Below are 922746 nucleotides of genomic sequence, written 5' to 3' on the forward strand. Positions count from 1 at the left end.
CGCTTGACGGGACGCTGGTCGGCCGTTCAGAGGGTGCGCCGGGCGTACCGCTCACGGAGAACAGGGAGGGCTTTTCGGAGAGCGAGGTCGATGGCGAGACCTGGCGGGTCTATGCGGTCGCCAACGAGGGGCTCGGCATGCGGGTGCTCGTCGGTGACAATCTCAGGGTTCGCGACAGGCTGGTTACGGACGTGATCCGCGGGCTCGCGCTGCCGGCCTTGCTGAGCCTTCCACTCCTGGCGGGACTGCTCTGGCTCAGCGTGCGCAAGGGGCTCGCGCCACTCAACGCCATGGCGATGGCCCTCGAGACGCGGCCGGCCTCGGACCTGAGCGCGTTGCCCGATATTGGTAGCCCGTCGGAAATTCGGCCCGTCATCCGCTCGCTCAACGGACTTTTCGCGCGGGTCAATGCGGCGCGGGAGCATGAGCGCGATTTCACCGCCTTTGCAGCTCACGAGCTGCGAACGCCGATCGCGGGGCTGAAGACCCAGGCCCAGGTCGCGCTTGGCGCGGGCGATGCGACCGTACGGGACAACGCTCTCAGCCAGATCGTCCTGGGTGTCGACCGGACAGCCCGTCTGGTGCGGCAGCTCACCGATCTCACGAACGCGGAAAGCGGCGGCATCGGCGGGGATCGGCACAGTGTGGCTCTCGGCAGGGTCTTGCGCCTCATCGCCGATGACATCCACCAGCATCATCCGCGTGCCGCCGCGATTAGGTTCGATTCCGCGCTGGACGGATCCGTCCTTCCGGTGCATCCGGCCTTGTTCATGCTTGCGGCGCGCAATCTCCTGGAGAACGCGGTCCTGCATTCGCCGGCCGAAGACGCGGTTTTTTGCGGGGTCAGGGATGATGGAGGCACGATCGCCGTGGTGATCGAGGATCGCGGCCCAGGTATCGCGGAAGACGAATTGTCCAAGGTTCGGGACAGGTTCTTTCGCGGGCGGAACAAGACGCCCACGGGAAGCGGCCTCGGCCTCCCCATTGCGGATCTTGCCCTCAAACGCATGGGCGGCACCCTCCATCTCGAAAACCGCAGGGAAGGCGGGCTACGCGCCGAAATGCATTTCCCCTAATGGAGCCGCCCCCCCCCCCCGTGGGCTCCATCCATTACTCCAGACTTGCCGCACGCCGTTATCACTGCGGCTGCAGGAAGCGCCGTCCACGTTCGGCGGGCCTCGGACAGAACTCGAACAGAATGCGGCAGCCCGCAAGGTCGTCCCCTCCTTCCATGCTCTAGAGTTCTGAAAGCAGCGCCGTTGCTGCCTCTGTGGTCGGGAGAGATCTGCAACGTGGGGCATGCGGATCCGCAAGGTGGTCGCGGGTCATTTCTCAACACCGAAGCTGACCTTGAACCAGCGATCATTGGTTGCCGCCGCGCGTATGCGCACCGTTCCGGCACAGATTGCGGTTGATATGGCGGCAAGGCTGGCAGCTTCGCAGCTTACCAACGCCCCACGGTAGAAGGTCTTATGTTGGATGCGTTCTGACACTATAGCGATCAAATTGGCCGATGCCGCGCGTCGCAAAGCACAAAATGAAATGCTGTATCCATGGTATATATTTGGAAAATACTCCATGGATATTTCCTTTGCAACGGAGTGAATTCACATGGAACGCGGAACATCTACCGATTTTACAAGCGCTGTCCGCCAGTACCAATCATCCAACGATTACGATGCCGTTGATGCTTCAAACCGGCTGGGTGCCTTTGCACTCGATGAGGTTTCACTCCGCTACATCGGAATGGTCAAGTCGGACGCTGATCCTCTCGACAACGATTACAGCGGTGGCTGGACGGGAATGCACGGCATCACCAGCAAAGACGAATTTCTCGCGTCGCCTGGGGCACAGGACATGGCCTTTCGCGATATACTGCATGCAAAGGCTCAGATTCTTCGAGATCTCCTGTTCCATTATGACGGCCAGACCATCAACGGCCAGCCGATTTCACTGGGAGGGATGCTGGGCGCTGCATGCCTCACGGATCCCTATTCGGTCGAGCGATACGTAACGTCAGGAGTGGATCTGTATGCAGGCAAATCCGGGCAACTCTCGGTCAGCGAAAGCCTCGCCCGCTTCCACGGCTATGACGTGCCATACCGCGTCGAACAGAGGCGTAACTACCACTTCCAGGGTAGCGATGGCCCTGACATCATTCGGGGGTACAACGGCAGGGACGTCTTCTGGGCAAAGGGCGGTGACGATCAATTTGACGGCGGTGCTGGCGAGGATTGCATCGTCCTTGAGCACAAATTGACTGACTACTCGGTTACCCAGGGCAGGGCCCCCGCGACGTGGCATATCAAGCGTCAGCCGGGTGATGGGCGCACAGAGCACAAGGAGATCAAGAACGTGGAGCTGCTTCAATTTGAGGACGGCCAGATCGTTGATCTTCGCGAGTTGACGCCCGACTTGCTGAGCGTGTTGCCCCAAATCAGCGTCGTAACAAACCGGATAATCCGGTCGGCATCCGGGCAGGTTCAGGAGACGGAAGAGATCCTTCCCGATTCCGATGCCGCTATCGACAAGCAACTCGGCGAAATGATCGATCTTCGCGGATCGGAGGCCGCCATGCCGGAAACTGCCCCACGGGAAAGCTTAGAAGCCGATCGGACCTTTCACCGAGCCCCAGCGCCGATGCCGGTCTCACAGAACCCGCCAGCAGCCAATCCGAACTTACAAGACTTAAGAGTGGCGCCCGTCGGCACCCCGGAGGATCAGCCCCAAGGCGACGTTCTCAGCATCTGAATTCTTCATCTAGTCGCGTTCGATATGAGGCCATAACTCAAGCTGCCCGGAAGCATCGCAGGAACTTCCGGGCGAGCATACGCGCAGACGCATGAAGCACTAAGGGCCCTCACAGCTTGAGCCGGTGGGTGCACGCCCACTCCGCAGGAGCATAGCGCCACGGGCGCTCAATTGCTCATGCACGTTGATCTCAGGCGGGGATAACCGTGCCGTCAGCAAAGTTGCCGCGGCGGACGAACCTCCCAACAACGGAAGCTCTATCGGCCGAATAGAGCGTTTCCGTCAGCACACGTGATGCGCTGAACCTCCGCCCCCTGCTCGCTTGGCTTACCGCGCAGGCTTTGTCGCAAATGTGCTGCAGTCATCAAAATCAGCGCGCCGCAAGGTCGAGCAATCGTGGACATTGCGCGACCGCTAGCATGACTGTACGCAACGGTAATCGCTCTTTGCGATGAGAGGCTTGATTTGGCAGAGACGTCAGGGTCCCGGCTTCCCTCGTTCATCTTGATCGGGGCAGCTCTCGGCCTCACACTCGGGCTGTTTATCGGCGAGCGGGCCGCCGTGCTCGAACCCCTTGGCATTGCCTACGCCAAGATGCTTGAGATCGCCGTCTTTCCCTACCTCGTCTGCTCGTTGCTGGTTGGCCTCGGCGGATTGGCGCGGGAGCGTGCCGGGCGCCTATTGCGTGCCAGCTGGGGGGTCTACGCGGTTGGTTGGGCGCTGACCTTCCTGACCATCCTGCTTCTTGGCGCGTTCATCCCGCCAACGCCGCCGCCGAGCGTTCTCGCGCCCGATACGGCGGGCGCGGCCGCCGATATCCTCGATCTGCTCATTCCTGCTAATATCGCCGTCGCTCTCGATCGTAATTTTGTGCCGGCGATCGTCGTGTTCGCCATTCTCTACAGCGTCGCCATCCAGACCATTCCGCAGAAGGCTACCCTGCTCGAAAGCATGGAGGTGCTACGCAAGGCAAGCGTCACCCTCTGGATGTGGATCGTCTATTTCGCACCGATCGGCGTCTTCGCTCTTTTCGCCAGCACAGCCGGCACGGTCGATGCTGCGGCGGCCAGCGGCCTTGTGGTCTATTCCGTGCTCTTCCTCGCCGGCACCTTCATCCTGGGCTTCCTTGTGCTGCCACTGTTGCTCAGCCGTCTGGTACCGCTGCGCTATGGTGAAATCCTCGGCGCGTTGCGCCCGGCGCTCACCCTCGCCCTCGTGACAACCCTCTCCGTCGCAGCGTTGCCGTTCATCCAGAAGGCGGCTGAGGATATCTGCCGGCGCGAGAAGATCGACGGCGGAGAGGCCAACGACGTTATTCGCGCGACCCTGTCCATCGCTTACGTGCTGAGCCAGCTCGGCAACTATTTCATCGCCCTTTTCCTCATCTATGCGAGCTACTCCAACCGCATCGCGCTCACCCTGTCGGAATGGCTGATGTTGCCATTTATGACACTCCTGTCGGGGATTGGCTCACCAAGCGCTTCCGTTGACGCCGTTGCCTTTCTTGCCGCCTGGCTCAACTTGCCGGCGACGACGCTCAATCTCTACGTGGAGACGATGACGGTCACGCGCTACGGTCAGGTGGCGATTTCGGTGATGGGCTTTGCCTTCGTCACCCTGGCCGTGACGATGATCTATTTCGGTCGGGCGCGTCTGCGTTTGCAACCGATCGCGGCGGCGTTCTGCGCGGTGTTCATTCTGTTCGGAGGGCTCGCACTCCTCGGGCGTCACCTTTCGGAAAGGCTGTTTCCGCCACCCACCGATGCAGCGATCATGGCCCGCACGCTTGATCCACAACTGGTGGCGGCCGTCGATGCCGTCGTCCATCGTGCGCGTCCGGCTGATCTGACCTCACTTTCCGGAGCGGGGACGTTCGACGCGATCCGGTCCCGAGGCCGGATTCGTGTGGGCTATGGCGCCGATATCATTCCCTTCAGCTACTTTAACGGCGCCGGCGACCTTGTCGGCTATGACGTTGCCGCCGCTTACCGCTTCGCGCGGGACCTGCACGTCGGCATTGAATTCGTACCGATCGACTGGCGCAGCCTGGAGGCTGATCTCGCTGCGGGCATGTTCGACATCGTGATGGCGGGTGCCTACGCGACACCGGATCGACTGCGGCAACTGAGCGTGTCGGAGTTCTACCTCATTAATCCGCTGGCCTTGATCGTGCGGGCTGACCGCGCCGGACAATTTCGATCCTATGACACGGTCGCGGCGCGCTCCGGATTGAAGATCGCGGTCTTTCAAGATCCGGTACTCGAGCCACTGGTCAAAGGCCTGTTTCCGAAAGCCGAGATCGTCGTGCTTGGCTCCTACGACGAACTTCCTGCCAGGCCGGACATCGATGCGGCGATCTGGACGCGCGACCAGGCGGCCGCATGGACTGAGGCACGCTCGGGCTATACGGCCGTCGTGCCTGCCAATATAGGCGCACCGCTGCCGTTCTCCTACCTCATGCCGCCACGGTCAGACGACATGCAGCGCTACGTCGACCTCTGGCTGCGGCTCGAACAGACCAGCGGCATACGGGAGCGCTCGATCGATTACTGGATGAGAGGGGCTGAGCGCGCAGACCGGAACAGACGCTGGAACATCGTGGACAACGTCATCATGCCCGCTCTCGGGCGCTGACCGGCTCTGGACCGGCGAAAGAGCCCCCCCACAGGAGGATGGGCCATTGATGCTCGACCCCACCAACTCGTGGGCCGCGGAAATTTGTTACCAACGATAAGAACCTGCCCTCAGGCCCGTCGACGACGGAACGGATCTGGCGATCGCCTTCGATCTGCAGTGCGGACCTCCGGGTGATCCCGGCGACCAGCCCGCTTAAGCTTCGTTTCGAGAAGCCGGTACCACGGTCGGCGCAATCGCGAGCCGGCCACCACGCCTTTAGCCGCGTCCGGCATCCGGCGGCGGCAATCAAATCCGGGACAATCGAGCTCCATCTCACGCAATGGTGAGGTGGAGATGAAACTTCAAAACCGATCGTGACCTTGAGGTTGATGGCGGCAAGCCGCCGAGAATTTTTTTGAGACCCCGGTCAGATGCTTAATCCTCGACGTATCCGGCTCCGGCTTCTATATCTCACCACTGCCGGGGGCTGCGAACCGCCTTCCCCCACCTGTCTTTGTCCTATCGAAGCACTTGGCGAGATTGATGAGTCGCACGCTCCAGTCGAAATTGAGCAGAGGAAGGCTTGGCCTCGACGCTGGCGTCGCACTAGGTCTTGCCAGCGCTTTTATCTTTTTCATCGTAAGTGGCCTTGTGGGCCACCTCAATCTCCAAGCCCTCCGCGAAGGCAATGAGCGGATCGTCCAGACCCATGTCGCCATCGTCGCGCTGGATGAGCTGCTTTCAAACGTCCAAGACGCGGAGACGGGGCAGCGGGGCTTCCTGCTCACCAACAATGAGAGCTATCTCGCCCCCTATCACACCGCGCTTCAGAAAATTCCATCGAAGCTCGATGAGATCGGCCAACGAACAGGCGCTAACGCGGGGCAGGGGCAGCGACTAGCGACCTTGCGGCAGCGCGTCGCATCCAAATTGGCCGAGCTCAGCGACACGATCGAGCTGCGCCGCACGCAGGGGTTGGACGCGGCCGTCGCCCGGATGAATTCCGACCGGGGCAAGATCGAAATGGACGCAATCCGCGCCCAGATCGCAGCCATGGCTGCAGCTGAGGCAGAGATACGCGTGCAAAGGCTCGCCGAGATGTCGAGCGCACAGCGCACAGCCTTCCTGGGCACGCTGTTGTCAAGCTTGCTCGGCATCGCACTGACGGGAATGATCGGCTTCCTCATCAGACGCGCAACCTTGGCACGTCGCAGGGATGAGTGGCTCCAGGCGGGAGAGGTGGGACTGGCTTCGGCCATGATGGGCGATCAGTCCCTCGAACAACTCGGCAACAGCGTTCTGGATTTTCTGGCCCGTTATGCGGGAGCGATCGCCGGGGCCGTCTTCGTCGGACATGGCGATTATTTCCAGCGTGCCTCGGTCTATGGTGTGCCGGGGAACGCAAGCGTTCTGGAGCGTTTCAAGCGCAGGGAAGGTCTGCTCGGCCAGGCAGCTGCTGAAGGTAAACCCATCGTTGTGCAGGACATTCCTGACGGCTATCTCACCTTCGGCTCGGCCTTGGGCCGCCACAAACCGAAACACCTCGTCATCTTGCCCGGCCGTGTGGACGACAGGGTCAATTCCGTGGTCGAGCTCGGCTTTCTTCAGGCGGTTGATGAACAGGTCATCGCTCTCCTGGATCGGGCGTCTGAAGCAATTGCCATCGCGGTGCGATCCGCAACGTACCGCAACGAACTCCAGAATCTCTTGGAAGAAACGCAGCGACAATCGGAGGAGCTGCAGACCCAGAGTGAGGAACTTCGCGTCTCGAACGAGGAGCTGGAAGAGCAAGGCAGAGCGCTGAGGGAACAGCAGGCACGCCTCGAACAGCAACAGGTGGAGCTCGAACAGACGAATTCCCAGCTGGAAGAGCAGACTCATCAGCTGGAGCGTCAACGCGATGACCTGGAGCGTGCCAACGCGTCAGTCGAGCTCAAGGCCCGGGAATTGGAACAGGCAAGTCAGTACAAATCCGACTTCCTTGCCAATATGTCACATGAGCTGCGCACGCCGCTCAATTCTTCGCTGATCCTGGCCAAACTTCTCGCCGACAACCCTGATGAAAATCTCACAGAAGAACAGGTCAAATACGCGAAAACCATACAGTCGTCGGGTAACGACCTGCTGAATCTCATCAATGATATCCTCGACCTTTCCAAAATCGAAGCCGGACACGTCGAGATACAGCCGGAACCCCTGTCGATCGAGCGCCTTGCCAGCAATCTGCGCCAGACCTTTCAACCTCTGGCCGCCACAAAGGATCTCCAGTTCTCGGTCGAGGTGGCTCCAGATTGCGTCTCCAGGATTGAAACTGATCCGCAGCGGCTGGAACAGGTGCTGAAAAACCTGCTCTCGAACGCAATCAAGTTCACGGAGCGGGGAGAGGTCAAACTTTCGATACGACGCGCCGGGACAGGCCAAATCGGGTTTGCCGTCACCGACACGGGCATCGGCATTGCGAAGGATCAACAGCAGAGTATCTTTGACGCCTTCCACCAAGCTGACAACAGCATCAGCCGCCGATTTGGCGGAACGGGCCTTGGTCTTTCAATCTCGCGGCAACTCGTGCGTCTTCTTGGCGGCACCATCCGCCTCCAGAGCCAGACGGGACAAGGCAGCACATTCACGGTCACCATCCCGGAACGTTACGATCCGGCCCAGGTGCCCCCCAGAGAAGCGCAGGCGAACACGCCGAGCGCTACGCTAAAACCCTCGGCCGATCCGGCGCGCCCGGTCCCACCGCCTCCCGCACGAAAAATCACGGACGATCGTGAGGCTCTGGCGGATGCGAAACGCATTCTGCTCGTGATCGAAGACGACGAAACCTTCGCTACCATCGTCCGCGATCTGTCGCGAGAGATGGGTTTTCGTACCATTGTAGCCGGGACGGCTGAAGAAGCGCTCACCCTCGCCAAAGAATACACACCAAGTGCCATCGTGCTCGACATCGGCTTGCCGGACGCGTCCGGGCTCGCGGTGCTCGACAGGCTGAAACACGACGTCCAGACCCGACACATTCCGATACACGTTGTTTCTGCCAGCGAGCACACCGAAACGGCTTATTCCCTGGGAGCCGCGGGCTATGCCATCAAGCCGGTCGACCGAGAGCAGTTGGTCGAAGTCCTCCAAGGGCTGGAAGCCCGCCTCACCCAACGTGTTCAACGCGTTCTGATCGTAGAAGACGATCCTGTGCAGCGTGAAGCCATGACGAAGCTCTTGGGCACGCCGGATGTCGAGACTGTCACGGCAAGCACGGCTGCCGAGTGCCTTGCCTTGCTCAAGGAGAACACGTTCGATTGCATGGTGCTTGACCTGTCCTTGCCCGACGCTTCCGGCTATTCGTTACTCGAAACACTCAGTCAGGAAAGCAGCTACGCCTTCCCCCCGGTTATCGTGTATACGGGCCGGGAACTCTCGCCCGATGACGAGCGGAAACTTCGCCGTTATTCAAAGTCGATCATCATCAAAGGAGCGAAGTCACCGGAGCGGCTCCTCGATGAGGTGAGCCTCTTTCTGCATCAAGTCATCTCGGAATTGCCTGCCGAGCAGCAGAAAATGATCCGTAAAGCGCGGAACAGGGATGCGCTGCTCGAAGGACGGCGTGTCCTTGTGGTCGAAGATGACGTGCGCAATGTCTACGCTCTCACGAACATCCTCGAGCCGCGCGGAGCGGTCGTGGAGATAGCGCGCAACGGGCAAGAAGCCCTCGATGCCCTCGAGCGCTCTTCAAACGACCCACGCGCGTCGGTCGATCTCGTGCTTATGGATGTCATGATGCCGGTGATGGATGGTCTGACCGCAACCCGGGAGATCCGCAAGAATCCGCGGTGGAAGAAGCTGCCGATCATCGCCCTCACCGCCAAGGCGATGCCCGACGATCAGCGGCGCTGCATAGAAGCGGGCGCCAACGACTACATGGCCAAACCGCTCGATGTCGACAAGCTCCTGTCTCTCGTACGGGTGTGGATGCCGAAGTGACAGACAGGCCCGCCTATCAAAAGAACGAGGACATTGAGATCCGGCTCCTTCTGGAGGCTCTGTTTCTCAAGTATCATTACGACTTTCGCAACTACGCAATGGCGTCCATCAAACGCCGTCTGAAGCAAGCTCGAGAACAGCTGGGCTTCGCAACCTTCTCATCGATGCAGGAAAGCCTGCTTCACGACGAGGCTTTATTGCCCCGTTTGTTACAATATCTCACCGTTCAGGTGAGCGAGATGTTCCGCGATCCAAGTTACTTCAGAGCCATCCGTGAGTCCGTAGTCCCGCATCTGCGAACCTACCCCTCGCTTAAGGTCTGGGTCGCGGGCTGCAGCAGCGGTGAAGAGCTATATTCGCTCGTGATCCTGTTTCGCGAGGAAGGATTGGAAGATCGGACGATCTTCTATGCCACCGACATCAATCACGATGCCCTCGAGGCCGCCGAGGCCGGCATATACGCCCTCGATCGCGTCCAGCTCTTCACCGAGAACCACAGAAAGTCTGGGAGCAAGGGCTCGTTGTCTGATTACTACCAGGCCGCATACGGCAGGGTAACCTTCGACAAGACGCTGCGGAAGAATGTCCTTTTCTCGGACCATAGCCTCGTGACCGATGCCGTTTTCGGCGAGATGCACCTCATATCCTGTCGCAACGTGTTGATCTATTTCGATCGTGGCTTGCAGGATCGTGCTCTGGGTCTCTTCAAGGACTCGCTCGCTCGTAAAGGATTTCTTGGCCTCGGCGCGAAGGAGAGCTTACGCTTCTCCAAACACTCGAATGCGTTCTCCGACTTCGTGCGCGAAGAAAAGATCTACCAGAGGCGGACGATATGATGCCAGATCGTCCAGAAGCCGTGGTGATCGGTGCCTCGGCAGGTGCTCTTGAAGCTCTGTCGGTCATTCTGCCTTCGCTCCCCGGAAGTTTCCGTATTCCGATCCTCGTTGTGGTGCACATGCCCCCCGATAGACGCAGCGTCATGGCCGAGTTGTTCCGCGCCAAGTGTCGCCTTTTCGTAGAGGAGGCCGAGGACAAGGAGCCGATTAGCGGTGGCACGATCTATTTCGCCCCACCCGACTATCATTTGCTGGTGGAAGTGGATCGGACGATTTGCCTTTCGAGCGATGAGCCTGTTCTTTTTTCCCGTCCCTCAATCGACGTGCTGTTTGAAAGCGCTGCCGACGCCTATGGGCCCGGGTTGATTGCGATCGTGCTCACAGGAGCCAATCACGACGGGACCCGGGGGCTGAGGGCTGTCCTCGATGCGGGGGGTACAGGGCTCGTGCAGGACCCTCGTGAGGCGTTCGCATCCGCCATGCCGGAATCAGCTATCAGAACGTGTCCCGATGCTCGTGTCATGTCGCTCCAGGCGATCGCGCAGTATCTAGAAGAGGTGTAACCACATGGAGCCCGTCCCACTTCTTCTTGTTGATGATCTTGAAGAAAATCTACTTGCCTTGGAGGCGCTTATTCGCCGCGACGACATTCGCGTCCTCAAGGCTCTATCGGGCGACCAGGCACTTGAGCTCTTACTACGGCATGAAGTCGCGCTCGCTCTCGTCGATGTGCAGATGCCGGGGCTAAACGGCTTCGAGCTGGCTGAGCTCATGCGCGGCAATGAGCGTACCCGCAGGGTGCCAATCATCTTCGTAACGGCCGGGACGAGCGAACGCCGGTTCCGCGGTTACGAAGCCGGCGCGGTCGATTTCATCCAGAAGCCTATCGAGCCGAACATCTTACGCAGCAAAGTCGATGTTTTCTTTGAGCTCTATCGGCAGCGTCAACAACTCGCCCAGCAGAAGGACGAACTGGAAGCCCAGGCTTACGCGCTGAAGGAGGCCGCGCGACACAAGGACATCCTCTTGCAGGAAATCAACCACCGGATCAAAAACCTCTTCAGCCTGTCGGCCGGGTTGATATCGCTCACCGCCCGTCGCGCTAACAGCGTAGCGGAGCTCGAAGCCGATCTCAGATCCCGCATGCAGGCCCTCGCAAGAGCGCATGAGCTTACGCTTCCGGAGCTCAGCAGGGATCGTGCCGCAAACCCGGTGGGGACAACGGTGATGGCCCTCATCAAGGCTGTCGTTGCGCCGCACGAGCATGAGCAAGGCTCGCGGATATTAGTTTCGGGTGCGGATACCCCCGTCACCGGACATGCTCTTACGTCCCTCGCACTCCTTCTCCACGAGCTCACCACCAACGCCGCAAAATACGGCGCCCTGTCGACACCCGGAGGCAAATTGGCTGTCGATGTCCTGACGGACGACGAGTGGCTTCATCTCACATGGCGCGAGGATGGCCTGTCCGCGGCTCCCGAGCCCGGTACCTCGAAAGGATTCGGCACAAAGCTCGAAGAGGCGGCCCTGCGCGGCCTGGATGGCACGATGACAAAGGATTGGGGAAGCGATGGGCTCGTGCTGTCGCTCAAAATACCAACGGAGAAGCTTGTCAGCTGACCCCTTCCCTGTCGCGTCCCCTCACTCGCGAATCGTGAGCACATTGTCCCCCGGTTTTGACAAACCGGGGGCTCCGTCCGTGGCCCTTCACCACTCAGGCGAGATATCGCTTGAACCAGGCAATAGTTCGCTCCCACGCCAGCTTGGCTGCCGCTTCGTCGTAGCGCGGCGTGGAGTCGTTATGGAAACCGTGATTGGTGCCGGGATAGATGTGCGCCTCGTAAGTCTTGCCGTGCTCCTGCAAGGCCTGCTCGTACGCGGGCCAGCCGGCGTTGACGTTGGCGTCGTTTCCAGCGTAGTGCAGCAGGAGTGGAGCTTTGATGCGCGCCACCTGATCTGCGGGGACTTGCCGACCATAGAAAGGCACCGCTGCAGCGAGCTCCGGATAGGCGACTGCCGCAGCATTTGATACGCCGCCGCCATAGCAGAAGCCGGTGATGCCAACCTTGCCGGTCGACGCCTCGTGGCCCTTCAGATATTCCACTGCCGCGAAGAAATCGTTCATCAGTTTGGTCGGGTCGACCTTCTGCTGGAGCTCGCGACCTTTCTCATCGTTGCCGGGATAGCCGCCGACCGAGGTGAGCCCATCGGGCGCCAATGCAATGAAGCCTGCTTTGGCTAAGCGCCGTGCGACATCCTCGATATAGGGGTTGAGGCCTCTATTCTCGTGGACGACCACAATCGCCGGTAGCTTGCCCTCAGCTTTGGCAGGTCGCACCAGATAGCCGCGAACCTCGCCATGGCCATTGGGCGAGGGGTAGGTAATGTAAGTGGCGACGATATCGGGATCGGTGAACGACACCTGCTGAGCGAGCGCGTAGTTCGGGCTCAATGTGGCCAGCAGGGCGGCGGCCGTCATGCCGCCGACCGTAAAGCGAGCGGCCCTGTCGAGGAACTCGCGCTTGCTGATCTTGCCGTGGGCATAGAAATCATAAAGCTCGAGGATTTCCGGGGGGAAATCCCTGGCCGTCAGGCGCCGCGTTCCTTCCTGCAAAACGTTCTCCCCACCCGTTGTCTGGTGCATGTTGTTCACTCCCACAGTCCCCGGAACATCCTACGCGACGCCCGTTGCTCCACAGATCAAATTTGTGAGAGTCCGCTGAAAGCGCCAGCTCAGGTGTCGCTTCCTTCGCTACTGACTTTCCGCGGCACCGCCCTCCTGCAGTCTGCCCGCCAGCAGCGCATGGATCGGTCGGCTGCGCCTTCGTTCCGGCTCAACCGGCCCGTCCCCTCAGCGTCCGGCGACGTGCCCTTTACCCGATAGACGGTCTGCGGCAGCGCGCGCCTCGATCACCGTCAGTGAAGCTGAAATTCCTCACCAATCGGCCTCAGGTCGGCTGGGCCGATCAGGTCCTTGTGGGTCACCGTAACCCGGAAGAGCTGACCTTCAAGTTCGGCCTGCCAGAATGCGAGGAACTTGTTGAGCTCCGGGAAGCGAGGCGCGAGGTCGTACTCCTGCCAGATATATTCCTGGAGGATCGCGGGGTGGTCGGGCAGGCGGTAGAGGATACCCGCGGTGGTCAGTCCGTAGCCCGCGATCTGGCGGGCAAAGTCCATTGAAGCCATTCCTTTTCAGCTCCGTGTTCTCACCATTGCTATGGCCGTGCATGTCCCAACGCGGCGATCGCGAAGAAGGTTCAATTTCTCTGCGTTTTCATAGCTTTAGCACTCACCTGAAAAAAGTGCTGCCAACCCCTTGAAGGCGAAAATGCGGCAAACCAAATCATCTCGCGGCAGGTGCCTCGGCCCGCGGACCTCACCGCGATCGCCTCAAAGGGCCTGCCGGCTTTGACATGTGACATCGAAACTGGAGGAACTTATGAAGTTTCGGCCACTGCATGACCGCGTCGTGGTGAAGCGTATCAACGCCGAGGAGAAGACCAGGGGTGGCATCATCATTCCCGATACCGCAAAGGAGAAGCCGCAGGAGGGCGAGGTAGTCGCTGTTGGACCAGGCGCACGCGACGAGCAAGGCAAGCTTGTGCCGCTCGGCATCAAGCCCGGCGATCGCGTGCTCTTCGGCAAATGGAGCGGCACCGAGGTCAAGATCGACGGTGATGAACTCCTGATCATGAAGGAAAGCGACATCATGGGCGTCGTCGAAGTAACCGCCGCTCATAAACGGGCTGCCTGAGGGGGCCTCGTTGATCCATCAACCTGAAACCTCAAGTCTGAAGGAGTGAGGAATCATGGCTGCGAAGGACGTCAAGTTTTCGCAGGACGCGCGCGAGCGGATGCTGCGCGGCGTTGACACTTTGGCGAATGCCGTGAAGGTCACGCTGGGCCCCAAAGGCCGCAACGTCGTTATCGAGAAGTCGTTCGGTGCGCCTCGCGTCACCAAGGACGGTGTCACTGTCGCCAAGGAGATCGAACTCGCCGACCGCTTCGAGAACATGGGCGCCCAGATGGTGCGCGAGGTGGCCTCGAAGCAGAACGACGCGGCCGGCGACGGCACCACAACTGCCACGGTCCTTGCCCAAGCGATCGTTCGAGAGGGCGCCAAGGCGGTGGCGGCCGGAATGAATCCGATGGACCTGAAGCGCGGCATCGATCTTGCGGTCGAGGCGGTCACAGGCTCGCTCGGCAGGCACTCGAAGACCATTACCGGATCGGAGGAGATTGCGCAGGTCGGCACCATCTCCGCGAATGGTGACCGCACCATCGGCGAGATGATCGCGGAGGCGATGAGAAAAGTCGGCAATCAAGGCGTCATCACCATCGAGGAGGGAAAGACGGCCGAGACGGAACTTGACGTGGTCGAGGGCATGCAGTTCGACCGCGGGTACCTCTCGCCCTATTTCGTCACCAATTCCGAAAAGATGATCGCGGAGCTCGAGGATCCGTACATCTTGATCCACGAGAAGAAACTCTCGAGCCTCCAGGTGATGCTGCCCCTCCTGGAGGCGGTCGTGCAGACCGGCAAGCCATTGCTGATCGTCGCCGAGGATGTCGAGGGCGAGGCACTCGCCACGCTCGTCGTCAACAAGCTGCGCGGGGGGCTCAAGATTGCGGCCGTCAAGGCGCCGGGCTTCGGCGACCGCCGCAAGGCCATGCTGGAGGACATCGCCATTCTGACCGGCGGAACCGCGGTCAGCGAAGACCTCGGCATCAAGCTTGAAAACGTCACGCTCGACATGCTCGGCCGGGCCAAGAAGGTCCGGATCGAGAAGGAGAACACCACGATCGTCGACGGCGCCGGCAGGACGGAAGAGATCGAGGCCCGCGTCGCGCAGATCAAGGCGCAGATCGAGGAGACCACCTCAGACTACGACCGTGAGAAGCTCCAGGAGCGTCTTGCCAAGCTCGCGGGCGGCGTGGCCGTGATCCGCGTCGGCGGCGCGACCGAGGTCGAGGTCAAGGAGAAGAAGGATCGCGTCGACGACGCCCTCAACGCCACCCGCGCTGCGGTGCAGGAAGGCATTCTGCCAGGCGGCGGCGTCGCCTTACTGCGTGCTGTTAAGGCTCTGGACGGTCTTGCGCCGGCCAATGATGACCAGCGTACGGGCATCGAGATCGTTCGCAAAGCCATCACCGCCCCTGCCCGCCAGATCGTCGACAATGCCGGCGAGGATGGCTCGGTCGTGATCGGCAAACTGCTGGAATCGAACGATTATGCTTGGGGCTACAATGCCCAGACCAGCCAGTATGGCGACTTGGTCAAAGCCGGCATCATCGATCCGACCAAGGTCGTTCGCACGGCGATCCAGGATGCCGCCTCGGTCGCAGGCCTCTTGATCACCACCGAGGCGATGGTTGCCGAACTTCCGAAGAAGGAAGCGGCTCCGGCGCTACCTGCCGGCGGCATGGACTACTGATCGCTCATCGACCGGACGCCGCCTTGCCGCGGCGCCCGTGTCGTTCGATGGCAATGAAAACGCCCGATCCGACAAGAGCCAGGAGGTATTGCTCCCATCATTTGCTTCCTCAGCGGGCGGGCGGCAGGGCGTCCCGAGGCACGGGACGGCCTTTCCCCTCTCGTCGCCGCGCGTGCGCTTTGCCCCCCAGCGTCTCGCCAATGATTAAAATTACACTGGCGCGCCGGGTGTCATAAGGCTATCGCTCCAGACTTTCGCGCATCGTCATCCTTCCTCGGCCGCACAGATCGTTGAGCAATTCGAACAATGACCCAGACCACAGAGCACCGCAGCTTCGAAGCCGACGTCTCCCGCCTCCTGCATATGATGGTCCATTCGGTCTATTCCGACCGGGATGTGTTCCTGCGCGAGCTGATCTCCAATGCGGCCGACGCTTGCGAGAAGCTGCGGTACGAGGCGATCGCCCGGCCGGAGCTCCTTGGTGAGGAGCCGAAGCTCGCGATCGCCCTAGCGGCTGATCCGGAGGGCGGCACGCTCGTCATATCCGATAATGGCATCGGCATGAGCCGTGACGAGATGATCGAAGCGCTTGGGACCATCGCCCGCTCCGGAACGCGCAGCTTCATGGAGCGTGTCGAAGCGGGAGAGGGCAAGGAGGAGGCGAAGCTCATCGGTCAGTTCGGTGTCGGCTTCTATTCGGCCTTCATGGTCGCCTCCGCCGTCGAGGTGGTCAGCCGCCGCGCCGGCAGCGACGAGGCCTGGTCATGGTCCTCGGACGGCAAGGGTGAGTTCACGGTCGCCCCGGTTGCGCTGGAGGACGCGCCCGCGCGTGGCACGCGCGTGAAGCTCCAGCTCATGGAGGACGCGAAAACCTATGCCGAGCGCTGGACGCTGGAACGCATCGTGCGTGAGCAGTCCGGGCATGTACCGGTCCCGATCGCGCTGATCGAAAAGCCGGGTGCGGAGGAGACCGCACTCGTAGACGGCGCAGCACTCTGGACACGGCCGAAGAGCGAGATCACCAAGGACGAATACGCCGATTTCTATCGCAGCGTCGCCAGCCAGTATGACGAGCCGGCTGCGACAATCCACATGCACGCCGAGGGACGACACGAATACACGGCCCTCGTCTTCGTGCCGGGCGCCCGCCCCTTCGACCTCTTTGACGCCGACCGCAAGGGCCGCATCAAACTCTATGTGAAGCGCGTGTTCATCACGGATGAAGCCGAATTGATGCCACGCTATCTGCGCTTCGTGCGGGGCATTGTCGATACGGCCGATTTGCCGCTCAACATCTCCCGCGAGATGATCCAGGACAGCCCGCTGCTCGGCGCGATCAAGAAGGGCGTCACCAAACGCGTATTGTCGGACCTGACCAAGCTCGCCGAGCAGGACGCCGACGCCTTTGCGAAAATCTGGGAAAATTTCGGCGCCGTCATCAAGGAAGGGCTCTACGAGGATTTCGAGCGGCGCGCGCAGCTTCTCGATCTCGCCCGCTTCCGGACCACGGCCTCGGGCGAGGGTTGGCGGAGCCTCAAGGACTATGCCGCCGCGCTGAAGGAAAACCAGACGGCGATTTACTACATCGCCGGCGACGACGCCGCGCGGATTGCGGCTTCACCCCAGCTCGAAGGCTTCCGCGCACGCGGCATCGAGGTCCTGCTGCTCTCCGATCCCGTTGACAGCTTCTGGGTCTCGGCCGCGCCGGACTACGAGGGCAAGCCCTTCAAGTCAGTAACCCAAGGAGCGGCTGATCTCGGTCTGATTCCGCTGCTTGATGGCAAGGCGCCTGCGGCTGCGGAGGCGAGCGAGGAGGTGAGCGCCCTACTCGGCGCGATGAAGGCTGCTCTCGGCAACGAGGTTGCGGATGTCCGCCCCTCCGAGAGGCTGACCGAGAGCGCGGTGTGTCTCGTTGCTCCCGATGGCGGCCCCGATCGCCAGTTCGAACGCCTGCTGAGCGCCGCCGGACGGGGCGATAGCGCGGCAAAACCCGTCCTTGAGGTCAATCCGCGGCACGCCACGATTACCGCGCTCGCGGGCGTGCGGGATGAGGCCATCCGAACGGATATCGCCCATCTGCTGCTCGACTCCGCCCGCGCGCTTGACGGCGAGCGCCCGAGCGACGCGAGCGCATTTGCGGATCGCCTGAACCGCTTGATCACGCGCAGCATCGCTGCTCCGGAGTGACTTGTTTGGCAAGCGACGGTGCCACACCGCTCGAGTCGTCAGTTTTCGACTGCGAGGCGCCTGAGCTTGCCGCGCGGCTGATCGGTGTCTTCCTCTTCGTGGACGGCGTCGGAGGTAGGATCGTCGAGACCGAGGCCTATACCCGCGACGATCCCGCATCCCACAGCTTCCGCGGCCTGACGCCGCGGAATGCAGCGATGTTTGGACCACCCGGCACAGCGTATGTCTACAGGTCCTACGGCCTGCACTGGTGCCTGAACATCGTGGCCCGATCCGGCGGCGCGGTGCTGTTGCGGGCTCTCGAACCGACAGCCGGTCTGGACAAGATGATGCAGCGGCGCGGAACGGCCCGGGCGTTGTGCAGCGGTCCCGGCCGCCTGGCTCAGGCTTTGGCAATCGATGCGCACCATAACGCCATGCGCGTGGACAAAGATCCGTTCTCGGTCAACGATCGCGTACGGGCACCAGAGATCGCCGTTGGCCCTCGCATCGGGATCAGTCGGGCACGCGAGCAACCATGGCGTTTTGGCTGGCGCAACTCGCCTTATCTGAGCAGACCGTTCCCACAGGTACCCGCCAGCGGCGAGCCGGCCGCATAGGAGCTCAAATTAACCTCCTCCTCGAGCGAGCGTCTCGGCGAATGCCGGGGTAGCCCTCCCTCCGACAAGCACGTGAGCGCTGGCGGCGACGCCCGAGTTCGACGGTTTTGACCTGCCTCGATCACGCCGCCGCTCTTTCTCCGCAGCCGCACTTCAGAACAATTTGAACTTCGCGGGTGCGCGCGCGTTGCAGCCTTACGGAGGCGGAGAGCGCGATGAATGTCATAAACGAACGCAGCGTGTCGGTCTGGATGGACGTGGCGGTCGCGCCTGACGCTCTACCTCTCGCGGCTAATACGAAGGCGGATGTTGCCATCATCGGTTCGGGCATCGCTGGTCTTTCGGTCGCGTATGAGCTTTCGCGGCGTGGACACTCCGTCGTCGTCCTGGATCGTGGTGCCATCGCTGGCGGAATGACGGCCCGCACGACGGCGCATCTCGCACCCATCTGCGATGATTCCCTCGCGGAACTGTTGTCCATGCGCGGCCAAGAGCTGGCACGCGGGTTTCAGGCGAGCCAGAGCGACGCGGTCGATCGGATCGAGCAGATCCAACGGGAACTTGGCATTGACTGCGAGTTCCGCAGGCTCGACGGCCTGCTCTTCCTCGATCCAAATAGTGAGGAAAGCGTCCTCGAGGACGAGATCGCAGCCGCGGTTGAGATCGGTGTGACGGTGGAGCGCGGGGAAGGCCTGCCGCTCCAAACGCTCGAGGACCGGCCCTTCTTACGCTACCCGGACCAGGCGACCTTTCACCCTCTCAAGTATCTGCGCGGCCTGGCCGAGGCGATCGTGAAGGCGGGCGGGGCCCTGCACCCCTTCTCGCCAGTCACCGAGGTGTCAGAAGAAGAAGGCCTTGTCCGTGTCAGACTTGAGTCCGGGCATGAGGTCGAAGCGGCGCACGCCGTCGTCGCGACCAATTCCCCCATCCACGATCTGGTCTCGCTGCATACCAAACAAGCCCCCTACCGCACCTATGCCATGGGGTTCGAAATAGAGCGCGGCGCGGTCGCCGACGCGCTCTATTGGGACACAGCAGAGCCCTACCATTACGTACGCCTGACCTCCGGTAGAGATGGCAAGGAGGTCCTCATCGTCGGCGGCGAGGACCACAAGACCGGCGAGGCCGACGATGCGCCGGCCCGCTTCGGCGCCTTGGAAAGCTGGATCAGGACCCTCTTGCCCTCGCTCGGGCCGGAACTCTACCGATGGTCAGGGCAGGTCATGGATACACTCGATTATTGCGGCTTTATCGGACGAGAATCCGGCACCGAGCGGATTTTCGTGAGCACGGGGGATTCCGGCCAGGGCATCACTCATGGGGTGGTTGCCAGCCTCGTCATTCCCGATCTTATCGCTGGCCAAGACAACCCCTTCGCTGCAGTGTACGATCCAAACCGCAAGCCCCTGAAGGCCGCCAGCACCTTCGTGAGCGAGAATATGACCGCGATCGCCAACGTCGCGCAATATCTCGCGCCTGGCGAGCTCGCTTCCGTGCACGAACTGAGACCTGGCCAGGGGGCGATTATACGCGACGGGCTTCGCAAGATCGCGGCGTACCGCGCCGAGGACGGCACCGTCCATCAACACTCGGCAGTCTGCACTCATCTCGGCTGCCATCTGCAGTGGAATTCGTTTGAACATTGCTGGGATTGCCCCTGCCACGGCTCCCAATTCGCACCGGACGGCTGCGTGCTCAATGGTCCGGCAATAGCCGCGCTGGCCAAGATCTGCGGGGGCGAGTGAAGGAAGCGCCAAGGGAAGGCTGCCATGATCCACCATGTTTCCGTCGGGACAAGCGACGTCAGACGAAGCCGGCTCTTCTATGATCCAGTGCTGGAGACCCTTGGTCTTCGGCTGCTCAAAGCCTCGGACGAGTCGGCCGATTACGGTGTTTCATCAATACTCTTCAGCCTTGAGACGCCGGTCAACGGCCGACCGGCCTCGGCTGGAAACGGCGTGCATATCGCCTTCGCCGCCGGAAGCCGGGCGATGGTCGACGAATTCCACGCGACTGCCTTGCGCCATGGTGGAGCCGACGCTGGTGCGCCGGGCTTGAGGCCCGAGTACGATGCCCACTACTACGGCGCCTTCGTCACGGATCCGGACGGCAACAAGATCGAGGCGGTGACGCATCATGCCACCTAGAGATAGCGCTGAAGTCGGACGAAAGCCCAGCCTGAGCCGACCGGGCATTGATCGAGAGGGGAACACCAGCTCTTCGCTTTTGGCCAACGCCCTGGTTTCGGGAACTGCAGTTGGCATCGCCACGACAGCGGTCCTCGCATTGCTGGCCCGGATAGAAGGGCGCGACGCGGTCGAACCGGTCAATTCCACCAGCCACTGGTATCACGGCGAGACAGCGGGCTCTGTTCGAAGGCTTGACACATCGCACACACTCCTCGGTTTTGTGACGCATCACAGCGCTTCTGTGTTCTGGGCATCGATCTTCCAGCTGTGGAGGCGCTTTCGGCCGGGCCGCCCAGCTCTGATTGACGCCGCCGGCGTGTCTGCGCTCGCTGCCCTGGTTGATTATGGGATCGTACCCAAGCGGCTGACACCTGGCTGGGAGAAGGTGGTCTCGCCGACGTCGATCATCCTCGCATATGGCGTGATGGCACTCGCTCTCGTCGCGACCTCACCCGCGCAAGCGCAAGAGAACGACGAACCATGAACGCACTCGCAGAAAAAATGCTGCTCGGCGCCTTGGCCGGCTTTGCCGCAACGCTGCCCATGACATCTGCAATGAGCCGGATGCACCGGCGTCTCCCGCCTCAGGAGCGGTATCCCCTGCCACCCCGGGAACTCAGCGAAAATCTGCCGAACTTCGGCATGCGCATCTCGACCACGACGCTCCTCCACCATTTCCTCTACGGCGCGGCAAGCGGCGCGCTCTTCGCCGTCGTGTCGCGCCGCCGCAATGCCGCGGCGGGAGGGATCTATGGGGCCGCCGTCTGGACGGCGAGTTATCTCGGCTGGATCCCGGCCTCCGGCATTCTGCGCATAGCCACTCGCCATCCGAGCCGCCGCAATCGCCTGATGCTCGCCGCCCATCTTGTGTGGGGCGCAAGCCTCGCCATCGGTCTCCGTGAACTGGAACGGGCAGAGCTGGCGAGTTTCTCCCGCACGACGGCCCCGAATGGCCATCTGGAAGACCGGAAGGATGAGGCGCAACGAGCGCCATCCATCGGCTGACGCGGAATGGCGCCGGCATCGCGGGCCCGCCAAACCGGCCTTGCCCGCGGCTGACCTCCCGATCGTCATTGTAATGTCGCGCGATACCGGCTATCTAGAGATCAGCGGACCGGGCCCCTCTGGCGAGAGCATTTGCCTCGTGATGTCGGCCGCATCGGAATGATCCGATGCCGCGACGGTCGGTTACTCAGGCTGCCCAGGTTCGTTCGTTCCGATCGATTCATTCATCGAGAGGAGCGTTTCGTTGGATTTCCTTTTTACTGACTGGCTTGGGACCCCCGCTTGGTTCTGGCTGACGTTCGTCGTGCTTGTAGTCGCCCTCACCGCCTTCGATCTCGGCTTCCTCAATAAGGAGGATCGGGAGATGGGAATAGGTGAGAGCCTGAAGCTCTCGACGTTCTATATCGGCGTTGCCATGGTTTTCGGCCTATGGCTCTGGTACGCTCGGGGCCCCGAACCCGGGCTGCAGTATTTTACGGGCTTCTTCATTGAGAAAGCGCTGTCCATCGACAATGTATTCGTGATCAGCCTGATCTTCTCCTACTTCGCTATTCCAGCAAAATTCCAGTATCGCGCGCTCCTGTGGGGCATTATCGCGGTCATTGTCCTTCGCGGCGTCATGATCGCGGGCGGAGCGGCACTCGTCCAGGAGGCCTACTGGGTCCTCTATATCTTCGCTGCCTTCTTGATCTTTACGGGTGTGAAGATGTTCTTCGCGGGCGATGAGCCCATGGATATTGCGAACAATACAGCGGTCAAGTTTATCTCGAACCGAATGCGTGTCACGCGCGAACACCACGGGCAGCAATTCTTCGTCAAGGTGGCGGACCCGAAAACAGGACGGATCGTGACGGCAGCAACCCCGTTGTTCCTGGCCCTCGTTGTCATTAATCTTGCCGATCTTGTTTTCGCCGTCGACAGCGTGCCGGCTATCTTTGCGATCACGACGGACACCTTCATCGTGTACACTTCCAACATCATGGCTATCCTCGGCCTTCGTGCACTCTATTTCGCATTGGCCGCCATGGTTCATCGATTCCACTATCTGAAATACGCTCTCGCAGCCGTGCTCGTCTTCATCGGCCTGAAGATTTTCGTGGCCGACTTCGTCATGGACGGTGGCAAGTTCCCGCCTGCCGTCAGCTTGGGCGTCACGCTTGCCCTTATTTCCGCGGGCGTCGGCTATTCTCTCTGGAGGACGCGCGGCGAGGTCGACAGCACAGGCTCCGGCGCGTAAGAACAACACGTCTCCTGGTCACCAGCGAGCGCAGAATGCGCGCTCGTTGGTGCCTCGGCCTTTTGAGCGCACAGTGGATCAAAGCGGTTCGCGTCGCATTCGACAGTCCCGACTTCAAGCACAACAGCGTTAACCCTCTCAATCTCATCACGCCATCTCCTAACAACTTTTTCCCGGTTCTGATCGAACAACGGCAACTGACCTTCAGCTCAGGCCGGCTGATCTGTTTCATTCATGAGAGATTCGTCCGGCACGCTGGCTCAGGGCTCGCTAGAAGCTCCGCGTTCTCTGCTCGGGCCGCATAAGGACGGGCCTTGGTCACCAGCCTCACGATCACCCGCCCACCCCGGACCGGTCTAATAACTGCAACGGCAGGCGGGCGTCGCTCCTCGCCGCGTCGGCCTCGACGAAAGCGCGCATGCGCACCTGGTCTCAAAGCGCGCTGATGTGGACATGAAGCTTCCCAGTGTATCTCGTCGGCACGTACGCCTTGTTCAGGCGCCCAGGAGACTCGCGTGTTCTCGCGCTATCGCCCAACGCAACCGAGAGACACTGCAGGCGCTCTCGGGCTGAGCTTATTACTTTCACTCGACCTCTAGCCGCACCGAATTTTCATCGGCGGCCGCCAGGCATGTCCGAGAACCTCGCCAAACCATTTCTCGTCGTGTTCATAGGCTGGCCAGCGGCTGCATGTCGCTGACATGCAGTTCGCTGCCTCATGGGCGTTTTGCGAAACTCCATTTCCGGCAGGCGCCTTCAGCTGGACAACGGACCACTTCGCTCTGCGGGCCGCGTATGAATGGGATTTTTCATATTGAACATTCAATAATAATCCAATACATTGCGCCACAAGATAAGCCTTCCAGCAAGGGGAACATGATGGGAAAGTTTCTGGCAGCCATGGCTATTTCGCTGGCCGCGACCCTGTCCGCGCAGGCGCAGACGAGAGAGCTCGTGGTGGGTGCCTTTGGGGGCGCCTATACCGAGGCACTCAAGAAGAACATTGCTCAGTTCGAGAAGGACAATGACGTCAAAGTGACTTTCATTCCGGCGTCCGGTGCTGATGGGCTTGCCAAGGCAATGGCGAAAGAAATTGATGTTGTCCACGCCGATATGGCCTGGGCTTACCGTGGCGAAGCTCAGGGAGCATTCGAGAAAATCGATCCGAAGATTGTTACCAATCTCGATAAGCTCTATCCGCGCGCCCGCTTTTCTGACTACGGCGTCATTACGAATTTCGGAGAATATGGGATCGCCTATAATCCGAAAGAGGTCACTCCCGCGCCCTCATCCTGGCTCGATCTGTGGGATGCCAAATACGACGGCGCCGTTAGCACCACAGGTTTTGATGCCGCCAATATCGAGCTTCTCGTGCTGATGGCCAAGCTCAATGGAGGCAATGAGGATAATATCGATCCGGGCTTCAAGAAGATGGCCGAACTCGGCAAGCATATCCCGGTCTTCTACAGCCAGCACCCTCAGTTGCTGGACCTCTTCCGCAATAATGAGATTATCATCTCACGCTGGCTGCGTGGCCGGGTTGACTGGGCCAACAAACAAGGCGTCAGTCTTGGCTTCGCGGTGCCAAAAGAAGGCGCGATCGCGCTCGTCTCAACGGTGCATGTTGTGAAGGGCCGCCCGAACACGGAACTCGCCCAGAAATTCGTCAATCATCTTCTGAGCGTGGACGGCCAGACGACCTATGCGTCTGATCTCGGCTATACCCCGGCGCGCGCCGGCCTCGACCTCAAGGGCATCAACGTCCCTTATGGAGAGGATGTCGTCGGCTCCCTTCTCATCGCGGACTGGAAGAAGATCGTTCCCAAGATGGATGCCTGGAAAGAGCGTTGGGAAAAGGAAGTCGTCGCGCGCTGACGACTGGATCAACACGCCCGGCATAAGCGCCCATGCCGGGCCTGGTTGAGTAGCGAGGAACAGTCGCCGATGGGGCAGATTAGCGTCAACCGGATCTCGAAACGCTGGGGTGGCTTCGTTGCCCTCGACAGCGTCAATCTAGACGTGCGTGAAGGAGAGTTTCTCTCCGTTCTTGGGCCGAGCGGCTGTGGCAAGAGCACGCTTTTGCGGATTATTGCCGGCCTTGAGGAGCCAAGTGGTGGAGAGATCCACATCGCAGGGCGCGACGTCACGCGTGATCCTGTATGGAAACGCCGGATTGGCTTCGTTTTCCAAAATTTCGCGCTATGGCCCCATCTCAGCGTCTTCCGCAATGTCTCGATGGGCCTCGAGTTGCGTGGCACGCCTGCCGCTGAGCTGCGCGCGCGCGTCAGCAAGGCTCTCGCCATGGTGCAGCTCGAAGCGCTTGCCGATCGGCTGCCGTCCCAGCTCTCCGGGGGGCAGCAACAGCGCGTGGCGTTGGCGCGCGCCATCGTGCTGCAGCCCGATGTGCTTCTGCTCGACGAGCCGCTCAGCGCGCTCGACAAAAACTTGCGCCAAGATATGCAGGTAGAACTCAAAACGCTGCAACAGACACTAGGGCTCACAACGGTCTTCGTCACGCACGATCAGGAAGAGGCGTTGTCGCTTTCGGATCGCGTCGTGGTCATGAACAGGGGCATCATCGAGCAACTTGATACGCCCGATGCCATCTACAACCGCCCGGTCTCTGAATATGTGGCACGTTTTGTGGGCGAAGCTTTTTTCTTCCGTGGACAGGTCGAAAGTCGCGGGACGATCCACGGCCTGCGCGTCGCCGACGATGCGGTTATCCCGGTGGAGGACGCTGAGCGGCATGTGGGGCGGGGCGTCGTCGCCTTCGTGCGCCCGGAATGGGTAACGCTCGGCACACCTGACACAGAAAGCGAGCGGGAGCTGCCGCGGGGTATCGTGGACCGCCTCATGTTCTTCGGCCAGTCGAGCGACTATCTCATACGGCTGGGTGATCGCCAGATGCGTGTGAAACGACGCCCTGACGCGCCGGTGTTTCGGGCGGGCGACACGGTGACCCTGCGCTGCCAGGCTCGCTTGCTGCCGAACGAGGCACCTGCGCGATGAAGACCTCCGCCGTCCTTGTTCTTCCGGCTGTTGTTATTCTTGGCGCCTTCTTCGTGGTGCCATTGATCTGGGTCGTTATCCTGAGCTTTCTCAGCTCCGGACCGACCGGTGAAGTTCAACAGACCTTTACGCTCGGGAACTACGCCCGGTTTCTCACAGACAGCTATTATGTGAATGATCTTCTATTGCGCACCATCAGGCTCGCGGCGATTGCGACATTATTCTCCGTGGTGATCGGCTATCTCGGAGCCTTTGTGATTGCACGCGCCGCGCCGACCACACAGACCTGGCTGATCCTGCTCGTCATGCTGCCCCTCTGGGTCAATCTGGTGGTGCGCACGCTAAGCCTGATGGTGGTTCTCGGCCGCAACGGCCTGGTCAATCAGATCCTGGTCGGCCTCGGCATCAGCGCTCGCCCGCTCCCGCTCCTCTACAATGAGACGGCTGTCCTCATCGGGATGGTGCAGGTGGCGGTGCCTTTCGTCGTGATGTCCGTCTTCGGCGTTCTCCAGGCAATCCCGCGCCAGCTCGAACAGGCGGCAATGACCGTGGGCGCCACTCCACTCTCCGCTTTCCGCAGGGTGACGCTGCCACTCAGCGTACCGGGGATCCTGGCCGGCAGCGTGCTGGCCTTCGGCATCAATGTGGAATCCTTCGTCGTGCCGATCCTCCTCGGTGGAGGGCGGGTGCGCTTCATGAGCGTGGCGGCTTACGAAACGGCGACTGTGTCGAACAATCTGCCGTTCGCCGCCACCATCGGCGTCATCCTCCTGATCGTCACCATGGTGATGCTGGGGGTCTATCAATGGGCGGTGCGATCCGCCGGCCGGCCGGTAGCGGCCGTTCAAGCGGCGTGAGGTGAGCCCTATGCAGAGAACGCTCGTCGGCAGCACCCTGTGGTATGTTGGGACCGTGCTGTTCTTCGCCTTCCTTCTGGCGCCTCTCGCCATACTGATCGCGGTCTCCTTCAATCCCGTAGCGATGGTCTTTCCGCCGCAGGGCTTCACGCTGAAGTGGTATGTCACGATTCTGGATAAGCCGGACTTCCTGTACGCCGCCTGGGCCAGCACCATCCTCGGCGTTGCCACGGCGCTTCTCAGCACCGGCCTCGGCGTTCTCGCCGCCATAGGCCTGCAGCGTCAGCGCGGCGCAGCAAGAGCATTCGCGTCATCGCTCCTGATGTCGCCCTTGTTCATTCCCGCTGTGATTGTGGCCCTAGCCTTGTTTCAGATCATCTTCATGATGGGATTGGTGAACAATATCTATACGCTTCTCGCTGCCCACGTTGTCGTTACCCTGCCTTATCCGTTGCGCAACGTGATGGCGCAGATGGAAGGCTTTGACGTGCGGCTCGAGGAAGCGGCGCTCAGCGTCGGCGCTACGCCCCGGCAGGCGCTCTGGCGCGTGACGTTGCCCCTGCTCAAGGCAAGCATTATTCCATCGCTGATCATTGTTTTTGTTCTATCCTGGAACAACTATACGGTTTCGGTCTTCCTAGCGAACAAGAACTGGACGACGCTGCCATTGCAGTTGCGTGCCTATCTGCAATATGAATACGAGCCTTTTGTCGCAGCAATGTCGACCGTGTTGATCGTGGCCTCGGTCATCCTGCTGGTCATCGTCGACAGAACGGTAGGGTTAGGTGCCGTGCGCCGACGCAACTGATCAACCAACCGCTGGGTGCTGCGAGACCCCTCTGCTGCGCCGTGCAGCAGAGGGGCTTCGCAAAGGGCTTCATGGCAGACGCTTCGTCAGCTCACAAAGACCTTCCGCCTCTTCGAGGAGCGGTCGACTGCCTCAAGCCGCTTCTGGGCATCACCCTTCATGCTGGTGCAAAGTGCGTCGAGTAGTACAGAGACGAGCATCGCCGAGCCTACATAGGAATCGAAGAGCAGGCGATTGCTGACCCGTGATGTCAGCAGAAGATCGGCGACGCCTTCATGGTTGTTGAAGCTCGCGTCGGTGACGAGTGCGATACTCATGCCGGCCTGACGGGCGCATTCAATAGCCCGCATCGTCTCCCTGGGATGGAGCGGCATCATGAAGACCAGCATAGTGCGGCCACCGGCTGCGGCACATTGCTCGACCTGGTCCTCGATGAACGATCCCCCGCCGGTCAGAAGCCGGACGTCAGGATGCACTTTGGCGGCGAAATAGGCGAATTGGGTGGCAAGCCCGGCCGAGGCGCGCAAACCGAGCACGGCGAGTGGCCGTGACTTTGCAAGCGCCTCGCCAAAGCTTTCGATAACGCGGGTGTCGGACAAGGATTGTCCGAGCTCTCCCAGATTGTTGGCCTCGGCAAGCACGGCCGTCTGGTAACGGTTGGTCTCGCATTGTTCCTGGGCGGCGCCTTCTCCGGAATGATTGGCGCGCAGAAACCGCCGCATTTCCAGGTAGCCGTCGAAGCCGAGGGCAACGGCAAAGCGCGTGACCGAGGGCTGGCTGACATCGGCGAGTTCCGCCAGCTCCATGCTGGAGAGAAATCCCAGTTGCGCGCTGTTCTCGATCATGCACTGGGCGATGCGGCGCTGGCCGGGCGTCAGCCTTTGGCCCGCCGCCCGGCGATCGAGCTCTGCCCGCAATGACTGTCGATCCGCCGGGTGAGCGTTCGCCCCCAACGCCGCGCTGTCTTCCGTTGTCTTGCTTGCCGCCACGTCTGCTATCCCAATGCGCATCAGCCACTCACAGATCTGTATTATTATATTCATTCGGTGGGCGCGCGCATAATTTTGTGCGCATGGAAAAGGCCAGGGCCGCGATGCGGCCCTGGCCTGCGCTTTTTTGGGACTGCCCCTGTCTCAGGCCGCCGCGACGAGCCTTGAGAAGGCCTGCACTTCTGCTGGTTTGCGGTGCGGAAAGGCGACGCCGAGGTTCCACGGGAAGATAAAATGGATCCAGCGATGCATGCGGATGACGTAGGTCATCATGGCGCCAGTCAGTTCGACATATTCGTCCTTGGTGGTCAGCGTCTCCAGTGTATCTGAATACATCTGCCCCACTTTATGCATATTCGTGAGCCCGAGGTCGGTCATGAATTCAAATACATTGAACGTGCCTGTCAGGAACTCGCGCGTCATGCGGTTCAGCGTTGCGAGCTCCATATCCTCATATTGGGAAATCTTCAGCAAACGGTACATCACGTCGGCACCGACCAGCATCATATAGGCTTCAAGATGAACCAGCACGGAGAAGGACTGCTCGCCGCTCCCCGCACCACTGTCGATCACACCCCAGCGAATCTTCTGGATCTCCTCGGGCTCTTCAAACCAGACCCGATCAATCTCCTTCTCGATGATTGCCTTGGCTTCCCGCCAGTCACCGGTGAACTTCGCAAGTGCGGACATCAGGCTGCCCTCCGGACATTGATTTCGACGATATTGCGCCGCGGCTGCGTGACGGTCTGCTCATAGACCTCTGTGCCGAGCTGCTGGAGTTTCGCGAGATCCTCTTCGAACACCTCAGCGAATTTATTCACATTCGCGCTCTCCGTGATCTTGCCATAGGTCAGGCAGATCGACTGGCCAGGCGCATAAAGGTAGACGGCGCCGGGATGGCGCTGAACCATATTGTTGCGGCCGAGATGGACAATGCGCGTCGGCATCCAGATCGCTTCGCCGGAGATGACGACGTGGCCGAGCACACTCTTCAGGGGCAATTGGGTGAGCACCTGCGCGACGACATCGGGATTCTCTTCGACAAGAAGTCTAGCCCGGAAGGATAGACCGACGCTGGGTGCGTCGAACTCCAGGATTTCGGATGACGACATGGGGCCTCCTTGGGTGGTCAGAATGAAAATATCAGCGCTGTCTGTTTATGTATAAAACCATTCATATTGTCAACGAATGAAAAGAAACATTCTCCGAAAGTGCCCAGTTCTGGAGTTGGCGCGGCCCGGCAGGCAATGGTTTGCTTTCAAGCTGAGGATGAGCAGCGCCTGTCGGCAGGACCGCGGAGGTCATGCAACCATAACCCGCGGTCGTCTTCGAACGTGAGCGAAGAGAGGACGGCGGCGCAGTGCGGAGGACGGTGAGCTCATGCAGCTCGCCCGAGCGATCCTTGAACCCCCAGGTGTTCGATATCCAGCGTCATCACTGTCCATAGAGCATGGCGCCTCACCTTCCAGATGACGGTAGAGCCCACGTCGCGTTCATCGCGACCAACATTCGAAGACTTGAAGGCATTGCTGACTGGAATACTGTGTGCGCTCCGTCATCCACGAGAAGGCGGGATGAAAGGAGCTGGCACCTCACGCCGGCGCGAAGTGAGGGTTAGGTGCGGAGCTCAGAGCGCCGGGCTCATTCCCACCGCGGATGCGTGCCTGCGCCCAAGCCTGCCTGCGAGGTGGGCACGGCTTTGCAAGGTTCCAGCGAGCTAGTAAGCGGTCGCAACGACTTCGGTGCGATCTGCCGACCGGTCAACGCACGCGGCGGCATCAGCGCAACGGGCGTCGACAAGTTCAGTTCCTCTGTCGGCCGCGCCAGGGTGGTGGAAGGGCACGACTGCAAGGCCGACATAGCTGGCATCCCGTCCCATCACGCGGTATGGAAGCATTGGCCTGTTGACACCTTTCGGCGCCGAGCCTCAATGGCTCAAGATCCGTGACAGGAATTCTCGCGTCCGGGGGCTGCGCGCATCACTGAAGAACCGTTCCGGCGGCGCGACCTCGACGATGCGGCCGGCATCCATGAACACGACCCTGTCGGCTACCGCGCGCGCGAAGCCCATTTCGTGAGTGACACAGATCATGGTCATGCCGTCACGCGCCAGATCGATCATGGTGTCCAGCACTTCCTTGACCATCTCGGGATCGAGCGCGGAGGTCGGTTCGTCGAAGAGCATCACCTTGGGACTCATGGACAAGGCACGCGCGATCGCGACGCGCTGCTGTTGGCCGCCGGACAGTTGCGCAGGATACTTGTCCGCTTGATCACGGATGCGGACACGCTCCAGCAAGGTGATCGCTGTCGCGCGGGCATCGCTACGGCTCGCCCTCCCGGTTTTAACCGGCGCTAGCATGCAATTTTCAAGGACGGTCAGATGCGGGAAAAGATTGAATTGTTGAAAAACCATTCCGATATCGCGGCGAATATTTTCGATATTCGCCATGCCATCGGATACCTCAGCCCCGTCGAAGCGGATTTCGCCGCTCTGATGGCTCTCAAGCTGGTTGATGCAGCGGATGAGTGTGGATTTTCCGGACCCGGATGGGCCACAGACAACTATCTTCTCACCGCGCCGCACCGTGAGGTCGACATCGTTCAACGCCTGAAATTTGCCGAACCACTTGCTCACGCTCTTCAGCGTGATCAGCGCGGCGTCTGCGAGAGATGAGCTGTCCGCGGCAACAAACATGGCAAGTTGCTCCGTTAAAGGTCGCTCGTCAGCTTCGGGAGATCGCTATGCAACCACTTGCGATTGACTTGGTTCAATTCGCCCGAAGCCAGCATATCGCCGATGTGGCTGTTGACCTCGGCAGCCAACGCGTCACTGCCCTTGCGCATCGCAACGCCTTGCACCTGCTGATAAAGCACGAATTTCGTCTCATAGGTCGCCGCAAGTTGCTTTGCCAATTCGAGCGCCACAAGCGAACTGACAACCGCCGCATCGACCTGCCCCGCGAGAACAGCTTGATAGACAGCCGTGATCTCATCAAAGCGTTGGATCTTGGTGTTGGAAGGCGCATTCTTGGTAACCTGCGTGTCTTGCGGACTACCGCGTGCCACGCCCACGGACAAGCCGCCGAGATCCGCGTAGCTTTTGATGGGAAGATCTTTGCGCGCATAAAGGACGCCCTGGATCGCTGCGTAAGGTTGCGAAAACAGCACCTGCTCAGCGCGTTCCTTGGTGATAGCCAGGGACGCAACCAGCATATCGACCTTACCGGTCTGCAGAAAGGGAATACGGTTGGGGCCGGTTATCGGCACGAGCTTGACCTTGAGCCCCATTCGCTTCGCGAGGGCTTTAGCGACATCGATGTCAAAGCCATCAGGCTCATTCTTTTCGTTCATGATTCCGAAGGGCGGAAAATCGACGAGGACGCCGACCTTGAGCTCGCCCGCGGCCTTGAGCTCCTGCAAATTGCTTGGTTGCTGCGCCACCGCCGTGGTCGCCAGCGAGAGCCCGAAAACCACTGTCGCAAAGCGCGCGAATCTCTTCACAAGATCGACCATCCTATCCTCCTCCTTGAAATACATCGTGTTCTTATGGCTGAGCTTTCAACGAACGGCCGGAGACAGCTTCCGCTCGAGGCGAGCGCTCAGCAGTGAAAGCGGCCAACAGAGCGTGAAGTAGATGCAAGACACAATGCCAAAGACCAGGAACGGCCTGAATGTGGCATTGTTTATGATTTGCCCAGTTCTCGTGAGCTCAACAAACCCGATCAGCGCCGTGACTGAAGTCGATTTGATCAACTGCACGATAAAGCCAACTGTAGGTGGCAACGCAATCTTGAAAGCTTGTGGAAGCACGACATAAGTCATCGCTGTCACATACGTGAGGCCCAGCGCCTTCGATGCCTCCACCTGACCTCTGGGGACCGCCTCGATGCTACCCCGCCAAATGCCGCCGAGATAAGCGCTCGCGTGCAGGGTCAAGCCGAGCGCCGCCGCGAGCCAGACATTGATGTCGTATCCGACTACATTCGCCCCGAAGAACACGAGCGCAAGCTGCATCAGCAGAGGCGTTCCCTGAAACACCACGATATAGCTTGCGGCGAGGCGCCGGCCCATGCCCCAGCTTCCTGTGCGAAGCAACGCAACCGCCATTCCACCAATTCCGCCGCCGATCAGGGCGATCAGCGACAAAAGCAGGGTAAATTGGGTGGCAAGAAGGATGGTTGTGAATTCAGCAAAGCCAAAAGGACGTATCATTGCCGAGCCTACTTTTCAGGATAGGCGAACATGACCCTTGACGCCACGTGAAAAACCCACGCAAAGCCGATGCCCATGATAAAATATATCGCCGTAACGATGAGATAGACCTCGAAATTCGAGAAAGTCTGCGACGCAATATCGTTCGCCACCGAGGTCAACTCCTCAGCCGATATGGCGGAGATAACGCTCGATTGCAGGATGAGAAGAACATACTGGCTGGTGAGCGCCGGGTACACAGCCCGAATGGCAGGTCGAAGCACGACATAGACGAAGATTTGTGCCTTGCCGAGACCCAACGCCTTGCCCGCCTCGACCTGTCCCCGTGGAACAGCCTCGATCCCGGACCGCAGGATTTCGGTAACATAAGCGCCTACATTCAACGCCATGGCAATGAGTGCCGCGACGTCGGGAGAAAACCGAACGCCAAGTGAAGGCAGACCAAAGAAGACAATAAATATCTGCACCAAAAATGGCGTATTGCGAACGGTCTCTACATAGCCGGAAACGATGAGCGCCGGCAACCTCGGCCCTGACGTGCGAATAATGGCGCAGGGCACAGCCAGAGCCAACCCGATCGCCATCGCGGTTGCCGACAGCTGGATCGTCATCCAGGCTCCGGCAAGAAGTTCGGGCAGCCTGTCAAGTATCGGCTCGAAGCGAAAATTGTAATTCATGGCACCCTTGTGCACCCGAGCGCACGGGCTTTGAGGTGAGCCGTCGTGACCACGCGGCGACTGCGGTTCAGCGCGTCCGCATCGGCGCGGACGACAAGGCGTTGACGGCCAACTAATTTGACCGCGCTCGCAGACATCGTTCTCGGCATATCCCCTCCCCGCCTACTCGCCGTTGCCGCGAGGAGACATGGCAACATAGCAAATAGGCACAACTTCAGTCAACTTAGATAAATTACGCAAAATCAATGGGATAGAAACTTTCCGCGATTGACAGGCTCGTAACTTATCAAATAAGTTCGGCCAGAAAGGAGCCGCAGTTGGCCTCAGACGGAAACTATCTCTCGAGCCGGGTTGCGGATCGCCTCATCGAGCTCATCGCGCTGAAGGAATTTGGCGTTGGCGATCCACTGCCTGCTGAATCCGAGCTTGCCGAACGGTTCGGCGTGAGCAAGCCTGTGGTTCGCGAAGCGCTTAAGCAGCTCGCGGTTTTCGGTGTCGTTGAGCTCCGGCAGGGCCGCGTCGCGCGGATCCGCGCTCTGGATTCCTCAGCCCTCGAAGGCTTCTATCGTCTCGCTATACGCTCCAGTGACAATGGGTTTCGCGAGGCCGTCGAGCTGCGCCGCGCAGTCGAAGTCGATCTGGCCGAGCTCGCGGCCAAGCGCGGCACGACAGAAACATTGGCGCCCTTGCACGCCGCATTCTTGAAGATGCAGCGGAACGTCGATTCACTCGAGCCGTGGCTTGAAGGCGATTTCGCGTTCCATATGGCGCTAGCCGATGCATCAGGCAATTCAATCATGCGTCATACGCTCCACGGGTTGAGCGGCGTGCTTCGCTACACCATGCGTGTTCTGGGCCTGCAGAGTGATCTGCGCGACGCACGGGTGACGTTGCGTCGCCACCAGCTGGTGCTGGACGCCGTGATGGCCGGTGACGGCCCTGCGGCGGCAATCGCCATGCGTCAGCATTTCGATGTTCTGTGGCCGTTCGTCGATATCATCAGCAACGACCGCAGCCGCCTGGCGCGCATCTAGAAAGGTGCTCAAGGACATGCCCGTTCAAGACCGCGTTGTTCTGCAGATGACCGATTTGCCCGACCGGGTCGTGGCGGCGCTTCGCGAGACGTTCGATGTGGTGCGGTATCCTTCTTCGCCTCACGAGCAGGCCCGCTTTCTGCAACTCCATGGCGAGCAGATCAAAGCGGTCGCGGGAACCGGAAAGAGTGCTGTCACCGCCACGCTTCTCGACAAGCTCCCTAATCTTGAGATTATTTCGGTTACATCTGCAGGACTGGATGGTCTTGATGTGATGGCCGCCGAAGCACGCGGTATAAAAATTGCTAACACATCCACCATACTGGCCAATGAAGTCGCAGATCTTGCTTTATGGCTGCTCGTGTCCGTGGCCCGCAACCTGGTTCCGGCTGACAACTTTGTAAGAACTGGCCTCTGGCTGAAAGGCAGTTATCCGCTCGGCCGCTCCGTAGCGGGAATGAAGGTTGGCATCCTCGGCCTCGGCCATATCGGGAAGGCGATCGCAAGTCGCCTCGCCATCATGGGCGCATCGATCGCCTATTGCGGCCGACAGCAGCAAGCCGGTACCACCCTTCCCTACTTCAAGACTCCTATCGAACTCGCGGCTTGGGGCGACTGCCTTGTCGTCAGTTGCCCCGGCAATGTGGAAACGCGAAATTTGGTCAGCGCGGCGGTTCTCCGCGCCCTCGGCCCTTCAGGCATTCTGATCAATGTCGCGCGCGGCACCGTGGTCGATGAAGATGCGCTGGTTACCGCCCTCAGCGAGGGCACAATCTCTGGCGCGGGCCTGGATGTATTCGCTCATGAACCCGACGTCCATCCGGGACTGTTGCAGAGCAACCGTACGACCCTCTTGCCCCATGTCGGAAGTGCCACCCACGAGACGCGCGCCAGAATGGGTCAGGCCATGGTCGACGCCCTTCTGAACTACTTCCGATAGGTCTATCGCCATGCGACGAGAAGGCTCGTTGGGCTGCTGCATCGCTGCCGGGTATCGGAAGCGATGAGGGTGAGATCGCCGCTCTCGCAACAACCGGCTCCAACACCGCAAGCCCGGCGAGCCGGCACGAAAAGAACGAAACGAGCCTAGTAGATCGCGCCCCAATCAAAGTTCGAATTGGGCTTCAACAGAATCGGAGAGGAAATGATACCGGTGCCGCACATCAGCCGCCCGCCCCGCGCTCTCGTCGAGGGGCTCGCAAGTATCGGGGCCGCGACCGCGAGTAGCGAATTGTACAAGCTGGGAATTCGCAATCCCTTCATGCGTGGTCCTGCGCCTCATACCAGGGGCAAGAGGATCGCTGGCCCAGCCATCACTCTCCAATTCATGCCGAAGCGCGAGGACCTATACGGCGAGAGCGAGTATACTGACCGGGAAAAGCAGCTCCACCGCCATGCGCTCTACCATTCTGAGCCTGGCGATATCGTTGTCGTGGACGCCCGGGGAGACATGGACAGCGGCATCTTCGGCGAGATGATGCTGACGTATTTCGCCGGAAAAGGCGGCGCGGGCATGGTAATCGACGGCTGCATCCGCGATTCTGCCAAAGCATTCAATCTCGACCTGGGCCTTTGGCTGCGCGGCACTACGCCGAACTTTCACACCCAGACCGTGCTTATGCCGCATGCCGTGAACGTCCCAATCGCCTGTGGAGGCGCCTTTGTGGTCCCCGGCGACATCATCATCGCTGACGACGACGGCGCAGTCGTCGTTCCAATTGCTCTCGCGGAGGAAGTGCTCAAGCACGGAAGCCAACACGCGGATTGGGAGGACTTCTCACGCGAACAACTGGCGCGCGGCGGAGATCTTCGCCGCTATTACCCGCTTGCTCCCGAAGCAGAGGAGGAATTCGCCCTTTGGCAGGCGAGACAATCATCCGGGTCCGGGCACGAGTGAGGCAGCCATGAAGATCACGGACGTCAAATGCGCCGTTATCGCCAATAGTCCGGTGATTCGCATCACGACAGACGAGGGCATCACGGGCTGGTCGCAAATAGAGACGCCGAAACCTTATATGAAGCCTGCTGTTCTGCAGCTTAAAGACTACGTTGTCGGTGAGGATCCGGTCAACGTTGAACGCGTCGTCCGACGGATCAGGGCGCGTGGGGCGTTCAAACCGTGGGGGGCGGCCGTCAGCGCCATCGAGACTGCGCTCTGGGATATCGCCGGTAAGGCGCTGGGCGTTCCTGCCTATCGACTGCTCGGCGGAAAGGTGCGCGATCGCGTGCGCACTTATCGCACGCTTTATCATCGCGAAATGGCAGCCGAGCACTCCCCGGCTGGTTACGCGAGATGGGCGGATGCCGGCCTAGGCTTACCGGGCGGCTTTACCATGTTCAAGTTGCCAACGGCCTTCCACTCCACGTTGGTGCAGGACGTCGAGAACTTCCATTATGGGGAGGTGCAGCGGAACTCGCCTCTCCCCTACCCCCATAAGGGTCTCATGAGCGAGCGGGGCTTCCGCTACCTGATCGACTGCGTCACGGCGGCGAGAGAGCGGCTGGGCACCGGCGTTGGACTGGCCATTGATGCGGGTCCCGGCTTTCTGCCACATGATGCCCTGCGCTTCGCGAAAGCTCTCGAGCCGCTCCATCTGCTATGGCTGGAGGATATGATCTCCGGCGACTACACCCCCTATGTGAATGCCGATGTCTATCGCGATGTGACGCACAACACCACGACGCCCATCCATACCGGCGAGCAAATTTATCTTCGCCAGAACTTCAAAGCTCTCATCGAAACTCATGCGGTCAATATCATCGGCCCTGATCCGGCCGATGTCGGGGGTCTCGCTGAACTCAAATGGGTTGCAGAGTACGCCGATCTCCATGGCATCGCCATCGCTCCGCATGGCACGGGTAATGGCATTTTCGGGCTGGCCGCCTTGATCCAGGTCTGCGCCACCCTGCCGGATAACCTCATCGCATTTGAGTACCCAGCGCGGTTCGAGGAATTCTGGTACGAGATCACAGAAGGTTTCGATGGTATCCCAGTCAAGGACGGCCTGATCACGGTTCCCGATCGCCCCGGCTTGGGGGTAGAATTCATTCCGGAGGCAGCTCGTCGCTATCTCGCCCCTGAGGACGCCGAGTTTTTCGATTGATGGTTGTATCCGCTGAAGTGGCATCGGGCGGGATCGATCGCCCGTGCCGAGCTCCGGACGGAGCCCTATTGGGCCGGCTGCATCTCCGCAAGGAGGGTCGGGATGAGTTCCGAAACCGTCGGGTGAATTGGGACAGCGCGCTGGAAGACTGTGTAGGGCACGTCGGCATTGACGATGTCGAGTAGACCGTGAATTGCCTCGTCCCCCCCTGTGCCGAGTATAGCGGCACCTAAGATTCGCTTGGTCTCGGCGTCGACGATGACCTTCATAAACCCCCAGGTTTCGCCCTTCTCCACCGCGCGTCCCACGCGCGACATGGGTCGCTTTCCAATCAGAAGCGGTCGGCCGGAAGCACGCGCCTGGGCCTCGGTCATGCCTACGCGACCCAGCGGTGGATCGACATAGAGCGCATAGGCCGGCACGCGTTCGCCCACTTTCCAGTTCTGGCCATCGAGCAGGTTGGCGGCGACAATCTCGAAGTCGTTGTAGGACGTGTGAGTGAAGGCACCGCGGCCATTGCAGTCGCCCAGCGCATAAACGCCCGGCACGCTGGTTTCGAGATAGTCGTCCACCACGATATAGCCGCGGGAATCCGTCTTGATATTGGCCTTATCAAGGGCGAGATCTTCGGTGTTGGGCTGTCGTCCGACAGCGATCAGCACATGCGAGCCAATAATCTCGGGAGCGCCATTCTTGCAGTCGACAGTCACGGCCACCCCGCGCTCATGGCGAGCAAAACGAATACATTCGGCACCGTTCCGGATCTCAACGCCTTCAGCCACGAGGATCTCACCAATCGTAGCGGAGACGTCCTCGTCTTCCCGCCCAACGAGCCTCGGTCCCTTTTCAATCACCGTGACGTCAGCGCCGAAACGCCGGAACATCTGTGCGAATTCGAGCCCGATATAGGAGCCGCCGACGATCACCAGGTGCTCCGGCACAGCCTTCAGGCCGACCATATCGCTGTTGGTGAGGACGGGCACTTGGTCGATGCCAGGCATATCAGGTATTGCGGCGCGCCCGCCCACATTGATGAAGATGCGCGGAGCGTTCAGGATTTCGCCGTTAACCTCGACCGCGTGCGGGCCGGTGAAGCGCGCATGGCCGCGAAAAAGAGTGCAGCCATCCATGCCGTCGAGCCAACCCTCGACGCCGGCGCGCCCGTCCTGGATGATCTTTTCAGCGCGCGCTTGTACGGTGATCATGTCGATGCCGGGCGGGCCGTTCAGCACCACGCCATATTCGGCAGCACGTTGTGCCATGCGCGCGGCATAAGCGCTGGCCACCAGTGTCTTGGTCGGCTTGCAGCCGGTGTTCACGCAAGTGCCACCGAAATGCAACCGCTCGATCACCGCGACTTGCATGCCGGTGGCGGTGAGCCGCCCGGCCATGGGCGGACCAGCCTGACCGGCGCCGATGATGATGGCATCGAAAGCGCGGGTCATCTGAGCACCACCACGATGAGGACCGCGCCGATGATCGCGACAGCGTCCTCGATGAAGGCGGCGGGCGGGTCCTTTCCAAAAGAGGCGGCGAGACTGCGGCGCACCGATCGGCCGCCGAGCGTGCCGACCACAGCGCCGAGCGCACCGCAGGCCGCGCCTACCGCGAGATTACCCCCTGCCGCGCCGACACAAGCACCACAAAGGGCTCCGACGACGACCCGCGTGCCGAACTGCACCGGCACAGTGCGACTTGGGGTGGAGGGCAACTGGTCAGCGATCAGCTCGACGAGAGCGAGCACCGTGAAGATCCAGGGCGTCCAGGCGTAGCCCATGAAAGCAAGGGGCGTGGCAGAGAGATCAAGCCAGCCGAGATAGACGGCCCAGGCAATCGCCGCGGGCGCTGTCATGGCTCGAAGGCCCGCGATGACACCGATGAGCAGAGCAAGCAGATAGAGCATGCGTACTCCTAGACGCTCGTCATCAGCGCTACGGTGGCAAGGTACCAATGCCCCCCTGCATGCGCGCGTCGTCTTGCTGCGTCACTCAAGATCTGACTCTCGGGATCATGACCTATGTTGACGAACCGCGCTAGCGGAAGCGGCGAGCGAAACCGTCAAGGCTGAGCTCGGCCGCCTATGCCATCACCATCCCTCCGTTCGCCTGCTCGTCGTTTCGTGTGGGAGGGCAGGTCTTTCCGGGCAACTCGGCGGCACATCCAGGGCGACGACGCCGGAGGCCGGCGAGCCGCCCCGCTCTTCGACCCGCTCGCACCCATCTGGGGGCTGCTGGAAAAGATGGCGTCTGCCGCAGTGAGACAAGCCGGCTTAGGGAAGCTGTATCTCAGTTCGTTCCCGAACGTACGACCGCCACCGTCCGCCGCCCCGTCTGCACATGGCGGCGGAACTATTCCGGTGATGCAGCATTATCGTGGGATGCGCATCACTGGACCTCAACCCGCCCCGCTCGTCGGGGCGGGCTTTTTATTGGTTCGTGTTAGAGCTTCGAGGCGCTTGAGGATCGCCGCCAGCCCGTTTGGGGAACCTTTAAAAGGAGGAACTCAAGCCGCCGTCAACGTAGATGACTTGCCCGTTGACATAGTCGGACGCCCGAGAGGCCAGGAAAACGGCGGTGCCGCCGAGTTCTTCCGGGTCGCCCCACCGTCGGGCGGGGACACGTGAGACCCGGCTCTGATAAAGCGGCGCATCATCCATGATGGGACGATTCATATCCGTGACGAAGTAGCCCGGGCCTATGCCGTTCACCTGCACATTGTGCTCAGCCACCTCGGTCGCCAAAGCACGTGTCATCATGCGCAAGCCGCCTTTGGAGGTGGAATAGGGCACAATGAAAGGACGGCCCAGCTCGCCGACAACAGAGACGATGTTGATGATCTTTCCAGCACGGCGCTCGATCATCCCAGGCAACACGGCGCGCGTTGCCAGGAATGGGCCTTTGAGGTTCACCGCCATGAGCTCGTCCCAGGCCGCTTCGCTCACCTCAGAGAATTCTGCCCGGTGCGAGATGCCCGCATTATTCACCAGGATATCAATGCGGCCGTAGCGGAGAGTGATCGTCTTCATCGTTGAAGCGATCGCATCCGCGTCGGTCACATCGCAGACTTCAACCGATGTCTCGCCACCAGCGCCAGAGATCGCCGCACTGACCTCCTCCAGTGGTTCACGCTTACGCCCGATCAAGACAACCCGCGCTCCGGCATCTGAAAGCGCAGTGGCAATCGCGGCGCCAAGGCCACGCCCGGCGCCAGTAACGACCGCCGTTCTTCCCTTCAGACTGAACAGATCGTTCATGAAGCCCTCAGTGGAATGTCCGGCCGCCATCGATGGCAAGCGTGGCGCCGGTTACATAAGACGCATCCTTGGACAGGAGATAAACGATCGACGCGGCGATCTCCTCGGCCTTCCCCCAGCGCCGCAGCGCATAACGGTCGAGTGGAACGGGTGGCCCGTCTTCGGGTGCCTTCTTCAAGCCGGCGTTCATCGGAGTGTCGATGAGCCCGGGGCAAATGCAATTCACACGAATGTCGGGGGCCAGTTCCGCCGCGAGAGCCTTGCTCAGACTTTGCACCCCGCCCTTCGACGCCGCATAAGCGGACGCTCCTGCGATCGGCATCAACGCCTGGGCTGAAGCGATATTGACGATCGCCGCCTCCCGCGTGTCGCGCAGATGCGGAATCGTCGCCTGGCTGACGATGAACGTACCCGTGAGATTGACGTCGATAACCTTGCGCCAAGTCTCGATGGTCATCTCGCTGACCGGGCCTAGCGCAACCACGCCGGCCGAGTTCACGAGACCATCGATCGCACCCAGCGCCTTCGCAGCCGCATCTATCGCGCGCTTCACCGCATCCGGATCGGTCACATCGACCTGCTCCGAGTGACCGGCCAAGGGCAGGCTCGCCGCGAGTGTCGCAGCTCCTGCTCCATCCCGGTCCAAACAGGCAACCCTTGCCCCCTCCGCTGACGCGAGCCGGGCGACGGCGGCTCCGATCCCGGAAGCCGCGCCGGTTATGACAATCCGCCGTCCTTCAAGCCGCACGCTCATCATCAAGCCTGCCTATTTGCTGCGACGACTTGCTTCCAGTCGTCAAGGAGAGGTACCGCGACGTCCTGCATGGCGATCGTATCGACAAAGATGTGCTGCGTGGCAGCGGACATGTCGCGCATGCACCGTCCGAGGTCGCTCGGATTACGCAAGGACTCTGAACCGCCCATCGTGTAGCAGAAGCGGACGACCTCGGCCGCGACCTTGTGCACATAAATGACGTTCTGCCGAAATCTAGCGGACATCGCCCTGGTCAGTTCGTTGCCGGCTTCAATATAGCGCTCCGTCTCGTCGTAGAGCTCCATCGTAAAGGCCCTCGCAGCCCGGTAACTTGCCTCATGATAGGCAAATTCATGCCGGAAGACCGGCTGCTCCCCGAGGACCGTCTGGTAAGCAGGACGCTTCTTTGCGAACGCAATGCGCGTAATCTCCTCGAGCGCTCGCTTCATCAAGCCCAACGCCACGCCGGTATGGCCGGCACATGCGAGGCCCGGAATGCCGATGTCGTAGAGGCGCCAGTCACGCAGACCACGGCTGATGGTGCGTTCGTGATGGAAACCATTCGGCACGACGACATCCGTCAGGCTGTAGTCGACACTGCCCGTGCCCTGCAGTCCCATGACATCCCAATTCTCGTCGAATTGCGCCTTGTCACGCGGCAGCCAGCAGACGCGCACCTGCGGGTTGCCGTCCGGCAGCTTGCGGATGAGCTTGTCATCCATCACCAGCATCCCCGAACCGAGCCACGTTGCATGCAGTGAACCGCTTCCGAACCGGTATTTTCCGGATCCTCTCAAGCCTTCCGGCGTCTCGACGCTCGTCCCGCCGGGCCCGAGCATACCCGCCATAATCGGCAATTCGGGACCGCTGTACATCTGTGCGACGGCTTCGTCGCTGCAAAACGCCGTCGCGGCAGCCGTGCCCGTGGAGTTGGCCATAAGAGACCAGCCGGCCGATGCATCGGCTGCGGAAATCTCCTCCCAGGCCTCCATGCATTCCACCATCCTGGCTTGGGAGCCGCCGAGTTCGCGCGGGACGAGCATCCAAAACAGGCCCGCTTCCTTCATGGCTGCCAGCACCTTGGGCGTCATGGTGCCAATGCGCTCGGACTCAGCGGCCTCCGCACGCACAAGAGGTGCAATCTGTCTTGCCCGTTCGGGGATCGTATCGGTTGCGGCCTTCCAGCCCGGATTTTGCACGTTCATGGCTCTTCCCTAGTCGGCATCTCGCGATTGTCGCCGTTGGCGCGTCGCTTATTGTCTATCGTCCGCAGGATATGGGGCTGCTCGACTCTCAGCCAATGCTGTCTCCGTCCGCAAGCGATACCTTGAGGGTATCGACTAGCCCATTCCGGTTTCGAGGAGATGTTCGATCTGGTCGAGATCACCGGACAGTTGATCAACGAGCGCTACGAAGCGAGGCAGCGCAGGATTCAAATTGGACGGAAGCCAGGTCAGTTCGAGGGCGACAGGTAACGTCAGATCGGCGATTGGGCGTAACGTGACGCTCTGCGCATGGGGCACACGACAGGACGAATTCACAAACGCGAGGCCCATGCCCGCGGCCACAAGGTTGATCAAGGTGTTCTCGTTATCGGCGAATTGCGCAACGAGGGGCATGTATCCCGCCGCCTCCATGGCTCCCACCAGCTTCTCGTGCGTAATTCCGTTGTTTCGCGGATTGGGCATGATGAGCGGCTGGCCCGCAAGATCAGCTAGCAGGAGCGAGGGCTTACGCGCCAGCGCGTGCTCACGGGGGAGCGCGAGGACGAAATTGTCCTGGCCGACGATCAATGAATCAAAGTCATTGCGTTCCCCGGCGTGGCGAAACAGAAAGCCGGCGTCGATCTCGTGATTGCGCAGCGCCTCGATCTGCCGCTGTGACATCATCACGTGGAGCTGGAGATTGATGCCGGGATAGATCTCCCGAAATTCCTTGAGGAAACGCGGCAGTTCGCGCCTGCGTCCCGCTATCTCATTGAAGCCGATATTGAGGGTTCCAACCTGGCCGAGAGCGACCCGCTGCGCCTGCAGCCGAGCCGCCTCCATCCGCTCCAGAATATCGCGACAGTCTTCCAGGAAGGAGCGACCTGCCTCGGTGAGCGCAATGCCCCGCACCTGACGATCGAGCAGAGCGACCCCGACGTCGCGCTCGAGATCCCGAATTTGGCGCCAAAGCGCCGGCTGGGAAATATGGAGCCGGTGACTTGCCCGATGAAAGTTCAGCTCCTCCGCCACGGCAACGAAATAGCGCATCTGACGCGTTTGCAGCATCACAATACCCAGTAAGCATCGATCAGCTTCAATAAAGGTATTCGCGCGTCGCGTCTCCACCGGGCGATAGTTGTCCAACCGAGAATTGCATCGACAGGAGGAAACATGGCCGGGCGATTGGCAGGCAGGAGGATTGTGATCACCGGAGCGGGATCCGGTCTAGGCCGCGCTTCCGCGCAGGTGTTCGCGCGCGAGGGCGCCATGCTCGCGCTTCTGGACCAGAATGAAGAAGCCGCCAAGGCGACTGCTGCGGAAACAGGAGGTACGGTCGTGCGCGTCGATGTCACCGACGCCGCGGACGTGGAAAAGGCCATGGCGCGCGCCTCTGAGAGCATGGGAGGCATCGACGGGTTGCTGAACTCGGCGGGCATACTCTCTTCCCGATCGTTTGGATCAATCGACCCGGAACATTGGCGCAGGGTCCTCGACGTCAATCTCACCGGGACGTTTCTCGTGTGCCAGGCTGCGCTGCCCTACCTTCGCGAGGCGCCGGGCGCCGCCATTGTTAACATCGCGTCGGGCCAGGCCCTGCTGCCCTCTCTCACCGGTTCAGCCTATGCGGCCTCGAAGGCTGGCGTGATGATGTTCACCAAATGCCTCGCCATGGAACTCGCCCCCAATATCCGGGCAAACACGATCTGTCCGGGTGCGACGGAGACACCGATGACCGACAACGAGATTCCTCCAGCCGATACCGCCCGCCGCCAGAAACTCGCGGACGCCTACGCCATGAAGAGGCTCTGCGTCCCCGAAGACATCGCCAACGGTATTCTCTACCTCATGTCGAACGAAGCATCGGCCGTGACCGGTATCGCCCTGGCGGTCGACAACGGTCGCACGTACCACTGACGTCAGTTGCGCGGCCTAGCCGCGCACCTTCCGCAACCAGTCAACCATGATACGGTTGAAGTCTTCGTCAAACTCGATGTTCGGAAAGTGATAGCCGTCCTTCATCTCGACATAGCGCGCGCCCTTGATCTTCGAAGCAATCAGCTTGTTGTCGCTCGGTGGCGTCGACAGATCGGCTGAACCTGCAACGACCAGCGTCGGGATGTCGATGTTCTGCAGCCGGTCCTCCACATTGTGCGTGAGGCAGGCGTGCATGCAGCCAAAGTACCCATCGAGCGATGTGCCAAGGAACGTTTCCCGCAACGCTTCCCACCGCTTCGGCCGCCTTTCCCGATAGCCCGCACCGTAACGGCGCTCCATATTCGCGGATACGATGCTCTCGAGCGTCCCCGATGCCTTGACGGCCGCGAGACGGCCGAGCATGAGTTCGGTATCGCCCGCCCATTTTGCCGCCGTGCAGCACGCCATGAGCGAAGCAAGACGGCCCGGATAATCCGCGGCGATCACCTGACCGATCATGCCGCCCATGGACAGGCCGATCAGATGCACGCCCTTGTCGAAGCCGAGCGCGTCCAGCACCGATATGACATCCGCCGCCAGCCCTTCGATCGTATACTCGCCCTTGGTCGGCGTGCTTCCGCCGTGACCACGCATGTCGACGCGCAAGACCTGGAAGCCTTCGGCGAGGATCGACGGAACCTGCTCGGCCCACATCCCGTAGTCGGATGTGAGCGAATGGGTCATGCAGACGACCGGTGCCTCAGGTGGGCCGATAAGATCGTAGTTGATCAGGGATTGGCCGGTATTATGGAGCAACTGTGCCTCCTAGTAGAAGATGCGGCCGCCGTTGACGACCAGTAATTGACCGGTGATGCAGCGGGCTTCCTGGCTTGCGAGGAACGTGATGGCGTTGGCAATATCCTCTGGCTCCGCGAAATGGCCGATGGGAATCTCCTTGAGCGCCTGCTCGTAGGTTTCCTTGGGGAGTTGCTTTGGACCACGCGTATTGGTAACGCCCGGAGCGATCGCATTGACGTTGATGCCGAAGGGCGCGAGCTCTCGGGCAAGGCCGCGCGTGAACCCCGTCACACCGTTTTTGGCCGCGGCATAGTCCACGATGTTCTTGTCGCCGATCAGCGTCGAATCCGACGAGAGGCTGACGATCTTGCCGAACTTGCGGTCGCGCATCCCTGGAGCGACAAGCCATGTGACATACATCGTCACCATGAGATTGAGATCCACGACGAACTCCCAGGTCTCCGGGACGGAGGCGAGGAACTCCGACGCGTTCTTGCGCGCGGTCTGCCCAACATTATTGAGCAGGATATCGACCGGGCCAAGATCAGCCGCGGCCTTGTCTGTCGCTGACTTCACCGCTTCCCGATCACGCATATTAGTGACGATCGGCAGCGCCGTGCCGCCAGCCGCCTTGATCAGCTCCGCAGTCTCGTGGAGCGGGCCATCCTCGATGTCGAGGATTGCGACCTTGGCGCCCTGTTCGGCGAATTTGATGGCGCTCGCGCGCCCAATGCCGTTCGCGCCCCCTGTCACGAGCGCGACTCTGCCCGAGAAACGGTCAGTCATGTGAGATCCTTCTCGAATTAAAATATCAAGCAATCGCCAGATGACGATTGCGAATGGATTCATCCCGGTCGAAATCTTCCCAGGTTCCCGAAAAAACGACCGCCCCGGTCCCAAGCACATACACGTTCGATGTCGTCTGCCGGCCAAACCAGATATTCTGCTCAACCAGCAGCAAGGTGATGCCGAGGTCAGCGCAGATCTTGCTCACTATTCTTGCAAGATCTTCCACGATTACCGGCGCCAGCCCTTCGGTCGGCTCGTCAAGCAACAGAATCTTCGGGCGCGAGGCAACGGCACGGGCAACACTCAGCATCTGCTGCTGGCCGCCGCTCAACTGTCCCCCAAGGCGGGCGCGCAGGGGTCCGAGCATCGGAAACCACTCGTAGATCTGCTCTGGCGGGATCGCAGGGCGATCGGCGGATGCGCCGAAGCGACCGAGCTCGATATTTTCCTCTACGGTGATATGCGTGAAGATCCGCCGATCTTCCGGGACGAAGGCTAGTCCGCTTTTCGCGCGGCGGAACCAGGCTTGCTTGCCCAGCGTGTGGCCTTCAAATTTGACCTTCCCATCCACGCGGGGACCGGAATTCGCGATGGACTTCAGCAGTGTCGACTTGCCCGCGCCGTTGCGTCCGAGCACTGTCGTCCGCTGTCCAGCAGGAACGGCAAGGTTGATATCCTGCAGGATGTGGCTTTGCCCATAGTAGGCGTTGAGGTTTTCAACCCGCAGCATGATACATGTCCTTGCCGAGATAGACCTCACGCACCGTGGGGTCGTTGCGGACCTCCTCGACGCTGCCAGCTGCGATGACCTCGCCGTAGTTCATTACCATGACGGAGTCGGCCAGGGAGAAGATCACGTCCATGTCGTGTTCGGTCATGACCACGGCTACGCCTTTTTCGCGCCTGATCCGAAGGATGACTTCGACGATCCGCATGCGGTCGGCGGGCGCCATGCCTGCGGTCGGCTCGTCCAGCATCAGGATTCTGGGCTCAAGGGCGAGCGCAAGCGCCAGCTCCAGCCGCTTCTTGTCACCATGGGAGAGGGTCGCCGCCGTCTCGCCATGCAAAGACGCGATGCCGAGTTGCTCCAGCAACAGGCAAGCTTCCGCGACGAGATCGCTCGAGGGCGCCGTTTGCCACCAGGCGCCGGTGCGTTCGCCCCGGCTCCTGCGGCGAGACTCAAGCGCGACGATGACGTTTTCGAGCGCCGTCAGCTCCAGGAATACGCGTGAAACCTGGAACGTGCGGCCCATGCCCTCGATCGTGCGTTCGTGCGCCGGCATGCTCGTAACGTCCTTGCCGCCGAAATTCACCTTCCCCGACCGGCAGTTGACTTCACCTGTCAAAGCCTTGAACAACGTCGTCTTGCCGGCACCGTTGGGGCCGATGATGGCAAGCGACTCTCCCTCCCTGACCGACAGGCTGACGCCCTTGATAACCTCGAAGGCGCCGTAACTGACGCGCAGATCGGCCGCCTGGAGCAATAGGTTGTGTGCATTCACGCCCGGCCTCCTCTTGTAAGGCGCGTGCGAAGCTTGCCGAGAATCCCGAGAACGCCCGTTGGCGCGACGAGGATGATGACAACGAGCACACCGCCCACCAGCATCTCCGACAAGCCGGGATAGTTGCGTGTCCAGTAGTTGATCGACGTGAAGACCACCGAGCCCACAACCGGCCCCCAAAAGGAGGTGAAGCCGCCGAGCAGCGAGTTCAGCATCGGCTGGGTGGAGGCCAGCCAGTTGACCTGGTCGAGCGTCACGATGCGGGTCCAGGGTGCTGACAGCGCACCTGCAAGGGCGGCGGTCGCTCCCGAAATCATGAAGGAAATGACCCGATAGCGCGCGACATCGATACCGATGAATCTCGCCCTGTCGGCATCTTCGCGTATGGCGCGGAAGGTCCGGCCAAGACGTGAGTGAATGACCCACCATAACCCGCCAATGACGAGCAGGCAGGCGATCAGAAGGAAGCGGTAATAGGCATTGCTATGGGTCAGATCGAGCGACGTGATGCCGAGGTTAATCACCGGCCGCGGAATATTCCCCAACCCATCCTGCTCGCCGAGCGCCGGAGTAAAACCGATGATCTTGCCGAGCGCTTCTGTCAGCGCCACTGTCAGCACCGCAAGGAATATTCCTGTCAGCCGCTTCAACGCCACGATGCCGATCACATAGGCGACCAAAGCACCCAGGATACCTGCAACCAGCAAAGTCACCACGAAAGGCAGCGGAAAGCCGTAGCGCAGCGACGCACCCGTGAAATAGGCGCCTATTGCATAAAAGCCCGCGTGCCCGAACGAGGCGAGCCCCGTGTAACCGAACAGAAGATTCCACGAGAGCGCAAAGACCGACTGGATGAGCGTCATTCCGATGATGAACAGAAGTCCCGGATTCACCAGTTCCGGCGCAAAGAACAGCAAAACGACGAGTACTGCGCCGAATGCCGAGAGCAGATACTGATCCGTCAACGAGGGCGCTTCCCCGGACCGGGTCCAAGATGCGTCGGTCATGTCACAATGCTCCTTGCGGAGGGAACAGGCCTTGCGGACGCGCGACCAGGAAGACGGCCAGGAGGATGTAGACGGCGATGCCGCCATATTCCGGGAGGAACGTCGCGTTTGCGCTTTCGACCAGGCCAAGAAGGATACAGGCGATGAATGTTCCGCGAATGCTTCCCAGCCCTCCGATGACCACCGCCAGAAATGCGTAGAGGATAAAGGAACTCCCGACGTGAACCGAAAGTGTCTGGTTGGGAACGAGTATTCCGCCCGCGAAACCCGCGAGAGCGAAGCTCGCCACGACGCTGAGCATCAACACCATGGGTACGTTGATGCCGATCGTACCGGCCATCCAAGGATCGTTGGCGACGGCGCGCATGATCTTGCCGGCCCACATGCGGTTCATGATCAGTTCCAGAACCGCAAAGGCCGCCAGACCAATGGCAATTACAAGGATCGTGTAAAGCGATATGTAGGATGATCCGATTTTGACTGCGGTATCGACCTCCGGCGGCGGCATGACGGAATAATAATCCGAACCCCAGATGGCCTTGGCGACCCCTTCGCAGAAAAGCATCAGGCCGAAGGTGGCGATGAGAACATAGTGGTAGTCGACGTTCCGCAACCGGCCGAGCACGAATTTGTCCGTCACCAGCCCCATCATTCCGATGGCGATGGCCGCGAGAAGTGCCACGCCGATGAACGCCCAGAGGGACCCCGGAGAGGCGCCGCCGATCGTATAGGCGATGTACGCGCCCAACATGAAAAAGGCGCCGTGGGCGAGGTTCAGGATCTTGAGGATCCCGAACACCCAGGTCAGACCGGCTGCCACCAGGAAGAATGCCATTCCCGACGCCAGACCGTTGAACAATACAAAAACGGATTGGTTGATCATTGCGGAAGATCTTTGATGTCGAATTTCACCCCAGGAGCGGCGGGTTCCATCATCTGAGACGAATCGATCTGCGCCATCTGCATGATCTTGTAGAAGGGGTCTTTGTCCGACGGGCCCATCTGGGAATAATAGCTGGTTGCTATCAACTGGTGATCTTCCTTGCGGAAGCTGCATGGTCCGCCGGGCGTCTGGAATGTCAGGTCTTCCATGGCAGCGATTACGGCGTCGGTTTCACTCGATTTAGCTTTCCTGACACCTTCGAACAGTGCCATCGCGCTGCGCTGGCCCGCCATGACGAGTGCCGGCGGAAATTTGTTCCCTGTGGACTCGACATAGTCCTTGTAGAGCTGCTGGCTGAGGGGATTGCTCTTGAAGGGCTCAAGGTCGTTATTCCAGTAGGAGATCGACCACAGGTTCGGATAAGTGTTTCGGCCCATGGCCTTGCCGGTGACTTCGCCGTTGCCGACCTCACCAATCACCTTGAACTTGTCGTAAAGACCGACGCCACGGGCCTGCTGGAAGAAGCTGATCTGGGCGGCACCGGCGATGCCGACATATAATCCCTCCGCCTTCGAACTCATGAGGGCGTTGATCTGGGTGCGGAAATCAGTCGCCGTGCCCTGGGTGAAGATCGTGTCGAGGACGGTCGCGTCCTTGCCGGGCGCATATTTTTTGACTGCATTGCCAAAGAACAGAGCTGAATCGCGTCCGAAATCGCCATCGGGAGCAATCGATATCCAGGTCTTCACCTCGGGATGGGTCTCGATCAATGACCGTCCGAACGAGCTATATTGGGTGTAATTGTTCGCGACGGTCCGGAAGATGTTGCGGTTGAAGAGCTCGTGGGTGACCGGCATGCCGGCCGCGCCGGCGATGATCACCACCGCATTGAGCTCAGGCGCGAGCGGGGCGAGCCCCAGTGCCGTTACCGTCTGCGAACCGCCGATCAGCAGATTGATACCTGCTCCCGCGAGCTCTCGCGCGACCGCCACAGACTCCGCACTGTTGTACTTGTCGTCACGCACGACCAGTTCGATTTGCCGGCCGAGGAGGCCGCCGTCGCGGTTCACCTGCATGGCCGCGATCTCAGTTCCCTTCATGAACTGAGTTCCGACTGGGGCACCAACGCCGCTCAGCGCGTAGGAGACGCCAATTTTCAACGGGCCAGACTGCGCACGCAGGTAGGTGGCTTTCATGCCGAGCGACAGACCAGCGCCGGCGGCAAGGCCCTTGAGCAACGTTCTTCTTTTCATTGTTCATTCCCTCCAACCATGGCCCGACTTCCGGTCAGGTCCGTCTCGCATTGTTCACATCACAGACTGACGCCGCCTGATCAAAATGCGACGTCCGCCCCTCCCTTGAGGTGTAGGATCTCGCGCGCCTCTTCGGGCGTCGCAATGCGCAGGCCGAGCCCCTCGATGATCATACGCGCAAGTCTCACCTGCTCGCCACTCGACTGAGCCTTGCGTCCCGGTCCGGCCCACAGCGAGTCCTCCAATCCGACGCGCACGTTCGCCCCCATCGCGGCGGCCTGCGCCACAATGCGCAACTGGCTGGCACCGGCACCAAGCACGGACCATCGATAGTCGGATCCGAACAGCCGATCCGCGGTGCGCTTCATATGCGCGACGTCTTCCGGATGGGTTCCTATTCCCCCCAGGATGCCGAACACGGACTGAACGAAAAATGGCGGTTTGACGAGACCACGCTCCGCGAAGTGGGAGAGGTTGTAGAGATGAGATATGTCGTAGCACTCAAACTCGAAGCGCGTGCCATTCTCGCTGCAGGTTTCGAGAATGTACTCGATGTCCTTGAATGTATTGCGGAAGACGACGTCGCGTGTTGCCTCGAGATGCTGGCGCTCCCACTCAAACTTGAACTCCGGATATTTCCCGAGCAACGGGAACAGGCCGAAATTCATTGAACCCATGTTGAGCGAGGCGACCTCTGGCTTCAACGTGGCGGCTGGAAGGACACGCTCTTCCAGCTTCATATGCGGGCTGCCACCGGAGGTGATATTGATGACAGCATTGGTCGACTGCTTCAGCCGCGGCAGGAAGCGCATGAACGCTCCGACCGTCTGGTCAGGCCGTCCATCCTCCGGGTTGCGCGCATGCAAGTGCAGGATCGAAGCGCCGGCCTCCACTGCTCCCAGCGAATCCGCGATGATTTCTTCCGGCGTGATCGGCAGGAACGGTGACATCGTGGGGGTATGTATGCCGCCGGTCACGGCGCAAGTAATGATGACAGGAGATCTTTCGGTCATTTTACGTTTGCATCCTGTTCGTCGAGCATATCTCTGCGGAATTTCGCAACTTCGATCAGATTGCGATCACGCCAGATCTGGCGATCCTTGAGATGAGCAAAAGGCAGGGCTTCACGTCGCTCAGCTTCAATCGTCTCCAACGCCCTGCCAGCCCAATCAGCGGAGCTGCGCATCGTATCCGTCATCCGGCGAAACATGGCTTGGTAACGTTCGACGTAATCGCGGACCCCTGCAGGGGCGTTGAGATCGATCGTCTCGAAGGGCCCCATGAATATCCAGCGGGAGGCCAGTCCGTCACGAATACAAGCATCGATGTCTTCCGCGCTCGCATATCCGCCGTCGACAAGGCGAAAGCACTCATCCAGGATCGCCGCTTGCAACCGGTTCAACAGGAAACCGTCGATCTCGCGCTTGACGAGCACCGGCTGCTGACCGAGCGACTGCATGAGCCCGACCGTCCTGGTGACGGTCTCTTCCGACGTCCATGGCGCAGGAACGACCTCGACCAGCCGGATCAAATGGGGCGGGTTCACCGGATGGGCCACGACGCAGCGCGCCCTGCCCTCCAGGGATGCTGTGAATGCCGAAGGAAGCAAGGACGAGGTCGATGACGCGATCACCGCATCTGAGGGCGTAGATCGATCAAGCTTCGTGAAAAGCTCGCTCTTCAGGTCGAGAATTTCCGGCGCGTTTTCTTGCACGTGGACGACACCGTCCACGGCCTCCTCCAAGGTCGGAACCGCCGCAATGCGCGCCAGTATCTCGTCGACGCCACGACCATTGAGCAAATCGGCCTGAGCAAGATCAGGCAGGATTGCCGCGATATAGTCTCTTGCCGTGACTAACGCGTCGGCTCGCGGGTCCCAGAGCCTCACATCAAAGCCGCGACGCGCGAAGGCGATTGCCCAGCCGCGACCGATGAATCCCGATCCGATAATGGCGACAGCCGAAGCCACGCGCGCCTCCCAAGTTTTTTGACGATGTGCCGGCACAGCGTCGACGTTTGCAAAAGCATCCTCGGCAAAAGCGCGCTTGTCAATATCTCTGATCTGTGATCACAATTTGAGCGAGGCGCTTTCCATGCTAAGCCACATTTCGTTGGCGGCACACCAGCGTCCGGGAGCAAGAATAGATGGATGTCAATCTTGGACAGATCGAATCGGCAACGATCCAAGTCCAAGTCTACCGGCGGCTCAGGGAAGCCTTGTTCACCGGCATGTTTGCACCCGGAGAGGCGCTGACCATTCGTCGGCTCGCTGATATTCTGGGTACGAGCCCGATGCCGGTCCGTGAAGCCTTGCAGCGACTAGTGGCCGAACATGTTCTCGTGCAGATGCCGAATCGCACATTCAGGGTCACGCCTTTTTCCGCGGACATGTTCCGTGAGCTGGTCCGTGTGCGCATGACCGTGGAGGGGTTCGCCGCGGCCGAGGCAGCACGGCGCGCGACCCCGGCTCAACTGAGGCGGTTGGCCGCGATCAATGAAAAGATGGCGAAAGCTCTCGATGTCTATGCGCCGGCGGATGTGATGACCGCCAACCGCGAATTCCACTTCGCGCTCTACGAGATGACCGAGATGCCGCAGCTTCTGGACATCATCAATGGGCTCTGGCTTCGGGCAGGCCCTTATTTGATGAATGCCCACAAGAGCCTGGAGGACCCGCGAGCCTTTTTTGCCTCCGGTGTGAAATTCCATAGCCGCGTCGTCGACTGCTGTGTTGCCCGGGAACCCAGGCGAGCGGCCCGCGCATTGGCCTGCGATATCTGGCACTCCGCCCGGAATTTTCGCGTGGACGTCGGCAGGATCAACGATCCCGGGCAGGTCGACCCGGAGAAACGTCGCCGCACCGAGACGGCACGGAAACTAAAGGTTTCATAGAAGAGGGATCGCAAGCGATGAACCTTACCGGAAAGACAGCGATCATCACAGCGGGCGGGGCCGGGATCGGCTTCGCGATCGCCAAGCGGTTCGTCGAATATGGCGCGTCGATCTGCATTTGCGATATCGACGAACAGAGCCTCGCGGCCGCGGCTTCCGCGATCCCCGACGCTCTCGTCATTCGTGCTGACGTGTCCAGGGCCACTGACGTCCAACAGCTCTTCGACGCATTTCGAAAGCGCTTCGACCGCCTGGATATTCTCGTGAACAATGCCGGCGTGTCTGGTCCGACCAAACCAGTCGACGAAATCACGGACACAGAATGGCAGTCGACCCTCGACGTCAATATCACCGGCATGTTCTACATGGTTCGCGCAGCGGTGCCGCTCTTCCGAGCACAGCATTCGGGCGCCATCATCAACATGTCCTCGGTGGCGGGACGGCTCGGAATGCCTCTGCGCACGCCTTACTCTGTTTCAAAATATGCTGTTCGAGGTTTGACGGATGTGCTCGCGATCGAGCTCGGCGAGATTGGGGTGAGGGTCAATACCCTGTTGCCCGGCCTCGTAGACGGCCCACGCGGGCAACGCATCATAGCAGAGCAGGCCCACGCACGCGGAATGAACGTCGAGACGTACGAAAAACTTTTCCTGCATAATATTTCCATGCACACAAAGGTACAGATGGAAGAAATTGCCGATATGGCGGCTTTCCTCGGGTCTGATCTGGCTCCCCATATCAGCGGACAATCCATCAGTGTCTGCGGGAATTTCGAGAGCTATCGCGCGCCAATGGTTCTCGATACATAGAGATCGAACGATCTGATCCAAACTCGCCCGGGTCCCCCGGCTAGCACAATCGGATATCCAACGACGCCCCTTATCAACGAACGGGCGAGCTTTGAACATGCCGGGTGAGCAGCCAGGTCTATCGGCTGCGGCAGATTGCCAAGACAACGGTCGTCGCTGCCTGCAAGCGTTTGACACGATTTCCGAAGTGCGACACTCGCGGGTTGCGATGGGTTAGCTCATGGTGTGACCCCACTTTCATCTCGTCAACGCAAACTCAGTGGATCTCTGCAGCCGCTTGGAAGGCATCGATCGGCGCGCTGTGCCACGCCGACTGTTGCGGCGCCAGACGCCCCACTATATGATTTGCATATGAATCATATAGTAGGTTTAATCCATGGGTATCGTCAACATCGAGGATGAGCTGCACGAGCAGCTGCGGCGGGCGAGCAAGGCATCTTACCGGTCGATCAATGCCCAGGCCGCTTTCTGGATCAAGATCGGCATGCTCTGCGAGCTGAACCCGGGCATCACCTTCCAGGAGCTGGTCGCGCGCGAGCTGAAGGAGGCGGGGGTCAGCGTCGTCGATCTTGCGGCAACAGCCACATGACGAAAACGCCGGCCGAGGTTGAAATGCTGGCGGCCTCCGGAAGGCTGCTCGCCTCCGTCTTCGCGCATCTGGACGAACAGCCCCTTGCCGGGTTGAGCACCCTGGAGGTCAACGACCTTGTCGAGACCTTCATCGTCGACAGGCTCGGCGCGCGGCCTGCCAGCAAGGGCCAGTATGACTACGGCTTCGTGCTGAACAGTTCCAGAAACGCGGTCGTTTGTCACGGCGTGCCGTCGCGCGACGACGTTCTTGAGAACGGAGATATCGTCAATTTCGACATCACGCTCGAGAAGAACGGCTACATCGCGGATTCGAGCAAGACCTTTCTCATCGGCGATGTGGCGCCTGCGGCCAAGCGGCTCGTGCACACGACCTATGAGGCGATGTGGAAGGGAATTCGCGCCGTGCGCCCCGGGCGCAAAACTTGGCGACATCGGCTACGCCATCGAGCGTCATGCCAAGCGGAACGGCTATTCGATCGTGCGGGAATATTGTGGTCATGGCATCGGGCGCGAGATGCACGAGGCGCCGCAGGTGCTGCATTTCGGAAAGCCGGGATCAGGCGCGACCTTGCGGGAGGGTATGGTTTTCACGATAGAACCCATGCTCAATCAGGGGCGCAGGACAGTGCGCACCGAAGAAGACGGATGGACCGTGGTCACAGCGGACGGGAAGTTATCGGCCCAGTTCGAACACACAGTCGCGGTCACGCGTGAAGGCGTCAAAGTATTGACGTTGCGCCCGGACGAAACGCAGCCTCCCCAGTGAGGCGAGAACCCCTGCGCCAACTACGATCGCTCTTATGAGCCTGCCCAATCTGTGCAAGGCCCGCGCCGGGTTGCAATCTCTTGAGCCGCTGATGCGACTTCGGCAGAGCGCTATTCAAGCAGCCCGGCACATTTGCCGCTCGAGAAGCGCGTGCCGCCGGGTTGCGGTTCGTAGAGCGCAATGTGCAGTGGCGAGATCAGTACGGCGGCTTCTGCTGTTCGTGCCTGCTGTTCGTGCTCTGCAGGTCTGCTCGGATGACGTGCGGCGATGTCGAGCCGGCAACAACCCTGCGCTAACCTTTGCTGCCAGCCCCGCATGCCTGATCGCCTACGCAAAGCGATGCGGGATCGTGCATCGCTTGTGCTGGCATGCGCTCACGCAAATTTTGAAATCTCCTATCCTGATGCCCTATAGACTAGGTAGAAGTTGATTCGAGGATCCGGTGGGGGCGTGCGGATGAGGTCGAAGCCCATGGCCGGGGCGGAAGCCAAACGTAAGGCGCCCGGTGAGCGAAGAGAATGAACGAGCGACAGATTCGGGCTTTCAAGCTTGTCATGCAGCACGGCTCCGTCACCGCTGCATCGCAGGCCCTCAATATCTCCCAGCCAGCCGTCAGCCGTCTCATCTCGGAGTTGGAACACAGCGTCGGTTTTCCCGTCTTCCTGCGCAAGGGCGGCAAGATCGAGCCGACGGTCGAAGGGCGCCAGTTCATGCAGGAAGTGGCGCGCATGTTCTATGGGCTCGACCGGCTCGAGCAGGTGGCGCGCGAAATCAGGGACCTGAGACGCGCGGTGCTGAACATGGCGGCCATGCCGATGATCAGCCTAGAGATCATGCCCAAGGCGATCGCGCGCCTCTTGGCCGATGTCGGCAGCATGACGATCGCGCACGATGTTTACGGGTCACCGCAAATCCTCGATCTCATATCCAGCCGGCAGATCGATCTTGGCATAGGGCAGTTTCTCGGCCTGCAGCATAATATCGATGTGATCGCCTCGTACCGGACCTGCTGCGTCTGCGCGATGCTGCCGGAGCATCCTCTCCGCGGACACGAGGTCCTTACCCCGCGTGACCTCAAGGGCCACCCACTGGTAGCCTTGTCCCACCATACGGCCGTCGCGAGCTACATCACGCAGAGCTTCGCGGAAGCCAATGTCCAGCCGCAGATCGCAGTGGAAAGCCAACCGTCATACACGGCATGCGGGCTGGCTGCCGCGGGTGTCGGCATCGCGATCGTCGACCCGCTGACCCCGCGCGCATTTCGCACCAACCTGCGCTTGGTCCCGTTCAAGCCCGAGATTCCGTTCGATTTCCACATCTTCAAGCCGACTGATACCCCGCTCAGCCGCCCGGCAGAGACCTTTTGCCGGCACCTGTCCGACGTGCTCGCCGAGTTCAGCGAAGTGACGCGACTGGGGCCATGACTATTGCACATAGCACCGTCACAAAATTGTATTTGATCTTTCGCCGGCAGCCGACACCATGGACTGCAGATCGGGATGATGAGACGTGGGGTTGTGTCCGGCCTGAATGTCAGCTGGTCGCCGTGTCCGGGTCAACGAGAGCTTTGATCGGCTGCGCCACGTTTCCTTCCTCGGCTTTGTCCTAAGCGAGGTAAAGGGATGGCACATATCAAACCAAAGGGCTCATTCGTGGCCCTTATTACGCCGATGAACGCCGATGGTTCGATCGACTATCAAGGCTTTGAGACGCTGCTTTCCTGGCATGAGAGCAACGGCACGGAAGCCGTCCTCATCATGGGGTCGACCGGCGAGGTCTCGATGCTTTCGCCGGACGAGCGCCGTGAAATCATCTCCCGCACCGCGAAGATGAAGACCGGCAAAATGCTGTTCTATTACGGCTGCACCGGCAACAACACGCAGACCACCATCGATTATGTACGCTACGCCAAGGCCGAGGGCGGCGACGGCGCGATCATTGCGGCTCCCGCCTACATCTGCGCGGACAATGCGGCAATCACGGACTATGCCTGGGAAGTCTGCGACGCAGTCGATTTCCCTATCGGCTTCTACAACAATCCGCCTCGCGTAAAGACGGATCTGCACTGGACCGACATTCTCAAGCTCGCCAAGCACCCGAACATGGTGGTTCTGAAGGAATCCACCACCCGCGTCGGTCAGGTGGCACAGGTATGCGCCGCAAAGCCCGACATGGCGATCATGTGCTGCTGCTCGCCGAACCTTGGCCTGGTCATTCCAACAATGGCGCTCGGCGGTGACGGAACCGCCAACATGACCGGCAATATCATCCCGCAAGAGATGGCCGTCATCTCGAAGAAGTGGGAGAACGGCGATGACGCCTTCGCATGCCGAGAGGCATGGCTGCGCAACCTGCCGATGCTGCATTTCGCTTATTCCGCGATCAATCCGGTGGCGATCAAGTCCCTGATGCGCGCCATCGGTCTACCGGCCGGCCCCCTGCGCAAGCCACTGCAGGCGGTGCCCGCCGATCATCTGCAGATCGGCCTGAACGCTGTCCGCGACCTCGGTCTGGAAGAGCGTTACGGCTTCCGGATCAAACCGACCGCCATCGCGGCCGAGTAGCTGGATGAAGGGGTCGACCGCCATAAGCCTGTGCCATTGGGGCGCGTTCGAAGCCGAGGTGACCGGTGGATGCCTCGTTTCGGCGCGGCCCTGGGCGAATGGGCTGGCCGATCCCGACATGATCGGCGCACTGCCAGCCCTGGTTCATTCGCCCCTGCGGATCGATCGCCCTCATGTGCGCGAGGGTTTCCTGCGCCATCGTCACGCTGCGGGCGGGAGCGGGCGCGGCGTCGATCGCATGGTTCCCGTCGACTGGGATACGGCGCTCGACATCGTGTCCTCAGAGGTCGCGCGGATCCGGGACCTGTACGGTCCGGCTTCGATTCTCGGGGGCTCCTACGGCTGGTCCAGCGCCGGGCGCCTGCACCATGCGCGCAGCCTCGTGCGGCGCTTTCTCGCGGCAGCGGGAGGTTTCACCGATCAGCTGGGCAACTACAGCTGGGGCGCCGCGAATGCGATCCTGCCGTATGTGCTTGGTACCCCGGACGCGGTGGCATTCGCGGCGACAGAATGGAGAACGATCGCCGAAGAGACTGAGGTGCTGGTAGCGTTTGGGGGCCTCAATGCCAAGAACTGGCGTGTGACGTCGGGGGGTGCGGGTCAGCACCACATGGCCCGCTATGTTGACGCCGCAGCCCGGCGTGGCACCAAATTCGTGATTGTTTCGCCGCTTCGCGAAGATATCCCCCCCGGCATCGACGCGCTGCACATCGCGCCCAGGCCGAACACCGATACGGCATTGATCCTGGCGCTCGCTCACCGCGCCTTCGTGGAGAAGCGTGCTGACTTGCCATTCCTGGAACGGTACGCCGTGGGTCACGGCGAACTGGCCGCCTATCTGCGTGGCGACACGGACGGCATCGAGAAAACCTTCGCCTGGGCCGCGGGCATCGCCGGCATCACCACCGCTGAACTCGAGACCCTGTGGGGATTGCTCCGCCGTGGTCGCGTGATGCTGACGGCCTCGTGGTCTCTCCAGCGCGCCGATCACGGCGAGCAGCCCTTCTGGGCACTGATCGCACTCGCTGCCATTCTTGGCCAGATCGGGCTGCCGGGGGGAGGCTTCTGTTTCGGCTACGGGTCGATGAACGGCGTCGGAGCCGCGGCGCGACGCGGGTATATACCGACTCAGGACGGACTCGAAAATCCTGCGCGCAGCGCGGTCCCGGTGGCGACGCTAGTCGATGCCTTGTCCCGCCCCGGCGAAACGATCGATTTCAACGGCCGCAGGATCACCTTTCCCGACATCCGCATGGTGTATTGGGCCGGCGGCAACCCGTTCCACCACGCCCAAGACCTATTTGCGCTGGAGCAGGCATGGCAGCGGCCGGAAACGATTGTCGTGCACGAGCCGTGGTGGACGCCGACCGCCCGCCGCGCGGATATCGTCCTGCCCGCAACAACGACCGTCGAACGTAACGATCTCGGCGGCTCCTCACGCGATCCCTTCGTCTTCGCGATGCCCAAGCTGATTGATCCGCTTGCGGAGGCACGCGACGACTTTATGATTTTTGGAGAGCTGGCGGAGCGTCTCGGTTGTGGCGAAGCGTTCTCGGAAGGTCTCGACGAGTTCGGGTGGCTGCGCCGGCTGTGGCAGAAGACCGAAGCAAGGGGTCGGCGTGAGACGGTATCGGTGCCGGACTTCGACACCTTTTGGGCCGACGGCTTCTTCGCCGTTCCTGCGCCTGAAAGGCCGGAAGTGCTTCTGGAAGAATTCCGTAGCGATCCTATCTCAAGCCCTCTTCCGACGCCGTCGGGGCGAATCGAACTTTATTCAGAGCGCATAGAAGCCTTCGGCTATCAGGATTGCCCGGCGCATCCAGCCTGGCTCGAGCCGCATGAATGGCTCGGCAATGCCGAGCCGGATCAACTGCACCTCGTCACCAACCAGCCCGCCAAGCGACTGCATAGCCAGCTTTTCCAAGTGCAGTCTGATGGCGACCTCGAGCCAATCGCCATCCACCCCGCCGATGCGCGCCGCCGCGGCATCAGCGACGGCGATCGGGTACGCGTCGAGAATGGGCGAGGAACTTGCCTCGCCCGCGCTGAGCTGACCGGGAGCGTGCGCGAAGGCGTTGCGGTCATGGCGACAGGGGCATGGTTTGCACCCGCCGAAACAGAGCCGCGGCTCGAATGCAACGGCAACCCCAACGCGGTCACCGCAAACCGCCGCACCTCGGCGCTGGGACAGGCCTGCGCCGCTCTCAGTACCCTCGTGCGGCTGCGCCGGTTTGACGACGACCGAGACAGAAGTCCGGCCGTTGAATGACCGTGAAAGACTATTTGCCCCGACGCGGCACAGCAAGGATAGCTCGATGACCGACCCGGTTCTCCTGTCACTCGCCATAGGCGAATACGACCATGTTCAGGCGCTGTGCAGCGGTGCGGTGACGGTCAAAGGGGCCCGGCTGAACATCCAGAACCTGCCGGTTCCTGATATCTTCGCCCGTTTCACCCGTTTCCGCGAGTGGGATATCTCCGAGATGTCGCTGGCGATGTATGTCTCGCTGCTGTCGCAGGGGGACAAATCGCTGACCGCCATCCCCGTGTTTCCCTCGCGCATGTTCCGTCAGTCGGCCTTCTTCGTGCGGAAAGATGGATCGATCAAGTCCGCCCGGGACCTCAAGGGCGGCCGCATCGGCTTTCCTGACTGGTCCCATACGGCAGGGGTCTACGCGCGGGGTTTTCTCGCGCACGAATGCGGCGTTGCGCTCGATTCTGTCGAATGGGTGGAGGGCAGCGTCAACGCGACCGGCCATGCGCCCCATATCGCGATCGCCTGGCCGGCCGGTTTCAAAGTGACGAAGGCAAAGAACAAGTCGCTCAATGACATGCTGATCGCGGGTGAGCTCGACGCGATCATTTCATCCCATACGCCCGATGGAGCTCTCGGCGCGGATCCAGCGCTCGTTCGCCTCTTTTCCGGCGGGATGGCCGACGAGGCCGACTACTACCGGCAGACCGGCATCTTCCCGATCATGCATGTGGTCGCCATTCGCTCCGAGATCTATGAAGCGAGTCGCTGGCTCGCGGCGAACCTGTGCCATGCGTTCGAGGCGGCCAAGCAGGACAGCCTGCGCCGCATGGCAGACAGCATGGTCTCCCGCTATCCGTTCCCATGGATGTATGAGCAGGCCGCTGCGGCGCGCGCCCTCTTCGGCCAGGACTTCTGGCCCTACGGTGTGGCGCGCAACACGGTCACCCTCACGAAATTCCTCACCTATTGCCAGGAGCAGGGCGTTTCGCATCGCCCGGTTGCTCTCGACGAACTCTTCGCGCCAGAAACCGTTGGCCTCTTCGGCCACACAGCACAATAACGACGATTGTATCGATGCAAAAAAACAGAGGGCCTGGAAATGACGCCGTTTGACCTCCTGAAGTCCAAGTTGACCCGGCGCGCCTTCGCGCGCAGCGCGCTCATTCCGCTGGCCGCCGTGGCGCTCGCGCCGATGATGACACCGGCGGTGAGCCAGCCCAAACAGGGCGGGGTCATGACGATGAGCCTTGATCCGGAGCCGTCAATCCTCGTCTCAGCGCTGAACAGCGCCTCGCCGGTCTATGTCGTGTCGTCGAAGCTCTTCGACGGTCTTGTGAGCTATGACAAGAACTTTAACCTCATCCCCCGCCTGGCCACCGAATGGAAGGCGTCAGACGACGGTCTGACCATCACATTCAAGCTTCGTGACGGCGTGACCTGGCACGACGGAAAGCCCTTCACGTCCGAAGATGTCCAGTTCACCTTCATGGAGATTCTCAAGAAACTGCACCCGCGCGGCAAGGGAACTTTCGCCAATCTGCAGTCCGTCGAGACGCCGGACGCGCAAACGGCTGTCTTCAAGCTGTCCGCTCCGACGCCTTACCTGATGCGCGCACTTGCCGGCGCTGAATCGCCGATCATGCCGAAGCACATCTACCAAAACGGCGATCCGATGCGAAACCCGGCCAATACCAAGCCAATCGGGACGGGTCCATTCAAGTTCGGCGAGTTTGTCCGGGGAAGCCACTTGCTGCTGCAGCGCAATGAGAACTATTGGGACAAGGGCAAACCCTACCTCGACCAGTTGATCATCCGCTTCATCTCGGACAGCGCCTCGCGCGCGGCAGCGCTTGAAAGCGGCGAGGTACAATATGGGGCGCAATACGTGGTGCCCCTGTCCGACGTCGCGCGGCTCGGCAAAAACCCGACGCTTGAGGTCAGCACCGACGGCTGGGAGTACAACACCTCGGTGAACTACTTCGAGTTCAACCTGCGCAAGCCGCAATGGCAGGATGTCCGCGTGCGTCAGGCTATCGCCCATGCCATCGACAAGGACTTCATCGTCAAGAATATCTGGCATGACTTCGCCACGGCGGCGAAGGGCGGCCCAATCACGATCAAGCAGTCCGATTTCTACACCGACGACGTGCCGCAATACGAGTTCGACCTCAAGAAGGCGGCTCAGCTTCTCGACGAGGCGGGCTACAAGGCCGGTCCCGACGGCAAGCGCTTCTCCGCCACGATCGACTACTCGCCGAGCGGCGACACCTTCCGACAGACCGCCGAAATCCTGCGCCAGAACCTCGCCAAGATCGGGATCACGCTGACGCTTCGCGCGCAGGACGGACCGACCTATGTCCGCCGGGTCTGGACCGACAATGATTTCGACCTGAACATCTATTCGGTGTCGAACATCGCCGATCCGGTCATCGGCATTCAGCGCCTCTACTGGTCGAAAGCGATTCAGCCGGGCGTGGCCTATTCGAACGGCTCGAGCTACTCGAACCCCGAGATGGACCGCCTGCTCGAGGCCGGCATGGTCGAGAACGATCCCGAAAAGCGTCGGCAGATCTATAAGCAGATGCAACAGATCGCGATGACCGACCTGCCGACATTCCCAATCGTCTACATCGACTGGTTCTCGATCTACAACAAGAAGGTCAAGGGCTTGAACACAACCGCGCTCGGTCTTTACGAGAACTTCGCGGACGTCTCCATCGAGGAGTGATCTCAGGCGAGCCCGGCCGACAGACGGTCGGGCGCATGCCGACGAGCCACATCCGTCGCGCCGCCCGAGGGCGCGCCGGTGCGACCCCTGGACCGAGGCCGCAACAGCCCATGAAATCACTCGCCCCTTACGTGATGCGTCGGTTAGGGCACGGTGTCATAACCGTCGCCGCGATCATTGTGCTGAATTTCATCATCCTGCACTTGGCACCAGGTGACACGGTCGATCTGCTTGCCGGCGAATTCGGCGCGGCCGATCCCCAGTATCTGGCGGACCTTCGTGCGCGCTTCGGTCTCGACCAGCCGCTCTATATCCAACTCGGGCAGTACTTCTGGAACGTTCTGCAGCTCGACCTCGGTTATTCATTCCGCAACGCGACGCCGGTTTTGAACCTGATTGTGGCCCGCCTGCCGGCCACCCTGATCCTCATGCTCACGGCGATCCTTGTCGCCTTCACGGCCGGGCTTCTCCTCGGGGTCATCTCCGCCAGACGCGTGAATACACTCACGGACGATGTCATCTCCGTGCTCGCGCTGCTGTTCTATGCAACGCCGCTGTTCTGGCTCGGACTGATGGGCATTGTGTTGTTTTCGGTCAAACTCGGCTGGTTGCCAACGGGCGGCATGTACACCATCGGCGGGCGCTATAATTGGCTCCAAAGCGCGCTTGACGTCGGCCGCCACCTGATCCTGCCCGCCATGACCCTCGCCCTCTATCACATGGCGATCTATACGCGACTGATGCGCGCCTCGATGCTGGAGGTCTACAACCTCGACTATATCCGTACCGCACGGTCCAAGGGCCTGATGCCGCGCCGCATCGCGTTCCGGCACGTGCTGCCGAACGCGGTCCTGCCCATGGTCACCATGGTCGGCATTCAAATCGGCACGCTGCTCGGAGGGGCGGTGATGATCGAGACGGTCTTCAATTGGCCCGGCCTCGGCCGTTTGGCCTTCGATGCCGTCTTCCAACGCGATTACAACCTGCTCCTCGGCACGATGCTGTTCGCATCCTCACTGGTGGTGGTCATCAACATCTTCACGGACCTGATCTATGCGGTCCTCGACCCGCGTATCGGGATCAGCTGACATGAAGAGCTTCCGTGAATTCTGGCGCCTCTACAAACGACGCACCTCCGCCGTGGTCGGGTTCGTCTTGCTCGGGATCATCATCATCTTGGCGATCATAGGGCCCCTGCTGGTGCCGGGAGACCCCTGGGACACGGTCGGCGCCGCTTTCGTCTGGCCTGGACAGTCGCTGGCAAGCCCACTCGGCACGGACCCTCTCGGGCGCGACATCCTCCGCGGCGTGCTGGTCGGTGCGCGCGTCTCCCTTACGATCGGCCTCGCCGCAGCAGCGGCGGCGCTGACGATCGGAATATTCATCGGCGCCTTCGCGGGCTATTTCCGCAGCTGGGTCGATGACGTGCTGATGCGCGTCACCGACGTCTTCCAGACCATACCGAATTTCCTGTTCGCCTTCGCGCTCGTCGCGCTGTTCGGTGCGTCGCTGATCAACGTGATCCTCGCGATCGGACTGGTGACGTGGCCGCCGATCGCGCGCCTCGTTCGCGCCGAGTTCCTGTCATTGCGCGAGCGCGAATACGTTCAATCCTCCATCGTGCTCGGCATGAGCGAAACCGCGATCATCTTTCGCCAGATCCTGCCCAACGCCCTGCCCCCGATTATCGTCATGTCCTCGATCATGGTCGCTGGCGCGATCCTGACCGAGGCGGGTCTGTCATTTCTCGGCCTAGGCGATCCCAATCTGATGAGCTGGGGCACGATGATCGGTATCGGCCGGCCGGCGATCCGGACTGCGTGGTATATCGCGGCCATTCCGGGCGTACTCATCCTGCTCACCGTGCTGGCGCTCAATCTTGTCGGCGAAGGTCTCAACGACGCGCTCAATCCGCGCCTCAAGGCACAGCAGTAGACATGGTGAGCATTCTGGACATGAAAAGGCTACCCACAGCCTTCGACACAGCAATGAGTGCCATTGGGGCGCGCTATCATGGATAAGTTCGGGGGGCACGGCCACACCGGTCGCGTCGAGGACGAAAGGTTCGTGTCCGGCAAAGGTTGCTACGTCGACGATATCCACCTCGCCGGCATGCTTTCCATGGCGGTGGTGCGTTCACCCTACGGCCATGCCGACATCGTGGCGCTCGATGTCTCGGCAGCACTGGCCATGCCGGGCGTCCATGCGGTGCTGACAGGTGCTGACATGGAGGCGGACGGCATCGGCACGATCCCGTGTGTAAGCCGGCCGCGCCGCGCGGACTTCACGACGCAGGCCATTATCGAACCACCCCATCGCGCGATGGCGCTGGGGCGGGTTCGCATGGTTGGCGAGGCCGTCGCGATCGTCGTTGCTGACAGCCTCGCGCTCGCCAAGGACGCCGCAGAAGCGGTGCAGGTCGAGTACGAACCGCTGACCGCCGTCACCGATCTTCGCGCCGCCATCGCACCCGATGCCCCCCAATTGTGGGACGAGGCGCCCGGCAATGTCTCTTTTGTCTACGAGATCGGCGACAGGAAAGGTGTTGACGCGGCCATGGAGGCGGCAGCGCATATCATACGGCTGACCATCGACATCAATCGCGTCTCCGCCAACCCCATGGAACCCCGTGTCGCCATCGGTGATTACGACCGCCGGTCCGGCCGATATACGCTGCACGTCGGCCAGCAGACACCGCACCAGATCCGCCACGTGCTGGCAACCCGTATCCTCCATGTGCCCGAGCACGACGTGCGCGTCATCGCGCCCGATGTCGGCGGCGGCTTCGGCCTCAAGGCGGGCATGTTTGCCGAGGACATCCTCGTGCTTTGGGCATCGCGGCGGCTGGGGCGGCCGGTGAAGTGGCTCTGCGAACGGAGCGAAGCCTTCATCAGCGATGACCATGCGCGCGAGAACCATGTCGAGGTCGCGCTGGCCCTGTCGGCGGATGGTCGCTTCCTCGGGCTCTCCTACCGGGCGCTGGCGAATCTGGGCGCCTGCGTTGCGTTGCGCGGCGCCCATCCGCCGGTGAATAACCTCGGCTCGTTGTCTGGTCCGTATACGACCCCCGCCATTCATGCGGAGGTCAAGGGCATCTTCACCAACACGCGCGCAACGGCCTCCTATCGCGGAGCAGGGCGTCCGGAAGCGACCTATGTGCTGGAGCGGGTGATCGATGCCGCTGCGCGTGAGATGGGCATTGATCCGTTCGAGCTCAGGCGCCGGAACCTGATCCCTGCCGAAGCGATGCCTTACCGCACCAATCTGCTGTTCGAATACGACAGCGGCAACTTCGAGCGGAACATGCGGTCGGCGGCGGATATGGCCGACCTCGCCGGCTTCGCCGGGCGTCGGGAGGCGTCCCGGAAGGCCGGCAAGCTGCGTGGCATCGGCATCGCGAACGCCATTGAGCAGGCTGGGGGCCCGGCCGGATCGCCTTGGGAGGAACGGGTAGAGATTCGCTTCGATCTTTCGGGCGGTGTTCGCGTGTTCGTCGGCACGATGTCGAACGGCCAAGGGCACGAGACCATCTATCAGCGTCTCGTCAGCCAACGCCTCGGCGTCGCGCCGCAACGCGTCGTCGTCATGCAGGGCGACACTGACGTCTCGGCCTTCGGGCGCGGCTCGTTCGGCTCCCGCTCGATGATGAGCGGCGGCGGCGCACTCGATCGGGCCTGCGACAAGGTGATCGCGAAGGGCAGGCGTATCGCCGCCTTCCTGCTGCAGGCGGCGGAAGCCGATATCGTTTTCGCAGGCGGACGGTTCGCGGTCGAGGGCCGAGGCTCCCTCTCCATCGATGAGGTGATGAAGGCGGGCTTCAGCGTCGCCGCGCTGCCGCCCGAGATCGAAGGCGGCCTCGATGCGATCGCTGTGTTTGCCCCGCCGGCGCCGACCTATCCCAACGCCTGCCACATCTGCGAGCTCGAGATCGATCCTGATACCGGGTCGGTGGAATTCGACCGCTATATCGTTGTCGACGATGTCGGCAACGTGCTCGATCACCAGATGGTCGAGGGCCAGGTGCAGGGCGGTATGGCGCAGGGGCTCGGCCAGGCGCTCCTCGAAAACATCCGCTACGACGATGACGGCCAGATCCTCACGGCCTCCTTCATGGACTACGGCATGCCGCGCGCCAGCGATGTGCCCGATTGCAAATTGCTGACGCAAGGCACCCCGACCGCCAACAACCCGCTTGGCGTCAAGGGCGCCGGAGAAGCGGGCACTATTGGCGCCCTGCCCGCCATCATGAACGCCGTCCTTGACGCACTCGCGCCTCTCGGTGTGCGCCATATCGACATGCCTGCGACGCCAGAGCGTGTCTGGCGGGCCATTCGCAACGCGGAGATCTCTGCATGAACGTCACCGATAATGAGGTCGAGAAACCGGTCGGCATCAACAATCCCCGCATTGAGTGGTCAAGCGACCTGATGGCCGAGGTCGTGCGCAGGCTCGACCTCAAATATCTCGCCATGAACCCCGGTGCGAGCTACCGCGGCTTTCACGACAGCCTCGTCAACTATCTCGGCAACCGTGACCCGCAGATGCTGCTGACGCTGAATGAGGACCACGCGGTCGCCATCGCGCACGGCTATGCCCGCGTCACCGGCGAGCCGATGGGCTGCGTGTTGCACAGCAATGTGGGCCTGATGCACGGGTTGATGCAGATATTCAACGCGTGGTGCGCGCGGGTGCCGATGGTGATTGTCGGCGCGACAGGGCCCGTCGCCGCCGACAAGCGCAGACCGTGGGTCGACTGGGTTCACACCGCCAAGGACCAGGGCGCGCTCCTGCGCAACTACACGAAGTGGGACGACCAGCCGACCTCGGCTGTCGCAGCCGTGGAGTCCTTCCTGCGCGCCAACCAGATCGCGCGGACCGCGCCGCGCGGCCCCACCTATGTCTGCCTCGAGGCTGATCTTCAGGAAGAGCCTTTCGATGCCGACGGCTTCGCATTGCCGGACGTATCTCGCTACGCGCCAGGCCCCTCCCCGCATCCTTCCGCAGAAACATTGCGCGACATCGCCGACCGCCTTGTGCAGGCCGAACGGCCTATCATCCTGTCAGGTCGCGTCTCGCGCGATCCGGAAGCGTGGGAGCAGCGTATCAGACTGGCCGAGGCCGTCGGTGCCCGCGTGCTGACGGACCTGCGCACGGGCGCGTCCTTCCCCACCGAGCACCCGCTGCACGGGCCGACTCCGCGCAGCCACTACTCGCCTGAAGCCGCCGAACTTGTGCGCCAGGCCGACGTCATTCTCGTGCTCGACTCCATTGATCTCGCCGGTGCGCTGCAACTGATCGAACAGAAAGGCAAGGTCAGGGGCACCATCATCAACTGCACCGTGGATTCATACATCCATAATGGTTGGAGCATGGACTACCAGGGGCTCCCGCCGGCGGATATCCGCGTGCTGGCCGAACCCGACGCTCTCGTCGCCGGGCTTCTTCCCTATCTGACAAAGGCGCAAAAGCCGGCTTCAGCATGGAGCACACCACAGGCCCCGGCGAAGGTCGCACCGCCCGATCTGAGCGATCCGCGGCGGGCCATCGTGCAGGACGACCTCGCATGGCTCCTCAACGCGCGCCGCGAAGGCCGCAAGTTCACTATCATGCGTGTCGGCCTTGGCTTTTCGAGTGAACATTACCCGTTCCGCGACCCGCTGGATTATCTCGGCTTCGACGGCGGCGGCGGGCTTGGTGCAGGCCCGGGCATGGCCGTTGGTGTGGGGCTGGCGCTCAAGGGCACAGGCCGGATCCCGATGAGCATCGTCGGGGACGGCGATTTCCTCCAGGGCGCGACCGCGCTCTGGACCGCGGCACATTACGCTATTCCCGTCCTCGTCATCGTCGCCAACAATCGCTCGAACTACAATGACGAGGTTCATCAGGAAGCCGTTGCCCGCGAGCGCAAGCGGCCCGTCGAAAACAAGTGGATCGGCATGCGTCTTGCCGAACCCCATGTCGACATCGCGGGCTTAGCCCGCGCCCAGGGCGTGGTGGCGGAGACGGTCTCGGAGGTTGGCGAGCTCACCGAGGCGCTTGAGCGGGCGATCCGCACGGTCGAAGCCGGCAAACCCTACCTGCTCGATCTCGTGATTGAGCCCTCAGAGCGCGGCCCGCTGCTCAAGAGAGGAAACTGACCCGATGAACATGTCAGGAAGCTACCAGCCTGCTGCGTCACGCCAGGAGGTGTGCGCGGCACTTAACAATCCAGACGTCCTCAGGCACTGCATTCCAGGCCGTGAAAGCCTTGTCATGCGGTCACCGGAGATGGGGGTGGTGGTGACCCGTCAAATCGGCCCGCTATCCTTCACCGCCAGGCTCCGTCTAACCGAAACGGGCGAAGCCTGAACCATGCGGCGGATCACCTTGAACGTGAACGGCACCGAGATGACGGCGGAAGGCGATGACCGCACGCTGCTCGTCACCTTTCTGCGCGAGGGCCTGCGTCTGACCGGAACCCATGTCGGCTGTGACACGAGCCAGTGCGGCGCGTGCACAGTCCACATGGACGGGAAGTCGGTCAAATCCTGCAGCATCCTGGCCGTGCAGGCGGAAGGGTCACAAATCATCACCATCGAGGGGATCGCCACAGGAGGAGAGCTGCACCCGATGCAGCAGGCCTTCCGCGAGTATCACGGCTTGCAATGCGGCTATTGCACGCCGGGCATGATCATGGCGGCGCTCGATCTCGTGCGCCGGATACCCCATGCGGATGAACGCACCATTCGCGAAAATCTCGAGGGCAATATCTGTCGATGCACCGGCTATACCGGCATCGTGCGTGCCATTGCCTCCCAGATCCGACCGGAACAGCAATCATGAGCGAGCGGCCCCGCGTCTTTCTGGTCACGGGATCAGCCAGCGGCATCGGCGCCGCGATCTGCCGCCGACTGGCCGCACCCGGCACCGCTTTCATGGTGCATGCGCGCAAGAATGCCGAAGGCGCAGCAGCCGTCGCCGAGAACTTGCGCGCGCGGGGCGCAGTGGCGCAAACGCATCTGTGCGACTTGCGAGACCAGGGGGCGGCAGCCGGCCTGGTGGAGCGCACCGTCGAAGCCTTCGGCGGTCTCGACGTCCTGGTGTCGAACGCAGGTTCAGCCAACAAGAAGCCGCTGCTCGAGGTGTCGGACGACGACCTTTCGGCCGCGACTGATACCGTCATGGCGGCCTTCTTCCATCTGGCCCGCGCAGCCGCCCCCCATCTGAAGGAAGGCCGCGACCCGCGCATCGTCGCCGTCAGCTCCTTCGTCGCGCACATCTTCCGCAAGGATGTTACGCTTTTCCCGGTCACCGCCGCGGCCAAGGCGGGATTGGAAGCGCTGGTGCGCACGCTAGCCATCGAGCTTTCTCCCTTCGGCGTGACGAGCAACGTGGTCGTACCCGGTTACACGGAAAAGGATCCGGGTGCGCATTCCGCCTTCACCCCCGAGGGCTGGCGCAAGGTTGCCGAACAGGTGCCGCTTGGCCGCATTGCCCGGCCGGCTGACATTGCCAACGCGGTCGCCTTCTTCGCCGATTCCACCTCGGATTTCGTCACTGGCCAGACGTTGCACGTCAATGGCGGCCTTCACATCTAGGGGACCACATGGCCAACCCGACCTACCTGCGCTTCATCGAGAAGAACCCGGACAGCGCCGCCGCCTTCAAGGCGCTGGTGGCAGAGGTGACCAAGGCGGGAGCACTCGACGCCAAGACGAAGCAATTGATCTTTCTCGCCTGCACCGCCGTCAGCGGCTATGGCGACGGGCTGATCGCGCATATCGACAAGATACTGGCCGCCGGTGGCACACCCGACGAGATCAGGGAGACGCTTGCGGTCACGATTCCCGTCGCCGGCGTCATGCCGGTGCTCAAGGTCTATGACGCGGTTGAGGACCACCTCGCCAAGGTACAAGCCTAACGAAGGTGCAAGCCTGAACAATGTACCAGACCCGCTACCATCGCCCATCCTCGATCGCCGAGGCCGTCGCTATCGTGAGACGCGCTGAGGACGGCAAGTTCTTGTCGGGCGGCATGACCTTGATCCCCGCCATGAAGACGCGGCTCACCGCCCCGTCCGATCTGGTTGACCTGCGCCACGTGCCCGGGCTATCCGGCATCGCCATCTCGGGTCGCGAGGTCGTCATCGGCGCCGCGACGACCCACTCCGAGGTGGCGTCGCACGGCGAGCTTGAGGCCTTATGTCCCGCGATATGCCATCTCGCCGGCCTTATTGGCGACCCCCATGTGCGGCACATGGGAACGATCGGCGGATCGGTCGCCAACAACGATCCCGCCGCGGATTATCCGGCGGCCATGATCGCGCTCAACGCGACCATCGTGACCAGTGAGCGGGAGATCCTCGCAGAAGACTTCTTCACCGGGCTGTTTGAAACCTCGCTCAATGACGACGAAATGGTGACGGCAGTGCGGTTCACGGCTCCTTTGGACGGGGCCTACGTGAAATTTCCCAATCCGGCATCGAGATACGCCCTCGCCGGGACATTCATCGCGCGCAGCGAGCCCGGCATCAGGGTCGGCGTCACGGGCGCGGGAGCGGACGGCGTCTTCCGGTCAACCGAGATCGAACAAGCTCTTTCCGCGCGTTTCGACGTCTCCGGGCTCGACGGCGTGACAGTGCCTTCCGACGGTCTGATGAGCGATATTCATGCCAGTGCCGAGTACCGCGCTCATCTCGTCGTGGTGATGGCGAGGCGAGCGATGGCCCGTCTCCTCGATGCGCGCCGGGCGGCGTAAGCTGTATGGGCCGCACACCCCAGGGATAGGCGACACGGATCCGGCATTGCCGAGACGCCTTGCACGCCTGCGTGCATCAGCACAGCCCCTCCGCGCAAACTAACACGACGACTGCCGCAGGGAGGCCGGCAGTGTTTCCCATGCCCGGATCAGCTCACCGACTGTGGTGACCTGCATTTTCCGCATGGCATTGCTCCTGTGGAGTTTCACGGTCACTTCGCTGATGCCGAAGTCATAGGCGATTTGCTTGTTGAGACGGCCGCGCACGACCTCGCTCAGGACACTTTGCTCCCGCGGTGTGAGCAACTTCAGAAGCTCGGCATTGCGTCGCGCTACTCTCGCGGCCGCCCGCTGCTGCCGGTCTCGCTCCAGGGCAACCGTGATGGCATCGAGGAGGGCCTGATCGCGCACCGGCTTGGTCAGGAAGTCGACCGCGCCGGCCTTCATGGCCTGCACCGTCATCGGAATGTCTCCATGCCCGGTCAGGAAGATGATGGGTTTGGTGTTGCCGCTGGCGGCGAGGCGATGCTGGAGGTCAAGGCCGCTGGCCCCGGGCATCCGCACATCGAGGATGAGGCAACCGGGAACGTCCGGGTCCCAGGAGGCCAGCAGTTCCTGCGTGGACGCAAAACAGATCGCGTTCAGCCCGATCGACAGAATAAGCTCGCTCAAGGCTTCGCGTACCGCGAGGTCGTCGTCGACCACGAGAACGACGGGCTGCTCACCCCCCTCGCGTGCTGGTGACGATTGAGTCTTCCGAGATACTTGCTGCAACATGGTCAACTTCTCCCAGATTTAGTCGGCGAAGGCCTCATCCACGGCAGCCAGCAGCAGCTGGCCGTCTATCGGCTTGCGGAATAGAGCCGCCGCCAGGGGGGACTTGGCGAGCCGATCCGCGATCTCATGACGTCCCGTCACCATGAAGATGGGCAGGTCCGGCCTCATTGTCCTGACGGCATCGCGGAGCTCGAAGCCGTCCATTTCCGCCATGCCGATATCCGTGATCAAGCAATCGACGTCCACGAGCCCCGCCGCGAGCAGCGCCTTCGGCGAGGAGAAGGTCCGAACCGCATAGCCTGCGGACTCCAGGAGATTCTCCAGGGACTCGAGGAGCCGTATATCGTCATCCACAACCGCGATGGTGCGCTCGGAGCTACTCACGTTTCTTTGTCTCCGCGACGCGAATGGGTGATGGGGATATTGAGCCGCTCGGCGACCCGCACGAGATCCGCGAGAGAGGCTGCCCCCATCTTCCGCAGCACGTTCCGTCGATGCAGCTGAAGCGTGACCTCGCTGAGCTGCAGCACGGCCGCGGCTTGCTTGTTCAACAAGCCGCTCACGATAAGCGGCAGAACCTCGCGCTCCCGCGGGGTGAGTGTATCGTAGCGGGCCTCTAGGCGCTCAAGATCCGAGCGCTCGGCGCGGAGCTGCCTGTCGCGCGCGAAGGCGGCGTCTATGGCGCCCATGAGCGCGTGCTCCCCAAAGGGCTTTGTCAGGAAGTCCACCGCCCCGTGCTTGATCGCGCGGACCGACGAGGGAATGTCGCCATGGCCCGTGATGAAGACGATCGGCGGATGATCCGTTCCGGCCAGCTGCGCCTGCAGGTCGAGCCCGTTGATGTCAGGGAGCTCGATGTCGAGAAGCAGGCACGCAGGCCCTGCCGGCTTGGCTGCGCGTGCGTAATCTCCCGCGGAGGCGAAGGAGGCCACGCGGATGCCATGGGCTTCGAGAAGCTCGGCAAGGGCTTCACGCGCACTTGGATCGTCGTCCACGATCAGCACGATGGGCTCCTCCGACGTCATGAGAGCTCAGGCGGTTCGATCGGGAGCGTGAAAGCAAAAGTGGCGCCGCCGGTGGCGTTCTTATCGACCCACAATCGCCCGCCATGCGCCTCGATGATCGACCGGCAGATCGCAAGGCCCATCCCCATGCCGGTCTGCTTTGTTGTGAAGAACGCGTCGAACACCTTTTCCGGATGGACAACGCCCGGTCCGTTGTCGCTCACCTCAACCCGCACATCCTCGCCGTCGCGCATGGCACGCACGCGGAGACGCGGCTCCACCGTTGAGCCATCCATCGCCTCGATCGCATTGCGCATCAGGTTCACGAGCACCTGTTGGACCTGGATAACATCAAACGGGATCTCCGGGAGCCCGGGGGCCACGTCCGTCTCGATGTCGACCCGTACCTGCGTCGTTCCGTCAGCGAGCAATCTCCCGACCTCCGCGGTGACATCCCCGATCGGCGCGCGATGCCGGGGGGCGACGGCCTGCTTGAACAGGGCGCGGATCCGGCTGACGAAATCCGCAGCTGCATTTGCGTCGCGAATGATCCGCGCGATGGTGATCTGAGCCCGCTCGAGGTTTGGTGGGCAGGCAGTCAGCCAGCGCTGGCACGCCTCGGAATTCCACACGACCGCTGCCAGCGGTTGGTTCACCTCATGGGCAATCGAGGCCGAGAGCTCTGCGAGGCTCGCCGCCTGGCTCGCGCGGGCAAGGCGTTCCTGCGCCAAGCGGAGGTTCTCCTGAGCCCGAACCTCTGCGTCGATATCGAGGCAGATCACATTCCACTGGACGATCGCACCGTCGGTGTCGCGCATCGGTGCGGCGCGCGTCTCAACCCAGCGATACACGCCGTCATGGCGACGCAGCCGGTGCCGCCGCGCGTAGGGCTTTCCCGTCAGCAAGCAGTCCGCATAGTGCTTCTTGACTGCAGCGACGTCATCGGGATGCACCCCGGCGTCCAGCGTCTGCGTCAAACGTGATCCGCCTTTCTTGGTCAGCTCCTGGAGCTCATAGCCCAGAAACTCTCGAAGCTGCTGACTGCGGTAAACCGGTTCGCCATTTGGTGCTGCGCAATCGATCATCGCCGGCAGGGTTTCCACGAGCTGCCACAGGAAGCGCTCCCTTTCGCGCAACGCAGCCTGGGCCTGCATCTCATCCTCGATGTCAATCGAGGCGATGTACCACTGAACGATTTCGCCATTGGCATCGCGCAAGGCCTGGGCGCGCGCCTCGATCCACCGATAGACGCCGTCGCTGCAGCGTCGCCGGAACCGGTTCACGAACGGCTCGCCGGTCGCAAAACCAAGGGAGGCCCTGCGAAACATCATCGGAAAGTCTTCCGGATGAGCGACGTCGAGCGCGAGGCTTTCAAAATCCTGGATGTGGCCCGGTGAGCCCACCGTCTCAAGATAGCGCCTGCTGGCATAGGTCAATTTGCGCGCCCGATCGAAGCTCAGGATATTAATGGGCACCGCGTCGATCATCTGCTCCAGTTGCTGCTTGCTCACGCGTAGCGCCTCTTCGGCGAGCACCTGGTCATGGATATCGTGGCACAGGCCGTACCATTGCGCGATACGGCCGCCCTCGTCCTGCATCGCTTCGGCGCTCGCTTCCATCCAACGGAAGACCCCATCCGCCCGGCGCATGCGCCACTTCATCAGGAGGCGCTTACCACTCGCCAAGGAGTGCTCGAATGCCGCCATCACATTGTCCCGATCATCCGGGTGAATGATGGCGTCGGTAATTGCCGCAAGGCGGCTTTTGCCGGGCTGGTCCGCATCCGTGACGTCCAAACCCAGAAAGTCGACGAGCCGCTTGTTGAAGAACACCGGCACGCCATCGGCCGTAATCCGCCAGAGGTAACTTGGCACCATGTCGACAAGTTGCGACAGCTCCCGTTCGCGGTCGCGCACCGCCGCTTCCGCACGCTTGCGTTCTGTCAGGTCCAAGATATAGGCGACGCCCTGCCGAGACTGGCCGTCGAAACAGGCGGCGCCGATGAGGACGGGCACCCGGCTGCCATCCTTGCGGAAGTACTCCTTCTCCCGCGCCTGCATCTTGCCCGTCGTCGCAAGCTCCTCTGCCTCCTCGCGGGAATGCACTTCCTGCCATTCCGAAGGTGTCATGTCGAACCAGCGAATGCCGGCCTTCACATCCTCCCTGTCATATTGGACCATGCGCAGGAACGCGTCGTTGGCGTCGATCAGCGTGCCATCGAGGTCCCAGATCACGATGCCAATGATATCCGAATCGACGAGCCTGCGGATTCTGGCCTCGCGTTCCGCGATCTCACCATAAAGACGCATCTGCTCGTCGATATCATGGCTGAGGCCGAACCATTGGACGATCCGTCCGCGCTCGTCTCGCAGCGGTTCCGCACGGCCCGACATCCAGCGGTACTCGCCGTCGGCTCGCCGCATCCGGTATTGCATCGCGAAAGCTTCGCCACTGGCTAGACTCTGATAAAGAGCCGCTTCGAACTGCGGCGCGTCATCCGGGTGGATGGCCTGAAGTAGGGTCTGTAGCCGGCTCATGTCCGGCTCCTGGGGATGACCTACCTCCATGTTGAGAAAATCAACCATCCGCTTGTTGAAGAACATCGGCTCGCCGTCTGGCCGCAGCCGCCAGATGTGGCTCGGAACCATATCGACCAGCTGCGAGAGCTCCCGCTCGCGACCGCGCAGGTCTTCCTGTGCGCGCATGAGATCTTCAATATCGATAAGCACGCCGTACCACTGGATGATTATCCCGCTCGCATTGCGCAGAGCTTGGGCTCGCCCCTCCACCCAGCGGAACACGCCATCATGCCGGCGAACCCGATATTTCCGGAGGAAGGGATCACCCGTGAGGACACAACGCGCCAGCTCTTCATGCACCCCTGGGCTATCTTCCGGATGCACGAGGATCGCCGCAGCATGGGCGATGCGGCTCAACTCCCGAGTACCGAGATCCTCTGCCCGGGTGCCTAGCCAATGCATCAGCTGCTCGCTGTAGTAGGACGGCTGACCATCTGGCGACAGGCACCAGGTCAGGCTCGGTACGGCATCCACAAGTTGCCGCAACTGGCGCTCGCTCTCCTGTAAAGCCTCGCGCGCGACGACGCGTTCATGCACGTCGACACATACGCCATACCACCGGATGATTGCCCCGGTCTCACCGCGCATGGGTTCCGCGCGGCCCTCAGTCCAACGAAACCCGCCATCGGCCCTGCGCTGCCGATAGGTCATGCAAAACGCCTCACCCGTTGCGAACGCGTGGCCGAGCGCTTTCTCGACAGCCGCCATATCTTCCGGGTGGATATCGCCAAGGGAACGCGATCCGTCGGGGGCGATGAGATCGTCCAACGCGATCCCGACCGCGTCCGCCAGTCGCTTGTTGATGTAGGAGGGCTCGCCGTTCGGCATGACACACCAGATCATGGCGGGCACCGCGTCAACGAGACGCTTGAGCTCCTGTTCACGCAGGCGCAAAGCCTCCTCCGCCCGGGCCTGGTCATCGACGTCGTGGCACGTTCCATACCACTGCAGGATATCGCCCCTGTCGTTGCGCAACGGCTCAGCACGGCTCGACATCCAGCGGTACGCACCGTCTGCGCGACGTAGCCGGTAGCGTAGCGAGAACGGTTCGCCAGTTGCCAGGCTGCGGCCGAGCGTATCCCTGAAAGCGATCGCATCATCGGGGTGGATCGCGCCCAACAAGCCGTCCAGTCCGCCTTGCGCCTTGCTTGCCATGGCTGGTCCGAGATAGTCCGCCATCCGCTTGTTGATGAACGCCAGCTCGCCTTTGGACGTGAGCCGCCACAAGTGGGTCGGGGCCATGTCGACGAGCTCCGAGAGCGCCCGCACGCGGTCTCCCTGCACGCCTTCACCAGGCTGACGAGTATCGGTGATGGAGGTCCCGTACCAGCCGACGACGCGCGCCTCCGCATCGCGCAGCGGACGGCCCGCAGAGCGCCCCCATCGGTAGATCCCATCGGTGCCACGCATACGTTGGTTGACATCGTAAGCATGCCCGGTCTGCAGGCTCTCTCGCCAGGAGGCTGCCGCCGCCGGATAGTCGTCGGGATGCACCAGCCCTTTCCAGTCAAGCGGCTGGTCTTCGGCAAGAGTTTGATTGGTAGCGGACGCCTGATCCGGGAGGCTCTCGCGCCCGTTTCCCGCCGCGGCGGTCAGCAGGGGCAGCATGCCCGGCGTGACATAGACGAGCCGGCCTGCGGCGTCCGTCGCCCAAGCGTTGCCGACCACGCCTTCCACCATCCGAGCCGCCTGCGCGGGCGCGTCGTTTGCATAGTCCGCAATCGACAACATCAGCACGTCCTCCCGTGGAGGCCGCGTCCGCCTGGCCCGCGACCGTGGCGTCAGACTAGCACTCCTTCCGTCCAGCTGCTTCGCTCAGGGGTGAGAATAGGGCGGTGCGATTTCCGCTGCACCCTATGGAAATCCATCGGTTGTCCGCTGCCTGCGGTTCGGACGGTGGGAGCTGGCTGGGCGATCAGTCGGGTCGGCACGTCAGATCGTCGCCTGTTCTCTACCGCGGAAACGCGATGACGCGACCTATACGGTGGTATCGCTCACCCTCGCCTCCAACCCAATCGATCGCACCCATGCCTCACCGTAAGTTGCCCCTGCCGTGCGTAGAACGGCGGTCAGCTAGGAGACAAACATGAGCTTGGACACCTCCCATCTCGATACACCCCGGCCTGCTGAACTGGTTCCATCGCGCTATGCCGTGCGGATCGGTGAGATCGACGTGCTCGTGGTCAGTGACGGAGTGCTTCCGCTCCCAACCAACATGCTCGGGCACAACGCAGATCCCGCAGCGCGGAAGGCCTGGCTGAACGACATGTTTCTGCCGCCCGACGCTTTCGACTGGTCGCTGAATGTGGTGCTGGTCCGAAGCGGCAGCCAGACCATACTCATCGACGCCGGCCTGGGGCTGGATCCCGACCTGAACTTGCCGCGCGCCGGGCAATTGATCAGGAGACTGGAGTCCGCAGGCATCGATCTGGCCTCAGTGACCGACATCGTGCTCACCCACATGCATATGGACCATATCGGCGGACTTCTCGTCGACGGCGTCAAGGACCGCCTGCGGCCGGACCTGCGGATCCACGTCGCAGCAGCCGAGGTCAAGTTCTGGGAGGCCCCAGACTTCACCCATGCGGTCATGCCTGACGGATTTCCCGACGCCCTCCGCGCAACGGCCAAGCGGTTCGCGAAAGAATACCGGAGCCAGCTGCGCCTGTTCGAAGATGAGCATGAAGTAGCGCCAGGCGTAGTCGTCCGCCGCACGGGCGGCCACACGCCCGGGCACAGTGTCGTTCGGCTTGCCTCCGGTGGCGACCGGCTGACGTTTGCAGGCGACGCCATCTTCGCGGTCGGGTTCGACCATCCCGATTGGTATAACGGCTTCGAGCACGACCCCGAAGAAGCAGCCCGTGTTCGCGTCCGTCTTTTGACGGAACTGGCTGAGACCGGCGAACAACTGGTGGCCACTCACCTACCGTTTCCATCTGTCGGCCGGGTGGCGATAGCCGGAGATGCCTTTCGCTGGGTCCCGGTCTTCTGGGACTACTGAAAGCCTGGCCTGCCGGAAGCGCAAGGGGCGTTTCCTCACCAGGCGACGACACGCCTGCCCTCGGTATGCCCCAGCGCTCAGAGGCGCGAGGAACGTGATCGCGAGCCAGCGTCGGCTTCGACTGCGTCGCCGGTGAAGCCGAGCGCGGCTTGCAGCCATTCCGGCTCAGCTACAGCCGCTCGATCAGAGAGCCCGTTTGCGTCGCCTGGCTCGGCTGTGCCCATGGCGCGGCCTGTTTCCCTGAGGCTTTTCTTTGGAGCATCACAATGTGCCGGCACATCAACGGTCCCGGGCCCCGTCACGCCCTCACCCGCGACGCTCGAAACCATAGCGTCGCCTCCAAAGAAGGCGAGATCGCGGAGCCTGTCGGAACCCCGGCCCACGCCCACACAACACACGGGCATGCCTGCGCCCTTTGCCCCTTCAAGAAGGCGAACACCGCGAGCACGACCTGCGCCCAATTCGCGAGATCGAAGGACGGAAGACAACTGCTCCATCTGTCACCCGCGCGGATCTGCTGAGGATAGCCGCGATCATCTCAAATAAATCCATCCCAACGGAGCCTCCTATGTCGCAGCGTATCAACTATCCCCAGCAATCGCCCGAACTGTTCAGGAAATTCATGGAGTTCAGCACTGCCCTGAGAGACGGCGCGATCGAAGAGACGATCCACAATCTAGTCCAGATACGGGCTTCGCAGCTCAATGGCTGTGCCTTCTGCTTCGACATGCATGTCAAGCAGGCGAAAATCGCCGGCGAATCCGAGCTTCGTCTCCACCATGTTACCATCTGGCGGGAATCCAACCTCTTCGCTGCACGCGAGCGCGCGGCTCTCGCCTGGACCGAAGCACTGACCAAGCTTCCCGAGGGTGGCGTTTCCGACGAACTGTTCCAAAGGGTACGCGGCGAGTATTCCGAAAAGGAACTTTCTGATCTCACCTTCGCTGTGATGGCGATCAACGCCTGGAATCGCGTGGGAATTGCTTTCAAGACCACACCCGGCTCGGCCGATAAGGCATTTGGTCTCGATAAGGCGGGCCTGAGCTGAATAAAGCCCCGTCCCCTTTTTTCAGATCCACGTCGATACGCAGCATTCCATCGAGGCTGCGACAGGAGATCAAGTGATGAAGATCGTCGTCATCGGAGGAACCGGCCTCATCGGCTCGAAAACCGTCACACGTCTGCGCAAGCGTGGCCACGATGTGCTGGCTGCGTCGCCGAATACCGGCGTCAACACCATAACGGGCGAAGGTCTCACCGGCGCACTTGCCGGAGCGGAGGTCGTGTTGGACCTTGCAAACTCGCCCTCCTTCGACGACCAGGCGGTGCTCGATTTCTTTTCAATCTCCGGGCATAACTTGCTCGCCGCCGGAAAGGCGGCCGGCGTGCGCCACCATATAGCTCTATCCGTCGTCGGGACTGAACGTCTGCAGGAGAGCGGCTATTTCCGTGGCAAGCTGCTGCAGGAACAGCTGATCCGCGAATCCGGGCTTCCCTTCACCATCGTTCACTCGACCCAGTTCCTTGAGTTCCTGCCTGGCATCGCCCAGTCCGCAGCGAACGGCGCGACAGTTCGCTTGTCACCGGCCCTCGTACAGCCGATCGCCTCCGACGATGTCGCGGACGCGATGACGGATGTCGCTCTCTCGGCACCGGCGAACGGGATTGTCGAAATCGCCGGGCCAGAGCGCTTCGCCCTCGACGAACTCGTGCGGCGGTACCTCACCGCGATCGGTGACACCCGCTCGGTCGAGGCCGATTCCGACGCCCGCTATTTCGGGGCCCGGCTTCGCGAGACCTCTCTGGTCTCCGATGCCGATCCACGGCTCGGCACCGTCACCTTCTCCCAGTGGGTGAGCACGCTGCCGGTGCCCGCCTGATCGGCCCGGCCGCAGGTGACATCAAGAGGCCTTGATCAATGCAACGACCTCCGCGGGCCGCCTCCCCGCGAGGTCGATGACGGCCCAGGCCAGCAATACCCCCGCACCCGGGCAAAGCACTCCTGCGATCGCCCGACCGCATCAACACCGAACGCGCCCAGCGTTCAGCCATCGCCTTCATCGATACGGATCGAGAGCGACGATCCGGCGGACGATGTTGCAGCCCGTAAACGGCCTGCAATCAGGCCCAAGTCTATTGCACGTCACCGGAATTCGGAGGAGCATCACCGTGGTGCAAGTCTGGTCGCCGCTTGCGCTGATCAACCTGCTCGGCGTGGTGGGGATCATCGTCTGGCACGTGGTCCCCCGCAAGCTTGCCACGACGAGGCTGATCGCCCAGCTTGGCTTCTTCGCCGCCATGACGGGGGTGCTGCTGCACGAGCGTATCGTGCCCTACCGAATGGAGGGCTTCGGAGCCGTTGAGACGAGCGATCTCATCTTGATCCTCGCTAAGGTGCTCTGGTGGATTCATCTCGCCTGGGCCGTCATCGGCTTTGTCCGGCTGTACCTGGTGATCGAGGGGCACCCCAACCAGGCGCGACTGCTCCAGGACATTTTCGTCGCGGTGATCTATCTTGGCGTCGTTTTGGCGATCCTGTCATTCGTGTTCGGGATGAATATATCCGCCATTGTCGCGACATCGGGCGTGGTAGCGATCACGCTCGGACTGGCTCTGCAGAACACCCTCGGAGACGTCTTTTCCGGGATCGCCCTGAGCCTCGGCAGACCGTATCACCTCGGCGATTGGGTCGTTCTCGGCGACGGGACCGAAGGACGCGTCATCGAAACTAACTGGCGCTCGACCCAGATCCAGACCTCCGCCAACGCTATCGTCGTTCTGCCTAACAGCGGCTTGGCGAAGATGGCGATCACCAATCTCGAACGGCCCGATGCCTCCCAAGGACAGAGCATCACTATCCGCATCGCGCCAACCCGCATGCCGTCTATGGTGATGAACGTCATGCGCGATGCGCTTGCCAGTTGCAGCCTCCTCATGCGCGATCCCGAGCCCATCGTGGCGCTCAAGAGCATCGACGCGACCGCCATTGAACTGGAGCTCAGCTACCGGGTTGCAACGCTGGCGGACCGCGTTCCGGCGCGCAACGCACTTCTCGATCTCATCTACCGCCACTGCAAGGCCGCTGGCCTTCTGCTCGCCCTGCCCGACACTGCCTCCGCGGTTGCGCCAGGGCTAACCAGCGAGGGGAGCGCGCGCATGCTCAAGGTCGGGCCCCTGGAGTTGATCGAGGCCATTCCGCTCTTCTCCTTGCTGACTTATGACGAAAAGCAGCGTTTGGGGGACGCCATCGTGACGCGCTCGCTCGCCAGCGGCGAGACAATCGGCGGCGCCGACATCTCCCCCGGCGGATTGTTCATGGTACGCGCAGGGATCGTCACGATCCGGATGGAAAGCCGGGAGGTACGCCGGCTTGCGCCTGGCGATCTTCTTGGAATGTCTTCCCTGCTCAGAGGGTCTCAAGCTCCATACTCAATCACCGCTGTCGTGCCAACGACGCTCTATGTCGGCGATGGCGAGGTGATCACATCACTCGCGGGGAAATATCCGGCGCTCGCGCAACGGCTCGCGGAGGCGCTGGAAGCAACGAGCGATGCGCCTCCTGCACGCGGGAGCTCCTCCGATGTGCGCGCGACAATCCCCCTGGTGCTGAGATCCATGCGGGCGCGTTTTGGCCGGTAGAAGGCGCACTGGCAGGTCGCAGTTTTTCACCGGGCAGATGAAGAAAGCAAGCACGGTGAAGCCATGAGAGCGCAACCAAGCTATTTGGCGGCCGTCAGCCTAGGTAACCCAAACCTTAGGATGATCAGGATGATCCTTGAGTAGAATTGGTGATCACGCACAGATTTTTCATTCTATCAACACGGTCTCTTAAGCCGGCCATGGAATGGACAAACTATGAGACAGGAAGGACCGAGCAAGGCTTGGGATTGGACGAACCTGGCGCTTGGCGCGGGATTGGCCTACACGTCGACAATCTTCAGCGGCACGTTTGCCTCATGGAGTGCGGGTATCATCGGAACCCTGGTCATTGGCTGTTCCAACCTCGTACTGTGCCGTTCCAATCTATGGCCGGAATGTTCCAACATCATTCTTGGCTGCGCGGCTATGGCCACCCGTTCCTGTTCGGCTTCGCGGACCCGTGGGCAACGTGGACACACGCTCTTATCGGCTTCGGCATCGCAACTTTTGCCGGCAAACAACTGATGTTGCAAATGGACGCGGTGGGCGGACCGCGCTCCTATGATCTGCGGAAAAGAGGGGCGGTGGGGAGCGACCATGACCATAATCTCAACGTCACCGAAACGGCATGATCGCGATCAAGACCCGTCCTTCTCGGAACACGCCTTGACCTTTTCGGGCGCCGAGCCAACCCTCGAGGAGATGCTGGCCGATTCCATCGTCCAGATGATGATGCGCAGCGACAAAATAGATATCGCGGAAATGTGGCTGATCATCCATGAGGGGCGCAAGCTGTTGCCGCAGCGGGAAGTGCTTCGGTGAATCATTCCAAGACGCCGCCGGTGGGCATCCGCTTTAGCTCATCTTTGTTAGAAACTAGTAAGTATGAAATGACTGATCGCGTCATTCGAGCGGCCCAGGCCTGCACTTCTCAACTCAGTTGACGGACCAGATAAAGACGCAGCCTGAGACACCTAGGTCACGTCAGCCGAAAGCGGCCGCTCTGCACCGATTGGGCAATGGCGTCGCACGTCTGATCGACGGTCAGGCCCGAAACCGAAAGCGAGTGGGCTTCCAAGGCGCCGAGATTTGCAAACTGCTGGTGCAGTGCAGAAATGGGAACGGGATCTGAAAGGGTGTCGCCGCCGCGCGCGCCGCACCGCCTGATTGCCTCCTCCAGATCCGGGCGGAGGACAATATAGTGCAGAGGCACACCGAGGTTCCGGAACGGCTCGAGGAACCAGGTTCCAATAATACCATCCACGATCACGAAGTATCCGCCCTGCGCATAGCGCGCGGCAGCCCCGGCCAGCACGTCAATGACTGTTGCATTCTGGGCGTGGGCCCTCGTTTCCCACGGAAGGATCGATCCAGCCTTGATGAACCGCCAGAAATCATCCGCGTGCAGATGGACCTTCGGGCTGTCGGGCAATTGCGCGATGCGCGTTGCGGCAGTCGTTTTGCCCGCCCCCGGCGTTCCCGTCAGAATGAGGATTTCTCCGGATCTGAACATCTTGTTCTCACAGCTGATCGCCTCGCCTCGACAAGACAACGCAGAGGAACCTCGGCTGCGCAACAAGCGTCGCAACCGCCTCATTTAACAATACACCGTGATGAACGAGCAACATACCGACCTTCGGTGTCTCGTCAATCCTGGCCCGCGGCGATACACTTAAATGCATGACGCCAACGTCCCAGTGGCGTGGGGCCGTTCCGCGGTCCTTTGTTCAGCGGATGCGATTGATGGAAACGGCCACGGCGCTCACGTCAGGCTCAATCCGCCGTCGACCGAAATGACCTGTCCTGTGATCCAGCTCGAGGCGGGATCGGCAAGATTGAGTATCCACCGCGCGACATCTTCAGGAACGCCGCGGCGTTTGAGCGGGATCTGCTTCTGCTCCCCTTCCGCAATGCGAGCTGCCTCCTCTGCGGAGAGCCCCATCATACCGGTCAAGGCACCTGACTCGGTGGGTCCGGCTGCAACCGCATTGACCCGGATACCCAATGACGCGAGTTCGAGCGCCCAGCAGCGTGTCAGATGCTCCAGCGCGGCCTTACTCGCGGCGTAATGCGAGAGTCCGCCACCGGCCTTGTGTCCGAAGGTACTTGAGATATTGATGATCGTGCCCTGCGTTCCAGAAAGATACGCAAGCGCCTCCCGGGCCAGCAGACTTGGTCCGAAGACATTCACGGCGAAGATGGCCTGGATCTGTTCAGCGGTGACATCGGACAGGGGTGCGATCGCGCCGGCACCGGCGTTGTTTACCAGGATGTCCAGTCGTCCCCAGGTCTCGATCACCTTCGCGACGCTGCGCGCGGCGTCGCTCGGCGCAGCAACATCGGCGACGAACGCGACGATGTTCGCGTCAAGCGCGGCCGTACGCTCCAGCGGCTCGAAACGCCGTCCGGTTATTATCACCTTCGCGCCCTGTCTCGCGAAGGCGAGCGCAGTCTCCCGGCCGATACCGGAACTCCCGCCGGTGATCAGGGCCACCTTATCTTTCAATTGGAACATGTCGACTTTCCTGTTCTGGTGAGATCAAGTCGTAGTCGCAAGGAGCGTCCGGAGCTTTGGCTCCATCCCTTGCAGGGCTCACTTCAACGCTTCTCCGGGCATGACGTTCTCGCCCGAGCTACATCCCAGCTGAGTAAAGCTATGATTTTCACGATGGGCTTGAAGCGCGGGATGATCGTAGCGGTCGGCCCGAATACACTATTCAACGGTAACCGACGCCCGCGACATAGTTCGTGAGCATCTTCTCCTGCATTTCTTCCTGCGCATACAGCACATTCATCACATCGCGTATCTCAAGGACGCCCACCGGTCTCGCATGCGCATCGATAACGGGAATGTTCTGGAGATTTCCTGCTGTCATGATTGTCCACACGGTGCGGACATCATCATCGGGCGCGCATGACACAATCGATCGACTCATCAGATCAGCCACCGGGCTGTCCGTGAGCGCCGAACCGGCCATATGACGAACGAGATCGGACTTGCTCACCACACCCTGCAGACGGCCATCATCTGCGCATACGAGGACAAGCCCGACGCCGGGCCTGGAAAGCCACTGCACGGCGCATCGCACGTCTGCTGTGATGCCAATCACCGCAAGGCGTGTCGCCGTTGAGGCGCTTAATCGTTCGACAAGCATGAGAGCCCCCAAGCATCGGCGCCGTGCCTGCGCTAGCCTGTCATCGGCGCGCGCGCCCCTGAGCATCGTCGATCTCAATAGGCGTCGTGAGTTCCGTCTCGCTGGTGTCGACGACGAACACAGCCAGTAATCGGGCGTTTTCCGTTGTGCTTGCGTTCCGGCTGACGCCATGGCGATCGCCCGGGAACTCAGGGAAACCTTCTCCGGCGCGGTAGGTGGTCACCGGCCCGCCATTGACCTGGCTCTCGATCGCCCCTTGAAGGACCGTGGCATAGATGAAAGCGGAACGCGGATGGACATGCGCCGGCAATGTTTCGCCCGGCTCGTACTCGACGAGCACTGCGCGCATACTTTTGCCAGGCACGTTAGGGAGCGGGTGATCGTAGATCAGCTTGACATGTTCTCCGGAGGCGTCGTGAGCGAGGGCGCCGGTGGCAATGCATGCCGCCACGACGGCGGCAGAAACAACAATCTTGTACATGGTTTGCAGCTCCAGTCGGATCGGGTTGCGATCGCCGGTCCAATCGCCGGCGATCGGCGGCGCCTAAGAGCGGAAGAAGTCGAGCAGGTCCCGGTTCACCACATCCGCGTGCGTGGCACACATCCCGTGCGGGAGGTGGTCGTAGGCCTTGAGCGTTCCGTTCTTGACGAGTTTTGCCGAGAGCGGGCCGGCGTTGGCGAAGGGCACGATCTGGTCGTCGGTGCTGTGCATGACGAGCGTCGGCACAGTGATGGCCTTCAGGTCTTCGGTGAAATCGGTCTCCGAGAAGGCCTTGATGCCCTCGTAATGGGCCTTGGCGCTCCCCATCATGCCCTGGCGCCACCAGTTCTGGATGAGGCCTTCGATGGGTTTCGCGCCTGGACGGTTGAAGCCATAGAAGGGTCCGGATGGAAAATCGATGTAGAACTGGGCGCGGTTTTCAGCGAGCGATTCCCGGAGCCCGTCGAGCACCTCCATCGGTAGCCCACCGGGACTGGCCGGCGTCCTCACCATGAGCGGCGGCACAGCGCCGATGATGACGAGTTTGGCAACGCGCTTCCCCCCGTGGCGCGCCACGTAGCGAACCGCTTCTCCTCCACCCGTCGAATGGCCGACGTGAATGGTATTGGTGAGCTTGAGGTGATCAAGCACGGCCGCCACGTCGGCGGCGTAATGGTTCATGTCGTGGCCCTCGCTCACCTGAGCCGATCGGCCGTGGCCACGCCGGTCATGGGCGACAACGCGATAGCCTTTGCCGAGAAAGAAGAGCATCTGCGCGTCCCAGTCATCGGCGCTCAACGGCCATCCGTGATGGAAGACGATGGGCTGAGCATCCTTCGGTCCCCAGTCCTTGTAGAAAATCTCGGTGCCGTCTTTGGTCGTTACCGTGCTCATGGTCATTATTCCGTGACTTGGGTTGGAGCGTGGAGTGATCTGTCCGTCGCGCGGCTGCGCGGTCGCAGGAAGAGCGACCGCGACCGAAGCCGACAGCGCGCCTAGGAGGAGGTCGCGCCGTGACGTTGCGGCGCGACAATGCGGTTGGTCTTTCATCGATGGGATCCTCCGTATGGTCGAGGCGCGGGAAGCGCTTGGTCTAAGTGTGATGTCGCGTCCTGACGACAGCCCGAGCGAACCGGAGCTCAGCCTGTGTCGTGCCGAAGCCCCCTTCCCCTGCGTTCAGGGGCCGGACTATCGCGGGGTCGAGAATGGCGGGGCCAGAGCCAATTTCCTGTCGTGATGATGATGGCTCATGGCTCCGTCCCGTTGCATCAAGAACGATGCAACGAGACTGCGGCAGAGCTGCGCGGCAATCCATTCGGCGGACGTGTCGTTGAGGTAATGCCAGGGTATAGGTCCATTACGTCCATGACAGCAAAGCGCCTATGAGCCCGGTGTGACTCGTCGAACGCGCCTCGACACATTGCTGGCCGCACGTCAGCGCTTGCACGGATCTTGCAAGTCGCCTGAGAAGATCTGAGGGAGATTAGGAGGTCGTCCCCGATGTTCCCAGGGCCGTCAAGCTCGCCGGTACCGGGCGAGGTATGTGGCGGGAACTGAAGCGTTGGCTGCCAGCGCCGTCAATCGCCCAGAACGATCGCGATAATTCTGGATACAGCTAGGGCCGTTGGCGGAAAGGCATCTCGCTGCGTCCGGGATCGCGCCGGGGCGTCGCCTTTCCTGCGTGCTTAGTCGAAGAGGGGGGGAAGGTCTTTCGCGGCCGGCACCGCATCTCCGCCGGGCAGGTTATCAAGTCTGTCCTGAACGGCGGCGGGGTCCACAGCTTGGCCCGCGGACTTGTAATGTGTGACGATCTGCGGAAATGCGATGGTGATCCCTACCATCAGCAGCTGAATCAGCAGGAACGGAATAGCCCCCCAATAGATCTGCCCCGTCGTCACCGGCGCGATTGTCTTGCCGGTGAGCTTATCCAGATAGGGAACACGGGCAGCGACGGAGCGGAGGTAGAACAACGCGAAGCCAAACGGAGGATGCATGAAGCTGGTTTGGAGATTGATGGACAACAGCACACCGAACCAAACGAGATCAATGCCAAGGGTTTGCGCAGCGGGAACGAGCAGCGGAATGAGGATGAAGGCAATCTCGAAGTAATCGAGGAAGAAAGCCAGGAAGAAGACGAGCAAATTCACGACGAGCAGGAAGCCGATCTCTCCACCAGGAAGCGACACAAGCAAGTGCTCGACCCAAAGATGGCCGTTCACGCCGTAAAAAGTGAGCGAAAAGACCCGGGCTCCGAGAACAATGAAGATGGCGAATGTGGTCAGCTTCGCTGTCGATTCCGTCGCCTGCCGCAAACTCGTCAGGTTGAGCCGTGCTGGGTTCTTATCGAGAAAACGTTTGATGAGGGCCAGTATAAGGGCGCCAGCGGCTCCCATGGCGCCGCCTTCGGTTGGTGTGGCAACACCAATGAAGATTGTGCCGAGGACAAGGAAGATCAGGAGAAGCGGCGGGACGAGGACGAACGTCACTTGCTCGGCGATACCCGAGATCAGACGCAGGCCCGACGAGCGTTCCACGGCCGCGACGACAACGTTGTAGCCGACGGCCCATGCGGCGACCTCCGCATAAAGGGCAACCACGGAATAGCCGCTGTTGAGAAGCCACACGTAAGCCGCAGAGAGGACGATCGCGATCCCCGCAATGAAAATCGTGGAACGCGAGCCGAGGAGACGGTTCAGCAAGGCGATGATGAGAGCGATCACCGTGCCGAGGCAGATGGCGAGGATAACGAAGTCCGGTCCAGGCGGCACTGCCGTCTGTGACAGGGTGACCGTCGCTGCGACAGCCGAGAAAAGGACAAGGAGGCCGAGCTGCCAAAGCCCGCGTTCGCCTCCAGGCTCCCGATAGACGATGGCTTCGACCGGGAGACCCGGAAGGGCTGACGGCGAGAGCATCGCTCTGGCGAATACATAGATGCCATAACCTCCCGCCAGCATGAGCCCCGGGAGAAAGGCACCGGCATACATATTGCCAACGGATTGGCCGAGTTGATCAGCCATCACGATGAGAACCAGTGATGGGGGAATGATCTGCGCCAGCGTGCCGGAAGCGGCAATGACGCCGGACGCGATGCGCCGATCATAGCCATAACGAAGCATGATCGGCAGCGAGATGAGGCCCATCGAAATGACTGAGGCGGCAACCACGCCGGTCGTTGCGGCCAGCAAGGCGCCCACGAATATCACCGCATAGGCGATGCCGCCTCGCACCGTGCCGAAGACCTGGCCGATCGTGTCGAGCAGGTCTTCAGCCATCCCTGAGCGCTCCAGAATATAGCCCATGAACGTGAAGAACGGGATCGCCAACAGAACCTCGTTGGAGAGCACACCCAGAACACGGTCTGGCATCGCCTGGAGCAGTGGCCAGGATACAGTGATCGTCTGCGGTGCAAGCGGTGCGAGCTCAACAGCAATGAAGAAGAACAAGAGACCGTTTGCAGCGAGCGAGAACGCGACTGGCGACCCCATCAACAGCATGATGACCAGGCTCGCAAACATGATGGGCGCGAGGTTCTGGGCTATGAACTCGATCATCGAGGCAGGTCCCGCGGCGTCACGATATCTGGGAGCGAGTGTCGTCGGGCTCGCTGACGGAGATGGCATCTTCGGGATCCGGCATGAAGCCGGACATGATGGCGATCCGCTTGATGATCTCGCTCAGCCCTTGTGCGAACAAGGAAATGAACCCGGCAAAAATGATCATCTTGATCGGCCAGATTGTCAGTCCACCCGGGTTGAGAGAGACTTCCCGCGATTCGAGAGATGCGAACGCATAAGGCCCGCCGAGCCACATCATCAGTCCGGCAAAGGGACTGAGGAATGCCACAAGTCCGAACAGGTCGAGCCAGTGACGCCATCGCCGCGACAGATGGCCCGCGACCACGTCAATGCGCACATGCGCCTCTTCGCGTAACGCCCAGGCCGCACACAGCATAACGACAGCGCCGAAGAGATACCATTGCATCTCCAGCCAGGCGTTGGACGAGGTCCCAAAGAAATGGCGCAGGAGTGCGTTGCCGGCTGAGATCACGACCGCGGCAAGGATCGCCCAAGCTGCGATCTGACCTAATGCCCCGTTGATTTTGTCAATCAGGCGCGAGACGAGGAGAAGAGAGCTCATGCCATGTCTTTCCCGCTGGACTTGCCAGCCGTTCAACACCGATCAGCTGTGAGCGGAACTTTGGATATACTCGTCCCGCAGCAAGCGCTTCCTGATCTTTCCAGTTTCCTCTCGCGGCAGGTTATCGCGTATCAGGAATATTGCCGGGATCTTGTACGAGGCGAGTTGCGTGGACAGAAACGCGCGTATTTCGTCCGGCTCGAGCACGACGCCTTCACGCGGTTGCACGACAGCAATTAGTCGCTCGCCGAACTCCGCGTCTGGAACCCCGAAGATCGCTGAATCGGCGATCCCGGGACATCCGGCAAGCGCGCCTTCTATCTCGGCCGGATAGATATTGACGCCTCCCGAGATGACGAGGTCGCGCTTGCGATCGCAGAGATAGAGGAAGCCGGATGCATCGAAGTAGCCGACGTCCCCGGTCGCCACGAGTTCGCCGCGCTGCAATTCGGCACGGTCGGCGGGCCTGCGATGATAGGTAAAGTCCGGATGTGCAAAGTTGCGTGCGATGATCTCGCCCGGGACGCCAGTCGGCAAGTCGCCACCTTCTTGATCCTGGATCGCAATTTTGACACCCGGCGCAGCGCGGCCAACCGTTCCGCGGTGTGCCAGCCATTCCTCGCTCGTGCAGAATGTCAGCGGACCGTGCTCTGTCGAGCCGTAATATTCATTAATAATCGGCCCCAGCCATGCAATCATCCCCTGCTTCACCGTCTGCGGGCAAGGCCCGCCTGCGTGCAGCACGAAGCGAAGCGAAGACACATCGTACCGCGCCCGGATCTGCGGATCGAGAGCAAGAAGGCGCACAAACATCGTGGGCACGGCATAGACATGGGTGATGCGATGCCGCTCGATGGTGGCAAGAAAGTCTTCGGGATCGAAGCGCGGTAAGACCACCAGGATCTCGCCGAGCCGCATGGCGCGCAGCGCAAAGAAATTCGGCGCGGTATGGTAGAGAGGCGCAGAGACCAGAACCCGGTCGCCTTCCCCGATCCCAAAGACGGCAGCGCGCATCCGCTCGCCATCGATGGCCTGTTCCGCGGTCGGCGGCGCACGGCGCACGCCCTTGGGTCGCCCCGTCGTCCCCGAGGTGTAGATGACTGCGTCCGGCGGTCGAATGGAGGGCAGCGCAATGGGTTTCTGACGGGCAAGCCAATCCGACCAGGATAAGGCGCCTACGCCGCCGCTCGATCGGTCGGTGATCTTGAAGGCCTTGCGCAGCGCCGGCGGCACCGCCACCTCAATGGTGGAGGTGCCTGCCGCCAGGCCGGAACTGACCACGTCCAACAGATCCGCATGGGCGATCATGACCTTGGGCTCACAGTCCTGGATCACATACAGCAGTTCGTCCTTCTTGAAATGCCAATTGAGCGGGACTGCATAGGCGCCCAGCAATTGGACGGCCGCCGTGGCGACGAGGAACGGGCTATCATTGCGCATCAGGAGCGAAACGCAGTCGCCCGGCTCGACCCCCAACGCATGCAATCCCGCGGCTGCCTGCTCCACGAGGGCGAGAAATTCTGCACGCCCGAGGCTCTCGTCACTGGTGTGAAGGGTGGCGCGAAAGGGACTTGCATTCGCCATCAACGCACCTGACGGACGGTGTTGCGCAAGATACCAATCCCTGCAATTTCCGCTTCGACGACATCGCCTTCTCGCAGCCACACCTGCGGCGACATCCCCAGCCCCACGCCGGACGGGGTTCCGGTCGTGACGATGTCGCCGGGCTCGAGCGTCATGCCCGCGGATAGACTTGCGACGATAGCCGCACAGTCGAACAGCATGTCATCCGTGGATGAGGACTGCCGGGGCTCGCCATTGACGCGCAAACTGAGCGCGTGCCCTGCCGGAGGCCCGAATTCGTCAGCGGTCACGATGACCGGGCCGATCGGACAAGAGCTGTCGAGCGCCTTTCCCTTGAACCATTGGCCATGGGCGCATTGAAGATCGCGCGCCGTGACGTCGTTCAGGATCGTATAGCCGAAGATGACATCCGCCGCCTCCGCCGCAGACACGTCGCGACAGTGCTTGCCAATAATGAAGGCGAGCTCGACTTCGTAGTCGAGCTTCTTCGTTACAATGGTGTCGAGCCTGATGTCCTCTTCTGGGCCAATGACGGACGACGGAGGCTTGGTAAAAAACTCGGGCACCTCAGGGAAGACGGGCGCCGCTCCCCTCGCCCGCGCTCCCTCCTCGATGTGGAGCTTGTAGTTCCGCCCCACACAGACAACGTTCTTCCGTGGACGCGGAATAGGCGAAAGCAGCCGGACATGCGCGATGTCACGCCAGAGATTCCCATGCGACCTCTCGACGTGGCTCGCCTCAAGCACAGTATCGACATCCACCCGAGTGGCTGCGCCGCCTTCGATCAATTCAATCATGGAGGCAGGACACGGACGGTCGAGGAAGCGGGCATATCCGTCCTTAAGATCAAGGATCGTTGATCCGGACACGAGGCCAAGACGAGGCCCGTCATCCCCGATGAATGTGGCTAGTCGCATAGTGCTATCCAATATTTCCAGAAAACCTGCACGGCATCTGCGCCGACATCGCCGCGGGGGCCGCGCGCCGGAGCTCAGCCGTCAGCTTCGCCCGCGCGTACGCACCATGAATGAATCATACGCATATTCGCCGACCTGCCACCAGGGCAACACGTCACTGCGGAACGCGATGTGCGAATCGTAAAGCTTCTTGAAGGCAGGGTTTTGGGCGGAAAGCTCCGCGTAGAGCTCATTCGCCGCCTTGAGCGAGGCCTGCAACATGTCGTCGGGAAAGGCCCGGATGATCGCGCCCTCGGACACCATGCGCCGCAGGGCGGGCCCGTTGGTGCTGTCATAGCTCCACGTCATCCAGTTGTGGGCATGCTGACCGACATTGGCGAGGATAGCCTGATAGGGCTTCGGCAATGCGTCCCACTTGTCCTTGTTGAACATGAACACTGCCTGGGAGCTTCCCTCCCAGAAGCTGAACGAGTAGTAATATTTCGCGACCTTGATAAATCCGAGCTTCTGGTCGTCGGCCGGACCGGAGAACTCAACGGCATCTAGCGTGCCGCGCTCAAGAGCGGCGTAGATGTCCCCTGCGGGGATCTGCTGCGCCACGATCCCGAGCTTCGACAGAATACGCCCGCCAAGGCCGCTGATCCGGAACTTCAACCCCTTCAGATCGGCCGCGCTCTTGATCTCGCTACGGAAGAATCCGCCCATCTGAGCGCCGGAATTCCCGCCGGCGATCGCGACCGCATTATAGTTGGCCAGAACCTCGTTGAAGAGCTTGCTGCCGTCACCGAGATGCCACCAGGCATCGTGCTGGCGCGCGTTCAGGCCGAACGGAAGACCGGTCCCGAAGGCGAAGGCGATCTCTTTGCCGATGAAATAATTGCCAGACGTATGGGCGCTCTCCACGGTGCCGTTCTGTACGGCGTCGAGCGCCTGGGCGGCGCCGACGATCTCCCCGGGGGCGAGAATCTGGATCTGGAAATTGCCGTCGGTGGCTTCCGCCACTTGCTTGGCGAAGAGCTCAGCTGCCCCGTATAGATTGGGAAGTGTATTCGGGAAGCTTTCGGTCATTCGCCAGCGAATCTTCGGAGAAGATTGCGCAATGGCGGGCGCCGCTACAGTCGTTGCCGAAGCAGCGATCGCCAGGTGTTTCAGAAAATCTCTTCGCTTGGCCAACTTGGGCATATCCCGTTCCCCCTCTCGCTTTGATTGTTATGGAATTAGCCTCGGACTGCTGGCAGCTTGCCGCGCTGCACTCGATCCATGGGCCACATTCAGGCTACATGGAGCAATATGAAAGTCAATTTCATTTTAAGGTATTTCCTCTCTGGAAAGCCTCCGGTCGAAGAGCTTCCCCGGGTTCATGATGCCACGGGGATCGAGCGTTGCCTTGACCGCTTGCATGGTCGCAATCTCGATCGGCGACCGCGACAAATGCAGAAACCCTTTCTTGGTCAGCCCGATGCCATGTTCCGCCGAAACGCTTCCCCGGAAACGGGCCACGGCGTCATAGACGATCTCATTGATGAGATCCTTCGGTTGCTCGTCGAAGGCCGACGGCACCCGCACGATGATGTGAATGTTGTTGTCGCCGAGATGTCCATAGGCCAGATGAGTAGCGTCCGGCCAGCGTTTCTCGAGAGCGGCAACAGCGGTCGCGACGAAGGCGTCAGCGGATTGTGCCGGGATGCTGACATCGAAAGATATCAAGGACCCCATCAGGCTTCGCAGTTCACCCACCGCCTCTCTTATCCCCCAGAAATCGCCGGTTTCACGGCTCGTCTGGGCAACAACAACATCGGACAACAGACCGGCCTCCAGCATATCGGAGAGGGCGATCTGAAGCCTGTCCTCGTCCCGCTCGCAATCAAAGCCCGACATTTCGATTAGCGCATAAGCGCCGTGAGCCCTGGCGAACGGTGACTTTCGTCCAGCCTGCGCCACGATCACCTGCCAGAAGTCCGGCCACATGGCCTCGAACGCGGACAACGACGGCCCGATCCGGCTTCGCAAGGCCGCGAGCGACGGCACCAGCGCCTCTGCAGAAGGCAGAGCACAAAGCGCGGTGATGGTAGTGGCGGGCTGGGGGCGTAAGCTCAGAATGGCCCTTGTGATGATGCCGAGCGTTCCTTCGGACCCAATGAAAAGGTGCTTGAGATCATAGCCCGTGTTGTCCTTGATCAGCCTGTTCATGGACTGCAGGACAGAGCCATCGGCCAGCACAACTTCAAGGCCCAGCACCTGATTGCGCGTCGGGCCATAGGCAATGACCCGGTTGCCGCCGGCGTTCGTCGCGACATTGCCGCCGATCGTACAGCTCCCCCGTGCGCCGAGATCCAAGGGAAACATCAGGCCCACCGCATCGGCAGCAGCCTGCGCCTGCTCGAGCGGTGTACCGGCCAATACGGTCATGGTACCAGCCGCCGCGTCGATCTCCTCTACCCCGGACATGCGCTCCATGGAAATGGCGACGCAGCCTTCAACCGGGTGGGCGCCACCGACGAGCCCCGTCAGTCCGCCCTGTGGAACAACCGGCGTTCCCGTCTCATGGCACAGGCCGAGCAACCGTGAGACCTGCTCAGTCGTCCGCGGTCTGGCAAGTGCCAACGGAATGACGGGTGGCAGTCTCGTCCAGTCGGAGCAGTGCTTCACCGGGATGTCCGCGCCCCACCGCAACATGGCGTCATCGTCGGCGAACGCTGTCCGCAGTTTCTCCACCACCTGGCTGATGTCGCGGGTCATCATGGGGCGCCTTGATTGTCGGTGACTGGATGGGATTGGTGCGCAATCGGGGGACTGCTCAGCCAGCTCGCGGCGAGCGCATCCCCACCAGCACCGACCTGACTGGGCTTTCCGGCGATGCGGGTCCGGCTGCGTGAAAAGCGCGGCGCCGGCGCGGGCTGTAGAAGTCCGTCCTGTCGCACATATGTACCTCGTGCTGCCAAGTGCGCGTGGCTCTCGAGTTCGTCATAAGTGAGGACCGGAGCTATGCAGGCGTCCCGGCCCTCGAACAGCTCGATCCAATCGTCCCTGTCGCGTGTGAGAAACAGGGCTTCAAGCTGAGCCGACGCCTCCGGCCAGTCATCCGGCTCCTGGGAGAGCCCCGTCCCAACGCCGCTCGTCTCCAGCAAGATCCGCCAGAACGCCGGCTCGATCGCACCCACGGCCACGTAGCGCCCATCGGCACAGGCATAGCATCGGTAGTACGGTGCGGACCCATCGAGGAAATATGCGCCGCTCTCGAGGCCTGTCCCTTCCCGGCCACCCTGCTGGTGCGACAGATACATCGCCATGAGATTGGCCGTGCCATCGACCATGGCAGCATCAATGATCTGGCCGCGACCAGACTTCTCACGTTCGTAAAGCGCGGCGACGATGCCGAGCGCAGCAAACATCGAACCGCCACCGAAATCGCCGACAAGATTGAGGGGCGGGACCGGCGGCTGGCCGGCGCGGCCGATCGGCGCGAGCGCTCCGGCCACCGCGATATAGTTGATGTCGTGGCCCGCACGCTCCGCCAAGGGTCCGCCCTGGCCCCACCCCGTCATGCGCAGATAGATCAGCCTGGGATTGGCAGCGCATACGACGTCCGGTCCAAGGCCGTTGCGCTCCATCACACCGGGCCGGAAGCCCTCGATGAGCACATCGGCCACGTCGATGATGCGCCTCAACGATGCCAGCGCGTCGGGATCCTTGATATCGACGACGAGAGACGCGCGTCCACGATTGAGGATGTCGCTGTCCCGACCGGGACTGCCCGGGCGGTCGATGCGCAGCACGTCGGCCCCCATATCGGCCATCAGCATGGCCGCGAAGGGTGCAGGCCCGAGCGCGGCGAATTCCACCACCCTGATGCCGGCCAGCGGACCTGCCCCCTCAGCACGCATGACCCGCTTCCCGGAGCATGTTGCGCGCAATCACGAGCTGCTGGATCTGCGTTGTCCCCTCGTAGATGCGCAGCACGCGCACATCCCGATAGAAGCGTTCGACGCCGCTCTCCTCCATGTAACCCGCGCCGCCAAAAATCTGGATCGTCCTATCGGCCACACGCCCGACCATCTCCGTCGCGAACATCTTGCAGCAGGACGCTTCCAACGAAACGTTTTCCCCACCGTCGAGCCGGCGCGCCGCGTCGCGGACCATCGACTCGGCGGCATAGAGCTCGGCGCGGCTGTCGGCCAACATGGCCTGCACGAGCTGGAACTCGCCGATCGCTCGCCCGAACTGCTTGCGCTCGATCGCATAGGTCAGAGCCTCGTGAAGCAGTCGCCGCGCCTGCCCTATCGCCGCCGCAGCAACGCCTATGCGCCCGCGGTCGAGCACCTTCATGGCGGTCGAAAAGCCGCGGCCGACCTCGCCACCCAGGATGCTGGAGGCAGGGACGCGGACCCCATCAAGGATCACGTCGGCGGTTGCGGCGCCGCGCTGACCCATTTTCCGGTCCTTCTTGCCCACCGAGAGCCCCGGCGTTGCCGCGGGCACAAGAAAGGTCGTGACGTGCCGATTGCCAGGCAGTTTTTCGGGACTGGTCCGCGCCATCACGATGAAGAGGCCGGCGAGCGGCGCATTGCTGATGAAGCGCTTCGTGCCGGAAATGACGTAGTCATCACCGTCGCGCAGCGCAGTCGTTCTGAGAGCAGCGCTGTCGGAGCCGGAATCCGGCTCCGTCAGGCAGAACGAGGTGATCACCTCTCCCGAGGCGATACGCGGCAACCATGTCGCTTTCTGCTCCGGCGTGCCATCGGCCACAATGCCCTGCGATCCCACCCCCAGATTCATGGCGATGATCGACCGGAATGCCAGTGATGCCCAGGTCAGTTCGAAGACGAGCTCGATCTCCTCGGCCACGGGGAGACCCATCCCGCCAAATTCCTCGGGGATGGTGAGACCGAAGAGCCCCATGTCGCGCATTTCGCGGACTATCTCGTCGGGGAGGCGGTCATCCTGAGCCACCTGCGCCTCCAGGGGCACGAGGCGTTCGCGGACAAAACGGCGTAACGGCTCGCGCAACTCGCCGTGAGTTTCAGATGGCATGGTGAGGTTCCAGGGTCACGACGTTCATGGGCGCAGCTCGCGCCATCCCGTAGCCGAGGACGGGTCGGCCCCGCTCCACGGAAACCGTGTGGAAGGAACCGTCCTCAAGGATCTCCGTTCGCAGGGTCTCCCCTGGATGAACGGGGCCCGTGAATCGGGCCGACATGGAGATGAGCCGGTTTGCTTCACCCCGGCATAGCGTTTTGACTAATTTTCTTGCGACCATCCCGAAGGTGCACATGCCGTGCAGGATCGGCCCGGGAAAGCCCGCCGCCTGGGCTACGGCCGGATCGCTGTGCAAGGGATTGAAGTCGCCGTTTAGCCGATAGAGCAAGGCTTGCTCCGTGCGAATCACCGTATCGACGACAGCCGCGACGGGAGATGCCGAAGGCGTGCTCGCTGGCCGCGAAACATCCTTGTCGATCTTGCCACGGAAAAATCCCCCATAGCCGCGCAGCATATGGACTTGTCGAAGCTTGGCAAATGTCACTCCCCGCTCATCGGACACGTCTCGCCGGGAATGGACCAGCAGATCCTTTCCCACGCCCCGGTCCTGAAGGTCCGTCACCCACGTTCGTCCCACCACCCGACCCTCCACGGGCAGAGCCCCCATGATCTCAAGGGACTGCTCGACGTGAAAGATGCGCTTGATGTCGAGCTTCAGCGCAGGGTTGCCAAGCCAAAATCCGGGATAGCCAAGCACCAGCGCCATGGAAGGAAGTGCCTCCAGGTCCGGCCGCCCGGGATCGACGAATCTGAGCTCCGTCTGATCGCATGGATCGCGGCCGGCGCCGATCGACAGCGCATAAAATGCGACGTCATGCCTCGTCAGCATTTGGACTTTATCGGGTATCCGCCAAGCTTGGAGCACATCGAGATTTGCGGTCATCAGCTAGGCAGCCTTTTCAAGAATGGTGACGACGCAGGCGGCCTCCTCGACACCGTGGAAACCGCCTCCATTCTCGGCGAGCGCCATACGCGCACCCTCGACCTGTCGGTCGCCCGCCTCACCTCGCAATTGCGTCACCAGCTCGTAGAGCTGGATAGCGCCCGTCGCCCCGATCGGATGCCCCTTCGACAGGAGCCCTCCCGACACATTGATGGGAAGACGGCCTCCAAGGGTGGTTGCACCACTCTCGACCAGCGATCCACCGTCGCCGTAGGCGCAGAAACCGACATTCTCGCTGTGGAGAATTTCCGCGATGGCCGAGGCGTCGTGGAGCTCGGCGACGTGGATGTCCTGCGGACCGACACCGGCGCCGTCATAGGCGCGGTCCGCCGCGACTCGGGTGAGGTGACGATCGTAGGCTTCAGGCTTACGATCGCTGCTGCTGCTCACACCCATCCCGCGGATCGTCACAGCCCGCGCACGAGTGCCGGTCGCGGCAGCGACCCGATCAGAGGCCAGAACCAGCGCGCACGCGCCGTCACTGATCGGAGCGCACATGGCACGCGTGATCGGCCAGACGACCAGGCGGTCGGAAAGCACTTCATCCACGGTCATCGCAAAGCGGTACTGTGCCGCGGGATTGTGCTGCGAATGGGTGTGGTTCTTCGCCGCGACGGCTGCGATCTGACGCTGTGTCGTGCCGAACGTATGCATGTGGAAGCGCGCCTGCGCGGCATAGATGTCCATGAAGACCGAACGCTCAGGCGATGCTGCGTCACGGGCTTCGGATGGGATGGGAAGGTGTTCGCCCAAAGCCAGCAAGACGCCCATATGCTGTTCAGCGAGTTCACGGTCCCAGCTGCCTTTGAAGGCCTCGAACATCTCTTGCCGCTTTTGCGGAAAGAACATCTTCTCGGCACCGACGACCAAGGCGACCTCGGCAAGTCCCGCCCTGATCGCCGCAAAGGCCTGGTAGACGCCTGAGCTCGAGCTCGCGCAGGCATTGTCCGTATTGAAGATGGGGATGCCTTCAAAACCATAAGCCCGCAGCGCGGCTTGGCCGCGCACACCATGCTGCCCCTCAAGCACGCCCTGCCGCGTGTTGCAGAACCACGCGCAATCGATCCGGCCTTTATCCAGGCCGGCGTCGGCGAGGGCGAGATCGACAGCCCGCGCGGTGAGCTGTTTGACCGTCAAGTCGACATGCTTGCCAAGCGGTGTCATGCCCGCGCCGATGATGTGAACACCTGTCAAATGACATCGCCCGTTGCAGCGTTTGCGGTGGGCGCCTCCGATGAGGACATGCGCAGACCGCGCCGTCGCGTTTGATCTTTGTCGCGGTCACGATGAACCTCGCGCCAATTCGACGACGCAAGAATACGAAATTGATTTTCATTGACAAGCCCCCCGCCCCAAAAATAGGTTCATCGCAACACAAGACAGGAGTGGGAATGGAACTCGGACTGAGCAGCAAGGTGGCGATCGTCACCGGTGGCGCACAGGGCATTGGCCAGGCGATTTGCGAGCGCCTCGCCGCAGAGGGTGCTCATCTTGTCGTGGCCGACATCAACAAAGCTGCCGCGGCTATGACGGCAGGAACGATCGTCCACAACGGCGGCAAGGCGATCAGTGTGTGCTGTGACGTCACCGATGCGGCGTCCGTCGAGCAACTGATCGGAGCGGCGCATGACGCCTTCGGCACGATCGACATCTTGGTCAACAACGCCGGCTTCACACGCGACATGCGGATCGGCAAGATGTCGGAAGCCGATTGGGACAGTGTCATCGACGTAACCCTGAAGGGTGCCTTCCAATGTACCAAGGCTGTATTGCCGACGATGATTGAACGGAACGCCGGGCGTATCATCAACATGTCCTCGCGCGCCCATTTGGGAAATCCCGGCCAGGCCAATTACTCCGCGGCCAAGGCCGGACTACTGGGATTTACCCGTGCGATGTCGCTCGAAGTCGGCCGTTACTTCATCACGGTCAATGCCGTAGCGCCCGGCATTGTCGAGACGGAGGCCGTGCGCTCCCTGCCACACTTCGAGAAAATCCGCGGCAATGCAGAGAAGACGGTCGCGATCCCTCGCATGGGCCAGGTCTCAGACGTTTCCGACGCCGTCGCGTTCCTCGCATCGGATCGCGCAAGCTACATCAGCGGCGAGGTTCTTCACGTCACGGGCGGCCGCTACTGAACCCAATAACGACATAAGGGCAGGAACGAAACATTGGCACAGGATCGCCATCTTACCCCGCAGGAGCAGATCGCCTTCGCGGCTGCCCATCCCGATGCGTTCAGCGCAGCGATCGCCGAAGCCGATATCGTGCCGTTGCTCATGAGCTATGTGCAACTGACCGGTGATTATGGTCTCCTGCGCGAAGTCGCGCCACACATCCGCGGCGCCTGGGACTATATGCAGGCCATCCCGACCACCCTGCAAAATCAGATCCGAGCGAAGCTCGTCACAGCCATCATGGAACGGGCCGAGCACGGCGGCGCCATCGCTCTCGAACCGCCGGCGGCCGAGTTCAAGGCCATGGTCGATGTTGCCGTTGGCGAAACGGTGCCGGACGAATACATGGCAGTGTTCCGCGAGGAGATGATGTTGGGCGGCCAGGACGGTCGCCGCTTCACATGGCGTCACAAGCCGCCCGCCGCCCGTTTGGCCGCCTTCAAGGTTGTCGTCGTCGGCGCGGGCTTTTCCGGCCTTGCGATGGCGGTGCGCCTGCAGGAAGCCGGCATACCTTATGTGATCATCGAGAAGAACGCCGAAGTCGGCGGCACGTGGCTAGACAACCATTACCCCGATTGCGGCGTCGACACGCCATGCCATTTCTTCTCCTACTCCTTTGAACCCAATCCGGACTGGACGCATTTCTTCGCCAAACGGGACGAGATCCTCGACTATATTCTCAAATGCGCCAAGAAATACGACATTCGCCGGAACATCCGGTTTCAGGAAGAGGTTGTGCGTGCGGAATACCGCCCGGACGGCACCTGGACGGTAAGGACACGACGCTCGGATGGCGTCGAGATCGATATCGAGGCTGATGTCTTCATCACGGCGGTCGGAGCCCTCAACCGTCCGGCCATTCCTCAGATTCCCGGCCTCAAGGACTTCAAAGGCCCCTGGTTCCATACCGCCGAATGGGATCGGAAGGTGCCGCTGAAGGGACGCCGCGTCGCCATGATCGGCACCGGTGCCAGCGGCATGCAGACCGGCCCGGCGATCGCGCCGGATGTCGAGAGCCTCACGATCTTCCAGCGCTCGCCGCACTGGGCCATGAAACATCCCCTCTACCATAAGGAGGTCAGTCACGGCGCCCGCTGGGCGATGCGGTATTTGCCGTTCTACGCGAGCTGGTTCCGCCTGACCCTGTTCTGGGCCGCGTCGGAGGCCTTCCATTGGACGTTGAAAATCGATCCGAACTGGCCGCACCCCGAGCGCTCGCTCAACGCAATGAACGAGCAGTGGCGCCAGGATCTCACCGCTTATATCCTGTCCAAAGTCGGGCACAGGAAAGACCTCATCCCGAAAGTCATTCCGGACTATCCCCCTTTCGGCAAACGCATGCTGCGCGACAACAACTGGTACGACATGTTGTTACGCGACAATGTCGAGCTGGTCACGGATGGAGTCGAGCGCGTCGAGCCCGACGGTGTCATTGCCAACGGACGAAAGTACCCGACAGATGTCATCATTCTGGCCACGGGCTTTCAGACCAAGCGGATGCTCGCACCCATGCATATCGTGGGGGCCGACGGCCAGTCTATTCGCGACATTTGGGGCGACGAGGATCCACGCGCCCATCGCGGCATCACCGTCCCGGGTTTCCCAAATTTCTACGTCGTCTACGGGCCCAATACCAATCTTGCTCATGGTGGCAGCGCCATCTTCCAGACCGAATGCCAAGTCAACTACATCATGAAGGCCTTGCGCGAGCATCTTGAGAACGACTGGGACGTGATCGAAGTCCGACGCGATGCCTTCGAGCGCTACAATGACCGGGTGGACAGCATGCTCAGCAACATGGTCTGGACCCACCCCGGCGTCACCAACTGGTACAAGAATTCAGTTGGGCGCGTTGCGTTGAACTGGCCCGGCAGACTCGTCGAGTATCGCGACGTCACCGCAGAATTCGATCCGCGGGAATATCACCTGCATCGCTTTGCAGATGAAGCGACAGACAAGGCGTCCGGGCATGAACCGAAATCGGCGGCGGGGGGACGCTGATGCTTGCCCCTGTCGCCTTCGGCACGCTCCATTACGACCTCATCGGCCCTGACAACGCTCTGATCGTCTGCATGCTGCACTCCTTGACCTCCGATTGCGGCATGTGGTCGGATCAGGTCCCGGATCTCCTCGCCGCGGGCTTCCAGATCCTACGACTCGACATGCGTGGTCACGGTGGAAGCCACGCCCCCGACGGTGACTATCGGATCGAGGATCTCGCGGCCGACGTCCTTGCCGTTCTCGACCGCCTTGCAATCGATAGCGTGCATCTCGTGGGGCTTTCGATCGGTGGCATGATCGGCCAGGTCTTGGCAGCCGACCATCCGAGGCGGATCAAGTCATTGACCGCCTGCGCCACCACAAGTAGGTGGACCGGGGATACGGCGATGATGCGGCGCCGGCTGGATCTGGTGCGGGCGACCGGGACGCTGGAGGGCATCGTCGACGATGCAATGCAGCAGCGCTACTCCCCCATCGTGATGGAACGCCGTCCCGCGCGTTGGCGCGCGCTGCGCGACAGTTTCCTCGGCACGTCGCTTCACGGCTATTTGGGCTGCATGCACGCCGTGCTGAACCACGATGTCTCGCAGCGCCTCCGCCGTGTCTCGGCACCAACTCTGGTCATCTCGGGATCGGATGATCCCGTCACTCCGCCCGAAGCCGGCAGGGAGATCGCCTCGCTCGTGGAAAACGCCTCCTATGTCGAGATCGCACGCGGTCGCCATCTTCTGAACGTCGAGTTCGCGAACGAGGTCAACCCTTTGCTCCTAGACTGGTTGTCAAGCCTCACAGCCTAGCGTGACTTGCCTTTGGACTGACCGCACCATACTAGCTAGGATTTCCCCAGGGCATGACGACTGAAAGCCGCGAGACCGTGCGAACACCGAAGCAACGTACCCGTTCCGCGGGCAAGTCCATCGCGGACAGCGATATCGATGATGGCGCCGTCGAACAGCGCCCCGCGCGCTCCAAGGCACGGCAGACCGGAGACGGCAATGCGGCCCTGGATTGGGAGAACCTGGAAACCGACAATCAATTCGTCAAAGCCCTGGGCCGTGGGCTTGAAATCCTGAGCGCTTTCAAGGCCGGCGACGGGCCTCTGGGAAATACCGAGCTCGCGGAGCGAACCGGCCTGCCAACCGCGACCGTGTCCCGCATCACCTATACGCTCGCGAAATGCGGCTTCCTGACGTTCAATCGGCGGCTGCGAATGTATGAACTGGGCGGGGAAGCCTTTGCCATTGGCCGTGTCGCCCTGGCCAATTTCGACGTGCGCAGAATGGCCCGTCCATTCATGCGCGACCTCGCCGAACAATCCGGTTTCAACGTGGGCCTTGGCACGCGCGACCGCCACTCGATGATCTATACCGACGCCTGTGAAGGGGCGAGCCTGGTTGGTCTGCGTCTGTTTGCCGGCTCACGCATTCCGATCGGTACCAGCGCGATGGGCCGCGCCTATCTGGCCGGCTTGCCCGAAGACGAGCTCATCCCGCTGCTCAATGAACTGAAGCCGCGCTACCAGAACTGGGGCGAGGTATACAAGTCGATCGAACAGGCCCGCCAGGAAGTCGAGCAGTACGGATTCTGTGTCAGCCTTGGGGAATGGCAGCCTGACATCCACGGCGTCGCGGCCCCGATCCGAACTCCCGAAGGCGACAAGATGTTTGCGGTCAATCTCGGCGGTCCATCCTACGCGTTGCCCGCGGAAGCCATTTGGAGCTCGCATGGCCCAGCGATTGCCGACCTCGCGCATCAGGTCGAAAAACTGATGGCGGTTTGAGCCGAGGTTGCGTTTGAGGCTGATGGCCCTACGCAGTCCATGTCACAGGGCCAGCAACGAGCTCGATTTTCCGCACATACAAGGCGGCGCGCGACGACGGAAGAAAAGCGCAGGATCGCTGCCGCTGATGCAGTGATTGCTCATGTTATCAGTGCCTTAGTCTTCGGCTCGGCCTCTCTCGACCTGAGGCCTCCCCGGTCGCCGGCCGCCTCTCAAGGCATTTTCGTTATCTCTCGATTCTTAGATTGGCTTAAGACGCATCGAAATTCAACGGGGTGAGTATGATGCGGCGATGTCGGCGAATCGTGCGCGGCTCGCCGGACATGCGGCAAGCGGCGGCTAGGTGGTCGGACGCGCCACGCTCTGGCGCGTTTGGGAAGCTACGCCACCTTCCGCAAGGAAGCTCAGCGCGCGATCACCCCGGCCGGGCACGGAGGTCGGCGGAGCGATCTCGACGCGACGTGGAAGGCGACGCATTGCAGGCTCGCACAGCGGCTCGGGATGACGGGAAATGGCGCGACACTGATAGCGACCATCCTCACTCCCCGCTGCCCGCACCGGGAACTTGTTGACGCTGAGCCACAGCTCCGCCAAGCTAGACAGGCTAGCTAGATTGGACAGCGCTATGGAATGGTCACTACAGGATGCCAAGAATCAGTTCTCCAGAGTCGTCCAGCAGGCGCGCCATGAAGGCCCCCAATGGGTCACCTTGCGCGGGACGGCAGCGGCTGTCGTGCTTTCGACGGCGGACTATGAGGCTCTACGTGCCGGCCGTCCCACCCTTGTCGACGACTTGATCGATGGACCGCAGTGGGATGATGATCTCGCCATGGCAGTCCTAAAGGACGATGCAGACGGCCACGGAGAACGTGATGTATCTCCTTGAGACCGGGGTCATCGTCGATGCCCGACGAGGAGACCCGCGGGCGACGGCATGGCTGCGCTCGGTCGACCCATCCGCCGTTTACCTGAGCGTCCTCACCATCGGCGCGATTATGCGCGGCATCGCTTACAGGCAGACGAGCGATCCCGCGGGGGCCGCGCCACTGGCCGAATGGCTTCGCGGCCTCCGCCACCGCCACGCCGACCGCATCCTTCCTGTCACAGACCAAATCGCCATGACCTGGGGTCGGCTCGCTGGAACCGGCGTCCTGGGGAGCGTCGATGGACTGATCGCTGCGACCGCTATCGTTCACGACCTCATCCTTGTCACCCAACGTGGCTCGGCTTTCTCTGACATCGGGGCTTCGGTCGTTGATCCCCGGGACGCCAACCTCCAAGGGTGAAGGAGAGGGGATGAGACCATTCAGGACAGTGTGGCCGCCGGCGACGCTTCGGCTGGAGCACATCCCAGTCCCCTGCCCTTCCGAGATCGAGAGCAGACGTCGCGTCGCCCTAGGCGCTCTCGCGGTCCGGAGCTGCCTACCGCGTGCCGGCCCGATCAGCACCTCAAACCGTGACGCGCATCCGACGCGGCCATCCAGCCTACCGGTCCTCATCCGCGGCGTAACATCGAGGAGTTGTGGATGGCCGCAGTGCAGCGCGTCGCTATCAAGGCGGCATTCTACATCGAGCCCGGCGCTCTACCGCTATCCCGTGAGGCTCCGCAGCAGCTCCGCTGGCAGAGGTTAGCAGAACGCGCGTCACGTTTGGTCGCAGACAAGGGCGTCTCGAGCGAACGCCTCCTGGGTTTGCAGGACACTTCAGGCGTCCTTGGCAGGGAAAGGAGTGGACGGCCCGAAGAGCTGGCGTTCAGACCTGACCCATTCGCCCGCGACGCTCCCGGAAAGCTACACCCACCGCTTCGGCTCGGCGGGATGTGAGCTTTTGGGTCGCTGCCGGCGTGCCTGTGGAGATCAAGGGGAGCAGCCGGGTCCGCCTGCCGTTTGTCACCACAGGATCCGCTTGAACTTGCGGGCTGCATGGAACCGAGAGGGCGAGGGCGCCTGCATCCCCGAGCACACTGGCTCGCTCACACGCTGAGATTGCCGGTATGACCCGGGCCTACTCGGCATACCGCCGACTAAATCCCCGTCCAAGCCCAACTGTCCCACCTTCCCTTTCTTGGCGAGGGCCGCCCAGGTGTTCGACGCCGCCATTCGGAAATCCAGCCGCGGCGGCGGACTCAACCACAGACTAGTCACATCTTCGAAGGAGAACGAGCATCGCAGCACGTCGAGCGGCGGTCGGTCCCGCCGTCGGCCGACATTCGCCACCCGAGCAACGCGTGCCTGCAGCAGCCCCTCGCTGACATTCCGCGACGATCTCGACAAGAAGGTCCCCGTGGCCGCTTCGCGCCCTCTTCGTTACATGGACCTCGATACCGGGAGCCCCTCTTCACCGCGATATTGCTGAGGGTGGCGCGCAGGCCACGCACAGAAGCCGGCTGCCTCGCCGGACTAAATCTCGTCAGATGAAAGTTAGCCGCGGCTAACCGCCGGCGAATGCCGGGTCCGGCAGTTCAAACACGAGCCTCGCGGTCTCGTCGCGATCCCACCGCCGATGACGCAACCGGTACACGCGCTCGCCCCAGCGGAGCAATCCCTCTCGCCTTCACATACCTTGCCTCGTGGCCATGAGGAGGCGCCGAGACAGCACCTCGGAGCGCTGCGTTGCGCACCCCTGTACCTGGACGCAACAGAGTTAGCCGCGGCTAACTCGTACACCAGCCGCGCGCGCGATGCACTCGAAGCCGCTGGCGCGAGCACGCGCAGATGACCAGCCCAGGCAACCAGAAACGCGCCCCACCAAGATACCACCCTGCCTCGCATGATATGTTAATCGCGCAAGTGATTCGTGAAGAAGCCCGCTCTAGACCCGCATTCATCAAATGTCGACTTTCCAAATCGGAGAGCCTCGACAATGAAAACTGCGAAACCGATTGTTTTCACAGGCAGTCAACTGCCGGAGCCAAACTGGGCTTTACCTTCGATTAACCTAATATCCCTTGCGGAAAGCTCAGAATCGGTTTTACTCATGTGAACTACGGTTTTTTTCGCAATCCGCGTTCAATACCGCAGTTATGCATCGAGGCTGAAATCGCGGCAATGGCACAGATGGCACCCAAACCTGAGCGTGTTTCCCCTGAGGACCTCAAGGGGGTGATCCAACGCCACTCCAATGCACTGACCAGCCAGTTGCAGGTCCATCACGCGACTACCTTTCCGCCCCATGCGCAGAAGACAATCCGGCAGTTCAGCCCGGCGGAGACCGCCCGTCTCATCGGAATAGGAGAGGGTTACCTCCGGCAAGTTGCCGCAGAAACGCCTGGCCTATCCGGCACGGTCACGAACGGTCGCCGGACATACTCGGTCGAGGATATCCATAACCTTCGCATTCACCTCGACCGCGGCACCCGTAGCGCCCGGCGCTACCTGCCATGGCGACGTGAGGGCGAGCCCCTCCAGGTCGTCTCCGTGATGAACTTCAAGGGTGGGTCCGGAAAGACGACGACAACGGCCCATCTTGCCCAGCACCTCGCGCTGCATGGCTACCGCGTCCTCGCCATCGATCTCGATCCGCAGGCGAGCCTATCTGCGCTCTTCGGCGAGCAGCCCGAACTCGACGTCGGGCAGAATGAAACGCTCTATGGCGCGATCCGCTACGACGAGGAACAACGGCCGATCGCCGAGATCGTCCGTGCGACATACATCCCTGACCTTCATCTCATTCCCGGCAATCTCGAACTGATGGAATTCGAGCACGATACCCCTCGTGCGCTGATGAAGCGGAAGGCTGGAGATACCCTCTTCTTCGCGCGCATCGGCCAGGCCATCGCGCAGGTTCAGGACCTGTATGACGTCGTCATTATCGATTGTCCGCCTCAACTCGGCTATCTCACTCTCTCCGCCCTGACGGCAGCAACCTCCGTCTTGATCACCATTCATCCCCAGATGCTCGACGTCATGTCCATGAGCCAGTTTCTGGCGATGACGGGGGATCTTCTCGATGAAATCTCCCGCGTCGGCGCGACCTCCGAATACAACTGGCTGAGATACCTCGTCACACGGTTCGAACCCAGTGATGGTCCGCAAAACCAGATGGTCGCCTTTCTGCGCTCCATCTTCAACGAACACGTCCTGATTCATCCGATGCTCAAAAGCACCGCCGTTTCTGACGCCGGCTTGACGAACCAGACACTCTTTGAGGTCGAACGCAGCCAGTTCACACGATCGACCTATGATCGCGCCGTCGAGGCGATGCAAAACGTCAATGGTGAGATCGAAGAACTCATCAGGAAGGCCTGGGGACGCACCACATGAGCCGTAAGCGCATATTTGCAACCCTTGATTCCGCACCGACCCGTGGGCCGGATGCAGCGAGCGACGAGACACCCGCGCGTCTTGAAACTCGGCCGCGATCGCGCCCGCTGCTTGGAGTGGCCGGTCTTGGTATTGATCCCAATCGCTCGCCCGTCGGCGCAATCGGCCAGTCCTTGGGCGAAGTCTCTGAACGCACGCGCCGCGCTGACGAGATCGAGAGAAAACTCTCCGCCGGCCAGACGATCGTCGAGCTGGATCCTGCCGAGATCGACCCATCCTTCGTCACGGACCGTATGCCAGTCGATGACGATGTTCAGCGTCAATTCCTGGCTTCAATCCGCGAGCAGGGTCAACAGGTCCCGATCCTGGTCAGGCCTCATCCACAAGCGCGCGGGCGTTACCAGGTCGCATTCGGCCATCGCAGGCTCAAAGCAGCGATCGAACTCGGGCGAATGGTGCGTGCCGTGGTGCGCGACCTCAGCGACGAGGAACTGGTTGTTGCGCAAGGCCAGGAGAATAACGAGCGCCGCGACCTCACCTTCATCGAGAAGGCACGGTTTGCGCGAAACCTGCAATCGCGTTTCACGCGCGATGTGATCATGGCAGCGATGTCGATCTACAAGAGCGACCTGTCTAATATGCTCTCTGTCGTCAGCCGCATCCCGGACGAACTCGTCGACGCGATCGGACCGGCGCACGGGATCGGACGTCGCAACTGGATTGAGCTGGCGGATCTCTTCTCGCGGGCTGATGCAGTTGAGCGTGCCGCGGCTCTCGTCCATAGCGAGACCTTCCGCACACTGCCCTCTGATGCACGATTCAAAGCGGTCTTAGCCGCGTTAAAGCAGCCGGGCGCTCGACGCGAGCCGAGCATATGGACGTCCCGGCAGGGCACACCACTTGCGCGAGTGGAGCAGAGCGAGCGGAAAGTAGCTGTTACAATCGACAGACGCCAGGCGCCCGACTTCGCTGACTTCGTGCTGAACGAGCTACCAAGGCTCTACGCTGAATTTGAAAGCCGCAAATAAGCGGGCTTTCGCATGTCTGACTATGTGAGAGGAGAGCAGCAGCAAAAGAAAAAGGCCCCCGAAACACCGTCCCGGAAGCCTTCTCCTGTGTGAGAACTAGAGAATCGCATTTCCCGGAATCGCAGTCAAGAGTCCTCCGTAGGATAATTGCCGTTTCGGCGAGCAGATTTCTTTTGCCTAGCGATAGGTGAAAGAGAATGCAGACGCATATTGCAACGACGCCCTTTGGGCGGCGGACGATGTCGCTTGCCCAGCTGGCACAGCAATCCATTGGACGCAGCGCCCCGAAAGACACCGCTGTCCATAAATGGCAGGTGTTTCAACATATCCGCGAAGCGCGCGATCGCCTGGGGGCTACCGACAGGGCCCTCACCATCCTGAACGCCTTGCTCTCGTTCCATCCGGAAACCACCCTGTCAGCGCGGGGAGGTCTTGTTGTCTGGCCTTCCAACGACCAGCTCGCAGCCCGCGCCAATGGCATGCCCGCCACAACCCTGCGGCGACACCTCGCCAACCTGGTTGAATGCGGCCTCATCATCCGGCGCGACAGTCCCAACGGCAAACGCTTCGCCCGCAAGGGCAGGGGAGGGGACATCGAGCAGGTCTACGGTTTTGACCTCTCACCGATCGTCACACGCGCCGATGCCTTCAAAGACATGGCGGAAGCCGTGCAGGCCGACAAACGCGCGAGACAAGTCGCCCGGGAACAGCTGACGCTCCTGCGCCGGGATATCGCCAAGACCATCACCGCTGCCCGCGCGGAAGGCGCACCAGGCCCCTGGGAGATCGCACAGCACCGCTACGACGCGATCATCAGCCAGCTTCCGCGCCAGCCCTGCGGAGAGGTCATCGAGGCGATCTGCGCAGATCTGCGCCATCTCTGGGACGATATTCGCACATCCTTGGAAAACTTCACACAATCCCGGATTCCGGCCGCCAATGAGTCCCATTCTGGCGGGCACTTAAAAGAGTCAAACCCAGAATCTCATTCTGAATTTCAAAAAGATGACTCAAGGGATGAACAAAACGCCCCTTCCGGCGAGATCACACCCCCAGCCGCTCAGGATCGGCAAGGACCCAGCCTTTCCACTGTCATCAAAGCCTGCCCAGCTATCATCGATCTCGCCCAGGGCCGTGCCATCCAGAACTGGCGAGATCTTCTGGGATTGGCAGGTGTTGTTCGTCCGATGCTGGGGATCAGTTCCAGACTCTGGGAGGAAACGTGTGCGACGCTCGGCGCCCAGGGGGCTGCGACAGTGCTCGCCGCGATCTATGAGCGGTCGGGGGAGATCTCCAATCCAGGCGGCTATCTTCGTAATCTCACCCAGCGCGCGGTCACCGGAGAGTTCTCGACCACTCCTATGATCCTCGCCCTGTTCACCGCGAGACTCAGAAAGGACAGGGGAGGGGAGTATCTCCAGCATCCAATCCCGACAACAGAACTCCCGGGGATCGAGGGCGGTCATTCTCGACCCTCCATCACTGTGAGCGCCGCGTTGCAGCAAAAGCTCAAGAACGGGGCAACGCGGCGAGCTCGGAGCAGGAGGTGAGATGGCTTTGGCCTGCCCGTCGCGATATGTCGACGTGGCAGGCGCCAGACAAGATTTCGTGATCCGATCAAATTTTGAGAAGCGACAATGCGGGGCTGCACCGCATCGCCGACATAGGCATGTCCTTCACTGACCGGCGACTGCAGCCATAGCCGCTCGTGCCTGCTCAACCACATTCGCGCCGATCTTCTCGCTGAATTCCTTCACGACAGGTGCGACGCGCTCGCGCATGGCTGCGAGGGCTTCGGGCGTGGGTTCAGTAATCTTGAAGCCCTTCGCCACGAGCTCCTTCTCCAGATCCGCCGCCGACTTGCGAGAAATTTCCCGCTGGAAGGCTGCCGATTCCTTTGCGGCTTCCCTAACGATGGTCTTGTCCGCATCGGAGAGGCTGTCGAACCATTTCTTGCTCGCGAGAAGAACAAACGGCGTGTAGACGTGGCCCGTCTTGGCGAGATGTTTCTGCACCTCGTAGAACCTTGCCGTATAGATCAGAGCGTACGGTGTCTCCTGGCCATCGACGGCGCCATTCTCGAGCGCGCTGTAGAGTTCAGGCCAGGGAAGCGGCGTTGGATTCGTTCCCAGGGCTTTCCAGGTCGCGATGAACAACGGGTTGGGTATGACGCGGATGTTGAGCCCTGCCATATCCTCCACGGTGTTGATAGAGCGGGTCTTATTGGTCATGTGGCGGAAGCCGTTGTCCCACCAGGCCAGCCCGACCATGCCGGTCTTTTCCTTCAGCTGCGAGAACAGCTGCTCGCCGACCGCGCCGTCCATGACGGCATCGACGGCCGCGAAGTCCTTGTAGAAGAACGGAAGGTCGTAGATCATGAACTGCGGAACAACGCCGACCAGGTTGGGCGTTGGGCCGACCATGATGTCGATGAAGCCGGCTTGAACCGACGCCTGCATCTCGGGCTCGCTGCCGAGCACGCCGTTGCCGAACGTATCAATCTTGATGCGACCGCCGCTCTTCTCTTTTACTAGGTTCGCAAAGTGACGCGAAGCCTGCCCCACCGGGTGATCTTCCGTGGGCACGTAGCCAAGGCGGGCATTCTGGGCCATGGCCGGAGCGGCGGCTAGAAGGCCGCCGACAAATGCCGCCGTCAGAAGCAAGAGTTTCATTTTGTTCCCCTCCCAAGGATCGTTCACGCAACTAGGATGTGCTGATTGTCTACGGACGCGAACAAGTCCGGTACTACGTGTATTGTGGCCCTAAACTTTGAACCAGACGAGAAGGTCATTGTCCATATTATGGACAATTTGTCCAAAATGATATGATGGCAGACTACCGCCGATTGTCAACGCTCCTCGCCACGCTTCAGAGCACGGCAACGAGATGGCACGTCGGGTTGCGTCTTGACCGTCGTGGCGAATGAACTGACTGTCGATTCCGGTACGGCAGGGCACGCCATGAATTGAAGCCCGCACCTCCTGGGGCATACGAACGTGAACGTTGCAGTCAGGGATCTCGACCAGGTTAAGCCGCATGCCGAGCATGTGCCGTGCATGCTCGTGCATCCAGCCTGGGCTCAACACGGAGGTGGCGGGACTTGACAACGGCTTTCCTCCCATCGGCAAGTCACTACCGGTGCGAATTTCGACGATCGGATCAATGCAACCCAACTCACCGACAGATTGTCCATAATGTAGTCAATGCGCCCACCTTGGGCGTGGGCTATAACGTAGCTTGTCCATAGCCTTGCAATCGGCGTGCGAGTCGCAACGCTTGACATTCGCAAATTTCCGATCGATGCTTGGACAATATGTCCACAATATGGGCCATTGTTGCGGAGGCGTGACGTTCTGCACGGCTCCTCAACACGTGCCGAGTGCCACCCGGTGGCTGCGGCGGTGCATTGGGGGTGGGTACATCGAGGAGAGCGGCAGCGTGAATACTCGCAGCGTGGATACTATAACTTATCTTACAAACGTTAGTTTCGGACTTGGGGCCGCCGAGTCGCTGGCGGACATTCTGCGCGAACTCGGCGTGTTGAAACCCCTGGTCATCAGCGATCACGGCGTCCGGGCGGCAGGCCTGCTTCAGCGCCCTGTTTTCGCGTTTCTGGACAGCGCGCCGACCTTTCTGGACGTCCCCTCCAATCCGACCGAGAGCGCAGTTGCTGCCGGTCTGGAGCTCTACAGGGAAAGCGGTTGCGACGGGGTCGTGGCGATCGGCGGAGGCTCTCCGATTGATCTCGCCAAGGGGGTTGCGTTACTCGCCACGCACGACGGCGAACTTGAACGCTACGCCGCGATCCTGGGCGGTGTAGCGCGCATCACGGCCGCCGTCGCGCCGCTCGTGGCCGTCCCGACGACAGCGGGTACGGGATCCGAGGTCGGGCGCGCCGCGTTGATCACGCTGAATGACGGCCGGAAGCTGGGGTTCATCAGCCCCTATCTGATTCCTCGCAGGGCGATTTGCGACCCGGAGTTGACGATGGGGCTTCCTCCGGCTTTGACGGCCGCGACCGGGCTCGATGCGCTCTCCCATTGCGTCGAGACCTACCTTTCTCCCCGCTACAATCCTCCGGCCGAGGCAATAGCCGTCGACGGCTTCAAACGCATCTGGAAGGCCTTACCCGTCGCCTACGCGGATGGCTCCAACGCGCAGGCGCGGAGCGATCTCATGATGGGTGCCCTGGAAGGCGGTCTGACGTTCCAGAAGGGGCTTGGAGCCGTCCATGCGCTCAGCCACGCCCTGGGTGGTCTTAAGGAGGCGCGCCTCCACCATGGGACGCTCAACGCCATCCTGATGCCACCAGTCCTCCGGTGGAATGTGAAAGTCGAGGCCGCGGCTGAAAAAGTAAGTTACCTCGAGAGCCTGGCCGGACTAGAACAGAGAACCCTCGCCGATGCGCTGGACGATTTGAACCGCCGTCTGGGTATCACGCAGAGATTGTCCGAATTGGGCGTGCCCCGGCATGTCATTGATTGGGTATGCGAACGGGCCCTTGCCGATCACAGCCACCCCACCAATCCGCGCCCGTTGACCAAGGAAGATTACGCCGCGATCCTTCAGTCCGTGTTCTAGAGCAATATTGGCATCGTCGATAACCTTTAAGGCGATGAGTTTGCTCGCCAAATTTCTGACCGGCGCAAGTCCGCAACAGACGGACTTGCTCGGGACCGGGGACGCCGTCAGACGGGAAGCGCGGAGGCAAATCCATGAGACCGATTGTGATTGTCACAGGCGCAGGCCACGGCATCGGCGCCGCGACGGCGCGGCTGTTCGCCGCTGACGGCTACGATGTCTGCATAAACTATCTCTCGGACGCTGCTGCTGCATCGACAGTCGTTGAGGACTGCGAGGCCGCAGGCGCCCGCGCCATCGCGGTGCAGGGAGACGTTGGGAAAATCGAGGACGTCCAGGCCCTGTTCAGCGCATGCGACGATGCGCTGGGGCGGGTAACCTGCCTGATCAACAATGCGGGCATCATCGGCAAAGCCGGCCGAATAGAGGATCTGCAGCCTGCTACCCTGGAGCGAACCTTCGAGGTGAACGTATTCGGGGTCATGTATGGTATTCAGGAGGCCGCAAAACGCATGTCGACCCGTCGGGGCGGACAGGGCGGGACGATCGTGAACATGTCGTCCCTCGCATCCTACCTCGGTAGCCCCAACGAATACGTGCACTATGCCGCGAGCAAGGGAGCCGTCGAATCCATCACCTTCGGCGCGGGCAAAGAGTTGGCACCGGAGGGCATTCGCGTGAATGCCATACGTGTCGGCACCACCAACACGCGGATACACACCCAAGGCGGAAACCCCGAGCGGCCAGCCAGGATTGCGGCGGTAACCCCCATGGGACGCATCGCAGAGCCCGACGACATCGCGCGCGCGGCCCTGTGGCTTGCGTCTCCTGGCTCGGGGTTCGTAACAGGCACCCTGATCACGGTGTCCGGGGGACTCTGACGTCTCAGGCTTGGCTCAAAAGGAGTGCCGGGTTCCCGGCACACCTGCCGGGATCGGTCGGTGCACCCAGTCTCTGACCTATCGTCGAACTTTCCGCCAGCGGCGATTGACGCGGTTTCGCGCCAATCGCATTGCAGATTTCCGGGGCGGGCTGCTCAATCTGCCTCACAGATGGAGGAACGCTGCGCCGGCCGCATGAGACCTGAGACCTCACGCATGCCGACGCGGTCGCCCTCCACCAAATAGGGTCGATCTTTAGCTGGCTAATGGAAAACGCCTGCAAGCCCGTCTTGCCAAGCTCCCTCGCCGACCAGCACGCGCAGATGACCTGACCCAGCGGTAGCAAGTCTTATCACGTCAGGCGCCCCGACAGCCGGGCCTCGTTGAGGGCGGGTATGTCGCATGGGTGAAGAAGCCCGCCGCCGCATGTCGCGCGCAACGCCGCGACAGTTTGGGCTTAGTGCAGCCAAGAGGCTGGCACGGTCACGAGAGCCGGGAACAGAACCAGCAGCAGAATGAGTATCATCTGCGCTATGAGGTAGGGCATGGCACCCTTCGTAGCGGCTTCCATGGAAACCCCGCTGATCCCGCACACCGTGTTGAGCACCGTTCCGACAGGAGGCGTGATGAGGCCGACTGCATTCACCATCATGAAGATGACCCCGAAATAAACCGGGTCGATCCCCGCCGCCTTGACGATTGGAACGAGGATCGGCACCAGAATTGTGATGCTGGGTGCGAAATCGAGCGCCGTACCGACGACGAAGACGGCCACGACGATCATGCCCATGAGCAGGATCGGAGAGTCCAGGAAGGGCGCGAGGAGACTGACCAGCTGGGCGGGCATATTGGAGATCGTCAGCATGAAGCCGGCGATCATAGAGGCCGCGACCAAAAGCATGATCACCGCGGTCAGGCGCCCGGCGCCCAGCAGCGCGTCATAGAGTAGCCGCGGTGTCAGTTCTCGATAAATAAACACCCCCACGAACAATGCATAGAAGGCAGCTACGACGCCGGCCTCCGTGGGCGTGAAGATGCCGAACCGCAATCCGCCGAGGATAATCGCTGGCATCATCAGCGCCCAACCGGCGGTCCTGATGGTTTTCGGGATATCCCTGCGCGGAAGTTTGAGGTGGACCGACGCAGTTTCCTTTTTCGAGAGGAACCACCAGGCGATCATGAGGCTCACCCCCATCAAAATCCCTGGTATGATTCCGGCGAAGAACAGGCCGACGATGGAGATGTTTGCGGTGACGCCCAGGAGGATGAACCCAACAGACGGCGGGATGACAGGAGCGATAATGCCCGTCGCCGCCATCAAGCCCGAGGCGCGCCCCATGTGATAGCCGGCATCCCTCATCAGGGGGACCAACATGACGGCGAGCGTCGCCGTATCCGCGATCGCCGACCCGGAGACGCTGGCAAGCACCAGGCCCGTGCCGATGACGACGTAACCGAGGCCGCCTCGTATATGACCGACGAGCGCCAAGGCAACGTTTACGATCCGGCGGGAGAGGCCGCCTGCGTTCATGAGCTCGCCCGCAATCAGAAAGAACGGGATCGCCATCAGCGGATAACTGTCTGCCCCATTGACCAGCCGTTGTGCCAGGATCTGCGCATCCAGATTGCCCATCAGCAGCATCATCGCAATGCCCGACAGCATCAGGGCGAAGGCAACGGGGACCCCGATGCCCATCGCACCGAGGAGAGACGCCATAAAGACCAATCCGCTCACGGTGCTTTCTCCGAATTGAGCGCCGGAGAGAGGACCGGTGGCGGCTCGACGTGTTGTGCGCCCGACCAAGGGGCAGGCAGGATGCCGCGCAGCGAGCGCCACAGATCGATAAGGAGCACTAGAGCCATCAGGATGGCGGCGGCAAGCCCCGCGGCGTAGATGGCGCCGACGGGAATTCCCGACAGTGCCTGGACGTTGCCCCACTCGATGAGGGTGAGCGACCAGCTGCCCTTTGCCAGGAGCCAGCAGCACCACAGCATCAGGCCGTATGAAGCGATAAAGCAGACGAAGCGCGCCCCGCGCGGCAACCTGACGACGAGCGAGTCGACGCCGAGATGCGCGCCTTTGGCCAGGGCCACCACAGATCCCAAAAAGATGACCCAGACGAGGACCACACGAGAGACTTCGACGGCAAACGGAACGCCTGAGCTGAAACCGTAGCGCAGCACGACATTTGTGAAGATCAAAAGGCTTATGACGGCCATGCCGACGACGACGAGAACGTCAAAGACCTTAAAAAGCCAACGCAACGGTTCGGGCATAGTTGCTCCCAGAAGGTTGTGCGCTCATGCGACGTCCTTGCCGCATGCTGACGGGGCTACGAAGGAGGCGAGCATGACGCTCCAGCATCCCTGGCGCGCGAGAAACGCCTTCGCGCGTGATCAAGACTTGGGCTGCTACGCCGGTCGAACAGCGCGCCGGCGCAAAGGCGGCGCTCCCTCCAACCACCACGACAGCAGGTTTGAAGTCTTACTTCCGGTGTCAGACGCCTTCCACCACGGTCAGATGTGCCTTGGCATACTTGACGCGTGCCTCGATGGCCTTCCGATACTCAGGAGAGTTGTAGCAGGCGAGGGCAGTCTCGTAGTCCTTGAACTCTATTACAACCACGCGGTTCGCGTCCGGCCCTTCCATGACCTGGTGTTTTCCGGCGCGAACGACAAAATTCGCGCCGTATTTGTCGAAAGCGGCCTTGTTCAAGGCGATGTATTCTTTGTAGCCTTCCTGGTCAGCAATATCGACCATTGCAACCCAGTACCCTTTTTTTGTCATTGCTTATCCTCCCAGCAGCAATTCCCGCGCCTCTCGCCGAAGGGCGGATTGCCCGATGCGTTCAATTTTGGTGCAGGTGAGCTTGTCGTTGACCCTCCCCGATCATACGACTAGAACCGGAATCCCGGAATACTGACTACAATATGGACAGTTTGCCCACAAATCTCTAGTACCGCCATGTACCGTTGTCAAGCTTGCAGGGAGTTATGCCATGAGCCTGAGTGACCTCCAGGATGAAGCAGATGTCAGGACTCCCAATCCCGTGCAGGGAGCGGCTTCGTTCTCAAAATTCATGACGGTGCTCCAGATTATCGCGGATTCTCCCGGGGCACTGGACATTGCCCAACTGACCAAGCGTGCGCGTTTCCCGCGGGGGACGGTCTACCGGCTCGTTTCGGCGCTGATTGCCGAGGGACTCATCACGCAGTCCGGGGAGAGCGGAACGTTTCGCCTTGGACCGCGCCTTCTCCAGCTCGCTGCCAAGACCTGGGAGGATTCCGACCTGCGGACGATCGCAAGAGATTTTCTGGTATCGCTCCGGGATGCAACGGATGAGGCCGTGCACCTCGCGGTGCCCAGCAACAACCGGATGGTCTACATAGACAAGTTGGTCGGCTCCAGCACAGTTCAGATGAAGACAAGCATTGGCGGCCAGGTTGAACTTCACTCCACATCCGTGGGTAAGGCGTGGCTGTCTGGCCTGCCGGACGAGCGGTTGCTCGAAGTTATCAAGGAGTTGGAGTTAAAGCGCCACACCGCCAAGACGCTAACGACGCCCGAGGCGCTGCTCGCGGAACTGAAGCGGACGCGCGAGCAGGAGTTTGCCTTCGACGACGAGGAGAACGAGCCGGATATTCGTTGTCTCGGCAGCCCCATCTTCAATCGTCAGCGGGAACCGGTCGGAGCGATAAGCGTCAGTATGCCCGTATACCGGCACGATGCGCGGCGTCATGAACTTTGCGCCAGGCTGGTGCGTCAAACGGCGAAACGGATCACTGCCGAATTATCCAGGATTTTATAGCGCCGTCGTTCGGGGGAGGCATCGAAAGTCAGTTGCGCTGGTGCTCCATCATCTTGCGACGATCCTGGTCGCTGCCGCCCTCAGCCTGTCGCTTGCTGTGATCAGCCCCTATGCTTGGGCTCCTTGCGCTGGCTTGCGGCGCTTTATGGGCTTGTGATCCGCGGAGTTCCGCTGCTGGTCCTCCTCGTCGGCAGCTATGTCAGCTTGCCCGACCTGCCTCTGCACTTCGATCGACGCGCGCGGCTTTCGAGCCGGCGCCCTACTACGCCAGGCGGCCGTGGTGGCCCCGTGCGATCGTCGCGAGCCGTCACCTCGCGTTGGCAGGTGTCTATGGTCCCCCGATGATGACGAGCTATGGCTTCGCCCCCCACGCCGTTCATGCGCCTGAAGCCGGATATGCGGTTGGGCCCGATCCCTTTCGGTTGGCGCGCCGGTATCCCAGGCGGGATGCCGAACGATGCGGTGGCTCTGATCAGAAGGTGTTGGGGACCTCTCATCGCTCCGACGCATTCCGAGCTTATACGTGTCGGTCTGACGGACATCCCGGAAGCCGAAGTCGGCGACGAGGTGGTTCTGCTCCGACGGTCAGGCGGCGTCGACGTCAGCCTTGCCGAACTGGCGGAGCAGTGGGGCGTATCGACGTATGACGAATTCAGAAATATTCTCTCCTGAAGCTATCTCTGACAATATTCAGATACTTGAGTGCCTTCTCATTTCCATGCCGTGAGAATACAACATATCGATAAGCGGCCCCCGGGCGAAATGGGACAAATGCAAGATCCAGTCCTAGCGTCGCGTACTGCTTTGCCGTGAATTCGTTATCGACCGATACGCAAAGGCCATTCGCGATATACATCGCGCCTAACCCCACCGAATCGACATAAATATTGGCTGAAGAGGCATTTCGCCGCCGATTTGAGACGCTTGACCCTAGAGGGTTGGCTGCATATTCGCGCTCAATCGAAAGTAATTTTTGGCAGACGAGATCCTCCTCGGTAATGAAATCTTTCCTGGAGAGCGGGTGGCCTGCGCTCATGATGCAGACACTCTTGATTTCGGCAATCACCAGCCAATGGAAAAACCGCTCATCCAGCGGCAGGCGCGAGATGCCCAGATCGGCCTCACCGGTCAGCAGGCTATGGGCGATTTGGTCATATCGCTGCGCTTTGACGTGAAGCTCCAAAGTTCGGTCGGCACGATCCAGTTCCAGCGCAAGCTTCGGAATGAAGCTCAGGCAAGTGATATGCGGGGCGCTTATCGTCAACGTGTTGCGCGTCGCCGAGAACGAGTCGAGGATTTCGTTCTCGATGTGCTGCAATGTTTCAAAGTACCTGTCGATGCGATTGTAGATTTCAATCGCATTTGTCGTCGGAATCAGGCCGCGGCCGTCGCGCACGAACAGCTTCTCGCCGACCGCATCCTCAAACTGTTTGAGATGCTGGCTGACCGCGGACTGGGTAACGTCCAGCGCCCTCGCGGCACGCCTTGTCGAACCGGCCCGAATGATCTCGCGAAAGATCTGCGCCGGCCTCAGTCCGATCGAACCAGCCAGCCGGGAGATATCCTTCATCTTTCTCTCCCGGAACCGAGGATGCAGCACGAAGTGGGATATTAGCAGAACTAATCTGCTTTGCAGAAACTTAATAAATTGACCCGTGCGGCCAGCTCTTCGATTGTTCGCCACAGAGAGTTCCACAGGACCTCTGCGGCATAGCATCCCGCCTCGTTCGCCTTCGGCAACGACGTAGGAGCGCCAAGAAAAATGAGGGGTATCATCTTGAAATTCGTTCCCTTTAGCAGCCTTCGGTTCGCCCTGACTCTAGGCACCCTTGCAGGACTCGTCATTGCTACGCAGCCCGCGACAGCTCAGGCTCTGCGGGTTGCAACTTCCTATAAGCTGATGACGCTCGATCCTCATTTCGCGGATCTTGGCGAGACGAACTCGCTCCTGTCGCATGTCTACGAGCGCCTGGTGAACCAGGACGCTCAACTCGATCCACAGCCAGGCCTTGCTACCTCCTGGAAACGCCTTTCGGAGACCCAATGGGAATTCAAGTTGCGCGAAGGAGTCCGCTTTCACGACGGCTCGCCCTTCACCGCCCAGGACGTGATTTATTCACTCACGCGAATCCGCGATTTCCTTACGCCGCCAAGTGGCGGTTATCGGTCTTATGCGAAGGCGATCAAATCCGTCACGGCGCCGGACCCGCTGACCGTCGCTATCGAAACGCACACGGACACCCCGACGCTGCCGCTGTCGCTTGCCGCGATCTTCATCATGCCTCACAAGGCGGACGGGTTCGCCTCGACCGATGAATTGAATGCCGCCGCGCGTCCGATCGGGACCGGCCCCTACAAATTCCAGAACTGGCAATCCGGCGAGATCTTCCGTTTGACGCGGAATGACAGCTACTGGGGTGGGACACCCGCCTGGGCCGAGGTGGCCTTCAGGGTGATCGAGAGCCCCGCCGCGCGCGTCGCCGCGCTGACGACAGCCGACGTCGACGTTGCCGACCAGATCCCGGCGCGGGACGTTTCCGGCCTCAAGCAGCGCGGACTCAAGGTCGAAAGCACCAGCGCAGCGCGCTCGAATTTCCTCCAGTTCGACGTCGGGCGCGAGACTGCTCCAGGCGTCACCGACAAGTCCGGCAAGCCGATCAGCAACCCCTTCCGCGACAAGCGCGTGCGCCAAGCGCTGACCATGGCGACTGACCGCCCCTTCATCGCGGAGAAGATTCTGCTCGGATACGGCACTGCGGCCTCCCAGCTGTTTCCGGGCGGTCTCTCCGGAACCTCTCCCAACCTCAAGGTCACCGCACCGGACTACAGCGCCGCGAAAGCACTTCTGGCGGAGGCGGGTTACCCGGATGGCTTCAACGTCGTGCTCGCGGGCCCGGCAGGGCGCTATCCCGGCGATGGCGAGACGCTGCAGTCCATCGCGCAGAACTGGGCGCGGATCGGCGTGCGCGCTCAACCGGTCGTCGCGCCATTCTCGGTCTTCGCCACGCAGCGTGCCAAGGGCGACTATCCCGTCTGGTATGGCGGCTGCTCCGGCGAGGCTGTGTCATTCTGCCTGGAGGCGCTTCTCGCGTCCCCGAACGTTGAGCAGGGCGCGGGCTCGCTGAACTACGGCAAGTACACCAACCCGCAATTCGACGCGATGCTCGCGAAGGCTAAGGCGATCGCTGAAGGCCCCGAGCGCAGCGCGGCGCTCGCAGCCGCGACGGAGTTCGTCATGGCCGACTACCCCATGCTGCCGCTCTATCATTTCCACTTGATCGTCGGTCACGGGCAGAAGGTAGGCTCCTATGCCGTGCACCCACGGGGATGGACCACCGCCATGCAGGCCATTCCCGCCGGGCAGTGAGGGAACGATCATGATGACCGTCGTCGCAGGAAGGCTTTCACAAGCCCTCCTCGTCCTCCTCGCCCTGTCGGTGATCGGTTTCGTCGGCATCCACAGCGTCGGCAACCCTGTCTACAACGTCGTTAACATCGAAACCGCCACGGCAGAAGATATCCGCAACGCAACCATTGCCCTCGGCCTGGATCAACCGCTGTGGTGGCAATACCACCGCTTCATAAGCAGCGTCCTCGCCGGCGATTTCGGGACGTCCTATATCTATCACCAGCCGGCTTTCGAGCTGGTCATGAGCAAGCTGCCCGCCACGCTCGAACTGGCGACGATCGCCATGCTGATCGCCGCCCCATGCGGCACGCTGCTGGGCTTGCTGGCAGGTAGCAGACAGGGGGGATGGATCGACCGCGCCGTCCTAAAGACAAGCGTGTTCGCGCTGAGCATCCCGTCCTTCTGGCTGAGCATGATGCTCATCCTTCTCGGCGCGGTCGCGATGGGTTGGTTTCCGGCGAGCGGGCGCGGATCGACCGTTTTGCTGCTGGGCCAGGAATGGAGCTTCCCGACGCTGGACGGCTTGCATCACCTGACGCTCCCCGCCCTGACGCTTGCGATTCCCAATGTCGCGTTGATCGCGCGGCTGGCGCGGTCGGGAACGGTCGAGGTCGAGAACCAGGATTTCGTACGATTCTGCCGGGCCAAAGGTATTTCGTCACGGCGCATCCTGTTCCGGCACACCTTGCCGAACATCAGCATACCGATCGTTACGATGATCGGCATGCAGTTCGGCGGGATGCTGGCCTTCGCTGTGGTCGTGGAGACCATCTTTGCCTGGCCGGGCATCGGCAAGCTCCTGATCGACTCCATTCAGCTGCTCGACCGCCCGGTCGTGATGGCGACCCTGACCTTCGTCTCCGTCGTCTTCATCGGCCTGAACGCTCTGGTCGACCTGTTCTATGCCGTGCTCGACCCGCGCGTGCGCGTGTCATGATGAGAGGATCCCCATGAAGGCTGCCATCATGCGCGCTCTTCGGAAGCGCCCGGAAGGACGGCGCGCCGGCTTCGCCTGGCTCGTGCTAGCCGCCTATATCCTGCTAGCGGTCGCAGCGCCAATCATCGTTCCGCAGAACCCCTACGACCCCCTGCAGATCTTCGGATGGGAGGCCTCATCGCCACCCGGCACCGAGAGCGGCGGGGGCTATCCCTACCTTCTTGGAACGGACGGCCTCGGACGCGACATCGTCAGCACCATCCTCTACGGCCTGCGCATCAGCCTCGTCGTCGCCCTCACCAGCACCGCGATCGCGGCCCTGATCGGCATCACGGTCGGCGTCAGCGCGGCCTATTTCGGGAAGTGGGTCGACGCCGTGATGATGCGTATCGTCGACCTCCAGCTCAGCCTTCCGACCATCCTCGTGGCCCTGATCGCCATCGTCACGCTCGGACCGGGCATCGATCGCATCATCCTCGCGATCATCATCGTGCAATGGGCGACCTATGCGCGGATCGCGCGCGGCGTAGCCCTCAGCGAGATCGGCAAGCCTTATCTCGATGCGACGCGGCTGCTGCGTCTGCCCGCCCGGCGGACCATCTTCCGGCATCTTCTGCCCAACAGCATCGCGCCGGCCATCACGCTGATCCCGATCGAACTCGGGCATGCGGTTGCCCTCGAAGCGACCCTGTCCTTCCTCGGTCTGGGCGTGCCGATCGACAAGCCCTCGCTTGGCTCGACCGTGGCAAACGGCTTTCAGTACCTACTAACCGGCCAGTACTGGATCAGCCTGTTCCCCGGCCTGGCGCTGTTCGGCCTCATAGCAAGCATCAACTTCGTAGGCGAAGACATCCGGCGCAGCTTGGATCCGAGGAGCCGTTCCCATGACGCATGATCGGACACATGCCCCGCTGCTCGCCGTCCGCAATCTCACCCTGAAGCATCGCGGCGCCACGATGATCCTGCAGGACGTGAGCCTCGACCTTCACCACGGTGAAGTTCTCGGTCTCATCGGCGAGTCCGGAGCGGGCAAGTCGACCCTCGGCAATGCCATCCTCGGCCTGATTCCGGCCGAGTTCGAGCGGACAGGCGGCACCATCCTGTTCGAGGACGAAGCGCTCCACACGTCGGACGTGCACCAGTGGGAGCGGATCAGGGGGCGCAGGATATCCGCGATCTTCCAGGATCACACCGCGTCGCTCGATCCTTTGATGGCTATCGGGCCCCAGCTCCTGGAGACGATCCTTGCCACTAACGACGGGATCTCGCGTGAGGACGCGCGCATTCGCGCCATCGACCTGCTGACCCGCGTTGGAATTCCAGAAGCGAACGAGCGCTATCACAGCTACCCGCATCAGTTCTCCGGTGGGCAACGTCAGCGCGTCGTCATCGCGATCGCGCTCGCCGGATCTCCTGACATCATTATCGCCGACGAGCCAACCTCGGCCCTCGATGCAACAGTCCAGAAGCAGATCCTGAATCTCCTGCGCGAACTAGTCGATGAGACCGGGGTGGCCATCATCCTCATCACGCACGACATGGGCGTCGTCTCGCACATCACGGACCGTGTCGTTGTAATGCGCTATGGTAAGGTCGTGGAGCATGGAGCGACGCCCTCGCTCTTGGATGAGCCCAGAGAGGCGTACACGCGGAGCCTGCTCGCAGCGGTGCCGCGATTGCGGCTGTCCGATCCCGGAACACGCGAGGAAAGACCCGAGGGTTCGGGAAGTCCGCCGATCCACAATGCGCAGGGAGCCTCGCGCGCGAGGCCGCTCCTCGTCGCGAGCGGAATTGGGAAAACTTTTTCCAGGCGCTCACTTGCATGGTTTCGCGGGGGAAGTGCGAAGCCGGCACTGCAGGACGTCACGGTTCGCCTGGAGCATGGTGCGATCACCGGGATTGTCGGGGAAAGCGGCAGCGGGAAGAGCACGATGGGCCGAATCATCGCGGGCCTGGAAACCGCGGGCGACGGCACATTGGAAATCGACGGCAGTGTCTTCGACATAGCGCGCTCCGGCTCGCACAGCGGATTGCTGGGCAAGGTCCAGATGATTTTCCAGGATCCTGCGGTCTCGCTGAACCCGCGCATGTCGGTCGGCGAGACACTGCGAGAAAGCGTCCGCTTCGGAACCGACCGGCCCGGACGTGAGCGGCCGGACGTGGCCGCGATGATGGACCGGCTCGGACTGGCACGCAGCCTCCTTGGCCGATACCCGCATCAGCTGTCGGGCGGGCAGAAGCAGCGCATTTGCATCGCGCGTGCGCTCCTCGCCAGCCCGCGGATCATCGTCGCCGACGAGCCGACTTCTGCGCTCGACGTCTCCGTGCAGGCCGAGATCGTCAAGCTCCTAAGGGAGAACGTGGCCGAGCAGGGCATCGCGATGCTCTTCATCTCGCACGATCTGGCGCTTGTGCAGGAGCTCTGCAGTGAGATCTACATCTTCAAGGACGGAAAGGTGGAGGACGCGGGCCCTGCGGATTTCATCTTCGCGCAGTCCAGAAATCCCTACACCCGAAGTTTGATCGCCGCGCGACCCGGGCGTTTCACGCAATGACGCGGCAATAGCTCCCCGGAACCGCCGGCGACCGCCTCGGTACCCCTTCAACCCCCACCCTGTTTCACGCTGCGGCGCACCGCGGCGCAGGAGAGATACTGTCATGACCAACACGTTCACGATCGCTGTTACGGGGCAGTCGCTCATCAAACGCGACATCCGCGGCGTCGATAAGCCGGGGTTTCAAGGCGTCCGCGAGGTTCTCGGCCGCGCCGACCTGCGCTTTACCAATTTCGAGAGCACTATCCTCGGAGCCCAGGGCGGCTGGCCGCTCAAAGGACGGTTCTTCGGATGCAGCCAGCCGGTCGTTCTCGATGCGCTCCAGGACCTGGGTTTCCAGGCCCTCTCGCTGTCCAACAATCATGCCTTCGACCTTGGACCGGCCGGCATTCTGTCGACGCTGGAGGAGGTCGATAGGCGTGGCTTCCTTCATGCCGGCATCGGACGCAATCATACGCTGGCCGGCAGGGCTGCCAAGGGAGCGTTCGCTGGCCGCAAGGTGGCACTCGTGGCCATGGATGGCGGTCCGGGCCCGGATTTCATGTATGCCGCGGATTCCGTAGATGGACGTCCCGAACGTCCGGGCGTCAACCGTCTGAAGCTGAGCAAGGTCGTTGACGTCGATGCCGAAGCTTACGAGCACCTACGCATAATCCGCGACAAGATCGGCTATACGATGGTGGATCTCGGCAACGACAACCAGCCCGACGACCGGCCGGAGGTCGATCCCGAAGCCGAAATCAGCATCGCCCGGGCGATATTCAGGCGGTCGGACCGGTTCGGCCGGCACGTCAAGATCGATGCCGCCTCCATCTCTCGAAACACGGCGACCATCGCTGCGGCCGCCGAAGAGGGATACCTAGTCATCGCCTATCTGCATCATCACCACTGGGCATCGGACTGGTACCAGGTGCCCGATTGGGTCGGAGCCGTCGCGAAGACGTGCATCGATGCCGGCGCGGCCATGTTCGTCAGCCATGGCGCGCCCGTTCTCCAGCCCGTCGAGATCTACCGAAGCCGGCCGATCTTCTACAGCCTCGGCAACTTCATCTTCCACGTCCGATCGGAGAAGTCGCCGTGGATGGCGCGGGAGGTATGGGAGAGCGTCATCGGGCTCTGCTCCTTCGGCGAGGACGGCGGGCTCGCCGGCCTGTCCTTCCATCCGGTCGTGGTCGGCGGGAGTGAAAGTGCGAGCAGCGATATTCTGGAGCAGCGGCTGGTGCCCGAGCTCGCCGACGAGGCCGATGCGCAGCGGATCCTGAGCCGCTTCAAGGATCATTCCGCGAAGCTCGGCATGCGGATCGACATCGAGAACGGCGTCGGCATGCTTCGTCTCTGAGCGGCGCGCATCCCACCGTGGTTAGCAGCCTCAATATCCTTTCATAAGGGAGATCCGCCTTGATTTTCAACCACTTGCTGCTCATCCAGGTGGGCACGCCTCCCGATGATATTCGCGACCCGCTAGGCGACTTTCCACTCTGGTTCCATCGCGTCCTGCGACATCCCGGCGAAGCGCTGCACGTCGTCCGTGTTTTCGAGGGTGAGCATTTGCCTGCCCCCAAAGCTGTTCGCGGCGCAATCATCACCGGATCGTGGCACATGGTGACGGAGCGCCTGCCATGGAGCGAGGCGACCGCGCATTGGATACGCGACGCCATGGCGATCGAGCTGCCGCTCTTCGGCATCTGCTACGGCCATCAGCTCATCGCTCATGCTCTCGGCGGACGCGTGGATTACCACCCTCAGGGGCGTGAAATCGGCACACAGACGATCCGACTGCTGGCAGGAGCGGAGGATGACCCCTTACTTCAGGCGATGCCTGTTCGGTTCTCGGCGCATCTGACACACATGCAGACGATCATCGACCTGCCGATCGGTGCGCGGGCGCTCGCAGCTTCCGATCACGATCGACATCAGATTGTTCGCTACGGGCCAAACGCCATCTCGACGCAGTTCCATCCTGAGTTCACACCGGAGATCTGCGCAGCGATCATTCGACTGCGCACCGAAACGCTGTGCCACGAGGGCCGAGATCCGACCTCATTGCTTGCTGCTGTTGAGGATGCACCGGAGCCAGCCGGACTACTCCGCCGGTTTGCCACGCTGACGTTGCACATGCAGCCGACAGCCGCGTCTGTGAGCGCGTAGCGTCATCGATCAATATTGCTCCTTTGCGGTCCATAGCCGGCCGTTAGGGCAAACTTTGCCTCACCCAAAAGCGGACCTTCGCCCTCGTTTCGATGAACGGCAGCAATGCGCCCTTTCGGTCGTTCCGGCAAATTTTTGCCTTCACCCAGAAGCGGACGTTTGGGCTATTCGCGACCCCTTAGGGTCCGGACTTATAACGAGAAAGCGACCGTCGCTGCGATCCTGAATGGCGGCGAGGAAGTTTTGGGCGTTTCGGTCGTAGCGTGTTGCGATGCGCCTAAAATCCTTGATGCGGCAAAACATGCGCTCGATGGCGTTGCGGTCGCGGTAGCGGACGGGCGAGAAGCAGTTCTTCCAGATGCGGTTGGCCTTGGGCGGGGTGTTGGCGAAAGCGCCTCGTCCGGCGATCTGATGGCGCACGGCGTTGCTGTCATAGCCCTTGACGAGGCCAGTGTCCGGCAGTTCTTCGAGCAGAACTGCGCCGGCCGCGCGATCGGCGACATTGCCGCCTGTAAGAAGGCGACAGGCCGCCACGGCCATCAGTCAAAGCGTGGATCTTGGTGGTGCGGTCGCCGCGTGAGCGGCCTATGGCCTGGCTGAGCTTCCCCCTTTGCCGCCCGCGGCACAGCGATGCGCCCGAACGGCCGAGGGGTCGATCAGCATCTGTGCGGGCGGTCTTCCAGCGCTGGCGAGCACATGGAAGATGTTGCTCCATACGCCCTTGGCAGCCCAGCGCTGGAAGCGGTTGTAGAGCGTCTTTCTCGCAGCTTCGTACGAGCGGTCTTTATTTCAAGCACCGCAATATTGTCGGTCAGCGCGTTGGCCAAGAGGAAATCGGTGATGGTCTCCCCGGCGCCGTTCACCTTCTTCCCGCCGACATGGGCCTGGCCCTGCAGCAGCAGCACCGCCACGTTGAACGCCAGATCGAGAATGAACGGATTGGCCTCGAACAGCTTCTGCCACTGCGACTCCGTCGCCTTCGACGTGAGCTTCGCCTCCATCGGCGAGATAAGCGTATCGAGCGATGCGAGTTCGATCTCCTCGTGAAGCCGGATGCTCGCCTCGCGCTGGGTCTTCAGCAACGTGCGTACCGTCGCCCTCGCCATGCTGACCACCGCTGTACGGTCCTTTCCGAGAGCTTCGTGTCCACAATGATGGGGCCGATCGCGTCCGCCACGTCATCGGGGCCAGGTTCGAAAAGCTTTACGGAAAGGATCCCCGGTCCAGTCGGGTGAGTAGATTGGTGTAGGCCGCCTGCTGCTTTTCTTCCGGCTGGAGGCGCGCGCCTTGTCATCGAAGCGATTGGCGTTCAGCCGCAGCTCGTCGAACAGGCGATAGCCCATCTCGAATGTCTTGCCGTCGGCTGAGCGCGACACCTCCAGCGTTTTCTCGTCCGTCAAACACAGATGTCCGATGCCTTCTACCTAGGAGATTACCTGGATGATGAAAGACAGCGTCCGGTCAAGGCCAAGCCCGAAATTCGGATCCTTCGAGAAGCGTGCCGTCGCTTTCCGAGGCGATTGGCAATTTGCCCGGCTGAAGGCTCATGACGGTCCGAGCTGCATCGCGGCCCATGCCCGGCGGGAGCGATGTCCGATAGGTCACCACGCCCGGCGCCAGCGTCGGCGGCGTCGTCATGGCACGCCGGGCCACATCGATGCCTGCTGACACTGACCGGGGGAGAAAGTACATAAGGAAACCGATGATGCCGCGCGGCGAGGGGCTTCCACCCGGCGGCCAAAGAGCCATGCTGGCCCAGGTTGCGACTAATACCGCGAGGAGACCGATGGGCAGGTCTTTTAAACCCGGTCCGATCAGGATCATCCAAAGTGCGAGAAAGGAGAAGCACCGTCCAAAAAGTCTCTGGGGGGTTAGGCGCTCGTGAGTGCGCGAGGCCCGTGTCATGCGCCGAAGTTTCCGAGACGACGCGGTCGATCGACTATTTCGGTAAGCTGCCGCGCGCCGATGACCGTAGAAATTTCTACTAAAGATACGCGAAGATCGACGCTTCCAAATCGTTTGGTTGTTGAGGTGTTTGATTTTGCCGCTAGGGCTTCATTTGCGAAAGATGAATTCGATCCCTCTTTGATGAAAATACGGCGGTCGAATGGATCATATCTGCGCAGATGCGCCATACTGTAGAGAAAGAAGCGATGCGGGCACACCGCATGCCAGTGCTCGTTTGAATTTGGGTAAGATTACGCTCATTCTCGACGAGACAATTGGCGTCAACATAGCATTCCCCTGTTTTCGGTCATCGGCTTCCTGTCCCGCGGCTGTGCCAGGCGTCCCATTCTCGAGCTTCCCGCGCTACTATCCCCATAGGCCAGACCGACCCGCAGCTTCGCTTCATCTGGCTTGCAACGAGGCCGACGATCAACCGGCTCGCTCCGTCGAGCATACGGACCTCAGAGGAGCCTCCAGATCACCGACGGTAGCCATCTTCAGAGAGTTCAACATGATCCGCTTCATTGGACAATTTCTCCGAATTATAAGCGCGTGAGACGGCCGGTCAGACAACTGGAGCGCTCGGACGTGCCGCCGCAATGTCGCGGGCCATCCATGCCAGGATCGGCGCCGGACCACGCGCCGCTTGGCCGCGAACAATCGAATTTCCTATTGGCCGCTTTCGGATTTCAGATGTACCCGCTCGGCTGCGCGTCCGATACGGATGTCGTGGGTCGCCGGCGTTCAGCTCGACGGATGATGTCATGGCGAGTTCCTTGGCCTTGGCCCGGATATCACTGAGCTGGATATCACCGAGCTGGATATCGCTTGGCGGCGGAGAAGAGTGGCAAGGATCGGTCCATTGAGCACTATCATTCTAGACGGTAACAGCCTGACGATCGAAGATGTCGTCCAGATTGCCCGCCAAGGGGCGAAAGTCGCGATTGCGGATCGCGCGCGTCATGAGATCGTGCGCGTACGGGCCTACATCGAGGAAAACTGGCTGACCGAGAATGCCCCGCCAACCTATGGTTTCAATACCGGCGTCGGCAAGCTGAAGGACTATGCCATCAGCCAGGCTGACAATGACAAGTTCCAGCGCAACATTGTTCTCTCCCACTGCTCGGGCATCGGCGAGCCGGCTTCCGAGGAGATCGTCCGCGCCATGATCGCGGTGCGCATCAATGCGTTCTGCCTTGGTGTCTCGGGTCTGAGGATCGAGGTCGTGGACCGGCTGGTCGAGATGCTCAATCGCGGCGTGCATCCTGTCGTGCCGATCCAGGGCTCTGTCGGCGCGTCCGGCGACCTCGCGCCGCTCGCGCATATGGTCTCCGTGCTCATCGGCTACGAAGAGGCCGAGGCGATCTTCGAGGGCGAGCGTATGCCGGCCCCCGCGGCGCTGGAGAAGGCCGGCATCGCGCCCGTGACTTTCGACCTGCGCGCCAAGGATTGCCTCGCGCTTATCAACGGCAACAGCCTGTGCGCTGGCATGGCTTCCCTGAACCTCTGGGATGCCGAGCGCCTCATGAAGCTCGCCGACGCCACCGGCGCCCTGAGCCTGGAGGCCATCCGCGGCGAGCAGGCGGCCTTCGATCCACGCATCCATGCGGTGCGCAAGCAGCCGGGCCAGATCGCCACGGCCGAGAATATTCGCCGGATCATCGCCGGTAGCCGACGCACCACGGAAGCCTGCCGCGCGGTGCATCTGGAGGACGACATCCTCCACCCGAAACATTCCGCCCGCGTGCAGGACCAGTATTCCTTCCGTTGTCTGCCGCAGGTGCACGGCAGCTGCCGTGACCAGCTCGAGCACTGCAAGGCCATCGTGACGCGGGAATTGAACGCTGCGACCGACAACCCGCTGGTGTTCTGGAACGACCGTGGCGCTCTCGAATTCCTCTCTGGCGGCAATTTCCATTGCGAGCCGCTGGGTTTCGCCATGGACATCCTGGCAATTGCCCTTGTCGAGATCGGCAATATTTCCGAGCGTCGTCTGTTCGCCTTGTGTGACACCACCTTGAACTATGGTCTGCCGCCGAACCTGGCCGGCAAGCCCATCGGCCTCAACTATGGCTATGGCATCATCTCCACGGCGGCAGCCGCCGTTGCTTCAGAAAACAAGACGCTCGCCTTCCCGTCGACCGCCGATACCATTCCCACCAAGAGCAGCCAGGAGGACCACGTCTCCATGGCCACGTGGGCCTGCCGGAAGACGCGCCAGGTGCTGGACAATGTGCCGAAGATTCTCGGCATCGAGGCCATGCTCGCCGCGAAGGCCATCTTCCTCACCCAGGAAGCGCTGGGCGGCTTCCAGCTCGGCGGCGGCAGCCAGGCGCTGTACGACCTCATCAAGAGCCGCCTGCCGCTGCAGCAGGAGGATGCCTACATGCAGCGCCAGTCCGTGCCTGCGATCAAGATGGCGCAGAGCGGTGAACTGCTGGCGGCGGTCGAGGCCAGGGTTGGCGCATTAAAGTGAGCCCAGGCCTCCAGTCGACGGGCTGGTCCGTCCGGGCTCGCCCCGCTGGCCAGACGATGACACGAAGAGGCGCGCGCTTGCGCCGCCCTCGACCGATAACGCTCTTCAGGGAAATCACGATGTCTGATTTCGATCTCGTGCTGGCTGGCACACTCGTCTTGCCCCATCGCGTTGTTCCGGGTGGCTTCGTGGCGGTACGTGATGGCCGCGTCGCTTTGGTGGGGCAGGGTGCTCCCCCGGCGGCGCGCGAGCGGCACAGCCTTGGCGAAGCGCTCATCCTGCCTGGCGCGATCGACGCGCAGGTGCATTCGCTTTCGCAGAAGGGCGCTGAGGATTTCATCTGGTCGACGCGATCAGCGGCGGCTGGTGGCGTTACCACGATTGTCGACATGCCCTATGACGACGGCAATCTCATCTGCTCCGCCGAGGCTTTGAAGAGCAAGGTCGCACACGCCGCGCCCCAGGCGCGGGTTGATTTCGCGCTGCATGGCACGGTCAATCCCGAGGAAGGCGCGGCGCGCATACCCGAGATGGTCTCGGCGGGGGCCTGCGCCTTCAAGTTCTCCACTTTCGGCACTCATCCCGTGCGTTTTCCGCGCATCCCGCCTCAGCTTCTCCTTGAATGTTTCACGGCAATAGCCCGCGAGGGACTGGCGGCCGGTGTCCATAATGAGAACCATGAGGCGGTCGAGACCTATGTGACGAAGGTCAGGGCCTCGGGCATCACCGATTGGCGCGCCCATGGCCTCTCGCGCCCCCCGATCACCGAGCTGCTTGCCATGCACGAGATCTACGAGATCGGGGCTATGGCGGGCTGTGATGCCCATGTGGTGCATTGCTCGCTTTCGCGCGGCTACGACATCGCCGCCGCGTATCGCACGCAAGGCTTCACCGCCACAGTGGAATGCTGCATCCATTACCTCGTGCTCGACGAGGAGAACGACGTGCGTCGCCTCGGCGGTAAGGCCAAGATCAATCCACCGGTGCGTCCCCGCGCGGAGGTCGAAGGACTTTGGCGGCAGGTGGCGGCCGGCAATGTCTGGCTCGTCTCGACGGATCACGTGTCGTGGACCGCGGATCGCAAGACCGCCCCGAACATGCTGGCCAATGCATCCGGCGTGCCGGGGCTCGAGGCCATGGTGCCGCTGTTCGTCAAGGGCGCGCTGGAGCGCGGCGTGCCACTGACCTGGGCGGCGCGGCTCATGAGCGCCAATCCCGCCCGGCATTTCCGTATCGATGACCGCAAGGGCAATCTTGCCGCCGGCTTCGACGCCGACATCATCGTCATGACGCCTGAGCCCTACGTCTATGAGGCGGCCGCCAGTGGTCACAACGTGGTCGACTGGAGCCCCTATGACGGGATGACGATGCCCTGGCGCATTACCGCCACCTACCTGCGTGGCGAGCAGGTTTATGACGGCCGGGCTGTGCTCGCCGAGCCCGGCAACGGCCGGTTCGTTCGCCCGCCACTCACCCGTGCGATCGCGAGCACGGCATGAGCGGACAGAACTGGCCGGTCAAGGCGGACCGGATCGCCGAGGATATCGAGGCGCTGGCGCGGATCACCGATCCGGACAAGCCCTGGACGCGGCGCGCGTTCACGCCGCGTTTCCTGGAGGGGCGTGCCTATATCGAAGCGCGGATGCGCGCCGCCGGTCTCGAGACGCGGATAGATGCGGCCGGCAATCTGATCGGCCGGCGCGCCGGCAGCAGGCCCGGCACTGGCACTCTCCTGATCGGCTCACATTCTGACACTGTGCCCGATGGGGGCCGTTTCGACGGGGTGGCGGGGGTGGTCACGGCCCTCGAAGTCGCGCGCTCGTTGGCGAATGCGGGCATCGTGCTTGAACATGATCTCGAGGTGATCGACTTTCTCGCCGAGGAAGTCAGCATATTCGGCGTGTCCTGCGTCGGCAGCCGGGCCATGGCTGGCCGTCTTGATCCAGCATGGCTCGGGCGTGTCAGCGGCGATCTCACGTTGACGGAGGGCATCCGGCAGGTGGGTGGGGATCCCGACCGTCTGGCCGACGCGGCGCGCGGCGACATCAAGGCCTTTATCGAACTGCACATCGAACAGGGGCCGATCCTTGAAGACAGCGGCGATGATATCGGTGTGGTCTCGGCCATCGTCGGGATCACCCGGATCGAGTTCATCATACAGGGGCGGCCTGATCACGCCGGCACTACGCCGATGCACGCCCGCCGCGACGCATTGGTAACGGCGGCGGATCTCGTGCGCGCCGTCAGAGCACTCGCCATGGCGCATCCGGCGGGCGAGGGTCATTTCACGGCGACCGTCGGCGAGTTTCGCGTCCTCCCGAACGCCGCCAATGTCGTTCCCTCCAAGGTGGAGCTGTTGATTGACGCACGCGCCGAATGTCGTCCTGCGATGGAGGCCTTCATCACGGCGCTGGCAGCGGAGGCAGCGATTCTAGAGCGGCTGCACGGTGCCGCCGTGACCGGCCCCCGCATCATCTCGGACAACGACGCGGTAGCCTGCGACACGACGCTCCAGCAGACATTGGCAGAGGCCGCCGACACGCTTGGTCTGTCGCGTCGGGCGCTCGCTTCCGGCGCCGGGCATGACGCGGCCTGGATCGCGCGGATCGCGCCGGCGGCGATGGTGTTCATACCGTGCCGGGAGGGCCGCAGCCACACACCGGAGGAATGGACAGAGAATGATGCAATCGCCAAGGGCGCGGCCGTGATCCATCAGGCGATCCGACGTCTCGATGCGGGAGGGGCCGGCACGGCGTCGTGACCCATCACGGCACGGTTCGGCCGCCCTTATCGGCAGTTTCGACATCACTATCATTGGCAAGCGCGATCCGCGCCGGTTTGCTTCAGGAAGACGATTGCTGTTTCGGCGACTCGCACGTCGGGGCGGCCAAACGTAAAACGTTCTAAAAATGAGGGGTACATCAATATGTTGGATCGCCGGAGCCTCCTGAAGCTGACTGCCGCAGGCGCAATCGCGGCCGCGGCGCTCGTGCCCGCGTTGGCCGGGGCGGCTGAGCCGCCGAAGCCCGCCAAGTTGACGATGAATGTCTATGCCGGTCCTTTCGAAGCCAATATGCGCAAGGCGGTCATCGCGCCATTCGAAGCCGATACGGGCATAAAGGTGGAACTCGTTCCGAGCGCTCCGCCGCTCGCGAAACTGCAGGCGCAGGGCGCCTCGCCGGAGCTCGATATCCTCATCGCCGGCATCGTCGAGAATTTGATCGCCGGCCAGCAGGGACTGATCGTCAAGCTTGATCCGGACAACATCCCGGAGCTCAAGGATATCTACGACATCGCCAAGACCCCGGACGGTGTCGCGGTCAACTTCTCGGCTCTGGGCCTTGCCTATGACAAGAGGCAGTGGCCGACCCCGCCGACCTCCTGGTTCGATCTCGCCTCGGACAAGACGCCGGGCAAGATCGTGGTGCGCCAGCCGGACGCCCAGAACACCGTCGCCTGGATGGCTATCATGGCCAAGGAGCTGAACGGCGCCTGGCCGGAGAAGCCGGAAGACTACAAGAAGGTTGGCGAACTTCTGACGAAGAATCTCAAATCGCGTCTCGCCGCCATCACCACCAACACCGCCACCACCCGCGCCGGCTTCACCAATGCCGGCGCCGGTCTTGCGGTATGGACCGACAGCCAGGTCGCGGCCTTCGCCGAGGAGAGCAAACTGCCCCTTGCCTTCGTCATTCCGAAGGAAGGCGGCGTCATGATCGCCACCACCGCGATGGTAACCCGCACGCCGAACAAATACTGGGCGGAAAAGCTGATCGGCTACATGCTGCGGCCGGAAGCGCAGAAGATCTTCGCGCTCAACGGCTACTACGCGCCGTCAAACAAGACCGTCGTCGTTCCCGATGACGTCGCGGCCAAGATGGTCTATGGCCAAGCCAAGATCGATACGCTGCTGCGGATGCCGTGGGACAAAATAACGCCCATCAACCAGCAGATCTCGGAAACCTTCTACGAAGCCGTCAACTGACCGGCAAAGCCTCTCTCGATGCCTCCCGGCCGGGCCCTTCATTGGCCGGGAGGCACGGCCCAGCCCAAACCGTGTATTCGCCATTTGGGTATGATGCGGCCATCCCCATGCCAGGAGTTTGGAACAAACGATGACCGCCGCGAGCCTGACTGCGGAGTCGCTAGCCCATGCCTATGGGGCGGCGCCTCCCACGCTGAAGGGCATTTCCTTCACCATCGAGCCGGGCGAGTTCTTCACGCTGCTTGGACCCTCCGGCTGCGGCAAGACGACGACCCTCAGGCTCGTTGCGGGATTGCTGTCGCCGACCGCCGGGCGGATCCTGATCGGCACGCGCGACATCACGACCGTGCCGACTCACGAGCGCGATGTCAGCGTGGTTTTCCAGAACTACGCGCTATTCCCTCACATGACGGTTGCCGACAATGTGGGCTATGGCTTGAAGATCCGCGGCAAGCCGCGGCGTGAGATCGCCGCTGCCGTCGAGGAAGCGCTCGCCACTGTGGGCTTGCCGGGCATGGACAAGCGTTATCCGACCGAACTCTCCGGCGGCCAGCAGCAGCGCGTGGGGCTCGCACGCGCCATCGCCGTCAAGCCGCGTGTGATGCTGCTCGACGAGCCCCTATCCAACCTCGACGCGAAGCTGCGCGAGCAGATGTGCCTGGAGATCGCGGCCCTGCAACGCCGTATGGCCATGACGGTGCTCTACGTGACCCACGACCAGGCCGAGGCGCTCGCCATCTCGGACCGTATCGCCATAATGAGCGGTGGCGAGATCCGCGAGATCGGCACACCCACCGAGATCTATCGCCGGCCACGCTCGCTGACGGCCGCAACATTTCTCGGCGATACCAATCTGGTGCGCCTGCGGGCCGGTCGAGACGGCGTGACCCTGCCTTCCGGCAAGGCGTTGGCGATGGCGACGAACCCGGTCGCGGTCGGCGGCGAGGTCACTGTTGCCATCCGCCCTGAGGCCATTGATTTCGTGGGGCTTGACCCAGCTGGGGCGCTGCCTTCCAACCATTTTCGCGCGCTGATCGAGAGCCGCGTCTATCGCGGCGCGACCAGCCAGATCGTGCTCAAAGCCGAGGATTTCCCTCAGCCGGTGCAGGTGCTGGTCCTGGGCGAAGCCGGCGGCCAGCCAGGCGAGACGGTGGTCTTTCGTATCGACCCCAACGAGGTCCATCAGGTTGCGGGAGCGGCCTCATGAGCGCTGTCCCCGTCCGTGGGAGCCGTCGGCCTGATCTACCCTTCGCGGCCTCACCCGCCTTTGCGCTCGCAAGCCTGCCGGTGCTGGCTTTCTTCGCGGTTTTCATCGGCTGGCTCGCGGTCATCAGCGTGTTCAAGCCGTCGGTGTTTGCGGTCTACACAGCCAACTTCACGCTGGAGAACTATATCAAGGTCTTCACCTCGCGGATCTATTACGAGGCGTTGCTGCGCTCCATCTGGCTGTCCGCACTCTCCACCGTCTTCACCGTGCTGATTGCCTATCCCATCGCCTACCATATCTGCCGGCGGGCGGGCCACCTGAAAGGCGCTTATATCGCGATCGTGGCCTCGGTGTTCCTGGTGACCTTCGTCATCAAGATCTACGCTTGGCAGATCCTGCTCGAGCGCGCGGGCCTCGTCGACCGGCTGTTGCAGCTCCTTGGTCTCACCCAGGGCCCGACGCGTCTCATCGGCACCGAGACGGGCATTCTCATCGGGTTGGTCTATGCGAGCCTGCCCTACATGATCCTCTCGCTCATCACGGCCGTCGAGAAGGTGCCACGGGATGTGGAACATGCGGCCGCCGTGTCCGGCGCGCCGCCGCTGACCGTCTTCCGCACCGTGACGCTGCCGCTGAGCATGCCGGGTATCGTCACCGGCGCGCTTTTCACCTTCGCGCTCAATGTGGCCGCCTTCATCGTGCCGGCATTGCTCGGCGGCGGCACGATCACCATGGCTGGCCTGCTTATTCAGCGGGTGTCGGTGGGAGTGGGCACGGCCGGCGGCAACTGGCCGCTGGCGGCTGCGCTTTCCGTAGTGCTGCTTGCCATCAGCGCCCTGTTCAGTCTGGGGCTGGTGCGCGTGTTCTCGTCGCGGCGATGGAGGCTGGCGGCATGATGGTTCTCAGTCGCTCTCCCGCGGCCCGCGCGGCGCGCATTCTGGCCCGTTGCGCGTTCTATGTCGGCATGATCTTCCTTATTCTGCCGGTCGCTGTCGTGGTGATGTCGTCGTTCACCGCCGGCGACGTCGTGAGCTTCCCGCCTCAGGGCTGGAGCACGCGCTGGTACGGCATTGCCGCGGGACGCCAGGACTTCCTGTCGTCGTTGTGGCTGACGCTGGTCCTCGCTATCGTCGTCACATTCATCAGCCTTGTCCTTGGGCTCATCACCGCGCTGACGATTGTGCGCGGCCGCTATCGCGGACGCGGCGCTCTCAGCGTCGCGGCGCTGGCACCGCTGTTCGTGCCGAATGTGGTGATCGGCTTTGCGGCTTTGCCGGTGATGGCGGCGATCGGGCTGCTCGGCAGCATCTGGGCGGTGCTGATCGCCTATGTGATCATCGTTTTTCCCATGATCGTGCGCGCTCTGATCGGCACCATCGAAAGCCTCAACAGTTCGACGGAGGAAGCTGCCCGGGTCTTCGGCGCGACCCCGCTGCGCGCCTTCATCACGGTCACCTTGCCGCTCGCGGGGCGCGGCATTTTCGCGGCCGCCATCTTCTCCTTTGTCGCCGTGCTCGACGAAGCAGTGATCATCGCCTTCATCGGCGGCACCAATACGGTGACCTTCCCGATGCGGCTCTTTTCCTACATCGCCGAGACCTACGATCCGGTCGCTTCGGTCTTCGCCACGCTCATGATCGTCGCCACGACGGCCCTGATGCTGGTGCTCGACAGGTTGATCGGGTTCGAACGTCTCGGCAGCAACCGGTGATCCCCAACAGAAGGACGTTGCCTGCATGGCCGTATCAGCCAGCCCAACCCCGCAGCCGCGGCTCGAGCTCAATGTTCCCGATCTTGATCTCACGATCGGCATGAGGCTCGATGTCGAAGGCAATCCCGAACTCTGCGCGGCCATCCGCGCCATGCTGCCCCTGAAGAGCTTATTCGGCCATGTCGTCATCTCCGGCGACGGCATCTGGTTGCCGAGCCGGCTCGTTTACATGGGCAAGCCCGTGATGGTGACCCGCACCGTCGGGTCGGTCTATCTGAACGCCCCCGGCCAGTCGATCTGCCTGACCTACGGCGCCATCACCGAGACGGCGGTGGTCAACGAATTCGCCCATGTGGAGGACGACAGTCTCGCCGCCCTCAAAAGCGTCGGCGATGCCGTCTGGCGCCGCACGGTCACCGATCCTGTCCGCCGTAGCGTGCTCGGCATCCTGCGTGAAGCGAAGGACTGAAACAAATGAGCACCACGCTCCCAGCAACCAAAACCTGGCAGGCCGTGCAGGCCGAACTCGAGGCAGAGATCGACCGCATCTGGCTCGATGAGCCCCTGGAGATCCAGAAGATCCGCCTTGGAGTCATCGACACCGGCGCCGGCTCAGGCGGGCAATCTTTCTCGATCATGGTTCATCTGGAAGCATTCCTGATGATCTTCGGCGCCAATGTGTTCTATCGCTTCGTCCGTCTGGCCAAGGATCAGGATGACCTGACGCTTGATCAGCTCCGCGTCATGACACGCGCGTTCCTGCATAAGCCCTTCAATGTCTTCGAGTTCATGGGCGATCTGGCGCTGCATGATCTGCACCGGCTCGGCAATGACTATCTCGCAGCGCTCGATGATTTGAAAACGAAGGATGATTACATAGCGTTGACAGGCTCCATGATGACGTACGTCATCCGCCTGCATCGCTGGATCCACTTCCACTTCCCGTGGAATCTCGGCGTCGCGTTCCCCCATCGCACAGTCGAGGAACTGAGCGCATTCGCGGCCGCGGCCAAGACGGGCGCCTGATAGCGTCTCCCCCCGCTTCAGCACTCGTCCCAAGCGGCAAAGCCCGCGTGAGGTCACCCACGCGGGCTTTGTTTTGGGATTTCTGCGGCTCCGGGAGCCCGCGTTGCGGCGAGAGCTTCGCCACCCCTTACCTTCTTCCCACAAGGGGCCGGGGGTAAGGGGCGGGGGCGTATCTCATCGGGGGCCGCCTCAGAGAATGCCGAGCATCCTGAGCTTCACGCGCGCCGCGTCCAGAAACTCAGCCGGAGGCAGGGCTTGCGTGATCCCTTCCGGCCGATCACCGTCCTTCGCGGTGGCGTCATAGCCGATCTTGGTGATCAACCCGCCGCGTTCCAGTGGCTCGGACCGATCCGCGGAAACGGCCGGCACGATGACGATATCACGGTCGCCTTTCATCCGCGCGCAGCGCGCGCGGTCGACAGCGGCCAGGTCCCACGGGTCGATATCCTCATCAACCACCGTCACCGACTTGACGATATTGACAGCGCCCCAGCACACGAAAATGGCGCGCTTGCCCTGGCCGGGTTTCGGCTTGACCATCTGCACCACGGCGTCGTTGCGCCCGGCGCCCGACGCGGTGACGGCGACCTCACCGACATTGGGGAAGACGCGTGCCAGAGCGATGCGCAAGGATGCGGCGATCGGCAGGGCTCCGAGGTAGATATGCTCGCCGTGATATCCGGGCTCGATGACCTGGAACAGGGCGTCCCGGCGATGCGTCCGGCAGCGGAACTCGGTGAGGAAGCCGGCGCCGTAGTCCTCGTACATGCCATGGTATTCGGAGATTAGCCCCTCCTTGATGGGCGTGTTGACATCGATAGTGCCCTCCAGCACCATCTCCGCGTGGGCCGGTACCATCAGGTCAACAGTCCGGCAACGCACGAGCTCCACCGGCTGGCCAAGCAGCTTGCCGGCGCAATGCATCTCGTCGTCGCCCAGCCCGAGATAGAGACACCCCGCGAGCTGGATCGCGGGATGTGCGCCAAGCACGACCGCGATCTCCAGCTTTTGCCCGAGGCTGGCGGCTTTGCGGGCGAGATGGGCGAGATGGTGGTTGGGCGCGATACCGATCATGCCGGTCGCCGGACCGGTCACCAGGATGCGGGCGTAGGAAGCGTTGCCCCGTCCGGTCTGCGGGTCCTTGGCGACGATCAGCCCCGCCGTGATATAGGGCCCGGCCTCAGCGGCGAAGAAGGTGGGTACCGGCAGGCCGGCCAGCGGATCGGCCGTGGTGATAACCTCCTGAACCGGCCCCCCGGTGATTTCGACAGGCGGGATTGCGCCATCGATCGCCTCGATAAGTCGGCGTTGGATCTGATCCTTGTCGATCTTCAGCGCACGGGCGATCCGGTCGCGGTTCGACAACAAATTACCGACGGCCCGAAAGCTGCTGCCCGCGACCTTGTCGAAAATCAACGCCTTGCCGCCGTCGGCAACGGACAGGCAGGCGGAGAGTTCGAAATGCGGCGAGACCTCGTCGGGAACATGGGCAAGTTCACCGCTCGCATCGAGTTCAGCCAGATAGGCGCGCAGCGATTGGAGTGACGACATGAACGCATCCTGTACCGGGCGGCGCGCGACCTGCCCGCAACTGATGGGGCTGGTCGGGCCCCTGTTCGACGAAGCGGCCGCCATAGCGCCGCCTCGGTGAGATGGACGGACGGCGGACGTGCCGCCCGGAGGGGCGGCACCCGTGACGGGGCGCCGCGCCAATATGGTCACAGCCGTTCGACGGTCAGCCAGACGACGTCCTTGGTGGTGTAGTTGCTCTCCCAGATGGCGGCGCCGAGGCGCTCGATCTGGCCGAGATCTTCCACGGCGATCTGACCGAGGACGGGAGCGAGAAGATCCTCGGTGGTCGGGCCATACTGCACGATGATCTTTTGACCGGTGTTCTGTGAGAAACGCACGCGCCCGAAAGGCGCCTCGCGGATCACCTCGCGCCAGGCGACCGGTGCCGTGGAGAGGATCGGTGTCCAGGCATAGATCGACTTGCCGGTGACCATGGCGTGCGACTGGGGCACGCGGAATGGCGCCGCTTCCAGGACATCGCGGCAGAGCTCGGGATTGCGGAAGGTCGCCAGCTGTACCTTCACCGAAATGCCGAGTGGTTCCCAGGACAGCCTGATCCAGGCATCGCCAATCGCTTCGGAAGGGATGCGTGACACGTCGAAATAGGAGCGATCCTCGGGCGGCACGCTGTCGTAGCGGAACTGATCGCCGAGGTCCCAGGGAAAGTAATGATGGTTCCAGGCGTTGAGGCGGTTTGCGTAGCGGTTGAGCGCCGCGAGGCCCGTGGCGATGTCCTCGATATCGGCGGTGGGGAAGGTCTCGCGCAGGCGCTCCGCGAAGTCGCCGAGCTTCCTGAGGCCGCTGTAGCCGAGATAATGCGAATAGGCCGGGTCGAACTCGGTGAACAGCTGCGCCATCTCGGCCGCCGTATACTTGCCGGACCGCGCCATGCGTACCAGCGGGTACAGCGTATAACCCGTGTAGTCGCGGAGCATGCCGGCCGCGATATCGTAGGTCCCGAAATATTGGCCGTACGAGCCGGCATTGTCGCCATGGCGGCCAGTGCGGACAAGACGCCACTCCTCCGGCTCGACACTGGTGATGGCGGCGCTCTCGGCGTCGAGCGCGGCGGCGATTGTCTTGACATCGGTCATGGTCAGCTTCCGGTTTAGATGCAAGGGGCCCGGCACATCGTGGACGGCTGGGCGGGATCAGAGAATTTTCGAGAGAAAAGCTTGCGTTCGCGGGCTCTTCGGCTGGTCGAACACCTCCGCCGGCGGGCCTTGTTCGACGATCCGTCCGGCATCAAGCATGATCACCCTATCGGCGACCTCGCGGACGAAACCCATCTCGTGGCTGACGATCAGCATCGTCATGCCCTGCGCGGCAAGGTCGCGCATGACGGCGAGGACTTCGCCCACCATTTCAGGGTCAAGGGCGCTGGTCGGTTCATCGAAAAGGATCAGCTCGGGATCCATCGCGAGCGCGCGGGCGATAGCCACCCGCTGCTGCTGGCCCCCCGAGAGCTGGCGTGGGTAGGCGTGGGCCTTGTCGGCAAGCCCGACACGGGCGAGATGTTTCTCGGCCACGGCGCGCGCGTCGGTTTTCGACCTGCCAAGCACATGCATCGGAGCCTCCATGACATTCTGGAGGGTGGTGAGATGCGGAAACAGGTTAAAGCGCTGAAACACGAAGCCGATGGAGCGGCGCTGGGCGGCGACCTTGCGCGCCGACAGCTTGATCAGCCTGCCGTTCGCCCCCACCCGCACGCCGAGCGTCTCGCCGGCGATGCGTACTGTGCCGGCCGACGGCGCAAGCAGATGATTGATGCAACGTATCAATGTGGTCTTGCCCGATCCCGAGGGCCCGATGATGGCAACGACCTCGCCCCTGGAAACGGAGAAGGAGACCCCCTGGATGACTGGCAGGGCACCGAAGTGCACCTCCACGCCTTCGCATTCCACAAAGGCCGGTTCACGCGCAGCCGACTTCATCACGCTGCCCTCGCGTTGGCCGTGACGGTGCGGCGCGAACCCGACAGGCTCCGCTCGATCAGCATCTGGATGATCGTCCAGGCACCGGTGAGCGCGAGATAGTAGACGGAGACACCGAGATAGACCTCGAAGGACTTGTAGGTCGCCGATTGCACCTCTTCCGCGACGCGGAAAAGCTCCGGCACCGCGATCACGCTGAGCAGGGAGGTCGTTTTCAGCATCTGGTTGAACTGGTTGCCGAGCGGCGGCACGATGACGCGAGCGGCCTGCGGCAGGATGATCCGGCGCATGGCGAGCGCGGGCGTCATGCCAAGAGCTTGCGCGGCCTCAGACTGGCCCTCATCGATAGACTGGATGCCGGCGCGAATGATCTCGCTCATATAGGCTGCTTCATGCAGTCCGAAGGTGACGATGCCGGCGACCAGCGCGCCCTGCACCCACAGCGGCCCGATGAAGACGCGCGGCGGGAACAGGTCGGCCCCACCCAGGAGATAGGGCAGGCCATAATAAATCAGCACAAGCTGCACAAGTACCGGCGTGCCCCGGAAGAAGAAGAGATAGCTTTGATTGAAACCGCGCAGTAGCCCGAACCGACTGAGACCGGAAAGCGCCAGCAGACAACCCAGAATGACGCCGAGAACCTGCGAGGTGATCGCGGCCATCACTGTCAGACCCAGCCCCTTCAATAGTGCAGGGCTCGGCGAGAACACGAAGCGAAGGAAAAAGCTCGTGTCGAAGACGAAGCTCACGTCGCCATCGAAATAGGCGAGAATTGAATTCAACATGGCGCTAAGCCGCCTGGCTCAAGGTCTCGGCGATCCCGATGGGTCATGGGCAGCGTCATGGGCAGGGCTTGGCACTGGTGCACATGGTCATGCCGGCAGCGACCCCCCATTTGTCGGCCATGGCCTGCAGCTTGCCGCTTGCTTGCAAATCGTCGAGCGCCTTGCGGAATGCGGCGGCGACGTCCTCGCGCGGCTTCGTGACGATGATCCCGAGCGTTGAGGGGGCAACTGGCGCGCCGCCAATTTCGAACTTGCCGTTCGATCGTGTCTGGAAATAGGACAACACCAGGGTATCGCCGACCATGGCGTCGACGCGGCCCAGATCAAGTTCCTGGAATGCGATCGTATTGCCGGGGAACGCGGCGATCTCCATGGGCGGCTTGCCGAGCTTGGTCAATTCCTCGTTCGCGGTCTCCAGGCGGCGCTGGTTGGCGCTGCCAAGGAGCACCGCGACGCGCTTGCCGGACAGGTCGAGATAGGTCTTCAGATTTTGCGGGTTGCCCTTCTTGACGAGCAGACCCGAGGCCACCGCCCAGTAATCGACGAAATTGTACTTTTTAAGACGCTCTGGGCTCTTGGAGGTGCTGGCCATGATGGCGTCGCACTGGCCGGTATCGAGAGCGGGAAAGATGCCGGAGAACTTCACGTTCATGATCTCGATCGGCAGCTTGAGCTCGTCACCAATGCCCTTCAGCATGTCGATAGCGACACCGGTCGGGGTCGAGCCATCCTCTGCCATATACTGGTTGGGAGGGCTGTTGAGGTCCGAGCAGAAGACAATCTTGCCCGCCTTGGTGAGGGAATCGGGTGCGGCTTCGGCCATGCCGATACCGGCCACCAGCGAAGCTGCCAGGATAAATGCGCGACCGGCTATGGACATGGAATGCCCCTCATTCAGCGTATGAAGAATTCCACGGAGTGTCGGGGAGGTTGCCTTCATTTTGGACGCGAGAAATGCCGAAGCTGACAATCATGAAAATCGAACGTCACCTGCGCTTGGCCTTCACGCCGTGATTATGTTCACTCCCATGCTCAGATTTGTGGCTTCCATCATGCGGCGGTCTGTGCTGCTCTTGGACGCCAGAAGGACGTTTCCACGGCTGAAGGGGCCGCGATGAACACATCGGGGATGGAACTGAGACAGCTCGGTTACTTTGCTGTCGCTTGCCAGAATCCCAACTTGGTGGCTGCCGCGGCGGAACTTGGCATCGCACAGTCGACCCTGAGCGCTGGTCTGCAGGCTCTGGGGGAACAGTTTGGCGTTGCCTTGTTCCAGCATGCGGGTAAGCGTGTCTATCCTCAGCCGGCGGCGCTCTGGCTGTTCAGGAATGCCGTCACGCTGCTGCACGCGGAGAGCTTCGCACGCGCCTATATTCAGTCAGGCGCGGAGGGCGGCATTCGGCGCGTCGCCATTGATCTCAATCTAAGCTTTGCCATCGGGCGGTTGTCGAAGGCCCTCGGGCGTTGCGTCGAGCTGCTGCATCCTCTGAATCCCGATGTTTTCTTCGACTACAGATTTCTTTTTGGTCCCGAGGGGCCCGCGAGCGAGCCGAGTGGGGTGGGGCCACTGATCGCCGCAGATCCATGCGGGGTGATCGAGATCGACATGATCGATCCCAGCCATTCCGGAAGCCGGGATATGATCCCGCTGATCGACGATCCCTGGGTGGCGGTATCGCTGGCGAAGCCACTAGGGGAGGTCGAGAGCACACCGCTTGTGCTGCTCCGGATGTCGCGAGACCTGCAGAACAGCTTGATGCAGGCGGCAGAGGTAGGCGGTTTCGCTCATCGAATTCAGATTGTCGACGAGGACCCGACCCGGCTGCCGCGGCTGATGATCGAGCAACCGCAGGCCGCCTTTGTCATGCCGCGCAGCATGCTGTCGAACCGGTTGGGTCTTATCGACGTTCATATCGAGCCGCTGCGGCTGGGCGCGTCGCGGTGGATAGGCGCACGCATCCGCGTTGACCATCCTGCCGCGCGTGTATTCGTGGATGCGCTCAGAAATATTCTGCAGAGCCGCGAGCAGAATGTTGTCTTTCAGCCGAAGATTACGCTGCGGCAGATGCGCTACTTCCAGCTTTTGCATCGCAGCGGTGGCATCGCCGCCGCGGCGCGGGCCGCGAATGTGACGCAACCCGCCGTGACGGCGCAACTGCGCAAGCTGGAACAGACCCTCGATACTCCCCTCTACCGTATCACCGGTGGTAGTCTGGCCATCAATGCCGCTGGCGAGAGGCTACGGACGGTGGTCGATGCCATCGACACCGGGCTGAAGAAGATTGCAACGGGGCGGGACGCCGCTGTTGCCGGTCATAGCCAGCTTGTTCGCATCGGCATGCTTCCTGTCGCGGACAGCGGGAGCGCGGTTGCCCAAGCGATGGCATCCTCAATTAAGGAGCTGCGTCATTCATGGCCCGGATACACATTCAAGATTGTCGAAGCGCGGACGAAGGCGCTTCATGACCTTGTCAGCAACGGTTCTGTGGCGTTCGCTGTAGTGGAGACCGTAAATGCCCAGGCGACCCGTATATCGCTTGGTCTGTATGAGCCTCTCGCACTCGTTGCCAACAAGGCACTTGGTCTCGAAGATGGCGGGGTTGTTCCTTTCGCTCGCCTGAAGGACCTTCCATTGGTACTCGGAGGGGCTTCCTTCGGGATCCGCTCTCTACTTGACCAGGCAGCGAGGGCCACCGGGATACGGCTTCGGCCCTGTATAGAAGTTGAATCTTTTCCCTTAAGTCTTGCCATGGTGCAATTGGATGAGCTTTGCACCGTCCTTCCACCCCAAGCCGTGCGCGATAGCGCGCTCCGTGAGCACGTGACAGTTTGCAAGTTGGTCGATCCCGTCGTGCGGCAACCGCTCAATGTCATTTTTTCCGGGCAGCGAGCCTTGAGTGACGTTGAGCGCTCCTTTATTGCGCTGCTCAAGCGGCAGCTGTCGGTGGTCATGCAGGCAAACGCGGAAAATGCGAGCGATGGCGCACGGCACTAGTACTCGCGACTGGGACGCGTTTCATCGGCGAAGAGTTAGGCGAGGCTTTCAGCTTCTCCAGCAATCGCTCTTGGACAGGATGCAGGTGCCAAGCAGCACGTCCTGCCACGTCGGCCAGCGTCGAGCGATCCTTGCCAGGCGTTGATCTGTGCCTGCCGATAGCGGCAGGTGATTGGCATCTTTGATTGTCGGCTTTGGTAAAGCATCAGCTGCCCCCTTCAGACGTAAATTCAGCTGTGGATAACGCCTTGCTCTGAAAGTTGGCCTATGTGGCTCTCAGCTGCCTCGACCTGATGATCGAATCGCGATCGAAGCCGCCGCCAAGAAACGTCAGAGGTGACCAAAACCGGACTGAAACAACGGGATCGTGACGCCCACCATGCGGCGGCGCCTATGACAAGGTACCAGCGTTTATATAGGCCATGCGTGCCAGCGACAGCAGCTTATCAGCCAAGCTCGCGTTCCAGTTTTTGATTCTGCTGCGACCGGACCAGTGAAGTTTTCGATGCTCAGTGGGACGAGATGATGCCAATCAGGCAGTCTAGGTCATTCCAAATGGCCCGCATGAAGGCCGCCCTCAAGCATCGCATCCCCCTCTCCCATCGGTGCGCGGACATTCTCAAACCGCGAAGACCCTGAACGGCAATCCTTTCATCTTTCCGGGCAACACGTTGACCGGCCGCTATCGAGCATGGCCTTGCTCATGATGCTGCGCCGAATGGAGGTCGATGTGACGGCTCATGGTTTGAGAGCGTCCTTTCGGGACTGGGCTGCCGAGACCACACATTTGCCCCGCGATGTGCGAGACGGCGCTCGCCCACACGATAGAGCAAAGTGGAAGCCGCCTACCGCCGTGGTGACCTCTTCGACAAGCGCCGCGAGTTGATGGTGGCGTGGACGACGTTTGCGACGACAGAAGTGAGGCAGATGTAGTGGAGATCCGCCTTACCAGGAGATTGTCGCAGCGAGAATGTGACGACTCGATGGATGCTAGCTGCCCACTCTAACTGAGGGCGACATGGCAGCGCCGCAGGCCTGGTCATATAGTATATGACCAGATTCCGGTAAATCTGAATAGGCCCGAAACTACTAAATTGTATTATGACTCACCAATTTACAATATTTCTTCTCATCGAGATTAATCGATACCAGCAAGCACCAACTGATGCGCCCACTTCGAAGAGCTTCGAAGGGGCAAAACAACATCTGGGACAACTCACATGTTCATCAAGTGGCGCAGTGTTCCTTTCAGATCGCCGTTAAAGCCAAGGCGCGGCTTCGCAACCAGGGCAGCTTCCAAGAGAACAGAGAGTTAGGACGCTCCGCTAAGTGGGATCTCGCATTCGCCATGTCCGCTGCTGGAATACGAGGAGGCGGCCTTCAGCCGCAGACCGCCATGGCGGTCTGCGACATCATGTGCTTAACCCGGCTTACAGCTTGCCTTCGCATGAACTGCTGAGTCAAAGTTGCGATGGATTTTGGTGAGGAGGATTGTTGTGGCTCATCAAGATACTCGTGAGGCGCCGCAGGACCAAGTCAGCACGGCGACAAAGCCCTATCGCTTCTCGACACGAGACCTGTTGCCTCAGCACCAGTTCGATGCCTGGCGCAGCTTCATGGCCTCGTCGATTGAGCTGTCGCAGCCGGATGGCCAGAACGTCGGCTTCGCCGCAGACCTTCATGCGTGGGATCTTGGCAGCTTGGTCTTCACGGAAATGGTCATGCCCGGTGATGGTGCCGCCCGCTCTTTCCGGCACCGCAAAGCACCGCCGACCGATCACTGGTGCCTTGTGCTGCCGCTTTCCCAAACCGAGCACGCCGCGACACTCCTGCAACCGGGGCGCAGGCTGGCGCCACGCCGCCTGAGCTTTCGCTCGCTCGCCCGGCCCTATGCCGCCAGTGGCACCGACAGCCACGTCATCAGTTTGTTCATTCCGCGCGACCATTTCGGCGAGATCGCCCACCTGCTCGACGCTTTGCCGTGTGCACTCCCAGACGAAGGTTTGGGTAGCATCCTCGCCGATTTCATGCAGAGCGTGGAACGCCAGCTGCCGCATATTTCGGCGGACAACGTGCCGCAGTTGGTGGTCGCCATCCTCGCTATGGTTCGTGGCTGTCTCGTTCCGACCCCGGACAACCTTGAAATGGCGGATGTCCCGCTTTCGGCCACGCTGCTGGAACGAGCGCGACGGCTGATCCGTCGTAATGTCCATGCGCCTGATTTCAGCCCTGACCAACTCTGCCGGCAGCTGGGTGTATCGCGGTCACGCCTCTATCGGTTGTTCGAGAACTTGGGCGGCATATCAAGCTATGTCCGCCGGCAGCGCCTGCTGCAGGCGCATGCGGCACTCTCCGATGTCAGCCAGAACCGACAGGTCCGGCAAATCGCCGAAAGCGTCGGCTTCACCAATGCGTCAGCCTTCACCCGCGCATTCAATGCCGAATTCGGCTGTAGCCCAGGCGAGGTGCGAGCTGCAGCGCTGGCTGGCCATAGGCTATTGCCCTTCGCGTCTCCCCGCCTTCCGAGCACCCAGGCGGATTTCAACAGGCTGCTCGCCCGGCTGCATGCTTGAACACGGTGTTTTTGGAATATCCCTCGACTCCTCGAGCAGACATTTGGAAGAAACAAGCGAAACCCAAATAGCCATCGGCATCCTCTTGCAGGCCGTGCAGCTATCTTGCGCTGCAAGATCCCTCATCAACGCCCTTGCGGCTAGACGCCTCGCGAAGGCAATGTAACGGAATTACTCAAGAGCATCGGGTGCAACGCGATTTGAGGCCAGGATGCGCTTGGCTGCGCTCTTTCGCCAGGAGGATGCGACACCTCTAATTCGCTCCGATCGCAATTACTTTGGCTTCCGTCGGTATTTACCCCTGAGGAACTCCCTTGCATACTGCTTCCCATCCGCAACTCTCAGCATCGCCGCGCCAAAACCAAACCCTCGGAATTGCGCTGCTGATGGCCTCAGAGGCTTGTTTCGCAGTCTCTGGCGGAGTCTCTAAATATCTAACTGGCGCGCTACCGCCGTTGCAGATTGCCTGGATCCGGTTCGTTGTCTTTGCGGCTGTCGTCATCGGGACGATCGTCTGGCGTCGAGATTGGTCGGCGCTTAAGTCGCAATGTCTCGGCCCGCAATTCCTCCGCTGCCTGGGGATCGTCGGCGCGACCGTCTTTTTCATTCTCTCCCTAAAGAGACTGCCGCTAGCGGAGACATCTGCTCTCTTCTTTGTCTCACCGCTGCTCATCATCCTCGCTGCGCGAATGGTCCTCGGTGAAGCAATGAATACTACGCGCTATATCGCAGTGGGCTCTGGTTTCGCGGGAGCGCTGCTGGTCATCAAGCCGGGTTCCCACGGCCTCGGCTTGGACGCCATGCTCCCACTTTCGGCGGCCCTCTCATGGGCTGTCGCGATCGTCGCAACACGCTGGACCGGCAGCCGCGAGCGCCCGTTGACGGGGTGCTTTATGCTGCCGTGGTCGGCTTGGCAGTGACGACTGCTTTCCTGCCCATCTTTTGGGAACCGCCGACCACACCGCAGCTGATATTCGGCGTTGCAACAGGACTGGCAGCCGCCGCAGGACAATGGTTCGTCGTTCTTGCCTACCAGGGCGCCAGCGCCTCGTCACTCGCGCCCCTCAACTATGTGCAGTTGCTGTGGTCGTCGCTTGTCGGCTATGTGTTTTTCGCCAGCGTGCCCGACAACTGGGCTATTGTGGGAGCCGTGGTGATAATCCTCAGCGGTTATTTTGCCGTCTGCGAGCGAGATCCATAGACCTCGATCGAACTATTTATTGCCAATTATCGGAAAGCATCTACACTTAAGCTCAGGCATTCGAAGCTTGGGGAGAAGCAGATGTTGTCTGGCAACGGCACCGATGCGTCCGCGTTTTGCTGGAACTTGCTTAGCCCACTTAAAGATTTCACCCGGCGCGCTGCGATCAGTATTCTCGCGGTGAGCGTCGCGCTCGGCACGATGCCGGTGCAGGCCCAGACGGCAGGCCCGTCCCCCACCGTGCCAGCGCCCACGGCACCCGCCACCAGTTCGTCCCCGCCGCAGGCAGCGCCCGGCGTGCCTCCAATGGGTCCGCAGATCCGGCCGCCGCGCCCTCTGGGACCGCCGGTTTTGCCGAGCCCCGCGCAGTCGTCCGCGCAGCCGGTGACGGCACAGCCCGCGCCACAACCCTCGCCCGCGGAGATGGCGACCGGTCAGAAGGCGCCGGGGACAGCGGGTCGCGCGGGACCTGGTGCGGTGACACCCGATCCTGTGAAGACCGAGCCGCCGGCGATGGCGACGCCAAAGCCTGAGGCGAAGCCTGATGCGGCCAAGGCTGAGACGGATAAGGCCGAAGGCGACAAGGCTGACGCGGAAAAGAAGGACGCGGAGAATGCCGACGCATACAAGGTGGATCAGCCGACCGTGCTCGCGGAAGGTGGTCCAGCCCTGGCGCCCGGCGACTTCGACAAGCAGGCGCCAACCGAGCCCGAAGCCCCCTTCAATGGCAGCTTCACCCAGCGCATTCCGCTCGAGGTGCCCAATTATCGGGGGCTCGAGCCGAAGCTGAGCCTCGTCTATGATTCCAGCCAGGGCCTGCGCGCCGGCGGTATGAATGCCGGCCTTCTTGGTGTTGGCTGGGATCTCGGCGGTCTCTCCGACATCGTGCGGGTGTCGCGCATCAATGGCGCCCCGCGCTTCGACAATGCCGACACCTGGCTGCTCGATGGCGCCGAGCTCGTACCCTGCAGCGAAGTCTCATCCAGCCCGAGCTGCAGCTATGGCGGCACGCATACGACGCGGGTTGAGAGCTACAAGCATATCCGGTTCAATGGCGGGGAGAACTCCTGGACCGTCACGGCCAAGGACGGCACCCGCTATATCTATCGCTCGACGCAGTACTTCCGGGGGGCGACGACAGCGGCAATGAGGGCCACTACCGCTACATGCTCTGGCGGGTTCTCGACTGGCGCAACGACAACAACATCGTCCATTACTCCTACAGCTGTCCGTCCTTCTCGGTCTGCTATCCCACGCAGATCCAATACAACGGCTCCTCCGTCGACTTCTATTGGCAGGAGCGCGGCGCCGATCAGAAGACGCGGCTCGCCAACGGCATCGATCTGAGCTGGGTCTCGGATCAGCTCAGGAGCATCTTCATCACGACCGGCCCGGGGATCGTGCGGGCCTATGCCTTCACCTATGAGGCGAGCCCGGCCACCGGCCTGTCGCGGCTGATCCGCGTCCAGCAATACGGCAAGGACGCGGTCTGGGATAACGGCAATGTCACGGGCGGCACCGCGCTGCCGCCGATCGACATCAGCTACACCAACACCGGCGCCTCTTTCAACGACCCAATTTCTCAGCCATTCGGCCTCGACTTCTCGTCCTACCCCCGCCAGAAAACCGTGATTGGCGACCTAAACGGGGACGGACGCAGCGACCTCTTCCTGCCGCCGGTCATCACGCCGCCCCAGCCCCCACCGCTCTGCACGCCTTCCGCCGCCACGTTCTACCTCGCCAAGAACGACGACACGGGCTATGGCGACGCGCAGACGCTCAGCATCAATAGCGGGCCCAATGCCTGCTACGTGAACTATGCCGAAGACCGCTGGATTGTGGCGGATTTCGAGGGCAATGGCCGTTCTGATCTGGTGCGTGTCTACACCGCCAGGGACGTCCCGGATCCGAGCGATCCCAACATAACCCATACCTATACCTATGCGACGCTGTATCGCTTCACCGAGTCCGGCTTCGTCGCTTCGGAGATTCCCGACCCGACCCCCGTTGGTAATGACCTCAGCGTGCTCTATGACGCCGCCGCTGGCGACTTCGATGGGGATGGACGCAGTGAACTCCTGGTGCTCGGTAGCCTCCCGCAATCCGGGCTCTATGTCTGGAACGGCACAACACTGGTCCGGGATACGTCCAAATTCTACCCCTACCTGCTGCGTGTCGGCCTGCTAACGCCGACCGGCTACCGGGTTGGCGATTTCAACGGGGATGGTAAAAGCGATATCCTTGCCATCAATCAGATTGCCGGCGGTTTCCATACCTTCTACGAGATCCACCTCTCGAATGGCACGACCTTCGTTCCCCAGGGCGTCAACACCTGGGAATGGGTCCCGACCGGTCCGCGCTCTACACCAGCGACTTCAATGGTGACGGCAAGACGGACGTTGCGACCTTCATCGACCTCCTGAATGGCACTTCGAAGGTCGACGTCGCCCTGTCGAACGGGCGCTCGTCCGAGCTCCAGAACTGGTTCGGCTCGATCGCCGTCAGCACCACGCTCGATGGCTATATTGCGGTCGGGGATTACGATGGCGATGGACGTAGCGACCTTGCGATCGGCGCCCTGTGGACACCCGGTGCGCTTCTTCTCGCGCGCGGATCACGGTTCGTGCAAATCACGTCACCCGCGCAGGGGCTTATTCTCGGAGCCGGTGATGTCAATGGTGACGGCAAGGCCGATCTCCTCGGAACCGGCAATGTCACGACCTCCCTCCTCTATCTCTCGAAGCGGGACCCTGCCAGTTCCATTCCCGACCTGATTTACGAGTTCAAGAACGTCTTTGGCGGCTACACCGGCGTCGTCTATCGGCCCTCAACGCGCTGGGCCAACGGGCGGATGTACAGCACGCCGCTGCAGACGGTGACGAATGTGACGCGGCTTGACGGCCGCGGCGTCGTAGCCGAGACCAAGTATGAATATGGGGGCGGCCTTTGGGACGGCATGGAGCGCCGCTTCCTCGGCTTCCGCTGGGCCAAGATGACCCCGCCCTGCGTCGCGGTCGGCAACTGCCCCTGGACCGACTACGAGTTCTCGCAGGCCTATGCGGCGGTCGGCAAGGCGCTGTACAGCTATGTCCGCAATGCCGGCACACTTCTGCGCCAGGTCGACCAGACCTATGTGGTCAACAACACGGCGCTGCCCTATACGGCGCTCAACACCGCGAGCCGTGTCACCGAAAAACTGCCCGGCGGGGATCGCACATCCCGGGTCACGCGGACCTTCGACACCTTCGCCAATATCGCCAGCGTCACTGAACATGGCAATCTGGCAGCCGTCGGAGACGAACGCTACGCGTACCGCGACTTCTCCTACAACTTCGACCGCTACATCGTCGACAAGCCCTTTGCCCAACGGCTTTATGGGGCGGCAGGGCCGAGCTCCACGCCCCTTCTCGACACCCGCTATCTCTGGGACAACCAGCCCTATACCACCGCGCCTTCCACCGGCAACCTGACCCAGGTCGACCGCTGGCGGAACACCGACGATACGCTCGCCGTCACGGCCATGACGTATGACGGCAAGGGCAATATGACGGCCCAGGTCGATCCGGTCGGCAATCGCTTTGAATACGACTACGACCCCACCTACCACATCTTTCCCATCAAAACGCGGAACCCGCTCTACTTTGCGCCGGTCATTGACACCCGACAGGAAACAACCGCGACCTATGATGTCCTCTGCGGCCTGCCGGAAACAACCACCGATATCGACAGCCTCGTCACCCACTACGGCTATGACCCGCTCTGCCGGCCGACGTCAGTGGTCAAGCCAGGTGGCGACTACACGCTGACGACCTATTCGAATATCGGCGATGCGCAGACCCAGTACGTCACGACCCTGACGCCACCGGCCGCCGGCACCCAGCAGGTCTGGACCTCCCGCTTCTTCGATGGCATGGGCCGCACCTATGCAACCGTCATGGAAGGGCTGACGCTGGAAAGGCTCGCCTTCAATCCGCGCGGCCTCGTCCAGTCTCGCACCTCGCCCTATTACGGGGTCGGGCCAGGCTATGACACGAACTACACCTATGACGCGCTCGACCGCCTGGTTTTGACCACCAATCCCGACAACACCACGGTCACCACGAGCTACCAGGCCTCGCCGGATGCCTTCGACCAGACGACGGTCGTCGACGAGCTCGGCCGCACGACCATCACGCACAAGGATGCCTACGGCAACACCGTCTTCCTCGACCGCTTCAATGCTGGTGTCCGCAACCGCATGTCGATGCAGTATGACGCGGTCGACCGGCTGTGCCGTGTCACCGACCAGCCCGGCAATCTCTGGATCTATGGCTACAACTCCCTGTCGAACCGGGTGTCGGCGCTCGATCCCAATCTCGGCCAGTGGTGGTATAACTATGACCTCGCCGGCAATCTCGTCTGGGTCAGCCCGCATACACCCACCCAGGTCGGGGCCTCCGCCTACAGCTACGACGCCAACGGCAACCTCTTGGCCGGCTCCAACCGCACCTACACCTGGGACGGGGACAATCGCCCGGCGACGGTAACAATGGTCACCGGCATCACGACAGCCATGACCTATGGGCCGGACGACTCACGCCTGAAGAAGGTCGCCAACACCGGTCCCAACCGCACGCCGCAGACGACGCTCTATCTCGGGCCGGAGATCGAGCGGGGGCCGGACGGTGTCTGGCAGAAATACCCCTATCCCGACATCAACAAGCGCGGCACGGCGGCGACCTTCCTGCATCGCGACCACCTGAACACGGTGCGCTCGATCACCGACGCCGCCGGTGCCGAGGTGCTGCACCGCTACTACCGGCCCTACGGCCAGATCCCGATCACCACCTCGACCTTCAAGGAAGCCAAGGCCTTCATCGGCGAGCGCCAGGACAGCGAGACCGGGCTCCTCTATCTCAACGCCCGCTTCTATGATCCGGCCCTGGGGCGGTTCATCTCGCCGGATTGGTGGGATCCGACCATTCCAGGCGTCGGCACCAACCGCTATGCTTACTCACAGAACGATCCGATCAACAAGTCCGACCCCAACGGGCATGTCGATGACGCAGGCGTCCATGAGTTCAACAACGATCCTGCGAACCAGCCTGGGGGCGGTGAGAACTACGCGGGTGAAGAGAACGACGACGCGACCGAAGACACGACGCAGGCTCTGCCCTTCGCTCCAATTGTGTTTGCGGGGGTTTTATGTGAGGCGATGTGCCCGGCGGCCCTACTTGCTTTAGGTGTATATGGGGTTCAGCAGAGCATCCTGAACAACAAGCCGTCTCCCAGCGCGACCCCACCGGCTAGTCCGCCTGCGACCACCACAAACGCTACACCGCCTGATCCAAATGATCCGGAAGATCCTAACCGCTGGCAAGACATCATAAGCCCCGATCGAGTAAAGCACATACTTGATGGAGATGAAGGGGGACCAGGCGGAGGGCATCGCGGCGGTACCGGTAGATCTGGAAAATCTGAGTTCCCATCGAGCTGGTCGGACAATAAGACATTAAACTCAATTGCCGATATCGCCCGAGATCCCAACGTGCCATCAACATCAAGCGGCTCACGCGCAGTAAAGGAAGGCGTACGTGATGGAATCGAGATCAGAACAGTGGTCGACAAAAACGGAAACGTAGTGACCGGATATCCGACAAACGTCCCTCAGAATCCATAAAGGTTTAGAAATGAAGGATTTCGAAAACTCAGATCAAGCGATAGATCGGCTTCGCGGAACCTTGATCAACAAGATTCCGGAGCAATCAATTCGAGAATCGCAGCATTATTCAGATCACGATGAATATGCGCTTGCTCTAGAAATGCTGCTCTGGGGCGCACATCAATCCAAACTAATCATGGACGACGAGCAAAAATATATATTAAAATACCTATCTTCTGTAATTAATATTGTAGAATACATAGATCCAGAGTACTGGCATTATTTCAAAGAGCTTAGATAGAAGTTGGGGACAATACGTATGCCCGCCCAATCCTTCACCGCGCAGATGTACAATGCCTTCCTCGGGCGGGCGCCGGAGCCGAACGACTATGCCTGGTGGGTCTACCTCTATCCCACCATGACCGAGACCGCCTTCATCAATGCCTGGGCGGCCACGCCCGAGGCCAAGGCTCTCAACCCCTGGATCGATAGCCCGACCCTCACCAACGCCCATATCTTCATCGCCTCGCTCTATGTCCACCTCTACGACCGCATTCCCGATGCGGCCGGCCAGACCTTCTGGGCCAATGAGCTGCAGGCCAATGGCATCGCCCCTGTGCTGCTCGCGCTCCTTGCGGTCGGGGGTACGGACGGCGCCGTGCTCGCCAACCGCACCGAGGTCGGCGTCTATTTCGCGGAGAAGTTCCTGGCGGCCGGCGCCGCGCCTGCCTTCTCCTGGCAGCAGTCGATCCTGAACAGCGTCGATGCCACGCCAGCTTCGGTCACTGCAGCCAAGGCCCAGATCGACGCCTGGGTGCCGCCGCGCCGCTCGATGCGACGCTCGGCACCTATGCTGACGTCCTCGCCCGCGCCAAGACCTACAACATCACCGGTCTCCCCAGCTTCATGACCTTTGAGCTCGCCAGCGAGATGCTGGCGGCCTCCAACCCGACCGGCAATGTGGTCGGCTTCGTCCACAATGGCGCCAAGCTCAGCCTCGTGCCGCTTTATCTCACCGCCACCGCCATCACCGAACTCGGCCCCGCCTCCGCCCAGACGGTGGCCAGCGTCTTCGCCGACGGCCCGATCGCCCGCGTTACCCTCGACGGCCAACCGGTCATCTGCGTCAGCGTCAACGGCGACACCACCTTCTCCGTCACCACCGATTTCGTCCTCACCGGCCTAGGCGCCGCCACCATCACCGATTTCGTGCTGGCGTGAGGCTGGCTGCTCGGCCCATTGCATAGGCTGGCGGTAAGCGAACGTGTCAGTCGATGGAGCGATAACGTACAGACAAGCGCGGGGATAAATCATCGGGGAACATGCCCACTTGGCGCTTGTTAACCCTGCACTCTGGATCGCAGCACCATCCGGAGCTTCCCCGGCCCGCCTGTTCTCCCACTTGGCGAGCCTGGAGCATGGCTACTTTTATCTATACTCGCTAACTCTCTCGGCGCAGAGGGGGCGCCCAGCAACCCTCGCCGCCGTGGACCCCGGTTTCCTCCTGAGCCGGGGTTTCTTATTCGAAGGCGCGCCGTGGAAACTCTCCGTTCTGCGCAGGTTAAGTCTGTGCTGAAGATAGTTTTGCAGCGTCTGAAGCATCCCCCGGCCACCAGCCGCTTGCAAAAGCGGGCCGGGGACCTCCAATTTCTAGCGCGTGTTCTCAGCGAAGGAATGGTCCCAAGTCATCCCAACGCTGAGATTGGGAACCGGCTTCAGTAGGAGCCGGGGTTTTCTTATGGAGGTCCTCTGCCGAGGAACTTCTCTGTCCGGCGTAGGTTAAGCCTTTGCTGCTGAGCAAGGCCGCGCTCGAGGAGGCGAGGCACGAGGCTCTCGAGCACCGCTTCGGTTCTTCCGATCCGCGCGATTTTGCCAAGATGCTCGAGCAACATCCGGAACTCGCAAAGCGAGCGACGGGGATCGTCGCCGTCGCACGCACCATCAACCACGCCCGCGTGGCCGAACTCAGTCGTGACCACACCCTGCAGCAGGAGCTATCCAGGCGGCGGGAGATCGGATTGGGGCGGTAGCGGAGACATTAGGGGTGTCCGCGGAGAACCTTCGCCATTTACCGAAAGTCTCTGCCGACACTCTCCGCAGCCTCAAGCGTAGCCTTGGCTTTTCCGCCGCCTAAGGGCTTTGCCGGAACTGATCTTCACATGGTTGAAGTGCCCCATCGGAGAGCAATTTGGCCGGATTCACGCGGGCGTCTACCCCGACCGCTCGGCTTCGGCAAGACGCCAAGCCGCTTCAGTGATCCGAGGCGTCGCCCTCGATCCAAACGTTTCGGTTTTCTCTATCTTGGGGAGAGCCTGAAGGTCTGCTTCCTGGAAGCGGTGCTACGCGATCAGCGCGATCACCAGCCAATCTTTGGAATGAGCGTGAATGAGAAGATACCGTTGAGCGTACAACGAGACCGTCGCCGCCCGGCGGCCTACGACACGATGAACGTGATCTTGAGCTTGTCGAGGAGATGTACGGATCCCGTCCGCGCCTTGCATGGAACATGGTGAACGCTGGGATCCGGTCGCCGGGTTCGATCCCGGGTGACCGACCTGGCACCCTATTCCCGCCAGATGGCGCGCTCCTAGCGTGCATACCCACCAGGGGAGTAATTGATCTACACGGATCGCTGGTTACTTCTCGGGCGGTCTATAACCACGTTGTCTCTTCTGCCGCAGAAGAGAGAGAAACGCTACGACCGCATCATCTTCACACGCGAAGCTATGCTGGGTGGCGTGGCCGCGCGAGCCGATGCGGCCCCAACGCCGCGTGAGTGAGACCTCACCTAGCAGGGTCGGTTCGATCGCCATCCCATAGAAACGAGCCACATTTTGGGAAGGATCGTGGCGCTCGACGCAGAGACGGTAGGGCTGTGTGATCATGCAGCCAGATTGGCGCGGGAGTTCTTTCTCGTCCAACCACAGTTGGGGAATCGACTGAGTCTCAAGGATTCACATTTGTGATGGAAGTATCACTTATGAGTTTGCGCGCCTCCTACTTCTTACCGCAGGCGGCGATGGCGCGCTCAGGTTGCATTCGCGCGCCCTGGCGGGCCAAGGAGCTGCCTCATATTTGATTACTTGCCGTACCAACGCTTTTAGTCAAATTTTCCAGATACTTCTGTCACACGTGCAGGACGCAGCAATATGACGACGCGTTATGGTCGATACGATGAATGCGGGCGCCTTTCGAGACCTGTCAGGATTGGTGCGCGGTCTCCGCCCCGGCCGTCACAGGTCAGGCTCGATGATGCCGACCTTCAGGACAATTGCCAACGTTGGCGCCTCGATCAGCTTCATCGTTCGGACAACCTGCAATTTATTGATCGCACGATCGAATACGGCCAAGTTGGTGTGCCCATGCACTGCTGCATCAACGCAAGTAGCGAGGTGCCGCTGGCCTCCATGCCGAGCAGGACCGCAAGCATGATGAAGACGCCAACGAACGCACCCCGCTCACCCTGTCTCTTAGGTCTTAATCGCCCATGAAGTTTGGCTGGCGCTTCTCGAGAATGGCTGCGACAGCTTCGCGTTGATCGGCACTCGATTGCACGATGGCCTGGAATGCGGCGGCCAGCTCCAGGCTCTCAGGTAGGCCCAATTCGGAGGACTGGCGAATCAAGCGCTTGTTGAGGCGGACACTTTTCGGCGGAAAAGCTGTAATCTGCCTCGCGACTGCAACGGCTTCCTCTACGAGGCGATCAGCGGGAACGACCCGGCTTGCAATCCCCCAGTCCACCGCCTCATCCGCGGTCAGCATGCGACAGGTGAGTGCCAGTTCTATCGCGCGCGCAAAGCCAACGAGGCGCGGCAGGTACCAAGCGCCACCGTCGCCGGAAACCAATCCAACACGCAGGAAACTTTCGGCGAAGCTCGCCTCGGGTGAAACCAGGCGGATGTCACACATGCAGGCGAGATCCATGCCCGCGCCGATGGCGGCACCGTTGACGGCGGCGACAATCGGGACATCAAGCGCATGGAATGCTTTCGGGATGCGCTGGATGTGACGGCGATATGCTTCCTGCATCTGATGCGGCTTGCCGGCAAACATTGGGTGGCTGCCGTCGCGCATCTCCTTCACATTGCCGCCCGAACAGAACCCTTCTCCGGTGGCGGTCAATACGATGCAGCCAAGGCTTTCGTCAGTATTGGCGCTTTCAAGAAAAGCCAGCAGCGCCGTGACAACCGGGCCGGACAGCGCGTTGCGTGATCTTGGCTCATTTAGCGTGACGATCGCGATGGGACCGTCGCGTTCGACTAGAAGAGGTTCATCCGTCATGGCTATCTTTCCGACTAGTCGTCGACGAGGTGTGACCATAGCCCGCTTGCGTCTTCGGCCGCGGCCTGGCCTACGGCCGCAGCTAATGTAGCCTGGCGGCCCCAGTCATCGCGCCAGAGCCAGAGCCGGCGGGTGTAGTGATGCAACACATGTTCTTCGGTGAAGCCAATGGCACCCAGGACCTGATGTCCAGCGGCCGCGACCACGGTCGCGGCCCGTCCCGCCTGAACTTTGGCTGATTGCCATAGGATGGATCGCAGCCATCCCCCATCGGCAGCTTGCACGGCGCCGCCAAGTGCAGCCTGTGCGACGACATAGTCCGAAGCGGCCTCGGCAATCATGTGCTGAAGCGCTTGGAACTTGCTGAGCGGCTTGCCAAACTGCTTGCGGGTATTGGCGTATTCGATCGTGATTTCCATCACGCGCGCCATCGCCCCCAACATCGTGGCTGCGGTTAAACAAGCGCCTTGCACCGCCAGCCGCTGCCCGACGCCAGGGAGCAAAATGCGCTCAATTTCCGCACCGGTTGCGCTCACCCAGGGGCTGCCATCAAGCCCTTCGGAACCGGGCGCCGCGCGAAAGATGGTGAGGTGATCGGCTTCTGGCGTGATCAAGAGGCTAGCCGGGCCAGGGGCCTCTCGCTGCCCCGGCGCCGCGAGCGTCGCTTCGGGCGCAGCGCCGCTCAGAGTCGGCAACAGCAGCATCGGCACAATCGGGAGGGGTGCGGCGTGATAGCCCGCTCGCCAGGCGATCACGCAGGTTTCCTCCAGCGTACCGCCCATGCCACCGTCCGCTTCCGCCACGAGCGCAAGCGGCAACCCGGCCCCCTCCGCCTCGGCGCGGAGTCGCGCCGCCAGCTTCGTATCGTGGCGCGCGGCCGGATCCGCCAGCGCGCGGGAAAACAGTCGGTCTGCCAGATCTTCCAGCAGCCGTGCGGTTTCTGTCATCTCAGCCCGAGCTCCCGTGCGATGATGCCCTTGAGGATCTCCCGTGTTCCTCCGCGCAGTGAGAAGCACGGCGCATTAAGGATGGCGGTCGCCAAAGCACCGGCCGCACGGTCACCCGTCATGGAGGGGCGTAGGTCGAGAACGCGGCGCGCGATCTCGGGAATGTCCTGCTCCAGTGCCGTGCCAAGGTCTTTCATAATCATGGCGAGCGCGCCCGTGCCTTCGCCGCGGCCAAGAAGTGCGTTGATCTGCAACGACAGTTGCCGTATCGCCGTGAGGCGGGAAACCACGACACCGAGTTCGAAGAGACCATGGCGATCAGACGTGTCGCGCAGTGCCTCGGCCAAGGTGCTCAGGACGGTAAATGTTGAAAGAAATCTGTCCGGACCGGACCGCTCAAAAGCAAGCTCTTCGGTAACCAGCTTCCAGCCATCCCCCCCGGAACCCAGGAGATGGTCTTCCGGGACAAAGGCGCCATCGAACGTGATCTCGTTCAGCTCATGTTCGCCCGCAAGGTTGATCAGGGGCCGCACCGTGATCGCGGGTTGCTTCATCGGCACGACGAGCTGGGAAAGCCCGGCATAGCGGTCATCGCCGCGGGGCTCCGTGCGGCAGAGGCAAATAATAAATTCGGCATGTTGAGCGTTGGTGGTCCATACCTTGCGTCCCTCGACACGAAAACCTCCTGCCACACGGTCGGCCCGCGTGCGGATGGAGGAGAGGTCCGAGCCGCTGTCGGGCTCACTCATGCCGATACCGAAAGTGATGCGCCCTGCTGCAATCTCCGGCAGGATCGCGCGTTTCACCTCATCCGAACCGTGACGAAGGATCTGGGGCCCGGACTGACGGTCTGCGATCCAATGGGAACCTAGTGGCGCTCCGGCGGCCAGCATTTCCTCGCAGACGACATAACGCTCTAAGGCGCTGCGGCCGCCGCCGCCGTAGGCGACTGGCAATGTCATCCCGACATAGCCCCGTGCGGCAGCACGTTCGGAAAAGCTGCGGTCCCAGGTCGTCCAACTTTGACGGCCGGGCCTGATAGCGCCCCGCGCCCGTTCTTCGTCCAGAAAGGCACGCACTTCCGCGCGCAACGCCGAGGCGGCATCGTGGATCGGTGCAGGGGACGCGGGATCGGGAAAGAGACGAAAAGCGGTCATCAGCTGCTCCGATGCTCGCGAAAAGGATACTCCTGATCACCTAGCCCGGCGCGCGAGGACGATCAAGGAGAAAATTCTAGATAGCGAAAATCATTCTCATCTTGAAATTTTCCGTGGCAATCAAGAAAATTGTGACATGATTGTTCTCCATAGAAAAAGATCGATATGATCACGATAGCGCAAGAGCGGCAGGAGATGATCACGTGAAGGAGGGGGCTGCAATGATCCAAAAGTCCGCGCAGACCGTGCGCAAGCGTCGTGCAAAGGCAGACCCTGAATTGGCCGAAGCTATCGGCTCCGGCAAAGTGGTCGGCGCGGTTGTAGGGGCAATCAAGATCTTGCGCTTCCTTGCCAAGACGCGCGAGCCCATGGGCGTGTCGCGGATTGCCAAGGAAACTGATCTCAATACCTCGACGACGTTCAATACGTTGCGAACACTGATGCTTTATGACTTCGTGCAATTCGATCGGTTATCCAAGACCTACGTGCTCAGTCTTGGCCTTATGGAAATTGCTTATTCCGCGACGGCGATCGCCGGTGATTTCGGGGTGATCCGGCCGGCAATGGAGCGCATCGCTCAGGAGCACGGCGTGACGGTTACACTCTGGCAACCCGTCCGCGCGGATCGCAAGGTGCTGATCATGTCGGCCCAGCCACACAACGCGATTCGGATCCAGATGGCTGTCGGCCAGCGCCTGCCGCTCCTCGTTGGCGCGACGGGAAGGCTCTTTGCGGCATTTTCCGCCTTATCGGACACCGAAGTGCGACGGCAATTCGACGCGATTCGTTGGGATCAGTCGCTGAGTTTCGCGGAGTTCCGAAAACAGATCGAGGAGGCGAGGGAGCTTGGGTGGGCGCTCGATGATGGCAATTTCGCGCAAGGCACTGTGCTGGTTTCCACACCGGTGCTAGACCGCAATGGCCATGCTGCTATGGCCGTCACCGCCAATATGTTCGCGGGGCAATACAATCCCGCGCGCGCTGAGGGCATCGTGCGTGATCTGAAGGCTTTTTCCAAGCAGGCGGCGCGCATCTTGCCGCTCTGACATTTCTTCGGTTGTTGGCTGCGAATACTCTTAACAAAAGGCTGCCCTCAGATGAGGGTTATCTGAGGGCAGTCAAGTCTTCGGGGAGGAGCGGTTAACGGCAGGTCGCGTCGGCGGCGGGCGCCTTCCAGTCGCGTGATCCCGCTATGCCTTCGGAAGACAAGATGTTGCTGATTGAAGCAGCCTCTTCGGTGGTCAGATGGAGCGAAATGGCGCCGACATTTTCTTCCAGATATTTGATCCGCTTCGTGCCGGGAATAGGCACGATGTCGTCTCCTTGCGCGAACAGCCAGGCCAGCGCGACTTGCCCAAGCGTACAAGTCTTTGCGGAAGCTATAGCTTTCACCTGCTCAAGCAATGCCAAGTTTTTCTCAATGTTGCCATCCTGAAAGCGCGGCGCATTGATGCGTAGATCGTTGCCGGCTAACGATGACGTGGATGTGATCGCGCCTGTCAGAAATCCGCGGCCGAGCGGGCTATAGGGCACGAACGCAATGCCCAGTTCCCGGCAGGCGGGCAGGACCTCTGTCTCGACATCGCGGTGGAACAGCGAATATTCCGATTGGAGCGCGGCGACCGGGTGGATCGACGCGGCGCGGCGCAGAATATCGACGCCGACTTCAGATAGGCCGATTGCGCGGATCTTGCCTTCCCTGACCAGATCGGCGAGGTCACTCATCGTCTCCTCGATGGGGCGTCGCGGATCCATGCGGTGGACGTAGTAAAGGTCGAGATGGTCGGTTCTAAGTCGCTGCAGGGAAGCCTCTACGCAGCGGCGCATGTAACCCCGCGAATTATCGAGCTCGCGGTCGTAAAGGCTGCCTGACGGACCGTTTGGATCCCGTATGATTCCGAACTTTGATGCGATTACGATGCGATCACGGCGTCCCTTTGCGAAGCGACCCACTAGCTCTTCGTTATGGCCGCGCCCGTACATGTCGGATGTATCGTAGAGTGTGATACCGAGTTCCAAAGCGCGGTCGAGGGTTTTGAGCGATTGGGCATCATCCTGCTCCCCGTAGAACTCGGACATGCCCATACAGCCAAGGCCTAGTGCTCCACAGGTGACGCCGGAGGCGCCGAGTGTAACCTGTCTCATCGATGTTCCCTCCTCACAGCCGTTCAACAACTGTGGCTGTGCCGAGCCCGCCGGCGCAGCACATGCTCTGCAGGCCATAGCGCGCGCCCCGACGCTCCATCTCGTGCAGAAGCGTAGTCATTAGGCGTGCACCGCTCCCGCCGAGGGGATGGCCGAGGGCGATCGCGCCGCCGTTCACGTTCAGCCGCGCCGGATCAGCCCCCGTTTCCGCCAGCCACATCAGCGGTACGGGCGCAAAAGCTTCGTTAACCTCATACAGATCGATATCGTCTAGTGCCAGGCCGGTCTTCTGCAGGACTTTGGCGGTGGCAGCTAGAGGGCCAGTCAGCATCAGTTCCGGATCAGAACCCACGGTTGTCGCTGCGACGATACGGGCTCGCGGCTTGAGGCTGAGGCGTGTGGCAACACCCTCCTCCATCAGCAACAAGGCTGCTGCACCATCGGAGATTTGCGAGGCATTGCCGGCTGTCACGCGCCCATCTGGCCGAAAACTCGTCTTCAACGTCGCGAGCTTCTCGGGCGAGGTGTCACGACGGATGGTTTCGTCCGCGGCCAGGGTGATTGGCGCAGTGCCCGGTTCGCCCCAAAGCCCGACGTCGATCGGTACGATCTCGCGGTCAAACCGGCAGCTGTCAGCGGCTTTGGCGGCGCGGCGATGACTGCTGATCGCATAGTCATCGAGAGTGTCGCGCGTGAAGCCCCAGCGGTCACAGATGCGTTCTGCTCCTTCGCCCTGCGCTGTCAGCTCGAAGCGCTCGAGCCAGTGATGACCAAAAGGTTCGCCATGGATGTCGCGGTTGGAGCCCATAGGCACGCGGCTCATCGCCTCCGCGCCACCAGCGATAACGATGTCAGCCTGCCCGGCAGCGATCATCGCATGGGCCATATGGGTCGCAACTTCCGACGAGCCGCATTTACGATCGACCGTGAGGCCGGGCACCTCCTCCGGCCAGCCTGCGGATAAGAGGGCGGTGCGCGCAATATTGGCGCTCTGTTCGCCGATCTGCGTGACGCAGCCGAAGATCACATCGTCGACCCGCGCGGGTTCCAACCCGTTGCGCGCTGCCAGCGCTTGCAGCAGCGCGGCTCCGAGATGGTCCGCTCGGACAGACGCGAGCGTGCCGCGAAAGCGCCCGATGGGGGTGCGGGCAGCGTCTACGATCACAACGTTGCGCATCAATAGGGCCTCAAACCAGAGCCGGCGACTTTCTCACCCTGTTCGTATTTGTAGACGCCATGACCCACCTTGCGGCCGTAACGGCCAGCCTGCACCATTTTCGTGATGAGCGGGCAGGGGCGGAATTTTTCGCCGAGCGTCTGATGCAGATATTTCAGCACCGACAGCCGGGTATCCCATCCAGTCAGGTCGCCGAGTTCGAGCGGCCCCATCGGGTGGTTGAAGGCCATGCGCAGCGAGGTGTCGATATCCTCCGCGCTGGCGACGCCTTCTGACAGCATCCACATCGCCTCATTGCCGAGCATCGCGGAGATGCGGCTGGTGGTGAAGCCCGGCGCCTCGTTGACGAGGATGTGCGTCTTGCCGACCCGCCCCGCCCAGTGGCGCGTACGCGCCACTGTTTCGTCGGAACTTTGCAGCCCACGGATGATCTCACAGAGCTTCATCTTGTGGACGGGATTGAAGAAATGCATCCCGATAACACGCTCAGGGCGGCCCACCGATGCGGCAAGCTCGGTGATCGACAAAGCCGAAGTATTGGTCGCGATAACCGTATTATCACCGACATTGGCAGATACGCTCTGCAGAATGTCGATTTTGATCTTGATATCCTCGGTCGCGGTCTCCACGACGAGATCTGAGTTCATGCAAGCCGATGTGAGATCCGTCGTGCAACGTAACCCGGCTTCCACAGTCGCGCGCACGGCGGGCGTGACTTTCCCGCGAGAAATACCTTCTTCAACGATGCGAAGGATTGCCTCGCGCGCCCGCTTTAACTGATCCTCGCTGATGTCGACGAGAGTCGTCGTATAGCCCGCCGATACGAAGGCATGGGCAACGCCCAAGCCCATCTGTCCCGCACCGACGACGGTTATCTTATCATTTGATGGCACCGGCAATCCTCTCGGTACTGAGCCTTATTCGCCGACGAAGCGGGGCGGGCGCTTTTCGCTGAACGCACGAGCAGCCTCGGCCCGGTCTTCAGTTCCTGTGAGCAGAGCGAAGAGGCTGCGCTCTAACGCCATGCCTGCAGAGATATGGAGATCCGCGCCGGCGCGCGCGGCTTCCTTGACATAGAGCGTCGCTGCCGGCGCGCGGGCGGCGATTTGCCCGGCAAGCGCGAGCGCGTCGTCCAAAAGGGCTTTGGGATCGGCCGACAGGCGGGTGACAAGTCCGATGCGGTGTGCCTCGGCTGCGTCCACCTTGCTGCCGGTCAGCAAGAGATCCAGCGCGCGCCCCAATCCGAGAATGCGCCCGAGCCGCTGCGTGCCGCCGGCACCAGGGATCAGCCCTAATCCCGTTTCGGGTAGGGAGAAAACCGCGTCGGAGGAAGCGATACGAATGTCGCTGGCGAGCGCGATTTCCAGCCCGCCACCCATGCAAAAGCCATGAATGGCCGCAATGACCGGCGTAGCGCAGCGGTCGAAAGCATCGATCCAGGCGCTGGACATCAGCCATCGTCGTGTCGCGACAGGTGTCATGGGCGCGCGCCGTTCGGTGATATCGGCGCCTGCGCAGAAACCGCGTCCGCGGCCCCCATGAATAACAATCGCGCGGACGTCTGGGTCGTTGTCGAGCTCTCCCAATACCGCGGGCAGGCCTTCGCGGATTTCTTCATTGATCGCGTTGATCCGCTGCGGACGGTTCAAGGTGATGATCCCAACCGCATCCTGGCGATGCAAGGTCAGGGCGCTCTCGGAGACGGGATTCGGTGCATCAAGCACGGCGGGATACCCTTCCTTCCGAGGCAAGGCTCACACCAGCTTTGGTGCGGTCCCAGGTTTCGGGCGTGATCCCGCGTTCACGCAGTTCTTTCTTTTTGACCTTCTCCGAGGGGGTCTGCGGCAGACTATCCATCACCTCGATATAGCGGGGCACCATATGCGCGGCCATGCGCTCGTCGCACCACGCAATCAGTGCGGCGTGATCGAGTGTCGCGCCGGCGCGCAGGACAATGCAGGCCTTGACCTCATCCTCGCCGGCTTTCTCATCGGCCTTCACGCCGATCACGGCGACCTCGGCCACGCCGTTGAAAGTGCGGATAACGCTTTCCACCTCGAAGGACGAGATATTCTCGCCCCTTCTCCTCAGTGCGTCTTTCACGCGATCGACGAAATAGTACCAGCCCTCGGCATCCCGGCGTAGCGCGTCACCGGTATGGAACCACAGGTTGCGCCAGGTCTCGACAGTCTTGTCGGGCTGGCCGAGATAGCCGTTCGAGATAATGCCCGGCACCTTATGGCGGATCAGCAACTCGCCGATCTCTCCCTCGGGGACGGGCTCGTCGGTTTCGGGGTCCGCGATCCGAACCTCGTACCACTGATCCATGAGCACGCCAGAAGCGCCCTCAGGCCGCTTGGCACCGCGAGGTGTCTGAAAGACGTTCGAGATCTCGGTTTGACCAAAACCGTCGACGAATTCGATTGGACCGAAACGGTCGGTGAATTGCTCGGCGAGATCAAAGGCCAACGGCGCGGCATAGATAGTGCGCAGCCGATGGTTGCGCTCTTCAGGCTGCGGGGGCGTCGCGCAGATAAACGCCATCGTGGCCCCGAGCAGGTTCGCCACGGTCGCGCCGCACCGCCGCGCGCGGCCAAAGTAATCGGAGGCCGAGAATTTCGGATAGAGCACGCAATGCGCGCCAGCGATCAGGCAGGGATAGATAGTTAGAAATTGGGCGTTCCCATGAAAAAAAGGAAAGCCGGTCATGTATACGTCCTGATCGGTCAGGCCTACCAGCTGTACATCTTCTTCAGCGAAGAAGTAGAACTGGGAATGCGGCATCTCCACGCCCTTGGACATGCCGGTCGTGCCCGAAGTGTAGAGGATGGCGGCAAGATCCCTTGGATCAACATAAATTCCGGGATTGGATGTATTATCGGTCTTCAGCTCGGCCGCAGAACGGATCTCCACACGCCGCAGGCGGACGTCTGTGGTGTTCTCGTCGAGAAGATAGCAGCGCTTGAGATGGGGTACGCTCTCCTCGACTTCCGCCAAACGCTGGAGCAGCGGTGCTGTCGTGATGATGGTCGCGGCTTTTGACAGGTTGAGTTGATGGGCAAGGAAGGTGCCCTTTTGGATGTCGCCGACAGGGACTTCCACGGCGCCGAGCTTTTGTAGCGCCCACCACAGCAACACGAATTCGAGGCTGTTCGGCATATAGAGCACGACCATATCGCCTTTACCGATTCCGGCAGCGGCGAGGCCGTGGGCGAGCCTATTCACTTCTGCATTGGCTTCAGCGAAGCTGAGCGGTTCGCCGGCGTCCGTCCATGAAAGACACGGCCTGTCGGCACGGATCTCGGCCTGATGCTCGAGAATGCGAGGCAGCACCCACATGTCGCGCGGGAAAGCCGGATTGTAATGCGGATAAGTCAGCACGGACATCAACGATGTTCCCTTGGGCGGCAAGCCCTTGCGCGCGCAGGCCGCAAGTTGGCATCTGGCCAGCAATGGCGACGGCCGCGTTTCCTCCGACGTAATGTCTAGCAAGGACCCTTAGGGGCGGCAAGAAGAATTCTTCATATAGAATGATTTTCTTTATTGCGATAGACCGATGGTCTGATAGACGAGTCTAACGGGTGCATGCCATTTCCGGACCGGACCGATGGCAGGCGCACCGCAGAAGCGCCCAGCGCAGCATTTGGCGGGAGGAGGCAACGTGCAGATCTGGACCCCTTGGGCCTTGCCTTTTTTTGAGGCGCATCACGATGCGATAGCGTCCCGTGCCTCCAGCTGGACGTCACCTGTCGATGACCACGCGGTAACTGAGGTGGATTTGCCTGAAGCCTGCCGTGCGATCGCTGCCTCGCTCGGAGAGGCAGGTCTTCTCGATCTGGTGGTCCCGGAGCCGGGCGGAAAGATCGACCTGCGCGCGGTGTGCATTGCGCGAGAGGCGATCAGCTACCGCTCAGCCTTGGCCGATTGCGTGATCGCCATGCAGGGTATCGGTACAGGCGCGATCTGGCAGGCGGGAACACCGGCGCAGATGCGATATCTGGCGCCCGCGCGCGCCGGCCGCTCAATCGCGGCCTTCGCCTTGACTGAGCCAGGCTCGGGCTCGGACGTGGCCAGTATCACCACCACGGCGACGCGTGATGGCAATGCTTATGTGCTCAACGGGGAAAAGGTCTATATTTCCAACGCACCCTTCGCGGATCATTATGTCGTACTGGCGCGAACGGGCGAAGCGCCCGGCGCCAAAGGGTTGTCTGCCTTTCTGGTGGATGCCGGCACCCCTGGCCTCAGCGCCGGCGAAGCGACGGAGTTGATGGCAGTCCATCCTGCGGGCCCGCTCAGCTTCCGCGACTGCAAGGTGCCTGCCTCAGCGCTGCTCGGTGAAGCGGGCAGGGGCTTTGCCTTGGCGATGTCAGTTTTCGACATCTTTCGGACATCCGTGGGCGCAGCCGCTATCGGCATGGCGCGGCGCGCGTTTGACGAAACCGTCGCGCGGGTGCGTGAGCGGCACCTGTTCGGCGGGGCTATGGCTGAACTGCCCGGCGTGCAGAATGAGATTGCCGCTATGGGCGTGGACATTGAGCTCGGCGCGCTTGCCGTCTATCGGGCCGCCTGGGCCAAGGACACTACGGGCGGGCGTTGTACCCATGAGGCCTCGATGGCCAAACTCGTCGGCACCGAGCATGCCGGACGCGCCATCGACCGGGCCGTGCAGATCTGGGGTGGAATGGGCGTTACGCGGGGCTCGATCGTCGAGCAACTTTACCGCGAGGTGCGTGCGTCACGCGTCTATGAGGGCGCTTCTGAAGTTCAGAAAATGGTCATTGGACGTGGCTATCTGAGGAAATCAGGATGATCGCGCGTCGAACAGCTATCGTGGGCCTGGGGGCGACGCCCTATTGGCGACGCGGTCAATCCGCGCCGCGCTCCATGATCGAGCTTGTCGGCCAGGCGGTGCTTGCCGCATGCGACGATGCGGGCCTGCCGGTCGCGGAGATCGACGGACTAAGCTACTATTCCGGCGGCTTCGACAGCTCGCTCCTCATGGAGACGCTCGGCATTCCCGAACTGCGCTTCTCTGCCATGCTGACGGGCTCGGGTGGCGGATCTGCAGGGGCCGTTGGTCTGGCTGCCGCCGCGGTCGTCTCCGGCTTAGCGCGCACCGTCGTGGTGGTCGGCGGCAACCAGCAGGGTGAGACGCGTTTTGGCTCCATTACCAAATCTTATGATGCGACACCGGAAAATGCCTTTTTCGAAGCCGCGGGGCTGATCGGTCCAGGGCATATGTTTGCGCTTCTGGCGCAGCGCCAAATGCATGACTATGGTTATACACGCGAGATGTTTGCCGAAGTGGCTCTGTCAGCGCGCGACAACGCGATGGACCATCCGCTTGCGCTGATGAAGAAGCCGCTCACGCTTGATGACTACATCGCTGCGTCACCGCTTGCCGATCCCTTGTGCCTCTATGATTTCTGCCTGGAATCGGACGGCGCGATCGCCGTTGTCGTCACCAGCGCCGAGCGCGCGCGCGACCTTGCCCGCAAGCCCGTTATCGTCCAAGGCTGCACGCATGGCGGCGAACGCAGCTGGGGCCGCTCGCTTTATTGGATGAACATGCCGGAGCGCGCGTTTCTATCCTCGGGTCATCAGAGCGTGGCGCGCGATCTCTACGCGCAGGCGGGGGTCGCCCCCAGCGATATAGATGTTGCGCAAATCTATGACCATTTCACCCCGATGGTTATCGCGCAGCTCGAGGACTACGGCTTTTGCAAGCCGGGGGAGGGGGGCGAGTTTGTCGCTTCAGGCGCGATCCGCCGCAACGGATCTCTGCCGGTCAACACCGATGGCGGGCAGCTGTCATGCGCCTATGTCTGGGGTATGACCCATATACGGGAAGCAGTGGAACAGATGCGAGGCACCGCTTTTCATCAGATTGCCGGCGCGGAACTCGCCCTCGTGACCGGCGGCCCGTCAAACGTGCCGATGAGTGGCCTGATTCTCGCTGGAGCCTGAGATGTCCGAGATCGCTGTCGCCCCTCCGGAGGCCTTGTTCACGCTGACCGCCGATCGCTGGACCCTCCCGTTCTGGGACGCTGCGACCGGGGGCTGGCTCACCGCCTGCCGTTGTGGGCGATGCGGGGCCTTTCGCATGCCGCCGACACCATTCTGTCCAGAATGCCGGTCGCAGGACGTGGAGTGGCCGCGCCTGCCAGGAACGGGCCGGCTATTCAGCTATACTGTGGTGCGCCGGGCCGTTGTGCCAGAAATGGAGGGCTCGCTGCCTTATGTTCCGGCCTTGATCGACCTCGATGAGGCGCCCGGCGCGCGGCTCATTTCGGCGCTCGTCGGTTGCGCGATCGATCGCATCCGTATCGGCGCGCCCGTTCGCGTGACCTTCGAGCAGCGCGTGGACCGGGTGAAGGTGCCACGCTTCCGCTTGGACGAATAGCTCAGGCAGGCTTGATACGGCGATGTCGCCTGCGCAAGTAGAGCGTGGCGTAGAGCGCCAGCCCCGACCCAGCGCAGGCAAGTAAGACGACAGCGGCCATGCGGGCAATGTCGCTGCTTGCACTGGCAATACTGACTGCTATGGCGCCTACTGTGAATTGTGCCGCGCCGAAGATACCGGTCGCTGATCCCCGCAGATGCGGTGAAAGGCTCACCGTGTGGGTCAGGGTCAAGGGCGCCATCGTGCCGGACATCAAAGTATAGAGAAAGCCGGCGCCGAGAAACACCGGCGTTGTCAATGTACCGGTAAGGACAGCAGTCAGGAAAAGGCCGGCCCCTATCGTCCCAAGACAGGAAGCGCCGATGAAAACGAGGTGCAGGCCAAAACAACGGGCGACGAAGCTCGCGCTGACATTTCCGGCAAGGAGGCCGATCACGAATACGGCGTAGAACGCCGCCGCCTCCTCAATCGGGCGGTGAAGATATTGCAGCACGACGAAGGGCGACGTCGCCAACAGCACGAACATTGTCGTGGTTGTCAGTGAGCCACCGAGAACCTGCAAGAGAAAGGGGTGTGAAACCAGTAGCGCGCGATATTTCAGCCAGATCGCACGGGCAGGCTCTGCCCGGCTTGCAGCTGTCTCCGTCAGACGAAAGGCGACCCCCGCAATAGTTGCGACGCCAAGAATGGCCAGCAGCAGGGGAATTGAGCGCCAGCCCAGGGTGTTGACCATCCATACCCCGATGATCGGCGCGAGCGTCGGTGAGATCAGCAGCACAGCATTAACGGCGGCAATAGTGCGCGCTGCATCTCCACCATGTGCGGTATCATGGACGACCGCGCGGCCCAGAACAAGCCCCGCGCATCCACCCGCCGCCTGAAAAAGGCGCGCTGTCAGCAACGCCTCGAAGCTTTGTGCGGCGGCGGCGGCGAGCCCAGCCAGCCCAAATATGGTGAGAGCCCCGAGAAGGACGGGACGGCGGCCGAAGCGGTCAGATAGTGGGCCGTAGAAGATCTGTCCACCGGCAATGACGAACATATAGAGGCTAATCGTCAGTTGGGCTTGCGCCGGTTTGATCGCGAACTCCTTAGTGATCATGGGCAGCGCAGGGACGAAGATGTGCATGCCAATCGTCGCTGAGCCGATCATCAATGCTAGCAGCCAGAAGGGGCGTGAACTCCCCTCCGCCATATCAGGCGCTCCAGCGGGCAAGGAAGGCCTTGGCCGTCTCAACGTGGGCGATGTCGATATGCTCGCCACGATACATGGTGGCGCCATCCCCTCTGGCTTCCGCTTCCGCGAAAGCGTCAATCATGCCGCGATAGAATTCGATCTCCTCATGAGAGGGCGAGAAGACTTCATTGATCACCGGGACATTCGACGGATGAAGTACGATTTCGCCCGTATAGCCGAGCGATTTGTTGAAGAGGGCCGCTTTGCGTAAGCCTTCGAGATCATGGACATCCTGCCACATGCCGCCGATTATTTCGGGCTTGCCCGCGGCGCGTGCGGCAACGACCGCTTGCGAGCGTAGATATAGTGTCTCTGTTCCCTCACGCGTCCACTGGAAGCCAAGGTTGCGCTCAAGGTCAGCTCCCTTGGCAGTGACCTGCACGAGATGGCGGACGCGCGGGTTGCTCGCGATTTCATAGACATGTTGGGCCGCCTTCGCCGTTTCGATGGCAGCGATCAGATGTATCCCTCCGACAGGCAGCCCCTTGCGGTGCTCGACCTCGGCAATCAGCCTCGACAGACATTCAACGTCGGTCGGATCTTCCGCTTTGGCGACAAAAATGCCAGCAATGCCATTCTGGACAACGGCCCGCAGGTCGTCGACATCATAGCTATAGGCGCCTCTGTTCGTCCGTACATAGAGCCGCGGCCCCTTGCCGGCCAGCTTTGGGATGGCCACTGCAACACTGGCGCGTGCATTGTCCTTCAGCGCATCGGGAACACTGTCCTCAAGATCCAATACAACGGCGTCGGCACCAAAGCTCGGGATCTTTTCTATCCACTTTTCCTTGTGGCCAGGCACGAACATCAACGTACGGATCGGCCTCATGACGCTCTCCTCAATACGACCTTGGTAGTCCGAGCATCTTCTCTGCAATGTAGGCGAGCACGAAATTTTGCGAGATCGGCGCAATCTTCCAGACGCGCGTTTCGCGGAAATAGCGCTCCACATGGTATTCGGCCGCATAGCCATAGCCACCATGGGTCTGGACCGCCCGATCGCACGCTTCAAACGCCGCCTCAGTTGCCAAATACTTGCAAATATTAGCCAGATCACCACAGGGCTGGTTGTTGTCGTAGAGCCACATGGCTTTCTGTGTCAGTGCGTCGGCCGCCTCCAGTTTGGCTACGCTATCCGCGAGCGGGAATTGTACGCCCTGATTCATGCCGATCGGCCGGTCGAAGATGACACGTTCCCGCGCGTATTGCGTCGCGCGTTCGATCGCCCGGCGTCCGACGGCGATCGATTCCGCCGCGACGAGAATGCGCTCCGCATTAAGGCCGTCAAGAAGGTAGTGGAAGCCTCTTCCTTCTTCGCCGACGCGGTCGCTCTCATGCACCCGCAAACCGTCGTAGAAGACCTCGCATGACCCGACGGCCTCCCGCCCCATCTTGGGTATGGGACGAATGGTGACTGCCGGATTCTGGATGTCCGCCAGGAACAACGTCATCCCGTCGGTCTTCTTCTTGCATTCCTCCAGCGGCGTCGTCCGCGTCAGCAGCAGGCACTTTTGCGACTGTTCTGCCTTCGAGGTCCAGACCTTGCGTCCTGTGATGATGTAGTGATCGCCGTCACGGACGGCCATAGTCTTAATCTTGGTGGTATCGGTGCCGGCGTCAGGCTCGGTCACGCCGAAGCAGACATGCAAATCTCCGGCCACAAGAGGGGGCAGGTATTTGCGCTTCATGGCCTCCGAGCCGAACTTGATGACCGGTGTCATGCCGAACAAGGAGACGTGCACGCAGGTCGCCGCCGATAGCGCCCCGCCCGAGCCGGCGACGCGCGCCAGGACCAGCGCGCCCTCGGTCAGTCCAAGGCCCGCGCCACCGTACTCTTCAGGGATCACGACGCCGAGGAAGCCCGCCCCGGCGAATGCATTATAGAATTCTATCGGAAATTCGTGGTTGCGGTCCTTCTCCATCCAGTACTCGTCGGGGAAGTCGCGCATCATCGCATCCACGGCATCAGCGAGGATACGGTGATCGTCAGGGACCGAGAATTCCATGATCGCCTCAGACGATGGCGCCTGAGCGCTTGAGCATCAGGCCGGTGCGCTTCGCGCGGACGACCACGTCATCCTTTTGATTATAACCGACGTGTTCAAACAACACGATGCCGGCATTTGGATATTTCTTGCTTTCGCGCTTGGACAGAATGGTCGTTTCGCTGCGCAATGTATCGCCAATACGCACCGGATTTGGAAAGCGGATCTCTTCATAGCCGAGATTGCCCAGCGTGGTGCCGAGCGTGAGATCACTCACGGTGGCGCCATTGACAAAGGCCAGTGTAAAAAGACTGTTGCACACGCGTGTACCATACATTGTTTTCTTGCCGAATTCTTCGTCGAGGTGCAACGGCTGATCATTGTGGGACAGAACTGTAAACATCAGGTTGTCGACTTCGGTTACCGTGCGGGTCACGGCGTGCTTGTAAACCTGGCCCGGTTCGAGGTCGTCATAGTACTTGCTCATGCTGTCCTCCCTGGCGGCGCGCGGGGGCTCCATCGCCCAGCTCTGTCATGATGCCCATACAAGTAGGACTTGATGGTCCCGCATGTCAAGCAACTTGCATCCGCCATAAATCGCCACGTCTATAGGGGATTGGACGCGACGATGCAGAGATGCGTTGACATCATCGCGTACAACTATAGAAAGAAGACCAGACAACATTGCCGCCGCACGACAAGGCGTGGCGGCGAGGAGGAACCATGGGATCTGCCGAGAGCCGGATGGCTGCAATCGACAAGCTGTTCAATGCAAAGGCCGTAGCCATCGTTGGGGCGACGCCGGATCTGACCAAGCTAGGCAGTTCAGCGATCGTCGCCATGCATAATCTGGGCTACAAGAGCGAAATCTGGGCGGTCAACCCACGATATACTGAAATCATGGGCCATCCCTGCGTCGCCTCGGTCGATGATCTGCCGCCTCAGATCGAGGCCGCGATGTTGAACGTGCCGGCCGATGCAGCCATCGAGGCACTGGAGGCCTGCGCACGCAAAGGCATCAAGGCGGTAGTCCTGGTTGCTCAGGGATTTGGCGAAGCTGGTGGCAAGGGACTCGAACGTGACGCCCGGGTGGTCGCAGCGGCGCGCCACTATGGGATGGCGATAACCGGTCCAAATACGAACGGGCTCGCAAACGCCGTCAATGGCCAGGCGTTGGCGATTGCGCCAGCCTATCAGTTCGCTGGCAGGGTCAAGCCCGGATCGGTCGCTCTCGTCTCACAGAGTGGCGCGATGGTCTCGACAATTTTGACCAAATTGACGCAGCGCGGTGTCGGCATCTCGAAAACAGTGACCTGCGGTAACGAACTCATCCTCAACGTCGCGGACTACTTGGCCTATATGGTTGAGGACCCCGAGACGTCCGTCATTGTACTCTTTTTAGAGACAATTCGTGATGGAGAGGAACTAAAGCGCTCGCTCGCTCTGGCGCGCGCTGCCGGTAAACCGGTGGTGGCGATCAAAATCGGGCAGTCGGACAGCGGGCAGAAGGCAGCGCTGTCCCATACGGGCGCGATTGCCGGCAGCTACCGGAACACGGCCGCATTTCTCGGGCGCCAGGGTGTGCTGGTCGCGGACAATATTGAGACATTGGCCGCGCTCACCGAACTCGTTCTGCGACAGAGTTGGCCTTTGGATCGTCCGGCCAAGCCCTGCGTCGTTTCCATTTCCGGCGGGTTCGCCGCGCTGGCCGCTGACGAGATGACCCGTTGCGGTCTGGTGTTGGCAGACCCCTCGCCGGCCGCCGCCGCTGAACTGAGCGCCTTGCCGACGCAGAGCCACGCGGTGAATCCATATGATATAGCGGCGCAGAATGCGCTGATTCCCGCGATCATTGATATTTTCAAGCGCGATGGTTTCAACCAGTTGATTTTTGGTCTCGCCCTGCTGAAGGATGATATTCGTCGTCCCGTCATTCAGATGATCCTGGATGCCAAGGCGGCGGGTTTTCCGCAGGTCTATATCGCATCGCCAGAAGTGGAACCGGAAGAGAAAGTCCTCTTCCATCGTCACGGAATTACGGTTTCCGAAGACCCGCGCCCCCTGTTCCAGGCCTTGGAACTCCTTGCGCGCTGGAAGGGACCACGCGCAGAGCCAACCCACGCGCAGATTAGCGCAACGGCGTTGCTCCCCGCGGGTGCGGGTTTGATGAATGAAGCCGAGAGCAAGGCGGTGCTTGCGGGTTTGGGCTTTCGCATACCTCAGGCGCGCGTGCTGGGTCCGGGACAGGGGACGGGGGATCTCGCCGATCTGCGGCGGCCGCTCGTGGTCAAGGGCCTGTCCGATCGCGTCGCGCATAAGTCCGAACATGGTCTCGTAGCACTCGGCCTCAATGGTGATGCTGATCTCGCCGCGGCGCTCGATCGGGTGCGCCGTAACCTGGCCGAGGCGGACCCCGAGGCCGGCAGCCTGCTTGTCGAGGAAATGATTGGCGGTGGTTTAGAAGCTATCCTCGGTGTGCAGCGCGATCCGATTCTTGGCCCGATGGTCGTGGTCGGCGCCGGCGGCATCCTGGTGGAATTGCTGGACGATGTGGCGGTGCTGGCGCCCCCCTTCACAGCCGAGGAATTGTCCGTAGCGCTCGATCGCACGCGGTTCGGCAGGCTGCTGCGCGGTTTCCGTGGCCAAAAGCCGGACCGGGACGCGCTGATTACGGCTTCGGTCGCCATTGGAAAGCTCGCGCTTTCGGAGCCACGTCTCGAAAGCCTTGACATTAATCCGTTGTTCGTCATGGAAACAGGTGTGTGCGCCATCGACGCCAAGATCTTCGTGGCGATGGAGAAGGCTTGACCCGGAGCAAACAGTGACGCTGAAGCGCAAACCGAAGTTCGTTGGCTATCGCCAGATCGTCGCGATACTCGTGGGCGAAATTCAATCAGGCGTGTGGACGCTCGATTCCTCGTTTCCAACTGAGATGGAACTCGTTGAGCGCTTTGGTGTCGGCCGCAACACGGTGCGCGAAGCACTGCGCGAGCTGCAGGACCTCGGCTATATCAAGCGCCGGCGTGGGGCGCGCTCGGTGCTGACAACCACCAATCCGGAAAACACCTTCATCAACTCGGTGCGGTCGGTGGAGGAATTGCTCGACTATGCCAAGAATACGAAGGCCACGGTGCTGACGACCGAAACGGTGCGTGTAGATGAAGGCTTGGCGCGCCGGCTTGACATCGCGCCGGGTGGCGAATGGGTGCGGCTCGGCTTGTTGCGCAGCCGGGATGGGCAGAGTGCCCCCTTTTCCTATTCAGAAGTCTATGTTCTCCCGAAATTCGCCGATGTCATCGAGTATTTCGGCGCAGAAAGCGAGCTATTCAGGGTTATCGAAAATCGCCACGGCCTTATTATCCGGCGCGTCGAGCAGCAAATCGAGGCAACACTTGTCGACGCGAATATCGCCTCTCGCTTGAATGTACAAATTGGCTCAGCGTCGCTTCTTGTCCGATCCAAATTCTACTCTAGCGAAGGTGAACTGGTGGAAATAGGCATAGTTAATTTTCCGGCCAGTCGTTATAAATTGCAGATCGCGCTCGACCGCAGGGGGCGCGTCAGCTAGAGCGTTACGAGGAAAGTCGATGCTCTGAGGCTGTTGGTCCCAGGCCTGCAGCCCCGCGCTGAGCAAGCGTGACCTGCATGCCGCCGTCGACCACGAGCTCTGATCCACTGATGAAACGCGCTTGCGGGCCGGCCAGATAGAAGATCGCCTCCGCTATATCCTCCGGCGCGCCGAGCAGCCCGAGCGGGTTTCGTGCGCGCGCCAGGGCTCGCCTTTCTTCCGTCGCGTAGCGTTCCGGTGACATACCCGTTGGGATAGACCCAGGCGAGACGCAGTTGGCGCGGATGCCGTCAGGTCCCCATTCGAGGGCCATCTGACGGATCAACATGATCTGCGCCGCCTTGGAAACGGAATAGGCGCCGCACATCGGTGTCGGATTGGTGCCGGCGACCGAGGTCGTGGCAATCAAGGCACCTGCGGTTTTTGCCAGGTGCGGCCGCGCCGCAACGCCCAATAGCCAAGTCGCGCGGGTGTTGACCGCCTGAACCGTATCCCAATCTTCGATTGAGCACTGGGCCAGAGAGGCCTTCAGATTGATGCCCGCGTTGGACACGACGACCTCAATTCCACCGAATCCCTCGACGGCTGCGGCGATGATGGCGGCGGGTGCGCTGGGATCCGTCAAATCGGCGGTCAGTGTGACAGCTTTCCCACCCAACGCACGGATTTCGGCGGCGGCATCCTCAAGTGCCTCGGCCGCGCGATCGGTGAGGAGAATATGGGCGCCTTCCCGCGCGAAGCGCAGAGCTGTTGCGCGCCCAATGCCGGACGCCGCGCCGGTGACGACAACACGCATTATGAAGCCTCTGCCAGCAGCAGCGCGAGCGCACGAGCTTGCCGGGTCGCGAACACCATGCGGCGCGGTGCGAAAGCATCGCCCAAAAGGTGGACATTGTCCCTTTGGGCGGACAACGTGGCATAGAGCTCTGCATCGGATGTCCCGCCACAGGCTAGCGCAACGCTGTCGAAGCCGGCCAGCCGCTCTTTCCGCTTGGAATAAATGTTCATGATTTCCGCTCCATCAGTGTGGATGGCGACCGCTCGTTCCATGCAGCGGATGCGTACACCCTGTTCGTCCAGCCGGCCCAAGGGGCCACCGTTGGAATAACGGCCGAGCAGGATCGCGGGAGAGGTCGTTGCATAGAGCATGACGACATCATGTCCGCGGGACGAGAGATAGTCAGCCAATGCCAGAGGCTGCAAATGGTCTTCTTCCGCAATCAATAGCACGCGCTTGCCGGCCGTGACGCGGCCGGCCAGAATATCGCGGGCCTCAAGCGCGGTTTCCGCGCCGGGAACGGGCGGGCGACGGGGCAAGGCGCCGGTCGCCAAGGCGACGACATCGGCGTCCGCGACGTCCGCTGTAACGGCACGGCGGTTCAGTTCGACCTCGACGCCCGCGCGGGCCAGACGGTCCTGCTGCCAACGGAGAAAATGTGCCATCCGCTCATAGTGCGGCGCCTCAATGGCGAGGCGAAGCTGCCCGCCGAGCGCGGGCGCAGCCTCCCACAGACGAACACGATGTCCGGACTCCGCGGCAAGCGCCGCGAGTTCCATTCCCGCCGGACCGCCACCTATGACAAGAAGGTTCGTCGGCCGTTTGGCGCGTGGGAAGGGCCCCTCGAGCTCCTTGGCAGCGAAGGTGTTGACCGCACAGCCAAAGGGGAGGCCGTCGACATAACGGCGGTTGATGCAATCGTTCGCGGCGATGCAAGGACGGATCAGATCTGCTCGGCCCTCGCGGGCCTTGGCAAGAAATTGCCCGTCCGCGACATGAGCGCGGGCTATCCCGACCACATCCGCGTAGCCCTCACGCAGGATCCTCTCGGCGCGATCAGGATGATCGACCATGCCGGTATAAACGACAGGCAAGGAAACGGCCTTACGAATAGCGCCGGCCCTATCGGCCCATTGCGCTGGTTCGAACTGTTGGGTCTGAATGTAGCTTGGGTTGCCCCAGTGCGAGCCAATGACAACGGAGAGATAGTCGATGCTATGGACCGTGAGCGCCTGCGCTATGCGAATGCCTTCGCCCGCATTATAGCCGCCGGGCATTTCCTCAAACGCGTTCAGCCGCACACCGATCGCTCGGTCTGGCAGTTCTTCGCGGACCGCCGCTATGATCCGGCGAGCAAAGCGGAGGCGATTATCAAAACTTCCGCCGTATTCATCAATTCGATTATTGGTCAACGGCGAGATAAACTGCTCAACCAGATCATCGTGGTTGAAGTGCAACTCAACGCCCGCCAGCGGCGTCTCAGCCACGCGGCGTGCAGAAAGGCGATATTCCGCCACCATCGCATCGATGTCGGCCGTGCTCATCACATGGGGATACGCGTTGGCGATCGGGTTCGATAGAATGTTCGAAGGTGCGTTCGGATACCCGCCGATCATGGTCATCTGGATGATGACATGGGTGCCATGGCGCGCCATGCGCTCCACCACCATGCGGCATCGGTCGGCAAATTGCGGCAGGCGAAAGAAACCCAACGTTTCGGCCGAAAGGCCGGAGGGCTCGAAGCCAGGTATGAAATGGTTTCCGACACGCCCGGTTATCGTGATCCAGGCAACCCCTGCCTCGGCCCGCTCTTCCAGATAGGCAATGGTGCGCTCCGCCTCCGCTGCCGAGCCCCAGAGGTTGCCGATGGCCGAGAAATGCGGGGGGAGCATGACGCGGGATTTGAGCGCCATGGGGCCGACAGTGAGCGGGCTGAACAGGTGCGGGTAAGGCTCCGCGGCCCTCGGAGATTGGGTCATGCGGTCCTCAATTCTTTTGGGAAAGAAGAGGCCCACGTCTACGGGCCTCATGGCGTCTTGATCGTTACTGCGGTGTACCGGCGGTTTTCCACCGAAGTGCGCGGTCTGTCACCTTCGTGATAATCCAGTCAATGACCAACGCGACGACGAGCAGACCGAATATGGCCGCGAAGCTTTGCGAGGCGGAAAACTGGCTGGCGCCGCGGGAGAGCAGATAGCCCATTCCCTGGTCCGAGGCGAGCATTTCAGCAACGACCACACCGACAAGCGCATAGGGCACGGAAATCTTGAGCCCCGCAGCCACCCAGACCAGTGCAGATGGAATGATGACCCGCAGTGCGACTTGGAACTGGTTGGCGCCCATGATGCGCACCGCGGAAATCAGCTCCGCGCTCACTTCGCGCACGCCAAAGTAAGTATTATAGTAGACAAGGAAGAAGACGATAGTTGCGGCGAACATGATGCGGAATTCCATGCCCAGTCCGAACCAGAGCAGGAACAATGGGGCCAGCGCCAGACGCGGCAACGTGTAGAAGGCCGTGACGATCGGTTGCAGCACTTCGCCCAGACGCTTCCAGGCCCCTGTGGCAAAGCCTAATGCCATGCCGCCGACAGCGCCCAGGATGAAAGCGGCTGCGGTTGCCTTAATGGTTACCCAGAGGTTCTCGGCGAAGGTGCCATCCCACAGCCATTTCCAAATTGTTGCCCAAATGTCGGTTGGCTTCGAGACCATCAGTTTCGGGATCCAGCGGTCCGAGGCATATTCCCACAGAAGCAGGAAAGCGCCGATGAGCAGGATCTGGAGCGCCAGATTCTCCAGTTTACGCCGAGCAGGGCTGATGCGGACAGGCGCCTTGCGCGGCTTGGAGGTCGTGCGCGCGGCTTTGCTGTCAAGGCTCATGGTGGACATATTCTCTCCCCGCATCAGTGTTTTTGTGCTTTGCTGGCAGCATCGGCGGCGCGAAGTAATTCGCGCAGACGCAACTCCAGCTCACTATAGGCGGGCAGGCTGCGTATCTGCGACAAGATCCGGTCTTTGCCCCAGGGAATGTTGATCTCCTCCATCACTCGAAGAGGCAAGCCTCCGAGGACAAGTACTCTGTCGGCCAAGAGAATTGCTTCGGAAATGTCATGCGTGACGAAGAGTACGCTTTGCCCTGTACGTGCAACGGTGTTGAGCAACTCCTGGTGCATGACTTCGCGCAATTGCGCGTCCAACGCGCCGAAGGGTTCATCCATCAGGAGCATTTGCGGATCGTAGACAATGCTGCGGGCAAGGAGCGCACGCCTTTTCATGCCGCCGGACAGCTCTGAGGGAAACTTGTCACGCGCGCCGGACAGATTGACGAGGCGAATAACTTTGTCGAGACGTTCTTCCCGCTCCGCCCGCGAGATCTTCCGCAGTTCGAGAGGCAAGGTAATGTTCTTGGCGACTGTTGCCCAGGGCAAGAGCGTGTCGCCCTGGGTCATGTAGCCGACTTCACGGTTGAGGCCGTTGAGCGGCTCGCTGTCGAAATCCACCTCCCCACCTAAAGGCTGCAAGAGACCGGCGGCGAGATTCATTAAGGTCGATTTGCCGCAGCCCGATGGCCCGAGCAAAGCCACAAACTCCCCGCGCGCGACATGCAGGTCGAAACCTTGCAGCAGACGCGTCTCGTTCTGGTAGCCGAATTGTACATTTCTGATGTCGAGCAACATGCCGTTGTCTCCAGCCTGCGTCAGGATGGTCCGGTTGTGTTACTGGGCGCGCGCGGCAGGGATCAGCACCGTGTCGAAATTCGCGGTCGCATAGTTCTTGCCTGTCCCTTTGGCTTGCATATCAAGCGACTGCTGCCAGCTTTGGCGGGTGGTTGCCGCGCCATCGAGATAGGCCGGCTTAAGCTGATTGAAGCCATCATCCCACAGTGCTTGATCGAGATCCGGGGCGAAGCGCTCCTTGATCTTGCGTGGTGCGTCCCGATCCGTTTTTAGGGCAACGATCGCATCGGCGTACGACTTGTGGATGCGGTTCACCAAATCGGGATTGGCGGCCACCCAATCGGCACGCGCGTAGGCAGTCACATACGGAAGGCTGCGGAACTCGTCCACGTCGCCGCGCGCCATGGAGATCCAGCGAACGCCGGACTTGTCTTGCAACAAGGGCGAGAGCGAACCGATGGTCCAAAGCGAGCCGTCGATCTGTCCATTGCGGATCGACTCGACCATCGCGGGTACATCACCCAGCGTCCGAAAACGGATATCGTTCATCGTCAGCCCTGCCTTCTCGAGCGTCGCGCCCAATGTCAGATAATGGGCGGTGCCGGGGGCAGAAGTCGTCAGTGAGAGACCCTTGAGGGCTGCTATGCGTTTCTCGATAGGCGCATCAGGCGAGATGCCTAGTTTCTCCACGGTCTTGGCTGACAGAAATATCTCATTGATCGGGCCGGTGAGCACCGCCACGGCCTTCAGATCCGCCCCCTCAACGATCGCATCCGTACCGGTCGGAGTTCCGACCTGACAGATTTCGACGGCCTTAGACAAAAGCGCTGCGATGCAGTTGGGTGACGCTCCGCGCAAGTCGGTGACCTCAATGGAGATCCCGTTTTTGCCGAAGATCGTGGGATCAACCATGCCTATAGTGAGGGGCGCATGCGCCGCTGACGTCGAAGCGGTTGCGATTCGCACCTTGTCTTCAGCGTGGGCCAAACCTGCGGTCGTTACGACCAGCGCAGAAAGGGCTAGCGCGAGCCTCACATTCTTCGCTTTCACGTTCTTTCCTCCCCAGTGATGAGCAGCGCTGGGATACTTCGTCCCAGCTACTTAGTCCGCCGACCGACCTCGACCAGCGTCCATGTTCTCATCTTCCGGATGCTACGGCTTATGCGGAGGGGGCGCAAGGAATTTTCGATATAGAGAAGAACATTCTCTATAAAAGTGAGTGGCGTGGACTCCTGATGATTCCGCCTTTGGGCCGGAGAGGCCGTCAAGGAAGGCTCACCGCCTAAATGGGGCCTGCGGAACGAGCAGCTTTTCCGCGGTGTTCACTCCGGGGAGGTCGGCACGGCCTGTATCGGCAATGTCCTGGGCCGCCACGCTGACTTCAAGATCGCCGAACAGGCACGCCGCAGACAAAAGGGCAACGGCGGCTCGCGCCGTTCGCCGCCGGCCCCGGCCGAGTTTACGGCCGGAGCTTTCGCAGTGCGGGGTACTGCCCACCCAAGATTGCGGCGCAATGCCGCAAGGTGGTTCTGCGAAGACGAAAGCGATGATTCTATCGCATTATTCGGCGCGTGCGGCGCCGATGACCACGCGATCAAAGGCAGCAGGGCCATAGTCCTTCTGGGAGGAAATCGCCTGAAGGTCCAGGAACTGCGCCCAAGCCTTTGCATTTGTTTTGGCGCCGTTGAGGAAGGCCTCGCGAGCCTGGGCGTAGCCATCGTCCCACAGCGCCTGCTCCATATCCGGAAAGAATTTATCCTTGATGAGCCGCGATGAGGTTTCCGGGTTGTCCCTCAGTCGCCGAATAGCCTCGGCATAAGCGGCCTGGATCCGGGAAACGAGTTCGGGGTTAGCCTCGGCCCAATCGCGGCGCGCAAAGACTGTAACAAAGGGGAGGCCGCTGTATTTTTCGACATCGCCACGGGCGAGGCTGATCCAGCGGACGCCCTTTCCTTCAACCAGCAGCGGGGCGAGCGAGCCGATGACCCAGACCGCGCCGTCGATTTGATTGTTCCGAATCGACTCGATCATTGCAGGCACCTCGGCCAGCGTGCGGTATTTTACGTCGGCGATCGAGAGGCCCACGGTCTGCAACATCGCATCCGTCAGCGTGTAGATGGCCGAGCCGGGGGCGGAGGTTACGAGCCTCAATCCCTTGAGTGCGCGGATACGGTCATTGATCGGCGCGTTCGCCGCAACCCCGAGTTTTGCGACAGAATCTGCCGAGAGGATAACCTCGGCATTGGGGCCGCTCACCGCAGCTATTGCAACGAGATCAGCCCCCTCGGCAATCGCATCGGTGCCGGTGGTGGTGCCGACCTGGCATAAATCGGCGGCCTTCGATAACAGCGCCGCAATGCAGTTCGGCGACTGACCATGCAGGTCGGTCAATTTAAGTGTAAGTCCCTTATCCGCAAAGATCATCGGATCCGCCGCGATCAGCGCAACGGGCCCATGGGCGATGTTGATCGCAGCCGCGGCTACGCGGATCTGGTCGGCTGCCTGGGCGAGGCCCACGCTACACATCATAAAGGCTGCCGTCAGTAAGCAGCGAACTTGTCTGGTGTTGTCGAGAACCATGGTGCTTCCCCATCCGGCGTTACCGATATGCACACGCCTCGCCGGCCCCCGGAGGCACCCCTGCATCATGTGCGGATCGTGCGAAGCATAAGCGCGTAATCTACCGTAGATTTCCAGTATTCCCCCAAAGGTTCAAGCGCTTTCTGGCATGGCCGGCGCAGGCATGGGCTGGCACGCGACGCTCAAAATCGATTGACGGGGGGCACATCACTGCTATGTTGTCCCCACAACTTCGATAATCTTGTTTTCTGGAGGGGCGGTGATGCAGGGCATGACGCTTGGCGTGACCAAGTACTGGCCTGCCGCGCATCTGGTGACGGACTGGATGTCGCGGCTCACTGACCGCGATCTCCTGGCGCAAGCGCGTGACTTGAAGGAGCGGGGCCACGGCGACCTCGTGTCGTTTTCGCCAAAAGTATTCCTGCCTCTCACCCAGCTTTGCCGGGATACCTGCGGATATTGCACCTTCGCGCATCCTCCTAGACCAGGACAACGCGCGTTCCTGTCCCCGGACGAGGTGCTCGCCATTGCCCGTGCAGGAGCCGCAGCCGGCTGCACCGAAGCGCTTTTTACCTTAGGTGAGCGCCCCGAAGATCGTTATCGTGTGGCGCGAGAGGAACTTGCGGCGCTCGGTCATGCCACGACATTGGACTATCTCGCAGACATCGCGGCTCTGGTCACTCAGGAAACCGGCTTGCTCGCGCATATCAATGCCGGGGTCATGAGCGAGGATGACTTGGCGAAGCTGCGGCGCGTCAGCGTTAGCCAAGGCCTGATGCTTGAGGGTACGGCGCCGGCACTTCTCGAACGGGGGGGCGCGCATTTCGGTTCAAAGGGCAAGCGTCCAGAAATGCGCATTGCGACCCTGGCGGCGGCGGGACGTCTCGCTATTCCTTTTACAACCGGTATCCTGATCGGCATCGGCGAAACCAGAATGGAACGGGTAGAGGCCCTGCTGGTCATCGCGGCGCTTCAAGCGGAATTTGGACATATACAAGAAGTTATCGTCCAAAACTTTCAGCCAAAGCCCGGTACGCGTATGGCCAATGTGCCAGCGCCCGGAATGGATGATTTGCTCTGGACTACAGCTGCCGCGCGGCTCATTCTTGGGCCGCAGATGAATCTGCAGGTTCCGCCTAATCTTAGCTACGATCGTTTTCCGGAAATATTGGCAGCCGGCATCAATGATTGGGGGGGCGTTTCGCCCATAACGCCAGATCACGTCAATCCGGAAGCGCGCTGGCCTGCTTTGAATGTGCTGGCCAAGGCCACGGAAGCGTCCGGGAGGACGTTGGTTGCCCGCTTGCCGATTTATCCAAAACAGGTTGCGGAACGGTCCTCCTGGGTTGACCAAACGCTTCACGGTCCTTTGTTGCGCGCCGCCGATGCGACGGGTTGGGCGCGCGCGGATCGTTGGTCGCCCGGGCTCGCGCAGGTGACGCCGGCGATGCCGGAGGCACGCTCTCGCCGGGTTCCCGCGCTGGAGGCAGTGCTGCATCGCGCCACTGCCGGGGAGCGGCTGAACGCAACGCAGATCGTCACGCTCTTCCGCGCGCGTGGGGCGGAGGCGACGCTCATCATGCAAGCGGCTGATGCATTGCGTCGGAATACGAATGGCGACACGGTGTGCTATGTCGTTAACCGTAATATCAACTATACGAATATTTGTGTTTATCGTTGCAGTTTCTGCGCCTTCTCAAAGGGCAAGGCAGCCGATCACCTGCGCGGGCGGCCTTATCTCGTGGATTTCGATGAGATCTCCCGACGTGCCGCCGAGGCGTGGGAGCGGGGAGCAACCGAAGTCTGCATGCAGGGGGGCATTCATCCCGCCTTCACCGGGCAGACCTATCTCGATCTCCTGGCCGCAGCGAAGCGCGGCGCGCCGGCGATCCATGTTCACGCCTTTTCGCCGCTAGAGGTGGCGCACGGTGCGGAAACCCTGGGGCTTGACGTGCAGCAGTTTCTCGAGCGGCTCAAGGCGGCGGGACTTGGCAGCCTGCCCGGCACGGCAGCGGAAATCCTGACGGATCGTGCCCGCGCGATCCTTTGCCCTGACAAGTTGACGGCACAAGCTTGGCTGGAGGTTATCAGGGCGGCTCACCGAACGGGACTGCCGACCACGTCGACGATCATGTTCGGGCACATCGACACGCCCGAGGATTGGGCCTCCCATCTCCTCGCTTTGCGCGATTTGCAGGAGGAGACGCGCGGCATCACGGAATTCGTGCCCCTGCCATTCGTTCACATGGAAGCGCCGCTCTTTTACAAGGGGGATGCGCGCAAGGGGCCGACCTTTCGGGAGACACTCTTGATGCACGCCGTCGCAAGGCTGGTGCTGCATCCGCTCATCCCAAATATTCAAGCATCTTGGTGCAAGCTCGGACAAGAGGGGGTGCGTCTGGCGCTCGCCGCTGGGGTCAATGATCTTGGCGGGACGTTGATGAACGAGAGCATATCGCGCGCGGCGGGTACCGAGCATGGGCAGGAGCTGCCTCCGGCCGCGATGGAGGCGCTGATCCATGCTGCGGGACGGCAGCCGGCGCAGCGCACAACGCTCTATGGCATTCCGCCCACTGCTCAGGTCACACGGAGTTTCGCGGCGGCAGCACTCGCGCCCATGGTGACGGGGGAGATCGCCGGCTCTCGCGCCCGTGCGATGCGCGTCGCATGAGGGAGAAGAGTATGACAAGCGTAAAGACTGTTGCTGTGGTCGGGGGAACCGGCGCGGAGGGCGGCGGCCTTGCCTTGCGATTGGCCAAAGCGGGTTATGGCGTCCTGATCGGGGGGCGTGATGCCGGCAAGGCGGAGGCCGCGGCCAGCGCGATCAATGGTCGGATTGGAACCAGCATGGCGCGGGGTGTCCTGGCCGCCGATGCTGCTGCTGAGGCGGATATTGTCCTGATGGCCGTGCCGTATTCCGGACAACGAGACACGGCGCTCGCGCTCCGTGACCATTTGCAGGGCAAAATACTGATTGATGCTACCGTGCCGCTGGTACCGCCCAAGGTCAGCCGGGTGCAGTTGCCCCCCGGCGGGTCTGCAGTGGCTGCGCTGCAGGCGGAACTCGGCGAAGGTGTGCGCGTGGTCGCTGCTTTTCAGAATGTCTCAGCCCATCACCTGCGCGACCTCGACCATGAAGTCGATTGCGATGTATTGGTGTGTGGCGATGATGCGGCTGCCGTCGATACGGTGATCGCGCTTGCTGGCGATATCGGATTGCGGGGCATTTATGCCGGGCCCGTCGCGAATGCTGCGGCCGCAGAGGCTTTGACCTCGCTGTTGATTGCCATCAACAGGCGGTACAAGTCCTCGGGCTCCGGCATACGTATCACCGGGATCTGAGCGATGTCGCGGTTGGAGATCACGGCTCTTCCCGGGTTGCCTGTCATCAAGTGCGGTGACGACCTAGCCGTCCTCGTGCAAGCGGGGCTGCACCGCGCGGGGATCGTGCTGCAACCGCACGATGTACTTGTATTTGCCCAGAAAGTCATCTCCAAGGCCGAAGGGCGTCGGGTCGCACTGGCCTCGGTCGTCCCTTCGCCAAGAGCCATGGAACTGGCGGATGTCGCGCAGAAGGACCCACGCGTGGTGGAGTTGATCCTTGCCGAGAGCCGCGCAGTGCTGCGTTGTCGTCCCGGCGTGATCATTGTCGAGGACCGGCGCGGCTTTGTCATGGCGAATGCGGGGATCGATGCCTCCAACGTGGAGGGCGACGATCATGTGCTGCTTCTGCCAGAGAACCCGGATCTGTCGGCCGCGCGGCTTGGGGCGGCGCTGGGTGTGGCTGTGATCATCAACGATAGCTTTGGCCGAGCGTGGCGCCTTGGAACCTGTGGGACGGCGATCGGCGTCACGGGCATGCCGGCTTTGCTCGACTTGCGCGGGCGCCCCGATCGCAACGGGCGCGCGCTGCAGACCAGTGAACTCGCGCTGGCCGACGAAGTGGCGGCCGCCGCGTCGCTCTTGATGGGGCAGGCCGACGAGGGGCGGCCGGTCGTGCATCTGCGTGGTGTCCCCGGTGTCGGTGGTGCCGGACAGGCAGCGGACCTGATCAGGCCGAAGCATATGGATCTGTTCCGATGAAAGTCGTCGCGCTTGCCGGTGGGGTTGGGGGAGCGCGTCTGGCACACGGGCTGTCCATGACCGGCGTTGATCTGACCGTTGTCGTGAATACCGGCGATGACTTCACCCATCTGGGGCTCAAGATCTGTCCCGACATCGACACGGTGACCTATACGCTGGCTGGGCTTGCGAACCGCGAACAAGGTTGGGGGGTGGCTGGCGAAACCAACGCGTTCATGGCGCAGCTGCGCAGACTTGGCGGGGAGGATTGGTTCCTCCTCGGGGACCGCGATCTTGCGTTGCATGTGTTGCGTACCAGCCGGCTAGAAAGCGGCGAGGCGCTATCGACTATCACGATGGACATCGCGAGGCGACTTGGCGTCAGCGCGCGCATTCTTCCCATGACTGATGAACCCGTGGCCACGGTGATCCTAAGCCCGCGCGGCGAATTGGCTTTTCAAGACTGGTTCGTGCGGCTGCGGACCGATGTCGATGTCAGCGGTTTTCGCTTCGAGGGCATCGAAGTGGCGCGTCCGGCGCCGGGGGTGACACAGGCACTGGCTGGCGCCGATGTCGTCGTCCTCTGCCCATCCAATCCTTATGTCTCGCTTGACCCGATCCTTTCCGTTCCCGGGCTGCGTGCGGCCCTGCCACCCGTACCGGTGATTGCCGTGTCACCGATTATCGGCGGACAGGCCGTGAAGGGGCCCGCGGCGCGTCTGATGCGCGACCTTGGCGCCGAAGTCTCGGCGCGGGGTGTAGCCGAGCATTTTCAGGGGCTCCTGACCGGCATGGTCATCGACAATGCGGATGCGGCTCTGGCGGAGCGTATGCCGCTGCCGGTCAAGGTGACCCAAACGCTCATGAAGACGGATGCGGACCGAGAGTCGTTGGCCCGTGCTTGCCTGGATCTGGCGGGATTGGGAACATGGACATCCTGATCCCCTGCAAAAGTCTTTCCCTGGGAAAGTCACGCCTCGCGACGGTGCTTGAACCAGCACAACGGCGAAGGCTGTGCCGGTGTCTGTTGGTTCATACCCTTGATCAGGCCCTGGCCAGCGGCGCCCGGGTTGCCGTTGTGACGGAAGACCCCGCTGTCGTGCGTTTTGCCCGGCGGCATGGCGCGCAGATTATCGACGACCCTGGGGCGGGGCTCAATGCTGCGCTCATCCACGGCAATGCGGTGCTCGGCTATGACGCACCACTGATCGTGATGCCGATTGATCTGCCAGGCTTGACGGCCGCTCACGTTGCACGACTAACGCTTCCAACCGGCTTGAGCTTGGTGCCCGACCGTCGCCAAGAGGGCACCAATCTTCTTCTGCTCGCACCTGCGGCGCGGCCTCATTTTACCTTCGCCTTTGGCCCCAAAAGTTTCACGCTGCATCATCAAGCGGCGGTCCGGCAGGGCTTGCCGGTCACCGTGCAGCGGGACGCCGCGCTGGAGTTCGACATCGACACACCTGAGGATCTGGCGTGCTGGCCGGGCCTCATATCATCATGATCTGCGGGAGGACCCATGAAAGCGCATGAAACCGTCAAATATGCGGTCAACGTCAACCAGTTTACGCACCTGAACGATTTCGAGGCCATGCTGGAATTTGTCAAGCAAGCCGAAAAGGAGGGTTACGATAAGGTCCGTTTTATCGATCACATCGTAGGTGTTGATGTCTCAAAGCATCCCGAAATGCCGTATACTCCTTATACGCATCATTCTAATTTCTATGAAGTCTTCACGCTGCTCGCTTACCTCTGCCATCTCACCAGCCGCGTCAAATTGTGCACCGGCGTCTTGGGGCTTCCGCAACGCCAGACGGCGCTGGTCGCAAAGCAGGCCGCGCAGATAGACGTTCTGTCGGGCGGCCGGATGCTGCTGGGCGTAGGGCTCGGGTATAATGCAGTGGAATTCGCTGCTCTGGAAACGGAAATGAAGATCCGCGCTCGCCGGTTTGAGGAACAGATTGACGTATTGCGGATGTTGTGGAGCGGGGAGGTCGTCGAATTCAAGGGTGATTTCCATGACTTGCAGCACGTCAATATAAATCCCCCACCGATTCAGAAGTCGATCCCAATCTGGATCGGCGCGGGACGCACCGAAAACCCGGTTCCGCCTGACAATGTTCTCGCCCGGATTGGCCGCAAGGGAGATGGCTGGTGTCCACTGTTTCGGATCCCCGATGGCGCCGAGACGCTTGATGCCGCGGCGCAGGAGGCGATCGCCAAGGTGAACGCAGCCGCGGTCGAGGCTGGCCGCGATCCGAAAAGCATCGATTTGGAACTCGGCCTTTTCCCGGACGGGAAATCACGAGAACAGCTTCAGGCAGAGATCGCAGCGCTGCATGAGCTCGGCTCCAACCATATTCATGTTCGTTTCACCGGTAAGACCGCCGCGGAACAGATCGCGGCCTTGAAAAGGTTTCGTGATCTAATCGCATAAACGCACATAGATCTTGCGCTTCAAGCCGAAGAGCGCCCTCACCCTTTTCAGGCTATCCGTTGCGCTAGAGCGCGCGAGAAGCTTCTATCGGAAGACTTCGGCGGGCGTCATCCGCCTCCGGCGCGCCAAAGAATCGGAGCAAGCGGTCTGCGACAATGCAGTCTCGGGGGCTATGAAAGACGCTCCGATCAATCGGGCCAAAACTGCGCGTAGCAACACACCACAACCGGGTTGCGGCACGTCCACAATCATCCCGCCTGATGCTGACGAGACTCATCCCGCCTTGCGGGCGGCGCACAAGGAGCTTGATCGCGAAATGGTCGCGAACCGGCCGAAGGAATGGACGGCGACGATGTCGAAGGCACGCGGCCCTCACTCGCCAGCCGAGCAGGGGATCACTTAAGGTAACTCAGATCACCGAGGAACCGGCGTCCGAACGCCGGTCCTTTTGGCCTATTCCCCGTCTAGCGGTTGAAAGAAATAGGCGAACTTGGGATTTTGACTGATATGCTGATTGGTCGGCATCGCCTCGGTGCCCGACCGCTCGGCGATGTCAGCGGCGACAGAGGCCAGGTCGTCGGTCTCCACCTGGTAGATCGCCAAATACTTGAACGGGGATGGAATTGACATGCGCTGCGGCCCGGCCAGTACGAAGCGCTCGGCGCTTTTCATTCCTGGCACCTTTAGGACGTCGGGAATGTGTGTGTTGGAGTAGAAGTCGTTGAACTCCTCCTCCTGTCCATCCTTGGCATTCGCCAATACTACGAAGAGATATCGCGCCATTCGTCTATTCCGAACGCGCGTCAGGCATCACGACCGCCTCGTAAGTGACGCCGGAATAGCTCTTGTTGGCGGTCGGCGCATAGAGGCCGATGTATTTATCCCAGCCCTTCCTTGATACACGCACGCCTGGGATGAACGTCTTGATGTTTTCGGCAAAGCCGTCATCCCATACAGCCTGATCCATGTCCGGGAAGTAGGCCTGCTTGATGGCCTTTCCCGAACCGTCCGGATCTGCGAGCAGCTTGGCGACGGCCGTCTCGAGCGAGGCGCGGATGTCCGCAACCGTCTGCAGGTTCTTCTCTACCCAGTCCTTGCGTGCATAGACGACGTAGTAGGGCAGGTCTGCCAGCGTCTGCATATCGGTTCGAGGGCTGATCCAGCGAATGCCCGAACCGTCAGCGATGGAAGGGCCGAGGCCGCCGATCGACCAGAGAACGGCGTCGACCGCGTCGTTCTGCAGCGATGCCATCATCGCGTTGGTGTCACCTAGGACGCGGTACTGGGTATCCGCGATTGAGAGCCCAACAGTCTTGAGCATCTCATTCAGCACCAGGTAGTGCCCGGTCCCTGGCGCGGACGAGATGACGCGTAGCCCCTTCAACGCCTTCAGCTTCTCCTCGACCGTGGCGTTTTGGGAGAGGCCAAGCCGTTTCGCGGCATGCTGGGAGATGATGAGTTCGGCGGTCATCGCGTTCGTTGCGGCGATCGCGACCAGCGGCGCACCGTCCGCGATCGCGTCCGTGCCGCTCAGGGTACCCACCTGGCAGAGGTTGACGGCCCCGGAGATAACAGCGACGACACAATTCGCAGTCTGGCCGCGAAAGTCGGTCATCTCGACGCGCAGCCCGTTCTTCCCGAAAATTGTCTTGTCCTGTGTCGACAGCAGCAGCGGCGCGGCTACCATCGCCGCGCTCGATGTGCCGTACTTCAACACCTGCTCTTGCGCGCGGGCCGGCAACTGGCCGAGGCCAAGGCCGAACGCCACGCTCGCGGCTAGGAATACACGAATGGTCAAGGTCTCCTCCCGTTTGTTTTTTGTCGTCTTGACGCCTGGCCTGCCGTCGCCGGGGGTCACCAGTGCTCCCAGCTCTTCCAAGTCGCGAGCGGCTCGGGGAAATTAGCTGGACGCCGGTCTCCATAGGCGCGCATACGCAGGGGATCGCCCAGGCCCTCTGCATACTCGGTGACGGGCATGTAGTAGAAGAAGCTGGTCGTACGGGACGCGATCCGCCACTTGCCGCCCTCGCGCCGGTAGAGATCCTCGTAACGGAGCGCAGCGACATAGGCCTTGCCAGAGCGCCAGATCTCGGCGTGACTGAGCACCAGCCCGGAAGCCTTGTCCAGATCGTCATCGACCGTGATGATGTGGTTGTGGGTCCAGTGGCAGGTCGGGCCGAGGGCCTTGAAGCGGCTCTTGTAGCGCGCCATGACGTTATCGCGGCCGATGCCCGGATCACGCCCGTCTTTGCCGACGAGTTGTCCGTCCTCCGTGAAACAGTCCGCGAGTGCCGCCATGTCGCGATCATCGACCGCAACCGAATAGCGTGTCAGCAATTCGGCGATGTCGAGCTTTGCCTCGATGACCGCAATACGCTTGTCAAGCACTGGAAACCTCCCCGTATTATCTACCGAAGGGGAGCACATACGACAGTTCGACGCAAGAACGATTCTTCATGGAGGATATGTTTCTCCATACAGAATAAGCTCAACTAGCGTGTTGATTTCATCCTGCGGAGTGTTGCCCTGTTCCACTCGATCGAGGGCCGCTATCAGGAATGTGACGCAGCCTCAATCTCGAGAAACATCAGCATGATCTGTTCCACACGTCTGTCGCATGGGTGACAGACCCCGCCTGATTTCCAGCGAAGCGGCGATGGATTTGGAGATGACGTTGGTTGTCATACTTGTACAGACTGAAAGAATCAGGCGCTCCTTGGTGCAGGGGCCCGGTCCCCAGCCGGGCCGCGCGATCCGAAAACACGTGCAAGCACATGCCGCCAGAGTAAGAAGGTTTCCGATCCAGTTCCAACTCATGATGCCGGCAGAAGAAATCTAAAAATCTTGGGATCGTGTACCGGTGCCTGCACATCCTCCTGCGGCGGGACGGCATCGCGCTGAACCCACAAGAAGCTGTTCCGGCTCTATCGAGAGGAGCGTCTGACGGTGCGCCGGCGTGGCGGGCGCAAGCGCGCGCTCGGGACACGGGCGCCGATGACCATGCCGCAGGGGCCGAACCAGCGCTGGAGCCTCGACTTTGTCGCGGACCAGCTCGTCGATGGCGACCGCTTCCGCGTCCTGGTCATCGTCGACGACTTTACGCGAGAGTGCCTGGTGCTCGGCGTCGACACCTCGCTCTCCGGCCAGCGCGTTGTCCGGGAGTTCACCGCGACGCGTCCGAACCACCGCTGGATCGCCGACTTCTCCTACGTCTGGACGGCGGAAGGCTGGCTCTATGTGGCGGCCGTGATCGACCTGTTCTCGCGCCGTGTCGTCGGCTGGTCGATGAAGGCCGAGGTGACTGTGGGACTCGTCACCGACGCGCTCATCATGGCGATCTGGCGCCGCGGCAAGCCGGACGCGTTGCTGTATCACTCCGATCAGGGCAGCCAATACACCAGCCAGCGCGTCCAGGAGTTGCTCGCCGAGAACGGCGTCACCTGTTCGATGAGCTGATCTGGCAACATCTAGGACAATGCCGCGATGGAGAGCTTCTTCTCATCCCTGAAAGCCGAGCGGATCAGGGCAAGGTCTACCGAACCCGCGACGCCGCCAGGGCGGACGTGTTCGACTACATCGAGCGGTTCTAGAACACCATCCGCAGGCGCTCGACCATCGGCTATCTCAGCTAGGTCGAGTTCGAAAAGAAGGTTGGATTAGCTTAACTGAACGTCCACGAAACCGGCAGCAGGCCAACACGCACTAGTCGATCTGATGCGCCACATCCTGCCTCACCGTTCCAGACGGTCGTTTTAAAGGGTGCCAGCGACATGTCCTGTGTAGGTGCTGGCTTAGCACAATTGCCAGGCGATGGAATTGCTATGGCCGCGCCAAGTCGCACGAGCAAAGCAGCTCATAATGCTACCTTATAGCTTCTCGCTCCAAACGCGGCTGGACGACGCTGGATAGCATAGACCATCGTGACCCTACGAGATGCGCTTATTGCATCTTTGAGCGATGAAGGGTCTCAAATGGGTTTCCGCGTTGGAGTCGATATCGGTGGTTCCTTCACAGATTTCGCGGTGTTCGATGAGCGCACCGGGCAGCTTGAAGCGCTCAAGGTATTCTCGCGTCCCGATCGTCCAGGCGAGGAGATGCTGACAGGACTGCGTGAGCTCGAGCGGCGCTATGGCATCAACGCGGACGCCATAACTTATTTCACTCATGGAACAACTGTTGGCGTCAATACCGTTATTCAGCGCAAAGGCCTTAGGCTTGCGTTGTTCACGACCGATGGCTTCGTAGACGTACTTGAACTGGCGCGTCTCAAGAGCCCCGACATGTATGACCTGTTTTCTAGCCGCCCCGCGCCGCTTGTGCCACGCAGCCAGGTCTTTGGAATCCGCGAACGCCTGAATGCGAATGGCGCTGTCGTGGAGCCGGTGGATTGTGCCTCCATTATCGAGGCTCATCGGGCGGCGCGCGCGGCCGGTTGTGAAGGTATTGTCGTCAGTTTTCTGCATAGCAACAAGAACGGAGAGAATGAGCGGAAGGCGCGGTCGTTGCTCGTGGAGGATGGGTGCACTGTGCCCATCTTCTTGTCCCACGAGGTCTGGCCGATCATCCGCGAATTCGAGCGCACGACCACCGCCGTCGTCAACGGTTATGTGCAGCCGCAGGTCGCGCGATACCTTGCCTCGATGCAGGAGGCTTTGTGGCAAGCGGGCGTGCGCCCTGAACTCCTAGTCACGAAGTCCAACGGCGGGGTGATGACCGCCGAGCAGGGCAAGTCTGAATGCGTGCAAATGATCCTGTCAGGGACCGCTTCCGGCGTCATCGGCGCGGCCTATCTCGCGAAGACGGCCGGCGTGGACAAGGTCTTGAGCCTCGACATTGGCGGGACCTCGGCTGACGTCGCGTTGATCCTCGACGGCAAAGCGCAGTACGGAGTTGGCGAGCAGATCGGAGATTTCCAGATCCACATCCCCTCCATTTCTGTAACATCGATCGGCGACGGCGGCGGCTCGATTGCCTGGATGGATGCTCAGGGCGTGTTGAAAGTGGGGCCGGAGAGTGCGGGTTCCACACCAGGGCCGGCCTGCTATGGGCGAGGCGGGTTGCGTCCTGCGATCACCGACAGCTTTGCCGCGACAGGTATGCTCGGCTTCGACGAGATTGGCTATAATGCTGTAAAACTCGACATCGAGGCCGCGCGCAATGCCATTGCGCCGCTCGCTCGCAGCTCGGGACAAAGTATCGAGGAGACGGCGGAGGCTATTCGAAATATCTGCGTTTCCGGAATGTACGTGGGAACCAGTGCTGTCATCTCCAGATTCGGGATTGATCCGAGCGAGTTTACTTTACTCGCCTTCGGTGGGGCGGGACCTATGCTTGGCGTTTTCCTCGCGCGGGATCTGGGGATGAAGGAGGTGTTGGTGCCACCGCGGCCGGGCGTTCTGAGCGCGCTCGGCGGGTTGGTCGCTGATCTCAAGAATGACTTCATCCGGACGATATACAAGACGCTTGATCAAGAATGCGTCGATCTTATGAAGGATGCCTTCGCTGATTCCCGAGAAAAAGCAACGAAATGGCTGAAGCAGGGGCAGAAACACGCCGATAACGTGATGCTCCGGTATCTGTGCGACATGCGTTACGTCGGGCAATCCTTTGAAGTGGAGACGGAAATTCATTGGTCGATGCTTGATGCTAACGACATTGGCGCCATAGCCGATTGCTTCCATCTCGCCCATGAGCGGCTCTTCGGATACTGTGACCGCTCCGGGCCGATCCAGATTGTCAACGTCCGCCTTGTCGTTTCCGGAGAAACAATAAAGCCCCAGCTAGCGAGCTGTGAACCACTCGCACATCGGCCGCAGGCTAGTGGTGAAGCCCGTATCTGGCTCGATGGGGCTTTTCGACAGGCAGTCCTTTATCGGCGGGCCGATCTGAGGCCCGGCGCGGAACTCTCTGGCCCTTCAATCATCACGCAGGAAGACACTACGACGATCGTGCCGCCAGGCTGCGACGTGAAAGTGGACTCCTTCGGAAATCTGCGGATCTCACTTTGATGTTGCAAACAGTCAAAACTGATATTTCCTCATTGCAGATATTCGCGAATTTCTGCACAGCTGCCGCTGAGGCCATGGGTTATACGTTGATGCGTACCGCCCATTCGACATTCGTCAAGGAGACCGAAGATTTTTCCTGCGGGCTTCTGACGACCGAGGGACTGACATTTGCCTCGCCGCGCGGCTTCGGAGCAACCTGGTTCATTGGGCTCGACTATGGCCCGGTCATCGGCATTCCTGAAGGTTACGAGGATGGCGACATCTGGATCACGAACGATCCCTATGCGGGAGGCGTGGCCACTCACACACCTGATTTCCACATCTGGAAACCCGTTTTCCTCCAAGGAGAACTCATCTGCTTCTCGGCAGGTCATATCCATAATACTGATGTGGGCGGCGCGGTGCCGGCCAGTCTCTCCCGCACGCTAACTGAGATACAGCAAGAAGGCATTCGCATTCCGCCGACGCGTCTAATGCGCCGCGGCGAGCTTAATCATGAATTGCTCCGCATCATTCAGAACAATGTTCGCGCGCCTCGTCAGAACCTTGGTGACCTCAATGCGCAGATCGCGTCTGTTTCGACCGGCGCCCGTAAGATCCTTGAGATTGGGAGCAGGCTCGGTCCGGCCGCCTTCAAGCGTTCCGTGACCAACATCCTTGACTACGCTCATAACCAGGCAAGGGAGGTCATTCGCTCTATTCCAAACGGTGACTACTTCCATGCGGAGTTCGCGGACGAGGATGCGCCTGATGGCTTTCCTTGCCGCGTCGCGTTGACGCTCCGTGTCCGGGATGACGAAATCGAGATGGATTTCACGGGCAGCGATCCGCAGCTTGCGTCGTCGCTCAACATGCCGACCTGCGGACATGCACGCCATGCGCTGATTATGGCGGGGCTCGGCTACGTGCTTTATTCCCTCGACAAGAATCTCCTGCTCAACGCCGGTGCGTTGCGGGTGGCGCGGGCGATCCTGCCTGAGGGGACGGTCGTGAATGCGAGCTTCCCGGCAGCGGTCGGCATGCGCAGCCTGGTCTGCAAACATACGCAGGTTGTGACGCTGGGTGCTTTCGCGCGCGCTATTCCTCAGCGGATGTGCGCCTCACCTGCAGGGAGCCAGTCGCTCGTGAATGTGCGCAGCGTCGCCGAGAACGGCCGCACTGTGATGGCCTCCGTGGGGCCTGTTGGAGGGGGCGCCGGCGGCATGCCGAATGCTGATGGCAACGATGGTTCGGGTTCTGTTTCGGGCTTTCTCAAGAATACGCCGATCGAGATATCGGAAGCGGAATTGCCGGTGCGCTTTCTCCGTTATGGGCTGGTGCCCGGAACCGGGGGGCCGGGGGAGTGGCGCGGTGGTTGTGGCATGGTGATGAAGTTCGAAGTCTTCGCACCGCAAACAATGGTGACTGCGCGCAACCGTGATCACAGCCGTTTTGCGTCCTGGGGCTTGAACGGTGGCGCGCCTGGATTGTCATCGCGCTTCACCCGCCACACGTCCGATGGTCGCGCGCTCGATCTGGCCAATGCCGATATCGTTCACCTGGAGCCGGGCGACGTCCTCGAACTCGAGGGGCCGGGCGGTGGCGGTTGGGGAGACCCCTTCAAGCGTGATCCCGCGCTTGTGGCGCGCGATGTCGCTGCCCGCCTTCTGACCCGCGATGAGGCGTGCCAGCAATACGGCGTTGTGTTCGACGAGGAGGGTTTGCTTGACGACGCGGCAACCGAAGCGCTGCGACGCGCGCCGCGGTCTTTGCGACCTGTGGTCGCTCACAATGATCAACAGGTTGAGTTTGAAAAGCTTTGGTCACCTGAACGCTATGACGCGCTGACAGATGTTCTGAGCCAAACAGCAATTCCCTGGCGGCATTGGGTGAAGAAGGAAATTTTCACGCGCATTGGCGAAACGCCAGCCGGAGCTGACGCAAAATTGGCCGTCTATGAGGCCTTTGGCGCCGTCCGCGCCCGCTTTCCGCATCTCGTCGCATCGGCGGAATGAAGGGGGATACTGCGGCCATGGTCGAAACAATCATCTCCGAAACGGTCGGCGTCGCCGGAATAGACATTCAGCTTTGCACGACGGGGCAGGGCGAGCCCTTGCTTTTCCTGCACTCCGGTCCCGGGCCCACCTATGACTCCAGGGAGTTTCTCGTAAAGCTCGGGCAGGATAATGCGGTGCTGGCGCCCTATCATCCCGGCTTCGGGCCTCTGCCGCGACCGGATGACTTCGAGACCATCGATGATCTCGCTTATTGCTATATGGGTTTACTCAACGCGCGTAGACTGCGCGGGATACCTGTCATCGGTGCGTCAATCGGCGGATGGATCGCGGCCGAGATCGCTATCCGCGACCCAGCGGCTTTCGCCGCCCTCATCTTGATCAATCCCCTCGGATTGCGCGTTGGGGCGCCGATGGACCGCCCGATCGCTGATATCTGGGCAATGTCGCGCGCCGAGCGTCGCCGCATCCAATTCCATCAGCCCCTTTTTCAGACTGACCATCTCGATCAACGCAGCGACCAGGAGCTTCTGGAACTCGCACGCTTCGAGGAAACGCTCGTCCGCTATGCCTGGAGGCCGTTTCTCCACAATCCGCGGCTGGGTCGATGGTTGAGGCGGATCCAGGCGCCGACGCTAGTGATCCGGGGTGACGAGGACAATTTCGTGTCCGGGACGATACACGATGCCTTCGTCGAGCAGTTGCCTCAAGCTCACATCGCTCGGGTAGGCAATGCTGGCCACCATCCGCATGTCGAGCAGCCTGACGAGGTGATCTCGCTAATCCGCAATTTTCTGAGGGCTCGCTGAAGCCTAGTCTCCAGCCCAGGATAATCCGATGCAGGTCTATCACTTCACGGAATGCCCCTACACGCCAGCTTGGAAGCATGCAGACAGGGTGCCGATCCGCAACGTTATGCCCAACCGCTATTTTGATCCTGCAGAAGCCTCAAAGCTTCTCAATGAGCGGCTGGATGAATGGGCACTGGCTGATGAGCTTGGTCTCAACATCATGGTCAACGAGCATCATGCGACCTCGACGAGCTTAAGTGTCTCCGGATCGCTGCCGCTTGCCATCATGGCGCGTGAGACCCGCTCGGCGCGCCTGCTCGTTCTCGGCATACCGCTTGGCATGCGTCATGATCCCGTACTTGTGGCGGAGGAGATGGCCTATGCGGACGTAATTTCCGGGGGGCGCCTGGAAATGGGGCTGGTCAAAGGAGGCGGCGTGGAACTGGGGCCGACCAACAGCAACCCGGCAACCTTGGGGGAACGCTTCTGGGAAGCACACGACATCGTTCTCGCCGCGATGACGCACCACGACGGTCCCTTCAACTACGAAGGCCGGCATTTCCAGTACAGGCAGATCAATATTTGGCCGCGCCCCTATCAGCAGCCCCATCCGCCCGTATGGATGACATGTTTCAGCCCGGCGACCGTCAGGGAAGTGGCCGATCGTGGCTATGTGGTCGCGGCGACCCTTTCGGCTGTCATCGCCAAGGCGATTTTTGATGCCTATCGCAAGCGCTGGGCCGAACTTGGCCGCTCCACACCAGCCAACGATCGCTTTTCCTACATGGCTCAGATCGCGGTGGGCCATACGGAAGAGCAGGGCTTGGCACGGTTATCGCAAGTTCGTCGCTATGCATGGGCGTCCAGCTTGTCGGCCGAGCAGTACTCCAGTCCCCCAGGCTACAAGCCCGCCCATATCGTTGCCAAGGCGCTCCGCAATCCGGCCAATGGATCGATGTTCACCAATATCCCCGGCCGTCAGGGACCCGCAGTCAATCCGGTCATCTGCGATCCTCGTGACCTCATTGATCCTGGCGTCGGCTTTGGTGGCACGCCCGATCAGGTCTATGAACAGATTGTGGATTTCTATCGCTATTGCGGCGGTTTTGGGCATCTGACCGCAATGATGCATGGCGGGCCCCTGTCGCACGCCGACACCGCGGACAGCCTGAAGCTCTTCGCCCGCGAGGTCATGCCGCGTTTGCGCGAGTTCACTGGTGAGGAAGCCAAGAAAGTCGCGGCCTGACGAGCGGCTATCCGAAAGATGGAAAGGGTTGGTCCATGAACCAGGGGACGGTGATCGCGGTGGATGCATTGGAACGGGAGCGCCTCGACCATGATTTCAACCTGCGTGCGCGGTGCCCTGACTTTCAGGAGCAGTTCGACGCCTGGCAGATGGAGAGCGAAGCCTTTCGCGCCCATTGGCCATTCGCAGCGCTCGATATCGCTTATGGGCGGCATCGTCTTGAAACACTGGATGTCTTCCGGCCCGCGCCCGCCGCAGCATTGCCGCCCGCCTGCGTCTTTTTTCATCCGGGCAGCTGGCAGCGGCTCGACAAAGCCATGTTCAGCTTCATTGCCCGCCCGTTTGTCGAGCAGGGGTGCGCGATGCTGCTAGCCAACTACCCGCTGGTTCCGGAACGAAGCCTGCCGGAAGTGGTCGACAGCGCCGGCCATTGCCTCGACTGGGTGGTCGCTCACGCGGCGGATCTTGGTGTCGACGGTGAACGCATTTGCGTTTTCGGCCACTCGGCAGGTGGTCATCTGGCTGCCATCACTTATGCTCAGCCGCATCGCTTGAACGAGGAGACGCGCCGCGCCATTCGTATGGTCGCGGCCATTGGCGGGTTCTATGATCTCGAGCCTGTCCGCCGCAGCTTCATGAACGAGGGCCTCAGTCTTAGCCCGGAGACCGCCTATGAGCTCAGCCCAATCCACAGCCAGGATCCGTTGGCCTGTGACCTGCTGCTGGCGTTGGGTGAACTGGAGACACGGGAATTCGCACAACAACAGGAAAGCATGGCTCGTCATGTTGCCGGCTTGCAGCGCGCGATAGAGATCGTGGAACTCACTGGGCAGGATCATTTTTCGCTGGTACGCAATCTGCTGACACCGGACCATCCCGTGGTATCGGCAATCCTTGGCCGGTTGAGCACGATGAGGATCGATCGGCCACTCTTGAAAGACGGCTAGCTATAAGGTCGCCTAATGGAACGAGGTGCCTTTTTAGATTGGACGCCTGACCCTCGGGGCATCGAAGATCGTGTCGGATCCGCAGAAAAACAAGCAATTGCCGAGGGGCCGAATCCAGATAAGGGAGTACTGTTCGATGCCGAAGTCTTATTTTCGCCGGCTGCTTTTAGCAGGTATGGGCGCGATGATCCTATCCAATGGCGCGGCCCTGGCGAGCAAGAAGGACGACACGCTCGTTCTCGCCTGGGAGCGCGATCTCCAATCATTGGACTACTACAACGTGTTGGAAAGCACCGGCCTCACCCTAGCCATCAATGTCTGGGACATGCTTCTCTATGTCGACATCGATTCGGGCCAATTCAAGCCGCTTTTGGCCGAGAGCTGGAGCTGGGAGAGCCCGACGGAGCTGCGCTTCAAACTGAGGCAGGGGGTCACGTTTCACAATGGTGAACCGTTCAATGCCGATGATGTCGTCTACACGATATCTATGGTGACCAACAAGGAAAGCAAGGTCATCAATCAGCAGATGGTCGCGTGGATAGATCGCGCCGAGAAAATTGATGATTATACTGTTTCTATATTTTTGAAAAAGCCTTTCGCTGCTGCGCTCGAGTATCTGGCCACGGGTGTTCCAATTTATCCCAATGAGTATCATGCCAAGGTTGGTGCGGCTGGAATGGCCAAAGCCCCCATCGGCACGGGCCCTTACAAGGTGAAGTCCTTTGAGGCGGGCAAGCAGTACACCCTGGAGAAGAACACGAATTATTTCGATGGAAGCCCGAAAGGCGAGCCGAAGGTCGGGACCGTCGTCGTACAGACCCTTAAAGACGAGCAACTTCGTATCGCGGAGCTGATGAGCGGCCGTGCCGACCTCCTTTGGCAGGTCCCGCTTGATCAGGCGCAACAGATGGGCGACATGCCCAATCTCGTCTTCAGCCCTGTGGGCACGATGCGGACCCAGTTCCTGCTTCTCGAGCCACGAGGCATGGCCGGGCCGCATCCTCTCACCGACCTGAAAGTGCGGCAGGCCGTCGCCCATGCTATCAACCGCGATGCTATCGTGAAGAACCTTCTCAGCAAGGGGTCAGAGGTCACGAATCTCGTCTGCCACCAGGGGCAGTTTGGCTGCGCTTCCGATTTCGCGGGCTACACTTACGATCCCGCTAAGGCCAAGGCTCTGCTCGCCGAAGCTGGATATCCCAACGGCTTCGACATCGACATATGGGAGACGACGGATCGGTTCCTCTCGGAAGCAATCATTGGTGATCTCAGGGCGGTTGGCATTAATGCGAAACTTCGCACCGTGGTCTGGCCGGCCATGTATGACGCCTGGACGGCGGGGCAGGCGAAAATGGCGCAAACGTCGACAACACACTGGTCGATAAAGGACGTTTCGATCACGATGAGTGCCTATTTCGGGGGGAACCCGCAAGATATCGCGAAGGACCCCGCCGTGCATGAGTTGATCGTCAAAGCGAATGCCTCGCTTGACCAGGCGGAGCGCAAGGCTCTTTACTCGCAGGCGATAGGTCGCATTGTTGAAAACCTCTACTGGGTGCCATTATGGAACAAAAGCAATAACTATGTACATAGCGCCGATCTCAAGTTCTCTGGCTCATTTGACGAAATCATCCGTTTCTATGATGTCTCTTGGAAATGAAGAAGCCATGTAATACTGGTCTATGCTCTCAGTAACCCTAGACAACGGATTGTACAATGCGGAGCTACGCGCTAAAGCGCCTGTTTTTAGCTCTTCTGGTGGCAATAGCGGTATCCATCATCAGCTTCTCTTTGCTGCGTTTGACGGGTGATGCCGCGGTTGCCATAGCCGGTGTGAGCGCCAGCCCCGAGGCGATCGAGGCGGTGCGCAGGCAATACGGCCTCGATCAGCCCTTGGTGATCCAGTACTTGGCCTGGCTCGGGCGGGCGCTGACGGGAGATCTCGGCGTGTCGTATTTCTTTAATACGCCGGTGGTGGACATTCTGGCGAAGCATTTGCCGGTAACGCTATTTCTTGGTGCCTGCGCCATTGCCCTTGCGATCGTCACGGCCGTGCCGCTCGGCATTCTCTCCGGACTGCGGCCGAACTCATGGGTTGATCGGGTTGCTCTGTTGATCGCAGTCGCTGGTCAGGCGTTACCCTCGTTTTGGCTCGCGCTCATGTTCATCCTCTACCTCGGTGTTCAGCTGCGTTGGCTGCCGATTTCAGGCGACGAGAGCTGGAAGCATTTCGTTCTGCCTTCCATTGTGCTTGCCTATTATGCGATGCCAGCGCTCATGCGGATGACAAGAGCCGGATTGATCGAGGTCATGGGGGCGGACTACGTGCGCACCGCCCGTGCGAAAGGGCTTTCGCAGACCGCTATCGTCTTCAGGCATGCCCTGCGCAACGCCATCATACCGGTTGTTGCCCTTGCCGCGGTTCAGTTCGGCTTCATGCTGGGGGGCTCTATCGTCGTGGAGACAGTCTTTGCGCTGCATGGCGTTGGATATCTGGCCTGGGAATCCATTCAGCGCGCAGATATTCCCGTTATCCAGTCGATTGTTCTTGTGATGGCTACGATCTTCGTTGGCTTGAACCTGTTGGCGGATCTCGCCAACGCCCTGCTTAATCCGCGTCTTAGGAGCGGCCGATGACTGTTCCGATTGCGCGCGATGTTGGCTCGGTCGAGGCGGCAGGCAGGCGATTGTTCAGACCGAGTCTGCAAATTCTTCCTAAGCGCTTCCGCCGCATTACAGCCAATCTCGCGTTGTTCACGGGTCTGGCGGTCCTGATCCTAATTGTCTTCATCGCAATCTTTGCCCCCTTGCTGGCGACCGCGGACCCCTACGCGCAGGATGTGTCGCGACGCATGCTACCTCCTATCTGGCATACCAAAGGCAGTTGGGAGCATGTTCTTGGCACCGATCAGCTCGGACGAGATTACTATTCCCGCTTGATCTACGGTGCGCGGATATCGCTTGCGATCGGCTTTGGAACCGCCATCGCCTCCGGCGCGATTGGTATTACGCTTGGCGCGCTCGCGGGATATTTCGGCGGCTGGTTTGATGAGATGATCTCCTTCTTCGTCTCAGTGCGGCTGGCGATACCCGTGATCCTTGTTGCGTTGTCCGTCGCCGCGCTGGCGGGCAGCTCCTTGACAATCGTGATTGCGACGCTCGGCCTCCTGCTGTGGGACCGTTTTGCGGTTGTCACACGCAGTCTATTCTTGCAATTGCGAGAGCAGGAGTACGTGGCAGCCGCCCACGCTATTGGCTTTTCCACATCCTGGATCATATTCAGGGAGATCCTGCCGAACGCCCGAAACGCGCTGATTGTGGTTGCGACGCTGGAGATGGCTCACGCCATCCTGCTTGAAGCCGCGCTCTCCTTTCTCGGCCTTGGCGTGTTACCGCCTGCCCCATCTTGGGGGTTGATGATATCGGAGGGGAAAAAGTTCATGTTCTTTAGTCCTTGGGTCATCGCGCTCCCCGGGACAGCGTTGTTTATTCTGGTTCTCGCGATCAATCTGTTTGGAGACGGATTGCGCGACATGAGCGAACTGAAGGCTCGCGCCGATTGATCATGAGCCCATGGTCACACCTTTTTTGCCGGAATGCTTGAAAGGCGATCAGCACGGTGTCAGCTTAGACCGCTGTCCGTTATGGTGTATGCGATTGTGGATGCGAGTGGTCGCATCATCGGCTGACGGTCGAAGGCTAGCAAAATCTGCGATCATGAACTCAAGGCAATTGGAAGTCTTTCGGGCCATAATGCACTATGGAACGCTGACGCGGGCGGCTCAGGAACTCAATGTGTCGCAGTCGGCCCTCAGTCAGGTGCTGCTCCGTATGGAGGACCAAATCGGCCTCCTATTCCTGCGCGAGAAAGGGCGGCTCATCCCTACGGCGCTCGCTGAGCTGCTTTATCCGGAGGTGGACAGGGTCTTCGGTGAAATACAAAACCTTCGCAATCTCACCGAGGAGATCAGGTTAGGGCGGATGGCACCCGTGCGGGTCTCGTCGTCCGCACCCCTCCTCATGTCGTTTCTTCCTCCGCTGAAGCACGCCATTCGCGAAAGCGGTCTAGGTGTCGAGCTTGTCGCGGACGTGCACGGAGTAGGCGTGATCTTCGACAAGGTCGCGGCGGGTGCGGCAGAGATTGGCCTGACCATGATTCCATCGTCCTCGCCAAAATTGCGGACAGAGGTGGTGGGCGAAACCGAGATGGTATGCTTGTTGCCAACAGACCATCGCCTGACCGGCCGAGATACGGTCGATATCACGGATCTCAGAGGCGAAGCGTTGATATCCTACCGTCGCGATAATGATTTCGGCGTTATTCTCGCGAAGGTTTACGCGGAAAGCGGGTCTACCTTTAGGCCGGATATAGAAATTGATGTGTCGATGACATCCGTCATCTTCGTGCAACAAGCGCTTGGTGTGGCGGTTGTAGAGGGGGCGTCTCCTTGGAGCGCGTTCTCCGGCGTAACTGTTAGACCGTTTCGTCCAAAAGTATATCTTCCCATATGTATAATCACTAGCGCATTTCGACTGCCAACGAGGAGTCAGGTATTGATTGAAAATAATCTGAGGCAAATAAGCCAAGCTCGATACAATTTTTAGGATAAAATTCAGAGAATTTAACAATTGCGCAGTCATTCTCATCACATAACCGCGTAATTTTTTTATATGGTAGCGCGACGGTGCGGCCAAGCCACTCATTACAGGAAGCGACGGCTGGTCCTTTTTTCTGGAAACCTTTCCCCGTCCATCTATGAGAACCTGAGAGGGCGAAGGTTTTCATGTCGAAGCTGCTCATAGAGAAGTCATTGTCATCTCCTGCCGCCGGACGTCATCCTTTCGTTCTCCCGTGTACAGCAGATGTTGCAACCGTTTGAAATGTCTCAGGCCGCAGCAATTTAGAAATGTCACAGGGCGCTACGGAGCCTCTGCCGGGGCTGTGGAGAGCCCATGTTTTGCAGCAGCGCCGGCAGAGGCGGTGCGATCGGTGGCTTTCGCCGCGAAATGACGATCGACGAAGGAGATCTGACCTCGACGTCCTTTCAGCCGAGGCGTGTAGCCGCCGGCTTCGCTGTGCGTTTTGGGTGGCGCCGGTCTGATCTCGTCCTGGCGCGCTTTGACCCAGGCCAGAGCTTCGACAGGCGCTTGTTCTCGATGATCGCCGTGTGCGTGACCCGCTGCTTCTTATCGAAGACGCGATACGGCAGCGTGACACCTTTCCAGCGCACCTCAAGCCGACCGTCAGGAAACTCGTAGGTCTCGACATATTTGCCTGCTAAACCAGCGGTCAGCGTTGTCTCGTCGAGAAAAATCCCCTTGCTGTCGTAGGATAGAGCCAGTTGCTGTGTGACATAACGCTGCTCTCGCCAAGCCAAAATCGTATCAAGCTGCGCGGGATTACGTTCCAGCGGACGATGCAGATCATTCGGGCGAAGCGGAGCTGAAGCAAAGCGCTCGTTGAAGCGCGTGATGAAGTTTGGAATATAGACGTTTGCCACCTCGATCGTCGAAATCCCTTCGAGGCGCAGCTCCTTCACGAGACGGTCCTGCAGGGTCCGATTTACCCGCTCCACCCGCCCTTTGCCCTGGCTCGAGTTCGCGCACAGGATCTTGATGCTGAAGCTCGCTCAAAGCGCGCCCGAACTGCGTCATGCCCTGACCGCCCTGAGCCTGAGACTGCGACACACGAAAGATCGAGTTCTTGTCGGAATAGAAGGCGAGGGGGCGCGCCGAAATGCAAGACCCTCCGCTGCCGGAGCCGGTAACAGCTATGTAGGCGCGGTGACGCCCCCGGAACGCCCCGGGCGCTGCCGAGGACCTGGTCAATCGGCTCGGCACGCCCCATCCGCTACGGTTCCGACCGCTATCGGGCTCATGGACTTTCAGCGTCGTGGCGCTCAGATGAGAGGCTGTGGAGGAACAGCCAACAGATCGTCGCTGGCTCGGCGGCTTCCGTAGACCGTCCCATTGGTGACTCCGCATCTGTGGTCGTAGCCCCGCGTCCTTCTCTGGTCAGCAGGTTGCCTCACCGCCGCTGGCGCATCGCGCGGGCAAGGAAGTTGCCTCTATTTCGCCCTCAACACCTACATGCAAGCCAAGGGAGTCGCCTGATTGCCGTCCAGAACTTCTTCATCATCACCGCCGATCAGCGCACGACTTGATGGCCATGAACAGCCCGAACGCGGCAATCATTCCGCGCCATCGACAACACGCCGCGGCATTGGGATCAACCTCAAACCCGATGCGACCGGCTCGGCGGCGGCGACGCCGTTGACCTTATCGGCAAGTTCGCCGGGCCAAAGCGGATTGTCGACGATGCGGACTATCAGAACTACGTGCCGGACATGATTGCCTGTCTGCTCGATCTGCCCTACGCGCTGCTCGAGGCGGAGACGATCTTCGTGCCCGTCACGGATTGAACCACCGCGCTCAACATTTAACTTCCGCCCTCTTGGCGAGCGACGGTGCAAGCATCCGAGCCGCCTATTGATATTTAAAAGCCCCCGGTCGCCTTGCTTGGGGGCGGAGAGACGACCGGGGACACCCGGAAGCGAAAGCTCGACGGGCGCGGTTAATGAGCGGTCAATTGGGGCAGAAGTGGGGAATTCCCCGAAGATTGTTTGTGGAATAACTGCCGTAGCGCGGCTCTTTGCCCGGAGACATCAATGAAAAATTTGCTGATCGTGGCGCTCATCGCCGTGGCTATCATCGGCCGGGGCCGGTTTGGCTTGTCCAGCAAGGTTGTCGGGCAAGAAATTGATTGAGATGGACCGCGGACGCGACCAACGCGTCGGTGAACGCCCCACCAAGGCTCGGATCGCTAGCGCTAAGCATAATAAAAAACCAGGGCCAGCCCAACGCAAACGACAAATATTCGCAATATCTGTGGGTTCACACGCCGCGCCAACCGCCCCCCGAGCATCCCTCCAGCAACCGCACCCAGAAAGACCACCGCCGCCGGCCCCCACGCAACAGCGCCGCTGGCAGCGAAGATGAGTATTGCAATGGAGGTGGCGAGCGTCGCCAAGCCGTTCTTCACTACGTTGAGACGGGCGATTTCTTCGCCCTCCGTGATCGTCAGCACCGCGAGCAGCATCACGCCCAGGCCAGCTCCGAAAAAGCCACCGTAAAGAGCAACCACTCCCTCGAACAGGGCTGCCGGGCCATCGGCTGTTCGGATGCCGCGCCGTGTGAGCCAGCGGTTGAGCGCGGGGCCGACCGCAAAGAGTATGGTCGCGAAAAGCAAGAGCCAAGGAACGAGGGCGCGAAACAAGGCGTCACCGGAAACCAGCAGCAAGCCCGCTCCAGCAGCCGAAGCAAAGGCGAAGATCGCAATTCTGCCCGGACGTCGGCCCAAGTCGTCCCGCAGCACTCGTCCTTCGCCTATCAGGCCAGCGGCGTGACCAGGCCAGATTGAGATCGCGCTAGTCGCCCCAGCGCTAACCGGCGGTAATCCGATGGTCAACAGCGCTGGAAAGATGAAGAACGTTCCGCCGCCGGCGATGGCGTTGCAAAGCCCACCGAGAAGTCCGGCGCTCGCCAGCAATCCAATGTCCCAAAGTTCCATCCGCCACTCTCATTACAGCTTGGCTCCATTTCGCGCGAGCAGCTGAGGTGCCTGGGTCATTTGGTCAGCGCACATCTGCTTCGTCGCGTCAGATCGATAGCTATCAAACGGGCAGCACAATCTTCAAGTCGATCGATGATATCACTCCGATCGAGAGCGCCTTTTTCGCACAACGCATCATCAGGAACCAGGCGGCTAAGAACCTCGAGGCAGATGCGCTCGAGCAGCTCGGCTATCAAGCCGGATCCGAACCTTGGCGCAATTTTTATCTGACGGGAGCTCAGGAGCTGCGCAAGGGCTTGGCCAAGCGGGCTACCCCAAAAACAGTAAGCCAAGATACAGTACGGGCGATGTCAGTCGAAATGTTCCTTGATTATCTCGGGGTGCGACTGAACGCGGAAAAGGCCGACAATGCCAAAGATCTTATAAACGTGGATCTCAGTAACGACGGCACGTATTTCCTCGAGCTTGAGAATGGGTGCTGAACCACACAAAAGGTAAGGTTGACAAGGCCGACGCGACAGTGACCCTATCGCGGGACACCCGACGCATGGTGCCAGCGCAACATGAAGGGCGTGTCCCTGCTCTGTCGGGCTGGCGTTAGCGGGTGAGTTGCGCAAGAGGCGACAATTGTTGCCCGCCCACCGTACTTAGAAGCGCTCTATCTATGGTCGACAGGATGCGCCCGTTACTCCAATTGATAGGCCACAACTAAATTTGTCGGAGGTCAGGCGGCGCGCTATCACTTCAGATGGTGTGGCTTCTCTATTTCACGGAGAGCTGTAAAAATGGCGGAAAGCGGACTGGCAGGTTTCGGGCGGCTCTGGGGCGAGAGCAGACTCCATCGGGGAACGGGATGCGTCGGAAATGCGCACGCAGCGGCAGCGCCTTGGAGACTGCATCCTCCCCAATGTGCAAAATGATGGGTTCGGCCATGATCCAGTAGGAATTGTTATCGCTAGCGATTGCGTACTATAGCCCTTTGCTGTTCACGTTTCTTTTCGATCCGAGTGCCTGCGAGATAAAATCACGATGTTCCAGATAACTACGATGCTGGCCTTATTGGTGCATCGGGCACGGGCAAGTGCTGCGTTCCATGCAGCCTGAAACCTTCGACACCGTCATCCTCGGCGCGGGCGCGGCGGGCATGATGTGCGCGATCCATGCCGCTGCGCGCGGCGGCCGCGTGCTGGTGGTGGATCATGCGAAGGCGCCCGGCGAAAAGATCCGCATTTCCGGCGGCGGCCGTTGCAATTTCACCAATATCGGGACAAGCGCGAAGAACTTCATCTCCGGCAACCTGCATTTCTCCAAGTCGGCCCTTGGTCGCTACACGCAGCACGATTTCATCGCGCTCGTCGAAAAACACGGCATCGCCTGGCACGAGAAGACGCTCGGCCAGCTCTTCTGCGACACTTCGGCGAAGCAGATTATTTCGATGCTTCTGGACGAGATGAACCAGGTCGGGTGCGAATTGCGCTTGAGAACCATGCTCGAATCAATCGAGCGCGACGTGAGCGGCTTTACCGTCACGCTCGGCGGCGACCGGGCGGCGAAAATCCGCTGCCGGCATTTCGTCGTCGCCTGCGGCGGCAAGTCGATTCCGAAAATGGGTGCGACCGGCCTTGGCTATCAGATCGCGGAAAAATTCGCACTCGCCATCACCGAGACGCGCCCTGCGCTCGTCCCGCTCACCTTCGGCGAGGACGTGCTCGCCGGTTTTAGAGATATGGCGGGGGTCGCGGCTAACGCGCGCGTGTCCTGCGGCAGAACGTCGTTCGAGGAAGCATTGCTCTTCACGCATCGCGGTCTCTCAGGGCCGGTGATCCTGCAAATCTCGTCCTATTGGCGCGAAAGGCAGCCGATCCGCATCGCTTTTTTGCCCGGCGACAACGTCAGTGCCTCGCTTGTCTCGGCCAAGCGCGAGAACGGCCGCCGCGCGATCTCGACGGTACTCAGCGACATCCTGCCCAAACGTCTTGCCACCCATCTCGCCGAGATCCATGGCTGGGCCGGACCGATCGGCGAGGCGAGCGATAGAAAACTCGCCGCCATCGCCGCGGCTCTTCAAAATTGGGAGGTGTTTCCGATCGGCTCGGAAGGCTACCGCACAGCCGAGGTGACGCTTGGTGGCGTCGACACGGACGGGCTGAATTCGCGGACGATGGAAGCCAAAGCCGTCGGGGGGCTCTATTTCATCGGCGAGGTGGTCGATGTCACCGGCTGGCTCGGCGGCTACAATTTCCAGTGGGCGTGGTCGTCCGGCTGGGCGGCAGGCACGGCGATTTCGGAACGGGCCGCATGAACGACGCGCTCACCGAACCTCTCGCCATTGCAGTCACTGCTCGGTATCTTGGCGTCGAGGTAGAGGATGCGCTGCTCTTGGGCGGAACGAACTGAAATCTGAATTCGAGCGGTTATCTGTGTCATCGCGGATGACCGCTTCGACGCACAGGATATGTTGCCTGCCTGCCGGCTTGGGGACGCGAGCGGAAAGACGCGAGGTGGCTAGGCAATATGCGTGGTTGCGGCGCGAGCGCCTGGATTGAGAGATAAGTGGGTCGGCCGGCGATCGGACGTCCTTACCCGTCTGATTTCCTTAGATTCCTTCTCAAAGGGGAATTCGCACCACCATACCCATGCTGGGTCGGGAGGGATCTCCCCGAGGCATGCCCGACCCTAGCGCAAATGCCCCTAGGAGCCGTAGTGGGGCACGGTCATCTTCCATCTGTGGGTCTGTTGGACCTATAAATAGGGCTGCTGCAAGATAGGTGAAGTTGAGAGTCATTCAGACAGCCGCCACCACCGAGGCTTCCGTATCGGTTTTGCACTCAAGCCGCCGGCCTCGTCAGCAATTCTCATAAACTCGCATCGCGCTCTCTCGCAATGCCCGATCGTAACTTCATCCTCATCGCTGCGGACCGCGATCAGGTAGTGAATCGGCGTGCCTTGCTTGACGACGAACTCCTGCACTGCCACCCGGTGATCGACCTCCGGTGGAATCTCTTCCAACACAAGCAAGGACCTGTTGTCAGGCTGGACAAGCGTCGGGGAGATTGGGTCACCGATCACCAGCCCCCCACTTCCCTCAACCCACCGGGAATCCACAGAGCTACTATCCTCATTGCTTAGACTGCAGTAATAGGCAGGGTGGATTACTCTCAGGATATAAGAGGAGATGAAAAATGCTGGAATGGATAGTTAGCGGTGGCGGGCCACTATTGTGCATACCCGTTGGATTGGCACCATTATGGAAAGGTATCTCAGGAAATTCCAGTCATGCAACTGACACGCATGAGATAAATGACTATGAAAGGGCATGCCGTATAAAAGATTTCGTCGGAGACGTGGAGGTTGATACAGGAAAAGCTTTGGTTCTTGGAGACGAGCCTTTGGAGACGGCGATTTGCAAATTAGCGTCTCAGGAGATTGTTATTATCAGGATGTACTATTGCGAGAATAATGTAGATTATTCCTGTTTGATAGAATTTATTTCGCGCATGGATTTTAGCAGCCCTCTCGAGAAATTTGAATATTCTCATCCCGGCGGGAAACTGTTGATCTTCGATTCTGCGTACGCGGGTGCAAGTAGCGACCTGAAGTTTATCGATTTTTGGCTAGGCGCGGGGCGTTTCAATATAGGAACTCAAGTGGCGCAGCCGGACGAGGAGACTAAGGCTCTCGTTCATAAGTTCACAAAATCGGTCTAGCAACTACGGATAACAACCATGCCCGCCCAACCCTTCACCGCACAGATGTACAATGCCTTCCTCGGGCGTGCGCCTGAGCCGAATGGCTATGCCTGGTGGGTCTCCCTCTATCGCACCATGACCGAGACCGCCTTCATCAATGCCTGGGCGGCAACGCCCGAGGCCAAGGCCCTCAAGGTGCCTTCTTCTCCGGCGATAAGTCTGCTGCGGCCTTTATGGCGGTAGAAGCCGGAGACTTGCTCGGGTTTGCTGAAGTAAGCTTATGCCGTGACTACGTGAACGGGTGCGACTCGTCGCCTGTTGCTTTTCTCGAAGGCATATATGTGGCTCCCGCCTTCCGCCGCCGAGGGATAGCAAGGGCACTCTGCGAAGCTGTGGAAGAATGGGTCTGGCAGCAGGCTGCTCCGAATTTGCGTCGGATACTTCAACGGAGAACGAGGCCACCCAAGAGCTTCATATGTCTCTGGGATTCGAGGAAACGGAGCGCGTCGTCTTTTTTAGGAAGCGGCTGAATGGTTAGCGGCCTCGCGGCAATCCGAGTTGTTTCCTCTGTCAGTGCCATACGTTCCTCAGCCGGGCGCTACTATCGACAGATACGGCGCACGGACCGTGCGATATGTATCCTACGTAGGTCCACCATTTGATACAGGCGGTATAGAACGAGAGTGTAAGGCATTTGGGCCTGCAAGATGTGAGGTGGTGAGCCGGGTGAAGTAAGGACAGGATATGCGGCTCCAGCCTAAGGAGGTCCCGGAGGCGCGGTCGAGTAGCGTTCTCACGGGGGCGCAGCCCACTGCCGTGATATCAACGCGCGTTCAGTTGTCTTGCTTCCTCTGAATTGTCTCGGCCGCCCTCTGGACGGCTCCAAAGATCAGATCGAGCTCGGCATCGCTCACGGTCATGGGCAGAGAAAATCCGACGCTGTCGTTGTCCTTGGCAGTCGTCGAGAGACCCGCCTCCATGAAGGCGCGGACGAGATCGGCCGCAAATTCAGGGCCCGACTGGACACCGCACATCGTCGCGTCGAATTCGAGCGCGAGCAACAGCCCCACCCCGCGAACCCCCCGAACTACGGGCATGAAGCGGGCGAGCTCGCCGACCCTCAACCTGATCCGCTGTTCCAAGTGGGCTGCCCGCTCCACCAGCCTGTCGCGTTCGATGATCTCGATCGTGGTCAGGGCGGCAAGTGTCGTCAACGGGTTCTTCTCATGCGTGTAGTGGCCGAGGTCAAGTTCTGGTGCGATGTTGAGCCGCGCATCGGCGATGACGGCGGCAATCGGCAGCACGCCGCCGCCCAGCGCCTTGCCCAGCACCACCGCATCCGGCACAGCGCCGACATGCGCGAAGGCGAAGAAGCGGCCAGTCTTGCCCAGCCCTGTGGGAATCTCATCGAAGATGAGAAGCGCGCCGTGGCGGTCGCAAAGCCCGCGAACCTCGGCCCAGAGGCCGGGCGGAGGCATGTGGCAGTTCGAGCGGATAGGCTCTGCCACGACGGCGGCGATGCCGTCTTGCGACTGTTCGAAGGCGGCGCGCATTTCCGCCAGCATGCGTCGCGCTCCATCAGGCGCCCAATACGGCGTGACATGGCGTCGTCCCGGCAGAAACGGGCCGAGACGCGGATCAGGCCTTGCCTTCGAGAGGCCGAAGCTGCCGAAGCCGTGTCCGTGGTACGAACCTTCGAGCGAGATCGTCTCATGCCGGCCGGTCGTGACGCGGGCCAGTTTCAGGGCGATCTCGATCGCATCGGAGCCGCCTGTGGCGAACAGCACTCTAGCGGGCGCTCCCGGCCAGCGCGCGAGCAGTTTCTCGGCAAGCGCAACGGCCGGCTCGTTGGTGTAGCGGCGCGGCGAGAAGGGTAGCGTGTCGAGCTGACGCTTCAACGCCGCGACGATCTCGGGATGGCGATAGCCGACATGATGGGCAGTATTGCCGTGCAGGTCGATGACGCGCCGCCCGTCGACGTCCTCGAGCCAGATGCCCTCGACGGCGCGTAGAGCCGAGAGGCAGGGGCTCGAACCCTTCTGGTGGAAGAATGCGGCGGCGTCGCGCGAGACGAGATCCAAAGACATGGGCAGCTACCGGGCAACAGAGGAGGGAAGGCTGGGCAGGACTGGCCGCTGGCGGGACCGCCCGGCCGTCTCGCGGCGACGCTCGAGCAATCGCGCCAAGCCGATGCCACCAAGGGCGAAGGCAAGCAGAACGAGGCTCTTGGCGGCGGCATAGCCGTACTCGCCAGAGTTGGCGTGGTTGAAGATCGCGACCGAGGCGAGCTTGTGGTTGCCCGAGACCAGGAAGATCACCGAGGAGAGCGTCGTCAGCGCGTCGATGAAGACGTAGAGCGTGCCGAGCAGCAACGCGGGCAGCAAGATCGGCAGGGTGACTTTGAAGAGGCGTGATACCAGCCCCGCGCCAAGGCTTTCGGCGGCCTCGTCGATGGAGCGGTCGACACGCTGGAGCGCGGCACGCGCGGCGAGCACACCGACGAAGATGTTCGAGAACAGGATGTTGATGATGAGGATCGCCGAGGTTCCGGTCAGCGACAGCGCGGGTATGCCGAAAGGGACGTTGAAGGCGACGATATAGCCGATGCCGAAGATGATGCCGGGCAGGATTGCCGGAACCAGCACCAAGAAGACGATGAGATTGGCCCCTGGGGGCCGCAGACGCTCGACGACATAGGCGATCACCACGGCGAAGAGACCGCCTATCGGACCGGCGATGATGCCGACCCCCAGGCTGTCCCAGACCAGCCCCAGCCCGCGCTCCGAGCTGCCATAGCCCGTTCCGGCGAGGCCGATCCTGACGCCTTCAGCGCTGAAGTAGCCGAGCGTCAAGCTCCAGTCGGTGCCCCAGACCTTGGTCACCGCGCCGAGCGCCATGGTGCCGTAGACCGCAAAGATCAGTGCCGAGACAACGCCTGCGATCGTCGTCAAGCCAATGCGCCAGGCGCGCGGCACGGTGAACTCGGAGCGTCCCGCGACGCTCGCGCTCGTATAGCCCTTGCGCCGCCCGATGAGTTCGAGGCCCAGATAGAGGATCAGCGAGGGAATGATCAGCCAGACGCACAGCGCCGCTGCCAGGGGCGTGTTCCGATAGGCCGTGATCTCGTCATAGATGACGCCGGCGAGCACGGGCGTATCGCGGCCGAGGATCATCGGGTTGCCGAAATCGGTCAGGCTCATGATGAAGACCAGCACGATCGCTCGCTTGGTCGCGGGCCAGGCGAGCGGCAGCGTCACATGCCGGAAGGTCGTGAAGTGGCCGGCGCCCAGGCTGGCGGCCGCCTCGTCGACACGTCCGTCCTGCCGTCGCAGGATGTTGTCGAAGATGATCAGCGCCGCCGGCATGAAGGAGAGCATCTGCGCCAGCACGACACCGAGCAGACCGTAGAGATTGGTCTCGTCAGCGTCGATCAGCCCCAGGCCTCGGTCAAGCACCGTATGCGTGACCAGCCCGCGGCGGCCGAACAGCATGACCGTGGCCGTGGCGACCAGCACGGGCGGGGCGACCAGCGGCATCAGAAAAACGCCTCGCAGCGCAGCCGGCCAAGGCACGCCGCCGCCATTGATGCCGTAGGCGAGCGCGAAGGCGAGCGGCACGGTGAACAGAACCGACAGGGCAGCGAGCGACAGGCTGTTGAGCCCGGCGCTGCGCAGATATGAATCCTGGAAGAGCTTGAGATAGTGGTCGAAACCCCAGCGCGATTCACTGCCGTTGCGCAGCGTGTCGAAGCCCTGTTGATCAATCAGGCTCTTGACCCTGAACGCTAGCGCTGTCCGCTTATGCAGCATCACATGGGCGAGGATCTGGTTTTCCGTGACCAGTTCCCGATCCTGCGCAGAGAGCGCTGCAAGCGCGCTCTCCATCGCCCGCGCTTGATCTGAATAGGGCGCTTTCCGGTCCCATGACGGCGCGATGCCGGCGAGCTGGAACGCGGCTGCGGTCGCCTCGACGCGCTCGGCCTCCGTCGCGGTTTCGCCCCAGCGCTTGACGAGCGCCGTGCTCTCCTGTGCCGGCAGCCGGTCGAGCGCGTTGGCAGTGACAGCCTTGAGGCGCTCCGGCGGCATCGGACCCGCGATCACGAAGCTCTCGACAAGGACGGCGCCGATCGGCACGCCGATGAAGACGATCAGCAGCAGCGCTACGCCGCCGCTGACGAGCGCGCGCGGGGCCGCGCGAAGAAATCGCGTCATGGCGAGATCCGGCGCGGGATCACCGTCGCTCGCTGCGGATCCGGCGCGAGCGTGATAGGCGTGCCACGCGCACCGAACGGCTCCGCCAAATGCGACGGACAATCCACGATCACGGTCCGTCCGGATTCGAGCGCGACGGTGAGGCGAACCAGCGCGCCGAGGAAGGCCGAGCTTGCGATGCGCCCGGCAAGCCCTTCGCGCTTGGCGGTGATCGCGACATGTTCGGGCCGGAAAACGGCGGTCACGAGTTCTCCCCCCTCGATGCCCGCCGGCAAAGCGGCGGGCCAGAACTCGCCATAGGCATCGATGCCGCCGCGGACGGCATGGCCCTCAACGAGATTGGAGATGCCGACGAATTGCGCGACGAAGGCAGAGGATGGCCGGTGGTAGATCTCGGTCGGCGTGCCGATCTGCTCAATGCGGCCGTTGCGCATCACGGCGACCCGATCGGAGAGAGCAAGCGCCTCCTCCTGATCATGCGTCACATAGAGCGTGGTGATGCCGAGCTTGTCGATAAGCATGCGTAGCTCATTGCGCAGCTTGACCCGGATGCGCGCATCCAGCGCCGACATCGGCTCGTCGAGCAGCAGCACCTCGGGGTCGGAGGCGAGCGCGCGCGCCAGCGCAACGCGCTGCTGCTGCCCTCCGGACAACTGGTGCGGATAGTTTTCGAGCAGCCTCTCGAGCTCGATCAGCCGCGCGAGCTCGGAAATCCGCCGGTCGCGCTCGGCTCGGCTGCGCCCGGCGATCGCAAGGGCGAAGCCGATATTCTCCGCAACGGTCTTAGTCGGGAACAATGCATAGGACTGGAACACGAAGCCCATGCGCCGTCGGGCAGGGTCCCTGTCCGTGAGGTCCTGGCCGGAGCGCATCACTCGCCCGCCATCCGGCCGCACGAAACCGGCGATGATCCTGAGCAGCGTAGTCTTGCCGCAGCCGGAATCGCCCAGCAGCGTGACGAACTCGCCCTTGCCGAGATCCAGCGAGACGCCGTCGACGGCACGCACCGGTCCGCCATAGGATTTGACGATATCGCGCACCGCCAGATGCGAGCGGTCGGTCGCGAGGACCGGCTGCCTGAGATCCGCAAGTTGGTCCGCAATGATGCTCACGGCCCGCTGGTCCGTTACTGCTTGAGGATGCGGCTGGCGAATTCACGCCGGAAGGCAGTCATGTCGACCGGACGACGCATCTGCCAGAGCGCGATCTCGTTAAGATCGACAAGGCCGTAACCCGGCACCGCCGTCGCTCCGACCACCTTGCCGAGCACGGCGGCAGCCTCGTCGCTCGCCATGAAGTCGAGGAAGATCTTGGCCTCGACCGGGTTAGGCCCCCCGGCAACCAGGCCGCCACCTTCGGTGACGTTAGGGGTGATGCGGCCATAAACGATCTCGACCGGCTTGCCGGCGGCTTTGGTCTCGAAGCATGTGGTGTCGAAGGTCAGGCCGATCGCGACCTCTCCCGCCCCCGCGAGCTGCGCGCCGCCGGAGCCGCCATCCGAGTACTGATAGACATTCTCGTTCAGGTTCTCGACGAAGGGCCAGCCGAAAGCATCGACGAAGGTCGTCAGGATTGCGCCGCCGGTCCCCGACTTCAGCGGAGAAGGCAGCGAGATCTCCTTGCGATAGACCGGCTTGATCAGGTCCTCCCAGGTAGCCGGCATGGGCAGTCCCTTCTGCGCCAGCCGCTCCTTGTTGACGACCATGCACATCGTCGTCGCGAAGTACTTGCTGTAGAAGCCGTCCTCGTCGCGGAAAGCGGGGAGGATCTTCGAGCCTTTGGGCTCGTATGGCTCGAACACCCCCGCCTGCTTGAGCTGGTCAAGCGCGACATTGTTGACGAGATAGACGATATCCGCCTGCGGCTTGCCCTTTTCGGCGATCGCGCGCTCGGCGATCGGCCCTGTCGAGCCGGAGACGAATTTCACCTCGATGTCCGGGTGCTTCTTCTTGAACGCGCCGACCAGCGCGCTGTTGACGCTGTCGGAGGCATTGTAGATCACGACCTCCTTGGCGAGCGCGGCACCGCCCGCCAGCATGAATGCAGCGGAGGCGAAGAGGCGCGCGATCATCGTGTTCGTGAGGCTGGGCATCGAATGCTCCATCGCTTCGGGCTGTTCGTTGTGATATAAGTGTCGCTAAATTGTGTGACAGCGAAATGAAGCATCACTTATTTTTGGCCTTGCGATGAATCTTGCCCAGCTCCGTGCCTTCAACGCTGTCGCGAACCACCGCACCTTTTCGGCCGCCGCACAGGCGCTCGGCGTCAGTCAGTCGGCGATCACGCAGCATGTGAAATCCCTGGAGGACTCCGTCGGAGCGCGTCTCTTCCTGCGCATGGCGGGTGGCGTCGAGCTGACTGCAGATGCGCGCGATCTTCTCCCGAAGGTGCGTCAGGCAATTCTCATGCTCGATGACATCTCTGCGCGGATGAGCGACGGCCGGAGCCTCGCGACCGGCCATCTCGCGATCGGTCTCTGCGCGCCGTATGTGGCGATGCCGATGCTGGAGCGCTTCACTGCCGAGCATCCCGGCATCCAGCTTGAGGTCCGGCTGGAGAATTCGAGCAGCCTGCTCGAACTCGTCGCGCAGCACCGCGTCGACATCGCCATTGCGACGCTCAGGGCGCCACACCCGGATTTCGCTTGCGACTTCGTGGTTGACCAGCGTGTGGAGATTCTGGTGCACGCCGACCATCCCTGGTGGAACCGCCGGCGGGTCGAGACGTGGGAACTTGTCGGCCAGCGCCTTGTCACGCGTGAGGCCGGCTCCATGACCCGCCACCTTTTCGAGGAGGCCATGGCGGCGCGTAACATCGAGCTGCCGCCGCACCTCATCCTCGGCAGCCGGGAAGCCGTCAAGGAAGCGGTTGCCGCCGGTATCGGCATCGGGATCGTGCTTGATCAGGAGCGGGGCTTAGACCCCCGGCTGAGGTCGATCACCGTGTCCGATCTCGATATCTCCGCTGGTGAGTACATCGTGACGCGGCGCGAGACTCGCGGCCTCGGCAGCGTCGCTGCCTTCCTTGCCATTGCCAATGAGATCGCCAAATTCAAGACGGGGCAGGTGTGCGGCCCTTGAGTGTTCCGAGCCTGCGCCCCGGATCGTAAGTGTGACGAAAGCAGTGAGGCCGCCGGAGCTGGTCGAGGTTCCTCGGTCGGCGGGGGCCTAGCTACGCGCCGAACAAGCGTCTATCCGAAAAACAGGCTGATGGAGGCTAACTTGTTCTTCAGGTTGGCGTCTCCCTTTTCCACGGGCGAGAGCTTCTGGCAATTGGATGCTACAGCGCTCGGCCGCAGGGACCGGCCGAATTCGTCAGGTCTGTTCAAAGCGAATTTCTTGCGCGCCTTCCCACAGCACCTTTTTGCCAAGCTCCGGGAGCTTGTCGAGGTTCGAAGTCAGCGTGATGAAATGATTGCCGGCGAGTTGGCCCATCTTGGACGAGAAGTCGACGGCGCCGTAGGCGAGCAGGATTTCGGTCTCGCTGATACCGCCCGGATAGAGCAGGATCTGCCCCGGAGCAGGGTGACTGGTGTGGTTCTCGTAACCGACGCCGAAGTTGAAATCTCCCAATGGGATCCAGACACCTTCGCCTGACCAGCGTACATGCACGATCTTGCCTTCAAACGGCATGCGCTCGAGAAACGCCTTGGAGGTTTTCGGCGCTCTTTCTGTTTCCAGCACCGCGTCGAAGACGAATGGGCCGGCGGTCACCTTCATTTTCATGCTTGCGTTTCCAATGCGGCTTGCTGCGAATGGTGTGCACGGGTGCGGGCCGAGCGGTAGTCACCGTCGCCCTTTCTGCCAACAAGTTCGCCGTCCCGGACCATCGTCTTGCCGCGCAGAATCACGGTCGTCGGCCAGCCGGTGATTTCCACTCCCTCGTAAGGCGAATAGTCGGCGCCATCGTGCAGGTCGGCATGGCGGATCGTGCGGTTGACGGACGGGTCCCAGATCGCAATGTCTGCGTCCGAGCCTACCGCAATAGTGCCCTTTTCCGGATAAAGGCCGTAGATCTTGGCGTGATTGGTCGCCGTCAGGGCCACGAAACGTGTCAGGTCGATGCGTCCTTTCATGACACCTTCCGAGAACAGAATCGGCAGACGCGTCTCGACGCCGGGAATGCCGTTCGGGATATGCCTGAAGCTTTCGCGGCCCTTCGGGAACTTCTTGCCACGTTCATCATCATATTTGAACGGGCAATGGTCCGACGAGAACAGTTGGAACACCTCCGTCTCGATGCCGCGCCAGCATTCTTCTTGCGCGCCCTTGTCTCGGGGAGGGGGGGAGCAGACGAATTTTGCGCCTTCCCAATCCATGCCATCGAGATCATCAGCCGTCAGCATAAGATATTGCGGGCAGGTCTCGCCATAAACTTTAAGGCCGCGGGAGCGGGCGCGGGAAATCTCATCCGCCGCCTGACCGTTCGAGACGTGCACGATGACAATCGGCACATCCGCGATTTCGGCGAGCGTCAGCGCGCGGTGAGTGGCTTCGCGCTCGACGGCGACAGGGCGCGTCGAGGCATGCGCGCGGGGCGCGACATCGCCGGCGGCTTCGTGACGCGCGATCAAGAAGCGGATGGCGTCCTCGTTCTCGCAGTGGATCATGACGGTTGAGCCAGTCGAGCGGGCAACATCGAGCGTCTTCAGGATCTCGGCATCGTTGAGGCGCAGTCCCTCGTAGGTCATGAAGACCTTGAAGGAGGCGTAGCCATCGGCCGCAAGCGCGGGAAGTTCCTGGCCGAGCAGCGCATCCGTCGGGTTGGAGATGATCAAGTGGAAGCTGAGATCGGTGTAGGAATTCCCCCTGGCAAGTTCATGATAGGCATTCAACGTCTCACGCATCGGCCGGTCTTTTTCCTGCAAGCAGAACGGCATGATGGTCGTATTGCCGCCAAAGACCGCCGACAGTGTTCCGCTTTCAAAGTCATCGGCCATCGAGATGCCGTCCCCTGACGGCTGCGAGATGTGCACGTGGCTGTCGATGCCGCCTGGCAGGACGTATTTGCCGATCGCGTCGATGATTTCACAGTCACCGCTGAGGCGTTCGCCAATCTGCACGATCTTGCCGCCGCGAATGCCAATGTCGGCTTTAAAGATATCCGACGCCGTCGCGATCGTTCCGCCTTTGATGATAAGGTCGAAAGGGCTCATGGTCGCTCTCAGTGATGGAGGATCTTGCCGAGGAAAGTTTCGGTGCGCGGGTTGTGGCGATTATTGAAGAACTCCTCCGTCGGACGGTCCTCGACGATTTCGCCCTGATCGATGAAGACCATGCGCGTGGCGACCCGGCGGGCAAAACCCATCTCATGAGTGACGACCATCATCGTCATGCCTTCGCGGGCGAGCGTCGTCATGACGTCCAATACCTCTGAGATCATTTCCGGGTCGAGCGCCGAGGTGGGCTCGTCAAACAGCATCGCTTTGGGGTTCATCGCGAGCGCCCGCGCGATAGCGACGCGCTGCTGCTGGCCGCCCGAAAGCTGGCTTGGAAACTTCTTGGAGTGATCACTCATGCCGACGCGGTCCAGAAGGGCAGCGGCGCTCGTCTTCGCCATGTTTTCGCTGCGGCCAAGCACGATGCGCTGCGCCAGCATGATGTTCTCATCGATGCGCAGATGCGGGAATAGCTCGAAATTCTGGAACACCATGCCAACGCGCGTGCGCAATTCTGGCAGGTTGGTCCGCGGGTCGTTGACCTCAATTCCATCGACTTTGATTGAGCCTTGATCGATAGGCTCCAGCGCATTGACGCATTTGATGAGGGTCGACTTTCCGGAGCCCGACGGTCCGCATACGACCACCACTTCGCCCTTGGCAACGTGGGTCGAGCAGTTCTTGAGAACGGTGAAATTGCCGTAAGTCTTGGTCACGTCGGTGATTTCGATCATCATCGGTCTCCACAAAACCGGCGGATGGAATAGGGGGCCAGGTCGCGGTCGGGATCGCGACCGCACACGAGATCTGCCGTGAGCTGGCCGACAATCGGACCCAGCGTAAAACCGTTGGATGTGACGGCGTTGAAGAAGCCCGGCATCGCCGGGTGCTCGCCCAGGATCGGTGCGCCGTCGATATTGATGTTCATCGCTGCCCAGCTGCGGATGAGGTGCAGCTTGCGCAAACCTGGCACGACATGCTGCGCGACCCAGAGATTGCCTTCGAGGCTGGAAAACATCGGGCGCGGATGGCTGTGCACAGGATCAAGTCCTGCTGTCCAACCGCCGCCAATCAGGAAGTTCCCATTGGCCGCCTGTTTGAGGGTCAGATGGCGATCGGCATGTGCGACGAGATGCGAGATTGCGGGGGCCGCCGCTTCGGTCACCGCCATCTGCAACGGCGCTCCGAACACTGGCACGTTGAGGCCGAGCATCGCGCCGATCCGCGCGGCGAAAGCCCCGGCGGCATTGACGATCTTGCCCGCGCGGATCTTGCCGCGCGACGTCGTCACCAGGAAACGGCCATTGTCGCTCGCGATGGACAACACCTCCGTCCGGTCGAACACGCGGGCACCGGCGGCGATCGCCCCGTCGAAGACGTGTCGCGTTGCGACCAGCGGATTGATCTTGCCTTCCTGCGGGCAATAGGCCGCGCCGATCAACGAGGGCGACAGGGAAGGCTCGAGACGCTCCAAGTCGGCCTTGCCGATCACGTTGCATTCCACGCCGCTTTCGCGCTCAACGCGGGTCTTTTCCTCCAGGAAGCGCATATGTGCTTCGGTCTCGGCGACCATCAGGCCGCCGGTGATCGTCATCTCAAAGTCACGGCCCAGTTCCTGCTCCAGTCTCTGCCAGAGAAGGATCGAATCGCGCTGCAGCGGAAGGGTGCGGGCGGCGGCGCCTCCTCCCCCTTCGGCGCGCGCGCCATGGTCGAAGGAAAGAAGCTGCGCGTGGAGGCTTCCCGCATTGCCGCCGGAGGCGAGACCGCCGGGGAAGCCGCGCTCCAGTACGATGACATCCTCCCCGTTGCGGGCCAGGAAGAGCGCCGTCGAGAGACCGGCGATCCCCGCGCCGATAATCAGGGTTGCGGTATCGTTGACAGGCAGCGGCTCGGGATTGGCGAGCGGTGGGCGCTCCGGCAGGAGGGCGCGCTTGTGGCCACCCCATTCCGGCTTCTCCACGGCAATAGCCGAGATGGGGATGGGTCGCAGGGGCATCTGCGGCGCGAGCAAGCCGTTCGTCTCGCTGGCGGGCAGTCCTACCAGCCTGGTCATCGTGCGGGCGCAATAGCGGCTCTGACACCGACCCATACCCGCGCGCGTCAGTCGCTTGAGCGTAGCGATGTCTCGGGGGCCGGCAGCGACGGTTGTCTTGAGCTGCCCTGCCAGAACGCTCTCGCAGCGGCAGGCGACAGCCGCGTCCGGCAGGTCCATTTCAGGCCTCGCAGGGGCAAACAGCCTCCAAAGCGCCGCCTGGAACGATGTTGCGCGCGCGAGCTTGCGCGACGCGGCCTCGTCTTTCTCGACCTTGAAGCCAAGCTTTGCCGCGACAGCCAATCCGGCGAGACGGCCTGCTGCCATCGCCACATGGGCACCCGCGAAACGTACCGCTTCCCCGACAATATGCACGTTCCGCAGTGAGCTCTCGCCATCGATGCGGCAAACCGCCTTCAGCGCTCCGGTCTCAGTGACGGTGTGGGCGCATCCGAGCAGCCGCGACAACTCATTAGACGGGGTGAAGTCGCCGCCGAGAAGAACGGTGTCGACATCGATGGTCGTCCTGCCCTTGGGACCGGATACGGTAACGGCGCTGACACGCCCGTCTTCGCCGTGGATTTCATTGACCTCAGATTGCCACGCGACGCGCACCCCTGCCTGCCGCAGCCAGGCAAGCTCCTTCATGCCCTTCATCGCAAGGGCCGGATCATGCCGCAGCAAGGCGGCAGCTTCGAACGGCCGGGTCCATGGCGCAGCCGCGCGCTCGACGAGCTGGATCACCGTGCCGCCTGCCCGGATGATCTCCGCTGCGATCTGGATGTTGAGCGGGCCGTTTCCGGCGACAAGCACGCGCTTGCCGGGAAGCGTGGCGTAGCTCCGCAGAAGCGTCTGCGCCGCACCCGCGGTCATGACGCCAGGAAGCGTCCAGCCGGGAACCGGGGCCGGCCGCTCGAAGGCACCTGTGCCGATCACCAGCATTCTGGGATGGCAATAGAACGCGCGCTCCGGGCCAAGGCAGGCGATAACGGGCAAGCCGTCATCATCAAGCGAGGCGCCCCAGACGGTGACGCCGCCGAGAAGCGTAACGCCCAGATCCGCGGCCTTCGCGACCAGCGCCGCGCCATCCCTGGACTGCTGGTCGCCCGACAAGGCATGGCGAGCGGCGTTGGTGTTGGGCTGCTTGTAGAACTGGCCGCCGGCAGAGTGGCGTTCATCGACGATCGTCACCGAAGCACCAGCAGAGGCAGCGGCGATGGCGGCGGAGAGGCCCGATGGGCCCGCGCCGATGACGAGCAAATCCATTGCCACCCGGTCAGGCCCTGGAGGGACGGGGCGAAGATCGGCGAGCATGTCGGATCTAAGGTCGGGGCGTGCGTGCTGGCGCTCGATCCGCATGCCTTCGGCGACAGGCGTCATGCAGGAGCGCTGGCTGGTGCGTCCGTCGATGGTGACAAGACAGTCGTGGCACACGCCCATGCCGCAGAAGAGGCCACGCCTGTTAGAGGCAACGTCGGTCGAGAAATCCGGGCGGCCAAGCGCGGTGAGGGCAGCGGCGACGGACAGGCCTGGTTCGACCTCGTGCGCCACACCATCCATGTAGACAGTTGCCCTGGCTTCTTGTCGCGTTGGAGCCGGCATCGTTCTGATCCTGATCAGATCAAAAATCGGAGGTTGAACCGCTCGACGAGCGCCTTCATGGCCGCCTCCTGCTCTGCCGCCAGCTTCAGGCGTGGTGGCAGTGGGTTTCCGGCGGCAAAGCCCATGTGACTGAGGAGTGATTTGGAACCTGCAACATACGCCTGACCGCCGACCGCCGAGATGATTGGCAACCACTCGAGATAAAGCTCACGCGCCTCGTCGTATTTCTGCTCGTCGGCGACCAGCTCGAAGATCCGCGCCATCGGGCCCGGCGCGACGTTGGAGGCGACGGCGACCCAGCCCTGAGCGCCCATGACGAAGGATTCGTAGCCGAGGATGCCGCCAAAGGGCGTCATGTTTTCACCCGCGAGGCGAACGATGTCGCGAATGCGAGTGACTTCAAGCGTTGATTCCTTGACGTAATCGCAGCCCTTGATCTCGGCGATGCGGGCCAGCAGTTCCGGCTTCATGTCGACATTCGAGGTGGCCGGATTGTTGTAGACCATGATCGGGATCGAGATCGCCTCAGCGATGGTGCGGTAATGCTGCACGAGCTCGTCATCGGTCGGGGTCGAATAAAAAGGCGGGATGATCATCACGCCATCGGCGCCGAATGCTTCCGCCTTCTTGCTCAGACGGGCGGCCTGGCGCGTATCCTCGTGACCCGTGCCGATCAGGACGGGGAGGCGTCCTGCCGCGGTATCAATGACGGTGCGGGCGACCGCATCCCAGTCTTCTTCCGAAAGGGAGAGAAACTCGCCGGTCGAGCCGAGCGGGATCAGGCCATGAATGCCCTGGTCGATCTGCCAGTTGGTGAAGTCAGCAAGAGCAGCAAGATTAGCGCGGCCATCAGCGTCGACCGGGGTGATCATCACGGTAAAGACGCCGCGAAAGTTCTTAGTCATGCATGTTTTCCTTGTCTGACGTTCAGCGCTTCTGGGACAGGGCCGCAGTGGCTGTCGATTGTCCGAAGCGCCGCTCGATCCGCCGCTGGACGAAGTCCCATGCGGTGGTGAGCAGGAGGTAGTAGAGGGCGGCAACGGCAAACAGCTCGAGCACCATGAACTTCTCCTGAATGAGGATCTGCGTCCGGCGCAGCAACTCCTCCATGGAGATGACCGAGGTCACTGAGGTGGTCTTGAGGAGCCCGTTGACCGAGTTTCCGAGCGGCGGGATGATCACCTTGAAGGCCTGTGGAATCACGATGTGACGCATGATCTTGGGTTCGGTCATGCCGAGCGCGCGGGCGGCGCGTGACTGACCTTCGGGCACCGCTTCGATGCCGGCACGGATGATTTCCGCAAGATAGGCCGCCTCGTTCAGAGCAAGGCCGATCAGGGCCGCTTCCACGACGGAGAAGCGAATACCGAGCTGGGGCAGGGCGGTATAGATCACGATCAGCTGCACCAGAAGCGGGGTACCGCGGAACAACCAGATGTAGAACCACGCGATACTGCGAAGTATGGCCACCTTCGAAAGGCGCATCAGCGCTATGACGAAGCCGATAATCAGCCCGGAAACCAGCGAAACGCAGGTCAGCCATATGGTCGTATAGACCCCGCCAAGGATGAAGGGGTTAAAGAGATAATCAAAAAAGCCGGACCAGCTCCAAATTGACATCGCGAAGCCTTTCAAGCCTTAGGGAGTTGGCGCCAGCCGGGCGCCGGCGCGGGGGGGTTACTTTACGTGAGCGACTCCAAGCGAAGCTGCTTGGGTCTCCGACCCCCACTGTGTGTTCACTTCCAGGCATCTGCGCATGTCGGGACTTCCGCTGAACACGCCGCCGGCGGCGATCACGCCCGGCGTCCCGGCCGCAAGGTCAGAAAACATCGCGGGAACTCGGCGCCGACGCATGCAGGTGTCTGATAGCGACGCTTCAACGGTTTCCTTGCCGCGCACCATCAGCGCTTCCGAACTGCTCCGACGAGAGGCGCGGGTTCGCGGTGCGGACCGGCAGGCCGGCGACGATCAGTTCGCGGATGGCGCTCGCTTTGCGATCCGCGGCGAGGAACGATGCCGTTCTGGCGAGAAGGACGACGGCGCAAAATGCAGGCTGACGGCACATCGGGGGACCTCTGGAATGATCTTCTGCGGATCGATCGGCGCATGCTTGATGCGCTCGAATTCATCTGGTATACCAATTCCATACACATCGATGAGGCGCGTTGCAAGTGCTTTTCCAACGCCAGGTCGACGAAGCGATTTGAATGGGGAGATGGAAGCGAGCGTGAAGCTGTCAGTAGGTCGCCAGAACGTTCTTACGAACGCGCTCCAGATGAAGCGCCATCGCGCTCCGCGCTGCGTCGGCGTCTCGACGGTCCAGAGCGTGGATGATGGCCTGGTGATCGGAAAGGCCGGGCTTTCTTTGCGCGAGCTTGCGCTGCCTTTCGAAAATCGTGGTGTAGCGGCGCATCTGCAGGATGGTCTCGGCCATGAACGGATTGCCGCTCGCAGTTGCAATGCCGTTGTGAAGCGCGTCGTCGAAGGCCCAGATGAAGGACGGCTCCGGGTCTGGGTCCGCGTCGATCGCCTCGAGCATTGTGGCGAGTTGCGCAACTTGCTCGGCCGCGATTTTCTCGCAGGCCTGTGCCGCGGCGCTCGGTTCAAGCAGAACGCGGATCGACATGCTGTTGAGGTAGTCGGCCAGCGAAATGACACGCACAATCAGCACGCCCTTGGCATTGCGCACCAGCAGCCCCTGACCCTCGAGCCGGCCCAGCGCATCGCGCATTGGCGAACGCGACACGCCCAGACGGTCCGCCAGACGCCGTTCCTGCACGACCGTTCCACCCGACAGCTGCGCCGACAGAATCTCGGCCAACAACGTGTCATAGGTCTCGTCGGCGAGGCTCTTGTCCATAACGGCGCTGTCGTCCATACCTTGACGCTCCGATGCAGTTTCGTCTCCTTTGCTATGAACGATGGCGCGGAGCATGAAAAGCCTTTCGAACAGCTGCAGTGGGATGGGCTGATCAGCGGGAAGGAGGCGAACCGTGACGCTGCCTGATACGAGCATCGGGGCCGGAAAGCCCGCCAAGGCTGGCGACAAGCTGGCCGCGCTCGCCTACCGCGCGATTTCCAACATGATCCGCCGTCGCCGGCTCGGTGCGGGTCATGTCATCGTGGAAGCCCGTCTTGCCGAAATGCTGGGGGTATCACGCACCCCGCTGCGCGAAGCGCTGCAGCGACTGGAGGGTGAAGGGCTTGTGCACAAGGGTGATGGGCGCAACTACGTCGTACGCAATGTCGACATCGGCGAGTACATCCAGAGCCTGAAACTGCGCCTGCTCATCGAGCCGCACGCGGCGGTGCAGGCGATGCCTGTTATTCCCGGCCGCAAGCTGATCGAAGTCCGCCGCGAGATCGACGAGCTGATGGGCGCGACGACCTATCATACCGACGCGCACTGGTTTTCCGACGATCATCTGCACAACCTCATCATCGATTACTGCGGCAACGAAGTGATGGCAGAGGTTTTGCGGAATCTGCGCGCAACAACGCGGCTGTTCGAGATTGGTCAGTTGCAGGATCGGCTCAAGCCGGACTCAACGGAGCATCTGGTGATCATCGACGCGCTGCAGCGCGGCGATGCAGAAGCCTGCTTCAAGGCTGTCGCCGCACATATCGAGAGCCTCATCGCTTTTGCCCGTATGCATATCCAGATCGGCGACTGAAGGCAGAGGTCAAGTCAGTGTGAGCAACCGCGCCGGCGTCTCGACCAGCAGCTTGCTGATCTCGCTGTCGCCGAAACCGCGATCGCGCATCAGGGGGATGACATTGCGCAGCATATGGCTGTAGCCGTGGCCCCCAAAAGACTGCAGGCGCGAACGTGTGCAGATGTCATGCGAGGCGACGACATTATCCGATAATCCTTCGTCGAAGAGCCGGCGGATGGCGTAAATGCGCATCCAGTCGGTCGGAAGGTCGGCAACGCCCATCCAGTATTGCGACTGTTCGATGCCGAAGAAGTCATACTCGACCACACAGCCGCGGCGTGCCAGCGCGACGACCTCATCGTCACGCGCGAACGTGCGTTCCATATGATCGATGATGACGCGCGAGAGATCGGCGCCGGCCTGATCGAGGATATCGATGATCTCGAACGGCGCATCGGGATGGCGGCCGGGATGAACAGTGATCGATGCTCCAGTCTTCCTCTGCGTGCGCGCAGCAGCCTGAAGCGAGCGGCGTTCGAATGGCGTGAGCGGCCATGAGCATCCGATCTCACCGATAATACCGCAACGTACGCTCGTACCCCAGGCACCCTCGGTGATCTGGGCCGTCATGATGTCCGTCAAGGCGTCCACGGATAGCGAAAGCGTTTCCGCGTCCTGATAGGCTTCCGTGTAGAAGCCACAGCCCAGAACGATATGGACACCGGTGTTGCGGCTGATCGCGCGCAACTGTTCCGGCGCGGGACTTAGTCCGCCGATCGTCATCTCCACGATCGTACCTCCACCAGAAGAGCCGAAACGCTCGATCTCGCGGGTCGCGACGGAAACGTCGTGCATGCGGTGGTTGCCTGGATAATCGTTTGGCCGCCATGAGACGTCGAAGACATTCTCCAGCGTGATCACCACCTCGTCCTCCTGCGGAACGCGACGAGACTCTGGCGTGAGGTCGAAGAGAATATGCTCGTGCATCAGCGTTTGGCCGAGATCCTCCGGGGAAACGGGGCCGCAGACCGTCTGCACCAGTCCCTTTTGTGTCATCTGATCTCCCCCTCAACACCTTCATCGTGGCCGCTTGTGCATCGCACATAATTGGTATACCGTGATAATACAATCAGAATGCAGGCGAAAAAATGGGCTTGCAAGAGTGGGAAAGAATGAAGCCATGACCAATGATTTCCGGAAACCTTCGGTGCTCACCACGGGGATCTCGCGACGGGGCGTTCTGTTAGGCGCGGCCGCTGGCGCGGGCGTTGCCCTCGGCGGCCGCGCCGCATGGGCGCAGCCAAAGCTCTCACCGCCGAACATCATCAAACAGGGCACGCTGGTGATGTCGACGAACCCGACCTTGCCGCCGCTTCAGTTCGTCGATCAGGCTGGCGAAGTGCAGGGCATGCGCATCGAGCTTGGCAAGGAACTCGCGAAAGCACTCGGCCTGACGCCGGAATATGTGAAAGTCGAATTCGCGACCATGGTTCCGGGTCTCGCCAGTCGCCGCTGGGACATGATCAATACGGGCATCTTCTGGACGGAAGAGCGTTCCAAGCTGATGTACATGATCCCGTATGAGCGGGCCGCGATCAGCTTTCTGGTGCCGTTCAACAATCCGAAGAAGATCGAGAAATGGCAAGACATGGCCGGCCTCTCCGTCGGCGTCGAACTTGGCGGGATTGAAGAGCGCCGCACCCGCGAGGTCGACAAGATGCTGAAGGATGCGGGTCTCGCAGGGATCACCATCCGCGTCTTCAACAATTTCTCCGAAGCCTTTCAGGCTTTGCGCGCAGGTCAGGTCGATGCTGCGACCTCCATCGACGCAACCGCCCAGTTCATGCAAAACCGCAAGGAGTTCCACCGGGCCGTTTCGGGCCTTTTCCCGCAGACCGCAACCTTCGCCTTTGCCAACAAGCAACTGGCGGACGCGTCTGTCGATGCGCTGAACGGCCTGCGCAAGTCCGGCTATTACGACGAGCTACTTGCTAAATACGGCGTCCTGACGATCGAGGAACCCTTGTTCGCGATCAAGAGTAGCGGCCCGGCGTAAGCGCCGGGCAGGGCCTCATCATGAAAATGAGTGGCGAGCCGCTGGGCATCATCGGGCTTGGGCCGATCGGCAGAAGGCTCGCAAGATGCTTCGCTGCATCAGGGGAAGGGCCGCGCCTAGCGGCTCTTCTTGTTCGCGACAGGCAACTGGAAGAAGCGAGGACGATCGCCCCCGATGCGGTCCTCTGCACCGACCTTGAGGCATTCATCGCTACCGGCCCAAGCGTTGCGGTCGAGTGTGCGTCGCCTGCGACCTTCGTCGCCAGCGCGCCAAGGCTGCTGGCGACGGGCTGCGACGTCATTCCTTTGTCGTTGGGGGCGTTCGCCGACGCGGAAACGGAAAAGGTTTTGGCCGCGGCCGCCGAACGCGGTCCGGGACGGATCGAGATTCCAGCCGGCGCTCTTGGCTCCATCGGCTTTCTAGCCGCCGGGCGTGCGAACGGCCTCTCCCGGGTCAAGGTTACGGTGGGCTATCCGCCGGCACGCTGGCAAGCGATGGGCGCTGAATTATTCGCTCCGATTGCTCGCCTGGAAACCGCCGTAACCTTTATGCAGGCCAGCGCACGCGACATTGCCCTGTGTTTTCCAGGTCATCTCAATGTCGTAACGGCGGCGGCTCTGGCGGGGCTCGGTCTCGATGATACGCAGGTCGAGCTTGTCGTCGATCCGGGTGCGAGCCAGGCTTGGTTTCGTATCGAAGCCCTGTCGCAGTCCGGGCCTGTGACCCTCCACGTAGGCGGGCGCGACGCGCCCGTGGAGCAGGATCCCATCGATTACACCACTTTCAGCGTCGCCCGCCTCCTGCTTCGCCGCTGCGCGCCGATCGCGATCTAGAGATTTACCATGAACAACCTGATCGAGACGATCCGCAGCCAGGCAGAACGCGACAGGGAAAAGATCCTTGCTTCGCTGCGTGTATACATCGAGCGCGGCAAGCGCGGCGAGGATGCAGTTCAGGCGCTGTTCGCTACGACCGCCGAGGCGCTCGGCTGTACCGTCACCTATCATGACTACCACCCGACGGATGTGGCGCTTGTCGAGGAATTTGCCGGCAAGGCAGCCATCGACCCTGAGCAGCGCCGCAGCGTCGTTGCCCACCGCAAGGGAACGGGTGGCGGCCGCAGCCTGATCCTGTTTGCCCATCCGGACAGCGAACCGGTCCCGGTGCCCCCCGGCTGGACGCATGATCCCTTCGCTGGCGACATCGTCGACGGGCGCATGTACGGCTGGGGAATTGCAGATGATCTCTCCGGCATCGCCGCGGGTCTCCAGGCACTTGAGCTTTTGCGCTCGCTCGATCTGTTGCCGGCAGGCGATATCTATATCGCCAATACGCCTTCCAAGCGGCACGCACGCGGCGTCGCGCGCCTCCTGCAAGAGGGACTGAGCGCCGATGCGGCGGTGTACCTGCACCCCGCCGAGTCCGGGGTCGGCTTGCGGGAGGTCAAGGCTTTTACCTCGGGGGAGGTGACCTTCAGGGTCGTTATCGAAGGCAAGCAGCCGCCGACCACTGAGCCGCTGCAAACCGCCTTCGCGCATCTTGGTGTCAACGCCATCGACAAGGCCTATGTGATCTGGAACGCACTGAAAGCGCTCGACGAGCAGCGCGCGATGCGGGTAGAGCATCCGTTGCTTCAGGCCAAGGTGCGCCGTTCGACAAATCTCATGATGTCCTACATCACGGCCGGCGATCCGAAGCGACTGTCCCGCATCGCCGACCAGTGCACGCTGGGCGCGGCGCTTGCTTTCCCGCCGCCTGAGACGCTGAGTTCAGTTTGCGCGCAGATCGAGCAGGCGATTGCCAAGGCGGCGCAAGCGGATGAATGGCTGCGTGACAACCCCCCGAAGGTGATTTGGGATGCGGGCACAACAGGTGCGGAAGTTGCGCGCGATCACCCGTTGGTCAACGCGGCGTTCATGGCAGTGTCGGGAGTTTCAGGCATTCAGCCAATGATCAATCCGATGCACACGGGCAGCGATATTCGCGTGCCGAACGTCCAGAAACAGATCCCAACGATCGGTCTTGGCCCCTTATGCGGCGATCTGACCCAGAACGGCGGCCATGACGAGTGGGTCGATGCCAACGATCACGTCCGCTTCGTCGCGGCCATCGCGGGTATCATTGCTGGCTGGTCTGGTGTCAGGCAATAGATGCGGTATCTGCGGGCCGAACGCAGTATGCCGGGGCTCCCTCGCGGAATGTGTCCGGATGATGCCGGGCCAAATCGAAAACATCGCCCGTGAAAGCCGATGCTGCCACTGGTGTGCCTCGGATGCTCTACCGTTCACCACTGCGCATGGTTCATCGCTCGAACCGGCGAAACCATTGAACACTGGAATAATCGGACACCTGGAATACTCGTACTGGCGCCACTTCCCGTTGTCGGAACACTCCACTGCGTCGGATACCCCTACTGAAGACGGCTTTGTCCCGTCAGAGCAGTCCACTGGGACAGATGATATCCAGCGGCGAAGCGAGTGAGGTGTACAATATCGGCGGACGCAAGAAAGCGGTAGCTACGTTCGCGATCTAAGCCAGGTCGGGAGATCGAGCGCCATCCACAGGTGACATCAACGCTGAGCGCCTTCCTCCGCAGCAAGTAACGGATCGCCGACCTTTTGCTGCCATGCGTCCAGCGCCCGCGCGAGCCGCTCCCGATGCGCGGCATAGGCCGGCAAGGCGGCAAGATTGATGGTCTCCCCCGGATCTGCGACGAGATCGAAGAGCTGCTCAGTGCGCGATCCCCGCGAAGGCGTATTGTCTGCCCGATAGGGGCCGCGTCCCAGCGGCGCCTGATCGATGTAGCGGATCAATTTGTAGCGGCTGTCGCGTATCATGCGCTGGCTGAAGCGATAGGCGGCCGCGAAAGTGTCCCGCCAGCCCGCTTCGGTGTCGCTCATGATCGGCACAAGGCTGCACCCCTCGGCCATCGGATCAACCGGGCAGCCGGCCAGTTCAAGCAGCGTGGCGCTGGTGTCAGCATGCCAGACGAGATGCGGCACACGTTTTCCCCGGGGCAGGTCCGGTCCGGCGATGATCAGCGGAATATGGAGGCTGTGCTCATAGAGGTTCTGCTTGCCCATCAGCCCATGTTGCCCCAGCGCCAGGCCATGGTCCGCAGTATAGACGACGATGGTGTTGGCATCGTCGCCGTTGTTTGCGAGCGCTTTCAGGATATCGCCGATCGCCGCGTCGAGATGGGCGATCATACCGTAGTAATCGGCGATATGCTGCCGCACCGCATCCGCCGGCCGGGGCAATGCCTCGAGGAGTTCATCTCGAACCAGCATTTCGCCGTTGTCGAACGGATGGATCGGGAGAAAGTTGGCGGGTAGCGAGACGGTGTCGCCGCGCCGCGCGTAAGCATCTGGCGGCGTTCGCGGATCATGGGGCGCGGTAAAGGCCACATAAAGGCAGTACGGCTGGTCGGGGGAGCGCTCTCGCAGGAAATCGAGGGCGGAATCGCGGAAGAGATCTGTCGACAGCCCGTCCTCGTAGTAAATCTCTGATGCGGGAAAGTAGCCGTCGGGGTCGTGATGGCGCAGAGGCACCCGGTCGTGGTCGCTCATCCCCCCGAACATCAGCCGGTCTCCCGAGCTGAATGAGCGCGCAAAGGCCTCCTTGTCATTGTGCCATTTGCCGATCGCATGCGTCACATACCCTTGCGCGCGCAGGCGCTGGGGGAAAGTCTCCAGGGCGGCCGGAATCGCAAAGGCGGAGGCCTCGTAGTCATCGCCGGTAGGGTCGACCGCGGAGGCGAAAATATTGCGGCCCGTCAGAAAGGAAGCGCGGCTCGGCACACAGACCGCCGGATGCATGCCACCCTGGCAGTGGGCTCCGTCAAATGTCACGCCGCGCTGTGCAAGGCCATCGAGATTAGGCGTCTCGACCTCGCTATTGCCATTGCAGCCGATGGATTCGTAGCGATGGTCGTCAGCGATGAGGACGACAATATTGGGCGGTTGGCGGTTCATGACAGAATGTCTCATCGATGCGATCGAAGTTTGACCGGACAGGCAGCGGCTATTTCACGGCACCGGCTGTCAGCCCGGCGCTGAGCCGTGCCTGCAGAGGCAGAAAGAGCAGGAGCGTCGGAATGGTGGTGATCACCGAGGCGGCCATCACGGCCCCCCAGTCGGCGCGATCATCGCCAAAGAGCTGGTAGAGCCCGATGGGCAGGGTCTGCACCGCCGGTTTGGTGAGGAACGCCAGCGCGAAAAGATATTCTGTCCAGCAGAGCATGAAGGCGTAGGTCGCCGTCGAGACGATACCCGGCATCAAAACCGGAAAGACGATCCGCCAGACGACCTGGTAGCGCGATGCGCCGTCGATGAGCGCCGCCTCGTCGAGCTCACGCGGCACCGTCGCGAGATAGCCAGTCAACATATAGACCGAAAACGGGATGCTGATCGCCGTATAGCAGAAGATCATGCCCGTATAGCTGTTCGTGAAGCCGGCCTGGGTCAGCAGGATGAACAGTGGATTGACCAGCACGATCCAGGGAAACATTTGCCCGAAAAGGACGCTGCCGAAGATCAGCCCCTTGCCCCGGAAGCGGAAGCGCGAAAATACATAGGCCGCGTTCACCGAGACCAATGTGGACAGCGCGGTTGCGGCGACGCAGATGACGAGGCTGTTGACGAGGAAGCGGCCAAACCCGCCCGAAAATAACGTGATGTAGTTGGCCCAGGTGAAGGCGGTGGCGCTTGCGAGCAACCCGCCCTGCGCCTTGAACGAGCCGACCAGGATGAAAACCATGGGGTAGACCAGGGCGAAGAGGATCGCCAGCAGGCCGGCGAGAATAAGGAGCGGCTCGAACAGGCGGCCCGGGCCCGAGACCATGCGGCGGTGCCAGTGGGATGTGGCAGCCGGCTTACCGCTTACCGGAGAAGAGGCGAGGGTCATAGCACCTCCTCGATCTGGCGGCGTCCAATCATGCGGAAATAGAAATAGCCGAAGACTGCCATGATCAGCGCCATGACGATGCCGATGGCCGCGCCATAGCCGAGCCGGAAATCAACAAAGGAGCGGATGTAGATCTCCGTCGCCAGAACATTGGTGAAGGTTCCGGGGCCGGCGCCTGTCGCGAGCCATACATAGACGAAGTTATTGAACGTCCAGAACACGGACGTGAGGCCAAGAACAACCATCGTTGGCTTCAGGAAGGGCAGGGTGATGTGCCAGAATTTCGCTGAGCGGCTGGCACCGTCGAGTTCGGCGGCTTCGTAGAGGTCAGCGGGCACGGCCTGCAGTGAGGCAAGCAGGGACAAGGCGATGAGCGGCACCGTGTTCCAGACGACAATGGCGATCACCGACGGCCACACTGTCCTGAGATCGGACAGGAACGCGATCGGCGTGTCGATGATCCCGAGGGTGACGAGCACCGTGTTCAGCGCCCCGTCGGGCGCCTCGAGCAGCCAGCGCCAGATAATGATGGCGACGACCGGAGGCGTCGCCCAAGGCACGAGGATCGCTATCCGCGCGATGGTCGCGAGCTTCAGATGGCGCACGAGCGGCGTGTTGACGATGAGTGCGATGGCGAGCCCCAGCAGCAGGCGCACCGCGACTGAGATCGCGGTGAGCCAGATGAAGGTATTCATCATCAGCCGCCCGGTTTCGGGGCTGGTGAGGAATTCCTCGTAGTTGGCAAGGCCGATCCATTGGCCGCCAACCCGCAGACGCAGCAACGTGAGGTCCGTGAAGCTCACCCGCAGATTCTCCACCATCGGCCAGAGATAGAACAAGGCCAGGATGATGAGCGCCGGGCCCAGCATCACGGTGATGAACAGGCGGTCACCCCGCATGGCGTCGCGCTCCTGCCTCGGGCCTCAGCGGCCCGCGTTCAATTTGCCGACCTGAGTGAGGAGATCGCCCGCGGCTGCATCCACCGACGTCTGCCCCGACAAGGCTGCTCCGAAGGCGCGACCCGTCAGGTTCCACATGGAGCCCATCGCATAGGGGCCGTCCGCATAGGGGCCCCAGGTCCGTGCATGGGTGAGCTGCTCGGCGAAGCCCTTCAACTCCGGCCCGAAATCGACGCTCTGCAGCAGGCTGCGTTGCGCCGGGAACTGAGACTTGTAGGCGCCGGTGAAGATCGATGCATCATTCAGGAACTGCACGAGCTTCCACGCTTCCTGCGGGTGCTTCGATGTCGCGCTGATGCCCAGCATACGGCCGCCGAGATGCGACGTGCCCACAGTCGTTCCCTTCGGCACGGGACCGGAGGTGAAAGGCGCCGCCTTGCCGGGATTCGCCGCCGTATAAGCGTTGATGGCCTCGCGGAAAGAGGCTGGCGGCATGATGCCGATCGCAATGCTGCCATCAGCGAGGCCGCGGATGATCACCGGGTCCGCCCAATCGCTCACGCCGAGCATCGATTTGGGCGTGTCGCCGTCGTCGAGATAGCTCTTGAAGTAATTCATGGTGCCGGCGACATCGGCCTTGTCGACACCGACCGAGAACTTGTTGTCCTTCTCGACGACGAGCGCCTTGCCGTTTGACCACCAGTTGTAATTGGCGAGGAACCACAGGCTGCCAGATGAGGCACTGCCGGCAGGGAAGCCGAAGCCGGTCTTGCCCGTTTTCGCATGGACGTCGCGGCTCACCTGGCGCAGTTCATCCCAGGTCGCCGGCAAGCCCTTGACGCCGGCCTGATCGAGAAGGTCCGTCCGATAGACCATCGCCCAGGTGTCGGTGGTCCAGGGCAGCGCGTAAATCTTGCCATCTTTGCCGGTCGCCAGGTCCATGGCGATGAAATCGCCGAGGCCCTTGCCGGGCGGGCTCGCCTTGATAAGCGCATCGAGGGGCGCAAGGGCGCCTGCCTCGCCCATCTCCTTGGCCCACACGAAGGCGATGTGGACGACGTCAGGCGTTTCCCCGACCGCCGCCTCGCGCAGGAACTGGTCACGGGCATCCTTCCAGGCCATGCGCTCAAGATTGATCTTAATGCCGGGATTGGCCTTCTCGAAGGCATCGAGCGCCGCGCGCATCTCCTTCTGCTCTGGGTCGTTGAAGCGGAAGGTGAGCGTTACGGGGTCCGCAGCCTGCGCAATCCCGGGCATCACGGCGGCGCCTGCCATCAATGCTGCCATGGCACTACCCAAGCTGATGCCGAGGCAGGCGGTAACATGCTTCCAAATCATGTGAACCTCCCTGTAGGGATCGCCAAGGATCCCCATTTTTGTTTGAATGCTAACGTTGTCATCGTACAGGGTCAATGCGCTTCACGAGATAACCAGGCAAGGCAGCCGCGAGGGATACACGACCGGGATGGACAAGCGAGTGAGGACGAGCGCCGACGGCCGGCGCAAGATGGAGGATGTCGCGCGTCTGACGGGCGTTTCACTGTCGACTGTCTCGCGGGTGATCCGCGAGCCCCATCGCGTGGCAGAGCCGACGCGCCTGAAGGTCGAGAGGGCGATCGCCTCAACCGGCTATGTGCCGAACCTCGTCGCCTCGAGCCTGAAGTCCGAACGGTCGCGCCTTGTTGCCTGCGTGGTTCCGAGCGTCGAGCATTCCTTCATCGCCGATGTCGTGCGTGGCGCGTCGGAAGTCCTGCGGCCGCAGGGTTTCCAGCTGATGCTTGCGACCAGCGATTTCCGGCCGGAGGAAGAGGAGGATGTTGTCCACGCCTTTCTCTCTCGCCGGCCAGACGCCATCATATTGACAGGCCTGACGCATACTGACCGGACGCGGGCCATGCTTGGCGCTGCAGGCATCCCCGTCGTCGAGGTTGGCAACCTCAGCCATCGGCCGATCGACATGGTTGTCGGTTTCTCCAATACGGACGCGCAGAAGCAGCTGACATTGGCCATGATCGATGCCGGCCGTCGCCATGTCGGCTATCTCCTGCACGACGGTTCCGCCCAGAACGAGCGCAGCCGCGATCGGTACAACGGCTACCGCGCGGCGCTCGCGGAGCGTGGCATCGCCTGCGATGATCAGCTGACGGCTGAGGTGGAGTTCAGTTATCGCGGGGGCGCTGCAGGTGTGGCCCAACTGCTGGCGCAGGGGTATCCGATCGATGCCTTGTGCTGCTCGAACGATATCATCGCGCTCGGTGCGCTCTATGAGCTGCAGCGCCGCGGCATCAAGGTGCCGGATACCATCGCCATCGCCGGTTTCGACGACCATGATGCCTCCTCCCAATGCGTTCCGCCGCTCAGCACGGTGCGCATTCCGCGGCTTGCCATGGGCCGGCAGGCCGGCAAGCTGATCGAGCAGGTGCTCGCAGGCGAGCCGCCCACCAGCAAGATCGTCGATGTCGGCTTCAGCCTGCAGATCAGGCAGACCTTCTGACCAGGCACGGCAATAGCTGATTTTGCATGATCACGGCCGTGCACAGGTTCCAGCGCCAGCCCAGCAATCAAGGGGCGCCTTCATAAAGCTGAAGGGAGCACACAATCTTCTACGGCTTCATAGTCTAACATCGTCGGGAAAATGCGATTTCCCTACGTCATGCCCCAAGATGCGTCGGATACGGCACTGGACCGATAGAGTCTCCGGTTCCGCATCGTGAAGCGCGGCGGGCGCAAGGCGATCCCGTGCCGACGGACGCGCCCGAGCACCGCGAGACGGACAACACGCTGATCAAGGCACTGGCCGCCTTCCGCTGGAAGCGGATGCTGGACTCGGGCGAGTTCGCTACAATTGCCGTACTGGCGGCGCATGAGAGGATCGCTGCTTCGTACCTCATCAGAACGACGCCGCTTTCGCAGTTATCGCTGGACGTGAGCGAGCGATCCTCAACGGACGTCAGCAGCGCCGTCTCACGCTGGAGGCGCTGAGGCAACCTCCGCCGAAAGACGACATCGGGCAGAAGCGCATGCGTGGCACAACCTACAATACTAAAGATCCGGCGTGCCTCCAGGGGGTCTCCTGAGACTTGAGCGTATTAGGTTTGAGAGTGATGAGGCGGGTACGGGCATAGTATTCACGGGGGTAAGGGAACCGATATTGACCGGTTTGTTCGGGCGCTGAACGCGGTCGGCATCAAGAGGCTCGCCGATGTCGGGGCGGTAGTGGTCTCACGCAAAGCCGAGCATGCCTCCAAGGGCCGCACGTCATTCCTCCGGGGAACAGGTCGATCACCATGGCAGATACGAGAAAGATCCAAACAATCGCCCTTGGCAGCGAGACACTGAAGGCGAACTCCTCCAAAGGGTCAGCGCTAGGTGTCGCTAGGCCTGTTTAGGGCCAACAGGGGGCGATCTAGAAAATGCTCATAACACGCCTCATTACCACTCGATCACGTCGGCGGCCCAGGCTCGCTCGAACTTGGCGCCGGCTTCCCGTTGGATATTGCAGACACTGCCCACGTCGGCCGCCTCGTATTCGCAGATCATGCGCAAATGGTCAGCAGACCAGTAATCCAACGCACATTGTAGAGGTCGAGGCAGGGTGCCATGCGAACCTCGACCGCATTGAGGTCCTCTTGAGTGAACGCGCCTCGAAGCTCCGCGCGACGATGACACGTGGAATGGTTTATCTCCTATTCCGTTCCGGCCTTCATATCTCCACCTTGGGCGCGGGCGCCGCCGTGGGAAGCGCGGGCGGCAGTTCCGGAACTCCGCACAGCGCCGATCGCGCCCAGGCGCTGAGATCGTCAGGACCGCATGCAGCGGGGTCGAAGAAGTCAGCATCTTGAGCGGTGGCTTCTGAGCCGAGTGCCGTGAGGATTGCCTGTGCAATGGCAATCTCGTTCCGTTTACGCATAATTGAGGCGATCGTCAGAGCCTCAGCGGCGCAGTGCCGGGCTTCCTCAGCGCGATCGTCTGTCGATAGAGCCCCGCGGCACGATTGAGCGCGTAAGCGAGGTAAGACTTGTCATCGACCGCTCGGAGCCGAGCTAGCGCTTTCGCCAACACCGCGTTGTCGGAATGCTCGGCCGAGGCCAACATGGCAAGCGCCTGTAGCGTCTCGACGAACGGTGTCTCATCCTCCTTCAGCCGAACCGCCACCGTGCGTAGCTCCTCACAGCGGGCCTGCATGTCCGCGTACCTGCCCATCTCCTGTTCAAAGCATAGCAAGCCAGTCAGGCGCTTGTATTCGCGCCAGCGATCTTGGTCCCGTCGCGCGAGAGCGAGCGCACGCGACAGCGAAGACCAGGCTTCGTCCTCGCGGCCATCCCATCGTTTCGGGAGCCCCCGCGCCCAATGCAGTTCGCAGAGCTCCAAACCAAGCGCCTCGGCAATGCCGGCAGCCTCGCCGATAAACTCCTGCGAACGGGCGATCTCCGTCTCGAGTTCAAGCACGCAGCGCGCCGTGTTGGCGAGCTGGCACGCGCGTTGTGTTGTCGGCCGCGCGCCCGACCGCCGTGCGATGAGCCTTCAGATGAATGCCTCAATCAATCGGTCCTGAGCCTAGCTGGAGCGCTGACCGACGAAGACATTCAGACCGACTAGTTTGTCAATTAGGTATATCACGATGACCGACCCGACCATCGTCCATACCGAGACTGCAGCGATCACTGGCCGGTACTGATAAAGAAGATATTCATAGATCTGGACCGGGAGCGGCTTGAATTCGGCGGGAGATAGAAAGATGGATATCGAAAAATCATTCCAGGACGTTATGATGGCAAAGAGAAACCCCGCCAAAATACCTGGCTTGATGAGCGGTAATGTTACATGAACGAAGGTATGAAGCGGCCCCGCCCCGACGCTGCTTGCCGCATCTTCTAACGCCGGATCGAGACCCTCGGTTACGGCGGCGATTGTGCGCAGTGGAAAGGGCATTGTGATGAGTACATGACCAATAAACAAGCTGATCAAACTGGTCGCTCCAAACAGCAGCATTATCGTCTGATAGAGTGCCAAAGCGAAGATGATAGTGGGGACGAGGAGCGGGCCCAAAAACGCTAAGCTTAGCATCCTGGCAACATTAGGATTAGCCCTCCTGAGAGCGAGCGAGATCGGCAGAGCGAAGAGCGTAGCAGATGTCGCAGAGCCCACAGCGAGCGCGAAGCTCACGGAAGCCCCTAGCTTGAAGTTGTGGTCCTGGAGAGCCTCGACGAACCACCGCAACGTAACGGTGCGTGGCGGAAACGCCATCTCGTCGGCGTTTAGCGCAGCACCAATCACGACAATCAAAGGGGCCAACACAAATAGAAATGCAAACGAAGTCGCTATCCCTAGTCCACTCGGCAGTAACGCGTGAGTGTGTCTTCTGCGCCTGCCTGGCGGTAGAATCGTGGGTTGGGCCGCGGAAATCACGATCTGAGTGCCTTGAATTTGTGGTTGACGACATACAGGTAAACAACGGTGATGATTAAGCTCATCGCAAACAGACAAATTCCCACTGTGGCAGCGAATGGAAAGTTGCCGTTGATTGACGCCTGCTGGTAGGCCAACATTCCCATCATGCGCACGCGCCCCCCACCCATCATAGCCGGGATGGCAAACGCCGCAGCATTCAATGTAAAAACGATAAGCGAGCCGGCGATTATGCCTGGGATAGACAGTGGGAAGGTGACGTTCCAAAAAGTACGCATCGGGCTGGCACCAACGCTGGCCGCCGCTTCTTTGAGAGCTGGATCTATCGCGGCGAGCACACCGATGAGCGGCAGGACCACATACGGCACGGCGATCTGCACAAGCCCGATCAGCACACCCGTCTCCGTGTACATTATACGTAACGGCCGATCGACCACACCTAGCCAGAGCAGACTGGGATTAAGCAGGCCGTTATTCATTAGAAGGACATTCAATCCGAAGATGCGGATGATGATATTGACTGCGAGCGACACCACGACCAGGCCGGTTAAAAACCCGCGTCTGTTCGCTGGCAGCTCAGCTATATAGTAAGCGATGACGTAGCCGATCCCAAGGGCGAACAATGTGGAGATCAGCGCAAGGCGCACAGTCGTCCATAGGCTGGTGACGAGATAGAAAGGGTCCCCGAGGTAGTCGACATAATTTTGGATCGTGAACGTGAGTTGTGGCACCGACCCGATCTGGTAAGTCGATAGGCTTGTGAGCACCAACCAGATCATGGGTCCGAAAAAGAATACCAGCACGAAAAGAAGAGGTGCAGCCACGACCCCGAAGGAAAGGAGGCGCCATGGCACCACTTTTTCCGGTGCTGCCAACTCAGCTTTCTGAGACGATAACAGCGTTATTGACATTGAACGAGACCTCATCGCCGGGATGGAACCCATTGGCGGCAGCCAACTCCTGTATAAAAATCAGGTTCTCGTCTGACCCGGGAACACCTATACCGTAACGAATAGAGGCGCCTTCAAAGATAACTTCGCGCACCTGTGCTTTAATCCCGCCAGTCGTTGTTTTGCGATGAATTGACAACCATTCCGGCCTTGCAGCGATGCGGACAACATCGCCCACACGCACGGGACCGTTGCATGATGCAACTGTGGTGAGTCCCGCGTCCAATGCGACGCGCGCCATCTCCTGCTCAACCATCTCGATCCGGCCGGGAAGAAAATTCGCATCGCCTAGAAAACTCGCGACGAACGCCGTGGCTGGCCGCTGATATACCGTGCGCGGATCCGCCATCTGCTGAATACGTCCGCCGTGCATCACCACGACGAGGTCAGACATCGACAAGGCCTCTTCCTGGTCGTGAGTTACGAATAGCATCGTAACGCCCAGCGAGCGCTGTAATCGCTTTAACTCGAGCCTCATCTCTTCGCGCAAGCTTCGATCAAGATTGCTGAGCGGCTCGTCAAGAATGATGACCTCAGGATCTATGGCGAGAGCTCGGGCCATGGCAACCCGCTGCTGCTGTCCGCCGGATAATTCCCGCGGATAACGATGCTCGAGCCCTTCAAGACGTACCATGCCGAGCGCTCGACTCACACGGGATGATATGTCCTCTTTGCCGAGCTTCCGGAGCCGCAGCCCGAATGCGATATTCTCAAATGCCGTCATGTGCGGCCAGAGAGCGTAATTTTGAAAGACGACTCCGATATTGCGCAGATAGGGCGGCAGGTCTGTAACGCGCCGCCCCCGTATCGTTACCTCGCCGACATCGGGGGTAACAAATCCACCGATGACGCGAAGCGTGGTCGTCTTGCCGCAACCTGACGGCCCGAGAACCGTGACAAATTCACCGGTTTTTACCTTGAGAGACACATCGTCGAGGACGCAAATGGCTCCATAGGACTTCGAGCAACCGGCGAGCTCTATGTCGATCCCGTTGCTCATCACCGCACCACTTCCCGATCCCAACGACGCTGCCATTCGTCGTAAACCGTGACAATGTACTTCCAGTCAGCGGTCTGAAGCCGAGCAATATTTTCCCTATTTATCACTAATTTGGCGGCAACTTCTTTTGGAAGTTCAGCTCTCGAGTTTGTTGGAAAGTATCCAAGCCTGGTTGCCATAATAATGCCGGACCGCGGGGACAACAGATGGTTCACTAGCTTCTGAATGAGCTCGCCGTTGGGGCGGCCAGCAACAATGCTCATTGTCGAAGACAGTGGGAAGAAGCCCTCCTTCGGCACGGCTCCGACGACTTTGACCTTTTCCGTATCATTGGCCCATGCGATGCGACCATCGGTCCAAATGCTCGCGTCAATCTCGCCATTCCGGTAAAGCTGTAGAACCTCAGCATGGCTATTGACCCAGGCATGCACATTCTCGGCAATTTTGGCCATTTGCCGAAAACCAGCGTCAGGATTACGCTCATCACCACCCGCGAGCTTGGCGAATAACGTGATGAGATCTATGGACTCGGGCCGGAAGTTCCGCAGAGCTAGGCGGCCGGCAAATTCCGGTCTGGCTAGATCAAACCATGACTGTGGTGCGTCAGAAACGCGGTCAGGACTATAGGCTATTATATAGCCACCGAAGTTGGCCGCCACCGTGAAGTCGGAGTATCTCGCCTGGGGGTAAAGATCCTTCAAGTTCGTCACCAAATCAGGATTGAGCTTGCTAAAAGCTCCCTCGCTCTCCAGGCGGAGCGCAAATAATGGATCAGAGATCAGTATATCGACTTCCTTGTTCCGTACTTTGACGATTGTATCAGCACCTTCTGCTGGTACCAGTCGAACCTTTACATCGTTTTCCGCTTCAAAAGACGACAAACTTTCGGCTAGCGCCTGATCATAAGCGCCGCCAAAGCTATTAATCACCAGTTCTGTTTGCTGAGCCACTGCCATATCCAGGGCAAGTACCGTGGTGAACACGGTCAAAGCGCCGAACAATAGGCGCCTGCACATCTTAATCATCGCAACTCCCCTCTGAAGCATGATGAGCATTGCTGTTAAGCGGCGCTGAAATAGAATGCCAATGGGGCGCGCAAAACGCTCCGGCACCTTGATCGATAGACCATGCTGGCGTTGTCTATTCAGCTTTCGTTATCGCCGATCTACTGTCGACGTTGTAAACGTCTATACATCTTGCACGAGATCTCTGGAGCCTGCAAGTGCGAATCGCGAGTCGAATAACGTTCGCGATGAATTGCAATTCCCAACGCTGCCGAGCCATTGGGGGCAAGCAGTCTCTTGACCGGGAGATCGTGATCTTGTCACGTTGGCCGGTGCGCAGCCGTTAATTGAGCCTGTGGCGCGGCTCGGGAGTGACGTCACTCACATCGCCGCCGTGTCGTGGGGCCGGCTGGCATCGGTCAGGCGCATCGACCAGGCTTTCGCCAAGATGGGCGGAGCCCTTGGCGATATTCGTCCGCGTGGCCATCAGACCGGGCAAGCCGTTTGTTTGAGCGGTTGCAGGCCAGCCTATGGTCAACGGCTGCCCCGCGGCCGCGTGCGCAGCCCAGACCATCCGGCCGACTTCCATTGTCAGCCTTCAGATCTCATCAAAGCTGCGCGCCACTGTAAGACGAAAAAACGCCAGCGCGGGATATGGGTCCAACATCTACGACCGGCCGAGTCAGAGTAGTATGTCCGGGCAATGTTGATTGCCCGGACCGCGCGCCGCAAAGGCACGTCTAGCTCGGCACCTTCCAGTTCGCGGGCTGTTCGAGTACCGATGCTGGCAGCTCTCCTTCCCGAACAAGATTTTCGACCTCACGCCGACTCCTGAGGGGGAGCTGATCGCCGAGATGCCACGGAAATACGAGAAAGAACCAGCGATAAAGTCGTTGGGTGTAATTAAACCAGCTCCAAAGGAGACTGTCGAGATCCTGCTTTGTGTCGATGCTTTCGAACGAAGCAATAACTTTTTCCCCCAAGTCGGACAGTTTGCCCAGATTGAGCCATGGCGCTGGACAGTTGGGCTCTGAGACATCTCCCATAAGCTGGTACATATGCCGGCTCATGTATATCCAAAAGCGCTTGCAGTGCTCCAGGGGAATATCGGGATCGTCAATGGCTTGCTTCATCGCGGGACCTGCGGTCCACCATCCGATGGCTTGCATATCGCCAGTTAGGAAGAAGAGATTACCTAAATTCTGTCCGTCTGTGCCCGCGCCACTCGGGAATACACCCAAGCGCGACATCTTTACCTCAAGCGGCTCTTCCCACATGATCCGGTCGAGGTCAGCTTCGATCTCGTCCTTTACAACCCGCCAGTGAATTGACATCGTATTACGCTCCCCTTCTGGAAATCATAATAGTGACGAGCTTCGCGTTTTTATGTTGCTTCCAAACATGGCGCCCGGCGCGATAAAGCACGTCGAGATCTTTCGCTCGCGCAACGATAGGGCCGGGCGCGGAGACTGGTTCGGTGTTGTCGGGTCCATAGTTTATTGCGATAAACTTGTTGCCGGCGTAAACGATTGAGCCCTGGCCGAGGTTTGAAAGATGCTTAGTCTTGCTGCCTAACGGCGAGGCTTGCGTGCCGGTCGGCTGCGGCTCCCGCTCAGGCCGACCTCTCGCCAAGATGTAGTCTCCAGTGGAGGTCGTGTGGGAACACCATACTTTGAGGGGTTCCTTGACCTCCTCCCACAGAAGCTGTGAGCATTTTGGCTCTTCATCCTCAAGCAGGGCCACTACAGCCTCCTCAGGAAAGCCCTCAAATTTAAGTACAAGCTCCTTCGGCATTTCTTATTTCCTTGTGGTGCAGCCAGGTGTCAGTGGTGGGTCTGCATAGTCGGTCTCCCCGGGAGACAACCATATTCCTGCGCCCGGACCTTCGGATGCGAATAGTATGTACATTTAACAGTTCGGTCCGCGCGGCCATAGCTGGAACCGCCACAGAAAAGTGGTTCATTTCATGCGAGTGTCACGACCGCTCGCAGACAGGAAAGGAACAATCATTTCCTAGGCACTAGATGTATACACAACTTATGAACGAAGGGAAGGGGCATTTTGTCCACTTTTTGCGGAGTGCATGTTTTTTGCTGAATCGATGTTCTGGGTTTCGCCCCCGTCTCTGCGACGGTGCGATTGTAACCTTAGCTCTTAAGAGCTTCGCTCGCTCGGCGCGTTGCGTGCCAACCTTGCGACTGAGCACGGTGGCGCATAGGGTTATCGTCTGGGGAAGGGCCCGGCCGCCGTGTGGTCGCGCGACAAAGTTGTATATAGGTTTAATCTCGTGGTCCTGTTACGGATAGGGAATTAGTGCTACTTTGGCGGCCATCGAGTTGTAGCCGGTGCGTTTCATAGCTCTCCTCGTCGTCAAACGGAGCTGATACCCGGTTGGGGCGAAACTGAGGGATGGTCACCGAGGGCAAGCGTGGGGAGTTGCGAAGATAGTCATGCAACGTGGCCCAATGGGTACACTCGACAGAAGGCGCCGGTGCTAGGTTCTTTGCTGCAGACGCACGAATGGTGATTGGAGTTAGTTTCGCATGTCAGGCATTGGGTCTCAGAACGACATAGCTGATGATGGCGACGACGAAGCGCTCCCGATCTATCAGCAGATCCGCCATGACATCGAACGCAAGATTATGTCGGGCGACTGGAGAGAAGGGTATCGGGTGCCATCTGAGAGCGAGTTGGCTACAATGTACGACTGCTCGCGCATGACAGCGAACAAGGCGATTTCCAGCCTGTCGTCTGCCGGTTTAATCGTGCGGCGGAGAGGAAGCGGTTCGTATGTCGCTCCTCCACGCTCCCAAGAGCCACTGCTCGCGATGCAGGATATCCGTTCCGAGATCCTCTCGATCGACCGAGCATATAGCTGCACAGTCTTGAACCGCACGATCAGTTCTATAGGCGACCCGGTTGAGGCGGTTCAGGTCGGAGCGCCAGTCGGCACGAAGATACTTCTTTTGGACATGGTCCATTATGCCGATAGCCTGCCGTACGCTCTCGAGACACGCCGGATCAATCTAATGGCGGTTCCCGAAGCCGAGCGAGAAGGCTTCGAGATGTCCTCACCCGGTTCGTGGCTTGTCAATAACGCTACGTGGACAAAAGGTGAGCATTCCGTTCGTGCTATTTCGGCAGATAACGCGATCGCCAAGCAGCTTCGTGTGCCACGCGGGACCGCCTGTATCTCGATCGCACGCCGAACCTGGCGAGCCGGCGATCTCATCACCTTTGCGCGCTTCATATACCCCGGCGATCGCCATCGATTTGTCGTGCAATTCACTCCCACATCATCTGGATCTCCCGCTTAGGCCCATTCAAATGGTCGATCACGATCTTTAGCGATCGGGGGCGGGATGTGTGATAGCAGCGATGGCCGGCCTTACGCGCTGCGCGTGACACGGGTTCGGAAGCCGGCGTAAGGGAGCCCGCGATGGAGCGGATTGAGATGACCGCCGCCCGCACGCGCTCGTAGAAATTGGGCTCCCGCGTCTCGGTGACAGCGGCCGCGAATTCTCGCTCCAGGCGGATCTTCAGCGATGGGCGGCGCGCCCGAGCCGCAGCCGCCGAGGCGTCAGCGCAAGGCTCGTCGAGGATTTTTCGGTGATCGTCTTGTAGGGGGCCATGGCAAAGGACGAGCCATGCTGGGTAAAGGCTGCGAGGATCGCTTGCAGGTCGGCTCCCATCGCGCGTGTGACGACAGCGACATTGTCTTGCAATTGCGTCGCCGCAATGCTGCGCCCGAAGTCCGCGACGACGGCACCGACCGCGGCCGGGCCTGCGCCGGCCGGTAGCTCCGCGCGGACAGGGCGGGGATACTCCTCGGAGGGCATGAAAAATCGGTCAGTCCTGCGAGAATCGCGCCCGACGCGCCGCAGCCTCGCCGGTCAGCGCCAGATAGGTGCCCACCTCATTCACCGGCCGTGACAGCAGCCACGTGCCGCCGATATCTGGCACGAAGCCGATCCCGGTTTCCGGCATCGCGACACGCGTGCTTTCGGCAACGATGCGGTGCACTCCATGGGCCGAGATCCCGACACCGCCGCTCTGGGGATGCCGTCCATAAGCCCGACGTAAGGTTTCGGGAAGTGGGAGATGCGCGCATCGAGGCGGTATTCCTCCCGCTAGAACGCGTGGCGGCACAGTCGTCGCCGTTGCGCACGCTCTCTGAAGGGCGCGGATGTCACCCCCGGCACAAACGCCACGTTCTCCCTCGCCGGTATCAAGCACGGCACCAACAGCTGGATCCGCCTCGAAATCGTCGAGCGCCGCCTGATCCTGCGCACCATGGGCAAGGTCAGGCTGTTCACGGTCTTCGGTCGGTTGTGTCGGATGCGGCCCAACGTCCCCTGTCGCTCGACAATGACTTTGGACGGCGCGGATTGACTGCCGGTCATGAGCGTCCACCAAGAACAGAGCGGGCAATGATGATCTGCATGATCTCGTTCGTTCCCTCAAGAATCTGGTGTACTCGCAGGTCACGCACGATTTTCTCGATGCCATACTCGGCGAGATAGCCATAGCCACCATGCAGTTGAAGCGCCTGGTTGGCGACCTCGAAAGCGGCATCGGTAACGAAACGCTTCGCCATGGCGCAGAGCGTTGTCGCGTCGGGCGACTTGGCATCGAGCGCCGATGCGGCGCGCCAGAGGAAGGTGCGGGCCACTTCCAGCTCGGTCGCCATGCCGGCCACGCGAAACTGCAGCGCCTGGAATTCGGCAAGTGCCTGGCCGAAAGCGTGGCGCTCGCGCAAGTAGAGAAGCGTCTTGTCCAACGCCGCCTGGGCACCGCCAAGGGAGGAGGCAGCAATATTGAGGCGGCCTCCGTCAAGCCCCGCCATGGCGATGCGAAAGCCGTCGCCTTCCGCGCCAAGCCGGTTGGCGACCGGCACCCGCACCCCTTCGAACACGACAGTGCGGGTGGGCTGGGCGTTCCAGCCCATCTTCCGTTCGTTGGTGCCGAAGGACAGTCCCGGCGTGTCGCCGGGCACAACGAGCGCCGAGATGCCGCGCGGTCCTTCCCCACCCGTGCGGGCCATCACCACATAGATATCGCTGACACCAGCCCCTGAAATGAACTGCTTCTGGCCGTCCAGCACGTAGTGGTCACCTTCCCGCACCGCACGTGTTCTCAACGCGGACGCATCCGAGCCGGCGCCGGGCTCCGTGAGACAATAACTCGCGAGCGTCGCCATCGACGTAAGCCCCGGCAGGAAGCGCTGACGCTGGTCCTCGTCCCCGTGAGCGTCGATCATCCAGGCGCACATGTTGTGGATGGAGATATAGGCGGCAATCGTCGGACAGCCCCTGGCGAGCGCCTCGAAGATGACAGCAGCTTCCAGCCGCGTGAGACCAGATCCACCGACGTCGTCGCGCACGTATATGCCAGCAAAGCCGAGTTCCGCAGCCTGGCGCAGGATCTCTATTGGAAAATGTTTGCGTTCGTCCCACTCGAGTGCATGGGGAGCCAATTGCTCTTTGGCGAAGCGGGCCGCCATTGCGCCGATCGCCGCCTGCTCCTCGTTCAGTCCGAAATCCATCCAGTGCCTCCCATTAGAACGCTGGCGCAGGCGGAAGCGCCGCGATCCCCCTTTGCCGCGACGTTTTCGCATTTTCAGGAGCAAATGCTGCTATTTTTCACAACCATGATGCAAGTTTGCACAACAAGGGACAAGCTGTGAATGCGCGCAAGCCGCATCCGCGCTTGAGAGCCAGTGACACGAACTCCACCGCGCGCCACTTCCAGCTGAACCGGCCCACGTGTTGGCAATTGAAAAGCGCGGCATTTCCGCAATACACGCCGGAGACCAGAGGTAGAGCCTAACTCTTCCGACGCCTTCGACGCTTGGCCAAGGCGAAGACACTATCGTTCACAAATCCTATAGCCGGCCCGATTATGATCATCGTCCACCGGTAGGGGATCGAGCACGCATTCCCAATCAACCTGTCCTGCCTGACGACTGGATAACGCGCCCCAGCAGCGCAGGTAAGTATTCTTGGGATCAAGCGGAATGAATCCGCCCCTAATGAGAAGAAGGGCGGATTCTATGTCCAGTTCTAGCCAAAGATCATTCAGTGCTGGTACCAAACCGTCAGATCTTCAGAGTGCGCCCGTATGCCACCAGATGGTCAATCAGCAATCTTACTTTCAAAGGCATATAGACCGAACGCTGGAAGACGGCATAGATGTTATGGTCGAAAGTTGTCGGCGTTATTTCAAGGCCCCGCAGGATTGCGACGAGGCGGCCTGCCCTGATGTCTTCATCGCATGTCCATTCCGGCAATAGCCCGACGCCAAGTCCGGCCAAGGCAGCCCGTCGGATCATATCATTGCTGTTCGCTTGAAAACTGCCGCTGACTCGCAGCTCCCGAACAACTCCGTTGGTCCTAACCTTCCAGATTGCGCTGCCATTTTCGAAGCGCCCGTCGAGAGGCCACGTCAGACAATTATGGTGAAGTAGATCCTCCGGCTCCCGGATAGGTGGCTGATGCGCCAGGTATTCCGGGGACGCAAAGAGTATCCGCGGGTTGCCTGCCGCTAGCTTTCGGACTGACAGTAATGGCCCGTCGAGGTTGCCAAGGCGTATCGCCACGTCGATCTTGTTCTCAATAACTTCGCGTGGCTCTTCGCTTAACCACAGTTTCACGCGAAGCGCGTGCATGAACGCATCGTAACGCTCGGAATCCAGCACGAACAGCCGTTGGTCGAGCAGCACAACAATCGCCTGCCGTCAGGCGGAGGGGAATCGGGACATCGGCGCTCCCGGTTTTGTTCCGAAGTGGCGGAGAAGTGGGAAAGAACAATGTTGCGCTGGAACTTGTCGTTGCCAGCCTGGCTGATGGGAAAGTCCTTAAGCTTGCCGACGCCTGTATTGAAACCATAGTTTGGGGGGGGGGGGGGGGGCAGTCAGCCGGTTTCCCTCGATGTAGGCCCGCACGCGCACGATCTGGTGGCGCGGGATCTGCGATCGCGACCTTCGTTCTTTACGGGCAATCTGCACGACATCTTCGATCGTCGGGCTGTTACCATCTAGAATGATAGTACTCAATTGACCGATCCTTGCGACTCTTCTCCGCCGCTAAGCGATATCCAGCTCACTGATTCCAGGCCAAGGGTGACGCGCGCTCCATGACATCATCCATCGAGTCTGAACGACGGCCATCCATGACATTTGTTCGGACGCGCAATCAAGCGGGTACATCTGAAATCCGAAAGCGGCCAATAGGAATTCGATTGTTTCGCGATGCGCATCCGGTCCGTGCCTGCCGATCCGGAAGGCGACCCGGGCCCTTCTCGCTGTTGTGGTGTTCTGGTCCGCCTTTCCGATCATCTATATGTCCTCGGCTCGTTCCGACCGCCGGCCGAGATCTGGGCTATCCCGCGGCGCTTTAGCTGGAATAAATCGGCGGACAGTTGCGCAAGAGAGATCTGACCTATAATTGCTTTAAGTGTATTTGTGGTGAAATACATTGTGACTCAGCTGAGATGCCGATTAGACATGCGGTATGGGTCGTTGCGTCTTATCGTCAATCAATAATGGATGTCTCATCGGGATGATTTCGAACGCGCTGCCCGACCATAACGCCATCTGGGGGCAATATCTTTCACAGTCTCTTCTGCCTCGCCAGCGGCTCGAGGCTTTCCTGCCCAAGAGCCCAGTGAAGGCCGGGTTTGACACGAGGATAGAGCCCTTGCAGGATCGCCGAAGTGAACCCTGAATGTCCCGCACGTGGTAAACAGCACCTGAGGCAACGAGTGAGCAAAGGAGTGGTGAAGCGAGCTTCGCACACATTGCGGCTGCCGCGCCAGCCCAGCCGTTAGTCAGGCGACTCTTCGTTAAGGCGGATCGGCGCTGCCCAACTTACTTGGGCACCTGCTGTCCCACCGTTGCGGATGACGCTGCAGATGGGGGTGTCACCCGGACTTCGTCCGCTTCACTCGGCGTTATGACGGCTGCGACATCGGCGGCCATGGTTTCTAGCAATGCGATCTCGTGGTCCTCGAGCGTACGGGGTTCGGAATCGAGAATGCACAGCGCTCCCACGATCAGACCATCGGACACGCGCAGCGGCGCGCCGGCGTAAAAGCGCACATCCCACTGCTTAATCGCCTCATTATCGGCAAAACGCGGGTCACGCTGGATATCCGGAACCACCAGAGACTCATCGTCGCCGACAACATAGTTGCAGATCGCATGTTCGCGGTCCATCGGTAGCAGCGTCCCGGCATCGTCGGTGACGGCATTCGGGAATCTCCCACTTTGTCCGACGAAATATTCGCGGTCCTTGTCGATCGTGGAGATCACGGCAAGGCGTGTGTTGAAAATGTCGGCGACGCGCTTAGCCAACGCATCCAGCGCTTCGCGCTTCTCGCCCTCCAGCACTCCGGTCGCTTCCAGCGCATCCACGCGCTCGGCGTCGTTGTGAGGTAGCGCAGCCTCCTGGGCGGCCTTTGCTTCTTCCGGATTGACAATACGGTGGATACGGAGAACCGCCTCCTGCACCGACGTCACGACTGCATCGGCTCTGAGCGCTTCAACGGACTCGTCCGTCAAGAGCTCTGGCGGCGCGTTCCACAGCGCCAGAACGATGCGCAGATCGGGCCATCGCCGCCGCAGACGCCGGCAGGCGTGGCGCGCAGGGGTGTTCGGACGCGAAGTGAAGTAGCTGAGACAGACGACATCCGCACCTTTCAGATCAAGCTTGGCGAGATAGTCAGCATTCATGCTGGCAGGGGGGTGGAAGTCGGCGGCGATCCCTTCAATGGCGAGCGCATGGGCCAGCATCTCGCCCGCGACGGCATCGATCTCCCATTTTCCTCCAATGCACAGGACCGCCGGTCTTGCCTCCGGGCTGAGGGAGGAGGGGTATTGATCTCTCAGATCGTCGAGCAATCGATCCAGTCCGTTTGCCAGACGCAAACGATGCTCCGCGCTTGCATTGCGGAGATGTTCTTGGCTTGCCAGCCGAAGGACCTCAATGCCTGCTGCGTCGTAGAATGAAACGAGCGAAGACTTTTCGATCTCGCTGTTCGCAATCTCGATAGCTTCGTCGGCGTCATCTGCGATCAGTCGTTGATAGATGCGGGTGGGAACATCCAGCGCGGGCGCAGAGCCCAGCATGGTGTCGAGGAATTGTAACTGAGGCAGATTGCGTCCGAGGACCAGGAGACAGACCGTGAGAGGGGTGGATAGGATCAGTCCCACGGGCCCCCACAGTGCCGTCCAGAACATCGCCGCGGCGATCAGCGAGATAGCCGATAGGCCAGTGCTGGTGCCGTAGAGGAGCGGCTCGACAATATTGTTACTTACCAGTTCGAGGACGACAATCAGCGCGACAGTCCACAGCAGCATGCTCCAGCCACTGTCGACTGCAAAGGCGAGAGCGATGGGAAAGACCGCAGCAAGCAGTGGGCCGATATAGGGGACAAAGCGCATGGCCGCGGCCACGGCGCCCCACAACAAAGCGCCTGGCACACCAATGACCCAGAGGCCGAGAGCGAGCGGCACACCGTAACTGACGTTTACGAGCAATTGCATCAGCAGATATTTGCTGATGCGCGCACCGGCCTCCTCGATAGCATCGGTTGAACGATGGAAGTTGCCACCCAGCAAGCGCAGGAATCGGTCGCGGAGGTCGCTGATATCAAGCAGTGCCAGAAAGACGAAGATGAAGATGATGCCGGCGGTAGCGAGCGGCTCCAATGACCGCAAAAGCCAAGTAGATGCCTGTTCAAACGGCGTTTCGGGCGTGGGGACCACTTCGACGCGCTCTGGAGGGGGGCCGTCGGCGGGCTTGTCATCCTTCGCCTCGACCTCCTTCTGCACGCGTTCGACAGTTTTCAGCACGCCATCGAGCAACCCAGGCGCTTTGAGGCTCTCCCGCAGATCCGACAGCTTCTTCAGGATCGTCGATTGATAAGCCGGCAGTTCGACCGCGATGGAACGGACCTGTGCACCGAGAATGATGCCTAGTCCTGTCAGGGTGCACAGGACGATTGCCATGACCAAGCTTGTGGCGAGCAGCCTTGGCAGGCCGCGTCGCACCAGCCACGTAACCGCCGGGTTCAGCGCGAAGGTAATCAGGAAGGCAGTTGCGATTGGAATCAGGAGGTCGCGACCATAGTAGAGGGCAGCGACGACGACGGCGGCCGCCACCAAGCCAGCCGACACATTCCGGAGATCGAGTTCGCTGGAGGGCGTCGAATCTCGCCTCTGCCCCCGGGGTGATGTAGATCCTGGCGCGGTGGACACTCCCGACATGTTGTTTCGCCCCTCCGCGATTAACGCGAAAGCTTCTAGCAAGTTCCCCTCGTGCTTCTGTCCCGTGAGGTTAAGCGCAGCGGTACTGACATTGTGCCTCCTTCTTGTCAGGTCCGGGGCGACCTTCACCTCGTCGAAGGCGTTTACTGCATCATCGAGGGCCTCTCGGGGCTTTGCTAGGCCACGCGACACCTCGTTGGACGAGTGTCGAGTGTCTTGACGCGGAGCGGCAATCAGCGCTGCGAGGTTGCCACTCTTAGCGGCATGCCCCCGCGGTACCGTCCACGCCGGTCACTGGGTAGTGGACTGATTGGACGCCCCCATGTCTCCTCTACCGCCTACAGCCGCATAGCCGGCTGAGCCGCCCGCTAGGATTGACCGCCTTCCTGCCAGCCCGTCGCACAGATGCACTTCATAGTTGCGGCGCTCGAACGAACGGCGCAGCGCCCGGGCGAAGGTTGCCTCATCCTCAAAGATCGTCAGCGACGTCTGTATCGGGGAGGAGCGGCAGTAGACATAAAGCAGTACTATGCGGCTGACTATTCATGCTAAACAGTAACGATCCGACAGCCTCACGTGGGCGTGCGCGCCACCGAGTCACCTGCGTCGCTTGGAGGGCAGTGTGAAACCGCCAGCGGTAAGAGTGATGACCGCGGCCGATGACGATCTAGCGGTCGAAATCATCGTGCTGGCGTTTGCAGCGGACCCTATGGCGCGGTGGACTTGGCCGGACGCACACCAATACGTTGCGGCTATGCCGCGACTAGCCCGCGCACTTGGGAGCAAGGCTTTCTCTAACCGAAGCGCGTTCTGCACTGACGGTCGCGGCGGGACCGCATTGTGGTTGCCCCCCGGGGTGCATCCCGAGGAGGAGGAGCTTGGCGCCATCGTCGAGAGCACGGTTGAACCTGCTCTCGCCGCTGAGACTGCTGCCATATTCGAGCAGATGGCCACGTACCATCCAACCGAACCGCATTGGTATCTGCCCTTGATCGGCGTCGACCCGGCGCATCAAGGCGAAGGTCACGGCGATGCCTTGATGGCGTACGCACTCGCGCAGTGCGACCGCGATCACGCGCCAGCCTATTTGGAATCCTCGAACCCCCGCAACATACCATTCTATCAGCGGCACGGCTTCGAACCGATTGGCGCTATTCAGGTCGGTTCTTCGCCGACGCTTGTCCCGATGCTGCGAAGATCTCGGAAAATCGGATAACTCCAACGGGTCAAAGAGCGTCGCGAGGCGAGAATTCGAGAAAAGATCCGCCAGAAGGTGGCGCACTCGTCACTTTCGCCGTGCACGTGCCTGGAGTGGTGGGTGACATTCTAAGTCTTATCGAGCGCCTGTTTCCAGGCGTAGCCTTGGTGCGATGCGCGCTGCAGAGGGCCGGTTGCATTGGAAACCAATACAAACGTTTCAAGCAAACGGCGTTCCAATGCAGAATCTGCTCCAGCAACTTCATCGTGCACGGATGAGCTGCGGACCGGCTTGGGATTGATCAATCGCTTTCATCTGAGCCGACTGGATAAAAACCCGAAGCTGAGGGGGAGAAACAGCCCGGCCGGGCCGCTTTGGTCTTTCGTCCGCGTCGTTAGGCGACCGCCGCCGCGATGGCACCGCCGCAGGTGACCGTGTCGGCGGTGCCGCCGAGGTCGCGCGTCCTGAGGCTCGGGTCGGCGAGCACCGTCTCGATAGCCGTAATAATGGCGACCGCTGCCTCGCGGTGCCCGAGGTGCTCCAGCATCATCGCACCAGCCCAGATCTGGCCGATCGGGTTGGCGATCCCCAGGCCGGCGATGTCCGGCGCCGATCCGTGGACCGGTTCGAAGAGGGAGGGAAAAAGCCGCTCGGGATTGATGTTGCCGGAGGGCGCGATTGCGATTGTACCTGTGCAGGCAGGCCCCAGGTCCGACAGGATATCGCCGAACAGATTCGAAGCCACGACCACGTCGAAGCGGTCCGGGTTCAAGACGAAATGCGCGGTCAGGATGTCGATGTGATACTTGTCCCGGTGCACCTCGGGATAATCGGCGGCAATAGTTTCAACGCGGGAATCCCAGTAGGGCATCGTGATTGAGATGCCGTTCGACTTGGTCGCCGAGGTGAGATGACGCGCCTTGCGTTGGCGGGCAAGCGAGAAGGCATAGCGCAGCACACGGTCGACACCGATGCGGGTCATGACCGTTTCCTGCACCGCGAATTCGCGGTCCGTGCCGGCGAACATGATGCCACCCAGGGACGAATACTCGCCCTCGGTGTTCTCCCGGACAACGACGAAGTCGATGTCGCCAGCCTTGCGACCGGCGAGCGGCGACGGCACCCCCGGCATCAACCGGCAGGGTCGCAGGTTGATATACTGGTCGAACTCGCGGCGGAACTTGATCAGCGATCCCCAGAGCGAGATGTGGTCCGGAACAAGGTCCGGGGCGCCGACTGCGCCGAAATAGATGGCATCGTGGCCGCCTAGTCTCGTCTTCCAGTCGTCCGGGAGCATGTCCCCGTGCTTGAGGTAGTAATCGCATGACGCGAAATCGAATTCGTTGAAATCAAGCGCGATGTTGAACCGGCGCGCAGCCGCTTCGAGCACGTGCACACCCTCCGGCACGACCTCCTTGCCGATACCGTCGCCGGGGATCAATGCAATCTTCAATCTGTTGCCCGCCATCGCGGTTCCTCCCGAAGGCCACATGCCACGCGGATCCGATCCGTGTGTTGGCGGACCTTGCCGTTCTCGATCATAAAAAAGAAAATTAACCAATCTGGCACGCTTGATAGACTTGGATGGTGTCGAATTATTCTGTCTTTTCGGGTCGGCCCTCGTCCGAGACAACGCCGCTTCCGAGCACCCCGGTCGCGCGTCCGCGCGCGATGGCGACACAATCTGGGGGAAAGGCTTGTTCGAAGGAGAAGCCGCGGTCCTTCAACGTGCCGAGGAAGCGGTCGAGATGGCGCATGGCGGCGGCGTGGACATCGTGCAGGACGACCAGCGGCCAGGCGAGCGGCTCGACCTGCGCAAGCGCGGTGGCGGGCCAGCCGTCGTAGTCCTTGAAGTCGCCCGGCACGGCATTCCAGAGGACGCAGGTGAACCCACCTTTTTCAAGATGCGCAGCCGCGTTTGAGGTGAGCGCGCCGTCGAGACGCCCCTGTCCGCCGTAAGGCCGGAAGAGCCGGTCCGGATGGGCGAGATCGCCGATGACGGCCTGCGTATCGTCGATCTCCGCGCGTACGAAAGCGTCATCGCTCCTCTCGCGGAACGGCAGGGAGTGGCTCCAGGTGTGGTTGCCGATCCAGTGCCCTTCGTCATGGGCGCGCTCGCTGACCGCGCGCGCGTCGGCGAGGCGATTGCCGACGACGAAGAATGTCGCACTTATGCCGTGCCGGCGCAGCGTATCGAGCACCCCGGGGGTGACTTCCGGATCGGGACCGTTGTCGAACGTCAGTGTTATCGGGCGCATCATGTCTGCCTAATCATCGGCATTGCTGAAGACGACCTTGCGGGTGCTCAGGAGCGAGGGCACGAAGGTGAGCAGGGCGAGCACGACGACCGACAGCATGAGCACCGCGCTGATCGGCCGTTCGAAGAACACGCCGAGGTTGCCCTCAGAGATGAGCATTGCCCGTCGGAAATGCTCCTCGACCATCGGCCCGAGCACGAAGCCGAGAAGGAAAGGCGCGGCATCGCAGCCGATGCGCGTGAAGATATAGCCGGCGAGACCCGCGGCGGCGAGAATATACAGCTCCATCGTGCTGCCATTGGCACTGAAGGTGCCGATGCATGAAAAGGCCAGGATCCCGGGGAAAAGGATGCCGTAAGGGATGCGGAGCATGCTCACCCAGGCTCCGACGAGCGGCAAATTCAACACCACCAGCATGGCGTTGCCGATCCACATGGAAGCGACCAGCCCCCAGAACAGCTCGGGCTGCGTGACGATGACGCGCGGCCCCGGCTGGATGCCCTGCACGACCATCGCACCGATCATCAGCGCCATCACGGCGTTGGAGGGGACGCCAAGGGTCAGCATGGGGATGAACGAGGTCTGCGCACCGGCGTTGTTGGCACTCTCGGGCCCCGCGACGCCTTCGATCGCGCCCTTGCCGAATTCTTCGGGATGCCGCGAGAAGCGCTTTTCCACCGCATAGGACGCGAATGACGACAGGAAAGCGCCGCCTCCCGGCAGGACGCCGAGCAGGGAGCCAAGAAACGTCCCGCGCAGGATCGGCCCGACACTGCGGCGGAAGTCCTCGCGCGTCGGCATAAGACGATTGATCTTGTGCAGGGCGCGCGGGGTGGTGGAATCCTGCTCCAGGTTACGCAGGATCTCGGCGATGCCGAACACGCCCACCGACACAGCGATAAAGCTGACACCACTGCGCAACTCGTCGAGCCCGAAGGTGAAGCGCGTATCGGAGGTGAAAACGTCGGTGCCGACCTGGCCGAGCAGGAGGCCGAAGGTGGCCATGGCAAGGCCCTTGAGGAGAGAGCCGCGGGACAGCACCACGACGAGGACGATGCCGAGCAGCGTCAGCGCGAAATACTCGGGAGCCCCGAACTTAAGCGCCACCTGGCTCAGCGCGGGCGATGCGACCGCCAGGACGACGGTGGCGATCGTGCCGGCGATGAAAGAGCCTATCGCAGAGATGGCGAGGGCTGAGCCGGCACGGCCCTGGCGCGCCATCTGATAGCCGTCGATGGCGGTCACCGCCGTCGAGGGCTCCCCCGGCAGGTTGACCAGGATCGCCGTGATCGACCCGCCGTACTGGGCACCGTAGTAGATGCCGGCCAGCATGATGAGCGCTGTCAGCGGGTCAAGCCCGAGCGTGATCGGCAGGAGCATGGCAATGGTCGCGCTCGGTCCGATACCGGGAAGGACGCCGATGAGCGTGCCGAGCAGGACACCGATGAGACAGAACAGGAGTGCTGTTGGGGTCGCGGCTTGCGTAAAGCCGAGCAGAATGCCGTCCAGAATACCCATATCGCCACGCCTTTTAGTGGAAGAGGCCGGAATTCACGAGCTCGACCGGCACGCGCAATCCGTAATAGAAGACGGCCACACAGAAGACTGTCATGCCGGCGACGATCGCAGCGCCCTTCAGGAAACCGATGGTGCGGCTCGCCGTGACGGCGAGGGACATCGCGATGACGAGCGAGGGCACGAGCCCGAGGCTGCGCAGCGTCATGCCGAAGGCGATCGGCGCCGCCATGACGAAGATCACGGCGCGCCAGTTGACTGGTGCGGCGGGCTCGGCCTCGTCGTTGCGGGCACCGAAGAGGATGCCGGCCCCGAGCACGGCGAGGATGACGCAGAGCGCGAGCGGAAAGAAGCCCGGCCCCATCGCGGCTGCCGACCCGATCTCAAGCGTCGCCAGCGCATAGACGGCCAGAACACTTCCGATCCCCAAAAAGATCAGCCCCGCGGCGACATCCGCCCTGTTCCACGTCATGGTCTCCTCCGTAACCGGCACTTGCCGTTCTTTCGTTCTTATGATGGCGCTCACGCAATCTGGGCGCATGCCATGAACCGCATTTCTCACGGATCACTCAAGGCTTGTTTCGTTCCATGTCATCGCGCGGAACGCGCCACCTTCCCCCAGGACAGGGGTCAGAACATTTCCGGTAAACTCCGGTTCACCGGAAATGCTCTAGGTCTTTGATTTTACGCATTTTCTTCACGCGAACCAGTGTCCCCTTCGCTCGAAAATGCTCTAGCAAGCCGCCTTTTTGCCATCCGCCCCGTAAAGTTCTTCGAGAATTTCGCGGGTGTGCTGACCGAGACCGGGCGGGTCGCGCTGGATGCGAGGGGCTGCGACATCCCTCCAGGGCATGCCCGGAATGACAACCCGGGTGCCCGAACCGGGCGGGTATTCGATCTCCATGAGCGAGCCCCGTTCTTTAATATGCGGGTGCGACACGACCTCCGGCAAGGTGAGGATGGGCTCTGACGGAATGCCGCGCTTGTCAAGTTCCGCAAGCCAGTATTCAGCTGGCTTCATCCTGAAGACGCGATAGATCTCTTCAAGCATCTTCACCCGATTGATATTGCGGTCGACCTGCGCCTTGAACTCCGGGACTTCGTCGAGATGCGCGAATTCCGGAATGGAGATGAAGGCCTTCCAGGCCTTCTCGTTGGTCACGGCCATCACAAATTCGCGGTCGGAGGCCGGAAAACTCTCGTAAGGCGCCATCAGCGGATGGGCATTGCCGACGCGCGCATAGGGCTTGCCAGTCGCCGTATAGGTGACGATCTGCTGGTTGAGCACCATCATCAATGCATCCAGCATCGCGATGTCGATATAGCGTCCGCGCCCGGTCTCGCGGCGCTCCATCAGCGACGCCATGATCGAGACCACCGCCGAGAACCCTCCGACGATGTCGGCGATCGGACCGCCCGCCTTCATGGCGCGCCCGTCCGGCTCGCCGGTCTGCGACATCAGTCCGCTGACGGCTTGCACCATCAGGTCGATGCCCGGGCGGTGCGACATGGGACCCGTCTGCCCGTAGGCGCTGATCGAGCAATAGATCAGATCGGGTTTGATCTTCGCGACAGTCTCGTAATCGAGCTTGAAACGCTTCATCGTGCCAGGGCGGAAGTTCTCGACAAGCACATCGGCGTTGCGAATGAGGTCGAGACAGATGTTTCGGCCCTCTTCGGTATGCAGGTCCACCTCCGCCGACCGCTTGTTGCGGTTCGATGACATATAAGTGGCGAAGGGAGGCCCCCAATAGCGCGATTCATCCCCCGTGCCGGGCATTTCGAGCTTGATGACGTCAGCCCCCAGATCGCCCATGAGCATGGTGGTGAAGGGACCGGCGAGCGCACGCGAGACATCGACCACGCGGATGCCGTTGAGCGCACCCTTCTTCAGCGCGCCTGAATTGTCGATCGTATTGGAAGAGACCATACTCACGTTCCTATGCTGTGGCAGGCAGCCGCGCGGGGCTCCCGCCCTAGACGGCCCGAACCCTGTTTGTGATATGTCCAATCCCGTCGATTCCGGCCTCGATGACGTCGCCGTCCTTCAGCCAGATCTGCGGGTCGAGGCCGAGGCCGACACCGGACGGTGTGCCCGTGGTGATGATGTCGCCGGCCTCGACGGTCATGCCGGCCGAGAGGCTCTCGAGGATGCGTGCGCAGTCGAAGATCATGTCCGATGTCACCGAGTCCTGGCGCGGCTCGCCGTTGACGGTCAGCCAGAGCCGATGGCCGGCCCGCAGGTCGAACTCGTCCGTGGTGACGATCCACGGTCCGATCGGACAGGACGTATCAAGCCCCTTGCCCTTGAACCATTGGCCGTGGCTTCGCTGCAGGTCACGCGCCGTCACGTCATTGAGGACGGTGACGCCGAAGATATGATCGAGTGCGTCCTCGGCGCGGATGTTGCGGGCCGTGCGCCCGACGACGAAGGCGAGTTCGACCTCGTAGTCGAGCTTGTTCGTTATACCAGGCAGCTCGATGTCGGCTTCCGTGCCGATGACAGCCGTTGGCGGCTTGGTGAAAAACTCGGGAACCTTGGGGTAGTCGACCGGCACGCCCCGGGCGCGCGCACCTTCCTCCACATGAAGCTTGTAGTTGCGTCCGACACAGACCACGTTCTTCGAGGGGCGGGGAATGGGCGCCAGCAGGCGGACGCTGTCGAGCGGCCGCCAGGCACGCGCCTCGGCGCCATCGATCTGTTGCTGCAGAAGCGCGAGGGACGGCCGTCCGCCAGCGATGACGTCCAGCAGGGAGTGCGGAGGCGTGCTGTCCGCGCGCCACCCCGCCGTGATATCGAGCACGCGCTCGCCGAGGACGGCGGCCGGTCGCGGGCCGGCCTCGGTTGCAATGGTTGCCAATCTCATCTGGTTTTGGATCCTTGCGGGACGCCGGTTGCCCGAAGCGGCCGATTCACGCCGGCTCGAACATGGGGAGGGTGATGTCGTCCGACGCCTTCTCGTAACGGACGCGCACGGGCATGCCGATGTGCACGTTTTCCGGCGCACTGGTAATGATATTGCTCACCATCATCGCGCCTTCGTCGAGTTCGATGAGAGCGACCACCAGCGGCCCCTCGATGTCGAAGCTCGAACGGGCCGCGACCGTGAATGTGTGGACCGTCCCCGCGCCGCTGACGCTCGTCCAGGTCAGGGCGCGCGAAGCGCATTCGGGGCAGACGTAGACGGGATAATAGGCGTAGGTGCCGCAATCGTCGCAACGCTGGAGCCGCATGCGCTCAGCTTTGCAGGAATCCCAGAAGGGCTGCGAGATCTTGGAGGGAACAGGCAGTGATCGAGACATGGCAAACCCCTCAGTCGCGGCCGAGAATGGCAATGGAATGGTTGGAAGCGACCGCGCTGACATTGGTGGCCAACGCGAGCTGCGCATTCGGTACCTGGCGCTCGCCACCTTCTCCGCGCATCTGACGCGCCGCCTCGATGATGTGATTAATGCCACCGCTCGAGCCGAAGGAAAGCAGTCCGCCGTGCGTGTTCACCGGCAGTTCCCCGCCGAGTTCGAGCCGCCCGCCGGCCGCGAAGGCGCCGCCCTCGCCCTTGGCGCAATAGCCGAGGTCCTCAAGCTGCAACAGGACCGTAATCGTGAAGGAATCGTAGAGCTCGGCGACGTCGATGTCGCTCGGCTTGACGCCGGCGCGGCCGAAAGCCTGTTCGGCAGCCACCGATTGAACGGTCCGCGTCAGACCGAAGCGCGCCTTGTCCTCGGCGCGCGCGCCGGTTGCCCGCGCGAGATGGGCGAGGTGATAGTAGGATTGCGCCTGGCCGGTGCCAAGGATGCGCACCGGCTTCGTCTTGAGGTCGCGAGCCCTTTCGAGGGAAGTGATAAGGATCGCACCCGCGCCGTCGCAGATTGGGCTGCAATCGAGAAGACGCAGCGGCGTGCTGACCATGGGCGATTCCAGCACATCCGCGATCGTGATCGGCTCGCGCTTGAACGCCTTGGGGTTCATGGATGCGTGTTTGCGGCAGGCGACCGCGATGGCGGCAAGCTGCTCTGGTGTCGTTCCGAATTCGTGCATATGGCGCTGCGCCACCATGGCGTAGACACCCGGTACGGTGATGCCAAAGGGGACTTCGAACTCCAGGGGATGCGCGCCATAATCGATATAGGCCTTGAGTCCTGTACCCTTTGGGACACCGGTGAGAATATTGTCGCCGCGCAGCAGCAGAACAGCCTTGCACTGGCCAGTCTCGACGGCCCATTTCGCGATCTGCACGCCGTTGAGATAGGATTGCCCTCCGGTCCGCAAGGTATCGCAGAACGTCTTGCAGTGAAGTCCTAGATGTTCGCCGATGATCATGTGATGACGAATATTGTCGTTCAGGAATGTTCCTGATGTCATCAATCCATCGATATCGTGCTTGTCGATGCCGGAATCCTCGATTGCAAGCATCGCTGCTTCGACATGCAGCTCGGTCGGATTGGAGCCGGTAAGACGTCCGACAGGCGGCTCGCCGAGGCCGGCAATCACGGCTTCTGCGCCGGGGTGGGGCATTGAAACGCTCCGGAAAGTGAGAGTGGCTGTATCCGCCGGCGAAAGGCCAAGGCAGACGGAGAGGCACTTGCGGGAACCTGCGCGGCATCGGCGGAGGCGGGGAATGGCGCGCGGTGGTTGGCGTCGAACTACTTCTTCGGGATGCCGGCTGCCGCGATGAGTTCGCCGTAGCGGGTCCGCTCCACATCAGTGAATTTCTGGAATTCGGCCGGCGATGCGGTCGCATAGACCTCGGTGCCGGTTTTTTCGAGCGCCTCGATCACGGCCGGCTCGGTGAGCGCCTTGTTGACGGCGGCCGCCATCTTTTCGATCGCTTCCGAGGGCGTTCCGGTCGGCGTGTACAGGCCGTACCAGGAGTTGATCACCACGTCGTAACCAAGTTCACGCAGGGTGGGCAGGTCGGACTTGAACTTGGTACGCGTCTCGCCGGCATTGCCGAGCAGGATCAGTTCGCCCGACTGCAGGCCGGGCTGGAACTGGGCGAGCGAGTAGAACATGGCGTCTGTTTCGCCCCGCATAAGGTCGAGGACCGATTGCGAACCGCCCTGATAAGGAATGTGGCGCAGCGGAATCCCCGTGCGAAGTTTGAGCAGTTCCGCGGAAAGATGAGCCGAGGTGCCGATGCCGGCCGACGCGTAGCTCATGTTCCCGGACTTCCTCGCCTTGGCGACGAATTCATCGATTGTTTTGACGCCGCTCACTTTCGGCACCGCCATCACGAGGCTCTGGCCGGCGACCCGCGCGACAGCCGTGAAGTCCTTGGACGGATCGTACGGCAACTTGTTGAAAATATTCGGGTTTGAAGCTTGTGTCGCGACCGTGCCGAACAGAAAGGTATAGCCATCGGGCTTCGCCTTGGCGGCGCGGGCCGTGCCGGGTATGGACGCCGCCCCGCCCTCGTTTTCGATGATGATCGGCTGGCCCAGCAATTTCTCGGCCGCGGGCATGACGATCCTGGCCACGCCGTCGGCCGCCGAGCCGGCGGGCAGCGGCACGATCACATGGATGGCTCTGCTGGGATAAGCCTCCTGCGCCTGGGCGGCAGATCCCAGGGCGACGGCCAGCAATAGCGACAACCCACCCTGTCTCATAAACATTCTGCGCTCCTCCGGTGTTTCCGTATAGCGAAAATCTTTCCGTTATTCGAAGACTGCTCCGGTTAGGAGAGGGTGTCAAGCATCCGGCCTGATTTTTTGGGCGGTGGCGCAGCCTGGATTGACAGGCCACTCCGACACCAGCTACGAGATGTTTCGGATATAGGAGAATTATCCGCATACCGGAGATAGAGATTGCCCATGCAAACAATGCCGAGCGACGTGCTGGCGCGATTGCTGGAGCGCCTTGACCTTCCCGTGGGTAATGCCGATAGAGACGTGGCGATCCATGGTACTGATCCCGTAGTGCCGAGCCGCTTTCGACCCGGGCTGGCCAGCGCTGTGGCGCTCGCCGCGCACGCCATCGGCATTCGCGAGATCTGGACAGAACGCGGCGGGGATCACCAGGGGATCAGCATCGATCTACGGCGTGCGGCCGTGCCCGGGCTCAGAACGCTCTCTTACGTCAAGCGCGATGGCCATAAGCTGCAACTGATGCGCCCGGCCTCGGAGGACAAGGTGTTCTTTGAGACGGCCGATGGGCGCCTCATGTATGTGCTGCGGCATGCCTTCTACCACGAGCATTTCAGCCGCCTGCTCGCCTTTCTCGATTGTTCCCCCGCAACGGCTTCTCTGGAGAAGGCGATCGGCCGCTGGAAAGCCGAGGAACTCGAGGATGCGATGGCCGACGCCAAGGTGATCGGTGCGATGGTCCGCACGCGCGACGAATGGCTCGCAAGCCCTCAAGGGCGGCACCTCGCGCCCCGCATTCCCGTCGAGATCGAACGCATCGGCGAAGGACCGCTCGTCCCTCTACTGGCCGCAGAGCGGCCGCTTTCCGGAATTCGGGTGGTGGACATGGGCCACGTGCTTGCGGGGCCGGTCACATCGCGTCAGCTCGCCGAGCAGGGCGCGGAGGTGCTGCACGTGTCGGCCCCCTTTCAGCCTGATCCCCCGCATATTCAGATCGACACCGGCTTCGGCAAGCGGTCGGCTTTCGTCGATCTCAACAGCGCGGGCGATGTCGACAGTCTCCGCGATCTCATTGCCGGCGCGGATGTGTTCGCGCATTCATGGCGGCCGGGCTCGCTCGACGCGCGGGGCCTGTCGCCGCAGGCGCTTGCGGAACTGCAGCCAGGGCTCATCTACGTCTCTGTCAGCTGCTACGGCTACGACGGGCCGTGGGCGACACGGGCTGGCTACGACCCCCTCGGCCAGGTGGTCAGCGGGCTCGTCGCAGGCGAGGGCTCGATCACAGCACCACTCATGGCGCCGACCTTCACGCTCAACGACTATCTCGCCGGCTATCTGGCCGCTGCGGGCGTGACGAGTGCACTGTTGAAGCGGGCGCGCCTTGGTGGCAGCTACCACGTCAAGGTCTCGCTCACCGCCTGCTCGATGTGGCTGCAGGACCTCGGCCGCCTGCCCGCCGTGCAGTGGCCAGATGGCCCCCAAGGCGTCACCGAGCTGCCAGTACCCCGCCCGGATGAGCTCACGGTGACCCCAACGCCCTTTGGGCTCGTGGAACACCCTCTGCCGATCGTAAGCTATTCCGGCACCCCAAGCCGTTGGGACTTGCCGCCCGAGCCGGCCGGAGCCTCGCCTTTGCGCTGGAGAACGGCGCTCGACAATGACATTCTTGATGTTGCGACGCCTCCACTTGTCTCTTGACGGGCGTTCCAGGCTTTCGGATGAAAATCGCTGTCGCGACAGAACGAGGTTGGGTGTGTCGAAGAATATGTCCGAAGGCGAAGATCCCGATTTCATCAAGTCGTTGGCGAAGGGCCTTGCCGTCATAGAGGCGTTCGGGCCCGATTCGCCGTCCATGACCTTGAGCGCTGTGGCCCAGAAGGTGGGGCTCAGTCCCGGATCGACGCGGCGCGTGCTGATGACGCTGTCGAAGCTCGGTTACATGACCTACGATGAGAAAGACCGGCGCTTCCACCTCTCGGCACGCACGCTCCAGCTTGGCTATTCCTATCTTGCCTCGCTGCCAGCCTTCAGTCTGATACAGCCGCGTCTTGCCGAACTTTCAGACAGGCTCAACGAAAGCTGCTCGGTGATGACGCGCGACGGGCGCGAGGTCGTCTGCATTGCACGGGCGACGGCAAAGCGTCTGCAGCGCGACTACATGTCCGTCGGAACGCGCTTTCCCGCGCATGCGTCTTCCTCCGGGAAGCTGCTCCTCGGCGATCTCCCGCCGGATGATTTCGAGGCGCTGTATGATGGGACGAAGCCGCTTGCGGCGGTCACCCCGTTCACGGTCGCCGATCTGCCTCGCCTCAAGAAACAGATGGAGGAGGCGCGCCGGCAGGGTTGGATCTACACCTGCCAGGAGACCGCGCTCGGCATGGCTTCGCTCGCGGTTCCGATCCGTGTCGGAGGGCGCGTGCGTTACGGGCTCTCGACCAGCGCCACCTTGACCTACGACGGTCCGACGATCGTCGACCGCTATCTGCCCGATCTCCTGAAAGCGGCGGAGGCAATGGAGCGCTTCCTGGAGACACGGAGCTAGAGCACGTCGATCTCTTGCTGCCTTGCTCCAGGTCACTCATAAAGCGCATCCCAGATCCGTGCTGCGACGAGTTTGACGGCAGCGAGGAAGTTTGCGGTGAGCTTTTCGTATCGTGTTGAAACGACGCGGTAGGGCTTGAGCTTTGAGAAGAAGCGCTCGACGAGGTTGCGCTGGCGATAGAGTCACGGGCTTGATGCCGTTCAGCACCCTCCGGTCGCAGGCACGCGGCACGCCGCGCGGCTCGCGTTCAGGCAGTTCCATGCCGATCGCTTCGGCCAGCGCGAGATTGGCGAACTCGTTCTCCGGCACGCCTGAAAAGGCCGTTAAGAGCGGTCGATTGACGGTGCCGCTCGGGGACAGGGACGGTCAGTCCATCGCCAAATTTCCTTCAGCAGCTGCATCCGACGGCATGATCATTACGGCCCGACAACCGGCTTTTTGGGCTGCGGTCGCCAAAGCATGACCGCGATTTCCGGCTGAGAAAGTGACGCTGCCGCGCGCTCGTTCTTCCTCGGTTAGCACTTGCACACGATTGAGCGCGCCGCGAACTTGAATGAACCAGTGCGTTGAAGGCACTCGGCCTTCACTAGAAGGCGCAAGCCGAGTTCCTGCCGCGGGCCCTCTATAGGGAGGTGAATACGGCTGAGCCCAACTGGCTGTTTGGATCCTCCGAGCACAAAGTCGGTGCACCGGCTGGCACCCGTGAACGGCGCGAATATTTCAACAGGTGAAAACCGGCGCCATGGCCGGCAGACCCGGGTGAGAAATCTGCTACGCACGTGACCTCAAGTGTAGCGAGCGACAGTTGCCAACTCCTAGGGTTCCCCATGATGACTTGTTCGGTGTCCTCCCAGTATCGATAGATGCTCGCAGGATAAAGTTGGACGGCCGGACTTGAGTTGGCGAGGAGACGATGCATGAGCCAAACACGCGCTGACTGGTTGGATGACTTCGCTGCGATTGTAAAAACTGGATCAATCATCGATTTGGCCAGGCCGCTAGCTTGGGACACACCGAGCCATGTGATGCATACGCCCTTTATGGGGCGGCTCGCTAGCCAGCATGGTGACGCGGCCCGGCCAGGCGATGTTTCAGTGGCCAGTGACGTCTTCACAATGGGCACGCACGTCGGCACGCATATTGATGGCCTAGGCCATATTGGTCACTGTGGATTGATCCATGGCGGGGTCGATCCTCACACAATATCGACCCGTCGAGACGGCTTTACCCAATTCGGCGCGGAAACCATCAGACCTTTCGTATGTCGCGGCGTCCTGCTTGATGTTGCTGGCTATCTAGGTGTGGAGCACCTCCCTGCTGACCGGGAAATTACACTTTCTGATATTCAGGGCACCGCTCATAGCCAAGGCATCAGCATCAAGGCCGGTGACTGCGTTTGCATCCGAACAGGCTGGACAAAAACCTGGCATGATATCCCCACCTATATCGGAGGCCGTGGTGGGGCACCCGGGCCTGGCCGAGAAAGTGCAGTGTGGCTGGGCGAGCAGAAGATATTCGCGACGGGAGCGGACACCCTGGCCTGGGACAAGATGCCCAGCAACGGCATGCCGGCCCATGTGGAGTTTTTGGTGAAGCGCGGCATCTATATCATTGAGGTCCTTGATCTCGAGGAGCTTGCAGAACGAGCCATATACGAATTCATTTTCGCAGCTGCGCCGCTCAAGATCGTAGGCGCAACGGGCGCGCCTCTACGTCCGTTTGCCATAATCTGACTCGAGATCAGTCGCTGAACGACCGCGAAGCCCTTCTACTCGGAATTAACGCCCATAGGCCCAAGATATTGATCCCGCTGCATGAAATCGGCATGATCGAAACTATCCAAATAATTGCCGACTATAAAATTTCTGTTGCGTGACACGCAACAACACGGCCTCTAACCTTCTAGACAAAATTTCCGACCCGTTGACTATAGTTGATTCGCGAGCAGTGACAGCTTGGTAAGCTGAGAAATACGTTGGTCTCCGGCATAGCGACCCGCTGCTATTCATTGGCGCGAGCATATGTTCGCACGCCTGTTCCAAAGCCCTTGTATTGAACGGTTGACCGTGTGTGATGCATTCCTATTTCGCCACGTGAAATGGGCGCGATCCACGATTGATCATCTTGCACCCTCTTACACTTTAGGAGGGCCTGGAAAAGCAGGAGAAGATGGGGGTAAACAAAAAACGTACCAGATTCATTGCTTTAGCGCAGGCCTACAAAAGTAACTTTCGGGAGGAAACATGGACACCAAGAAGTGCGTCGCAATCTTAGGCTCTAGCATTGTCGCGTTCTGTCTCGCAGAGGCCGCTTATGCTGCCCAATGCCCGGCAGGGTTCCCGAGTAAGCCCGTCCAAATGTGGGTGGGGTATACGCCGGGTGGCCTGAGTGACCAGCTTACGAGAGCGCTTTCCACGATCATCAAGAAGCAGCAGGGATGGACTGTGGTCGTGCTCAACAAGGGCGGCGCCGGTAGCGGCGTCATGTTTGCTGAACTCGCTAGAGCGCCGGCCGACGGCCATACCATAGGCGTTTCGGCGGGGCCGAGCGCGGTCACCTCAGTCCCAATTACGCAGCCCAACAACCCCTATAAGCCGGAAGATTTTACCTATTTGGGCACAGCGCAGAAGCTCGACACAGGCTTTGCGTCACTGAGCACGGCGCCGTTCACCAACTGGAAAGAGATGGTTGCTTATGCCAAGAAGAAAGGCCGGCTAACCGTGTCAACGGCAGGTGCCGATCACCAGTTCTTCGCAGATCAGATCTCGAAAGCTGAGGGCATCAATATGGTCATCGTACCAGCAACCGGGGCGGCTGATGCTGTGATGATGGTCCTGGGGGGGCACACCGACATGGCCATTTCCGGAACAACTCACATCGAGTATCTGAGATCTGGCCAAATGCGTCAGATATTCACGCTGGGTGCAACGCGAGCCGCCTTCGCCGACTATGCGCCTTCCACTACTGAGTTGGGCTACGACATTCCGGGTGCTGACTACTACGTTTACTACGCTGCACCGGCGGGCCTCAGTCCGGAGTTGACAGCCTGTCTGTCGGGCGCTCTTGATGAAGCGGTGAATACGGAGGAATTTGCCGCCGTGGCCGCCAAGTTCGAGGCCAAACCGCATAACCTCGGCCCGCAGGGGCTGACCGACTTTATCCTGAGCGACGCAGCTAAATTCAAGAAATACTACAGTAAGTAGGTATCTGCGTAGGACGTCGCCCCATGAAGTCCCTTTTCCGAGCCGTTTTGCATTAAAGCGAGTCAGGACATCGCAGAAGCGCCTTAGCAGGAAATGCCATCCGTCTACTACGGTGCAGAGACGGGCAAGTTCACGGTGACCTTTTAGTAATTTCTCGTACGCACCCCCAAGCGCAATATCGGAGCGGCAGCAACGCCGTCGATGATGGCGACTTTTTCTTCCTCAGCCACGCCAGCATCAGCGCAGTCCCGGATGAACCGGCGAAGTTCGGCGAAGTGTACGGCGCGTTGCCCATAGATCTCCTATGCGCCATTGGCAAATATCCGTCAATGGCGCAATTCACGTTGCTGCGCTTACAAGCCCAGGTGGGCTGCCCGCTCATCAGCCGTCAATACTCGGCTCAATTCCGATGCCTGCAAAACATTACGCAAAAAGGCCGGGCTGAGGGCAGAAGCAAACGCCAGATCGAGCGCGAGACGGTGGCGCCGGGTTAGCAAACTGCTTTCGCAAACGGCGAAACGGCCACAGACGATTGACCGTGATGTTAAATCGTATAATCGTATACGATATTGAACGTCGCGCGCAGGGGGTGGTCTATGAGCCGTGTCGTGGAGTGCAGTATTGATCTTGGCCGGAGTGGTCGTCAGGTGGGCCATATTCGGCTACCGGCCGATACCAGCACGGGGGGCGAGGACACGCTGGTGCCGATCGCCTCGCTCGCCAACGGCCCGGGCCCCACGGTGCTCGTCTCCGGCGGCAATCACGGCAATGAGTACGAAGGTCAGCTCGCCGCGCTCCGGCTCATCCGTGACATTGCGCCGGCGCAGGTCTCCGGCCGGATCATCGTCGTCCCGGTCATCTCGACAGCGGCTTCCCGACTGAATTCCCGGTTCTGGCCAACCGGCGAGAATTTCAACCGGTCCTTCCCCGGCAATCCGGACGGCTCGCAGATTGAGCGGCTCGCCCACTTCTTCTCTAGCGTACTTTTTCCAGCGGCTGACGTTGTCGTCGATATGCACTCTGCCGGCAGCACGGGGTGGATCACGCCATGCTCGCACATGTGCGTCCCTAAGAATCCGGCGCAACGCAAGTCGATGGTCGAGGCGATGGAGGCCTGGAACTCGGACTTCCACTTTCTCTACACCTCGCACGGGAATTACCTCCCCAATGAGGCCGAGCGCCAAGGCAAGATCGTCGTCACCACCGAGCTTGGCGGCAGCACTCGCATTCCCGTGGCCGTGCAAGATCTTGCCTGGAGCGGGCTCACGAATGTCCTCAGACATGTCGGGGCCCTCGAGGGGAAAGTAGTGACCCGTGCCTCTCTTGGCCTGCCGCCGGCGACAATTGTCGACTGTCGGTTCGACGACGGCCACGTAGGCGATGTCGGCAGCGGTCTCCATGATGCTATTGTCGCGCCAGCCTCCGGGCTGTTCGAAGTCTTGATCGATCCCGGCAACCCGGTGGTGGAAGGCGAGCCCGTGGGCCGCATCTGGTCGCCAGATGACCCGACGCTGCCGCCGGTGGATGTGACGTCACCGATGACCGGCTATCTCATGGGTCTCAAGACGCTTCCGCCTGTCGAGAAGGGGCAGAGCTTGGCGCTCATTGGCCGCCCGATAGATCGGGAGGTCCTGCTCGCGGAGCGGTGATGCGATCGGCGCGATCCACGACATGTGACGGGCGCGTTCGATGGGGAAGCAGCGTCTCAAGAAGGGTCTCCCATGCGCCCCCGGCCCGCATGGGCGCTACGCTGGCTCGACGGCGCAAGAGACGGGTTGCCCGGTGCGCTTCCGAGGCGGAAGACTGTCGCGGCGCGCGGAGGATTGTGACGTTCAAAATGCCGCCACCCTCGGGCTCTTTGAAAGCGTGCAGAACCATGCTCTGAGTTCCGCCGCGAAGCCATCCGTCCTTCCCAGATGCTGCGGCGGCGCGGGGCCTGCGCGCATGGAAGTCATGCGCTTCTGAGAATAGGCCCGGGCAGAGCGCCGTGGCGACGCCTCGGATACTTGGTAATACGACGTGCTGGCTGCAACTGCGGTGCGCTTGCGTCCCGTTTTGGGAAGCAATGGTAAAGCTGCAGCTCCCGAGGGCCGCGAAATCTATGCAACTCTCGAATGGATGCTCGGTGGACGCAGGCATGTTCTCAGCCGAGAGGGGCTCCAGCTGGCTCGCCCGTCGCGGGACGACGCTCCACATCGATCCGCAATCATCAGCGAACAAAAAACTCCACTCTCGCTTCCATTACATCCCGCTTCGCGCGAAAGTGGCGGCAACCAGATCGGCAATGTGTGTCTGATGTCGATGAAGGCCCGCAAAATGTACAGATCGAGTATCGTACAACAGTTTGCAGATCGCTCGATAAGTTTGTCGCCCCTATCCCTAGAGGTCCTGATTCCTCCACCTCCTCGTCAACGCCGAAGAGGTTTGGGCATGCCCTGCCGAAAGGTTCTTTCCTGTCGTCTTGTCCACCCTGGACCTGCCTCGTTTGTGGCCATGGTGATGCGCATTGACGACCGTTCTCACGAAACCAGCGGCGCAGGAGCTGCGATGAAACATGCCGTTTCCCGCATTCTGATCATGGCGGCGCTGTTCGGCACACCTGCCCTGGTCAATTCAGCTCATGCGGAGCCGCCGTCCGACGCCCCAATGGTCGGCGTTGCGTCAGTCCATGCCAGGGACGTCGCACCAACCACCGAACTGATCGGGCGTATCGAAGCAATCAACGCCGTTGATATCCTGTCGCGTGTCAGCGGCTTCGTGCGCGCGCGCCAATTCACGGAAGGCGGTGTCGTCACGAAGGGACAGGAACTCTACACGATCGAGGCCGACGCCTATGAGATTGCCCTCAGCGAGGCCCGGGCGGCCCTTCAGACGGCCGAAGCCGCTCGGCTCGATGCCGAACGGCAATTGCAGCGCAACCGCACGCTGATCGGCCGCCAAGCAGTCGCACAGAGCGCGTTGGAGCTCAGCGAAACGGCCTTCGACACCGCACGGGCGAACGTTATGTCTCAAGAAGCGCGGGTCAGGCAGGCTGAACTGAACCTCAGCTATACGACCATCCGGTCTCCGCTGAACGGCAGGATCGGCGTAAGCGCATTTTCGGAAGGGAGCCTTGTGGGACCGTCGTCGGGTGCGCTCGCGCGCGTCGTGCAGACGGATCCCATCCGCGTTGTCTTCTCGGTCAGCGATCGGACGCTCCTCGATCTGCGCGAGAAGACGGACGGGCTCAGCAAGGAGCAGCTCGGCAAGCGTTTTTCAGTGCGGCTTCGGTTGTCCAACGCAAGTGACTACGACCTGCCCGGGCACGTCGATTTCTTCAACAACGAGGTCGACCCGCAGACTGGCACTCTCGCCATACGCGCGCAATTCGCCAACCCACAATCCCTGCTCGTGCCTGGCCAGTTCGTGACGGTCGTCGTCAGAGAGACCGAACCCCTCCAGCGCCCGGTCGTGCCGCTCGGAGCCGTCCAGCAGGATCGGGAGGGCAAGTTCGCCCTCGTGGTCGATGACGGCAACCACGTGGCGATGCGGCGCATTCGCGTCTCCCGGCAACTCGAGGGGAAGTGGGTCGTCGATGACGGGTTGAGCGAGGGGGACAAGGTCATCGTGGAAGGGCTGCAGAACGCAGCGCCCGGCGCGATCGTCAAAGCCATACCGGTCGATCAGGAGACGACACAGAGCGGTCGCGGCGAATCCGGACCGGCGCAATGAACCTTTCAGGGCCCTTCATCGACCGGCCGCGGCTTGCCATCGTCGTTGCGCTTGTCATGACGATCGCCGGCGCTCTGGCGCTCTCGCGCATTCCGGTTGCGCAGTTCCCGCAGATCACCCCGCCGGAGGTGCAGGTCACTGCGAGCTACCCGGGTGCCAGCGCCGCGGTCATGACCGACAGCGTCGGCGCACCGATCGAGGATCAGGTCAACGGTGTCGAGGACATGATCTACATGTCCTCCTCCAGTACAGACAACGGCACCTATACGCTAACTGTCACCTTTGCTGTGGGAACCGACCCGGCGATTGCGCAGGTCAACGTGCAGAACCGCGTCGCGATGGCGGCCGCGCGGCTGCCGGCGGCCGTCACGCAGACGGGGGTGGCCGTCCGCACCCGGTCCTCCAGCATGCTCATGGGCATCTCGCTGTATTCTCCCAAGGGAAGCCGGGATAGCCTGTTCCTCAGCAACTATGCCACGATCAATGTTCGTGACGCGCTAGCCCGCATTGCCGGAGTAGGCGAGGCGAGCGTGTTCGGTCCGCTCTACAGCATGCGAATCTGGATGGATCCGGACCGTATGCAGGCGCTCAGCATAACGGCCGCAGATCTTACGGCCGCCATTCAATCGCAGAACGCTCAGGCCTCCGCCGGATCGATCGGCTCGGCCCCGTCGGTTCCTGGCCAACAGATGCAGCTCACGGTGACGGCGCTGGGCCGCCTCGCCAGCGCCGCCGAGTTTGCCAACATCGTCATCCGCACGAACCGGGACGGCGCCATTGTTCGTCTACGCGACGTCGCGCGCGTCGAGCTCGGCGCGCAATCTTTCGACACGACCTCGACTCTCAACGGCCGGCCGAGCGCCACCGTCATGATCTATCAGTCGCCCGATGCCAATGCGCTGACTGTCGCCAATGCTGTGCGCGCGCAGTTGCAGACGCTTTCCGCGCGTTTCCCCGATGACGTCGCCTACACGCTCGTCTTCGACACGACGAGCTTTCTCACCGAGACGATCCGAGAGATCCTGATTACCCTTGCGATCACCTTCGTACTCGTCGTTGCGGTCACGTATCTGTTCCTCCAGGATTGGCGCGCCACGCTCATTCCCACCTTCACGATCCCGGTCTCCCTCGTCGGCGGCTTCGCGGTGCTTTATTTGCTCGGCTATTCGGCCAACACGATTACGCTCTTCGCCATGGTGCTGGCGATCAGTCTTGTGGTGGACGATGCCATCATCGTGCTGGAGAACGTGCAACGTCTGATGCGCGACGAAGGGCTCGACGTGCGGGAGGCGACGATCCGCACGATGAGCCAGGTTACCAGCCCGATCATCGCCACTACGCTTGTGCTCGCGGCGCTGTTCGTTCCCGTCATCTTCCTGCCGGGTATCACCGGCCGCCTCTACCAGCAGTTTGCCACGACCATTCTCGTCACGATCACATTTTCGACCATCAACGCCCTGACGCTCAGTCCCGCGTTATGCGTCGCGATGCTCGGCGCTCCGAAGCCGCCCAGGACCCGCGGAGTGCTTGGCCGCTTTAATCGCGGCCTCGACCGCGCCCGCGCCCTCTATCGCGACACGGTGTCTGGATTCGCCCGAAGACTTCTATTCGTCGCGATCTTCGTCGCTGCGGTCTTCGCCGGCCTTTACGGGCTCTACCGCGTTCTGCCGACGGGCTTCGTGCCGCCGGAAGACCAAGGCTTCGTTTTCGTGAACGTCCAGCTTCCGAACGCGGCATCCTTGGAACGGACCAGCGAAACGCTCGCGCAGGTTGCCTCCGTCCTTCGGCGCACGCCGGGCGTGGCGAATGCGATCGGCATTGCCGGTAGCAGCCTTGTCGGTGGCAGCGGTTCGAATATGGGCATGTTGATCGCCGCACTTGAGCCTTGGAGCGAGCGTGGCGCGGATCAAAGCGTCGACGCTATCATGGGCCGACTGCGTGGGGAGTTTGCTCGGATTTCGACCGCCTCGATCGCCGTGTTCAACCCTCCCGCTGTGCCCGGGCTTGGCACCACCGGCGGCTTCGACATGCGCCTTCAAGCTCGCGACGGCCAAAGCCAGGAGGAACTGGCCGAGGTGATGCGCGCCCTGGTGGTAAAAGCAAACCAGACGCCGGGGCTCACAGGCGTTTTCAGCACATTCTCGGCGGATGTTCCCCGGCTCTTCCTCAACATCGACCGTAGCCGGGCGGAGCTCTTGCGGGTCTCGCCGGCAACGATCTTCGCGACGCTGCAGGCGCATCTCGGCTCAAGCTATGTCGACGACTTCAATATTTTCTCACGCATCTATCAGGTGAGGCTGCAGGACGAACCGCGATTTAGGAGCCGCGTTGAGGATATTCAAAGACTACGGGTTCGGAGTGAGAACGGAGCGATGGTTCCGCTTCAGGCCCTTCTTTCGATTTCGACAACCTATGGCCCCAGCGCCATCAACCGATACAACCTCTTCCCCTCGGCGGCCATAAACGGCCAGGCTGCGGGCGGTGCGAGCACCGGTCAGGCGCTAGACCGCATGGAGGCGCTTGCCGCCTCAGTGCTTCCATCGGGCTTCGGATTCGAATGGACCGGCTTGGCTCTACAGGAGACGGAAGCTGGCAATCAGACCGCGTTACTTTTGGCGATGGGACTGCTGTTCACCTATCTGTTCTTGGTCGGCCAATATGAAAGCTGGTCGATCCCGCTCGCGGTGATGCTGTCAGTGACGGTGGCAGCGATTGGGGCATTGGCGGCTCTTCTCATCGGGCGGATCGACCTGAACATTTACGCACAGATTGGACTCCTGCTGGTGCTCGGCCTCGCGGCCAAAAATGCCATCCTCATCGTCGAATTTGCGAAAGAGCGCCACGAGCGCGGAATGACCCACGCGGAAGCGGCGCAGGCCGCCACGTCTGAGCGGTTTCGGCCTGTTCTGATGACAGCGGCGGCTTCAATCCTTGGCGTCATCCCCCTCATTATCGCAACCGGCGCAGGCGCCGCGAGCAGACGCGCGATTGGCATGACGGTTTTCGGCGGCCTTACTTTGGGTACGATCATTGGCCTCTTGCTCATACCGGTGCTTTACGTCCTGGTCGAAGCAGTGTGGAGCAGAATTGGTCGAATTCACGCAGGCAAGACCAAAGCCAAGGATGCAAATCCCGCGAGCTGAAACGGTGGGAATAGAGCTCGATCGCATAGCTCATCATTTCAGCCGGAATGCGACGACGCACACAGCGAGGATCATTGCCCGGTTCCACATCCCGTCACGGACGGGGTAACCTGACCGCGCAGAAAACCTCATGCTCGCCTTTATCGAGACGTGAACAACCGCGCAGCGCTCGGCCGTTAACCCCGGCGCGCCCGCTCGTCGATGCCCCGCGCCGACTCAGTCGCTTCGCGCACAATTTTGGTCAGATCGACTGCGGTGTGGGCACCGCTCCGCACGAGGATGCGCCCGTCTACCATAACCGTATCCACGTTTGACGGCAGCCCGTGGAATACCATGGCGTGGTAGGGATCCTTCACAGGAGCCAGATTTATATCCGACGCACGTATCATAATCAGATCGGCGCGTTTCCCAGGCGTCAGCGAACCGATCTTGTCACCGAGCCCCATAACCCTTGCACCACCGATTGTCGCGACGCTGACGAGTTCGCGCGGCTTGACGCGCACCGGTGCGCCCGTGCGCTGCCAGTCCGACCACATCAGCGCGCGCATGACGTTGAAATAATCGGTGTTCGTCGCCGCCGACGCATCAATCGAAAGCCCGAATGGCACGTCCAGCGCCTTGACTTCGGCATATTGCGTCCTGCCACTCCGCACAAACGAATAGGACATTTCAATCACCGGCGAGGCGCTCCACGGAGACTTGGTCTCGCCAATCATTTTCAACTCGTCAGCGGTCATGCCCTGCGGGTGAACGAGCAACAGACCTGGCCCAAGCAGCTTGTTTTTGCCGAGGAGATCGATGAGATTTTTCGGCCCGCAGTGAATGGTGGCTTGCAATCCCAGTTTCGCGACGGCCTCAAGCTCTGTGCGAAACATGTCGAGCGAAATCGCGCCCCTTGTATTGTCGAACGCTGGCGTTCGCAGGCACGCCCCAACACTGAGCATGCTGTCGTCTGACGTCCACTGCCTCTGAACCCGCGCGAGATCGGGCAGATCCATCTGTTTGTCGGTCGGATAGCCTTGCGCGGCACCATAGGAGTAACGGCCGCGAATGCCGGTGTCCCGCATCGCCTGAAGCTCGGCGTCGGCGTGCTCGGGAGATACCGTATTGTGGCACCAGTTATGGACGGTCGTAATGCCGGATAAAAGGCCCTCGGCAAGTCCAAAGCGGACGTTGATGTAAGAGTCGTCCGGCGTGTAATATTTTCCGACGCGGATCGTGGTCGGGAAATAGCCGTCCCTCGGATCGTCCGCGCGCACGATCATCCGCAAAGCCGTCGACCATAGATGCCAATGGGTATCGACGAAGCCGGGCATTACGATCATCGATGTCGCGTCGACGATCTCGGCCCCAGGCGCGGAGAGCTTTTCACCGACGGCCACGATCGCTCCGTCACGGATATGGACGTCGCCGACAGAAAAGTCGCCGAGCGCATCGTCCATTGTCAGCACCTGTCCGCCCCGTAGCAGGATGTCCCCCCGCCGAGGCAGATCCGTGCCGCTCCCTAAGCGCGGCGCAGAGGATTGTGCTAGGGAAAGCAACGGAGTTGCCATTGTCGCGGCGAACGCTCCCGCCGCGGCTTTGAACAACCCGCGACGATGTATCCCACAGGCGCAAAACATGGACGCTTCCTCTCTGCGATCACGCTGCTGTGAAGTGCCGTTATCTTTTTTAATTTCTGGCCGACGCGCGGTAGTCGATATGAATTATTTTAGGTTCAAAGTAATTCCATTGTCAAGCTGGAGCCAGTGCGATCCGGCTGAAGTTCTAGGTGCCGTCGGAGGCGGATTTGTCAGCGGATTATCGGCGGTGCGTCAGCCGCATTGGGGGCCTCGGTAAGGGAAGCGGAGCGGACTCGCAGAGCTGCAAAATCGACAGCTAAACATTTTTCACTGGTCTCTTCTCACGTTTAGGACTTGGACCCCGTGACTCAAAGGAGACTAAAGAAAGGTCGACCCTCGAGGAGGGGAGTGCGACGGAGAAGGTGATAGAAGCTCCGCTAATGAGGACTCTCAGGAAGCGGAATCCGATCCCCGCAGAGAACTCGACAGACGAAAGCGATTGAGGTGAGCCATGAGATTATCATCCATTTTTAAATCATTGCTTCACTTCTATTCAATAATCTTGAAGAAATACTCAACATTTATATCTTCAGTTATAAGTTTTGCGGTCATTTCAAATATACCGGTATCGACGGACAAGATGATAGAAGCTCCGCCGAAAATAAATCTAACGACTCACGGAATGAAGGCCCAGCAGGAAATTGATGTCGGAGAAGACAACCTTCCTGCCTGCAAGCTCGCGGCGACCCTCAGGAACTCGGCGCCGCCAACGGGCCGGGCGACATCGTCTTGCCGCCCGGCCCCTTTCGCGTCATCGCGTTGAGTGAGCGTCGACCTCTCCCGACGTAAGTTCAGATTAGGTCGGTGGGGTTGACGATGACTGCCTTGCCGCTTTGCGCCGAAAGCAATGCGGCGTCGGCGACAGCCAGCGCGCGGACGCCGTCCTCGACGGACGGTGAGGGCGGGGCGCCACTGGCAATGCTGTCGATGAAAGCGGCGATCTCCGCGGCATAGGCCGCCGAATAGCGCGTCATGAAGAAGTCGTGGAGCGGCGGGCGCGTGTAGCCTTCCGCGGTGGCGATCTCGATCGAGATCGGACGTTGGTTCTCCGCGGCGGCGGAGCCGAGGGACCCGTGCACCTCGACACGCTGATCGTAGCCATAGGTCGCCCGGCGGGAATTCGAAATGATCGCCTGCTTGCCGCTTGACGTGGTCAAGATCAGGCTCGCGCTATCGTAATCACCGAGTTCGCCTATTCTTGGATCGATCAGAGCTGCGGCGGAGGCTATGACGGAATGAACGTCCTCACCGAGCAGAAATCGCGCCATGTCGAAGTCGTGGATCGTCATGTCACGGAAAATACCGCCGGATACCTTGACGTATTCAAGCGGCGGTGGGCCTGGATCACGACTGGTAATCGTAACCATCTCCACTTCTCCAATGGTGCCATCATCGATCGCTTTTCGGACGGCGCGGAAATGCGGATCGAAACGGCGGTTGAAGCCGAGCATGACCTGCGAGCCGGTACTGCGTACAGTCTCCAGGCAGGCTTTCGCCCGGTTGATATCGAGGTCGATCGGCTTTTCGCAGAAGATCGCCTTGCCGGCCTTGGCGAAGCGTTCGATCAGATCTGCATGGGTATTCGTTGGTGTGCAAATAATAACCGCGTCGATGGTCTTGTCCGCCTCGATTGCATCGATCGTGCTGACGGCGCAGCCGGTGCTGTCAGCTATGCCCCGGGCAGCGTCCGGCATGACGTCGGCAACGGCCACAAGTTGCGCGCGCTTGTCCTCGGCGATCGCGCGTGCGTGGACCTTGCCGATCCGACCTGCGCCGAGAAGCGCCAGTTTCGTGACCATGATGACCTCTCGGGATGGTGCGGCGGATCGATACTGGCTGGCTCCGTGCCCATCTGCCTTCATCCGAGAGCGGGTGGGGCGCGGAAGCGTCGGGCAGGCTCAGAAAAACACAAAATCTATTCTATTTTGCTAGACTTTGCTTATATTTGTGTCAAGCATAAATAGAGAGACCCAGGGGAACAGAGGAGTGCCCGCAAGTCTGAAGGTGTTCGGGAAAAGCTTTTGGAAGTCTCCGTCTGATTGCCGAAGAGATTGCAGCAATGCGCAGGTTACTTGATGCGCGACTTACATCATCTACATCTGAGACACCGCTGCAGGAAAGCTTCGCCGCCCTGCGCGCTTCCCGCTCGTCAAGGGATTTGCCGTTGGCCGCACGATATTTGGCAATGCGGCGTGACGCTGGTTTGCGAGCACGATCGGCGGCGATGAAGCGATCGCGGATATGGCCCGAGGGTACCGCACGTTCTGCACGATGGGGCAAAACCCGTGAGCGTGCGAAAGTTCAGGGAAGCAACGGCCAATGAACAGTGTGAGACTGACCGCCGCGCAGGCGATGGTGCGCTACCTCGCCAACCAGATGACGGAGGAGGGGGAGCGCTTCATCGCGGGCTTGTGGGCGATCTTCGGGCACGGCAATGTCGCGGGCCTTGGCGAGGCACTGGCGGATGTGCGGGAGGCGTTACCCACCTATCGCGGACAGAACGAACAGTCCATGGCGCATGCGGCGATAGCTTATGCTAAGCAACTCCGCCGCAAGCGGGCCATGGCAGTGACGTCCTCGATCGGCCCGGGCGCCACCAATATGGTGACGGCTGCGGCGCTGGCGCATGTCAACCGGCTCCCGGTCCTCCTCATTCCGGGGGACGTCTTCGCCAATCGCAGCCCGGACCCTGTTCTGCAGCAGATCGAGGATTTCGGCGACGGGCTCGCAACCGTTAACGACTGCTTCAGGCCTGTCAGCCGCTATTTCGACCGCATAAGCCGGCCCGAGCACTTGCTGACGGCCCTGCCGCGCGCCATGCGGACCTTGACCGATCCGGCCGATTGCGGTCCGGTGACGCTCGCCTTCTGCCAGGACACACAAGCCGAGGCCTACGACTACCCGCTAAGCTTCTTTGAACAGAAGACCTGGTACGGGCGTCGGCCACGACCTGACGAGAGCGAGTTGCAGAGGGCGGTCGAGGTGATCAAGGCTGCTAACAATCCCGTCATCGTCGCTGGTGGCGGCGTGCATTTCTCTGACGCCAACACGGCACTGGCGGATTTCGCGAGCCGGCACAATATTCCGGTGGTCGAGACGCAGGCCGGCAAATCGGCGCTGCCCTGGGATCACCCCGCCAATTTCGGACCTGTCGGCGTGACCGGCGCCTCAAGCGCGAATGCAATCTGCAAGACAGCGGATCTGGTGATTGGCGTGGGCACGCGCTTCCAGGATTTCACCACGGGGTCCTGGGCGCTCTTCAGCAACCGGGAACAGCGCATTCTGTCACTCAACGTGCAGCCTTACGACGGCGCCAAACACGAGGCCATCCCCCTCGTGTCCGATGCCCGGATCGGGCTCGAGCTCATCAGCGCGGCGCTCGGCGACACTCGCTTCGACATGCCCACGGAGGATCTGAAGCGGACCTGGTTCGCCGGGGCGGACGCCATTACCGCGGCGCCGCAGGACGGCAACCTCGTGCCAACTGACATGCAGGTGATCGGTGCCGTGCAGCGCGCGGCACGCGACAACACGGTGGTCATCTGCGCCGCGGGCACCATGCCCGGTGAATTGCACCAGCTGTGGAAGGCCGGCAAGCCTCTCTCCTACCACGTGGAGTACGGCTTCTCCTGCATGGGCTACGAAATTGCCGGCGGGCTTGGTATCAAGATGGCCGAGCCGGATCGTGACGTCGTCGTCATGGTCGGCGATGGCTCCTACATGATGATGAATTCTGAACTCGCGACGGCGGTCGCGATGGGCCTCAAGATCACCGTGGTCATCACCGACAACGGTGGCTTCGGTTGCATCAACCGCCTGCAAATGGCCACCGGCGGCGCCGAGTTCAACAATCTCTACGCCCATACAAACCAAGCGAACCCGATGCGCGTCGACTTCGCCGCCCATGCCGCCGCAATGGGGGCAGATGCCCGCAAGGTTTCCTCCATCGCCGATCTCGAGGCTGCGCTGAACGATGCGCGGGCGGCCATGACGACAACTGTGATCGTCATCGATACCGATCCCTACCCGACGCCGGAGATTGGCGGCGCCTGGTGGGATGTGGCGGTGCCGGAGGTGTCGACGCGGCAAGACGTCATGCAAGCCCGCGTTGCCTATGAGAAGGCGCTCAAGGAAAGGCGCTGACATGCTGCTCTACGGCACCAATCCCATCGCCTGGTCGAACGATGACGACCGCTCGCTGGGCGCGCACATCAGCCTCGACCAGTGCCTGGACGAGGCCGCGGCCATTGGCTTCGACGGCATCGAGAGAGGGCACAAGTTTCCCCGGGAACCGGGGGCCCTGAAGGCGGTGCTGGAGCCCCGCAAGCTGCGCTATGTCTCCGGCTGGCATTCGCTCAACCTGCTCACCAACGCGATCGATGCCGAAAAGGCGGCGATGCAACCTGCGCTCGATCTGCTGAAGGCGATGGGCTCGACGGTGATCATCGTCTGCGAGACCTCTAACGCCATCCACGGGGATGACGGTGAGGCCGTCAATGCCAGGCCGGAGCTGGCCGATGGGGACTGGGCAGCCTTCGGCGCCGGTGTCGAGGCGCTTGCCCACTTCGCGGCGGAACAGGGCATCACCCTCGTCTATCACCATCACATGGGCACTATCGTGGAGAGCGAGGATGAGATCGACCGGCTGATGGCCCATACGGGGCCGCACGCGAGGTTGCTGCTCGATACCGGCCATTGCCTGTTCGGCGGGGGCAATCCGGAGCGCGTTGCCAGAAAGCACATGGCACGTGTCGGCCATATCCACGCGAAGAATGTGCGGCTGGATATCGTCGCGCAGGTCCGGGAGGAGCGATTATCCTTCTTGGAGGGCGTGCGCCGGGGCGTCTTCACCGTGCCCGGCGACATGGAGGGCGGTGTCGACTTTCCGGCGGTGCTGGCGATCGCCGCGGAGCATGGCTACCAGGGTTGGCTCGTCATAGAGGCCGAGCAGGATCCGGACGTCCGCAACCCTCTATCCTACCAGCGCATGGGCCTAACGTCCCTGAAGGCGATGGCCAGGGCGGCGGGGCTCGACAAGGGAAAGATCGACGGATAACGGCGGTCCCCGACAAGCCCCGACGCGTGTCCGACAAGGTGCATGACCTTAAAGCTGAGTAAGACGCGGGATGGGAGCATGTCGACTTCGGGCCCTTATCTGAAGCGTGGGAACCTCGGGTAGATCGGGATCAGTATCCTTTACGATGCACTTGAGCCATTCGTCGCCGGGATCAAGTCAATTACTCCATGTCGGGAACATGAAAATTCTGGCGACTTATTCACATGTCTCTTTGCGCGTTGCAGGCGAAGTTCAAACCATGGGCCTTCCCAAATTCATCGGCGGCCATCGACCCTCAGAGACGCTCAAGCACAGGATAAGGAGCGGCGTGTAGTCAGTCATCCAATCTCGAGCGCTGCCATGGTGCCCTCGCGGATGGCGTCAAAGAATTTCGCGGCGCCCTTCACGTCACCCACGAAATACGTTTTCGGCGCAATGCCCTCCCATTCCTGTGTCTCAGCCATTCGGTCTTGGTAGCCGGTGCAGATGACCACAGTGCCGATGCCGGAAATGGTGCGTGTAAGGCGGCCCGCAGGGCTGACGCGGACCCATTCGGGCCCGATCTCGTCGACTCTGCAATTCTCGATGACCTCGACATTCTGAGCAAGCAGCGTGTCGTTGTAATGCACCGCGTCTACATGCACGGCCTTGGTGAGGATACGACTGCGGGCGATCAGCACAACCTTGTGACCGAGATGGGCGAGGTAGTCTGCGGTCTCCACACCGACAAGCCCACCGCCCAGCACAGCGCAGGCTCCAGCGGCATGCTGCTCCCCAGCGAGGATTTTCCAGCCGGTGCGCACATGCGGCAAGTGGATGCCGGGTATGTCGGGCATTCGGCTCCGGGCGCCGATCGAGACGATCAGCACATCAGGCTCGACATCCAAAACCTCCTCTCGGGTCGGCGAGGCGCCAAGCCGCAGCGCGATCCCAAGTCGTTGCACCTCACGGCGATAGTATTCAAGAAGTTCTCGAATAGGCTCGCGCTGCGGCGGCCGATGCGCGAGGTCGAGCTGCCCACCGATTGCGCTGGCCTGATCGAACAGTGTCACGCGGTGACCCCTACGCGCCGCAGTTATTGCGGCTGAAAGCCCGGCGGCGCCGGCGCCGATTACCGCGACGTTGCGGGAGGGCGGCGTGGCGGTGAGCATGGGCGCCAGCGAAAGTTCCTTGGTGACCAGCGGGTTCACGGTGCAGGAAACGCCCTCGTGCCGATAGATGCTCGACACACACTCGTTGCAGGCGATACAAGGGACGATCTCAGATTCGCGGCGCTCAAGCGATTTGTTGGGGAGTTCAGGATCGGCAATCAGCGCGCGGCTGAGACAGACCATGTCGGCTTGCCCGCTTTGGAGAATCTGTTCTGCAAGGCCAGGTGTCGTTATCCGTCCCGTAGCCATCACCGGAATATCGACGCTCTTGCGGATCTCCGCTACCGCCTCCCGGTTCCAGCCAGTTCCGATCATCATGCCGGGAATGATGCGGTAAGGACGCGATGCGTGGATGCCGGCGGAAATGCTCAGCGCATCGACGCCGGCCTCGCGCGCGCACGAGGCGGTGACCACCGCATCTTTCAGTTCCGTCGCGTCCTGATGGTGATCGGCGCTGTTAATCCGCAGAATAACGGGGTAGTCCCTGCCGCAGCTCTTCTTGATAGCCTCGATGATCTCGCAGGCGATGCGCGCGCGTCCCCGCTGGTCCCGTCCATACTCGTCCTGCCGGCGATTGGCGCCGGGGGAAAGGAACTGGCTGATCAGGTAGCCGTGCGCCCCATGGACCTCCACACTGTCGAAGCCCGCGATCTGGGCTCTCTTAGCCGCTTCGGCGAAACGCTGCACGATGCGTTTGATCTCGTGGATAGTGAGTTCCCGCGGCGCGGTCGCCTGTCCCCCACCGGTGAAGGGGGAAGGTATGGGTGACGGCCCGAGAGGCACGGAGCCGGAGACTGCGGTGATCGCCTCGCGCCCTCCGTGATTGAGTTGCAGCGCCGACTTTCCGCCTGCCTGGCGAATTGCGCTCGCTACGCGAGCCATACCGGGAATGAACCGGTCATGATGCATCATGGCGTTGTGGGGAAGACGTCGACCCTCCATTTCCACATAGGTAGCCTCCACCACGAGCAGGCCGCATCCGCCGTGGGCCCGCACCGCATAATACTCAGCCATGGCTTCGGTCGCGTAGCCGTCGAGATCAGCCAACTCTGAGCTCGTGGCCGCGAAACAGAAGCGGTTGGGCACAGTCAGGGTGCCAATCCGGATCTCACTGAAAAGCGTCGGATAGCCAGCCAACTTATCCCCCAGAATTGCGCACCGACATGGTCTATGCTCCACGCATCGGGATCATACTCATAATCATTTAAATGATAAATATAGTTCGTGTTCTCCGTGATCAGAGAGACGGGGCGGCCCGCGTACCTTCAGATGTCTTCTGCCTCAAAACGGAGGTGATCAGCGAGAACGTATCCGAGAGGGAGGCATCGTTCCCCCGAGATCAAAAGCTCGCAACCCCTCTGGCCAATCTTGCCGCACTCGCTCGCTGCTCAAGCTGCAGCTTTCAGTGACCGCAACTGGTCTTTGACCTCCGAGAGGGCTGCCGTGAGCGGACCGTCAGGTATCGGGTTCAGACCAAGAAGGGTTGTTCTCGAGGGCGGGCTTTCAACCATCGGATTCAGCGATGGCACACCCGGCACCGCTGAGGTCAGTCAAGCAAGAGCGGTGCATGGAATTCCACTGGCGGATCACTTTTAGTAAGAGGTGTCATCCACGGCACAGGCTGAGCAATATGCCAAGACCAAAACTTCATAGCGATGAATTCATTTTGAACACCGCTCTTGGCCTGATCCTCAAGAAGGGTCCTTCCGCTTTCACCCTCACCGATGTTGCCGAGGCGGTCGGTATTTCTCGGGCAGCTTTGATCCAGAGATTCAAAGACAAGGCGACGTTGCATCATCGGGTCATGGAACGAACCACCCAGCAAGTGCGCGAGTATTTTGTCCATATAGACCCTACGCCGGGCCTTGATCCCCTCTGGGCGATGCTCACGGACCTCATTGGGGGCATGGGTCAGGGCGATGGGATGGAGGGCTACCTGCTCCTGATGTGGGGTGACGTTCAGGAGGAGGCACTCCGCATGTTATCAGCTGAGCGGAACGGCCTTGTGAGAGCCGCAATCGAGAGCAAGCTCCCCCCCACGCCACATTGCCCCGAACGCGCTGCGAGCTTGATACAGTCCGTCATCCAAGGTTCCTGCTTGCAGTGGTTCGTTGAACCGGAAGGGGAACTGTCTACCTTCATGCTCAATCAAACCAAAGCGGTACTCGAGGTCCTTTACCCGGGGCACCACTTTTCCTGAGCGACGGCCTATTGTTTATAACGGTCGCGTCGGTTATATATCGAGCTTCCCTCGGGGCGGCTCCGGTGCTTGCTTGATGTCCCTTAGCTAACAAGCGTTCTGAGGGCGTTGCACCAGGGGCGCCGCTTCAAAGCCGAACAGACACATCCGATGACCATGTCGCTTTCTCCAGACGCTCAAGACATTCTCGATCTCGCAAGCAGAAATGGGCTCACTCTCGATCCGGGCTCCTTGTCTCTCAACGAGATGGGTCTCGACTTCCGGGTCGCCTTCGCGACCGATCTGCAGGGACAGCGCTGGGTGCTTCGCATCCCTCGTCGAGCCGATGCAATGGAGCGCGCCGCGAGCGAGGCCGCGGTGCTCACGCTATTGAGAGATCACCTTCCGGTTGCTGTCCCGGAGTGGAAAATCTTCACAGAGGATTTGATCGCCTACCCGATCCTTCCGGGCCTCCCAGGCCTCACGTTTGATCCAGGGACATATGAAGTTACCTGGCATTTCGATAAAGACGCGAAACTTTACTTGGACACGCTGAGCGCCGCCTTGGTCGCTTTGCATGCAATTCCACCATCGGCGGCAATCGACGCAGGAATGGTGGCGAATGGCATCGCCGAAGTGAGAGTGAAGCTTCGCAACGACCTTGAGCGGGTGAGAACAGAGTTCGAAGTTCCAAAAGACAAACGAGTATCCTGGCAAGACTGGCTCAATGACGATAGCTACTGGCCGCCTAGGGCAACAGTGATCCACGGCGATCTCTACGCGGGTCATGTGATGGTCGAGCCTGACGGTCGCGTCACCGGGATTATAGACTGGACCGAAGCGCGCCTGGGCGATCCCGCATTGGATCTCATTGGGCATATAAAAAGCCATGGCATGGCGGCACTCCCTGCCATGGTCGAGGCCTATCGGGTCGCGGGCGGCATTTCGTGGCCACGATGTATTGACCACTGCCGCAAGCTCAACTCCATGGCCGGTGTCAACTACGCCCTGTTCGCCATGACCCCTGGCGCTGAGGCGCATAGGAAGGCCGCCCAGGCTCTGCTTTTGGAAGCTGCGCCATGAGTCGACGGAGCTTGGCCGTGGTCTGGCGTTAGCAACATGCGGGGTCGCAGAAGCGGGCATCAAGATAGAGACGCCAGGCTTCAGTGCCATGCCAAACGCCGATGGAGGGCCGCAATGGGGGGCCGGCATTAGCAGTGCCGTACCGCGACGCGCACGGCGTCAGACATCGTGGGACGTGGCGGCTCGCTAGTGGGGAAAGCGTCTCGCGCCTCCATCGACGTGGATGACCTGACCGGTGATATAGCGCGCCAGCGGCGAGGCCAGGAAGGCGACGAGCACCGCAAGATCATCGGGCTCGCCGATGTAGCCGACGGGGCAGTTCTCCGCGACCCACTCGCGCTGTGCTTCTTCCGTCGGCAGCAACTTCTGGTCGATTTGCTCGGAATGAAGCCGGCCCGGCGGGATTGAATTTACAGTGATCCCGTCCTTGCCGACGACGCGCGAGAGCGCCTTGGCCCATATATGCGTCGCGCCGTTGGGCGGCACCCCGCCGTTGAGCGCCACCGGCTCGTCGCCGCCAGTGAGATTGATGATGCGTCCGAATGCCTGCGCCTGCATCGTTGGGATGAAGGCGTGGGCAAGGTCACGGCCGGCATGGAAGTTCAGCGCCATCGCCTCATCCCATTGCTCGCGCGTGCCGAGCCCCTCGAACGGACGCGAGCCACCGGCATTGTTGACGAGAATGTCGAGCCGGCCAAAGGCCGCCAGCACCTGGTCCCGGATCGTCTCGGCCGCGTCCCGTGCGGTGATGTCGGCGGTGATCACCAGTGGTCGCTCGCCGCTCCTGGCGGCGATGTCGTCCGCGGCCCGCTCCAGCCGCCCCGATCCGCGCGCGACGATCGCCAGCCGGGCTCCCTCTTTGGCAAGCCTCTCTGCGATCGCGCGGCCGAGCCCGACGCTGGCGCCGGTGATGAGCGCGACCTTTCCAGTGAGTTGGAGATCCATGACGTGTTCCCTCGCGTGGCTTCTGTGACGGATCGACCTCGTCAGAGGCCGAGATAGGCCTTTCTAACGCGATCATCGTCCTGAAGCGCGGGCGCCGGCCCCTGGATGGTAATTTCCGAATGCTCCAGCACATAGGCGTATTGCGCCTGTTTGAGGGCGAGCGCCACATTCTGCTCGACCAGCAGGATACCGATGCCCTGGGCCGCGATCTGCCCGATCACCGCCATCACCTGCTTGACCACGATGGGGGCGAGGCCGAGCGAGGGCTCGTCGAGGAGGAGATAGCGCGGCTTCGACATCAACCCCCGGGCAATCGCGCACATCTGCTGCTCACCGCCCGACAGGGAGCCGGCCTGCTGCGAGAGCCGCTCCTTCAGCCGCGGAAAGATATCGAGAACCCAGCCCAGCACGTCCTTTTCATGCGCCCGGGCCCGTGGCGCGTAGCCGCCGAGTTCGAGATTCTCGCGCACACTCATAAAGGCGAAGAGCTGGCGGCCCTGCGGCACATGGGCGATGCCCGCCTCGACGCGCTCATGCGCGGGCATGCGGGTGATGTCGCTGCCCTCGAGCTTGATCGAGCCGGCACTAACCGAGGCCTGCAACCCTGAAATCGCGTTAAGCGTGGTGGTCTTGCCGGCCCCGTTGGCACCGAGCAGGGCCACGACACCTTGCGGGGGCACGGAGCAGGACACCCCCCGCAGCACGGTAATGTCGCCGTAGCCCGCAATGAGGTCTGCGATCTCTAGCGCCATCAGTCATCGCTCCCGAGATAAGCCGCGACGACGGCGGGATCGCGCACGACATCCTGAGGCTGGCCCTCCGCGATCTTGCGACCATAGTCGAGCACCACGACCTTGTCGGCCAGCGTCATCACGGCGTGCAGGTTGTGCTCGATCATGATCACCGCAAGTCCGTCCTCGCGCGAGAAGCTGCGGATCAGGTGGATGCTCTCGTTGATCTCGGAGGCGTTGAGCCCGGCGAGAATTTCATCGAGCAGCAGCACCTTCGGTTCAATCGAGAGCGCGCGAGCGAGTTCGAGCCTCTTGCGTGATTCCAGCGTCAGGCTGCCAGCCTGCTGATCGAGCAGCGGCCCCATGCCGACCCGGCGGATGATCTCCGCCGCCCTCTCGCGCGCCGCCGTGAGGGGATGGTGCAGCAGCGCGCCGGCCGTGACGTTCTCATGCACCGTCAGGCTGGTCAGCGGCTTCACGATCTGGAACGTGCGGCCGATGCCGGCGCGCGCGCAGGTCGCGGCCGAGGCGCCGGTGATGTCCCTTCCGGCGAAATGGACGCTGCCGGAATCCGGCTTGAGCTGGCCGCTCAGGATGTTGAACAGCGAGGTCTTGCCCGCGCCGTTCGGCCCGATGAGACCAACGATCTCGCACTCGGCGACGCTCAGCGAAACCTCGTTGACCGCGACGAGTCCGCCAAAGCGGCGTACCAACCCGCTCGCGCGCATCAGTTCAGCACCAGGCGCGTGGGTTCGTGATGCTGTGGTCATGGGCGCCGCCATGCCTTCACCGTCCCCACGATGCCTTTGGGCGCGAGTAGAACCGCTGCGAGCAAGGCGATCCCGTAGATCAGCAGGCGGACCCCGCCACCGAAGAACTGGCTGAGCACGCCATCAAGCGGGGTCATCACCAGCGAGCCGACGATGGGGCCGAGCGGCGTGCCGAGGCCCCCGATGATGCTGAGCAGCGCGATCTGCACCGAGATGTTGATCGAGAAGACACTCGGGGGATCGAGGAACAGGATGTATTGTGCGTAGAAGAAGCCGCCCACAGCCGTCAACGCCGCGCTCATTATCGTCACGATCAGCTTCACCTTGACCGTGTTGATCCCCATGCTCTGCGCCGTCGCCTCGTCGTCGCGCACGGCGATCAGGTAGAGCCCGAGCTTGCCACGATGCATCCAGCGCGTGATGCCGTAGACGATCATCATGAGGATGAAGGCCGCGATGAGATAGGCCGAGCGCGAGGAGAAGATGAAGGTGTCGAGGCCGGGCCGGAACGGAATCGCGATGCCGCTCGGGCCGCGCGTCATGTCGCTCCAGTTGTTGGCGACGATCTCCATGGCGATGGGGAAGACCAGCGTCGCCAGCGAGAAGAACGCACCGCGCAGCCGGAAGCACGGCCAGCTGATCGCCACGGCGAGCCCGGTGGTGACGATCATCCCGGCGATCAGCCCGAACCACGGCGAGATGCCGTATTTCGTATAGACAATCGCCGTCACATAGGCGCCGATGCCGAAGAAGGCCGATTGTCCGAGCGAGACGAGGCCGCCATAACCGGCCATCAGGTTCCAGGCACCGGAGAGAGCCGCCCAGAGGCAGGTCATGACCAGGATGTTGAGATAATAGTCGTTGAACAGGACGGTCATTTCGTCCCGATCTCCTCCATGCCGGCACGGCCGAACAGGCCCTGCGGGCGGACGAGCAGGATCACGATGAAGAGGACGAGCGCGATCACGTCCTTGAGTTCGACCGAGATGAAGAAGCCGGTCAGCGTCTGCGTCACGCCGATGATCAGCCCGCCGACCATCGCGCCCGCGACGCTGCCGAGCCCGCCGAGCACCACGACGACGAAGGCGGTGATGATGAGGTCCACGCCCGCGGTGGGGAAAGTGTAGTAGATCGGCGTCAGGATGCAGCCGGCCACGGCCGCGCAGGCGACGCCGGCGCCAAAGGCGATCCGGTTCAGCCGCTCCGTATTCACCCCCATCAGCGAGGCGGCATAACGATTCTGCACCATGGCGCGCAACGCCTTGCCGTCGCGCGAGAACTGCAGGAAGCCGATCAGGATGGCCGCCATCAGAAAGGCGACGATGAAGGCGTAGAGCGAGGTCGCCGAGACTGCGACATTGCCGATGATGAAGGACTGGGAGGCGTATTCCGTCTGCACCGAGCGGTAGTCCGGTCCCCAGAAGGTCAGCGCGAGATTCTGCAGGACGACTGACAGGCCGAAGGTCGCGAAGATCTGCATGGCGTGCGGGGCATGCAGGATCGGCTTGATCACCACCCGCTCGGTCAGCAGCCCGAGACCGAACACCACCGGCGTGACGATGAAGATCGAGAGATAAGGGTCAATTCCCCAGAGCGCGTGCAGCCAGAAGGCGCCGAACATCGCGAGCATGATGAATTCGCCCTGCGCGAAATTGACGATGCGCAGTACGCCGAAGATCAGGGTCAGGCCGATCGACAGCAATCCATAGACGCCGCCGATCAGGAGACCTGAGACCAGCAATTGGGGAAGGATGTCCAGCATCACGTTTCCGGGCTAGGGCGGTGCCTGAGATGGCTCGGACACCGCAGGTGCTTCAGCGCTTGTCCCAGGTCGGAAGCGGCACGAGGATGGGCTCGGCCGTCTTCACATCATCGGGCGCGACCACGACGAGCTTGCCGTTCTGCCATTGCTGCGCGACGGGGAAAGACCGCTCGTTCTGGCCCTGCATCTCGTTGCCGGCGCCAAGGAACTTCACGCCCCAGCCGAGCGAGGTGCCGCCGGTCGGAATGTCGAGCGCCAGCGCAGCGGTCTTCAGCTTGGCCGGATCGGCTGAGCCGGCGGCGCGCAGCACCTTGTCGAGCAGAACATAGGTGCCGACGAAGCCCTGGGTGCCGACATAGGAGGGCGCCTTGCCATGGCTGGCCTGGAAGCGCTTCTGGAAATCCGCGAGCAGGGTGCGCGCCTCCTCAGAGAGCGAGGACGGGCTGATCGCCGCCGAGCCCTCCGTGTCGAAGATCCCGTTGACGGCCGAGCCAAGGCCCTCCGCGAAACTTGGCAGGCCGTAGATGCCGCCGGTGCCGATGAACGCGCTGACATTGACGCCGAGCTGTTTCATCTGGCGCTGGATCAGTAGCGCGTCGTTCGCGTAGGACGAGGCAATGACGATATCGGCGCCGCTCGCCTTCATGCGCAGTACCAGCGATGCGAGATCAGTCGTGGAGGCCTTGTAGGGCAGGCGACCAGCGACCTTGAAGCCGAGGTCCTTGGCCTTCATCTCAGCCGCGGTGGCGACCGAGGTGCCGTAATCCGAGTCCTCGTGCACGACGAGCACGGTCAGATCCGTCGGCTTTTTGCCGAGCTTCGGCGCGATGGTGCCGGCGGCGAGGTTGGCGGCGAGCTGTCCGTTGGAGGTCGCGGTGAAGACGATGCGGAAATAGCCGCTGAAGCCGCGCTTGGTCAGGCCGTCGGCGATGCCGCCCGTCTCCCAGTAGAGCCCACCGCGGCGCTCGACCACCTGGCTCGCGGCATAGGACAGACCGCTCGAATAGGTACCGGTGATGATCTGCAGATTTTCAAGCGATGACAGACGTTCGGCCTCTGACTGGGCCTTATCCGGTGTCGAGGCGTCACCCTGGACGAGTTCCACCTTCTTTCCGGCGATGCCGCCCTTTTCATTGATCATGTCGACTGCGACGCGGGCGCCGTTCAGGTTTTCGTTGCCGAGTAGCGCCAACGCGCCGGTCAGCGGGTATAAGGCGCCTATCCGCCAGGTCTCCTGCCCATGCGCGGTGAACGTCGACGCGGCGAGCGCGAGCGTCGTCAAGATCAATCTTTTCATTAGCTTCCCCTTTTTGCTCTTTTCTGCAGTTCGGCGATAACGGTCGCCGAATCCGTCACGTCGGCAAATTGCCGGTCCATGTCGAAAAGGCTGATCGCATGCGAGATCGGCAGCCGGTCGAAGACCGCATCGGCCGGAACGATGGCGCGGTAATTGTAGGAGGCGGCGTCGAAGACTGTGGCCCGGACGCAATTGCTGGTGGCACCGCCAAGCACGATCACGGTGTCGATGTTGCGTTCGATGAGGTAGCCGAGCAGGGGCGTGCCGTGGAAGCCGCTTGGCTTCTTTTTCACGAAAGCGATGTCGCCCGGCTTCGGCCCGACTTCAGGCAGCAGCTCAGCGCCCTCGGTGCCGTCGATGCACCAGTCATCGCGCTCCTTCATGAAGGCGCGCTTGCGTCCGTAGACGCCGATGTCATTGCCGCTCGCGTCAAGCGCGAAGCGGCTGAGGAAAATCGGAACGCCCGCCGCACGGCCCGCATCGAGGATCGCGGCGATGCGATCGACCGCCGCCCAGCCGATCTCGCCGCAGGACGAGGGATAGCGCTCGTTGCGAATACCGCGCTCGCCGACCATGTAACGCTGCGCGTCGATGACCACGATCGCGGGCTTCTCACCGAAACCCATGCGCTGCGCGAAGCGGCCGCGCGCGAGAACGGCGCGGTCGGCGTCGGTCAGGAACTCCTCCCACGGTTTCTTATCCGTATCATTCATTTGTCGGTCCCGGAGGGCGGATGTTGGGTGTGCCAGTGCTGCGCGACGTCGAGGCGTCGGCAGACCCAGACGCGGTCATGCTCAAGGATGTGATCGAGCACGTTCGCCAGCGCGCGAGCGCGGGCAGGCCGGCCGGTGATGCGCGGATGCAGCCCGATCGACATCAGCACCGGCTGCTCGGCCCCTTCCTGATAAAGCTGGTCAAAGGTCGCCTTGAGATAGCGCTCGAAATCGTCCGGCGAGGCAAAGCCGGACGGCGCCGCGAACTTTCCGTCGTTGCAATCCATCGTGTAAGGCACGACGAGGTGGTTCTTGCCCGAGACCTCTATCCAATAAGGAAGCTCGTCGTTGTAGGCATCGGAATCGTAGAGAAAGCCAGCTTCCTCGACGAGCAGCCGACGGGTGTTCTCGCTCGGTCCATACCGGCAATACCAGCCGAGCGGACGTTCACCCGTGGTGCGCTTGAGCGAGGCAACCGCGCGCGCGATCCGCTCCCGTTCCTCCTCCTCGCTGAGGCGGAAATGCTCTTCCCAGCGCCAGCCATGGCAGCAGAGGTCGAAACGCGAGGCCGCGAAAGCTTCAGCAACCTCGGGATTACGTTCGAGCGCGAGGGCGCAGGCGAACAGCGTTGCCGGAAGCTCGCGTTCCTGAAACAGCTGGAACAGCCGCCAGATGCCGACGCGGCTGCCATATTCATACATCGTCTCGAAGGCGAGGTCGCGTTGCCCGGCCGGCATGCGTCCGCCGGGTACTTCGGCGAGTCCGACTTCCGTGCGCCCGCTGCCGTCAGGCACGTTGTATTCCGAGCCTTCCTCGTAGTTGATCGCGAAGTTGACCGCGACGCGAGCCCCACCGGGCCAGCGTGGGTCTGGACGCGCGCGGCCATAGCCGACGAGGTCACGAGGTGTGGCTGGGGTGGGTCGCCAGACACGGCTCATTTACTTGCTCTCCGCCTTGGCGCCGCCCGTGGGCAATCTGCCAGTCACGCGCAGCTGGGCCATGATCTCGTCACGGTCCTGATCGATTCGGCCGCCGGTGCGGCGGATGGCGCCGGGCGTGCGCGACATCACAGGAAAGACATTCTGCATCCGCACCGGTCCGAGATCGTCATCCGGCACGGCGACGATTGAGTTGCGGGCGACATACTGGGCATCGCTGAAGATCTGCTCGATATCGTAGATTGGCGCGATCGCGGCCTCGACGCGTTCGAAGGTCTCGAGCACTTCGTCGAGATCGTGTTTCGCGATCCAACCCCCGACGATCGCGTCGATCTCCTCGACGTGCTTGATCCGGTCGAGATTGGTCTGGAAGCGCGGATCATCCGCCGTGCCGGGGCCGCCTGTCAGGTCGAGCACCCGCTTCACGATGCTGGGCGCCGCCGCCGACAGCGCGACCCAGCGGTTGTCGCGTGTGCGGTAGGCATTGCGTGGCGCGTTGTTGACCGAACGGTTGCCGGTTCGGTTCTGGATGATGCCGAGCTGGTCGAAGATGATTGGCTGGGGGCCGAGAAGCGCGAAGATTGGCTCGTAGATCGCAAGGTCGATGTACTGGCCTTTGCCGCTACCGCGAACATCGCGCTCGTAGATGGCGAACATCGAGGCGAAACACCCGTAATAGGCGGCGATGCCGTCGGCGAGACCGAAGGGCGGCAGCGTTGGCGGCCCGTCGGGCTGACCGGTGATATGGGCGAAGCCCGACATCGCCTCGGCCAGGGTGCCGAAGCCGGCCCGGCGATTATAGGGCCCCGTCTGGCCGAAGCCGGTGACGCGCACCATCACCAGCCGCGGGTTGATCTTCGACAACTCGTCCCAGCCGAGTCCCCAATTTTCCAGCGTGCCGGTGCGGAAATTCTCGACAAGGATGTCGGCATCGGCGACGAGCGCCTTGAAGACCGCGGCATCGGGCGCGGCCTTGAGGTCCAGCGCGATGCAGCGCTTGTTGCGCGCCGTCGTCTTCCACCACAGGCCATGCCCGTCCTTCTTCGCGCCCATGTTGCGCAGGGGATCGCCGCTCGGGTGCTCGATCTTGATGACATCGGCGCCGAAATCACCCATCAGGGTCGCGATGATCGGGCCGGCGAAGAGTGTCGCGCAGTCGATGACGCGCAGGCCTTCGAGCGGTCCGCTGGTTGTGGCCTTCGGGCTTGCAGTATTCGTGGTCTCAGACATGCTGTCCTGCTGATTGGGCGATCTTCAGGACGGCGCGGGCGCGGTCGATGAAGGGACCGTCGGCCATCACGCCGTCGACGGTGAAGGCGCCGACGCCGCGGGCCAACATCTCGTCCGCCTTGTCGATGATGCGGCGCGCGTTCTCGATCTCGGCTGCCCGTGGAAAGAACACTGCATTGGCGATTGCGATCTGGCTCGGGTGGACGCAGCTCTTGCCGGCGAGCCCCAGTGCCCGCGCCGCCTCGGCATCGGCGCGGTAGGCATCGTCATCCGACACCGCGACGAAGGCGCCGTCATAGACATCGATACCGGCCTCGGCCGCCGCGAAGCGCACGGCCAGCCGCACCGGCAGCAGCGCCGCTGCATTGCGCTCGATAGCAAGCGGCTCGAAAAGGTCGCCGAAGCCGAGCTGTAGGCCGATCACCCGTTCGTGTGCCAGCGCGATCTCCGCCGCCAGGCGTAGGCCGCGCGGCGTTTCGATATTGGCAAGGATACCGATGCGCCGGTCGATGCCGTGCTCACGTTCAAGCTGATCAAGTATCCTCGCTGTTGCAAGGATCGGCTCCGTGCTCTCGATCTTCGGCAGATTGACGATGTCGAGTCCGGGACGCACAACCGCCGCGAGGTCGTCTTCGAAAAGATCCTCGCCCCAAGGGTTGACTCGGACGATGGCGATCCTGGTATCGCCCACGTGGTTGTCTAATGACGTGGCAACGTATCCGCGCGCCTCAGCCTTGCGATCGGCGGCTACCGCATCCTCGAGATCGAAGGAGATCGCGTCGGCGGCCGAAGTCCAGGCCTTCTCGAACAGTTCGGGCCGCGAGCCCGGCACGAAGAGTTTGCTTCGCATCGAGGGGGAACGGGAAACCGGCATTGGGAAGGGGCCTATGAGAGTTGGTTATAGCATCGCCTCCTGCCACGGGCAGATGGCAGGGACTGCATCCGAAGGGATGACAGCGCTATTCCACCCCCCAATTGCTTAATCGGCAAATATCATGTTGTTTGAGGGTCATTCCTTCGAGGAATGGCTTTACTCCCGCGAACGCTTATGATGGACCTCCGCAAGCTCCGCTATTTCAGCAGCGTCGTCGAAGCCCGCAGCATCAGTAAGGCCGCGGAAAGTTTGCATGTCGCCCAGCCGGCCCTGAGCAAAAGCATCCAGGCGCTCGAGGAGGAGCTCGGCACATCGCTGTTGCGGCGCTCGGCTAAGGGCGTCGCCACTACGGAAGCCGGCGCGCGGCTCTACGAGCATTGTCAGATCGTCTTCAGACAGCTCGACCGGGCGCGGCTCGACGTCCGCAAATCAGTGGAGCGGCCTTCCGGCGTGGTCACGGTCGGTCTGCCACACAGCCTGATGACGGTACTCGCCTTGCCGATGCTACAGCTGACCAGCGCGCGTTATCCCGACGTGCGGCTTGAGCTGAAGCAGGAACATACCCATGTGCTCGGCAGCAACCTACGGGGGGGCAAACTCGATTTTTCCATCATGGCGAATCCGCGCTCGACGGCCGGATTGACCTGCCGGCCCCTGGTCGAGGAGGAGTTGCTTTTCGTCGAACCGATCGCCAGCAGGGACCGCAGGAAAGGCGGGCGCGTATCCTTCCTCGAGGCGTCCCATTGCGAATTTATTTTGCCGTCCGTCGGGAATGGTCTGCGCGAGACGGCGGAAGGACACTTTCGGGCACGATCCCTGCGCCTGAACGTAAGATACGAAGTCGACGCAATCGCTCTGATCGTTCAATGCGTCGAAGCGGGGCTAGGCGTTTCGCTGCTGCCGGGCGGATGCGTCGATACGGATATTGACCAAAGGCGCGTTGGCGCCAGGCTCTTCGCCGAGGGAGGTTGCCATCGGCAAATCGTTCTGTGTTCTGCTGCCGAGGCAACCCAGTCGCCGGCGGCCTCGGCGGTGATGGCGCTGGTCGATGAAGTCGCGCGCGAGCTCGTCATAGGCGGGCGCTGGCGCGGCGCCCGGGTGTCGTCCCTCGCCGAGGATTGCTGAGGCGCCGGTTGCCCTGTCGCGCTCACGCCTGCCGTGTGACCGAGAGACCGCGCGTGATCTCGTTCTTCGGCAGCCGGCATGCCACGCAATAAGCCGGATTGAAGACATTGGCGATGTCGTAACGCACCATTTGGCCGAGCAGATGGCTCGCCTCGACTATGTCGACAGCGAGATCCTCGACCAGCCACCGGAGCATCTCGCTGGTCGCGAACTGCAGCGCCTGATCGAGAGGGCGCCCGGCGGCCAGGGTCATGATGTCGGTCGCCGTTTCGCAGCGTGGCCATTGCGCCTTCGTGCTCTTGCGCAGCCTCAAGGTGAACTCGACCTCGAAGGTAGTCTCGACGCCGGTTCCGACGATCTCGCCATCGCCCTGGCAGGCGTGACCATCCCCCAGATAGAACAGGGCCCCCTTTTCAAAAACCGGAAAGGCGACGGTCGCTCCGGGCCCGAAGGCGCGGTAGTCCATGTTGCCGCCATACGGGCCGCTCGTTGCTGTGGAGATCGCCTGGCCGCGCTCAGGGGCCACGCCGAAGCAGCCCAGCATCGGCGCGAGCGGAAAGCGCCAGGCTTCCGTGCGCGCAGTACCGTCGAGCAGGCTCACCGTGCCCGCCTGCGTGTCGATGGTCCATTCGGAACGCGAGCTTTTGGGCATGTCGGAGATCATGCGCGGGTCGACCACCTGGGCCGAAAGAGGAGAATAGGTCCAGCCGGTCGAGCGCGTCGGGGTCATTCGGTCGATCGTCACCAGCAAGGCGTCGCCGGGCTCGGCGCCTTCTACCGCGAACGGGCCCGTCATCGGGTTGCCGCGTGGTGCGCGCGGTGCGCCCGTGTGGTCCGTTCCTGCAGCGTCCAACGTCTCGGTCACCACCGTATCCCCATCGGCGACCGTCAGCACGGCAGGCCGCCCGCCGATCACGTTTGCGTAGCTGGTGGGAGTGAAGCGGTGGAGCGCCATGAGAGTGCCTTTCGATAGGTCTGGAGGAGTATTCGGTGGTGTTGAAGCCTAAGCTGAATCGGGTCGGAGGTCGCGGAGGCAGTCTCTGCGCCATGGAGATTGACACGGTGATGTGGAAGATCAACAGCCAGGAATGACGGCGATTCACCAGCCGATCACGAGACAGGTGCCGCCGGAGCTGGCTCACGCATTGATTGAGCGAGCGGCAATTAGCCGGCCCTCGGGCCGATTGCGCCAGGATCGGGATCGCGGTTCCGCGAAGGAGTGCCGAGTAGCCGAAGTTGGCTGGCCGGGCGCGCAAACGGCAAGATGCCGCCGATTGCAAACCCCGCTCAAGACTGCGGCTACAACATGCGCGCTGGGCTCTGCATCGGCTGAGCGCGCGTTGGTACCCGCAATCCCCGCGTTCTAGAGCTCCTCCTTGTCAGTAACCGCTGGAGGTTTGCCTGCAAGCCTCCTACGGAGGGCTGCTGTCACATGAGGCGCCTGCAGCAAAATCGATGTGCATGCGACCTCTTTACGACGGAGGCCTGGGCCTCTGCTTCACTTCGGTGTCGCTCGGATTCAAAAGTCATCCGACAGGCGAGAGAGAGACGCCCGCCGTTGCAATCCTCTGGCGTCCGAGAAATCTCATGATCGGCTCCGTGGCGCATACTACCTCGGAGAATGACGTGCCTGTCGAAAGACCAAAGGATGTCGCAAAAAAGCTTGCAGACGACTCTCCCCTGATTGTCCGCTCCCTTCCGCAGGATATGTGGCCGCCTCCGATGACTATGATGAGGAACTTGGAAAGTGTTTGGCCGTCGTGTTCGGCCGCAGCCGGACACCAATGAAGAATTGGTAACCACGCAATTTCCGGCATCGCGCGCCTTTGCGGCATGCTAATAGTACCGGCGTTGGATCTTTGGATTCTTCGGGGGAAATGAAGATGGCCACTGTAGGGGGAGCGTCCTCGTCTCTCATTCCGGCACATAGCCCGTTCAGCTACAACGTCGGCATCAACTACGAGAGCTGGGACGGCGGTCGCGTCGGCCGCGTCATCGCCAACGATCTCGATGCGATCACGCAGAACTTCAAGCTGATCAGGACTTACCACGACGCCGGCGTCGGCACGGCCGATCCAACCAACCCGGTCATCGATCCAACGCAACAGGAGGTCATCTCCTACGTGCTAGCCCACGCCGGGCTGGAACTGAACATGGGCACGAATAACAATGCTCTGGCGAGCGGCGGCTTTGGCACACCCTGGTCTGCGGGGCTGATGGTCGATCCCGCGTATACGGATAAATGGGTCGCCATGATCATTGAGGCTTTCGGCAGCACCAATGCTGTCGAGGAAAACCTCAAGATGATCCTCCTTGGCAACGAGCTCGACGCGAATGGTCCGCCGCCCGGCGATCCGTTGTTTGAAACCTACTACAGCGTTTGGATCCCCAAGGCGTTCCTCAACCTGCAGACGTCGCTTGCGAATGCCGGGCTGGGCACAATCCCGATCTCAACGACGATCGCCAATTATGGCGCGAGCAATGTGGTCTCGACCTCGGTCTCATCGTTCATCGAGAGCCACTGGAACGCTGCCTGGAATGGTGGTGTGCCGATCGTCCTGTACAACCAGTACACCCCGGATAACGGCTCCTCGACTGACTATTCGTCTGTCATCCGCTATTTCGAATCGCTCGCGACCACCTTCGACGGCGCGCTTGCCCCCTTCATAGGCGAGACTGGGTTCTCGACGCTTTACGGTCAGGCCGGTCAGGTCACCGTCTACAGCCAGATCTTTGACTGGCTCAACAGCCAGTGGGACACGGGCCATAAGACGGTACCGCTGTTTGCCTTCGATGCTTTCGATCAGCCGACGCGCTGGCCGGATGTGGAGAAGTACTATGGCATCTACACCGATGCCGGCAGCCTCAAGCCCGGGCTCGCCGCGATCCTGCCAACCTGGCTGACGGCGCCGACCAGCACCTTTGTTCAAGGATCGGCCGCGGCCGAGCGCTTATTTGCCAAGCCGGGCAATGACGTCGTCGATTCCGGCCTCGGGCACGACATCCTCGCGCTGGGAGGGACCAGCGCGCGCTATACTGTCGCCCTGAGTGGCGCGGTGGCGCTGGTGACGGACCTTGCTACCAACTCCACCGATGTGGTCAGCAACGTGCAGGCGCTGGAATTCTCCGACGGCAGCCAGACGCTGTTCGCCACGGACCAGGCTCATATCGCCGCGCTCTATGAGGCCATGCTCGGCCGGGACGCGGACAGCGCTGGAATGGCCTATTGGGCTTCCCGCAGCTTCTCTGGCGTTGACTTCGACGCGATGGTTTCGGCATTCACAGACTCCGCCGAGTATGCCGCCCGATCCTCGCTCGACGCCAGCGCCTGGGTCGCGGCGCTTTACGACAATGTGTTGCACCGTGTTGCCGACAGCGAGGGACAGGCTTATTGGCTGGCGCAACTCGATGCGGGTCTCGCCCGGCACCAGATTGAGACCGCATTCGTTCTCAGTGCCGAATTCACCGAATTGGCGCATAGACCGGTTGATACGTCCCAGGGTGTGGGTGTCGTCGGAGGCGTATTGCCGGATCTTCTCACAGAGCACGGCCTATCACCCTGACGGCGCGGTGGGCGCGGCCATTTGATTTGAGGCTCGCGCCCTGCGGCTTTCGCTGATCGCCTGTCGTCCGGTCACCCTGACGCGGGCACCAGCTTACGCATGGTCTCAGAAGGGATACGAAACCTCAACGTGAGTTGCTCGGGCCTGGCGGTGTAGATCGCGCTGAGTTTGTCTGCGTGGGCAGTGGCGCTGCTTTGAATCATACGGCACGCATCCGCCTGTTCGTCGCTACGCTTCCTCGCTGGTCCGCCGCTCATTGAGCGCCACGTTCCACCGGCCAGGCATTAATGGCCGGTTCCCATTTCAGACTCCGACGTGCAGGGGCGTGGACCGGGCCGAGACCATAGCACTTCTTCGGCCCTGCGATGAAGTTGAAGAGCTGGCGTGCCAACGCGGCCGGCCTCTAGAAGAGACGTATTCGACTGTCGCAAGCGCCAGCCTACTGTCGGCCTTAGGTCATGACCGTGTCGGATTTTGAGATGTCTATGAGGGGTGCTCGAGAACGCCGCCATTGACATCGTGAATGCCATGGCGGCGCCCTTCCGGTCCTTGGCGCAGGAATTTAGCGCATGATCCTCGGCCACGACCCCCGGTGCATTTCCGAAGCGCTGAGCGGCCTCGCGTCCATGATTGACCTGTCGCGCCTCGCTATCGGACGCTTCGGCTGCCCCGGCGCTGGAGCAAAGGCTGCCGGGGAGACGAGAGCAATGACACACGAGATGGGCTAGTCATTATTCCCTACGCTTGAGGATGGTGAGACGCCGTCGAGGCGCCGACGGCCGCATCGCCGTTCGGCTCACCCGTCTCAGGACGCTGCCTCGGCTTCCACCGGGTCCGGCCGAATGACGACAGTTGTCGCCACCGGATAGAATTCCTCACCCGGCATTCCGACGCGGCGGGCATGCTCGCGGATGGCTTCACCGTTCTCGGCTTGATAGATGCAGAAGGTGCCGACGCGACCGTCCGCTTCGTTCACCACATAACTGCGGATCCAGCGAACCCGATCGGGCATCTCTTCGTTGCCGATCCTGGCTGACTTGGCGCCGGCCGCTTCGAGTTCAGCGAGTGACGCCCACGCGCTCGGACGGCGAATGACGTAGAGTTGCATTGTATTGTTCCCTTCAACATCCGGGCATACCCGGACTGAACACTGTGGCCACGCGCCATGCGTGACGAGGGGAAGGCTAGTGCCGATGAGCGCTGACCGTCCTTACCGGGAACCGATCTTCCGCTGACTATTTACTGACGGTGCCGCGGTTAGTTTTTTATGCGATCAATCGGGGCGGCTGCGGTCTGGAATGCAGTTTCGATTTCAGATCCGCCGCCAGCTCCTGAAGCCGCCGAGAGCCTATGCGGCTCGCGACGCGTTCTGCCGCGGCCATCTCGGTCTGCGCAGCGGCAGTATTGCCCGCCTCGGCCAAGCGGTGGGACAGTTCTAACCGGACGCGAGCCGCATGATACTCGATCCCAGCACTGGTCCAGAGTTGCCGGGCGAGCATCAGGAAAGGCATCGCCTCAGAGTTGCTCGCGAGCAGATAGCGCGCCTCATTGATCAACGCGTGGACCGCCGGCTGCGTCCAGCGCGCAGATTGGGCGCTAAGCTCGTCCAGGGCCATGGCAGCGGTATCCCTATAGCCAGCCATGGCGGCAATACGCGCCTTATGCGCAAGCAGAATGCCACGCCGTTGCAAGTGGTACCAGGTTGCGCCACCGAGCGCACCATCCAGGGCCGCCAAGGCCATGTCCACTTGGCCCGTCTCGGCGAGCAGCACTGCGTTTCCCGGTTCGGCATCCCAGCCCGCAGCATAAGCGGCAGCGTAGTCCTGACGCGCCGCGTCTAAATTGCCGATCATCGCGTGGACATCGCCACGCACCCGGTATCCATCGCCGATAGACCAGGATTCTTCCTCCGACAACTTCGGCAGAGCCTGGTCAATCGCCACCAGCGCGCCGTGCAGATCGCGCTGCGCCCCCAGTATCTCGGCGCGGTGCAGGTCGCAGGTTCCTGGCACAACCGCATAGCTCGCAGCGCACCAGCTGTCGAAACCTTCACTCCATTGGCGGGCTCGCGACCAGTCTGGATAAGTGCGGCAGCTCCACAGAATGTTGCAATAAACGAGGCTTCCGAGTACTGGATCCACGTTGCTCGACAGCGCGATGGCCGCAGCGTGGTTCTGCTGGCTCACGCCCTTCTCGATATCGCCAAGCGAGATATTGTAGAAGCCCATGTAGACCAAGGTAAGAGCGATCAGCCCCGAGTCGCCGCAGCCAATCGCGGCATTATGGGACTTGAGCGCCAGATCGAGTGCCTCCGCAGCATTGCCCGTGAAGATGGCCATCCGCGCTTTCATCCACAGCAGATAGGCGCTTGTGCGCGAGTCGTTGGTTTCGCCGAGAAGGGCTTCGGCCCGCGCCATCCACCCTGCGGCTGCGGCCGAAGCCGAGCGCTCCAGTTCAAGCTTGGCAATTGTCACGGCCGCCCTTGCGGCTAAGTTGGGGTTGCCTTCTGCGACATGGGCGGCGAGGCCGCGAATTAGAACCGGTATCGCCGCGGCAGGGCGGCCCTGGCATTCGACAGCCAGCGCCCAGACCTCGATATCGGCCGCGCAAAGTTGCCCCTCCGCATCTAGGCTTTCGAGGATCATCGCAGCCCCGTGCCAGTCCTTCGCGCGCGCAAGCTCGAGCGCCCGGGCCCGAGTGGCCTCGCCCGCGTCGAAACTCGGTACAGCGGGACCAAGACTGGGCTCATCAATCGCAAAGCGATAGCCGTGCCTGACGTAGCTGCGGATCGCCTGTTCCAGGCCGCCCGCCGCGAGCGCGGCGCGGGCCAGGCTGACGGCACGCTGCAGCGAGGCTTCCGTGACGGTCAGGTCTGGCCAGAGGGCATCCATCAGCTCGTCCTTCGGCACCACGCGGCCGGCGTTCCGGACGAGATACACCAAGAGGTCGAAGACGCGCGGCTGCACCTTCTGCACGGTTCCCCGCAAGGTGAGGGAGCGTGCATCTTCGTCCAGCTCAAAGAATCCGAAGCGGTGCAACATCACGGTTCGTCTCCGAACAGCGCGGACAACAACCGATGATACGGCAACGATCAGCCACTGATAAGGACGCGCATCAGCCTCTATGTTCCACGACCGCTCTACTACATCCCTGCGAGATGGCGCGGCAGCCAGAGCGCGAGATCGGGCCAGGCGAGCAGCATGGCGATCAAAACGAACGGCGCCAGCAGGAACGGCAGGACGCCGCGATACATCGCGCCGAGGCTGACCTCCGGGGCCTGGGTGCGGATAACGAACAGGTTCATGCCGACTGGTGGATGGATCAGCCCGATCTCGACCACGATGACCAGCAGAACGCCGAACCAGATCGGATCGTAGCCCGTTGAGAGCACCAGCGGGAGCAGCACCGGTACCGTCACCAGCACCATGCCGATACCTTCAAGGAAGCAGCCGAGGAAGACGTAGAAGACCACGAGCAGCAGCATGACCGCGAGTGGTGGCAGGCCGATCGCGTCGATGCTCCTGACCACGGATTGGGCCATGCCGGTCTGGACGACAAAGTAGGAGAAGATGGTCGACCCCAACACGATCAGGACGAGATTGGCAGTGATCCGCGTGGTTTCAGTGAAGGCCGTGCCGATATCGCCGGGCTTGAAGCCGCGCCGCAGCAATCCGAGCAGGAGCGCGCCGAAAGCGCCGACGGCGGCGGCCTCCGTGGGGCTGAACCAGCCGAGGTATATGCCGCCGAAAGTGACCGCGAACAGCAGAATGACATCCCAGATCGAGAGTACCAGGCGGAAGGACGCGGTGCGGCCTTCGGTGGGGACGCGGGGTGCTGCCCAAGGCCTGAGCCACACCCATATCGTGACGGTCGCTAGATACAGTACCGTCAGCACGAGCCCCGGGATGAGCGCGGCCGCGAACAGCTTGATGATCGATAGCTGTGCGATGATGCCGTAGATCATCAGGATCAGAGACGGCGGAATCAGGATGCCGAGCGTCCCGCCCGCCGCAACGGCACCGGCGGCCAAAGCAGGCGAATAGCCAGCCTTCAGCATCTGGGGGATCGAGATCCGGCTCATGGTCGCCGCTGTCGCCAGCGACGAGCCGCAGACCGCGCCGAATCCCGCTGAGGCCCCCACTGCGGCCATCGCTAGTGAGCCGCGCATACCGGCAAAAACCGCATTGCTGGCGCGGAACAGATCGCCGGAGAGCCCGGCCATGGTGGCGAGCGCCCCCATCAGCGTGAACAGCGGCAGTACGGAGAGCGCATAGGCCGAGGACAGCTCGAGCGGCACTGCGCCGAAGACGAGCTGCGCCTTGGCGAAACCGTCGATGGCGGCATAGCCGACGAAGCCGACGAGGCCGAGGGCAACCGCGACGGGAATGCGGGCCAGGATCATTGCGACCAGCGCCGCCATGCCGATCAGACCGATCGAAATCGCGCTCATGGGGTTGCCTCCTCGTGGCGTTGGGGGGAGGAAACCGGCGTCTCATCGCCGGGCTGACGCAGGACGTTCCTGATCTGGGAGCCGACCCGGCGCAGGACGACGAGTATGGACACGATAAGGGCTATCTCGATCGTCAGCAGCAAGGTCCAGATCGGCACCGGCAGATCGGGCTTCTGGTCGCCGAAGCGGTAGGCATCGGATAGGGGCTGCAGGAGCGTAGAGGCCAGCAGTGCAAGAAAAGCCAGCGTCGCGACTTCCCCGATCAGAATCAGGAGCCGGAGACGGCGCGGGCCAAGCATGGCATCAAAGACGTCGACCTTGATCTGTTCGTCGCGCCGGAAGCACTCGGGCAAAGCGAGGAACGCGACGAGAACCAGGGCGACCTCGACGAGATCGAGCGTGCCCTGGATCGGATGGCTGAAGAGAAGCCGCCCGCCGATGTCGAGCATCGTCCAAAACAGCATCACCGCGAGCGCAAGTGCGCCGCCGATGGTGAGGAGCCGTGCCGGGTCGAAGCGACGGCCCGAGCCATCGGCACTCATTGCGCCCGGCCCACGGCTGCGCGGAGCCTGTCATAGAAATCGCGCGCCTTAACGTTCTTTGCCTCGGCCTTGGCCAGGAAGCTGGCGGTGATCGGGCTTGTCTTCTCCTCGAAGGCCGCGCGCTCGGCCGGGGTCAAATCGAGGATCTCGACCTTGGCTGCGCGCAGGTAAGCTTCGCCCTCATCCTCCGCCGCGTCATAGAGCGCGCCGATACGACGCGCGGCCTCAGGGCCGGTCGTCTCGTCGATCAGTTTGCGCAAATCCTCCGGCAACGACTTATAGCGTTCCGCGTTCATTACCAGCGCGAAGGTGCCAGCTGATGCTTTGACCGGCGTCACCGATTTGATGCTCTCGGCCATCTGGAAGGATTTCGCCGCCTCGTAGTTGAACAGCATCCCGCCGATCGTGCCCTTGGCAAGTGCGTCCGCAAGCTCCGCTGGCGTCACCGCCGCGGGACTGCCGCCCCAAGCCTCGATGATCGCAGAGGCGATAGGCCCGTTGTGCCGGATGCGCATGCCGCGCATCGCGGTGGGATCGCGCACTGCGCCCTTGTTGGAGAACAGGCTCACCGTCGGGGTGGCGATGAAATAGAGCAGCTTCGTGCCCTCATGCTCCGCGGCGAGGTCGGCAGCCATTTCTGTCACGATCGCGGAGGCCTCCGCAGTGCTGATCGCCTTGGCGGCGGCCCCTTCGCCCCGGTTGAAGACGTAGGGAAGCTGGGTCAGTTCGGTCAGCGGAAAGCGACCGGGCAGCGCGCCGTGCAGGAAGAAGGCGATATCGGCGACGCCGGTCCGGGCGAGGTCGTATTGCCGCGGCATCGGCCCCATCTGCGCGGCCGGGAAGATCGTCAGCTTGAGCCGTCCGTCCGACCGCTTCGCCAGATCCTCTCCCCATTCCTCCAGTTTCTTGTGCAACTGGTGGTTTGGCGGCAGGTAATGCGTGACCTTAAGCTCGATCGGCTGCGCCAATACTGCCCCAGACAGGAAAAGGCTGAAGAGAACGCCCAACACGGCGCTCGCCGCTCCTCTTATCATCCGTTTTCTCCCCGTTCGTTTTGTCGTTGGGTCTCAAGCTGCGGTCACGGCTTCCTGCGTGACAGGTTCCTCTTCGCGTGTGCCGGTCACATGGGCGAGCAGTCTCGCGGCATCCGCCGGCAAGACATCGCCGCGCCAGGCGACATGTTGGTCGGGCCGGATCAGCGCGAAGCGCGCGCCGTAGCGTGCAGGCAGGCGCGGATCGCCCGGAACGAGAACCGTCAGTGGAATACGGAGCGCCTCGGCCGCGGCGGCGAATTCCACCGTTTGACCCGCCTCGCCAGCCGTGACGAGCAGCGTGAAGCCCTGGCCAAAATGATCATAGAGCGAGGAGCCGTCCGCCAGCCACAGATGCGGCGCGAGACAGCCGGGGTGGGCCGAAGGCACATAGAGCATAAAGTGCTCCGCGGGTGGCTCGCTGCCATCGGGGACTATGATTGGCGAATCCTTGTAGCGCGAGCCCAGCACGATGCCGAGCGTACGGAATTCACGCTGCTTTGTCGCTTCGATGATCTCGCCGACCTCGCGGCGGGTCGCCTCGCCGAGGACGCCGAGATCCTCCAGACCAGGCCGAACGAGCTGGTTGCCGAGCACCCCGTAATTGATCACCGCCTCGGCGATGGTGCGCTCGTGCACCGCGCGCCGCTCGGCCTCATAGCTCGCCAGCAATTCCCGCCCGCCCCAGCCCTGGAGCACCGCCGCGAGCTTCCAGCCGAGATCGACCGCATCGCCGATGCCCATGTTCATGCCGAAGCCGCCGAAGGGCGGATGGAGATGGCAGGCGTCGCCGGCCAGGAAGACGCGACCTTTCGCGTAGCGATCCGCGACCAGCTTGTGGGCGACCCACGGATCTTTGCCAACGATCTCGATGGCGAGGTCATGAAGGCCCGTGCCCTGACGGATTAGCACGACCGGGTCGACGCTTGCCGGATCGACATCGTTCGCGAGCTTGGTGACCATGAAGAACCACAAGCCCTCGCCGTCCATCGGGCCGAGCAGCGAGGGCAGTTCCTCGTTGACCATCCAGTACATGATGGCGTCGCCATGCTCGTGGCGGCGGTCGAGGTCAGGCGCCCGGAAAATAATATTGTAGTTGCGCGAAAAGGCTCTCTCGCCGGTCATCACCGCGCCAATCGCCTCGCGCACCAGGCTGCGCGCGCCATCGGCTCCGATCAGATAAGCGCTCCGGATCCGATCGACCTGCCCCGTCGTGAGCTGCCTGAGCTCGCTCGCCACACCGCCGGCGTCTTGTTCGAAGGCAGTGAGCTCAGTGCTGAAGCGGATCGTCACGCCCTGCAGCGAAGCGGCATGCTCGCGCAGAACCTCTTCCAGCACATATTGCGGCACCCATTGTGCCGATTCCGAATAGAGGTCGTTGCGTTCCGGGCTGCCGTTCAGTGCGTTCTCGAAGCGCGCAAGCCGCGGCCCCGTCATTCGAGTGGCGAAGACGACGTTGGACGGGTAGTCGCGTGGCATCGGCGAAGCCTCGCGCAGCCTGTCAGCGATGCCCCAGCGGCGCAGGTGTTCGCGCGTCCGAACATTCGTCGTCTTAGCGCGGGGCGCGTAGCCGACGCGGTCGTTGCGCTCGACCACGAGGCAGCTTATGCCGCGGCGCCCCAGCTCGATCGCCGCGGCGAGGCCGACCGGGCCGGCGCCAGCGATCAGCACGTCGATATCGTGGCCGGTTTCCTTCACCTCGCGTCCCTCTCGTCTTTCATCGGCGCTCAGGCGGCGGCTCGCACGTCATTTTCCTGGGCAATGGGATTGAGCAGCAGGCCGACACCCTCGACCTCCACCTCGCAGACATCCCCCGGCTTCATGAAGAGCGGCGGCTTACGCGCGACGCCGACGCCGGCCGGCGTGCCGGTGACGATGACGTCACCCGGCTCCAGCGTAATTGCCTCGCTGATGATGGCGACAAGGCTCGCGACGTCGAAGACCATGCTGTCGGTCGAGGCGCTCTGCACGGTCTTTCCGTTGAGGCGGGTCTCGAGCTTCAGCCCTGTGGCGCCCGGGGGTAATTCGTCGGCCGTGACGAGCGCCGGCCCGAAAGCACCGGTGCCGTCGAAATTCTTGCCGACGGTCCATTGCGGAGCCTTGAACTGGTATTCGCGGACCGAGCCTTCGTTGAAGACCGAATAGCCTACGATATAATCGAGCGCTCTGGCCTTCGGCACATGCTTGGCGCGCCGGCCGATTACCGCCGCGATCTCGCCCTCGTAATCGAGCTGGTCGGAGAGATTGGGGCGGATCATCGGGGCGCGATGGCCGATCAGCGTTGTCGCGAAGCGGCCGAACAGCGTCGGATAATCCGGCTGCTTGAATCCGCTTTCCGCCGAATGGTCTGCATAGTTCAGGCCAACGCAGAGGATCTTCCCCGGCCGTGGCAGCACCGGCAAAAAGGTGATGTGTTCCGGATCAACCAGCGCCGATGAAGGCGCCTTATCGAGCGCGGCGACGACGGAAGCGCGAGCCGCATCTCCACCTTCGACGAAGGCGAGCATGGACGCAGGCAGGCCGGAACCAGCTTCCGAGAGATCGATGAGGTCTTGACCGCGATAGGCCGCAAGCCGGGCCTTGCCGTCGCGAAGAATGGTGGCGAGACGCATGAAAGCTCTCCTTCAAACTGGATAAAGGGCGCCGGCCGCCGCTGTGGCCGGTCTCGATCGGTCCGGCTCAGGCTTCGCCGAAGAGCACGGAGAGGCGCCGCTCCGCGAAGCGCCAGGCTCCGTCAGGCTCCTTGCGGTACCGGTCGGCGTATTCGCAAACCAGGAAAGGCGCAGCCGAGCCCAGGCCCGGCCCGTCATGGCGATAGAGTGTCAGCACGACGCAGCCGCGAGCGGCATCCGGCGCGACCGGCTCGAGCAGGATATTGCTCTGGACATGGCGCGAACGGCGATCGCGCATCGCCGCGCGCTCCGCACCCCAGGCGGCGATCGCAGCCCGCCCGATCTTGTCCGGGCCCACCCCATAGAGCGTCGCATCCTGCGTGAAGAGCTCGCCGATGCGATCAGACTCGCCATGGTCGATCAGCCAGGCATGGCGCTGGATCAGATCCTCGATCGCCGCGCGATCTTCGAGAGTGAGTTGGGACGTCATCGCCACCGACCTCAGCTCGGCCGTCAGGCTGGGAGCCCGATATCGGGAGGTGCGCCCGTCGGCTGGAAATCGCCCCTGCGCATCCCGACATGCAGGGTTTCGAAGTCCGCCCCGCCCTCATGAGCTTGGTAGACGCGCTCGGGGTCGAAAAAGGTCCCGATCGGATTGGTCCTGAAGTCCTCGGATGTCCGCATCCACTCGCTGGACTGTTTCCAGTCGCCATAGCTGTCGCATTGCAGCTCGACGAAATTGTCTTCGGGATCGCGATAATAGATCGAGATGGTCATGCCATGGTCGAGGCAGAACGCCGGCAGGATGCCCTCGTCGCGCAGCCTCGCATAGGACGACATCAGGTCGTCGAAGCTCTCATACTCGAAGGCGCTGTGGTGCATGCCGTTATGGTTGCGCTTGTTGGGGTCGTCACCGAGCCCGGGCGCCGACAGGAAGGCTACCCTATGATTGGCCTCGTCATTCGTCGTCCAGGCGTTGTTCGCGTCCTGGAAATTCGGCGTGGCGCCAACTACTCGTCCATACCAGGCAACCATTTCCGCGAGCCGGCTGGTCTTGAACGTGACGTGATGAAAGGCGGGCTTGATGATGTCCATGCGTTCCTCCTGCGGTGCCGTTCTTCCCGAGGAGGGCGCGGCGCCTGCGTTTTCGATGGAAAAGAGCTATCGGACAGAGCTATACCTGAATAGATGATAAGAATGCCGAAGTGATACTCGTTTGATATCGCTTGAGGCTTGTCGCGGAGGAGACGCGGGGGTGAAGCTTCATCACTTCGAGGAAGTCGTCGCGATCGCCGATCGCGGCAGCGTACGGGCCGCCTCACGCCATCTGCGGGTGGCGCAGCCTGCGCTCACGCGGAGCCTCGCGCTGCTCGAGCGGGAGCTGGGCGCACCCTTGTTCGAGCGACGTGCCCGTGGCGTGGTGGCCACCCCATTCGGCCAAGCCTTCATTGCCCGTGCACGCTCGATCCTGGCGGAGATCCGACGAACGCGCGAGGAGATGGAGCAGTTGCGCGGTACCGGCACCGGCACCGTGACGGTCGGCCTGTCGATCGCCGCACATCTGGCGCTGCTGCCGTCCAGCCTGCGGCCCTTTCGGCAGCGCTACCCGAACATCAAGCTCCATATCATCGAGGGTTTCTATCCGACGCTCGAAACGCGCTTGCGGGACGGCTCGGTCGATTTTTACATTGGTCCGGAGGGTGGGGCCCAGGCGGTGCCGGAGCTCGGCCTCGAGGTGCTGTTTGAGAACCGCCGCATCGTGCTCTGTCGGACCGGACATCCGCTGGCGGGCGCGAACTCCTTGCGCGATCTCGTCGGGCAGGACTGGGTGACAACCTCGATCACCGCCGATGACAGTGCCGAGATCGATGCATTTTTCGCCCGCTACAACTTGCCGGCACCGCATCTGGCGGTGCGCAGCCAATCCGCACTCACCCTGCTGACATGCCTCGCCAACAGCGACCTCCTGGCGATGGTGCCGAGCCAATGGCAGGATTTCGAGATGACCGGGCACGCTCTGACCACTATCAAGATTAAGGAAGAACTGACCGCGCCGGCGCTCGTCGTGGTGCGCCGAGCCGACCTGCCGCTGACCCCGGCGGCGCTCCATTTCCTCGACTTGATGCGGCGGGCCGCGTCACGGCTCGAAACGGCCGAGCGACGAAGACTGCCGGCAGCGGCGGCCATATCAAGCTAGACGGTTAGCGATGAGGTACCGGAGCATCGAAACCAACACCTTTCGACAAACCCCGCTCATGTCGCCGCAGATGAAAGTGCCGCTATCGGATCATCCGGCCCAAGACCAGGCGCATCATCCAATATAACGCGGCCATGTTTCAGTTGCGGATCACAAAGCGCCTGACGAAGTGGATTAGGATTGGCGTCAAGCTCGACGAGATCCTCGCCGCCCAGCGCCGCCTGAACCTGTAGGCTTGCGGCGAGGCCAAGCCCTCCGGCAAGCCAATGCGGGCAAAAACGCAGGCCCGCGGACCGAGCTGCGCGTCCTACGACGAGGGCGCCCGAGATGCCACCCCATTTGCCGACGTCGGGCTGAACCACAGCAACCTGTGCCTCGGTGATCATCGTCATGAAGCGCTCGAGACCCCGGACGTTCTCACCACCGGCGAGGGGAATGCCGCCATGCCGCGCGATGTCGTGCCACTCATCTATAGGCCGATCGGCAGGCACTGGCTCCTCAAGCCAGTCGATGCGGGCGGGCGCGAAAGCGGCGGCCATGGCGGTGGCCTGCGCCGTGGTCCAGCTCTGGTTGGCGTCGATCATCAGGCGTGCGTCGTCTCCGAGTTCACGGCGGAGCTGTTCGACATTCGTCAGATCCCTGTCCGCCCCGAAGCCGACACGCAATTTAAACGCGGTGTGTCCGCCGCTGGCTGCGGGGCCTGCTAGTTTCATCGGCTCTTCCGGCGGGATGGAACTCGCGTAAACCGGCACCGTGATGGGACCCGTGCCCTCGCGCTTGCCGGCGATAAGGCGATGCATCGGACAGCCGGCGCGGCGCGCCAGGAGGTCCCAAAGCGCCATATCGAGACCGGAGATGATCTGCGCGAGTGGCCCGTCCTCCCCCGCCTGGAGCGCCAGAGTGTGCAGCCGGCGCGTGAGTTCGGCAGTGACATGAGCGGGATTGCGGAATACCTGTCCGGTGACCAAGGCCGGAAGCAATGCATTGGCGAGATCAAGCCGGTATTCGGCCGCCATCGGCGGAAAGTTGCACCAGATCTCGCCATAGCCAGTTTGCCCGGCCTCGTCAGTAGCGACCAGCACGAGGGCCGGCCTGCTCCGTACCTCGCCGAAAACCGTGCGCATCGGCGGCTCGACTGGGGCGCGAAACAGATGGACCGCAACGGATCGGAGGCGGATGCGGGTATCGACCGGCATGCGATCAAAATCTCCTTGGAGACTGTGCTCCAGCCTACCCGCCTCGAACGTCCGGCCATTCATCGCAGCAGCTCGCGCAAACGCGGATGGTCGAGCACCGCCGGATTGGCAATGAAATCCGGGCGCTGACCATCGCAGACCTTCACAAGGGAGCCGATGGCGTCGACCGCGTTACCCGCGATGATCTCATCGGTCCATGCAAGAGCATGCGGCGCCAGTATGACGTTATCGAGCCCGATCAAGGGGCTCGAGGTTGGGAGCGGCTCGTCCTGGAACACGTCGAGGCCGGCTCCGGCGATCCGTCCGGCCGCCAGGCAAGCAGCCAGCGCTGCCTGATCGATGATTTCTCCACGCGCCACATTCACGATGTAGGCCGAAGGCTTCATCTGAGCGAGCTTCTCCGCGGAGAGGAGACCATGGGTCGCCGGTGTCAGCGCGGCCGCGACGATCACCACGTCGGAACTTGCCAACAGCTCGTCCAGGGCAACGAGCGTGACGCCCAGATCCGAAGCCTGTTCCCGCGAGGCCCGTGGACTGTAGGCGACCGTCCTCACCGCGAACGGCGACAGCAGATGAGCGATGTCACGTCCGATATGGCCGAGGCCCACAATACCTATCGTGCGGCCCGTCAAGCCCATCCCCATATGGTCGGCACGCTGATCCCATTTCCCATCACGTACCAGCCGATCCTTTTGGAGGAGGCGGTGGGTCAGGGCCAGCATCAGCGTTATTGCGGCGGCGGCGACAGGGCGTTTGCCGCCGAACGGCGTGCTGGTGACGATGACGCCCGCCCGCGTGCAGGCGTCGAGATCGATGCGGTCAAGCCCCGCTCCCCACCGGCTGACGTGCCGCAACCGGGGCGCTGCCGCCAATAGGTCCGCGTCGATGCGTTGCCTTAGGACGAGCAGAGCGTCGAACTCCCCCAAGGCATCCGGTGTCCGCTCCGGCTGGTCTGTCGCGACCATCGCCCAGCGCATGCCGCCATGTTGCTCTATCCGGGACAGGCCGATGTCGCCCCATGCGAATTCATCGCGAACGTTGAGGAAATCACGCGTGATACCGATCGTGTACATTGGCTGTCCATTGCTCTTTTACTTTCGACACGGGTCGGAAGGGAGCTCTCGCGCTTTTGCGAGGCTTGCCATCTGGACGCGGCATGCCGGATCCATCCGTGTCGACGGCCGCAGTCGAAGAGGTCTATCGTTTGGTGCTTGCTGGATTCAGCGCGCGTTGCATGGCATCGCTGAAGAAATTCAGCCCGAGTACTAGAACCAGCAGCAGCACGCCTGGCACGATGGCATAGAGTGGCGCCGTCGCAAGGTGTTCACGGCTCTTGCTCAGCATCGAGCCCCAGGAGGCAGTCGGCGGCTGGATGCCCAACCCTATGAAGGACAGCGATGCCTCAAGCAGGATGGCATGTCCCGCCGCAGCGGAGATCTGCGTCACAACTACGCCGACGCTGTTCGGCAGGATGTGGCGCATCATGATGTGAGCGGGGCCCGCACCGCCGACGATCGCAGCTTTTACATATTCCAGCTCTCGTTCCCGCAACACCGCCCCCCGCGTCAATCGCGCAAATATGGGGATATTGACGAATGCGACCGCGATGCAGACCTGCGATAGGCCCGGACCGAGGATCGCGACGGCGATGATCCCGAGCAGAATCCCGGGATAAGCCAGCAGGATGTCGCACGCGCGCATGAGAAGGGTATCAATCCATTCTCTGGTCATCCCTGCTATGATGCCCAGCGCGATACCAATCGCTGCGCCCGCGGAGACGCTGAAAAAGCCCACGAGGAGCGAGACCCGCGTGCCATAGATCACGCGGCTGAGTATGTCGCGCGACAGTTCGTCCGTTCCAAGCCAATGCCCCGCGGTTCCAGGTGGCGAAAGCCGAAATCCTGAGAACTGCATATTGGGATCGTAGGGTGCGATCAGCGGTGCGAAGACGGCGATCAAGCTAACGATGGCGAGCAGGGCCACGCCGATCATGCCGCTTGGCGTGCGGAGGACTGCGCCGAGGAAGCCGTGCCGTCGCGCAGGGGCGCTGGCGATAGCGGGGGTTGCTGCGCTCATCGGGCGGTCTCCCGCACCAGCCGGATTCGCGGATCGACCGCACCGTAGATGAGATCGACAACGAGATTGAGCACAAGAAAGAATAGGACAAGGAGGACCAGGATGCCCTGCACGACGCCGTAGTCGCGGTTGATGATCGATTGCACGAGCAATCGTCCGACACCCGGCCAGGCGAAGACGGATTCGATCACGACCGCGCCGCCCAGCATGCGGCCGAGCATGATCCCCGTCATGGTGATGACGGGGATCAAGGAATTGCGCAGCACATGACGCACGACGACGGCTCGCCCCGCAAGGCCTTTGGCATAGGCCGTACGCACATAGTCCTCCCCCAGAATCTCGATTACAGCGTTGCGTGTGAAGCGGGTGAGCACGGCGGTGCCATGGAGAGCGAGCGTGAGGCTGGGCAGGATAAGCGCCAGCGCAAATCCGGATGGTGAATCGAACCCGCTGATGAAACCGCCGGGCGGCAGCCAGCCGAGACTGACTGAAAACACCAGGATCATGAGAATGCCGAACCAGAAATCTGGCGTCGCGATCGAGAACGCCGATGCGGCGGACGCTACCCAATCCGCCGTCTTTCCCTGGTTCAACCCGGCGGCAAGACCCGTCGGAATGCCAATGAGGAGCGCGATGACCAGTGCTGAAATCGCGATGAGCATCGAATAGGGAATACGGCTGAAGATCAGCTCGCTGTTTTCACGATGATAGATGTAAGATTCCCCAAAGTTGCCGCGAACGATCTGGCCGAGCCATGAGAAATACTGTTCAGGCAAAGAACGATCCAACCCGTATTCAAGCCGGATTTGTTCAACCACTTCCGGCAGCGCGTCGGGACCGGCGATCACATCAGCCGGATCACCAGGAAGGGCGCGTACCACGGCAAAGACGATGACGCTCGATACAAGCAGGACCGGTATCCATTGCATGATACGCCTGACCAGGTAGGTCAGCATGAGCCGTCTCCTCTACGCATTTCGACCAGATCGCCGCGGCTATTCGAACGTGGCGGTCTCGAAGATCGGCATGCCGTCAAGATTAAAGGTCACGCCCTTAAGGTTCGGCGACGACGCCCATTGCACGGGCAGTGTGGAGACCGGCAGCACCCAGTTCTCGCTCAGCAGAAACGTGTTGATCCGTTTCCATGCCGCGTCCGTTGCCTCGCCCGGCGGCGCGGTTGTCACCAACGTGACGTCATCCTGATACTGTTTGGAAGCAACACCGGCTACATTTCCTTTCGCGCGGAAGGGAACTGCAGTGAGGAGAATAGCCGCCGGATTGCGCCCGGCGCGCACATAGAAATGCGTGGTCGCCTGGAAGTTACTTCGGCGGAAGCGCGCCACGAAGGCAGCCTCCGACATTTCGACGATGTTGGTGGTGAGGCCAATCTCCCGGAATGAATTCTGCAGGATTTGCGCGGTAGCGCCGAGCGCGGGCTCAGCCTGGCTGTAGGAGAGGAGTTCGATCTCGGCGCCGCTTGCGCCAGCCTTCTCTATCAGCGCTTTCGCTTTGGCCAGATCGTAGGTGCAGCTGTCCGCGAGGCCGGTCGCCTCGCGCGTGTTGCGTGCGGCCCAAGGCAGGCATTTGACCATGGCTTCCGGGCCGACCACGTCCTTCGCGATGCGCGCGCGATCGACAGCCATGCTGATCGCCTGCCGGACCTCCGGCTTGTCCAGGACCGGCGCTTTGACATTGAGCCCGATATCGAGCACCCGCCCTTCGGGTGCGGCCACACCGGTCTTGAACTCTGATTTGGCCAGTTGCTCGACGCCCTCGCGGTTCAGGGAGGGCAGGAAGTCGACCGTTCCGGCCCGCAGTTGCGCGATCGCAGATTGCGGATCGGGAATAATCTTGATCTCGACCTTCTCGAGTGCGGGCTTGGCACGCCAGTAGGCATCGTTACGCGCGAAGACCGCATTCTGGCCGGGTTCGAAATTCGTGAGCTTGAAGGGTCCGGTTCCGTTGCCGCTCGTCTTGATCCGCTTTGGGTTTTCTGAATCGACGATGAAAGCAAGATCGAGAAGGTCGAAGACGGCATCCGTCCCACCGTTGAGGCCAAGAACGACGGTCTGGTCATCCGGTGTCTCGATCGTTTCGATCATCTGCGCCAAGGGCAGGATATTGGCACCGACCGCGGGGGTCTTGGCGTAGTTGAGACTGAACGCCACGTCCTTCGACGTCATCTGCCGGCCGTCATGGAACTTGACGTTGTCGGCCAGCTTGAGAGTGAGCTTCCGCCCGTCATCCGACCGCGCCCACGACTTGGCCAGCTCCGGTTGGGGATGGCCCTCCTTATCCAGACGGATCAGCGTATTGTAAAGCAGATGGGTTGACACATAGGTACCGAGCCGCAGCTCCGTCGGATCAAGTGAGGCAAGATCCGCGTTCTGCCCAATCGTCAACGTTGATTTCCCCGCCGCAATCGCCGGTGTCCCCAGCATCGGAACCAACGCGATAGGCGCAATGAAAGCTGACGCCTTCAGAATATTGTTGATTGAGTAGCGTGACAACTGAGTCCTCCGATTGCGTATTTTTTATTATATTTGTCGTTTTTCTTCGAGAGCAGGCTAAGAGGGTCGTAGTTCTAACCCAATACCTTGCCGCATGGCAGAAAGATGAGCGACGCCTCCGCGTATGGCGGGTATTGCGCCAAAGACCATCGTGTCGAACAACGGTGTTTCCGCGAACTGATACTCAAGCAAGTCGACCGTTGGAGCAGCCGCGCAGACCTCGAGACTGGCGGCATAGGCGACTGGCCCGCTGGGATTATGCGGCGAAAAGGTGATCCCTGCCTGTCGCAAGCGAGCGGCTGCCTCCAGCATGGTTCGGGGGCCGCCAACATATTTCACGTCGGGCATGATGACGTCATAGGCGTCTGCGGCCAGGAAAGCTTCGATCCCATCGAGGCCGATCGCATTCTCGCCACCCGCCAGCAATATGCCGTTCCGGTTGGCCTGACGCCGCAGTGCCGCGATCGCGGCCATCTGGCTGCCGTTCTCAGGAAGGGGACATTCGATCCAATACGGGTTGAAGCCCCGGCAGGCATCGATCATCATCCCAGCCGTGCGCTCATCAAACCGCCAGTGGCAGTCGATCATCAGGCGCCCGTCTTGTCCCAGGACATCACGAACTGCGGCTATACGCGCCAGTCCCTCCTTCATGCTTTGCGCAGCGGGCGCCCTTGGCTGTACCTCGTCGAAGGGCGCGATCTTGATCGCATCGAACCCAGCGGCTTTCGCCAGAGATGCGCCGGAGGCAAAGCCAGCCGGGCTGCGGTCGCGGGTGCCCCGGTTGACGTTGGCGTACAGCCCGACCTCCTGACGCAACTCCCCGCCGATGAAATCGGCGAGGGATAGGCCGGCGGCCCGCGCCAGGGCATCAGCCAAGGCCTGATCGATTGCCGCGATTGCGGCGGCCGTTGCAAGATCGCCGTCGATGGCTGGAAGAATGCCAGCGGCGTCCTCGGCAGCAACTTTCTCGCGGACAAGCGTGCTCGCAAGGGCCTCGAGACGCGCGACGACGACGCCCTCGCGATGGTCCAGGGTCGCTTCGCCGATCCCGTGCGCGCCATTCGCCAGTGCGAGCGTTACGAAGATCCACGTGGACCTGTCGGACGCGGAGATCGTGTCGACTCTGTAGGACGTTACGAACGAGCCGCTCATCACGCGCTCTTTTCCTGCTCGCGCAGAATGGCCAGGAGTTCCAGCTTCGCCTTGATGACGTGGGCCTGCATGATGGCGGCGGCTGCGGCGCCGTCGCGCGTCTCGACAGCGGCAATCAACTGCCGGTGGTCGCTGATCACGCCGGCGAAGCGCTCCTGCCGATAGCCGAAACGCTGCCAAAGGGTTGCGACAAGGAACCAGTGGCGATCCGCCAGCGACAGCGCTTCCTCATTGTCGGCCGCCTCGTGGATAATCTTGTGAAATGCGCGATTTGATTGCAGGACCGCGATGTTGTCACCTGCCGCGATAAAACCCTCAAAGCGTTCCTGCTCGGCGATCATCGCCTTGACGTCCTGGCTTGTACGCCGCTCAGCCCCACGCCTTGTGAGCATCGTCTCCAGCGAGATCCGGATATCGAACAGGTTCTCCACCAGCCGCGCGTCGATGTGCCGGACACGCGCTCCGCGATTGTGAGTGATGACGATCAGCCCCTCACCATTGAGGTGATGCAGAGCTTCCCGGATCGGCATTGGGCTGACGCCATAACGTGTCGCCAACTCGTCGATCCGCAACCGCGCGCCGGATTCGAATTCGCCGGCGACGATGTCGCTGCGCAGCTTACTGAGGACGGCGTTCTTATCGATCTGCATGGTTATGATCATGAACGGTTAATTTAATGGAGTGTCAACGACCAAAAATGGCCATTTATGATCAAATCGGGATTTGAAGGGGAGGATGGCGGAATGCGGGACGACCGCGCGGTGCAGGTGGAACGGTCGCTCCCGGAGGGTTTTGCGCCATTTGGCAACGTGGTCGTGCATGAGGGCGCTGCATGCCGCCTGGCGGTGCTGGGCGCATTCACCGCAGATGGTGGCGCCGGGACTGTAGCAGGGCGCGGATCGAGAACCGGACACCTTGCGGCGGTCGCCGCCTTGGAGCAGTACCCCGATTTGCTACGGATTATCATCCCGCGCGGCGATTTCGACCATCTGGCGGCTATCGCTTCCGGTGCAGATGGTCATACAGATGGTCGCCGGCTGCGCGCCTCTGGCTATCGGCGATGATCTATTTAAGGGGAGTCGGCGTAGTCGGGGGCTAAGCCAAATCGTTAAGTAATACGCGCCCATTCTTGGGCGTGCGGGAAAGAAGTGAAATGACACCATAAAGGGACAGATACACCCTTTAAGTGCACCGACCTCGGCGTGCAATCGAGATTTTCTGTAATCGCGCCGTCGCGCTTAGTCGTCGGCGCTCTATGCGCATGGTGTAGGACAAGTCACACGATGTGGGGCAATTTAACGTCGGATGCGGTCTCCGAACGAAGAGGAGCCTCGCCAGCCGAGGCTATGGGAAAGATCAAATCTTGCGTCTCGAAGACTGTGCCCCACTGGAGAAGTGGCGTGGCAAAGTCCAAACGCCACGCCATTAACTCAAACCCCATCTCTTCACAGGGCCCGGCTTATTTCCCTGCCATTTGAATAAAGATCTCGTCGCGGCCAAGGCTGAGCGTCACCCCAGCGCTCGCGCCGGTCAGATGCATGATCACGCCAGCTTTGTTCTCAAGCCAGAGATCGCTACCGCCCGACGTCTCTAAACCTAATTTGCCGGTGCCTTGCGCGTAGGTGCCCTCGAACATTCCGACGTCCTTGAGTTTGTAGACATCGCCCGCGACGACAATTTTGGACGCACCGCCGGGGCCTATCACGCTCCCAATTAGCCTGAACGGATACTTCTTGCCCTGAAAGGTCAAGACACCCTCGCCCCCGACAAAGCCCCCGACGACCGCTTCGGTAAGGGTTACGGTGCCGGATGGTGATAGTCCGGCAACGCTCTCAGAAGTCGGCACATTGACCGGAATTGGAGAAGATACGCAGCTGGTGAGGGACAACAGGGCCGCTATTCCCAAAGGGATTGACCATGCGGGTATGCTCCTGCGCCGAGCTTTGGCGATCATTCTTGGGTCCTCGTGAGTAGCTTACTGCGCGGAAGCGAAGGTAGCGAATGGAAAGGTTTGCATAGTTACACCGGAGCGAAAGCCAAGTCCATCGGGCTCGCCACCAAACGCGATGCGGCGATGGAAGGACTTCGACCCGCCGTGTTGGTGGGAATCTCGGTTGCTAAGCTGCGGACCTGGCGACCTGCGGACGCCCACGTAGCGCTATAAAGCTGGGCAGGCGCACCGTTACCTACCTTTCCACGCCAGCGGCACATGAACGCTCAACAAGCGAGCCTATCACTTGCTTCGGGTGCAGCCGAAGCGCCACTGAAACGTTCATGTGCGGAGGGCTCGCTCGGCGGTGAGCTCTCCTCGCGCCAGTCATGCCTGTACTCGGATCAGTCTCCGAGCCAGAACGGGTGTAAGCGATACGCCTGGGTTGAGCGACAAAGCGACACACGTGAATACGGTCCTTACAACGCACTTGCCACGCCTATCCCTGCTCGATATCCAGAAACGATCCATTTTGCGCCAAAAGAGCGTCTCGGAGAATTGTGCCATAGCCGCCGTCCCAGTCATTGCCAGCTACGTCCTGCAGGGAGTGCCCGCGTTCGTCAGAAATGAAATAGGCGAAAGGACATTGCACCGCGCTAACCGCGCGGCTGGCTTCGACTCCGAACTAATCGAGCAGTCCCGGTTTTTCGTTACGCAGCGATCAGTGGTCGATTTCATCAACGCGATCGCGCGAGCCATGGGTGAGCCTGGTCTGGGTCTCCTTTTGGTCCCGACAATGGATGTTGGCACCTACGGCAACTTCGGGCGCTACATTTTTGGCGCCCAGACGCTCGGACAGGCGATTAAGCGCAGCATCTCGGCACTTCCCTATCATAGTACTTACGATCGATTGACTGTTTCCCAACGGGGCGACGAAATCACATATAGCTACGCATTTGCACTGGCTGGGACCGATGGCTACGATATCGTGGCAAGCGCTGCGGCGGGTGAGCTCTTAAGCCTCTTCAAAAGCTACTTGCCGGATGGCTGGAGACCGCTTCGGGTCGAGCTTGACATCGCGGCACCGCGCAATAGCTCTTCTTTTGAGGACGTATTTCAATGCCCTGTCATTTTCAATGCGCCCGCGGTCGCGATTGTCGTTGAGCACCACCACATGATGGCTCAAGCGAAGCACCGTTCGCGGCAATACATGACGATCGAAGATGTCGCCAGAGAGCGAAGGGGCGCCGCGCCGGGAATCTTGCTTGACGTTGCTTCCGAACAGATCCGGACCCGCCTTGTCGGAGGTAACGTGTCGATCGACGAGATCGCGCGATCAATGGATACGAGCGTTCGCACTCTTCAGCGCGAACTCAACCGTGCCGGCACTGATTTCCGGAGCCTTACCAGCCTGGTCAGAGTCCAGCGAGCAACAGAACTGTTGCGGGACAGAGCTGTGTCGATAACCCATATCTCAGAAGACCTTGGATATTCCTCACCAGCCGGTTTCTCTCGTGCCTTTCGGAAGGTTACGGGCCTTGGCCCTCGAGAGTACCGAAAAAAAGAAGGGCTCTAGGTCAGCCTGACCAGGAGGCAACGCCGTCCCTCCCGTCGCACGCTACGTGTTGGCACGAGATCGGCGGCGCCAGCTCAGGGAAAATGAGCACAAGCCCGCCCGTTTTTGGGCAGATCGGCGAGCTTCTTGGCCCCGCACGGGGCATTCGAACAGGACAGCGCAAGTCGCGCGTGATTTTGCGCCAGTGGCGTGAAATGGATTGTTTGGATACTGGCGGCAGAGTAGCATCCCATGACCTGATCGCTCCGACCTGAGAGGCCTGTGCGCATGCTTGGACTATGACGGGGGCTGACGAGTTTGTCCCACTCAAATTGAGGCTGCAACTGGGTCGGTTCCGAGCCCTTATTGTAGACGTTTGATACCCACTGCGCGGGGTCGGCGATTTGTTGACCCGATGCGAGGCGGGCGGCGAATACTTCGGAGTTGACTTCGAAGAAGAACAACCGCCAAATCAACTGATCCGGATAAGAGATGCTGCTTGCACCAACCGGGATCGGCACTGGAATGGACCGGTTCTCCTTCGCCTATATATCCCTCCGATTGGCCGAGGAAGCTTCGGCGCGACGAATACGTGCAACCATTCAGCCAATTCCCGCACAGGCTGCAATGATGCGTTTTCCCCAGACATTCACTCGATGCGGCGCAGTCAATACGAAACCGAGAAACGACAGGAGTGACGGCCATGCCGAAAGCAAACCTTAGAGGCCGGCGGCGCGTGGCGTCCGTTGCCTGCGCGGTCGTCCCGCTCCTGGCATTCGCGAGCGCGCCCGTGGAGGCGCAGAGCACGCCGGAGCGCAACGCGTACTTCGGTGAAACACACGTCCATACCAGTTGGTCGTTCGATGCCTATATCTTCGGCAACCATATCACCGGTCCTGCGGATGCTTACAAATACGCCAAGGGAGAACCCATCAAGCATCCGCTGGGCTACGATGTGAAGATCACAACACCGCTCGACTGGATGGGCGTAACGGATCACTCGGAATATGCGGGTGTCGTGCGTCTTTCGAACGACCCGAGTTCCTCCATCAGCAAATTGCCTATTGCTGACAGGCTGAAAGTGCGTGACGCCGCCGACATTCAGCGTATCTATCTCTGGCTCGGCACCAGCATGATCAAGGAACAGCCGATCGAAGCTCTGGTGAAGCCCGAAATATCGGATACGGTCTGGAAGGCGAATAACGCAGCTGCTGATGCTGCCAATGAGCCGGGCAAATTCACGGCCTTCTGTTCGTATGAATGGACGTCGAACCCGGACTTCCGCAACATGCACCGCAATATCTTCTTTAAGGATTGCGCGAAGGTGCCGAGCCGTCCTTTCAGTTCGCTTGAGTCGCAAGCCCCGGAAGACTTGTGGAATTGGATGGACGGCCAGCGTAAGGCTGGTAACGAGCTGCTCGCCATATCGCATAATGCGAACCTGTCGGGCGGGTTGATGTATCCGACTGAGGTTGACTTCAAAGGCCGGCCGATCGATCAGGCATGGGCTGAATCGCGTGATCGCAACGAACGCTTGACCGAGATCAAGCAGATCAAGGGTGCGTCCGAGACACACCCGTTGCTATCGCCCAATGACGAATTCGCCAACTTCGAGATCCTCAACTATTTGCTCGGTGATCCCCAGGGACAGTTCATCACCCTCGGTGGCAGCTATATCCGTCAAGCTCTGAAGGACGGCATCGCGATGCAGCAAGCACGCGGGTACAACCCCTTCAAGACTGGCGTAGTCGGAGGCTCGGACTCGCACAATACAGCCGTTCCCTATCGCCAGGAGAACTTTTTCGGTGGCCATGCCCGGCTTGATGGAACCATCAAGGAGCGCATGGCCGGCCACAATTTCGCGGGCCTGGACGTCCGTTTCGAGAATCCGGCCGGCCTGACCGGCCTCTGGGCTGAGGAGAACACACGCGAGTCACTCTTCGAGGCGATGAAGCGCAAGGAGACATTTGCCACCAGTGGCCCGCGGATCACGCTGCGCTTTTTCGGCGGCTGGGATTATGCCAAGGACCGCAAGACAGAGCAGCGTCACGAACTGGCCTGGGATCTGCTGCCGGAGTGGATGAAAGATCAGTACTGGGTCAAAACGGCCTATGCGCAGGGCGTTCCGATGGGTGGGGACCTGGCGCCCCGCACCGCGGATAAGACGGCCCCCTCTTTCGCCGTCTGGGCTGTCAAAGATCCCACCTCGGGTAATCTCGATCGCATCCAAATCGTCAAGGGATGGAGCAAGAACGGCCAGAGTTTCGAAAAAGTGTTCGACGTGGTTTGGGCCGGCGAGCGCCAACCTGACCCTATAACTGGCAAGATTCCGGCAATTGGATCGACTGTCGATATCAAACAGGCTGCGTACAAGAACTCGATAGGTGCGACGGAGCTCAAGGCGGTTTGGTCCGATCCCGAATTCAATCCAGCCGACGACGCGTTCTACTATGCGCGCGCGATTGAGATCCCGACGCCGCGCTGGACGACCATCCAAGCGAAGGAACTCGGGATTTCTCCGCCGGAAATGGTGGCCTCAACAGTACAGGAGCGCGCTTGGTCCTCCCCGATCTGGTATGCGCCAACGGCAGAACAGCGCCTGGCAGCGCGAGAGGGTACGACGGAGGCAGACCTGAAAGGCCAAGGAGCCGTCTTGCTCGACGAGGCCGCGCTCAAGGCCCTGCTTGTCGGGAAATATACTTGGATACGTAACAATGTCACCGGCGGTGTCTTCAAGGTGCAATGGGCCGAGAACGGCCAGATGCTGGTCATGAACGTGGATCCACGCGTTCCACAACCGTCGGAAGTGGGCGATGTGGTGAGCGGCTCCTACCTTGGTACTCCGAGCGACTATTCCATCCGCGATGGCAAGGTCGCGACCTGGTTTGGCAATCGTGAGTATGAGTTCACGGTCTACAAGCTCGCAGGGGGCTCCAAAGACTTGCTGACGAAGGGCGATACTTATCTCGCCGCACGGAGCAATGAGTTCGGTTATGCGAACTACGAGATCGTCCCGACACCGCTTTTCTTAGGAACGGAAGTGAAGGATGTGACGGTGCCTCAATGAGGATGGCATCAAAACTTGGGGCGGCGCTGCTCGGCGCCGCACTCCTTCTGGGCAGCGGCCCCGATAAGGCCTCTGCCTGCGCGATCTGTTTGTCGGCTATCACGGTAACAACCGGGCAGAAGCTTGATGCGGCCGATCAGGTTGTCCTGGCGTCCCCGCTCGCGGGTGGCAGGCAGTTCCGGATCGTCGAGAACGTGAAGGGCGAGGCTTCCATCGGCGCGATCGTCGACGCAACTGCTGATCGCGCCAACCAAGTGGCCTCCCAGGCCGGGCAACTCTCTCTGCTCGCGCGCAATGGCGTCTCCCTTCGCTGGACCGATTTTGGCGGCGTCCACGCCGAAAGCGCCGGATGGCTGCGTGCATTCTTAAGGACCAACGACGGTCGTGCTAAAGCACCGCCGCGCGTGTGGCCGCTCGTCAGCCCCGCGCAGGCGGTCTCTGACAGCACCGACTGGTCCAAGCGCATCGATCTCATTGCGCCGTCTCTCGAAAGCGATGATCCGCTGATCGCGGAGATTGCCTTCGCGGAGCTTTCGCGAACGCCGTATGAGGCCATGCGCGCGCTCAAGACGGCCCTGAATGTCACCGAACTTCGTCGCTGGATCCAAGATCCCGCCCTGGCAAAACGGCAGGATGCCTATCTCCTGCTCCTTGGCATTGCGGGAGACACCGACGACATGGCGCTGTTGGAAGATCGCCTCCTCAAGGCCCACGCATCCAAGGACGCCACAAATGTCGCAGCTTTACTTGCGGCGGATCTCGAATTGCGCGGGCCGGAACGCGTGGCCTGGATCGAGGAGAACTATCTTCTTGACCTCGGCCGCTCCCTGCCCGAGATCGAAGCGGCCTTGCTCGCCCTCAGTGTCCACGGCGGCACGAACGGAGCCATTCCGCAGCGACGCATCGTGGAAGCGTATCGACATTTCATACGAGAGCGCAAGCCGATGGCCGGTTTCGTCGCGACCTACCTCAGCGACTGGCAAGCCTGGGAGGCTGTGCCTGACTACGTGGAAGTATTGCGGTCAAATGCGGTGAAGGACCCCGCGAGCCAGCTCGCAATCCTCGTGTATCTCCGCGACAGCCCGGGTTTCGAAGGCCGGTTGGCCGCAGAAGCGTTCGTCAAACGGGCAGACTGAGCGGGATCTAAGATGAGTCATTTCACGGAAGCCGAAAGCCCTGCCCAGCCGACTTTGGCGGACACTGGTCCCGGTGGGCTCAAGGCTCAAAAGCGTTCCTGGACGAGCCAGATCCTGCGGGAGCCGCTCTTACATTTCGCAGTGCTCGGTGTGCTGATATTCGGCGGTTACAAGCTGCTCGATAGTCAACCACAAGGCGCGGCCGCTACGGCTCAGCAGATACAGATCACCAAAGACGACTTGCGCCAGCTCGCGGTCGTATGGCTCGCCCAGGGCCGCGAGAGACCTACAGCCGCGCAATTGCAGGCTCTGATCGAGCAGAAGGCAATGTCGGAGATGCTCGTTCGGGAGGCGATCGCGCTTGGACTCGATAGGGATGATGAGGTTATCAAGCGCCGCCTAGCACAGAAGATGGACTTCCTGCTTGCCGATATCGCAGCGCTGGCTCCGCCCACGAATGAGGAATTGACGACCTGGTTTGCTGCGCATCCGGCCGAGTTCACGAAGCCACCGCGGATCCGCTTTCGCCACCTTTACTTCACGTCCGACAAGCGGCCGCGAGGCGCGCGCGAAGCGGCCGAGGCCAGCCTCCCGCTTGTTGCTGGTCGATCGCCGGGCTCGCTCGGAGCAACCGGTATCGGCGATCCTTTCATGTTCCGCGACTACTACGCGGATGTAACCCCCGAGCAAATGGCGAAGGAATTTGGAGGGGCCTTTGCCAATGCTCTTTTTACTCTCCGTCCGGGCGATTGGCGCGGCCCCATCGAATCCGGATATGGCTGGCACCTGATCTGGGTTGAATCCTACGAGGAACCTCGCGTTCCCGCGCTGGAAGAAGTGAGGGCGACTGTCGCTCAAGCTTGGCAGGCCGAGAAATATCGCGAAGTCAAGCAGCGCGCGATGGAGGAGATCCGATCACGCTACGATATTATCTCCCCGCCGCTTGATGATTTCAACATCGACGACCTGACCATCGTATCTTCCGGCCCAAGCCGAGCGGTGGCTGAATGACGATTGGCTCGCCCCGCCTTCCACACATGACGAGGCTGCTGGCGCTCATCGCCGCGGTGCTCCTCAGCCTGATCACTCCGGCGTTGTCGCACGAGGTCAGGCCCGCTTATCTGCAGATCGACCAGACGGATACCAATCGCTACACAATCCTTTGGAAGACACCGCTTCTGTCCGGCATGCCGCTCCCTGTTGTCCTGAAGCTTCCTGATAGCGTGACGCATGTGATGGAGCCTCAGGAAAGACCCTTGCCGGGTTTTATTCTCCAGAAGCGCGTTATTACCGCGCCGGATGGTCTGGCGGGCATGCGCATCGAGTTTGTCGGCCTTCAAGCGACGATCACCGATGTCTTCATCCGCATAACGTGGTTGGATGGCAGGCAGGCCAGCACTATTATACGTCCCTCTCAACCATGGTATGACGTTCCCGCCGAACAGAGCAGCTGGTCTGTCGCCTGGGAGTATCTCAAGCTCGGCATCCGTCATATCCTCTACGGTCTCGATCATCTGCTGTTTGTTGCTTCACTCATGCTGATCGTTCGCGACTGGCGTGTCCTCGTGAAGACGATAACGGCCTTTACCGTTGCTCATTCTATCACTCTTGCCCTCGCGACCTTTGGGCTCGTCACGTTGCCCGGGCCGCCAGTCGAGGCCATGGTCGCGCTCAGCATACTTCTCGTTGCCGCCGAGGCAGTGCGCATGGAGCGCGGTGAGAAGAGCCTGACGATCACATGGCCATGGGTGGTTGCCTTTGGGTTCGGGCTGCTTCACGGCTTCGGCTTCGCGGGCGCCATGATCGACCTCGGACTTCCACAGCGCGATGTTCCGCTTGCTCTGCTCTTCTTCAACGTCGGCGTTGAGATCGGACAGCTCGCGTTTATCGCCGCAATCCTTGCAGTCGGTTATTCGGCTAAGCTCATCTTCACCTTGGGGAGACCCGTCCGCATGGCTGCCGCGTATGGCGTCGGCGCTGTGGCCGCGTTCTGGACGATCGATCGGCTAGGCTCGATTTTTCTGTAATGGAAGCGCTGAAATGCCCTCTGAGAATTACCGCGCGATCGGCGCGACGCTCTGTCTCCTGGCCGCTTGTTCCGCGAGCTCCGCTCTTGCACATACCGGCGCCGATCATGGCGGCGGTGGCTTCACGAGCGGCTTTACACATCCGCTTCTAGGGCTCGATCACATCATCGCTATGGTTGCTGTCGGGCTCTGGGGCGTATTCCTTGGCGCGCCGGCAATTTGGGTGCTGCCAATCGTCTTCCCGTTGGTAATGGCTCTTGGCGGTGTCTTCGGAATCATCGAGGTGCCGCTCCCGGGCGTCGAAGCCGGCATTGCCCTGTCAGCCGTGGTTCTTGGCCTCTGCGTCGCCCTGGCGCTCAAGCCGCCGTTGTGGGCCGCAGCGCTCGTCGTCGGAGCCTTTGCAATCTTTCATGGCTACGCCCATGGAACGGAGATGCCGATAGCCTCTGATGCGGTGTCATACGCACTTGGTTTCGTCGTCGCGACGGGCCTCCTGCACCTGTGTGGCATCGCCTTCGGCAATTTGGCCCGCTGGCCCGCCGGACGGTTTGCCGTAAGGGCCGCGGGCGCCTTCATCGCCATTGCTGGCGGCGTCTTTCTGTCTGGCATTGCGTGAAATCCCATCGTCTTATCCTGCCCGCGGCCGTGCTCCTGGAGTTAGTCCCTCAAGCCGCCCAAGCGCACGGTGCACTTGAAGGTGTCGGCGACTTCTATGCGGGGCTTCTCCACCCCTTCGTGGCGCCTGCGGAGGCTCTCGCCATCGTGGCCACCGGACTGTTGATGGGCAGGTCCGGGCTGGCCGCTTGCCGGTACGGGATTGTGGCATTTGGGAGCGCCCTTGCGGCCGGCCTTGCATTCGGTTCCATGATCGACCCCGGCTCCGACAGGACGACGCTGCTCGCCCTGCTCGCTTCGATCATGGCGGCAGTGGTGATCACAGGGTTGCGCGCTCCCCTATGGATCGGAGCGACGCTTGCCGTATTGGCAGGTGTTGTCGTCGGCATCGATGCAACGCCCAGCCGGACCACGCCTTCGGGAATCTTGTTAACTGGCTTGGCCACGCTTCTGGCAGGTACTGCTTTGATCACCATGGCCGCAGGCCTCGCTTTGAGGGCAGCGCAGCATTGGCAACGTGTCGCCGTGCAAGTCGCCGGTTCGTGGATAGCAGCAAGCGCGATACTTCTCCTTGCTTATCAACTGGTGGGGTTTCATCGATGAGAAGCACTGATGCTTGCAAATGAGGCTGAGACGATTTGCGCATAGGGGCGGTGGGCTCCGGCGGCGCCGGAAACCGCTTTTGCATCGGTAGGCGTTCGCGCAGGCATATCAGCGTGAGCGGTCAGCTAGATGGCTCTGCGCTGCGAAATTGCACTCCGGAGATCTCGTCGCGCAGCTTGGCACCGCTTCACGCGCTATTGCTGGGACCGCTATCGGGTCCTAGCGGCTTCTCTGTTCAGCGGGCGGAAGTTCCGGCGCCGTCGTCACGAGCTTCGCCTCCGGCGCCTGCACGATCTGGAGATAGCGTTCAAATTGAACCAATACGTCAGAGATGATCTGATCTCTTGTCATGCCCATGAGATCGTAGCCGCGACTGCGTTGCTGAAGTAAGTGCGAACCTCGAAACGTACATCCTGTTGGGCGGCCTCCAGCACTGAGAATGCCTGGACCGCAGCAAAGATGACCTCCGCCTGCTTTGGTAACAGCACGCCAACGGCGAGGAACATGGCTGTTATTGCGACCGCCCCTATGAAGACTGGCGCATTAACGATCAGTTTTTTTTCCTAAAATCCTATACGTCTTCAAGCCATTCACCTGCTGCATTGCCTATTGCTTCGGCAGCGCATAGGCGACCACCTCATCGCCGATCGGCGTCTCCATGAAATGATGTCCGCCCGTCATGATAACCACATACTGGCGGCCGCCCGCCTCGTAGGTCATCGGCGTTGCCTGGCCTCCCGCCGGCAAGACGTCCTGCCAGAGTGTCTTGCCTGTCCTAAGATCAATGGCGCGAATTAGATTGTCAGTAGCCGCAGCGATAAAGATGAGCCCGCTTGCCGTCACGACCGCGCCGCCGTTGTTCGGCGTGCCGATGTCGATGGGCAACAAGGAGGGAATACCGAAAGGACCATTGGTTCGCGCGGTTCCGAACGGACGGTCCCAGATGGTCTGGCCAGTCTTGATGTCGATGGCCCGGATGCCGCCATAAGGCGGCTCCTTGCACAGGAGACCAGTGCCGGGCAGCCGCCAGCCGGCATTCACGTTGATGGCATAAGGCGTGCCCGCCTGGGGGTCACCAGCGCCTTCCGGACCTCCAATCTCACCGCGTGCAGAGGAGCGTGGCGCCCAGCCAAGCTTGTCCGCTTCGGCGCGGGGCACGAGGCGCAGATAGTTCGGCATGTCGTTATAGTTCGCAACGATGACGCCGTGTTGCGGATCCACCGCGATCCCGCCCCAGTCAGTACCGCCATTGTACCCTGGATACTCGATCGAATGTCGCTCCGTTTCCGGTGGCGTGAAATAGCCTTTGTATGATGCCATCCGAAACTGGATTCGGCAGACCATCTGGTCGATGGGGGACATGCCCCACATCATCTTCTCCGCAAGATCGCTCTTGCGCAGCGTATGGTACTCGGACATTGGCTGCGTCGGGGCCCGTTGTTCCGGCTCGACGCCGCCTGAAGGTGCTTTGAACTCTCCGACGCCGGTGAGGGGTTGTCCGGTTCGGCGGTCGAGAACATAGATGTCGCCTTGCTTGCTCGGGAGCAACAGCGCCGGCACCGATCCTTGAGCGCTGGGGAAGTCAATCAGGGTCGCCTGCGCGCCGAAATCGTAATCCCACACATCCTTCCGCACCGCCTGGAAATGCCAGACGGGCTTGCCTGTCCTCACGTCGATGGCAACGAGCGATGTGGCATACTGGTTTTCCAGGTCGGAGCGCATGGAGCTCCAGTAATCGACGGCCGAGTTGCCCATGGGCAGGTAGACAAGACCCAGTTCCTCGTCACCGGAAGCCGTAGTCCACATATTCGGCGTGCCGCGTGTATAGATCTCCCCTTCCGGCGGCAGCCCATTCCAATCGGGATGCGTCATGTCCCAAGCCCAGCGCAGTTGCCCTGTGACAGCGTCGTAAGCATTGATCACACCGGAAGGCGCGCTGCGTTCCTGACCGTCGAGCACCTGATGGCCCGTGACGATGACCCCGCGGACGATGGTGGGGGCAGATGTGATCGACACCATTCCGGGAAAGACATCCCCCATGCCGACCTTGATGTCCACCATCCCGTTCTTGCCAAAATTGGAGCAGAGTGTGCCTTTGTGCGCGTCGACGGCGATGAGGCGACCATCGATAGTGCCTTCAATGATGCGCTGAGCACAGTCCTGATCCGGCGGCTCATTGGGCACGGCGAAGTAGGTGACGCCGCGGCAGGCCGCAGTATAGGGAATCCATTTATCCCCGATCTGAGGGTCGTAACGCCAGCGCTCCTCGCCGGTCGCCGGGTCAAGCTCCATCATGATGTTCTTGGCCGAGCAGAGGTAGAGGCTGTTGCCGACCTTGAGAGGGGTCGTCTCGGCGCCATATTGCTTCGCGGCCTCGGGCGTTGCCGGCATGTCCTTGGTATGGGCGACCCAGGCCCGCTTCAGATTGCCGACATTCGCGGGGCTGATTTGTGTCAGCGGAGAATGGCGCCTTGCGCTATAGGTCCCACCATAAGCGGGCCAGTCCGCACCAGCTTGCAGGGGCGAGGGATCGGGCATGGCGGCACCGCTCGGAGCCGGGAACGCGCGCGCGACGCTGGGTTCGTTCATCAGACCTATGGCAACGCCTCCGGCAATCCCGAGAAGAACAACGGCGACGCCGCTCAGGCCGGCGTTGCGCCAGCGATGTGGTGCCGTGGAGTAGGTGGGCAATATGCCGATGACCACCAACAAGAGAACGGTGGGGGCGACGACGCGCGGTACGAGCGCCCATCCGTTGGTCCCCACCTCCCAAAACGCCCAGATCAGCGTGCCGACATAGACCAGAACATAGAGCCAGCCCCCGGCGGGGTTGCCCCGGACAAGAAGGATACCTGAAATCAACATCAGCAAGCCGGTGATGCAGTAGTAGAAGGAACCACCCACTGCAGCGAGCCACACGCCTCCGCCCAGCAAGATCAGACCGATGAGTGCCAGGACGATGCCGACAACCATCCCAGGCCAATTACGCCGGCCTCGCATGCGGTGGGACGAGGGGGCTGCGGCCATGGCCTTCTCCTTGCATCGTGAATGAATCGACGCGAATCGCGAAGACTTTTGCCCCTTCTCATAACGGTAGCGTGCAAGGCAGGTTCCCACGGGCGGCCGTGGGCTCGTCAAAGCCGTCCGCAGAAAACCAGCCTTCGCCACCCCGCGCTTGCACACCCATTCGCGTCGGCACTACCGATCGTGGTTGAAGCGAGCCGTCGCTCGGTATGGACGCGGCTATTCTCCACAGCAGGTTGACTGTCCTGGTGCAGGGGCGACCCTGTCCGCCGGCACCAGCGCTCGCGCTTCGTGCTAGGCGGAAGATATGAAACAAATCAGCTTTAAGACATTGATGCTTTGGAGTTGATGCTATTCAGGGGTGATCTCGCGTAGCAATTCCATGATTTGCCGAATGGAACGACGTCAGCTCCGTGCCGGTGGATGAGTTCACCTAAAATGCGGGAAGTAAGCATGTCGGCCCGATAATTCACGCGAAGTTGTATAATGCCTCCTCGCCCGGACAGGAGGTTAGACCAACCGTCCGCCTGTATTGCGGGCGCGTTTGAAGGGCGGCTGGGCCTGCCGGTGAAGGGATATCGTTCATGGAAGGAAAACTCCGGAAGAAACGACGTCAGGTGCCCGCACGCCGCACGGTCCGGGAAAGGCCGAGCACCAGGAGGCTGATGAGTAAAATCACGCTCGGGGCGATCGAATGGTCATAATCGGCATTCACCAGCGTCGTGAGGACGGCTGCCGCCATCACCAAAGCGCCGAGCCCCGCACCAAAAGGTCGTGTGGTGGCGCGTAGCAGCAGAAGTGCCGCTGCCAGTTCCAGCACGGCCGTGACGTAGTGGAACCAGTCAGGATAACCCCAGGCTGCGTAAGCGGCGGCATTCTCATCCGAGATAAACGTGTTTCCGTGGGCGCCGAACAGAAAGAAGGCTGCGAGCAGCCAAGCGAGCGTGGTTGTGATGGTGGATCGCGTACTAGGCATATGACCTCGAAGTGGGCCGCGACGCTTGCTGCCAAGATGGCTACGCTAGACAGGATCGTCGGCTCGTCATAGTTAGATCGTTCATTCTAGTTATGGTGTCCCTGGTGCTAACGTCAAGCGTTATTAGACTGAACGGTCTAGAATTGGGAAATATCAATGGTGCGCAAGGTCGACCCGGACAAGCACGAAGAGAAGCGGCTGGAGATTCTTGAAGCGGCGCATCGCTGCTTCCTGCGGCATGGCCTTCAGGGCGCATCCACGGCGGCGATCTGCAAAGAGGCGAAGATCAGTCCCGGGCACCTATATCACTACTTCCCCAGCAAGGAAGCGATCGTCGAGCAGATGGCCGAGAATTATCTGGAGCGATTGCACGCACATTTTGCCAATCACGAGGAGGGTCAAGAAACCTCGGTCGTCCTGCTTTCCGAGCTTTGGAGCATGAACGGCTGGGATGATCTCGATCACTGCCGCATCCTGTTCGAGCTTCTGGCTGAAGCCGGCCGCACCGTTCGCATCCGGGAGATCCTGCGCAAAAACACATCCGGCGTCCGAAGCCTGCTGAAGCAGGCTCTTGCGGCCGGCCAGAAACGAGGTGAGGTGGACGCCGCTCTTGATCCCGAGCAAACGAGCGCGATCCTGATCGCGGTGCTCGATGCGGTACCCATGCTCCCGCTCATGGCGCCCGATATCGATTTCAAGGAAAGCCGCCGATTGGTATCCACGATGGTCGGGCGTTTCCTGCGACCGCAGAAAAATAAGGCCGGATCAGGGGTCGATGCCCCAGACCGCAGCGCTCAGCAGCCAAGCTAGGGTCGCGCGATCTGCTGTCACTGCACCGTGCGGGAAACAGCGCCGCTCCGCGGTCGAACGGACAAATCCTCCGTCCTGGTCCGTCTCCAGCCGCTGCAGGATCGGGCAATGGGGCCGGTGGTCGCCATTGCACGCGGTCGCCAATGTCGCGAGCGTGTGAGCCATGTCTTGCAGGCTGGCGATCTTCTTTTTCAGCGCATCGATGTGGCCTTGCGCCAGACGCTTGACCTCAGCGCTTTGCCGCTTTTCATCGCGCCAGAGACCCGGAAGATCACCGATCTCAGCCACGGAAAAGCCAAGGTCGCGTGCGCGTCGAATGAAGCGCAGCATATGGACATCCGTGTCCGAATAGTCGCGGTAGCCAGAAGACTTCCGATCAACTGCCGGTATGAGGCCGGTCTGCTCGTAGTAACGGATCATCTTGGCCGATACACCAGATGCCTTAGCCGCTCGTCCGATATTCATGCATCTTCTCCGGCAAGGAGCGACAACCGCTCCCAAAATAGAGAGCGGCTATCCGTTTTCATCAGCTCTCGACCTTGAAGGTCTTGAGCCGCAGCGCGTTGCCGAGCACGAAAACACTCGACAGAGCCATTGCGCCGGCGGCGAAGGCAGGGGACAGCAGGATGCCGTAGGCTGGATAAAGCAGGCCCGCCGCGACAGGGATCAAAGCCGTGTTGTAGGCGAAGGCCCAGAACAGGTTCTGACGGATGTTGCCGATCGTTGCCTTCGACAGTGCGATGGCGTTTGACACACCTTGCAGGCTGCCCGACATCAGAACCACATCAGCCGCTTCGATCGCGATGTCTGTACCCGTGCCGATGGCCAACCCCACATCCGCTTCGGCGAGCGCCGGCGCGTCGTTGATTCCATCGCCGACGAACACGACCTTGCCGTGCTCGGCCTTGAGACGGCGAACCGCGTCGACCTTGCCATCGGGCAGCACCTCCGCCACCACCTCGTCGATGCCGAGATGACCAGCGATCGCCTTGGCAGTACGCCTGTTATCGCCGGTGATCATCGCCACCTTCAGGCCGAGATCGTGTAGTGCCCTGATCGCGGCGGGCGTGGTCTTTTTGACCGGATCAGCTACGGCGACGATCGCCGCTAGCTTGCCGCCGATCGCAACATAAAGGGGCGATTTGCCCTCATTGCCGAGCCGTTCGGCGACAATAGAGAAGGCCGTGACGTCATGGCCGAGCTCGACCATATAGCGGTCCGCGCCGATCTCGACATGTTTGCCGTCGACGGTGGCCGTGACGCCGAAGCCCGTTACAGATTTGAAGTCCGAGATGGCCGGCAGAGAAATGTTCTCCTCGGCCGCAGCGTCCACGATCGCACGGGCGATCGGATGTTCCGACTTCGCCTCGACTGCAGCGATAAGGCCGAGCACGTGCGAGCGTTCAAATCCAGCCGCTAGTTCCAGGTCGGTCAGAGCCGGCTTTCCTTCGGTGAGCGTGCCTGTCTTGTCGACCGCAACGACCTTGGCATCCTTCAGCAACTGAAGGGCTTCACCCTTGCGAAAGAGCACGCCTAGCTCGGCTCCGCGGCCGGTGCCCACCATGATCGAGGTTGGCGTCGCCAGACCCATTGCGCACGGGCAGGCGATGATAAGGACAGCGACGGCATTGACCAGCGCGAAGGTGAGCGCGGGTGACGGCCCCAAAAAGAACCACGCGACGAAGGTGAGGGTGGCTACGGCAAAGACGGCCGGCACGAACCACATCGTCACCTTGTCCACGATCGCCTGGATCGGCAGTTTTGAGCCCTGGGCCTCCTCCACCATGCGGATGATCTGCGAAAGCACTGTGTTGCCGGCGACCGCTGTCGCGCGGATAGCGAAGGCACCCTTCTGGTTCACCGTTCCGGCCACAACCTCGCTGCCGTTCGTCTTGGCAATGGGAATCGGCTCACCGGTGATCATTGATTCGTCGACATAACTCTGGCCTTCGACGACTTCGCCATCCACCGGAACACGCTCGCCGGGTCGCACCTCGACGATGTTTCCCGGCAGAACCGAGTCTATCGGCAACTCAAGCGTCTTGCCTTCACGGCGCACGCGCGCCGTCTTGGCTTGAAGGCCGACGAGGCGCTTGATGGCCTCGGATGTGCGGCCCTTCGCGCGGGCTTCGAGCAGACGGCCCAGTAGGATCAGGGTCACGATAACTGCCGCCGCCTCGAAATAGACATTCACGGTTCCTGCCGGCAGAAATCCGGGCGTGAACGTCGCCACCAGCGAATAGCCGTAAGCGGCGAGCGAACCGACGGCGACCAGCGAATTCATGTCAGGCGCAAGACGCCAGAGCGCCGGCAGGCCCTTATCGTAGAAACGCATACCCGGCACGAAAAGTACTAGCGTGGTGAGCACGAACTGGAGATACCAGCTGTTCTGCATGCCGATGGTTGAGGCAACGAGCTCATGTGCGCCCGGTATGATGTGCGATCCCATCTCCAAGACGAACACGGGTGCCGTCAGCCCTGCAGCGATAGCGAAATCGCGGGTCAATTCGCGGCGTTCGGCTTCCTTCCCCTCGGCACGGTCATTTGTCGCCGCCTGGCCGGCCCCGGCTGCCGCGACGGTCACCTTGGCCTCGTAGCCCGCGTTCTCGATTGCCGCCACCACGGCAGCAGCTGCGGCGGTTCCTTGCACGATAGCCTTCTCTGTCGCGAGGTTGACGACAGCGCTGGTCACCCCGGGCAACGCCTTGAGCGCCTTTTCAACACGTCCCACGCAGGAGGCACACGTCATGCCCTCGATCGCGACCTCAAGCGAGGCTGCTGTTTGCGGGGAAAAGCTCGCCGCAACTTTATAACCGGCCTCCACCACGGCCTTGACGAGCGTTGCAGGATCGATCGGGCCCTTGGTGGTGATGCTAGCGTTCTCGGTTGCCAGATTGACAACCGCACCGCTGACGCCGGGTACTGCCCTGAGGGCCTTCTCGACACGGCCGACGCACGACGCGCATGTCATGCCCTCAATGGGCAGGGAAATTGCTGCGTTCGTCGTCTCCGCGACTCGAACAGGGGCATTCATCGCGGCCTCCTTCTCATTCCGAAACTCAGGTTCGGACGGAAGATGGGGCTTCCAACCATGGGAAGGTCAATAGACGTCTTTCTTTTTCTTGTACCCCTTGACCGTGCCATGGTTGGAAGCGCCACCTTGAGGATAAGACCCATCAGCACAGGGAGAAATCTCATGGAACTCAAGATTGAACGCATGACGTGCGGAGGCTGCGCGAAATCGGTCACGGAGGCGATCCAATCGGTCGATTCGAATGCCACGATAAAGACCGATCTGGCCACGCGAGCGGTCAAGATCGAAACGGCCGCAACACGGGCCGCCATCTTGCAGGTTCTCGAGGAAGCCGGTTATCCGGCGACTGTGAGCTGATCAGGGGCGAGACCGTGAATAGGCTCACCCCGATTTTCATAGCGGGCGCGATTTGCCATCAGCGCAGGTCTCGCCTTCGCGCATAGCCGGCTGAATACAAGCGATCTTACGGAAGGACATACGCTACGTTGAGTCACGCGAAGCCGATCCTTCGTCGAAAGCCTACGTCGAGGCCAACGTCGCACAAGGACATGCCGGCCGAATTCACTGGGGATGCCGATATCGACTTTTAGCGCGGTATGATCCCGCACTGTCAGGGCGCAATCGACATCGCGAAAGTGTGCTTCAGGGCGGTTAGCACCCGAGGTCCGCAAGCTCGCCGAAGATGTGATCAAGGCTCAGGTGGCGAGATTCCCGTGATCACGAGTGACTTGTCGAGAACAGAAAGTAGTTCGGGGAGGCGCCAAAGCGCCCCGGAGGTCGCCGCATATCGGGTCGGACCGGCGTTGCAATATCAGATGCATTGCGGGATAGGTTTGTCGGGACCTCCGACTGAGCAGAAACGGACGCGCCGTCGGAATGCGCCATGTGCCATGGTGTCTCTGCATAAAGGCCGGCCAAGTACACCGGAACGGCGCAAGTGGCCGGCTTCCCAACTCGCACAGGAGTCGGCCACCTAAAAGGTGTTATTCAATGACCTGGATGATCCGGTGAGTCTTAGGCTCAACGATTACGGTGCGGTTATTGACGACCGTATACCGATAACCCTTGCCATATTCCGCGGGAACCTCCCGATACACCACGCCCTTCTCTGGCAGGACGGTGCCAACCCGGACCTCTTCCCGGTAGGTGTAAGAAGGAACTTGTTGGGTGGCTACATACTCGCGGAACCGGGGCGTATTGTCGCCCAAGATGCCGCCGACTACCGCACCGCCAACCCCGCCAACGACTGCGCCGACCGGGCCTCCCACTGCCGCCCCGCCCACTGCGCCGGCGGCGGCGCCTCCAGCGGCTCCGCCCCGTGCTCCTTGCGGGTTGTTCTGGGCCAGTGCCACAGCGGGAAGAACGGCGAGTAGACCTGCTAACGCTAGAGCCTTCATGATCAATACCTCCTGAGTTTCTAACGCAGCTGGAAAACGCGCCTCATGACAGCGGGTTCCGGTCTCAGAGTAAAAGCCCAATAAACGCCGCATTTGAGCTGGGGCTGCGCCAATCAACAGTTGTCAGCCTCAAGGGCCCACTTACTGTATGCTTTGACAAATGGATATATACGATTCGACGTATCGGTATATAAGGGGGCCCGTCTGCAACGAATTTGTGGTGAATTGTTGGCTCGACAGCTAGGCTCGAAGGAGCGATCCTCCGGCGGGGCGCCAGCGATTGCGAGCTCCCATGCTCTGCCCCGCCGTTTGCCGCTGCGCGGCCCCGCCGCAATTCACACCGCTAGACGATCCGCGAAGGAATTCCACAGTGCATCGCCCGGGAGATGGGAATCAGCACTTCCAACTCCCCAACGTGTCCCAGTCTCATACTAGACCCGTCCCCAAGCCCAAAATGACCCAAGGCTCGTGACTGATGTCAACCCCGGTGATATCCACGTCCACAATCTGCAGCCCATATTCTCCATGGGCATTGTGCATAGGATAGCTATTGCTTTCAAGATGATATGCCACACTCAAGCCTCGCGGGCCGCGATGACCTTCAGAAGTCGCTGGTTCGCCCGTGGGCAGAGGGTGAGATGGCACAAATTTCTTGAAGCCTGAACTCGAAAGCGCCTCGGATACTTTGTGCCTGTCGTGCAGCCAGGCCTTATGAGGGCATTCGTCCGTCCCAATAAAGTATCTTTTTGTGATTCGGTCTTGATACAGATTATAATTGTCGTCGCCGTGCTTAACTCCCCCATACCTCCAGTTCTCGCCAAGAATTCCCAACGCGTTCTCCATCCGGTTCATTCTACCTATCACATGAGATCTCCGTCGTTCTTCAATAATGTTCCCAATGCCCTGGAGACATTCCCGGAGCGCTTCATCGCTCAGAAAGGGCCATGTCGGGTCCGGCTTTTCGCGTGATTATCCAATAGTGCCGTGGAGAAACACGGCGTGGCGAATGCTGCAGATGTCGCAGCATCAATGGCTCGCGATGGAGCTTTCGGAAAGTCGGCCGTGCCGATGTCTTTACGCGCCGCCGTTCGAAGGGCAGAGGCGTGATTGATCGGCTCGCGCCGTGCAGGACGTATCTCGCGTTGCCGCCCGGCCGGAAAAGGCGGGCTACATGAGGAGGTGCGTCACGCCAAGACGATAGCGCGCCATCGACAGCGAGAATCGACGCCTCGACTGGCAGTCATTTCCGAGCGTGCCTGCGAGAAACGCACGAAAAACTCTACTGACAGCGGTCGTGATCTTCACTCTCTTCGCAGGCGTCGGCGCCGCTGTCCCATTTGGCGGCCCCGCTTTTTTGCCGCAGCTGTGGGAGCAGCTATGGCCCAAGCGGTGGCGGAGCTCCGCGGCGGTCCGCTCCGGCTTCCCGTGGCACTCGCGGCACTGGCGTATTTCCTTTCGCGCAACTGCCCGGCGGAGCGTGGACCTTCGGATCGCCTTTCCTCGGGGGAACTCTGTGGGGAGCACTCGCGGCTGCACGCATCCAACCACGTGCCGACGTAACGCCGCCCCGATATCCTGGGAACGCCGCGCCAGTGGCCTTCCCAATCGGCGCCGTATGGGCCCGCCCTAGCTTCGGTCTACCTTCTTCTCCAGTTCCTTTCGCTTCTCTGGATAATGTGCCGGGTCTTCATATTCCTGCCGGGTGGCTTCCTCGGCGATCCTGTCATTCGCGCGCTTGCGGGTTGCAGACTGGATTGTTCCCCAAACGAGTGCCGCGAGGAGGAGGACAATGCCAATTCCCCAAACGACTTCTCCGCCCACATCCATGGTCATGCTCCGCCTCTCATTTCGCCTCCAGTTGAACCAACGACGCTCGGGCGATGTTCCAGATGGTGCCTGAGCCTTCCCAATTCTGTGGTCATGACCGCACGAGCGCTCTAGCGGGTCGCCAAAGTTGTTCACGCAAGACCAGATGGGAGTGCGGGGATATCGGGGGCGGCTGCCTACGGCCGCTCGGCCTACCGGCGCTTCTAGATTCGCAGGCGGTCGCGGGCCTCGAGAAACCCGATGATCGCCGGCATGAACCATGGGTTGCCTGTATAGAACATCTGGGTAGCGTAGGGGCGATCGAACGCTTGTTCCCACGAACCGCCGAGAAGCTTTTTCGCGGTTTCGTGCCCCAGATAGCTTTGCATCGCGACGCCGCTGCCACAGCAGCCACCGATGTAATGGATGCCGTTTCGTTCGGTCATGTGGGGAAAATGATCAAAGGTGAATGCGATGAAGCCGCCCCAGCTATGGGTAATTTTGTAGGGCTCGAGCTGAGGAAAGAGCGTGCGCATGCGGCGATGGAGCGAACGGCCACTGCGGCGGAAATCATTCACTTGGGATGCTCCCGAGCGGCCGCCAAACAATATACGTGTCCCATCAGGCGAGGTTCGATAGTAATTGTGAAGTTTGCACGTATCACCGATTTGATGCCCCCGCGGGATCACGCTGCCAACCACATCAGGTGGTAGTGGTTCTGTCGCGATGATTTGACTCTGAATCGGAACAAGGCGGCGGCGAAACCAGCCGAACTCAGCACCGGTGTAGGCGTTTGTTGCGACAATGGCGCGTTTCGCGCGGATCATTCCTTGCTGTGTGTCGATGTCAAACTGCCCGAGCGTTCCGCCAATGCATTTGACCCGGCAGTTTGAAACGAGCGTCACCCCCGCTCGTCTTGCCTGATCCACGAGACCGTCGTGATAAAGGCCCGGGTGAAGATGCCCATCCTCAGGCATCAAGCGCCCCCCGAAATACTCATTCGTACCCACGTAGGCGCGCTGCTCGGCGCGAGAAACCATATGAGCGGTAGCGCCGAGGTGCTTGGTGCGCAAATCCATGTCGCGGGCAAGGCTCTCGTAGTCCTCCGGCTTGTGAGCCCCGTAGAAGCGTCCGCAGCGTTCCAATCCGCAGTCGATGCCGCGACTTTCAATCAAATCGAAAACGAACTCGCGTGACCGGACCGCCGCCTTATAAAACCGGACGGCATTCTCGAGCCCGACTTTGCCAACAAGCGTGGCGAAGGAATAGCGCAATGTGGCCCCGATCGCGCCGCCGTTACGTGTGCTCGCCCCCACGCCGAGAGCACCGGCGTCAATCACGACAACGTTTTGGCCGGCTTCGGCAAGGGTTACAGCCGCGGTTAGGCCGGAATAGCCGGATCCGACGATCACGGTATCGGCCCGCGCGGGCAGTTCCTCGCACTGCACCTCTGCGCGCGGCGCCGCCTCCCACCAGTAGGGGGTGAGCTTGAGATTATCCACGTAGATCGAATTCATGTTCATGGAGCACCCCACTGGCCCTGATGCAGATGGGCAAGGTAGCGGATAACGATATTCAAAATCGAATATACGGGAGAATGGCGAGAATCAAATGACCTTTTTACGTCGATCCGGAATTTCTATCGTTATGCGCTTTTCACAATCGGTTCCTTCGGATAACTTGAAGCTCGGAGGCGTTCAGCAATGTTCCTGACAGCAGACGCGCTCACCAACGCGACCCAGCGTAGCAAAGAAACGGAGAGGACAATGCGCGAGCATGCGATGACGGAGTACAAGAAGAGGGTGCGGGATGTGAGGGGTGGCAATAGCGCTCGCCCGCGTGATCCCAATGAGCGGAGGGCACAATTCGAGGCTTATGCGGATGTCTTCAAGGAGCCCTATCCTGCAAACCTTACCATTCTGAACTGGTTCGTTGCCGCTCCTGGACGCGAGATCCCCATTCGCATCTATCAGCATAGGTACGAGGGCCCGCAGCCAACAATTGTCTATTTCCATGGCGGCGGTTACATGTCTGGGAGCCTCTACACCCACGATACAGTCGTTGCTAATCTAGCGGTCGGATCGGGCGCGCAAGTCATTGCGGTCCACTATCGGCGCGCTCCGGAAAATCCCTATCCTGCTGCAGTCGACGACGGCTTCTTCATCCTGAACTGGGCGCGCCAGAACGCTGAGCGGTATAGCATCGATCTTGATCGCCTCGCCATTGCGGGAGATAGCGCCGGTGGCGGACTGACCGCTGCGCTGTCCATGATGGCGCGTGATCGTAACGGGCCTAAGCTTGCGATGCAGATCCTCCTGTATCCTGGCCCCATGAACACGGATATCAATACTGACAGCTATCTCCGTATCAATCATGATCCTCAGTTCAATAAATCTGATCTCGAGTTTTACCTGAACGCCTATCTGTCGGGCAATCTTGAGACCAAAGATCCCTACGCCGTTCCTTTGCAAGCAACGAATTATGCCGGTTTGCCGCCAGCCTTCATTCATGTCGCCGAGCTTGATCCCCTCTACGACGAGGGCCTACTCTATGGAGAGCGCATCAAGGCTGCCGGTGGCGAGGCCATCGTACGTGTGGCAGAGAACCTTGAACACAGTTTCCTGCGAGCCGTGACCATATCGCCAGAAGCACGAGAGGAAGCCCGCATTCTTTATCAGGCGGTTCGCTCCGGAATGCGTATACCGGCCGCTTGAGCCGTAGCGCCAACGGCTTTGATGAAAGCGGCCGCCCGGCCGCTTTTCTTTGTCAGACTTGTATAGGCGTGATCTTGTCGAGCCCTATGAAGCGACCGACGATGTGGCGCGAACCTCTTGCAGATCGCCGGTCCGGAAGATCGCCGCCCAGTGCGCCCTACCGACGCGCGTCAGTCATCACGGCTGCTGGGAGATAGTACGTCGCGCAATCCGTCACCCAGAAAGTTCATGCCAAGCACCAGGATCAGCAGCGCGATGCCGGGAATGGCGATCACCCAGGGTGTAAAGAACACGTAGTCTTTACCTTCCGAGATCATCAGGCCCCACGAAGGAACGGGCGGCTGAACGCCGAGCCCGAGAAAGGAGAGCGCGGCTTCCAGGAGCACCGCATGCGCCATTTCAAGCGTCGTGACGACAACGATTGCATTCACTGCGTTCGGCAGTACCGAGCTCAAGAGTATGCGCGGCGTCGTACAGCCGATCGATTTTGCTGCCGCGATATACTCGAGATTACGGATCTGCATCACGGTCGACCGCGTAACCACTGCGAAGCGGTCCCAGAGGAGGAAGCCGAGCACGAGAATAACCGTTGGCAGGGAATTGCCGACAAGTCCTACAACCGCGAGCGCCACGAGCACGACCGGCATGGCGAGCCGGACGGTGATGATGAAAGAGATGACGAGATCAACGCGGCCACCAAAATATCCCGCGAGGGCGCCGAGCGTGGTTCCGATGATGCCGGATATGATGGCGGTGCCGAAAGCTATCATCAGCGAGACGCGCACACCATAGATGATGCGGCTGAGATAGTCGCGCCCAAGCTGGTCCGTCCCGAGGATGTGCTCCCAGCTCCCCTGCGCGTCCCAAACGGGAGGCAGCAACCGCTCCGCGAGGTTCTGGAGATAGGGATCCGCCGGGGCGAGCCAGGAGGCTCCCAACGCCATCACAATCGCCAGCGTGAGGATCGCGGCACCAATGAGGAGGCCGCGTTGGCGAAGCCATCGCCGGATCTGGGATGGTGCACCCGCGGCCTGGCTCGCCGAAACGCTAACATGCGCCATAGCCATCACCGCATCCTCAGTCGTGGGTCGAGATAAGCGTTTAGGAGATCTGCGAGGAGAGTGAGGACCACGAAGATGAGGGAGAACAGGAGCACGATCGACTGCACAACGGGAAAATCGGCACGTTGGATCGATTCCCAGCTGAGATAGCCGATGCCGTGGAGCGCGAACACCGTTTCTATCACTGTTGATCCGCCCAGCAGAAAGCCGAATTGGACCGCTGCCAGCGCGACGACAGGGATGACCGCGTTTCTAAGCGCATGTCTTAGCAAGATCTTGCGGGGGCTGAGTCCCTTTGCCTTGGCGGTTCGGATGTAGTCCGACCGCAGAACCTCGATCATGCCCGCGCGCGTCAGGCGCATAATGGCCGGCGCAGCGTAATAGGCGAGAACAATCGACGGCAGAACAAAGCCCTCCCAGGTCTCTGAGCCTGAAAGCGGGAGCCAGCGCAATTGAATCGAGAAGAAGAAGACGAGCATCAGCGCAAGCCAGAAGCTCGGCATCGCCTGCCCGAGAACCGCGGCCGAGAGTGCAAGCCGATCAACGAGCGAATTCGGCCGCACCGCTGCGACGACGCCGAGCGGCATCGCCACGATGATGGCCAGCAGCAGTGCAGTAAAACCGAGCGTGAAGGTCACCGGCATGCGCTCAAGGATGATCCGGTTGACCGGTTCCCGGAAATAGTAAGACTGACCGAGGTCGCCGCTCAGAACCTGCCCTAGCCACTGGAAATACTGAATAACCAGCGGCTTATCCAGCCCGTAGGCGACCCTGATCTGTTCAACCTGCTCCGGAGTGGCAGACTCGCCAGCGAGTGCCTGTGCCAGATCGGTCGAGAACCTGAGCAGACAGAACGATACGATCGACACTGTGATTGCGACAAGGACGGCAAGAATTATACGATGGAGGGCATAACGCGCCATGATGAACCCTCTAGATGTTGGAAGCCGGCGGTGGGACGCACTCCCGCGATCCGCATCCAACCTATTTCCAACTGGCTGTGTAAAAGCGGTTTATCTCGTCAAAGGTCGGATCGAAGTTCAGGTTCTTGGAGAACGCAAAGTTGTTCGTAATCGTGACCAGCGGCAGCCAGTAAGCATTCTCCAGAATTATATCTTGAGCCCTTGTGTAGAGTGCCTTTCGCTCCGCCATATCATAGGTAAGGTTGGCCTTGTTGATCGCGTCGGTCACCTCGGGGTTCCGGGAGAGATCCTGTGGCATGTCGGCAAAATAGGTGCCAAACGCGATCGACGCATCACCAATGCCCCAGAACCCTGTACTTGCATGGAACAGCGGCATCTCGCCCTTCACCCACCGATCGCGGAATGTCGCCCAGACAAGAAAATCAAGCTTCGTCCGTATGCCGACTGCTTGGAGATCGCCGATGACCGCCTCTGTAATATGGCGATCACTCGTTCCGGCAATGGGCGTCTCGAAGCCGTCCGGATAGCCTGCTTTTGCAAGCATTTCCCTCGCTTTTTTCGGATCGTAGTTATACATCGGCACGGTCGTGGGACAACCGTTCTGCATGGGGTAGCAGACGGTGTCCAGGCGAGTCGCGGCGCCGCGCACGAGGTTCTTGGCGATGGCGTCGCGGTTCACCGCATGGGCGATGGCCTGACGCACCTCCGGCTTCGAGAAGGGGCTGTCCTTGTCGAGCGTGTCGAAGACGAGGAAAGCGATGCGCATGGTCGGCGAGCGGACCACGCGCACATTCGGCATGCGCTCAAGCTGATCGCTCTGGTCCGCCGTCAGCCGCCACAGGAAATCGGACCGCTCTGTCATGAGCTCGCCGATCATGATATTGTTGTCCTTCTGCGTCCGAACGGCTACGCGTTTGATGGCGGCCTTCTGCTTGGGAACCCCACTCATGTAGTCGTCATAACGCTCGAGTGTATACTCCCGGCCCGGCGTGAAGGACACGACCTTGTAGGGACCAGTGCCGATGGGATGCTTGCCCATGCCGGCCGTGCCGACTTTTGCATAATACTCATTTGGATAGATCGGAACGCCTGTCGCCAAATACTCGAGCGCCGCAGAGAACGGCTTTTTCAACCTAACGCGGACCTTGTACTTATCGATCTTTTCGGCACTATCGAGCCAGGATACCATCTGTAGAAGCAGGACTTTGTTGTCTGGATTCGTCACGTAGTTGATGGTATAGACCACGTCGTCTGCATCGAACTCTTCACCGTTGTGGAATTTGACGCCCTCGCGCAATGACATCACCAAACTGGTCGGGCTTTCCCAGTCCCATGCGGTCGCGAGGAGCGGCAAGTACTGACCGGTGGCAGGATCACGATAGATCAGGCCATCCCACACATTATGCATGACGGTGAGACCGGAGTGGTCCGTGAAGTAATACACATCTAACGTCGTCTGCTCGCGGTCCCAGACAACGTTGAGCGTGTCATTGCTTTTTCCGGCATGTGCGGTTGTGGCAGCCGCTAGAAGCATCGCAGCTGCCGCCGAATATCGTCTGAGATTTCGCAGCACAGAAGTTCCCCTTCCAAACGTTTGTTATATTGGCAGTGTGTTTGAAGTGAGCGCGCGGCCGTGGCTATCCGAGTGTCCGCCGGATGGTGCCATAGAGTGCGTCAGCCGCGGCGCGCGCTTCGGCCGATGCCGGCACCGCACGAAGAGGGCTGCGCAGCAACTTGTCCGCGACCAGCAAAGTGGACAGGCAGCCCGCGTCGCGCAAACGTTCGTGGTAGATCATACCCTCGTCGAACAACGGATCGAGTTCTGCGATATGGATGATCGCCGGCGGATACCCGTTGTCGATGGCAGCTGGACATGGATTTTCCGACGGCCGACGATAATGCACGGCGAACACGTGCACACCAGCCGCCGCGGCAAGATTTGCGACCCCCGTATCGTGGCAGGAAGGACTTTCCGGCCGGTAGCCTCCACCGTTCATATACACGAGGGTTGACATGGGACTGTCACCATCCGGCGGGTAGACAGGGATTGGTGTTTCGCGTGCCTGCGCTGCGATGAAACTGTCGACATCCGCCAGTTGTGGCGGCCTCGCTTTCTTGAACACGTCCGCCATCGCCTTGCATTGACGGCGGCGTGTCTCCGGATGGCGCGATTTGCCCGCTGATCCGCCATCGGCGTCCCGGATCATCTCCTTGTAAATCTGCATGGCGTTGTCGAACATATCGCCTCTCGCAGCGCATCTGCCGGCACTTCTGAGAATGATAGCATCCACCGGCCAAATCGCAATACGATTTTAGAAATCATCTTATGCTTTCACCCGAAGCGGATTTTGGCATCTTTGCAACACGCATCCCGATCGGTTACATCGTAGGCAGGAGCAGGGACGACGGGAGCAGGGGAAGCTCGTGAGGAAGCGCGCAGTGCCGGTCAGCAGACCGGATCTTGGCAACGACAGTGGATCAGACGACGGTGACAACCGTGAGGACGGATTGTTTGTTGCGTCCCTGGCCAAGGGATTGAAGGTGCTCGAGTGCTTCGCCGACAGCCGCGACGGCTTGAATTTGACGGAAATTGCCGCCTCGACCGATATAGGTAAGAGCGCTGTGCAGCGCGCGGTAGCGACGCTGCACAGCCTCGGCTATCTTCGCAAAGATGAACGCGGCAAGATCTATCGATTGTCACCGAAGATCCTCGGCCTGTCTCGCAATTACCTCGCCGGCTCTGACTTGGTCGAAGCGGCAATGCCGGTCCTGCGGCGCTGCAACAGTGAGACTGATGAAACGGTCAACCTGACCGAGCTCGATGGTCATGAGGTCGTTTGCGTTGCCCGCATTCCCGGTCGGCAGGTCGTCGCGATCAATATCAATGTGGGGTCGCGCTTACCCGTTTATGCTACCGCCCCAGGTCTCATGATCCTCGCTTCGAGCGATCCTCAGGAGGCGGCCCACGTCCTTGAAGCTTGTGACATCAGATCCTATACGAAGCAGACGGTGACGCATATCCCCGATTTGCAGCGGTGGCTGGTTGAAATACGTAAGGATGGCTATGTGATCGCCGATCAGCTGATGTTCGAGGGCGAGTATTCTGTCGCCGCCCCGATCTTTGGCCCACGAAAGCGCGTCGTGGCAGCCATCAACATTTCCGCGCCGACGAGTCGCTGGTCATTTCATGACCTGCGTTCGAAAATTGTGCCGATCGTGACCGAGGCAGCGCGACAGATCACAACTGCCATAGCGGGCTGATGCCATGGAAATCGTATGTCGATAATTGAAAGCGACATGCGCTTGAAGTGGATCGCTTCCTATGCTCTATAAGTGGAAGAGGCGCGACCTTCGCGCGCGCTCGCCGCGGGCACTATGGAGCCACCTTATGGACATCGAACGTATCGATAGCACCGGCCGGCTGAGTAAAGCCGTCAAGGCGAACGGCTTTGTTTTCCTGTCCGGCTTGACAGCAAGCGACAAGTCGGGAGGCGTGACTGAGCAGACCCTTGATATTCTTGCTCAGATCGACGGCTACCTAGCGAAAGCTGGCAGCAGCAAGTCGAAGCTGGTTAAAGTGAACATCTGGCTCGCTGATATCAAGGATTTTGACGCCATGAACAAAGCTTGGGAAAGCTGGGCGGATCGCGATCATCTCCCCGCTAGGGCGACGGTCGAGTCCAAGCTTGCGGGGCAGGGGAGCTTGGTAGAGATGATGGCAGAAGGGTTGGCCTGAGCCAAGCCGCAGAAGGAAACGATCACGGCACTGGCAGGATGTGTCCGGGATCGCGCGTGAACGTGTGGATAGCGCGCCGGGAGGGGGAATGCCGCTAGCGGCTCCTAAGGACATTGCCGGCGCGCATAGCGGTATTCACTGATCCCTCTCGGCTTGACGTCGGCCAAGAAGGCGAGCGGCGCGGTGTCCCTCAGCAAAATACAAAGAAGTAGGGTTGCCGCGAGAGAAGCGGGATCCAGTAACAAGAACAAGCCTCACCACGCGCAACAACGCAACCTCGCGCCACCCGTCACTTCATTCTTGCATTTTCTCTACAACTATTCCAGATAGCAGCATGACGATCGACGACGCCACAACGGCAAGGATGCTCTTGACCGATGCGGCGTGCTGCTGAGCACGATATTTGCAGCGGCTCCAGCCGTGCTGGTAGCAGAGGGTTTAACTGTTCAGGCGCAAGACACTGGTCCGGCCTTTAACGCGTCGGACCGCTGACCTTGTCCACCTCCTCGGCGACAATCTCAAGATGACCAGCTGGGTTGTAACGGTGGCGGTATTCTTCGGGCGCGGACACACGGCGCATCGAGACCTTTGCCGCGGGAAGGCATCGAGCTTTCTGAATTTTGTCTCGAATCTCCACATGGCTCTGCTCTGTCAGGTAGCCTGAACCCGGCACACAGCGCATTTCGCCAATGAATTAGTCAGAGGTGGCCTGCCCGGTTCCAGCTTCCACGGCGAGGTTGCGGGTGAGTTGCACTATTCCCAAGAGCGCGCATATCGAGCCCCCTCCGAGGACGACGATCAACGAAAGCGTTCCGGTTATGCCAATTTGCTCCATCATGAGCGCGAAGACGAACGGCGCAGCGGATCCGGCAATCAGCCGCACGGACATGAGCTGCCCCTGACGGGTGCCGTAGCCCTCTGCCCCAAATAGCGCCAGCGGCAGCGTTCCGCCGACGATGCTATAGAGTCCATTGCCCATTCCGAACAGGACCGCGAACAGCATCGCGCCGGCGAAGGACGGTGCCGTCAGGAGTAGAAGAATGAGAGCGAGGGGCAAAAGTGCTGCCGAGATAACGGCCAGGTTGAGCTGAGATAAGCCTTTGCCGAACATCATATTAATGAAACGGCTTGCAACTTGAGACGGTCCGAACAGGGCGCCGACGGCAACGCCAGAGAGGCCGAGACCCAGCGCTCCCAGCATGGGTAGCATATGCACGAGGATTGCCGAACTGACGAAGCTCTGCAATGCAAAGCCAATCGCCATCAGTAAAAAGCCTTTGCCACGAGCCTTGGGGGTGAGACTACCATGAAACTGCGATTGCGCGCGTTTGGTTTCGGTGTGGCTTGCTTCAATGGGGGCGGACACCGGACGCGCCAGCGACAGGTGGATCGGCAGGCACAGAGCGAGGTGAAACACCGCGAAAGCAAGGTAAACCTGCTGCCATGTTAGGAAACTGTGCAGCCACGTCGTCAGGGGCCAAAATATAGTCGAAGCGAAGCCCGCGATCAGTGTCAAATATACGATACTGCGTTGGGCGCTTCCTCCATGGCGCTGGACCAGCAGGGCGAATGCCGCCCCGTATTGAACGAGCGTCGCGGCGATTTCGATGGCGAATAGGGCTGGTACGAACGCCTTTCCGGAAGGTGCCGCCGCGCAGGCGACAAGCGATAGAGCCGCAAACATTGACCCAATCGCCATGACGCGGCCTGCGCCGAAACGATCGATCCAGCGGCCCACTTTCGGCGCAACCAGGCCGCCCGTCAGCAGCGCGACGGAGAGCGCCCCGAAAATCCAATCATTCGGCCATCCGAAGTCGCGCGCCATGGCCGGCGAGAGAATGCTGAAACTGTAGTAGAGTGTTCCGTAGCCGATGATTTGCGTTATGCCAAGCGCAACAACGTCTATCCAACGTCCCATGTCAGATGATCTCGAGGCTGACCTGCGCTGCCCTATTCTTCGCCATCTCCCGGCGTTCGCTATAGCGGTCGGTGAGATAGCCAGAGACATCGCGCGTCAGCAGAGTGAACTTGATCAGTTCCTCCATCACGTCGACGACCCGATCATAATACGAGGAAGACTTCATGCGGCCGCCCTCGTCGAACTCCTGATAGGCCTTCGCGACGGACGATTGGTTCGGGATGGTCACCATCCTCATCCAGCGGCCAAGCACCCGCATTTGATTGACTGCATTAAAACTTTGGGAGCCACCCGAAACCTGCATGACCGCCAATGTTCGGCCCTGTGTGGGGCGAATAGCGCCGACCGAAAGGGGAATCCAATCGATCTGCGCCTTCATCACAGCGCTCATTGCGCCGTGGCGTTCCGGGCTCGTCCAGACCTGGCCCTCTGACCAGAGGGATAGGTCCCGCAACTCCCGAACCTTTGGATGATCAACCGCGGCATCATCCGGCAATGGGAGGCCACGCGGATCGAAGATGCGTACCTCGGCCCCAAAATGAGCCAGCAGACGTGAAGCCTCGAGCGTCAAAAATCGGCTATATGAACGCTCACGTAGCGAGCCGTAGAGCAACAAGATGCGAGGCGGATGGGCGGATGGCCTTGTGCTCAGTTGGTCAGCGCGGGGTATTTCGATGCAATTGGCATCGACATTCGGAAGGTCATGTAACATCAGCGGTTCGCCTCGACGACGGTCACCGGCTTGCGGCCGCGCTCGTACCAATTCTTTGATCGGTTCACAATCCACACCACCGAAAGCATGACAGGGACTTCAATTAGCACGCCGACAACCGTTGCAAGTGCCGCTCCGGACTGGAAACCGAACAGGCTTATTGCGGCTGCGACGGCAAGCTCAAAGAAATTGGATGCGCCGATGAGGGCCGATGGCCCAGCGACGCAGTGCTGCTCACCGCTGAGCCGGTTCAGCAGATAGGCAAGCCCCGCGTTGAAATACACCTGGATGAGGATTGGCACTGCAAGGAGTGCGATGACCAAGGGCTGCGCGATGATCTGCTCACCCTGAAAGCCGAAGAGCATCACAAGCGTCGCGAGGAGCGCAACCAGCGATGCCGGTCCAAGCTTCGAGAGCACCCTCTCAAGAGCGGCTTGCCCGCCTTTCGCCAGAAGGTACCGCCGCACGGCCTGTGCGAGGACGACCGGGATGATGATATAGAGGATGACCGACAGCACGAGCGTGCCCCACGGCACCATGATTGCGGAGAGCCCCAACAGCAAACCAACAAGCGGTGCGAAGGCGATCACCATAATGGCATCGTTGAGAGCGACTTGGCTTAGTGTGAAATGCGGCTCGCCCTTCGTCAGGTTTGACCATACGAAAACCATGGCCGTGCAAGGCGCGGCGGCGAGAATGATGAGCCCCGCAATATAACTTTCGATCTGGTCTGCCGGTAACAGCGGGCGGAACAGCCAGCCGATAAACAGCCATCCCAGCAGCGCCATTGAGAAGGGCTTCACAGCCCAATTGACGAAGACTGTCACGCCAATGCCGCGCCAGTGACGACCCACCTCGCCAAGCGCGGCAAAGTCGATCTTCAGAAGCATGGGGATGATCATCAACCAGATCAGGACAGCGACCGGCAGATTGACCTTGGCGATTTCAGCCGCGCCGATCGCGTGGAATAGGCCCGGCAGCACATGGCCAAGCGCAACACCGGCGACGATGCACAAAAACACCCATACGGTAAGGTGGCGTTCAAAGGTGGACATGGGCTCTTCTCACGCCGTCGCGACACGACGGCCGTGCTCGTCAACGACGCGCTCGCCATCTTCCTTGATGAACTCGCCCCGTTGCGGCGGCAGCAGATCAAGCACCTCTTCGGAAGGGCGGCACAGCCGCACGCCCTTTGGGCTGATAACGATCGGCCGGTTGATGAGGATCGGATGGGCGGCCATCGCGTCGATGAGCTGGCTTTCTGTGAGCGTTGAGTCACCAAGGCCCAGTTCAACGTAAGGAGTTCCCTTTTCACGCAGCAGCGCGCGGGCGGAGACGCCCATACGTTCGATGAGCTGCTTCAGCAACACCGGCGACGGCGGCGTCTTCAGGTACTCAATGACATGCGGCTCGACACCGGCATTGCGGATCATTGCCAAGGCGTTATGCGACGTACCGCAATCCGGGTTGTGATAGATGATGACTTCCATCGTGGTCCTCACACTACGCCCGTGCGCGGCCTCGCCGCGCCCGGCAACTGACTGATCACAGAGAGCGTCGAGCCGCGGGTCATGCGGTCAAGACTTACAATCGGCAGTGCCGATAACGTGGGAATCCTGATCTTGAGATAGCGGAAGGAAGCGACGAACGTCGCTTCCTTCTCGATGCCCATACCCTCATCCGACATTGGTGGCTTCCTCGGTCGGATCACAGCAAGAAGACAGGGCTGCGACGGCGGGTTTGCAGACCTCAGGATGGCCCTGGCAGCAGTCGCGCATGAGAAATTCGATAAGACCGGACAGGGCCGGGTAGGCTGCGGTGTAGATGATCGACCGTCCGGCACGCCTGGACTCGACAAGGCCAGCTTGTTCAAGATGGCTCAGATGGAAGGACATTCGCGAGGAGGACGCCCCATCCATCGCTTCGCCAATGGCACCCGCGGGCAATCCATCCGGCCCGGTCGTTACCAGCAGGCGCACGATTCTCAACCGTGTCTCCTGTGACAGGGCTGCAAAGGCGTCGATGGCTTGCTTCTCGTTCATATCAATATCTCAAGACCTATTGAGACATAAATACAGGTTGATGAGCGATCGCGCTAGCCCTTTGCTCGAGCCAAGCCCGTCCTCATTGAGAGCCGGCGTAATGTTTCGATGAACGAGCCCGCTTCCACACGTCTCAACACCCGAGAGGCATGTTTTGGTGTCCGTACGCACGCGTCCATAACTTGGCTGGGGCAATATCCGGCCCAAGTTCGAGACCGATAGGCGGTAGGCACAGAACCAGGCTTCTATCGCCGTAAAGATCGGAGAGGTGAGCCGAAAGAGCTGAATGGTCTGCGACGACACGTCCGGAGTGATGTGAATGCCCGGGGTTGATAATGTGTAAATCACCGGTGCCAAATCGCGGCTCGCTTCGAGAAGGAACGTGATGGGATCCGACCCGAAGGCCATTATCATTGCTTGGTATAGTCGAAAAGACTACCAGGACGTCCGTTCTATGGGGCAGAATGGTCGCGGTTTGCCGCCAACCTTTGACGAGTGGCATCGGAAAGCGATGGATGAGATGCGTGAGCTCGTCGGACGTGGGCTGTCGGTCGAGCGTGTGCCAGTTCTGTCATGGGAATTGGCTCGCTGGCTTCGCGCGACGGGTGCTGAGAACAGCAACCAAGCGATCGGCCGCTACGTCGCTGACATCGTAGCCGCCAAGAAAAGTGTGTAGCTCCAGTTAGCGGCCGAGGGGGCAACGCGACATGCCGATAAGCTTGGCCGGCCGGTGATGTTGTCGGTCTTGGCGCGAACGAGGACCTGCGGATAGGTGCCGTAACACCCGCAGATGCTCGTGAGATGCTTTTGCTCAAGGCGACCAATAACGCAGCGTTCTGACGTAAGTCATCCACCCTGCGCCGCTTAGGAGATGACAGGTCTTATCGCTCAAAGACGGCTCGTCGTTGGGTTGCCTCCTGCCGTAGCGCGTCCAGGAATGAAGAAGCGGTCCTCGAGAGTTCGATATGCCGGGGATGCACGATGCGCGGCACGATTGTGATGCTCGGCGCGAAAGGGCGCACCGCCGCATGCGGAAAAATTTCGGTCACACCCATTGGTTCAACGATCGCGACACCGCAGCCCTTCATCGCTAGCGCGCACGCGCTGAACGTGTAGTTGCTTCCGATCATCACCTTCTGGTCTATGTCCAAGGTGGCAAAAGCCTCGCCAAGCAGTTCGTGGATAGGCGCGCTTTGGATGTTGGCGATGATTGCCTCTCCGGCGAGGTCACCAGGTTGGATCTCAGAGCGCTGTGCTAATGGATGGTCCGGTGACATGACACAGACCAATGTCGTTTCGAACAGCGGTATCGTGTTTACGCCCGCGTGATCCCCCGGTGTGAAAATAACACCCAGGTCGATACGTCCGCTGGCCGCGAGTTCGAGAATCTCTTTTGTCTTGGTGACCTGGAGCCAGACCCGCACGCGCGACCGCTCACGTCGGAACCTTGCAATAGCGTCGGCGACGAAACTGCAGGACAGCGTTGGGGTGCACGCAAGCGTCAGCACACCTGCCTTCGACTCCTTGAGATCGCGGGCATATTTTTCAACGATCCCAACCGTATGAAACACCCTTTCGACCTCACGGAACAGGTTCAACGCCTCGGCGGTCGGCTGCACCCGGCCGCGTCCTCGCTGAAACAACGGAAAGCCCACGAGATCTTCCATGCGGCGCACCGCTTTGGAAACAGCAGGCTGTGACATCCCCAACTGCCGGCTCGCAGCGGTGAGGCTATCCGCCAACATGACGGCACGGAAAACTTCAAGCTGTCTGAGGTTAAACATAACCAACCATAACCCACGGTTATGACGAGCGCATCAAATAACGCTCGACGTCGCGGCCCGCGACACCGCACTCTAGCCGTAAGTTGACGCTTTGAGCGTTAAGACTCCGCAGGTCGCTTGCCGATTGGCGATCATGCGGGGCCTGAAGGTCGGAGGAACAGTATGGCGAGATTTCAGACCCGAGCGATAGAGTTTCACAGCGGATATGTCTGGAATTTCGACTGGATACGCCAGGGGATAGAGTTTGCGCGTCGGCACGAGATGACGTCGCTCGTCCTTCATCGCAATGATATCGTAGATATGGTGGTATACCCCGGAGCGTTGTTCGGCGCCTCCAATTCGGCACGAAGCATTTTTGAACGCTACCGCGATATTTATCCTAAGCTCTATAAATACACGCCTACGCGACGCAGCGGTCCTTACCAACGCCGTGACTATCTACGGCGCGTTATCGACCTGGCGGATCGAAATGGCATCGAAGTCTGGTTTCAGAACAAGGAGCTTTCCTTTCCGGACATTTTACTGGAGCTCAACCCACAGCTCGTGAAGGATGGCACCCTTTGTCCGAACGACTCCTTCTGGTGGGATTTCGTGGATCACAAATATTCCGAGCTGTTCCAGGATTTCCCTGAGATAGCGGGCATCATCACGGCGCCCGGCACAGGAGAGAGCAGGCTCGCTATTTCTTCCAACAGGTGTACTTGTGAGGCGTGCAAAGGAAGCACGCCGCAGGGCTGGTATCGCAAGCTCATTATGGCCATGCACAAGCCGATCCGCTCCGCCGGCCGCGAGCTGGTGATCCGCGACTTCGTCTTCGACAAGAAAGCGCAGACCGAACTCGCCGAGACCATCTCCGAGCTGCCCGAGGATGTGATCGTCAGCCTTAAGAATACGCCGCACGACTATTACCCCACTTTTCCAGATAACCCCCGTCTAGGGGATGTGGGAAAGCATCGGCAGTGGGTCGAATTCGATACGATGGGCCAGTATTTCGGGTGGGGTATCGGACCTGCGATTATTATCGACGACTATCGCAAGCGGATGACGACCGCGGTTCGGCACGGCGTCGAGGGCATGATTTTGCGAACGGACTGGGAGAGCCTTGATGGGCACTCGAGCTTTCACACTCCTAACCGGCTCAATCTTCACGCAGCCGCAGCCTTGGCGGTGAACGCTGACGCCTCCGACCGAGCGATCCATCGCTCGTGGCTGATAGAGACCGGCATGGTACGATCCGAATCGAGCGAGACCGATCTTGATGCAGCCGCGGATTGGAGCGCGAGGCTTTTTGCGCGGTCCTGGGAGATAGTCGCCAAAAGTCTTTTCGTTAATGACTGTGTCTTCTCAGATTCCAGCAACTATCCTGTGAGCCTAGACCACGCGTGGTGGCTGGCGGAAAAGAAGAACAGCCTCAAAGACTGGGATCCCGCGAAAGAGAACGCGCTACAGACGTCCGAAAGCAATGTTCGCAAAATCCTGGCAGACAAGGATGAGGCCTTGAAGCTGGTCGGGATGCAGGCAAAGCTGGTACAAGAGAGGCCTGCTGCATTGACAGAGGCTGCCCACACGGACCTCATCGGGCGTATGGAAACATTCAAGCTCTATGTTGCGGGATGGCGGGCAGTGGTTCACGCCTGCATCTTGACAAAATTTCTGTCGGACCACCCTGAAAGCACAAATGACTTTGCACAAGAGGTCCGGTCTCGCGTCGTGGCCGCGTTCGATCTGCTGCAGACGCTGGCCGACGAGATGAGGGCTTATGCCGCCGCCACCGATCAGCACTTCGCCACATATAACATGCTCGGCTGGGAGCGGTTACTGACCCTCCGGAGCGATCTTGCCGGGCGGTTGGCTGACGTGCCACCCGTTACCACCCAACGGGCACTAGCGAGGTGAGCCTGTGGATCAGATAGACCGCTCGATGTCGTCGACGCGCCGCGTGCAACTGTGTGTTGCGCTGGCTCTGCTCGCAGGCTGCTCCCTTTACCTCTACGCTGCGCTCGGGTTTTCCTTCGGAACCTGGCGCAGCCCGCGGGCCGGCTTTATGCCTACGATCGTAGGTTTCCTCGGCGTGGCTTTAGCAGTGGGCAACCTCATCCGCGTCTTGCGGAGTGTGACGCTTGACGGAGTTGATCTCGGCCTGGCCCCGGTAAGGGCATTAGCCTTCCTCGCAATCCTTGCCGCCTACGCGGCCATGCTGTCCAGACTAGGATTCCTTCCCTCGACCTTTGCTGCGACGCTCGCGCTGTTGCTCGTCGGCCAGACCCGTGCGGGCAGCAAATTAATGGCACTGGTTATAGCAAGCGCCTTTTCCATCGGAGCCTGGCTTCTGTTTGGACGCATTCTGAATCTTCCCCTGCCATGACCTCACTAGACGCACTGACCCAAGGCTTTTATCTCGCCGCAACACCCACTAACCTTTTTGCGGCCGGCGTCGGGGTTCTTCTCGGCACTTTCGCCGGCATGCTGCCGGGCCTCGGGATATCGGGAACGATCGCCCTGTTGATTCCGATCAGCTTCGGACTTGATCCTTTGACAGCGCTCGTCATTTTCGGCGGCATCTATTACGGCGCATCCTTCGGTGGCTCGACCACTTCCATTCTCCTTAACGTGCCGGGCGAGGGCGCGTCAGTCGTCACCTGCGTCGAGGGCTATGCCATGGCAAAGCGTGGCCGGGCGGGGGCTGCGCTGTCGGTGGCTGCCATCGGTTCGTTCTTTGCGGGCATGATGGGTCTCGCAGGGCTGGTGATGTTCGCCCCGACCGTCGCAGGCTGGGCTCTTGCCTTTGGTCCGCAGGAATATTTCTGTATTGCTGTTTTGGCGCTGGTAGTGCTTTCGGGGATCAGTGGACAATCAATCGTGCAGTCGGGCCTGATGACCCTTATCGGCGTCATGCTTGGCTCCATCGGCATTGACCCCATGACGGGCGTCGAACGCTTCACGATGTCGAGCGACATGCTGATGGATGGTATCTCGTTCATCATCGTGGTGATGGGCGTTTATGGGTTGGCGGAGGTACTTCAGACCGCTGCAGATGGGGACGCCGCTGTATCACCGCCACGGATCGCCGTTCGCGACCTTTACCCCACGCGCGAGGAACTCGGCCGTTCGATACCGGCCATCGGCCGCGGCAGCATCATTGGTTTTCTCATCGGGTTGGTTCCGGGGCCATCGGGCACGATCTCAACCTTTCTTTCCTACGCAGTCGAGAAGCGCTTCAGCCGTGGTTATCTTCAGTTCGGCTCTGGAGCTATCGAGGGCGTGGCCGGTCCTGAATCAGCCAACAATGCTGCCGATACGTCTACCCTCATTCCACTCCTCTCACTCGGCATACCATTCAATGCTGGCGCTGCCCTGCTCCTAAGTGGGTTCTTGATCCACGGTATCACCCCCGGTCCTGATCTCGTTAACACACGTCCCGACTTATTCTGGGGTCTGGTGGCGAGTCTGCTTATCGGCAACGTCATGTTGCTGGTTATCAACCTTCCATTCGTCGGCGTATTTGCTTCGGTCCTGCGCATTCCTCTCGGTATACTGATGCCCCTGGTCGCCGTGATCGTGTTGAGTGGCACCTACTTCATCAACAACAATACCTCCGACCTCTGGCTTGCGATAACATTCGGCCTCGCCGGATGGATCCTCAAAGGCACGGGCTACAGTGTCGCGCCATTGATCATCGGGCTATTCCTCGGTCCGCTCATCGAAAAAGGCTTTATTCAATCCATGGTACTCGCGGACGGCAGCTTCTTGGCGCTGATGTCTCGGCCGTTTAGCGGAACCATGCTTGGAGCTGCGGGACTGTTCATTGCAGTCCGCATCAGTGTCGGCCTATGGCGCCATGTCAGCGGCAGATCAATCGACGTCGCATCAACCGCTCCGCGATAGCGGGTAGCAACAACGACAATAACCGTCCTTCAGGGAGAGAACCATGATCCAATCAACGACCCGTCGCCTTGCGCTGACCTTCATCTGCCTGACCCCGATGCTCAGTGCGCTTCCCGCTTTGGCCCAGAGCTATCCACAGCGCCCGATCCGACTGATTGTTCCATTTCCGGCGGGTGGTGCGACCGACCTGATGGGGCGTGTCTTGGCCAAGGCCGTGGAAACGCGTCTTGGCAGACCCCTGATCGTCGAAAACAAGCCCGGTGCCGGAACAATGACCGGCTTGAATGAGCTCGCTGGCGCTCGTCCGGACGGGTACACCATAGGGATGGTTACGAGCACCATGGTGTTGCAGCCGCTTTATGGCGGTTCTCGCCATGACTATCCCACAACCCTCCAACCAATCGCTCAGATTACGGTTACGCCCCCCGTCCTCGTGACCGGCGCGGAAACGCCCTGGAAGACAGCTAAAGACCTGATCGAGGATGCGAAGGCGCACCCCAAAAAGATCAAATACGGCATCACTGGCTTTGGAAACTCGTCTCACATCGGACCCACCTTGTTGGCGCGCGCCGCCGGCATTGAGATCGAGCCTGTATCGTTTGACGGTGGTGGCGTGCTTCTCACGGCGTTGCTTGGCGGACACATTGCCGTCTCAGCAGGAAGTACGGTGGATTATAAATCCCACATCGAAGCCGGCAAGCTCCGTGCCCTTCTCAGCTTCGGGCCGGAGAGGAGCAAAGATCCCCTTTACAAGGACGTGCCGACCGCGAAGGAGCTCGGATACGATGCCGAGATCGTGTCATGGACTGGTGTCGCTGCTCCCAAGGGGCTGCCATCGGATATTGCGAACACACTTGGCGACGCCTTCAAGGACGCGATGGCGGACGGTGAGGTCAGGGATGCTCTGCATAAGCTTGGATCTGAGCCGATCCACCTCGATGCGGCAGGATTTGGTGCGCGCTGGGCGTCTGAAACAGCGAAGTTGCGGGTGGTGTTGACAGAGACGGGAATTCTCGAGCTGGTTAAAAGTCAGCGGCGATAATGATCTGAGCGCCAGCATGGCGCGTTCCGCCGAAGAGGTGAGCAGTTCGGAGGAACTGTTCACTGAGGCTGCTGCTGGTTTCGCGGGCACCGTGAAGTGGGTGACGAAGCCGGCGGTATCGACGAACAACCTTGCCAGCTTCGGAAAGTCAGGTTGAGGACCCAGCAGGCGCCGGCGGATCACTGCGGCGAGGTCGAGTACCACGAAAGCGACCGCTGGCTCCTGTGTGTCGCCGTATCAGGACGTGCCCGTCAAAGCCATGGATTGGATCGAAATCTGGCGTCGTGACAATACAACGGCGCAAGAGGTCAGCGAACCGCAACTCGTCTGAAACGACATATCTGCGGTCTTTCCCGCCGCCACGACTTTAGGGCTGCCGTTTCCCCGGGTGCTACTCGCACCGGCTAGAGGGTGATTCCGCTCGCGTTTGCCGTCGCCAAGGCCCTCACCGAAGCCCCCCCACGTTTCTCTCACCTCGACGGGTGATTCGCTCCCATCAACGATGATGTCATTTGTACGAACGTGTTCAAGTTGTCCGAAAGAATGAGCCGCGACAGCTGTGGATTTCTTGTTCGCCTACCCTGGCTCACCTGCCGGGCGGGGCATTGATGAACATCCTGAACGTCTGCGTGTGAAGGATAAGCGACGCGCTGCTCCCGTCATTGCGTCAGCCAGCGCAAGGAGCGTTCGAGCCGTGCGGCAGCATCGCTCTCGAACCAGCGGCCGTGTGTGAAGATGACGCGGTCGGGCTTCAGCGCCAGCATGTGTCTAGCGGCAGCCTTAGCCGCCTCGCCTTTTGCCCTGACGATCGCCCTGAGATAAACGGGCGCGCGGCCGTCGGGTGCCGTGATCCCGGCCAAAGCCGCGATAGGCCGTAGCGTCAGGGGCAGCTTCGCCGGTTCGAAGTTCTGCACAAGATCAGTCAGGATAAGTGTGCTGCTCCGGCGATGGAATAAGCAGACTTCACAGAAACCACCGATTCCTGGCACGTGGATCTGCTCCAGCCCGGTCGGCCAGCGATCGGCGTTCGTATGGCGGAGGTCATGGTCAAGGCGGACGCCGGACTTCTGGACCTGTCTGCGTTCGCGCAGCCCAGGTGCTGCCCATGTGATCGCATCGGGCACCTGATGCTGCCACTCCTTCACGAAGCTCCAATGGGCGCTGTTTGGCGCGACGATGTGGGTGATCGGTCCAATCTCATCCATTTGCCGTTTCAGCGCCGCCTCAAAGCGCGTCGGCGAATGCAACAGCAAGCTGCCTCCAGCGAGCCGGATTACCGTCATCCGCACCGGCAGCGGGATGAGACCCGCGACACGCAACGGCCCGCTGTCGACAATCCAGATATCCTCTGCCGCCGGCTTCAGCGTGTCGAGCGGAGGATAGGTGACCTCGACGCTCATCTGCGGGCCCGGGCTGCCCGAACCACCAAGCCGAGAAGAAGTAGGCCCGCCACCGCGACTGTCGCATTGCGCTGGCGCGCCGACCGAAGGCCGCCATCGATGCCTCCGGGTACCGCCGGTGGTTGAAAGAGGTTGCCGCTCGACCTCGCAACCGGGGCTGCGTGCCGGAAGTAAGATGTCATGAATTTTGACATTAGCCAGGTGCTGAGTTCCGGCGCCAGGAAGTGTCCCAGCCGAACCAGCCCTGTGGCTGCGCCCAACATGGTCGTTGGCCTTGGATTTCGTGTCAGGCGAACGATGGCCGCAGCCACGGTGCGTGGGTCGAGCAGGGGCGGCGGTGCCGACAACTCCTTTCCCGCATAGTTGGCGCCGTGGGACAGTCCCGGCGTATCGACGAAGGCAGGATAGATGTCGCAGATGTGGATATTAGGGTAGTCTACCAACTCCCCGCGCAAGGCCTCAGCGAACCCCCTCAGGCCGAATTTGCTGGCGCTGTAGGCGGTGGCATAGGGTGCAGGCGCGAAACCGCCGAGTGAGATCATGTTGATGAAGACCCCTCGGCGTTGCTTGATGAAGAGTGGCAACACCGCATGCGCGTCGTTCATATGGCCGATCAGATTGGTTCGGACGACCTGCTCGTGCGCCGCGATGGGCGTCTCATGGAAGGCGCCGACCGCCCCGGTGCCAACATTGCTAACCCAGACGTCGATGCGGCCGCCGAACGCGAGCGCCTGTCCGGCAAGCCGCTTCACGGCATCCGGATCGGTTACGTCGGTGGCGATCGCAAGTGCAGGGGCCCCCATGTCTCGACAGCGTTTGGCAACCGCTTCTAGCGCCGACCCGTCCCGCGCGGCGAGGATAAGTCTCGCGCCAAAGCGCGCGAACGCCTCGGCGGTCGCTTCACCGATGCCGCTCGACGCACCCATGATGACGACAACGGGAGCGATGCGAGGCGTGGGCGAAATTGTATGGGCTGTCCTGTCCTGGTGGGCCATCGCCGCTTTCCTCATGTTCCGGGCTTGTTCGGCGCCTGCGCAAGACGCTCTTCGCCGCATGAAGGCCCAACCTGAGGCGGATGATTTGGTTCCGAAGCGGTGCCCGCCCCGCATGGTGGCTGTATAAGGGCTACCGACATAGCCTGCCGAGATATCCGCATGCGTCGACGCTGGCCGGGGCGACGTCGATCAACGCGCGGGAAAGCTCGGGATTGATAGGTCGAGTAGGGAAAGCCACATAGCTCCCGGCCCCGAGGTTGCTCCCGCGTCGCTCAAGCCTAGGTATCAGGGCGTCCGTCACGTTCACTTCCCGCCCGGTCTCCAGTTCGGAGTGTCGAGCCAGGGGGACCTCACGGGGCTGGTCCTCAAGGACTGCCAGTGATCACCGGCCCAGGTCGACATGTGCCCGAGGAAACATGGGTATAAGAGGCCGTCGTTTGAGAGACCGGCTTTTTCATGAGCGGGCGCCCTTCAAGGTCCGGAATGTTTCCGCCACCGGGTCGATGCCGGTAGATGACGCCGCCCAGACGGCACAGGTCTCGCCGCCCTGGCCGTAGACAGCGATCTCGCTGCCGGGACCGCTTCCCGTGTGGCCGACAGGATGCTTGAGCGGGTCGCTCGCTTGCAGCATGATGCCCATACCATAGGCAGGATCAGGATAAAGCGCGGATCGGAACTGCGGGAGCGGTCTCGGTTCGAACATTCTGGAGAGCGTCTGGCTATCGAGCAAGCGGCCCTGAAGAAGTCTGCGAAGAAGCCGGGCCGCGTCCATCGCCGTCCCTACAATCAGCCCATGATACACCCAGCCAGGGTGATAGTCTGTCACGTTACCCATCGCAACGTTCACGAGATCTTCCGGGGAGGTGGCGAGCCGGGCCGTCGAGAGTTCCGCCGGTGCGAAAACAAGGTTGGCAAGGGCGTCCTGCAGCGGTCGGTCCGACGCTCGCTCAATCAGCCTGGAAACCTGCCAATAGCCAACGTTGGAGTACGCCCAACCATGGCCAGGCGCATAGCGCAGGCGGTCCGCTTCTACAGCCTTTAAGAGGCTAACAACTGGCCAAGGCTGCTGCCCCGCTTCGACGGCGGCATGGTAAGCGGTGAGCGGGCCGTAGTCCGGCAATCCTGCTTCATGTCGGAGGAGATGAGCGGGCGTGAACGGATGCCCTTCGACTGCCTTGTCAAGGTCGATCCGGCCCTCTTCCCATAGACGCAGCAGCGCGACCGAGAGCGCCGTTTTTGTGAAGCTCCACCAAGGGATCGATACCGCGACACCTGATGTATCCTCCTCACCGTCAGGGCGAATGATTGCTCGTGCTTCCATGAGACCATTCCATACGGTTCGGCGAAGGCAGCGAAGTGGACCGTCTGCCGACGAGTGGCACCACAGCCGGGGGGGAATGCGGCTTGCGGTCGTTCAGCGGCGTTCCTCCTGTTCATGCCTGCCCATCTCATCCCCGAGGGAAACTGACGTCGCCGCGCGAGCGCCGCTCCCCTTGGTGGAATCGAACCTCGGACGCGCTCAGCGCAGATCACGCCATCTCGGAATGATTGCCGATCGATCGGGAAATTCTCCGAGCAGTTTCCTTCACCAAGCCAATGATCTGAGCGACGTCGAATTCTGGCGCCGACCATTCGGCGAATGCGATGCTCAGCGCCGCAACGGTTTTATCCGAGGCATCGCGGATCGGCGCACCGATCGATATGACGCCCTGGATGTTCTCGCTGTGAACCATTGCATAACCCTTGGTGCGGATATCCCTTAATTCCTCCATCAGGTCTGCAGCATTCGTTTTCGTCTTGGGCGTCACCTGCACCAAGGCTTCTTGCGTCAGAAGATGGAAAGCCTCCTCGTCGGGCAGTCCCGCAAGCAGGACTTTCCCCAGCGCCGTGCTGTGGAGATAGGTTTCTGAACCCGGGACGCTGCGGATGACAATCGGCCCTTCGCTCTGGGTGGACAGAATATAGACCGCGCGTGCGCCGCGCAGCACCCCGAGATATCCGTTCAGCAGATGGCGTGACGCGAGCTGGTCCAGTTCGGGTTTGACGACCGAGATGAGCCGATCCTTCTTGGTTAGGCTCCAGCCGAGGCCGAAGGCCCTGTACCCGATGGAGTAACGCCGGGTCTCGCCATCCTGCATCACGAAGCTGTATTGCGCGAGGGTATTGATGAGACGCTGCACGATCGTGGCGTTCAGGCCGAGCTGTCGCGCAATTTCACGCACGCCGAGAGGCGTCGTCGATTTATCGAGGATCTCCAGTATCTCCAGCCCGCGCTGGAGCGATTGGCTTCCCGCCGCCGATTTCGCCTTCTCCACCATTCACCTATCCAATGCAGGTCAGGGTCAGCTCGAATGACCTGTCAGTCTGCGACTATGCGAAGCGTTCTGTCGGTCGAGGAGAACAAGCTGAACCCCTCTTCGGTGAGAATTCCGGTGTCTTCCACCATCATCCCACCCCAACCCGGCTCGTAATACGGCGTTTCAAGGCAAAAAGTAGTGCCGGCTACAAGAATGTCCTCGCTTTCAGGGGTTATGACCGGGGTCTCATAGACCGCCATCCCGATGGCATGCCCGATATGCTGACGGCGGAACGGTCTCAAGCCGCGCGCTTCAACCGTTGCAACGCCAGCTGCAAACACGTCGCATGCGCGCGTTCCCGGCCTCATTGCATCGATGGTGACGAGGAGCCCCTCGAGCAGGGCAGCGTAGCGCTCGCTCTGTAGGCGCGAGGGTTCGCCGATGACTGCCGTACGCGCCATGTCCGACTTGTAGCCATAGTAACTGCAACCAACGTCGAACCGCAGCAGGTCGCCCCGCTGCAACGGCCGCTCAGAGCTCATTGCGTCAGCGAGGGCGCTGCGCTCCCCCCCAACCACTGTGACATTGCGCGGCAACCCACCACCGAGCGCCATCTGCGATGCCACGACCGACGCGACTTCCTTGTCTGTCATTCCGACGCGCGCGGCATTGATGCCCGCATCGATCGCTTGCTGGGTTATCTCAGTGGCATAGCGGAGCAACTCGACTTCGAAGGGCAGCTTCGTTGCCCGGATGCCGAACATCCAGGACCCGGCATCGGCGATATCCCCGGCCTGACGGACCAGGATGTCCATTGCGCCACTGGGAAGATGGGCCTTCTCAGCCACGATCCTGCGGGCGCGCACGCGCTGCACGGCTGCGTCAAAAGCCTCCGCAAACGACGCATGGCGGACGGCCGTATGTGCCGAAGGTGTCGAGCCGCTGAAGAAGAATTTTCCGAACGGGAAGATGTCGTCCGGAGTGAACCCGGCATCGATGGCCGGGGCGAAGTCGGCCGCCGGCGCGACAAGCAGAACAGCATCGCGAGTGACCAGTGCCGCGTAGTCGTACCGCCGGCTGATCGTCGCTCCCATGCTTTCATAACCGGTGGCGTAGAGCACGTTTTCAGGGCTGGCCACGACAATGAGATCGTAGCCTCCAGCTTCCATCTTGCGCCGGATCCGGGCAAGCCTTTCGCCCGCGAGGGTCTTCAGTCGGTTTACCAAAGCCGTGTCACCGAGAGACATTCCGTCATTCCTGTCATCATTCTTGTTTGGTCGCCGGCATGGACAGTGCAGACCCGCACTGCCCTCGTTCACCGGCGCACCATTGACAACAAATTTTCAGGCTGAATACAATACATAATCGAAACAGTGTTTCTATAATAGGAACAACCTAAATGAAAACCACCAGACGCGGATTTATGCATGCTGGGTTGGGGGCGGCCGGTGCAGGTGTTCTGGGCTTTCCCCGGGTGTCACTCGCCCAAACCTATCCCGTTCGTCCGACGACGATCATTGTGCCCTTTGCGGCCGGCGGCGCGGGAGATCTGTCGGGGCGTGTGATCTCGGAGTTCGCCACCAACAAGAAGGGCGATGTGACTGCCGTCGATTTTCGCCCCGGCGCAGGCGCCACGATCGGTACGGCACAGGTCGCGGATGCCAAGCCGGATGGCACAACGCTCGGGCTCTATTCCGTGAGCCCTTACGGGACGACGCCGCATCTCCAGAAGGTGCCCTATGATCCGATGTCCAGCTTCACCTATGTGACCGCACACGTCTTTGTGCCGATCGCTTTCTACGTGAAAGCCGACAGCCCCTTCGCCACCTGGGACGATGCGGTGAAGTTCGCCGTCGACAATCCCTCCAAGTTCCGGTGGGGCACGGCGGCCGTGCGCGGGGCAGCCCATCTCGCCACCGAGGCGGCCTTCCGCAAGGCAGGCGCGAAGACCACTTTCGTTCCCTTCAAAGGTGGCTCGGAGGCCATGACGGCACTGCTGGGCCGGCATATCGAGGCGTCCGTCTCGTCCGACTACGGACCTCAACTCGATGCCGGGGAGGTCAGATTGCTCGCCTTCACCGGTTCGGAGAAGGTCGACATCTATCCAGACATCCCGACCTTCGGCGAAATGCGACAGCCGATCGCCGTCGAGGCGACATACGGCCTTGTTGGGCCTGCCGGACTGCCACAGGACGCGGTGGCTTACTGGAACAACCTTGTCGTTGAATTGCAGCGGACCCCAGATTTCGAAAACTACTTAAAGGTGGTGAAAGGGGTCCGTCTCTACTGGAACAGCGAAGAGTTCACGGAGCGGGCCAAAGAGGCGTACACAACGCTCGGCCGCGCCATTAAAGAACTCGGGCTGTAGGGAATGGCAGGTCTTGTCGTCTTGATTGTCGCCTCTGCCGGCGCGATGATCTATTCTCTTTTGCGCTACGACATCTGGTCTTTCGGCATGCCCGCATCCGGGCTGATGCCGGTAGTGGGCTGCGCCATCGTGCTGGGCGCCTGCCTTTGGGTGGCGGTCGCGGAAAGTCCCCATGCCACGACGAAGGTCTCCCGCCCATCGCTCGTCTATTTCGCCGGTTTTGCCGCGCTGTTGCCGATAGCCGCTCTCATTGGTCTCCTGCCGGCGTTGTTCATCGTGGCGGTCGCGCTTTTGCGGTTCGTCGAAGGGCTGCCTCTGCCGCGAGCCGCGGCGATCGCCGCGGCGATCGGCCTCGGTAGCTGGGTTGTCTTCCAGGAATTGCTGGGAGTGCCGCTTCCCCACGGCTCGATCTGGAGCGCCCTATGGACGTCATAACCAATCTCGCTCTCGGCTTTGGGGAGGCGGTGACGCCGCTCAACCTGCTCATCGCCTTGGCCGGCTGCATCGTCGGCACGGCCGTCGGCGTGCTGCCGGGGCTCGGGCCGACGGCGACCATCAGCCTGCTCCTGCCGATCTCCGTTTATCTCGACAAGACAAGCGCCATAATCCTGCTCTCCGGCATCTATTACGGTGCGATGTACGGCGGATCGATCACGTCGATCCTCGTGAAAATACCCGGCGAGGCGGCAAGCGTCATCACCTGCATCGACGGCTACCAGATGGCGCGGAAGGGGCGTGCAGGCGCGGCGCTGACGATCGCGGCGCTGGGCAGCTTCTTTGCGGGCATCGTCGCCACGCTGGGCATCGCCCTGATCGGCCCCGTGACAGCGCAACTGGCGCTTGCTTTCGGCCCCATTGAGAAGACATCGCTGCTGATACTCGGCTTCACGCTTGTGCTCGGCGTGGGGGAGGGCTCGCGCATACGCGCGCTCGCCATGATTGGTCTCGGCCTGCTGATGGCGACGGTGGGTGTCGATCTCGTCTCGGGCGACGAAAGGTTCGTCTTCGACGTTGCCGCGCTTCGTGACGGTTTCAACATAGCCATCCTGGCCATGGGCCTGTTCGGGATCAGTGAGGTCCTGCTGATGGCAGAGGAGAAGGACGCCGACGTGAACGCGGTTCCGACGCCGCGGCGCTTGCGGGACCTGTTTCCGAACCGGCAGGAAGCGCGTGAATCCGCCGCCCCCGTCGTGCGCGGCAGCATCCTCGGCTTCTTTCTGGGACTGCTGCCGGGCGGGGGCGCGCTGATAGCCAGCTTCGCCAGCTACATGTTGGAGCGCAAGCTGTCCCGCCATCCCGAGGAGTTCGGAAAAGGCGCGGTCCCCGGAGTGGCCGGTCCGGAATCGGCGAACAATGCCGGTGCGCAGGCAAGCTTCGTTCCGCTTCTGTGCTTGGGCATTCCCGCCAACGCCACCATTGGCGTCATCATGGGCGCGCTTCTCATGGCCGGCGTCACGCCCGGTCCGCGGCTGATAACCGACCATCCCGAGATGTTTTGGGGCGTGGTTGCCAGCATGTTCGTCGGAAATGCTATTCTCGTCATTCTCAACGTGCCACTTGTCGGCCTTTTCGTGTCGCTGCTGCGGGTACCTCGGCCGGTCATGTCGGTGCTGATCCTGTTCTTCTGCGTGATCGGTGCGTATAGCCTCAACAACAACATGTTCGACGTCGGAGCCATGTTCGTATTCGGTGCGCTCGGCTACGGGTTGCGCAAGTCGGGATTCGACGTGGCGCCGCTATTATTGGCTTTCGTGCTTGGGCGCCTATTCGAGGAAAGCCTGATGCAGGGCCTCATCGTCGGACATGGGCAGGTCCTTGCCTTCATCGCGAGCCCCCTCAGCGCTTTTTTTCTCGCCGCCGCCGTGCTGATCCTCGTCCTTCCGCCCGTCGTCGCAAAACTGCGCCGCGGTCCGTCGGAGCTGTGGCAATCAGGCGCAAAAGAGTAAGATATGCAGATCATCAATACTCATCTTTCAGGCTTCAAGTGCATTCGTTGTTCGACGCAGTATCCAGTTGACGACTACCAGGAGGGTTGTCCGCGATGTCTTACGGAAGCCCACCCTGCAAGCGTGGTCCCCATCTACGGCAACGACCTGTCGCCGCCTTTTGGTGAACGGGCAGGCCGGGGATTGGCACGGTTCGGAAAGTGGCTTCCCTACACGATGTTCGCGAGCCTTGGTGAGGGCGACACCCCCCTGGTCGACCTGCCACGGCTTGCCGCCCAGTGCGGCCTTGAGGCACTTTCCATCAAGCTCGAGAGCGCCAATCCGACGGGCTCGCACAAGGATCGCATGAGCGCGCAGTTTGTCGCGCGCGCCAAAGACAGGAACGCACCATCCGTCATTGCAGCCTCGAGCGGCAACGCAGGCTGCTCGGTCGCCGCCTATGCCGCCGCTGCCGGGTTGCCCTGTACCATCGTGACGACCCCGGCCATCACCGCACCATGGCGCCGGGCAATCGAAATGACGGGTGCCAGTATCGTCTATGTCGAAGACAGTCTCGAACGCTGGGACATCGTCAAGCGCAAGGTCTACGAGGAAGGTTATCTTTCAGCGACTAATTATCTTGTGCCGCCGGTGGGCAGCGACCCCTATGGCGTCGAAGGCTACAAGACGCTCGGGTACGAACTCGCCGAAGACCCAGCTGTATCGGTTGCTGACGCGATCTTCGTTCCGACGGCGCGAGGAGACCTGCTCTGGGGCATCTATCGCGGGCTTGTGGAAGCGGTGGAGGCCAGACGGCTTGCCGTGATGCCGAAGCTTGTCGCAGTAGAGCCGTTTCCCCGCCTGGAGCGGGTCCTGGCCGGCCAGGACGTCCGTTCCCAGTTTCCGGGCAAAACGCTCCTGGCGTCGATCGGCGGCGCGACCGTCACCTACCAGTCCTGGCTGGCTGTTGCGCGCAGCGGCGGGACGGCGGTCTCGGTCGCAGAAAGCGATGTGCTTGAAGACCAGCAACTCCTCGCGCGCCACGGACACTATCTGGAGCTTTCGGCGGCAGCGGCATTGACCGGTCTGCGCAAGCTTGCGGCATCGCCAGACGTGGGTCCGCGCATTCGCAGGGCCGTGCTTATAGGCACGTCCCATGGATACAAGGAAGCGGCCGAATGACGTGCCTTGCCGCCGGACATGGGGAACCAAGGTTCGCAAAACTTAGTGGATGCCTTCGACCTCCCTGTTTTCCACCAGGCAAAGCCCGCAAGATCCATTATGGCCTCTCATATTCGAACTGCATGGCGACGATTTCAGCCGTTGACCTTCCGTAGCGCGCGGAGATCGCGTCGAGCACGTTGTCAAGTGCCACTGCCGGCTTCCGGTCCGGGTAGGTCGAGACCCAGTGCCCATCCCACCGCTCACCGCCGGACCGATCGGGGATGACGCGAACGCCGTTGGCAGTGGAGACCGCGTCTGGCTTATCGGCATCCGTCGTCACATGGGAGCGATAGGTGCGCGACCAGGCGTCGGCGATCAGCGCGAGCGTCACCTCGTCCATCCCCGCTTCGAGACGAACCCGGAGTTCTTCACGGTTCCAGAGGGCGACGCTGTTGGCCAGGACCGTCATGGCAAACGGACGGGTGAGACCGAAAGCCGCGCTCGCATGCCGCGCGTCCCAACGGTCGAGCCCGAGGTCCCGCGCGACCGCCTTTACCTTTGCCTGGCCGGCGATCGCCTCGATCAGCGTCAGCGTCAACGGTATCGAGGCGCTGATGCCGGTCGTCGTCACGACGTTGCCGTCCGATACAAAACGCCGATTGGCGACATAGGCGATCGTCGGGCTGCGCTTGAGCATTTCGCGTAAATAGTACCAGTGCGTCGTCGCGCGTTTTCCGTCCAGGAGTCCGGCGGAGCCCACGACCTTTGCGCCGGCGCAGATCCCCACAATCTTCGCGCCTTTGTCGGCCTGCCTACGGAGCCAAGCAATAACTGCCGGATCATCGTCACGGCTCATCGCCGGCACGATCACGTAGTCGGCTCCCTCGGGGTGCTTTGTGTCGAACGCCGCGATCGTCGCGTCCGGCTCGACCGTCAAAGCGTTGTAGAGCCGCACCGGTCCGAGAGCGGTTGCCAGTAAGACCACATCGGCAATATCGGCCCGCCGTAGGATGCCCGCTGGTACGAGGTAGTCGGTTGCCTCCGTCGCCTCGTTGAGCCCGAGCACGGCAACGAGGGGACGCTCAGGCTGCAGGTGGCCAAGCGAGGCTAGAGTGGCCGCTGTCTCGGTCTCCGGCACCTCCTGCGCATCTGCGCGGGGTGTGGCCGGGGGAAGGCTGAGCAGCCACCCACCGAAGCTCGCCAAACCAATGGCAAGCGCTGCCATACCGATCCGCATTATGGATTTCGCCATCGCGAAGCGCTCCTTCGACCACAGGAAACCGGGGAGATTCAGCCATTTGGGAAGATCTTCCCGAACAGACTATATATCCCGGCTACTGGCAGAAATGACAAAAACACGATAATTTCTGCCAATGCACCGTGTCGCCTTCGTCGTCTTCCCCGGCTTCGAGCTGCTCGACCTTTCCGGGCCTGCCTCTGTGTTGAACGGCGCCAATCGGGCCCTGAGCCGGACCGGGAAGCCAGCCTTCTACGAGATCGTGGTGGCCTCGGGCCAAGGCGGCGCGGTCGAAAGCAGCACCGGCATCGCCGTGAACACAGTCCCGTTGACAGCACTTCATGCGAGGGATGTGGCGACAATTCTGGTGGTCGGCGCTGAGCGGGAGCCGCTTCTGCAGGCCATGACGGATCCCGCACTGCAGGCCACGATTCCCGCTTTGAGCGGCGGAGCCGAACGTTTCGGGTCAATCTGTACGGGAGGTTTCGTGCTCGCTGCGCTTGGCCTCCTCGATGGCCGCCGCGCCGCGACCCACTGGGATTCCCGCGCGCCTTTCCGGCGGGCCTTCCCCAGTGTGAGGATGGACCCGGAGGCCCTCTATGTCGTCGACGGTCATGTCTGGACGTCGGCGGGCGTCACGACAGGCATCGACATGGCGCTTGCAATGGTGGCGCAGGACCTCGACACTGCGACCGCTGGGGAGGTCGCCAAGCGGCTCGTCCTCTATGCCCGGCGGCCCGGTTACCAGTCCCAGTTCAGCCCGGTGCTGCAAGCCCAAATGAAGGGCGCAAGCCCCTTCGCCGACCTGATCGGCTGGATCGAGGCCAATCTCGCGGCGCCGCTCGACATCGTCGGCTTGGCCGCACGCGCGGGAATGAGCGAGCGAACCTTTCACCGGAAGTTCCGCGCCGCGACCGGGGAGACGCCCGCTCGCTTCGTCGAGATCGCGCGCCTCGATGCGGCGCGAATGCTCCTCTCGCGAGGCGTCTCGTTGAAATCCGTTGCTGCCGAAGTCGGCCTCCCGTCGGCCGCGCGCCTCGCCCACGCTTTCGAGCGGCGGTTCGGCATCTCGCCTAGACTCTTTCGAGACATGCACGCGCAGATGTGAACCGCCAGGAAGTCGAGCGGGGGCTCGGAGAGAGGCGTTTAATGCCAGCGCCTGCGACATCGACCCGGGTGTTCGCTTGAAGGCCCGGGCGCGGTTTGGAGTTTCAGGACAGCGCGCCCATTACCGCGAATTGCTGCGGCCACCGGCTCGGATCATCAGCCGCTTTCACCCGCGAGACCCACAAAATCCCGCCGCATCGGGGTGAATACATCGACGAGGGTGCCGGCTTCGACATTCACCGCGCCATGGATCGCGTCGGGCGGCACGGTGAAGCTGTCGCCGGCAACAAGGCGTTCGGTGCGACCGGCAATTGTGATATCGAAAACGCCGCTTTCGACGAGCGAGCACTGGACATGCGGATGGCTGTGCGCGGGGCCGATTGCGCCGGCCTCGAACCGCACGCGCACCATCATGACCTCGTCGCGATAGGTCAGGATCTTGCGCGTCACGCCTTCGCCGGCTGGCTCCCAGGCGAGATCGGCATCGCGCGCGAAAGGCTCGTTCCTGCGATCCATGTCGGTTTCCTTCAGCGCGCGAGCCAGCCGCCGTCGACCGGCAGCACGACGCCGTGGACATAGGCGGCGGCATCGGAAGCGAGGAACACGGCAGCCCCTCCGATCTCCTTGGGTTCTCCCCAATGTCCGGCCGGAATACGCCCAAGGATCGCAGCATTCCGTTCAGGATCAGCGCGCAGCGCTTCCGTGTTGTTGGTGACGAAATAGCCGGGCGCGATCGCGTTGACATTGATGCCCTTGCCCGCCCATTCGCAGGCGAGAAGTCGCGTCAGGCCTGCCAGCCCGCTCTTCGAGGCGGTGTAGGATGGGATCCGGATGCCGCCCTGGAAGGACAGGAGCGACGCAATATTGATCACCTTGCCGCCCTTGCCGTCGGCAAGCATGCGCTTCGCAACACTTTGCGTCAGGAAGAAAGTCGACTTCAGGTTGACGTCCATCACCGCGTCCCAATCGGCCTCGGTGAAGTCGATGGCGTCCGCGCGGCGGATGATGCCGGCATTGTTGACGAGGATGTCGAGCCGCGAGCCATCGGCCCGTGCCGCGGCTTCGGCCTCTTCGACGATGCGGCCGATCGGCTCCAAAGAGGCTAGGTCGGCCGTGATCTCATGAAAAGGGCGGCCGGTCTCGGCGACGAGTGCCTTCGTCTCAGCGATGTTCGAGCGACCCACCGCGGCGATACCCGCCCCCGCCCCAGCCAGCGCGACCGCGATCGCCTGGCCGAGCCCGGTATTGGCGCCGGTGACGATGGCGGTGCGCCCAGTCAGGTCAAAAGGTGTTCGCATCAACGCAGATCTCCCGTCGCAATCATGTCCATGTCAGTATAGTCGACATTGTCGCCGCCCATGCCCCAGATGAAAGAATAGGCCTTGGTGCCGACGCCGGAATGGATCGACCAGCCGGGCGAAAGAACCGCTTGCTCATTGGCGACAATAAGATGGCGGGTCTCTTGCGGCTCGCCCATCAGGTGAAAAACGCGGGCATCGGCGGGGATGTCAAAATAGAGGTAGATCTCGCAGCGCCGGTCATGCGTGTGCGAGGGCATGGTGTTCCAGATGCTGCCATTTTCCAGCGTGGTCACGCCCATGACGAGCTGGCAGGTCTCGCAGATGCCCGGGATGATGTACTGGCGGATGGTGCGTTTGTTGGCGGTTTCCTGCTCGCCGAGTGCGAGCGTTTTAGCATCGGCTTCCCGGATCACCCTGGTCTGATGCACCGCGTGCGCAGGCGTCGATAGCAGGTAGAACTTTGCCGGGTCCGAAGCATCTTCGCTGGCGAAGGAAACCTCGCCGGCTTCCTTGCCGACATAGAGCGCGTCGCGTTTGGCGAGCACGTAATCCCGCCCGCCAACCGAAACCTTGCCGGAAGCCCCCACATTGACGATGCCGAGCTCGCGACGCTTGAGGAAGGCATCGGTCCCGACAGCCTTCGGCGTTGGCAGAACGACGGGCTTGGCCGTCGGCATGGCACCACCCACGATGACACGGTCAAGATGGCTGTAGGTCAGCCTGACTTCTCCAGGAACGAACAGCGTCTCGATCAGGAAGTGGCGCCGCAGCTCCGCCGTGTCGAAGCCCCTTACGGCCTCAGGATGCGAAACCTGGCGAATCTCGATGGTCATGATCGGTCCTTTAGTGGAACAGGCGCGGCAGCCAAAGCGACAAGCCGGGCACATAGGTGACGAGCAGGAGTACCGCGACGCTGGCGCCGTAGAATGGCCAGATCGTGCGCATCGACTCGCCGATGGAAATGCGGCCGATGGCGCAGGCGACGAACTGCACTGAGCCAACCGGCGGAGTGTTGAGGCCGATGCCGGCGTTGAGGATCAGGATCACGCCGAAGTGGATCGGGTCCACGCCGAAAGCCTTGACCACCGGCAGGAAGATCGGCGTGCAGATGATGATCATGGGTGCCATGTCCATGAAGGTGCCGAGCACCAGGAGGATCACGTTGATCATCAGCAGGACGACGAGGGGATTATCGGAGACCGCCTTCATCGCGGCTATGGTCGCCTGCGGCACCTGCAGAAAGGCCATCAGCCAACCAAAGGCACCGGCGGCGCCGATCACCAAAAGCACCATGGCCGTTGTGCGCACCGCGCCCAGCGTCGCCTCGACGAAGGCCGTCCAGGTGAGCTGGCGATAGACGAAGATGGTGACGAGCACGGCGTAGACCACAGCGACGCAGGAGGACTCTGTCGCGGTGAAGACGCCCGAGCGCACGCCGCCGAAGATGATGCCGATCAGCAGGATGCCCGGAAGCGCCACCACGACATAGCGGCCAACCGCGGCGAGGCCAGGGAACGGCTCGCGCGGATAGCCACGCTTCACCGCAACCGCCCAGGCGGCAACCATCAGCGCGGCGCAGAGCAAGAGCCCTGGCACGACGCCCGCCGTGAAAAGGTCCGCGATCGAAAGGTTGCCGCCCGCCGAGAGCGAATAGATGATCATGTTGTGCGAGGGCGGGATCAGCAGGGCAATGATCGCCGCATTCGCGGTGACGTTGACGGCGTAGTCAGCGTCGTAGCCGCGCTTCTTCATCTGGGGGATCATCAGCCCGCCGACCGCGGAGGCATCGGCCACGGCCGAGCCGGAGATACCGCCGAAGAGCGTGCAGGTCACGACATTGACCTGGCCAAGGCCCCCGCGCAGATGCCCGACAAGGCTCGCCGCCATCTGGATGAGGCGCTCGGCGATCCCGCCACGGATCATCAGGTCGCCAGCATAGATGAAGAACGGGATCGCCATCATGGCAAAAGCGTTCATGCCGGAATTCATCTGCTGAAACACGACGACCGGCGGCAGGCCCATATAGACGACGGTCGCGACCGAAGCGATGCCGAGGCAGAAGGCGACAGGGACGCCGATCAGAAGCAGAACCGAGAAGACACCGAAGAGAATCCAGAGTTCCATGGCTCAGGCCTCCTGGCTTTCGCCGAAATGGACGAAGCCGAGCGGCGCCTGCTGCTGGCTGGTGAGGAAGAGCAGGATCTTCTCAAGCGCGAACAGGGCGATCAGCCCACCGCCCGCCGCGATCGGCACATAGTCCCAGCCGCGCGAGATGCCGATGATCGGCATGCGGTCGGCCCATGTGCCGGCCGCCAGCTGCCAGCCATAGACAAGCATGGCGAGGCCGAAGACACAGACGAGCGTTTCGCCGAGCACAATCAATGCCGCGCGCACCGCTGGCGGCGACATCGCGAGCCCGACCTCGAAGCCGAGATGGTCGCTCTCGCGCACGCCCACAGCGGCGCCGAGCAGGATGAACCAGGACATCAGGAAAAGTGATCCGGCCTCGACCCAGATCGGCGTGTCGTTGAGCACATAGCGGCCGAATACGCCCCAGGCGACCATTACAGTCATCAGGACGAGGCCGGTGCCGGCGGCGATCAGCGCGAACAGGCTGAGCTTGGCGTCGAGGCGAGTAAGGAAAGCGGTGAAGGCGTGCATGAAATCTGCCCAGGCTGGCAAGAGGCCAAAGGCGTGGCGGCCGCGCGGGCCGCCTTGCCGGATCAACGGTCAGTTCACCGCCTGGATGGCGGCGACCATTTCCTTCAGCTTCGGATCGGTGACGAACTTGTCGTAGACTGGCTTCATCGCGTCGATGAAAGGCTTCTTGTCCACCTGGTTGATCTGCGCGCCGCCGGCCTTGACCTTGGCCTCGGATGCCTTCTCCCGCGCGTCCCAAAGCTCACGCATCTTGAGCACGGACTCCTTCGCTGCGGCCTTGATCAGCGCCTGGTCTGCCGCGTTGAACTTGTCGAAGCTCTTCTTCGACATCACCAGGGCTTCCGGCGAGAGAGAGTGCTCCGTAACGGAGTAGAATTTCGCGACCTCGAAATGGCGCGTGGATTCATAGGACGGCCAATTGTTCTCGGCGCCGTCGATCACGCCCGTCTGGAGGGCGGAATAGACCTCGCCGAAGGGCATGGGCGTCGCATTCGCACCGAGCGCCGAGACCAATGCGACGAACATGTCTGACTGCTGGACGCGGATCTTCATGCCCTTCATGTCAGCGGGACTGTTGATCGGACGCTTGGAATTGTAGAAGGATCGCGAGCCGGAGTCGTAGAGCGCGAGACCGATCAGGTCGTGCTTCTCGAACTCCTTCAGCAGATTGTCGCCGATCTGCCCGTCCATCGCCTTCCGCATGTGATCGACCGAACGGAAGATGAAGGGGAGGGAGGGGACGTTGGTCGCCGGGATCAGGTTGTTGAACGGCGCCATGTTGATGCGGTTGATATCGATGACCCCAAAGCGCGTCTGGTCGATCGTGTCCTTTTCCTGCCCGAGTTGGGCCGAGTGGAAGACGTTGATCTTGATGCGCCCCTGGCTTCGCTCCTCGAGCAGCTTGCCCATGTAGCGAACGGCTTCGACAGTCGGATAGTCGCTCGGGTGGATGTCGGCCGAGCGCAACGTCACGCTCTGGGCCGAGGCTGAGGTTGCGGCAGCGGCCGAGAAGGTGAGCGCTGCCGCATAAGCAAGGAATGTTCGACGTGTGGTCATGTGTGTGTCCTCCCGTGGATTGAGCGCCCAGCAGCTTCCTGGCTTGTATGTTGGCGCCTCGAACGTAAGCTTGTGTCCGCGCCCATCTCGGTTGCGGCATGGATTGTATGGTAGTATGTTGTTGTATGGTACGCAACAGGCTGTGGAGGTTTTCGACTTGAGCCTTTCGTTGGCATCTCCCGCTCTCACTCCGGGCGCTTCGGCGGCTGGGCGCGTCGAAGCCGAGCTACGCCGGGCGATCGTCGCGCTCGAGCTGCCGCCGGGCACGCGCCTCTCGGAGCAGGAGATTGCGCTGAAATATGGCGTTTCGCGCCAGCCCGTTCGGGAGGCGCTGATCGCGCTCGCGCGGACGCGGCTCGTCGACGTGCAGCCGCAGCGCGGCACGGTCGTCGTCAAGTTCTCCGTCCGCAAGATGATGGAGGCCCGCTTCGTGCGCGAGGCGGTTGAGGTCGCGATCGTGCGTGAGGCCTGCACGGCCTTTGCGCCGCAGAGCCGCCAGCGAATTTCAGATCTGCTCGACGTCCAGGAGAGCGCGGCGCAGCGTGACGACCATGCCTCCTTCCAGCGCTATGACGAGCTCTTCCATGTCGAGTTGACGGAGGGCGTCGGGATGCCACTCGCGTGGGAAGCCATCCGGGACATCAAGGCGCATATGGACCGGGTATGCCAACTCACCTTGCCCGGAGCCGAGGTGATGCTGCCGTTGGTCGAGCAGCATCGCAGAATCATGGCTGCGATCGACGCACAAGATCCGGCACAGGCCGAGAGTGCCATGCGCCACCACCTCACTGAGATCCTTCGCGCCCTGCCGAAAACGGAAGCAAACCATCCGGATCTTTTTGAGTGAGTGTGGCCGCGCGCCGTTCGGGCGCAATCGGCCTGATCAGCCCGCACAATCGACGGCACTCAGCTTCCACACGGCACCGGAGGCACTTCAATGGCGGTGAGCAATGCCTCATGCCCTCGACAGCGTCAGGGCCTAGCTACCCGATAGCGAGCGGGCATGCGACACATCCAAGCGCTTGTCCGCGGGTCAAGACGTGATGGGCGCAGATGGGAGACAGATCGTCCTGCGTCCATACTCCGCCAACTGCTCGAGGTTGGCGAGACGATCGAAGTAGTCGGTTTCCTCGGTTCAGCTGCGATCGCGATCTCCGCCCGGTCATGGTCTGGCTCGCCGACGGACAGGGCATATGGCAGCAGCTGACGGCATTTCCGAGCCGGCCGGAACCGGCGGCACGCTAACGGCTCATGGAAACGCAGCTTCCCTCCTTCTTGGTGGAGGTCCTCACCTTGCTCGAGCGAACCGATTTCGCCGAGAACGTCCGCATGATGCCGCACCTCTATCCGATCTTGATGAGCCTGCATGTATTCGGGATCGCCATCATGGTGGGGCCGGCGTTTGCGGTGGATCTCCGCCTCATTGGGATAGGCCGCAACACAGTGCCGGTGACCGTCGCGATGCGATGTTTCCTCCCAATGTCTCACGTTGGCTTTGCGATCGTCCTTGTTACCGGCCTCACCCATGCCAGTACTTGGCCCGGCGGCTTCCGCCGCGCGGCCGGGACGAAAACAGGATCGCGTCATCGGAAAATAGATATCCATAAGGCTAAGTATCTTGACGCGGCTTGCGCTAAGTTGATAGATAGCCATATGGCTAACCTTGATTCAATCTTTCACGGTCTCGCCGACTCGACGCGCCGCGCGGTTATCGCCCGCTTGGCGCTCGGGCCGGCCCCCGTCTCCGAACTGGCAGCCCCTCACGCCATGGCGCTGCCGAGCTTCCTCAAACACCTGAAGGTGCTGGAGGCGGGGGGCTGGATCGAGTCCGACAAAGCCGGACGGATCCGCACCTGCCGTCTCAAGGCCGAAACGGCGAAAGTCGCCGAAGGCTGGCTCGGTCAACAGCGGTCCGTTTGGGAAGCGCGTCTCGACCGGCTGGACGCCTTTCTCGCAACCATGAACCGCGAAGGAACACATGATGGCCCATGATCCGAAGCTCGACCTCGTGCTGGAGCGCAAGGTGAGCGCCAGCCCAGCCCAGCTATGGCGTGCCTGGACCGAGCCCGATCTGCTGAAGCAATGGTTTGCGCCCAAGCCTTGGACCGTGGCGCGCGTCGCAATCGATGTCCGCCCGGGCGGCATCTTCTCAGTCGTGATGGCGTCTCCCGAGGGTGAGGCAATGGATGAGACACCCGGGTGCATTCTCTTGGCGCAGTCTGAAAGACGGCTGGTCTGGACAGATGCCGTTGGCCCCGACTTCCGGCCGAACGCCGAAACATTCATGAGCGTCGACATCACGATTGAGGCGGTGGATGGGGGCGCGTGGTATCGTGCGGTAGTGCGTCACAAGTCCGCAGCTGACCGCCAGAAGCATGAGGAGATGGGCTTCCATGAAGGCTGGGGGACCTGCCTGAGCCAATTGGAAAGCCTGGCAGGACAGCTTTGAAGCGCGCATGAGAGGGGATCGGCCTATGCCTATTCTGGCAAACAGTCCGGCCGAGCTTTCAGATCTGATCGCCGCGCGCACGATCGCTATGACAAGGCCGTTCATCGTTGCTCTCGATGGACGCAGCGGCGCGGGCAAGTCGACGCTCGCAGCGGCGCTGGCTGACCAGCTCGACGCCGCGATCGTCGAGGGCGATGATTTCTATGCGGGCGGCATCGAGCTTCGAAGCGATAGCGCGGCATCAAGGGCAGCTGCCTGTATCGACTGGACCCGGCAACGCGCTGTGTTGGAAGCTCTTACAGCGAGCCGAAAAGCGAGCTGGCACGCTTTCGACTGGGACACTTTTGACGGGCGGCTGCGCGATGAGCAGACGGTGGTCGAACCAAGGCCTGTCGTAATCCTCGAAGGGGTCTATGCTGCGCGGCCGGAACTGGCCGGCTTCATCGATATGCGGGTGGCGCTTATCGTGCCGGATGACCAACGACTGAAGCGCCTGGCGGCTCGAGAGGGCACGATTGGACCATGGGAGCGGCAGTGGCATGAGGCGGAGGACTTCTACTTCGCGGACGTCATGCCCCTGTCCGCATTCGACGTGATCGCAGAGTTCGGCGGAGCCGAGCAATGCGCGCCTTCACCGTGATGGTGACCGTTACGAAACGGATCGGACAGCCGCGCCTCCCGCACGATTTTCCGGATCAGCTTCGGCGATTTTTGAGCGGCAGCTGGCTCAGAACCAGCTGCGGTGCTTGTCCGTCTGTCCAGCTATCAGCGCCCGTGACAACTTGTGGCGCGGACCTCAGGAGGTCTTCGCGCGCCTTCTTTTTCTCCTCCGTCTCGATGCCGAGGCGTCGATCCCGATCCTCACGCATCTCGCTCCTGAGCTGATTATCGGCGGTGAAACCCATCATGAGCTGCGGTATCCCCGTGGGCAACTTGTTATCAAGGTCGATCTGCCACGTGTGCCAAGTCTTACCGTAGGTGTTCACAAGCGTAGCGATAGCCGTGTGCTCCACGGGGCCAGGAATACGAGGCATCACGAGCTCACCTGATGTCGTTTCGTGTCTGTGGCTGTGCCACAGCTGTTTCTCGTCGTCAGGCAAGGTTTTGAAGACCCGCTCCGAGACGATGTACTCTATACCTATCAGCCGCGCGCCTTCCTTGTTGTCGTCATAGATGACGCATTGGTAAAAATCTTCCGTAACATGCGTACAATAATGATGGGCTTCAATCTGGCGACCCATGTCATCGGCGTAGAAATGGAAGCCGTTGAGATACATATTAATATCGTTGATTGGCCCTTTGCTTTGTAGAAGATCTGCGCCCATGCCGAGCATGGTACTTTTGGTCGATTTATCCGCACCCGTGACCGGTTGATCCCGGTGGACGCCCGTGTCTTGGGCGGCAGCCCTCCCACAGGCACACGCCAGAAGGGTTGCGGCTCCTCCGATCAGCTGTCCCACCCCGCGACGGCTCAGGCTTGCATCAGTCCATCCCATCGTTTCGCTCCACGGCTGAAAACCGTTTAAGCCCGAAGGGAGCCGATGGTTCCGAGCGGCACTGCACCACCGCCTGATTGACCCATAGTAGACTTTCGCCACTGCGGAGCATGAGGTCCAGACCGACGGCGTCGACAGGCAGCTTTGCAAATATTACTTCGTCCAAACAGATCTGTAGCTTGGCAGAAAATAAAGATTGCGGGCTAGGGAACATGGACCTCTAGCCGGTCGTTGACCTCGCAATCCTGACGGTTCCAGCCCGACGCGCCGGGAGTTTCCCCGGCCGAGGTATCCTTCACATGCGCAGGCCCGGGGTATTGTTTCTATACGTATACTCGCGAACTCTCAGCAAGTAGGAGCGTGTCCCACGCTCCGATAGGGCGCTGAGGCCCCGGTTCTTCCTGGACCGGGGCTCTTTTTTCTCAGTCGGTTGTCTCGAGGAGCACGGGCGCAAGGTACGATGCGCATCTGGGCGAAACCATTTACGAATCTGCGCGTCCCCAAACTCTTCAATTTGCGCGGACCCGTTTGAACGGGCAGGTATCACATCCAATACGTACTATGATTGGTGGATGTCGGACGCGGCGGGTACTTCCTTGCCGCGCCAGCGATGGTTGCGCAATTCTTTGCAACCTTCAAGGAGTCCACTAAGGCAAAGGCCGGCAAGCTTTAGCATCGACCAGATCATCGAAAAGATGCAGCGGCGCTTCGAAGCCGGAACCAAATGATCGTGGGTCCGTCTATCGAGGAAAACGTCTGGCAACGCGACATGGTCGTTTACGGCGACGAATACAGCCCGACGTTTGATGATCCTTCAGTGCCGGCTGATGTCAGCAGTTCGCCGGCACGCCGCGCCTGAATGACCCAGGAGCATACGGCCGCTCCGGTGGCCGACGCCGGCCAGCATTGGGACGAGCCGCTTCGTTGGGCGTGATGAGCCCGTCAGCGCCGGCCAGCTGTAAAGCGCAATGGCAGCTGTTGGATGGACCTGTTGGGATCGCGCACATCTGTCCGCTTGCGCGAGTGCGTCCGATTGTCGATGATAACCCATGACCGCGTTTGCCGACCATGACGCCTATATTGCTGCGGCACCCGAAACGCTCCGGCCGCTGCTGATGCTCTTGCGGGCCCGGCTCGCGCAAACCCTGCCTGACGCGGAAGAGATCATTCGATATGACATGCCGGGGTTCAGTTTAGCGAATGTGATCATCGCCGGCTATGCTGCCTTCAGCAAACAGTGCGGACTCTACGTCAGTAAGGGCGCCATCAGCGCATATTCGGAAGACCTTGCCGCAGCCGGGCTCAAGGCCACGAAGACGGGCGTCACCTTCTCCCCGGAAAAAGCCAATCTCAGGCGAACTTGTCGCTGCCCTCGCCCTTGCTTCGCGAAGAGATCTTGGGGTGTGAACGGCGAACGCCGCGGTGTCCGTCATCCGCGCCATGAGAGCTGTCGCGGCGCCCTCTCCAACCGAAGCGTCAAGATGCTGCTTGATGCGGAAAGGCCGCGAAAAATCCGCTCTCTCATCGGATAGGGCAGCGGTCGAGATCAACGAATTCACTTGAATCCGACAGCCGACGTCGGGGCGATTGCGGTCATCCCACCCCGCTCACGGAAACTCTCATACTCGACGATGCGCCAGCTCGCGCGGGGACATCGTTGCGCGCCTTTAAAGCAGGCCCGCAATGGCAGGTCACCTTATAGGTCCGGCATAGGCCGGCAAAACTTAGTGACTTGGCGAAGTTTTCTCTTGCGTGCCGTGACAGTGAGAGATAGTTAGCATTATGGCTAAGCATGATCCTAATCTCTCGCTGCTCTTCCACGCTTTGGCTGATCCAACGCGCCGATCGATGCTCACAAGACTGGCTGAAGGGCCTGCGCGGGTGACGGATCTGGCAGGCCCCACGGGACTGCGCCTGCCTACGGTGATGCGGCACCTCGCGGTGCTCGAGGACGCAGGATTGATTGCCACCTCCAAGGACGGGCGGATACGCACCTGCGCGATCGTGCCCGAAGCTCTGAATCCAGTACGGACGTGGCTCGACGAGCAGCGGGCCATCTGGGAAGCCCGGCTCGACCGGTTGGATGCTTTTGTGATGAACGTTATGAAGGAACGCACGGAATGACAGCGAAATCCGATCTCGGTGGCGAGGCTTTACCGACGACCGATGGTGGGCAAGGCCGTTTTGCGACGCTGACTTTCGAACGGGACGTCGCGGCGCCCCTGTCCGCGCTGTGGCAGGCGTGGACGGCGCCCGCCGCCCGACAAGTTTGGGCCGCTCCCGCGCCCTCGGTCACCGTGGAGTTTCTGGAGGCGGACACAAAGATTGGCGGTCGAGAAGTCTCGCTCTGCAAGGTCGCGGGCGAGCCGGACCTCCTTTGTGAATGTGGCTGGCTTGTGTTGGAAACGGCGGTCCGCAGCGTCAACTATGAGGTGGTCTCCAGTAGCGGGGCAACGCGATCAGCGGCGCTGGTTACGGCCGATTTCTCAGGCGGGGATGAGCAAAGCCGCGTCACCGTGACGGTACAGCTTTCTTCGCTGGCCGCAGACATGGAGCCGGGGTACCGGCAAGGCTTCAGCGCGGGGCTGGACAATCTCGCGGCAACGGCACGCCGGACAATGGTGCTACAACGTGTCATCCAAGCCCCGCGACGCGTCGTCTGGAGCGCCTGGATGAATCCTGTGGCGCTGCCGCAGTGGTGGGGACCAGACGGATTCTCCTGCCGCACGAAGAGGATTGATCTGCGCAAAGGCGGTGAGTGGGTATTCAACATGATTGCCGCCGATGGAACGGTCTTCCCGAACCATCACCTCTATACTGAGGTTCGGCCGGAGGAGGGGATTGGCTATACGCTCCTATGGGGAGAGAACGGCCCGAAACATGCCGACGCCTGGGCCTCGTTCGAGGACCACGACGGTGGGACGCGGGTGACGCTGGGCATGGTATTCTCCACCGAGGCCGAGTTCCAGGAAGCCAAGGGCTTCGGTGCGGTCGAACTCGGCCTGCAAACCCTTGGGAAACTGGAGCGCTTCATTCTATCACGCTGAAAGGCCGCGGCGGTCGCCCGCATTGGAGACTCAATTCCGGCGTGCGATTTGGCGCGATAGGCCATCTTGGCGACGTTTATGTCAGCCGAACGGACATTCCGCCGTCTGCTATCATCGGACTGCCCGTCATGAAGCTTGAGCGATCGGACAGGAGGAACACCGCGGCCTGGGCGATCTCCTCGGCTTTCGCCATTCGCTTCATCGGATGAAGGTTGGAGATGAACGCCATCACGTCAGGATTGTTCTCGCCGCCAGCAGGGGTGATCGTGCCCCCAGGCAATAGGGCATTCACGCGAATGTTCTCGGCAGCATGGTCGGAGGCGAGCGACTGGACCAGTCCGATCAATCCGGCCTTCGAGGCTGCATAGGCGCCCATGCCCGGCAGCCCGCCATTACTGAAACCGACGAAAGAGGAGGTGAATACGATCGAGCCGCCGCCCTGCTTTCGCATCGCCGGTATCTGTGCTTTCGCAGCCAGGAACGCAGCCGTCAGGTTGGTCGCAATGACCTCGTTCCAGTTGCCGATGTCCATATCGGTGACCGATGTCATGTCGCCCACGATGCCGGCGTTGTTGAAGGCGCCGTCCAGACGACCGAACTCTTCTGCGGCCAGTTGAACAAGAGCTTCGGTATATCCGCGGTCGCGAACGTCGCCCGCCAGGTATACGGCCTTGCCCCCGCCGATAGCCGACGCGAGCGCATCAAGTTCCGCCTCTCGCCGCGCGCCGAGGACCAAATTGGCGCCCTCCGCCGCAAACAACGTCGCTGCCGCTGCTCCTATTCCGCTGCTCGCGCCAGTTATGATGATCGATTTATTTTCGAGTTCCATGAACTATGTCCTGTTTCTCGTGATCCAGCCTTTTGGCCAATTCCGGGGAAACAGTGTCATGACCTTGGAGCGCCGGCGACCCGATTCCTGCTCTCGAATTTTTCTTCTCGATGATCACCGAACAGTGAGGTAAGGCGCGGCTTGCGCCAATCTCAATGGGGCATGGGCCGCTCCACTACGAAGCGCACAGCACTGTCCACATCAGCGCCCCAGTCACTGAGGACGGGCGGGACAAGGTGATCCGGGCGGAGTTCAGGAGCGCCTGGAAGAAATGCATAGTAGCGGGTGGAAACACCAACACGCAGGCCGGAGTTTGGAAGGTTGAACCGGCGCACCTCCTGCCAGTTGTTCGGCGCCGCTCCCGCCGGCTCGCCGATAAGGGTGGCTTCGGTCAGCGTCTTGAAGTCGATCGCGTTGGTCATCGCTGCTGAGAATGTTTTGCGGCCAATCAGAACGTAGAGCACGCCCCGCTTGTTGAGCCAGGGACGATGTCTGATCTCATCGATAAGCTTCCGCCCCGCATTGTAGTCCCCACCATCATTATCACGCAGGTCTACGATGAGCCGGTTTGGGCGCTTTGTGTTCATGTCATGCAGCAACGCTTTGGCATGATCTGTCAAATCGTCATATGAGCGCCAGTTCACATAGACGCTGCCGTCGTTAAGCCGCTCGCTCCAAAAGTCTTTCTCCACGTTTCGGCGCCATAGAGGCTTTCCGGCATCTTGTATAACTCGCCCTAAAACCTCGGTTGCGGTTAGATTTTCGCGGTTCTGCCCTTGGTCTGTCTCGAAAGTAAAAGAAAACGCTGGACCCTCGCCGATCCCTGCAGCGCGCAAAACGTTCGGACGGATGACCAGGTCGGGCATGGTGCTGCGATAGAACCAGTCCGTCTCCCCCGCAGCGACAAAGGCACGTAGCCGCGCAATCACGCCGCTAACCGGAACATCGTTGATGGCGGTCAATTTGGCTCCCATCAGCTGCGAAAATTCAGGCGCCGTGCTGACGACCCGCACCCCGTCGTCGAAGACATAGAACTCGAGCGGAAACCGCGGCAGCCCGTTCGGGAGGTCGACCGACGTATGACCATCGCCAATTAGCGCTCCCAGTCGCCGGAATTCCAATGCGACTTCTATACCGCTGAGGCGGGGAATAGCGCTGCGTGTGCGTGCGACTTCACGGTCGAACTGGTCGGTGGAAACACGACGGAAGGGCGCGCCATGCTCGCTTTTCAAGATACGAACCAGCGCGTCGAGGTCCCCCAGCCATTGATCGGTTGCAATGTCCAACCGTTGCTCCGGTGGCCGGAAGAACGTTTGCGCATCGGCCTCTGTTCGCCGCGCATCAATCACGCCTGCCTGACCTCCAAGGTCGAACTCGCCTGTGAGCCTGTCGCCATCCACCCGCAGAACGAGCGCGCCATTGCCGCCAGCGCCACGGAAACGTCCGGAGATCGTCGTGCTTCCGCTGGCGTCGAGCAGTTCGAAGCCTCCGCCTGGAATAGAGACTTTGCCCGTCACCCTCTCTCCCGACCTGTTCAGCTCAAGGTGGACCGGAAGCGGTGGTTGCGCACCCATGCGGGCTTCGCCCGCAAATCGCTCGCTTGGACCGAGAGGTGCGTCTTGGGCGGGAGCAGCCGACGCCATCATTGTCCAGCATGACGAAAGGACAATCAAAGTCTTTGCAAGACGCAGCATGCAAGGCTCCTCAGGGGGCTGCGCACCGGTTGGCTGACATGGCCTGTGGGTCGCGCGGCATCTTCCTCTCCTTAGCACGGGATCGGGCCGATGGGGACCGGACGAGTAACGGCAAGCTCAATGGCAGGCGCCTGAATTCCCCGTTGCACTGACCGTGATCCAGCCTCTCTCCCCGGTATTGCTATGGTTTACTGCTCGAGCCAGCGCCAATCCCGTCACCTGCTACAAGCTTGGTCAGAGCGGCGCGATCGGCTATGAACCGCGAGGAACTTTTCTTGCGATGGGGGTCGCATGAATCGGGAATCCGTGCGGCAGCAGTTAAGGCTCGCTGAGCGCCACATCAGAGATGGCGAGTACCGTATTGCGCGGCTGCACGAACTCGCCTCCCTGCTGACCTTTTCGGGCGTGGGCGCGACTGGGGTCATGGCACGACTGGAACAAGAGGAACGTCAGCAGGACATGCGGAAGATGGACCGCGGCCGTCTGATTGCCATGCTGGCATGGTATGAGCAATGCCGATGGAGCGCGCCACGCCCGCCTAGCGACTAAGGTCGTCGCGACATCGGTGATTCCGGCTTTCCCCGTCGCCTGAGCCCTGGAACGACGGTTAACTTTAAAGACCAATGGACGCGTTAGCCGATGGCGGACTAGCGGGAGAAGGGCAGGGGCTCTGCTTTGCCTCTCGGTCGTGCAGGAACATTCAGCGAGCACTCCGGTTCCCTACGGAGCGTGCCTTTATCTGCCCCACCGCTTTAGTTGGCTAGGAGGCTAAAATGTTTCTACGCGTCGACAAGCTCCAAGTGGAGCTTCCCGCCCCGAAAATGCAAGATGTTAATGCTGCTGCCGCGCTGCAAGAGCTGCTCGGTGGGAAATACGGTGAGATGTCCACCTTAGGCAACTATCTCTTTCAGAGCTTCAACTTCCGCAGCAAGAGCAAGTTGCGTCCGTTCTACAGCCTCGTTGCAGCTATAACGGCCGAGGAACTCGGCCATGTCGAGCTCGTCAGCAACGGTGTCGCGATGCTTGCGAACGGACCAGATAAGGAAGGAGGCGATGCTGGAGATGGCGGCGACATATCCGCAGCGCCCTATGAAATGATGAAGGATGCACGTCTTGCTGGCGCGTTCTTTTCCCATGCCGGCGGAGCTGTGCCTGTCAACAGCAACGCCCAATCCTGGAACGTGGACATGGTAACGACAACGGGCAACGTCGTTGTCGATCTCCTTCACAACTTCCACCTCGAATGCGGGGCGAGGCTCCATAAACTTCGTGTCTACGAATCCCTCACCGACCCGACCGGCCGGGAAGTATGTGGGTATCTCCTCGTCAGAGGATCTGTGCATGCTCACGCTTACGCTCTGGCGTTGAAGAAAATCACCGGCGTGGAACTCGAAAAATTCCTGCCTACGCCCAATATTCCATTGGACAAAATTCCCGAATGTCAGAAATATCTTGCTGAGGGTTCGCATCGCAGATTGTACACGTTTAGCCCGGCTGACTTCAAAGACGTCGCCGGGATCTGGGGGAACGGTGAAGTGGCCCTTCCAGATGATCCGCCAGGCGAACTCGAGGTAGTCGAGGGCGCGCCCGATGGCGGAAAAATTCACGATCTGACCGGCACGCCATCCGCCTTCACGCCGGATTACGCTCCAGAAGAAATGTTCGAGATTGCACAGAAGCTCTGGCAAAAATCTCGCTGAGCGCCTTCATCTCGTCCCGCCTTCGACGCGCCGCGCTGGGGCGTCGGAGGCGCCCCTCGGCCGATCTTGAAGACGCCTCGACGGTCTGCTCTGCAGCTTCGAATACCCAGGCCCCAACGCTTTTTAAAGTGCTCACGCTCCCGCTAAGCGCCTTCACCGCGCGAGGTTTGATGACTGCCAGAGCATGATGCCTAGGGAGCTGGGCAATATTCGAGGCCAGCCGTGGTTCTTGATGCGCGCTGCGATGAGCGTGCGCGTCAGCGTGCTAACGTGCTGCCGATATGAGAAGCATCATCGGCCTCTCGATTTCATCTCGCAGTTCCGGGTTGGCTCTGATCTGCTCCGCGGAGGGCGCGAATTCCTTCACGGCCTGAAGCGTGAAGCCAGCCTTGATGAGGGTGTTCAGTGTGGTCCCAAGGGTCCGGTGATACTTCAGCACCCCCCTGGCAAACCAGTCAGTGCGCCGTTCGCCTTCGTCGGAGTATCGGTTGACTGGCCACGTCTTACGTCCGTCCTCGTCAGTGATCCAGTGAGGATTGGACGCCGCCATGAAGATGGGATGCTCGATCGTGAACACGAGCGCTCCGCCTGGTGTCAAAGCCTGATAGAGCATTTCCACCAACCTCTGGAAGTCTCTGATGTAATGGAAAGTCAGTGCACTGTAAGCGAGATCGAAAGCGCACTTCGGCAGATCTAAGCTCTCAATATCGACAATCCGATACTCGATTTCGGCATCGTTCGTGTCGGCTTTCGCGCGGCGGATCATGTTTTCGGACAGGTCAAGGCCCAGGACCGAAGCGGCACCTTGGCCGCGCATCCACCGCGAAGCCCAGCCGAATCCGCATCCGAGATCAACCACACGTTTGCCGGCCAGATCGGGGAGCATCGCGCGGATGGCAGGCCACTCGGGGGCGCCGTCCAGACCACGCACCTGACGGGGCAACTGGCTGTAGCCAGCAAAGAATTCGGGATTGTCGTAGATATTTTGTGCCATGATAAACTCCATCCATGACGATGGACGAGGCACAGCGCTCATGCCGAAAGCCTCGTCCACGAGGGCGAGGCCAAGGTACCGTCCGCTATCGATCGTTTATTGCGGCCGATTTCCCGACATCCCGCCTACTGGGATGCCGGCCAACCGGGCGACAATATGAGTATCCTTCTCAACCATTGGTCCAAGGATATTCTGCAGGCCCGGGGGCGTCAACACGGTCTTCGGCCCCTAGTCTCCGCCACGACCATCGCGCAACAGGCGCTCCACCAGTTCGAGAAGACCCTCCAGCGCGTAGGGCTTGTCCACCACAGCATCGAAGATTTCCGGGTGGCCTCGCGCAATGCTGGCTTGAGCTCCGCTGACCAAAATGATTGGAACGTCCGAGATGCCGGCCGTCTGTCTGACGGCTGTGGCGAACTCAAGGCCGGTCCAGACGGGCATCATGAAATCTGTGATGATGAGATCGGCGTTATGTTCGATCGCCGCCGCGAGCGCTGCCTTGCCATTAGGCGCAGCAAAGACTGAGTGACCAGCATCCTCCAAAGAGATCACCAGCATGTCGGCTAGCAGGAACTCGTCCTCTGCGACCACTATCACCGCCATAGTCGGCCATCTCGTTGCAAGTTCTTCACGGCGGTCAGTGCTCCAATGGTTGAGCCATCCCCGTTGCCGCACCGCCGACTGGCTCAAGCGGAAACGCGACGCTCAAGCCCTGGTTCCCGATGAAGACCTCATGCATTACAGCTTCGAAGACGCTGTCCCGCACCTTAAGAACCGAGATGACGCGCTTGATATGCGATTTCAGCTCGACTTGGCGGAGCATGATCAAATTGTCGACGAGGCTCGACATTTCTGGGCCGGGTGCTGTGACTGTTGGTCCAAAAATATCGCGTAGCTCCCACGTGGCGACGGTTGTCACACCGAGAGCGCGGAGTTCATTGCTCAGCGCTGTGAAAAATTCAACCAGTCTCGGCCGGTAGATCGCTGCCCGTTCGAACCCTCCAATTCCATCGATAAAGAGCCGTTTGACTTTCCTGCGCCGAACCTCCGCGAGAAGCGTATGTCCAAGCTTGTCCACGAGATTCTCTTTCAGCGGATGCCACAGCACTTCAAGGTGACCAGATCTGACCGCGCTTTCCAGATCGAGCCCAAGCGCCAGGCCCTTTGCAATTAAACGTGGAGGGGGCTCGTAAAAGCCAAAATGGAGCGCGGGCTCTGATGCATTCGCTTGGGCGAGGAAGTTCAAACCGAACGTTGTCTTCCCACTGCCAGACGGGCCGAACAGAAGCGTCACTGATTGGGCGGGAACACCACCTCCCAGCAGTTGATCCAAGCCCGCGACACCTGAAGTAAGACGCCGGTGTTCTATGTCGAGCTTTTCTTCGCCGGCAACCGATTCCAGTCGAGGGAAAACCCGGACACCCCCGCTCGAAATTTCGAACTGATGATACCCGCCTAGCGCTGCGCTGCCGCGGGACTTCTTAACCTGAAGGCGCCGAACGGCTCGCACGCCGACGAGTTCGTCGTGAAGCTCGATGACTCCATCGACCATCGTGTGCTCTGGACTATCTTCGGTGACACTCGCGCTCGTCAGAAATAGCACCGTACATCCGACGAATGCTGCTTGGCTTTGTACAGCGGCTACAAAAGTTTTGACGTCGAGGTCGGTGTTCGCCCTATCGCGGGCGTTCAACAGCCCGTCGAAGACCAGCAGCGTGGCCTCTTGCCGTTTTATCTCATTGCGCAGCAGCGTCACGACGGCTGCAAGGCCCTCATCGCGGAGCGTCTGGAAAACGCTGATGTAGGATATTTCGTTGCCCAGACGCTCACGGCTGAAAAACTCCACCGTGCTCAGGCTCTGGAAGAGACGGTCGTGGGTTTCCGCCAACAAGGTCACGTAGATGACCTTTCTGCCTGCACCAATGGTGGAGAACGCGACCTGATTCGCAAAAATAGTTTTCCCGGCGCCGGGCTGCCCTTGAATGATATAGGAAGCGCCCTCGACAAAGCCGCCTCCTAGGATGTCGTCCAATCCGGGGATCCCCGTTGGAAGTCGTCGAAGCTGCGTTATCAAAGCGCTGTCCCTCAATGGCTACCGCACCTTATTGAAGCGGCGTGCCATTGCAACGTCAAAACCAAGAGGCTGCGCTTGCGCCAAGTAGGGTCTATCCGGGGGCTAGCTTCGACGACGCCGGCCTATAACACGCTGCTGCTCATCCATATCCCAGCTGTCGGCCGCTCGGGAGCACAGGCTCGGCTTGCGGTTAATCGGGTCGAGGTGATAGAGGCCGGCGACATGAATTTTTGTGGTCCGTGAACCAGTCTGCGGTAATCCTCCTCTTCCTTCTACCCCCCTCGCAGCCGCCACCGCTAGCGACGCCTCCATGCCAGGGGTAAGGATAGTGCAAACCTTACAAGTCTGACCGCGGTCGCGTGACGCACAGCTCTGAGATCACCTCGGCCAGCTGCCCTCGGTCAAAAGGTTTGGAGAGAACATGTATCTTCCCGACGGCGTCTAAGCCCTCGAGGTGGGAATGCCCGGTCGCAACGACGATCGAAAGATCTTCCCGCATCTTTCTTGCCTCTTCGACAAGCGCGATCCCGTTCATATCCGGCAGGCCGACGTCGGTCATCAAAACGTCCGCGTCATTGGCGGCCAACAGCGCCAAGGCAGTGCTGGCGTTCTCCGCTTCCAAGACACGGTGGCCGAGCTCTTCAAGCATGTCGACCAAGGATATGCGAATGAGGGCCTCGTCCTCACAGACCACAATGAGAAGAGCGCCCGGCGCAGCGTCGAGAGAGGGTCGTGCTGCAAGAGGTTGGTTTTCCCTCCCACCTTGAGTGTGGTCGACATCCCTTACGACAGGTCCGCCGAGCAGGTCACGAAGCTTCCAAGCCAACGCCTCGCGCGTGTAGGGCTTACTCAGAAGTTCGACGCCCTCATCGAGGCGTCCACCATGCACGATCGCATTCTCCGTATAGCCAGAGGTGAAGAGAACTTTCAGGTTTGGCAGTCGTTGAATGGCCCTCTTGGCAAGTTCCGTTGATTTGAGCGAGCCCGGCATAACCACGTCGGTGAAGAGCAGGTCGATATGTATGCCGCTTTCCAGGATAGCGAGTGCAGCAGCAGCGTCCGACGCCTGAAGGACTCGGTAGCCAAGCCCCGAAAGCGTCTCGACGACGGTTTGCCGAACGGCAGCGTCGTCCTCCGCCACGAGTATCGTTTCTTCTCCCCCGGTGACGGGGCCTGCGTCGCGCGCATGGATCCCATCTTCCTTCTGGGTGGAACGCGGGAGGTATAATTTTACCGTGGTGCCTTCCCCGATCTCACTGTAGATCTTAATATGACCGCCGGACTGCTTGATGAATCCATAGACCATCGAAAGTCCAAGTCCGCTTCCCTTGCCCTCCGACTTTGTCGTAAAGAATGGGTCAAAGACCTTTCCGATCACGTCAGGCGGGATGCCCGAACCAGTGTCTGTCACGGCCATCATGACATATTGGCCAGGGGTGACATCTGCGTGGTCACGGGCGTAAAGGTCGTCCAAGAACGCGTTGCCTGTTTCGATGGTCAGTTTGCCGCGACCTTCCATCGCGTCTCGCGCGTTGATGGCCAGGTTCAGCAACGCGTTCTCGACCTGCCCCGGGTCTACCAACGTATTCCACAGCCCGCCTCCAACAATTGTTTCCACCTCAATGGCTTCGCCGAGGGCGCGGCGGAGCATCTCGTCCATGTCGCGTATCAGGCGAGCGAGATTGACCACTTTGGGCGCCAAAGGTTGTCTTCGACCGAAAGCAAGCAGTTGTGAAGAAAGCCGGGAGCCACGGTTTACGCCTTCGATGGCATTGCGAACCCGTCGTCCCGCTTTCTCGTTGCCTTCAACATCCTTCGCCAAAAGTTGGAGATTGCCACCTACTACCTGAAGGAGATTGTTGAAGTCGTGCGCAATGCCACCAGTGAGTTGCCCGATCGCTTCCATCTTCTGGGCTTGGAGGAGCGCCGCCTCACTTTTGGCAAGGGCCGCGGCTGCCTCTACTTCTGCCGTGATATCACGTCCGAATCCGTAGATGGTGCCGGCGTCGAGAACGGTCGTCCAAGCGATCTGCCGCCTGGTCCCATCTTTCGCGCGAATCGGGCTTTCAGAGCGGATCATCCCGGGTGATGAACTGAGTTTTCTGAGCCTGCCGGCTGACGCGTGTCGGTTCTCCCGAGCCACGAAGCGCAGGATGTTACGGCCTACCGTCTCTTCTGCAGTCCAACCGAGCGTGCGCGTCCATGCAGGATTGACAGCCGAGATCTTCCCGGACGGGCTGGCGATGACCTTGAGAACCGGCGAAAGATTCCAGATGCGCTCAAGGTTGCGCGACGTGGCAGCTTCGGTAAGCTTTTGCTCATGGATTTCCGTATTGGTCCCAATCCATTGCGTGATTGCGCCAGCGTCGTTACGGATAGGTAAAGCGCGCGCCAAATGCCATCGATAGTCGCCATCCACTCGCCGGAGGCGATATTCAGTTTCAAAGAGATCTGCACTTGCGAGTGCATCCCGCCAGACCTGTGCTGCCTTAGCACGGTCATCTGGATGAACAATATCGATCCAGCCCTTGCCTGCGAGCTCTTCGGGTGTTCGGCCGCTATATGTGCAGACCTGGTCGTTGAACCAATCCAGAAGCCCGTCTCCTCGTGAGGTCCACACTTGATTGGGCATGGCCTGGGCGAAGGTCCGGAAGCGGGCTTCGCTCGTGCGGAGCGCCTCTTGGGCCGCTACGCTTTCCGTGACATCGATACCGTTGACGAAAATGCCGGTCACGCGGCCGCTCGTATCGGAGATCGGCTGATAGATGAAATCAACGTAGCGCCTCTCGGGAGAGGTGCCTTCGGATAACAACAGATCGAACGGCGCGCTGTGCGCGTAGTGAGGTTTGCCGGTGTGATAAACCCTATCCAGCAAGTCCCCGTATCCCTGCGCGATAGCTTCCGGCAGAGCGTCTGCGACGGTTCTGCCAATGACTTCGCGGCCCCCGACCAGTGATTGGTAGGCCGCATTGACCAAAGCAAAACGGTATTCAGGACCTTCGAGGAGGGCCATGAACGAGGCGGATTGCTCATACATCTGGCGCAGGCGTATGCGCTCGTCCTGCAACTGGCGATCCGTCAGGATTCGGTCTGTTGTCTCCACAACGATCGCGATGACGCCGAGCGAAGTTCCGTTTTCTGCGACCACCGGCGAGTAAGCGAGGTCCAGCCAAGCCGGCTGCGGACCATGGCCACGATCGAGCGTCAGCTTCTGATCCTGATAGGAGAGAGTTCTTCGGTGCCGAAAGACCGTCTTGATGATGTTGTCGTTGAAATCCGCGACTTCAGGCCATCCTTCTCGCACTTTTGACCCAAGCAGCGAAGGATGCCGAGCGCCTGCGAAGACCGAATAGGCATCGTTGTAGATCATTATGCCGTCTTCACCCCACAGCGTCACGATAGGCAGCGGCGATCGCAGCGTCATCCCGATTACAGACTTGATGGCGGGATCCCAGAGAGCGAGCGGTCCCAGCGAGGTCCGGCTCCAGGGAAAGGAGCGAATCAGATCTGCCATGGGGCTGTCGTCGAGGAAGGCAAGGGCCTCAGGTTCTTCAATCATCCAGGCTCAGTCTCGTTCAGGGGCCGCTTCGTCGGATATGTCGCTTTCGCGTGCGTCGGATTGAGATCTTAGCGTGCTTGCAGCTCTACCCAAGCACCTTTCTCATTCTTCTGTCAGGTGGATGGCGAGCAAGAACCCATAGGCTCACCTGAGAGGTTCATCAGACCGGAACATTGAGCTCCGATGGGTCGCAGTTTTATACAAGTGATCAGCAATACTGCAGGAGACTCGTCTTGATGCCTACAGCAAAGACCCTGGGTTGGGACTGATCCATCCCTCGGGCGGTATCGGCCGGCAAGATCTCCACACAAAGCCGCAGGGCAGACGGATCGCCCGGCGTTCCGCCGATTTTCGTCATTGGAGCTCATGCGCCAGACCGAAGCCTGTCCTTGCTGACGAGACCGAAGCGTCTAACGGACGTCTCGTGAAGGCTTAGCCTTGGCGGAAGAAGAAAGGTTTCCGGCCTCTACCCAACACCCCGGCCAGCTGTTCGCCACTATCCTTGACCGGTCGCGCTCACCGCCAGCCAGCCGCCTCGTTCGGTGTCGGTGTCGTCGATGCGTGAAAGCCTTTGCCGATATTCGTAGCGGTCCGGCCGATAATAGGATTCGAAATATTCGACGGGATGCCCGTCGATATCCCGGAGGGTCCGCCTGACGAAGATGAGCGCCGTGCCGATCGTGAGGCCGAGGCATCCTGCCACGATGCCATCGCAGACCCGCGCGGACAGGGACTGATCGATGGTGGCCAGCGGTACCCCGGAAGCTTCCAGCACCTCGGTGGTCGTGCGCTTGTCCATGGTCTCCGCGCTGAAGAGATGGGCGTAGTGCTCCGGAATATAGATCGTTGCGAAGATGACAGGTTCTCCGTCGACCAGGCGTGTGCGCCGGATGCGCAGCACATAGGCGCCCGGCGTGAGTTCAAGCGCCTCCGACGCCTCAACGGGCGCCTGCACCATATCAAATGAGAAGTCCTGGACGCCCGTCCCATCCGCGACGGAAACCACCGGCTCCAGCCAGCCATGCAATTGGGCTCGCGAACGCTGCGGCATGCGGGGCTTGGCCGGGAAGGTCCCCGCTCCAGGGCGGCGCACGATCAAACCTTCGCTTTCGAGCTGTTGCAGCGCGCGGCGCAGGGTGACGCGGCCGACGGCATGGTCCTTGGCCAGCTTCAGCTCGCCGGGCAGTGGTTTGCCCGGCGCGAATGCCCCATCGATCAACTGCTGGCGCAGCGCCGTGTAGACGCGGTGGTAAAGTGGCACCACCGGTGCAATCTGCGTGTGAGGGGGAAGGGACGTCTGGCTGCGATTGGCCATGCTGGCGGAGGTCTCTCCTCGATCGAGTGTCACAGGGTTCTGCGATCCTGGGCAGCCCCTCCTTCTGCCTTGTCGAAATCGCGCTTGCAAGCCGACCCTATCTGTTCCATTAATAGAACAGAAGAGAAAATCCAGAGCACTCCACGGGAACCGATGCACAATCGCGAACGGCCGGTGTACTGCATCGTCGGTGCAGCCGGGGGTATAGGGCGCGCAATCGTCGAACAGCTTGGCGAAGGGGCGGATCTCATCGTCATGGATCGTGATGCGGTCGCCATTGGTGATCTCGCCACGAATATGGGCGGGATGGCGATCTCACTCGATATCGCGGATGAGACGTCAGTCTCGGCAGCATTTGCCGAGGCGCGTTCGGCGCACCCTCGTATTACAGGGCTGATCATCGCGGCTGGTATCGTCGATACCGGAAAGCTCGCCACAATTACATTGGCGCGTTGGCAGGAAGTTCTTGCCGTCAACCTGACAGGTACATTCCTTTGCTGCCGCGCGGCGCAGGATTGGCTTGTCGACGGCGGCCGCATCGTTACGATGAGCTCGCTTGCCGCACGCTCCGGGGGCGTCATTACGGGCGGGGCCTATGCCGCTTCCAAGGCGGGGGTGGAAGCGCTGACCAAGTCGATGGCGCAGGAACTTGCGCCGCGTGATATCACCGTGAACTGCATTTCCCCCGGCGCCATCGCAACGCCGATGACTGCCGGCCACCCGGAAGATCGCAAGGCCGCGTACGACAGGATCGTGCCATTGCGGCGTCATGGCACGGCCGACGAGGTTGCTGCTGCTGCGCTGTTTCTGCTTTCGCCGGCAGCGTCTTACATCACGGGTGTCGTCTTACCGGTGAATGGCGGTATTCGCATGGATTAACGCGGCGCGGAAGAAGCCGCCAGCAGGGAGTACAAGATGAGCGTGACGGTTGATCTGGTCGAGAACGGGCGTGTGCGCAGGGAGGTCCTTGAGCTGAAACGCTGCTACAATCTCGGCTCCGCCACACGCACGGCGGATATCGCTGTTGCGCACCAAGATGAAGTCAAGAAAATCGGGGTAGCCATTGCCTTCGATATTCCAGCGCCCCGTATTTATCCGATTGGAGCCGAGAACATCTCGACGGCGGGCGAGATTACCGTTCAGGGCGAGGAAACCTCTGGTGAGGTCGAGATTGTCATCGTGGTGACCGACGAGATCTATGTCGGCGTTGGCAGCGATCACACCGACCGTGCGCTGGAGCGCACCAGCATCGTCTGGAGCAAGCAGGCCTGCGCCAACGTGCTCGCCCCCAAGCTCTGGCGCTGGTCTGATGTCAAAGACCGCTGGGACAGCTTTTCCATGCGCTCCTGGGTGGACGGACGGCTCTATCAGGAATGTCTGGCAAACGTGTTTCTCTCGCCAGAGGCCATGCTGGATACGTTGAAGGAACGGATCCTCGATCTTCCGGCGCGCGATTTCTGCGTATTCGGCGGCACGGTTGCCGCGCTCGACAAGTCCATCGGCTTCGGCCGGCGCTGGGAGTTCGAGATGGCCCAGCCCGATGGCGATGTCATTCGCCATGGCTACGATGTCGTCAACCTCATGAATGAGATCAAGCCCGGCTTCCGTGTGCCGCTGGAGAAGCGCCTGTAGCCCACCTTTTCGCTAGCTCCTTTTACCAGCCCAGTTCGCCAGCCATGTGTTTTCAGGAGTTCTCTCGATGCTGACACGTCGCTCCTTTACCAAGCTCTCAGGCGCGGCCCTGGCTGCCCCCACCGTGTTAAGGTCCGCCCATGCGCAGTCCGGCACGACGCTCGTGGTCGCGGCGACACGCACGCCCGGCGGGTTCGATGGCGATTCCCTGAAGCCAAACACGCAGAACGTCGTGGTGCAGGTCTATGAAGGATTGACCCGCTATGCCCGTGCGCCGGGCAGTGACGGGCGCGAGCGTATCATCGGCTCCAAGGTGGAGCCGCATCTGGCCGAGAGCTGGACCGTTTCGCCTGACGGAAAAGTTTATACTTTCAAGCTGCGGCAAGGTGCCAAAAGCTTTTTTGGCAATGAGATGACCGCCGAAGACGTGGTCTGGGGCTGGAACAAGTCGCTAGCACAGAACCGTACGGGCGCATTTATTGCACGTGTCTCGTCGGTAACAAAGGTCGAGGCGGTCTCACCTTACGAGGTGCGGTTCACGCTTTCTGATCCGAGCTTGCTTTTCCTGCGTGCGCTGACTCTCTACACACCGAGCATCTACGATTCGAAGGTCGCGAAAGAGCATGCCACGGCCGACGATCCGTGGGCGCTGAAGTGGCTGGACCAGAACACGGCCGGCTTTGGGCCGTATCATCTGCAGCAATTGCGGCCGGGGGCGGACGCGACATTCGTCGCCAATCCGAATTATTTCGCCGGCAAACCACACTTCCAGCGCGTCATCTATCGTGAGGTTCCCTCTGCCGCCAACCGGGTCGCTTTGATGCGTTCAGGCCAGGCGCACTGGACAGAGGAACTCACCCAGCGCCAGATCGTCGAATTGCAGCGCGACAAGAGGGTTCGCGTGGAGCGGGAGGAAGGCACTGGCCACGCCTCCGTGCGCATGAATATGAATTTCGACCCGTTCAAGGACAGGCGGGTCCGTCAGGCGCTGCTCTATGCCACGGACTATAACGCGCTCAATCAATCTGTCTTCGAGGGGCTCGGCACGCAGGCCAAATCCATCGTTCCGCCCGCGATAGAAGGGCACGACGGCAGCGCCTGGGTCTTTGACACCGATATCGAGAAGGCCAAGGCGCTCTTGGCCGAGGCCGGCCATCCCAACGGCCTCACCGTCACTGTCGAATACTCGCAGATCTTCTGGTGGGAGGAGCCGCTGGTCATCCAGCTCAGAAGCCAGTTCCAGAAAGTCGGCATCACGCTTGAACTGAAGCAGATCACAGATGCCGACATGCGGGCGCGCACCGCCCCGAACCGGCGCGATTTGCCCTGCTTCACGTTCCTCGACAATCCGATCGTGCTCGATGGCGTGTATACGCTCTATCTAAACGCCCATTCGCAGGGCGCGTCCAACCGCAACGACTATCGCAATCCGGAGTTCGACGCGCTGGTGGACAAGGCCCGCATCGAGATCGATCCCGACAAACGCAATGCGATGATCCGCGAGGCTCAGCGTATTCACACCACGGACGCGACCTGGCTGATGACGCTCTATCCGGGGTCGTTCGAGTCCATGGCGCCCAATATCCGTGGCTGGGTGTGGCAGCCGGACCTGCATGAGCGCTGGGTCGACCTGCGCATCGAAAAGAGCTGATGAGCCTCCGACAACGATGCCCCGCCAGATTGCGTTCTTCCTGTTTCGACGGCTCGCGCTGACGATCCCGATCCTATTCGGGGTCATGCTTTTCGCCTTCGTGCTGGTTCGTCTCGGCGGGCAGGAGCCCGTCGCACTTCTCGGCGGACCAACGGCGAGCGCCCAGCAACTCGAGGAAATCCGTCAAGAGCTGGGGCTCGACAAGTCGATCCCGGAGCAGTTTGCGGTCTATGCCGGGAAGGTTCTGAGCCTCGACCTCGGCACGTCATGGCTGAACAACCGGCCCGTTCTCGGGGATCTCCTCAGCCGCATCCCGGCGACGCTTGAGCTTCTGCTGCTCGGTGTCGGCCTTGGTGCGCTGATCGGCATCCCCACGGGGCTTCATGCGGCGACACATCCGAACGGCCGCTTCGATCATCTGAGCCGTTTCCTGTCCCTCCTCGGCTTTTCCATTCCGACTTACTGGCTCGGGCTATTGGTTATCTTCGTATTCTTCTATCTTCTCGGCTGGGCGCCGCCACCGATGGGGCGCATCAGCCTCATGGTCACGCCGCCGCCGGCCATCACCGGAAGCTACGTCATCGATGCCCTGCTCGCGGCGGATACGGAGGCCCTTAGCTCGGCAGCCGCCCAGCTTGCGCTTCCTGTCCTATGTCTCGCGATCGTGGCGGCGGCGCCGATCATCAAGCAGACACGCGCGATCGCGCTCGACGTGCTGAGCAGTGATTTCGTCCGGTATGCGCGCGCGTCCGGGCTGCCGCCGCGTGTCATGAAGCGCCTTGTCCTACGCAACAGCCTCGTTCCGCTCATCACCTTCATCGGCACGGAGCTCGCCGGGCTTGTCGGGACGTCGTCGTTGATAGAGCTGGTCTTTGCCTGGGGCGGTGCCGGACAATACGGGCTTTCGGCCATCATCCAAGGGGATTTCGTCGCCGTCCAGGGCTACGTGCTCTACGTCACGCTGGCCTCGCTCGTGATCTTCCTCGTGGTTGATCTCGCGGTGATCCTGCTGGAGCCGAGGGTGCAGGCCCTATGAGCAAGCAAAGCGTCATGACGGAGCCGGGCGGGCTCGAAGTTTTCGTCCTGCGCTTGCGCCGGTTCGCACGCCGGACGCCGCACGCCGCGATCGGTGTCGGGCTCGTGCTGCTGTTCCTGATCCTGGCGATCTTCGCACCGTGGATCGCCACCCATGATCCTCTTCAAGCAAATCCCTACGAGGTTCTGAAGCCGCCATCCGCGGAGTTCCTCCTCGGCACCGACAATGCCGGCATGGACGTGTTCAGCCGCATCATCTACGGCAGCCGGCTCGCCTTCGGCATCGCGGTGCCGGCTGTCTTGATCGCCATCACCATCGGTGTGCCGCTGGGCCTCGTGGCCGGCTATCGCGGCGGCTTGCTCGACGAGGCGATCCTGCGCACCACGGATGCTCTGCGGATCTTTCCCTCGATCATTCTGGCCATGGCCATCGTCGCCGCCACCGGCAATTCGCTGGGCAAGATCGTCTTTGTCATCGGCCTTGTCGATGCGCCGATTTTCGTGCGTGTGGTGCGGGCCGAGGTGCTGGCCCTCCGCTCGAGCGGGCTGGTCGAAGCGGCCGTTGCAGCAGGCAACCCGCTGCGGCGCATCCTCTTCGTGCATATCCTGCCCAATGCCATCAAAGGTGCGCTGGCGCAAAGCGCGGTCAGGCTCGCCTGGGCCATCCGGGTCAGCGCCACGCTCGCCTTCGTCGGTGTTGGTGTGCAACCCCCAACGCCGGAGTGGGGCGCGATGATCCGCCAGGGCGCGGAGCAGATGGTTACCGGAGAATGGTGGGTCGCGTTGTTCCCCGGCATCGCGCTGGTGATGCTCGTGCTCGGCTTCAACATGTGCGGTGACGCGGTGCAGGACTGGCTCGATCCGCGGCGCCGGGGCAGGGCCGCATGACCCTGCTTTCCATTCGCAACCTCGATGTGAGATTCGTTGATGACGACGCGCTCGGCCGCCCCCGCGTCGCGCGGGCTCTCAATGATGTCAGCTTCAAAGTAGAACGCGGCGAGGTCCTTGGGCTCGTCGGTGAAACCGGAGCCGGCAAATCCCTGACCGCACAGGCCGTCATGGGCCTGTTGCGGCCCCCGGCTCGGCGTCAGGCGGGCAGCATATGTCTGGACGATACGGAGCTGTCGGCACTGGGAGAGGAGGCATTCAACAGCCTGCGCGGCACGGCAATGGCGATGGTCGTGCAGAGCCCGAAGACCTCGCTCGATCCACTCTGTCGCATAGGCGATCAGATCGTCCGCATCCAGCGCGCCCATCGCCCTGTCGAGAGGGCGACGGCCCGGCGGCGGGCGGTAGAGCTTCTCGGTCTCGTTGGCATTCCCGATCCTGCCAGACGCGCCCAAGCCTGGCCCCATGAGCTCTCCGGAGGGATGGCACAGCGTGTGCTCATCGCCATGGCCCTTGCCAATGATCCGCGCCTGCTGATCGCGGACGAGCCCACGACCGGGCTGGATGTGACTGTCCAGACGCAGATCCTCGATCTGTTGCGGCAGCTCGTCCTCGACAAGGGCATGGGTCTGATGATCATCACCCATGATCTCGGGGTGGTGGCGCATTATTGTGACCGGGTCGCGGTGATGTTTGCTGGCACGATCGTCGAGAGCGGCCCGGTGCGCGACATTCTGGTCACCCCGTCGCATCCCTACACGCAGGCCCTCATGGCAGCGACCCCTGAGCGCATCGCGCAGGGTCAGCGCCCGCCGGCGGCGGGAGCTCCGCCTGACCTGTTCGCGCTGCCGGCGGGCTGCGTCTACCAGCAGCGCTGCCGCTTCGCGGACGACATCTGCCGGACCGCTCCTCCCAGCATCGCCCTGCCGCAAGGCGGTGAGGTGCGGTGCCATCATGCCGATCGGACCAAACATGGCTGACCTGCTCACCGTCGAGAATGTCTCGAAACGCTTCGGGCGGGGCGACCATGTCGTGCGGGCTGTCAACGACGTCTGCCTTACGGTCGCGCCCGGGGAGATCCTCGGCATCGTGGGGGAAAGCGGCTCGGGCAAATCAACCCTCGGCCGCCTGATCACCCGATTGATCGATGCATCGCAGGGCCGCGTCCTGTTCGCGGGCGCGGACCTCGGCACACTATCCCCACGCGCTCTGCGCCATGTCCGCAGCGATCTGCAGATGGTCTTCCAAGACCCGTGGGCAGCGCTGAACCCGCGCCTCAGCATCGGCTACCTCATCGAAGAGCCGCTCAAGCTCCACACCACACTCGATGCAGCGTCACGGCGGCGCCGCGTCAGTGAGCTTGCTGCGCGGGTGCGGCTGTCCGATGCCCTGCTGGCGCGATTGCCGGCCGATCTGTCCGGGGGCCAACTCCAGCGTGTCTGCATAGCCCGTGCGCTCGCCAGCAATCCGCGTCTGCTCGTGCTCGATGAGCCGACGAGTTCGCTCGATCTGTCGGTGAGAGCAGGGATCCTTGATCTGCTGCTCGAACTGAAGCGCGAACTCGGCCTTGCGATGATATTCATCAGCCATGATCTCGGCACGGTCCGCCTGATCTCGGATCGCGTGCTCGTGCTCTATCTCGGGCGCGTGGTCGAGGTCGGGAGCGGCCCGGCCATCTTCGCGGCCCCGCAGCACCCCTATACCCAGGCGCTGCTCTCAGCCTACCTGCCGCCAGACCCGCGCGAGAGCCGGCACCGGATCGTCCTGAAGGGCGAAATCCCCAGCCCGATAAACCTGCCCCCCGGCTGCTCCTTCGCCTCGCGCTGCCCGCTGGTGCGGGATGATTGTCGCCTTGTGCCTCCCGAGCTGCGGCCGGCGGGGCGAGGGCAACTCGCCGCCTGCAATCGTCTCGACGACAGCAGCAACATCATTGCACTGGGAACTGCACCATGAGGGATTTCAAGTATCTCTTCGAGCCGTGCCAACTCGGCCGCCATACCGCGAAGAACCGCATCTGGATGACGGCTCACGCTACCTTGCTCGTCAAGGACCATCTCTTCACCGACGAGCACATTGCTTACTACGTCGAGCGAGCCAAGGGCGGCGTAGGGGTGATCACGATGGAGGCGATGGCCGCGCATCCGACCACCCAGCCCTACAAGGGCAAGGCTTTTGCTTTTGATCCGCGCATGGTCGCGCAATACCGCAAGATCGCCGATGCAGTGCATCAGCATGGCGTCAAGATCCTGGCACAGCCCTGGCATCGCGGGCGGCAGACGAGTTCGGTCGCCAATGGTCTCCCGGTATGGGCGCCGTCGGCGATCCCTTGCGCGGTGTACCGCGAGATGCCGCATGTGATGACGCAGGACGACATCGCCGAGATCGTGGAGGGGTATAGGCTGTCCGCGCGCTATGCCCGTGAGGGTGGGCTCGACGGTGTCGAAGTCCATGGGATGGCCCATGGTTATCTGCTGGGGCAGTTTCTGTCGCCGGCGACCAACCATCGCAACGACGCCTATGGCGGCAGCCTGGAAAACCGCCTGCGCATCGTGACGGAGATCATCGACGCAACACGGGAGGAAACAGGGCCCGATCTTATCGTCGGTATCCGCATCAACTCCGACGATGGCCTGGAAGGCGGGCTCGGTCCCCACGATTGGGCGGAGATCGCCCGGCGGCTCGAGGCGACGGGGAAGCTCGACTATGTCTCCTGCAGCCATGGCACCTACGTCAACAGGATGCTGATCTATCCGACGTCGCCGGAGGAGCATGGGTTCCAGCTTCCCGCAACACGGATCGTGAAGCAGGCTGTCGGTCTGCCCGTGGTGGGCGTGGGCCGCATCGTGACGCCGGAGGAGGGCGAGGCCTTTCTCGCGGACGGGGCCTGCGATTTCATCGGCCTGTCGCGTGCGCTTATCGCGGATCCGTACTGGGCCTTGAAAGCCCAGGAGCGGCGCACGTCCGAGGTGCGGCCTTGCGTGGGAGCCAACTGGTGCATGGAATCGATTTTCGCGCAGGCGCCGATTGCCTGCATTCATAACCCTGCCGCGGGAGCGGAGCATGAGATCGGCGAGGACAAGCATGCGCCGGCCACGCAGCGCAAGAAGGTCGCGGTTGTTGGCGGTGGGCCTGGCGGCATGCGGGCTGCCGCAACGCTTGCCCGGCGCGGACACGAGGTCACTCTGTTCGAAGCACGGGATCGGCTCGGCGGCCAGGCTGCCTGGTTTACGCGTGCGGAGATCCGCAAGGAGCTAAAGGGTATCATCACCCATCTGGAAGGGGAACTCGAACGCGGCGGGGTGCTGGTCCGGCTCGATACCCGTGCCGGCCGCCATGATCTGGAGAATTTCGAGGCCGTGGTCGTCGCGACGGGCTCAACCCCGCTGCGGCATGGCTGGACGCCTTTGCGTCCGAGCCGCTGGGCAGGCGAGGCCGTGCCCGGCACAGGTCAGCCCCATGTTCTCACATTGGCCGACGTTCTCGGAAGCGACCATGGGCCAGCGATAGGCCGTCGTGTCGTCGTGTACGATTCCCTCGGCGGCCGTCAGGGTGCCGTCGTCACGGATTTTCTGGCGAGTGCCGGCCATGAGGTCACGTTCGTCACGCCCCTCGGACAGGCTTCGCCTGGGCTCTCAGCCAGCCGCGACTGGGGCAAGGTCTATGGTCGGCTGAGGCGACTTGGGGTCAGTTTTCGCTGCGATCGCGAACTCATCGCTATCGGCGAAAGTAGTATCCGAGAGCGCGATGTATATACGCGTGAGGAGCATGACAGCCCCGCGGATACCGTTGTTCTTGTATTGGGATCGTCCGCCAACGATACGCTCTTTCACGAGCTTCGGGCTGATGGCCGTATTCAAGGCCTATACATGATCGGAGACTGCATGGCGCCGCGCCGAGTCAGCGATGCCATCCGCGAAGGCGAGCGCGTCGCTCGCCTGATCTGAACCCCGCTCTTCATTTCCTGAAAGGACGAGACCTCATGACACCCGAAGGCCAGAAAGAACTCGACAAGATCCGTAACGTGCGTGGCTATACCTTGCCGCTTCACGAAGTGCTGGCTGATCTCAACCCCGAGTTCGTGCGCCGATACGGCGATCTTGCGTCCTTTGTCATCTTCGGCGACGAAGAAGGGCGGGCGCTCGATCTCAAGACTCGTTTTCTCGTCATGGTTGGAGTGACGACGGCTGCCAAGGGCGACCGCGAAGGCATCGAGTGGAGCGCCGCCCGCGCGATGAAGGCAGGTGCTACCTGGAACGAGGTTCGCGAGGCAGCATTCATGGCAGCGCTGCCATGCGGCATGCCGACCTTCGAAGCAGCATGTCGCGTCTTCCAGGATATGGAAAAGGGCCATGGCCTGGTGCCGCAAGAGGTGGAAATCACCCGCAGCGGTGTAGATGCCGAATAAGTCGATTGTTTCCGGCGCCGGTTAGCTGACATGCGTCCGGGCTCGCTGATGGTCGCGTATTTTCCAGCGCGAGCTTGACCGGACCGACGTCGGGCTCCGGCTCGGGAAGTCTGGACTTGATGTGATCCAAGACCATTTACGGGATGGCCGGGGGAGCCTCCGGCCTCGCCATTCTTATGAAAAAGCGGTCGGCGACTCCTCGGTAAAGCCTAGGAGGAAGGGCTCATGCGTTTTTAGCCTTGAACATGACGGTCGCTCTGCTCGCCGGATTTCCGCCCACCGACCGCGCGATAGCGCCAAGACCAGGCTTCGGACGTCGAGAGCTGTCTACGACAGGGCTTGGGTCCGCAACGCTAGCCTAGCTTGCCGCAGAACAGCTCCACGCTCTTCAGGCTCGCGTTCCCCGTCAAGTTTCAACACTTTCGAGCGTGGCCCTCTCTATCTGGATCTCGCAACATGCCGGGGTGAGGATCTCATTCCCCCGCGCTTGGTATGCCCGTGGCGAAATGCATCGATTTGTCATGCAATTCACTCCCACATCATCTGGATCTCCCGCTTAGGCTGATCTAATGGTGAGCCACGGAGTTTTCGCTTTGAGCGACATACATCGAGTTTGAAATGGTGAGGCGCGTTTGTCGTGCGGCGTAATCGAAAGGCTATCCCGCAAGCTTTCTTCTCTCTGCGCACTATCCGCTCGTCTTTCGGAGACCCTCCTGGGCGGATACGCTCTGCGAAATCGCGTAATCCTGGTCCGGTGATGGGCACCTCGAGCGGGGATCGCGCGGGAACGGGCAATTGCAGGCTGCGGCGTCAGCACGAGGCCAATGCGTGATCAGGGAGCCGAGCGGTTGCGAGCATCGCGCCGGCAACATCGGAGCCGATATCCGCAGCGCACGATAGGGTTATCGGTCGAACTATGGCCCTCGACTTTCCAACGCTTTATGTCCTCATTTTTCTGAATACCCTCAGCCTTGCGGTCATTTGGGCCGGGATTTCGTGGGCCTACGCGTCGTTCATTGCGGCAAGGTATTGGCTCATGTCACTGCTGCTATCCGGGGCTGGCGGAATATCGTTGGCTCTGGAAGGCTCTGGGGCGGCGGCCGTACCGACCTTTATCGGGATCTGGCTGATCGGCGCCGGATTCAACACTATGTGGCAAGGCATACGGGTTTTCTACGGCGAAGCACCGGATTGGCCGCGCTCGGCTGCTGTCTTGACTTTCACCGCAATCGCCATAGCGGCGACGGCCGGAGAACAGCGTGCCCTCCAAAACATCATTTATGTGGGTGTCCAGATCTTTCCCATTGTCCTGGCCGCTATGGCACTGCAGCGTACCCCTCTGAGGCTGGGTGTGTTGGTGGTTTTCGGTGGAATAGCGCTCGCCCTTACGGGTCATATCGCCGAGGCCAGCACAAACCTCGCCCGTCTGATCGGCGTACTAAGCTCCGAGCGATATTACGATTTCGCCGCTTGGTTCCTCGCTGCGGCGTTGGTTGGTGGGAGCGTATGCTATCTGGGGTTCCTTCTCATGGCGATCGATCGTTTGAGAGCCGATCTGGTCGCGCTTTCGATTACTGACGATCTGACGGGCCTACCTAATCGGCGGGGCTTCCACGAGAAAGCTCGAGCATTCGACAAGGCCCGGCATCGCCAGCAAAGCAGTGCCTGCGTCCTCATGATCGATCTCGACAATTTCAAGATCATCAACGACCGTCACGGGCACGCCGCCGGCGATGCATGTCTCATCCATGTCGCACGGGTTGCCGAACGCGTGCTGCGCCGCGGTGACATTCTGGCTCGGTTGAGTGGCGACGAGTTCTGCCTGCTATTTCCCGACACGGACCTCCGTGAGGCGGAGGGGATTGCAGAAAGGCTGACGACGGCCCTCTCGGCAGAACCAGTAGAATGGCGAGGATATCACATTTCATTGTCCGCCAGCTTGGGCCTTACCGAATGGAACTTCAGTTCCGATTGTTCCATTCACGATGCGCTCGAACAGGCCGACGCGGCGCTGTATCGTGCTAAACGCGAAGGCCGAGATGGGCTCGCGATCTACGCAGCGAATGGAAGTGTCCAATAACTCGGCGGGTAAAGCCCTCGGAAGCCGAGCAGTTCAACAACGCGTCCAGCCTGTTGTGCCAAGTGAGCTTTATGCAAGTCTGCCTGAAGGACGCGCGAGTTTCGTTGTCTCGGCGCTATCGCTAAAGTGCTCGCCCTCTTCACAGGCCTGTTAAGAGCCGGGAGCAGCGGCCTGATTAACCGGCCTCCCACAACTGCCCAAATCTCATCCAAGGGCCTGGTTCCTCCCAAGGCGCGGGGGGAGGGGGGACGTCGCGCGCCGGCACTCGTCAGTTCACGGCGTGTGTTGTCACCAACACCGCGGTGCCGCTGATCATCGCTGGAGCGCCTCGGTTGGCGAAGAATGTCGGGCGCGGGGGCAGGTTCGACGGGCAGACTGGGAACCCGACGGATTTTCTTCTGGGGAAAGAGCGCTAAGCTACTTGGCAAAAGGGGCGGAGCCATTCCATCTCGTGAACGATAAGATGAATGGGCAGCGCTGATGGGAGACAGCGTTCAAAGCCCTTCGCCAAAGCACCGGGAGGACATTATGAATCGATTTGCATTGCTGCTTGCCACCATGGTGGCGTGGCCAGCTGTTACTGCAACCGCAAAGGCGGCCGACACGGTGAAGCTCGGCATGGTGGCGGAGCTGTCAGGGGCAGGAGCGCCCTCCGGCACCAACTGGCGCGATGGAGCCAAGCTCGCCGTTTCCGAGGTTAATGCTGCTGGCGGCATCCTCGGCAAGAAGGTCGAGATGTCGGAGTACGATACGCAGACTGACCCACAGGTGTCGCGCGCGCTCGTCCAGAAGGCGATCGATGAAGGCGTTATCGCGATCATCGGCACGGTTTATTCCGGTTCGACGATGGTCAACATGCTGGTAGCGAAGCAGAATAGCATCCCCCAATTCGTCGGCTCAGAGGCGCCGGCTATCGTCGAAAAAGGCAACCCCTTTGTTTATCGCACCTCATCCGGTGCTCAGAAGGGCGTACCTGCGCTGACTCCTTTTTTCAAGGACACGCTGAAGGCCAAAAAGGTTGGCGTCGCGTGGGTTAATAACGAATTCGGAAAAGGCGGACGAACGGTCTTTTTAGAAGAAATGAAGAAGGCCGGCATCGAGGTCGTTGCCGACGTCGCATCGGAGCAGGCCCAGACGGACTACGCCGCCGACGTAGCCAAGCTCAAGAGCGCCAACCCTGATGCCGTCTTCGTCTACATGAACCAGGAGGAATCTGCTCGCTTCCTCATCGAGGCGAAGAAGCAGGCTTTGGCGATGCCGCTCGTAGGTGAGGTCACGTTGACCGAAGCCAAGGTCATCGAACTCGCGGGCGGCGCAGCCAACGGCGCCATCGCCCATGTCGGTGTCACGGCGACCGCGACACAAGTCCCGGGTATCGCCGCTTTCGCAAAATCCTTCGAAGAGACTTTCAAGCGCAAGCCGACCCATGATGCCATCAAGGGCTATGTCGGCGTCTGGGCGACCAAATACGTGACGGATCTGGTCGGTAAGACCGATGGTGAAGCGTTTTCCCAGAAGATGCGCGGCCTATGCCTCAAGGCGGCGGACTATCCCAAGATCCTGCTCGATACCTGCTGGGACGATCGCGGCGAAATGTCCCGCCCAAGCTTCATGGTTCAGGTCAAGGATGGCTCGCCGGTCGTGATCGGCACGGTTCCCGCCAACTGACGGCTTTCCTCGCGGCCGCGACGATCTTCGCCGCGGCCATCCAGCGAAAAGACGCGCCATGTCCCAATTCCTCCAAGTCCTGCTGTCCGGCCTCGCGACCGGAGCAGTCTATGCGCTCGTCGCGATCGGCTTTACGCTCGTTTGGCAGGCAGCGCAGACGGTCAATTTCGCGCAGGGCGAATTTGTCATGATACCGGCCTTCTTCGTGCTGATCGGCATGAACTGGCTCGGGCTATCGTTCTGGATCGCGCTGCTCTTTGGCCTCATCATATCGGTCCTGGTCCTTGGCCTGGCCTTCAAAAAGCTGATCGTCGAACCCATCCTGCCGCATGGAGGCATTACGCTGATCATCGCAACCATGGCGCTCGGCATCCTTCTGAAGGAGAGCGCGAAAGAGTTCTATGGCGCGGAAGCCCAACCCTTTCCGGCGATGTTTCCCGGCGATCCGATCAATGTGTTCGGTGCCGTCGTTTCCCTGCGCGACCTCATGAACCTTGGTATCTCCCTCGGCATTGTTGTGCTGCTCACTCTCTTCCTCAACCGCAGCCGAACCGGTCGCTGCATGCAGGCGACCGCACAGAATCCGGGTGTGGCGGAGATCCTTGGTGTCGATGTCAAGCGGATGGTGCTCTATACGTTCCTGATCAACGCCGCTCTGGCTGCACTCGCCTCTTTCCTGATCACGCCCGTATATTTGGCAAAGTTCTCCAATGGCGAGACGTTGGGGCTTATCGCTTTCATCGCGGCCATCGTCGGCGGCTTCAACCAGATTCGGGGCGCGCTCGTCGGCGGTCTGCTGATTGGCGTGCTCGACAACCTGACCGCGACATATGTCACGGCGCAGTATCGTGCCGCCCTGCCGCTGGTCCTGCTCATCGTTATAATTCTGGTGCGTCCGCAAGGCATCATGGGCACCTCCGAGGGGAGGACGGTCTGATGCGCCGTTGGCGGCTGTTCGCAATCGTTCTCTTGCTGCTGGCGGCGATCCTGCTTCCGGTAGGACAGAAGAATTACCTCGTTTACGTCTTGACCTCCTGGCTGATTTTCACCATTGCCGCCATGGGTCTCAACCTGACGCTCGGCTATGCCGGGCAGATCTCGTTGGCGCAGGCCTCTTTTATGGCAATAGGTGCCTATACGACGGCGTTGATAACGCTCGCAGGTTGGCATTGGGTGCTGGCTCTGCCGATTGGGCTTGCTCTGTGTTTCGCCGTGGGTCTCGTGCTCGGTTATCCCGCGCTGAGAGTGAAGGGCCATTTTCTCGCCTTCGTGACGCTCGCTTTCAACACGCTGGTGTTTCTCGTGTTGCGCAACGAGGAATGGTTGACGGGCGGTACCTACGGCCTTTCGGGCATGCCCCGGCCTGATTTCGGTCTATTCTCCACTGATAGGCAGCTGCCCTTCTATTATTTCACGTTAGGTATCACCGTCGTGGCCGCGCTCGCCATGTGGGGTATCGTGCGTTCTCCTTGGGGCCGTGCTTTCAAAGCGCTGCGGGAAAATCCCATCCGGGCCGAAAGCCTGGGGGTCGACACACGCCGGGTGACGCTGCTCGCTTTCGCCATCGGCTCGGCCTACGGCGGCCTTGCGGGCGCCCTCGTGACGCCGCTCGTGCAGTTCATCGAGCCGGGGTCTTTCGGCCTCGCGCATTCGCTGCGCATCCTGCTGATGGTCGTCGTCGGCGGCGCTGGCTATTTTTTCGGCCCCTTCATAGGCGCAGCGGTGGTCATCCTGCTGCCGGAGGTGCTCCGTTTCACTGAGGGCTATTACCTTATCATCTACTCGGCCTTGGTCATCGTCATGCTCGTCTTCGTGCCGTCCGGCCTGATCGGCATCTGGGGACGTGTGCGTGATAGGTTCTGGCCACGCCAGCAGGTTCGAGGCGACATGGCCGAGGGAGCACGTCTACAACAATGAGTGATCCCGTCCTTTCCATCCGCAACATTGAGAAGAGCTTCGGCGGCATTCGCGCGGTGCGCGGGGTATCCTTCGACGTCCACAAAGGCGAGATACTGGGGCTGATCGGTCCCAACGGTTCCGGCAAGTCGACGTTGTTCAACTGTATTCTGGGGCAGCTTTCGCCAGACGCTGGCCATGTTTCGGTCAATGGCCGTTCGGTTTCCGGCATGCGTGCCTCGGAGCTCAACAAACTGGGCGTTGGCCGCACCTTCCAGCAGCTTTCGGTGTTTCCGAAGATGTCGGTGCTCGACAACATCATACTCGCCGGGCAGGAGCACCATGGCACAATAATGTCGCGGCTATTTGGCCCGTCGGATGCGGGCCTGACGGAAGAGGCGGATCGGATGATTGCCTTCTTCCGGCTGCGGCATTTGCGCGACGAACTGGCAGGCTCGCTCTCTTATGGCCAGCAAAAGCTCGTGGACGCGGCGATGGCCTTCATGGCTGGTCCCAGCCTCGTGCTGCTCGACGAACCTGCCGGCGGCGTCAACTTGACGATGCTGTCGCATTTCAAGGAACGCTTGGCCACGTACAATGCGGAGCATGGCACGACTTTCGTCGTCATTGAGCACAACATGGAATTCGTGATGAGCCTCTGCACGCGCATCATCGTGCTCGCCGAGGGTCAAATCATTGCCGAAGGAACGCCTGGCGAGATCCGGTCCAACCAGACCGTGATCGATGCGTATCTCGGAGGATGAGCATGCTCGAACTCAAGGCCGTCCACGGCGGCTATGGCAAGATCACCATCTTGAATGGCATTTCGTTCTCCATTCCAAAGGCTTCGATCACGACAGTGATCGGACCCAATGGCGCTGGAAAATCGACGGTGTTCAAAGCGATTTTCGGGCTGCTCAGCATCCACTCGGGCCAGATTTTCTTGGAAGGGAAGGACGTCACGCGGCATACGCCACGGCAGATGATAAGCAGCGGGGTCACCTATGTGCCGCAGGGACGCAACGTGGTGCCGCAGCTCTCAGTCTATCACAATCTCGAGCTCGGCGGCATTACGGCGCCCGACCAGGCCAGGGTGAAGCGGCGCATCGAGGCGGTGATGGATCAGTTCCCAATGCTGCGCGAATTCCGGGACCGCAAGGCAATCGAGCTCTCCGGCGGGCAGCAGAAGCAACTCGAGGTGGCCCGCGCGCTTTTGCTTGATCCCAAGCTGATCCTGATAGACGAGCCCTCTATCGGCCTTTCGCCCAATCTGGTGCAGGAGGTTTTCCGAACCTTGACCCGCCTGCGCGATCAGGGCGTCGCGGTGCTGATGGTCGAGCAGAACGCCAAAGCTGCGCTCGCCATCTCCGATTATGGGCTCGTGCTCGAGCTCGGCCAAACGCGCATGCACGATACCGCAGACAAGCTTCTTGCCGATCCGCGTGTCGGCCAGCTTTTCCTGGGAGGGCACGTCGAATCCGACCCCGCAGGGGCAGCACCAGTCCATGCGGTTTGAAGTGCTGGATGCCCCACCCAATCGGTTGGGCGAATGTCCGCTCTGGTGCTGGCGCACCAGCCGCCTTTGGTGGGTCGACGTGCTGGCGGGAGAGCTTTGGAGCCATGATCCGCAGACGGGACATTGCATGCGCCATCCCGTCAGGGCCAAGCGTCTTGGCTCCATTGCCTTGCGGGAGCGGGGCGGGTTGATCCTCGCCTGCGACGATGGGCTCTACGCCTATGATCCTGCGAGCGGTGAGCAGAGCTTTCTGGTTGACCCGGAACCCGGGGTGACAGGCCATCGCAAGAATGACGGGCGGGCCGATCCCTTCGGAAATTTCTGGATCGGCACGCTGCGTGAAGCCGATTACGCGCCGGTCGGCGCGCTCTATCGCGTTTCTCCAGAGCTGAAAGTGGAACGCATGGCCGAAGCGCTGGCCATCCCAAACGCCCTCGCCTTTGATCCACAACGTGGCAGGATGTACTATGCAGATACCCGCGCCTATACAATCTGGGTATGTGATCTCGATCCTGCGAGCGGGACGCTCGGTGAGCGGCGTGTCTTCGCTCGAACCAATGCTCCTGCCCGGCCCGATGGAAGCTGCCTGGATGCCGAAGGTTATCTTTGGAACGCCAAGTATGCTGGCGGCCGTATCGTTCGATATACACCGGATGGCGCGATCAACGTAACGGTCAATCTTCCCACGAGCCATCCCACATGTTGCTGTTTTGGCGGGGAGAGACTTGAACGGCTGTACATCACCTCCGCGAGTGCCCCTCGGTCGGAAGCGACGCAATGGGAGGAGCCCCTGGCGGGTCGCCTTTTCACGATCGATCCCGGCGTATCAGGTAGCCCGGAATTTTGCGCCGGACTGTAAATTGGGACTGCCCTCCATCGAATTGTCACATCCCGGGAACCCACGCCACTGCCGATCGATCGTGACGTTGGGGCGCTATCGTGCGCAAGCGAGTTGGGGGCGATCTCGATTCACCGTTCGCATGCCCCGGTCACATCAGTGACGTGAGCGCGGCTGGGCGAAGGTTTTCGTTGAGCCACCGTACGGCGCGATCTATCAGCCCATTGCGAACACGAGCTGACTCAAGTTGCTGCTTCCCGGGGCATTCGTCGGCGGGCACTCGGCCTCTGCGGCGGTCGCCTTGCAGAGATCGATCACGGGCGGCGGCTTTAGCGTGAGACGGCGGGTCGATCCGTCGTCTCCACCATGCTCCTGAACCTGCCGCCTATCTTGGCTGCTTGGGTCTTTATCTTACCCTCGGCATTCGAGCTGCCCTACGTCGGCGCGTACAAGAGGTCATCGACAGGTTGTAAACGCTGCCACGGTGGATCGTAAAAGGGTATAAATTGATTACCCTGACAAAATGAAATCATTAATAAAACATGATATTCATCTAAATTTGAAGGTTAAGTGGAACCCACCCCTAGCACGTCAAGGCTGAACGCTGCCGTACATTTAGAGTAGCGCCAGTGAGCGAAGCTTCCGGAGTACTCAAAAAAGCGCTCCGGAATTGGATGCGCGCGATCCTATCCACTAGGCGATCTGCGGCGTGGGCCTTCGCCATCAACCAGGCTTTGTGCGCGCCGTCTTTTTGCTTTTCTCGACCGGGTAGCGCTGCCTGCAGCTGCTTGGCATCACCTGCACCGGCGCGCGCAATCAGCGATCGAGGGCTGAGTACCCTGATGGCGGCAACCACATGTTTTCCGCCGGTGAGGACAGTGCCCGCCACCACGATGGTGCTCGAAAAACTACGTGGCTCTTCGAATCGGATACGGGGATATTTGACAAAATCTCTGGCAGGTTGAAGTAAGGTCCTGCATCACATCGAGGCAGGCATACATGCAAAATCTGAAAGTGTGGCTTGCAAGCCGGTGGGTCGTGGCAGCTGGGTTCATGGCTGCGGCGCTCCTGGCCATCGCGCCTTTATTGCACGCGGCCTACGCGTTGCCGCTTGTGCTAATCTTCCTTCACAGCCCGGGCTACATGCTTCACCAAGTCGAGGAGCATACGGGAGATCGCTTCCGGACGTTCGTCAACCAACGGGTGTTCGCCGGTCACAACGCACTTAGCGTCGCAGCTGTCCTCGTTATCAACCTGCCCGTCGTCTGGGGGCTCAATCTGGCGGCGCTCTATGCGGCATATCTCTGGGGCGCCGGCTTTGGGTTGGTGGCGCCTTATACGATGCTCTTGAACGGCGTCACCCACATTGGCGGTGCAGCGCGCTTTCGCAGCTACAATCCCGGGCTTGTGACCTCGCTTGTTGTGTTCTTGCCCCTCAGTCTATGGACGATCATCGCAATCGGCCCAGTTGAAGCCAGCTTTCATCTGACAGCGCTTGGATTGGCGGTTATCCTTCACCTCCTCATAGTCGCTGACGTTCTCCTCCGCATCAGGCGCAACGCGGGCTGAGAGGCTGAGGCTTGTCGTTGAGCATGGGTGCCTATAGGAGCAGATCGCCGGGCGATTTGCGCCTCGCGCCGACCACGCTCCCAGCACAGCTTGGCGCGAGCGGCGACACCCGCCTTATGAGCAGCTCTTCCGCGTTGAGACTTCGATGACGTTCGACTGGATTGGCCCTCATCCAACGGAATAACAATGCCTCAGGCGCTGGTCTTCTGCAGCCCATCCATATAGCGCCTGGCCGAGTTCTTGGCGCTTTTCACGTGCTCCTCGGCGAGCGTGCGGGCTTCGTCGACATTGCCGGCGCTGATCGCCTCGAAGATGCTCCACATCTCCATGGCGCTGAAGCGCGAGCGTCCCGACATCGACATGGACTTGGATCGAAGCATGTTGATGCGCGCCAGGAGACCGTCGATGATCTGGGCGATGATCTCGTTGCCGCAGCCATTGAGGATAGTCTTGTAGAATTCGCCCGTGGCGGCGATCTGGTCGGGCAGCGAGTTCCGGCTGACCGCGGCGTCGAACGAAAGCAGCGCCGCGCGCATCTTTTCCACATCCTCCGGATTGCGGCGTTGCGCCATCAGAGCGGCCGCTTCTCCTTCAAGCAGGGCGCGTACATTGTAGATCTGCTCGGCTGCTTCCCAGGATAATTCGGTAATGACCGGCCCCTTATTGGGAATGATCGTCACCAGCCGCTCGGCCTCGAGGCTGCGCAGAGCCTCGCGTACCGACGTCCGGCTGACGCCCAGTCGCTGGCACAGCTCCGCCTCACGTATGCGCTGACCCGGCGCGAAAATGCCCGAAAGGATGGCCTCCCGGATCTTGTTGACCGCTAGGCTTTGCACCGTCCGTGCCGAAATGGTCAGGTCGCCAGCAACCGATGTGGATGCTCCCGCCTCTGCCAACGCCATCAGTGTCCTCCTTTGGCCACCGCCGCCTTCTGCACGACATCGGCAACGGCATCGATAATCTTCACATAGCCGGTACAGCGACAGATATTACCACGCAACGCGTCAATGATCTCTTCGCGGCTTGCCTGGGGGCGATCTCTCACAAGGGCATGCGCGACCATGAGGAAGCCCGGCGTGCAATAGCCGCACTGCACGGCGCCGTGACGCATGAAAGCTTCCTGAATGGGCGCAAGGCCGTTCTCGTCCTCCAGCCCCTCGACTGTGGTCACGCAGCGGCCCTCGACCTGAGCCGCCAGCGTGAGGCAGGAGGTGACTGGCTCGCCGTCCAGGAGCACCGTGCAAGCGCCGCAGATTCCCTGGGCACAGACCTTGTGCGTGCCGACCTCCGATAATTTGTTTCGCAACACGTCCACTAGCATCTCGGTGGGGGAAATGTCAGCGGTTCTATGTGTTCCGTTGACAGAAAACGAGACTTTCATACGATATTCTCCTGCCGGGGCGCCGTACCGAGCGCCTTATTAACCGCGCGTTTCAACAGAACGCCGGCAAGGTGCCGCTTGAAGTCCGCGGAATAGACCAAGTCGGTTTCCGGACTGATCTCCGCCGCGAGCGCGGCCTGCGCGGACTTCCAGTCGATCGCGTCGAGCGCGCTGCCAGTGAGCGCCTCTTCCGCGCCCCGAGCCCGCAAAGCCGTCGCGGCTGCGCCATTGACGCCGATGCGGGTGGTCTCGATCCGACCCTGCGCTTCCGTGAACACCACAGAGACCGTTAGCTGAGTCCAGTCCATGGCATTGCGCGGGCCCTCCTTGCCGAAGGCGAAGTGTGCGTTCTGCGGCACGGGCGGAACGAGCACTGTTTCAAGGATTTCATCCTCTGCCAGGTCGAGGCTGAACCCATCCTTGTAGAAGCTCTCGATAGGGATGGTGCGCTGCCCGTGGCCGCGGCTCAGCACCAGCTGGGCGCCAAGTGCGATCAGGCCGGTCGCCGGATCGCCCTGGCCGCCCATCGTGCAGATGCTCCCACCCAGCGTGCCGCGATTGCGCAGCCGCCAGGACGAGATGTCCTTGGCGATCTCGGCCATCAGGGGCAGATGACGCTGGATGTCGGCCGAACGGCGCACTTGTTCATGCGTCACCAGCGCGCCGAGCTCGACCTTGCCGTCGCCGTGCACGCGAATGGACTTCATCGTTTCGATCGGGCTGATGTCGATCAAAGTCGAAGGCTCGGCCAGATGCTGATTAATGAGCGAGGCGATGATCGTACCGCCCGCGACCAGGATGCCGCCACCCTCGGCCGCGCGCAGCGCCTCGGCGGCCTCGGCGACCGAGCGGGCACGGATGTAATCGGGAACGAGAGTCATCACATCTTTCCCTTTGGCTCTGGCTGAGCGTTCAGCGCCTTGAATACGGTTTCCTGATCCATCGGCATCGCCGAGAGCCAGATGCCTGCCGCATCGTGAAGCGCGGCAGCGATGGCTGCCGGCACCGGGATCAAGCTTGCCTCGGCCACCCCCTTGGCACCGTAGGGCCCGCTGTCGTCGATATTCTCGACGAAGACAGTCTCGATCGTGCCCGGCGCGTCCTTCGGTCCGGCCAGAAGATAGTCGCGGAAGCTGGGGTTCTGGATGTAGCCCCCGTTGCGCACGATCTTTTCGTAGAGCGCCATGCCGAGACCCATCACCACGCCCCCCTCGATCTGGCCTTCCGCTCCCATCGGATTGACGAGCCTTCCCGCGTCATGCGCGGCCCAGAAATGCGGCACCGCGATCTTGCCGGTCTCAGTGTCAACCTCGATCTCCGCGAGTTGGGTCGCATAGGTGTAGGTCGGGTACGGATTGCCGTTGAAGGTGACGAAGTCGAGCGCGCTGTCGGGATTGAAGACGCCGTAGGCCTTCAGCGTCTTCAGCTTGTCGCCGAGGGCGGCGCAGATGTCCGCGAACTCGTGCACCTCGTTCGACAGGTGGATACGATCGTCGTCGAGCCGCACCTGGTCGAGCGGCAGGGCGTAATGTTCGGCTACCATCTCGCGGAACTGGCGGGCGAAGTCACGTCCCGCCACCAGTGCCGCATTCCCGGAAAAATAGGTGGTGCGAGAAGCCGAGGTCGGCCCCGAGTCATCCGTCTTGGTGGAATCGCCGCTGACCACGCGGATGCGGGCAATCGAGATCCCCGCGGCATCCGCCGCGATCTGCGCCAGCGTCGTGTCTGAACCGGGCCCGATGTCAGGTGTGCCGCAATTGGCGATCACCGTACCATCGGCCAGAACTTCCAGCCGCGCGGTCGAAGGGTTGCGCACGCCGCTGTATCCGATGCCGTAGCCGAGCGAGGCCAGCCCCAGGCCTCGCTTGATGCCGCCGGCAAGCGTCATTTTGTCGAGCTCGGCCTTGCGCGCCTCATAGATCGGCTCGATCACGTCCAGCGTCTTCGTGAAGCCGACCGCGCTCAGCGTCTGACCGGTGAGCGTTGAGGTGCCGTTCTTGACCGCATTGATGCGGCGAATCTGGATCGGGCTCATGCCGATCTTCTCGGCCAGTTTGTTGATCTGCGATTCCGTCGCAAAGGCGAGCTTGACGATGCCGAAGCTGCGCATGGCCCCGGCCGTCATGTTGTTGGTGAAGGTGGTGCAGATATGCGCCTTGATGTTGGGAATGTCGTAGGGAAGCGCCGTGTGCACGACACATCGGCCGGCGACGATCGGACTATAGGATGTGTAAGCACCACCGTCGGCAAGGATATCCATATCGATGGCTGTTATCCGGCCGTCCTTCATGCCGCCGAGGCGGTGGCGGATGGTCATGGTGTGGCGCTTGGTCGTCGAGGAGAAGACCTCCTCCGCATCCAGCACCATCTTCACCGGCCTGCCCGTCGCCATTGTGATAAGGCAGGTCACACATTCGATCGTGTTGTCGATCTTGCCGCCGAAGGCCCCACCGACCACGGTCTGAATGACGCGGATCCTGTCGTGGGGAAGGCCGGTGACACGCTCCAGCTGCTTGTGGTGGAAATGGGGATACTGGGTGGAGACGAGCAGCGTCAGCACGCCATCCTCGTCGAAGAAGGAAATGCCGGACTGCGCTTCCAGGAAGCAGTGATCGATCGGCTCGTTGACATAGGTGCCTTCGATGACGAAGTCAGCCTCTGCCAGTGCCTTTTCGACGTCGCCGCGCTCCTTCGAGAGGTTGGCGATGATGTTGCCTTGCGGATGAAGCAGAGGCGCGCCCTCTGCCAGCGCCGCGGAAGGCGTGAGCACCGCTGGCGTCTCGTCATACACGACCTCGACCAAAGTGGCGGCGTATTCCGCCACCTCCTTGCTTTCGGCCGCGATCACTGCGATTGGCTCGCCGACATGGCGTACGATGTCCTTCGCTAGGATCGGTGTGTCCTCCACCAGCGAGCCGACATGCAAGCGGGCCGGATCGATGTCGGCCGCCGTCAGAATGTAAACGACTCCAGGCACGGCCCGTGCGGCGGTTACATCGACCGACACGAGCCTGGCGGAAGGCACGGTGCTACGCACGAAGCGGCCATGGAGCATGTTCGGCATCGTGATATTCGGTGCATAGCGCGCCTTGCCGCGCACTTTGTAGAGCACGTCGTTCCGCGGCACGCTGCGGCCGACATAGGTCGGCGTCTGGCCGTCCTCATGGGCGGGATCGGCAAAGCCTTTGTACAGCTTTTGCCACGGGCGCTGCTCGGCCACGCCGCCCAAGGCAAATTTTTCGCCGCTCTCGTCAATCATTGAAAACCACCCGAAGAAACTCGTTGATTGTCATACAATTATATGCTTGATCGAGCTTATGCAAGCCGCATCGCGATGTGGCTGCAATTGAAGAGCAGGCCACACCGGCTTGCTACGGCGGCCACGAGCAACTGCGCCATTTCAATAAGGCTCATAGAAACAGGAGCTTAGTAAGCGATGCTGAACATTTTTCCGGGCGAGCGCGATTGGGCAATCCAGACGGAGCGGCTGATTGCTCAGGCCGCCTATCGGGGCTCCGATATCTTTGAATGCGACCGTGCCGCAAAGCGCATCAAGGAAGGGGACTTCGAAAGCTTCCACCATGAATGGCACGAACTCGGCCGCGAGACCGAGGAGGCGGGACGCAAGGCGCTTGAGGCCGGCGACATCGAGACCGCGAAGTACCGGCTCTATCGCGCCTCAAATTATTATCGCCACGCCGATTTCTTCCTGCTCGGTACAGACGAGCGGAAAATCGCCAATTTTCGTAAGACAAAACGCTGCTTCGAAGATGCAATTAAGTATGATGCCGATCGGGTCGAAGCCGTTCAGGTGACCTGCGGCGCCGACATCTATGACGGTTACTATGTCTTTCCGAAGAAGGGCAAAGAAAAGTCGCCGGCCGTGCTTATGCTTGGCGGCGCGGATTCGCTGGCAGAGGAAATCTTCTTCTGGGGAACTCAGGAGTTGGCCGACCGCGGCATCGGCGTGCTGATTCTGGATACCCCCGGCCGCGGCTCGAGCCTGCGACTGCGGCACATCCATTCCCGCCCGGACTACGAAGTTCCGGTGAAGGCGGCGATTGATTACTTGGAAGCCCGGCCTGATGTGGATCCGGATCGGATCGGCTGTGTCGGCGTTTCCATGGCGGGGTATTATGCGCCGCGCGGCACTGCTTTCGAGCCGCGTATCAAGGCGTTGGTGCTTTGGTGTGCCTGCTATGACATCCTAGAAGAGCTCTACAATTTCTACCCGCCGATCCAGAAGCAGATCCAGTGGATCCTCGGCGTCGACAACGACGCGCAAGCGCGCGAAAAGCTCAAGGATTTCAACATGAAGGGCATCGCGCACCAGATCAGGTGCCCGACGCTGATCTCGCACGGCGCCGGCGATGTTGTGATGGACGTCAAGGGCGCGCGTCGCCTCTACGACGAGATCGGAAGCACTGACAAGGTTCTGAAGATCTGGGAAGGCGACGAGGGCGGCGCCGTCCATTGCAACTACGATAACTGGTCTATCTCCATCCCCTTCATGTTCGATTGGCTCGCTAAACGCCTGTGATAGCCGTTGAGGGATGGCGGGATCAGCCCGCCATCCGATTGTAAGACAATATGAAGAATGCTAAGAGGGGATATGACATGTGGCGAGTGCGCGCGAGCGCCCCTCTGGAGAGCAGGCAATGGAATTGACCATCAGACGGTCTTTCACGATCGTTGAAGACAGGATGATCGACGAGGGAAAGAAGGCCGATCTCATCCAACGCAAGGCAGCTTGTGTGCTCGTCGTGGCCAATCCCTTCGTCGGCCGCTATGTCGAGGACCTCGGTCCGCTGATCGACGCCAGCGTGTCACTTGGCGAGCGGCTTGGGCAGATGGTCGTGGCGGCCATGGGTGACTACTCCGTCCAAGGTTATGGAAAAGGCGGGCTGGTCGGGCTCGGCGGCGAGCAGGAGCATGCCAACGCCCTGTTGACGACCGTCTTTGCCAATCCGATCCGCGAGGCTGTCGGGGGCGGCAAGTCCTGGATTTCGTCGTTCCAGAAGCGAGTGCCGCCAGGCATGCAGATCGACATCCCGATGGCCTGCAAGGATGCGCTTTACGTCCGCTCGCATTACGACGGCATGACGCTCATGCTTCCCGATACGCCCGCGCCCGACGAGATCGCAGTCATCTTCTGTGTGACCAATCGCGGGCGCATCAATGCGCGCGTCGGCGGCATCAAGCACGAGGAGATGCGCGGCGTGGACGGACTGGTTTGACAGCGAGCGGGGAACAGCATGCGGGTTGCAATCACCAACATCGGCAGGATCGTGTCGGGAAACTGGCGAGCCCCCTTCGCGGCGGGCGACACGCTGATCCTCGACAACGGCCTGATCAGCCACGTGGGCACCGCTTCGCCGGAGCTCATGAAAGATTGCGACGTGACGGTGGACGCCGCCGGCACGGTCGCCATGCCAGGGCTGATCGATTCGCATGTGCACATCACCTTCGGAGACTACACGCCGCGCCAAAAGACGGTGGGCTTCCTCGAGAGCTATGTCCACGGCGGCACGACGACGTCGATTACCGCGTCGGAAGTGCATGTCCCCGGCCGGCCGAAGGACCGCGACGGGGTAAAGGCGCTGGCGGTGGCCGCTCACAAGAGCTTCAAGGATTATCGGCCGGGCGGCATGCGGGTGCACGCCGGGTCCATCATCCTCGAACCCGACCTGGTTGAAAGCGACTTCGCCGATATTGCCGCCAAGGGGGTTTGGCTCGCCAAGGCCGGCTTCGGTGCTTTTGCCACGCCCTACGGCTACATCGAACAGGTGCGTTGGGCGAAGGAGGCCGGCATGGTCACGACCGTGCACACGGGCGGCTCCTCCATTCCCGGCTCTTCCGGCATCTGGGCGGACCATGTCATCGCGATGGACGCGGATGTGTCCTTCCATGTCAACGGCGGGCCCGTCGCCATGCCCGATGCCGATTTCGCGCGACTGGTCGATGAGAGCCGCATCGCGCTGCAATGCTGCACGGCGGGCAATCTGCGCACGCTCTTGATGGTCGCCGATCTGGCCGTGAAGGCCGAGTGCTTCGACCGGCTGCTTGTGGCCACGGACACGCCGACGGGCAGTGGAATCATGCCGCTCGGCATGTTCTACACGATCACCCACCTCGCTAGCCTCGGCAAGATGCCGGTGGAATGGGCGATCGCCGCCGCCACGGGCAACAATGCTGCCGTTTACCGGCTGAACAGCGGAATCATTGCGCCGGGGCGCGATGCGGACGTGCTCCTGATCGACGCATGCGCCGGCGGCGCCAAGAATGACGCGCTCTCAGCCATCGCCAATGGGGACGTACCGGCGGTCTCGGCCGTCTTCACCGATGGTGTGCCGCGCTTCGTCGGGCGCAGCCGGAACACTCCGGCCGGGATGCGCAGCGTGCGCGTGGCCGAGAGCCGCATCATGCAGGACTTCAGCGCCGCCACGCATTGAAGTGGTCATCGCCAAGGGAGGAATCATGAGGATCGAGGCGGCCATAGCCTATCCGGAGACTGAGCGGTTCGTGCTCGCTTCGGTCGAACTGGAAGAGCCGCGCGAGACCGAAGTCATGGTGCGGCTGGTCGCCACCGGCATCTGTCACACCGACCTCAAGATGCTGCACACGCCGGGAACGGTGCCTCGCCCAATCGTGCTGGGCCACGAGGGAGCGGGCATTGTCGCGAAGGTGGGGTCAGGCGTCACCAAGGTGAAGCCCGGGGACCATGTCGTGATGAGCATCAATTCTTGTGGCCACTGCGGCAATTGCCGGCAGTCCATGCCCTCCTATTGCGAGGACCTTTTTGCGCGCAATTTCAGCGGCACGCGGCCGGATGGAACGACCGCGTTGGCACGCGAGGGTGAGCACCTCTACAGCCATTTCTTCGGTCAGTCCTCGCTTGCTACCTATTGCATCGCGACCGAGCGCAATGTCATCCCTGTGCCGCATGACCTTCCGCTGGAAACGCTCGCGCCGCTGGGGTGCGGCATCCAAACAGGGGCTGGCGCCATCCTCAACGTATTGAAGCCGCAGCCGGGGTCGTCCATCGCCATTGCCGGAACGGGGCCAGTGGGCCTCAGCGCCATCATGGCCGCGAAGCTATCCGGGGCGACCACGATCGTCGCGGTCGACACGCGCGACAGCCGGCTGGAGATGGCGCGCGAAATGGGCGCCACCCATGCGGTCAATCCGGTCGGTCAAGACCTGACGGCCGCGATCCGCGCCGCATCTGGCCCGACCGATTGGGCCCTCGACACGACTGGTAATGTCGACGTGGTCAACGGCCTTGTCGCCGCGCTCAACCCGCGCGGCACATGCGGCGTGGTGTCCAACGGCCGTTCGGCGACCCCGATCAACTTCCACCCCCTGATCTTCGGCGGCCGCTCGATAACCGGGATAGCGCAGGGTGGCGCTGACCCTGAAAGCTTTATCCCACGCATGATCGCGCTGCACCGTGAGGGAAAGTTTCCCTTCGACCGCATGATCACCCGCTATGCCTTCCGCGACCTCAACAAGGCTTGTGACGACGCCATGTCGGGTGAGGTTCTGAAGCCCGTCGTGATTTTTTAGCGGGTCCGTCGTGCGCCGCTGAGGAAGGTCGCGCGGTTTGCGCGTGGGACCACGCATGAAAGCGAGTTTCTTGGATGAGCATGCTTGGCATTGGCGACACCGCCCCTGACTTCCACGCTGAAACATCAGAGGGGCCGATCGACTTCTACGACTTTGCGGCCGACGGCTGGGTGGTGCTGTTCTCGCATCCACATTTCTTCCGGCCCGTTTGCGTGTCGGAAATGGGACAGGCATCGAGACTGGCGCCGGATTTCGTGGCGCTCGGCTGCAAGCTCCTGGCGGTCACTGTCGATCCACTCGATCGCTTCGAAGACTGGCAGGCCGATATCGTCAAGTCCGAGGCGACCGGCATACGTTTTCCGGTGGTCAGTGATCCGGAGCGACAGGTCACAGCACTCTACGGCCTGATCCACCCGGCCATGAGCCCCGAAGCGCCGACCCGCTCGGCTTATATCATCGATCCGCAGCGCAGGGTGCGCGCGCTGCTTGCTTTCCCCTCCAGCATGGGGCGCGACTTCGCCTACATCCTGACACTCGTCAATTCGCTGCAGCTGACCGACCGCGCCAAGGTAGCGTCACCCGCGGGTTGGCGTCCCGGTGACGAGATGGCGATCGTACCCGGCCTGTCCGCGGAGGAACTGTCAAGCCGTTTCCCGGCCGGCTGGCGGGAGGCCACACCCTATCTGCGCTACGTGCAGATCCCGTCGAAATAACCCCGGGAGTTGACAGCGGCGCGCTGCGTATGATTGTATGGCAATCATAAACAAGGCGGGATAGACCATGGACGCTAGGCAGTTCTACATCGACGGCGCGTGGGTCGATCCGCTCACCGCCTCCCGGCCTTTCGCGATCGTTAGCCCGCTCACCGAGCAGCAGTCCGGTGAGCTGATCCTGGGGTCGGCGGCCGATGTCGATCGTGCCGTTACCGCCGCGCGCAAGGCCCTGCCCGAATGGGCCGCGTGGTCTCGCGCGGAGCGCATGGCCATCCTCGATCGCATCGTCAGGTGCTACAACCGTCGCATCGACGAGGTCGCCCGCGTTATTGCCGAGGAGATCGGCGCGCCCCTTTGGTTCGCCCGCGACGTGCAGGCCGTCGGCGTTGCCACGCAGTTCAGCGTGATGCGCCGCATCCTCGAGACCTACGCGTTCGAGCATTACATCGGCACGACGTTGATCCGGCGTGAGCCCTTCGGCGTCTGCGGCCTGATTACCGCCTGGAACTGGCCACTGAACCTGATCGCCGGGAAGCTGGCGCCGGCACTCGCCACCGGCTGCACCGTCGTCCTGAAGCCCAGCGAATATGCGCCGCTGAGCACACTGATCCTCACCGAGGTTCTGGAGGAGGCCGGCCTTCCCAAGGGCGTCTTCAATATGGTGCAGGGAACCGGCGCCGAAGTCGGCGAGGCGATCGCGGGGCATTCGGGCATCGATATGGTGTCGATCACCGGTTCCACCCGCGCTGGCGCCCTGGTTGCCAAGGCTGCCGCGGACACGGTCAAGCGCGTGCACCAGGAACTCGGCGGCAAGTCGGCCCACATCATCACGGCGGATGCCGATCTGCAAGATGCCGTGCCCTGGGGCGTGGCGCGCTCGTTCATGAATTCCGGCCAGTCGTGCGAGGCACCGACCCGCATGCTGGTGCACCGCGACCAACTGGAGACGGTCAACGACCTCGCCAGGAAGGCGGCAGAGACCTACACGCTCGGTCACCCGTTCGATGACAACACCAAACTCGGACCACTGGTCAACGCGATCCAGTTCGAGCGCGCACAGGACCTGATCCAGTCCGGCATCGACCAGGGCGCGACGCTGGTTACCGGCGGCATCGGGCGGCCGGCCGAGCTCAACAGCGGCTACTTCGTCAAGCCGACCGTCTTTTCCGATGTGAAACCCGACATGCGGATCGCGGTGGAGGAGATCTTTGCGCCGGTGCTGTCGATCATGCCCTATGAGACGATCGACGAGGCGGTCGAGATCGCCAACAGCTCAGTCTACGGGCTGGCCGCCTATGTTCATGGCGAACACACCCACGCGACTGAACTTGCCTGCCGCCTGCAAGCCGGCAGGGTCTACATCAACGGCGCGGCCTCGCAATCCGACGTGCCGTTCGGCGGCTACAAGCAGTCCGGCAATGGACGGCAGAGTGGGATCTTCGGCTTCGAGGATTACCTCGAGATCAAGGCTGTCCTCGGCCATCGCAAATCCTGAGGGAGACCGGACCATGCACGATCGCAAGAAGATGAAGCTTGCCATGATGTGGTTCGCGCCAGGTTCGCACGGCGCGGGCTGGCGCATGCCGGGTGCCGCGCGCTCTACCGTGACGCAGTTCGAGACCTATGTCGAAGTCGCCAAGAAATGCGAACAGGCCAAGCTCGACGCCCTTTTCTTCGCCGATAGCAACGCCATCCAGCCGACGCCGCTGATCGAGAAGCGCGACAAGGCGGCGGAAAAGTTCTACCGCGCGGCAATCATCGAGGCCATGTCCGTGATCCCGGCGCTGGCCGCCGTGACCTCGAAGCTCGGTCTAATCGCCACCGGCACGACGACTTACAACGAGCCCTACACGATCGCGCGCCGCTTCGCGACGATAGATCTGATCAGCAAGGGCCGAGCCGGCTGGAATCTGGTCACCTCGCAGCACGAGAACGAGGCGCAGAATTTCGGTTTCGAAAAGCACATGGAGCACGACGAGCGCTATGTGCGGGCGGAAGAGTTCTTCGACGTGGTCACCGGGCTGTGGAACAGTTGGGACGCGGACGCCTTGGTCGAGGACAAGGAGAATGCACGCTATTTCGACGTAGAGAAGGTGCATGTCCTCAATCACAAGGGCAAGTACTTCAACGTCAAGGGGCCGCTCAACGTGCCGCGCTCACCCCAGGGGCGGCCGATCATCGTGCAGGCAGGGTCGTCCGGCCCCGGCCGCAATCTTGCCGCCAGGATTGCCGACCTTGTATTCTCCGCAAACTCCACTCTTGAAGAGAGCAAGGCCTTCACTGACGATTTGAAGGCGCGCGCAGTGGCCTGCGGCCGCTCGGCCGATGCGGTCAAACTGATGCCGGGCTTCATGCCAATCATTGGCCGAACAGAGGCGGAGGCAAAGGAACATTACCTGCAGCTGCAGTCTCTGATTACCGATGAGCAGGCGCTGATCGCGATCAGCCGCTTCGCTGGCGGCGTCGACCTGTCGCAATATCCGCTCGACGGCCCCTTGCCGGAGTTGCCCACTGTCAACGGCGCCCAGACGCGCCAGCAGATCATGATCGAGACGGCGCGGCGCGAAAATCTCAGCATCCGCCAGATAGGCCGGCGCTTTGCAGAGTCGCTCGGCCACAATTTAGTCTGGGGCACGCCGGCGCAGGTGGCCGACATCATGGAAGATTGGTTCAGCAAGGGAGCCTGTGACGGGTTCTGCATTCTGCCGCCCTATTTCCCACGTGGCGTGGACGATTTTACGGACCTCCTCGTGCCGGAATTGCAGCGCCGTGGCTTGTTCCGCACCGAATACGAGGGCTCGACGTTGCGGGAGAACCTCGGGTTGCCTGATCCGGTCCATACGAAACGGGTCATGGCTGACGCGTAGCCACGCCCGCTCCGTCCGAGAATATTGTATTATCGTATGCTAGAAGCGCTCAGCGCTACGCGTCCCTTACAAGGACCGCCGGAGGTCGCTATGTCAGAATCCGCTGTTACGTCCTGTCCCTTTAGCGGCACCCGCGAATACCCCATCAAGCGCTCCAACCCGCTCGACCCTGCGCCGGAACTCGCCGAAATGCGCGCCGCCGAACCGTTCGCAAAGGTGCGCCTGTGGACCGGCCAGGATGCCTGGCTGGTGACGCGTTACGATGACGTGCGCAAGCTTTTAACAGATCCGCGGGTCAGCGCGGATAACACCTTGCCCAACTTTCCGGGCGCAACGCCCGGTATGCTGGCGGTGCGAACCAAATATCCGAGCTTCATCACCATGGACGTGCCTGAGCACACGCAGTTCCGGCGCATGCTCACCGGCGAATTCGCGGTCAAGAAGATCGAGGCGCTGAAACCGCGCATCCAGCAGGTCGTAGACGAGCGCATCGACGCGATCCTCGCCAAGGGGCCGCCGAGCGATATCGTGCGCGACCTGACCCTTGCGCTGCCGATCACCATGATCTGCGACCTGCTCGGCGTTCCCTACGAAGACCAGGATTTCTTCCACGCAAAGGCCGACCTGATCACCGACAGTCGCACCCCGCCGGACGTCTCCTCAAAAGCGATCCAGGAATTGTGCGACGTCTATATCGCCGGATTGATCGAGAGGAAGAACCTGAGCCCGACGGACGACCTCCTGAGCCGGCTGGTGGTGAACCAGCTCAGGCCAGGGCACCTCACGCCGATTCAGCTCATCGGCATCGCGCGCCTGTTGCTGATCGCCGGCCACGACACCTCCGCGCACACCATGTCGCTCGGTATTCTGGCGCTGCTCGAGAATCCGGAGCAGAAACAGGCGCTGATCGACGATCCGACGTTGATCAACAGCACGGTCGAGGAAATTCTGCGCTACGTCGATGTCACCCATAACGGCCGCAGGCGTATAGCGACGGCAGACATCGAAATCGGCGGACATGTCATTAGGAAGGGCGAAGGCATTATCGCCCACAATGCAGCGGCCAATCGCGACGCTGACGCTTTTCCGGACGCGGACAAGTTCCGCATCCAACGCGATGCGCGCCATCACATCGCCTTCGGCTACGGCATCCACCAGTGCCTCGGCCAGCCTTTGGCCCGGGCCGAGCTGCAAATCCTGATTGGTACCCTGTTCCGCCGCATACCAAGCCTGGCGCTTGCGGCACCGATATCGAGTCTCGAATTCAAGGAAACCAGCTTCGTCTATGGCGTAGAGCGGATTCCTGTCACGTGGGAGAGCTGAAATGCGCGTGCTCATCGAACAGGCGAGATGCTGCGGCGCCGGTCAATGCGTGCTTGCGGCGCCGGATATCTTCGACCAACGCGAGGAGGACGGCATCGTCATCCTGCTGCAGGAGAACCCGCCGGAAGAGAGCCGTGCGGACGTGCTGCAGGCGATCAAGGTTTGCCCCGCGCTTGCGATCCGGCTCGAGGACTGAGCCTTGCGCACGGTCATTGTCGTCGGCGGGTCGGCCGCGGGGCTCGCCGCCGTCCAGGCGCTGCGCGCGGAAGGTTACAGGGGCCGCATTCTCGTGGTCGGGGCGGAACCCCACCTTCCCTACGACCGGCCGCCACTCTCCAAGGGTTTCATCGCCGACAACCTGCCTTTCGAGCATGTTCGGCTCAGCGAGCCGGCGCTGCTTAATGAGCTGGGGGCCGAATGGCTCATTCCTGCGCGGGCCTGCGAGCTCGATCTCGACCGCCGCATGCTCCGGTTGGAAGCGGGCGACCGGCTCGGCTTCGACGGGTTGATTCTTGCCACCGGCGTCAGCCCGCGCGTCTTTCCCGGCCCGCGACCGAACGGCGTGTACACGCTTCGCAGCTTGGATGACGCAGCCGCGCTGCGCACTGCATTGGGAAGCGCGCCCCAAGTCGCGGTTATCGGCACTGGCGTCCTCGGTATGGAATTCGCTGCCACCGCCCGCAAGCTTGGTCTCGATGTCACGGTTATCGGCAACGCGCCGCACCCGCTGGCCCGCCAGTTCCCCGCCGCGATCGGCAACCTGCTCGCCGCGCGCCACCGCGCGGCGGGCGTGATGCTGCGCTTGGAGGTCCAGGTGGCCGGCTTCGAAGAGAAGGGTGGGCATCTAAGCGGCGTGCGGCTTGCCGATGGCGATATCGTTCCGGCCGAGCTCGCGCTGGTCGCGATCGGATCGCAGCCTGATGTCGACTGGCTGCGCACGAGCGGCTTGCCGATCGGCGACGGCATTCTGTGCGATGCTTGCTGCCGCGCCGCGCCCGGCGTCTATGCGGCCGGCGACGTCGCCTCCTGGTGGCATTCCGGCTACGGCGCGCGGCTGCGCATCGAGCACCGTATGAATGCCACCGAACAGGCGGGCGCAACGGTGAAGAACCTGCTAGGCGCCGCCGAAGACTTCCGACCGATTCCTTTCATGTGGAGCGACCAGCACGACATCAAGCTGCAGAGCTATGGCATCTTCCCGGATGATGGCGAGGTGGAGATCGAGGGCGACATGGCGTCAGGCCGCTTCGTTGCGCTCTGCCACAATCAAGGCCGCGTTGTGGGCGCGCTCGGCTGGAATGCCGTCAAGGCGCTGCGGCAAAGTCGCATGCGGCTCGTCGAGGCTATGGAGGGGATCCGTCTGGATGAGCTGCAGCTGACGGTGGGCTGAGCCGTTCGCGACAAGGGGAGACGTCATGAGCCGCAAGATGCATCTCGGCGTATTCGTGCTGGGCACTGGCAACCAGGTCGATGGGTGGCGGGCGGAAGGCGCCGACCCCACCAATTTCGATATTAAGGCGCTTGCCCGCATCGCGACGACGGCTGAGCGGGCGAAGATGGATTTCGTCTTCGTTCCCGACAATGTTTCGGCCGAGGTCGACGATCACCCATCCATGGTGGCGCGGCTGGAACCGATCGCGCAACTTAGCGCGCTGGCCATGGTGACGAGTCGCATCGGGCTCGTCGGCACCGCCTCCACCATGTTCTCCCAACCTTACAACCTTGCCCGCGCCTTCCAATCGCTTGATCTGATCAGCGCCGGGCGGGCCGGCTGGAATGTGGTTACGACCTCCTCGCCCATCGCGGGGCTCAATTTCGGCACCGAGGGGCGGCGGGAGCACGATCTGCGCTACGAAATGGCCGACGAGTTCGTCGAGGTCGTGCGCGGACTCTGGAACACCTGGGACGATGGCGCGGTGCTGGTTGATCGTGCGAAGGGCCGCTACTTCGATCCCACGCGGATCCACCTCCTCAACCATAAGGGTAAATGCTATTCGGTGCGCGGACCTCTCAACGCGCCCCGCGGGCCGCAGGGCAATCCCGTGCTGGTGCAGGCGGGATCATCGCCGGCCGGCATGGGCTTCGCCGCGCGCCATGCCGACCTGATCGTGACCGTGCAGCACGCGATCGGGGAAGGGCGCGACTTTTACGACAAGGTGCGCAGCATGGCGGCCGGTCATGGCCGCGACCCGAACCAGTGCAAGATCCTGAACGGCATCTTTACCGTGGTTGGCCGTACTGACGAAGAAGCGCATGCCAAGCTGGCGCGCCTGGCGGCGTTCGTCGACGTACAAAGCTCGATTCGCACGGTGTCGGACCGGCTCGGCCATGATCTCACACAGTATTCGCTCGACGGGCCCGTCCCGGACCTGCCGATGACCGATGGTATGCAGGGCTTCGCGCGCGCGCTGATTCCCCTGGCGCGACGCGAAAATTACACGCTGCGGCAATTGTTCAACCTCATGGCAGTCGGGCGCGGCTACATCGTCGCCGTCGGCACCCCGGACAAGATCGCCGACATCATGCAGGAGTGGGTGGATGCGCGGGCGGCCGATGGCTTCGTCATCATGCCCGCCTATTTCCCTGACTATCTGGACGACTTCGCCGAATTGGTCACTCCCGAGCTGCAGCGCCGCGGCGCTTTCCGTGAGACCTACTCCGGCGTTACTCTGCGCGATCATCTCGGCCTGCCGCGCGTCTGACCGAAGCGGCAAGGGTGAGTACTCATCCCCTGGGGGGAGCGAGGAACAGATCATCGCCGTTCGTTAGCAGCCTTCTCCAACGCCATGAAATACTGCGGCAGGGCAGGGCTGTTCCATCGATCGCGCGTGTTACGCCGCAGCCGCAGGTGCCTCTCGAGCAACTGGAACACCAGCTTCATGGTCGAGCAGGCGTTGGGCCGAGTCGCTCCTCAACTCCGGACTGCGCCACGATCCAGTCGCGGAAGGCGATCAAGGGCGGGTAGTCCTTTCTGCCCTCCGGCCAGGCAAGATAATATTTGTCGCTGCTTTCATAGGTGACGTCGACCGCCGGGACGAGGTGCCCGCCCAACAGTTCCTCCTCGATGAGGAAGGTCGGCAGGAGCCCGACACCTAGGCCCGCTGCCGCGGCGCGGGCGACGGTTGAAAACTGGTCGAAGCTGCCGGCCGAGATCCGGCCGGGCTCCAGTCCCAGCGCCCGAAACCACTTCTCCCAATCGGTGGCGCGCCCCATCGAGCCCATATGGATCAGCGGCTGCCCGATGAGGTCAGCGGGCGTGCGGATACCGCGGCTCTCTCGAAAATCTCGACTGCAGGCGGGTACGAGAAACTCACGCCGCAGCTCAACCATCTCCGCGCCCGGCCAGTAAGGCACACCAGCATGGATTGCGGCATCGACGCCCTCGTCACGGAAATCAAACAGGCTGAAGCGCGTCTTTAAATTGACCGTGATGCCAGGATATAGGCGCTTGAAGTCGGACAGCCGTGGCGCCAGCCAGCGCGTCCCAAAGGACGACAGGATCGTCACGTTGAGGATGCCGCCATTTGGATTGGCATAGAGGTTTTGCGAGGCGGTCGAGAGTCGGTCGAGCGCCTCCCGCACCTCGGCCAAGAAATTCATGGCCGCGGAGTTCGGCCGAACCGTCTGGCGGTCGCGCACGAAGAGCTCGACCTGCAGCTGCTCCTCCAGCGCGCGGATCTGCCGGCTCACGGCGCTCTGCGTGAGGCTCAGCTCCTTGGCCGCCGCGCTGACGCTTCCCAGCCGCGCCGTCGCCTCGAAGGCCGCGAGCAACGAGACAGACGGTAGATAGCGCCGGGTATAACTCATCGGTTATTCCGTATTGGAATGATCTTGTTGACCAAGCATTGCTTGTTGTTGGGCAAGGGACAAGCAAAATGGCTTACAAGCAAGGGACGGATATTTGGTCCACTTGCCCATAATGCGGAGGTTATTCCGATGTGTAAAGGCTTCGCCTGCCCACTCAAAGATCGCGTACGGATGAATGCCGTCCTCGACGACCTGCCGCTCGCTGGCGAGTGCCCCCGCCGCGCCGGGCCATCGGCTCCGACCGGCCAGCGTCCGATACCTTCCGCGCCGCCTCGAACCGCGGCTGCTCGCCAGGGCGCCGCGAGTCAATTGAAAGAAGGAGAACAGCAGTCATGACCGTGCAATTCACAAGGCCGATCACAGAGGACGAAATCCGCACCTATGAGGAGGACGGCGTCGTATGCCTGCGCAACATCCTCAGCGCCGAATGGGTGAAGATGCTGCAGGACGCAGTCGAGGACGTGCTGAACCAGCCAGGCCCGTCCGGCCATGATATCGCTGCCGGCTCCGGTAGCGGCAAGTTCGGCTACGACATCTTTATGTGGACCTTCAACGAGCGTTTCCGCCAGTTCCAGGCCGAGTCGCCCATGCCGGAATGGGCCGCGACCCTCATGCGCTCCAAGGCGGTGAACCTCGCCGTCGACGCAATGTTCGTCAAGGAGCCGAATACGACAAACCACACACCGTGGCACCATGATCAGCCGTATCTTTGGATGGACGGGACGCAGGTCTGCTCGTTCTGGACGCCGCTCGATTCCGTCACCCTGGAAACCGGCGTGACCGAGTGGATCCCTGGCTCCCACCGCACGGGCAAGTGGTATCGTCCTGCTGGCTTCGACGCCAAGAAGTACAAGGACTATCCTGATGATTTGTTCGAGCCGCTGCCAGACATCGAGGCCAACCGCGGTGACTGGAACATCGTGCATTTCGACATGGATCCAGGCGACGTGCTGGCCCACCATCTGCTGACGCTGCACCATGCGCCGGGCAACACGTCGCAAGACCGGCGCCGGCGTGCCCTTGCTTTCCGCTATGCCGGGGACGACGTCACCTATGCCAAGCGCCCGATGGGGCCGCAGCCGCTACGCGATCCAGGCCTCTCGGTGGGGCAGCCGCTAAACTCGGCTATGTTCCCGCAGGTCTGGCCGCGGCGCCCGCTTGCCGCATTGGACCGTGACGCGCAGGCGATTGACGCCTTGGCAGCGGCGTAATCCGTACCGGCGGCCGAGACGTAACTCGGCTGCCGGTTTCGTTCTCGATCATGGTCAAATATTGTAATACAATATCCCATGCGTGCTCGCGTAGGAGGGATGCTCGTGCGCTCTTGAACACGGCAACCGTCTCCAACGTGCGCAGCGCCGGCCTCGGAGCAACTGGCGGCCTTCGGTACGGCGCTCAACACCTCTTTCGGGGGGAGCACTACACGGTTGGCTCGGCTTTGGCCGACGTGCGACAACCTTTTCGCTCTTGGCTGACGCCACGACAGGTTCTCCATGCCAAGAAAATCTCTGGCCGGGATCGGGCTGAAGCTCGGCTCCGTCTCATTCTTCGTTTCCATGTTCGCGCTGATCAAGCTGGCCGGCAGCGTGCCGACCGGACAGGTCGTGTTCTATCGCTCAGTCTTCGCCATGCTGCCGATCCTGGCTTTCCTCGTTCTGCGCAGGGAATTGGCGATGGCGCTGAAAACCAGCCGACCGCTCGGTCATGTCGGGCGCGGCCTCTGTGGTTCTGCTAGCATCGGCCTCACCTTTCTCGCGCTGGCCTACCTGCCGCTCTCCGACGCGATCATGTTCGGCTATGCGCAGCCGCTGTTTGCCGTCGCGCTGGGAGCTATCATGCTCGGCGAGATCGTCCGGCCCTCGCGCTGGTTGGCGGTGCTTGCAGGCCTGGCCGGGGTCGCTGTGGTTGCCTGGCCCGGCCTCACCATTTTTAGTGGTGAGGGTTTTGACGGCCACCAAGCGATCGGCGCCGGGGCGGCGATCGGCGGCGCCTTTGCAACCGCCTGTTCGGTGCTGATGCTGAAGGCGCTGGTCGAGACCGAGCGCTCCTCCACCATCGTGCTCTGGTTTTCGCTGACCTCTACGGGTTTCGCGCTGGCGACGTTCCCTTTCGGCTGGGCCGACCTTTCGGACGAACAAACGCTGCTTCTTGCGCTCGGTGGGTTCGCCGGCGGCATGGCGCACGTGCTCGTCACCGAAAGCCTGCGCCACGCCGACATGTCGATGCTGGCGCCGCTCGACTATACCTCGGTGCTCATCGGTCCGGTTCTGGGTTATCTCCTGTTTGCCGAATTGCCGACGCTGCATATGCTCGTCGGCGGCACGATGATAGCCTCCGCGGGACTTTTCCTGATCTGGACGGAACGACGGTGACGTTCGCGCCGTAGAGGGCGCCAAGAGAGCCGTCAAGGTGGCGCCAACGTCCAGAGGAGAGGTGCTGCGCGGGCGGGAAGTAGGTGCGCCGGCCACGCATGCGGCGTCGATCGCCGCTGCGACAGAGTTGCTGCCGGGCTGACTGACGCCGCGCCATGCAGCCGAAGTTTTAGCCAATCGCGCCGTCTGGCGAAGGTTCCAGTTGATGGATCGTCGCCAAACTACCACCAAGCCCCTAACCAACGAAAGTGCTGCAGCGAGCGCATCGACGCCCATCTGCGGGACCGGCTGAGCATCGAGGCGGCGGGCCGTTTCGGGAGGCCCGCCAAGGTTGGGAGGAGGTGCCGCGCGGGGCGCGGAAGGTCAGTTCTTGTAGTCGACGTACTGGCCGCCCTTGATCGTCTTCAGCTCGACCGCCTTGTCGACGTCACCATTGGCCAGGAAGGTCGTGGTCCCGGAAGCGCCCGGGAAATCCTTGACGGCGAGGATTGCCTTGCGAGCCGCCTCCGTGTCGCCGTTGGACTTCGCCATCGCGTCGGCCAGTATCAGCAACATGTCGTACATGGTAGCGCCATAGACTTCCGGCTTCTGGCCGTAGCGCTTCTCGTATTCGGCAGTGTAGTCCGTCATCGTGCCTGCCACCGGATTGTCGGTGTCGAAGACGGCCTTGGTGTAGACGCTCCCTTCGGCCGCTTCCTTTGCGATCTGCACCACTTCGGGCAGTTCGAAATCAAGCGTGCCAATAAACGGCGCTTCGATGCCGAGCTCGCGCGCCTGCTTCAACACCTGGCCCGTGGTCTTGTAGGCCAAAACCAGGATGACATCGGGCTTGGCGACGCGGATGCGGGTGAGTTGCGCGCGCATGTCGGTGGAGTCGGGCGCGAAAGACAGACTCTCGACGATCTCTCCGCCATCGGCCTTAAACTGCTTCTCGAAAGCCTTGGCACCCCAGTCGGCCCATTCGAGATTGACCCACAGGACCGCCGCCTTCTTGTACCGGGTTTTCGCGAATTCGTTGAGAGCGCGGATTTCGCTGCCGAGATTAGTAGCGTTCCGGAAGACGTAGGACTTGCCTTCAGTAATCCCCGGCAGCGTGGCCGAGGTGGTGAGAATGACCTTCTTCTCTTCTGCGATCGGGATCAGCGCCTTCGTGATGCCCGTCAGCGTGGTCATGACCGCGTTGACCCGGTCCGCCGCGATCAGCTTGTTCATCGCCGCCACGCCGTCGCGCGGATTGCTTTTGCTGTCCTCGTAGATGACGGTGAGCTTGCGCTCCGGACCCCACTTCGCGTTAATCTGGTCCACGGCGATGTTCATGCCGTTTCGCATCCAGGTGCCGTAGGACGCGGCGTCCCCGGTCATTGGCAGAACCGTGCCGATTTTGATCTCTTCGGCGGCCGAAAGGCCTCCTGTCGTCAGCCCGAGCGCGAGTGCCGCGCCCCAGGCAAGCCTCGCAAGTCGTAATCCAGTCATGATGCTCACCCGCATTCGGCACCGGGCGTCGGTGCAGTTGACTGTCATACATTAATATAATATCCGAAATGACGCAACGTGTGGCAGCGTGAACGGGGAGATGCCGCGGTTGGAGCTGGTTCTTCAGATTTTCGCGGGCGGCGTAGTGACGGCAGCGCTTTACGGCCTGTTCGGCCTAAGCTTCAGCTTCATCTATTCCTCTACACGGATCATGCATTTCGCACATGGTGCGACCTACACGCTGGCCATGTTCGCCTTTTACTGCCTGACGGCACTGGCCGGCCTGCCGCTGCTTGCGGCAGCAGCGGCAACGGTGGCTTTGGCCGCACTCGCAGGCTGGGCGATGATGGCAGGCTTCTACCAGGCCTTCCTGACCAAGGGCGCCTCGCAGGGTGCGCTGATGATCGCCTCGCTTGGCCTTTTCATTGCTGTGGAAAGCATTGCCGGCCTTCTGTTCGGCACCAGCTCACGCGTTGTGTCCACCGCGGCGGTGTCGCGCGGTCTGGATTTCGGCGGCATCTATCTCACCGGCTTGCAGCTTTGGATGTTCGGTCTTTGCGCCGCGGCGATCATTCTGGCGCTTGCGACGGTGCGGCTGTCGAGCCTCGGGCGCGCGGTCAGAGGCATGGCGGACGATCCCGATCTTGCCGAAAACCTCGGCATCGACGTGCGGCGCCTGCGGGGCATCGTTTTTGGCGTCGGCTCCGCCCTTCTGGCGCTCGGTGCGGTGCTGGTGTCGCTTGACGTTGGCGTGGTGCCGGGCTCGAGCCTGAGAATGCTCTTGATCGCCGCCACCGCCAGTATCATCGGCGGCAGTCACTCGCTCTATGGCGGGCTGGTCGGCGGCCTCGCCGTCGGTTTGCTCGAAAGCGTAGGCCTCTACGCGCTCGATGCCCGCTGGCTGAACGTCATGATCTTCTCGGCGCTGATCCTCATCCTCCTCATCCAGCCGTCCGGTCTTCTGAAGCTGGGGAGACGCTGATGGATTATCTGTTCGCCGTCCTCACCTTCTTCGCCATTTATGCGGTGCTCGCCACGTCGCTCAACATCGTGGTCGGCCACGCCGGTCTTCTGTCGATTGGCCATGCGGCGCTGTTTTGCGTCGGGGCTTACGTCTCGGCGCTGGCGAGCCTGCGCCTCGGCCTGGCAGTGCCGCTGGGGGCCGTGCTGGCGATCGTTGTCACGGCGATCGTCGGCGGGCTGGTCACGGTGCCGCTCCTCAGGCTCAGTGGTGACTATTTCATCCTCGGGTCGCTCGGCATCCAGATCATTGTGGTCGACATCATCCGCAATCTCGATGTCATCACCGAGGGTCCCCGGGGTTTGGCCAGTATTCCACGGCCCTCGCTCGGCGGACTTGCGGTCGAGAGCAATCTCTCCTTCGCGATCGTCTATGGCGTAGTGGCAGTCATTGCCTGCCTGCTGGCGCGCTATTTGATGCGCAGCCCCTATGGACGCGTGCTCGAGGCAACGCGCGATGACGAGGACGCTGCTTCCGCTCTCGGCAGGAATGTTGTCTGGACGCGGCTGCGGGCCTTCATTCTCTCAGCGGCGTTGGCCGGGCTGGCGGGCTCGATGTACGCGCATTTCGTCTCCTTCATCGACCCTACCAGCTTCGGTTTTTCCGAATCCATTTATATCCTGTCGATGGTCGTGATCGGCGGTATGGGCACGGCCCGCGGGCCCCTCCTGGGTGCGGCGCTGCTCCTGACCGCCCCCGAGATCATGCGCTTCGTCGGCGCCTCGACCGGTTCCGACGCCTACATCCGGCAGCTGCTTTATGCCGTGCTGCTGATCGCCTTCGCCTATTTCCGGCCGCAAGGCATCGGCGGAAAGAGGCTCGCATGATCGCGCCAGTTCCGCTCCGGGTCGAGGGCATTTGCAAGCGCTTCGGTGGCCTCGAGGCGTTGAAGGACGTGTCCTTCGTGGCACCTGCCGGCAAGATTACCGGCCTTGTCGGCCAGAACGGCGCCGGGAAGACGACGCTGATCAACGTGATCACGAGGCAGCTGACGCCTGACGCCGGCGAGGTCTATGCCGGTCCCCGACGCATCACGCGGCTTGCAACCCATCAGGTGGCGGGGGCGGGTTTGGCGCGGACCTTCCAGCAACTACGGCTCTTCGCCAACATGAGCTGCCTGGAAAACGTCTTGCTTGGCTTGCCGAAAGGCCGCGGTGAGAGCCTCGCGGCCTGCCTGTTCACGCCTGGTCGCGTGGCCCGGCAAGAGGCTGAAGATCGCGCGGCCGCACGCACGATCCTCGAAGCCTTTGGCCTCGGCGATCGCGCCGAGGTCAGCGCGGCCGGGCTTTCCTACGGCCTGCAAAAACTTTTGTCTCTGGCGCGGCTGGCCGCGGCGCGGGCCGAGATCGTGCTGATCGACGAGCCGACCTCCGGGCTTTCGGGCGAGGCGGTGGAGCGGGTGGCAAACGCTGTGGCCCGCTTCCGGGACCAGGGCAAGACAGTGGTTCTGGTCGAGCACGACATGGATGTGCTGTTTGCGCTCTCCGACCATGTTGTGGTGCTCGACCAAGGCCAAGTGCTGTGCCAGGGCACGCCGGCAGAAATCCGGATCAACAACGAGGTGCGCGAGATTTATCTCGGCAAGGGGCATGCGGGATGAGCCTTGCCGTCACCGATCTGCACGCAGATATCGCTGCTAAGCCGATCCTGCAGGGCCTGTCGCTCCGAATCGCGCCGGGCGAAGTGGTCGCGCTGATCGGCAGTCCCGGCTGCGGCAAGAGCACGCTGATGCGTGCGATCTTCGGCCGCCATCCGGTGATATCGGGCCGCGTGGAGTATGAGGGCAAGAGCACGCTGGAGCGCAGCCCGGCCGAGCAGATCAGGGCGGGCATCGCCTATGTGCAGCAGGGCGGCAAGGTCTTTCGCAGCTTGAGCGTTACGGAGAACCTCGCGCTCGCCGCCATGATGCTGCCGGGAACGGAGGCTTCGGGTCGGATCGGTGAGCTTTACACGCTTTTCCCGCGTCTGGCGGAGCGACGTGGCCAAGCGGCCGGCTCGCTGAGCGGCGGCGAGCGCCAGATGCTCGCGCTGTCGATGGGAATGATGACCCGGCCGAGCCTCATCCTGCTCGACGAGCCCTCGACCGGGCTCTCGCCGCTGATGACCGAGCGCATTCTGGGCGAGGTCAGATCTGCGGCGAAATCGTCCGGCGCCGCCGTGTTGGTGGTGGAGCAGAATGTCCGCAATGCCGTCTCGATTGGCGACCGCGTGCTGGTGATGAGCCGCGGCATCATCGCCCATGACCACGCCGTCTCCCCAGACGCCGACCTTGCGGAGCTGCTTGAGGCCTATTCCTTTACGTCGACCGCCCGCAACACCTGATGGTCGTCGGACCCGTGCGTTGCCGCGGTCACCTGAAAGTGGAGATCGATCATGAACATGTCCGGCAGCAACGAGATCAGCGCGCCGCGCGAGGCGGTATGGACGGCGCTGTTCAACCCTGAGGTGCTGAAGGCGTGCATCCAAGGCTGTGAGGCGCTGGAACAGGTGTCCGACAATGAATATACCGCGACCGTCACCATCAAGATCGGCCCGGTCAAGGCGCGGTTCCAGGGCAAGGTCAGCATCGCGGACGCCACTGCCGGCGAGCAGTGCCGGCTGGTCGGCGAAGGCTCGGGCGGCATCGCCGGCTTCGCCAAGGGTTCCGCGCTGGTCAAGCTCCGAGACGCACCAGGCGGCACGGTGATCGATTATGAAGTCGAGTCACAGATCGGCGGCAAGCTTGCCCAGCTCGGTGCGCGCATGATCAATTCCGCCGCCGTCCGGATGGCAAGCGACTTTTTCACCAAGTTTGCGGACGTCGCTGAAACCGCGAGCGCCGCGTCTCGATAGCGTCCCGGCGACATTCAACGTGATTACACAACCAAGCCAGTTTTTAGCATTGCCCATATCTAGAATGTATGACAATAATCCAATCATGCAGCTGAGAGCTTGATGGCCGGACAAGAAGAACGGGCCACGTGGGGAGCACGGTTGGAGTAGCGCGCCACCCCGGCAGTGGGAAACGGTTGCCTCGGGCCAACAGCTTCCTTTCGCTCAACGAGGGAACGGATCGAGGGTGCATCTTCGCGGATCAGCAAACCCTCTGCACGGGAGTATCGAGATGGCCGAATACAACTGGAGTGCGCTCGCAATGGACCGCCGCCGCTTCGTAACCGGAACGCTCACGGCATCGGCCACGCTGATGGCGCCACGGTTCGCCGACGCACAACAGCCGACCACATTGGTGGGCGTGCTTGAGGAGGATCCGCCCGGGTTCAACTCTGCCATTACCAGCACGATCTCGACCTTCGCGACCAGCTCACCCGTCCATCAGGGCCTGACGCTGATCATGGCGGACGGCACGATCGAGCCGCTGCTCGCCAAAAGCTGGGAGATCTCGCCCGATGGCCTCACTTACACGTTTCATCTGCGCGACGACGTGATGTGGCATGACGGACATCCCTTCACCTCGGCCGATGTCAAGTTCTCGATCGAGAATGCCAATGGCAAGCTGCATCCCTGGGGCAAGGTCGCCTACAAGCCGCTGAAGGCGATTGAGACGCCGGATGACCACACCGTGATCTACCGCTTGAGCGCGCCATCGGCCTCGCTGATGTCGGCGACCGACCGCGCCGTCGGCGCCATCATCCCGAAGCATCTGTGGGAGGGCAAGAATATTGCCACCGACCCTCTCAACCAGAAGCCGGTCGGTACCGGCCCCTATAAGCTGGTCGCTTACGAGCGCGGCAAGGAAGTGCGCTATGAGCGCAATCCCAACTACTTCATCAAGGGCGCGCCACTGGTCGATCAGCTGATCTTTCGCATCATGCCTGACCCCGCGACACGCATTTCCGCGCTCCAGCAAGGCGAGGTCGACATGATCTACTGGAACGCGCTGCCGCAGTCGGAAGTCGCGCGTCTATCCAGGCTGCCAAACCTGCAGATCACTAAGTCGCCGAACCGCGGCGCCGCCTATCAGGCAGTGTACAACCTGAAGAACCAGTATCTGGGCAACAAGGACGTCCGGAAGGCCTTCGCCCACGCGATCGACCGCAAGTTCATCCGCGAGAGTGTCGATGGCGGCTTGACCTCGTCGGAGCAGCTCGGCCCCGTCTCGCCGGCCTCGCCGCTCTACAACAAGGCGCTGAAGGACTACGCGTTCGATCCAGCGCTCGCCAATAAGCTCCTCGATCAGGCTGGCTTCCCCAGAGGGGCAGACGGCAACCGCTTCACCATCGAGATCGCATGGCCCTCCTTCAACGTCGCAGCCGGCAAGATCGCGGACATCATCAAGCAGAATCTCGCCGCCGTCGGTGTCGGCGTGAAGCTATTCTCCGCCGACCGCGCCGCGATGATCCAGCGGTGCTACGTCGGCGGCCAGTTCGACATAGCGATCGAGGCCCATGCCATCGGGCCGGACCCGGACATCGGCACGGAGCGCTTTTACAATTCGCGCAACATCCAGCCACTGCCCTACGTCAACAATTCGAGCTACGTCAATGCCGAGGTCGATAAACTGTTCGACGAGCAGCGCTCGCTCATCGATCTCGACAAACGCAAGGTCGTCTACGACAAGATTCAGGAGATTATCTGGGACGATCTGCCAATAATGGCGCTTTACCAGGTCGTTTTCAACAACGTATCGCGTAAGCAGTATGCCGTCGACATCTTCGAGGATAATGGCAACGGTACCTGGGAATCCTTCGATCGCGCGAAGATTGTGGGCGTCCACACCAAAGCTTGACCAGACATGGCATGGGCTGGCCTGCGAACATGTGTAGGCCAGCCCGACGGCAATACTAGACACGACGGCGTCGCCGCATGCCGCGTCGCGCTCTCGATAGCTATGGTTTTCGCGGTCCAATCGTCGGTAGCGGCCGGTGCATGCAGGTGCTGACGCCACCAACACCGCCCACGGAGTTTGCTGATGACGATGAGCTTACCGGGATTGGTACTGAACAGGGTCCTGCTGGGCATCCCGACCCTGCTCATCATCGTCACGGCTACCTTCGTGTTGATCCGGCTGGCGCCGGGTGATCCGGCGCTTATCCTGGCGGGCGATGCTCCGACCCCGGAATTCCTGGCCGCGATCAACGAGCGCTACGGGCTTGACCGGCCAATCCTCGAACAGCTCCTGATCTTCCTCGGCCAAGCAATCCGGTTCGATCTGGGCACCTCAATCTACTACCAGCAGCCCGTCGTCGACGTCGTGCTGCAGCGCGCCCCGGCTACCATCATCCTTACGGCCTCCGCGATCCTGGTGGCGGCCCTGGCAGGCGTCATCTTCGGCGTCTGGGCCGCGCGCCACAAGGGCACCAACATCGATGCCGGGGTCGGCCTGGCCTCGCTGCTCGGCTACTCGCTCCCCGCCTTCTGGCTCGGCCAACTCCTGATTTTGCTGTTTGCGGTGCAGCTTAACATTCTCCCCGCCGGCGGCATGACCACCGCGCGCATTCAACTGTCGGGTGCCGCCTACTATCTGGACGTCGCGAGGCACATGGTACTTCCGGTGCTAACGCTCGCCACCTTCGAACTCGGCCTGATCGCGCGGTTTACGCGCACCGCAATGGTCGAAGCCTTGGGGCGTGACTATGTGCTCGTCGCGCGCGCCAAGGGCGGGCGCATGAACTACGTGGTCTGGAAACACGCGTTCCCGAACGCCATCGTCACCACGATCACCATCGTCGGGCTGGAGTTCGGCGTGCTGCTCGGTGGCGCTGTGGTGACGGAGACGGTGTTCAGCTGGCCGGGCATCGGGCGCCTGTTCTACGACGCCATCCTGCGCCGCGACTTCCCGCTGTTGACCGGTTGTTTCATTTTGTCGTCGATCGCCGTCATCGTGATCAACCTGATCACCGATCTGCTCTGCGCCATCCTCGACCCGCGGACCAGGAGGTAGGACATGGCGGACGCCATCACCCCCGTTCAGACAGGTGCCAAGGCCCGCTTCCGCCTGCCGCGCGTGACCTGGTTCAAGCTGACGCCTTCTGCTGTGATCGGCTTGACCGGGCTCACCTTCATCCTTGGACTAGCGGTGCTCGGACCCTTTCTGTGGCCGATCGATCCGCTGGCGATAAGCCGCGACAGCTTCATGCCGCCGAGCCTTGCTCATCCGATGGGAACGGATGATCTTGGCCGCGACATCCTCGCCCGCGCCATTCAGGGCGCACGCATTTCACTCGTAATCGGCATGATGGGCGCCTGCGTCGCCGCGTTAACAGGAACGCTGGTCGGAGCCGTCGCAGGCTATGCCGGCGGCATGGTCGACGAGCTCCTGATGCGCATGACCGAGATCTTCCAGGTCGTGCCGCGCTTTCTGCTCGCCATCATCGTCATGGCACTCTACGGCGCCAGCCAGACGAGCATCGTGCTGGTGATCGGCTTCCTGGCCTGGCCTGGCACGGCGCGCGTGGTGCGCGCCCAGTTCATGATCCTGCGCGGCGAGGAATTCGTGCTGGCTGCACGCATGAGCGGGGCGAGCCGCAGCCGCGTCGTCCTGCGCCACATCCTGCCCAATGTCGCGCCTTACCTCATCGTCTCGGTCTTCCTCCAGATGGGCGCGGCGATCTTGGTGGAATCCTTCCTGAGCTTCATAGGCCTCGGCGATCCGTCGTCGCCGAGCTGGGGGCTGCTCCTCCAGCAATACCAGCTCTATCTGCAGTCGGCCTGGTGGATGACCACTTTCCCGGGCCTGCTTCTCGCGATCACCATCTTCAGCCTCAATCTCTTGGGCGACAGTTTCAGCACCGCACGTCATAGCGGCACCCGGCGATAAGGAGACGATCGTGTCAGATCGCACGCAACCCTCTGAGGCGGTGCTTTCCATCAACGGACTGACCACTGCCTTTCCGACACCTTATGGCGAGTTCAAGGCGGTCGACAACGTCACTCTTGAAGTACGCGCGCATGAACGCGTGGCCGTTGTGGGTGAGTCCGGCTCGGGCAAGTCGATGCTGATGCTGTCGATTCTGCGGCTTGTGCCGGAGCCCGGCAAGATTGTTGCGGGGGAAGTCTGCTTCGATGGCCGCGACATTGCCGCCATTAGTGCCCGCGACATGGCGGACCTGCGCGGAAGCGAGATCGCGCTGATCTTTCAGGATCCGATGTCGTCATGGAACCCGGTCAAGCGCATCGGCCAGCAGATCGCCGAGGCGATGAAGCTGCACCGCAAGATCGAGCGCAAGAGCATCCGCGACCGCGTCGTCGATCTCTTACGCAAGGTCGGCATTCCCTCGCCCAAGGAGCGTGCGAGGTCCTATCCGCACGAGTTCTCGGGCGGCATGCGCCAGCGCGGCATGATCGGGATGGGCCTTTCCAACAATCCCAAGCTCCTGATCGCCGACGAGCCGACCACCGCGCTCGATGTCACCGTGCAGGATCAGGTGATCCGACTGCTGCGCGACGTCAATGAGCAGTACGGCACCGCACTTATCCTGATCACGCACAATCTGGCGCTGGTCGCGAGCCTCGCAGAGCGCGTCGTGGTCATGTATGCCGGCCGCGTCATGGAAAGAGGTACGGCCGAGCAGATTTTCCGCGCACCCCAGCATCCCTATACCTGGGGCCTGCTGCAGTCAGTGCCGCGCATCGACCAGGATTCCGGGCAGGACCTGATTGGCATCCCGGGCTCGCCCCTTGACAACAGCCAGAAGATCGCCGGGTGCAAGTTCAATCCCCGCTGCCGGTTCAAGATCGACCGCTGCATGGTGGAGGAGCCGGGGCTGATCCCGGTTGGAGACGGTCAGGTCGCCCGCTGCTGGGTGATGATGAAGAACACGGCGTTTCAAAAAGATGATCATGCAACCAATCAAGCCAGCCACGCCACTGCTTGAGGCCACAGGCCTCTCCAAGCAGTTCCCGCTCGCGCGCGGCTTTGGCCGCAAAACCATCCTGCGCGCCGTCGACAACGTCACGATGCACATCAACGCCGGTGAGACGCTCGGTCTGATAGGCGAATCCGGCTGCGGCAAGTCCACGCTGGGTCGCATGATCTCGCAGCTCATGGACCCGAGCAGCGGCACCATCCGCTTCGACGGGCAAGATATCAGCCAGCTGCCGCGGCCTGAGCGACGGCGCGTGCGACAGCAGATTCAGACGATCTTCCAGGATCCCTACAGTTCGCTGAATCCGGTCATGACGGTGCGCGATATCATCGCGGAGCCCTTGCGCAATTTCGATGTGGCAAAGGGGCCGGACGCCGACCGCAAGATCCGTGAGGTGCTCGACCTCTGTGGCATCCCAGCCAGCGCGATGATCAAGTACCCGCGCGAATTCTCCGGCGGCCAGCGCCAGCGCATTGGCATCGCGCGAGCCCTCGTGCTCAAGCCCCGCTTCATCGTTGCCGACGAGCCGGTATCCGCACTTGACGTGTCGATCCAGGCGCAGATCGTCAACTTCCTTCGCGATCTGCAGCGCGAGTTCAAGCTGTCCTACCTGTTCATCGGCCATGACATGGCCGTGGTGCGGCACATCTCCCACCGCGTTTCTGTGATGTATCTCGGTCGCATCGTCGAGACCGCACCCTCCTCGCGCATCTATGCCGATCCGCGACACCCCTACACGCAGGCCTTACTAAGTTCGGTGCCGATCCCCGATCCGGCTCGTGAAGCCAAGCGCCAGGCGAAGGAACTGAAGGGCGAGATCCCGTCGCCGCTCGCCCCGCCACCCGGCTGCCATTTCAATCCGCGCTGCGCCATCGCCGACCTGGCAATCTGCACCGCATCCGTGCCGCCGCTCACTGGCCTGACGCCAGACCACCAAGCGGCCTGCCATCTCCAGGAGCGCGCCAAAGTGCTCCCGGCCGCGTAAATCGACCGGCGCTCGAGTGAGGTGTAGACCTGGGGCGGTCCAGGCGGAAGCGGTACTTCCTGATGGAACCCAACTGAGTTGGCGGAAAGTAGGTTCAGGCTAACGCCCGCGCGTTTGACGTATTCGCCCCGCCCGTAGCCTGACGCGGCCATAGACAACCGGCACTCTCGGGTCCCGTTCCTCACGCTGAAGATGGCGGGCCGCTGACCGCAGCGAAGACAAGATTGCCTTTACCGGCGCTTAGCGGCCGGTAGTCGTAGGAGGCGCGCCGCACGCATGACCAGACCGAGACCGGCCCCCCGCTGGCCGGGTATCCTCCTCACTAAAAACCAACCGGCCCATCACCGCGACGCGGAAGCTCCAGTCCTCAATGCTGTCGAGCAAGCATCGCGGCGGGCGATACGGCTCAGGATCATCTCGCTCAAAGGCAGATTTCCCTCGACAGGTCGAAGAGGCCGGCGTCGTGATGAACAAGTGTCGTTAGCCAGCGATATCTGCCGAAAAGCTCAGGCGGCGGAATGAGTTGGCGTGAGGCTCCAGCCATCACTCGATCTTCGGCCTGATCGAGATCGTAGATTGACATAGAATCATACAATATGTAGCGTTTTAACGGATTGTTATAGCGTGGCGTGGACCGCGCGTAAGCTGGGGGATGTCATATGCGGGATTGGAATCTCACGCGGCGTGGTATCCTGAGGACGTCCTTCGGCATGTCGGCAGCGATAGTCTGGAAGCCCGCTTTCGCGCAGCAAAAGACCACGCTGGTCGGCGCGCTCGAGGGGGATCCGACCGTGTTCAACGCCGCTGTCAGCTCCGCGATCTCCACCTACGTCACCAGTTCCCCGATCCATCAAGGCCTGACGCGCATCAAGCCCGACGGGTCAATCGAGCCGCTGCTTGCCAAAAGCTGGGAGATCAGCCCAGACGGCAAGACCTACGTTTTCACGCTGCGCGACGACGTTCTGTGGCAGGACGGCCGGCCGTTCACGTCGGCCGACGTCAAGTTCACCATTGAGAACGCGATCAAGACGATTCAGCCGCGGGGCAAAGCGGCCTATACGCCCGTGACAGCAGTGGACGCGCCGAATGCCAGCACCGTGGTGTACCGCTTGTCCGCCCCCTCCGCCGAGCTGATGATGGCGACCGATGCAGTCTGCGCACCCATCATCCCAAAGCATCTGTGGGAAGGAAAGAACCTCGCCACCGACCCACTCAACCAGAAGCCAGTCGGCACCGGGCCCTACAAGCTCGTCAGCTATCAGCGCGGCCGCGAGGTGCGATACGAGAAGAACGAGAACTATTTCATCAAGGGTAGGCCGATGGTGGACGAGGTCGTCCTGCGCATCATGCCCGATCCGGCATCGCGCGTTGCCGCCTTCCAGCAGGGCGAGCTCGACATGATGTACTACAATGCGCTGCCACAGTCGGAGGCGATCCGACTGTCAAAGTTGCCCGGCAACAAGCTTACGCGCTCGGTTAATCGCGGTGCGGCCTACCACATCGTGCTCAACCTGAAGAACCAGCACCTCGCCAACAAAGAGGTGCGGAAGGCTATAGCGCACGCCATCGACCGCAAGTTCATCCGCGAAAACATCGATGGCGGCATGACAGCGTCCGAGCAGCTGGGTCCGGTCTCGCCAGCAGATCCCCTCTATAATAAGAAGCTGGTCGACTATACGTTCGACGCCGCGCAGGCCAACAGGATGCTGGATGAGGCAGGCTTCAAGCGGGGTGCCGACGGCACGCGCTTCGAACTAGAGCTCGGCTGGGCCTCGTCACTGGGGTCTGCCGCCAATATCGCCGACATCATCAAGCAGAACCTGGCGGCGGTCGGGATCAAGCTCAATCTTTTTTCCGCCGACCGCGCCGCCTTTGACCAGCGCGCTTATGCCACCGGCAATTTCGCCATGACCATCGAGGCCGTCGCAATAGGACCGGGCGTCGGCGGCATCGAGCGCTTCTACAATTCCAACAACATTCGACCTGTTCCTTACACCAACAATTCTGATTATCGGAGCGAGGAGGTCGACGCGCTCTTTACCAAGCAGCGCTCCATCCTGGATCCGGTGGAGCGCAAGGCCGTCTATGACCGGATCCAGGAAGTCATCTGGGACGAGTTGCCGATCCTCCCGCTCTACCAAGTCGTGTTCTTCAGCATCACCCGCTCCAACTACGTAACCGATGTCTACGAAGAAGGTGGCAATGGCAGCTGGGCGACCTATGAGGATGCCAAGATCGTCGGCGTGCACAAATAGGATGCGAGGCGGTCGGCGGCCGCGCCGGCCCCCCGCATATGTTATTCCCGTAATAATATTTGTGAAAATAAGCACGGATTTTCTGAGTATATCATCAGCGATGACAGTTTAAGGGCACGATATTACCGTATGCGGCTGTTGCTACGCGACGCGCTGTAAGACGGGTACACGTTAACAGTGGGCCAGTGAATGCAGGCCCGGGATTGCTGACGTTCGCGGATCGTGTCTGTTGCAACGGCTGAAAGCTGCGCTTTGTTCAGACGGGTGCGTCGCGCGGCAACGTTGTGGAAGGACTGGAGTCACGAAGTCATCAAAGTATCACGCTTCCTGCCTAGGAGCGGAGGATGCGACAACATTTCCGCGTCCTGACCATTCTTGCGCTGACTCAGATCACCGGTTGGGGTGCAGTCGGCGTTCTGCCCGTGATCGCAGAACCAATCTCATTGGATTTCAGAAGTTCCCTGCCATCGGTCTTCGTCGCAACCACTGTGATGTTCGTCGCCATGGGTATCGCTGCACCTTGGGCCAGTTGGGCGTTTCGACGGTTCGGAACACGTGAGGTGATGGCCGCGGGAGCAGCTTTGATCGGCTTGGGGCTATGTTTGCTTGCGCTTTCACCGAACCTTCCGGTCTTTTGGGGTAGCTGGGCGCTGACCGGCGTGGCCGGCGCAATGTTCCTGACAACTTCGGCCTACGCGTACATCGCCGAATATGCAGGGGATCGCGCGCGCAGCTTGATCGGAACGCTGATGGTGGTGACTGGCCTCGCGGGGAGCATCTTCTGGCCCGTCACGGCCTTTCTCGAAACGCTCGTTGGCTGGCGTGGGGCGGTCCTTGTCTATGCGAGCGTCATGATTTTGATTGTTGGGCCGGTGGTTCGCTACGGCTTGGCCCCGACCAGAAGGGGGATGACGACAGACAATCATCGGGGAAACGCGCAAAAGGGGCCAGTCTTCGTCCTACTGGTCGCGGCCATAGCCTTGAACAGTTTTGTCACTTTCGGAGTCGAGGCTGTTGGAATTCAATTCCTGCAGGCGATGGGAATGGAGCTCGCCGCAGCGGTCGCGATCGCCTCGTTACTTGGGGTGTTCAAAGTTGCCGGTCGCGTTATCGATCTTCTCGGCGGGGGCGGTTGGGATGGCTTGTCCACCGGGATCGTAGCGGGCGCGATGATTCCGATGGGCCTCGCGGCGATCTGGATAGGTGGTGCGGGAACTCTGGCGATAGCTGGTTATCTCTTGCTGTTTGGGATCGGAAGCGGCGCCTTTGCCGTCGCACGGGCGACCATGCCGCTCGTCTTCTATAATAATGCCGACTATGCGGCTGCGATGGCTTCGATTGCCCTGCCGATGAACTTGATCAATGCGCTGGCGCCTCCGACTCTCGCGTTCCTGATGAGTGGTATCGGAGCACAGGGCGTTTTTGCTATGCTCGGCGGGCTCAGCCTCGCCGCCTTCGGGCTTCTGTTGCGATTGAACTTCATGCGTGTCCGAAGGACGGTTGCCGGCTAAATGCAACTGCTTTTGGCCATACGAACAAGCCGGATGTCACTTCTCAGGCGGCGCCATCGAGCACCTGAACAGTCGCGGCTGCTCAGCCTCTGAGATGCGCAAAATCGTGCGTAAATTGAATTGCGATCTCGACATTGAACTGAAATCAACCGCCCAAGCTCCGCGATATGGCATCAGCTGTCCGCAACAGTTCCGAGAGCATTTGGTCGGAGAGTTCTTCTGCATTCGCCACAAACGTGACGCTCAGGGCGGCGGTCACTCGCTGCTCCGCGTTGCGCAGAGGTACGGAAACGGCTCTCACGCCGCTAATGAATTCTCCCCGGTCTACAGCCCAGCCATTGCGACGGATGTCATCAATCTCCTTTTGAAGCATCACTGGGTCCACAATCGTAGCATCAGTATGCCGCGATAGCTCGAGTGCAAGAAGCGAGGCGACTTCCTTCTCATCTGAGAACGCGAGCAGCACCTTGCTTGCTGCCCCGGCGTGAAGTGGGAAACGACTTCCCACCTGAGCCGCGATGCTAAATGGACCGCTGCCCAATGCGACGCCGACGACAACCGCCTCTTGGCCGTCCTTGATCGTCACCTTCACCGTCTGTCCGCGACGATAGGCAAGGTCCTCCATGTATGGACGGCTCGCACTTGCAATGTCTGGCGGCGTCGACACATGCCGCGCCAGACGTACGAGAGTTGGTCCCAGCGAAAAAGCGGCGTCGCTATAGTGACGTTGTACCACGCCGTGCTCAGCAAGAGTATTGAGCATGCGATATACTGTGGTGCGGGAAATCTTTAGTTCGCGGGAGAGCTTCGCGACTGACACCCCATCGGGTGTCGCCTCAAGCGCGAATAAAACTGCCATCATCTTATCGATCACCGGAATCCGGTGGGTCGCAACAGCTCCAGCATACATCATGAACTCCTTGACACTGCACCGCTCATCCGACATGCTCAATTCAAATAAGAAGCATAGTTTCAAATATGAAACAAGAGGCCAGCTGGTCGAGGATGCTCACGGAGGAGACGAGATGAAATATCTGACCCGGCGCGTTTTGGTTGCCGCCGCCTTTGTCCTTGCGGCGGGGCCCGCCGCTGCACAGCAGAAGACAATCACGTGGATCACGCACCCGGTCATCTACGATGTGACCGGGAAAGGCGAGCTTCTGAAGAAATTCACTGAGGAGACGGGAATCAAGGTGGAGGTCACCACCTTTCCGACGGACGCGCTGGCTCAACGCATTCCAGCTGAGTTCATTGCCGGCAGTGACGCTTACGACGTCGTGACAATGGCCAATTTTTGGTCCGAGCGCTTGACCCGTTACGTCGAGCCCCTTGAGCCATACCTAGCAAAGAAGCCGGTTTCCGGCGGTATCGAGGCGTTCTCTGAAGGTTTTGTGCGCCAATTCCGCATCCCGCTAACTCCCGAAGGCAAGCTCTATGCAATCCCGTTGCGCATGTCGGTCGACATCCTGTTTTATCGCAAGGACATCCTTGAGCAGGCCGGCGTTGCGGTTCCAAAAACTCTCGATGAGTACTACGCGGCGGCCAAGAAGCTGACGAAGGACACGGACGGAGACGGTAAGACGGACATCTACGGGGCAGTATACCAGGGAATTCAATCAAACCAGGGCCTTTATGACTGGTATGATTGGGCCGCTCCCCTCGGCGTCGACATCCTGACATCGGATGGCAAGAAGGCCGCCTTCAACACACCGCAGGCGGTCAAAGCGACTGAAATGCGCCGCCGTTTCGTCGCCGAAGGATTAGTCAATCCGGGGGTGCTTTCCTACAGCTTCGACGATGCCATCAGCGCTATGGCGCAGGGCAAAGCCGCAATGTCGATCATGTTCGATGCTTACTGGTCACAGCTGGAGAACAAAGAAAAAAGCCAGGTCGCCGGGAAGATCGGATACGCGGCTGCGCCGAGGGATCCGTCTGTGAGCGACGCCTATTTCGGGCGCGGATGGGGCTTGTTCATCAACGGCAAGTCGAAGAACAAGGATGCTGCTTGGGAGTTTATAAGCTGGCTCACGGCCCCCGAGCAACAGCTCTGGATGGCGGTGAACCACGGCAATCCCATCAGCCGGCCAGCCGTTGCTGCCCACCCCGACTTTGTCGCGAAGGTACCGGTTGCGCCTGCATTGACCGAGGCTCTGCCTAGAGCACGGACTATGCCGGTCTCAGCCGAGTTTGTCCGAGTTCAGGACATCCTCGTCAAACACATCAGCGCCGCCCAGGCAGGTACCGTCTCAGCACGCGATGCCCTCGCCGCCGCTGAGCGCGAGGTGGCACCAATTCTAAAATAGTCGGCCGGATGAACGGGTCCGTGCCACTGGGATCCGTTCACTTCTCTCCAGACCTGTATCCAACCGCGAAAGACAACTCCCAGCGATGGGTCGACCGATGCCGATGCAATCCGATAGCGCCGCGCTCGTACCACCGCCGCGCGCCTCACTCCCTGAACGGAGTTCGACGGCACGGCGGCGGCCGTTCCCTGAGTCAAGACTGCTTGGTGCCGGAGCGACACCCTACTTGCTCGTGGCCCCTGCGATCCTGGCGCTCGCGGTCACTGTCGCGTATCCTATATTATACAACGTGTATATCAGTCTATTCGACTGGAACATCCTCGATTCTGATGCCCCGGAGCAGCTGGTCGGCCTGGGGAACTACCGCACAATTCTGGCCGATCCTGGCTTTTTACACTCGTTATGGATCACCGCCAGCTTCACCATCGTCGCCGTCGGCATTGAGTTTGTTCTCGGATTGTCGCTCGCCATGCTCGTCAATGAGCAGATCTACGGCCGACGCCTGGTGCGCACCCTTCTCGTTGCACCAGTGATGGCGACCCCGATCGTTGTCGGCTTGATCTTCAAAGTGCTCTGGCACGCAGAATTCGGCGTCGTGAACTATCTTCTCGCCCTCATCGGTCTCGGGCCGGTTCACTGGCTCTCGGAGCCAACCACAGCGTTCATCGCTCTTCTGATCACCGAGGTCTGGCATAACACCGCTTTTGTGTTCCTTGTCATGCTCGGTGCCCTTCAAATGCTACCTGCGGAGCCTTACGAAGCGGCAGTCGTTGACGGGGCCTCACTGATCCAACGCTTCCGCTATGTTACCTTACCTCTCCTGCGGCCCGCGATCCTCGTGGCCCTGCTCTTCCGTCTGGTGTTCACCATCCGGTTGTTCGACGAAGTTTGGGCGCTGACGCGGGGCGGACCCCAGAGTGCTACTGAGACTATCTCAATCCTGATCTACAAGTCGGCCTTCGAACAGTTCCGAATGGGGTATGCGGCGGCACTGTCGATCCTGCTCCTGATCTTGACCGCTATCCTGGCTCTCATTCTCATCCGCGTTCTCTACCGGAGTGAGCCCACATGAACCGGCGCACCCTCGTCCTGCTTTCTTTGCTCTCACTGATTGCTGTAGCGACAACGCTGTTCCCAATTCTTTGGATGGTGAACCTCTCGTTGAAGACGCAAGTTCAGGCTTTACAGATGCCGCCTGAATTCTTCTTCATGCCAACATTCGCGGCCTATCGGGCGGCCTGGAGCAAGGCGGGTTTCGGACCGGCGCTCTTCAACAGCCTTGTCGTTAGCGCTCTCGCTTTGTCAGTTGGGCTTATTCTCGGCCTGCTGGCTGCCTATGCGGTATCGCGCTTTCGCTTCGTCGGTGCCCAGACGGTGCTGTTCGCCATGTTGGTGACCCGCATCTTCCCGCCGGTCGCATTGATCCTCCCGTTCTATCTCAATCTCCGGACCATCGGCGGGCATGACACCTATTGGGGCCTCGCTCTTGCCTATGTGGCGCTCAATGTCCCGCTCGCAACGTGGATGCTGAAGGGCTACTTCGATGCGATTCCCAGAGAACTCGAGGAATGCGCCATGATAGACGGGGCATCCCGGTTCACCGCAGTTCGCAAGATCACGCTGCCTCTAATGGCGCCCGGGATCGTGGCGACGTCGATCTTCGCCTTCATCGTCTCTTGGAACGACTTCCTGTTCGCACTCATTCTGACAAGCCGCAACGCCCGAACACTGCCAGTTGTGATCGCAGAGTTCGTCGGCGATACGGGGGTCGACTGGCCAGAGGTCATGGCCGCGTCCGTGACGGCCCTTGCGCCAATCCTGGCTGCAACGTTCATTCTGCAAAAGCACATCGCCCAAGGTCTTGTTGCCGGAGCGGTCAAAGGTTGATCAGGAGCCCATATGTTCCTGGAAACCACATTAAATTGGAGAAAACGATGTCAGGACAACTTGATGCGAACGGCGTCGACACCCGTGCGTTACAGCGCGAAGCAGGGATGATGAAGCTAGAAAGGCTCATTGCCGAGCGCGAAATCATTGATACGACCCCATTCGCTATCCCTGTCAAAGACCTGCTGGCGCGTTACGAGCGGCTCTATACCGGAGCGATCAGTGATGTCATGCGGGAGTTCTGTCTCATGAACCAGGCTCTGCCAGGCTATCTTCAGCCGCTGCGGCCGGAGCGGACGGTAGCCGGGGTCGCGTTCACGGTCAAAAGCGCGCCGAACACCAAGGTCACGGGTGAGCTCACCTACCGGACACAGATGCTCGACGAGATCGGTGAGGACACGTTCGTCATCTGGGATACCTCGGGCGATACGGAGTCTACCGCGTGGGGCGGCGTGATGACAGCAACCGCTATTGGCAAAGGCATCAAGGCGGCAGCTATCGATGGTGGAATTCGTGACACCCACCAGATCCTGCAGAAGGATTTCCCGATTTTCTACAAGTATCGTAGTCCAAACGGCTCCCTCGGGCGCTGTCTGATCACGCATTACCAGATTCCGATTAAGTTCGGATCCGTCATGGTGCGGCCTGGAGACGTGATTGTCGGCGATATTGATGGCGTCATCGTGGTGCCCCACAACGTCGCGGTTGATGTGCTGCTTCGTGCTGAGGAAATCCTCAATAACGAGAAGCAGATTTTTCAATGGGTGGAGGAGGGCAACTCGATTCAGGAGATCACCCGCAAGGGAGGATACTTCTAGCACAATACCACCCCGGATGTGAGGAACTATTCCATGTCTTCGCTCGCGCAACATGGCAGGACCGCAATGGCCGCCCATGACGACTTGGCACTCACGGCGTCAACAGCGGTCGAAGTGATCTGCAGCAATCTCGCGTTCCCGGAGGGACCCGCGTTCGCGCCGGATGGCTCCCTATGGTGGGTCGAACTGCAGGGAGGATGCCTCAGTACAATCACACCAGAAGATGTTCGTAGATACCAAGTCGGCGGTCATCCGAACGGTCTTACCTTCGACTGTGCCGGTGGGGCGTGGTTCTGCGACGCGGGGATGCGTGCCATCCGGCGTTTGGATCTAGCGGCGGGTACGGCTCGGACGCTTGCGTCTCGGGGCCGGGGTGAGCCGCTCAACAAACCGAACGATCTCGCGTTCGACAGCCGTGGCACTCTGGTGTTTACATGTCCGGGGGACTCGCGGACCGAACCGACAGGCAGCATCTGGGCCTACCATGACGGCATCGAGCCAGAACCAGTCGCTGACAATCTCTACTTCCCGAACGGCTTGGCGCTTGCGGACGACGGGCGCTCGCTCGTGGTCGCCGAGACCTACCGGCATCGACTTTGGAAGGGTGAGTGGGACCCGGAAAACCTGAGGTGGATCAATCCACGGCCGTGGGCAGAGATCGGTGGCCCCACCGGGCCCGATGGTATGGCGCTCGGCGCCGACGGCCTGCTCTATGTCGCCGTCTTCGGCCAAGGCTGCATAAAGGCCGTCGATCCCACTGGAACAATCGTGGCGGTGTATGCAACACCAGGCTCCAGGCCGACCAACTGCGCCTTCGACCCCACCGGCGAACGCGGGCTCGTGGTCACTGAAGCTGAACGGGGCGAAGTCTTGTCCTATCCCGGGCTCGGCCGCGGGGCCACACTATTCGACGGGTGCCGACCATGACGGTCGCATCCAGGTTCCGGCTGGATGGGAAACGGGCCTTTGTCACCGCGTCCAGCCGTGGCATCGGCCGTGGGATTGCGCTTGCTCTGGCAGAGGCAGGCGCTTCGGTCGTGGTCCATGGCGCTACCCGCCTGTCCGAAGTGCAAGCTGTTGCTGGGGAAATAGTCGCTTCTGGCGGACGGGCCCATGCTCTCCTCGCCGACTTTGCCGAGCCGCGCGCGGTGTCAATGGTCGCAGATCGCGCGGAGGCGGCTTTTGGCGGACTGGATATCCTGGTCTCCAACGCTGCCGTCCAGGTACGCCAACCTTGGGATCGGATGACAGCAGATGCCATCGATTTCCAGATGCAGGTGAATTTCCGGGCCACTTTGACTCTGATCACCCGACTTGCTTCGGGCATGATGGAGCGAGGATGGGGACGGATTCTCACGGTCGGCTCCGTTCAGGAGCACAAGCCGCATCCGGAGATGGTGGTCTATGCCGCGACGAAGTCAGCTCAGACCAACATGGTGGAGAACCTCGCCCGCCAGCTGGCACCACGAGGGGTCACCGTGAACAATCTCGCTCCAGGAGTCATCCTGACGGAACGCAATACTCAATCTCTGAGTGATCAAGCCTATGCCGAGACTGTAAAAACGAATATCCCGGCGGGTTTCTTTGGAGAAGCGTTCGATTGTGCCGGAGCGGCCTTGCTGCTTTGCTCGGACGCGGGCCGGTACATCACCGGTACAAGTCTTATCGTTGATGGTGGCATGCATCTATGAGCGCAACATCCGACAGACAATTCCAGACAGAGGGAACAAGGACACGGTGACCATCGATTGTAGAAAGCCCTTGAACAAGATCCCAATCTTGCATTGGACTTCCGCCGACCGTCGGCAGTTCGTGATCGAGGTTGAGCCGTTAGGCTGCGGCACAGCCAAGCTGCTTCACAAGATGCAGGTTTGCAGATCGCGCACTTCGCGACGACCGATAGGGCTGCGAGCAGTCGTCCCGCTGAAACACTATGCGGTCGCGAGGCTGATCGAAATGGAGGCGGCGGAGCAGCGGATCGGAAACGCGGCTCGCCGCCAACGCGCCGAAGGTGAGACATCGACATGAAACTTTGCATGATGCTACCGCCCACTCCAGACCGGCGCTGGACACTGGCGCGGCAGATGGGCGTCAAACACGCAATCGCCAAGCTCGCCCCTGAACTGACCGGAACGTTGCCGCCATGGGATGCTGAGGCTCTGGCGGCCCATCAAGCCCGGTACCGAGAGGCTGGATTCGAGATCATCGGATTGGAAGGTGACCAGTTCGACATGAGCCGGATCAAGCAGGGTCTTCCAGGTCGTGACGAGGATATTGAACGTTACAAGTGCATGCTCCGGAACATGGGGCGAGCCGGAATCCGACTGTTATGTTACAATTTCATGGTAGGCATTGGCTGGTATCGGACGAGGACATCATTGGAGATCCGAGGTGGGGCTCGGGTATCCGGCTTCGATGCTGAAGCTGCCGCAGCGTTGGGTTTGACCGATGCTGGACAGATCTCGCGAGACCAGGTCTGGGATAACTACGAATACTTCATTCGCCGCGTCATCGGAGCAGCGGAAGACGCCGGTGTTCGCATGGCACTTCACCCCGACGATCCGCCGGTCCCCGAACTACGCGGCATCGGCCGCATCATGACCTCCTCGGACGCCATGGCCGTGGCGATAGATCTGGCCGCAAGCCCCGCTGCCGGTATTACCTTCTGCCAAGGCAGTTTCCGCACCATGGGCGAAGACGTGGCGAAGACCGTTCACCGCTTCGCCGACAAGATCGCCTTCATCCACGTTCGTGATGTCCGCGGTCGGGCCGAGCGGTTCGAAGAAACGTTCCCGGACGACGGAGACACCGACATGGCCGCCGTCTTCCGTGCGTACCACGACATCGGCTTCAATGGCCCCATCCGTCCCGATCATGCCCCCGCGCTCGACGGAGATCACGTTCATACAGGCGCCGTGTCCGGCATCAACGTCGGCTATGAAGCCAATGGGATGATCTACACGGTTGGTTACATGAAAGGTCTCATGCAGGCCAGCGGCATCTCCTGCGAATAGGAAAACGGCAATGACCGCCCTTGAAAAATATCCGCCCCGTCATGCTTGGACCGAGCTGCCGATGCGAACTGCAATGGCGACTTTCTGGCCTCCGACCGAGGATCGCCTGCGCTTCATGAAGCAGCTCGGAATTGACGACACCATTCTGTGGGCAACGACGTTCCCCACACCGGAGGCCATCAGTTTCAAAGAGCTCTTGAGTGTGCGCACGCGCTGCGAAGCTCACGGTCTGAAGGTTTTTGCCGTGGAGAGCGTGTCGGCCCATTTCTATGACAAGATCGTCCTCGGCAAAGATGGGCGGGACGAGCAGATCGAATCGTATAAGCGCATCATTCAGGCGGTCGGCCGTGCTGGAATTCCGGTTCTTGGCTACAACTGGATGATTAACGGCGTATGGCGATCGAGCTATTCGAATCCAATACGCGGAGGTGCTAAGGCAACAGCCTTTGATTACGAGATGATGCGTAATGCCCCCTTGATTGCTGACAGGGAGTACGAGGAAGAGGAGTTCTGGGATAATTACGAGTACTTCATCCGGCGTGTGTTGCCTGCGGCCGAGGCGGAGGGCGTGAAACTCGCGATCCATCCCAACGACCCGCCGGTTGAGCGGCTGGGAGGATTGCCCTGCCTGATGCGCTCGCGCGCCAACATCGATCGCGCTCTTTCGATCCAGCCGAGTGATGCGCATGGACTGACCTTCTGCCTCGGCAACTGGGGTGCGATGGGCGCCGATCTCGTTGACGCTATCCGCCATTATGGCCCGCTTGGGAAGCTGCTCTACGTGCACTTCCAAGCCACGCGCGGCACGATCCCGGCCTTTACCGAGAGCTTTGTCGACGATGCCGATTACGACCCAATCGAGCTGATTGAAGCGCTGGACGAGGTCGGATTCAATGGTGTCATGATCCCCGGCCACGTGCCGCAGATCGAGATGGACATCGAGTGGCGGACGGAGCTGTCGGTCAAGAAGACCCCTTATCACCATCCAATGGGCGGGTTCGCCGCCCGCGCGTTTACGATTGGATACCTCAAAGCAACCATTTCTGCTGTTCGTGCCAGACGGGTGGGCAGGCAATGACCCATCTGCGTGGTCTAACCTGGGCGCATACCCGAGGCTTTGCGCCGCTTGCAGGTCTCGGACGGGTTTGGGAAGATTTCCATCCAGATCAACAGATAACGTGGGACGCCCGGTCCCTGTGGTCGTTCGGCGAAGAGCCCCTCGAGCGCTATCTGGACGAATACGACTTCTTTGTCTTCGACTATCCGTTTGCCGGCGAGGCGATTGAAAAGAAATGGGTCTTGCCACTCGAAGCCGTCTTGTCTCCTGAACTCATCATCGAGCGGCAGGTTGCGACCGTTGGACCGGCGTTCTCATCGTTTCAGACGCCAGACGGGCTTGCGGCAATTCCGCTCGATGTTGCGACGCATGTCTCTGCGTTGAGGCCAGACCTCCTGGCGGAACTCGGAGTAGGGCGCCCGTCGACCTGGAATGGAGTGGTCGGCCTAGCCCGCGAGACAGGGCGTGTTGCCATGCCGATGCGACCTACAGGAGTTTGGGGCGCCTTCCTGACCTTATGCGCGAATGCCGGCGATACACCCTTCCGCCGAGCAGATGGCGCTGCTGTGGATCCGCACGTTGCGTCTGATGCCCTTGAAAAACTCCGGGCCCTTGCTCGCCATCTCGATCCATCCTGCTTCGACACATATCCAGTAGCTCTGCTCAACAGGATGGCAACGACAGACGAGATTGCCTATGTCCCCCTGACCTACGGCTACTCCAGCTATGGTCTGGCCGGTTACGGTCGCTATCGATTGCGATTTGAGGATCCGATCGTCGGGCCAAATGGCTGCAACGGAGCCATTCTGGGAGGAGCCGGAATTGGCATCTCGAGCCGGTGCCGACACATCGAAGAAGCTGCTATGCACCTGTGCTGGCTCACTTCGGAGTCAATTCAATCAACCCTTTATGTCTCCATGGGAGGGCAACCGGCACGACGCGAGGCTTGGCTTAGCCGATCGGCCAACCAGCTCACAAACGGCTTTTTTGAGAACACGCTCAGGAGCGCAGAGTCTGCATATGTTCGCCCGAACCGGCCCGGGTTCCATGACTTGCAAAATGAAGCAGCCTCTTTATTGCATCAGGTGGTGGTAAGAGATGCTAACCTCAACAACGCGCTGCGAGGAATCGAGGATCTTTGGCAACGTTTCAACCGGACGCTAGAATGAGTCATCGAGCTGCAGGGAAATAATTTTAGTCTATAAATTTCTATACTGGATAATAAATGAATTATCTGGTCTCAACTCGCGCATTTAAATGTAAGTCGGCATTTTTCTGCTGTGCGGATGGACCAGAAGGGCCGGATCACGAGCGCCAGGGTTTCCACAGCATGATCGACCCGACCAAGGCGAGGGCTTCAGCGCACGTGATGCCGAGAGCTGCCCCGGATGCATTCTTTGGCGATGCATCATGATGGCGCATCAGCGCTTGCCATCTTCTTCGCGTAATGATCACCGCTATCGCTCTCGATCATGCTGCTGCCACGAACAAGAAAGCACCTATCCTTTCACACCGGCAGGACATCTCATCGACGCCGGACTACGAAGAGGGGTTCCCGCGCATGCATTGCGCGCGTCAGCAGGAGATTCTGCACGCCGCACCTTTCTGCGGCTTAAGGAACATGCCAGAACTGCGCGAGGCGATCTGCGGAGTCAAGAAAATGGCGGGCTCGACTTTAGCTGGCACACGGGTCCTCCTCGTCGAAGACGAAGCGCTGGTCGCGATGATGCTGGAAGACAGTCTATCGGATCTCGACTGCCTGGTCGCGGGCGTCGCCTCAACGCTGAATGAGGCCGAAGCGAAGATTGTAACGGTCGATTTCGACGTCGCAATCCTCGATGTCAATCTCAATGGCAAGCAAACGGACCCCATTGCGCGGGCGCTAAAAGGCAAAGACGTCCCGTTCGTATTCTGCACTGGGTACGGATCGCTTAGTCTTCCGGCGGAGTTCGGTGGTGCACCGGTTCTCGCGAAACCGTTCCAGTTGCAGGAACTGCAGGCTGTGCTGACCGAGGTGCTCCGCGCGAGAGGCTGAACCGGCGCCGCTAGCGGGTGCGCGGGGGCAGGTCGAGCAAATCGCGAATGCGAGCCGCAAGCTGCTCGAAGGTGAAGGGCTTCGAGAGGAGTTCGACCCCTGGGTCCAGGCGGCCATGGTGCACTATGGCATTCCGGGAATAACCCGTCGTGAACAGCACCTTCAATTCCGGGCGCAGCTTGAGCGCCTCGTCAGCAAGGACCTTTCCGCTTCTTCCTGGCAGAACGACGTCTGTAAACAGGAGGTCGATGCGCTGATCTGTGCTGACGATCGCAAGGGCAGCGTCCGCGTCCTCAGCCTCAAGCACGTTGTATCCCATTTCGCTGAGGATGGAGACACTATAAGCGCGGACGTCCTGATTGTCTTCGACAACGAGTATGACTTCGCCGTCGCTGCTTTGGGGCACCACATAGTCCGCTGCCTCGTCCGCTTCGCCCGTGCCGTGATGCCGTGGGAAATACATCTTCACGCTCGTGCCCTGGCCAACCTCGCTATAGATCGTCACATGGCCGCCGGACTGCTTGACGAAGCCATAGACCATGCTGAGCCCGAGTCCCGTACCGCGTCCCACCTCTTTCGTCGTGTAAAACGGCTCGAAGACGCGCTCCAGGACATCCTTGGGCATTCCTTCCCCCGTGTCGCTTACGCAGAGGGCGACGTATTGTCCTGGGATCACCTCAGCGTCGGTCTCCACATAACGATCGTCGAGAAACGTATTGGCCGTTTCAATCGTGAGCTTACCTCCGCCCGGCATGGCGTCTCGCGCGTTGACGGCGAGATTGATGATCGCGCTTTCCAGCTGGTTCTGGTCAGCTTCGATGGTCCATAAGCGCGGGGCGAGGACGCCCTCGAGCTCGACTTGCTCGCCGAGCGTGCGATGAAGGAGCTCGGTCATGTTTCGAACGAGGTTGTTGAGATCGATCGCGCGCGGTGCGAGGGGTTGACGCCGCGAAAAGGCGAGCAGGCGACCGGTCAGGCCAGCGGCTCGCTGGGCGCCCTGAAGAGCCATATCCGCGGCGCGTCGCACACGCGCCCCATCTTCCGGCTTGGACCGCCTGATGGTGTCGAGGCCGCCAATGATGACCGTCAGCAGATTGTTGAAGTCATGGGCGATCCCACCGGTGAGCTGACCCACGGCTTCCATCTTCTGGGCCTGTCGCAAAGCATCTTCTGCTTTCGCGCGTTCTGCCACCTCAGTCGCCACGCGTGCTTCAAGGCTGGCATTAAGGGACTGGAGCTGTTCCTCGGCCCGGACCCGCTCCTGAAAGAGACGGGCGTTGTCCATCGCGACCGCGGCCTGGGCAGCAAGCCCGACGAGACGCTCTTCGGCGAGCGCGGTGAACACACCGGGTTTCGAATGTCCGAAAAACAGCCCGCCGATGACCTCGCCAGTCCGAGAGCTAACCGGCACGGCAAGGTAGCTCCGGACCGGCAGATGTCCCTTTGGCATGCCGTGGTAGGGAGCGGAATGTCCATAGCGCGGGTCTTTTAGTATGTCGTCCGAACGAACGATCCCCGTGCCCTCAAAGGTGGGAGCGAAAACCGCCGTGTTGCGGGGCATCGGGAATTTTTCGAAAGCCGAGCGCGGCGCTCCAGAGAGCGTATAGAGCATGTAGCTCTCACCCGCATCGTTGACGACGTTATAGAAGAACGCCCCGAACTCGGCACCCGAGACCTCGACGCAGGCGTCCGTCACGATCTGGACGATCTGCTCCAGATCGAGATTCCCCGAAATTGCCGCGGCGGCCCGATTAAGCGCCTTAAGGGCCTCCGTCTGCTCCCGCAGCGCGAGCTCGGTTTCTTTGCGCTCTTCGATCTCGATGACTGAACCGATATAGCCAAGAAAGCGCCCATCTTCGGCAAAGCGCGGCGATGCGGCATCGATAGCCCATCTGTAGTGTCCATCCGAGCGCCGCAGCCGATATTCCAGGCGAAACCCTTCTTGACGCGCGTTGGCAGCCAGGAATCTCTCTCCCGACCAGACACGATCATCAGGATGGACCGCATTGAGCCAGCCCTGGCCAAGCGCCTCCTGTTCCTGCTGCCCGGTGAATTCGTACCAGCGGCTGTTCAGGTAGGTGCAGTTCGCCTGGTCATCGGTGACCCACATCATGACGGGTGCATGATCGGCCATGTTGCGAAAGCGGGCCTCGCTTTCCCGTAATGCCTGCGTCAGGTCGCGGCGTAGTTCGGCCATATGGATGTTGCCGTTGACCCGGGCCACAAGCTCGCGAGCTGCGAAGGGCTTCACGAGGTAGTCGTCAGCCCCCGCCCCGAGGCCCTCGAGCTGCGCTTCTTCGCCGGCGCGTGCCGAAAGCAGAACGATGGGGATATCCGCCAATGCGGGATCGCCTCGAAGCGCAGACACAAGCCCGAAGCCATCCAGCTTCGGCATCATGACGTCGCTTAGGATAAGATCTGGCCGAGTCTGTCGGACCGCGGCTAACGCAGCCTCTCCGTCCTCGACGGCCTGTACCGTGTAGCCTTCCGAAGCGAGAAGGCGCTTCACATAACCGCGCATGTCCGCGTTGTCGTCAGCAAGGACGATGCGCTTCCCAGTGCCGGAGGCAGATGTCCCGCTCGTCGAGCCTTCGGACAAATCGACGCGACCTGCGCGCTCCAGGTCGGGATCCGGAAGCCATCTGAGTGCCTCCTCGACATATTCCAGCGCGCGGGTTGCGACGGGAGTGTCAGCGCTGCGGTTGTCCACTCGATCGGCTGGGAGATGGTCGGAGCCTAGAGGAAGCGTGATTGTGAATACCGTGCCCCGGTCGAGTTCGCTCGAGGCTCGTATTGTCCCCCCATGCAGACGCACGAGTTCCTGAACGAGCGCTAATCCGATGCCGCTTCCCTCGAAGCTTCGACCTCGTGCGCCTTCTACGCGATGGAACCTTTCGAAGAGCCTCGGCAGCTCGTGAGAAGGGATACCTGTGCCAGTATCGCGAACTTCGATAACGGCGGCGCGACCATCGGCGGCGAGTGCCACCTCAACTGCGATACGTCCCTCCAATGTGAATTTGAACGCATTGGAAAGGAGGTTCAGCAGCACCTTCTCCCACATGTCGCGATCGACAAAGACGGACTGTGGGAGAGTAGGGCAACGAAGTTCAAGCGCCAAGCCAGCCTTTTCAATCGCAGAGCGGAAGCTCGACGCGATCTCAGCGCTGAATTGACCAAGATCGGTCGGCTGATAGCGAGCCGTCACACGCCCGGCTTCAATTCGCGAAAAATCCAGAAGGCTGTTGACGAGGCGCAAGAGCCGGCCACCGTTGCGATGTACGACTTCCAACTGCTCCTTAGCGCTCGCCGGCACATCATCTCGGGCAATCGCCTCTTCCAGAGGGCCGAGCATCAAAGCGAGTGGCGTCCGGAATTCATGGCTTATGTTCGAGAAGAATGTCGTCTTGGCCCGATCGATTTCTGCCAGCGCCTCGGACCTTCGCCGCTCCTCCTCATAGGCGCGCGCGTTGCCGAGAGCAGTCGCGACGTGGAGCGCAGCGCGCTCGATAAATGCACGGTAGTCTTGATCGAGTTTTCGCCGGGCGCTCACACCGGCAACAAGGAAGCCGGCCAAGCTTTGGGGTTGCGCGCCCACGCTGAGCGCCACCACCAATGCTTTGTCGGTTGGCTCGGCCCAGGGACCGCCCGGCATCCCAGAGCCAAAGCGCGTCGAAAGATGCTCCACAAGTTCAGCCTGATCGCCGCGAGCCACGTTCGCGAACGGCCAGGGAGCATCTTCAGCATCGATGTCGACGTGTTGGGGGGAAGCTGGAGAGCCAGGCTCTAGTCCTGAGGCACCGGTGAGGCGCACCTCACCACTGTCCGCATCATACCGGTAAAGAAGACAGAACGGTACGTCCGCGGGTTTGGCAGCAAACATTTCTGCCGCTACAGCGAAGACATCATCCTCGGACCGGGCCGTCGCGATGCGCTCTGCGAGTTCCCGCAACGTACGCTCGCGGCGCTCGCCAATGACACGGAAGGTGGTCTCGACCACCGCATTGAAAATGCCTTCGACGCGCCCGTCCTCGCCACGTATGGGGCTAAAAGTGAAATTGAAGTAGCATTCTTCAGTGTAGCCGTGGCGGTGCATCGGCAGAAGCTGATCTTGCTGCCAGACTCCTTCGCCGGTGCTCTGCACCGTCTCGTAGAGCGGACCGATCGTGTCCCAGATCTCCGGCCACACTTCGCGACCCGGTCGGCCGAGAGCCGAAGGGTGCTTTTCTCCCGGAATTGAACTCCATGCATCATTGTAGAGGAGCGCCAGTTCCGCCCCCCAATAGATTGCGATCGGGAAGTTGGTACCGAGGCAGATGCTGACGGCTGAACGCAGGCTTTGCGGCCACGTGTCGATCGGCCCGAAAGGCGTTGACGACCAGTCGCGCGCCCGCATCAGTGCGCCCATTTCACCGCCGCCCGAGATGAACTCCGGCGACCGGCTTCCGTGATGTTTTTCAGGGGCTACTTCGCTGTCCGTCACGCGCGGTCCGCCTCACGAATACGGCTGACTTCCCTCGCTCTCTCGTTTGCTACCATAGGTCATTCCCCCCACTTTTCTAAAGGCTCCACCGGCCAAACCGATGACGGTGGAATCTGTTCCGACAACGCTGAGCGCATCCCGGGGCTGAGGCCTAAAATCCATTTCCATCGATGCGCATCGTAAGGCTCGGGCCTAGGAGCTGGAGCCTATCGTGAGCGCCTTGGCTCCGCCGCTGTTCCAGGCGGAGGGTCTGAAAGTTCGTAGATACACAGTATCAGGTACAGGAGCGTCGTACCTTTGGCGGGATATCCATGCGGTGCCGTTTGCCAAATTGGTTAACGTTCGGTAGAACCATACAATTCGAGGTGGAGCGTCATGTCTCATAGGGGGTCAGGCACGCGGGCGGCGCCGATCGATGACTGCGGGGGAGGTGTTTATGGGGGACTATCCGGATGTCCGGGCTGACGGGGCCAACATCGAGATCGAGCTTGAAAAAGGCTTCAAGATCACTGCCTATGTCGGTGATCCGGGTATTGCGACTTTGCTCGAGGATCTGTGGAGCCTAAGAGACTGCACCGCGGTCCGTATCGCCAAGATCCAAAGGGACCTTAAGAAAATTGGTCCGGGCCCTCTGCGGGACCGCGAACTCCAAGATCTTTTGGCTGGGCTTCGGCGGCAGATCGATGAGTTCGAGGCTTCTGTGCAGACGCACTAGGTTGAGCATCCTGTTGAACCCGGTTATCTGCCTCCCACGTTTTATGCCACGAGTTTCATGATGACGTCATTGTCCGCATATTCTCGCGGCACCCGCGCGCTCGCAAGCTTCATCGAGTAAAGCAGCGCTCATCATGTCGAAAACCCGCGTAGATCGATCGTCGACACCGGACAGGTAATCCGTGAGTGGTCTTGCTCCGCCCGTGACCATGAACGCCGGAGTGAACGGCGAGCGCCTTGAAGAACTTGCTAGCCGCGGCGGTCAGCGTCGTCACGACTTGCGTGTGTACGACCGTTGGACTTCATCCCTCTGATGACAGGGTGTCAGAAAAAATCTCGTCGCGTGCCGAGTCGTCTGTAGAGAGTGGTACGGTTGATTCCAAGCTGCATGCAGATCTCAGCCAGCGCCATCTTTTCGTTTCGGAGACGCTGAACGGCATGGCGCAGCTCATCGTCGGTGAGCTTTCTAGGCCGGCCTCCGACCTTGCCGTTGGCACGTGCGGCGTGCAGTCCCTGCTTTGTCCGGCCGGAGTTGATTGCACGCTGAAGCCGCACGAGTGCGAGGAGGGCGGTCACCAAGCCGTTCCCTTGGAGAAAATCGATGTTGGCAGCTGGGTCTGCAGCCAGTCGGAGCTCAGCGTTGCGCGTCGCGAGCCCCTCAAGAAATTGCTCGAGGTCATCCAAGCTCCCCGCCACGGCGCGCAGGTCGTACAGCACCAGAGTGTCGTTTGGCCTTAGATGAGCAAGGCAATCGTCGAGGCCCGGGTGGGAAGCCCCTGTCACGCTAAGGTCATCGCTCCAAATGCTCTCCGTCGGCACGCCGAAGGATCGAAGCGCTTGCCATTGTCTGAAGCCCGGGAAAGACCAATCGGGGTCTGAGCAGACATAGCCAACAAGAGGGGACGCGAGCGAAGCGACTTCCATGTACTATTCACGCTACCGACTGGGGTGGGCCGTTATCAGATGACGCAACGAGCAGCAATTTACGCAAAACGACAGGTGGGCGTTCCCGCGCGGTCTCAGGAAACACGCCTTCGCGAGTCGCTCCCACCGAATGCAAGACGATTCGAGATCGTTGCTATCCTTCTCGAAACCCGAGGGAAGGCTCGGCCTCTTCGCGCACGCGTCCTCGAGATGGCTGAAAGCGGTGCGATCGCTACGCTATTCATTCCAACCATCGCGGACCTTTCAGAATCGGTCGAAGAGGCCGTTCACGTGCTCGGTGATCTGCGTGACCGCGGAATCACCGTTATAAATTTTACGGGGGAATCGATTGAGGCGCCAGCATTGCCGCTGAACGCGCTTCTCCATGTGAATGACGCACTACAGCGGTTTCGGAAATCCCTGCTAAGCGATCGGGTTTCTGATGGCATGCACAAGGCCAAACGCGAGCGCAGCTCGAAAGCGTAAACCTTATCAGATCGTTAACGGCGACCTGCAGACTTCGTCATTTTTGCAACACCCAGTCCCAAACAGTGCTCCACGATAAGCGCGTGCTTGAACAGATCCAAAGTGTCTAGCATGGTAGTGATGCGTCGGGGGCACCCGTTACGCGTCACGGGCTAAACCGCTGGCACGAGCTCATCGGGCAAGTGATCAGAGGATGGCTCAGAAAACGGGGAAAAGGGCAAATAAAGCCTGCTCCCAATGGGTCTCGATTTTTTGGAGGTCAGAATGAAGCTCGTTAAGAGCCTTCTACTCGGTAGCGCTGCAGGCTTCGCCGCGGTTGCCGGGGCTCAAGCCGCAGATCTTCCCATGACGAAGGCTGCGCCGGTTGACTATGTTCGCGTTTGCTCGGTCCACGGCGCGGGCTTCTTCTACATTCCCGGCAGCGACACCTGCATCAAGATCGGTGGTCGTGTTCGTGCCGAGTTCCAGTACCAGGAGCCGCTGAACAACGGCGCCGGCGAGGGTCGTTATCGTGACGCCACCGGCTTCCGTGGCCGTGGTCAGCTCGACGTCGATGCTCGCACGTCCTCCGAGTGGGGCACGGTCCGTGCGTTCTTCCGCTTCCAGCTGACGCGTGACTCCGGTGTGTACCGCGCAACCTATGCTGGTCCGCAGAACAGCGTCACGAACTCGAACTTGGATAAGGCCTTCATCCAGTTTGCGGGCTTCACGGCCGGTGTCGCGCAGTCGTTCTTCGACTTCTATGCTGAGTCGCTGAACTGGGGCACGGCCAACGGCGTTCTGCCTGGCTCCGACCAGGGCGCTACCCAGCTTCTCGCCTACACCGCGACCTTCGGTTCAGGCTTCTCGGCGACAATCTCGATCGAAGATCGCAACCAGCGTGCGATCGCCGGGGGCGTGGCCACTCCTCGTGGCTATTATAATGTCTATGACAGCGCTGGTCAGCGCATGCCCGACGTCGTCGGCGTACTGCGTGTTGATCAGGGTTGGGGTTCTGCCCAGTTGTCGGGTGTTGTTCGTCAGTTGAACTCAGGCCTTCTTGATTACAACTACGGCAATTTCGTCGGTACCAGCCGCGTTGACAACAAGTATGGCTACGCCGTTCAGGCCGGCGTGAAGATCAACCTGCCGATGCTCGCCGCTGGCGATCAGCTCTGGTTGGAGGCTGCTTATGCTGAAGGCGCGCTGAGCTACCTCGGCGTGACTGGTTCGCCCCAAGTTGGCGGACTTGCTGGTTACCTGCCGGTCTCTGACTATGTCATTCCGACCTACGCTGCGGTGGCCAATGATCCTTATGCCACCGGTGGCATCAAGCTGACCAAGGGTTGGAACGTCCTCGGTGCTTTCCTGCACTACTGGACTCCTAGCCTGCGTTCGACCCTCTGGGGCAGCTACACGGCGGTCGACTATCCAGGTCAGGTCGTCGCTGGCGGTGTCTATCGCGACTTCAAGGTCTTCCAGGCAGCTTCGGCTTTGATCTGGTCGCCGGTGAAGGCGATGGATATCGGTGTGGAAGTGCTCTACGCCAAGTATGATGCCAAGCGTAACTGGGCGACACCCGTTGGTCTGAAGGGCTCCGAAGATCAGTGGCAGGGTCGTATCCGCTTCCAGCGCGATTTCTGATCCCGTCTGAACTCTCTGAGTTTAGGAAGCCCCGGTGCTACGCACCGGGGTTTTTGTTTTTTCTCGTCCGTGTTGACGGCTCCGCTCAGTTGGACAGGCGCTGGCGCCGGGATATCCGACCTGCGAGGAGCGCTATATCGGGGCTCGGTCCCCGGCATCTCTAAGCCCCGATGTCTGAGAATCCGCGGCAAATACTCCGGCGGGGTTCTGCGCCTATGCTCATTCGTATCGGATCTTGTGGGGACCACCTTGGAGGCATGGTTCCTGCTGCATGCCGAGCCCGGGGCGTAGAAGACTTTCACCACTGAGCGGGTGGCGATTCGGGACGTACCCACCACCCGCGTGGTGATGATGGAGCACCGGGGTAATCCGGCGACACTTGGTGCCACAATCCAGCGGTTTATCGCATGGCGCAAAGCGGCCGGCCTCCATCCCAAGACCAACCCGACATTCAATGTGTGGCGTTCCGAGCGGCGTCCCACATCCTCTACCGACTTGGCGTGGACCTCTGTATCGCGACCGACCAGCCGATCGAAGCCAGTGGAGCCCGGATCAAAGCAGGCGAAATCCCTGGTGGACGCTGTGCGGTTCTGCGGGTCGTTGGCAACACCGACAATCTGGAGCCTGCCGCGCTGTTCCTCTATCGCGACTGGCTTCCGGTCAGCGGCGAAGAAGCACGCGATTTCTCGATCTATTGCTAACGGTTGAGCTTCTTCCCGGAGGTGCCGGAGCATGAGGCGACTGCGGACCTGTTCTTGCCGCTGAAATAGTGTTCTCCGTCAGGGGGCGCCCTTTTCGATCCGAGCCGACAAGTCACGACTTGCCCTATCCTGGTCGTTCTTGCTGGGTTCGACCCGATCCCCAAGCGGATCGGCAGGCCCATAGGCCTTCCGCCAGCTCATCTGGGCCACTCGCCGGGGCCGATGGACCGGTGCAGGCACCCGAGACCAGCTCATCTGACGTTGTCCACCGAGGGACGAGCTAGATGGCCGCCGTCAGAGGCTACATAATCGGCCGCAGGTCTGGATCCGCGAGCCTTGCCGTTGCGAACCGACCCAGGCGATCAGGGTTTTGCGCCAGCTTTTCAACTTCTATCCAAAGGTTCCAGGCATCGGCGATGCTCCACCCCCCGCGCCCCACGTATGCCAAAGGCAGGCGGTAATGTAGCGCGGGACGGGGCGCAACCTTGCCATAGATGCGGCCGGCAACATCGCAGGGGAAGAGGTGAAGGAGCAGGGGCAGAAGATCAAGCGCGCGTTTCCGCGTGGGATTCGCTTCGACGTAATCGTCGCACAATGTCCGGAGGGTGGGAGCGTATTCCGGCGCGAGAACCCGCCGCACGTAGGCCGGCGGGAAGCGGGGTGGAGCGAAGGCTGCTTGCGGACATGAGTAGCCATGGGCGTGCCGCAAGTCAGGTTCAAGGGTGAGAAATGCCTGGAGCAGACTGAGGACGGACTTCGCATCTAGGCACCGCGGCACGACGTTGAAGTGAAGTCCGAGCCCGCCGAAGGGCGTGAAACCGTGACCGCCAGCACCCGCCTGGTGCAAGATACGCACGGCTCGGTCGATTTCGGGTAGCTTGGCGGTGGGCAAGGGGTCCGTGACAAGTTCCCGCGGCACGAATGGCGATAGCAGCCTTCCGAGTGACCGCGTTATCCAGGGATGTAACCAGGGCCACGGATTGTCCGCGCGCCTCGCGTGCACATGGCGGACATCCAATTCGACGCGAAGTCTCCCAAACGTCTCCGTGTGAACAGAAAAGGCGTAGGGATCTTCCTCCATGACCTCTCCGGAAAACGCCTTGGCCAAGGCAAGGGCCGCGCTTCTCGGGGAGATTCGCGTGAACTCGACCCCGACTTCTCGGGTCGCTACCTCGGGCAGCATCGCTGGAAGAGGATGAAACGCGTAACTTGCATACACTAGCAGCGATCCTTCGTCAGCAAAGCCAGCATGTGCTCCTGGTCTGGCGGGTTACATCCAACGAATTGTGCCGGTTCATAAAGCCGATGGCAGGCAGGCAGGTGTTTTTCAGCGATGAGCCGCGGCGCCGCGCGGCTCGGATGGCTGCCGTCCGACGTGGACCGGGGCGTCGGCCATCCAAGCGAGCATGGCTTGTCCTTGGCGGCCGTCTCACGCGGCGTGGTCTGGATTGACATCCGCGCTCCTGATCGGCCAGCGGCCTCCAGCTACCGGCCCGTTATCGCTCTGCCGAGGTGTCAGACCTTGCTTTGCGACGCGCGGCGCGGCGGGAAAGCATGTTCAAGCCTTCGATTAGACCTGAAAACGCCATAGCCGCGTAGATGTAGCCCTTCGGGACATGCGCACCGAAGCCCTCCGCAATCAACGTCATCCCGATCATCAGAAGGAATCCCAGCGCGAGCATGACGACGGTCGGATTATCATGGATGAATGTCGCTAGAGGATTGGCTGCCAGGAGCATGACCGTCACTGCGACGATCACCGCAATGACCATGATCATGACGATATCGGTCATTCCAACGGCTGTGATGATGCTGTCCAGCGAGAAGACAAGATCGAGCAGCAGGATCTGCACGATCGCAGATCCAAACGTCATCGTGGCTTTGGCAGTATCGAATATGTCGCCACTCGGCGTCGGATCGACATTGTGGTGAATCTCCTTCGTCGCTTTCCAGACGAGAAAGAGCCCGCCCGCGATGAGAATAATGTCGCGCCACGAAAATGCGTGCCCGAAAATTGCGAAGACAGGCTGCGTCAGGGTCACAATGATTGCGATCGTGCCGAGCAGCCCAAGCCGGAGGAACAACGCCAGGCCGATCCCGATCCGGCGGGCTCGCGACCGCTGATGCTCGGGCAGCTTATTGGTGAGAATTGAAATGAAGATGAGGTTGTCGATGCCGAGCACCACCTCCATCACAACGAGCGTCACGAGTGCCACCAAGGTCGTTGGATCCGTGATCCAAGAGAAATCCATTCAGTTCTAGTCCTTTCAATTGACGACGAGATGCAGCCCAGCGGCTGAGACATTTTGGATCGCTTGGCGGCCGAGCCTCAATATAGGTGAGCGATACGCCGACGCCAGCGACAGCCTTGACGAGATGCCCACGATCGCGAGGTGACGAGCCGGGCGCGGTGACCGCCCGAGGCCTGCTCGCCAAACATGTCGGGCGTCGAGAACCGCTGTGGCCGCCAACAGCCTCGACATATCTGTTGCACAACCGCCCCTCGATGATACGCGGCTAGCGAGGTGGGATCTCATTGACCCTTTGCGAAGCGTGGTGTAGCCAATGGCAATTGAAACGTTATCACATTACATAAATTGTGGCGGTGGCGTGTTGCGGTCATGGTGCGTCTGTACTACAAGGCATGTGTGTTGGTGCCCCGCCTCGGCGGGGTGAAACGGGAATACGGTGAGCGTCGCAACCTCTGGTTCAAACGCGAAGCCGTAGCTGCCCCCGCAACTGTGAGCGGTAGCAAAGGGCAAGACGCCACTGGCCTCGACTGGCTGGGAAGGCGCCCTAAGCAAGAACCGCAAGCCAGGAGACCGGCCAGCACGACATTGCCAATCCGTCGGTGGGACGGAGGAGGAGGTTTCGTGGCTCATCCAATAGCCATGCCCAAGGCATGGGCGCGATCACCATTGGCGCGTGCGCGGCGCAATCGTCATTCCTGCGCGAATGACTGATCCATGTCTTCGATAGATCATCCGACACACGGGTTCACGGCACGCGAGCCCATGGCTGCGCGCGAGCGTGTCCGGACCGACGCGGCAAAGCTGACGGTCACGGACCTCAATTTCTCGATCGCCCAACGCAAGCTCCTAGATGGCATCATGCTGTCGCTCGCTCCCGGCGAGCGCTTTGGCATTATTGGACCAAACGGCAGCGGCAAATCCACGCTCCTGCGTTGCCTGTATGCCTGGCATCGGCCTGACAGCGGCCAAGTATGCCTGAACGGCCAGGATCTCTTCACGCTGGATGCGACCAAGCGGGCATGCGAAGTTGCCGTACTCGCTCAGCATGCGGAGGCGAGCCTCGGGCTGACCATAGAGGAAGTGGTGGCGCTTGGGCGTCTTCCGCACCGCCGGTTGCCGAAACATGAACGCGCCGATGACGACGACGCAATCGAACGAGCGCTCACGGCCGTTGACATGCTGGCGTGGCGGCAGCGTTCCTTCGCGCCTCTCTCGGGTGGCGAGAAGCAGCGCGTGCTTTTTGCCCGCGCGCTAGCGCAGCAGCCTTCCATCCTTATTCTCGATGAGCCGACGAATCACCTCGATATTCGCCATCAACTGATGGTGCTCGAGGTGGCACGCAGCCAGAACATCACCGTCATCGCAACGTTGCATGATCTCAACATCGCGGCGCGCTGGTGTGATCGCCTGTGCCTGCTCGACCAGGGGCGCATTCGCCGGATCGGGCCTCCCGAGACGGTGCTGGATCCCGTGCTGATCGGCGCTGTCTACGGTGTAGACGTGGAGCGGGATCGTGATCCGCGTACAGGCCACCCACGATTGAGCTTTCACCTTCCGCTCCAGACGTCAGGATCCGTCCTATGATACTGTCATTCAAAACGATGCGGTGGCTTGCCGGCATGGCCGCCATCGGCGTCCTCGCCCTCTCGCACGCACCCTCCTTTGCCTATCCGGTCGAAGTCCAGTCCTGTTTTGACAAGGTGACCTTCGACGCGCCGCCGAAACGGCCAGTTGTCAACGATTTCAACATGGTTCAGACGGTGCTCGACATGGGCCTTATCGACCGTTTCGTCGGCGTTGCAGGTATCGGCGGCGTGAAGAAGGGCGTTGACGATCCTGAAGGCGCACTCGCTGCAAGGCCGCAGTTTTCCGAACGCTATCCGACGATGGAAGCCATTCTCGGCCAGGACGCCGATTTCTACTTCGCCGGCTGGCAATATGGTTTCAGCGAGGCCACGGGCGTCACTCCGCAAAAGCTGGCCGACCTCGGAGTGAAGACCTACGTGCTCTATGAGAGCTGCATTCGCATCGGACCGAGGCCTCCCGTCTCGATGGACACCATGTATGCTGATGTCCTGGCGCTCGGCCGCATCTTCAACGTCGAGGATAAAGCCGAAGCAATGGTGGCGGATTTCCGCAAGCGCGTCGCGGCGGTGACGGAGCGCACGGCCAAGGCTGAGCGGCGGCCGCGCATCATGTATTGCGGCGACTGCAACAGCGACACGCCGCCGCGCTCCATCGGAGCAGAGGGTATGCCGCGTCACCTCTTCAATCTCGCGGGTGGCGAGAATATCTTTGACGATATCAAGGACTCCTATGTTCCCGTGAGCTGGGACGCAGTGGTCGAGCGGGATCCGGAGTGGATCGTGATCTCAAATCCACGCATCCCGCCCGAGCAAAGCATCGCTTATCTGACGTCTGCTCCTGCATTGCGTAATGTCAGCGCAGTAAAAAACCGGAACTTCTTCGTTATGTCCTATCAGGAGCGCTCGCCCTCGACGCGCAACGTTCAGGCGCTCGAGCGCCTGGCCCGCGCGGTCCATCCCGAACTCTTCGACGACTGAACGATGATGGACATGTCCGCGACGGGCGCCGAGCCGGCGGCGCAGCGCACCGATCCGCTTATTCCGCTGATCGTGGGCCTCAGTGCGGCGGCTATCCTCTCCACCATATTGACGGTGGGCATCGGGTCAGTTTCCATTCCGCCGGAGAAAGCGCTCGCTATCGTGCGAGAGGCTTTGCGGCCGACTGGAGAAGCCGCAAACTGGACGCGTGGACAGGAACACATCATTCTTGATCTGCGCATTCCACGGGCGCTACTCGGCGCCATGGTCGGTGCCGGGCTCGGTATCGTTGGGGCGGTGCTACAGAGCATCACCCGCAACCCGCTCGCTGATCCCTATCTTTTCGGGGTGTCGTCGGGCGCTGCGGTCGGTGCCGTCGCCGTTATTCTTTATACAGGCGCCTTTCTCGGAGCCCTTACCTTGCCACTTGCCGCCTTCATGGGTGCGCTCGCCTCGATGGCTGCGGTATTCCTTCTGGCGCGGGAAAGCGGCGGGTTCGGCACCGAGCGTCTGGTCCTCACCGGTGTCGCCGTCCATTTCGTGCTGATGGCGGCGACCAATGTCCTCATCTTTCATGCGAGCGACCGCGGCGCCGAGGGCGCGATCTTCTGGATGATGGGCAGCTTTGGCAATGCGCGCTGGAACATTCTGGGGGGACCTTTCATCGCGCTTGTTCTTGGCGCCGTCTGGGTTATGCGCAGAGCGCGCGATCTCGACGCGCTGTCTCTCGGTGACGAAGGCGCACATACGCTCGGCATCAGCGTGAAAAGCCTCCGGCTCGAAATGTTCGCAGCTACCGCGCTCATGACGGGTGTCTTCGTCGCCGCCGCGGGCGCGGTCGGTTTCATTGGCCTCATCATTCCCCATTGCGCGCGCTGGGCGGTCGGCGCGCGGATGCGGCGTACCGTGCCGATCGCGGGGCTCATGGGGGCTATCTTCGCCGTTTGGGTCGACGCCGCGTCGCGCTGGCTCATGGCCCCGCGCGAGTTGCCGCTTGGCGTGATGACGGCGGCCATCGGCGGCGTGTTCTTCGTGATCGTCCTGAAGCGCCAGCGCCATCTGTGATCAACCAGGAGCGACTACAAGTGACCTCTCAACCGCCGCGCATCGCGGCCATCCTTCTGGCTCGTTGGCGATCGGCGCTTGCCGAGAACATTGCCACGCAGGCGGCGGTGAGCCTTAGATGAGCCCGAGGCGGCACCTGCATGTGGCGTCAGCTCGCGAGCTAGTGGACGTCAATAGCACGTCGACAATGCGAAAACCGGCGCAAACACTAAGATGACAGCAGCAGTGGCAGCCTGTGCCGACCATCTTGCGGCAGTGCGCAGCATGGAAGCCTCACTGGGGCTGTTAATCCGCAGGGCGAGGACAACACAAGCGATCAGTCCGAGAACGAAAATTGCGATGAGCTGCGCGCGTTGCAGCGTTATGCCGTATGCAAGTTCGATGTGATCCCAGCCCAAGCGGCAGCCGAGCGACAGCATGGCGTAGAGCGCAACGAAGGTCATCGCCCATAGGGTAAAGCCGGCTCCAAGCATCAGAATAGCTCGCCCGCTCATGATCCTGGCTCCATCGGTCCGATGGGCATTCCGAAGAGCCAGGCTGCCGCCAACGCAAGAAGCCCCGAAATTGCAGCGTAGGCGTGCCACGCAGTCCCAATCCGCAGGTCGAGGCTACGGGCGTGCGAAACATATCCCGCGTGCCATCGCCAAAGACCAAATGCCGCGAGAACCGCGCTCAGGCTGGCGCGTAGGCCGGCATAGACGAGCAGAACAAAGAGAAAGGCCCTCTGTGCGTGATCCGTTGGATCAGGGACGAGCGAGGCCATCCACGCGAAGGCGAGGGCACCCATAAGATCCGCCGCAAAGGCGAGGATGAGGGACGCCGCAGGGGACGCCGCTGCACGGAGGCGGCGGACAGCCACCTGCGCGCTGGCAGCGCCCGCGACCAAAGTAGCCGCAGCCGCGAGCGCGGGCATGACGTCGATGGAAGCTGCGTCGGCCGGTGGCCATCCGGGCGCAACAAGCCAGAGAAACAGCCCGCCGAAGAGGAGCGATCCGAACAGCGTCGCATCGGCTGCGATGGTGAAGATCATGGCCCACCATGATGGCGGCTGCGCCGTTTGCCAGTGGGTGGGCGCGTACTCGCCCTTGCCGATGGGGATATCCAAAGCATCGCTTCTCAGACCGATGCCCTGCGACCAAGTCAGAAAGGAAGCAACGCATAAGACGATGAAAACCAGAGAAGCGGGATAAATCTTGAAGAGGAGACACAGCACGAAGCCGCAGGTCAGAAGACCACTGATCAGCGGCCTGTAGCTTTGCCTCGGCAAAACGATGACGGATTCGATGCGACCTGAACCGAGCTCGACACCCAGCGTTTCCATCCAGCCGTTGCGTGTGGAGCCGAGATAGCCTCTGCCTCCGGCAAGTTCGGCGCCGAGGTGCCTGGGATCGAGCCTGTCGGCGCGGTCGTTGATCCGCGGGAGCGAAGCGAAAGCATAGGAAGGTGGGGGCGTCGCCATGGCCCATTCCGCCGTTCGTGCCTGCCAGGGATTGCGGCGAAACCTCGTACCGAAACGGACCTGCACGATCAGGTCGACGACGAACAGCGCGAAGCCCGCTGCCATGATGAAGCCGCCAATGGAAGAGAGGAGGTTAAGCCAATCCCAGCCGATCTCGGGTGGGTAGGCATCCAGCCTTCGCGGCATGCCGCGAAGGCCGGTCAGATGCATCAAAAAGAAGGTGAGATTGAAGCCCATGAAGATCAGCCAAAAAGCTGGCACCGAAAGCTTATGATCGCTCATGCGGCCTGTGAAATGCGGCAGCCAGTAGTATGTCGCTGCCATCATGGGGAAGACGAAGCCGCCAACCAGCACATAATGCAGATGTGCGACCACGAAATGGGTGTCATGGGCCTGCCAGTTGAATGGCACCATGGCGAGCATCACGCCTGTCAGGCCACCGATGACGAAGATGGCCAGGAAGCCGCCGAGATAAAGCACCGGAACGTCGAAGCGGATCCGGCGGCCCTCCGCGAGCGTCGCAACCCATGCAAAGATCTGTACGGCCGTCGGCACCGCGACCAACCCGCTCGCGGCGGAAAAGAAGGCAAGCGCGAGATGCGGAATACCCACTGTGAACATGTGGTGAACCCACAGACCGACGGACAAGAAAGCAACCGCGACCACCGCGACGACGATGGCGCGGTAGCCGACCAGCTCATGGCGCGCAAAGGTCGGGATCATCATCGACACCGCACCCATTGCGGGCAGAAAGATGATGTAGACTTCGGGGTGCCCGAACAGCCAGAACAGGTGCTGCCAGAGGAGGGGATCGCCACCGCGTGCCGGATCGAAGAACGGCAGGTCAAACGCACGCTCCAGTTCCAGCAGGATCGAGCCAAGGATGAGCGGTGGGAACCCGAACAGCATCATCAGCGCCGTGATGAGGAGATACCAGGCCATGATCGGCATCCGCTCGAGGCTCATCCCCGGCGCGCGCAACTTCAAAATCGAGACGATGATCTCGATCGCCGCCGATAGTGCCGAGATCTCAACGAAGGTGATGCCTAAGAGCCAGATGTCGGCGTTGATCCCAGGCGTATAGGTCGAAGAAGATAACGGCGTGTACATGAACCAGCCGCTGTCAGGAGCGACGCCTACCAGCAGCGCACAGATCAAAATCGCCCCGCCGAATATATAGCACCAGAATCCGTAAGCGGACAGGCGCGGAAAAGCGAGGTCACGCGCTCCGAGTATCTTGGGAAGCAAGTAGATTGCGAAACCCTCAAACATCGGGATCGCGAACAGAAACATCATCACCGTGCCATGCATGGTGAAGAACTGCCTATATACCTCTGGTCCGACAAATGCAGCCGCCGAGGTCGCGAGTTGCACGCGGATCAGCATCGCGAGCAGGCCACCGATGGCAAAGAACACGAAGGCCGCAATGATGAAGCGCCGTCCCAGGACCGTGTGGTTGACAGCCGAAAGGCGCCCCAAGCCCGGTGGGGTGTCCCAGATTGCTGCCAGATCCCGGTGCAGCCGAAGCGGATTGGATCTTTCTGGCACGTCTTTCATGATCCGTTTCCTGCCGATCCCGGCAACGCGTTTGGGAGCAGTTCATAGACTTCGACAGTGAAAGGCATCGCCGCGTGACCGCTGCCGCAATATTCCGCGCAAATGCCCCGAAAAATGCCAGGCCTGTCAGCTCGCAGCCGAATTATGTTCTGATGGCCGGGAATGGCGTCGATCTTGCCGCCAAGCCTTGGAATCCAGAAGGAATGGATCACGTCCTCGCTGGTTACGACGAAATCCACGTCTTGCCCGGCTGGCATACGCAACAAGCCTTCGCCCACAGTCCCATCAGGATAGCGGAACTCCCACGACCATTGGCGCGCCACAACCTCGATGCGTGCCGGCATGTCGTCCCGGGGAAGCGCGAGCAGTCGCTCGCCCAGCACAAGGGCTGCCACCACCAGGATCGTCAGGATGAACGCCGGGACGATGAGCCCGCCCCAAAGAATTGTCCGCCGCGCGCCGAAACGCCGCAAAACGCCCGGCCGCAGCAGCGCCAAGATGAGAACGAACCAAACCGCCGCGAAGATCACCGCGCTCGAACTGAGCATGATCCACCAGAGCGTCGCGGCGCCACGCGCCGAAGGCCCTTCCGGCTCGAGCGCAGAGAAAGGACCAGAGCAGCCTGAGAGACAAAGCAGCGGGGCAAGCCTGGCGAAAAATGGGAACCTGCGCGCCGCCTGCGAGCTTTGTCTTGAAATGCGAGGCTGTTCATGAGCGAGACCAACCCCGGCACTCATAACCCCGTTATCCGGAAGGTGGCGAAAGAGCCTGTCGAATCCGCCGTGGCGGTCGCTGGCCACCCACTTCACGCGATGAGCGTCCATTTCCCGATCGCTTTCGTCATAGCGACGTTGGGCTGCGATGTCCTGTACTGGTGGAGCGCCGATTCCTTCTGGTTGCGCGCCGGTCTGTGGTCGGCGGGCCTCGCCTTTATTGCAGGTGCCGGCGCAGGCCTCATCGGCACCGCCGAACTGCTCCTCGTGCGCGGCATTCGTATCCGCGTGGCAAGTTGGACCCACGCCATCGCCGGCATGATGCTGATAGCGATCGCAGGAATGAACTGGGGCCTTCGTCTCGCCGACGAAGCCGCCGTGCTGCCACATGGTCTGATGCTCTCGCTCTTGGCGAGCGTCTTCACCGGGCTGGCTGGATGGCATGGTGGCAAGCTGGTCTTCGATCACGGCGTCGGGCTCATCATTTCCGAAAAGGATTGAGGACCTCGACCATCCGGCGAAGAGCGCCGGCCTCGGCCAAAGCGTGAGGAAAGAAATCCGGGATGGCGGGCTTGGCGAGGACTATGGCAAGGATGACGGCGACCACGAGCAAGGTCAGCCCCGTTACCGCGAGGAAGCGCCAGACAGGATAGCTATTGCCCGCGTCGAACAGGCGAAGGATCACGAGACCATTGAGGATGTGGAGCACTACGAGCGCGCCGACGAAAGCGAGCTTCAACGAGAACCAGGGCTCGAACGACCGACGAAGGAAGATGAGCACCGTACCCGTGGCGATGGCGATGAAGGCGCCAGGCGAAGCAATAGTGACGTAGAGAAAGCGCACCATGGCCTGGAGCCCGTGCAGCGACGCCTTGTTAGGGACACGCGCACGCTGCATATAAAGGCTCGGCAGGCAGATCATCACGGCGCTCCAGATCGCGATTGCCGCTATATGAACCGACTTCAACCAGATCATCAGCGCCCTACCTGCGTCGACCGCTCGAAGCGAGCAAAGAGCATGAGAGCCGCGGCGAGCATGTAGGGCAGTGCGGCGGGAACCCACATGATGAGCCCTGCCAATTGCTGATCCGCGCGTGGCGACAGGCCGAAGGCGAATGTTGTCGTGAGATGTGCCGCATAGAGCGGCGCCCGCGCGAAGGTAAGCAACGCGCCGAGCATTCCCATCTGAACGACCGTCGCGAGGAGCGCGAGGATTGCCAACCCCGTGTCAACCTGCGGGGCCAGGATGCGGCGCCACATGACGAAAGCGCTGCCGAGAAGGCTCAGTTGCATCAACCAATAAGGGAGTGCGCTGCGGATCGCGACATCGTAAACGGCCGGAGCATGCCATAACCAGAGGATGCCGGCATGCAGCGTGACGAGCAAAGCCAGAGGCACGTGCCGACGCGTGCGTTCACCCGCCGGGAAACTCAGGGCAAGAAGTGGAGCAACAATACTGATCAGCACCACATGATGTGCGGTTCGAGCGGAGAAAAGCGCCACGGTCAGCGCGCAGAACGGAGACATGAACAGGATGACGAAGAGAAAAAGACCTGACCAGAACGGCAGGTTTCTCGAGGAGTGTCCGGTGCGATGAAATGTGAAAGCCAAGGAAAGCGAAAGAGCGATCGCTGTGAAGTCGAGATTCCACGCGCTTCTCAGCATATCAGGCGCAACGGCAGGCCCGCAGTATACCTCCGTCATAGATTTTCTCCGCTTGTTACATCTCTTGCAACGCGTTCATCGCGGGTTTTTCCACTCCGTCTTTCGAGGGGCTTGGTCGCGTCACCTGTGATCCGCACGCTGATGGATGTTATGCATTACCCTGCCTCCATAAGGGTTTTGCGCTTCCGATACACATAGCCGTACGCGACGGCGACCAGCGAGCCTCCAAGAATGTTTCCGAGGGTGGTCGGAAGAAGGTTCCCCGCAATTCCGGTGAGCGAGACGGAAGCCGTGGCTTCCGGGATCACGGACTGGACAAGGAAGGCGTAGGGGAGGAGATACATGTTTGCGACGGAATGCTCGAATCCGGCGGCAACGAAGGCGGCTATGGGCATGATGAGGGCAGCAATCCTGTCCGCCACCGAGTTGCCCGCATAGGCCATCCAGACCGCTAAGCACACAAGCATATTGGCGAGGATGCCGCTTGCGAATGCCGTCGTGAAGGACTTGTCGAGCTTTGCCGCGGCCAGTTCGAGCGCGGCCCTGCCGACCGCGCCATTGCCCGCCTCCTGCACGCCGGCGAGAAAGGCAGCGGCGGCAAGCACGACCGAACCGAGGAAATTCGTGATGTAAACGATGGAAAGCGCCCGCAAGACCATGGGCATGGGAAGGCGGCCAGTCGCGACCGAACCAGCCATTAGCGTATTGCCGGTGAACAGCTCGGCACCTGCGATGAGGACAAGTGCGAGGCCGAGAGAAAAGGCCACGCCCGCGATGAGTTGCGCGGCGCCATAAGGAAGGCTGTCCGCACCGGCGAGCGCGACTGTGGCGACGAGGCCGCCAAGCCCGATATAAACGCCGGCGAGCATGCCGAGCACGACCATAGATGCGGCTGGAAGCTTCGCCTTGTCCTCAAGAGCCGCGAATACGGTCTCTGTTAATTCCGGCGGTTGGGGAAATCTAGTCTCCATCGGACCGTCGCTCTGGCGTGACCCGGACCGGCACCGATTTCGCGGCGGGGGTCTTGCTCTCCTCCGCGAACTGCCAAAGAGGTATGAGGGCGTTGCACTCGGGGTAGTAAGCGGCGATCGTACCCTCGGGGATATTGTAGTCGATCACTTGCAGTCCACCGATGCTGCGTTCGATCCCGTCATCAGCAGCGGCCGTCAGACGTGCGGTGCCATCCTTAGCGATGCCGAAGCGCTCTCTGTCTTTGACATTCATCATGACGATCATGCGCGAGTGATAGATGCCTCGCAAACGGTCTGTATGCCCATAGATGGTCGTGTTGAACTGGTCGTTCGAGCGCAGTGTGATCAACCTCACCACGCTCGGATCATCGCCTGTGTCGAAGCTGGCGTGCAATGCTTTCGGAACCTTGAAATTGGCCTTGCCGGTGTCCGTGTCCCATCGGCGGTCGCGTGCCCCGATCGGTCGCGGAAACCCTCCGGGCACATTGAGCCGTTGATTGAAGTCGTGGAAATCGTCCGGGAAGACTGCTGCGATCTCGTCGCGCACCAGGGCGTAATTGCCGACCCACTCATCCCAAGGCACTTTCGGCGTGGGCGGGAGCGTCGCCCTGGCGATCTCAGCGACGATGCGCGGTTCTGAAAGCAGGTGCTCGCTTGCCGGCCTGTGGATGCCCCGGGACGCATGGATGCAGGTGGTTGAATCCTCGATCGTCACGATCTGCGGGCCGGTCGCCTGCTCGTCTATCTCCGAACGCACAAGCGTCGGCAAGATGTAGGAGGTGCGCGCCGTGATCAGATGGGAGCGGTTGAGCTTGGTCGCCACCTGTACGGATAGATCGAGGCCACGCCATTTGTTCTCCATGAGCGCGCGGTCAGGTATGGCGCGCACAAAATTGCCGCCGAGCCCAATGAAAGCACTCACCTCGCCGGCGACGATCGCCTCGCAGGCCTCCACCGTGTTCATCCCGTCTTCTCGCGGCGGCTCAAAGCCATAGCGCTCCGCCATCAGGTCGAGCGGCACCAAATCCACCTTCTCCGCGATGCCGACCGTGCGCTGACCTTGAACATTCGAGTGGCCGCGCACCGGACAGATACCCGCACCCGCGCGCCCGATGTTCCCGCGCATCAGGAGAAGGTTGATCAGCATCTGCACCGAGTCGATGCCGAGTTTGTGCTGGGTCAGGCCCATGCCATAGATGGCGATCACGGATCGAGCCTTCGCATAGGTCTGCGCGGCCGCCCGGAGTTCGTCCCGCGCCAGACCGGAGGTTTCGATGATCTCTTCCCAGCTCAGCGCACGTACGGCGGCCTCGAAAGCGGCGAAGCCGTGGGTCTGCGTCGCGATGAAGTCCGCGTCCAGAACCCGGATCTTGCCTGAGAGCCGGGCTTCATCATCCCACGCAAACAGAAACTTCGCCATTCCCAGCATGACGGCAATGTCGCTTCCGGCGCGCGGCTGGTAATACTGGGTGGCGATACGCGTGGGCTTGTTCGCAACCATCTGGCCTGGGCGCTGCGGATTGACGAACTCCTCCCAGCCGCGCTCCCGCAAGGGGTTGAAGACCACAATCGGGACCTGGCGCTCGCTCACCTCCTGCAGCGTGTGCAACAGGCGCGGCGAGTTGGTTCCGACGTTCTGGCCAAAGGAGAGAATACAGTCGGTTTGGGCGAAATCGTCGAGAAGAACGGTCCCGACCGGGGTCCCGATGCTTTGCGGAAGAGCCACCGAAGTGGTCTCGTGACACATGTTCGAGCTGTCCGGGAGATTGTTGTTGCCGTAAAACCGGGCCAGAAGCTGATACATAAAAGATGTCTCGAGAGAAGCACGCCCCGAGGCATAGAAGATGACGCTTTTGGGTGCATAAGATCGCAGCTTTTGGCCGATGTCGGTAAAAGCGTCCGCCCATGTGACCTCGACGTATTTGTCACTGTCGGGATCATAACGCATCGGCTGCGTCAATCGCCCGTGATTCTCCAAACCGTGATCTGTCCACTCAAGCAGTTGCGACACCGTATATTTCGAAAAGAAGGCCGGCGTCGTGCGCTTCGAGGTCAGGTCCCAGAACGTCGCCTTTGCACCATTCTCGCAGAACTCGGCGATGTGCGGTTCCGCTGGCTTGGCCCATGCGCAACTCGTGCACATATATCCGCCGGTCTTATTATGGTCGCGAAAGAGCCCCACCGCGCTCGGGACCGCGCCCTGGCGCGTGGAATGCTTGACCAGCGAACGGACCGACCCCCACCCGCCTGTCGGCTGCTCATACGGCTGATAGGTGGCTCGGTCAGGCATCGTGACGCTCCGGTCTTGGTCTCGCTCTTTCGCTAATGCCTCTTGGCTCCACAGGTTCCGAATAGCCGCCTCTTTCGAGCATCTATCCAAGGTCAATTGCCGCCTTGAGTTATGGTGCCGCGTTACCGGTTCAGAAGAATGCAGTAGTAATTGGATCGTATTCAATAAACGATTAGAGCTATAAAATGAATGATGCCGGCGAATGGCAGCTGTGGTGGGCGGGTCCCCGGATAACAGAAAATTGACCTTGGTTTATCTGTCGGCAGCGTGCGGTTTGGCGGCCGCATTCGCGGCCTGTGGTTCCGGCGTCACATTGATGACAAAACTCATCGTGAGGTTGTACCTCATATTTCGATTTCAAGATCGTTCCGGTCCACCCCGTTCGCCTATGAGCATGTCGTATTCTGGCGCCGCGACAGCGACAGGGTAATTCCGGTAGTCAGTCCTGATCGAGACCATCGTCGAGTTCGCCAGATGGCAACCATCCGGGGAACACAGGATTGAATGCGGCTGAGATGCAGACGGCCTTCACGGACTGCGGGGGCGTTGTCATTGGCCGCGGCTCTTCGCCCGAAAAGGTGGAAGTTGATCGATGAAGTGGGGCCGGTCACGGATCGATTTCCAGGCGACCGGTAGGGGCGGCAGAGCCGTGGGACGTTCTTACGAGCGATCTCTCCCGTGACTAGCTCGGCTGAGCTGCGCGACAGATCGGCGCGACATGTTTACCTGACGGGCGAACGGATGGCTGCATTCGCGCGCTCTCTCCTGTAGATGAAGATCATCGCCATGACGATGATCATCGCTCCAATAAGCACATTGAGTGCGGGTGGCCGCATCCAAATGAGCTGATCGAGCGCCACGGCCCAAATGAGTGATGTATACTTGAACGGAGACACCGTTGATGCGCCGGCATAGCGCAAGGCATCGATCATACAATAAAGCGCGCCGAGATAAGCCGCCGACATGATGGCCAGCAACAGCGCATCATTGACGGCGGGCATAACGAATTCACCCCCTGACCAGATTAGCCCCACCAGTGCCGTCGCGGCTGCCGAATACAGCATCGTGGCTTGGGTCGCATCGGTCTGGGCGATGCGACGAGTGACGATGTCACGAAAAGCCGCGCAGGCAGCGGATGCCAAAGGCAGCAGGGCATAGAGCGATAAAGTTCCCGATGCTGGATTGATCACGACCAGCACGCCCACAAAGCCGACGACAACAGCCATAAGGCGCGCGCCGTCGAGTTTTTCGCCGATAGTCGCTGGTGCGAGGAGCAGAACGAAAAGAGGATTGGCAAAGGAGAGTGCTATAGCGATCGACAACGGCAGATACATGAGCCCAGTCACAAAAGTGAGGAGGCTACCCACATTGAAGAGTGCCCGAAGCAACTGCCTTGGACGGCTTTGCACCTCGAGTTTCGCTCCGCGCCCGTGAATCGATATCGCCAGAACAACTGAGATTGTGATCAATGCCTGGGTGAGAACGATTTGCCCAGTCGGCAAACGCCCGAGCAGAAGCTTCGTCAGGGCATCGTTGATTGTCAAAAGCAGCGAACTTGCGAGCATCAGCGTGATGCCGACAGCAGGTCTCGTGATCATGGGCATCCATCGTCAGGGGCGGAATGGCCGCGTCCGGCAGGGCGCTGTGCAAGTAGCCGGGACTATTAGTGGGGGGAAGGCGCCACCGTCGTGCGAAGCATATTCACAGGGTGGTCCTTAAGCACCTGCTCCGACTTACATCGCCCGGCAGACTAGCTTCGGTGCTCTCGTGGAGAGGGCTCGCCTGGCACCGCCAGAAGACTGCTGCTGATGCGCGATACAGCACCGCGGCCGGCGTCGAACCATACGTTCCCCCCTTGTGTTAGGGAGGAACATATATCGGTATATGGACCCGTAACAATACTGGAGCCAAGCCTTTTGCGAGGGCATGCGATGACAAAGCCTCGTCGCTAAGCGACAGACGGGACTAAGAAGCAGACCGGTGGCAAGCGCGTCTCGAATGGCTCTGGCGCGAGCAATGCGGGGATCTGCGTGATGGTCGCGGTGAAGGCTGCCTCGCAGGCTTCGTCCAGCGCAAGCGCGGCGGCTCGCCCAAATTTAGCCCGCGCGGCCCCTAAGGGCACTCCCCGGGTTTCAGCGGCATGATGATCGGCTCAGGTCTGGGGTGAGCCCTCGCAACTCACCGGGCAACGGGCGGCGCCACGGGGAGCTCTCGCTTATGCGCTGTATTCACATAGAAGGCCAAGATCCGTGCGCGGGCGGCCTCGTCGATGAGGCGCCCCTCCAGAAAATCATCGATCTGATCGTAAGTGACGCCGTACGCCTCTTCATCGGGGCGAAGGGGAGCAAGATTCTCAAGATCGGCGGTTGGAATTTTTGCAACAAGATCGCTTGGCGCTCCAAGGTTCGATGCCAAGGCACGGACCCTGCGCTTGTTAAGCCCATAAAGCGGCACGATGTCGGCCGCACCATCCCCGAACTTGGTAAAGAAGCCCATCAACGCTTCCGCCGCCTGATCGGTGCCGATGACCAGACCGCGATGGGCGCCGGCAAGTGCAAACTGCACAATCATCCGCTGCCGAGCTTTGACGTTTCCGAGCAGAAAGTCCTCCCGCCCCGCGTCGCCTAGCTCAGCGCCGGCGTGCTTCAGACAGGCCAGCATCGCGTCGGCAGCGGGCTTGATGTCCACCCGCAGAATCTCGTCCGCACCGATCGTATCCAGAGCTCTCTGAGCGTCCTTTTCATCCGCTTGCGCCCCGTAGGGGAGGCGGACAGCGAGGAATTTCGCATCGTACCCCGCGCTTCGAAGGCCTTCGACCGCACGTTGAGCCAATAGCCCCGCTGCCAACGAATCCACACCGCCGCTGATCCCTAGCACATAGGTCCTGAGGCCTGACGCGCGCAGATATGTGGCGAGAAAATCAATGCGCCGGCGTGCTTCCAGCGCTGCGTCGAAGTTCCGGGCAACGCCCAAGGCTTCTATAATTCTCTCTTGGTCTGTCATGTGCCGGTGATTGCTCCTGATGTTACAGCATGCCGTCCAGGTGAGCGGCCAGGAGGGTGGAAGTGGTGACCATCTCAACCTGCGTGCCGAAACGGCTCTCGTAAATCTCCAGCATAGCGTCGTGGGTCGTATCCGCGCCGGAGCAGATCGCGTCGGCGACGATGATCACGCGATAGCCAAGGTCGATGGCACCCATCACCGTGGCGAGCACGCATACCTCGGTCTCTGCGCCAGACACGATCAGTGCATCGACGCCAGCGGCGCGTAACCGAGGATGCAGGGCACCGTGCCACGCGGACATGACGCGTTTGTCCTCTACGGCAGCCGGCGGTACGAACCGCGACAGGTCGGGAACGAGTTCAAGCAATTCCGGATCAAGCCGATTGCGTGTCATCGACTCCCATTTGTTGTAGTATCGCTTCCAGGAACCACCGACGTCGTCTGCGGACGGGGGTGGTATGAAACGCGTGAAGATCGTCCTCGCGGGATTGAGTTCGGTAAGGCTCACGACATTCGGCAGAACCCGGCCCATCCAAGGCGTGTGCCACTCTGTCGGCTCGGCGAACATGCGCTGCATGTCAATGCAGAGATGCACCCAGCGGTCGTGCAGCGGTCCGAACAATAGACCGTTCTCGAGTTTTCTCACTGCTGGGCCTCTCGCGATGTCATGTCCCTTGAACCTGAACCCCCGGTGCCTCGATGCCGATCCCATCCGACAGACCCCAGAACAGGACTTAAGGATCGCCACGCTCATGGGAAGATAATCCGGAGAGGGGTTCTGCGTTCCTGCCCTTCGTTCGACTTTGTCTGACCCCCCCGGCTGACGAGCTTGCGGGATTGCCAAATGTTGAGCACAAGGCTGAGACATATGCCCCGTTATCAAGACGAGTGACCCCCATGGGCACAGTGTTTCAGTGGTTGGCGCACCTGGCGACCTTTTGTGCTTGCTGGCTTATTGCCACGCTTCTGACGTTCCTGACGGTGCTCCTGCTCTCGGGCTCTGTTCCCGCCGCGACATGGTATGCTCTGATCGCTGGCGTTACGGCCGGGTTGGTGGGAGCGACTTGGGCTGCAGCCCGCAAGTGATCTGACGCGGCCGCTGCAAGGATCAAAGGCGGTGAAAATCTCGATGACCTGATTGAGTAGGATCTGACGCCTTTTCGCGATCCGCTGCCGCCACATGCATCAGCTCTCGGCCGGTGGACCATGTTCGAAACTTGCCGTCGACATGGCAATCGCCACGGGCGGCAGTTCTCGAATGCTCTTCCCGTCAGCTGAGATGTCTGGTGTTGCGATCCCGACCCGAGTCAGCGCATCAGGAAGGCGGAGCTGTCGCGGAGCAAGACGGACTGCTGGGACTTGTTCGCTAGCGGCGACAGCCTGAATCGCTAGGACTGGCGACTATTTTGCGCTCGGCCGCGTGGCATGAAGAGGGTGCGTTTTCCGCAGGCGACAGGGCACGGCATGAGATGTCGGGCAGCTTCATGGTCTGAGCCGGGCCGGGTTGCCGACAGCAACCGCACCGGGCGGTACATCGCGGGTGACGACACTGCCGGCCCCGATGATTGCGTCATCACCGATCGTCACACCTGGTAGGATAATGGCTCCGCTTCCAATCCAGACGTTTTCACCGATCACGACTGGACGACCGGACTCGAGCATCCGCCTTCGTTGGGCAGGATCTCTTGGATGGTCGGGCGTCAGAATCTGTACAGCGGTGCCGATTTGAGTCATATCACCGATCGTGACCTTGACGACATCCAGAATACAGCAGTTGAAATTGAGGAAAACGCCGCGGCCTAAACTGATGTTATAGCCGTAGTCACAAAAGAATGGCGGACGAATATTGCAGCCTTCTCCCACGCTGGCAAAAGCTTCCTCAAGAAGCGCTTGCCGCTCAGGTTGGCTTCTCGTGCTCGTGGCATTGTAGCGATCCAGCCATTCAGAAATGCGCCTGTTGTCGGCGGCGAGTTCAGGGTCGTCAGCAATGTACAGCTCACCAGCCAACATCTTCTGCTTCTGGGTCTTGAGGGTCATGGGGGCCTCTCGTTTGCGTCTATGTCCGTCGACCGCCTGCAAGAACGCGTGGGGAGGCGCTTCGATCCAGGTAGATACGGGCGGCATTGGTGACGGCAAGGTGGCCCCGCGCAGAATGTAGCGCCTGAAGAGGTTGCCGCGCTAGCGGTGGCGCTCCGTGGCGAGGCGTTGCACCCCAGCGCTGGTGCCGAGTGCGCGTGCCGGGACGAGGAGGTGAAACCTCTACCTGTGGCACGGCTCGGGCGACGGCAATGTCGAGCGTGACCCGTTCTCCGTAGGGATGAGACTGCGGTGCAGGTCAGCTCGTCCGCTCTCAAAGCAGCGGTGCTCACCAGCATTCAGCTTGCCGTCGGATTGGCTGCGTCCCAGTTCGCGCCACTCGCGCTTTCGCCTCTGGCGGAGCGTGGCGGCAAAAAAATCTGCCGCAATCGGAACACGGCGCCCCAGCCGCGGTTGACTACACAGTCTTGGAGTGACGCGAGTCGGGGCGGGCTTGTCCGTTCAGAGATGGCTATATAGCCGCTCACAGGCTGCATGTAGCGGCAGAGAATTCGGTAGAGGATAGGTTATGAGCGATGTGAATCCAGTCCGGACGTTGTGCTCCAACTTGGAAGCAGCGCGCATTGATGCGGTCGTTAAAGCTGCCTCCGCAGAAACGTTAACGACCGCCGACATCGAAAACCTTCACAAAATTCAGGTTGCGTTGATGGCTGTTCGCGAAACTCTTGATGAGCACAGTGCTCGGCTGGGGTGGGGCAGCGATGAAGGAAATCTGGAAGATGCTGCCCTTGCGCACCGAAGCAAGTCATAAACGTTCAGCCGCATCCTAGCCGCAGGCTTGCCAGACAGTAAGACCTCGTAGGTCTATTGTGTCGCAAACGACGCCAAAATTACAATTTTACATGCCTATTGGTAGCCGCTGATCGTCAACTATACGGCCAGCCCAAAATAACAAGGTCTTCTATCGATAGACGTCTAAACATGCGTAGAGAGGAACTCTAGCGCGCTTTGCGGGGTTCCTTGTGATCAGCCATTGCGACGGATGTCATGCGCCAGCCATCGAAGCTTGCCCTGCAGCTCACAATAAACGGCGACAGCAACTCACTGGAAGTATCGCCCGAAGTTACCCTGCTCGATCTGCTGCGCGAGGGGCTGCATCTTACCGGCACCAAAAAGGGGTGCGACCACGGCCAGTGCGGCGCCTGCACGGTTTTGGTCAACGGGCGCCGGATAAACTCCTGCCTTAAGCTCGCTGTCACGCTGGATGGCGCGGAAATCACCACCATCGAGGGGCTGGCGAGCGGAACACGCATGCATCCTCTTCAAAACGCTTTCGTCGAGCGTGATGCATTTCAGTGCGGCTACTGCACGCCCGGACAGATTTGCTCTGCACAAGGACTGATAAACGAGGGCAGGGCCGCGACGCAGGAGGACATCCGGGAGCTGATGAGTGGCAATCTCTGTCGCTGTGGTGCCTATACCAACATCGCCGATGCCATTGAGGATGTGCTCCACGGCGACCGCACGGTGTTCAAGGAGGCGGCGGAATGATCCCCTTTGACTACCATCGTGCGGCGACCTTGGAGGAGGCTATAAGCCTCGGTGCCGAGCCTGAGACACGTTTCCTCGCCGGTGGCACCAACATCATCGATCTGATGAAGGAGACGGTCGAGCGACCGGTCCGAGTGGTTGACATCGGACGCCTCGGCCTCGACGCAATCGAGGAATTGCCGGAGGGCGGCTTGCGGCTTGGCGCGCTCGCGCCGAACGCCGACACGGCGTATCATCCGCTCGTCGAGCGCGACTATCCTCTGCTGTCGTCGGCTATTCTGGCTGGTGCAAGCCCACAATTGCGCAATGCCGCCACGAACGGAGGCAATATCAATCAGCGCACGCGCTGTTACTACTTCTATGATGTCGCGACGCCCTGCAACAAGCGCGTTCCTGGTTCGGGCTGCAGCGCGGTGGGCGGCGTCAATCGCAACCATGCCATCCTCGGAACAAGCGAAGCCTGCATCGCAACCCACCCCTCGGACATGTGCGTTGCGTTGGCGGCGCTCAACGCTGTCGTGCAGGTCAGTGGGCCAGCGGGTAACCGCGAGATCCCGTTTGCCGAATATCATCGGCTACCTGGTGACGAACCGCAGCGGGACAACACGCTCACGCGTGGCGAGCTGGTCACCGCAATCGACCTGCCGGCGGAGCATTTCCGCGAACATTATTCCTACCTTAAGCTCCGCGATAGGTTGTCCTACGCCTTTGCGCTGGTTTCGGTCGCGGCGGTGCTCTCCCTGGACGGTGAGAAGGTCCTCGATGCGCGCGTGGCGCTTGGCGGTGTCGCACACAAGCCTTGGCGGATGCGTGAAGCGGAGGAAATGCTCATCGGTTCGCCGGTGTCCGAACGGCAGTTCGCCGCCTTCGCTGAACGCCTCGTTGAGGGCGCAGTGGGGCGCGGCGCTAACGATTTCAAGATTGAACTTGCGAAGCGCGCCATCTCGCGGGCGCTGACCCAGGCGGCTGCCGGCACGCCGCAGTCCCAGGTCGACAAGAAGATCGCGTGAGGTGTCATGACCATCGTTGCACGAGCAGAGAATGGCATCGGCAGGCCCGTCAGCCGCATCGACGGCCCTGACAAGGTTACTGGACGGGCGCGCTACGCGGCCGAGCATTCGGCCGATGAGATGGTCTATGGCTGGATCGTCTCAAGCACGATTGCCAAAGGTCGCATTGTGCGTATCGACGACGCAGCGGCGCGTACAATAGGCGGTGTCCTGGACATCCTCACCCACGAGAACCGGCCTCATATTGCGTGGTTCGACCGAAGCTATCGCGATGAGGTCGCACCTCCCGGCGAACCTTTTCGGGCTCTCTATGACGAGCAGGTTCATTTCAGCTTCCAACCCGTTGCGTTGGTGTTGGCGGAAACACTTGAAGCAGCGCGCGCCGGGGCAGTCCTTCTTCAAGTCCACTACGAGGCGACGGAGCATACCACCGACTTCATCGCTGCGCTGCCGAACGCCTATGTGCCGAAGAAGAAGCGATCCGGCATACCGATGCCGTCCGATCGTGGCGATGCGAGGCGAGCGTTCGCCGCTGCACCCATTCGTACGGTAACAGATTATACGTTCCCCGCGCATCACCACAATCCGATGGAGATGCATGGCACCACGGTCGTTTGGCCCGGCGATGGTTCCATACTCGTTTATGACAAGACGCAGGGACCGCAAAACGTCCAGTCATATCTCGCCAGCGTGTTCGGCTTGCCGAAAGGCAAGGTCACGGTGCGCAATCCGTTCGTGGGAGGCGCTTTTGGATCGGGCCTGCGGCCGCAATACCAGGTGTATCTCGCCACCATGGCGGCGCTGCACCTGAAGCGATCGGTCCGCGTTGCGATGACCCGCCAGCAGATGGTCAGCCACGTCCACCGGCCGGAGCTGTTCCAGTCCGTATCCCTCGGGGTCAATGAGGAGGGCGCGCTTCAGTCAGTCATCAACAAGGCCACAACGGCGACGTCCACGTACGAAGACTATATGGAGAACATCGTCAACTGGGGTTTGATGGCCTATCGCTGTCCGGACGCAGCGGGCGATTATACGCTGGTCGCGCTCGATACTCCCACCCCCGGTGACATGCGGGCGCCGGGCGCGGCGTCGGGCATGAACGTGTTCGAATGCGCAATCGACGAGATTGCTTACGCGGCGAAGATAGATCCGCTCGCGTTTCGAAGGCTGAACTATACCGACGTCGATCCGATGTCGGACAAACCCTTCACCTCAAAGGCACTCCGGCAGGCTTACGATCTCGGTGCAACGGCGTTCGGATGGCACGATCGCCCAATCGAACCTCGCAGCATGCAGGATGGACACGAACTCACCGGTTGGGGCATGGCGACCGGGACGTGGGACGCGCAGTTCATGAAGACCTCCGCGCGAGCCCGACTTTCTGCTAACGGCAACCTTGAGGTTGCCACTGCCGCTTCCGACATCGGGACGGGTACCTATACGATTCTGGCCCAGATCGCATCCGACGCGCTCGGGGTGAACCTCGACGATGTAACCGTTAAGATCGGCGATAGCGACCTCCCAGCTTCTCCCGTCGAAGGCGGATCTTGGATGGCCGCTTCGGCCGGTGCCGCTGTGAATCTCGCTTGCAAGACGGTCGGGCGCAAGTTGTTCGAAGCCGCGAGAGCACTCGACACCTCGCCTTTTGCCGGCCTTGATTTTGACGACGTGAGCTTGACCGGCAGGCGCATGATAGTTCGCGATCACGATGCCCTCTCCATGCCGATCGCTGAGATCATGACCCGCGCCAATCTGCCGTCTCTGGAGGCAGATGAGACCGCATCGCCTGGTATCCGCGGAATGGTCGGGCAGATGACGAAAGCGCGCGGCACGCACAGCGCTGTCTTCGCCGAGGTGAAGGTGGACGACCAACTAGGCGTAGTCCGTGTCACTCGCGTGGTGGTCGCGGTCGCTGCCGGTCGTATCCTCAACCCGAAGACGGCGCGCAGCCAAATTCTCGGTGGCGTCGTGATGGGGCTCGGGATGGCGCTGCACGAGGAAACGCTGATGGATCATCGCTTCGGCCGACCGATGAATCACAACCTCGCCGAGTACCACATCCCGGCACATGCGGATGTCGAGCACATCGACGTCATCTTCGTCGAGGAAAGAGACGAAGAGGTCTCGCCGCTCGGCGTCAAGGGCCTTGGCGAAATCGGCATCGTTGGCACCGCAGCCGCGGTTTCCAATGCCATTTTTCACGCGACGGGCAGGCGGGTGCGTCATTTTCCCATCACGCTGGACAAGTTGCTCTAGCTCGCCTGCCTCTCACCTATCCCTTGTCATCGGGTTCTCGACGGATGCCGGATACATCCTTTCCCCCGGTCTGGCAGGCGTCGGTTCGTCGAGGCGCTTGGGTGACGCTTCCGTGTCAGGATCGATCATGACGAGGACCGCAACAGTCGAGATATGACGACATGGGTCCGAGCATTGTGATGAACCGGAGACCTAGCCAACCGAGCGGACGACAATGAGAGTACTCGTGAATGGAGCTGGCGGTCTCATCGGAACTGCAATCTGCTCGCGATTGATTGCTGAAGGGCATGAGGTGGTGCGCGCTGTGAGGGCCATCCCTCACGGGCTAAACACCCCCTACTCCACCGTTATAGTGGATATGGCTGATACCTCCGGAATGGACCGATGGAGTCATATCCTCGAACACGTCGATGCATTGCTCAACTGCGCCGGCGTCTTGCAAGACGCGCCGAACGATCACACGGCGATGGTTCATGCGGCGGGGGCTGGCGCTTTGTTCCGTGCCTGCGACCGAGCCGGGGTACGGCGGGTCATCCATTTTTCCGCGATTGGCGTCGATCGGGCGCAGCCTTCGGCATTTTCCGCCAGCAAACTTTCCGGCGACGAACTCCTCATGGAGCTTGATCTGGATTGGGTGATTCTGAGACCATCCGTGGTGCTCGGACGACCCGTTTATGGTGCAAGCGCCTTGTTTCGCGGGCTCGCCGCACTCCCGATCCTCCCACTCATGCCGAATACTGGGCAGCTTCAAGTTGTTCAGCTCGATGAAGTCGTTGAAACAGTCGTCCATTTCCTCCAGCCCGATCGCCCCACGCGCATTGCCCTTGACCTCGCCGGCCCGGATGCTCTCGCTATGGAGGAGGTGGTCGCGCAGTATCGAAGATGGTTTGGATGGAAACCAGCTCGCATGATCAACCTCCCGCTTTCTGTTGCACGCTGCCTATACCGCCTTGGTGATGGTGCGAGTGCGCTGGGATGGCGCCCGCCAATGCGTACCAACGCCGCTCGCGAGATCACGCGGGGGGCAACTGGGGATCCGGGACCCTGGAAAGCTGCCACCGGTATCGAGCCGCGAAGCCTCGGCGCGGCGCTCGCCATGAGCCCTCCCACGGTCCAGGACCGGTGGTTTGCCCGGCTCTATTTTCTGAAGCCGGCGATCTTCACGGTATTGCCGTTGTTCTGGATCCTGACCGGGATCATATCGCTGACCACGGGTTGGCAGAGCGGAGTGGAGCTTCTTGTCGGGACCATCGTCGGCTCTCTGGCGTCGCCCTTGGTTGTCGCGGGCGCCCTGGCTGATATTGCGGTCGGCACACTCATCGCGTTTCGCCGGATGGCCCGCGCGGGGCTATGGGGAGCGCTCAGCATCTGCGTCTTCTACGCGGTAGCCGGCACCATCCTACGTCCGGATCTTTGGAACGAGCCGCTTGGCCCGCTGATGAAAATACTGCCGATCTTCCTCCTCCACCTCGTCGCACTTGCAATTCTGGAGGAGCGATAGTGCTTTATTTCGCTCTCAAGTATCTGCATGTGGTCGGTGCGGCTGTTCTTTTGGGGACAGGCGCCGGCATCGCCTTCTTCCTGCTGCTCGCGCATCGAACCGGAAATCCAGCAACGGTGGCAGCTGTCGCCCGCATCGTCGTTATCGCCGATTTCCTCTTCACAGCGACAGCGGTGGTGGCGCAGCCGATTACCGGCGTCGCGCTTGCCTGGCATGTCGGCTATTCCCTCTGGGAAGGTTGGATCTTACTTTCAATCCTTCTCTACATCGTTACCGGCCTGTTCTGGCTTCCGGTTGTCTGGATGCAGATTGAAATGCGCAACCTCGCCTCGGCCGCGGCAGAGGCGAGCCAGTCGCTCCCGCCTCGCTACCACCAACTTTTCAGACTATGGTTTATCTTCGGGTTCCCCGCCTTCGGTGCAGTTGCGTTGATCTTCTGGCTCATGATCACGCGCCCGGCGATCGAATGGTTCGGCACTGGTTGAATTACCGTCCGTCTCGAGATCTCTTGACCAAGCACAGCCCCTCTCGCGCGGCTAATCGCCTAGATATTTCAATGCGAGAATATTATTCCCGGCGGGTTTATCTCCGCCACCACGCTCGCAGTCGCTCCCATAGAGCGACGGCTGCGAAAGCGAAGCGAGCCATCGGCTTCTGAAGTAACGGGATATCAGCGGCAATAAGCATCAGACCCAGTGGCAGCATCCAAATTCCAAGGATTGGCAGGAACGAGAACACCCCGCCGACAACGAAGAGGAGTCCGACCGGAATGCGAACCCAGCGCGAGGCGGGATGGCGCAGCCAGCGAATTATCGACGCGAGCCGCTCAGGAACCTCTCCCTCGATCCGCTTGAAAGCTAGCCGAAGATCCTTCTCGCCGTCGTTCATGGGCGCGTGCTTTTCGGCTTGTTCGCCGTTACCACCGGAGTGCACGGAGCGTTGCCCAAGGTAGGGCTCATTCTTACATCCTCGACAAGGGTGTGTTTCAAACCGCCCTGCGGAATATCCAGCCGAGAAGCGCGCCAGCCAGTCCTGCAACGAGGAGCGGGATCAGATGAGGTCTTTCGGTGTTGTCATGCAAAGAAGCGCTTGCTCTTGAGTTGGCCCTGCGGTCATCAGGTGTTTGCCGCACCGTGGCCATATGTTTCCGCGCGCGCTTTGACGCAGCACGGCTCGTGTACAGGGCTATCTCGCTGACCGACCCGGTCAAGTCCTTCTTGAGCATCGTATGTCTCCAAGTCGCCCTCTACGAATGCCCGGTACGCGGACGGTGGTGCGCAGCGTCTATCAAGCGAGGGTACCCCGCCTCTCCACTGATAACCGGATGACTGCCCTTCCACCGGCATCACATCGGCCGATGCTGATCGAGGCGCAAGATATCCTCCAACAGCGCATGGAAATGTCCTGGTCTCGCACAAAGTTCCGAAGCCTGGGACAAGGCCGGGAGGCAACTGATACATTTTCGAGCCGCCCGCCACGCAGCAGCTTCCAGGGTGCAGCCCATTTGATGCGGAACAGGTTTCACATTTCGGCATTTCCTGGTTGGGAATGAGCGTGTTGTTTGCTTCGAGGTACCGATGGCAAAGGATAAGCTGACCGCCTACAAGGCCAAGCGTGATTTCCAGCAAACGAAGGAGCCGACCGGCCAGCGGCCGATCAAGCATTCAAGTCATCGGCGGTTTGTCATACAGAAGCATGATGCCACGCGACTTCATTATGATCTACGTCTCGAACTCGATGGCGTCTTCAAATCATGGGCCGTGACTCGCGGCCCATCGCTTGATCCGCATGACAAGCGCCTAGCCGTTGAAGTGGAAGACCACCCACTCGACTATGGTGATTTCGAGGGGACTATTCCGAAAGGGCAATATGGCGGTGGAACCGTCATGTTATGGGACCGTGGCTTCTGGCAACCGGAAGGAAAAATGAGCCCTGAACAGGCGCTGGCCAAAGGCGACTTCAAGTTTACCCTGGAGGGGCAGCGTCTGCATGGTAGCTTCGTGCTGGTCCGGATGGCGAGCGATCGGGAACGTAGCAAGCGCGCCAACTGGCTTCTCATCAAGCATCGCGATGAATTTGCTGTGGAAGCAAACGGAGCCGCGGTTCTGGAGGAGAATGAGACCTCCGTAGCCTCTGGTCGCACCATGGCAGCCATCGCCGCGGGCAAGGGCCGGAAGCCGAAACCCTTCATGTTGCAACGTGGCGACGTGCAGGCGGATGCAGTCTGGGACAGTCGCAAGGGATTGGCGGCCAACCAACGCCGATCAGATCGCTCCAGCCAACATAGATCCCCGGCATCGTCCCTCGTCCCGCTTCCCGACTTCATCGCGCCGCAGCTTTGCCAGTCCGTGGACCGCCCGCCGGGCGGGAAAGAGTGGATCCATGAGATCAAGTTCGACGGCTATCGTATTCAGATGCGAGTAGTAGACGGCGAGGTCACGCTAAAGACTCGCAAAGGGCTCGATTGGACTGGCCGATATCCAGCTATCGCGCGCGCCGCGCACAAACTCCCGGACGTGATTATCGACGGCGAGATCTGCGCCCTTGACGAGACCGGCGCTCCGGATTTCGCCATTCTGCAGGCGGCGCTATCTGAGGGCAACACCGATGCGCTCGTCTATTTCGCCTTCGACTTGCTGTTCGAGGGCGGAGAAGATCTCCGCTCTCGGCCGCTGACCCAGCGCAAGGCGCGCTTGCAACGAATCTTGGCGGACGCTGGAGATGACGCGCGTCTGCGGTTCGTGGAGCATTTCGAGAGCGGTGGCGAGGCGGTCCTGCGCTCCGCCTGCCGACTGTCTCTCGAAGGCATTGTTTCAAAGCGCATTGAGGCGCCCTACACCTCTGGCCGCACGGAAACATGGATAAAATCGAAATGCCGTGCCGGCCATGAGGTCGTGATCGGTGCCTACGCCACGACGAACGGCAAGTTTCGGTCGCTCCTGGTTGGCGTTAACCGAGGCGACCGCTTCGTCTATGTCGGCCGGGTCGGCACTGGTTATAGCGCGGCGAAGGTCAAGGACTTGTTGCCAAAACTCAAGGCAGTCGCATCCGCGCGGTCGCCATTCACGGGTATTGGCGCCCCAAAGAAGGCGCCCGGCATTGTGTGGTTGAAGCCCGAGCTCGTAGCCGAGATCGAGTTCGCCGGATGGACGTCCGACGGGCTTGTTCGTCAGGCCGCATTCAAAGGGCTGCGGGAAGACAAGCCGGCGGCGGAAGTCGAGGCTGAGAAGCCCGCCTCGCCATCCAAGGCGGGAGTGGCGGAGCCTGCCGCGCCATCCCCATCGAAGCCTGCTCGCCGCAGTGGCAAGGTCGATGTCATGGGTGTGTTGATTTCGAATTCGGACAAGCCGCTCTGGCCCGACGCCAATGATGGCGCGCCTGTGACGAAGGAGGACCTAGCCCGATATTACGAGGCTGTCGGGCCCTGGCTGATTGATCACATCCGTGGGCGGCCCTGTTCGATCATCCGCGCACCGGACGGAATCGGCGGCGAGCGCTTCTTCCAGCGCCACGCCATGCCGGGCACATCAAACCTGTTAGAACTGGTGACCGTATTTGGCGACAGAAAGCCTTACCTGCAGATCGACCGCGTTGAGGGGCTGGCCGCCGTCGCCCAGATCGGCGCGCTTGAGCTACACCCCTGGAACTGCGAGCCAGATCGTCCAGAGGTGCCCGGGCGGCTCGTCTTTGATCTCGACCCCGGTCCTGATGTCCCGTTCCCGGCGGTCGTGAAGGCTGCAAAGGAAATGCGTGCGCGTCTGGACGATCTCGGTCTCGTTAGTTTCTGCAAGACAACAGGGGGAAAGGGGCTGCATGTCGTGGTGCCGTTGGCGGTCTCGAAGCGCAGCAAGCTCACTTGGCCAGAAGCCAAAGGTTTCGCGCACGACGTCTGCTCGCAGATGGCGAGGGATAATCCGGACCTTTACCTGGTCAAGATGGCAAAGAGCCAGCGCCATGGTCGGATATTCCTTGACTACCTACGCAACGACCGTATGGCGACAGCCGTCGCGCCGCTGTCGCCGCGCGCGCGGCCGGGCGCAACCGTCTCGATGCCGCTTACTTGGAACCAAGTCAAAGCTGATCTTGATCCAAAGCGCTTCACACTCCGAACCGTCCCCGCACTGTTGGCGAAAAGCACGGCTTGGGAAGACTATCGCGAAGGCGAGCGTCCGCTGGAACCTGCGATCAAACGATTAGCCAAATCTGCCAGGCAAGCGGCCTAGCGCTCGGTTACTCCGCGAGAAGTTTAACAAGACAAGGCTTACTTGGAACGTCAAGGCGGTCTCTACTGCGAAGGCCCTGAAACTCGCTCGATCTCGCCCGCTGGATCGGGCATCGTCATCCCCGACTTTTTGCGGTCACAACATTAATTCGCCTGGGCAAGATTGGTGACGCGTCGGGTTGGTAAAGGGAATAGCCCCAAATAATAATCTGAGATGGAATAGAATTGTGGTCATTGAGGAGTTGGGTTCGCATTTGAACCGCGGTCTTCTTTGGATGGAGCATTGCGATCAATAAGGCTCGAGGCGATTTCTTTGGAAGCGGCCGTCAACTCCTTTGCGATCGCGGCCGCGCCGAGCTGGCTGATGCGGCTCATCGGTGCCACGACGCTCAGGGAGAGGATCGGCACGAGATCAGGCGAGGTAATGCCGACGCCTATTCCCGACACGCCGCGCGTCTTCAAGCCATCATTGACAGCATACCCCAGACGCCGGGCGATTTCGACGCGATGCTTGAGCTTCGCCGTCAGACTCGTTCCGTAGTAGGCCAGATAACGCGCGTGATTGGCCTTGAGCACCGCCTCCGCTTCCTTGGCATCGAGGGCCGACAGGAGCGCGAGCCCGCCTGCGCCGAGCCCGATCGCACGGCGGGTGCCGACGGACATGGTGAGTGGTTGCCGCGAATTCGGTCCTTCGATCCGCTCTATGCAGACCATATCGAGACCGCTGCGACGGTTGAGAAAAATTGTATCGCCGAGCGTCTCCGCAAGTTGTCTCAGGACGGCGAAACTGTAACCGCTGAGATCGAACCTATGGGATGCAAGCAACCCGAGATCATAGATCTTTGACCCCAAATGGTAGGTCCGTGAGATATCCTTGTGCAAAAGCCCTTCCCGGACCAAACAGTCGAGAAGGCGAAACACGGTTGATCGCGACAGCCCGGATCGCTTGACGAGCGCGGTCAATGTCGCGCCGCCGATATCCGACTGGGCCACCTCAAGCAGCAAATTCAGCCCTCTTTCGAGCGCCGCGGTTCCCGTTCTGGTCATTGTCATCGCTCCGTTGGCGCTGACTTTATGAAACGCAGCATGCGCGAGGCTTTCTGAAGTCGCAAGAGGTTTCCACTATGTGGGAAAATTGATGCGAATTTCACGTTGCGTTCCCTCGCGCCCGATCTAAAATCATTACAAACGAACAGCCGTGCAGACCAAGCTGATGTCCATGCATAGATCATGCAAGGGGCACCCTTTTGTTCGGGGCACCATGAAACAATCAAAATCAATTCCAGATGGCGTGACGTTGTGGATTCAGTGGAGTCGATTGATATCCATTATGGATGAGGTCGATATCGCGCTGGTGCGAACATCCTTTTCCACGATTGTTGGTGAAACGCGCGATTTCGCGGTTATTCTTCTGGACAAGCATGCGCGATCCATTGCCCAGTCGCAATTGTCGTCGCCCGCATTTACATGTTCGCTACCCAGCGCGACCCGTCGGTTGCTCCAGGACTTCCCACCGGAAACGCTGCGACGCGGCGATGTTCTGATCACGAATGATCCGTGGATATGCCACGGGCATCTTCCGGATTTCTATATTATCGTCCCGCTGTTTGGGGATGATGAAATCATCGGCTATATCGCGACCGCCGCGCATATCTCGGACATCGGCGGACGCCTCGATGAATTCGACGCGCGCGACGTCTTCGAGGAGGGACTTCGCATCCCGCCAAGCAAGCTTTATGTTGAGGGCAAGCCCAATCGGCAGCTGTTCGACATTCTCAGAGCCAATATTCGCTATCCGACGCAGGTCCTGGGGGACGTTGATGCTATAGTCGGAGCAGCTCACCTCGGTGGCGCGCGGCTCACCGAGTTTATCAAGGACTATGGTGAGGCGGGCCTCGACGCTGCGGCCGAGGAGATCCTGAAGCGTTCTGAAGCAGCCATGCGGAGCGCGATCCGTGCCATACCCGACGGCACCTATAAGGGAGCGACGGACTGCGATGGCTACAAGATCCCGACACATATCGCGGTCAGCATCGAAGTCTCGGGTGACACGGTGGTCTGCGATTTTGCCGGCTCGAGCCTCCAGCGTCACGACGCATCGATCAACAGCGTGATGAATGTCACCCATGCGCATTCTCTGTATGCTTTTAAATGCGCGCTTCTGCCGGATATTCCCAATAACGAGGGCTTGTTCCGGCCCATCGCGACCCGCGCGGAAGCCGGTTCCATCCTCAATGCGAGCTTTCCGGCGCCGGTGAAGGCTCGTTCGAAGACGAGCTATCATATTCACAACGCGATTTATGGCGCGCTGGCGGAGGCTCTGCCGCATGGGGTGCAGGCGGGCAGTGGCTCGTTCTGGTCCGTCAAGTGCTTCGGATCCAACGATGATGGCTCTAATTTCGCGATGCATGTCCTGCCGAACGGCGGCCGTGGAGCCGTCAATGGCGCAGATGGGCAGCCGACCATCGCCTTTCCTGGAAATGGGACCATCACGCCGGCAGAGATCATCGAAAACATCGCGCCTATCGTCGTGCTCGAGCGATCACTGCGAACCGATTCCGGAGGACCGGGGGAATTTCGCGGTGGGCTCGGGCAGACCATCCGACTTACCACGCTCGGCCGCTCCGTGCGGATGACGATCCGTCCGGACAAGATCCGCTTTCCCGCGCCGGGGCTCTCTGGCGGGCATCCAGGGGCAGCAGGTGCCCTGACGCGCGACGGCGAGGTGATGCCGCTCGAACCCTTCGAGTTGCAGCCGACGCAGGTCGTGACTCTCGACCTGCCGGGCGGCGGCGGATTTGGTGACCCGCGGAAGCGCGCCAGCGCCGCCGTCCAGGGGGATTTGGCGGAGGGTAAGATAAGCCTCGATGCGGCCACCAACGTCTATGGCCACAGCCCACAACCTCCCATGTCCGCGGCGGCAGAATGATGACAGGCAATAGCCCGCCACTCATCCATTCCGTTGATCTGGAAATCCGCTGGGCCCGGCTCGTTACCATCATGGATGAGGTGGATGCAGCCGTCGCCCGCACCTCTTTCTCGACGATCGTCGGCGAGAGCCGCGACTTCGGGGTTGTGATGATGGACGGGCAAGGCCGTTCGCTGGCTCAATCGCAGCTGTCGACGCCGGCCTTCACGATCACGCTGCCGATCACAGCCAAGCATCTGTTGCAGGCCCATCCACCGGAGACGCTGAAGCCGGGCGACGTTCTCGTCACGAATGACCCATGGCTTGGCTCCGGGCATTTACCGGATTTCGCGGTTTGCATGCCGGTCTTCCATGGCGGCGCGATCGCGGCGATCGTTGGTTGTGTAGCCCATCTCTCGGACGTTGGCGGCCGCAGCGACTACCTGGACGACAAGGATCTGTTTGAGGAGGGGCTGAGGATTCCGCCCACGTTCCTCATGCGAGAGGGCGAGCCCGTCCAGTTGCTGATGGACATCATCGCCGCGAATTCCCGCGCGCCCCGCCTGATGATCGGCGATCTGAGCGCGCTATGCGGCGCATTGGCGCTCGGCGCGAAGCGTCTCACCGAATTTCTTGACGACTATGACCTTCGTGATCTTGAGGGTCTGGGCAGCGAGATCCTCTCGCGGTCGCGCGCGGCGATGTCGCGCGCCGTGGCACGCCTGCCGGAAGGCGTCTACACGGCAAGCCTGCAGGCGGACGGGCATGTCAGACCGGTCACCCTCGCCGCGACGGTGACGATCGCAGGTGGCAAGGTGGATGTGGACTTCGCGGGAAGTTCGCCGGAACAGTTCGATTGTTCGATCAATGCCTCGGCTAATGTCACCTTTGCCGATACATATTATCCCTTCAAATGCAGTCTGCTGCCGGATCTGCCCAATAACGAAGGGCTGACCGAATTTCTGACGGTGCGCGCGCCGCTGGGCTCCGTTCTCAACGCGCGTTTTCCGCGCGCCGTGCGGGCTCGCTCGAAGACCAGCTTTCACATTTCCGCGCTCCTCTATGCCGCGCTGGCGCCTATTCTGGGCGAGCAGGCGCAGGCAGCGAGCGGCTCGTTCTGGACGCTGGTGATCAGCGGTGAACACCCCGACGGGGAGAGCTTTCGCGCGCATATGTTGCCGAACGGCGGAAAGGGCGCGGTGGCGGCACGGGATGGCCTGCCTACCATCGCTTTTCCCTATAACGGCACGATCACGCCCGTTGAAATCATGGAAAACAATGCGCCCGTCATCGTGGGCTGCCGGGAGCTTCTGACGGATAGCGGCGGCCCCGGCCGGTATCGCGGTGGCCTGGGGCAGCGCCTCACCTTCTCGCCACTTGATGACCGTGCCCTGCAGATATTTGTAAGGGCCGACAAGTTGCGTTTCCCTCCGCAGGGGTTGGCCGGTGGCGAACCGGGCGCGCTCGGGGCCCTTCTTCTCAATGGCAACACGGCGCCAAACGCGCCGATGACGCTGGCCAAGGGCGATATCGTGGAGCTCAGGCTTCCCGGTGGGGGAGGATACGGCCCGGCTGGCGAGCGTCCCCGGCCGGCAATCATCGACGATCTTGCGGCGGGCTACGTGAGCCCCGACGCCGCTGCCACACTCTACAAATTTCATCTCTCGGAGGACCAGACGTGAGCGAACCGCGTTTTCGCCTCGGTTTCGATATCGGTGGGACATTCACCGATTTCGTCCTTTTGGACAGACAATCCGGCACGACGCATTTGAATAAATGCCTGACAACGCCGGATGATCCATCGCGCGGCGTCATGGATGGCCTCACCCCCTTGTTCGAGGCCGCGGGCGTCGCGGGCCCCGATATCGAAATCGCCATCCATGCGACGACGCTGATCACCAATGCTTTGATCGAGCGCAAGGGTGCCCGCACCGCATTGTTGACCACCCGAGGCTTCCGCGACGTGCTCGAGATGGGCACTGAGGTTCGCTATGACATCTACGATCTCTTCCTGGAAAAGCCCACGCTGTTGGTGCCACGCGCGCTTCGCCTTGAGGTGACGGAACGTCTCGACAAGAATGGCACGGTCCTCACCCCTCTCGACGAGGATGCGCTGCGCACCGTCGCGCAGACGCTCAGGGCGGAAAGGGTGGAGGCGCTGGCCATCGCCTTCCTGCATTCCTTCCGTAATCCGGTTCATGAGCAGCGTGCGGCAGCCATCCTGAGGGAGGAACTGCCTGGCATCAGCATCTGCCTGTCAAGCGCGGTCGCGCCGGAGATCCGCGAATATGAACGCATGAGCACGACGGCGGCGAATGCTTACGTGCAACCGATCACCCGCGCCTATCTCGACAAGATCGAGGGGCGCCTCGCCACGATGGATTATCGCAGGCGCCTCTATCTGATGATCTCCTCCGGCGGCATCGCCGGGGCGCAGACCGCCAAGGATTTCCCCATCCGCATGCTCGAGTCAGGCCCGACCGCCGGCGTGTTGGCGGCCATTTACTACGGGCGTCAGATGGGCATCGACAGCATGGTGACCTTCGACATGGGGGGGACGACAGCGAAGATCGCCGTCGTCAAGAATTATGAGGCCGCGAAGTCGAACCTGTTCGAGGTCGGACGGGTGGCGCGTTTCAAGAAGGGCAGTGGCCTGCCGGTCAAGATCCCCATGGTGGAGCTGATCGAAATCGGCGCGGGCGGCGGCAGTATCGCGCATATCGATCAACTCGGCCTGCTCAAGGTTGGGCCCCACAGCTCCGGAGCCATGCCGGGTCCCGCGAGCTATGGGCGCGGGGGCACCAAGCCCACCGTGACAGATGCCAATCTCGCGCTTGGCTATCTCGACGCGAACTACTTCCTCGGCGGGACTATGAAACTTGACCTGGGGGCGGCCCAATCGGCCTTGGCCGAGCATATCGGTGCGCCGCTCGGCCTTGCGGCTGAGGCGGCAGCCTCCGGTCTGTTCGAGGTCGTCAATCAGAACATGCTCGCGGCCATGAAGGTGCATATCGCCGAACGCGGCGAGGACCCGCGTAAGTTCTATCTCTTCGCCTTTGGCGGCGCGGGCCCGGCTCATGCCTATGAATTGGCGCGAGCGCTCCAGATGCGCGGTGTCATCATACCGTCCGGGGCTGGTGCCACATCGGCGATGGGTCTCGTCACGGCGGCCATTTCCTTTGATTACGCCCGCTCTTACGTCGCCCGGCTCGACAAGGTGGCTTGGGAGGACCTGAGGGCAGTCTTCGAGGGGATGGCGGCAGAGGGGCTGGCGGTCCTCGCGGAGGCCGGCGTTGCTCCCAACTCACCCGGTGTCGAAGTGACACATCGCATGGATCTGCGCCACAAGGGGCAGGGCCATGAGGTCACCGTAACCCTGCCGCGCGCCGTCTATGAACGCGGATCGGTTGATGAGATCGCGCAGCTCTTCTACGTTGCGCATCAGGAGAAATATGGGCACGCCCATTTCAACCTGCCTGTTGAATTGATTACCTGCCGGACCATGGTCGGTGCGCCGCCGCCCGCCGTGCCCCTGCCGAGCGCCGGCGAGACAGCGGGAACAGAGGCCGGGAGAGCGTTGAAGGGGCACCGCCGCGCCTATTTTCCGGAACTCGGCGCCTTCGTCGAAACACCGGTCTATGATCGCTATCGCCTGAGGAGCGGCATGGAAATTCAAGGCCCGGCCATCATCGAGGAGCGGGAATGCACCGTCGTCGCCGGACCGTCCGCCACCGTCCGCATCGATCCCTTCGGCAGTGTCTTCCTGGATCTCGCCAATTCCGAAGCCGCGCGTGAAAGGGAGTTGGTCGATGTCCAACGGACTTGACGGGATCTCGCTTGAAATTCAATGGAACCGGCTGATCTCTATCATGGACGAGGTCGACATCAATCTCGTCCGTACCTCGTTCTCGACGATCGTGGGTGAAAGCCGCGACTTCGCTGTGATCATGCTCGACAAATATGGGCGCAGCATTGCCCAGTCGCAGCTGAGTTCCCCGGCCTTTACCGTCACGCTGCCGGCGACGACGAAGCACCTGCTTGCAGCCTTCCCCGCCGAGACGCTGGTGCCGGGCGACGTGCTCGTCACCAACGACCCCTGGCTCGGGGCCGGTCATTTGCCGGATGTCTGTGTCGTCATGCCGGTTTTCGCGCAGGGTGAGATGGTCGCGATCGTCGGCGCGGTGGCCCATGTGGCGGATATCGGCGGCCGGCTCGATTTCTTCGACGCACGCGACCTCTATGAAGAGGGGTTGCGCATCCCGCCGAGCAAGCTCTACGAGGCTGGCGAGGAGAACAAGCAGCTCTTCCGCCTCATCGCCGCGAATGTGCGCGTCCCCGACCTCGTCATCGGCGACATCAAGGCAATGGTGGGCGCGGAAAAGCTTGGCGCCGAGCGTCTGGCGGAGTTCATGCAGGATTATGGCGGTGGCGCGGGCTTTCATCGCCTCGCTGACGAAATTCTCGACCGCTCCGAGCAGGCGATGCGGCGCGCCATCAGCGCCCTTCCGGACGGCACCTGGGCCTACGGTCTGGAGGCGGACGGCTACCGATCGCCGTTGCACATAGAAGTAACAGTCGAGAAGAGCGGTGATGCCATCCACGTCGATTATACCGGTTCGTCGCCGCAATTCAGTGACGCATCAATCAATTGTGTGACCAATATTACCTTCGCCGATACCTACTATCCCATCAAATGTTCACTGACGCCGGATCTGCCGAACAATGAGGGACTATTCCGCCCGATCACCATGTCGGCGCCGGAGGGATCCGCCTTCAACACACGGATTCCAGCGGCGGTGAAGTCGCGCTCCAAATCCAGCTTTCATATTCATGTCGCGATCTATGGCGCCCTGTCTTCAGCCATAGGCGATCGCATCCAGGCCGGAAGCGGCTCGTTCTGGGCCATGACCCTGCATGGGACCAGTCCGGAAGACGGATCGACCTTCAACGTCCACATCCTGCCCAATGGCGGCAAGGGCGCGACCGCGACCACTGACGGTCTGCCGACGGTTGCCTTCCCCTATAACGGGACGGTCACGCCGGTCGAGATCACTGAAAATCAGGCGCCTATCCTGATTGAGCGCAAGCAGCTTGTCGCCGACAGCGGCGGAGCCGGCCGCCAACGCGGCGGGCTTGGCCAGGAGATCGCCATGCGCGTCGTTGGCGACAGGCCGATCGTCGCCTCGCTGCGTCCCGACAAGGTTCGCTTTCCCCCACCGGGTGTTCTCGGTGGTTATCCGGGCGCTGCGGGCACCTTCTCGGTTAACGGTCGTGCCGTGCCGATCGAGCCGCTGCAACTCGGTCCCGGCGATGTCTACGTCATAAGTCTTCCGGGTGGTGGGGGATACGGCGATCCCCGGACGCGAGATCCCGCCAAGCTCCTGGAGGACATTGAGGCGGGCTATGTGACGCCAGAGCGAGCCGCGCGCGATTACGGACGCGCGGACTGAGGTCGCGCCAAACAGGATGAGGGATTGACATGAGTTTTGAATGGGATGGGACTGAGGTGCCGGCAAGCTCTGCCGCGATGTTCGAGATCCCGGTCTGTACCATGGCCAGCGGCTTTCAGTTGACCCTTGCCGTCCACGCGGTCGCCGGCAAACGCAGCGGGCCGGTGACGCTGGTCGCCTGCGGATCGCATGGAGAGGAATTGTGGAGTTCGGAGTTCTGCCGCCTTCTCAAGAGCCGCCTGATACGGGACGGTTATGATTTTTCCGGCACGATCCTGCTCGCGCCCGTGCTCAACCCGCACTCCTTCGAGAGCGGCACCCGCAACACGCCGATCGACTTTCACAATCTCAACCGCGTATTTCCCGGGTCAGCGCTCGGCAAGAACTGGTTCACCGATGTCCTTGCCGGGGTCATCGCGGAAAAGATACTGCCGAGGGCCGATTTCATCTTCGATTATCACGGCGGTGGGTCTGACACTGTCATTCACTACCATTATACCGTGGATCCCGCCGCTTCGGCACGCAACGCAGTGATCCATGCCGTCGCGCGCGCAAGCGGCGCGGAAGTCCTGTGGGAGCACAACGAGCAGCGTGGCACACTCTCCAACTGTGGAGACCAACTCGGGAAAACCTGTTTCGTGGTGGAGACGGGCGGCGGTGGGCTCATTCTCGACCAAGGCTATTTCGAGAAGGCCTACAGCGATTTTCTCAACATGCTCAAGGTGATCGAAGTTGTCGAGGGTGAACCCGATCTCTCGGCCGCGCGCATTGTGGTCCGCAAGGGCACGTCGTTGCGTCCCTCCCATGGCGGCACGTTCGTGCCGGTCTGCGGCCTGGATATCATGGGCAAAAGCCTGACCAAGGGCACTGTCCTCGGCCGCGTCGTCTCACCTTATACATTCGAGATTCTTGATGAAATCAAGGCTCCGTTCGACAAGACTGAAGTCATGATGATAAGAAATAGGATATCGAAGGTACATCCAGGGGAATATGCCTATATTATAGGAGATGGTGACAGCGGCTACGATCCGCGCGCCTAACTTAACAATAATCCGGAGCAATCGAGGGGATCACAATGAGAATAAGGGAGTTGCTTATTTCGGCCATGATAGTCGCATGGCCGGTCGGCGCCTATGCCGAGACCACTCTCGTCGTGCCTCAACTCGACGACCCGCGAACGCTGAGCCCGAACCCGGCTGCCGACACCGGCGCCTATGGGCCCGGGAGCAGCATCTACAGCCACCTCGTGGTGATGGACTGGGGGGTGGTCGCCGGCACGCCGGCCTATGGCGATCTCGCCGACAGCTGGCAGATCAGCCCTGACGGCAAGGTCTACACCTTCAAGCTTCATCCCAACATCAAATGGCATGATGGCAAGACACTGACCTCGGAAGACGTCAAGTTTACTTACGACCGCATGATTGCGAAGAAATATCCCTATGCGGCCTTTCTAAGGGACGTGGAGGCCATCGAGACGCCGGATGCGAATACGGTCGTCATCAAGCTGAAGGCCCCGAACGCGGCCTTCGTGCCGATGATGGCGCAGGCGGCGGGCTGGACGGGCAAGATCTATCCAAAGCATCTCTGGGAGAAGGAGGAAGGTTTCGATACGGGCCCTTACGTCAACAAGCCCGTTGGCAGCGGTCCCTTCAAGTTTGTGCGATGGGACAAGGGAAGTGCCGTCGAACTCGTAGCCAATTCCGATTACTTCCGCGGCAAGCCGAAGATCGATCGTCTTATCTTCAGGCCTATCGCTGATGCAAATGTGGCCCGCGCGGAATTCGACGCGGAACAGTTCCCGCATCTGCCTTATGACTATGCGCCACCCCTTGCCGAGGTTCCGGCCTTGCAGGCCGACCCGAGCCTCGAAGTGGTCTTCACGCCATCCCACTACAGCCGCGATATCCAGCTCAACCTGGCGCGGGCCCCCCTTTCGGATCTCAAGGTCCGTCAGGCGATTTCCTATGCCATCGATCGGGACGCGATCAGCCGGCTAGGGTTCAACGGCTTCTGGAAGCCGGCCTTCCACGCCAATGTCGACACACAGGTTGATTGGATCAACACGGACGTCAGTTTTCCGGCCTTCGACAAGGCCAAGGCGGAGGCTCTGCTCGACGAGGCGGGCTTGCCGCGCAAAGACGGCAAATGGCGGTTTTCCGTCTCCGTGACCGGACCGTCCTATTCCGATTGTCGCGCGATCAATGAGGTGCTTGTCCAACAATTGCGAGAGGTCGGCATAGACGCCAAGCTCGAGGCCTTCGATCAGGCGACTTGGTTCCGGCGCATGCAGGAAAAGAACTTCGACATCAGCTGCTATTTCACCCGCTATGGACCGGATCCGGATGCCTATCGTGAGCATTTCGGCACGGGTGGTCCCCGCAATTTCATGGGCTATAGCAATCCGGAGTTTGACGCGCTCGGCGCGAAGGCGGCCGCGATCTCCGACAAGGCTGAGCGCAAGAAATACTACGCGCAGATGCAGGCCATGCTCGTGCGGGATGTGCCTTACATCAACCTCTTCAATGAGCAGAAGACGAGCCTCGTGCGCAAGGGCTGGTCTGGTTTTCCGCTGCAGGATTCAGGCTATGACAAGTCTGTAACGTGGTTCGGATATTATGGCGTTACGCCTCCGGTCAAGTAAATGAGGGGTGACGAATGCGACTGCAACGATATATTCTATTTCGTCTGGCGCAGGTGTTGCCTGTTGCTTTCGTCATCATCATTATCAACTTTGCGCTGATCCATCTCGCTCCCGGCGACGTCTCGATCATCCTCGCGGGCGAAGATGCAAACCCGGAATATATGGCGGCGGTGCGCGAGCGCTATGGCCTCGACCTGCCGCTGCCTCAGCAACTGCTGAATTATCTGATGCAGATTGCCTCCGGTGACCTCGGCCTGTCCTATCGCACGCGTGAGCCCGTTCTCGATGTCATCCTGGAGCGGGTTCCCGCGACCCTTCTGCTCGCGGGGACGAGCCTGGTGCTTGCCGCCATCCTCGGCACGGCAATCGGCGCCTTTGTTGCGCGACGCCCGGGATCCGCCCTCGATACCAGCGTCACGAGCCTCTCCATTTCCCTCTTCAGCATCCCGGTCTTCTGGCTGGGCCTTATGCTGATCCTGCTGTTCGCGGTGAAGCTGCGCTGGTTTCCCTCGACGGGAATGGTCACCGTGGGCGGGCCGCGCGAGGGCATCGGCCGGGTCATGGACATCCTCTGGCATATGGTGCTGCCGGTGCTGGCGCTTGCCACAGTCTGGCTCGGGCAATATGTGCGCCTCGCGCGCGCGTCTGTCGCGGACGTGCTCGCCGAGAGCTATGTGACGACGGGGCGCGCAATCGGCTTCAGCGAGCCCCAGATCCTGATGAAATTTGGCCTGCGCAATGCCTTGCTGCCGATCATCACGGTGCTCGGCCTGGAGATCGGTGTGCTGCTCACCGGTGCCGTGCTGACGGAGACCGTCTTCTCCTGGCCCGGGCTCGGGCGCCTGATTTACGAGGCGATCCTCGCCCGGGACACGCCCATCATCATGGGAGCCTTCATCATCATGTCCTTCACGGTGATGATCGCATCGCTCGTGACGGACGTTCTGTATGCGGCTCTCGACCCGCGGGTGAAGCTGTAGCATGGCTCAGTCCCTTCGCTTCCTCCGCAACCTGATGTCGAGCCCGGCGAGTGCGATCAGCCTGAGCATCGTCGTCGCGGCGGTCGGGCTTGCTTTGGTGACACCTTTTCTCGGTCTACCCGATCCGAACGCGATGAGCGGCAAGCCTTATCTCCCGCCAAGCGCCGAGCACTGGTTCGGAACCGACAATTATGGCCGCGATCTATTCTCCCGCGTCATTTGGGGAACACGGGTCGCCCTGGTGGTGGCGATCGGGTCGGCGGCCCTGTCCGTATTGCTCGGCATCATCGTCGGCTCGCTTGCCGGCTATTACGGCGGCTGGGTCGATGCGCTGCTGAGCCGCGTCTTCGACGTCTTCCTGCTGATACCGACGTTCTTCCTGATCCTGCTGATCGTTGCCCTGTTCGGGTCCAACCTTGTCCTGACGATGGTTGCGATCGCGCTCACTACATGGCCCCGCTCGGCGCGCATCATCCGGTCGCAGGTGCTCTCCGTAAAATCCCGGGTCTATGTGCAAGCGGCGCTGGCGGCGGGCGCATCCAACATGCAGGTGCTGTTCCGGCATGTCATTCCAAACGGACTTGCACCCCTGGTGACCGACGCGACCCTTCTCATGGGTCTCGCCATTCTCACCGAGGCGGGATTGAGCTTTCTCGGCCTCGGCGATCAGAACACCGTCAGTTGGGGGCGCATGATCTTCGAAGGACAGCGCCAGTTGCGGCTCGCGCCTTGGATGTCGATCGCGCCGGGCGCGGCCATGCTGATCCTGGTCGCGAGCCTCAACCTGTTGGGCGACGGCCTCAACTACGCAATGAATCCGCAATTGCGCTCGCGCGGCGGCTCGCCGGCAAAACGGCGGCTCGCCGCACCGCCGGCGGATGACGAGCCATCCGGCGGCCCGGTCATCCTCACGGTGCGGGATCTGCGCATGGCCTATCACGCCAATGGCGAACGGACGATCGCCGTCGATGGCGTATCCTTCGATCTGCCACGCGGCGGCAGCCTCGGCATCGTCGGGGAAAGCGGCTGTGGCAAGAGCAGCCTCGGCAGTGCACTGCTGCAGACCCTCCCGAACAACGCCCAGATCATTGATGGAACGGTGCGCTTCGATGGGCGCGCCATTCTGGCCCAGGGGCATCCGGTCGGCGAACGCGGCCGCGCGCGCATCCAGGCGCTACGCTGGGTGCGCCTCGCGACCATCTTCCAGAGCGCGATGAACGCGCTCAATCCGGTCACGACAGTCCGCAAGCAGATGCGCGACGCATTCCTGCTGCATCGACCTGGCGCAACCCGGGCGGAGGCCGACCGGCGCATCGCCGAGGTCTTCGACCTGATCGGCATTCCTCGCAAGCGCATGGATGCCTATCCCCATGAGCTGTCGGGTGGGATGCGTCAACGCGCCATGATCGCGCTCAGCCTGATCCACGAGCCGGATCTGGTGATCGCCGACGAGCCCACCACCGCGCTCGACATGATCATTCAAGACCAGATCCTCGCCGAGATCGACCGTCTGCGCCGCCGCATGAATCTGTCGCTCATCCTCGTCTCGCACGACATGGGCGCCGTTGCCGAGACATGCGACACGGTCGCGGTCATGTATGCGGGCCGGATCGTCGAGCTGGCGCCGACAGAGGTCATCTTCCAGAACCCGGCGCATCCCTACACCCGTGCGCTGATCGAATCCCTGCCCAGTCTCGCCGGCCCCAAGCGCCCGTTGACGAGCCTGCCCGGCGATGGATCGCAGCGCCCCGCCAACGGCAAGGGCTGCCGTTTCGCTCCACGATGTATCCACGCCGGCGAAATCTGTCGGACCGAGACGCCGCCCGATATCCGCCTGGACGCGAAGCACCGCGCCGAATGCCATTACGCCGGCCAGTTCGCGCATGAACCACGCAGGGAGTCCGTGCGATGATATCGCCTCTGCTGGAACTCGTCGATCTGCAGATGATCTACGACGGCAACGCGGGGCTGATGTCGCTCCTCACCGGCCGGCAGACCGACCGTGTGCTTGCCGTCGATCATGTCAGCCTGCGGCTTGGCGAGGGCGAAACCATTGCCGTGGTCGGCGAAAGCGGTTCCGGCAAGACCACGACTGGGCGGATCGTGACCTTGCAGGAGCGGCCGACACACGGCGCCGTCGTTTACGATGGAAAGGACGTCACTGACATCACGGGGCCTGCGCTGAAACGCTACCGCCGCGATGTCCAGATGATCTTCCAGAACCCCTATGAGGCGCTCGATCCCCGCTTCACGATCGGGCAGTCGCTGAGGGAACCTCTCGACCTGCACAACCATCTTCCGGCGCGCGTGCGTCAGGCCCGTGTCCTGGAGATGCTGTCCGCCGTGGAACTGCGGCCTGCCGAGGCCTTTGCCGATCGCTATCCGGCCGATCTGTCAGGCGGGCAGCTCCAGCGCGTCGCCATCGCCCGCGCGCTTATCCTGGAACCCCGCATCGTGGTTGCGGACGAGCCGGTGAGCATGCTCGATGTTTCCGTGCGCTCTGGGGTCATGAACCTCATGCTGGCACTGCAGCAGCGGCTCAAGGTGTCCTATCTCTACATCACGCACGATCTGGCCGTCGCCCGCTACATGTCCGACAGGATCGCCGTCATGTATCTCGGGGCCCTTGTCGAGGAGGGGCCCACGGAGGCGCTGGTGCAGGCCGCCGGTCACCCCTATACGCGGCTCCTGATCGCGGCGGTGCCCGAGCACCACGGCGGCCAGCAGCGCAAGCGTATCGCGCTCAAAGGCGATGCGCTGACGGCGGACAAAGCCGCCACGGGCTGCCGTTTTCATACGCGCTGTCCGATGGCGCGAGATCTCTGCCGGACGACGCCGCCACCGATGGTGAACCTTGCGGCGAACCATAAGGCAGCGTGCCATTTTGCCCCCGATGTCGTCGAGCGTGGCCTGACATCGCTCGTAACAACGGCCTGATAAAGCGAGGAATAGGCAATGGATGTCGCATATCCCTTCGTGGATTTCGGCCCGGTGGAAGATTTCATGACCGGCCTCAACGCATGGGTCGCCATCGAGAGCCCCACGTCTAGCGCGGAAGCGGTCAATCGCATGGTCGACAAGGCCGCGGCCGATTTCACGGCCATCGGCGTGCCGACGATCCGCTATCCGGGAAAGGGCGGTCGCGGCGACCACCTCGTGGCGCGCGCGCCCTGGGGCGATCCGGACAGTCCCGGCATCCTCCTTGTCTGCCACCTCGATACGGTCCACCCTATCGGCAGTCTCGCCGTCAATCCCATCCGCGAAGTCGAGGGGCGTGCCTTCGGCCCCGGCATCCAGGACATGAAATCCGGCGGCTACATGGCGCTCATGGCGCTGCGACGGCTGATCGAGGCCGAACGCCGGACGCCTCTTCCGATCACGATCATCTATGTGTCCGATGAGGAGGTCGGCAGCGAGACATCGCGGGCCCTGATCGAAGATCTGGCGCGGCAATCCCGCTATGCCCTGGTTCTGGAGCCGGCGCGTGACGGCGGAAAGATCGTCACCGCCCGCAAGGGCGTCGGTCGTTTTCGCATCGAAGTTAAAGGTCGCCCCTCGCACTCCGGCAACGCCCACGCCAACGGCCGCAGCGCCATCCGCGAACTCGCGGCGCAGGTGCTCGCCCTGGAGGCGATGACGGAGTACACGCGCGGCATCACCGTCAATGTCGGGCAGATCGAAGGCGGAACCGCCGGAAACGTGGTGCCGGAATTCGCCAGCGCCTCGATTGACCTGCGCGTCCCGAGCGACGACACCGCCCGCGAAATGACGGAGCGCATCCTGTCCCTCAAGCCGCAATTCCCCGATACCACGGTGCGGGTGACCGGCGGCCTTAACCGCGCGCCCTACCGCAAGATGGATCGTCAGGACATCAGCGTGCTGTTCAACAAGGCAGCCCGTCTCGCGGCCGACCTCGGCTTCACGCTTGAGGATCTGCCGGACGGCGAGGGATCGGGTGGTTCGGACGGGCAGTTCTGTGTTGCCTACGTCCCAGTTCTCGACGGCCTCGGTCCCTGTGGGGCGGGCCTGCATACCCATCACGAATACATCGAGGTGGATAGCATTCGCCCGCGCGGCAACCTGCTTCTGCGCCTTCTACAATCGCTCGAATGAAGGATCAGCGCCATGAAGGTCCATCTTGCCTGGTTTGGCCCCAACAGCCCGAACAACTGGAACAGGCCCTCGGGTGCGATCTATGACTGGCGCAAGCCGGATCTCTATCTCGATGTGGCGCGGATGTGTGAACGCGCCAAGTTCGACATGATTCTCTTTGCCGATTCAGTCGCGGTTCCGACGACCTATGGCAACAGCACCGATTGGTACGTCAAGAACGGCTTCATGATCAGCCACGATCCTGTGCCGACCATGGCGATGATGGCAGCGGTGACATCAAGGATCGGCCTGGCGGCGACCCTGTCGACGACCTTCTATCCGCCCTATCTTCTCGCGCGTCTGTTGGGGACCATTGATCACCTGAGCGGCGGACGCATCGGCTGGAATGTCGTGACCGGCGCCAGTGACGACGCAGCCCGCAATTTCGGTGAGGACCAGCTGATCGAACATGATCGCCGCTACGATATGGCGGACGAATATATGGATCTCGTGCGAAAGCTTTGGAACAGCTGGCAACCCGACGCGATCGTCGAGAACCGCAGGGAAGGTATCTTTGCCGATCCCGCCAAGGTGCACCCGGTCGATCATGCCGGCGCGTTCTACAAGTGCCGGGGCCCGTTGAACGTAACCTCGTCACCGCAAAAAGAACCCTTGGTGATCGTCGCGGGCACATCACCGCGTGGGCAACGTTTTGCTGTTGAGCAGGGCGACGTGGTCATCGCGCACAAGAACAACGTGGCGGACATGCGTAAGTATGTCGTGCGGATTCGCGAACAGCTCGTTGCGGCGGGCCGTGACCCAAAGTCCATGAAGATCTTCTTTGCCATCAAGCCGATCATTGGCGAGACAGAAGGCATCGCACGCGAGAAGCGGCGCCTGCACCACGAACGCGCCAACCTGGAGCGAGGCCTCGCCTATGTGTCGCTGACGCTTGGCCACGACATGTCACATTTCGATCTCGACAAGCCCATTTCGCCCGACCTGCCGGTGCAGGCCATCATCGGCAAGCTCCAGCAGATGCAGGGCATGGGTGAGGCGGTGACCTTGCGTCAGTTCGCTTTGCATGAAGCCTTGCAGGAAACCCATGAAATCTGCGGAAGCTATGAACAGGTCGCCGACACGATAGATGAGATAGCCGACGAGACTGGCGCAGATGGCTTCCATTTTCGCGGCATGCTGCAGGACTATGATTATCTGACCGAGGTGGCGACACGCCTGATCCCCATCATGCAGGACAAAGGTATCTCGCGCAGCGAATACGTGGGGGCAACGCTCAAGGAAAACCTCTTCTCAACGAGTACTTGAACGATTGCGATTGAGCTGGCTCTCCGCCATGTTGGATGGCGGGCCGAGCCAATGCTGAAATGGCAAGCGAATCATCTTTCCCTGGGTCGCGGGAAACGTTGTTGGTGCTGTTTTCATTTGAAATATTTGTGTCTCAGTCAGCTTGAGCGGCGACTGAGGAAATGACTTTGAGCTACCCGATCATGTTTCCCTCCACAAGTTTATCGCGCCCCGCTCCGATTGGGCCCCTCGATGAGCCACGTGCTATGCGACCGTTAACGCGCCGCACTCGCGGCGGCATCTTAGGAAAAAAGCTGAGGGTCCCGTCGAGTTGACTAGATCTGCGGCTCAAGTGTACAGGAGAAGTTTAGGGTTCACCGTATGAGGTCTAACAACCGCTGAGTGTTCATGAATAAAACCAGCCTTAGCTTCACCGCTCCAGCTGGCTGCCTGTTCTGCCGATCGCAAGCGGCGTCTTGCCATCGCGTACCATCTATCGTGACAAGCGCGTCAGCACGTTTCTCGGTAGTGGTCTGATCCGGTCCGGCCACACCCGAACCATTCCCCGCGCTCACTTTGACGATGTCGATGATCGGTCACCTGACCTTGCGGCCCACATTCTTGGCCTGAGGCAGAGTTTCGCTAAGGCTCGGTAGGCTGTCCAGAGAAGTAGGCACCTATGTCGTTTCATTCGTGGCCTCGTTAAACGCTGCCAGTTGAGCAGCGAATGCCCGCTTGTAGGCAGGCCGGGCCTCACCGCGGGCCACGTAGTCAGCCAGGCTGGGATACCCGTCGAGCAACCCGGCAGGCTTCAATCTCTGCAGGACGTGCACCATCATCAGGTCGCCGGCGCTGAACGCGCCCTCCAACCAGTCGCCGTCGCCAAGTCGGTCAGAAAGTTCGCGGAGCCGAGAGCGTACGCGATCAATCACGAGCGGCAGCCGCTCGTGGCTCCACGACCGGTCACTCTCCAGGAGCCTGGCGGCGGCGAGTTCGAGAATTGGAGGCTCCACCGTACTGAGTGCCGCGAACATCCAAGTGATGGCACGTGCCCTGCCATTGGGTTCAGCAGGAAACAGGCCTCGATGGCTCTCGGCGATGTGCAGCACAATCGATCCCGTCTCAAACAAGACGAGGTCACCTTCCTCATAGGTCGGAATTTGCCCGAAAGGATGCAGCGCCAAATGCGCGGGTCCCTTTAACGCCTTGAACGAAACAAGGCGCACCTCGTAAGGCTGTCCCACTTCCTCCAAGGCCCAGCGGACGCGAACGTCGCGCGCCAGCCCCTTGCCGCCGTCGGGCGAGCGTTCAAAGGCGGTGATGATCGGGACCATCGGAACTCTCCGCAAGACTGTGTGACGATACTAAGTAGCAAATCCCTGTGGTTTGGGGGATCGCAATTGACCTCGTGTCCGAGTGGCCGGCGAGTTCAGCACCAAGGTGCACCAGTTAACCTCAACCTTATGGGTACATGGCTGCAACTCCACGCCGCGTCCCGCAATTTCTTCTTCGCGTGCACGGGTAGAACCGCAGGCTTCAGCGTCAGCGCCGGGTTCCGCTCGGTGAGGTTGGGATGGTTGTTGTCCCGCTCGGGGAGGGTAACCAGCTGGAGAGGCCCATCATTGACGGTTCCTCTGTTTGTCGGCCGCTGGAGAGCACGTGGACTCCACCCCACCATGCTGGGGCAGTGTTGCAACAAACCCAGACGGATTGACACCGGTTCTAATTCATGACACATGAAGTGACGTGAATTCGGAGCGAGTATCGTGGCCAACCCGCGTGTCTACAACAGCCCCCTTCGTCAGGAGAAATCGCGTGAGACGCGAGAGGCTATTCTTACGGCCCTCCTTGCCCTCATGCAGGCCGGTGGAGGACCCGACGACATCAGCATGGAGGCAATTGCGCGGGAGGCCGGGGTGCAGCGGCGCACGGTGTTCCGGCATTTCGCCCACAAAGAAGAACTGCTCATGTCTTTTTGGGCCTGGCTCAATCAGCGCATTGGTGCATCGACCGAGCCTGAGACGACGCAGGATGTGCTCGATGGTCCACGCAAGGTATTTCCCCTGTTTGACGAGCATGAAGCAATTATTCGTGCTGCGCTTCATTCTCGAACCGGACGCGAGATGCGGCTGAGTACGATTCCGGCACGGCGCGCTGGCTTTTCGCGGGCTCTCGATCCTGCGCTGCGTTCGCTCTCATCTGAAAAGGCGCGGACAGTCGAAGCGCTGGCGCATCTTCTCTACTCGGCCTCTGCCTGGGAAACTCTCAAAGATTATGGCGGTCTCACCGGTCCTCAGGCTGGGGAGATCGCGTCTTGGACGCTTGAACTGGTCTTGTCCGCGATCGGTGCGAGTGATCCCCCAGCGGACACGCAAGGAAACAAGCGTTGATGATCGAGATGGTCTCCCCCAAAAACTGTAAATCTGTGTGGGTTGCTGGCGACCGCATTCGGTTCTTGGGAACTGTTCCGGAAACGCAGCTCGAGTTGATCGAGGTCGAGATTCCAGCGGGATCGGGAACGCCGCCGCACCTCCACGAGTCGCCCGAGTTATTTTTCATCGTCGCCGGTGAACTGACCGTTCGGCAATTCCGAATGACTGGAGCGCCGGACGTGATACGCGCCGAACAGGGCGCGACGATCCTCATACCCTCCCGCGTGCCTCATAACTATACCAACGAAAGTGGCAGTACCGTGCGCATGCTGGCGGTTCTGAAGTCATCCATGACTGCGTTCTTCCGCGAGATCGCCGCGGTCGAGCCCGTCCAGGGCGAACCGGACTTTGGGATGATCGGAGCGGCTATGCTGCGCCACGGAGTCGAGATATTCCAGACGTCTGCCTGAGCCCGTCTGGGGCCGTGCTGTTAACGGGACTGCACGGGCTTATGGCGGCTCCCGGCCAGCCAGGACGAGTTGCAAGCTAGCTCCTCTTCTCCTGCTCCATGGCCTTCGTCCGTTTCAGGCGATCGGGCGGCTGCCGTCGACTGAGATGTCACGCGGGCCAGTTGCAGCCCTTCGATGGCGGCGGGGAGCGGCCGAGATAACCATGTCGAAAGCCGAATTCCCAAAAACGCCTCAACGCCGCGCCGCGGGGGTACGCGGCGCCGCAGCGTTCCACCTCGAATTCGATCCGAGTCTGATTGGCGCCGGCAGCGTGAAGAGAGGCTCCCTCAGCATAACCAGCATCCACGGCTTGCTCAGCCGAGACGAGCATTTGAGTGCCCATTGTTCGTTCCTCCGTAAGTGCTGAAGAGCCCCAATAACGACGCACTTCGACGGCGCGAGATCCGCGCGCCGGAGAACCGGAGCGAGGTCGCGGCGGACAGGTAAGATGCTCGGCTGGCATTTCGTTGCCCGCAGCGAGAAATCGGAAAAACCGCTGCGTTCATCATCTCCGTCGGGTCCGATTGGCACGCCGCGACCTCGGAGAAAGAACATCTCCCTGTACAAAAGGTTCCTCGCGGTTGAGCACGTGGCGGCCCGAATACCTCCTGCCGCTCTCGGTTACCAACGCGCGAAGGGTGTTCGGCAAGCCAACGGCGACGACCGGGCAAATGACGGCGTGCCAGCACATCGTTCTGCCGGCACGTGGTATGCGCGACGACCCCGGGCCGATAAAAAAAGAACCCCGGCTGGGAGCATCCGGGGTTCTTCCTCAGCTTCGATTAAGGCGCGGCGGGTTCTTAAGTCGGCCTCATCTCAGCGGAGAGTAGTCAATATGCCCGGCCCAGAGCGGACCGAGTTGCCCTGGATATAGGCTGGCCGATCCAGGAGCGTGTAATCAACTATGAGGGGATGACCGAGTTCCGGTGCGGTGAACTTTATTGTTGCCGCGCTTTAGGTCAGAGCCGAAGCAATCTTGTTGAGATGAACCCGGGTTTCTTTAGGACGCGCTTCGGCAACATACGCGGGAAGATTTACGCCTACTTGGCGCCAACACTCTCGGCATGAAGCATGCCAAACAAACGGGTACCGAGCGCATCCGAGTCGCCGTCATCAGAACGGAGCCGCTCGCGCTTGTTTCGAAGCGTCCCTCGCTTGATGTATCCGTTAAAGCTTGATTGTAATGCCCCGGGGTAACGCCCGAAGAGCCACTTCACGGTGCAGCTCTTTGCGACGGCTCTCTAGATCAGAATAGCGTACGACAATTCTGCGCACGATGGCAGCAATGTCGATCCAAGTCTCGTGCTCGATCGCGAACTGAATCTGGTTGTGTATTTCGGCATGCACCACTTCTGATAACGCTGCCATAGCTTAGCCTCGCAGGTCGCGAGAGCGCTTTGCTGTCCCAAGGTGCTCGGTGCGAATCGGAAAACGCTGACAAGCTCAGCGCTATTCCCGCCTATCATCGAAAACCAGAAAACCGCCTTATCAGGCGAAAGGCTCTAAGCGGGAAAAGGGAAACCCGGCTCACGGTCTCCCCGGCGGGATGCCATTTGCTATCAGGATAGTCGAGCATTTTGCATGCGTGATTGCAAGCGCTCGCAGGGCGCCGCATGGCTTTGTACGATACTGCGCGATATGCGGAGGAGCCGCTTCATATCGAAGCTGCCCCGGGGCTGCGCACGACGCCTATGCTCAGCACCGGGGCTTTGCTCCAGAAACACCGGGGCTGGAGATGTCTGGAGCCTGAAATAACCGCAGAACGAGCGACGGGTTCCTCCTACGCGTATCCGGCGCAGCTGGCGAGGGCCATTCAGATCGTTCTTGCTTCGTAACGCTTGTCGGCGCGGCAGTGGACCCGAAGGTCTCGTGACAACGCGCTAGCCGATGCCTGCGACGCGGTTGCTAACAGGGCGGCGGGCAGCAAGGCCCGTTCCTCGGTGGGAGATGCTGCGCGCCGGGGCGAGCCTTTGCCTCGTCGCTCAGGCCGCTGCCACCTCGAGTGGATCAACCGCGTGTCTGGCCAGTGGATGGACTGCGATGTCATACATCCAAGGATGCGCGGGCAGGCCAGTGATGATCTCGTGCAGCTCCGTGGCATCCTTCGCGCGCCATATACCCCAGTTCTCAAAGCGGCAAGGCACGCGCCACATCCGCACCAGATGTCCTTGGCGCGCGAGTTCTGCTGCGTGCGCGCGTTCTTCACGCGTGATCCTCTCGCGCAACTCCGGGTCCATGTTGTCGGACCAGCGAAGTTTGATGTTGACGAGAAATTCCATGACTAATCCTTGTATGTGTTTGTGCGTGAGGGGACTGCTCCCCGAATGTCGGCAAGAACGGCGGTGCTGGCGTTGAATCCGGGGATCCCGGTGACATATCCGCCTGGCCAGACGCCCGAGCCGGAAAGAAAAAGTCCGTTGAGGGGGGTTCTGTAGGCATGTACGGCGGCATGCGGGCGCGCACCGAAGAGGTTGGCAGGCAGCATATCTCCATGGGTGATGTTAGAGGCGACAAGGCCGAGCTCCTCTTCGAGGTCATTCGGCGACATGAACCGGTGCGCGACGATGCGATCCTTGAGACCGGGCATAAGGCGGGCCAGGGCATCGACACAGCGCCATCCAAATGTCTCTCGCATGTCGGGCCAGGTGCCATCCGCCAAGGCGTAGGGTGCATGCCAAGCGTTGATGCTGAGGAGGTGACGCCCTGGTGGTGCGAGTTCCGGAGACGTCACCGTCGGAATGAGCCCCCACATGATGGGGTCATGTGAGGGGATGCCGCTTAATCCTTCGCCGACCGCACGTTCGATCGTATCGAGCGAGGGGGCAATACGGAATTGAACCCCAGCAACATCGGACGTACTGACGCCATCGGGCAAGTTCGCATAGCCTGGCAAAGCATCGAGCGCGAGCACGATCTTGAAGGCTGATCCGCGCATGGGAACAGCCGCAATCTGCTGACGCAGTCCATCCTCAACGGCCGCTTCGTCGAGCAGATCGGCAAATAGAGTTTTCGGGTTGATGGCTGAAATGACGCGCGGCGCGCGATATTCGTCCCCCGTCCTGGTAGCCACACCGGTAACACGCCCTCCCTCATGCAGGACGCGTCGGACGGGCGCATTCGTTCGCACAGTGACGCCTAAGCTGCGGCAGCAGGCAGCCAGCGCATCGATGACGGCGCCCATACCCCCGAGAGGCAGGCCGCTCGACCCGCGCAGGGGCACGCGTCGCGGGTCATCCGGGGAAAGCGCCGGTGTCGATGCGAGCGAGAGCGGACGCATCATCAATCCGATGGCCGTTCCCGGCGCGGATGGCGGTGCAAGCGTCGCATTGAGGGCGACGATCGCCAGTAAAGCCTTGGCTTCCTCGGACGCGAGTTCTTCGTCGAGCAGCTGGCGCAAGCTCCCCAGGAAAACCCGCTCGAACAATCGCTCGAGGCGACCCGGAACGGCTCGCGCCATCGCCGACAGGCTAGGCGAGGGTGCGAAGACTGACGCACCGAGATGGCGGCCGAGTTCCTCCAGACGCGCAAGCAGCTGAAAATAGCGGTTGGCCTCGCCGGGTGCAAAGGCGTCGAGCTGCTCTGCGATGCGGACCCTGTCGCGCCATCCAATGAAGGTTCCGCTGGCGAAGGGATGCACGACCGTCGGATTCGTCGGCAAGAAACGGAGTCCGAAATCTCCGAGCCTCAGCTCATCCACGAAGCGAGGCTCGAAGCTGCCAGCCGAATTGGTGAAGGCTGCCCTGTAGCCGGGCATGAACTCGAAGGTACCGCAGGGCCCCCCCAAGGCACCGCGGGCCTCCAGCACGGCAACCCTGAGGCCAGCTCGACCGAGATAGGCCGCCGCGACGAGACCGTTATGGCCGCCGCCCACAATCACGACATCAAATGTATCAGCGCGGTCCGCCACGTGAGCGCCTTTGCGTACCAAGAATGGGGAAGAATAGGGGACACATGCGCGCATGGATCCCCGGCATGATCAGGAAAGAGGGACGAAGCTTTCGCGGAAAAGCCGCAGCCAGTTGCCACCTGCGATCTTACGGATTTCCTCGAGCTGGAATCCCCTGCGCTCAAGCCCGTCGAGTATGTTGGGGAAGTCTGCGGAAGACTTGAACCAGGACGGCCAATCTGAGAAGCCCTTGATTGGAACAGCACTCTCTCGTGACCAGCGACCCGCACGCCACCACATGATCTCACTTTCCGGCCAGCCGTCGTAGTAATCCGTTCCGAAGCCAACGCTATCAATGCCGATAAGATCAACCGTCCACGCCACCATATCCAGGAAGGTGTCGAGCGTGCAGTTCGAGCCATCTTTCATAATCTTTGGATACATGCTGAGGCCGATGACACCGCCACGCTCCGCAAGACGGCGAATGAGCGCTGTCGATTTATTGCGACGGTTGAGCTCGATATTCGTGCCGACAAACTCTTGGGGATTTGCATGTGTGACGGCGATCGGACGTGATGAGTATTCGATGGCATCAAAACAGGTTCTCTCGGTACAGTGCGAGACGTCGACGAGCATCCCGAGTCTGTTCATCTCGGCAATGACATTGCGACCGAAAAATTTGGATACGCCATTCTCGTCCGGCTCCCAGCAGCCGGACGCCACACGGTTCTGGACATTGTAAGTGAGCTGCGCGATGCGGACGCCAAGTTTGTAGAACGTCTCGACAAGCTCGATATCATCCTCGAAAGGAGATGTATCCTGAAAACCATAGACTATTGCTGTTCGACCCGATGCCGCGATCCTTTCGATATCATCCGCAGAGGTCGCGAGGGCGATCAGGTCGGAGTTCTTCTCGAGTAGACGATTCCATTCGCCAAGTGCCGAAAGGGTCTCACGCGCCGACTCCCAGATCGCGACGGTCACATGAATGCAGCCCACGCCACCGGCCCGCCATTCCTCGAAACGAGCACGTTCGGGCTTATTATACTGCAACGCGTCGATGATGAGAGACCCGCGGGCAACCGCACCAGTCATGGTCATGTTGAATACCTCCGAATAGCCGTTTTATGTGGTTGAATTAGCTTGCGAACGGGTCCGCGGCGGTGCCGTACTCCGTTACGACAGCTTTGATCTGCGAGAACTCTTTAAGTGCCTCGATGCCGTTCTCGCGGCCAAGGCCCGATTGTTTGTATCCCCCGAAGGGGACGCGCAAATTGATCGCGCGATAGGTATTGATCCAGATCGTTCCGGCTTGCAGCTGATGTGAGACGCGCCGCATGCGTGCGGCATCCCGCGTCCAGAAGCCCGCCGCTAGGCCGTACTCCACACCATTTGCAAGAGCTATCGCCTCATCTTCGTTTGCGAAGGGCTGAACAGTGACGACCGGGCCAAAAACCTCTTCCCGGCATATGCGCATGTCACTGTTGACGTCGGTGATAATGGTGGGCGAAAGCCAGTAGCCGCCGGCAAATTCGGCGTCGACCACGGGCGTGTCCCCACCGAATGCGACCCTGCCACCGGCGGAGACTGTCTCGTGGATGAAATCACGCACCCGCTCGTACTGCCGACGAGACGCCAGCGGTCCAATATGGCTCCTCGGCGATGCTGGCGGGCCAACTCGAATTCGACGCGTGGATGCGATGTATCTCTCCAGAAAGTCGTCGTAAATGGACGCTTGCACCAGCACCCGAGAGCCCGCGACGCAGGTCTGTCCGGTCCCTGAGAAGGCACCCTGGGTGGCCGCAATGGCGGCCGCATCGAGGTCGGCGTCCTCGAAAACAATATGCGCCGACTTGCCGCCGGCCTCGCAAACGAAGCGCTTCAGCATTCCGGTGACCTTGGCGCCGAGAATGCGCGCTGTTGCGGTGCTGCCCGTGAAGGTAACCATCGCCACATCGGGATGGGTCGCCAGTTGCTCACCGAGTACGGCATCGCCGATGACCACGTTCAGAATGCCGGGGGGAAAGCCCGCCTCGATGGCAAGCTCGGCCAGCCGGATGCTGGAACCTGGACACTCCGCTGGCGGCTTCAAGATCACCGCGTTCCCCACAGCGAGGGCGGGCGCGACCTTCCACGAACCAAGCGACAGGGCTCCGTTGAAGGGCGTTATGGCCAGCACAACGCCGAGCGGTTCACAGAGGATCTTCGCGTCAACAGTATGCGAGACGGAGCGGTGGACGTCGTCGTGTACATCGATAGCGTTGGCGTAGTAGCTATACCACTGCGCTGTCGCGCGCATCTCGGCTGTGGTCGCTGCGTGACTCTTGCCATTCGCCAGACTTTCCAGGCGCCCGAGCTCCGTGGCGTTGGCGAACACGAGTTCACCGAGGCGCCGCAACAGGACGCCGCGCTCGGGGCCAGTCAGCGCTGACCACGACGGTGCCGCGAAGGCGGCTGTAGCGGAGGCAACCGCCTCATCCACTGCGGTGGCATCGAGACAGACGGAGGCCCAGCTTCGTCCGGTAGCCGGGTCGATCAGCCATTGCCGCTCGCCTGCCGGCGCAAGTGCCACGCCTCCAATGAAAGACGTGAATTGATCTCTGAGTTTGTCGGACATGGTCACAGCTTCATTTAAGGATGCACGCCGCGAGTGGGTAGCTCACGTAGTTGTGGCGACTTGATGCGTATTCCCGCTATCAGGAAAGCTCAATCTTCGGGTTGAAATACGCATAGAGAACATCGACAAAGAAGTTGATTAGGACGAAAGATATAGCAAGGACAAGTATTCCACCCTGTATTAGCGGGATATCGCGCGTGGATATCGCCTGATACATAGCAAGGCCTAGGCCGGGCCAGGAGAACACCGTTTCCGTGAGGACAGCGCCGCTCAGCAGGAAGCCCATCTGGAGCCCTATCACCGTTATCACGGCGGGCAGGGCGTTCGGCAGCGCGTGACGCAGCACGATCCGCATTTCACTGACACCGCGGCTGCGCGCCGTCCGGATAAAGTCGCTGTTGAGCACGTCCAGCATGGATGCGCGGGTCATCCGGGCGATGACCGCAAGGGACCAAGCGGCCAGTGTGACGGTCGGTAGGATCATATGCGCCGCGATGTCGAGCAGGCCGCCGTCTCCGGTAGGGTCAGCCATGCCGCCGACTGGCAAGAGCTGCAGATCGAGCCCGAAGATGATGATCAGCACCAGTCCGAGCCAAAAGGAAGGCATGCTATTGAAGAAGAGCACAACGACGGAAAGACTTTGGTCTCGCGCCGCTCCAGGTTTGAGCGCGACCCAAGTTCCGGCCAGGATTCCAACGGCGGTAGCGAGGATGATCGCGGCGAACGACAGCAAGGCGGTGTTGACGAGTCGCTCGGCGATGACTTCGCTGACAGGCTGGGCGAACGTGAATGACTGGCCGAGATTGCCTTGCAGCAGGTTGCCGAGATACTGGGCATACTGAATCCAGATCGGCCGATCGAGCCCAAGGGCGAGCCGCAGTTCCTGCCGCGCTTCCTCTGACGCCCCGCTGCCGAGCAAAACGTCGGCCGGATCTCCAGGGATGATCTGCGCCAGAAGAAAGGTCGCCAGCGTGACGCCGATGATGACCGGAACGAGCTGAAGGACGCGGTTGATGACGAAGTTGAGCATGAGCGTCACTCGCCTCGGCGCTTCGAGCGTGGATCGAAGATGTCCCGCGCTGCGTCGCCAATGAGATTGAAGCCGATTGCCAGCACGACGATTGCTAGGCCTGGGATCGTCGCAACATGGGCCGCGGTCGCGATGGCGGTACGTCCACTCGACAACATCTGGCCCCACTCCGGGGCGGGAGGTTGTGGCCCGAGGCCAAGGAAGCTCAGGCTTGCCGAGAGGATGACGTTGCGGCCGGTCTGCAGCGTGCCGTAGACGATCGCCGGCCCGAGCACGTTCGGCAGGATGTGCCGAAAGACGATACGGACATTGCCTAAACCGAGGGAGCGGGCGGCATCGACGAAGAGTTCCTGCTTGACACCGAGCACCACGCCTCGCACCAGGCGACCAAACGCCGGGATCGTCACCACGATCATTGCGATGATCATTGAATTGAGTCCAGGCCCGAGAGCCGCGCTGATGCCGAGCGCCAGGAGTACACCCGGAAATGCGAACATGACGTCGAAGATGCGCATGGCGACAGCGTCAACGAACCCGCCAAAGTAGCCCGAGAACAAGCCGATCACGGCGCCGAGGCAGAGTGCGAGAATGGTCGGAACCAGCGCCACGAGCAACGCGTACCGTGCGCCATAGATTAGACGGCTGAGAATGTCCCGCCCCAACTCATCGGTGCCGAGCACATGCAGACCCGACAGGGGCGGCAGGTAGCGCTGCAACGGATTAGCAAATAGCGGATCAAACGGTGCGATCCATTGTGCAAATACAGCCATGAAGACGATGCAGAGAACAATAGAAAGGCCGGACATGAGCGCAACGTTCTTCATCGCGCGTCGAAGCAGGGGGCTCATGCTTCTCCTGGAAGAATCTGGCGAATCCATTGTAATCATCATCGTCGTCAAGCCGTTCGGGTGATGAGAAATCTGCAAAGGGGATGGGGCAGGTCGCATATCTGCGCCATGCGCCCCCCTTGTTCGTCCAGATGCGTAATTGTCCGCGCAGAGATTGCGCTTGCTGCGCAGTATCCCGGGAGGGCTATTCTAGGCGACGGACCAGAGCTTCCCGAGGTTCGGAATGACATCCGGCAAGCCGAGCGTCCGCAACGCCCGCCACAGGGTCGCCTGGTTGCTGCTGACCACGGGAACGCCAGTGTCCATCTCCAGATAGGGCAGGATCTCGAAGGTTCGATAGGTGCCGCACGAGATGAGGATAGCGTCGGCCTTGTTAGCTGCCCGGAAAGCATCCCGGCCTAGCCGGCAGGCACTGTCGGCGTCGTGCACGCTGGCATCGAAGGGGTCGAGGATCTGCAAGCCCTTCATCGCGGCAACGTTGAAGCCACACGCCTCCATGTAGGTTGCCATTTTGGCATTCACGTCATCTGAATACACCGTCGCAACGGCGATATCCCTGGCGCCCAGGGCCTTCAGGGCATCCATTTGAGCTGCCATCATCGTGATGGCAGGAATTCCGGTGGCCTCTTTGATCTGGGCGCAGACCTCCTCGTCGTGGCCCTTGCCGCGCAGGAAAGTTCCAGGCGCGCCGCATTGGACAATGAGATCGACCTTGGCCGTGGCGAGCTGCCGCGCAGCCTCCAGGACCTGGCTCATCATCACCTTGAGGCCTTCCTCATTCACCTGCGGAACAATTGTCCGGGCATCGGCGAAGGCGACCCCGACGGGAGCGACCGAGCGCCACTCCTCTGCACCCTCAATCGCGGTTGCGGGGCGCATCTGGCCGATACGTGCGCGCCAACCTAACATCATGGCAATTCTCCATTGTAACAAGAAAAAGTGGTCTCAACGTACGGCGAGCCTTGGATAGTCAAGGAAGACAGACCGTGCAGGCACGATGCCCGTCACGCGGCTGCGAATGATGCGTGGCAAACGGTCCTGGTAGAGGAAGATCCAAGGCGCATCCTTTGCGATCAAGGCGGCCGCCTGCGCATAGAGCGCGTTGCGTTTCGTCTCGTCCGTCTCACCCCGGGCTGCATCGAATAGTTTGTCGACCTCGGCGTTGCGGTACCAGCCACGGTTGACGCCCTGGGGAGGCTGTTGCGCGCCGCTGAACATGCGCTCCAGCCAGTAGGCGCTCTCCGCGCCTGTGGCCCAGCCGTTGAAAGATCCATGGACGTCGTCCTTGTAGCCCGGTCCCTCGGTCGTGATGAGCGTGGCGAACTCGAGAAACTGCACCTGGAGATCGATATCCACCGCTTTCAGATCCTGCTGCAGCAGCGCGAGTACCTGCGGGGCTAGCGCGAACCCGGGCCCACTGTTGGGCGCCAGAAGCTTGATCGTGAGCGGTGTCTTAACGCCGGCCTCGGCGAGCAATTGGCGGGCCTTTGCCTGATCGAACCGATAACCCTGTCCGGGCGCTGCGGGTGGCAGCTCATTGCCGACGGGCACTGGACCAACCGCGGCACGTGTTTGACCATCGAACAATGCCGTCACACCTTCGCGGTTGACAGCATAGTTGAGCGCTTCGCGGACCTTTCCTTCGTTTGTGCCGGCAGCGCGCGTATTGAGCCGGACAAAATATTGGTTGGCCGGCTCCGGGTACTGAATAGTGATGCCCGGGATGGCTTTTAGCTGGGCGATCTGCTGCGGGCTGGCACTCGGAATGATATCAACCTGCCCGGTTTGGGCTGCGATGGCAAGCGCCGTCGGATCGGTGATCGGCCTGAAGATCAGCCGTGCGACTTTGGCCTTTTCGCCCCAATAGCCGTCGAACCGTGACAGTGTAATTTGTTGCCCCTGTTGAAATGAAGGCAGCGTAAATGGCCCTGTCCCGACTGGCCGCTGGCCAAGCTGGTCGCCCTTGAACTCATGGAGCGCGCCAGGACTGATCATGCCGGCCCGACGATCACTCAAGAGTCTTGGAAAACCGGAGAAGGCTTCTTTGAGCGTGATCTCGAAAGTGTTTGGATCCTTTGCCGTCGTGCTCCGGATCCAACGGGTCAGGAATGTCATGTTTCCGCTGGCGCGGCTGTCGAAGACCGGCGAATCCTTGTCCATCATCCGGGCGAAATTGAGCTGGACCGCGGCGGCATCGAACGGTTTGCCATCGTGAAAGGTAACACCCGGACGCAGATTGAAGGTGTAGGTCAGTCCATCCGGCGATACGCTCCAGGCTACGGCCAGCGCAGGTTTCAGCGGTGGGGCGGTATCACTCTCCTTGCTCAGATCTTCTCGAATGAGCGGGTCGAATATGGCGTCGATCACGCGCAAGCCGACGGTGCCCGTCGTTCGCTGCGGATCAAGCGGCGGGATCGCCCCCTCGGATCCGATAACTACTGTGGATGATCCCTGGGCTGCCGCGGGCATCGGAGCCGTTGTTGCGAACAGCCCCAGCAAACCTGCGCCGATCACGCAGTGCCAGCTATATCCCATGTCAGTTCTCCATTCCCCTCGGCGCCCGTTGACAGCGAGCTTCTTGTGCGGTGCTGGACTGTGGGACAGCACGTTTTTCTATGCAAATTTTTTTAATTGGCCTATTAATCAGAAAAGCTAATTAATGTGGGCGGCTCACATGAGCGAGCACTTCACACGATGACCCAGACGAGCCAGCAGTCACCGGCCCTGAACGCGACGATCAAACATCTGCGCGCCTTCTTGAGCGTGGCACGCAATCGAAGCTTCACGCGTGCTGCGACCGAATTGCACCTGTCGCAGCCCACCTTGACCATGATTATTCGACAGCTTGAAGATATCGTGGGCGCAAGCCTCTTTGAGCGCACCACCCGGACCATTGCGTTGACGCCTGAGGGGAGCGATTTCATGCCGACGGCCGAGCGCCTCGTCTATGATTTCGACATGGCCATACAGGATATACAGGCCGTCGCGACGCGCAGAAGCGGACGAATTGGTGTCGCCTTGGTCCATGCGGTGGCGACCAAAGTCATTCCGGACGTACTGAAGCTATTTACGGTGGATCATCCGCGCATTCATCTCCATCTCCGCGACGGAAATTCATCGGAAGTGCGGCGCCGAGTGAGGCGCAATGAGGTCGATGTCGGCTTCTGCAGCAAGGGTGATGATGATCCCGAGCTGGATTTCAAGCCTCTTTTCCGTGACCAGATGGGGCTTCTTCTGCGGCGAGATCATACAATTGCGAAAGCCCGGCCGCCACTGCGCTGGGATGATTTGGAGGGTACCGATTTCATCGGGCTGACACAGGACACGGCGACGGCGTCGTTGCTTACTCAGCTGCCTGCAATGAGTACATCGATGTCATCACCGCGCTACCAGGTATCGATGAACTCGACGCTGTGGGCGCTTCTGGAGGCGGGCATAGGCGTCACGACGGTTCCTGCGCTTGCAGTCTTCGGCGGTGCCGGGGGGCACCTCGTATTCAGGCAGATCAAAGATCCAATCGTATGGCGCACAGTGTATGTCGTAACGCGTCGTGGAAGATCACTGTCGCCGCCGATTCATGACCTTATTGCGCGCGTCCGTAATCGGATTGCGGCGATCAGTGCAACCACCCCTCTCGTAGAAGTCCTGACTTCGGCTGACCGGTGAATGGATCAGATCGCCGATCGGACGGGAGACCTGCCGGCCGCGTAGCATCCAGTATCCGCCGCCTTCTCGGCCTATAGGCTGCGTCCGATCTGAATTCCAGAAAAACGAGGAAGGCGTAAGACCAGTGAGCGGGTACGCTTATGTCCGATGAATATCGTCGGAGCTATGCGGGGGTAAACAAGCGCGCATGCGCAGCCAGGCTGCTGGATATCGGGTCGCGCTGCAGGTTCCGACCGGATGGGCCGGGTCGAGCCTACGCCATCACACCTGTGCGCATGGATGGGGAGGGGCACTCGCATGTGAGCTCGGGTTGGCACAGGCCCAGGGCGGCCGCTGCGCTGCGGGGACAGCGACCGTCAGCTTGGGGTCATCCGCGACAGGCTCGCGGAGCAATACGCCGTTCGGCATGGCGCGGTACAGGCAATCAGTTCACCAGCCGCTCAATCCGCGATTGCATAGAGGCCGCTGCGTCCTTCGGCGATTTCAGGCCGAGCACCGCAGCCTGGGATTCCTCACGGAATATCGCTGCGACTTCTATTGAGCGGTCGAAGTTGGAAGGAACAATCTGTGCAATCTTAAGCGCTTCGGCTTCCGCTTTGGTGTAAGGCAGCTTCTCCTGAAGGCGTATATCGGAGTACGCTGTCGGATCGACGGGACCATTACCATTAAGCGCGATCCGGATAGTTGCCTCCTTTCCAGACAGCGCACGCATCAGCGAGTAAGACAGGTCTTTGTTCTTCGCGTTGCGCGGTATTGCCATCGACCAGATTTCAGTGATCGCAGTACCCTCGGGGTTTACGGCTGACGGTGTGACAACCACGTCAATCTGACCAGGAAACTTGGAACTCTTCGGGTTATTGTAGACTGCATAGCGCGCGAAGGGATCGATCGCCATTGCCGCCTGTCCATTCTGAACTGCGGTGATCACGTCGTCGATAGTCATCGTGGCGTAGTTCTGCGAGAGCACGCCTTCTTTGTAGAGCTCCGCCATGGTCGTCAGCCCCTTGATCATTTCAGGGCTGTTGGCGGTGACCTTGCCTTTGTCGTCGAATAGCCGGGCACCGAACGCGGACAACAGGGTCAGCACGGCAACGTGCTCGTCGCCGGAGTTCATGACGAGCCCTGCGACGCGCGTGCCGTCTGGGCGCGTGTAGCTCATTTTTCGAGCGTATTGCAGCAGTTCGCCCAGCGTCTGCGGAGCGTGGTTCAATCCGCGCTCGGCGAACAGGGCCTTGTTCCAGTGCAGGCCGGTCGTCGCGTGGCGGAACGGGATCGCCGTCAGCTTGCCGTCATAGGTGAGCGCCTTCTTCAACTGCTCCGGGATAGCATCGATGATCTCGATCGGCGCAGCCTTCATGCGGTCATCCAACGGCTCGAGCAGGGCGGCGATGCGCGGCGTGTGAAACTTGTTGATGACGAAGGCAAGATCGACCGAGCTTTCGCGCAATGACAACTCGCGGCCGAGGCGGTCGTGGATCGGATCGATATTGCCCGTGATCCAGTTCAGGGTCGCCTTGTTGGCCGCCGCCCACTCTCCTGCGACGTCGCCCCCCGTCGTGCCCGCGACGAGGCCGCGCGCCACGTTCTCATGCACCTTGTGCGACAGGATGGACACGGGTGTTTGCGCAAGCGCCGGTAGCGCAGCGCAGAGGCTAACTGCCACGCCGGCCGCTAGTCCGGCCCGCTTCAGGAAATTCATGATCTTCTCTCCCCAGGGATTATAATTGGATCCAGTGCATTGGATCCAATCAGGAATCATAATGCGCGTCAACTGCTCGTCGATCAGGCCGCTGAGTGGGCTGCGTGGCGCGCGAGACGCTCGGACGCCGCAAGACCAGGTGGACGCAACAGGCGGGACCGCAGCGTGTCGGGGAGCTGAATCCGTGATGAGCGGGGTGGGTGATACATCAGCCGCCGCAACAGACAGGCCGCAGGTCCGCCTCACCCACGAAGCATGCTACGCCCCAGGGGAACGCCGCCAGTGAGAAGTGATGCGGTCGTGAAGAGGAGATCCCAAGCGAGAGGTGTGGCACCCAACGCGACCACCCTTGCCAAACTGCGAATAGGGTGGACGCGGGCGAAGCCCGGTATGGGACAACACTACCGCGCTTCTGGACAAATTGCGGTTCGCCACCTAGGTTTTGGATCCATAAGCCGGATGACCGTAGTCGGCGGCCAAAACCGGAGATCTTTCGTGGAACGGGCAGTTCGATTCAAGAGTACCGCGGATTATGCCACCTCTGAAATCCAGCGCATGATCCTGGCTGGCGAATTGGCGGCGGGCGAGCGGCTCGACCAGGTGCGCCTGGCCGAGCAGCTCGATGTCAGCAGGCATCCTATCAGGCAAGCTATCGAACGCTTGGCCGAGCGGGGGTTCGTGCTGCTGAGCCCGCATCGCAGCGCAGTGGTTTCTGCTCACTCGATCGGTGACTTGGTCGAGCTCTATTCGTTGCGTGAAAGCCTCGAGGACATGGCATTGCGTGCTAGCTGGCCCAGCCTGCTCGACGGCGGACGGGATCATGTGACGGCCATTTACAAACGTTTGGCCACAGAGGACCCTGAAGCCGACCTTGAGCGCTACATGCATGAGAATCGTGCGTTCCATCTCGCTTTCTATCGCGACTGTGGCAATCGCCATCTCCTGCGCACGATTACCACCCTGTTCGACCTGTCAGAGCGCTACCAAAGAACTGCGTTGACGTCAGCGCGTCGGCAGAATCAGTCCAGCGATGAGCATGCGGGAATGATGGACGCGCTGCGCGCCGGCGATCTAGACCTTCTGAGTGAGCGCTTGAAGGCGCATAACCGCGGCACGCAGGAGCAGGTGCGGACTCTGCTCTCTGCATCCGAAGCCGAGACGGGGAAGGGCTGAACGCACGTCCTGTCTCGCGCCGGCCTTCACGTCACCGGGTGCCGTCGAGGACCGCGCCCTGCTCCTGAAGGAGTTGGCGCAGGCGGCCCACGGGAATATCACGCAACCGAGCGTGGTTGCTCTGCGTGAGGGCCATCGCGGTAAGACTTCCGGCGGCCTGACCCATCGCCATACAGCTTCCCATGACGCGTGCCGACCCTTGTGCCTCTCGGCTGGCCGAGAGACAGCGCCCTGCGATCACGACATTCTCTAGACCCTTGGGCAATAGGCTCGCTAATGGAATATCGTAAGACCCGCCATCAGCCACGGGGATACGGATCTGACCCGTGCCATCCTGATGGATATCGACATGATGGCACCCCTTTGCGACCCCGTCGCTGCGCTTTCGCGCCTGCAGCACATCCTCCTCGGTAAGGATGTAGTCGCCCACGACCCGGCGCGTTTCACGAATGCCGATACGCGGTGACATGCCGGAGATGCTGGCCTCACTGAAGCCAGGCACTGACTTGCGCAGAAACTCTGCGCATTGGAAAACCTGTGCTGGAAGCACCCTCAATGCGGTCGCCATATTGTCCGGACGGGTTGGCTCGTCGAGGGTGATGCGTGTCGCGTTGATACATACCTCGCGCCGGGTCTCGGAAGTCGGCTGAATCATCACCAGCGCGGTGGCGAACATATCCCCGCGCTGGATCGCGCCGCCGAGAAGCGGACCGTCGCCTTTGAAGAACACGCAGGGCTGGCCCTGCAGGAAGATCTCCTCGGTAATCTCGCGATCGGTGCGGCCGCCTCGAATCGCGTCGCTTTCCCCCACGGCGACGCATTCGGGATGCTCCCGTACGTAGGACAGCAACGCTCCCGTGTCGACGCCGGCCATTCGGAACATCATTGACATCGGCTGCGGTTTCTCGCCGTTCTCGACGCTCAGCGTCTCGCCCCCTGCCATCGCGCACAGATCGCCATCGCCCGAGGCATCGACGAAGGCGCGCGCGGTGACCAGCTGCCGTCCGCCCTTGCCCAGCACGACGAGGCCGGTGATCCTGCCGCCATCATGCACCGCTTCCTCAGCGAATGTCTGGAGGTGGACAGTCACTCCCGCGTCGAAGACGAGGCGCGGAATGGCAATCTTCATGATCTCCGGATCATAGGCGATATAACGGATCAGCCGCCAATCGTTGAGCTTGGCGACGAATCCGCCCATGTCACGGCAGAGCTGGAGCAGGTCGGTGATCACTCCGCCGACGGTGTCTTCGCCGCGGCCATTGATTGCGCCGTCGATTGTCATGCCGGTGAGTAGCTCGCCCCCCAGCATTGGGCCTGCCTCTACCAGCGCCGTGCGCGCACCGTTGCGTGCCGCCGCGACTGCCGCCGCGATTCCGGCGCTGCCGCCTCCCAATACGATCACATCGTAGTCTTGGCTGTTCACAACCGATCTCCCTCGCTCAAGCGCTGAAACCCGTTATTGCGTTTTTGGATCCATGATGCAATATGCGAGATGCAATTTTGGTGAGGAGATCGGAATGCAGTGGGGGAGGCTCAGTCTCACCGGTGCGGCTGCGCAGGAGGAGGAAGGGACAGCGATTGCCTGGCATCGCGTGGACGATCCCGCGACGGGCGAACCGGTCGGGTATGTGCGCGCGTTCTCGGCAGATGACACCCGCGCCGCCGTCGAAGCGGCCCATGCCGCTTATCCAGGCTGGTCAGGGGAGCCGCCCCAGGTGCGTGGCGCGATCCTAAACCGCTTGGCCCAACTTATCTTGGCCCATACTGAAGATCTCGCAGGTCTGCTGACTGCGGAACAGGGCAAGCCGCTCGCCGAGTCTCGCGCTGAGGTCGCCTCAGCGGCCGGATATTTCCACTTTTTCGCCGAGGAGGGGAGACGTCTGAACGGCGAAATCGTCGCTTCTCCGCGCGCTGACAGCCGCATTCTCGTCCATCACAAGCCGATCGGCGTGGTCGCCGCGATTACCCCCTGGAACTTCCCGGTCTCGATGGTGGCACGCAAGCTCGCGCCTGCGTTGGCGGCCGGATGCACTGTCGTGCTCAAGCCGGCGCCGCAGACGCCACTTTGCGCCCTCGCGTTGGCGGCCCTATGCCGAGAGGCGGGCCTCCCCCCGGGCACGCTGGAGGTCGTGACCGGCGAAGCAACGACGATTGGCTCCGTGCTGACTCAGGATCCGCGCATCGCTTTCCTGAGCTTCACTGGCTCCACTGCAACAGGACGGCTGCTCTATGGCCAATGCGCCAGCACAATCAAGAAGCTGGGGCTTGAGCTTGGGGGACATGCCCCCTTTATAGTGCTGCCGGATGCCGACCTCGATAAGGCGGCAGCGCTGGCAGTAGCCGCAAAGTTCCGGAATGCCGGTCAGACCTGCGTCTGTCCGAACCGCTTCTTCATCCATGACCTGGTCTATGACGACTTCCTAGCCCGTTTCCTCACGCAGATCGATACGCTCATTCCCGGCCATGGCCGGGATCCCGTCAGCACACTCGCGCCGCTCATCGACGACGCGGCGCTGGCCAAGGTTGAGCGCCACGTCGCCGATGCCCTCGCCAAAGGCGCCCGCCTCACGCGTGGTGGACGGCGGTCCGCCCTGGGGCGGACGTGGTACGAGGCCACGGTCCTGGAGGATGTCAGCTCCGACATGCTGATCTCTAGCGAAGAGACCTTCGGGCCCGTGGCCGCGATCACGCGTTTCACTGACCTCGAGGCGGTCAAGATGTCGATCAACGCATCGCCCTACGGGCTTGCGGGGTATGTATTCGGGCGCGACATCTCACACGTCTTGAGAACCGCCGAATCTCTCGACCTCGGCATGGTGGGCATCAATGCAATCCATCTTGGGCTGGAGATGGCTCCTATTGGAGGTGTCAAACAATCTGGTCTCGGACGGGAGGGTGGACATGCGGGCATTCTTGAATACTGCGAGCCGCAATACCTGCTCATAGGCATGTGAGGCAGTTGTCCTTCCCGAGCAGGCGACTAACGATGAAATGGAGATGATATGCATTGTCAGCCGCGCCTGACCACCTGGCTTTATTTATCACCGCTCCACCTGTTGCTGCTCGCAATCTTGACGATCCCTTCGCTCTACGTGCTGTGGCTTAGTCTGAACCAATCGAGCTATGGCACCGGTCTCTCCTGGGTTGGGCTCCAGAACTACCACGCTGTCTTTACCGATCCCTATTTCTGGCGCGCATCCATCAACACGTTCCTCGTCGTCAGCGGCGTCGTCTGTGTCGAGCTTCTGCTCGGCCTCGCTCTAGCCATGCTTTTTGTGACGGGCGTTCCGCTTCGCGGCGTCATGTTCGCCTGCATCCTCATGCCCTACGCGATTTCGGAAGTGGTGGCTGTTCTTGTCTGGAAGATGATGATGGACCCGAATATCGGAGCCATCGCCCGCACCATCGAAGAGATGGGGCTCGGCCGTGTCAACTGGAGCGCGTCACCGACGACAGGATTGATCCTCGTCGGCGTCATCAACATCTGGACCCATCTACCTTTCACGTTCCTGATGATTTATGCGGGCCTGCTGGCTATCGACGGCTCCCTCTATGAGGCCGCGCATATCGACGGCGCGACGCGCTGGCAGCGCTTTCTTCGTATAACGCTGCCGCTTCTGGTCCCGACTCTGCTGATCACGCTGATCTTCCGACTGATATTCGCCTTCCGCATGTTTTCGGAGGTGTGGCTATTGACCAAAGGCGGGCCCGTTCGCATGTCCGAGGTTCTGGCCGTCTACTTGTATCAGCATGGCTTCCGCCACGGGGATTTCGGAATCGCCGCTGCCACAGGATGGCTGATGGTCATCGGCTCACTGCTTCTGGCGTCTGTTTTCCTGTTTGCAATGCAGCGCGGCATGAAGGGCGAATAATGCACCATTCATTTTCTCCTCTCGAGCGCCTGATGCGCGGCCTGCTGCTGGCTTTCATGTTGGTTTGGTCGGTCACGCCGATCCTCTTCATCGTCATGTCTTCGTTCAAGCGGCAAGTCGACATCTTTGTCTACCCGCCAAAGCTGATCTTCACGCCGACCATCGACAACTACTTCCAACTCGTAGTCCAATGGCAGGGCTATTTCCATGCGATTGGCAACAGCGTCATCGTCGCGCTGGGCGCGACGGTACTCGCTGGCTTCATCAGTTTCTTCGGCGGCTACGCCTATTCGCGCTATCGCAGCCGGCTCACCGCATGGACCGCCGTGTACATGATCGCGGTGCGCGTGCTGCCCCCCATCGTGGTGACGCTGCCCCTGTTCCCGGTGGCGGACGCGCTCGGTCTCAGCGATACGCACCTCCTGCTGATCCTGCTCTATGCGGCCTTCTGGGTCTCGCTCAACACGATGATCATGAAGAACTTCTTCGACCAGATCCCGTATGAGCTGGATGAAGCAGCCTACGTCGACGGTGCGTCGGAATGGCAGTTTGTCACACGCATCCTCCCACGGCTAACACTCCAAGGCATGGCCGCAGGATCGATCTTCGTTTTTGTCTACGCGTGGAACGAGTACCTTTTCGCCATGATCTTCACCACCAACCAGGCCAAGACCGCGCCGCTTATCCTGAGCGAGCTGATGGGTGCGGTCGACGGCACCGAGTGGGGCGTCCTGTTCGCCGGCGTGACCTTGCAACTCATTCCCGTGGTTCTCCTGGTCACACTAGCGCGCCGTTACCTGATCGCCGGGCTCACCGCCGGTGCGGTCAAGGGCTGAAGAGACAGGACTGGCAATGGTGAGGACGATGGGCCAACCTGAGGCATACGACTATATCGTGGTGGGCGGTGGCTCCGCCGGTTGCGTGCTTGCATCGCGTCTAAGCGAGGATCCCGCCGTGTCGGTGCTGCTGGTGGAAGCCGGGCCTGCCGACCGTAACCCATGGCTGCACGTGCCCTCTGGCTTCTTCAAGACCATCAACAACCCGCGCTATGACTGGCGTTATCAGACCGAGCCGGAGCCGGAGCTGAAAGGCCGCCGTGTGGCGTGGCCGCGTGGCCGCGTTCTTGGTGGATCAAGCGCCATCAATGGCCTGATCTATATTCGCGGGCAAGCCGATGATTTCAACGATTGGTCCCAGCGCGGCAACCCCGGCTGGAGCTGGTCCGACGTGCTCCCCGCGTTTAAGGCGGTGGAAGCGCAGTCGCGCGGCGAGAGCGAGTATCACGGAGTTAAGGGCGGCCTTAGCGTCGAGGATCCGGCTGTCGACCTCGAACTCGTCTCCCGTTTTGTGAGAGCTGGTCAGCAGGCAGGTATGCCGCTGAACCCCGACTTCAACGGCGCGACGCAGGAGGGTGTGGGTCGCTTCCAGCTTACGACACGGCGCGGGCGCCGCTCCTCCAGCGCACGCGCCTTCCTCGGTCCTGCGACACGCAGACCCAACCTGCGCATTGTGACGGGCGTCGAGGTGGATCGGCTTGAATTTGAAGGACGGCGGGTGCGCGGCATTCACGGCCGACGTGCGGGCGAGGCGCTTCATTTGCGTTGCCACCGAGAAATCGTGCTGGCCGCAGGCGCTATCGGATCGACGCAAATCCTCCAATTGTCCGGTGTCGGAGATCCGGAGCGGCTCGCGGCAGCCGGCGTAACACCGGTTCATGTCCTCCATGGCGTCGGCAGACATCTTCAGGATCATCTTCAGTCGCGACTGATGCTGCGGCTCAACCTGCCGATCAGTCTCAACGACCTGACACGCGGACCATGGCGTAAAGTTCTGATCGGGATGAACTATCTGATGCGTCGCCAGGGGGTGTTGAGTTTCGGCGCATCCCTCGCTGGAGGTTTTGCGCGCTCACCGCTCGCGTCCGATCGGCCCGACATCCAGTTCCACTTTCAGCCGCTCAGCCTCGACAGCTATGATGGCGGTCTGCACGCCTTCCCTGGCGCAACAATCTCGGCTTGCCAGCTGCGGCCCGAGAGCGAGGGTACGATCTTCATCACATCGCCTGAGCCGTCTGCGCGACCGCAGATCAGGGCGAACTATCTCGCGACCGATCTCGATCGACGCACAATGATCGAGGGCTTTCGCTATGCGCGCCGGATCGCGGCCGCTCCGGCACTGGCGGAGCTCGTCGCCGCCGAACACCGGCCAGGGGCTGCCGTGCAGAGCGACGACGAGATTCTTGACTATATACGGATGACTGGCAGCTCGATTTACCACCCTAGCGGTACATGCCGCATGGGCCCGGACCCCTCGCGCGGCGACGTCGTTGATGCCCGCCTGCGCGTGCACGGTCTCTCCGGCGTCAGGGTCGCCGATTGTTCGATCATGCCGCGCCTGATCTCGGGCAACACCAATGCCGCCGCGATCATGATCGGAGAACGCGCCGCCGCGTTCATCCGCGAGGACGCAACAAAAGGGCGGGCAGATACGCCGCGGTCTTGAGATTTTGATGCCCGGTGGAGGCCTCCAGTTGTCGGCTTGGTCTCACCGCCTAAACACCCAAGGCCTCAGCATTTGGTTTCCAGCGCAAGAGTGAACCTTGGCTCGCTCAGCAGCATGGTAGCGCGCCGCCCCAAAGCGCACGCGCGGTGCCGGTGTGCTCTTGTGGGCCTCACGGAACCAAGGTGGTTGGCAATGCTGCGGCGCGCAGGCACGAACCGCCGATGCGCCTGGGCTGCCCGAGGCGCGCGGTGATCTTTGCTGTTATACCCGCTGCGGAGGCGAAGCGGTTGGGCCTCCTGCGGCTTCCCACTCGATCGTAATCCGCGAAAGACCCGCTGGCGCGTCAGCGCTTCGTTCTCACGGGCGGTGGCGGGATCTGCCTTCGGCTGGCGGCGTCACCGACAGCAAACCGCCCGGCTTGGTCGTAGAGCCCTGTCAAAAGGCGCAATATCCGGCCGGCGTGGTTGATCTCAGCCCGATCCTCACGAAGATGGCGAAGGCTCGCGAGCAGATACTCCTCGCGGATCTTCAGGTAGCCTTGGCAAGCCGCTTCGCCCGCTTCTGTCGGTACGTAACCCTGATGCCGGCCTTCCCGCACGGGCATGACCAATCCGGCTGCCAGCAGCTTCTTGATCGAATAGGCCACCAGATGCATGTCGTCGATGTTGAGTGTCGCGGCGATTTCGTTTGGCGAGAAGCCACGCGCCCGTGAGTGCGTGGCGTGCATGACCAAGATGTCGAGCGCCTTCAGGCCCCGCACATCGGCTGAGTTCATGCACATCTCCACCCACCGGGAAAATCCATAGAAGAAGGTGATCATCGTGAACTCAAACTCACTGAGCTCGGTGCTGCTGATGTTGTCGCTTCCGCAATCAGACTCACTACCATGGCCCATTGATTGTCCCTTCAATCACTCAACTACACACAGCGGTGCCACCGCACGCCGACGTTCGCCCCCGCCCCGAAACCAAGTTCGCTCAGAGTCAGAACGGCTGTAAAGGGCCGCGATCCAGGGAGCTCGCAGGGCGTCAAGCATGAGATCGATGAGCAAATTATCGGGCAATCTGCAAGTTTGCCCCCCCGTGGGGCCGTGGCTAAGCTTTTTCCAACAACGAGGGGAGAACGACATGAGAAGTTTGGCTTTCAGCCTGCTGTGCACCGTATGCTCATTCGTCGGCGCAAGCGCCACGGCGGTGGCGCAGGACAAGGTGGAGTGGCGTTATTTCAGTTACTTCCCGGTCAACGACAATGCGGTGAAGCTGACTCGCCAGTTCGCCGAAGACGTCGGCGTAGCAACAAACGGTCGCTTGAAAATCAATGTCTTCGCCGCGGGCGAGTTGCCTTACAAGGCCCCCGACGTCCTGAGGGCGGTTGCCACCAACCAGGTCCAGATGGGAGACATGGCGGTCGGGTTCGCGTCTGGTGATGTGCCCGAACTGAACGTGTTGTCGCTGCCCTTCCTCTGCACTTCCTTCGACGGCTTCAAGAAGGCGATCGTCGATGTTGGTCCTGTCGTGGATCAGGTCATCGGCGACAGGTTCAAGGTCGACGTGGCGATGAACTGGACGATGCCGGCGCAGAATTTCTGGTTCAACCGGCCCATCACCAAATCTTCGGAAATCAAAAGCCTCAAGATCCGCACTTGGAACCCTGAGCAGGTGAATATGGTCCAGCTGCTGGGCGGCTCCCCGGTGTCGATTTCCTCGGCAGAAGTCATCCCGGCTCTCGAGCGCAAAGTCATTGATGGCGCCATTACCTCGGCGTTGTCAGCCAATGAGTGGCGCGCTTATGAGATCATCGACACAGGATTCATGGCCAACTTCGCCATGGGCCACCAGGTTACGATGATCAACAAGGCAGAGTTAGCTAAACTGCCCGAAGACTTACGTACGGTATTACTGCGGAAAGTCGCTGAGTGGGAGCCAAAGTATATGGAAATGGCTGCCAAGGGGGATGCGGAGGCGCGATCCAACCTTGCCGCACACCGTGTCAAGCTGGTCGAGCCGACCAGCGATGACTATGCGCGAGTCCGTGAAACAATGCTCCCCATGTGGAACGAATGGGCTAGTAAGCACGGCGAAACGGGCAAGAAGCTCCTAGGTCTGGCACGCGCCGGTTGTATCGCTGCGAACTGATCAGGTCAGCGACGTCCGGCATTGGCCAGAGTGTGTCGGACCCTGCTTCCAGCAACCATCCGAATTGCAAGACCGGGCCACCGCATGGACTCCCATGGGCACGCGCTATGGGACTTGCGTCGCCATTTGAAAACTTTCCCATGCTAGAGCCCAGGCCGTCTCACGCAATCATTGATCTGCGCAGCGATTTATTATCGCCGCCATCACCCGCGGTCTTCGAGGCGATGCAGGCTGCGCTCAAGGCACCGCCAGAGTTCACGCTTCGCAACGGTGATCATGAACGTGCTCTGGAGCAAAAGACCGCGGCACTTCTTGGCAAGGAAGACGCTTTGTTCTTTCCGACTTGCACAATGGCTAACCTCTGCGCGGCGGTTCTTGCAGGACAGCCGGGTGGACTGCTCCTCGTGCCTGAGGAGTGCCATGTACTGACCTCCGAAGAAGGCGGAGCGTCGTCCGTGGCGGGCCTGACGCCTGTTGTCCTGCGCGGCGCAATGACGGACCCGGAGATGTGGGCGAGGGCCCTCGCGCCGGGCAACGCGGCGCGGCCTTTTCCGGCACTGGTGTGGCTTGAGAACACGCACAATCGCCGGGGCGGTTCGCCCCTGCCGGCGGAACGAACCCGGATCATCGCTGAGATGGCGCATGATTGCGGCGCGCGCTCCCATCTTGACGGGGCGCGGCTCTTCAACGCGGCCGTTGCTCTCGGCGCGCGGCCGGCCGAGATCGCTTCCGGGTTCGACACTGTTTCCATCAGCTTGAACAAGGGACTCGGTGCGCCCGTGGGCGCGATGCTCGCGGGCAGCCGAGAGTTGATCGGGCAGGCATTCACGGTGCGGCAGCGGCTGGGCGGGGGCATGCGGCCCAGCGCTACGCTGTGCGCTCCTGCGCTGGCCGTGCTGGACGATTGGCCGACGATCGCGCGCGACCACGAACTTGCCGCTCTCCTATGGCGCGAGATTGGTCCCTGTCCCGAAATCGCTGAGCCGGCCACCAACATCGTGATGATCCGCCTGGCGACAGAAGGAGCCGCTGAGTTGCTGCGCAGGCAGCTCGCCGAAAACGGTGTACTCGCCCTATGCCTGGAGCCGCAGGTGTTGCGGCTTGTTGCCCATCGCGGCCTGACTGACGCCGAAATATGCCGGGCTGCTGCGCTGATCCGGGCGATCCTCAAATCCGTACGATAAACAGAGAAAAGACAGTGACCCAGCATTTCCGTATTGGCGTGGATATCGGTGGTACCTTCACCGATTTCACCCTGTTCGATGATGGCGATCGAATCGCCCGGACCCACAAGCAACTCACGACGCCGGACGATCCATCGCGGGCGGTCATCGAGGGCACCGGCACGATCACCGCTTCGGCTGGCCTGTCCCCGAAGGACGTTGGCACCATCGTCCATGGCACCACGCTGGTCACGAATGCGGTGATCGAGCGGCGCGGCGTGTCTACCGCCATGCTCGTCACGAAGGGATTTCGTGACTTGCTCGATATCGGCGCCGAGCGGCGCTACGATCTGTTCGACCTTACGATTGCCTTTCCCAAGCCCGTCGTGCCGCGAGCCTTGCGCATCGAGGTGCCTGGACGTCTTCGCTATGATGGCTCAGAGGTCATGGCTCTGGACCTTGGCGGGGTTGAGGATGCGTTGCGGCGGCTGATCGATGAGCATGGCGTCACGTCGGTGGCGATATGCTTCTTGCACTCCCATGTCGACGTCAGGCACGAGGCGACGGCGGCGGAATTCGTCGCCGCACGCTTTCCGCAGCTCTCCGTTTCCACCTCGTCGGACATTTTCCCCTTTGTGCGCGAACTCGGCCGTTGGACTACGACAACGCTCAATGCCTATGTCCAGCCTGTGGTCGATCGATACCTCGACCGCCTCGAGGATGGTCTGCGGCGGGTCGGCTTTGCAGGCAATCTGCTTGTCATGAGCTCGAGCGGCGGCACGCTGACGCCTGCGATGGCGCGGCGCTATCCCGTCCGTCTCCTGGAATCGGGCCCTGCCGCGGGCGCGTTGATGTCGGCGCGTCACGGCTCGGAGCTGGGGCTCGACAGCGTGCTGTCCTTCGACATGGGCGGCACGACTGCCAAAGGCTGTTTCGTGCGTAACGGGCGGCCGTTGAAGCGCTACGATCTTGAAGTCGCCAGAGTGCACGAATTCCGACAGGGAAGCGGACTTACCGTCAAGATTCCCGTGCTCGATATGATCGAGATCGGCGTCGGCGGTGGCAGTATCGCGCAAGTGGACGAGCGCGGGCTCATCGCGGTGGGGCCCGTAAGCGCCGGCGCCGACCCGGGGCCGGCCTGCTACATGCGCGGCGGCGCCAATCCAACTTTGACAGACGCCAACTTGCTGCTGGGTTATCTCGACGCCGGCTCGTTTCTGGGTGGCAGCATGAGGCTGGATCCTGGGGCCGCTCGTATCGCAATCGAGAAGAATCTCGCCGGCCCCATGGACGTGGACGTCATGCGCGCGGCCTTCGGCGTGCGGGAGGTGGGCTGCGAGAGTGTGGCGCGTGCGTTCCGCACCCACGCCGCAGAACAAGGCGTGGACCTGCGGAAATCTGTCATGGTGGCGTTCGGCGGCTCCGGTCCGCTGCATGGGGGGCGCGTGGCACGCAAGCTGGGAGTGCAACGGCTGGTATGCCCCAACGGCTCCGGCGTGATGTCCGCCTTCGGCTTGTTGTCCAGTCCGCTCGCCTATGAGGTCGTGCGTGCCCGGCGGCTGCCATTGGATGGGGCAGGGCTGGAGATCCTGCGCACAGAACTAGCCGCGATGACGGAGGACACGACTGCGGTGCTGGTCGCAGCTGGCGCCCCGATCAAATCGGTTGACCATGTCGTCCGTGTTGACATGCGCTATCGGGGGCAGGGCTACGAGGTGGAGGTCGAGATGATCGACCCCGATGCCAGCACGCCTGAAAAGCTGGAGCAGGCCTTCGCAGACGTCTATGCGCGCACGTTCGGACTGGCCTTTCCTGGACAGCCGGTGGAAATCGTCAATTGGAAGGTCGAGGCGATCGGCCCCGCCCCGGGAGATGGCACACAGTATCGTCTTTCGGTCCAGGCGGCGACGGCAGCGGCCCTAAAGGGTCATCGACCGGCCTGGTCGGCCGAGGCTGAAGCGATGGTGCCGCACAGCGTCTACGACCGGTACGCCCTCGCACCCGGCACGGCGATCGAAGGGCCTGCCCTCATAGAGGAGCGTGAATCAACCTGTGTCCTGGCTGCGGGTGACCGGCTGAGCGTCGATCCCAGCCTCAATCTCATCATCGACATCGGAGCCTGAGCGATGACCTATGACCCGATCACACTCGGCATTTTCTGGGACAGGCTCGTTTCGATCGCTGACGAGGTCGTGACTGCCCTGGTGCGTTCGTCCTTCTCCACCAATGTCCGCGAGAGCTACGACCTCTCTTGTGTGATTTTCGACGTGAAGGGCCGGGCGCTGACGCAGGGCACGTACAGCGTGCCATCCTTCACCGGAACCGCTCAGGCCACGCTTGCACATCTGTTGCGCGCTTTCCCGCCCGAGATGTTGCAGCCGGGTGATGTGATCATGACCAACGATCCCTGGATCGGTACCGGGCACATGTTCGACATCAACGTCATGCAGCCGATATTCCGGCATGGCCGGCTGATCGGCTATGTCATGAGTATCTCGCATCTGCCCGATGTCGGCGGCGTCGGCTACTCCGCTGTTGGTCGTGAAATCTACGAGGAAGGGCTGCGCTTGCCCCCTGTCCGCTTCGTGCGCGACGGTGTCGTTGATCCGGTGCTGCGAGCGATCATTGAATGCAACGTCAGGGTGCCTGAGCAGACGCTCGGCGACGTCATGGCCAATGTCGCGAGCACCACTGTCGGAGGACGGCGCATCAATGAGCTGATGGACGAATACGGGATCGAGGACATCCAGCCGCTGTCCGACGCTATCATCGATTTTTCCGACCGAAGCCTTCGCGCCCAGATCGCCCGTCTGCCGGACGGGACCTGGCGACACGCGATCATGGTCGAGGGAACCGACGAAGCTCTGCGGCTCGCCGCGGAAGTCACCATCAAAGGCGACGAAGTCTACGTCGATTTCTCCGGGACCTCACCTTCCCTCAAGGCGGCAATCAATGTGCCGCTCTGCTACACGAGGGCCATGACCTTCCACGCGATCAAGTGCCTGACAACACCGCGAATTCCCAACAATGCCGGATCGACGCTGGCCATTCAGGTATCAGCCCCTTCCGGCTGTGTGCTCAATGCGCTTCCGCCAAGCCCGACCGGCGGGCGGCATGTCATCGGCCATTTCGTTCAGCCGCTGCTGTTTGGGGCGCTTGCGGCGGCGCTGCCAGAGCAGGTGCAAGCCGACAGCGGTATGCTGAACGTCATCAATGTTCAGGGAAAGAACCGTGAGGGGGAGGGCGTATCGAGCATCTTCTTCGCGTCGGGCGGCTTCGGTGCCCTGGCGGGGATCGATGGCGCGGATACCACGCCGAGCCCGTCAAACATGACTGGTACGCCGGTTGAGGTGTGGGAGGAGATCTCTGGCACGCTGGTCGTCTCCAAAGCCCTTGCGCCGGATAGCGGTGGCGCGGGTCGCTTTCGCGGCGGTCTTGGCCAACGTATAGAACTCACCAACGACGGTAATGAGGTTTTGACCATCTCCTGCCTTGCCGGCCGGACTGAATTTCCGCCGGCGGGCGTACTCGGAGGGAGGTCCGGGCGGGCCCGGCGCATCGAAATCGACGGGGCCGCCGTCCATCCAAAAGGCCGCTATCTGCTGGAGCCCGGACAAATGCTTGTCACTCATGAGGCGGGCGGCGGCGGATATGGCGATCCCGCCGATCGGGCACCAGGCGCCTTGCTCCATGACATTGAGGAGGGCAGGGTGACGCCAGAAGGCGCATTGCGCGATTACGGCCTTGATGTCGCCGCGCTCGTGGCGGCTGTCCGGTGACCGGCGCCATGCGAAAGCTCGCGCTGGCCCTCAGCGCGGCTCTCCGGCCGATCGAGCGCATTGCAATTGCCATCGCGATCGTCGTGCTGCTGGCTCTGCTGGTACTAACGAACGTCGAGGTCGCCGGGCGCTACTTCCTCGGCTTCTCCACCTTGATTGCCGACGAATATGGTGGCTACGCCTACAGTTGGCTTGTGCTTCTCGGTGCGGTGCACCTTCTGCGCTCCGACAGCTACCTCTCGATGACGCTGTTCATCGACAGACTGCCGCGCTTGCGCAGCGTGATGGGCGTGGTTGCCAGTGTTCTAGGCCTTATTACAAGCCTCATCCTGCTGTGGTCGTGTTGGCAGACCTTCCACCTGTCCTGGCTGTTCGGAACGAGATCAATTCAGCCTTCCCAGACGCCACTCTATCTCCCGCAAGCGATCATGCCAGTTGGCTTCCTGATGCTGGTCTTCGCCTATTTGGAGGACATCCTCCGGCGCCTATCGGGCCTGCCGCCGCGCCGGCAGGACGACGATAAAGCAACCTGGGGCGAGGGGGACGTGGTATGAGCTGGGAGGCTAGCCTTCTCATTTACGTCGCCTTGCTCGGGGTGATGATCTCCATCGGCGTTCCGATGGCGTTGGCCATGGGCCTGACGGGTATTGTCGGGCTCACGCTCCTGCATGGCACGACGCTCTGGCCGAGCCTAGGTGACGTGGTCTGGAACTCCACAAACTCGTTCACGCTCGTTGCAGTGCCATTGTTCGTACTGATGGGTGAGGTACTGCTTAAGAGCGGTGCGGCCGAACGGTTTTATTCCGGCCTCAGTGTGTTGATGGGGCGTGTGCCCGGCGGGCTCGCGCAGTCCAACATTCTGGGCAGCGCCCTATTTTCGGCGATCAGCGGTTCATCCACCGCAACTACCCTGACTATCGGCACCGTCGCGATCCCGCAAATGCGGAAGCGCGGCTACAACGATCATCTCACCTTCGGCACCCTGACGGGCGGCGGCGCGTTGGGGAACCTTATTCCGCCGAGCATCTTTCTTCTTGTCTACGCCGCGGTCGTCCAGGCATCAGCGGTCGAGTTGTTCGTGGCGACCATCGTGCCCGGCCTTCTCGCTGTCGCGATGTTCATGGTCTATGTCGCGATCAAGGCGCGGGCGAATCCCGGCTGGGTTCCGCCGCGCGGCGAGCCCGCCGCCCCGCGCGATATCGGCCGCGCGCTCGTTGACTGCATACCGATCTCGGTGCTGATCCTGTCAATCATCGGAGGCATGTACGGCGGGATCATGACGCCGACGGAGGCTGCCGGGTTCGGTTGCCTCCTGGCGTTCGTCATCGCTGGCCTGTATCGGCGTCTCAACCTTGCAGCGATCCGCAGCGCCTGCGTGAACAGCATTTCAATCACCTGCGTGCTCTCGCTCATCATCATCAATGGCCAGATCCTCGGCCTAGCCGTTACTCACGCCGGCATAGGCGTCGGAGTCTCCAGGGCGCTCGTCGAGATGGGGCTGTCTCCGTTCATCTTTTTTACTTTTCTCTTCGTCCTGTATCTCGTCCTGGGCGCGATGCTCGAGGGCGTCTCGATGATGCTGCTCACGGTGCCGGTGCTCTATCCGACGCTCAAAGCAATGGGCTTTGATGACATCTGGTTCGGCGTGTTCCTGGTCATTCAGGCGGAGTTGGCGCAGCTTTCGCCGCCCATTGGCCTGAATCTCATTGCCGTGCAGTCGGTGGCGCGCGACGCGAAGCTGGGCCTCATCATGAGGGCAACGCTGCCATACGCGATCATGCTTAGCGGTTTATGTTTTCTTCTCTACATGCTGCCTGAGCTTGCGCTTTGGCTCCCTCAAATGATGCGGGGACAATAACGACAGCGCGTGATCCACAGTGAGGCCGGCATTGACTTGCCCTCGACACCGGCGGAGCCAAAGCTAATTCCCATTTGCGGCCTTCACGGTTTCGCGCGTTTTGTTGACGATATCGGCGTCGTCGACTCGGTTATTGGCCGGCCTTTCCTGTCAAAACGCAAGCGCTCGGTGGAGCCGAGCCTGCTCCATCTCGAATGAGAACAAAAAAAGAACATTATTGTCCCCCAAAGGTGACAAAGCCGGCCGACGGCTAGTCCTTCTTGAACGAACGAGTCCGACGAAAAGGTAGGGTTCGATGCCACACCTCAGCCTCGCTGAGAAACTGTCAATTCTCGCCGACGCGGCCAAGTATGATGCGTCTTGCGCCTCATCTGGCGCCAAACAGCGAAATTCGCGCGATGGCAAGGGCATCGGCTCCACCTCCGGCAATGGCATCTGCCATGCCTATGCTCCTGACGGACGGTGTATCAGCCTGCTCAAAGTTCTGCTGACGAATAGTTGCACCTTCGACTGTCATTACTGCATCAATCGGAGTTCCTCGAACGTCCGCCGCGCGCGTTTTACCGTCGACGAAATCGTTGATCTGACGCTGGATTTCTATCGTCGGAATTATATAGAAGGACTTTTCCTCTCATCCGGCATCATTAATACGCCGGATTACACAATGGAACAAATCGTCAGAGTGGCCAAGGCGCTGCGCGAAGATCACGATTTCCGCGGCTATATTCACCTCAAGACGATTCCTGACGCGGCAGCAGACTTGGTGACCCAAGCCGGGCGTTATGCCGATCGCGTCTCCATCAACGTCGAGCTTCCCACCACGGGCGGGCTTCGGCGGCTGGCACCCGACAAGTCGGAGAAGCGGATAGAGGGCGCGATGGCCAAGATGCGCTCCGCGATCGACGAGGGGCGGGATGCCCGCAAGCGTTATCGTTCCGCGCCGAATTTCGCCCCCGCTGGCCAGTCCACGCAGATGATCATCGGCGCCGATGCAGCAACCGATCGGGAGATCGTGTCGCGCGCTGCCATGCTCTACGACCGCTTCGACTTACGCCGTGTGTACTACTCGGCCTTCAGCCCTATCCCAGACGCGAGTGCCGTCTTGCCTCTCAAGCGGCCGCCCTTGATGCGGGAACACCGTCTATATCAGTCCGACTGGCTGATCCGCTTTTATCAATACTCGCCCCAGGAGGTAAAAGCGGCGGCCGATCCCGACACGGGTATGCTTCCGCTTCACATTGATCCCAAGCTTGCGTGGGCGCTGAGATTCCGGGAGAATTTTCCGGTGGACGTCAATCACGCGTCCCGAAGAATGCTGCTGCGCATCCCCGGACTTGGTGTAAAGGCGGTCGACTCAATCCTGGCAGCGCGCCGTTGTCATAAGCTGAGGCTTGACGATGTTGCGCGCCTCACAACGTCGTTGAAGAAGATTCTCCCCTTCATCATCGCTGTGGATTGGAAGCCAGTGGCGCTGGGAGATCGGGAAAACCTTCTTCCGCATCTCGTCGCAAAGCCGAACCAGCTTGAGCTTTTTGCATCTTGATGCGCGTGATCTGCCTCGATGCCGAAGACGATTTCGAGGGGTGGCGCAGGGCCGCTCGGTCTCTTGCTACGCGGCGAGTTCCTGCACACGAGGTCCTTTGGCGCGTTGGCGACCAATCTGGGGATTTGTTCGGCCGGACGGTCGACGAGGCGAACAGCACCGCACCCATTGCCGTATCGCGTGACTTCCTGGCGCTTTCGCGTCTGGCGATCTTGCACAGGGATCCCGAGCGGTTCTCTCTGCTTTACGCCCTTTTGCTGCGCATTCTAGATGAGCCGTACTCCCTCCATAATCCCGCTGATCGGCAGGTGCGCCGCGTCGAAGCACTGCATCGCTCCGTCAGGCGGGATATTCACAAGATGCGTGCCTTTCTGCGTTTTCGTGAAGCCGGCGAAGGCGAGATGAGGCGCTTCGTAGCGTGGTTCGAGCCCGAACATCATATCGTCCGCGCCAATGGCGCCTTCTTCGTCGAGCGCTTCACCAATATGCGGTGGTCGATCCTCTCTCCTAAAGGATCGATCCATTGGAGTGGCAGCACTCTGTCCGAAGGGCCGGCCGCGCAACGCAACGAGGCTATGGGCGACGACCCTGTCGAGGCGGTGTGGAAGGCCTACTATGCGGCAATCTTCAACCCCGCGAGGCTCATGCCGGATGCAATGCTGAAGGAGATGCCGAAGAAATACTGGAAGAACATGCCGGAGACGGCGCTTATTCCCTCTATGATCGCTGGCGCGCGTGAGCGCGAGCGCGGAATGCTTGAAGAGACGCGTACGGCACCGGTTGGCAAACACGGAGCCGAGACCATCGAGCGGCTGCGCGAGGAGGCGCGGTCCTGCCGACGCTGCCCGCTCTGGAGGCCGGCGACACAAACAGTTTTCGGCGAAGGACCACACGACGCAAAGATCATGATCGTGGGGGAGCAGCCGGGGGACCAGGAAGATCGAGCCGGGAAAGTCTTCGTTGGTCCGGCGGGACGGGTTTTCGACCGCGCGCTGCTCGCCGCCGGCATTGACCGCGCTGGCGTCTATGTCACGAATGCCGTCAAACATTTCAAATTCGAGCTGCGGGGAAAGCGGCGTATTCATGCACGCCCTGGTGCGGGTGAAATCGAAGCGTGTCGCTGGTGGGTTGACCAGGAACGCGCGATCGTGCGGCCGAAGCTTGTTATTGCTATGGGCGCTACGGCCGTCCGCGCGTTAACTGGGCGGACAATGCCGGTCGGCTCCGCCCGAGGTAAGTCGCTTACCCTTGGAGACGGAACGCGGGCGTGGATAACGGTGCACCCGAGCTATCTGCTGCGCCTTTCCTCTCCGGCTGAAGCCGAGGGGGCGTTCTCACAATACGTGGCCGACCTGCGCGCGGCGGTTGCGAGCATGACCGATATTGATTGAAATCATGAGGCTTGGCAGCCTAATCGAAGCACCAAGTTGCTGTGAGCCATAGCGAATGGTCGCGCGAACGCAACGGCGTGGCGCTGCGGATGGCCGCTAAGTGAAGGCTACGACTATCCCTTTTCAGCCTCGACGTACGGCGTTCAGAATGTTGCGAATCGTATGGGCCAGTTTCTCAACGTCAAAGGGTTTGACAATCATGTCCATCCCTTGAGCTAAGAAGTCTGTTCTAGTGACCGCGTTTGCGGGCTAGCCCGTCATGAAGAGTATCTTCAAGCCCGGAATTCGCTCGCGCGCGAAGTCTGCAAGTTGCAGGCCATTCATCCTGGCAAGCCCACGTCAGATATCAGCAAATCGACGTGGATGCCACTGTCCAATATTGCGAGCGCCGCATTCCGAGTGCCGATGGGCAGCAAAATCGCGCGGCTTATATTATTAATAAGAACAATAATTTCCGATATTCCTAATTCAACGATCACCCGGCGGCATATTCATGCTGTAAGCTGCCCAGAAACTGATCGACGCGGTCACACGCCCAAAGGTGGGTAATACATTCATCAGCAGCCTACAGCTCTTTTGGTGACGAAATTTGAAGGCAGAGGTCTGACCGGAGGTCTGAGGTCGGCAGGCCCAGGGCCACCATAACGGCGAAGGGCACCGCCGACACTCTGTTGCCAGTGCCAGTCTGGTCGGCCGCTCGGCCGTTGTCATGCGGCCGCCAACCAACAGGGCGGAATTCTGTGAACCAAAGTACCGCATAACACTGAGGCAACCCTCGTTCGAATGTGACTTTCGCCGATATCGCGAGGCCGTTATGGTATGCCAGATATGGGTGAGTTCACCACGTGGGGCGGCAGCGATGTCGGTGGTAAGCTGTGACGGCCAAGCGCTGCGTCTCCTGAGCAGTGATCACGCGGTGGTCCGGATCGGACGGCGCGCGTTTCTTGCTTCGCTGGTGCTCGTTTCTGCGGGGGCGGGGAATGCCCGCGCGCAACAGTCCGCGATGCCAGTGATCGGTTATCTCGGGCCGGAGACACCGGAACGCACTGCCAGTCGGCTCACTGCCTTCAGGGAAGGGCTGGCTGAGGCTGGTTATGTCGACGGGCGAAATGTCGCGATCATTTCTCGCTGGGCGGACGGGCAGTATGCCAAACTGCCCGCGCTCGCGCGCGAGCTCGTCGCCAACAATGTGACGCTTCTGGTTGCTCCCGGCGGCGCGGAGGTCGCGCTGGCTGCCAAATCGGCAGCCGGAAACATCCCGATCGTCTTTGAACTCGGTGGTGACCCTGTTGCGCTTGGTCTGGTGAGCAGCCTCGCCCGGCCGGGCGGGACGATGACAGGCGTCACCAGCCTGAGCGTCGAAGTTTCGCGCAAGCGGCTCGAGTTCATGAGTGAACTGCTGCCGACCGCCAAGCTGTTCGTAGTTGCGGCTAATCCGACCAGCCCGACGGTCAATTCCCAGTTGAAGAATCTCGACGCGGCCGCCGTTGCGCTCGGTCTGGAGCTCCGTGTCGTCAACGCAAGTCGCTCGGACGAGTTCGAGGGGATCTTCACGACGGCCCGGTCGATCGGGGCGGGAGGCGTCGTTTTTACCTCTGACCCCTACTTCGCCTACAGAAGTGCGCGGCTTGCTGAACTCGCTACGCGCCATGCCGTCCCGGCGATCACGCAGGCACTCGATTTTCCGGTGGCCGGCGGGCTGATGAGCTATGGTGGAGATTTCCGGCAGTCGCATCGGCACACCGGAATTTATACCGGACGGATCCTCAAGGGGGAGAAGCCGGCCGACCTGCCGGTCCAGCGGGTTACGAAAGTGGAGTTCTTCATCAACCTCAAGGCTGCTCAGGCGTTGGGACTGACGGTTCCCCCTTCGCTGCTGAGCAGCGCAGACGTGGTAATCGAATAAATTTCGGGGGAACGGCCCGCTGGGAAGGCGATGAACATCGATGGCGTCCGATGCACCGAAGCCTCCCCGAAAGTTGCTGTTCGCGAAATATTTCGTCGCAATGTTCGCGGCCGTGGTCGTGCCTCTCCTGGTCGCGGGGGCCAGCGAGGCATGGCTCGGCTATCGCGACCAGCGAGCCCGACTGAGCGAGCTGCTTTCTCTGGAGGCGCGCCTCGCGGCCGCCGAAATCCAGAATTTTCTCGAGGGTATTTCTGCCCAGCTGACATGGATGGTTCATTTGCCCTGGTCTTCGGGCGCCGATGAGCGGCGAAGACTGGATGGACTGCGTCTATTGCGCCAAGTGCCTTCGATCATGAGCCTCCGTTTGATCGACGGCGGCGGAAAGGAACGGCTTTTTGTCTCCCGCATCGGCCTCAACCGGGTCGAAAGCGGTGAGGATTTTGCCAGCGATCCTTCCGTCGTGGGTGCGGCAGGGCAGCGTGTCTGGTTGGGGCCCGTGACCTTTCAAGGCGGCTCGGAGCCGTTCATGACTGTTGCCGTCGCAGGCAACCGTTCTGCTGTCGGCACCGCAGTCGCAGAGGTCAATCTAAAGTTCATCTGGGAAGTCATCTCCGCCATCAGAGTCGGCCGAACCGGCGAGGCTTACGTCCTCGACCGGCCCGGAAGGCTGGTTGCGCACCCCGATATAAGTCTCGTCCTGCGCGCGGATGAAAGCGCTGTCCGGCCCCTGCAGCTTCTGCGCGCCGCCGCCGCCGCACAAGCCGGACAGGCGATTGCTGGACGTGATCTCGATGGCCAAATGGTGATGGCCGCCATGGCGACCATCCCAATGGCGGACTGGAGTGTCATTGCCAAGCAGCCGCTCGCCGAAGCGCTTGGTCCGATCTATGGGGCGCTATGGCGGACCGGCATCCTCCTCGTGGCGAGCGCTATCCTTGCTGCTTTGCTTGCCTACTGGCTGACACAGCGGATGGTCGGTCCCATCCGCTTGCTTGAGGATGGCGTCGCCCGAATTGGCGCGGGTGAGTTCGGACACCGTATTCATCTCACCACAGGTGATGAACTCGAGCGTCTAGCGGAGCGCCTCAACGACATGGCGGGCGAGCTCGCCCTTTCGCAAGAGCGTTCGGAACGGATTGGCCGTCTCAAACGCTTTTTGGCGCCTCAAGTCGCGGAGCTTGTCGACCAGGCCGGTGACGACCGCGTGCTCGATGGACGGCGCGTCGAAGTTGTTGTGGTGTTTTGCGATCTTCGCGGTTTCACTGCATTTTCGGCCCGGGCTGCGCCCGAAGTCATCATTAGCGCGCTCAGCGCATACTACGATGCGCTTGATCGGGTCATTGCGGCGCACGGCGCGACACTCATCAGCTTCCTGGGCGACGGTGTCATGGTTCTCGTGAACGCTCCTGTGGCTTGCTCGGACCCAGCTCTTCGCGCTGTAACCATGGCTTGCGAGATGCAAGCGGGGGTCCGACAGCTCTTGTCCGAATGGCGTAAGGCGGGGCATGAGCTCGGTTTCGGCGTCGGACTAGCCATGGGACCGGCCACAGTCGGCCGGATTGGGTCCGAAGGTCGCTTCGACTATACGGCAATTGGAAATGTCGTAAATCTTGCGGCGCGTCTCTGTGCAAGTGCGAAGGACGGTGAAATCCTCGTTGATCGCGAGGCGGCTCATGCTGTTGGAACAGCCGTTGTTCTGGTCGAGCAGGAGGCGAGGGCGCTCAAAGGTTTCGACCAGCGTGTCCCGGTCTTTGCGGTTGGCGCGTCGCCCTCCAACGCGCCAGCTTAAAGAATGAGCGGGTTGTAGGTGGTCATCCACGTGTTGATCGCAGCCTGCGTTCAATCCATTCTCGTCAAGAGTAAGAAATTCGGAAAGTTGTATTTTCTGATAGATGATGCAAAGGGACTTCTGGCTAGAAGCCCCGGCTTCGTTGCAGGGTGCACACCCGAATAAGACAATCGCCTGTGGTTCCCGCGGCTTTCCTTGTAGATCGCAGATCACGCGGGAACGCTGCTGGAGCGAAAGGTAGCTGGCCTCAGCACCGTTTTCCCGCAGGAGCATAGAGCTGATCGCGCAGAACGTGACACGAGATCGCGTCAGCCACGCGACGCCGCGAACCAAATGGCCTGAACGACGTTTCTAACGGTGACGAGGCAGTGGCTTTGGCCGCTCGACAAGAACGCGGAGCTTCGATTGGCCAGCTACACGTCAGGATTACAGGAGGTTTTCCCCGGCTCAAGCGAAATGAGCCGGATGATGAAGGAGCATGACTGGTCTGCGAGCGCGTTAGGTGCCCCCGAGCATTGGCCCGATGGTTTGAAGATTCCGCTTCGCATGCTGCTGACCTCGCGCTTTGAGATGTGGCTCGGTTGGGGGAGCGATCTCAACTTCTTCTACAATGACGCCTATATTCCGACCCTCGGGATCAAGCATCCCTCAATGCTGGGAAAGCCCTTCCGTGAAGTGTGGGCCGAAGTTTACGACGATGTGGCCGATCAGGTTGCGCGGGTGAAACAGGGTCAATCGACCTGGAACGATGCGCTGTTACTTCTGCTCGAGCGGCATGGTTATCCAGAGGAAACCTATCACAGCTTCTCCTATAGCCCCCTTTACGGACTCGGTGGCGGGGTCGACGGCATGCTGTGTATCGTCAGCGAGGTCACCGCACGGGTCATCAATGAGCGCCGGCTGAACACGATACGCACGTTGGGGATGGAACTGGTCAGTGCATCAACAGAGGACGCGGTATGCCAGGCCGTTTGCGACAATCTCAAAACCAATCGCCGTGATTTCCCATTTTCACTGCTTTATGTCGGCGAAGGTCATGGGCAGCGCGGGGTAGCTTCCACCGAAGACGCTGCCTCGCTGCTGCAGCGGACATGGCCGATGGAAGCTTCGCATGATCGCCCGGTGACGATCGATCTGCCGCCACACGAAAAATTTCCTCATGGAGCCTGGGCAATCCCGCCGCGGCAGGCGCTGATCGTTGCCATCCCCGGTGCGGGGGGGCGTCGGCCGGTCGGGCAATTGGTTCTTGGCCTCAATCCCTATCGCCGGAAGGACGAAGATCTTGCGGCACTCGCGCTGATGCTTGCCGGCCAGATCAGTGGCGCGCTTGCCGCCGTAGCGGCCCTGGTCGCAGAACGGCGCCGCGCTGATCAGATCTGGACTTGTTCGCGCGATCTGTTGGTGACAATCGGACCAGATGGCATCTTCCAGTCAGTCAGCCCCGCCTGGACCCGCATTCTGGGCCATGACACCAATCAGGTTGTCGGGCGTCATTTCCAAGAGTTTTTGCTCCCCGCCGACAGGCAAAGCACAAAGGTCGCCCTTAGCCGTGCCGCCTCCGGTGCCGATCTGACTTCTTTTGAAAACCGATACCAGACAGCAAGGGGAGAGATCAGGTGGATTTCGTGGCACACGGCTAGGGAAGGCGAGCTGGTTTATGGCTATGGCCGTGATATCACCGAGCAGAAGCTGAATGCGGAAGCGCTCGCGTCCGCGGAGAACGCCCTGCGACAGTCGCAAAGGATGGAGGCGGTTGGGCAGCTCACGGGCGGCGTTGCCCACGACTTCAACAATCTTCTGGTGGCAATCATCGCCAACCTAGATCTCCTGAGGCGTCACGTGCCGAAGGACGCCAAAACGACCAGGCTGATCGACGGCGCAATTCAAGGTGCCAATCGGGGCGCCTCCCTGACGCAAAGGTTACTCGCCTTCGCGCGCCGCCAGGAGTTGGCGTTGGCGTCGATAGACGTTACAGCTCTGGTCAAGGGCGTTCGCGAACTCATAACGAAGTCGGTCGGGCCGAATATCGAAGTCCGATACGAGTTGGATCCCGCCATACCCCCCGTTCTTGCCGACGTGAATCAGGTCGAGCTGGCGCTGCTGAACCTGGTAGTCAATGCGCGTGACGCGCTTCCCCACGGCGGTCGCGTGACGATCTCGACGAGCCGCGTCTCTCTCGTGAGCGATGAGGACCTAGCTGACGGCATTTATGTTTGTCTCGCGGTGACCGACAACGGGACCGGTATGGACGCTGAGACGCTTGCCAAGGCGACCGAGCCCTTTTTCTCGACCAAGGAACTGGGCAAGGGTACAGGGCTGGGGCTTTCGATGATCCTCGGCCTCGCGCTTCAGCTTGAGGGCGGATTGCGCCTCCACAGCAAGCCTGGCGAAGGAGCACGCGCGGAGCTTCTGCTGCCCCTTACCGAAATCCCGAAACAAGTGTCGTCACCACCGGTCACGGAAGGGAAAATGAACAAAGCGACATCACAACGATCGATCCTCGTGGTTGACGATGACCCCCTGATTGCGATGAGCACGGTGGACATGCTGGAAGACCTTGGTCATAGGGTCACGGAAGCGAACTCGGCGATGCAGGCAATCGAATTGGTCCAGAGCGGCGAGCGCTTCGACCTCGTCATAACGGACTACTCGATGCCGAAGATGAACGGTGGGCAACTCGCCGAAGCCCTCCGACAAATCGAGCCCGAGCTGCCGATCATGCTCGCGACAGGATATGCGGAGTTGCCCCCAGGGAGCGAGCTTGATCTCCCTCGGCTGGCGAAGCCTTATGACCAGAGCCAACTCCAGCGGGAAATCGTCAAACTTCTGGGATGTTGACGGACATGGGACGCTCGCGTCCACCCGCCAGCCCCGGCTTTACGACGTCTTGAGATTGGCAACACGAAAACCGCAAAGTTGGAGCTTCCGTTGGTTGTCACCTGGTGAGATTGATCAGAGGAGTCAGCCACCGCGCGAGCATTCGAACAAGCCCCCGACACCATCTTGTGCCGTTAGTCCTGTGCAGGGTGGAGCCGGAGGCGTCCCTCCGCCTGGAGGCGAACGCGACCTCTGCCTACCCGAACGATCTGGATCGGACTTCGCTTTTCCTCGAGCCGACGGCGGAGGAGCAACAGTCTGGTTTCGAGATTGTCCTTGATGTCCGGCATCCGCGCGCCGGCGGCGAGGCGCAGTTCGCGGTTCGTGAACTCGCTTCGCCCCTCGTCTTGGTGCCGTTCGACCATCAGACGCAGCAGGGTGCCCGCGACGCCCTTCACGATGTAGGTGCCATCAATGAAAATGCTGTCGTCGAAGCGATGATGCGCGACGCGGATCTCTCGTCCGGCAGTGGTAGCTTCGGAGCCTGCGGTCGCCCGCCTCGGTTCTGAGGCAGCCAATTCCAGTTCGTTTGCACGCAGGGCGCTTGCCGCTTGGCACGCCAGGATTTCGAGGGCGGCCTCGTCTTCATCTCGAAAGGCCAGGCGCTTGTCGCTCTCAACGAAGAGCACGCCCGTCACCGTGCCGCGGACGGCCATGGGAACGGCAATTTGGCTCATTGCGGAAGGCAAGCGAGGAAAGGCGACAGTGCGCGTGGAGTTCTCTGCGGCCTCTGTTTCACGGCCGATTGCTTCGCCGAAGCGGCGCACGCGGCTCATGTCGTTAACCTTTATTGTCTGGCCGCTAGTTGCGGCTGCGCCGATCAGCCCGTCGCCGCCTGAAATCTCCGATCCTAATCCCGATTGCTCGTAGCCGGTGCTGCCGGTGGTCATCAGGCAGCCGCGCTGGCAGTCATGCATGAGCACGAGCGCGTTGCTGTGTCCGAGTACGCTTTCGACGCCGCGGAGCAAAGCATCGATGATCTCTTCAGCCTCTGTCTGCTGCTCGATGAGCTTGATCGCCGCCGACAGGGCAGGCAGGCTGATGGAATCGCGGCCGGCTGGCGACGACGGAGTTCCGGCTGGATTGGGGACCTTCTCGATGCCGTGCACACGAAAAATATCTGCGCTTCGCAGCCGCATGACTTCCGACATGCCGATCTGCGCGCTACTCGCCTTGAGCTGGCGTGCGATCTTGTCGAAGAGCACACCGGCGTCGAGAGAACGCACAAAGCTGATCTCGAGCAGGAACTGGTCGCCCGTAAAGCCGTCAACGAGGATCAGTGTAACCTTGGGATTGGCGCGAATATTCGCCGCCGTCTTGGCAAAGAACTGGTTGGAGAGCGCGACATGGTCTTCGTCAACCCGTACCACGTGGGAGAGATAGGAGATATTGGGCGTGCCGTCGGCTGCGGCAGTGGCGATGATGGAGGGAATGACACCCTCGAAACACGCCGAAAGGTCAGAAAGGCGCAGGCTCATGGGGACCTCGCGCCCGCACGCATACCTGCAAGCGGGCCAGGCGTCTGGACGTAGGTCTCGCTGACTTCGAGCTGAATGACGCGGGCCTCACGAGCCGTTAGCCATGGTGCAATCAGATGTCGGGAAACACCGAGTGATTCAAGCTCGTTCGTCGCCGCAGCTATGAAAAGGTCGGCACGATCAAGGTCGGTCGCCTCCACATCCCTCATGATGCCGCGCCCCTTCAGTTGGAAGCTGACATAGTCCGAAGGGCTGACGAAGGTAGCGGCGATCCGCGCTGTCTGCCGGATGTTCGCTTCGAGCCGCGGCCATTGCCAGGCCGAGAAGATGATCTCGATCGCCTCTTCTTTTTCCAGAAGGCGTAGGCCAACGCCACGCCCCGCAGATGGGAGCCCCGCGGGATCAACACCCGCGATGATGCACATCAGCGGCCGCTTGAAGAATTCGAGAAGATTGTCGTCAAGGCGCACCGCTTGCCCCATCGCTGCCTCAGCCTACTTAGCAAATTTTTAGGAATTCAGGCAGGCTTTGCACATTCATTTAGGAACGGTCGTTTCTTAAGAGCGCTATAGAGGGCCAGCACGGCGGGCAAGCGCGGAGATATAAAACACGCAGTGTAGGGGATAGGGGATGCGCCCAAGCAGGCGTTCTCCTGCTGCACAGTCAAGGTCCAGCGACAAGCCAATCCGAACTTCAGCATCAAATGTGCAACGACGGTCCACTCAAAGGAGACTGAACGATGACACTTGCGCCTTCACATGAAAATGCAGCTCTTAGTGCCGATGAGCTAAATGCCTACCTCGACAAGATCGGTCTGGAGCACCCCGCCTCCATCGACATTCACAGCCTATCAAAGCTGCACCGCGCTCATCTTATGACGTTCACGTGGGAGGCGTTGGACGCGTTTATGGGATGGCCATCTTCGGTCACTCCAGCTTCCGCCTTCACCAAGATGGTCGAAGGCAAGCGCGGTGGTTGGTGCTACGAAATGAACGGCCTCTTCGGCGCCGCGCTCACCGCACTCGGTTTCCGGGTCACCCGCCTCTGCGGTGGGGTCAACCGGGAAGTCCTCGGCGACATCGCCATTGGCAACCATTTGACACTACGCGTCGATCTCGACCGTCCTTATCTTGCCGAAGTCGGTGTGGCCGATGCCATCGTCGAACCGGTCCCGCTTGGTGTCGGGCGGTTCATGCAGCGCGGTTTCGAGTTTTCGATTACCGCGGCGGGGAACGGCTGGCTGCGCTTGAACAATCATGAGCGTGGCATCGCTAAGAGCTTCGATTTTCACCCTGATTACAGCGACGAGGCAACGATGGCCGCGACACATGGCTGGCTGATGCGGGATTCCGGCTCGCCGTTCACGAACGCGCTCGCGATCCTGCGGCATACGCCGGACGGCTATATCGCTCTACAGAACGACGCCTTGAGGCAGGTGACGGCAAACAGCGTGACCGAGCAACGCATCACGAGCGCCGACCACTTCGCTGAGACGCTCGAAACCGTTTTTGATCTTGATGTTCCCCAGACCCGGGGCGTCTGGGACAAGATCCAGGCGATCGGCCGCGACAAGGCGGCTTGAGCGGCCTCGCTTTCCCACTTCGATCTGGACGACACACCATGCTGCGCATAGTTGCATTTTCTCTTGGCCTTGCATTGAGTTCAATCTTTGCCGCTGCTGCTTCCGCTGATCCGGCGCCTGGCGGCGTCTACAAGACCGATCCCTCGCATTCGAGCTTCACCTGGTCGCTCAACCACTCTGGACTGTCCCACTATACCGCGCGCTTCACCAAGGTCGATGCGCAGCTCGATTGGCATCCGGAAAAGCCCGAAGGATCCAAGCTGTCGGTCGCGATCGATCCGTTTTCCGTTCGCACCGATTACCCCTGGCCGGACCGGGTGGACTTCGACGCGAAGATCGGCGGAGATGAAGCTTTCCTGGCGGCTAAATTAATTACCTTCGTCTCGAAAGTGATCCGCGTAACGGGCGAGAAGACCGGCACCGTCGAAGGCCTTCTGACCTTTCGCGGTGAGACGCGACCCGCGACCCTCCACATCACTTTTAATGGCTCAATGGCCAAGCATCCGATAATGGGCGTCCCGAAAATCGGCTTCTCGGCGACCGGCAGCATCAGACGCAGCGATTGGGGACTGGACTTCGCGCTCCCGGAACTCGGCGACACCATCACCTTCGCCATTGAAACGCAGATGGTCCCAGCCGATTACCAGTTCGAGTGAACGCAAAGCGGGAGCTTGTTCCAGTGATTGCTCCTCTATCGCACGCGTTCCGACATATGCAACGCGGGCGCCAGACGGGAAGGATGTCCTAACGTGGTTCTCTAGGGTCCGTTGAAGACGACGGTGGCTTGAATGTCGTATGGGAGATCCGGTTTCTGCCGTCGGCCTTGCTCAGGTAAAGCTGGCCGTCCGCGATGGCAATCCATAGGTCTGGCGACATGCCTTTCTCACAGCGAGCCGTCGCGACGCCTACGCTGACCGTCACGAACGGGCTTACAAGGGAGCTTTCGTGGGGGATGTCGAGCGAAGCGATACGGGAGCGGATATCCTCGGCGACTGCGCTCGCGGTTTCGGCGTCAGCGCCAGGAAGGACACAGGCGAATTCTTCCCCGCCATAACGCGCGGGAAGGTCATTGGCACGCTTGAGCGCTCGGCGCAGGGCCGAAGCGATCATCGCGATACAGCGATCCCCTTCGAGGTGGCCATATGTGTCGTTGAACTCCTTGAAGAAATCGATGTCGAGCATGACAACCGAGAGCCAATCCCCGCTTCCCGCCAGTCGCGCTATCTCGCCCGCAAGGCTGTTCTCTATCCTCCGCCTGTTGCTGAGGCCGGTGAGCGCGTCCGTGAGAGCCATTTCGGCAAGTTGGTCGCGCATGCGCTTGAGCTCGACGTGGTTACCCACACGAGCTCGCAAAATGACAGGGTGGATCGGTTTGGTGACATAGTCGATAGCACCGAGTTCCAGGCCCCGCACCTCATGGTCCGTGTCGCCAAGGCCAGTTGTGAAGATGACAGGAACGTCAGCGAGGAGCGAATCTGCCTTGAGGCGGCTGCAGACTTCGAAGCCGTCCATGCCAGGCATGAGAACGTCGAGAAGGATCAGGTCGGGAAGGATAAGCCGCGCTGCTTCCAGGGCCTGCTCGCCGGACAAGGCAAAGCTGATCTCATAATCGTCCTCGAGTGTCGCGTTGATGATCTCGATGTTGGAGATCTCGTCGTCGACAATCAGGATCGTCGGTCTGGTCGTCATGCTTCCGTCCCTGCCTTGTCGTCCAGCAGCGCGAGGGCACGGTCATAATCAAGGCGGTTCAGCGCCTCACGGATCGGGTGCGTATGTGAAGCCTCGGGTGGCAGTCCCAATGCGTTCGCGAGAACATCAAAGCTTGAGCGGGCTTTAAGGCTCCGTCGCTCGATCTGGGCGCGAAGCGCGCTTTTGGCTGCCGCGACGTCCTCCTCATTGACTGGCCGCGGCAGGGGAGCGGTCGCCGTGGTGGAGGCGGGCGCGAGTTGGCGCGCGGCTGCAATCGCAGGCGCGATTTCATGCTGCAAGCCCTCGTAAAGGTCGGCGATGCCTTTCATATTGCCCGCCGCTAATCGGCGCTCGATCTCGGCGGCTTTTGCCTGCACGGTTGGAAGTTCCAGCGACCCGGCAACGCCTTTGAGCGTGTGAGCGTAGCGCCTTGCTTCCTCGGCCTGACCTGCGTCTGCCATCGCCCGGAGTTGCGAGCCGGCTTCAGCGTAGCTTTCGCCGAAATGCACGATGAGCTTGCGCAGGAGGCCGGCCTTTCCGTTGACACGCTTCAGGGCTTCCGCGAGCCCGAAGGGCGGCAGTTCAGCTGGAAGTTCATCGTTCGCCAGACCTTTCGCGGCCTGAGGCCGTTCCATGTGGGCGGGCCCACGCTCGGTCTTGAGCCAACGATCGAGGACGCGGACGAGATTGACCGGATCAACAGGCTTGGCGATGTGATCATTCATGCCGGCGGCAAGACAGCGCTGGCGTTCCTCCTCATAGGCATGCGCGGTCATGGCAATGATCGGAAGATCATCTGCAGCCCATTTTTGCCGTATTGCCTTTGTGGCTTCGATGCCATCCATCTCCGGCATCTGCACGTCCATGAGCACGGTCGCGTAATCGGCTCCGTTTGCCGCGATCTTTTCGCAGGCGATCCGTCCGTTCTCGGCCCAGTCGACGATCAGCCCCGCATCGGTCAGCAATGCCGTGGCGATTTCGCTGTTGATCTCATTATCCTCGACCAGCAACACCCGCGATCCGCGGGCAGGCATGGCGACCATCGGCGCGCCGCTCGGCTCGCTTGTGGCAGAGGCCGGGGCCTCCCCCTCTGGAAAGAGATCGACAATGGTGCCTAGCAAGGCGCGCGGATCGATCGGTTTAGTCAGGAAAGCGGCAACATCGGCCGCCTTCATCTCGGCCATGAACTCCTCGGTGCCATAAGCGGAGATCATCATCGTCACCGGGAGAGCAGGGAGCGCTTTGTCGGCGCGCATCGCCCTGATCGTCTCGACACCGCTCATCCCTGGCATCTTCCAGTCGAGGAGGATGAGATCGTAGGGCCTGCCGGCGCGGCTGGCGGTCTCGAGGGCTCCAATGACCTCTGCGCCGGTCGCCACCAGATCGATCGGCATCTTCCAGTCCCGGAATATCTCCTGGATGATCTGACGGGCAGCGGGATTGTCATCCGCGGCCAGAACGCGCATGCGCGAAAGATGCGCGGGCGGCGTGGCAGCCGACGAGCGGGCATTTTTGTCCACACGGGCGACGATGGAGAAAGAGAATGTGCTGCCGACGCCGGGAGCGCTTTCCACACGAATGGCGCCTCCCATCAATTCGACAATTTGCCGGCTGATAGCGAGCCCCAGGCCGGTTCCGCCGAAACGCCGGGTTGTTGAGCTGTCGGCCTGAGTAAAGGAGGTGAACAGCGCCGCCTGTTCCTCCGCCGTCATTCCTATGCCACTGTCCCGTACGGACAGTTCCACCTTGGCCGTGTCATCGTTCTGCTCCAGCACGTCCGCTGTGATTGTGACACGGCCGTGCTCGGTGAACTTGACGGCATTGCTCAGAAGGTTCAGCAGCACCTGGTTGAAGCGTAGCTCGTCCCCGACGAGGGTGGAGGGCATCGCCGCGCTGATATCGGTATCGACGATGACGTTCTTAGCGGCGGCGTCCGGCAGAACCAGCTGAACCTGGTTCTGAATGGCTGTGCGCGGATTGAACGGGCGGCTTTCAAGCGTCAGCTTGCCGGCTTCGATCTTCGAGAAGTCGAGAATGTCATTGATCAGGAGCATCAGCGAGACACCAGCTCCATTGATCTTGGTCACGTAGTCCAGCTGCTTGGGATTGAGTTCGCATCGCTGGAGCAGGTGGCAAAAGCCGAGAATGGCATTCATCGGCGTGCGGATTTCGTGGCTCATATTGGCCAGGAAGAGGCTCTTGGCGCGATTGGCGGCTTCTGCCTCGCGCGTGCGCTCCGCAAGGGCCGTGTTCTGCACGAGGATCTCGGCGCCCATCTGCTCGATCCGGCTGAAGCTCCGAACCACCATGTCGGAAACCCAGATCAGGACGATCGTCTGGAAAGCGACAATTCCTGCGTGGAGCGCCACTCGTGCCAGATTGCCCTCCGTCGGGAAGATCGCCATAGGTAGAAGATACAGAAGCAGAAGATGATGCAGCGCGATCGCGACCGCGCCGACCACAAGCGCCCCTCGGTCGAACCAACCAATGGACAGGGCGAGCATGGCGAAGAAGTACATATGCATGTCCATCTGCCACGGGTCGCCATTCAGAACGAACACCAGTAGAGCGGCCTCCCCCGCAAGCGCGACAGCGGAGACGTAGCGGGTTGGTGGGGCGATGCCGTTGCGCCGCCAAGTCAGGTGGTAGGCGGCAGCGAGCAGCCCCGCCCCAGCCATGGCACCCGCAATAGACTGGCCGCTGAGATAGGCGACCACGCCGAGCAAAGGTACGTGGCACCAGAACAACAGGACCAGAAAGCGGCCGAAACTTGTGCGAAGTCTGTCAAGTTCGCTGGTCATTGGCCTGCCCCCTCGGCCTGCGCGCTGAAGCAGCCTGCCAATCGAGGTGACGGAAAGACAAGCCAAGCACCGGCTGCACGGACTGATGCGGGGAAATCCGCGCGGGTGGAAGCCGCAATCACGATATTGCTGAGGCCTCCGATTTCGAGGAGGCCACCGTCCGCCGCTGCGATGACATTGATGGTTTGGCTTAGATCCGCCCAAGGTGCGGCGACGACGACGTATTGGCCGTTTGCGGATGACCGCGCCAGCGAGGCGACAAGCAAGCCCATCAATCCAATAGCGAGCAGCCCAGCGCACGGGGCAAAGTCCAGCAGGCGCGAGCGGCTTTTGGGAGGTGTCTTTATGGATGCAACAAATATGGCGGTCATTGCGGGCGAAACTCAAAGTTCAGGCGGTGCGAGTCGACAAGTGAAATGGCCTTGAGCGCATCCTATAGCCTGCCGGATGGCTCTGCCAAAATACCAGTCCTGGAGCATATCGCAGCCTCTATCTACAGGTGCTGCTTCCCTGCCGCTTTGAGCGTCTCGCCGATCGATCCACGCTCGACGCAGCGCAGCGGAAGCAAGGCTCTCGTGCGACATTGCCAAGGGGCTGTATGAAATTGTCGCAGGCCGCCACACGTAACGATGGCTTATCTCAGAGGTGGGATAGGGGCAGGGCGGCTGCCTGTCCATGGAGGCCCATTGTGCGATGGCGATACTAGCCGGCCAGCGAGAATGTCGAGGCGTTCGACAAAAATCCATCCCAAGCAAAGACGGAGAAGTTCGGCGGCGCATGCCTGCCTTCGGAAGCAAGGAGATTGCGAATAGCGATCTCCCGATAAGAGGCAACTTTCAAGAATGGGCCGCCACGCCGTGGGTGCAAAGTCTCAGCGCGCGCGACCACTCATGGCATCGCGCGGAGCCATACCGAATTGACGGCGAAAGGCCGTCGCGAAATTGGCCGGACTGGAATAGCCCGCCAGCAGGCTCGCGTCATGCACGGTGCACTCACCGGCAGAGAGGACCGCGAAAGCCCGCTCCAGACGCCTAGTCCGCACATATTCGAACAAGCTCTGGCCTTCTGAGCGGCGGAACAGCCGTTGCAAGCCGCCGGCATTGATTCCGGCTTCCCTGGCAATCACATCGACACTCAAGGATGCGGCGAGATTTGCGCCGATGAACTCCTTCGCCCGGGCCAAATGCAGCTTGTCCTTGCGTGTCAGAATGTCGCTATCGTCGATGCGAGTCTCGCTGTGCATGACCGCCGCCAATGTTTCTCCGACGATCTCCACGGCGCGTCCCTCAAGATAGAGGTTGCGCAGTTCGGGCAGGAACACTGACGGCGAAATGAGTTGGCGAACAAGCTCCGCCACCCGGGGCGGCGGCGACCAGCGATGGTCCGTCAAATGGTCGTTGAAAAGGCGAGCCACGTTGCGGCTGTCGCTCGTGGCCGTCAACGCGTCGAGATTGAGCCATTCAGGCGAGGCAGACACCACGACGTGGCGAAGACGTTGCGGGCTCCGTGAGTGGCGCGCGAAATTCTCGGGCCGAGTGTTCATAATGGCCGCCCCGTTGATCAAGCCCCCGGGGCCTCCCCGGAACGTGAAGGGGCGGTCACCGATGCGCAGATCAACCTCGCCATCCAGAAAGAAGATGCAAGACAGGCCCTCTCGCACCCAAGACGTCGCTGTAAATGCGTGCTCCTCGAAAACATCACTGACATGCAGAGTGAGCCCGCGCCGCAACTCCTCGTGCAGAAACTCACCCGCGAGCAGGGTGTCTTCCGGCGATAGTCCGTCGTCGGGACTGTCGAGTGTTATTTGGCCCCGCTCCAGGAAGTCGCAGACACGCAGCCGCTTGAGGCGGTCCTGTGTCTGCTGGCCGGCACAACCGCCCACGCGCGCCGTCATTGCAGGTGATCCCGCCGCGGAGGGCACAGCCATCCGGCAGGATCATACCCGGAGCCATGGGAGGCGGTGAGGACCGAGAGAGGTTTCATTGGCGCGCAAAGATATATATTTCGCAGACAAAGGCTAGGACATTGTGGTGACCGCAACCCGCAATCTAAAAATATCTCTGGTTGGCCCTTCTGGTCAATATTTGAATTCGTCTAAACAGGCTGGAGAGCGATTGTGTGGAGTTTTGGTATTTTGCAGAAGCGCTTTCTTTCTTTTGAATATTTTAAAGGTACGCTCACGCGCTCCCACCTTACAAGCCTGTTCGCTGCCAAAACCCGCTTCCTCCTGCTGACAACAACTGTTCTTGGCGCTGCGACGGTTGCTCCTCGTCAACCTGCCTGGGCGCAGGACGCGACGCCGGGCTACATTGAGCTTGATCCGCTCATCGTGGAAGGTACAAGACTTGGCTCTGACAACGGCATCGTTGCCTTGCGGAACAGAAGCGCCTCCAAGACCGACACGCCGCTTATCGAAATCCCCCAGGCGGTCAGCGTCGTTAGCCGTAAGCAGATGGACGCCCAGGGCGCCGAAACCGTATCGCAGGCGCTTCGCTATACGCCCGGCGTCCTCTCTGAATCCAACGGCTACGACATCCGCTACGACTGGATCTACATCCGCGGATTCAACACCTATGGCACGATGTGGCTCGACGGCCTGGTGCTCCCCGGTGATCCCAACAATTACGCGACGCCGAGCGTCAATCCCTATGCGCTGGAGCGCATCGAGGTGATTAAGGGGCCCGCATCGGTCCTCTATGGCAGGGCTATCCCGGGCGGGCTTGTCAATCAGGTCAGCAAGCGCCCGCAGGCCACGCCGCACCGGGAGGTCATGTTTACGGCTTCGGGCTTCGGCGGTGCGCAGGCCTCATTCGACTTCACCGGGCCGGTGACGACGGATGGCACGCTGCAGTATCGGCTTATCGGCCAGGCCCGCAACATGAACACGCAGATCGATATGGAGCGGGACAAGCAGTTCATGCTGGCTCCGAGCCTGACATGGGCGCCGACCGACGCGACATCTCTCACGCTCTACGGCTATCTCCAGCGCGACCGCCCTAATTTCAACCCGCGGTTCTATCCAGCCGTGGGCACATTGCTGCCGAACCAGTGGGGCCAGATCTCGCGCGATCTCTTTCTCGGCGATCCCGGAGCAAAGAATTTCTCGCGGGACTTTTATGCGGCCGGCTACGAATTCTCCCACGCCTTCAACGAGACGTGGACGTTTCGCCAGAACTTCCGCTACGGCCGCTCAAGCCAGGACATGTTTCTTGTCCTCGTCAATCCGGCCTTCGCCTATCAATCGGACGGGCATACGCTCAATCGCGCGTCTGCCGTATCCGATGACTGGCTGACGACGCTGAATATCGACAGCCAGCTCCAGGCGACGTTCAGGACGGGCGCGTTCCAGCATACGGCCCTCGTCGGCTTCGACTATCTTCGGAGCAAATCCAGCACGAATTTCGGCAATACGACCCAAGCCCAATATGTGCCGCCGCTCGATATCCTCAACCCGATCTATGGTGGCAGCATCATTCCGATTCCGGCGTATCAGCGTTCCGCCCTGCAGACCCAGGAGCAACTCGGCGTCTATGCGCAAGACCAGATCCGTTACGGCGGCTGGATCGGTACATTCGGGCTGCGCTATGATTTCTCCGAGATGGACAGCGTCAACCGGCTCGTCGCGGCCTCCCCCACTGTCACGACCAAGGATCAAAAGCTGACGGGGCGTGTCGGCCTCACCTATCTCTTTGACAATGGCATCGCGCCCTATGCCAGCTTCGCCACCTCGTTCCTGCCGACGCTCGGCACGGACCGCTTCGGCATGCCATTCAAGGCCCAATATGCCCAGCAATACGAGGTCGGCGTTAAATACGAGCCACCTGGCTCGAAGGGTCTCATCACGGTCTCGCTCTATAATCTCACCCTCGACAATGCGCTGACGCCGGACCCGGACAACACGTTGTTCTCGGTGCAAGGTGGCCAACAGAGGGTCCGCGGCGTCGAAGTGGAGGGCAAATATCAGCTCACGTCGGAAGTGGATGTTCTCGCGGCCTATGCCTATTCCGACTCGGAAATCGTGAAATCCACACGCGCCGTCGAACTGGGGCAGGAAATGCTAAGACTGCCGAAGCATCAGGCGAGCCTCTGGGCGCAGTACAGGCCTGGTTCCATCCCAGGCTTGGCGCTGAACGCCGGCATTCGCGGCCTTTCATCTTACCAGACGGACAGCACCTATTTGCCACAACTCAGGATTCCAGGACGCGCGCTCGTTGATCTCGGCGCGGAATATGACTTCGGGGCGCTCGGCAACCAGTTCAAAGGTACGAGCCTACGCGTCAATGTCACCAATCTGTTTGACAAGACATACCTTTCCCACTGCCTGAACGCGACAGGTGGCAGTTGCAACTACGGCGCTGGGCGCGCCATCACAGCGGCGTTGAAATATACATGGTAACGTTCTTGAGACTGAAGCCAGAGTACTCTAGGGGAACGGCTTATCGGTGGTTGCGTGCGCTCGTTTGGCTGTGTTTTGCTGCCGGTGCGCTCGCGGGCGCTGCTGATGCGAAGGCCAATTTGGTCTTGCAAGACGCCGCAGGGCGAACCGTGCGGCTGAAGGCTCCTGCACAACGTATTGTCACCAATGAAAGCCTCATCCTCCTATCGCTGGCCCTGATCGATCCAGACCCCGTGAGCAGGTTGGCAGGGTGGGCTGGCCCTCGGCGCATAGGCGAGGGAATACTTGAAACATTTCGGCAGCGCTTTCCGGCGGTCGATGCGATTCCTGTGGTGGGCGGGGTCTCCCCGTCCAACACGTCGGTTGAAGGCATCATCAGCGCCAAGCCGGATCTCTTCCTCATCAATCTATGGCAGCCGGACTGGACAGCCGTTGCCGAGCTTGTCGAGACGGCCGGCATACCGGTGCTCTTTCTCGACGGTCCCGCTAATGCCGATCGGCCGATTGGGGAGGCGACAGCGTTTTCGATTGAGCTGCTCGGCAGGGCAATAGGGCAAGAAGACAATGCCAAGGCCTATGCAGCTCTGGTGCGGTCTCGTTATGCCCGTGTCGCGGAGCGGCTTGCCGGGGTCACGAAGCGGCCCGGCGTCCTCGTCGACGCCCACGCCACCGAGGTGTGTTGTGCCACGCCTGGCGCCGGCAATCGCATGACACAAATGCTTGAGCTGGCGGGCGCACGCAACATTGGGGCGGGCCAAGTCGCGGGCTATGATGGGGTTCTTAGCCCCGAGTTCGTGCTGGCTGAGGACCCGGATGTGTATATCGCGACCGGCGGGCCTCATCTCGCGGCCCAGGGTGGATTGGTGCTCGGCAGCGGAATTGGACCCGAGGCAGCACGCGCGTCCTTCCAGAAGGTCGTCACGGGTTCAATGCGCAGCGTTCTACCGGCGGTGCGGCGGGGAAGAGCCTTCGCGATTTCGCATCAGCTTGCGATCTCGGCCCTGAACGTGGTCGTCTTTGAACTCTTCGCGAAGTGGTCGCATCCCGAGGTTTTTGGGGACGTCGATCCGCGGAAGACGCTGGACGAGATCAATCGCCGTTTCATGGCCGTGCCGTTGCAGGGGGCTTTGTGGGTTGGTCTGCTCGCCGATCCACCTACAACGCCCTAGATCATCGCCGCACCCCGTGTGTGGCTGGCGCGGTGATTGTCCCGACGACCCGACAGCCACGTTTCCCTTGCCCGCTTAAACACCGGGCAACCGGGACAGGCCGCGCTTTTCGCCCGTATCCAAAAGCACGCGTCCGCTTCGAACTTTGGCTGCCAAGACATGACTTCGCCGACATCGTTTCACGCCCAGACGCATATTGAGCTCGCCGAGGCACGCATCGTTATTGCCGAGCTCTGTGCCCACATGGTGGAACACGATGCGCAGGTCGAAGCACTAGGCGAGGAGCGCATCCTGAAGTTCCGCGGCGCTTGTGCTCGGTTCTCGCGGCAAGGTCGCGCCACCGTGGTCGACCTCTCGGCACCAAGTCTGGAAGGACTGTATTTTCTTCGGATGACGGTCGCTGCCCATCTCAAAGAGTTTGCTGGGGGAAACGTCGCACCGATCCGCTGGACCGGCGACGCTCAGGATCTCACGCGCCCTCCGAATTTCCAGATCCTGCGCCTGCGCGCTATCAGGGATCTGACGCCCCATATGCGGCGTCTCACGCTCGCTGGCGATGATGTTGCGCGCTTTGCACCCTTGGACGCGCTGCATGTCAACATTCTTTTGCAGCGTCCCGAGCTATCTGAGCCACAATGGCCAAGCGTTGGGCCGGATGGGCTGATCGCTTGGCCAGATCCTGGTCTGCGGCCGGCTCTTCGCAAATACACCATTCGCAACGTTGACTTGGCAGCAGGGACAATTGCCGTTGATTTTGTCCTGCATGCTGATGCCGGGCCAGGGGCAGCATTGGCCGAACACGCTGTGGTTGGGCAGGAGATCGGCACGATCGGTCCTGGCGGCGGTGGTCTGGTCGCAGCTGATTGGTACCTTTTTGCGGGGGACGAGACCGCGCTGCCTGCCATGGCGCGTATGCTGGCGCACTTGCCGCCGACCGCGAGAGGCTTTGCCTTCATTGAGGTTGACGATGAGCGAGAAATTCAGCCGCTGGAAAACAGGACACAGATCCATGTCTCATGGCTTTTCCGCCGTGGCGCTGTGGCGGGCACCACGTCGCTGCTGATAGATGCGGTGATGGCTGCAGAGTTTCCCTCAAACGGCAGTCGCGTCTATGTCTGGGTTGGATGCGAGTTCGACGCGTTCCGATCAATCAGGACGCATCTGCGGGGAGAGCGCGGGCTGCGCAAGGAGGATCATCTCGTGGTCGCCTACTGGCGGCGTGGCGCTACGGGACCATGAATAACCGCCTATAGTCCCCGCTTCCGGTTGCGGAGCCTTAGCTCCGCCACCCGGCGCGCTGAGCAAACTCCACAGGCAAACTGGTCTTACCGGTTGACAAGCTGTCCGGCTTGCCAGTAGAAGAGATCAACACATCTGGCAAACATAAGGAGCCGGGTGTCCGCGACGTGAACCGATCGCGAGGCTGAAGCCTGGTCGTGGGGAGGTTGAAGTGGCGAGAGGTCCATTTGAGGCTGTCAAACTCGTCAGACCGAAGCGTCTCTATGAGCAGATCGCCAGCCAGATCGAGCAGATGATCCGCACGGAGGAGTTGGCCGCAGGATCACGGTTGCCGGGGGAGCGTGAGCTGGCGGAGACACTCGGCGTCAGCCGACCGTCTCTGCGAGAGGCGCTGATTGCCCTGGAAACCGCTGGACTGATTGAAGTTCGCGGCGGTGGCGGTACTTTCGTCCGCACGGCGCAATCGTCCGTTGGAATTTTTTCCTTTACAGGCGAGATGGACCTTGGCCCCGGCACCCTTGAGCAATTTGAGGCGCGCCGGGCAATCGAGCCGGCCTGTGCCGAACTCGCCGCATCTTACGCCACTCCGGAGCAGATTAGCGCGCTCGAGGCCTCCCTACGCAGGATGGCGCGGATAATTCGCGCTGGGCGCAATCCGTCAGCTGAACATCAGGCTTTCCATCTCCTGGTTGCCGAAGCGTCACGAAACTCCATTCTGGCGAGCGCGGTTCGCGAGCTGTGGCGTTTACGTCAGGAGCCGATGTGGAGCATTCTTCGCGAGCGTGTTGAGAACAGGGAAAGCTACGAACTCGGCCTCAAGTTCCGCCGCGACCTGATCGACTGCCTGAAGCGCCATGATGCCACTGCTGCCAGACGCGCGGTCGAGGCTCATTTCACGCGGCTTGACGAGATGTACTTTGATCGGAAGGTATAATTCGCTTTATATCATAATAAAAGCCGGAGGGGCGCGAAAATGAAACGTGTAATCATCTTATCTGGGATCGCCTGCATGTACTTCGCGGGTGCTTTGTCCACCGCGGCCGCGGATACGACGCTGCGCATGTGGACATTCCTGGATCCCGGGAAGCAGGGTGGCCGGGAGCAGGCGTTGAAGACGATTATCGAGGAGTTCGAGAAAGCCAATCCGGGCATCAAGATCAAGGTCGAGCCGCAGGTCTGGACGACGCTGGCCGAAAAGTTCGTTCTCGCAAACAACTCTGGCCAGGCACCGGACATCAGCTGGGTCAATGCGGAAAATCTTGGGCTTGTCTTGAGCTCCGATGTGGCCGCCGACCTGAGTAAACGCGTGCTCGCGAAATGGTCTCCCGAGCGCAAGAACGACTTGGTCATGCCAAAAGCCTTTGACGCTGTGACGGTGGATGGACAAGTGTTGGCCGTACCCATCATGGCCACGACCTGGGTGATGATGTACCGCAAGGATCTGTTCGCCAAAGCAGGTATTGACGTCAAATCCATCGCGACCTGGGAGGGAGTAACCGAGGCCGCCAAGAAGTTGACGAAAGATACTAATGACGACGGGGTCCCGGATACATGGGGTATAGGTCTCGGGCTTGCGCAGGAGCGCTTCTCGGCGACGCCGGCTCCGCTTGCCGCCTATGAAGGCCAAGGCGGGTTCTTCGGCAAGGACTGCAAGGCCAATATCGTGGGGAAGGGCTCGGAACAGGCGGTCGCCCTTCAGGCAAGCTGGATCAACGATCACAAAGTCGTCCCGCGCGAAGCGCTCTCGATGACCTCGGACGATGCCATCGACCAATTCTCGGCGGGCCGCTATGCCATGGCTGTCGTGGCAAACAGTCGCTTCGAGCAAATTCAAAGGAACGCGGCGGGATGGGACAAGAACGATCTTGGGCAGGCACCGATTCCCGGCTGGACCAAGGACAAGCCGGGCCCCATGCTGGTCAGTGGCTGGTTCGCCGTCGTGTCCAACAAGTCGCCCCATGTGGAGATCGCGGCGAAGTTCGTTGACTTCATGACCAGCCCAGCCGCGATGGCGCTCTGGAACATCCCCGGTGGACAGGTGCCGATGATGAAGTCCGTGGCGACGCGGCCTGAGATGAATGAGGCCAGAAATGCGCCGTTGAAGGATGTGGCGAGCTTTATGGCAACCGCAGGCGAGTTCCCACCGGGCTTGTGCAATTGGGCGCGGACTTTCGCCGATTTCAACTTGGCGACCCAGCAGGTCGTGCTGGGGAAGGAAAGCGTGACGGGTGCCGTGGAACAGGCGGCCAGGGCCACGCAAGACCGCCAGTAAAGCGGCGCGGAGCACGGGCGACGACGGCTGATGTCGCGCCCGTATTATGATATTCAAGTCCAGAGGTATTTCATGCGACGCGCCGATTGGCCCGTGGCCTACCAGATGCTTGTCCCGGCGCTCCTGCTCGAGGGGGCCTTCGTCCTCGCTCCGCTGGCCATCGGGTTCTGGTATAGCCTGCATAACGTTCGTTTTTTTCGGATGCGCAGCTTCGTCTGGCTCGACAATTACTGGTCGATCATCACCTCACCGCTGGTGGTCAACAGTCTTGTGGTCACCGTGATTTTCTCGGTAGCGGCGCTGGTCCTGACCTTCGCCATCGGCTTCGGCCTGGCGGTATGGCTGCAGCGGGATACGGCCGGGCATGTCGCCATGCGCGCGATCGTGCTCGTGCCTTACATGATCGCGATGCTGGTTGGATCGATGCTGCTGAAATGGATCTTTGCGCAGGAATCGGGGCTAACGCCGTTGCTGCTCGGACCATTCGGCTACGGGAACGTAAGCATCCTGTCCGATCCGAAAACGGCAATGGCGGCGCTCGTCTACAACGCCATGTGGCGTGACAGCGCTTTTGCGATGATCATGCTTCTTGCGGGACTGAAGAGTCTGCCGGTGCAGATTTTTCAGGCCGCGCGGGTCGATGGTGCTAGTCCATTCTATATATTCCGACGTATCACACTGCCGCTTCTGCGCATCCCCATACTCATCACGCTAGTTCGGCTGTTTATTCATTTCATCAATACGTTGACCTTTCCGCTCATCTTAACAGGCGGTGGCCCCGCAAACGCAACAGAAACGGTGGTGCTACGCATGTTTCGGCTTGGCTTCCAGGACAACGTTCTCGGGCAGGCCAACGCGCTCGCTGTGCTCATCTTCGCCGGCAACATCATTCTGGTTGCCGTTCTCCTCCTCCTCTTCCGGCAGGCAAAACGCCTCTAGGGAGCTCGAGTCATGTCCTTTGTTCCTGAAGCCCCCGCGAGCACTGCCTGGCGCAGGCGTGTCATGGCGCGGCGGCTTGGCCGCCTCGCCGTGAACGGCGCAATCGCCATCATCGCGCTGTTCCCGATCCTGTGGGGGCTGTCCTCGTCTCTCAAGCCGTCCGCGCAGATTGCCGAATATCCGCCGAGCCTCCTTCCGCGCGCGGTGACTTTCGAGCATTACCTGCGCGTCTTCAACGACAACGTCGGCCATTACATCTTCAACAGCGCTCTTGTCTCGACCGGTGCGGTCGCGCTGTGCCTCATTGTCGGGGCGCTGGGCGGCTATGCCTTGGCCCGTTTCACTTTTCGCGGCCGCGGGGTGATGATGGTGATGACTGTCGCCATCATGAGCATACCGATTGCGTCGCTCCTGGTGCCGACGTTCACGACGCTCAGCACCATCGGGTTGATCGATACGCGGCTAGGCCTTATACTTCTTTACGCGGCATATCAGCTTCCAATCGTGATATGGATGCTGTATGGATACTTTTTGTCGCTTCCTGTTGAGATTGAGCAGGCTGCGCGGATTGACGGCTGCTCACCCTACCGCACGTTACGCAAGGTCGTTCTCCCGCTGTCCCGGCCGGGGCTCGTCGCCGCCGCACTCTTCGTGCTCGTGTTTTCCTGGAATGACTTCGTCGTGGCGGTGACTATGACGTCGTCCGAGCAGGCCAGGACGTTGCCGGTCGCCATCTACTTCTATCTTGGCTTTTACGGTCGCGAATGGGGACCGTTGCTGGCTGCATCGATCATTTCGATCATTCCCATCATCGGCGTCTTCATCGTACTGCAACGCTATTTCATGTCCGGCCTCACGGGCGGGGGAGTCAAGGGTTAGGCAATGGCAGAAGTCAGCTTTCGCTCTGTATCCAAACGCTACGGCGCCGTGACCGCACTCGCCGATCTCGATCTCGATATCGCACCGGGTGAATTCGTATCGCTTCTCGGTCCCTCTGGTTCCGGCAAGTCCACCACCCTCAACCTCCTGTCAGGGCTGCAGGACGTCGATGGCGGGCGCATTGTCATCGGTGGCCGCGATGTCACGCATGTGGCGCCCGACAAACGCGATATCGCCCTCGTTTTCCAGAACTACGCGCTCTATCCGCATCTCACGATCTTCGAGAATATCGCATTTCCGTTGGAAGCCCGGGGGCTTGGCTCCAAGGCTGATATCGAGAAAAAAGTCAACGCAACCGCAGCGACGCTCGGCATCGGCGACCTCCTCGGGCGTTATCCCAAGGAGATCTCCGGCGGGCAGCAGCAACGCGTTGCTCTTGGGCGAGCGATGGTGCGGGATCCCAAGGTTTTCCTCCTCGATGAACCTTTGTCTAATCTTGACGCACGCCTGCGCATTCGCATGCGGCGTGATCTCAAGGCGCTGCACGCCAAGCTCGGCTCGACGATTGTTTACGTCACCCACGACCAGTCCGAGGCGATGACGCTGTCCGATCGTATTGCGATCTTCAACCGCGGCCGCTTGCAGCAACTGGGTACGCCGGACGAGATCTACAACCGACCGGTGAACATATTCGTCGCGAATTTCGTCGGTGATCGCGAGACGAATTTCTTTGACGCTGAGCTGGTTGTAACGAGTGATGGCCAGCGACTGCTTGGCGAAGGCTTCGTTATTCCGCTGGACCGCCCCGCACCGTCATCTCCGGCACGTAACGGAGTCAAGGTCGGGATCCGGCCCGAGTGCGTGATCATTACCGGCTCCGGCAGTGAGGGAACGATCCCCGCGGAGGTGAGCGGAACGGAGCTGGCGGGGCCTGATCTTTATGTTTTCGCACGCTTGCCTGGCGGCGAGGAGCTGGGTTGCCGATGCGAGCCGCATGTCTCAGTGCGTGTGGGAGAGTTGGTGCATTTGCGTCTGGACCAGCGGCGAATTCATCTTTTCGATCCCGCGAGCGAGACCTGCATCAGCCACGGCGCGCCGATTTCATCCCATTGAACTTCAGAAAGAGTCGAACAATGGCACAACAGCTTTACCAGGAAGACTACGATGTTGTCGTGATCGGCGGCGGCTGCGCCGGTGTCGCGGCGGCGGCATCCGCGGCCAAGAACGGCGCGAAGACGCTGTTACTTGAAGCGGGCTCCATGATCGGTGGAGAGTTGATCACGGGATTGCCTGTCGATGGCGCGTTGAACGCACGCGGGGAATGGATCGTCGGGGGCATACTCAAGGAAATACTGGACGAGCACGAGCGGCTGGGCGGCTATATCGGCCCGGTCAAGGATTGGCGCCTGATCTGGTATGTCTGTATCGACCCCGAGATGATGAAGATCGCTGTGTCGAATGTCGTGCGGCGCTATGGCGTCAACACGTGGCTCTACAGTTTCGCCGAGGACGTTGTGGTCAAGGATGGGCGCGTGACCGGCGTCGTGGTCGTCAACAAGCGGCAGCGGACGCTCGTCAATGCGAAGGTCGTCATCGACTGCTCGGGTGATGGTGACGTTGCGACGCTCGCCGGGGGTGAAGCGATGATCTCCAATGACGAGGGCGAATTTCAACCCTTGACGATGCTGTTCCGGATCGGGGGAGTCGACACCGAGAAATTGCTCAAGTTCTGTGTCGATCAACCCGAGAATCTCGCGGTTGGCGAGAGTGAATGGATGGGTGCGGAACTCAGCCCGCGCGCCTGCGCCGAGCGACTTTACGAACAGGGCCAGCCCGCCGTCTTCATCAAGGGTAACGGACCGCTGATCCAGAATGGTATCGCGACCGGCGAACTCTATCCCACCGCTTTGATCGGTATAATACCGGTGTCCAATGAGCGTCGTGAAGTATCGGTGAATACCACGCGCATAGCCAATATCGATGCCACCGATACCAAGGCCCTGTCGGAGGCGTTCGGGGGGCTCGTGGACCAGGCGTGGAGTTGTATCCGGTTCATGCGCAAGCGCATTCCCGGCTTTGAACAGTCTTATTTCGCCGGCCTTGCCCACCGCATCGGTATCCGTGAGACTCGCAGGATTGTCGGAGACTACGTCCTTACACGAGACGACGTGTTCCATGCCCGTAAAAGGGACGACGGCATCGGCAAGGGCAGCCATCACATCGACATTCACCAGGACGGCATCAAGCAGGTCCGCATCCCTGTGTCCGACGGCGGTTCCTACGACATGCCCTACGACATGCTTGTGGCAAGGGGCCTGGTGAACGTCTATGTGGCGGGCCGCTGCATGTCGGCGGATCGGGAAGCCCACGGCTCGGCACGCGTGATGGGCCCCTGCATGGCGCAAGGCGAGGCCGCCGGCCTCGGTGCGGTACTCAGCCTTGGTCTCAACGATCCCGGCAATATCCGCGGTGTGCCCGTTCGTACGCTGCGCGACGGATTGCAGCGTCAGGGGGCAATTCTCGACGGCACGCACTGATGCGATGCCGTCCCTAAACGCCCCCGCTTGTTGCACTCTTACCTCACGAAGCCGCGACACTGGCCTCAATCTTCCGTCTGATGTGGCCGGCCGGACCGATGGAGTGCGATGCGGAGAACCCCGGCCCCGTGGCCAAGTGGGATAGCGCCGTCGACCGCATCGGAAATCCGATGCTGGATGCCCATCGCGGCGCCGTTGGTGCCTCGAGGCGAGCACGAGGAGGAGCGAGCATGGCTCGCTCTTTCGGGGATCGCGTCCCGCAGCAGAGTAGGGCCTTCATCGAACCTTTCAACTCACCCGCGACGCGCGTCACCGCCCATCGTACCGGAGGCTGGAGGCACCTCTGGCCCTCGGGTGTTTGTGTTCAGCCGAGCTTCACTTGGGCAACTTTATCCTGGTAATCGGCTTGCGGATCCACGCCCAGCATCGCCTTGATCCCAGCCAGCAAATTGGACGCATTTTCCCAGATCTCAGCCTCGCCTGGGTCAAACCTCAGAAGTACCAGACGCGGGTCGTCTTTGCCTCCTTCGAACCACGCGGCTATGAAACTGTTCCAGAGACGGTCTATAACAGCGCGATCCTGGTCGATCTGAATTGTACCCTCAACTGAAGCGAAGAGGTCGTGGCTTTTTGCGCTGAAGCTGAAAGACGCAGCTTGGCCCTTCGTCAGCTTTTGAACAAACTCCGTATCCCGGTCAGCAAAAAACCAGATCGGGCCGCTGTCGCCTTCCAGTTGTGCGGTCATAGGGCGCGTGTGCCCCGGCTCCGAGCCGACAAGACCCAGCATAACAGTGCGGTCTGCCTTGAGAGACTTCCAGAATTGGGTTTTCAGTTCAGCGGGTGTCGGCACGGTCTTCTCTCCCTGGTCCTTAGCCCCAAGAAGGCAATGCGTTCGCGCCCGCACTGTTCCCCTGCTCATCTGGATTCCATCGCATACCCCTCCAGCTGACCGAAAAGAGCTTCCGGCTATGCGCGGCCGCGTTCAGAGGCCGTACCGGCTTTTCTGAGAGCTCAGGCGGTATCTCCAGACCTTGATTAGGTTAGTGAGGTCTAGCCAGGATCGCGTCCGCGACCTTTTCGCCAATCATCATTGTCGATAGATTCGTATTGGCACAGGGTACGCTCGGCATGATTGAGGCGTCTGCAACGTGGAGGCCTTCGACGCCTATGACCTTGCTGGAAGGATCGACAACGGCCGCGCGATCGTCCAGCCTTCCCATGCGACAGGTCCCGCAGGCATGCCAATTGCCGAGGACCGTCGTGCGAATCCAGGTATCGAGGAGTGCGTCGTCGTGCGCCATCGCATGAATGTCATTCCCCTGCGGGAATGCTAGCCTCATAATAGCTTTGCGCGGAATTTCGCCCGCGTCGAGCGTTTGCGCTCCAATTCCAAGGATGATGTCGCTCGCCACTCCACCGGAGCGAAGAGCGCGTAGCCAACGCGTGTAAGCACCGGCGAAGACGCTGTGGCTAACGGCTTTCACGTCAGGTGTCGACAGAAGCCTGTAGACGAAGCGCACGCCCTCGCGCATGCGCAGAAGGTCACGCTCATCTGAAAGCAAGTTGAAGGCGACGAAAGGCTCCTCGGTCGGACGTGCGTCCTTCAAACGTACAAAGCCCCGCGAGAATGCCTTGTCGGGTCCGACCCTTACCGCTGCGAAGTGGCTGCCGATCGGGCTGGGATCAAAGCGGTTGGCGATCGAAATCTTCATGTCCTGGGAAGGGCAACCCTCCAGGCCTGAACTGAAACGGGCATAGACAAGAAATGGATTGCGGACCTTCGAGCTCATCCGCCCCTGCGGCTTCAGATGCACGCCTAATCCAACCAATGGATGGTCTTGCAAGTTAGCGCCAACCCCTGGTCGGTCCGCCACGACAGAAATTTCGTGGTCGCGGAGGTGTTCAGCCGGGCCAATGCCCGAACGCAGCAAGAGGGCTGGCGAGTGGATGGCGCCGGAACTGAGAATGATCTCGCGCGCTTCGATGCGAATGGGCCTGTTGGCTACGAGAGCTCTGACAGCGACAGCGCGACGGCCCTGCCACTCGATCTGCTCAACCTTCGCATGCGGCACGATATGCAGGTTAGGCCGCATCCGTGTTGTATTGTCCAGATAAGCAACGGCTGCAGATACGCGGCGGCCATAGACGTTGTTGCGTGGGAAAGGGAAACAACCATCACCCGCCACAGCATTAGCGTCGTCGTGATAGGGCAGCCCCGCCTCGGCGGCGGCAGTTCGAAAGGCCAGCGCAAAGCCGCCCCAGTCTTTAGGGAAGGTTCTGCGGATCGGAACTGGCCCCTCACGTCCATGATGATCGCCGACAAAATCCATGTCACGCTCGAGCTTGCGGAAATAGGGCAGGCAATCCTCCCATCCCCAGCCCTCGGCGCCGAGGCGCTCCCATTCGTCATAGTCAGCCGGGATGCCGCGGAGCGCGACCTGACCGTTCACGCTCGAACCTCCGCCCATGACGCGAGCCTGCTCGTAGCGTGCCGGCTTCATCTGCGCTGCGATCTCGGCCGCCGAACGGTTACCGACGGGATCGCGGTAAACCGTCAAATCGGTCCAATAACGACAATCCTGGAAGTAATCCGGAAGGTAGCCTTCATTGGCGATGGAGTCGGGGACCTCTTCCGGCGGGGTGTCGGGCCCTGCCTCAAGCAGGCAGACCTCAAGCGAGCCGCGCGCAGACAGCCGATTGGCCAGGACACATCCCGCCGAACCGCCGCCGACGATGAGATAATCGACCTGTACGGGGCAATCCAAGATACAACTCCTCCCGACGAACGGCTGACTTAATTACATCCTTGATCATTAATTTACAACATTGACATTTTTCCCGCTCCGCGCATCATGACTGTGGGGGCTTTCGCCGAGCCGATGGAGCCAATCCTGTGCCAGACCTTGCTAGTGACGAGGCAAATGGAGACGCAGCTGCTCTCAGCGGCCGTCTGGCCGTCGCCGTCTATGAGCAGATCGAGCGGCTCATTCGCCGTGGGGAGTTTCCCAAGGGGGTGAAACTACCCCCCGAGGCCGAGCTCGCACGGCGTTTTGGCGTGTCCAGACCGGTTGTCAGGGAGGCTTTAGCGCGGCTGCGTGAAGAGGGGATCGTACGATCCCAGCAGGGCTCCGGCACCTTCGTGATCCGCGGGATGCTGCCCAGCGCGGCCGCCTTGCCTGCCATTCGTACGCTCGCGGATCTCCTGCGCTATTACGAGTATCGCACGGACGTGGAGGCGGCCACCGCGGGCCTCGCGGCGGAGCGTCGGACCACTGACGACATTGCGGCGATCAGCAAAGTACTTGCCGGGGCGGAGGACATGCTGAAGCAGGGCCAGTTGCAGCTGCTAGCCGACGCGAATTTCGCGTTCCACCGCGCGGTTGCGCAGGCGACGCGGAATCCGTTTTATGTCCGCACGTTGGAGATGATGCCGAATTTCATCGGCCGGCATAAACTTGACCTCGTCGTCTCCAACGACAGCACCTCCGAGGCGCATCTGTGGCGGATACACCGCGAGCATGTGGCGATCTTCGAAGCCATAGAAGCGGCCGATCCTGCGCGGGCACGGACGGAGATGCAGCGGCATATCCTCGCGGCGCGGGACGTTGTGCTGAACCGCCAATCGCTCCTCGAATCTGTCGAGTTCGACGTCAGGGAATGACCGCTGACATTCGGCGCCGCACAGCTGGCCAATCATTCGATAAACAATCGGGAGGAGAACAATGCTCACAAGACGCGATGCCGTGCTCGGCATAGCTGGCGCTACTCTGACGGCTGCGCTGCCGGCCCGGGCGGAGGACAAGAAGCTTACGATCGTGGCGCATGCTGTGCACAGAGCGGCGGCTACGACCGGCAAAGGTGGGGACATAACCGCCCCGTGGCGGGAAAAAAACGGCGCGAGTATTGAGTGGCTGACATTCGGCGTGGACGCGACGAACGAACGCGCGTTACGCGAGGCTGGGCTTAGCCAGGGCAGCATCGACATCGCCTTCGTGCTGAATGGCTATGTCGGCCCGCAATACGCGCAGCTCTTCGAGGATCTCAGGACGTGGCAGGAGCGGGATCCCATCCCCGCTTTCGACGAGATCCCCGACGCCATGTTGGCAACGCATCGCTATGATGGACACCTCGCCGCGTTGCCCTATCGCCACGCGACCCATGGTTTGCATTACAACAGCGAGCTTCTTGCGGAACGCGGGATCGCCGGCCCTCCCAAGACAATAGCCGACCTGATCGCTATGGCGGAGAAGCTGAGCTATGAGCGGCCGGACGGAACACGCGTCTACGGCTTTGTCCTGAGCATGGAGGATCTCTCCTGCACCATGGACTGGATACGGGCGTTCGGCGGTGACTTCATAACCCCGGATCTCAAGGTCGTGGTGGACGAGGCCCCAGCAGTGAAGGCAGTCACGGCCTTGCGCGAACTGGTCCAGAAGAACGTGATGCCTCGCAACATCATGAACTTCAAGAACGAGGACGTGATCAACCATATGCAGCAGGGCAGGGCGGCCATGACGAACAGCCCCTTCGGCCGCTATGCCACGTTCAACGATTCGAAGGCGAGCAAATTTCCCGGCAAGATCCCGGTCGTAACTCTACCGGACGGCGTTGATGGAAAGCCTATCCCCGCCAAGACTTCGGTCTGGGCGATGGCGATCCCGCGCAATACCCCGAACAAAGAACTTGCCTGGAGCCTCATACGGCATCTCAGCACTCCGGAAAGCACCATTCTCGCCACGCTCAATGGCAATGGCCCTGTGCGGCCCTCAGCCTATAACGACAAACGCGTGCAGGAGCTCTTGCCCTATGCCAGCGCCGAGAAAACGGCACTCAGCACGGCCCGGCTTATCACGCCGAGCTTCGCCAACGCCCCGCGCGCCATGAACGTGCTGATGGAGGAGCTCGGCCTCGCCCTCCTAGGCCGGAAGGAGCCGCAGGCCGCGATGAGCGAGGCGAAGGCGCGGGTCGTGCCGCTGCTGACAGCTTGAAGCGAGGTCTGACTGAACTTACAGCCTGCCGGGATAGGCTCTTCCGGCAGGCTTCTGTTACATGCTGAAGTGACGGGTGATGCTGGCGAAACAGGCAGCAATCAGAGCCTCGAAGCCTTCGATTGCGGCCCCGCCGATATGCGGCGTGGCGAGAATTCCTGGCGTGTATCCAATCTGATCGGCGGGCAGTGGCTCGACCGCGAAATTGTCGAAGCTCGCCGCTGCGAGGCGGCCTTCCGCCACAGCAAGGCGAGTCGCCGCTTCGTCGACAACACCGGCCCGCGAAACTGAGATGAGGATCGCGGAACGCTTCATCAGGGCGATCTCCGGTGCTCCGATCGCGCAAAGGGTCGTGGGGGTCAGCGGGAGCTGTACACTGATGATGTCGGCGCTCCCGAGCAGCTCTTCCTTAGCGGCGTTGCGGGCTGGAAGCCCCGCCACATCCGCCGCGATGACATCGTGATAGAGAATTGCAACGTCGAAGGATTGTAGGAGTCTGGCAACATCGCGCCCAATCGCTCCGAAGCCTATGAGCCCGACGGTTTTTCCTTGGAGTCTGCGCGGCGGCGCCCCGGCCCTTCCCGTCTCCCATCTGCCGCGAGACCACGAAACGGTCACGTCGGGCAGCTGCCGCAGCAGCGCGAGCATCACCATCAGGATGAATTCCGACACGCTGCGTGCGTTGACGCCAGGGAGCTCGGCGGTAGCGATATCTTGGCTCCGGGCGTAATCCCGGTCAACATTGTCCAGTCCAGTGCCCCAGCGCTGAATGAGCCTCAGGCGAGGTGCCGCTGCAAGGAGCGTGTTCGACACCGGCTCCGTGCCGACGACGACCGCATCCAGCCGCGCCAACGCGTTGTGGTCCGTCGGAGCCGCTCCCAGAAACACGAGCTCGATCTCGCGGGGGCAACCCTGTTGAATGCGTTCGCGCTGGTGCGATGTCCATTCCATCGCGAAGCCTACGAGGAGGCGCCGCGATGGATCCGCAGAAAGCGTGTCGGCGAAGCGCGTCAGAGCTGTGCTCCCTGGTCTTTTAGTGCTTGCTGGATGACGCCGATAGGCAGGTGCCGTGCTTCGATGCGGCGATCTGCGGCCAAAGCTGCGGCGACGCCGGCCGCCTGGCCGGTGACAATGCATCCGGCCTGCTGTCGGATGGAGCCGCAGGCCACGCGGTCCGCCGAGACGCACCGTCCAGCGATCAGCAGGCCGTCGATCTCCTCGGGGACCAGAATCCGAAACGGTATCTGGTAGAGCCTGCCTCCACGAATCGCGGTCATGCGGGTGTTTTCGCTACCGTCGATATTGTGGACATCGACCGTTGCGCCGCAATAGCCGATGCTGTCAGGGAAGCTGCGCGCTTCGAGCACGTCCTCTCCGGTCAACATGTACTCGCCGATAACGCGCCTGGTCTCCCGCACGCCGATGTTGTCGGCGATCTGCAGGACGTAGGCATTTTCATAGCCGGGGACGTATTTGCGGTAGAACTCGCCGATCTTCAGCGTGAAGTCTCGCATTGAGCCTATCGCCTCGCTGAGTGTCTTGTTGTCCGTAGCGTCGACGCGATAGGCCATGTCGACATTGTGCATGGTCGTGTCGTAGACGACTTTGCCGTTGCGGAAGATCGGGCGCAAAATATTGTTGTGCGCTCGAGGGTTAAGTGTCGTCGAGCCAAAGGCCTCGGGATAGTCGCCCGCTTGGGCGGCGACCTCGCGCAGGCGCGGCAGCCCTGGTATCGTCAGCGGCTTGCCATCCTCGTAGAGCTTGCGCAGCTTTCTCAGATAGCCCTCTGAGAAGTCCTCTCGGCCGCTGCATGCATAGGCGATCGTCCTGTCGAGTTCGACGCCGCCCATCAGGAAATACATCGTGATCGGCTGGACGTAGGTCGGGTCGCCATTCTCGCCCTGTTCGTAGCGAGCGCCGGCAAGCCACGCCACATGGCCGTCGCCAGTAGCGTCAATGACGCAGTCGGCGATGATTTCGTTGCCGAAATTGGCCTTCACGCCGGCAACACGTCCGTTTTCCCGCAGCACTGCCGTAACCTTCGTGTGGTATTCGATGGCAACACCTGCCTCACGGCACATCTTGTCGATGACAACCTTCATGATCTCGGGGTCGAAGCTGACCCGGATAGTCGCCTTGCCCGGGGTACCGTAAGCGCCGCCGGCATCGATCAGCCGATCGATCATTTCCTGGGCGATCCCCTGCACCACCTGGTCCCCGGCATGGGACGTTTCCATCTCGACGAGCGTTTCCTGGTCCCGCCACGGCTGGTGCCTCAAGGAGACTATTCCTGGGACGAGGCCGCCGGTCATGGTGCCGCCGAGATAGCTTGATTGCTCGAGGAGCGAGACATTTGCTCCCGCCCGTGCTGCAGCAATAGCGGCGGCGAAGCCGCTCGTTCCTCCGCCCACCACAACCACTTTCGCCATAACTTCGCTCCCTTGAATCCTGTCGGATCGTGCCGACGGCTCTTTCCTGAAATTACAAATATGTAAATCAATGTGACATCCTTGACAAAAACGCAAGGGGGGCATAGACGTGTGATGGCTGCTGTCGCAGTTAAGACCCGGTCAAGAGGGCGAATGGGAGGGAGAATGCGCGATGCAGCACGCCCGGTGTCCTGATCCACCCAAGCGCGTGTCAGGGAAAAATAGGACATGATCGCGGAGATCGCCCGACGGATCGACATCGGGCCTCTGAGGCGCGATGCTTCGCTGCTCGATCGCCAGCGGCGGCCTCAGACACGCCACGGTTTCTACGTCCTGCTACTTCTGCCGGCGCTGCTGCTTCTCGTCGCCCTGCTGGCGACGCCAGCCGTCTATATCGTCTGGCTCAGCTTCCAGAAATCGACCCTTGGCCAAGAGCCCGCTTTCGTGGGCCTCGCCAATTACGGGGCGCTTATTGCCGATAGCGCCTTCTGGCGCGCGGTCTGGAATACGTTCGCCGTCGTCAACGTGATTGTCTATGGCGAGCTCGCATTCGGGCTCGCGGTAGCCGTTCTGTTGAGACGGGTCGAGATCGGCCGCAAGTTGATCATCGCAGCGATCATCGCGCCCTATGCGATCACCGAGAGCAGCGGCATCGTCATGTGGCGGTTCATGATGGAGCCCGATGTTGGAATAGCGTCCAGGCTCCTGGATGGGCTTGGTCTGGTCTTGCCGTGGGATTCGGAGCCCTGGGCCGGGCTCGCGCTTGCCTGCCTGATCGCGATCTGGCACCACATGCCCTTCACCTTCCTCATTCTTTACGCGGCGCTATTGAGCGTTCCGAAGGAGACGCAGGAGGCGGCGGCCATCGACGGCGCCACGGCCTGGCAACGCTTCTGGCGGGTCGAGGTGCCGATCATCATGCCCGCCATCCTGGTCGCGATCCTGTTTCGCTACATCTTCGCCATCAGGCTGTTTGGTGAGGTATGGCTGCTGACACGTGGCGGTCCTGCACGGCTGACTGAGGTTCTGGCGATTTATCTCTACCGGGAAACTTTCCAGTATCGGAACTTTGGTTTGGCATCCGCCGCTGGTGTATGCATGCTTTTGCTATCTCTTTTGATAGCTCTGCCCTATCTCTACAGGATGGCAAAAGAGGTGCGCCGTGGTGCATGACGCCCGCCTGTCGACCCGAGTACTACGCGCGGCCGGCATTCTTGCAGTGCTGACCTGGAGTTTAGCGCCGATCCTGCTTGTCGTGACGTCAGCCTTTAAGGAGCCGCGCCAGATCTTCGAGGTTCCTTTCCGGGTGTTCTTCATACCAACCGCCGAGAACTTCGAGACCCTTGCTCGTCTCAATCCCGAGTTCTTCTCCGGCCTACGAAACAGCCTCATCGTCACAGTATTTACAGTGCTCCTGACCCTCTGCGCGTCTTTTGGCGCCGGCTATGTCTACGCAAGGACAAAGGAGACTGCTTACAAAGTCTCCGCAGTCTTCATGCTGGTCGTCAGGATGTTGCCGCCGATCGTCGTAACGGTCCCGCTGTTTCCGGTCGTCAATTGGCTGGCGCTGAATGACAGTCACCTCATTCTGATCCTTCTCTATGCGGCATTCTATGTCAGCCTCGGTGCCTGGATGATGCGCTCGTTCGTGGCGCAGATCCCGATCGAGCTCGAGGAAGCCGCGGCTATCGACGGTGCGACCCTCTGGCAGGTCCTGCGGCTGGTCGTCCTGCCTCTCGCGGCGCAGGGGCTCGTGGCTCTGACGCTCTTTGTCGTCGTCTTCGCGTGGAATGAATATGTCTTCGCCATGATCTTCACCATGAACAATGCGCGCACCGCGCCTGTAGTGATCGGCGAGATGTTGAGCACCGCCGAGGGCGTGCAATGGGGTGCCGTCTTCGCGGCAGCCACAATCCAGCTTGTGCCCGTCGTGTTGATCGTGCTCGCCCTTCAGCGTTTCCTCATCGCCGGCCTTACAGCGGGTGCCGTCAAGAGCTGACAAGGGCCGTCTTTGCGTCGATTCCACGTTCCGGACCAGAAAATAAATGTTCAACCCTGCGACGCCGAGAACATTGGTCCATTACCGCCAGTCTAAACGGCCCAAGCGCGCGTCAACCGACCTCTGACGATGGATAGCGTCCGATCGGCGCGATAAAGTTTCGGCCCCGTGGTCCCGCGAAAGCATTTTCGAGGATCAACCGCCAATCGGCGGCACCGATGCCCAGCTCAGCGGGGGACCTCGGCACGCCCAGTTCGCTCAAAACATGGCGGAGCTTGACTGGCGCATCGTCCAGAGTGCCGAAAATTGCTGCCAACGCCGCGTCGCAAGATGAATCGATGCCGGCTGCGGCCATCATGACCTCCGGTAAGCAGAACGAGCATGCGATACCATGAGGAACCCCGTGACCTAGCGTGATGGGGTAGGAGATGTTGTGGGCAAGCGCGGTCTTCGTGTTGGAGAACGCAAGGCCCGCCTGGGTCGCGCCATGGGCGAGGAGCGTGCGCGCTTGGGCGTCGGTGATGTCGTTCTGGAGGCGGGGAAGCGCGGTCAGAATGGCGTGCGCGGCCTCGATGGCGAAGGTGCGTGTCACCGGATTGGCATTGACGTTCCAGATGCTTTCGAGCGCGTGCGACAGGGCGTCGAGGCCGCTCGCCAGCGTGAGCCCCCAGGGCAGAGACGCAGTGATCACCGGATCCACCAAGGCCGCTTGCGCGAATAGATCCGACCGCGCCAGCGAAAGTTTGCGATCGGCTTCTGGATCCCAGATCGTGGCCCACGGGGTGAGATCGCTTCCCGTCCCGGCGGTAGTCGGGATTGCTATGAGTGGCAAAGATGGAATCTCCATGGAGCTGCCGGTCTCCAGGTAATTGCGCACGGGGTCGAATCGCATGTGGCCAGCGGCGAGAAACTTTGCGGAGTCGATGACCGAGCCGCCACCCAGCGCCACGATGACCTCGATCGCCCCATCCAGCGGCGCGAGTCGCTGGCAAATTCCCCGCAACAGCGTCAGGGAAGGGTTCGGGGTGACTGTGTCCACGACGCCCCGGGGGTCGCCTGCCTGCTCCGCCACCCTGGCGCGCCAGGGCAATATCGGTCCGTCCGGATGGGTGACGAGGAGATAGGGCCGGCCGGCGATTTCCTTACCGATTTCGTCGATGACACCCTCGCCGAAACGCAGCCTGACCGGGTTGTGGTAGGTCCACCCTGTCATGGCTTGTCCCCGGCTAGCAGCCTTGCGTTGATGGCCGCGATCACCGGCGAAAGATCGGCGATCGTGTCGATTGTGAAATGGGCTCCCGCGCCGTTCAGCGCGATGCGGGCCGCCTCGCGTCGCGCGGCCTGTTCCGCGTCGTCGAGTGCCAGCCAGTCGGCCAGCGACAGCCCAACCTCATTGCCGCTCGCGATGATGCCGACGGCCCACATTCCGGCGGCGCGGGCCGCGACAAGCCCGGTTGGGCTGTCGTCGACCACAACGCAGGCGCGCACATCAGGTGCACCGAGCGCGAGTGCGTTGGCGAGAACCATATCGGGATAAGGGCGCCCTCGGCTGACGTCGCTGACCGTCACGCAGTGGTCGGGCTCGTAACCTTGCATACTTGCGAGCGGCATAAGTCCGTCCATGACGCTGCGCGGATAGCCTGTGGTGCTGCCGATCGCGATGTTCTGTGCTCGCAGGTGAGCGACCGCCTCAAGCGCGCCGGGAATAAGCGCGCTATAGCGGGCGCAGTTGACGGCATCTATCCTGAGAAAGGCTGCATAGAGCCGATCGATATCTGTTTCGCTGGCGATATGGCCTTTCTCCGCCCGCCAACGTCGGGAGACGTCGGGCTGCGCGAGGATCAGCGCGATATGTTCGCGTTTGGCGGCGCCCATCGGGGCGCGCGCCTCCGCTTCCGATATAGAGAGGCCTTCCTCCGCAAAGGCTTCGCGGAAGGCCGCGACGGGCGCGATGCATCCGAAGTCCAGCACTGTGCCAGCCCAGTCGAAGATCACGGCGGAAACGGGGCCTCGGAAGGCTTTTCCGAGTAATGGTTGGGGCCTCTGGCCGTCGGCGATCGCCATCATGGTTATGCTCCCGGTCAGAACCACATCGGATTGGACCAGGCGCAGCGCCCGGCGGCATCGAGCACGGCAAGGCGTCCCCAGCCTTCCGCAAATCGGGACAGGGGGAGGCGCGCCTCGGTCATGTCGCTGCCGGATGCGAAGGCCGAGCGGGCGTGGCGACCCAGGAGCATGATCTGGACGCTGGGTGAGCAACTGACCACCAGTTCGTCGCCTTCGCGCCGGATGTCGTGGATGTCTGGGCCCTGCGTGGAATAGTAGTGGCCCGCCTTAAGCGCCGCGAGCAGGGCCTCGGGTTCATTGGCAGCCGCCTTCACCATCACCCATCCGCCGAAGGCGTCGCGCTCCACGTCGCCGGGAATATTGAAATGCGCGTCGTCGCAGGCGAGCGCGTTAATCTTGCGGCCTTCGATAAGCATTTGGTCGAGGAAATAACTGCCGCCTCCGCGGGAACAGTGCACCTGACTTGTATGGTTATACACTTCGACCGCGTGGGCGTTGGCGATTGTCCGGGCGTCCTCGATCGTCAAGGCATACCATTCGGGATGGGGAATGGCGACGAAAGCGCCCGCCCGATAGGCGCGCTCCGCCAGTTGCGGCCCTGTCTCGTCCGCGCTCGGGGGCGCAAAATCCGCCGGCAGGCCGACTGCCAGAATATGCCAATGGTCGCCGCCGCTCGTTGCATTGGCGTGAAGTTCAGCGCCCAGAATGGTTGTGAAACGGTCAGTCCGATAGCCCGTCGTGTCGGTAAGGGGGAAGTCGTAGGCCTTCAGGAAGTGATCGGAGAGGCAGAGGAAATCATAGCCGCGCTCCCGATAGCGCCGGCAAACGTCTTCGGGTTCAAGCTTGCCGTCGGAGCGCGTGGAGTGGGTGTGCAGGTTGCCCTTGAAGAAGCGGCCGGGGGCAGTGAAGGTGTCAGGAGACATAGGTTTCTATCCGATGGGGTGGGAAGCGGAGACTTCATTGAGGAAGATCAAGCGTAGGCCGATCCCGTAGCAGGGCTTGCGTCACCGGGTGGCGCGGCGCGTCGAAGACAGCCTCGACCGCGCCTTCCTCCACGAGCTCGCCGCGGTGCATGATCGCGACCCGCTCACACAATTCACGCACGACGCCGAGGTCGTGTGAAATGAACACCAGGGTGAGGCCTGTCTCTGCGCGCAACGCGGCAAGCAGCTCCAAGATCTGGGCCTGGACGGACGTGTCGAGCGCCGACACGGGTTCGTCGGCGATGAGAACGGAAGGCGCCAGTGCCAGCGCCCGGGCAATGTTGACACGCTGGCGCTGGCCACCCGAGAGCGTATGGGGCAGCCGGTGCTGGTAATCCGGCGCAAGCCCGACCTTGCCGAGCAATTCGATGACTCGCGCCCTGCGCTCCGACGGCGCGCCGATGCGGTGGATGTCGAGCCCCTCGCGGATCGACGCCCCCACTGTCTGGCGTGGGTTGAGCGAGGCTCCCGAATCCTGGAACACCGCTTGGACCTTGCGGCGGAAGACCGAAAGCGCCGCCCTGTCGAGAGCAAAGGGATTCTGTTCTCCAATCCGGATCCTGCCACGTGTCGGCGCTAGCATGCGCAACAACACGCGGCCCAATGTCGATTTGCCCGAGCCGCTTTCGCCAACAATTCCCATGCTGCAACCAGCGGGAATCAAGAGCTGCACGCCGTTGAGGGCCGTTGTCGTCTGCCTACGGGCGAAGAGACCCGCAGTATAAGTGACGGAAAGGTCGTCAACCTCAATTCTCACGCGGCCGCCCTCCAGCAGCGGACATCCCGCTGATTTCCCGCGACAACCGGCGGAGCCTTGATGCAATCTGGGCCGGCGAATGGGCAACGCGGGCGGAAGGCGCAGCCCGCCGGCACGGCCTTAGGCTCTGGCGCATAACCCTTTAGGCGCGGGTAGGGGCTTCGCGCCCCCGGCACCGAGGCGAGGAGACCTGCGGTATAAGGATGTTGGGGGGATACCAGGAAATCGCGAACTGTCGCGACTTCAACGATCTCGCCGGCGTACATCACGGCGACGCGGTCCGCCACGTGGGCGACCACGCCGAGGTCGTGAGTGATGAAGATCACCGCGGCGTTCGTCTTGGCCTGCTGGGCCTTGATCAGCCGCAGGATCCGGGCTTGGACCGTCACGTCGAGAGCCGTTGTCGGTTCGTCGGCGATGATGAGGCGCGGATTGCGGGCGATCGCCATGGCGATCATCACGCGCTGGCGCTGCCCGCCGGAAAGCTGGTGCGGATAGCGGCGCGCAATCGCCGCGGGATCGGGCAAGCCCACCTCATCAAGCAAGCGGGCAATCGTCGCCCGGAACTCTGTGGCGCCGATCCTCAGCCCGGCAGCGCGCAGCGCCTCGCCGACCTGGCGCCCGACGGTGACAACAGGATTGAGGCCCGAAAGGGCGTCCTGCGCGATCATTGCAATGCCTGTTGCGCGTACCCGGCGCATTGTCGCGGCGGAAGCGGTCACCAGATCAAGTGGCCCGGTCGGCGTGGCCAGTATGGCGCGCCCTGTAATGCGTGTGCGTACCGGCGTGAACGGCGCCTGGTTCTGCCGTATCAGCGCCTTGGCGAGCGTTGACTTGCCCGAGCCGCTCTCGCCCACGATGGCGACCGTTTCACCGGCACGGAGGCTCAGCCGCGCGCCCCTGACCGCCTCGATGGGGCCGGAGGCGGCATCAAAGGTCACGCGAAGGCCGTCGATGTCCAGAAGCACATCAGCCATTGTGCAGTTCATCCATGCTGTCGCGAAGCGCGTCGCCGGCGATTTGGAAGGCGAGGGTGATGAGGACGACCACCATTGACGGCACGAGCGCGATCCACCAGGCGTTGACAAGATGATCGCGGCCATCGCCGATCATGCGCCCCAATGAGGCTGTGGGCGGCTGCACGCCGACCCCGAGGAAGGACAATCCCGCCTCCATCAGCAGCACGCCGGGAAAGCTGAGTGTGATCATCACAAGCATCGGTGAAATGAGATTCGGGAGGATGTGACGCAGGATGATCCACCCCGGGCCGCCCCCTAGAACGTGGCTTGCCTCGACATAGCCAAGCTCCCGCAGGTAGAGCACCTGTCCGCGCACCAGCCGCGCGTAAGCTTCCCAGCGCACCAGGCCGATCATCACCACCAGCACCCACGTATCCGTGCCGAGAAGGGCGATGCCGCACAGGATCAGCAGCAGGTTTGGGAGAGTGATGAAAACGTCGACCAACATCATGGCGAAGCGATCGAACCACCCGCCCATGACACCGCTGACTACCCCGAGGCCGATGCCGAGAACCGCGCTGAAGATCAAACCAAATACCGCGATGCCAAAGCTGGTGCGGATGCCCCACATGACGCGTGACAGGAGATCGCGCCCGATCTGGTCGGTGCCGAGCAGGTGCTTCCACGTGCCACCCTCGATCCAGACGGGCGGGGCCGCGCGGGCGAGCATATTGACGCGGTCAGGATCATGCGGGGCAAGAACCGGCGCGAGTAGCCCAAGAAGAATGATCACGCCGAGCATCGCCAGGGAGAGGGTCAGGCGGTTCAAGCGAGGCCAGGCGAAGCCCCAGCGAGCACGATCTGGTGCCAGCGGCGAGATTGTGCCGGGCTTCTCGTCTGCAAGCACAGCGGTGACGGGCGCAATCTTGACATCGATAGACATGATCAGGCTTCCAGCCGAACGCGCGGGTCCGCAACGGTGTAAAGGAGGTCGACGACAAGAGTGATCATCACAATGATGGCGGCATAGGCCAAAACGCCGAACTGCAGCACCGGATAGTTGCGATCGAGCACCGCATTGACCAACACTCGGCCAACGCCTGGCAGCGAAAAAACGGTCTCGACAAAAATAGATCCGTTCACGAGCCCGGCGATTTCTAGTCCTAGCACAGTAAGCAACGGTACCATGGCATTGCGCAGAATGTGCCCTTGCGCCAGGCGTCGCTCGCTGATGCCCTTAGATAAGGCCGTCATCACATGCGGTTGCGCGATGGCGTCGAGCATGGCGGCACGCATATAGCGGGCGAGCGCCGCGATCATGGGAATGGCGAGCGTCAACACGGGCAGCACAAAATGCGACGCGCTTTCAAGCCCGGATGTTGGCAATAAATGCCAGTAAAAGCCGAACAGCAGCACGAGGCCAATTCCGAGCACATAGTGCGGAATGGCATAGCCCAGAAAAGCGAACCACATGGCAAAACGCGCCGTGGCGCTCTGCCGCCACAGCGCGGCTATCGCCCCGAGTGGGATACCGAGGATAATGGCGACAAGCAGCGCCAGGCCCCCGACCAATAGGGTCGCGGGCAGGCGTTCGGCATAGATCTGCCAAACGCTTTCCTTGGTGAACAGCGACTGTCCAAATTGTCCGGAGGCGAGCGCCCCGAGATAGATCATGAACTGCTGTGTCAGGGGCTTATCGAGATTCCATTCCTGTCGTAATGCCTGTTCATGCTCGACAGTCGTGCCCTCTGGGAACATCCGCTCGAAGGGCTCACCCGAGAAGCGCACCGTGACGAAGGCGATCAACAGCACCAGCGACAATGCCACCGCAGCGCGCAACAATCGGCCAGACATAAAGCGGATCATGGAAGCTCCTGCGCTCGGAAGGAAGGGCGGATGGCGGGTACGGCAGGTCCAGCCGGTACGGAGTTAGCCTTGCTTGAGACATGGCCGAGCCATTCAGGGACCTGGATCGCGCCGGAGGTCTTGTCGTGCTCGGACTTGCTCAATCCACCATCGCCGTCTTCTGTGAGAGCGTTATTGGCTCGCCTTGACCTTATCGATCTTGATCTGGCCAGCCCGCAACGGCAGCACATAAGGGCGGTAGGCAATGGGGATCTCGAAGGAAATGCTGTCGCGCATCGCATAGATCTCGTGCGGCTCGTAAAGCAGGATCCAACCAGCCTCCTGCTGTTCGAGTTCAAGCAACTTGCGGTAGGCGTCCTTGCGGGTCTTCACATCGGTTCCAAAACGAGCGGCCTCAAAGGTCTTGGCCCATTCCGGATGGGAGGGTGCCCAGGTGCCGCGCTTGGCGTAGTTGCTGGTGGATGACCAGTGGACGTCCATCGCCCCCATGGGGTCGGGATAATACATCGGGTTGGACCAGGCCACGATATTGGACTTTTGGTAGTCGATTTGCTCGACCTGCTGAAGCTTCAGGTTGAGGCCGCATTCCTGCCATTGCTGCTGGATGACCTGTGCGGCGAGGTTCCCATAGAGATAATAGTTCTGAGTGAACTGAGCGGTGATCGGCTCACCCTTATAGCCTGCCTCCGCCAAAAGGCGTTTGGCCTTCGCCACGTCGCGACCGCTGTAGTCGATATCCGGCATATAGAACGGCTCGCCATACTCCTCGAACTGATGTGCGCGCGGAACATGGGCGAGGCCACCCCACAGCCCGTCGACGAGAGCCTTGTTGTCCGTGCACAGGCGCATGGCTTGGCGAACGCGAAGATCATTAGCCGGCTTGGCGACCTGGTTGACCACCCAAACGTGGAACATTGGCCACGTCACGCCGAGCGAGCGGATTCCGTCGCGCTTCAGGGCCGGCGCTTGGTCGGGCGGGATATTGGCGATGAGGTCGAACTCGCCGTTGACCAGGCCTGTGATACGGGACGCGACCTCGGGCACAAGGCGGAAGTCCAGCTTGTCCAATGGTGCCTTCTGATCCCAATAATCATCGAAGCGTTCCATCACGGCGCGCTCGCCTGCGGTCAACTGCACGACCTTATAGGGACCAGTTCCGATCGGATGGAGAAGGGCTTGATCGTAGCCCTTTGCCGCATAGTGTTCCTTTGACGTAATGCTCGCGGTGCTGAGCGACATCAAGGACTCAAAAAGAGGCTCCTCGCGTTTGGTATGAATACGCACCGTCAGCGGGTCCACGACTTCGACATGGTCGAAGTTGTAGTGAAATGTTCCCCAAGCGGAGGTGTATTCCGGGTCCTTACCGCTGAAAATGGGATCAAGCGAGAATTTGACATCCTCCGCGTCCATCGTGGTGCCGTCGTGCATCTTCACGTTTGGTCGCAATTTCATTTCCCAGATGGTAGGGGCCACCTGCTTCCAGGAGAGGGCAAGACCAGGCTGGAAACTGAGGGGGCGGGCGAACGGATCGCGCGTCACCAGGGTCTCATAGACCTGGTAGAGCATCGGCGCCCCATCGTTGCCCCAAAAATTGGGCGCGAACTTCGACGGAAAGGTCGGCAGCGCCACGCGCAGCCCCTCGGCTGCAGCCGGGGTGAGCAGCATGCTGCTGGCCAGCAGAGCCGATGTGAGAATGCTCTTGATTGTCATGGCGTAGGTTCCTGGTAGCGCCCATCGATGGGTCTTGAACAACACGCACAGGGATCCCCGGGCTCGACGACAGTTCCGTGACATGAGGGCGTCACCGGCCGTTCACCACACCAATCTTCAACAAAGCGTCACACCAAATCCGTTACTTGGCGGATGTGGATCGATTTGACGGAGGCCAGCGTGGGGACGCCATGATGGTGAGTGAGAACCGCAGGGAAGCGAGACGGATTGCTGACGCAATCGCAGCGCGGATTGCATCGGGAGAGCTGAGGACAGGCAACAGGCTGCCACCCCAGGTCGAGCTTGCCGCCCAGTTTTCCGTCAACCGCCACACGATCCGGCGCGCCATCGAGATGCTCGAACAACGCGGCCTTGCCCGAGGGCGGCAAGGCAGCGGGGTTTACGTAACCGGACCGCTGATCGATTACTATGTGAAGTCACGTACCCGTTACAATGATAATGTTCGCGCTCTAGCCCAGAATTCTCGCATAGAACTTCTCGATCTTCAGGACCGGAGAGCCAGTCCGGAACTCTCCAGAGACTTGGCGATCCGCCGCGGCGGGCGTGTATTCGATCTGCATATCCTGCGGTGGGCCGGCCACGATCCCTTATGTGTTGCGCGGCATCTTTTCTCCGCGGATCGTTATCCGCAGCTTCCGGAGCGCTTCGCGGAAGCCAGCGGGATCACTGATCTCATACAGCGGCTCGGGGTGGAAGATTTCCGGCGCAGCGACACCGCCATCTCGGCGCGTCAGCCGACATCCGCCGAAGCGAGGATGCTGCACATCCCCCACGATAGCCCTGTCGTGGTCTTGGAGGGGCGCAATGTCGACTTGCATGGTGTGCCCGTGGAGATCAGCACCTCGGTTTGGCCGGCGACGCGCATCAAGGTGCATGTATAAGGAGCCGGCCAATCGATTTTGCAACGTCGACGTCCGCAGCTCCGCTGACGATCATACTTCGACCCTGTCGGTTCGATTGCCCACAACCACTTTCGTCGTTTGGGTTTCGTCATCTGAGTGACGCTGTTGTGCCTGTATATTGTAATATCGAACAAAGAGTCGTCGGGCGATGTCTTGCCTAAGGGGCATGTCAGTAAGATGCTGGAAATAGCGAAGCCTACCAAAATTCATCGCGACTTTTCGATCAAGAATGCGGGACTTGTACTCGCCGATGAAGTTGTCCATGGGTCGCTTCGCGTATCTCACGGCATGATAGCCGATATCTGCGAAGGATCGACCACTTCGGTGGATGCGGTCGACGCGGAAGGTGACTTTATCATCCCGGGCCTTGTTGATGTTCATACGGATCACGCCGAAAAGCAGATGATTCCGTGACCGAACGTCCGATGGAACGCGGCCAGCGCCGTTACCATGCATGATCGGGTTGTGTCTGCGTCCGGGATCACGACGGTTTTTGACGCTCTTGTCATTGGGCATGTCGAAGACATGGACAGAAAATCGCTGCTGCCGCTCACCCTGGATGGGCTTCGTGCCGCGCGTAGGAGCTTCGTCCATCTTTGCCCATTTCGTCGTGATGCAAGGATCATAGTGAAATCCCGGCTATGCTAACAGCCCAGGATCAATCTAGCCAATGCTAGCGGCTGCTTCAGCGCACAAGCTCAAACCCAACTTGCAGAACAGAGGCTGCTTCCATCGACGGCGAATTAGTACCCATGTCAACCCCGCTCGAATTCGAGATACCGTCGCCCGCCCCTTGCAATAGCGCGAGGAGCGGTGGATCGCTTCACTCAATTCGTTTCAACAGCTCGCATTTCCTTGGGGTGATGCCGCGGCGGATGCAATAAGAGGCGCCCACGTCGAGATCTGGACATGGGCGCTAGTTTGCGACCTTGCATCCAGCAAACACTTTGTCATTGAGCGGACAAAACGGGATTTTTTCGCCTCGCTCCGGTAGCCGAGGAAAAAATTGCATGGCATGGGTGGACTGAACGGACGGAGCACCAAATCCATGTTATCCAAGCCTTCGACAGACATGGGATTGACGAGACCGACCCCAACGCCTTCGCTGACGATCGCCAGAAGGGTCATGCACATCGGCGTCTCGGCAACCACGTTTAACTTATAGCCCCCGGCGTCCATGACTTCGACCAATGCCCGTCGGAGGCGCGCGGCCGGCGTATGGGCGATATACTCGACGCCATGTAAGTCAGCCGGCGTGATGAGATCCTTTTCTGCAAGCCGGTGCCTTGAAGACATGGCGCAGACGGCGGAATGTACCGAAAAGGGCTGGTACTCAATGTCGGGAATGTCGATCTCCTTGGGTGCTACGCCGACATCGACTTGGCCGGTCGCGACGGCCGTCCATACCTCTGCGGTCGACATCAACTGAGCCGAGACTGCAACATCGGGATGGATCGCACGAAAGGCGGTAACGGCGCGCGACACGACGGGCAAGCCGATGCCCGGCATATTCGCGATGCGGATGATTCCCAATCCGCGTTCGCGGATCTGAGCCGCCGTGTGCTTCAGTACTTCCAAGCCGACGAAAGTGCGCTCTACGTCCGTGTAGAACAGGCGGCACTGCGGCGTCGGGTCCAGTCGCCCGCGGGTTCGGTCGAAAAGAGCAAACCCGATCGCTTTTTCAAGCTCCGACACCAACCGGCTCACCGCCGGTTGCGTGATGCCCAGAGCTTCGGCCGCGCGAGAGGCGGAGCCGGACTTCATTACGGCTCTGAAAGCCTCGATCTGACGGATATTCATAGTCCCCCTATAAGGTTTGGTAATAGGATCGCGTGAACTCTGAATTTGCGTTCCACCCCAACATTTATAAATTTGCCCGGCCTAGAGGATTCGTCAATCGGATCATTCGCGGCGCAACGTTGGCCGTCATTTCAAGACTTACGGTGTGAAAGACCTGTGGCCTTATTCGGGTGCGCCTCGGGCGATTGAATATTTATATCATGACGTATCGCTTGGGAAGTTAGCGTATTTGCCGGCGCATATTGTGCGAGTTTGCCGTTGTTGCGCTCGATAGACTTGGATATTCTATCATAATCTTCATGCCCAATATCGGTTATGGTGAATACTTTCAATTGTAGAGACGGGTCGGCGAATTGATGTCATCGATACAGCAAGGCGAGCCAAGTTCGTTATTGTGTTGATCTATCATTCGCTACTCAGCGCGGGAGTTCACAATGATGATAACATCTCATCAAGCACAGATCGCCATAGCGGCCGGTGAAGCGGCAGCCACCGCAAGTGGCGTACCCGTCAATATTGCCGTCCTCGACGCGGCTGCTCATCTCAAAGCATTTACGCGGATGGATGGGGCGCTTCTCGGATCGATAGAGATCGCGGTAGGCAAGGCAAGGACCGCCGCGTTTTTTCACATGAGAACCGAGGCTGTCGGCGATTTCTGCAAGCCTGGGGGGACTTCTCCTGGCCTTGAGCTGACCAACGGCGGCCTTGTCGTGTTCGCCGGTGGCATTCCCCTCAAAGGACCTGACGGCGCGGTAATCGGCGCTGTTGGCGTGTCCGGCGGCTCCGTAGCTCAGGATCTGGCGATAGCGGAAGTCGCAGCCGCTGCGTTGAACAACTGAAGAGTTTGCTGTCCGCACTATCACTTCGAGAAAGGAACGATCATGTCCAAGACAATTCTTATCACGGGCGCGGGCTCCGGTTTTGGCAAAGCTGCTGCGATCGGGATGGCCAAAAACGGCCACAACATCATCGCCACCGTTCAGGTCTCGCCGCAGGTGACGCCATTACGCGAGGAGGCTGAGCGGCTCGGTCTAAAAAACATTCGGGTGGAGCGGCTCGACCTCACAGATCCCTATGACATCAGTCAGGCGCAGTCCTGGGATATCGACGTGCTCTGGAACAATGCGGGCCAGGGCGAAGCGGGCCCAGTCTGGGAGATTCCCGTTGATCTGGTACGTCGTAACTTCGAGATCAATGTCTTCCTGCCGCTCTCCCTCACTCAAGGTGTTGTCCAGCGGTGGGTGCGCGAGGGTAAGAGCGAAGGCAAGAAGGTCGTCTTCACCTCCTCCATGGGCGGCCTATTCACGCCGGCGAACTGGGGCACTTACGTCTCCACCAAGCACGCGCTGGAATCGATCGCCGAAGCCTTACAGCAGGAGCTCGCCACTTACGGCATCAAGATCCAGACGATCAATCCGGGAGCCTACTACACGGGTTATAACGAGACTATGGCGGACAACCCGTTCCGCTGGCTGGACGACAAGAAGAACTTCACCAAGCGTGCGGACCTGCGCAAGGGCTTTGACGACTTTTTCGCGACGCCTGAAGGCAAGATGGACCCGCAGGAGATGATCGATCGCATGATCGAGATCGTTCCGGCAGACACCGGCAAGTTCCGCAATGTGGTGCCAAAAGCGATCGAGGACATGCTGAAGCAGCACCAGCTCGCGGCGTGGGACAATCAGATCTGATCCGCGCGCCGGCCGCGCAGCGGTGATGAGTACACCGCTGCGGTGGGCCCCTCAATCAACAAGGACGATCCCTATGATCAGCTATGGCATCATGACCGCTCTCGCAGCGACGGGATTGGCGCTGGCCGCCTTCACCCCTGTTGCGCTCGCGAATTCGGCTGGTAAGGAGAACAAGGCCATTGTCCAGCGCGCCTTCGACGCTTGGGCAGCCGGCACCGGCAGCCCGTACGACCTGCTTGCTGATAACGTCACCTGGACGATCGCCGGCAACTCGCTTGCCTCGAAGACGTATCCGAGCCGCGAAGCCTTCCTCAACGGGGTGATCCGGCCTTTCGTCGCGCGCATGAGCGTTGGCTTGAAACCAGCCATCAAGGACATATACACCGACGGTGACACGGTGATCATCCATTTCGACGCGGCCGGCACTGCCAAGGACGGCAAGCCTTACGTGAATACCTACGCGTGGTTCCTCGACATGGATGGCGGCAAGATCGTCAAGGCAACAGCGTTCTATGACAGCATTGCCTTCAACGACCTGTGGACCCGCGTTGAGCCTTGATCGCACGACGGGACGGATGGCTTTCCCGCGAACGGCCGGGGGGTGCGGGTCGTAATGACCCGGGCACGCCTCCCGGATTCATTGCCGCACGACACTCGAGAGCTGCGGTGCTGCGCCGTGCTAGGCAGCGCGTGTGGCCGGCTGACCAAACACAATTTGAGCCGTCGCGTTCCTATCTCTTATTCGCCGTTCATCGCCGCAAGACCGCGAACCGCCAGCCTGTGGGCCAGCGGCCCGAAGCGCCTAGCTCCGGGATCTGAGGCATTTCCGGCTGCGGCGCGATCGGCGATGCCGACGAAAATCACGGCAAAGCGAAAAAGGGCAAATCCGATATGGAAAGGCCGCAGTTCTCCAGCTTCTGTATTCAACTTTCGATAGGTTGCGACGAATTCGTCCTCGGTGGGGATCCCCAATGCGTGGTGACCGAGAATCCCACCGTATTCTTCCGGCGCAGTGTGCCAGGGCATACAGCAGAAGCCGAGGTCTGCGAGGGGGTGCCCGAGCGTGGACAATTCCCAATCGAGCACAGCGATGACGCGGGGCTCGGTCGGATGGAACAACATATTGCCCAATCTGAAATCGCCGTGAGCAATGGCGAGTCCACCATCGTCCGGCGGCATTGCAGCCGCCAACAGCGCGGCTAAGTCGTGCAGGATTGGCTCGCGCGGACCCGTCGATTGCTCAAGCTGCTGGGTCCAGCGCTTGAGCTGTCTTGCAAAGTAATTGCCGCGGGGCCCGAAATCTCCGAGGCCGACATCGTCTGGTCTGACTCGATGAAGTTTCGAGAGTGCGTCGGCCATCGAGAGATAGATCTGGCGGCGATCTGGCGGCGAGAGATCGGGTAGCGTGCATTCGGAAAAGACCCGTCCCTCGACGAACTCCATTAAATAGAAGCCCGTTCCCAGCAGCTCGGCGTCATCATGAAAAAGCAACGGCGTCGGAACGGGCACGTTCGTCTTCTTCAGCGCGCTCATGACCCGAAATTCCCGATCGATCGCATGGGCGCCGCGCAGGATTGGCCCATTCGGCTGCTTGCGGAGCACCATCCGCCGCCCGCCATGTTCCACGACATAGGTTGGATTGGATTGCCCGCCGCTGATGCGGGTCAAATTCATGTCTCCCGTTCCAAAGGTCTGGTTGAGAAAATCGTGGAGCCTGGTTGGATCGAAATCGGGAGAGGCCGGAGACACCATCAGAAGTCCTTCTCCCCTGCGACGTTCCATTTCCAGAATTGCCGCCCATCGGCCAGGAAGTTGCGGCTGAGGATCATTTGATGAACCTCATCAGCGCCATCGACCAGCCGCGCTTGCCGCGCGTAGCGATAGATCCATTCGGCGACTGTTTCCTTGGAGTATCCGCGTGCACCATTGATCTGGATCGCAGTGTCCGCGGCCCGGTGCAGCAGGTTCGCCACGTGGACCTTCGCGATGGAGACCTCCTTCTGCGCGAATTCGCCTTGATCAAGTGTCCACGCCGCTTTCATCACGAGGAGGCGTCCGATCTCAATGTCACTGCAGAGCGCGCCGATCATCATCTGGACGCTTTCGCGGTCCATCAATCTTATGCCGAAACCATGCCGCCGTTCGGCGTAGTCGGTCGCTATCTCGACGCAACGCTTGGCAAGGCCCAGCCACCGCATGCAATGCGTCAGCCGCGCGACCCCGAGGCGCGTCTGCACCACCTTCAGGCCGCGCCCTTCGGCGAGCAATACGTTCCTTTTAGGGATCCTGAGACCGTCGAACTCAAGCTCACAATGCCCGCCATGCTCTTCCGGGCCCATGATCGGGATTCTCCGGAGAATACGCCAACCCGGATCATCGCGATGAAACAGAAAGCATGTGTGGCCGCGGCGCGGGTCATCTGATGTACGGGCAAGGAGAAGGAAATGTTCGGCCTCCTCCGCTCCCGTGATGAACCACTTTCTTCCGCGTACCACGTAGTCATCGCCGTCGCGCGCTGCTGTTGTCAGCATCATGCCAGGATCTGATCCGCCACCTGGATGAGGCTCAGTCATGGCAAAGGCAGATCGCACGCGGCCATCAACAAGGGGCTTTAGCCACCATTCCTTCTGCTCATCCGATCCCAGCGCCTCGACCACCATCATGTTGCCGTCGTCGGGAGCAGCTGAATTGAAGATCACCGGCCCGAAGATCGAGCGGTTCATCTCCTCGTAGCAGACTGCCATGCCAACCCTGCTCAGTCCCCGGCCGCCGGTTTCCTGCTTCAGTTGCAGGCACCATAGACCCTCATCCCTCGCCCGGGCGCGCAGCTGTGTCAGGAGGGGAAGAGAAATGTTCTCATGGTCATCATAGGCGTCAGGGTCAGCCTCGAGCGGAAGGACATGCGTCTCGATGAACTGCGCGATTTGCGCGCGGAGCCGCTCGAGGTCGGGTGAGATGCTGAAATCCATGACGTCCTCAGAGGCTCGACACCAGATGACCACCGTCGACGGCGAGAATGGAGCCGGTCATATAAGCGGCACCATCGGAGCAGAGCAGTCTCAGGGGCGCCTCAAGATCAGCAAGCGTGCCAAGCCTGCGCTGTGGAATACGCTTCACGAGGGCCTGCCCCGCGTCGCTCGCAAAGAACTCCGCATTCAGCGGCGTTTCGATATAGCCAGGACACAGCGCGTTGACGCGAATGCCGTAACGCGCCCACTCGAGCGCGAGCGCTTTCGTCAATTGAATGACGGCGGCTTTCGACGCGGTGTAGGCGGCGACGTGTCCAGCCACGCGCAGACCAAGGATTGAACCAATATTGATGATGGCGCCACCGCCTGCGTCACGCATCCGCTGCGCGGCGGCCTGGGCCACATAGAATACGCCCTTGATATTCGTGTCGATGACAGCGTCGAAGTCAGGCACTCCAGTACTGATGGCCGGCCCTCCGCGACTCACCCCGGCATTGTTGACGACAACGTCCAGCCCCCGGGGTATGGCTGCCATACATGTGCTGACGTTGTCGGCGTTGGTCACATCGAGCTCGACAGCTTGTGCCATGCCGCCGGCCAACACGATCTCTTCGACGATCGCCTCGAGTTTGTCACGGCGGCGGGCGCCAAGGATGACGCTGTGACCGTCCTTTGCGAGACACCGCGCGAAATGCGCCCCGAGTCCGCTCGACGCGCCTGTTATCAGGATTGTCTTGGGTCTCAAATACGCCTCCTCCACCGGCCCATCCAGCCACGCTTGTCGACGAAAAAACAAACCGGTTGTCCGACAATCCGTTTATAGGATATAAATGTCAAGCAACATCGAACAACGAACGGGAGGGCTAATGGATAAGATATTCGGGTCTGCCCCAGAGGCTCTGGATGGCCTCTTGAAAGACGGCATGGTGATTGCCGCAGGCGGCTTCGGGCTGTGCGGGATACCGGAACTCCTGATACAGGCTATTCGCGTGTCCGGTGTGAAGGAGTTGACGCTGGTGTCCAACAATTGCGGCGTCGATGACTTTGGGCTGGGTATTCTTCTACAGACAAAGCAGATCAGGAAAATGATCTCCTCCTATGTAGGCGAGAACGCAGAGTTCATGCGGCAGTATCTCGCGGGAGAGCTTGAGATTGAATTCAACCCACAAGGTACACTTGCCGAACGAATGCGCGCCGGCGGCGCTGGAATCGCGGGCTTCTACACCAGAACGGGTGTTGGCACTATGATCGCCGAAGGTAAGGAGCACAAGGACTTCGACGGTGAGACTTATATTCTCGAGCGCGGTATCGTTGCTGAGCTTTCAATCATCAAGGCTTGGAAGGCCGACCCGACGGGCAATCTGATCTTTCGGAAGACCGCGCAGAACTTCAACCCCCCGGCGGCCAAATGCGGACGGACATGTGTCGCAGAAGTGGAGGAGCTTGTTGCGGTCGGCGAGCTCGATCCGGATCGGATAGACCTTCCTGGGATCTACGTGCACCGCGTCATTCAAGGAACTCACGAAAAGCGCATAGAACAGCGGACTGTAAGGCCGAATTGAAGCGGGAAAGACAATGCCCTGGGATCGTGACCAAATGGCGCGGCGAGCGGCCGCGGAGCTGCGCGACGGAATGTATGTCAACCTTGGCATCGGTATTCCGACCCGCGTATCGAACTTCATTCCCGAGGGGATGACGGTAACATTGCACTCCGAGAACGGCATGCTCGGTGCTGGCCCGTTCCCATCGGAGAATGAGGTTGATGCCGACCTGATCAATGCCGGCAAACAGACGGTGACGGCATTGCCTCATGCTGCGTTCTTCGACAGCGCAGAGAGCTTCGCCATGATCCGCGGCGGCAAGATTGCCATGGCCATCCTCGGTGCGATGGAGGTGTCGGAGACTGGAGACCTCGCCAACTGGATGGTGCCCGGAAAGCTCGTAAAGGGCATGGGAGGGGCGATGGACTTGGTGGCCGGCGTCAAGCGCGTCGTCGTTGTGATGGACCACACCAACAAGGCGGGCCAGTCAAAGGTCCTGAAGAAGTGCAGCCTTCCATTGACAGGGCAAGGTGTGGTGGATCGGATCGTCACCAATCTTGGCGTGCTGGACGTGGTCGAGGGTGGCTTGCAAATCGTGGAGCTAGCGGATGGCGTAACCAACGCTCAACTGCGCGCGGCAACGGAGGCGCAGATCGTATAGGTTGGCAAATCCGCTTGGTTGTGATGATAACGGTAGGCCCGGTCTGAATGCGTGTGCGTAAGTGGGAGTAAGTAGTCATGGTAAGAGGGCGTTTGGAAATTAAGGATTGCGGTGTTCCTTGCCGTCCGTTGAACGGAGGCAAGGGATGGGCGGTAGCCAGTACGTATCGAACGTGACGGATGAACAATGGTCGATTGTTGAGCCGCTACTGCCGAAAGCGAGCCGGCGCGGCCGACGACGACGGATCAGTCTTCGTGCCGTCCTGGACGCGATCTTCTATCTGCTGCGTACCGGCTGCCAATGGCGCCAACTGCCGAGAGATTTCCCTGCCTGGAACACGGTCTACTGGTACTTTCGGTCATGGCAGCGAACCGGCATCTGGGTTTGTCTGCAACGTGAACTCTACCGGCTTACCCGACTTCGGGCCGGTCGCGCGGAATGTCCGACCGTCGTGATCATGGATGGACAGTCGGTCAAGACCACCGAGGTCGGCGGAACCCGCGGTTTTGACGCCTTCAAGCGGGTGAAGGGCAGAAAGCGTCACATTCTGGTCGACACGCTCGGCCTGCCGATCGCCAACCGCGTCGAAGCTGCCGATGTTTCGGATCGGCGCGCCGGTGCCTTGCTGACAAACGGATTGCGCGCGCTCTTTCCGGCGATCACCACCATCATCGCCGACGCGGGTCATGAGAGCAAGAAACTCTCCCGCGCGCTGGCAGAACAGCAAGGTTGGCGGCTGCAGATCGTCAAGCGTCGTCAGCGCGCCTTCAAGATCACGGGCTTGACTTGGATCGTCGAGCGCAGCTTCGCCTGGCTCGGTCGCAATCGTCGGCTTAGCAAGGACTATGAGTACCGTGTACAGACGTCAGAGACGATGATCGACATCGCAGCAGCCCGCCTCATGCTCAACCGGCTCGCTCAAGGTTAATTTCCAAACGCCCTCTAAGCTTCCCACGGGGAAAGACCGCTGTCCTGCCCCAGCTGGATACAGCGCCGGGCTACCGCCGCGTGGCTGATCTCATTGAGGCTGAGATTGTCGAAGGGCGCCTGAAGGCCGGCGATTTTTTACCCACGGAGGGCGATCTCTCGGAGCAGCTCGGTGTTCACCGGTCCACGGTCCGCGAGGGCATAAGATCTCTGGAGAACTCAGGATTGGTTCGCCGTGCCGGTGGAAAGCGGCTGATCGTCTCCATTCCAGATGCGAATTCTGTCGCATGGGCTAACACCCGCGCACTTGGCCTAAAACAGGTCAGCTTCAATGAGCTCTGGGAAACGCAGATGGAGCTTGAGCCATTCTGCGCCAGGTTGGCTGCCCAGCGCATGACACCAGACCTCGAGCTGGCGCTGCAGCGTAACGTTGAACGGTTGAGCGATCAGATCAATGATGATGCGGCAGTCATTCAAAGCGATATCGAGTTCCATCGCCTTGTTGCGGAAGCTGCGGCTAACGGGGCTATATCCCTTGTCACGGCACCGATAAGTCTCCTGTTGTTCTCGGCAACGATAAAACTTTATCAGACTGTTCCTGCGGCACGACATAGGCTTCTCAAGGCACATCAGCAAATCCTGGCCTCGCTCGTTCAAAAGGATGTTGCTCTCGCAGAGACCTGGATGAAGCGCCATATCCTCGACTTCAAGCGCGGGTATGAGGTGGCGGGCTTTGATTGCAATGCACCGATTGCTCTCCAGCCGCAGGCTTTCAGAAACATGAAGTACGATTGAGGGCTGACTGTCGCGGAACACCTGCCGAGGAGGATCGGCGGAGGCGGCAGATCGATGCCCCCGCAGACCGTCATAGGAGGGAAGGGGCCTGCTACAAGGCATCCAGCGTCGAGCCGAGCTGCCAGGCAACCAATCTCGGTCGTCAAAACGTCGACGTCACGGAAGAAATGCAGAGTGAAGGAAAGGTTTTTTTTAACTGGGTTGCTCACACCGCCAATCTGATCTGCCCGCCATCAACGGGAATAGTGGCGCCAGTGATGTAGCCAGCGAGATCGGAGGCCAGAAAAACCACCATAGCGGCAATATCGTCAGGCTCGCCAAAATGCCCAGCGGCGATATTCGCGGCTATGTATTCTGCCCGCAACCTCTCATCGGGATGCAAAACTTTCCGGACCTGCACGCTGTCGATGCGTCCGGGGGCTACGCAATTCACAGTTACGCCGCGCGCGGCGACCTCGAAGGCCAGTGATTTGGCCCAGCTCTGTAAGGCGGCCTTCGCGGGCGACGATGCATTCATTGCCCGTGCCATCGTACCACCGGTGATGTTTATGACACGGCCCCAACCCTTTGCCAGCATGTCCGGCAGGAACTCCGTAGTGATCAGCCGCGCTTGCGCGAAGTTGAGGTAGAAGCTTTCTTCCCACACGGCAGGGCCGGCGAAAATGTCGCAGGGTCGCGACCCCCCTGCGTTGTTCACGATAATTTCTGCTGGACCGACTTCAGTGCGAAGCCACTGAATCGTCCTCTCGACGCCGGCGGATGTCGCAAGATCCGCCGAGCACGCGACGGCGCCCGTATCGCGCAAGACCGGGAGATTTAGACATTCGTTGAGAGCGGTCCTGTCTCGTCCCACGATCGCAACCCGGCAGCCAACTCCGGCGAGCGCGAGAGCGATACCTTTGCCAATGCCCTGGCTACCTCCAGTGACCAGGGCGAGCTTCCCCTCAATTCCTGTATCCATGTCAGGTCCGCTTGAATTCATCGTTGTGCTCTCACGATGTGATCGCTAACATTAACTGTCAATCGAAATCGTTTTGCGCGTTCGCACCCCTTTGGAACGGGCGACAGGAAAGACAATATGGATACTTACGACGCGCTCATCCTCGGGCTGGGTCGGATGGGCCTGCCCATGGCCGGACACATGCGCAAGGCCGGTCTTTCGGTTAAAGGGTACGATCCTCATCCCGGTCGCATGCATCTGCTGGCGCAGTCAGGCGGTGAGGTCGTCGAGGATCTTGCCACCGCTATCGCGGCCGCCGATGCGGTGCTGGTGATGGTCGGTTCGGAGAAGCAGGTCACGGATCTGTTCGATAGCCCCGATGGATTGATCGCTCATGCTCGCCCAGGAACACTCGTTCTCGTTATCTCAACGGTCTCGCCGAAATTCGTCCAGGCGCTCGGCGCGCGCGCGGCCGAAAGGGGTATAAGAGTGGTGGATGCACCGGTTTGCCGTGCCGAGATGGGAGCGATCGCCGGCACACTCCTGACGTTATTGTCGGGGCCGCCGGCGGATTGCGCGGACGCCGAGCTGTTGATGCGGCCGTTCTCTGCGGACATCGAGCATGTCGGTGAGCGCCTCGGTGCAGCCCAGGTCGCCAAGACCGTCAACAACATGATCTTGTGGGCGGCGGTCACGGCGAACTATGAAGGCTTCATGCTAGCGGAAAAATGGGGGTTGAATATTGCCGCGCTACGGCGAGCGTTGACCACGTCGAGCGCCGATAACTGGAGCCTCAGACATTGGGATAGGGTGGGTGAAATGCCATGGTCCCTCAAGGACATGGAGATTGCTCTTGCGACCGGCGAGGAACTCGGCGTCGCAATGCCTGTCAGCGAGACGGTGAGCGAGGAATTGCGGAAGCTCCCGCTGTTGAGCCACGCATGATCATCGCCCGGTTGGTTGCTTGGCTATGCTCTTCTCCGCCGAGGACGTTGGAATTCCAGCCTTCGAGGAGCGCACGAGAGGCGCCGCCAGATTTTTAAGATTTCGGCCCGATGGGATGCCGATTGCGACGCTAAGTGGGCATTTCATCATGAACATCGACTTTTCTGCGGTGTCATGCAGTTGACCGATGTTCCCTGCGACAGAAACGAGCCGCGGTTCGCCGCTGCTGCAACGAGCAAACGTCCCCCATTCGCGACTCTGCCGGGGACCGAGGGAGGTTGGATTGATCCCAAAACACGAGTACGACGTGGTCGTCGTTGGCCACGGTATAGCCGGAATGTCAGCGGCGGTTTCGGCGGCCGAGCAGGGCGCGCGTGTTTGCGTGCTCGAGCGAGCCCCGGAGGAGGAAAGCGGAGGCTGCACGCGCAACACCGAAGCCTATATGCGTCTCAAGAATGAGAACGAGCTCTCGGACGATTTCGAGGAGGAGATGGCGGCGGTGGCGAGCGCCAATCCCGATCCGCATATGATCTCCGAGATGGCCGGACCCGAGGGGCAGTGGCCGAGCGTGATACGCGCCATGAACGTTACCGATCCGAGCTACCTCGACACCTTTGCATCGCGCGCGGTGCCGACGATACAATGGCTCAAGTCGATGGGTGTGCGTTTCCTCGAGACCAACCTTCCGCAGATCACCCTGCGCAATCAGCCGATGATAGCGCCGAGCGGCGGCGGTCACGCGCTTCTCGTCGCGCTGCTCGAGAAGGCACGCGAGGCTGGTGTCACCTTTCACTACGAGACCACAGCCACCGGTCTTATCCAGGACGATGCTGGCGCGGTCGTCGGGGTCAAAGCGGTCATGCGCCAGAACCGTCGCGTCGATTTCCGAGCGAAAGCCGTTGTGCTCGCCAGCGGCGGGTTCGAGGGCAGCCCGGAGATGCTGGCCCGCTACATCGGTCCGGGGAGCATCAACATCCGGCCCGTCGCGCGCGGAGCACACTATAATCGCGGTGAAGGCATCCGGATGGCGCTTGAGATCGGTGCTGCCCCGGCAGGAGACTATGGCTCATACCACTCGACGCCAGTCGACCTTCGTTCAGGGCGTCAGGAAGCGAAGGTCCTGATCTTCGCCTATGGTGTCGTAGTCAACAAATATGGGCAGCGCTTCGCGGACGAAGGACAGGGGGCGGACTACACCAATTTCGACCGAATTTGCTGGGCGATTCAGAAGCAGCCCGATGGCGTCGGCTACGCGATCTATGACTCAAGCATAGAAGATGTCCCGAACTACAAAAACGCAATTTATTCCGACCTTCCACCAGTGAAGGCCAATACCATCGGGGAGCTTGCGGCAAAACTGGGCATTCCCGTAAAGCAGGTCGAGGAGACAATTGCGACATACAACGCGGCTTGCCCGCAGATTGTGGGATTTGATCCCTCAGTTGCCGACGGGTTATCGACCAAGGGCCTCGTGCCACCCAAGTCGAACTGGTCCCGTCCCATCGGCAAAGCTCCCTTTTTCGCTTACCCCTTGATACCGTCCGGAATTATCACCTTTGGCGGCATTAAGACGGATGCTGAAGGGCAGGTGCTGAACGCCGATGGGGATCGGATTCCAGGCCTCCTGGCGGCAGGCGCCCTGGTGGGGGTCTATCACCGGAGATATCCGGCCGCGACATCCGTACTGCGCGGCGCAACATTCGGCCGCATCGCTGGAACGAATGCCGCACGCGTGCGTCACAACGAGCCGGTGACAGCGGACTAGCAGCCGAGGCCAATCAAGAAAACATCGAGGCGGGCGCTGCATGTCGCAATACCGCGGCACTGTTCGCAAGCCTCGAACTGCTGAAGTAGCGTGCGGACTGCGGCCGTCCTGCGGGGGCGTCATCGCCCCAATAGGCGTTTGACGCGCTCGCCGCAGACGGATGGCGGTACCGTCAAGATTATTGGAAGACGGGAAGTTCCCCGGCGGCCTAAGAATGGCTGCGGGTAGTCCGTCCCTAAAGAGACGATCAGCAAACGCCGGTCAACTGGTGGTCTGACCGCAGTAAAAATTATCTTCTTCGTAGTTTTTGACTTCACAGCGCCTGCAGGCTGCGCTATTTGTTAGCGATAACATAAAAGGCGACCGAAGCGCGCCAGGATCCAGTCGGGAGGAGGTTTCAGATGGGCATGAATCAAGGAATCGCGGCGTGGTTTCGCATGGCGGTGCTCGCAGGAGCTACTGCAAGCGCAATCGGTGCGTCCCCAGCGGCGGCGGAAGAGATCAAGATCGGCGTTCCGCTCTCCCTTACAGGCCCCGTTGCCTTTGCAGGCGTCAAGATGAGAGACGCCATGGAGATCGCTTTCGAGCATGTCGAGAAAAGCGGCATGCTCGGTGACCTGAAGCTGGTGCCGATCTACATGGATGACCAGTCCAGTCAGCCGACCGGCATCAGTATCACGCAGCAGCTTGCGCTTCGTAACCGAGTCTCGGCGATCGTCGGCTACACCGCCAGCAACATCTGCCAGGCCGCGCTTCCGGTGGCCCAGGAACTAAAAGTGCCGACCCTGAACGGGGACTGCGTTGTCGATGGTCTCGGCAAAATAGGCAACTATGTCTACAATACGGTCCGCCCTTCAGATAGCTTCCTGGAACAACTTGTCGCCAAGATCGCCGCCGGCGGTAAGTTCAAGACTGGCGCAGTTCTTTACCAGCGCGAGAACCCGCTGTTCGCCAACCTCGCACCAGTCGTGACAGCGGCCTTCAAAAAGGCCGGTATCAAGGTGGTGGCGACCGAGGCCGTCACATCGGGTGCAGACGCGGATTTTTCCGCACAGCTGACCAACATCGCCGGCACGAAGCCGGACGTTCTCGCGATCCTGCTGCTCGGCGGACAGACCGGCCCGGCTTTCGTGCAGGCGCGGCAGGCGGGCCTCACGGACACAGTCTTCATCGGGGTGCAGAATTTCGACTCCGACGAGGTGCGACGTGTCGCTGGCGCGGCCGCAAAGGGCGCGCTCTACCCTTCACAGTGGATCGCCGAGTCGCCCCTCGACAGCAATAAACAGTTCGTGGCTGAGTATCGCAAGCGCTTCAATCGCGAGCCCGATACCTTTAGCGCGAACGGATACAATTCCGTTCTGATGCTCGCCCAGATCATCAAGAAGGCCGGTAGCGGTGATCGCGAGAAAATTCGCGAAGCGATAGAGACGATTGGTGAAATGGATACGATATTCGGCACCAACGGCAAGACGCATTTCGAGGATCGACTGGTCGCGCTAACACCGTTCTTCTTTGAAATGCAGGCTGACGGAAGCGTCAAGTTGCTGGATTGATCGCTCGTTTCACGCGTACGAAATCACGCCGCGTCGCGGCGTCGCGGCTTCCTGACCCCTCCTTCACTTTGAACCGAGAGACGAGTGCAAGATGCTGCTTCAGCAACTTCTCAACGGGATCGTAGCGGGGTCGGTGTATGCCCTCTTCGCACTCGGCTTCAACATGGTGCTGGGCGCGCTGAACATCCTCAACGTCGCACAAGGCGCGATCTTTGCGATGAGCGCCTTTGTCTCCTTCTATGCGATGAAGCTCTACGCGGTGCCCTTCGTGCTCGCGTTGCTGCTTGCGGTCCTCGCCGGCGGGCTGATCAACATGCTGCTGGAAGCGATCATTTTCAGGCCCCTGCGCGCCCGCGGTGGCTCGCCCATGTCAACGCTTGTGGCGAGCATCGGCGCATCGATGGTGTTGCTATCGGTGACGCAGAAGCTTTCCGGCGCACAGGTCGAGCGCTTTCCGTCGAATAGCCTGCCGGGCGCACAATGGATCATCGGTGACCTTCGCGTGACGTTCATCCAACTCCTCGTCCTGGCTACGACGGTGTGCGTGCTGATCGGTTGCTATGTCCTTCTCAACAGAACGAAGCTTGGCAAGGCCATCCGTACCATGGCGTTCAACGAGCGCATCGCACGCATGCTGGGGATCCCGACTGCGGGTGTCGCCCGCTGGACGTTCTTCATTTCCGGAGGGCTCGGAGGGCTGGCAGGCGTGCTCCTCGGGTTGATGTTCAACTCGGTGCACTTCCTGATGGGTGAACCGTATGTGCTGAAGGGGTTCGCTGCTATCGTCATCGGCGGTTTCGGCAGCGTTGTGGGCGTTGTCGTGGCAAGCATGCTCATAGGCCTATCCGAGGTCTTCAGCATCATGATTGGGATTGGCGCGTTCAGAGACGTCGTAATCTTCGGGATACTTTTCTGCTTCCTCATTCTAAGGCCCAACGGCATGTTCGGGCGCGACGAGGAGGCTCGACCATGAGTCTGGAGGAGTTCTCCTACTGGTTGATCGTTTACAACCACGCGATCGTCACAGCGCTCATCAATGCTGTCACCGCGCTCAGTATCTACTTCTCGCTACGCGCCGGTATCTTCAACCTGTCCGCAGTGGGCTTCATGGCAATTGGCGCCTACACAGCCGGCATCCTCAGCACACGCTTCGGCCTTCCGTCCGTGGTTGGTATCACCGCAGGCATCGCACTTGCGCTCGTGCTCGGAGCCGTTCTTGTCTATCCGGTCCTCAAGCTGCGCGGACACTACTTGGCCATTGCGACGCTGAGCTTTGCGGCGATCGTGCAGGCGATGGCGATGAATCTTGACAGCTTGACCAACGGCCCGTCCGGCCTATTGGGCGTCCCGGCTACTGTCAGGGCCTGGCATGTCGTTATCGTGCTCGCGGTTCTGCTCTATATTGCCTGCACGCTTCAGAAATCCCGGACCGGCCGCGCCTGGGACGCCATCCGCACGGACGTTTCTGCCGCGCGTGCAATGGGGATCGACGTTGAGGCTTACAGGCTCAAGGCGTTTCTGATCAGCACGGCAGTTGCCGCGCTCGCTGGCGGCCTGTGGGCGCATGTGAACCGCGTCGTGGTTCCCTTCGAGTTCGGTTTCGTTCAGCTTACCATGGCGCTTGTGAACACCTTGCTGGGAGGCATTTCGACACCGTTCGGCCCGGTTCTCGGGGCTCTTGTCGTCACCTCGATGCCGGACTGGCTGGCAGGCTTCGCCGAGTACCGGGAAATGATCATCGGAGCGCTCTTGGTGGTGATCGTTGTTTACCTGCCGAACGGGTTGATCGATCCCTTGGTCCTGCTTGGTCGGCGCATTGGCCTCAGTCGCGGCGCCGCAGCAGGGGGCACCCGATGAGTGCGGCGTTCAACGTGGCTCTCGAAGGCCCAGCGACCGTCGCAGCGGAACTCGAAGTGGCTGGCATCAGCAAGCACTTTGGCGGCATTCGTGCGCTTTCCGACGTCTCCTTCATGGTGCCTCGGGGCAGGGTCGTGGGGCTGATCGGGCCCAATGGCGCAGGCAAGACGACCTTGCTCAACGTCATAAGCGCCCTCTCGAAGCCAACATCCGGCCGGGTTTTCATCGCTGGCCGCGATGTCACGGATTGGCCAGCCCATCGCATCGCCGCGGACGGCCGAATCAGCCGCACATTCCAGAATATTCGCATGTTCCAGGGCATGACGGTTTTTGAGAACGTGTTGACGGGCTGCCACGCCGGTCTCCAGTTCGGGCTGGCGGCTACTTTGCTTCGTCTGCCGTTGGCGCGGAAGATGGAAGAGGAGGCACGTGATCGTACAAGCGACATCATCAGGTCCCTCCACCTCGGCCAATACGCGGACCGGGAGGGCGGTGAACTGTCCTACGGCATTCAGCGCAGAGTTGAGATCGCCCGCGCACTCGTCAGCAATCCGCGCTTGCTGCTGCTCGATGAGCCGACGGCTGGCATGACACCGCGCGAGACGAATGAGGTAAAGGAGCTCATTCAGTCTCTGCGAGAGCAAGAGCTCGCCATGATCGTGATTGAGCACAAGGCCGGCTTCATCATGAGCATCTCCGATAAGGTCGTGGTGCTCAACTTCGGCAACGTCATCGCTGACGGCGCACCTGCCGACGTGCGCCAAGATACGAAGGTTATTGAAGCCTATTTGGGGGCAGCCGATGAGCATGCTTGAGGTCGAGAACCTTTGCGTTAGCTACGGCATGATAAAGGCGGTCCAGAGCGTATCCTTTAACGTGACTGAAGGCGAGATCGTCTCGTTGATCGGCTCTAACGGGGCAGGAAAATCGAGCACGTTGCTGGCGCTGTGCGGCTTGCTGGCTTCCACGGGCTCGATCCGCTTCAATGGCAAAAACATTGGTGGCCAGCCACCGCATCGGATCGTGCGTGGCGGCATGATCCTTGTTCCCGAGGGGAGGGGCACGATCGGAACATTGACGGTCGCTGAAAACCTCGAGATGGGGGCTTATACACGTGATGGCGGCTGGCGATCCGAGATGAGCGGGATCTACGACCGCTTCCCGGTGCTTTACGAGCGCCGGGGCGTGATGGCCCAGAGCATGAGCGGCGGCGAGCAGCAGATGCTCGCGCTGGCCCGCGCGCTGTTGGCGCGGCCACGTTTGATGTTGCTGGACGAGCCGAGCATGGGGCTTGCCCCGTTGATGGTGGCGCGCGTTTTCGAGCTTATCCAGGAACTGAACAACGAGGGAACCACAATATTGCTCGTGGAGCAGAACGCCAAGGCGGCGCTGCGCATATCCAGTCGTGCCTATGTGCTCGATAGCGGACGAAAGATTGCCGAGGGCGACGCCGCCGTGCTTGCAACCGACAGGCGGATCAATGAGGCTTATCTGTCCTGATCAACGTATCGGACTGTGTGACGGCGCGGGATCGTTTCAAAATTGACGGGAGCAGGCTGTGAGCCGCTACAAACATGTGTTCGAGCCAATGATGCTGGGAACCTGTGAGGTTCCGAACCGGCTCTTCATCCCGGCGTTGACAACGAACATGGGTGACCACAATCTGCCCAGCAAGCAGCTTGCCGAATACTATGAGGCGCGGGCTAGGGGAGGCGTCGGCACGATCTTCATGGAGGGGATCCGGCCCAGCCGCTCGGCCCTCGCGCGGCCACCACAGCTCGCCGGCTTCCTCGATGACAGTGATGAGGCGTTCAGAATGTGCGCCGACGTCGTTCATCGCCACGGCGCGCGGTTGTTCGCCCAGATCGTTCACGTGGGGCGCCAGGGGGACGGCAACTGCTCGCGCACACCTGCCTGGGGCGCGTCGCCTGTTCCATGGTCAGGCACCGGAGCCGTGCCGCACGAGATGACCCATGCCGAGATCCGTTCTGTGATCGACGACCAGATAAAGGTCGTCCGCATGCTACGCGAGGCCGGCATAGATGGAGTCGAACTGCATGTCGGACACGGCCACCTGCTGCAGCAGTTCCTCTCACCTGCCTCTAATTTCCGCACTGACATCTATGGTGGAAGTGAGGAAAACCGTATGCGCTTCACGCTGGAGCTTATCGGTGCGGTGCGTGAGGAGATGGGAGCGGATTACCCAATCGGATTTCGGTATTCACTTCACGAATACATTGATGGCGGCCTCACGCCGGAGATTTCAATCCCAATCCTGGTGAAGTTCGTTGAGCGGCTAAAGGTCGATTTCGTCCATCTCAGCCAGTCAGCCTACCATGGCTCGCTTTCAGTCGCGACACTCGCGCCTGATATGAGCTTTCATGATGAGTACTTCCGTGAATTGACGGTCAAGGCGACTGCGGCGCTCCGCGCTCGCGGCTCTGCAATTCCTGTGCTGACGGTTGCGCGGTTCAGGGAGGTAGCGCAGGCGGAAGCGATGATCGCCGATGGTCATGCTGACATGGTGGGGATGGGCCGTGCTCTGCTCGCAGATCCCGAGATCGTGCGCAAGTCGCGCGAGGGTAGGGAGGAGGAAGTCGTCCCCTGTACGTCGTGCAATCAGGGGTGCCTCGGCCGTAACTGGACGGCACTCCCGATCACCTGCATGTCCAATCCGGCGGTCGGGAAAGAGGGAGTTTGGCCGGCGCCGGCCAGCCAGCCAGCTCAGCGCCGCAAGTCGGTGCTTGTGGTTGGCGGCGGCCCGGCCGGGCTTGAGGCGGCGCATGTCGCGGCCGCGCGTGGGCACAAGGTAAGCTTGTGGGAGGCGGGAAGCCAGCTTGGTGGCCAGCTTGCGATAGCTGCTCGCTTCGCCAGACGCGGTGACCACAGGCGCCTCGTGAACAGCCTGATCGCGCGCTGCGAACGCCAGGGCGTTGATATCAATCTTGATCGCCGTGCAACGCCTGATGCGATACGCCATCTCGGGGCGGATGAGATCGTCTTCGCCACCGGCTCGAATGTGCGGGCAAAGCCGTTGGCGGGTGCTGCCGGCGTGCTCTCGGTCGACGAGTTCGCAGAGAATTTCGATGCCGTCGGGCAGCGGGTGGCAGTGTTCGACACCACGGGTGGCTACACGATGATGGCGGTCGTAGAGCAACTGATGGCATCCGGCCGTGAGATTGCCCTCATCACGCCTGGCGGCGCGCCTGGTTGGGGCATCGTCCCCTACAGTCTTTACGGCCTCATGCACCGGTTCCGAGAGCATGCGGTGCGCATGCATCCGATGCGTAAGCTGGTGTCTTTCGACGCTGGTGATTTGCTGGTCGCAGATCCCATCTCCGGTCTTGTCGAGACCTGCGGCAAGTTCGACCATGTCATTGTCGTCGACAACAATGTGGCGCGCGACGAGCATCGCGCTTGGTTCGACGGCGAATCCATATCCCATCGTTCCATCGGCGACTGCCTTGCGCCGCGCTCAGCCATCGAGGCGGTCTACGAGGGCCACGAGGTGGCTCGGGCGTTGTAGGGACGTTGCCAGATCTGCGAGCAAGCCGGTCCCGCGGCTGATCATTGAATAATGTTATCGATAACTCAGACGCGCCGACTTATCGGCCATGCGGCAAACGGGGAAAAGAATGAAACAAAACCTCAAGGAAAAGCTGAGGAACGGCGAGCCGGTGTTCGGCACTTTTGCCTTCATGGCCAGTCCCGACATAGTGGAGATCATGGGATATGCTGGATTCGACTTCGTCATTATCGATCTAGAGCACTCGCCGAAGAACTGGAGCGACGTCGCCAATATGATCAGGGCTGCCGAATTGCGGGACATGGCAGCCCTCGTGCGGGTCCGTGAGAACGCGGACAAGTCGATCCTGGAAGTTCTAGAACTTGGGGCGGCAGGAATCGTGATCCCCTTCGTGCAGTCGGAAGACGATGTCCGCAAAGCGGTTAAGGCCATCAACTATGCTCCGAAAGGAGAGCGGGGAACCTGCACGTTAACTCGGGCAGCACATTACGGCGGCCTGCGCTCGGAATTTCTCGCGCATTGCATTCGCCAGAACGAGGAGCTCGTTATTGTCGGCCAGATTGAAGACCGCGCAGGTGTGGATCAGATCGACGCGATCGTGGGCTGCAATCCTGGGCTTGATGCACTGATCGTCGGGCGAGCTGATCTTGCGTCGTCCCTTGGTACTCCCGGACAAGTGGAGGCGCCGGGGGTGCTTGAGGCGACAGGCCGTATCGTGGAGGCGGCTCGACGCGGAGGCGTAGCGGCTGGGATCGGCATCTATTCGCCGCCCGAGGCAAGCCGTTGGATCGATGCCGGATGTAGCCTTTTCTTCTACTCGGCCGACACCACCCTTCTCCTGAATGCCGCGACATCGGCGAACAAGGACTTTCGGGAAACGGTCGCTCGGCGCGGCTGAGTGACCACGGACGCGGACATCCCTAGAGCAGGGCGTCCTCTACAACCATCGCCGCGAATTGGGAAGATGGTATGGACAAGCATGAGTGCGACGTACTGGTGGTCGGCTCGGGCGCGGGCGGCTTTGCCGCTGCGATCACGGCAATAAAAGCTGGCCTTGACGTCCTTGTCACAGAAAAGGCGTCGGTCTTTGGCGGTACCACCGCGACGTCAGGTGGATACCTGTGGATACCGGACAATCCGCTGGCTGCCCGTGAAAACCTGGGAGACAGCCCTGAACGGGCGACCGACTATTTGAGACAACTGTGCGGAGAGGACTTCGACCCTGTCATGGTCGCGGCCTACCTCAGCAACGGTCCCGCGATGGTGGATTTTTTCACATCGACGGTGGGCATCTCTTTCTCTGCGACGACGCGGATGATCGATTACCATCCGGAATTTCCAGGCGGCCAGAAGATGGGTCGCTCTATCCAGGCTTCCCCCGTGCATGCGTCGATATTAGGGGAGGAGTTCGCACGCTTGCGTCCCTTGCCGCGCGAGCTCGCCTTGTTCGGAATGGGGGTGAGCTCCGGGTCGGACCTGCGCCACCTTTATAAGTTCGGGCGTTCATTGCAGTCGACACTGCGTGTCAGCGCGCTGCTCACCAAATATGGTTGGGACAGGCTGATACACGGTCGCGGGCGCTCGCTGGTGAATGGCAACGCGCTTGTGGCACAACTGGCGGGCGCCTATTTCGCAAGCGGCGGAAGACTGTGGACGCTGGCTCCAGCGATGGATCTGCGGATCGAGGCCGGCCGAGTGGTTGGCGCTGTCGTCCACCGGCGCGGAAACTTGATCGAAGTGCGAGCCCGCCGCGGCGTGGTGCTCGCCAGCGGCGGGTTCTCGCATGACGTGGAGCGCCGGCGGAAGGTATTCCGCCACCCTGCGGGTCATGAGGACCATGTATCGATCGTGGCGCCAGGAAACGTGGGGGATGGGGCGCGCATGGCCGAAAGCGCTGGCGGCTATATCGATGAGGTCATGTCCAATCCAGCGGCGTGGATGCCTATTTCCAAGGTTCCACGGCCAGACGGTAGCTGGGGCGGGATCATTCATTCCGTGAACCAGGGAAAGCCGGGAACGATCGCTGTCCTGCGCAACGGAAAGCGCTTCACCGACGAGAGCCGCTCCTATCATGAATTCGTGGAGAGCCTCATCAAGCATCCGGACGCGGGTCGCCCTGCCGGCGCGTTCTTCATCTGCGATCACGATGCCTTCAGCCGCTACGGACTAGGTTACGCGAAGCCGTTCCTGCCGATCGGCCCGCTTATCCAGTCCGGTTACATCACACGCGCAGCGACGATAAGCGAGCTGGGAGTACAAGCAGGCATCGACGCCGGTCACCTGCAGGCAACGGTGGAGGCTTACAATGCATATGCCGAACGAGGGGAAGATCCTGAGTTCGGGAAAGGCCGCAACGCCTACGGCGCGTTTCTCGGTGACGAGACCAATCCTTTCAATGCCAATGTTGCCCCTCTCCGTCGTCCGCCTTTCTACGCGCTCTGGTTCTTCGCTGGTGATGTGGGTACGTTCGCAGGTATCCGCATTGATGCCAATGCAAGGGTGATGCGTAAGGACGGCTCGGCCGTCGAAGGGCTCTACGCAGCAGGCAATGACGCGGCGAATGTGTTCCGCGGACATTACCCGGGGGCGGGATCCCTCATCGGACCCGCAATGACCTTTGGTTTCGCCGCCGCGCGGCACATGTCCGGGATGAGCCATCATGGTGATGCCGCCGTCATCGATCGTACTGAGAGCGATCGTAGTACATTGACAAGTCGTGCTTGTTATCGCTAACATCCACATAAGATCATCGGCATGGCAGTCGTGCCATCCAATCGCAACCCTCAGAAACTGAACGAGAAGATAGGCTCATGGTAGCGCGAACTGCACATGCCCGAATTACCGACATCATCGTGGCTCAGCTCGATCCAGATGGCGATCTATACAACGAGATCATGGCCGTCGCTAAAGAGCACGACATCAAAACTGGCTTAGTCCTCAATATCGTCGGCGGCCTGCGTTCAGCACGGCTCAGCATGCCGCTCACAAAAGGGGCGGTCGAGGCGCAGCCCGGCGTGATTGAGCTACAAGGCCTGATGGAATGTAGCGGGGTCGGAACTCTCGGCTGGAATTGCGACACCTACGATTCTGAGGGCGCCTCGGGGATTGTCTACCGCGAGGGTGAGCCGAACATCCATGTTCACCTGACAGTCTGTCATGAGGGCCAAGCGTACATGGGCCACCTGTTGGAGGGTTGCAAAGTCCGTTCGCTGCATGAGCAATCGCATTTCACGATCATGATCGCCAAGACCGACGGTGCGCAGCTCAACTTCCGGGTCTCCAAGGAGCGCACGGACGCCTATCCCCGTGGCATCCCGATCCATGATCTCGTCTCTGCCTGAAGCGGACGAAGGAGCCATTCGATGCGAGCAATAGTAACGCCGCTCTATACGGCACAAGCCAAGGCCGTCGGAGGCCGCGCTGGCAACGTGCGCTCAAGTGATGGAATTCTTGATCTGGCGCTAACGCGGCCGAAGGCGATGGGCGGCGACGGCGCTCCCGGAACCAATCCTGAGCAGTTGTTTGCTGCGGCGTACTCGGCCTGTTTCGAGAGTGCCGTACGCTTCGTGAGCCTGCAATCTGGCGTTAAGCTGGAGGCTTGCTCGGTGAGTGCCGAGGTGACCATCGGCAAGGCTGAAGATCAAGGCTTTGCGCTCGCCGCCGCTCTTGCCGTCGACATGCCCGGTCTCGATCGTGCAAAAGCCATGGAAATCGTCGAGAAGGCCCATCACATGTGCCCCTTCTCGCACGCCACACGTGGCAATATCGAGGTCCGCCTCCAGCTGGCCTAGCCGACCAGCCCACAGGCCGCGGCGCAGGGAGGAAGGAATGCTCAAGTTGAATTTTTGCATGCGCAAGCGTCCGGACCGTTCGCTCAATGAGTTCAGCAACTACTGGCGGGAGCAGCACGGTCCTTATGCGCTGAAAGGCAGGACAGCTCGTCTCGGCATGCGGCGCTATGTTCAGAACCATCTCGTCGCGACGCCACTCTCGGAGCCGCTGGCAAGCCTCGCCGCGTCGGCAAACGCACCGTATGAGGGCATATGTCAGCTTTGGTTTGATGGTGAGGACGCGGTCCTTGCCACCCGCTCCAGCATCGATGGCGCTGCAGCAACGCAGGATTTGGTAGACGACGAGCGCAGGTTCCTTGACCTGCCGAATTGCGCCATCCGGTTCTATCGCGAAGAATCCTGCATTAGCGGAACTCCCGGCTCGGGCGCACATAAAGTGGTGCTCGCAATGTCGCTCGAGCAAGCCGGCGATGCCGCACTTCTGGAGCGGCAAGTGGCCAAGGCATTGCTACGGCAGGACAAGGCAACGGGAATTGTTCGCGCCGTGCACAACTTCGGCCTCGATACTCCGGCCAACGTCAAGCTCCGGGAACCGCGAGCCAACGATCAGGAGGGGTTCGATTACCTGCTTGAGCTCTGGTTCGCTGATTACGCATCGATGGCGGCGGGCATCGAGACGCCGGACGGCATCCTGCCGCGGCTCGTCACCATCACGCGCAGCTACTGTCCGGATGGGCAGATGAGCGCATGGATCGCGGAGGAACGGGTCATGATCGGTGGCGAGGACCTGAGAGCTACGGCTGCATGATTTCAGATCACCCAGGAAGCGCGCGCGTCATACGGAGCGGGGACAACCTGCCGTCGACGACTGGTCGCGTACAGATCGATAGCCTACATATACGGTCGGTTCTGGGGCGCAAGCTGCTTCCCGGCCCAAGGAAAGCTCGTAATGGCCGCGCCTAGAACCAGCAAGATAAGTGCCGTGCTTCCGCCGGTCGCGGAGGTCGTACCGAAAGGCTCGGTACGGATGCAGGAAATCGCCGAGCGCGCTGGCGTGACTGCCATGACGGTTTCGCGCGCGCTGCGCACGCCCAACAAGGTTTCCCCGAGTACGTTGGAACGTATCCGCAAAGCCATCGATGAGCTCGGGTTCGTACCGAACTTCGTCGCGGGCAGCTTGTCGTCTCGACAGAGCCGCATGGTAGCAGTCTCCGTACCGAGCCTTGCCAACTCGGTCTTCTCGGATTTCATCGAGGAAATGACGGCTACCCTGATCGCGAAGGGCTACACGACAATGGTGGGCTGCTCCTCCTACGATCATAAATACGAGGAAGAGATCCTATCGGAATTCCTGGGCTGGCGGCCGGCGGGTGTGGTCCTCACAGGAAGCCGGCATACCGACCGCACCAAGGAAATGTGCAAGCGCTCGGGCGTCCCGATCATCGAGACTTGGTGCAAGACGACGAGGCCGCTCGACATTGTTGTGGGCTTCTCCAACCAGCGCGCGGTCTATGAAATGACCCGCTCGCTGATGGATTGGGGGTATCGCAAGATAGGGTTCGGCTACGTCGATTCAGAGCACAACGATCGCTCGTTGGAGCGGCGGCGCGGCTGGAAGAAAGCGCTGAGCGAAGCCGGATACGAATGCCAGGACAGCCAGACACAAGGTGGCTCCTTCGCGATCCATGAGGGAGCCGTTATCCTCGACAGGTTGCTCGAGCGGCACCCTGACACGGACGCCATCGTTTTCGGGTCTGACACCCTGGCAGTTGGGGCGCTTATGGAGGCCCAGCGCAGAGGACTGCGCGTCCCGCAGGACATCGCGATTACAGGTTTCGGCGATGTCGAAATCGCGGGAGAAACAGTGCCTTCGCTCACGACTGTCCGAACGCCGCGGCGCGAGCTGGGCAAGATTTGTGCTGAAGTCCTGCTGCAGAAGATCGCCGGGACATACGAAGGGCCACGCGTGATCGATCGAGGGTTCGAGATTGTGCGTCGGCAGAGCGCCTAAGCGGAAGATACGAGGCTTGTTCGAGGTCACGGCCTCGTCTGGACACGATGTCGCGGTCGATGCTTGAACAAAAAGATTGTGATACAGAATTCGTATGTTATCGATAACATATTCGAACAGATCGAGACTCGCTGTCCGCGCAGCGCAGTGGTACTGGAAGCCGTTCTCCATCAGTTAACCAATTGCCGTCGTTGTCGATGATGTCTGGAGCCGTCGATGCTTGATACCAACTTCCTGAATATTCCAGATCTAATCTCGACACATGCGGCAAGCTTCGCGGACAAGCCTGCTATCATTATGGACAGCACGGTGGTGACCTGGCGGGAGTTCGACCAGCACACCAATCGCTTGGCGAACGCCCTTCGAGCAGCGGGTCTGCGCGCTGGTGACCGGGTCGCGGCGCTGGCGCCAAACGGCTATCAGCTTATCGAACTCATCTTCGCGACGCACAAGGCGGGTGGCTGTTTCGTGCCGGTCAGTGCATTCTTGTCGGGCGACCAGATGGGACTGCTGCTCAGGGATGCGGCAGCCACATTCTTCTTCGCAGGGCGAGACTATCTCGATCGCGTCGAGGAATTGCGCGCGACGCTGCCGAGCGTCCAGCCGGATCGCTGGGTCGCCTTTGATTTTGAGGCTCCGGCCTGGCGAACTCTGGATGATTTGCTCTCGGGCAGCGAGGACCACCGCCCGGAACGCTGGCATCAGCTCCCGGATATGGCTTGCCTCTGGTACAGCTCAGGTACAACCGGCACCCCGAAAGGCATCATCCGGTCGCATCAGTCGCTACAGGCCCTTGGAATCCTGTGCGGCCTCGACATGAACATCGACAGTCGCGCCATTGCTCTACTCGGCACGCCATTGTCGGCGTCGGGAACTTGGATCAACCTGATGTCGGCCATCATTGCTGGTGGTACTGTCGTCTCTCCGCCCCGTTGCAGTGCGCCCGATATCATTGCGCTGGTCGAGCGCCATCGTGTGACCCACACGATGCTCGTTCCCACGCAACTGAACATGATCCTGGAGGAGCCGTCGCTTGCTGGCGCGGATCTGAGCAGTATCCGTGGGCTGCTTACCCTCGGCTCGAAGCTCCACGGCTACACGAAATCGCAGACGCTGGCGCGCATAACGCCAAACCTTTTTGAGCTTTACGGCTTGACCGAAGGCTTTGGCACGCTTGCCAAGCCGAGCGAGCATTCCACGAAGCCTGGCTCGGTGGGGCGCCCGATTCTTGGCTGCGAAATCCGCATCATTGATGAGGAAGGTCGCGAGTTGCCGGCTGGGGAGGTTGGTGAAATCGTCGGCCTCGGACCGTTCACCATGGGCGGCTACTTCAACCGTCCCGATGAGACGCGCAGCCTCCTGTGGCGGGACGCCTCCGGCCGCATTTTTCTCAAGTCGGGCGATATCGGGCGCCGTGATGAAGAGGGCTTCATCTACATCATGGACCGTCGCAAGGACATGATTATCACGGGCGGGCTGAACATCTACCCGGCGGACATTGAGGCGGTCATCGGCGAGCATCAAGACGTGGTCGAGCTCGTCGTCGTCGGGGCACCGCACCGGAAGTGGGGCGAAACGCCGGTCGGTCTGGTGAAACTACGCGCGGGGTCTGCAGTCACCGAGCACGAGCTGCTTGAATGGGCCAATGCCCGGCTCGGCAAGCACCAACGTCTCAGTGATATCGTCTTTTGGGATGAGTTTCCGAGAAATGCTTTGGGAAAGCTTGTCAAACCAAAGATACGCGAAACTTTTCTCAAGTCGTTCGAGGCGAGCGAAAGCCTCAAGCAGTAGAATCTGCTCCCATGAGCTCGGCGCGCGCTGTCCGTGCCACACCGTGGCGGACTGGCTTACAAGGAGAACAAGTTGAATCCTGCCCGATTGACCGTCAAGAACGGTATTGGCGTCATCACGTTGAACCAGGCGCCAGTCAATGCGATGAACCAGCCGATGCGCGCCGCACTGGCCGCTGCCATCGCGGAGGCGGGGGACGCGCAGGTCGACGCTGTGGTCATCATTGGCGAGAATGGGTTGTTCTCCGCCGGTGCCGACCTCAATGAGGTCGAGCGCGGCCTTGGTTCAGCGAACTTCTACGAGGCAGTCGGCAAGCCGGATGCCAACGACGTCTTCAACACCATCGAGGATTTCCCCCGTCCCGTTGTCGCCGCTGTCGATGGCCTGGCGTTGGGCGGCGGGATGGAACTGGCGCTTGCCTGCCACTTCAGGGTTGCGCTCGATCGGGCTCGTTTCGGGCTAACCGAAGCCAAGCTCGGCATCATGCCCGGAGCCGGGGGGACGCAGCGACTTCCGCGTCTTACTGGTGTCGAGAAGGCCATGGAGCTGATGATGGACGGAGCGGTAATCAATGCCGCCGCCGCCCGATCGCTTGGCGTTGTCGATGCAATCGTCGAGGGCGACTTGCTCGCGTCGGCATTGGCTTTCGCACGAGCTCACGCAGACCAACCCGTGAGACCTGTCAGCCGCCGGAACGAGCTGCTGGCGAACGTTCCTGGTTCGATCTTCGAAGACGCCTACGCGCGCGCCGCGCGCAAGCCACATCTTCTCGGTCCCCGTTGCATTGTCGACGCGGTCAAGTTGGCGGCGACCGTTCCTTTCAGCGAAGCCCTGGCGCGCGAGTGGGAGTTCTTTCGGGAATGCGCCGGCTCAGAGGCGGCCTCCGGTCTGATCCACCACTTTCTGTCCGGGCGCCGCGTCTGGAAAATCCCGGGGCTCGCCAAGGACACGCTGCAGCGCCAAATCGAGCGCGCCGCCGTGATCGGCTCTGGCACCATGGGAGCTGGTATCACGATGAGCCTTCTCGATGCGGATATCCCGGTACGCCTGTTGGATGCCTCGCAAGCCTCGCTTGACAAAGGGATAGAGCGCATCCGCTCCTTCTATGCCGGCTCTGTCGCAAAAGGACGCTTAAGTCAGGCGCAAGCCGATCACCGTATCGCCCTTCTGTCGCCCGTCTCCGATTACGCAGGCATCGCCGACGTCGATCTTGTCATCGAAGCTGTCTTCGAGCGTATGGACGTGAAGCAATCGGTCTTCAGGGAGCTCGACCGCCATGTTCGGGCGGGCGCCATACTTGCGACCAATACCTCCACTCTCGACGTGGACCAGATCGCTGCGGTGACCAATCGCCCGGGGGATGTCATCGGCCTTCATTTCTTCAGCCCGGCTAACATCATGCGGCTTGTCGAGATCGTGCGCGCCGAGAAGACTGCCGATGATGTGCTGGCAACAAGCCAGGGGCTATGCCGCCGGATGCGCAAGGTCGGCGTCGTCGTCGGAATATGCGATGGGTTTGTTGGCAACCGGATGGTCGATCCCTATCTGCGCGAGGCGCAGGAGCTGCTACTTGAAGGTGCAACGCCTGCCGAGGTCGACAGCGCTCTGACCGATTTCGGCCTTGCTATGGGCGTGTTCGCCATGCTGGACATGGCCGGTCTCGATGTGCGTTGGGACGTGGAGAAGCGCCGCATCGCGGAAGGAAGCTGGCCAAAGGACGCGCCTATGCTCATCCAGGCACTCGTCGACGCTGGCAGCTACGGCCAGAAAAGCGGCGCCGGATTCTTTCGCTATGAGAAAGGAAATAGAGCACCGCTGCTGAACCCTCAGTTGCAGCCTTTGGTCGCCGCAGAGGTCGCGCGCCTTGGGATAAAGCCGCGCGATAACGGCGCCGAGGAGATCACGCGCCGTTGCCTCTATGGAATGATCAATGAGGCGGCAAAGATTCTCCAGGAAGGCATCGCGCTGCGCGCGAGCGACATCGATGTCATCTACACCGCTGGCTACGGTTTTCCGGCATGGCGGGGTGGACCGATGAAATATGCCGATACGGTGGGGCTGCGCGCACTGCTCGCCACCGTCGAGGATTATTACCGCCGTTATGGCGAACGCTGGCGCCCCGCCGATCTCCTCGTGCGGCTGGCTCGGGAGGGCAGCAGCTTTGCGGAGCACGACCGCAACGTCGCACCTTGATTACTGAAACAAATGAGCGAGACGAGCCATGAATTTGCGCTACTCCGAAGAGGATGAGGCCTTTCGTGAAGAGGTGGCTTCGTTCGTGCGCAATAACATCGACCCCGAGGTCGCCCGCAAGGTCAGGGACAATCTGCCCCTTACCAAGCAGGAGCACGTCGCTTGGGAGCGCACGATTGGCGCACGGGGCTGGGCCGCGCCGCACTGGCCGGTCGAACACGGCGGTCCCGGCTGGAACGCCCTGCGTCGCTTCATTTGCGAGGAAGCCCTGGCGTCGGAATGTGCGCCCCGCGTCAATCCCTGTGGCGTTTCGCTCATCGCACCCGTCATCATTCATTTCGGGAATGCCGAGCAGAAAGCCTATTACCTTCCCCGCATCCTGATGAGCGAAGATTGGTGGTGCCAAGGCTTCTCGGAGCCGAACGCGGGTTCGGACCTTGCTTCGCTGCGCACGCGCGCCGAGCGGCGTGGCGACCACTACCTGCTCAACGGGCAGAAGACGTGGACGACACAAGCACAGTACGCCAACCTGATGTTCTGCCTGGCGCGGACCGATAATTCCGGCCGCAAGCAGGAAGGCATCAGCGTTCTGATCGTGGATATGCAGGCGCCCGGCGTCTCCGTCCGCCCTATCATTACGATGGAAGGTACTCACGAGGTCAACGAGGTCTTCTTTGAGAACGTGCAGGTGCCCGCCGACAACCTGGTGGGCGAGGAGGGCAAAGGCTGGAGCTACGCGAAGTTCATGCTGGAATACGAACGCTTCGGCACTCCAGAGACAGGCCGTTCGAAACAACAGCTCAGGCGGTTGAAGGAAATCGCCGCGAACGCCGGGACCGGCGGCGCATCGCTGCTGGACGATCCTGATTTTTCGTCACGCATCGCCTGGGTCGAGATCGAGTTGATGGCGCTCGAGGCGACCATGCTGCGTTTCCTTGCAGAAGAGGCTGAGGGCAGGCGCAGTGCTGCAACGGACGCAGCGATCCCCATGCTCAAGGTGCGCGGCACGGATATCCAGCAGGAACTGAGCGAGCTCTTCATGCTGGCGGCCGGCATGCGTGGCATGGCGTGGCAGCACGGTCTCGACGCCAACGTCGATGCGAGCGCCAACGGCGACACCCGCTGGATGACGAGTTCGGCGTCTCACTACTTCAACTGGCGTAAGGCATCGATCTACGGGGGATCGAGTGAGATCCAGCGCCAGATCACCGCCAAGAACATTGCAGGTCTCTGATGGTCGACGTGACGCTGACGGATGAACAGCGCCTGCTGCGCGAAACGCTGGAGCGCTATCTGGCGCGTGAGCATTCGATGGAAAGTCGCGTCGCAGCGGCCGGTGCGGTGGACACGGATGAGCGCTGGGCCGGTTTCGTGGAGATGGGCCTTCCAGCCGTTCCCATCTCTATCGAAGACGGCGGTATTGGTGGGGGCGGGACCGAGATCGCCATCATCGCCGAGCAGTTGGGACGCAACCTCGTGGCAGTGCCCTATCTCGAAACAGCCGTCATGGCAGCGTCGGTGATCGAGGCCTGCGCGGAGGCCGACCGGCGTCGTTCGTTGCTCGAGGACATCGTGGCAGGCTGCGTTTTCACCGTTGCGCATTTCGAGCCGGAGTCCCGCTTCGACGTTAGCCACGTGAAGACAACAGCGCGTCGCGTGAGCGACGGCTTCGTCCTGGATGGAACGAAAGTGTCAGTCGCTTGGGCCGACCGCGCCGACAAGCTGCTGATCTCGGCGCTCCTGGACGGAGAGCTTGCGGTCTTTGCAGTCGATCCCGCGACCGCAGGCCTCAAGGTCAACGGCTACGTCACTAACGACGGACAGCGCGGTGCTGACCTGCATCTGCGCGGCGTGAAACTCGATGGCGGCGCGATGGTGGTCGCTCCGACGCGGGGGCGTGCGGCCATTGATGCAGCGATCTGCCGAGCGCGTATCTATCTCACCTGCGAGGCGGCAGCGATCATGCGGCGAATGTGCGATATGACGCGTGACTATGTCGCGACGCGCCAACAGTTCGGCGCGGCTATCGGGAGTTTCCAGGTCATCCAGCATCGGCTGGTCGACATGTATAGCCAGTCCGAGCAGTCGTTCTCTATGGCGCTGCTCGCCGCTGACAACTGGGACGCGCCGGCGCCTGAACGCGACCGGGTTACTTCGGCAGGGCGCGCGCTGGTCGCTCGGGCCTCTCGTTTCGTCGGTCAGAATGCCGTGCAACTCCATGGCGGCATCGGCATGGCATGGGAGACACCGCTCAGCCATTACTTCAAGCGCCTCACCATGAACAGCATGCAGATGGGCGATGAAAGCTACCACCTCCGGCGGTTCGCCTCATTGGTGCGCGCGAAAGAGCCCGCGCACTGACGGCGTTTCTCGGCGAAGGCGAAATTCACCAGACAGGAAGCGGAATGACAATACGCGGCAAGGCTTACATCGCCGGCATCTACGAGCATCCCACGCGCAAGGCGCCGGACAAGTCCCTCGCCCAGTTGCACGCCGAGATCGCCATCGGCGCCGTCGCTGACGCCGGTTTGACGATGGCCGACGTGGACGGCTTCTTCTGCGACAATGATGCGCCGGGTCTCGGTCCCATCTCCATGGTTGAATATCTTGGCCTTAACGTACGTCACGTCGATACCACGGAGACGGGGGGCTCCGCCCCGATCGTGCACATTTCACACGCGGCACAGGCCATCGCCTCGGGCAAATGCAGCGTCGCCCTGATCACGTTGGCAGGGCGTCCGCGCAGCGCGGGCGTAAGTGCTAATCCGCCGCCGAACTGGGACGTGCCGGAGCTTCCGTTCGAATATCCCTATCGCTCGTCCGTGCTCAATCAATACGCGATGGTGGCGATGCGCCACATGCACGAATACGGCACCACCCCAGAACAACTCGCCTGGGTCAAGGTAGCTGCCTCGCATCACGCGCAGCACAATCCGCATGCAATGCTGCGCGAAGTGGTGAGCGTTGAAAACGTGTTGCAGTCGCCGATGATCGCCGACCCGCTGCACCGCCTCGACTGCTGTGTCGTAAGCGACGGGGGCGGCGCCATCGTGGTCGTCAGTCCTGAGATCGCCAGATCGCTGTCGCGCCCGCTGATCAAGGTGCGTGGTGCCGGCGAGGCTATACGCGACCTCCGTGGCGGTAAGGCCAATATTCTCGAGAGCGGTGGCGCCAGGTCAGGGGCGATCGCTTTCGAGGAAGCCGGGGTGACGCCCGCCGATATCAAGTACGCGTCAGTCTACGACAGCTTCACCATCACAGTCATCGTCCAGCTCGAGGATCTTGGCTTCTGCGAGAAAGGCCAAGGTGGGCGCTTCGTATCCGACGGCCAGCTGATTTCCGGCATCGGCCGTCTGCCGGTGAACACGGATGGCGGGGGCCTCTGCAACAATCACCCCGGCAATCGCGGTGGCATGACCAAGGTCCTGGAAGCCGTGCGCCAGCTCCGGGGCGAAGCCCATCCAGCTGTGCAGGTGCAGGGTTGCGACCTGGCGGTGGCACATGGAACCGGGGGATGGCTTGCCAGCCGTCACGGCAGCGCGACAGTCATCCTGGAAAGGGAATAAGATGGAAGAAGCAGTCAAGATGCCGGCACCTAAGCTCAACGCCGAGAACCAGGAATACTGGGATGCAGCGCGGCGCGGCGTCCTGCTCGTCAAGCGCTGCGCTGACTGCGGCGAGGCGCATCACTACCCACGCGCCATCTGCCCTTTCTGTCACAGCGGGAGCACGGAATGGGAGGAAGTGGCCGGCACCGGCGTCATCCATACCTATACGATCATGCGACGCGAACAACCCAGCACGATCACCGCCTACGTCGCCCTCGACCAAGGGCCGATCATGCTGACGAACATCGTCGGCTGTGAGCCTGAGACCGTCCGGATCGGCATGCCGGTCCAGGTTTGCTTCGCAGACGCGGAGGATGGGCTGCGCGTACCGGTATTCAGGCCGCGCTGAAATATCTTGATTGAGGCGGGTTGCGAAACTCGCATGTTAGCGATAACAATTTCAAAACAACACCGTCCAGCGGCAGACTTGGCGGGATCGTGAGGGAGGAACAATTGACGGCTTCGCATCGTCGTATCAGGCGCGGCTTCGTTACGGTCGGCGACCGGCAGGTCCACTTCCGATATGCAGGAACCGGCCCGGCCGTGGTTCTTTTTGGGCAGTCACCAACGTCATCCCAGACGCTCGACCGCCAGACGCTCGCTTTCTCCGAGCATTTCACCGCGATCGCGATCGACTCGTGCGGCCTCGGCCGTTCGTCGCCGCTACCGACCCCCACGACTGAAATCGCCGATCAGGCAATCGCATTGGCGCAGACACTGGACGCGCTTGGCATCTCCAAGGTGGCGGCCTATGGCTCCCACACAGGGGCGAGCATTTGTGCGGAGTTTGCCATGCGCTATCCGGAGCGAACGGCGATCGCGCTACTCGACGGCTATCCCGTCTATACCGAGGATGAGCGTACGCGACGCCTCAACACATACTTCCCTTCGATGGAGAAGACCTGGGACGGCCTTCACCTAATGTGGCTCTGGTACCGCTACCGTGAGCAGAATCTGTTCTGGCCGTGGAACATCAGCGGACGCGTCACAAGGGCCAACTGCAGCGTGCCGGCGCCCGAGCACATCCATCGTGGCGTGGTGGATATCCTCGATGTTTGGACGGGATACATCGAGCCCTATGCAGCCGCTTTCCGGTATCATGCGCAGGAGCCGATTCCGCATCTTCGCGTGCCGACTGTCTTCCTCGCCTATCCCGACGATTCCTTGCTGACTGCTCTCGACCTGCTGCCACGGCCGCTGCCCGATTGCTGCCGCATCGAGCCTATGCCGCTCGATCGCGACGCAGGTGCGCAGAAGGAGATCGAGATCATGAAGAGCGTGCCTGCGTGGCCGGATGCTCCGCCAATCAAATCGCCTTCACGCCGGGCGGTCGGTGTCACCCAAGACTATGTCGGCCTCGACGAAGGACAGCTGTTCGTCCGACATTGGGGCAAAGCTGGCAGCGGCTTACCGCTTGTCATGCTGCCGCCCGCGCCAGGTTCCGCCACACAGCTCGACACACTGCCGGAGCTCATGGCCACCGACCGCGCGGTGATCGCGCTCGACCTTCCCGGCTGCGGGGATTCCGACGCGTTCGGACAGCGGCACGATGTTTCGCGCAGCGCACGGCTCGTTGCCGAAGCCCTGGCAAAACTCGGCGTTGCGAAAGCCGACTTCTACGGGCGTCATGGTGGCGCCTCAGTCGCCGTCGCGTTGGCAAGCCTCGCGCCGGAAATGGTGGGCGCGCTGGTGCTTGACAGTCCGCCTGCGCTGGGTGCTGAGGAGCGCGAGCAGATTGCCCCGCGTTACGCGGAGCCGATCGAGCTCGATTGGGATGGCTCGCATCTCATTCGGCTCTGGCACGCGACGAGGGATCAGGAGCTGTTCTGGCCCTGGTACGAACGCAAGATCGACCGCATCCGAAAGAACGACCCTGACGTACGTGCCGATCGACTGACCACCGAGGTGTTAGCCTATCTCAAGAACTATCAAGCTTATCCGAGCGTGTGGGAAGCGGTGCTTTCTTATCCCGTCGCTGATCGACTTTCTGAGCTTGGCCGCGCGTACACGATCTGCGGAAACGTCAACGATAAGTTCGCTAATCATGCCAGGGCCATTGCTGAAGACAAGTTTGTGGCCATCCCGGATTCGCGGCTTGCCGCCGCAGAGATCATCCGCAGTTGCATCGACCGGGTCAGGTGAAGCGCCGCGACATAATCTTCCGGCTTCGGCGGCGCGGCCATCGACTGACCCCAAAAAAGGGGAACTTTTGAAATGAAGCTGAACATGTTTGCATCGGCCGTTGGTCTCGCGGGTGTCCTCGCGCTGTCAATGGCAGGGGTCGCTAAGGCGCAGGTATCGGACAACGTCATCAAGATCGGCGTGCTCACGGACTTGAGTGGACCCTACAGCGCCGCCACCGGGCCCGGCGCGGTGGCGGCAGCCGAACTCGCCATCGAAGACTTCGGCGGCAAAGTGAACGGCGTCCCGATCGAGCTGATTTCGGCCGATCACCAGAACAAGCCAGACGTGGGTTTGACGATCGCGCGCGAATGGCTTGATCGCCAAAAGGTTGATGTTCTCGTTGACATCACCAATTCGGCAATCGCGCTCGCTCTTCAGGACCTCGTGCGCGACAAAGGCCGGGTTATGCTGCTGGTAGGTGCTTCTTCGTCGGTCCTCACCGGCGAGAAATGCTCGCCCAATAGCGTCCAATGGATGTCCGACACTTATTCGTCGTCCACGACGACCGCCAACGCTTTGCTGGACCAAGGCAAGAAGACGTGGTTCTTCGTACAGGCCGACTATACGTTCGGTGACGCGCTTGTGGCCGATGCAACGAAGGTCATTCAGGCCCGGGGTGGCAAGGTCGTAGGTGCTGTTCGTCATCCGTTCAATTCAAGCGACTTCTCGTCTTATCTCCTGCAAGCCCAGTCATCAGGCGCCGAGGTCGTAGCCTTCGCCAATAGCGGTTCGGACTTTACGCAGTCTGCGAAGCAGGCCAAGGAATTTGGCCTCGCCGATAGCGGCCAGACACTGGTCGGCCTCGCTGCTACTATGGCCGATATTGCCGCCCTCGGCCTCGACGCGGGGAAAGGGTTGCAAGTAACTGAAGCCTTCTATTGGAACTACAATGACGAAACGCGGCGCCTTGCTGAACGCTTCGAGAAGAAGACTGGCAAGAAGCCCGCTCAGGGCCAAGCCGCGACCTATTCCGCTGTTCGCAGCTACCTAAAAGCTATCGAGAAGGCCGGCACAGACAAGGGCGACAAGGTGCTGGAGACACTTCGCTCAATGGAAATCAAAGATGATTTCACGCCAAGCGGCAAGCTGCGCGAAGATGGACGCATGGTGCACGACATGTACTTTCTGCGTGTGAAGGAGCCATCTCAGGCGAAGTCGAAGTATGATATCTATGATATTACGTCTGTCGTTGAGGGCGAGCGCGCGGCACGTCCTCTCGCCGACGGAAAGTGCCCCTACATCATGAACAAAAAATAGAACCGGCTTCTCTCCGCGGCTGGATCGTTCCAGCCGCGGGCAAGAGCGGCGCCGCGTATGCGACCCGCCGCGGGCGGAGCTTGAGCTGTTCGTTGGAGGGGGCATTGGAAGATATCGTTTTGTCCGCATCGGGGCTGCGGAAGGAATTCATGGGGTTCGTGGCCGTGGATGGCGTGGACCTCGCCGTTCGCAAGGGTTCGGTGCACGCGCTCATCGGCCCGAACGGTGCTGGCAAGACAACGTGCTTCAACTTACTCACGAAGTTCCTGGCGCCGAGCGGTGGCACGATCCACTACAAGGGCAGGGACATCACAAAGTCGAGCCCGGCGACGGTCGCCGAAATGGGCCTTGTGCGCTCGTTTCAGATCTCCGCGGTCTTCCCGCAGTTGACGGTGCTGGAGAACGTGCGCGTCGCCCTCCAGCGCCGGCGCGGCAGTTCGTTCGACTTCTGGCGTAGCGAGAAGGTGCTCAAATCTTATGAGGACGAGGCGCGGCGTCTTATCTCGCTCGTCGGTCTCGCGGGGTTTGAAGCGGCCGCCGCGGCCACGCTGTCATATGGGCGCAAACGGGCTCTTGAAATCGCCACGACCTTGGCGCTGGACCCTGAAGTGCTGCTGCTTGACGAACCAACCGCCGGGATGGCCGTCGAAGACATCGATCGGATCGTTCTCCTCCTGGAGCAGGTTGCCGAGAAACGCACTCTGCTGATGGTGGAGCATAACCTGTCGGTCGTGTCGCGGCTCTGCAGCCGCGTATCGGTGCTATGCCGCGGCCAGGTCATCGCGGAGGGAGACTACCAAACCGTGGCAAGCGATGAACGCGTAAAGGAAGCATATCTAGGCTCCAATCATGCGTGAGGATGCTAGGGCGGATCGTGGCCAGGAAGATGTCACCCCACTGGAGGTACGTGACCTCCATGGCTGGTACGGGGAATCGCATGTGCTGCACGGCATGTCGCTGACGCTCCGCCAGGGAGAAGTTATCGCGCTCTTGGGGCGCAACGGCGCCGGCAAGACGACGACCCTCAGGGCAATCATGGGCGTGTTGGAGCGGCGCTCCGGCTCGGTGCTTGTGGATGGATGCGAGACGATCGGGTTGCCGACCCGATTGATAGCGCGGCTTGGCGTCGCCTACTGTCCAGAGGAACGCGGCATCTATTCCAGTTTGAACGTCGGGGAGAACCTGCGGCTGCCGCCAGTCATCAAACCAGGGGGGCTTCCAGACGAAGCCATATTCGATCTCTTTCCGAATCTGCGCGCCCGCCTACGCAGCCAGGGAACCAAGCTATCGGGCGGCGAACAGCAGATGCTGGCGATTGCGCGCATTCTGCGCACCGGCTCGCGAACACTACTCCTCGACGAGCCGACCGAAGGCCTTGCTCCGATCATCATTGACCAGATTGCGGTGACCGTGCGCAAGCTAAAGGACATGCAATTCAACGTCGTGCTCGTCGAACAGAATTTGCGCTTCGCAAGCGAGATCGCTGACAGGCATTTCGTCGTGGAGCAAGGGCGTGTCGTTGACCAGATCAGCGGCGGCGAATTTGCGTCCAGCCGTTCCAAACTCAACAAATATCTGGGCGTTTGATGCGCTGCGGTCTGCCGGCCCCGAGAGAAGGGGGACAATCGATACATGTTTGAAGCACTTGGTTTCTCCGCGCCGGCATTCTTTGGGCAATTGTTGCTCGGCATAATCAACGGTGCATTCTACGCATTGCTGAGCCTCGGCCTTTCCATTATCTTCGGCCTCCTTAACATCGTGAATTTCACGCATGGGGCGCTCTACATGATGGGGGCTCTCCTTGCCTGGATGCTTCTGAACTACCTCGGCATTGGCTATTGGCCGGCGCTCATCATCGCGCCGATTGCCGTTGGTCTACTAGGCATCCTGCTCGAGCGTGTGTTCATTCGCCAACTTTACAAGCTCGACCATCTTTATGGTCTCCTCCTGACCTTCGGCCTTGCAATGATCATCGAGGGCGCCTTCCGCAACATCTATGGGGTTTCCGGCCAGACCTATGCGATGCCCGCCATCTTCCAAGGTGGCGTCAATCTCGGCTTCATGTACCTGCCGTTTTATCGCGGATGGGTTGTCCTCGTTTCGATCGCCGTCTGTTTGGCGACCTGGTTCGTGATCGAGCGCACAAGCCTCGGTTCCAACCTGAGGGCGGCAACAGAAAATCCAAAGCTGACGGAAGCATTCGGCATCAACGTTCCCCGCCTGCTTACACTCACCTACGGTTTCGGGGTCGCGTTGGCGGGCTTCGCCGGCGTCTTGGCCGCTCCGATTTATTCAGTAAGCCCGACCATGGGCGCTAATCTTCTTATCGTCGTCTTCGCAGTCGTCGTGATCGGCGGCATGGGCTCAATCATGGGCTCGATCATCACGGGTTTCGGGCTTGGTATCATCGAAGGCCTGACGAAGTTCTTCTACCCTGAGGCGGCCAACATCGCAGTATTTGTCATCATGGCCATCATGCTGATGATCAAGCCCGCTGGTCTGTTCGGGAGGGTCGGCTGAGATGGCAACCACCGTCATGCAAGCACAGGTCGAGACCGCAACCGGCCTCGGCATGTCGCGCCAGCACATGATCTATTTCAGCATCCTGCTCACGTTGCTGATCGTCGCGCCGTTTGTCCTTTATCCACTCTTCGTCATGAAGATGCTGTGCTTTGCGCTGTTGGCTTGCTCGCTCAATCTTCTGCTGGGATACGGCGGTCTGCTGTCCTTTGGTCACGCTGCCTATTTCGGCGCCGCGAGCTACATCACTGCCTGGAGCGCGCGCGATCTCGGCCTGACGCCCGAGCTTGCGCTCGCGTGCGGCATCGGCGTGAGCATGCTGCTCGCGTTGGTGTTCGGATCGCTCGCGATCAGACGGCAGGGCATCTATTTCGCCATGATCACGCTCGCTTTCGCGCAGCTCGTCTACTTCGCCTCGCTCCGCGCGCCTTTCACCGGGGGTGAAGACGGCATTCAGGGTGTGCCGCGCGGCAATCTTTTCTCATTGATCCCGCTTGCAAGCGATCTAGGGATGTACTGCTTTGTGGCCATCGTGTTCTTTCTCACGCTCTTGCTGATGCATCGGATCATTCACTCGCCTTTTGGGCAGGTGATGAAGTCGATCCGCGAGAACGAACCCCGTGCCATCTCGCTTGGCTATCACGTGAACCGCTATAAGTTGAGGCTGTTCATCTTCTCGGCCGCCTTCGCTGGACTGGCGGGCGGTATGAAATCACTTGTTTTTAGCGTAGCGACCTTGAATGACGTCTATTGGGAGATGTCTGGCGAGGCGGTGCTGATGACCTTGCTCGGGGGGGCAGGGACCTTCTTTGGCCCGATCCTTGGTGCCGCGGTAATCGTCACCTTGCAGAACCAACTCGCTGCACTTGGTGCATGGATCATGATCATCCAGGGTACGCTTTTCGTTCTCTGTGTGATGCTCTTGCGCGGTGGGCTGGTGGAACTGCTGGGCAGGATTGCCCGTCTTTTCCGGTAGACCTGACCTGTTTCTTCGATGCAAGGCCGCGTGATGCCGATGCCGCCGCAACCACGAGATTCCCGCGACGGCAGTTGCTCTCACACCCGCTGGAGCAGTCCGCGACCGTCAACTGGCTCACAGGCACGCTGAGCCGCTTGTATAAGATGCGTTGTGGACTTTCCGGGCAGATTTACCAGGAAGTGCTATTCAAGAGCACTTTCGTGAACTCCGCAGGGAAGCCACTGGCCGGCGCGCTTGCCGACAGGATCGGACAGAAGTCGTCACGGGCCTTGGCTCTAACTTGTCCACCCACCCCTCCTTCCATGCGCTCAAGGTAAAAGAATATGCCCGCACTCGTCGCAGGGCGCGCTCTTGGTGTGGGCGTGTCTCATCGCCACAGCGATTCCAGCGTCTCGTCCGAAGGGCGACCATCCGTTGCGATACGCCTTGGTCACTGGTGGCGGTTAAGCAGCCCACGTGCACCGAGCGTCGCCATGAGCGCGCGAAGGCCAAACGTCCATGGTTCACAGGCGTCGGTAGTCCGCATTCTGTTGATCAAGGCGCCAAGTTTCGGCGCGGCGATGGTCACGACATCATCGAGTTTGTGCGTGAAGCCTTTGCCAGGTGCGCCGCGATCATCCACCGGCGCGAACATCGTCCCGAGAAACAGCACCGCCCCGTCAGGGTACTGGTGATGAGGGCCGATCATCTGTGCGACGAGATCCTCGGGATCGCGGCTGATCTTTGCGATGGACGATGAGCCCTCCATGCGGAAGCCGTCATCGCCTTCGACAACGAGGGTCACGACCGTGGTTCGGACATCGTCCAGGGTGAACCGATGGTCGAAGAGGCGCAGGAAGGGGCCAAGCACGCAGGCGGCATTGTTGTCCTTGGCCTTTCCCAGCAGCAGGGCGGAGCGGCCTTCGACATCTCGCAGATTGACGTCGTTGCCAAGCATCGCCCCGACGATCCGGCCCTTTGAGGATACCGCGAGCGCGACCTCAGGCTCAGGGTTGTTCCAGCTCGACTGAGGGTGCAAGCCCGCATCCATGCCAACTCCGATCGCCGACATCGGCGGTCCTTTCGTGAAGATTTCCGCATCTGGCCCGATGCCAACCTCGAGGTATTGGCTCCATGCCCCCTCCGCCACCAGTACCTCCTTTAGGGCGAAGGCCTCGGCCGACCCGGGTTTCAGATCAGCCAGATCGTCTCCGACCAAGCGTTTAACCTCCGAGCGGATGGTGGCAGCGACTGCTGGGTTTCCCCGGGCCTTTTCCTCAATGACGCGTTCCAACATGGATACGGCAAACGTAACGCCTGCAGCCTTGATCGCCTGCAGATCGATCGGTGCCAGCAACCAGGGCTTTGTTGTGTCGCGAGTATGCGGCGGCGTATTCCGCAAAACATCCGCAAGCGCAGCGATTCGCTCGCCGTCGATGCTGGCAAGGGCGTTCGCAGGCTCATCGCATTCACAAAGATGGCTAACGGTGAGCACCGAGGGCGTAACGTCGATCAGTTCGTCGCCGCGAACGGTCGCGACGCACGGCCCCTTAAGATCCGGGTTCCACACCCGGCCAACGAGAGTGGCCTCCTGCCAATCCAGCGGCATGACCCGTGCGACATCAAGTGAAATAGAGGGCATGATAGCTCCCGAGTAATGCGCAAATCTGTGTGCTGCGCAGAGGGTATGAGGTCCCTAGATGCCGGGATTGGGCAATCGGCGGCTGCCACCGGTGCGTAAAGGAGACCGGTATTTTTAAGGATATTTGTTCAATACCGGGGTCAGCATGTCGAGATCGGTGCTATAGTGCCTATAACCACGGCATTAGGAGCCACCCCGTTCCGAGCCCACATGACGATATTCTCTGTATACTTGCGACGGAGATCGATAACAGATGCTTCGGAGTACCAGGCCGCATGCGGGGTGACCACCGTGCGCTGATGGTGAAGAACGGGATGGTCCATCGGTGGCGGTTCGTTTGGCATGACGTCGAGACCTAGCCCTCTGAGGCGTCCATCTTCAAGTGCCCGCAGCGCTGCGTCAAGATCGATCAGCCCGCCACGAGAGGTATTGACGAGGTAAGTCCCTCGTTCCGGAACCGCGGCCAAAAGCGCATCATTGATGAGATGCCGGCTACCTCGTGTCAGTGGTACATGAAGGCTTATGGCATGGGCGTGGGCGAACACTTCCTGTAATGAAGCCTTAGTAACGCCTGCCGGCCAGCGAGCGTCATCGATGAACGGGTCATAGGCGATCACATCCTTGAAGAATGGCCTTGCCCGTTCCATAGCAAAGCGTCCGAGCCGACCAAGTCCTACGATTCCAAGAGAAAGATCTGCGATACGGTTTATGGGGCCAGTCGCCTGAAAATCCCAAGTGCCGCCGCGAATATTTCGGTCATAGAACGGCACGTGTCGGAGAAGAGCGAAGAGAAGTGCGAGGGCGTGGGTTGGCACTTCGTCGAAGCCATAGTCCGGCACATTGGACACCCAGACGCCGTGGCGCTCGGCCGCGGGCAGATCGATCGAGTCCACGCCGATGCCATAGCGGCTAATTGCACGCAGCGATGGCAAGGCATCGAATACATCTGCCGTGACGGGAGCGTATTGGACAAGAAGAGCGTCGGCATCGCGGCCTGCATCAATGACGTCAGCAGGTGTTCGGCAGGATGCGACCTCGACCTCGAAGCCGGCGTTGCGAAGCAGGTCGATCTCAATATCGGGATTGCGGATTTCCGTGTCAGTTATCAGAGCTTTCATGCGTTGCTGCCCTCCCGTTCGGCGTGACGATCTGGATACTGCAGGTCGTCACGCCTGAAGTCTTATTTTGGGTGAAACTGGACAACAACACGTTCTGCGAAGATGGGAGTGCAGAACTCCTCGAAGAAACGTTGATGTTCGGTGGATTCTGCATAGTCACGATAACCTTGCTGGTCATCGAACTCCAGCACGAGGCCAACGTCATAGTTACCTCGGAATCCATGACGCTTCACATGAGATTCGCCGCCCGATCCCTCATTGGCACCGATATACCAGGATTTGATGACCGGAAGGCTCTCGGCGAGTTTTGGGAAATTTGCGAAGTAACGCTCCACGGCACCGGGATCCGCGTCCGGCTTGAACTTCAGAATGGCCATATGACGAAACATACTTCACTCCCTTTCGATGATTGGTTAAAAAACGCGCTTCTGACCATAGGATTACGGACGTGAACCGCGTTTCTTAGTGAAATGCCGAGTTTCGACTAGTAGATACCGCAGTAATTACGTTTGAAAATCTTCTGGGTAGATTTCTCTCGATGGCCTATGTGGCCAGCCAGCCACCATCAACGCGGATTTCGGCCCCCGTTACGTAGTCGGAGGCGGCTGAGGCAAGGTAGATCGCCGCGCCTGCGAGATCCGCCGGATCACCAAGACGTTGCATGGGAATGCGCGACATGACCCAGTCATGCTTGGCGCTATCCGCAAACAGGTCTTCGGTGATGGCTGTGCGATAGTATCCGGGAATGATGGTATTCACACAGATACCCTCGACAGCCCATTCATTGGCCAAGACGCGCGCGAGGCCCGCGATACCGCTTTTGGCGGCGGCGTAGGCGGAGACGTTGCGGATGCCGATGTGAGAATTGAGCGATCCAACAAAGATAATCTTGCCACCTGCGCGGCGATCAACAAGATGACGGGCCGTCGCCTGCGCCAGCAAAAATGCGGCCTTCAGATGAATATCTGTGATGCGGTCCCAGTCCTCCGCCGTAAGTTCCAGGGCTGGCTTGCGGATTTGGGACCCGGCGGCATGAAGGAGCACATCCAGCCTGCCGTTCTCTGCCACGATCCTGTCCACAAGCAGCGTTGGGCCGGCGGGGTCAAGCAGATCAACGCTTACGGTGGAGGCCCGACCACCTGCTAATCGGATTGACTCGGCCGCCTCCTCCAGTTCGATTTGACCACGCCCGGCGAGCACCACCACGGCGCCGGCTTCGGCCAGGCCCTTCGCCATGGCCCGGCCAAGCCCACGTCCGCCGCCGGTTACGACGGCGACACGCTCAGAGAGATCAAACAGTTTCACGCTCGTTGCCCCTTAGAGATGCGACAATCGCCGGCTGCCGTGCCGAGGCCGAACGCCCGGATGGCCGTTCCGCCCAAAACCATTGCGCTCTCATGGGGCTTCAGGCCGGAGATGAGCGCACGTATACCTTTCCACAATGTTGTGTAATTCGCGGTCAAAGTTGAAACTGGCCAGTTGCTTGCCGCCATGATCCGGCCTGGGCCAAAATGCTCGAGCACGTGATCGACATATTGGCGCAGCTCATCAGGCGCCCAGCTCCACTCCAGAGCAATGTCTAGTCCAACCGAGAGCTTGATATAGATATTGGGCAGCTGACCTGCGCGCGCGATTTGGCTGGCCCATGGCTCCCAGCCACCGGTGACAACTGGCGGGCGCGCCAAGTGGTCAATGACCATCGTCATGTCAGGATGGCGCTCGGCCGTCGCCAGGACGGCATCGAAGCGAGCCGCATCATTCGGCACCACGTCAAATACGAGCCCCTGCGCCGCAACGACCCCGATGGCCTCCTGAACCGCGGGCTGAAGCAGCCAGCTTGGATTAGGCTCGAAATTGATGAGATGGCGAATTCCCACGAGCTTGTCGCGATGAGGGAGGGCGTGAATGGCGTTCGCGGTCGCTTCAGGCCCGGCCAAGGGAACCCAGCCGACAACGCCAGATATCCAGGGCGTCACCGCCGCGAGCCTCAGGAACTCCCTCGTCTCGTCCGGATCGTTCAAGGACTGCATCAGAATCGTTCCGTCAACCTGGGCTCGGTGCATCAACTGGTTGAGGTCAGCGGGTGTGAAATTACGCGCGAGGACGGGGAGAGCCTTGGCCGGCCAAATGTGGTCGCGCTGGCCCAATCGCCATACATGCTGATGGGCATCTATGACTGTCATGCCTCCCTCCCTAGATCCGCATCGGCGAGGGAAATCGGACCTTCTCCCAACTGACGATGGGCGATGATCGCAAGACCTGCGGCCGCAACGCCAAGCACGACCATGGTCCACCAAGCGGCGGCATAAGAAGTGGTTTGTGCAATCCAGCCGAACGCAAGAGGGCCCAGCACGGCGCCCACAAATACCCCCGCCTGCGTAACGCCGGTCGCGGCTCCGGCGGCGCCGGGACTGCCCCTTACAACCGCGAGTGTCGAGAGCCCCGACCATCCCCATCCCAAACCGAAGCCCAGCGCGGTGCCGATGGTAATCGCGAGCCAGCCCTGCCCGAGTGCCAGGCAGGCATAGCCAGCCGCGCCGCCTGAGAAGAGCAGCGAGACCGCCAACATCATGGGAAAATCCCGCCGATCGGCAACAAGTCCTGCGCTAATTCTCACGATAATCGACGCGATACTGCCCATGGCGAGTACGATACCGGCGCCGGCCTCAGCATGTCCTGCTGCCGTAATCGATGACACGAGGAATGCTGCCATCCCGTTCGCGGCGCCGGCCCCGCAACCCGACATGGCGGCGAGCGTCATTAATGTCCCGAAGGGCATCGTCGCTCTGGCCGCGCCATGTCGTGGCTGGGGAGGTGCTGTATCTCGCGGTAGCCCGAGCCATACGATCGCCGTCGCCAACGCGGCCAATCCAAAGGCCCAGCGCCAGCCCATTGTTAATCCCACGAAGGGCACAGCCAAGCCGCCGGCCATCGTTGCCAGTGGTATCGATGATTGCTTCATGCCGAAGGCAAAGCCTTGGCGCGTGCCATGGACATGACGGGATACGGCGAGGTTTGTGGATGGTTGCACCCATCCGTTGGCGAGGCCGGCGAACGCCAGGCACGTGATGATCATGCCCGCGTTCCAGCCGATGGCCGCGATGCCGAGGAGCGCGAGTGCCGTCAACACGAGGCCGGCACCCGTCGTGCGCCAAGGGCCGACACGGTCTGCTGCTCGGCCGAAGGCCCCCGCTCCTATGGCTGACAAACTGTAGAATACCGCCACGGCAAGGCCGAGCCCGAAAGCATCCAGTGTGATGTCGTCGCGAATGAGCGGCGACAAGCTGCCAATGAGAAAGACGGGTATGATTGTCAAAGTCTGGGAGGCGACCGCCATTCCCAGCGCCCGCCCACCCGAATGGAGCTGGCTCACTTCAATGGCTCCAATGCCCCAATCCATGGCAGGCTCGACAACGCCCTTAGGTTGTCCTGCGTGACCTGGCGCAATCGCACGCGGCGCGTCGAACCATCACGCCCGCTGAACATGCCAAGCCGTGCGAGCCGCTCGTTGTGGAAGCGTTCAGGCTCGAAATTCAACACGACGAGGACGTCTACAAGACCTTCCCGAACGATGGCCGGATCAACACGCGCGTCCCGGGTGATCATGCCAAAAGCTTGTTGTCCGAAGAGGATGCCGCCGATGATGACCACGCCCAGCGACAACCGCGCGATCTCCTTCAGGGGCAGCCGGCGTTTTAGCGGAGTGGGAGTGGTAATCGCTGCTGTCGCCATATCAGATCCCTTTGGTCGAAGTCACAAGGCCCCATCGTTCGACAGTGCGCCGCTCGATCGGCACCAGCAGATAGCGATCCATAAGCAGGCCGAGAATGCCGATCACCATGCAGCCCGCAATGATGATGTCCGCCCGGTGGAACTCCGCGGCGCGGAAAATCATCTGCCCCAGGCCGACCGTCGCGCCGACAAGTTCAGCCGCGATGAGCGCGCGCCAGCCGAATCCCAAGCCGGAGCGGATGCCGGAGAGAATATAGGGCAGGGCACCGGGCAGTGTGACGCTGAGGACCGTTTGCAGGCGGCTCCCACCAAGTGTGCGCACGCCGAGTTCTAGAACCGTCGGCACAAGTTGAACACCGAGAACAGTATTTTGAAACACCAGAAAGAAGACCGTATTCCAGATAAGGAAAACGACGAGCGCTGTGCCAATCCCGAGCCATCCGATGACGAGCGGGAGCCACACGATGCCAGATATAGCGTTGAAAAAAATGACAAGGGGACTGACGAAGGCCGAAACGTTCCGGTTAAGGCCGACGAAGAACCCACCAATGACGCCCGTGATGACACCGACGGTGGTTCCGAGAACGAGACGCCAGAGGCTGGCTGCGACGTTCTCCCAGAGCCTGCCATTGATCGCGAGCTCCCAGAGCGTCGTAAATACGGTCCAGGCAGCGGGCAAGGTGCCGACCGGCGGCCGAGCATAGAGCCAGTAGACCGACCAGCCGAGGAGCAGGATCAGAAACGGCACGGCAGGCAGGAATTGCCAGACGATCCGCCCAGGTGAGAAGAAGAGCCGGCGCGCGTGACTGTTCTCGTTCATCGCCTGAGCACTCCCCAGCGGGCAAAGGTGAGGTTTTCGATTGGCTGGATAATTAGGCGGTCCACCACGACATACAGGACACCGATGATGATCATGCCGCTGATGATGCGATCTATCTGGCCGAATGTGCGTGCGCCGAAGATCAGGTCGCCCAGCCCGCCCTGCCGAATAAGCATTTCAGCTGCAATCAGGGCGCGCCAGCCATAGCCCATGCCAAGCCGCAAGCCCACGACGATGCTCGGGAGGGCGCCGGGAAGATAGACGTCTCGAACGATGCGTAGCCGGCTCGCGCCAAGGGATTGCAAGGCGAGCGCGTAGCTGGGCGGTATAGCTCGGACACCGAGCATCGTATTGAAGATAACCGGGACAACGAGCGTGTACACGACGATCACGAGAACGGTCGTATCTGTAAATCCGAACCAAATGATCGCAAGGGGAAGCCACGATATGCCGGAAACCCCCTGGAAAAAACGGAGAAACAGGCTGAGCGATCGGGCTACATACTTGTTTGCTCCTACGGCGAAGCCCAACGGGATACCTAAGACAGCCGAGACGAGAACCGCGATGCCGATCATGGAGAGGCTCGAGGCCGCGTAATCAGCCAGGATGCCGCGCGAGAACAGCGTCCATAGCGAGCTGGCGACCTGCGCCGGTGAAACAAGAACGCGGTCGGACAGATCAAGAGCCGCCTTGATAGCCCACCAGAATATTATCAGCGTGGCGAATGGCAGCAGGAAGCGTGAGCTTCGCAATGCTTCGCGAAGAGTGGACGCAAAAAGATTGCTTTGAACAAGAGACGGTGCAGTCGATGAGGCGATAACCGTTGTCATGACGCCTCCTGCAGCAGTTGTTTATCCGACGATTGTAGTGCAGAATCGATACGCTCGTCGCGTACAAGCCGCAGAACCTGCTCGCAAATGGCTTGCATCTCGAGGTCGCTCGTAAACGATTCCCAGTCTCGCCCGCCGTTCTGGCGGCGGGGGACCTCGATGCTGGCCTTGATACGCCCAGGCCGGCGGCTCATCACCAGAACGCGGTCGGCCAGGAATACGGCTTCATCGACGCTGTGTGTAATGAAGAAAACGGTCTTGCGGGTACTAAAGGTAAGGCTCGCCAGTTCCTCCTGCAGCGTCAGCCGGGTCATCGCGTCGACAGCGGCGAAAGGCTCGTCCATCAGAATGATATCCGGATCCGCTGCCCAGGTTCGGGCTACGGCGACACGCTGGCGCATGCCGCCTGACAATTCATGCGGATAACGATCTTCGAAGCCCCTCAGGCCGGTCAATGCGATGAGGCGGTCGACGATGCGATCCTTCTCCGCTTTCGGTGTTCCGACGATCTCCAAGCCATGCGCGATGTTTTTCCGCACGGTCCGCCAGGGAAGAATAGCAAGTTCCTGGAACACGACACCACGGTCTCGTCCGGGGCCCGTAACAACCTTGCCGTCGCAGATGATCCGGCCTCGTGTCGGTGTAATGAAGCCTGCGATCGCCTTGAGCAAGGTCGTCTTCCCGCATCCACTCGGCCCGACGAGCGTGACGAACTGTGCGGTGGGTATCTTCAGGTCGATCAGGCCGGTTGCTTGCACGGGGCCATCGGCCGTCTCGAAGAAATGCTGGAAGCCATCAACGATGATCTTATCCGCCGTGGTTTCGGCCATTTCGCTTGCCCCTCATGCTGGTACGGGTTCTGGCTGAAGTCGCGTCCTGCCGTCTTCGCTGAGCCATACTGTTTCTGCAGCGTCAGTATTTGGAACTCCGATATAGCAAAAGACGAGTGATGCTTCTTCCGTTTCTGAGGCATTGGCAATCACATGAATTGCGCCCGCCGGCACGTAGACGAAGTCACCCCCTTCAAGAATAACTTCCTGGCGATCACTTGCATCGCTGCGCGCGTACCAGAGCTTGATCTTGCCGTAGAGAATATACCAGACCACATCATTCGCGGCGTGATAGTGCGTGGGATTAGGGCCCGCTCCCGGAACAAGAATGCTCCGGCCCATAGTCGCGTTCGGCGTGTCGACCGTTTTATCGTTGATACCGAAGCCAATACGCAGCGGCGGCTCATAGCTCACGTCGGTACCTATATTGCGCTCGCGAACAACAGTGACAACCTGCTTTTCAAAAGGAACCATCATTATCTCCTTGAGGGGGACTTCAAGCGCACTAGTTCAAGGCGCCTTTGCAGTCGGAAAGATTGGCGGGCAACGGAGGCAGGTCGGCGAACAGCTCCGGATTGCGCTCCATGACTTTGTCGAGCACACTCCGCTCCGCAAATTCGTTGGCAGACTTGAAGGCGGCCCCTTTGATCAGGCCTTGTGAGATCATATCATTGCCGGTCTTCAGCAGGCCTTCATCTGTGCAGATCGAGATGCGAGGATCCCAAGCCATGTGCTTGATGCCTTCGGTCGCGTCGGCGACGTTCAGACCGTCGAGATGGTAGGTGGCAATCTTCGCCGCCTCGGCTGCATTCTGGCGCACAAACTGAGTGCCTTCGGCAAGACCCAGCGCGAATGTCTCAAGAAGGTCTTTGTTGTCGGCGATGTATTTCTCGTTCGCGAGAACGCCGATGACATCCGCGACGAGGCCGGGTGCACCGCGGCTCACCACAAGTCCATTATCGCCAAGCTCTCGCAGGCTCTGTTGCAGGTAAGGCTCCCATGGAACCGTGGCATCAACCACACCCTGCATGAGCGAGATGGGCATATCGGGAACAGGTACGTTCACGATCTGCACTTGCTTCGGGTCGACACCGTTTCTCGCGAGATATTCAAGCAGATATACCTCTTGCGTGCTTCCGGCGAGGCTTCCGATTTTCTTGCCCACGAGTGATTTAGCGTCCGCTGTAACTCCTCGATCCTTGCGCCCGACAATGCCGCGACCACCGGCGACAGCGATGTAGGCTGCGTCGTTGTAGTAGGGAATGACACCCTTGATCATGTTGCCACTGGCTCGGGCGCTGGCCGTTGTCGTGCCCATGTTGGCACCGCCTAGTTGGGCTTCGCCGGCATTCAGGGCCTGCGTGATTTCCCGACCGCTCGCGACCAACTTGAGCCGGACATTCAGCCCGCGTTTCGCCCAGTAGCCGTTTTCGACAGCCGCAAAGGCAGGCGTCGAGAACAGATTGTTCCCGAGAACGAAGACCACCTCCTTCGCGGTGGGCTGCTCTGCGAGTGCCGTACCAGGCGAGGCCAGCATAAGGGCAGCGGCGGCAAAATATGCGTGCCTTAACAGATGAGTGCGTTTCATTGTTTCCTCCGGTTGTGCGCTTGTGGCCGACCGCCTTGCTTGTCGTTTGACCTCATGGGCTATGTGGCGGATTATCAAGCGGGTGGATGCAGGTCCGTCCTGTGCTAGCGTCCTTCCCATGATGGTTGCCGCTTGGCGACGAATGCTGAGACGCCCTCTTGGAAGTCGTGACTCCCATATGTCTCAGCGACAAGATCGTCTCCGTTCGGCATTGTCGCGTGCAGAATGCGCCGCATCGCCTCCTTGGCAGTCCGCATTGTCACCGGCGCGTTGGCGGACAGGCGTTCGCAGATCGCCGCGACACGCGCGTCGAGCATGTCGATGTTCACAATCTCTGCCAGAAAGCCGCTCTCGAGCGCTTCTTCGGCGCCAATTGGCTCGGCGAGCATCAACATCTTCTTCAGCCGCGAGGCGCCAAAGCCCGCCGATAGACGTGCGTAGTTGGCAATCGAGAGACAATTGCCGAGCGTCCGCGCGATTGGAACTCCGAAGCGCGCATCAGGAGTGGCGATCCTGAGATCACAGACCCCGGCGATCGCCAGTCCGCCGCCGATCGCCCAGCCATCGATGACAGCGAGGGTTGGAACGGGGAGTCCCTCAACGGCCGATAAGAATTTTTCCATCCGGGCCTCATAAGCCAACCCGTCTGCCGCGCTTGTGAAATGACGAAATTGGGCAATGTCGGTTCCCGCCACGAAAGCCCGGCCGCCAGCACCGCGAAACACGGCGCAGCGTAACTCCCGGTCGCCTACGACAGCCGCGCAGGCGTCAGCCAATTGTTCGTACATCCTCCAGGTCATCGCGTTATGCGCATGCGGTCTGTCAAAAGTGATATGCGCGACCGCGCCCTCCCTGCGGTACCTGACGGCTCCCTCGCTCATGACGCGGACGCTCCGTTCTTCGTATTATCCTTTAGATGATCCGGGGATAGGCCGAGCTCGCGCAGGATTTCTTCTGTATGCTGCCCCAGCATCGGCGGGGCATGACGTACCTGCTGCGGCGTTCTGCTCATCTTCACGGGAAACCCGAGTGACTTTATAGGTCCTTCAGCTGGATGCTCGATCTCGAGCACCATGTTGCGCTCTCGTGTATGATCTGCCGCAAGAGCTTGCTCGAAATCGAAAACGGGAGCCGCCGGAACTCCAACCGCGAGCAGCCGGTCCACCCACTCGGCCGCGGGTCTCGTCCTGAAGATTGGCTCGATTTCGTCGATCAGCTCCTGACGATGCTTCAAGCGTACAACATTATTGTGGAATCGTGGATCATCGACGAGATCAGGCCGGCCGATGACGCCACAAAGACTTGTCCAAAGCTTTTGGTTTGCGGCGCCCACAACGAAATATCCATCCGATGCACGGATTGCCTGATAGGGCGCGCTCATCCTGTTTGCGGTGCCCAACGGCTGCGGCGTGCGGCCGGTTCCCCAGTATTCCGTCACCTCCCAGATCGAAAGCCCGAGGGCCGTTTCGAACAAGGAGGCATCCACATGCTGGCCAAGTCCGGAAGCCTGTCGGCCGATATACGCACTGAGAATTCCGTAGAGTGCGAGCATCCCGGAGCCGAGATCTGCAATTGGGACGCCACATTTGACGGGCTCGGCGCCTGGCAGGCCGGTGGCGCTGAGCACGCCGGACATAGCCTGTGCGATGAGATCGAAACCGGGGCGCTGAGACCACGGCCCAGTTTGCCCAAACCCTGAAATGCTTGCGTAGATCAGGCGCGAATTAATCCGCGCAAGTGTATCATAGTCAATCTTCAGACGCTCTGTCACACCCGGCCTATTGTTTTCGACAAGTATATCCGCCGTTTCGACGAGCTTGTAAAATACATCCCTACCCCGGTCTGTCTTCAAGTCGATCTCAATGCTGCGCTTGTTGCGGTTGAGCGCAAAGAAACCGGGGCTGTCATCGCTCAGGAGGCGGAACCCCATCGCCTTCCGGGTTTGGTCGCCCATGCCGGGAGGCTCGACTTTTATGACATCCGCGCCCATGTCGCCGAGCAACATGCAACAGAATGGACCAGCCATCACCTGGCTGACATCGAGAACGCGAATACCCGCGAGCGGAAGCGTCATGACGAGCAACCAATCACGTCACAACGACGTGAGATGTAGGAATGCTTAGCGGAATGCTGGCAAGCATCAACGATGATGCGGACAGGCATCTCGAACTCCCTCATGTTTTACGGATCCGCAAGGATCTCAATTCTTGATATTGGGCAGCTATCGTTCCGCGATGCTACCTAGGCTCGCATAACCACAAATACGCGCAGATTAGCCCTTTCGGGGAACCAGGAACTCTGGCGTAGTCGTGCATCTTTTGATGCCGGCCAGTATGGCGATCAGAGAGATATACTGGTCTCCGGCAGTATCAAAGGCGCGTCAAACCGTATTGTTCAATGATCGAAACCATGCCGGCCGCTGCTTTTTCGCGGTGATCTTTATAAAGTTGTCTCGCGTCGTCGCTGTCTCCGCGCAGAATCGCATTGACCACTTCGCGATGCTCTCTCGTCGAGTCGACCGGTTTCGGCCGCAGGCGCAACGTGAACATCCGCGCGCGATGTGACTGTTCCCAGACGCCCATCACCATGGTTGCCAGTCGCTTATTGCCACAGAGTTCCACGAGGGAAAGATGGAAGCGTTCGTCCGCCTTCGCCCATTCGTTCAGATCATCCCGGGCCATGGCGACTTCCATGTCGTCGCAAGCGCGCACCAGAGGTTCAATCTCCCCCTGGGATGGCCGCCGGCGAGCAAGCAGTTCGGTCGCGGTCATCTCCAGGCTGATCATGATCTCATAGATTTCGCGCATATCCTGCGGTGAAAGAGGAAGCACGCGCATCCCGTGGCGTGGAACAACCTCAACAAGACCCTCCTGCGCAAGCCGAACAAGCGCCTCGCGTATCGGCGTTCTCGAAAGGCCCAGGTCGTTCGCAAGAACCTGTTCAAGAACAGCAATACCAGGCGCATAGTCGTTGTCGAGGATGCGCTGCTTGATCTTTGTGTATGCAACCTGAGCCGAGCGCTCGTTGGAACGCGTCGACAACGGCTCGGATACTGCCTCGGCTACGCCTGTCATCTTGAAACTCGTTAGCGCATCCATATGCTTGAGCGCTAACGTATACGTTAATGCGTCCGTGACAAGCTTTTTTTTTGAAGGCTGAACAAGGGGCAGATAAGCACACCTGTCTAGGCGCCTGGCCGGGAGGGTTCCGGGGCCCGTGCCGGAGGCGCTCTCGTCCCGTTCTTCGATGGGCGTCGTGGCGGCTATTCGCCATCAGGCCACGTGAGCCGCTTGTATTACCCAAATTTTCCCAAGTCGCTTTGGCCGGCGGTTGCGAAGCGTAACCGTCGGCTGCCATGTTCGGCGCACAACGATAAGATCGGGAGGATCACAATGAGCTCAAAACGATTGTCCATGCGGCTGCTGGCTGTTGCCGCCGCCGTTTCGCTTGCCTCAACCGCGGCCATGGCAGCGCCTAAGACGGTCACTTTATGGCATGTGTTCAATCTCGACACCGACATGATCCATGGCGGCATCGAAGCCTTCAACAAGGCTCAGGACGAATATCGCATTGAGGCGCGCGTGGTGCCTGCGACTTCGATGGTCACGGAACTGATCAAGGCGACGGCCACCGGCTCGGTGCCGGATCTCGCGACCCTCGACAATCCGGTCGTCGCGAGCTTCTCCGGCCAGGGAACCCTGACCGACCTGTCGCCGCTGGTCGCGAAGTCCGAGGTGGTGAAGCCTGAGATCTACTTCCAAGGGCCGTGGGCGTCGGCCCAGTGGCAAGGAAAGACCTATGGTGTGCCGCGCGACGCCAACACGCTGGCGCTCTACTACAATGCCGACATGTTCCGGGCGAAGGGCCTTGATCCGGACAAACCGCCCCGCACCTGGTCGGAACTGCGCGCTGCAGCCGAGAAGCTGAGGGACCCGGCCAAGAATGTCTATGGCTTCGGCTTCAGCGCCATTCAGGCCGAGGAGGGTGTCTTCCAGTTCTTACCGTTCCTAACCCAGGCGGGGGGATCGATCGACAAGCTCGACCAGCCCGAGGCAGCTGCTGCGCTCGATTTCCTTGTCGAGATGATGAAAGCCGGCATCATCTCCAAGGATGTCATCAACCAGCGCCAGTATGAGGTTGCCAACACATTCATGGCCGGCAATACCGCGATCGCCTTCGGCGGCCCGTGGGAATTGCCGCGCATGGAGCGGGAAGCGAAGTTCGACTGGCGGCTGACTCTGTTGCCGGTGAAGGATGACAAGAACATCGCCGCCTCGGCTCTCGGCGGCTATGTCTTCGTCGTGCCGAAGGGCGCCAAGCAACCTGAGGGCGCGTTCAAGTTCATCGAATTCATGTCGAACCCGAAGATCCTGAACGAGGGCTGGAAGACGGGGCGTCTGGCCCCACGTACCGATGTGAAGGTCGAGAACCCGCAGTGGCCGCAAGCCTACGGCATCTATCTCGAGCAGATGCAGTCGGCCAAAGCGCGTGGACCCCATCCGCAATGGCCTGACATCTCCAAGGCGCTCCAGACGGCGATCCAGGAGGCTTTAACCGGTGCCAAGCCCTCGGCGCAGGCCTTGCAGGAAGCCGCGAAGAAGATCCAACCGATTCTCGCGAAGACGCCTCTCTGACCTTCCACCCCGGGCTGTGCCTGCAGGCGCAGATCGCATCCCGCAAGAATGTGCCAGTCGGATGATCATTCCGGCTGGCAGCTTCTGGAGCTGATTGATGGCTAAGGCTCAACAGCCTCTTCTTTATGTATTCCTGGCCATACCCGTCCTCTATCTCGTCGCGCTCGTCGGTTTTCCAGTGTTCTACAACCTGGTGATGAGCGTTCAGGAGGTGAATCTGGGCAATATCTCGTCGCTTGTCCGCCCCTTCATCGGTCTTGAGAACTACCGCGCGGTTATTGCAGACCCGTCTTTCCAGAAAGTTTTCGTCAATTCCATTCTTTTCGTCGGCGTCAACGTCATCGCGCAACTCGTGATCGGGTTAGCGGTCGCCTTGTTTTTCTCAAGGGAGTTTCCGGGCGCGGGTCTTCTCCGCGGCCTACTGCTCGCGGCATGGATGCTGCCCGCCCTGGTGGTCGGCGCCTTGTGGAAATGGATTTTCGCCACAGAATATGGCCTTGCTAACGCGGCCTTGACGTCGCTCGGCATCATCGATGCTGGCATCCACTGGCTGTCGGATCCGCGTGTTGCCCTGACGTCGGTTACGATCGCCAACATCTGGTTCGGCATGCCTTTCAGCATGATCCTGATTGCCGCGGCGCTGATCGCTATTCCGCGGGAACTCTATGAAGCGGCAGCGCTCGATGGCGCCGGTGCCGTCGCACGGTTTCGCTACATCACCTTGCCGAGCCTCACCGCCACTCTCCTGGCTGTCGCGTGTCTCGTCACCATCTATACCATGCGAGCGTTCGATCTTATCTTTGCGATGACGCAGGGCGGGCCACTTGACGCGAGCAATGTGCTTCCGCTTCTCTCCTATCAATTCTCCTTCCAGCAGTTCAAATTCGGCATTGGCTCAGCCATCGGCACGTTCTCCTTCGTCATCGTCTTTGCCGTCGCGCTCCTATACGTGCGCACTCTGAAGAAGGAGGCTCTGTCGTGAGCGCTCGCGTCGCCACTGCGCCCCGTATCGGCTGGCCCTATACGTTGATCGCGATCTGCGGCGTTGCCGTCTATCTTTTCCCGATTTACTGGATGTTCACCTCGGGCCTTAAGACATCAGCGGAGATTTTTGCGAATCCTCCGACCCTTGTTCCGCAAAGACCAACACTCGACGCCTTTGCCCACGTCTTCGCGCGGGAAAATGTTGTCCGGTACCTTCGCAACAGCATCGCCATCGCGGTCCCCGTCACCGTTCTGACACTTGTGATGGGCGCGATGGGCGCCTATGCGATGAGCCGTCTCCGCAACCGGATCGTCGACGCCGCGCTGATCACTGTTCTCGTTCTGCAAGTATTTCCCGAGGCACTTCTTGCGACGCCGATGTTCATCATCTTCCGGACGCTGGACATACTCAATACATTTTCGGCCGTGATCCTGGCGACGACCTCGAAGACGCTCGCCTTCGCGCTCGTTGTGTTGCGTCCCATGTTCAGGCAGGTGCCGATCGAACTGGAGGAAGCCTCTCGCGTCGATGGTTGCAGTAATTGGCAGACGTTCTGGCGCATCGTGCTGCCTCTCATGCGCACGCCGCTTATTGTCGTTGGCACGCTGGCGTTCGTGCAGGCCTATGGCCAGTTCGTTTATGCGCTGACCCTGATGAGCGATCAGGAGCTGCAGCCCGCGACAGTCGGCATTTACAGCTTCGTCGGAGCCGAATACGCGGATTGGCATCGTGTGATGGCTTTTTCCTCCGTTTTCGTCGCCCCAATCATCATCCTTTTCCTCCTCATGCAGCGGAAAATCGTTGCCGGCCTCACCGCCGGCGCGCTGAAATGAAGGACGCCCCCATGCGTGTGACGATCTGGAACGAATTCCGCCACGAGAAAGCCAATCCGGCCGTGGCGGCCATCTATCCGCAGGGCATTCATAGCGCCCTTGAAGCCGGGCTGGCGCGGCACGACCTTGGTGCGATCCGTACCACCACTCTCGATGAGCCATCGCAAGGGCTGCCCGACGAACTGCTCGAGCAGACGGACGTGCTCGTCTGGTGGGGGCATCGCCATCATGATGAGGTGAGTGATGACACGGCGACGCGGGTCTGCGCTCGCGTTCATGCCGGCATGGGCCTCGTCGTCCTGCATTCCGGACATTTTTCTAAGGTTTTCAAGCGGCTGATGGGTACGCCTTGCACCCTCAAATGGCGGGCTGACGGGGAGCGCGAGCACATCTGGACCGTCGATCCGTCCCATCCGATCGCGACGGGAATTCCTGCCCATTTCACGCTGGAGCGGGAGGAAATGTATGGCGAGCCGTTTGCCGTGCCGACGCCGGACGAGATCGTCTTTCTCGGCTGGTTCAAAGGCGGGGAGGCGTTCCGCAGCGGCTGCTGCTATAAGCGGGGCCTCGGCCGCATCTTCTATTTCCAGCCGGGACACGAGACCTTTCCAACTTATCACGATCCGACAATTATCCATGTGATCGCCAACGGCATCCGTTGGGCCGCGCCAGTGGCCATGATGGAAAACCTCTTCGTGAACGAGCGCGTTCAACCGACGGAGGCGATCCCGTGAGCTCGCGTGTCTATGTGGCCGGCACCGCCGACACCAAGGGCGAGGAACTCGTCTATATCCGCGACCTCATCCGTGCGGAGGGCGTGGTGGCCGTCATTGCCGATCTCGCCACCCTGCCGCATGACGGTGTCGCCGATATCTCCGCCCGCGAGATCGCCAGCCATCACCCGGGCGGAGTTGACGCGGTCTTCACCGGCGATCGCGGTTCCGCGGTCGCCGCCATGACGGAGGCGTTCAGGCTTTTTCTTGCTGGACGCGATGATGTCGCCGGCACCATCGGGATCGGCGGTTCCGGGGGCACGGCTCTCGTCGCACCGGCGTTCCGGACGCTGCCGATCGGCACTCCGAAGCTGATCGTTTCGTCGGTGGCCTCCGGTCAGGTCGCCGGCTATGTCGGGCCGAGCGACATCGCGATGATGTATTCAGTGACGGACATTGCCGGCCTCAATCGCATCTCGCGGGTCGTCCTTGCCAATGCCGCCCACGCGGTTGCGGGCATGGTGCGCCATCGCCTGGATCGCGGCGACGAGGGGGACGTGAAGCCGGCCGTCGGCGTCACGATGTTCGGGGTCACCACACCCTGTGTGACTGCCGTGACGGAGCGTCTTGCCGCGCGGTACGATTGTCTTGTGTTTCACGCTACAGGCACGGGCGGGCAGTCGATGGAGAAGCTCGCCGACTCAGGGCTTCTCTCGGCCGTGGCCGATCTCACCACAACCGAGGTCTGCGATAAGCTGATGGGTGGGATTTTTCCCTGCACGAACGATCGTTTCGGTGCGATCGCGCGGTCGCGAGTGCCCTATGTCGGGTCCTGCGGCGCGCTTGACATGGTGAATTTCGGCGCACCCGAGACGGTGCCGGATCGCTATATGGGTCGGCTGTTCTATCACCATAATCCGCAAGTCACGCTGATGCGTACCACGGCAGAGGAAAACGCCCTCATGGGGCAGTGGATCGGCGAACGGCTCAACCTCTGTGAAGGCGAAGTCAGGTTCCTGCTGCCGGAGGGAGGGGTTTCCCTGCTCGATGCGCCGGGCCAGGCCTTCCATGATCCTGAAGCGGATGCTGCGCTGTTCGATGCGCTTGAGCGCACGGTGAAGCAGAGCAGGCGGCGGAGGCTGCTGCGCGTTCCCTATGCCATCAATGATGGGAAATTTGCCGACGCCGTTGTTGAACAGCTCGACGATTCAGTCCGGAGTGCCAGCTATGGCCGTTGACAGACAAGACCTCCTCGCCCGCTTTCAGGCCATGATCGCGCGGGGCGAACCCATCATCGGCGGTGGCGCGGGCACGGGTCTGTCGGCCAAATGCGAGGAAGCCGGCGGCATCGACCTCATCGTCATCTACAATTCAGGCCGCTACCGGATGGCGGGCCGTGGGTCTCTCGCCGGCGTGCTTGCCTATGGCAACGCCAACGAGATCGTCGTTGACATGGCTCGCGAGGTCCTGCCGGTCGTGCGGCACACGCCCGTTCTCGCGGGTGTGAACGGGACCGACCCGTTCTGCCATTTCGACAGTTTTCTCGACCATCTGAAAGCGATCGGCTTCGCCGGGGTGCAGAACTTCCCGACCGTCGGCCTGATCGATGGGGTGTTTCGCGCCAATCTGGAAGAGACCGGCATGAGCTACGATCTGGAGGTCGATCTCATCCGGCTCGCCCATGCCAAGAACATGCTGACGACGCCCTATGTCTTCAACGAGGATGACGCCCGTGCCATGACCGAAGCGGGCGCCGACATCATCGTCGCGCATATGGGCCTTACGACAGGAGGCGCGATCGGCGCCGAGACAGCGCTGACCCTCGACGATTGCATCCTGCGGATCGCCACAATCGCGTCCGCCGGGCGCGCCATCCGCAGCGATGTCATCGTACTCTGCCACGGCGGTCCGATTTCGACGCCCGAGGACGCGCGCTATGTGCTCGACCGGTGCCCGAGCTGCCATGGCTTTTATGGCGCCAGCAGCATGGAGCGCCTGCCATCGGAAATCGCTCTCACCGAGCAGACACGAAGCTTCAAGACGATCCGCCGCCGCGCGGCGACAGGTCCTAGAGATCCTCGGACGAACTGAACCAATTCGAACAATAGGACTGCGGGAGCAACGCCATGGCCAAAGTTTATGTGAGCGGAATCATCGACGCGCCCGTCGATCAGGTCTGGGACTATGCGCGGGACTACAACGGCCATGGCGAGTGGCACCCCTTGATCGCGAAAAGCGAGGTCGAGGACGGCAAGCCCAGCGATCAGGTCGGCTGCGTCCGCAATTTCACCACGACGACCGGCGGCCACCTGCGCGAGCGCCTTTTGTCCTTTTCCGATCTCGATCGCAGCTTCACCTACAGCATTCTCGTCTCGCCCATGCCGATCGAGAACTATGTCGCGACCTTCGCGGTGAAGCCGATCACCGAGGGCAACAAGACCTTCGTGGAATGGTACGCGACCTTCGATGTCGGCCCGGACGACGAGGCGCGCATCCGCCAGCAGGTCGGGCGGGATACCTTTGGCGCGGGCATCGTAGCCTTGGAGAAAGCCGTGAAGGCGCGGTAGGCGGAAGCGCAATTTAGAAGATACGTGCGCGCCGGTCTTTCCGGGACTTCGCGTCAGCGAAGGCCTGGAAGCCATGAACATGGCACTGGACAAGAAGATACGCCGAACCGCACGCCATGGCGGTCGGTGTCGTCTTCATGGATCCCCGGCGGGGCCTTGCGGTCCGTCCCGGGAGGACGCTGTCATCCCGCGTGAAATCCGTAAGCCTCAACCGCGCCTTCAGCGCTCACCGCCGGCAGCAAGAAGGCCGTAAGCCCTCATCTTGTTGTAGAGCGTCTTGCGCGAAATGCCGAGATAAGCGGCGGCGCGGCCTTTCCGGAACCGGTTTTCCCTAAGGCCGTGCAGGATCCAATCCATTTCCGATTTGAAACTGCCGATGGAAACGCGGTGGGCACTGAGCTGCGGAAGGTGATCTTCGGTGATCACGTCACCGGACGCAGCGAGCACCGCGTGCTCCAGAACCGCAGTGAGCTCGCGCAGATTCCCAGGCCAGGGGTGGTCCGCGAGAATCCGGAACGCGGAGGCGTCTAGGCTCTTCCGTAGGCTGGAATGTCGGCGTTCGATCGCGCGTAAAGCCTCCTCGATCAGTGTGGGAAGATCCTCAAGCCGTTCGCGCAAGGGTGGCAAGGTTATGGTGAAACAACCCAACCATTCGGCAAAGCGTCGATCAACCTCATGATCTGTCGAACTTCGGAGATCGCGCCCGGAGATACCGAGGCAGCGTACATTAAGAAGGATCGAGCTGTCCCCGCCCATGCGCCAGAAGCGCCCGCTTTCCACCGCCTCGATGATCAAGGACTGGATCTCGCGCGGGAGCGTATCGACATCGTCGAGCATGAGCGACGAGCCATGGGCTATCTCCAGCCAGCCAAGCCGGGTCTTGCTGATTGTGGGATGTGCCCCCGCCATGCAGCCGAACAAGTCGAGCTGCAAGCGCTCGGCTGGTTGATTGGCGCATTGGATGGCGACAAGATCGCGCGCCTTGCGAGGCCCGGCGTTATGCAGCGCCCGCGCCACGTCTCTACGGCCGGATCCCGGCTCCCCGACAAGAACGATGGGATGATCAGTGCCCGTGAGGTGAGCGAACATGGCACGTGCGTCCTCCGCCGCCCGGGAATGCCCCCATAGCGCGAGCGGGAAGCGCCGCTTGCTGCGGTCGTGTTCCATGCCTTTTACCGTCTGACGCAGGACGCCGATTGCCTTGAACGCCGCGGTGACGACTTCGATGGCCGCTTCGGAGGGCACACGATCAATGGTCGATCCCCCTATATAGCCATCCACCTCGGCGATTTGGCAGAACTCCTCAAGCTGTCGCGGGCTGACGATAGGTCCGCCCTCAACAACGCAGCGCGTGCCCGGTGATATCGTCCGTACGCGTTGCGCGATTCGGTTGGCGATGAGAGCGGCTTCCTCGATTTTGAGATCGGAACTCGCGCCAAGAACTCCGCCAACATTCCACCCGAGATCAATATTGACCATTTCGATCCCTGCGGAGGCCGCCTCAGCCGCTTCCGCTTCGTTCTGGATATAAGCAAGAGTCGCAAGCCCCCGCGTCTTCGCCCGGCGCAGCAGGTCCAGTTCCCGCTTGAAACCGACGCCGCTCTGTTCGAGGAGCGAACGATAGGCGCCATCGATCAGCACCGCAGTTGGAAAGTTGGCAACACCGCCGAAGCCGCTCGCCGCTATCCGCTCGATGAGGGCATCGAGGTCAAGGCGCGGGTCAAAAGATGCGGCGCCAAAGAAGACAGGGACAGTCGCCCGCGGCAGGATCTCCGTTGGTGCGAAGCTCATCACAAATTCATTGCTGTCGCGCAGAGGGAGCATGGCGGCAATGGAGGGCTCGCCGATGCAACGCATCCGCCCCGCGGACAGGGCAAGGAGAAAATCCGCTCCACCGCGCGTGGCCGATTGCGCCGCCATGCCGGTGCCTATCGCCGCGCCGACGAGAAAGCGGCGTCGCGCCCCCCGGGTCACCGCTAGTTCATTCCTCAACCGATGCAGGGCTTCCTGCAGCGCGCCCTCCTGAGGTGCCACGTCCCGGCCGGTATCGTTGGCCTTGGCCATCCCCGAATCCCGGTGGTTCTTCACCCGAATGAACGGATATACTCTTGAACGTTGATCGTCTGCCCGCGCCGCGCACTTTCGATGCCGGCAAAGATCAGCGCCGCGGCATGGAGATTGTCCGCAACATTCGTCTCCATCTCCGGGCCGCCGTCAAGCCACGTGCAGAACTTTTCGATGAGCCAGGTGTTGAGCCATTTGTTCTGAGTCATGAGCTGAATCTTCTGGCCTTGCCCTTCGCGGCAACGCTGGCGCTTGAGATCGCTGCGTGTGAAGACTTCGATCTCGCGGCTGTTCAGGATCGCGGTGCCAAGCTCCCCGTCGACGCGGATGTATTCCTTGGTCCAGTCATTGAGGCCGACGGCGGCGGACGACGATCCTTCATAGACACCGCGCACGCCGTTGGTGAAGGTCATCATCACGATACCGTCGGTGTCACCCGCATATTCCGCCCAGTCCGGTTTCCAGGTGCTGGCCGTCAACGTCTCGCACTGGGCGCCGGCGAGGTCGGCGACGAGATCGAGATGGTGCACCGCACCCTCGATCATCAGCGGATCAATCATGGTGTGCCGGAACAGGGCGCCCCAGCCCATGTGCTCGCGCATATCCGCGAAATAGCGGCAACTGATATTGTTGACTCGGCCGATCTGGCCAGACCGTACGATCTGCCGTAGCGTGGTCTTGTCCTGGTCGAAGCGATGACTCATGGTCACGGCCATCCTGCGGCCGGCCGCCTTGACCTTGCGCGCAATGCGGGCCGAGGCTTCCATGCTATCCGCAATCGGCTTTTCCGAAAGAATATCGATGCCGAATTCAATCGCGAGATCGACGACAGCCTCGTGGTGGTTCGGGGGCACGACGACGGTGCAGAAGTCCGCCTCCTTCGCATGATTAGCAAAGGCTGCATGCGGATCGGTGTAAGCCCGCTCCGGCGGCAAGTTCAGTACTCTGCGTCCGTATTCGACCGCCTTGGGGTCGATATCGACGACCGCGATTACCTCCACTGTGTCATCGGCGATGTTCGGGGCCAGCCATGTGGTGCACCAGCGGCTCCCGAAAAGGCCGACGCCAACGTGAATGACCTTCTTCGTCATTTCAAATTCTCTCCGGATGCGGCTGGGCGATGCCGTGCGTGTGGTTCCACAGATGGCCGATGCGCTTGTCGCGCTGAAGCGTCGTTTCGAAGAACACCGCCTTTATCGGTTCGGGCGCCAGCGGCATGTCGTGGTGATGGCCCATGCCGATGCTGACGCAATCGCCGGCGCTCATGTCCATGGCCTGCCCGCTGACAACCACTGTCGCGCGGCCCTCCAGAAGGATCCAGTATTCGTCGCAGTCGTGATAATGCGAATCGATCCGCGTCCTCTTGGGATAATCAACAGGGTCACCTGCATTGGTCGCAGCCGGGTCCTCCGTCACCCGGAAGATGCCGCATCCGCCGAGGTCCTCGCCCCAACTGCCGGCGAGCGTGACAATCTGGGCTGCGGGCGATCCGGGCTTGGCCTGCCAGGCCTTTTCACCGCCGATGAGATTGAGGTCGACGAATTGTCCCTCCTTCAGAATGAGGGAGCCTCCGCCTGCGAAGATCTGTGTCGTGCCGGTAGTGCAAAGCACACGTGTCTTGGCATGGCTTTGGCTGCGCGACACCGCGTCCCCGGCTCGCAGGTCAATGATCTCGAAGGCCCTGAGTTCGCACCAGTTTGGCGGGGCTTCATCATGGCGGTAGACGGGCATCTCAACCTCCGCAATCACTTCGGCTGGGCGCCTTCCGCGCCGGTCCAGCGCGATCGTGTTCCCCCGAAATGTCATTTATCGCTGATCGTCATAGCCAGCGTGGCACGCTTATCTCAGGTCCGCCGCTTGTGGTGAAGCAGGCGCCATGTGTAAGCTGGGTAAAATTGGGAAGGCGAGGAACGCCAGATCTTGGGAGGATCAGATGGGCCTGGACGGAGCGGAAGCTCTGCTGGGGCGCGGCACCGCCACGCAGTCTTGCCGCTTCCTCGACCGCTTGCCACAGAACGCAGACTTTCAGAACGAGGACATCCTCCTCATCTGCCCCTGGCTTGAAGGGCTTGACCCCGACAAGGGACCATGGCTCGCCGCCCTGCCGATCCACGATTGCAATGCGTATCTCGACGGGGAGTGGACGTTCAACGCGTCGCCGGAGGAGCGCGAACGTTGCTATTTCGGCGTCTTCGGCCTTGATCGCCTACGTTCGCAGGACGGGCTTTTCACACTGTTGCGCCGACGTGGAATTGACGCGATCACCAACCTACCCAGCATCACCGTCTTTGACGGCGCGACCGCGCAAACCTTGAGTTCTCTCGGCTTCGATGCAAACTCCGAAAGGCGGTTTCTCGATCAGGCAGAGCGACGCGGCTTTCGAACCGCGCATTGTTGTCGAGCGGAGCGGGGTTGTCCGGATCGTCCCGGAGCGCGCATTCTCCACACAGGTCCAGGACAGGCCTTCACGTTCACCCGATAATCACGCCGCGAAGCGCCCAACGTCGCCAGCGTTCGCGTGGGCTGCGGGAATAGCTCGCTCAGCTTGTCGCGAACGCTCACAGTGATCGCTTGTCGTGAAACGGGCTGCGATGGCTATTCGCTGCCGGCTTGTCCCAGCACCTCGGCTCGTTTTGCAGGGCTACGTGATGCGATTGAGAGATCGAGCAGAAGGGAGCCTAGGCATTTGCCGTGCGGATCGAGCGCGAGGGAACGCGTCACCCCGCTCGACAACGCTTCGTGAAGCACGAAGTTCAGGATGCCGAGATGCGGCAGCTCAAAGCGCTCGATCTTGCCGCGGGCGATAGGGCCGAAATGGGCGCGGACGGCATCGACCGTGATCTCGGCCCGGATCACGTCGAAGGCAGCCTCGTCGAAGGCGATGACAGAGATCTGGGAGATATCGCCCTTGTCGCCGGAGCGGGCATGCGCGAGCTGGCGGAGCCGCATGTCAGGCTACCTCGATATGGACGCGGGGCGTGACTGCGGCGCGGGGAATCAAGGTCGAGACGACGGCGACGACCTCTCGCGCGCTCTTCGTCACACCACCGCCGCCGGCGGGACCGTTGGTGTAGAGAGTCTCGACCTCATTGCCGATCCGCACAGCGTCACGCAGTGTCTCGGTCCGGGCGACCACACGTGCCCTGACCTCCCGCGGTTCGAATCCCTCCAGGCCTCCCAGGACGTCGACGGCATTCACGCCGATCAGTTCGAAGCGGCTCTCGGTCATGGCGACGCCCGTCAGCTTCAGCCTTTCCGCCACGATGTCGAGGGCAAGCCGTGCCCGCGCCTGCGCGCCGGAACCTGCGTAGGAAATCTGGCCCTCTCCCGTGAAGCTGTCGCGATAACCCACCGAGACCTTGAGCCGGTCCGGCCGGGGGCGGCCGCGCCCGCCTGAGACTGCGATGCGGTCGGTGTCGATCTCCCGCAACTGCACCTGCGTGAAATCGGCGACCACGTCCGGCTGCAGATAGGCGGCCGGGTCGAGGACCTCATAGACGAGCTGTTCCTTGCAGGTCGCGACGGTGAGACGTCCGCCTGATCCTGGAACCTTGGTGAGGATGGCGGAGCCGTCTGGCTGCACCTCGGCGATCGGAAAGCCGAGGCGCGCGAGGTCCGGCACATCCTTGAATCCCGGATCCGCGAAATAGCCGCCGGTCACCTGCCCGGCGCATTCGAGGAGATGGCCGATCACCGTGGCCTGGCCAAGAATCGTCCAGTCGATGGTGGACCAGCCGAAGCTGTGCACGAGCGGCGCGACGAACAGGGCCGGATCGCTGATCCGCCCCGTGACGATCACCTGCGCGCCCGCCGCGAGTGCATCGAGAACCCCCTCGATGCCCAGATAGGCATTGGCGGAGATGACCCTGTCGCCAAGCGAGCCCACCGTGCCCGGCCTTTCGAGGAGCTCGCTCCTTTCGCGATCCAGCGCTTCCATCACGTCATCACCGGTGACGGCCGCGATCCTGAGACCGGTCAGGCCCAGCCGGCGGGCCGCGCGGGCGACTTCGCGGGCGGCCGCGATCGGATTGGCAGCCCCCATATTGGTGATGATCCGCACGCCGCGGGCGACAGAGCCCGGCAAGACCGCCTCCATCCGCTCGGTCAGGAGCGGATCGAAGCCGGCGTTGTTGTCGCGAAGCTTCGCCTCCTGCGCGAGCGCAATCGTCCTCTCCGCAAGGCATTCGAAGACGAGATAGTCGAGCGCACCACGCTCGACGAGCTCAACGGCGGGTTCGATCCGGTCACCCGAATAACCTGCTCCGGCTCCGATCCTGATCGGTCTCATGTTCTACCCAGATGCACGTCGAGGGCGTATGCGCAGCCGTGACGTTGGACTTATCGTTGCTCGGATTTGGAGGCGGCGCGGCGCGCCTCCTCCTCACGTTCACGCAGGCGCTGCGTGACATCCACGCCCTGGCTGTTGCCGTCCCCGGAGATGGTCGACAGCATGAGGTCGGCGATCTCGCGGGCCGCGTCGTTGCCGCGGCTTTTCAGGCCCGCGGCGGCTGAACGCTTGTCCGCGTCGGCATAGGTCTGGCTCAGCTTGAACTTCGGCTCGAAGCTCGTCACCTCGAGCTCGAAGCCGATGATATGGGGCAACAGCGCCGCCCGGCGTTCCGGGCTGTAGCTCTCGAGCGGCCACTGCTGCGGCAGCTCGGCCTCGTTCACCCGCACGAGTTCGTCGATGATCGCGCTCGTGACCGCCTCACTGGGCGCCAGCCGCACCGGGCCGCTCACATGCACGACCGCGTAGTTCCAGGTCGGCGCGGCCGGATGGCCGGGCGTGTACCACTGCGCCGAGATATAGGCGTTCGGGCCATTGAACACGATCGTCGCCCGGGGATCTGCCTCGAGGGCGCGCCAATGCGGGTTTGCCCGCGAGAAATGGCCGCGGATCCGCACCAGGCGGTCATCGACCACTTCCGGCACGACCGGGATATGCGAGAATTGCAGCTCGTTCTCGAAGATCGACACGACCGTTCCGAACTTGAGCCGCTTGACCAGTTCGACGCCTGCGGCATCGGGATAGGCATGTCGGCTGGCTCTGTAGAGCATCCTGAATCCTTCTCGGGTCGGCAGTCGCGATCGAACGGCTCTTATCCGGGGCGGCCGGGATAATGCTCTGCGGCGAAGGCTCTCGTGATGATGCCGTCGGCGAGGTCTGCCGCGATCCGCTCCGGCGCGCGGCGTGCCGGATCGCCCCAGCCGGCGCCGCCGCCGACGGACAATTCGACGATGTCGCCTTTCTTCAGGGGCACCACATCGGTGGTCGGGAGGTTGATCACCTCCTCGCCGCGCCAGATGCGCAGCGAACCGGTGGCCGCGTCGCCGCCGCCGCTCTTGCCGCGCGGGGGATAGAGGAAGTGATCGGAGTAGTAGCTCAGGACAACCCCGTCCTCGAGGATCTCGATCGCCCGGGAGAAGCCGACGCCGCCCCGGAATTCGCCTGCCCCGCAGCTGTCGGGTACGAGCCTGTAATGCCGCATGCGCAGGTGGGGATGGATCTGCTCGATGGATTCGATCGGCGTGTTCCGGCTGGAGCTGAGGACGCCGGCGAGCGCGTGGGCGCCGTCATAGCCGGGCGCGCCGCCGTAGCCGCCGCCCAGCACGTCGCCATAGATCCGCATGGGCGCGTTGTCGCGGGCCTGAGTGAGATAGAGCCCCGTCGTCGAATTGTATCCTTGCGCGGGCACACGCTGCGGGATGGCCTGGGACAGCGCATCGTGGATGGCATCGAGCACGCGATAGGATGCTTCGATGCGCGCGCGGACCGGGCGGCCTGGCGACGGATTGATCAGCGAGCCCTCCGGCATCCGGATCGTGAGGGCGCGGTTGCAGCCGTCGTTGGCGGGGATCGTCTTGTCGGCCAGCACGCTGCGCACGGCCGAGATCGCGGATGCGAGCGAGGAGGAGCGCGAGGAGTTGAACATGCTGGAGACCTGCGGAGCCGTGCCCGCGAAGTCGAGCGTCATGGCGCCATCCGCCACGGTCACGGCGACGCGCACCGTGAGCGGCTCCGTGCCGCGCACGTCCGCGTCGATCGAGGCTTCACCGGTCCAGCGCCCGTCCGGGATGGTCGCGATCGCCGCCCGCATGCGTCGCTCCGCATAGAGCAGCGTCTCGGCCATCGCCTGCCGGACCGTCTGCGTCCCGACCCGGGCCGCCAGTTCCGTCACGCGCTCGACCCCGGTGCGGTTGGCGGCGAGCTGCGCATAGAAGTCGCCGCGGCCGAGTTCGGCTGTGCGGACATTGGCGAAGATCAGCCGGTCGACCGGCCCGCCGTGCAGGTCCCGCGACATCTCGATGAGAAGCGGCGGGATGATGATGCCTTCCTGGATGAGCTCGTTCGCATCGATATTGATGCCCGCGCCGCCGCCGCCGACATCGAGATGATGCGCCGTGTTGCCGGCCCAGCCGAGAAGCGCGCCGTCGATGATGATCGGCTGGAACAGGATGAAGTCGTTGAGATGCTGGCCGCCGGCATAGGGATCGTTGAGCAGGATGGCGTGATCTGGCCCGACCCCGGACAGGTCGAGCTGGGCGGCGGAAGCCCGGAAAGCCTCGCTCAGCCCGCCGTTGTGTATCGGGATCATCTCGGCCTGGGCAATGACGTTGCCCTCGGCATCCAGCAGGGCGGTCGCGCAGTCGCGGGCCTCGCGGACGATCGTGGAGAACGCCGAGCGCGTCAGGATCGCCCCCATTTCATCAGCTATCGCGTGAAACGCGTTGGCCAGGATCGCGAGCTGGGTCGCCTCGTAACTCATCTTTGACGGTCTCCTCGGGGACGCAATCGCCTCGTCCCCTCATTGAATTCGAAGACTACTTGAGCCCGACAATGCGGAGAATTCGAAAATTCCGCCCGATTGAGAGGCTAATTCGAAGGATCATGCGAGCGACGCCTCGATGAGAAAGGGTCCGCTCTGACGCAGCGCGGCCTTGAGCACGTCCGAGAAGCGGGCAGCGGACGAGACCCGCTCCGCCGGCACGCCCATGCCCTCGGCGAGCTTTGCCCAGTCGAGCGCCGGGGCATCGAGATCCAGCATGCGCCCCGCGTTTCGACCAACGTGCTGTACGCCGAGCTTGCGCATCTCGCTGTGCAGAATGGCATAGCTGCGGTTGGCGAAGATGATCGTCACCACATCGAGCCCTTCCCGCGCCTGCGTCCAGAGCCCCTGCAGCGTATACATCCCACTGCCATCCGCCTGGAGCGCTATGACCTTCCGCCCTGGACAGGCGATCGCCGCGCCGGTCGCCAGCGGGATGCCGATGCCGATCGCCCCGCCGGTGAGCTGGAGATAGTCGTGCGGCGCGGAAGAAAAGGACTGTTCGTAGAAGCCGACGGAGGAGATCACCTCGTCGCAGACGATCGCGCTTTCCGGCAGGAGGCTCGCGACCGCGCGGTTGACCGCCGCGAGCGTCAGCCGGTCGTCGGGCGGGAGCGGCGTTGGCGCGGCGGGTGGGGCGAGCGCCTGTGGCGCGCGGCCGCCGGCGCCCGTGAGGTCGGCGATGCGGCGGAGAACGCCGAAGAGATCGTGCCTTGTCTGGGCAAGATCGATGATGTCGGCGCCGGGCGGCGCCAGTCGTCCCGAGCCGGAGGGATAACCGAAGAAGGTGACGGGCTCCTGGGCGCCGATCAGGACGACCATGTCGAGGCCAGCCAGTTGCGCCCGGCCAGGCTCCCATTGGAACGACAGCCTTGCGATCGGTATCCGGCCGTGGCCGCGTTCCATGCGCCCGTTCGCCCCTTGGGCGAAGAACCGCGCGCCCGTTGCGGCGGCGATCCGGCCGGCCTCGGCGAGCCCAGCTTCCCGCAGGGCATGGCCCGACAGCACGAAGCCCACCTTGCGGCCGCTCTTCAGGGCGGAGGCCACCCGGTCGAGCGCATCCTCGTCAACCGCGAGCGGCGCTGGCTTTTCCGCAGCCGGCAAAGGATCGGCGGCGGCGGCTTCGCCCCAGGACAGGTCGGCCGGGAGGATGAGCGTGGCGACCCCGTCCGCGAGCGCCGCCTTCCATGCATCCGCCACGTCCTCCGCGATGCGGTCGGGCCGCGCCATGCGGCGGACGAAAGGCGACATTGGACGGGCCAGTGATTCGATGTCGCTTGTCAGCGGCGCATCGAGCGGCAAGTGGTCTGTCGCATGCTCGCCGACGATGTTGATGACCGGCGTTCCGGCGCGCCTCGCGTTGTGCAGGTTGGCGAGGCCGTTCGCGAGGCCGGGGCCGAGGTGCAGCAAGGTCGCCGCCGGCCGGTCGGCCATGCGTCCGTAGCCGTCCGCCGCCCCTGTCACCACGCCCTCGAAGAGCCCCAGCACGCAACGCATCTGCGGGCTCCGGTCGAGTGCTGCCACGAAGTGCATCTCGGACGTGCCGGGATTGGCGAAGCAGGTGTCCACCCCGCGCGCGAGCAAGGCTTCGCAGAGCCGGTCGGCTCCGGTCCGGGTCATATCGGCGCTCCCTCCGTGTCGCGGTTACTGCAGGCTCACGCCCCACAGGCGCGGCAGGCGGCCGGGCCAGGATGCATAGCCCTTGAGCTTGTCCTTGTAGGCTGACGTCACCTCGCCGGTCGCCCAGACGATCATCGGGGCGTCCTGAAGGTAGAGGGCGTGAAGCGCGTCATAGATCGGCTGCTGCTCGGCGATCGGCGTCTGCAGCAACTTGTCGGTGAGGGCGCGCGCTTCCGGGTTGGTCCAGAGCTTGGAAGCCTGGGTTTCCTTCGCCCCCGTGAAGCGGTCGATGACCAGGCTCGGATCCGCGGAGGGATTGTAGTTCCAGGTCATCATCTCGTATTTGCCGGTATTGTAGCGCGAGAATTGCGTGGCGAAATCGTTGACCTCAAGATCCGCGTTGATCCCGGCCGCCTGCAGATAGCCCTGCACCATCACCCCGGTCTCGAACATCATGGGATAGTTCTTGTTGCTCGTGATATGGACCGGCTCACCCTTATAGCCCGCCTCCTTGAGAAGCTCAGCGGCCTTCGCGGGATCATAGCCGAAGCCCTCCTTCACCGGGCCGCGGTAGAATTGCGAGGAAGCCGGCACGATGGTCGAGCTGGCGGTGGCCTTGCCCTCGGTCAGCGCATCGACCATGGCTTGCCGGTCGATCGCGTAGTTGATCGCGCGGCGCAGGGCGGCGTTCGTGAGCGATCCCTGTGCGGTCTGGAAGGCAAGCGTATAGATCGACGGCGTGGCCGAGCTGTCGACCTTGATGCCGGGCGTTCGCGAGAGACTTGACGTAGTTGAGATCGATCCGCGCCCAGAGGTCTATGTTTCCGGCGAGGAGGGCGGCGCTTGCGGCGGCGGGGTCGGGGATGATCACCATCGTGATCTTGTCGACGAGCGCCTCTTTCTTGCCGGCGAAGCCATCCGTCGGCTCGGTGCGCGATTTATACTTGTCGAACTTGACGAGCGTGATGTCCTGCCCCGGCCGGATGCTCTCGACCTTGAAGGGGCCGGTGCCGATCGGCACGGTCGGCCGCTGCGGGCTGTCCACCATGGATTCGGCCATGATAGCACCCTCCTGGCAGTCGGTGCGGGCCATCTGCGTCAGCAGCTGGGGCGCGGGCTGCGCGAGCTTGAACGCGATCTGGAGATCGGACACGGGCTCGACGGCGGTGATCTTCACCTTGCCGCTGCCGTCGAAATAGCTGCGGCAGACCCAGCTGTTCTTCGGATCGAGATACCAGTTCCAGGTCTTGGCCACCGACTTCGCGGTGACCGGCGTGCCGTCGTGGAAGGTGAGGCCGTCCCGCAAGGTGAAGGTGTAGGTCAGTCCGTCGTCGGACACCTCAGGCATATCGGCGGCCAGCATCGGCGCCACCGAGCCGTCCTCGCGCCACGTCAGCAGGCCCTCGTAGATCTGGACCTGCGGAACCTGCGTTCCCGGATCGGTCGCACCGGCTGGAATAGCCGACCGCATGTCGCCGACATTGGCGATCTTGATCTCGCTCGCAAATGCGCCCTGGGCTGCAAGAAGCGCCCCGGCAGCCAAACACCCCAACAATAATCGTGTGTTCATGCCCGTATCTCCCGCTCTGGCTGTTGTTCCCTTATGGCCGTTTCGGCTGCCTCGATCGCCGGAGAGGCGGCGATCAGGCGCTTCGTGTAGTCGTGCCGGGGGTTGTCGAAGATCTCCCGGCATGTCCCTTCCTCGACGATCCGGCCCTGGTCCATGACGACGATCCGGTGCGCGATCTGCCTGACCGCCGCGAGGTCATGCGAAATGAACAGGCAGGCAAAGCCATGCTCGGCCTGCAGCTTCTCGAACAGTTCCAGCACCTGCTTCTGCACGGTCATGTCGAGGGCCGAGATGGGTTCGTCGGCGACGACGAGCTCAGGTCCGCCGACGATGGCGCGCGCGATCGCCACCCGCTGGCGCTGGCCGCCCGACAATTCGTGCGGGAGGCGCTCCTCGCGTCCGGGAAGCCCGACATCTGCGAGCGTCGCTCTCACGCGTTCGGCCTTCTGGTCTGCGGTCAGGCTGGTGTCATGCCGCAAGGCTTCCCCCACCAGAGCGCCGATCCGCATGCGCGGATCCAGCGACGAGAAGGGATCCTGAAAGACGATCTGGCAGGAGCGCCGGAAATCCCGCAGCCGCCGGTCCGGCAACCGGGCAATGTCCGTGCCGTGGTAGAGCAACTGGCCCGTATCCGTGTCGGCCAGGCGGAGCATGGCGCGGCCGAGCGTCGTCTTGCCTGAGCCGCTTGCCCCGACGACGGCTACCGTCTCGCCCTTCCGCACCGCCAGCGACACGCCTCGCAGCGCCGGCTTGCGCGAGCGGCGCAGGCCAAAGCGGCCGCCGCTCGCGAAGGAAAGCGTGAGATCGCGCGCCTCTAGGATGGGGTTGCCGGTCGGAGGGATGCGCTCGATCCGCGGCGGCTGCGGCAGGGCCTCGACCAGTTGGCGCGTGTAGAGCTCAGCCGGATGTGCCAGGATGGCGGCCGGCTTCCCCCGTTCCACGACCTCGCCCTGGCGCAGCACGACCGTTTCGTCGGCGTAGTGGGCGACAAGCCCCAGATTGTGGGTGACGAGCAGGATGGCTGTGCCGACCTCGCGCGTCAGCTCGATCATGGTTTCGAGCACTTCCTTCTGGCTCAGCGTGTCAAGCGCGGTGGTCGGCTCGTCCGCGATCAGAAGATCAGGGCGCAGCAGCATCACGGAGGCCAGCATGATCCTCTGGCGCATCCCGCCGGAAAACTCGTGCGGATAGGACGACAGGCAAGCTTCCGGATCCGCGATATGGATGCGCCGGAGCATGGCTATCGAGCGCTGGCGGATTTCCGCGGCGGAAAGCTTGAAGTGCAGCCGTAGCCCCTCGGCCATCTGCTCCCCGATGCGGAGCGCCGGATTGAGCGAGACAAGCGGCTCCTGGAAGACCATGCCGATCCGCGCGCCCCGCAGCTGGCGCATCTCGCTCGCGCGGACTGCCGACAGGTTGCGGTCGTGATAGAGGATCTGCCCACCGGACTGGTGGATACCTTCGGGCAGGAGGCGCAGCACCGAGCGGCCGATCAGCGTCTTGCCGCTGCCCGACTCGCCCACCAGTGCCATGACCTGCCCCGGCGCGACATCGAAGCTGACGTCGGTGACGAGCGGCAGCCCGCTCGACAGGCTCAGGCTGAGGTTCCTGATGGAGAGGGTCGGCTGCTTCGGGAGAGGCCGTGTCATGCGCGCCGCATCCGTGGGTCGAGCCGGTCACGGAGCGTGTCCCCGAGCAGGTTGACGGAGAGAAGGGTCATCGCGATGCAGGCGCCCGGAATGATCGAAAGCCAGGGCGCCGTCGCCAGATAAGGCCGGGCCGCCGACAGCATGTTGCCCCAGGTGGCGGCCGGCGGTGGGACGCCGAGGCCAAGGAAGCTGAGCGCGCTCTCCAGCAGGATCGCCCAGCCGAACATGGAGGTCGCGAGGACGGCAATAGGCGCCAGCGCATTCGGCAGGACATGGCGGGCGAGCGTATAGAAGGGGCCGTTACCGAGCGCCCGGGAGGCCTCCACATATTCCCGCTGCCTGAGCGACAGGACAGTGCTCCTGACGACGCGAACCACCGTAGGGATGAAGGCGATGCCAAGGGCGAGGACGATGCCGTAGCGCTGCGGGCCGATGATGGTGACGAGGCCGAGCGCCAGAAGGATGCCGGGAAAGGCGAGCAGCGCGTCGTTCAGCATCATCACCACCCGGTCGATCCAGCCCCGGAAGAAGCCGGATACGAGGCCGATGACGCCGCCCACGACGATCGCCGCGAGGACCGTCAGGAAAGCGAGCGACAGGCTGGTCCAGGCGCCGGTCATGATCCGGCTGAGGACATCGCGGCCGAACTCGTCGGTTCCGAGCGGGTAGGCGCCGGCCGGCGCGGCAAGCCTTCGGATCACGTTCAGCCGGTTCGGGTCGGCGGGCGTCCATACCGTCGAGATGAAGGCCGCGGCGAGGATCACGAGCCCCAGCAGACCGCCGACCAAGCCCCGGAGCGAGGGGGTGAGGTTAAGCTCGCGCTTCATTCGAGGCTGATCCGCGGATCGAAGAGAGGGTAGAGCAGGTCGACCACGAGGTTCACCAGCACATAGGCCAGGGCGATCACGAGCAGGCAGCCCTGGATGACGGGGTAGTCCCGGCCATAGATCGCCTCGACCAGAAGGCGCCCGAGCCCCGGCAGGGTGAAGACGGTCTCCACCACCGCGATACCGCCGAGCAGCGCCCCGATGACGATGCCGATCATCGTGAGCGTCGGCGCAAAGGCGTTCGGCAGCGCGTGTTTGAACAGCACGGCGCGCTCGGGCAGACCCTTCGCGCGCGCATGGGTGATGTATTCGAGGCGCAGCACCTCGACGGCGCTCGCGCGGGCCATCCGGGTCAATACGCCGACCTCCACGATGACGAGGGTCAGCACCGGCAGAACGAGATAGCGCCAGGCCTGGCTTGGGTCCTCCGCGAAGGACACATAGCCGACGACCGGCAGCCAGCCGAGCTTGATGCCGAACACGAACAGCAGCAGCAGGCCGATCCAGAAGCTCGGAAGCGACACGCCGGTCGTCGCAAGCGCCACGATGCCGACATCGGCCAGCGAGTTCTGGCGCCAGGCCGCGAAAAGGCCGGCCGCCACGGCGAGCACGGAGGCGATACCGACGGCCAGAAGGATGATCAGGGCGGAAAGCTTCAGACGGTCGAACACCAGGGTGGAGACGGGCTGGCCGAGCAGGATGGACTGGCCGAGGTCTCCTTGCAGGACACGCTCCGCCCAGACGAAGAACTGCACCGGCAGCGGCCGATCGAGGCCGAGCTCGCTGCGAAAAGAGGCGAGGGAGGCTTCATTCGCGCCTTCCCCGAGCATCACGATCGCCGGGTCGCCGGGGATGAGCCGGACGAGCAGGAACACGGACACCGAGACGAGCAGAACAGTCGGGATGGCCACCAGGAGGCGACGGAGCAGGAAGCCGATCATGCAGGCCCTCCTCGCGGATCGTCATTGAGGGATGCCGATCGCCGCGCGGTCATTCGGCTTTTTCCAGCAAGAGGTCCCCGCTGGCGAGGCATGTGCAGGTCCATCCGGGCGGCACGAAGCTCGTGGAGGTCGCTTCCTCGAGAATGGCCGGGCCGGCGATCGTTTCGCCGCGGCCGAGCGCGCTGCGGGGAAGGAAGGCAGCTTCCCAGCGCTTGCCGCCGAGGAGGATTTCCTTGTGTTCGCGGGCGCCGGAGGCTTCTGGGATCGGGGTTTCGAGCCGGGCGCCGTTGCGCTGGATGATGCGGGCGCGCAGGTTGACCATCTGGGTCTTCAGGGCCGGACGCGCATAGCCGTAGCGGCGCTTGTGCTCGTCCTGAAAGGCCGCGTCGATCTCGCTGGCTGACGCCGGCTGCATATCCCGCCAGAGCGTCAGCTCGAAGCCCTGGCCGGCGTAGCGCAGGTCGAGCCCGGCCTGGATCTCGTAGGTGCCCGGCGCGAGGTCGAGCCGCTTGGCCTCCGCGCCGCACATATCCTTGAGCTCAGCGATGCTCGCCGCATCGAGGGAGGCGTCGGACAGCAACTCCATCTTGGAGGCCACCACATCAACGATCAGATCGGCGACGAGCAGTCCGAAGGCGCTGGCGATGCCCGGCGACCAGGGCACGAGGATGCGCCGCATCCCGACCTCATCAGCCACCATCGCCCCATGCAACGGCCCGCCGCCGCCGAAGGCCACAAGCGTATAGTCGCGCGGGTCGATGCCGCGGGCGGTGGAGACGAGGCGCACGGCCGCTGCCATGTTGCTGTTCACCATCTGCAGGACGGCGTCGGCGGTGGCCTCGGCCGTGCCGCCGAGCTTCAGGCCGGACAGGGCCGCCCCGGCGAGATCCGTGCGCAGCGCCATCTTACCGCCGAAGAAGCGCTCCGGCCTGAGAAGGCCGGCGATGACCTGCGCGTCGGTGACGGTCGGCAGTGTGCCGCCGCGATCGTAGCAGGCAGGGCCCGGCACCGCGCCGGCGCTTGCCGGCCCGACGTTGAGATAGCCGCCCGCATCGATCGAGGCGATGCTGCCGCCGCCCGCGCCGACCGTCGCCATGTCCATGGCGGTGGTGCGGATCGGCAGGCCGTCCACCACGAGCTCGGGCACGATGCGCGCGTCGAGGCCGGGCGCGATCGCGACGTCCGTGCTGGTGCCGCCCATGTCGAGCGTGAGGATGTCGGACATGCCGTTCCGGCGCGCGAACCAGATCGCCGCGCGCACACCGGCGGCGGGGCCGGACAGCAGCATCTTCACCGCGTTGGAGCCAGCGGCCGCCGCCGGCATGATGCCGCCGTTCGACTGCATTAGGCGCAGCGCGCCGCCGTAACGGCCATCCTGGAGGGACGCCTCGAGGCGGTCGACATAGCCCTTGACCACCGGGCCGACGAAGGCATTCACGACCGTGGTGACGGTGCGCTCGTATTCCCGGAACTCTGGGGAGACCTCGTGGCTCGTGAACACCTCGATCTGCGGGGCACGGCGCCGGATCAGGTCGCGCAGCGCCCGTTCGTGCTCCGGCGCGCGGTATCCGTGCAGCAGGCAAATCGCGATCGAGGTGACGCCGTCGGCGAGCAGGCCTTCGACTTCCCGCCAGGCGTGTTCTTCGTCCAGCGGCGTGAGCACACGGCCCGATGCATCGACCCGCTCGCGTACTTCACGGACGAGCCGGCGCGCGATGGGAGCCCGCGGCTTCTCGTAGAAGGCAGTGTAGATGTTGCCGGTCCGGTCATGCGTCCCGATCTCGATGATGTCGCGGAAGCCCTCGGTGGTCAGGAGCCCCGTCTTCGCGCCGGAACGCGTGAGGAGCGCATTGGTGGCGACCGTCGAGCCATGCGTGAAACGCTTCACCTCAGCCAGCGGGATATCGACCGACCTAACCGCGTCCAGCACCGCCTGCTCTACCTGCTTCGGCGTGGAGGGAACCTTGCCGGTCACGACCGTGCCATCGTTCCGCAGCCAAACCAGATCAGTGAAAGTACCGCCGATCTCGACGCCAACTTGCATGCTGCCTTGATCCCCAACCACTGGCTTATCAAACCTTCGAGGAAGATTTACACCGCTGCTAAAGATCTGTTAAATCGAAAATTCGACCCCATTAAGCGATAATTTCGATGAACATCTCGCGCCGCGACCTCGCCTTATTCCTTGCCGTTGCGGAAGAGCGCAGCTTCACGCGGGCTGCCGCGAGATGCAATTTGTCCCAGTCCGCCCTGAGTTCACGGATCAGGCAGATCGAGGAGGAGCTGAAGGCAACGCTATTCGACCGCACGACCCGGTCGGTCGAACTCACGAGTGAGGGGCGGCTCTTCGAGGAGACGGCGAGGCGCCTGTACAACGAATTCACGGAAGTATTGGAGAATTTCCGGGATTGTGCGGCACGTCGAAAGGGCTGGGTTCGTATCGCTGCGTTGCCCTCTGTCTGCGCGGTCTGGCTTCCGAGCATCATCGCGACCTTCCGTGCACGCTACCCGGGGATCCAGCTACTTCTCAATGACGCCCTGTCTGAAACCTGTCTCGATCTCGTCAGAACCGGTCAGGCTGACTTGGCGATCACGTCGGCGTTGGGTCGTGAGGATGATCTCCAGGCTCTGGTTCTCGGGACTGATTACTTTCACGTTGTCTGCCCTGTTGGACATCCTCTCCTTCTGCAGGAGGAGATTACGGCTCAAGATTTGGCGCGCTATCCCTTTATTCACGTGGCGCGCAACAGCAGTGTCCGCCAGCATGTCGATATCGCCTTGAATCCGATAACCATGGATGCTCGGCTCGAGGTTCAGTACATGGGAACGATGGCGGGGCTCGTTGAAGCCGGTGTCGGAATCACGATTGTACCCGCGCTGGCGCTCTGGCAATTTCGGCGGCCTGTTCTGGGCTCTCGCCGGCTGTCGATCCCGAAACTCGCCCGGCCGCTGCACCTCCTTAAGCGTCGCGGCCATTCTTTATCGGCCGCCGCGAAAGCGTTTTACGATCTCGTGCTGCAAGAGCGCGCGAGCTTCGAATATGTCGCTCGCGAAGGTGGCACGGACGGGAGCGAAGCGATGGGGGTGGCGCTCGGTGCCAATGGTGGAACCCATTCCCAAGACAGCTGATCGCGAATGGCGGCGCACTAGCTGAAGGCGCGGGCCTGACGTCTTGCCCCGGCCTGTGATTGGTCGCACCAGTCGGACTTGCTCAGCGTTCGGCGCCTGCCTGGTGTTTTCGGCGGCGCATCACGAATTCCACTCCCCAGCGAAGAACAGGATCGGGGGGAAGCCAGGACGGTGAATTCATCTGCCGGACGTCTCGGATATCCTCTGAATTCTGCCCCAGGATCATTTCCGCAAGGAGCTTGCCGTAAGCCGTTCCTTTCATGATGCCGACGCCGTTGCAGCCTGCCGAGGTATAGATATTGTCTGCAATCTTGCCGAAACAGGTCTCGGTATTTCCTGTCAGACCAAGCGCGCCGCCCCATACATATTCGAAGCGATGCGTTCGAAGATGGGGATAGCGATGCTTGTACAAGTCTTGCAAGGAGGCCTCGACTTCGCTGCGCGACTTTTCTGACTCATAAGAATGAAGACTGCGAACGAGAAAGCGGCGGCCAATTGTGCGGCGCAAGGTCGTTCCGGCGCGCGCGGCCGGGAGGATACGGCGTCCGTTCCATGGGCGGCAAGTGCCTCGTCGTCGAGTTCGGGGGTCATCCCGGCGTAAGTGTAAATGTTGAAGATCCTGTTCTTGATAAAGCCCAGCCTCTTGGCGAAGCCGTTGTTCGCGATCACAACGGTTCGAGCCCGGACTGTCCCCCCCACGCAGCTCAAGGAGAAAGGGCCGGCGACCGGAAACGGACAATACAGGGGCTCGCTCCACGAGCGTCACGTTGGGCGGCAGGCTGTCGGCAAGTCCGCGAACTAGCGACGCGGGCTGTACATAGATGTTGTTTCCGGTACGCAGGGCATATTTGTAGTAAGATAATCCTATCCTCGCAGAAAAGTCGGATGGCTGGATCTCTTCGCAGAGGAGGCCGCAATCTCTATATTGATCGGCCAGAGACCGGAGGCCCGCGATCCCGCTTTCGGTCACGGCCGCATGGTACTTTCCGGTTTCATTCCAGTCGCAGGACATGGAATTTTCCGTCACGAGACGTTTCAGCCAGGTAAGCCCGGCGTCGAAGATTCGGCCCTGCTTGATCGTCTTCGCGACATCGGCGGCATGCCCCGACCGATGGGGCATCAGTGGCGCGGTGAGAATGAAGCCCGAGTTGCGCGCAGAGGTTCCTTCCCCGATCTCGCTGGCCTCGATCAATAGAATAGACGCGGCCGGGGCAAGTTCCGCAAGTCTGCGGGCAGCGGCGAGCCCAGTATATCCGCCACCGATGACAGCATATTCGTAAGACGTGCCGATCTTGACCACCGTTTTGGGCGGCCGTGGCGGCAGCAGTGCGTTCCATCCGCACCGGCTCTCGGCTATCGGGTAGGTCGTTGCACGAGACACGGCGGATGACTCCATAATTTCGGCCCAAAGCAGGGGACCAGAATGGCGGCAGTGAAAATGGCTGGCTTCATTCCGGCGCCTATGCTCTTGCAGCCGCCGAGAGGGCACCATTTCCATGCCTGAGCCCGAGGTCCTGCAGGCCGGCCTCGATCGAGGCCAGAACGCCGAGGGTCATATGCATGTTCACATGGCCCATATGCCCGATGCGAAGAAAACCGTCCGCCGCGGGGTCACCTGGTGGCGCCATGCCGATGCCGATCCCCAATGTCACGCCGGCATGATCAGCCAACCATTTGGATGCCACCGGCGATCGCAACACGTAGTTCGGAGCTGCCCGCCAGCGCGGCCATTAACCCCAAGATCGTCCAGCCTCCGAGAATGCTTCGCAATAGCATCTGTCGCTTCCCTCCCGAGATTTAGTCTTTTCGTTGTGCGTTGGTCCGCGTCGGACTATGCGCTCGTGGATCCGGCACCTGTCTGTAAAGGCCGGACATGCTCGGATGGTGACATTCATGTCATGCGAGCAGAATGCTGGAAATTCAGCTCGATTGAGAGATTTTGCGGATAAGTATCGCGCAGGGCCCCTCGGGCAGCGTCCTGATCGCGCTCTACGGGATCATCGTCGCGAGCGAACGCCACTTGTGAGCGCCGCCGCTGACGAGGCTGCTGACATCAGACGTATCCCAGGCGATGAGTGACTCGACTGTGGAATGATCGACATGCGGCAGCCGATGCCCAAGCGCTGATGCGGCGTTCGTCGTGATCAAGGGCAGCCATGTGCCGACAGGCGGCTCGAGTTGCGCAGCGAGAATTCCTGAACTCAGCGCCGCTGCAGGATTGTGGATGCCAATCGGACAGAAGGCATCCTGAACGTTATCCGTGCCGAATGCCACATTGGCCCCGGCACCGATCAATTCTTTCACGGTCGTCAAGCCGCGCAGGCGTGGTGTCCCGCCCTCGCGGTCCTGCAGGTAGAGATTACTGGACGGCAGTGACACCACCGACAATCCGGCGCGCGCGGCGCAGTCGATGCGGCGCTGGCGCAAACCGGCTTCGAGAGAGCCGAGATTGCAGACATGGCCGCAGAGAACAGGGCCCGCAAATGCGCTCGCGATGACTTCCTGCGCGATGAGTTCAAAGCCATCGAGGTGAGGGGCGAGGCTCTCATCGACATGGAAATCGAGCGCTAGCTCGTGTTTCATCGCGACACGAACCATGTTGAGGATGCCGTCGCGCCGGTTCGGCTGGTCGAGGACGAAGGCGCCAAGCACGCCGCCGGCCGATGCGATCGTCCGCGCCAGGCCATTCGCATAACAAACGTCTGCCATGGCGCCGACAGGCACGAGCGCCGCTCGCTGCACCGTCATCCGATCACGCCATTCTTCACAGAGCTCGCCGATGGCCTGCCAGGCAAGCGGGATCCGGGTTGGGTCGCGCGGGTCTATGTCCCAGTCGACGTGCGTGCGGGCGAGCCGCACGCCTGCGCGCCACATCTCCTCCAGCGCGCGTGTCGCTCGCGCGCGCACATCGCGGTGCGTCCAATTCCGCTTGTCCTTCGCCTGGGCAGCGATCGCCTCGATGAGCGAGCCCCCGGAGAAGTCGAGCCTTTCGATCGTGAAACACTTATCGAGGTGGCAATGTGGCTCGACGAATGGCGGCATCACGAGCCTGTTGCCGAGATCGACATCCGCATCGCCGTCCGTAAGCCCCATGACGCGCCCGCCGCGAATGACAAGATGGCCGACCAGGCAATCGCGCTCTCGCTTGCCGCCGAAAGACTGGGGGTTTGCCACCAGCGACACGGGTACCCGGACGTTACCGAGTATGACATCGAGCTGTTTCCGTTGCGCGGGGCCCCGCATCAGGCGGACCGAATGGCGGCAGCGCCTGCAGAGGCGGCGGCCCACTGGCGGAAGGCCTCGTTCAGCCTACCGGCCAGGATGTCATGGTCCGTGGGCCGGTAGCCAGCCGCGAGCATCTTGCGACCCAGCATGTGGTCCGAAGGGCGGTTGACTGTATCGATCGCGACGAGATCGTCGCCGCGGAAGTGATAGACGGAAAAGGCATTGTCGTCCGGTTGGCCGGCAACGAGCTGGCGATCAGCACCGACAGGCAGGCCGACCATCTGCAGCTTCATATCGGCGATATCGGACCAGAACCATGGCACTGCCTTATAAGGTTTTGTCTCGCCGAGGATGACTTGCGCCACATGGCGCGCCTGATCCGTGGCATTCTGGACGGATTCAAGCCGGATGAGGCTGCCGCTCTGCCAATGGGGAAAGCGGGCGCAATCCCCGATCGCGAAGACGCGGTCTGCGGATGTCCTCAGACATTCATCAACGACAATGCCTCCGTCGACATGGATGCCGGCTCGCGCCGCCAGGGCGACATCGGGTTCGGCGCCGATGCCGATGACCACCATGTCGGCGGGAAAGCGGTCGCCCGACCGCGTCGTCACCGCCTGAACCCTGACGTCCCCCTCGAATGTGTCAACCTGCACGCCGAACCGGACATCCACGCCCCCGGCAGCAAGGCGCGTCAGGACATGGTCGGAGACGACCGGAGAGATGGCACGCGCAAGGAGCCTCTGCCCGAGCTCCAGCACCGTGACGTGTTTGCCGAGCGCTGCCAAAGTGGCGGCGATCTCAAGGCCAATGAAGCCGCCGCCGAGGATGACGGCGTGTTGCGAGGCAGCGATACGCCTCTTGATGTGCCGCGCATCGGTAGCCGTCCTCAGCGTGAATATTCCCGCGCGGTCCCATCCCTCGATGGCGAGCGAGCGCGGCCGCGCACCCGTCGCCAGTATCAGTTCGCGGAACGGCAGGTCTCCACCATCCAGGAGACAGCGTCCCCCGGTCAAATCAATGGCTCGAACTGTGACTCCGGGTCGATAGTCTATGGCATTGGCGGCGTAGATCGCCTCGCCGCGCAGAGGTTGCAGCTTGTCATCGCTGGCCTTCATGAACGCCTTGGACAAAGGTGGGCGATGATAAGGATATTCCGGCTCGTCGCCGATGAGCGTGATTGAGCCCGCGTATCCATCCTGCCGGAGCGAGACTGCGGCCTGCGATCCCCCATGTCCGGCGCCAATAATCACGGCGCCCGTGCTCGCAGCGCCTGTACTCATGATGCCTTCCTGACGGGCTGGTGCGGTGGCAGCGCTTCGATCTCGTCGGCCGTCAGGTGTTTTACGTCATTCCAAAAACGCGATTTCGCGGAGTTGAGAAGGCCATGCGGATCGAGACGCTTCTTCCATGCGAGATGGCAGAAATCGGGCTTCATTGAGCCACCTTCGACAAATGGCACATGCGGGTTGGAGGCCGGGCAGCCATGGGCATCATAGATGCGCATCAGTTCAAACAGTCGCTCGTCCGTGGTGTAGCGCACGACAGGAAGGTCGAAGGCAACGAGTTCGCCGTTGAGAAGCGCGAATTCATGATGCATGAGTACCTCATCACCGAAGACCGCCTGCAACGGCTCAATCTTTGCGCTGTCGAGCGGCGCGCGGAAGGTCACCTGCAGATAGGTCACGCCACGATCCTGCTTGAGGATCTGCAGCGTGGTATGATTGTAGGAGAAATCGGACATCTGCGGCAGCCCGGCCGCGCGCATCGCAGCATCGTCATCCACCATCTCCAGACGCCCGCCCGCGCTGCCCAGGATATCTCCAAGGCGCGCCGCGTCGTCGGCCGCCACGACTGCGAACAGCAGCGCACGACCGGTCTGACCCATTGGCCCGAGGCTGCGGATGGAGGTGGCAATCCGCGCGTCTATGGTCGTCAGCAGTTTCAACGCGAGCGCCCGCTCCGAACCGGCAGCGATGCCACCCTCGAAAGCTTCCCGATAGCTGGCAAACGACGCGATCACATTGATCCAGCGCGGCGATGGGATCGTCTTAAGCACGAGGTCGGTGATGATGCCGTTTAGCCCCCAGGCATGGTGGATCGCGCGGATGGCGTCGCCCTGGAAAACATGGCGCTGCGGCTCCTTTTCCATGGAGAGCGCGCCGATGGTTTTGATATTGCCGCCATCGCGCAACATGCCGTGGCGTATGGAGCCGATGCCGCCGGAGCCGCCGGCGATGAAGCCTCCGATTGTCGCGAGTGCTTCCGTTGAGGGGAACAGGGGCAACTCCCGGCCTTGGGCGGCCAGCGCCGCGTTGATCGCGCCGATCTTGCAGCCGGCCTCGACATGGACGGTATCGCCCTCGATCGAGAGGATGCGATTGAGACCCGTCATGTCGATGATCAATCCGCCATCAAGCGGCACGGCCTGGCCGTAGTTGCCGGTGCCGCCGCCACGCATCACGGTTGGCGCTTCAAAGGTGACTGCCTGCGTCAGGCAACGCTTGAGTTCGTCGATCGTCTTCGGCGCTGCGACGAGGTCGCCAAAGCTTGCAGCGAGCTCTCGATTGAGAATGGGGCTATACCAGAAGAAATCACGGGAACGCTTCTTGACGATCGACGGCGTATCGAACGTTTCGATGTCGCCGAGTGCATGACGAAAGACCTGCCAGTCGATCGATGTTTTTCCGGAAATGGACATTCTTCCTCCAGAGATTTCTTATCGGCTGTCCGGCAAGGGATCCGTCCGCCCATCGCAGAACCGGTCGAACTCGGCGAGGAAATCCGCAAAATTGCGCGCGGCATGAGAGAGCAACTGTTCGCCCATCGTCGCCGTCGCCGAGGCGGCGTCCCCGCAGGCACCGGCGTCATTCAGTTCATCCATCACCCAGGCCGGCCTGGCGCGCCCAGCCGATAGGCCAAGATGGCGGAACGTCGTTTGCCAGTCCTGTGCCCGATTCGGAAAGTTGGCGGCGCGTTCCATCACGACGCGCTCGGGCTTTAAAGACAGCATAGCGCTGGTCTCAACCAGTCCGGCGTGAATGCCATAGGCTTGCTCCGAGGGATCGGTGAGAGTGGCGGCCTCATTAAAATTGTACCAATGGCAGGTCGCCACCGTGAGGCCGAATTCGATCTTGATATCACGCGCCACGATATCAAGTATAGATGAGTTCCCACCGTGGGCATTCAAAATAACAAGGCGCCGAAACCCAGTTTTCGACAGGCCTTGGCCGATGTCTGTCAATATGCTCATCAAAGTCTTCGCTGAGAGCGAGAGCGTGCCCGCGATCGCGCCGTGCTCGTTGCTCTTGCCAAAGGCAAGGGTCGGCAGGGCGAGAACGGCCAGATTGTCCGGGACCAACGGCAGGGCCCGCTCGACCACGGCTTCCGCAAGGTCGCTGTCGACGGAGACCGGCAGATGGGGACCGTGCTGCTCCGTGGCTCCGATCGGGAGCACCACGATGGCTCGGGCCCGGTCGAGCTCCTCGAAATCGACGCGTGTGAGATCGGCCCAGCGGCCGCTGCGGATTGTCATGGTGGAACTCCGCGGGACAACGAACCGCGGCCGCGGCACAGGCGGCCTCCGACGTGGACTGGAGTGCCAGCCTCGGCTTTGCGGTGACGGGGAGGATATCCGGACTTCATTTCACGAGCACCACGCTTCTCCATTGATCGCAGTGCGACCATACTGAGTTGCGGCTCGTTCCTGGGCAGCCCTGTGCCATGGGGTTTGTTGAATGTCCGCGAAAGGCCCGGCAATGTCAAGCTGTCTTCGAGGTGCAAGGCGCGGTGGATAATCGGCGGTTGCCGAATTGGCAAAAGACAAGCGAGCGCATAGCCTGTCCAGAAAGAGGAAACAATTCGCATGAACACCGCTATCAATGCTTCCGATATCGCGCCGCCATTTTCCAATTACAGCCATGGCGTGCTCGTTCCAGGTCATTCTCGCCTGCTGTTCTGTTCCGGCCAGCTCGGCGTTGCCCCGGACAGGCAGGTACCCGAGGGTTGCAAAGCCCAGGCGGAGCTGTGCTTCGCCAATATCGAAGCCGTCTTGCGGCAAGCGAGTATGACGCTCGCGAATGTGGTTCGCATCAATGCCTATGTGACGGCGCGCGAACATATGGCGCCCTATATGGACGTGCGTAATGCGCTCTTTCCCGAGCCCTATCCCGCTTCGACCCTGATGATCGTCTCCGGCTTCTCCCGGCCGGAGTTTGTCGTGGAAATCGAGGCGATCGCGGCGGGGCCAGCCTGACGCGACCGCAGGCAATGTTCCAGAGGGACGATGCGCCCGGACTTGGCGGGCCGCCTACTGGTATGAGGCCCCGGGGATGAACGGATAGCGCGCAATCAAGCTCTCATCGACCTCAACGCCCAGCCCTGGCCCCTCCGGCGCCAGGATGGTCCCGTTCTCGATGGCGAAGGGTGGTCCGAGATCGTCACGGAAGGCATTGATAGCCGAGACATCCGCCTCATAGATGAAAGCGTTCGGCGCGACCGACAGCACATGCACCGAGGCGGCGGTGCTGAGCACCGAGGCGCTGGTATGCGGCGCGAACTGCAGGTGCCACGTATCCGCCAGCGCGGCGATCTTCAGGATCTCGGTAATGCCGCCGGTCTTGCAGGCGTCCGCCTGGACGAACTCTATCAGTTGCTCCGAGATCAGGGTGCGTAGTTCGTGGCGTGTGAAGTGGTTCTCGCCTGCGGCGAGCGGTGTCGATGTGACATCGCGGAGGCGCCGGTATCCCGGCAAGTTGTCGGGCGTGAAAGGCTCCTCAAGCCAGGCTAGGCGGCCCGCCTCGCAGATCTCGGCGATGCGCGCGATATCGGCGCTGCGATAGCGGGTGCCAGCATCAGCTGCGAGCGTGATTTCGGGACCGAACGCCTCGCGGATCGCGCTGACGCGTGCCAGATCCTTCGCGATGCTGTCGCCGACCCTGAGCTTCATGAAATCGTAGCCGCGGCCGATATACCCCTCGATCTCGCGCTTCAGGTCATCGACAGGTTGGAAGCCGAGGCTGATACCTCCCGCATAGGCGCGGATGGGCCGTCGCCGGCCGCCGAGCAGGCGATAGACCGGCTGGCCTAGATCCTTGCCCTTGATGTCCCACAGGGCAAGGTCGACGCCGCTGAGCCCGATCACAGCGGCTGCTCCCGGCCCATGGGTCGCGATGTAATGTCGATAGGACCTGTCCCAAATTGCTTCAGTCTCGTGGGCATCCATGCCGATCAGCGATGGCCCGAGCGCGTCGTTGATGAAGGCGGCAATCGTGCTCGGCGTCTGGGCGTGATGCGCCTCGCCGTAGCCCACGATGCCGTCGGTCGTCTCGATGCGCACGAGCACCATGTCGCGTTTGGCGGAACGGCCGACGGCGAACACGGCGCCACCGGGCGTGGGGCAGGAGAGGGCAAAGGCCTCAATCCGCTTGATTGTCGTCACTCATTGTCCTCCGCTTGACGCGTATTCATGTCCGGTCGCAACGCGACGATCATCCCTTGACGGCGCCGCCGCCAACGCCGGCTACCAGGTGTTTTTGCAGGAAGAAGAAAGCCAAAAGGATCGGCGCCGCGGTGATGACGCCGCCTGCCATCAGAACACCCCAGTCCGTGGTGTACTGGCCGATGAGCCCGCTGAGCCCGAGTGGCAGGGTGCGCTTCTTCTCGCTGAGGATGAAGGTGCTGGCATAGAGAAACTCATTCCAGGTGTGGATCATCACCCAGGTCGCGACCGCGACGATGCCCGGCTGCGCCATGGGCAGGATGACCTTCCAGAACGCCTGCCAACGTGTGCAGCCATCCATACGCGCCGCATCCTCGAGCGAATGGGGCACCTGCGAAAAGAAGCCGCGCATCAGCCAGACGCAAAGCGGCAGCATGTAGCTGAGATAGACGGGTATCAGACCATAGAGGCTGTCGAGCCAGCCAAGATAGCGCAACTGCACGTAAAAGGGGATGAGCAACAGCACCGGTGGGAACATCTGCCCGTAGAGCATGAAGAGCGGCAGCGCCACCGAGCCCTTGAAACGATGCCGCGCCATCGCATAGCCCGCTGTGACAGAGAGCGCCACGCTGATAAGTGTGACACTCAGCGTCAGGATCAGGCTGTTCAGGGCGAACTGCCAGAACTGAGCTCCGACGAGAAGGTCGATATAGTTCTGAATGGTGACGCTGTGCGGTACCAGCGCGGGAGGGCGCTGGAAAATTTCGTCTTTCGCGCGAAGCGACGTGGCGATCATCCAGTAGAAGGGGAACACCGACCAAACAAAGGCGATCCACAGTGTCGCGTAGGTCAGGACCTTGCGCAACGACTTCGGCGTCCGTGTGCGACGCAGCGCCTCGGAGCGCGGGGCGGTCGTGGCGCGGGAGACGGAGACGGTGGCGAGGCTCATGACTAATCTCCCTCGCGTGCCTGGATGAGTTTGAGATAGAGGGTCGTGGCGATCACCAGACCGACGAAGAGCATCGTCGCGACGGCGGACGCCATGCCTAGGTCAAAGCGCTGAAAGCCATATTTGTAAGCCAGCGTGAACAGGATTTCCGATGAATTCAGCGGGCCGCCTTCCGTCATCAGCCAGATGGCGTTGAAGTTGTTGACGGTCAGGATGAAGGTGAGCACCGCAGCGATGGCAAAGGACACGCGAATCTGCGGCAGGATCACGTACCAGAGCTTGCGCCACCCGGATGCGCCATCCATGGATGCCGCCTCCAGAATGGAGCGCGGCACGAGCTGCAGCGCGGCCAGAAGCAGCAGCATGACGAAGGGTGTGCCTTTCCAGATGCTCTCGACCGTGACGGCGTACAGAGACGTGGCCGTGTCGCCGAGCCAGGGATGATAGTCGCTGATAATGCCGAGCTTCAGCAGCGCCTCGTTCACGATGCCGACACTCGGATCATACATCCACCGCCATGTGAGGACGGCGACGACGCTCGGCACCACCCATGGCACCAGGATACCGGAGCGAAAAAAGCCGATCCCCGGCATGGCCCGGTGGAGGAGCAGCGCCAAGGCGAGGCCGAGGCCGAGCTGCGCGACGACGTTCAGCACCACCCATATGAGCGTGTTGACGGAGGCCTTGACGAAGACCGGGTCGGCGAAGACGCGCTGGAAATTGCGCATTCCAACGAAAGTGACGTTCCCGTTGTTCAGCGTGCGCAAGGTGACGTCATAAAACGACGAGACGACGCCCGAGATTACGGGATAGACGACAACGCCGAGAACAATGACGACGGCGGGCAAAACCATCAGATAGGGATAGATGCGCGCACCCAGCCCGGTTTCGAAAATCGATGACCAGGTTCTTTTCAGGCCCGGTGCGTTCAGGGTGCGCGCGGTCATCCTACTTCTTCTCCAGCAGGCCCTGAATAGCCGTGTTGGCCTCGGTCATCACGGCTTGTGCCGGCTTGCCCCTGATCACGGAATCCCACGCGTTGGCGAAGATGCTCGCGTGAATCTCGCTCCACGGCGCGACCACCGGTCGGGCACGGCCCGCATCGGCTTGCGCCATGAAGGGCTGGAGCTGCTTTGGCAGGGCGGCGATCGCCTCTGGTGTCGTTGCGCTGGCGGCGGCCGAGAGGCGCTCATATTTGCGCATCAGTTCCACGCTACGGGGCCCGGTGAGCCATTCGATCAGGGCGAAGCTCGCGTCAGGGGATTTGCTGCCGGCTTTGGCAGCGAGGTTGTAGCCGCCGATGACGGTAGCCGCCTTGACGCCCACGGGCAGCGGATGAACGGAAAACTTGAGATTAGGGTTGCCCTTGGCGAGTGCCGCCAGCGCCCAGTCGCCCGTTACGACCATTCCGGCGCGCTCCTGAATGAAGGGCGCGTGCACTTCATCCCAGTTGCCAGCGGTGAGAACCGATTTCGGCATGGCGTGTGACTGGGTGTAGAGCTTGGCTAGGAAGTCCACCGCCTCGACCGTCGCCGGTTCCGCGACATGCGGCACGCCCTTCTCGTCAATGATCTCGCCGCCATTCTGCCAGATGAAACTGTAGAGCTGGAAGGCACCCATGCGACTGCCGCCAAAGCTCGCCCCGTAGGTGTCCTTCTCCTTGTTTGTCAATGCGATGGCGGCGTCGCGGAACTCCTTCCAGTTGGAGGGCGCCTTGGCGATCCCGGCATCCGCCAACATGCGATCGTTGACGAAGAGGGCGACATTGTTGGTGTAGAGCGGAAGGGCGTATTGCTTTTCCTGGAACCGACCGCTCGCCAGGGGGCCCGGCTGGTACTGCGCGGCAATTGGTTTTGTCTTCTCGGTGATGTCAGCGAGGAGCCCGGCATCGGCAAGGCCGGCAACCCAGGCGATGTCGAGCGCCATCACGTCCGGGCCAGCGCCGCCGGACAGCGCAACGAACAGGTTGCGCTCCATTTCCATATGGGGCACCGCCTGCAGCTCGACCTTGTGGCCGGTCTTGGCCTCGAAGGCTTTGATCTCTTCATAGATCGGAGCGTTGGGCCCGGGCACGAGAGGGGCATTGACCCACATTACGATGTTGTCGGCGAGTGCCGGTGCCAATCCAAGTCCAAGAACGACAGCTGAGATCGCCGCGCCGAATTTGAGACTGCTTCGCATGTTCATTCGTTCCTCCGCTTTATTATTGAATTTATGCTGTATTGAGGGGCTTTAGAAATGATCAGCCAGGACCGATCTGGACCTCCGCGCTCGACGAAATCCACCGAATATCCTTGCCGAACCATCTGGCTATGTCAGAGGCCATTGCCGGCTGGTGGGTCACGCTGGCATCGGGCGCCGCACGTCCCTGGGCTCCGACGATGCCGACGTGATCGACGCGCCAATCGGGGGCAAATCCGGGCGTTGCGTCAACTGATGAATGCCTGTCCGGATTGATGATGATGAGGCCGAGCGCTGCCCTGCCTCCTTGGCCAGCGACTTCCTGGGCAAGCGTGAGCCGCGCCCCGTCGCGCAGGAAGAGAGGCATCTTGTCGAGCGGCACATCATGAACACGCCACGCTGGTCCGCTGACCCATTCTTCCGCAAGCACGTCGTACCAATCGCCATCCGGCAGATAGACCGCGCGGGTGTTGCCGTAGAACGCGACGGGCGCGACCAGAATATCCGGTCCCAGCATGAATTGCTGATCCCAGTCGTTGATCCCGCCCCAGTCGATATTCGGAAAGGCGAGCGGCATCATGCGCAGGAGAGGCAGACCGCCGTTGGCGGCTTCCCTGCCGTAGTGTCCGAAAATAGGCCGAAGGGCGAGGTGAAGCCGCGCGTAATCGGCGTAGATGACCGCAGACCCCGCATCCATGTCCCACGGCTCCCGGCAGCCGAGCCCGTGCAGCATCATCAATGGCGTGAAACAGGCAAACTGTGTCCAGCGCGCGAAAACCTGCGGCGTCGGCGTACCGAAATAGCCGCCGAGATCGCTGCCGATGAAGGACCACCCTGAGAGATTGGCGCTCTGCACAGCGCGGACCGCAGACGGCAGGCCGGTCTTGGGGCAGAAGTCCGAGGTCTGGTCACCGCTCCAGATCGGCGCGCGGACACGCGGTGAGCTGGAGCGGCTGATGATCGCCGGCGTCTTGCCGTCGAAGGCGGCGATCGTCGCCTCGAGATAATAACGCACGAAGGCGTTGTGGGCGCGTCCCCCCGTCTCGCCGGAGTGGAGCACGGCATGCTCGGGGAGCTGTTCGCCGAAATCGGCCTTGAAGCCCACGATGCCCCGCTCGATGAGGCCGCGGAGATTACCCGACCACCAGGCACTCGCCTCGGGATTGGAAAAATCGATGAGCGCAGCCACCACATTGGGATTGGCGCCGGGGCGGCGTGTGATCAGCTCACCATTGCGATCGACGATCACATATCCCTTGGAGCGGGCATAGTCGAAGGACTTGGTGCCGACGACGACCCAGGGGCAGAGCCAGAGATAGATGCCTGTTCCGTCCTTGGCCATGTCCGATACCATGCCCCAGGCGTCGGGGTACTTGACAGTATCGAAGGCGAAAGAGTGGACCTCACTCGCCCAATAGGCGTCGATGAGCTTGATTGCCATCGGGAGCTCGAGGGCGGCGTGGCCAGCGACGTCGGCCGCGACGGTCGTTGCATTTTCGTAGCGCCAGTCACCCGCCTTCCAGAGGCCGAAGAAATGGGTGTCCGGCATCAGTGGCGGACCGATCCGCGCGATCAGCGCCGCGTAGAGCTCCGCGAGGCCGCCACGATCGATGTCCAGCGTCAGGCTTTCGCCTTCGACCTGGACCCGCAGGACATGGGGGTCGAAAGGCGCGGCGATGTGGAAGACGGCCGGCGCCTCGTCTGGCAGGAAGAGCGAGTAGCCGAGCGTCGTGGCGATCCAGGGGCTCGGCAGATAGGTGCCGTTGCCGAGGCCGAAGTTCTCCAGGTAGAAACGGACCGACTGGCCGCGCAGATCGAGCGTCTCGAAACGCTCGCCGCCGCCGAAGGCCTGAAACTTGGCCGGCACGGCGAAGGCGATCTCGACGGCGGCGGCTCCCGGGCGGGTGACGACGATCCGCGTCCCGCCGCCGGGCGTCTCCGTGACGCTAACGGCGCTGCCCGCCTCGGCGAAGGGCACGGTCGTCCACGAGCCGCCGGTGGCGCGCCACCCGATGCTCACGGGCTGATGGGCGGCGCTGGCATGGGAAGCGCCAGCCTCGCTGTCTGGCCGGATGTCAGGCATGGTCCACCTTCACACCGAGCTGGCGACCGAGATGCGAGACGGCGTCGCCCCAATGGCCGTACACCGCCGTGACATGGTGCTCGTAACCCTCGTCGATGAACTGTCGGACCAACGCCTCCGCCGTGCTGTTCGACGGGCGGAAATACCCGGCGGCGCGGTTCGCGCTGGACCGCTGATCCTCGATCACGCCCTCGGTCACGAAGATCCGCAAGGCTCCGTCGGCGCGCATGGACAGGCGGAACAGGGTCATCGGGCCGGCGCGCAGCGGAAAGGTCTCCTGTTTCAGGACGGGATCTAGCGAACGCGGTCCATCAGCCAGCCGTGGGCTGACGCCGTAATGCCACAGCACGAGGCGATTGTTGGCGCGGTCGATGCCGGAGATGTCGGTGAGGAAGGGCAGGGAACCCGGATCGAAGGCGCGCGCCACGAGGGCCGATACCGCGCCCATGACGTCGCCCTCAGGCGCGATCGGTGTTGCCCGATCGGAGAGTTCGCCGAGCGCGGCCCAGGTGCCGCGGAAGTCCTCCGCGTAGAGAATTTCGGGCCAGTCCCGCAGCGCGATGGCATCCGCCTTGACGGCATCGAGCCCGGACGCGAGGCGCGCATAGGTCCGTCCCAGCGTGGCACGGCCAGCCTCGGCCTCGCCGCCGTCGAAGCTCGCTTCGGCCCAGCGCGTGGCGCCGGCCTTCTCAGCCTCGGCCGTCGCCTTGCAGCCTTCGAGGAACCGCACGAGCGTCATCTGCTCGATGGTGACGCCGAGCGCGCGCTTGAGCGCCCAGGGGTCCACAGCGAGATTCGTGAACCAGTCGGCATGGCTGCCGATCAACGCAACCCGGGCGCCCCTGACACGCGTGTGGGCACGCGCGGCGGCGGCAAAAGCCCCAAGATCCCCCGCGAGTTCATTGTCGTCCGGGTTGCCCATCAGCAAGGTGAACCGATGGCCGAAGCGCGCGAGCGTCGATGCCCAGAGCTGCGCTCCGCAGAGCGAATTGGTGATGATGGCGTCGCTTTCCTCCAGCGCCCAAAGGGCGAGCGGCAGCGCGCGACCGCCAATGGCACTCAGGACCTCATGAAGAAGGTCGGCGGTGCAAAAGGTCGAGAGCTGGATTACCAACCCGTCGAGGTTCGCGAGATCAAGGCTTTTAAGCGCCGCCGCGCAGGACGCGCGGTCCCGCGCCAGGGTGTCGGCCACCGTGAACTGCCCAGCGAGCCGTTCCTCACTGGCAAGGGTCTGTGTCCGCGCGATCAACTCTCGGGCCGCCGCTTCCGAAAAAAGCGAGGAAGCGACGAAGAGGATACCGACCCGGCACTCGCCCGTTGCCGCGGCCTGGTTTCTTGTCAGCATTTTAGGCGATCTCCTCCAGCGCGGTCTGGGAGTCGGCTCTTGCGTCCAGTCCTCCACCGCTCACGAAACAATAGGCTGCGTAATGAAGCGCCGCCTGCGGATCATTGCCGATCGACGGCGCGATGAAAGACAGGCTCAAGCGCCGCTCGTCAAAGCCGCCGAGCAGGCTCTCGTCCAGCCCGGCGATGATGGCCGCGCGATCTTCCTCCGGCATCAGGGACGGCCAGCCGCTGATCACCACCGAAGAGAGGGGGTGCAGGTTCAGCGCATTGCCGAGCCCGAGCCCCAGCATGACGAGCCGCTCCCGCAGCACGGCGCGTGCGTCGCCGTCGAGATCAAGCATGTCGATGAAGCTGTCGCCGCGATGCAGGATCTCGCCGGCGTCGAGGTTGAGGATCGACGAGATCGCCCTCAGCGACGTGTAGGCCTCGATACAGCCCCGATGCCCACAGCGACATGCGAGACCGTTGCGCTCGATCACCATGTGGCCGATCTCGAAGGGCGAGAAGGCGTCGATCGAGGCCGCTTCGTTGACGATGACACCGGCCACGCCGTGGCCCACGAAGAGGAAGAGGTGGTTGCCGGCCACCGGATAGCGCGTGCTTTGGGAATAGCGCTGGAAAGCGGCCTGCGCGACGACGGAGTTGGTGAGTTCAAGCGGCAAGCCCGGAAGGGCCTCGCCGAGAACGCCACGCAGGCGCGCGACATCCCAGGGGTAGATTGGATTGCCGGCCTCACGGCCATAGCCGGGAATGGAGAGGGCAGCCTGGCGAAGGGTGATGCCGCGCGCGTGTGCCCACGCCAGCATGGCGGCGGCGCTGCGCCGGACCAGCTGCTCGAACGCGTCCTGATCGAGCTGTGGCGAGGCCGGCATCCTGTCCACATAGTCGAGCGTGCCGGCGAGGTCGCCAATGCCGAAGGAGAGCCGGCTGTTGGACAATTCGATGCCCGCAATAGCTACGCTTTTGCTTAGTGTAACAAGAGAGGTCGGCCCGCCGCTGTAGGGTGCTGGATGGCGGGTTTCTTGAACGAGATTTTCGCTGCGTAACTCGGCGAGAATGCGTGAGACACTAGCCTCAGTCAGCTTCGTTTCACGCGCGATAGCCGAGCGAAAGGCGCCGCCAGTGCGCAATAAGTTCTCGAGCACGGTCGCCCGTGTCTCTCTCCTGCTCCTGGGGGCGGCCCGTCCCAACATTGTTTATCCGTTATATTTACACTGTGTAATTACTGTGCTTTAAAAAGAAAAATTGTCAACACGGGAGCGAGGCGAAAGTGGCAGAGTTGACACTGCGGACCGTTGAAAAGCGGTTTGGCAACGTCCAGGCCGTCAAGGCCGTCGATCTCGATGTGGAACACGGCGAGTTCATCGTTCTGGTGGGGCCATCCGGCTGTGGAAAAAGCACGCTGCTGCGTATGATCGCCGGGCTGGAGGAGATCTCTTCCGGCGAGATCCTGCTTGATGGCAGGAGCCTGAATGCCGTTGCGCCGCGCGACCGCGACATGGCCATGGTGTTTCAGGACTATGCGCTCTACCCCCATATGACCGTAGCAGAAAACCTCGGATTCGCGCTCAAGATGCGGGACATGGCGGCCTCCGAGATCGACGGCAAGGTGCATGAAGTGGCGCGCATGCTCGAGCTTGACGCCTTGCTCGATCGCAAGCCGAAGGCGCTCTCCGGCGGCCAGCGCCAGCGTGTCGCCCTTGGGCGTGCGCTGATCCGCGATCCGAAGGTCTTCCTCTTCGACGAGCCGCTATCAAACCTTGATGCCAAACTGCGGGTTGGCATGCGCATGGAAATCCGCAAGCTCCAGGTCGCTCTCGGCACCACCAGCATTTACGTCACGCATGATCAGATCGAGGCCATGACTATGGCCGACCGCATCGTCGTGCTTAAACTTGGCGAGGTACAGCAGATCGGTACGCCGATCGAGATCTATCAGAGGCCGGTCAATAGTTTCGTCGGGACCTTCATTGGCTCGCCACCGATGAGCCTGGTGCCGGCCAGGCACAAGGTGGAGGGAGGACAGGCAATCCTGACGTTCGGCAAAGGCCACGATATCCGGCTACCCGCCGCGCGCGCCGAGGCTCTGGCCCGCGCGAATATCGACCGTGTGGAGGTTGGCCTCAGGGCCGAGCATATTTCGCTCGTCACAGACGACGATGGGAATGAGACGGATTTCGTCTCCGATATCATCCTGGTTGAGGAGCATGGCGCCGATTCCATCGCCGTCGTGACGCTGGGCGAACGTGAGGTGATGGCGCGGGTGAAGCCCGGCGGCGCCCATGTGGGGGACAAGGCACGCCGTTTCCGTCTCGATGTTCACGCGCTCCATCTTTTCCATCCTGAAACGGGCAAACGACTTGGTTGAGGCCGAGGAGCCGGAGGTCTTCTGCCTCGGCCTTGCAATCCAGGATACGATTCTGACGGTTGCCTCAATTCCGAGCGCGCCGGTCAAGGTCTATGCGTCGGCGCGGCGAGAGGTAGGCGGCGGCCCGGCAGCGACCGCCAGTGTGACCATCGCGCGACTGGGTGGGAGGGCAAGCTTCGCCGGCCGCCTCGGCGATGATCCGACTGGAGCTTCACTGCGCCATGAGCTCGCGGCAGAGAATGTCGACGTGACGTGGCTGCGCAGCTTCGAGGGATTGCAATCGCCAGGCTCTGTCATCCTAGTCGACGGCGAAGGTGAGCGCCTTATCGTCGCCTATGCAGATCCGAATTTGCCGCGCGATGCCGGGTGGCTGACCCCACGCAGGCTCGGCCATGCCGTGCTGTGCGATCTATCTTGGCCGGAAGGGGCCATGAAATGCCTGCATATGGCCCGCGACAACGGCATTCCCTCCGTGCTCGACGCCGATATTTCGCGTCATGGCCATGACGAAGTCGCGGCACTGATCGCAGCCGCCGATCACGTGGTCTTCTCGCGACCTGGACTGGCGCAGTTCACAGGCGCGGAGGCGATCGAAGCCGGTCTGCGCGAAGCGGCCCGGCCCGGTCATGCGCTCATTGGGGTCACGGATGGCGCAGATGGCCTGTTCTGGCTGGACGATGGGCGCATCCGCAACGCGCGGCCGCCACAGGTCGATGTGGTCGATACCGTCGGTGCCGGTGATGCTTTCCATGGAGCCCTGGCGCTCGCGCTGGCAAGGCGCTGCCCCCTCGAGGAGGCTATCGCCTTTGCCAACGCGGTGGCAGCGCTGAAATGCACCAAGCCAGGCGGGCGGGCAGGTCTCCCCACGTGGGACGCGCTGCGCCGCTTCAGCCCTCCCCTCGATCTCACCTGCATCAGAGCGCCGCGGCGAGGGTCGAGGGATCCATCAGAGGAGTGATGCGGCGTAGAACTGCGAGAAAGCTCAGGCCGCTTAATGAGGACTAGCGGTTGGTCGAACCACAATCTCACTGACGTCGACGCCTTCCGGCTGGCTGATGGCGAAAAGAATGGCATTGGCTACGGCTTCGGGGGCAATGGTGATCGCGCGCCAGGCCTTCATCAGTTCGCGTGCTTCCGCATCGCTGATCGTGTCGGCAAGTTCTGACGCCGTGGTTCCTGGGGAGATGACGGTAACGCGAATACGATCGGTTTCTTGCCGCAACCCGTCCGAGATGGCACGGACAGCAAACTTTGTCGCGCAATAGACCGCGGCGGTAGGCGATACATAATGGCCGCCAATCGAAGATAGGTTGATGATCTGGCCTGAGCCCTGCTCCTTCATGATCGGAAGAGCGGCGGCAATTCCGTAGAGAACGCCCTTGATGTTGACGTCGATCATCTGGTCCCACTCTTCGACCTTCAACGCTTCGAGGGGTGAAAGCGGCATGACGCCCGCATTGTTGACGATGACATCCAGCCGGCCAAACTCCGATTGTGCAAAGCGCGCGAAGGACTGCGCGTCTTCGCGGTGAGTGACATCAAGCCGTCGCACCCGAACCACGCCGCCCTCGGCGTTAATGTCGGCCGCCAGCTGAGCGAGGCGATCCGTCCGTCGCGCGCCAATCACGACAGAGGCGCCGGCGGCCGCGAGCACCTTCGCCGTCGCTTCGCCAATACCGCTGCTGGCCCCGGTTATGGCGACTACCTTTCCCTTGATGTTCAGCATTCCATGCTCCAGTCCAGATTTTAAGGGGTCATTCGCTGAAAACAGGCGTGTCACTTGCGGCGGAGAACCATGCCGCCGTGGTGCAAGGTGTTCTCATCGATAAAAACGCCATCGGCCGTGAAGCCGGTATCATCCCAATAGTCGATGTGACTGCCGGTGACCTCATAGCGGCCCCGATAAGCACTCTCACGGCTGCCTCGAGCTTCGTCGTATCGGCCGTTCGGAAGAAGCGCGTGACGGACGTGACCGTCATCAGTGACCCATAGGCCAACATAGGGATGTTGTTGCACCGTTGACTCGGTTGCCCCCCGTTGCTCGGGCGAGATACGTCCCGGGCTTCCCATCGCGTTGGCTGATGCACTGAATACAAGCGCTGCAGTAATGAAGGGTAACATCGGCTTGTTCGAAGACCTCATCATCGTCACTCCGAATCTCAGCGGAACTCACCGTAGCCGTCGCTTTCCGGCGCCGGCTCTTGACGGTCTATCCAATAGCCCCCTCATTGGCCGGTATCGATCCGTCAACTGGCGACGGTCTGTTCAATGTGGCTAACCAATGACCGATGATTTTGAAGGTATTGCGGTCTTTCTCGCACTGACGGAAGCGGGGAATTTTCGTGTCGCCGGCGAGCGGCTCGGCGTCACCCGCTCGGCAGTCAGCCAAGCCCTACAACGGCTTGAGGACCGCCTGGGAGTGGCCCTGGTTCAGCGCACAACCCGAAGCATGCGCCTCACAGAGGCCGGCGAGCAGTTTTACAATGCGGTCCGTCCTGCTGTGGAACAGGTGCGGGAGGCTGCACAGAGCATACGAGAGCAGCGGTCGCAACCGAGCGGCCTTCTCAGGATCGCCGTTTCCTCGATCGCCGAGACCTTCATCTCCGGCGAGCTCCTCGCGGGTTTTCTCGAGGCCTATCCGGATGTGAAGCTCGACATCACAATCACGGATGATGAGTTCGATATCGTGGAGGCCGGTTTCGATGCGGGGGTGCGGCTAGGCGAAGTGATCGAACAGGACATGATCGCCATTCCCGCTTCCGCGCCGCAGCGGCACTGCGCGGTTGCTTCGCCGCGATACCTCGAGCGTTGGGGGCGCCCCATTCATCCCCGGGACTTGTCGAACCATGTCTGCATTGGATGGCGCCCCCGCCCAGATACCGCGCCCTATCGCTGGGAGTTCACCGAGGACGGCCGCGACTTCGACGTCGCCGTTGACCCGGCTGTTACAACGAATGACATGGGGGTAATGATCCGCATGGCCTGTGTTGGGTCCGGGATTACCTTCGGCATGGTAGAGACCTTCCGGTCGCAGATCGCCGGCGGGGATCTCGTGCCGTTGCTGGAAGATTTCTGTCCGCCATTTCAAGGCTTCTATCTCTACTATCCCAAGCGACAAAGGCAGCCACTAAAGCTCCGCGCTCTGGTCTCGCACACACGCGCGTTCGTACAGGCGCTGAAGTAGGCCCTTACTCAAGATTGTGTTCATTCAGCGAAGGTCATTTCCTTCGTGTGACGTGGTCTTGTCCGAAGTTCATCTGTGACTGTTCGTCGCGAGTATTATCCATCATGGGGTCCAGCCGGGAAGGCTGGATGCTTGCTTCACCCAATTGACCATGAGCTCTTCGTTCAGGACGTCTGCTTCATGGATATGGACATAGCGCGTATGCGGATCCTTCGAGGTAACAGGCGGCAGGGGCTTCAGCGATGCGCCGCGAAAAAATGCCACTTTGACGTATTTCGTGAAGCAATGAAGGCTGAGAAACCAGCCCTGGCCCTCCATTCCATAGAGCGGCGAATTCCACTTGACCGCCTTCCGCACTTCGGGAACCGTCCGCGTAATCAATGTGTCAAGATGACGGCCGACATCCTGCTTCCAACTCGGCATGGCTGCGATGTAGGCTTGAACGGGTGCATCGCCATCAGCCTTCGCGATTTGGGGGTTCCCGCCTGACAGGAGGACGGGCTCAGTGGTCCGCGGCCGAGGCGGGGTCCCGGTAGCCTTCGTTGACGTGACCGCGGGCTTTCTGGCCATTGCATTCATCCACAGATGCGGCAGATTCGACGGATCGACAGAGCTGCATTAGCTCCGCAGGGGTAGCATCCTCTCAGAAATGCATGCGATCGTCTATTTATGCCCACGCGTTTCTTCGGCAAGGCCCATGCGCATCGATGCTTTCACGCAAAGCTCGAGTGGCTGCGATGCACCAAGCCATCCTTTCGAACACTTGAGCAGGCTTCGTTCGTCATCTCCTTCCGCCGATTGATGCCCGTGCGTGCGCTCCGCGGCTCCCTATACTGCGCCGGGGGCGCAAGTTGTCCTTTAGCATTCGCGAGAGAAAAGGTGTCCAGGCGCGCCTTGGGCGCCTGGACATACTGGCGGATTTTTTAACGCGATGCGGATTGAAGCTTCAACCTCAAGGCGCAAGCGGATATCGCGAGGTTATGTTGCGAGGGCTGGTTCCCGCCAATGACGCGACATACGCGCGGCGATGAGCGTGAACACCGTAATGCCGCCGAGGAATATGAGATACAGCGCAATAGGCCAGGAGGCGCCGTAAATGCTCAAAAGCGCGGTTGCGATGAGCGGTGAGAGGCCGCCGCTGAACACTGAGGCAACCTCATGGCCGAGGGCGAGGCCGGAGTACCTGACCTCAGTATCAAACAGACTGCTGAATAGCTTTGGCTGAACGGCATTCATCAGAGAGAAACAGACCGTATTCGCGCCGATGAATGCAATGAAAATGCTTGGTGTGCTGGCTGCGTCAATCAGCCAAAAAAATGGAAATGCGAACAAGCACATGCCGAGAGCGCCCGCGAGATAGAGCGGCCAGACCCCGATGCGGTCCGAGAGCGCCCCGATGGCGACGAGCACCGGAAGCTGGATGAGAAAGGAGAACATCAGGGCCAGCATGACCGTGTCGCCAGGTGCGCCGACATATTTGGCATAAGCAAGCGAGAAGGCGACAAAAATATAGGAGCCACCATTCTCTGCGAAACGCAGCCCCATTGCGGTGAGTATTTCCCGGGGATGACGCTTGATGACCTCGATGAGCGGAAGTCTTTGCGTCGCCCCTTGTTTCACGGCTTTTTCGAACTCCTGGCTTTCCGGCACTCGCGAGCGGATGAAGACACCGATCGCAAAGATGAGAATGCTGACGAGGAAGGGAAGTCGCCATCCCCAACTCATAAACTGCTCCTGCGGGAGGCGCTGGGCGAGATAGAACGCGGCCGCGGCAAGAAGGAACCCCCCGCTGAGGCCGACTTGTCCAAAGGACGAATAGTAGCCCTGGCGATCTTTCGGTGCGGTTTCGGTGACGATCAGGACCGCGCCGCCCCATTCGCCTCCGGTCGCAATGCCCTGTAGCACCCGCAGCACAACGACCAAAAGAGGCGCCCAGATGCCAATTTGCGCATAGGTGGGCAGCAGCCCCATGAGAAATGTCGCTCCACCCATAAGGGTCAGCGTTGCGACCAGCGTCTTCTTCCGGCCGTACCGATCACCGAAATGAGCGAAGATGATACCGCCCAATGGCCGGGCCAGAAAACCCATTGCAAAGCCGGCGAACGCACCGAGCGTGCCGATCAACGGATCTGTGCCCGCCGGAAAGAAGAGCTGGCCGAACACCAGAGCCGCGGCGAAGCCGTAGAGGAAAAAATCGTACCACTCCAGCGCGTTGCCGGCGATGGAGGCGAGGATGACCCGCCTCAGTTCCTGAGGCGACGGTTCTCGATGCGTTTGTAAAGCCGCGTTGTGAGACATGTTCGTTCCCTTACTGATTTTGTTTCATTTTTGCTCACGCCATACGTGCACCGCCGTTGAGGTCGATGGTGGCACCGGTCAGGTATCCGGCCTCGACTGACGCAAGAAAGCGGACAGTGGCTGCGAATTCGTCTGGCCGGCCCAGCCGCCCAAGCGGTATTGCACTGATCTGACGGTGCATCTGCGCCGAATCAGTTGCGAGGTGATAAGCGTCGGTATCGAATCCGCCTGGTGCGATGACGTTGAGCGTCATGCCGAGCGCGGCCGCCTCAACAGCCGCGACGCGAGCCAGCCCCAACACGGCGGCCTTGGATGCGCAGTACGCGGCGCCCGCCGCTAGCGCCGGGCGTTGGGCCGCGGCTGATGACGTCAAAATGATGCGGCCGTTCTCAAGCGGCAGCCGGCGCCTTCGCCGTAGCATGTCCCGGATACAAAGGAAGGTTCCCCTTGCGTTCAGGGCTTCGGTCCCAATCCAGTCCGAAAGATCCGTATCGGCGATGGATGGCTGCCTGTCCCGGGTGGCCCTAGTTCCGCCGGCGCAGCAGACAAGGACCGCGATCGGGCCCAATGCCGCTTCCGCGCTGTCAAAGGCGGCGCGTACCGAGACTTCATCGGTGACATCCATGCGAACGAAGTGCCTGTCCGCCCCAGCCCACCCAGGAAGGTCGCGAATGTCGCTTGCCGCAACGCGAAAATCGCTAGCAGCGAGCATGTCTGCACAAGCCCTCCCCAGCGCTCCTGCAGAACCGGTGACCAAGGCAACGCGCTTCAAAGGACACCTTCATTTGAAAACTCATATGATATTTGAAATATAAAATACCCTCCTTGTCCATTGTCAATGTCCTTTCGTGACGTGGGTCAGCCACCACTTCTCCGAGGGGAGGCGACGAAGAGATCGGTGGACGATTGATCTGCGCTGGCGGTTTGCGGCCTTGACAGTTCATCAATTGCAATTTCATATGTTATTTCAATAGAAGCATCGGACGAATGCCGCGCCTTCCGATGGGCTCGGTGTCCGGGAACTGTCGAGGTCGCGCATCGTGTCGGAACGCGTCTTCGCAGTCATGAAGTGTTTCATTTGCGAAATCACAGCGAAGGGGAAGAAGGGATGCGGCGATGAGCACAACACGTGAGGTCAAATTCGGCTTCCAGCTTTCGGCTGTCGATGCGCACGGTGCAAGCGACGCCCAGCTTTATGAGGCGCTGCTCAGGGACGCGCGGCTGGGTTACGAACTCGGCTATGATATCGCCTGGGTTGTTGAGCACCACTTTTCCGACTATTTCCCGCAGCCTAGCCCCCTGTCGATCCTCTCGCATGTCGCTGCGCTTTGCCCGGGCATAGGGCTCGGCACGATGGTCCTCGTCACGCCTTGGCATCAACCGGTACGGCTTGCTGGCGAGATAGCGGTGCTCAGCCATCTGTCGAAGGGCCCGCTGCATCTCGGCATGGGCCGAGGTAACGCGCCGATGGAATATGAAGCATTCGGTGTGCCGATGGCTGAAGCCAAGCAAAGGTTTGAAGAGACTTGGCGCATCCTCTCGTTGGCGATGGAAGGGAAACCCTTCACATTCACCGGCAAGACTCTGAGTGTCGAGCGTGAGATTCGTATTCGTCCCTTTCCCGATACTGGCAAGATCAATTTTTACGGAGCGATCGGCAATCCGGCGAGTGCAACGAAGATCGCGGAACTGGGCCTTGCACCGATTTCCAATGGCAGCCTGCCGTTCGACGTCCAGCGCAATGTCATGAGGACCTGGACAGAGGTGGCCAAAGCGCGCAACGTCGATACGGATGTCGACAGGCCAGTGGGGGTCACCTTGGTGATGGCCGATACGGATGCCGAGGCGGATGCCCTGGCGCGGCGTTATCTCCCCCGGTGGTTTGAGCTGCAGGTTGAGCATTATGCCTATGATGCCAGCCGCCATAAGGACCTGCCGGACTACAGGCCTTTTGCCGAGACGCACGAACGTCGGATCCGGATGACTGATCCTGCCAATCTCGATCCTCTGCTCGAGGTTTCGCTCGTCGGATCGCCCGCGACCGTCGTCCACCGCCTGCAGACCTATGTTGACATCGGCTTCAACAGCTTCATCCTGCAGACGTCGTCACCCGATATCCCTCAGCCGTTACATGCCGAATGGCTGACCCGGTTTGCCCGGGAAGTCGCGCCCGCTTTCTCCACAAACTTCGCCAATGGCAGAAGGGAGGCCGCCGCATGAGCGCCAGTGTCAGCCAATCCAGTATTCCCGGATCTCCGGCGCTGATGGTCGACCAGGGCGGCAGCGGAGAGCTTCTGCTCTTTCTGCACGGCATCGGCGGCAACCGCTCTAACTGGGCGGAGCAGGTGGCGGCTTTCTCGCCGACCCATCGTACGGTCGCGTTGGACATTCGCGGTTACGGCGGAAGCGAGGACTACGCAGGGGCCGCTTCCTTCGATATTTTTGCCGATGATGTCGTGCGCGTACTGGATTTCTTTGGCGCGACGAAAGCCCATATTTGCGGACTATCGCTTGGCGGTCGTATTGCGCAACGCTTCTATTCGCGTCACCCGGCGCGGGTTGCTTCTCTGATCCTGGCAGACTCGCGTCCTGATACCGTCGACACGCGCAGCAAGGAAGATCGCGATGCTTTCTTCAATAGCCGCGCAAAGCCATTGATGGAGGGAAAAAAGCCTTCGGAGATCGCGGAGAGCGTCGCGCGATCACTGGCCGCACCGCAGGTGAGCACGGCTGCGCTGGAGCGGCTTATCGCTAGCATCAGTGCCCTGCGCAGCGAATCTTACCTAAAGGCGATCCGTGCCAATCTCGATGATGATTATGTCGGCAACGTCGGCGCGATCAGCGTGCCCACGCTGATCATCGTCGGGGAACATGACAAATTGACCCCGCCCGACTTGTCGAGGCAGATAAACCGGGACATCCCCGGATCGGAGCTGGTCGTGATCCCCGGCGCCGGCCATCTGTCGAACATCGAAAATCCAAGCGCTTTCAACGCGGCCGTGGCAGCGTTCCTCGCCCGCTTGCCCCCTAGTCGCGCGCAAAGTTAGCTGCCACTTTCTTCAGCAGGACACGTAAGTGCTCCTGCTCCTCCGGCAGGAGATTGGCCAACATCTGTTCGCTGTGAGCCATGGCAACGGGCCAAGCCGAATCCCGCAGAGCCCTGCCAGCAGGCGCAAGTGCAATTTCATTGAAGCGCCCGTCATTCGGGCGTGGCATGCGTGTTACGAGCTGCCTGTCCACGAGCTGGTCCACGATGCGGCTGAGACTTGGCTGGTCAATGGCCGTGAACTGTCCGAGGTCTGTGAGGGAAATATGGCTCCGTGCCCCCAATGCGACCAGCACGCGCCATTGCGAGACATTGAGGTCGAACTTTCGCAGCGACTTCTTGAATTTCTGATTCATCGAATTTGTTATATTGTTCAACAGATAAGGAATGAATTCAGTAATGAAGTAGTCACTCTCCAAATCTGGTAACGAATTCGACTTTCTTATATCGTCTCCTTTTTTCATTTTGCTTCCATTTGTCGGCAAGTCATCGAAATCAGGCGGCTGAGCGGATTCCAGTTCGTGAAGACACGACTAGCGTAGCCTTGCCAGCTTGATATCAAACGCATGATTTTGGGTAAAGCGTTCTGATGGGACACCAGCAGCGGTCTATCACAACAGAACATTGGACGAGGCCAAGCTTCGAGAGGAAAGTCTCTGGGAGCTGTCCTTGGCCATTGATCGGGCAATAGGGGCGCCTGGGACTGTCCCTCGCGGCTGTCCTGCAGTGGGTGAGGCAAGGTGCACAAACGGAAGTCGGTTCTCGTCACAACCGTACTTTCGGCGCACTTCCTCCGAGCCGCGAGGTGGCGAGGCGCTCGAGACCGATGAGCAGACCATCGACGAGAACGGCTAGCATCGCCACGATGAGCCCGCCTTGGAGTACGAATGCTTGGTTATTCGACTGGAGGCCGGCAATGATCACCTCACCCAGCCCTTTGGCGGCGACCGTCGAGCCAAGCGTGGCGGTGCCGAGATTGATGATCGTCGAGATCCGTATGCCTGCCAGGATTACCGGCAGTGCCAAAGGCAACTCGACGTGAACCAGGCGGTGAGTTGGGGTCATCCCCATTCCCCTGGCGGCGTCGCGGGTCAAGGGTGAGACCTGCGCCAAGCCTGTGAGTGTATTCTCGAAAATCGGCAACAGGCCATACAGGAAGAGGGCGATGAAGGTCGGCATCTCGCCGAACCCGACGAGTGGGACCGTGATCGCAAGCACGGCGACCGGCGGGAAGGTCTGGCCAATGTTCACCAAGCTGCGCGAGAGGGGCAGAAACTCCGCTCCACTCGGGCGGGTGACCAGGATCCCCAGGCTTACGGCGATAAGCGTGCTCGCGCAGGTGGCGACGAACACGATGGTCAGATGCGAGAGGGTGAGGGACAGCAACGAACCATGATTATAGATGGCCGGGGCGTTGTTCTCCGTCAGGGGCCGAAACAAGGGAGCGAAGGATTGCGGGGACAAGATGAAACCAAGGAGGAGGATGAGGACCAGGCCTCGTCCGAGAAGACCGAAATGCTTCATCGGGCGAGCCGCGTTGTAGAACGACCGTGAGCGATGATCCCCCTCACGCTGATGTGCCCGCCCGGTCGCCCCTGTTCTGGCGCGACGGGGAGGCGTTCTGCCCCGGTCCATATCAGTCGGGACAGCGCGTCCCGAAGGTTGAGGTCGGGATCTATCGGCACCCCCGGTACTTCACCCGGCTCGATCGCATCGCGAACTTTGGCGAGTGACAGAAGGCGAAAAGGTCGGTCGGGTGATCCCACGAGGCGCTCCACAAAGCCCTCCGCCGGTCGGATCAACAGCTCTGCCGGTGTGCCGTACTGCACGAGTTTTGCTTCGTGCATCACCGCTATGCGATCGCCCAGATGGTAGGCCTCTTCCATGTCATGGGTAACGAGCATGATTGTCGTGCCGAAACGGCGTTGAATGCCGAGCAGATCGTCTTGCGCTCGCCCGCGTATGACCGGGTCGAGGGCCCCGAACGGCTCATCCATCAGGAGTAGGTTGGGTTCCGCGGCAAGGGCCCGTGCCACCCCCACCCGTTGCTGTTGTCCGCCGGAGAGCTGATGTGGAAACTTGCCCGCGAATTCGCCTGGATCGAGCTGAAACAACAGCAGGAGATCGTTCACGCGTTGATCGATCCGCCGTGCATCCCATCCCAGCAGGCGCGGGACCGTCGCAATGTTGCGCGCGACCGTCCAATGGGGAAAGAGGCCGTTGCCTTGGATGACATAGCCGATCCGATGCCGCAGCGTGTCCTCCGGAATGGTCATGGTATCATGGCCATCGATGAGCACGCGGCCGCGGGTTGGCGCGATCAACCTGTTAATCATGCGCAGCAACGTCGATTTGCCTGCCCCTGAGGTCCCGACCACCACCGTGATAGTGCCCGCCTCGACGGTCATCGACACGTCGTCCACGATCGCCGTATCGCCGATGCGTTTCGTGAGATGCTCGACCTCGATCACGCTGTTCCCCTGTCTGCAAAATCGACCATTGCATCGAGGATGACCGCGGCGGCAAAGGCCATCGCGACGATGGGAATGGCACCGAGCAGAACAAGATCCATGGCGGTTTGCCCTATGCCTTGGAAGATGAATGTTCCGAGGCCGCCGCCGCCGATCAATGCGGCAACGCTTGCAAGTCCCAAATTCTGGACGAGCACAATGCGGGCTCCCGCCAGAATGATTGGTAGGGAAAGCGGCAACTCGACGTGCAAGAGCCGTTGCCGCCGCGACATGCCCATGCCCCGCGCCGCATCTATCACGGCCGCGGAAACCTGATCCAGCCCAACAACCGTATTGGCCACAATCGGCAGCAGGGAATAGAGAAATAAGGCGACAAAAGCCGGCGCAGCACCAATGCCTCGTATTCCAACGGCGTGCGCCAGCGGCACGGTCGCGGCGAGATATCCGAGCGGTACCATAAGGATTCCGAACAGAGCGATGCTCGGTATCGTCTGGACTATGCCGAGCGTCTGAAGCGCGGCGGCGCGAAGCCCCGCTCGCCTATGGCAAAGGATGCCCAGCGGCACGCCCACGGTGATCGCGCTGACGAGAGAGCCTATGGCAAGAAGGAGGTGCTGATAGATCTCACGACCGAAGCTGTCGGACCGGTTAGCATATTCCTTCATCACTGAAAGATCGTTCCAGGCACCGGAGGTGATGATGAGCGCGATCACGAGAGCTGCCGAGACAAGCGCACCAACGCGCGCCGCGGGTGAGACGTGCAAGCGCGTCATGCTGTCCGCGACGAGCAGAGCCAATCCCAGCGCGAGCAGCCAAAATCCGACGGCGGGAGAGATACGTGCAAAGCTGTTGCCTGCCGGTGTGAGCCATGTGGCGGCAAGGCCGACGGCTGGCAACAGGATGATGAGGCCCAGGGTGGCCGCTGCTAAGCGAGCCCAGGGCTGCCGGACAGACAGCGCGACTACGGCAGCCACCAGTACGGCAGATAACAGCGCTGCAATCCCGAACCACGGTAAAGCCTCGAACAGGGTGAAGGGCTGGCCGCTGGCGATCCGATTGGCGCGGACGGTGACGAAGGGAGACGGCCAGAGGGCGAACCCCAGGAAAAGCGTAATAAGGATTCCGAGCCGGTCTATCGACAGGCGCTTTCCTCCGAGCGGTAGGCGGCAATCCGTCATCCGTTGCGGGTTTCGCCGAATGGCGTGCGGGTCCTCACTTCACGAAACCTTTGGATTTCAGATAGTCTGTGGCAACAGCCTTTGCCGGCTCACCGCCTAGCTGAACCTTCGCGTTAAGCCCCTGCAGCGTCGTCAGATCGAGAGACTGGAAAATTGGCTTCAGAATGTCTGCGATTTTCGGATTGTCCTTGAGGACCGCCTCTCGGATGATCGGTGTAGGCGCATAAACAGGCTGCACATTCTTGTCGTCGGCGAGCACCACCAGGTCGGAGGCCGCGATCCCTCCGTCCGTTCCGTAGACCATCGCGGCGTTTGAGCCGTTGGTCTTGTCCGCGGCCGCCTTGATCGTCGTCGCCGTATCCCCGCCCGACAATACGATCAACTGGTCGGGTTTCATCGCGAAACCATATGCCGTCTGAAAGGCGGGCAGGGCGGCTGCCGAGTTAACGAACTCGGCTGAGGCGGCGAGCACCACCTTACCGCCACCGGCGACCCACTTGCCAAAATCGGACATGGTCGCAAGCTTGTTGGGTTCCGCGATATCCTTACGAACAGCGATTGCCCAGGTATTGTTGGCGGGCGCCGGAACGAGCCAAACGATTTTATTGGCGTCGTAGTCGAGCGTCTTGGCCGCTTCAAAGCCTTTTGCGCTGTCCTTCCAAAGCGGGTCGTCGGCCTTGTTGAAGAAGAAGCCTGCGTTCCCGGTATACTCGGGATAGATGTCGATCTCACCCGCGATGATCGCCTTCCGGACCACAGGCGTTGCGCCGAGCTGAATGCGATCCTGAGTCTTGATGCCGTTGGCATTCAGCGCGACCTGTATGATGTTGCCAAGAACCGAGCCCTCGGTGTCGATCTTGGATGAGACCACCACATCCGCTTGCGCAGGAATTGAGGCGCCCACGACAAGGCTTGCGGCGAGCATTGTCATCAACAGCTTCATCGGACGACCTCCCGTGGACATTGCTCGCATGATCTTAGAACCTTCCGACCGATATAGCATCCCCGACCCGCCTCGGACCGGCCGAGGGACAACCCCGAGCCCGGGCAGGGGTTCCACAATTCCCCGGGTATGATGAACGTCATCTCGCCGCTCAGCTCGAGATTTACCCGTGCCGGTTCCCGGCGGCTCCCGAAAACGGCCTGAGTTCTCGCCACGTCAGCGCAAGCGCACCCACCACTTCAAGGAGCCGATTTGAAGATCCAAGCCTCACCATGAGACTACAAAGCCAAGCTGTTGTGTGCAATAAGCCGCTGATCTCAGTCGCACATTGGACGGATAATGATAATTTCAGCCCCTACGGATTATCGCGAGGCCGCACGTCGGAAGCTTCCGGCCTTCCTCTTCCACTATGCCGATGGGGGCGCCTATTCCGAGCATACATTGCAGCGCAATGTCGCCGATCTCTCAGCTGTCGCTCTGAAGCAGCGCGTTCTCAAGAACATGGCTTCCTTGAGTCTGGAAACCGAACTATTCGGACGCAAGTTGATGTTGCCGGTGATCATCGCGCCAGTCGGCCTCACGGGGATGTATGCGCGGCGAGGGGAGGTCCAGGCTGCGAAGGCCGCCCATAAGAAAGGCATCCCGTTCACCCTCTCGACTGTCTCGGTCTGCCCCATTGAGGAGGTTCAGAAGCAGTCGCCTTCCCCCATATGGTTCCAGCTCTATGTGCTGAAGGACCGTGGCTTCATGCGCAATGCCCTGGAACGGGCACAGGCTGCTGGCATCGACACTCTTGTCTTCACGGTTGATATGCCGGTGCCCGGCGCGCGCTATCGCGATGCGCATTCCGGCATGTCCGGCCCGCACGCTAATATCCGCCGTATCTGGCAGGCGGTGACACATCCATCCTGGGCGCTCGACGTCGGGCTCAAGGGGAAACCCCATGATCTCGGCAATATATCAACCTATCTCGGCAAACCGACTGGCTTGGAGGACTACATCGGCTGGCTCGGGTCGAATTTTGATCCATCGATCAGCTGGAAGGATCTTGAATGGATCCGTGAATTCTGGAAGGGCCATATGGTGATCAAGGGAATCCTTGATCCCGACGATGCGCGCGACGCCATCTCCTTTGGAGCCGATGGCATCGTGGTGTCCAACCATGGAGGGCGCCAGCTGGACGGCGTTCTTTCGACGGCACGGGCCTTGCCGGTTATCGCAGATGCTGTTCAGGGCAAGATCAAGGTCCTCGCCGATTCCGGCATTCGTACCGGCCTTGACGTCGTGCGCATGATCGCCCTCGGCGCTGACGCCGTGCTGCTGGGCCGAGCCTTCGTTTATGCACTGTCCACCGCGGGCGAAGCCGGGGTGACGCATCTCCTTGACCTTTTCGAGAAGGAAATGCGCGTCGCGATGACATTGACGGGCGCTCACAGCATCGCCGAGATCACACGGGAGAGCCTTGTCAGCTGACTGGGCTAATGCCACGAGGCGCAAGCCATGCCCGTCTGGCGCTGATGAGCCGCGGTTATTGTGGCGCGCTGGCTCATCCGCCCGCGCATTGGCTTTTGAGCTGATACGCTGCTGATCACGTCTACATCACAGACGTTGCGATCATTTCCAGGCCCAGAAGCAAGAGGCAGATCAGAAACCAACGGCGGAAACTCGCGGGACCGATCCTGTTCCGCAACATCTGCCCGGCCCACATGCCGGCAAGCGCGGGACCGACGGCCACTAAGGAGAGAGCCAGATTCTCCACGCGGAACGCTCCGTGCCAGCCGAGGCCGGCGGCGAGTGCAACCGTCGATACCGTGAACGACAAGCCAAGCGCTTGCACCAGATCATCTTTGTTCAGCCCCAGCGCCTGAAGATAAGGCACGGCGGGTATCACGAACACGCCGGTGCCCCCCGTTATCAGACCTGTCACCAGCCCAGCGAGAGGCGATACCCACGGTTCCATCCCGGCGGGAACGCGCAACGGGCGCGCGATAAGTGTGTAGGCCGCGTAGACGACCAACGCGACGCCAAGCGCGGCGGTGGAGCGATGTGTATCGCCGCCGCTGAGCAACGAGGATCCCGTCAATGTGCCGATGATAATTGCAAGCATCATTGGCCAAAGCCTGCGGAGCAGAGCGCCGAAGCGCGGCCCGGCCAGAACCTGCCAGACATTGGTCACGAAGGACGGGATGAGGAGCAGGGTCGCAGCGAGCAGGGGTGACATCAGCGAACCCAGGACGCCCATAGCCATCGTCGGCAGCCCCATGCCAGTCACACCCTTGACGAGGCCAGCGGCGAGGAAGGTCGCGGCAACCGCGATGATGAATGTGATCGGATTTTCAGCCATGAGTGCTGGATAACAAAGCCGGCGGCTCGCGCAATGTGGAAGATCCGTCGACAGCCTTCGGCTGGCCCGAAGGATGAATGTGGGCTACACTGCTTCATGCGTTTTGATCTCGCAGATCTCCGTCTCTTTCTGGCAGTGGCGGAGGCGGGCAGTATTACCGGCGGCGCCGCCGAGGCCGGGCTCTCGCTGGCCGCCGCGAGCGAGCGATTGCGTGATATGGAGGCCGAAGGCGGCGTCAGACTGCTCGACCGCGGTCGCCGAGGCGTGATGCTCACCGAGGCCGGCGCTGCGCTGGCCCATCACGCCCGGATCATCCTGCGCCAGATGACCCAGATGCGCGGCGAGCTTGGCCAATATGCAACTGGTCTCCGCGAGACCGTTCGCATTCTGGCGAACACGGCTGCCCATACGGAGCTCCTGCCCCCCAGACTGGCGCCTTGGATGGCGAGGAATCCGAGGATCGATGTTGAGTTGAAGGAACGGCAAAGCGTCGAGGTTGCGAAGGCGCTGTCTCGAGGACTGGCTGATGTCGGTATTTTCTCCGATGCCGTCGATACGGCTGGGCTTGCGCTGCATCCCTTCGCGGTTGACCGATTGGCTGTGGTCGTCTCAAGGGATCACGTCCTTTCGGCACGGAAATACGTCCTCCTCAGGGACATTGTGGGCGAGCGCTGTGTCGGGTTGATCGACGGAGCTCTGCAGGAGCACATCGAAGCTCAGGCTGCGAAACTCGGTGCAAAACTCAAGATGCGGATCCGGATGCGGACCTTTGAGGGCATTTGCCAGATGGTAGCGAGTGGCGTCGGGTATGGGATCATCCCGGAAACTGCCGCGCGCCGCCACTTGCGATCTGGAAGAATTGCCATAATCAGGCTCTCTGATGATTGGGCAACCCGCCGGCTGGTGGTGGGCGTAAGCGCAGAGACGTCTCTGACCGCGCCTCTCCTGGAGTTACTTGGGCATTTGACGCATGGTGCTAATTATAAGGCACCGCGCCAGAACTTTACGGCACCCGATTGTTCGGGAGGGCAAGCCGCGGAGCGCTCATGTAACCCCACTGCGGAGCGATAGCAAAGGGGTCTGCCTATAAGGGTGATCCTCGGGCGGGGGCACCCAACAAAAGAGCCTTCTGCGCGGAAAACGCCCGATAAAGCTAAGCTGTTCACTGCGAAATGCTTGCCGGGCGTCGTGAGAGCAAAATGAAGGCTCTCCCGCCCGCAGGTTACTGTCGTGGAGTTGGTCGCAGGCTCGAATGCTGAGAGGTGAAAGTCGGCTTCCTCATTCTCGCCGTATGTAACCACCCGCAGCCCGCGCTCACGCGCACGCGTGATGACCACATCGCATTCGGCCATATCCCGATTGATGATGACTATACTACCCGGCGCCATGCCAGAAAAAATTGCGCTCTTTTTTCGGCGGGTCGGCAGCGTCGGCGAAACGAGGCACAACACCAATCTGCCGCGTGGCATGGCCGGATGCCGACGCAGATCCAGATGCGGATGCTGACGCTGACGCCGACCTCGACGCTGTCGACGATGTTGACACAGTTGGCGTGACGGCGACGACCGCCTAGACAACCAACCAGGACAGCCAGTTCTATCTTCTCGCGGTCGGTACCTTCGAGAGCACAACGCCAACATTCACTGTCGGTGTCAATTCATCCACTGACGCTGTGTTCGACGTCCAGGTGAATAGCATCGCTACCGTACTCTCGAACGTCGCTGGCGTTCTTGATCTTCTCGGAATTGATGTGATTGCAGATAGTCATGTCAGGATCACAGCGGAAGATCTGGAGCCAGGCAACTATCGCCTGGAGTATAGTGGTGGTGGCTTGCTCAGTGCTGGCCTCACGGTGACGGCAACGGGTGTTTACACCAACACCGCGGTTGAGGTGGAAACTGTCACCGGCAACGTGCTGGATGATGACTCGCTTGGAGCCGGTGGAACGGCCGAATTGCGGATCGACTCCGGGGCTGGCTTCGTTCCAGTAACGGATGGGCTGCAGGTCACCGGCCAGCATGGGACGCTGACCATCAATCAGGATGGCTCCTACAGCTACCAGCCCAATGCCGACGCGAGCGTCGTAGGCCAAGCTGATGTGTTCACTTATCAGTTGGTCCATCCGACGCAGGGGACAGTGGCAGCCACCCTGACGATCAACATCGAGGCTGGCGGCTCAACTATGGTCGCATCCTCCGCGTCGGCGCCGGCCAATACGGAGACCGATATCAATGTTTGGCTGGCCACGGAAGCCAGTCTCGATGGTACCGTGTTTGCGGATCAAGGCTCGGCGGACAGTGACAATCCGCCAGCCCCTCAGGCTGAAGACGATCCAACGGCTCTCGTCGGCGTTGTTCAGGCGCCGGAGAATGGAGCCTGGGATATAGGCTGATGTCCCTGTGCTCCCAGTTCCTCAATTGGGAGCACGCTTCTTTCGATGATCAAAGGCTTAGTTAGGCCTGCCGATCGCGGCCACACGTAGCACCCGCCTGATCCTTCAGGCGGATGCGCTCGCGTTGGCTCAAGAGGCCATTCAAGGCGTCATTGTAAAGGGCTAAATGTCCGCTGTTATGGACTTCGCGTGTTCGCGTCTATGTCGGGTATGAGAGTACATCTCGTCTGCACTTCGGCTAGCGATCAGCCTTCAGCATGTAAGATTTCACCTCGCCCGCGGGTATTGCGTCCTTTGCATAAGTAAAGGTGCCGTAGTCCTTGACCTCCCGCGCAGCGCGCATCAACCCGGCGAGGGCGGCCCTGGCAAATGAGCCGCCGACACTGATCCGCTTGACGCCGGCTTCCGCCAATTCGTCGACGGTGAAGATCTGCTCTCCAAGGCCCATCACGACATTCACGGGCCGGTTGACTGAGGAGCAGACTACGCGAATAGTTTCGAGATTTGGCAGGCCGGGCGCATACAGCACATCCGCGCCAGCTTTCTCGAAAGCCTGCAGGCGGCGTATGGTATCGTCCAGATCGGTCTTCCCGTGCAGAAAGTTCTCGGTGCGCGCGGTCAGAAGAAACGGATGCTTGCGAGCCTCCTCGGCCGCGGCAGCCACTCGCTCGACCGCCAGACCAAATGCGTAAATCGGGTCTGCGGGATTGCCGGTCGCGTCTTCGATCGAACCGCCAACGAGGCCGGCCGCGGATGCCATCGAGATCGTCTGGGAACAAGAGCCCGGATCTGCCCCAAAGCCATCCTCGAGGTCAGCGGAGACGGGAAGATTTGTGGCCTCAACGATCTCGCGCGCATTTTGCAGGACGGCCTTCCGGGAGAGCGCTGCGGCAGAATCCTGCCGCCCTATCGAGAAGGCAAATCCGGCACTCGTTGTGGCCAGCGCCTCGAAGCCTAGCGCTGTCAGGATGCGTGCGGAGCCCGCATCCCATGGGTTGGGAAGGACGAACGCGCCAGGCCGACGATGCAAATCCCGGAACACCTCAAACTTGTTCGCTTGACTGGTCATCCTTCCCTCCCGCGGTGGCAGCTCGATACTTAGCACGGGCTGAACGAAAAGAGGGGCGCCCCTGGGGTCTCCTCGGCGTTATACGTCAAAAGCGGCGATTGACCTGCGATCCGCAGTTGGTCCTGCAGCGCTCCATCCGCTCATCACCGCGAGCACGCTCTGTTAGGTACCTTTGTCGGCCAGTGCCGAATAGACAGCTATGAGCCCGGGGCTGCTTCTATCGTCCGACGATTTGCACCGGTAGTGTGTTGGCTCCGACCTTGCGGCTTCGGATTGACAATTCGGTTCTCATTGGCCGTGCCTTAGGCAACCCCCTTACTTGCACATTTTCCTCCGGGGAGGGTGCAGAGAGCACTTCCGCTGTCGAACAGCGGCTGTGCCCACTGCTTCCGTGCATTTGGGCAACGGTTTCGTGTTGCTGCCCCCGAGGGGTACGGTTAGCCGCGTCTGACGTTCCAGAATGCCGGCAAACCGTTGAGGATGCCTGTCAGATCGGCGCGGTGAGCCGTAGCGAAGAAATACTGGCCGAGCGGCGCGTAAGGCACATCCTCGAGGGCTTGGACTTGCATGTTAGCCGCGATTGTCTTGCGAGAAGCTTCGTCCGATGCTTCGAGCCAGGCATCGCGCAAGGCCTCGATCTTTGGCGCCGTCGGCCAGCCGGGGCCGGTGGGCTTGCCATTGCCGCGGATGAAGGCGTGGCCCGCCGGGGTCGACTGGTCCATGCCGCTCCAGAAGGTGCTGAAGATATTCCAGCCCCCCTGTTCAACGGGATCTTCCTTGAACCGGCGTTGTACGAGCGCACCCCAGCCCATGGCCTGATAATCGACGATGAAGCCGATCTTCGTCAGCATGTCAGCGGTCATATCCGCAAGGGCTTTCAAGTTCGGGATATCCGCGGGAGCAAGCACAACGACCTTCTCGCCCTTATATCCGGCCGCCTTGACGGCCGCCTTGCTCTTCTCGATGTCGCGCGGCCCGGTGAGCACCTCCAATCCCGCGCTGCTCGCGTAGGGGGTGCCGGGGCAGAAATAGCCGACTCCATCACGCCACAGCGTGGTGTCGTCGCCGACAATAGCCGTCATGAAGTCCCGCTGGTCGATCGCACCGAGAACAGCGCGACGGAGTGCGGGATTGTCGAACGGCGCAATCAGATGGTTGAAACGCAGCGTGCCGATCTGTCCTGTCGGGTCCGCGATGCGCACATTGACGTTCTTGTCGTCGCGAAGCGCGGCCAGGAGATCGGCGTCCGGCGTCCACCACCAGTCGATCTCACCCGACTTCAACGCCGAAAATGCCGTTGAAGGATCTGGAATGATCGTCCACTCGACACGGTCGAAATGCACGATCTTAGGACCGGAGGTCCATTGTGTGGTACCGCTCGGTCGCGGCACATAGCCATCGAAGCGCTCATAGACGAGGCGCGCGCCGGCTACCCGCTCGTTGGCGACAAAGCGGAATGGCCCGCTCCCGACCATTTCCGTGATCTGGGTGAACGCGTCCGTTTTCGCCAGGCGTTCCGGCATCATCGGACATATCCGCGGATAGGACTTGCCCAGGGCGTCGGGTAGCAGCGGAAACGGCCGCTTCAGACGGAAGACAATGGTCTTGTCATCGGCCGCGGACAGCTCATTGGTCGCCGCCATCAGCGCGCCGCCAAACGAATCACGCTTAGCCCAGCGTTGGATGCTCGCGACGCAATCGCGCGCGAGCACGGGCGATCCGTCATGGAACACGAGGCCGGGACGCAGCATGAGTCTCCAGGTGAGGCCGTCGTTCTCGGTGACCACGCCGTCAACCATCTGCGGGACGGCCTGATAACTGTCGTCCTGCGCGAACAGGGTGTCGAAGACCATCAGCGCATGGTCTCTGGCCGGATAGGTTGGGGTCCAGACGGGATCGAGGCCGGCGACATCCGTCTGCGGCACGAATTTGAGAACCCGTTGCCGCTCCGCTGCTATCACGGCCGGCGTGGCTAACGCGGCGGCCGTCAGCGCGGCCCCGCCCTTCAGGAATTCACGTCTGCGCATAACCCCACTCCTCCGGAATTCATTCTTCATCGTTATCCAGGTCTGAAACAGCCGGTACCCGTCGCTTCGGACGATTGCCGCCTGCCCCACACTTTGGCGTTGTCGCCTGAGTGGCCCCCTGCTAATGTTATATTTACAATACAAACAAACACGAACCGCAAGAGCTGTTTAAAGGCCGAGTTTGAGGGGTTTTCTTCTTTGCAGTCCGAAGAGACGAATTATTTTCACCTCGGCGGGGACATTGCGCTTGTCACCGGAGCGTCCCGCGGAATCGGGCGGGCGATCGCCATTGCGTTGGCAAAGTCTGGCGCGCATGTCATTCTTAATGCCCGTGACGCGGAACAACTCGAGGCCAGCCGGGCTGCGCTGGCTCAGGACGGCCTGTCCGTTTCCGCCATTCCGTTCGATGTCACGGATCCGGCAGCAGTGGAGGCGGCTGTTGCGATGATCGTCGAACGCCATGGCGGCCTCGACATTGCGGTCGGCAACGCAGGACAGTCGCTCCGTAAGCCGCTCGGACAGTTTGACAAAGTCGACATGGGCCGTTTGATCGATGTCAACCTCAGCGCGGCTCTGGTTCTGGCTCAAGCAGTCGCCCCCTCGATGCAGGCGCGCGGGGGAGGGCGCATTCTGTTCACAGGGTCGATGCTCGGCCAGATCGCCCGGCCGAACAATGCGCTCTATGCGGCGACCAAGGCTGGCCTTGCCGGGTTGGTGCGCGCCCTGGCAGTCGATCTCGGGCCGCGTGGTATTCGCTGCAACGTTGTTGCGCCCGGAGTCGTGCGCACGGCGATGACAGAGACCCTGGCGGTTGATCCGGCCGTGGATGCCTTTGTGAAACAGAGAACACCACTAGGGCGCTGGGCGACACCGCAGGATATTGCGGGTGCAGCGCTTTTCCTGGTTTCTCCGGCGAGTGCTTTCGTCACTGGACAGGTGTTGCTCGTCGATGGTGGCATGTCGATCCAGGCCTGATCCGTCGTTGCGGACCTGAAGGCTGTGCTCTGACCTGCCGGATTGGGAAACAAGATGCTGATTTACTGCATACGTCGCGTCTTATCGACCGTTCCGGTGATGTTATTCGTGGCATTCTTCGTTTTTAGCCTGCTTTATCTTGCGCCCGGTGACCCCGCGCTCATTATCGCCGGGGATCATGCCAGCGCGGACGATGTCGCGCGAATCCGGCAGGCCCTGGGGCTCGACCAACCATTTCTCATTCGCTTCTGGGACTGGCTGCTGCAGGTGGCGCAGGGTGATCTCGGGCAATCCATTTTCACTAACTTGCCTGTCTCCCAAATGATCGGTCAACGGGTCGGACCCACTTTCTCATTGATGGTGCTGACCATTGCCTTGTCTGTCATCATCGCGGTCCCGATCGGTGTGCTCGCCGCCTGGCGCAGGGGGTCGTGGGTTGACCATCTTGTGACTGCCGGGGCGGTTTTCAGCTTTTCGGTCCCGGTCTTTGTTGTCGGCTATCTACTCGCCTATGTTTTCGCCGTTCAGCTCGGATGGCTGCCCGTCCAAGGGTATACGCCTCTAAGCGCTGGCATTCTGCCGTTTCTCGGTAATCTCATCCTGCCTGTTCTTGCGTTATCGGGTGTCTATATTGCTCTCATTGCGCGCATTGCGCGGGCCGCTATGATTGAGGTTCTGACGCAGGACTATGTCCGGACCGCGCGCGCCAAGGGCCTTGGCCATGGGGCCGTCCTATTCGTCCACGCGTTGAAAAATGCGGCGGTCCCAATCATTACGGTTATCGGCATCGGTGTGGCGCTGCTCATTGGTGGCACGGTGGTAACTGAAAGCGTATTCGCGATCCCGGGCCTCGGGCGTCTGACCGTTGACGCGATTCTGAGGCGCGACTATCCGGTCATTCAAGGAATCGTCCTGATTTTCAGCATCACCTATGTGCTGATCAATCTCGTCGTGGATATTCTCTATACCATCTTCGATCCCAGAATTCGGTACTGAGGGCGTGTGATGACGATCGAACACGCGACCCTTTCGCTGGAAGTCTCTTCTCAACGCCGGGGACAGACGCTGCGGCTTCTAGCAAGCCATCGCCCTTTGGTCCTGGGAGCGACCATACTTCTCGTCCTCCTCATTATCGCCGTCGCGGCGCCCCTGCTTGGAACCGTCGACCCCGCGGCCCTGTCGCCGGCGCGGCGCAACCGCGCGCCATCGGAACTTTACTGGTTCGGGACGGATCAACTTGGTCGCGACATCTATTCGCGCGTGATCTATGGTACGCGTATCTCATTGATTGTTGGGCTTTCCGTCGCCGTTCTGTCCGCTGTGGCCGGGATCATCGTGGGCATGATTGCGGGCTACATCCGCTGGACTGATGGTATCATCATGCGGATGATGGACGGACTGATGTCGATACCACCGATCCTGCTTGCGATCGCGCTGATGACATTGACCCGCGGATCGCTTGGAAATGTCATCGTCGCAATCACGATATCGGAGATACCACGCGTTGCCCGTGTCGTACGCGGCGCGCTGCTAAGCCTGCGAGAGCAGCCTTTCGTTCTCGCCGCCGTCGCAACAGGTGTGCGCGTGCCGCGGATCATGCTCCGTCATATTCTTCCCAACATTATGGCGCCAGTCATCATCCAAGCGACCTATATTTGCGGGGCGGCTATGCTGACAGAGGCTATCCTTTCCTTCATCGGAGCTGGTCTGCCGCCCACCATACCATCCTGGGGGAACATCATGGCCGAAGGGCGCGCTTTATGGCAGGTCAAGCCGTATATGATCGCCTTCCCAGCGATCTTCCTGTCCATCGCCATCCTCGCCGTCAACCTCGTCGGCGATGGTTTCCGGGACGCCCTGGATCCGCGGCTGCGCGAGAGGTAAGATGCAGGCAGCTTAGATAAAGAGCAAGAAAACTCCTCAGAGCTGACCATGTGCTGGTATCTCTAAAAAGTCAGTTGGTCTCACAGTCCAAGCACATGGGGGTTGAGACGGTGCGAGGGATCGAGCATTGCTTTTATTCTTTCCAGCAGCCCCCGGGATGGCGCGTCCATGGCGTCCGCGAGATTGTAGTAGCGGCCGGATTGCAAATGGACCGCTCCATGGCGGTCCATGATATCGCGTAGCGCCGCCCGCGTCTGCGTCACGATCTCTCGCGCCGCCGGATTGGCGGGAAATTGCTTCTGTCCAGGTCGCTTGTCGATCGGGAGGTAATAGTCATGGACCGGACCGACCTCATCAGGCCAGTACATCATGGGTTCGATCAAGACATAGGCGCCTTGAGACGACAAGAACCAGTTCAGACGAATATTATGCCGGAGGAGATTGGCTGTGGCTTCCGCCGCGTAGGCTTCCATCTCATTCATGGCTTTCCTGGCGCTGGAGAGCGCCAAGAGGCCATGCACCGGAACCCAGCGCTCGCCGCCAGGGCCAAGGAAGCCGCGAAGGCTGAAGGGGCGTGCCCGGGCCGCCTTGGCGATCGACGCCGCGATTTCCGTTCCGTGCTCGTGGCATATACCGCGGGCGACCGTGGCGGAGGCCTCCGCCGCGGCCTCGCTGACACCCTCCATGATGAGATGCATGGACCATGGGGCGCTCGCGATCTCGGATTGCGCGCGCTTGAGCCCGGTGACATCGCGCAACGCTCGGCCAAACGAGCCGGCCTGAGCTGCGACCGCCCCCGCAGTCCGCACCGCCTCGCTGAAATTAACCTTGCCCGCGAGCTCACCTTTATCGCGGTCGATAACGAAGCATCGCGATGCGACGCCCGCATGCTGTACGGCGATGAGCGCACTCAACATTGCAGCGGTCGTGGGAAAGGTGAAGGAAGCAAAGCTTGAGGGGCGCTCCGGTATAAGCCGCAAGGCGACCTCAGTCTTTACGCCGAAGGCGCCGCAATCCCCAAGGAAGAGGCCTGTGAGATCAGGTCCGTTGTTGCGGTAGAACGGAACCGATCGTTCGATCGCCCAGCTGCCGGTGCGGATCGCCGAACCATCTGCCAATACCACCGTCAAGCCGATGATACCATCCATCGACCCCGGCACATTCTGTGAAACAGCGCCGCCCACGGTCGAATGACTGCCTGAAAGGGGAGCCGCAATGTGCGGTCGCAGCCCATACGGTTTCAAGACGTCCGCCAGCCGCTGCCATGTGCAACCGGCGCCGACGATAGCGTAGAGATCATCTGCCGCGACATGGACGTGGTCGATGCGCTTCGTATCGATGACAACGGATTTGCAAGCCGGGACGACGCCTGCGCTGTAAGACAGGCCCGCGCCCCGTGAGACTATTGATGTCCCACTGGCAGTTATCAGGGAAACGATCCGCGATACTTCGTCTGTTGTGGAGGGCTTTACCACAAGATCAGGTATGACCTGATCACTCCACACGAAAAGGTCAGAGCCGCCGAATTCCTGCGACACTCTTTCGAATAGGACATTGTCCCTGCCGGCAATTCGCATCAAGTTGTCAGCGAGCATGTGTGACCTCGGATCGCCAAGGGGCATGGACATCTGACAGGTGAAAAATGCGCAAGATACCGCTGCGCCATCAACCCTGACCCTGTTATTGCGCGTGATTCCTCGGGCAACCTGCCGTTGCTGTTCGCGCGCCGTGCGGTCGCCGTGTCTTCTAGACGTTGCGTACCGACCATCAGACCCGAATGCATGACTGATCTTCGGAACATAGCTTGCGCTACCGCATGGTTCCTGATCAGATTCGCTCTCTGCTGTGACCGTCTGTCCAGAAAAGCATTCCAAGAATTGTGTTACTTGCACATTTCTGTGGAATTGAGCGCGAGCTAACCGCCTCAGCAAACCGCAGCTATCCGATGCAGCAAGCTGACAGCCCGAAGGACGCCCAATCACCAGCCCTCTTTCTGCTCATTGCGAACAAAGGATGTGGGAAACAATCTCAGGCATGAAATAATAACTACCAGAGGCGCCAGCTAAACGATTCTGCTGGTGCAGCTTAGTTATATTATTATAACATTTAGATTGCCTTGGCAAGCGGGTCCCCCCATGTTGGGCGGCAGATCATCGATATGATTCCATAGGGACCATTCGCATCAACCCGGTCAGCGACATCAGACCTGTTGACGTTCGAAGAGAGGTCCTCGCCCTCCCGTTCCCCTCGTGACCGGATGTCCGAACGGTGCGACAGCATCGGTCTGAGAAGCGGGTTGAGACCGGAACGCGCTGGATGCTAGCCGTTTGCTGCTGTGAGCCTTTTTGGCTAGTTGATATTCCACTGCGGAAGCTACAATTGACCATCGTTATGTGATTTTATCGTTGCTTGATTTAGTGTTCATGGCGAATATTGCGGGACCAGTGGGGGGACAGATGACGCGGACGAGCGCCAAGGAAGGAAGTAGCGTCAACGCGAACCTCAAGGCGCCCCTTTATCACCAGATCTTTCTCATTCTAAGGGACGGGATTCTCGGCGGCACGTTCAAAGTTGGCGATATTCTGCCCGCAGAGCATGAAGTTGCCAGTCTTTATGGCGTCTCACGCATAACCGCACGGCGGGCGTTGACGGAACTCGCGCTGGCTGGGCTTGTTTCGCGCGCGCGAGGCCGTGGCACCATAGTTCAGTATCGGCCACCCACCCCGCCCTTGCGGGCGTCTGTTGCGGCGTGGCTCGAAGGCGCGACCGTGATGGGCCAAACGACGACCGTCAGAGTGACGGAGTTTGGTTACGGCCCCGCGACACAGATGGAAGCGGAAGCGCTTGAATTGCCACCTGGGACCGAGGTGCAACACTCGCAACGTGTCCGCTATTTTGGCGATTTTGCCATCTCCCTCCTCGTCACCGTAATCCCGGCGCGGATCGGCCGCACATTTGATCGTACAAGTCTTGCGCGAACGCCGATGCTGTCGCTGATCAAGCGCTCGGGCGTCACGATCGGTCATGCGCGTCAGAGCATCACCGCGACGCTCGCGGATCAAAATATAGCCATGCGTCTCTCAACCGAGATCGGAGCGCCGTTATTAAAGGTGCAGCGTGTTGTCTGTGATCATGCTGACGAGCCAATCGAATACCTGACCGCCTACTACCGGCCAGATCGATATCAACTGGAGATGGTGTTAAGTCCTTCCCAGACAGTGGAAACGATGAGCAGCACTCTCCATGAACTGACGATGCAGTCGGCCGAGGCTAAGAACGGGAGGCGATAGAGGCGCGGTCTCCATTGTTCGACAAGGCGCCACTTGGCGCTTTACCGATCCCGTGCGGATATGTATGTCTTATCGATAATACAAACGAAGTTTGCACCCTGGGACATAACCGTGCGGCAGCGAGCAAACTGTGTCCGGTGAGGCAGATGTTCAGCGCAATCACCGCCTGGGCAAAGAGTGGAACATGATGCACCTGAACACTCCATCCTTCGCTGTTCGTACCGGGTCCGCCCGCGGAATGATCGTTGCCGACGGTATCCGGGCAGCCGCCGGCAGAACACCCTCGAAGACGGCGATCATCGCAGGGGAGCGGCGTCTCACCTTCGCCGCCCTGATCGAGCGGATTGACCGGGTTGCCAATCTTGCACATGCCGGACTCGGGTTGCGCCATGGCGATCGCGCGGCGATACTCTCCCCGAACTGCCTCGAATATATGGAAATCATCGCGGGCCTGTCCTCAGCGGGTGTTGCCACAGCGGCGATCGGCCCGGTTGCATCCGAGCCGGAAATTCGCTTCATTTGCGAGGATTCCGCGGCGCGGGTCCTTTTCGTTGATCCCGCACTCGAGGAAAAGGCGAGGGCCTGTGTGCCGCCGGGTGTTGAGCGCATCATTTCGCTCGGTGCGCCTTACGAGGAGCTGCTTGCCCAATCCTCGTCGAGGCTGTGTCCTGTCGAGGTCGGCGAGACCGACATTTTCAGTATTCCTTACACATCCGGAGCGACCGGCCGCCCCAAGGGCGTGTTGCTTTCTCATCGAAGCCGTGTGCTCTCCGCCTTTTGCCTGGCCACGGAGCATGGCAGTTACACGCCGGACGATCGTGCCGTGGCCACGACCCCTATGTTCCATGGCGCGGGCCTTCTCATGGCTTTAGCGCCGATATTCTTCGGCGGCACTGTCGAAATTCTCAGTAAATTCAATATCGAAACCCTGCTTGCAACGATCACCCGTCTGCAGGCTACGTCGGCCTATATGGTTCCGACACACCTCGCCGCCCTGCGCAATCTCGGCAGCAAGGCCGACCAGTACGACACGCGCTCGCTGCGGACCGTTGCATCCGGCACGGCACCCCTGTCGCAGGCCCTGAAAGAGGAAGCGATCGCGTATTTCGGCGAGGGCAAGCTCTATGAGCGCTATGGCTCGACCGAGGCGGGTGTAACATCATGCCTGCGGCCCCAGGATCAGCTGAGAAAGATCGCCTGTGTTGGTCTGCCGCTTCCCTTGACACGCCTCAAGGTGATGACCGAAGACGGACGACCGGCCGGAATCGACGAGGTCGGCGAACTGGCGATTGCCTCGCCCTACATGTTTTCAGGCTACCTCAACCTCCCCGAACAAACAGCCCAATCGTTCCGCGATGGCTGGTTCATCAGCGGCGATCTGGCGCGCATTGATGAGGAGGGATATCTCTATTTGGTGGACCGCAAGAATGACATGATCATTTCAGGCGGTGAGAACATTTACCCGCGCGAGATCGAGGAAGTTCTACTTGCACATCCCGCCGTTGCCGAATGCGCCGTGACGAGTGTTCCCCACGCTTACTGGGGTGAGGCTGTCGCCGCTTTTGTTGGACTGCGTCAAGGGTTAACGGTCAGTGCTGAGGAACTGGCCGATGTTTGCCGGAGTAAGCTCTCGCGTTACAAGGTGCCGAAAGAGTTCATCTTTGTTGAGAAGCTGCCACGCAATAGCATGGGCAAGGTCCTGCGTCGGGAGCTGCGGGGCCTCCTGCCACCTGGATCCAGCGCTACATAAGACGGGCCTTGGGGCACCGCGAGCGACCCGTATATCGGTGCGGATCGTACTGCGTCGGAATATCTCGTTCAAGGGGCATCGCCTGAACGAGGCCGGCGGGAGATGGCGGGACGTCCGCCCGCCACCCTGCTCAGGGCTATCCCGCCGCTAGGCAGCGTTGGGACGCATTCCCATATAGAGTTGCGCGACGCGCTCGTCTTCGAGAAGCGCCTGAGCGCGGTCTTCAAGACGAACCTTGCCCAGCTCAAGAACATAGCCGCGGTCGGCTGCGGCCAGGGCTTTGCGAACATTCTGCTCGACCATCAGAACAGATTTTCCGAGCTTGGCGAGGTCGCGCAAAACCGCGAAAACCTGGTCGACGATGCGCGGCGCGAGCCCGATGGACGGTTCGTCGAGCATTAGCACCTTCGGGTCCATCATCAGGGTTCGCGCGAGTTCCAGCTGTCGTTGCTGGCCGCCGGAGAGACTTGAGGCCTGCAAGCCGCGCAGTTCCGCCAATGCCGGGAACATCGCCTCCATCTCCTCCTGCCGGCGCTTCAGAACGTTGCGATCCTTGATGAGGTACCCCCCCATCCTGATGTTCTCCGCCACGGTCAGCCGCGGAAATATGCTCCGACCCTGCGGGATATAGGCCAGACCTTCGAGCAGCAACTTCTGGGCTGGCAGGTTGGTGACATCCTCGCCATCGAGCTGCACATTGCCCTGCCGTACCTGGATCAGGTTCACGATGCCCTTGAGCAAAGTCGATTTGCCGGCGCCATTCTGACCGATGACGCAGACGATCTCGCCCGGAGCGACATGGATATCGACACCATTGACAATCATGCGGCCGCCACCATAACCGGCCTTGAGATCACGAATGGCAAGGATTGGTTGGGATGCTTGTCCGCTCATCTCGCGCCTCAGCTCAGATAGGCTTCGATAACCTGCGGACTGGCCTGAATGGCTGCCGGCGGTCCGTCCTCCAGGACCTTACCCTGGTGCAGGACGACAATGCGCTCGGCGACGGACATGATGAACTCCATGTTATGCTCGATGACCACGAGCAGGAGGCCCATCTTCGGCGCCTGATCGAGCAGAAAGTCATGCAGGATGTTCAGCAGCGTCGGGTTGACGCCCGAAGCAGGCTCGTCGAGCAGCAGCACCTTTGGAGATCCCATCAACGTCGAGGCGATCTCCACAAGGCGCTTCTGCCCGAAAGACAGGTCACTCGCCGGCCGGTTGGTGAAACGCTCCAGCCCAACCATCCGCAGAAGTTCGCGCGCTTTGTCGACGGTGGCGCGGCTATGTCCGCTGCCGCGAAAAATGCCCGCGATTTCGCTGCGCAAGGTCTTGTCCTGCGCCGAGAACAGCATGTTCTCCAGGCAAGTTGCCTCCGGCAGAACCCGGCATTCCTGGAAACTGCGAGCAAAGCCGAGGCGCGAGAGGCGGAACGGCGGCAGGCCATCGACGCGCTCACCCATGAAGCGGACCTCACCGCTGTCGGCGCTCTGGCGGCCGCAAATCACATCGAACAACGTCGTCTTGCCGGCACCGTTCGGGCCGATCAAGGCCACGATGCCCGGCTTGTCGACGCTGAAGCCCGCGCCGTCCAATGCGACAACGCCGCCGAAGCGTTTGGCGATGGCTGAGACCTCGAGAATTGGAGCCATCGGTCTATCCCTCGCTCTTCACGGTTCGGGTCGCGCCCGGCACCTCGTCCGCCATGCGATCGCGCTTCATTCGTGACCAGAAGCTATCGGCTAGGCCGAGCAGACCGCGATTGGCAAAGAGCGCGATGAAGACCAGAACGAAGCCGAAGACGATCAGACGGAATTCCGCAGCAACGCGCAAGAACTCAGGCAAGGCAATGAAGATGAACGCACCGAGAATGGGACCGGCGAGATAGCCGGGGCCGCCGACCAGGACGATGGCGACGACATTCATGCTGGCGTGCAGATCAAACATCGTCGGCGCCGCGACGCGCAGGAAGGTGACACTCAAGGCGCCACCTACGCCTGCGATCGCCGATGAGATGACAAACACCGCAAGTTTGTGCGCAAAGACGTCGACGCCCCGCGAGGCGGCCATGGTCTCGTCCTGGCGGATGGCAGCGAGCGAGAATCCGAAGGGTGATCGCGCGATGAGCCATTGCACGAACAAGGTTCCCAGCATGGTGAGCAGCGCGAGCCAGTAGAATCCCCGGGGTGTCCTGAACTCGATGGTCAAATCGCCTATCGAGAGTGGCCGCGGTCGCGGAACACCCGGTAGACCCTGCGCGCCACCGGTAATGCCATCGAGGTTATTGAAGAACGTGTAGAGGATCATCCCGACGCCCAGCGTCACGATGACGAAGAAGTGACTCCGCAGCCTGAGGCAGGGGATGCCGACGAGCAAGCCTACAAAGCCGGCGACTATTGCGGCCGCGAGCATCGCTTCCGGCAGCGCCCACCCGGCATTCTTCATGAGAAGCGCAGCCGTGTAGCCACCGACGCCGGTGAAGGCCATGTGCCCCAGTGACAATAGGCCTGCCTGACCATAGAGCAGGTTAAGGCCGATAGCCGGGATGATCGCGCACAGCGTCAACGTGAGCGTGTTCACAATATAGGGCTGGTCAGGCAGTAGAACTGGAATGAGGGCCGCAACGATGATCGTGGCAACCAGCGCGAGAAGCTTCAAAGACCTCATGGCTCACCACGCTCCCGCTTGCCGAACAGACCATAGGGGCGGAAGAGGAGAATGCCGATAAGGGCCGCAAAGACCACCGCATCGCGGTAGTCCGTCGGCAGCACAAGCGTGGCCTGCGCCTCCAAGACCCCGATCAGAAATCCACCAACGATCGCGCCCGGAACGCTACCCATCCCGCCAAGCACAATGGCAGTGAGGCCCTTTAACAGCGGTAGGTCGCCCATCGCCGGCGAGATGAGGAAGAGTGGGCCAAGGAGCGCCCCAGCCAACGCTGCGAGTGCGGTCGCCAGTGCGAAAGTCATTAGAAAGATGCTATCAGGGTTTACACCGACGACCCGCGCCGCCTCCAGGTTCTGGCTGGTCGCACGAAGGGCAGTGCCAAGCCGCGTGTGGCGCAGGAAAAGATCAAGGCCGATGACAGCGATCAGTGCCACGCCGATGATTACGAAATGCTGGGCGGTGAAGCTCAAGGGTCCCAGCCTTATCTTACTTTCGACGGTTTCAACGCGCATGTGTAGCGCGAGCGGCCCGAAGAAGTAGATGATGCTGTTCTGCACGATCATGATCAGCCCCATGGAGGCCACGATCTGCATGCTGAGACTGCCGCGCAGATGCCGGAAAATGCCTTTCTCGAGCAGGCAGCCGACCAGAGCCAGTACAAGCATGGACCCAAGTATCGCGAGGAAGTAATTCCCGGTCAATTGCACAAATATAACTTGGCAGGCATAAGCGCCTGCCATGAAGAGAACGCCATGGGAAAAATTGAGAACGTGCATGACGCCGTAGATCAGCACCATTCCAAGCGCGAACAGGGCATAAATGGCCCCCATCATCAGTCCGTTCATGCCCTGTTCGGCAAAGGCTAACATGCCTTTCACTCCAATCCGGGAAATGTTATGCGGTCAGCTGCTGCAAGCCGCAGCGAGAGCATGCGGCATGGCGATTTGGCGTGTGCCGTCTTTACACCACTGGGTGACATAGAAGAGTGGAGTAGCCTGGTTGTTCTTGTCGAACTTCAACTCCCCGGTTACGCCGTGGTGGGCGATCGTGGCAAGTGCATTGCGGATCGCTTCGCCGTCGCTAACGCTCGCAGCCTTCCTCATCGCCTCCACCGCAATCATCAGCCCGTCATAGGATTGAGCGGCGAAGGCATGGGTCTCAGCGCCGAAGCGAGCCTTATAGGCCTCCGTGAAGGTCTTGGCCTTCTCGCCGGGAGCGGTTAGCGCAAAGGCGGAGCCCTGGACCATTCCAGCGACATAATTTGCGTTCAAGCGGTGCAGGAAGCGGTCCGAGTCCATCGCGAGCGTCCCGATGATTTGCACATCAAGGCCCGCATCGCGGATCTGCTTGATAGCGAGCGCGCCTGCTTCCTCATCCATGCCCAACACGACCGCCTTGGCGCCAGAGTTGCGAATGTTCGTGATGTGACTTGAGAAGTCGACTTCGCCGACATTGTAGAAGCCGATGTAGCCGGACTTGATTGTCTCCGGCAGGATCGCGCGCCGTCCGGCAACAGCGCCTCGTCCCGTGTCATTATTGAACGTGAGCTCCGCAACTGGGCTCAAGTTCCTCGCGACGATGAAGTCAACCAGCATGCGGTTCTGCGCAGCGTTGGGAGCATTGACTCGGAACAGATAGGAATTGCCCTGGGTCGTCAGATTATCGGCGGTCGGCACCGTGAGGATGAGGGGAACCTTATATTCTTGAGCGATAGGGGCCTCCGCCGCGGCCACGGGCGTGCACAGCTCGCCGAGAGTGATAGGCACTTTGTCGACGCTGGCGAGGCGCTCCATGATCGCGGCACCCTCGGCGACATTGCAGCGGGAGTCATAGATCTTGAGGGCGACCCTGTAGGTCTTGTCCCCGATCTTCACGCCGCCTGACTTATTGATGTCTTCTTCGGCGAGCTTGAAGCCGTTGATCTGGTAAGATCCCGGCGCTGCCATAGGTCCAGTCGTCGCGCTGATGATTCCGATCGTCACCACGTCGTCGGCATAGGCGGATACTCCACCGAAACAGGCCGCCATCGAGAACGCGGCGGCGAGCGTTGATCTATACCTCGTCATCTTACGTCCCCTCAGTTATATTTTTTGGGTGTCACGGAATCCCCTCTACATATCACATCACGCTTCTGTTGTGACGCCGCCGTTACTGGCAATACCGGTGAACGGTGCCAAATACATCAATGATCGTGTCAGACAGATCGGCTGCTTCTCGACCTGCGCAGTGACGAGCCGACATGCTTGACGCCGGCAGCTGCCGGTCGCGCGCTGCTGTCCGGTCCGCTGCCGTCTTGATGGGTGGAGACACAAGGGATGTAGCGTCTTGCGGCCTGAACGCTCGTGACAACACAGACCCGTGCCCCAAAACCAATTTCGCCCCTCCCCCCGACCGTAACGGCTCCCACTAAGTCGCGCATTGGGTGCCCTCAGTTCGACGCGGGAGAAGTGTCCGCTCAGTTCTTGAGGGATTGCTTAGCTTGCTGTTCGGCCTCGTGCTTCTCGAACATCTTGCGCTGGGCGACGGCCGAGCGCGAGCCATACTCCATCCCGTGCTCGGTTGACCACTTCAGCGACTCGTCGCGATTCCGGTTTGCGCCGCTGAAATGCGGAATGACATACCGCGCGACCAGCTCCCATGACTTCTTGGTGGCCTCGAAATCTGCCCAATTATGCGCGACTTGCAAGAAAGCACCGAAGTCGCCCTGTTTTTCGTAGAGCTGCTCAATCTTCGCGATCAGATCGTCCGGCGTGCCGATGACGCCGCCGTGGTCCTTGACGACTGCCTCGACCAGCCCCTCGAAAGTCTCACCGCGTGTCTTACGTTTGATCGTCGGATTGACGGCCTCCCGGTAATCGAGCCAGTGGCGCAGGCCGAACTTGACGTTCTCAATTGCCTGTTCGCGCGTCTCCGCGATGTGGGTGAGCCCGGCGAGGCGTAAGCGCGACCGGTCCATGACGCGTCCATGCTCGGCGGCAACTTCATTCGCGATGCGCCAATTGGTGCCGAGCACATCGAAGCCCGTTGGGCTGGTCGCTGCAACGCACAACATTCCGAGTCCATACTTGCCCGCGTTGCGGCCACCGGAAGGTGTAAGCGTGCTGGCAACACAGACTTCCAGATGTGGCTTGGTATAGGGCAGCAAATGGACACGTGCGTCGACCAGATTGTACCACTCGGTCTTCTCGGTCACCGTCTGTCCATCGAGCAGACGCAGGATCACGTCGAGCGCCTCGGACATGCGATCCCGCAATTTCTCGGGCTCGATGCCCATCATTATGGCATCCGCGGTGAGGAGCCCCGGTCCAACACCCACCATGATACGGCCGCGGGTCTGATGATCGAGCTGCGTGATGCGATTGGCCACGTTCAACGGCGAATGATAGGGGAGGGATATGACACCTGTACCGAGCCGAATACGCCTGGTACGTTCCGCGACCGCCGCGATGAAGAGTTCGGGACTCGCGATGATCTCCGCACCGGATGAGTGGTGTTCACCGATCCAAGCCTCTTCGTAACCAAGTCGATCGAGATGTTCTACAAGCTCCATGTCCCGCTGGATGGCAAGAGTTGGATTCTCCTTGTTTGGGTGAATCGGTGGGAGAAACATGCCATGCCGAAGCGGAATAGAAGCCATTGAAGTCCACCCACTCTAGAAGCTGTCGTTGTTGCTCTGGCGTCAACGTCTGGAACGCAAGCCGGCAATTCTCGTCAACTGCGAAGTGCAGTCACCTTTCTTATAATTATAAATGTATAACAATACGCTTTGGGGGTGGCAAGGCGATTAGAGTGACGGGAAGTGAATTATAGCCGCAGCAATAGCTGCCGCGCAATTTGGCTCTGACTGCACGTTTGGGAAATGGGTCCACGGATCCAACGCTGTTCGCCGGGGCGCCCTGATACGCGCGGGCCGTTATCAATGCACAACGTTCCCACCTCGTTCGCTTGACAGACTCGTGATATGTATTAATGATATGACAAGTAGCGTATAGCCCTTGTCATATGGCTCCCGCTCTTGATTGGTGCAGTGGTGCCGATCTTTTTGCGGCGGCGTCGGCTGATTGATATGGGTTGGGCTGCCATTCCGGCAAAGGGGAAGTCTCTCGGCGCGGGGCGCCTGGCCTCGACGACGCGAATAAATCATGTGGGCGTTTCCGAGTATTAGGTTGGAGAATCGAAGAATTATGAACTTGCGAAACCGCCTCTCGGCAGACGCGCCCCTGGTTGCGCCCGGAATTTTCGACGCTTTGACAGCTTCGCTCGCGGCGGCGGCCGGGTTCGAGGCTCTTTACGTCTCCGGGGCGGCGATCGCTTATACGCGCCTCGGCAGCTCTGATATTGGCCTTGTATCGATGTCCGAAGTCGCTGACGTTGTTACGCAGATACGGGACCGCGTTGAAGTTCCACTCATTGTTGATGCCGACACGGGGTATGGAAATGCGCTCAATGTCCGGCGCACTGTGCGGTTGTTCGAGCGAGCGGGCGCGACTGCGATCCAGATCGAGGACCAGACCTTTCCAAAACGTTGCGGCCATTTGCGTGACAAGTCTCTGATCTCGGCCGGCGAAATGGCGGGAAAGGTAAAGGCGGCGGTGGACGCGCGCGCCAGCGAGGAGACTTTGATTATCGCGCGCACGGACGCGATTGCGGTCGAAGGCTTCGATGCTGCTTTGGATCGCGCCCATCTCTATGTCGAAATGGGTGCGGATATTCTCTTCGTCGAGGCGCCGCGCTCCCGTGAGCAGATGGCGACGATCGGGCGCCAGTTTGGAGGCCTGCGCCCGCTCATTGCCAATATGGTCGAAGGTGGCGACACACCGCTTAGCTCAGCTGCTGAACTCGGCGAGGTTGGCTTCAAGGTCGTCATCTTTGGGGGCGGGATCGTGAGAGCGCTGGCGCGCACGGCGCAGGAATATTATCAGTCTCTAGCCAAGCATGGCACGAATGCGCCGTTCAGTGAGCGGATGTTTGATTTCGCGGAGTTGAACAGCCTTATCGGCACCCCTGAACTGCTTGCGCTTGGCAAGAGCTACGATTCTGTTCAGACAACGCGTTTGGTCGAGAAAAGCACCGCCTGAATTCAATAATCATCCATGAGGGTAAGGCATTCCTCCCACCCCATCACTGGGAGGGTTCGGCCTTCCATAAGATCAGCAACTTGCCACGTCAGTTATCCGGTCGCGCAAGACCGAGATGATTGCGTAGGGTCTTTCCTGCATAGTCCTGGCGCATCAACCCACGCCGCTGAAGTTCAGGTACAACAAGTTCGCAGAAATCGCGTAAGCTGTCAGGAAAAGCCATGGCGCGTAGCATGAAGCCATCGACAGCCTCTGCAAGATGCCACGCTTCTAGCGTATCGACGATGGTCTCGGGTGTTCCCTTGAGCGTATTACCTATGCGGGATTCGGCGAAGCGCGCGCTCATCTGCCGGATGGTGAGCTTCTCCTCGATCGCCATACGTGAAATTACGCGATGATAGGTTTGGCCGCGATTGGATTCGACGGGAATAAGATCCGCCGGGATAGTCGCATCGAAGTCCATGCCACTGAGGTCCACGCCGATCGCGGTGCCGATCACGGTCTTGCCGACATCTTCGTGAATGCGGGACGATAAAGCCGCCGTTTTGGCATCGGCTTCAGCTAGAGTATTTCCGACGACGATCGTAATGCCCTGCATCAATCTGAGTTCATCGGGCCGTCGACCGAATTTGCTCATCCGTCCTTTCAGGTCACTGTAGTATTGTCGCGCGCCGTCGAGGGAACTCTCGACCATGAAGACCATGTCTGCGGTTTCCGCAGCAAGCTCCTTGCCAGGATCTGAGCCCCCCGCTTGAACCACCACCGGGTGCCCCTGCGGCGGGCGCGCGATATTGAGGGGCCCCGCGACAGAGAAGTGTTTTCCCTGATGATTGAGGGGCCGCAACTTCTGGGGATCAAAGTATCGGCTTTCTTTGACGTTGCGAATAATGGCGCCGTCGCTCCATGTATCCCAAAGACCGCGCACCACCTGGACAAACTCTCGCGCGCGTTCGTAGCGGATCGCGTGATCGAGATTCGCATCGCGGCCGAAATTGGCGGGCGCGTTCAAGCTACCGGTCGTGACAACGTTCCATGCCGCCCGCCCGCCACTGAGATGGTCCAGCGAGGCGACGGCGCGCGCGACATTGTAGGGCTCGTTGTAGGAGGAAGAAAGGGTGCCGACAAGGCCAATATGGCTGGTGTGAGCGGAGAGTACGGAGAGAAGGGTCAGCGGCTCCAAGCCATTGATATAACGGGGTGATCGGCTGAGCGCTTCGATGTCACCCTCCGGAAGGCATGGTGTGTCGGCGACGAACACGAAATCGAGCTTTGCCCGCTCGGCGAGCTTTGCCAGGCTGATATAATGGTTTGCGTCCGTGGCGCTGTCCACCGGCGATTCCGACACCAGCCAAGCCGCAGGGTGGCTGCCATAGTTCTCGAGGATGCAGCCGAAATTCATGTGTCGATTACGCGGCATCATTCAGTTCTCTAGTCATCGTCGGCGAGGGCAAGGCGGCCCTCGACTATTGCATCGGTACGATCATGCCAGTGCCTGAGAGAGAAAAAGCGTCGTCGTTCGCAGCCACCAAGCAGATACTGCCACAGAAAAATCAGGCACTCCGGCTTAGCGTATACATCGTGTCGAGAGGTTGATCACGGCGACCACACCGCAAAAAGCGCGATAACACTGGATGTTACCCGCATGGGCATGAGAGATCGCCGGGTTGTCGAAGCCGGATATTCGCTGTGATATCCACTGTGGCGAGAAAGGCGGTTTATGACCCTTCCGCGCGCTGCCAGCAGGGGCCGGCTTCTGTCGTGGCAGGCAACCGGCCACTCCGGGCACCGGGGCCCGCCGCAATCAGCGATGCGACATGGACACGACCCGCGCTTCGCCGATCAATCAGCCGCTCCCGCAGTCGGCGGCGAGAGCGGCGGGGAGTACAATCTTTCTGGTGCCATCCGCGCACCATTGCGTGACATAGACCGGTGGGTTCGCTTGTCCTTTGGCATCAAATTTCACTTCACCGATGACACCGTTGAAGGTGAGCGCAGCAAGCGCATCGCGAATCTTCGCGCCATCCGTTGTAGTTCCGGCGGCTTTCATGGCTTCGACCGCGAGGAAGACCGCGTCATAGGATTGCGCGGCAAACCCATGGGTCTCCTCACCAAACTTGGCTTTGTAGGCTGTGCTGAACGTCTTGATGCGGTCAACCGGGCTGTTTGGAGGGAAGGAGTTGTACTGTGCCATCCCATCAAGATATTTGGCATTCAGCCGCTGCAGAAAGCGGTCGGAGCCCATGGCCAAGGTTCCGATCAGCTGCACATCAACGCCAGCATCGCGAATCTGGCGGATTGCGAGGGAGCCCGGCTCCTCATCCATCAAAAGCACGACGGCCTTCGCGCCTGAATTGCGGATATTCGTCACATGGCTGGAGAAATCGACCTCTCCGACATTGAAATAGCCGACATAGCCGATCTTCGTACTATCAGGGAGCAGGCTCTTCATCGCCTCGATACCGCCACGACCTGTGTCGTTGTTCCAGGCGAGAAAGGCGAGCGGCGTCAGTTTGGCATCTGTGATATATTTGGCCAATCCCTGGTTAAGCTGGGTATCGCGGGCATTGATCCTGAAGAAGTAAGGATTTCCCTGCTCCGTGAGGTTGCCGGCGGTGGGGACCGTGATGATCAGGGGCACCTTGAAGTCCTCGGCGACGGGCGCCTCAGCGGCGGCGACAGGGCTGCAGAGCTCGCCAAGAACGACGGGCACCTTGTCGACGGTCGCCAGGCGCTCCATGGCGGAGGCCCCTTCGGCGACATTGCAGCGTGTGTCGTAGGTTTTCAGAGCGAGTTCATAGGTCTTGCCGCCAACGGTGAAACCGCCCGCCTTGTTGATCTGCTCGACGGCGAGAGTAAAGCCATTCTGCTGAAACTTTCCGGCGGGAGCGAGAGGACCTGTCTGCGCTGTGACGACGCCGAGCGTCACCGTGCCGTCGGCGGCGAAGCTCGCGGTACCGAGCATTGCCGTGATCGCGACGGAAGCCAGCAGAGCTTTCGTAGTGCTTTTCATTGGGACACCTCTGGTTTCTTGGCTGGCACGTTTTTGCGGTTTAAGGAGTGAGACCATAGACTCGCAACGCATTATCGCGCAAAAACAGCTTCTGCGCGTCGGGCCGAAGGCCAAGCGCCTCAATTTCTTCGAGGGTGCGCTTGAAAGCGAGAACTGGAAAGTCTGTTCCAAACATCACCTTATGCCGGCCATAGGTGTTGATGTAATGAATGAAGCTGGCTGGCCAGTATTTCGGACTATGCGCATCGGAAGCGATGTAGACGTTAGGATGTTTCCACGCCATCGCGATCATTTCATCGGTCCATGGAATTCCGATGTGAATTCCGATGAGCTTCAGCTCGGGAAAGTCGCAGGCGATATCGTCGAGGAGAATGGGCCTCGCGACGCTTCGTAGCGGGCGTTTGTCGTAATAAACCAGCGATTGTCCGACCTGCATCTGGATCGGAACGTTCAGTTCGCAGCATTTCGCGTAAAATGGATAATACTTGCGATGGTTGGGCTCCAGCTCGAACCAGTGCGGATAGGTATGCGCACCGATAAACCCAAGTTCCCGGACGGCCCATTCCAGGCGCCGGAGACCTTCCATCCCTTCGGTCGGATCGACACCCGCCAGGCCGTGAAACCGGGTTGGATGTGCTGCGACGGCTTCCGCGATCCATTCATAGGGCATATGCCAGGCGCCGGGGGTTCCTTCCTGGCCCAGCTTGCAGGCGATGAGGAACGCCCTTTCGATGCCGGCGGCATCCATCTGAGCGAGCATCTCCTCATGCGTGACAGACGTAACGTCTTCTTCCGCGCGACCGATTTTCTTCGTGTGGAAAGTCTTGGTCCATTTAGGACGGGCCGCTACGATCTGCGGTGTCAATGGGTTCACAACGACATCAATGACGCCTTGCACCGGAACGCCCCTCTTCTCATTCTCTCTTATTATATTGGTATATATTTAGAACATTTAGCAAGCCTGAATTCCAAGCGCACTAGTATGATGCGCATCAACCGATTGGAAGGGGCGGGGTCGTGAATGTCTCTGCGATCGGTACGACTCGCGCAAAGCCAAAGGCCATCACTGTCAGGGATGCATCGTGCCGTCCCGCATCAAAATCGGAACATGCTTCCCGTGGCACAATAACCTCGTAATCACGTTGCGCCAGATCACGGACCGTCGTCTCGACGCACATGGATGTCGTCACACCACCTACAATGACGCGTTCGATAGTCCTTGCCCGGAGAATGACCTCGAGTGGCGTGCCATAGAGTGATGAGTGTCGCGCCTTGTCGATGACAATGTCATCGGCGGCGACATTCACGAGGGGTGTCAGCTCGACATCGGCCGTGCCGGCCCGCAGTCCACCTGCACGGCACAGGTTCGGGCGCATGCGACGGACGATGCCGGCGTCCGAATAGTCCGGTCGGAACATCATCCTGGTCCACACGACGGGGATGCCGCGCGCGCGGGCGTCGCTTGCCAGGCGATCGCAGTGGTGTGCGGCCTCGGCCAGGGTGGTGATATCCCAGCCTTGCTGGGCTATGGAGCCATGAGCGTCACAGAATGCATTCTGGAGATCAACGAGAAGCAGAAGCGTGTTGATGTGCTCGGCCATGGAATCCTCGTCCTGTTAGGCCCGCTGTGGGTGAGCGAAGATCAAGAAGTGCTCGTCCGGTCCCCGACGCAGATTGAATGATTTGCTATAAGAATAGGACATTAATGGCGGGCCCTGTAAAGACCTCCGGCAGTTGGCCCTATTGTGCCGTGCCCCGCCTCAAGGCCTCTCGTGACACGCCCTACAGATCACGATTGACAGTCTCTCCAGGCCGTCGGCCAATGTCGGCCTGAGCCGTACCCGAGGGGGCTGAACAATGGCCGACCGTGTTCTCGTTGTTGGCGCGGGCCCTGTGGGCCTGTCTATGGCTATCGAGCTTGCGCGGTACAATGTTCCCATCCGCCTGATCGATAGAATGACAGCTCGCAGCGACAAGTCCAGGGCGGTCGTGCTCTGGAGCCGAACCCTGGAGCTCCTGGACAGGGCAGGTGCCACGGACGATCTGCTACGAATCGGCAATAAGGTCACCGCCGCCAATATACTCGCGGGCAGCGAACCGATCGGGCGCATCGGCTTCGAGGAGGTTCAGTCGCCTTATCCCTTCGCATTGATGGTGCCTCAGTGCGACACGGAAGCGATTCTGGAACGTCAGCTTGAACAGCGCGGCGCGAAGTCAGAACTCGGTGTCGAACTCCTTGATTTTACTCAGGATACCGACGGCGTTTTCGCCGTGATACGCTCGGCTGACGGACAAGAGCAAACCGAGCGCTTTCAATGGCTGATAGCTTGTGACGGCGCGCACAGCACGGTCCGGCATCGGCTCGGCTTCACGTTCAGCGGCGACACAATGGCCAATGACTGGACGCTAGGAGATTTCCATCTGTCAGAGGCGCCTTTTCCGCCGTCGGAACTCGCGACTTGCTGGCACGAGGACGGCGTGATCGTCTTCCTGCCGATGAGCTCCAACCGCTACCGGCTGATCGCCAGTCTGGGGCCGTCGACCAGCGAGGCCCCCGTTCCGCTGACGCGCGAAGAGTTCCAGGCGGTGGCCGATCGCCGAGGACCAGGTGGGTTTGTGCTGACGGATACGATCTGGACGACCGCCTTCCGCATCAATGAAAGGCAGGTCGCGGATTATCGTTCCGGTCGGGTCTTTCTGGCTGGCGATGCGGCTCATGTTCACAGCCCGGCCGGTGGGCAGGGCATGAACACGGGGATGCAGGATGCATTCAATCTGGCCTGGAAACTGGCTCTGGTCTGTCATGGCCTTGCGACAGCCCCAGCTTTGCTTGATAGCTACAGCATCGAGCGAAAAGCTGTTGGGGCCTCGGTGATTCAGTCATCGGGACGCCTCACGAAGGCGTCCGTTCTGCACAGCCATACCGCTCAGAGCCTTCGGAACCTGTTTGCCCACGCCATGATGGGTCTCTCGCCAGTTCGCCGAGCGATCGTGGATGCCATGGCGGAGGTTTCAATCGGCTATGCGCAAAGTCCGCTCAATGGGCCCGCTTCGGGCGGCGGCGCCGATGTCGGGGCACGGGCTCGGCCCATCGCCGGGGAACCGCCTTATGGTTCAGGTGATCGACCCCGTTTTAGCCTGCGGGCCATAACCGGCGAGGCAACGGAGATCGCCGGGCGCTATCCGCACCTCGTCGAGGCGCAGATCCGGCCGGCCGCAGCTCTTGATGGCATCGAACTCGTAAGACCGGACGGCTATGTCGCTGCATCGGCCTCTTCCAGTAACTGGGAAGACATTATTGATTATCTCGATGCGCTCGGTGCTTGCGGGGCGGACTGAATGTGAAGCGTTCTGGCTGAGCCTATCGCTCGCTTTAACGAGGGACGAGCTACCATGACCGGCGAATTCCTACCGGGCTTCGAGACCAGGGCGATCGATACCGCAGGCGCGCGCATCCACCTTGCGGTGGGCGGGAGCGGGCGGCCCTTGCTGATGCTGCACGGCCATCCTCAGACGCACCTGACGTGGCACAAGATCGCGCCCCACTTGGCAGAACAATTCACGGTCGTGTTGCCGGATCTGCGCGGCTACGGCGATTCCGGCAAGCCAGAGGGTGGGGAGCGTCATGTTAACTACAGCAAGCGCGCGATGGCGGCGGATCAGATCGAGGTCATGCGCTCTCTCGGCTTTACGGAATTCAACCTTGTCGGCCACGACCGCGGTGCACGCGTGGCACACCGAATGGCGCTCGATCATCCAGACGCCGTCCAGCGGATCGCGGTCTTCGACATAGCCCCGACTCTGACCATGTACGAGCGCACGAACCAAGAATTCGCGACGCGCTATTTCTGGTGGTTCTTCCTCATCCAACCGGCTCCGCTGCCGGAGCGCATGATCGCCGCGGACCCCGAGTTCTTCCTGCGGCGGCACATCGAGGGGCAGATCAAGGTCCAGGGCGCGACGAGCGAGGCGCTCTTCGCCGAGTACCTGCGTTGCTACCAGAACCCCGCGACCCGGCATGCCATCTGCGAAGACTACCGTGCCGCCTCTACTATCGATCTTGATCATGATCGTGCCGACGGCGAGCGCCGGATCCGGGCGCCGCTTCTCGCGCTCTGGGGTGCACGTGGTATAGTCGGAAGTCTCTATGATGTCCTGGACACCTGGCGCGAGAAGGCTGACGATGTCCGCGGGCGCGCGATCGATTGCGGCCACAGTCCGCAGGAGGAAGCGCCGGAGGAAACCCTAAACGAACTTTTGGCCTTCCTTGCATCGTAGCCTTTGCCCCGGCCCGATTGCGCCGAGATCCGCGACTGAAATTTTAGACCTCTAGGATCTGAGGGCCGTCGCTCCACGCGTCGGAGAGCACCGATTTCGAGCCGCGCTGCGGTACGGCAATGACGCCTGTGGCGCTTGCCAATCGCCGGGGCAGCGTAAGGCTCGCTAAAGGCTGCCTGACAGGCTTGCGTCAGGCCGGAACACATGGTCGAGAGAGGCGGATTTGAAGACCTCTCGTTGCGGCGCATTCCGTGCTAGCGGTTTTTATCTATTGTCTTCGCGGATCATGGCGGCCGCTTTTTCCGCTATCATCAAAGTCGGCGAATTGGTATTGCCGCTCGTGATGAACGGCATGATCGAGGCATCCGCCACGCGCAGGCCGGACAGGCCGCGAACGCGCAGTCTGTCGTCCAAGACCGCCATGGGATCGTCAGCTGGTCCCATCTTGGCTGTCCCGACCGGGTGAAAAATTGTGGTGCCGATTTGCCGGGCAGCCTCGAGTAAATCATCGTCTGTCACGGCAGCTGGCCCGGGGCGATATTCCTCGGGATGGTATCGCTGCAAGGCAGGCATCGAAACGATGTGGCGGACGATTTTGAGTGACTCGATGGCGACGCGCTCGTCCTCAGGGGTCGTCAAGGCGTTCAGGCGGATCGCAGGCTTGGCCAAGGGGTCGGGGGAGGTGGGGCGCACGCTCCCACGGCTCGTTGGGCGCAAGTTGCAGACACTCGCGGTAAACGCGGGAAATGCGTGGGGCATCTCGCCGAACTTGTCGAGTGACAATGGCTGGATATGAAACTGGATGTTGGGGGTCGAATAGCGGGGAGACGATCGTGTGAAAGCCCCGAGCTGCGACGGCGCCATCGTCAATGCCCCGCGTCGAAACAAGGCGTATTCGAGCGCCATCGCTCCTTTGCGCAGCAGGGAGCCATAGTCCTCATTCAGCGTGCGAATACCTCTGACGCGATAGATCGGCCGGAGCTGAAGATGGTCTTGCAGGTTCTCGCCGACGCCCGGCGCATTGTGGATCACGCGGATTCCGAGCGCACGCAGGCGTTCGGCCTCACCAATCCCGGACAATTGCAAGATCTGCGGTGAACCAACAGCCCCGGCACATAGAATAACTTCTGCGCGGGCGTGCACGCGCTGACGCTCGTCGCCCTGGATGAAGTCGACGCCCGTGACCCGCCCGTCCTCCACGACAAGTTGCGCGACATGCGCCTGTGTCTCAAGCTTCAGCCCGGGTCGTTTCAACACCGGCTTCAGGAACCCCCGAGCAGCCGACCAACGGCGGCCATGTTTCTGGTTGACGTGAAAATACGCGATACCCTCATTGCCGCCGGTATTGAAGTCGTTGGTCCGGGGAATGCCCGCCTCGACCGCCGCCTCCAGGAAAGCGTCGAGAAGATCCCAGCGGACGCGCGGCTCCTCGACGCGCCACTCACCGTTCACGCCGTGATGCTCGCCCTCGCCGAGGAAGTGATCGAGATGGCGTCGAAACAGAGGACGTACATCCTCCCAGCCCCAACCCTTGAGGCCGATGTCGCGCCACCGGTCGTAGTCCTGCCGCTGGCCTCGCATGTAGATCATGGCGTTGATCGCCGAACAGCCGCCAATCACCTTGCCGCGGGGATAGTTGAGGACACGGCCGTTAAGCCCGATCTCGGCTTCTGTCGTGAACATCCAGTCGGCACGCGGGTTTCCGATGGCGTAGAGATAGCCGACTGGAACGTGAAACCAGATCCAATTGTCCCGCCCACCTGCTTCCAGCAGGCAGACGCTCCGCTTAGAATCAGCCGACAACCTGTTGGCCATCAGGCATCCTGCCGTACCGGCCCCGACAACGACATAGTCGAAAGTTCCCGCATTGATCATCAGTCTCCCCCCGTGACCTCATTGTCCTTATGCCAAACACCGATTACCGAAGCATGAGAGCCTATTTTACTAGGTCTGAAAACAAGCCGATGGAATGGGTAAGGATGCCACCCGAGCGATGCAAAAAACCACATACACCGGCTTTGAACTGTCGTGGAGCGACCTGCAGTTCTTCCTGGTCGCGGCCCGATCCGGGAGCGCCGCCGAGGCCGCTCGCCGGTTGAATATCGACCAGGCCACTGTCAGCCGACGGGTCCGGCGGCTGGAAGCTCAGCTTGGCCAGCCGCTGCTCGTGCGCGGTCCGCAGGGCCATGCGCTCACGCAAGCCGGCGAAGCGCTTCTGGCCAGGGCCGAGATCATTGAGGGCGATACATTCGCGATCCTTGACCATTTTCCGACGGCGAGATCGCTCTCAACGCAACGGTGCGGATTGCCGGGCCGGAAGGCTTCCTCTGTGCTTATCTCGCCCCGCGCCTAGCACCGTTGCGCGAGAGAAATCCCGGTTTGAATGTGCAGCTCGTTACGATGCCCCATCTGATGTCGGTGTCGAAACGCGAGTTCGATATCGCCGTCACTGTCGGTCAGGTGCTGAAAGGGAGGGCAGTCACGCGCAAACTCTGCGATTATTCGCTTGGCCTGTTCGCTTCCGAGGACTACCTGCGTTCGCACCCGCCGATCCGCGGCGTTCACGAACTCGTTGACCATCCGTTGATTGGCTATGTGGATGATCTCATCGTCATGCCGGATCTGAACTATCTCGGAGAGATCGCGCCGGAACTGCGCGCGACGATTCAGGCGACAAGCCTCATGGCCCAGCGCGAGATGGCGGTGGCCGGGCTTGGCCTATGCGTGCTCCCGTTCTTCATGGCACGCGAAAACCCGGCGCTCCGGCCTGTGTTGCCTGACGCGATTCGCCGAGACCGGTCCTATTGGCTCGTGGCGCACGCGGAGACCCGGGAGCTTGCCGCACACAGGGCCGTGATAGACTTCGTTACCCAGCTTGCAACGGGGCCCGCCTGGAACTCCTTTAATGGCGGAAAAGGCAAACCTACGCCTCAGTAAGCTCAATCCTCATGGCGTTAGCCGACCACCATAGAGATCGCCGAATGGCTCGTATCTTTCGACCGTGCAGTGCGGCAGATCTCTATTCTAGTCAGTCGTGCCAAATCTCCGCCAAAGCCCGGCGGTAACGGCCGTGACGACGATGACCGCACCATAGCCTGAAGCCGTTTCGCGTAGGCTAAAATGCGACAGGAGCGTGCCAGCGACAACCGTTGGCACGCCGAAGGCGAGATAGCTCAAGGTGAAGATCGATGCGAAGAGTTCGCTTCGCTCGTCGGGCGCAGCTAGCGGAACGAGTGTTCGCATCGCGCCGTAGAAACAGGTGCCGAAGCCGGTTCCGGCAATTAGCAAAGCCACGAGATAGAGCGGCAGAGATTGCAATGCGATGCCGCCCATCGTCAGAGCCGTACCCGCCGCGAGCGCCGATGTGCCATAAAGCATCACTTGGCGGGCCGGATAGGGCTGGGCAATGAAACACGCTGCGGCACCTGTCCCGGATAGAACCGTTACGACAGACGCCTGCATTATAAAGTTTGGCATGTCGAAGATGTGAGCGACGATTGGGGCGCCCAGCGACAGATAAAGTCCGGCGGTCGCCCAGCCTGCGAAGATTGCCGGCGCGCCGCGCCAGAACGCGGCTCGTGCGGAGATCGGCAGCCCGAGGCGAGGACGCAACGCCCGCCATAGCCCCTCATGACGCGGAGCCGTCTCTGGAGGGAGCCAAACGGCGCCTGCAAATATCAGGCTTAACAGAACGAGCCCGCCGAATATCTCCGCCTTTGGCGCTGGCCCGAAGTCCATCACGATGCCAGATGCCATGGCGCCGGCCGCCAGGCCCACGAACGGCAGGATCGAATTCCAGACCGCTGCTGCACCCGGACGGTTTCGAGGCTCAAGATCGACAGCGGTCGCGGAAAGGGTCGATAGCAAAAGGCCGCAAGCCACACCTTGTATGGCTCGCGCGACAAGCAACTGAGGGACACTCTCGGCGCGCCAGAACAAAAGCGCCGCTAACGCTAGCAACAGGAATCCGACTGATAGCACCGGGCGCCGCCCGACGTGGTCCGACAAAGCGCCTGTTACCAGAAGCGTGCAAAGCAGCGCGATCGCATAAACAGCGAAAATGGCTGTCATAATGGCGTTCGAGAAGCCGAGCTCGCTTTGAAGCACCGGGTAGAACGGCGATGGAGCGCTGGCGCTGGACATCATCAGGGCAATGCCGCCGAGCATGATAGCGAAGCCTGCGTGCTGCCGGCGCATCTGCGAGTTCTTCGTGGGACGCATGTCCACCTTGCCTTGCGAGGGGGAAGCCAGGAGAGTGTGGCGGCTTCGTCGGTTCGATGATTTTCGAACGAAAGATTGCTACTCCCATTTTCCAGTCGGTTCAACTATATTCGAACTATGAACAAGGGGACGGACATTCCAAGCGACGACCTGCCACATCCCGCGCCGGAGGCGATCCTGTTGACACAGGTTCTTTTTGCGCTGAGCGATCCGGCACGACTGGATATCGTGCGCCAGCTGGATGCGGGGCCAATGGAGATGGCGCGCTGCAACCTTCAGGATCCGTCCATGCCGAAATCGACGAAGTCGCATCTCATGAAGGTGTTGCGCGAGGCGGGTGTCATCCGGAATGAGCCGATGGGCCGAGGGAGGCTTCTGACACTGCGGCGCGAGGATCTTGACAGTCGTTTTCCCGGCCTGCTCGCTGCCATTCTTCCCAGTCGGCAGAAAAACTCGATCTAGCAGGATCGCGGGAAGTGGCGATGAGGCATCAGCCGAACTGAATGATTATGACTTGGCCGAAGGAGTCTAGGAACTTGGTTGGAACCAGATGATTCCAACCAAGTTGCATTTGTTTAGCGATGGTCATCGGCCGGATTGTCCGGATCGGCGGCGGTTCGTCGGTCTGAACTACGGAGATTCTTCATGAGTATAGGCCTGATGGCCCTTCTCGACGATATTGCCGCGCTGGCCAAGGTTGCGGCAGCATCGCTCGACGATGTGGCCGGCCAGGCCGCGAAGGCGGGGTCGAAGGCTGCCGGCGTTGTCATCGATGACGCTGCGGTGACGCCACGCTACGTCACCGGGTTTTCCGCCTCGCGCGAACTGCCCATCATCGGCCGGATCACGCTGGGCTCTTTGAGGAACAAGCTTCTTTTCCTGCTGCCGGCTGCCCTCGCCTTGAGCCTTCTGGCGCCTCAGGTCATCGTTCCCCTCCTGATGCTCGGGGGGCTCTATCTTTGCTATGAGGGGGTGGAGAAGATCTACGGTCTCATCGCCCCCCATGCCGCCCGTGCCCATGAGGCTGAGGTGGAGCCGATCGCGATCGACGCTCAGACCTTTGAGGACGAGAAGGTCGCGGGGGCAATCCGGACTGACTTCATTCTTTCGGCGGAAATCATGACCATTACTTTGGGCTCTGTCCCCGACGCGGGCTTTGTGATCCAGGCGCTGGTGCTAGCTGTGGTCGGCGTAGCCATTACAATCGGCGTGTACGGCGTGGTTGCGCTGATCGTCAAGGCCGATGACCTAGGCCTCCTGCTTGCCCGCGTGTCTTCGCCTTCAGCGATCGGCGCCCTGTCGCGGGTGATCGGCCGAGTTCTTGTTCAGGGCATGCCATATTTCCTCAAGTTGCTGGGCATTGTCGGGACGGCCGCGATGATATGGGTCGGCGGCGGCATCATTCTTCACGGCTTCGAGGGCTACGGCTATGGTTGGCTGAGCCATATGCTACACGACGCCGGGGATGACGCGTCTCATCTCGTCCCTTCAGTCGGTCCCTTCGTCTCCTGGCTCGTGCAGGCAGCGGGGGCGGGTATAGTCGGTCTCGCGATCGGGGCGGCTACCATTCCGGCACTGAGCTATTGTGTGTCGCCGGCTTGGCGATGGATCAAGTCGCGGGTCCGTCCACCCCGTCCGGTCTAGCGATCGCGTTGAACGTGCCGTCGCTTTCAAAGGATGCGGGCGGAAAGGACGAAGTCGCGATGGCGCTTGCCCCGCGGTCACGCCGTTGAGGACTTGATCCGCCGGCCTAGGCGGCTACGCTTTCCCGTGCTCGGCGACGGCCTCGTCAATCCAGCGTAGAGCACGCACCACGGCGAAGAGCGGCGTGGTCGCGCCGAGCGTGACCTCAACCGCATGCTTGAGATTGGCAACGGGCGTGCCGCGGTTGAGCATCCGCGTCACGTGGATCTTGAGCGGCTCCTCGAAACCCGCCTGCGCGAAGCTCGCGATGACGATGTATTCGCAGGTCTCGTAGTCGAGCGGGCCCTTCGCGATAGCTTGGCGCATCGCCTTGAAGCTGTCGCCGACTTCCGGATGGTAGTCCTGCAGATAAGTCGAGGGAATTCTGTCGAGATCGATGGCCATCGGGTTGGTCCTTTATTGGGCTGTAGCATTCTCGAGCGAAGTGGATATTGGTTCGCGTAAGAAATTCGTGGATGTGAAGACTTAGGGCATCTCGATGAACCGGAGTTAATCCGAGATAATCTAGCGTGCTCTTCCGCGAGCGAGACGCAACGCCGCGACAACGACCACGGCATTGATCAGCGTCATGGTCATCGCGAGCGCGGCGATCTGCGGGAAGGATCCGTTCTGCCAGAAGTCGAGAATGACCTGCCCGACAACGGGATTGGTCGTGCCGGCGAGGAGAGCGGAAGCTGTGAGCTCGCCGGACATCTGCACGAACAGAATAATCCAGCCGGCGCCAAGGCTCGGCAGCATCAAGGGCAGCAGGATGCGGCGGAAGGTGCGGCCCTGGGAGGCGCGGAAGACCTGCGAGGCCTCGAGAAGCTCGCGCCCGACCTGGTCGACGGCCGCCGCGGCCGAGCGCATGGCCTGCGGCATGTTCATCACGAGATAGGCAAGGATGAGGATCAGGAAGCCGCCGCTCAGATTGAGCCAGCCGCTGGAGAAGCAGAGCACGAAGCCGACACCGATGACGACATGCGGGATGCCGGCTGGCGTCGCGGTGATGACGTCCACGGCGCGACCGAACCAGCGACGCTCGGATTTCGCGGTGACGACCAGGATCGCCGCGATGAGCATGCCGATGGTGCCGCCGACGATGCCGAGCACCACGCTGTTGAACAGCGCCCGGCGGGTGATGTCGTTCTCAACGAGAACGGTCACATAGTTCTGGAAGTCGAGCACCGAAAAGTTGATGCGCGCCGACCAGAAGGGTTGCAGCGACACGATGGCGAGGCCGACGACGGGCAGCACGGCGGCGGCCAGCAGATAGATGATCATGACGGCCCGCGCCACGAACCGCCAGGGGCCGAGCTTGGTCGTCGCCGCGCGCAAGCCCTTGCCGCCGATCGTGGCGGCGCGGTTCAGGCTCGCAACCCAGGCCTGGAGGAGCAGGGCGGATTGCACCACGAAGGTCAGGAACAGCCCCAGTAAAATCGCGAGATCCGTGCGCGGCGGATAGGTGTAGATCAGCCGGTAGATCTTGACCGACAGCAGTTCGATGTGGGCACCGGAGCCGATCACGACCGGCACGGAGAAGATTGCGAAACCCATCATGATAAGGAGCAGCACGGACGCCATCAAAGCCGGTCGGATGGCCGGCAGCGTCACGCGCCGCAGGGTCGTGAAGGCGCCGGCGCGGCACAGGCGCGAGGCTTCCTCGAGGTGCGGATCAAGGTTCTGCAGTGCCGCCGATACTGTCAGATAGACGTAGGGCACCATGTAAAGCGCCATGATCGCGACAAAGCCGCCGAAGGAATAGATATTGACCGGCCCGGTCCGCATCGGCAGGCCGATAAAAGCGAGGCCGTCCCGAAGCAGGCCATTGACGATGCCCGCCTGCGGCGCCAGCAGCATGACCCAGCCTGCCACGCCTGCGATTTGCGGCACGAGCAACGGCACCAGCGGCAGCAACCCGCCGATCCAGCCCGTGGAGGCGTCGGTTCGCTCATTCAGCCAGGCGAAGGTCGCGCCGACGACGAGCGCAAGCGTCCCGCTGAGTCCCACAACCACGAGCGTATTGACGAGCACCGGCATGAAGCCGGTATCCGCCAGCGCCTTGATGATCCCTTCGTCGCCAACGGCCGTCGGCGCGAAAAATGCGCGCAGAATCATCGTGCCGATAGGGTAGATGATCAAAGCACCCAGCAACGCGGCAATGAGCAGAGCGAGGGTGCGGAGCGAAACCAAGCGGCCAGCCAGGCCTTGCCGGGCGGCGCCGGTTTCCTTGGCACGGGCGGGAAGGGCTGCGCGTCCGTGCATCATTCGCTCCGGTACTCGGTAGCGGCGATCCGGGGGCCTGTGGCCATCATCATTCTGTCCTAAGCCGCCTGAGTGCGCGGGAAAATGCCGACATGCGCAGGCGAAATGCCGACCGCAACGGTCGCGCCGTCCGCAATCTCGCTCGGCTGCGTGCTGCGCAGCACGAAGCGCTGGTCTCCGGCGGCGAGCGCATATTCGAGATAGAGACCGAGATACATGGTGCTGTCGACCGTCATCGCAAACCGGTTGCTCTCGTTCGCCGATGGGTTGAAGACGAGCCGCTCCGGCCTCATCAGAAGGTCGACCGCCTGGCCAACCGTAAAGACGTTGCCCGTATTGGCGCTGATCGGGCCGAGGGCTGTATCGACGACGACGGTGTTTCCTGCCACGGCCTTGACCTTGCCCTCCAGCGCGTTAGTGGCGCCGGTGAAGGCTGCGACATAGCGCGAACGCGGCGCTTCATAGATGTCCCGTGGCAGGCCGACCTGCGCGATGCGGCCGACTTCCATAACGACGATGCGATGGGCGAGTGCCAAGGCCTCGGTCTGGTCATGGGTGACGTAGAGCGCGCTGAAACCGAGGCGCTTCTGCAAGGCCACGAGTTCCACACGAAGCTGCTCGCGAACTTTAGCGTCGATATTGGACAAGGGTTCGTCAAAAAGAATGGTGCCCTCGTTCCCGGCGATTGCGCGAGCAAGTGCAATGCGCTGCTGTTGCCCTCCGGAGAGTTGGCCGGGATAGCGGGCGGCAAGATGGCCGCAACCCACGATGTCGAGCACGGACGCGACGCGAATTTTGATCTCTGCCTTGGCGACACCGGTATTTACGAGCGGATACGCGACATTGTCGAACACCGTCATATGCGGCCACAGCGCGTAGGACTGAAAGACCATGCTGATCGGGCGATGTTCGGGCGCCACGGATATGCCGCGGGCCGATGAGAAGACGATCTTGCCGTCAATCTCGATCTCGCCGGCGTCCGGCGTCTCTAGGCCGGCGACACAGCGCAGCAACGTCGTCTTGCCACAACCGCTCGGCCCGAGAAGCACGAGCTTCTCACCGGCGTTCACCTCGATCGACACATTGTCCAGCGCCAGCACCGCCCCTCGGCCCGTGCCGTAGTGCTTCACCAGATTGCTCACGCGGATGCGTGGCAGGCTCGTTTGGTTCATCGCATTTCCTGTGCGCGCTGTCGGCGCCCCACCTTCTTTGCTATCAAGCGCTTGCGCCAGGCCAGCGAGAGAACTGGACATTCGTCCCTGATCACGAACCATCCCCAACACGAAGCCGGTGAGGCGGGCTGTGATCTGTGGCCGGCTGCGCTACATGCCTTCCTACGACAGCCCAAGCAAAGCGGCGAGTTCCGCACGCTTGGCGGCAGCCTGACGATAACGGCCGCGCTGATACTGCGGAGAGAGGGTCAGGGCGCCCGGAATGTCCGGTAGGGCAGATGCCGCGATATCGCGGCAATAGCGCTCCTGGCCGTCCCGGGTCAGCAGGAAGTTGGCCATGAGGCGGGCCGCATTGGGATGCGGAGCCTTGGCCACGACAGCCATCATCGTTTCCTGACCGCTGGTCATAGCCGGGGAGAAGTCGATGACCGGCGCCTTCTTCTCGATCATCAGCATAGTGGCCTGGTGCAGCGCCGGCGCCAGGATCATCGCCTCGCCGGCAGCCAGCATCTGGATGCCAGGCAGGATGGATTCCACAAAGCGCGGCTGCTGGTTCTTGAGCCCGGTGAGGAACTCCGGGCCGTACGCCTCGAACATGGTATAGGCCCAGTCGGCGACTTCCATATTGTTGCGCGGATCGCTTAGGATAACCTGCCCCTTCCAGCGCGGGTCGAGCATCGCCTTCCAGTCCTTAGGATAATCCTTCTCATCCACGAGATCGGTGTTCGACACGATGGTGTGAGGGGAGATCCCTATGAGTGCCCAATGTTCGGTGAGATAGTCCTTGGGAAAGGCCGACCATGCCGGAAGATCGCCGGGCTTGGCGAGCCAGCCGGCCTTGGCGGCATCCTCGAAGGCCAGGGGGTCGGCCATCTGGATAACGTCGGCGACAATGTTGCCCGCCTGCATCTCGCTGGCGAAGCGCTGTGCCATCTGGCCGGTCGCCAGGCGCAACACGTTGATCTTGATGCCGGGATAGAGCTCCGAGAACCGATCCGTGACGCGTTTCGTGATCGGTGCCTGGGCGGTCGCGTAATAGGTCAGCGCGCCTTCCTGCTTGGCGGCTTCGTAAAGCGCCTTTGTATCCTCCGGCGCCTGCGCGAATGCCGGGCGCACGCCCGCAAGGGCGAGGGCGCCCAATGCGGCAGTGCCTTGCAGAAGATTACGGCGGGTCATGGTCAACATCGTTGTTCCCCTGTTCTTGTGACGGTCCGTCATTGATCTGATCCGACGCGTTCTATCCGCTGGCTGGTGCTTTCGAAATTCGTCTCATGTTGATATCGAGCATTGAGCAAACTTCGAAATCAAAACGACAGCAGCCATCAAGCCTTCGCAAACTTGTTACGTGGGCGTGCGAGGCCGAGGTGGTCTCGCAGCGTGTTGCCCTCGTATGCATTGCGGTAGATGCCACGGCGCTGCAATTCGGGGACCACGAGATCGACGAAGCTGTCGATCGTTCCGGGAAGATAGGGCGGAATGACGACGAAGCCGTCGGCTGCCTCTTCCTTGATCCAGTGCTCGAGGACATCAGCGATATGAGTTGGCGTTCCCCGTAGCACCCAATGGCCGCGCGATCCCGCTGCGTGTTGGTAGAGCTGGCGGATCGACATGTTCTCGCGCTTGGCAAGCTCGGTCAGGTTCTTCAGGCGGCCCTTGCCGGCATTGGTCTCGGTGAGGTCGGGCATCGGGCCGTCGAGAGGATATTTGGACAGGTCCACGCCGCCGAGAAGTTCGCGCAGCAAGGCGAGACCGACCTCGGGGAGAATGAGGGATTGCAGCTTCTGGAAGTTTTCGTCGGCCTCCTCCTGCGTGCGGCCAACGAAGGGCACCACGCCCGGCATAATCTTGATCTCGTCGCGGTCGCGGCCGAACTTGGCCATCCGTCCCTTGAGATCGGCATAGAATTCCTTGCCGTTCTCCAGCGTGAGCTGCTGCGTGAAGACGATATCGGCAGTCTCTGCCGCGAGCTCCTTGCCCGGCTCGGAGGAACCGGCCTGCGCGATGACGGGCTGGCCCTGTGGCGGGCGGTTCACGTTGAGTGGACCGCGGACCGAGAATAGCGGCCCCTTGTGATCGAGCAGATGCAGCTTGTCCCGCTGGAAGAACTGCCCGGTTTCCTTGTCGTAAAGGAAGGCATCGTCCTCCCAGCTGTCCCACAGCCCGCGCACGATGGTGGCGACCTCCTCCGCGCGCTCGTAGCGCTGGGCGTGGTCGACATGGGCGTCGCGGCTGAAGTTGTAGGCTTCCGCCTGGTTCGCGGAGGTGATGAGATTCCAGCCCGCGCGCCCGGCGCTGAGATGGTCAAGTGTCGCCATCTTGCGCGCGATATGGAAGGGCTCGTTATACGTGGTCGTGATGCTCGCCACGAGGCCGATCTTGTCGGTGACGGCCGCGAGAGAGGACAGCAGTGTCGTTGGCTCCATTTGGTAGAAAGGAGCCATCTTCGTCATGATGTCAAAATCATGCGCGTGATGAACGGCGGCGCTGTCGGCGAGGAACACGAGGTCGAACAGCCCGCGCTCGGCGGTTTTCGTAATATTCGCGTAAGGCGCGAATGTGGAAGCGAGATCGGGGCGCGCGTCCGGGTGGCGCCAAGCGGCGATGTGGAAGCCGATGCTGTTGAGCAGGAGCCCGAGCTTCATCTGGTTTGCCTTGGCCATGGGCTTGTCCTTTCGTTCTCGCTGGGCGACAGGCCTCTCAAGAGGCTAGGAAGCGGAGGGTTTCACGGATGAACAGATCAGGCGCTGCGTCGATGGCATCATGCTGTTGGCCCTCGAGCGACACTGTCTGACTATTGGGCAATGTCTGCGCCAGGAGGGCCGTTGAGCTCTGGTAACGCGGCGGGCTATCAGCACCCACCATCACGAGTGTTGGGATAGTGAGCTGCGCGAAGCGCTGCGTGTCGAGGCGGTAGCGGCGGGTGGCCATGATCTCCCGCGGCAGAGTCGGCGCCACCGCCGTGCGCGCGGGCCAATCCGCGCGCGCGATCATCCGGCCGATCTGCGCTTCGGGCATTCCGAGCACTGCGCGGTAGAAGTAAAGAAGAGCGCCAGCGTTGTCGCCTTCTGCGATGAGGGCGGATAGGCGTTCGACATGGCTTTCGTCCTGGGACTCAGGGGCGCCTTCCGTCGGAATAGGTGGTTCGTAGACGATGAGCCGTGTGATCGCGGGCGTGAGCAGCGCAGCTTCGAGGGCGCATATGGCCCCATACGAATGGGCAATGACCGCGACGCCCGTGCCGGTCTGCTGGCTTATGGCGTCTATGGCCGCAGCTACATCCGCGAATTCTAGCGCCATGCTGTGGCTGGACTTATCGCCACTCCCGCCGCGACCGCGCCGGTCCATCAGGTAAAGCGTGAAATGCTCACTGAGAGCGGGCGCAACGGGGACCCATCGGCTTCGTGTCGATGTGGTGCCGTGGACCGCAAGGACAGGCGCGCCCTGACCGACACGCTCGAGGGCGACCGAGATGCCATCGGGAGATTGAACCTGGAGCAGATCAGCAGTCATCAGCGCTACTCACATATCGAGCTCGCGAGGTTACCCCCGCATCGGCAGCTCCTTGACGTCATACCGATGGACAATGGCGCGATCCAGCACGGGGTCGATGAGAGCAACCTCCATGCGCGGCGAGGGCCGGATGCCACCAATCGCTGCCAATGTTCCGCCGAAGATAACACCACCATCGGCGAGCGCGCCGTCGCTTTCCGCGAGTTGGGCAAGGAGGGTCTCCGGATGGAGCATCTTGGCGATGCCACCTTCTTGGTAGATCACATCCTTCCCATCCTCCCGAATGGTGGCCCGCAGCAGTAACTGGTCCCAATGTGGTGCAACCTCGTCATACGGCCAGAAGGTGCGGCCGACGGGTTTGTCGCACATCTGCTTGGAAACCGTGATCGAATACACTTCGACACGGCGATCGGTATGGTCAGAACCGATTCCCACGTAGAGCTGGCCGGCGTGACGAAGGAGCACGAACTCGACTTCGCCGCTGGAGTCGGGTCCCGACGTTTCAATGTGCGACGCTGACGTGAGGCGCGAAGCGGCCAGTCGATAGAAGATCGGCGTCGAGGCAGGCGGCGCAACACCGAGGGCTTCCAACTCGCGGATATGGTGAAGCATGGCGGCTTTGTCGCGGCCGGTCCAGCCCGCAATGATTAAGGACGACACCGGAACACGCAATGCTTCGCGCCCCTGCTGGGAATGAATCTCGATGTCGAGGGGGACGTTCACGCCCATCGTTTGCTCCGCCGGAAATGCTTTCATTTTTTATCCCTCATGTTCTCGCGGGCGGCAAGACTAAAATGCTTGTGAAACATCACAATAATTTCTACCTTTCCACCGTGGAATTTGTCTGCTGTAGTGCGAGGGCGTGAGCTGCAGGCGAGACTTGGATTTCAGCGAGCGTCTGCGCGCGAGAGTTTGCCCGCGCACCATAGGATTTGCCGCGAGCACTGACCGGTACTTGAGGAAAGCGATGTCGATGCAGGGTGATGATCGGGTTCTCATCGTCGGGGCGGGGCCGGTTGGGCTTACCGCGGCGGCCAACCTCGTGCGCCAGAACATTCCGGTGACAGTCTTCGAGGCGTCTGATGATCTCAGCCGGCAATCTCGGGCCTCGACCTTTCACCCACCAACACTCGACATGCTTGACGATCTCGGCTTTGCGAAGGCCCTCATCGCGCAGGGTTTGATAGCGCCGACGGTGCAGTATCGCACGAAGGCGGACGGCATTCTGGGAGCCTTCGATTTCGGCGCGATCGCCGACCTCACCCGGCATCCGTATCGGTTGCAGGCGGAGCAGTTCAAGCTGACGCGCATCATCTACGAAGCGCTCAAGGACAACCCGTTTTTCGCAGTCGAATTTGGCAAGCCAGTCGTTGGGCTGGCTCAGGATGAAGACGGCGTTAGCGTCGACATCGCCGGTGGCAGCCCGGAGACGAGACGCGGTCGGTGGTTGATTGGTGCAGATGGGGCACGCTCGGCCGTGAGACGCGGCCTCGACATCGATTTCGAAGGCTTTACTTGGCCGGAGCGCTTTCTGGTCGTCACTACCGCTTTTGACTTCGACGCTCTCATTCCGAACCTCGCGTCTGTCACCTATGTGGCTGATCCGGAGCGCTGGCACTTTCTCCTCCGCATCCCTGGAGCATGGCGCGTCATGGTGCCGGTGGAGGCAGACGTGGCCGACGATGTGGCTAGCGGTGAGGTCTATGCGCGGAACGCGATGATGAGCGTGCTACCGGCTGACGCTGTTTACGACATCCAGCACATCACGCTCTACCGTGTGCATCAACGCGTGGCGAAGAGCTTCCGGCAAGGGCGTGCCTTCCTGGTCGGGGATGCCGCGCATGTAAACAACCCGCTCGGAGGCATGGGCATGAATGGCGGCATTCACGATGCCATCAATCTGACCGGCCGGCTTGGGGAGGTCGTGAACAACGGCGCCCCTGAGAGCGAGCTTAACCGCTATGATCTGCAGCGGCGGTTGGTTACGCTGGAGTATGTGCAGACAGCGACCATCAAGAATAAGCGCGATCTCGAAGCACGCGACGAGCAGGATCGTCAACGCTTCCGCGATGAATTACGCGCCACGGCGGCCGATTCCGAGAAGACGCGTCAGTTCTTGACGCGTATCTCGATGATTGCGAGCTTGCGGCGCGCTGAGGAATTGGGATGAGTTCGACAGACGTTCAAATTGCGGGTTCTCTAACGTCGCATGCCCGTAAGCGCCCGCAGTCGCTCCGCGACAAGGCCTATGAGCTGATCAAATGGCGCATCCTGACTTGCGCCTATCGCCCCGGCGAACTGATCAATGAGGCGCAGGTGGCTCAGGCCACCGGTCTAGGGCGCACGCCGGTCCACCAGGCTTTTGATCGCCTGAGCGTGGAGGGGCTCGTTGACGTGATGCCCCGCAAGGGGATGGTCGTGCGCCATGTCAGCCTGGGAGAGATGATGCAGCTTGTGCCGGTGCGCACGGCGAATGAGGCCCTGTGTGCCAGACTTGCGGCGGAGCATGCCAACAGCGGTGAAATCGACCATCTCACGAAAATCCTTGAGGACGGCGAACGCGCGACCGCCGAGCGCGACACCGAGCAGCTTCTGCTGCTGGATCGGGATTTCCACGCCACGCTCGCTGCGGCGAGCCGCAATGAGGTTCTGCAGGACCTTCTTGGGAAATTGCATGAGCGGTGCCTGCGCTTCTGGTTTCTCTCGCTGACCGCACAGACCCAGCGGGAGGCGGTGCAGCGGGAACATGCCGACATCGTGGCCGCGCTACGGGCCCGCGATCCCGACCGGGCGGAGACGGCTGTGCGGGCGCATGTGGCGTCCTTTCATTCGAGCGTGTCACGGCTGATCTGAGCCGGACGCGCCAGCCCATCACTCGTTCTTTTGGAGACAGTTGGCTATGGCCGTGAACAAGCTGCACGATGAATTCAGGACAGTGGATCTCTCGACGGGTTGGGAGGTGCCGCCCGGCTATCCCAGCGGCATTCAGCAAAAGATCCTCTCAGGGGCGCTGGACGAGGAGGGCAAGCGGGGTACGCGCACCCGCATCCTGCGCTTCGATCCGGGTGTCTTCACGACAGCTCCCTTCGTGCACGAGTATTGGGAGGAGGTCTATCTCATGAGCGGTGATCTCACCGTGGGGAATGATGCCGAAGGCAAAGGCGGCGAATCCTTCCCGCCGCACACCTATGCCGTGCGTCCTCCGGGAGCCTTCCATGGCCCCTTCAAATCGGAAGGTGGTTGCATGCTGCTGGAAATCCATTACTTCGATCCGGTCTGAGACAGGGCTGTATGATGAACACCGCACCTTCCCTCATGCAGTTGAGCGCCGATCTCGCCGCGGGGCGGACGACCAGCGAGGCGCTCGTGGACGAGTGCCTGGCGAGGATCGCGGATCCTGCGGGGGAGGGCGCTAGGGCGTTCATCTCAGTCTCGCCGGCAAAGGCGCGCGCTGCGGCGCAGGCCATGGATCTGCTGCGTGGTGCGGGGGCGGCGCCATCGCCCTTCGCCGGCATTCCGATCTCGGTGAAGGATCTGTTCGACATCGCTGGCGAAGTTACGACAGCTGGCTCGCGCGTTCTTGCGGATGCACCACCTGCGTCCCATGACGCGCCGGCGATCGCGCGGTTGCGCCGGGCGGGGTTCGTCGTCGTCGGTCGCACGAACATGACTGAGTTCGCCTATTCGGGCCTCGGCCTTAATCCGCATTACGGTACGCCGCGATCGGTCTGGCGGCGTGCGGAAGGCCGCGTCCCGGGCGGATCATCCTCCGGCGCAGCTATTTCTGTCGCAGACGGCATGGCTCATGGCGCGATCGGCACGGATACAGGGGGGTCTTGCCGGATTCCGGCTGCTTTCAACGGTCTCGCCGGGTTCAAACCGACAGCGCGCCGCGTGCCGCTCGAGGGCGCGCTGCCTTTGACATCAGCCCTCGATTCTATCGGTCCCATCGCGCGCACGGTGGATTGCTGCGCGGCGCTCGATGCGGTGATGGCCGGCGAGCCGTTCGCGGCGCTGGGCCCCGTGGCGTTGAAAGGGCTCCGTTTCCTTGTGCCGACAACGGTCGCGCTCGACGACCTCGATGCCGAGGTAGCGACGGCTTTCGCTTCTGCCTTGCGTCGATTATCGGCCGCCGGAGCGCAGATTGACGAGGCTCCGTTCCCGGAATTCGCCGATGTTGCGACGATCAACGCCAAGGGCGGCTTCACGGCCGCGGATAGTTATGCCTGGCATGCAGCGCTCCTGGCAAAGAGCGAGGCCGGCTATGACCCCCGCGTCGCTGTCCGTATCCGTCGAGGCGCGAGCCAGACGGCGGCCGACTACATCGAACTCGTCGCGGCTCGCCGCTCGCTGATCGAACGTGCGGCGCGGCGTCTGGCGGCGGTCGATGCCGTGTTGATGCCGAGCGTCGCGATGGTCCCGCCGCGAATTGCCGATCTGGCGGATGACGAAGCCTTCGCGCGCGCCAATCTTCTCAGTCTGCGCAACGCGACTCTGATCAACATGATCGACGGCTGTGCCGTCTCGATTCCGGTCCGCAATGGCGGCACCGATGCCCCTGTCGGCTTGACGATCGCTGGTGCCACGGATCTTGATCGACGGATCCTGGCGATAGCGGCGGCTGCCGAAGCCGTGGTATCCCACGTGCCCGCCTGACCAAGTCAACCGTGGTCCTCCACGCGAGCCGAGAACTTGAGACCGGCTCAACTTTTTCGGGCCCAAATTGCGCCGGTCCAGTCTCTCCGTGTTGTCGTGTATTTGCCGCCAAGGACGATCTCGGCATCGTCTGACATGCCGAAGCGATTAAGCCAGCTTCAACAGGGCAGGACAGGCGTCCTGGACAATACTTCCATTTCAACCGTCACCTTGAGCGCGCAATGAACATTCTCCTCACGGTTGTAGTGAGGAGGTTATTTTGCTATTCGGAAAACGAAGTTCATGGAGACATCGGTTGCTATGGGCATGCGTTTGACGGCCGTGATTGTTTGCGCGTTGGTGCTTTCGGCATGTGCGCCGCATAGGCAGGCTTCCGTTACGGACGTGCCATCTGCCAAGCAGATAACACGTAACGGTAACATGCTCACCCTGCCCGACGGCACAGTCGTCACGCCGGACGCGAGCGGAGGCTTCGCGCTTCCGAATGGCGCATACGTCCGCCGGGAACTGAGCGGAGAACTGGTATTGCCTAATGGCGTTCGCTGCGCGCCAAATGGTGCGGGTTATGTGTGCCCTTGAGGACTGAACTGGGCGCAGATCTCTCATGACGATCGCCTCAGTGTTCCACCACCAGCCTCCAGGTAGGCGGCGTGACTGCGTCGCGCCGTCCTCTCAACGTTCGGAACCGAGACGGTCTACGAGAGCGCTGGCGCCCTTCGAAATATAGCAGTGGGATCTCCGGTGAACCGGAGTTCGCCGGAGAGGCTCTAGCGATAGCCGGCCGCCGCGGCAGAAGACTTGAGGAAGGCGAGGTCGTCGGCGAGACGTTCCTCCAGGGGCAATTCGGTCGTGAACTCCTCGAGCGTCACCCAACCGTCGTAGCCAACGGCCTTCAGAGCTCGGAAGTAGGCTTTCACATCGCCCATACCCTTGCGCAGGGTGGCCCAGGCCCATTTCCACTGGACCACGCCGTCCTCGCCAGTTCCAGCCGCCTGCCAGACCGCGTTCTTGATATGGACGTGGGCGAGATAAGGGCCGAGGATCTCCAGGCCCATCTTGAGGCTGAGAAGCCCCTCCCGCCCTTCAATGGTTGTGTTGCCCAGATCGTGCATGACGGCGACGGCCCGCGGATCGAGCCCCTCGACGAGACGACGGGCGCATGAAGCCGTCGAGACAATGTTGCCGTGGTGGATCTGGACCACAACTTGCGCTCCCAAGGGCCTAGCGATTTCCTGAAGAACCTCGAGATCGGCGCGCGCCTTGGTGAAGAGCGTGTCGAAGCTGACGTCCTCCGCAGGCTTGGGCGAGGTGAAGCGCACACGCTTGGCACCGGTCTGCGCCGCCACGCGTAATACACGCTCGGCATTCGCGTGATCCGCTAGGGGAACATAGGGGGCCAGCCCGGAAAGAGCGAGCCCGACCCTGCCCGACACATCCACCAGGCGCGCCGCATTATCCTCAAGCCCGGACAGGGGGAAGGTCGCGCGATTCCCGGCCCAGAAGCCCGGCGTCGCGCTTGGGGCCTGATCGGCGATCCGGAATTCCACCGCGTCCCAGCCCTGCGCGGCGCAGTGCGTTGCGACCTCCTCGGGCGTCCACTCCGGGCAGGAGCCGGTGAACAGGGAGAACTTCATGGCAGATCTCGCAGATCAGCGCGGTCGACGAGTTCGATCTTCACACCGTCGGGATCGCGAATGATGCCGATGCGGCCAATGCCCGTGCCGGCTGCCTTCGGTGTCCCCGGTTCTGCGGGAATGCCGTGGTCGGCAAAATACTGCAGGGCCTCGTCGACGTTATCCACGCGCAGCGCGAAATGTCCGTAGAGTTCAGCCTTCGGATCGGGGGAGGGGCGGTGAAGCAGTTCAAGGACGTCGTAGTCCCAGTTGAGATAAACGATCGACAGGGGATTGGTCGGGTGGGGGACAGTCATCTCTTTGAGCACCTTCATGCCCATCGCATCGCGATAGAGCTTCAACGCGCCATCGAGATCGTTGGCGAGCAACGAGTAATGATCGAATGCGCGAATGACAGCATGCTGGGGTGGGTCGTCGCGCATCGGCACATCGCGCTGGATGAGTTCGACACGCGCCCCGTTGGGATCGCCGAGGAAAGCGAGTCGGCCGACGCCGCTGCCCGCCACCTTAGGCGCGACATGCCCGACGTAGCCGAGCCCGGTAAGCCGCTCGTAATCGGCGTCCAGGTCGTTGCTCATGAAGGCGATGTGGGTGATGCCGAACTTGGTATCCGGCCCCGGCTCTGCCGGGTGCAGCAGTTCGATGAGACCGCCCGCGATGAGCAAGTAGATAACATCTGTCTTGGAGGGGGGGATGAAGCCCTTGTAGACGATGCGCGCGCCCAGCAGTCCCTGGTAGAAATCGAGGGATTTCTGCAGGTCGCGCACCACGATGCCGAAATGATTCAGTTCGTAGATCACCGTATGTCTCCAGTCTTTACTTTGTGTCTGGGTCAGAGCTTGATGCGCCGCCCCTCTTCCGCTGATTGGTAGGCCGCGTAGATGACGTCCACGACATCGGCCGCGAGGGTGAGGCCAGACACGGGTTGCCTGGCGGACGCGATCGCTTCCATGAAATCCTGCATTTCCTGCGGATAGCCGCGCACCCAGTCCTCGTCCGGCGCGGCCGTGATCCAGCCGGTCCGGGTTTCGATCTTCTCGTGCAGGTATTCGTTGCCGAAGCCCTGGGGATCGGGCGTATAGACGAGCAGCCCGTCATTCGGCGTCATGTTGCCGCGATAGACCGCGTTGGTGGTGTAGACCTCGAAAGTATTGCGAACACCGCCAAGCATGGCGAAGGAGGCTGATATAACCGCCTGCGATCCGTCGCTGAAGCCTATGATGAGGTTGGCCCAGGTTTCGACATCCTGCCAGTCCGAGACGATCCAGGAGTGGCCCGCGCGCCGGACGGCCTCGGTATCGTAGAGTGCGCGTGTTTCGCAGGTCACGGTCGTCGCCCGGATGGGCTCCACGCCCGCAACCTGCGCCTCGTAGTCCTTGAGGTGAAGGGCGGCGCCGATGGGATGAGAGCCGAGCATCATCAGCGCGCCGCCGCCGGCCGTCTCCCGCCGGCGTGACCGCAGGGCATGGGAGCCGCTGTGGCTTTCCTCGGCGCGAATATCGATGATGGCGCCTTTGGCTGTTTCGAGGAGGCGCTTCGTCTTGAGCATGGCGGGCGCGTAGACCCAGTTCTCCGCATAGAGGAAGAGCACGCCTGCCTTATGCACCGCCCCGCGGATGGCATCGATTGATGCTAGCGCCCGCTCGCGTTCGTCATGGGCACGCGCCGCACCGGTCAGACCGTTGGACGGTCCAAAGGCGCCGGTCATCGGCTTCTCGCAGATGACGTGCTTCCCGGCCCGCGCGGCGGCGATGGCAATCTCGGCGTGGAGGCCATTCGGCACACAGATGCACACCACGTCGATTGCTGGGGACGCGAGGAGATCCTGCCAGGTGGCGAATGTTTCCGCGACGCCGTGGGCCTTGGCGAAGGCGGTCGCGCGCTCCGGGCGCGTCGCAGTGACACCGGCCAGGCGCACGGTAACACCGTAGACTTTCTTCAAACCTTCCACATGGAGATGGGCGGAGAATCCGGCTCCGATGAAGCCGACGGACACGCTTTTCATCGATTGTCTCACTAGATGCCCGTCCACGGCGTGACGGTGATATCGGGGATATGCATGTGCCGGGGCCGATCGAGCAGCCAGACGACGATGTCGGCGATGTCGCTTGGCCGCAGCATAAGGGCTCGCCGTTCCGCAGAGGGCGGCTCGACCTTATGCGACCAGATGTTGGTGTCGATCGGCCCCGGACTGACTGACGTCACGCGGATGTTGGAGTTTCGATATTCCTCGATCAGCGCCTCGCTGAGCGCGCGCACGCCGAACTTCGACGCCGCATAGAGGCTGACGCCAGGGCTTGCCCGATAGGCTGCTGTCGACTGCACATTAAGGATGTAGCCGTCGGGGGACCTTTCCAGATGCGGCAGGCACGCGCGGCACATGAGGTAGGTGCCGGTTAGATTGGTTTCTATGATCTTGTGCCACTCATCCGATGTACTGTCGACGAGCCTGGTGCGCGCCGACATGCTGACCCCCGCGCTGTTCACCAGGACGTCGATGCGGCCGAAACGGTCTATTGCCTGTTGGCTCAGGCGTATGACGTCGCTCTCGTCACGCACATCCGCGGCGATTGGCGTGACATGATCGCGGTGCTCCGGGGCGAGCTCGCCGATCGCCGTCTCCAGCCGGCCTATGTCGCGGGCGGCAGCGATGACCTCCATGCCACGAGCCATGAGTGCCGAGATGGTGGCGCGTCCGACGCCGAGGCTCGCGCCGGTCACGACGGCCACCTGTCCGTTGCGATCGTTCATCCTTTTACGGCTCCGTCGCTGAGGCCACGCACGAGAAGCTTTTGTGCGAAGCTGAAGACAATGATGGCGGGCAGACTCATGACGACCGAAGCAGCCATCAGCTCTCCCCAGCGAATTCCATTTTCATCGATGAAGAATGCGAGTGCGATGGATAGTGGTCGCCGCTCAAGACCGTTGGTGAATACAAGAGCAAAAAGAAACTCATTCCAGGCGAGGATGAATGAATACATGGCCACCGCAATCATGGCAGGCCGCGACATGGGCAAGATCACATACCAGAGCAGTTGCGGAAGGTTGCATCCGTCGATGACGGCGGCCTCTTCGATCTCGACCGGGATCTTGTCGAAAAAGCCCTTGAGTAGCCAAATGGCAACCGGGAATGTCACCATCAGGTAGACGAGGATGAGACCCTGGTAGCTGTTCATCATCTGCAGATTGCGCAGCGTGATGAAGAACGGGACGATGACGACGACACGCGGAAAGAGTTTTGTGAACAGCACCGACCACAACAGCATGTTACGGCCGGGAAAGTGATAGCGCGCGAATCCATAGCCGCCGAGAACGCCGACAACCAGCGCGATAAAAGTCGTCCCTGATGCGATGATCAACGTATTGAGAAAAGCGCGGAGCAGATTTTTGTTTTGCACCACGAGAAAGAAGTTTTCGAAGGTCAGCGTGGTGGGAATCCAGCTCGGCGGAAAGGCGTAAACCTCCGACGGTACCTTGAGTGCGGTGCTGATACCCCAGATCAGTGGCAAGGTACTGAACAGGACGAAGGCGAGCCCCAGGCCGTAGACGAGTACGTATTTGCCGATCGTGCCGACCATCTGACGTATCGCATAGTCATGCGCCGTCTTTGGCCGTCCGATCGAAGTGATAGCGCTCATGCGGCCTCTCCCTGGCGACGCGCGATGCGGCTGTTGACGCCACCGTAGACGGAGAAGACGACGATGACGGCAGCGAACATGAGTACGCTCTGCGCGGCGGCGCCGCCGAGATTGAACTCGGTGAAGCCGGTCTTGTAGATGTCGATGCCCCAGATCCGTGTGGCGTTGGCGGGGCCGCCGCCGGTCATGATCATCAGGGTATCGAAAGAGTTCATGCCGCTGACGATTTCGAGGATCAGCGCCACGGCGAGCACACCGCTCAGCGAGGGCAGGGTGATGTAGCGAAATATTTGCCACCAGTTGGCGCCGTCGACGCGCGCGGCCTCGTTGATGTCCTCCGGTAATCCTTGAAGTCTTGCAAGAATAAGCAGCATGACGAAGGCAAAGCCGCCCCAGGAATAGGCAACGATAACGGTGAACATGGCCGTGCTCGGGTCACCAAGCCAGTTGAGCGCCCAACTCTCGAGGCCCCAGGACCGCAGCGTCTGGTTGAGGACACCCGCATCGGTCTGCACGATCCAGCGCCAGAGATTGGCACCCACAACGGACGGGATGGCCCAGGGCAGGATCACGAGCACTCGCATCCAAACCGTCCCGCGAACCTTCGCATTGAAGACGAGTGCAGCGACCAGTCCCAGCGTCATCTTCAGTGCGACACTACCGGCGATCCAGACAAGGGTGCGTCGCACTAGCGGGCCCGTCTCCGGATTGTTGAGAATCCGAACAAAATTATCAAATCCAACAAACGTCGTTCGAAGTGCGGGAAGCTGAACTTTTGAAAAACTGAAGTAAATCGTCTGAACAATCGGGTAGATCATCATCAACGCAATCAGGACAACGGCCGGCGCCACGAGCAGATAGGCACGTCGTCGGCGCTGTGCCTTGAGGCTGATGCTCTGGCTGCGCCGCGCCGCTGTCCGGTGCGTGGCGACCATCGGCCCGGCTCCTGCGTGCGAAGCGGCCACGGCTTATCCTCCCCGGCTGGCGATGAAACGGGCGAAATGGGGAATGGCGATCTCGGGTTCGGCGATCTCCGGATGCCAGCCCTTTTCCCATTCGAAGTTGACGAAGCCGTCGAAACCCTTTTGTTCGAGAAGGTCGAGGAACGAGGCCACGGGCACTTTGCCTTCGCCGGTCAGCGCGAAGTCGAATTTCTCCGGCGTCGCAATGTTGGCGTCCTTCACATGGACGAGCTTGATGCGGTGGTTGAGCTTGGCCCAGGTCTCCTCCCCGGTTTCGCCGTGGCGATAGGAATGGAGTGTGTCCCAGAGAACCCCGAGATTGCCGCTGGCTCCGCGCTTGTAAAGATCAAGGATGCTGTCCGCGCGGCAGAAGGCGTCGTGCGTTTCGATCAGGGAGTGAACGCCAGCCGCATGGGTGAGGTCAGCGATCTCTCCAAGGCCCTGCGCGACGGCATCGAGACTGCGCTCACGGTCCTGTTCGGCCGGGATGGGGCCACCGAAGAGCCTGAGGTAGCGTGCGCCGAGTCCCATCGCGATATCGAGATTGACCCTTGCGGCATCCCGTTGCTGCTCGCGGACCGCGGGGTCGAGCGAAACCATGCGAACGCCCGTACTGATCCCCACGACCTCAATGCCGGCGTCGTGGAAACGTTTGCGCGTGTCCGCAAGACCAGGAGGTGAAAATTCCGCAAGCGAAGGGAGATCTACCGTTCCATGCAGGAACCGGATTTCGACGCCCGTGAAACCATGCGCACGCGCAAGCGCGATGACTTGCGGAATATCATAGTTCGGGCAGCCTATTGTGCTAAAGCCATATCTGATCATCGAAGTTCCCGCCGTAGCGCTGTCCGCCGGTCCGCAGCGCCCTTGCGCGGCGCGCGAAGACCACCCTGGAGAGTTTGCGTCGTGCCTTGGGAGCGAATTATTTGTTTTCCGAAATAATTCGCGCAATGGTGACAGCTGCCGCATCTGCCGCTTGTTGTGGTGTCTTCTGGCCCACCAGGATTTTCTGCAACTCGACGATCGTTGCCTCCTGCATCTGGAACCAGCCGGCCACTGACGGAACGGAGCGCGCGCCCTGCTCGGCCTCCTTGAAGATGGCGATTGCTGGATTATTCCACGGTGGGAGCTCCAGCGCCTTTTTGTTGGCGGGGAAGCGGTTCAGCACCCTGGCGAGAACCTCCGGCTGGGACAGCCATACGAGGAACTGCTTGGCCCCATCCGGGTTGCTCGCGCCGACCGGCACCCCCATGGTCCAGCCCCCGCCGCGATTGACGCCATCAGGGGAGAGCACCATGTCCCATTTGAGGTTGGGGTTCTTGGAAAAGGTGTCGAAAGCATTGGAGGATGAGGTAAGAAGTCCGACCTTATTGGCTTCGAACAGTGGCTGGATATCTCGAGTCGTCGTAAAGTTGGGCGTGCCCTCGGGAGTAACCTTGTACTTGAGATAGAGATCGGACCAGAAAGTGATGGCTGCTACGGACTGCGGCGTGTTGATGGCTGGTGCCGAACCGTCCGGAGTAATGAAATCGCCGCCTTTGGCCCAAAGGATGGGGGCAAACAACGTCAATACGTTGGAGGGATCGCTGATGTCGGCCGGGACGCCGATACCATACTGTTGCCCGGGAATCGTAATCTTCCGCGCGACGTCAAGCAGGTCGGCGTACGTCCACCCGTCCTTTGGGTAAGGCACGCCAGCTTTATCGAAGACGGTCTTGTTATAGTAGTATACGCCCGGTCCGCTCCGCATGGGGATGGCGTATTGCGTTCCTTTAAACTGGCTCGCCTTCCACACCGCCGGAGCAATATCGGCAACCGGGACCTTGTCGACCAGCTTGTCCAGGGGGTCGAGCAGGCCTTGTGCTGCAACGGTCGAAACCCAGGTCGTGTCGAGATCGACGATGTCCGGTGGGGAGCCGCCCAGGGCGGCGGCGGTAAATTTGTCGAGGTATCCGTTGATCGGCAGGGCCTGAATATTCAGCCGAACGTTCGGAAAATCCTTGGACCATAGCTGCTGTGTCAGGGGTATCTGGGGCTCCCACCAGCTTCCCACCCATATCGTGATGACGTTGGACTGCGCGGACCGGGCACTGCTGGCGGCTGCTAATAGCGCCGTGGTCGCGGCAGCGGTCAAGAACTGCCGACGTGTTCCGAAAACACCCCTCATCGGTTTTCCTCCAACTTGTCATGAGCAAAGACGTTCGGTTGACCCGAAACTCGCGTTGGCAGCTAACAGTGCAATCGCTTGCCGTCTGTTGTCAACCGACTCATTTCCTTTATTTACCGTGTAAATTTGCCATTTTTGGTGCAGCATAAGGTTTGCAAAAATTGGCAGACGTTTGCCAAGGTTTGATAAAACGGCTATTTCGCGGTGGCAGGTTCTGTTCGTGCCGGCTAAGAGGCCTGGCAGCCCACGAGGATATGGAATGAAGAAGCGTGCGGAGACTGTGAGGGAGGCGGTTACGATCCTGGATGTGGCTCGTGAGGCCGGGGTGGCAACGTCAACGGTGTCTCGCGCCCTGACACAGTCCGGCCGTGTCAGCGAGACGATGCGCAAGCATGTGCTGAACGTTGCGGTGGAGCTTGGCTATCGCCCGAACCTTCAGGCTCGCTCGCTGTCGTCCGGCCGCACCCATACCCTGGCGCTACTCATTCCCGGCGCGACCAATCCCTATTTTTTCGACCTCATCCGTGGCACTCAGGCGGAAGCCAAGGTCCGCAACTATCGCCATATGCTGGTGGATACCGAAGCATCTGCGGATTTGGAGGAGCAGTATCTCCAGGAGCTTTCCGTCGCCGTCGATGGGGTTGTGCTCGCCGGATCGAGGCTGTCCGACGAGCGTCTTGTTGCCATTGCTCAGAAGCTCCCGATGGTCGTCGTGAACCGGGAAATCGACGGTGTACAAAGCGTGGTCGTGGACACGTCCACCGCCGTCACGCAGGCGCTCAATTACATCGCATCTCTCGGTCACTCGCGCGTTGCTTTTCTGGGCGGACCGCTCTCGTCCTGGTCCAGCCGGAAACGCTGGGAGGCTTTGCAGGCCGCGGCGGACAGGTTGCAGGTCGAATGTCTGAACCTTGGCCATTTTGGGGAAACGCAATCAGGTGCCGCTGCCGCCGACGCCGCGCTGCACCACAAGGTGACCGCTTGCCTCTTCTTCAACGATATGCTGGCGATCGCAGGCTTGAAGCGCTTCGCAGAGCTCGGCGTTTCGGTGCCAGGGGACATCAGCGTCGTGGGATGCGACGACATCTTTGGGGCGGACTTCTGCAACCCACCGCTCACGACCCTGACGGCTCGGATCGATCAGGTCGCACGCACGGCGACCAATATGCTGCTTACGCGTCTCCTCGGTCTGCCGATGCTGCGCGAGCGCGAGAAGGTTCCGGCCTCGTTGACTGTCCGCCAGTCGACTGGACCGGCCCCTGCCGCACGATCCATGAGATCCGTCGCCGGATAGTGTCTTCCATCGGGCTCCAAACGACGCTTCTGCGGGACAGCCCCAGAAAGTGAGAAGCGGCCTGGGTGTGTGGGAGTGCCATGGAATACGACGCGCTTCCTGTTCTCTGGGGACGTGCACGACAATATCGAATCGTGTTTGGGCGTTTGCCTCCTGTAATATGCCGCGGTCGCATGTGATGAATGGAGAGGCGGCGCGTAGCCATGAGCCCACTTGCAATCGGTGGTATTGCGTTTTGTTTCGTGTTTGGCGCTGCGTGTCTGGGAATGCTCCTGCACTCCCGCTTGCCGGACGGACATCTATCCGGCGACTCACGGGATGCGATCAAGCTGGCGACGGCCATTATCGGAACCCTTTCTGCCCTCGCCCTCGGCTTGTTGATAGCATCTTCAAAGCGGTCGCTGGACGATGCCAATACTGAGCTGAGAACTTGGTCGGCGCGCGTGGTCCTGCTCGATCGGGTCATGGCCCACTACGGCTCAGAAACGGAGGAGATGCGCGGCGAGCTTCGAACGTTGGTTCAGGAAAGGCTGCGCCAGATCAGCGGGGGCTATAACGTTGCGATTCCAGCCGGAGATGGCCTTGATGTCGAGCAAATCCAGGACGGATTAAGGAGCTTGTCCGCTGAGAACAACGCCCAGCGTTGGCTTCAGACGCGGGCGCTACAACTCAGCGGTGAAATCGCCGAGGCGCACTGGCTCAGGCCGGAAACCGAGTCTGAGGAATTTCCAAGTCTCTTCGTCGTCTTCCTAGTGGTTTGGCTGGCCTTGCTTTTCGGCTCCTTTGGCCTCTTGGCGCCCCGCAACGGAACGGTCGTCTTTACGCTGTTCGTCTGTTCGCTGTCGATAACCGGTGCATTGGCCCTGATTATTGACATGGATCACCCCTACCTCGGCTTTATCCGTGTTTCCCAAGGACCGCTCGTCTCGGCCATCGATCGTCTTGGGCAACCTTGAGGCATGTCAGCGGCACGCGTGCGCCTGATCGAGGAATGGCGGGCTTGGGCGACGGGGACATGTCCGCGGTGGTGCGTGAAACGATCGCCCTTCCGCAAACCTGCATGACATAATGGCGTCATGGTGAGGCGGCAGCTATGCTGGGTTGCGAAAAGAGTAGGAGAACCAATGAGCCCCACAGCCACGCGAGCAAATCTGCTCTCCTTCCTCAAAACGGTCCATGGATCGAAGAAGGCGGTGAATTACATCCTGAACGACCGCGAAACGAAGGCCTATGGCACCATCACAGAGCTCGCGTCCGATTACATCGTCGTTGGCGATCCTGCGAAGAAGTTCCGAACCCTCATCCCGATAGCGGCTATATCAGCGATTACATACGAAGAAGATTAGCCGCAGTTCCCCTCGACAGCACGCCCACCATTACAACAGTCGACTGAGAAGCTATGTCGCTCGGGTCGAGGCCGACAGCCGCCGTTCCGGCGCGCTTGTACGTCCGCTTGGTGCAGAACCGGCAAGGCCCTCAAGGTTCAAGTTCTGGCTCGCCGATACGGCCGCGACCACCGCCGCGAAGGCGATGACGCGGCCGAGCGGGCATGTTGCTGTTGAGCCTGGAACTGTTGCGATTGACAGATACATAACATCTGTCATTCACATGGCTTTTCGCCACGACTGAGACGACGTATGGGCACCGCCACTGACGCTCCCAACCCCATGGCATGGCGCGACTTCGTGATGTGGGCCTACGACAACGACATCATGCGTCACGCCTTCCAGAGGGAAACCGGCATCATGCTCGCCCCCCAGGACCTCGATATGCTGTCGAAGATGATCGTTGATGCGCTCGGCAAGACCTCCGACGATATCATCGCGTTCATGTCGTGGGTCTCGGTTCGCTACTACGGGCTGGAGCACGTGCCTGATCAAGCGCGCACCCGGGTTGAGGATTATCTGCGTGCGAACCCTTCGAGCGACGGATGGGCTCGAACGCATTGAGCGAGCGAAGGTCGTCTATCCTCAGACTTTCATGCTTTGAGGGCCATTGGTACGACTTTGGAGTGGGCGCTCGCGGCCATATTTAGTTTAGGCTTGAAATTTTTTAATCTGGACCTCTTGACCAAGCCCGCCCCGGTTGGCCATTGCTAAGGCACCGTCGACGGGAGGACCCCATGCTCGAGTATTCCATCGAGGACTGGGACAGTGCTTACTCGAACAGTGACAACATCGCTGGCGGTGAGCAATGGCCAGCGCGCTGGATCGATGCGGCACAACAATTTCGCGATGGTCTCTCAGCCGCTGGTCGTGCTGGAATGGATGTCGCCTACGGCAGCGCCCCACGCCAGCGGCTCGATCTTTTTCTGCCCGCAGCCAAGCCGAAGGGGCTGATGGTTTTCGTCCATGGTGGCTATTGGATGGAGTCCGATCAACTGGCTTGGTCGCATCTCGCGGCCGGGTCGGTGGATAGCGGTTGGGCTGTCGCAATGCCGGCCTATACCCTGTGCCCTCACATCAGAATTTCCGGCATTGTGCGCGAGATTGGCGAGGCGATCGCGACGGCTGCGGCCCTGATCGAGGGTCCGATCGTGCTGAGCGGACATTCGGCGGGCGGACATTTGGTCAGTCGGATGATTTCCGCGACATCACCTCTGGACAACGCCGTGCGGGATCGCATCCGAAACGTGGTCTCAATCTCAGGGCTTCATGACCTGCGTCCCTTGATGAAGACGAGCATGAACGAGGTATTGCGGATCGATGAGCCTGAGGCGACGGCCGAAAGTCCTGCGTTGCTGTGGCCGATGGTCGGAGCACGGATCCTCTGTTGGGCGGGCGGGGCGGAACGCCAGGAGTTTCTCCGCCAGAACGCGCTGCTCGCGAATATCTGGGGTGGGTTGGGAGCCGCGACGACGGTTATCGTTGAGCCAGATCGTCATCATTTCGATATCGTCGATGGGCTTGCGGATGCGAAGCATCCCCTGACGCGGGCCTTGCTCGGTTGCGATTGCAGACCAGACGCACGTGAAAAAGCCGAAATCTAAAAAATGAGGCCGTCCGCGACAGCCGCATTGTGAAACGGCTCGCGATAAGGTCACATAGTGGCTGCAAATTCTTGGAAGCGGACGCGAGACTGGAAAAATCCACAGCGTTCCAGGATGGTAAGAGGGGAACTGATGGGACAAGCAATCAAGGGGCTTCTGGTCGCGTCCATGTCGTGCTTGGCGCTGTCGAGCATGGCCAATGCCGCTGACGTGAAGATCGGCATCGAAATGGGCTTCACCGGCCCTATCGAGACGCTGACGCCGCCGATGGCGCAAGCCGCTGAACTTGCGATGAAGGAGGTCAGTGATTCCGGCATTTTTCTGGATGGGGCCAAGGTCATCCCGGTCCGGGGTGACGAGACCTGCATCGACGCTGGCGCGGCCACTGCTGCGGCGGAGCGGTTAGTCACGTCCGACAAAGTGGCCGGTATCATCGGGCCTACCTGCTCAGGCGCCGCGAGCGCAGTCCTGACGAATGTCGCCATTCCCAACGGCATGGTCCTGATCTCGCCGTCGGCCACATCGCCGGGCCTCTCGACGATCGACGGTAAGGGCCTGTTCTTTCGCACGGCGCCCTCCGACGCTCGTGAAGGCGAGATTCTCGCGAAGATCATGACGGATCGCGGCATCAAATCCGCTGCAATCAGCTACACCAACAACGACTATGGGAAAGGCATCGCTTCTTCCATCCAGTCCGCCTTCGAGAAGCTCGGCGGCAAGATTACGCTCAGCGCCCCCCATGAAGACGGCAAGAGCGATTATTCGGCGGAGATCGGCGCGCTCGCGTCCGCTGGCGGCGATGCGATTGTCGTGGCGGGCTATGCCGACCAGGGCGGTGCCGGTGTCGTTCAGACAGTGCTCGATACGGGAGCCTTCTCTAAATTCGTCTTCCCCAACGGCATGTGGGGCGAAAGTCTGATCAAGAAGTTCGGCAAGCAGCTCGACGGTGCCTTTGGCGACCGTCCCGGCTCCGATAGCCCGGGGGCTGCGAAGCTTATGGACATGACCAAGGCAGCAGGCATCAACGGCACGGCGACTTTCGTCCCCGAAACTTATGATGCCACAGCAATTATGCTGCTCGCCATGCAGGCGGCGGGATCGGCGAAGCCGGCTGACTACAAGAGCAAGATCATGAGCGTCGTGAATGCTCCGGGTGAAAAGATCTATCCCGGCGAACTTGCCAAGGCGTTGAAGATTCTCAAGGATGGCGGCGACATCGATTATGTCGGTGGCTCCGCGGTCGAGTTCATCGGCAAGGGTGAAAGTGCTGGTTCCTACCGCGAGATCGTGGTGGAGAACGGCGAAATGAAGACGGTGAAGTTCCACTGATAGCTCACGCCAGCGGTGGCCCATTGCCCGAAGGGGCAGTGGGGCAACCGCAGCCTATTGCGAACAGACCGGAATTGGCCGGCTGAGCAAAACGTTTCGCTTCAACACGATAGGGCGTCATTCGCCGTCGAGGCGCTCAGCTGCGGCGGATGATGCTCTAGCCGATCTGCCGGAAGGCGCCACGCCTGGCGGTCTCGGAATCGGCGGGGGATGGATGATCGTTTGTCATGATGTTCACAAGCATTTCGGCGGCTTTCGGGCTGTCGACGGTGTTTCGCTGACGATCCCGGACGGAGCTATCACGGGATTGATCGGGCCGAATGGCGCCGGCAAGTCGACGCTGTTCAACGTCATCGCCGGTGTTCATAAGCCGACGGCAGGCAGCATCACCATGGCGGGCGAGGACATTACCGGGTTGCCGCCGCACGTGCTCTTTGCCCGGGGCGTGCTGCGCACCTTTCAGGTCGCCCACGAATTTCCCACCATGAGCGTGCTGGAGAATTTGATGATGGTGCCAGGCAACCAGAGCGGAGAGACGCTCTGGAACACCTGGGTCCATCGACGCAGGATTGCCCGTGAGGAGAATGAGCTACGCGCCAGGGCAGAGGAGGTGCTCGCGTTCCTCGAACTCGGCCACCTACGTGACGCTCTGGCGGGGAATCTGTCCGGCGGCCAGAAGAAGCTGCTCGAGATCGGCCGCACAATGATGGTCGACGCACGCATCGTCTTTCTGGATGAGGTAGGCGCGGGCGTGAACCGGACTCTCCTTCGAACGATCGGCGACGCGATCGTGCGCTTGAATAGGGAGCGTGGCTACACCTTCTGCGTCATCGAGCACGACATGGATTTCATAGCGCGCCTTTGCGACAGGGTTATCGTCATGGCTCAGGGCAAAATGCTCGCAGAAGGGCGACCGGCGGAAATCGTGCGCATCGAGCTGGTGATAGAGGCCTATCTCGGCACTGGCTTGAAGAACAAGCTCGTTGGCAAGGACATTTCAGAGGCGATGATTGGCGGAGCCGAACCGTGACGGCAAGCCTTACTGCGGGCGCCTCGCCTTTTCTGGTCGGCGCGAGCATGACAGGTGGCTACGGCGGCGCCGACATCCTCAACGGCTGTAGCATCGCGGTCGAGAAAGGCCAAATCGCTGTCATCGTCGGTCCCAATGGCGCGGGCAAATCAACGGCCATGAAGGCCATCTTCGGCATGCTGCGATTACGTGAGGGAACCGTGCAGCTAGGCGGCGAGGATATAACCCATCTTCGGCCGCAGGAGCGCGTCGCCAGGGGCATGGCTTTCGTGCCGCAGACAGAAAATGTGTTTCCTTCCATGACGGTGGAGGAAAATCTCGAGATGGGAGCCTTCCTGCGGCGCGATGATTTCAAGGCGACAATGGAACAGGTCTATTCCCTGTTTCCCGTGCTCAGAGACAAGCGCTTCCAAGCCGCCGGCGAGCTGTCAGGCGGGCAGCGCCAGCAGGTCGCGGTCGGCCGGGCCCTGATGACCGAACCGTCCGTCCTCCTCCTCGACGAGCCGACGGCCGGCGTCAGTCCGATCGTCATGGATGAATTATTCGACCGCATCATCGATATCGCTCGGATCGGCGTCACGGTTTTGATGGTGGAGCAGAACGCCCGGCAAGCCCTCGAGATCGCCGATCGTGGCTATGTGCTGGTGCTGGGTGCGAACCGCTTCACCGGAACAGGCAAGGAATTGCTCGCCGACCCCGAGGTGCGCAGCACCTTTCTGGGGGGCTGACGGCATGGATGTGCTCAACGCGCTCGTCGCCTTCACGAATTTCGTCCTGCTGCCGGCCATGACCTATGGCTGCCAACTGGCGCTCGGCGCGCTGGGGGTGACCCTGGTCTATGGCATCCTGCGCTTCTCGAATTTCGCGCACGGCGACACCATGGCCTTCGGCACCATGGCGACCATCCTGACGACATGGGCGCTGCAGGCGGCCGGGGTGAGCGTTGCGCCGCTGCCGGTCGCGCTGCTCGCCCTGCCCGCCGGCGTCATCGCCACCATCCTGGTGGTCCTGGCGACCGACCGGCTGGTCTATCGCCCCTATCGCATGAAGCGGGTCCATTCCATCACGTTGGTGATGACCTCGCTGGGCGTCATGTTCGTCATGGGCGGGCTGGTCCGCATCTTCATCGGGGTCGATGATCGCCAGTTCGCCGACGGGGCGCGTTTCATATTCACCGCGGCGCAGTTCCGCCAGTGGACGGGGCTGGCGGAGACGATGGCGCTGCGCACGACGCAAGTCATCACGCTCGCGACCACGGTCATCGTCGTCGGCTGGCTGCACTGGTTCCTGAAATGCACCCGTACCGGCAAATCCATGCGGGCCTTTTCCGACAATGAAAACCTCGCCCTGCTTTCGGGCATCGATCCCGAGCGCGTCGTGAGGATCGTCTGGATCGTGTCGGCGGCGCTCGCCACGCTCGCCGGGGTCCTCTACGGCCTCGACAAGTCATTCCGGCCGATCACCTATTTCCAGCTCCTGCTGCCCGTTTTCGCCGCCGCCGTCGTCGGCGGGCTCGGCAATCCGCTCGGCGCCGTCGCCGGCGGCTTTGTCGTTGCCTTCTCCGAGATCGTCTTCACCTACAGCTTCAGGAAGGTCGCAGCCTACCTGCTCCCCGCCGGCTGGGAGCCGGAGGGACTGCTGCAGCTCCTGAGCACCGACTACAAGGTCGCGGTCAGCTTCACGGTTCTCGTTCTCGTCCTTCTGTTCCGGCCAACCGGCATCTTTCGCGGCAGGGCGGCATGAACCCGGCGACACGCAACCTCCTGCTTTTCCTGGCGGTCGGCGTGCTGATCGCGCTTACCGGCCTGACGCAGAGCTGGAACGCGGCGCTGACGATCGTCAACATGGGCCTGATCTCCGCGATCATGGCGCTCGGGGTCAATATCCAGTGGGGTTATGCCGGCCTGTACAACGTCGGCACGATGGGTTTCGTCGCCCTCGGCGGTCTCGCGACGGTCCTCGTGGCGCTCGATCCCGTACCCGGCGCCTGGCAGGCCGGAGGTTTCTGGATCCTGGCAGCCTTGCTGTTCGGCGCGGCCGTCATCGCCGCCGCGGCGCTGCTTCATCGCCGGCTGCCGCGAGGCCGGGCGCGGATCCTCGCCGTAGCCGTGCTGCTGATCTCCGGCCTCGTTGTCTATCGCTGGATCCTCGATCCCGCCGTCGCCGCCGTCGAGGCGATCAATCCCGCGCTGCAGGGCAATATCGGCGGTCTCGGGCTACCCGTGCTCCTGTCATGGCCGGTCGGCGGCCTGCTCGCGGCGGGTGCCGGCTGGCTCATCGGCAAGACCGCGCTCGGGTTGCGCTCGGATTATCTCGCCATCGCGACGCTCGGTATTGCCGAAATCGTCATCGCGGTGATGAAGAACGAAGACTGGCTGGATCGCGGCGTCAAAAACGTTGTCGATATTCCCCGTCCCGTTCCTTTCGAGGTGGACCTTCAGGCCAGCCAGAGCTTCCTCTCGCTGGCCTCATGGATGGGGGCCGATTCCGTCGCCGCCTCGGCCGTGGCCATCAAGCTCATCTATGCCGGCATGTTCCTCGCGGTGCTGCTGGTGCTCGTCTTGTTGTCGGAGGCAGCGCTGCATTCCCCCTGGGGTCGCATGATGCGCGCCATCCGCGACAACGAGGTGGCCGCCGCCGCGATGGGCAAGGACGTGACGCGCAGGCACCTGCAGATCTTTGTCCTCGGCTGCGCCGTGCTGGGCATTGCGGGCGCGATGCTCGCCACCCTGGAAGGGCAGCTCACCCCCGGCGCGTTCCAGCCTCTGCGCTTCACCTTCCTGATCTGGGTGATGGTCGTGGTCGGCGGCTCCGGCAGCAATCTTGGCGCGGTGCTGGGAGGCTTTCTGATCTGGTACCTGTGGGTTCAGGTCGAGCCTTGGGGCAATAGCCTGATGGCCTTCGCCACAGCCGGCATGGCCGACGGATCGGCTCTCAAACAGCATCTGATGGAAAGCGCCGCACATATGCGGCTCCTCGTGATGGGTGTGATCCTGATTGTTGTGCTGCGGTTCAGGCCTCAGGGCCTCATACCGGGAAAGTGACCGGGAAGCCCCTCAGATGTCATCAGCGGTTTCTCTCCGGTAACGACATCTGGGGGAATGCTGCATGTCCACAGACCGCTACACGCGCGTCGAGGCCGTCACCTCGATCTCTATTTTGGCACCGGGTGCGGGAAGCTGGCAGACAAGGAGCGTGTTGGTCGGGCGGATATCCCGGAAGACCTCGCCCAGGACGAGCGCCACCTCCTTGAGATAACCGGGATCTGTGATGTAGACTCGGCAGGCGACCGCGTTCTTCAGGCTGGCGCCTGCCTTGACCAGTGCCGCGTCGATGGAGGCGAGCGCATTGCGTGCCTGTTCCGTCACGCCTTCGGGCAAGGCTCCCGTGGCATCCTGCCCCATCGTGCCCGAGACATAAATCGTCGGGCCGTCGATCACCGCCTTGGCATAGCCGGCGAAGTCCTCGGACGGTGCTCCGGAGAAGATCCGGTTCTTCATAGGTGAAGCTCCTCATGTTGCTGCGGCATCGGGCCGTTTCCGGCCCGGTGCCGCAGCTCTTTGTTCGTGCATCGGCTTTGCCCAAAAAGAGGCGTTCCACTTTTCGGGCCGATGCTCTGGAGGAGACCTTAACGAAGGCCGGCGGGCGCGGAATGCCGGGCGCTTGCGCAATCGGGCGAAGCTTTTAAGCGACCGGCACAACGGATGCGCTATGTGGCGAAGCCGCGCCTGAAACGGGTCGCATCACGCCAGCCATTGGCTGAGATCGACCGCGTCCTCGCCGGGGATGGTCTTGCGCGCGAATTCTGCCTCGCGGCCGAAGGGCATGGTCGCGTCGATGCAGAGCCGACCCCAATGATCCTTGTGGGGGTCACGATAGAAACCGGGAATGTCGTTCAGGATCATGGCCCGGGTATCGGCGCGGCCGCGCGTCATATAGGCCCACATCACGTCGTCGAGATCGTAGATGTCCACGTCCTCGTCCACCACGATGACGACCTTGTTGTAGTCGAGATGGGAGCCAAGCGCCGCGAGGATGGCATGCTTGCCCTGGCCCTCGTAGGTTTTTCGGATTTTGATGATGGAAATCATCACATTGGGGCGGCAGCAGACATCGATGACGCCAGGCATCTGAGAGGCCACGTGGCGATAGATGCGGGCCGCGGTGACGGCCTCCAGGGGCCGCAGGTCCTCCGGCGAGCCGCACACCAGCCCGTGGAAGACGGCGCCGGGCCTGTAGCTCACATGGCTGACCTCGAAGACATGGTTGTCGCCGACGCCGACATAATTGCCCATGAATTCGCCGAACGGTCCTTCCGGCCGCTTGACGTTGGGCAGGAAGCGGCCTTCGACGACGATATCCACCGAAGCGGGGACGTCGAGATCGATCGTCTCACAGCGCCGCATCGCGAGCTTGCCGCCGCTGATCTTGGCGGCCATCGCCAGTTCCGACGCCTCGTAGGGCAGGGAGGCGCAGGCGGCAAGGAAGATGTCCGGCGGGCAGGACAGGAGCAGTGCTGCCTCCAGCGGCTGCCCGCGCTGTTCCGCCTTGGCCTGGTAGCGGGCGAGGTCGTGCGTTGAGCCGAGGCGGACCCGCAATTCCTCATCCGAGACCTGCATGGCGCGGTGGAAGGACAGGTTGGGCACGCCGCTGTCGGGCTCGCGTGCCAGGAAGATGGCCGATGTGAAATAGGGGCCCGCATCCCGGGCGTGGTAGGTGACAGCCGGCAGGTCCGAGAGCCGGCCCGCGACGAATTCCGCCTGGACCGAGGCGGGCGCCTGTTCCAGCACGTCGTCGTCCTGCGCGGCGATACAGGCGTCCGTGAGTTCGATCCAACGCTGGCAGAAGGTCTTGCCGTCGCCGGCGCCGATCAGCCGGCAAAGCCGGTCGTGGCTGCCGTAGAGATTGGATACGACCGGGAGGTCCGTGCCTTCGACGGTCTCGAACAGTACCGCCTGCTCGCCCGCCTTCTGCACGGCCTTGGTGACGGCCGCGAGTTGGTGGCGCGGATCGACCGGGCGGCGCACAACGCCAAGTTCGCCGCGTTGGGCCAGATCTTCGATGAATCGCCGCATGGTCGTCTCCTTCTCGGTTCCGCCAGTTAATCCGCTTGCGGCAGCCGATAACAGCTTTCGCTTTTTCTTCGCCAGCCCTAACTTTTTGGAATTCGGCAGGACGCGACACGCGCCCCTTTGCAGGAGCGGGACGCTCGGCCATCTTCTGGTCGAGACAAGAGGATGCACGATGACCCGCACGCTCGATATCCGCAATCCGCGTACCGGCGCCAATGACTATGCGATAACGCCCCTGAGCCGTGAGGCGCTGGAGGCGCGCTGCGCGGAACTGCGCGCTGGCCAGCCTGCATGGCTGGCGTTGGGCATCGATGGCCGGGCGAAGGCGATGCTGGCCCTGTGCGATGCGGTGGACCGCCACTATGACGCGATCCTTGAGGCGCTCTGCGCCGACACCGGTCGTTACGAGTGGTCGGTCAATGAAATCGAAGGCCTCAAGGGCATCACGCGCATGCGCTGCGCCACGGCAGCCGAGGCGCTCGCGGAGGCGACGGGCTCTTCCTCCGATCCGACGCTGCGCTTCCAGCAGCAGCACGTGCCCTACGAACTGGTGGGCATCATTTCGCCGTGGAACTACCCCCTTATCCTCTGCATGATCGACGCGATCACGGCGCTGCTCGCCGGCTCGGCCGTCGCCATCAAGCCGTCTGAGGTCACGCCACGCTTCATCAAGCCTTTCCGCGCGGCTATCGCAGAGGTTGAGCATCTGCGGGACGTGCTCGACGTCTTCGAGGGTGACGGGGAGACGGGTGCGATGATCGTTGATCTCACCGACACGCTGGTCTTCACGGGCTCGGTGCGTACCGGCCGTAAGGTGCAGGAGCGCGCCGCCGCCCAGTTCAAGACCGTGTTCCTCGAACTCGGCGGCAGCGACCCGGCTGTCGTGCTGGACAGTGCCGAGCCCGATTTCGCGGCGGAGATCATCGTGCGCGGGTCAGTGGAGAACGCGGGCCAGCTCTGCTGCGCCATCGAGCGCGTTTATGTACAGCGTGGCGTCTACGAGGCCGTATGCGAGCGGGTCGTCGCGCGCATGAAGGCGCTCATCATGAACACCGCCGACATCAAGCAGGGGGAACTCGGGCCGGTGATCTTCGCCCGTCAGGCGGACATACTGCGCGACCAGCTCGCCGATGCGCTCGCCAAGGGCGCCAAGGTGCTGACCGGTGGCCGCATCATCACCCATGGCGGCGGGCTCTGGTGCGAACCGACGGTTCTGGTCAACGTCACACAGGACATGGCCATCATGCGCGACGAGACCTTTGGTCCCATCATCCCGATCATGGCCTTCGACACGGAAGAGGACGCGATCAGATTGGCCAATGACACGGAATTCGGGCTGTCCGCAGCAGTCATCGGCGAGGAGGCCAAGGCCATCGCGATCGGCAGCCGCATCAATGCCGGTGGCTTGTGGATCAACGATTTCGACACGATGGGCGGTGTCGGGGCCCGCGCCGAGAAAACGGCCTTCGGCTGTTCGGGCCTCGGGGGTACGCGCTATGGTTATGGGGGCTTTCGCCGCTTTCTACGCAAGAAGGCGATCGTCATCCGTTCGGTGGCTGCTTGATCTGGACCTGGGCGCATGATCGACTTCACGAAAACCCGCGCAGCCTTCCACCTCCCTGAGGGTGTCGTCTATCTGGACGGCAATTCGCTCGGGCCTCTGCCCGTCGCGGCTGGCGAGCGCCTGGCGCGGATGTTGACGCAGGAATGGGGTGACCAGCTCATTCGCGGCTGGAACACCGCCGGATGGTATGTGCAGCCCCGCAAGGTCGGCGACCGGGTGGCACGGCTGATCGGCGCGGCGCCAGGCACCGTGGTGATGGGCGATACCTTGTCGATCAAGGTCTATCAAGCGCTGTCCGCGGCGCTCGAATTCGTGCCCGAGCGGCGCGTCGTGCTGTCCGATAGCGGCAATTTTCCGTCCGATCTCTATATCGCTCAGGGACTTTTGGCTTCTCTCGGGCGTGGCTACGAACTGAAGATCGTCAAGCCTGAGGAGATTGAAGATGCCATCGACGAGCGTGTTGCCGTCACGCTCATCACTGAAGTCGACTATCGCACCGGCCGTCTCCACGACATGAAGCGCCTCACCGCCAAGGCCCATGCGGCCGGAGCGGTGACGGTCTGGGATCTGGCGCATTCCGCCGGAGCCCTCGACGTCAATGTGACGGAAGCGGACGCGGATTTCGCGGTCGGCTGCACCTATAAATATCTAAATGGTGGGCCCGGCGCGCCTGCCTTCATCTATGTCGCGCCTCGGCACGCCGACCAGGCGCGCCCGAGCCTGTCCGGCTGGATGGGTCATGATGCGCCTTTCGCCTTCGATCTGGACTATCGCCCCGCGCCCGGAATCGAACGGATGCGCGTCGGCACCCCGCCTGTCATAGCCTTGACGGTGCTCGATACCGCTCTCGACATCTGGGAGGGCGTCGACCTGCGCGATGTACGAGCCCAGTCGATCAATCTAAGCGAGCAGTTCATCGCCGGGGTGGAAGCGAACTGCCCGGGCCTCGAACTCGGCAGTCCGCGCGACCCGGCGGCGCGAGGCAGCCAAGTGTCCTTCCGCCACCCCCACGCCTATGCCGTCATGCAGGCTTTGATCGCCAGAGGTGTGATCGGCGACTTCCGGGCACCGGATTCCATGCGTTTCGGCTTCACGCCCCTCTATCTCGGCGAGGCCGAAATCGACAAGGCGGTGACCGTGCTGGCCGAGGTTCTGGACAAGCGGCTGTGGGACACGCCTGATTACCATCACAAGGCAGCCGTGACATGACCGAGCCTTACGATCCCTCCGTCGAAGGCGCGGAAATGTCCTTCGACCGCAAAATGTCATACGGCGATTATCTCCATCTCGACGAGGTGCTGGGCGCGCAGAGGCCGCTTTCAGGAGCGCATGACGAGCTTCTGTTCATCATCCAGCATCAGACCTCGGAATTGTGGATGAAGCTTGCCATCCATGAGATGCGCTCGGCTTCGCGTGCGCTGCGGGATGACCAGTTGCAGCCGGCCTTTAAGATGCTGACGCGGGTCGCCCGCATCTTTGATCAGCTCAATTCCGCCTGGGATGTGCTCCGGACCATGACGCCGTCCGAATACAACATCATGCGGCCATCGCTCGGTCAGTCCTCCGGCTTCCAGTCATGGCAATACCGGGCCATCGAATATTTGGCGGGCAACCGCAACTTGGCGATGCTGCGGCCGCACGAGCACAGGCCGGAAACGCTCGGCCAGCTGGAGAGCATTCTGTCCGAGCCCTCCATCTACGACGAGGCGATCGCGCTTCTCCGGCGCAACGGCTTCGACGTGGGCGACGAACCGCGGACCGATATCCGCCAGACCAGAGCTATCAATCCGAAGGTGCGGGAGGCGTGGCGGCAGATTTATGCCGACCCCCAGCACCATTGGCCGTTGTACGAATTGGCTGAGAAGCTCGTCGACTTCGAGGATTATTTCCGCCGCTGGCGCTTCAACCACGTGACCACGGTGGAGCGCATCATTGGCTTCAAGCGCGGCACCGGCGGCACCGGCGGGGTTTCCTATCTGCGCCGGATGCTCGAGGTAGAGCTGTTCCCCGAACTCTGGCATGTCCGATCCGACCTTTAGGCGATGCTGTCCACCGAAGGGAGCGGGCTGCGTGCCGAATCTTCACAATCGATGATAATTTGTCCGGACCGTGCGAGCGGGCTGGAGACAAGTATGGACGATTGTGAAGACGCGGCTGGTGCAAGGGGGCTGTTCCGCGCCTATTTCGGCGGGCCGGAGGGAACGGTTGCCGCCACGTTTCGCAACCTGGCAAAATCCGAAGTGTACCTTGAGGTCGACAAACGGCTCGGCCTGTTCCACGCATGCTTTGATCTGCCTCAGGAGGAGGGGAGAGGGGGGTGGCGTTTCCTGTCCCCTTCCGAAGGCATATTCGTGGTTCTGACTGACTGCGAATACACCACGATGCGCCATGAGCGCGTGGCCGCGGAGGGCTTGCTCGAGTTTCATTTCCTGCTCGCGGGTCCGGTCGAGCTCTCACTTCCCCAGGAGCGAGACGCGACCGCCCCGACCAACGTTTCGCTGATCGTCTGTCAGCAGGCGGAAGGGATGGCTTACGACGTGGTCTGTCAGCCCGGAACCTACAAGATGGCGAGTTTCTACGTCAGGCCGGAGCTCCTCAAGGAGAGCTTTGGCATGGATGTCTCGCACAGCATGGCACGGCAGTTGCTGTCGCCCCGCGAAGGCACCATGGCCATGTCCGAGCAAAAGATCGATCCCGAATTCCTGCGTCTCCTGCGCGATTTGTTCGAGATGAAGTTTACCGGCCCGAGGGATCTTCCGCTCGCGGCCGCCCGCATCATCGAGCTCCTCGTGCTCTCCGTCGATGCCATCGACCGCGGCGGCAAGGCTGAGGAGCAATCGATTGTTTTCACCGCCCGCGAACTCGCCATGTTCGATCGCGCACGGGACGTTCTGGCGAGCGACTTCTCGGAATCGCAGACCATTCCGAGATTGGCCCGGAAGCTCGGCACGAACGCGACCAAGCTGAAAAGCGGATTTCGGCTACTGTATGGGACGACGATCTTCGCATATCGCAACCGCCATCGCATGCGTTGCGCCATGCAATTGCTGGCGGAAAGCGACACACCGATAGCCACTGTCGCCCAAGCTGTCGGCTTTCGGCATCAGGCCAGCTTCACGTCGGCATTTCGCGCGCATTTCGGGTTGACGCCGAAGCAGGCGCGCCAGCGGTTGGTGCCCACGGACCCGCCCTGAGAGCAGGGGACCGCACAGCCAAGGCGACGGCACGCGGAAGTCACGGCCAATCGGCCCTGTCCTACTCGGTGAACGCGGAACGCCCCGACCCAAGCGGCGTATCCGGATCGGGCACGGGGATGGCGTCGATCAGCGTGCGGGTGAATTCATGCTGCGGATTGCGCCAGACCTCATAGGCTGGCCCTTCCTCGACGATCTTGCCCTTGTACATCATGGCGACCCGGTCAGCGAAGTTCTCGACGAGCATCAGGTCGTGGGTGATGAACAAATAGCTCATGCCGAGATCGCGCTGGAGTTCCCAGAGCAGGTTGATGATCTGCGCCTGGACGGACACATCAAGAGCGGAGACGGGCTCGTCGCAGATGAGCACGGCGGGCCGCAGCGAGAGCGCCCGTGCGATTCCGATGCGCTGGCGCTGGCCGCCGGAGAACTCATGGGGGAAGCGCCTGCCCCAGTCCGGCCGCAGGCCGACACGCTCCATCAGCTCGCGCACCTGTCGGCGCCGCTCAGCTGCCGTTCCGATGCCCTGCACGTCGAGCGGCTCGCGGATCAAGTCCTCCACCCGCTTGCGCGGGTTGAGCGAGGCAAAAGGATCTTGAAAGACGCACTGCATGCGCGGCCTGTGCCGTCTGGCCTCGCGTCGCGACAGACCGACCAGATTGTCTCCGTCCAGCAGCACTTCGCCGGATGTCGGCTTCTGGAGACCAAGAATGCAGCGCGCCAACGTCGTCTTGCCACATCCCGATTCCCCCACGAGCGCCAACGTCTCCCCCGGATGGAGATCGAGGCTCACGCCCTGCACCGCGTGGACCGGCCCGCGTGTCGTCGCGAAACTGCAATGGAGATCGCGCACCGCCAGGATCGGGGTCATAGCGCAAGCTCCCGGGAGGCAGCTGCGTGGTGGCAGGCGACGCCATTAACAAACGGTGGATCATCCTGACTGCACTCACTAGTGGCCAGCGTGCAGCGGGGCCGGAAACGGCAGCCCGACGGCATGTCGGTGATCGCTGGAACAACGCCAGGAATCTCCGTCAGCGGAGGCTCACCGGGTCGGCGCCGCCCTGGCCGAGGTGTCGCAGCCAGAAGTCCGCGCGTGTAGGGATGCTGTGGCCGGGCGAATAGCGTGCGCGTCGTCGCTTCCTCGACCTTGCGTCCTGCATACATCACAGCGACGCGGTCTGCCGTTTGCGCCACCAGGCCGAGATTATGGGTAATCAGCAGGATCGCTATTCCCGTTGCCTGCTGCAGGTCGTGCAGCAGCCCCATGATCTGCGCCTGCACGGTGACATCGAGCGCCGTCGTGGGTTCGTCCGCAATCAGCAGGTCCGGTCGGCAGGCCAGCGCCATGGCGATCACCACGCGTTGCCTTTGCCCCCCAGAGAGGCGATGCGGATATTCGTGAATGATGCGGGCCGGCTCTGGCAAGCGTACCTGCGCGAGCAGGTCGACGACGCGCGCCATAGCCTCGGCACGGCTCACCGTCTCGTGCTCATGAATGACCTCGGCGACCTGGTCACCGATGGAAAAGACGGGATTGAGAGCGGCCATCGGCTCCTGAAAGACCATTCCGATGCGACGTCCCCGGATTTTGCGCATGGCCTCGTTGTTCGTCACCGGAAGATCAGCGCCATCGAAGCGGATAAGGCCTCCATGCTTCTCAAGGCCGTCGGGAAGAAGGCCCATGACCGAAAGTGATGTGAGGGACTTGCCGCATCCGCTCTCGCCAACCACCGCCAATGTCTCGCCGCGGTCGATGGACAGGGAAACCCCGCGCAGCAACTGTGCCTCCGGGTTGCCGCGAATGCGGACCTTAAGGTCTTCAACGCTCAGCAAGGGGGAGACCATCATCCCTTCCTTTGCTTCAGGCGTGGGTTGAGCGCGTCATTGAGGCCCTCACCAACCAGATTGAGTGCAAGTGCGGTGAGCAGCAACGCCACGCCGGGAATGGCGATGATGTACCAGGCGTCCCGCAACTGACCACGCCCCATGCCGATCATGGTGCCCCACGTCAGCACATTCGGGTCTCCGAAGCCAAGGAAGGAGATCGCCGATTCCATGAGGATCGCCGTTGCGACCAGGATTGTGGACATGACGATGATGACCGGCACGACGTTGGGCAGGATTTGGGCAAAGATGATGCGCAAGTCGCTCATGCCGGCGACGATACAGCCATGCACGAAAGCTCGGTCGCGCATGACCATGAATTCGCCGCGCACGAGCCGCGCGACAGCCGGCCAGGATACGGTGGCCAGCGAAAAGATGATGACCGTGACCGACGGCCCGAGGACGGCGACCACAGCGAGCGCCAGCATGAACTGCGGGGTCGTCTGGAACAGCTCCGTGATGCGCATCAGGACGTCATCGGTCCATCCGCCATAGTAGCCGGCAAAAGCACCGACGATGACGCCCACCGTCGCTGCCACGAAGGCGGAGGAAAAACCGACCAGCAGCGACACTCGGGCGCCGTAGAAGAGCCCGGCCGCCATGTCGCGGCCGAGACTGTCGGTTCCGAGTAGGGTTTCGGGCTCCTGCCCGGGCCAGGTGAGGGGCACGCCTACCATCTCGTAGGGATCGCTTGGAAAGACCAGATGCGCGGTCAACGCCATCATCACGACGGCAGCCAGCAGCAGGATGCCGAGCGCTGTCGTCCAGTTGCGCAGGACAAGCCAGACGTAGCGCATTACCGCAGCTCCACCGTCGGGTTGATCACAGGATAGAGCAAGTCCACCAAGAGATTAGCAAGCACAACGAAAACCGAACTAAGAACCAGGATTGACAGCAGCAGATTGAGATCGCGCTGCATCATCGCGTCAAACATCAGCCGGCCGATCCCCGGCCAGGAGAACACGGTTTCCGTCAATACCGCGCCGCCGAGAAAGCCGCCGATGTTCGTTCCAACCACAGTAATGAGGGGCAGCACCGCGTTGCGGAGCGCATGCCGGTAGGCGATGCGGCGCTCCGAGATGCCTTTGGCGCGGGCGACGCGGATGTAGTCGAGGCTCAGCACCTCCAGCATGCCCGCGCGCACCAGCCGCGTGTAGATGGCAAGATAAAAGAATGCCTGGGTCAAAGCAGGAAGGGCGAGGTGGCGGAGCACGTCGAGCACGCCAGCTATGCCGCGGTCCTGCGCGGTAATGTCACGCATGCCACCTGTCGGTGCCCACCCGAGCCACACCGAGAAGACGAGGATCATCATCAGACCGATCCAGAAAGGGGGCGTGGCATAAAAAAGAAGTGCCAACAGCGAGATCAGCCGGTCGGGTAGGCGATTGAAGTAGCGCGCGGCCGTCACGCCGAAAAGGACACCGAGCATGAGTGCAATGAGGATGCTTGCGACCATGAGCAGCAGTGAAGCCGGAAGTCTATTCAAGATCAGTGTGGAAATGGCCTCGCCATAACGAAAGGAATAGCCGAGGTTAAATGTGGCAAGCCGCATGAGAAAGGCTGCGAGTTGTTCCCACAGGGGGCGGTCAAGACCGAATTCTCGTCGGAGATTGGCCAGGTATTCCGCATCAGCGGTCCCCGCCTCGCCAGCCAGCGCGTCCGCCGCATCGCCCGGCGCCAGTTGCAGAAGAAAGAAATTGATGATCGCAATGCCGAGGATCGTCAGCAGGGCCTGGAGAAGTCTCCTGCCGATGAAACGGAGCGGCAGCTTGCGTCGCGGTGCTGACATCAGGTTCTCGTTTGATCGGGCTGGCGCATCGGGACTGCAGGGTTCGCGCAGACGAGCCCGAGTGCGCCCGTCCATGGCTACGCACTCGTTCAGCGGCCCACTGCTAACGTTGGAACGTGGCTCCGCCTCATCCCAGGCTCAGTGTTGAATAATGACTGCGAACACCCTCTGGTCCGGTGACGAAATGTTGCACTTTAGCGCTCGCGACCGTGACGTAAATCGGCCTCACCAGCGGAAGAATGGGCAGATCCTCCATGGCAATCTGTTGAAACCGTTTGAACAATTCCGCGCGCTTGCCCGGGTTGGGCTCAACGGCCGCCTTGGACAAGACATTGTCCATCTCCGCATTCTTGTAGCCGGACGCATTCACGAAGGGTGTGCCCTGCTTTGCCGCCGTGGAATGGTAGAACCGCTGCAGTCCGATGGAGGGGTCGGCAGTTACCGAGGCAGGCACCATCGAGAGATCAAAATCATACTCACCGTAGACCCGCCGGATGAATGTCGGCACATCAGCCGCCTGCAGGTCCAAGTCGATGCCGACCTTCCGGAATTGCTGGCGCAGGTACTGTCCCGCGCGATCATAGGTGTCGCCGGTGGTCGGATAGATGAGCCGGAGCTTGAAACGAGTACCTTTGCCGTCCTTCTTGTATCCCGCCGCGTCTAGCAGCGCCTCTGCCTTGGCTACATCGAACGGATAGGACGGCACGTCCGCGCTGTAGAAGTGGGGTAGCGTTTGTGGAATGGGGCCGGTCAGCGGCTGGGCCAGGCCATACCACACCGTCTTCACCATGAGGTCGCGGTTGATGGCGTGCATCAGTGCCTTGCGCACCTCGGACTTGGCAAGATGCTCGTTGCGCAGATTCGTTTCCAGCACGTCAAGGCTGTTGTTCATCTCCGTGCCGCGCGTTTCCACCTTGAACGCCGGATTGTCCTGGAATTTCTTGACCTCGTTGAGCGGGATCGGTCCGTCGCCGCCGAGGTTCAATTCGCCGGCCTCGAAAGCCGCGACGCGCGCGCTCGGCTCGGGATAGATCCGCACGATCAATTTATCGAGGAGCGGTTTGCCCTTGTCCCAATAGTCGGAGTTCTTTTCCAGGATGATATGGCTGCCGCGCTGCCATTCCACGAACTTGAAGGGGCCTGTACCGATCGGCGCGTTGTTGGCGGGGTTCTTGAGAAGCTCGCTGCCTTCGTAGACGTGTTTCGGCAGCATCGGCGATTCCCAACCCGCCAGCGCATAGATCATGGCAGGGGTTGGTTCGCTGAGCTTGATGATCGCGGTGAGGGGATCGGGCGTTTCGACGGCCGTTACCTTGGCAAAGACGCCACGGCCGCGCGGGTGGTGCTGCTTGAGAATCTCCATGATCGAATAGGCTACGTCAGCGGAACTGAACGGCTTGCCGTCGTGCCATTTGACGCCATCCCGCAGCTTGAAGGTCATGGAGAGGCCGTCCGGCGCAATCTCCCATGACGTCGCGAGCTCCGGTTGCGGATTGAGCTCGAAATCGTAGTGGACAAGCCCTTCCGTCATCTTGCCCGAGATCACGGCGACGGGCGAGGCCGTGTTGAATGCGCTCACCATCGCATTCGGTTCGGGATTGATGGTCATCACGAGCGTACCCGTCGCGGCAGATGCCGTCTTCGACAGCATGGTGCCGGAGAGCAGAGCCGCTGAACCGAATAGCAGCAATTGACGGCGGTCCATCGGGATTGCGGAATTGGCCTCGTCACTCATTTCACGTTCCACTCTCTTGTCCGCTCTCGGCGCGTACTGCGTGCGGATTTTTTCAGCATGAAGTATCGGCGGCGAGATGCGCTCTGACTAGAGCACGACTTTTTTCTTCCGGGCCTAGCTTTTTCGAAATCCGTCCATTCCCGATCCCTTCGGCTTGGCCAGTGGTTGCGGCGATGGTGGCGTCTGCGACAAATGAAGCCGTAACGAGGAGGGAAGGAGAAGCGATGCCAGAACAGGCGGGGATGACAGGAGCGGAGCTTTTCGCGCGGACGCTGAGCCATTGGGATTGCAGCCCCGTGTTCCATGTGCCCGGGGAAGGGATCCTCGAAGCGCTCGATGCCCTAGCCGATAGCGGGGCTACGCTGATCTCCTGCCGCCACGAGGCTGGTATGGCTTTCATGGCGCAGGCGGCCGGACACGCGCGGAACAAGCCGGGCATCTGCTTGGCGGGGCGCGCGCCGGGTGCGCTCAACGCTGCGCTGGCCATTCATACGGCCTTCACTGACGCCGCCCCTATGATCCTCGTCGTCGGCCAGCCGCCGGTGCGCCAGTCGGGGCGGGAGCCGTTCCTCGACAACGATTTCTCGCTGGCTTTCGCTCCGGTCGCGAAGTGGATCGGAACATGCTCCGATGCCGCCCGCCTGCCCGAAATGCTCTCGCGTGCCTGGGCAACGGCCATGACGGGACAGCGCGGACCCGTTGTTGTTGCCGTCAACGAGGACGTCTGGACCCAGACCGTTGACGCGCCGGCCCTGTCCCCTCCCGTCATCGCGCGGCCGCATGTCCCCGCGGTCGACGCTGATGCCATCGCGGTGCTGCTCGCCAGGGCCAGCAATCCCGTCCTTGTCGTCGGGGGTACCGGGTGGTCGCAGACGGGCGTCGCCGCGCTGCGAAACCTCACGCAGGCCACGGGCCTGCCGGTCGTGACGTCCTATCGCCGGCGCGATCTCATGTCCGCCGATCATCCCTGCTTCGCCGGGGAGTTGGGCATAGGGGCCGATCCTGCGGTGCTCGATGCGGTCGCGCGGGCCGATCTCGTCATCGTGGCGGGCATGCGGCTCGGGGAAATCAATACGTTCGGTGCCGGGGTCTTCGAGGGCTTCCGCCTGCTCGCGGCGCCGCAGCCGGCCCAGACGCTGGTCCATATTCACCCCGACGCCAGCGAGCTCAATCGCGTCTATCGCGCCGCGCTGCCCGTTTGCGCCGAGGCCGAGACGCTGTTCGAGCCGCTTGGCCATTCGCTGTCCGCGCATAGCCTGCCCGACTGGTCACCCTGGCGGAGCGCGCTGCGTGCGGCGCGGGAGGCGTTTACCGTCGGCCGGCCGGGGAAGGGGCCGATCGATATGCGCGAGATCTGCCGGGTCCTGCGCGAGGCGCTGCCGGCGGATGCCATGCTCACGGTGGGGGCGGGCGCCTACGCCCATTGGCCGCAACGGTATTTCCCCCATACCCTCCATGGCACGCAGCTCGGTCCCAAGAGCGGGGCAATGGGCTACGGATTGTCCGCGGCGATCGGCGTGCAGGCCTCCTGCCCGGGACGGCGCGTCGTGGCGATGGCGGGCGACGGCTGCTTCCTGATGCATGGTGAGGAACTCGCCACCGCCGTGCTGCACAAGCTCCCCGTGGTTGTCATTGTCGTCAACAACAGCAGCTACGGCGCCATCGCAGCCAGCCAGAGCAGGCATTTCGGTCGCACGGTCGGAACGGATCTGTCGCCTGTCGATCTGGCGGCCTATGCGCGGGCCTTCGGCGCGCATGGCTTCCGGGTCGAGAGCACAGAGGCCTTCGCGCCGGCCCTGGCATCGGCCTTGGCGGCGGACGGTCCCGCGCTGATCGAACTCATCACCGGGCCGGAGGCGCTGCGGCCGTGAGCGGGCAACGCATCGTCGTCGTCGGCGCGGGCATTGCCGGGCTTGTTGCGGCGCGCAGGCTCGCGCAGGCGGGGCATCACGTGCGCGTGCTGGAGGCCGGGGAGGCGCCCGGCGGTCGCGTCGGCGACCGGCAGGTCCGGGGCATTCGCTTCAATGCCGGCGCCCGGCTTCTCTACGCCTTCAGCCGGCCGTTCAATAGCCTGCTCGATGAAATCGGCCTGACGCCGGCGCTGATCCCGGTGCGGCGTCTCTCGGCCGAATGCGTGGGCGCGGACGGTCGTTGGACGGTCGAGCTGATGCCGGGGGTGAAAAGCCTCTTCACGCCGGGCCTGTCGCTGGCGGAGCGGCTGCGTTTCCTCACCTTCGGCCTGCACGCGATCGCCGCACGTGCCCATACCGATCCCGATGACGCGGCGTCGGCGCCGGCCGAGGATGACGTCACCCTCGCCGCCTACATCCGCCAGGCGCTTGGTCCGGGCGTGCTCGCGCGCATGATCGAGCCCGTCTTCCGTGGGACACGCAGCTGGAACACCGAGGATGTCTCGGCGGCCTTTTTCGCTTCGGTCACGCCGCACATGGTCGGGCGTGACACCGTCCACGTACTCGCCGGCGGCATGGGCAAGCTACCGGCAGCGCTTGCCGCGGGAATGACCGTTGACTGCAACACGCGCGTCGTGGCGATCGAGACGCCTGATGTGGGCCCTTGCCGCATCCACGCGGAGCGGCAGGGCGCGGCGATCCTGCATGAAGCCGATCTTGTTGTCTGCGCGACTGAGGGCTCGCTTGCCGGCGCGCTCTTCCACGATTTGGGGGACGAAGACCGGCGTTTCCTTGATGGAGTGCGTTATAACGCGCTTGGCATCGTCCATTACCAGCTCGGCCGCCAGGTGGGACCAGCGATGAATTTCTTCACCCGCGACGCGTCCGGTCCGCTCGCCACATGGCAGCAGGTTCCCGGCAACGATGCGACGGGACAGGCCCCGCAGCTCTATGCCCAATTATCGCCGGAAGCGGTGGAGGATGCGTCAAGCCGCGGCATGACCGAGAGGCTCGATGAGCTGGTTAAGGAGCGTGTGCTCGCGCTCTACCCGACGCTCGACCGCGACTGCGTCGACATCCACAACCAGTGGATCGCGCGCAAGCTGCCGGTCTTCTATCCCGGCTATGCCAGCACCGTCGCCCGCTTCCGCGACCGCCAGTCGGGGGCCCGGCGCCGGGTCTATTTCTGCGGCGATTATCTCGCGCAATCGCTGGTCACGGGCGCGGCCGCGAGCGGCGAGCGCGCGGCCGCGGACATCGCGCGGCATTGGTCTTGAGATGCTATTCGGTGTGGGCCGGCCTCGGCCGCAGACCCTCACCCTGTCCCTCTCCCGATTGGGGGAGGGACAGGGTGAGGGATCGCCCCTAACCTGAAATCCCGGCGATCCCCAGGCCCACGACTTCCAGGCCGCGGGTGACGACGGCGGCGCGCCATTCGGCCTCATCAGGGCAATAGGCATGGAGCATCATGGCCTTGACCGCGCCGGCGCGGGGGTTTGATGCACCGCCGTTCAGGTGGAGCCAGCCGTCGAAGCGAACGGCGTCGCGCACCACCTGTTCCGATCGTGTCCCGAATTCAAGCCCGATCGGTGTCCAGACCGGCCAAGGGGCTGCGCGCTTGTAACCGTCCAGGATAGAGGCCGCGCTGCCCGCATAGTCGGTCTTCGGGCTTTTGGTATGGGCGACATGGCCGTACCAGGCGGTGCAGCGCCTGCCCTCTTCACTATCCGGCGCCATGCCGCTGAGACATTCCCCGAAGCCAAAGGGGCCGAGCCCGGTATGGACATCGATCAAGCCGCAGATTTCGGCCGCGCGGAGATGCTCCTCCGCAATGCGCTGCACCGTGCGAGCTGACCAGGAGGGCGTCAGGCCGCCATAGTAGAGTCCCTGCGGGTGTGAATACTGGCCGAGCTTGATCGCCGAGCGCAGCGCCTGTTCGCCCTTCTCCTGGCGGTAGGCTTCGAGTTTCGCGTCCGAAGCGGCAAGCGCCTCCGCGGAGAAATCAGCGGGGATCACGATATCGGCGATATCGCGATATCCGGGATTGTCGAGGCTGCCCGGCGCGTCCCAATCGATGAAATGCCGGTTGAGGTCGATATTGTCCTCGTTGAACCGGCGGTTTGAAGCGAACCCCCAGGGGTTGATGGCGTGGACGAGCAGCAACGCCACGTCGCCCCTCGCGGGCAGCTCGATCTCGTCCAGCGCCGCGAGCTGGATGGCCGAGCCGGCGTAGCCCTCCACCCCGTGCAGCCCGGATTCGAGAACCAGCACCCGGCGTGCCGATGCGGGACCGATGCGCGCCACGTCGGTGAGCAGGGCCTCACCAGCGGGTCCTCGCGCCGGATTTTCATACGTCGCGACCGCGATATTTCTCGCTTCCGCCCCCGCAAGGAAACGCTGCCGAGCCTCGGAATAATCTTTTGAAAAATAGCGTTCCACGCTGGACTGCTCCCTTCTTGCCCCCTCCGACATTCTAAGTATAAGCAAGGGAGCGCAAGTAATGTGGCTTATGAAGGGAACAAAGGCATGAAGAATCGACTCATTCGGTCCACGCGCTTTCTGTTCCTTGCTCCACTCGTTCTGAGTGCCGCAGCGGCGTTGGCCGGTCAAGCCGACGACACGCTCCGCGTTGCCGTCTCACGCGAGACGGATTTCGTCGACTCGATCCACACCAGCAGCGCTGATTCCGACCTCTTCGGAACAATCATCTTCGACACGTTGATCTACGCCGATCGCGCCACGGGGGAATTCAAGCCACTGCTCGCGACATCCTGGACATGGACGAACGACAAGACGGTCGAGTTCAAGCTGCGCGAGGGCGTCAAGTTTCAGAATGGCGAGCCCTTCAACGCCGACGACGTCGTCTACACCTTCCGCCAGTTGATGGACATGGACAACAAGTTCCGCCAGCAGCAGCAGGATTTCGGCAATATTGCCGCTGTTCAGAAGATAGACGATTTCACGGTGAAGCTGACGCTGAAGCAGCCGGAGCCGACCTTCGAGAACGTTTTGGCCTCACGTGTCGGCATCTGGCCAATGAGTATACTGAAACCAACGGGCACATGGTCCATGCGACCAAGCCGGTCGGTACAGGCCCCTATGCGCTCAAAGCCATGCAGAAGGGCTCCTCCTACACGCTGGTCAAGAACAACGATTATTTCAGCGGCCCGCGCGCGAAGCCGACCATCGGGACGATTGAGGTCCGCGTCATTCCGGAGACCCAGACCCAGATCGCTGAACTCATGTCCGGCGGCGTTGACATGGCGCTCTCCCTGACGGCAGCGGACACGGCCGCCCTACAAGGCGCTCCAGGCCTCGTCATCGAGACGGGCCAGTCCACCCGCATGTATTTTCTCAGCATGAATGTCGCGGGCAAGGAGAACAATCCGCTTTCCAACGCCGATGTGCGGCGGGCGATCTCCTACGCGGTCAATAAGCCTGAAATGGTGCACGGCCTCGTTAGCCCCGATGCGGCCGTCCTGGCGACGAATTGCAATCCATCGCAACGCTTCTGTATCACCGATGTGAAGCCGGTTTATGATTTCGATCGCGAGAAGGCCAAGGCCCTGATGAAATCGGCCGGCTATGCCGATGGCTTCCCTGTGACCCTGATGGCGGAGGCGAGCCTGCGCCCGATCGGCGAGGCGCTGCAGGGCTATCTGTCGGCGATCGGCATCAAGGTCAATCTCGAAACCTTGCCACTCCCGGCCTGGCGCGAACGCTACATCAAGGGCGAGTCGCAGATGAGCATCGTCGGTTGGGGAAGCGGCGTGTCGTCGCTCGACGTCTCCAACTCGCTCGGCATCTTCTTCAACGGGTCGTCGACCGATTACGTCAAGGACAAAGATATCACCGCGTGGAACGCGACCGCGGCGCGCACCATGGACAAGGCGGAGCGAGAAGCGCTCTATCGCAAGACGCTGACGCGCATCAACGAGGAAGCCTATGTGCTGCCGCTCTATGGTGCGGTGGCGACCTATGTGACCTCCGATCAGGTGAAATTCCCGGTGCCGGCGATCGACTTTCCTGATATTTCGCTCGCGACCTGGGCGAAGTGACACGGCGACAGCATTGGATCGGACATCGTGTCCGCCCGATGCTATCGCTCTTTGTTTGTGCATCGGCTTTGCCTGGCAACCCGCGTTGCACTTTTCGAGCTGGTGGTCTAGCGGACGAAGGCAATGTGGGGCTTCATACGCAGCAAGGTGATCGTTTCACTGCTCGTGATGCTGACGGTGTCGCTGGTGGGATTTGCACTGCTGCATCTCTCCGGCGATCTGGCCGCCACGCTCGCCGGTGAAAATGCCACCGCCGAGCAGATCGAGGCCGTCCGCCGCCAGATGGGTCTCGATCAGCCTCTACTCACGCAATATGCGCATTGGCTGGCGGGCGCTTTCCGCGGCGATCTCGGCGAGTCGTTCTTCAGCCGGGAGGCCGTGTCGTCGCTGTTTCTGGCGCGCGTCGGCACCACGGCCATTCTCGCCGTCGGCGCGTTGATCCTGGCGATCGCGGTGAGCCTGCCGCTCGGCATGCTCGCGGCGCTTCGCCCCAATTCCTGGCTCGATCGCGTGGTCAGCGCCCTGGCGCTTGCCGGACAGGCCGTGCCCAGCTTCTTTCTGGCCCTGATGATGGTGAGCCTGTTCGGCGTCACCTTGCGCTGGCTGCCGATCTCAGGCTCTACCACACCGCTCCATTACGTCATGCCGATCGTCGTTCTGGCGATCGGTGCCATTCCTGCCCTGATGCGCATGACCCGTTCCGGGATGCTCGAGGTGCTCGACCAGGACTATATCCGCACCGCGCGTTCCAAGGGTGTCTCCGGCACGCGCATCATGGTGCGGCATGCATTGCTCAATGCCATCCTACCGCTCATCTCGCTGTCGGCGGTGCAGCTTGGCACCCTGCTCGGCGGATCGGTGATCGTCGAATCCGTCTTTGCGATCGACGGCATCGGCCTCCTCACCTACCGCTCGATCCAGCGGGGTGACTTTCCGGTCGTTCAGGCGACGCTGATGTTTGTCTCGGTGAGCTATATCGTTCTCACGCTCCTCGCCGACATCCTGAACGCCTGGCTCGATCCACGGCTGCAGCAGCGGCGGGCGGGCTGATGGCCGAAACCTACGTCCCCCCTCTGCCCGACCGGCGCCTGCGGCTACGCCGGGCGCTTCGCCACGGCGGCTTCGTCTTCGGTGCAACCATTCTTCTTCTGGCGGTTGCGGTTGCTGTCTTCGCGCCTCTGCTCGCACCCTATGACCCGGTCGCCCAGAACCTGACCGGCCGCCTGCTCCCGCCCTCCTGGATGCAGGGCGGCCGGCCCGATCACCTGCTCGGCACGGACCATCTCGGCCGCGACTATCTCAGCCGGCTCATCTATGGCAGCCGCATCTCGCTGATCGTCGGCTTTTCGACCATGCTGATCTCCGGGGTCATCGGCTCGACGCTTGGCTTCATCGGCGGCTATTTCGGCGGGCGTGTCGACGACGTCGTCACCTATATCATCAACAGCCGCCTCAGCATGCCTGGCCTTCTGGTGGCTCTCGCGGTGATCTCCCTCGTTGGTGGCTCACTGCTGACGATTGTCCTGGTGCTCGGGTTCTTGTTCTGGGATCGCTATGCCGTTGTGGTGCGGACCGCGACACAGCAGGTCCGCAGCGCGGATTTTGTCGCGGCCGCCCGGGTCTCGGGCGCGTCAGCGCCATCGATCATCTGGCGACAGATTCGGCCGAATGTATTCCACCACATCCTCGTCATCGCGACGCTCGAAATGGCGATGGCGATCCTCAGCGAAGCGAGCCTGTCCTTCCTCGGTCTCGGCATTCGCGCGCCAACGCCGTCCTGGGGGCTGATGATCGCCGAGGGACGGACCTATCTGTTCGCCAAGCCGTATCTCGTATGGATCCCCGGGATTGCGATCTTCTTACTCGTGCTTGCGACTAACCTGCTGGGCGATGGCCTGCGGGATTTGTCCCAGCCCGAGCGACGCAGATGAGGGACTAACGGATCGCCTAGGCGAGCACGCCTTGCGGTTGGTCCCGATCGGACAGCGAACCGAGAAGCCGGCCGTACTCAAGCTCAGGGGCGCCATAAGCGTCGGCCGCGAATTCCTCCAGGGCCTTGCGATCGCGGAGAATCACGCGCCCCCTATCGGAATAGATGAAACGGTTACCCTCCAGGACATGAAGCGCTGTGGTGACGCTGGCGCGCCTTACCGCGAGCATGGTTGCCATATACTCGTGAGTGAGCGCGATCTCTCCGTCATCCACCCGGTCGAGACACATGAGAAGCCAACGCGCCAGTCGCTCCTCAACCGTATGAACCGCGTTTGAGAGCGCGGTGTGTGCTGTCTGGATCCACATCGTGTGTGCGAACCGACCCATAATCTGCCGAACGTGCAGGCGGGCGGCCAGAATATCGCGGAACGCATCACTCTCGATTTGCAGCCCGTGACCCTCCACTTGCATGACAATGTCGTGGGTACTTGTCCAGACATCCAAGGCAAAGGCGACGGGTAGCACTCCCTCGCGACCGACCAGGCCGGTTTCGGCCCTCTGTCCCTCGGGGGAATGGGCAACAATGGACCCGATACCCGCCTCAAGAAAATAGGCGTGCGTCATGAGTTGCTGCGCATGGGCGATGCGGTAGCCCTTAGGCAGAACTATCGGCAGAAGATGCGGAGCAATCGCGGAAAAATCGTCGTCCTGGAGCAGTGAGAGAAGACGATTGCGTATCTCTGATTGCAGCATCGCCATTGGACATTCCTCGTTGCTCTGTTTGAAAGCACTGGTCCTTCTGCCGGCCCCACCGTCAGAGCAATTCTCGTGATGAAAGCGGCTGCGGTGGGGTCCGGTTCCGTACGGAGGCCAGCGGCGCGTACGTTTTCGCATAAGACTGGGTTCGAGCGGCGTCGCACCGCTATGCCGCATAGTGGGAACCGCTCGGGCCGTCTGTGCCGCCGCCCCGATACAGCAGGAGACGGCGATGAGTGATGATATCACCGCGGAAGCTTCCGACTGCAGCGGGGCCGAGCAATTGAACCTCGCTTTCCGTCAGCTCTTCATCAACGCCATCACTAGTCGCAATCCCATAAATGCCGGTGCCGAAGCAGCCCGAATTCTCCGCGAGCTGCCCGAGCGGGGAAGAACCGAAGAGGACATTCGGCGCGAGATCGTGGCTGCCGCTATCGCACGGGGAATTCCGATCCAGCTTTAGAGCGCGCGCCGAGCAGGACAATAGCATGGCTGCCTATGTACAGCATCTACTGGATATTCCTGATTTTGCACGCTAAGTAACCCTGATCGATATCGGGGATGGGGCGGCACTGCATGAACGAAGACGACATACGCTATTGGCGAGCTAACGCGCATTTCAACGCCCTGCTAGCCAATGCGCTCCATGCCGTTGTCGTCATCCTGATGCAGCGATCGGCCGGGGTTCCCAATTTTCCCGAACAGTTCGACGAGATAACGCGTGAGGTAATCAAAGGGATCAAGAATTTTCAGCCACTCGTGCCTCTGCCCGTTGAAGACGAAGCTGATGCGGCGCGCGAGGCCATTGAATACCTGGAACGGCGCTTCGCTGAACTGAGGCAATCTCTGGGCTGAACGTACGAGATCCTCCCGCAAGGGGTCGCCGGAGGAGGTCTGCGTCGTCACGAAGCGAAGACCTCAACAGCTACCCACGCTATCATCGCGAGCGCCAACCCAGCGGCCAACACCGCCAAAACAGGCCGATCCAGAAAGCCTTGCCGCGCCTCGACAGGGGTTTCCACGGCCGGACGCTCCGGGGAATGGTCATCCGCTTGCAGAGGAGGTATAGGCGCCCCACCTTTTAAGTCTTCGGTTTGGCTTTTCGCGCGCAGTTCAGCATCTTTTTCCATAAAATGTCTCCCATGTCCTGCGCCGATCTAGAGTTGCGGCACCGAGGTGGCAAAAGCGACCGCGCCATCCTTTCGGTGTCCTTGGCGTAATCGCCTGACGCCACGTATGACAGAAAGTTGAACCGTTAGACTAAGTTCGTTCCTTTCTTAAATCTGTCATTGAAGCTCCACGTCTGACACGCGTCCTCGCGAGCGTCCGTACATTAATACGAACACATTTGGTGAATACTCGTTCCGACATGCTATTCGATTTTATTGTCACGCTCGCGAAGAGGACATCCTCTCAACCGCTACGGCGGAGCCGATTAGGATCACATATGTTCGTTGCGGCGCCGAGCGGTAGCCCTTGCGTAGCCGGGAACATCAGGGCGGGTGGTTGGTTAAAACCTCAGAATCAGCACATCGCGATACGGCGATCCATGCGTTCCGCGTGAGGGGGCCGGGGGGCCAAGGTTTAGGCATGCTGCTGGCGTGAACGCGCGCGGCACCGTGCGCAAGCAGGCGCTTCCGTTTTCCCGCTGCCACCATCCGCGGAAGGAGTAGGTTTATGGCGACGTCCGGCTTGGTTGATCCACGAACGCTTTATCCTAAGCCTCCATTTCCCAGCCAGCCGCAACCTGTGCCTGGCTTGGCGCAGCAAATGGTTCCAGCTCCAGACCATGGCGAGCGCACCTACCGTGGCTCCGGGAAGCTGGAGGGGCGGAGAGCCCTCATTACGGGTGGTGATTCCGGCATTGGCCGCGCCGTCGCCATCGCCTTCGCGCGCGAGGGCGCGGATGTCGCGATCGCCTACTTGCCTGACGAAGAGCCAGACGCGCGGGAAGTCATCACCTTGATCGAGGCCGAAGGGCGGAAAGCCCTGTCGCTTGCTGGCGATATCAAGGACGAAGGTTGGTGCCGGAAGATCGTCGCTATGACCGCCGAACATTTCGGAGGACTGGACCTTCTCGTCATCAATGCAGGGCGTCAACAGTATCGTGAGCACGTCGAGGAACTCTCGACGGCGGATTTCGATCGAACTCTCAAGACCAATCTCTATGCCTTGCACTGGATCACTCAGGCAGCGGTTCCGTATCTCGAGCCGGGCTCCGCAATCCTGACGACCGCCTCGGTTCAGGCCTATCAGCCGTCTCCCATCCTTCTCGATTATGCGACGACCAAGGCCGGGATCGTGGCGTATACGAAAGCGTTGGCGAAGCAGTTGATCCGGAAGGGCATTCGCGTCAATGCCGTCGCGCCCGGTCCGGTCTGGACCGTCCTGCAGCCGAGCGGCGGGCAGCCCGACGAAAAAGTCCGCCACTTCGGTGAGGAGAGTGACTTCGGACGGCCGGCACAGCCCGTCGAGCTCGCCCCGGTCTATGTGCTGCTCGCGTCGCAGGACGCTAGCTTCATCAATGGCGAGGTTTACGGCGTAACCGGCGGCAAAGGGATCGCTTGAAGTCCGCAGAGGAGTGCCGGCCGCCGTAGGTTGCCTCTGCGGAGGGGTTGACCTTGCGAGCGGGAACGGGAAGGCGCCACGCGCGTTCTCCCCGGTGCCTCGTGCAGGCGGCGAATACGGACGGAGGAGCATGCCATGGCAGCGTCATCGGGTACGCGTGCGAATTGGAAAGGCGTCCTCCGGGTTGGAGAGCTGAGTTGTCGCGTCGCCCTTTACACCGCCGCCTCAAGCTCTGACCGCATCGCTTTCCATATGCTCAACAGGCGCACCGGCAACCGGTTGCAGCGTCAATTTGCCGACAGCGAAACCGGCGCCGTCGTCGAGCGGGAGGATCAGGTCAAAGGCTACGAATCAAATTCGGGGGACTACATCGTCCTCGAACCAGAAGAAGTGGCCGCGGCCGTTCCCGAGAGCGACAAGACACTCGCCGTCTCAGCCTTTATCCGCTGTAGCGACGTCGACGACATCTATTTCGACCGGCCATATTTTCTCGCGCCTGCTGACCGTGAGGCTGATGAGGCTTACGAGCTCATTCGGGCGGGGATGAGCCGGAAGAAGGTGGCCGCTCTGGCACAGACCGTTCTGTTCCGGCGTGTCCGCAGTGTCCTTATCCGTGCTGAGGGCGATGGCCTCGTGGCCACGACTTTGAATTTCAATTATGAAGTGCGCTCCGCGGAGAACGCCTTCAGTGATGTGCCTTCGCTGCGTATCGAGGGTGAGATGCTCCAGCTTGCCGAGCACATCATCAAGACGAAAGCGGGCACGTTTGATCCAGCGGCATTCGACGACCGCTATGAAGCCGCGCTCGCCGAACTCGTGAAAGCCAAACTCGAGGGCCGGAAGATCGTGGCACCCAAGCGTCCTCGTACCGGCAAGGTCGTCGATCTCATGGAAGCCTTGCGCGAAAGTGCAGGCCTGAGTGGAAGCAACCGCAAGTCTGCGCAACGCAAAAGTGCGCAACCAACGAAAGAAACCAAGTCCGCTGCGAAGGGTGGCAACACCCGCAAGACCGCTCGTCGTGCAGACAGCAAAACGGCGGCTAAGACCGCGCCAGCTCGACGGCGCGCGGGTTGATAGGGGCGGCTTGATATGGTCAATCAACTCGAGCCCTACCGCAGCAAACGTAACTTCCGGGCGACCACGGAGCCGCGCGGACGGCAGTCCCGGACGTCAGGTGACAGTTTCGTCATCCAGAAGCATGACGCGCGCCGGCTTCACTACGACTTCCGTCTCGAGATGGATGGGGTGCTCAAGAGCTGGGCCGTGACAAGAGGCCCGAGCCTCGTGCCTGGGGAAAAGCGACTGGCTGTTCATGTCGAGGATCACCCGCTCGAGTATGGTGATTTCGAAGGCACCATCCCGAAAGGGGAATATGGGGGAGGCGCCGTGATTGTATGGGATCGCGGCACGTGGTCGCCGATAGGTGATGCCCGCAAAGGTTACGCCAAGGGCGACCTCGAATTTGAGCTTCATGGAGAAAAGCTTCAAGGGCGCTGGCACCTGGTGCGCATGCACGGCAAGCCTGGGGAAAAGCGCGAGAATTGGCTGCTGATCAAGGGGGACGATGAATTTGCCCGGACGGGAGACGACGCCGATATCCTGACGGAGCAGCCCGCGTCTGTTAAGTCTGGCCGAGACGTGGGCGACGTCACTGGGGAGCCGCCTGGCTGGTCCGCAAAGACCGGACGGATCAGAAAACCGCTGAAGACGTCCGCCGAGTCGGCGCCATCGGCGAAGCGGGATGGCGAAGCGGCATCCAGAAGAAAAACCATGCAGCCCTCACTGATAAAGGGCGCGAAAAAGGCGCGAATGCCCGATTTTGTTCCGCCGATGCTTGCCACGCTTGTCGCCAAAGCACCGATCGGCGAGCAGTGGCTCCATGAGATCAAGTTCGACGGCTACCGGCTCCAAGCGCGTATCGAGGCCAATAGCGTCAAGCTACTGACCCGCAGCGGGCTGGATTGGACTGAGAAATTCGGCGAGGCAATTCCGACCTCGCTGAGGACACTTCCGGTTGATAACGCCATCATCGACGGCGAACTGGTCGTTGAAACGGATGCCGGGGCGTCTGATTTTTCGGCCCTGCAGGCGGCGCTCAGCGAGGGGCGTAGTGATCACTTCCTCTTCTATGTCTTCGATCTGCTCTATCTGGACGGCTATGATCTGCGGCCCCTCGCTCTGACCGCGCGCAAAGATCTGCTCGAACAGATCGTTGCCGGCGATCATGCCGGCCATATCCGGTATAGCAGTCATTTCATGGACAGCGGCGCCATGGTTCTGCGCCATGCTTGCAGGCTGAGCCTAGAGGGGATCGTCTCGAAGTTGCGTGACGCCCCGTATCGGGATGGCCGCAGCAAAAGCTGGGTCAAATCCAAATGCTCTGCGCGGCAGGAATTCGTGGTTGCCGGCTATGTTCCGTCGACGATTTCCCGCCATGCTATCGGTTCGCTCATACTTGGGGTTTATGAGGACGGCGAGCTCCATCACGTCGGCCGCGTCGGCACCGGGTTCACAGGGGCCGTGGCGGAGGAGCTGTTTCGCAAGCTGGAAGGTCTTCGCGTCGAAGCGAGCCCCTTTGGGCACCGCCTGACAGCAGAGGAAAGGCGCCAGGCTCGATATGTGCAACCCACCCTGGTCGCGGAAATCGAGTTCCGCGCCTGGACTGCCGACGGGCATTTGCGCCATGCTTCGTTCCGTGGGCTGCGCGAGGACAAGGATCCCCGTGAGATTGTGCGCGAGGCGCCGAAACAAGACGCCGCCAAAGCGCCGTCTCCGCCGCGCCGCACCGTCAAGCTCACCCATCCCGATCGCCTGTACTGGCCGGACGAGGGCGTCACGAAAGAGGGGCTCGCGAACTATTACACCGAGGTCTGGCGCCATATCGCCCCGCATCTCGTGGGAAGACCTCTCGCACTTTTGCGCTGCCCTAACGGCATCACAGGCGAGAAGTTCTTTCAGAAGCATGCTTGGAAGGGACTGAATCCAAAGATCACGTTGGTCAAGGATCCTACGGACGGGGATGAACAGCCGCTCATCAGCATCAGCGATCTGGACGGTCTTATCGGGCTCGTCCAGTCGGCCGTCCTCGAAATCCACCCCTGGGGATCAACTGTGACTGATTGGGAGCATCCGGACAGGATCGTGATGGATCTCGATCCCGGCGAGGGCGTGTCGTGGCAGGCGGTCATCGATGCCGCGCAGGAGGTCCGTCAGCGCTTGACGGACGTGGGACTAGCCCCCTTCGTCAAAACGTCTGGCGGCAAGGGACTGCATGTAGTTGCGCCGCTCAGACCGAAAGCGGACTGGCCAGCCGTCAAAGCCTTCACCAAGGCGCTCGCCGATGCCATGGCTTCTGACGATCCCAGCCGCTACGTCTCCACCATCACGAAATCAAAGCGGCGCGGCAAGATCTTGGTGGACTATCTGCGAAATCAACGCGGCATGACCGCAGTCGCGGCTTATTCCACGCGCGCCCGCCCCGGCGCTGCGGTCTCGGCGCCCATCACGTGGGAGGAGCTTGGGCCAGCCATTGGTCCGGATTATTTTACGGTCGAGACAATGCCGACGCGCTTGGCTGCGCTGACCCGGGACCCTTGGGACGGCTTCCATCGCGCAGCCGCGCCCTTGGAGATCGCGCCCCGCGGCCGAAGAAAGCGCGGTTGAATTCACCGGCCCTTCGTTTGCCGCTCCGCGGCGATGCTCTTCTTCAGGGCTTCCATAATGTTGATCACGTTGGAGGCGGGCTCGGGCCCGCTCTTTCGCGCCGCCGGGCGCTTGCGCCCCTTTTTCTTTGCGGCGATGATCTCCAGAAGCTTGTCCTGCACCGGGTCCTCCGCCATGGAGGGATCCCAGGGACGTGTGCGCTCCTCGATCAACTGGCTGACCAGGCGCAGCAGCTTTTGATCCGGCTTGTTCTGGGACGGATCGGGCCAATGGCCAGCGCCATCCCGCACCTCGTCGCCGTATCGCAAGGTCCAGACCACGATGCCGTTGTCATGGGGCTTCAGCAGGACGGCTCGTTCGCGCCGATACATCACCACCCTTGCGATCCCGCCCGTGTTCGTGGCCGCCATCGCGTCACGGATGACCGAATAGGCCTCTTCGCCAACTTTGTCGTCGGGCGTGAGATAGTGGGGCCGATCATACCAGATCCAATCGATGCTCTCGATCGGTACGAAGGTGTCGATATCAATTGTGCGGGTGCTTTCAAGCGCGACCGCCTCGAGCTCGTCATCCTCCAGCATGACATACTCATCGTCGCCCCGCGGGTAGCCCTTGACCGCATCGTCTTCGTCAATGGGCTTGCCGCTGCCTGAATCGATGTATCGGCTGACAACCCGGTTTCCTGTCTTGCGATTGAGCGTATGGAACCGCACCTTCTCGCTCTCGGAGAGAGCGGGGGTCATCGAGACGGCACAGGTGACGAGCGAGAGCTTCAGATAACCTTTCCAGAAGGAGCGTTGGGCCATCGCGTATACCTCCGACGGCTCAATCCTTCGCAGGCTTTACGGTTCCATGGAACGCATTCTGGCGTTCCAACATATGTCATGATCCGCTTGTTTCATCCGTTGCCCGGACGGGAGGTCCGAGGAACTCCACGTTCCAGCGCTCACCGAACGCGCTGAGGCGCGACGGGGTCGGAATGCCATCCTCCATGATCTGTCCGAGCTCGGTAAAAAATCGGCTCGCGTCGAACGCCGGCATGATCATGACCAACTGTCGCGCGGGCCGGCTCGTGACGTTGACGAAGCCATGGGCAGCACCTCCCGGGATGCTGACAATGTCCCCTTCGTCGACGAAGAAACGACGGCCGTCGATTTCATAGAGATAGCGGCCTTCAATAACGCGGAATACCTCGGCTTCGGGATGGCGATGCCTGGGTGGTCCAGCGTTCGGCGCGTTGACCGTCTCGATGATGCAGATGGCGCCAGCGCTCGCCTGAGGAGGCATACGGACGAAGAGCTCAAGCCCTATGGCCGGGATCTTGATCGGTGACTCGGTCCCGCGAGAATGGAGAAAGGCTATGCTCATGGATTGCCCTCACTTCATGCTGGCCACGCGATAGTCTCGCATTTCTGGTCCGAGAGGGGAACGCGGTCCACCTGCGCCGCGGTTGCCTTCGCCGGACTTCCACGAAATCCTATGAGACGGAAAGAATTTGTTCTGCCGTCTGTTCGTCGGTGACGAAAACCGTCGCGAGCCCACGCGCCAGCGCGGCACGCAGCGCCAGGACTTTGCCTGAGCCCGCGCCTGTCAGAATGACCTCCGGCACCGCGGCGAGATCGTCGAATCCGAGCCCGATTTGCCGATGATTGAGCTCGTGGTCGACAATCTGCCCGTCAGCGTCGATGAAGGTGCCGAGAACGGCGCCGACCGCGCCGCGTTCGCGCAGGGCCTTCGCCTCGGCAGGACTGATGTAGCCATAGCCGACAAGACCGCCGTCATCGGTGATGCGGCTCGCGGTGAGGATCGCGAGGTCGCAGGCCGAGGCGCGGCGCAGGACCGCCTGGACCATGGGCAGGCGCGCAAATAGCTCATGTTCCTGCGCCGTTCGAGCATAGCTTGGCGCCGCCAGCTGGTAGCAACTCGCCTGCAGGGTCAAGGCCAGGCGCGCCACCGTCTCGTAAGGTGCCATACGGCCTTCAGCCGATAGGCTGCCTTTCAGGGAGACCACGGCGGTGTCCGGCATAACCGCGGGCTTCAGGCCCTGGAACATGGCGTGGGGCGAGCGCCCGTGATGCACGCCCACGGTCATGCCATTGGCGAGGCGCCGATTGAGGTAGCTGCCGAGCGCATGGCCGACGACCACGTCGAACTGGTCTGGTTTCGACGGGGTCGGCGCCAATATCACTTCCCGCAGGCCGAAGGCGGCCCGCAGGCGTCCTTCGCAATCGGCGCCCGTCCGGAAGGGCGAGGTGATATCGATGCGCACCATGCCCTCCTCCCGCGCCGCAGCGAGCAGGCGATTGACGCGCATGCGGCTGATGCCCAGGGCGACCGCGATGTCCTCTTGCTTCAACCCTTCGATGAAATACATCCAGGCGACGCGGGTGGCGAGCTGGAGCCGGCTTTCCTCCCCCAACCCGAGCAGCAGCGCTTCGCCATGGGCGGGCTCCTGTTTATCTCTCTCCGGGCGTGTCATGGGGCGACTGGCTGCTCCGGGCCGGCCGCCGCCGAACCATACTCCTTCGCGTAAACGTAGGATTCGTGTCGGAACAGCATGTCGCGTCCAACGAGACGCTGCCGCAGGCCACCACTTTCACCCAGGCGAATGTCCACGAAGCCGACTTCGCGCAAGCCCCACATCTTCACCTCTGGCGGGTGATTGACGGCGCTCGTGGCGGGCGCCCAGATGTGGATGATGCCGTTGATGCCAAACGATCGATACTGGTGCTTGTGACCGCAGGCGACCAGCTTCAGCGATTTGTCGGCAAAAGGGCGCAGCAAGCGGTGGCGTGCTTCGGGATCAAGGCAGTCCGAGGTGACGCCAGCCTCCGACGGATGATCCATAAACAGGGGCTTGTGGACGAAAAGCGCGATTGGGCGTTCGCGCGGTATCTCTGCGAGCGTTCGTGTGAGCCATGCGCTCTGCTCCTCCTCCGCAGGAAACCCGCCGGAGTTCAGAATCTGTGCATTGACGCCGATCGCCGTCCACGCGCCACAGGTCTGCTGCCAATAGTCGGGTCCGAAGAGATCAAGCCAGCGCTGCCGCCGTTCCGCGTCGACCGATTTGGCCATCCCACCCGAGACCACGTTGTCTCCGATATCGTGGTTGCCTGGGATGACCCGCCAGGGCGCGCTGATGCGGTTGAGCTGACGCCGCGCGAAAACGAGGTCGTCGACTTCGTCGGGATCGGATAGGGCCACATCGCCACTGACCACGACAAGGTCGGGCTTCTCAGCGTCAATCCATTCGAGCGTGATCTCCCAATTGTCCTGGTAGCGCCCGCGTTTGCCGCTCAGGTGCAGATCTGAGACCTGCACGATGCGAAATTCTTGTGCCATGATTGTCAAAATCCGCTGTCAAAGATGGATTGCGCCGGTCAAGTCCATCACCTGCCACCCCTCATTCGTCCGGCTGAACGCCAGCGGCGCGGCATTCCGCACGAGGTCGTCGGAAATCGCCACGCCGAGCATGAGGCCGAGCACGCGCAGGACACCGCCGTGGGCCACCAGCAAGGACGAGGACGTGCCGAGATGACGGCCGAGGGCGCGCGCGAGGCGACCGGAGAAGACCTCTAGGGTCTCCATGCCCTCTGCATCCCTCGACCAGAGCCCTTGGATCGCCGGCCCACCCTCGAATGGACCAAAGCCGCGTTCGCGCAAATCCGGATCAAGCAGAAGTGGCAGTCCAAGGCGGCTCGCCACCGTCTGCGCCGTCGTGCTGGCCCGCGACAGATCACTTGAGACGATACGGTCGATCGATCCATGGCCGAAAAGAAACTCTGCGGCATAGACTGCCTGCTCGCGCCCCACCGCGTCCAGCGGGATGTCAGTATGGCCCTGAACGATACGCTGCAGATTGTAGGCGGTGCGACCGTGGCGCAGGAAAAGGAATCTTGAGATCGATGGGTCAAGGTTCAACCGGCGAACGGATTGAGGAGCCAATGCGTTCATGCGGCGAGCTCCCCGCGCGAGGCGATCCTCGTTCCTGTCGCCAGGTCGAACATGTGGGTGTGGCCGATCGGCCAATCGAACCCGATACGTTCGCCGGCGCGTGGCGCGAGATGCCGCGCGACGCGGGCCACAAGCCGCTCGGACCCGACTTCGCCGTGCACCAGGCATTCCGAACCGATCATCTCGACCTGGTCGACACGAAAGGCCGCGCCGTCGTCGCCGCGAAGTTCACGAAAGCAGATATCCTCCGGCCGAACCCCGATCTTCAGACCGTTGGCAGAGGAGTCCGCATCGATCATACGGCCGAGAGCCCAGGCCTGGCCGTTTTCGACAGACCCGCTGACGATGTTCATGGCTGGTGCGCCGATGAAGGAGGCCACGAAAATCGTCTGCGGCCGCTCGAAGAGCTCCTCCGGCGTCCCGATCTGCTGGACTTCTCCATCCCGCATCACGACGATCCGGTCCGCCATGGTCATCGCCTCGATCTGATCGTGCGTGACATAGACGGACGTCACGCCGAGCCGGCGCTGCAGGGCGCGGATCTCGCCGCGTGCCGAGGTACGTAACTGCGGATCGAGATTGGACAGGGGCTCGTCAAAGAGGAATACGCTCGGATTGCGCACGATGGCGCGGCACACCGCGACGCGCTGGCGCTGACCGCCGGACAGCTCCCGCGGGCGATGATCGAGCAGATGCGCGATCCCCATCATCTCCGCCGAAGCCCTCACGCGCTGCGCGAGGTCCGCCTTCGGCACGCCGCGCAATCCAAGGGAAAAGCCGATGTTTTCGGCGACGGTCATATGCGGATAGAGGGCGTAGTTCTGGAAGACCATGGCCATGTCACGGGCCTTCGGTGGGTCTGCGGTGACGTCTCGCGGGCCGACCCAGATATGGCCATCAGTTACGTCCTCGAGGCCCGCCAGCATGCGCAGGGAGGTCGTCTTGCCGCAGCCGGAGGGGCCGACGAAGACCACGAACTCGCCGTCAGCAACGGTGAGATCAAGCCTCTCGACGGCGACGAAATCGTCGAAGACCTTGCGGACTCCCGCAAATCTGATGGAGGCCATGGCTTATCCTTTGATGCCGACAGAGACGAAGGTGTTGATGATCTGGCGCTGGAAGAGGACGAAAACGGCGACCGCCGGCAGACTGATCAGCGTGACCGCCGCCATCAGGGGGCCGAGATCGTCGCCGCGTTCCGCGTCGAGGAAGCGGCGCACCCCGATCTGCGCGGTCATGGCGTTCTCGGTCTCCGTCACGACCAGCGGCCAGAAGTATTCATTCCAGCAATCGACGAACAGGACGATGGTCAATGCCGCCATGACCGGCTTGATGTTGGGCAGGACGATGGACCACAGGGTGCGCAATTCACCCGCGCCATCCATTGAGGCGGCGTCGTAGAGCTCGCGCGGAAATGATAAAAGGTGCTGGCGGAGCAGGAAGACGGCCAACGGCATGGCGAGGTTGGGCACGATCAGCGCCGCCCAGCTGTCGAACCAACCCAGCTTGTTGACGAGGAGATAAACCGGCAGGAAAGTGAGCTGGTGCGGGATCATCATCGCGCCAAGCACCAGAGCGAAGATGAGGCCCCGGCCGCGGAATGTATAGCGCGCGAAGGCATAGGCGGCGAGCAGCGCGATGATGAGCTGGCCGCTGACACGCAGGGTGGTGGTTGCGGCACTGTTGAAGAGATAAGCGCCGAACGGCAGCTTGTCGAACACCTCCGCATAATTGTCGAATGTCGGATTGAGCGGCCAGGGATAACCGGCATAGATCTCGTTCGCGGGCTTGAACGACGTGCCTAGCACGAGCAGCAGCGGCAGCGCGATGGACAGCCCGGTGATGAAGAGGACGATCTGCCCGGTGGCAGCCCAGGGCCGCGAGAGTTTCAGCATGGGGCGGCCTTCAGGAGTAGTGCACGCGCTTCTCGAGCACCAGCACCTTGAAGACGGTCAGCGCGCCGAGAAAGACGAACAGGATGACAGTGCCGGCGGCGGAGAAGCCGACATTGAAGCTCTGAAACATGTATTGGTAAACGACGTAAAACAGGTTGGTGGTCGCATTCAGCGGGCCGCCCTCTGTCATGACGTCGATAGGCGTGAAGACCTGCTGAATGGTGAAGACCACGGTCGAGATGAGCACGAAGAAGATGGTCGGCGAGAGGAGGGGTATGATGAGTCGCCGCAGGACAGTCCAGTCGCCCGCGCCATCGAGGCGCATGGCTTCGATATAGTCCCGCCCGATGCTCGACAGGCCGGCCAGATAGAGCAGTACATTGAAGCCGATAAGCTTCCAGGCGCCCACGCCGATGATGACGTAGATCGCCGTACCGACATCGGACAACAGCGCCGGCATCTGCAGGCCGAACGGGCGGATGAGCGACTGGAACAATCCCATCACGGGATTGAGCAGCCAGATCCACACGATGGAAACGACCACGAAACTGAGAAGTGTCGGCAGAAATAGAAGTGATTTGTAGATGTTCGCGGCGCGTTCACCGATCGTCCAGATGAAGACCGCCAAAGGAATCGGTAGAAGAACCTTCAACGGAATCGATACGAATACGTAAGTCAACGAATTGATCGCGGCGTCGTGGAACTGGCTGTTATCAAGCACGCCCCGGAAATTGTTCAGTCCGACAAAGCTCGCAGGCGCATTGGTATTGAGCTTCATGAAGCTGAGATAGACTGTATCGATCAAGGGCCAATAGGTGAACACGCCGAGCAGAACGATGAAGGGCGTGAGAAAGACGGCAGGCCGGATGTCGAGCCGTCGGCGGCGGCGTGTCGGCCGCGCGATGGCGACGGAGGCGGTGTTGATCGCTTCAGTCATGGAGGTTCGTGGGCATTCCGGCGATGGCGGGAGGGAGCCGGCGCATGTTGATTTCACACGGCCACCTGGTCATTTCGGGGCGGGCCGGAAGGCCCGAGCCCGGAACCCATGAACACGACGGTAAACCAGAGAGTGCCGGTCGGCCCGATGCATCTTCTTGTGTGGCCTCGTGTTCATGGATTCCGGGCTCCTCGCTGGCGCGAGGCGCCGGAGTGACGGCAGGCATCAGCTGCCCTGGGCGATCAGGCGGGTGATCTCGGCTTCCGCCGCCGGCACCAGTGCGGAGGCGGGAGCCTTGCCCTGCCAGAGCGCCTGGACCATGTTCTCGAGCACGATCTGGATCTCGACGACGCGGCTGCCGGGCCAGCGGGCCGTGGCGACGAGGTCGTCCATCTGCGAGACGGCGACGCCCCAGCGCGGCTCCTTGGCGACGGCTTCCTTGATGACCTCCGCCTGCTGGGCGCCAGGCGCGATCGGCAGATAGCCGGATTCGACAGCCCAGCGGTTGCTGACCTCCGGCTGCATCAGATAGGAGAGGAAGCGGAATGTCGCCTCGCGGCGCTTTTCATCCTGCGAAAACACCATCAGCGCCGCGCCGGAATTCGGGACGCGCCGCGGCTTGTCCTTCCAGGTCGGATAGTGGCCGACGCCGAGCTCGAAGACGCCTTCGGTGCTGCGCTTAGCGCCCTGAAAGCTGGCAACCGATGTCACCATCATGCCGATCTGACCGGCCATGAAGAGCGAGGTGTTCTCGCGCTCCGTGAACACTGCCAGCGACTTGTCGGTGACGGCCATGTCCTGCCAGAGCTGCATGGAGGCAATCGCGTCCGGCGTGGCGAATGTGGCGCGCGTGAAGTCGTCGGACAGCATGTCGGCGCCGGTATTGACCATCATCTGCTGCGGGCCGACGTCACGTCCACCAGTGGAAACGAACAGGCCGTGCTTACCCGTGTTCGTCTTGATCTGACGCGCGATGTCGCGCATCTCCTGCCAGGTGCGCGGCGGCTTCTCGGGGTCGAGCCCGGCGGCCCGGAACAGGTCCTTGTTATAGTAGACGATCGGCGTGCCGAAGGAATGCGGCACCGCATAGGGATGGCCCTGGTAGGTTCCGATGGCGAGGAAGTTCGGCGCGACGTTCTTGAGGAACGCGCCCTTGTCCGGGCCGCTGTCGAGGGCAGCGGGCTTCGTATTCATGACAAGGCCGATCGTGAGGCGGCTGAGCAGTTGCGCCACGTCCGGCGCGCGGCCGGCAAGAGCCGCCGCCTGCACCTCGGTCGCCAGATTGTTGTTGTCCTTGAACTGCTCGCGAACCTTCACATCAGGGTTTTTGGCCATGAAGTCATTGATGGTTCTGGTCAGATCCTCGCGATTGGAGGTCTGGTAATGCCAGAAATTGATAGTCACGGGATCGGCGGCCTGCGCCGGAGTGACGGCAAATAGGGCCAGTGCTGCCATGGGGGCGAGAAGACGGCGCATGCGAACTCCTGTCATCGACGCGACGGACGCTAGCGACGCTGCATGTCAGCCATCTTGCACATTTGTAACGGTTCTGTGATTTTGATCGGCGACCTGCCGAAGGGCCGCTCGCGGTCACGTACGGGAAGCCCGCCTCATGGTCAGGCGGGGAGGGGCCTTCTGAACTGCTTCCGCGCCACCGGCCAAAGCAAGGCGAGCAGCGTGACAGCCAGAAAGGTCATCGCGATCGGGCGATCGAGAATGACACCAATTTCTCCGCCGGACGCCATCAGGCCAGTCCGCAGATGCTGTTCTGCGAGGGGGCCGAGGACGAGCCCAACGACGAGAGGGGCTATCGGAACCTTGCAGTATTCGAGAGCATAGCCGACAACCCCGAAGGCAAGCATCACCCAGACATCAAACATCCGGCCGTTGACGGTATAGGCGCCGATCACGCAGATCACCAGAACGACCGGGAAGATCCAGACGCGTGATATTTTCATCAGTTGTGCGAAGAGAATAACGCCCGCGGTCATGAATATGAACATCAGCACATGGGCAACCAGATGAGCGGCCATGATGGCGTTTACAATTTCCGGGTTGTGGACATAGAGCATGGGCCCCGGCGCCAGATTGTGGATCATCAATGCGCCGAGCAGTACCGCATCGGCGAGGCCCCCAGGGATGCCAAGCGCCAGGAGTGGAATGAGCGTTCCGCCCGTGGTTGCATTGTTGGCAGCTTCCGCGGCAACGATCGCCTCCTCGCTGCCCTGACCGAATTGCTCCGGATGCCGTGATACATTCTTGGCAGTCGTATAGGACACCACCGAGGCGATCGTCGCGCCGACTCCCGGCAAAATGCCGATACCGATGCCGATCAACGCGGACCGTATCATGTTCCAACCGTGAGTGACGTAGTCCCGCACCGAAATCAGCACACCTTTCATCGTGACCTTCAAACGGCCCGCATTTTCCTCCTCGATGTTCACGGTATCGGACATCAACTGGCTGATCGCAAAAATCCCTAGAATGACAGGAAGAAGATCAAGGCCAGCAGTCAGTTCGATCCAGCCGAACGTCAATCTGTTCGCGCCCGATGAGGGATCGAGACCTGGCATTGCCACTAGCATGCCGAGGAGGGCCGAGATCAGGCCCTTCAGCAACGAGCCACGGCTGAGCGAGGCGATCAGCACCAGTGCCATGCAGACAACCGCGAAGATCTCCCACGGCCCGAAGACCACAGCAACACGTGCGAGGGGAGGCGTGAGGACCACCAGCGCCACCCAGGAGAGCGCCCCACCCACGATCGATGAAGCGTTTCCAAGACCGAGGGCGCGTCCGGCAAATCCCGCCTTGGCGAGCGGGTAGCCGTCCATGCAGGTCATGACGGCATTGGGTTCGCCTGGAATTCGCATCAGTGTCGCAGTCACCAGGCCACCGCTTACCCCGCCGACGAACAGGGAGATCAGCAACACCACGGCGTCAACGCTGTTCATTGAGAAGGTGAAGGGCAGCACAAGCACCATGAGCGCGCCGGTATTGATACCGGGCAGGACGCCAATGGCGATCCCCAAAAGAACTCCTCCGCACATCATCAGCAACATGGATGGCGAAAGGAGATGAACAAATGCATCGACAAGCATTCAGTACGCCCTTGGTGCCTAAGGCAGCGCCACGACAAGAATATGCCCGAAGATATAGGTGAGGATGGCGCTGGCGCTCGCGCCCACGGCAAGCGCCGCGAGCAGGGTGCGCTTGACCAGGCTGCGGCTCAGCAGCAGAGAGGCCGCCACGATATAGGCCGCGGTTGGCCAGGTGAAGTGCACCGGTGCAAATTGGAGAACACACACATAGGCGATGGTTGAGAGATAAAGCGCGACGGCGAGCCACGGATGCTGCCTGTATGGCGTCTCCTGCCCGACGCCCGTCAGCAACGACGTTTCCGCCCGCCCGAGGGAATGGCCGAGAAGCGCTTTCACGATGCCGAAGGCCGTCAGGACCAGAAGCAGGACGCAGATCCCCAGAGGAAATGCGCCAGGTCCGAGAGGATCAAATCGGGATGCCGGTAGGCGGCTGGCTTCCACCAGTACAACAGCGCTGACGGCAAAGACGATGATCATAAAGACAAGGTCAGATCGCCGTTCTCGAGCCGGGGATGCCATGGTCAATACCTCTCTCCCCGCCACATGGGAGCATCTTGTCTCAAACGATGCCTATTTCCCGCCGAGCGCCGCGCCCATGGGCTTCACAAGCGCGGTAATATTGGACAGCTTGTCGGCGAGTGGAGCCCCGCGGAGAAACACGGGATTGATTCCCTGCTTCTTGAAGGCTTCCTGGAGTTCGGCATCGCCCATTGCCTTCTCTACGGCATTGGCGAGCGTCTCCACAACGGCCGGAGGCGTATCGGACGGCGCAAACCACCAGACATCGACCGATACATCGACGGGGTAGCCCAGTTCGGCGGTCGAGGGAACATCCGGCCAATCAGGGCTCCGTTCAGATCCCAAGACCGCCAGCGCCTTGATGCCGGTGCCCGAGAAGCCCTTGTATTCCGGGGGCGAAACGACTGTATAGGCGGAGTGACCGCCCAGCACGGATTGTAGGCGCGACGGTCCGTCACCCACATGGACCACACGAGGTGTGTAGCCAGACGCTTGCGCAAGGGCCAGCGTCGCGATGTGACTGGCGCCGCCAATGCTGTTCGCCTCGGTGATCTTTGAGGGGGCCGCCTTGGCGGCTTCGACGAGAGATTTCAGGTCAGGGTAGGGGCCCTTCTCTGCAGCGACGATAAGGAAAGCGGTGCTACCCGTCTGCGCGATCGGTTTGAACGCTTCGGCGCCGAAACCGATCTTGCCAACAGCCTGCGTCCCCATCAAACCGATATGATAGACGAGCAGGTCGTGACCGTCCGGTCGAGCGTCCTTGACGCGTGTTGCTGCGATGGGGGCGCTTGTCTGGTTAACTACGACCGCGGGCTGGCCGAGAGTTCCCTGTTTCTCGATCTTATTCAGAACAAGGCGGGCATTGGTATCGGTCGATGAGCCCGGACCGGCGGGAATAACCACCGTGATAGGCTTGGCAGGAAATTTCTCCTGCGCCAGTGGCGCCGCTATAGATCCAAGTAGAGTAGCAACGAATATACTTACCGTCCACCTCATCGCGTTCCTCCATATTATAGTTTTTATAGAGCAGGATATTCTATCTTATAACGATCTGTCTTTAGACGCCCGTTGCGGTGGGCCAGTATTTCAAGAAAGCCAGCGATCGCGTTTGGAATTGTGGATCCTTACCGACATTGATGGACAGCGCTATCCATCGAAAGATGCGCCGTTGGGACCCTGAGAGATCCGAGCGGCAATATCTGATTTAGACCGCAAATGCCATGGCGAACCCGACTTGGATAACGCTATCCAGCAGGTTCGATAGCCGAGATCCCTGGGCCCGTCAAGTTTGGGTGGTGGGCGCATAGAAGCCTAAGGCCGCTCATCCCGAGGGGCTTTACATCGAGCGCAAGTCCAAGCGCGTGCGAGCCGTTTCGCGCGGGGCGCTTGGTCCTTCCATGCCTACTGAAACAGCTCTGTGTCCGGATCTGGCTTTTGGTTGATCATGGCAGGGATGATCTCTGCCGCGATCTTACTGAAGGTAAAGCCGTTGCCGCCGTAGCCCATGACAGTATAGACATTTTTCAAGCCGGGAACCTCGCCTATGATCGGCAGGCCGGTCGGTGTACTTCCGAAGTCGGCCGACCATGCATAATCGGGCGCGCCGACCCGGCAGTCGAGCAGGTCGCCGACTTTCTCGGCGATGATGCGGGCCTTGGTCTTGAGCTTGCTTTCCGACAAATAGGCGTCAGCGCTTTCTTCATCCTCACCGCCGGCGATCAATCGCCCATCCGACGTCGTCCGGAAATAGAGATATGGATCGGCACCCTCCCACACCAGCGCCTCGGACAGCCACGGCGGCAGCTTCAGTCCGGGTTTGCTCGCAATGGCCCAGGTTGAAATGATGCGATGGCGCTTGTGGGCAAGAGGCTTGAGAAATTCATAGCCGGTGCAGAAGATCACATGTTTTGCCAGGAGAAGGTGGCCGCTTGAGGTCGCAAGGACAACCTCGCCTCCGGCAGTGAGGTCCGTAATCTCCAGGGGCGTGACGATCTCGCAGCCGCGTTTGCGGGCGTGCCGCAGGAGGCCTGCGGCCATTTGGGCGGGATTGGCCGATGCGGAAATGGAGCTGATGATCGCCGCCGGGCGCTCGATGCCGAAAGTTTGCTGTAGTTCCCCGGCATCGAGATATTTGGCGTTTATTCCCGCATTGGTTCGCGCCTTGGTTTCCCTGCGGAGAGCGCGAGGGCCATAGGCTTTGCCGGCAAGGTACAGCGTGTTTTTGGCTTCGAGTTGGCAAGAAATGCCGAGGCTCTTCACCAGCTTTGTCAAACCTTCGACAGCTTGGGCCGATCGCCGCCAGACACGTTCGGCGCGAGAGTTCCCGATGGCTTGCGAGAGCTTGAAAAGCGGCGTGTCGATCTCATGCTGGATCATGGCCGTGCTGGCCAAGCTGGAGCCCTTGACGGCCCCGCGCCGATCCACCACGAGGATGGATCGCTTCCCATCAGCCAGGGCGTCGGCCATGAGGGCGCCGCTTATACCCGCGCCCACGATGATCACGTCGTAAGCGCGCTTACGCGGAGATTTCTGTGTAACCACTGAAATGTGCGGAGTATCAACCCATAGCGGGCGGTCCGCTCGAAGAACGCGCTTGGATGTAACCGACTGCTTCGTCACCAAATTCCCCACGCGGATGCTTCGAGCAAAGCTTAAACCTGGCGAGAGCCTGTTGGTTCCCGACAAGTGCCCCTTGCTCTGTTGCCCCGCGGGAGGCTGGCTTGTCGAGCGAGCGGTGACACGCGATGAGGACGCCCGGGGCGATGACAGTCAAGACGCGCTGGCTTAGCGGGTGCCGGGACATGAAGACGCCCATCAGCGTCTCAGAGAGCTCACGCTACGGATCGGCGAGGCGCTCACGCCGCCTGGCTGTTTGTGGTTGACTAGGAAACAGAAAGGCGTAGTTTCCTAGCCAACTATCGGAGGTGCCATGGCATCGAACTCACCTGTCTCCGATCTGACCTCCCATCTCGGCTATTGGCTGCGCATGGTGTCCAATCACGTCTCACATGCCTTCGCAGCCAAGCTTGTCGAGAAGGAGGTTACCGTCGCGGAGTGGAGCTTTATGCGCGCGCTCTATGGAGAGGAGCCTGCGCCGCCAACCCGTCTCGCGCGCAAGATGGGCATGACAAAGGGGGCCATCACGAAACTGGCCGATCGACTGATCGCCAAGTCGCTCGTCGAGCGCGCGGCGAATGCGGCCGACGGGCGCGCGCAAACGCTTGCCTTGACGGCGCGGGGCATTGACCTCGTTCCCACGCTGGCGGCTCTTGCTGACGACAACGATGCGGAATTCTTCGGATGTTTGACTGTCGCTGAGCGCGCACTCCTCGAAGGGCTTCTGAAGCGCATGGTCCAGCACCATCGGCTTGCGACGATGCCGTTGGAATAATCGCGATCCAACATCCAACATAGAGCGGAAATGACGGCCATGAATGATAACCAGAGAATTACAGCTCAAGCCTGCCTCGAGGGCGCAGAAGCCAACACACTGACGTTCCCCCAAATTATCGGAAAGTTGATGGGAGCAGGCTTCGAAAGTTATGCAGTTGACTTTCGACGGCAGGCCGCAACTTACTATCTTCCGGATGGTGAATCCGTTGAATTCATGATACACAAGATTACGGCGCCGGTCGCGGAGACATTCAACCCACGCAGCTTGCAAGAGGCGATCCGAGAAGCGCAGCAAATGGTCCCGGGATATACTTACAAGGGCTTCTGCAAAAAGGCGGTTGCCGCCGGATGTGCCGGCTACGTCGTTTCCTTTTCAGGGCGGCGGGCCCTTTATATCGGCCGCACAGCAGAAACCCACGTGGAATATTTCCCGGACTAGTGCGTCCCTGTGACCTCGCGTCGAGAGCTTCATCCAGGGCGGGCATTCCCCTCCACGCCGGTAAAAGCCGCGAGAGTTTCCGCCTGATGAGCGGCAACGGACGGCTTAAATCGTAGCAATCTGCGAAGAAGCTGAGTTAAGCGACTTTCCCGATGAAACTGCAGTAACGATTGGCGGCGCATGCTGCCGAGGGCGGAGGGCGGCCACGTGAGGGGCGAGGTAAGGCCCTCGCGGAGCCCGCAGAAGCAGACCGGGATATCTTGTAATAAATGTTGACTACATGTTCGGAGGGTCGCTACAAGGCTCGCGCAATCGAGTGCCCGACCAACCGCGAGCGGGACATAGAAGGCTGTGGGGAAGAAGCGCGATGGCTGCAAAACGTATCGTCACTCTTGGAAATGCCTTCCTCGATACGATCGTCTATTTGCCCCGCCTTCCGACTGAACCTTGTAAGTTTCGCGCCAACAATGTCCTGCGCACCGGCGGGGGTATCGCGGCAACGGCGGCTTACGCGACCGCTCGCCTCGGCGCGGACACCCAGTACTGGGGGCGTCTTGGCCAGGATGCCGCGGGCGACGATATTCTGGCGCGCCTGCGCGTCGCCGGCGTTCATACGGACCACGTTCGGCGGGTGGAAGGTGGCGTTAGCCCCATCGGCACTGTCCTCGTCTCCCCGAACGGGGAGCGCATGGCCTTCGGCTTCATCGGCCGGGATCTCGGCGATGATGCCGATTGGCTCCCGCTCGGCATGCTGGATGGCGTCGATGCGGTAATGGCCGACTATAGCTGGTGGCAGGGCGCTGCGGCGGTCTTTCAGGAAGCCCGCACGCGTGGCATCACCACCGTGCTCGATGCGGATGTGGGTGACATGGACGCCGTCATGCGCCTGCTATCCTTACCGGATCATATCGTCTTTTCAGCCGCATGCCTCGAGCGGCTTACGGAGACGACAGACATAGCCCTTGGACTGCGTCGCGCCGCACCGCTTTGCCGCGGCATCATCTCGGTCACGATCGGCGAGAAGGGCTTCTGGTGGTTGGACGGCGACACACCGCGTCACGTCCCGACCTTCAACGTGGCGGCGGTGGACACGAACGGGGCCGGGGACATTTTCCACGGTGCCTACGCGCTTGGCCTCGCTGAGGGGCTGGATGTCGAGGGCGCGGCGCGGCTGGCCAGTGCCACCGCGGCGCTCAAATGCGCGCGTGGCAGCGGTTGGGAAAGCATTCCCGACCGGGCGGCGGTCGATGCCTTATTGATGAAAGGTGTGCCATGAAGATTTCGCCCGGCAAGCTCTGGGGCCTTCGCCGCCTCGCTGACGACAACGGCCGCTTCAAAATGCTGGCGATGGACCAGACGGGCCCCATCGTCAATCCCATCAAGGAAAAGCGCGGTCTTAATAAAGCACCCTATACCGATGTCGCCGCGGTCAAGGCCATGCTGGCTCGCCGGCTTGCGCCCCACGCCTCGGCGGTTCTGCTCGACCCGCCTTTCGGCTATGCCGCGGCGATCAATGATATTCCCGCGCGGACGGGTCTCGTCATCGGCAGCGAATGGGCAGTTTGGGAGGTGACGGAAACCGGCCGTAAGTCACGCAATGTCCCCGGCTGGGATGCTGGCGTCATCCGGCGTATCGGCGGCGATGCGGTGAAGGTCAATCTGTGGTTTCGGTCGGACGTCAGCCCCAATGTCCGCAGCCACCAGATCGCCTATCTAGACAGCGTCAGGAAAGCTTGTGAGGCCAACGACATCGCGTTGGTTCTGGAGTTTCTTGTCTACCCGTTCCCGGACGAAAGTGCGGACGTCTTTGCCGAACGCCGCGTTGCTCTCGTTCTCGAGGCGCTGGCGGATAGCGACGTCATGAACCCAGCCGGCGTCGATCTCTACAAACTGGAGCCGCCCGTCGCGGTGCATAACGTTCCCGATCCTGACGGACCTGAGGGCACCACCGTGCAGGCGGCCTTTGACCGTATCGCGCGCGGTATCCAGCGGCCATGGGTCCTGTTGAGCGGTGGTGCCAGTACGGCCGACTTTATGCGGCTGCTGACTTATGCTTATCGTGCCGGCGCCAATGGCTATCTTGCGGGCCGCGCCATCTGGGCAGACGCTTTCAGCCATTTCCCCGATATGAAGGCCATGGAAGAGGACTTGATCCAATCCGATGTCATGGAGCAGCTCAACGCGCTCACCGATCGTCTGGCCACGCCTTGGAGCGACCATAGATGCTGGGCCGGCGTGGTGGAGATGAGCCCGAGCGGCCGTGATTTCGTCGCTTCCTACGGCGGCGACGATCTCTCGACATGTAATATTTATTGACGACAAGTTGTGCGCGCCCATAGAGTGCCCGGCAACATCAAGGAGCAAGCACCGCGCGCTTGCATCCGGGAGGACGAGGAGTGGACTATCTCGATTTCAGTGGTGTTCTGGCCAGAGGCGACCTGCTCGCCAAGGGCCTGCTGCTGACGGCGCAGATCTCGCTGATTTCGATGGCTATCGGCCTTGTCATCGGTGTCCTATCCGCTTGCCTGACCCTGAGCGGCAACCGCGTGCTTCGTCTCGTGGTGCTGGGCTATATCGAGGCGATCCGCAACACGCCCTTTATCGTGCAGGTCTTCCTGATCTATTTCGGCTTGCCGGCGCTCGGTTTGCGCCTTGATCCAATCACCGCCGCGATCACGGCGATGTCCATCTACGGCGGCGCCTATATCAGCGAGATCGTGCGGGCCGGGATCGAGGGCATCAACAAGGGTCAGATCGAAGCGGCGCGGGCACTGGGGCTCTCCGGCTACCGCACCTTCCGGCATGTCGTCCTCAAGCCGGCGCTGGCGGCCGTTTTTCCGTCGCTGTCGGCGCAATTCATCCTGCTCCTTCTGTCGTCGAGCGTCGTCTCGGCCATTTCGGTTCCAGAGCTCACGGGCGTTGGCAATGACATCCAGGGCATGACGCTGCGCAATATGGAGATCTATCTCGTCATCGCCGTCATCTATGTGGCCCTTGTTGCCCTTCTGCGCGGCCTGATGCTCGGTATCGAGCGGTGGGCCTTCGGCTACAAGTTCGTTGGTCGTTGACGATGTTTCAGCCCTACACTTGGAACCATGTGTTCTTCATGTTGGGTGGTCTCGGCACGACCATCTGGCTCGCCGCGATCGCTCTGGTAGGCGGCTCGATCGCAGGATCCGTTCTGGCACTGGTTCGGGTGGCTCACAACCCGGTGCTGAGGAACGCAGCGCGCTTCTACATTTTCGTGGTCCAAGGCACCCCGCTCCTGGTGACCCTGTTCATTGCTTATTTCGGCGCGCGGTGGCTCGGTATCGATGTCGCGCCGATCGTCGCGATCGCTGTCGCCTTTTCCTTCTACGCGGCCGCCTTCCTCGGCGAGATCTGGCGTGGCGCGATCGAATCCGTGCCGAATGGACAGCGTGAAGGTTCGCATGCGCTCGGCCTGAGCTACGCGGATTCGATGCGCTTCATCATCGTTCCGCAGGCGATCCGCATCGCTACGCCGCCGACGGTCGGGTTCTTTGTCCAGTTGATCAAGAACACCTCGCTCGCTTCCGTTGTCGGCATTGTCGAATTGACGCGTACATCGCAGATCGTGAGCAACGCCACCTTCAAGCCGTTGGACGTTTATCTGACCGCGGCGACGTTCTATTTCGTCGTTTGCTTTCCGCTCACCCTTCTCAGCCGTTATCTCGAGCGGCGTCTCGGTACCCAAACAAAGTAGTTCCAGGAGGAATGCAATGGGCATGTCTGCAATTGGTGGTTATCTCAAGAAGGCGGCTGTCGTCTGTGCTGCCGCGATGATGGTGACGGGGCTCGCGGCTGGCGCTGCGCAGGCGGCTGATGCCACCGGCAAGGCCTTTGACGATATCATCAAGCGGGGCAAGTTGATCGTCGGCATCTCGCTGTCGACGCCGCCTTACGGCATGACCGACGCCAACATGAAGCCGGCGGGCTTCGATGTGGCGATCGCCAAGCTCCTGGCGCGCGATCTCGGTGTTGAGCTTGAGATCGTGGACCAGGTGTCGCAGGCACGCATTCCCAACCTCACGAGCGGCAAGGTAGACATCCTCGTCTCGTCCTTCGGCATAACGGCCGAGCGCGCGAAGGCCGTGATGTATTCGAATGCCATTTATGTCGACGAGCAGATGGTCATCGCCCCGGCGAAGTCCAATATCACCAAGCTCGAGGACCTTGTCGGCAAGCGGGTCGGCGTGACGCGTTCGACCACGAACGACACCATCATCACCGAGAAGGCCGTCAAGGGCACCAATATCCAGCGCTTCGATGATGACGCTGCGACCAACCAGGCCCTCTTCTCCGGCCAGGTCGATGCCATCGTCTCGGGTGTCGCGGCGGCCAACGCGATCAACAAGCAGACGCAGGAATTCGAGCGCAAGTTCGCTGTCCGCCAGTCGCCGATGGGCGTTGGCGTGCGCCGTGGCGAATTCGATCTGCTGCAGTGGCTGAATACCGAAATCATGCTGCTCTGGAACTCCGGTGAGATCCAGGCTGCCCAGAAGGAATGGCTCGGCATCGTCAACGAGAACCTGCCGCGCTTCTGATTGACCTGTGCGGCGGAGATGGCTCCGCCGCTTCTCCCGAAAGGTTTGCTCCCATGTCCCGCATCACGCTCCGTCAATTGCTTGATCACGCCGCCGAACATCAATACGGCGTTCCTGCTTTCAGCGTGACCAATATGGAGCAGATGCTGGCGGTGATGTCGGCGGCCGATGCCGTTGACGCGCCCGTCATCCTGCAGGTCGGCACAAAGGCCCGCGCCTATGCGGGCGATATCATGATCGAGCATCTCTTCGAGGCGCTCATCAAGATGTATCCGCATGTGCCGCTCTGCATTCACCAGGATCACGGCAACAGCGAAGCGACCTGCGCCACCGCGCTGCAGCGCAAGTTCACATCCGTGATGATGGACGGCTCGCTGCAGGAGGACGGCAAGACCCCGTCCGATTTCGACTATAACGTGCGTGTCACCTCCTCGGTCTCGCGCTTCGCTCACTTCATGGGAGCTTCGGTGGAAGGTGAGATCGGCGTGCTCGGCAAGCTCGAACACGGCCGCGACGAACGGCTGCTGACGGACCCCGATCAGGCGGTCGAGTTCGTGAAGGCCACCAAGGTCGATGCGCTCGCCATCGCTATGGGCACTTCGCACGGCGCTTACAAGTTCTCTCGCAAGCCCGACGGCGAAGTGCTCGCCATGGATCGCCTCGAGGAAATTCACCGCCGCCTGCCCGATACGCATCTCGTCATGCACGGCTCCTCCTCGGTTCCGCAGGAACTGCAGGACATCATGAACAAGTACGGCGCGAACATCCCCCAGACCTGGGGCGTGCCGATCGAGGAGATCCAGCGCGGCATTCGCCACGGCGTGCGTAAGGTCAATATCGACACCGACAATCGCATGGCACTCATTGGCCAGATCCGCCGCGTCATGCAGGAGGACCCGGGCGAGTTCGACATCCGCAACATGATGAAGCCGGGCATGGAAGCAATCGCCAAGCTGTGCCGCCAGCGGCTTGAGGAGTTCAACACCGCGGGGCAGGGTCCGAAGATTGAGGTCATCCCGATGGGCGACATGGCGCGTCGTTACGCGTCCGGTGCGCTGGACCCGAAGATCAACTGATATCGCAGTCCTAGAGCATCGCATGACCCAAACGATGATCGAGGCCATCGGCCTCAACAAATACTTTTCCGATTTTCACGTCCTGCGGAATATCGATCTGCAGGTGAAGAGCGGTGAGCGGGTCGTGTTGTGCGGACCATCCGGATCAGGGAAGTCCACCCTGATCCGCTGCCTCAACGGTCTGGAGCCCCATCAGGGAGGCGAACTTTCGGTGTGCGGCATCGCGCTGACCGACAAGCGCAAGTCGATCGATCTCGTGCGTCGCCGGACCGGCATGGTGTTCCAGAACTTCAATCTCTTTCCGCATATGACGGCCGTCGAGAATTGCATGGTTGCGCCGATGCGGGTGAGGGGGCTGAAGCGTGAGGAGGCACGGGCCGTGGCCGAGAAATACCTGCGCCGCGTGCATGTCGAGGATCAGATCAACAAATATCCGTCGCAGCTTTCGGGCGGCCAGCAGCAGCGCGTGGCAATCGCGCGTGCTCTCGCGATGAGCCCCGACGTCATGCTGTTCGACGAGCCGACGTCCGCGCTTGATCCGGAAATGGTGGGTGAGGTCCTCGACACCATGACCGAGATTGCGAACGAAGGCACCACCATGATTTGCGTGACCCATGAGATGGGCTTTGCGCGCAAAATTGCCGACCGCATCATCTTCATGGATGCCGGCGCGATTGTGGAGACCGCGCCGCCGGAAGAGTTCTTCACGAATTCACGGACGGCCCGCGCGCGTGAGTTTCTCTCGTGGGTGATGCACTGAACTGTCGGTTGCATCGTCCAGGAGGCTGTCGGGCGTATCGAAGTGCTCGCGCTCCAGGTGGTGCACATCCGTGACAGCGGCGCGCGCCTGGTAGAGGTGGTGGCGCATATAGGCGGCCGCGCACTCACCGTCCTGCGCGACAACCGCGTCGTAGACCTTGCCATGTTCCTCGACGACGCGCAGGCGGCGGGCCGGCGAACGCTCGCGGGCGAGCTCCAGGCCGATCGCCATCGTACTGACGACCGGGCGGCGCAGATCATTGAGCAGTGACGGAAAGTAGTCGTTGCCGGTAGCCTCCGCGATGGCCTCGTGAAAGGCGATATCCTCCTCCGTCCCAAGATTGCCGGCCAGAATCGCAGCACGCAGCGCCTCGATCGTGTCGCGCATGAGCTTGAGCTGCGTGTTCGTCCGCCGGCTCGCCGCGAGCCGTGCCGCCTCAGCCTCCAGCACGATGCGCGGCTCAAACGTTCTGAGATATCCGGAGAGCTCAGTGGCGCTCACCAGTTCTGGCAGGCGGCTGGATGGGCGACGGGAGACAAATGTGCCAATGCCCCGGCGGGCTTGCACGAGCCCATCCGCCTGAAGGCGCATCAACGCCTCCCGGATCACCGGGCGCGATACCTCGAAAGCCAATGACAGCTCGGCCTCAGACGGCAACTTGTCTCCTTCGCCATAGTTGTCAGCCAGAATCTGCTCGAGAATCTGCCCGTATATGATTTCTCCCAGGCGCTCCTTGCGCGCGGGCCGAATTGTGGAAGCTTTCATAGGAACAACAGGGCCGATCGGATTGATTTCGCTCATCATACGATAACAGACGTGGGAGCTCAAAGCGCCCACGCCAACCTGTTGATCAGTTTGCGGCATGCGCGCGCTTATTTCGGCTGCAAACACGATGTGTCCTCATGGCGTCGGCCGCGGCGCCTCTGCCATGGGCTCTCTCGACCGCCCGAGTGGATCTTTATATTTGCCGGCTGTCTTGCTTAAACGGCTTACGGGAAAGGCGGACGTCTTTTCCGCGGCATGGGCGCGCGACAGTTTCGTTCGTTCGTGACAAGGTGCGTGATGCCTGGGTGGCCAACCACACTCACATGTCGCTGATGTGCGGCCCCCCTTTCCTCATCCCATGGCAACAGGGAAGCTTGATGGACTACGACCTCCCATATCCCTCGCAACGCTCCCCTGTGCTCGGGCGAAACATCGTCGCCACATCGCAACCGCTTGCGGCCCAGGCCGGCCTCCTGATGCTCGCGCGCGGCGGCAATGCGATTGATGCGGCCATCGCCGCCGCCATGGTGCTGACAGTCGTGGAGCCCACCGGCTGCGGTATCGGCAGCGACGCCTTTGCCATCTTGTGGGATGGCAAGGAACTGCATGGCCTCAACGCCTCCGGTCGAGCACCTGCGGCATGGACGCCGGAGCGCTTCGGGCATCTCAAGCAGATGCCGGAGCTCGGGTGGGACAGCGTAACCGTGCCGGGCGCGGTTTCGGCCTGGATCGCGCTCTGGGAGAGGTTCGGCAGTCTGCCGCTCGCGGAGATCGCGGCTCCTGCTATTGGCTACGCGCGCGACGGCTATCCTCTGAGCCCGATCATCGCGGTGCAATGGGAGCTTGGCGCCCGGCGGCTCGGCAAGGAACCGGGCTTCGCGGATGCATTTATTCCCGCAGGAGCTGTTCCCAAGGCTGGTGAGATCGTGCGGCTGCCCGATCACGCGCGGACCCTCGAGGCCATCGTGGCGAGCAAGGGGGAAGATTTCTACCGCGGCGACCTCGCGAAGCGCATGGTGGCACACAGTGCCGCCCACGGCGGTGTGATGAGCCTTGAGGATCTCGCGGAGCACAAGGTCGATTGGGTCGGAACAGTCTCACAGCGCTTCGCCGGTGCGACAGTGCATGAGATCCCGCCGAACGGGCAGGGGATCGCGGCCCTGATCGGACTTGGAATTCTCGATGCGCTCGGGATTGGAGACAAGCCGGTCGATGATATTGAAACGCTGCACCTATCGATCGAGGCGACCAAATCGGCGCTGGTCGACATCGCCGCCCACGTCTCCGATATCGATTCGATGCAGTTGCGGCCGGAGGAGTTGCTTGACCCCGCCTACATTGCGGCTCGTGCTGCGCTGATCGATCGCAACCAGGCGGGCGATCCAGGCCACGGAGCCCCGCGATCGGGCGGCACGGTGTATCTTGCGGCCGCGGATGCCGCCGGTCGTATGGTGTCGTTCATCCAGTCCAATTTCGCCGGCTTCGGTTCGGGCGTCGTCGTGCCCGGCACCGGTATCAGCATGCAGAACAGGGGCAAGGGTTTCAGTCTGGGGCAGGGCCATCCCAATGTGGTGGCTCCACGCAAGCGCCCCTTCCATACGATCATACCCGGCTTCGCCACGGACCATGCCGGCAACCCCCTCATGGCCTTCGGCGTGATGGGCGGCCCGATGCAGGCGCAGGGACATCTCCAGATGGCCCTGCGTATTCTGCGATATGGCCAGAACCCGCAGACGGCGGCCGACGCACCGCGCTGGCGCGTCATGCAGGGGCGCAAGGTTTCGGTGGAGGCCAACTTCAATCCCGCGCTGGTCGAGGCTTTGCGCCAGCGCGGCCATGAGGTGCTCGTCGAAACGCCGGACGCCGTGTTCGGCTTCGGTGGGGCACAGGCGATCCTGCGCGATGGCCCATTGTCCTATGTCGCCGGATCCGATCCGCGCAAGGATGGGCAGGCCGTGGCGTTCTAGTTTCCGCTGCGCGCTCTCACAATTGTCGCCGGCCGGGTATGCGCCTGTCGGCTCCAGTTCTCACGGTCAGCCCTCCGCATGGGCTGATCGGTGTCGCACGGCAGATCCTCGTCATTATCTCGGCTCACACGGTGCAAGGCGGGATTTGAAAGTCCCCGTCACCAGCGCAGGCACGCCATCGGGGAAGGCCAAGGCTGATGAGGGCTCCTGGCGTGGCCTGCTCGAGTTCCTCGAGCAAGTCCGTCCGTCGAAGGGCTCTCCTTTAGGACGATAGGGGAACCAGCGGATGTGTTCAGGGACATCGCGCACCGCCCTGAAAGGCCGCTGCCGCCCCCGGATGACGTGATGCACGAGCGCGCGTGCGCCGGTCGCGGCGGCCGTTTCTCGCGACGCCGTACGAAGCCGAGCTGCGCAGGGGATCAGGGGGGCGCCGGTTCGCCCCATCGGCGGACCGTGCCTGCGTCGATGTCGAAGAGATCGAGAGCACGCCCCACGCTGTGGGCCACCATCTCGTCGAGGCTCTGCGGGCGCGCATAGAAGGCGGGTACGGGCGGCATAACGATGGCGCCCATTTCCGTGACCTGCGACATGCTGCGCAGATGGCCCAGGTGCAGCGGCGTTTCGCGGACCATGAGGACGAGGCGCCGGCGCTCCTTGAGAACGACATCGGCCGCGCGACTGAGCAATCCCGAGGTTACGCCGCTTGCGATTTCCGACAGGCTACGGATCGAGCAGGGCGCGACCAGCATGCCCATGGTGCGGAAGGAGCCGGAGGATATCGCGGCGCCGATATCCTCCGCCTTGTACACGACGCTGGCCAGGGCATGAACGTCCGCCACTTTCAGCGACATTTCATGCGCGAGCGTGATCTGCGCCGAGCGGGTCATCACGAGATGCGTCTCGATTCCGATCTGGCGCAGAATTTCCAGCGCACGCACGCCATACACGATGCCGGAAGCACCGCTGATGCCGATGATCAGCCGGCGCGTCGCCTCACCGCCGTGCGTTGCGCGCGACATGCTGCCCTCACGCCTTCGGCAGGAAGTCGTTGGTATAAAACACGGAGACGTCGGCCTCGGTCTTCGTGAGGCCCCCGAACTCCTTCATCAGGGTCTGCGCTTCTTCCCAGCGTTTCTTGCTGGAGTAGCCAATCCCGTGGGCCTTGGTTTCCGCGGTTTCCAGCAAGGGCGCGGTTGCCTTGAGTTTCGCCACCTCGACCTCGGCCTTGAGGCTGGGCGAGCGCTTGATCAGTGCGGCGACGGCCTCCTCCGGATGCTCGATGGCATAGCGATAGGCCCGGATGCTGGCCTTGACGAAGCCAGCGACCACCTTCGGCGAGGAGGCGATCGTATCCTTGTGCGCGGCAATGCCGTCGCCCATGGTATCGATGCCAAAGTCCGAATAGGCGAAATACTGGACCTCGTTGTTGGTCGTTGCCGCGAGCCCAATGTAGGAATCGTTGGTGAAGCCGGTGATGGCCTGGGCGCGCTTGGCAAGGAACGTCTGGGTGCGGGTGCCGCCGTCCGATGCGACGATCTGCACGGCGTTGCGCTGCACGTTGTTCTTGGCGAGAAGCGCGTAAAGCATCGTCGTGGTCGTGTCGCCTTGCAGCGTCGCCACCACCTTGCCGACGAGGTCGGACGGCTTGGTGATATTCTGATCCTTCCAGCTGATCAGCGCGTTCGGGCTGATCTGATAGATCTGGGCGACCGTCCGCACCGGCATGCCTTGCGCGGCGCCGAGCATGAGCGAGGGCGGATCGACGATGGTGAAGGTGTCCTGCCCGCTGGCGACGAGCTGCATGGAGGAGGTGACGCCCTTGCCCTCCAGCACTTCGACGTCGAGGCCTTCCTCCCGGTAGAAGCCCTTGTCCACGCCCAGGAGATAGGGCGAACGATGGCCGTTGTAGTTGAAGGCGAGCCGCACCGTCGCCTTGGTCAGACCTTGCGCGCGGGCGAAGCCGCCGGTGAGCCCGCAAACGCCGGCCGCCGCTGTGCCGGCAAGTAATGAACGTCTTGAAAGCATGCTCTCTTACCCCTCTGTCAGTATTTCTTGAGAACGCCGTGGCGCTCGAAGAGATGGCGCACATGCGCCACGATCTCCACGAAACGCCGTGATTCCATGGTTTCGGGCCTGCGCGGGAAAGGCAGGTCGACCTCCACGATCTCCGCGATGCGGCCGGGACGGGGCGTCATCACCAGGACGCGCTGGGCGAGCAGGATCGCCTCCTGGATGTCGTGCGTGACGAACATCACGCTCTTGCGTTCCCTCAGCCAGAGCTGATGGAGCTCCATGACCATCTGCTCGCGCGTCAGGGCATCGAGCGCGCCGAAGGGCTCGTCCATGAGAAGGAGCGGCGGATTGTGGATGAGCGCCCGGCAGATGGACACCCGCTGGCGCATGCCGCCAGAGAGCTCGTAAGGGTATTTGTCCTCGAAACCGGCGAGGCCGACGAGCGCCAGCAAGTCGCGCGCCTTCTGCTCGTGGGCTTTCAGATCGAGCCCGCGGATCTGCGGCTGGATCATGACATTGTCGAGCACCCGCCGCCAGTCAAGCAGGACATCGCTCTGGAAGACGATGCCGATATCGGTCACCGGCCGATCGATGCGCCGGCCCGCCTGTTCGACCGTTCCGGAGGTCGGAAATTCGAGCCCCGAGGCGAGCGACAGCAACGTACTCTTGCCGCAGCCGCTCGGCCCGAGAATGGAGAGAAACTCGCCCTCGGCAATACGGAAATCGATGCCGTCCAGGGCCTGGACCGGCCCGCTCGCGGTGCGGTAGACCTTGCCGACTTCGGTCAGCGCGAGTGCGGGCGCGGTCATTGCCCGCCTCCGTGCTTCAGACGCTGCGACACGTGCCAAGGCAGCGCCCAGCGCTCGACCCGGTCGACGATCGCGAACAGGGCGACGCCCATGAGGCTCAGAACGACGAGCACGGTGAAGGACAGAGTAATGTCGAGCGAGCCGTTAGCGACGATGAGCTGGTAGCCGAGGCCGCGGTCGGCGGCCACGAATTCGCCGACGATGGCCCCGACGATGGCGAGCGTGCTCGCGACCTTGACGCCGGCGAAGATATGCGGCAGTGCCGCCGGGACCTGGAAATTCACGAAGGTCTGCCAGCGCGAGGCGCCCATGGAGCGCGCAAGCCAGCTGACTTCCTTCGGTGCCGAGCGGAAGCCGACCAGCGAATCGACGACGATCGGGAAGAAGCAGATCAGGAAGGCGATGAGAACCTTCGGCATGAGGCCGAAGCCGAACCACACCACGAGCAACGGCGCGATGGCGACCTTAGGAATGGTCTGCGAGGCCACGAGCACGGGGTAGAGCATCCGCTCCGCAATACGGATCTGGGCAAGAAGCGCCGCAAGCGGAATGCTGATGACGATCGCGAGCAGAAACCCGATCACCACCTCGATGGTCGTGGCCCCGAAGTGATAGAGGATCGAGTCCCAATCCGTGAAGAGACGCTGCGCGATCGCCGAGGGCGGCGGCAGGAGATAGGCCGGGACGCCACCAATCCGCACACCGGCTTCCCAGAGGACGAGAATAAGAACGCCAACGATGGGACCATCGAGCGAGGTAGGAATGCGAAATTGGTCCATGATGCCTCCAAGACCTCCTAAGCGATGGTCCGGATGGCCGCAACGAGTCTCTCGTTGTCCGCCCGTGCGCGTAGTGACACTCTCAGCGAGCGGTGGCGCTCCAGCCCGCGGAATGAAGTTGCGTCAGCGACGACGATACCCTGCGCGGCAAGAGCCTCGGCCGCGACAGCGGAAGTGTGATGGGCCAGATCCATCAGGATCATGTTGGCGTTGCTGCCGCGAATGGAGATGCCGGGGATCGCCTCTATGGCCGTGATGAAGAAGTCTTTCTCCGCTGCGAAAGTGGCTTTGCAGCGTGCGAGGAATTCTTCGTCCGCAAGCGCAGCCACCGCCGCATCCACGGAAGGGACGGCAAGGTTGAAAGGCGGACGCCCGACCTCGGCGACGGCGACAAGCTGGGGATCGGCCACGGCATAGCCGATGCGCAGGCCCGCCAAGCCGAAATATTTGGAGAAGGTACGCATCACCACGACGTTGCGTAGGCGCTTCGGCAGGGCCATCGCGCCGTCCTCGACCGGATTGATCAAGGCCTCGTCGACCACGAAGATCGTGTCCCCGTGGCGGGTCGCGAGATCGGCGATGGTCTCGACCGCAAAACGTTCGCCGGTCGGGTTATTCGGCGAACAGATGAAGGCAAGCGCTATGGTTTCCCGTGCAAGCGCCGCATCGAAGGCCGCGAGATCCGTCTTTTCCGGCGACGGGCTCTCGACGGCGACGACACGGCAGCCGCGCAGGTTGGCTTCCAGTTCGTAGCGCGGAAAGGTCGGCAGATGCACCAGCACCGCGCAGCCTTCGCTCGTCCAGGCATGGATCAGGAGCTTGATGACGTCGTCGAGGCCGGCGCCGAAGAAGAGCATGTCTTCCGGCACATCATGCCGCAGCGCCACAGCTTGGCGGAGCCGGCCGAACCGCAGGTCCGGATAGAGATGACACGAGCCCAGCGCGGCTTGGGCCGCAGCGATCGCCGCCTTGGGCGGGCCGAACGGATTGATGTTCAGGGAGAAGTCGAGAATCTCGGCGGGATCGAGGCCATGCCGGGCGGCGATGGTCGCGACCGATGTCTCGGCCTCGTAGAGCCTGACCGAGGCAAATTCTGCATTGCGGGGATTGAGCGTCACGCCAGGAGCCTCCCGTAACCCTGGAGTTGTGGTGCGATGTCAAGCGCCCGGAAGATGCCCCAGAGCGTGACCTGGTTGCTGGTCAGCACCGGCTTGCCGAGTTCCGCTTCCAGGGCGCCTGCCACTTCCAGCGCCCGGAAGTCCGTGCAGCTCACGAAGACTGCCTCGCTGTCAGGTGTGTTGGTGGCGCGCACGAGGGCCGCCACCTCGGCGGGGGACACCTCACGGATCGCCTTGCCGGAAAGTCCGAGCCCGCGCACGGCCGTGACTTCGATGCCATGGCTCAGGAGAAAGCGGCTCTCAGCCTCGTTGATCACGTCGAGATAGGGCGTCGCCAGTGCCACGCGCCGCAAGCCGAGAGCCGAGCAGGCCTCGATGATGGCCCGCGATGTCGCGACCACCGGGCAGCCGGTGACACTGCCGATGGTCTCGATCTGCCGCGCGAGGCCGGCCTCGCCGTCGATGAAGCTGCCGCTCGTGCAGGCGAAGGCAACGACCTCGGGAGAGACTGAGGCGATGAGTGCGGCCGCCGCGGCGACGCCTTCATTCATCGCGCGCAAACCTTCGGGAGTGGTCTCGCGCAGCATCACGCGGGTGGCGTGGAACGTCAGGCCGGGCGGGGCCACGGCGGCGCAGTCAGGCTCGATGACGGCATTGACGGAGGGGATGATGAGCCCCACCCGGCGCGCGCTATCCGGCCTTGCGGACGCAGTTTTCATCTCAGTTTCTGCCAGGAGGTCTGGTAGCCGGCAATGTTGCCGCTTTCGCGCTGGCTCAGCACGACGAGGGAGCGCAGGAGATCCACCAGCGCGGCGTTCGTGCGGGCATCGGTGCCGTCCACATAGAGGCGGAGCTGGCCGCCGACAGGGTCGATCGCGCCAGCGCGCACGCAGGCCTCGATCAGCCGGACTTCCTCGGCGCCATCATGGAAGGCGGCGTCATTGCCGGTGAGCGCGGCGAGGCAGGCGGCGATGCCATAGGCGCCCCAGTTGGAGATATTGGCAATGACGGCGACATCCGCCGGCTGGACCGCCGCGATGGTCTCGCCGAGCGGCACCTCGCGCCGCACATCATCGGCGACGATGCCCATGCCGAGCTCGTTGCCAAGATCGCCCACCCCGATGGTCGGAATACCGCGCTTGCGCGCCTCGGCGAAGAGGATGTCGGTCTTGGCCGTGAAGGACGAAATCTCGAAGCCGCCGCCACCGTGATATTCGCCGTCGCTGCCGGCGCCCGGCCGCTCCACGGCGACCAGGGCTTTCGGCTGCAGGCGATCGAGAAGCGCGATCGCCGCGGTCTCCGCCTCGGCGGCATCCACGGGAAACCCGACGAGTGCGCAACGATTGCGGCCGGAATGGAGTTCGTCGAGGGAGGCCGGGATGAGCCCGGTCGTCGCGAAACAAGCCTCCATGCAGGGCACGACCGAGTCCTCGGACACGCCGACCGGGATAGCCCCGAGGCTGACGGCGAGGGCCTTGGCGATGACCGCGGCGCCGATCGGCCCGTCGGTCTCCGGCCGGTCATAGCCGCGCATGATGAAGCCCGAGAGCACGAGCACCGCGTCGCCTTCGCCGACGTTGTCAGCGAGCAGCCGGCTCGCGGCGAGCGTCAGCGGCTGGCCTCCAGCCTTCTCACGGGCCGAGGCGTACAGCTTGAGCAGCGGAATGCCCTTGAGGATCGTCCAGTTCGACATCGGCGCCGTGACGAGGTGGTCAAGGGCCTCGCCGATCCGCTCAATACTAATGCCCGACATCGATGTAATCCTCCAGGCGGACGGTTTCCTCGCCCGGGAAACGCCTGCGCTCGAACAACCCCTTAAGATGCATAGGCACGGTGGCGTCAATGCCGACCTTGCCGCGATGGACATCGCGCACATCCTCGCGCGTGTAGCTCGGGATGCGTGGGACCATATACACCCCCGTTTCCGGCGTGCAGCGCGTCTGGATGGCCCAGAGAACGTCGGCGGCGTTGAAGGGGTCGACATCCTCGTCGACAACCACGACAACCTTCGTCCAGGAATAGCCGCCAATTGCCGCGAGCAGCGCGTTCTTCGGCTGGTCCTCATTCTGCTTCTCGATGGCGATGACGCAGCCGAAGACGTAGCCCGGGGTTGCGATGTCCTTGATCTTCGGCACGAAGGCCGAAACCTTCTTGTAGATCTCGGTCTGGATCGGCACGCCAACCAGGTTGAGATCTTCCGTGCCGCCGGCCAGGATCGCGTGATAGATGGCGTCACGCCGGCGGGTGATGGCCTTTACCTTGAAGACGTGGTTCTTCATGACGGGCACATAGCCGTCTGTGAATTCGCCGAAGGGTCCTTCGTCCTCACGCGTGCCGCAGATGACCTCGCCCTCGATGACGATCTCGGCATCGGCCGGGACATCGACCGGAATGGTCTTGCAGCGCGTGACGCGCAAAGGCTTGCCCTGCCACGCGCCGGCCACCTCGAGCTCGTCCACTTCATAGGGCACCTTCGACGCGGCCGAGAACATAAGGCCGGGAGGGGCGCCGATGACGATGGCGCATGGCAGGTTCTGGCCCTTCGCTTCGGCCTCGGCATGGTAGCGGCCAAGATGCTGCGGCGGCATCATGCGCACGCGCAGCTTGTCGTCGCCGACAAGCTGGCAGCGGTTCCAGGAGGCGTTGAACACGCCTGTCTCGGGATGAGGGGCGATGAGCACGCCGGCCGTGATATAGGCGCCGGCGTCATGCTCGGCATAGACGATCTGGGGAAGGTCGCGGGCAACGTCGATCTCGTCACCGATCTTGACGATTTCCTGGACGGGCGCGTCCGTGACCCGATCGACGGGGAGGCGGCGGTTTTCCTGCGCGGCCAGGGTGCGCAGCAGGTTGCCTTCTTCAAGACCGAGCGATGCGGCGACGGTGCTGCGGAAGCCGAAGACATTGGTGGCGACCGGTATGTCACTGCCCTTGACGTTCTTGAACAGAAGCGCCTTGTTCTCGCCCTTCTGCATGTGCCGCATCACGGCGGTCAGCTCATGCCTGGGGTCAACCTCACGTGAAACCCTGGCGACATCGCCTCTCGCATCCAACCAGTCGAGCAACTGGCGAAACGTTTCCATCGCTTGCATGCCACCGTACCGATCGATTTGCCGCATCCCGCGGATATTCTTGTGTTGGCTATTGCGCAACGACGTTGCGCAAAACTATACTTCCATGACGCCTCCGATTCAGTCAAGGTTTGGCCAGCGACGATGAGCGTAAAAGATAAGCAGCACGCCGCCCAAAAACCGAGCAAGCGTGAACCGACAGTCCATGCGGTGCGCCATGCCGTCGAACTCATTCGGTGTATTGCACAGGCTCAGCCCGAGATCAGCGTCTCCGAGATCGCCCGGCGTATCGGCTTGCACAAGAGCTCGGTTTCGCGGCTCATCGCGACGCTCGTGGCCGAGCATATCCTCGAACGGAACCCGCAGACAGACGGCGTGCGGCTCGGTTTCGGGCTTGTCGCCTTGGCCGCGCCTCTCCTTTCGGGCACAGGCCTGCCGCAGGCGGCTCAGACCCGCGTCGCCACCCTCGCGGAGCGTTCGGGGGAAACGGTCAATCTCAGCGTCTGGGACGGTGAGCAGGCCATCAGCGTCTTCCAGGCGCTCGGAACCAATGCGATCACCCATTACGCAGCGCCTGGCCAGAGCAATCCCGCCCATTGCACTGCCTCGGGGAAATTGCTGCTTGCCTTTGCGTCCGCGGCAGAGATCGAGCGCGTTCTCGCTGAGCCGCTCATGCGCTATACTGAGCACACTTGTACCGATCCCGCGGTCCTGGCGCGTGAGCTACCGCAGATCCGCGCCGAAGGGCGCGCAATCAACCGAGGGGAATTTGCAAGCGACGTCGGTGCCGTTGCCGCGCTCGTGCGCGATATGGATGGTCGAGCGCGCGCCGCGGTCACCATCACGGTGCCGATGTATCGCTTCTCGCCTGAACGCGAGGCAGATCTGCTTGCCTTGGTCGAGGCGACCGCGTCCGATATATCAGCCCAGCTTGGTTATCAGAGAGGCTCTGCGAGCAGAGCTTACGCGAGCAGTCTTAACGAGCAGCGCCATGTGCCACGCTGAGAAGTGACGGCCTACGGTGCTGGAGGTGTGGGCCTTCCCGGACCTCGTTGCTCAGCAGTATATCTTTCCACGCAACGATCATGTGGAGCGATGACTTATAAGGCACGGATGACCTAGAATATTGCGTTGTATCTTCTTAATCTTTGCAATTTCCAAATAATAAAAGGATTTTTTCCTAAAAGCGCGGCATCCCGGAGTAGGCGGGTCACTCTTTTCCGCGCGTCCGGCGCACATTGCTGCGATGGGCGGACGGCTTCAGACGTCTAACGATCCCACGCGCTTCTGAGATCGCCGTCTGCTCTCATGAATTTCATTAGCATTGAATTAATCAGGAAATTTTTTTATACAAGTTGAAACCTGTGAAAGGACGTCGGGCATGCCGCTGGTTGATAACAATCGATGCCGTTTGTTGGTGGTCGATATGCAGGAAAAGCTCCTTCCTGCGATGTATCAGCCGGAGGGCCTTATCCGGAATTCCGGGATCGTGCTGCAGGCGGCTATCACTCTCGGAATTTCAGCTCTGGTCAGTGAGCAGTATCCGGCGGGTCTCGGGCCGACCATTGATCAAATCCGGTGCTTGGCGCCGGACATCCCAAGATGGGCGAAGACGACGTTCTCCTGTATGGGCGACACCAACATGCGGGATTGGCTCGATCCGAAGTCGGCCGACCAGATCGTACTCGTCGGTGTGGAGGCCCACGTATGTGTTCTCCAAACAGCGATGGATCTGCAAGCGGCGGGCGCCGAAGTGTTCGTCGTTGCCGATGCCGTGTCGTCGAGAAAAGCATCCAGCGTAGAGGCAGCGTTATCCAGGCTCGCAGCGTCGAGACCGGCAAGTGAGCCGCCAATCTCAATTGTGACGGCCGAGATGGTGGTGTTTGAATGGATGCGGACGGCTGCCTCTCCCCACTTCAAGGTGCTGAGCAAGCTCATCCGGTGAGCTGGATCACGGGATTATTTAGTGAGCAGGTTGGCGGCGTGTTGAAACAGTTCGAGCCATTCTTGCGCGCTCCGGCCTTGCTCGGATCGCGTGCCTGAAAAGCGGAACTCGTGTAGACTTCATTGGGATTAAAAGTGGGGGAGACGTTGGCCCGTATTCGACGCAAGGAACCGGGAATGGCCGCGACCACGGCAAGTGAGGTCGCTGCCCAGCTTCTTCCCCAGATCGGGGATCGAATTCGAACCATCCGGACCACCAAACGGATGACGCTCCAGATGCTGAGCGATCGAGCGGATCTAACGCCGTCGATGTTGAGCTTGGTTGAGCGCGGCCGAACCATCCCTTCGATCGGATCGCTGATCGCCATCAGCCACGCCCTTGGAGTCACTGTCGGCGATCTGATTTCCGGGGAACAGAGAATCGCCAACGATGTGGTGGTGAGATCTAGCGACGTTGTGCCGGTCGAGACATCGCAGCGACTATTGCGGCGGGTGCTGCGGGATGACACGCTCAACGGAGCGTTGATTTCGACGACCCACTATCGGCCCAATACAAGCAGTTCACCAATCCCGCGCGCTCATGCCGGCTACGAGCATGGTTTTATCTTGAGCGGCAGTCTTACCGTGGAGCTCGAGGGTACGGCCTATATTCTAGGCGAAGGTGACCTTATTTCCTACGATTCCAACCGGCCGCATCGAATATGGAACCACACGAAGAAGGATGCGGTAGCGCTATGGATCAATTTTGGTCATGGCCACGCGGCCGTGTAAGAGCGAACTCCGCAATTTCCGTTTTGCGAACCTTGCAGGGGACACGGGCTGCGCTATCGTTCGCTAGGGTAAGCGGCGGGTCTACACAAAGTATGGCGATTGCTCCCGGCGAGCAGACACACTCGGATGACTTCGGCTTCCGCGAAGCCCCCTAAGAGATGCAGTGCGTTGTCCTCATCTTTACTCGCGAAAGACATGGATGTCCTCAGGCCGCCAGTACGCCTGGACGCTGGTGCCGACTGGCAGGTCGGCGGCTTCGGCGTGCTGTTGAAGGGCGATGATGGAGCCGCCTTCCGGCAGTTCCACCACGTAGCGTGAGGCATTGCCGTGATAGGTGACCTGTCGAACACTCCCTTCAAGGAAAGAACGATCCGCCGCAGACATCGGCCCGAGCATGACCTTCTCAGGGCGGATGGCGAGCTTTACAGACTCCCCAGGCGTGACTTTGTCTTTCACCGCCGTCGAAAATACCGCTGATCCGACGCGAACTTTGGCTGAGCCGGCATCCGCATCCAACACTTCTGCTGGCAGAAAATTGGTCATGCCCATGAAATCGGCGACGAACTGGGTCCGTGGCGAGCGGTAGATCTCCGCGGGAGAGCCGAACTGCTCAACGTGCCCCTTGTTCATGACGGCGATGGAATCGCTCAGCATCAATGCTTCTTCCTGATCATGCGTCACGAAAAGGGCTGTGATGCCAAGCTGACGGGTCAGCGCATGCAGTTCGACCTGCATCGCCTCACGGAGCTTGCGGTCCAACGCGCCGAAGGGCTCGTCCAAAATGAGGATGCTTGGGGTGATGGCGAGCGCGCGGGCGAGCGCGACCCGCTGCTGCTGTCCCCCGGACATTTGCGCCGGGTAGCGGTCGGCAAGATGATCGAGGCGGACGATCTGCAACATCCGCCGGACCTGTTTCTCAATGTCCGTCTGGGGCATTTTCTTCATGCGGAGGCCGAACGCGACGTTCTGCGAGACTGTCATGTGCGGAAAGAGCGCTAGGCTTTGAAACACCATGCCGATGTTGCGCTTGGCCGAGCTGACCGTCGTGACGTCGCGTCCGTTGAACTCAACGACGCCTTCGTCTGGCTCAAGAAGCCCCGCGACGATCCGCAAAGTGCTGCTCTTGCCGCAGCCGCTCGGCCCGAGAAGGGTCACGAACTGGCCGGAGTCGATGGTGAGCGACACGTGGTCGAGCGCTAGGAAGCTGCCGTAGCGCGCAACGATGTTCTTGAGTGCAACCTGCGCCATATCAGTGTCCCGCAAAGAGCCGTTTGAGGCCGAACATGCGTTCGAGCACAAGCGTGATTACGAAAGTCATTCCAATCATCAGCGAGGATATCGCCGCAACCGAGGGATCGAAGCTGTATTGCAGATAAGACATCACCGAGATCGGGAGCGTCGTCGTTCGCGCATCAACCAGAAAAAGTGAAACATTGACATCATCGAACGAGAGAATAAAGCCAAAGATCATTCCAGCCACGATTCCGGGGCGTATGAGCGGCAGGATGATCTGCATCAACGTCTGGCGATAACTGGCCCCCAACGTTTCCGCTGCCTCCTTGAGCGAGGGATTGATCTGGGCGAGGCTCGCCAACGTCGTCCGAATGACATAGGGAAGCACGATGAGGACATGCCCGATAAGAAGCTTGACCGGCGCTGCACGCATTTCCACCGCTGACAGGGCGACAAGCAAGGAGATGCCAGTCACGAGCCCCGGCACGATGATTGGGGCGATGAAAAGAGCTTCGAGTGCTGGCTTGAAGCGTGAGGAACTGCTCCAGAGCCCGATGGCCGCAGCCACGCCGATCGGGGTTGCGATCAACGTCGCGCCGAGGGCAACCCACGCGCTGACGAAGGCGCCACTGACGAAATTGTTGTTCCGCAGCGCCTCGCCATACCAACGTAAGGACCACGCCGAGGGTGGAAAACTCTGGACCGGCTCGTAGTTGAACGAGACGATAACCACGCAAACGAGCGGCGCGAGCAGGAAGATGTAGAGTGCCCAGGTGACGATGCGGAAGCTGTAGCCTTGAAATATATCCGTCATCTGCGCACCATCCACTTTCGCGTCCGCCGCGCGAATTCAAAAAGGATTATCGCCACGAGAATGAGCGACACGGCCAGCAGGATTGCGACCAATGTGGCGCCGAACTGCCAATTGAAGGTGACGACGAACTGTTGATAGATCAGCGTCGTGATCATGCCCGAATCCGGCCCACCCATGAGGGCGGGCGTGATGTAGGACGACATCGACAGGCTGAAGACAATCGTTATGCCGCTCACGAGACCCGGTGCTGCGAGCGGGAGCACGACTTGAGTTGCGGTGGTGAAGCGGCTGGCTCCCAGGGTATTGGCCGCCTGCGGAACATTCGGATCGATGCGGTCAAGCGCCGTGAGGATGGGCAGCACCATCAGTGGCAGGAAGACGTGCAGCAAGCCGACGATGACAGCGCCATCGGTGAACATCAGCCTCAGCGGTTCCCTGATCAGACCGAGGGCCAGAAGCGTTGAATTGATGAGCCCGTTATCGCCAAGAACGACCATCCATCCGAATGTCCGCGTCACGATGCTGACGAGGAGCGGTGAGATGACGATGATGACGATCAATCCGCGCAGATGGGGCGCGGCGCGCCAGATCGCCATGGCCAGAACAGCGCCGAACACGGTGCACGGGGCCGTGGTCATGGCAGCGATATAGACCGTCTTCCCCAGCACGCGCATATAAAAAGGTGACCAGAAAAAGCGCGTATAATTTGCGAAGGTGAAATTGCTGCTGAGTTCGATCACACCAGGTTGCGAGCGATTTAGGCTCAGTAGAAGCACGTTGGCAAGCGGTATGAGCAGCGCTGCGGCTATGACGACGCAAGCCGGCAAAGTGAGATAGGTGGAGCTTGCCACCCGACGCACCCGTCGCGGAGGGGGAGATATATTTGCCATAGGCTTGCTGGCCAGGACGGATGACATAGTTTCGGTTATCCTCTGGACTAACGCGCTCACGTCGGCGTGCGGATACTATCCTGATTGGCCTTGTTGCCCGCCCAATGGGCCATGATGATGGACGACGGCCGGACCAGTCCGAAATAAAGGCCGAGTGACTCGAGACTTGCCCGGTGAAGATCGACGAGATGATCCTTCACTGCTACGCAATCCTCTGCGACGACCAGATGGAAGTCCCGCATGACTGCTTCGCGAGCGGTTGTCTCCACGCAGCAGTTTGTGGTGACACCGCTGACGATCAGACTTGAGATGCCGCGTGATCTCAGCAGGCGGTCAAGGCCCGTGTCGGCAAAAGCGCCGAAGCGATGTTTAGTGATGACAGCCTCGCCGGGCGCGGGCTCGATCCCATCAATGAATTCCGCGCCCCAGCTGCCCGGAAGGCATACCTCGACGGAGGCATTCGAGAAGCGTTCCGTTTGCGACAGATCGGCGGCGGACGCTGTCCAGACGGCTGGCTCCCGCCCGCCGTTCGTCGGAAATCGGTAAGGCGAGCTGACAGATCGAAAGGGCATGCCATATTCAGCACGGACGTGGACGACAAAGACACCTGCATCTCTGGCGGCCGACAACAGAGCACGGCTACGTTCGACCGCAGCCTTGATCATCATTATCGGCTGACCGCCGCGGCCGGTGGCTCCTTCGTCCGCGCAGAAGTCGTTTTGCAGGTCAATCAGCACGAGCGCCGCGTGGCGGGGTGACACCCGCGTCGCCAGATCGGGGAGGATGATGGACGGCCGCTCATCCGTATCGCACCGCTCCCGTGGCGAATGATCGGGCGGCGTGGCTCGGTAGTCGATGACGTAGCCCTGCAGGCTCGCGAAGGTCTCTAATGTCTGATGTAATAGAGCGTTTGGAGATCCTATGAAAAGCAGCCGCCGCACCCCGTGCGACCGCAGGAGCAAATCGATGCAGGAGACGAGATAGAGTCCCGCGGCGTCGCCGTAGATTGTAAAGCGGCGGGCGTTCATGTCAGGTAACACCCTGCAGCCGGCGGGGCGACCTGGAGTGGCATCGCCGCGCCAGGGGCCGTCCGGCGCGGGCACATCATGCAAGTCCACGATGAGCCAGTCGCGTTCTCCCGCCGCTCGTCGCCAGCTGTCGCCCAGGGATGTATCGTCGGCGGACCCGCTGGGGATGAAGACCGCTGTATCTGCTGCCGGGGAAAAGATGGAAGACGTCATCGATGGTTCAGCCCCCACGCAGGTTGAATCACACTTCAAAATGCGACTTCTTGATTCCAGCGATCGGCGAGCTCAGACATTTGCGGAATGATTTTAGCCCAGCTGAAGAGTTGCAGGTGTTCGCGTGAAGGCACGCGTTGGCGGGTGCGTTCATTAACAACGGCATTCACGTTGGTTGGGGCTGCCACGACGCCGTTGCAGAAATTCTCCTGAACTTCCTTGCTCAACGCAAAGTTGATGAATTTCTTGCATACATCCGCATTCTTCGAGTTCTTGGCGATGTGGTATGAAACTGCGCCCGCCATGGCCCCTTCAGACGGATAGATAAACTTGACGGGCTTGCCGGCATCAATCAATCCGTAAGCTGGAATATTAGTCGTCATGCCACACACCCAAGCCTCGCCGCTGCCCAAAAGATTAGCGATATCGACGCCACTTTTGAAGAATTGTTTGATATTTGGCTTCAGGCGTTTAAGCGCGGCGAAGGCGGGTTCCATCTGGTCCTCGGTTCCCCCGTTGAGGCGGGCGGCGATCACCAGCAGCTCCCAAGAGCCCCATTGGCCGATTTCCGGAACCGTCACTTTGCCCTTATAGGCAGGGTTCCAAAGGTCCTGCCAGGATTTGGGCGGCGTGGGGACCAAGTCCTCCCGGTAGGCAATGCCGTAGCCGACATAGTCAAGACCGATCCCCGCCTTATCATACTGATCGTACCACTCCGGGGCGACTTGCCCGATGTTCGGAATATCGGCGACGCTTAGAGGCATTCCGATACCTTCCATCGTGGCTTTAATACTGTCCGGATAGGGAAGCAGAAGAAGGTCTATTTCAGGCGACTTGCGATTGACAATCGAGTTTGTGAGCCATTCGCTGGAAAGCCCAGTCTTGGTTAAGACCTTGATCCCGGTTTCTTTTTCAAAAGGTTCGATGACGTGCTTGCGGTATTCGCGCTCGTAGACGCCGCCAAAGACTGTCGAAACGAATTCCCGCGCCTGAGCGTGCGCCGGGGCGCCAAATCCGATCGTTACAGTCGCCGCTCCGGCAGCTTCAAGGAAGGAGCGACGATTCATGATGCTTGAGAACCGCGTGTTGCTCATTATGATTTCCCCTCATGTCCGTCTGGTCGGACCTTGTGCGAATTTTCCGGCTGGCATTCTGAAACTCGCCTGAGTGCCTTCAGCCTAACGCCATATTTAATAATGTTCAACATGTCCGCTCCAAAAATTTATCAAGCCAGGAGGCGAGCACGTCGCGAGCCTGAAAAAATATATAAATAACAGTCAATTAAGGATTGTCGGGAGGCCTCGGCAAGGCGCGGTGAATTTGTTAATAGGAATAAAAATTCTTGATCTGCTCTTTATGTGCGCGTTATTAAAGAGGCCTTCTCGGTATTCGCCGACGTCGTAGTACCGAGCGCCTTTCGGGAGCTGAGCCCGCATGTCCGACACACGACACATCTATTATGAACGCCAGAATGGCATCGGTTATGTTGTCCTCAACAGGCCCGACAAGCTGAACGCAATTTCTGAGCCAATGAAGACCATGCTGGTCGACGCATTCGCCGAGGCGGATCGCGACAAGCAGACGTCTGTCACGGTCCTGCGGGGCGAAGGACGCAGCTTCTGCGCGGGCCATGATATTTCCGGCGATGACGAGGACAACCACGAGGAGAACGCCATCGGCTGGCATGAGCATCTTGCGGGCAGCGTTCGCTCTGAAATGGCGCCTTTCGACGCCGCCAAGCCCGTCATCGCCTCCGTTCAGGGGCATGCGCTGGGCGGTGGTTGTCAGCTCGCGATGTTCTGCGATTTCGTGATTGCGGCCGAGAATGCCAGGTTCGGCGAGCCGGAGGTTCGTCTTGGCTACGCGGGTCCGGCTTTCATCATGCCGTGGATCGCCGGTTACAGGCGTGCGCGGGAGTTCATCTATTTCGGCGACCAGATCACCGCTGAAGTGGCCGCTGAATACGGCATCGTCAACAAGGTTGTCCAGACCGAGGAGCTTGCAGCGGCGACGCTTGCCTATGCCAAGCGGCTGTCGCTGATCGGGCCTGAGGTCTTGATGCGGACGAAGCTTGCGTTGAAGCGCGGGCTCGAAGCAGCGGGCTTCCGCAACGCCATCAATGCGGGCCATGACATCGTGACGGCTCTTTATGCGAGCGAGACCGAGAATGGCCGTGCATTCAATAGCATGGTTGAGCGAGACGGCTTCAAGGCAGCCCTCGCCTGGCGCTCCAACCAGTTCAAGACCTGAGCGCAAACCCGTCGGCTGGAGTTCCCATGACCATCGATGCATTGCTGAACGCCCGGTCGATCGCGATCGTGGGCGCCTCCGAACGCCCGTCTGCCGGCCGCAACATTCTCGTGTCCCTGCAGCGGATGGGATTTGCCGGCGAGATCTATCCGATCAATCCCAAGCGGGATGTGATCCTCGGGTACCCCGCCTATCCACGGCTGACCGATGTGCCGGGCCATATTGATACGGTGGCCTTCTGTCTCGGCAATGCGCATCTGCCACAGGCGTTCCAGGATGCGGCCGGGAAAGGCGTCGGCGCGGCCGCGATCTATGCCGGCGGCTTCTCGGAGTCCGCCGAAGCGGAGGCCCAGAGGCTCGGCGCCTTCATCACGGGACTGAGCAAAGAGGCGGGTATCGCGCTGTGCGGCCCCAACTGCATGGGCGCGCTGAGCCCCTCCACCCGATCATCCACCTATCTGCATGAGGTGCTTGATCCAATGGAGGTCAACGGGCATGTCGGCCTCATTTCCCAGAGCGGTGCGATCTGCATCGCGATGGCCTCCGATTGCCGGCGTTACGGGTTCAGCCACATCATCTCGTCAGGCAATGAGGCGGTGCTGACGACCTGCGACTTCATGGAATACATGATCGCGGATCCGCACACCCGGACGATTGCCCTTTTTCTGGAGGCGGTGCGCGAGCCGGAGCGGTTCGTGGCGCTTCTGGATCGCGCGGCCGATGCGGGCAAGCCGGTCGTCGCTCTGAAGGTGGGAAAAAGCGCGCGCGCGAAGCATTCCATCACGACCCACACCGGGGGGCTCGCTGGCGAGGCGCGCGTCTTCAGCGCCGCGCTGGCCGCGCATCGGGCGATCGAGGTCAACACGCTCGGCGAGATGACCGAGGTGCTGGCTGCAGTGCAGGGCGGGCGCTATCCCCGAGGCGAACGGCTCGCCGTGATGACGGGTTCAGGCGGACAGGCGGAACTGGTGCTCGATATCGCCGCCGAGGCCGGCTTCGATCTGCCCCCGCTCGCCGCTTCGGAGCGCGTGGAGGTCGAGCACGTCGTCGGGCGCATAACGGGTGACGGTAACCCGCTCGATGCATGGGGTTCCGGCGACCCCAACACCAATTATCCCCACGCCCTGCGGGTGCTCGGCCAGTCCGCCAACTATGATGCGGTGGCGCTTCTCTGTGACGGCATGGATGGGCATCCCCTTGATGAGCCGGCTGAGGATCTCGTTTACGCGCATATGCTGGCCGACGCGGCGCGCGAGAGCGGCAAGCCCTTCTTTCTCCTGTCGACGCGGGCCGGTGTTTTCCGGCGTGACCAGGAAGCCATCGTGCGGGCCGCAGGTGTCGGCTTCATCAGCGGCATCGTCGAAGGCCTTGGTGCCGTCAGAAAGCTTGCCCGTTGGGCGCGGCCGCAACTGCCCGAACGCCGGGTCAATGTGGAGGCGAGCGCTATTGGGACGCATCGGGCGACGATCAATGAGCGGGATGCCAAGGCGCTTCTGGCGGAGGCCGGGCTTTCGGTGACCAGGGAATGCCTCGCCCGCTCGCTGGACGAGGCGAGCGCCGCCTTCTCCGGCTTCGGTGGGGCGGTGGTGCTGAAAGTCGCCTCCGACGACATCGCCCATAAGTCCGAATATGGGCTGGTGGAGCTGGGCATTCGCGACGAGGCGGCGCTCGCCGCGGCATGGGCGCGCCTCGAGGAGAAGCTAGCGGTGGTGCCGGGCGAGCCCTCAATCCAGGGCATGCTCATGCAGGAGATGGTGCAGGGGGGCGTCGAGGTCTTTGCCGGCGTGAGCCGCGATCCGGAATTCGGCCTGGTGCTTGCCTTCGGCCTGGGCGGAACGCTTGTCGAAGTGCTGCGCGACGTGACCCTGCGGCCGTTGCCGCTCAGGCAGGGCGACGCAGAAGCCATGATCGCGGAAGCGCATGTGGCTGCCACAATCCTCCAGGGTGTACGCGGCGCGCCGCCTGCGGATATCGATGCCCTGGCGTCCAATATCTACGCCATCGCCGATTTCGCCTGGGCGAACAGGGACAGTATCGACGAGATCGATGTCAACCCTATCAAGGTTATGGAGCGCGGCAAGGGGTGTATCGCTGTGGATGCTCTCATCATCCCGCGCCGCCCCACTCTAGCGCCCTCTGCAGAGTAATGCGAAATCTTCAAAGGACTGTCTCATGAGCGAGCATAAGAGCACATTCGTGGTAACGCCCGCGATGAGCGCCGAGCAGCACGGCAATGCGGGCTTTCCGGTGCTGGCGACACCCGCACTCCTCGGCCTGTTCGAGAAGGCAGCGATCGCCGCCATGGCGGATCGGCTGTCGGCCGGCGAGGGATCCGTCGGCACCGGTGCCTCGCTGCAGCATCTGGCGGCAACGCCTCTCGGCCAAACCGTCACGATCACCGCGCGCATCACGGCCAGCGAAGGCAAGCGGGTCAGCTTCACACTCGAGGCGCATGACGAACAGGAGAAGATCGGGACGTGCACTCACGAGCGGTTTATCGTGGATATCGCCCGCTTCGTGGATCGTCTCGACAAGAAGGCCGTGGCAGCGGCGAAAGACTCGTGAAGACAGCGCTCTTGACGAGCATCGCGCGCGACAGTATCGCGGCGGCATTGTCGCCGTTCGGCGAGGTCCGTCTGGTTGCCGATCAGCCGGAGCTTCCCGCGGCGCTCGATGGTGCCGACGTCTTGGTGATGAGCAATCCTGGCCTCTATACGGCGGAATTCGCCGATGAGCTCTGCCGGCATGGTAGGGCCCTCCGGTGGATCCAGTTTCTGTCGGCAGGTTATGATGGGCCGCAGCTGCATGGCATTCCGGCGAAGGCTGTGCTCACCAATGCCGGGGAATGCTGGTCGCCGACCGTTGCCGAACATGCGGTGGCGCTGCTTCTGGCGCTCGTCCGGCAGCTGGCGGATTGCCACGCGGCACAGGACAGGCGGCAATGGGACGCCGGCATCCGTCCGCGTCTCGCCTCGCTGGAAGGCAAGACCGTCACCATACTTGGCTTTGGCAGCATCGGGCGCGACATCACGGCGCGTTTGCGCCCCTTCGGCGCGCATATCGTCGGCGTCACGCGGAGCGGCTTGCCGGTCGAGGCCGGCGCGGCACCGGATCGCATGGTGCAGGTCGGACAGCTGCCGGGGCTTCTCAGGGAGACGGATGCGCTTGTCGTGACCCTGCCGCTCTCCGCGCAGACACGGCATATCATCGACGCGGATGCGCTTGCCTGTCTGCCGCCTCATGCCGTGCTGGTCAACGTATCGCGGGGTGGGACGGTAGATGCCATCGCTGTTGCGGAAGCCCTTCAGACGGGGCGGCTTGGCGGCGCTGCCCTCGACGTCACCGAGCCGGAACCTTTGCCGGCCGATGATCCCCTCTGGGCGACGCCGAACACGATCATCACGCCGCATGTCGCAGGTTTTGGAAGTGCGGCGCTCGCCGGGCGGCTGGGCAGCCTCGTCGCTGCCAATGCCCGCCGCTTCGCAACCGGACAGGACCTTCTGCACCGCGTCGATGTCCCGGTCAGGCAGCTTCCTGACAGTTTCTAGGCTAGCACCGTGGCGGCCGGGCGCGGCAGGCCGAGATGATCGCGCAACGTTCGCCCGCTGTATTCGGTGCGAAACAGGCCGCGCTTCTGCAGGATGGGGACGACGTGATCGACGAAATCGTCGAAGGCGCCGGGAAACCACGATGGCATAATGTTGAAGCCGTCCGCAGCGCCGGCAACAAACCATTCCTCCAGGCCGTCGGCGACCATCTCCGGCGTGCCGACGAGGAGCCGGTGGCCCATCGCCGCAGCGGCATAGTCGCGCAATTCCCGCAGCGTCATGTTCTTGGACTTCGCCATCGCCGTCAGTGTCACCGCGTGGCCCTGCATGATGCTCGACGGCGGCAATTCCGGCACGGGACCATCCAGCGGATAGTCCGAGAGATCCTGCCCGAGACGTTCGGAGAGCACCTTGAGTGCCGACTTCGGATCCATCATCTCGCCGAGCATGGCAAGCTTCGCCTTGGCATCGGTTTCCGTCTCACCGATGATCGGGGAGACCCCCGGCATGATCTTCATGTGATCGGGGTTACGGCCAGCCTTGCTGGCCAGTTCCCGAAGATCCGCCCGGAACGCCTTGGCCGCGGTGAGGTCCTGCTGAACGGCGAAAACGATTTCGGCAATCGAGGCGGCAAGCGCCCGGCCAGCATCGGATGCGCCAGCCTGAATAATAACCGGATGCCCTTGCGGGGGGCGCGAGATATTCAGGGGACCTTTTACAGTATAGAACTCACCCTTGTGATCGAGGACATGCATTCGCGATGTATCGGCGAAGCGACCCTCGCGTTTGTCCATCACGATGGCGCCGTCTTCCCAGCTATCCCAGAGGCCCTTGGCGACCTTCACGAATTCCGTCGCTGAGGCATAGCGCTGGGCATGGGGAGGATGATGGTCGCGGCTGAAGTTCAAGGCCGCCTCAGGGAAGGCGCCCGTGACAACATTCCAGGCGGCGCGACCGCCGCTGATATGATCCAGCGAGGCAAAGAGGCGTGCGAGATTATAGGGCTCGCTATAGGTGGCGGAGGCTGTTGCCGCGAGCCCGATATGGCTTGTCGTCATCGCCAGCGCCGACAGCAATGTCAGGGGTTCGAGCCGCACCATCATCGAAGGATGCACGGTAGGGCCTGTATTGAGCGCGTCGGCGAAGAAGATGAGATCGAATTTGCCGCGCTCGGCCGTGCTGGCGACATGCTGCAGAAGACCGAGGTCTTCGGCATTGCCCCAAGAATCGGGAAGTTTCCAAGCGGATACATGGTGTCCCGTCCCCAGAACGAACACGCCAAGATGCATCTGGGACATTTCCCACCTCCTGTTATTCCGGGTTTGCGCTGAGCAGGCTCCGATCTTGGCTTCGCATTGTGCATAATTTGAATTCTACTTCAAATATTTTTATCTGAAATAAAAAACGGTCGAGTCCGTCGGACGTCGCGGACGGGCGCGAGGAACCGTTACCGGATTGGTTCGTCGGCATGCCAGCCGTGCAGCAATCTTAATTGCTATTAAAAATCGTCCGAAAAGCCTAGGCTTGCTTGTGACCCATCCAGCGCTCACGCTGGTCTGCACGCGGGGCGACCTGATTTGGCCAACGGTCATTTGTGACGGCAAGAACCCACCATCTCGGGCCGGGCCATTCAGGCTTGATCGATCGTCCGAACGGCGGCGGTAATGGTCGAGAGCGCCTGTTGGATCGCCTCGGCGCCCACAGCCTGATCTTGGGAAGGAGCGAGCAGATGCTGCAAGGCCTCCGGGAGCGGCAAACCTCTCTTTTCCACGCGCGTCGTGAGCCAGCCGTGCGCCATGGCAAGCTGTAGTTGCTCGGCCTTGAGCTCGGCTGCCTTGACCGCCTCGCGCAGGGCCTCCTTCTCGGCGTCGAGGGCAGGTAGCGGGGCTTTCAGGAAGCGGCGTGCTGTCCGTAGCGGCAGCACCGCACCCGCCCGCCAATCCTTCATGGCTTCGCGCGAGGTGGCGATGTCCTCGGCGTCGAGCGGCTTGCCGATGTGGTCGGCATAGGCAACGACGATCAGATGGATCACGTCTAGGCCTGCTTCGTCCTGCAACGTGAGGCAGGCGTGGGACACGCCCGGGCGGCCGTAGAGATCGAGCGCGAAATCCCAGAGCGGTGTCTTGAGGCGCGACGTCATGGCAAGGCTCCGGTCTGAAGCAAGGTCTGGAAAGTTGCTCGGTTTTTCGCAGCGGACGATGCGAAAGAACAGGGAATCAGAGCCTTGGATCTTACCGCGTCAGCTCCGTTGTGCCAGCTGCAGTAGCGAGCTCGCCAACCGTGATGGGTTTCAGCGGGCTGCGGATGCGATAGTAGCCTGTCTTCGCCGCATCGAGGCCGGTCGCATGGGCGATGACCTCCGTGACCGTCGGCCCGCATAGCCTGCCCTGGCACGGGCCCATGCCGCAGCGCAGGAAAGCTTTCGCCTGGTTCGGTCCGACGACGCCCTTGCGGGCGACATCACGGAGCGCGGCCGCGGTGATCACCTCGCAACGGCAGACGGTGACCGCATCGGGCGGATCGAGGATGGCGGCGCGCGGCTGATACAGCCGGTCGAGGAAGGAGCGGGCGGTGAGATGCGCGCGCCGCGCACGCTCTGCGCCCGCGACGCGGCGGTCGCGCTCTCCAGCCGTCAGGCGTCCGAGGTCGTGCAGGGCGGCGAGCGCCGCGATCGTGCCGTCCTCGGCGCTCGCTTCCGCGCCGATGATGCCGCCGGCGTCGCCGGCCACGAAGATGCCGGGCTTCGCGGTGCGGCCGGAGGCGTCATGCCGCGGCCTGAAGCAGCGCTGCGCCTCGTCAAAATCGTGATCGATCCCGATGGAGCGCGTCATCTGCTGGTGCGGAACGACCCCCTCGTGCAGGCCGACCGTATCGCACGGCAGACGGTGGGTGCGCCCACCTGCGGTGAAGCGGATCGCCTCCGCGCGGTCGCGCCCCTCGATGGCAATATCCCGCACATTGCGATAGATGGGGACACGCGCGAGGCGCAGAGCCGCCAGCAGCTTCACCCCCTTGGTGAGATAGCGCCAGCCTTCCCCGCCGAGTGCGCCCGGCAGGAGGGGCAGGGCACCCCACATCTGCCGGGTCGGTGCCGTGTCGAGCAGCGTGAGGCCTTTGACGCCTGCCGCCACGCATTGCCGCGCAAAGAGATAAAACAGCGGGCCGCTGCCGGCGAGCACAAGTCGGCCGGAGGGCGTGAGCTGCGCGGATTTCAGCAGGATCTGCAGGGCGCCGATCGTCATCACCCCCGGCAGGGTCCAGCCGGCGGTCGGCACCGGCCGTTCCATGGCCCCGGTGGCGATGATGATCGCCCCGGCCCTCGCCGCAGTAACCGCGCCGGCTGTCCGCGTCCAGACCGTCAGATCATCATCGATGCGCCAGGCAAGGGTCCCGAGCGCCAGTTCCGCCGGGCTCGCCCTGAGCCGGTCCACCAGTTCCCCGCCCTTCAGATAATCGGGACCAAGGATCCGGCCGAGCGCCGGATCGGCGCGGTTGCGCTCGATGGCGCGATAGATCTGGCCGCCGAGTTCCGGCTGCTCGTCCACCACGAGGGTGCGCGCGCCGCCCTCGGCCAGGGTGGCAGCAGAAGCCATGCCGGCGGGGCCGGCGCCGATGACGATCGCGTCAAAGGACTGGCTCATCCCTTCTGCTCCGGGATGAGCCGCGCGCCGGCCTGCCGGCGGATCTGCATGCCGGCCCGTGCCGGCAGAAGGCAGGCCTGCTGGTTCTGCCGGCCATCAACTTCGATAAGGCATTCAAAACACACGCCCATCATGCAGTAGGGCGCGCGCTGCGAGCCGTCGACCGGGCTGTCGCGGAGCGTGCTCACGCCGGCCGCAAGCAGAGCGGCGGCGATGCTGTCGCCCCGCCGGAAGGGAATGGCGCGTCCATCGAACGACACGAAGTCCTCCGCCGAGGTGTTTGTGCCCTCAATGCGCTTGAACATGGAACCGATCGCTTCTGAAAGTGGAAACGCCCTCGGGCACCGTGCCGGCAGCGAGAGCCGGGCCGAGGATGAGAGCATGGGCGCTGCAAAGGGTGACGCCGCTGTGGCAGGTGGCGCTGTATGCGCCGGGACAGCGCTCTGATTCCTCGTAGATCGGCATGCCGTCGGGCGTCATCACCCTGAGCGAACCCCAGGTGCGGACCACCCCCACCTCGGCGAGCTGCGGAAAGGCGCGGACGGCGGAGGCACAGAGCGACGCTGCCGTGCCAATGTCCGTTTCCTCGCTGAAGCCGGCCTCCTCATGGCTGCTGCCGATGAGGAAGGAGCCTTCCACGGTCTGCCGCACGCCGGAGCCGACAAAGGGAAAAAACGGCTTGACCCGCTCAGTGACGACGATCTGGCCGCGCTCGGGGCGCACCGGCATGGACAGGCCGACCTGGGGCGCGAGTTTGGCCGCGCCGAGGCCCGCCGCGATGACGAGGCGCTTGCCCGCGACCTGTCCACGGAGCGTCTCGACAACGAAAGTGCCCTGGTCGTGACGGATCGCGGTGGCTGCTGCCGCCGACCAGTAATGGCCGCCGCGCGACAGCAAGCCCTGTTGCAGAGCGCGCAGCAGATAAAGCGGGCTCACGTGTGCGTCGAGGGATGAATAGGATGCGCCGACGACATCCGGGCCTATGGCAGGAACAAGCGCTTTGACGGCGGCACGGTCCATCACCGTGATGGCAATGTCGCCACCCTCGGCCCGGGTCTGGGCTTCGACGCGCCGGCATTTCTCGATCTCGGCCTCGGAGAAGCAGAATTGCAGGCCGCCCGGCTGCCTCCAGCCGATATCGATCCCCGTTTCTTCCACGAGCAGGGTCGCGAATTCGCGCCAGAGATGGCCCGCCTGGAGCGACCAGCGCATGTAGGGCGGCTTGCCGACGCCTTTGCCTTGCAACCAGATCAGGCCGAAATTGCCTCGCGCTGCGCGGAAGGCGAGATCGCCCTCATCGAGAAGGATGACGCTCGCGCCGGTCCTGCTCGCGCCCCAGGCGATTGCGGAGCCGATCAGCCCCCCACCGATGACGACGAGGTCATGGGCCGATGCGGGAGGCATCAGCGGGCCCGCGCGGCATCGTCGAAGCGGCGCGGCTTGAGGCCGGCATACATCCATTCGACCAGCGAGACGATGTCATAGACCGGCAGGCCGAAGCTGCGTTGGATGGCGGCGGAAAACGGGGGCAGGTTGGCGCATTCCGACACGATGGCGCCGATCGTCGGCGTTTCCCGCAGCATGCGTTCCACGACCTCCAGCACCTCCCGTTCCTGCGCGGCGTGGTCGGCAAGCGGCGCGTTGTTGCGCATATGCGAGCGGATCGGGCCGTCGAAGGGCAGTTCGCCCATCGGAAGACCGAGCGGCGCGCCGCTATTGAGGAAATGCGCATCCTTGAGCGCGGCCTTGTCCGAAACGATGATGCCCACGGTCTGTCCCTCGGGCAGGAGGCTCAGGGCGAGCGGGATCTGCATCAGGCTCGATGTCGCGATCGGCACGGGGCTGTGGCGGCGTAGCTCCGGATGCACGGCCGCAAGAAAGCCACAACTCGTCGTGATGCCGTCCACGCCTGTGGCGACGAGATCGTCGATCGCCTCGTAAAAGCGGGCGAGCGCCTCGGCCGGGTTGCCCTCGATCACATCCTGCGGGCGCACGCCCCGGACGACGCGAAACTGGACGGGAAACGGCCACGTCCCGGCGTTTGCAATGTCGCCGGGCAGACGGTGAAAGCGCGTATCCAGCACCATGATACCGACCATCGCGCCATGCACGGGCCGCGGGCGCAGGATGCGGGAAGATGGTGTAGTCATGACGCAGAAGTCTCCAGGCAAACGTTCAGAGCGAGCCAGGGTCCGCCTTGCGAGCCGCCGCCATGCCTGCCCAGCGCCGGACTGATCCCGTCTCGATGTCGAAGAGGTCGAGGGCACGGCCGACGGAATGGTCGACCATGTCCGTCAAGGAAGCGGGCAGAGCATAGAAGGCCGGAACGGGTGGCATGATGATCGCCCCCATCTCGCTGAGCGCCGTCATGGTGTTGAGATGCCCGAGGTGGAGGGGCGTCTCGCGCACCATGAGCACGAGCTTGCGCCGTTCCTTCAAGATGACGTCGGCGGCGCGACTCATGAGGCTCGACGTGACGCCGGTCGCGATCTCCGACATCGTGCGCACCGAACAGGGCGCGATCAGCATCCCAAGGGTGCGAAAAGAGCCGCTGGAGATTGACGCGCCGATATCGGCCACGTTGTGCACGACCGTCGCCTTTTCCGCGACTGCGGCGGGCGCCAGCCCAAGTTCTTGCGATAGCGTGAGATGAGCGGAGCGCGTGACGACAAGATGCGTTTCCACCCCGGCCGCCTGCAACAGATCTAGGGCGCGGACACCATAGATGGCCCCCGATGCGCCGCTGATCCCGACGATGATGCGTTGTGGTTCTGCCCCTGTCATTTCATGTCCCATCAGGCGTTCGGAAACCAGTCCGCCAGATTGACCGTGTCGGCAAGCCTAATCTTCTTGCGCTCGAATTCCTCGCGCCGGTGGAAGGGCTTGGTGGCGTCGATCAGGAGGCGACCCCAATGGTCCTTGGCCTCGTCACGATAGAAGGAGGGGGTCTCCGGGATGATGAGCATGTCCTTGTCCGGGCGGCACCGCGTCAAGATCGCCCACATCACATCGTCCATGTCATAAATGTTCACATCCTCGTCGACGACGGTGATAACCTTGGCCCAGATCGGCTCGGCGCCGATGGTCGCGAGCATGACCTGGCGGGCATGTCCCTCGAACTGTGGATCGATCTTGATGATCGCATGCGTCACGAAGGGCTGGCAGGTGACGTCGAGGATCCCGGGCAGCGCGGCACTCAGGCGCTGGTAGATATTCGCCGAGACTGACAATTCGAGCGTCAGGACCTCCTCCGCGGATCCGCACAGGATGCTGTGGAAAACAGCATCGCGGCGCACGGTGACACCGAGCACCTCGAACACCGCGTTGGGACCCTCTGGCACATAATAGCCCATGAACTCGCCGAAGGGACCCTCGGGGCGGCGCTCGTTCGGCAGGAAACGCCCTTCGATGACGATTTCGGTCTCCGCAGGGACCTCGAGATCGATGTGCTTGCATTTGCGCATGGCGATCGGGGCGCCTTTGAGGCGCGCGGCGACCTCCAGCTCATCGACGTCATAGGGCAGGGGAGCCGCCGCCGTGAGAAAGGATGTCGCCGGCGCGCCGATGAGCATCGCCGCTTCCAGCGGCTTGCCCATCTTCTCCGCTTTCTCGTGATAGATAGTGAGGTGATGGCGCGGGGCGAGACGGCAGCGCAGCTCGTCGTCGCTGACATACATGGAGCGATGATAGGAGAGATTGCCGACGCCGGTCTCTGGATCCTTGGCGATGAACATCGCTGAGGTGAAGTAGGGCGCCGCATCCCTGTCCGAATAGGTGATCAAGGGAAGATCGGAGAGCTTGCACTCGACGAGATCGTTGTCTTCCACGGCAACAAACGGCTCGGCGCCCTGAGTTCCTTTGCCGAGATTGGCGAGATTACTCCATTGCCGACAAAAGTCTTTGGCATCGATGCCGATGACCTCAGCGAGCCGCTCGCGCGAGCCGTAGATGTTCGTGACGACCGGGAAGCGCGTTCCCTTGACCTTATTGAAAAGAATGGGCTTGCCCCAGCGCTTCTGAGCCGCGTGGGTCACGGCCGCCAGCTCATGAAACGGGTCGATTTCCTTGTCGACGACAAGTAACTCGCCGCGCTCACGCAGACGCGCAATATAATCCCTCATCGAATTCTCCGGGGCGATAGATTTGACGTTGTGGACGATGTGGATTGGGGCCGCGCGCTGCTGGAGGTCGCCTCATGGGCGCTGCGCAGGCGGTAGCGGTCGCCGGGATAGAGAAAGCGGCTGCGTGTGACGGGGATGTCACCGCGCCAGGTGCGACGATCGAGAAGCAGGCATGGCTGGCTGCCCTCGATATGCAGGGCGATGCGACTTTCCTCGTCGGGGCGGATCGCGCGAATCGTATTGTCCACATAGGTGACCTCGGTCTCGCGCAGAAGATAGGCGTGCGGCGTGATGCGTGTGAAATCCTGGTCGAGATATCCGGGGGCTTCCTCCGCGTTGACGAACCGGTCCTCGAGCTGGATCGGCGTTCCGTCTTCCTTGTGCAGGATGCGGGAGTGAAACACGACGCCCCCATGCGGCAGGGCGAGAAGGTTAGCGAGCGCGCTGTCGGCGGGAAGAGCACATAATGATATCACTTCACTTTGGTGGATCCCGCCGCCATCCTCGATCTCTTCCGACACGTCGGGCAGTTCGAAGATCGCGCATTGCATGTGTGGTCCGATGACGAAGGTGCCGCGGCCCTGCACGCGAACCAGCAAACCTTCCATCTGCAGCTCGCGAAGGGCCCGCCGCACCGTCAGCCGCGACGCCCCGAACTCTTCGGCAAGATCCTCCTCACGCGGAACCTGAAAATCCGCAGGCCATTCAGCCGCACGGATGCGCTTGGCGATCACGGTTTTGATCTGGCCGTAAAGAGGTTGCGTACCGGGCGGCTGTTCGCTCATGCGCCCTCCAGCGCGATAAAATGATATCACTATTTGCACGATAGACCGCCAATATGTGGAATGTCCACCCTACGACAGCACGAGATTTGCGCGAAACTCGGGTTGACACGATGTTTCCAATGATATCACTATCATCGAAACAGATATCAGAATGGTCGCGAAGCTATCGAATTTCAGCACGCCGGCGCTGCCGGTGAGCGGCCAGGCGCCTTTGTCGCCGCCTGTAGAGGGTAATGGGAGAGTTCAGGATGACATCGCAGACCGGTGAGCTGCCGAAGTTGAAGATGTATATCGGCGGCGAATGGGTGGAGCCGGCGTCGGGAGAGTATTTCGAGACCGTGGATCCGTTCACGGCACGCCCATGGGCGATGGTCGCCCGTGGCGGCGCCGCCGACGCGGACCGGGCCATCCGGGCTGCTCATAAGGCCTTTAAGGAAGGGCCGTGGAGCCGGATGCACCCCTCCGAGCGTGGCAAGCTGATCTATCGTCTCGGCCAGCTCATCGAGGAGCATGCGGATGCGCTCGCGGAGATCGAGGTGCGCGACAACGGTCGTCTGCTCGCCGAGATGCAGCATCAGATCCGGTATCTTCCGAAATGGTTCTACTACTATGCGGGCCTTGCCGACAAAATCGAAGGTGTGGTCCACCCCTGCGACAAGCCGGCGCTGAGCTTCTCCCGTCCCGAGCCGCTCGGCGTCTGCGTCGGCATCGTGCCCTGGAACGCGCCGCTTCTCTTGTTTTCGTTGAAAGCGGCGCCCGCGCTTGCGGCCGGGAACACCCTAGTCATGAAACCCGCCGAGTACACCTCCGCCACGGCTCTCAAGCTGATGGAGCTGGTGGAGGCTGCCGGCTTCCCGCCGGGGGTGATCAATGTGGTAACAGGCTACGGCAAGGAGGCGGGCGAGCCGCTCGTCACGCATCCACTCACACGGCATCTTGGCTTTACTGGTTCGACTGCGACCGGCGCTTATCTCTACTCGCTCGCGGCGAAGGATGTGAAGCGCGCAAGCCTTGAGCTGGGCGGCAAGTCGCCCAACATCGTCTTCAGCGACGCCGACATCGACAATGCCGTGCGGGGTGTCGTGGGCGGTATTTTCGGCGCCGTCGGGCAAACTTGCATCGCAGGTTCCAGGCTGCTCATCCAGCGCGCGATCCACGATCAGTTCGTGGAAAAGCTCGCGGCGTTCTCGAAATCCGCCCGCATTGGCAATCCGCGCGAGGTCACCACCCAGATCGGCCCGATCGCCAACCGCATGCAGTATGACAAGGTGCTCGGCTACATTGATGTTGCGCGCCAGGAGGGCGCAGAGCTGGTGCTGGGCGGCAAGCGCCCTGATATCCCCGAATGTGCAGAAGGTTTCTTCATCGAGCCGACCATCTTCACCGGCGTCAACAATCAGATGCGTATTGCCCGCGAGGAAGTTTTCGGTCCGGTTCTCTCCACCATCATCTTCGACGAGATGGAGGAGGCCGTTGAGATTGCCAATGACAGTGAATTCGGCCTCGCCGCCGGTGTCTGGACGGCCAATATGCGCCAGGCCCTTCGCATGTCGGAGATGCTCGAAGCGGGCAGCGTGTGGGTGAACACCTATCGTGACATTTCCTACACCACGCCTTTCGGTGGCTATAAGAAGAGCGGCATCGGCCGCGAGAACGGCATCGAAGGCATCAAGGAATATCTGCAGACCAAGGCGGTTTGGCTATCAACCGCTGAGGAAATAGAGAATCCCTTCGTCATCGGCTGATGAAGTCACCCCGGCGAGTGCTCTGGTGCTCGCCTCTTCCCGAGAAGTCTGGTGCAGGGACGCGTAGAGATGGTCGAGAAGCGCAAGGGCAGTGAGATCCTGGCCGATGAGCTGCAGCTTAACGGGACGGATATCGTCTATCATGTTCCGGGAGAGAGCTTCCTCTGCGCGCTCGATGCGCTCGGCGTCCGTCACCCCGACATCCGGGCCATCAGTTGTCGTCATGAAAACGGCGCGGCGCAGATGGCGGAAGCCTATGGCAAGCTGACAGGCCGACCGGGGATTGCCTTTGTCACACGCAGCCCTGGGGCGACCAATGCAGTGAACGCGGTCCACACCGCTTATCAGGATTCCTCCCCGATGATCCTCATCGTCGGGCAGGTCAAGCGGGCGTTGATGGAGCGCGAGGCCTTCATGGCCTACGATTTCCGCACGATGTTCGCGCCGATGACAAAATGGGTTGCCCAGATTGACGACCCGGCGCGCATTCCTGAGTTTATCCAGCGCGCTTACCAGACGGCGATGACGGGTCGTATGGGGCCGGTTGTGCTTGTCATTCCGGAAGATGTGCTGGAGGAAGAGGCGGCGGTGCCACCCGGCAAGGCCAGCGTGCCTGCGTCCGCCGGAAATCCATCACCTGAACAGCTCGAGACCATTTTCGGCATGCTGGCCGAGGCAGAGCGGCCCCTTCTCATCGTAGGCGGCTCGGGATGGACCGAGGAGGCCCGGGACAATATGCAGGCCTTCGCGAAACAGAACAATCTGCCGGTTGTCACCACATTCCGCCGCCGGGATATCATCGATCACCGTCTGCCAAATTACGTTGGAGAAATCGGCATCGGCGCCAATCCGGCCTTGTTGGCCCATATCAAGAACGCCGACTTCGTCATCATGTGCAACGACTCGCTGAGCGACGTGAATACGATCGGCGCCGGATATATGGAGGGATTTACTCTTTTCAACATTCCGGTTCCTAAGCAAAAGGTCGTGCATGTCACGAGCAGCTTCGCAGAGCTGAATCGTGTGTTTCAGGTCGATCTCGCCATGCTCGCCGACAACGACGGCTTCGCGGCTGCGCTCGCCGCCCATGCCCCTGTCGCCGACCGCGCTTGGGCCGGCTGGACTGCCGCGCTGCGCGAGACCTTCGAGATCGAAACCCGGCCGGGACCGTGCCCCGGTGCCATCGACCTGCCGCAGATCATGAAATGGCTGCGCCAGCGACTGCCAGATGACGCCATCGTCACCAACGGCGTGGGCGCCTATGCAACCTGGAGCCAGCGCTATTTCGCGCATTACCGGCTGCATACCCAACTCGGCCCGATCAGCGGCTCCATGGGTTACAGCCTTCCTGCGGCGATATCGGCCAAGCTGCTGTATCCCGAGCGTGTTGTCGTCGATTTCGTCGGGGACGGCTGCTATCAGATGAGTTCGGAAGAGCTGGCGACCGCAGTCCAGTATGGCGCCAATATTATCGTAGTCCTTTTCAACAATAATATGTACGGGACTATCCGTATTCATGAGGAGAATAGGCTGGAGGGGCGGGTCAATGGCACGCAGCTCGTCAATCCGGATTTCTACACGCTGGCGAAAGCCTATGGCGCGCACGCGGAACGCGTGACGACGACCGAGGATTTCGCCCCGGCGTTCGAGCGTTGCCTTGAGGCTGGCAAGCCGGCGCTTATTGAAATGTGCATCGACCAGGAGGCGATCCACTCACGGTATTCCCTCACCGATCTCAGAAATCGCCGCGCGGCAAAACACTGATCATGTGCCAGAGGGGCGGCATACCTCGGTAGATCAGTTGTCGGCCATTCAATCTCTCCGGCAGAAGAGAGGCTTACGTAACCGGGACCGAGACGGCCCATCGCAATCCAAAGGGGATTTGGACATGAAGAAATCAATGTCAGCGTTGCTCCTCGCGGGAGCTCTTGGTGTAATTGCGTCGCCGGTGTTCGCACAGGATTGCACCCTGCGCGTCACGACCTGGGGTGGCAGCTACCAGAAGACTTACGAGTCCGTCGCCAAAGCCTTCGAGGAAGCCGAGAAGTGCAAAATTGAATGGGTGGTTGGCGCGAGCCCCGACCATCTCGTCAAATCGCGTCTCGGCCAGGTTGATGTCGCAACCAACACCCTCCTGAATTCGATCGCCGGTGAGAAAGAGGGCCTGTGGATGGAGCTCGACAAGAGCAAGATCCCGAACATGGCCAATCTCTATAGCAACGCCGTATATTCTCCCTATACCGTTTTCGCCAATGTCGGTGATTATGTGCTCGCCTACAACACGGACAAGGTGAAGGCGGCGCCGACGTCTTGGGACGAGATGTGGAAGCCGGACTACAAGAACCATGTAGTCATCTACGGCTTTGAACATATACCGACGCTCAGCCTCACGGTATTACAGGCCCAGAAGAACGGCGGCAGCATAGACAACATCCAGCCTGGGCTCGACAAGATGGCTGCGTTGGTGAAAAGCGGCAATCTCATCGGCTCGCTCGATGTGGAAAGCCAGATGGTCTCGCTGTTCCAGACTGAAGACGCTTGGCTTGGCATGCTAGCGACTGGGCGCATGAAAGAACTTCTTGAGAAGGGCGCCAAAAACGTCAAGTTCGCACGACCGGAGGAGGGAACGTTCCCGCTGATCACCAGCGTGAACATCACCAAGGCGGCGAAGAATCCGGAGAAGGCACAGGCCTTTGTCAATTATATTCTGAGCCCCGAAGTGCAGCTTGCTTTCGCGACGCGTAATCTTTATGCGCCGACTGTTCAGAACGTCACTATTCCTGCGGACTTCGTCTACAAGGATCTCCTTGTTCAGAACGAGCAGTTCAAGCGTCTCTTCCTCCCGGACCAGGAGAAGATCACCGCCAACAAGGCGAAGTGGCAGAACGAACTCAACAAAATGACAAGCAAGTGAGATCCTGATGCGGGTCAGCCGGGTGGTGAACGGCCACCCGGCTGGGTCGCTTTACCCCTATGCTGAACAACCCTTGCAGCGTGGCGGCGATGCCACCGGCTGCGGTCGCGGCGCATGGTGAATGCCAGATGTATCCTGGAGAGCGTTTTGAAATGAAGAGTGTCGCCGACAAAGCCATCCAGGTTGAGAGCGTCTACAAGCGCTATGGCCAGGTCGCGGCCGTGAATAACGTGTCGTTTGACGTCCATCATGGCGAGTTTGTCTCGCTGTTGGGCCCGAGCGGCTGCGGCAAAACAACGACATTGCGCATGATCGCCGGTTTCATCATGGCGTCCGACGGCTCGATTCGGGTGAACGGCCGGGATGTTACGCATTTGCCGCCGGAGAAACGCGAGGTCGGCTTCGTCTTTCAGAACTATGCGCTCTGGCCCCATATGACGGTCGCTGAGAATGTCGCTTTTGGCCTGAAGCTACGGAAGCGCGACAAGGCTTCCATCAAGCGCAAGATCGAGGAGTCCCTTGCTGTTACGGGGCTCGCCGGCTACGAGGACCGCCTGCCGCGCCAACTCTCCGGTGGCCAGCAGCAGCGTGTCGCGCTGGCACGCGCGCTGGCACTTGAGCCACAGCTGCTTCTCATGGACGAGCCGTTGAGCAATCTCGACAGAGCTCTGCGTGTCGCCATGCGACGTGAACTCAAGCAGCTCCAGAAGCGCCTCAACATGACGACGCTATATGTGACTCATGACCAGGAGGAGGCGCTGTCCATGTCCGACCGCGTCGTCATCATGAGTGGTGGCGAAATCGCCCGTATCGCCCGCCCGTTCGAGGTCTATGAGGACCCACAGTCTGAATTCGTCGCCGACTTTGTCGGCACCACGAATTTCTTCAACGGGAAGGTGGCTGAGACCGCCGACGGCATCGCCACCGTGCGTGTGGGATCGTCGCTGGTGCTGCACGTTGGTCGTCAGATCCAGGTGGCGAAAGGCGCCGAGGTGCGCGTGCTCCTGCGTCCGGAGCGGGTTCGCATTCTGGCTGCGCCGCAGGAGGGCCCCAACGTTTTAAAGGCCCGGATCGATTTTGTGGAGTATTTCGGCCCGACGATCCGTTATACGGCTCAGCTCGAAAGTGGCGAGAGCTTGTATATCGAAACTCACAATGTCAATCGCGCTGCTGAGATCGGTGAGAATGTGTGGCTGGCGATCGAACCACACCATTTTCGGCTGATCGATGCACAGGCCCGGCAGCTGTCATGAAATCCCGCGGCGCCGTTACTCTCCTTGCTCCCGCGGTTATTGCGCTCACCATATTCGTGGTGCTCCCGCTGCTGTGGGTGGTCCGCACCAGCTTCAACCAGACGGTCGACGGCGCCTATATGGTGTCGGCGTTCACTTTCGAGAACTACACCCGCTTTCTCGGGTCAAGTTGGTATCTCATCAATACCTTGTGGTTTTCAATCCGCATCGCGGTGATCACGACCTTGATCTCCGTGCTGCTTGGCTATCCCGTCGCTCTCTATATCGCTCAGACGCGGGGCCTTCAGCGCAGCGTGCTTGTGACGATGGTGCTTTCGCCGCTCCTGATAGGACTTGTCACGCTCGTCTATGGCTGGATCGTGATCTTCCGCGGTGGTGGTCTTCTGAATTCATTGATGATCGCCCTGCGAGTCTATGACGAACCAGTGCGATATATGTGGGATCTGAAGGGTGTCATCATTCTGCTCGTCTATATCGGCATGCCGTATATCGTGCTGTCGTTGCTCGATTCTATCGAGCGCCTCAATCCGTCATTCGTCGAGGCCGCACGGAATGTCGGGGCCAATCGTTGGAAGGCGTTCTGGAGCATAACGTTTCCACTCACGCTGCCGGGGCTTTATGCCGGCCTCGTGATTGTGTTCACCCTGAATTTCTCGGCTTTCGCGGTACCTTTGATGGTCGGTGCCAACGACACGCAGATGATCGGCCTTGTGATCTATCGCGAGGCGCTGCTCAACAACGATTTGCCCTTTGCGTCCAGCCTCTCGGTGATCATGATCGCGGCCAATGCGACCATTCTCACGGGCATGGCCTTCGTATTCGGCAAGCTCATTCTCAACCGGTTGGAGGTCAAACGATGAGGGCCTCGTCGACACGCATGCCGGACATGGGGACGCTTGCCCTTCGCGTCTTCACTTATGTCGCGATGGCGTTCCTGTTCTTTCCTATCCTCATTACTCTGCTCGTCTCGGTGAATCCGAGGGAGTTCATTCTGCCACCCTCAGGCTTCACGCTGGAGTGGTTTCGGGCCGCATGGACGTCAGACACCTTCGTGCGCGCCATGGGAGTTAGCCTGTCGCTTGGTCTCGCAGCATCGGTTATTGCCAATGCTCTGGCATTTTTGGCCGTGCTCGGGATGGTGCGCTATAATTTCAGGGGTAAGGCGTTCATCAATCTCCTCATCATGTCGCCGCTGTTGATACCGACGACAATATTCAGCTTGGCGCTCTATGTATTTTTCGCGCGGCTGGGCGTCGGTGCAGGCATTCCAGCACTCGTCATAGGGCATTCCATTCATGTTCTGCCTTTCGCTGTTCGCATTCTGACGGCGAGCATGCAGAACTTTGATACGTCGCTCGAAGAAGCGGCGCGAAACGTGGGAGCCGGGCCGCTGCGCACGATGATTTCTATTACCTTGCCTGTCATCAAGACCGGTCTCATTTCTAGCTTCGTGCTATGCTTCGTGCTCTCCTGGAACGACTTTCCCATTTCGGTCTTCCTGGCGCCGCCGGGCTGGACCCCCCTTCCGGTTGAGCTGTTTTCCTATATCAAGTTTCAGTATGATGCGGTTGGGGCGGCGCTTGCCAGCTCGCTGATCCTTATTTCTGGGGTGGCCATGGTCATCATCGACCGCATGGCTGGATTGCGCCGTGTCATGCAGCGCTGATCGCTGATGCAGCGAGTCTGTGCACGGGAGGCATCGAGAAAGAATTGATGCCTCTTAATGCAAAGCGTACATCAGCCCTCCGGCCCTTTCCCGGAACAATCCAACGTGGTGTGCCGCGACGCTGCGGAAAGTATACGCGGAATCCCCACGATAATCTCTGTCGCGAATCGATTCGAAAAGATTCCCGTGGGTTATAGCCCCCGATAGCTGGGCCTCAGCGCAGCTGAAAGGCCCATTCGACTGAGCGCCATTTCCAGTACTTGCGTGCCCGCTCGCCGTCACCATGCTGACGTGATCGCGACGATCGTGCAAAATACTGAGAAATGAGCATGATTCGCGAGCGTAATGTGGCGGCTCCGTCAGAGAGCCTTATTGGTCCGCTCCTCCTGGCTGAGGATGCGGTCGCACGTCTCGACGAGCGCCTGCGTGCGAGCCCAGTCCGTGAAGCCTGGATCAGCCGCAGCCACTTCCATGAAGCCTGCGCGGCACGCTGGATCGTGGGGGATCTTGTTCATCTCGAGGATCTTGTGCTGAACGATGCGGCGATGGACATTCGCACGCCGACCCATGAGCTGACGCGCGCCTCGGCGGTGTTGAGGGCTCATCGCAGCATCGCCAGCCATCCGCCAGGCTGGGCCCTGAGTTCGGCCGGCCTCAACGCCTTGAGCGGCCGCAACGCGTCGTGGCTTGATGATGAAGCCGCCGAATCCTCGCAAAGGCTGGAGGAATTTGCCGGCGCCGAACCAGAACGTGAGACTGAGCGTGCTTTCGCGGAGATCGACGCGCTTCTGGCACGATCCAACAGGACGATAGCGAACGCACGTTTGCCCTCGCGAGGACGACTTTCCGGCCTGGCAGATCTTGGACTTTATGATTCCGAGCGGAACGATGACGAGCTGCTTGCGCGCTGGCGGGAGACTATCAATCTGGAGCAACCGGCTCTTCTTGCGGCGCTCGACGCCTGGGAAGCCTGGGTCGATCTCGCACCCTTGCAGACCATGTCTTGGCTCGGACCTCTCCTGGTGGCTGCGGTCTTGCGTGCCGGCGGCAAGACCCAGCACCATCTGGCCTGTGTCAGTTTGGGCCTGCGGGAGTCGCGTCGGGCCAAGGGCGGCTCCACATTGCACGGCTATACGATGGCGCCGCCAAAGGTCGCCATGCTCAACGCGATCAAGGCGGCAGCCGTCGCGGGTTTGGAGGAGCATGACAGGCTGATGCTTGCGCGCACGCAACTCGAGCGGTTTCTGACAAACCGGCGCTCTCATTCACGCTTGCCTGGTCTTGTCGACCTGGTGCTCGCAAAGCCGCTCGTCACGCCACAGCTCGTTGCCAAAGAGCTTAAGGTGACCGCGAGAGGAGCGCTCGACCTGATCGGTGCGTTGAGCCCCACGTTGAAAGAAGTGACGGGCCGTGGTCGCTACAGGGCGTGGGCCGTTCGCTGAGCTGCGTGGGCCACGGCCGGCTCGCCCTTATAGCGCAGCACGACCAGCGTAATGTCGTCCGAGCGGTCGCAGCCCGCCTCGAACGTTGCCACATCTTGAGCGACCGCAGACGAGAAAGCACCGGCCTCGGCCTCGGCGGGCACCTCGGCTAGAATGTCGAGAAGGCGTTGCTCACCATATTGCTCGCCGACGGCATTGAAGGCCTCGGTCACGCCATCCGTGTAGAGAACGAGCGTATCTCCTGGTGCGAGGTCAACTGAGCGTGTCGTGAACGGAACGGACTCCATGATGGCGACAGCCATGTCGTCGGTGATCGGCAACATCGAGATGGCGCCGGCGGCGCTCACGCGCACCGGCGGCCCATGTCCGGCATTGACATAGTCCAGATGGCCCGTGTCCGGATCGAGGACGCCGAAGAACAAGGTGACGAACATCATCTGATCGTTGTCGGCGGCGAGGAGCTCATTGAGCTGGCGGACGCAGACGCCGGGGTCATTTTCAAACAGCGCAATTGCCTTCAGCAAGGTCCGGGAGATCGCCATGAAGAACGCGGCGGGGATACCCTTGCCTGATACGTCCGCGATCACGAAGACAAGTTTGCCATCTGCGCGTTCGAAGAAGTCGTAAAAGTCTCCGCCGACCTCGCGTGCCGATTCCATGAATCCCGAAATCGAAAAATGCGGACGGTCGGGAAAATCGTCGGGAATGACTGACTGCTGCAGGTCATGGGCGATCGCGAGTTCCTGCTGCAAGGTTGCAAGCTGTGTCTCGCGCACCAAGGCCTCGCGGAGACGAGCGACCAGCTCGGAGAGCCGCCGGTGCTGTTCGACGACGCGCCCTGACATCTGCTGCAGCACCGCCGCCAGCGGCCCGAGCTGATCATCATGGCGGATGAGCTGCGCGATCGGGTCGGTTGATTGTCCGGCGGTGTTGCCCGTGGTGGATGTTGCGGCGACAATGCGGCCAAGATCACCGAGAACCTCCTCGCGCGCGCCAGGTTCCAGCGTGCCAGCCAGTTCTTCCATTTGCCGGCGGACAAAACGCTCCTGCCTGCGGCGTTGAAGCTCACGCTGCCGCCGGGTCTGGTCCAGCGTGACGAGGCTGCGGCGCAGTTCCGCCACCGCGCGTGCGATGCGCCCGATCTCGTCATTTCCACCGCCGCCCAGCCGAACCGAGGTATCGCCGCGGCCGAGCGCGTCAAGCACGTCGACAGCCTGTTCCAGCGGGGCGAAGCTACGGCGCAGGTAGAGATAGAAGCCAGCTAGAGTGAGCAGGAGCACGCAAGCTGCCATGACGAGACCAAGCCGTGTCAGCATGCGCACCGCGCTCAAGCTTGCAGTTGCGTCCTGGACGACCACGAGCAGTCCCGCAAAGCCGGCTGAAAGGTCCGTGAGCGGCACAGCGGTGACAGCGAACAGGCGGTCATTGAGCTCTGCTTGCGTGACGGTCGCCGTACGCTGTGGCAGTTCCAGGGCAAGGCGGCGCCAGAGGTCCACATTGGTGCCGTCGATCAGCCGTCCCCGCGTCGACAGCATGAACGCTTCGCCACCCATCGCGGTCGAAAAGCGCAGCAGTGGGCGTGTCGTGGGAGCCGCTGCGATTATGACCCAACGGTCACCCGAGGGCACGGTCAACACGGAGGTTGCGAGGACGCGAAACTGATCTGATCCAACCTGGCGAATGCCCGCTGGCCGCTGTCCATCCAGCACGGCCTCAACGGTGCTTATGTCGAGCAGCCGTGGCGGCTCCGGCACAAGGGAACTCGTCGCTACCACCCGGCCCTGACGGTCGATGATTTGCAACTCGGTCTGATCTTCGGACGTCGGATCGAGGCTCGCGAAGTTGAAGAGGAGAGAGCGAACGCGCGGCAGGTCGCCGGCGAGCAAAGCGGCTTGCAGACGCTCGTCTCCAGCAATTGTGCTTACTATGTCGGTGAGTTCATCGGTCTGCGACGCGAGAATCTCACGCCACAGCGCGTCCTGTCCCGTGATCGCAATCGTCGTATAGGGCCGCGCTGCGAGATTCTCGCGTTGCAGACCGAGCAAGACGACCGCGCCGATCGCGATGACGAGAACGATCGAGACAAGAAGCGCAACGCGGGTTCTCAGAAACATGAGCGCCACCTCATCGCGCGGAGCCTTCATCGCGCGCGAACGATGTGGCGGCAAGGTTAGCGGCCAGGTTTGCGGCAAGGACAAGCAGGCCGATGGGCAACATAACGCTCATCGTCGCGAAACCAATAGCCCCCGCCAAGGGAGCGACCGCAACGCCAAGGACCAGCCCTGCAACGACTGCCGGAACATGTTTCAGCACGGAAGATGCGCGGCTCTTCAAGAGGCTCCCGACGCCAATGCCGAGTAGCACGCAGCAAACCGGCCAAAGCCAAGCTCCCGGAAGGTGCACGCCGGCCAGTGGCAACAACCATAATGCTCCTGACAGGGCGACCAGTAAGCTGGCAGCTGTAGTGGCCATCACCGGCCCGAGTACCATGGCAAGGCCAGCGACGACAACGAGCCCCGCGCCCTCAGCGTAATTGTCGAAACCGGGGCCCGCAGGGATGATGACGAGAACGAGCGCGCTGAGCGGCACGAGCATGAGAGGGACGAGAAGCCACGCGGCCGCGGCGGAACGATTCAGCCGAGGCGCCACGGCCGATGCGGCGGCAGACGGCAGTGCTGCCGCGATTGGCACGGTGGCCAATAAAGCGAGGCCGAGCAGCAAGAATGCCCCTCTTCGACCGATCGCCTCCGCGACCAGCCCCCCCAACAGGGGGCCTACCGCGACGCAAGCAACGCCCATGAGCGCAATGAGAGCACGTGGATGTGCGCTGAGGCGTGGATCCCGTAGCAGCGGGGTAAGAGCGAGGCCGAGGCCAAGGCCGGCGCAAATCCTGAGCCCGACGAAAAGCTCATAGGACCTGCACCAGAAGACCGCGGCATAGGCGATCCCGGCGAGTGCGACGCCTGCAGCGCTGAGAATGCGGCTGACGTTGGACGAGCAGCGTTGGGCGATCAACACGGCGGCGAGGACTGCTAGGCCTTCAGCGACAAGGGGGGAAACAGGCCACCAGGGCGTGGGGATCACGTTCGAGCCACGGTCGATCGCGAAATTGGCGATCAGCGGTAGGGCTCCTGCGTAAAGAGAAATGAGAAGGAGCGCCCGGCTGCAGACGGCAGCGAGGCCAGGGACGGTCGAGCGCGCTGTTTCACCAGGGTCTATGTCGGCAAGACCGCGCGTTTCGGCTACCGACGCGAGCAGCGGCTCGAGCCGCTTGCTAAGGCTCCCATCGAAGTCGATGGCGCGAACGGTGGCCACAGCATCCGCGAGGCGTCGTGCCGCGGCATGCACAGGCTCGATTCGTTGGGCGAGCGCTCGGAAAGCTGCGCTCGTGCGGCCACGTCCGGTCGTGGCGATCGTGATCGCGAAATCCCCGCGCGCCGCGCGGGCAAGCGCGAAGCCAAGCCTCGCTCGCGCCGGTGCGAGGTGCATTTCAAGAAAGAGGCTGGCGATCAGAAACGCGATCATGCCGCCGAGAATGGCGGCTGCTCCAATAAGCATTTCCAGCCGGACCGTGGCAGCGCTCAGAAAGGGCGATTCCATGGACAGCACGAGCGTCGCACGCTGCCCGCCGCCATTGACCGCGAAGGTGAGGCCCGCCACGCCCTCTCGTGTCGCAAAAACGGGACGGCCGCTGTCGTCGAGCAATGCAACGGCGTCGACCTGCGGCGCGGAGGCGACCACCGTCTTGAGATAGTCTTCGACACGGACCAGCTTATCGAGCGGAATGCCGAGAGAGAGCGCGTGCTCGATCTGACCGCTCAGCGCGCGCCCAACGGCTTCCGCACCCAGCCGCGTTGCCTCCTCGAGCGCCGGGGCGCTTTCCGTCCACGCTGCATCCAGGACGCGCCAACCGCCCGCCGCGATGGCCGTGGCAACGGCGAGCGCAATGATGATCGCTGCCAGTCGATCGCGCAGGGACCGCGCCTCAAGCCGCAGCATCGCGCAAGCTATCCTTCATGCCATCGTCATCGAGCTTCAACACGGCGGTCGTCGTCTGATCGAGTTGCTTCACCGCTGTATCGACGGCAAGGCCGACCTGGTCCGCGAGGCGCACCAGATTTGTGTTAGCAGACGGCTCAGGCAGGGCCGGTTGCGCCTGTTCCACCAAGCGTGCGGTCACGTCCATGATCTCACGAGAACGCCATCGCAGGGTGATCCAGACGACGAGACCTACGCCGATCAGGCATAACGGCAGCACAACGGCAAGGCGCCAACCGCTGGCGACCATAATCGAGGCGATCGGAGACTGCTCCATCGGCCCCGCAACCGTCACCGCCACATAGCCCACGGGTTCACCGAAATCATTGCGGATAGCCTGGCCGACTATCAGATTGCCGAATTCTTCCACGCGCCAGCGGTCGGCGTTACCGGCGTGGCGCACCCCTTCTCGCCAGGTCGAGGTGATTTCCTCACCAATGCTCCCGCGATCCGTATTGAACAGGGAAATTCCGGCGGGTGAAAAAACCTCCACCGCAAGAAGGCCGGAGTTGCCAATGCGCGACCGCTCGAGGAGATCCTGCACGACGCGAAGATCCTGCAATGGAATACCCAAGCTAACATTGGCTTCGATGGAATCGCGCAACTGCGTCAGGACGAAGTCGATGTTGGCCTCGACGACCCTGAGCCGCAGCCGGTCCAGCCCGCCGAATATAAGGGCACTCGCCAGAAGAATTCCGGCGCCGGTGAGGCCGAGGAGGGCCAGAATCGTTCTGACAGCGGGGGACATGCGCGGGGCGACACAATTGGCAGATCAGGCAAGATGCAGATGAAGCAGAAGGTATCGGAACTGTTCGCCACTGTCACCGCATGCGCTATATTTACCGTTGATTTCTTGCGCCTGTGCTATCTCTCTCGAGGGAACGGTTCGGCGCTACAGTGCAGACGCCGGCTTGGCGTGGATGAGCGGTGCCGGGGGGCACGGGATGATCAGGCTATCGCTTCGGACTTTGCCGCTGTTTGCGATCATCATTGGGCTCGCCATGGCGCTGGCGGCCTTCATGACAATTTCCGGAGTGAGTACGGCATACCGTGACCTTATCCGTTCTCGGATGGCGATGGTGGCGCAGGATATCGCGAATGATATCAACAGCGCGCTCGCGCTGGGCCTGCGCCTGCCCGAACAGATGACCCTGCCGGCGCTGCTCGCTCGCCAAGCCATGGCGGACCCCCTGACTATCTCGATCGACGTCAGCGACGTCGATGGGATGGTGCTGTTCAGCAGCAGCCCCGCTCGCGCCGGACACCCGGACGGCCGTGCCGAGGACAAGCAGGCATTTCGATTCGATCAGCCCCTCGTCAACGATTTTGGTGCCCCCGTCGGCAACGTTGCGATCCGCTTCGATGGTGCCGCCGTCGCGCGGGGCTTGGCAACGATTCGCGCTGCGGCTGTGCAGGATGCGCTGCCGATCGGCCTCGCGGCCATCCTCGCAGGCAGCTTCGGCTGTTTTCTCGCGTTGCGGCATCTCCTGGCCCGAGCCCGCGCCGTGGTCGAGGTCCAGGGCAAAGCCGATCCCTTCGCACGGGCAAACGCTGCGCTCGACCAATTCCATCAGGATAACGCCGCAATGGGCCCTCTCCGGTGAAAAGCGTCCGGATACAGCTATCGGCCATTCTGGTCCTCGTGCTGGTCCTTGGCCTCGCGGCCTTCAGCTGGCGTACGGCGGGCCGCGCGGAAAAGGTCTTGCTACCGGAGCTCGAAGCGAAGGCGGCGACTGTTGCCGATTCGGTCGCGAGCCTGATGGGCCGCGCGCTTGAACTCGGAATTCCGTTGGACAGTCTTCAAGGCGTCGATCCCTACCTGGAGCGAACCGTCGCAAGCAACCCCGACATTGCCTATGTGCTGTTACGTGGCCCGGACGGGAAAGTGTTGCATGCGGCGGGAGAGGTTCCCGCCGAACTGCCCCCTGCGGGTCTCGGGCTCAATCGCACACATTCGGCGTTGTCGGTAGCAGTCCGTAGTGGTTCTGCAAGCGCAGCGTTGCTGACGGTCGGCCTTGACCCGGCCTTTGCCCGCAAGGTGGTGTCTGAACTCTGGATCGATCTCGCCATCATCATGATCGTCACGGCGCTGGTCGCGCTCGAATTGATGCATATCGCCTTCGGCGCTGGACTTTATGGCGCGATCGAGGGTGTCGAAACTCGGCTTGACACTATTGCCCAGGATGACTTGCGGTTGCATCCGGCTGTCGATGGCGGCAGTGAATTCGGCCGCCTCGCGGCGCGAATAGATCGGAGGCTCACTGATCTGCATACGCGCTATGCCGGTCTCGTGGCCCGCCTCGCCGCCCAGGGGGAGGCGCTGCGCCAAGCCGTTGTCGAGGGGCTGCGCAAGGAGTTCAAGCTGGGAGAGGGGTCCAGCGAGGCACCGGTTTCGGTGATCGCGGTCCGCGCTCCACTCTTTATCTTCATGTTGGCCGAAGAGCTCACGCGCCCGTTCCTGCCAATTTACATCAAAGATCTTGCGACACCGATCCCCGGGCTTTCGCCCGATATGGTCACCAGCCTTCCGATGGTGGCGTTTCTTGCTGTTGTCGCGTTGTCCCAGCCCATCCTCGGCGGTGTGACGGACAGGCTCGGCCGGCGCGCCAGCCTCATCATCGGTGCTGCCCTCGGCCTGGTCGGTTACGTGGGCTCGGCGATGGCAACGGATCTCATCACGCTCACCCTCGCGCGCATGGTATCAGGGTTCGGCTTCGCGGCCGTGTTCGTGAGCGCGCAGGGCTTCGTGATCGACCATACGAACCTGCGCCAGCGGGCGAGCGGAATGGCCATGTTCATCGGAGCCATCCTCGTCGCAGGCCTTTGTGGCCCGCCAATCGGTGGCATGTTGGCCGATCGTCTCGGCATACGCGCGACATTCGTTATCGCTGGAATGGTGGCTGGCGCCAGCCTCATTCTCGCCCTCCTCGCAATGCCGGGCGGTAGCAGCGATGAGCACCGGTCTCCCCCCAAGGGGCCGACCATCCGGTGGCGCGACTTTGGCCCTATCCTCTCCTCGCCGCCGCTGGCCTGCCTGTTCTTTCTCTGCGCGCTTCCCGCGAAGATCATCCTCGTCGCCTACTGCTTCTTTCTCGTGCCTCTGCAGATGCAGGCGCTCGGGGCAGGGCAGGCGGCGACTGGGCGGCTGCTGATGGTCTATCCGATTGCGATGGTCATCCTGGTGCCGGCTTTCGCCGCACTTGCGAGCCGGCTCAATCAACGCGCGCCGTTCGTGGCGTTTGGCGGAATCGTGGCCGGTTTCTCCGGCCTCAGTGTGCTGATCAGCCCGGAGGAGCCGCTTGTTCTTGCCGTGATGCTTGGTCTATTCGGGATCGGGCAGGCCATCAGCATCGCGCCACAATCGGCACTGGTGGGCGAGTTCGGCCGTGAACTCTCAAACGATATCAGTGAGAGCTCACTTTATGGTATCTTCCGTCTCGTCGAGCGCACGGGTAACGCCCTTGGTCCCGCATTTGCGGGCTTCCTCCTGGGGCGGTATGGGTTTACCTCAGCCGTGGTGACCATCGGGCTCGGCATGGCCTTCGCTTCGGCTGTGTTTATCGCCATGTTTGTCTACTGGCGATTGTCGCGTCATACGTCGGTCGTGCAGGCTGAATAAGAGGCGGGTGGAGGGGGTGTGATGCGTCGTCGTTCGTTTCTCCAGTTCGCTGCCGGCGGGACGGCCGCTCTGGCGACCCGCCACGCCTTAGCCCAGGCACGGAACGGGCCGTTCAAGATTTACCGCATCACCTATCGCGGCCGCACCGAGGTCGAGGATGGCTTTGACGACTATCTCGCTGCCAACCGCGTCGAAGCATCTTTCATCGAGCGAGATGCCGATCGGGGCCAGGCGAAGCTCAGCAATTTCGTGGAAGAGATACGGCAGCTGAAGCCGGATCTCGTCTACACCTGGGGTACGCCGGTGACCCTGGGCGTGGCCGGGCGCTATGACGCTGCTGACAAGGCCGCTTATATAAGTGATACGCCGATTGTCTTCACGCTCGTCGCCGCACCCGTCAACGCCGGGATCGTACCGAGCCTTGCCGAGCCCCGCCGCAATGTGACAGGCGCGGTGCATGTGGTGCCCACGGCGATCCAGCTCAGGGCCATGAGCTCGTACCGCCCGATCGAAAAACTCGGTGTGCTCTACACGGAGACCGAGCAGAACTCGGTCGTGATCGTCGACGAAGTAAAATCCCTGCAGCAGTCAATGAAGTTCGAGCTCATCCCGCGCCAGTTCCGTGTGGATTCCGCCGGCCGCCCAATCGCGGACGGCATCGAGGAGTTGATAGCGGATATCAAAGGGGCCGGCGCCAACTGGCTCTATCTCCTGCCGGACACTTTTCTCGGCACCCAATACAAGCGCGTGGTTCCGGCCGCTTTGAAGGAGAAGCTTCCGACATTCGGTGCTGCCGAACTCGCCATCCGGGAAGGCGGGGCACTGGTCGGGCTCGTGACCCGCTACTACTCCGTTGGCCAGCTCGCGGCCTCGAAAGCTGTGAAGATCCTGCGCCAAGGCCTGCCACCGGCGCAGATACCCATCGAAACTCTCAAACGATTCTCGTTGATCATCAATATGCCGGTGGCGAAGGAGCTCGATCTCTATCCACCGATCGAGATGCTGAATTATGCGGAAGTCCTGACGGGGTGAGGGGAACGATGGGGGCGATCGTCAGCGATTTCATGGATCCCCGGCGGCCTGGTGGCTCGCCGGAGGCTGTCCCCGCGGCAGGCAACCTGTCCTGGCGGCCCCTTGCCGTTGATGACCTTGATGTCATCTTCGCGCTGCATCTTCAGGCGATTGACGCCATGGGCGACATGGCATTGGTCAAGCCGGAGACACGCGCCTTTTTCGCGGGCATCTTGGCAGGTGGGGGGCGTATCGTCGGAGCTTTTGATGACAAAGGCCTGGCTGCCTACGGTGTGTTGCAGCTCGACCTTCCTCCATCGGAAGATGCCCGACCGGTGATCGGCCTTGACCCATCGGTCAAGCTTGCGAAATTCGCGGGCGCCTCGGTCCGTCCGTCAGATTGGGGAAGACGGCTTCACGGCGCGCTCATCGATCAGCGCCTTGAGGCCGCGCGGCGTGCCGATGTTGCGCAGGTCTATGCCACCGCGGCGCCCGGCAATGCCCGCAGCTGGACCAACCTTCTCGATGCGGGCTTTCACATTCGCGCGCTTAAGCGCAAATACGGCGGCCATTGGCGGTATCTCGTCTTCCGTGCCGTCGAGAAGATGCCGCCGCGTCCCGTAACCGAGGCGGCTGTCTGGAGCGCAGCCACGGACACGGGCAAAGCCCAGACGCTTTTGGCCGAAGGTCACGCAGGTGTCGCTTGGCGCAGACGTGATGATGGCGGCTATGATATCCTCTTCGCGAGGCATGCATGACCCGGAGCAGCCAGGTGGTCGCGCTTGCGCATGAGAGGCTGCACGACTGTGGTGTTCGTCCCGTCCCGGATGATGCGAGGCTTGCGGAGGCGTGCCTGCAAGTTGATCTTGCCGCGGTGCGCGCGAACTTCGCGCAGATGCAGCGCCGTTTCACCGGACGCGCAGTCACGGCGGTCGTCAAATCGAATGCCTACGGCCTGGGGCTTGAGCCGGTGGTGGCGAGCCTTTCGTCAGCCGGCTGCGATACGTTCTGGGTCGATGATCTTGAGGAAGCGCTGCGTGTGCGGGCTATGGCACCGTCCGCCATCGTTTATACGCTTCTCGGCCTTGCCGGCCGGGAGCCCGCGGCATTCGCGAAAGCCGCTGTTATCCCGGTGCTCGTGAGCGTTGGTGAGATGCGTACCGTTGCGGCGTTTTCGGCTGCTTCCGGTGTGCCCATGCCGGTCGCGATCCAAATCGATACGGGGCTCGGGCGCCTTGGTCTGACGGGCGAAGAACTGCTCGACAGGGCGATGCTCGGCGCCTTGTGGCGGCATCTCGATGTCAGGGTATGGGTTTCCCATCTTGCGGCCTTCGACCGTCAGGAGGATGTGAGGAACGACGATCAGCACAATCGGCTCCTGCGGTTGCTGGCTGAGCTCCCCCAAGCGCCTGTCAGCCTCGCGTCGTCTTCGGGCGTTTACTGGCCGCCATCATGGCATTACGATATTGCGCGGGTCGGCAGCGCGCTCTACGGGGTACAAACTTCGCGCGTTTGGCAGGACGGTTTGCGACCTTGCTACCGCCTATCCGGGCGTATCTTGCGGATAGCCGACTACCCTGCAGGCAGCCGGGTGGGCTATGCCGGTACCGAGCTCCACCGAGCGTCCCGCATTGCGACCGTCGCGGTCGGCTACGCCAATGGTTTGCCGCAGCGCTTCGGCCAGGTCCTTCGGGCTCGTATCGGCGAGGTTCTCGTTGAAACGGTTGGCGGGATCGCCATGAATCTGACGATGGTCGACGTCACCGACGTCAATTCCCGCGATCTTCTTGGATGTTCCGAAGTTGTTTTTCTCGATAGCAGATTACCGCTCGAACCCCTCGCGGAAGCCTGCAACTACGTCCCGAACGCACTTCTCACTGCGATCGGGGCCGGTACGCGCAAGGTCTATAGGGAATAGCCGAAGCGCTAGGACTGATCCCCTCCGCCCTCATCACTGCCGCTGACGATTGTTCTTTCGCGTCTCCGGCATTCGGCTGAGTGGGCTACAAGAGAGATGAGCTGAACTTATTGGGATGGAAGCCATGACGAGGACGGTAGTGATCGCGGCGGGAGTTCGTACTGCGATCGGTGATATGGGCGGCGCGCTGGCGGATGTGCCGCCGACGGTGATGGGTGCGGCAGTGGCGAAGGAAGCTATCGCGCGTGCTGGAGTTGATCCATCTGACGTCGAGCAGACGGTTTTCGGCCAAGTCATCCACACTGCACCGGAAGACATGTATGTCAGTCGCGTTATCGCCCTGAACGCCGGTGTGCCGAAAACGTCACCGGCCTTAACCCTTAACCGGTTGTGTGGATCGGGCTTGCAGGCCGTTGTTTCGGCCGCGGAGCAGATCCTTCTCGGTAACGCGCAGGTCGCGCTGGCAGGCGGCGTCGAAAGTATGAGCCGCGCTGGTCATCTGCTGACGGAGACCCGTAGTGGCCGGAAAATGGGCGATGTCCGCGCGATCGACATGATGGTCGGCGCGCTGACTGATCCCTTCGGGAACGGCCATATGGGGATTACCGCCGAGAACGTCGCTGAGCAGTACGGAATCGATCGTAGCGCCCAGGACGCCTTTGCCGTGGAGTCGCATCGCCGCGCGGCGCGAGCTATTGCGGAAGGCCGTTTCGCAGAGCAGATCTTGCCCCTGACGGTCAGGAAGGGCCGCAACGACGTGGTGTTCGATACCGACGAGCATGTTCGGGCGAACGCCTCGCTGGAGGATATGGCTCGGCTTAGGGCGGCCTTCCGCAAAGACGGAAGCGTCACGGCGGGTAATGCCAGCGGGGTCAACGACGGTGCGGCCGCGTTGGTCCTCGCTGAAGCTGAGACAGCGCGCGCGAGGGGTATGAAGCCGCTCGCCCGGCTCGTCGCGTACGGGTTGGGCGGCGTCGCGCCGGAGGTCATGGGTCTTGGCCCCATCCCCGCAGTGAAGCAGGCGCTGGCACGGGCCGGTCTGACAATCGCTGATATAGCGGTGATCGAATCGAACGAAGCCTTCGCTGCGCAAGCATGCGCGGTCGCGCAAGAACTCGGCTTTGATCCCGAAAAAACCAACCCGAACGGGGGGGCCGTCGCTCTCGGACATCCCATTGGTGCTTCCGGCGCCATCATCCTGATCAAGTTGATCTACGAACTACGTCGTATCAAGGGCCGCTACGGTCTCGCGACGATGTGCATAGGGGGTGGCCAGGGAATCGCGGTGATCGTTGAAAATCCTGAGGCCGGATAGAATCAACGGCGGCTGATGACGAGCGCTTCCGGTGATCGTCATCGTCCGCCCCCCTCACGGGAGAGGCGCGGGAGCATCAAACCGAGAGGTCTGCAGTTTTTGGACGAGGGCGTGCTCATCCAGAGCGAGTGCGGGCCCGCTTTGGCGCGAGCGCCCGCCCCTCTATCACCTCGCAAGAGCCGCGACGGCCTGTGCGCGGTTGTCGTGAATTGCGAAAAGCTTGGCGAAGCCGGAAATCTGGAACACTTCCCGCACTGGCTGCGAGAGCCCGGAGAGGGCGAGTGGAACGTTCTTGGCCTTCGACAATTTGGCGGCAATCAGGACCACACGCAGGCCGGCGCTCGATATATATGTGAGGCGTTCGAAATCCACCGCAATCGCCTTGGCCTCGTCGAAGAGCGGCACGAGCACTGATTCAAGCTCCCGGGCGGTGTTGCTGTCGACGCGTCCGACGGGAGCCGCCACACTGACCCCGTCGATTTCAAACCGTTCGATATCCAAGGAAACTCTCCTACCTTGCCGTATCGCGTGCGGGAGCGACGACATTCTTTCTCAACGTGAGTTCGTTATGCCCATCGCGTCGGCGATAGTCGACATGGTCCATCACCGTATGGACAAAATGCATCCCTAGCCCGCCGATATCGCGGTCGTCGATCGCCGCGTCGATATCCGGGTTGGGAGGAGCGGAGGGGTCGAAAGCCACGCCGTCGTCCACAACCGTGATGACGAGAACATTCCTCTCGAGCGAAAGGGTGACATCTATGGTATGCGCGCCCTGATCCTTGAACCCGTAGCTGATCGTGTTGGTCAAGAGTTCGTCCAGCGCAAGATTGACAGCATAGGCAGTGTCGTCGCCGAGACCGGTCTTGTTGCAAAAGACATCGATTTCGTCCGCCAGCCGGCTGATTTCGCTGAGATCGTTCTTGACCGTGAGGGAGAGGCGAGGGACGGGAGGGCGCTTCATGGTGGGTTGAGGCTCATCCGACGCGACAGCGGCTGCGCTGAGATCAACGAGGCGGTAGACGGCTTCCTTGCCAAAATGCTTCGGCAGGTCGATTTGGCCAATGTAGTCGGCCCGATATCGCGGCGCATATGTCTCGCCCGCCTCCTGCGCCGCGTAGTTGCGCGCGTCCATCTCGGCGCGCAGCAGCGCCACGAAATAACGCGATGCATAGATCTGACCAGGAAGTGCCACCGGTTCTATACGCGCCGCGCGGTTAACGTGGTGACCGTAGATCATGCCGTGGCCTGTCAATGGGTGGAGGCCGACGAAGACGGGCCCGGCGTGCAATGCAATGCGGAAGCGCGGCCGGGCCGACAAGCCATAGGCTCCCGGATCGATTTCGAGCACGCTTGCGGCAAGTGCGGCGGCATAGTCGGCCAGATCATGGGCGGTTTCGGCGGCCGCGTGCACACCATCACCCCAGGCGTTGATGAGGATCGGCGCTTTGGCGCTGCTCTCGATCGTTTGTTGGGCCTCTGCAAGGAAATCCCAAAGAAGCGGCAGTTGGTCGTCTTGGAATGTTTTCGTGAAGGTGGCGATATCGGCGAACATGATGGCGCGGATGGCACGCGGACTTGTGCCAAAGATCATGTCCACGTCGATATCGGAGGCGGTTCCGGGGCCGAGATCCGTAGCCACGCCAGAGGCGCGGGCTAGAGCGTCCAGATCGATGACGGTGAGGCGCTCGTCATCCGGCCAGTTGACCATGAAATCAGTCGGACTTCCCGGCTCGGCTGGAATGCCGAGATTACACACGATGACGAGATGAGTCTCGGCATGGACCCGATCCGCCTCAAGCCGCGCCAGCCCCTGCAAGATCTGATTGTTGAAGCGCACCAGGGTTTCATCCCCGAGGAGACGCTCCTCGCAACTGATCTCCACCCGCGATGCACGCGTGCACAGCGCGTGGAAACGCGCAACCCAGGCCTCGCCGGCAGGCGCGACATACTGGGCGATGAAATCGCCGATTTCACAGGGAAGAACTATGTTCAGTTGCCCGCCGAGCGCCAAGACCTCCTCGCCGAACAGGAGGTCCGCTCCAGCTGTAGCCGAGCTATATCCGATGAAGCTGGGAAAAGCTGATAGCCACTCTCGTAGCGCGGCCCGGACGGCGGGGACGAGTTCCTCGGGAAAGGCGCCACGGAGCCCGCCCGTGTCGACTGGCTGCCCGGCGCAGATGACAATATTGGCAGGGGCAGCAGTCATCGTCGCGAGATCCCGAACGCCTCTATGCCGCGATGGCAGGCGTTGCCCTCGCGACATGCTCCTTTAGCACCTTGCCGGTCGCTGGATCGACCTCCCGCAGGATAACATTGTACCCCCACAAGCTGGCAAGGTTCTGCAGCACCTGCGTGGTGTCGCTTTCCGCCAGAAGAATGCCGTTAATGACCTCATGCTGGAGAATGAGGTGGCGGTCACCTGCAAGATCGACATCAACGACCTGGATGTCAGCCTGTTGCCAGGCGATATCGTATTGACGCGCCAAAGCCCGGCGAATACGGCGGTATCCACGTTCATCATGGATCGCCGCGATCTCGAGGGCATTCTTGCTAGCGTCGTCCGCCACGTGAAAAATGCGCCATTCTCGGATCAGCCGCGGGCTCAGAAACTGCGCGATGAAGCTCTCGTCGCGATAGTTCGCCCAGATATGCTTGAGCACGTTATCGGCATCGCCCTTGCCCGCGATATCGGGAAACCACTCCCTGTCCTCGTCACTCGGAACGTTACAGATCCGGGCGATGTCCTCCATCATGGCAAAGCCCAGGGCATACGGGTTGATGCCGTTATAATAGGGGGTGTCGAAGGTCGGCTGCGCCACGACATTGGTGTGCGATTGCAGAAACTCTAGGAAAGCCCCGTCGTTGATGGAGCCCTGCTTATGCAGGCGCGTCATGATCCGGTAGTGACAATAGGTTGCGCAGCCCTCGTTCATCACCTTTGTCTGTGACTGCGGATAGAAATACTGAGCGACGTGCCGGACGATGCGCAGGATCTCACGCTGCCATGGGGCGAGCTTGGGCGCCGTCTTCTCGAGAAAATACAGGATATTCTCTTCAGGAAGTTCCAGAAGCGCACGCCGCTTATCCTCATTCTGGCGCGACGCTTGTTGCGTTCCGGTTGGCACGGTTCGCCACAGATCGTTGTAGAAGCGCTCCTGGTAAGCGTGGCGCTCCGCCTCCCGTTGTTCCTCGGCCTTAAGGTCCAGCCGTTGCCGCCGGGGATAGCGATGGACCCCCTGGTTCATCAAGGAGTGTGCGGCGTCAATGAGCTGCTCGACGGCTGCCTGGCCGTGGCGTTCCTCGCAAGCTGCGACGTAGCCTTTGGCAAACTCCAGATAGTCGCGAATGCCCTCAGCGTCTGTCCATTGCCGGAACAGATAGTTGTTCTTGAAAAAATGGTTATGACCGAATGCGGCATGAGCGATGACGAGAGTCTGCATCATCGCCGTATTCTCCTCCATCACATAGCTGATGCAGGGATCGGAGTTGATGACGAGCTCATAGGCGAGCCCTCGCATGCCCTTGCGATAGACGAGTTCGTGGTGGGCAAACTGCTTGCCGAAGGACCAGTGCTTATAGAGCTGCGGCATGCCCGTGGACGAATAGGCATCCAGCATCTGCTCGGTGGTGATGACCTCGATCTGATTGGGATAAGTATCAAGGCCGAGCTCGTCCCGCGCAGCCTCCTCCACCGCGTCGTAAATGCGGCGGATCGTGTCGAAATCCCAGTCAGTACCGGAAAACAGGAGAGGATGCGTGTGGCCGGTCCGGTCCGCTTTCATGCTGCACCGCCACGGACATTGGTTCCTCTTCGCCGGAACAGCTCGCGAAACACGGGGTATATTTCCCGCCGATGCCAGACCTTGCGCATCACGAAGTGTCCCTCCGGAGTCGCTATCGTCTCGTAGGTTCGCCAGAGATCGCTCGGGCGCGGAGCCGTCCCCGTTGGCATGGGGTCCTCCTCGCGTCCAACCTCCAGATAGGCGAAATACTGACAGGCTGGCAGAATCTGATCATGCAGCAGGCCAGCCGCCTTCGCGCTGTCACTGCCCATGTTGTCGCCATCGGAGGCTTGGGCGACATAGATGTTCCAGTCGGCGGGGTTGTAACGCTGACGCATGATGATCAGCATTTCTTCCAGGGCTGTCGACACGATCGTGCCCCCGGTCTCGGTCGAATAGAAGAAAGTCTGCTCATCGACCTCTTCCGCCCGATCCGTATGGCGGATGAAGACGATATCGACATGGTTATAGCAGCGGGTCAGAAAGAGGTGCAGCAGCGCGAAAAAGCGCTTTGCCAGATCCTTCATATGTTCGCTCATGGACCCTGACACGTCCATCAGACAGAACATGACGGCTTGAGCGACCGGTTTCGGATTGGCCTCATACCGGCGATAACGCAGATCGATGGGATCGATATAGGAAATCCGGCGATTGCGTCTGACGAGACGCTCCCGCTCCTCCCGCAGAGCGACGAGCTCGCTTTCGGGAGCACCCTCGCGCTCGAGGCGCTCGATCTCACTGTCAAGCTTGAGGATTTCTGCGGCGCTTGGCCGGCGTAGCGCCAAGCGGCGCGCCAGCGACAACCGCATGGTCCGTGCTATCGCGAGACTTGCAGGAGAGCCGGTCGTCGAGTAGCCAGCGCGTTGAATCTCCTTCGCCTCGGTGTCCATGAGACGCCGTTTGGCGAGGTCCGGCAGTTCGAGATCATCAAGAAAGAGATCGAGATATTCCTCTTTCGTCAGAACGAAGCGGAACTCGTCCTCGCCATCTCCGCCCTGGCCGGGCTGGGAGCCCGATCCCCCACTCCCGCCACTTGGGCGCGGAATCGTATCTCCCTCGAGATATTCCTTGTTTCCAGGAAGCACATGGTCTCTTTGGCCACCGCTTGCTGCCCGCCGCAGGGTAGGCTCATGCACACCCTGGCGCATGATTCCTATCTCGCCGCCCTGATCCAGGTCCTTGATGCTGCGGCTCTTGAAGTTGTCGCGGACGGCCCGCTGTACCAGCGCTTTCGCACGCCGCAAAAAGCGCTGGCGATTGGCAAAGCTCTTGCCACCGGGATTGAGGCGTCGATCAATGATATACACAGATAGGTCATCCGAACTGGTCAGCCCGCCTGCTTAACCCTCATGTACCACTCCACCAACCGCCGGACCTGTCGTTCGGTGTAGCCCCGTGACTTCATGCGTTCGACAAACTCGCCGTGCTTTTTCTCCGCCTCGCTGTCCTTCTTGGTACCAAAGCTGATGACCGGCAAAAGATCCTCGACCTGACTGAACATCCGTCGCTCGATGACCTCCCGGATTTTTTCATAGCTGGTCCAGGACGGGTTATGTCCACCATGGCTTGCCCGCATGCGCAAGGCAAACTTGACGACCTCGTTACGGAAGTCCTTCGGGTTTGCGATACCGGCCGGCTTTTCGATCTTCGTCAGTTCCTGATTGACAAGCTCCCGATTGAGCAGCTGCCCCGTGTCGGGATCCTTGAAATCCTGATCTTCGATCCAGGCATCAGCATACGCCACATAGCGATCAAAAAGATTCTGACCGTAGTCATGGTAGGATTCAAGATAGGCCTTCTGAATCTCATGACCAATGAATTCGGCGTAACGTGGCGCCAACTCGGCCTTTAGGAACTCCAGATACCGCTTCTCGACCTCCCCGGGGAGCTGTTCCTGACGCACCATCTGTTCGAGCACGTACATCAGATGGACAGGATCAGCGGAGATCTCCGTCGTGTCATGGTTGAAGGCAGCTGCCAGAGCCTTGAATGCAAAGCGGGTCGAGACACCATCCATGCCTTCGTCCACGCCAGCCGCATCCTTGTACTCCTGCAGGCTGCGGGCGCGGGGATCGACCTCGCGCAGGCTTTCGCCGTCGTAGACACGCATCTTGGAGAACAGGTTCGAATTCTCATGTTCCCGCAGGCGCGACAAAACGGAAAACCGGGCGAGAAGTTCCAACGTCCCCGGCGCGCAGGCCGCGTCCGTCAACTCCGACCCCCGGACAAGCTTTTCATAAATCTGCCGTTCCTCGGTGACGCGGAGGCAATAGGGGACCTTGATGACGTAAATACGGTCTATAAAAGCCTCATTATTCTTGTTGTTCTTGAAATTCTGCCACTCCGACTCGTTGGAATGGGCCATAATCACGCCATTGAAGGGGATCGCCCCGATGTTCTCAGTGCCGACGTAATTACCTTCCTGGGTCGCGGTCAGCAGAGGATGCAGCATCTTGATGGGTGCCTTGAACATCTCGACGAATTCGAGAAGCCCCTGATTGGCACGGTTCAGACCGCCGGAGTAGCTGTAGGCGTCCGGGTCGTTCTGCGACAGGGTTTCCAGCTTGCGGATGTCAACCTTGCCGACGAGCGAAGATATGTCCTGATTATTCTCGTCGCCGGGCTCGGTCTTTGCGATCCCTTCCTGCCTCAGCCGTGAGGGCATGATGCGCACGACCCGGAAGCGTGAGATATCACCTCCGAATTCATCCAGCCGCTTGCGGCACCATGGGCTGACGAGGCCTGTCAGGCGACGACGCGGAATGCCATACTCATCCTCAAGAACCGGGCCCATGTCGGCGCCGAACAGGCCAAGCGGGCTCTCAAACACAGGGCTAATCTCGTCCCCCGCCTTGAGGACGTAGATCGGATGCACCTCCATAAGCGCCTTCAGGCGTTCTGCGAGGGACGATTTGCCGCCGCCGACCGGGCCGAGCAGATAAAGGATCTGCTTGCGCTCCTCGAGCCCCTGCGCCGCATGCCGGAAGAACGAAACGATCCGCTCGATCGTTTCCTCCATTCCGTAGAATTCCGCGAAGCTCTTGTAGGCCCTGATCGTGCGGTTCATGAAGATGCGGCCGAGGCGCGGATCCTTTGAGGTATCCACGATTTCGGGCTCTCCGATCGCCGCCAACAAACGCTCCGGCGCGCTTGCGTAAAGCATGGGGTCGCTGCGACATCCCTTGAGATAATCCGCCAGAGACATCTCAGTTTGCCGCCGGGCCTCGAAGGCCCTCGTGTAGCTTGTGAAGAGGTCGTCGCTCGGGAGCATTGTGTACCTTTGCCCTAACGAAGCATTATAACCCTAAAGCGTGCCGTTGCAGAGAGTTTACGTGCTCGACTTAATAAACGCTGTTCCGGACGCTCACTTAACAGCAGGATCGCCTACAATGCGCAAATGTGCCAGCCTGTATTCGATCACAATGCTGCATACGCACACATCGTATCGAAAACTTCCGCTTATAGAATTGGTGTTTTCGATACCAAACTACAAGCGATGACGAGCGAATTGTTGCCTGGGCGCGGCAGCGTGTAGCACCCAGCGCGGGCTTTAGCGCCACGTCCGCATTTTGAACGAACGCCAGATGCGAATCGTTCAGCGCTAATCACACTATAATTCTCAAAGGCTTCCTTCGCCAGCAACGCTTGCTGATGGCGATTGCCCACGGGTGTGGCCTTCCGCTGCGCGCTGGCCAGCGCAAATGCCTTTTTCAGAGGCAACGACCTCTTCAACCAATGCTGCCGGCAGCCGAAGGATTGGAGCTGTAAGATCATTGTTGCAACGCCTTGCCTGTGCCATTCACTATCGTGCCGTGGCTGTTCGCGATCGCAGCAACCGCGCTGGATATCTGTCAGGGAAGCCTGGGTGCTTTCGGCACGGAAGTGGAGATAGGCATGGGGTTTGCAGTAGGTGAGGCGGCCGCGCGGGCTCGCGGTCCGGCGGGGGCCTCAAGGGGCGTCCAGGGCCTTGGCCTTCGCGCGGTTGTCCTCATGGCCGGGCGCGTGGTCGGCGCTGTCGGGCTGCTCCGTCATTGCGGGCGCCGGGCCGTTGTCGCCGCCCTGGCGTTGAGTTGGTGTGCCGTCCTGAGCCCTGCCGCCTTCGCGGCGCGCAGCGATGTGGTCGTAGGCATGGCGATCGAGCCGCAGGGCCTCGATCCCACAGGGGCTGCGCCGGTCGCCATCGGCCAGGTGACCTGGCAGAACATCTATCAGGGCCTTGTTCGAATCGACCGCGACGGCAAGATCCAGCCCCAGCTCGCCGAGCGTTGGACCGTGTCGGACGATGGCCGGACCTACACATTTGCGCTGCGCCAGGGCGTGAAGTTTCACAACGGCGAGGCTTTCGATGCCTCGACGGCGAAATTTGCCCTAGACCGCGCGCGTGGCGCGAACTCGACCAATCCGCAGAAGCAGTTCTTCAGCGTGATCGACGCTGTCACGGCTCAAGATCCCGCAACTCTTGTCGTCACGCTCAAGGAGCCAGCAGGAAATCTGCTCTATTGGCTGGGATGGCCAGCATCTGTCATGGTTGAGCCGAAGTCGGCTCAGGTCAACAAGACGGAGCCCGTCGGCACGGGCCCGTTCAAATTTGTGCGCTGGGCGAAGGGGGACAGGATCGTCCTCGAACGAGATCCGAACTATTGGAATGCCGCCCAGCCTGCCCGGATCCAGCGGGTCACATTTCGGTTCATCGGGGACCCGCAGGCGCAGGCCGCCGCATTGCGAGCCGGAGACGTCGATGCTTTCCCCGAGTTCGGCGCACCCGAGCTCTATGGCAACTTCCAAAAGGACAATCGCTTTGTGGCCGTGGTCGGCAACACTGAGCTCAAGGTGGTCGCCGGCATGAACAACCAGCGCAAGCCGTTCGACGACAAGCGGGTGCGACAGGCCCTTATGCTGGCGATCGACCGGCCTTTGCTGATCGAGGGGGCCTGGTCGGGCCTGGGGCAAGCGATCGGTAGCCACTATACGCCTAATGACCCCGGCTTCGTTGATCTGACCGGCGTTTATGCCTCCGACAAAGCCAAGGCGCGTAGTCTCTTGAGCGAGGCGGGCTACCCGAATGGCTTCACCTTCACCATCAAGGTGCCGCAAATGAGCTACGCGACACGCTCGGCGGAAGTGCTCCAGGCGATGTTGGCGGAGATCGGCGTGACCATGACCATTGTGCCGACCGAGTTTCCCGCGAAATGGGTCAGCGAGGTCATGACAGGGCACGACTTCGACATGACGATCGTGGGTCATGCCGAACCGATGGACATCGGTATCTACGCACGGCCGGACTACTATTTCGGCTATCGCAACGCGGCCTTCAACGACACGATAAGGCGCGCCGAGCAGACAACCGATGAGGAAGGGCGCCTCAGGCTCTATGGCGAGGCGCAGACCATGCTTGCCGAGGACGTGCCAGCCCTCTTTCTCTTCGTCATGCCAAAGCTCGGCATCTGGGACAGGAAGCTGAAGGGCTTCTGGGCAAACGAACCGATCCCGTCCAACGACCTCACCGAGGTGGTCTGGGAGGATTGATGGTGGCGCGATGATCGCTCTCATCGGCCGACGTGCAGCGGGCTTGGTGCTGACGCTAGCGCTTGTCTCGATCGTGGTATTTGTCGTGACGGATGTGCTGCCTGGAGATCCGGCAGCCATCATGCTAGGCACGTCTGCCCGGCCGGACACGCTGGCGGCACTTCGCCAGGAACTTGGCCTCGATCAGCCGGCGATTGCTCGCTACCTGGCCTGGGTTGGAGGCTTGCTGACCGGCAGCTTCGGCACGTCAATCACCTATGGGGTCCCGGTGGCGGGTCTCATCGCCGAACGGTTGGCGGTCACACTGCCGCTCGCGGGTTTATCGATCGTCATAGCGATGATCCTGGCGTTGCCGCTTGGGATCGCGGCCGGTTACCGACGCGACGAGCCCCTCGACTATGGCGCCATGGCCTTCGCACAGACGGCGCTGACATTGCCGAATTTCTGGATCGGGCTGATCCTGATCCTCATTTTCTCCACATGGCTCGGCTGGTTCCCAGCCGGCGGCTTTCCGGGCTGGAGCGCCGGATTGCTCAAAGCACTCCAGGCGCTGCTGCTTCCCGCCGTGGCGTTGGCCCTGCCGCAGGCGGGCATTCTCACCCGCGTTGCCCGCACGGCAATCGTTGAACTCGCGGGGGACGATTTTGTCCGCGCGGCCAGAGGAAAAGGATTGTCGCAGCACGTGATCCTTTGGCGGCACATCGTGCCTAACGCGCTCGTGCCGATCATCACCATTCTCGGCCTGCAGTTCACATTTCTCATCGCCGGCGCCGTGCTGGTCGAGAACGTCTTCAGTCTGCCCGGGCTTGGACGCCTGGCTTTTCAAGCGGTGGCGCAACGCGACCTCGTCGTGCTGCAATCCGTCATCCTCCTGTTCGCCACCCTCGTCATTGTCGTGAATTTCCTTGTCGACCTCTGTTATCTCCTCCTCGATCCGCGCCTGCGGGACGCGAGGTGATGGGCGAGATCCGGACACGGACGGGACATGGAAAACTAGTCCTCGGCACCGCGATCATCACGTTTTTTGCCGCCGTGGCGATCCTATCCTTGGTGTGGACCCCCGCGCCCCCCGCGCGCATGAACATTGTGTCCAAACTCAAGCCGCCGCTGACTGCCGGCTGGCTGGGCACTGATCACTTCGGGCGTGACGTGGCCTCCCTCCTCATGGCGGGTGCTTGGAACTCGCTGTCGATCGCCCTGTTGGCCGTTGCCTTGGGGGCAAGCGCAGGTGTTTTCGCAGGCTTGGTCGCTGCTAGGCAGCGCGGCATTGTCGAAGCTGGGCTGATGCGGCTCTGCGACGTCATCTTCGCCTTTCCGCCGGTGCTGTCCGCCATGGTGCTCGGGGTGCTCATGGGTACCGGCGCAACGAGCGCTGTCGTTGCGATCGCTGTCTTTATGGTTCCGGTCTTCGCGCGGCTGACGCGTGGCGTCGCTCTGCAGGTTCAGTCGCGCGATCATGTGCTGGCGGCCCGCAGCATGGGCCGTGGTGAAGGTGGAATCATGATCGCGCATGTGCTGCCCAACATTGCCGGGCAGATCGTGGTGCAGGTCATGATCCAGCTCGGTCTCGCCATTTTGACCGAAGCCGGGCTCAGTTTCCTCGGGCTTGGTCTTGCGCCTCCGGCGCCCACTTGGGGGCGCATGCTGGCGGAGGCCCAAACTTACCTTGAGGTCGCACCTTGGCTCGCGCTTGCGCCCGGGCTCGCGATCGCCATCGCGGTCCTGGGGTTCAGCCTGCTGGGCGATGGCTTGCGCGACGTACTCGACCCTCGTGATAAAGCACAATAGGCGCGTTCAGGCATTGCCCCGCACGAGGCCTGCGACATGGTCCGCTATGGCGAGCGAAGATGTAAGGCCGGGCGATTCGATTCCGAACAGATTCACCAGGCCCGCGACGCCATGGCTCTCGGGCCCCTCGATACGAAAGTCCTGTGTGCCTGCGCTCGCTGGAGCAATTTTGGGCCGGATGCCGGAATAATCGGGCTGGAGCACGCCATCGGGAAGGTCCGGCCAGTAACGGCGGATCGCGCCGTAGAAGGACGCCGCCCGTAGGGGATCAACGGCGTAGTTCACCTCGTCGATCCATTCCACGTCCGGCCCGAATCGGGCGCGGCCTGCGAGATCCAAGGTAAGATGCGTGCCTAGTCCACCCGGCACCGGTACGGGGTAGATCAGATGCGCGAAGGGTGCGCGCGTGCTCAGGCCGAAATAATTGCCCTTGGCGAAATAGGCCTGCGGCACCTTTTCCCCAGGCATGCCCTCCAACGCACGGGCTACCGCGGGGGCGTGGAGCCCTGCGGCATTGATCACGGTGCGGGCTCGAAGCGATGTGCCGTCGCCGTCCTCAATCCTCAGGACGATGCCGTCGCTGGTGACCCGTCCATCCCGAACGCGGCAATGAAAGGCAAAGCTAGCGCCGGCATTTTCCGCATCGCCCTGCAGCGACAGCATATAGGCGTGGCTATCGATGATGCCTGTCGTCGGCGAGAGCAGCGCGGCCGTGCACTGAAGGGCCGGTTCGAGCGCGCGGGCCTCATGGGCTGAGAGGAATCGCAGACCCTCCACGCCATTGCCCTCGGCATGAGCGGCAATGCCGGCGAGCCGCTCCCGCTCTGGATCGTCGGTCGCGACGATCAACTTGCCGCAGGCCTTGTGGGGGACACCTCGCTCGGCGCAGTAGGCGTAGAGCGCTCGTCGTCCCTCCACGCAAAGCCGCGCCATGAGGCTGCCATGCGGGTAGTAGATGCCGGCGTGGATCACTTCGCTGTTGCGGGCTGACGTCTCTGTGCCGATCGACCCCGCCGCTTCCAGAACCAGAACGTCTCTTCCAGCGAGGGCGAGCCGCCGTGCGATGGCAAGTCCTACCACGCCAGCTCCGATGACGACGACATCAACCTCTTCCACGCCCTGGCCTTCCTGCTTTGTCGTCGCGGCGCGACCCTTCACAGATTTGTGGTGTCATAAAAAGTCTCGATGGTGAGTTGCAGTTTAACGCTCCACTCCTGCTCATCACATGCTCAACCTTCCAATTTCGGGGGATTTTTTGACAAATATCAGTGCGCTCTCTTCTGACCTTCCGCAGTCGTAACAGCCGGACGGAGCGGGTTGCGGAAAAATATGGTTAACGAAGGCTTGCCGAGCGATGGAGCTTGCTGGCACAAGGGAGCGAGTCTTATCAGTATTTGCGTGGGTAGCCTTGTAGGGGGCTGCCGTGACCAGGGTATGGTATCCGATGCACCAACCTGAAGCCCTGTATGCTGGCGCTCCAGGCGCGGAGAACGACGACAGCCAGATGTTCGAGCTCGCGCCCGTGTCGCTGTGGCTCGAGGATTACAGTGGGCTCAGGCGCATATTTGATGACTGGCGCGCGGCCGGCGTCATCGATCTGCGGAGCCATCTCCTAGCCGACCTCGATCGGGTAAAGCAGTGCTCCAGCGCAATCCGGGTCGTCAAGGTCAATCGGAAGACGTTGTCCCTTTTCGAGGCGCAAGATGTTGGGCATCTTGTCCAGAACCTCGGTTTGGTGTTCCGCGACGACATGTTGACGACCCATATGGAGGAACTGGTCACCATGTGGGAGGGGAACACACGCTTCGCGAGCAATACCGTCAATTATACGCTGTCCGGCAAGCGGCTCGACATCCAGCTGAACGGCGTCATCCTCCCAGGTTATGAGGCAAGCTGGGAGCGTGTCCTCGTCTCCATCGAGGATGTGTCGGAACGTGAGCAGGCGCGGCGGCGCATTCTGGTTGCGGAGGAATATGCCCGTGGCTTGTTCCAGCACTCGCCGGTCTCGTTGTGGGTGGAGGATTTCTCAAGCATCAAACATCTCATCGATGAGGTCCGGGAGCGCGGTATCGTCGACTTTCGTGTCTTCATCGATGTCCATCCGGAATTCATTTCGCGCTGCATGAGCGAAATTCGCGTCCTCGACGTCAATCAGCACACGCTTGAACTGTTTCGTGCGCCGGACAAGGGAACGCTGCTGCATCGACTGGCGGACGTCTTCCGCGATGGAATGGAGCAGCACTTCAAGGAGCAACTGATCGACCTCTGGAACAATCAGCTTTTCCAGCAGCGCGAGGTGGTGAACTACGATCTCGACGGCCGGGAGCTAACCCTGCTGATGCAATTCTCCGTACTGCCGGGCTACGAGACGGATTGGTCTCTCGTTCAAATTGCTCTTACCGACATCAGCGCACGCAAGAAGGCGGAGGCGTATCTCGAGTATCTCGGCAAGCACGATGTGCTGACCAAGCTCTACAACCGCTCCTTCTTCGTGGAGGAGTTGAACAGGCTTGAACGGCGCGGCCCGCGGCCGGTGACGATCATCATGGCTGATCTCAATGGCCTGAAGCGGGTGAACGACCAACTCGGCCATGCGGCCGGAGACGGGCTCCTGCGTCGAGCGGGCGAGGTGCTTGGCAAGCTCGTTGAGAAGCCCCACCACGTGGCTCGCATCGGCGGCGATGAGTTTGCTGTGCTCATGCCGGGCGTCGAACAAGAGGACGGTGAAGCCGTGATGCTCGAGCTTGAAAATCTCGTTAATCTCAACAACCAGTTCTATTCCGGCTTGCCGCTGAACCTCTCGATCGGCGTGGCCACCAGCCAGGCTGATGAGAGGCTGGAGGCCGTCGTCAGCCGCGCGGACATGCTGATGCTCAAGGCAAAGCGCGCCTACTACGCCAATGTGCAGAACGACCGTCGCCGCGGCCGCTCAACCGCGGGGCGCTAGTGCAGGTCCGGCTTGGCGGACATTCAACCCGGGCCTGTTGACCTGCCGGTTCGTCTTCAGGAGAGCAAGTCCGCGCGGAGCGGACTGCCCTCACCAGCGCTGAGGAGGCTCGAAGCGGCGCCGTAGCTTCGTCAGCTCTTCAGCCGATAGCCGGTCTTGAAGATCCAGGTGACAGTGGCAAGGCATATCAGAAGAAAGACAACAATCATGCCAAGGCTGACAGCCACGCCGACGTCTGAGACGCCGAAGAAGCTCCAGCGGAAGCCGCTGACGAGATAAACGACGGGGTTGAACAGCGCTACTGTTTGCCAGAACGGCGGGAGCATGTTGATGGAATAGAAGCTGCCGCCGAGAAAGGTGAGCGGTGTGACGACGAGAAGCGGAACGAGTTGCAGCTTCTCGAAACCATCGGCCCAGATGCCGATGATGAAGCCCAGCAGGCTGAAGGTGACGGCGGTCAGAATGAGGAACAGCAGCATCCAGACAGGATGCTCCACCCGGAGCGGCACAAAAAGATAGGCCGTCGCGAGAATGATCAACCCGAGAATGACGGATTTGGTGGCGGCTGCGCCGACATAGCTGATAACGATTTCCAGCGGTGAGACCGGCGCAGACAGAAGCTCGTAGATGGTTCCGGTGAACTTTGGGAAATAGATCGCGAAGGAGGCGTTCGAGACGCTCTGCGTGAGCAGCGAGAGCATGATGAGGCCCGGCACGATAAAGGCGCCATAGCTCACGCCATCGATTTCCCGCATGTGGCTACCGATGGCGGCACCGAAGACGATGAAATAGAGCGATGTCGAGATCACCGGAGCGATGATGCTTTGCAGCAGAGTCCGCCAGGCGCGCGCCATTTCGAACTTATAGATTGAACCAATCGCATAGTAGTTCATGCGCCGTTCCTCACGAGACTGACGAAGATCTCTTCGAGAGAGCTTTGAGTCGTCTGAAGATCCTTGAAGGTTACATCCGCTTGCCGGAGAGCGCCCAGCAGATCGGTTATACCGGTGCGCTCGCCTTGAGTATCATAGGTGTAGACAAGCTCGTGGCCATCCGCCGCGAGCTCAAGGCCATAAATCTCAAGGGCGGCCGGAATATGATCAAGCTTCTTCTGCAGCAGGATCGTCAATCTTTTCTGACCGAGCTTGCGCATCAACTCGTGCTTGTCTTCAACTAGAATGATACGGCCCTTATCGATGACGCCAATACGATCGGCCATCTCCTCCGCTTCTTCGATATAGTGGGTGGTGAGGATGATGGTGACGCCGTTGTCCCGGAGCGTCCGTACCACATCCCACATGTCGCGGCGGAGTTCGACATCGACGCCGGCGGTTGGTTCATCGAGGAAGAGGATCTGCGGTTCATGCGATAGCGCCTTGGCGATCATCACACGACGCTTCATGCCGCCGGACAATGTCCGGATTGGGCTGTTGCGCTTATCCCATAAGGAGAGGTCGCGCAGAATCTTCTCGACATAGGCGGGGTTGGACGGCTTGCCGAAGAGCCCGCGGCTGAAGCTCACAGTTGCCCATACCGTCTCGAAGGCGTCCGTGGTCAATTCCTGTGGAACGAGACCGATCTTGGAGCGGGCAGCACGGTATTCCACGGTGATATCGTGGCCATCAGCGAGGATGGTGCCCTCACTGGGACTGACGATTCCGCAGATGATGCTGATCAGCGTCGTCTTGCCGGCGCCGTTGGGACCGAGCAGGGCGAAGATCTCGCCCTTGTTGATGGTGAGGTCTATGCCCTTGAGGGCTTGGAAGCCCGAGGCATAGACCTTGGACAGTTGGGAGATGGAAATGATGGGTTGCATCGTGGGGCTTTGGAGCGGTGAGGCTTGAACTTCGCCTGAGGAGGGCAGGGCACAGCCCCGCACGGCGTTGATTCGAGCGCAGTAAAATCGGGAGCCGGACCCTACGCGCCAAGTCTCTTCGGCGCCAGCCGCTAATGGTCAGATTTTACGTCTAATTTGGTAAAATAGGCTCATTTCATGTCGCGCTGTGCGCCACAGCACGTGTTCCTCTCTCTCGCCTATTCGAACCTCCGGGCGACGATCACCCGCCTACGGGCGGGTGATCGGCCCGTCAGTATTTGGGGGGCTCTATTTCGCGGGAGCGGCGTCCTTCACTTCCGCTGCAGGGTCCAGAGCTTCAGCTATCGCGTCATCCACACGCTCCAGCCACACGAATTCGAGACGCTTGCGCGCATCTTCCGGAATGTCCTCAAAATCTCGGCGGTTGCGGGCGGGCAGGAGGACGCGAGTCAGCCCTGCGCGTGCTGCGGCCACCACCTTTTCCTTGATGCCGCCGACGGGCAGGACAAGGCCACGCAGACTGATCTCACCCGTCATGGCCGTGTCGCTGCGTACGGTACGCCCTGTCAAGGCGGAGACGAGCGCCGTGAACATCGCGACGCCCGCGCTCGGCCCGTCCTTGGGCGTCGCGCCTGCCGGAACGTGGATATGGATGTCGTTGCGCTCAAAGAGCGTGGGATCGATACCGACATCCTTGGCCTTGCTCTTCACGAGGCTGAGCGCGGCCTGGGCGCTTTCGCGCATCACCTCGCCCAGCTGGCCGGTGAGGATCAGCCGCCCGCCACCGGGCGTGCGTGTGGCCTCGATGAAGAGGATGTCGCCGCCGACGGGTGTCCAGGCAAGGCCTGTCGCGACGCCAGGCACACTCACCCGCATCGCGACCTCGTCTTCGAAACGCGGCGGGCCGAGCAGGTCATCGAGCTGATCAAGACCGATATGCGTATGGCCAGCGTTACCCTCGGCGATGCCGACGGCGATATGCCGGAGCGCCCTGCCAACCTCACGCTCGAGGTTACGCACGCCTGACTCGCGCGTGTAATTGCGGATGATGGCCATGAGAGCGGCGTCGTCGATATCAACCTGCTCAGGCTTGAGACCGTTGGCTTCCAACTGTCGGCGGACGAGATAACGCTTCGCGATCTCCAGCTTTTCGCTGTCTGTATAGCCAGAGAGGGTGATGATCTCCATACGGTCGCGCAAGGGGCCTGGGATCGTGTCGAGCATATTGGCGGTAGCGATGAACACAACGCGCGACAGATCGAACGGCACGCCAAGATAGTTGTCGCGGAAGCTGTTGTTTTGCTCAGGGTCGAGCACCTCCAGCATGGCCGCGAAAGGGTCGCCATGCACGCCGCTGCCCATCTTGTCGATCTCGTCAAGCATCAGCACGCAATCGCGTGAACCCGCCTTGCGGATTGCCTGGATGATGTTGCCAGGCAGGGCGCCGACATAGGTCCGACGATGGCCGCGGATCTCCGCCTCGTCGTGAACACCGCCGAGGCTGACACGTCCGAACTGGCGTCCCATCGCCCGTGCGATCGACTGACCGAGGGAGGTCTTGCCGACGCCGGGTGGTCCCGCGAAGCAGAGGATCGGCGCTTTGCCCTGCGGCGCGAGCTTGCGTACCGCGAGATATTCGACGATTCGCGTCTTGATTTTATCGAGGCCGAAATGATCCTCGTCGAGGATTCGCCGCGCCTGCGCAATGTCGATCGGCTTTTCCTCGGGCAAGGCCCACGGCAGCTCGATCAGCCAATCGAGGTAGGTGCGGATCATGCCGTATTCAGCAGAGGCATCCGGCATGCGCTCCAGCCGGCGCAATTCCTTACGCGCCGCCTGGTCGACATCCGGCGGCATCTTGGCCTTGGTAATCGCCTCTGTAAGCTCGGCCACCTCCTGCGCTTTGCCATCACCCTCGCCGAGTTCACGCTGGATAGCCGCCATCTGCTCGCGCAGCAGAACCTCACGTTGGCGCTCGTCGAGCGAGGCCTTGGTCTGACGGCCGATTTCCTGGGAGAGGCGCAGCACTTCGATGCGCTTGGCGAGGACTTTTGCAACCTTCTCCATGCGGGCATGGAGGTCGACGGTCTCGAGGATGTCCTGCTTGTCGTTTGGCGAGATGTCGATGTAAGCCGCGATGAGGTCAGTGAGCGCGGAGGCCGATGTGGCCCCTTGCACGGCTGCCAGCAATTCCTGCGGCGCCTGCGGCAGGAGCTGGAGGGCTTCCGTCGCCTGCCCCTGCAAATGCAGGAAACGCGCCTCAATGTCAGAGCTGTTGCCGTCGGGTTCCTCGATGCGACGGACACGGGCTGCGAGGTACGGCGTCTCCTTGATGAACTCCTCCACATAGAAGCGGCCGTCGCCTTGGCAGATCAGATGATGCGAGCCGTCCGGCGCAGTCACGAAGCGCAGAATATTGGCGACCACGCCCATGCGGTGAAGGCCGAGCGGAGACGGCTCGGCCTCTGGATCGCGCTGCATCAAAACGCCGATCTGACGCCCTTCCCGTACGGCTTGCTGGGCGGCTGCAACGGATGTTGGTCTGCCCACGACGATGGGCATGACGACCCCTGGGAACAGAACAAAATTGCGAACGGGCACGATCACGAGCGCGTCCGGCGGAAGTTCGCTCGGGCGCTGGGCTGTGGCTGTGTCGGTGCCGGGGGCACCGCCAGCGTCGGCGGCAAAAAGGGGCAGGTTCTTGAGCATCATGGCGGGGCCCTGATCAGACAAGCTTACGCAGGACGACAAGGAGGCAACCGTTGATCACGGACGGCCTGCCGACCTCATAACGGCCTGTTGGTAACTGAAGTTGCCGTTCGAACCGGCCTTGAGGCAGCTCGAGGCGATGAATGGTCGCCGTTCTCAGTTCAGGCGGGAGGACACGTTCTCCCGCGATGATGAGGACCCCGTTGGCGATGGAGACCTGGATATGATCGGGATCGACGCCTGGCAAAGCAGCCAACACCCGCAGCTCATGGTCAGTCTCAAGTACGTCGACAGGCGGTTCCCACTGGGGCGTTGTCATCCGCCCAGCACCGGCGGCGGGGCGAAACAGATCCCGATGCATCCGCTCGGCCCGCGCCAGCATTTCGACCGCATCGGACCACATCCAGGCCTTCAGGTCCCGGTTCTTCATTACTCGGTCTCCGCAAGACTTCTTCGCCACGCCCATAGATAAGGTGCGATCACGCCTTCTGCCAATTGCCAATAACAGTCACGCCATTGCCTTCAGCAGGTCGGTCATCACCCGGGCGACGTGTTGCACCGCAATATCGGTGCTTCGGCGCACATGCCAGGCAAGATGCAGCGGAAAACCGGGGATCAGGATCGGAGGATCGAAAACGGCGAAACGCTCCCCGTTATCCGTCGGCAGGCACCGGCTGGGCAACATGGCGATGAGATCGGCGCCGTCCACCAGGGGCGGCACCATGGTGAAGCTTGGCACAACGATGCCAACCCGCCGGCTTCGACCGATCCTCGCCAGGCTGTCGTCGAGGGCTCCCCGCATCTCGCCGCGTGCGGAGACCAGCACATGCGGGAAGGCAAGCCATCGCTCCAGCGTGAAATCGGCGGCCGCCGGATGATCCCGGCGCATGAGGACACGGTAATGTTCCTGCAAAATGTCCTTGCGCTGGAACGACGGATCTGCGCGCGGGAAGACGGAGGCTGCAAGGTCAATGGTGCCCTTGGCAAGGCCGTCGAGAGCCGCGTCCGCGCCCTGCCAGGGCTGGATGACGAGATCTATGCCGGGCGCTGATCGCGCAAGATGAGCATGCAGAGGGCCCACGACGATGACGGCCGGATAATCCGCCATGACGATGCGCACAGCGCGGCGGATCTCCCGGATATTCGGGGGAGGCGGGTCGATGAGTTCCGCAGCATCCGCCAGCAAGGCCTTCAGACTTGTGCGCAGAGCCTCGGCGCGCGGCGAGCGCCGCATACCACCACGCGCGCGTTCGAGCAGCGGATCGCCAAACATTTGCCTGCAGCGCTCAAGCGCGCTCGACGTTGCGGGTTGCGACAGCCCCAGACGGTGTGCCGCACGGGAGACATGAGCCTCGTCGAGCAGGGCGTCGAGCACCACGAGCAGGTTGAGATCGATTCCCCGTAAATTCATGCGATGGATAGTATCCTATAGCTGATATCGATTGGATAAATTATCAGGCGCGTCGCATCCTCCTCTGATCGAGCATCGCTCGCCCGCTCCCGATGTTGCTTACTGAGGAGGCCGCCCATGTCTCAGCGCCATGCCAAGACCCTTGTCCTGATGTTTCATCCCGATGTGAACAGATCGCGTGCCAACAAGGCCCTGTCCCATGCGGCGGCTGCGCTCGAAGGTGTAACCGTCGCCGATGTCAGAGCCGATTATCCGGATGGCCGCATTGACACCGATGCCGAGGTCGAGCGCTTGCTTGGCGCCCAGCGGATCGTGCTGCAATTCCCCATCCAGTGGTATTCAACCCCGCCGCTCCTCAAGGCTTGGCAGGATGTCGTGCTCACCCGGATGTTCTACATGAACTACCAAAACGAAGGACGGCTTCTGGAAGGCCGCCCTTTGCTGGTTGCGGCGACCGCGGGGAACAAGGCGAGCACCTACGCCGAGACTGGTTCCAATCTCTGCCCGCTGGAGGCGCTGCTTTCTCCCCTGCGTGTCACGGCCCACCGATGCGGTCTCGCCTGGGCGGACCCGTTTTTGCTGTATGAGGCGAACACGCTGCCGACCACCGCGTTGGCGGAGGCAGCTGCGGACTACGCTACCCGTTTGCGGACATGGATCGCGACGGCAGCCTAGGATCAATCGGCATTCAAGAACGGTGGCTTACCATTGTCACCACGCGGGCTTGTCCCGGAAATCAGGCCAACCCGCGATTTCGGTCATTGGTCAGGAACGTGGCATCGCGGAGTTCTCCTGATCCCTGTGGGGCATCTTCCCAATCAGGATGGCCTGGGCACCCCCGCCATCACCGTTGGACCGAACGTCGGTCGGCCCGGGTGGTCGTGGTGCGGGCCGCCTCATCGTGATCGGGTGACTCAAGACCTATTCGTCAACGCCAACCGTCATCGTGACAACGGTGGATGCGCCGGGGGGAATGGTCGCGAGGCCCGGCTTGCGTTTGAAATCGTCGGCAAAGCCAGCTGGGTCCGGGCGCCCGTGCCAAGGTTCGATGCAGAGGAAACCCGCTCCCGGCTTCATCCACAACATGACGTCGGGACAATTCTTGTAAGCGATCCTCAGCGCGATCTTACCAGCGGGGGAGCCAAATCGAACTTCGGAGCTCTCCGGCGCGACAACGAAGAGACCGCCGCCCGCGAAAAGATCGTCCTGGAGGGCAAGATGGCCGTCCGGCACATCGATAACCGTGCTTTCATCCGTGAAGAAGCCTTGGACTGGCCGTTTGGTTGCCAGACGTCGGTCGTCCGCAAAACGCACGGTATAGGAGTCCTTCTGCACCCCGGCTTCCAGCGGCCAGCGAAAACCAGGATGAAAACCGAAGCTTGCCGGCAGCGCCTCACGCCCTGGATTGGTGATTGTCGCGGCGATGCGCAGGCCCTCCGCGCCGAGGCTGTAGTCGAGCTGCAGACGAAACGCGAAAGGATAGTGCTCGCGCGTGGCGGCGGTTGCTTCAAGCGTCAGGGTACAACGATCAGGTTCGCTCGCGGTGACTGTAAAGAGTGAGCGTTTGGCGAAGCCGTGCGGAGGCATCGGATAGGTGCGTCCGTCCACACGGATTTCGCCGTTGGTGACGAGGCCGATAGTCGGAAACAGCACCGGCGCGCGCTCGGCCCAGCTGTTGGCGTCACCGGGCCATAGGAGCGGCCGGCCGTCATGATCAAGGCTCATCAGCTCGGCGCCCGCGGGATTGATGCTGGCGCGATAGCCATGGCTTGCAATGTGCACGAGTGGTGGGGTTCGGGTCTCGGTCGATGGGGGCATGGGGTCCAGTGGGGTACGTCGCTGCCCGGCCGTTCCGGGGCGCCCAATCTAATACGCAAAGAGCGATAGTCGTCGAGACCTGCTGTGGCATTCCAGGCCCGTAAGGGACATCAATCTTGGGACGCTGCTGCGCGCGGCGCTCCCACGGAGCCTCGGAATTCAAGCGTCGCGGGAAGCTGGACATGGCGCCGAGGCTTTGGCGAGACCTGCATGTTGCGGCTGTCCTCCAGCCGCTCCATCAGGAGTTCCCAGGTGGTCTCCGCGATTGCGGTGCTCGGATGCCGGATGATGGACAGGGGCGGCGTCATGACATCAGCCCAGACCGGCTCGTCGAAGGCGACCAGCGACACATCATCAGGGCAGGTAATTCCCGCATCCCTGAACGCGCGGAGCACCCAGAGCGTGATCACGCTGTTGCTGGCGATGACGGCTGTCGGTGGGGCAGGGGCGTGCAGAGCGGCGGCGAGCCGGGGTCCGAACGCGATCTCATCCTCCCCGCTGACGAGAACTGTGGTGCGCGTCGCTTCCACGGCGGCTTGCCCAGCGGCCTCGAAGGCGGCGATGCGCTGCTGTGTTGTGACGAGGTCCGGATAGCGTGCTGTGTAGAGGATATGGCGATGTCCTCGGGCGATGAGGCCGGCGACGGTCGCTCTCATGGCTTCGCTGTTGTTCATCGTCACATAGTCGAAGCGGTCGTCCGGCCAGAGGCGGTCCACCATGATCGCCGGAACACGTGAGCGGTCGAGCAGGTCGAAAGTACGCTGCGGCGACTGGCTTGGAACGATGATCAGACCGGCGATGCGGTGGGCGAGCAGCGTTTCGACGCGTCGGTATTCCATCTCCGGATCGTGCCGGCTGAGGATCTGGACCATCTCATAGCCGCGCGTGTAGGCGATGTCCTCCAGGGCATCGATCAAGCTCGTGAAATAGGCGCTTGCCGCATGGGGCACGCACAGCCCGATGACGCGGGAACTCTGACTCTTCAGGTTCTGGGCCAAGCTGTTGCGCAGATAGCCGAGATGGGCGATGGCCGCCAGCACCCGCTCACGCTTGTCCGCGCTGACGACCTGCGGATCATTCAGCACATTGGATACCGTGCCCGTCGACACCCCCGCGCGGCGCGCGACATCATGCATGGTCGGCTTACGCATTATGTTCACGAACGGCCCCCAAACAGGTCGCGAAGAATAGACGGACCGAGCCCGACCATCCACGTTTTTCCGGCGCGGGCGCGATTGGGGGGAAACTCTGGTCGTTCACTGTTCCTCCATCGGCTCCTCCAAAGGATCCACGGGGTCTAGAGCTGCCGTGATGGATTTCGCTTGAAGAGCACCACGATTTCAATCTATCTTTGGAACGTTTCAATCACAAGCCGCGCAAACCGGGAAGACCATCGCCACATGAAAGTCACGGGAGTTGAAACGTTCAAATTCTGGGTCGACTGGTGCAATTGGCTGTTCGTCCGCATCACGACGGATGAAGGCCTCACGGGCTGGGGCGAGGCTTCCCTCCATGGACCGATCGAATCCGTGGAAACGGCCATTCGGGAGATGGCCCCCCATCTCATAGGCCAGGATCCCGGGGGGCCGGAGCAGCATTGGCATCGCCTCTACAATGCCTGGCGCTGGCGGGGCGGGGCCACCCTCACGAGCGCCCTGAGCGGGATCGATATCGCGCTGTGGGACCTTGAGGGCAAGCGGCTCGGCGTCCCCGTGTATCGCCTCCTCGGCGGCGCTCACCGCAAGCGCCTGCGTGTCTATGCGAGCCACTGGTTGTCTGGCGTGCGCACGCCCGAAGCCGCGTTTGACGGCGCGCGGGAAGCAGTGCGTCGTGGCTTCACCGGCTTCAAATGCTGCCTGATCAGCTATGACGGCTTGCGGGCGAACGAAGCGCGCGAGCTGCGACTCGCCCGCGAGATGATGGCGGCGGCGCGCGAGGGCGCGGGACCGGATGTCGACATCTTCCATGAATGCAGCGAATTCCTGTCGCCGCGCACGGCGGTGATGCTTGACGAGGCCCTGTCGCCTTACAGGCCCGGCTGGTTCGAGGAGCCCATCCCGTTTGAGAACGCGAAGGTGATGGCGCGTCTTCAGCGCGATATTCGCACACCGATCGCCACGGGCGAGCGTCTGCTGTCACGCTATGAATTCCGCGAACTGCTGGAGGAGGGCGGCTGCAAGATCGTTCAGCCGGATATCATGCATGGCGGCGGGTTCACCGAGTTGCGGCGCATAGCGGCGATGGCGGATACCTATTATGTGCCGGTCGCGCCGCATAATCCGGGTGGGCCGATCTGCACGGTTGCCTCCATGCATCTCGCGGCCAGCATTCCGAATTTTTACATCCTTGAGCAGATGGAGCCGCAACGCGCCATTCGCGACGCCGTCAGCCGTCCCGCGATCCAGTTCGAAGACGGCCATTTCATCTTGCCCGAGGGGCCGGGGCTCGGCCTCGAGCCGGATCTCGAGGCGCTCAAAGACCATGCCTTCACGCCCCAGCCGCGCGGCGAGCGCCCGGGTTCATTATTCCGCTAATAATCGAGAATTGAGGGAGGAGAGCTATGTTGAAATCGCTGCGCTTAAAACTTTTGTCGGGGATCGCGGGTGGGCTTGCGTGCCTTTCAGCCACCGGCGCCATCGCGCAGACGGCGGACAAGCCGATCGTGCTGCAATGGCAGACTGCCAATCTGACGGAGAAGCAGTTCGAGCCCGTCTGGAAAGAGATGGTCGTCGCCTTCGAGGCGGCTAATCCCGGCATCAAGATTGAACCCGTTCTCGTCGCGCGCAAGGATCATTGGACGAAATTCGTGACCGCCTCGCAGGCGCGTCGCGCACCCTGCCTCGTCTCGGTCGATCTGACCACCGCCGCCTACAACGGCTATCTGATGCCGCTCGACAAGTACTGGGACGGAGAGCCGGAGGCTTGGCGCAAGGCCTGGAGCGACGAGGTCATGAAGGCCGCACGCTGGCAGGGCAAGCTATACGGCGTGCCGATCTGGGGCGGCATCTATGCGGAAATCTACAATGAGGATCTCGTCAAGGCCGCCGGTCTTGATCCTGCGAAGCCGCCGGTGAGCTGGGCCGACTATATGACCTGGGCGAAGGCCCTGACTAAGGATGGTCAATGGGCGACGGCCATTCTTGGCGGCAAGACCGACACCACGACACGTGTGTTGCTGAGCTGGATCTACTCAAATGGCGGCGAGGTCTTCAACGCCGACATGACCGAGGCGACCTTCGCCAAGAACCCGAAGAGCCTCGAGGCGATCAAGGCCTATCTCGGGCTCGCGCGTGAGGGGCTCGCCGCGCCGGCGCCGACCACGACGAACTATCTCGAGCAGACAGTCATGTTCGCACAGAACAAGATCGCCACGATGCGCAATGCCAACTGGGCGATCGCCAAGGCCGAGGAAGACAATCCTGCACTGAAGGGCAAGCTCATCGTCGCGCCCGCGCCGCATCAGGTCCCGAACGCACCAACGCTCAAGACCGTGACATCGACGAGCGTTGCGGCCGATTGCCCGAACCCGGACGCGGCCTGGAAGTTCATCAAGTTCGAGGCCGACGCGAAATGGTCGATCAAGCGCGCCAAAATCGCGAACTGGATGCCTATTCGCAGCGATCTCGCCAATGAACCTGAGATCAAGAGCGATCCAATGCTCCTGACCTTCCTGAAGATCGGCGAGAACGCAAAGCCCTATCCCCTGCCGCTGCCGATCTGGGCCGATATCGCGGCCGGCGACATCGTCGATGCCGTCCAGAAGGCGCTCCTCGCGCCGGACACGGTCGAGACGGTGTTCAAGGACCTTGATGCCAAGATCAACCGTAAGCTGAAAGACCAATGACGGCGGTATCAGACAGCCTCTCCCGGCCGGCGCTCCCGGGGCGCCGCCGGGGCCACGCGGCCCGGCCCGGCCTCGAAAGCGAGCGCTGGCACGGATACCTCTTCATCGCGCCGGCCTTCATCTTCCTGTGCGCGGTGATTGTAGTCCCGCTCATCAAGGCGTTCTGGACCAGCCTGGAGCGCACGCGCGGGCTGAACACGATGTTTGTCGGCTTCGACAACTACGTGCGGGTGCTCGAGAGCGAGGCGTTCTGGAATTCGCTCCGGGTCTCTCTGTCCTTCACGGCTCTCTGCGTGGCCATGCACATGGCGATCGGGCTGGGGCTCGCGATGCTGCTCAATCGGGTCGCCCATGCGCGCGCTGTGCTGCGCGTTGCCTTCCTTACACCATGGATGGTGGCGCCGGCGATCGGCTCAACGATCTGGCTCTGGCTGCTGGAGCCGCAATTCGGTGTCGTGAATTATCTGTTTTCGGCCGTGGGGCTGATCGACAGCTACAAGGCCTGGCTCGGTGAACCCTCGCTGGCCTTCGGCTCCATCGTGGCAGTGGATGTCTGGCGGGGTGTGCCTTTCGTTATGCTCCTCCTGCTGGCCGGGTTACAGACCATTCCGGTGGAGCAATACGAGGCAGCGAGCATCGATGGTGCATCACCGTTGCAGCAGTTCCGCTACATAACACTGCCAAACCTGAAGTATTTCATCGTGGTCGCGTCGACGCTCGACATCATCAATACAATCCGCATGTTCGATATCATCGCGGTGATGACGGGCGGTGGTCCTGTGGGGGCAACCGAGGTCCTGCCAGCATTGCTATATAACACCGCCTTCCGCGCCAATCACTTCGGCGAAGCCGCGGCTATCGGTGTGCTGTTGCTCATTCTCGTCCTCGCCTTCTCCGTGCTCTACGTCGGCCTTACACGCACCCATGCGCAGGAGGGTTCACGATGAACCGTGTTGACCTGACACCCGCCGACATTCTGCGGTGGGTGCTCATCCTGGCGGCCCTGGCGGTGACACTTTTTCCGTTCTACTGGATGGTGAATACTTCGCTGAAGCCCGGACCGGAGGTCTTCCAGTCGCCACCGACGTTCTTCTCGTCGAACTGGTCGTTCGAGGCTTATCGCGTGGTCTTCGAGACAAGGCCCATTGGCCGCTATCTGCTGAACAGCCTAGTTGTATCGGTCGGCGCGACGGCGTTGTCCGTGGTGCTGTCTGCACTCGCGGCCTATGGCTTCACGCGCTTCTTCGTGCGCGGGGCCGCCGCATTCGTGCTTTTCCTGCTGTTCACAAAGATGCTGCCGGAAACGCTCCTGATCATCCCTTATTTCCAGATCATGGCGTCACTCGGTCTGGTCGATACCTATCTTGCACTGATCCTCGCTTATTCTTCCTTTGCATTGCCGTTTTCGGTCTGGATGCTGATTGGCTTCTTCCGCACCATTCCGCGCGACATCGACGAAGCGGCCATCATCGATGGCGCATCACGCCTGCAGACCTTCTTCAAGGTTATTCTGCCTCTGGCACGCCCCGGTCTCGTCGCCGTCGCGCTGTTCACCTTCATCATCGCCTGGAATTCTTACGTCTGGGCGCTTGTGCTGACGACGGACGCCAATATGTTCGTGGTGTCGGTGGGCATCGCCAATCTCGTCGGCGAATACCGGGTGCAATGGAACGAACTGATGGCCGCTTCGGTCATCGCGGCGCTGCCGGTGATGATCCTTTACGGTTTCCTCAACCGGCACCTCGTCAGCGCGATTACCGCGGGCGCGGTCAAGGCCTAATCCATTTACGCACATGCCTCATGGATCGGAGGCTCCCTCAGGCTTGCCCGAGGGGGCCGTGTCGATTTCGAAGGGCACGCTTTTCTTCGGCATACTGTCGCTCTCCGCGCCATTGCTTAGGCGCCACACCGCCTTCTGTGCCGGTCCGTCGATTTCGAGATCGAACTCAATTTCGTAGCGATCCGGACGAAAAAGCGCCTGGAGATAGGAGATCGGCTGGCCTGAGGCATCGCGCGAGACACGCATCATGCAGAGCAGGGGTGCGCCCATCTCAACGCCGAGGTGCTTGGCGGCGAACGGATCGGCTGATCGTGCGTTGATGCGCTGACGCGCCGTGGCGGATGGAAAGCCAGCCTGCGAAAACAGGGTGATGAGCGGGGCGCTGAGGAAGCTCTCGCGCGTGAAGTCCTTCGCAACGCGCTCGTGAATATAGGTGGTCAGCAATCCGACGGGTCGACGCTTGTAGGCCCGGAAGCGGATGGCCTTGTGCACGGTGGCGCCGGGTACGACCTCAAGCAGGCCGGCGACATTCGGTGGCGCGCTGACGAAGCCGAAATCGAGCAGCGTCGTCGTTGTCTCCCGCCACATTTCGGATAGGTTCATCGTGAAGCTGCGGGGCTGGCTGCCCGGCGGCAGCTTCGCCTTGGTGAACGTGCCGACCCCTTGCCGCGTCTTGATATAGCCCTCGCTCTTGAGGAGCTCCAATGCCTTGCGGACCGTGATCCGGGATGTCGCGAAGCGGTCCGCCAGCGCGGACTCGCTCGGCATCAGCTCCTTGTGCGGATAGAGGCCTTCGCAAATCTCCTCGCGCAGCACCTGATAAACCCGCCAGTAGATGGGGAGCGGGGATGTGGCTGCGTCCGGTGAATCAATCCACAGGTCTCTCAAAAGGGCTGCCCTTACTTCCGTTGCTTCGAGCGACGCGAAACGGCGGCTGGCCTCAGCCGCCACTCCCGTCGCCCAACCTCTATAGCACGCCAAAAAGCGTAAGCCTACGAGATGTCTACTTGTTGACTTGTCTATATGACATAACTAGTGTCTAGGTGCTGAACAAGAAAATCCAACCGAGGGGATGGAGCTTATGAGAGCGTCTCTCACGCAGACCCGTCTTGTCGCCAAAGCTCTTGCGCATGTCGCGCCGCTAGCCGCGGCCGCTACGATTTTCGCGGCCGCACCTGTCTGGGCGGCTCCGCTTGGCGATGTGACGATCGCCACGCATTTGGATCTGACGACGCTGGATGGGTCGCAGAATGTGACGGGCTGGCACCGTTGGGTCTTTCGCAACCTCTACGATCCGCTGATCACGCTCGACAAGTCGGGAAAGCTCGCCCCGGCCCTGGCGGAGAAATGGGAGCGGATCGACGAGCAAACGTGGCGGTTTCATCTGCGCAGGGACGTCAAGTTCCACAATGGCGAAACGTTCACCGCTGACGCCGTCCGTTTTTGGCTGGAGCAGGCGAAGCGACCTGAGTCGCAGGCGAGGGGCTCCCTCACGCTCATCAAGGAAGCGCGTGTCGTTGATGATTTCACGGTAGATTTCATCACGGATGGTCCGGTCTCCTATCTCCTGGAAACTGTTGCTGATCGCGTATCAGCGATACCACCCAAGTATTATGAGGAAGTCGGCCCACAGGCTTTCGCGTTGAAGCCTGTGGGAACGGGAGCCTATAAATTCGTGAGCTGGCGTCGAGGCGATCGCGTTGTTCTCGAGGGTAATGCCGATTACTGGGGGGGCGCGCCGAAGGCGGACAAACTGACCTTCTGGGTGGTCCCTGATGCGTCGGCGCGGGCCGCTGCCGCTCTCAATGGCGAGGCATCGATCGCGGCCAATATCGCGCCGTTGGAAACGCCACGCTTCAAGAACTCCACGGTCGCACGCATCGAGGCAACCGAGTCGGGCAATCGCCCGATCTGGGGCGGTCTCGTCTACGACCGCCCGATCTTCCGCGATAAGCGGGTGCGGGAAGCCGTCAATCTCGCTGTCAACCGACAGGCGATCGTCAATCGCCTCCTGCGCGGCTTCGGAAAGCCCATGGGGCAGCTTTGCGCATCGTCGATGGGCTGTTTCGACAGCAAGATCGAGGCGATGCCCTACGATCCGGAGCGCGCCAAGAAGCTCCTGGATGAAGCCAACCTCCAAGATAGGTCGATCATCCTGCATGCGCCGCAGGGGCCTGTGCCGCTCTCGTCTGAACTCACGCAAGTCATTGCCTCTGATCTTCAGAAAGTCGGCTTCACGGTCAAGATCCAGATAGACGAGGCCTCGCAATATTCGGCGAAGCTCTATGATTTCAAGGCCAACCAGAAAGACGTCGGCGACATCTTTGTCTATTTTTACCAGGGCGGGCCAGGATCGGAGACGACAATCCGGTCGCTGACGCATTCCAAGGGCAATTGGAACTGGTCGCACTACGTCAGTCCGGAAGTGGACGGTTGGTACGAGTCCTCGCGCCGCGAGTTCGATCCCGAGAAGCGTGATGCTGAGCTCCAGAAGATATCCGCGCAGGTTCGGGCGGATATCCCGTGGCTCTTCCTGTACGAACCCCTGTCCATCTGGGCGGTGAACAATAAAATCGCGTGGAAAGCGCGTTCCGACGACCAGATCATCGTTCAAGACATGCAACCGGCTTCGAAATGACCTGGTTCATACTGCGCCGCTTGGTCAGCGCGCTCGTGGTGATCGTCGGGGTGGTGACGGTGATCTTCATCCTCTCCCGCCTCGTCGGCGACCCCGTGGCACTCATGATCCAGCCAGGCATGACCGATGCCGACGTCGCGCAGTTGCGAGCGGTGTGGCACCTCGACGACCCCATCGTCGCGCAATACTGGCGGTTCCTGAGCTCGGCGCTGGAGGGTGACTTCGGGCTGTCGATCTGGCAATCGCAGCCGGCTCTCGGCCTCGTGCTGGAGGCGCTGCCGGCGACCTTGCTCTTGACCGCGAGCGCTCTCGGCTTTGCGCTGGTACTTGGAAGCATCTTCGGCGCGCTGAGTGCTATCTATCGGGGGAGCCTTCTGGATCGCGGCATCATGGGCCTCACGCTCTTCGGCCAGTCCATGCCGAACTTCTGGCTCGCCCTGATGCTGATCCTCGTCGTCTCGACGCACTGGAAGCTGCTGCCGCCCGCCGGCTTCGGCGAGCCCCGCTATCTCGTCCTGCCGATGATCGCGCTTGGTCTTTTCCCGCTGGCGAGGCTGACACGCCTGATCCGCTCGGAACTGCTCGACGTGCTCAGCCAGGATTATATCCGCACCGCGCGCAGCAAGGGTCTCCCGACCCGACAGATCCTCTTGCGTCATTGCCTGGGCAACATCGCCATCTCGTTGATCACGGTGCTGGCGGTCGATTTCGCCCTTTTGATGGGTGGCGCCGTCGTCACGGAGACCATCTTCGCCTGGCCCGGCATGGGGCGGCTGATGATCCAGGCGATTGAGCGTCGCGACTTCCCGGTCATGCAGGCCGGTGCCTTCGTGGTCGCCATGGTCGTGGTGTTGACGAGCCTCGCCGCGGACCTCGCCTATGCTGCGGTCAATCCGAAGGTGCGCTATGCCTGAGCTGGCCGATAGCCTGCCCGTGAAGATCGAGGCGGCGCCCGTCCACCGTCGGTCGCGCTTGTTCCGGCGGATCCGGCCGGCCGCGATCCTCAGCGGCGTGTTCCTCGCCGTCATTGCCTTCTGCGCCCTGACGGCGCCCTTCATCGCGCCGTTCGATCCCATGAGCGCCGATATCATGGCAAACCTCATGCCGCCGTCACTCACAGGCGAGGACGGGCTTCCGGCGCATGTGTTCGGGACCGATGTGCTCGGCCGCGACATTCTCAGCGGCGTGATCTACGGCACGCGTGTCTCGCTCATTGTTGCCATTTCCTCGGTGCTGGGCGCGGGCGTGCTGGGGACGCTGATCGGTTTGATAGCCGGCTACGCGCGCGGCTGGACCGATGAAGTGATCATGCGCCTTGTCGATGTGCAGCTGGCGTTTCCCTTCATCCTGCTCGCGATCATGATCATGTACATCCTCGGCCCCGGCCTCTGGAACGTCGTGATCGTGCTGATCATCGCCAAATGGCCGATCTATGCCCGCGTCGCCCGGGCGGAGGCGATGCGCCATGCCGAGAGTGAATTCGTGCAGGCGGCGCGCTGTATTGGCGCCGGGCGGCTGCGCATCCTGCTGCGGCATATCTTGCCGAATGCTTTGACGCCGCTGATCGTCGTCGCGGCCTTCGCGGTGCCGCAGATGATCATCTATGAGGCCGCATTGAGCTTTCTGGGGCTCGGCCTGCCGCCTGATCAAATATCCTGGGGGTCGATGCTCTCGGCCGGTCGCAGCGTGCTGGACCAGGCGTGGTGGGGCGCGACCTTCCCGGGGCTCGCCATCATGTTCACCGTGCTCAGCATCAACATCCTCGGCGAGACGCTAAGGGAATGGGCCGGGCCGGATCTGAGCCGGGACTGAGAGGACATCATGCATAATCCGGGCACCGCCCTATCGCTGGCTGAGAAGCCGGCCCTGGACCCGATCACCGTTGAAATCGTGCGCGGCGCGCTGCGGTCGGCACAGCTCGAGATGGGTTCGTTGCTCGAGCGCACCGCGATGTCGCCCGTCATCCGTGAGAAGCAGGATTACTTCACGGGGCTCGTAGACCGCGACCTCAATCTTCTCATCGGCACCAAGATGCCCTCCGGTGGTCGTATCGTTCCGCCGGTGTTAACGCAGTATCCGATCTCCGCTATGCGGCCGGGCGATATCTTTCTCTACAATGATTGCTACGGCACCAATGGGGCTGTGTCGCATTCGCCCGACATGGTCTTCGTCACGCCGGTTTTCATCGATGACGTGGTTGAAGGCTTCGTCTTTGCCTGGGCGCATTTCATCGATATCGGCGGGTCTCACTCGAGCTCGACGACGCCGGACACGGAGAACATCTTCCAGGAAGGGGTCATCGTCCCCATTGTCCGGCTCTGTCAGGATGGTGTCATCAACGACGACATTTTCCGCATGTTTGTGCGCAACTCGCGCTTTCCGGAGATCGTGCGCGGCGACGTCCGCTCGATGATCGCCGCCGTCCAGCTCGGCGAGCGGCGGCTGCGTGAAATTCTCGACCGCTTCGGCGTTGAGCGGGCCTATGCTGCCTTCGGCAGCCTGATCGCCAGCACCGAGAGGACGGTGCGTCAGCGCATGCACGCGGCGTTTCCGCCCGGACGCTACCGGTTTGCCGATGTGGTCGACGACGACGGCATGGGCTCGGGTCCGCTCGCCGTGCGCATGACGATGGAGTCGGACGGCGAGCGGCTTGTGCTCGACGCGACCGCGAGCGACGACCAGACGCGCGGGCCGGTCAATTTCCTGATGAGCAGCGTCATTCCGAGCATGGTCTTCGGCCTGTTCATGACGGCGGAAAGCCCGGACCTGCTGCCCAACGAGGGATTGTTACGCAATATCGATGAATTGAAGCTGCGGCCGGGCAGTATTCTGCAACCCAAGTATCCGGCGCCGCTTGGTCAGCGCGCGACGACGTCGCGCCGGGTGCATACCACCTGCTACGGCCTCGTCGGCGTTGCCGATCCCGCGAAAGGGCATGCGTCGAGCTCGGCCTATTCGCTCGGCAAGATTTCCGGCATCCGCGAGGAAACGGGCAAGAGCTATCTAAAGACGATGGGCTTCGGTGTCGGGCAGGGCGCACGGCCCTATGCCGATGGCATCGATGCCGTCTATTACATCGCGCAGCGCAATTTCCCGGTGGAATTCGCCGAGATGAACTATCCGATACGCGTCCGCCGCTATGGGATCCATCGGGATTCCGGCGGGCCCGGGCGGTGGCGTGGCGGCTGCGGCATCGTGCGCGAGGTGGAGCTCCTCGGCGACAGCGCGACGCTGATGCTGCGCCTGACGAACTGCATCCATCCACCCTTCGGGATCAACGGCGGCATGTCCGGCCGCGCCGGGCGCTTCACCATGAACCCCGGCACGCCGCGCGAGCGGGAGCTCCCCTATCTCGCGGAGGGGGTGCCCATGGAGCGCGGCGATATCCTGCGCATCGAGACGCCCGGCGGCGGCGGGGTCGGCCATCCCTTCGATCGGCCGGTCGAGCTTGTCCTGCGTGACGTGCTGGGTGAATTCGTGAGCGTCGACAGTGCCCGCGACGACTACGGGGTTGTGATCGATCTGGACGCTGAAGCGGTCGATCTCGCAGCTACAGAGGCGCTGCGCCGCGAGCGGCGCTGGCCGACGAAGCTTGTCCACCGCAACGGCTATTACGACGAGGACGGCTGGTATGAAGCCTCCTTCAAACTCAGGGAACCTACCTGCAAACTCAAGGAAACCGCCTGATGCCGAAGGCCAAAGTATCCGATATCGAGATGTACTATGAAATTGCCGGCGAGGGCCCGCCGCTGTTGATGAGCAGCGGATGGTCGCTGGCGGGGCGCAATTTCGGAAGCAGCCATCCGATTCTTTCGCAGAAATACATGTGTATTCGGCATGATCATCGGTGCATGGGGCGCACCGATGCGCCAGAAGGGCCGCTGACACTTGAACAGATGGCAGATGATCTTGCGGGCCTGCTCGACCATCTGAAGATCGAGCGCACGCGCATGATCGGCGGCGGCGGCATGGGCGCCCGCGTGGCCATGGCGCTCGCCATCCGTCATCCTGACCGCATCACGGCGCTCGAGCTCGGCTCCGCCGTGCTGAAGTCCGACCATTTCAGCGCCTCCCTCGCCCGGGTCTGGAAGCGCCTGCGCGCGCTCGATCCGGAATTATGGGCGGAGGAAGTCACGCTCTGGTCTTACACGCCGAATACTTATAACACGCGACCGGAGATCCCGGAGAAGGCCTTCCGCGGCCGTGCCGGGGAGAATACCTTCCCAGCGCCCAAGGCCTATGACCGGATCGTCGATGCGATGCTCGCCTTCGATGTGCGGGAGACAGCCTGCCAGATCAAATGCCCGACGCTCATCACGTCAGGTGGTATCGAGGACCTGTTCTCCGGTCCGCGTTACGCGCGCGCGGTGCATGCGGCTATTCCAAACTCCGTTCTCAAGATCTTCGAGGGAGCGGCGCACGGTTATACCGGCGAGTGCCATGATGAATACATCAAGCTTGTGCTCGAGTGGTTTGAGAAACACGGCGACTAGGGCGATTTCCGGGTTCATTGAAGCGCTCGAACTCCGCCGTCATGGCCGGGCCCGTCCCTGAAGTCGGGCTAGCCCGACCAGCTTGTCCAATGCGGAACTCGGCAACAGCCGAGTTCCTTGGCCATCCCGATCGGTGAGGTGTCGCGCATTTCCGACCGGGATCCCCGGCACAAGGCCGGGGATGACGTCGGTGGATCAGGCGTTTCACATTGATCGGAAATCGCTTTAACCCCCTCCGTAGGTACACGATCCCACGGCCGGAGCGCCATCGTCTCGCAATAGCAGCCCCTGGGGAGCGGTTCGCTCTGCTTCTCAGGACGAACATGATTTGCCATAGGTCATTCCCATAGGTCGCCCATGTCCCTCCATCAAGAACGAACCCGCCGGACACTCTCGCTCGGCATCGATACCGGCGGCACTTTCACCGATGTCTCGCTGGTGGATAGGGCGGATGGTAGGGAATGGAAGGCCAAAGTGCCCTCGACGCCCGATGACCCATCGCGCGGCTTCATCGAGGGTGTGAAGAAAGTGCTCGCCCTTGCCGGCGCTCCGGCCAGCGACGTGAGCCATGTCTTCCACGGAACGACGGTTGCCACGAATGCGATCCTTGAGATGCGTGGTGCTGATTGCGCGCTCATCACCACGCGCGGCTTCAAGCATGTGCTGGAGATCGGACGGCACGACATTCCCCGCTCCGCCAACATGTTCTCATGGGTGAAGCCGACACGACCCATCCCGCCACAGCGCATCTTCGAAGTTGCTGGCCGCATCGATTTCAATGGCGTGGAGATTGAGCCGCTCGCCGAAGGCGAGATCCGGGCTGCGGCGCGGAAGATCCGCGCGAAGGACATCCGCTCCATCGCGGTCTGCTACCTGCATGCCTATGCCAGCGGTGCGCATGAAGAGCGCACGCGCGATATCCTCATCGAGGAAATTCCAGACGCGCAGATCTCGCTCTCGAGTGAAGTCTTGCCGACTTTCCGCGAGTTCGAGCGCAGCATGACGACGGCGCTCAACGCCTATGTGATGCCGCTCATCTCGGATTATGTCGGACGTCTGGAGGCGAGGCTCCGCGACGAAGGCATCGACACGGCGCGTCTCCTGCTGGTGAAGTCGAACGGCGGCGTCACCGGTGTCGACACCATCCGGCACGAGCCGATCCAGACGGCGCTGTCCGGGCCTGCTGCCGGGGTCATCGGCGCCCAGCACATCGGTAACCTTGCCGGCGAGAGCAGGCTCATCACGCTCGATATCGGTGGAACATCGGCGGATATCTGCCTCATCGAGGGCGAGCGGCCCGCCATTACGTCAGAGGGCACTGTCGGCCAGTGGCCGGTGCATCTGCCGATGATCGCCATTCACACCATCGGCGCGGGCGGCGGTTCCATCGCGCGGGTGTCGGATGGCGGGCTCGCCGTCGGTCCCGCCAGCGCGGGCGCGCAACCCGGCCCCGCCTGTTATGGGCGCGGCGGCACCGAACCGACCGTGACGGACGCGCACCTCGTCCTGGGGCATCTGCCGGAGCGGCTTCTGCACGGCGCCATGTCGCTCGATATCGATGCGGCCTCGCGCGCGGTCGAAAGGGTGGCGCAGGCGCTCGGCACGAGCCTCCACGATACCGCTCGCGGCATCATCGACGTGGCGAACAACAACATGATCGGCGCGATCCGCGTGGTGTCGGTGGAGCGCGGCTATGACCCCAAGGATTTCGCGCTGGTGCCGTTTGGTGGTGCCGGCCCGCTGCATGGCGGCTTCATCGCGCGCCTGCTTGGGATGAAGTCCACCATCGTGGGGCTCGGCTGCGGCGTCTTGTCGAGCAAGGGCCTGCTGATCGCCGATCTCAAAAGCGATTTCAGCCGCACGTTGCTGCTGCGTCCGCCCTATGACGATCTCTCGCGTCTCGACCAGTTGTTCCGGGAGTTGGGGGAGCGCGCACGCAACTGGCTCGATGCGGAGGGGATCGCGCCCGACGGGCAGGAGATCAGCCGTTTCGTGAGTTTTCGTTATGAGAACCAGGGCTATGAGCTCGATGTGCCGTGGCAGGGGGAAGCGGTCTCGCAGGACGCGCTCGCCTGGGCGATCGACGCTTT

819 protein-coding genes, 12 pseudogenes and 1 riboswitch (2 of these 832 cut by a window edge) are annotated in these 922746 nt (G+C 61.2%); of the genes and pseudogenes, 423 read left to right on the forward strand and 408 right to left on the reverse strand.

The window, feature by feature from the left end; genetic code table 11:
• A protein-coding gene (locus KIO76_RS22685) for an ATP-binding protein (RefSeq protein WP_213325859.1) crosses the window boundary here: on the forward strand, positions 1-1076 show its 3' portion. 262 nt of this gene lie to the left of the window's left edge; the window shows 1076 of its 1338 coding nt (coding positions 263-1338); the start codon falls outside the window, past its left edge; the stop codon is at positions 1074-1076.
• A 249-nt stretch (positions 1077-1325) separates the two neighbouring features.
• Here the strand turns inward: KIO76_RS22685 and KIO76_RS22690 are convergent, their stop codons facing one another.
• Positions 1326-1580, reverse strand: coding sequence for a hypothetical protein (locus KIO76_RS22690; RefSeq protein WP_213325860.1), 255 nt, complete (start codon positions 1578-1580; stop codon positions 1326-1328).
• 31 nt (positions 1581-1611) lie between these two features.
• Between KIO76_RS22690 and KIO76_RS22695 the strand changes: the two genes are divergently transcribed.
• The 6 genes from KIO76_RS22695 to KIO76_RS22720 all read left to right on the forward strand — a co-directional run bounded on the left by KIO76_RS22695 (position 1612) and on the right by KIO76_RS22720 (position 11801).
• On the forward strand, positions 1612-2751 hold the full coding sequence (locus KIO76_RS22695) for a hypothetical protein (RefSeq protein ID WP_213325861.1): 1140 nt from the start codon (positions 1612-1614) through the stop codon (positions 2749-2751).
• A 465-nt stretch (positions 2752-3216) separates the two neighbouring features.
• On the forward strand, positions 3217-5385 hold the full coding sequence (locus KIO76_RS22700; protein ID WP_213325862.1) for a cation:dicarboxylate symporter family transporter: 2169 nt from the start codon (positions 3217-3219) through the stop codon (positions 5383-5385).
• A gap of 525 nt (positions 5386-5910) precedes the next feature.
• The gene (locus KIO76_RS22705) at positions 5911-9345 is read left to right on the forward strand and encodes a response regulator (RefSeq protein WP_213325863.1); all 3435 of its coding nucleotides are present in this window, start codon (positions 5911-5913) and stop codon (positions 9343-9345) included.
• Positions 9330-10181, forward strand: a complete 852-nt coding sequence (locus KIO76_RS22710) for a CheR family methyltransferase (RefSeq protein WP_291976155.1) — start codon at positions 9330-9332, stop codon at positions 10179-10181. The genes KIO76_RS22705 and KIO76_RS22710 overlap by 16 nt, the downstream gene beginning before the upstream one ends.
• Positions 10178-10744, forward strand: a complete 567-nt coding sequence (locus KIO76_RS22715) for a chemotaxis protein CheB (RefSeq protein ID WP_249730005.1) — start codon at positions 10178-10180, stop codon at positions 10742-10744. The genes KIO76_RS22710 and KIO76_RS22715 overlap by 4 nt, the downstream gene beginning before the upstream one ends.
• Before the next feature lie 4 nt (positions 10745-10748).
• Positions 10749-11801 (forward strand): sensor histidine kinase, encoded by a 1053-nt coding sequence (locus KIO76_RS22720; RefSeq protein ID WP_213325864.1) that lies wholly within the window; start codon positions 10749-10751, stop codon positions 11799-11801.
• Positions 11802-11895: 94 nt separating this feature from the next.
• Here KIO76_RS22720 and yghX read toward each other — a convergent pair whose 3' ends face one another.
• Together yghX and KIO76_RS22730 are read right to left on the reverse strand one after the other, a co-directional pair.
• Positions 11896-12825, reverse strand: a complete 930-nt coding sequence (gene yghX / locus KIO76_RS22725) for a YghX family hydrolase (RefSeq protein WP_213325865.1) — start codon at positions 12823-12825, stop codon at positions 11896-11898.
• A gap of 272 nt (positions 12826-13097) precedes the next feature.
• Positions 13098-13367, reverse strand: a complete 270-nt coding sequence (locus tag KIO76_RS22730; RefSeq protein WP_213325866.1) for an usg protein — start codon at positions 13365-13367, stop codon at positions 13098-13100.
• A gap of 253 nt (positions 13368-13620) precedes the next feature.
• Here KIO76_RS22730 and groES point away from each other — a divergent pair, with 253 nt between their 5' ends.
• From groES to KIO76_RS22795, 13 genes are all read left to right on the forward strand, one after another.
• Complete coding sequence (gene groES, locus KIO76_RS22735) at positions 13621-13935, forward strand: co-chaperone GroES (protein ID WP_213325867.1); 315 nt, start codon at positions 13621-13623, stop codon at positions 13933-13935.
• Between the two features lie 55 nt (positions 13936-13990).
• Positions 13991-15616, forward strand: a complete 1626-nt coding sequence (gene groL, locus KIO76_RS22740; protein WP_213325868.1) for a chaperonin GroEL — start codon at positions 13991-13993, stop codon at positions 15614-15616.
• A 306-nt stretch (positions 15617-15922) separates the two neighbouring features.
• Entirely contained in the window at positions 15923-17803 is a 1881-nt protein-coding gene (htpG, locus tag KIO76_RS22745; RefSeq protein WP_213325869.1) for a molecular chaperone HtpG, read from the forward strand.
• Between the two features lie 5 nt (positions 17804-17808).
• Positions 17809-18402 carry a DNA-3-methyladenine glycosylase gene (locus KIO76_RS22750; RefSeq protein WP_249730006.1) on the forward strand — a complete coding sequence of 198 codons (594 nt, stop codon included), beginning with the start codon at positions 17809-17811 and terminating at the stop codon, positions 18400-18402.
• Between the two features lie 215 nt (positions 18403-18617).
• The gene (locus KIO76_RS22755; protein WP_213325871.1) at positions 18618-20147 is read left to right on the forward strand and encodes an FAD-dependent oxidoreductase; all 1530 of its coding nucleotides are present in this window, start codon (positions 18618-18620) and stop codon (positions 20145-20147) included.
• A 24-nt stretch (positions 20148-20171) separates the two neighbouring features.
• A complete protein-coding gene (locus tag KIO76_RS22760) occupies positions 20172-20549 on the forward strand; it encodes a VOC family protein (protein ID WP_213325872.1) in 378 nt (125 codons plus the stop codon).
• The gene (locus KIO76_RS22765) at positions 20539-21075 is read left to right on the forward strand and encodes a hypothetical protein (protein WP_249730007.1); all 537 of its coding nucleotides are present in this window, start codon (positions 20539-20541) and stop codon (positions 21073-21075) included. Before KIO76_RS22760 ends, KIO76_RS22765 begins: the two co-directional genes overlap by 11 nt.
• Entirely contained in the window at positions 21072-21596 is a 525-nt protein-coding gene (locus KIO76_RS22770) for a hypothetical protein (protein WP_213325873.1), read from the forward strand. Before KIO76_RS22765 ends, KIO76_RS22770 begins: the two co-directional genes overlap by 4 nt.
• A 244-nt stretch (positions 21597-21840) precedes the next feature.
• Complete coding sequence (locus KIO76_RS22775; RefSeq protein ID WP_213325874.1) at positions 21841-22833, forward strand: TerC family protein; 993 nt, start codon at positions 21841-21843, stop codon at positions 22831-22833.
• 876 nt (positions 22834-23709) lie between these two features.
• On the forward strand, positions 23710-24708 hold the full coding sequence (locus KIO76_RS22780) for an ABC transporter substrate-binding protein (RefSeq protein ID WP_213325875.1): 999 nt from the start codon (positions 23710-23712) through the stop codon (positions 24706-24708).
• 69 nt (positions 24709-24777) lie between these two features.
• Positions 24778-25845, forward strand: coding sequence for an ABC transporter ATP-binding protein (locus KIO76_RS22785; protein WP_213325876.1), 1068 nt, complete (start codon positions 24778-24780; stop codon positions 25843-25845).
• On the forward strand, positions 25842-26702 hold the full coding sequence (locus KIO76_RS22790) for an ABC transporter permease (protein WP_213325877.1): 861 nt from the start codon (positions 25842-25844) through the stop codon (positions 26700-26702). Before KIO76_RS22785 ends, KIO76_RS22790 begins: the two co-directional genes overlap by 4 nt.
• A gap of 10 nt (positions 26703-26712) precedes the next feature.
• Positions 26713-27510 (forward strand): ABC transporter permease, encoded by a 798-nt coding sequence (locus tag KIO76_RS22795; RefSeq protein WP_213325878.1) that lies wholly within the window; start codon positions 26713-26715, stop codon positions 27508-27510.
• A gap of 86 nt (positions 27511-27596) precedes the next feature.
• On the opposite strand, the gene KIO76_RS22800 is transcribed toward KIO76_RS22795, so the two are convergent.
• The 7 genes from KIO76_RS22800 to KIO76_RS22830 form a co-directional block, all read right to left on the reverse strand.
• Positions 27597-28499 (reverse strand): MurR/RpiR family transcriptional regulator, encoded by a 903-nt coding sequence (locus tag KIO76_RS22800; RefSeq protein WP_213325879.1) that lies wholly within the window; start codon positions 28497-28499, stop codon positions 27597-27599.
• A 144-nt stretch (positions 28500-28643) separates the two neighbouring features.
• Positions 28644-29189, reverse strand: coding sequence for a cucumopine synthase-related protein (locus KIO76_RS22805; RefSeq protein WP_213325880.1), 546 nt, complete (start codon positions 29187-29189; stop codon positions 28644-28646).
• Positions 29189-29611 carry a DUF3830 family protein gene (locus KIO76_RS22810; RefSeq protein WP_213325881.1) on the reverse strand — a complete coding sequence of 141 codons (423 nt, stop codon included), beginning with the start codon at positions 29609-29611 and terminating at the stop codon, positions 29189-29191. The genes KIO76_RS22805 and KIO76_RS22810 overlap by 1 nt, the downstream gene beginning before the upstream one ends.
• 815 nt (positions 29612-30426) lie before the next feature.
• Positions 30427-31197 carry an amino acid ABC transporter ATP-binding protein gene (locus tag KIO76_RS22815; RefSeq protein WP_283771513.1) on the reverse strand — a complete coding sequence of 257 codons (771 nt, stop codon included), beginning with the start codon at positions 31195-31197 and terminating at the stop codon, positions 30427-30429.
• Between the two features lie 14 nt (positions 31198-31211).
• On the reverse strand, positions 31212-32015 hold the full coding sequence (locus tag KIO76_RS22820) for a transporter substrate-binding domain-containing protein (protein ID WP_213325882.1): 804 nt from the start codon (positions 32013-32015) through the stop codon (positions 31212-31214).
• Between the two features lie 45 nt (positions 32016-32060).
• Positions 32061-32714 (reverse strand): amino acid ABC transporter permease, encoded by a 654-nt coding sequence (locus KIO76_RS22825; RefSeq protein ID WP_213325883.1) that lies wholly within the window; start codon positions 32712-32714, stop codon positions 32061-32063.
• Positions 32715-32722: 8 nt separating this feature from the next.
• The gene (locus KIO76_RS22830) at positions 32723-33391 is read right to left on the reverse strand and encodes an amino acid ABC transporter permease (protein ID WP_213325884.1); all 669 of its coding nucleotides are present in this window, start codon (positions 33389-33391) and stop codon (positions 32723-32725) included.
• Positions 33392-33708: 317 nt separating this feature from the next.
• On the opposite strand from KIO76_RS22830, the gene KIO76_RS22835 reads away from it, so the two are divergent.
• The 4 genes from KIO76_RS22835 to KIO76_RS22850 all read left to right on the forward strand — a co-directional run bounded on the left by KIO76_RS22835 (position 33709) and on the right by KIO76_RS22850 (position 37529).
• Positions 33709-34425: a FadR/GntR family transcriptional regulator gene (locus KIO76_RS22835; protein WP_213325885.1), complete on the forward strand. Its 717-nt coding sequence runs from the start codon at positions 33709-33711 to the stop codon at positions 34423-34425.
• 16 nt (positions 34426-34441) lie between these two features.
• The gene (locus KIO76_RS22840; RefSeq protein WP_213325886.1) at positions 34442-35365 is read left to right on the forward strand and encodes a 2-hydroxyacid dehydrogenase; all 924 of its coding nucleotides are present in this window, start codon (positions 34442-34444) and stop codon (positions 35363-35365) included.
• A 204-nt stretch (positions 35366-35569) separates the two neighbouring features.
• On the forward strand, positions 35570-36322 hold the full coding sequence (locus KIO76_RS22845) for a ribonuclease activity regulator RraA (protein WP_213325887.1): 753 nt from the start codon (positions 35570-35572) through the stop codon (positions 36320-36322).
• A 7-nt stretch (positions 36323-36329) separates the two neighbouring features.
• The gene (locus KIO76_RS22850; RefSeq protein ID WP_213325888.1) at positions 36330-37529 is read left to right on the forward strand and encodes a mandelate racemase/muconate lactonizing enzyme family protein; all 1200 of its coding nucleotides are present in this window, start codon (positions 36330-36332) and stop codon (positions 37527-37529) included.
• A 65-nt stretch (positions 37530-37594) separates the two neighbouring features.
• Here the strand turns inward: KIO76_RS22850 and KIO76_RS22855 are convergent, their stop codons facing one another.
• The 6 genes from KIO76_RS22855 to KIO76_RS22880 form a co-directional block, all read right to left on the reverse strand.
• Positions 37595-38974 carry an FAD-containing oxidoreductase gene (locus KIO76_RS22855; RefSeq protein ID WP_213325889.1) on the reverse strand — a complete coding sequence of 460 codons (1380 nt, stop codon included), beginning with the start codon at positions 38972-38974 and terminating at the stop codon, positions 37595-37597.
• Entirely contained in the window at positions 38971-39432 is a 462-nt protein-coding gene (locus tag KIO76_RS22860; RefSeq protein WP_213325890.1) for a DUF4126 family protein, read from the reverse strand. The genes KIO76_RS22855 and KIO76_RS22860 overlap by 4 nt, the downstream gene beginning before the upstream one ends.
• Positions 39433-40017: 585 nt before the next feature.
• Positions 40018-40782, reverse strand: coding sequence for an SDR family NAD(P)-dependent oxidoreductase (locus KIO76_RS22865; RefSeq protein ID WP_213325891.1), 765 nt, complete (start codon positions 40780-40782; stop codon positions 40018-40020).
• Between the two features lie 7 nt (positions 40783-40789).
• Positions 40790-41536 (reverse strand): SDR family NAD(P)-dependent oxidoreductase, encoded by a 747-nt coding sequence (locus KIO76_RS22870; RefSeq protein ID WP_249730008.1) that lies wholly within the window; start codon positions 41534-41536, stop codon positions 40790-40792.
• 2 nt (positions 41537-41538) lie between these two features.
• Positions 41539-42741, reverse strand: coding sequence for an acyl-CoA dehydrogenase family protein (locus KIO76_RS22875; protein ID WP_213325893.1), 1203 nt, complete (start codon positions 42739-42741; stop codon positions 41539-41541).
• A 135-nt stretch (positions 42742-42876) separates the two neighbouring features.
• A complete protein-coding gene (locus KIO76_RS22880; protein ID WP_213325894.1) occupies positions 42877-43809 on the reverse strand; it encodes a LysR family transcriptional regulator in 933 nt (310 codons plus the stop codon).
• 105 nt (positions 43810-43914) lie between these two features.
• Between KIO76_RS22880 and KIO76_RS22885 the strand changes: the two genes are divergently transcribed.
• Positions 43915-44658 (forward strand): SDR family NAD(P)-dependent oxidoreductase, encoded by a 744-nt coding sequence (locus tag KIO76_RS22885; RefSeq protein WP_213325895.1) that lies wholly within the window; start codon positions 43915-43917, stop codon positions 44656-44658.
• 15 nt (positions 44659-44673) lie between these two features.
• Here KIO76_RS22885 and KIO76_RS22890 read toward each other — a convergent pair whose 3' ends face one another.
• The 9 genes from KIO76_RS22890 to KIO76_RS22930 all read right to left on the reverse strand — a co-directional run bounded on the left by KIO76_RS22890 (position 44674) and on the right by KIO76_RS22930 (position 52859).
• Positions 44674-45474: an alpha/beta fold hydrolase gene (locus tag KIO76_RS22890; protein ID WP_213325896.1), complete on the reverse strand. Its 801-nt coding sequence runs from the start codon at positions 45472-45474 to the stop codon at positions 44674-44676.
• Between the two features lie 9 nt (positions 45475-45483).
• On the reverse strand, positions 45484-46242 hold the full coding sequence (locus KIO76_RS22895) for an SDR family NAD(P)-dependent oxidoreductase (protein WP_213325897.1): 759 nt from the start codon (positions 46240-46242) through the stop codon (positions 45484-45486).
• A 25-nt stretch (positions 46243-46267) separates the two neighbouring features.
• Complete coding sequence (locus KIO76_RS22900) at positions 46268-46975, reverse strand: ABC transporter ATP-binding protein (protein ID WP_213325898.1); 708 nt, start codon at positions 46973-46975, stop codon at positions 46268-46270.
• Positions 46962-47747, reverse strand: coding sequence for an ABC transporter ATP-binding protein (locus tag KIO76_RS22905; protein ID WP_291976157.1), 786 nt, complete (start codon positions 47745-47747; stop codon positions 46962-46964). The genes KIO76_RS22900 and KIO76_RS22905 overlap by 14 nt, the downstream gene beginning before the upstream one ends.
• Complete coding sequence (locus KIO76_RS22910) at positions 47744-48754, reverse strand: branched-chain amino acid ABC transporter permease (RefSeq protein ID WP_213325899.1); 1011 nt, start codon at positions 48752-48754, stop codon at positions 47744-47746. The genes KIO76_RS22905 and KIO76_RS22910 overlap by 4 nt, the downstream gene beginning before the upstream one ends.
• Before the next feature lies 1 nt (position 48755).
• Positions 48756-49637, reverse strand: a complete 882-nt coding sequence (locus KIO76_RS22915; RefSeq protein WP_213325900.1) for a branched-chain amino acid ABC transporter permease — start codon at positions 49635-49637, stop codon at positions 48756-48758.
• The gene (locus tag KIO76_RS22920; protein WP_213325901.1) at positions 49634-50890 is read right to left on the reverse strand and encodes an ABC transporter substrate-binding protein; all 1257 of its coding nucleotides are present in this window, start codon (positions 50888-50890) and stop codon (positions 49634-49636) included. Before KIO76_RS22920 ends, KIO76_RS22915 begins: the two co-directional genes overlap by 4 nt.
• Before the next feature lie 80 nt (positions 50891-50970).
• Complete coding sequence (gene kce, locus KIO76_RS22925) at positions 50971-51903, reverse strand: 3,5-dioxohexanoate:acetyl-CoA acetone transferase (RefSeq protein WP_213325902.1); 933 nt, start codon at positions 51901-51903, stop codon at positions 50971-50973.
• Positions 51900-52859 (reverse strand): 3-hydroxyacyl-CoA dehydrogenase, encoded by a 960-nt coding sequence (locus KIO76_RS22930; RefSeq protein ID WP_213325903.1) that lies wholly within the window; start codon positions 52857-52859, stop codon positions 51900-51902. Before KIO76_RS22930 ends, kce begins: the two co-directional genes overlap by 4 nt.
• 176 nt (positions 52860-53035) lie before the next feature.
• Between KIO76_RS22930 and KIO76_RS22935 the strand changes: the two genes are divergently transcribed.
• The 18 genes and pseudogenes from KIO76_RS22935 (at position 53036) to KIO76_RS23020 (ending at position 72233) form a co-directional block, all read left to right on the forward strand.
• Positions 53036-53782: a GntR family transcriptional regulator gene (locus KIO76_RS22935; protein ID WP_213325904.1), complete on the forward strand. Its 747-nt coding sequence runs from the start codon at positions 53036-53038 to the stop codon at positions 53780-53782.
• Positions 53783-53799: 17 nt separating this feature from the next.
• Positions 53800-54591 (forward strand): SDR family oxidoreductase, encoded by a 792-nt coding sequence (locus KIO76_RS22940; protein WP_213325905.1) that lies wholly within the window; start codon positions 53800-53802, stop codon positions 54589-54591.
• 376 nt (positions 54592-54967) lie between these two features.
• Positions 54968-55180 (forward strand): ParD-like family protein, encoded by a 213-nt coding sequence (locus KIO76_RS22945; protein WP_213325906.1) that lies wholly within the window; start codon positions 54968-54970, stop codon positions 55178-55180.
• A pseudogene (gene map, locus KIO76_RS22950) lies at positions 55177-55948 on the forward strand (type I methionyl aminopeptidase). The gene KIO76_RS22945 and the pseudogene map overlap by 4 nt, the downstream one beginning before the upstream one ends.
• Positions 55949-56466: 518 nt before the next feature.
• Positions 56467-57372: a LysR substrate-binding domain-containing protein gene (locus KIO76_RS22955; RefSeq protein ID WP_213325907.1), complete on the forward strand. Its 906-nt coding sequence runs from the start codon at positions 56467-56469 to the stop codon at positions 57370-57372.
• A 198-nt stretch (positions 57373-57570) separates the two neighbouring features.
• Positions 57571-58512 (forward strand): dihydrodipicolinate synthase family protein, encoded by a 942-nt coding sequence (locus tag KIO76_RS22960; RefSeq protein WP_213325908.1) that lies wholly within the window; start codon positions 57571-57573, stop codon positions 58510-58512.
• A gap of 4 nt (positions 58513-58516) precedes the next feature.
• Complete coding sequence (locus KIO76_RS22965; RefSeq protein ID WP_213325909.1) at positions 58517-60781, forward strand: molybdopterin-dependent oxidoreductase; 2265 nt, start codon at positions 58517-58519, stop codon at positions 60779-60781.
• Between the two features lie 46 nt (positions 60782-60827).
• Complete coding sequence (locus KIO76_RS22970; RefSeq protein ID WP_213325910.1) at positions 60828-61829, forward strand: substrate-binding domain-containing protein; 1002 nt, start codon at positions 60828-60830, stop codon at positions 61827-61829.
• Between the two features lie 39 nt (positions 61830-61868).
• Complete coding sequence (locus KIO76_RS22975; protein ID WP_213325911.1) at positions 61869-63497, forward strand: ABC transporter substrate-binding protein; 1629 nt, start codon at positions 61869-61871, stop codon at positions 63495-63497.
• A 110-nt stretch (positions 63498-63607) separates the two neighbouring features.
• Positions 63608-64585, forward strand: coding sequence for an ABC transporter permease (locus tag KIO76_RS22980; RefSeq protein ID WP_213325912.1), 978 nt, complete (start codon positions 63608-63610; stop codon positions 64583-64585).
• Between the two features lies 1 nt (position 64586).
• Positions 64587-65432, forward strand: a complete 846-nt coding sequence (locus KIO76_RS22985) for an ABC transporter permease (protein WP_213325913.1) — start codon at positions 64587-64589, stop codon at positions 65430-65432.
• 78 nt (positions 65433-65510) lie between these two features.
• Entirely contained in the window at positions 65511-67853 is a 2343-nt protein-coding gene (locus tag KIO76_RS22990) for a xanthine dehydrogenase family protein molybdopterin-binding subunit (RefSeq protein ID WP_213325914.1), read from the forward strand.
• A complete protein-coding gene (locus KIO76_RS22995; protein WP_213325915.1) occupies positions 67850-69634 on the forward strand; it encodes a thiamine pyrophosphate-binding protein in 1785 nt (594 codons plus the stop codon). Before KIO76_RS22990 ends, KIO76_RS22995 begins: the two co-directional genes overlap by 4 nt.
• Before the next feature lie 4 nt (positions 69635-69638).
• Entirely contained in the window at positions 69639-69845 is a 207-nt protein-coding gene (locus KIO76_RS23000) for an SRPBCC domain-containing protein (protein WP_213325916.1), read from the forward strand.
• Positions 69846-69848: 3 nt separating this feature from the next.
• Positions 69849-70319, forward strand: a complete 471-nt coding sequence (locus tag KIO76_RS23005; protein ID WP_213325917.1) for a (2Fe-2S)-binding protein — start codon at positions 69849-69851, stop codon at positions 70317-70319.
• The gene (locus tag KIO76_RS23010; RefSeq protein ID WP_213325918.1) at positions 70316-71074 is read left to right on the forward strand and encodes an SDR family NAD(P)-dependent oxidoreductase; all 759 of its coding nucleotides are present in this window, start codon (positions 70316-70318) and stop codon (positions 71072-71074) included. The genes KIO76_RS23005 and KIO76_RS23010 overlap by 4 nt, the downstream gene beginning before the upstream one ends.
• Positions 71075-71082: 8 nt before the next feature.
• Positions 71083-71397: a carboxymuconolactone decarboxylase family protein gene (locus KIO76_RS23015; protein WP_213325919.1), complete on the forward strand. Its 315-nt coding sequence runs from the start codon at positions 71083-71085 to the stop codon at positions 71395-71397.
• 20 nt (positions 71398-71417) lie between these two features.
• The gene (locus KIO76_RS23020) at positions 71418-72233 is read left to right on the forward strand and encodes an FAD binding domain-containing protein (protein WP_213325920.1); all 816 of its coding nucleotides are present in this window, start codon (positions 71418-71420) and stop codon (positions 72231-72233) included.
• Between the two features lie 99 nt (positions 72234-72332).
• On the opposite strand, the gene KIO76_RS23025 is transcribed toward KIO76_RS23020, so the two are convergent.
• Genes KIO76_RS23025 through KIO76_RS23040 form a run of 4 tightly spaced genes read right to left on the reverse strand, consistent with a single transcriptional unit; the run spans position 72333 to position 78324 of the window.
• A complete protein-coding gene (locus KIO76_RS23025) occupies positions 72333-73010 on the reverse strand; it encodes a response regulator transcription factor (RefSeq protein WP_502761905.1) in 678 nt (225 codons plus the stop codon).
• 18 nt (positions 73011-73028) lie between these two features.
• The gene (locus KIO76_RS23030; protein WP_291976159.1) at positions 73029-73394 is read right to left on the reverse strand and encodes a response regulator; all 366 of its coding nucleotides are present in this window, start codon (positions 73392-73394) and stop codon (positions 73029-73031) included.
• Complete coding sequence (locus tag KIO76_RS23035; protein ID WP_213325922.1) at positions 73391-74035, reverse strand: response regulator transcription factor; 645 nt, start codon at positions 74033-74035, stop codon at positions 73391-73393. The genes KIO76_RS23030 and KIO76_RS23035 overlap by 4 nt, the downstream gene beginning before the upstream one ends.
• On the reverse strand, positions 74032-78324 hold the full coding sequence (locus tag KIO76_RS23040; protein ID WP_213325923.1) for a PAS domain-containing sensor histidine kinase: 4293 nt from the start codon (positions 78322-78324) through the stop codon (positions 74032-74034). Before KIO76_RS23040 ends, KIO76_RS23035 begins: the two co-directional genes overlap by 4 nt.
• A 355-nt stretch (positions 78325-78679) precedes the next feature.
• Between KIO76_RS23040 and KIO76_RS23045 the strand changes: the two genes are divergently transcribed.
• The gene (locus KIO76_RS23045; protein WP_213325924.1) at positions 78680-79594 is read left to right on the forward strand and encodes an MBL fold metallo-hydrolase; all 915 of its coding nucleotides are present in this window, start codon (positions 78680-78682) and stop codon (positions 79592-79594) included.
• Between the two features lie 77 nt (positions 79595-79671).
• On the opposite strand, the gene KIO76_RS23050 is transcribed toward KIO76_RS23045, so the two are convergent.
• The gene (locus KIO76_RS23050; RefSeq protein ID WP_213325925.1) at positions 79672-79923 is read right to left on the reverse strand and encodes a hypothetical protein; all 252 of its coding nucleotides are present in this window, start codon (positions 79921-79923) and stop codon (positions 79672-79674) included.
• A gap of 239 nt (positions 79924-80162) precedes the next feature.
• Here KIO76_RS23050 and KIO76_RS23055 point away from each other — a divergent pair, with 239 nt between their 5' ends.
• The 4 genes from KIO76_RS23055 to KIO76_RS23070 all read left to right on the forward strand — a co-directional run bounded on the left by KIO76_RS23055 (position 80163) and on the right by KIO76_RS23070 (position 84055).
• Positions 80163-80642 carry a carboxymuconolactone decarboxylase family protein gene (locus KIO76_RS23055; protein ID WP_213325926.1) on the forward strand — a complete coding sequence of 160 codons (480 nt, stop codon included), beginning with the start codon at positions 80163-80165 and terminating at the stop codon, positions 80640-80642.
• 76 nt (positions 80643-80718) lie between these two features.
• Complete coding sequence (locus KIO76_RS23060) at positions 80719-81474, forward strand: SDR family oxidoreductase (RefSeq protein WP_213325927.1); 756 nt, start codon at positions 80719-80721, stop codon at positions 81472-81474.
• 289 nt (positions 81475-81763) lie between these two features.
• On the forward strand, positions 81764-83233 hold the full coding sequence (locus KIO76_RS23065; RefSeq protein WP_291976161.1) for a mechanosensitive ion channel domain-containing protein: 1470 nt from the start codon (positions 81764-81766) through the stop codon (positions 83231-83233).
• Between the two features lie 597 nt (positions 83234-83830).
• A complete protein-coding gene (locus KIO76_RS23070; RefSeq protein WP_213325929.1) occupies positions 83831-84055 on the forward strand; it encodes a hypothetical protein in 225 nt (74 codons plus the stop codon).
• Positions 84056-84212: 157 nt separating this feature from the next.
• On the opposite strand, the gene KIO76_RS23075 is transcribed toward KIO76_RS23070, so the two are convergent.
• The 5 genes from KIO76_RS23075 to KIO76_RS23095 form a co-directional block, all read right to left on the reverse strand.
• The gene (locus KIO76_RS23075) at positions 84213-84746 is read right to left on the reverse strand and encodes an AAA family ATPase (RefSeq protein WP_213325930.1); all 534 of its coding nucleotides are present in this window, start codon (positions 84744-84746) and stop codon (positions 84213-84215) included.
• Between the two features lie 249 nt (positions 84747-84995).
• Positions 84996-85748 (reverse strand): SDR family NAD(P)-dependent oxidoreductase, encoded by a 753-nt coding sequence (locus KIO76_RS23080; protein WP_213325931.1) that lies wholly within the window; start codon positions 85746-85748, stop codon positions 84996-84998.
• Positions 85749-85950: 202 nt separating this feature from the next.
• Entirely contained in the window at positions 85951-86454 is a 504-nt protein-coding gene (locus KIO76_RS23085) for a CBS domain-containing protein (RefSeq protein WP_349629423.1), read from the reverse strand.
• The gene (locus KIO76_RS23090; RefSeq protein WP_213325933.1) at positions 86429-86869 is read right to left on the reverse strand and encodes a cupin domain-containing protein; all 441 of its coding nucleotides are present in this window, start codon (positions 86867-86869) and stop codon (positions 86429-86431) included. Before KIO76_RS23090 ends, KIO76_RS23085 begins: the two co-directional genes overlap by 26 nt.
• A 63-nt stretch (positions 86870-86932) precedes the next feature.
• Positions 86933-87763: an alpha/beta fold hydrolase gene (locus KIO76_RS23095; protein ID WP_213325934.1), complete on the reverse strand. Its 831-nt coding sequence runs from the start codon at positions 87761-87763 to the stop codon at positions 86933-86935.
• Positions 87764-87935: 172 nt separating this feature from the next.
• Between KIO76_RS23095 and KIO76_RS23100 the strand changes: the two genes are divergently transcribed.
• On the forward strand, positions 87936-88106 hold the full coding sequence (locus KIO76_RS23100; RefSeq protein WP_213325935.1) for a hypothetical protein: 171 nt from the start codon (positions 87936-87938) through the stop codon (positions 88104-88106).
• 448 nt (positions 88107-88554) lie between these two features.
• On the opposite strand, the gene KIO76_RS23105 is transcribed toward KIO76_RS23100, so the two are convergent.
• The 10 genes from KIO76_RS23105 to KIO76_RS23150 form a co-directional block, all read right to left on the reverse strand.
• Positions 88555-90420: a TRAP transporter large permease gene (locus tag KIO76_RS23105; RefSeq protein ID WP_213325936.1), complete on the reverse strand. Its 1866-nt coding sequence runs from the start codon at positions 90418-90420 to the stop codon at positions 88555-88557.
• Positions 90421-90439: 19 nt separating this feature from the next.
• Positions 90440-91006 (reverse strand): TRAP transporter small permease subunit, encoded by a 567-nt coding sequence (locus KIO76_RS23110; RefSeq protein WP_213325937.1) that lies wholly within the window; start codon positions 91004-91006, stop codon positions 90440-90442.
• 42 nt (positions 91007-91048) lie between these two features.
• Entirely contained in the window at positions 91049-92590 is a 1542-nt protein-coding gene (locus tag KIO76_RS23115) for an AMP-binding protein (RefSeq protein WP_213325938.1), read from the reverse strand.
• Positions 92590-93507 carry a fumarylacetoacetate hydrolase family protein gene (locus KIO76_RS23120; RefSeq protein WP_213325939.1) on the reverse strand — a complete coding sequence of 306 codons (918 nt, stop codon included), beginning with the start codon at positions 93505-93507 and terminating at the stop codon, positions 92590-92592. The genes KIO76_RS23115 and KIO76_RS23120 overlap by 1 nt, the downstream gene beginning before the upstream one ends.
• An 81-nt stretch (positions 93508-93588) precedes the next feature.
• The gene (locus KIO76_RS23125; protein ID WP_213325940.1) at positions 93589-94689 is read right to left on the reverse strand and encodes a TRAP transporter substrate-binding protein; all 1101 of its coding nucleotides are present in this window, start codon (positions 94687-94689) and stop codon (positions 93589-93591) included.
• A gap of 126 nt (positions 94690-94815) precedes the next feature.
• Positions 94816-96249 (reverse strand): FAD-binding oxidoreductase, encoded by a 1434-nt coding sequence (locus KIO76_RS23130; RefSeq protein ID WP_249730009.1) that lies wholly within the window; start codon positions 96247-96249, stop codon positions 94816-94818.
• Positions 96246-97391 carry a CaiB/BaiF CoA transferase family protein gene (locus KIO76_RS23135; RefSeq protein WP_213325941.1) on the reverse strand — a complete coding sequence of 382 codons (1146 nt, stop codon included), beginning with the start codon at positions 97389-97391 and terminating at the stop codon, positions 96246-96248. The genes KIO76_RS23130 and KIO76_RS23135 overlap by 4 nt, the downstream gene beginning before the upstream one ends.
• Entirely contained in the window at positions 97381-98538 is a 1158-nt protein-coding gene (locus KIO76_RS23140) for an acyl-CoA dehydrogenase family protein (RefSeq protein ID WP_213325942.1), read from the reverse strand. Before KIO76_RS23140 ends, KIO76_RS23135 begins: the two co-directional genes overlap by 11 nt.
• On the reverse strand, positions 98528-99373 hold the full coding sequence (locus KIO76_RS23145) for a MaoC/PaaZ C-terminal domain-containing protein (RefSeq protein ID WP_213325943.1): 846 nt from the start codon (positions 99371-99373) through the stop codon (positions 98528-98530). Before KIO76_RS23145 ends, KIO76_RS23140 begins: the two co-directional genes overlap by 11 nt.
• Positions 99374-99430: 57 nt before the next feature.
• A complete protein-coding gene (locus KIO76_RS23150; RefSeq protein ID WP_213325944.1) occupies positions 99431-100681 on the reverse strand; it encodes a thiolase family protein in 1251 nt (416 codons plus the stop codon).
• A 197-nt stretch (positions 100682-100878) separates the two neighbouring features.
• Between KIO76_RS23150 and KIO76_RS23155 the strand changes: the two genes are divergently transcribed.
• The 9 genes from KIO76_RS23155 (at position 100879) to repC (ending at position 112285) form a co-directional block, all read left to right on the forward strand.
• On the forward strand, positions 100879-101625 hold the full coding sequence (locus tag KIO76_RS23155; RefSeq protein WP_213325945.1) for an SDR family oxidoreductase: 747 nt from the start codon (positions 100879-100881) through the stop codon (positions 101623-101625).
• Positions 101626-101658: 33 nt separating this feature from the next.
• Positions 101659-103665 carry a flavin-containing monooxygenase gene (locus tag KIO76_RS23160; RefSeq protein WP_213325946.1) on the forward strand — a complete coding sequence of 669 codons (2007 nt, stop codon included), beginning with the start codon at positions 101659-101661 and terminating at the stop codon, positions 103663-103665.
• Entirely contained in the window at positions 103665-104462 is a 798-nt protein-coding gene (locus KIO76_RS23165; RefSeq protein ID WP_213325947.1) for an alpha/beta fold hydrolase, read from the forward strand. The genes KIO76_RS23160 and KIO76_RS23165 overlap by 1 nt, the downstream gene beginning before the upstream one ends.
• A gap of 53 nt (positions 104463-104515) precedes the next feature.
• Positions 104516-105445 carry an IclR family transcriptional regulator gene (locus KIO76_RS23170; protein ID WP_213325948.1) on the forward strand — a complete coding sequence of 310 codons (930 nt, stop codon included), beginning with the start codon at positions 104516-104518 and terminating at the stop codon, positions 105443-105445.
• A gap of 625 nt (positions 105446-106070) precedes the next feature.
• A complete protein-coding gene (locus KIO76_RS23175; protein ID WP_213325949.1) occupies positions 106071-106331 on the forward strand; it encodes a type II toxin-antitoxin system Phd/YefM family antitoxin in 261 nt (86 codons plus the stop codon).
• Entirely contained in the window at positions 106318-106731 is a 414-nt protein-coding gene (locus tag KIO76_RS23180) for a type II toxin-antitoxin system VapC family toxin (protein ID WP_213325950.1), read from the forward strand. Before KIO76_RS23175 ends, KIO76_RS23180 begins: the two co-directional genes overlap by 14 nt.
• Before the next feature lie 1761 nt (positions 106732-108492).
• Entirely contained in the window at positions 108493-109707 is a 1215-nt protein-coding gene (gene repA / locus KIO76_RS23185) for a plasmid partitioning protein RepA (protein ID WP_213325951.1), read from the forward strand.
• Entirely contained in the window at positions 109704-110735 is a 1032-nt protein-coding gene (gene repB / locus KIO76_RS23190; RefSeq protein ID WP_213325952.1) for a plasmid partitioning protein RepB, read from the forward strand. Before repA ends, repB begins: the two co-directional genes overlap by 4 nt.
• Before the next feature lie 197 nt (positions 110736-110932).
• Positions 110933-112285, forward strand: a complete 1353-nt coding sequence (repC, locus tag KIO76_RS23195) for a plasmid replication protein RepC (protein ID WP_213325953.1) — start codon at positions 110933-110935, stop codon at positions 112283-112285.
• 126 nt (positions 112286-112411) lie between these two features.
• On the opposite strand, the gene KIO76_RS23200 is transcribed toward repC, so the two are convergent.
• Complete coding sequence (locus tag KIO76_RS23200) at positions 112412-113407, reverse strand: TRAP transporter substrate-binding protein (RefSeq protein ID WP_213325954.1); 996 nt, start codon at positions 113405-113407, stop codon at positions 112412-112414.
• Between the two features lie 781 nt (positions 113408-114188).
• Here KIO76_RS23200 and gbd point away from each other — a divergent pair.
• Both gbd and KIO76_RS23210 read left to right on the forward strand, forming a co-directional pair.
• Positions 114189-115316 carry a 4-hydroxybutyrate dehydrogenase gene (gbd, locus tag KIO76_RS23205; protein ID WP_213327083.1) on the forward strand — a complete coding sequence of 376 codons (1128 nt, stop codon included), beginning with the start codon at positions 114189-114191 and terminating at the stop codon, positions 115314-115316.
• A gap of 134 nt (positions 115317-115450) precedes the next feature.
• Positions 115451-116197 carry an SDR family oxidoreductase gene (locus KIO76_RS23210; RefSeq protein WP_213325955.1) on the forward strand — a complete coding sequence of 249 codons (747 nt, stop codon included), beginning with the start codon at positions 115451-115453 and terminating at the stop codon, positions 116195-116197.
• A gap of 457 nt (positions 116198-116654) precedes the next feature.
• Here the strand turns inward: KIO76_RS23210 and KIO76_RS23215 are convergent, their stop codons facing one another.
• The 3 genes from KIO76_RS23215 to KIO76_RS23225 form a co-directional block, all read right to left on the reverse strand.
• Positions 116655-117932 carry a TRAP transporter large permease gene (locus KIO76_RS23215; RefSeq protein WP_213325956.1) on the reverse strand — a complete coding sequence of 426 codons (1278 nt, stop codon included), beginning with the start codon at positions 117930-117932 and terminating at the stop codon, positions 116655-116657.
• The gene (locus tag KIO76_RS23220) at positions 117929-118474 is read right to left on the reverse strand and encodes a TRAP transporter small permease (RefSeq protein WP_213325957.1); all 546 of its coding nucleotides are present in this window, start codon (positions 118472-118474) and stop codon (positions 117929-117931) included. Before KIO76_RS23220 ends, KIO76_RS23215 begins: the two co-directional genes overlap by 4 nt.
• A gap of 220 nt (positions 118475-118694) precedes the next feature.
• Complete coding sequence (locus KIO76_RS23225) at positions 118695-118985, reverse strand: DUF1330 domain-containing protein (protein ID WP_213325958.1); 291 nt, start codon at positions 118983-118985, stop codon at positions 118695-118697.
• Between the two features lie 211 nt (positions 118986-119196).
• Between KIO76_RS23225 and KIO76_RS23230 the strand changes: the two genes are divergently transcribed.
• Both KIO76_RS23230 and KIO76_RS23235 read left to right on the forward strand, forming a co-directional pair.
• A complete protein-coding gene (locus KIO76_RS23230) occupies positions 119197-120006 on the forward strand; it encodes an IclR family transcriptional regulator (RefSeq protein WP_213325959.1) in 810 nt (269 codons plus the stop codon).
• A gap of 354 nt (positions 120007-120360) precedes the next feature.
• A complete protein-coding gene (locus tag KIO76_RS23235) occupies positions 120361-120678 on the forward strand; it encodes an alanine racemase C-terminal domain-containing protein (protein WP_213325960.1) in 318 nt (105 codons plus the stop codon).
• Here KIO76_RS23235 and KIO76_RS23240 read toward each other — a convergent pair.
• Entirely contained in the window at positions 120659-121576 is a 918-nt protein-coding gene (locus KIO76_RS23240; protein ID WP_213325961.1) for a LysR family transcriptional regulator, read from the reverse strand. The genes KIO76_RS23235 and KIO76_RS23240 overlap by 20 nt on opposite strands.
• Before the next feature lie 192 nt (positions 121577-121768).
• Between KIO76_RS23240 and KIO76_RS23245 the strand changes: the two genes are divergently transcribed.
• From KIO76_RS23245 to KIO76_RS23270, 6 genes are all read left to right on the forward strand, one after another.
• Entirely contained in the window at positions 121769-123373 is a 1605-nt protein-coding gene (locus KIO76_RS23245) for an ABC transporter substrate-binding protein (RefSeq protein ID WP_213325962.1), read from the forward strand.
• 10 nt (positions 123374-123383) lie between these two features.
• A complete protein-coding gene (locus tag KIO76_RS23250) occupies positions 123384-124352 on the forward strand; it encodes an ABC transporter permease (RefSeq protein WP_213325963.1) in 969 nt (322 codons plus the stop codon).
• A 13-nt stretch (positions 124353-124365) separates the two neighbouring features.
• Entirely contained in the window at positions 124366-125247 is an 882-nt protein-coding gene (locus tag KIO76_RS23255; protein ID WP_213325964.1) for an ABC transporter permease, read from the forward strand.
• The gene (locus KIO76_RS23260) at positions 125237-126907 is read left to right on the forward strand and encodes a dipeptide ABC transporter ATP-binding protein (protein ID WP_213325965.1); all 1671 of its coding nucleotides are present in this window, start codon (positions 125237-125239) and stop codon (positions 126905-126907) included. The genes KIO76_RS23255 and KIO76_RS23260 overlap by 11 nt, the downstream gene beginning before the upstream one ends.
• A gap of 103 nt (positions 126908-127010) precedes the next feature.
• Positions 127011-128246 (forward strand): CapA family protein, encoded by a 1236-nt coding sequence (locus tag KIO76_RS23265; RefSeq protein ID WP_213325966.1) that lies wholly within the window; start codon positions 127011-127013, stop codon positions 128244-128246.
• Between the two features lie 59 nt (positions 128247-128305).
• On the forward strand, positions 128306-129055 hold the full coding sequence (locus KIO76_RS23270; protein ID WP_249730010.1) for a glutamine amidotransferase: 750 nt from the start codon (positions 128306-128308) through the stop codon (positions 129053-129055).
• A 191-nt stretch (positions 129056-129246) separates the two neighbouring features.
• Here the strand turns inward: KIO76_RS23270 and KIO76_RS23275 are convergent.
• The 4 genes and pseudogenes from KIO76_RS23275 to KIO76_RS23290 form a co-directional block, all read right to left on the reverse strand.
• A pseudogene (locus KIO76_RS23275) lies at positions 129247-129817 on the reverse strand (IS5 family transposase); the annotation flags it as partial.
• A complete protein-coding gene (locus KIO76_RS23280; protein WP_213325967.1) occupies positions 129712-130161 on the reverse strand; it encodes a Shedu anti-phage system protein SduA domain-containing protein in 450 nt (149 codons plus the stop codon). The pseudogene KIO76_RS23275 and the gene KIO76_RS23280, both read right to left, overlap by 106 nt.
• Positions 130162-130233: 72 nt before the next feature.
• Positions 130234-130455 carry a hypothetical protein gene (locus tag KIO76_RS23285; protein ID WP_213325968.1) on the reverse strand — a complete coding sequence of 74 codons (222 nt, stop codon included), beginning with the start codon at positions 130453-130455 and terminating at the stop codon, positions 130234-130236.
• Between the two features lie 61 nt (positions 130456-130516).
• A complete protein-coding gene (locus tag KIO76_RS23290) occupies positions 130517-130960 on the reverse strand; it encodes a Na+/H+ antiporter subunit E (RefSeq protein WP_283771516.1) in 444 nt (147 codons plus the stop codon).
• 904 nt (positions 130961-131864) lie between these two features.
• Here KIO76_RS23290 and hutH point away from each other — a divergent pair.
• The 9 genes from hutH to KIO76_RS23335 all read left to right on the forward strand — a co-directional run bounded on the left by hutH (position 131865) and on the right by KIO76_RS23335 (position 141407).
• The gene (hutH, locus tag KIO76_RS23295) at positions 131865-133478 is read left to right on the forward strand and encodes a histidine ammonia-lyase (protein WP_213325970.1); all 1614 of its coding nucleotides are present in this window, start codon (positions 131865-131867) and stop codon (positions 133476-133478) included.
• A gap of 119 nt (positions 133479-133597) precedes the next feature.
• Complete coding sequence (gene ertD, locus KIO76_RS23300) at positions 133598-134977, forward strand: hydantoin-5-propionate amidohydrolase (RefSeq protein WP_213325971.1); 1380 nt, start codon at positions 133598-133600, stop codon at positions 134975-134977.
• Entirely contained in the window at positions 134974-136239 is a 1266-nt protein-coding gene (locus KIO76_RS23305) for a Zn-dependent hydrolase (protein WP_213325972.1), read from the forward strand. Before ertD ends, KIO76_RS23305 begins: the two co-directional genes overlap by 4 nt.
• A gap of 165 nt (positions 136240-136404) precedes the next feature.
• Positions 136405-137463 carry an extracellular solute-binding protein gene (locus KIO76_RS23310; RefSeq protein WP_213325973.1) on the forward strand — a complete coding sequence of 353 codons (1059 nt, stop codon included), beginning with the start codon at positions 136405-136407 and terminating at the stop codon, positions 137461-137463.
• A gap of 130 nt (positions 137464-137593) precedes the next feature.
• Positions 137594-138670 (forward strand): ABC transporter ATP-binding protein, encoded by a 1077-nt coding sequence (locus KIO76_RS23315; RefSeq protein ID WP_213325974.1) that lies wholly within the window; start codon positions 137594-137596, stop codon positions 138668-138670.
• Positions 138667-139566, forward strand: a complete 900-nt coding sequence (locus KIO76_RS23320; RefSeq protein WP_213325975.1) for an ABC transporter permease — start codon at positions 138667-138669, stop codon at positions 139564-139566. The genes KIO76_RS23315 and KIO76_RS23320 overlap by 4 nt, the downstream gene beginning before the upstream one ends.
• Complete coding sequence (locus KIO76_RS23325) at positions 139563-140381, forward strand: ABC transporter permease (protein ID WP_213325976.1); 819 nt, start codon at positions 139563-139565, stop codon at positions 140379-140381. The genes KIO76_RS23320 and KIO76_RS23325 overlap by 4 nt, the downstream gene beginning before the upstream one ends.
• Before the next feature lie 25 nt (positions 140382-140406).
• Complete coding sequence (locus tag KIO76_RS23330) at positions 140407-140850, forward strand: hypothetical protein (RefSeq protein ID WP_213325977.1); 444 nt, start codon at positions 140407-140409, stop codon at positions 140848-140850.
• Between the two features lie 5 nt (positions 140851-140855).
• Complete coding sequence (locus KIO76_RS23335) at positions 140856-141407, forward strand: cucumopine synthase-related protein (protein ID WP_213325978.1); 552 nt, start codon at positions 140856-140858, stop codon at positions 141405-141407.
• Positions 141408-141596: 189 nt separating this feature from the next.
• Here KIO76_RS23335 and KIO76_RS23340 read toward each other — a convergent pair whose 3' ends face one another.
• From KIO76_RS23340 to KIO76_RS23360, 5 genes are all read right to left on the reverse strand, one after another.
• Positions 141597-142958 (reverse strand): UbiD family decarboxylase, encoded by a 1362-nt coding sequence (locus KIO76_RS23340; RefSeq protein WP_213325979.1) that lies wholly within the window; start codon positions 142956-142958, stop codon positions 141597-141599.
• A 167-nt stretch (positions 142959-143125) separates the two neighbouring features.
• Positions 143126-144073 carry a cucumopine synthase-related protein gene (locus KIO76_RS23345; RefSeq protein ID WP_213325980.1) on the reverse strand — a complete coding sequence of 316 codons (948 nt, stop codon included), beginning with the start codon at positions 144071-144073 and terminating at the stop codon, positions 143126-143128.
• Positions 144074-144130: 57 nt separating this feature from the next.
• The gene (locus KIO76_RS23350) at positions 144131-144913 is read right to left on the reverse strand and encodes an amino acid ABC transporter ATP-binding protein (RefSeq protein ID WP_213325981.1); all 783 of its coding nucleotides are present in this window, start codon (positions 144911-144913) and stop codon (positions 144131-144133) included.
• On the reverse strand, positions 144913-145698 hold the full coding sequence (locus KIO76_RS23355) for an amino acid ABC transporter permease (RefSeq protein WP_213325982.1): 786 nt from the start codon (positions 145696-145698) through the stop codon (positions 144913-144915). The genes KIO76_RS23350 and KIO76_RS23355 overlap by 1 nt, the downstream gene beginning before the upstream one ends.
• A 55-nt stretch (positions 145699-145753) precedes the next feature.
• A complete protein-coding gene (locus KIO76_RS23360; RefSeq protein ID WP_213325983.1) occupies positions 145754-146578 on the reverse strand; it encodes an ABC transporter substrate-binding protein in 825 nt (274 codons plus the stop codon).
• 234 nt (positions 146579-146812) lie between these two features.
• On the opposite strand from KIO76_RS23360, the gene KIO76_RS23365 reads away from it, so the two are divergent.
• Positions 146813-148693, forward strand: coding sequence for a LysR family transcriptional regulator (locus tag KIO76_RS23365; RefSeq protein ID WP_213325984.1), 1881 nt, complete (start codon positions 146813-146815; stop codon positions 148691-148693).
• A 17-nt stretch (positions 148694-148710) separates the two neighbouring features.
• Here KIO76_RS23365 and KIO76_RS31810 read toward each other — a convergent pair.
• Positions 148711-148823 (reverse strand): annotated as a pseudogene (locus KIO76_RS31810) (IS66 family transposase); the annotation flags it as partial.
• 1366 nt (positions 148824-150189) lie between these two features.
• Between KIO76_RS31810 and KIO76_RS31655 the strand changes: the two are divergent.
• From KIO76_RS31655 to KIO76_RS23410, 10 genes are all read left to right on the forward strand, one after another.
• Positions 150190-151266: a helix-turn-helix transcriptional regulator gene (locus tag KIO76_RS31655; protein ID WP_213325985.1), complete on the forward strand. Its 1077-nt coding sequence runs from the start codon at positions 150190-150192 to the stop codon at positions 151264-151266.
• A 314-nt stretch (positions 151267-151580) separates the two neighbouring features.
• A complete protein-coding gene (locus KIO76_RS23375; protein WP_283771517.1) occupies positions 151581-152186 on the forward strand; it encodes a DMT family transporter in 606 nt (201 codons plus the stop codon).
• A complete protein-coding gene (locus tag KIO76_RS23380; RefSeq protein WP_213325987.1) occupies positions 152183-152467 on the forward strand; it encodes a DMT family transporter in 285 nt (94 codons plus the stop codon). The genes KIO76_RS23375 and KIO76_RS23380 overlap by 4 nt, the downstream gene beginning before the upstream one ends.
• An 81-nt stretch (positions 152468-152548) precedes the next feature.
• A complete protein-coding gene (locus tag KIO76_RS23385; RefSeq protein WP_213325988.1) occupies positions 152549-153814 on the forward strand; it encodes a SpvB/TcaC N-terminal domain-containing protein in 1266 nt (421 codons plus the stop codon).
• Positions 153815-154491: 677 nt separating this feature from the next.
• A complete protein-coding gene (locus KIO76_RS31150) occupies positions 154492-154890 on the forward strand; it encodes an FG-GAP repeat domain-containing protein (RefSeq protein WP_291976678.1) in 399 nt (132 codons plus the stop codon).
• Positions 154806-158126: an RHS repeat-associated core domain-containing protein gene (locus KIO76_RS23390; RefSeq protein WP_213325989.1), complete on the forward strand. Its 3321-nt coding sequence runs from the start codon at positions 154806-154808 to the stop codon at positions 158124-158126. The genes KIO76_RS31150 and KIO76_RS23390 overlap by 85 nt, the downstream gene beginning before the upstream one ends.
• Before the next feature lie 10 nt (positions 158127-158136).
• Entirely contained in the window at positions 158137-158409 is a 273-nt protein-coding gene (locus KIO76_RS23395; RefSeq protein WP_213325990.1) for a hypothetical protein, read from the forward strand.
• An 18-nt stretch (positions 158410-158427) separates the two neighbouring features.
• Entirely contained in the window at positions 158428-159018 is a 591-nt protein-coding gene (locus KIO76_RS23400; RefSeq protein WP_213325991.1) for a DUF4214 domain-containing protein, read from the forward strand.
• Positions 159015-159329: a hypothetical protein gene (locus KIO76_RS23405; RefSeq protein ID WP_213325992.1), complete on the forward strand. Its 315-nt coding sequence runs from the start codon at positions 159015-159017 to the stop codon at positions 159327-159329. The genes KIO76_RS23400 and KIO76_RS23405 overlap by 4 nt, the downstream gene beginning before the upstream one ends.
• A 566-nt stretch (positions 159330-159895) precedes the next feature.
• A complete protein-coding gene (locus KIO76_RS23410; protein ID WP_249730012.1) occupies positions 159896-160138 on the forward strand; it encodes a hypothetical protein in 243 nt (80 codons plus the stop codon).
• 606 nt (positions 160139-160744) lie between these two features.
• Here KIO76_RS23410 and KIO76_RS23420 read toward each other — a convergent pair.
• The 4 genes from KIO76_RS23420 to KIO76_RS23435 all read right to left on the reverse strand — a co-directional run bounded on the left by KIO76_RS23420 (position 160745) and on the right by KIO76_RS23435 (position 164493).
• Entirely contained in the window at positions 160745-160993 is a 249-nt protein-coding gene (locus KIO76_RS23420; protein WP_213325993.1) for a WGR domain-containing protein, read from the reverse strand.
• Between the two features lie 592 nt (positions 160994-161585).
• The gene (locus tag KIO76_RS23425) at positions 161586-162389 is read right to left on the reverse strand and encodes an enoyl-CoA hydratase-related protein (RefSeq protein ID WP_213325994.1); all 804 of its coding nucleotides are present in this window, start codon (positions 162387-162389) and stop codon (positions 161586-161588) included.
• Positions 162390-162403: 14 nt separating this feature from the next.
• Entirely contained in the window at positions 162404-163336 is a 933-nt protein-coding gene (locus KIO76_RS23430) for an acyl-CoA dehydrogenase family protein (RefSeq protein ID WP_213325995.1), read from the reverse strand.
• Entirely contained in the window at positions 163333-164493 is a 1161-nt protein-coding gene (locus KIO76_RS23435; protein WP_213325996.1) for an acyl-CoA dehydrogenase family protein, read from the reverse strand. The genes KIO76_RS23430 and KIO76_RS23435 overlap by 4 nt, the downstream gene beginning before the upstream one ends.
• Positions 164494-164714: 221 nt before the next feature.
• Here KIO76_RS23435 and KIO76_RS23440 point away from each other — a divergent pair, with 221 nt between their 5' ends.
• The gene (locus tag KIO76_RS23440) at positions 164715-165539 is read left to right on the forward strand and encodes an IclR family transcriptional regulator (protein WP_213325997.1); all 825 of its coding nucleotides are present in this window, start codon (positions 164715-164717) and stop codon (positions 165537-165539) included.
• A 94-nt stretch (positions 165540-165633) separates the two neighbouring features.
• Here the strand turns inward: KIO76_RS23440 and KIO76_RS23445 are convergent, their stop codons facing one another.
• From KIO76_RS23445 to KIO76_RS23465, 5 genes are read right to left on the reverse strand one after another with little or no spacing between them, the layout of a single operon-like run.
• Positions 165634-166638: an aldo/keto reductase gene (locus KIO76_RS23445; protein ID WP_213325998.1), complete on the reverse strand. Its 1005-nt coding sequence runs from the start codon at positions 166636-166638 to the stop codon at positions 165634-165636.
• Between the two features lie 13 nt (positions 166639-166651).
• Positions 166652-167815 (reverse strand): thiolase family protein, encoded by a 1164-nt coding sequence (locus KIO76_RS23450; RefSeq protein ID WP_213325999.1) that lies wholly within the window; start codon positions 167813-167815, stop codon positions 166652-166654.
• Positions 167815-168708, reverse strand: a complete 894-nt coding sequence (locus KIO76_RS23455) for a 3-hydroxyacyl-CoA dehydrogenase (RefSeq protein WP_213326000.1) — start codon at positions 168706-168708, stop codon at positions 167815-167817. The genes KIO76_RS23450 and KIO76_RS23455 overlap by 1 nt, the downstream gene beginning before the upstream one ends.
• A 24-nt stretch (positions 168709-168732) precedes the next feature.
• Positions 168733-169539 carry an enoyl-CoA hydratase/isomerase family protein gene (locus KIO76_RS23460; RefSeq protein WP_213326001.1) on the reverse strand — a complete coding sequence of 269 codons (807 nt, stop codon included), beginning with the start codon at positions 169537-169539 and terminating at the stop codon, positions 168733-168735.
• Positions 169532-171202, reverse strand: a complete 1671-nt coding sequence (locus KIO76_RS23465; RefSeq protein WP_213326002.1) for an AMP-binding protein — start codon at positions 171200-171202, stop codon at positions 169532-169534. The genes KIO76_RS23460 and KIO76_RS23465 overlap by 8 nt, the downstream gene beginning before the upstream one ends.
• Positions 171203-171476: 274 nt before the next feature.
• Between KIO76_RS23465 and KIO76_RS23470 the strand changes: the two genes are divergently transcribed.
• From KIO76_RS23470 to KIO76_RS23480, 3 genes are read left to right on the forward strand one after another with little or no spacing between them, the layout of a single operon-like run.
• Positions 171477-172628: an acyl-CoA dehydrogenase family protein gene (locus KIO76_RS23470; protein WP_291976674.1), complete on the forward strand. Its 1152-nt coding sequence runs from the start codon at positions 171477-171479 to the stop codon at positions 172626-172628.
• Entirely contained in the window at positions 172625-173785 is a 1161-nt protein-coding gene (locus KIO76_RS23475) for a thiolase C-terminal domain-containing protein (RefSeq protein ID WP_213326004.1), read from the forward strand. Before KIO76_RS23470 ends, KIO76_RS23475 begins: the two co-directional genes overlap by 4 nt.
• A 1-nt stretch (position 173786) precedes the next feature.
• Entirely contained in the window at positions 173787-174221 is a 435-nt protein-coding gene (locus tag KIO76_RS23480; protein WP_213326005.1) for a Zn-ribbon domain-containing OB-fold protein, read from the forward strand.
• Between the two features lies 1 nt (position 174222).
• Here KIO76_RS23480 and KIO76_RS23485 read toward each other — a convergent pair whose 3' ends face one another.
• The 4 genes from KIO76_RS23485 to KIO76_RS23500 are packed head-to-tail and all read right to left on the reverse strand — an operon-like array spanning position 174223 to position 177927.
• Complete coding sequence (locus tag KIO76_RS23485; protein ID WP_213326006.1) at positions 174223-175413, reverse strand: MFS transporter; 1191 nt, start codon at positions 175411-175413, stop codon at positions 174223-174225.
• A gap of 1 nt (position 175414) precedes the next feature.
• Entirely contained in the window at positions 175415-176284 is an 870-nt protein-coding gene (locus tag KIO76_RS23490; protein ID WP_213326007.1) for an HpcH/HpaI aldolase/citrate lyase family protein, read from the reverse strand.
• Between the two features lie 10 nt (positions 176285-176294).
• Positions 176295-177461 (reverse strand): acyl-CoA dehydrogenase family protein, encoded by a 1167-nt coding sequence (locus tag KIO76_RS23495; protein ID WP_213326008.1) that lies wholly within the window; start codon positions 177459-177461, stop codon positions 176295-176297.
• 7 nt (positions 177462-177468) lie between these two features.
• A complete protein-coding gene (locus tag KIO76_RS23500; RefSeq protein ID WP_213326009.1) occupies positions 177469-177927 on the reverse strand; it encodes a MaoC family dehydratase in 459 nt (152 codons plus the stop codon).
• A gap of 236 nt (positions 177928-178163) precedes the next feature.
• On the opposite strand from KIO76_RS23500, the gene KIO76_RS23505 reads away from it, so the two are divergent.
• Positions 178164-180248 (forward strand): acetate--CoA ligase family protein, encoded by a 2085-nt coding sequence (locus tag KIO76_RS23505; protein WP_213326010.1) that lies wholly within the window; start codon positions 178164-178166, stop codon positions 180246-180248.
• Positions 180249-180261: 13 nt separating this feature from the next.
• Complete coding sequence (locus KIO76_RS23510; RefSeq protein WP_213326011.1) at positions 180262-181008, forward strand: GntR family transcriptional regulator; 747 nt, start codon at positions 180262-180264, stop codon at positions 181006-181008.
• A 4-nt stretch (positions 181009-181012) separates the two neighbouring features.
• On the opposite strand, the gene KIO76_RS23515 is transcribed toward KIO76_RS23510, so the two are convergent.
• The 6 genes from KIO76_RS23515 to KIO76_RS23540 all read right to left on the reverse strand — a co-directional run bounded on the left by KIO76_RS23515 (position 181013) and on the right by KIO76_RS23540 (position 188043).
• Entirely contained in the window at positions 181013-181804 is a 792-nt protein-coding gene (locus KIO76_RS23515) for an SDR family NAD(P)-dependent oxidoreductase (protein ID WP_213326012.1), read from the reverse strand.
• On the reverse strand, positions 181804-183765 hold the full coding sequence (locus KIO76_RS23520) for an oxidoreductase (RefSeq protein WP_213326013.1): 1962 nt from the start codon (positions 183763-183765) through the stop codon (positions 181804-181806). Before KIO76_RS23520 ends, KIO76_RS23515 begins: the two co-directional genes overlap by 1 nt.
• 64 nt (positions 183766-183829) lie before the next feature.
• The gene (locus KIO76_RS23525) at positions 183830-184666 is read right to left on the reverse strand and encodes an ABC transporter permease (protein WP_213326014.1); all 837 of its coding nucleotides are present in this window, start codon (positions 184664-184666) and stop codon (positions 183830-183832) included.
• Positions 184667-184689: 23 nt separating this feature from the next.
• A complete protein-coding gene (locus tag KIO76_RS23530) occupies positions 184690-185463 on the reverse strand; it encodes an ABC transporter ATP-binding protein (RefSeq protein WP_213326015.1) in 774 nt (257 codons plus the stop codon).
• A gap of 39 nt (positions 185464-185502) precedes the next feature.
• Positions 185503-186513: an ABC transporter substrate-binding protein gene (locus tag KIO76_RS23535; protein ID WP_213326016.1), complete on the reverse strand. Its 1011-nt coding sequence runs from the start codon at positions 186511-186513 to the stop codon at positions 185503-185505.
• Positions 186514-187023: 510 nt separating this feature from the next.
• Entirely contained in the window at positions 187024-188043 is a 1020-nt protein-coding gene (locus KIO76_RS23540; protein ID WP_213326017.1) for an ABC transporter substrate-binding protein, read from the reverse strand.
• Positions 188044-188368: 325 nt separating this feature from the next.
• On the opposite strand from KIO76_RS23540, the gene cofH reads away from it, so the two are divergent.
• From cofH to KIO76_RS23570, 6 genes are read left to right on the forward strand one after another with little or no spacing between them, the layout of a single operon-like run.
• Positions 188369-190714: a 5-amino-6-(D-ribitylamino)uracil--L-tyrosine 4-hydroxyphenyl transferase CofH gene (gene cofH / locus KIO76_RS23545; protein WP_249730128.1), complete on the forward strand. Its 2346-nt coding sequence runs from the start codon at positions 188369-188371 to the stop codon at positions 190712-190714.
• An 11-nt stretch (positions 190715-190725) separates the two neighbouring features.
• The gene (gene npdG / locus KIO76_RS23550) at positions 190726-191385 is read left to right on the forward strand and encodes an NADPH-dependent F420 reductase (RefSeq protein ID WP_213326019.1); all 660 of its coding nucleotides are present in this window, start codon (positions 190726-190728) and stop codon (positions 191383-191385) included.
• 3 nt (positions 191386-191388) lie between these two features.
• Entirely contained in the window at positions 191389-192126 is a 738-nt protein-coding gene (gene cofE, locus KIO76_RS23555; RefSeq protein ID WP_213326020.1) for a coenzyme F420-0:L-glutamate ligase, read from the forward strand.
• Complete coding sequence (gene cofD, locus KIO76_RS23560; RefSeq protein ID WP_213326021.1) at positions 192123-193046, forward strand: 2-phospho-L-lactate transferase; 924 nt, start codon at positions 192123-192125, stop codon at positions 193044-193046. Before cofE ends, cofD begins: the two co-directional genes overlap by 4 nt.
• A complete protein-coding gene (cofC, locus tag KIO76_RS23565; RefSeq protein ID WP_213326022.1) occupies positions 193034-193609 on the forward strand; it encodes a 2-phospho-L-lactate guanylyltransferase in 576 nt (191 codons plus the stop codon). The genes cofD and cofC overlap by 13 nt, the downstream gene beginning before the upstream one ends.
• A 15-nt stretch (positions 193610-193624) precedes the next feature.
• Complete coding sequence (locus KIO76_RS23570; RefSeq protein WP_213326023.1) at positions 193625-194542, forward strand: LLM class F420-dependent oxidoreductase; 918 nt, start codon at positions 193625-193627, stop codon at positions 194540-194542.
• Between the two features lie 453 nt (positions 194543-194995).
• Here KIO76_RS23570 and KIO76_RS23575 read toward each other — a convergent pair whose 3' ends face one another.
• The 3 genes from KIO76_RS23575 to KIO76_RS23585 are packed head-to-tail and all read right to left on the reverse strand — an operon-like array spanning position 194996 to position 196930.
• Positions 194996-195325, reverse strand: coding sequence for a DUF4286 family protein (locus KIO76_RS23575; RefSeq protein ID WP_213326024.1), 330 nt, complete (start codon positions 195323-195325; stop codon positions 194996-194998).
• 4 nt (positions 195326-195329) lie between these two features.
• The gene (locus KIO76_RS23580) at positions 195330-196340 is read right to left on the reverse strand and encodes an ABC transporter substrate-binding protein (RefSeq protein ID WP_213326025.1); all 1011 of its coding nucleotides are present in this window, start codon (positions 196338-196340) and stop codon (positions 195330-195332) included.
• A gap of 56 nt (positions 196341-196396) precedes the next feature.
• Positions 196397-196930, reverse strand: a complete 534-nt coding sequence (locus KIO76_RS23585; RefSeq protein WP_213326026.1) for a nuclear transport factor 2 family protein — start codon at positions 196928-196930, stop codon at positions 196397-196399.
• Between the two features lie 467 nt (positions 196931-197397).
• On the opposite strand from KIO76_RS23585, the pseudogene KIO76_RS31155 reads away from it, so the two are divergent.
• From KIO76_RS31155 to KIO76_RS23640, 10 genes and pseudogenes are all read left to right on the forward strand, one after another.
• A pseudogene (locus tag KIO76_RS31155) lies at positions 197398-198174 on the forward strand (IS3 family transposase); the annotation flags it as partial.
• Positions 198175-198513: 339 nt separating this feature from the next.
• On the forward strand, positions 198514-200550 hold the full coding sequence (locus tag KIO76_RS23600) for a hydantoinase/oxoprolinase family protein (protein WP_213326027.1): 2037 nt from the start codon (positions 198514-198516) through the stop codon (positions 200548-200550).
• Positions 200550-202544 carry a hydantoinase B/oxoprolinase family protein gene (locus KIO76_RS23605; protein WP_213326028.1) on the forward strand — a complete coding sequence of 665 codons (1995 nt, stop codon included), beginning with the start codon at positions 200550-200552 and terminating at the stop codon, positions 202542-202544. The genes KIO76_RS23600 and KIO76_RS23605 overlap by 1 nt, the downstream gene beginning before the upstream one ends.
• A gap of 17 nt (positions 202545-202561) precedes the next feature.
• The gene (locus tag KIO76_RS23610) at positions 202562-203353 is read left to right on the forward strand and encodes an alpha/beta fold hydrolase (protein ID WP_213326029.1); all 792 of its coding nucleotides are present in this window, start codon (positions 202562-202564) and stop codon (positions 203351-203353) included.
• 28 nt (positions 203354-203381) lie between these two features.
• Positions 203382-204581, forward strand: coding sequence for an LLM class flavin-dependent oxidoreductase (locus KIO76_RS23615; protein ID WP_213326030.1), 1200 nt, complete (start codon positions 203382-203384; stop codon positions 204579-204581).
• A 35-nt stretch (positions 204582-204616) separates the two neighbouring features.
• Complete coding sequence (locus tag KIO76_RS23620) at positions 204617-205528, forward strand: alpha/beta hydrolase (protein ID WP_213326031.1); 912 nt, start codon at positions 204617-204619, stop codon at positions 205526-205528.
• Between the two features lie 70 nt (positions 205529-205598).
• A complete protein-coding gene (locus KIO76_RS23625; protein ID WP_213326032.1) occupies positions 205599-207188 on the forward strand; it encodes an ABC transporter substrate-binding protein in 1590 nt (529 codons plus the stop codon).
• A 56-nt stretch (positions 207189-207244) separates the two neighbouring features.
• Positions 207245-208165, forward strand: coding sequence for an ABC transporter permease (locus KIO76_RS23630; protein WP_213326033.1), 921 nt, complete (start codon positions 207245-207247; stop codon positions 208163-208165).
• Positions 208162-209091: an ABC transporter permease gene (locus KIO76_RS23635; protein WP_213326034.1), complete on the forward strand. Its 930-nt coding sequence runs from the start codon at positions 208162-208164 to the stop codon at positions 209089-209091. The genes KIO76_RS23630 and KIO76_RS23635 overlap by 4 nt, the downstream gene beginning before the upstream one ends.
• A gap of 10 nt (positions 209092-209101) precedes the next feature.
• On the forward strand, positions 209102-210133 hold the full coding sequence (locus KIO76_RS23640) for a LysR family transcriptional regulator (RefSeq protein WP_213326035.1): 1032 nt from the start codon (positions 209102-209104) through the stop codon (positions 210131-210133).
• A gap of 429 nt (positions 210134-210562) precedes the next feature.
• On the opposite strand, the pseudogene KIO76_RS23645 reads toward KIO76_RS23640, so the two are convergent.
• Positions 210563-211255, reverse strand: a pseudogene (locus KIO76_RS23645) (transposase family protein); the annotation flags it as partial.
• 1102 nt (positions 211256-212357) lie between these two features.
• Positions 212358-213098: a sulfite exporter TauE/SafE family protein gene (locus KIO76_RS23650; protein WP_213326037.1), complete on the reverse strand. Its 741-nt coding sequence runs from the start codon at positions 213096-213098 to the stop codon at positions 212358-212360.
• Positions 213099-213145: 47 nt separating this feature from the next.
• On the opposite strand from KIO76_RS23650, the gene KIO76_RS31660 reads away from it, so the two are divergent.
• From KIO76_RS31660 to aac(6'), 5 genes and pseudogenes are all read left to right on the forward strand, one after another.
• Positions 213146-213583, forward strand: a complete 438-nt coding sequence (locus tag KIO76_RS31660) for an alkyl sulfatase dimerization domain-containing protein (RefSeq protein WP_291976675.1) — start codon at positions 213146-213148, stop codon at positions 213581-213583.
• Positions 213584-214194: 611 nt separating this feature from the next.
• Positions 214195-215403, forward strand: coding sequence for a BaiN/RdsA family NAD(P)/FAD-dependent oxidoreductase (locus tag KIO76_RS23660; RefSeq protein WP_213326038.1), 1209 nt, complete (start codon positions 214195-214197; stop codon positions 215401-215403).
• An 880-nt stretch (positions 215404-216283) separates the two neighbouring features.
• Positions 216284-216808, forward strand: coding sequence for an Imm21 family immunity protein (locus tag KIO76_RS23665; protein ID WP_213326039.1), 525 nt, complete (start codon positions 216284-216286; stop codon positions 216806-216808).
• A gap of 18 nt (positions 216809-216826) precedes the next feature.
• The gene (locus tag KIO76_RS23670) at positions 216827-217033 is read left to right on the forward strand and encodes a hypothetical protein (protein WP_213326040.1); all 207 of its coding nucleotides are present in this window, start codon (positions 216827-216829) and stop codon (positions 217031-217033) included.
• Positions 217018-217328, forward strand: a pseudogene (gene aac(6') / locus KIO76_RS23675) (aminoglycoside 6'-N-acetyltransferase); the annotation flags it as partial. The gene KIO76_RS23670 and the pseudogene aac(6'), both read left to right, overlap by 16 nt.
• Positions 217329-217623: 295 nt before the next feature.
• Here the strand turns inward: aac(6') and KIO76_RS23680 are convergent.
• Genes KIO76_RS23680 through KIO76_RS23695 form a run of 4 tightly spaced genes read right to left on the reverse strand, consistent with a single transcriptional unit; the run spans position 217624 to position 223093 of the window.
• Entirely contained in the window at positions 217624-218877 is a 1254-nt protein-coding gene (locus KIO76_RS23680; RefSeq protein WP_213326041.1) for an aminotransferase class III-fold pyridoxal phosphate-dependent enzyme, read from the reverse strand.
• Positions 218878-218883: 6 nt separating this feature from the next.
• The gene (locus KIO76_RS23685; RefSeq protein ID WP_213326042.1) at positions 218884-221001 is read right to left on the reverse strand and encodes an ABC transporter permease; all 2118 of its coding nucleotides are present in this window, start codon (positions 220999-221001) and stop codon (positions 218884-218886) included.
• Complete coding sequence (locus KIO76_RS31665; protein ID WP_349629424.1) at positions 220998-222113, reverse strand: ABC transporter ATP-binding protein; 1116 nt, start codon at positions 222111-222113, stop codon at positions 220998-221000. The genes KIO76_RS23685 and KIO76_RS31665 overlap by 4 nt, the downstream gene beginning before the upstream one ends.
• A 14-nt stretch (positions 222114-222127) precedes the next feature.
• Entirely contained in the window at positions 222128-223093 is a 966-nt protein-coding gene (locus KIO76_RS23695; RefSeq protein ID WP_249730014.1) for an extracellular solute-binding protein, read from the reverse strand.
• Positions 223094-223187: 94 nt separating this feature from the next.
• Here KIO76_RS23695 and KIO76_RS23700 point away from each other — a divergent pair, with 94 nt between their 5' ends.
• Positions 223188-224081 (forward strand): LysR family transcriptional regulator, encoded by an 894-nt coding sequence (locus KIO76_RS23700; RefSeq protein WP_213326043.1) that lies wholly within the window; start codon positions 223188-223190, stop codon positions 224079-224081.
• 234 nt (positions 224082-224315) lie between these two features.
• Here the strand turns inward: KIO76_RS23700 and KIO76_RS23705 are convergent, their stop codons facing one another.
• The 8 genes from KIO76_RS23705 to KIO76_RS23740 all read right to left on the reverse strand — a co-directional run bounded on the left by KIO76_RS23705 (position 224316) and on the right by KIO76_RS23740 (position 232671).
• The gene (locus tag KIO76_RS23705) at positions 224316-224726 is read right to left on the reverse strand and encodes a DUF3830 family protein (protein ID WP_213326044.1); all 411 of its coding nucleotides are present in this window, start codon (positions 224724-224726) and stop codon (positions 224316-224318) included.
• Positions 224723-226156: a dihydropyrimidinase gene (gene hydA, locus KIO76_RS23710; protein ID WP_213326045.1), complete on the reverse strand. Its 1434-nt coding sequence runs from the start codon at positions 226154-226156 to the stop codon at positions 224723-224725. The genes KIO76_RS23705 and hydA overlap by 4 nt, the downstream gene beginning before the upstream one ends.
• 8 nt (positions 226157-226164) lie before the next feature.
• The gene (locus KIO76_RS23715) at positions 226165-226893 is read right to left on the reverse strand and encodes an amino acid ABC transporter ATP-binding protein (RefSeq protein WP_213326046.1); all 729 of its coding nucleotides are present in this window, start codon (positions 226891-226893) and stop codon (positions 226165-226167) included.
• Positions 226893-229793, reverse strand: a complete 2901-nt coding sequence (locus KIO76_RS23720; protein ID WP_213326047.1) for an FAD-dependent oxidoreductase — start codon at positions 229791-229793, stop codon at positions 226893-226895. Before KIO76_RS23720 ends, KIO76_RS23715 begins: the two co-directional genes overlap by 1 nt.
• A 14-nt stretch (positions 229794-229807) precedes the next feature.
• Positions 229808-230698, reverse strand: coding sequence for a dihydrodipicolinate synthase family protein (locus tag KIO76_RS23725; RefSeq protein ID WP_213326048.1), 891 nt, complete (start codon positions 230696-230698; stop codon positions 229808-229810).
• A gap of 22 nt (positions 230699-230720) precedes the next feature.
• Positions 230721-231413, reverse strand: a complete 693-nt coding sequence (locus KIO76_RS23730) for an amino acid ABC transporter permease (RefSeq protein WP_213326049.1) — start codon at positions 231411-231413, stop codon at positions 230721-230723.
• A gap of 256 nt (positions 231414-231669) precedes the next feature.
• A complete protein-coding gene (locus tag KIO76_RS23735) occupies positions 231670-231858 on the reverse strand; it encodes a hypothetical protein (RefSeq protein ID WP_213326050.1) in 189 nt (62 codons plus the stop codon).
• Positions 231859-232029: 171 nt separating this feature from the next.
• Entirely contained in the window at positions 232030-232671 is a 642-nt protein-coding gene (locus KIO76_RS23740) for a GntR family transcriptional regulator (protein WP_213326051.1), read from the reverse strand.
• 115 nt (positions 232672-232786) lie between these two features.
• Between KIO76_RS23740 and KIO76_RS23745 the strand changes: the two genes are divergently transcribed.
• A complete protein-coding gene (locus tag KIO76_RS23745; RefSeq protein WP_291976676.1) occupies positions 232787-233467 on the forward strand; it encodes a GntR family transcriptional regulator in 681 nt (226 codons plus the stop codon).
• Positions 233468-233476: 9 nt separating this feature from the next.
• Here the strand turns inward: KIO76_RS23745 and KIO76_RS23750 are convergent, their stop codons facing one another.
• Entirely contained in the window at positions 233477-234505 is a 1029-nt protein-coding gene (locus KIO76_RS23750; RefSeq protein WP_213326053.1) for a phosphotriesterase family protein, read from the reverse strand.
• Positions 234506-234629: 124 nt separating this feature from the next.
• Here KIO76_RS23750 and KIO76_RS23755 point away from each other — a divergent pair, with 124 nt between their 5' ends.
• Genes KIO76_RS23755 through KIO76_RS23765 form a run of 3 tightly spaced genes read left to right on the forward strand, consistent with a single transcriptional unit; the run spans position 234630 to position 237655 of the window.
• Positions 234630-235505, forward strand: a complete 876-nt coding sequence (locus KIO76_RS23755) for an ABC transporter substrate-binding protein (RefSeq protein WP_213326054.1) — start codon at positions 234630-234632, stop codon at positions 235503-235505.
• Between the two features lie 20 nt (positions 235506-235525).
• The gene (locus KIO76_RS23760) at positions 235526-236338 is read left to right on the forward strand and encodes an aspartate dehydrogenase domain-containing protein (protein ID WP_213326055.1); all 813 of its coding nucleotides are present in this window, start codon (positions 235526-235528) and stop codon (positions 236336-236338) included.
• A 9-nt stretch (positions 236339-236347) separates the two neighbouring features.
• Positions 236348-237655, forward strand: a complete 1308-nt coding sequence (locus KIO76_RS23765) for a M20/M25/M40 family metallo-hydrolase (RefSeq protein WP_213326056.1) — start codon at positions 236348-236350, stop codon at positions 237653-237655.
• 420 nt (positions 237656-238075) lie between these two features.
• On the opposite strand, the gene KIO76_RS23770 is transcribed toward KIO76_RS23765, so the two are convergent.
• Genes KIO76_RS23770 through KIO76_RS23785 form a run of 4 tightly spaced genes read right to left on the reverse strand, consistent with a single transcriptional unit; the run spans position 238076 to position 242647 of the window.
• Positions 238076-239479, reverse strand: a complete 1404-nt coding sequence (locus KIO76_RS23770) for a sulfatase family protein (RefSeq protein WP_213326057.1) — start codon at positions 239477-239479, stop codon at positions 238076-238078.
• A 49-nt stretch (positions 239480-239528) separates the two neighbouring features.
• Positions 239529-240410 (reverse strand): carbohydrate ABC transporter permease, encoded by an 882-nt coding sequence (locus KIO76_RS23775; RefSeq protein ID WP_213326058.1) that lies wholly within the window; start codon positions 240408-240410, stop codon positions 239529-239531.
• A complete protein-coding gene (locus KIO76_RS23780; protein WP_213326059.1) occupies positions 240407-241309 on the reverse strand; it encodes a carbohydrate ABC transporter permease in 903 nt (300 codons plus the stop codon). Before KIO76_RS23780 ends, KIO76_RS23775 begins: the two co-directional genes overlap by 4 nt.
• A 24-nt stretch (positions 241310-241333) precedes the next feature.
• Positions 241334-242647: an ABC transporter substrate-binding protein gene (locus KIO76_RS23785; RefSeq protein ID WP_213326060.1), complete on the reverse strand. Its 1314-nt coding sequence runs from the start codon at positions 242645-242647 to the stop codon at positions 241334-241336.
• A 127-nt stretch (positions 242648-242774) separates the two neighbouring features.
• On the opposite strand from KIO76_RS23785, the gene KIO76_RS23790 reads away from it, so the two are divergent.
• Both KIO76_RS23790 and KIO76_RS23795 read left to right on the forward strand, forming a co-directional pair.
• Positions 242775-243803, forward strand: coding sequence for a LacI family DNA-binding transcriptional regulator (locus KIO76_RS23790; RefSeq protein ID WP_213326061.1), 1029 nt, complete (start codon positions 242775-242777; stop codon positions 243801-243803).
• A gap of 245 nt (positions 243804-244048) precedes the next feature.
• Positions 244049-244291 carry a hypothetical protein gene (locus tag KIO76_RS23795; protein ID WP_213326062.1) on the forward strand — a complete coding sequence of 81 codons (243 nt, stop codon included), beginning with the start codon at positions 244049-244051 and terminating at the stop codon, positions 244289-244291.
• Between the two features lie 721 nt (positions 244292-245012).
• On the opposite strand, the gene KIO76_RS23800 is transcribed toward KIO76_RS23795, so the two are convergent.
• The 8 genes from KIO76_RS23800 to KIO76_RS23835 all read right to left on the reverse strand — a co-directional run bounded on the left by KIO76_RS23800 (position 245013) and on the right by KIO76_RS23835 (position 251466).
• Positions 245013-245219, reverse strand: coding sequence for a hypothetical protein (locus KIO76_RS23800; protein ID WP_213326063.1), 207 nt, complete (start codon positions 245217-245219; stop codon positions 245013-245015).
• Between the two features lie 14 nt (positions 245220-245233).
• Positions 245234-245758: a hypothetical protein gene (locus tag KIO76_RS23805; protein WP_213326064.1), complete on the reverse strand. Its 525-nt coding sequence runs from the start codon at positions 245756-245758 to the stop codon at positions 245234-245236.
• Between the two features lie 108 nt (positions 245759-245866).
• Positions 245867-246586 carry an ABC transporter permease gene (locus KIO76_RS23810; RefSeq protein ID WP_291976679.1) on the reverse strand — a complete coding sequence of 240 codons (720 nt, stop codon included), beginning with the start codon at positions 246584-246586 and terminating at the stop codon, positions 245867-245869.
• Positions 246587-246714: 128 nt separating this feature from the next.
• Positions 246715-247629, reverse strand: coding sequence for an ABC transporter permease (locus tag KIO76_RS23815; RefSeq protein ID WP_213326066.1), 915 nt, complete (start codon positions 247627-247629; stop codon positions 246715-246717).
• Entirely contained in the window at positions 247595-248668 is a 1074-nt protein-coding gene (locus KIO76_RS31670; RefSeq protein WP_213326067.1) for an ABC transporter ATP-binding protein, read from the reverse strand. The genes KIO76_RS23815 and KIO76_RS31670 overlap by 35 nt, the downstream gene beginning before the upstream one ends.
• Positions 248668-249780 carry an extracellular solute-binding protein gene (locus KIO76_RS23825; RefSeq protein ID WP_213326068.1) on the reverse strand — a complete coding sequence of 371 codons (1113 nt, stop codon included), beginning with the start codon at positions 249778-249780 and terminating at the stop codon, positions 248668-248670. Before KIO76_RS23825 ends, KIO76_RS31670 begins: the two co-directional genes overlap by 1 nt.
• A 632-nt stretch (positions 249781-250412) precedes the next feature.
• The gene (locus tag KIO76_RS23830; protein WP_213326069.1) at positions 250413-251006 is read right to left on the reverse strand and encodes a cucumopine synthase-related protein; all 594 of its coding nucleotides are present in this window, start codon (positions 251004-251006) and stop codon (positions 250413-250415) included.
• Positions 251007-251010: 4 nt separating this feature from the next.
• The gene (locus tag KIO76_RS23835) at positions 251011-251466 is read right to left on the reverse strand and encodes a hypothetical protein (protein ID WP_213326070.1); all 456 of its coding nucleotides are present in this window, start codon (positions 251464-251466) and stop codon (positions 251011-251013) included.
• Between the two features lie 749 nt (positions 251467-252215).
• Between KIO76_RS23835 and hutC (KIO76_RS23840) the strand changes: the two genes are divergently transcribed.
• Complete coding sequence (gene hutC, locus KIO76_RS23840) at positions 252216-252989, forward strand: histidine utilization transcriptional repressor HutC (protein WP_213326071.1); 774 nt, start codon at positions 252216-252218, stop codon at positions 252987-252989.
• A 222-nt stretch (positions 252990-253211) separates the two neighbouring features.
• Here the strand turns inward: hutC (KIO76_RS23840) and KIO76_RS23845 are convergent, their stop codons facing one another.
• The 5 genes from KIO76_RS23845 to KIO76_RS23865 form a co-directional block, all read right to left on the reverse strand.
• Complete coding sequence (locus tag KIO76_RS23845; RefSeq protein ID WP_213326072.1) at positions 253212-253511, reverse strand: hypothetical protein; 300 nt, start codon at positions 253509-253511, stop codon at positions 253212-253214.
• A gap of 10 nt (positions 253512-253521) precedes the next feature.
• Positions 253522-254181, reverse strand: a complete 660-nt coding sequence (locus tag KIO76_RS31815) for an enoyl-CoA hydratase/isomerase family protein (protein WP_249730015.1) — start codon at positions 254179-254181, stop codon at positions 253522-253524.
• A complete protein-coding gene (locus KIO76_RS23855) occupies positions 254072-255217 on the reverse strand; it encodes an isobutyryl-CoA dehydrogenase (RefSeq protein ID WP_213326073.1) in 1146 nt (381 codons plus the stop codon). The genes KIO76_RS31815 and KIO76_RS23855 overlap by 110 nt, the downstream gene beginning before the upstream one ends.
• 552 nt (positions 255218-255769) lie before the next feature.
• Positions 255770-256393, reverse strand: coding sequence for a substrate binding domain-containing protein (locus KIO76_RS23860; RefSeq protein WP_213326074.1), 624 nt, complete (start codon positions 256391-256393; stop codon positions 255770-255772).
• Between the two features lie 1146 nt (positions 256394-257539).
• Entirely contained in the window at positions 257540-259939 is a 2400-nt protein-coding gene (locus KIO76_RS23865) for an AI-2E family transporter (protein WP_213326075.1), read from the reverse strand.
• 622 nt (positions 259940-260561) lie between these two features.
• On the opposite strand from KIO76_RS23865, the gene KIO76_RS23870 reads away from it, so the two are divergent.
• Positions 260562-261155 (forward strand): GNAT family N-acetyltransferase, encoded by a 594-nt coding sequence (locus KIO76_RS23870; protein WP_291976104.1) that lies wholly within the window; start codon positions 260562-260564, stop codon positions 261153-261155.
• Between the two features lie 376 nt (positions 261156-261531).
• On the opposite strand, the gene KIO76_RS23875 is transcribed toward KIO76_RS23870, so the two are convergent.
• The 9 genes from KIO76_RS23875 to KIO76_RS23915 all read right to left on the reverse strand — a co-directional run bounded on the left by KIO76_RS23875 (position 261532) and on the right by KIO76_RS23915 (position 270493).
• On the reverse strand, positions 261532-262605 hold the full coding sequence (locus KIO76_RS23875) for a tartrate dehydrogenase (protein ID WP_213326077.1): 1074 nt from the start codon (positions 262603-262605) through the stop codon (positions 261532-261534).
• Between the two features lie 127 nt (positions 262606-262732).
• Positions 262733-263398, reverse strand: coding sequence for a polysaccharide deacetylase family protein (locus tag KIO76_RS23880; RefSeq protein WP_213326078.1), 666 nt, complete (start codon positions 263396-263398; stop codon positions 262733-262735).
• Between the two features lie 6 nt (positions 263399-263404).
• Entirely contained in the window at positions 263405-264913 is a 1509-nt protein-coding gene (locus tag KIO76_RS23885; protein WP_213326079.1) for a tripartite tricarboxylate transporter permease, read from the reverse strand.
• Between the two features lie 13 nt (positions 264914-264926).
• On the reverse strand, positions 264927-265382 hold the full coding sequence (locus tag KIO76_RS23890) for a tripartite tricarboxylate transporter TctB family protein (RefSeq protein ID WP_213326080.1): 456 nt from the start codon (positions 265380-265382) through the stop codon (positions 264927-264929).
• 261 nt (positions 265383-265643) lie between these two features.
• Positions 265644-266840, reverse strand: a complete 1197-nt coding sequence (locus KIO76_RS23895; RefSeq protein ID WP_213326081.1) for a CaiB/BaiF CoA transferase family protein — start codon at positions 266838-266840, stop codon at positions 265644-265646.
• A 46-nt stretch (positions 266841-266886) separates the two neighbouring features.
• Positions 266887-267777, reverse strand: a complete 891-nt coding sequence (locus KIO76_RS23900; RefSeq protein ID WP_213326082.1) for a fumarylacetoacetate hydrolase family protein — start codon at positions 267775-267777, stop codon at positions 266887-266889.
• Between the two features lie 46 nt (positions 267778-267823).
• A complete protein-coding gene (locus tag KIO76_RS23905; protein ID WP_213326083.1) occupies positions 267824-268213 on the reverse strand; it encodes a Zn-ribbon domain-containing OB-fold protein in 390 nt (129 codons plus the stop codon).
• A gap of 10 nt (positions 268214-268223) precedes the next feature.
• Positions 268224-269426, reverse strand: a complete 1203-nt coding sequence (locus KIO76_RS23910) for a thiolase family protein (protein WP_213326084.1) — start codon at positions 269424-269426, stop codon at positions 268224-268226.
• Positions 269427-269554: 128 nt separating this feature from the next.
• Positions 269555-270493 carry a Bug family tripartite tricarboxylate transporter substrate binding protein gene (locus tag KIO76_RS23915; protein WP_213326085.1) on the reverse strand — a complete coding sequence of 313 codons (939 nt, stop codon included), beginning with the start codon at positions 270491-270493 and terminating at the stop codon, positions 269555-269557.
• Between the two features lie 228 nt (positions 270494-270721).
• Between KIO76_RS23915 and KIO76_RS23920 the strand changes: the two genes are divergently transcribed.
• Complete coding sequence (locus tag KIO76_RS23920; protein ID WP_249730136.1) at positions 270722-272191, forward strand: CoA transferase; 1470 nt, start codon at positions 270722-270724, stop codon at positions 272189-272191.
• 55 nt (positions 272192-272246) lie between these two features.
• Positions 272247-273035, forward strand: coding sequence for an IclR family transcriptional regulator (locus KIO76_RS23925; protein WP_213326087.1), 789 nt, complete (start codon positions 272247-272249; stop codon positions 273033-273035).
• Positions 273036-273067: 32 nt separating this feature from the next.
• Here the strand turns inward: KIO76_RS23925 and KIO76_RS23930 are convergent.
• Both KIO76_RS23930 and KIO76_RS31820 read right to left on the reverse strand, forming a co-directional pair.
• Positions 273068-273217 (reverse strand): annotated as a pseudogene (locus tag KIO76_RS23930) (transposase); the annotation flags it as partial.
• Positions 273218-273401: 184 nt separating this feature from the next.
• Positions 273402-273725, reverse strand: a complete 324-nt coding sequence (locus KIO76_RS31820; protein WP_363316825.1) for a pyridoxal-phosphate dependent enzyme — start codon at positions 273723-273725, stop codon at positions 273402-273404.
• Positions 273726-273952: 227 nt separating this feature from the next.
• On the opposite strand from KIO76_RS31820, the gene KIO76_RS23940 reads away from it, so the two are divergent.
• The 5 genes from KIO76_RS23940 to KIO76_RS23960 all read left to right on the forward strand — a co-directional run bounded on the left by KIO76_RS23940 (position 273953) and on the right by KIO76_RS23960 (position 283092).
• Positions 273953-274768: a cyclase family protein gene (locus tag KIO76_RS23940; RefSeq protein ID WP_213326089.1), complete on the forward strand. Its 816-nt coding sequence runs from the start codon at positions 273953-273955 to the stop codon at positions 274766-274768.
• Between the two features lie 510 nt (positions 274769-275278).
• Positions 275279-276238: a tripartite tricarboxylate transporter substrate binding protein gene (locus tag KIO76_RS23945; RefSeq protein ID WP_213326090.1), complete on the forward strand. Its 960-nt coding sequence runs from the start codon at positions 275279-275281 to the stop codon at positions 276236-276238.
• Positions 276239-276834: 596 nt separating this feature from the next.
• Positions 276835-277887 (forward strand): succinylglutamate desuccinylase/aspartoacylase family protein, encoded by a 1053-nt coding sequence (locus KIO76_RS23950; protein ID WP_213326091.1) that lies wholly within the window; start codon positions 276835-276837, stop codon positions 277885-277887.
• 898 nt (positions 277888-278785) lie between these two features.
• Positions 278786-279949 (forward strand): efflux RND transporter periplasmic adaptor subunit, encoded by a 1164-nt coding sequence (locus tag KIO76_RS23955; RefSeq protein WP_249730016.1) that lies wholly within the window; start codon positions 278786-278788, stop codon positions 279947-279949.
• Entirely contained in the window at positions 279946-283092 is a 3147-nt protein-coding gene (locus KIO76_RS23960; protein ID WP_213326092.1) for an efflux RND transporter permease subunit, read from the forward strand. Before KIO76_RS23955 ends, KIO76_RS23960 begins: the two co-directional genes overlap by 4 nt.
• Before the next feature lie 176 nt (positions 283093-283268).
• On the opposite strand, the gene KIO76_RS23965 is transcribed toward KIO76_RS23960, so the two are convergent.
• Together KIO76_RS23965 and iolG are read right to left on the reverse strand one after the other, a co-directional pair.
• Positions 283269-284714: an amidohydrolase family protein gene (locus KIO76_RS23965; RefSeq protein WP_349629425.1), complete on the reverse strand. Its 1446-nt coding sequence runs from the start codon at positions 284712-284714 to the stop codon at positions 283269-283271.
• Between the two features lie 791 nt (positions 284715-285505).
• Positions 285506-286513 carry an inositol 2-dehydrogenase gene (iolG, locus tag KIO76_RS23970; RefSeq protein ID WP_213326094.1) on the reverse strand — a complete coding sequence of 336 codons (1008 nt, stop codon included), beginning with the start codon at positions 286511-286513 and terminating at the stop codon, positions 285506-285508.
• Positions 286514-287033: 520 nt separating this feature from the next.
• Here iolG and iolD point away from each other — a divergent pair.
• Together iolD and iolE are read left to right on the forward strand one after the other, a co-directional pair.
• Positions 287034-288857, forward strand: a complete 1824-nt coding sequence (gene iolD / locus KIO76_RS23980; protein WP_213326095.1) for a 3D-(3,5/4)-trihydroxycyclohexane-1,2-dione acylhydrolase (decyclizing) — start codon at positions 287034-287036, stop codon at positions 288855-288857.
• A gap of 1 nt (position 288858) precedes the next feature.
• Positions 288859-289770, forward strand: a complete 912-nt coding sequence (iolE, locus tag KIO76_RS23985; RefSeq protein WP_213326096.1) for a myo-inosose-2 dehydratase — start codon at positions 288859-288861, stop codon at positions 289768-289770.
• A 338-nt stretch (positions 289771-290108) separates the two neighbouring features.
• On the opposite strand, the gene KIO76_RS23990 is transcribed toward iolE, so the two are convergent.
• Positions 290109-292058 carry an FAD-dependent oxidoreductase gene (locus KIO76_RS23990; RefSeq protein ID WP_213326097.1) on the reverse strand — a complete coding sequence of 650 codons (1950 nt, stop codon included), beginning with the start codon at positions 292056-292058 and terminating at the stop codon, positions 290109-290111.
• A 430-nt stretch (positions 292059-292488) separates the two neighbouring features.
• On the opposite strand from KIO76_RS23990, the gene KIO76_RS23995 reads away from it, so the two are divergent.
• Entirely contained in the window at positions 292489-293121 is a 633-nt protein-coding gene (locus tag KIO76_RS23995) for a TetR/AcrR family transcriptional regulator (protein WP_213326098.1), read from the forward strand.
• A 156-nt stretch (positions 293122-293277) separates the two neighbouring features.
• Positions 293278-294183 carry a macrolide 2'-phosphotransferase gene (locus tag KIO76_RS24000; RefSeq protein WP_213327088.1) on the forward strand — a complete coding sequence of 302 codons (906 nt, stop codon included), beginning with the start codon at positions 293278-293280 and terminating at the stop codon, positions 294181-294183.
• A 186-nt stretch (positions 294184-294369) separates the two neighbouring features.
• Here KIO76_RS24000 and KIO76_RS24005 read toward each other — a convergent pair whose 3' ends face one another.
• The 10 genes from KIO76_RS24005 to KIO76_RS24050 are packed head-to-tail and all read right to left on the reverse strand — an operon-like array spanning position 294370 to position 303419.
• The gene (locus tag KIO76_RS24005; protein WP_213326099.1) at positions 294370-295128 is read right to left on the reverse strand and encodes an SDR family NAD(P)-dependent oxidoreductase; all 759 of its coding nucleotides are present in this window, start codon (positions 295126-295128) and stop codon (positions 294370-294372) included.
• Positions 295129-295169: 41 nt separating this feature from the next.
• A complete protein-coding gene (locus tag KIO76_RS24010; protein WP_213327089.1) occupies positions 295170-295883 on the reverse strand; it encodes an ABC transporter ATP-binding protein in 714 nt (237 codons plus the stop codon).
• Positions 295880-296629, reverse strand: coding sequence for an ABC transporter ATP-binding protein (locus KIO76_RS24015; RefSeq protein ID WP_249730017.1), 750 nt, complete (start codon positions 296627-296629; stop codon positions 295880-295882). The genes KIO76_RS24010 and KIO76_RS24015 overlap by 4 nt, the downstream gene beginning before the upstream one ends.
• Positions 296626-297507 carry a branched-chain amino acid ABC transporter permease gene (locus KIO76_RS24020; RefSeq protein ID WP_213326100.1) on the reverse strand — a complete coding sequence of 294 codons (882 nt, stop codon included), beginning with the start codon at positions 297505-297507 and terminating at the stop codon, positions 296626-296628. Before KIO76_RS24020 ends, KIO76_RS24015 begins: the two co-directional genes overlap by 4 nt.
• A complete protein-coding gene (locus tag KIO76_RS24025; RefSeq protein ID WP_213326101.1) occupies positions 297504-298391 on the reverse strand; it encodes a branched-chain amino acid ABC transporter permease in 888 nt (295 codons plus the stop codon). The genes KIO76_RS24020 and KIO76_RS24025 overlap by 4 nt, the downstream gene beginning before the upstream one ends.
• 52 nt (positions 298392-298443) lie before the next feature.
• Complete coding sequence (locus KIO76_RS24030) at positions 298444-299688, reverse strand: ABC transporter substrate-binding protein (protein ID WP_213326102.1); 1245 nt, start codon at positions 299686-299688, stop codon at positions 298444-298446.
• A complete protein-coding gene (locus KIO76_RS24035; protein WP_213326103.1) occupies positions 299688-300401 on the reverse strand; it encodes a cysteine hydrolase family protein in 714 nt (237 codons plus the stop codon). Before KIO76_RS24035 ends, KIO76_RS24030 begins: the two co-directional genes overlap by 1 nt.
• Complete coding sequence (locus KIO76_RS24040; protein WP_213326104.1) at positions 300398-301339, reverse strand: allantoinase PuuE; 942 nt, start codon at positions 301337-301339, stop codon at positions 300398-300400. Before KIO76_RS24040 ends, KIO76_RS24035 begins: the two co-directional genes overlap by 4 nt.
• Positions 301340-302569 carry a CaiB/BaiF CoA transferase family protein gene (locus KIO76_RS24045; protein WP_213326105.1) on the reverse strand — a complete coding sequence of 410 codons (1230 nt, stop codon included), beginning with the start codon at positions 302567-302569 and terminating at the stop codon, positions 301340-301342. It lies immediately after the preceding gene.
• On the reverse strand, positions 302562-303419 hold the full coding sequence (locus KIO76_RS24050) for an HpcH/HpaI aldolase/citrate lyase family protein (protein WP_213326106.1): 858 nt from the start codon (positions 303417-303419) through the stop codon (positions 302562-302564). The genes KIO76_RS24045 and KIO76_RS24050 overlap by 8 nt, the downstream gene beginning before the upstream one ends.
• Before the next feature lie 198 nt (positions 303420-303617).
• On the opposite strand from KIO76_RS24050, the gene KIO76_RS24055 reads away from it, so the two are divergent.
• Complete coding sequence (locus KIO76_RS24055) at positions 303618-304568, forward strand: LysR family transcriptional regulator (protein ID WP_213326107.1); 951 nt, start codon at positions 303618-303620, stop codon at positions 304566-304568.
• Positions 304569-304590: 22 nt separating this feature from the next.
• On the opposite strand, the gene KIO76_RS24060 is transcribed toward KIO76_RS24055, so the two are convergent.
• The gene (locus tag KIO76_RS24060) at positions 304591-305523 is read right to left on the reverse strand and encodes an acetamidase/formamidase family protein (RefSeq protein WP_213326108.1); all 933 of its coding nucleotides are present in this window, start codon (positions 305521-305523) and stop codon (positions 304591-304593) included.
• 928 nt (positions 305524-306451) lie between these two features.
• Between KIO76_RS24060 and KIO76_RS24065 the strand changes: the two genes are divergently transcribed.
• The gene (locus KIO76_RS24065; protein ID WP_213326109.1) at positions 306452-308131 is read left to right on the forward strand and encodes a DUF4214 domain-containing protein; all 1680 of its coding nucleotides are present in this window, start codon (positions 306452-306454) and stop codon (positions 308129-308131) included.
• An 805-nt stretch (positions 308132-308936) separates the two neighbouring features.
• Here the strand turns inward: KIO76_RS24065 and KIO76_RS24070 are convergent.
• The 9 genes from KIO76_RS24070 to KIO76_RS24110 all read right to left on the reverse strand — a co-directional run bounded on the left by KIO76_RS24070 (position 308937) and on the right by KIO76_RS24110 (position 317861).
• Entirely contained in the window at positions 308937-309239 is a 303-nt protein-coding gene (locus tag KIO76_RS24070) for a DUF4242 domain-containing protein (protein WP_213326110.1), read from the reverse strand.
• 157 nt (positions 309240-309396) lie between these two features.
• On the reverse strand, positions 309397-311172 hold the full coding sequence (locus tag KIO76_RS24075; protein WP_249730138.1) for a winged helix-turn-helix domain-containing protein: 1776 nt from the start codon (positions 311170-311172) through the stop codon (positions 309397-309399).
• A gap of 101 nt (positions 311173-311273) precedes the next feature.
• Complete coding sequence (locus KIO76_RS24080) at positions 311274-312581, reverse strand: TRAP transporter large permease (RefSeq protein ID WP_213326112.1); 1308 nt, start codon at positions 312579-312581, stop codon at positions 311274-311276.
• Positions 312578-313123: a TRAP transporter small permease gene (locus KIO76_RS24085; RefSeq protein WP_213326113.1), complete on the reverse strand. Its 546-nt coding sequence runs from the start codon at positions 313121-313123 to the stop codon at positions 312578-312580. Before KIO76_RS24085 ends, KIO76_RS24080 begins: the two co-directional genes overlap by 4 nt.
• Positions 313120-314157 (reverse strand): TRAP transporter substrate-binding protein, encoded by a 1038-nt coding sequence (locus tag KIO76_RS24090; RefSeq protein ID WP_213326114.1) that lies wholly within the window; start codon positions 314155-314157, stop codon positions 313120-313122. Before KIO76_RS24090 ends, KIO76_RS24085 begins: the two co-directional genes overlap by 4 nt.
• Before the next feature lie 33 nt (positions 314158-314190).
• Positions 314191-315852, reverse strand: a complete 1662-nt coding sequence (locus KIO76_RS24095; protein ID WP_213326115.1) for an FAD-dependent monooxygenase — start codon at positions 315850-315852, stop codon at positions 314191-314193.
• A 29-nt stretch (positions 315853-315881) separates the two neighbouring features.
• The gene (locus KIO76_RS24100) at positions 315882-316766 is read right to left on the reverse strand and encodes a fumarylacetoacetate hydrolase family protein (protein WP_213326116.1); all 885 of its coding nucleotides are present in this window, start codon (positions 316764-316766) and stop codon (positions 315882-315884) included.
• Positions 316767-316833: 67 nt separating this feature from the next.
• Positions 316834-317256 (reverse strand): nuclear transport factor 2 family protein, encoded by a 423-nt coding sequence (locus KIO76_RS24105; protein WP_213326117.1) that lies wholly within the window; start codon positions 317254-317256, stop codon positions 316834-316836.
• 23 nt (positions 317257-317279) lie between these two features.
• Entirely contained in the window at positions 317280-317861 is a 582-nt protein-coding gene (locus KIO76_RS24110) for a VOC family protein (protein WP_213326118.1), read from the reverse strand.
• Positions 317862-318021: 160 nt separating this feature from the next.
• Between KIO76_RS24110 and KIO76_RS24115 the strand changes: the two genes are divergently transcribed.
• A complete protein-coding gene (locus KIO76_RS24115; RefSeq protein ID WP_213326119.1) occupies positions 318022-318963 on the forward strand; it encodes a LysR substrate-binding domain-containing protein in 942 nt (313 codons plus the stop codon).
• A gap of 56 nt (positions 318964-319019) precedes the next feature.
• Here KIO76_RS24115 and KIO76_RS24120 read toward each other — a convergent pair whose 3' ends face one another.
• The 7 genes from KIO76_RS24120 to KIO76_RS24150 all read right to left on the reverse strand — a co-directional run bounded on the left by KIO76_RS24120 (position 319020) and on the right by KIO76_RS24150 (position 326547).
• Positions 319020-320159 (reverse strand): mandelate racemase/muconate lactonizing enzyme family protein, encoded by a 1140-nt coding sequence (locus KIO76_RS24120; RefSeq protein ID WP_213326120.1) that lies wholly within the window; start codon positions 320157-320159, stop codon positions 319020-319022.
• 59 nt (positions 320160-320218) lie between these two features.
• Positions 320219-321232: an NAD(P)-dependent oxidoreductase gene (locus KIO76_RS24125; protein ID WP_213326121.1), complete on the reverse strand. Its 1014-nt coding sequence runs from the start codon at positions 321230-321232 to the stop codon at positions 320219-320221.
• Positions 321233-321356: 124 nt separating this feature from the next.
• Positions 321357-322235: an ABC transporter permease gene (locus KIO76_RS24130; protein WP_213326122.1), complete on the reverse strand. Its 879-nt coding sequence runs from the start codon at positions 322233-322235 to the stop codon at positions 321357-321359.
• On the reverse strand, positions 322232-323191 hold the full coding sequence (locus tag KIO76_RS24135; RefSeq protein WP_213326123.1) for an ABC transporter permease: 960 nt from the start codon (positions 323189-323191) through the stop codon (positions 322232-322234). Before KIO76_RS24135 ends, KIO76_RS24130 begins: the two co-directional genes overlap by 4 nt.
• 39 nt (positions 323192-323230) lie before the next feature.
• Positions 323231-324745, reverse strand: coding sequence for an ABC transporter substrate-binding protein (locus KIO76_RS24140; protein WP_213326124.1), 1515 nt, complete (start codon positions 324743-324745; stop codon positions 323231-323233).
• A gap of 57 nt (positions 324746-324802) precedes the next feature.
• Positions 324803-325897 carry an enolase C-terminal domain-like protein gene (locus KIO76_RS24145; protein ID WP_213326125.1) on the reverse strand — a complete coding sequence of 365 codons (1095 nt, stop codon included), beginning with the start codon at positions 325895-325897 and terminating at the stop codon, positions 324803-324805.
• On the reverse strand, positions 325897-326547 hold the full coding sequence (locus KIO76_RS24150) for a GntR family transcriptional regulator (protein WP_213326126.1): 651 nt from the start codon (positions 326545-326547) through the stop codon (positions 325897-325899). The genes KIO76_RS24145 and KIO76_RS24150 overlap by 1 nt, the downstream gene beginning before the upstream one ends.
• 93 nt (positions 326548-326640) lie before the next feature.
• On the opposite strand from KIO76_RS24150, the gene KIO76_RS24155 reads away from it, so the two are divergent.
• Positions 326641-326961: a hypothetical protein gene (locus KIO76_RS24155; RefSeq protein ID WP_213326127.1), complete on the forward strand. Its 321-nt coding sequence runs from the start codon at positions 326641-326643 to the stop codon at positions 326959-326961.
• Between the two features lie 395 nt (positions 326962-327356).
• On the opposite strand, the gene KIO76_RS24160 is transcribed toward KIO76_RS24155, so the two are convergent.
• Complete coding sequence (locus KIO76_RS24160) at positions 327357-327851, reverse strand: hypothetical protein (protein ID WP_213326128.1); 495 nt, start codon at positions 327849-327851, stop codon at positions 327357-327359.
• A 421-nt stretch (positions 327852-328272) separates the two neighbouring features.
• Here KIO76_RS24160 and KIO76_RS24165 point away from each other — a divergent pair, with 421 nt between their 5' ends.
• The 7 genes from KIO76_RS24165 (at position 328273) to KIO76_RS24195 (ending at position 336830) form a co-directional block, all read left to right on the forward strand.
• Entirely contained in the window at positions 328273-329403 is a 1131-nt protein-coding gene (locus tag KIO76_RS24165) for an AraC family transcriptional regulator (RefSeq protein WP_249730019.1), read from the forward strand.
• A gap of 682 nt (positions 329404-330085) precedes the next feature.
• Positions 330086-332449, forward strand: coding sequence for a DUF3604 domain-containing protein (locus KIO76_RS24170; protein ID WP_213326129.1), 2364 nt, complete (start codon positions 330086-330088; stop codon positions 332447-332449).
• A 2-nt stretch (positions 332450-332451) separates the two neighbouring features.
• A complete protein-coding gene (locus KIO76_RS24175) occupies positions 332452-333585 on the forward strand; it encodes a hypothetical protein (RefSeq protein ID WP_213326130.1) in 1134 nt (377 codons plus the stop codon).
• A 12-nt stretch (positions 333586-333597) separates the two neighbouring features.
• Entirely contained in the window at positions 333598-334596 is a 999-nt protein-coding gene (locus KIO76_RS24180) for a peptidyl-prolyl cis-trans isomerase (RefSeq protein ID WP_249730020.1), read from the forward strand.
• Positions 334593-335612, forward strand: coding sequence for a HupE/UreJ family protein (locus tag KIO76_RS24185; RefSeq protein ID WP_213326131.1), 1020 nt, complete (start codon positions 334593-334595; stop codon positions 335610-335612). The genes KIO76_RS24180 and KIO76_RS24185 overlap by 4 nt, the downstream gene beginning before the upstream one ends.
• Positions 335613-335625: 13 nt before the next feature.
• Positions 335626-336228: a HupE/UreJ family protein gene (locus KIO76_RS24190; RefSeq protein ID WP_213326132.1), complete on the forward strand. Its 603-nt coding sequence runs from the start codon at positions 335626-335628 to the stop codon at positions 336226-336228.
• Positions 336225-336830: a HupE/UreJ family protein gene (locus KIO76_RS24195; RefSeq protein WP_213326133.1), complete on the forward strand. Its 606-nt coding sequence runs from the start codon at positions 336225-336227 to the stop codon at positions 336828-336830. Before KIO76_RS24190 ends, KIO76_RS24195 begins: the two co-directional genes overlap by 4 nt.
• Positions 336831-337177: 347 nt before the next feature.
• On the opposite strand, the gene KIO76_RS24200 is transcribed toward KIO76_RS24195, so the two are convergent.
• From KIO76_RS24200 to KIO76_RS24210, 3 genes are all read right to left on the reverse strand, one after another.
• The gene (locus KIO76_RS24200; RefSeq protein ID WP_213326134.1) at positions 337178-337336 is read right to left on the reverse strand and encodes a hypothetical protein; all 159 of its coding nucleotides are present in this window, start codon (positions 337334-337336) and stop codon (positions 337178-337180) included.
• Positions 337337-337436: 100 nt separating this feature from the next.
• Positions 337437-339857, reverse strand: coding sequence for a membrane-bound PQQ-dependent dehydrogenase, glucose/quinate/shikimate family (locus KIO76_RS24205; protein WP_249730021.1), 2421 nt, complete (start codon positions 339855-339857; stop codon positions 337437-337439).
• Between the two features lie 610 nt (positions 339858-340467).
• Positions 340468-340830, reverse strand: coding sequence for a DoxX family protein (locus KIO76_RS24210; RefSeq protein ID WP_213326135.1), 363 nt, complete (start codon positions 340828-340830; stop codon positions 340468-340470).
• A 156-nt stretch (positions 340831-340986) separates the two neighbouring features.
• Between KIO76_RS24210 and KIO76_RS24215 the strand changes: the two genes are divergently transcribed.
• Entirely contained in the window at positions 340987-341640 is a 654-nt protein-coding gene (locus KIO76_RS24215) for a TetR/AcrR family transcriptional regulator (protein ID WP_213326136.1), read from the forward strand.
• Positions 341641-341657: 17 nt separating this feature from the next.
• Here the strand turns inward: KIO76_RS24215 and cueR are convergent.
• Positions 341658-342105: pseudogene (cueR, locus tag KIO76_RS24220) on the reverse strand (Cu(I)-responsive transcriptional regulator).
• Between the two features lie 61 nt (positions 342106-342166).
• Positions 342167-344674, reverse strand: coding sequence for a heavy metal translocating P-type ATPase (locus KIO76_RS24225; protein ID WP_213326138.1), 2508 nt, complete (start codon positions 344672-344674; stop codon positions 342167-342169).
• Between the two features lie 162 nt (positions 344675-344836).
• Between KIO76_RS24225 and KIO76_RS24230 the strand changes: the two genes are divergently transcribed.
• Positions 344837-345031: a heavy-metal-associated domain-containing protein gene (locus tag KIO76_RS24230; RefSeq protein ID WP_213326139.1), complete on the forward strand. Its 195-nt coding sequence runs from the start codon at positions 344837-344839 to the stop codon at positions 345029-345031.
• Positions 345032-345657: 626 nt separating this feature from the next.
• Here KIO76_RS24230 and KIO76_RS24235 read toward each other — a convergent pair.
• From KIO76_RS24235 to KIO76_RS24245, 3 genes are all read right to left on the reverse strand, one after another.
• Positions 345658-346071, reverse strand: a complete 414-nt coding sequence (locus KIO76_RS24235) for a DUF1236 domain-containing protein (protein ID WP_213326140.1) — start codon at positions 346069-346071, stop codon at positions 345658-345660.
• A 1626-nt stretch (positions 346072-347697) separates the two neighbouring features.
• Complete coding sequence (locus KIO76_RS24240) at positions 347698-347904, reverse strand: hypothetical protein (protein WP_213326141.1); 207 nt, start codon at positions 347902-347904, stop codon at positions 347698-347700.
• A gap of 197 nt (positions 347905-348101) precedes the next feature.
• On the reverse strand, positions 348102-349400 hold the full coding sequence (locus KIO76_RS24245) for an NAD(P)/FAD-dependent oxidoreductase (RefSeq protein ID WP_213326142.1): 1299 nt from the start codon (positions 349398-349400) through the stop codon (positions 348102-348104).
• A gap of 180 nt (positions 349401-349580) precedes the next feature.
• On the opposite strand from KIO76_RS24245, the gene KIO76_RS24250 reads away from it, so the two are divergent.
• The gene (locus KIO76_RS24250) at positions 349581-350591 is read left to right on the forward strand and encodes an alpha/beta hydrolase (protein WP_213326143.1); all 1011 of its coding nucleotides are present in this window, start codon (positions 349581-349583) and stop codon (positions 350589-350591) included.
• Positions 350592-350761: 170 nt separating this feature from the next.
• On the opposite strand, the gene KIO76_RS24255 is transcribed toward KIO76_RS24250, so the two are convergent.
• From KIO76_RS24255 to KIO76_RS24270, 4 genes are all read right to left on the reverse strand, one after another.
• Entirely contained in the window at positions 350762-351658 is an 897-nt protein-coding gene (locus KIO76_RS24255) for an ABC transporter permease (RefSeq protein ID WP_249730022.1), read from the reverse strand.
• Positions 351658-352575, reverse strand: coding sequence for an ABC transporter permease (locus tag KIO76_RS24260; RefSeq protein ID WP_213326144.1), 918 nt, complete (start codon positions 352573-352575; stop codon positions 351658-351660). Before KIO76_RS24260 ends, KIO76_RS24255 begins: the two co-directional genes overlap by 1 nt.
• A 61-nt stretch (positions 352576-352636) precedes the next feature.
• A complete protein-coding gene (locus KIO76_RS24265) occupies positions 352637-354109 on the reverse strand; it encodes an ABC transporter substrate-binding protein (protein ID WP_213326145.1) in 1473 nt (490 codons plus the stop codon).
• A 103-nt stretch (positions 354110-354212) separates the two neighbouring features.
• Entirely contained in the window at positions 354213-354815 is a 603-nt protein-coding gene (locus tag KIO76_RS24270; protein WP_213326146.1) for an alpha/beta hydrolase, read from the reverse strand.
• 184 nt (positions 354816-354999) lie between these two features.
• On the opposite strand from KIO76_RS24270, the gene KIO76_RS24275 reads away from it, so the two are divergent.
• Positions 355000-355836 (forward strand): IclR family transcriptional regulator, encoded by an 837-nt coding sequence (locus KIO76_RS24275; protein WP_213326147.1) that lies wholly within the window; start codon positions 355000-355002, stop codon positions 355834-355836.
• A gap of 127 nt (positions 355837-355963) precedes the next feature.
• Complete coding sequence (locus tag KIO76_RS24280; RefSeq protein WP_213326148.1) at positions 355964-356311, forward strand: RidA family protein; 348 nt, start codon at positions 355964-355966, stop codon at positions 356309-356311.
• A gap of 694 nt (positions 356312-357005) precedes the next feature.
• Here KIO76_RS24280 and arsK read toward each other — a convergent pair.
• The 6 genes from arsK to KIO76_RS24310 are packed head-to-tail and all read right to left on the reverse strand — an operon-like array spanning position 357006 to position 360983.
• A complete protein-coding gene (arsK, locus tag KIO76_RS24285) occupies positions 357006-358229 on the reverse strand; it encodes an arsenite efflux MFS transporter ArsK (protein ID WP_213326149.1) in 1224 nt (407 codons plus the stop codon).
• 1 nt (position 358230) lies between these two features.
• Entirely contained in the window at positions 358231-358941 is a 711-nt protein-coding gene (gene arsH / locus KIO76_RS24290) for an arsenical resistance protein ArsH (RefSeq protein ID WP_213326150.1), read from the reverse strand.
• Positions 358941-359996, reverse strand: a complete 1056-nt coding sequence (gene arsB, locus KIO76_RS24295) for an ACR3 family arsenite efflux transporter (RefSeq protein ID WP_213326151.1) — start codon at positions 359994-359996, stop codon at positions 358941-358943. Before arsB ends, arsH begins: the two co-directional genes overlap by 1 nt.
• 9 nt (positions 359997-360005) lie before the next feature.
• On the reverse strand, positions 360006-360431 hold the full coding sequence (gene arsC / locus KIO76_RS24300; protein WP_213326152.1) for an arsenate reductase (glutaredoxin): 426 nt from the start codon (positions 360429-360431) through the stop codon (positions 360006-360008).
• A gap of 8 nt (positions 360432-360439) precedes the next feature.
• Positions 360440-360628, reverse strand: coding sequence for a hypothetical protein (locus tag KIO76_RS24305; protein ID WP_213326153.1), 189 nt, complete (start codon positions 360626-360628; stop codon positions 360440-360442).
• Positions 360618-360983 carry an ArsR/SmtB family transcription factor gene (locus KIO76_RS24310; protein WP_213326154.1) on the reverse strand — a complete coding sequence of 122 codons (366 nt, stop codon included), beginning with the start codon at positions 360981-360983 and terminating at the stop codon, positions 360618-360620. The genes KIO76_RS24305 and KIO76_RS24310 overlap by 11 nt, the downstream gene beginning before the upstream one ends.
• Before the next feature lie 385 nt (positions 360984-361368).
• On the opposite strand from KIO76_RS24310, the gene KIO76_RS24315 reads away from it, so the two are divergent.
• Positions 361369-361659 carry a hypothetical protein gene (locus KIO76_RS24315; protein WP_213326155.1) on the forward strand — a complete coding sequence of 97 codons (291 nt, stop codon included), beginning with the start codon at positions 361369-361371 and terminating at the stop codon, positions 361657-361659.
• Between the two features lie 205 nt (positions 361660-361864).
• Here KIO76_RS24315 and KIO76_RS24320 read toward each other — a convergent pair whose 3' ends face one another.
• Positions 361865-362767, reverse strand: coding sequence for a LysR substrate-binding domain-containing protein (locus KIO76_RS24320; RefSeq protein WP_213326156.1), 903 nt, complete (start codon positions 362765-362767; stop codon positions 361865-361867).
• A 162-nt stretch (positions 362768-362929) separates the two neighbouring features.
• On the opposite strand from KIO76_RS24320, the gene KIO76_RS24325 reads away from it, so the two are divergent.
• The 5 genes from KIO76_RS24325 to KIO76_RS24345 are packed head-to-tail and all read left to right on the forward strand — an operon-like array spanning position 362930 to position 367851.
• A complete protein-coding gene (locus KIO76_RS24325; RefSeq protein ID WP_213326157.1) occupies positions 362930-364663 on the forward strand; it encodes a hypothetical protein in 1734 nt (577 codons plus the stop codon).
• 4 nt (positions 364664-364667) lie between these two features.
• The gene (locus tag KIO76_RS24330; RefSeq protein ID WP_213326158.1) at positions 364668-365132 is read left to right on the forward strand and encodes a tripartite tricarboxylate transporter TctB family protein; all 465 of its coding nucleotides are present in this window, start codon (positions 364668-364670) and stop codon (positions 365130-365132) included.
• Positions 365129-366652, forward strand: coding sequence for a tripartite tricarboxylate transporter permease (locus tag KIO76_RS24335; protein ID WP_213326159.1), 1524 nt, complete (start codon positions 365129-365131; stop codon positions 366650-366652). Before KIO76_RS24330 ends, KIO76_RS24335 begins: the two co-directional genes overlap by 4 nt.
• A 43-nt stretch (positions 366653-366695) precedes the next feature.
• Positions 366696-367694 carry a Bug family tripartite tricarboxylate transporter substrate binding protein gene (locus KIO76_RS24340; RefSeq protein WP_213326160.1) on the forward strand — a complete coding sequence of 333 codons (999 nt, stop codon included), beginning with the start codon at positions 366696-366698 and terminating at the stop codon, positions 367692-367694.
• A 16-nt stretch (positions 367695-367710) separates the two neighbouring features.
• On the forward strand, positions 367711-367851 hold the full coding sequence (locus KIO76_RS24345) for a hypothetical protein (RefSeq protein WP_213326161.1): 141 nt from the start codon (positions 367711-367713) through the stop codon (positions 367849-367851).
• 502 nt (positions 367852-368353) lie between these two features.
• On the opposite strand, the gene KIO76_RS24350 is transcribed toward KIO76_RS24345, so the two are convergent.
• The 5 genes from KIO76_RS24350 to KIO76_RS24370 form a co-directional block, all read right to left on the reverse strand.
• Entirely contained in the window at positions 368354-369094 is a 741-nt protein-coding gene (locus KIO76_RS24350; RefSeq protein WP_213326162.1) for a DUF4336 domain-containing protein, read from the reverse strand.
• Positions 369091-370089 carry an SDR family oxidoreductase gene (locus KIO76_RS24355; RefSeq protein WP_213326163.1) on the reverse strand — a complete coding sequence of 333 codons (999 nt, stop codon included), beginning with the start codon at positions 370087-370089 and terminating at the stop codon, positions 369091-369093. Before KIO76_RS24355 ends, KIO76_RS24350 begins: the two co-directional genes overlap by 4 nt.
• A gap of 454 nt (positions 370090-370543) precedes the next feature.
• Positions 370544-371410 carry a serine hydrolase domain-containing protein gene (locus KIO76_RS24360; RefSeq protein WP_213326164.1) on the reverse strand — a complete coding sequence of 289 codons (867 nt, stop codon included), beginning with the start codon at positions 371408-371410 and terminating at the stop codon, positions 370544-370546.
• Between the two features lie 208 nt (positions 371411-371618).
• The gene (locus tag KIO76_RS24365; RefSeq protein WP_213326165.1) at positions 371619-372407 is read right to left on the reverse strand and encodes an IclR family transcriptional regulator; all 789 of its coding nucleotides are present in this window, start codon (positions 372405-372407) and stop codon (positions 371619-371621) included.
• A 41-nt stretch (positions 372408-372448) separates the two neighbouring features.
• Positions 372449-373633, reverse strand: coding sequence for a M24 family metallopeptidase (locus KIO76_RS24370; protein ID WP_213326166.1), 1185 nt, complete (start codon positions 373631-373633; stop codon positions 372449-372451).
• A 152-nt stretch (positions 373634-373785) separates the two neighbouring features.
• Between KIO76_RS24370 and KIO76_RS24375 the strand changes: the two genes are divergently transcribed.
• The 4 genes from KIO76_RS24375 to KIO76_RS24390 are packed head-to-tail and all read left to right on the forward strand — an operon-like array spanning position 373786 to position 377861.
• Positions 373786-374754 (forward strand): Bug family tripartite tricarboxylate transporter substrate binding protein, encoded by a 969-nt coding sequence (locus tag KIO76_RS24375; protein WP_213326167.1) that lies wholly within the window; start codon positions 373786-373788, stop codon positions 374752-374754.
• Positions 374755-374757: 3 nt separating this feature from the next.
• Positions 374758-375189, forward strand: a complete 432-nt coding sequence (locus tag KIO76_RS24380) for a tripartite tricarboxylate transporter TctB family protein (RefSeq protein WP_213326168.1) — start codon at positions 374758-374760, stop codon at positions 375187-375189.
• Complete coding sequence (locus KIO76_RS24385) at positions 375177-376700, forward strand: tripartite tricarboxylate transporter permease (RefSeq protein WP_213326169.1); 1524 nt, start codon at positions 375177-375179, stop codon at positions 376698-376700. The genes KIO76_RS24380 and KIO76_RS24385 overlap by 13 nt, the downstream gene beginning before the upstream one ends.
• A gap of 3 nt (positions 376701-376703) precedes the next feature.
• On the forward strand, positions 376704-377861 hold the full coding sequence (locus KIO76_RS24390) for a threonine synthase (protein WP_213326170.1): 1158 nt from the start codon (positions 376704-376706) through the stop codon (positions 377859-377861).
• Positions 377862-377958: 97 nt separating this feature from the next.
• On the opposite strand, the gene KIO76_RS24395 is transcribed toward KIO76_RS24390, so the two are convergent.
• The gene (locus KIO76_RS24395; protein WP_213326171.1) at positions 377959-379095 is read right to left on the reverse strand and encodes a DJ-1/PfpI family protein; all 1137 of its coding nucleotides are present in this window, start codon (positions 379093-379095) and stop codon (positions 377959-377961) included.
• A 121-nt stretch (positions 379096-379216) separates the two neighbouring features.
• Between KIO76_RS24395 and KIO76_RS24400 the strand changes: the two genes are divergently transcribed.
• Positions 379217-380188 carry a GlxA family transcriptional regulator gene (locus tag KIO76_RS24400; RefSeq protein WP_213326172.1) on the forward strand — a complete coding sequence of 324 codons (972 nt, stop codon included), beginning with the start codon at positions 379217-379219 and terminating at the stop codon, positions 380186-380188.
• A 155-nt stretch (positions 380189-380343) separates the two neighbouring features.
• Here KIO76_RS24400 and KIO76_RS24405 read toward each other — a convergent pair whose 3' ends face one another.
• The 6 genes from KIO76_RS24405 to KIO76_RS24430 form a co-directional block, all read right to left on the reverse strand.
• Positions 380344-380703 carry a cupin domain-containing protein gene (locus tag KIO76_RS24405; RefSeq protein WP_213326173.1) on the reverse strand — a complete coding sequence of 120 codons (360 nt, stop codon included), beginning with the start codon at positions 380701-380703 and terminating at the stop codon, positions 380344-380346.
• 11 nt (positions 380704-380714) lie between these two features.
• Positions 380715-381485 (reverse strand): 2-dehydro-3-deoxy-D-gluconate 5-dehydrogenase KduD, encoded by a 771-nt coding sequence (gene kduD / locus KIO76_RS24410; RefSeq protein ID WP_213326174.1) that lies wholly within the window; start codon positions 381483-381485, stop codon positions 380715-380717.
• Positions 381485-382321, reverse strand: coding sequence for a 5-dehydro-4-deoxy-D-glucuronate isomerase (kduI, locus tag KIO76_RS24415; RefSeq protein ID WP_213326175.1), 837 nt, complete (start codon positions 382319-382321; stop codon positions 381485-381487). The genes kduD and kduI overlap by 1 nt, the downstream gene beginning before the upstream one ends.
• A 10-nt stretch (positions 382322-382331) precedes the next feature.
• The gene (locus tag KIO76_RS24420) at positions 382332-383612 is read right to left on the reverse strand and encodes a TRAP transporter large permease (protein ID WP_213326176.1); all 1281 of its coding nucleotides are present in this window, start codon (positions 383610-383612) and stop codon (positions 382332-382334) included.
• A gap of 3 nt (positions 383613-383615) precedes the next feature.
• Complete coding sequence (locus KIO76_RS24425; RefSeq protein ID WP_213326177.1) at positions 383616-384149, reverse strand: TRAP transporter small permease; 534 nt, start codon at positions 384147-384149, stop codon at positions 383616-383618.
• Positions 384150-384218: 69 nt separating this feature from the next.
• Positions 384219-385205, reverse strand: coding sequence for a TRAP transporter substrate-binding protein (locus KIO76_RS24430; RefSeq protein WP_213326178.1), 987 nt, complete (start codon positions 385203-385205; stop codon positions 384219-384221).
• Positions 385206-385362: 157 nt separating this feature from the next.
• Here KIO76_RS24430 and KIO76_RS24435 point away from each other — a divergent pair, with 157 nt between their 5' ends.
• The 4 genes from KIO76_RS24435 (at position 385363) to KIO76_RS24450 (ending at position 388294) form a co-directional block, all read left to right on the forward strand.
• Positions 385363-386052: a GntR family transcriptional regulator gene (locus tag KIO76_RS24435; protein ID WP_249730023.1), complete on the forward strand. Its 690-nt coding sequence runs from the start codon at positions 385363-385365 to the stop codon at positions 386050-386052.
• A gap of 446 nt (positions 386053-386498) precedes the next feature.
• Entirely contained in the window at positions 386499-387197 is a 699-nt protein-coding gene (locus KIO76_RS31680; protein WP_349629426.1) for an ArsR/SmtB family transcription factor, read from the forward strand.
• The gene (locus tag KIO76_RS24445; RefSeq protein ID WP_249730024.1) at positions 387187-387654 is read left to right on the forward strand and encodes an SRPBCC family protein; all 468 of its coding nucleotides are present in this window, start codon (positions 387187-387189) and stop codon (positions 387652-387654) included. The genes KIO76_RS31680 and KIO76_RS24445 overlap by 11 nt, the downstream gene beginning before the upstream one ends.
• 25 nt (positions 387655-387679) lie before the next feature.
• Positions 387680-388294, forward strand: a complete 615-nt coding sequence (locus KIO76_RS24450) for a uridine kinase family protein (protein ID WP_213326181.1) — start codon at positions 387680-387682, stop codon at positions 388292-388294.
• A 55-nt stretch (positions 388295-388349) separates the two neighbouring features.
• Here the strand turns inward: KIO76_RS24450 and KIO76_RS24455 are convergent, their stop codons facing one another.
• Positions 388350-389150, reverse strand: a complete 801-nt coding sequence (locus tag KIO76_RS24455) for an OBAP family protein (RefSeq protein WP_213326182.1) — start codon at positions 389148-389150, stop codon at positions 388350-388352.
• Positions 389151-389595: 445 nt separating this feature from the next.
• Here KIO76_RS24455 and KIO76_RS31825 point away from each other — a divergent pair.
• The 4 genes and pseudogenes from KIO76_RS31825 to KIO76_RS24470 all read left to right on the forward strand — a co-directional run.
• Positions 389596-389878, forward strand: a pseudogene (locus tag KIO76_RS31825) (arylsulfatase); the annotation flags it as partial.
• 321 nt (positions 389879-390199) lie between these two features.
• Entirely contained in the window at positions 390200-390682 is a 483-nt protein-coding gene (locus KIO76_RS24460) for an iron chaperone (RefSeq protein WP_249730025.1), read from the forward strand.
• A gap of 250 nt (positions 390683-390932) precedes the next feature.
• The gene (locus KIO76_RS24465; protein ID WP_213326183.1) at positions 390933-391274 is read left to right on the forward strand and encodes an ArsR/SmtB family transcription factor; all 342 of its coding nucleotides are present in this window, start codon (positions 390933-390935) and stop codon (positions 391272-391274) included.
• Positions 391271-392197, forward strand: coding sequence for an SRPBCC family protein (locus KIO76_RS24470; protein WP_213326184.1), 927 nt, complete (start codon positions 391271-391273; stop codon positions 392195-392197). Before KIO76_RS24465 ends, KIO76_RS24470 begins: the two co-directional genes overlap by 4 nt.
• A gap of 76 nt (positions 392198-392273) precedes the next feature.
• Here the strand turns inward: KIO76_RS24470 and KIO76_RS24475 are convergent, their stop codons facing one another.
• Both KIO76_RS24475 and KIO76_RS24480 read right to left on the reverse strand, forming a co-directional pair.
• A complete protein-coding gene (locus KIO76_RS24475) occupies positions 392274-393026 on the reverse strand; it encodes an SDR family oxidoreductase (protein WP_213326185.1) in 753 nt (250 codons plus the stop codon).
• 152 nt (positions 393027-393178) lie between these two features.
• The gene (locus KIO76_RS24480; protein WP_213326186.1) at positions 393179-394543 is read right to left on the reverse strand and encodes a S41 family peptidase; all 1365 of its coding nucleotides are present in this window, start codon (positions 394541-394543) and stop codon (positions 393179-393181) included.
• 468 nt (positions 394544-395011) lie between these two features.
• Here KIO76_RS24480 and KIO76_RS24485 point away from each other — a divergent pair, with 468 nt between their 5' ends.
• Together KIO76_RS24485 and KIO76_RS24490 are read left to right on the forward strand one after the other, a co-directional pair.
• The gene (locus tag KIO76_RS24485) at positions 395012-395269 is read left to right on the forward strand and encodes a hypothetical protein (RefSeq protein ID WP_213326187.1); all 258 of its coding nucleotides are present in this window, start codon (positions 395012-395014) and stop codon (positions 395267-395269) included.
• Between the two features lie 224 nt (positions 395270-395493).
• Positions 395494-396420 carry a manganese catalase family protein gene (locus tag KIO76_RS24490; protein WP_213326188.1) on the forward strand — a complete coding sequence of 309 codons (927 nt, stop codon included), beginning with the start codon at positions 395494-395496 and terminating at the stop codon, positions 396418-396420.
• Between the two features lie 265 nt (positions 396421-396685).
• Here KIO76_RS24490 and KIO76_RS24495 read toward each other — a convergent pair whose 3' ends face one another.
• The 5 genes from KIO76_RS24495 to KIO76_RS24515 all read right to left on the reverse strand — a co-directional run bounded on the left by KIO76_RS24495 (position 396686) and on the right by KIO76_RS24515 (position 404395).
• Positions 396686-397414: a class I SAM-dependent methyltransferase gene (locus tag KIO76_RS24495; protein ID WP_213327096.1), complete on the reverse strand. Its 729-nt coding sequence runs from the start codon at positions 397412-397414 to the stop codon at positions 396686-396688.
• A gap of 228 nt (positions 397415-397642) precedes the next feature.
• The gene (locus tag KIO76_RS24500; protein ID WP_213326189.1) at positions 397643-398017 is read right to left on the reverse strand and encodes a response regulator; all 375 of its coding nucleotides are present in this window, start codon (positions 398015-398017) and stop codon (positions 397643-397645) included.
• 34 nt (positions 398018-398051) lie between these two features.
• Complete coding sequence (locus KIO76_RS24505) at positions 398052-399503, reverse strand: DUF7125 family protein (RefSeq protein ID WP_349629427.1); 1452 nt, start codon at positions 399501-399503, stop codon at positions 398052-398054.
• Positions 399504-399825: 322 nt separating this feature from the next.
• Positions 399826-402858: a PAS domain S-box protein gene (locus tag KIO76_RS24510; protein ID WP_213326190.1), complete on the reverse strand. Its 3033-nt coding sequence runs from the start codon at positions 402856-402858 to the stop codon at positions 399826-399828.
• Between the two features lie 685 nt (positions 402859-403543).
• Positions 403544-404395, reverse strand: coding sequence for a GntR family transcriptional regulator (locus tag KIO76_RS24515; RefSeq protein ID WP_213326191.1), 852 nt, complete (start codon positions 404393-404395; stop codon positions 403544-403546).
• Positions 404396-404515: 120 nt separating this feature from the next.
• On the opposite strand from KIO76_RS24515, the gene KIO76_RS24520 reads away from it, so the two are divergent.
• The 17 genes from KIO76_RS24520 to KIO76_RS24600 all read left to right on the forward strand — a co-directional run bounded on the left by KIO76_RS24520 (position 404516) and on the right by KIO76_RS24600 (position 423540).
• Positions 404516-405241, forward strand: coding sequence for an SDR family NAD(P)-dependent oxidoreductase (locus KIO76_RS24520; protein WP_213326192.1), 726 nt, complete (start codon positions 404516-404518; stop codon positions 405239-405241).
• A 36-nt stretch (positions 405242-405277) separates the two neighbouring features.
• Positions 405278-405994 (forward strand): DUF2848 family protein, encoded by a 717-nt coding sequence (locus KIO76_RS24525; protein ID WP_213326193.1) that lies wholly within the window; start codon positions 405278-405280, stop codon positions 405992-405994.
• Between the two features lie 67 nt (positions 405995-406061).
• Positions 406062-407645 carry an ABC transporter substrate-binding protein gene (locus KIO76_RS24530; RefSeq protein WP_213326194.1) on the forward strand — a complete coding sequence of 528 codons (1584 nt, stop codon included), beginning with the start codon at positions 406062-406064 and terminating at the stop codon, positions 407643-407645.
• 16 nt (positions 407646-407661) lie between these two features.
• Positions 407662-408681 carry an ABC transporter permease gene (locus KIO76_RS24535; RefSeq protein WP_213326195.1) on the forward strand — a complete coding sequence of 340 codons (1020 nt, stop codon included), beginning with the start codon at positions 407662-407664 and terminating at the stop codon, positions 408679-408681.
• Positions 408678-409568 carry an ABC transporter permease gene (locus tag KIO76_RS24540; RefSeq protein WP_213326196.1) on the forward strand — a complete coding sequence of 297 codons (891 nt, stop codon included), beginning with the start codon at positions 408678-408680 and terminating at the stop codon, positions 409566-409568. Before KIO76_RS24535 ends, KIO76_RS24540 begins: the two co-directional genes overlap by 4 nt.
• The gene (locus KIO76_RS24545; RefSeq protein WP_213326197.1) at positions 409565-410548 is read left to right on the forward strand and encodes an ABC transporter ATP-binding protein; all 984 of its coding nucleotides are present in this window, start codon (positions 409565-409567) and stop codon (positions 410546-410548) included. The genes KIO76_RS24540 and KIO76_RS24545 overlap by 4 nt, the downstream gene beginning before the upstream one ends.
• Positions 410541-411521 carry an ABC transporter ATP-binding protein gene (locus tag KIO76_RS24550; RefSeq protein ID WP_213326198.1) on the forward strand — a complete coding sequence of 327 codons (981 nt, stop codon included), beginning with the start codon at positions 410541-410543 and terminating at the stop codon, positions 411519-411521. Before KIO76_RS24545 ends, KIO76_RS24550 begins: the two co-directional genes overlap by 8 nt.
• Positions 411518-413512, forward strand: coding sequence for an oxidoreductase (locus KIO76_RS24555; RefSeq protein WP_213326199.1), 1995 nt, complete (start codon positions 411518-411520; stop codon positions 413510-413512). Before KIO76_RS24550 ends, KIO76_RS24555 begins: the two co-directional genes overlap by 4 nt.
• A gap of 35 nt (positions 413513-413547) precedes the next feature.
• A complete protein-coding gene (locus KIO76_RS24560) occupies positions 413548-413973 on the forward strand; it encodes a carboxymuconolactone decarboxylase family protein (RefSeq protein ID WP_213326200.1) in 426 nt (141 codons plus the stop codon).
• A gap of 1036 nt (positions 413974-415009) precedes the next feature.
• Positions 415010-416053 carry a GGDEF domain-containing protein gene (locus KIO76_RS24565; RefSeq protein ID WP_213326201.1) on the forward strand — a complete coding sequence of 348 codons (1044 nt, stop codon included), beginning with the start codon at positions 415010-415012 and terminating at the stop codon, positions 416051-416053.
• 528 nt (positions 416054-416581) lie between these two features.
• A complete protein-coding gene (locus KIO76_RS24570) occupies positions 416582-417721 on the forward strand; it encodes an ABC transporter substrate-binding protein (protein WP_213326202.1) in 1140 nt (379 codons plus the stop codon).
• 58 nt (positions 417722-417779) lie between these two features.
• A complete protein-coding gene (locus KIO76_RS24575; RefSeq protein WP_213326203.1) occupies positions 417780-418658 on the forward strand; it encodes a branched-chain amino acid ABC transporter permease in 879 nt (292 codons plus the stop codon).
• Positions 418658-419638, forward strand: coding sequence for a branched-chain amino acid ABC transporter permease (locus KIO76_RS24580; RefSeq protein ID WP_213326204.1), 981 nt, complete (start codon positions 418658-418660; stop codon positions 419636-419638). The genes KIO76_RS24575 and KIO76_RS24580 overlap by 1 nt, the downstream gene beginning before the upstream one ends.
• Complete coding sequence (locus KIO76_RS24585; protein WP_213326205.1) at positions 419635-420381, forward strand: ABC transporter ATP-binding protein; 747 nt, start codon at positions 419635-419637, stop codon at positions 420379-420381. Before KIO76_RS24580 ends, KIO76_RS24585 begins: the two co-directional genes overlap by 4 nt.
• Positions 420382-420383: 2 nt before the next feature.
• Positions 420384-421133: an ABC transporter ATP-binding protein gene (locus KIO76_RS24590; RefSeq protein WP_213326206.1), complete on the forward strand. Its 750-nt coding sequence runs from the start codon at positions 420384-420386 to the stop codon at positions 421131-421133.
• Complete coding sequence (locus tag KIO76_RS24595) at positions 421123-421992, forward strand: SMP-30/gluconolactonase/LRE family protein (protein WP_213326207.1); 870 nt, start codon at positions 421123-421125, stop codon at positions 421990-421992. The genes KIO76_RS24590 and KIO76_RS24595 overlap by 11 nt, the downstream gene beginning before the upstream one ends.
• 978 nt (positions 421993-422970) lie before the next feature.
• Entirely contained in the window at positions 422971-423540 is a 570-nt protein-coding gene (locus KIO76_RS24600) for an HXXEE domain-containing protein (protein WP_213326208.1), read from the forward strand.
• A 191-nt stretch (positions 423541-423731) separates the two neighbouring features.
• On the opposite strand, the gene KIO76_RS24605 is transcribed toward KIO76_RS24600, so the two are convergent.
• The 4 genes from KIO76_RS24605 to KIO76_RS24620 are packed head-to-tail and all read right to left on the reverse strand — an operon-like array spanning position 423732 to position 428180.
• Complete coding sequence (locus KIO76_RS24605; protein ID WP_213326209.1) at positions 423732-424442, reverse strand: GntR family transcriptional regulator; 711 nt, start codon at positions 424440-424442, stop codon at positions 423732-423734.
• Complete coding sequence (locus KIO76_RS24610; protein ID WP_213326210.1) at positions 424442-424921, reverse strand: (2Fe-2S)-binding protein; 480 nt, start codon at positions 424919-424921, stop codon at positions 424442-424444. The genes KIO76_RS24605 and KIO76_RS24610 overlap by 1 nt, the downstream gene beginning before the upstream one ends.
• Positions 424918-425802 (reverse strand): FAD binding domain-containing protein, encoded by an 885-nt coding sequence (locus KIO76_RS24615; protein WP_213326211.1) that lies wholly within the window; start codon positions 425800-425802, stop codon positions 424918-424920. Before KIO76_RS24615 ends, KIO76_RS24610 begins: the two co-directional genes overlap by 4 nt.
• Positions 425802-428180 carry a xanthine dehydrogenase family protein molybdopterin-binding subunit gene (locus KIO76_RS24620; RefSeq protein WP_213326212.1) on the reverse strand — a complete coding sequence of 793 codons (2379 nt, stop codon included), beginning with the start codon at positions 428178-428180 and terminating at the stop codon, positions 425802-425804. The genes KIO76_RS24615 and KIO76_RS24620 overlap by 1 nt, the downstream gene beginning before the upstream one ends.
• A 177-nt stretch (positions 428181-428357) precedes the next feature.
• Between KIO76_RS24620 and KIO76_RS24625 the strand changes: the two genes are divergently transcribed.
• From KIO76_RS24625 to KIO76_RS24675, 11 genes are all read left to right on the forward strand, one after another.
• Complete coding sequence (locus KIO76_RS24625) at positions 428358-429461, forward strand: alpha/beta hydrolase family protein (RefSeq protein ID WP_213326213.1); 1104 nt, start codon at positions 428358-428360, stop codon at positions 429459-429461.
• A gap of 118 nt (positions 429462-429579) precedes the next feature.
• Positions 429580-430158 carry an amino acid synthesis family protein gene (locus KIO76_RS24630; protein ID WP_213326214.1) on the forward strand — a complete coding sequence of 193 codons (579 nt, stop codon included), beginning with the start codon at positions 429580-429582 and terminating at the stop codon, positions 430156-430158.
• A gap of 18 nt (positions 430159-430176) precedes the next feature.
• Positions 430177-431373, forward strand: coding sequence for an amidohydrolase family protein (locus KIO76_RS24635; protein ID WP_213326215.1), 1197 nt, complete (start codon positions 430177-430179; stop codon positions 431371-431373).
• Positions 431374-431398: 25 nt separating this feature from the next.
• Positions 431399-432487 (forward strand): NAD(P)-dependent alcohol dehydrogenase, encoded by a 1089-nt coding sequence (locus KIO76_RS24640; protein WP_213326216.1) that lies wholly within the window; start codon positions 431399-431401, stop codon positions 432485-432487.
• Between the two features lie 74 nt (positions 432488-432561).
• Complete coding sequence (locus KIO76_RS24645) at positions 432562-433200, forward strand: redoxin domain-containing protein (RefSeq protein ID WP_213326217.1); 639 nt, start codon at positions 432562-432564, stop codon at positions 433198-433200.
• 67 nt (positions 433201-433267) lie between these two features.
• The gene (locus tag KIO76_RS24650; RefSeq protein WP_213326218.1) at positions 433268-434695 is read left to right on the forward strand and encodes an aldehyde dehydrogenase family protein; all 1428 of its coding nucleotides are present in this window, start codon (positions 433268-433270) and stop codon (positions 434693-434695) included.
• Between the two features lie 13 nt (positions 434696-434708).
• On the forward strand, positions 434709-436067 hold the full coding sequence (locus tag KIO76_RS24655; RefSeq protein ID WP_213326219.1) for an LLM class flavin-dependent oxidoreductase: 1359 nt from the start codon (positions 434709-434711) through the stop codon (positions 436065-436067).
• Positions 436068-436157: 90 nt separating this feature from the next.
• Entirely contained in the window at positions 436158-437390 is a 1233-nt protein-coding gene (locus KIO76_RS24660; protein WP_213326220.1) for a cytochrome P450, read from the forward strand.
• 1 nt (position 437391) lies between these two features.
• A complete protein-coding gene (locus tag KIO76_RS24665) occupies positions 437392-437586 on the forward strand; it encodes a ferredoxin (protein WP_249730027.1) in 195 nt (64 codons plus the stop codon).
• Between the two features lie 3 nt (positions 437587-437589).
• The gene (locus tag KIO76_RS24670; protein WP_213326221.1) at positions 437590-438780 is read left to right on the forward strand and encodes an NAD(P)/FAD-dependent oxidoreductase; all 1191 of its coding nucleotides are present in this window, start codon (positions 437590-437592) and stop codon (positions 438778-438780) included.
• Positions 438781-438835: 55 nt separating this feature from the next.
• Positions 438836-440092: an LLM class flavin-dependent oxidoreductase gene (locus KIO76_RS24675; RefSeq protein ID WP_291976106.1), complete on the forward strand. Its 1257-nt coding sequence runs from the start codon at positions 438836-438838 to the stop codon at positions 440090-440092.
• 175 nt (positions 440093-440267) lie between these two features.
• On the opposite strand, the gene KIO76_RS24680 is transcribed toward KIO76_RS24675, so the two are convergent.
• On the reverse strand, positions 440268-441197 hold the full coding sequence (locus tag KIO76_RS24680) for a LysR substrate-binding domain-containing protein (protein WP_213326223.1): 930 nt from the start codon (positions 441195-441197) through the stop codon (positions 440268-440270).
• A 332-nt stretch (positions 441198-441529) separates the two neighbouring features.
• Between KIO76_RS24680 and KIO76_RS24685 the strand changes: the two genes are divergently transcribed.
• Positions 441530-442408 (forward strand): phytanoyl-CoA dioxygenase family protein, encoded by an 879-nt coding sequence (locus tag KIO76_RS24685; RefSeq protein WP_213326224.1) that lies wholly within the window; start codon positions 441530-441532, stop codon positions 442406-442408.
• Between the two features lie 282 nt (positions 442409-442690).
• On the forward strand, positions 442691-443569 hold the full coding sequence (locus tag KIO76_RS24690) for a DMT family transporter (protein WP_213326225.1): 879 nt from the start codon (positions 442691-442693) through the stop codon (positions 443567-443569).
• A 363-nt stretch (positions 443570-443932) separates the two neighbouring features.
• Here the strand turns inward: KIO76_RS24690 and KIO76_RS24695 are convergent, their stop codons facing one another.
• Positions 443933-445042 (reverse strand): ABC transporter substrate-binding protein, encoded by a 1110-nt coding sequence (locus tag KIO76_RS24695; RefSeq protein WP_213326226.1) that lies wholly within the window; start codon positions 445040-445042, stop codon positions 443933-443935.
• Between the two features lie 109 nt (positions 445043-445151).
• On the opposite strand from KIO76_RS24695, the gene KIO76_RS24700 reads away from it, so the two are divergent.
• From KIO76_RS24700 to KIO76_RS24755, 12 genes are all read left to right on the forward strand, one after another.
• Positions 445152-446024 (forward strand): branched-chain amino acid ABC transporter permease, encoded by an 873-nt coding sequence (locus KIO76_RS24700; RefSeq protein WP_213326227.1) that lies wholly within the window; start codon positions 445152-445154, stop codon positions 446022-446024.
• Positions 446024-446890: a branched-chain amino acid ABC transporter permease gene (locus KIO76_RS24705; RefSeq protein ID WP_213326228.1), complete on the forward strand. Its 867-nt coding sequence runs from the start codon at positions 446024-446026 to the stop codon at positions 446888-446890. Before KIO76_RS24700 ends, KIO76_RS24705 begins: the two co-directional genes overlap by 1 nt.
• Positions 446887-447663, forward strand: a complete 777-nt coding sequence (locus KIO76_RS24710) for an ABC transporter ATP-binding protein (protein ID WP_213326229.1) — start codon at positions 446887-446889, stop codon at positions 447661-447663. The genes KIO76_RS24705 and KIO76_RS24710 overlap by 4 nt, the downstream gene beginning before the upstream one ends.
• The gene (locus KIO76_RS24715) at positions 447660-448385 is read left to right on the forward strand and encodes an ABC transporter ATP-binding protein (RefSeq protein ID WP_213326230.1); all 726 of its coding nucleotides are present in this window, start codon (positions 447660-447662) and stop codon (positions 448383-448385) included. Before KIO76_RS24710 ends, KIO76_RS24715 begins: the two co-directional genes overlap by 4 nt.
• Before the next feature lie 51 nt (positions 448386-448436).
• Complete coding sequence (locus tag KIO76_RS24720) at positions 448437-448895, forward strand: SRPBCC family protein (RefSeq protein WP_213326231.1); 459 nt, start codon at positions 448437-448439, stop codon at positions 448893-448895.
• A 271-nt stretch (positions 448896-449166) separates the two neighbouring features.
• Positions 449167-450789: an ABC transporter substrate-binding protein gene (locus tag KIO76_RS24725; RefSeq protein ID WP_213326232.1), complete on the forward strand. Its 1623-nt coding sequence runs from the start codon at positions 449167-449169 to the stop codon at positions 450787-450789.
• A gap of 183 nt (positions 450790-450972) precedes the next feature.
• The gene (locus tag KIO76_RS24730) at positions 450973-451944 is read left to right on the forward strand and encodes an ABC transporter permease (protein WP_213326233.1); all 972 of its coding nucleotides are present in this window, start codon (positions 450973-450975) and stop codon (positions 451942-451944) included.
• Between the two features lie 3 nt (positions 451945-451947).
• Positions 451948-452820, forward strand: coding sequence for an ABC transporter permease (locus KIO76_RS24735; RefSeq protein ID WP_213326234.1), 873 nt, complete (start codon positions 451948-451950; stop codon positions 452818-452820).
• Positions 452821-452830: 10 nt separating this feature from the next.
• Entirely contained in the window at positions 452831-453877 is a 1047-nt protein-coding gene (locus KIO76_RS24740; protein WP_213326235.1) for an ABC transporter ATP-binding protein, read from the forward strand.
• The gene (locus KIO76_RS24745; protein WP_249730028.1) at positions 453843-454853 is read left to right on the forward strand and encodes an ABC transporter ATP-binding protein; all 1011 of its coding nucleotides are present in this window, start codon (positions 453843-453845) and stop codon (positions 454851-454853) included. Before KIO76_RS24740 ends, KIO76_RS24745 begins: the two co-directional genes overlap by 35 nt.
• A 659-nt stretch (positions 454854-455512) precedes the next feature.
• Entirely contained in the window at positions 455513-457108 is a 1596-nt protein-coding gene (locus KIO76_RS24750) for an ABC transporter substrate-binding protein (RefSeq protein ID WP_213326237.1), read from the forward strand.
• 344 nt (positions 457109-457452) lie between these two features.
• Positions 457453-458619: an MFS transporter gene (locus KIO76_RS24755; protein WP_213326238.1), complete on the forward strand. Its 1167-nt coding sequence runs from the start codon at positions 457453-457455 to the stop codon at positions 458617-458619.
• Positions 458620-458764: 145 nt separating this feature from the next.
• Here KIO76_RS24755 and KIO76_RS24760 read toward each other — a convergent pair whose 3' ends face one another.
• The gene (locus KIO76_RS24760; RefSeq protein ID WP_213326239.1) at positions 458765-459565 is read right to left on the reverse strand and encodes an IclR family transcriptional regulator; all 801 of its coding nucleotides are present in this window, start codon (positions 459563-459565) and stop codon (positions 458765-458767) included.
• On the opposite strand from KIO76_RS24760, the gene KIO76_RS24765 reads away from it, so the two are divergent.
• From KIO76_RS24765 to KIO76_RS31195, 10 genes are all read left to right on the forward strand, one after another.
• Positions 459540-460922, forward strand: a complete 1383-nt coding sequence (locus KIO76_RS24765) for an ABC transporter substrate-binding protein (protein ID WP_213326240.1) — start codon at positions 459540-459542, stop codon at positions 460920-460922. The two genes, KIO76_RS24760 and KIO76_RS24765, sit on opposite strands and share 26 nt — an antisense overlap.
• Before the next feature lie 232 nt (positions 460923-461154).
• On the forward strand, positions 461155-461994 hold the full coding sequence (locus tag KIO76_RS24770) for a carbohydrate ABC transporter permease (RefSeq protein WP_291976112.1): 840 nt from the start codon (positions 461155-461157) through the stop codon (positions 461992-461994).
• Positions 461991-462809, forward strand: a complete 819-nt coding sequence (locus KIO76_RS24775; protein WP_213326242.1) for a carbohydrate ABC transporter permease — start codon at positions 461991-461993, stop codon at positions 462807-462809. Before KIO76_RS24770 ends, KIO76_RS24775 begins: the two co-directional genes overlap by 4 nt.
• 47 nt (positions 462810-462856) lie before the next feature.
• Positions 462857-463627: an RraA family protein gene (locus KIO76_RS24780; RefSeq protein ID WP_213326243.1), complete on the forward strand. Its 771-nt coding sequence runs from the start codon at positions 462857-462859 to the stop codon at positions 463625-463627.
• Between the two features lie 33 nt (positions 463628-463660).
• Positions 463661-464554, forward strand: a complete 894-nt coding sequence (locus tag KIO76_RS24785) for an SMP-30/gluconolactonase/LRE family protein (protein ID WP_213326244.1) — start codon at positions 463661-463663, stop codon at positions 464552-464554.
• Complete coding sequence (locus KIO76_RS24790; protein ID WP_213326245.1) at positions 464551-465318, forward strand: SDR family NAD(P)-dependent oxidoreductase; 768 nt, start codon at positions 464551-464553, stop codon at positions 465316-465318. Before KIO76_RS24785 ends, KIO76_RS24790 begins: the two co-directional genes overlap by 4 nt.
• Before the next feature lie 333 nt (positions 465319-465651).
• Positions 465652-466641 carry a mannonate dehydratase gene (locus KIO76_RS24795; protein WP_213326246.1) on the forward strand — a complete coding sequence of 330 codons (990 nt, stop codon included), beginning with the start codon at positions 465652-465654 and terminating at the stop codon, positions 466639-466641.
• A gap of 10 nt (positions 466642-466651) precedes the next feature.
• A complete protein-coding gene (locus KIO76_RS24800; RefSeq protein WP_213326247.1) occupies positions 466652-467719 on the forward strand; it encodes a mannonate dehydratase in 1068 nt (355 codons plus the stop codon).
• Complete coding sequence (locus tag KIO76_RS24805; RefSeq protein WP_213326248.1) at positions 467716-468867, forward strand: extracellular solute-binding protein; 1152 nt, start codon at positions 467716-467718, stop codon at positions 468865-468867. Before KIO76_RS24800 ends, KIO76_RS24805 begins: the two co-directional genes overlap by 4 nt.
• A 278-nt stretch (positions 468868-469145) precedes the next feature.
• Positions 469146-469733, forward strand: a complete 588-nt coding sequence (locus KIO76_RS31195) for a response regulator (protein WP_249730029.1) — start codon at positions 469146-469148, stop codon at positions 469731-469733.
• A gap of 10 nt (positions 469734-469743) precedes the next feature.
• Here KIO76_RS31195 and KIO76_RS24815 read toward each other — a convergent pair whose 3' ends face one another.
• Entirely contained in the window at positions 469744-474213 is a 4470-nt protein-coding gene (locus KIO76_RS24815) for an ATP-binding protein (protein ID WP_213326249.1), read from the reverse strand.
• A gap of 436 nt (positions 474214-474649) precedes the next feature.
• Here KIO76_RS24815 and KIO76_RS24820 point away from each other — a divergent pair, with 436 nt between their 5' ends.
• Entirely contained in the window at positions 474650-474928 is a 279-nt protein-coding gene (locus KIO76_RS24820; protein ID WP_213326250.1) for a hypothetical protein, read from the forward strand.
• A gap of 323 nt (positions 474929-475251) precedes the next feature.
• On the opposite strand, the gene KIO76_RS24825 is transcribed toward KIO76_RS24820, so the two are convergent.
• Entirely contained in the window at positions 475252-475851 is a 600-nt protein-coding gene (locus tag KIO76_RS24825) for a recombinase family protein (protein WP_213326251.1), read from the reverse strand.
• Between the two features lie 39 nt (positions 475852-475890).
• Here KIO76_RS24825 and KIO76_RS31830 point away from each other — a divergent pair, with 39 nt between their 5' ends.
• The 3 genes and pseudogenes from KIO76_RS31830 to KIO76_RS24840 form a co-directional block, all read left to right on the forward strand.
• A complete protein-coding gene (locus KIO76_RS31830; RefSeq protein WP_213326252.1) occupies positions 475891-476337 on the forward strand; it encodes a recombinase family protein in 447 nt (148 codons plus the stop codon).
• A 264-nt stretch (positions 476338-476601) separates the two neighbouring features.
• Positions 476602-477960 carry a porin gene (locus KIO76_RS24835; RefSeq protein WP_213326253.1) on the forward strand — a complete coding sequence of 453 codons (1359 nt, stop codon included), beginning with the start codon at positions 476602-476604 and terminating at the stop codon, positions 477958-477960.
• A gap of 291 nt (positions 477961-478251) precedes the next feature.
• Positions 478252-478730, forward strand: a pseudogene (locus tag KIO76_RS24840) (AraC family transcriptional regulator); the annotation flags it as partial.
• Positions 478731-478962: 232 nt separating this feature from the next.
• Here the strand turns inward: KIO76_RS24840 and KIO76_RS24845 are convergent.
• From KIO76_RS24845 to KIO76_RS24855, 3 genes are read right to left on the reverse strand one after another with little or no spacing between them, the layout of a single operon-like run.
• Complete coding sequence (locus KIO76_RS24845; protein ID WP_213327100.1) at positions 478963-479844, reverse strand: amidoligase family protein; 882 nt, start codon at positions 479842-479844, stop codon at positions 478963-478965.
• A 35-nt stretch (positions 479845-479879) separates the two neighbouring features.
• Positions 479880-480116 (reverse strand): hypothetical protein, encoded by a 237-nt coding sequence (locus KIO76_RS24850; RefSeq protein ID WP_213326254.1) that lies wholly within the window; start codon positions 480114-480116, stop codon positions 479880-479882.
• Positions 480117-480157: 41 nt separating this feature from the next.
• Positions 480158-480913, reverse strand: coding sequence for a TerC family protein (locus KIO76_RS24855; protein ID WP_213326255.1), 756 nt, complete (start codon positions 480911-480913; stop codon positions 480158-480160).
• A 384-nt stretch (positions 480914-481297) separates the two neighbouring features.
• Positions 481298-481506, forward strand: a riboswitch (cobalamin riboswitch).
• Positions 481507-481627: 121 nt separating this feature from the next.
• Here KIO76_RS24855 and KIO76_RS24860 point away from each other — a divergent pair.
• The 3 genes from KIO76_RS24860 to KIO76_RS24870 are packed head-to-tail and all read left to right on the forward strand — an operon-like array spanning position 481628 to position 484542.
• Positions 481628-482497, forward strand: coding sequence for an ABC transporter ATP-binding protein (locus KIO76_RS24860; RefSeq protein WP_213326256.1), 870 nt, complete (start codon positions 481628-481630; stop codon positions 482495-482497).
• Entirely contained in the window at positions 482494-483477 is a 984-nt protein-coding gene (locus tag KIO76_RS24865; protein ID WP_213326257.1) for an ABC transporter substrate-binding protein, read from the forward strand. The genes KIO76_RS24860 and KIO76_RS24865 overlap by 4 nt, the downstream gene beginning before the upstream one ends.
• 12 nt (positions 483478-483489) lie before the next feature.
• Entirely contained in the window at positions 483490-484542 is a 1053-nt protein-coding gene (locus KIO76_RS24870) for a FecCD family ABC transporter permease (protein ID WP_213326258.1), read from the forward strand.
• Positions 484543-484712: 170 nt separating this feature from the next.
• Here the strand turns inward: KIO76_RS24870 and KIO76_RS24875 are convergent, their stop codons facing one another.
• Genes KIO76_RS24875 through coxB form a run of 3 tightly spaced genes read right to left on the reverse strand, consistent with a single transcriptional unit; the run spans position 484713 to position 488196 of the window.
• Entirely contained in the window at positions 484713-485036 is a 324-nt protein-coding gene (locus KIO76_RS24875; protein ID WP_213326259.1) for a hypothetical protein, read from the reverse strand.
• Positions 485033-487558, reverse strand: coding sequence for a cytochrome c oxidase subunit I (gene ctaD, locus KIO76_RS24880; protein ID WP_213326260.1), 2526 nt, complete (start codon positions 487556-487558; stop codon positions 485033-485035). Before ctaD ends, KIO76_RS24875 begins: the two co-directional genes overlap by 4 nt.
• Complete coding sequence (coxB, locus tag KIO76_RS24885) at positions 487555-488196, reverse strand: cytochrome c oxidase subunit II (RefSeq protein ID WP_283771552.1); 642 nt, start codon at positions 488194-488196, stop codon at positions 487555-487557. The genes ctaD and coxB overlap by 4 nt, the downstream gene beginning before the upstream one ends.
• 72 nt (positions 488197-488268) lie before the next feature.
• Here coxB and KIO76_RS24890 point away from each other — a divergent pair, with 72 nt between their 5' ends.
• Complete coding sequence (locus KIO76_RS24890) at positions 488269-488772, forward strand: DUF2231 domain-containing protein (protein ID WP_213326262.1); 504 nt, start codon at positions 488269-488271, stop codon at positions 488770-488772.
• On the opposite strand, the gene KIO76_RS24895 is transcribed toward KIO76_RS24890, so the two are convergent.
• The 7 genes from KIO76_RS24895 to KIO76_RS24925 form a co-directional block, all read right to left on the reverse strand.
• Positions 488753-489247: a CopD family protein gene (locus tag KIO76_RS24895; protein ID WP_249730031.1), complete on the reverse strand. Its 495-nt coding sequence runs from the start codon at positions 489245-489247 to the stop codon at positions 488753-488755. The two genes, KIO76_RS24890 and KIO76_RS24895, sit on opposite strands and share 20 nt — an antisense overlap.
• Positions 489247-489975 (reverse strand): cytochrome c oxidase assembly protein, encoded by a 729-nt coding sequence (locus KIO76_RS24900; RefSeq protein WP_213326263.1) that lies wholly within the window; start codon positions 489973-489975, stop codon positions 489247-489249. The genes KIO76_RS24895 and KIO76_RS24900 overlap by 1 nt, the downstream gene beginning before the upstream one ends.
• A 116-nt stretch (positions 489976-490091) precedes the next feature.
• Entirely contained in the window at positions 490092-490907 is an 816-nt protein-coding gene (locus KIO76_RS24905) for a formate/nitrite transporter family protein (RefSeq protein ID WP_213326264.1), read from the reverse strand.
• Positions 490897-493197: an FdhF/YdeP family oxidoreductase gene (locus KIO76_RS24910; RefSeq protein WP_213326265.1), complete on the reverse strand. Its 2301-nt coding sequence runs from the start codon at positions 493195-493197 to the stop codon at positions 490897-490899. The genes KIO76_RS24905 and KIO76_RS24910 overlap by 11 nt, the downstream gene beginning before the upstream one ends.
• A gap of 722 nt (positions 493198-493919) precedes the next feature.
• Entirely contained in the window at positions 493920-494795 is an 876-nt protein-coding gene (locus KIO76_RS24915) for a DMT family transporter (protein WP_213326266.1), read from the reverse strand.
• 580 nt (positions 494796-495375) lie between these two features.
• Positions 495376-496200 (reverse strand): NAD(+) synthase, encoded by an 825-nt coding sequence (gene nadE, locus KIO76_RS24920; protein ID WP_213326267.1) that lies wholly within the window; start codon positions 496198-496200, stop codon positions 495376-495378.
• Between the two features lie 22 nt (positions 496201-496222).
• The gene (locus KIO76_RS24925; RefSeq protein WP_291976110.1) at positions 496223-496846 is read right to left on the reverse strand and encodes a cysteine hydrolase family protein; all 624 of its coding nucleotides are present in this window, start codon (positions 496844-496846) and stop codon (positions 496223-496225) included.
• Between the two features lie 251 nt (positions 496847-497097).
• On the opposite strand from KIO76_RS24925, the gene KIO76_RS24930 reads away from it, so the two are divergent.
• Positions 497098-497286, forward strand: a complete 189-nt coding sequence (locus KIO76_RS24930) for a hypothetical protein (protein WP_213326269.1) — start codon at positions 497098-497100, stop codon at positions 497284-497286.
• A gap of 396 nt (positions 497287-497682) precedes the next feature.
• Here KIO76_RS24930 and KIO76_RS24935 read toward each other — a convergent pair whose 3' ends face one another.
• Positions 497683-498237 (reverse strand): sugar O-acetyltransferase, encoded by a 555-nt coding sequence (locus KIO76_RS24935; protein WP_213326270.1) that lies wholly within the window; start codon positions 498235-498237, stop codon positions 497683-497685.
• Between the two features lie 568 nt (positions 498238-498805).
• Here KIO76_RS24935 and KIO76_RS24940 point away from each other — a divergent pair.
• From KIO76_RS24940 to KIO76_RS24965, 6 genes are all read left to right on the forward strand, one after another.
• Positions 498806-499048, forward strand: a complete 243-nt coding sequence (locus tag KIO76_RS24940; protein WP_213326271.1) for a hypothetical protein — start codon at positions 498806-498808, stop codon at positions 499046-499048.
• 236 nt (positions 499049-499284) lie between these two features.
• Positions 499285-499788: a (2Fe-2S)-binding protein gene (locus tag KIO76_RS24945; RefSeq protein ID WP_213326272.1), complete on the forward strand. Its 504-nt coding sequence runs from the start codon at positions 499285-499287 to the stop codon at positions 499786-499788.
• A complete protein-coding gene (locus KIO76_RS24950) occupies positions 499785-500798 on the forward strand; it encodes an FAD binding domain-containing protein (protein ID WP_213326273.1) in 1014 nt (337 codons plus the stop codon). The genes KIO76_RS24945 and KIO76_RS24950 overlap by 4 nt, the downstream gene beginning before the upstream one ends.
• A gap of 6 nt (positions 500799-500804) precedes the next feature.
• The gene (locus KIO76_RS24955; protein WP_213326274.1) at positions 500805-503054 is read left to right on the forward strand and encodes a xanthine dehydrogenase family protein molybdopterin-binding subunit; all 2250 of its coding nucleotides are present in this window, start codon (positions 500805-500807) and stop codon (positions 503052-503054) included.
• Between the two features lie 214 nt (positions 503055-503268).
• The gene (locus KIO76_RS24960) at positions 503269-504555 is read left to right on the forward strand and encodes an SDR family oxidoreductase (RefSeq protein WP_213326275.1); all 1287 of its coding nucleotides are present in this window, start codon (positions 503269-503271) and stop codon (positions 504553-504555) included.
• Positions 504555-505040, forward strand: coding sequence for a DUF2269 family protein (locus tag KIO76_RS24965; RefSeq protein WP_213326276.1), 486 nt, complete (start codon positions 504555-504557; stop codon positions 505038-505040). The genes KIO76_RS24960 and KIO76_RS24965 overlap by 1 nt, the downstream gene beginning before the upstream one ends.
• A 97-nt stretch (positions 505041-505137) precedes the next feature.
• On the opposite strand, the gene KIO76_RS24970 is transcribed toward KIO76_RS24965, so the two are convergent.
• The gene (locus KIO76_RS24970) at positions 505138-505443 is read right to left on the reverse strand and encodes a hypothetical protein (RefSeq protein ID WP_213326277.1); all 306 of its coding nucleotides are present in this window, start codon (positions 505441-505443) and stop codon (positions 505138-505140) included.
• Positions 505444-505540: 97 nt separating this feature from the next.
• The gene (locus KIO76_RS24975) at positions 505541-505780 is read right to left on the reverse strand and encodes a hypothetical protein (protein ID WP_213326278.1); all 240 of its coding nucleotides are present in this window, start codon (positions 505778-505780) and stop codon (positions 505541-505543) included.
• 352 nt (positions 505781-506132) lie between these two features.
• Between KIO76_RS24975 and ligD (KIO76_RS24980) the strand changes: the two genes are divergently transcribed.
• A complete protein-coding gene (gene ligD, locus KIO76_RS24980) occupies positions 506133-508778 on the forward strand; it encodes a DNA ligase D (RefSeq protein ID WP_213326279.1) in 2646 nt (881 codons plus the stop codon).
• Positions 508779-509008: 230 nt separating this feature from the next.
• On the opposite strand, the gene KIO76_RS24985 is transcribed toward ligD (KIO76_RS24980), so the two are convergent.
• Positions 509009-509824 (reverse strand): IclR family transcriptional regulator, encoded by an 816-nt coding sequence (locus KIO76_RS24985; RefSeq protein ID WP_213326280.1) that lies wholly within the window; start codon positions 509822-509824, stop codon positions 509009-509011.
• Between the two features lie 214 nt (positions 509825-510038).
• Here KIO76_RS24985 and KIO76_RS24990 point away from each other — a divergent pair, with 214 nt between their 5' ends.
• The 11 genes from KIO76_RS24990 (at position 510039) to KIO76_RS25040 (ending at position 526174) form a co-directional block, all read left to right on the forward strand.
• The gene (locus KIO76_RS24990; RefSeq protein ID WP_283771523.1) at positions 510039-511706 is read left to right on the forward strand and encodes a hydantoinase B/oxoprolinase family protein; all 1668 of its coding nucleotides are present in this window, start codon (positions 510039-510041) and stop codon (positions 511704-511706) included.
• Complete coding sequence (locus KIO76_RS24995) at positions 511703-513367, forward strand: hydantoinase B/oxoprolinase family protein (RefSeq protein WP_213326282.1); 1665 nt, start codon at positions 511703-511705, stop codon at positions 513365-513367. Before KIO76_RS24990 ends, KIO76_RS24995 begins: the two co-directional genes overlap by 4 nt.
• Positions 513364-515511, forward strand: coding sequence for a hydantoinase/oxoprolinase family protein (locus KIO76_RS25000; protein WP_213326283.1), 2148 nt, complete (start codon positions 513364-513366; stop codon positions 515509-515511). Before KIO76_RS24995 ends, KIO76_RS25000 begins: the two co-directional genes overlap by 4 nt.
• Positions 515495-517135 carry a hydantoinase B/oxoprolinase family protein gene (locus tag KIO76_RS25005; RefSeq protein WP_213326284.1) on the forward strand — a complete coding sequence of 547 codons (1641 nt, stop codon included), beginning with the start codon at positions 515495-515497 and terminating at the stop codon, positions 517133-517135. Before KIO76_RS25000 ends, KIO76_RS25005 begins: the two co-directional genes overlap by 17 nt.
• Before the next feature lie 29 nt (positions 517136-517164).
• Entirely contained in the window at positions 517165-518175 is a 1011-nt protein-coding gene (locus KIO76_RS25010; RefSeq protein ID WP_213326285.1) for a succinylglutamate desuccinylase/aspartoacylase family protein, read from the forward strand.
• Positions 518176-518240: 65 nt separating this feature from the next.
• The gene (locus KIO76_RS25015; RefSeq protein ID WP_213326286.1) at positions 518241-519776 is read left to right on the forward strand and encodes an ABC transporter substrate-binding protein; all 1536 of its coding nucleotides are present in this window, start codon (positions 518241-518243) and stop codon (positions 519774-519776) included.
• Positions 519777-519790: 14 nt separating this feature from the next.
• Complete coding sequence (locus tag KIO76_RS25020) at positions 519791-520756, forward strand: ABC transporter permease (RefSeq protein ID WP_213326287.1); 966 nt, start codon at positions 519791-519793, stop codon at positions 520754-520756.
• A gap of 1 nt (position 520757) precedes the next feature.
• Entirely contained in the window at positions 520758-522668 is a 1911-nt protein-coding gene (locus KIO76_RS25025) for a dipeptide/oligopeptide/nickel ABC transporter permease/ATP-binding protein (protein ID WP_213326288.1), read from the forward strand.
• The gene (locus tag KIO76_RS25030) at positions 522665-523693 is read left to right on the forward strand and encodes an ABC transporter ATP-binding protein (protein WP_213326289.1); all 1029 of its coding nucleotides are present in this window, start codon (positions 522665-522667) and stop codon (positions 523691-523693) included. Before KIO76_RS25025 ends, KIO76_RS25030 begins: the two co-directional genes overlap by 4 nt.
• 18 nt (positions 523694-523711) lie before the next feature.
• Positions 523712-524869: a M20 family metallopeptidase gene (locus tag KIO76_RS25035; RefSeq protein WP_249730033.1), complete on the forward strand. Its 1158-nt coding sequence runs from the start codon at positions 523712-523714 to the stop codon at positions 524867-524869.
• A 12-nt stretch (positions 524870-524881) separates the two neighbouring features.
• On the forward strand, positions 524882-526174 hold the full coding sequence (locus tag KIO76_RS25040; protein WP_213326290.1) for an NtaA/DmoA family FMN-dependent monooxygenase: 1293 nt from the start codon (positions 524882-524884) through the stop codon (positions 526172-526174).
• Between the two features lie 656 nt (positions 526175-526830).
• Here KIO76_RS25040 and KIO76_RS25045 read toward each other — a convergent pair.
• The gene (locus KIO76_RS25045; protein ID WP_213326291.1) at positions 526831-527487 is read right to left on the reverse strand and encodes a glutathione S-transferase family protein; all 657 of its coding nucleotides are present in this window, start codon (positions 527485-527487) and stop codon (positions 526831-526833) included.
• A gap of 432 nt (positions 527488-527919) precedes the next feature.
• Here KIO76_RS25045 and KIO76_RS25050 point away from each other — a divergent pair, with 432 nt between their 5' ends.
• Together KIO76_RS25050 and KIO76_RS25055 are read left to right on the forward strand one after the other, a co-directional pair.
• Positions 527920-528543 (forward strand): TetR/AcrR family transcriptional regulator, encoded by a 624-nt coding sequence (locus KIO76_RS25050; protein ID WP_213326292.1) that lies wholly within the window; start codon positions 527920-527922, stop codon positions 528541-528543.
• Positions 528543-528995 (forward strand): cupin domain-containing protein, encoded by a 453-nt coding sequence (locus tag KIO76_RS25055; RefSeq protein WP_249730034.1) that lies wholly within the window; start codon positions 528543-528545, stop codon positions 528993-528995. Before KIO76_RS25050 ends, KIO76_RS25055 begins: the two co-directional genes overlap by 1 nt.
• Positions 528996-529143: 148 nt before the next feature.
• Here KIO76_RS25055 and KIO76_RS25060 read toward each other — a convergent pair whose 3' ends face one another.
• From KIO76_RS25060 to KIO76_RS25105, 10 genes are all read right to left on the reverse strand, one after another.
• A complete protein-coding gene (locus KIO76_RS25060; protein ID WP_213326294.1) occupies positions 529144-529377 on the reverse strand; it encodes a hypothetical protein in 234 nt (77 codons plus the stop codon).
• 824 nt (positions 529378-530201) lie between these two features.
• Positions 530202-530402, reverse strand: coding sequence for a hypothetical protein (locus KIO76_RS25065; protein WP_213326295.1), 201 nt, complete (start codon positions 530400-530402; stop codon positions 530202-530204).
• A gap of 614 nt (positions 530403-531016) precedes the next feature.
• Complete coding sequence (locus KIO76_RS25070) at positions 531017-531313, reverse strand: muconolactone Delta-isomerase (RefSeq protein ID WP_213326296.1); 297 nt, start codon at positions 531311-531313, stop codon at positions 531017-531019.
• Between the two features lie 2 nt (positions 531314-531315).
• Positions 531316-532941 carry a phytoene desaturase family protein gene (locus tag KIO76_RS25075; RefSeq protein WP_291976843.1) on the reverse strand — a complete coding sequence of 542 codons (1626 nt, stop codon included), beginning with the start codon at positions 532939-532941 and terminating at the stop codon, positions 531316-531318.
• 69 nt (positions 532942-533010) lie between these two features.
• Entirely contained in the window at positions 533011-534021 is a 1011-nt protein-coding gene (locus KIO76_RS25080) for a dipeptidase (protein ID WP_213326298.1), read from the reverse strand.
• 37 nt (positions 534022-534058) lie between these two features.
• The gene (locus tag KIO76_RS25085; RefSeq protein WP_213326299.1) at positions 534059-535537 is read right to left on the reverse strand and encodes an aldehyde dehydrogenase family protein; all 1479 of its coding nucleotides are present in this window, start codon (positions 535535-535537) and stop codon (positions 534059-534061) included.
• Positions 535538-535616: 79 nt separating this feature from the next.
• On the reverse strand, positions 535617-536567 hold the full coding sequence (locus KIO76_RS25090; RefSeq protein ID WP_213326300.1) for an ABC transporter permease: 951 nt from the start codon (positions 536565-536567) through the stop codon (positions 535617-535619).
• A 5-nt stretch (positions 536568-536572) separates the two neighbouring features.
• Positions 536573-537415 carry an ABC transporter permease gene (locus tag KIO76_RS25095; RefSeq protein WP_213326301.1) on the reverse strand — a complete coding sequence of 281 codons (843 nt, stop codon included), beginning with the start codon at positions 537413-537415 and terminating at the stop codon, positions 536573-536575.
• Positions 537416-537604: 189 nt separating this feature from the next.
• Positions 537605-538327 (reverse strand): maleate cis-trans isomerase family protein, encoded by a 723-nt coding sequence (locus KIO76_RS25100; RefSeq protein ID WP_249730035.1) that lies wholly within the window; start codon positions 538325-538327, stop codon positions 537605-537607.
• 33 nt (positions 538328-538360) lie between these two features.
• The gene (locus KIO76_RS25105; protein ID WP_213326302.1) at positions 538361-539950 is read right to left on the reverse strand and encodes an ABC transporter substrate-binding protein; all 1590 of its coding nucleotides are present in this window, start codon (positions 539948-539950) and stop codon (positions 538361-538363) included.
• Between the two features lie 159 nt (positions 539951-540109).
• Here KIO76_RS25105 and KIO76_RS25110 point away from each other — a divergent pair, with 159 nt between their 5' ends.
• Entirely contained in the window at positions 540110-541081 is a 972-nt protein-coding gene (locus KIO76_RS25110; protein WP_213326303.1) for a LysR family transcriptional regulator, read from the forward strand.
• A 424-nt stretch (positions 541082-541505) separates the two neighbouring features.
• Here KIO76_RS25110 and KIO76_RS25115 read toward each other — a convergent pair whose 3' ends face one another.
• The gene (locus KIO76_RS25115) at positions 541506-542780 is read right to left on the reverse strand and encodes an extracellular solute-binding protein (RefSeq protein WP_213326304.1); all 1275 of its coding nucleotides are present in this window, start codon (positions 542778-542780) and stop codon (positions 541506-541508) included.
• A gap of 459 nt (positions 542781-543239) precedes the next feature.
• On the opposite strand from KIO76_RS25115, the gene KIO76_RS25120 reads away from it, so the two are divergent.
• Entirely contained in the window at positions 543240-543953 is a 714-nt protein-coding gene (locus KIO76_RS25120; RefSeq protein ID WP_213326305.1) for a GntR family transcriptional regulator, read from the forward strand.
• 31 nt (positions 543954-543984) lie between these two features.
• Here KIO76_RS25120 and KIO76_RS25125 read toward each other — a convergent pair whose 3' ends face one another.
• Complete coding sequence (locus KIO76_RS25125; RefSeq protein WP_213326306.1) at positions 543985-545376, reverse strand: FAD-dependent oxidoreductase; 1392 nt, start codon at positions 545374-545376, stop codon at positions 543985-543987.
• Between the two features lie 94 nt (positions 545377-545470).
• Between KIO76_RS25125 and KIO76_RS25130 the strand changes: the two genes are divergently transcribed.
• The 4 genes from KIO76_RS25130 to KIO76_RS25145 are packed head-to-tail and all read left to right on the forward strand — an operon-like array spanning position 545471 to position 550327.
• The gene (locus KIO76_RS25130; RefSeq protein ID WP_213326307.1) at positions 545471-546907 is read left to right on the forward strand and encodes an NAD-dependent succinate-semialdehyde dehydrogenase; all 1437 of its coding nucleotides are present in this window, start codon (positions 545471-545473) and stop codon (positions 546905-546907) included.
• A gap of 48 nt (positions 546908-546955) precedes the next feature.
• Positions 546956-547825 (forward strand): carbohydrate ABC transporter permease, encoded by an 870-nt coding sequence (locus KIO76_RS25135; protein WP_213326308.1) that lies wholly within the window; start codon positions 546956-546958, stop codon positions 547823-547825.
• Complete coding sequence (locus KIO76_RS25140) at positions 547825-548661, forward strand: carbohydrate ABC transporter permease (RefSeq protein WP_213326309.1); 837 nt, start codon at positions 547825-547827, stop codon at positions 548659-548661. Before KIO76_RS25135 ends, KIO76_RS25140 begins: the two co-directional genes overlap by 1 nt.
• 28 nt (positions 548662-548689) lie before the next feature.
• Positions 548690-550327 (forward strand): GMC family oxidoreductase, encoded by a 1638-nt coding sequence (locus KIO76_RS25145; RefSeq protein ID WP_213326310.1) that lies wholly within the window; start codon positions 548690-548692, stop codon positions 550325-550327.
• A 343-nt stretch (positions 550328-550670) separates the two neighbouring features.
• Here KIO76_RS25145 and KIO76_RS25150 read toward each other — a convergent pair whose 3' ends face one another.
• Positions 550671-551102, reverse strand: a complete 432-nt coding sequence (locus KIO76_RS25150; RefSeq protein ID WP_213326311.1) for a winged helix DNA-binding protein — start codon at positions 551100-551102, stop codon at positions 550671-550673.
• Positions 551103-551454: 352 nt separating this feature from the next.
• Between KIO76_RS25150 and KIO76_RS25155 the strand changes: the two genes are divergently transcribed.
• From KIO76_RS25155 to KIO76_RS25205, 11 genes are all read left to right on the forward strand, one after another.
• A complete protein-coding gene (locus KIO76_RS25155; RefSeq protein ID WP_213326312.1) occupies positions 551455-552462 on the forward strand; it encodes a TRAP transporter substrate-binding protein in 1008 nt (335 codons plus the stop codon).
• A gap of 140 nt (positions 552463-552602) precedes the next feature.
• Complete coding sequence (locus KIO76_RS25160; RefSeq protein WP_213326313.1) at positions 552603-553646, forward strand: threonine aldolase family protein; 1044 nt, start codon at positions 552603-552605, stop codon at positions 553644-553646.
• Between the two features lie 14 nt (positions 553647-553660).
• Positions 553661-555748, forward strand: coding sequence for a hydantoinase/oxoprolinase family protein (locus KIO76_RS25165; RefSeq protein WP_213326314.1), 2088 nt, complete (start codon positions 553661-553663; stop codon positions 555746-555748).
• Between the two features lie 3 nt (positions 555749-555751).
• Positions 555752-557404, forward strand: coding sequence for a hydantoinase B/oxoprolinase family protein (locus KIO76_RS25170; protein WP_213326315.1), 1653 nt, complete (start codon positions 555752-555754; stop codon positions 557402-557404).
• An 8-nt stretch (positions 557405-557412) separates the two neighbouring features.
• The gene (locus KIO76_RS25175) at positions 557413-557958 is read left to right on the forward strand and encodes a TRAP transporter small permease (RefSeq protein WP_213326316.1); all 546 of its coding nucleotides are present in this window, start codon (positions 557413-557415) and stop codon (positions 557956-557958) included.
• A complete protein-coding gene (locus tag KIO76_RS25180; RefSeq protein WP_213326317.1) occupies positions 557955-559262 on the forward strand; it encodes a TRAP transporter large permease in 1308 nt (435 codons plus the stop codon). Before KIO76_RS25175 ends, KIO76_RS25180 begins: the two co-directional genes overlap by 4 nt.
• A 295-nt stretch (positions 559263-559557) precedes the next feature.
• On the forward strand, positions 559558-560805 hold the full coding sequence (locus tag KIO76_RS25185; RefSeq protein ID WP_213326318.1) for a putative DNA modification/repair radical SAM protein: 1248 nt from the start codon (positions 559558-559560) through the stop codon (positions 560803-560805).
• Complete coding sequence (locus KIO76_RS25190; protein ID WP_213327104.1) at positions 560805-562196, forward strand: UdgX family uracil-DNA binding protein; 1392 nt, start codon at positions 560805-560807, stop codon at positions 562194-562196. Before KIO76_RS25185 ends, KIO76_RS25190 begins: the two co-directional genes overlap by 1 nt.
• 925 nt (positions 562197-563121) lie before the next feature.
• On the forward strand, positions 563122-564102 hold the full coding sequence (locus tag KIO76_RS25195) for an ABC transporter substrate-binding protein (protein WP_502761912.1): 981 nt from the start codon (positions 563122-563124) through the stop codon (positions 564100-564102).
• A gap of 40 nt (positions 564103-564142) precedes the next feature.
• Positions 564143-565891, forward strand: a complete 1749-nt coding sequence (locus KIO76_RS25200) for an adenylate/guanylate cyclase domain-containing protein (RefSeq protein WP_213326319.1) — start codon at positions 564143-564145, stop codon at positions 565889-565891.
• A gap of 405 nt (positions 565892-566296) precedes the next feature.
• Positions 566297-568729 (forward strand): PAS domain-containing hybrid sensor histidine kinase/response regulator family protein, encoded by a 2433-nt coding sequence (locus KIO76_RS25205; protein ID WP_213326320.1) that lies wholly within the window; start codon positions 566297-566299, stop codon positions 568727-568729.
• Positions 568730-568902: 173 nt separating this feature from the next.
• Here KIO76_RS25205 and KIO76_RS25210 read toward each other — a convergent pair whose 3' ends face one another.
• The gene (locus tag KIO76_RS25210; RefSeq protein WP_213326321.1) at positions 568903-570246 is read right to left on the reverse strand and encodes a GAF domain-containing protein; all 1344 of its coding nucleotides are present in this window, start codon (positions 570244-570246) and stop codon (positions 568903-568905) included.
• On the reverse strand, positions 570243-570728 hold the full coding sequence (locus KIO76_RS25215) for a pyridoxamine 5'-phosphate oxidase family protein (protein WP_213326322.1): 486 nt from the start codon (positions 570726-570728) through the stop codon (positions 570243-570245). Before KIO76_RS25215 ends, KIO76_RS25210 begins: the two co-directional genes overlap by 4 nt.
• 257 nt (positions 570729-570985) lie before the next feature.
• Here KIO76_RS25215 and KIO76_RS25220 point away from each other — a divergent pair, with 257 nt between their 5' ends.
• Both KIO76_RS25220 and KIO76_RS25225 read left to right on the forward strand, forming a co-directional pair.
• Complete coding sequence (locus KIO76_RS25220) at positions 570986-571828, forward strand: arylamine N-acetyltransferase family protein (protein ID WP_213326323.1); 843 nt, start codon at positions 570986-570988, stop codon at positions 571826-571828.
• Between the two features lie 38 nt (positions 571829-571866).
• The gene (locus KIO76_RS25225) at positions 571867-572484 is read left to right on the forward strand and encodes a YceI family protein (RefSeq protein WP_213326324.1); all 618 of its coding nucleotides are present in this window, start codon (positions 571867-571869) and stop codon (positions 572482-572484) included.
• 88 nt (positions 572485-572572) lie between these two features.
• On the opposite strand, the gene KIO76_RS25230 is transcribed toward KIO76_RS25225, so the two are convergent.
• The 4 genes from KIO76_RS25230 to KIO76_RS25245 form a co-directional block, all read right to left on the reverse strand.
• Complete coding sequence (locus tag KIO76_RS25230; RefSeq protein WP_213326325.1) at positions 572573-573517, reverse strand: GGDEF domain-containing protein; 945 nt, start codon at positions 573515-573517, stop codon at positions 572573-572575.
• Positions 573514-576318, reverse strand: coding sequence for a response regulator (locus tag KIO76_RS25235; protein WP_213326326.1), 2805 nt, complete (start codon positions 576316-576318; stop codon positions 573514-573516). Before KIO76_RS25235 ends, KIO76_RS25230 begins: the two co-directional genes overlap by 4 nt.
• A complete protein-coding gene (locus KIO76_RS25240) occupies positions 576315-576590 on the reverse strand; it encodes a hypothetical protein (RefSeq protein ID WP_213326327.1) in 276 nt (91 codons plus the stop codon). Before KIO76_RS25240 ends, KIO76_RS25235 begins: the two co-directional genes overlap by 4 nt.
• Before the next feature lie 599 nt (positions 576591-577189).
• A complete protein-coding gene (locus tag KIO76_RS25245; RefSeq protein ID WP_213326328.1) occupies positions 577190-578212 on the reverse strand; it encodes a helix-turn-helix transcriptional regulator in 1023 nt (340 codons plus the stop codon).
• Positions 578213-578452: 240 nt separating this feature from the next.
• Here KIO76_RS25245 and KIO76_RS25250 point away from each other — a divergent pair, with 240 nt between their 5' ends.
• The 9 genes from KIO76_RS25250 (at position 578453) to KIO76_RS25290 (ending at position 589749) form a co-directional block, all read left to right on the forward strand.
• On the forward strand, positions 578453-580714 hold the full coding sequence (locus KIO76_RS25250) for a TonB-dependent siderophore receptor (RefSeq protein ID WP_249730037.1): 2262 nt from the start codon (positions 578453-578455) through the stop codon (positions 580712-580714).
• A gap of 50 nt (positions 580715-580764) precedes the next feature.
• Positions 580765-581883 (forward strand): ABC transporter substrate-binding protein, encoded by a 1119-nt coding sequence (locus tag KIO76_RS25255; RefSeq protein ID WP_213326329.1) that lies wholly within the window; start codon positions 580765-580767, stop codon positions 581881-581883.
• A 159-nt stretch (positions 581884-582042) separates the two neighbouring features.
• Positions 582043-583122 carry a siderophore-interacting protein gene (locus KIO76_RS25260; protein WP_213326330.1) on the forward strand — a complete coding sequence of 360 codons (1080 nt, stop codon included), beginning with the start codon at positions 582043-582045 and terminating at the stop codon, positions 583120-583122.
• A gap of 211 nt (positions 583123-583333) precedes the next feature.
• Complete coding sequence (locus tag KIO76_RS25265; protein ID WP_213326331.1) at positions 583334-584056, forward strand: FadR/GntR family transcriptional regulator; 723 nt, start codon at positions 583334-583336, stop codon at positions 584054-584056.
• A 39-nt stretch (positions 584057-584095) separates the two neighbouring features.
• A complete protein-coding gene (locus KIO76_RS25270) occupies positions 584096-585394 on the forward strand; it encodes an ABC transporter substrate-binding protein (protein ID WP_213326332.1) in 1299 nt (432 codons plus the stop codon).
• Between the two features lie 72 nt (positions 585395-585466).
• Positions 585467-586333, forward strand: coding sequence for a carbohydrate ABC transporter permease (locus KIO76_RS25275; protein ID WP_213326333.1), 867 nt, complete (start codon positions 585467-585469; stop codon positions 586331-586333).
• A 12-nt stretch (positions 586334-586345) separates the two neighbouring features.
• Positions 586346-587212 (forward strand): carbohydrate ABC transporter permease, encoded by an 867-nt coding sequence (locus KIO76_RS25280; protein ID WP_213326334.1) that lies wholly within the window; start codon positions 586346-586348, stop codon positions 587210-587212.
• A 3-nt stretch (positions 587213-587215) separates the two neighbouring features.
• Entirely contained in the window at positions 587216-588325 is a 1110-nt protein-coding gene (locus KIO76_RS25285) for an ABC transporter ATP-binding protein (protein WP_213326335.1), read from the forward strand.
• Between the two features lie 20 nt (positions 588326-588345).
• Positions 588346-589749: an FAD-dependent oxidoreductase gene (locus tag KIO76_RS25290; RefSeq protein WP_213326336.1), complete on the forward strand. Its 1404-nt coding sequence runs from the start codon at positions 588346-588348 to the stop codon at positions 589747-589749.
• A gap of 364 nt (positions 589750-590113) precedes the next feature.
• Here KIO76_RS25290 and KIO76_RS25295 read toward each other — a convergent pair whose 3' ends face one another.
• Together KIO76_RS25295 and KIO76_RS25300 are read right to left on the reverse strand one after the other, a co-directional pair.
• Positions 590114-590599, reverse strand: a complete 486-nt coding sequence (locus KIO76_RS25295; RefSeq protein WP_213326337.1) for a pyridoxamine 5'-phosphate oxidase family protein — start codon at positions 590597-590599, stop codon at positions 590114-590116.
• A gap of 190 nt (positions 590600-590789) precedes the next feature.
• Positions 590790-592514 (reverse strand): GMC family oxidoreductase, encoded by a 1725-nt coding sequence (locus KIO76_RS25300; protein WP_213326338.1) that lies wholly within the window; start codon positions 592512-592514, stop codon positions 590790-590792.
• A 128-nt stretch (positions 592515-592642) separates the two neighbouring features.
• Between KIO76_RS25300 and KIO76_RS25305 the strand changes: the two genes are divergently transcribed.
• Entirely contained in the window at positions 592643-593410 is a 768-nt protein-coding gene (locus KIO76_RS25305) for a FadR/GntR family transcriptional regulator (protein WP_213326339.1), read from the forward strand.
• A gap of 61 nt (positions 593411-593471) precedes the next feature.
• A complete protein-coding gene (locus KIO76_RS25310; protein WP_213326340.1) occupies positions 593472-594737 on the forward strand; it encodes an ABC transporter substrate-binding protein in 1266 nt (421 codons plus the stop codon).
• Between the two features lie 57 nt (positions 594738-594794).
• On the opposite strand, the gene KIO76_RS25315 is transcribed toward KIO76_RS25310, so the two are convergent.
• Both KIO76_RS25315 and KIO76_RS25320 read right to left on the reverse strand, forming a co-directional pair.
• Complete coding sequence (locus tag KIO76_RS25315; RefSeq protein ID WP_213326341.1) at positions 594795-595688, reverse strand: NAD(P)-dependent oxidoreductase; 894 nt, start codon at positions 595686-595688, stop codon at positions 594795-594797.
• 59 nt (positions 595689-595747) lie between these two features.
• The gene (locus KIO76_RS25320) at positions 595748-597166 is read right to left on the reverse strand and encodes an FAD-dependent oxidoreductase (RefSeq protein WP_213326342.1); all 1419 of its coding nucleotides are present in this window, start codon (positions 597164-597166) and stop codon (positions 595748-595750) included.
• Between the two features lie 228 nt (positions 597167-597394).
• On the opposite strand from KIO76_RS25320, the gene KIO76_RS25325 reads away from it, so the two are divergent.
• Both KIO76_RS25325 and KIO76_RS25330 read left to right on the forward strand, forming a co-directional pair.
• On the forward strand, positions 597395-598339 hold the full coding sequence (locus KIO76_RS25325; RefSeq protein ID WP_213326343.1) for a carbohydrate ABC transporter permease: 945 nt from the start codon (positions 597395-597397) through the stop codon (positions 598337-598339).
• Positions 598329-599165: a carbohydrate ABC transporter permease gene (locus tag KIO76_RS25330; RefSeq protein WP_291976865.1), complete on the forward strand. Its 837-nt coding sequence runs from the start codon at positions 598329-598331 to the stop codon at positions 599163-599165. Before KIO76_RS25325 ends, KIO76_RS25330 begins: the two co-directional genes overlap by 11 nt.
• Before the next feature lie 112 nt (positions 599166-599277).
• Here the strand turns inward: KIO76_RS25330 and KIO76_RS25335 are convergent, their stop codons facing one another.
• From KIO76_RS25335 to KIO76_RS25370, 8 genes are all read right to left on the reverse strand, one after another.
• On the reverse strand, positions 599278-600378 hold the full coding sequence (locus KIO76_RS25335) for a phosphonoacetaldehyde reductase (RefSeq protein ID WP_213326344.1): 1101 nt from the start codon (positions 600376-600378) through the stop codon (positions 599278-599280).
• Complete coding sequence (gene phnX, locus KIO76_RS25340; protein WP_213326345.1) at positions 600375-601232, reverse strand: phosphonoacetaldehyde hydrolase; 858 nt, start codon at positions 601230-601232, stop codon at positions 600375-600377. Before phnX ends, KIO76_RS25335 begins: the two co-directional genes overlap by 4 nt.
• Before the next feature lie 14 nt (positions 601233-601246).
• Positions 601247-602155 (reverse strand): PHP domain-containing protein, encoded by a 909-nt coding sequence (locus tag KIO76_RS25345; RefSeq protein ID WP_213326346.1) that lies wholly within the window; start codon positions 602153-602155, stop codon positions 601247-601249.
• Between the two features lie 34 nt (positions 602156-602189).
• Positions 602190-602972 (reverse strand): ATP-binding cassette domain-containing protein, encoded by a 783-nt coding sequence (locus KIO76_RS25350; RefSeq protein WP_213326347.1) that lies wholly within the window; start codon positions 602970-602972, stop codon positions 602190-602192.
• Entirely contained in the window at positions 602969-603949 is a 981-nt protein-coding gene (locus tag KIO76_RS25355; protein WP_213326348.1) for an ABC transporter ATP-binding protein, read from the reverse strand. Before KIO76_RS25355 ends, KIO76_RS25350 begins: the two co-directional genes overlap by 4 nt.
• Complete coding sequence (locus tag KIO76_RS25360) at positions 603942-604874, reverse strand: ABC transporter permease (protein WP_213326349.1); 933 nt, start codon at positions 604872-604874, stop codon at positions 603942-603944. The genes KIO76_RS25355 and KIO76_RS25360 overlap by 8 nt, the downstream gene beginning before the upstream one ends.
• A gap of 2 nt (positions 604875-604876) precedes the next feature.
• Positions 604877-605797 carry an ABC transporter permease gene (locus KIO76_RS25365; RefSeq protein WP_213326350.1) on the reverse strand — a complete coding sequence of 307 codons (921 nt, stop codon included), beginning with the start codon at positions 605795-605797 and terminating at the stop codon, positions 604877-604879.
• 171 nt (positions 605798-605968) lie between these two features.
• Complete coding sequence (locus KIO76_RS25370; RefSeq protein ID WP_213326351.1) at positions 605969-607507, reverse strand: ABC transporter substrate-binding protein; 1539 nt, start codon at positions 607505-607507, stop codon at positions 605969-605971.
• 191 nt (positions 607508-607698) lie between these two features.
• Between KIO76_RS25370 and phnF the strand changes: the two genes are divergently transcribed.
• Positions 607699-608409 (forward strand): phosphonate metabolism transcriptional regulator PhnF, encoded by a 711-nt coding sequence (gene phnF / locus KIO76_RS25375; RefSeq protein WP_213326352.1) that lies wholly within the window; start codon positions 607699-607701, stop codon positions 608407-608409.
• Positions 608410-608460: 51 nt separating this feature from the next.
• Here the strand turns inward: phnF and KIO76_RS25380 are convergent, their stop codons facing one another.
• Together KIO76_RS25380 and KIO76_RS25385 are read right to left on the reverse strand one after the other, a co-directional pair.
• Positions 608461-609024 (reverse strand): hypothetical protein, encoded by a 564-nt coding sequence (locus tag KIO76_RS25380; protein ID WP_213326353.1) that lies wholly within the window; start codon positions 609022-609024, stop codon positions 608461-608463.
• Positions 609025-609267: 243 nt separating this feature from the next.
• Positions 609268-610230 carry a LysR family transcriptional regulator gene (locus tag KIO76_RS25385; protein WP_213326354.1) on the reverse strand — a complete coding sequence of 321 codons (963 nt, stop codon included), beginning with the start codon at positions 610228-610230 and terminating at the stop codon, positions 609268-609270.
• A gap of 437 nt (positions 610231-610667) precedes the next feature.
• Here KIO76_RS25385 and KIO76_RS25390 point away from each other — a divergent pair, with 437 nt between their 5' ends.
• The 3 genes from KIO76_RS25390 to KIO76_RS25400 all read left to right on the forward strand — a co-directional run bounded on the left by KIO76_RS25390 (position 610668) and on the right by KIO76_RS25400 (position 612480).
• Positions 610668-611069 (forward strand): GlcG/HbpS family heme-binding protein, encoded by a 402-nt coding sequence (locus KIO76_RS25390; protein WP_213327108.1) that lies wholly within the window; start codon positions 610668-610670, stop codon positions 611067-611069.
• Positions 611070-611111: 42 nt separating this feature from the next.
• Positions 611112-611921: an SDR family oxidoreductase gene (locus KIO76_RS25395; RefSeq protein ID WP_213326355.1), complete on the forward strand. Its 810-nt coding sequence runs from the start codon at positions 611112-611114 to the stop codon at positions 611919-611921.
• 73 nt (positions 611922-611994) lie between these two features.
• Positions 611995-612480, forward strand: coding sequence for a nuclear transport factor 2 family protein (locus KIO76_RS25400; RefSeq protein ID WP_249730038.1), 486 nt, complete (start codon positions 611995-611997; stop codon positions 612478-612480).
• Positions 612481-612659: 179 nt separating this feature from the next.
• Here KIO76_RS25400 and KIO76_RS25405 read toward each other — a convergent pair whose 3' ends face one another.
• The 3 genes from KIO76_RS25405 to KIO76_RS25415 form a co-directional block, all read right to left on the reverse strand.
• Entirely contained in the window at positions 612660-613595 is a 936-nt protein-coding gene (locus KIO76_RS25405) for a phosphotransferase family protein (protein ID WP_249730039.1), read from the reverse strand.
• 77 nt (positions 613596-613672) lie between these two features.
• Positions 613673-614890 (reverse strand): acyl-CoA dehydrogenase family protein, encoded by a 1218-nt coding sequence (locus KIO76_RS25410; RefSeq protein WP_213326358.1) that lies wholly within the window; start codon positions 614888-614890, stop codon positions 613673-613675.
• A 7-nt stretch (positions 614891-614897) separates the two neighbouring features.
• Positions 614898-615635, reverse strand: a complete 738-nt coding sequence (locus KIO76_RS25415; protein WP_249730040.1) for an SDR family NAD(P)-dependent oxidoreductase — start codon at positions 615633-615635, stop codon at positions 614898-614900.
• A 121-nt stretch (positions 615636-615756) separates the two neighbouring features.
• Between KIO76_RS25415 and KIO76_RS25420 the strand changes: the two genes are divergently transcribed.
• The 4 genes from KIO76_RS25420 (at position 615757) to KIO76_RS25435 (ending at position 618814) form a co-directional block, all read left to right on the forward strand.
• Complete coding sequence (locus tag KIO76_RS25420) at positions 615757-616452, forward strand: CoA transferase subunit A (protein WP_213327109.1); 696 nt, start codon at positions 615757-615759, stop codon at positions 616450-616452.
• Positions 616453-616465: 13 nt separating this feature from the next.
• Positions 616466-617092, forward strand: a complete 627-nt coding sequence (locus KIO76_RS25425) for a 3-oxoacid CoA-transferase subunit B (RefSeq protein WP_213326360.1) — start codon at positions 616466-616468, stop codon at positions 617090-617092.
• A gap of 145 nt (positions 617093-617237) precedes the next feature.
• Complete coding sequence (locus KIO76_RS25430; RefSeq protein WP_213320975.1) at positions 617238-618020, forward strand: IS5 family transposase; 783 nt, start codon at positions 617238-617240, stop codon at positions 618018-618020.
• Between the two features lie 80 nt (positions 618021-618100).
• Positions 618101-618814, forward strand: a complete 714-nt coding sequence (locus tag KIO76_RS25435; protein ID WP_213326361.1) for a FadR/GntR family transcriptional regulator — start codon at positions 618101-618103, stop codon at positions 618812-618814.
• Between the two features lie 205 nt (positions 618815-619019).
• Here the strand turns inward: KIO76_RS25435 and KIO76_RS25440 are convergent, their stop codons facing one another.
• Positions 619020-619775, reverse strand: a complete 756-nt coding sequence (locus KIO76_RS25440; protein ID WP_213326362.1) for an SDR family NAD(P)-dependent oxidoreductase — start codon at positions 619773-619775, stop codon at positions 619020-619022.
• 117 nt (positions 619776-619892) lie between these two features.
• On the opposite strand from KIO76_RS25440, the gene KIO76_RS25445 reads away from it, so the two are divergent.
• The 26 genes from KIO76_RS25445 to KIO76_RS25570 all read left to right on the forward strand — a co-directional run bounded on the left by KIO76_RS25445 (position 619893) and on the right by KIO76_RS25570 (position 649731).
• The gene (locus KIO76_RS25445) at positions 619893-620699 is read left to right on the forward strand and encodes an NAD(P)-dependent oxidoreductase (protein WP_213326363.1); all 807 of its coding nucleotides are present in this window, start codon (positions 619893-619895) and stop codon (positions 620697-620699) included.
• A 283-nt stretch (positions 620700-620982) separates the two neighbouring features.
• Positions 620983-622464, forward strand: a complete 1482-nt coding sequence (locus tag KIO76_RS25450; protein WP_213326364.1) for an FAD-dependent oxidoreductase — start codon at positions 620983-620985, stop codon at positions 622462-622464.
• Between the two features lie 401 nt (positions 622465-622865).
• Complete coding sequence (locus KIO76_RS25455) at positions 622866-624017, forward strand: ABC transporter substrate-binding protein (RefSeq protein WP_213326365.1); 1152 nt, start codon at positions 622866-622868, stop codon at positions 624015-624017.
• Positions 624018-624108: 91 nt separating this feature from the next.
• Positions 624109-624990, forward strand: a complete 882-nt coding sequence (locus KIO76_RS25460) for a branched-chain amino acid ABC transporter permease (RefSeq protein ID WP_213326366.1) — start codon at positions 624109-624111, stop codon at positions 624988-624990.
• A complete protein-coding gene (locus KIO76_RS25465; protein ID WP_213326367.1) occupies positions 624987-625874 on the forward strand; it encodes a branched-chain amino acid ABC transporter permease in 888 nt (295 codons plus the stop codon). The genes KIO76_RS25460 and KIO76_RS25465 overlap by 4 nt, the downstream gene beginning before the upstream one ends.
• On the forward strand, positions 625871-626689 hold the full coding sequence (locus KIO76_RS25470) for an ABC transporter ATP-binding protein (RefSeq protein ID WP_213326368.1): 819 nt from the start codon (positions 625871-625873) through the stop codon (positions 626687-626689). Before KIO76_RS25465 ends, KIO76_RS25470 begins: the two co-directional genes overlap by 4 nt.
• Positions 626676-627374, forward strand: coding sequence for an ABC transporter ATP-binding protein (locus KIO76_RS25475; RefSeq protein ID WP_213326369.1), 699 nt, complete (start codon positions 626676-626678; stop codon positions 627372-627374). Before KIO76_RS25470 ends, KIO76_RS25475 begins: the two co-directional genes overlap by 14 nt.
• Positions 627375-627432: 58 nt before the next feature.
• Entirely contained in the window at positions 627433-629400 is a 1968-nt protein-coding gene (locus tag KIO76_RS25480; RefSeq protein ID WP_213326370.1) for an oxidoreductase, read from the forward strand.
• Between the two features lie 109 nt (positions 629401-629509).
• On the forward strand, positions 629510-630298 hold the full coding sequence (locus KIO76_RS25485; protein WP_213326371.1) for an HpcH/HpaI aldolase family protein: 789 nt from the start codon (positions 629510-629512) through the stop codon (positions 630296-630298).
• A gap of 71 nt (positions 630299-630369) precedes the next feature.
• Positions 630370-632133 (forward strand): FAD-binding protein, encoded by a 1764-nt coding sequence (locus KIO76_RS25490; protein ID WP_213326372.1) that lies wholly within the window; start codon positions 630370-630372, stop codon positions 632131-632133.
• A 77-nt stretch (positions 632134-632210) separates the two neighbouring features.
• A complete protein-coding gene (locus KIO76_RS25495; RefSeq protein WP_213337783.1) occupies positions 632211-632741 on the forward strand; it encodes a PPC domain-containing DNA-binding protein in 531 nt (176 codons plus the stop codon).
• A gap of 21 nt (positions 632742-632762) precedes the next feature.
• Positions 632763-633191 carry an organic hydroperoxide resistance protein gene (locus KIO76_RS25500; RefSeq protein WP_213326374.1) on the forward strand — a complete coding sequence of 143 codons (429 nt, stop codon included), beginning with the start codon at positions 632763-632765 and terminating at the stop codon, positions 633189-633191.
• Between the two features lie 37 nt (positions 633192-633228).
• Positions 633229-633999 (forward strand): EthD domain-containing protein, encoded by a 771-nt coding sequence (locus KIO76_RS25505; RefSeq protein WP_213326375.1) that lies wholly within the window; start codon positions 633229-633231, stop codon positions 633997-633999.
• Between the two features lie 141 nt (positions 634000-634140).
• Positions 634141-635202 carry a LacI family DNA-binding transcriptional regulator gene (locus KIO76_RS25510; protein WP_213326376.1) on the forward strand — a complete coding sequence of 354 codons (1062 nt, stop codon included), beginning with the start codon at positions 634141-634143 and terminating at the stop codon, positions 635200-635202.
• 216 nt (positions 635203-635418) lie between these two features.
• On the forward strand, positions 635419-636993 hold the full coding sequence (locus tag KIO76_RS25515; RefSeq protein ID WP_213326377.1) for a class I adenylate-forming enzyme family protein: 1575 nt from the start codon (positions 635419-635421) through the stop codon (positions 636991-636993).
• A gap of 72 nt (positions 636994-637065) precedes the next feature.
• Entirely contained in the window at positions 637066-639186 is a 2121-nt protein-coding gene (locus KIO76_RS25520) for a 3-hydroxyacyl-CoA dehydrogenase NAD-binding domain-containing protein (protein ID WP_213326378.1), read from the forward strand.
• A gap of 28 nt (positions 639187-639214) precedes the next feature.
• Positions 639215-640420: an acyl-CoA dehydrogenase family protein gene (locus tag KIO76_RS25525; protein WP_213326379.1), complete on the forward strand. Its 1206-nt coding sequence runs from the start codon at positions 639215-639217 to the stop codon at positions 640418-640420.
• A complete protein-coding gene (locus tag KIO76_RS25530; protein WP_213326380.1) occupies positions 640420-641547 on the forward strand; it encodes an acyl-CoA dehydrogenase family protein in 1128 nt (375 codons plus the stop codon). The genes KIO76_RS25525 and KIO76_RS25530 overlap by 1 nt, the downstream gene beginning before the upstream one ends.
• Before the next feature lie 44 nt (positions 641548-641591).
• Complete coding sequence (locus KIO76_RS25535; RefSeq protein WP_213326381.1) at positions 641592-642752, forward strand: thiolase family protein; 1161 nt, start codon at positions 641592-641594, stop codon at positions 642750-642752.
• A gap of 1 nt (position 642753) precedes the next feature.
• Positions 642754-643143: a Zn-ribbon domain-containing OB-fold protein gene (locus KIO76_RS25540; RefSeq protein ID WP_213326382.1), complete on the forward strand. Its 390-nt coding sequence runs from the start codon at positions 642754-642756 to the stop codon at positions 643141-643143.
• A 104-nt stretch (positions 643144-643247) separates the two neighbouring features.
• Positions 643248-644936: an alpha/beta hydrolase gene (locus KIO76_RS25545; RefSeq protein WP_213326383.1), complete on the forward strand. Its 1689-nt coding sequence runs from the start codon at positions 643248-643250 to the stop codon at positions 644934-644936.
• Positions 644937-645008: 72 nt separating this feature from the next.
• A complete protein-coding gene (locus tag KIO76_RS25550) occupies positions 645009-646235 on the forward strand; it encodes an ABC transporter substrate-binding protein (protein ID WP_249730042.1) in 1227 nt (408 codons plus the stop codon).
• Between the two features lie 149 nt (positions 646236-646384).
• Entirely contained in the window at positions 646385-647092 is a 708-nt protein-coding gene (locus KIO76_RS25555; protein WP_213327111.1) for an ABC transporter ATP-binding protein, read from the forward strand.
• A complete protein-coding gene (locus tag KIO76_RS25560; protein WP_213326384.1) occupies positions 647085-647822 on the forward strand; it encodes an ABC transporter ATP-binding protein in 738 nt (245 codons plus the stop codon). Before KIO76_RS25555 ends, KIO76_RS25560 begins: the two co-directional genes overlap by 8 nt.
• A gap of 45 nt (positions 647823-647867) precedes the next feature.
• The gene (locus KIO76_RS25565) at positions 647868-648755 is read left to right on the forward strand and encodes a branched-chain amino acid ABC transporter permease (protein ID WP_213326385.1); all 888 of its coding nucleotides are present in this window, start codon (positions 647868-647870) and stop codon (positions 648753-648755) included.
• A gap of 1 nt (position 648756) precedes the next feature.
• Positions 648757-649731 carry a branched-chain amino acid ABC transporter permease gene (locus KIO76_RS25570; protein WP_213326386.1) on the forward strand — a complete coding sequence of 325 codons (975 nt, stop codon included), beginning with the start codon at positions 648757-648759 and terminating at the stop codon, positions 649729-649731.
• A 433-nt stretch (positions 649732-650164) separates the two neighbouring features.
• On the opposite strand, the gene KIO76_RS25575 is transcribed toward KIO76_RS25570, so the two are convergent.
• The 15 genes from KIO76_RS25575 to KIO76_RS25645 form a co-directional block, all read right to left on the reverse strand.
• Positions 650165-651355, reverse strand: coding sequence for a fumarylacetoacetate hydrolase family protein (locus tag KIO76_RS25575; RefSeq protein WP_213326387.1), 1191 nt, complete (start codon positions 651353-651355; stop codon positions 650165-650167).
• A gap of 140 nt (positions 651356-651495) precedes the next feature.
• On the reverse strand, positions 651496-652473 hold the full coding sequence (locus KIO76_RS25580) for a C-terminal binding protein (protein ID WP_213326388.1): 978 nt from the start codon (positions 652471-652473) through the stop codon (positions 651496-651498).
• Between the two features lie 62 nt (positions 652474-652535).
• Positions 652536-652862: a Dabb family protein gene (locus tag KIO76_RS25585; RefSeq protein WP_213326389.1), complete on the reverse strand. Its 327-nt coding sequence runs from the start codon at positions 652860-652862 to the stop codon at positions 652536-652538.
• Positions 652863-653016: 154 nt separating this feature from the next.
• A complete protein-coding gene (locus KIO76_RS25590) occupies positions 653017-653778 on the reverse strand; it encodes an SDR family NAD(P)-dependent oxidoreductase (RefSeq protein WP_291977090.1) in 762 nt (253 codons plus the stop codon).
• The gene (locus KIO76_RS25595; protein WP_213326390.1) at positions 653775-654656 is read right to left on the reverse strand and encodes an amidohydrolase family protein; all 882 of its coding nucleotides are present in this window, start codon (positions 654654-654656) and stop codon (positions 653775-653777) included. The genes KIO76_RS25590 and KIO76_RS25595 overlap by 4 nt, the downstream gene beginning before the upstream one ends.
• Positions 654653-655846, reverse strand: a complete 1194-nt coding sequence (locus tag KIO76_RS25600) for an MFS transporter (protein ID WP_213326391.1) — start codon at positions 655844-655846, stop codon at positions 654653-654655. The genes KIO76_RS25595 and KIO76_RS25600 overlap by 4 nt, the downstream gene beginning before the upstream one ends.
• Positions 655843-656205, reverse strand: coding sequence for a hypothetical protein (locus KIO76_RS25605; RefSeq protein ID WP_213326392.1), 363 nt, complete (start codon positions 656203-656205; stop codon positions 655843-655845). Before KIO76_RS25605 ends, KIO76_RS25600 begins: the two co-directional genes overlap by 4 nt.
• Before the next feature lies 1 nt (position 656206).
• The gene (locus tag KIO76_RS25610) at positions 656207-657025 is read right to left on the reverse strand and encodes an ABC transporter permease (protein WP_213326393.1); all 819 of its coding nucleotides are present in this window, start codon (positions 657023-657025) and stop codon (positions 656207-656209) included.
• Positions 657022-657855, reverse strand: coding sequence for an ABC transporter permease (locus KIO76_RS25615; protein ID WP_213326394.1), 834 nt, complete (start codon positions 657853-657855; stop codon positions 657022-657024). The genes KIO76_RS25610 and KIO76_RS25615 overlap by 4 nt, the downstream gene beginning before the upstream one ends.
• Complete coding sequence (locus tag KIO76_RS25620) at positions 657852-658685, reverse strand: ABC transporter ATP-binding protein (protein ID WP_213326395.1); 834 nt, start codon at positions 658683-658685, stop codon at positions 657852-657854. The genes KIO76_RS25615 and KIO76_RS25620 overlap by 4 nt, the downstream gene beginning before the upstream one ends.
• A gap of 12 nt (positions 658686-658697) precedes the next feature.
• Positions 658698-659159: a cupin domain-containing protein gene (locus tag KIO76_RS25625; protein ID WP_213326396.1), complete on the reverse strand. Its 462-nt coding sequence runs from the start codon at positions 659157-659159 to the stop codon at positions 658698-658700.
• Positions 659160-659190: 31 nt separating this feature from the next.
• Positions 659191-660273 carry an ABC transporter substrate-binding protein gene (locus tag KIO76_RS25630; protein WP_213326397.1) on the reverse strand — a complete coding sequence of 361 codons (1083 nt, stop codon included), beginning with the start codon at positions 660271-660273 and terminating at the stop codon, positions 659191-659193.
• A 104-nt stretch (positions 660274-660377) separates the two neighbouring features.
• A complete protein-coding gene (locus KIO76_RS25635) occupies positions 660378-661154 on the reverse strand; it encodes an enoyl-CoA hydratase/isomerase family protein (protein ID WP_213326398.1) in 777 nt (258 codons plus the stop codon).
• Positions 661151-662347 carry a CaiB/BaiF CoA transferase family protein gene (locus tag KIO76_RS25640; RefSeq protein WP_213326399.1) on the reverse strand — a complete coding sequence of 399 codons (1197 nt, stop codon included), beginning with the start codon at positions 662345-662347 and terminating at the stop codon, positions 661151-661153. The genes KIO76_RS25635 and KIO76_RS25640 overlap by 4 nt, the downstream gene beginning before the upstream one ends.
• 295 nt (positions 662348-662642) lie before the next feature.
• Complete coding sequence (locus KIO76_RS25645; RefSeq protein ID WP_213326400.1) at positions 662643-663347, reverse strand: GntR family transcriptional regulator; 705 nt, start codon at positions 663345-663347, stop codon at positions 662643-662645.
• Positions 663348-663665: 318 nt separating this feature from the next.
• On the opposite strand from KIO76_RS25645, the gene KIO76_RS25650 reads away from it, so the two are divergent.
• From KIO76_RS25650 to KIO76_RS25680, 7 genes are all read left to right on the forward strand, one after another.
• Positions 663666-664907, forward strand: a complete 1242-nt coding sequence (locus KIO76_RS25650; RefSeq protein ID WP_213326401.1) for an ABC transporter substrate-binding protein — start codon at positions 663666-663668, stop codon at positions 664905-664907.
• A gap of 97 nt (positions 664908-665004) precedes the next feature.
• Positions 665005-665889: a carbohydrate ABC transporter permease gene (locus KIO76_RS25655; RefSeq protein WP_213326402.1), complete on the forward strand. Its 885-nt coding sequence runs from the start codon at positions 665005-665007 to the stop codon at positions 665887-665889.
• Positions 665886-666725 carry a carbohydrate ABC transporter permease gene (locus KIO76_RS25660; protein WP_213326403.1) on the forward strand — a complete coding sequence of 280 codons (840 nt, stop codon included), beginning with the start codon at positions 665886-665888 and terminating at the stop codon, positions 666723-666725. Before KIO76_RS25655 ends, KIO76_RS25660 begins: the two co-directional genes overlap by 4 nt.
• Before the next feature lie 11 nt (positions 666726-666736).
• Complete coding sequence (locus KIO76_RS25665) at positions 666737-667459, forward strand: ThuA domain-containing protein (protein ID WP_213326404.1); 723 nt, start codon at positions 666737-666739, stop codon at positions 667457-667459.
• Positions 667456-668676: a Tm-1-like ATP-binding domain-containing protein gene (locus KIO76_RS25670; RefSeq protein ID WP_213326405.1), complete on the forward strand. Its 1221-nt coding sequence runs from the start codon at positions 667456-667458 to the stop codon at positions 668674-668676. Before KIO76_RS25665 ends, KIO76_RS25670 begins: the two co-directional genes overlap by 4 nt.
• Positions 668666-669529 carry a phosphoenolpyruvate hydrolase family protein gene (locus KIO76_RS25675; RefSeq protein ID WP_213326406.1) on the forward strand — a complete coding sequence of 288 codons (864 nt, stop codon included), beginning with the start codon at positions 668666-668668 and terminating at the stop codon, positions 669527-669529. The genes KIO76_RS25670 and KIO76_RS25675 overlap by 11 nt, the downstream gene beginning before the upstream one ends.
• A 35-nt stretch (positions 669530-669564) precedes the next feature.
• Entirely contained in the window at positions 669565-670005 is a 441-nt protein-coding gene (locus KIO76_RS25680; RefSeq protein ID WP_213326407.1) for an SRPBCC family protein, read from the forward strand.
• Positions 670006-670224: 219 nt separating this feature from the next.
• Here the strand turns inward: KIO76_RS25680 and KIO76_RS25685 are convergent, their stop codons facing one another.
• From KIO76_RS25685 to KIO76_RS25695, 3 genes are read right to left on the reverse strand one after another with little or no spacing between them, the layout of a single operon-like run.
• On the reverse strand, positions 670225-672069 hold the full coding sequence (locus tag KIO76_RS25685; protein ID WP_213326408.1) for a phosphoenolpyruvate hydrolase family protein: 1845 nt from the start codon (positions 672067-672069) through the stop codon (positions 670225-670227).
• A 20-nt stretch (positions 672070-672089) separates the two neighbouring features.
• A complete protein-coding gene (locus KIO76_RS25690; RefSeq protein ID WP_213326409.1) occupies positions 672090-673160 on the reverse strand; it encodes a Gfo/Idh/MocA family protein in 1071 nt (356 codons plus the stop codon).
• Position 673161: 1 nt separating this feature from the next.
• Positions 673162-673800: a cupin domain-containing protein gene (locus KIO76_RS25695; RefSeq protein WP_213326410.1), complete on the reverse strand. Its 639-nt coding sequence runs from the start codon at positions 673798-673800 to the stop codon at positions 673162-673164.
• Positions 673801-674002: 202 nt separating this feature from the next.
• On the opposite strand from KIO76_RS25695, the gene KIO76_RS25700 reads away from it, so the two are divergent.
• Positions 674003-674551, forward strand: coding sequence for a hypothetical protein (locus KIO76_RS25700; protein ID WP_213326411.1), 549 nt, complete (start codon positions 674003-674005; stop codon positions 674549-674551).
• A gap of 113 nt (positions 674552-674664) precedes the next feature.
• Here the strand turns inward: KIO76_RS25700 and KIO76_RS25705 are convergent, their stop codons facing one another.
• The 10 genes and pseudogenes from KIO76_RS25705 to KIO76_RS25755 form a co-directional block, all read right to left on the reverse strand.
• Positions 674665-675018: an AtuA-related protein gene (locus KIO76_RS25705; RefSeq protein ID WP_213326412.1), complete on the reverse strand. Its 354-nt coding sequence runs from the start codon at positions 675016-675018 to the stop codon at positions 674665-674667.
• A gap of 1 nt (position 675019) precedes the next feature.
• Positions 675020-676357 (reverse strand): acyclic terpene utilization AtuA family protein, encoded by a 1338-nt coding sequence (locus KIO76_RS25710; protein ID WP_213326413.1) that lies wholly within the window; start codon positions 676355-676357, stop codon positions 675020-675022.
• A gap of 50 nt (positions 676358-676407) precedes the next feature.
• Positions 676408-677127 carry an FMN-binding negative transcriptional regulator gene (locus KIO76_RS25715; RefSeq protein ID WP_213326414.1) on the reverse strand — a complete coding sequence of 240 codons (720 nt, stop codon included), beginning with the start codon at positions 677125-677127 and terminating at the stop codon, positions 676408-676410.
• Positions 677128-677168: 41 nt separating this feature from the next.
• On the reverse strand, positions 677169-678836 hold the full coding sequence (locus tag KIO76_RS25720) for a hydantoinase B/oxoprolinase family protein (protein WP_213326415.1): 1668 nt from the start codon (positions 678834-678836) through the stop codon (positions 677169-677171).
• 120 nt (positions 678837-678956) lie between these two features.
• Positions 678957-680516, reverse strand: coding sequence for an acetolactate synthase large subunit (locus KIO76_RS25725; RefSeq protein ID WP_213326416.1), 1560 nt, complete (start codon positions 680514-680516; stop codon positions 678957-678959).
• 24 nt (positions 680517-680540) lie between these two features.
• Positions 680541-682086 (reverse strand): annotated as a pseudogene (locus tag KIO76_RS31835) (ABC transporter substrate-binding protein).
• A complete protein-coding gene (locus KIO76_RS25740) occupies positions 682083-683735 on the reverse strand; it encodes a dipeptide ABC transporter ATP-binding protein (protein ID WP_213326419.1) in 1653 nt (550 codons plus the stop codon). The pseudogene KIO76_RS31835 and the gene KIO76_RS25740 overlap by 4 nt, the downstream one beginning before the upstream one ends.
• The gene (locus KIO76_RS25745) at positions 683732-684562 is read right to left on the reverse strand and encodes an ABC transporter permease (protein ID WP_213326420.1); all 831 of its coding nucleotides are present in this window, start codon (positions 684560-684562) and stop codon (positions 683732-683734) included. The genes KIO76_RS25740 and KIO76_RS25745 overlap by 4 nt, the downstream gene beginning before the upstream one ends.
• Entirely contained in the window at positions 684559-685503 is a 945-nt protein-coding gene (locus KIO76_RS25750) for an ABC transporter permease (protein WP_213326421.1), read from the reverse strand. The genes KIO76_RS25745 and KIO76_RS25750 overlap by 4 nt, the downstream gene beginning before the upstream one ends.
• Positions 685504-685552: 49 nt before the next feature.
• Positions 685553-687547, reverse strand: coding sequence for a hydantoinase/oxoprolinase family protein (locus KIO76_RS25755; RefSeq protein ID WP_213326422.1), 1995 nt, complete (start codon positions 687545-687547; stop codon positions 685553-685555).
• 107 nt (positions 687548-687654) lie between these two features.
• Here KIO76_RS25755 and KIO76_RS25760 point away from each other — a divergent pair, with 107 nt between their 5' ends.
• The gene (locus KIO76_RS25760) at positions 687655-688632 is read left to right on the forward strand and encodes a LysR family transcriptional regulator (protein WP_213326423.1); all 978 of its coding nucleotides are present in this window, start codon (positions 687655-687657) and stop codon (positions 688630-688632) included.
• An 82-nt stretch (positions 688633-688714) separates the two neighbouring features.
• Here KIO76_RS25760 and KIO76_RS25765 read toward each other — a convergent pair whose 3' ends face one another.
• From KIO76_RS25765 to KIO76_RS25790, 6 genes are all read right to left on the reverse strand, one after another.
• The gene (locus KIO76_RS25765) at positions 688715-690130 is read right to left on the reverse strand and encodes an NAD(P)/FAD-dependent oxidoreductase (RefSeq protein ID WP_213326424.1); all 1416 of its coding nucleotides are present in this window, start codon (positions 690128-690130) and stop codon (positions 688715-688717) included.
• Entirely contained in the window at positions 690093-690317 is a 225-nt protein-coding gene (locus KIO76_RS25770; RefSeq protein WP_213326425.1) for a hypothetical protein, read from the reverse strand. Before KIO76_RS25770 ends, KIO76_RS25765 begins: the two co-directional genes overlap by 38 nt.
• 304 nt (positions 690318-690621) lie before the next feature.
• Positions 690622-691875 (reverse strand): amidohydrolase family protein, encoded by a 1254-nt coding sequence (locus KIO76_RS25775; protein ID WP_213326426.1) that lies wholly within the window; start codon positions 691873-691875, stop codon positions 690622-690624.
• Complete coding sequence (locus KIO76_RS25780) at positions 691875-693140, reverse strand: NAD(P)/FAD-dependent oxidoreductase (RefSeq protein WP_213326427.1); 1266 nt, start codon at positions 693138-693140, stop codon at positions 691875-691877. Before KIO76_RS25780 ends, KIO76_RS25775 begins: the two co-directional genes overlap by 1 nt.
• Positions 693137-694558: an FAD-binding oxidoreductase gene (locus KIO76_RS25785; RefSeq protein ID WP_213326428.1), complete on the reverse strand. Its 1422-nt coding sequence runs from the start codon at positions 694556-694558 to the stop codon at positions 693137-693139. The genes KIO76_RS25780 and KIO76_RS25785 overlap by 4 nt, the downstream gene beginning before the upstream one ends.
• A gap of 18 nt (positions 694559-694576) precedes the next feature.
• Positions 694577-695392: a creatininase family protein gene (locus KIO76_RS25790; RefSeq protein WP_213326429.1), complete on the reverse strand. Its 816-nt coding sequence runs from the start codon at positions 695390-695392 to the stop codon at positions 694577-694579.
• A gap of 330 nt (positions 695393-695722) precedes the next feature.
• Here KIO76_RS25790 and KIO76_RS25795 point away from each other — a divergent pair, with 330 nt between their 5' ends.
• Positions 695723-696112, forward strand: a complete 390-nt coding sequence (locus KIO76_RS25795; protein WP_213326430.1) for a RidA family protein — start codon at positions 695723-695725, stop codon at positions 696110-696112.
• A gap of 54 nt (positions 696113-696166) precedes the next feature.
• On the opposite strand, the gene KIO76_RS25800 is transcribed toward KIO76_RS25795, so the two are convergent.
• Genes KIO76_RS25800 through KIO76_RS25830 form a run of 7 tightly spaced genes read right to left on the reverse strand, consistent with a single transcriptional unit; the run spans position 696167 to position 705002 of the window.
• Positions 696167-697297, reverse strand: a complete 1131-nt coding sequence (locus tag KIO76_RS25800) for a mandelate racemase/muconate lactonizing enzyme family protein (protein ID WP_213326431.1) — start codon at positions 697295-697297, stop codon at positions 696167-696169.
• A gap of 49 nt (positions 697298-697346) precedes the next feature.
• Entirely contained in the window at positions 697347-698246 is a 900-nt protein-coding gene (locus tag KIO76_RS25805; protein ID WP_213326432.1) for a carbohydrate ABC transporter permease, read from the reverse strand.
• 2 nt (positions 698247-698248) lie between these two features.
• The gene (locus KIO76_RS25810; RefSeq protein ID WP_213326433.1) at positions 698249-699193 is read right to left on the reverse strand and encodes a carbohydrate ABC transporter permease; all 945 of its coding nucleotides are present in this window, start codon (positions 699191-699193) and stop codon (positions 698249-698251) included.
• Between the two features lies 1 nt (position 699194).
• Positions 699195-700433 carry an ABC transporter substrate-binding protein gene (locus tag KIO76_RS25815; protein ID WP_213326434.1) on the reverse strand — a complete coding sequence of 413 codons (1239 nt, stop codon included), beginning with the start codon at positions 700431-700433 and terminating at the stop codon, positions 699195-699197.
• A gap of 55 nt (positions 700434-700488) precedes the next feature.
• Positions 700489-702510 (reverse strand): TIM-barrel domain-containing protein, encoded by a 2022-nt coding sequence (locus KIO76_RS25820; protein WP_213326435.1) that lies wholly within the window; start codon positions 702508-702510, stop codon positions 700489-700491.
• Complete coding sequence (locus KIO76_RS25825) at positions 702503-703855, reverse strand: hypothetical protein (RefSeq protein WP_213326436.1); 1353 nt, start codon at positions 703853-703855, stop codon at positions 702503-702505. The genes KIO76_RS25820 and KIO76_RS25825 overlap by 8 nt, the downstream gene beginning before the upstream one ends.
• Position 703856: 1 nt before the next feature.
• Positions 703857-705002: an ROK family transcriptional regulator gene (locus KIO76_RS25830; RefSeq protein ID WP_213326437.1), complete on the reverse strand. Its 1146-nt coding sequence runs from the start codon at positions 705000-705002 to the stop codon at positions 703857-703859.
• Between the two features lie 125 nt (positions 705003-705127).
• On the opposite strand from KIO76_RS25830, the gene KIO76_RS25835 reads away from it, so the two are divergent.
• Together KIO76_RS25835 and KIO76_RS25840 are read left to right on the forward strand one after the other, a co-directional pair.
• Positions 705128-706225, forward strand: a complete 1098-nt coding sequence (locus tag KIO76_RS25835) for an ABC transporter ATP-binding protein (RefSeq protein ID WP_213326438.1) — start codon at positions 705128-705130, stop codon at positions 706223-706225.
• Positions 706218-707183, forward strand: coding sequence for a PfkB family carbohydrate kinase (locus KIO76_RS25840; RefSeq protein ID WP_213326439.1), 966 nt, complete (start codon positions 706218-706220; stop codon positions 707181-707183). Before KIO76_RS25835 ends, KIO76_RS25840 begins: the two co-directional genes overlap by 8 nt.
• 33 nt (positions 707184-707216) lie before the next feature.
• Here the strand turns inward: KIO76_RS25840 and KIO76_RS25845 are convergent, their stop codons facing one another.
• A complete protein-coding gene (locus tag KIO76_RS25845) occupies positions 707217-707951 on the reverse strand; it encodes an SDR family oxidoreductase (RefSeq protein ID WP_213326440.1) in 735 nt (244 codons plus the stop codon).
• A gap of 50 nt (positions 707952-708001) precedes the next feature.
• Entirely contained in the window at positions 708002-708370 is a 369-nt protein-coding gene (locus tag KIO76_RS25850; protein WP_213326441.1) for an Atu4866 domain-containing protein, read from the reverse strand.
• 136 nt (positions 708371-708506) lie between these two features.
• Here KIO76_RS25850 and KIO76_RS25855 point away from each other — a divergent pair, with 136 nt between their 5' ends.
• The gene (locus KIO76_RS25855; RefSeq protein ID WP_213326442.1) at positions 708507-709409 is read left to right on the forward strand and encodes a LysR family transcriptional regulator; all 903 of its coding nucleotides are present in this window, start codon (positions 708507-708509) and stop codon (positions 709407-709409) included.
• A gap of 102 nt (positions 709410-709511) precedes the next feature.
• On the opposite strand, the gene KIO76_RS25860 is transcribed toward KIO76_RS25855, so the two are convergent.
• From KIO76_RS25860 to KIO76_RS25870, 3 genes are all read right to left on the reverse strand, one after another.
• Entirely contained in the window at positions 709512-709979 is a 468-nt protein-coding gene (locus KIO76_RS25860; protein WP_213326443.1) for a DUF1801 domain-containing protein, read from the reverse strand.
• A gap of 408 nt (positions 709980-710387) precedes the next feature.
• Complete coding sequence (locus KIO76_RS25865; RefSeq protein WP_213326444.1) at positions 710388-711707, reverse strand: MFS transporter; 1320 nt, start codon at positions 711705-711707, stop codon at positions 710388-710390.
• Positions 711708-711741: 34 nt separating this feature from the next.
• Complete coding sequence (locus tag KIO76_RS25870) at positions 711742-712479, reverse strand: SDR family NAD(P)-dependent oxidoreductase (RefSeq protein WP_349629429.1); 738 nt, start codon at positions 712477-712479, stop codon at positions 711742-711744.
• A gap of 344 nt (positions 712480-712823) precedes the next feature.
• On the opposite strand from KIO76_RS25870, the gene KIO76_RS25875 reads away from it, so the two are divergent.
• A complete protein-coding gene (locus KIO76_RS25875; RefSeq protein ID WP_213326446.1) occupies positions 712824-713927 on the forward strand; it encodes an LLM class flavin-dependent oxidoreductase in 1104 nt (367 codons plus the stop codon).
• Positions 713924-714754 (forward strand): alpha/beta fold hydrolase, encoded by an 831-nt coding sequence (locus KIO76_RS25880; RefSeq protein WP_213326447.1) that lies wholly within the window; start codon positions 713924-713926, stop codon positions 714752-714754. The genes KIO76_RS25875 and KIO76_RS25880 overlap by 4 nt, the downstream gene beginning before the upstream one ends.
• On the opposite strand, the gene KIO76_RS25885 is transcribed toward KIO76_RS25880, so the two are convergent.
• From KIO76_RS25885 to osmF, 5 genes are all read right to left on the reverse strand, one after another.
• Positions 714735-715217: a MarR family winged helix-turn-helix transcriptional regulator gene (locus KIO76_RS25885; protein ID WP_213326448.1), complete on the reverse strand. Its 483-nt coding sequence runs from the start codon at positions 715215-715217 to the stop codon at positions 714735-714737. The genes KIO76_RS25880 and KIO76_RS25885 overlap by 20 nt on opposite strands.
• Before the next feature lie 301 nt (positions 715218-715518).
• The gene (locus KIO76_RS25890) at positions 715519-716277 is read right to left on the reverse strand and encodes an ABC transporter permease (protein ID WP_213326449.1); all 759 of its coding nucleotides are present in this window, start codon (positions 716275-716277) and stop codon (positions 715519-715521) included.
• A complete protein-coding gene (locus KIO76_RS25895; RefSeq protein ID WP_213326450.1) occupies positions 716274-717224 on the reverse strand; it encodes an ABC transporter ATP-binding protein in 951 nt (316 codons plus the stop codon). The genes KIO76_RS25890 and KIO76_RS25895 overlap by 4 nt, the downstream gene beginning before the upstream one ends.
• Positions 717221-718402: an ABC transporter permease gene (locus KIO76_RS25900; RefSeq protein WP_213326451.1), complete on the reverse strand. Its 1182-nt coding sequence runs from the start codon at positions 718400-718402 to the stop codon at positions 717221-717223. Before KIO76_RS25900 ends, KIO76_RS25895 begins: the two co-directional genes overlap by 4 nt.
• Positions 718403-718436: 34 nt before the next feature.
• Positions 718437-719345, reverse strand: a complete 909-nt coding sequence (gene osmF / locus KIO76_RS25905; protein ID WP_213326452.1) for a glycine betaine ABC transporter substrate-binding protein OsmF — start codon at positions 719343-719345, stop codon at positions 718437-718439.
• A 339-nt stretch (positions 719346-719684) separates the two neighbouring features.
• Between osmF and lldD the strand changes: the two genes are divergently transcribed.
• Positions 719685-720818, forward strand: coding sequence for an FMN-dependent L-lactate dehydrogenase LldD (gene lldD / locus KIO76_RS25910; protein WP_213326453.1), 1134 nt, complete (start codon positions 719685-719687; stop codon positions 720816-720818).
• Positions 720819-720939: 121 nt separating this feature from the next.
• On the opposite strand, the gene KIO76_RS25915 is transcribed toward lldD, so the two are convergent.
• Positions 720940-721689 (reverse strand): sulfite exporter TauE/SafE family protein, encoded by a 750-nt coding sequence (locus KIO76_RS25915; RefSeq protein WP_213326454.1) that lies wholly within the window; start codon positions 721687-721689, stop codon positions 720940-720942.
• 96 nt (positions 721690-721785) lie between these two features.
• On the opposite strand from KIO76_RS25915, the gene KIO76_RS25920 reads away from it, so the two are divergent.
• Positions 721786-722760 (forward strand): LysR family transcriptional regulator, encoded by a 975-nt coding sequence (locus KIO76_RS25920; protein WP_213326455.1) that lies wholly within the window; start codon positions 721786-721788, stop codon positions 722758-722760.
• Here the strand turns inward: KIO76_RS25920 and KIO76_RS31840 are convergent.
• A complete protein-coding gene (locus KIO76_RS31840; RefSeq protein WP_363316888.1) occupies positions 722670-723041 on the reverse strand; it encodes a hypothetical protein in 372 nt (123 codons plus the stop codon). The genes KIO76_RS25920 and KIO76_RS31840 overlap by 91 nt on opposite strands.
• Between KIO76_RS31840 and KIO76_RS31205 the strand changes: the two genes are divergently transcribed.
• Both KIO76_RS31205 and KIO76_RS25930 read left to right on the forward strand, forming a co-directional pair.
• The gene (locus tag KIO76_RS31205; RefSeq protein WP_249730043.1) at positions 722952-723245 is read left to right on the forward strand and encodes a hypothetical protein; all 294 of its coding nucleotides are present in this window, start codon (positions 722952-722954) and stop codon (positions 723243-723245) included. The two genes, KIO76_RS31840 and KIO76_RS31205, sit on opposite strands and share 90 nt — an antisense overlap.
• A gap of 131 nt (positions 723246-723376) precedes the next feature.
• Positions 723377-724081, forward strand: a complete 705-nt coding sequence (locus tag KIO76_RS25930; protein WP_213326457.1) for a cadherin-like domain-containing protein — start codon at positions 723377-723379, stop codon at positions 724079-724081.
• A 238-nt stretch (positions 724082-724319) separates the two neighbouring features.
• Here KIO76_RS25930 and KIO76_RS25935 read toward each other — a convergent pair whose 3' ends face one another.
• Together KIO76_RS25935 and KIO76_RS25940 are read right to left on the reverse strand one after the other, a co-directional pair.
• Complete coding sequence (locus KIO76_RS25935; RefSeq protein ID WP_213326458.1) at positions 724320-725150, reverse strand: isocitrate lyase/PEP mutase family protein; 831 nt, start codon at positions 725148-725150, stop codon at positions 724320-724322.
• A 437-nt stretch (positions 725151-725587) separates the two neighbouring features.
• The gene (locus tag KIO76_RS25940; protein WP_213326459.1) at positions 725588-727177 is read right to left on the reverse strand and encodes an ABC transporter substrate-binding protein; all 1590 of its coding nucleotides are present in this window, start codon (positions 727175-727177) and stop codon (positions 725588-725590) included.
• Between the two features lie 198 nt (positions 727178-727375).
• Here KIO76_RS25940 and KIO76_RS25945 point away from each other — a divergent pair, with 198 nt between their 5' ends.
• The 3 genes from KIO76_RS25945 to KIO76_RS25955 are packed head-to-tail and all read left to right on the forward strand — an operon-like array spanning position 727376 to position 730036.
• The gene (locus KIO76_RS25945) at positions 727376-728152 is read left to right on the forward strand and encodes an SDR family NAD(P)-dependent oxidoreductase (protein ID WP_213326460.1); all 777 of its coding nucleotides are present in this window, start codon (positions 727376-727378) and stop codon (positions 728150-728152) included.
• 54 nt (positions 728153-728206) lie between these two features.
• Positions 728207-729148, forward strand: a complete 942-nt coding sequence (locus KIO76_RS25950) for an ABC transporter permease (RefSeq protein WP_213326461.1) — start codon at positions 728207-728209, stop codon at positions 729146-729148.
• Between the two features lie 9 nt (positions 729149-729157).
• Entirely contained in the window at positions 729158-730036 is an 879-nt protein-coding gene (locus KIO76_RS25955) for an ABC transporter permease (protein ID WP_213326462.1), read from the forward strand.
• Positions 730037-730116: 80 nt separating this feature from the next.
• On the opposite strand, the gene KIO76_RS25960 is transcribed toward KIO76_RS25955, so the two are convergent.
• A complete protein-coding gene (locus tag KIO76_RS25960; protein ID WP_213326463.1) occupies positions 730117-731631 on the reverse strand; it encodes an FAD-binding oxidoreductase in 1515 nt (504 codons plus the stop codon).
• Between the two features lie 861 nt (positions 731632-732492).
• On the opposite strand from KIO76_RS25960, the gene KIO76_RS25965 reads away from it, so the two are divergent.
• Both KIO76_RS25965 and KIO76_RS25970 read left to right on the forward strand, forming a co-directional pair.
• Complete coding sequence (locus KIO76_RS25965) at positions 732493-733326, forward strand: GntR family transcriptional regulator (RefSeq protein ID WP_213326464.1); 834 nt, start codon at positions 732493-732495, stop codon at positions 733324-733326.
• A gap of 184 nt (positions 733327-733510) precedes the next feature.
• Positions 733511-735076: a class I adenylate-forming enzyme family protein gene (locus KIO76_RS25970; RefSeq protein WP_213326465.1), complete on the forward strand. Its 1566-nt coding sequence runs from the start codon at positions 733511-733513 to the stop codon at positions 735074-735076.
• Positions 735077-735223: 147 nt separating this feature from the next.
• Here the strand turns inward: KIO76_RS25970 and KIO76_RS25975 are convergent, their stop codons facing one another.
• The 6 genes from KIO76_RS25975 to KIO76_RS26000 form a co-directional block, all read right to left on the reverse strand.
• Positions 735224-735970 carry an ABC transporter ATP-binding protein gene (locus KIO76_RS25975; RefSeq protein WP_213326466.1) on the reverse strand — a complete coding sequence of 249 codons (747 nt, stop codon included), beginning with the start codon at positions 735968-735970 and terminating at the stop codon, positions 735224-735226.
• A gap of 8 nt (positions 735971-735978) precedes the next feature.
• A complete protein-coding gene (locus KIO76_RS25980; protein WP_213326467.1) occupies positions 735979-736728 on the reverse strand; it encodes an ABC transporter ATP-binding protein in 750 nt (249 codons plus the stop codon).
• A gap of 4 nt (positions 736729-736732) precedes the next feature.
• A complete protein-coding gene (locus tag KIO76_RS25985; RefSeq protein ID WP_213326468.1) occupies positions 736733-737743 on the reverse strand; it encodes a branched-chain amino acid ABC transporter permease in 1011 nt (336 codons plus the stop codon).
• Entirely contained in the window at positions 737740-738612 is an 873-nt protein-coding gene (locus tag KIO76_RS25990) for a branched-chain amino acid ABC transporter permease (RefSeq protein ID WP_213326469.1), read from the reverse strand. Before KIO76_RS25990 ends, KIO76_RS25985 begins: the two co-directional genes overlap by 4 nt.
• A gap of 33 nt (positions 738613-738645) precedes the next feature.
• The gene (locus KIO76_RS25995) at positions 738646-739809 is read right to left on the reverse strand and encodes an ABC transporter substrate-binding protein (RefSeq protein WP_213326470.1); all 1164 of its coding nucleotides are present in this window, start codon (positions 739807-739809) and stop codon (positions 738646-738648) included.
• 389 nt (positions 739810-740198) lie between these two features.
• Positions 740199-741380 carry an LLM class flavin-dependent oxidoreductase gene (locus KIO76_RS26000; RefSeq protein ID WP_249730044.1) on the reverse strand — a complete coding sequence of 394 codons (1182 nt, stop codon included), beginning with the start codon at positions 741378-741380 and terminating at the stop codon, positions 740199-740201.
• A 547-nt stretch (positions 741381-741927) separates the two neighbouring features.
• Here KIO76_RS26000 and KIO76_RS26005 point away from each other — a divergent pair.
• Positions 741928-742821: an isocitrate lyase/PEP mutase family protein gene (locus tag KIO76_RS26005; protein WP_213326471.1), complete on the forward strand. Its 894-nt coding sequence runs from the start codon at positions 741928-741930 to the stop codon at positions 742819-742821.
• 88 nt (positions 742822-742909) lie between these two features.
• On the opposite strand, the gene KIO76_RS26010 is transcribed toward KIO76_RS26005, so the two are convergent.
• The 4 genes from KIO76_RS26010 to KIO76_RS26025 all read right to left on the reverse strand — a co-directional run bounded on the left by KIO76_RS26010 (position 742910) and on the right by KIO76_RS26025 (position 747432).
• Positions 742910-744241 (reverse strand): LLM class flavin-dependent oxidoreductase, encoded by a 1332-nt coding sequence (locus KIO76_RS26010; protein WP_213326472.1) that lies wholly within the window; start codon positions 744239-744241, stop codon positions 742910-742912.
• 423 nt (positions 744242-744664) lie between these two features.
• Positions 744665-745831 (reverse strand): ABC transporter substrate-binding protein, encoded by a 1167-nt coding sequence (locus KIO76_RS26015; protein ID WP_213326473.1) that lies wholly within the window; start codon positions 745829-745831, stop codon positions 744665-744667.
• A 40-nt stretch (positions 745832-745871) separates the two neighbouring features.
• The gene (locus KIO76_RS26020; RefSeq protein WP_213326474.1) at positions 745872-746729 is read right to left on the reverse strand and encodes an amidohydrolase family protein; all 858 of its coding nucleotides are present in this window, start codon (positions 746727-746729) and stop codon (positions 745872-745874) included.
• A 94-nt stretch (positions 746730-746823) separates the two neighbouring features.
• Positions 746824-747432 (reverse strand): cysteine hydrolase family protein, encoded by a 609-nt coding sequence (locus KIO76_RS26025; protein ID WP_213326475.1) that lies wholly within the window; start codon positions 747430-747432, stop codon positions 746824-746826.
• 256 nt (positions 747433-747688) lie between these two features.
• Here KIO76_RS26025 and KIO76_RS26030 point away from each other — a divergent pair, with 256 nt between their 5' ends.
• Together KIO76_RS26030 and KIO76_RS26035 are read left to right on the forward strand one after the other, a co-directional pair.
• Entirely contained in the window at positions 747689-749170 is a 1482-nt protein-coding gene (locus KIO76_RS26030; RefSeq protein ID WP_213326476.1) for an FAD-dependent monooxygenase, read from the forward strand.
• Positions 749171-749224: 54 nt separating this feature from the next.
• Entirely contained in the window at positions 749225-750109 is an 885-nt protein-coding gene (locus KIO76_RS26035) for an alpha/beta fold hydrolase (RefSeq protein ID WP_213326477.1), read from the forward strand.
• A 264-nt stretch (positions 750110-750373) separates the two neighbouring features.
• Here the strand turns inward: KIO76_RS26035 and KIO76_RS26040 are convergent, their stop codons facing one another.
• Entirely contained in the window at positions 750374-751984 is a 1611-nt protein-coding gene (locus KIO76_RS26040) for a GMC family oxidoreductase (RefSeq protein ID WP_213326478.1), read from the reverse strand.
• Between the two features lie 118 nt (positions 751985-752102).
• On the opposite strand from KIO76_RS26040, the gene KIO76_RS26045 reads away from it, so the two are divergent.
• On the forward strand, positions 752103-752462 hold the full coding sequence (locus KIO76_RS26045; RefSeq protein WP_213326479.1) for a LysR family transcriptional regulator: 360 nt from the start codon (positions 752103-752105) through the stop codon (positions 752460-752462).
• Complete coding sequence (locus tag KIO76_RS26050; RefSeq protein WP_213326480.1) at positions 752408-753046, forward strand: LysR substrate-binding domain-containing protein; 639 nt, start codon at positions 752408-752410, stop codon at positions 753044-753046. Before KIO76_RS26045 ends, KIO76_RS26050 begins: the two co-directional genes overlap by 55 nt.
• An 87-nt stretch (positions 753047-753133) precedes the next feature.
• On the opposite strand, the gene KIO76_RS26055 is transcribed toward KIO76_RS26050, so the two are convergent.
• Positions 753134-754330 carry an MFS transporter gene (locus KIO76_RS26055; protein ID WP_213326481.1) on the reverse strand — a complete coding sequence of 399 codons (1197 nt, stop codon included), beginning with the start codon at positions 754328-754330 and terminating at the stop codon, positions 753134-753136.
• Positions 754331-754510: 180 nt separating this feature from the next.
• Between KIO76_RS26055 and KIO76_RS26060 the strand changes: the two genes are divergently transcribed.
• Complete coding sequence (locus tag KIO76_RS26060) at positions 754511-754792, forward strand: ArsR/SmtB family transcription factor (protein WP_249730045.1); 282 nt, start codon at positions 754511-754513, stop codon at positions 754790-754792.
• Positions 754793-754975: 183 nt separating this feature from the next.
• Positions 754976-755974 (forward strand): DUF808 domain-containing protein, encoded by a 999-nt coding sequence (locus KIO76_RS26065; protein WP_213326483.1) that lies wholly within the window; start codon positions 754976-754978, stop codon positions 755972-755974.
• A gap of 114 nt (positions 755975-756088) precedes the next feature.
• Here the strand turns inward: KIO76_RS26065 and KIO76_RS26070 are convergent, their stop codons facing one another.
• From KIO76_RS26070 to KIO76_RS26100, 7 genes are all read right to left on the reverse strand, one after another.
• Positions 756089-756418: a carboxymuconolactone decarboxylase family protein gene (locus tag KIO76_RS26070; RefSeq protein WP_213326484.1), complete on the reverse strand. Its 330-nt coding sequence runs from the start codon at positions 756416-756418 to the stop codon at positions 756089-756091.
• 120 nt (positions 756419-756538) lie between these two features.
• A complete protein-coding gene (locus tag KIO76_RS26075; RefSeq protein WP_213326485.1) occupies positions 756539-758278 on the reverse strand; it encodes an ABC transporter permease in 1740 nt (579 codons plus the stop codon).
• A 59-nt stretch (positions 758279-758337) separates the two neighbouring features.
• Entirely contained in the window at positions 758338-759450 is a 1113-nt protein-coding gene (locus KIO76_RS26080) for an ABC transporter ATP-binding protein (RefSeq protein ID WP_213326486.1), read from the reverse strand.
• Between the two features lie 162 nt (positions 759451-759612).
• Positions 759613-760626 carry an ABC transporter substrate-binding protein gene (locus tag KIO76_RS26085; RefSeq protein ID WP_213326487.1) on the reverse strand — a complete coding sequence of 338 codons (1014 nt, stop codon included), beginning with the start codon at positions 760624-760626 and terminating at the stop codon, positions 759613-759615.
• A gap of 146 nt (positions 760627-760772) precedes the next feature.
• Positions 760773-762110, reverse strand: a complete 1338-nt coding sequence (locus tag KIO76_RS26090; RefSeq protein WP_213326488.1) for an LLM class flavin-dependent oxidoreductase — start codon at positions 762108-762110, stop codon at positions 760773-760775.
• 37 nt (positions 762111-762147) lie between these two features.
• Positions 762148-762960, reverse strand: coding sequence for an alpha/beta fold hydrolase (locus KIO76_RS26095; protein WP_213326489.1), 813 nt, complete (start codon positions 762958-762960; stop codon positions 762148-762150).
• A 30-nt stretch (positions 762961-762990) separates the two neighbouring features.
• Positions 762991-763716 (reverse strand): DUF2848 domain-containing protein, encoded by a 726-nt coding sequence (locus KIO76_RS26100; RefSeq protein ID WP_249730046.1) that lies wholly within the window; start codon positions 763714-763716, stop codon positions 762991-762993.
• A 211-nt stretch (positions 763717-763927) separates the two neighbouring features.
• Here KIO76_RS26100 and KIO76_RS26105 point away from each other — a divergent pair, with 211 nt between their 5' ends.
• Genes KIO76_RS26105 through KIO76_RS26120 form a run of 4 tightly spaced genes read left to right on the forward strand, consistent with a single transcriptional unit; the run spans position 763928 to position 767616 of the window.
• Positions 763928-765130 carry an FAD-dependent oxidoreductase gene (locus tag KIO76_RS26105; RefSeq protein WP_213326490.1) on the forward strand — a complete coding sequence of 401 codons (1203 nt, stop codon included), beginning with the start codon at positions 763928-763930 and terminating at the stop codon, positions 765128-765130.
• Positions 765127-765813, forward strand: a complete 687-nt coding sequence (locus tag KIO76_RS26110; RefSeq protein WP_213326491.1) for a GntR family transcriptional regulator — start codon at positions 765127-765129, stop codon at positions 765811-765813. Before KIO76_RS26105 ends, KIO76_RS26110 begins: the two co-directional genes overlap by 4 nt.
• Positions 765814-765859: 46 nt before the next feature.
• Positions 765860-766240 carry a cupin domain-containing protein gene (locus KIO76_RS26115; RefSeq protein WP_213326492.1) on the forward strand — a complete coding sequence of 127 codons (381 nt, stop codon included), beginning with the start codon at positions 765860-765862 and terminating at the stop codon, positions 766238-766240.
• Between the two features lie 14 nt (positions 766241-766254).
• Positions 766255-767616 carry an amidase gene (locus KIO76_RS26120; protein ID WP_213327115.1) on the forward strand — a complete coding sequence of 454 codons (1362 nt, stop codon included), beginning with the start codon at positions 766255-766257 and terminating at the stop codon, positions 767614-767616.
• A gap of 767 nt (positions 767617-768383) precedes the next feature.
• Here KIO76_RS26120 and KIO76_RS26125 read toward each other — a convergent pair.
• From KIO76_RS26125 to KIO76_RS26160, 8 genes are all read right to left on the reverse strand, one after another.
• The gene (locus KIO76_RS26125) at positions 768384-769250 is read right to left on the reverse strand and encodes a sugar phosphate isomerase/epimerase family protein (protein WP_213326493.1); all 867 of its coding nucleotides are present in this window, start codon (positions 769248-769250) and stop codon (positions 768384-768386) included.
• On the reverse strand, positions 769247-770050 hold the full coding sequence (locus KIO76_RS26130; RefSeq protein ID WP_213326494.1) for a VOC family protein: 804 nt from the start codon (positions 770048-770050) through the stop codon (positions 769247-769249). The genes KIO76_RS26125 and KIO76_RS26130 overlap by 4 nt, the downstream gene beginning before the upstream one ends.
• 32 nt (positions 770051-770082) lie before the next feature.
• Entirely contained in the window at positions 770083-771255 is a 1173-nt protein-coding gene (locus KIO76_RS26135) for a Gfo/Idh/MocA family protein (RefSeq protein ID WP_213326495.1), read from the reverse strand.
• An 11-nt stretch (positions 771256-771266) separates the two neighbouring features.
• Entirely contained in the window at positions 771267-772001 is a 735-nt protein-coding gene (locus KIO76_RS26140) for an SDR family oxidoreductase (protein ID WP_213326496.1), read from the reverse strand.
• A complete protein-coding gene (locus KIO76_RS26145) occupies positions 771998-772888 on the reverse strand; it encodes a carbohydrate ABC transporter permease (protein WP_213326497.1) in 891 nt (296 codons plus the stop codon). The genes KIO76_RS26140 and KIO76_RS26145 overlap by 4 nt, the downstream gene beginning before the upstream one ends.
• Positions 772885-773823, reverse strand: coding sequence for a carbohydrate ABC transporter permease (locus KIO76_RS26150; protein WP_213326498.1), 939 nt, complete (start codon positions 773821-773823; stop codon positions 772885-772887). Before KIO76_RS26150 ends, KIO76_RS26145 begins: the two co-directional genes overlap by 4 nt.
• A 33-nt stretch (positions 773824-773856) precedes the next feature.
• Positions 773857-774675 (reverse strand): sugar phosphate isomerase/epimerase family protein, encoded by an 819-nt coding sequence (locus tag KIO76_RS26155; protein ID WP_213326499.1) that lies wholly within the window; start codon positions 774673-774675, stop codon positions 773857-773859.
• Positions 774676-774772: 97 nt separating this feature from the next.
• Positions 774773-776017, reverse strand: coding sequence for an ABC transporter substrate-binding protein (locus tag KIO76_RS26160; protein WP_213326500.1), 1245 nt, complete (start codon positions 776015-776017; stop codon positions 774773-774775).
• A 259-nt stretch (positions 776018-776276) separates the two neighbouring features.
• On the opposite strand from KIO76_RS26160, the gene KIO76_RS26165 reads away from it, so the two are divergent.
• The 3 genes from KIO76_RS26165 (at position 776277) to KIO76_RS26175 (ending at position 778657) form a co-directional block, all read left to right on the forward strand.
• Positions 776277-777311, forward strand: a complete 1035-nt coding sequence (locus KIO76_RS26165) for a LacI family DNA-binding transcriptional regulator (protein ID WP_213326501.1) — start codon at positions 776277-776279, stop codon at positions 777309-777311.
• 203 nt (positions 777312-777514) lie between these two features.
• Positions 777515-778267, forward strand: coding sequence for a bestrophin-like domain (locus tag KIO76_RS26170; RefSeq protein WP_213327117.1), 753 nt, complete (start codon positions 777515-777517; stop codon positions 778265-778267).
• A 168-nt stretch (positions 778268-778435) separates the two neighbouring features.
• Positions 778436-778657: a hypothetical protein gene (locus KIO76_RS26175; RefSeq protein WP_213326502.1), complete on the forward strand. Its 222-nt coding sequence runs from the start codon at positions 778436-778438 to the stop codon at positions 778655-778657.
• 51 nt (positions 778658-778708) lie between these two features.
• On the opposite strand, the gene KIO76_RS26180 is transcribed toward KIO76_RS26175, so the two are convergent.
• Positions 778709-778915, reverse strand: a complete 207-nt coding sequence (locus KIO76_RS26180) for a hypothetical protein (protein WP_213326503.1) — start codon at positions 778913-778915, stop codon at positions 778709-778711.
• Positions 778916-778948: 33 nt separating this feature from the next.
• On the opposite strand from KIO76_RS26180, the gene KIO76_RS26185 reads away from it, so the two are divergent.
• The 7 genes from KIO76_RS26185 to KIO76_RS26215 all read left to right on the forward strand — a co-directional run bounded on the left by KIO76_RS26185 (position 778949) and on the right by KIO76_RS26215 (position 785703).
• Entirely contained in the window at positions 778949-779260 is a 312-nt protein-coding gene (locus tag KIO76_RS26185; RefSeq protein ID WP_213326504.1) for a hypothetical protein, read from the forward strand.
• A gap of 173 nt (positions 779261-779433) precedes the next feature.
• The gene (locus KIO76_RS26190) at positions 779434-780300 is read left to right on the forward strand and encodes a hormone-sensitive lipase (protein WP_213326505.1); all 867 of its coding nucleotides are present in this window, start codon (positions 779434-779436) and stop codon (positions 780298-780300) included.
• Between the two features lie 132 nt (positions 780301-780432).
• Complete coding sequence (locus KIO76_RS26195) at positions 780433-781629, forward strand: ABC transporter substrate-binding protein (protein WP_249730047.1); 1197 nt, start codon at positions 780433-780435, stop codon at positions 781627-781629.
• A 214-nt stretch (positions 781630-781843) separates the two neighbouring features.
• A complete protein-coding gene (locus tag KIO76_RS26200) occupies positions 781844-782659 on the forward strand; it encodes an ABC transporter ATP-binding protein (RefSeq protein WP_213326506.1) in 816 nt (271 codons plus the stop codon).
• Positions 782660-782706: 47 nt separating this feature from the next.
• A complete protein-coding gene (locus KIO76_RS26205; RefSeq protein ID WP_213327119.1) occupies positions 782707-783387 on the forward strand; it encodes an ABC transporter ATP-binding protein in 681 nt (226 codons plus the stop codon).
• Between the two features lie 4 nt (positions 783388-783391).
• Positions 783392-784402 (forward strand): branched-chain amino acid ABC transporter permease, encoded by a 1011-nt coding sequence (locus KIO76_RS26210; RefSeq protein ID WP_213326507.1) that lies wholly within the window; start codon positions 783392-783394, stop codon positions 784400-784402.
• Complete coding sequence (locus tag KIO76_RS26215) at positions 784399-785703, forward strand: branched-chain amino acid ABC transporter permease (RefSeq protein WP_213326508.1); 1305 nt, start codon at positions 784399-784401, stop codon at positions 785701-785703. Before KIO76_RS26210 ends, KIO76_RS26215 begins: the two co-directional genes overlap by 4 nt.
• A gap of 78 nt (positions 785704-785781) precedes the next feature.
• Here KIO76_RS26215 and KIO76_RS26220 read toward each other — a convergent pair whose 3' ends face one another.
• Both KIO76_RS26220 and KIO76_RS26225 read right to left on the reverse strand, forming a co-directional pair.
• Positions 785782-786159 carry a RidA family protein gene (locus KIO76_RS26220; RefSeq protein ID WP_213326509.1) on the reverse strand — a complete coding sequence of 126 codons (378 nt, stop codon included), beginning with the start codon at positions 786157-786159 and terminating at the stop codon, positions 785782-785784.
• A gap of 243 nt (positions 786160-786402) precedes the next feature.
• The gene (locus KIO76_RS26225) at positions 786403-787734 is read right to left on the reverse strand and encodes a UbiD family decarboxylase (protein WP_213326510.1); all 1332 of its coding nucleotides are present in this window, start codon (positions 787732-787734) and stop codon (positions 786403-786405) included.
• A gap of 169 nt (positions 787735-787903) precedes the next feature.
• Between KIO76_RS26225 and KIO76_RS26230 the strand changes: the two genes are divergently transcribed.
• The 4 genes from KIO76_RS26230 (at position 787904) to KIO76_RS26245 (ending at position 792489) form a co-directional block, all read left to right on the forward strand.
• Positions 787904-789295, forward strand: a complete 1392-nt coding sequence (locus KIO76_RS26230) for an aldehyde dehydrogenase family protein (RefSeq protein ID WP_213326511.1) — start codon at positions 787904-787906, stop codon at positions 789293-789295.
• A gap of 15 nt (positions 789296-789310) precedes the next feature.
• Positions 789311-790504 (forward strand): kynureninase, encoded by a 1194-nt coding sequence (gene kynU / locus KIO76_RS26235; protein ID WP_213326512.1) that lies wholly within the window; start codon positions 789311-789313, stop codon positions 790502-790504.
• Entirely contained in the window at positions 790501-791334 is an 834-nt protein-coding gene (gene kynA, locus KIO76_RS26240) for a tryptophan 2,3-dioxygenase (protein ID WP_213326513.1), read from the forward strand. The genes kynU and kynA overlap by 4 nt, the downstream gene beginning before the upstream one ends.
• A 93-nt stretch (positions 791335-791427) precedes the next feature.
• Positions 791428-792489, forward strand: coding sequence for a helix-turn-helix transcriptional regulator (locus tag KIO76_RS26245; RefSeq protein ID WP_213326514.1), 1062 nt, complete (start codon positions 791428-791430; stop codon positions 792487-792489).
• A 61-nt stretch (positions 792490-792550) separates the two neighbouring features.
• Here KIO76_RS26245 and KIO76_RS26250 read toward each other — a convergent pair whose 3' ends face one another.
• The 5 genes from KIO76_RS26250 to KIO76_RS26270 form a co-directional block, all read right to left on the reverse strand.
• Complete coding sequence (locus tag KIO76_RS26250) at positions 792551-793360, reverse strand: ATP-binding cassette domain-containing protein (protein WP_213326515.1); 810 nt, start codon at positions 793358-793360, stop codon at positions 792551-792553.
• Complete coding sequence (locus KIO76_RS26255; protein ID WP_213326516.1) at positions 793357-794337, reverse strand: ABC transporter ATP-binding protein; 981 nt, start codon at positions 794335-794337, stop codon at positions 793357-793359. The genes KIO76_RS26250 and KIO76_RS26255 overlap by 4 nt, the downstream gene beginning before the upstream one ends.
• On the reverse strand, positions 794334-795170 hold the full coding sequence (locus tag KIO76_RS26260; protein ID WP_213326517.1) for an ABC transporter permease: 837 nt from the start codon (positions 795168-795170) through the stop codon (positions 794334-794336). The genes KIO76_RS26255 and KIO76_RS26260 overlap by 4 nt, the downstream gene beginning before the upstream one ends.
• Complete coding sequence (locus KIO76_RS26265; protein WP_213326518.1) at positions 795170-796162, reverse strand: ABC transporter permease; 993 nt, start codon at positions 796160-796162, stop codon at positions 795170-795172. The genes KIO76_RS26260 and KIO76_RS26265 overlap by 1 nt, the downstream gene beginning before the upstream one ends.
• Positions 796163-796289: 127 nt before the next feature.
• Complete coding sequence (locus KIO76_RS26270; protein WP_213326519.1) at positions 796290-797897, reverse strand: ABC transporter substrate-binding protein; 1608 nt, start codon at positions 797895-797897, stop codon at positions 796290-796292.
• Between the two features lie 224 nt (positions 797898-798121).
• Between KIO76_RS26270 and KIO76_RS26275 the strand changes: the two genes are divergently transcribed.
• Together KIO76_RS26275 and KIO76_RS26280 are read left to right on the forward strand one after the other, a co-directional pair.
• Positions 798122-799768 (forward strand): thiamine pyrophosphate-dependent enzyme, encoded by a 1647-nt coding sequence (locus KIO76_RS26275; RefSeq protein ID WP_213326520.1) that lies wholly within the window; start codon positions 798122-798124, stop codon positions 799766-799768.
• Positions 799765-801084, forward strand: a complete 1320-nt coding sequence (locus tag KIO76_RS26280) for a protoporphyrinogen/coproporphyrinogen oxidase (protein ID WP_213326521.1) — start codon at positions 799765-799767, stop codon at positions 801082-801084. Before KIO76_RS26275 ends, KIO76_RS26280 begins: the two co-directional genes overlap by 4 nt.
• An 88-nt stretch (positions 801085-801172) precedes the next feature.
• Here the strand turns inward: KIO76_RS26280 and KIO76_RS26285 are convergent, their stop codons facing one another.
• Complete coding sequence (locus tag KIO76_RS26285; RefSeq protein WP_213326522.1) at positions 801173-802246, reverse strand: DUF2817 domain-containing protein; 1074 nt, start codon at positions 802244-802246, stop codon at positions 801173-801175.
• A gap of 87 nt (positions 802247-802333) precedes the next feature.
• Here KIO76_RS26285 and KIO76_RS31845 point away from each other — a divergent pair.
• The 4 genes and pseudogenes from KIO76_RS31845 to KIO76_RS26300 all read left to right on the forward strand — a co-directional run.
• A pseudogene (locus KIO76_RS31845) lies at positions 802334-802825 on the forward strand (ABC transporter substrate-binding protein); the annotation flags it as partial.
• Between the two features lie 44 nt (positions 802826-802869).
• The gene (locus tag KIO76_RS26290) at positions 802870-803865 is read left to right on the forward strand and encodes an ABC transporter substrate-binding protein (RefSeq protein ID WP_213326523.1); all 996 of its coding nucleotides are present in this window, start codon (positions 802870-802872) and stop codon (positions 803863-803865) included.
• Between the two features lie 123 nt (positions 803866-803988).
• A complete protein-coding gene (locus KIO76_RS26295) occupies positions 803989-804915 on the forward strand; it encodes an ABC transporter permease (RefSeq protein ID WP_213326524.1) in 927 nt (308 codons plus the stop codon).
• The gene (locus tag KIO76_RS26300) at positions 804915-805796 is read left to right on the forward strand and encodes an ABC transporter permease (RefSeq protein ID WP_213326525.1); all 882 of its coding nucleotides are present in this window, start codon (positions 804915-804917) and stop codon (positions 805794-805796) included. Before KIO76_RS26295 ends, KIO76_RS26300 begins: the two co-directional genes overlap by 1 nt.
• A 16-nt stretch (positions 805797-805812) precedes the next feature.
• Here the strand turns inward: KIO76_RS26300 and KIO76_RS26305 are convergent, their stop codons facing one another.
• The gene (locus KIO76_RS26305; protein WP_213326526.1) at positions 805813-806556 is read right to left on the reverse strand and encodes a Crp/Fnr family transcriptional regulator; all 744 of its coding nucleotides are present in this window, start codon (positions 806554-806556) and stop codon (positions 805813-805815) included.
• Positions 806557-806785: 229 nt separating this feature from the next.
• Between KIO76_RS26305 and KIO76_RS26310 the strand changes: the two genes are divergently transcribed.
• Complete coding sequence (locus KIO76_RS26310; RefSeq protein WP_213326527.1) at positions 806786-807016, forward strand: hypothetical protein; 231 nt, start codon at positions 806786-806788, stop codon at positions 807014-807016.
• Positions 807017-807183: 167 nt separating this feature from the next.
• On the opposite strand, the gene KIO76_RS26315 is transcribed toward KIO76_RS26310, so the two are convergent.
• Positions 807184-807459, reverse strand: a complete 276-nt coding sequence (locus KIO76_RS26315) for a hypothetical protein (RefSeq protein WP_213326528.1) — start codon at positions 807457-807459, stop codon at positions 807184-807186.
• Positions 807456-807683: a hypothetical protein gene (locus KIO76_RS26320; protein WP_213326529.1), complete on the reverse strand. Its 228-nt coding sequence runs from the start codon at positions 807681-807683 to the stop codon at positions 807456-807458. Before KIO76_RS26320 ends, KIO76_RS26315 begins: the two co-directional genes overlap by 4 nt.
• Positions 807684-808230: 547 nt before the next feature.
• Here KIO76_RS26320 and KIO76_RS26325 point away from each other — a divergent pair.
• From KIO76_RS26325 to ligD (KIO76_RS26335), 3 genes are all read left to right on the forward strand, one after another.
• Positions 808231-809121, forward strand: a complete 891-nt coding sequence (locus KIO76_RS26325; RefSeq protein ID WP_213326530.1) for an SDR family oxidoreductase — start codon at positions 808231-808233, stop codon at positions 809119-809121.
• Between the two features lie 135 nt (positions 809122-809256).
• Complete coding sequence (gene ku / locus KIO76_RS26330; RefSeq protein ID WP_213326531.1) at positions 809257-810195, forward strand: non-homologous end joining protein Ku; 939 nt, start codon at positions 809257-809259, stop codon at positions 810193-810195.
• A 15-nt stretch (positions 810196-810210) separates the two neighbouring features.
• On the forward strand, positions 810211-812784 hold the full coding sequence (gene ligD, locus KIO76_RS26335; protein ID WP_213326532.1) for a DNA ligase D: 2574 nt from the start codon (positions 810211-810213) through the stop codon (positions 812782-812784).
• Positions 812785-812786: 2 nt separating this feature from the next.
• Here the strand turns inward: ligD (KIO76_RS26335) and ku (KIO76_RS26340) are convergent, their stop codons facing one another.
• The 13 genes from ku (KIO76_RS26340) to KIO76_RS26400 all read right to left on the reverse strand — a co-directional run bounded on the left by ku (KIO76_RS26340) (position 812787) and on the right by KIO76_RS26400 (position 825806).
• Complete coding sequence (ku, locus tag KIO76_RS26340) at positions 812787-813590, reverse strand: non-homologous end joining protein Ku (protein WP_213326533.1); 804 nt, start codon at positions 813588-813590, stop codon at positions 812787-812789.
• Between the two features lie 76 nt (positions 813591-813666).
• Positions 813667-814152, reverse strand: a complete 486-nt coding sequence (locus KIO76_RS26345; RefSeq protein WP_213326534.1) for a cupin domain-containing protein — start codon at positions 814150-814152, stop codon at positions 813667-813669.
• A 109-nt stretch (positions 814153-814261) separates the two neighbouring features.
• A complete protein-coding gene (locus KIO76_RS26350; RefSeq protein WP_213326535.1) occupies positions 814262-815263 on the reverse strand; it encodes a sugar-binding transcriptional regulator in 1002 nt (333 codons plus the stop codon).
• Positions 815260-816126: a metallophosphoesterase family protein gene (locus tag KIO76_RS26355; protein ID WP_213326536.1), complete on the reverse strand. Its 867-nt coding sequence runs from the start codon at positions 816124-816126 to the stop codon at positions 815260-815262. The genes KIO76_RS26350 and KIO76_RS26355 overlap by 4 nt, the downstream gene beginning before the upstream one ends.
• An 18-nt stretch (positions 816127-816144) precedes the next feature.
• On the reverse strand, positions 816145-816738 hold the full coding sequence (locus KIO76_RS26360) for a histidine phosphatase family protein (RefSeq protein WP_213326537.1): 594 nt from the start codon (positions 816736-816738) through the stop codon (positions 816145-816147).
• Positions 816735-817805 carry an ABC transporter ATP-binding protein gene (locus KIO76_RS26365; RefSeq protein ID WP_213326538.1) on the reverse strand — a complete coding sequence of 357 codons (1071 nt, stop codon included), beginning with the start codon at positions 817803-817805 and terminating at the stop codon, positions 816735-816737. Before KIO76_RS26365 ends, KIO76_RS26360 begins: the two co-directional genes overlap by 4 nt.
• A 3-nt stretch (positions 817806-817808) precedes the next feature.
• A complete protein-coding gene (locus KIO76_RS26370; protein WP_213326539.1) occupies positions 817809-818633 on the reverse strand; it encodes a carbohydrate ABC transporter permease in 825 nt (274 codons plus the stop codon).
• Between the two features lie 10 nt (positions 818634-818643).
• Positions 818644-819570, reverse strand: coding sequence for a carbohydrate ABC transporter permease (locus KIO76_RS26375; protein ID WP_213326540.1), 927 nt, complete (start codon positions 819568-819570; stop codon positions 818644-818646).
• Between the two features lie 225 nt (positions 819571-819795).
• The gene (locus KIO76_RS26380; protein ID WP_213326541.1) at positions 819796-821046 is read right to left on the reverse strand and encodes an ABC transporter substrate-binding protein; all 1251 of its coding nucleotides are present in this window, start codon (positions 821044-821046) and stop codon (positions 819796-819798) included.
• 140 nt (positions 821047-821186) lie between these two features.
• Positions 821187-822668: a tripartite tricarboxylate transporter permease gene (locus KIO76_RS26385; protein WP_213326542.1), complete on the reverse strand. Its 1482-nt coding sequence runs from the start codon at positions 822666-822668 to the stop codon at positions 821187-821189.
• Positions 822669-822686: 18 nt separating this feature from the next.
• A complete protein-coding gene (locus tag KIO76_RS26390) occupies positions 822687-823187 on the reverse strand; it encodes a tripartite tricarboxylate transporter TctB family protein (protein ID WP_213326543.1) in 501 nt (166 codons plus the stop codon).
• 51 nt (positions 823188-823238) lie between these two features.
• Positions 823239-824183: a Bug family tripartite tricarboxylate transporter substrate binding protein gene (locus KIO76_RS26395; protein WP_213326544.1), complete on the reverse strand. Its 945-nt coding sequence runs from the start codon at positions 824181-824183 to the stop codon at positions 823239-823241.
• A gap of 405 nt (positions 824184-824588) precedes the next feature.
• Positions 824589-825806, reverse strand: a complete 1218-nt coding sequence (locus KIO76_RS26400; RefSeq protein WP_213326545.1) for an NAD(P)/FAD-dependent oxidoreductase — start codon at positions 825804-825806, stop codon at positions 824589-824591.
• A gap of 310 nt (positions 825807-826116) precedes the next feature.
• Here KIO76_RS26400 and KIO76_RS26405 point away from each other — a divergent pair, with 310 nt between their 5' ends.
• The 9 genes from KIO76_RS26405 to KIO76_RS26445 all read left to right on the forward strand — a co-directional run bounded on the left by KIO76_RS26405 (position 826117) and on the right by KIO76_RS26445 (position 833420).
• Entirely contained in the window at positions 826117-826578 is a 462-nt protein-coding gene (locus KIO76_RS26405) for a MarR family winged helix-turn-helix transcriptional regulator (RefSeq protein ID WP_213326546.1), read from the forward strand.
• A 39-nt stretch (positions 826579-826617) separates the two neighbouring features.
• On the forward strand, positions 826618-827019 hold the full coding sequence (locus KIO76_RS26410) for a DUF1398 domain-containing protein (protein WP_213326547.1): 402 nt from the start codon (positions 826618-826620) through the stop codon (positions 827017-827019).
• 367 nt (positions 827020-827386) lie between these two features.
• On the forward strand, positions 827387-828295 hold the full coding sequence (locus KIO76_RS26415) for a PfkB family carbohydrate kinase (protein WP_213326548.1): 909 nt from the start codon (positions 827387-827389) through the stop codon (positions 828293-828295).
• Positions 828292-829335 (forward strand): tagatose 1,6-diphosphate aldolase, encoded by a 1044-nt coding sequence (locus KIO76_RS26420; protein ID WP_213326549.1) that lies wholly within the window; start codon positions 828292-828294, stop codon positions 829333-829335. Before KIO76_RS26415 ends, KIO76_RS26420 begins: the two co-directional genes overlap by 4 nt.
• A gap of 80 nt (positions 829336-829415) precedes the next feature.
• Complete coding sequence (locus tag KIO76_RS26425) at positions 829416-830087, forward strand: amino acid ABC transporter permease (protein WP_213326550.1); 672 nt, start codon at positions 829416-829418, stop codon at positions 830085-830087.
• Positions 830088-830089: 2 nt separating this feature from the next.
• Complete coding sequence (locus KIO76_RS26430) at positions 830090-830743, forward strand: amino acid ABC transporter permease (RefSeq protein ID WP_213326551.1); 654 nt, start codon at positions 830090-830092, stop codon at positions 830741-830743.
• 16 nt (positions 830744-830759) lie between these two features.
• Positions 830760-831584, forward strand: coding sequence for a transporter substrate-binding domain-containing protein (locus KIO76_RS26435; protein WP_213326552.1), 825 nt, complete (start codon positions 830760-830762; stop codon positions 831582-831584).
• A 53-nt stretch (positions 831585-831637) separates the two neighbouring features.
• Positions 831638-832660, forward strand: a complete 1023-nt coding sequence (gene fba / locus KIO76_RS26440; RefSeq protein ID WP_213326553.1) for a class II fructose-bisphosphate aldolase — start codon at positions 831638-831640, stop codon at positions 832658-832660.
• Positions 832661-832682: 22 nt separating this feature from the next.
• The gene (locus tag KIO76_RS26445) at positions 832683-833420 is read left to right on the forward strand and encodes an amino acid ABC transporter ATP-binding protein (RefSeq protein ID WP_283771525.1); all 738 of its coding nucleotides are present in this window, start codon (positions 832683-832685) and stop codon (positions 833418-833420) included.
• Here the strand turns inward: KIO76_RS26445 and KIO76_RS26450 are convergent.
• Positions 833373-834185, reverse strand: coding sequence for a FadR/GntR family transcriptional regulator (locus KIO76_RS26450; protein ID WP_213326554.1), 813 nt, complete (start codon positions 834183-834185; stop codon positions 833373-833375). The genes KIO76_RS26445 and KIO76_RS26450 overlap by 48 nt on opposite strands.
• Positions 834186-834562: 377 nt before the next feature.
• On the opposite strand from KIO76_RS26450, the gene KIO76_RS26455 reads away from it, so the two are divergent.
• The gene (locus tag KIO76_RS26455; protein WP_213326555.1) at positions 834563-836152 is read left to right on the forward strand and encodes a gamma-glutamyltransferase family protein; all 1590 of its coding nucleotides are present in this window, start codon (positions 834563-834565) and stop codon (positions 836150-836152) included.
• 419 nt (positions 836153-836571) lie between these two features.
• Here the strand turns inward: KIO76_RS26455 and KIO76_RS26460 are convergent, their stop codons facing one another.
• Genes KIO76_RS26460 through KIO76_RS26495 form a run of 8 tightly spaced genes read right to left on the reverse strand, consistent with a single transcriptional unit; the run spans position 836572 to position 843990 of the window.
• Positions 836572-837171 (reverse strand): UbiX family flavin prenyltransferase, encoded by a 600-nt coding sequence (locus KIO76_RS26460; RefSeq protein WP_213326556.1) that lies wholly within the window; start codon positions 837169-837171, stop codon positions 836572-836574.
• A 7-nt stretch (positions 837172-837178) separates the two neighbouring features.
• Positions 837179-838177 (reverse strand): ABC transporter substrate-binding protein, encoded by a 999-nt coding sequence (locus KIO76_RS26465; protein ID WP_213326557.1) that lies wholly within the window; start codon positions 838175-838177, stop codon positions 837179-837181.
• A gap of 17 nt (positions 838178-838194) precedes the next feature.
• Positions 838195-838974 (reverse strand): ABC transporter ATP-binding protein, encoded by a 780-nt coding sequence (locus tag KIO76_RS26470; RefSeq protein ID WP_213326558.1) that lies wholly within the window; start codon positions 838972-838974, stop codon positions 838195-838197.
• Complete coding sequence (locus KIO76_RS26475) at positions 838971-839753, reverse strand: ABC transporter permease (protein ID WP_213326559.1); 783 nt, start codon at positions 839751-839753, stop codon at positions 838971-838973. The genes KIO76_RS26470 and KIO76_RS26475 overlap by 4 nt, the downstream gene beginning before the upstream one ends.
• A gap of 17 nt (positions 839754-839770) precedes the next feature.
• Positions 839771-840871, reverse strand: a complete 1101-nt coding sequence (locus KIO76_RS26480) for a pyridoxal phosphate-dependent aminotransferase (protein WP_213326560.1) — start codon at positions 840869-840871, stop codon at positions 839771-839773.
• Positions 840868-841590: a maleate cis-trans isomerase family protein gene (locus KIO76_RS26485; protein WP_213326561.1), complete on the reverse strand. Its 723-nt coding sequence runs from the start codon at positions 841588-841590 to the stop codon at positions 840868-840870. Before KIO76_RS26485 ends, KIO76_RS26480 begins: the two co-directional genes overlap by 4 nt.
• Entirely contained in the window at positions 841587-842624 is a 1038-nt protein-coding gene (locus KIO76_RS26490) for a DUF4392 domain-containing protein (protein WP_213326562.1), read from the reverse strand. The genes KIO76_RS26485 and KIO76_RS26490 overlap by 4 nt, the downstream gene beginning before the upstream one ends.
• Positions 842611-843990, reverse strand: coding sequence for a UbiD family decarboxylase (locus KIO76_RS26495; protein ID WP_213326563.1), 1380 nt, complete (start codon positions 843988-843990; stop codon positions 842611-842613). Before KIO76_RS26495 ends, KIO76_RS26490 begins: the two co-directional genes overlap by 14 nt.
• 96 nt (positions 843991-844086) lie before the next feature.
• Between KIO76_RS26495 and KIO76_RS26500 the strand changes: the two genes are divergently transcribed.
• Together KIO76_RS26500 and KIO76_RS26505 are read left to right on the forward strand one after the other, a co-directional pair.
• Entirely contained in the window at positions 844087-844947 is an 861-nt protein-coding gene (locus KIO76_RS26500; protein WP_213326564.1) for an IclR family transcriptional regulator, read from the forward strand.
• Positions 844948-845323: 376 nt separating this feature from the next.
• Positions 845324-845887 carry an isochorismatase family protein gene (locus tag KIO76_RS26505; RefSeq protein ID WP_213326565.1) on the forward strand — a complete coding sequence of 188 codons (564 nt, stop codon included), beginning with the start codon at positions 845324-845326 and terminating at the stop codon, positions 845885-845887.
• Here KIO76_RS26505 and KIO76_RS31210 read toward each other — a convergent pair.
• A complete protein-coding gene (locus KIO76_RS31210; RefSeq protein ID WP_249730231.1) occupies positions 845877-846254 on the reverse strand; it encodes a hypothetical protein in 378 nt (125 codons plus the stop codon). The two genes, KIO76_RS26505 and KIO76_RS31210, sit on opposite strands and share 11 nt — an antisense overlap.
• Here KIO76_RS31210 and KIO76_RS26510 point away from each other — a divergent pair.
• Positions 846163-846657 carry a helix-turn-helix domain-containing protein gene (locus tag KIO76_RS26510; protein WP_502761913.1) on the forward strand — a complete coding sequence of 165 codons (495 nt, stop codon included), beginning with the start codon at positions 846163-846165 and terminating at the stop codon, positions 846655-846657. The two genes, KIO76_RS31210 and KIO76_RS26510, sit on opposite strands and share 92 nt — an antisense overlap.
• 180 nt (positions 846658-846837) lie before the next feature.
• Here KIO76_RS26510 and KIO76_RS26515 read toward each other — a convergent pair whose 3' ends face one another.
• The 5 genes from KIO76_RS26515 to KIO76_RS26535 form a co-directional block, all read right to left on the reverse strand.
• Positions 846838-847905: an ABC transporter ATP-binding protein gene (locus KIO76_RS26515; protein WP_213326567.1), complete on the reverse strand. Its 1068-nt coding sequence runs from the start codon at positions 847903-847905 to the stop codon at positions 846838-846840.
• Position 847906: 1 nt separating this feature from the next.
• Positions 847907-848704 (reverse strand): ABC transporter permease, encoded by a 798-nt coding sequence (locus KIO76_RS26520; RefSeq protein ID WP_213326568.1) that lies wholly within the window; start codon positions 848702-848704, stop codon positions 847907-847909.
• Positions 848701-849555 carry an ABC transporter permease gene (locus tag KIO76_RS26525; RefSeq protein ID WP_213326569.1) on the reverse strand — a complete coding sequence of 285 codons (855 nt, stop codon included), beginning with the start codon at positions 849553-849555 and terminating at the stop codon, positions 848701-848703. Before KIO76_RS26525 ends, KIO76_RS26520 begins: the two co-directional genes overlap by 4 nt.
• 95 nt (positions 849556-849650) lie before the next feature.
• Positions 849651-850835 carry a cysteine hydrolase family protein gene (locus tag KIO76_RS26530; RefSeq protein WP_213326570.1) on the reverse strand — a complete coding sequence of 395 codons (1185 nt, stop codon included), beginning with the start codon at positions 850833-850835 and terminating at the stop codon, positions 849651-849653.
• Between the two features lie 35 nt (positions 850836-850870).
• Entirely contained in the window at positions 850871-851929 is a 1059-nt protein-coding gene (locus KIO76_RS26535; RefSeq protein WP_213327121.1) for an extracellular solute-binding protein, read from the reverse strand.
• 340 nt (positions 851930-852269) lie between these two features.
• On the opposite strand from KIO76_RS26535, the gene KIO76_RS26540 reads away from it, so the two are divergent.
• The 4 genes from KIO76_RS26540 to KIO76_RS26555 are packed head-to-tail and all read left to right on the forward strand — an operon-like array spanning position 852270 to position 856633.
• Positions 852270-853085 (forward strand): enoyl-CoA hydratase/isomerase family protein, encoded by an 816-nt coding sequence (locus tag KIO76_RS26540; protein WP_213326571.1) that lies wholly within the window; start codon positions 852270-852272, stop codon positions 853083-853085.
• A 26-nt stretch (positions 853086-853111) separates the two neighbouring features.
• Positions 853112-855232, forward strand: a complete 2121-nt coding sequence (locus KIO76_RS26545) for an acetate--CoA ligase family protein (protein ID WP_213326572.1) — start codon at positions 853112-853114, stop codon at positions 855230-855232.
• Positions 855233-855257: 25 nt separating this feature from the next.
• Positions 855258-855650, forward strand: a complete 393-nt coding sequence (locus KIO76_RS26550; RefSeq protein WP_213326573.1) for a thioesterase family protein — start codon at positions 855258-855260, stop codon at positions 855648-855650.
• A complete protein-coding gene (locus KIO76_RS26555; RefSeq protein WP_213326574.1) occupies positions 855647-856633 on the forward strand; it encodes a D-2-hydroxyacid dehydrogenase in 987 nt (328 codons plus the stop codon). The genes KIO76_RS26550 and KIO76_RS26555 overlap by 4 nt, the downstream gene beginning before the upstream one ends.
• Here KIO76_RS26555 and KIO76_RS26560 read toward each other — a convergent pair.
• From KIO76_RS26560 to hutC (KIO76_RS26600), 9 genes are all read right to left on the reverse strand, one after another.
• The gene (locus KIO76_RS26560; protein WP_213326575.1) at positions 856630-857931 is read right to left on the reverse strand and encodes an LLM class flavin-dependent oxidoreductase; all 1302 of its coding nucleotides are present in this window, start codon (positions 857929-857931) and stop codon (positions 856630-856632) included. The genes KIO76_RS26555 and KIO76_RS26560 overlap by 4 nt on opposite strands.
• 332 nt (positions 857932-858263) lie before the next feature.
• Complete coding sequence (locus KIO76_RS26565) at positions 858264-858773, reverse strand: TIGR02444 family protein (protein ID WP_213326576.1); 510 nt, start codon at positions 858771-858773, stop codon at positions 858264-858266.
• A gap of 91 nt (positions 858774-858864) precedes the next feature.
• Positions 858865-860274, reverse strand: a complete 1410-nt coding sequence (locus KIO76_RS26570; RefSeq protein ID WP_213326577.1) for an NAD(P)/FAD-dependent oxidoreductase — start codon at positions 860272-860274, stop codon at positions 858865-858867.
• The gene (locus tag KIO76_RS26575) at positions 860271-860579 is read right to left on the reverse strand and encodes a (2Fe-2S)-binding protein (RefSeq protein WP_213326578.1); all 309 of its coding nucleotides are present in this window, start codon (positions 860577-860579) and stop codon (positions 860271-860273) included. Before KIO76_RS26575 ends, KIO76_RS26570 begins: the two co-directional genes overlap by 4 nt.
• Positions 860563-861678 carry an NAD(P)/FAD-dependent oxidoreductase gene (locus KIO76_RS26580; RefSeq protein ID WP_213326579.1) on the reverse strand — a complete coding sequence of 372 codons (1116 nt, stop codon included), beginning with the start codon at positions 861676-861678 and terminating at the stop codon, positions 860563-860565. Before KIO76_RS26580 ends, KIO76_RS26575 begins: the two co-directional genes overlap by 17 nt.
• Complete coding sequence (locus KIO76_RS26585) at positions 861678-862424, reverse strand: aspartate/glutamate racemase family protein (RefSeq protein ID WP_213326580.1); 747 nt, start codon at positions 862422-862424, stop codon at positions 861678-861680. The genes KIO76_RS26580 and KIO76_RS26585 overlap by 1 nt, the downstream gene beginning before the upstream one ends.
• 25 nt (positions 862425-862449) lie before the next feature.
• Positions 862450-863058: a UbiX family flavin prenyltransferase gene (locus tag KIO76_RS26590; RefSeq protein WP_213326581.1), complete on the reverse strand. Its 609-nt coding sequence runs from the start codon at positions 863056-863058 to the stop codon at positions 862450-862452.
• Between the two features lie 11 nt (positions 863059-863069).
• Entirely contained in the window at positions 863070-864395 is a 1326-nt protein-coding gene (locus tag KIO76_RS26595) for a UbiD family decarboxylase (RefSeq protein ID WP_213326582.1), read from the reverse strand.
• Entirely contained in the window at positions 864392-865180 is a 789-nt protein-coding gene (hutC, locus tag KIO76_RS26600; protein WP_213326583.1) for a histidine utilization transcriptional repressor HutC, read from the reverse strand. Before hutC (KIO76_RS26600) ends, KIO76_RS26595 begins: the two co-directional genes overlap by 4 nt.
• 248 nt (positions 865181-865428) lie before the next feature.
• Here hutC (KIO76_RS26600) and KIO76_RS26605 point away from each other — a divergent pair, with 248 nt between their 5' ends.
• The 7 genes from KIO76_RS26605 to KIO76_RS26635 all read left to right on the forward strand — a co-directional run bounded on the left by KIO76_RS26605 (position 865429) and on the right by KIO76_RS26635 (position 874200).
• The gene (locus tag KIO76_RS26605) at positions 865429-866925 is read left to right on the forward strand and encodes an aldehyde dehydrogenase (RefSeq protein WP_249730051.1); all 1497 of its coding nucleotides are present in this window, start codon (positions 865429-865431) and stop codon (positions 866923-866925) included.
• Between the two features lie 69 nt (positions 866926-866994).
• Positions 866995-868689, forward strand: a complete 1695-nt coding sequence (locus tag KIO76_RS26610) for a thiamine pyrophosphate-binding protein (RefSeq protein WP_213327123.1) — start codon at positions 866995-866997, stop codon at positions 868687-868689.
• Positions 868690-868813: 124 nt separating this feature from the next.
• The gene (locus KIO76_RS26615; protein ID WP_249730052.1) at positions 868814-869839 is read left to right on the forward strand and encodes an ABC transporter substrate-binding protein; all 1026 of its coding nucleotides are present in this window, start codon (positions 868814-868816) and stop codon (positions 869837-869839) included.
• A 152-nt stretch (positions 869840-869991) separates the two neighbouring features.
• Positions 869992-871092: an ABC transporter ATP-binding protein gene (locus KIO76_RS26620; protein ID WP_213326584.1), complete on the forward strand. Its 1101-nt coding sequence runs from the start codon at positions 869992-869994 to the stop codon at positions 871090-871092.
• The gene (locus tag KIO76_RS26625) at positions 871089-871952 is read left to right on the forward strand and encodes an ABC transporter permease (RefSeq protein WP_213326585.1); all 864 of its coding nucleotides are present in this window, start codon (positions 871089-871091) and stop codon (positions 871950-871952) included. The genes KIO76_RS26620 and KIO76_RS26625 overlap by 4 nt, the downstream gene beginning before the upstream one ends.
• The gene (locus KIO76_RS26630; protein ID WP_213326586.1) at positions 871949-872758 is read left to right on the forward strand and encodes an ABC transporter permease; all 810 of its coding nucleotides are present in this window, start codon (positions 871949-871951) and stop codon (positions 872756-872758) included. The genes KIO76_RS26625 and KIO76_RS26630 overlap by 4 nt, the downstream gene beginning before the upstream one ends.
• A gap of 329 nt (positions 872759-873087) precedes the next feature.
• Complete coding sequence (locus tag KIO76_RS26635; protein ID WP_213326587.1) at positions 873088-874200, forward strand: RHE_PE00001 family protein; 1113 nt, start codon at positions 873088-873090, stop codon at positions 874198-874200.
• On the opposite strand, the gene KIO76_RS26640 is transcribed toward KIO76_RS26635, so the two are convergent.
• From KIO76_RS26640 to KIO76_RS26650, 3 genes are read right to left on the reverse strand one after another with little or no spacing between them, the layout of a single operon-like run.
• Positions 874176-876314 (reverse strand): SpoIIE family protein phosphatase, encoded by a 2139-nt coding sequence (locus KIO76_RS26640; protein ID WP_213326588.1) that lies wholly within the window; start codon positions 876312-876314, stop codon positions 874176-874178. The genes KIO76_RS26635 and KIO76_RS26640 overlap by 25 nt on opposite strands.
• Positions 876315-876324: 10 nt before the next feature.
• Positions 876325-878199, reverse strand: coding sequence for a hypothetical protein (locus tag KIO76_RS26645; protein WP_213326589.1), 1875 nt, complete (start codon positions 878197-878199; stop codon positions 876325-876327).
• Entirely contained in the window at positions 878186-878986 is an 801-nt protein-coding gene (locus KIO76_RS26650; RefSeq protein ID WP_213326590.1) for a hypothetical protein, read from the reverse strand. The genes KIO76_RS26645 and KIO76_RS26650 overlap by 14 nt, the downstream gene beginning before the upstream one ends.
• A gap of 196 nt (positions 878987-879182) precedes the next feature.
• Here KIO76_RS26650 and KIO76_RS26655 point away from each other — a divergent pair, with 196 nt between their 5' ends.
• The 6 genes from KIO76_RS26655 (at position 879183) to bktB (ending at position 886101) form a co-directional block, all read left to right on the forward strand.
• Complete coding sequence (locus KIO76_RS26655) at positions 879183-879842, forward strand: hypothetical protein (RefSeq protein ID WP_213326591.1); 660 nt, start codon at positions 879183-879185, stop codon at positions 879840-879842.
• Positions 879839-881857 carry an MFS transporter gene (locus tag KIO76_RS31685; RefSeq protein WP_213326592.1) on the forward strand — a complete coding sequence of 673 codons (2019 nt, stop codon included), beginning with the start codon at positions 879839-879841 and terminating at the stop codon, positions 881855-881857. The genes KIO76_RS26655 and KIO76_RS31685 overlap by 4 nt, the downstream gene beginning before the upstream one ends.
• Before the next feature lie 21 nt (positions 881858-881878).
• Entirely contained in the window at positions 881879-882889 is a 1011-nt protein-coding gene (locus KIO76_RS26665; RefSeq protein ID WP_213326593.1) for an ABC transporter substrate-binding protein, read from the forward strand.
• Positions 882890-882897: 8 nt separating this feature from the next.
• A complete protein-coding gene (locus tag KIO76_RS26670) occupies positions 882898-883626 on the forward strand; it encodes a hypothetical protein (protein WP_213326594.1) in 729 nt (242 codons plus the stop codon).
• On the forward strand, positions 883623-884786 hold the full coding sequence (locus KIO76_RS26675) for an alanine racemase (RefSeq protein WP_213326595.1): 1164 nt from the start codon (positions 883623-883625) through the stop codon (positions 884784-884786). Before KIO76_RS26670 ends, KIO76_RS26675 begins: the two co-directional genes overlap by 4 nt.
• Positions 884787-884910: 124 nt before the next feature.
• Entirely contained in the window at positions 884911-886101 is a 1191-nt protein-coding gene (gene bktB, locus KIO76_RS26680; RefSeq protein ID WP_213326596.1) for a beta-ketothiolase BktB, read from the forward strand.
• A gap of 165 nt (positions 886102-886266) precedes the next feature.
• Here bktB and KIO76_RS26685 read toward each other — a convergent pair whose 3' ends face one another.
• Genes KIO76_RS26685 through KIO76_RS26705 form a run of 5 tightly spaced genes read right to left on the reverse strand, consistent with a single transcriptional unit; the run spans position 886267 to position 893157 of the window.
• Entirely contained in the window at positions 886267-886602 is a 336-nt protein-coding gene (locus KIO76_RS26685) for an STAS domain-containing protein (RefSeq protein ID WP_249730053.1), read from the reverse strand.
• A gap of 10 nt (positions 886603-886612) precedes the next feature.
• Positions 886613-888310: an ATP-binding protein gene (locus KIO76_RS26690; protein WP_213326598.1), complete on the reverse strand. Its 1698-nt coding sequence runs from the start codon at positions 888308-888310 to the stop codon at positions 886613-886615.
• Between the two features lie 22 nt (positions 888311-888332).
• Positions 888333-889886 (reverse strand): SpoVR family protein, encoded by a 1554-nt coding sequence (locus KIO76_RS26695; RefSeq protein WP_213326599.1) that lies wholly within the window; start codon positions 889884-889886, stop codon positions 888333-888335.
• Positions 889883-891193 carry a YeaH/YhbH family protein gene (locus KIO76_RS26700; protein WP_213326600.1) on the reverse strand — a complete coding sequence of 437 codons (1311 nt, stop codon included), beginning with the start codon at positions 891191-891193 and terminating at the stop codon, positions 889883-889885. Before KIO76_RS26700 ends, KIO76_RS26695 begins: the two co-directional genes overlap by 4 nt.
• Positions 891194-891213: 20 nt before the next feature.
• Entirely contained in the window at positions 891214-893157 is a 1944-nt protein-coding gene (locus KIO76_RS26705; RefSeq protein ID WP_213326601.1) for a PrkA family serine protein kinase, read from the reverse strand.
• A 719-nt stretch (positions 893158-893876) separates the two neighbouring features.
• Between KIO76_RS26705 and KIO76_RS26710 the strand changes: the two genes are divergently transcribed.
• Genes KIO76_RS26710 through KIO76_RS26720 form a run of 3 tightly spaced genes read left to right on the forward strand, consistent with a single transcriptional unit; the run spans position 893877 to position 897200 of the window.
• Positions 893877-895412, forward strand: coding sequence for an ABC transporter substrate-binding protein (locus KIO76_RS26710; RefSeq protein ID WP_213327125.1), 1536 nt, complete (start codon positions 893877-893879; stop codon positions 895410-895412).
• 10 nt (positions 895413-895422) lie between these two features.
• The gene (locus KIO76_RS26715; protein ID WP_213326602.1) at positions 895423-896370 is read left to right on the forward strand and encodes an ABC transporter permease; all 948 of its coding nucleotides are present in this window, start codon (positions 895423-895425) and stop codon (positions 896368-896370) included.
• Positions 896370-897200, forward strand: a complete 831-nt coding sequence (locus tag KIO76_RS26720; protein WP_213326603.1) for an ABC transporter permease — start codon at positions 896370-896372, stop codon at positions 897198-897200. Before KIO76_RS26715 ends, KIO76_RS26720 begins: the two co-directional genes overlap by 1 nt.
• 6 nt (positions 897201-897206) lie before the next feature.
• Here the strand turns inward: KIO76_RS26720 and KIO76_RS26725 are convergent, their stop codons facing one another.
• Positions 897207-898316, reverse strand: coding sequence for an NAD(P)/FAD-dependent oxidoreductase (locus KIO76_RS26725; RefSeq protein WP_213326604.1), 1110 nt, complete (start codon positions 898314-898316; stop codon positions 897207-897209).
• Positions 898317-898644: 328 nt separating this feature from the next.
• Here KIO76_RS26725 and KIO76_RS26730 point away from each other — a divergent pair, with 328 nt between their 5' ends.
• On the forward strand, positions 898645-900147 hold the full coding sequence (locus KIO76_RS26730) for a sensor domain-containing diguanylate cyclase (protein ID WP_213327126.1): 1503 nt from the start codon (positions 898645-898647) through the stop codon (positions 900145-900147).
• A gap of 131 nt (positions 900148-900278) precedes the next feature.
• Here KIO76_RS26730 and KIO76_RS26735 read toward each other — a convergent pair whose 3' ends face one another.
• From KIO76_RS26735 to KIO76_RS26755, 5 genes are all read right to left on the reverse strand, one after another.
• Positions 900279-901040 carry an ABC transporter permease gene (locus KIO76_RS26735; RefSeq protein WP_213326605.1) on the reverse strand — a complete coding sequence of 254 codons (762 nt, stop codon included), beginning with the start codon at positions 901038-901040 and terminating at the stop codon, positions 900279-900281.
• A complete protein-coding gene (locus KIO76_RS26740; protein WP_213326606.1) occupies positions 901037-901963 on the reverse strand; it encodes an ABC transporter ATP-binding protein in 927 nt (308 codons plus the stop codon). Before KIO76_RS26740 ends, KIO76_RS26735 begins: the two co-directional genes overlap by 4 nt.
• A gap of 288 nt (positions 901964-902251) precedes the next feature.
• Positions 902252-904675: an endopeptidase La gene (gene lon, locus KIO76_RS26745; RefSeq protein ID WP_249730055.1), complete on the reverse strand. Its 2424-nt coding sequence runs from the start codon at positions 904673-904675 to the stop codon at positions 902252-902254.
• 13 nt (positions 904676-904688) lie between these two features.
• On the reverse strand, positions 904689-905102 hold the full coding sequence (locus KIO76_RS26750) for an Hsp20/alpha crystallin family protein (protein WP_213326607.1): 414 nt from the start codon (positions 905100-905102) through the stop codon (positions 904689-904691).
• A gap of 78 nt (positions 905103-905180) precedes the next feature.
• Positions 905181-906083 (reverse strand): LysR family transcriptional regulator, encoded by a 903-nt coding sequence (locus KIO76_RS26755; RefSeq protein WP_213326608.1) that lies wholly within the window; start codon positions 906081-906083, stop codon positions 905181-905183.
• A gap of 117 nt (positions 906084-906200) precedes the next feature.
• Between KIO76_RS26755 and KIO76_RS26760 the strand changes: the two genes are divergently transcribed.
• A complete protein-coding gene (locus KIO76_RS26760) occupies positions 906201-906758 on the forward strand; it encodes an NAD(P)H-dependent oxidoreductase (protein WP_213326609.1) in 558 nt (185 codons plus the stop codon).
• Between the two features lie 246 nt (positions 906759-907004).
• Here the strand turns inward: KIO76_RS26760 and KIO76_RS26765 are convergent, their stop codons facing one another.
• Both KIO76_RS26765 and KIO76_RS26770 read right to left on the reverse strand, forming a co-directional pair.
• On the reverse strand, positions 907005-907901 hold the full coding sequence (locus tag KIO76_RS26765; RefSeq protein WP_213326610.1) for an aldose 1-epimerase family protein: 897 nt from the start codon (positions 907899-907901) through the stop codon (positions 907005-907007).
• Between the two features lie 110 nt (positions 907902-908011).
• Positions 908012-909052 (reverse strand): LacI family DNA-binding transcriptional regulator, encoded by a 1041-nt coding sequence (locus KIO76_RS26770; protein WP_249730178.1) that lies wholly within the window; start codon positions 909050-909052, stop codon positions 908012-908014.
• Between the two features lie 249 nt (positions 909053-909301).
• On the opposite strand from KIO76_RS26770, the gene KIO76_RS26775 reads away from it, so the two are divergent.
• Genes KIO76_RS26775 through KIO76_RS26790 form a run of 4 tightly spaced genes read left to right on the forward strand, consistent with a single transcriptional unit; the run spans position 909302 to position 913525 of the window.
• Positions 909302-910435, forward strand: coding sequence for a mandelate racemase/muconate lactonizing enzyme family protein (locus tag KIO76_RS26775; protein WP_213326612.1), 1134 nt, complete (start codon positions 909302-909304; stop codon positions 910433-910435).
• A gap of 26 nt (positions 910436-910461) precedes the next feature.
• Positions 910462-911745 carry an ABC transporter substrate-binding protein gene (locus KIO76_RS26780; protein WP_213326613.1) on the forward strand — a complete coding sequence of 428 codons (1284 nt, stop codon included), beginning with the start codon at positions 910462-910464 and terminating at the stop codon, positions 911743-911745.
• Positions 911742-912692 (forward strand): carbohydrate ABC transporter permease, encoded by a 951-nt coding sequence (locus tag KIO76_RS26785; protein WP_213326614.1) that lies wholly within the window; start codon positions 911742-911744, stop codon positions 912690-912692. Before KIO76_RS26780 ends, KIO76_RS26785 begins: the two co-directional genes overlap by 4 nt.
• Positions 912689-913525, forward strand: coding sequence for a carbohydrate ABC transporter permease (locus KIO76_RS26790; RefSeq protein WP_213326615.1), 837 nt, complete (start codon positions 912689-912691; stop codon positions 913523-913525). Before KIO76_RS26785 ends, KIO76_RS26790 begins: the two co-directional genes overlap by 4 nt.
• An 18-nt stretch (positions 913526-913543) precedes the next feature.
• Here the strand turns inward: KIO76_RS26790 and KIO76_RS26795 are convergent, their stop codons facing one another.
• Positions 913544-914476 (reverse strand): GntR family transcriptional regulator, encoded by a 933-nt coding sequence (locus KIO76_RS26795; protein ID WP_213326616.1) that lies wholly within the window; start codon positions 914474-914476, stop codon positions 913544-913546.
• Between the two features lie 130 nt (positions 914477-914606).
• Between KIO76_RS26795 and KIO76_RS26800 the strand changes: the two genes are divergently transcribed.
• The 6 genes from KIO76_RS26800 to KIO76_RS26825 all read left to right on the forward strand — a co-directional run.
• On the forward strand, positions 914607-916163 hold the full coding sequence (locus KIO76_RS26800) for an ABC transporter substrate-binding protein (RefSeq protein ID WP_213326617.1): 1557 nt from the start codon (positions 914607-914609) through the stop codon (positions 916161-916163).
• Positions 916160-917077, forward strand: coding sequence for an ABC transporter permease (locus KIO76_RS26805; protein WP_213326618.1), 918 nt, complete (start codon positions 916160-916162; stop codon positions 917075-917077). Before KIO76_RS26800 ends, KIO76_RS26805 begins: the two co-directional genes overlap by 4 nt.
• Positions 917070-917975, forward strand: coding sequence for an ABC transporter permease (locus tag KIO76_RS26810; RefSeq protein ID WP_213326619.1), 906 nt, complete (start codon positions 917070-917072; stop codon positions 917973-917975). The genes KIO76_RS26805 and KIO76_RS26810 overlap by 8 nt, the downstream gene beginning before the upstream one ends.
• A gap of 9 nt (positions 917976-917984) precedes the next feature.
• Complete coding sequence (locus KIO76_RS26815; protein WP_213326620.1) at positions 917985-919850, forward strand: hydantoinase B/oxoprolinase family protein; 1866 nt, start codon at positions 917985-917987, stop codon at positions 919848-919850.
• Positions 919850-920656: an alpha/beta fold hydrolase gene (locus KIO76_RS26820; RefSeq protein WP_213326621.1), complete on the forward strand. Its 807-nt coding sequence runs from the start codon at positions 919850-919852 to the stop codon at positions 920654-920656. Before KIO76_RS26815 ends, KIO76_RS26820 begins: the two co-directional genes overlap by 1 nt.
• Before the next feature lie 357 nt (positions 920657-921013).
• A protein-coding gene (locus KIO76_RS26825; RefSeq protein ID WP_213326622.1) for a hydantoinase/oxoprolinase family protein crosses the window boundary here: on the forward strand, positions 921014-922746 show its 5' portion. It continues 346 nt past the right edge of the window; the window shows 1733 of its 2079 coding nt (coding positions 1-1733); it begins with the start codon at positions 921014-921016; its stop codon lies off the right edge, out of view.

Source organism: Chelatococcus sp. YT9 (genome assembly GCF_018398315.1).
Taxonomy (GTDB): domain Bacteria; phylum Pseudomonadota; class Alphaproteobacteria; order Rhizobiales; family Beijerinckiaceae; genus Chelatococcus.

What these genes read in the sequence shown, in the direction of transcription:
- KIO76_RS24995 (WP_213326282.1), top strand. Translation starts at nt 511,703, where the DNA reads ATGATGACAGGCAATAGCCCGCCACTCATCCATTCCGTTGATCTGGAA.
- KIO76_RS25170 (WP_213326315.1), top strand. Translation starts at nt 555,752, where the DNA reads ATGACCTATGACCCGATCACACTCGGCATTTTCTGGGACAGGCTCGTT.
- KIO76_RS25575 (WP_213326387.1), bottom strand. Translation starts at nt 651,355, where the DNA reads ATGCCCTCTATTTCACTTGATGTCGCACGGGTCATGCCGCTGGATTGG.
- KIO76_RS26210 (WP_213326507.1), top strand. Translation starts at nt 783,392, where the DNA reads ATGGATGTGCTCAACGCGCTCGTCGCCTTCACGAATTTCGTCCTGCTG.
- KIO76_RS24360 (WP_213326164.1), bottom strand. Translation starts at nt 371,410, where the DNA reads ATGGAAGCACGAGCAATCATTCGCCCTGACGGTGAGGAGGATACATCA.
- KIO76_RS26610 (WP_213327123.1), top strand. Translation starts at nt 866,995, where the DNA reads ATGGTCGAGAAGCGCAAGGGCAGTGAGATCCTGGCCGATGAGCTGCAG.
- KIO76_RS23245 (WP_213325962.1), top strand. Translation starts at nt 121,769, where the DNA reads ATGAGGGGTATCATCTTGAAATTCGTTCCCTTTAGCAGCCTTCGGTTC.
- KIO76_RS22860 (WP_213325890.1), bottom strand. Translation starts at nt 39,432, where the DNA reads ATGCTCTATCTGCTTGCTCTGCTCATCGGTGTCATCGCGGGCCTTCGA.
- KIO76_RS24735 (WP_213326234.1), top strand. Translation starts at nt 451,948, where the DNA reads ATGGCGGACGCCATCACCCCCGTTCAGACAGGTGCCAAGGCCCGCTTC.
- KIO76_RS26810 (WP_213326619.1), top strand. Translation starts at nt 917,070, where the DNA reads ATGCCTGAGCTGGCCGATAGCCTGCCCGTGAAGATCGAGGCGGCGCCC.
- arsK (WP_213326149.1), bottom strand. Translation starts at nt 358,229, where the DNA reads ATGGGACGTTGGATAGACGTTGTTGCGCTTGGCATAACGCAAATCATC.
- KIO76_RS24390 (WP_213326170.1), top strand. Translation starts at nt 376,704, where the DNA reads ATGCAGATCATCAATACTCATCTTTCAGGCTTCAAGTGCATTCGTTGT.
- KIO76_RS23630 (WP_213326033.1), top strand. Translation starts at nt 207,245, where the DNA reads ATGCGGAGCTACGCGCTAAAGCGCCTGTTTTTAGCTCTTCTGGTGGCA.
- KIO76_RS25680 (WP_213326407.1), top strand. Translation starts at nt 669,565, where the DNA reads ATGGCCAAAGTTTATGTGAGCGGAATCATCGACGCGCCCGTCGATCAG.
- KIO76_RS24475 (WP_213326185.1), bottom strand. Translation starts at nt 393,026, where the DNA reads ATGGAACTCGAAAATAAATCGATCATCATAACTGGCGCGAGCAGCGGA.
- KIO76_RS23735 (WP_213326050.1), bottom strand. Translation starts at nt 231,858, where the DNA reads ATGTGCCGTCAGCCTGCATTTTGCGCCGTCGTCCTTCTCGCCAGAACG.
- KIO76_RS24400 (WP_213326172.1), top strand. Translation starts at nt 379,217, where the DNA reads ATGCACCGTGTCGCCTTCGTCGTCTTCCCCGGCTTCGAGCTGCTCGAC.
- KIO76_RS26065 (WP_213326483.1), top strand. Translation starts at nt 754,976, where the DNA reads ATGAGTATAGGCCTGATGGCCCTTCTCGACGATATTGCCGCGCTGGCC.
- KIO76_RS23020 (WP_213325920.1), top strand. Translation starts at nt 71,418, where the DNA reads ATGTACCAGACCCGCTACCATCGCCCATCCTCGATCGCCGAGGCCGTC.
- KIO76_RS25270 (WP_213326332.1), top strand. Translation starts at nt 584,096, where the DNA reads ATGAAACGTGTAATCATCTTATCTGGGATCGCCTGCATGTACTTCGCG.
- KIO76_RS25175 (WP_213326316.1), top strand. Translation starts at nt 557,413, where the DNA reads ATGCGAAAGCTCGCGCTGGCCCTCAGCGCGGCTCTCCGGCCGATCGAG.
- KIO76_RS24650 (WP_213326218.1), top strand. Translation starts at nt 433,268, where the DNA reads ATGGACGCTAGGCAGTTCTACATCGACGGCGCGTGGGTCGATCCGCTC.
- KIO76_RS22830 (WP_213325884.1), bottom strand. Translation starts at nt 33,391, where the DNA reads ATGAATTACAATTTTCGCTTCGAGCCGATACTTGACAGGCTGCCCGAA.
- KIO76_RS25280 (WP_213326334.1), top strand. Translation starts at nt 586,346, where the DNA reads ATGTCCTTTGTTCCTGAAGCCCCCGCGAGCACTGCCTGGCGCAGGCGT.
- KIO76_RS25630 (WP_213326397.1), bottom strand. Translation starts at nt 660,273, where the DNA reads ATGAAACGCACTCATCTGTTAAGGCACGCATATTTTGCCGCCGCTGCC.
- KIO76_RS23075 (WP_213325930.1), bottom strand. Translation starts at nt 84,746, where the DNA reads ATGTTCAGATCCGGAGAAATCCTCATTCTGACGGGAACGCCGGGGGCG.
- KIO76_RS26140 (WP_213326496.1), bottom strand. Translation starts at nt 772,001, where the DNA reads ATGAACGATCGCAACGGACAGGTGGCCGTCGTGACCGGCGCGAGCCTC.
- KIO76_RS26300 (WP_213326525.1), top strand. Translation starts at nt 804,915, where the DNA reads ATGGCCGAAACCTACGTCCCCCCTCTGCCCGACCGGCGCCTGCGGCTA.
- KIO76_RS24875 (WP_213326259.1), bottom strand. Translation starts at nt 485,036, where the DNA reads ATGAGCGGGCGAGCTATTCTGATGCTTGGAGCCGGCTTTACCCTATGG.
- KIO76_RS24790 (WP_213326245.1), top strand. Translation starts at nt 464,551, where the DNA reads ATGACGGTCGCATCCAGGTTCCGGCTGGATGGGAAACGGGCCTTTGTC.
- KIO76_RS24535 (WP_213326195.1), top strand. Translation starts at nt 407,662, where the DNA reads ATGCCCCGCCAGATTGCGTTCTTCCTGTTTCGACGGCTCGCGCTGACG.
- KIO76_RS22940 (WP_213325905.1), top strand. Translation starts at nt 53,800, where the DNA reads ATGAACCTTACCGGAAAGACAGCGATCATCACAGCGGGCGGGGCCGGG.
- KIO76_RS26040 (WP_213326478.1), bottom strand. Translation starts at nt 751,984, where the DNA reads ATGATCAATGCGGGAACTTTCGACTATGTCGTTGTCGGGGCCGGTACG.
- KIO76_RS24380 (WP_213326168.1), top strand. Translation starts at nt 374,758, where the DNA reads ATGGCAGGTCTTGTCGTCTTGATTGTCGCCTCTGCCGGCGCGATGATC.
- KIO76_RS26195 (WP_249730047.1), top strand. Translation starts at nt 780,433, where the DNA reads ATGGGACAAGCAATCAAGGGGCTTCTGGTCGCGTCCATGTCGTGCTTG.
- KIO76_RS25260 (WP_213326330.1), top strand. Translation starts at nt 582,043, where the DNA reads ATGACTTCGCCGACATCGTTTCACGCCCAGACGCATATTGAGCTCGCC.
- KIO76_RS22945 (WP_213325906.1), top strand. Translation starts at nt 54,968, where the DNA reads ATGGGTATCGTCAACATCGAGGATGAGCTGCACGAGCAGCTGCGGCGG.
- KIO76_RS24655 (WP_213326219.1), top strand. Translation starts at nt 434,709, where the DNA reads ATGCACGATCGCAAGAAGATGAAGCTTGCCATGATGTGGTTCGCGCCA.
- KIO76_RS24250 (WP_213326143.1), top strand. Translation starts at nt 349,581, where the DNA reads ATGTTCCTGACAGCAGACGCGCTCACCAACGCGACCCAGCGTAGCAAA.
- KIO76_RS26055 (WP_213326481.1), bottom strand. Translation starts at nt 754,330, where the DNA reads ATGCGTCCCACGAAGAACTCGCAGATGCGCCGGCAGCACGCAGGCTTC.
- KIO76_RS26805 (WP_213326618.1), top strand. Translation starts at nt 916,160, where the DNA reads ATGACCTGGTTCATACTGCGCCGCTTGGTCAGCGCGCTCGTGGTGATC.
- KIO76_RS25285 (WP_213326335.1), top strand. Translation starts at nt 587,216, where the DNA reads ATGGCAGAAGTCAGCTTTCGCTCTGTATCCAAACGCTACGGCGCCGTG.
- KIO76_RS25405 (WP_249730039.1), bottom strand. Translation starts at nt 613,595, where the DNA reads ATGAATTTGACCCGCATCAGCGGCGGGCAATCCAATCCAACCTATGTC.
- KIO76_RS23685 (WP_213326042.1), bottom strand. Translation starts at nt 221,001, where the DNA reads ATGACGCGATTTCTTCGCGCGGCCCCGCGCGCGCTCGTCAGCGGCGGC.
- KIO76_RS22720 (WP_213325864.1), top strand. Translation starts at nt 10,749, where the DNA reads ATGGAGCCCGTCCCACTTCTTCTTGTTGATGATCTTGAAGAAAATCTA.
- KIO76_RS25580 (WP_213326388.1), bottom strand. Translation starts at nt 652,473, where the DNA reads ATGAAAGCTCTGATAACTGACACGGAAATCCGCAATCCCGATATTGAG.
- KIO76_RS24550 (WP_213326198.1), top strand. Translation starts at nt 410,541, where the DNA reads ATGGCTGACCTGCTCACCGTCGAGAATGTCTCGAAACGCTTCGGGCGG.
- KIO76_RS25440 (WP_213326362.1), bottom strand. Translation starts at nt 619,775, where the DNA reads ATGGATACAGGAATTGAGGGGAAGCTCGCCCTGGTCACTGGAGGTAGC.
- KIO76_RS24945 (WP_213326272.1), top strand. Translation starts at nt 499,285, where the DNA reads ATGCGCCAGCCATCGAAGCTTGCCCTGCAGCTCACAATAAACGGCGAC.
- KIO76_RS24620 (WP_213326212.1), bottom strand. Translation starts at nt 428,180, where the DNA reads ATGATTGACGAGAGCGGCGAAAAATTTGCCTTGGGCGGCGTGGCCGAG.
- KIO76_RS23530 (WP_213326015.1), bottom strand. Translation starts at nt 185,463, where the DNA reads ATGTTGCTCGACATCAGAAATGTACAATTCGGCTACCAGAACGAGACG.
- KIO76_RS25535 (WP_213326381.1), top strand. Translation starts at nt 641,592, where the DNA reads ATGACAATACGCGGCAAGGCTTACATCGCCGGCATCTACGAGCATCCC.
- KIO76_RS26290 (WP_213326523.1), top strand. Translation starts at nt 802,870, where the DNA reads ATGGTCCATGCGACCAAGCCGGTCGGTACAGGCCCCTATGCGCTCAAA.
- KIO76_RS25865 (WP_213326444.1), bottom strand. Translation starts at nt 711,707, where the DNA reads ATGTCTCACAACGCGGCTTTACAAACGCATCGAGAACCGTCGCCTCAG.
- KIO76_RS24185 (WP_213326131.1), top strand. Translation starts at nt 334,593, where the DNA reads ATGACGATTGGCTCGCCCCGCCTTCCACACATGACGAGGCTGCTGGCG.
- KIO76_RS25030 (WP_213326289.1), top strand. Translation starts at nt 522,665, where the DNA reads ATGATATCGCCTCTGCTGGAACTCGTCGATCTGCAGATGATCTACGAC.
- KIO76_RS25555 (WP_213327111.1), top strand. Translation starts at nt 646,385, where the DNA reads ATGGGGTTCGTGGCCGTGGATGGCGTGGACCTCGCCGTTCGCAAGGGT.
- KIO76_RS24645 (WP_213326217.1), top strand. Translation starts at nt 432,562, where the DNA reads ATGAGCATGCTTGGCATTGGCGACACCGCCCCTGACTTCCACGCTGAA.
- KIO76_RS23340 (WP_213325979.1), bottom strand. Translation starts at nt 142,958, where the DNA reads ATGTCGTCACTCCAATCGCTGCGCGCCTATCTGGCTGAACTCGATGCG.
- cofD (WP_213326021.1), top strand. Translation starts at nt 192,123, where the DNA reads ATGAAAGTCGTCGCGCTTGCCGGTGGGGTTGGGGGAGCGCGTCTGGCA.
- KIO76_RS25640 (WP_213326399.1), bottom strand. Translation starts at nt 662,347, where the DNA reads ATGACGCTTCCGCTCGCGGGTATTCGCGTTCTCGATGTCAGCCAGGTG.
- KIO76_RS26575 (WP_213326578.1), bottom strand. Translation starts at nt 860,579, where the DNA reads ATGTTCAAGCGCATTGAGGGCACAAACACCTCGGCGGAGGACTTCGTG.
- KIO76_RS23450 (WP_213325999.1), bottom strand. Translation starts at nt 167,815, where the DNA reads ATGCGCAACGTTGTGATCGTAGACGCTGCCCGCACCCCCATCGGGCGC.
- KIO76_RS25460 (WP_213326366.1), top strand. Translation starts at nt 624,109, where the DNA reads ATGCTGCTTCAGCAACTTCTCAACGGGATCGTAGCGGGGTCGGTGTAT.
- KIO76_RS26500 (WP_213326564.1), top strand. Translation starts at nt 844,087, where the DNA reads ATGAGCGTAAAAGATAAGCAGCACGCCGCCCAAAAACCGAGCAAGCGT.
- KIO76_RS25245 (WP_213326328.1), bottom strand. Translation starts at nt 578,212, where the DNA reads ATGACGGCGCGCGTGGGCGGTTGTGCCGGCCAGCAGACACAGGACCGC.
- KIO76_RS22730 (WP_213325866.1), bottom strand. Translation starts at nt 13,367, where the DNA reads ATGGCTTCAATGGACTTTGCCCGCCAGATCGCGGGCTACGGACTGACC.
- ku (WP_213326533.1), bottom strand. Translation starts at nt 813,590, where the DNA reads ATGGCCCAACGCTCCTTCTGGAAAGGTTATCTGAAGCTCTCGCTCGTC.
- KIO76_RS24855 (WP_213326255.1), bottom strand. Translation starts at nt 480,913, where the DNA reads ATGGATTTCTCTTGGATCACGGATCCAACGACCTTGGTGGCACTCGTG.
- KIO76_RS26540 (WP_213326571.1), top strand. Translation starts at nt 852,270, where the DNA reads ATGTCCGACACACGACACATCTATTATGAACGCCAGAATGGCATCGGT.
- KIO76_RS25485 (WP_213326371.1), top strand. Translation starts at nt 629,510, where the DNA reads ATGAAACAAAACCTCAAGGAAAAGCTGAGGAACGGCGAGCCGGTGTTC.
- KIO76_RS26360 (WP_213326537.1), bottom strand. Translation starts at nt 816,738, where the DNA reads ATGAACGCATTGGCTCCTCAATCCGTTCGCCGGTTGAACCTTGACCCA.
- KIO76_RS24960 (WP_213326275.1), top strand. Translation starts at nt 503,269, where the DNA reads ATGAGAGTACTCGTGAATGGAGCTGGCGGTCTCATCGGAACTGCAATC.
- KIO76_RS25230 (WP_213326325.1), bottom strand. Translation starts at nt 573,517, where the DNA reads ATGACGACCAGACCGACGATCCTGATTGTCGACGACGAGATCTCCAAC.
- KIO76_RS22910 (WP_213325899.1), bottom strand. Translation starts at nt 48,754, where the DNA reads ATGACCGACGCATCTTGGACCCGGTCCGGGGAAGCGCCCTCGTTGACG.
- KIO76_RS24345 (WP_213326161.1), top strand. Translation starts at nt 367,711, where the DNA reads ATGGCGCGTTCCGCCGAAGAGGTGAGCAGTTCGGAGGAACTGTTCACT.
- KIO76_RS24315 (WP_213326155.1), top strand. Translation starts at nt 361,369, where the DNA reads ATGGGATCCGACCCGAAGGCCATTATCATTGCTTGGTATAGTCGAAAA.
- KIO76_RS24785 (WP_213326244.1), top strand. Translation starts at nt 463,661, where the DNA reads ATGTCTTCGCTCGCGCAACATGGCAGGACCGCAATGGCCGCCCATGAC.
- KIO76_RS24580 (WP_213326204.1), top strand. Translation starts at nt 418,658, where the DNA reads ATGCGCCGTTGGCGGCTGTTCGCAATCGTTCTCTTGCTGCTGGCGGCG.
- KIO76_RS24030 (WP_213326102.1), bottom strand. Translation starts at nt 299,688, where the DNA reads ATGAAAAGATTGATCTTGACGACGCTCGCGCTCGCCGCGTCGACGTTC.
- KIO76_RS25060 (WP_213326294.1), bottom strand. Translation starts at nt 529,377, where the DNA reads ATGGGCACTCAAATGCTCGTCTCGGCTGAGCAAGCCGTGGATGCTGGT.
- KIO76_RS24240 (WP_213326141.1), bottom strand. Translation starts at nt 347,904, where the DNA reads ATGACCATGGATGTGGGCGGAGAAGTCGTTTGGGGAATTGGCATTGTC.
- KIO76_RS24120 (WP_213326120.1), bottom strand. Translation starts at nt 320,159, where the DNA reads ATGCCGGTCGATACCCGCATCCGCCTCCGATCCGTTGCGGTCCATCTG.
- KIO76_RS23290 (WP_283771516.1), bottom strand. Translation starts at nt 130,960, where the DNA reads ATGACACGGGCCTCGCGCACTCACGAGCGCCTAACCCCCCAGAGACTT.
- KIO76_RS24915 (WP_213326266.1), bottom strand. Translation starts at nt 494,795, where the DNA reads ATGATCACGAGACCTGCTGTCGGCATCACGCTGATGCTCGCAAGTTCG.
- KIO76_RS25615 (WP_213326394.1), bottom strand. Translation starts at nt 657,855, where the DNA reads ATGACAACGGTTATCGCCTCATCGACTGCACCGTCTCTTGTTCAAAGC.
- KIO76_RS26775 (WP_213326612.1), top strand. Translation starts at nt 909,302, where the DNA reads ATGAAAGTCACGGGAGTTGAAACGTTCAAATTCTGGGTCGACTGGTGC.
- KIO76_RS22965 (WP_213325909.1), top strand. Translation starts at nt 58,517, where the DNA reads ATGAAGGGGTCGACCGCCATAAGCCTGTGCCATTGGGGCGCGTTCGAA.
- KIO76_RS24635 (WP_213326215.1), top strand. Translation starts at nt 430,177, where the DNA reads ATGCGGGTTGCAATCACCAACATCGGCAGGATCGTGTCGGGAAACTGG.
- KIO76_RS26435 (WP_213326552.1), top strand. Translation starts at nt 830,760, where the DNA reads ATGGGCATGTCTGCAATTGGTGGTTATCTCAAGAAGGCGGCTGTCGTC.
- KIO76_RS25215 (WP_213326322.1), bottom strand. Translation starts at nt 570,728, where the DNA reads ATGGGGCAAGCGGTGCGCCTTGACGACAATCTTCTCGAATTCTTCAAG.
- KIO76_RS24870 (WP_213326258.1), top strand. Translation starts at nt 483,490, where the DNA reads ATGTCCGCGACGGGCGCCGAGCCGGCGGCGCAGCGCACCGATCCGCTT.
- KIO76_RS26450 (WP_213326554.1), bottom strand. Translation starts at nt 834,185, where the DNA reads ATGAAAGCTTCCACAATTCGGCCCGCGCGCAAGGAGCGCCTGGGAGAA.
- KIO76_RS25455 (WP_213326365.1), top strand. Translation starts at nt 622,866, where the DNA reads ATGGGCATGAATCAAGGAATCGCGGCGTGGTTTCGCATGGCGGTGCTC.
- KIO76_RS24280 (WP_213326148.1), top strand. Translation starts at nt 355,964, where the DNA reads ATGGACATCGAACGTATCGATAGCACCGGCCGGCTGAGTAAAGCCGTC.
- KIO76_RS23230 (WP_213325959.1), top strand. Translation starts at nt 119,197, where the DNA reads ATGAGCCTGAGTGACCTCCAGGATGAAGCAGATGTCAGGACTCCCAAT.
- KIO76_RS25220 (WP_213326323.1), top strand. Translation starts at nt 570,986, where the DNA reads ATGACACTTGCGCCTTCACATGAAAATGCAGCTCTTAGTGCCGATGAG.
- arsH (WP_213326150.1), bottom strand. Translation starts at nt 358,941, where the DNA reads ATGTTACATGACCTTCCGAATGTCGATGCCAATTGCATCGAAATACCC.
- KIO76_RS22825 (WP_213325883.1), bottom strand. Translation starts at nt 32,714, where the DNA reads ATGATACGTCCTTTTGGCTTTGCTGAATTCACAACCATCCTTCTTGCC.
- KIO76_RS23060 (WP_213325927.1), top strand. Translation starts at nt 80,719, where the DNA reads ATGAAGATCGTCGTCATCGGAGGAACCGGCCTCATCGGCTCGAAAACC.
- KIO76_RS23485 (WP_213326006.1), bottom strand. Translation starts at nt 175,413, where the DNA reads ATGGCGGAGGGGAGTTCACGCCCCTTCTGGCTGCTAGCATTGATGATC.
- KIO76_RS24065 (WP_213326109.1), top strand. Translation starts at nt 306,452, where the DNA reads ATGGCCACTGTAGGGGGAGCGTCCTCGTCTCTCATTCCGGCACATAGC.
- KIO76_RS25420 (WP_213327109.1), top strand. Translation starts at nt 615,757, where the DNA reads ATGGATAAGATATTCGGGTCTGCCCCAGAGGCTCTGGATGGCCTCTTG.
- KIO76_RS25860 (WP_213326443.1), bottom strand. Translation starts at nt 709,979, where the DNA reads ATGGCCAGAAAGCCCGCGGTCACGTCAACGAAGGCTACCGGGACCCCG.
- KIO76_RS25140 (WP_213326309.1), top strand. Translation starts at nt 547,825, where the DNA reads ATGCACCATTCATTTTCTCCTCTCGAGCGCCTGATGCGCGGCCTGCTG.
- KIO76_RS26150 (WP_213326498.1), bottom strand. Translation starts at nt 773,823, where the DNA reads ATGGTCGCCACGCACCGGACAGCGGCGCGGCGCAGCCAGAGCATCAGC.
- KIO76_RS26270 (WP_213326519.1), bottom strand. Translation starts at nt 797,897, where the DNA reads ATGAGTGACGAGGCCAATTCCGCAATCCCGATGGACCGCCGTCAATTG.
- KIO76_RS23570 (WP_213326023.1), top strand. Translation starts at nt 193,625, where the DNA reads ATGAAAGCGCATGAAACCGTCAAATATGCGGTCAACGTCAACCAGTTT.
- KIO76_RS26255 (WP_213326516.1), bottom strand. Translation starts at nt 794,337, where the DNA reads ATGATGGTCTCCCCCTTGCTGAGCGTTGAAGACCTTAAGGTCCGCATT.
- KIO76_RS22865 (WP_213325891.1), bottom strand. Translation starts at nt 40,782, where the DNA reads ATGAACGATCTGTTCAGTCTGAAGGGAAGAACGGCGGTCGTTACTGGC.
- KIO76_RS24155 (WP_213326127.1), top strand. Translation starts at nt 326,641, where the DNA reads ATGCGGGACGACCGCGCGGTGCAGGTGGAACGGTCGCTCCCGGAGGGT.
- KIO76_RS23325 (WP_213325976.1), top strand. Translation starts at nt 139,563, where the DNA reads ATGATGGTTCTCAGTCGCTCTCCCGCGGCCCGCGCGGCGCGCATTCTG.
- lldD (WP_213326453.1), top strand. Translation starts at nt 719,685, where the DNA reads ATGATAATTTCAGCCCCTACGGATTATCGCGAGGCCGCACGTCGGAAG.
- KIO76_RS24205 (WP_249730021.1), bottom strand. Translation starts at nt 339,857, where the DNA reads ATGGCCGCAGCCCCCTCGTCCCACCGCATGCGAGGCCGGCGTAATTGG.
- KIO76_RS23135 (WP_213325941.1), bottom strand. Translation starts at nt 97,391, where the DNA reads ATGCGTGCTGAGGGGGCAGGTCCGCTGGCCGGCATCAGGGTGGTGGAA.
- KIO76_RS24100 (WP_213326116.1), bottom strand. Translation starts at nt 316,766, where the DNA reads ATGCGTCTCGCCACCATTCTTCGCGACGGCAAGGCCCGGCTTGCGGCC.
- KIO76_RS25080 (WP_213326298.1), bottom strand. Translation starts at nt 534,021, where the DNA reads ATGACCATGACTGGTGCGGTTGCCCGCGGGTCTCTCATCATCGACGCG.
- KIO76_RS25780 (WP_213326427.1), bottom strand. Translation starts at nt 693,140, where the DNA reads ATGAGTACAGGCGCTGCGAGCACGGGCGCCGTGATTATTGGCGCCGGA.
- KIO76_RS25275 (WP_213326333.1), top strand. Translation starts at nt 585,467, where the DNA reads ATGCGACGCGCCGATTGGCCCGTGGCCTACCAGATGCTTGTCCCGGCG.
- KIO76_RS23965 (WP_349629425.1), bottom strand. Translation starts at nt 284,714, where the DNA reads ATGTTTTGCGCCTGTGGGATACATCGTCGCGGGTTGTTCAAAGCCGCG.
- KIO76_RS23025 (WP_502761905.1), bottom strand. Translation starts at nt 73,010, where the DNA reads ATGTTGCAGCAAGTATCTCGGAAGACTCAATCGTCACCAGCACGCGAG.
- KIO76_RS25850 (WP_213326441.1), bottom strand. Translation starts at nt 708,370, where the DNA reads ATGATGAGGTCTTCGAACAAGCCGATGTTACCCTTCATTACTGCAGCG.
- KIO76_RS23095 (WP_213325934.1), bottom strand. Translation starts at nt 87,763, where the DNA reads ATGAGCACGGTAACGACCAAAGACGGCACCGAGATTTTCTACAAGGAC.
- KIO76_RS23405 (WP_213325992.1), top strand. Translation starts at nt 159,015, where the DNA reads ATGACCTTTGAGCTCGCCAGCGAGATGCTGGCGGCCTCCAACCCGACC.
- KIO76_RS25940 (WP_213326459.1), bottom strand. Translation starts at nt 727,177, where the DNA reads ATGCGCAGACGTGAATTCCTGAAGGGCGGGGCCGCGCTGACGGCCGCC.
- KIO76_RS25625 (WP_213326396.1), bottom strand. Translation starts at nt 659,159, where the DNA reads ATGGTTCCTTTTGAAAAGCAGGTTGTCACTGTTGTTCGCGAGCGCAAT.
- KIO76_RS23010 (WP_213325918.1), top strand. Translation starts at nt 70,316, where the DNA reads ATGAGCGAGCGGCCCCGCGTCTTTCTGGTCACGGGATCAGCCAGCGGC.
- KIO76_RS23265 (WP_213325966.1), top strand. Translation starts at nt 127,011, where the DNA reads ATGACCAACACGTTCACGATCGCTGTTACGGGGCAGTCGCTCATCAAA.
- KIO76_RS26365 (WP_213326538.1), bottom strand. Translation starts at nt 817,805, where the DNA reads ATGGCCTCCATCAGATTTGCGGGAGTCCGCAAGGTCTTCGACGATTTC.
- KIO76_RS24230 (WP_213326139.1), top strand. Translation starts at nt 344,837, where the DNA reads ATGGAACTCAAGATTGAACGCATGACGTGCGGAGGCTGCGCGAAATCG.
- KIO76_RS24370 (WP_213326166.1), bottom strand. Translation starts at nt 373,633, where the DNA reads ATGTCTCTCGGTGACACGGCTTTGGTAAACCGACTGAAGACCCTCGCG.
- KIO76_RS22850 (WP_213325888.1), top strand. Translation starts at nt 36,330, where the DNA reads ATGAAGATCACGGACGTCAAATGCGCCGTTATCGCCAATAGTCCGGTG.
- KIO76_RS24615 (WP_213326211.1), bottom strand. Translation starts at nt 425,802, where the DNA reads ATGACTCTCGTTCCCGATTACATCCGTGCCCGCTCGGTCGCCGAGGCC.
- KIO76_RS22690 (WP_213325860.1), bottom strand. Translation starts at nt 1,580, where the DNA reads ATGGAGTATTTTCCAAATATATACCATGGATACAGCATTTCATTTTGT.
- KIO76_RS26510 (WP_502761913.1), top strand. Translation starts at nt 846,163, where the DNA reads ATGCTGAGCGATCGAGCGGATCTAACGCCGTCGATGTTGAGCTTGGTT.
- KIO76_RS22695 (WP_213325861.1), top strand. Translation starts at nt 1,612, where the DNA reads ATGGAACGCGGAACATCTACCGATTTTACAAGCGCTGTCCGCCAGTAC.
- KIO76_RS25765 (WP_213326424.1), bottom strand. Translation starts at nt 690,130, where the DNA reads ATGGAAATGGTGCCCTCTCGGCGGCTGCAAGAGCATAGGCGCCGGAAT.
- KIO76_RS25645 (WP_213326400.1), bottom strand. Translation starts at nt 663,347, where the DNA reads ATGACAGGCGTAGCCGAGGCAGTATCCGAGCCGTTGTCGACGCGTTCC.
- KIO76_RS26605 (WP_249730051.1), top strand. Translation starts at nt 865,429, where the DNA reads ATGACATCGCAGACCGGTGAGCTGCCGAAGTTGAAGATGTATATCGGC.
- KIO76_RS24805 (WP_213326248.1), top strand. Translation starts at nt 467,716, where the DNA reads ATGACCCATCTGCGTGGTCTAACCTGGGCGCATACCCGAGGCTTTGCG.
- KIO76_RS26155 (WP_213326499.1), bottom strand. Translation starts at nt 774,675, where the DNA reads ATGATCAGATATGGCTTTAGCACAATAGGCTGCCCGAACTATGATATT.
- KIO76_RS26225 (WP_213326510.1), bottom strand. Translation starts at nt 787,734, where the DNA reads ATGCGGCGATTCATCGAAGATCTGGCCCAACGCGGCGAACTTGGCGTT.
- KIO76_RS22875 (WP_213325893.1), bottom strand. Translation starts at nt 42,741, where the DNA reads ATGAACGTGCAAAATCCGGGCTGGAAGGCCGCAACCGATACGATCCCC.
- KIO76_RS26410 (WP_213326547.1), top strand. Translation starts at nt 826,618, where the DNA reads ATGAATGATAACCAGAGAATTACAGCTCAAGCCTGCCTCGAGGGCGCA.
- KIO76_RS23770 (WP_213326057.1), bottom strand. Translation starts at nt 239,479, where the DNA reads ATGAACCGCCAACCGCCCAATATTGTCGTCCTCATCGCTGACGACCAT.
- KIO76_RS24350 (WP_213326162.1), bottom strand. Translation starts at nt 369,094, where the DNA reads ATGAGCGTCGAGGTCACCTATCCTCCGCTCGACACGCTGAAGCCGGCG.
- KIO76_RS25675 (WP_213326406.1), top strand. Translation starts at nt 668,666, where the DNA reads ATGGCCGTTGACAGACAAGACCTCCTCGCCCGCTTTCAGGCCATGATC.
- KIO76_RS24575 (WP_213326203.1), top strand. Translation starts at nt 417,780, where the DNA reads ATGTCCCAATTCCTCCAAGTCCTGCTGTCCGGCCTCGCGACCGGAGCA.
- KIO76_RS24105 (WP_213326117.1), bottom strand. Translation starts at nt 317,256, where the DNA reads ATGACGTCCCAACTCACTCTCGAAGATCGCGCGGCGATCGAGGATCTG.
- KIO76_RS24825 (WP_213326251.1), bottom strand. Translation starts at nt 475,851, where the DNA reads ATGGAAGTCGCTTCGCTCGCGTCCCCTCTTGTTGGCTATGTCTGCTCA.
- KIO76_RS24685 (WP_213326224.1), top strand. Translation starts at nt 441,530, where the DNA reads ATGACCGTGCAATTCACAAGGCCGATCACAGAGGACGAAATCCGCACC.
- KIO76_RS26100 (WP_249730046.1), bottom strand. Translation starts at nt 763,716, where the DNA reads ATGAAAGCATTTCCGGCGGAGCAAACGATGGGCGTGAACGTCCCCCTC.
- KIO76_RS23330 (WP_213325977.1), top strand. Translation starts at nt 140,407, where the DNA reads ATGGCCGTATCAGCCAGCCCAACCCCGCAGCCGCGGCTCGAGCTCAAT.
- KIO76_RS25775 (WP_213326426.1), bottom strand. Translation starts at nt 691,875, where the DNA reads ATGCGGGGCCCCGCGCAACGGAAACAGCTCGATGTCATACTCGGTAAC.
- KIO76_RS25160 (WP_213326313.1), top strand. Translation starts at nt 552,603, where the DNA reads ATGCTAGAGCCCAGGCCGTCTCACGCAATCATTGATCTGCGCAGCGAT.
- KIO76_RS24175 (WP_213326130.1), top strand. Translation starts at nt 332,452, where the DNA reads ATGGCATCAAAACTTGGGGCGGCGCTGCTCGGCGCCGCACTCCTTCTG.
- KIO76_RS24520 (WP_213326192.1), top strand. Translation starts at nt 404,516, where the DNA reads ATGCACAATCGCGAACGGCCGGTGTACTGCATCGTCGGTGCAGCCGGG.
- KIO76_RS24150 (WP_213326126.1), bottom strand. Translation starts at nt 326,547, where the DNA reads ATGCAGATCGATAAGAACGCCGTCCTCAGTAAGCTGCGCAGCGACATC.
- KIO76_RS24025 (WP_213326101.1), bottom strand. Translation starts at nt 298,391, where the DNA reads ATGCTGGACATCCTTCCCCAATTGCTGGTCTCAGGTCTCCTGATCGGC.
- hutC (WP_213326583.1), bottom strand. Translation starts at nt 865,180, where the DNA reads ATGAGCGAACAGCCGCCCGGTACGCAACCTCTTTACGGCCAGATCAAA.
- KIO76_RS23940 (WP_213326089.1), top strand. Translation starts at nt 273,953, where the DNA reads ATGAGCCAAACACGCGCTGACTGGTTGGATGACTTCGCTGCGATTGTA.
- KIO76_RS23600 (WP_213326027.1), top strand. Translation starts at nt 198,514, where the DNA reads ATGGGTTTCCGCGTTGGAGTCGATATCGGTGGTTCCTTCACAGATTTC.
- KIO76_RS23490 (WP_213326007.1), bottom strand. Translation starts at nt 176,284, where the DNA reads ATGAGGCCGATCCGTACGTTGATGTTCGTGCCTGGCCACAAGGAAAAG.
- KIO76_RS24630 (WP_213326214.1), top strand. Translation starts at nt 429,580, where the DNA reads ATGGAATTGACCATCAGACGGTCTTTCACGATCGTTGAAGACAGGATG.
- KIO76_RS23315 (WP_213325974.1), top strand. Translation starts at nt 137,594, where the DNA reads ATGACCGCCGCGAGCCTGACTGCGGAGTCGCTAGCCCATGCCTATGGG.
- KIO76_RS23225 (WP_213325958.1), bottom strand. Translation starts at nt 118,985, where the DNA reads ATGACAAAAAAAGGGTACTGGGTTGCAATGGTCGATATTGCTGACCAG.
- KIO76_RS26035 (WP_213326477.1), top strand. Translation starts at nt 749,225, where the DNA reads ATGACCGGCGAATTCCTACCGGGCTTCGAGACCAGGGCGATCGATACC.
- KIO76_RS23235 (WP_213325960.1), top strand. Translation starts at nt 120,361, where the DNA reads ATGGCTTCGCCCCCCACGCCGTTCATGCGCCTGAAGCCGGATATGCGG.
- KIO76_RS26095 (WP_213326489.1), bottom strand. Translation starts at nt 762,960, where the DNA reads ATGACTGCTGATCTGCTCCAGGTTCAATCTCCCGATGGCATCTCGGTC.
- KIO76_RS25040 (WP_213326290.1), top strand. Translation starts at nt 524,882, where the DNA reads ATGAAGGTCCATCTTGCCTGGTTTGGCCCCAACAGCCCGAACAACTGG.
- KIO76_RS25880 (WP_213326447.1), top strand. Translation starts at nt 713,924, where the DNA reads ATGAGCGCCAGTGTCAGCCAATCCAGTATTCCCGGATCTCCGGCGCTG.
- KIO76_RS24450 (WP_213326181.1), top strand. Translation starts at nt 387,680, where the DNA reads ATGCCTATTCTGGCAAACAGTCCGGCCGAGCTTTCAGATCTGATCGCC.
- KIO76_RS22900 (WP_213325898.1), bottom strand. Translation starts at nt 46,975, where the DNA reads ATGCTGCGGGTTGAAAACCTCAACGCCTACTATGGGCAAAGCCACATC.
- KIO76_RS24600 (WP_213326208.1), top strand. Translation starts at nt 422,971, where the DNA reads ATGCAAAATCTGAAAGTGTGGCTTGCAAGCCGGTGGGTCGTGGCAGCT.
- kduI (WP_213326175.1), bottom strand. Translation starts at nt 382,321, where the DNA reads ATGACCATCGAGATTCGCCAGGTTTCGCATCCTGAGGCCGTAAGGGGC.
- KIO76_RS23650 (WP_213326037.1), bottom strand. Translation starts at nt 213,098, where the DNA reads ATGGAACTTTGGGACATTGGATTGCTGGCGAGCGCCGGACTTCTCGGT.
- KIO76_RS24605 (WP_213326209.1), bottom strand. Translation starts at nt 424,442, where the DNA reads ATGGCGTTGGCAGAGGCGGGAGCATCCACATCGGTTGCTGGCGACCTG.
- KIO76_RS23395 (WP_213325990.1), top strand. Translation starts at nt 158,137, where the DNA reads ATGAAGGATTTCGAAAACTCAGATCAAGCGATAGATCGGCTTCGCGGA.
- KIO76_RS26165 (WP_213326501.1), top strand. Translation starts at nt 776,277, where the DNA reads ATGAAGAAGCGTGCGGAGACTGTGAGGGAGGCGGTTACGATCCTGGAT.
- KIO76_RS26455 (WP_213326555.1), top strand. Translation starts at nt 834,563, where the DNA reads ATGGACTACGACCTCCCATATCCCTCGCAACGCTCCCCTGTGCTCGGG.
- KIO76_RS26015 (WP_213326473.1), bottom strand. Translation starts at nt 745,831, where the DNA reads ATGAAAAGCACTACGAAAGCTCTGCTGGCTTCCGTCGCGATCACGGCA.
- KIO76_RS25370 (WP_213326351.1), bottom strand. Translation starts at nt 607,507, where the DNA reads ATGACAATCAAGAGCATTCTCACATCGGCTCTGCTGGCCAGCAGCATG.
- KIO76_RS25210 (WP_213326321.1), bottom strand. Translation starts at nt 570,246, where the DNA reads ATGAGCCTGCGCCTTTCTGACCTTTCGGCGTGTTTCGAGGGTGTCATT.
- KIO76_RS26080 (WP_213326486.1), bottom strand. Translation starts at nt 759,450, where the DNA reads ATGAACCAAACGAGCCTGCCACGCATCCGCGTGAGCAATCTGGTGAAG.
- KIO76_RS23845 (WP_213326072.1), bottom strand. Translation starts at nt 253,511, where the DNA reads ATGCCCTCCGAGGAGTATCCCCGCCCTGTCCGCGCGGAGCTACCGGCC.
- KIO76_RS25425 (WP_213326360.1), top strand. Translation starts at nt 616,466, where the DNA reads ATGCCCTGGGATCGTGACCAAATGGCGCGGCGAGCGGCCGCGGAGCTG.
- KIO76_RS25605 (WP_213326392.1), bottom strand. Translation starts at nt 656,205, where the DNA reads ATGGCGACAGCAGCGATTACCACTCCCACTCCGCTAAAACGCCGGCTG.
- KIO76_RS24710 (WP_213326229.1), top strand. Translation starts at nt 446,887, where the DNA reads ATGATCGCGCCAGTTCCGCTCCGGGTCGAGGGCATTTGCAAGCGCTTC.
- KIO76_RS22960 (WP_213325908.1), top strand. Translation starts at nt 57,571, where the DNA reads ATGGCACATATCAAACCAAAGGGCTCATTCGTGGCCCTTATTACGCCG.
- KIO76_RS26405 (WP_213326546.1), top strand. Translation starts at nt 826,117, where the DNA reads ATGGCATCGAACTCACCTGTCTCCGATCTGACCTCCCATCTCGGCTAT.
- cofH (WP_249730128.1), top strand. Translation starts at nt 188,369, where the DNA reads ATGTCGCGGCTCACTGACCGCGATCTCCTGGCGCAAGCGCGTGACTTG.
- KIO76_RS25795 (WP_213326430.1), top strand. Translation starts at nt 695,723, where the DNA reads ATGAACACCGCTATCAATGCTTCCGATATCGCGCCGCCATTTTCCAAT.
- KIO76_RS23660 (WP_213326038.1), top strand. Translation starts at nt 214,195, where the DNA reads ATGCAGCCTGAAACCTTCGACACCGTCATCCTCGGCGCGGGCGCGGCG.
- KIO76_RS23695 (WP_249730014.1), bottom strand. Translation starts at nt 223,093, where the DNA reads ATGCCCAGCCTCACGAACACGATGATCGCGCGCCTCTTCGCCTCCGCT.
- KIO76_RS25365 (WP_213326350.1), bottom strand. Translation starts at nt 605,797, where the DNA reads ATGATCCGCTTTATGTCTGGCCGATTGTTGCGCGCTGCGGTGGCATTG.
- KIO76_RS26565 (WP_213326576.1), bottom strand. Translation starts at nt 858,773, where the DNA reads ATGACGTCGCGCCTCAAGACACCGCTCTGGGATTTCGCGCTCGATCTC.
- KIO76_RS24750 (WP_213326237.1), top strand. Translation starts at nt 455,513, where the DNA reads ATGCGGGATTGGAATCTCACGCGGCGTGGTATCCTGAGGACGTCCTTC.
- KIO76_RS22715 (WP_249730005.1), top strand. Translation starts at nt 10,178, where the DNA reads ATGATGCCAGATCGTCCAGAAGCCGTGGTGATCGGTGCCTCGGCAGGT.
- KIO76_RS22770 (WP_213325873.1), top strand. Translation starts at nt 21,072, where the DNA reads ATGAACGCACTCGCAGAAAAAATGCTGCTCGGCGCCTTGGCCGGCTTT.
- KIO76_RS24080 (WP_213326112.1), bottom strand. Translation starts at nt 312,581, where the DNA reads ATGAGCGCGATTTCGATCGGTCTGATCGGCATGGCGGCGCTGGTCGCA.
- KIO76_RS22970 (WP_213325910.1), top strand. Translation starts at nt 60,828, where the DNA reads ATGACCGACCCGGTTCTCCTGTCACTCGCCATAGGCGAATACGACCAT.
- KIO76_RS26395 (WP_213326544.1), bottom strand. Translation starts at nt 824,183, where the DNA reads ATGAGGTGGACGGTAAGTATATTCGTTGCTACTCTACTTGGATCTATA.
- KIO76_RS24860 (WP_213326256.1), top strand. Translation starts at nt 481,628, where the DNA reads ATGTCTTCGATAGATCATCCGACACACGGGTTCACGGCACGCGAGCCC.
- KIO76_RS25035 (WP_249730033.1), top strand. Translation starts at nt 523,712, where the DNA reads ATGGATGTCGCATATCCCTTCGTGGATTTCGGCCCGGTGGAAGATTTC.
- KIO76_RS26580 (WP_213326579.1), bottom strand. Translation starts at nt 861,678, where the DNA reads ATGCCTCCCGCATCGGCCCATGACCTCGTCGTCATCGGTGGGGGGCTG.
- KIO76_RS22855 (WP_213325889.1), bottom strand. Translation starts at nt 38,974, where the DNA reads ATGACCCGCGCTTTCGATGCCATCATCATCGGCGCCGGTCAGGCTGGT.
- KIO76_RS26025 (WP_213326475.1), bottom strand. Translation starts at nt 747,432, where the DNA reads ATGGCCGAGCACATCAACACGCTTCTGCTTCTCGTTGATCTCCAGAAT.
- KIO76_RS24705 (WP_213326228.1), top strand. Translation starts at nt 446,024, where the DNA reads ATGGATTATCTGTTCGCCGTCCTCACCTTCTTCGCCATTTATGCGGTG.
- KIO76_RS23705 (WP_213326044.1), bottom strand. Translation starts at nt 224,726, where the DNA reads ATGAAAATGAAGGTGACCGCCGGCCCATTCGTCTTCGACGCGGTGCTG.
- ctaD (WP_213326260.1), bottom strand. Translation starts at nt 487,558, where the DNA reads ATGAAAGACGTGCCAGAAAGATCCAATCCGCTTCGGCTGCACCGGGAT.
- KIO76_RS24510 (WP_213326190.1), bottom strand. Translation starts at nt 402,858, where the DNA reads ATGATCTACAACGATGCCTATTCGGTCTTCGCAGGCGCTCGGCATCCT.
- KIO76_RS25510 (WP_213326376.1), top strand. Translation starts at nt 634,141, where the DNA reads ATGGCCGCGCCTAGAACCAGCAAGATAAGTGCCGTGCTTCCGCCGGTC.
- KIO76_RS26515 (WP_213326567.1), bottom strand. Translation starts at nt 847,905, where the DNA reads ATGGCGCAGGTTGCACTCAAGAACATCGTTGCGCGCTACGGCAGCTTC.
- KIO76_RS23620 (WP_213326031.1), top strand. Translation starts at nt 204,617, where the DNA reads ATGAACCAGGGGACGGTGATCGCGGTGGATGCATTGGAACGGGAGCGC.
- KIO76_RS23725 (WP_213326048.1), bottom strand. Translation starts at nt 230,698, where the DNA reads ATGACTAAGAACTTTCGCGGCGTCTTTACCGTGATGATCACCCCGGTC.
- KIO76_RS23855 (WP_213326073.1), bottom strand. Translation starts at nt 255,217, where the DNA reads ATGGATTTCGGACTGAACGAGGAGCAGGCGGCGATCGGCGCAATGGCG.
- KIO76_RS26030 (WP_213326476.1), top strand. Translation starts at nt 747,689, where the DNA reads ATGGCCGACCGTGTTCTCGTTGTTGGCGCGGGCCCTGTGGGCCTGTCT.
- KIO76_RS25810 (WP_213326433.1), bottom strand. Translation starts at nt 699,193, where the DNA reads ATGACCGCGCGCACCCTGAACGCACCGGGCCTGAAAAGAACCTGGTCA.
- KIO76_RS23900 (WP_213326082.1), bottom strand. Translation starts at nt 267,777, where the DNA reads ATGAGATTGGCAACCATTGCAACCGAGGCCGGCCCGCGACCGGCCGCC.
- KIO76_RS25550 (WP_249730042.1), top strand. Translation starts at nt 645,009, where the DNA reads ATGAAGCTGAACATGTTTGCATCGGCCGTTGGTCTCGCGGGTGTCCTC.
- KIO76_RS22790 (WP_213325877.1), top strand. Translation starts at nt 25,842, where the DNA reads ATGAAGACCTCCGCCGTCCTTGTTCTTCCGGCTGTTGTTATTCTTGGC.
- KIO76_RS24745 (WP_249730028.1), top strand. Translation starts at nt 453,843, where the DNA reads ATGCAACCAATCAAGCCAGCCACGCCACTGCTTGAGGCCACAGGCCTC.
- KIO76_RS24395 (WP_213326171.1), bottom strand. Translation starts at nt 379,095, where the DNA reads ATGGCGAAATCCATAATGCGGATCGGTATGGCAGCGCTTGCCATTGGT.
- KIO76_RS25745 (WP_213326420.1), bottom strand. Translation starts at nt 684,562, where the DNA reads ATGAAGCGCGAGCTTAACCTCACCCCCTCGCTCCGGGGCTTGGTCGGC.
- KIO76_RS26205 (WP_213327119.1), top strand. Translation starts at nt 782,707, where the DNA reads ATGACAGGTGGCTACGGCGGCGCCGACATCCTCAACGGCTGTAGCATC.
- KIO76_RS25875 (WP_213326446.1), top strand. Translation starts at nt 712,824, where the DNA reads ATGAGCACAACACGTGAGGTCAAATTCGGCTTCCAGCTTTCGGCTGTC.
- KIO76_RS23015 (WP_213325919.1), top strand. Translation starts at nt 71,083, where the DNA reads ATGGCCAACCCGACCTACCTGCGCTTCATCGAGAAGAACCCGGACAGC.
- KIO76_RS24045 (WP_213326105.1), bottom strand. Translation starts at nt 302,569, where the DNA reads ATGTCTGAGACCACGAATACTGCAAGCCCGAAGGCCACAACCAGCGGA.
- KIO76_RS24590 (WP_213326206.1), top strand. Translation starts at nt 420,384, where the DNA reads ATGCTCGAACTCAAGGCCGTCCACGGCGGCTATGGCAAGATCACCATC.
- KIO76_RS26390 (WP_213326543.1), bottom strand. Translation starts at nt 823,187, where the DNA reads ATGGCATCCCCGGCTCGAGAACGGCGATCTGACCTTGTCTTTATGATC.
- KIO76_RS25975 (WP_213326466.1), bottom strand. Translation starts at nt 735,970, where the DNA reads ATGAGCGGACAAGCATCCCAACCAATCCTTGCCATTCGTGATCTCAAG.
- KIO76_RS24760 (WP_213326239.1), bottom strand. Translation starts at nt 459,565, where the DNA reads ATGTCGGATGAGCGGTGCAGTGTCAAGGAGTTCATGATGTATGCTGGA.
- KIO76_RS25065 (WP_213326295.1), bottom strand. Translation starts at nt 530,402, where the DNA reads ATGGCAGCGTTATCAGAAGTGGTGCATGCCGAAATACACAACCAGATT.
- KIO76_RS24665 (WP_249730027.1), top strand. Translation starts at nt 437,392, where the DNA reads ATGCGCGTGCTCATCGAACAGGCGAGATGCTGCGGCGCCGGTCAATGC.
- KIO76_RS25920 (WP_213326455.1), top strand. Translation starts at nt 721,786, where the DNA reads ATGCGTTTTGATCTCGCAGATCTCCGTCTCTTTCTGGCAGTGGCGGAG.
- osmF (WP_213326452.1), bottom strand. Translation starts at nt 719,345, where the DNA reads ATGAAGCTGTTGATGACAATGCTCGCCGCAAGCCTTGTCGTGGGCGCC.
- KIO76_RS25315 (WP_213326341.1), bottom strand. Translation starts at nt 595,688, where the DNA reads ATGGAATGGACATCGCACCAGCGCGAACGCATTCAACAGGGTTGCCCC.
- KIO76_RS23175 (WP_213325949.1), top strand. Translation starts at nt 106,071, where the DNA reads ATGGAATGGTCACTACAGGATGCCAAGAATCAGTTCTCCAGAGTCGTC.
- KIO76_RS26110 (WP_213326491.1), top strand. Translation starts at nt 765,127, where the DNA reads ATGAGTTCGACAGACGTTCAAATTGCGGGTTCTCTAACGTCGCATGCC.
- KIO76_RS26350 (WP_213326535.1), bottom strand. Translation starts at nt 815,263, where the DNA reads ATGACACGCCCGGAGAGAGATAAACAGGAGCCCGCCCATGGCGAAGCG.
- KIO76_RS26800 (WP_213326617.1), top strand. Translation starts at nt 914,607, where the DNA reads ATGAGAGCGTCTCTCACGCAGACCCGTCTTGTCGCCAAAGCTCTTGCG.
- KIO76_RS23350 (WP_213325981.1), bottom strand. Translation starts at nt 144,913, where the DNA reads ATGAAGTCGGCTGCGCGTGAACCGGCCTTTGTGGAATGCGAAGGCGTG.
- KIO76_RS26750 (WP_213326607.1), bottom strand. Translation starts at nt 905,102, where the DNA reads ATGAAGAACCGGGACCTGAAGGCCTGGATGTGGTCCGATGCGGTCGAA.
- KIO76_RS24495 (WP_213327096.1), bottom strand. Translation starts at nt 397,414, where the DNA reads ATGGCACAAAATATCTACGACAATCCCGAATTCTTTGCTGGCTACAGC.
- iolG (WP_213326094.1), bottom strand. Translation starts at nt 286,513, where the DNA reads ATGGTCACGAAACTGGCGCTTCTCGGCGCAGGTCGGATCGGCAAGGTC.
- KIO76_RS25565 (WP_213326385.1), top strand. Translation starts at nt 647,868, where the DNA reads ATGTTTGAAGCACTTGGTTTCTCCGCGCCGGCATTCTTTGGGCAATTG.
- KIO76_RS24570 (WP_213326202.1), top strand. Translation starts at nt 416,582, where the DNA reads ATGAATCGATTTGCATTGCTGCTTGCCACCATGGTGGCGTGGCCAGCT.
- KIO76_RS24015 (WP_249730017.1), bottom strand. Translation starts at nt 296,629, where the DNA reads ATGACCACAGCATCACGAACCCACGCGCCTGGTGCTGAACTGATGCGC.
- phnF (WP_213326352.1), top strand. Translation starts at nt 607,699, where the DNA reads ATGATGGTGAGTGAGAACCGCAGGGAAGCGAGACGGATTGCTGACGCA.
- KIO76_RS25110 (WP_213326303.1), top strand. Translation starts at nt 540,110, where the DNA reads ATGACCCAGACGAGCCAGCAGTCACCGGCCCTGAACGCGACGATCAAA.
- KIO76_RS24565 (WP_213326201.1), top strand. Translation starts at nt 415,010, where the DNA reads ATGTCACTGCTGCTATCCGGGGCTGGCGGAATATCGTTGGCTCTGGAA.
- KIO76_RS22920 (WP_213325901.1), bottom strand. Translation starts at nt 50,890, where the DNA reads ATGAAAAGAAGAACGTTGCTCAAGGGCCTTGCCGCCGGCGCTGGTCTG.
- KIO76_RS26305 (WP_213326526.1), bottom strand. Translation starts at nt 806,556, where the DNA reads ATGGCGATGCTGCAATCAGAGATACGCAATCGTCTTCTCTCACTGCTC.
- yghX (WP_213325865.1), bottom strand. Translation starts at nt 12,825, where the DNA reads ATGCACCAGACAACGGGTGGGGAGAACGTTTTGCAGGAAGGAACGCGG.
- KIO76_RS26000 (WP_249730044.1), bottom strand. Translation starts at nt 741,380, where the DNA reads ATGGCTTCTATTCCGCTTCGGCATGGCATGTTTCTCCCACCGATTCAC.
- KIO76_RS25720 (WP_213326415.1), bottom strand. Translation starts at nt 678,836, where the DNA reads ATGAGTTACGAGGCGACCCAGCTCGCGATCCTGGCCAACGCGTTTCAC.
- KIO76_RS22785 (WP_213325876.1), top strand. Translation starts at nt 24,778, where the DNA reads ATGGGGCAGATTAGCGTCAACCGGATCTCGAAACGCTGGGGTGGCTTC.
- KIO76_RS24910 (WP_213326265.1), bottom strand. Translation starts at nt 493,197, where the DNA reads ATGCCTGACCGAGCCACCTATCAGCCGTATGAGCAGCCGACAGGCGGG.
- KIO76_RS25990 (WP_213326469.1), bottom strand. Translation starts at nt 738,612, where the DNA reads ATGTTAGCCTTTGCCGAACAGGGCATGAACGGACTGATGATGGGGGCC.
- KIO76_RS26730 (WP_213327126.1), top strand. Translation starts at nt 898,645, where the DNA reads ATGCACCAACCTGAAGCCCTGTATGCTGGCGCTCCAGGCGCGGAGAAC.
- hydA (WP_213326045.1), bottom strand. Translation starts at nt 226,156, where the DNA reads ATGAGCCCTTTCGACCTTATCATCAAAGGCGGAACGATCGCGACGGCG.
- ertD (WP_213325971.1), top strand. Translation starts at nt 133,598, where the DNA reads ATGTCTGATTTCGATCTCGTGCTGGCTGGCACACTCGTCTTGCCCCAT.
- KIO76_RS23130 (WP_249730009.1), bottom strand. Translation starts at nt 96,249, where the DNA reads ATGATGACCCGCGACATCAGCCAGGTGGTGGAGAAACTGCGGACAGCG.
- KIO76_RS24235 (WP_213326140.1), bottom strand. Translation starts at nt 346,071, where the DNA reads ATGAAGGCTCTAGCGTTAGCAGGTCTACTCGCCGTTCTTCCCGCTGTG.
- KIO76_RS23365 (WP_213325984.1), top strand. Translation starts at nt 146,813, where the DNA reads ATGAACACATCGGGGATGGAACTGAGACAGCTCGGTTACTTTGCTGTC.
- KIO76_RS26070 (WP_213326484.1), bottom strand. Translation starts at nt 756,418, where the DNA reads ATGGCCATCGATCTCGACAGAATTCCCTCGACTTATCTGCAGGACTAC.
- KIO76_RS25145 (WP_213326310.1), top strand. Translation starts at nt 548,690, where the DNA reads ATGGGCCAACCTGAGGCATACGACTATATCGTGGTGGGCGGTGGCTCC.
- KIO76_RS24050 (WP_213326106.1), bottom strand. Translation starts at nt 303,419, where the DNA reads ATGCGAAGCAAACTCTTCGTGCCGGGCTCGCGGCCCGAACTGTTCGAG.
- KIO76_RS23180 (WP_213325950.1), top strand. Translation starts at nt 106,318, where the DNA reads ATGTATCTCCTTGAGACCGGGGTCATCGTCGATGCCCGACGAGGAGAC.
- KIO76_RS24780 (WP_213326243.1), top strand. Translation starts at nt 462,857, where the DNA reads ATGTCAGGACAACTTGATGCGAACGGCGTCGACACCCGTGCGTTACAG.
- KIO76_RS25855 (WP_213326442.1), top strand. Translation starts at nt 708,507, where the DNA reads ATGACCGATGATTTTGAAGGTATTGCGGTCTTTCTCGCACTGACGGAA.
- KIO76_RS25345 (WP_213326346.1), bottom strand. Translation starts at nt 602,155, where the DNA reads ATGTCTCCTGACACCTTCACTGCCCCCGGCCGCTTCTTCAAGGGCAAC.
- kynU (WP_213326512.1), top strand. Translation starts at nt 789,311, where the DNA reads ATGATCGACTTCACGAAAACCCGCGCAGCCTTCCACCTCCCTGAGGGT.
- KIO76_RS26145 (WP_213326497.1), bottom strand. Translation starts at nt 772,888, where the DNA reads ATGAGCGCTATCACTTCGATCGGACGGCCAAAGACGGCGCATGACTAT.
- KIO76_RS25380 (WP_213326353.1), bottom strand. Translation starts at nt 609,024, where the DNA reads ATGGACGAAGCTCCTACGCGCGGCACGAAGCCCATCCAGGGTGAGCGG.
- KIO76_RS23255 (WP_213325964.1), top strand. Translation starts at nt 124,366, where the DNA reads ATGAAGGCTGCCATCATGCGCGCTCTTCGGAAGCGCCCGGAAGGACGG.
- KIO76_RS26465 (WP_213326557.1), bottom strand. Translation starts at nt 838,177, where the DNA reads ATGCTTTCAAGACGTTCATTACTTGCCGGCACAGCGGCGGCCGGCGTT.
- KIO76_RS24320 (WP_213326156.1), bottom strand. Translation starts at nt 362,767, where the DNA reads ATGTTTAACCTCAGACAGCTTGAAGTTTTCCGTGCCGTCATGTTGGCG.
- KIO76_RS23910 (WP_213326084.1), bottom strand. Translation starts at nt 269,426, where the DNA reads ATGCCCCACCCCGGCGCAGAAGCCGTGATTGCCGGCCTCGGCGAGCCG.
- KIO76_RS23835 (WP_213326070.1), bottom strand. Translation starts at nt 251,466, where the DNA reads ATGCCGAAGGAGCTTGTACTTAAATTTGAGGGCTTTCCTGAGGAGGCT.
- KIO76_RS23575 (WP_213326024.1), bottom strand. Translation starts at nt 195,325, where the DNA reads ATGGCGCGATATCTCTTCGTAGTATTGGCGAATGCCAAGGATGGACAG.
- KIO76_RS26715 (WP_213326602.1), top strand. Translation starts at nt 895,423, where the DNA reads ATGATCGCTCTCATCGGCCGACGTGCAGCGGGCTTGGTGCTGACGCTA.
- KIO76_RS31670 (WP_213326067.1), bottom strand. Translation starts at nt 248,668, where the DNA reads ATGAGCAACGGGATCGACATAGAGCTCGCCGGTTGCTCGAAGTCCTAT.
- iolE (WP_213326096.1), top strand. Translation starts at nt 288,859, where the DNA reads ATGCTGCTCTACGGCACCAATCCCATCGCCTGGTCGAACGATGACGAC.
- KIO76_RS25015 (WP_213326286.1), top strand. Translation starts at nt 518,241, where the DNA reads ATGATAGTCGCATGGCCGGTCGGCGCCTATGCCGAGACCACTCTCGTC.
- KIO76_RS24585 (WP_213326205.1), top strand. Translation starts at nt 419,635, where the DNA reads ATGAGTGATCCCGTCCTTTCCATCCGCAACATTGAGAAGAGCTTCGGC.
- KIO76_RS26010 (WP_213326472.1), bottom strand. Translation starts at nt 744,241, where the DNA reads ATGATGCCGCGTAATCGACACATGAATTTCGGCTGCATCCTCGAGAAC.
- KIO76_RS25710 (WP_213326413.1), bottom strand. Translation starts at nt 676,357, where the DNA reads ATGAGACCGATCAGGATCGGAGCCGGAGCAGGTTATTCGGGTGACCGG.
- repB (WP_213325952.1), top strand. Translation starts at nt 109,704, where the DNA reads ATGAGCCGTAAGCGCATATTTGCAACCCTTGATTCCGCACCGACCCGT.
- KIO76_RS25390 (WP_213327108.1), top strand. Translation starts at nt 610,668, where the DNA reads ATGATAACATCTCATCAAGCACAGATCGCCATAGCGGCCGGTGAAGCG.
- KIO76_RS25955 (WP_213326462.1), top strand. Translation starts at nt 729,158, where the DNA reads ATGACGATCGAACACGCGACCCTTTCGCTGGAAGTCTCTTCTCAACGC.
- KIO76_RS23345 (WP_213325980.1), bottom strand. Translation starts at nt 144,073, where the DNA reads ATGACCGATGTCAAGACAATCGCCGCCGCGCTCGACGCCGAGAGCGCC.
- KIO76_RS25130 (WP_213326307.1), top strand. Translation starts at nt 545,471, where the DNA reads ATGCAGTGGGGGAGGCTCAGTCTCACCGGTGCGGCTGCGCAGGAGGAG.
- KIO76_RS23875 (WP_213326077.1), bottom strand. Translation starts at nt 262,605, where the DNA reads ATGGCGGGCAACAGATTGAAGATTGCATTGATCCCCGGCGACGGTATC.
- KIO76_RS26085 (WP_213326487.1), bottom strand. Translation starts at nt 760,626, where the DNA reads ATGACCCGCCGTAATCTTCTGCAAGGCACTGCCGCATTGGGCGCCCTC.
- KIO76_RS31210 (WP_249730231.1), bottom strand. Translation starts at nt 846,254, where the DNA reads ATGGCGATCAGCGATCCGATCGAAGGGATGGTTCGGCCGCGCTCAACC.
- KIO76_RS23480 (WP_213326005.1), top strand. Translation starts at nt 173,787, where the DNA reads ATGTCCGAGATCGCTGTCGCCCCTCCGGAGGCCTTGTTCACGCTGACC.
- KIO76_RS25105 (WP_213326302.1), bottom strand. Translation starts at nt 539,950, where the DNA reads ATGGGATATAGCTGGCACTGCGTGATCGGCGCAGGTTTGCTGGGGCTG.
- KIO76_RS23385 (WP_213325988.1), top strand. Translation starts at nt 152,549, where the DNA reads ATGTTGTCTGGCAACGGCACCGATGCGTCCGCGTTTTGCTGGAACTTG.
- KIO76_RS26665 (WP_213326593.1), top strand. Translation starts at nt 881,879, where the DNA reads ATGCGTCGTCGTTCGTTTCTCCAGTTCGCTGCCGGCGGGACGGCCGCT.
- KIO76_RS26765 (WP_213326610.1), bottom strand. Translation starts at nt 907,901, where the DNA reads ATGCCCCCATCGACCGAGACCCGAACCCCACCACTCGTGCACATTGCA.
- KIO76_RS23035 (WP_213325922.1), bottom strand. Translation starts at nt 74,035, where the DNA reads ATGACGTCGGAGGAGCCCATCGTGCTGATCGTGGACGACGATCCAAGT.
- KIO76_RS24660 (WP_213326220.1), top strand. Translation starts at nt 436,158, where the DNA reads ATGTCAGAATCCGCTGTTACGTCCTGTCCCTTTAGCGGCACCCGCGAA.
- KIO76_RS25685 (WP_213326408.1), bottom strand. Translation starts at nt 672,069, where the DNA reads ATGGCCAAGGCCAACGATACCGGCCGGGACGTGGCACCTCAGGAGGGC.
- KIO76_RS26120 (WP_213327115.1), top strand. Translation starts at nt 766,255, where the DNA reads ATGAACACCGCACCTTCCCTCATGCAGTTGAGCGCCGATCTCGCCGCG.
- KIO76_RS25995 (WP_213326470.1), bottom strand. Translation starts at nt 739,809, where the DNA reads ATGACGAGGTATAGATCAACGCTCGCCGCCGCGTTCTCGATGGCGGCC.
- KIO76_RS24005 (WP_213326099.1), bottom strand. Translation starts at nt 295,128, where the DNA reads ATGGATCTCCAACTCACTGGAAAGGTCGCGCTCATCACCGGCGCCAGC.
- KIO76_RS24245 (WP_213326142.1), bottom strand. Translation starts at nt 349,400, where the DNA reads ATGAACATGAATTCGATCTACGTGGATAATCTCAAGCTCACCCCCTAC.
- KIO76_RS24135 (WP_213326123.1), bottom strand. Translation starts at nt 323,191, where the DNA reads ATGCTGACCTACCTGGTCAGGCGTATCATGCAATGGATACCGGTCCTG.
- KIO76_RS25150 (WP_213326311.1), bottom strand. Translation starts at nt 551,102, where the DNA reads ATGAACTCAGCCGATGTGCGGGGCCTGAAGGCGCTCGACATCTTGGTC.
- KIO76_RS24990 (WP_283771523.1), top strand. Translation starts at nt 510,039, where the DNA reads ATGAAACAATCAAAATCAATTCCAGATGGCGTGACGTTGTGGATTCAG.
- KIO76_RS26005 (WP_213326471.1), top strand. Translation starts at nt 741,928, where the DNA reads ATGAACTTGCGAAACCGCCTCTCGGCAGACGCGCCCCTGGTTGCGCCC.
- KIO76_RS23635 (WP_213326034.1), top strand. Translation starts at nt 208,162, where the DNA reads ATGACTGTTCCGATTGCGCGCGATGTTGGCTCGGTCGAGGCGGCAGGC.
- KIO76_RS25705 (WP_213326412.1), bottom strand. Translation starts at nt 675,018, where the DNA reads ATGCGGCTCCGCCAGCTCGCGCATGCCCGCTCCGGCGACAAGGGCGAT.
- KIO76_RS24500 (WP_213326189.1), bottom strand. Translation starts at nt 398,017, where the DNA reads ATGGCGGTGATAGTGGTCGCAGAGGACGAGTTCCTGCTAGCCGACATG.
- KIO76_RS25240 (WP_213326327.1), bottom strand. Translation starts at nt 576,590, where the DNA reads ATGGGCTTGCTTGTCGCCTCGCTGGCGCGGTCATCCGCAAACGGCCAA.
- KIO76_RS25515 (WP_213326377.1), top strand. Translation starts at nt 635,419, where the DNA reads ATGCTTGATACCAACTTCCTGAATATTCCAGATCTAATCTCGACACAT.
- KIO76_RS26245 (WP_213326514.1), top strand. Translation starts at nt 791,428, where the DNA reads ATGGACGATTGTGAAGACGCGGCTGGTGCAAGGGGGCTGTTCCGCGCC.
- KIO76_RS25045 (WP_213326291.1), bottom strand. Translation starts at nt 527,487, where the DNA reads ATGGTCCCGATCATCACCGCCTTTGAACGCTCGCCCGACGGCGGCAAG.
- ligD (WP_213326532.1), top strand. Translation starts at nt 810,211, where the DNA reads ATGGTCAATCAACTCGAGCCCTACCGCAGCAAACGTAACTTCCGGGCG.
- KIO76_RS25965 (WP_213326464.1), top strand. Translation starts at nt 732,493, where the DNA reads ATGACGCGGACGAGCGCCAAGGAAGGAAGTAGCGTCAACGCGAACCTC.
- KIO76_RS23360 (WP_213325983.1), bottom strand. Translation starts at nt 146,578, where the DNA reads ATGTCCATAGCCGGTCGCGCATTTATCCTGGCAGCTTCGCTGGTGGCC.
- KIO76_RS22705 (WP_213325863.1), top strand. Translation starts at nt 5,911, where the DNA reads ATGAGTCGCACGCTCCAGTCGAAATTGAGCAGAGGAAGGCTTGGCCTC.
- KIO76_RS25325 (WP_213326343.1), top strand. Translation starts at nt 597,395, where the DNA reads ATGATCGCGGAGATCGCCCGACGGATCGACATCGGGCCTCTGAGGCGC.
- KIO76_RS25495 (WP_213337783.1), top strand. Translation starts at nt 632,211, where the DNA reads ATGGTAGCGCGAACTGCACATGCCCGAATTACCGACATCATCGTGGCT.
- KIO76_RS25635 (WP_213326398.1), bottom strand. Translation starts at nt 661,154, where the DNA reads ATGAGCGAGGGAGCCGTCAGGTACCGCAGGGAGGGCGCGGTCGCGCAT.
- KIO76_RS25915 (WP_213326454.1), bottom strand. Translation starts at nt 721,689, where the DNA reads ATGGCTGAAAATCCGATCACATTCATCATCGCGGTTGCCGCGACCTTC.
- KIO76_RS25055 (WP_249730034.1), top strand. Translation starts at nt 528,543, where the DNA reads ATGATCGAGATGGTCTCCCCCAAAAACTGTAAATCTGTGTGGGTTGCT.
- KIO76_RS24225 (WP_213326138.1), bottom strand. Translation starts at nt 344,674, where the DNA reads ATGAATGCCCCTGTTCGAGTCGCGGAGACGACGAACGCAGCAATTTCC.
- KIO76_RS24040 (WP_213326104.1), bottom strand. Translation starts at nt 301,339, where the DNA reads ATGAGCCGTGTCTGGCGACCCACCCCAGCCACACCTCGTGACCTCGTC.
- KIO76_RS26690 (WP_213326598.1), bottom strand. Translation starts at nt 888,310, where the DNA reads ATGACTGCTGCCCCTGCCAATATTGTCATCTGCGCCGGGCAGCCAGTC.
- KIO76_RS23320 (WP_213325975.1), top strand. Translation starts at nt 138,667, where the DNA reads ATGAGCGCTGTCCCCGTCCGTGGGAGCCGTCGGCCTGATCTACCCTTC.
- KIO76_RS24180 (WP_249730020.1), top strand. Translation starts at nt 333,598, where the DNA reads ATGAGTCATTTCACGGAAGCCGAAAGCCCTGCCCAGCCGACTTTGGCG.
- KIO76_RS25445 (WP_213326363.1), top strand. Translation starts at nt 619,893, where the DNA reads ATGGATACTTACGACGCGCTCATCCTCGGGCTGGGTCGGATGGGCCTG.
- KIO76_RS24200 (WP_213326134.1), bottom strand. Translation starts at nt 337,336, where the DNA reads ATGTTCCTCGCCGTTGGCGTGCTGTTACCAAAGCAGGCGGAGGTCATC.
- KIO76_RS23445 (WP_213325998.1), bottom strand. Translation starts at nt 166,638, where the DNA reads ATGAGACAGGTTACACTCGGCGCCTCCGGCGTCACCTGTGGAGCACTA.
- KIO76_RS24210 (WP_213326135.1), bottom strand. Translation starts at nt 340,830, where the DNA reads ATGCCTAGTACGCGATCCACCATCACAACCACGCTCGCTTGGCTGCTC.
- KIO76_RS25185 (WP_213326318.1), top strand. Translation starts at nt 559,558, where the DNA reads ATGCCACACCTCAGCCTCGCTGAGAAACTGTCAATTCTCGCCGACGCG.
- KIO76_RS26375 (WP_213326540.1), bottom strand. Translation starts at nt 819,570, where the DNA reads ATGACTGAAGCGATCAACACCGCCTCCGTCGCCATCGCGCGGCCGACA.
- KIO76_RS25335 (WP_213326344.1), bottom strand. Translation starts at nt 600,378, where the DNA reads ATGACAGGGTGGACCTACCACAACCCGGTCAGGCTGCGTTTCGGCGAG.
- KIO76_RS24430 (WP_213326178.1), bottom strand. Translation starts at nt 385,205, where the DNA reads ATGACCACACGTCGAACATTCCTTGCTTATGCGGCAGCGCTCACCTTC.
- KIO76_RS23960 (WP_213326092.1), top strand. Translation starts at nt 279,946, where the DNA reads ATGAACCTTTCAGGGCCCTTCATCGACCGGCCGCGGCTTGCCATCGTC.
- KIO76_RS24625 (WP_213326213.1), top strand. Translation starts at nt 428,358, where the DNA reads ATGCTGAACATTTTTCCGGGCGAGCGCGATTGGGCAATCCAGACGGAG.
- KIO76_RS22795 (WP_213325878.1), top strand. Translation starts at nt 26,713, where the DNA reads ATGCAGAGAACGCTCGTCGGCAGCACCCTGTGGTATGTTGGGACCGTG.
- KIO76_RS22840 (WP_213325886.1), top strand. Translation starts at nt 34,442, where the DNA reads ATGCCCGTTCAAGACCGCGTTGTTCTGCAGATGACCGATTTGCCCGAC.
- KIO76_RS23465 (WP_213326002.1), bottom strand. Translation starts at nt 171,202, where the DNA reads ATGTCCGTGCTGACTTATCCGCATTACAATCCGGCTTTCCCGCGCGAC.
- KIO76_RS26180 (WP_213326503.1), bottom strand. Translation starts at nt 778,915, where the DNA reads ATGACAGATGTTATGTATCTGTCAATCGCAACAGTTCCAGGCTCAACA.
- KIO76_RS25560 (WP_213326384.1), top strand. Translation starts at nt 647,085, where the DNA reads ATGCGTGAGGATGCTAGGGCGGATCGTGGCCAGGAAGATGTCACCCCA.
- KIO76_RS26640 (WP_213326588.1), bottom strand. Translation starts at nt 876,314, where the DNA reads ATGTTTCTGAGAACCCGCGTTGCGCTTCTTGTCTCGATCGTTCTCGTC.
- KIO76_RS26790 (WP_213326615.1), top strand. Translation starts at nt 912,689, where the DNA reads ATGAACCGTGTTGACCTGACACCCGCCGACATTCTGCGGTGGGTGCTC.
- KIO76_RS23955 (WP_249730016.1), top strand. Translation starts at nt 278,786, where the DNA reads ATGAAACATGCCGTTTCCCGCATTCTGATCATGGCGGCGCTGTTCGGC.
- KIO76_RS26230 (WP_213326511.1), top strand. Translation starts at nt 787,904, where the DNA reads ATGACCCGCACGCTCGATATCCGCAATCCGCGTACCGGCGCCAATGAC.
- KIO76_RS23945 (WP_213326090.1), top strand. Translation starts at nt 275,279, where the DNA reads ATGGACACCAAGAAGTGCGTCGCAATCTTAGGCTCTAGCATTGTCGCG.
- KIO76_RS24420 (WP_213326176.1), bottom strand. Translation starts at nt 383,612, where the DNA reads ATGGAACTCTGGATTCTCTTCGGTGTCTTCTCGGTTCTGCTTCTGATC.
- KIO76_RS23775 (WP_213326058.1), bottom strand. Translation starts at nt 240,410, where the DNA reads ATGACCCTCGCCTCTTCTCCGGTAAGCGGTAAGCCGGCTGCCACATCC.
- groL (WP_213325868.1), top strand. Translation starts at nt 13,991, where the DNA reads ATGGCTGCGAAGGACGTCAAGTTTTCGCAGGACGCGCGCGAGCGGATG.
- KIO76_RS25430 (WP_213320975.1), top strand. Translation starts at nt 617,238, where the DNA reads ATGGGCGGTAGCCAGTACGTATCGAACGTGACGGATGAACAATGGTCG.
- KIO76_RS25360 (WP_213326349.1), bottom strand. Translation starts at nt 604,874, where the DNA reads ATGTCTATCGATGTCAAGATTGCGCCCGTCACCGCTGTGCTTGCAGAC.
- KIO76_RS25960 (WP_213326463.1), bottom strand. Translation starts at nt 731,631, where the DNA reads ATGCTCGCTGACAACTTGATGCGAATTGCCGGCAGGGACAATGTCCTA.
- KIO76_RS25490 (WP_213326372.1), top strand. Translation starts at nt 630,370, where the DNA reads ATGGACAAGCATGAGTGCGACGTACTGGTGGTCGGCTCGGGCGCGGGC.
- KIO76_RS23250 (WP_213325963.1), top strand. Translation starts at nt 123,384, where the DNA reads ATGATGACCGTCGTCGCAGGAAGGCTTTCACAAGCCCTCCTCGTCCTC.
- htpG (WP_213325869.1), top strand. Translation starts at nt 15,923, where the DNA reads ATGACCCAGACCACAGAGCACCGCAGCTTCGAAGCCGACGTCTCCCGC.
- KIO76_RS23905 (WP_213326083.1), bottom strand. Translation starts at nt 268,213, where the DNA reads ATGTCTCGATCACTGCCTGTTCCCTCCAAGATCTCGCAGCCCTTCTGG.
- KIO76_RS26475 (WP_213326559.1), bottom strand. Translation starts at nt 839,753, where the DNA reads ATGGACCAATTTCGCATTCCTACCTCGCTCGATGGTCCCATCGTTGGC.
- KIO76_RS25980 (WP_213326467.1), bottom strand. Translation starts at nt 736,728, where the DNA reads ATGGCTCCAATTCTCGAGGTCTCAGCCATCGCCAAACGCTTCGGCGGC.
- KIO76_RS24970 (WP_213326277.1), bottom strand. Translation starts at nt 505,443, where the DNA reads ATGAACGACGGCGAGAAGGATCTTCGGCTAGCTTTCAAGCGGATCGAG.
- KIO76_RS23305 (WP_213325972.1), top strand. Translation starts at nt 134,974, where the DNA reads ATGAGCGGACAGAACTGGCCGGTCAAGGCGGACCGGATCGCCGAGGAT.
- KIO76_RS24950 (WP_213326273.1), top strand. Translation starts at nt 499,785, where the DNA reads ATGATCCCCTTTGACTACCATCGTGCGGCGACCTTGGAGGAGGCTATA.
- KIO76_RS22765 (WP_249730007.1), top strand. Translation starts at nt 20,539, where the DNA reads ATGCCACCTAGAGATAGCGCTGAAGTCGGACGAAAGCCCAGCCTGAGC.
- KIO76_RS24610 (WP_213326210.1), bottom strand. Translation starts at nt 424,921, where the DNA reads ATGAAAGTCTCGTTTTCTGTCAACGGAACACATAGAACCGCTGACATT.
- repA (WP_213325951.1), top strand. Translation starts at nt 108,493, where the DNA reads ATGGCACAGATGGCACCCAAACCTGAGCGTGTTTCCCCTGAGGACCTC.
- KIO76_RS24160 (WP_213326128.1), bottom strand. Translation starts at nt 327,851, where the DNA reads ATGATCGCCAAAGCTCGGCGCAGGAGCATACCCGCATGGTCAATCCCT.
- KIO76_RS24375 (WP_213326167.1), top strand. Translation starts at nt 373,786, where the DNA reads ATGAAAACCACCAGACGCGGATTTATGCATGCTGGGTTGGGGGCGGCC.
- KIO76_RS25025 (WP_213326288.1), top strand. Translation starts at nt 520,758, where the DNA reads ATGGCTCAGTCCCTTCGCTTCCTCCGCAACCTGATGTCGAGCCCGGCG.
- kynA (WP_213326513.1), top strand. Translation starts at nt 790,501, where the DNA reads ATGACCGAGCCTTACGATCCCTCCGTCGAAGGCGCGGAAATGTCCTTC.
- repC (WP_213325953.1), top strand. Translation starts at nt 110,933, where the DNA reads ATGCAGACGCATATTGCAACGACGCCCTTTGGGCGGCGGACGATGTCG.
- KIO76_RS24775 (WP_213326242.1), top strand. Translation starts at nt 461,991, where the DNA reads ATGAACCGGCGCACCCTCGTCCTGCTTTCTTTGCTCTCACTGATTGCT.
- KIO76_RS26505 (WP_213326565.1), top strand. Translation starts at nt 845,324, where the DNA reads ATGCCGCTGGTTGATAACAATCGATGCCGTTTGTTGGTGGTCGATATG.
- KIO76_RS26820 (WP_213326621.1), top strand. Translation starts at nt 919,850, where the DNA reads ATGCCGAAGGCCAAAGTATCCGATATCGAGATGTACTATGAAATTGCC.
- KIO76_RS31195 (WP_249730029.1), top strand. Translation starts at nt 469,146, where the DNA reads ATGATCACCGCTATCGCTCTCGATCATGCTGCTGCCACGAACAAGAAA.
- KIO76_RS25790 (WP_213326429.1), bottom strand. Translation starts at nt 695,392, where the DNA reads ATGACAATCCGCAGCGGCCGCTGGGCCGATCTCACACGCGTCGATTTC.
- KIO76_RS24595 (WP_213326207.1), top strand. Translation starts at nt 421,123, where the DNA reads ATGCGGTTTGAAGTGCTGGATGCCCCACCCAATCGGTTGGGCGAATGT.
- KIO76_RS26200 (WP_213326506.1), top strand. Translation starts at nt 781,844, where the DNA reads ATGATCGTTTGTCATGATGTTCACAAGCATTTCGGCGGCTTTCGGGCT.
- KIO76_RS23155 (WP_213325945.1), top strand. Translation starts at nt 100,879, where the DNA reads ATGGAACTCGGACTGAGCAGCAAGGTGGCGATCGTCACCGGTGGCGCA.
- KIO76_RS24975 (WP_213326278.1), bottom strand. Translation starts at nt 505,780, where the DNA reads ATGCTCAAGAAGGACTTGACCGGGTCGGTCAGCGAGATAGCCCTGTAC.
- KIO76_RS26650 (WP_213326590.1), bottom strand. Translation starts at nt 878,986, where the DNA reads ATGTCCCCCGCTGTCAGAACGATTCTGGCCCTCCTCGGCCTCACCGGC.
- arsB (WP_213326151.1), bottom strand. Translation starts at nt 359,996, where the DNA reads ATGTCCACCTTTGAACGCCACCTTACCGTATGGGTGTTTTTGTGCATC.
- KIO76_RS25395 (WP_213326355.1), top strand. Translation starts at nt 611,112, where the DNA reads ATGTCCAAGACAATTCTTATCACGGGCGCGGGCTCCGGTTTTGGCAAA.
- KIO76_RS26170 (WP_213327117.1), top strand. Translation starts at nt 777,515, where the DNA reads ATGAGCCCACTTGCAATCGGTGGTATTGCGTTTTGTTTCGTGTTTGGC.
- KIO76_RS24445 (WP_249730024.1), top strand. Translation starts at nt 387,187, where the DNA reads ATGGCCCATGATCCGAAGCTCGACCTCGTGCTGGAGCGCAAGGTGAGC.
- KIO76_RS23525 (WP_213326014.1), bottom strand. Translation starts at nt 184,666, where the DNA reads ATGAGCCTTGACAGCAAAGCCGCGCGCACGACCTCCAAGCCGCGCAAG.
- KIO76_RS26760 (WP_213326609.1), top strand. Translation starts at nt 906,201, where the DNA reads ATGTCTCAGCGCCATGCCAAGACCCTTGTCCTGATGTTTCATCCCGAT.
- KIO76_RS24325 (WP_213326157.1), top strand. Translation starts at nt 362,930, where the DNA reads ATGGCGAGATTTCAGACCCGAGCGATAGAGTTTCACAGCGGATATGTC.
- KIO76_RS26595 (WP_213326582.1), bottom strand. Translation starts at nt 864,395, where the DNA reads ATGAGGGATTATATTGCGCGTCTGCGTGAGCGCGGCGAGTTACTTGTC.
- KIO76_RS24190 (WP_213326132.1), top strand. Translation starts at nt 335,626, where the DNA reads ATGCCCTCTGAGAATTACCGCGCGATCGGCGCGACGCTCTGTCTCCTG.
- KIO76_RS26345 (WP_213326534.1), bottom strand. Translation starts at nt 814,152, where the DNA reads ATGAGCATAGCCTTTCTCCATTCTCGCGGGACCGAGTCACCGATCAAG.
- KIO76_RS25530 (WP_213326380.1), top strand. Translation starts at nt 640,420, where the DNA reads ATGGTCGACGTGACGCTGACGGATGAACAGCGCCTGCTGCGCGAAACG.
- ligD (WP_213326279.1), top strand. Translation starts at nt 506,133, where the DNA reads ATGGCAAAGGATAAGCTGACCGCCTACAAGGCCAAGCGTGATTTCCAG.
- KIO76_RS25070 (WP_213326296.1), bottom strand. Translation starts at nt 531,313, where the DNA reads ATGGAATTTCTCGTCAACATCAAACTTCGCTGGTCCGACAACATGGAC.
- KIO76_RS25010 (WP_213326285.1), top strand. Translation starts at nt 517,165, where the DNA reads ATGAGTTTTGAATGGGATGGGACTGAGGTGCCGGCAAGCTCTGCCGCG.
- KIO76_RS26785 (WP_213326614.1), top strand. Translation starts at nt 911,742, where the DNA reads ATGACGGCGGTATCAGACAGCCTCTCCCGGCCGGCGCTCCCGGGGCGC.
- KIO76_RS24170 (WP_213326129.1), top strand. Translation starts at nt 330,086, where the DNA reads ATGCCGAAAGCAAACCTTAGAGGCCGGCGGCGCGTGGCGTCCGTTGCC.
- KIO76_RS26535 (WP_213327121.1), bottom strand. Translation starts at nt 851,929, where the DNA reads ATGAGCAACACGCGGTTCTCAAGCATCATGAATCGTCGCTCCTTCCTT.
- KIO76_RS25655 (WP_213326402.1), top strand. Translation starts at nt 665,005, where the DNA reads ATGGCTAAGGCTCAACAGCCTCTTCTTTATGTATTCCTGGCCATACCC.
- KIO76_RS24730 (WP_213326233.1), top strand. Translation starts at nt 450,973, where the DNA reads ATGACGATGAGCTTACCGGGATTGGTACTGAACAGGGTCCTGCTGGGC.
- KIO76_RS25805 (WP_213326432.1), bottom strand. Translation starts at nt 698,246, where the DNA reads ATGAGCCTCGCCACCGTCTCCGTCTCCCGCGCCACGACCGCCCCGCGC.
- KIO76_RS26755 (WP_213326608.1), bottom strand. Translation starts at nt 906,083, where the DNA reads ATGAATTTACGGGGAATCGATCTCAACCTGCTCGTGGTGCTCGACGCC.
- KIO76_RS26630 (WP_213326586.1), top strand. Translation starts at nt 871,949, where the DNA reads ATGAGGGCCTCGTCGACACGCATGCCGGACATGGGGACGCTTGCCCTT.
- KIO76_RS25100 (WP_249730035.1), bottom strand. Translation starts at nt 538,327, where the DNA reads ATGATGTTAGGTTGGCGCGCACGTATCGGCCAGATGCGCCCCGCAACC.
- KIO76_RS24865 (WP_213326257.1), top strand. Translation starts at nt 482,494, where the DNA reads ATGATACTGTCATTCAAAACGATGCGGTGGCTTGCCGGCATGGCCGCC.
- KIO76_RS23895 (WP_213326081.1), bottom strand. Translation starts at nt 266,840, where the DNA reads ATGGTCTCTTCCAATACGATCGACAATTCAGGCGCGCTGAAGAAGGGT.
- KIO76_RS25225 (WP_213326324.1), top strand. Translation starts at nt 571,867, where the DNA reads ATGCTGCGCATAGTTGCATTTTCTCTTGGCCTTGCATTGAGTTCAATC.
- KIO76_RS23240 (WP_213325961.1), bottom strand. Translation starts at nt 121,576, where the DNA reads ATGAAGGATATCTCCCGGCTGGCTGGTTCGATCGGACTGAGGCCGGCG.
- KIO76_RS24255 (WP_249730022.1), bottom strand. Translation starts at nt 351,658, where the DNA reads ATGGCTATGGCGCATGTTAGCGTTTCGGCGAGCCAGGCCGCGGGTGCA.
- cofC (WP_213326022.1), top strand. Translation starts at nt 193,034, where the DNA reads ATGGACATCCTGATCCCCTGCAAAAGTCTTTCCCTGGGAAAGTCACGC.
- KIO76_RS24720 (WP_213326231.1), top strand. Translation starts at nt 448,437, where the DNA reads ATGAACATGTCCGGCAGCAACGAGATCAGCGCGCCGCGCGAGGCGGTA.
- KIO76_RS23740 (WP_213326051.1), bottom strand. Translation starts at nt 232,671, where the DNA reads ATGGACGACAGCGCCGTTATGGACAAGAGCCTCGCCGACGAGACCTAT.
- KIO76_RS25085 (WP_213326299.1), bottom strand. Translation starts at nt 535,537, where the DNA reads ATGTCCGACAAACTCAGAGATCAATTCACGTCTTTCATTGGAGGCGTG.
- KIO76_RS25665 (WP_213326404.1), top strand. Translation starts at nt 666,737, where the DNA reads ATGCGTGTGACGATCTGGAACGAATTCCGCCACGAGAAAGCCAATCCG.
- KIO76_RS25180 (WP_213326317.1), top strand. Translation starts at nt 557,955, where the DNA reads ATGAGCTGGGAGGCTAGCCTTCTCATTTACGTCGCCTTGCTCGGGGTG.
- KIO76_RS22815 (WP_283771513.1), bottom strand. Translation starts at nt 31,197, where the DNA reads ATGTTTGTTGCCGCGGACAGCTCATCTCTCGCAGACGCCGCGCTGATC.
- KIO76_RS26385 (WP_213326542.1), bottom strand. Translation starts at nt 822,668, where the DNA reads ATGCTTGTCGATGCATTTGTTCATCTCCTTTCGCCATCCATGTTGCTG.
- KIO76_RS23890 (WP_213326080.1), bottom strand. Translation starts at nt 265,382, where the DNA reads ATGACGTGGAACAGGGCGGATGTCGCCGCGGGGCTGATCTTTTTGGGG.
- KIO76_RS25595 (WP_213326390.1), bottom strand. Translation starts at nt 654,656, where the DNA reads ATGACAGTCATAGATGCCCATCAGCATGTATGGCGATTGGGCCAGCGC.
- KIO76_RS24305 (WP_213326153.1), bottom strand. Translation starts at nt 360,628, where the DNA reads ATGTCGGATGAGGGTATGGGCATCGAGAAGGAAGCGACGTTCGTCGCT.
- KIO76_RS24465 (WP_213326183.1), top strand. Translation starts at nt 390,933, where the DNA reads ATGGCTAAGCATGATCCTAATCTCTCGCTGCTCTTCCACGCTTTGGCT.
- KIO76_RS23750 (WP_213326053.1), bottom strand. Translation starts at nt 234,505, where the DNA reads ATGACACAAAAGGGACTGGTGCAGACGGTCTGCGGCCCCGTTTCCCCG.
- KIO76_RS26415 (WP_213326548.1), top strand. Translation starts at nt 827,387, where the DNA reads ATGGCTGCAAAACGTATCGTCACTCTTGGAAATGCCTTCCTCGATACG.
- KIO76_RS24930 (WP_213326269.1), top strand. Translation starts at nt 497,098, where the DNA reads ATGGGCACAGTGTTTCAGTGGTTGGCGCACCTGGCGACCTTTTGTGCT.
- KIO76_RS25470 (WP_213326368.1), top strand. Translation starts at nt 625,871, where the DNA reads ATGAGTGCGGCGTTCAACGTGGCTCTCGAAGGCCCAGCGACCGTCGCA.
- KIO76_RS25890 (WP_213326449.1), bottom strand. Translation starts at nt 716,277, where the DNA reads ATGAAGCATTTCGGTCTTCTCGGACGAGGCCTGGTCCTCATCCTCCTC.
- KIO76_RS24755 (WP_213326238.1), top strand. Translation starts at nt 457,453, where the DNA reads ATGCGACAACATTTCCGCGTCCTGACCATTCTTGCGCTGACTCAGATC.
- KIO76_RS25120 (WP_213326305.1), top strand. Translation starts at nt 543,240, where the DNA reads ATGACCGTAGTCGGCGGCCAAAACCGGAGATCTTTCGTGGAACGGGCA.
- KIO76_RS23730 (WP_213326049.1), bottom strand. Translation starts at nt 231,413, where the DNA reads ATGTCAATTTGGAGCTGGTCCGGCTTTTTTGATTATCTCTTTAACCCC.
- KIO76_RS23145 (WP_213325943.1), bottom strand. Translation starts at nt 99,373, where the DNA reads ATGCTGACGAGGCATGACGTCGCATTTTATGCGCTGTCGATCGGCGCC.
- KIO76_RS23700 (WP_213326043.1), top strand. Translation starts at nt 223,188, where the DNA reads ATGAATCTTGCCCAGCTCCGTGCCTTCAACGCTGTCGCGAACCACCGC.
- KIO76_RS26735 (WP_213326605.1), bottom strand. Translation starts at nt 901,040, where the DNA reads ATGAACTACTATGCGATTGGTTCAATCTATAAGTTCGAAATGGCGCGC.
- KIO76_RS23040 (WP_213325923.1), bottom strand. Translation starts at nt 78,324, where the DNA reads ATGTTGTCGATTGCGGACTATGCAAACGACGCGCCCGCGCAGGCGGCT.
- KIO76_RS23050 (WP_213325925.1), bottom strand. Translation starts at nt 79,923, where the DNA reads ATGGTTTCGAGCGTCGCGGGTGAGGGCGTGACGGGGCCCGGGACCGTT.
- KIO76_RS26695 (WP_213326599.1), bottom strand. Translation starts at nt 889,886, where the DNA reads ATGAAAGCGGACCGGACCGGCCACACGCATCCTCTCCTGTTTTCCGGT.
- KIO76_RS23615 (WP_213326030.1), top strand. Translation starts at nt 203,382, where the DNA reads ATGCAGGTCTATCACTTCACGGAATGCCCCTACACGCCAGCTTGGAAG.
- KIO76_RS26175 (WP_213326502.1), top strand. Translation starts at nt 778,436, where the DNA reads ATGAGCCCCACAGCCACGCGAGCAAATCTGCTCTCCTTCCTCAAAACG.
- KIO76_RS23475 (WP_213326004.1), top strand. Translation starts at nt 172,625, where the DNA reads ATGATCGCGCGTCGAACAGCTATCGTGGGCCTGGGGGCGACGCCCTAT.
- KIO76_RS24070 (WP_213326110.1), bottom strand. Translation starts at nt 309,239, where the DNA reads ATGCAACTCTACGTCATTCGCCGTCCGAGCGCGTGGGCGTCACTCGCT.
- KIO76_RS25385 (WP_213326354.1), bottom strand. Translation starts at nt 610,230, where the DNA reads ATGAATATCCGTCAGATCGAGGCTTTCAGAGCCGTAATGAAGTCCGGC.
- KIO76_RS26620 (WP_213326584.1), top strand. Translation starts at nt 869,992, where the DNA reads ATGAAGAGTGTCGCCGACAAAGCCATCCAGGTTGAGAGCGTCTACAAG.
- KIO76_RS23390 (WP_213325989.1), top strand. Translation starts at nt 154,806, where the DNA reads ATGGGTCCCGACCGGTCCGCGCTCTACACCAGCGACTTCAATGGTGAC.
- KIO76_RS25620 (WP_213326395.1), bottom strand. Translation starts at nt 658,685, where the DNA reads ATGGCCGAAACCACGGCGGATAAGATCATCGTTGATGGCTTCCAGCAT.
- KIO76_RS24455 (WP_213326182.1), bottom strand. Translation starts at nt 389,150, where the DNA reads ATGGGATGGACTGATGCAAGCCTGAGCCGTCGCGGGGTGGGACAGCTG.
- KIO76_RS26355 (WP_213326536.1), bottom strand. Translation starts at nt 816,126, where the DNA reads ATGGCACAAGAATTTCGCATCGTGCAGGTCTCAGATCTGCACCTGAGC.
- KIO76_RS24545 (WP_213326197.1), top strand. Translation starts at nt 409,565, where the DNA reads ATGACCCTGCTTTCCATTCGCAACCTCGATGTGAGATTCGTTGATGAC.
- KIO76_RS23085 (WP_349629423.1), bottom strand. Translation starts at nt 86,454, where the DNA reads ATGCTCAGGGGCGCGCGCGCCGATGACAGGCTAGCGCAGGCACGGCGC.
- KIO76_RS22990 (WP_213325914.1), top strand. Translation starts at nt 65,511, where the DNA reads ATGGATAAGTTCGGGGGGCACGGCCACACCGGTCGCGTCGAGGACGAA.
- KIO76_RS24835 (WP_213326253.1), top strand. Translation starts at nt 476,602, where the DNA reads ATGAAGCTCGTTAAGAGCCTTCTACTCGGTAGCGCTGCAGGCTTCGCC.
- KIO76_RS24905 (WP_213326264.1), bottom strand. Translation starts at nt 490,907, where the DNA reads ATGGAGACTAGATTTCCCCAACCGCCGGAATTAACAGAGACCGTATTC.
- KIO76_RS24145 (WP_213326125.1), bottom strand. Translation starts at nt 325,897, where the DNA reads ATGAGCGGCTCGTTCGTAACGTCCTACAGAGTCGACACGATCTCCGCG.
- KIO76_RS25970 (WP_213326465.1), top strand. Translation starts at nt 733,511, where the DNA reads ATGATGCACCTGAACACTCCATCCTTCGCTGTTCGTACCGGGTCCGCC.
- phnX (WP_213326345.1), bottom strand. Translation starts at nt 601,232, where the DNA reads ATGATGGCGATCGCCGACGGCCAGAGGCCCCAACCATTACTCGGAAAA.
- cofE (WP_213326020.1), top strand. Translation starts at nt 191,389, where the DNA reads ATGTCGCGGTTGGAGATCACGGCTCTTCCCGGGTTGCCTGTCATCAAG.
- KIO76_RS22935 (WP_213325904.1), top strand. Translation starts at nt 53,036, where the DNA reads ATGGATGTCAATCTTGGACAGATCGAATCGGCAACGATCCAAGTCCAA.
- KIO76_RS25935 (WP_213326458.1), bottom strand. Translation starts at nt 725,150, where the DNA reads ATGACCAGTCAAGCGAACAAGTTTGAGGTGTTCCGGGATTTGCATCGT.
- KIO76_RS25690 (WP_213326409.1), bottom strand. Translation starts at nt 673,160, where the DNA reads ATGACGAAGAAGGTCATTCACGTTGGCGTCGGCCTTTTCGGGAGCCGC.
- KIO76_RS25755 (WP_213326422.1), bottom strand. Translation starts at nt 687,547, where the DNA reads ATGCAAGTTGGCGTCGAGATCGGCGGTACTTTCACTGATCTGGTTTGG.
- KIO76_RS26125 (WP_213326493.1), bottom strand. Translation starts at nt 769,250, where the DNA reads ATGAAGTTCTCCCTGTTCACCGGCTCCTGCCCGGAGTGGACGCCCGAG.
- KIO76_RS26380 (WP_213326541.1), bottom strand. Translation starts at nt 821,046, where the DNA reads ATGCGCCGTCTTCTCGCCCCCATGGCAGCACTGGCCCTATTTGCCGTC.
- KIO76_RS24820 (WP_213326250.1), top strand. Translation starts at nt 474,650, where the DNA reads ATGGGGGACTATCCGGATGTCCGGGCTGACGGGGCCAACATCGAGATC.
- KIO76_RS26740 (WP_213326606.1), bottom strand. Translation starts at nt 901,963, where the DNA reads ATGCAACCCATCATTTCCATCTCCCAACTGTCCAAGGTCTATGCCTCG.
- KIO76_RS24090 (WP_213326114.1), bottom strand. Translation starts at nt 314,157, where the DNA reads ATGATAAGAGGAGCGGCGAGCGCCGTGTTGGGCGTTCTCTTCAGCCTT.
- KIO76_RS24845 (WP_213327100.1), bottom strand. Translation starts at nt 479,844, where the DNA reads ATGCTGCCCGAGGTAGCGACCCGAGAAGTCGGGGTCGAGTTCACGCGA.
- KIO76_RS25900 (WP_213326451.1), bottom strand. Translation starts at nt 718,402, where the DNA reads ATGACGGATTGCCGCCTACCGCTCGGAGGAAAGCGCCTGTCGATAGAC.
- KIO76_RS24525 (WP_213326193.1), top strand. Translation starts at nt 405,278, where the DNA reads ATGAGCGTGACGGTTGATCTGGTCGAGAACGGGCGTGTGCGCAGGGAG.
- nadE (WP_213326267.1), bottom strand. Translation starts at nt 496,200, where the DNA reads ATGACAGACCAAGAGAGAATTATAGAAGCCTTGGGCGTTGCCCGGAAC.
- KIO76_RS25820 (WP_213326435.1), bottom strand. Translation starts at nt 702,510, where the DNA reads ATGCCTGACATCCGGCCAGACAGCGAGGCTGGCGCTTCCCATGCCAGC.
- KIO76_RS26260 (WP_213326517.1), bottom strand. Translation starts at nt 795,170, where the DNA reads ATGCGCTACGTCTGGCTTGTCCTGCGCAACTGGACGACAGCGCTCGGC.
- KIO76_RS25650 (WP_213326401.1), top strand. Translation starts at nt 663,666, where the DNA reads ATGAGCTCAAAACGATTGTCCATGCGGCTGCTGGCTGTTGCCGCCGCC.
- KIO76_RS24690 (WP_213326225.1), top strand. Translation starts at nt 442,691, where the DNA reads ATGCCAAGAAAATCTCTGGCCGGGATCGGGCTGAAGCTCGGCTCCGTC.
- KIO76_RS23440 (WP_213325997.1), top strand. Translation starts at nt 164,715, where the DNA reads ATGATCCAAAAGTCCGCGCAGACCGTGCGCAAGCGTCGTGCAAAGGCA.
- KIO76_RS26770 (WP_249730178.1), bottom strand. Translation starts at nt 909,052, where the DNA reads ATGCGTAAGCCGACCATGCATGATGTCGCGCGCCGCGCGGGGGTGTCG.
- KIO76_RS26485 (WP_213326561.1), bottom strand. Translation starts at nt 841,590, where the DNA reads ATGAAAACTGCGTCCGCAAGGCCGGATAGCGCGCGCCGGGTGGGGCTC.
- KIO76_RS23515 (WP_213326012.1), bottom strand. Translation starts at nt 181,804, where the DNA reads ATGCGTGTTGTCGTCACCGGCGCGGCGTCCGGCATTGGGCGCGCAACA.
- KIO76_RS26310 (WP_213326527.1), top strand. Translation starts at nt 806,786, where the DNA reads ATGAGTGATGATATCACCGCGGAAGCTTCCGACTGCAGCGGGGCCGAG.
- KIO76_RS23760 (WP_213326055.1), top strand. Translation starts at nt 235,526, where the DNA reads ATGAAAATGAGTGGCGAGCCGCTGGGCATCATCGGGCTTGGGCCGATC.
- KIO76_RS26615 (WP_249730052.1), top strand. Translation starts at nt 868,814, where the DNA reads ATGAAGAAATCAATGTCAGCGTTGCTCCTCGCGGGAGCTCTTGGTGTA.
- arsC (WP_213326152.1), bottom strand. Translation starts at nt 360,431, where the DNA reads ATGGAAGTCATCATCTATCACAACCCGGATTGCGGTACGTCGCATAAC.
- KIO76_RS25090 (WP_213326300.1), bottom strand. Translation starts at nt 536,567, where the DNA reads ATGCTCAACTTCGTCATCAACCGCGTCCTTCAGCTCGTTCCGGTCATC.
- KIO76_RS25410 (WP_213326358.1), bottom strand. Translation starts at nt 614,890, where the DNA reads ATGGATTTCAGCATCTCACCCGACCTCGAGCGGCTCCGCGCGCAAATC.
- KIO76_RS26530 (WP_213326570.1), bottom strand. Translation starts at nt 850,835, where the DNA reads ATGACGTCTTCCATCTTTTCCCCGGCAGCAGATACAGCGGTCTTCATC.
- KIO76_RS24425 (WP_213326177.1), bottom strand. Translation starts at nt 384,149, where the DNA reads ATGCACGCCTTCACCGCTTTCCTTACTCGCCTCGACGCCAAGCTCAGC.
- KIO76_RS26190 (WP_213326505.1), top strand. Translation starts at nt 779,434, where the DNA reads ATGCTCGAGTATTCCATCGAGGACTGGGACAGTGCTTACTCGAACAGT.
- KIO76_RS23815 (WP_213326066.1), bottom strand. Translation starts at nt 247,629, where the DNA reads ATGTCAATAACGCTGTTATCGTCTCAGAAAGCTGAGTTGGCAGCACCG.
- KIO76_RS24110 (WP_213326118.1), bottom strand. Translation starts at nt 317,861, where the DNA reads ATGGACATCATCAAGCCCGCCTTTCATCACGTCACGTTCAAGACCAGC.
- KIO76_RS24335 (WP_213326159.1), top strand. Translation starts at nt 365,129, where the DNA reads ATGACCTCACTAGACGCACTGACCCAAGGCTTTTATCTCGCCGCAACA.
- KIO76_RS24035 (WP_213326103.1), bottom strand. Translation starts at nt 300,401, where the DNA reads ATGAATGATACGGATAAGAAACCGTGGGAGGAGTTCCTGACCGACGCC.
- KIO76_RS26275 (WP_213326520.1), top strand. Translation starts at nt 798,122, where the DNA reads ATGCCAGAACAGGCGGGGATGACAGGAGCGGAGCTTTTCGCGCGGACG.
- KIO76_RS26420 (WP_213326549.1), top strand. Translation starts at nt 828,292, where the DNA reads ATGAAGATTTCGCCCGGCAAGCTCTGGGGCCTTCGCCGCCTCGCTGAC.
- KIO76_RS22870 (WP_249730008.1), bottom strand. Translation starts at nt 41,536, where the DNA reads ATGAGCGTGCGGCTTGAAGGACGGCGGATTGTCATAACCGGCGCGGCT.
- KIO76_RS24490 (WP_213326188.1), top strand. Translation starts at nt 395,494, where the DNA reads ATGTTTCTACGCGTCGACAAGCTCCAAGTGGAGCTTCCCGCCCCGAAA.
- KIO76_RS22915 (WP_213325900.1), bottom strand. Translation starts at nt 49,637, where the DNA reads ATGATCAACCAATCCGTTTTTGTATTGTTCAACGGTCTGGCGTCGGGA.
- KIO76_RS23920 (WP_249730136.1), top strand. Translation starts at nt 270,722, where the DNA reads ATGCAAACAATGCCGAGCGACGTGCTGGCGCGATTGCTGGAGCGCCTT.
- KIO76_RS23335 (WP_213325978.1), top strand. Translation starts at nt 140,856, where the DNA reads ATGAGCACCACGCTCCCAGCAACCAAAACCTGGCAGGCCGTGCAGGCC.
- KIO76_RS24365 (WP_213326165.1), bottom strand. Translation starts at nt 372,407, where the DNA reads ATGGTGGAGAAGGCGAAATCGGCGGCGGGAAGCCAATCGCTCCAGCGC.
- KIO76_RS25950 (WP_213326461.1), top strand. Translation starts at nt 728,207, where the DNA reads ATGCTGATTTACTGCATACGTCGCGTCTTATCGACCGTTCCGGTGATG.
- KIO76_RS24215 (WP_213326136.1), top strand. Translation starts at nt 340,987, where the DNA reads ATGGTGCGCAAGGTCGACCCGGACAAGCACGAAGAGAAGCGGCTGGAG.
- KIO76_RS24725 (WP_213326232.1), top strand. Translation starts at nt 449,167, where the DNA reads ATGGCCGAATACAACTGGAGTGCGCTCGCAATGGACCGCCGCCGCTTC.
- KIO76_RS23310 (WP_213325973.1), top strand. Translation starts at nt 136,405, where the DNA reads ATGTTGGATCGCCGGAGCCTCCTGAAGCTGACTGCCGCAGGCGCAATC.
- KIO76_RS26670 (WP_213326594.1), top strand. Translation starts at nt 882,898, where the DNA reads ATGGGGGCGATCGTCAGCGATTTCATGGATCCCCGGCGGCCTGGTGGC.
- KIO76_RS24470 (WP_213326184.1), top strand. Translation starts at nt 391,271, where the DNA reads ATGACAGCGAAATCCGATCTCGGTGGCGAGGCTTTACCGACGACCGAT.
- KIO76_RS26635 (WP_213326587.1), top strand. Translation starts at nt 873,088, where the DNA reads ATGATTCGCGAGCGTAATGTGGCGGCTCCGTCAGAGAGCCTTATTGGT.
- KIO76_RS22845 (WP_213325887.1), top strand. Translation starts at nt 35,570, where the DNA reads ATGATACCGGTGCCGCACATCAGCCGCCCGCCCCGCGCTCTCGTCGAG.
- KIO76_RS26490 (WP_213326562.1), bottom strand. Translation starts at nt 842,624, where the DNA reads ATGTCGGGCATTAGTATTGAGCGGATCGGCGAGGCCCTTGACCACCTC.
- KIO76_RS24935 (WP_213326270.1), bottom strand. Translation starts at nt 498,237, where the DNA reads ATGACCCTCAAGACCCAGAAGCAGAAGATGTTGGCTGGTGAGCTGTAC.
- KIO76_RS25715 (WP_213326414.1), bottom strand. Translation starts at nt 677,127, where the DNA reads ATGCTCTACAGAGCCAGCCGACATGCCTATCCCGATGCCGCAGGCGTC.
- KIO76_RS23995 (WP_213326098.1), top strand. Translation starts at nt 292,489, where the DNA reads ATGGAATTCCACTGGCGGATCACTTTTAGTAAGAGGTGTCATCCACGG.
- KIO76_RS25020 (WP_213326287.1), top strand. Translation starts at nt 519,791, where the DNA reads ATGCGACTGCAACGATATATTCTATTTCGTCTGGCGCAGGTGTTGCCT.
- KIO76_RS23680 (WP_213326041.1), bottom strand. Translation starts at nt 218,877, where the DNA reads ATGTCTTTGGATCTCGTCTCGCGCGACGCCGCCGCATTCTTCCACCAG.
- KIO76_RS23435 (WP_213325996.1), bottom strand. Translation starts at nt 164,493, where the DNA reads ATGACCGCTTTTCGTCTCTTTCCCGATCCCGCGTCCCCTGCACCGATC.
- KIO76_RS24895 (WP_249730031.1), bottom strand. Translation starts at nt 489,247, where the DNA reads ATGATCTGGTTGAAGTCGGTTCATATAGCGGCAATCGCGATCTGGAGC.
- KIO76_RS23100 (WP_213325935.1), top strand. Translation starts at nt 87,936, where the DNA reads ATGGTCGAGGCGCGGGAAGCGCTTGGTCTAAGTGTGATGTCGCGTCCT.
- KIO76_RS23260 (WP_213325965.1), top strand. Translation starts at nt 125,237, where the DNA reads ATGACGCATGATCGGACACATGCCCCGCTGCTCGCCGTCCGCAATCTC.
- KIO76_RS24560 (WP_213326200.1), top strand. Translation starts at nt 413,548, where the DNA reads ATGACACCCGAAGGCCAGAAAGAACTCGACAAGATCCGTAACGTGCGT.
- KIO76_RS26295 (WP_213326524.1), top strand. Translation starts at nt 803,989, where the DNA reads ATGTGGGGCTTCATACGCAGCAAGGTGATCGTTTCACTGCTCGTGATG.
- KIO76_RS24955 (WP_213326274.1), top strand. Translation starts at nt 500,805, where the DNA reads ATGACCATCGTTGCACGAGCAGAGAATGGCATCGGCAGGCCCGTCAGC.
- KIO76_RS26185 (WP_213326504.1), top strand. Translation starts at nt 778,949, where the DNA reads ATGGGCACCGCCACTGACGCTCCCAACCCCATGGCATGGCGCGACTTC.
- KIO76_RS23605 (WP_213326028.1), top strand. Translation starts at nt 200,550, where the DNA reads ATGTTGCAAACAGTCAAAACTGATATTTCCTCATTGCAGATATTCGCG.
- KIO76_RS24265 (WP_213326145.1), bottom strand. Translation starts at nt 354,109, where the DNA reads ATGCTTCTAGCGGCTGCCACAACCGCACATGCCGGAAAAAGCAATGAC.
- KIO76_RS24795 (WP_213326246.1), top strand. Translation starts at nt 465,652, where the DNA reads ATGAAACTTTGCATGATGCTACCGCCCACTCCAGACCGGCGCTGGACA.
- KIO76_RS24940 (WP_213326271.1), top strand. Translation starts at nt 498,806, where the DNA reads ATGAGCGATGTGAATCCAGTCCGGACGTTGTGCTCCAACTTGGAAGCA.
- KIO76_RS24850 (WP_213326254.1), bottom strand. Translation starts at nt 480,116, where the DNA reads ATGTCAATCCAGACCACGCCGCGTGAGACGGCCGCCAAGGACAAGCCA.
- KIO76_RS23520 (WP_213326013.1), bottom strand. Translation starts at nt 183,765, where the DNA reads ATGACCCAATCTCCGAGGGCCGCGGAGCCTTACCCGCACCTGTTCAGC.
- KIO76_RS26445 (WP_283771525.1), top strand. Translation starts at nt 832,683, where the DNA reads ATGACCCAAACGATGATCGAGGCCATCGGCCTCAACAAATACTTTTCC.
- KIO76_RS24085 (WP_213326113.1), bottom strand. Translation starts at nt 313,123, where the DNA reads ATGAGTGCCGATGGCTCGGGCCGTCGCTTCGACCCGGCACGGCTCCTC.
- KIO76_RS25785 (WP_213326428.1), bottom strand. Translation starts at nt 694,558, where the DNA reads ATGTCCATTTCCGGAAAAACATCGATCGACTGGCAGGTCTTTCGTCAT.
- KIO76_RS23005 (WP_213325917.1), top strand. Translation starts at nt 69,849, where the DNA reads ATGCGGCGGATCACCTTGAACGTGAACGGCACCGAGATGACGGCGGAA.
- KIO76_RS23950 (WP_213326091.1), top strand. Translation starts at nt 276,835, where the DNA reads ATGAGCCGTGTCGTGGAGTGCAGTATTGATCTTGGCCGGAGTGGTCGT.
- KIO76_RS24310 (WP_213326154.1), bottom strand. Translation starts at nt 360,983, where the DNA reads ATGAACGAGAAGCAAGCCATCGACGCCTTTGCAGCCCTGTCACAGGAG.
- KIO76_RS22980 (WP_213325912.1), top strand. Translation starts at nt 63,608, where the DNA reads ATGAAATCACTCGCCCCTTACGTGATGCGTCGGTTAGGGCACGGTGTC.
- KIO76_RS24075 (WP_249730138.1), bottom strand. Translation starts at nt 311,172, where the DNA reads ATGTTGCACCGCTTCGGATTCTTTGAGCTGGACGAAGATGCACGCTCC.
- KIO76_RS23780 (WP_213326059.1), bottom strand. Translation starts at nt 241,309, where the DNA reads ATGCGGGGTGACCGCCTGTTCATCACCGTGATGCTGGGCCCGGCGCTC.
- KIO76_RS26560 (WP_213326575.1), bottom strand. Translation starts at nt 857,931, where the DNA reads ATGTCCCAGATGCATCTTGGCGTGTTCGTTCTGGGGACGGGACACCAT.
- KIO76_RS23495 (WP_213326008.1), bottom strand. Translation starts at nt 177,461, where the DNA reads ATGGAATTCTCGGTCCCTGACGATCACCGTATCCTCGCTGATGCCGTG.
- KIO76_RS24020 (WP_213326100.1), bottom strand. Translation starts at nt 297,507, where the DNA reads ATGACCGTCCTGTTCAACGACTATTATCTCAACATCCTGGTCATGACC.
- KIO76_RS26570 (WP_213326577.1), bottom strand. Translation starts at nt 860,274, where the DNA reads ATGAGCCAGTCCTTTGACGCGATCGTCATCGGCGCCGGCCCCGCCGGC.
- KIO76_RS23665 (WP_213326039.1), top strand. Translation starts at nt 216,284, where the DNA reads ATGCTGGAATGGATAGTTAGCGGTGGCGGGCCACTATTGTGCATACCC.
- KIO76_RS26495 (WP_213326563.1), bottom strand. Translation starts at nt 843,990, where the DNA reads ATGCGGCAAATCGATCGGTACGGTGGCATGCAAGCGATGGAAACGTTT.
- KIO76_RS23610 (WP_213326029.1), top strand. Translation starts at nt 202,562, where the DNA reads ATGGTCGAAACAATCATCTCCGAAACGGTCGGCGTCGCCGGAATAGAC.
- KIO76_RS23115 (WP_213325938.1), bottom strand. Translation starts at nt 92,590, where the DNA reads ATGGCGAATGCAAGTCCCTTTCGCGCCACCCTTCACACCAGTGACGAG.
- KIO76_RS23165 (WP_213325947.1), top strand. Translation starts at nt 103,665, where the DNA reads ATGCTTGCCCCTGTCGCCTTCGGCACGCTCCATTACGACCTCATCGGC.
- KIO76_RS23540 (WP_213326017.1), bottom strand. Translation starts at nt 188,043, where the DNA reads ATGGTTCTCGACAACACCAGACAAGTTCGCTGCTTACTGACGGCAGCC.
- KIO76_RS22985 (WP_213325913.1), top strand. Translation starts at nt 64,587, where the DNA reads ATGAAGAGCTTCCGTGAATTCTGGCGCCTCTACAAACGACGCACCTCC.
- KIO76_RS26470 (WP_213326558.1), bottom strand. Translation starts at nt 838,974, where the DNA reads ATGACCGCGCCCGCACTCGCGCTGACCGAAGTCGGCAAGGTCTACCGC.
- KIO76_RS31815 (WP_249730015.1), bottom strand. Translation starts at nt 254,181, where the DNA reads ATGGCATCGAGAAAATCGTGCGTGACCTGCGAGTACACCAGATTCTTG.
- KIO76_RS26460 (WP_213326556.1), bottom strand. Translation starts at nt 837,171, where the DNA reads ATGTCGCGCGCAACGCACGGCGGTGAGGCGACGCGCCGGCTGATCATC.
- KIO76_RS23765 (WP_213326056.1), top strand. Translation starts at nt 236,348, where the DNA reads ATGAACAACCTGATCGAGACGATCCGCAGCCAGGCAGAACGCGACAGG.
- KIO76_RS25310 (WP_213326340.1), top strand. Translation starts at nt 593,472, where the DNA reads ATGCTCACAAGACGCGATGCCGTGCTCGGCATAGCTGGCGCTACTCTG.
- KIO76_RS26585 (WP_213326580.1), bottom strand. Translation starts at nt 862,424, where the DNA reads ATGACTACACCATCTTCCCGCATCCTGCGCCCGCGGCCCGTGCATGGC.
- KIO76_RS25825 (WP_213326436.1), bottom strand. Translation starts at nt 703,855, where the DNA reads ATGCTGACAAGAAACCAGGCCGCGGCAACGGGCGAGTGCCGGGTCGGT.
- KIO76_RS26105 (WP_213326490.1), top strand. Translation starts at nt 763,928, where the DNA reads ATGTCGATGCAGGGTGATGATCGGGTTCTCATCGTCGGGGCGGGGCCG.
- KIO76_RS26135 (WP_213326495.1), bottom strand. Translation starts at nt 771,255, where the DNA reads ATGAAAAGCGTGTCCGTCGGCTTCATCGGAGCCGGATTCTCCGCCCAT.
- KIO76_RS26550 (WP_213326573.1), top strand. Translation starts at nt 855,258, where the DNA reads ATGAGCGAGCATAAGAGCACATTCGTGGTAACGCCCGCGATGAGCGCC.
- KIO76_RS26590 (WP_213326581.1), bottom strand. Translation starts at nt 863,058, where the DNA reads ATGACAGGGGCAGAACCACAACGCATCATCGTCGGGATCAGCGGCGCA.
- KIO76_RS22975 (WP_213325911.1), top strand. Translation starts at nt 61,869, where the DNA reads ATGACGCCGTTTGACCTCCTGAAGTCCAAGTTGACCCGGCGCGCCTTC.
- KIO76_RS26815 (WP_213326620.1), top strand. Translation starts at nt 917,985, where the DNA reads ATGCATAATCCGGGCACCGCCCTATCGCTGGCTGAGAAGCCGGCCCTG.
- KIO76_RS23425 (WP_213325994.1), bottom strand. Translation starts at nt 162,389, where the DNA reads ATGACGGATGAACCTCTTCTAGTCGAACGCGACGGTCCCATCGCGATC.
- KIO76_RS22995 (WP_213325915.1), top strand. Translation starts at nt 67,850, where the DNA reads ATGAACGTCACCGATAATGAGGTCGAGAAACCGGTCGGCATCAACAAT.
- KIO76_RS26115 (WP_213326492.1), top strand. Translation starts at nt 765,860, where the DNA reads ATGGCCGTGAACAAGCTGCACGATGAATTCAGGACAGTGGATCTCTCG.
- KIO76_RS25525 (WP_213326379.1), top strand. Translation starts at nt 639,215, where the DNA reads ATGAATTTGCGCTACTCCGAAGAGGATGAGGCCTTTCGTGAAGAGGTG.
- KIO76_RS25355 (WP_213326348.1), bottom strand. Translation starts at nt 603,949, where the DNA reads ATGGCTGATGTGCTTCTGGACATCGACGGCCTTCGCGTGACCTTTGAT.
- KIO76_RS26545 (WP_213326572.1), top strand. Translation starts at nt 853,112, where the DNA reads ATGACCATCGATGCATTGCTGAACGCCCGGTCGATCGCGATCGTGGGC.
- KIO76_RS25500 (WP_213326374.1), top strand. Translation starts at nt 632,763, where the DNA reads ATGCGAGCAATAGTAACGCCGCTCTATACGGCACAAGCCAAGGCCGTC.
- KIO76_RS25700 (WP_213326411.1), top strand. Translation starts at nt 674,003, where the DNA reads ATGGGCCTGGACGGAGCGGAAGCTCTGCTGGGGCGCGGCACCGCCACG.
- KIO76_RS24540 (WP_213326196.1), top strand. Translation starts at nt 408,678, where the DNA reads ATGAGCAAGCAAAGCGTCATGACGGAGCCGGGCGGGCTCGAAGTTTTC.
- KIO76_RS23140 (WP_213325942.1), bottom strand. Translation starts at nt 98,538, where the DNA reads ATGCCATCTGAAACTCACGGCGAGTTGCGCGAGCCGTTACGCCGTTTT.
- KIO76_RS26160 (WP_213326500.1), bottom strand. Translation starts at nt 776,017, where the DNA reads ATGAGGGGTGTTTTCGGAACACGTCGGCAGTTCTTGACCGCTGCCGCG.
- KIO76_RS23220 (WP_213325957.1), bottom strand. Translation starts at nt 118,474, where the DNA reads ATGCCCGAACCGTTGCGTTGGCTTTTTAAGGTCTTTGACGTTCTCGTC.
- KIO76_RS25190 (WP_213327104.1), top strand. Translation starts at nt 560,805, where the DNA reads ATGCGCGTGATCTGCCTCGATGCCGAAGACGATTTCGAGGGGTGGCGC.
- KIO76_RS25695 (WP_213326410.1), bottom strand. Translation starts at nt 673,800, where the DNA reads ATGCCCGTCTACCGCCATGATGAAGCCCCGCCAAACTGGTGCGAACTC.
- KIO76_RS24260 (WP_213326144.1), bottom strand. Translation starts at nt 352,575, where the DNA reads ATGGCGCGTTATGCCCTCCATCGTATAATTCTTGCCGTCCTTGTCGCA.
- hutC (WP_213326071.1), top strand. Translation starts at nt 252,216, where the DNA reads ATGTCAGGCATTGGGTCTCAGAACGACATAGCTGATGATGGCGACGAC.
- KIO76_RS22760 (WP_213325872.1), top strand. Translation starts at nt 20,172, where the DNA reads ATGATCCACCATGTTTCCGTCGGGACAAGCGACGTCAGACGAAGCCGG.
- KIO76_RS23430 (WP_213325995.1), bottom strand. Translation starts at nt 163,336, where the DNA reads ATGACAGAAACCGCACGGCTGCTGGAAGATCTGGCAGACCGACTGTTT.
- KIO76_RS24385 (WP_213326169.1), top strand. Translation starts at nt 375,177, where the DNA reads ATGGACGTCATAACCAATCTCGCTCTCGGCTTTGGGGAGGCGGTGACG.
- KIO76_RS25585 (WP_213326389.1), bottom strand. Translation starts at nt 652,862, where the DNA reads ATGTTTCGTCATATGGCCATTCTGAAGTTCAAGCCGGACGCGGATCCC.
- KIO76_RS24270 (WP_213326146.1), bottom strand. Translation starts at nt 354,815, where the DNA reads ATGTTCGACAACGCCATGCAGATTTACAAGGAGATGATCCGGGACGCC.
- KIO76_RS31840 (WP_363316888.1), bottom strand. Translation starts at nt 723,041, where the DNA reads ATGGCCGAATGCGATGTGGTCATCACGCGTGCGCGTGAGCGCGGGCTG.
- KIO76_RS23790 (WP_213326061.1), top strand. Translation starts at nt 242,775, where the DNA reads ATGGACAAGCGAGTGAGGACGAGCGCCGACGGCCGGCGCAAGATGGAG.
- KIO76_RS23090 (WP_213325933.1), bottom strand. Translation starts at nt 86,869, where the DNA reads ATGTACAAGATTGTTGTTTCTGCCGCCGTCGTGGCGGCATGCATTGCC.
- KIO76_RS25115 (WP_213326304.1), bottom strand. Translation starts at nt 542,780, where the DNA reads ATGAATTTCCTGAAGCGGGCCGGACTAGCGGCCGGCGTGGCAGTTAGC.
- KIO76_RS26780 (WP_213326613.1), top strand. Translation starts at nt 910,462, where the DNA reads ATGTTGAAATCGCTGCGCTTAAAACTTTTGTCGGGGATCGCGGGTGGG.
- KIO76_RS26220 (WP_213326509.1), bottom strand. Translation starts at nt 786,159, where the DNA reads ATGAAGAACCGGATCTTCTCCGGAGCACCGTCCGAGGACTTCGCCGGC.
- KIO76_RS24680 (WP_213326223.1), bottom strand. Translation starts at nt 441,197, where the DNA reads ATGAGTTATACCCGGCGCTATCTACCGTCTGTCTCGTTGCTCGCGGCC.
- KIO76_RS25135 (WP_213326308.1), top strand. Translation starts at nt 546,956, where the DNA reads ATGCATTGTCAGCCGCGCCTGACCACCTGGCTTTATTTATCACCGCTC.
- KIO76_RS23120 (WP_213325939.1), bottom strand. Translation starts at nt 93,507, where the DNA reads ATGCGACTAGCCACATTCATCGGGGATGACGGGCCTCGTCTTGGCCTC.
- KIO76_RS23880 (WP_213326078.1), bottom strand. Translation starts at nt 263,398, where the DNA reads ATGATGCGCCCGATAACACTGACGTTCGACAACGGTCCCGATCCGGAA.
- kduD (WP_213326174.1), bottom strand. Translation starts at nt 381,485, where the DNA reads ATGCGAACACCTTTTGACCTGACTGGGCGCACCGCCATCGTCACCGGC.
- KIO76_RS24890 (WP_213326262.1), top strand. Translation starts at nt 488,269, where the DNA reads ATGAGCGAGACCAACCCCGGCACTCATAACCCCGTTATCCGGAAGGTG.
- KIO76_RS26045 (WP_213326479.1), top strand. Translation starts at nt 752,103, where the DNA reads ATGCAAAAAACCACATACACCGGCTTTGAACTGTCGTGGAGCGACCTG.
- groES (WP_213325867.1), top strand. Translation starts at nt 13,621, where the DNA reads ATGAAGTTTCGGCCACTGCATGACCGCGTCGTGGTGAAGCGTATCAAC.
- KIO76_RS24130 (WP_213326122.1), bottom strand. Translation starts at nt 322,235, where the DNA reads ATGAGCGCAGCAACCCCCGCTATCGCCAGCGCCCCTGCGCGACGGCAC.
- KIO76_RS26090 (WP_213326488.1), bottom strand. Translation starts at nt 762,110, where the DNA reads ATGGCCAAGGCAAACCAGATGAAGCTCGGGCTCCTGCTCAACAGCATC.
- KIO76_RS23200 (WP_213325954.1), bottom strand. Translation starts at nt 113,407, where the DNA reads ATGAAACTCTTGCTTCTGACGGCGGCATTTGTCGGCGGCCTTCTAGCC.
- KIO76_RS26265 (WP_213326518.1), bottom strand. Translation starts at nt 796,162, where the DNA reads ATGTCAGCACCGCGACGCAAGCTGCCGCTCCGTTTCATCGGCAGGAGA.
- KIO76_RS23045 (WP_213325924.1), top strand. Translation starts at nt 78,680, where the DNA reads ATGAGCTTGGACACCTCCCATCTCGATACACCCCGGCCTGCTGAACTG.
- KIO76_RS25155 (WP_213326312.1), top strand. Translation starts at nt 551,455, where the DNA reads ATGAGAAGTTTGGCTTTCAGCCTGCTGTGCACCGTATGCTCATTCGTC.
- KIO76_RS22880 (WP_213325894.1), bottom strand. Translation starts at nt 43,809, where the DNA reads ATGCTGCAAACGCGTCAGATGCGCTATTTCGTTGCCGTGGCGGAGGAG.
- KIO76_RS25540 (WP_213326382.1), top strand. Translation starts at nt 642,754, where the DNA reads ATGGAAGAAGCAGTCAAGATGCCGGCACCTAAGCTCAACGCCGAGAAC.
- KIO76_RS25725 (WP_213326416.1), bottom strand. Translation starts at nt 680,516, where the DNA reads ATGACCCGGACCGGAGCCGACCGGCTCTGCGAAGCCTTGCTCGCGCGC.
- KIO76_RS25570 (WP_213326386.1), top strand. Translation starts at nt 648,757, where the DNA reads ATGGCAACCACCGTCATGCAAGCACAGGTCGAGACCGCAACCGGCCTC.
- KIO76_RS26370 (WP_213326539.1), bottom strand. Translation starts at nt 818,633, where the DNA reads ATGCTGAAACTCTCGCGGCCCTGGGCTGCCACCGGGCAGATCGTCCTC.
- KIO76_RS23400 (WP_213325991.1), top strand. Translation starts at nt 158,428, where the DNA reads ATGCCCGCCCAATCCTTCACCGCGCAGATGTACAATGCCTTCCTCGGG.
- KIO76_RS23640 (WP_213326035.1), top strand. Translation starts at nt 209,102, where the DNA reads ATGGTCACACCTTTTTTGCCGGAATGCTTGAAAGGCGATCAGCACGGT.
- KIO76_RS22755 (WP_213325871.1), top strand. Translation starts at nt 18,618, where the DNA reads ATGAATGTCATAAACGAACGCAGCGTGTCGGTCTGGATGGACGTGGCG.
- KIO76_RS25290 (WP_213326336.1), top strand. Translation starts at nt 588,346, where the DNA reads ATGGCACAACAGCTTTACCAGGAAGACTACGATGTTGTCGTGATCGGC.
- KIO76_RS26625 (WP_213326585.1), top strand. Translation starts at nt 871,089, where the DNA reads ATGAAATCCCGCGGCGCCGTTACTCTCCTTGCTCCCGCGGTTATTGCG.
- KIO76_RS24460 (WP_249730025.1), top strand. Translation starts at nt 390,200, where the DNA reads ATGACCGCGTTTGCCGACCATGACGCCTATATTGCTGCGGCACCCGAA.
- KIO76_RS26655 (WP_213326591.1), top strand. Translation starts at nt 879,183, where the DNA reads ATGATCAGGCTATCGCTTCGGACTTTGCCGCTGTTTGCGATCATCATT.
- KIO76_RS23110 (WP_213325937.1), bottom strand. Translation starts at nt 91,006, where the DNA reads ATGAGCTCTCTTCTCCTCGTCTCGCGCCTGATTGACAAAATCAACGGG.
- KIO76_RS26320 (WP_213326529.1), bottom strand. Translation starts at nt 807,683, where the DNA reads ATGGAAAAAGATGCTGAACTGCGCGCGAAAAGCCAAACCGAAGACTTA.
- KIO76_RS24485 (WP_213326187.1), top strand. Translation starts at nt 395,012, where the DNA reads ATGAATCGGGAATCCGTGCGGCAGCAGTTAAGGCTCGCTGAGCGCCAC.
- KIO76_RS25815 (WP_213326434.1), bottom strand. Translation starts at nt 700,433, where the DNA reads ATGAACATGCGAAGCAGTCTCAAATTCGGCGCGGCGATCTCAGCTGTC.
- KIO76_RS25095 (WP_213326301.1), bottom strand. Translation starts at nt 537,415, where the DNA reads ATGAGCCCCCTGCTTCGACGCGCGATGAAGAACGTTGCGCTCATGTCC.
- KIO76_RS22955 (WP_213325907.1), top strand. Translation starts at nt 56,467, where the DNA reads ATGAACGAGCGACAGATTCGGGCTTTCAAGCTTGTCATGCAGCACGGC.
- KIO76_RS25505 (WP_213326375.1), top strand. Translation starts at nt 633,229, where the DNA reads ATGCTCAAGTTGAATTTTTGCATGCGCAAGCGTCCGGACCGTTCGCTC.
- KIO76_RS23105 (WP_213325936.1), bottom strand. Translation starts at nt 90,420, where the DNA reads ATGATCGAGTTCATAGCCCAGAACCTCGCGCCCATCATGTTTGCGAGC.
- KIO76_RS24695 (WP_213326226.1), bottom strand. Translation starts at nt 445,042, where the DNA reads ATGACTGGATTACGACTTGCGAGGCTTGCCTGGGGCGCGGCACTCGCG.
- KIO76_RS22895 (WP_213325897.1), bottom strand. Translation starts at nt 46,242, where the DNA reads ATGACTGACCGTTTCTCGGGCAGAGTCGCGCTCGTGACAGGGGGCGCG.
- KIO76_RS25610 (WP_213326393.1), bottom strand. Translation starts at nt 657,025, where the DNA reads ATGAACGAGAACAGTCACGCGCGCCGGCTCTTCTTCTCACCTGGGCGG.
- KIO76_RS23055 (WP_213325926.1), top strand. Translation starts at nt 80,163, where the DNA reads ATGTCGCAGCGTATCAACTATCCCCAGCAATCGCCCGAACTGTTCAGG.
- KIO76_RS25885 (WP_213326448.1), bottom strand. Translation starts at nt 715,217, where the DNA reads ATGAAAAAAGGAGACGATATAAGAAAGTCGAATTCGTTACCAGATTTG.
- KIO76_RS23125 (WP_213325940.1), bottom strand. Translation starts at nt 94,689, where the DNA reads ATGCCCAAGTTGGCCAAGCGAAGAGATTTTCTGAAACACCTGGCGATC.
- KIO76_RS25200 (WP_213326319.1), top strand. Translation starts at nt 564,143, where the DNA reads ATGGCGTCCGATGCACCGAAGCCTCCCCGAAAGTTGCTGTTCGCGAAA.
- KIO76_RS25005 (WP_213326284.1), top strand. Translation starts at nt 515,495, where the DNA reads ATGTCCAACGGACTTGACGGGATCTCGCTTGAAATTCAATGGAACCGG.
- KIO76_RS23720 (WP_213326047.1), bottom strand. Translation starts at nt 229,793, where the DNA reads ATGCCGGCTCCAACGCGACAAGAAGCCAGGGCAACTGTCTACATGGAT.
- KIO76_RS24340 (WP_213326160.1), top strand. Translation starts at nt 366,696, where the DNA reads ATGATCCAATCAACGACCCGTCGCCTTGCGCTGACCTTCATCTGCCTG.
- KIO76_RS24555 (WP_213326199.1), top strand. Translation starts at nt 411,518, where the DNA reads ATGAGGGATTTCAAGTATCTCTTCGAGCCGTGCCAACTCGGCCGCCAT.
- KIO76_RS24640 (WP_213326216.1), top strand. Translation starts at nt 431,399, where the DNA reads ATGAGGATCGAGGCGGCCATAGCCTATCCGGAGACTGAGCGGTTCGTG.
- KIO76_RS26720 (WP_213326603.1), top strand. Translation starts at nt 896,370, where the DNA reads ATGGGCGAGATCCGGACACGGACGGGACATGGAAAACTAGTCCTCGGC.
- KIO76_RS23755 (WP_213326054.1), top strand. Translation starts at nt 234,630, where the DNA reads ATGACCAATGATTTCCGGAAACCTTCGGTGCTCACCACGGGGATCTCG.
- KIO76_RS24900 (WP_213326263.1), bottom strand. Translation starts at nt 489,975, where the DNA reads ATGACGGAGGTATACTGCGGGCCTGCCGTTGCGCCTGATATGCTGAGA.
- KIO76_RS22805 (WP_213325880.1), bottom strand. Translation starts at nt 29,189, where the DNA reads ATGTCCGCACTTGCGAAGTTCACCGGTGACTGGCGGGAAGCCAAGGCA.
- KIO76_RS25465 (WP_213326367.1), top strand. Translation starts at nt 624,987, where the DNA reads ATGAGTCTGGAGGAGTTCTCCTACTGGTTGATCGTTTACAACCACGCG.
- KIO76_RS26675 (WP_213326595.1), top strand. Translation starts at nt 883,623, where the DNA reads ATGACCCGGAGCAGCCAGGTGGTCGCGCTTGCGCATGAGAGGCTGCAC.
- KIO76_RS24055 (WP_213326107.1), top strand. Translation starts at nt 303,618, where the DNA reads ATGATGGACCTCCGCAAGCTCCGCTATTTCAGCAGCGTCGTCGAAGCC.
- KIO76_RS26645 (WP_213326589.1), bottom strand. Translation starts at nt 878,199, where the DNA reads ATGCTGCGGCTTGAGGCGCGGTCCCTGCGCGATCGACTGGCAGCGATC.
- KIO76_RS23170 (WP_213325948.1), top strand. Translation starts at nt 104,516, where the DNA reads ATGACGACTGAAAGCCGCGAGACCGTGCGAACACCGAAGCAACGTACC.
- KIO76_RS23355 (WP_213325982.1), bottom strand. Translation starts at nt 145,698, where the DNA reads ATGTTGAATTCAATTCTCGCCTATTTCGATGGCGACGTGAGCTTCGTC.
- KIO76_RS22780 (WP_213325875.1), top strand. Translation starts at nt 23,710, where the DNA reads ATGATGGGAAAGTTTCTGGCAGCCATGGCTATTTCGCTGGCCGCGACC.
- fba (WP_213326553.1), top strand. Translation starts at nt 831,638, where the DNA reads ATGTCCCGCATCACGCTCCGTCAATTGCTTGATCACGCCGCCGAACAT.
- ku (WP_213326531.1), top strand. Translation starts at nt 809,257, where the DNA reads ATGGCAGCGTCATCGGGTACGCGTGCGAATTGGAAAGGCGTCCTCCGG.
- KIO76_RS24530 (WP_213326194.1), top strand. Translation starts at nt 406,062, where the DNA reads ATGCTGACACGTCGCTCCTTTACCAAGCTCTCAGGCGCGGCCCTGGCT.
- KIO76_RS23785 (WP_213326060.1), bottom strand. Translation starts at nt 242,647, where the DNA reads ATGATTTGGAAGCATGTTACCGCCTGCCTCGGCATCAGCTTGGGTAGT.
- KIO76_RS25400 (WP_249730038.1), top strand. Translation starts at nt 611,995, where the DNA reads ATGATCAGCTATGGCATCATGACCGCTCTCGCAGCGACGGGATTGGCG.
- KIO76_RS26215 (WP_213326508.1), top strand. Translation starts at nt 784,399, where the DNA reads ATGAACCCGGCGACACGCAACCTCCTGCTTTTCCTGGCGGTCGGCGTG.
- KIO76_RS23865 (WP_213326075.1), bottom strand. Translation starts at nt 259,939, where the DNA reads ATGTCGGGAGTGTCCACCGCGCCAGGATCTACATCACCCCGGGGGCAG.
- KIO76_RS25760 (WP_213326423.1), top strand. Translation starts at nt 687,655, where the DNA reads ATGAACATCTCGCGCCGCGACCTCGCCTTATTCCTTGCCGTTGCGGAA.
- npdG (WP_213326019.1), top strand. Translation starts at nt 190,726, where the DNA reads ATGACAAGCGTAAAGACTGTTGCTGTGGTCGGGGGAACCGGCGCGGAG.
- KIO76_RS23000 (WP_213325916.1), top strand. Translation starts at nt 69,639, where the DNA reads ATGAACATGTCAGGAAGCTACCAGCCTGCTGCGTCACGCCAGGAGGTG.
- KIO76_RS25320 (WP_213326342.1), bottom strand. Translation starts at nt 597,166, where the DNA reads ATGGCGAAAGTGGTTGTGGTGGGCGGAGGAACGAGCGGCTTCGCCGCC.
- KIO76_RS25475 (WP_213326369.1), top strand. Translation starts at nt 626,676, where the DNA reads ATGAGCATGCTTGAGGTCGAGAACCTTTGCGTTAGCTACGGCATGATA.
- KIO76_RS23210 (WP_213325955.1), top strand. Translation starts at nt 115,451, where the DNA reads ATGAGACCGATTGTGATTGTCACAGGCGCAGGCCACGGCATCGGCGCC.
- KIO76_RS24405 (WP_213326173.1), bottom strand. Translation starts at nt 380,703, where the DNA reads ATGGATCGCAGGAACGAGCCTTTCGCGCGCGATGCCGATCTCGCCTGG.
- KIO76_RS23885 (WP_213326079.1), bottom strand. Translation starts at nt 264,913, where the DNA reads ATGGGTATTCTGGACGGCATTCTGCTCGGCTTTACGCAAGCCGCGACC.
- KIO76_RS23800 (WP_213326063.1), bottom strand. Translation starts at nt 245,219, where the DNA reads ATGCGTAAACGGAACGAGATTGCCATTGCACAGGCAATCCTCACGGCA.
- KIO76_RS22810 (WP_213325881.1), bottom strand. Translation starts at nt 29,611, where the DNA reads ATGTCGTCATCCGAAATCCTGGAGTTCGACGCACCCAGCGTCGGTCTA.
- KIO76_RS23500 (WP_213326009.1), bottom strand. Translation starts at nt 177,927, where the DNA reads ATGAGCAAGTACTATGACGACCTCGAACCGGGCCAGGTTTACAAGCAC.
- KIO76_RS31830 (WP_213326252.1), top strand. Translation starts at nt 475,891, where the DNA reads ATGACGCAACGAGCAGCAATTTACGCAAAACGACAGGTGGGCGTTCCC.
- KIO76_RS22820 (WP_213325882.1), bottom strand. Translation starts at nt 32,015, where the DNA reads ATGGTCGATCTTGTGAAGAGATTCGCGCGCTTTGCGACAGTGGTTTTC.
- KIO76_RS22885 (WP_213325895.1), top strand. Translation starts at nt 43,915, where the DNA reads ATGGCCGGGCGATTGGCAGGCAGGAGGATTGTGATCACCGGAGCGGGA.
- KIO76_RS25740 (WP_213326419.1), bottom strand. Translation starts at nt 683,735, where the DNA reads ATGACACGGCCTCTCCCGAAGCAGCCGACCCTCTCCATCAGGAACCTC.
- KIO76_RS24800 (WP_213326247.1), top strand. Translation starts at nt 466,652, where the DNA reads ATGACCGCCCTTGAAAAATATCCGCCCCGTCATGCTTGGACCGAGCTG.
- KIO76_RS23505 (WP_213326010.1), top strand. Translation starts at nt 178,164, where the DNA reads ATGGGATCTGCCGAGAGCCGGATGGCTGCAATCGACAAGCTGTTCAAT.
- KIO76_RS24355 (WP_213326163.1), bottom strand. Translation starts at nt 370,089, where the DNA reads ATGGCCCACCAGGACAGGACAGCCCATACAATTTCGCCCACGCCTCGC.
- KIO76_RS23070 (WP_213325929.1), top strand. Translation starts at nt 83,831, where the DNA reads ATGACCATAATCTCAACGTCACCGAAACGGCATGATCGCGATCAAGAC.
- KIO76_RS23715 (WP_213326046.1), bottom strand. Translation starts at nt 226,893, where the DNA reads ATGATCGAAATCACCGACGTGACCAAGACTTACGGCAATTTCACCGTT.
- KIO76_RS24715 (WP_213326230.1), top strand. Translation starts at nt 447,660, where the DNA reads ATGAGCCTTGCCGTCACCGATCTGCACGCAGATATCGCTGCTAAGCCG.
- KIO76_RS26430 (WP_213326551.1), top strand. Translation starts at nt 830,090, where the DNA reads ATGTTTCAGCCCTACACTTGGAACCATGTGTTCTTCATGTTGGGTGGT.
- KIO76_RS24000 (WP_213327088.1), top strand. Translation starts at nt 293,278, where the DNA reads ATGTCGCTTTCTCCAGACGCTCAAGACATTCTCGATCTCGCAAGCAGA.
- KIO76_RS24985 (WP_213326280.1), bottom strand. Translation starts at nt 509,824, where the DNA reads ATGACCAGAACGGGAACCGCGGCGCTCGAAAGAGGGCTGAATTTGCTG.
- bktB (WP_213326596.1), top strand. Translation starts at nt 884,911, where the DNA reads ATGACGAGGACGGTAGTGATCGCGGCGGGAGTTCGTACTGCGATCGGT.
- KIO76_RS26075 (WP_213326485.1), bottom strand. Translation starts at nt 758,278, where the DNA reads ATGCACGGACGCGCAGCCCTTCCCGCCCGTGCCAAGGAAACCGGCGCC.
- KIO76_RS23830 (WP_213326069.1), bottom strand. Translation starts at nt 251,006, where the DNA reads ATGTCAATTCACTGGCGGGTTGTAAAGGACGAGATCGAAGCTGACCTC.
- KIO76_RS24060 (WP_213326108.1), bottom strand. Translation starts at nt 305,523, where the DNA reads ATGGCGCTCCACCGCTTCACTCCCACCAGCTACGCAAACGTGATCGGC.
- KIO76_RS23080 (WP_213325931.1), bottom strand. Translation starts at nt 85,748, where the DNA reads ATGTTCCAATTGAAAGATAAGGTGGCCCTGATCACCGGCGGGAGTTCC.
- KIO76_RS24125 (WP_213326121.1), bottom strand. Translation starts at nt 321,232, where the DNA reads ATGTACACGATCGGTATCACGCGTGATTTCCTCAACGTTCGCGATGAA.
- KIO76_RS23280 (WP_213325967.1), bottom strand. Translation starts at nt 130,161, where the DNA reads ATGGCGAGGGCGACGGTACGCACGTTGCTGAAGACCCAGCGCGAGGCG.
- lon (WP_249730055.1), bottom strand. Translation starts at nt 904,675, where the DNA reads ATGATGCTCAAGAACCTGCCCCTTTTTGCCGCCGACGCTGGCGGTGCC.
- KIO76_RS26325 (WP_213326530.1), top strand. Translation starts at nt 808,231, where the DNA reads ATGGCGACGTCCGGCTTGGTTGATCCACGAACGCTTTATCCTAAGCCT.
- KIO76_RS26520 (WP_213326568.1), bottom strand. Translation starts at nt 848,704, where the DNA reads ATGACGGATATATTTCAAGGCTACAGCTTCCGCATCGTCACCTGGGCA.
- KIO76_RS25235 (WP_213326326.1), bottom strand. Translation starts at nt 576,318, where the DNA reads ATGACCAGCGAACTTGACAGACTTCGCACAAGTTTCGGCCGCTTTCTG.
- KIO76_RS23670 (WP_213326040.1), top strand. Translation starts at nt 216,827, where the DNA reads ATGCCCGCCCAACCCTTCACCGCACAGATGTACAATGCCTTCCTCGGG.
- iolD (WP_213326095.1), top strand. Translation starts at nt 287,034, where the DNA reads ATGAACAGTGTGAGACTGACCGCCGCGCAGGCGATGGTGCGCTACCTC.
- KIO76_RS26710 (WP_213327125.1), top strand. Translation starts at nt 893,877, where the DNA reads ATGGCCGGGCGCGTGGTCGGCGCTGTCGGGCTGCTCCGTCATTGCGGG.
- kce (WP_213325902.1), bottom strand. Translation starts at nt 51,903, where the DNA reads ATGACCGAAAGATCTCCTGTCATCATTACTTGCGCCGTGACCGGCGGC.
- KIO76_RS23420 (WP_213325993.1), bottom strand. Translation starts at nt 160,993, where the DNA reads ATGATCACACAGCCCTACCGTCTCTGCGTCGAGCGCCACGATCCTTCC.
- KIO76_RS25845 (WP_213326440.1), bottom strand. Translation starts at nt 707,951, where the DNA reads ATGCTGAACATCAAGGGAAAGGTAGTCGCCATAACCGGGGCCAGCAGC.
- KIO76_RS26250 (WP_213326515.1), bottom strand. Translation starts at nt 793,360, where the DNA reads ATGACCCCGATCCTGGCGGTGCGCGATCTCCATTGCAGTTTCGCGACG.
- KIO76_RS25750 (WP_213326421.1), bottom strand. Translation starts at nt 685,503, where the DNA reads ATGATCGGCTTCCTGCTCCGTCGCCTCCTGGTGGCCATCCCGACTGTT.
- KIO76_RS25985 (WP_213326468.1), bottom strand. Translation starts at nt 737,743, where the DNA reads ATGAGGTCTTTGAAGCTTCTCGCGCTGGTTGCCACGATCATCGTTGCG.
- KIO76_RS26705 (WP_213326601.1), bottom strand. Translation starts at nt 893,157, where the DNA reads ATGCTCCCGAGCGACGACCTCTTCACAAGCTACACGAGGGCCTTCGAG.